871 protein-coding genes, 9 tRNA genes, 15 pseudogenes and 1 riboswitch are annotated in these 906697 nt (G+C 62.0%); of the genes and pseudogenes, 462 read left to right on the top strand and 433 right to left on the bottom strand.

Annotated elements, in window-relative coordinates:
• Positions 1-19: 19 nt before the first annotated feature.
• The 3 genes and pseudogenes from GLL_RS23740 to GLL_RS13215 all read right to left on the bottom strand — a co-directional run.
• A pseudogene (locus GLL_RS23740) lies at positions 20-202 on the bottom strand (IS982 family transposase); the annotation flags it as partial.
• Between the two features lie 93 nt (positions 203-295).
• Complete coding sequence (locus GLL_RS13220; RefSeq protein WP_164929048.1) at positions 296-1549, bottom strand: glycosyltransferase; 1254 nt, start codon at positions 1547-1549, stop codon at positions 296-298.
• Positions 1550-1581: 32 nt separating this feature from the next.
• Complete coding sequence (locus tag GLL_RS13215) at positions 1582-2085, bottom strand: TIGR02652 family protein (protein WP_011142553.1); 504 nt, start codon at positions 2083-2085, stop codon at positions 1582-1584.
• 116 nt (positions 2086-2201) lie between these two features.
• Between GLL_RS13215 and hisS the strand changes: the two genes are divergently transcribed.
• The 3 genes from hisS (at position 2202) to GLL_RS13200 (ending at position 4781) form a co-directional block, all read left to right on the top strand.
• The gene (gene hisS / locus GLL_RS13210; RefSeq protein WP_011142552.1) at positions 2202-3605 is read left to right on the top strand and encodes a histidine--tRNA ligase; all 1404 of its coding nucleotides are present in this window, start codon (positions 2202-2204) and stop codon (positions 3603-3605) included.
• A 64-nt stretch (positions 3606-3669) separates the two neighbouring features.
• Positions 3670-4557, top strand: a complete 888-nt coding sequence (trpC, locus tag GLL_RS13205) for an indole-3-glycerol phosphate synthase TrpC (RefSeq protein ID WP_011142551.1) — start codon at positions 3670-3672, stop codon at positions 4555-4557.
• Positions 4554-4781, top strand: a complete 228-nt coding sequence (locus GLL_RS13200) for a DUF5340 domain-containing protein (protein WP_011142550.1) — start codon at positions 4554-4556, stop codon at positions 4779-4781. Before trpC ends, GLL_RS13200 begins: the two co-directional genes overlap by 4 nt.
• Positions 4782-4784: 3 nt before the next feature.
• On the opposite strand, the gene GLL_RS13195 is transcribed toward GLL_RS13200, so the two are convergent.
• Together GLL_RS13195 and GLL_RS13190 are read right to left on the bottom strand one after the other, a co-directional pair.
• Positions 4785-5372, bottom strand: a complete 588-nt coding sequence (locus tag GLL_RS13195) for a hypothetical protein (protein ID WP_164929047.1) — start codon at positions 5370-5372, stop codon at positions 4785-4787.
• A gap of 44 nt (positions 5373-5416) precedes the next feature.
• Complete coding sequence (locus GLL_RS13190; protein WP_011142548.1) at positions 5417-5836, bottom strand: HEAT repeat domain-containing protein; 420 nt, start codon at positions 5834-5836, stop codon at positions 5417-5419.
• A 314-nt stretch (positions 5837-6150) separates the two neighbouring features.
• Here GLL_RS13190 and GLL_RS13185 point away from each other — a divergent pair, with 314 nt between their 5' ends.
• Positions 6151-6750: a fibrillin-like protein gene (locus GLL_RS13185; RefSeq protein WP_011142547.1), complete on the top strand. Its 600-nt coding sequence runs from the start codon at positions 6151-6153 to the stop codon at positions 6748-6750.
• Here the strand turns inward: GLL_RS13185 and GLL_RS13180 are convergent.
• On the bottom strand, positions 6747-7697 hold the full coding sequence (locus GLL_RS13180; RefSeq protein WP_011142546.1) for a LysR family transcriptional regulator: 951 nt from the start codon (positions 7695-7697) through the stop codon (positions 6747-6749). The genes GLL_RS13185 and GLL_RS13180 overlap by 4 nt on opposite strands.
• Before the next feature lie 133 nt (positions 7698-7830).
• Between GLL_RS13180 and GLL_RS13175 the strand changes: the two are divergent.
• Positions 7831-8565 (top strand): annotated as a pseudogene (locus GLL_RS13175) (SDR family oxidoreductase).
• A gap of 36 nt (positions 8566-8601) precedes the next feature.
• Positions 8602-9366, top strand: a complete 765-nt coding sequence (locus tag GLL_RS13170) for an enoyl-CoA hydratase/isomerase family protein (RefSeq protein ID WP_011142544.1) — start codon at positions 8602-8604, stop codon at positions 9364-9366.
• 439 nt (positions 9367-9805) lie between these two features.
• Here the strand turns inward: GLL_RS13170 and GLL_RS13165 are convergent, their stop codons facing one another.
• Complete coding sequence (locus tag GLL_RS13165) at positions 9806-11587, bottom strand: AIPR family protein (protein ID WP_164929046.1); 1782 nt, start codon at positions 11585-11587, stop codon at positions 9806-9808.
• A 105-nt stretch (positions 11588-11692) separates the two neighbouring features.
• On the bottom strand, positions 11693-12823 hold the full coding sequence (locus GLL_RS13160) for a S41 family peptidase (RefSeq protein WP_011142542.1): 1131 nt from the start codon (positions 12821-12823) through the stop codon (positions 11693-11695).
• 223 nt (positions 12824-13046) lie between these two features.
• Between GLL_RS13160 and cobJ the strand changes: the two genes are divergently transcribed.
• Positions 13047-14813 carry a precorrin-3B C(17)-methyltransferase gene (gene cobJ, locus GLL_RS13155; RefSeq protein WP_011142541.1) on the top strand — a complete coding sequence of 589 codons (1767 nt, stop codon included), beginning with the start codon at positions 13047-13049 and terminating at the stop codon, positions 14811-14813.
• Positions 14814-14917: 104 nt separating this feature from the next.
• Positions 14918-15340, top strand: a complete 423-nt coding sequence (locus GLL_RS13150) for a hypothetical protein (RefSeq protein ID WP_164929045.1) — start codon at positions 14918-14920, stop codon at positions 15338-15340.
• A gap of 51 nt (positions 15341-15391) precedes the next feature.
• Here GLL_RS13150 and GLL_RS13145 read toward each other — a convergent pair whose 3' ends face one another.
• Positions 15392-16558: a Coenzyme F420 hydrogenase/dehydrogenase, beta subunit C-terminal domain gene (locus GLL_RS13145; protein WP_011142538.1), complete on the bottom strand. Its 1167-nt coding sequence runs from the start codon at positions 16556-16558 to the stop codon at positions 15392-15394.
• 194 nt (positions 16559-16752) lie between these two features.
• Here GLL_RS13145 and mdh point away from each other — a divergent pair, with 194 nt between their 5' ends.
• Both mdh and GLL_RS13135 read left to right on the top strand, forming a co-directional pair.
• Positions 16753-17730 (top strand): malate dehydrogenase, encoded by a 978-nt coding sequence (gene mdh / locus GLL_RS13140; RefSeq protein WP_011142537.1) that lies wholly within the window; start codon positions 16753-16755, stop codon positions 17728-17730.
• A gap of 175 nt (positions 17731-17905) precedes the next feature.
• Positions 17906-18121 (top strand): DUF1816 domain-containing protein, encoded by a 216-nt coding sequence (locus tag GLL_RS13135; RefSeq protein ID WP_011142536.1) that lies wholly within the window; start codon positions 17906-17908, stop codon positions 18119-18121.
• Between the two features lie 3 nt (positions 18122-18124).
• Here the strand turns inward: GLL_RS13135 and GLL_RS13130 are convergent, their stop codons facing one another.
• Positions 18125-19300, bottom strand: a complete 1176-nt coding sequence (locus GLL_RS13130; protein ID WP_407919995.1) for a M20 family metallopeptidase — start codon at positions 19298-19300, stop codon at positions 18125-18127.
• 242 nt (positions 19301-19542) lie between these two features.
• Between GLL_RS13130 and GLL_RS13125 the strand changes: the two genes are divergently transcribed.
• The 5 genes from GLL_RS13125 (at position 19543) to GLL_RS13105 (ending at position 25183) form a co-directional block, all read left to right on the top strand.
• Positions 19543-20766, top strand: coding sequence for a lipid-A-disaccharide synthase-related protein (locus GLL_RS13125; RefSeq protein WP_011142534.1), 1224 nt, complete (start codon positions 19543-19545; stop codon positions 20764-20766).
• Positions 20759-22048 (top strand): MFS transporter, encoded by a 1290-nt coding sequence (locus tag GLL_RS13120; RefSeq protein WP_011142533.1) that lies wholly within the window; start codon positions 20759-20761, stop codon positions 22046-22048. Before GLL_RS13125 ends, GLL_RS13120 begins: the two co-directional genes overlap by 8 nt.
• Position 22049: 1 nt before the next feature.
• Positions 22050-22931 (top strand): hypothetical protein, encoded by an 882-nt coding sequence (locus tag GLL_RS13115; protein ID WP_011142532.1) that lies wholly within the window; start codon positions 22050-22052, stop codon positions 22929-22931.
• A 7-nt stretch (positions 22932-22938) separates the two neighbouring features.
• Entirely contained in the window at positions 22939-24435 is a 1497-nt protein-coding gene (locus GLL_RS13110; protein ID WP_011142531.1) for a complex I subunit 4 family protein, read from the top strand.
• A 187-nt stretch (positions 24436-24622) separates the two neighbouring features.
• Positions 24623-25183: a pentapeptide repeat-containing protein gene (locus tag GLL_RS13105; RefSeq protein WP_011142530.1), complete on the top strand. Its 561-nt coding sequence runs from the start codon at positions 24623-24625 to the stop codon at positions 25181-25183.
• 199 nt (positions 25184-25382) lie between these two features.
• On the opposite strand, the gene GLL_RS13100 is transcribed toward GLL_RS13105, so the two are convergent.
• The 3 genes from GLL_RS13100 to GLL_RS13090 form a co-directional block, all read right to left on the bottom strand.
• Positions 25383-25658: a type II toxin-antitoxin system ParD family antitoxin gene (locus GLL_RS13100; RefSeq protein ID WP_011142529.1), complete on the bottom strand. Its 276-nt coding sequence runs from the start codon at positions 25656-25658 to the stop codon at positions 25383-25385.
• A 212-nt stretch (positions 25659-25870) separates the two neighbouring features.
• A complete protein-coding gene (locus GLL_RS13095; protein WP_011142528.1) occupies positions 25871-26761 on the bottom strand; it encodes a class II fructose-bisphosphate aldolase in 891 nt (296 codons plus the stop codon).
• A 124-nt stretch (positions 26762-26885) separates the two neighbouring features.
• Positions 26886-27755, bottom strand: coding sequence for a pirin family protein (locus GLL_RS13090; RefSeq protein WP_011142527.1), 870 nt, complete (start codon positions 27753-27755; stop codon positions 26886-26888).
• Positions 27756-28114: 359 nt separating this feature from the next.
• Here GLL_RS13090 and GLL_RS13085 point away from each other — a divergent pair, with 359 nt between their 5' ends.
• From GLL_RS13085 to GLL_RS13070, 4 genes are all read left to right on the top strand, one after another.
• On the top strand, positions 28115-28450 hold the full coding sequence (locus GLL_RS13085; protein WP_197530001.1) for an ATP-dependent Clp protease adaptor ClpS: 336 nt from the start codon (positions 28115-28117) through the stop codon (positions 28448-28450).
• Between the two features lie 146 nt (positions 28451-28596).
• The gene (locus tag GLL_RS23480) at positions 28597-28968 is read left to right on the top strand and encodes an RNA recognition motif domain-containing protein (protein ID WP_011142525.1); all 372 of its coding nucleotides are present in this window, start codon (positions 28597-28599) and stop codon (positions 28966-28968) included.
• Positions 28969-29050: 82 nt separating this feature from the next.
• Positions 29051-29230 (top strand): 30S ribosomal protein S21, encoded by a 180-nt coding sequence (gene rpsU / locus GLL_RS13075; RefSeq protein ID WP_011142524.1) that lies wholly within the window; start codon positions 29051-29053, stop codon positions 29228-29230.
• 73 nt (positions 29231-29303) lie between these two features.
• Positions 29304-30590: an amidohydrolase family protein gene (locus GLL_RS13070; RefSeq protein WP_011142523.1), complete on the top strand. Its 1287-nt coding sequence runs from the start codon at positions 29304-29306 to the stop codon at positions 30588-30590.
• Positions 30591-30695: 105 nt separating this feature from the next.
• Here the strand turns inward: GLL_RS13070 and GLL_RS13065 are convergent, their stop codons facing one another.
• A complete protein-coding gene (locus GLL_RS13065) occupies positions 30696-31019 on the bottom strand; it encodes a hypothetical protein (RefSeq protein ID WP_164929043.1) in 324 nt (107 codons plus the stop codon).
• A gap of 178 nt (positions 31020-31197) precedes the next feature.
• A complete protein-coding gene (locus GLL_RS13060) occupies positions 31198-31794 on the bottom strand; it encodes an arsinothricin resistance N-acetyltransferase ArsN1 family B (RefSeq protein ID WP_164929042.1) in 597 nt (198 codons plus the stop codon).
• 114 nt (positions 31795-31908) lie between these two features.
• Between GLL_RS13060 and GLL_RS13055 the strand changes: the two genes are divergently transcribed.
• Positions 31909-33678 (top strand): proline--tRNA ligase, encoded by a 1770-nt coding sequence (locus GLL_RS13055; RefSeq protein WP_011142520.1) that lies wholly within the window; start codon positions 31909-31911, stop codon positions 33676-33678.
• A 31-nt stretch (positions 33679-33709) separates the two neighbouring features.
• Positions 33710-34018 (top strand): hypothetical protein, encoded by a 309-nt coding sequence (locus GLL_RS13050; protein ID WP_164929041.1) that lies wholly within the window; start codon positions 33710-33712, stop codon positions 34016-34018.
• Positions 34019-34027: 9 nt separating this feature from the next.
• Here GLL_RS13050 and GLL_RS13045 read toward each other — a convergent pair whose 3' ends face one another.
• Positions 34028-34273, bottom strand: coding sequence for a DUF7219 family protein (locus tag GLL_RS13045; protein WP_011142518.1), 246 nt, complete (start codon positions 34271-34273; stop codon positions 34028-34030).
• A 115-nt stretch (positions 34274-34388) separates the two neighbouring features.
• Here GLL_RS13045 and GLL_RS13040 point away from each other — a divergent pair, with 115 nt between their 5' ends.
• Positions 34389-34715 (top strand): hypothetical protein, encoded by a 327-nt coding sequence (locus GLL_RS13040; RefSeq protein WP_011142517.1) that lies wholly within the window; start codon positions 34389-34391, stop codon positions 34713-34715.
• Here the strand turns inward: GLL_RS13040 and GLL_RS13035 are convergent.
• Positions 34708-35220, bottom strand: coding sequence for a DUF2808 domain-containing protein (locus GLL_RS13035; protein WP_164929040.1), 513 nt, complete (start codon positions 35218-35220; stop codon positions 34708-34710). The two genes, GLL_RS13040 and GLL_RS13035, sit on opposite strands and share 8 nt — an antisense overlap.
• Before the next feature lie 39 nt (positions 35221-35259).
• Here GLL_RS13035 and GLL_RS13030 point away from each other — a divergent pair, with 39 nt between their 5' ends.
• The 3 genes from GLL_RS13030 to GLL_RS13020 all read left to right on the top strand — a co-directional run bounded on the left by GLL_RS13030 (position 35260) and on the right by GLL_RS13020 (position 37076).
• A complete protein-coding gene (locus tag GLL_RS13030; RefSeq protein ID WP_011142515.1) occupies positions 35260-36363 on the top strand; it encodes a beta-ketoacyl-[acyl-carrier-protein] synthase family protein in 1104 nt (367 codons plus the stop codon).
• 14 nt (positions 36364-36377) lie between these two features.
• Positions 36378-36451, top strand: a tRNA-Pro gene (locus GLL_RS13025).
• Between the two features lie 172 nt (positions 36452-36623).
• The gene (locus GLL_RS13020) at positions 36624-37076 is read left to right on the top strand and encodes a hypothetical protein (protein WP_164929039.1); all 453 of its coding nucleotides are present in this window, start codon (positions 36624-36626) and stop codon (positions 37074-37076) included.
• A gap of 10 nt (positions 37077-37086) precedes the next feature.
• On the opposite strand, the gene yidD (GLL_RS13015) is transcribed toward GLL_RS13020, so the two are convergent.
• The 3 genes from yidD (GLL_RS13015) to msrA (GLL_RS13005) form a co-directional block, all read right to left on the bottom strand.
• Entirely contained in the window at positions 37087-37380 is a 294-nt protein-coding gene (yidD, locus tag GLL_RS13015; RefSeq protein WP_011142513.1) for a membrane protein insertion efficiency factor YidD, read from the bottom strand.
• A gap of 79 nt (positions 37381-37459) precedes the next feature.
• Positions 37460-37657 (bottom strand): hypothetical protein, encoded by a 198-nt coding sequence (locus GLL_RS13010; RefSeq protein WP_164929038.1) that lies wholly within the window; start codon positions 37655-37657, stop codon positions 37460-37462.
• Positions 37658-37753: 96 nt separating this feature from the next.
• Positions 37754-38419 carry a peptide-methionine (S)-S-oxide reductase MsrA gene (gene msrA / locus GLL_RS13005; protein WP_011142511.1) on the bottom strand — a complete coding sequence of 222 codons (666 nt, stop codon included), beginning with the start codon at positions 38417-38419 and terminating at the stop codon, positions 37754-37756.
• A 140-nt stretch (positions 38420-38559) separates the two neighbouring features.
• On the opposite strand from msrA (GLL_RS13005), the gene GLL_RS13000 reads away from it, so the two are divergent.
• Positions 38560-39012 (top strand): RidA family protein, encoded by a 453-nt coding sequence (locus GLL_RS13000; RefSeq protein WP_164929037.1) that lies wholly within the window; start codon positions 38560-38562, stop codon positions 39010-39012.
• Here the strand turns inward: GLL_RS13000 and GLL_RS12995 are convergent.
• The 3 genes from GLL_RS12995 to aroB all read right to left on the bottom strand — a co-directional run bounded on the left by GLL_RS12995 (position 38949) and on the right by aroB (position 41511).
• Complete coding sequence (locus GLL_RS12995; protein ID WP_164929036.1) at positions 38949-39434, bottom strand: DUF29 domain-containing protein; 486 nt, start codon at positions 39432-39434, stop codon at positions 38949-38951. The genes GLL_RS13000 and GLL_RS12995 overlap by 64 nt on opposite strands.
• Before the next feature lie 69 nt (positions 39435-39503).
• Positions 39504-40238: a serine O-acetyltransferase gene (cysE, locus tag GLL_RS12990; protein ID WP_011142509.1), complete on the bottom strand. Its 735-nt coding sequence runs from the start codon at positions 40236-40238 to the stop codon at positions 39504-39506.
• 187 nt (positions 40239-40425) lie between these two features.
• Complete coding sequence (gene aroB / locus GLL_RS12985) at positions 40426-41511, bottom strand: 3-dehydroquinate synthase (RefSeq protein WP_011142508.1); 1086 nt, start codon at positions 41509-41511, stop codon at positions 40426-40428.
• Between the two features lie 254 nt (positions 41512-41765).
• Here aroB and GLL_RS12980 point away from each other — a divergent pair, with 254 nt between their 5' ends.
• Both GLL_RS12980 and GLL_RS12975 read left to right on the top strand, forming a co-directional pair.
• Positions 41766-42230: a DUF3574 domain-containing protein gene (locus GLL_RS12980; RefSeq protein WP_164929034.1), complete on the top strand. Its 465-nt coding sequence runs from the start codon at positions 41766-41768 to the stop codon at positions 42228-42230.
• 274 nt (positions 42231-42504) lie between these two features.
• Entirely contained in the window at positions 42505-43005 is a 501-nt protein-coding gene (locus GLL_RS12975) for a hypothetical protein (RefSeq protein WP_164929033.1), read from the top strand.
• Here the strand turns inward: GLL_RS12975 and GLL_RS12970 are convergent.
• A complete protein-coding gene (locus tag GLL_RS12970; protein ID WP_011142505.1) occupies positions 42993-44588 on the bottom strand; it encodes a metallophosphoesterase in 1596 nt (531 codons plus the stop codon). The genes GLL_RS12975 and GLL_RS12970 overlap by 13 nt on opposite strands.
• A gap of 209 nt (positions 44589-44797) precedes the next feature.
• Between GLL_RS12970 and GLL_RS12965 the strand changes: the two genes are divergently transcribed.
• Both GLL_RS12965 and GLL_RS12960 read left to right on the top strand, forming a co-directional pair.
• The gene (locus GLL_RS12965; RefSeq protein ID WP_164929032.1) at positions 44798-45367 is read left to right on the top strand and encodes a hypothetical protein; all 570 of its coding nucleotides are present in this window, start codon (positions 44798-44800) and stop codon (positions 45365-45367) included.
• A 288-nt stretch (positions 45368-45655) separates the two neighbouring features.
• On the top strand, positions 45656-46969 hold the full coding sequence (locus GLL_RS12960) for a DEAD/DEAH box helicase (protein WP_011142503.1): 1314 nt from the start codon (positions 45656-45658) through the stop codon (positions 46967-46969).
• Positions 46970-47157: 188 nt separating this feature from the next.
• On the opposite strand, the gene GLL_RS12955 is transcribed toward GLL_RS12960, so the two are convergent.
• Complete coding sequence (locus tag GLL_RS12955; protein WP_011142502.1) at positions 47158-47913, bottom strand: YebC/PmpR family DNA-binding transcriptional regulator; 756 nt, start codon at positions 47911-47913, stop codon at positions 47158-47160.
• A 382-nt stretch (positions 47914-48295) separates the two neighbouring features.
• Between GLL_RS12955 and gyrB the strand changes: the two genes are divergently transcribed.
• Positions 48296-50230: a DNA topoisomerase (ATP-hydrolyzing) subunit B gene (gene gyrB, locus GLL_RS12950; protein WP_011142501.1), complete on the top strand. Its 1935-nt coding sequence runs from the start codon at positions 48296-48298 to the stop codon at positions 50228-50230.
• A gap of 5 nt (positions 50231-50235) precedes the next feature.
• Positions 50236-50604, top strand: a complete 369-nt coding sequence (locus GLL_RS23275; protein ID WP_011142500.1) for a TetR/AcrR family transcriptional regulator — start codon at positions 50236-50238, stop codon at positions 50602-50604.
• A gap of 179 nt (positions 50605-50783) precedes the next feature.
• Here GLL_RS23275 and GLL_RS12940 read toward each other — a convergent pair whose 3' ends face one another.
• The 3 genes from GLL_RS12940 to GLL_RS12930 all read right to left on the bottom strand — a co-directional run bounded on the left by GLL_RS12940 (position 50784) and on the right by GLL_RS12930 (position 52367).
• Positions 50784-51068: a hypothetical protein gene (locus GLL_RS12940; RefSeq protein WP_164929031.1), complete on the bottom strand. Its 285-nt coding sequence runs from the start codon at positions 51066-51068 to the stop codon at positions 50784-50786.
• Positions 51069-51244: 176 nt separating this feature from the next.
• The gene (locus GLL_RS12935; protein ID WP_011142498.1) at positions 51245-51583 is read right to left on the bottom strand and encodes a hypothetical protein; all 339 of its coding nucleotides are present in this window, start codon (positions 51581-51583) and stop codon (positions 51245-51247) included.
• 181 nt (positions 51584-51764) lie between these two features.
• Positions 51765-52367 (bottom strand): cadmium resistance transporter, encoded by a 603-nt coding sequence (locus GLL_RS12930; RefSeq protein WP_011142497.1) that lies wholly within the window; start codon positions 52365-52367, stop codon positions 51765-51767.
• A 247-nt stretch (positions 52368-52614) separates the two neighbouring features.
• Here GLL_RS12930 and GLL_RS12925 point away from each other — a divergent pair, with 247 nt between their 5' ends.
• The 5 genes from GLL_RS12925 (at position 52615) to GLL_RS12905 (ending at position 57416) form a co-directional block, all read left to right on the top strand.
• Positions 52615-53583 (top strand): fatty acid desaturase family protein, encoded by a 969-nt coding sequence (locus tag GLL_RS12925; protein ID WP_164929030.1) that lies wholly within the window; start codon positions 52615-52617, stop codon positions 53581-53583.
• Complete coding sequence (locus tag GLL_RS12920) at positions 53580-54605, top strand: alpha/beta fold hydrolase (protein WP_011142495.1); 1026 nt, start codon at positions 53580-53582, stop codon at positions 54603-54605. The genes GLL_RS12925 and GLL_RS12920 overlap by 4 nt, the downstream gene beginning before the upstream one ends.
• An 8-nt stretch (positions 54606-54613) precedes the next feature.
• Positions 54614-55924 carry a type III glutamate--ammonia ligase gene (gene glnT, locus GLL_RS12915; protein WP_011142494.1) on the top strand — a complete coding sequence of 437 codons (1311 nt, stop codon included), beginning with the start codon at positions 54614-54616 and terminating at the stop codon, positions 55922-55924.
• Positions 55925-56043: 119 nt separating this feature from the next.
• The gene (locus GLL_RS12910; protein WP_011142493.1) at positions 56044-56712 is read left to right on the top strand and encodes an SOS response-associated peptidase; all 669 of its coding nucleotides are present in this window, start codon (positions 56044-56046) and stop codon (positions 56710-56712) included.
• A gap of 86 nt (positions 56713-56798) precedes the next feature.
• Positions 56799-57416, top strand: a complete 618-nt coding sequence (locus GLL_RS12905; RefSeq protein ID WP_164929029.1) for a DUF4142 domain-containing protein — start codon at positions 56799-56801, stop codon at positions 57414-57416.
• A gap of 241 nt (positions 57417-57657) precedes the next feature.
• Here the strand turns inward: GLL_RS12905 and GLL_RS12900 are convergent, their stop codons facing one another.
• The gene (locus GLL_RS12900) at positions 57658-58203 is read right to left on the bottom strand and encodes a MarR family winged helix-turn-helix transcriptional regulator (RefSeq protein WP_011142491.1); all 546 of its coding nucleotides are present in this window, start codon (positions 58201-58203) and stop codon (positions 57658-57660) included.
• A gap of 305 nt (positions 58204-58508) precedes the next feature.
• On the opposite strand from GLL_RS12900, the gene GLL_RS12895 reads away from it, so the two are divergent.
• Both GLL_RS12895 and GLL_RS12890 read left to right on the top strand, forming a co-directional pair.
• A complete protein-coding gene (locus GLL_RS12895) occupies positions 58509-59810 on the top strand; it encodes an efflux RND transporter periplasmic adaptor subunit (protein ID WP_011142490.1) in 1302 nt (433 codons plus the stop codon).
• Positions 59811-59838: 28 nt separating this feature from the next.
• Positions 59839-62958: an efflux RND transporter permease subunit gene (locus tag GLL_RS12890; RefSeq protein ID WP_011142489.1), complete on the top strand. Its 3120-nt coding sequence runs from the start codon at positions 59839-59841 to the stop codon at positions 62956-62958.
• A 50-nt stretch (positions 62959-63008) separates the two neighbouring features.
• Here GLL_RS12890 and GLL_RS12885 read toward each other — a convergent pair whose 3' ends face one another.
• Together GLL_RS12885 and GLL_RS12880 are read right to left on the bottom strand one after the other, a co-directional pair.
• Positions 63009-63836 (bottom strand): SirB1 family protein, encoded by an 828-nt coding sequence (locus GLL_RS12885; protein ID WP_011142488.1) that lies wholly within the window; start codon positions 63834-63836, stop codon positions 63009-63011.
• A gap of 41 nt (positions 63837-63877) precedes the next feature.
• On the bottom strand, positions 63878-64444 hold the full coding sequence (locus GLL_RS12880; RefSeq protein ID WP_164929028.1) for a hypothetical protein: 567 nt from the start codon (positions 64442-64444) through the stop codon (positions 63878-63880).
• Positions 64445-64458: 14 nt separating this feature from the next.
• On the opposite strand from GLL_RS12880, the gene GLL_RS12875 reads away from it, so the two are divergent.
• Positions 64459-65103 (top strand): DNA-3-methyladenine glycosylase, encoded by a 645-nt coding sequence (locus GLL_RS12875; RefSeq protein WP_011142486.1) that lies wholly within the window; start codon positions 64459-64461, stop codon positions 65101-65103.
• Here GLL_RS12875 and GLL_RS12870 read toward each other — a convergent pair.
• From GLL_RS12870 to GLL_RS12840, 7 genes are all read right to left on the bottom strand, one after another.
• Complete coding sequence (locus GLL_RS12870; RefSeq protein WP_164929027.1) at positions 65100-66047, bottom strand: DUF5996 family protein; 948 nt, start codon at positions 66045-66047, stop codon at positions 65100-65102. The two genes, GLL_RS12875 and GLL_RS12870, sit on opposite strands and share 4 nt — an antisense overlap.
• Before the next feature lie 176 nt (positions 66048-66223).
• Entirely contained in the window at positions 66224-66820 is a 597-nt protein-coding gene (locus tag GLL_RS12865) for a hypothetical protein (RefSeq protein ID WP_011142484.1), read from the bottom strand.
• Positions 66821-67117: 297 nt separating this feature from the next.
• Positions 67118-67294 (bottom strand): hypothetical protein, encoded by a 177-nt coding sequence (locus GLL_RS12860; RefSeq protein WP_164929026.1) that lies wholly within the window; start codon positions 67292-67294, stop codon positions 67118-67120.
• A gap of 139 nt (positions 67295-67433) precedes the next feature.
• Positions 67434-67901 (bottom strand): single-stranded DNA-binding protein, encoded by a 468-nt coding sequence (locus GLL_RS12855; RefSeq protein WP_011142483.1) that lies wholly within the window; start codon positions 67899-67901, stop codon positions 67434-67436.
• A gap of 15 nt (positions 67902-67916) precedes the next feature.
• Positions 67917-68273, bottom strand: a complete 357-nt coding sequence (locus tag GLL_RS12850; RefSeq protein ID WP_011142482.1) for a single-stranded DNA-binding protein — start codon at positions 68271-68273, stop codon at positions 67917-67919.
• A gap of 98 nt (positions 68274-68371) precedes the next feature.
• A complete protein-coding gene (locus GLL_RS12845; protein ID WP_011142481.1) occupies positions 68372-69328 on the bottom strand; it encodes a protochlorophyllide reductase in 957 nt (318 codons plus the stop codon).
• An 89-nt stretch (positions 69329-69417) separates the two neighbouring features.
• Complete coding sequence (locus GLL_RS12840) at positions 69418-69831, bottom strand: DUF2358 domain-containing protein (protein WP_164929025.1); 414 nt, start codon at positions 69829-69831, stop codon at positions 69418-69420.
• Positions 69832-70277: 446 nt separating this feature from the next.
• Between GLL_RS12840 and GLL_RS12835 the strand changes: the two genes are divergently transcribed.
• From GLL_RS12835 to GLL_RS12825, 3 genes are read left to right on the top strand one after another with little or no spacing between them, the layout of a single operon-like run.
• Positions 70278-71822, top strand: coding sequence for an FAD-dependent oxidoreductase (locus GLL_RS12835; protein ID WP_011142479.1), 1545 nt, complete (start codon positions 70278-70280; stop codon positions 71820-71822).
• Positions 71823-71875: 53 nt separating this feature from the next.
• Entirely contained in the window at positions 71876-74059 is a 2184-nt protein-coding gene (locus tag GLL_RS12830; protein ID WP_011142478.1) for an AAA family ATPase, read from the top strand.
• A complete protein-coding gene (locus GLL_RS12825; RefSeq protein ID WP_164929688.1) occupies positions 74049-74486 on the top strand; it encodes a T3SS (YopN, CesT) and YbjN peptide-binding chaperone 1 in 438 nt (145 codons plus the stop codon). Before GLL_RS12830 ends, GLL_RS12825 begins: the two co-directional genes overlap by 11 nt.
• A gap of 7 nt (positions 74487-74493) precedes the next feature.
• On the opposite strand, the gene lepB (GLL_RS12820) is transcribed toward GLL_RS12825, so the two are convergent.
• The gene (lepB, locus tag GLL_RS12820; protein WP_011142476.1) at positions 74494-75087 is read right to left on the bottom strand and encodes a signal peptidase I; all 594 of its coding nucleotides are present in this window, start codon (positions 75085-75087) and stop codon (positions 74494-74496) included.
• A 53-nt stretch (positions 75088-75140) separates the two neighbouring features.
• A complete protein-coding gene (locus tag GLL_RS12815; RefSeq protein WP_011142475.1) occupies positions 75141-76106 on the bottom strand; it encodes a YegS/Rv2252/BmrU family lipid kinase in 966 nt (321 codons plus the stop codon).
• A gap of 140 nt (positions 76107-76246) precedes the next feature.
• Here GLL_RS12815 and GLL_RS12810 point away from each other — a divergent pair, with 140 nt between their 5' ends.
• Positions 76247-77158 (top strand): nucleoside hydrolase, encoded by a 912-nt coding sequence (locus GLL_RS12810; protein ID WP_011142474.1) that lies wholly within the window; start codon positions 76247-76249, stop codon positions 77156-77158.
• Here the strand turns inward: GLL_RS12810 and GLL_RS12805 are convergent.
• Positions 77155-78189 carry a threonine aldolase family protein gene (locus tag GLL_RS12805; protein WP_011142473.1) on the bottom strand — a complete coding sequence of 345 codons (1035 nt, stop codon included), beginning with the start codon at positions 78187-78189 and terminating at the stop codon, positions 77155-77157. The two genes, GLL_RS12810 and GLL_RS12805, sit on opposite strands and share 4 nt — an antisense overlap.
• 198 nt (positions 78190-78387) lie before the next feature.
• On the opposite strand from GLL_RS12805, the gene GLL_RS12800 reads away from it, so the two are divergent.
• On the top strand, positions 78388-78648 hold the full coding sequence (locus GLL_RS12800; protein WP_011142472.1) for a DUF2973 domain-containing protein: 261 nt from the start codon (positions 78388-78390) through the stop codon (positions 78646-78648).
• Here the strand turns inward: GLL_RS12800 and GLL_RS12795 are convergent.
• On the bottom strand, positions 78645-79154 hold the full coding sequence (locus GLL_RS12795) for a dihydrofolate reductase (protein ID WP_011142471.1): 510 nt from the start codon (positions 79152-79154) through the stop codon (positions 78645-78647). The genes GLL_RS12800 and GLL_RS12795 overlap by 4 nt on opposite strands.
• Positions 79155-79367: 213 nt before the next feature.
• On the opposite strand from GLL_RS12795, the gene GLL_RS12790 reads away from it, so the two are divergent.
• The 3 genes from GLL_RS12790 to GLL_RS12780 all read left to right on the top strand — a co-directional run bounded on the left by GLL_RS12790 (position 79368) and on the right by GLL_RS12780 (position 83138).
• Positions 79368-80561: a pyridoxal phosphate-dependent aminotransferase gene (locus tag GLL_RS12790; RefSeq protein WP_164929023.1), complete on the top strand. Its 1194-nt coding sequence runs from the start codon at positions 79368-79370 to the stop codon at positions 80559-80561.
• A 9-nt stretch (positions 80562-80570) separates the two neighbouring features.
• Positions 80571-82382: a M14 family metallopeptidase gene (locus GLL_RS12785; protein WP_011142469.1), complete on the top strand. Its 1812-nt coding sequence runs from the start codon at positions 80571-80573 to the stop codon at positions 82380-82382.
• A gap of 66 nt (positions 82383-82448) precedes the next feature.
• Positions 82449-83138 (top strand): calcium-binding protein, encoded by a 690-nt coding sequence (locus GLL_RS12780; protein WP_011142468.1) that lies wholly within the window; start codon positions 82449-82451, stop codon positions 83136-83138.
• Between the two features lie 107 nt (positions 83139-83245).
• On the opposite strand, the gene GLL_RS12775 is transcribed toward GLL_RS12780, so the two are convergent.
• The 4 genes from GLL_RS12775 to GLL_RS12760 all read right to left on the bottom strand — a co-directional run bounded on the left by GLL_RS12775 (position 83246) and on the right by GLL_RS12760 (position 85767).
• Positions 83246-83407, bottom strand: a complete 162-nt coding sequence (locus GLL_RS12775) for a type II toxin-antitoxin system PemK/MazF family toxin (protein ID WP_231848453.1) — start codon at positions 83405-83407, stop codon at positions 83246-83248.
• Positions 83383-83895, bottom strand: coding sequence for a hypothetical protein (locus GLL_RS12770; RefSeq protein ID WP_011142466.1), 513 nt, complete (start codon positions 83893-83895; stop codon positions 83383-83385). The genes GLL_RS12775 and GLL_RS12770 overlap by 25 nt, the downstream gene beginning before the upstream one ends.
• Before the next feature lie 394 nt (positions 83896-84289).
• Entirely contained in the window at positions 84290-84856 is a 567-nt protein-coding gene (locus GLL_RS12765; protein ID WP_011142465.1) for a Uma2 family endonuclease, read from the bottom strand.
• Positions 84857-84912: 56 nt separating this feature from the next.
• Complete coding sequence (locus tag GLL_RS12760) at positions 84913-85767, bottom strand: WYL domain-containing protein (RefSeq protein ID WP_011142464.1); 855 nt, start codon at positions 85765-85767, stop codon at positions 84913-84915.
• Positions 85768-85831: 64 nt separating this feature from the next.
• On the opposite strand from GLL_RS12760, the pseudogene cas3 reads away from it, so the two are divergent.
• Positions 85832-86995, top strand: a pseudogene (cas3, locus tag GLL_RS23735) (type I-D CRISPR-associated helicase Cas3'); the annotation flags it as partial.
• A gap of 281 nt (positions 86996-87276) precedes the next feature.
• On the opposite strand, the gene GLL_RS23730 reads toward cas3, so the two are convergent.
• Positions 87277-88662, bottom strand: a complete 1386-nt coding sequence (locus tag GLL_RS23730) for a glycosyltransferase (RefSeq protein WP_011142462.1) — start codon at positions 88660-88662, stop codon at positions 87277-87279.
• 97 nt (positions 88663-88759) lie between these two features.
• A tRNA-Val gene (locus GLL_RS12745) sits at positions 88760-88832 on the bottom strand.
• Between the two features lie 279 nt (positions 88833-89111).
• On the opposite strand from GLL_RS12745, the gene GLL_RS12740 reads away from it, so the two are divergent.
• Entirely contained in the window at positions 89112-90161 is a 1050-nt protein-coding gene (locus GLL_RS12740) for a glycosyltransferase family 2 protein (protein WP_197529999.1), read from the top strand.
• A gap of 42 nt (positions 90162-90203) precedes the next feature.
• The gene (locus GLL_RS12735; protein ID WP_011142460.1) at positions 90204-91496 is read left to right on the top strand and encodes a colanic acid biosynthesis glycosyltransferase WcaL; all 1293 of its coding nucleotides are present in this window, start codon (positions 90204-90206) and stop codon (positions 91494-91496) included.
• Here the strand turns inward: GLL_RS12735 and GLL_RS12730 are convergent.
• From GLL_RS12730 to GLL_RS12720, 3 genes are all read right to left on the bottom strand, one after another.
• Entirely contained in the window at positions 91493-92041 is a 549-nt protein-coding gene (locus tag GLL_RS12730) for a hypothetical protein (protein WP_011142459.1), read from the bottom strand. The two genes, GLL_RS12735 and GLL_RS12730, sit on opposite strands and share 4 nt — an antisense overlap.
• Complete coding sequence (locus tag GLL_RS12725; RefSeq protein WP_011142458.1) at positions 92038-92655, bottom strand: ParA family protein; 618 nt, start codon at positions 92653-92655, stop codon at positions 92038-92040. The genes GLL_RS12730 and GLL_RS12725 overlap by 4 nt, the downstream gene beginning before the upstream one ends.
• A gap of 110 nt (positions 92656-92765) precedes the next feature.
• Positions 92766-92915 carry a hypothetical protein gene (locus tag GLL_RS12720; protein WP_164929021.1) on the bottom strand — a complete coding sequence of 50 codons (150 nt, stop codon included), beginning with the start codon at positions 92913-92915 and terminating at the stop codon, positions 92766-92768.
• Positions 92916-93071: 156 nt separating this feature from the next.
• On the opposite strand from GLL_RS12720, the gene GLL_RS12715 reads away from it, so the two are divergent.
• The 10 genes from GLL_RS12715 (at position 93072) to GLL_RS12670 (ending at position 104784) form a co-directional block, all read left to right on the top strand.
• On the top strand, positions 93072-93536 hold the full coding sequence (locus tag GLL_RS12715) for a methyltransferase family protein (RefSeq protein WP_011142456.1): 465 nt from the start codon (positions 93072-93074) through the stop codon (positions 93534-93536).
• A 59-nt stretch (positions 93537-93595) separates the two neighbouring features.
• Positions 93596-96190 (top strand): GH116 family glycosyl hydrolase, encoded by a 2595-nt coding sequence (locus GLL_RS12710; RefSeq protein ID WP_164929020.1) that lies wholly within the window; start codon positions 93596-93598, stop codon positions 96188-96190.
• Positions 96191-96266: 76 nt separating this feature from the next.
• On the top strand, positions 96267-97253 hold the full coding sequence (locus tag GLL_RS12705) for a hypothetical protein (protein ID WP_164929019.1): 987 nt from the start codon (positions 96267-96269) through the stop codon (positions 97251-97253).
• Positions 97254-97478: 225 nt separating this feature from the next.
• Positions 97479-99053, top strand: coding sequence for a hypothetical protein (locus GLL_RS12700; RefSeq protein WP_193345469.1), 1575 nt, complete (start codon positions 97479-97481; stop codon positions 99051-99053).
• Between the two features lie 207 nt (positions 99054-99260).
• The gene (locus GLL_RS12695) at positions 99261-100823 is read left to right on the top strand and encodes a hypothetical protein (protein ID WP_193345468.1); all 1563 of its coding nucleotides are present in this window, start codon (positions 99261-99263) and stop codon (positions 100821-100823) included.
• Between the two features lie 102 nt (positions 100824-100925).
• The gene (locus tag GLL_RS12690) at positions 100926-101207 is read left to right on the top strand and encodes a hypothetical protein (RefSeq protein ID WP_164929018.1); all 282 of its coding nucleotides are present in this window, start codon (positions 100926-100928) and stop codon (positions 101205-101207) included.
• Between the two features lie 79 nt (positions 101208-101286).
• Entirely contained in the window at positions 101287-102588 is a 1302-nt protein-coding gene (locus GLL_RS12685) for a TolC family protein (protein WP_011142450.1), read from the top strand.
• On the top strand, positions 102585-103820 hold the full coding sequence (locus GLL_RS12680; protein ID WP_164929017.1) for an efflux RND transporter periplasmic adaptor subunit: 1236 nt from the start codon (positions 102585-102587) through the stop codon (positions 103818-103820). The genes GLL_RS12685 and GLL_RS12680 overlap by 4 nt, the downstream gene beginning before the upstream one ends.
• An 18-nt stretch (positions 103821-103838) precedes the next feature.
• Complete coding sequence (locus GLL_RS12675) at positions 103839-103982, top strand: hypothetical protein (RefSeq protein WP_164929016.1); 144 nt, start codon at positions 103839-103841, stop codon at positions 103980-103982.
• A gap of 91 nt (positions 103983-104073) precedes the next feature.
• Complete coding sequence (locus GLL_RS12670) at positions 104074-104784, top strand: hypothetical protein (protein WP_164929015.1); 711 nt, start codon at positions 104074-104076, stop codon at positions 104782-104784.
• A gap of 15 nt (positions 104785-104799) precedes the next feature.
• Here the strand turns inward: GLL_RS12670 and mnmE are convergent, their stop codons facing one another.
• From mnmE to GLL_RS12635, 7 genes are all read right to left on the bottom strand, one after another.
• Positions 104800-106161, bottom strand: coding sequence for a tRNA uridine-5-carboxymethylaminomethyl(34) synthesis GTPase MnmE (mnmE, locus tag GLL_RS12665; protein WP_011142447.1), 1362 nt, complete (start codon positions 106159-106161; stop codon positions 104800-104802).
• A 26-nt stretch (positions 106162-106187) separates the two neighbouring features.
• The gene (locus tag GLL_RS12660) at positions 106188-107057 is read right to left on the bottom strand and encodes a tyrosine-type recombinase/integrase (RefSeq protein ID WP_011142446.1); all 870 of its coding nucleotides are present in this window, start codon (positions 107055-107057) and stop codon (positions 106188-106190) included.
• On the bottom strand, positions 107054-108022 hold the full coding sequence (locus GLL_RS12655; protein WP_164929014.1) for an NAD-dependent epimerase/dehydratase family protein: 969 nt from the start codon (positions 108020-108022) through the stop codon (positions 107054-107056). Before GLL_RS12655 ends, GLL_RS12660 begins: the two co-directional genes overlap by 4 nt.
• A 17-nt stretch (positions 108023-108039) precedes the next feature.
• Positions 108040-108318, bottom strand: coding sequence for a YciI family protein (locus tag GLL_RS12650; RefSeq protein WP_011142444.1), 279 nt, complete (start codon positions 108316-108318; stop codon positions 108040-108042).
• The gene (gene cbiB / locus GLL_RS12645) at positions 108311-109255 is read right to left on the bottom strand and encodes an adenosylcobinamide-phosphate synthase CbiB (RefSeq protein WP_011142443.1); all 945 of its coding nucleotides are present in this window, start codon (positions 109253-109255) and stop codon (positions 108311-108313) included. Before cbiB ends, GLL_RS12650 begins: the two co-directional genes overlap by 8 nt.
• A 117-nt stretch (positions 109256-109372) precedes the next feature.
• Positions 109373-110050 carry an alkaline phosphatase PhoX gene (locus tag GLL_RS12640; protein WP_231848224.1) on the bottom strand — a complete coding sequence of 226 codons (678 nt, stop codon included), beginning with the start codon at positions 110048-110050 and terminating at the stop codon, positions 109373-109375.
• A gap of 191 nt (positions 110051-110241) precedes the next feature.
• On the bottom strand, positions 110242-111549 hold the full coding sequence (locus tag GLL_RS12635; protein ID WP_011142441.1) for an alkaline phosphatase PhoX: 1308 nt from the start codon (positions 111547-111549) through the stop codon (positions 110242-110244).
• 220 nt (positions 111550-111769) lie between these two features.
• Between GLL_RS12635 and GLL_RS12630 the strand changes: the two genes are divergently transcribed.
• The 3 genes from GLL_RS12630 to GLL_RS12620 all read left to right on the top strand — a co-directional run bounded on the left by GLL_RS12630 (position 111770) and on the right by GLL_RS12620 (position 114112).
• Positions 111770-111841: transfer RNA gene (locus tag GLL_RS12630), tRNA-Thr, on the top strand.
• Between the two features lie 228 nt (positions 111842-112069).
• Entirely contained in the window at positions 112070-112327 is a 258-nt protein-coding gene (locus tag GLL_RS12625) for a PIN domain-containing protein (RefSeq protein WP_011142440.1), read from the top strand.
• Positions 112328-112516: 189 nt separating this feature from the next.
• Positions 112517-114112 (top strand): DUF6930 domain-containing protein, encoded by a 1596-nt coding sequence (locus GLL_RS12620; RefSeq protein ID WP_011142439.1) that lies wholly within the window; start codon positions 112517-112519, stop codon positions 114110-114112.
• 71 nt (positions 114113-114183) lie between these two features.
• On the opposite strand, the gene GLL_RS12615 is transcribed toward GLL_RS12620, so the two are convergent.
• From GLL_RS12615 to GLL_RS12605, 3 genes are all read right to left on the bottom strand, one after another.
• Entirely contained in the window at positions 114184-115287 is a 1104-nt protein-coding gene (locus GLL_RS12615; protein ID WP_011142438.1) for a PQQ-dependent sugar dehydrogenase, read from the bottom strand.
• Positions 115288-115320: 33 nt separating this feature from the next.
• Positions 115321-115803 carry a type II 3-dehydroquinate dehydratase gene (gene aroQ, locus GLL_RS12610; protein ID WP_011142437.1) on the bottom strand — a complete coding sequence of 161 codons (483 nt, stop codon included), beginning with the start codon at positions 115801-115803 and terminating at the stop codon, positions 115321-115323.
• A gap of 134 nt (positions 115804-115937) precedes the next feature.
• Positions 115938-117218, bottom strand: a complete 1281-nt coding sequence (locus GLL_RS12605) for a competence/damage-inducible protein A (RefSeq protein ID WP_011142436.1) — start codon at positions 117216-117218, stop codon at positions 115938-115940.
• Positions 117219-117305: 87 nt separating this feature from the next.
• Here GLL_RS12605 and GLL_RS12600 point away from each other — a divergent pair, with 87 nt between their 5' ends.
• Positions 117306-117713 carry a hypothetical protein gene (locus GLL_RS12600; RefSeq protein WP_164929013.1) on the top strand — a complete coding sequence of 136 codons (408 nt, stop codon included), beginning with the start codon at positions 117306-117308 and terminating at the stop codon, positions 117711-117713.
• A 111-nt stretch (positions 117714-117824) separates the two neighbouring features.
• Positions 117825-119276: an FG-GAP-like repeat-containing protein gene (locus GLL_RS12595; protein WP_164929012.1), complete on the top strand. Its 1452-nt coding sequence runs from the start codon at positions 117825-117827 to the stop codon at positions 119274-119276.
• A gap of 59 nt (positions 119277-119335) precedes the next feature.
• On the opposite strand, the gene GLL_RS12590 is transcribed toward GLL_RS12595, so the two are convergent.
• The 7 genes from GLL_RS12590 to GLL_RS12560 all read right to left on the bottom strand — a co-directional run bounded on the left by GLL_RS12590 (position 119336) and on the right by GLL_RS12560 (position 125448).
• A complete protein-coding gene (locus GLL_RS12590) occupies positions 119336-120814 on the bottom strand; it encodes a secretin N-terminal domain-containing protein (protein WP_164929011.1) in 1479 nt (492 codons plus the stop codon).
• Between the two features lie 509 nt (positions 120815-121323).
• The gene (gene pilO / locus GLL_RS12585; protein WP_011142431.1) at positions 121324-121983 is read right to left on the bottom strand and encodes a type 4a pilus biogenesis protein PilO; all 660 of its coding nucleotides are present in this window, start codon (positions 121981-121983) and stop codon (positions 121324-121326) included.
• Positions 121980-122672, bottom strand: a complete 693-nt coding sequence (locus tag GLL_RS12580; protein WP_011142430.1) for a PilN domain-containing protein — start codon at positions 122670-122672, stop codon at positions 121980-121982. The genes pilO and GLL_RS12580 overlap by 4 nt, the downstream gene beginning before the upstream one ends.
• Positions 122673-122716: 44 nt before the next feature.
• Positions 122717-123766, bottom strand: coding sequence for a type IV pilus biogenesis protein PilM (pilM, locus tag GLL_RS12575; RefSeq protein WP_164929010.1), 1050 nt, complete (start codon positions 123764-123766; stop codon positions 122717-122719).
• Positions 123767-123770: 4 nt separating this feature from the next.
• Positions 123771-124580, bottom strand: a complete 810-nt coding sequence (locus GLL_RS12570; RefSeq protein WP_011142428.1) for a prepilin peptidase — start codon at positions 124578-124580, stop codon at positions 123771-123773.
• 171 nt (positions 124581-124751) lie between these two features.
• Entirely contained in the window at positions 124752-125168 is a 417-nt protein-coding gene (locus GLL_RS12565; protein WP_011142427.1) for a type II toxin-antitoxin system VapC family toxin, read from the bottom strand.
• Positions 125169-125172: 4 nt separating this feature from the next.
• Positions 125173-125448, bottom strand: coding sequence for a hypothetical protein (locus tag GLL_RS12560; protein ID WP_011142426.1), 276 nt, complete (start codon positions 125446-125448; stop codon positions 125173-125175).
• Positions 125449-125634: 186 nt separating this feature from the next.
• On the opposite strand from GLL_RS12560, the gene GLL_RS12555 reads away from it, so the two are divergent.
• From GLL_RS12555 to GLL_RS12535, 5 genes are all read left to right on the top strand, one after another.
• Entirely contained in the window at positions 125635-125880 is a 246-nt protein-coding gene (locus GLL_RS12555; RefSeq protein ID WP_011142425.1) for a hypothetical protein, read from the top strand.
• Positions 125877-126293, top strand: a complete 417-nt coding sequence (locus GLL_RS12550; RefSeq protein WP_011142424.1) for a type II toxin-antitoxin system VapC family toxin — start codon at positions 125877-125879, stop codon at positions 126291-126293. The genes GLL_RS12555 and GLL_RS12550 overlap by 4 nt, the downstream gene beginning before the upstream one ends.
• Positions 126294-126705: 412 nt before the next feature.
• Positions 126706-127068: a PadR family transcriptional regulator gene (locus GLL_RS12545; protein WP_011142423.1), complete on the top strand. Its 363-nt coding sequence runs from the start codon at positions 126706-126708 to the stop codon at positions 127066-127068.
• A complete protein-coding gene (locus GLL_RS12540; RefSeq protein WP_011142422.1) occupies positions 127068-129719 on the top strand; it encodes an ABC transporter permease in 2652 nt (883 codons plus the stop codon). The genes GLL_RS12545 and GLL_RS12540 overlap by 1 nt, the downstream gene beginning before the upstream one ends.
• Positions 129720-129799: 80 nt before the next feature.
• The gene (locus tag GLL_RS12535; RefSeq protein ID WP_011142421.1) at positions 129800-130048 is read left to right on the top strand and encodes a hypothetical protein; all 249 of its coding nucleotides are present in this window, start codon (positions 129800-129802) and stop codon (positions 130046-130048) included.
• A gap of 65 nt (positions 130049-130113) precedes the next feature.
• Here GLL_RS12535 and GLL_RS12530 read toward each other — a convergent pair whose 3' ends face one another.
• Together GLL_RS12530 and GLL_RS12525 are read right to left on the bottom strand one after the other, a co-directional pair.
• Complete coding sequence (locus tag GLL_RS12530) at positions 130114-130479, bottom strand: type II toxin-antitoxin system PemK/MazF family toxin (RefSeq protein ID WP_011142420.1); 366 nt, start codon at positions 130477-130479, stop codon at positions 130114-130116.
• Positions 130476-130784, bottom strand: a complete 309-nt coding sequence (locus GLL_RS12525) for a hypothetical protein (RefSeq protein ID WP_164929009.1) — start codon at positions 130782-130784, stop codon at positions 130476-130478. Before GLL_RS12525 ends, GLL_RS12530 begins: the two co-directional genes overlap by 4 nt.
• Positions 130785-131075: 291 nt before the next feature.
• Here GLL_RS12525 and GLL_RS12520 point away from each other — a divergent pair, with 291 nt between their 5' ends.
• From GLL_RS12520 to GLL_RS12485, 8 genes are all read left to right on the top strand, one after another.
• Positions 131076-131975, top strand: a complete 900-nt coding sequence (locus tag GLL_RS12520; protein ID WP_011142419.1) for an S-methyl-5'-thioadenosine phosphorylase — start codon at positions 131076-131078, stop codon at positions 131973-131975.
• Positions 131976-132260: 285 nt separating this feature from the next.
• Complete coding sequence (locus tag GLL_RS12515) at positions 132261-132620, top strand: hypothetical protein (RefSeq protein ID WP_164929008.1); 360 nt, start codon at positions 132261-132263, stop codon at positions 132618-132620.
• Positions 132621-132756: 136 nt separating this feature from the next.
• Positions 132757-133149 carry a DUF2267 domain-containing protein gene (locus tag GLL_RS12510; RefSeq protein WP_164929007.1) on the top strand — a complete coding sequence of 131 codons (393 nt, stop codon included), beginning with the start codon at positions 132757-132759 and terminating at the stop codon, positions 133147-133149.
• The gene (locus tag GLL_RS12505; protein ID WP_011142416.1) at positions 133133-133894 is read left to right on the top strand and encodes a class I SAM-dependent methyltransferase; all 762 of its coding nucleotides are present in this window, start codon (positions 133133-133135) and stop codon (positions 133892-133894) included. The genes GLL_RS12510 and GLL_RS12505 overlap by 17 nt, the downstream gene beginning before the upstream one ends.
• Positions 133895-134009: 115 nt before the next feature.
• A complete protein-coding gene (locus GLL_RS12500) occupies positions 134010-135269 on the top strand; it encodes a glycosyltransferase (protein WP_164929006.1) in 1260 nt (419 codons plus the stop codon).
• Between the two features lie 58 nt (positions 135270-135327).
• A complete protein-coding gene (locus tag GLL_RS12495; protein ID WP_011142414.1) occupies positions 135328-136467 on the top strand; it encodes a choice-of-anchor tandem repeat GloVer-containing protein in 1140 nt (379 codons plus the stop codon).
• 69 nt (positions 136468-136536) lie between these two features.
• A complete protein-coding gene (locus GLL_RS12490; protein WP_011142413.1) occupies positions 136537-139701 on the top strand; it encodes a DEAD/DEAH box helicase in 3165 nt (1054 codons plus the stop codon).
• Positions 139702-139713: 12 nt separating this feature from the next.
• Positions 139714-140553, top strand: coding sequence for an SWIM zinc finger family protein (locus GLL_RS12485; RefSeq protein WP_011142412.1), 840 nt, complete (start codon positions 139714-139716; stop codon positions 140551-140553).
• 85 nt (positions 140554-140638) lie between these two features.
• Here the strand turns inward: GLL_RS12485 and GLL_RS12480 are convergent, their stop codons facing one another.
• From GLL_RS12480 to GLL_RS12470, 3 genes are all read right to left on the bottom strand, one after another.
• A complete protein-coding gene (locus GLL_RS12480; protein ID WP_011142411.1) occupies positions 140639-141160 on the bottom strand; it encodes a GNAT family N-acetyltransferase in 522 nt (173 codons plus the stop codon).
• A 39-nt stretch (positions 141161-141199) separates the two neighbouring features.
• A complete protein-coding gene (locus tag GLL_RS12475; RefSeq protein WP_164929005.1) occupies positions 141200-142162 on the bottom strand; it encodes a hypothetical protein in 963 nt (320 codons plus the stop codon).
• A 266-nt stretch (positions 142163-142428) separates the two neighbouring features.
• A complete protein-coding gene (locus GLL_RS12470; protein WP_011142408.1) occupies positions 142429-142776 on the bottom strand; it encodes a hypothetical protein in 348 nt (115 codons plus the stop codon).
• Positions 142777-142873: 97 nt separating this feature from the next.
• Here GLL_RS12470 and GLL_RS12465 point away from each other — a divergent pair, with 97 nt between their 5' ends.
• The 3 genes from GLL_RS12465 to GLL_RS12455 all read left to right on the top strand — a co-directional run bounded on the left by GLL_RS12465 (position 142874) and on the right by GLL_RS12455 (position 145895).
• The gene (locus GLL_RS12465) at positions 142874-144460 is read left to right on the top strand and encodes a metallophosphoesterase family protein (RefSeq protein ID WP_164929004.1); all 1587 of its coding nucleotides are present in this window, start codon (positions 142874-142876) and stop codon (positions 144458-144460) included.
• A gap of 62 nt (positions 144461-144522) precedes the next feature.
• Positions 144523-145296 carry a type I methionyl aminopeptidase gene (gene map / locus GLL_RS12460; RefSeq protein ID WP_011142406.1) on the top strand — a complete coding sequence of 258 codons (774 nt, stop codon included), beginning with the start codon at positions 144523-144525 and terminating at the stop codon, positions 145294-145296.
• A 23-nt stretch (positions 145297-145319) separates the two neighbouring features.
• Positions 145320-145895 (top strand): Uma2 family endonuclease, encoded by a 576-nt coding sequence (locus GLL_RS12455; RefSeq protein ID WP_011142405.1) that lies wholly within the window; start codon positions 145320-145322, stop codon positions 145893-145895.
• Here GLL_RS12455 and pcp read toward each other — a convergent pair.
• The 5 genes from pcp to GLL_RS12430 all read right to left on the bottom strand — a co-directional run bounded on the left by pcp (position 145875) and on the right by GLL_RS12430 (position 149328).
• Positions 145875-146492 carry a pyroglutamyl-peptidase I gene (gene pcp, locus GLL_RS12450; protein WP_011142404.1) on the bottom strand — a complete coding sequence of 206 codons (618 nt, stop codon included), beginning with the start codon at positions 146490-146492 and terminating at the stop codon, positions 145875-145877. The genes GLL_RS12455 and pcp overlap by 21 nt on opposite strands.
• Before the next feature lie 3 nt (positions 146493-146495).
• Positions 146496-147185, bottom strand: coding sequence for a uracil-DNA glycosylase (locus GLL_RS12445; protein ID WP_011142403.1), 690 nt, complete (start codon positions 147183-147185; stop codon positions 146496-146498).
• A gap of 32 nt (positions 147186-147217) precedes the next feature.
• Positions 147218-147652: an ATP-binding protein gene (locus tag GLL_RS12440; protein ID WP_011142402.1), complete on the bottom strand. Its 435-nt coding sequence runs from the start codon at positions 147650-147652 to the stop codon at positions 147218-147220.
• Positions 147653-147717: 65 nt separating this feature from the next.
• Positions 147718-149160 (bottom strand): DNA repair protein RadA, encoded by a 1443-nt coding sequence (radA, locus tag GLL_RS12435; RefSeq protein WP_011142401.1) that lies wholly within the window; start codon positions 149158-149160, stop codon positions 147718-147720.
• Positions 149161-149178: 18 nt separating this feature from the next.
• Positions 149179-149328 (bottom strand): hypothetical protein, encoded by a 150-nt coding sequence (locus GLL_RS12430; RefSeq protein ID WP_164929003.1) that lies wholly within the window; start codon positions 149326-149328, stop codon positions 149179-149181.
• Positions 149329-149427: 99 nt separating this feature from the next.
• Here GLL_RS12430 and recF point away from each other — a divergent pair, with 99 nt between their 5' ends.
• Positions 149428-150555 carry a DNA replication/repair protein RecF gene (gene recF / locus GLL_RS12425; protein ID WP_011142400.1) on the top strand — a complete coding sequence of 376 codons (1128 nt, stop codon included), beginning with the start codon at positions 149428-149430 and terminating at the stop codon, positions 150553-150555.
• A 10-nt stretch (positions 150556-150565) separates the two neighbouring features.
• Here the strand turns inward: recF and GLL_RS12420 are convergent, their stop codons facing one another.
• Genes GLL_RS12420 through GLL_RS12410 form a run of 3 tightly spaced genes read right to left on the bottom strand, consistent with a single transcriptional unit; the run spans position 150566 to position 152353 of the window.
• Entirely contained in the window at positions 150566-151336 is a 771-nt protein-coding gene (locus GLL_RS12420) for an energy transducer TonB (RefSeq protein WP_011142399.1), read from the bottom strand.
• Entirely contained in the window at positions 151299-151721 is a 423-nt protein-coding gene (locus tag GLL_RS12415; RefSeq protein WP_011142398.1) for an ExbD/TolR family protein, read from the bottom strand. Before GLL_RS12415 ends, GLL_RS12420 begins: the two co-directional genes overlap by 38 nt.
• Entirely contained in the window at positions 151718-152353 is a 636-nt protein-coding gene (locus tag GLL_RS12410) for a MotA/TolQ/ExbB proton channel family protein (protein ID WP_011141387.1), read from the bottom strand. The genes GLL_RS12415 and GLL_RS12410 overlap by 4 nt, the downstream gene beginning before the upstream one ends.
• A 230-nt stretch (positions 152354-152583) precedes the next feature.
• Between GLL_RS12410 and psaM the strand changes: the two genes are divergently transcribed.
• Together psaM and GLL_RS12400 are read left to right on the top strand one after the other, a co-directional pair.
• Positions 152584-152688, top strand: coding sequence for a photosystem I reaction center subunit XII (psaM, locus tag GLL_RS12405; RefSeq protein WP_011142397.1), 105 nt, complete (start codon positions 152584-152586; stop codon positions 152686-152688).
• A 10-nt stretch (positions 152689-152698) separates the two neighbouring features.
• A complete protein-coding gene (locus GLL_RS12400) occupies positions 152699-153049 on the top strand; it encodes a hypothetical protein (protein WP_011142396.1) in 351 nt (116 codons plus the stop codon).
• Here GLL_RS12400 and GLL_RS12395 read toward each other — a convergent pair.
• The 6 genes from GLL_RS12395 to GLL_RS12370 form a co-directional block, all read right to left on the bottom strand.
• Positions 153046-154071: a M48 family metallopeptidase gene (locus tag GLL_RS12395; protein ID WP_011142395.1), complete on the bottom strand. Its 1026-nt coding sequence runs from the start codon at positions 154069-154071 to the stop codon at positions 153046-153048. The genes GLL_RS12400 and GLL_RS12395 overlap by 4 nt on opposite strands.
• Before the next feature lie 25 nt (positions 154072-154096).
• Positions 154097-155449, bottom strand: a complete 1353-nt coding sequence (murF, locus tag GLL_RS12390; protein WP_011142394.1) for a UDP-N-acetylmuramoyl-tripeptide--D-alanyl-D-alanine ligase — start codon at positions 155447-155449, stop codon at positions 154097-154099.
• A gap of 6 nt (positions 155450-155455) precedes the next feature.
• Entirely contained in the window at positions 155456-156142 is a 687-nt protein-coding gene (locus tag GLL_RS12385) for a J domain-containing protein (RefSeq protein ID WP_011142393.1), read from the bottom strand.
• Positions 156143-156210: 68 nt separating this feature from the next.
• Complete coding sequence (locus tag GLL_RS12380) at positions 156211-156543, bottom strand: DUF5615 family PIN-like protein (RefSeq protein WP_011142392.1); 333 nt, start codon at positions 156541-156543, stop codon at positions 156211-156213.
• A complete protein-coding gene (locus GLL_RS12375; protein WP_011142391.1) occupies positions 156527-156763 on the bottom strand; it encodes a DUF433 domain-containing protein in 237 nt (78 codons plus the stop codon). The genes GLL_RS12380 and GLL_RS12375 overlap by 17 nt, the downstream gene beginning before the upstream one ends.
• A 46-nt stretch (positions 156764-156809) precedes the next feature.
• Positions 156810-159191: a UvrD-helicase domain-containing protein gene (locus tag GLL_RS12370; RefSeq protein WP_011142390.1), complete on the bottom strand. Its 2382-nt coding sequence runs from the start codon at positions 159189-159191 to the stop codon at positions 156810-156812.
• Between the two features lie 116 nt (positions 159192-159307).
• Here GLL_RS12370 and GLL_RS12365 point away from each other — a divergent pair, with 116 nt between their 5' ends.
• Positions 159308-159583 (top strand): PII-interacting protein PipX family protein, encoded by a 276-nt coding sequence (locus GLL_RS12365; protein ID WP_164929001.1) that lies wholly within the window; start codon positions 159308-159310, stop codon positions 159581-159583.
• 9 nt (positions 159584-159592) lie between these two features.
• On the opposite strand, the gene GLL_RS12360 is transcribed toward GLL_RS12365, so the two are convergent.
• The 8 genes from GLL_RS12360 to GLL_RS12325 form a co-directional block, all read right to left on the bottom strand.
• Positions 159593-160582, bottom strand: coding sequence for a BPSS1187 family protein (locus GLL_RS12360; RefSeq protein ID WP_011142388.1), 990 nt, complete (start codon positions 160580-160582; stop codon positions 159593-159595).
• Between the two features lie 182 nt (positions 160583-160764).
• On the bottom strand, positions 160765-161988 hold the full coding sequence (locus tag GLL_RS12355) for a saccharopine dehydrogenase family protein (protein WP_011142387.1): 1224 nt from the start codon (positions 161986-161988) through the stop codon (positions 160765-160767).
• 81 nt (positions 161989-162069) lie between these two features.
• On the bottom strand, positions 162070-163248 hold the full coding sequence (locus tag GLL_RS12350; RefSeq protein WP_011142386.1) for an ATP phosphoribosyltransferase regulatory subunit: 1179 nt from the start codon (positions 163246-163248) through the stop codon (positions 162070-162072).
• 24 nt (positions 163249-163272) lie between these two features.
• A complete protein-coding gene (locus tag GLL_RS12345; RefSeq protein ID WP_164929000.1) occupies positions 163273-165561 on the bottom strand; it encodes a tetratricopeptide repeat protein in 2289 nt (762 codons plus the stop codon).
• Between the two features lie 127 nt (positions 165562-165688).
• Positions 165689-167938, bottom strand: coding sequence for a cation:proton antiporter (locus GLL_RS12340; RefSeq protein WP_011142384.1), 2250 nt, complete (start codon positions 167936-167938; stop codon positions 165689-165691).
• Between the two features lie 120 nt (positions 167939-168058).
• Positions 168059-169120, bottom strand: a complete 1062-nt coding sequence (locus GLL_RS12335) for a serine hydrolase (protein ID WP_164928998.1) — start codon at positions 169118-169120, stop codon at positions 168059-168061.
• A 95-nt stretch (positions 169121-169215) separates the two neighbouring features.
• Positions 169216-170298, bottom strand: a complete 1083-nt coding sequence (locus GLL_RS12330) for a SpoIID/LytB domain-containing protein (RefSeq protein WP_164928997.1) — start codon at positions 170296-170298, stop codon at positions 169216-169218.
• Between the two features lie 157 nt (positions 170299-170455).
• Positions 170456-170971 (bottom strand): GNAT family N-acetyltransferase, encoded by a 516-nt coding sequence (locus GLL_RS12325; protein WP_011142381.1) that lies wholly within the window; start codon positions 170969-170971, stop codon positions 170456-170458.
• Between the two features lie 45 nt (positions 170972-171016).
• Between GLL_RS12325 and GLL_RS12320 the strand changes: the two genes are divergently transcribed.
• Positions 171017-172207, top strand: a complete 1191-nt coding sequence (locus tag GLL_RS12320) for a class I SAM-dependent methyltransferase (RefSeq protein ID WP_011142380.1) — start codon at positions 171017-171019, stop codon at positions 172205-172207.
• 60 nt (positions 172208-172267) lie between these two features.
• Positions 172268-173452: an NAD(P)H-quinone oxidoreductase subunit H gene (locus GLL_RS12315; protein WP_011142379.1), complete on the top strand. Its 1185-nt coding sequence runs from the start codon at positions 172268-172270 to the stop codon at positions 173450-173452.
• A gap of 142 nt (positions 173453-173594) precedes the next feature.
• On the opposite strand, the gene GLL_RS12310 is transcribed toward GLL_RS12315, so the two are convergent.
• From GLL_RS12310 to nuoB, 4 genes are all read right to left on the bottom strand, one after another.
• The gene (locus GLL_RS12310; RefSeq protein ID WP_011142378.1) at positions 173595-174044 is read right to left on the bottom strand and encodes a type II toxin-antitoxin system VapC family toxin; all 450 of its coding nucleotides are present in this window, start codon (positions 174042-174044) and stop codon (positions 173595-173597) included.
• Between the two features lie 2 nt (positions 174045-174046).
• Complete coding sequence (locus GLL_RS12305; protein ID WP_197529995.1) at positions 174047-174340, bottom strand: type II toxin-antitoxin system Phd/YefM family antitoxin; 294 nt, start codon at positions 174338-174340, stop codon at positions 174047-174049.
• A 342-nt stretch (positions 174341-174682) separates the two neighbouring features.
• The gene (locus GLL_RS12300) at positions 174683-175222 is read right to left on the bottom strand and encodes an NAD(P)H-quinone oxidoreductase subunit J (protein WP_011142376.1); all 540 of its coding nucleotides are present in this window, start codon (positions 175220-175222) and stop codon (positions 174683-174685) included.
• Positions 175194-175943: an NADH-quinone oxidoreductase subunit NuoB gene (gene nuoB / locus GLL_RS12295; RefSeq protein ID WP_011142375.1), complete on the bottom strand. Its 750-nt coding sequence runs from the start codon at positions 175941-175943 to the stop codon at positions 175194-175196. The genes GLL_RS12300 and nuoB overlap by 29 nt, the downstream gene beginning before the upstream one ends.
• 147 nt (positions 175944-176090) lie before the next feature.
• Here nuoB and gltX point away from each other — a divergent pair, with 147 nt between their 5' ends.
• The gene (gene gltX, locus GLL_RS12290; protein WP_011142374.1) at positions 176091-177683 is read left to right on the top strand and encodes a glutamate--tRNA ligase; all 1593 of its coding nucleotides are present in this window, start codon (positions 176091-176093) and stop codon (positions 177681-177683) included.
• A gap of 21 nt (positions 177684-177704) precedes the next feature.
• Here gltX and GLL_RS12285 read toward each other — a convergent pair whose 3' ends face one another.
• The 3 genes from GLL_RS12285 to GLL_RS12275 all read right to left on the bottom strand — a co-directional run bounded on the left by GLL_RS12285 (position 177705) and on the right by GLL_RS12275 (position 179586).
• Entirely contained in the window at positions 177705-178460 is a 756-nt protein-coding gene (locus GLL_RS12285) for a M15 family metallopeptidase (protein WP_011142373.1), read from the bottom strand.
• Positions 178461-178665: 205 nt separating this feature from the next.
• Positions 178666-179145 carry a thioredoxin-dependent thiol peroxidase gene (bcp, locus tag GLL_RS12280; RefSeq protein WP_011142372.1) on the bottom strand — a complete coding sequence of 160 codons (480 nt, stop codon included), beginning with the start codon at positions 179143-179145 and terminating at the stop codon, positions 178666-178668.
• Positions 179146-179148: 3 nt separating this feature from the next.
• Positions 179149-179586, bottom strand: a complete 438-nt coding sequence (locus tag GLL_RS12275) for a peroxiredoxin (protein ID WP_011142371.1) — start codon at positions 179584-179586, stop codon at positions 179149-179151.
• A gap of 216 nt (positions 179587-179802) precedes the next feature.
• Between GLL_RS12275 and GLL_RS12270 the strand changes: the two genes are divergently transcribed.
• Both GLL_RS12270 and GLL_RS12265 read left to right on the top strand, forming a co-directional pair.
• Entirely contained in the window at positions 179803-180633 is an 831-nt protein-coding gene (locus tag GLL_RS12270) for a hypothetical protein (protein WP_164928996.1), read from the top strand.
• Entirely contained in the window at positions 180627-180971 is a 345-nt protein-coding gene (locus tag GLL_RS12265; RefSeq protein ID WP_011142369.1) for a hypothetical protein, read from the top strand. The genes GLL_RS12270 and GLL_RS12265 overlap by 7 nt, the downstream gene beginning before the upstream one ends.
• Here the strand turns inward: GLL_RS12265 and GLL_RS12260 are convergent.
• On the bottom strand, positions 180968-182149 hold the full coding sequence (locus tag GLL_RS12260) for an NAD(P)H-quinone oxidoreductase subunit H (protein ID WP_011142368.1): 1182 nt from the start codon (positions 182147-182149) through the stop codon (positions 180968-180970). The two genes, GLL_RS12265 and GLL_RS12260, sit on opposite strands and share 4 nt — an antisense overlap.
• 51 nt (positions 182150-182200) lie before the next feature.
• Positions 182201-182506: a DUF3155 domain-containing protein gene (locus GLL_RS12255; RefSeq protein WP_231848222.1), complete on the bottom strand. Its 306-nt coding sequence runs from the start codon at positions 182504-182506 to the stop codon at positions 182201-182203.
• Between the two features lie 199 nt (positions 182507-182705).
• Between GLL_RS12255 and bchL the strand changes: the two genes are divergently transcribed.
• Both bchL and GLL_RS12245 read left to right on the top strand, forming a co-directional pair.
• Positions 182706-183533: a ferredoxin:protochlorophyllide reductase (ATP-dependent) iron-sulfur ATP-binding protein gene (gene bchL, locus GLL_RS12250; protein ID WP_011142366.1), complete on the top strand. Its 828-nt coding sequence runs from the start codon at positions 182706-182708 to the stop codon at positions 183531-183533.
• Positions 183534-183554: 21 nt separating this feature from the next.
• Complete coding sequence (locus GLL_RS12245; RefSeq protein ID WP_011142365.1) at positions 183555-184964, top strand: ferredoxin:protochlorophyllide reductase (ATP-dependent) subunit N; 1410 nt, start codon at positions 183555-183557, stop codon at positions 184962-184964.
• A 54-nt stretch (positions 184965-185018) separates the two neighbouring features.
• Here the strand turns inward: GLL_RS12245 and GLL_RS12240 are convergent, their stop codons facing one another.
• On the bottom strand, positions 185019-185561 hold the full coding sequence (locus tag GLL_RS12240) for a carboxymuconolactone decarboxylase family protein (protein ID WP_011142364.1): 543 nt from the start codon (positions 185559-185561) through the stop codon (positions 185019-185021).
• Between the two features lie 115 nt (positions 185562-185676).
• Between GLL_RS12240 and GLL_RS12235 the strand changes: the two genes are divergently transcribed.
• Entirely contained in the window at positions 185677-186468 is a 792-nt protein-coding gene (locus tag GLL_RS12235) for a TatD family hydrolase (protein ID WP_011142363.1), read from the top strand.
• On the opposite strand, the gene GLL_RS12230 is transcribed toward GLL_RS12235, so the two are convergent.
• Complete coding sequence (locus tag GLL_RS12230) at positions 186465-186845, bottom strand: hypothetical protein (protein WP_011142362.1); 381 nt, start codon at positions 186843-186845, stop codon at positions 186465-186467. The genes GLL_RS12235 and GLL_RS12230 overlap by 4 nt on opposite strands.
• 11 nt (positions 186846-186856) lie before the next feature.
• Positions 186857-187153 carry a DUF2470 domain-containing protein gene (locus GLL_RS12225; RefSeq protein ID WP_164928995.1) on the bottom strand — a complete coding sequence of 99 codons (297 nt, stop codon included), beginning with the start codon at positions 187151-187153 and terminating at the stop codon, positions 186857-186859.
• A gap of 118 nt (positions 187154-187271) precedes the next feature.
• On the opposite strand from GLL_RS12225, the gene GLL_RS12220 reads away from it, so the two are divergent.
• A complete protein-coding gene (locus GLL_RS12220) occupies positions 187272-187709 on the top strand; it encodes a DUF2780 domain-containing protein (RefSeq protein ID WP_011142360.1) in 438 nt (145 codons plus the stop codon).
• 133 nt (positions 187710-187842) lie between these two features.
• Here GLL_RS12220 and GLL_RS12215 read toward each other — a convergent pair whose 3' ends face one another.
• A complete protein-coding gene (locus GLL_RS12215) occupies positions 187843-188451 on the bottom strand; it encodes a CAP domain-containing protein (protein WP_011142359.1) in 609 nt (202 codons plus the stop codon).
• An 83-nt stretch (positions 188452-188534) separates the two neighbouring features.
• Here GLL_RS12215 and GLL_RS12210 point away from each other — a divergent pair, with 83 nt between their 5' ends.
• Complete coding sequence (locus GLL_RS12210; RefSeq protein WP_011142358.1) at positions 188535-189722, top strand: threonine synthase; 1188 nt, start codon at positions 188535-188537, stop codon at positions 189720-189722.
• Between the two features lie 346 nt (positions 189723-190068).
• Here GLL_RS12210 and GLL_RS23725 read toward each other — a convergent pair whose 3' ends face one another.
• Positions 190069-190236: an Ada metal-binding domain-containing protein gene (locus GLL_RS23725; protein WP_197529994.1), complete on the bottom strand. Its 168-nt coding sequence runs from the start codon at positions 190234-190236 to the stop codon at positions 190069-190071.
• Positions 190237-190343: 107 nt separating this feature from the next.
• On the opposite strand from GLL_RS23725, the gene GLL_RS12200 reads away from it, so the two are divergent.
• Both GLL_RS12200 and GLL_RS12195 read left to right on the top strand, forming a co-directional pair.
• Positions 190344-192017 (top strand): tetratricopeptide repeat protein, encoded by a 1674-nt coding sequence (locus tag GLL_RS12200; protein ID WP_011142357.1) that lies wholly within the window; start codon positions 190344-190346, stop codon positions 192015-192017.
• Between the two features lie 42 nt (positions 192018-192059).
• Positions 192060-192344 carry a CopG family ribbon-helix-helix protein gene (locus GLL_RS12195; protein ID WP_164928994.1) on the top strand — a complete coding sequence of 95 codons (285 nt, stop codon included), beginning with the start codon at positions 192060-192062 and terminating at the stop codon, positions 192342-192344.
• 252 nt (positions 192345-192596) lie between these two features.
• Here the strand turns inward: GLL_RS12195 and GLL_RS12190 are convergent, their stop codons facing one another.
• Together GLL_RS12190 and GLL_RS12185 are read right to left on the bottom strand one after the other, a co-directional pair.
• On the bottom strand, positions 192597-194126 hold the full coding sequence (locus tag GLL_RS12190) for a gamma-glutamyltransferase family protein (protein WP_011142355.1): 1530 nt from the start codon (positions 194124-194126) through the stop codon (positions 192597-192599).
• A 33-nt stretch (positions 194127-194159) separates the two neighbouring features.
• The gene (locus GLL_RS12185) at positions 194160-195530 is read right to left on the bottom strand and encodes an L-serine ammonia-lyase (protein WP_011142354.1); all 1371 of its coding nucleotides are present in this window, start codon (positions 195528-195530) and stop codon (positions 194160-194162) included.
• 209 nt (positions 195531-195739) lie between these two features.
• Between GLL_RS12185 and GLL_RS12180 the strand changes: the two genes are divergently transcribed.
• Together GLL_RS12180 and GLL_RS12175 are read left to right on the top strand one after the other, a co-directional pair.
• Positions 195740-196075 (top strand): hypothetical protein, encoded by a 336-nt coding sequence (locus tag GLL_RS12180; RefSeq protein ID WP_011142353.1) that lies wholly within the window; start codon positions 195740-195742, stop codon positions 196073-196075.
• Positions 196076-196183: 108 nt separating this feature from the next.
• Entirely contained in the window at positions 196184-196651 is a 468-nt protein-coding gene (locus tag GLL_RS12175; RefSeq protein ID WP_164928993.1) for a hypothetical protein, read from the top strand.
• Between the two features lie 19 nt (positions 196652-196670).
• On the opposite strand, the gene GLL_RS12170 is transcribed toward GLL_RS12175, so the two are convergent.
• Genes GLL_RS12170 through GLL_RS12165 form a run of 3 tightly spaced genes read right to left on the bottom strand, consistent with a single transcriptional unit; the run spans position 196671 to position 198824 of the window.
• Complete coding sequence (locus GLL_RS12170) at positions 196671-197519, bottom strand: SDR family NAD(P)-dependent oxidoreductase (protein ID WP_011142351.1); 849 nt, start codon at positions 197517-197519, stop codon at positions 196671-196673.
• 33 nt (positions 197520-197552) lie between these two features.
• A complete protein-coding gene (locus tag GLL_RS22850) occupies positions 197553-197711 on the bottom strand; it encodes a hypothetical protein (protein ID WP_011142350.1) in 159 nt (52 codons plus the stop codon).
• A gap of 9 nt (positions 197712-197720) precedes the next feature.
• The gene (locus GLL_RS12165; RefSeq protein ID WP_011142349.1) at positions 197721-198824 is read right to left on the bottom strand and encodes a branched-chain amino acid ABC transporter substrate-binding protein; all 1104 of its coding nucleotides are present in this window, start codon (positions 198822-198824) and stop codon (positions 197721-197723) included.
• A 148-nt stretch (positions 198825-198972) separates the two neighbouring features.
• On the opposite strand from GLL_RS12165, the gene GLL_RS12160 reads away from it, so the two are divergent.
• From GLL_RS12160 to alaS, 5 genes are all read left to right on the top strand, one after another.
• A complete protein-coding gene (locus GLL_RS12160) occupies positions 198973-200127 on the top strand; it encodes a glycosyltransferase family 4 protein (RefSeq protein ID WP_011142348.1) in 1155 nt (384 codons plus the stop codon).
• An 86-nt stretch (positions 200128-200213) separates the two neighbouring features.
• The gene (locus tag GLL_RS12155; protein ID WP_011142347.1) at positions 200214-200690 is read left to right on the top strand and encodes a GNAT family N-acetyltransferase; all 477 of its coding nucleotides are present in this window, start codon (positions 200214-200216) and stop codon (positions 200688-200690) included.
• A 46-nt stretch (positions 200691-200736) separates the two neighbouring features.
• Positions 200737-202107, top strand: a complete 1371-nt coding sequence (locus GLL_RS12150; protein WP_011142346.1) for an amino acid permease — start codon at positions 200737-200739, stop codon at positions 202105-202107.
• 128 nt (positions 202108-202235) lie between these two features.
• Complete coding sequence (locus GLL_RS12145) at positions 202236-203585, top strand: alanine--tRNA ligase-related protein (protein WP_011142345.1); 1350 nt, start codon at positions 202236-202238, stop codon at positions 203583-203585.
• 84 nt (positions 203586-203669) lie between these two features.
• Positions 203670-206285: an alanine--tRNA ligase gene (gene alaS / locus GLL_RS12140; RefSeq protein WP_011142344.1), complete on the top strand. Its 2616-nt coding sequence runs from the start codon at positions 203670-203672 to the stop codon at positions 206283-206285.
• Here alaS and GLL_RS12135 read toward each other — a convergent pair.
• Entirely contained in the window at positions 206282-206848 is a 567-nt protein-coding gene (locus GLL_RS12135; protein ID WP_011142343.1) for a Uma2 family endonuclease, read from the bottom strand. The two genes, alaS and GLL_RS12135, sit on opposite strands and share 4 nt — an antisense overlap.
• 121 nt (positions 206849-206969) lie before the next feature.
• Between GLL_RS12135 and GLL_RS12130 the strand changes: the two genes are divergently transcribed.
• Positions 206970-207857, top strand: coding sequence for a heme-dependent oxidative N-demethylase family protein (locus tag GLL_RS12130; RefSeq protein ID WP_011142342.1), 888 nt, complete (start codon positions 206970-206972; stop codon positions 207855-207857).
• A 75-nt stretch (positions 207858-207932) separates the two neighbouring features.
• Here the strand turns inward: GLL_RS12130 and GLL_RS12125 are convergent, their stop codons facing one another.
• The 3 genes from GLL_RS12125 to GLL_RS12115 form a co-directional block, all read right to left on the bottom strand.
• Positions 207933-208598, bottom strand: coding sequence for an HAD family hydrolase (locus tag GLL_RS12125; RefSeq protein WP_011142341.1), 666 nt, complete (start codon positions 208596-208598; stop codon positions 207933-207935).
• A gap of 93 nt (positions 208599-208691) precedes the next feature.
• Positions 208692-209420 (bottom strand): Uma2 family endonuclease, encoded by a 729-nt coding sequence (locus tag GLL_RS12120; RefSeq protein ID WP_011142340.1) that lies wholly within the window; start codon positions 209418-209420, stop codon positions 208692-208694.
• A gap of 24 nt (positions 209421-209444) precedes the next feature.
• On the bottom strand, positions 209445-210113 hold the full coding sequence (locus GLL_RS12115) for a mechanosensitive ion channel family protein (protein WP_011142339.1): 669 nt from the start codon (positions 210111-210113) through the stop codon (positions 209445-209447).
• 59 nt (positions 210114-210172) lie between these two features.
• Here GLL_RS12115 and gatB point away from each other — a divergent pair, with 59 nt between their 5' ends.
• The 6 genes from gatB to psbV2 all read left to right on the top strand — a co-directional run bounded on the left by gatB (position 210173) and on the right by psbV2 (position 214470).
• Entirely contained in the window at positions 210173-211837 is a 1665-nt protein-coding gene (gene gatB, locus GLL_RS12110) for an Asp-tRNA(Asn)/Glu-tRNA(Gln) amidotransferase subunit GatB (protein ID WP_011142338.1), read from the top strand.
• Between the two features lie 19 nt (positions 211838-211856).
• On the top strand, positions 211857-212246 hold the full coding sequence (petE, locus tag GLL_RS12105) for a plastocyanin (RefSeq protein WP_011142337.1): 390 nt from the start codon (positions 211857-211859) through the stop codon (positions 212244-212246).
• A gap of 108 nt (positions 212247-212354) precedes the next feature.
• Positions 212355-213062 (top strand): UMP kinase, encoded by a 708-nt coding sequence (gene pyrH / locus GLL_RS12100; RefSeq protein WP_011142336.1) that lies wholly within the window; start codon positions 212355-212357, stop codon positions 213060-213062.
• A gap of 101 nt (positions 213063-213163) precedes the next feature.
• Positions 213164-213364: a hypothetical protein gene (locus tag GLL_RS12095; RefSeq protein WP_011142335.1), complete on the top strand. Its 201-nt coding sequence runs from the start codon at positions 213164-213166 to the stop codon at positions 213362-213364.
• Between the two features lie 20 nt (positions 213365-213384).
• On the top strand, positions 213385-213885 hold the full coding sequence (locus tag GLL_RS12090) for a cytochrome c-550 2 (RefSeq protein ID WP_011142334.1): 501 nt from the start codon (positions 213385-213387) through the stop codon (positions 213883-213885).
• Positions 213886-213918: 33 nt separating this feature from the next.
• Complete coding sequence (psbV2, locus tag GLL_RS12085; RefSeq protein WP_011142333.1) at positions 213919-214470, top strand: photosystem II cytochrome PsbV2; 552 nt, start codon at positions 213919-213921, stop codon at positions 214468-214470.
• 4 nt (positions 214471-214474) lie between these two features.
• On the opposite strand, the gene GLL_RS12080 is transcribed toward psbV2, so the two are convergent.
• Positions 214475-215290: an LmeA family phospholipid-binding protein gene (locus tag GLL_RS12080; RefSeq protein ID WP_011142332.1), complete on the bottom strand. Its 816-nt coding sequence runs from the start codon at positions 215288-215290 to the stop codon at positions 214475-214477.
• Between the two features lie 87 nt (positions 215291-215377).
• On the opposite strand from GLL_RS12080, the gene GLL_RS12075 reads away from it, so the two are divergent.
• Complete coding sequence (locus tag GLL_RS12075) at positions 215378-216244, top strand: alpha/beta fold hydrolase (protein ID WP_011142331.1); 867 nt, start codon at positions 215378-215380, stop codon at positions 216242-216244.
• Between the two features lie 36 nt (positions 216245-216280).
• On the opposite strand, the gene GLL_RS12070 is transcribed toward GLL_RS12075, so the two are convergent.
• From GLL_RS12070 to GLL_RS12060, 3 genes are all read right to left on the bottom strand, one after another.
• A complete protein-coding gene (locus tag GLL_RS12070; RefSeq protein WP_011142330.1) occupies positions 216281-217057 on the bottom strand; it encodes an MBL fold metallo-hydrolase in 777 nt (258 codons plus the stop codon).
• Between the two features lie 50 nt (positions 217058-217107).
• Positions 217108-217422, bottom strand: a complete 315-nt coding sequence (locus tag GLL_RS12065) for an FUN14 domain-containing protein (RefSeq protein ID WP_011142329.1) — start codon at positions 217420-217422, stop codon at positions 217108-217110.
• 14 nt (positions 217423-217436) lie between these two features.
• Positions 217437-217508 (bottom strand) — tRNA-Ile (locus tag GLL_RS12060).
• Between the two features lie 90 nt (positions 217509-217598).
• Between GLL_RS12060 and GLL_RS12055 the strand changes: the two genes are divergently transcribed.
• A complete protein-coding gene (locus tag GLL_RS12055) occupies positions 217599-217880 on the top strand; it encodes a DUF6679 family protein (protein WP_011142328.1) in 282 nt (93 codons plus the stop codon).
• On the opposite strand, the gene GLL_RS12050 is transcribed toward GLL_RS12055, so the two are convergent.
• Positions 217877-218239 (bottom strand): hypothetical protein, encoded by a 363-nt coding sequence (locus tag GLL_RS12050; RefSeq protein WP_011142327.1) that lies wholly within the window; start codon positions 218237-218239, stop codon positions 217877-217879. The two genes, GLL_RS12055 and GLL_RS12050, sit on opposite strands and share 4 nt — an antisense overlap.
• Positions 218240-218339: 100 nt before the next feature.
• Between GLL_RS12050 and GLL_RS12045 the strand changes: the two genes are divergently transcribed.
• Together GLL_RS12045 and GLL_RS12040 are read left to right on the top strand one after the other, a co-directional pair.
• The gene (locus tag GLL_RS12045; protein ID WP_164928992.1) at positions 218340-219065 is read left to right on the top strand and encodes a M23 family metallopeptidase; all 726 of its coding nucleotides are present in this window, start codon (positions 218340-218342) and stop codon (positions 219063-219065) included.
• Between the two features lie 51 nt (positions 219066-219116).
• Positions 219117-220868 carry an ABC transporter ATP-binding protein gene (locus GLL_RS12040; protein WP_011142325.1) on the top strand — a complete coding sequence of 584 codons (1752 nt, stop codon included), beginning with the start codon at positions 219117-219119 and terminating at the stop codon, positions 220866-220868.
• 82 nt (positions 220869-220950) lie between these two features.
• On the opposite strand, the gene GLL_RS12035 is transcribed toward GLL_RS12040, so the two are convergent.
• Positions 220951-221133: a hypothetical protein gene (locus tag GLL_RS12035; protein ID WP_164928991.1), complete on the bottom strand. Its 183-nt coding sequence runs from the start codon at positions 221131-221133 to the stop codon at positions 220951-220953.
• 115 nt (positions 221134-221248) lie between these two features.
• Here GLL_RS12035 and GLL_RS12030 point away from each other — a divergent pair.
• Positions 221249-221320: transfer RNA gene (locus tag GLL_RS12030), tRNA-Lys, on the top strand.
• A 107-nt stretch (positions 221321-221427) separates the two neighbouring features.
• Here the strand turns inward: GLL_RS12030 and GLL_RS12025 are convergent.
• A complete protein-coding gene (locus GLL_RS12025; protein ID WP_197529992.1) occupies positions 221428-221691 on the bottom strand; it encodes a hypothetical protein in 264 nt (87 codons plus the stop codon).
• 265 nt (positions 221692-221956) lie between these two features.
• Between GLL_RS12025 and GLL_RS12020 the strand changes: the two genes are divergently transcribed.
• Positions 221957-222262 carry an RNA recognition motif domain-containing protein gene (locus GLL_RS12020; RefSeq protein WP_011142322.1) on the top strand — a complete coding sequence of 102 codons (306 nt, stop codon included), beginning with the start codon at positions 221957-221959 and terminating at the stop codon, positions 222260-222262.
• Between the two features lie 149 nt (positions 222263-222411).
• Positions 222412-223566, top strand: a complete 1155-nt coding sequence (locus tag GLL_RS12015) for a DEAD/DEAH box helicase (RefSeq protein ID WP_011142321.1) — start codon at positions 222412-222414, stop codon at positions 223564-223566.
• 193 nt (positions 223567-223759) lie between these two features.
• On the opposite strand, the gene psbC is transcribed toward GLL_RS12015, so the two are convergent.
• The 4 genes from psbC to thyX form a co-directional block, all read right to left on the bottom strand.
• Positions 223760-225184 carry a photosystem II reaction center protein CP43 gene (psbC, locus tag GLL_RS12010; protein WP_011142320.1) on the bottom strand — a complete coding sequence of 475 codons (1425 nt, stop codon included), beginning with the start codon at positions 225182-225184 and terminating at the stop codon, positions 223760-223762.
• Positions 225168-226229 carry a photosystem II D2 protein (photosystem q(a) protein) gene (gene psbD, locus GLL_RS12005; protein WP_011142319.1) on the bottom strand — a complete coding sequence of 354 codons (1062 nt, stop codon included), beginning with the start codon at positions 226227-226229 and terminating at the stop codon, positions 225168-225170. The genes psbC and psbD overlap by 17 nt, the downstream gene beginning before the upstream one ends.
• A gap of 131 nt (positions 226230-226360) precedes the next feature.
• Positions 226361-227443: a photosystem II q(b) protein gene (gene psbA / locus GLL_RS12000; protein ID WP_011140781.1), complete on the bottom strand. Its 1083-nt coding sequence runs from the start codon at positions 227441-227443 to the stop codon at positions 226361-226363.
• A gap of 223 nt (positions 227444-227666) precedes the next feature.
• Positions 227667-228440, bottom strand: coding sequence for an FAD-dependent thymidylate synthase (thyX, locus tag GLL_RS11995; protein WP_011142318.1), 774 nt, complete (start codon positions 228438-228440; stop codon positions 227667-227669).
• Between the two features lie 131 nt (positions 228441-228571).
• Between thyX and GLL_RS11990 the strand changes: the two genes are divergently transcribed.
• Entirely contained in the window at positions 228572-229729 is a 1158-nt protein-coding gene (locus GLL_RS11990) for a pyridoxal-phosphate-dependent aminotransferase family protein (protein WP_011142317.1), read from the top strand.
• Between the two features lie 128 nt (positions 229730-229857).
• Positions 229858-230475: a protease pro-enzyme activation domain-containing protein gene (locus GLL_RS11985; RefSeq protein WP_164928989.1), complete on the top strand. Its 618-nt coding sequence runs from the start codon at positions 229858-229860 to the stop codon at positions 230473-230475.
• Between the two features lie 7 nt (positions 230476-230482).
• Here GLL_RS11985 and GLL_RS11980 read toward each other — a convergent pair whose 3' ends face one another.
• From GLL_RS11980 to murC, 3 genes are read right to left on the bottom strand one after another with little or no spacing between them, the layout of a single operon-like run.
• Positions 230483-231085, bottom strand: a complete 603-nt coding sequence (locus GLL_RS11980; RefSeq protein WP_164928988.1) for a GvpL/GvpF family gas vesicle protein — start codon at positions 231083-231085, stop codon at positions 230483-230485.
• Between the two features lie 38 nt (positions 231086-231123).
• Positions 231124-232017, bottom strand: a complete 894-nt coding sequence (gene murB, locus GLL_RS11975; protein WP_011142314.1) for a UDP-N-acetylmuramate dehydrogenase — start codon at positions 232015-232017, stop codon at positions 231124-231126.
• On the bottom strand, positions 232014-233396 hold the full coding sequence (murC, locus tag GLL_RS11970; RefSeq protein WP_011142313.1) for a UDP-N-acetylmuramate--L-alanine ligase: 1383 nt from the start codon (positions 233394-233396) through the stop codon (positions 232014-232016). The genes murB and murC overlap by 4 nt, the downstream gene beginning before the upstream one ends.
• A gap of 263 nt (positions 233397-233659) precedes the next feature.
• Between murC and GLL_RS11965 the strand changes: the two genes are divergently transcribed.
• Positions 233660-234568 carry a ribokinase gene (locus tag GLL_RS11965; RefSeq protein WP_011142312.1) on the top strand — a complete coding sequence of 303 codons (909 nt, stop codon included), beginning with the start codon at positions 233660-233662 and terminating at the stop codon, positions 234566-234568.
• A 15-nt stretch (positions 234569-234583) separates the two neighbouring features.
• On the opposite strand, the gene GLL_RS11960 is transcribed toward GLL_RS11965, so the two are convergent.
• From GLL_RS11960 to GLL_RS11940, 5 genes are all read right to left on the bottom strand, one after another.
• A complete protein-coding gene (locus GLL_RS11960; protein WP_011142311.1) occupies positions 234584-236197 on the bottom strand; it encodes a B12-binding domain-containing radical SAM protein in 1614 nt (537 codons plus the stop codon).
• 73 nt (positions 236198-236270) lie between these two features.
• Positions 236271-237494: a phosphoglycerate kinase gene (locus tag GLL_RS11955; RefSeq protein ID WP_011142310.1), complete on the bottom strand. Its 1224-nt coding sequence runs from the start codon at positions 237492-237494 to the stop codon at positions 236271-236273.
• Positions 237495-237565: 71 nt separating this feature from the next.
• Positions 237566-238420 (bottom strand): hypothetical protein, encoded by an 855-nt coding sequence (locus GLL_RS11950; RefSeq protein ID WP_164928986.1) that lies wholly within the window; start codon positions 238418-238420, stop codon positions 237566-237568.
• Between the two features lie 378 nt (positions 238421-238798).
• A complete protein-coding gene (acpP, locus tag GLL_RS11945) occupies positions 238799-239038 on the bottom strand; it encodes an acyl carrier protein (RefSeq protein WP_407919988.1) in 240 nt (79 codons plus the stop codon).
• Between the two features lie 108 nt (positions 239039-239146).
• Positions 239147-239779, bottom strand: a complete 633-nt coding sequence (locus GLL_RS11940; protein WP_011142307.1) for a TIGR04282 family arsenosugar biosynthesis glycosyltransferase — start codon at positions 239777-239779, stop codon at positions 239147-239149.
• Between the two features lie 50 nt (positions 239780-239829).
• Between GLL_RS11940 and GLL_RS11935 the strand changes: the two genes are divergently transcribed.
• The 5 genes from GLL_RS11935 (at position 239830) to GLL_RS11915 (ending at position 244990) form a co-directional block, all read left to right on the top strand.
• The gene (locus GLL_RS11935) at positions 239830-241188 is read left to right on the top strand and encodes a DUF3084 domain-containing protein (protein WP_011142306.1); all 1359 of its coding nucleotides are present in this window, start codon (positions 239830-239832) and stop codon (positions 241186-241188) included.
• A 3-nt stretch (positions 241189-241191) separates the two neighbouring features.
• Entirely contained in the window at positions 241192-241602 is a 411-nt protein-coding gene (locus GLL_RS11930) for a resolvase (protein ID WP_011142305.1), read from the top strand.
• Positions 241603-241655: 53 nt separating this feature from the next.
• The gene (locus tag GLL_RS11925; protein WP_011142304.1) at positions 241656-242579 is read left to right on the top strand and encodes a ferritin-like domain-containing protein; all 924 of its coding nucleotides are present in this window, start codon (positions 241656-241658) and stop codon (positions 242577-242579) included.
• A gap of 93 nt (positions 242580-242672) precedes the next feature.
• Positions 242673-243185 (top strand): DUF937 domain-containing protein, encoded by a 513-nt coding sequence (locus GLL_RS11920; RefSeq protein ID WP_011142303.1) that lies wholly within the window; start codon positions 242673-242675, stop codon positions 243183-243185.
• 1418 nt (positions 243186-244603) lie between these two features.
• Entirely contained in the window at positions 244604-244990 is a 387-nt protein-coding gene (locus GLL_RS11915; protein WP_011142301.1) for a helix-turn-helix domain-containing protein, read from the top strand.
• A 109-nt stretch (positions 244991-245099) separates the two neighbouring features.
• Here GLL_RS11915 and GLL_RS11910 read toward each other — a convergent pair whose 3' ends face one another.
• On the bottom strand, positions 245100-246029 hold the full coding sequence (locus GLL_RS11910; protein WP_164928984.1) for a WG repeat-containing protein: 930 nt from the start codon (positions 246027-246029) through the stop codon (positions 245100-245102).
• A gap of 484 nt (positions 246030-246513) precedes the next feature.
• Positions 246514-248271 (bottom strand): FG-GAP repeat domain-containing protein, encoded by a 1758-nt coding sequence (locus tag GLL_RS11905; RefSeq protein WP_011142299.1) that lies wholly within the window; start codon positions 248269-248271, stop codon positions 246514-246516.
• Positions 248272-249388: 1117 nt separating this feature from the next.
• On the opposite strand from GLL_RS11905, the gene GLL_RS11900 reads away from it, so the two are divergent.
• From GLL_RS11900 to GLL_RS11890, 3 genes are read left to right on the top strand one after another with little or no spacing between them, the layout of a single operon-like run.
• Positions 249389-249658: a DUF6364 family protein gene (locus GLL_RS11900; RefSeq protein WP_011142298.1), complete on the top strand. Its 270-nt coding sequence runs from the start codon at positions 249389-249391 to the stop codon at positions 249656-249658.
• The gene (locus GLL_RS11895) at positions 249658-250071 is read left to right on the top strand and encodes a PIN domain-containing protein (RefSeq protein ID WP_011142297.1); all 414 of its coding nucleotides are present in this window, start codon (positions 249658-249660) and stop codon (positions 250069-250071) included. The genes GLL_RS11900 and GLL_RS11895 overlap by 1 nt, the downstream gene beginning before the upstream one ends.
• Positions 250072-250124: 53 nt before the next feature.
• Complete coding sequence (locus GLL_RS11890) at positions 250125-250547, top strand: nuclease A inhibitor family protein (RefSeq protein ID WP_011142296.1); 423 nt, start codon at positions 250125-250127, stop codon at positions 250545-250547.
• An 81-nt stretch (positions 250548-250628) separates the two neighbouring features.
• Here GLL_RS11890 and GLL_RS11885 read toward each other — a convergent pair whose 3' ends face one another.
• From GLL_RS11885 to GLL_RS11875, 3 genes are all read right to left on the bottom strand, one after another.
• A complete protein-coding gene (locus tag GLL_RS11885; RefSeq protein ID WP_164928983.1) occupies positions 250629-251630 on the bottom strand; it encodes a DNA/RNA non-specific endonuclease in 1002 nt (333 codons plus the stop codon).
• A 111-nt stretch (positions 251631-251741) separates the two neighbouring features.
• The gene (tkt, locus tag GLL_RS11880) at positions 251742-253754 is read right to left on the bottom strand and encodes a transketolase (RefSeq protein ID WP_011142294.1); all 2013 of its coding nucleotides are present in this window, start codon (positions 253752-253754) and stop codon (positions 251742-251744) included.
• Positions 253755-253789: 35 nt separating this feature from the next.
• Positions 253790-254785: a phosphoribulokinase gene (locus GLL_RS11875; RefSeq protein WP_011142293.1), complete on the bottom strand. Its 996-nt coding sequence runs from the start codon at positions 254783-254785 to the stop codon at positions 253790-253792.
• Between the two features lie 372 nt (positions 254786-255157).
• On the opposite strand from GLL_RS11875, the gene GLL_RS11870 reads away from it, so the two are divergent.
• From GLL_RS11870 to GLL_RS11840, 7 genes are all read left to right on the top strand, one after another.
• Entirely contained in the window at positions 255158-256048 is an 891-nt protein-coding gene (locus GLL_RS11870; RefSeq protein WP_011142292.1) for a ferredoxin--NADP(+) reductase, read from the top strand.
• Between the two features lies 1 nt (position 256049).
• Positions 256050-257168 (top strand): carboxylate-amine ligase, encoded by a 1119-nt coding sequence (locus GLL_RS11865; protein WP_011142291.1) that lies wholly within the window; start codon positions 256050-256052, stop codon positions 257166-257168.
• A 52-nt stretch (positions 257169-257220) separates the two neighbouring features.
• The gene (locus GLL_RS11860; protein WP_011142290.1) at positions 257221-257544 is read left to right on the top strand and encodes a nucleotidyltransferase domain-containing protein; all 324 of its coding nucleotides are present in this window, start codon (positions 257221-257223) and stop codon (positions 257542-257544) included.
• On the top strand, positions 257537-257977 hold the full coding sequence (locus GLL_RS11855) for a HEPN domain-containing protein (RefSeq protein WP_011142289.1): 441 nt from the start codon (positions 257537-257539) through the stop codon (positions 257975-257977). Before GLL_RS11860 ends, GLL_RS11855 begins: the two co-directional genes overlap by 8 nt.
• A gap of 330 nt (positions 257978-258307) precedes the next feature.
• Positions 258308-259372 (top strand): DUF2490 domain-containing protein, encoded by a 1065-nt coding sequence (locus GLL_RS11850; RefSeq protein WP_164928982.1) that lies wholly within the window; start codon positions 258308-258310, stop codon positions 259370-259372.
• A 91-nt stretch (positions 259373-259463) separates the two neighbouring features.
• A complete protein-coding gene (locus tag GLL_RS11845; RefSeq protein ID WP_011142287.1) occupies positions 259464-261080 on the top strand; it encodes a 2-isopropylmalate synthase in 1617 nt (538 codons plus the stop codon).
• Positions 261080-261643, top strand: coding sequence for a dioxygenase (locus GLL_RS11840; RefSeq protein ID WP_011142286.1), 564 nt, complete (start codon positions 261080-261082; stop codon positions 261641-261643). The genes GLL_RS11845 and GLL_RS11840 overlap by 1 nt, the downstream gene beginning before the upstream one ends.
• Before the next feature lie 30 nt (positions 261644-261673).
• Here GLL_RS11840 and GLL_RS11835 read toward each other — a convergent pair whose 3' ends face one another.
• Together GLL_RS11835 and GLL_RS11830 are read right to left on the bottom strand one after the other, a co-directional pair.
• A complete protein-coding gene (locus GLL_RS11835; RefSeq protein ID WP_011142285.1) occupies positions 261674-262033 on the bottom strand; it encodes a type II toxin-antitoxin system PemK/MazF family toxin in 360 nt (119 codons plus the stop codon).
• Complete coding sequence (locus GLL_RS11830; protein ID WP_011142284.1) at positions 262020-262253, bottom strand: type II toxin-antitoxin system MazE family antitoxin; 234 nt, start codon at positions 262251-262253, stop codon at positions 262020-262022. The genes GLL_RS11835 and GLL_RS11830 overlap by 14 nt, the downstream gene beginning before the upstream one ends.
• Positions 262254-262441: 188 nt before the next feature.
• On the opposite strand from GLL_RS11830, the gene GLL_RS11825 reads away from it, so the two are divergent.
• Entirely contained in the window at positions 262442-262732 is a 291-nt protein-coding gene (locus GLL_RS11825) for a hypothetical protein (protein ID WP_011142283.1), read from the top strand.
• A gap of 492 nt (positions 262733-263224) precedes the next feature.
• Here GLL_RS11825 and GLL_RS11820 read toward each other — a convergent pair whose 3' ends face one another.
• Entirely contained in the window at positions 263225-263386 is a 162-nt protein-coding gene (locus tag GLL_RS11820; RefSeq protein WP_011142282.1) for a hypothetical protein, read from the bottom strand.
• A gap of 349 nt (positions 263387-263735) precedes the next feature.
• Between GLL_RS11820 and GLL_RS11815 the strand changes: the two genes are divergently transcribed.
• On the top strand, positions 263736-265469 hold the full coding sequence (locus tag GLL_RS11815) for an SWIM zinc finger family protein (protein ID WP_164928981.1): 1734 nt from the start codon (positions 263736-263738) through the stop codon (positions 265467-265469).
• A 69-nt stretch (positions 265470-265538) separates the two neighbouring features.
• On the opposite strand, the gene rpoB is transcribed toward GLL_RS11815, so the two are convergent.
• The gene (gene rpoB, locus GLL_RS11810; RefSeq protein ID WP_164928980.1) at positions 265539-268835 is read right to left on the bottom strand and encodes a DNA-directed RNA polymerase subunit beta; all 3297 of its coding nucleotides are present in this window, start codon (positions 268833-268835) and stop codon (positions 265539-265541) included.
• 194 nt (positions 268836-269029) lie between these two features.
• On the opposite strand from rpoB, the gene GLL_RS11805 reads away from it, so the two are divergent.
• Positions 269030-270085, top strand: coding sequence for a hemerythrin domain-containing protein (locus tag GLL_RS11805; RefSeq protein WP_011142279.1), 1056 nt, complete (start codon positions 269030-269032; stop codon positions 270083-270085).
• Between the two features lie 48 nt (positions 270086-270133).
• Here GLL_RS11805 and hslO read toward each other — a convergent pair whose 3' ends face one another.
• The 9 genes from hslO to GLL_RS11760 all read right to left on the bottom strand — a co-directional run bounded on the left by hslO (position 270134) and on the right by GLL_RS11760 (position 276586).
• Complete coding sequence (hslO, locus tag GLL_RS11800) at positions 270134-271054, bottom strand: Hsp33 family molecular chaperone HslO (RefSeq protein ID WP_011142278.1); 921 nt, start codon at positions 271052-271054, stop codon at positions 270134-270136.
• 53 nt (positions 271055-271107) lie between these two features.
• Positions 271108-271869, bottom strand: a complete 762-nt coding sequence (locus tag GLL_RS11795; protein ID WP_011142277.1) for an ABC transporter ATP-binding protein — start codon at positions 271867-271869, stop codon at positions 271108-271110.
• A gap of 129 nt (positions 271870-271998) precedes the next feature.
• Entirely contained in the window at positions 271999-272874 is an 876-nt protein-coding gene (locus GLL_RS11790) for an NmrA/HSCARG family protein (protein WP_011142276.1), read from the bottom strand.
• A gap of 131 nt (positions 272875-273005) precedes the next feature.
• A complete protein-coding gene (locus GLL_RS11785) occupies positions 273006-273215 on the bottom strand; it encodes a BBE domain-containing protein (RefSeq protein WP_164928979.1) in 210 nt (69 codons plus the stop codon).
• Positions 273216-273530: 315 nt separating this feature from the next.
• Positions 273531-274025, bottom strand: coding sequence for a plastocyanin (gene petE, locus GLL_RS11780; RefSeq protein ID WP_011142273.1), 495 nt, complete (start codon positions 274023-274025; stop codon positions 273531-273533).
• A 92-nt stretch (positions 274026-274117) separates the two neighbouring features.
• Positions 274118-275266: a glutamate--cysteine ligase gene (gene gshA / locus GLL_RS11775; protein ID WP_011142272.1), complete on the bottom strand. Its 1149-nt coding sequence runs from the start codon at positions 275264-275266 to the stop codon at positions 274118-274120.
• A 21-nt stretch (positions 275267-275287) separates the two neighbouring features.
• Complete coding sequence (locus GLL_RS11770) at positions 275288-275992, bottom strand: response regulator transcription factor (RefSeq protein ID WP_011142271.1); 705 nt, start codon at positions 275990-275992, stop codon at positions 275288-275290.
• A complete protein-coding gene (locus GLL_RS11765; RefSeq protein WP_011142270.1) occupies positions 275964-276188 on the bottom strand; it encodes a histidine kinase dimerization/phospho-acceptor domain-containing protein in 225 nt (74 codons plus the stop codon). Before GLL_RS11765 ends, GLL_RS11770 begins: the two co-directional genes overlap by 29 nt.
• Positions 276170-276586 carry a response regulator gene (locus GLL_RS11760; RefSeq protein WP_011142269.1) on the bottom strand — a complete coding sequence of 139 codons (417 nt, stop codon included), beginning with the start codon at positions 276584-276586 and terminating at the stop codon, positions 276170-276172. The genes GLL_RS11765 and GLL_RS11760 overlap by 19 nt, the downstream gene beginning before the upstream one ends.
• Before the next feature lie 130 nt (positions 276587-276716).
• Between GLL_RS11760 and hrcA the strand changes: the two genes are divergently transcribed.
• From hrcA to GLL_RS11745, 3 genes are all read left to right on the top strand, one after another.
• Positions 276717-277799 carry a heat-inducible transcriptional repressor HrcA gene (hrcA, locus tag GLL_RS11755; protein WP_011142268.1) on the top strand — a complete coding sequence of 361 codons (1083 nt, stop codon included), beginning with the start codon at positions 276717-276719 and terminating at the stop codon, positions 277797-277799.
• A gap of 93 nt (positions 277800-277892) precedes the next feature.
• A complete protein-coding gene (locus GLL_RS11750) occupies positions 277893-278117 on the top strand; it encodes a hypothetical protein (protein WP_164928978.1) in 225 nt (74 codons plus the stop codon).
• Between the two features lie 17 nt (positions 278118-278134).
• The gene (locus GLL_RS11745) at positions 278135-278791 is read left to right on the top strand and encodes a hypothetical protein (RefSeq protein WP_011142266.1); all 657 of its coding nucleotides are present in this window, start codon (positions 278135-278137) and stop codon (positions 278789-278791) included.
• Between the two features lie 13 nt (positions 278792-278804).
• Here the strand turns inward: GLL_RS11745 and GLL_RS11740 are convergent, their stop codons facing one another.
• From GLL_RS11740 to GLL_RS11725, 4 genes are all read right to left on the bottom strand, one after another.
• Entirely contained in the window at positions 278805-279503 is a 699-nt protein-coding gene (locus GLL_RS11740; protein ID WP_164928977.1) for an SDH family Clp fold serine proteinase, read from the bottom strand.
• 70 nt (positions 279504-279573) lie between these two features.
• Positions 279574-279867 carry a hypothetical protein gene (locus GLL_RS11735; RefSeq protein ID WP_164928976.1) on the bottom strand — a complete coding sequence of 98 codons (294 nt, stop codon included), beginning with the start codon at positions 279865-279867 and terminating at the stop codon, positions 279574-279576.
• A 40-nt stretch (positions 279868-279907) separates the two neighbouring features.
• Entirely contained in the window at positions 279908-280732 is an 825-nt protein-coding gene (locus tag GLL_RS11730; RefSeq protein ID WP_011142264.1) for an SWIM zinc finger family protein, read from the bottom strand.
• A complete protein-coding gene (locus GLL_RS11725; RefSeq protein WP_011142263.1) occupies positions 280729-283755 on the bottom strand; it encodes a DEAD/DEAH box helicase in 3027 nt (1008 codons plus the stop codon). The genes GLL_RS11730 and GLL_RS11725 overlap by 4 nt, the downstream gene beginning before the upstream one ends.
• Before the next feature lie 71 nt (positions 283756-283826).
• Between GLL_RS11725 and GLL_RS11720 the strand changes: the two genes are divergently transcribed.
• The 4 genes from GLL_RS11720 to GLL_RS11705 all read left to right on the top strand — a co-directional run bounded on the left by GLL_RS11720 (position 283827) and on the right by GLL_RS11705 (position 288886).
• On the top strand, positions 283827-284204 hold the full coding sequence (locus GLL_RS11720) for a sulfite exporter TauE/SafE family protein (RefSeq protein ID WP_197529991.1): 378 nt from the start codon (positions 283827-283829) through the stop codon (positions 284202-284204).
• Positions 284205-284601: 397 nt separating this feature from the next.
• Positions 284602-286419, top strand: a complete 1818-nt coding sequence (locus GLL_RS11715) for an ABC transporter ATP-binding protein (protein ID WP_164928975.1) — start codon at positions 284602-284604, stop codon at positions 286417-286419.
• Between the two features lie 89 nt (positions 286420-286508).
• Entirely contained in the window at positions 286509-287252 is a 744-nt protein-coding gene (locus GLL_RS11710; RefSeq protein ID WP_011142260.1) for a general stress protein, read from the top strand.
• A gap of 224 nt (positions 287253-287476) precedes the next feature.
• Positions 287477-288886 (top strand): peptide MFS transporter, encoded by a 1410-nt coding sequence (locus GLL_RS11705; protein WP_011142259.1) that lies wholly within the window; start codon positions 287477-287479, stop codon positions 288884-288886.
• A gap of 10 nt (positions 288887-288896) precedes the next feature.
• Here GLL_RS11705 and GLL_RS11700 read toward each other — a convergent pair whose 3' ends face one another.
• The gene (locus GLL_RS11700; RefSeq protein WP_011142258.1) at positions 288897-290762 is read right to left on the bottom strand and encodes a PQQ-dependent sugar dehydrogenase; all 1866 of its coding nucleotides are present in this window, start codon (positions 290760-290762) and stop codon (positions 288897-288899) included.
• 186 nt (positions 290763-290948) lie between these two features.
• On the opposite strand from GLL_RS11700, the gene GLL_RS11695 reads away from it, so the two are divergent.
• Both GLL_RS11695 and GLL_RS11690 read left to right on the top strand, forming a co-directional pair.
• A complete protein-coding gene (locus GLL_RS11695; protein WP_011142257.1) occupies positions 290949-291962 on the top strand; it encodes a zinc-binding alcohol dehydrogenase family protein in 1014 nt (337 codons plus the stop codon).
• A gap of 268 nt (positions 291963-292230) precedes the next feature.
• Positions 292231-292803: a hypothetical protein gene (locus GLL_RS11690; protein ID WP_011142256.1), complete on the top strand. Its 573-nt coding sequence runs from the start codon at positions 292231-292233 to the stop codon at positions 292801-292803.
• A 199-nt stretch (positions 292804-293002) separates the two neighbouring features.
• On the opposite strand, the gene GLL_RS11685 is transcribed toward GLL_RS11690, so the two are convergent.
• From GLL_RS11685 to GLL_RS11675, 3 genes are all read right to left on the bottom strand, one after another.
• Complete coding sequence (locus tag GLL_RS11685; RefSeq protein WP_011142255.1) at positions 293003-294214, bottom strand: sensor histidine kinase; 1212 nt, start codon at positions 294212-294214, stop codon at positions 293003-293005.
• Positions 294215-294386: 172 nt separating this feature from the next.
• Positions 294387-294770: a response regulator gene (locus tag GLL_RS11680; RefSeq protein WP_164928974.1), complete on the bottom strand. Its 384-nt coding sequence runs from the start codon at positions 294768-294770 to the stop codon at positions 294387-294389.
• 158 nt (positions 294771-294928) lie between these two features.
• Positions 294929-296488 carry an AbgT family transporter gene (locus GLL_RS11675; RefSeq protein ID WP_011142253.1) on the bottom strand — a complete coding sequence of 520 codons (1560 nt, stop codon included), beginning with the start codon at positions 296486-296488 and terminating at the stop codon, positions 294929-294931.
• A 148-nt stretch (positions 296489-296636) separates the two neighbouring features.
• On the opposite strand from GLL_RS11675, the gene GLL_RS23475 reads away from it, so the two are divergent.
• The 4 genes from GLL_RS23475 (at position 296637) to GLL_RS11655 (ending at position 300704) form a co-directional block, all read left to right on the top strand.
• Entirely contained in the window at positions 296637-297179 is a 543-nt protein-coding gene (locus GLL_RS23475) for a type IV pilin protein (RefSeq protein ID WP_011142252.1), read from the top strand.
• Between the two features lie 8 nt (positions 297180-297187).
• A complete protein-coding gene (locus GLL_RS11665; protein ID WP_011142251.1) occupies positions 297188-297958 on the top strand; it encodes a hypothetical protein in 771 nt (256 codons plus the stop codon).
• Between the two features lie 244 nt (positions 297959-298202).
• On the top strand, positions 298203-299414 hold the full coding sequence (locus GLL_RS11660) for a hypothetical protein (RefSeq protein ID WP_164928973.1): 1212 nt from the start codon (positions 298203-298205) through the stop codon (positions 299412-299414).
• A gap of 111 nt (positions 299415-299525) precedes the next feature.
• Positions 299526-300704 carry a 1-deoxy-D-xylulose-5-phosphate reductoisomerase gene (locus tag GLL_RS11655; RefSeq protein ID WP_011142249.1) on the top strand — a complete coding sequence of 393 codons (1179 nt, stop codon included), beginning with the start codon at positions 299526-299528 and terminating at the stop codon, positions 300702-300704.
• On the opposite strand, the gene GLL_RS11650 is transcribed toward GLL_RS11655, so the two are convergent.
• Positions 300701-300910, bottom strand: a complete 210-nt coding sequence (locus GLL_RS11650; RefSeq protein WP_164928972.1) for a hypothetical protein — start codon at positions 300908-300910, stop codon at positions 300701-300703. The two genes, GLL_RS11655 and GLL_RS11650, sit on opposite strands and share 4 nt — an antisense overlap.
• A 336-nt stretch (positions 300911-301246) precedes the next feature.
• Positions 301247-301657: a hypothetical protein gene (locus tag GLL_RS11645; protein ID WP_164928971.1), complete on the bottom strand. Its 411-nt coding sequence runs from the start codon at positions 301655-301657 to the stop codon at positions 301247-301249.
• A 158-nt stretch (positions 301658-301815) separates the two neighbouring features.
• Here GLL_RS11645 and GLL_RS23470 point away from each other — a divergent pair, with 158 nt between their 5' ends.
• On the top strand, positions 301816-301941 hold the full coding sequence (locus GLL_RS23470; protein WP_269446151.1) for a hypothetical protein: 126 nt from the start codon (positions 301816-301818) through the stop codon (positions 301939-301941).
• A 76-nt stretch (positions 301942-302017) separates the two neighbouring features.
• Positions 302018-303652 (top strand): IS1634 family transposase, encoded by a 1635-nt coding sequence (locus tag GLL_RS11640; protein WP_011142246.1) that lies wholly within the window; start codon positions 302018-302020, stop codon positions 303650-303652.
• Positions 303653-303883: 231 nt separating this feature from the next.
• Here GLL_RS11640 and GLL_RS11635 read toward each other — a convergent pair whose 3' ends face one another.
• Genes GLL_RS11635 through GLL_RS11610 form a run of 6 tightly spaced genes read right to left on the bottom strand, consistent with a single transcriptional unit; the run spans position 303884 to position 313392 of the window.
• Positions 303884-304621 carry an ATP-binding cassette domain-containing protein gene (locus GLL_RS11635; protein ID WP_011142245.1) on the bottom strand — a complete coding sequence of 246 codons (738 nt, stop codon included), beginning with the start codon at positions 304619-304621 and terminating at the stop codon, positions 303884-303886.
• Positions 304618-305976: a CRTAC1 family protein gene (locus GLL_RS11630; RefSeq protein ID WP_164929676.1), complete on the bottom strand. Its 1359-nt coding sequence runs from the start codon at positions 305974-305976 to the stop codon at positions 304618-304620. The genes GLL_RS11635 and GLL_RS11630 overlap by 4 nt, the downstream gene beginning before the upstream one ends.
• 3 nt (positions 305977-305979) lie before the next feature.
• The gene (locus GLL_RS11625; protein WP_011142243.1) at positions 305980-306477 is read right to left on the bottom strand and encodes a DUF427 domain-containing protein; all 498 of its coding nucleotides are present in this window, start codon (positions 306475-306477) and stop codon (positions 305980-305982) included.
• 56 nt (positions 306478-306533) lie between these two features.
• Complete coding sequence (locus tag GLL_RS11620; protein ID WP_011142242.1) at positions 306534-307847, bottom strand: radical SAM/SPASM domain-containing protein; 1314 nt, start codon at positions 307845-307847, stop codon at positions 306534-306536.
• A gap of 47 nt (positions 307848-307894) precedes the next feature.
• Positions 307895-308230, bottom strand: a complete 336-nt coding sequence (locus GLL_RS11615) for a hypothetical protein (protein WP_164928970.1) — start codon at positions 308228-308230, stop codon at positions 307895-307897.
• Positions 308227-313392 carry an eIF2A-related protein gene (locus tag GLL_RS11610; protein ID WP_011142241.1) on the bottom strand — a complete coding sequence of 1722 codons (5166 nt, stop codon included), beginning with the start codon at positions 313390-313392 and terminating at the stop codon, positions 308227-308229. Before GLL_RS11610 ends, GLL_RS11615 begins: the two co-directional genes overlap by 4 nt.
• 345 nt (positions 313393-313737) lie before the next feature.
• Here GLL_RS11610 and GLL_RS11605 point away from each other — a divergent pair, with 345 nt between their 5' ends.
• Together GLL_RS11605 and GLL_RS11600 are read left to right on the top strand one after the other, a co-directional pair.
• Positions 313738-314376, top strand: coding sequence for a hypothetical protein (locus GLL_RS11605; RefSeq protein WP_011142240.1), 639 nt, complete (start codon positions 313738-313740; stop codon positions 314374-314376).
• Between the two features lie 178 nt (positions 314377-314554).
• Entirely contained in the window at positions 314555-315175 is a 621-nt protein-coding gene (locus GLL_RS11600; protein WP_011142239.1) for a hypothetical protein, read from the top strand.
• 23 nt (positions 315176-315198) lie between these two features.
• On the opposite strand, the gene GLL_RS11595 is transcribed toward GLL_RS11600, so the two are convergent.
• The gene (locus GLL_RS11595) at positions 315199-315948 is read right to left on the bottom strand and encodes an alpha/beta fold hydrolase (protein ID WP_011142238.1); all 750 of its coding nucleotides are present in this window, start codon (positions 315946-315948) and stop codon (positions 315199-315201) included.
• On the bottom strand, positions 315942-316685 hold the full coding sequence (locus GLL_RS11590; RefSeq protein ID WP_011142237.1) for a lysophospholipid acyltransferase family protein: 744 nt from the start codon (positions 316683-316685) through the stop codon (positions 315942-315944). Before GLL_RS11590 ends, GLL_RS11595 begins: the two co-directional genes overlap by 7 nt.
• Positions 316686-316821: 136 nt before the next feature.
• On the opposite strand from GLL_RS11590, the gene psb35 reads away from it, so the two are divergent.
• Both psb35 and clpS read left to right on the top strand, forming a co-directional pair.
• A complete protein-coding gene (psb35, locus tag GLL_RS11585) occupies positions 316822-317001 on the top strand; it encodes a photosystem II assembly protein Psb35 (protein ID WP_164928969.1) in 180 nt (59 codons plus the stop codon).
• Positions 317002-317035: 34 nt separating this feature from the next.
• Positions 317036-317323 (top strand): ATP-dependent Clp protease adapter ClpS, encoded by a 288-nt coding sequence (gene clpS / locus GLL_RS11580; protein WP_011142235.1) that lies wholly within the window; start codon positions 317036-317038, stop codon positions 317321-317323.
• Here the strand turns inward: clpS and GLL_RS11575 are convergent.
• From GLL_RS11575 to GLL_RS11540, 8 genes are all read right to left on the bottom strand, one after another.
• Positions 317320-318846, bottom strand: coding sequence for an NAD(P)H-hydrate dehydratase (locus GLL_RS11575; protein WP_011142234.1), 1527 nt, complete (start codon positions 318844-318846; stop codon positions 317320-317322). The genes clpS and GLL_RS11575 overlap by 4 nt on opposite strands.
• A gap of 13 nt (positions 318847-318859) precedes the next feature.
• Positions 318860-319303 (bottom strand): photosystem I reaction center subunit XI, encoded by a 444-nt coding sequence (locus GLL_RS11570; RefSeq protein ID WP_011142233.1) that lies wholly within the window; start codon positions 319301-319303, stop codon positions 318860-318862.
• A 72-nt stretch (positions 319304-319375) separates the two neighbouring features.
• Positions 319376-320326: a TIGR01212 family radical SAM protein gene (locus tag GLL_RS11565; protein ID WP_164928968.1), complete on the bottom strand. Its 951-nt coding sequence runs from the start codon at positions 320324-320326 to the stop codon at positions 319376-319378.
• Positions 320327-320561: 235 nt separating this feature from the next.
• Positions 320562-321209 (bottom strand): HEAT repeat domain-containing protein, encoded by a 648-nt coding sequence (locus GLL_RS11560; protein ID WP_011142231.1) that lies wholly within the window; start codon positions 321207-321209, stop codon positions 320562-320564.
• Between the two features lie 68 nt (positions 321210-321277).
• Positions 321278-321769 carry a YceD family protein gene (locus GLL_RS11555; protein WP_011142230.1) on the bottom strand — a complete coding sequence of 164 codons (492 nt, stop codon included), beginning with the start codon at positions 321767-321769 and terminating at the stop codon, positions 321278-321280.
• Positions 321753-322274, bottom strand: a complete 522-nt coding sequence (locus tag GLL_RS11550; protein ID WP_011142229.1) for a protein jag — start codon at positions 322272-322274, stop codon at positions 321753-321755. Before GLL_RS11550 ends, GLL_RS11555 begins: the two co-directional genes overlap by 17 nt.
• Positions 322271-323380 (bottom strand): membrane protein insertase YidC, encoded by a 1110-nt coding sequence (gene yidC, locus GLL_RS11545; protein WP_011142228.1) that lies wholly within the window; start codon positions 323378-323380, stop codon positions 322271-322273. The genes GLL_RS11550 and yidC overlap by 4 nt, the downstream gene beginning before the upstream one ends.
• An 85-nt stretch (positions 323381-323465) precedes the next feature.
• Complete coding sequence (locus GLL_RS11540; protein ID WP_164928967.1) at positions 323466-324044, bottom strand: GNAT family N-acetyltransferase; 579 nt, start codon at positions 324042-324044, stop codon at positions 323466-323468.
• A 284-nt stretch (positions 324045-324328) separates the two neighbouring features.
• Between GLL_RS11540 and GLL_RS11535 the strand changes: the two genes are divergently transcribed.
• Together GLL_RS11535 and def (GLL_RS11530) are read left to right on the top strand one after the other, a co-directional pair.
• Positions 324329-325360: a rod shape-determining protein gene (locus GLL_RS11535; RefSeq protein WP_011142226.1), complete on the top strand. Its 1032-nt coding sequence runs from the start codon at positions 324329-324331 to the stop codon at positions 325358-325360.
• Positions 325361-325430: 70 nt separating this feature from the next.
• Positions 325431-325994 (top strand): peptide deformylase, encoded by a 564-nt coding sequence (gene def / locus GLL_RS11530; RefSeq protein ID WP_011142225.1) that lies wholly within the window; start codon positions 325431-325433, stop codon positions 325992-325994.
• Between the two features lie 78 nt (positions 325995-326072).
• Here the strand turns inward: def (GLL_RS11530) and GLL_RS11525 are convergent, their stop codons facing one another.
• A complete protein-coding gene (locus tag GLL_RS11525; protein ID WP_164928966.1) occupies positions 326073-326288 on the bottom strand; it encodes a hypothetical protein in 216 nt (71 codons plus the stop codon).
• 518 nt (positions 326289-326806) lie between these two features.
• Here GLL_RS11525 and GLL_RS11520 point away from each other — a divergent pair.
• From GLL_RS11520 to GLL_RS23465, 9 genes are all read left to right on the top strand, one after another.
• On the top strand, positions 326807-329770 hold the full coding sequence (locus GLL_RS11520) for a CHAT domain-containing tetratricopeptide repeat protein (RefSeq protein ID WP_164928965.1): 2964 nt from the start codon (positions 326807-326809) through the stop codon (positions 329768-329770).
• A gap of 98 nt (positions 329771-329868) precedes the next feature.
• The gene (locus tag GLL_RS11515) at positions 329869-331725 is read left to right on the top strand and encodes an RNA polymerase sigma factor (RefSeq protein ID WP_164928964.1); all 1857 of its coding nucleotides are present in this window, start codon (positions 329869-329871) and stop codon (positions 331723-331725) included.
• A 764-nt stretch (positions 331726-332489) separates the two neighbouring features.
• Positions 332490-332678 (top strand): hypothetical protein, encoded by a 189-nt coding sequence (locus GLL_RS11510; protein ID WP_011142221.1) that lies wholly within the window; start codon positions 332490-332492, stop codon positions 332676-332678.
• A gap of 1190 nt (positions 332679-333868) precedes the next feature.
• Positions 333869-335281, top strand: coding sequence for an aspartate aminotransferase family protein (locus tag GLL_RS11505; RefSeq protein WP_164929674.1), 1413 nt, complete (start codon positions 333869-333871; stop codon positions 335279-335281).
• On the top strand, positions 335214-336803 hold the full coding sequence (locus GLL_RS11500) for a pyridoxal phosphate-dependent decarboxylase family protein (protein WP_164928963.1): 1590 nt from the start codon (positions 335214-335216) through the stop codon (positions 336801-336803). Before GLL_RS11505 ends, GLL_RS11500 begins: the two co-directional genes overlap by 68 nt.
• A 90-nt stretch (positions 336804-336893) precedes the next feature.
• The gene (locus tag GLL_RS11495; RefSeq protein WP_011142218.1) at positions 336894-337784 is read left to right on the top strand and encodes a hypothetical protein; all 891 of its coding nucleotides are present in this window, start codon (positions 336894-336896) and stop codon (positions 337782-337784) included.
• 189 nt (positions 337785-337973) lie between these two features.
• Positions 337974-338339 (top strand): iron-containing alcohol dehydrogenase, encoded by a 366-nt coding sequence (locus GLL_RS11490; RefSeq protein ID WP_011142217.1) that lies wholly within the window; start codon positions 337974-337976, stop codon positions 338337-338339.
• A gap of 186 nt (positions 338340-338525) precedes the next feature.
• Positions 338526-339674, top strand: a complete 1149-nt coding sequence (locus GLL_RS11485) for a histidine decarboxylase (RefSeq protein ID WP_011142216.1) — start codon at positions 338526-338528, stop codon at positions 339672-339674.
• Between the two features lie 147 nt (positions 339675-339821).
• A complete protein-coding gene (locus GLL_RS23465) occupies positions 339822-339950 on the top strand; it encodes a hypothetical protein (RefSeq protein ID WP_269446149.1) in 129 nt (42 codons plus the stop codon).
• A gap of 8 nt (positions 339951-339958) precedes the next feature.
• On the opposite strand, the gene GLL_RS11480 is transcribed toward GLL_RS23465, so the two are convergent.
• Together GLL_RS11480 and iscX are read right to left on the bottom strand one after the other, a co-directional pair.
• Entirely contained in the window at positions 339959-340528 is a 570-nt protein-coding gene (locus GLL_RS11480; protein WP_011142214.1) for a GNAT family N-acetyltransferase, read from the bottom strand.
• Positions 340506-340712 carry a Fe-S cluster assembly protein IscX gene (iscX, locus tag GLL_RS11475; protein WP_011142213.1) on the bottom strand — a complete coding sequence of 69 codons (207 nt, stop codon included), beginning with the start codon at positions 340710-340712 and terminating at the stop codon, positions 340506-340508. Before iscX ends, GLL_RS11480 begins: the two co-directional genes overlap by 23 nt.
• Positions 340713-340849: 137 nt before the next feature.
• Between iscX and glmS the strand changes: the two genes are divergently transcribed.
• A complete protein-coding gene (gene glmS / locus GLL_RS11470) occupies positions 340850-342679 on the top strand; it encodes a glutamine--fructose-6-phosphate transaminase (isomerizing) (RefSeq protein ID WP_011142212.1) in 1830 nt (609 codons plus the stop codon).
• A gap of 158 nt (positions 342680-342837) precedes the next feature.
• Here glmS and GLL_RS11465 read toward each other — a convergent pair whose 3' ends face one another.
• The 3 genes from GLL_RS11465 to GLL_RS11455 all read right to left on the bottom strand — a co-directional run bounded on the left by GLL_RS11465 (position 342838) and on the right by GLL_RS11455 (position 347261).
• Complete coding sequence (locus GLL_RS11465; protein WP_164928962.1) at positions 342838-343314, bottom strand: hypothetical protein; 477 nt, start codon at positions 343312-343314, stop codon at positions 342838-342840.
• A 14-nt stretch (positions 343315-343328) separates the two neighbouring features.
• Positions 343329-345530 carry a hypothetical protein gene (locus tag GLL_RS11460; RefSeq protein ID WP_011142210.1) on the bottom strand — a complete coding sequence of 734 codons (2202 nt, stop codon included), beginning with the start codon at positions 345528-345530 and terminating at the stop codon, positions 343329-343331.
• 321 nt (positions 345531-345851) lie between these two features.
• Positions 345852-347261 carry an ATP-binding protein gene (locus GLL_RS11455; RefSeq protein ID WP_164928961.1) on the bottom strand — a complete coding sequence of 470 codons (1410 nt, stop codon included), beginning with the start codon at positions 347259-347261 and terminating at the stop codon, positions 345852-345854.
• A 674-nt stretch (positions 347262-347935) separates the two neighbouring features.
• On the opposite strand from GLL_RS11455, the gene crcB reads away from it, so the two are divergent.
• The 40 genes from crcB to GLL_RS11245 all read left to right on the top strand — a co-directional run bounded on the left by crcB (position 347936) and on the right by GLL_RS11245 (position 391398).
• Complete coding sequence (gene crcB / locus GLL_RS11445) at positions 347936-348313, top strand: fluoride efflux transporter CrcB (RefSeq protein ID WP_011142208.1); 378 nt, start codon at positions 347936-347938, stop codon at positions 348311-348313.
• 1028 nt (positions 348314-349341) lie between these two features.
• Entirely contained in the window at positions 349342-350016 is a 675-nt protein-coding gene (locus tag GLL_RS11440) for a response regulator (protein WP_011142207.1), read from the top strand.
• Positions 350017-350652: 636 nt separating this feature from the next.
• Positions 350653-350985, top strand: coding sequence for a hypothetical protein (locus tag GLL_RS11435; RefSeq protein ID WP_197529989.1), 333 nt, complete (start codon positions 350653-350655; stop codon positions 350983-350985).
• A 58-nt stretch (positions 350986-351043) separates the two neighbouring features.
• Positions 351044-351817: a glucose-1-phosphate cytidylyltransferase gene (gene rfbF / locus GLL_RS11430; protein ID WP_011142205.1), complete on the top strand. Its 774-nt coding sequence runs from the start codon at positions 351044-351046 to the stop codon at positions 351815-351817.
• A gap of 1 nt (position 351818) precedes the next feature.
• Positions 351819-353039 carry an L-2-hydroxyglutarate oxidase gene (gene lhgO / locus GLL_RS11425; RefSeq protein WP_011142204.1) on the top strand — a complete coding sequence of 407 codons (1221 nt, stop codon included), beginning with the start codon at positions 351819-351821 and terminating at the stop codon, positions 353037-353039.
• Between the two features lie 14 nt (positions 353040-353053).
• Positions 353054-354142 carry an NAD-dependent epimerase/dehydratase family protein gene (locus tag GLL_RS11420; RefSeq protein ID WP_011142203.1) on the top strand — a complete coding sequence of 363 codons (1089 nt, stop codon included), beginning with the start codon at positions 353054-353056 and terminating at the stop codon, positions 354140-354142.
• A 7-nt stretch (positions 354143-354149) separates the two neighbouring features.
• Positions 354150-354698: a dTDP-4-dehydrorhamnose 3,5-epimerase gene (gene rfbC, locus GLL_RS11415; protein ID WP_011142202.1), complete on the top strand. Its 549-nt coding sequence runs from the start codon at positions 354150-354152 to the stop codon at positions 354696-354698.
• A 2-nt stretch (positions 354699-354700) separates the two neighbouring features.
• Positions 354701-356014 carry an NAD(P)H-dependent oxidoreductase gene (locus tag GLL_RS11410; RefSeq protein ID WP_011142201.1) on the top strand — a complete coding sequence of 438 codons (1314 nt, stop codon included), beginning with the start codon at positions 354701-354703 and terminating at the stop codon, positions 356012-356014.
• A gap of 60 nt (positions 356015-356074) precedes the next feature.
• On the top strand, positions 356075-357382 hold the full coding sequence (locus GLL_RS11405; RefSeq protein WP_011142200.1) for an NAD(P)H-dependent oxidoreductase: 1308 nt from the start codon (positions 356075-356077) through the stop codon (positions 357380-357382).
• 99 nt (positions 357383-357481) lie between these two features.
• On the top strand, positions 357482-359581 hold the full coding sequence (locus GLL_RS11400; protein ID WP_011142199.1) for a GumC family protein: 2100 nt from the start codon (positions 357482-357484) through the stop codon (positions 359579-359581).
• Positions 359582-359592: 11 nt separating this feature from the next.
• Positions 359593-360669: a polysaccharide biosynthesis/export family protein gene (locus GLL_RS11395; RefSeq protein WP_164928960.1), complete on the top strand. Its 1077-nt coding sequence runs from the start codon at positions 359593-359595 to the stop codon at positions 360667-360669.
• A gap of 89 nt (positions 360670-360758) precedes the next feature.
• On the top strand, positions 360759-361730 hold the full coding sequence (locus tag GLL_RS11390) for a nucleotidyltransferase family protein (RefSeq protein ID WP_011142197.1): 972 nt from the start codon (positions 360759-360761) through the stop codon (positions 361728-361730).
• Between the two features lie 9 nt (positions 361731-361739).
• Positions 361740-363182 carry an O-antigen ligase family protein gene (locus tag GLL_RS11385; protein ID WP_011142196.1) on the top strand — a complete coding sequence of 481 codons (1443 nt, stop codon included), beginning with the start codon at positions 361740-361742 and terminating at the stop codon, positions 363180-363182.
• The gene (locus tag GLL_RS11380; protein ID WP_011142195.1) at positions 363145-363990 is read left to right on the top strand and encodes a glycosyltransferase family 2 protein; all 846 of its coding nucleotides are present in this window, start codon (positions 363145-363147) and stop codon (positions 363988-363990) included. Before GLL_RS11385 ends, GLL_RS11380 begins: the two co-directional genes overlap by 38 nt.
• A 27-nt stretch (positions 363991-364017) precedes the next feature.
• Positions 364018-365115: a glycosyltransferase gene (locus GLL_RS11375; protein WP_231848220.1), complete on the top strand. Its 1098-nt coding sequence runs from the start codon at positions 364018-364020 to the stop codon at positions 365113-365115.
• A gap of 29 nt (positions 365116-365144) precedes the next feature.
• On the top strand, positions 365145-366965 hold the full coding sequence (locus GLL_RS11370) for an ABC transporter ATP-binding protein (RefSeq protein WP_164928959.1): 1821 nt from the start codon (positions 365145-365147) through the stop codon (positions 366963-366965).
• Between the two features lie 19 nt (positions 366966-366984).
• The gene (locus GLL_RS11365) at positions 366985-368199 is read left to right on the top strand and encodes a glycosyltransferase family 4 protein (RefSeq protein WP_011142192.1); all 1215 of its coding nucleotides are present in this window, start codon (positions 366985-366987) and stop codon (positions 368197-368199) included.
• Positions 368200-368221: 22 nt separating this feature from the next.
• Positions 368222-369406 carry a glycosyltransferase family 4 protein gene (locus GLL_RS11360; RefSeq protein WP_011142191.1) on the top strand — a complete coding sequence of 395 codons (1185 nt, stop codon included), beginning with the start codon at positions 368222-368224 and terminating at the stop codon, positions 369404-369406.
• A 59-nt stretch (positions 369407-369465) separates the two neighbouring features.
• Entirely contained in the window at positions 369466-370416 is a 951-nt protein-coding gene (locus GLL_RS11355) for a sulfotransferase domain-containing protein (protein WP_011142190.1), read from the top strand.
• A 145-nt stretch (positions 370417-370561) separates the two neighbouring features.
• Positions 370562-371500, top strand: coding sequence for a glycosyltransferase family 2 protein (locus GLL_RS11350; RefSeq protein WP_011142189.1), 939 nt, complete (start codon positions 370562-370564; stop codon positions 371498-371500).
• A 38-nt stretch (positions 371501-371538) separates the two neighbouring features.
• Entirely contained in the window at positions 371539-372993 is a 1455-nt protein-coding gene (locus GLL_RS11345) for a hypothetical protein (RefSeq protein ID WP_011142188.1), read from the top strand.
• 26 nt (positions 372994-373019) lie between these two features.
• Complete coding sequence (locus GLL_RS11340) at positions 373020-373862, top strand: glycosyltransferase family 2 protein (protein ID WP_164928958.1); 843 nt, start codon at positions 373020-373022, stop codon at positions 373860-373862.
• A 9-nt stretch (positions 373863-373871) separates the two neighbouring features.
• The gene (locus GLL_RS11335) at positions 373872-374810 is read left to right on the top strand and encodes a glycosyltransferase (protein WP_011142186.1); all 939 of its coding nucleotides are present in this window, start codon (positions 373872-373874) and stop codon (positions 374808-374810) included.
• A gap of 39 nt (positions 374811-374849) precedes the next feature.
• Positions 374850-375503, top strand: a complete 654-nt coding sequence (locus GLL_RS11330; protein ID WP_011142185.1) for a sugar transferase — start codon at positions 374850-374852, stop codon at positions 375501-375503.
• 111 nt (positions 375504-375614) lie between these two features.
• Complete coding sequence (locus GLL_RS11325; protein ID WP_011142184.1) at positions 375615-376124, top strand: helix-turn-helix domain-containing protein; 510 nt, start codon at positions 375615-375617, stop codon at positions 376122-376124.
• A gap of 28 nt (positions 376125-376152) precedes the next feature.
• On the top strand, positions 376153-377262 hold the full coding sequence (locus GLL_RS11320) for an acyltransferase family protein (protein ID WP_011142183.1): 1110 nt from the start codon (positions 376153-376155) through the stop codon (positions 377260-377262).
• 251 nt (positions 377263-377513) lie between these two features.
• Complete coding sequence (locus GLL_RS11315) at positions 377514-378329, top strand: glucose-1-phosphate cytidylyltransferase (protein WP_011142182.1); 816 nt, start codon at positions 377514-377516, stop codon at positions 378327-378329.
• A gap of 3 nt (positions 378330-378332) precedes the next feature.
• The gene (locus tag GLL_RS11310) at positions 378333-378980 is read left to right on the top strand and encodes a PIG-L deacetylase family protein (protein ID WP_011142181.1); all 648 of its coding nucleotides are present in this window, start codon (positions 378333-378335) and stop codon (positions 378978-378980) included.
• 16 nt (positions 378981-378996) lie between these two features.
• Positions 378997-379398, top strand: coding sequence for an acyltransferase (locus tag GLL_RS11305; RefSeq protein ID WP_011142180.1), 402 nt, complete (start codon positions 378997-378999; stop codon positions 379396-379398).
• 50 nt (positions 379399-379448) lie between these two features.
• Positions 379449-381917 (top strand): acyltransferase family protein, encoded by a 2469-nt coding sequence (locus GLL_RS11300; RefSeq protein WP_164928957.1) that lies wholly within the window; start codon positions 379449-379451, stop codon positions 381915-381917.
• Between the two features lie 44 nt (positions 381918-381961).
• Positions 381962-382375, top strand: coding sequence for a PAS domain-containing protein (locus tag GLL_RS11295; RefSeq protein ID WP_164928956.1), 414 nt, complete (start codon positions 381962-381964; stop codon positions 382373-382375).
• A 66-nt stretch (positions 382376-382441) separates the two neighbouring features.
• Positions 382442-383830, top strand: coding sequence for a UDP-glucose dehydrogenase family protein (locus tag GLL_RS11290; protein WP_011142177.1), 1389 nt, complete (start codon positions 382442-382444; stop codon positions 383828-383830).
• 19 nt (positions 383831-383849) lie between these two features.
• On the top strand, positions 383850-384809 hold the full coding sequence (locus tag GLL_RS11285) for a UDP-glucuronic acid decarboxylase family protein (RefSeq protein ID WP_011142176.1): 960 nt from the start codon (positions 383850-383852) through the stop codon (positions 384807-384809).
• Positions 384810-384928: 119 nt separating this feature from the next.
• The gene (locus tag GLL_RS23460) at positions 384929-386170 is read left to right on the top strand and encodes a GAF domain-containing protein (protein WP_011142175.1); all 1242 of its coding nucleotides are present in this window, start codon (positions 384929-384931) and stop codon (positions 386168-386170) included.
• A 144-nt stretch (positions 386171-386314) separates the two neighbouring features.
• A complete protein-coding gene (locus GLL_RS11270) occupies positions 386315-386773 on the top strand; it encodes a double zinc ribbon domain-containing protein (protein WP_011142174.1) in 459 nt (152 codons plus the stop codon).
• Positions 386774-386827: 54 nt separating this feature from the next.
• The gene (locus GLL_RS11265) at positions 386828-389035 is read left to right on the top strand and encodes a molybdopterin-dependent oxidoreductase (RefSeq protein WP_011142173.1); all 2208 of its coding nucleotides are present in this window, start codon (positions 386828-386830) and stop codon (positions 389033-389035) included.
• Positions 389036-389082: 47 nt separating this feature from the next.
• Positions 389083-389529, top strand: a complete 447-nt coding sequence (locus tag GLL_RS11260) for an NfeD family protein (RefSeq protein WP_011142172.1) — start codon at positions 389083-389085, stop codon at positions 389527-389529.
• 16 nt (positions 389530-389545) lie between these two features.
• Positions 389546-390502, top strand: a complete 957-nt coding sequence (locus tag GLL_RS11255; RefSeq protein WP_011142171.1) for an SPFH domain-containing protein — start codon at positions 389546-389548, stop codon at positions 390500-390502.
• An 8-nt stretch (positions 390503-390510) separates the two neighbouring features.
• Entirely contained in the window at positions 390511-391026 is a 516-nt protein-coding gene (locus GLL_RS23455) for a gamma carbonic anhydrase family protein (protein WP_011142170.1), read from the top strand.
• Between the two features lie 93 nt (positions 391027-391119).
• Entirely contained in the window at positions 391120-391398 is a 279-nt protein-coding gene (locus GLL_RS11245; protein ID WP_011142169.1) for a hypothetical protein, read from the top strand.
• Positions 391399-391469: 71 nt separating this feature from the next.
• On the opposite strand, the gene GLL_RS11240 is transcribed toward GLL_RS11245, so the two are convergent.
• Positions 391470-393719 (bottom strand): galactose oxidase-like domain-containing protein, encoded by a 2250-nt coding sequence (locus tag GLL_RS11240; protein ID WP_011142168.1) that lies wholly within the window; start codon positions 393717-393719, stop codon positions 391470-391472.
• Positions 393720-393762: 43 nt separating this feature from the next.
• Positions 393763-394338, bottom strand: coding sequence for a superoxide dismutase family protein (locus GLL_RS11235; protein ID WP_011142167.1), 576 nt, complete (start codon positions 394336-394338; stop codon positions 393763-393765).
• Between the two features lie 317 nt (positions 394339-394655).
• On the opposite strand from GLL_RS11235, the gene GLL_RS11230 reads away from it, so the two are divergent.
• Positions 394656-395354 (top strand): hypothetical protein, encoded by a 699-nt coding sequence (locus GLL_RS11230; protein ID WP_011142166.1) that lies wholly within the window; start codon positions 394656-394658, stop codon positions 395352-395354.
• On the opposite strand, the gene GLL_RS11225 is transcribed toward GLL_RS11230, so the two are convergent.
• The 4 genes from GLL_RS11225 to GLL_RS11210 are packed head-to-tail and all read right to left on the bottom strand — an operon-like array spanning position 395351 to position 399163.
• The gene (locus GLL_RS11225) at positions 395351-396235 is read right to left on the bottom strand and encodes an ABC transporter permease (protein WP_011142165.1); all 885 of its coding nucleotides are present in this window, start codon (positions 396233-396235) and stop codon (positions 395351-395353) included. The genes GLL_RS11230 and GLL_RS11225 overlap by 4 nt on opposite strands.
• Before the next feature lie 36 nt (positions 396236-396271).
• Entirely contained in the window at positions 396272-397279 is a 1008-nt protein-coding gene (locus GLL_RS11220) for an ABC transporter ATP-binding protein (RefSeq protein WP_011142164.1), read from the bottom strand.
• A 19-nt stretch (positions 397280-397298) separates the two neighbouring features.
• Complete coding sequence (locus GLL_RS11215) at positions 397299-398216, bottom strand: heme o synthase (RefSeq protein WP_011142163.1); 918 nt, start codon at positions 398214-398216, stop codon at positions 397299-397301.
• A gap of 11 nt (positions 398217-398227) precedes the next feature.
• A complete protein-coding gene (locus GLL_RS11210; protein ID WP_011142162.1) occupies positions 398228-399163 on the bottom strand; it encodes a COX15/CtaA family protein in 936 nt (311 codons plus the stop codon).
• Between the two features lie 461 nt (positions 399164-399624).
• On the opposite strand from GLL_RS11210, the gene coxB reads away from it, so the two are divergent.
• The 5 genes from coxB (at position 399625) to GLL_RS11185 (ending at position 403622) form a co-directional block, all read left to right on the top strand.
• On the top strand, positions 399625-400491 hold the full coding sequence (gene coxB / locus GLL_RS11205) for a cytochrome c oxidase subunit II (protein WP_164928955.1): 867 nt from the start codon (positions 399625-399627) through the stop codon (positions 400489-400491).
• A 3-nt stretch (positions 400492-400494) separates the two neighbouring features.
• Complete coding sequence (gene ctaD / locus GLL_RS11200; protein ID WP_011142160.1) at positions 400495-402177, top strand: cytochrome c oxidase subunit I; 1683 nt, start codon at positions 400495-400497, stop codon at positions 402175-402177.
• A gap of 17 nt (positions 402178-402194) precedes the next feature.
• Positions 402195-402821: a cytochrome c oxidase subunit 3 gene (locus GLL_RS11195; RefSeq protein ID WP_011142159.1), complete on the top strand. Its 627-nt coding sequence runs from the start codon at positions 402195-402197 to the stop codon at positions 402819-402821.
• A gap of 124 nt (positions 402822-402945) precedes the next feature.
• Positions 402946-403272 (top strand): DUF433 domain-containing protein, encoded by a 327-nt coding sequence (locus GLL_RS11190; RefSeq protein ID WP_011142158.1) that lies wholly within the window; start codon positions 402946-402948, stop codon positions 403270-403272.
• Between the two features lie 2 nt (positions 403273-403274).
• On the top strand, positions 403275-403622 hold the full coding sequence (locus tag GLL_RS11185) for a DUF5615 family PIN-like protein (RefSeq protein WP_011142157.1): 348 nt from the start codon (positions 403275-403277) through the stop codon (positions 403620-403622).
• A 65-nt stretch (positions 403623-403687) separates the two neighbouring features.
• On the opposite strand, the gene GLL_RS11180 is transcribed toward GLL_RS11185, so the two are convergent.
• From GLL_RS11180 to GLL_RS11160, 5 genes are all read right to left on the bottom strand, one after another.
• Positions 403688-404755 (bottom strand): RuBisCO accumulation factor 1, encoded by a 1068-nt coding sequence (locus GLL_RS11180; protein ID WP_011142156.1) that lies wholly within the window; start codon positions 404753-404755, stop codon positions 403688-403690.
• A gap of 81 nt (positions 404756-404836) precedes the next feature.
• Entirely contained in the window at positions 404837-405157 is a 321-nt protein-coding gene (locus GLL_RS11175; RefSeq protein ID WP_011142155.1) for a ribulose bisphosphate carboxylase small subunit, read from the bottom strand.
• A gap of 22 nt (positions 405158-405179) precedes the next feature.
• Complete coding sequence (rcbX, locus tag GLL_RS11170; protein ID WP_011142154.1) at positions 405180-405557, bottom strand: RuBisCO chaperone RbcX; 378 nt, start codon at positions 405555-405557, stop codon at positions 405180-405182.
• Between the two features lie 29 nt (positions 405558-405586).
• A complete protein-coding gene (locus GLL_RS11165) occupies positions 405587-407011 on the bottom strand; it encodes a form I ribulose bisphosphate carboxylase large subunit (RefSeq protein WP_011142153.1) in 1425 nt (474 codons plus the stop codon).
• Between the two features lie 387 nt (positions 407012-407398).
• Positions 407399-408037 (bottom strand): peroxiredoxin, encoded by a 639-nt coding sequence (locus GLL_RS11160; RefSeq protein WP_011142152.1) that lies wholly within the window; start codon positions 408035-408037, stop codon positions 407399-407401.
• A 111-nt stretch (positions 408038-408148) separates the two neighbouring features.
• Here GLL_RS11160 and GLL_RS11155 point away from each other — a divergent pair, with 111 nt between their 5' ends.
• A complete protein-coding gene (locus GLL_RS11155) occupies positions 408149-408889 on the top strand; it encodes an SDR family NAD(P)-dependent oxidoreductase (protein ID WP_011142151.1) in 741 nt (246 codons plus the stop codon).
• A gap of 6 nt (positions 408890-408895) precedes the next feature.
• Here GLL_RS11155 and GLL_RS11150 read toward each other — a convergent pair whose 3' ends face one another.
• Complete coding sequence (locus GLL_RS11150; protein ID WP_164928954.1) at positions 408896-409777, bottom strand: polyphosphate kinase 2 family protein; 882 nt, start codon at positions 409775-409777, stop codon at positions 408896-408898.
• A 65-nt stretch (positions 409778-409842) separates the two neighbouring features.
• On the opposite strand from GLL_RS11150, the gene GLL_RS11145 reads away from it, so the two are divergent.
• Positions 409843-410769, top strand: a complete 927-nt coding sequence (locus GLL_RS11145) for a TIGR02587 family membrane protein (RefSeq protein WP_011142149.1) — start codon at positions 409843-409845, stop codon at positions 410767-410769.
• Complete coding sequence (locus tag GLL_RS11140; protein WP_011142148.1) at positions 410766-411152, top strand: TIGR02588 family protein; 387 nt, start codon at positions 410766-410768, stop codon at positions 411150-411152. Before GLL_RS11145 ends, GLL_RS11140 begins: the two co-directional genes overlap by 4 nt.
• Before the next feature lie 57 nt (positions 411153-411209).
• Here the strand turns inward: GLL_RS11140 and GLL_RS11135 are convergent, their stop codons facing one another.
• Positions 411210-411713 carry a fasciclin domain-containing protein gene (locus GLL_RS11135; RefSeq protein WP_011142147.1) on the bottom strand — a complete coding sequence of 168 codons (504 nt, stop codon included), beginning with the start codon at positions 411711-411713 and terminating at the stop codon, positions 411210-411212.
• Between the two features lie 161 nt (positions 411714-411874).
• Here GLL_RS11135 and GLL_RS11130 point away from each other — a divergent pair, with 161 nt between their 5' ends.
• A complete protein-coding gene (locus tag GLL_RS11130; RefSeq protein WP_011142146.1) occupies positions 411875-413263 on the top strand; it encodes a malic enzyme-like NAD(P)-binding protein in 1389 nt (462 codons plus the stop codon).
• Between the two features lie 62 nt (positions 413264-413325).
• The gene (locus tag GLL_RS11125) at positions 413326-414024 is read left to right on the top strand and encodes a hypothetical protein (protein WP_011142145.1); all 699 of its coding nucleotides are present in this window, start codon (positions 413326-413328) and stop codon (positions 414022-414024) included.
• On the opposite strand, the gene GLL_RS11120 is transcribed toward GLL_RS11125, so the two are convergent.
• The gene (locus GLL_RS11120; RefSeq protein ID WP_164928953.1) at positions 414025-414576 is read right to left on the bottom strand and encodes a hypothetical protein; all 552 of its coding nucleotides are present in this window, start codon (positions 414574-414576) and stop codon (positions 414025-414027) included.
• Between the two features lie 187 nt (positions 414577-414763).
• Between GLL_RS11120 and GLL_RS11115 the strand changes: the two genes are divergently transcribed.
• The 4 genes from GLL_RS11115 (at position 414764) to GLL_RS11100 (ending at position 419403) form a co-directional block, all read left to right on the top strand.
• On the top strand, positions 414764-416083 hold the full coding sequence (locus GLL_RS11115; protein ID WP_407919994.1) for an esterase-like activity of phytase family protein: 1320 nt from the start codon (positions 414764-414766) through the stop codon (positions 416081-416083).
• Between the two features lie 63 nt (positions 416084-416146).
• Positions 416147-417034: an ACP S-malonyltransferase gene (fabD, locus tag GLL_RS11110; RefSeq protein ID WP_011142142.1), complete on the top strand. Its 888-nt coding sequence runs from the start codon at positions 416147-416149 to the stop codon at positions 417032-417034.
• Positions 417035-417064: 30 nt separating this feature from the next.
• Positions 417065-419017: a thioredoxin domain-containing protein gene (locus GLL_RS11105; protein ID WP_011142141.1), complete on the top strand. Its 1953-nt coding sequence runs from the start codon at positions 417065-417067 to the stop codon at positions 419015-419017.
• An 8-nt stretch (positions 419018-419025) separates the two neighbouring features.
• Positions 419026-419403: a VOC family protein gene (locus GLL_RS11100; RefSeq protein WP_011142140.1), complete on the top strand. Its 378-nt coding sequence runs from the start codon at positions 419026-419028 to the stop codon at positions 419401-419403.
• A gap of 29 nt (positions 419404-419432) precedes the next feature.
• On the opposite strand, the gene GLL_RS11095 is transcribed toward GLL_RS11100, so the two are convergent.
• The 5 genes from GLL_RS11095 to GLL_RS11075 form a co-directional block, all read right to left on the bottom strand.
• Positions 419433-420308, bottom strand: coding sequence for an Rpn family recombination-promoting nuclease/putative transposase (locus tag GLL_RS11095; protein ID WP_011142139.1), 876 nt, complete (start codon positions 420306-420308; stop codon positions 419433-419435).
• A gap of 59 nt (positions 420309-420367) precedes the next feature.
• Positions 420368-421960, bottom strand: a complete 1593-nt coding sequence (locus tag GLL_RS11090) for a peptide ABC transporter substrate-binding protein (RefSeq protein ID WP_011142138.1) — start codon at positions 421958-421960, stop codon at positions 420368-420370.
• A 19-nt stretch (positions 421961-421979) separates the two neighbouring features.
• Positions 421980-422720, bottom strand: a complete 741-nt coding sequence (locus GLL_RS11085; RefSeq protein ID WP_011142137.1) for an RNA methyltransferase — start codon at positions 422718-422720, stop codon at positions 421980-421982.
• 49 nt (positions 422721-422769) lie between these two features.
• Complete coding sequence (gene serA / locus GLL_RS11080) at positions 422770-424350, bottom strand: phosphoglycerate dehydrogenase (RefSeq protein WP_011142136.1); 1581 nt, start codon at positions 424348-424350, stop codon at positions 422770-422772.
• 167 nt (positions 424351-424517) lie between these two features.
• On the bottom strand, positions 424518-424913 hold the full coding sequence (locus GLL_RS11075) for a cupin domain-containing protein (protein ID WP_164928951.1): 396 nt from the start codon (positions 424911-424913) through the stop codon (positions 424518-424520).
• A 95-nt stretch (positions 424914-425008) separates the two neighbouring features.
• Between GLL_RS11075 and thiO the strand changes: the two genes are divergently transcribed.
• Positions 425009-426046 (top strand): glycine oxidase ThiO, encoded by a 1038-nt coding sequence (thiO, locus tag GLL_RS11070; protein ID WP_164928950.1) that lies wholly within the window; start codon positions 425009-425011, stop codon positions 426044-426046.
• Here thiO and prmA read toward each other — a convergent pair.
• On the bottom strand, positions 426012-426896 hold the full coding sequence (gene prmA, locus GLL_RS11065) for a 50S ribosomal protein L11 methyltransferase (RefSeq protein ID WP_164928949.1): 885 nt from the start codon (positions 426894-426896) through the stop codon (positions 426012-426014). The genes thiO and prmA overlap by 35 nt on opposite strands.
• 177 nt (positions 426897-427073) lie before the next feature.
• Here prmA and GLL_RS11060 point away from each other — a divergent pair, with 177 nt between their 5' ends.
• On the top strand, positions 427074-427631 hold the full coding sequence (locus tag GLL_RS11060) for a DUF1997 domain-containing protein (RefSeq protein WP_164928948.1): 558 nt from the start codon (positions 427074-427076) through the stop codon (positions 427629-427631).
• Here GLL_RS11060 and coaE read toward each other — a convergent pair.
• Positions 427616-428233, bottom strand: a complete 618-nt coding sequence (coaE, locus tag GLL_RS11055) for a dephospho-CoA kinase (protein ID WP_011142131.1) — start codon at positions 428231-428233, stop codon at positions 427616-427618. The two genes, GLL_RS11060 and coaE, sit on opposite strands and share 16 nt — an antisense overlap.
• 41 nt (positions 428234-428274) lie before the next feature.
• On the opposite strand from coaE, the gene GLL_RS11050 reads away from it, so the two are divergent.
• Together GLL_RS11050 and GLL_RS11045 are read left to right on the top strand one after the other, a co-directional pair.
• Positions 428275-429786 (top strand): phytoene desaturase family protein, encoded by a 1512-nt coding sequence (locus GLL_RS11050; RefSeq protein WP_011142130.1) that lies wholly within the window; start codon positions 428275-428277, stop codon positions 429784-429786.
• A 78-nt stretch (positions 429787-429864) separates the two neighbouring features.
• Positions 429865-430146, top strand: coding sequence for a DUF1778 domain-containing protein (locus GLL_RS11045; RefSeq protein ID WP_164928947.1), 282 nt, complete (start codon positions 429865-429867; stop codon positions 430144-430146).
• 117 nt (positions 430147-430263) lie between these two features.
• On the opposite strand, the gene GLL_RS11040 is transcribed toward GLL_RS11045, so the two are convergent.
• The gene (locus GLL_RS11040; RefSeq protein ID WP_011142128.1) at positions 430264-430818 is read right to left on the bottom strand and encodes a transposase; all 555 of its coding nucleotides are present in this window, start codon (positions 430816-430818) and stop codon (positions 430264-430266) included.
• A 49-nt stretch (positions 430819-430867) separates the two neighbouring features.
• Positions 430868-431440, bottom strand: coding sequence for a transposase (locus GLL_RS11035; protein WP_011142127.1), 573 nt, complete (start codon positions 431438-431440; stop codon positions 430868-430870).
• A gap of 85 nt (positions 431441-431525) precedes the next feature.
• On the opposite strand from GLL_RS11035, the pseudogene GLL_RS11030 reads away from it, so the two are divergent.
• The 5 genes and pseudogenes from GLL_RS11030 to GLL_RS11010 form a co-directional block, all read left to right on the top strand.
• Positions 431526-431747, top strand: a pseudogene (locus GLL_RS11030) (integrase core domain-containing protein); the annotation flags it as partial.
• Positions 431748-431787: 40 nt separating this feature from the next.
• Positions 431788-431952 (top strand): annotated as a pseudogene (locus tag GLL_RS11025) (transposase); the annotation flags it as partial.
• 104 nt (positions 431953-432056) lie between these two features.
• Positions 432057-432851 carry a serine/threonine protein kinase gene (locus GLL_RS11020; protein ID WP_164928944.1) on the top strand — a complete coding sequence of 265 codons (795 nt, stop codon included), beginning with the start codon at positions 432057-432059 and terminating at the stop codon, positions 432849-432851.
• Between the two features lie 65 nt (positions 432852-432916).
• Positions 432917-433972 (top strand): IS4-like element ISGvi3 family transposase, encoded by a 1056-nt coding sequence (locus tag GLL_RS11015; protein WP_011140874.1) that lies wholly within the window; start codon positions 432917-432919, stop codon positions 433970-433972.
• A gap of 18 nt (positions 433973-433990) precedes the next feature.
• Positions 433991-434251 carry a hypothetical protein gene (locus tag GLL_RS11010; RefSeq protein WP_011142123.1) on the top strand — a complete coding sequence of 87 codons (261 nt, stop codon included), beginning with the start codon at positions 433991-433993 and terminating at the stop codon, positions 434249-434251.
• Positions 434252-434384: 133 nt separating this feature from the next.
• Here the strand turns inward: GLL_RS11010 and GLL_RS11005 are convergent, their stop codons facing one another.
• Positions 434385-434690 carry a DUF2288 domain-containing protein gene (locus tag GLL_RS11005; RefSeq protein WP_164928943.1) on the bottom strand — a complete coding sequence of 102 codons (306 nt, stop codon included), beginning with the start codon at positions 434688-434690 and terminating at the stop codon, positions 434385-434387.
• Between the two features lie 104 nt (positions 434691-434794).
• Between GLL_RS11005 and GLL_RS11000 the strand changes: the two genes are divergently transcribed.
• From GLL_RS11000 to eno, 3 genes are all read left to right on the top strand, one after another.
• The gene (locus tag GLL_RS11000) at positions 434795-436432 is read left to right on the top strand and encodes a polysaccharide deacetylase family protein (RefSeq protein ID WP_164928942.1); all 1638 of its coding nucleotides are present in this window, start codon (positions 434795-434797) and stop codon (positions 436430-436432) included.
• A gap of 160 nt (positions 436433-436592) precedes the next feature.
• On the top strand, positions 436593-437597 hold the full coding sequence (locus GLL_RS10995) for a phosphoribulokinase (protein ID WP_164928941.1): 1005 nt from the start codon (positions 436593-436595) through the stop codon (positions 437595-437597).
• 36 nt (positions 437598-437633) lie between these two features.
• The gene (gene eno, locus GLL_RS10990; protein ID WP_011142119.1) at positions 437634-438911 is read left to right on the top strand and encodes a phosphopyruvate hydratase; all 1278 of its coding nucleotides are present in this window, start codon (positions 437634-437636) and stop codon (positions 438909-438911) included.
• Positions 438912-439125: 214 nt separating this feature from the next.
• Here eno and GLL_RS10985 read toward each other — a convergent pair whose 3' ends face one another.
• From GLL_RS10985 to GLL_RS23240, 3 genes are all read right to left on the bottom strand, one after another.
• Positions 439126-439869 carry a pentapeptide repeat-containing protein gene (locus tag GLL_RS10985; protein WP_231848440.1) on the bottom strand — a complete coding sequence of 248 codons (744 nt, stop codon included), beginning with the start codon at positions 439867-439869 and terminating at the stop codon, positions 439126-439128.
• Between the two features lie 111 nt (positions 439870-439980).
• On the bottom strand, positions 439981-440961 hold the full coding sequence (locus GLL_RS23245) for a hypothetical protein (protein ID WP_231848439.1): 981 nt from the start codon (positions 440959-440961) through the stop codon (positions 439981-439983).
• Positions 440962-440970: 9 nt separating this feature from the next.
• The gene (locus GLL_RS23240) at positions 440971-441702 is read right to left on the bottom strand and encodes a hypothetical protein (RefSeq protein WP_011142116.1); all 732 of its coding nucleotides are present in this window, start codon (positions 441700-441702) and stop codon (positions 440971-440973) included.
• Between the two features lie 231 nt (positions 441703-441933).
• On the opposite strand from GLL_RS23240, the gene GLL_RS23235 reads away from it, so the two are divergent.
• Positions 441934-442143 (top strand): hypothetical protein, encoded by a 210-nt coding sequence (locus tag GLL_RS23235; protein WP_164928940.1) that lies wholly within the window; start codon positions 441934-441936, stop codon positions 442141-442143.
• 129 nt (positions 442144-442272) lie between these two features.
• Here the strand turns inward: GLL_RS23235 and GLL_RS23720 are convergent.
• From GLL_RS23720 to GLL_RS10960, 3 genes and pseudogenes are all read right to left on the bottom strand, one after another.
• A pseudogene (locus GLL_RS23720) lies at positions 442273-442401 on the bottom strand (2Fe-2S iron-sulfur cluster-binding protein); the annotation flags it as partial.
• 42 nt (positions 442402-442443) lie between these two features.
• A pseudogene (locus tag GLL_RS23715) lies at positions 442444-442536 on the bottom strand (selenium-binding protein SBP56-related protein); the annotation flags it as partial.
• A gap of 120 nt (positions 442537-442656) precedes the next feature.
• Complete coding sequence (locus GLL_RS10960; protein ID WP_011142114.1) at positions 442657-444714, bottom strand: TonB-dependent receptor plug domain-containing protein; 2058 nt, start codon at positions 444712-444714, stop codon at positions 442657-442659.
• 131 nt (positions 444715-444845) lie between these two features.
• Between GLL_RS10960 and GLL_RS10955 the strand changes: the two genes are divergently transcribed.
• Both GLL_RS10955 and GLL_RS10950 read left to right on the top strand, forming a co-directional pair.
• Positions 444846-445478 (top strand): HD domain-containing protein, encoded by a 633-nt coding sequence (locus GLL_RS10955; RefSeq protein ID WP_011142113.1) that lies wholly within the window; start codon positions 444846-444848, stop codon positions 445476-445478.
• A 16-nt stretch (positions 445479-445494) separates the two neighbouring features.
• Positions 445495-445567, top strand: a tRNA-Glu gene (locus GLL_RS10950).
• A 139-nt stretch (positions 445568-445706) separates the two neighbouring features.
• On the opposite strand, the gene purF is transcribed toward GLL_RS10950, so the two are convergent.
• The 8 genes from purF to GLL_RS10910 form a co-directional block, all read right to left on the bottom strand.
• Positions 445707-447143, bottom strand: a complete 1437-nt coding sequence (gene purF / locus GLL_RS10945; RefSeq protein WP_011142112.1) for an amidophosphoribosyltransferase — start codon at positions 447141-447143, stop codon at positions 445707-445709.
• On the bottom strand, positions 447140-449464 hold the full coding sequence (purL, locus tag GLL_RS10940) for a phosphoribosylformylglycinamidine synthase subunit PurL (RefSeq protein ID WP_011142111.1): 2325 nt from the start codon (positions 449462-449464) through the stop codon (positions 447140-447142). The genes purF and purL overlap by 4 nt, the downstream gene beginning before the upstream one ends.
• 50 nt (positions 449465-449514) lie before the next feature.
• On the bottom strand, positions 449515-450360 hold the full coding sequence (locus tag GLL_RS10935) for a vitamin K epoxide reductase family protein (RefSeq protein WP_164928939.1): 846 nt from the start codon (positions 450358-450360) through the stop codon (positions 449515-449517).
• A gap of 426 nt (positions 450361-450786) precedes the next feature.
• Positions 450787-451122, bottom strand: coding sequence for a cupin domain-containing protein (locus tag GLL_RS10930; protein ID WP_011142109.1), 336 nt, complete (start codon positions 451120-451122; stop codon positions 450787-450789).
• A gap of 124 nt (positions 451123-451246) precedes the next feature.
• Complete coding sequence (locus tag GLL_RS10925; RefSeq protein ID WP_011142108.1) at positions 451247-451429, bottom strand: hypothetical protein; 183 nt, start codon at positions 451427-451429, stop codon at positions 451247-451249.
• Positions 451430-451504: 75 nt separating this feature from the next.
• On the bottom strand, positions 451505-453709 hold the full coding sequence (locus tag GLL_RS10920; RefSeq protein WP_164928938.1) for an AAA family ATPase: 2205 nt from the start codon (positions 453707-453709) through the stop codon (positions 451505-451507).
• 2 nt (positions 453710-453711) lie between these two features.
• Complete coding sequence (locus GLL_RS10915; RefSeq protein WP_011142106.1) at positions 453712-454293, bottom strand: thioredoxin family protein; 582 nt, start codon at positions 454291-454293, stop codon at positions 453712-453714.
• Positions 454294-454348: 55 nt separating this feature from the next.
• Positions 454349-455389 (bottom strand): S1C family serine protease, encoded by a 1041-nt coding sequence (locus GLL_RS10910; protein WP_164928937.1) that lies wholly within the window; start codon positions 455387-455389, stop codon positions 454349-454351.
• Between the two features lie 300 nt (positions 455390-455689).
• Between GLL_RS10910 and GLL_RS10905 the strand changes: the two genes are divergently transcribed.
• Both GLL_RS10905 and GLL_RS10900 read left to right on the top strand, forming a co-directional pair.
• On the top strand, positions 455690-455938 hold the full coding sequence (locus tag GLL_RS10905) for a hypothetical protein (RefSeq protein WP_011142104.1): 249 nt from the start codon (positions 455690-455692) through the stop codon (positions 455936-455938).
• Between the two features lie 248 nt (positions 455939-456186).
• On the top strand, positions 456187-456537 hold the full coding sequence (locus tag GLL_RS10900) for a HesB/IscA family protein (RefSeq protein WP_011142103.1): 351 nt from the start codon (positions 456187-456189) through the stop codon (positions 456535-456537).
• Here GLL_RS10900 and GLL_RS10895 read toward each other — a convergent pair.
• Positions 456531-456800: a TIGR02450 family Trp-rich protein gene (locus GLL_RS10895; protein ID WP_011142102.1), complete on the bottom strand. Its 270-nt coding sequence runs from the start codon at positions 456798-456800 to the stop codon at positions 456531-456533. The two genes, GLL_RS10900 and GLL_RS10895, sit on opposite strands and share 7 nt — an antisense overlap.
• A 125-nt stretch (positions 456801-456925) precedes the next feature.
• Between GLL_RS10895 and GLL_RS10890 the strand changes: the two genes are divergently transcribed.
• Positions 456926-458011 carry a serine/threonine protein kinase gene (locus GLL_RS10890; protein ID WP_011142101.1) on the top strand — a complete coding sequence of 362 codons (1086 nt, stop codon included), beginning with the start codon at positions 456926-456928 and terminating at the stop codon, positions 458009-458011.
• A 3-nt stretch (positions 458012-458014) separates the two neighbouring features.
• On the opposite strand, the gene GLL_RS10885 is transcribed toward GLL_RS10890, so the two are convergent.
• A complete protein-coding gene (locus tag GLL_RS10885; protein ID WP_164928936.1) occupies positions 458015-458344 on the bottom strand; it encodes a hypothetical protein in 330 nt (109 codons plus the stop codon).
• Positions 458345-458421: 77 nt separating this feature from the next.
• Between GLL_RS10885 and GLL_RS10880 the strand changes: the two genes are divergently transcribed.
• From GLL_RS10880 to GLL_RS10860, 5 genes are all read left to right on the top strand, one after another.
• On the top strand, positions 458422-458721 hold the full coding sequence (locus GLL_RS10880; protein WP_011142099.1) for a hypothetical protein: 300 nt from the start codon (positions 458422-458424) through the stop codon (positions 458719-458721).
• Positions 458718-459677 (top strand): 7,8-didemethyl-8-hydroxy-5-deazariboflavin synthase subunit CofG, encoded by a 960-nt coding sequence (cofG, locus tag GLL_RS10875; RefSeq protein ID WP_011142098.1) that lies wholly within the window; start codon positions 458718-458720, stop codon positions 459675-459677. The genes GLL_RS10880 and cofG overlap by 4 nt, the downstream gene beginning before the upstream one ends.
• 68 nt (positions 459678-459745) lie before the next feature.
• Positions 459746-461128: a phytase gene (locus tag GLL_RS10870; RefSeq protein ID WP_164928935.1), complete on the top strand. Its 1383-nt coding sequence runs from the start codon at positions 459746-459748 to the stop codon at positions 461126-461128.
• A 48-nt stretch (positions 461129-461176) separates the two neighbouring features.
• Complete coding sequence (locus tag GLL_RS10865) at positions 461177-463177, top strand: hydantoinase/oxoprolinase family protein (protein WP_197530170.1); 2001 nt, start codon at positions 461177-461179, stop codon at positions 463175-463177.
• On the top strand, positions 463155-464357 hold the full coding sequence (locus tag GLL_RS10860; RefSeq protein ID WP_011142095.1) for a S1C family serine protease: 1203 nt from the start codon (positions 463155-463157) through the stop codon (positions 464355-464357). Before GLL_RS10865 ends, GLL_RS10860 begins: the two co-directional genes overlap by 23 nt.
• Before the next feature lie 51 nt (positions 464358-464408).
• On the opposite strand, the gene GLL_RS10855 is transcribed toward GLL_RS10860, so the two are convergent.
• Positions 464409-464482: transfer RNA gene (locus GLL_RS10855), tRNA-Asp, on the bottom strand.
• 292 nt (positions 464483-464774) lie between these two features.
• Between GLL_RS10855 and GLL_RS10850 the strand changes: the two genes are divergently transcribed.
• From GLL_RS10850 to GLL_RS23550, 6 genes are all read left to right on the top strand, one after another.
• Complete coding sequence (locus GLL_RS10850) at positions 464775-465083, top strand: carbon dioxide-concentrating mechanism protein CcmK (RefSeq protein ID WP_011142094.1); 309 nt, start codon at positions 464775-464777, stop codon at positions 465081-465083.
• Positions 465084-465120: 37 nt separating this feature from the next.
• Positions 465121-465462 (top strand): carbon dioxide-concentrating mechanism protein CcmK, encoded by a 342-nt coding sequence (locus tag GLL_RS10845; protein WP_011142093.1) that lies wholly within the window; start codon positions 465121-465123, stop codon positions 465460-465462.
• Positions 465462-465764 carry a EutN/CcmL family microcompartment protein gene (locus tag GLL_RS10840; RefSeq protein WP_011142092.1) on the top strand — a complete coding sequence of 101 codons (303 nt, stop codon included), beginning with the start codon at positions 465462-465464 and terminating at the stop codon, positions 465762-465764. The genes GLL_RS10845 and GLL_RS10840 overlap by 1 nt, the downstream gene beginning before the upstream one ends.
• Positions 465765-465794: 30 nt before the next feature.
• On the top strand, positions 465795-467801 hold the full coding sequence (locus tag GLL_RS10835) for a ribulose bisphosphate carboxylase small subunit (RefSeq protein WP_011142091.1): 2007 nt from the start codon (positions 465795-465797) through the stop codon (positions 467799-467801).
• 4 nt (positions 467802-467805) lie between these two features.
• Positions 467806-468411 (top strand): carbon dioxide concentrating mechanism protein, encoded by a 606-nt coding sequence (locus GLL_RS10830; RefSeq protein WP_011142090.1) that lies wholly within the window; start codon positions 467806-467808, stop codon positions 468409-468411.
• Positions 468412-468486: 75 nt separating this feature from the next.
• Positions 468487-469224, top strand: coding sequence for a carbon dioxide-concentrating mechanism protein (locus tag GLL_RS23550; protein ID WP_011142089.1), 738 nt, complete (start codon positions 468487-468489; stop codon positions 469222-469224).
• Here GLL_RS23550 and GLL_RS10820 read toward each other — a convergent pair.
• The 6 genes from GLL_RS10820 to GLL_RS10795 all read right to left on the bottom strand — a co-directional run bounded on the left by GLL_RS10820 (position 469221) and on the right by GLL_RS10795 (position 476111).
• Entirely contained in the window at positions 469221-470030 is an 810-nt protein-coding gene (locus GLL_RS10820) for a nitrate ABC transporter ATP-binding protein (protein WP_011142088.1), read from the bottom strand. The genes GLL_RS23550 and GLL_RS10820 overlap by 4 nt on opposite strands.
• Before the next feature lie 24 nt (positions 470031-470054).
• Positions 470055-472055, bottom strand: coding sequence for a nitrate ABC transporter ATP-binding protein (locus GLL_RS10815; protein ID WP_011142087.1), 2001 nt, complete (start codon positions 472053-472055; stop codon positions 470055-470057).
• A 19-nt stretch (positions 472056-472074) separates the two neighbouring features.
• The gene (locus GLL_RS10810; protein ID WP_011142086.1) at positions 472075-472779 is read right to left on the bottom strand and encodes a carbonic anhydrase; all 705 of its coding nucleotides are present in this window, start codon (positions 472777-472779) and stop codon (positions 472075-472077) included.
• A gap of 72 nt (positions 472780-472851) precedes the next feature.
• The gene (gene ntrB, locus GLL_RS10805) at positions 472852-473688 is read right to left on the bottom strand and encodes a nitrate ABC transporter permease (RefSeq protein ID WP_011142085.1); all 837 of its coding nucleotides are present in this window, start codon (positions 473686-473688) and stop codon (positions 472852-472854) included.
• 40 nt (positions 473689-473728) lie between these two features.
• Positions 473729-475075, bottom strand: coding sequence for a CmpA/NrtA family ABC transporter substrate-binding protein (locus GLL_RS10800; protein WP_011142084.1), 1347 nt, complete (start codon positions 475073-475075; stop codon positions 473729-473731).
• Between the two features lie 169 nt (positions 475076-475244).
• Complete coding sequence (locus GLL_RS10795) at positions 475245-476111, bottom strand: DUF6671 family protein (protein WP_011142083.1); 867 nt, start codon at positions 476109-476111, stop codon at positions 475245-475247.
• 153 nt (positions 476112-476264) lie between these two features.
• On the opposite strand from GLL_RS10795, the gene GLL_RS10790 reads away from it, so the two are divergent.
• From GLL_RS10790 to GLL_RS10775, 4 genes are all read left to right on the top strand, one after another.
• Positions 476265-476483 carry a hypothetical protein gene (locus tag GLL_RS10790; protein ID WP_011142082.1) on the top strand — a complete coding sequence of 73 codons (219 nt, stop codon included), beginning with the start codon at positions 476265-476267 and terminating at the stop codon, positions 476481-476483.
• Between the two features lie 284 nt (positions 476484-476767).
• Positions 476768-478624: an NAD(P)H-quinone oxidoreductase subunit F gene (locus GLL_RS10785; protein ID WP_011142081.1), complete on the top strand. Its 1857-nt coding sequence runs from the start codon at positions 476768-476770 to the stop codon at positions 478622-478624.
• A 15-nt stretch (positions 478625-478639) separates the two neighbouring features.
• Positions 478640-480172 carry an NADH-quinone oxidoreductase subunit M gene (locus GLL_RS10780; protein ID WP_011142080.1) on the top strand — a complete coding sequence of 511 codons (1533 nt, stop codon included), beginning with the start codon at positions 478640-478642 and terminating at the stop codon, positions 480170-480172.
• 18 nt (positions 480173-480190) lie between these two features.
• Positions 480191-481312: a CO2 hydration protein gene (locus tag GLL_RS10775; RefSeq protein ID WP_164929667.1), complete on the top strand. Its 1122-nt coding sequence runs from the start codon at positions 480191-480193 to the stop codon at positions 481310-481312.
• On the opposite strand, the pseudogene GLL_RS23710 reads toward GLL_RS10775, so the two are convergent.
• Positions 481305-481529, bottom strand: a pseudogene (locus GLL_RS23710) (DUF5615 family PIN-like protein); the annotation flags it as partial. The gene GLL_RS10775 and the pseudogene GLL_RS23710 sit on opposite strands and share 8 nt — an antisense overlap.
• 217 nt (positions 481530-481746) lie before the next feature.
• Entirely contained in the window at positions 481747-482217 is a 471-nt protein-coding gene (locus GLL_RS10770; RefSeq protein WP_011142078.1) for a hypothetical protein, read from the bottom strand.
• Between the two features lie 214 nt (positions 482218-482431).
• Here GLL_RS10770 and rlmN point away from each other — a divergent pair, with 214 nt between their 5' ends.
• The gene (rlmN, locus tag GLL_RS10765) at positions 482432-483478 is read left to right on the top strand and encodes a 23S rRNA (adenine(2503)-C(2))-methyltransferase RlmN (RefSeq protein WP_011142077.1); all 1047 of its coding nucleotides are present in this window, start codon (positions 482432-482434) and stop codon (positions 483476-483478) included.
• Between the two features lie 18 nt (positions 483479-483496).
• On the opposite strand, the gene GLL_RS10760 is transcribed toward rlmN, so the two are convergent.
• From GLL_RS10760 to GLL_RS10720, 9 genes are all read right to left on the bottom strand, one after another.
• Positions 483497-484960 (bottom strand): SBBP repeat-containing protein, encoded by a 1464-nt coding sequence (locus tag GLL_RS10760; RefSeq protein ID WP_164928934.1) that lies wholly within the window; start codon positions 484958-484960, stop codon positions 483497-483499.
• A gap of 176 nt (positions 484961-485136) precedes the next feature.
• A complete protein-coding gene (locus tag GLL_RS10755) occupies positions 485137-485391 on the bottom strand; it encodes a type II toxin-antitoxin system RelE/ParE family toxin (RefSeq protein WP_231848451.1) in 255 nt (84 codons plus the stop codon).
• Between the two features lie 32 nt (positions 485392-485423).
• The gene (locus tag GLL_RS10750) at positions 485424-485666 is read right to left on the bottom strand and encodes a CopG family ribbon-helix-helix protein (RefSeq protein ID WP_164928932.1); all 243 of its coding nucleotides are present in this window, start codon (positions 485664-485666) and stop codon (positions 485424-485426) included.
• A gap of 84 nt (positions 485667-485750) precedes the next feature.
• Positions 485751-486488: a DUF2490 domain-containing protein gene (locus GLL_RS10745; RefSeq protein WP_164928931.1), complete on the bottom strand. Its 738-nt coding sequence runs from the start codon at positions 486486-486488 to the stop codon at positions 485751-485753.
• Positions 486488-487357, bottom strand: coding sequence for a sulfate ABC transporter permease subunit CysW (gene cysW / locus GLL_RS10740; RefSeq protein WP_011142072.1), 870 nt, complete (start codon positions 487355-487357; stop codon positions 486488-486490). Before cysW ends, GLL_RS10745 begins: the two co-directional genes overlap by 1 nt.
• A gap of 18 nt (positions 487358-487375) precedes the next feature.
• The gene (gene cysT, locus GLL_RS10735; protein WP_164928930.1) at positions 487376-488212 is read right to left on the bottom strand and encodes a sulfate ABC transporter permease subunit CysT; all 837 of its coding nucleotides are present in this window, start codon (positions 488210-488212) and stop codon (positions 487376-487378) included.
• Positions 488213-488254: 42 nt separating this feature from the next.
• Positions 488255-489304, bottom strand: coding sequence for a sulfate ABC transporter substrate-binding protein (locus tag GLL_RS10730; RefSeq protein WP_164928929.1), 1050 nt, complete (start codon positions 489302-489304; stop codon positions 488255-488257).
• Between the two features lie 32 nt (positions 489305-489336).
• Positions 489337-490371, bottom strand: a complete 1035-nt coding sequence (locus GLL_RS10725) for a sulfate/molybdate ABC transporter ATP-binding protein (protein WP_011142069.1) — start codon at positions 490369-490371, stop codon at positions 489337-489339.
• 316 nt (positions 490372-490687) lie between these two features.
• Positions 490688-490864: a DUF3285 domain-containing protein gene (locus tag GLL_RS10720; protein ID WP_164928928.1), complete on the bottom strand. Its 177-nt coding sequence runs from the start codon at positions 490862-490864 to the stop codon at positions 490688-490690.
• Between the two features lie 75 nt (positions 490865-490939).
• Between GLL_RS10720 and GLL_RS10715 the strand changes: the two genes are divergently transcribed.
• The 3 genes and pseudogenes from GLL_RS10715 (at position 490940) to GLL_RS23700 (ending at position 493402) form a co-directional block, all read left to right on the top strand.
• Positions 490940-492394, top strand: coding sequence for a circularly permuted type 2 ATP-grasp protein (locus tag GLL_RS10715; protein WP_011142067.1), 1455 nt, complete (start codon positions 490940-490942; stop codon positions 492392-492394).
• A 15-nt stretch (positions 492395-492409) separates the two neighbouring features.
• Positions 492410-492803: pseudogene (locus GLL_RS23705) on the top strand (Clp protease N-terminal domain-containing protein); the annotation flags it as partial.
• On the top strand, positions 492788-493402 hold the full coding sequence (locus tag GLL_RS23700) for a Uma2 family endonuclease (RefSeq protein WP_407919993.1): 615 nt from the start codon (positions 492788-492790) through the stop codon (positions 493400-493402). The pseudogene GLL_RS23705 and the gene GLL_RS23700, both read left to right, overlap by 16 nt.
• Positions 493403-493804: 402 nt before the next feature.
• Here GLL_RS23700 and GLL_RS10705 read toward each other — a convergent pair whose 3' ends face one another.
• Together GLL_RS10705 and GLL_RS10700 are read right to left on the bottom strand one after the other, a co-directional pair.
• A complete protein-coding gene (locus GLL_RS10705; RefSeq protein WP_331429350.1) occupies positions 493805-494659 on the bottom strand; it encodes an ankyrin repeat domain-containing protein in 855 nt (284 codons plus the stop codon).
• 184 nt (positions 494660-494843) lie between these two features.
• On the bottom strand, positions 494844-495383 hold the full coding sequence (locus GLL_RS10700) for an ankyrin repeat domain-containing protein (protein WP_011142064.1): 540 nt from the start codon (positions 495381-495383) through the stop codon (positions 494844-494846).
• Positions 495384-495741: 358 nt separating this feature from the next.
• Here GLL_RS10700 and GLL_RS10695 point away from each other — a divergent pair, with 358 nt between their 5' ends.
• On the top strand, positions 495742-495981 hold the full coding sequence (locus tag GLL_RS10695; RefSeq protein ID WP_164928926.1) for a hypothetical protein: 240 nt from the start codon (positions 495742-495744) through the stop codon (positions 495979-495981).
• Positions 495982-496088: 107 nt separating this feature from the next.
• Here GLL_RS10695 and GLL_RS10690 read toward each other — a convergent pair whose 3' ends face one another.
• Complete coding sequence (locus GLL_RS10690; protein WP_011142062.1) at positions 496089-498548, bottom strand: ATP-dependent Clp protease ATP-binding subunit; 2460 nt, start codon at positions 498546-498548, stop codon at positions 496089-496091.
• Positions 498549-498829: 281 nt separating this feature from the next.
• Positions 498830-499342, bottom strand: a complete 513-nt coding sequence (gene rimI, locus GLL_RS10685; protein WP_011142061.1) for a ribosomal protein S18-alanine N-acetyltransferase — start codon at positions 499340-499342, stop codon at positions 498830-498832.
• Positions 499343-499469: 127 nt separating this feature from the next.
• On the opposite strand from rimI, the gene thrC reads away from it, so the two are divergent.
• Positions 499470-500759, top strand: a complete 1290-nt coding sequence (gene thrC, locus GLL_RS10680; RefSeq protein ID WP_011142060.1) for a threonine synthase — start codon at positions 499470-499472, stop codon at positions 500757-500759.
• Between the two features lie 15 nt (positions 500760-500774).
• Positions 500775-501050: a MoaD/ThiS family protein gene (locus tag GLL_RS10675; protein ID WP_011142059.1), complete on the top strand. Its 276-nt coding sequence runs from the start codon at positions 500775-500777 to the stop codon at positions 501048-501050.
• 82 nt (positions 501051-501132) lie between these two features.
• On the opposite strand, the gene GLL_RS10670 is transcribed toward GLL_RS10675, so the two are convergent.
• From GLL_RS10670 to GLL_RS10660, 3 genes are all read right to left on the bottom strand, one after another.
• The gene (locus GLL_RS10670; RefSeq protein ID WP_011142058.1) at positions 501133-501507 is read right to left on the bottom strand and encodes a nuclear transport factor 2 family protein; all 375 of its coding nucleotides are present in this window, start codon (positions 501505-501507) and stop codon (positions 501133-501135) included.
• Positions 501508-501585: 78 nt separating this feature from the next.
• Complete coding sequence (locus GLL_RS10665; RefSeq protein WP_011142057.1) at positions 501586-503634, bottom strand: ATP-binding protein; 2049 nt, start codon at positions 503632-503634, stop codon at positions 501586-501588.
• Between the two features lie 52 nt (positions 503635-503686).
• Complete coding sequence (locus tag GLL_RS10660) at positions 503687-504586, bottom strand: tryptophan 2,3-dioxygenase family protein (RefSeq protein ID WP_011142056.1); 900 nt, start codon at positions 504584-504586, stop codon at positions 503687-503689.
• 147 nt (positions 504587-504733) lie between these two features.
• Between GLL_RS10660 and GLL_RS10655 the strand changes: the two genes are divergently transcribed.
• Together GLL_RS10655 and GLL_RS10650 are read left to right on the top strand one after the other, a co-directional pair.
• Entirely contained in the window at positions 504734-506386 is a 1653-nt protein-coding gene (locus GLL_RS10655) for an alpha-keto acid decarboxylase family protein (protein WP_011142055.1), read from the top strand.
• Between the two features lie 157 nt (positions 506387-506543).
• A complete protein-coding gene (locus tag GLL_RS10650) occupies positions 506544-506735 on the top strand; it encodes a chlorophyll a/b-binding protein (protein ID WP_011142054.1) in 192 nt (63 codons plus the stop codon).
• A gap of 134 nt (positions 506736-506869) precedes the next feature.
• Here the strand turns inward: GLL_RS10650 and GLL_RS10645 are convergent, their stop codons facing one another.
• From GLL_RS10645 to GLL_RS10625, 5 genes are all read right to left on the bottom strand, one after another.
• Positions 506870-507637 carry a class I SAM-dependent methyltransferase gene (locus tag GLL_RS10645; RefSeq protein WP_011142053.1) on the bottom strand — a complete coding sequence of 256 codons (768 nt, stop codon included), beginning with the start codon at positions 507635-507637 and terminating at the stop codon, positions 506870-506872.
• Position 507638: 1 nt separating this feature from the next.
• Positions 507639-508958: an ABC transporter ATP-binding protein gene (locus GLL_RS10640; protein WP_011142052.1), complete on the bottom strand. Its 1320-nt coding sequence runs from the start codon at positions 508956-508958 to the stop codon at positions 507639-507641.
• Positions 508946-509635 (bottom strand): energy-coupling factor transporter transmembrane component T family protein, encoded by a 690-nt coding sequence (locus tag GLL_RS10635; protein ID WP_011142051.1) that lies wholly within the window; start codon positions 509633-509635, stop codon positions 508946-508948. Before GLL_RS10635 ends, GLL_RS10640 begins: the two co-directional genes overlap by 13 nt.
• Positions 509622-510197, bottom strand: coding sequence for a hypothetical protein (locus GLL_RS10630; RefSeq protein WP_164928925.1), 576 nt, complete (start codon positions 510195-510197; stop codon positions 509622-509624). Before GLL_RS10630 ends, GLL_RS10635 begins: the two co-directional genes overlap by 14 nt.
• 89 nt (positions 510198-510286) lie before the next feature.
• Positions 510287-512413, bottom strand: a complete 2127-nt coding sequence (locus tag GLL_RS10625; protein WP_011142049.1) for a TonB-dependent receptor plug domain-containing protein — start codon at positions 512411-512413, stop codon at positions 510287-510289.
• Positions 512414-512662: 249 nt separating this feature from the next.
• On the opposite strand from GLL_RS10625, the gene gyrA reads away from it, so the two are divergent.
• Positions 512663-515140, top strand: a complete 2478-nt coding sequence (gene gyrA / locus GLL_RS10620) for a DNA gyrase subunit A (protein ID WP_011142048.1) — start codon at positions 512663-512665, stop codon at positions 515138-515140.
• A 15-nt stretch (positions 515141-515155) separates the two neighbouring features.
• On the opposite strand, the gene GLL_RS10615 is transcribed toward gyrA, so the two are convergent.
• Positions 515156-516100 (bottom strand): NAD-dependent epimerase/dehydratase family protein, encoded by a 945-nt coding sequence (locus GLL_RS10615; protein WP_011142047.1) that lies wholly within the window; start codon positions 516098-516100, stop codon positions 515156-515158.
• Positions 516101-516246: 146 nt separating this feature from the next.
• Between GLL_RS10615 and GLL_RS10610 the strand changes: the two genes are divergently transcribed.
• The 3 genes from GLL_RS10610 to GLL_RS10600 are packed head-to-tail and all read left to right on the top strand — an operon-like array spanning position 516247 to position 518089.
• Positions 516247-517056: a PHP domain-containing protein gene (locus tag GLL_RS10610; protein ID WP_011142046.1), complete on the top strand. Its 810-nt coding sequence runs from the start codon at positions 516247-516249 to the stop codon at positions 517054-517056.
• Between the two features lie 2 nt (positions 517057-517058).
• A complete protein-coding gene (gene larE / locus GLL_RS10605; RefSeq protein ID WP_011142045.1) occupies positions 517059-517895 on the top strand; it encodes an ATP-dependent sacrificial sulfur transferase LarE in 837 nt (278 codons plus the stop codon).
• Complete coding sequence (locus GLL_RS10600; RefSeq protein WP_011142044.1) at positions 517892-518089, top strand: DUF6737 family protein; 198 nt, start codon at positions 517892-517894, stop codon at positions 518087-518089. Before larE ends, GLL_RS10600 begins: the two co-directional genes overlap by 4 nt.
• Positions 518090-518105: 16 nt before the next feature.
• On the opposite strand, the gene GLL_RS10595 is transcribed toward GLL_RS10600, so the two are convergent.
• From GLL_RS10595 to GLL_RS10580, 4 genes are all read right to left on the bottom strand, one after another.
• A complete protein-coding gene (locus GLL_RS10595) occupies positions 518106-518588 on the bottom strand; it encodes an adenosine-specific kinase (protein WP_011142043.1) in 483 nt (160 codons plus the stop codon).
• Positions 518589-518614: 26 nt separating this feature from the next.
• Entirely contained in the window at positions 518615-518953 is a 339-nt protein-coding gene (locus GLL_RS10590) for a DUF3007 family protein (protein WP_164928923.1), read from the bottom strand.
• Between the two features lie 210 nt (positions 518954-519163).
• On the bottom strand, positions 519164-519949 hold the full coding sequence (locus GLL_RS10585; protein WP_011142041.1) for an HAD family hydrolase: 786 nt from the start codon (positions 519947-519949) through the stop codon (positions 519164-519166).
• Positions 519950-519989: 40 nt separating this feature from the next.
• Positions 519990-520814 carry a class I SAM-dependent methyltransferase gene (locus GLL_RS10580; protein WP_011142040.1) on the bottom strand — a complete coding sequence of 275 codons (825 nt, stop codon included), beginning with the start codon at positions 520812-520814 and terminating at the stop codon, positions 519990-519992.
• A gap of 69 nt (positions 520815-520883) precedes the next feature.
• On the opposite strand from GLL_RS10580, the gene GLL_RS10575 reads away from it, so the two are divergent.
• The gene (locus tag GLL_RS10575; RefSeq protein WP_011142039.1) at positions 520884-521819 is read left to right on the top strand and encodes a DUF4351 domain-containing protein; all 936 of its coding nucleotides are present in this window, start codon (positions 520884-520886) and stop codon (positions 521817-521819) included.
• Here GLL_RS10575 and GLL_RS10570 read toward each other — a convergent pair.
• Genes GLL_RS10570 through GLL_RS10550 form a run of 5 tightly spaced genes read right to left on the bottom strand, consistent with a single transcriptional unit; the run spans position 521816 to position 527152 of the window.
• Positions 521816-523432: a type IV secretory system conjugative DNA transfer family protein gene (locus tag GLL_RS10570; RefSeq protein WP_011142038.1), complete on the bottom strand. Its 1617-nt coding sequence runs from the start codon at positions 523430-523432 to the stop codon at positions 521816-521818. The two genes, GLL_RS10575 and GLL_RS10570, sit on opposite strands and share 4 nt — an antisense overlap.
• Before the next feature lie 3 nt (positions 523433-523435).
• Positions 523436-524554 carry a hypothetical protein gene (locus tag GLL_RS10565; protein WP_011142037.1) on the bottom strand — a complete coding sequence of 373 codons (1119 nt, stop codon included), beginning with the start codon at positions 524552-524554 and terminating at the stop codon, positions 523436-523438.
• A gap of 5 nt (positions 524555-524559) precedes the next feature.
• The gene (locus GLL_RS10560) at positions 524560-525033 is read right to left on the bottom strand and encodes a hypothetical protein (RefSeq protein ID WP_164928922.1); all 474 of its coding nucleotides are present in this window, start codon (positions 525031-525033) and stop codon (positions 524560-524562) included.
• Entirely contained in the window at positions 525030-526394 is a 1365-nt protein-coding gene (locus tag GLL_RS10555; RefSeq protein WP_011142035.1) for a TrbI/VirB10 family protein, read from the bottom strand. Before GLL_RS10555 ends, GLL_RS10560 begins: the two co-directional genes overlap by 4 nt.
• Entirely contained in the window at positions 526391-527152 is a 762-nt protein-coding gene (locus GLL_RS10550; protein WP_164928921.1) for a hypothetical protein, read from the bottom strand. Before GLL_RS10550 ends, GLL_RS10555 begins: the two co-directional genes overlap by 4 nt.
• Before the next feature lie 159 nt (positions 527153-527311).
• On the opposite strand from GLL_RS10550, the gene GLL_RS10545 reads away from it, so the two are divergent.
• Positions 527312-527383: transfer RNA gene (locus GLL_RS10545), tRNA-Asn, on the top strand.
• A gap of 67 nt (positions 527384-527450) precedes the next feature.
• On the opposite strand, the gene GLL_RS10540 is transcribed toward GLL_RS10545, so the two are convergent.
• On the bottom strand, positions 527451-527615 hold the full coding sequence (locus GLL_RS10540; RefSeq protein WP_164928920.1) for a hypothetical protein: 165 nt from the start codon (positions 527613-527615) through the stop codon (positions 527451-527453).
• Positions 527616-527747: 132 nt separating this feature from the next.
• On the opposite strand from GLL_RS10540, the gene GLL_RS10535 reads away from it, so the two are divergent.
• Positions 527748-528011: a metal-sensitive transcriptional regulator gene (locus tag GLL_RS10535; RefSeq protein WP_164928919.1), complete on the top strand. Its 264-nt coding sequence runs from the start codon at positions 527748-527750 to the stop codon at positions 528009-528011.
• A 95-nt stretch (positions 528012-528106) separates the two neighbouring features.
• Positions 528107-529207: a phosphate ABC transporter substrate-binding protein PstS gene (gene pstS, locus GLL_RS10530; protein WP_164928918.1), complete on the top strand. Its 1101-nt coding sequence runs from the start codon at positions 528107-528109 to the stop codon at positions 529205-529207.
• Here the strand turns inward: pstS and GLL_RS10525 are convergent.
• The 7 genes from GLL_RS10525 to GLL_RS10495 all read right to left on the bottom strand — a co-directional run bounded on the left by GLL_RS10525 (position 529204) and on the right by GLL_RS10495 (position 537868).
• Entirely contained in the window at positions 529204-530100 is an 897-nt protein-coding gene (locus GLL_RS10525; protein ID WP_011142031.1) for a hypothetical protein, read from the bottom strand. The two genes, pstS and GLL_RS10525, sit on opposite strands and share 4 nt — an antisense overlap.
• Positions 530101-530144: 44 nt before the next feature.
• Positions 530145-530525, bottom strand: a complete 381-nt coding sequence (locus GLL_RS10520; RefSeq protein ID WP_011142030.1) for a hypothetical protein — start codon at positions 530523-530525, stop codon at positions 530145-530147.
• Positions 530526-530545: 20 nt separating this feature from the next.
• Positions 530546-533692: an efflux RND transporter permease subunit gene (locus tag GLL_RS10515; RefSeq protein ID WP_011142029.1), complete on the bottom strand. Its 3147-nt coding sequence runs from the start codon at positions 533690-533692 to the stop codon at positions 530546-530548.
• Between the two features lie 12 nt (positions 533693-533704).
• On the bottom strand, positions 533705-535165 hold the full coding sequence (locus GLL_RS10510; protein ID WP_011142028.1) for an efflux RND transporter periplasmic adaptor subunit: 1461 nt from the start codon (positions 535163-535165) through the stop codon (positions 533705-533707).
• A gap of 9 nt (positions 535166-535174) precedes the next feature.
• On the bottom strand, positions 535175-536443 hold the full coding sequence (locus GLL_RS10505) for a TolC family protein (RefSeq protein ID WP_164928917.1): 1269 nt from the start codon (positions 536441-536443) through the stop codon (positions 535175-535177).
• A gap of 70 nt (positions 536444-536513) precedes the next feature.
• The gene (locus GLL_RS10500) at positions 536514-537449 is read right to left on the bottom strand and encodes a M56 family metallopeptidase (protein WP_011142026.1); all 936 of its coding nucleotides are present in this window, start codon (positions 537447-537449) and stop codon (positions 536514-536516) included.
• 5 nt (positions 537450-537454) lie between these two features.
• Complete coding sequence (locus tag GLL_RS10495) at positions 537455-537868, bottom strand: BlaI/MecI/CopY family transcriptional regulator (protein WP_011142025.1); 414 nt, start codon at positions 537866-537868, stop codon at positions 537455-537457.
• Between the two features lie 297 nt (positions 537869-538165).
• Here GLL_RS10495 and GLL_RS10490 point away from each other — a divergent pair, with 297 nt between their 5' ends.
• From GLL_RS10490 to GLL_RS10480, 3 genes are read left to right on the top strand one after another with little or no spacing between them, the layout of a single operon-like run.
• A complete protein-coding gene (locus GLL_RS10490; protein ID WP_011142024.1) occupies positions 538166-538408 on the top strand; it encodes a DUF433 domain-containing protein in 243 nt (80 codons plus the stop codon).
• A 55-nt stretch (positions 538409-538463) separates the two neighbouring features.
• Entirely contained in the window at positions 538464-538694 is a 231-nt protein-coding gene (locus GLL_RS10485; RefSeq protein WP_011142023.1) for a type II toxin-antitoxin system Phd/YefM family antitoxin, read from the top strand.
• Entirely contained in the window at positions 538691-539077 is a 387-nt protein-coding gene (locus tag GLL_RS10480; protein ID WP_011142022.1) for a type II toxin-antitoxin system VapC family toxin, read from the top strand. The genes GLL_RS10485 and GLL_RS10480 overlap by 4 nt, the downstream gene beginning before the upstream one ends.
• Positions 539078-539208: 131 nt before the next feature.
• On the opposite strand, the gene lepB (GLL_RS10475) is transcribed toward GLL_RS10480, so the two are convergent.
• From lepB (GLL_RS10475) to GLL_RS10465, 3 genes are read right to left on the bottom strand one after another with little or no spacing between them, the layout of a single operon-like run.
• Positions 539209-539784: a signal peptidase I gene (lepB, locus tag GLL_RS10475; protein ID WP_011142021.1), complete on the bottom strand. Its 576-nt coding sequence runs from the start codon at positions 539782-539784 to the stop codon at positions 539209-539211.
• A gap of 28 nt (positions 539785-539812) precedes the next feature.
• Complete coding sequence (gene ccsB / locus GLL_RS10470; RefSeq protein WP_011142020.1) at positions 539813-540829, bottom strand: c-type cytochrome biogenesis protein CcsB; 1017 nt, start codon at positions 540827-540829, stop codon at positions 539813-539815.
• A gap of 7 nt (positions 540830-540836) precedes the next feature.
• On the bottom strand, positions 540837-542210 hold the full coding sequence (locus tag GLL_RS10465; RefSeq protein ID WP_231848436.1) for a cytochrome c biogenesis protein: 1374 nt from the start codon (positions 542208-542210) through the stop codon (positions 540837-540839).
• Positions 542211-542334: 124 nt separating this feature from the next.
• Here GLL_RS10465 and GLL_RS10460 point away from each other — a divergent pair, with 124 nt between their 5' ends.
• The 3 genes from GLL_RS10460 to GLL_RS10450 are packed head-to-tail and all read left to right on the top strand — an operon-like array spanning position 542335 to position 543960.
• Positions 542335-542970, top strand: coding sequence for a DUF2301 domain-containing membrane protein (locus GLL_RS10460; protein ID WP_011142018.1), 636 nt, complete (start codon positions 542335-542337; stop codon positions 542968-542970).
• Positions 542963-543301 carry a hypothetical protein gene (locus GLL_RS10455; protein ID WP_011142017.1) on the top strand — a complete coding sequence of 113 codons (339 nt, stop codon included), beginning with the start codon at positions 542963-542965 and terminating at the stop codon, positions 543299-543301. The genes GLL_RS10460 and GLL_RS10455 overlap by 8 nt, the downstream gene beginning before the upstream one ends.
• 38 nt (positions 543302-543339) lie before the next feature.
• On the top strand, positions 543340-543960 hold the full coding sequence (locus GLL_RS10450; protein ID WP_011142016.1) for a DNA-3-methyladenine glycosylase family protein: 621 nt from the start codon (positions 543340-543342) through the stop codon (positions 543958-543960).
• Between the two features lie 385 nt (positions 543961-544345).
• Here the strand turns inward: GLL_RS10450 and GLL_RS10445 are convergent, their stop codons facing one another.
• The 4 genes from GLL_RS10445 to GLL_RS10430 are packed head-to-tail and all read right to left on the bottom strand — an operon-like array spanning position 544346 to position 549747.
• Complete coding sequence (locus tag GLL_RS10445) at positions 544346-545467, bottom strand: ABC transporter permease (RefSeq protein WP_011142015.1); 1122 nt, start codon at positions 545465-545467, stop codon at positions 544346-544348.
• Between the two features lie 4 nt (positions 545468-545471).
• Positions 545472-546572, bottom strand: a complete 1101-nt coding sequence (locus GLL_RS10440; protein WP_011142014.1) for an ABC transporter permease — start codon at positions 546570-546572, stop codon at positions 545472-545474.
• Positions 546569-548482 (bottom strand): ATP-binding cassette domain-containing protein, encoded by a 1914-nt coding sequence (locus tag GLL_RS10435; RefSeq protein WP_011142013.1) that lies wholly within the window; start codon positions 548480-548482, stop codon positions 546569-546571. The genes GLL_RS10440 and GLL_RS10435 overlap by 4 nt, the downstream gene beginning before the upstream one ends.
• Positions 548479-549747: an HlyD family secretion protein gene (locus GLL_RS10430; RefSeq protein ID WP_164928915.1), complete on the bottom strand. Its 1269-nt coding sequence runs from the start codon at positions 549745-549747 to the stop codon at positions 548479-548481. Before GLL_RS10430 ends, GLL_RS10435 begins: the two co-directional genes overlap by 4 nt.
• Before the next feature lie 134 nt (positions 549748-549881).
• Between GLL_RS10430 and GLL_RS10425 the strand changes: the two genes are divergently transcribed.
• The gene (locus GLL_RS10425; protein WP_011142011.1) at positions 549882-551174 is read left to right on the top strand and encodes a TetR/AcrR family transcriptional regulator; all 1293 of its coding nucleotides are present in this window, start codon (positions 549882-549884) and stop codon (positions 551172-551174) included.
• A gap of 42 nt (positions 551175-551216) precedes the next feature.
• Positions 551217-552566: an acetyl-CoA carboxylase biotin carboxylase subunit gene (accC, locus tag GLL_RS10420; protein WP_011142010.1), complete on the top strand. Its 1350-nt coding sequence runs from the start codon at positions 551217-551219 to the stop codon at positions 552564-552566.
• On the opposite strand, the gene lpxD (GLL_RS10415) is transcribed toward accC, so the two are convergent.
• Positions 552567-553688, bottom strand: coding sequence for a UDP-3-O-(3-hydroxymyristoyl)glucosamine N-acyltransferase (gene lpxD / locus GLL_RS10415; protein WP_011142009.1), 1122 nt, complete (start codon positions 553686-553688; stop codon positions 552567-552569).
• A 386-nt stretch (positions 553689-554074) separates the two neighbouring features.
• The gene (locus tag GLL_RS10410; protein ID WP_011142008.1) at positions 554075-554368 is read right to left on the bottom strand and encodes a YggT family protein; all 294 of its coding nucleotides are present in this window, start codon (positions 554366-554368) and stop codon (positions 554075-554077) included.
• Positions 554369-554441: 73 nt separating this feature from the next.
• Here GLL_RS10410 and GLL_RS10405 point away from each other — a divergent pair, with 73 nt between their 5' ends.
• Positions 554442-555446: an alpha/beta hydrolase gene (locus GLL_RS10405; RefSeq protein ID WP_197530167.1), complete on the top strand. Its 1005-nt coding sequence runs from the start codon at positions 554442-554444 to the stop codon at positions 555444-555446.
• A gap of 222 nt (positions 555447-555668) precedes the next feature.
• On the opposite strand, the pseudogene GLL_RS10400 reads toward GLL_RS10405, so the two are convergent.
• A pseudogene (locus GLL_RS10400) lies at positions 555669-556666 on the bottom strand (IS30 family transposase); the annotation flags it as partial.
• 162 nt (positions 556667-556828) lie between these two features.
• On the opposite strand from GLL_RS10400, the gene GLL_RS10395 reads away from it, so the two are divergent.
• From GLL_RS10395 to GLL_RS10365, 8 genes and pseudogenes are all read left to right on the top strand, one after another.
• The gene (locus tag GLL_RS10395; RefSeq protein WP_164928913.1) at positions 556829-558310 is read left to right on the top strand and encodes a phenylacetate--CoA ligase family protein; all 1482 of its coding nucleotides are present in this window, start codon (positions 556829-556831) and stop codon (positions 558308-558310) included.
• Positions 558310-558687: an ISAs1 family transposase gene (locus tag GLL_RS23695; RefSeq protein ID WP_011142004.1), complete on the top strand. Its 378-nt coding sequence runs from the start codon at positions 558310-558312 to the stop codon at positions 558685-558687. Before GLL_RS10395 ends, GLL_RS23695 begins: the two co-directional genes overlap by 1 nt.
• Before the next feature lie 50 nt (positions 558688-558737).
• Positions 558738-559610 (top strand): glucose 1-dehydrogenase, encoded by an 873-nt coding sequence (locus GLL_RS10385; protein ID WP_011142003.1) that lies wholly within the window; start codon positions 558738-558740, stop codon positions 559608-559610.
• A 46-nt stretch (positions 559611-559656) separates the two neighbouring features.
• A pseudogene (locus tag GLL_RS23690) lies at positions 559657-560142 on the top strand (gluconate 2-dehydrogenase subunit 3 family protein); the annotation flags it as partial.
• A 114-nt stretch (positions 560143-560256) separates the two neighbouring features.
• The gene (locus tag GLL_RS10380; RefSeq protein ID WP_011142002.1) at positions 560257-561864 is read left to right on the top strand and encodes a GMC family oxidoreductase; all 1608 of its coding nucleotides are present in this window, start codon (positions 560257-560259) and stop codon (positions 561862-561864) included.
• Positions 561865-563202 carry a family 1 glycosylhydrolase gene (locus GLL_RS10375; RefSeq protein ID WP_011142001.1) on the top strand — a complete coding sequence of 446 codons (1338 nt, stop codon included), beginning with the start codon at positions 561865-561867 and terminating at the stop codon, positions 563200-563202.
• Between the two features lie 25 nt (positions 563203-563227).
• A complete protein-coding gene (locus GLL_RS10370) occupies positions 563228-563989 on the top strand; it encodes an alpha/beta fold hydrolase (RefSeq protein WP_164928911.1) in 762 nt (253 codons plus the stop codon).
• A 226-nt stretch (positions 563990-564215) separates the two neighbouring features.
• Complete coding sequence (locus GLL_RS10365) at positions 564216-565250, top strand: hypothetical protein (protein ID WP_011141999.1); 1035 nt, start codon at positions 564216-564218, stop codon at positions 565248-565250.
• A 14-nt stretch (positions 565251-565264) separates the two neighbouring features.
• Here GLL_RS10365 and GLL_RS10360 read toward each other — a convergent pair whose 3' ends face one another.
• Positions 565265-565954, bottom strand: coding sequence for an ABC transporter ATP-binding protein (locus GLL_RS10360; RefSeq protein WP_011141998.1), 690 nt, complete (start codon positions 565952-565954; stop codon positions 565265-565267).
• Between the two features lie 155 nt (positions 565955-566109).
• Here GLL_RS10360 and GLL_RS10355 point away from each other — a divergent pair, with 155 nt between their 5' ends.
• Positions 566110-567579 carry a pyruvate kinase gene (locus GLL_RS10355; protein ID WP_164928910.1) on the top strand — a complete coding sequence of 490 codons (1470 nt, stop codon included), beginning with the start codon at positions 566110-566112 and terminating at the stop codon, positions 567577-567579.
• Positions 567580-567640: 61 nt separating this feature from the next.
• Positions 567641-568090, top strand: a complete 450-nt coding sequence (locus GLL_RS10350; RefSeq protein ID WP_011141996.1) for a DUF29 domain-containing protein — start codon at positions 567641-567643, stop codon at positions 568088-568090.
• A gap of 41 nt (positions 568091-568131) precedes the next feature.
• Here GLL_RS10350 and GLL_RS22965 read toward each other — a convergent pair whose 3' ends face one another.
• Both GLL_RS22965 and GLL_RS22960 read right to left on the bottom strand, forming a co-directional pair.
• Positions 568132-568617, bottom strand: a complete 486-nt coding sequence (locus tag GLL_RS22965) for an HAD-IC family P-type ATPase (protein WP_197530166.1) — start codon at positions 568615-568617, stop codon at positions 568132-568134.
• On the bottom strand, positions 568601-568876 hold the full coding sequence (locus GLL_RS22960; protein WP_197530165.1) for a hypothetical protein: 276 nt from the start codon (positions 568874-568876) through the stop codon (positions 568601-568603). Before GLL_RS22960 ends, GLL_RS22965 begins: the two co-directional genes overlap by 17 nt.
• Positions 568877-568879: 3 nt before the next feature.
• Between GLL_RS22960 and GLL_RS23685 the strand changes: the two are divergent.
• Positions 568880-569287 (top strand): annotated as a pseudogene (locus GLL_RS23685) (cobaltochelatase subunit CobN); the annotation flags it as partial.
• A gap of 72 nt (positions 569288-569359) precedes the next feature.
• On the opposite strand, the gene GLL_RS23680 reads toward GLL_RS23685, so the two are convergent.
• From GLL_RS23680 to minC, 6 genes are all read right to left on the bottom strand, one after another.
• On the bottom strand, positions 569360-569734 hold the full coding sequence (locus tag GLL_RS23680; RefSeq protein ID WP_164928909.1) for a type II toxin-antitoxin system PemK/MazF family toxin: 375 nt from the start codon (positions 569732-569734) through the stop codon (positions 569360-569362).
• On the bottom strand, positions 569734-570708 hold the full coding sequence (locus GLL_RS10330) for a hypothetical protein (protein ID WP_164928908.1): 975 nt from the start codon (positions 570706-570708) through the stop codon (positions 569734-569736). The genes GLL_RS23680 and GLL_RS10330 overlap by 1 nt, the downstream gene beginning before the upstream one ends.
• Before the next feature lie 328 nt (positions 570709-571036).
• Entirely contained in the window at positions 571037-571276 is a 240-nt protein-coding gene (locus tag GLL_RS10325) for a hypothetical protein (RefSeq protein WP_011141993.1), read from the bottom strand.
• A gap of 122 nt (positions 571277-571398) precedes the next feature.
• Positions 571399-571674 (bottom strand): cell division topological specificity factor MinE, encoded by a 276-nt coding sequence (gene minE / locus GLL_RS10320; protein WP_011141992.1) that lies wholly within the window; start codon positions 571672-571674, stop codon positions 571399-571401.
• Between the two features lie 10 nt (positions 571675-571684).
• Complete coding sequence (gene minD, locus GLL_RS10315) at positions 571685-572491, bottom strand: septum site-determining protein MinD (RefSeq protein ID WP_011141991.1); 807 nt, start codon at positions 572489-572491, stop codon at positions 571685-571687.
• A 2-nt stretch (positions 572492-572493) separates the two neighbouring features.
• Positions 572494-573330, bottom strand: a complete 837-nt coding sequence (gene minC, locus GLL_RS10310) for a septum site-determining protein MinC (RefSeq protein ID WP_011141990.1) — start codon at positions 573328-573330, stop codon at positions 572494-572496.
• On the opposite strand from minC, the gene rsmA reads away from it, so the two are divergent.
• The 3 genes from rsmA to GLL_RS10295 all read left to right on the top strand — a co-directional run bounded on the left by rsmA (position 573323) and on the right by GLL_RS10295 (position 575955).
• Positions 573323-574141 (top strand): 16S rRNA (adenine(1518)-N(6)/adenine(1519)-N(6))-dimethyltransferase RsmA, encoded by an 819-nt coding sequence (gene rsmA, locus GLL_RS10305; protein WP_011141989.1) that lies wholly within the window; start codon positions 573323-573325, stop codon positions 574139-574141. The genes minC and rsmA overlap by 8 nt on opposite strands.
• Positions 574142-574213: 72 nt before the next feature.
• Complete coding sequence (locus tag GLL_RS10300; protein ID WP_164928907.1) at positions 574214-574642, top strand: hypothetical protein; 429 nt, start codon at positions 574214-574216, stop codon at positions 574640-574642.
• A gap of 311 nt (positions 574643-574953) precedes the next feature.
• Positions 574954-575955 carry a hypothetical protein gene (locus GLL_RS10295; protein ID WP_011141987.1) on the top strand — a complete coding sequence of 334 codons (1002 nt, stop codon included), beginning with the start codon at positions 574954-574956 and terminating at the stop codon, positions 575953-575955.
• A gap of 46 nt (positions 575956-576001) precedes the next feature.
• Here the strand turns inward: GLL_RS10295 and GLL_RS10290 are convergent, their stop codons facing one another.
• From GLL_RS10290 to GLL_RS10280, 3 genes are read right to left on the bottom strand one after another with little or no spacing between them, the layout of a single operon-like run.
• The gene (locus GLL_RS10290) at positions 576002-578422 is read right to left on the bottom strand and encodes a penicillin acylase family protein (RefSeq protein WP_011141986.1); all 2421 of its coding nucleotides are present in this window, start codon (positions 578420-578422) and stop codon (positions 576002-576004) included.
• A 42-nt stretch (positions 578423-578464) separates the two neighbouring features.
• Positions 578465-578956: a pentapeptide repeat-containing protein gene (locus GLL_RS10285; protein ID WP_011141985.1), complete on the bottom strand. Its 492-nt coding sequence runs from the start codon at positions 578954-578956 to the stop codon at positions 578465-578467.
• Positions 578957-578985: 29 nt separating this feature from the next.
• A complete protein-coding gene (locus GLL_RS10280; RefSeq protein WP_011141984.1) occupies positions 578986-579909 on the bottom strand; it encodes a DMT family transporter in 924 nt (307 codons plus the stop codon).
• 406 nt (positions 579910-580315) lie between these two features.
• On the opposite strand from GLL_RS10280, the gene ppsA reads away from it, so the two are divergent.
• The 3 genes from ppsA (at position 580316) to GLL_RS10265 (ending at position 583668) form a co-directional block, all read left to right on the top strand.
• Positions 580316-582757: a phosphoenolpyruvate synthase gene (gene ppsA / locus GLL_RS10275; protein WP_011141983.1), complete on the top strand. Its 2442-nt coding sequence runs from the start codon at positions 580316-580318 to the stop codon at positions 582755-582757.
• Between the two features lie 73 nt (positions 582758-582830).
• Entirely contained in the window at positions 582831-583355 is a 525-nt protein-coding gene (locus GLL_RS10270) for a universal stress protein (RefSeq protein ID WP_164928905.1), read from the top strand.
• Positions 583356-583425: 70 nt separating this feature from the next.
• Positions 583426-583668 (top strand): hypothetical protein, encoded by a 243-nt coding sequence (locus tag GLL_RS10265; RefSeq protein ID WP_164928904.1) that lies wholly within the window; start codon positions 583426-583428, stop codon positions 583666-583668.
• Between the two features lie 5 nt (positions 583669-583673).
• Here the strand turns inward: GLL_RS10265 and GLL_RS10260 are convergent, their stop codons facing one another.
• Both GLL_RS10260 and GLL_RS10255 read right to left on the bottom strand, forming a co-directional pair.
• A complete protein-coding gene (locus GLL_RS10260; RefSeq protein WP_164928903.1) occupies positions 583674-584075 on the bottom strand; it encodes a hypothetical protein in 402 nt (133 codons plus the stop codon).
• A gap of 29 nt (positions 584076-584104) precedes the next feature.
• Complete coding sequence (locus GLL_RS10255; protein ID WP_164928902.1) at positions 584105-584731, bottom strand: superoxide dismutase family protein; 627 nt, start codon at positions 584729-584731, stop codon at positions 584105-584107.
• Positions 584732-585007: 276 nt separating this feature from the next.
• Between GLL_RS10255 and GLL_RS10250 the strand changes: the two genes are divergently transcribed.
• The 5 genes from GLL_RS10250 (at position 585008) to GLL_RS10230 (ending at position 591135) form a co-directional block, all read left to right on the top strand.
• A complete protein-coding gene (locus GLL_RS10250) occupies positions 585008-585352 on the top strand; it encodes a c-type cytochrome (RefSeq protein WP_011141978.1) in 345 nt (114 codons plus the stop codon).
• A 204-nt stretch (positions 585353-585556) separates the two neighbouring features.
• Positions 585557-586405: a DJ-1/PfpI family protein gene (locus GLL_RS10245; protein WP_011141977.1), complete on the top strand. Its 849-nt coding sequence runs from the start codon at positions 585557-585559 to the stop codon at positions 586403-586405.
• Positions 586406-586429: 24 nt separating this feature from the next.
• Complete coding sequence (locus tag GLL_RS10240; protein WP_011141976.1) at positions 586430-588589, top strand: TonB-dependent siderophore receptor; 2160 nt, start codon at positions 586430-586432, stop codon at positions 588587-588589.
• Between the two features lie 104 nt (positions 588590-588693).
• Complete coding sequence (locus tag GLL_RS10235) at positions 588694-590292, top strand: hypothetical protein (RefSeq protein WP_011141975.1); 1599 nt, start codon at positions 588694-588696, stop codon at positions 590290-590292.
• 18 nt (positions 590293-590310) lie between these two features.
• Entirely contained in the window at positions 590311-591135 is an 825-nt protein-coding gene (locus GLL_RS10230; protein WP_011141974.1) for a pentapeptide repeat-containing protein, read from the top strand.
• A gap of 20 nt (positions 591136-591155) precedes the next feature.
• On the opposite strand, the gene GLL_RS10225 is transcribed toward GLL_RS10230, so the two are convergent.
• The 3 genes from GLL_RS10225 to GLL_RS10215 are packed head-to-tail and all read right to left on the bottom strand — an operon-like array spanning position 591156 to position 594700.
• Entirely contained in the window at positions 591156-591737 is a 582-nt protein-coding gene (locus GLL_RS10225) for a hypothetical protein (RefSeq protein WP_011141973.1), read from the bottom strand.
• On the bottom strand, positions 591734-592639 hold the full coding sequence (locus tag GLL_RS10220) for a (2Fe-2S) ferredoxin domain-containing protein (protein ID WP_011141972.1): 906 nt from the start codon (positions 592637-592639) through the stop codon (positions 591734-591736). Before GLL_RS10220 ends, GLL_RS10225 begins: the two co-directional genes overlap by 4 nt.
• A gap of 9 nt (positions 592640-592648) precedes the next feature.
• Positions 592649-594700, bottom strand: coding sequence for a TonB-dependent receptor (locus tag GLL_RS10215; protein ID WP_164928901.1), 2052 nt, complete (start codon positions 594698-594700; stop codon positions 592649-592651).
• Between the two features lie 35 nt (positions 594701-594735).
• Positions 594736-594878, bottom strand: a riboswitch (cobalamin riboswitch).
• 447 nt (positions 594879-595325) lie between these two features.
• Between GLL_RS10215 and GLL_RS10210 the strand changes: the two genes are divergently transcribed.
• Both GLL_RS10210 and GLL_RS10205 read left to right on the top strand, forming a co-directional pair.
• A complete protein-coding gene (locus tag GLL_RS10210) occupies positions 595326-595835 on the top strand; it encodes a GNAT family N-acetyltransferase (RefSeq protein ID WP_011141970.1) in 510 nt (169 codons plus the stop codon).
• A 263-nt stretch (positions 595836-596098) separates the two neighbouring features.
• A complete protein-coding gene (locus GLL_RS10205; RefSeq protein WP_011141969.1) occupies positions 596099-596599 on the top strand; it encodes a GNAT family N-acetyltransferase in 501 nt (166 codons plus the stop codon).
• 60 nt (positions 596600-596659) lie between these two features.
• Here the strand turns inward: GLL_RS10205 and GLL_RS10200 are convergent, their stop codons facing one another.
• A complete protein-coding gene (locus tag GLL_RS10200) occupies positions 596660-597895 on the bottom strand; it encodes a serpin family protein (protein WP_011141968.1) in 1236 nt (411 codons plus the stop codon).
• Between the two features lie 64 nt (positions 597896-597959).
• On the bottom strand, positions 597960-598367 hold the full coding sequence (locus tag GLL_RS10195) for a hypothetical protein (protein ID WP_011141967.1): 408 nt from the start codon (positions 598365-598367) through the stop codon (positions 597960-597962).
• Positions 598368-598599: 232 nt separating this feature from the next.
• Between GLL_RS10195 and GLL_RS10190 the strand changes: the two genes are divergently transcribed.
• The 3 genes from GLL_RS10190 to GLL_RS10180 all read left to right on the top strand — a co-directional run bounded on the left by GLL_RS10190 (position 598600) and on the right by GLL_RS10180 (position 601190).
• Positions 598600-600015, top strand: coding sequence for a hypothetical protein (locus GLL_RS10190; RefSeq protein ID WP_164928900.1), 1416 nt, complete (start codon positions 598600-598602; stop codon positions 600013-600015).
• A gap of 196 nt (positions 600016-600211) precedes the next feature.
• Positions 600212-600496 (top strand): DUF427 domain-containing protein, encoded by a 285-nt coding sequence (locus GLL_RS10185; protein ID WP_011141965.1) that lies wholly within the window; start codon positions 600212-600214, stop codon positions 600494-600496.
• 4 nt (positions 600497-600500) lie between these two features.
• Positions 600501-601190: a hypothetical protein gene (locus tag GLL_RS10180; protein ID WP_011141964.1), complete on the top strand. Its 690-nt coding sequence runs from the start codon at positions 600501-600503 to the stop codon at positions 601188-601190.
• On the opposite strand, the gene GLL_RS10175 is transcribed toward GLL_RS10180, so the two are convergent.
• Both GLL_RS10175 and GLL_RS10170 read right to left on the bottom strand, forming a co-directional pair.
• Positions 601173-604766, bottom strand: coding sequence for an NB-ARC domain-containing protein (locus GLL_RS10175; RefSeq protein WP_011141963.1), 3594 nt, complete (start codon positions 604764-604766; stop codon positions 601173-601175). The two genes, GLL_RS10180 and GLL_RS10175, sit on opposite strands and share 18 nt — an antisense overlap.
• 129 nt (positions 604767-604895) lie before the next feature.
• Positions 604896-605198, bottom strand: a complete 303-nt coding sequence (locus tag GLL_RS10170) for a hypothetical protein (protein WP_164928899.1) — start codon at positions 605196-605198, stop codon at positions 604896-604898.
• 259 nt (positions 605199-605457) lie between these two features.
• On the opposite strand from GLL_RS10170, the gene GLL_RS10165 reads away from it, so the two are divergent.
• From GLL_RS10165 to GLL_RS10010, 32 genes are all read left to right on the top strand, one after another.
• Positions 605458-606969: an NAD(P)-binding domain-containing protein gene (locus tag GLL_RS10165; RefSeq protein ID WP_164928898.1), complete on the top strand. Its 1512-nt coding sequence runs from the start codon at positions 605458-605460 to the stop codon at positions 606967-606969.
• A complete protein-coding gene (locus tag GLL_RS10160) occupies positions 606966-609323 on the top strand; it encodes a purple acid phosphatase family protein (protein ID WP_011141961.1) in 2358 nt (785 codons plus the stop codon). The genes GLL_RS10165 and GLL_RS10160 overlap by 4 nt, the downstream gene beginning before the upstream one ends.
• 33 nt (positions 609324-609356) lie before the next feature.
• The gene (locus GLL_RS10155) at positions 609357-611963 is read left to right on the top strand and encodes a TonB-dependent receptor plug domain-containing protein (RefSeq protein WP_011141960.1); all 2607 of its coding nucleotides are present in this window, start codon (positions 609357-609359) and stop codon (positions 611961-611963) included.
• 44 nt (positions 611964-612007) lie between these two features.
• Positions 612008-612460, top strand: a complete 453-nt coding sequence (locus tag GLL_RS10150; RefSeq protein ID WP_011141959.1) for an acyl-CoA thioesterase — start codon at positions 612008-612010, stop codon at positions 612458-612460.
• A 190-nt stretch (positions 612461-612650) separates the two neighbouring features.
• Positions 612651-613058 carry a hypothetical protein gene (locus GLL_RS10145; RefSeq protein WP_011141958.1) on the top strand — a complete coding sequence of 136 codons (408 nt, stop codon included), beginning with the start codon at positions 612651-612653 and terminating at the stop codon, positions 613056-613058.
• A gap of 12 nt (positions 613059-613070) precedes the next feature.
• Positions 613071-613238, top strand: a complete 168-nt coding sequence (locus tag GLL_RS10140; protein WP_164928897.1) for a hypothetical protein — start codon at positions 613071-613073, stop codon at positions 613236-613238.
• Positions 613239-613269: 31 nt separating this feature from the next.
• The gene (locus GLL_RS10135) at positions 613270-617160 is read left to right on the top strand and encodes a type I polyketide synthase (protein ID WP_011141957.1); all 3891 of its coding nucleotides are present in this window, start codon (positions 613270-613272) and stop codon (positions 617158-617160) included.
• A 44-nt stretch (positions 617161-617204) separates the two neighbouring features.
• Positions 617205-619655, top strand: coding sequence for an SDR family NAD(P)-dependent oxidoreductase (locus tag GLL_RS10130; protein WP_011141956.1), 2451 nt, complete (start codon positions 617205-617207; stop codon positions 619653-619655).
• Positions 619643-623926: a type I polyketide synthase gene (locus tag GLL_RS10125; protein WP_011141955.1), complete on the top strand. Its 4284-nt coding sequence runs from the start codon at positions 619643-619645 to the stop codon at positions 623924-623926. The genes GLL_RS10130 and GLL_RS10125 overlap by 13 nt, the downstream gene beginning before the upstream one ends.
• Positions 623926-625569: a PfaD family polyunsaturated fatty acid/polyketide biosynthesis protein gene (locus tag GLL_RS10120; RefSeq protein WP_011141954.1), complete on the top strand. Its 1644-nt coding sequence runs from the start codon at positions 623926-623928 to the stop codon at positions 625567-625569. Before GLL_RS10125 ends, GLL_RS10120 begins: the two co-directional genes overlap by 1 nt.
• A gap of 36 nt (positions 625570-625605) precedes the next feature.
• Positions 625606-625917 carry an acyl carrier protein gene (locus tag GLL_RS10115; RefSeq protein ID WP_011141953.1) on the top strand — a complete coding sequence of 104 codons (312 nt, stop codon included), beginning with the start codon at positions 625606-625608 and terminating at the stop codon, positions 625915-625917.
• A gap of 3 nt (positions 625918-625920) precedes the next feature.
• Positions 625921-632070: a type I polyketide synthase gene (locus GLL_RS10110; RefSeq protein WP_011141952.1), complete on the top strand. Its 6150-nt coding sequence runs from the start codon at positions 625921-625923 to the stop codon at positions 632068-632070.
• A 42-nt stretch (positions 632071-632112) separates the two neighbouring features.
• Positions 632113-633867 (top strand): fatty acyl-AMP ligase, encoded by a 1755-nt coding sequence (locus tag GLL_RS10105; protein WP_011141951.1) that lies wholly within the window; start codon positions 632113-632115, stop codon positions 633865-633867.
• A gap of 41 nt (positions 633868-633908) precedes the next feature.
• Positions 633909-635387, top strand: a complete 1479-nt coding sequence (locus GLL_RS10100; protein ID WP_011141950.1) for an FAD-dependent oxidoreductase — start codon at positions 633909-633911, stop codon at positions 635385-635387.
• The gene (locus GLL_RS10095; protein ID WP_011141949.1) at positions 635374-636141 is read left to right on the top strand and encodes a 4'-phosphopantetheinyl transferase family protein; all 768 of its coding nucleotides are present in this window, start codon (positions 635374-635376) and stop codon (positions 636139-636141) included. Before GLL_RS10100 ends, GLL_RS10095 begins: the two co-directional genes overlap by 14 nt.
• Complete coding sequence (locus GLL_RS10090; protein ID WP_011141948.1) at positions 636138-637736, top strand: long-chain-fatty-acid--CoA ligase; 1599 nt, start codon at positions 636138-636140, stop codon at positions 637734-637736. Before GLL_RS10095 ends, GLL_RS10090 begins: the two co-directional genes overlap by 4 nt.
• Complete coding sequence (locus GLL_RS10085) at positions 637724-638734, top strand: zinc-dependent alcohol dehydrogenase family protein (RefSeq protein WP_011141947.1); 1011 nt, start codon at positions 637724-637726, stop codon at positions 638732-638734. The genes GLL_RS10090 and GLL_RS10085 overlap by 13 nt, the downstream gene beginning before the upstream one ends.
• A gap of 29 nt (positions 638735-638763) precedes the next feature.
• Positions 638764-640527: a fatty acyl-AMP ligase gene (locus tag GLL_RS10080; protein ID WP_164928895.1), complete on the top strand. Its 1764-nt coding sequence runs from the start codon at positions 638764-638766 to the stop codon at positions 640525-640527.
• A gap of 22 nt (positions 640528-640549) precedes the next feature.
• On the top strand, positions 640550-641548 hold the full coding sequence (locus tag GLL_RS10075) for an acyl-CoA desaturase (protein ID WP_011141945.1): 999 nt from the start codon (positions 640550-640552) through the stop codon (positions 641546-641548).
• Positions 641549-641552: 4 nt separating this feature from the next.
• Positions 641553-642506 (top strand): acyl-CoA desaturase, encoded by a 954-nt coding sequence (locus tag GLL_RS10070; protein WP_011141944.1) that lies wholly within the window; start codon positions 641553-641555, stop codon positions 642504-642506.
• Between the two features lie 33 nt (positions 642507-642539).
• Positions 642540-642827, top strand: a complete 288-nt coding sequence (locus GLL_RS10065; protein WP_011141943.1) for an acyl carrier protein — start codon at positions 642540-642542, stop codon at positions 642825-642827.
• Positions 642827-644686: a type I polyketide synthase gene (locus tag GLL_RS10060; protein WP_011141942.1), complete on the top strand. Its 1860-nt coding sequence runs from the start codon at positions 642827-642829 to the stop codon at positions 644684-644686. The genes GLL_RS10065 and GLL_RS10060 overlap by 1 nt, the downstream gene beginning before the upstream one ends.
• A gap of 4 nt (positions 644687-644690) precedes the next feature.
• Positions 644691-644966, top strand: a complete 276-nt coding sequence (locus tag GLL_RS10055; RefSeq protein ID WP_011141941.1) for an acyl carrier protein — start codon at positions 644691-644693, stop codon at positions 644964-644966.
• 49 nt (positions 644967-645015) lie between these two features.
• Positions 645016-646287 carry a cytochrome P450 gene (locus GLL_RS10050; RefSeq protein WP_011141940.1) on the top strand — a complete coding sequence of 424 codons (1272 nt, stop codon included), beginning with the start codon at positions 645016-645018 and terminating at the stop codon, positions 646285-646287.
• A gap of 20 nt (positions 646288-646307) precedes the next feature.
• On the top strand, positions 646308-649178 hold the full coding sequence (locus GLL_RS10045) for a beta-ketoacyl synthase N-terminal-like domain-containing protein (protein ID WP_164928894.1): 2871 nt from the start codon (positions 646308-646310) through the stop codon (positions 649176-649178).
• A gap of 2 nt (positions 649179-649180) precedes the next feature.
• Positions 649181-650173, top strand: a complete 993-nt coding sequence (locus GLL_RS10040; RefSeq protein ID WP_011141938.1) for an acyl-CoA desaturase — start codon at positions 649181-649183, stop codon at positions 650171-650173.
• The gene (locus tag GLL_RS10035; protein WP_011141937.1) at positions 650170-652179 is read left to right on the top strand and encodes a class I SAM-dependent methyltransferase; all 2010 of its coding nucleotides are present in this window, start codon (positions 650170-650172) and stop codon (positions 652177-652179) included. Before GLL_RS10040 ends, GLL_RS10035 begins: the two co-directional genes overlap by 4 nt.
• 38 nt (positions 652180-652217) lie before the next feature.
• Complete coding sequence (locus tag GLL_RS10030; protein ID WP_011141936.1) at positions 652218-653177, top strand: acyl-CoA desaturase; 960 nt, start codon at positions 652218-652220, stop codon at positions 653175-653177.
• A 38-nt stretch (positions 653178-653215) separates the two neighbouring features.
• Positions 653216-653500, top strand: a complete 285-nt coding sequence (locus GLL_RS10025) for an acyl carrier protein (protein ID WP_011141935.1) — start codon at positions 653216-653218, stop codon at positions 653498-653500.
• Positions 653497-654387 carry an SAM-dependent methyltransferase gene (locus tag GLL_RS10020; protein WP_011141934.1) on the top strand — a complete coding sequence of 297 codons (891 nt, stop codon included), beginning with the start codon at positions 653497-653499 and terminating at the stop codon, positions 654385-654387. Before GLL_RS10025 ends, GLL_RS10020 begins: the two co-directional genes overlap by 4 nt.
• Positions 654384-655610, top strand: coding sequence for a cytochrome P450 (locus GLL_RS10015; protein ID WP_011141933.1), 1227 nt, complete (start codon positions 654384-654386; stop codon positions 655608-655610). The genes GLL_RS10020 and GLL_RS10015 overlap by 4 nt, the downstream gene beginning before the upstream one ends.
• Entirely contained in the window at positions 655607-656395 is a 789-nt protein-coding gene (locus tag GLL_RS10010; RefSeq protein ID WP_011141932.1) for a thioesterase II family protein, read from the top strand. Before GLL_RS10015 ends, GLL_RS10010 begins: the two co-directional genes overlap by 4 nt.
• 54 nt (positions 656396-656449) lie before the next feature.
• On the opposite strand, the gene GLL_RS10005 is transcribed toward GLL_RS10010, so the two are convergent.
• Together GLL_RS10005 and GLL_RS10000 are read right to left on the bottom strand one after the other, a co-directional pair.
• Positions 656450-657271 (bottom strand): pentapeptide repeat-containing protein, encoded by an 822-nt coding sequence (locus GLL_RS10005; RefSeq protein ID WP_011141931.1) that lies wholly within the window; start codon positions 657269-657271, stop codon positions 656450-656452.
• A gap of 18 nt (positions 657272-657289) precedes the next feature.
• Positions 657290-658879, bottom strand: coding sequence for a hypothetical protein (locus GLL_RS10000; protein WP_011141930.1), 1590 nt, complete (start codon positions 658877-658879; stop codon positions 657290-657292).
• A 103-nt stretch (positions 658880-658982) separates the two neighbouring features.
• Between GLL_RS10000 and GLL_RS09995 the strand changes: the two genes are divergently transcribed.
• Positions 658983-660644, top strand: a complete 1662-nt coding sequence (locus GLL_RS09995) for a hypothetical protein (RefSeq protein ID WP_011141929.1) — start codon at positions 658983-658985, stop codon at positions 660642-660644.
• Between the two features lie 42 nt (positions 660645-660686).
• Here the strand turns inward: GLL_RS09995 and GLL_RS09990 are convergent, their stop codons facing one another.
• On the bottom strand, positions 660687-661172 hold the full coding sequence (locus tag GLL_RS09990; protein WP_011141928.1) for a phycobilisome core component: 486 nt from the start codon (positions 661170-661172) through the stop codon (positions 660687-660689).
• Between the two features lie 45 nt (positions 661173-661217).
• Positions 661218-661718 (bottom strand): DUF192 domain-containing protein, encoded by a 501-nt coding sequence (locus GLL_RS09985; protein WP_164928893.1) that lies wholly within the window; start codon positions 661716-661718, stop codon positions 661218-661220.
• Positions 661719-661835: 117 nt separating this feature from the next.
• Between GLL_RS09985 and aspS the strand changes: the two genes are divergently transcribed.
• Positions 661836-663623 carry an aspartate--tRNA ligase gene (aspS, locus tag GLL_RS09980; RefSeq protein ID WP_011141926.1) on the top strand — a complete coding sequence of 596 codons (1788 nt, stop codon included), beginning with the start codon at positions 661836-661838 and terminating at the stop codon, positions 663621-663623.
• 9 nt (positions 663624-663632) lie between these two features.
• Here the strand turns inward: aspS and GLL_RS09975 are convergent, their stop codons facing one another.
• The 4 genes from GLL_RS09975 to GLL_RS09960 form a co-directional block, all read right to left on the bottom strand.
• Positions 663633-664223, bottom strand: coding sequence for a hypothetical protein (locus tag GLL_RS09975; RefSeq protein WP_197530161.1), 591 nt, complete (start codon positions 664221-664223; stop codon positions 663633-663635).
• 17 nt (positions 664224-664240) lie between these two features.
• Positions 664241-665386, bottom strand: a complete 1146-nt coding sequence (locus GLL_RS09970; protein ID WP_011141925.1) for an AAA family ATPase — start codon at positions 665384-665386, stop codon at positions 664241-664243.
• A gap of 181 nt (positions 665387-665567) precedes the next feature.
• The gene (mgtE, locus tag GLL_RS09965; protein WP_011141924.1) at positions 665568-666920 is read right to left on the bottom strand and encodes a magnesium transporter; all 1353 of its coding nucleotides are present in this window, start codon (positions 666918-666920) and stop codon (positions 665568-665570) included.
• A gap of 245 nt (positions 666921-667165) precedes the next feature.
• Complete coding sequence (locus tag GLL_RS09960; RefSeq protein ID WP_011141923.1) at positions 667166-668113, bottom strand: aldo/keto reductase; 948 nt, start codon at positions 668111-668113, stop codon at positions 667166-667168.
• Between the two features lie 123 nt (positions 668114-668236).
• On the opposite strand from GLL_RS09960, the gene GLL_RS09955 reads away from it, so the two are divergent.
• From GLL_RS09955 to GLL_RS09940, 4 genes are all read left to right on the top strand, one after another.
• Positions 668237-668839 (top strand): M15 family metallopeptidase, encoded by a 603-nt coding sequence (locus tag GLL_RS09955; protein ID WP_197530159.1) that lies wholly within the window; start codon positions 668237-668239, stop codon positions 668837-668839.
• Between the two features lie 88 nt (positions 668840-668927).
• Positions 668928-670892 carry an FAD-dependent oxidoreductase gene (locus tag GLL_RS09950; RefSeq protein WP_011141921.1) on the top strand — a complete coding sequence of 655 codons (1965 nt, stop codon included), beginning with the start codon at positions 668928-668930 and terminating at the stop codon, positions 670890-670892.
• Positions 670877-671917 carry an aromatic ring-hydroxylating oxygenase subunit alpha gene (locus tag GLL_RS09945; RefSeq protein ID WP_011141920.1) on the top strand — a complete coding sequence of 347 codons (1041 nt, stop codon included), beginning with the start codon at positions 670877-670879 and terminating at the stop codon, positions 671915-671917. The genes GLL_RS09950 and GLL_RS09945 overlap by 16 nt, the downstream gene beginning before the upstream one ends.
• A 51-nt stretch (positions 671918-671968) precedes the next feature.
• On the top strand, positions 671969-672751 hold the full coding sequence (locus GLL_RS09940; RefSeq protein ID WP_011141919.1) for an SAM hydrolase/SAM-dependent halogenase family protein: 783 nt from the start codon (positions 671969-671971) through the stop codon (positions 672749-672751).
• Here the strand turns inward: GLL_RS09940 and GLL_RS09935 are convergent.
• Positions 672748-673191, bottom strand: a complete 444-nt coding sequence (locus GLL_RS09935) for an Rrf2 family transcriptional regulator (RefSeq protein ID WP_164929656.1) — start codon at positions 673189-673191, stop codon at positions 672748-672750. The two genes, GLL_RS09940 and GLL_RS09935, sit on opposite strands and share 4 nt — an antisense overlap.
• A gap of 96 nt (positions 673192-673287) precedes the next feature.
• On the opposite strand from GLL_RS09935, the gene petB reads away from it, so the two are divergent.
• The 3 genes from petB to ftsH all read left to right on the top strand — a co-directional run bounded on the left by petB (position 673288) and on the right by ftsH (position 676478).
• Positions 673288-673935, top strand: a complete 648-nt coding sequence (petB, locus tag GLL_RS09930) for a cytochrome b6 (RefSeq protein WP_011141917.1) — start codon at positions 673288-673290, stop codon at positions 673933-673935.
• A 38-nt stretch (positions 673936-673973) separates the two neighbouring features.
• Positions 673974-674453: a cytochrome b6-f complex subunit IV gene (gene petD / locus GLL_RS09925; protein ID WP_011141916.1), complete on the top strand. Its 480-nt coding sequence runs from the start codon at positions 673974-673976 to the stop codon at positions 674451-674453.
• A 189-nt stretch (positions 674454-674642) separates the two neighbouring features.
• The gene (gene ftsH, locus GLL_RS09920; RefSeq protein WP_011141915.1) at positions 674643-676478 is read left to right on the top strand and encodes an ATP-dependent zinc metalloprotease FtsH; all 1836 of its coding nucleotides are present in this window, start codon (positions 674643-674645) and stop codon (positions 676476-676478) included.
• A gap of 60 nt (positions 676479-676538) precedes the next feature.
• Here the strand turns inward: ftsH and purC are convergent, their stop codons facing one another.
• The 3 genes from purC to sipA all read right to left on the bottom strand — a co-directional run bounded on the left by purC (position 676539) and on the right by sipA (position 681022).
• A complete protein-coding gene (gene purC, locus GLL_RS09915; RefSeq protein WP_011141914.1) occupies positions 676539-677282 on the bottom strand; it encodes a phosphoribosylaminoimidazolesuccinocarboxamide synthase in 744 nt (247 codons plus the stop codon).
• Between the two features lie 28 nt (positions 677283-677310).
• Positions 677311-680700: a patatin-like protein gene (locus GLL_RS09910; RefSeq protein ID WP_164928891.1), complete on the bottom strand. Its 3390-nt coding sequence runs from the start codon at positions 680698-680700 to the stop codon at positions 677311-677313.
• A gap of 106 nt (positions 680701-680806) precedes the next feature.
• Entirely contained in the window at positions 680807-681022 is a 216-nt protein-coding gene (gene sipA / locus GLL_RS09905; protein WP_197530158.1) for a regulatory protein SipA, read from the bottom strand.
• A 137-nt stretch (positions 681023-681159) separates the two neighbouring features.
• Here sipA and yidD (GLL_RS09900) point away from each other — a divergent pair, with 137 nt between their 5' ends.
• From yidD (GLL_RS09900) to GLL_RS09885, 4 genes are read left to right on the top strand one after another with little or no spacing between them, the layout of a single operon-like run.
• Positions 681160-681396, top strand: coding sequence for a membrane protein insertion efficiency factor YidD (yidD, locus tag GLL_RS09900; RefSeq protein ID WP_011141911.1), 237 nt, complete (start codon positions 681160-681162; stop codon positions 681394-681396).
• Between the two features lie 47 nt (positions 681397-681443).
• Complete coding sequence (tatC, locus tag GLL_RS09895) at positions 681444-682229, top strand: twin-arginine translocase subunit TatC (RefSeq protein WP_011141910.1); 786 nt, start codon at positions 681444-681446, stop codon at positions 682227-682229.
• Positions 682230-682242: 13 nt separating this feature from the next.
• Entirely contained in the window at positions 682243-682509 is a 267-nt protein-coding gene (locus GLL_RS09890) for a ribbon-helix-helix domain-containing protein (RefSeq protein ID WP_011141909.1), read from the top strand.
• Positions 682506-682808 (top strand): type II toxin-antitoxin system RelE/ParE family toxin, encoded by a 303-nt coding sequence (locus GLL_RS09885; protein ID WP_011141908.1) that lies wholly within the window; start codon positions 682506-682508, stop codon positions 682806-682808. Before GLL_RS09890 ends, GLL_RS09885 begins: the two co-directional genes overlap by 4 nt.
• Positions 682809-682856: 48 nt before the next feature.
• Here the strand turns inward: GLL_RS09885 and GLL_RS09880 are convergent, their stop codons facing one another.
• Together GLL_RS09880 and GLL_RS09875 are read right to left on the bottom strand one after the other, a co-directional pair.
• A complete protein-coding gene (locus tag GLL_RS09880) occupies positions 682857-684986 on the bottom strand; it encodes a TonB-dependent siderophore receptor (protein ID WP_231848432.1) in 2130 nt (709 codons plus the stop codon).
• A gap of 302 nt (positions 684987-685288) precedes the next feature.
• The gene (locus GLL_RS09875; RefSeq protein WP_164928890.1) at positions 685289-685540 is read right to left on the bottom strand and encodes a hypothetical protein; all 252 of its coding nucleotides are present in this window, start codon (positions 685538-685540) and stop codon (positions 685289-685291) included.
• Positions 685541-685694: 154 nt separating this feature from the next.
• Here GLL_RS09875 and GLL_RS09870 point away from each other — a divergent pair, with 154 nt between their 5' ends.
• Positions 685695-686432, top strand: coding sequence for a Uma2 family endonuclease (locus GLL_RS09870; RefSeq protein ID WP_011141905.1), 738 nt, complete (start codon positions 685695-685697; stop codon positions 686430-686432).
• A gap of 11 nt (positions 686433-686443) precedes the next feature.
• On the opposite strand, the gene GLL_RS09865 is transcribed toward GLL_RS09870, so the two are convergent.
• The gene (locus tag GLL_RS09865) at positions 686444-686782 is read right to left on the bottom strand and encodes a c-type cytochrome (protein WP_011141904.1); all 339 of its coding nucleotides are present in this window, start codon (positions 686780-686782) and stop codon (positions 686444-686446) included.
• An 88-nt stretch (positions 686783-686870) separates the two neighbouring features.
• Here GLL_RS09865 and GLL_RS09860 point away from each other — a divergent pair, with 88 nt between their 5' ends.
• Positions 686871-687707: an SMP-30/gluconolactonase/LRE family protein gene (locus GLL_RS09860; RefSeq protein ID WP_011141903.1), complete on the top strand. Its 837-nt coding sequence runs from the start codon at positions 686871-686873 to the stop codon at positions 687705-687707.
• A gap of 4 nt (positions 687708-687711) precedes the next feature.
• Here GLL_RS09860 and GLL_RS09855 read toward each other — a convergent pair whose 3' ends face one another.
• The 4 genes from GLL_RS09855 to GLL_RS09840 form a co-directional block, all read right to left on the bottom strand.
• Positions 687712-690399 carry an HlyD family secretion protein gene (locus GLL_RS09855; protein ID WP_164928889.1) on the bottom strand — a complete coding sequence of 896 codons (2688 nt, stop codon included), beginning with the start codon at positions 690397-690399 and terminating at the stop codon, positions 687712-687714.
• Positions 690400-690460: 61 nt separating this feature from the next.
• Positions 690461-691288 carry a sulfatase-like hydrolase/transferase gene (locus tag GLL_RS09850; protein WP_164928888.1) on the bottom strand — a complete coding sequence of 276 codons (828 nt, stop codon included), beginning with the start codon at positions 691286-691288 and terminating at the stop codon, positions 690461-690463.
• 46 nt (positions 691289-691334) lie between these two features.
• Positions 691335-692315, bottom strand: coding sequence for a tetratricopeptide repeat protein (locus GLL_RS09845; RefSeq protein ID WP_011141900.1), 981 nt, complete (start codon positions 692313-692315; stop codon positions 691335-691337).
• 125 nt (positions 692316-692440) lie between these two features.
• Entirely contained in the window at positions 692441-693346 is a 906-nt protein-coding gene (locus GLL_RS09840; protein ID WP_011141899.1) for a sulfotransferase family protein, read from the bottom strand.
• An 89-nt stretch (positions 693347-693435) separates the two neighbouring features.
• Here GLL_RS09840 and GLL_RS09835 point away from each other — a divergent pair, with 89 nt between their 5' ends.
• From GLL_RS09835 to GLL_RS09805, 7 genes are all read left to right on the top strand, one after another.
• Complete coding sequence (locus GLL_RS09835; protein ID WP_011141898.1) at positions 693436-693807, top strand: hypothetical protein; 372 nt, start codon at positions 693436-693438, stop codon at positions 693805-693807.
• 62 nt (positions 693808-693869) lie between these two features.
• Entirely contained in the window at positions 693870-694808 is a 939-nt protein-coding gene (locus GLL_RS09830) for a sulfotransferase family protein (protein ID WP_164928887.1), read from the top strand.
• Positions 694809-694847: 39 nt separating this feature from the next.
• Entirely contained in the window at positions 694848-696170 is a 1323-nt protein-coding gene (locus tag GLL_RS09825; protein ID WP_011141896.1) for a hypothetical protein, read from the top strand.
• A 44-nt stretch (positions 696171-696214) separates the two neighbouring features.
• Positions 696215-697105, top strand: coding sequence for a TauD/TfdA family dioxygenase (locus GLL_RS09820; RefSeq protein ID WP_011141895.1), 891 nt, complete (start codon positions 696215-696217; stop codon positions 697103-697105).
• 67 nt (positions 697106-697172) lie between these two features.
• The gene (locus GLL_RS09815; RefSeq protein ID WP_011141894.1) at positions 697173-697748 is read left to right on the top strand and encodes a Uma2 family endonuclease; all 576 of its coding nucleotides are present in this window, start codon (positions 697173-697175) and stop codon (positions 697746-697748) included.
• A 70-nt stretch (positions 697749-697818) separates the two neighbouring features.
• On the top strand, positions 697819-698271 hold the full coding sequence (locus GLL_RS09810) for a DUF4385 domain-containing protein (RefSeq protein ID WP_011141893.1): 453 nt from the start codon (positions 697819-697821) through the stop codon (positions 698269-698271).
• Positions 698272-698339: 68 nt separating this feature from the next.
• Positions 698340-699383, top strand: coding sequence for an aldo/keto reductase (locus GLL_RS09805; RefSeq protein ID WP_011141892.1), 1044 nt, complete (start codon positions 698340-698342; stop codon positions 699381-699383).
• A gap of 12 nt (positions 699384-699395) precedes the next feature.
• Here GLL_RS09805 and GLL_RS09800 read toward each other — a convergent pair whose 3' ends face one another.
• A complete protein-coding gene (locus GLL_RS09800; protein ID WP_011141891.1) occupies positions 699396-699725 on the bottom strand; it encodes a hypothetical protein in 330 nt (109 codons plus the stop codon).
• A 217-nt stretch (positions 699726-699942) separates the two neighbouring features.
• Between GLL_RS09800 and GLL_RS09795 the strand changes: the two genes are divergently transcribed.
• The 4 genes from GLL_RS09795 (at position 699943) to GLL_RS09780 (ending at position 707056) form a co-directional block, all read left to right on the top strand.
• Positions 699943-700635, top strand: a complete 693-nt coding sequence (locus GLL_RS09795; RefSeq protein ID WP_011141890.1) for a glutathione S-transferase family protein — start codon at positions 699943-699945, stop codon at positions 700633-700635.
• Between the two features lie 236 nt (positions 700636-700871).
• Complete coding sequence (locus GLL_RS09790) at positions 700872-702599, top strand: hypothetical protein (RefSeq protein ID WP_011141889.1); 1728 nt, start codon at positions 700872-700874, stop codon at positions 702597-702599.
• A 347-nt stretch (positions 702600-702946) separates the two neighbouring features.
• Positions 702947-703936, top strand: coding sequence for an SGNH/GDSL hydrolase family protein (locus GLL_RS09785; protein WP_164928886.1), 990 nt, complete (start codon positions 702947-702949; stop codon positions 703934-703936).
• 180 nt (positions 703937-704116) lie between these two features.
• Entirely contained in the window at positions 704117-707056 is a 2940-nt protein-coding gene (locus tag GLL_RS09780; RefSeq protein ID WP_164928885.1) for a CHAT domain-containing tetratricopeptide repeat protein, read from the top strand.
• Positions 707057-707399: 343 nt separating this feature from the next.
• On the opposite strand, the gene GLL_RS09775 is transcribed toward GLL_RS09780, so the two are convergent.
• Positions 707400-707954 (bottom strand): hypothetical protein, encoded by a 555-nt coding sequence (locus tag GLL_RS09775; RefSeq protein WP_011141886.1) that lies wholly within the window; start codon positions 707952-707954, stop codon positions 707400-707402.
• A 507-nt stretch (positions 707955-708461) separates the two neighbouring features.
• Here GLL_RS09775 and GLL_RS09770 point away from each other — a divergent pair.
• The 4 genes from GLL_RS09770 to folD all read left to right on the top strand — a co-directional run bounded on the left by GLL_RS09770 (position 708462) and on the right by folD (position 711210).
• On the top strand, positions 708462-709565 hold the full coding sequence (locus tag GLL_RS09770) for a glycosyltransferase family 4 protein (RefSeq protein WP_197530157.1): 1104 nt from the start codon (positions 708462-708464) through the stop codon (positions 709563-709565).
• 30 nt (positions 709566-709595) lie between these two features.
• Complete coding sequence (locus GLL_RS09765) at positions 709596-709928, top strand: hypothetical protein (protein ID WP_164928884.1); 333 nt, start codon at positions 709596-709598, stop codon at positions 709926-709928.
• Positions 709928-710236, top strand: coding sequence for a hypothetical protein (locus GLL_RS09760; protein ID WP_011141883.1), 309 nt, complete (start codon positions 709928-709930; stop codon positions 710234-710236). The genes GLL_RS09765 and GLL_RS09760 overlap by 1 nt, the downstream gene beginning before the upstream one ends.
• A 101-nt stretch (positions 710237-710337) precedes the next feature.
• Positions 710338-711210 (top strand): bifunctional methylenetetrahydrofolate dehydrogenase/methenyltetrahydrofolate cyclohydrolase FolD, encoded by an 873-nt coding sequence (folD, locus tag GLL_RS09755; protein WP_011141882.1) that lies wholly within the window; start codon positions 710338-710340, stop codon positions 711208-711210.
• Positions 711211-711485: 275 nt separating this feature from the next.
• On the opposite strand, the gene GLL_RS09750 is transcribed toward folD, so the two are convergent.
• Positions 711486-712079 (bottom strand): Uma2 family endonuclease, encoded by a 594-nt coding sequence (locus GLL_RS09750; RefSeq protein ID WP_164928883.1) that lies wholly within the window; start codon positions 712077-712079, stop codon positions 711486-711488.
• A 98-nt stretch (positions 712080-712177) separates the two neighbouring features.
• On the opposite strand from GLL_RS09750, the gene GLL_RS09745 reads away from it, so the two are divergent.
• The gene (locus tag GLL_RS09745) at positions 712178-714430 is read left to right on the top strand and encodes an FdhF/YdeP family oxidoreductase (RefSeq protein ID WP_011141880.1); all 2253 of its coding nucleotides are present in this window, start codon (positions 712178-712180) and stop codon (positions 714428-714430) included.
• Between the two features lie 78 nt (positions 714431-714508).
• Complete coding sequence (locus GLL_RS09740; RefSeq protein ID WP_011141879.1) at positions 714509-715300, top strand: SAM hydrolase/SAM-dependent halogenase family protein; 792 nt, start codon at positions 714509-714511, stop codon at positions 715298-715300.
• A 9-nt stretch (positions 715301-715309) separates the two neighbouring features.
• Here GLL_RS09740 and GLL_RS09735 read toward each other — a convergent pair whose 3' ends face one another.
• From GLL_RS09735 to GLL_RS09715, 5 genes are all read right to left on the bottom strand, one after another.
• The gene (locus GLL_RS09735; protein WP_011141878.1) at positions 715310-716365 is read right to left on the bottom strand and encodes an AI-2E family transporter; all 1056 of its coding nucleotides are present in this window, start codon (positions 716363-716365) and stop codon (positions 715310-715312) included.
• A gap of 39 nt (positions 716366-716404) precedes the next feature.
• Positions 716405-718558, bottom strand: a complete 2154-nt coding sequence (locus GLL_RS09730; protein ID WP_164928882.1) for a ComEC/Rec2 family competence protein — start codon at positions 718556-718558, stop codon at positions 716405-716407.
• A 159-nt stretch (positions 718559-718717) separates the two neighbouring features.
• Positions 718718-719032 (bottom strand): hypothetical protein, encoded by a 315-nt coding sequence (locus tag GLL_RS09725; RefSeq protein WP_011141876.1) that lies wholly within the window; start codon positions 719030-719032, stop codon positions 718718-718720.
• 113 nt (positions 719033-719145) lie between these two features.
• Complete coding sequence (locus GLL_RS09720; RefSeq protein ID WP_011141875.1) at positions 719146-719550, bottom strand: hypothetical protein; 405 nt, start codon at positions 719548-719550, stop codon at positions 719146-719148.
• Complete coding sequence (locus tag GLL_RS09715; protein ID WP_011141874.1) at positions 719547-719861, bottom strand: DUF2499 domain-containing protein; 315 nt, start codon at positions 719859-719861, stop codon at positions 719547-719549. The genes GLL_RS09720 and GLL_RS09715 overlap by 4 nt, the downstream gene beginning before the upstream one ends.
• A 103-nt stretch (positions 719862-719964) precedes the next feature.
• Between GLL_RS09715 and GLL_RS09710 the strand changes: the two genes are divergently transcribed.
• The gene (locus tag GLL_RS09710; RefSeq protein WP_011141873.1) at positions 719965-720624 is read left to right on the top strand and encodes a 2,3-bisphosphoglycerate-dependent phosphoglycerate mutase; all 660 of its coding nucleotides are present in this window, start codon (positions 719965-719967) and stop codon (positions 720622-720624) included.
• Here the strand turns inward: GLL_RS09710 and GLL_RS09705 are convergent.
• Complete coding sequence (locus GLL_RS09705; RefSeq protein ID WP_011141872.1) at positions 720621-720731, bottom strand: photosystem II reaction center X protein; 111 nt, start codon at positions 720729-720731, stop codon at positions 720621-720623. The two genes, GLL_RS09710 and GLL_RS09705, sit on opposite strands and share 4 nt — an antisense overlap.
• Before the next feature lie 120 nt (positions 720732-720851).
• Between GLL_RS09705 and GLL_RS09700 the strand changes: the two genes are divergently transcribed.
• The gene (locus tag GLL_RS09700; RefSeq protein ID WP_164928881.1) at positions 720852-721247 is read left to right on the top strand and encodes a hypothetical protein; all 396 of its coding nucleotides are present in this window, start codon (positions 720852-720854) and stop codon (positions 721245-721247) included.
• Positions 721248-721295: 48 nt separating this feature from the next.
• A complete protein-coding gene (locus GLL_RS09695) occupies positions 721296-721505 on the top strand; it encodes a hypothetical protein (RefSeq protein WP_011141870.1) in 210 nt (69 codons plus the stop codon).
• On the opposite strand, the gene GLL_RS09690 is transcribed toward GLL_RS09695, so the two are convergent.
• Positions 721502-722404, bottom strand: a complete 903-nt coding sequence (locus GLL_RS09690; protein WP_164928880.1) for a phosphodiesterase — start codon at positions 722402-722404, stop codon at positions 721502-721504. The genes GLL_RS09695 and GLL_RS09690 overlap by 4 nt on opposite strands.
• 213 nt (positions 722405-722617) lie before the next feature.
• Here GLL_RS09690 and GLL_RS09685 point away from each other — a divergent pair, with 213 nt between their 5' ends.
• Together GLL_RS09685 and GLL_RS09680 are read left to right on the top strand one after the other, a co-directional pair.
• On the top strand, positions 722618-723202 hold the full coding sequence (locus GLL_RS09685) for a cytochrome b N-terminal domain-containing protein (RefSeq protein ID WP_164928879.1): 585 nt from the start codon (positions 722618-722620) through the stop codon (positions 723200-723202).
• Positions 723168-723575 (top strand): cytochrome b6-f complex subunit 4, encoded by a 408-nt coding sequence (locus GLL_RS09680; RefSeq protein WP_011141867.1) that lies wholly within the window; start codon positions 723168-723170, stop codon positions 723573-723575. Before GLL_RS09685 ends, GLL_RS09680 begins: the two co-directional genes overlap by 35 nt.
• Before the next feature lie 4 nt (positions 723576-723579).
• Here the strand turns inward: GLL_RS09680 and lpxB are convergent, their stop codons facing one another.
• From lpxB to GLL_RS09650, 6 genes are read right to left on the bottom strand one after another with little or no spacing between them, the layout of a single operon-like run.
• The gene (lpxB, locus tag GLL_RS09675) at positions 723580-724743 is read right to left on the bottom strand and encodes a lipid-A-disaccharide synthase (protein WP_011141866.1); all 1164 of its coding nucleotides are present in this window, start codon (positions 724741-724743) and stop codon (positions 723580-723582) included.
• Positions 724744-724747: 4 nt separating this feature from the next.
• Positions 724748-725605 (bottom strand): acyl-ACP--UDP-N-acetylglucosamine O-acyltransferase, encoded by an 858-nt coding sequence (gene lpxA, locus GLL_RS09670; protein ID WP_011141865.1) that lies wholly within the window; start codon positions 725603-725605, stop codon positions 724748-724750.
• Between the two features lie 40 nt (positions 725606-725645).
• Positions 725646-726074 (bottom strand): 3-hydroxyacyl-ACP dehydratase FabZ, encoded by a 429-nt coding sequence (fabZ, locus tag GLL_RS09665; protein WP_011141864.1) that lies wholly within the window; start codon positions 726072-726074, stop codon positions 725646-725648.
• The gene (lpxC, locus tag GLL_RS09660; RefSeq protein WP_011141863.1) at positions 726071-726931 is read right to left on the bottom strand and encodes a UDP-3-O-acyl-N-acetylglucosamine deacetylase; all 861 of its coding nucleotides are present in this window, start codon (positions 726929-726931) and stop codon (positions 726071-726073) included. Before lpxC ends, fabZ begins: the two co-directional genes overlap by 4 nt.
• Positions 726932-726934: 3 nt before the next feature.
• Positions 726935-727984: a UDP-3-O-(3-hydroxymyristoyl)glucosamine N-acyltransferase gene (gene lpxD, locus GLL_RS09655; RefSeq protein WP_011141862.1), complete on the bottom strand. Its 1050-nt coding sequence runs from the start codon at positions 727982-727984 to the stop codon at positions 726935-726937.
• Positions 727985-729958: a BamA/TamA family outer membrane protein gene (locus GLL_RS09650; protein ID WP_011141861.1), complete on the bottom strand. Its 1974-nt coding sequence runs from the start codon at positions 729956-729958 to the stop codon at positions 727985-727987.
• A gap of 219 nt (positions 729959-730177) precedes the next feature.
• Between GLL_RS09650 and GLL_RS09645 the strand changes: the two genes are divergently transcribed.
• Complete coding sequence (locus tag GLL_RS09645; RefSeq protein ID WP_011141860.1) at positions 730178-730660, top strand: bifunctional nuclease family protein; 483 nt, start codon at positions 730178-730180, stop codon at positions 730658-730660.
• A 10-nt stretch (positions 730661-730670) separates the two neighbouring features.
• Here GLL_RS09645 and GLL_RS09640 read toward each other — a convergent pair whose 3' ends face one another.
• From GLL_RS09640 to GLL_RS09615, 6 genes are read right to left on the bottom strand one after another with little or no spacing between them, the layout of a single operon-like run.
• A complete protein-coding gene (locus GLL_RS09640) occupies positions 730671-731780 on the bottom strand; it encodes a DegT/DnrJ/EryC1/StrS family aminotransferase (protein ID WP_164928877.1) in 1110 nt (369 codons plus the stop codon).
• Entirely contained in the window at positions 731777-732808 is a 1032-nt protein-coding gene (locus GLL_RS09635; RefSeq protein ID WP_011141858.1) for a Gfo/Idh/MocA family protein, read from the bottom strand. The genes GLL_RS09640 and GLL_RS09635 overlap by 4 nt, the downstream gene beginning before the upstream one ends.
• Before the next feature lie 54 nt (positions 732809-732862).
• Positions 732863-733783 carry a hypothetical protein gene (locus GLL_RS09630; protein WP_011141857.1) on the bottom strand — a complete coding sequence of 307 codons (921 nt, stop codon included), beginning with the start codon at positions 733781-733783 and terminating at the stop codon, positions 732863-732865.
• A gap of 8 nt (positions 733784-733791) precedes the next feature.
• Positions 733792-734268, bottom strand: a complete 477-nt coding sequence (scpB, locus tag GLL_RS09625) for an SMC-Scp complex subunit ScpB (RefSeq protein WP_011141856.1) — start codon at positions 734266-734268, stop codon at positions 733792-733794.
• The gene (locus tag GLL_RS09620) at positions 734219-734944 is read right to left on the bottom strand and encodes a segregation/condensation protein A (RefSeq protein WP_011141855.1); all 726 of its coding nucleotides are present in this window, start codon (positions 734942-734944) and stop codon (positions 734219-734221) included. The genes scpB and GLL_RS09620 overlap by 50 nt, the downstream gene beginning before the upstream one ends.
• A gap of 59 nt (positions 734945-735003) precedes the next feature.
• Positions 735004-735201 carry a hypothetical protein gene (locus GLL_RS09615; RefSeq protein WP_011141854.1) on the bottom strand — a complete coding sequence of 66 codons (198 nt, stop codon included), beginning with the start codon at positions 735199-735201 and terminating at the stop codon, positions 735004-735006.
• A 144-nt stretch (positions 735202-735345) separates the two neighbouring features.
• On the opposite strand from GLL_RS09615, the gene uvrB reads away from it, so the two are divergent.
• The 4 genes and pseudogenes from uvrB (at position 735346) to GLL_RS09595 (ending at position 743019) form a co-directional block, all read left to right on the top strand.
• Complete coding sequence (gene uvrB / locus GLL_RS09610) at positions 735346-737388, top strand: excinuclease ABC subunit UvrB (RefSeq protein WP_011141853.1); 2043 nt, start codon at positions 735346-735348, stop codon at positions 737386-737388.
• Between the two features lie 302 nt (positions 737389-737690).
• On the top strand, positions 737691-741416 hold the full coding sequence (locus GLL_RS09605) for a chemotaxis protein CheB (protein WP_011141852.1): 3726 nt from the start codon (positions 737691-737693) through the stop codon (positions 741414-741416).
• Between the two features lie 35 nt (positions 741417-741451).
• A pseudogene (locus GLL_RS09600) lies at positions 741452-741655 on the top strand (IS1 family transposase); the annotation flags it as partial.
• A gap of 458 nt (positions 741656-742113) precedes the next feature.
• The gene (locus tag GLL_RS09595) at positions 742114-743019 is read left to right on the top strand and encodes an alpha/beta hydrolase family esterase (RefSeq protein WP_011141849.1); all 906 of its coding nucleotides are present in this window, start codon (positions 742114-742116) and stop codon (positions 743017-743019) included.
• Positions 743020-743145: 126 nt separating this feature from the next.
• Here the strand turns inward: GLL_RS09595 and GLL_RS09590 are convergent, their stop codons facing one another.
• The 3 genes from GLL_RS09590 to GLL_RS09580 form a co-directional block, all read right to left on the bottom strand.
• Positions 743146-743445 carry a hypothetical protein gene (locus tag GLL_RS09590; RefSeq protein ID WP_011141848.1) on the bottom strand — a complete coding sequence of 100 codons (300 nt, stop codon included), beginning with the start codon at positions 743443-743445 and terminating at the stop codon, positions 743146-743148.
• A gap of 239 nt (positions 743446-743684) precedes the next feature.
• Positions 743685-744491 carry a CPBP family intramembrane glutamic endopeptidase gene (locus GLL_RS09585; RefSeq protein WP_164928875.1) on the bottom strand — a complete coding sequence of 269 codons (807 nt, stop codon included), beginning with the start codon at positions 744489-744491 and terminating at the stop codon, positions 743685-743687.
• 9 nt (positions 744492-744500) lie between these two features.
• Complete coding sequence (locus GLL_RS09580; RefSeq protein ID WP_011141846.1) at positions 744501-746183, bottom strand: NADPH-dependent assimilatory sulfite reductase hemoprotein subunit; 1683 nt, start codon at positions 746181-746183, stop codon at positions 744501-744503.
• Positions 746184-746339: 156 nt separating this feature from the next.
• Here GLL_RS09580 and GLL_RS09575 point away from each other — a divergent pair, with 156 nt between their 5' ends.
• The 6 genes from GLL_RS09575 (at position 746340) to GLL_RS09550 (ending at position 752231) form a co-directional block, all read left to right on the top strand.
• Entirely contained in the window at positions 746340-747245 is a 906-nt protein-coding gene (locus GLL_RS09575) for a S1C family serine protease (protein ID WP_164928874.1), read from the top strand.
• A gap of 21 nt (positions 747246-747266) precedes the next feature.
• Entirely contained in the window at positions 747267-748529 is a 1263-nt protein-coding gene (locus GLL_RS09570) for a serpin family protein (protein ID WP_164928873.1), read from the top strand.
• A 73-nt stretch (positions 748530-748602) separates the two neighbouring features.
• On the top strand, positions 748603-749397 hold the full coding sequence (locus GLL_RS09565) for a prohibitin family protein (RefSeq protein ID WP_164928872.1): 795 nt from the start codon (positions 748603-748605) through the stop codon (positions 749395-749397).
• Between the two features lie 30 nt (positions 749398-749427).
• Positions 749428-750384 carry a prohibitin family protein gene (locus tag GLL_RS09560; RefSeq protein ID WP_164928871.1) on the top strand — a complete coding sequence of 319 codons (957 nt, stop codon included), beginning with the start codon at positions 749428-749430 and terminating at the stop codon, positions 750382-750384.
• A 43-nt stretch (positions 750385-750427) separates the two neighbouring features.
• On the top strand, positions 750428-751534 hold the full coding sequence (locus tag GLL_RS09555) for an AAA family ATPase (RefSeq protein ID WP_011141841.1): 1107 nt from the start codon (positions 750428-750430) through the stop codon (positions 751532-751534).
• A gap of 4 nt (positions 751535-751538) precedes the next feature.
• Positions 751539-752231, top strand: coding sequence for a DUF4276 family protein (locus GLL_RS09550; RefSeq protein WP_011141840.1), 693 nt, complete (start codon positions 751539-751541; stop codon positions 752229-752231).
• Between the two features lie 177 nt (positions 752232-752408).
• On the opposite strand, the gene GLL_RS09545 is transcribed toward GLL_RS09550, so the two are convergent.
• Both GLL_RS09545 and GLL_RS09540 read right to left on the bottom strand, forming a co-directional pair.
• Positions 752409-753473 carry a TIGR03032 family protein gene (locus tag GLL_RS09545; RefSeq protein WP_011141839.1) on the bottom strand — a complete coding sequence of 355 codons (1065 nt, stop codon included), beginning with the start codon at positions 753471-753473 and terminating at the stop codon, positions 752409-752411.
• A 125-nt stretch (positions 753474-753598) separates the two neighbouring features.
• Positions 753599-755320: an integrin alpha gene (locus GLL_RS09540; protein ID WP_164928870.1), complete on the bottom strand. Its 1722-nt coding sequence runs from the start codon at positions 755318-755320 to the stop codon at positions 753599-753601.
• Positions 755321-755614: 294 nt separating this feature from the next.
• On the opposite strand from GLL_RS09540, the gene GLL_RS09535 reads away from it, so the two are divergent.
• Positions 755615-755785: a hypothetical protein gene (locus GLL_RS09535; RefSeq protein ID WP_164928869.1), complete on the top strand. Its 171-nt coding sequence runs from the start codon at positions 755615-755617 to the stop codon at positions 755783-755785.
• A 214-nt stretch (positions 755786-755999) separates the two neighbouring features.
• Here GLL_RS09535 and GLL_RS23675 read toward each other — a convergent pair.
• The 4 genes and pseudogenes from GLL_RS23675 to GLL_RS23435 form a co-directional block, all read right to left on the bottom strand.
• Positions 756000-756161, bottom strand: a pseudogene (locus GLL_RS23675) (transposase); the annotation flags it as partial.
• 124 nt (positions 756162-756285) lie between these two features.
• The gene (locus tag GLL_RS23440; RefSeq protein ID WP_164928867.1) at positions 756286-756777 is read right to left on the bottom strand and encodes a transposase; all 492 of its coding nucleotides are present in this window, start codon (positions 756775-756777) and stop codon (positions 756286-756288) included.
• Positions 756719-757180: a transposase family protein gene (locus GLL_RS09520; protein WP_011141835.1), complete on the bottom strand. Its 462-nt coding sequence runs from the start codon at positions 757178-757180 to the stop codon at positions 756719-756721. Before GLL_RS09520 ends, GLL_RS23440 begins: the two co-directional genes overlap by 59 nt.
• 323 nt (positions 757181-757503) lie before the next feature.
• A complete protein-coding gene (locus tag GLL_RS23435; RefSeq protein ID WP_269446176.1) occupies positions 757504-757638 on the bottom strand; it encodes a hypothetical protein in 135 nt (44 codons plus the stop codon).
• A gap of 64 nt (positions 757639-757702) precedes the next feature.
• On the opposite strand from GLL_RS23435, the gene secA reads away from it, so the two are divergent.
• Positions 757703-760561: a preprotein translocase subunit SecA gene (secA, locus tag GLL_RS09515; RefSeq protein WP_011141834.1), complete on the top strand. Its 2859-nt coding sequence runs from the start codon at positions 757703-757705 to the stop codon at positions 760559-760561.
• A gap of 3 nt (positions 760562-760564) precedes the next feature.
• Here secA and GLL_RS09510 read toward each other — a convergent pair whose 3' ends face one another.
• From GLL_RS09510 to fmt, 5 genes are all read right to left on the bottom strand, one after another.
• Complete coding sequence (locus GLL_RS09510) at positions 760565-760843, bottom strand: hypothetical protein (RefSeq protein WP_011141833.1); 279 nt, start codon at positions 760841-760843, stop codon at positions 760565-760567.
• 79 nt (positions 760844-760922) lie between these two features.
• Entirely contained in the window at positions 760923-761195 is a 273-nt protein-coding gene (locus GLL_RS09505) for a hypothetical protein (RefSeq protein ID WP_011141832.1), read from the bottom strand.
• 157 nt (positions 761196-761352) lie between these two features.
• Positions 761353-762651, bottom strand: a complete 1299-nt coding sequence (locus GLL_RS09500; RefSeq protein ID WP_011141831.1) for a hemolysin family protein — start codon at positions 762649-762651, stop codon at positions 761353-761355.
• Positions 762652-762720: 69 nt separating this feature from the next.
• Positions 762721-763584 (bottom strand): universal stress protein, encoded by an 864-nt coding sequence (locus GLL_RS09495; RefSeq protein ID WP_197530154.1) that lies wholly within the window; start codon positions 763582-763584, stop codon positions 762721-762723.
• Between the two features lie 111 nt (positions 763585-763695).
• Positions 763696-764628, bottom strand: coding sequence for a methionyl-tRNA formyltransferase (gene fmt / locus GLL_RS09490; RefSeq protein ID WP_011141829.1), 933 nt, complete (start codon positions 764626-764628; stop codon positions 763696-763698).
• Between the two features lie 171 nt (positions 764629-764799).
• On the opposite strand from fmt, the gene rpsB reads away from it, so the two are divergent.
• A complete protein-coding gene (rpsB, locus tag GLL_RS09485) occupies positions 764800-765624 on the top strand; it encodes a 30S ribosomal protein S2 (RefSeq protein WP_011141828.1) in 825 nt (274 codons plus the stop codon).
• Between the two features lie 17 nt (positions 765625-765641).
• Positions 765642-766301 (top strand): translation elongation factor Ts, encoded by a 660-nt coding sequence (gene tsf, locus GLL_RS09480; protein ID WP_011141827.1) that lies wholly within the window; start codon positions 765642-765644, stop codon positions 766299-766301.
• Positions 766302-766348: 47 nt separating this feature from the next.
• On the opposite strand, the gene GLL_RS09475 is transcribed toward tsf, so the two are convergent.
• Both GLL_RS09475 and GLL_RS09470 read right to left on the bottom strand, forming a co-directional pair.
• Positions 766349-767032 (bottom strand): OmpA family protein, encoded by a 684-nt coding sequence (locus tag GLL_RS09475; protein WP_011141826.1) that lies wholly within the window; start codon positions 767030-767032, stop codon positions 766349-766351.
• Between the two features lie 2 nt (positions 767033-767034).
• Positions 767035-768930 (bottom strand): hypothetical protein, encoded by a 1896-nt coding sequence (locus tag GLL_RS09470; RefSeq protein WP_164928866.1) that lies wholly within the window; start codon positions 768928-768930, stop codon positions 767035-767037.
• A 176-nt stretch (positions 768931-769106) separates the two neighbouring features.
• Between GLL_RS09470 and GLL_RS09465 the strand changes: the two genes are divergently transcribed.
• From GLL_RS09465 to GLL_RS09455, 3 genes are all read left to right on the top strand, one after another.
• Complete coding sequence (locus GLL_RS09465) at positions 769107-770117, top strand: GlxA family transcriptional regulator (protein ID WP_011141824.1); 1011 nt, start codon at positions 769107-769109, stop codon at positions 770115-770117.
• 292 nt (positions 770118-770409) lie between these two features.
• Entirely contained in the window at positions 770410-770685 is a 276-nt protein-coding gene (locus GLL_RS09460) for a CopG family ribbon-helix-helix protein (protein WP_011141823.1), read from the top strand.
• Complete coding sequence (locus GLL_RS09455; protein WP_011141822.1) at positions 770676-770951, top strand: type II toxin-antitoxin system RelE/ParE family toxin; 276 nt, start codon at positions 770676-770678, stop codon at positions 770949-770951. Before GLL_RS09460 ends, GLL_RS09455 begins: the two co-directional genes overlap by 10 nt.
• A gap of 406 nt (positions 770952-771357) precedes the next feature.
• Here GLL_RS09455 and GLL_RS09450 read toward each other — a convergent pair whose 3' ends face one another.
• Complete coding sequence (locus GLL_RS09450; protein WP_011141821.1) at positions 771358-772056, bottom strand: pirin family protein; 699 nt, start codon at positions 772054-772056, stop codon at positions 771358-771360.
• A gap of 81 nt (positions 772057-772137) precedes the next feature.
• Entirely contained in the window at positions 772138-772605 is a 468-nt protein-coding gene (locus tag GLL_RS09445; protein ID WP_011141820.1) for a MarR family winged helix-turn-helix transcriptional regulator, read from the bottom strand.
• Between the two features lie 123 nt (positions 772606-772728).
• On the opposite strand from GLL_RS09445, the gene nth reads away from it, so the two are divergent.
• Positions 772729-773391, top strand: a complete 663-nt coding sequence (gene nth / locus GLL_RS09440) for an endonuclease III domain-containing protein (protein WP_011141819.1) — start codon at positions 772729-772731, stop codon at positions 773389-773391.
• A gap of 91 nt (positions 773392-773482) precedes the next feature.
• On the opposite strand, the gene GLL_RS09435 is transcribed toward nth, so the two are convergent.
• Entirely contained in the window at positions 773483-773914 is a 432-nt protein-coding gene (locus tag GLL_RS09435) for a hypothetical protein (RefSeq protein ID WP_011141818.1), read from the bottom strand.
• A gap of 329 nt (positions 773915-774243) precedes the next feature.
• Here GLL_RS09435 and msrA (GLL_RS09430) point away from each other — a divergent pair, with 329 nt between their 5' ends.
• The gene (gene msrA / locus GLL_RS09430; RefSeq protein WP_164928865.1) at positions 774244-774930 is read left to right on the top strand and encodes a peptide-methionine (S)-S-oxide reductase MsrA; all 687 of its coding nucleotides are present in this window, start codon (positions 774244-774246) and stop codon (positions 774928-774930) included.
• 10 nt (positions 774931-774940) lie between these two features.
• On the opposite strand, the gene GLL_RS09425 is transcribed toward msrA (GLL_RS09430), so the two are convergent.
• Together GLL_RS09425 and GLL_RS09420 are read right to left on the bottom strand one after the other, a co-directional pair.
• Positions 774941-775501, bottom strand: a complete 561-nt coding sequence (locus tag GLL_RS09425; RefSeq protein WP_011141816.1) for a sugar O-acetyltransferase — start codon at positions 775499-775501, stop codon at positions 774941-774943.
• A gap of 24 nt (positions 775502-775525) precedes the next feature.
• Complete coding sequence (locus tag GLL_RS09420; protein ID WP_011141815.1) at positions 775526-776359, bottom strand: hypothetical protein; 834 nt, start codon at positions 776357-776359, stop codon at positions 775526-775528.
• A gap of 332 nt (positions 776360-776691) precedes the next feature.
• Here GLL_RS09420 and GLL_RS09415 point away from each other — a divergent pair, with 332 nt between their 5' ends.
• A complete protein-coding gene (locus GLL_RS09415) occupies positions 776692-777945 on the top strand; it encodes a GAF domain-containing sensor histidine kinase (RefSeq protein WP_164928864.1) in 1254 nt (417 codons plus the stop codon).
• Between the two features lie 35 nt (positions 777946-777980).
• On the opposite strand, the gene GLL_RS09410 is transcribed toward GLL_RS09415, so the two are convergent.
• On the bottom strand, positions 777981-778766 hold the full coding sequence (locus GLL_RS09410; protein ID WP_011141813.1) for an energy transducer TonB: 786 nt from the start codon (positions 778764-778766) through the stop codon (positions 777981-777983).
• A gap of 207 nt (positions 778767-778973) precedes the next feature.
• Entirely contained in the window at positions 778974-780818 is a 1845-nt protein-coding gene (htpG, locus tag GLL_RS09405; RefSeq protein ID WP_011141812.1) for a molecular chaperone HtpG, read from the bottom strand.
• 549 nt (positions 780819-781367) lie between these two features.
• Here htpG and GLL_RS09400 point away from each other — a divergent pair.
• Both GLL_RS09400 and GLL_RS09395 read left to right on the top strand, forming a co-directional pair.
• Positions 781368-781946, top strand: a complete 579-nt coding sequence (locus GLL_RS09400) for a hypothetical protein (protein WP_164928863.1) — start codon at positions 781368-781370, stop codon at positions 781944-781946.
• Between the two features lie 217 nt (positions 781947-782163).
• Entirely contained in the window at positions 782164-783339 is a 1176-nt protein-coding gene (locus GLL_RS09395) for a DUF3667 domain-containing protein (protein WP_164928862.1), read from the top strand.
• Positions 783340-783344: 5 nt separating this feature from the next.
• On the opposite strand, the gene rppA is transcribed toward GLL_RS09395, so the two are convergent.
• Genes rppA through chlG form a run of 3 tightly spaced genes read right to left on the bottom strand, consistent with a single transcriptional unit; the run spans position 783345 to position 785818 of the window.
• On the bottom strand, positions 783345-784016 hold the full coding sequence (gene rppA, locus GLL_RS09390) for a two-component system response regulator RppA (protein ID WP_011141809.1): 672 nt from the start codon (positions 784014-784016) through the stop codon (positions 783345-783347).
• Positions 784016-784783: an MlaE family lipid ABC transporter permease subunit gene (locus GLL_RS09385; protein WP_011141808.1), complete on the bottom strand. Its 768-nt coding sequence runs from the start codon at positions 784781-784783 to the stop codon at positions 784016-784018. Before GLL_RS09385 ends, rppA begins: the two co-directional genes overlap by 1 nt.
• Positions 784784-784786: 3 nt before the next feature.
• Positions 784787-785818 carry a chlorophyll synthase ChlG gene (chlG, locus tag GLL_RS09380; RefSeq protein ID WP_011141807.1) on the bottom strand — a complete coding sequence of 344 codons (1032 nt, stop codon included), beginning with the start codon at positions 785816-785818 and terminating at the stop codon, positions 784787-784789.
• A gap of 89 nt (positions 785819-785907) precedes the next feature.
• Here chlG and GLL_RS09375 point away from each other — a divergent pair, with 89 nt between their 5' ends.
• Genes GLL_RS09375 through GLL_RS09355 form a run of 5 tightly spaced genes read left to right on the top strand, consistent with a single transcriptional unit; the run spans position 785908 to position 790834 of the window.
• On the top strand, positions 785908-787275 hold the full coding sequence (locus GLL_RS09375; RefSeq protein WP_164928861.1) for a hypothetical protein: 1368 nt from the start codon (positions 785908-785910) through the stop codon (positions 787273-787275).
• Entirely contained in the window at positions 787272-788096 is an 825-nt protein-coding gene (locus GLL_RS09370; RefSeq protein ID WP_011141805.1) for a thiazole synthase, read from the top strand. Before GLL_RS09375 ends, GLL_RS09370 begins: the two co-directional genes overlap by 4 nt.
• A gap of 35 nt (positions 788097-788131) precedes the next feature.
• Positions 788132-789679: a bifunctional pantoate--beta-alanine ligase/(d)CMP kinase gene (locus tag GLL_RS09365; protein WP_011141804.1), complete on the top strand. Its 1548-nt coding sequence runs from the start codon at positions 788132-788134 to the stop codon at positions 789677-789679.
• A 47-nt stretch (positions 789680-789726) separates the two neighbouring features.
• On the top strand, positions 789727-790365 hold the full coding sequence (locus tag GLL_RS09360) for a M15 family metallopeptidase (protein ID WP_011141803.1): 639 nt from the start codon (positions 789727-789729) through the stop codon (positions 790363-790365).
• A gap of 55 nt (positions 790366-790420) precedes the next feature.
• Positions 790421-790834 (top strand): hypothetical protein, encoded by a 414-nt coding sequence (locus GLL_RS09355; protein ID WP_164928860.1) that lies wholly within the window; start codon positions 790421-790423, stop codon positions 790832-790834.
• 94 nt (positions 790835-790928) lie between these two features.
• Here GLL_RS09355 and GLL_RS09350 read toward each other — a convergent pair whose 3' ends face one another.
• The 5 genes and pseudogenes from GLL_RS09350 to GLL_RS09330 form a co-directional block, all read right to left on the bottom strand.
• Complete coding sequence (locus tag GLL_RS09350) at positions 790929-792461, bottom strand: MBL fold metallo-hydrolase (RefSeq protein ID WP_164928859.1); 1533 nt, start codon at positions 792459-792461, stop codon at positions 790929-790931.
• Between the two features lie 147 nt (positions 792462-792608).
• Positions 792609-793643: a glycoside hydrolase family 10 protein gene (locus GLL_RS09345; RefSeq protein WP_011141800.1), complete on the bottom strand. Its 1035-nt coding sequence runs from the start codon at positions 793641-793643 to the stop codon at positions 792609-792611.
• Between the two features lie 2 nt (positions 793644-793645).
• Positions 793646-794206 (bottom strand): GNAT family N-acetyltransferase, encoded by a 561-nt coding sequence (locus tag GLL_RS09340; RefSeq protein ID WP_011141799.1) that lies wholly within the window; start codon positions 794204-794206, stop codon positions 793646-793648.
• A 74-nt stretch (positions 794207-794280) separates the two neighbouring features.
• Entirely contained in the window at positions 794281-794649 is a 369-nt protein-coding gene (locus tag GLL_RS09335) for a hypothetical protein (RefSeq protein ID WP_011141798.1), read from the bottom strand.
• 108 nt (positions 794650-794757) lie between these two features.
• A pseudogene (locus GLL_RS09330) lies at positions 794758-794988 on the bottom strand (response regulator transcription factor); the annotation flags it as partial.
• 763 nt (positions 794989-795751) lie between these two features.
• Here GLL_RS09330 and GLL_RS09325 point away from each other — a divergent pair.
• From GLL_RS09325 to GLL_RS09290, 8 genes are read left to right on the top strand one after another with little or no spacing between them, the layout of a single operon-like run.
• The gene (locus GLL_RS09325) at positions 795752-797128 is read left to right on the top strand and encodes a UDP-glucose dehydrogenase family protein (RefSeq protein ID WP_011141796.1); all 1377 of its coding nucleotides are present in this window, start codon (positions 795752-795754) and stop codon (positions 797126-797128) included.
• A 47-nt stretch (positions 797129-797175) separates the two neighbouring features.
• Positions 797176-798147, top strand: coding sequence for a polysaccharide biosynthesis/export family protein (locus GLL_RS09320; RefSeq protein WP_011141795.1), 972 nt, complete (start codon positions 797176-797178; stop codon positions 798145-798147).
• Between the two features lie 30 nt (positions 798148-798177).
• On the top strand, positions 798178-800208 hold the full coding sequence (locus tag GLL_RS09315) for a GumC family protein (RefSeq protein ID WP_011141794.1): 2031 nt from the start codon (positions 798178-798180) through the stop codon (positions 800206-800208).
• Positions 800209-800219: 11 nt separating this feature from the next.
• Positions 800220-801560: an O-antigen ligase family protein gene (locus GLL_RS09310; RefSeq protein WP_011141793.1), complete on the top strand. Its 1341-nt coding sequence runs from the start codon at positions 800220-800222 to the stop codon at positions 801558-801560.
• Positions 801557-802636 (top strand): glycosyltransferase family 2 protein, encoded by a 1080-nt coding sequence (locus tag GLL_RS09305; RefSeq protein WP_011141792.1) that lies wholly within the window; start codon positions 801557-801559, stop codon positions 802634-802636. Before GLL_RS09310 ends, GLL_RS09305 begins: the two co-directional genes overlap by 4 nt.
• A 40-nt stretch (positions 802637-802676) precedes the next feature.
• Positions 802677-804170, top strand: a complete 1494-nt coding sequence (locus GLL_RS09300; protein WP_164928858.1) for an oligosaccharide flippase family protein — start codon at positions 802677-802679, stop codon at positions 804168-804170.
• Between the two features lie 2 nt (positions 804171-804172).
• The gene (locus GLL_RS09295) at positions 804173-804832 is read left to right on the top strand and encodes a sugar transferase (protein WP_011141790.1); all 660 of its coding nucleotides are present in this window, start codon (positions 804173-804175) and stop codon (positions 804830-804832) included.
• Positions 804833-804875: 43 nt separating this feature from the next.
• On the top strand, positions 804876-806063 hold the full coding sequence (locus tag GLL_RS09290) for a glycosyltransferase family 4 protein (protein WP_011141789.1): 1188 nt from the start codon (positions 804876-804878) through the stop codon (positions 806061-806063).
• Between the two features lie 5 nt (positions 806064-806068).
• Here GLL_RS09290 and GLL_RS09285 read toward each other — a convergent pair whose 3' ends face one another.
• Entirely contained in the window at positions 806069-807721 is a 1653-nt protein-coding gene (locus GLL_RS09285) for an IPT/TIG domain-containing protein (protein ID WP_011141788.1), read from the bottom strand.
• A 454-nt stretch (positions 807722-808175) separates the two neighbouring features.
• Here GLL_RS09285 and GLL_RS09280 point away from each other — a divergent pair, with 454 nt between their 5' ends.
• The 11 genes from GLL_RS09280 to GLL_RS09230 all read left to right on the top strand — a co-directional run bounded on the left by GLL_RS09280 (position 808176) and on the right by GLL_RS09230 (position 821032).
• Positions 808176-809033 (top strand): hypothetical protein, encoded by an 858-nt coding sequence (locus GLL_RS09280; protein WP_231848431.1) that lies wholly within the window; start codon positions 808176-808178, stop codon positions 809031-809033.
• 69 nt (positions 809034-809102) lie between these two features.
• The gene (locus GLL_RS09275) at positions 809103-811040 is read left to right on the top strand and encodes a hypothetical protein (RefSeq protein WP_011141786.1); all 1938 of its coding nucleotides are present in this window, start codon (positions 809103-809105) and stop codon (positions 811038-811040) included.
• Between the two features lie 15 nt (positions 811041-811055).
• Positions 811056-812267 (top strand): glycosyltransferase family 4 protein, encoded by a 1212-nt coding sequence (locus GLL_RS09270; RefSeq protein WP_164928857.1) that lies wholly within the window; start codon positions 811056-811058, stop codon positions 812265-812267.
• A gap of 56 nt (positions 812268-812323) precedes the next feature.
• Positions 812324-813484, top strand: a complete 1161-nt coding sequence (locus GLL_RS09265) for a DUF1972 domain-containing protein (protein ID WP_011141784.1) — start codon at positions 812324-812326, stop codon at positions 813482-813484.
• 63 nt (positions 813485-813547) lie between these two features.
• Complete coding sequence (locus tag GLL_RS09260) at positions 813548-814063, top strand: serine O-acetyltransferase (protein ID WP_011141783.1); 516 nt, start codon at positions 813548-813550, stop codon at positions 814061-814063.
• A complete protein-coding gene (locus GLL_RS09255; protein WP_164928856.1) occupies positions 814060-815562 on the top strand; it encodes a hypothetical protein in 1503 nt (500 codons plus the stop codon). The genes GLL_RS09260 and GLL_RS09255 overlap by 4 nt, the downstream gene beginning before the upstream one ends.
• Positions 815563-815612: 50 nt before the next feature.
• Positions 815613-816488 (top strand): glucose-1-phosphate thymidylyltransferase RfbA, encoded by an 876-nt coding sequence (gene rfbA / locus GLL_RS09250; RefSeq protein ID WP_011141781.1) that lies wholly within the window; start codon positions 815613-815615, stop codon positions 816486-816488.
• A gap of 46 nt (positions 816489-816534) precedes the next feature.
• Positions 816535-817518, top strand: coding sequence for a sugar phosphate nucleotidyltransferase (locus tag GLL_RS09245; protein ID WP_011141780.1), 984 nt, complete (start codon positions 816535-816537; stop codon positions 817516-817518).
• Positions 817519-817539: 21 nt separating this feature from the next.
• A complete protein-coding gene (locus GLL_RS09240; protein WP_011141779.1) occupies positions 817540-819006 on the top strand; it encodes a lipopolysaccharide biosynthesis protein in 1467 nt (488 codons plus the stop codon).
• A 38-nt stretch (positions 819007-819044) separates the two neighbouring features.
• The gene (locus GLL_RS09235; protein WP_231848430.1) at positions 819045-819881 is read left to right on the top strand and encodes an FAD-binding protein; all 837 of its coding nucleotides are present in this window, start codon (positions 819045-819047) and stop codon (positions 819879-819881) included.
• A gap of 80 nt (positions 819882-819961) precedes the next feature.
• Positions 819962-821032, top strand: a complete 1071-nt coding sequence (locus GLL_RS09230; RefSeq protein ID WP_011141777.1) for a polysaccharide pyruvyl transferase family protein — start codon at positions 819962-819964, stop codon at positions 821030-821032.
• A 324-nt stretch (positions 821033-821356) separates the two neighbouring features.
• On the opposite strand, the gene GLL_RS09225 is transcribed toward GLL_RS09230, so the two are convergent.
• On the bottom strand, positions 821357-822754 hold the full coding sequence (locus GLL_RS09225; RefSeq protein ID WP_164928855.1) for an IPT/TIG domain-containing protein: 1398 nt from the start codon (positions 822752-822754) through the stop codon (positions 821357-821359).
• 343 nt (positions 822755-823097) lie between these two features.
• Between GLL_RS09225 and GLL_RS09220 the strand changes: the two genes are divergently transcribed.
• A complete protein-coding gene (locus tag GLL_RS09220; protein WP_164929646.1) occupies positions 823098-823514 on the top strand; it encodes an alpha/beta hydrolase family protein in 417 nt (138 codons plus the stop codon).
• Here the strand turns inward: GLL_RS09220 and GLL_RS09215 are convergent.
• Together GLL_RS09215 and GLL_RS09210 are read right to left on the bottom strand one after the other, a co-directional pair.
• Positions 823508-825247, bottom strand: a complete 1740-nt coding sequence (locus GLL_RS09215) for a diflavin flavoprotein (RefSeq protein WP_011141774.1) — start codon at positions 825245-825247, stop codon at positions 823508-823510. The genes GLL_RS09220 and GLL_RS09215 overlap by 7 nt on opposite strands.
• A 63-nt stretch (positions 825248-825310) precedes the next feature.
• Positions 825311-827065, bottom strand: coding sequence for a diflavin flavoprotein (locus GLL_RS09210; protein WP_011141773.1), 1755 nt, complete (start codon positions 827063-827065; stop codon positions 825311-825313).
• 179 nt (positions 827066-827244) lie between these two features.
• On the opposite strand from GLL_RS09210, the gene GLL_RS09205 reads away from it, so the two are divergent.
• Entirely contained in the window at positions 827245-829050 is a 1806-nt protein-coding gene (locus tag GLL_RS09205) for an aspartate kinase (RefSeq protein ID WP_011141772.1), read from the top strand.
• A gap of 85 nt (positions 829051-829135) precedes the next feature.
• Here the strand turns inward: GLL_RS09205 and GLL_RS09200 are convergent, their stop codons facing one another.
• The 5 genes from GLL_RS09200 to GLL_RS09180 all read right to left on the bottom strand — a co-directional run bounded on the left by GLL_RS09200 (position 829136) and on the right by GLL_RS09180 (position 833711).
• Positions 829136-829405 (bottom strand): hypothetical protein, encoded by a 270-nt coding sequence (locus GLL_RS09200; RefSeq protein ID WP_164928854.1) that lies wholly within the window; start codon positions 829403-829405, stop codon positions 829136-829138.
• 3 nt (positions 829406-829408) lie between these two features.
• The gene (locus tag GLL_RS09195; RefSeq protein WP_011141771.1) at positions 829409-830590 is read right to left on the bottom strand and encodes a hypothetical protein; all 1182 of its coding nucleotides are present in this window, start codon (positions 830588-830590) and stop codon (positions 829409-829411) included.
• 144 nt (positions 830591-830734) lie between these two features.
• On the bottom strand, positions 830735-832207 hold the full coding sequence (locus tag GLL_RS09190; protein ID WP_011141770.1) for a cobyric acid synthase: 1473 nt from the start codon (positions 832205-832207) through the stop codon (positions 830735-830737).
• 92 nt (positions 832208-832299) lie between these two features.
• Complete coding sequence (locus tag GLL_RS09185) at positions 832300-832686, bottom strand: type II toxin-antitoxin system VapC family toxin (protein WP_011141769.1); 387 nt, start codon at positions 832684-832686, stop codon at positions 832300-832302.
• Positions 832683-833711, bottom strand: a complete 1029-nt coding sequence (locus tag GLL_RS09180; protein WP_164928853.1) for a hypothetical protein — start codon at positions 833709-833711, stop codon at positions 832683-832685. Before GLL_RS09180 ends, GLL_RS09185 begins: the two co-directional genes overlap by 4 nt.
• A 117-nt stretch (positions 833712-833828) precedes the next feature.
• On the opposite strand from GLL_RS09180, the gene GLL_RS09175 reads away from it, so the two are divergent.
• Together GLL_RS09175 and carB are read left to right on the top strand one after the other, a co-directional pair.
• Positions 833829-834134, top strand: coding sequence for a hypothetical protein (locus tag GLL_RS09175; protein WP_164928852.1), 306 nt, complete (start codon positions 833829-833831; stop codon positions 834132-834134).
• Positions 834135-834163: 29 nt separating this feature from the next.
• Complete coding sequence (carB, locus tag GLL_RS09170) at positions 834164-837415, top strand: carbamoyl-phosphate synthase large subunit (RefSeq protein WP_011141767.1); 3252 nt, start codon at positions 834164-834166, stop codon at positions 837413-837415.
• On the opposite strand, the gene GLL_RS09165 is transcribed toward carB, so the two are convergent.
• Together GLL_RS09165 and GLL_RS09160 are read right to left on the bottom strand one after the other, a co-directional pair.
• Positions 837385-838494, bottom strand: coding sequence for a response regulator (locus tag GLL_RS09165; RefSeq protein WP_011141766.1), 1110 nt, complete (start codon positions 838492-838494; stop codon positions 837385-837387). The genes carB and GLL_RS09165 overlap by 31 nt on opposite strands.
• Before the next feature lie 16 nt (positions 838495-838510).
• On the bottom strand, positions 838511-840394 hold the full coding sequence (locus GLL_RS09160; protein ID WP_164928851.1) for a PAS domain-containing protein: 1884 nt from the start codon (positions 840392-840394) through the stop codon (positions 838511-838513).
• Positions 840395-841513: 1119 nt separating this feature from the next.
• Here GLL_RS09160 and GLL_RS09155 point away from each other — a divergent pair.
• Positions 841514-842323, top strand: coding sequence for a DUF4394 domain-containing protein (locus GLL_RS09155; protein ID WP_164928850.1), 810 nt, complete (start codon positions 841514-841516; stop codon positions 842321-842323).
• A 95-nt stretch (positions 842324-842418) separates the two neighbouring features.
• On the opposite strand, the gene GLL_RS09150 is transcribed toward GLL_RS09155, so the two are convergent.
• The 3 genes from GLL_RS09150 to GLL_RS09140 form a co-directional block, all read right to left on the bottom strand.
• Entirely contained in the window at positions 842419-843141 is a 723-nt protein-coding gene (locus tag GLL_RS09150) for an anti-sigma factor (protein ID WP_011141763.1), read from the bottom strand.
• Between the two features lie 9 nt (positions 843142-843150).
• Positions 843151-843744 (bottom strand): sigma-70 family RNA polymerase sigma factor, encoded by a 594-nt coding sequence (locus GLL_RS09145; RefSeq protein ID WP_011141762.1) that lies wholly within the window; start codon positions 843742-843744, stop codon positions 843151-843153.
• Between the two features lie 97 nt (positions 843745-843841).
• Positions 843842-844531 carry a DUF4394 domain-containing protein gene (locus GLL_RS09140; RefSeq protein ID WP_164928849.1) on the bottom strand — a complete coding sequence of 230 codons (690 nt, stop codon included), beginning with the start codon at positions 844529-844531 and terminating at the stop codon, positions 843842-843844.
• A gap of 200 nt (positions 844532-844731) precedes the next feature.
• Between GLL_RS09140 and GLL_RS09135 the strand changes: the two genes are divergently transcribed.
• Complete coding sequence (locus GLL_RS09135) at positions 844732-845280, top strand: nucleoside deaminase (RefSeq protein WP_011141760.1); 549 nt, start codon at positions 844732-844734, stop codon at positions 845278-845280.
• Between the two features lie 94 nt (positions 845281-845374).
• Entirely contained in the window at positions 845375-846457 is a 1083-nt protein-coding gene (dprA, locus tag GLL_RS09130) for a DNA-processing protein DprA (protein WP_011141759.1), read from the top strand.
• Here the strand turns inward: dprA and GLL_RS09125 are convergent.
• Complete coding sequence (locus GLL_RS09125; protein ID WP_164928847.1) at positions 846439-847284, bottom strand: DUF4198 domain-containing protein; 846 nt, start codon at positions 847282-847284, stop codon at positions 846439-846441. The two genes, dprA and GLL_RS09125, sit on opposite strands and share 19 nt — an antisense overlap.
• Before the next feature lie 159 nt (positions 847285-847443).
• On the opposite strand from GLL_RS09125, the gene GLL_RS09120 reads away from it, so the two are divergent.
• The gene (locus tag GLL_RS09120; RefSeq protein ID WP_011141757.1) at positions 847444-848757 is read left to right on the top strand and encodes a cation:proton antiporter; all 1314 of its coding nucleotides are present in this window, start codon (positions 847444-847446) and stop codon (positions 848755-848757) included.
• Positions 848758-848795: 38 nt separating this feature from the next.
• On the opposite strand, the gene GLL_RS09115 is transcribed toward GLL_RS09120, so the two are convergent.
• Together GLL_RS09115 and GLL_RS09110 are read right to left on the bottom strand one after the other, a co-directional pair.
• Positions 848796-850874 (bottom strand): TIGR00300 family protein, encoded by a 2079-nt coding sequence (locus GLL_RS09115; protein ID WP_011141756.1) that lies wholly within the window; start codon positions 850872-850874, stop codon positions 848796-848798.
• A gap of 63 nt (positions 850875-850937) precedes the next feature.
• The gene (locus tag GLL_RS09110; RefSeq protein WP_164928846.1) at positions 850938-851759 is read right to left on the bottom strand and encodes an alpha/beta hydrolase; all 822 of its coding nucleotides are present in this window, start codon (positions 851757-851759) and stop codon (positions 850938-850940) included.
• 102 nt (positions 851760-851861) lie between these two features.
• On the opposite strand from GLL_RS09110, the gene infC reads away from it, so the two are divergent.
• A complete protein-coding gene (infC, locus tag GLL_RS09105) occupies positions 851862-852461 on the top strand; it encodes a translation initiation factor IF-3 (protein ID WP_011141754.1) in 600 nt (199 codons plus the stop codon).
• Here infC and prmC read toward each other — a convergent pair.
• From prmC to GLL_RS09090, 3 genes are all read right to left on the bottom strand, one after another.
• Positions 852433-853293, bottom strand: coding sequence for a peptide chain release factor N(5)-glutamine methyltransferase (gene prmC, locus GLL_RS09100; protein ID WP_011141753.1), 861 nt, complete (start codon positions 853291-853293; stop codon positions 852433-852435). The two genes, infC and prmC, sit on opposite strands and share 29 nt — an antisense overlap.
• A gap of 10 nt (positions 853294-853303) precedes the next feature.
• Entirely contained in the window at positions 853304-854122 is an 819-nt protein-coding gene (locus GLL_RS09095) for a Tic22 family protein (RefSeq protein WP_011141752.1), read from the bottom strand.
• A gap of 95 nt (positions 854123-854217) precedes the next feature.
• Complete coding sequence (locus tag GLL_RS09090; protein WP_164928845.1) at positions 854218-854973, bottom strand: Tic22 family protein; 756 nt, start codon at positions 854971-854973, stop codon at positions 854218-854220.
• Between the two features lie 63 nt (positions 854974-855036).
• Here GLL_RS09090 and sixA point away from each other — a divergent pair, with 63 nt between their 5' ends.
• From sixA to GLL_RS09075, 3 genes are all read left to right on the top strand, one after another.
• Entirely contained in the window at positions 855037-855513 is a 477-nt protein-coding gene (gene sixA / locus GLL_RS09085; protein ID WP_011141750.1) for a phosphohistidine phosphatase SixA, read from the top strand.
• Positions 855483-856976, top strand: coding sequence for a glycerol kinase GlpK (glpK, locus tag GLL_RS09080; protein ID WP_011141749.1), 1494 nt, complete (start codon positions 855483-855485; stop codon positions 856974-856976). The genes sixA and glpK overlap by 31 nt, the downstream gene beginning before the upstream one ends.
• A gap of 120 nt (positions 856977-857096) precedes the next feature.
• Positions 857097-857837 carry an LmeA family phospholipid-binding protein gene (locus tag GLL_RS09075; RefSeq protein ID WP_011141748.1) on the top strand — a complete coding sequence of 247 codons (741 nt, stop codon included), beginning with the start codon at positions 857097-857099 and terminating at the stop codon, positions 857835-857837.
• A 106-nt stretch (positions 857838-857943) separates the two neighbouring features.
• Here the strand turns inward: GLL_RS09075 and GLL_RS09070 are convergent, their stop codons facing one another.
• The 5 genes from GLL_RS09070 to GLL_RS09050 form a co-directional block, all read right to left on the bottom strand.
• The gene (locus tag GLL_RS09070; RefSeq protein ID WP_011141747.1) at positions 857944-859416 is read right to left on the bottom strand and encodes a cryptochrome/photolyase family protein; all 1473 of its coding nucleotides are present in this window, start codon (positions 859414-859416) and stop codon (positions 857944-857946) included.
• Positions 859417-859422: 6 nt separating this feature from the next.
• The gene (gene hpnH, locus GLL_RS09065) at positions 859423-860442 is read right to left on the bottom strand and encodes an adenosyl-hopene transferase HpnH (protein ID WP_011141746.1); all 1020 of its coding nucleotides are present in this window, start codon (positions 860440-860442) and stop codon (positions 859423-859425) included.
• On the bottom strand, positions 860432-861445 hold the full coding sequence (gene hpnA / locus GLL_RS09060) for a hopanoid-associated sugar epimerase (protein ID WP_011141745.1): 1014 nt from the start codon (positions 861443-861445) through the stop codon (positions 860432-860434). The genes hpnH and hpnA overlap by 11 nt, the downstream gene beginning before the upstream one ends.
• Positions 861442-863979, bottom strand: coding sequence for an efflux RND transporter permease subunit (locus GLL_RS09055; protein WP_164929643.1), 2538 nt, complete (start codon positions 863977-863979; stop codon positions 861442-861444). Before GLL_RS09055 ends, hpnA begins: the two co-directional genes overlap by 4 nt.
• 165 nt (positions 863980-864144) lie before the next feature.
• Positions 864145-864215, bottom strand: a tRNA-Gly gene (locus tag GLL_RS09050).
• 257 nt (positions 864216-864472) lie between these two features.
• On the opposite strand from GLL_RS09050, the gene GLL_RS09045 reads away from it, so the two are divergent.
• Together GLL_RS09045 and GLL_RS09040 are read left to right on the top strand one after the other, a co-directional pair.
• Complete coding sequence (locus GLL_RS09045; RefSeq protein ID WP_164928844.1) at positions 864473-864631, top strand: hypothetical protein; 159 nt, start codon at positions 864473-864475, stop codon at positions 864629-864631.
• The gene (locus tag GLL_RS09040; RefSeq protein ID WP_164928843.1) at positions 864631-864792 is read left to right on the top strand and encodes a hypothetical protein; all 162 of its coding nucleotides are present in this window, start codon (positions 864631-864633) and stop codon (positions 864790-864792) included. Before GLL_RS09045 ends, GLL_RS09040 begins: the two co-directional genes overlap by 1 nt.
• Positions 864793-865065: 273 nt before the next feature.
• Here GLL_RS09040 and GLL_RS09035 read toward each other — a convergent pair whose 3' ends face one another.
• Together GLL_RS09035 and GLL_RS09030 are read right to left on the bottom strand one after the other, a co-directional pair.
• Positions 865066-865875: a RecB family exonuclease gene (locus GLL_RS09035; protein WP_011141743.1), complete on the bottom strand. Its 810-nt coding sequence runs from the start codon at positions 865873-865875 to the stop codon at positions 865066-865068.
• Positions 865872-866825, bottom strand: a complete 954-nt coding sequence (locus GLL_RS09030) for a phytoene synthase (RefSeq protein ID WP_011141742.1) — start codon at positions 866823-866825, stop codon at positions 865872-865874. The genes GLL_RS09035 and GLL_RS09030 overlap by 4 nt, the downstream gene beginning before the upstream one ends.
• 374 nt (positions 866826-867199) lie before the next feature.
• Here GLL_RS09030 and GLL_RS22845 point away from each other — a divergent pair, with 374 nt between their 5' ends.
• Positions 867200-867373: a hypothetical protein gene (locus GLL_RS22845; RefSeq protein WP_011141741.1), complete on the top strand. Its 174-nt coding sequence runs from the start codon at positions 867200-867202 to the stop codon at positions 867371-867373.
• Positions 867374-867432: 59 nt separating this feature from the next.
• On the top strand, positions 867433-868041 hold the full coding sequence (locus GLL_RS09025; protein ID WP_011141740.1) for a DUF2854 domain-containing protein: 609 nt from the start codon (positions 867433-867435) through the stop codon (positions 868039-868041).
• Positions 868042-868044: 3 nt separating this feature from the next.
• Here the strand turns inward: GLL_RS09025 and aroF are convergent, their stop codons facing one another.
• Positions 868045-869109, bottom strand: coding sequence for a 3-deoxy-7-phosphoheptulonate synthase (gene aroF / locus GLL_RS09020; protein ID WP_011141739.1), 1065 nt, complete (start codon positions 869107-869109; stop codon positions 868045-868047).
• On the bottom strand, positions 869106-869528 hold the full coding sequence (locus GLL_RS09015; RefSeq protein WP_011141738.1) for a PAM68 family protein: 423 nt from the start codon (positions 869526-869528) through the stop codon (positions 869106-869108). Before GLL_RS09015 ends, aroF begins: the two co-directional genes overlap by 4 nt.
• A gap of 143 nt (positions 869529-869671) precedes the next feature.
• On the opposite strand from GLL_RS09015, the gene GLL_RS09010 reads away from it, so the two are divergent.
• Genes GLL_RS09010 through GLL_RS09000 form a run of 3 tightly spaced genes read left to right on the top strand, consistent with a single transcriptional unit; the run spans position 869672 to position 871175 of the window.
• Positions 869672-870316 (top strand): sigma-70 family RNA polymerase sigma factor, encoded by a 645-nt coding sequence (locus GLL_RS09010; protein WP_011141737.1) that lies wholly within the window; start codon positions 869672-869674, stop codon positions 870314-870316.
• A 23-nt stretch (positions 870317-870339) separates the two neighbouring features.
• On the top strand, positions 870340-870813 hold the full coding sequence (locus tag GLL_RS22895; protein ID WP_011141736.1) for an anti-sigma factor family protein: 474 nt from the start codon (positions 870340-870342) through the stop codon (positions 870811-870813).
• The gene (locus tag GLL_RS09000) at positions 870813-871175 is read left to right on the top strand and encodes a hypothetical protein (protein WP_011141735.1); all 363 of its coding nucleotides are present in this window, start codon (positions 870813-870815) and stop codon (positions 871173-871175) included. The genes GLL_RS22895 and GLL_RS09000 overlap by 1 nt, the downstream gene beginning before the upstream one ends.
• Before the next feature lies 1 nt (position 871176).
• Here GLL_RS09000 and GLL_RS08995 read toward each other — a convergent pair whose 3' ends face one another.
• Together GLL_RS08995 and GLL_RS08990 are read right to left on the bottom strand one after the other, a co-directional pair.
• Positions 871177-871656 (bottom strand): GNAT family N-acetyltransferase, encoded by a 480-nt coding sequence (locus GLL_RS08995; RefSeq protein ID WP_164928842.1) that lies wholly within the window; start codon positions 871654-871656, stop codon positions 871177-871179.
• Between the two features lie 164 nt (positions 871657-871820).
• A complete protein-coding gene (locus tag GLL_RS08990) occupies positions 871821-871997 on the bottom strand; it encodes a hypothetical protein (RefSeq protein WP_164928841.1) in 177 nt (58 codons plus the stop codon).
• 55 nt (positions 871998-872052) lie between these two features.
• Between GLL_RS08990 and GLL_RS08985 the strand changes: the two genes are divergently transcribed.
• The 5 genes from GLL_RS08985 (at position 872053) to GLL_RS08965 (ending at position 875858) form a co-directional block, all read left to right on the top strand.
• Positions 872053-872250 carry a hypothetical protein gene (locus tag GLL_RS08985; protein ID WP_164928840.1) on the top strand — a complete coding sequence of 66 codons (198 nt, stop codon included), beginning with the start codon at positions 872053-872055 and terminating at the stop codon, positions 872248-872250.
• A gap of 5 nt (positions 872251-872255) precedes the next feature.
• Positions 872256-872873, top strand: a complete 618-nt coding sequence (locus GLL_RS08980) for a hypothetical protein (RefSeq protein WP_011141733.1) — start codon at positions 872256-872258, stop codon at positions 872871-872873.
• A complete protein-coding gene (sfsA, locus tag GLL_RS08975) occupies positions 872870-873580 on the top strand; it encodes a DNA/RNA nuclease SfsA (protein ID WP_011141732.1) in 711 nt (236 codons plus the stop codon). The genes GLL_RS08980 and sfsA overlap by 4 nt, the downstream gene beginning before the upstream one ends.
• A gap of 67 nt (positions 873581-873647) precedes the next feature.
• Positions 873648-875159, top strand: a complete 1512-nt coding sequence (locus GLL_RS08970; protein WP_011141731.1) for a carboxypeptidase-like regulatory domain-containing protein — start codon at positions 873648-873650, stop codon at positions 875157-875159.
• A 192-nt stretch (positions 875160-875351) separates the two neighbouring features.
• Positions 875352-875858 carry a hypothetical protein gene (locus tag GLL_RS08965; RefSeq protein WP_164928839.1) on the top strand — a complete coding sequence of 169 codons (507 nt, stop codon included), beginning with the start codon at positions 875352-875354 and terminating at the stop codon, positions 875856-875858.
• Positions 875859-875862: 4 nt separating this feature from the next.
• On the opposite strand, the gene lnt is transcribed toward GLL_RS08965, so the two are convergent.
• The 3 genes from lnt to def (GLL_RS08950) all read right to left on the bottom strand — a co-directional run bounded on the left by lnt (position 875863) and on the right by def (GLL_RS08950) (position 879361).
• On the bottom strand, positions 875863-877428 hold the full coding sequence (gene lnt, locus GLL_RS08960) for an apolipoprotein N-acyltransferase (protein ID WP_011141729.1): 1566 nt from the start codon (positions 877426-877428) through the stop codon (positions 875863-875865).
• On the bottom strand, positions 877425-878405 hold the full coding sequence (locus tag GLL_RS08955; RefSeq protein WP_011141728.1) for an ABC transporter permease: 981 nt from the start codon (positions 878403-878405) through the stop codon (positions 877425-877427). Before GLL_RS08955 ends, lnt begins: the two co-directional genes overlap by 4 nt.
• A 404-nt stretch (positions 878406-878809) precedes the next feature.
• The gene (gene def, locus GLL_RS08950; RefSeq protein WP_197530150.1) at positions 878810-879361 is read right to left on the bottom strand and encodes a peptide deformylase; all 552 of its coding nucleotides are present in this window, start codon (positions 879359-879361) and stop codon (positions 878810-878812) included.
• 210 nt (positions 879362-879571) lie between these two features.
• Between def (GLL_RS08950) and crtW the strand changes: the two genes are divergently transcribed.
• Complete coding sequence (gene crtW, locus GLL_RS08945) at positions 879572-880345, top strand: beta-carotene ketolase CrtW (RefSeq protein ID WP_011141726.1); 774 nt, start codon at positions 879572-879574, stop codon at positions 880343-880345.
• Positions 880346-880438: 93 nt separating this feature from the next.
• On the opposite strand, the gene GLL_RS08940 is transcribed toward crtW, so the two are convergent.
• A protein-coding gene (locus GLL_RS08940; RefSeq protein WP_197530148.1) for an IS630 family transposase occupies positions 880439-881316 on the bottom strand; the annotation gives its coding sequence in 2 pieces (ribosomal slippage) (positions 880439-880984 and positions 880987-881316; 876 coding nt in all).
• 160 nt (positions 881317-881476) lie between these two features.
• Here GLL_RS08940 and GLL_RS08935 point away from each other — a divergent pair.
• Positions 881477-881833 (top strand): PadR family transcriptional regulator, encoded by a 357-nt coding sequence (locus GLL_RS08935; RefSeq protein WP_164928838.1) that lies wholly within the window; start codon positions 881477-881479, stop codon positions 881831-881833.
• An 81-nt stretch (positions 881834-881914) separates the two neighbouring features.
• Here the strand turns inward: GLL_RS08935 and GLL_RS08930 are convergent, their stop codons facing one another.
• The 8 genes from GLL_RS08930 to trpE all read right to left on the bottom strand — a co-directional run bounded on the left by GLL_RS08930 (position 881915) and on the right by trpE (position 887871).
• Complete coding sequence (locus GLL_RS08930; protein ID WP_011141723.1) at positions 881915-882103, bottom strand: hypothetical protein; 189 nt, start codon at positions 882101-882103, stop codon at positions 881915-881917.
• 112 nt (positions 882104-882215) lie between these two features.
• The gene (locus tag GLL_RS08925; protein ID WP_011141722.1) at positions 882216-882809 is read right to left on the bottom strand and encodes a PIN domain-containing protein; all 594 of its coding nucleotides are present in this window, start codon (positions 882807-882809) and stop codon (positions 882216-882218) included.
• The gene (locus GLL_RS08920; RefSeq protein WP_197530147.1) at positions 882806-883366 is read right to left on the bottom strand and encodes an excisionase family DNA-binding protein; all 561 of its coding nucleotides are present in this window, start codon (positions 883364-883366) and stop codon (positions 882806-882808) included. The genes GLL_RS08925 and GLL_RS08920 overlap by 4 nt, the downstream gene beginning before the upstream one ends.
• Positions 883366-884457: a saccharopine dehydrogenase family protein gene (locus GLL_RS08915; RefSeq protein ID WP_011141720.1), complete on the bottom strand. Its 1092-nt coding sequence runs from the start codon at positions 884455-884457 to the stop codon at positions 883366-883368. Before GLL_RS08915 ends, GLL_RS08920 begins: the two co-directional genes overlap by 1 nt.
• Before the next feature lie 95 nt (positions 884458-884552).
• A complete protein-coding gene (locus GLL_RS08910; RefSeq protein ID WP_164928837.1) occupies positions 884553-884891 on the bottom strand; it encodes a hypothetical protein in 339 nt (112 codons plus the stop codon).
• A gap of 159 nt (positions 884892-885050) precedes the next feature.
• Positions 885051-885779: a cytochrome c biogenesis protein CcdA gene (locus GLL_RS08905; protein WP_011141718.1), complete on the bottom strand. Its 729-nt coding sequence runs from the start codon at positions 885777-885779 to the stop codon at positions 885051-885053.
• A 19-nt stretch (positions 885780-885798) separates the two neighbouring features.
• The gene (locus GLL_RS08900; RefSeq protein ID WP_011141717.1) at positions 885799-886338 is read right to left on the bottom strand and encodes a thioredoxin family protein; all 540 of its coding nucleotides are present in this window, start codon (positions 886336-886338) and stop codon (positions 885799-885801) included.
• 6 nt (positions 886339-886344) lie between these two features.
• Positions 886345-887871: an anthranilate synthase component I gene (trpE, locus tag GLL_RS08895; RefSeq protein ID WP_011141716.1), complete on the bottom strand. Its 1527-nt coding sequence runs from the start codon at positions 887869-887871 to the stop codon at positions 886345-886347.
• A gap of 56 nt (positions 887872-887927) precedes the next feature.
• Between trpE and GLL_RS08890 the strand changes: the two genes are divergently transcribed.
• Positions 887928-888197 carry a YciI family protein gene (locus tag GLL_RS08890; RefSeq protein WP_011141715.1) on the top strand — a complete coding sequence of 90 codons (270 nt, stop codon included), beginning with the start codon at positions 887928-887930 and terminating at the stop codon, positions 888195-888197.
• 124 nt (positions 888198-888321) lie between these two features.
• On the opposite strand, the gene GLL_RS08885 is transcribed toward GLL_RS08890, so the two are convergent.
• The 3 genes from GLL_RS08885 to GLL_RS08875 all read right to left on the bottom strand — a co-directional run bounded on the left by GLL_RS08885 (position 888322) and on the right by GLL_RS08875 (position 891868).
• Positions 888322-888954, bottom strand: coding sequence for a hypothetical protein (locus GLL_RS08885; RefSeq protein ID WP_011141714.1), 633 nt, complete (start codon positions 888952-888954; stop codon positions 888322-888324).
• A 233-nt stretch (positions 888955-889187) separates the two neighbouring features.
• Complete coding sequence (bchI, locus tag GLL_RS08880; protein ID WP_407919992.1) at positions 889188-890291, bottom strand: magnesium chelatase ATPase subunit I; 1104 nt, start codon at positions 890289-890291, stop codon at positions 889188-889190.
• Positions 890292-890326: 35 nt separating this feature from the next.
• Positions 890327-891868: a site-2 protease family protein gene (locus tag GLL_RS08875; RefSeq protein ID WP_011141712.1), complete on the bottom strand. Its 1542-nt coding sequence runs from the start codon at positions 891866-891868 to the stop codon at positions 890327-890329.
• Positions 891869-891982: 114 nt separating this feature from the next.
• Here GLL_RS08875 and GLL_RS08870 point away from each other — a divergent pair, with 114 nt between their 5' ends.
• Positions 891983-893119 carry a geranylgeranyl reductase family protein gene (locus tag GLL_RS08870; RefSeq protein WP_164929640.1) on the top strand — a complete coding sequence of 379 codons (1137 nt, stop codon included), beginning with the start codon at positions 891983-891985 and terminating at the stop codon, positions 893117-893119.
• An 88-nt stretch (positions 893120-893207) separates the two neighbouring features.
• On the opposite strand, the gene GLL_RS08865 is transcribed toward GLL_RS08870, so the two are convergent.
• From GLL_RS08865 to GLL_RS08855, 3 genes are all read right to left on the bottom strand, one after another.
• Entirely contained in the window at positions 893208-893549 is a 342-nt protein-coding gene (locus tag GLL_RS08865) for a hypothetical protein (protein WP_011141710.1), read from the bottom strand.
• A gap of 75 nt (positions 893550-893624) precedes the next feature.
• A complete protein-coding gene (locus GLL_RS08860) occupies positions 893625-894572 on the bottom strand; it encodes a hypothetical protein (protein WP_011141709.1) in 948 nt (315 codons plus the stop codon).
• Between the two features lie 218 nt (positions 894573-894790).
• Entirely contained in the window at positions 894791-895114 is a 324-nt protein-coding gene (locus GLL_RS08855) for a hypothetical protein (protein ID WP_164928836.1), read from the bottom strand.
• On the opposite strand from GLL_RS08855, the gene GLL_RS08850 reads away from it, so the two are divergent.
• Both GLL_RS08850 and GLL_RS08845 read left to right on the top strand, forming a co-directional pair.
• On the top strand, positions 895113-895370 hold the full coding sequence (locus tag GLL_RS08850) for an AbrB/MazE/SpoVT family DNA-binding domain-containing protein (protein WP_011141708.1): 258 nt from the start codon (positions 895113-895115) through the stop codon (positions 895368-895370). The two genes, GLL_RS08855 and GLL_RS08850, sit on opposite strands and share 2 nt — an antisense overlap.
• Complete coding sequence (locus GLL_RS08845) at positions 895367-895804, top strand: type II toxin-antitoxin system VapC family toxin (RefSeq protein ID WP_011141707.1); 438 nt, start codon at positions 895367-895369, stop codon at positions 895802-895804. Before GLL_RS08850 ends, GLL_RS08845 begins: the two co-directional genes overlap by 4 nt.
• Positions 895805-895816: 12 nt before the next feature.
• On the opposite strand, the gene GLL_RS08840 is transcribed toward GLL_RS08845, so the two are convergent.
• The 3 genes from GLL_RS08840 to GLL_RS08830 form a co-directional block, all read right to left on the bottom strand.
• Positions 895817-896413 (bottom strand): YceI family protein, encoded by a 597-nt coding sequence (locus GLL_RS08840; RefSeq protein ID WP_164928835.1) that lies wholly within the window; start codon positions 896411-896413, stop codon positions 895817-895819.
• Between the two features lie 138 nt (positions 896414-896551).
• The gene (gene psbA, locus GLL_RS08835; protein ID WP_011141705.1) at positions 896552-897634 is read right to left on the bottom strand and encodes a photosystem II q(b) protein; all 1083 of its coding nucleotides are present in this window, start codon (positions 897632-897634) and stop codon (positions 896552-896554) included.
• Between the two features lie 428 nt (positions 897635-898062).
• On the bottom strand, positions 898063-898842 hold the full coding sequence (locus GLL_RS08830; RefSeq protein WP_164928834.1) for a hypothetical protein: 780 nt from the start codon (positions 898840-898842) through the stop codon (positions 898063-898065).
• 302 nt (positions 898843-899144) lie between these two features.
• Between GLL_RS08830 and GLL_RS08825 the strand changes: the two genes are divergently transcribed.
• The 3 genes from GLL_RS08825 (at position 899145) to GLL_RS08815 (ending at position 903413) form a co-directional block, all read left to right on the top strand.
• Positions 899145-900164 (top strand): hypothetical protein, encoded by a 1020-nt coding sequence (locus GLL_RS08825; protein WP_164928833.1) that lies wholly within the window; start codon positions 899145-899147, stop codon positions 900162-900164.
• Between the two features lie 103 nt (positions 900165-900267).
• On the top strand, positions 900268-902460 hold the full coding sequence (locus GLL_RS08820; RefSeq protein ID WP_011141702.1) for a S9 family peptidase: 2193 nt from the start codon (positions 900268-900270) through the stop codon (positions 902458-902460).
• A 248-nt stretch (positions 902461-902708) separates the two neighbouring features.
• Positions 902709-903413, top strand: coding sequence for a glutathione S-transferase N-terminal domain-containing protein (locus GLL_RS08815; protein WP_011141701.1), 705 nt, complete (start codon positions 902709-902711; stop codon positions 903411-903413).
• On the opposite strand, the gene GLL_RS08810 is transcribed toward GLL_RS08815, so the two are convergent.
• Positions 903414-903944 carry a Uma2 family endonuclease gene (locus tag GLL_RS08810; protein ID WP_164928832.1) on the bottom strand — a complete coding sequence of 177 codons (531 nt, stop codon included), beginning with the start codon at positions 903942-903944 and terminating at the stop codon, positions 903414-903416.
• 240 nt (positions 903945-904184) lie between these two features.
• Here GLL_RS08810 and GLL_RS08805 point away from each other — a divergent pair, with 240 nt between their 5' ends.
• Positions 904185-905231 (top strand): glutathione S-transferase family protein, encoded by a 1047-nt coding sequence (locus GLL_RS08805; RefSeq protein ID WP_011141699.1) that lies wholly within the window; start codon positions 904185-904187, stop codon positions 905229-905231.
• 97 nt (positions 905232-905328) lie between these two features.
• On the opposite strand, the gene GLL_RS08800 is transcribed toward GLL_RS08805, so the two are convergent.
• On the bottom strand, positions 905329-906033 hold the full coding sequence (locus GLL_RS08800; protein WP_011141698.1) for a protein-L-isoaspartate(D-aspartate) O-methyltransferase: 705 nt from the start codon (positions 906031-906033) through the stop codon (positions 905329-905331).
• A gap of 100 nt (positions 906034-906133) precedes the next feature.
• Positions 906134-906433, bottom strand: a complete 300-nt coding sequence (locus GLL_RS08795) for a potassium channel family protein (RefSeq protein WP_164928831.1) — start codon at positions 906431-906433, stop codon at positions 906134-906136.
• Between the last annotated feature and the right edge of the window lie 264 nt (positions 906434-906697).

The following is a 906697-nucleotide window of genomic DNA, read 5'->3' as shown; positions in this document are numbered from 1 at the left end:
AATAATTGACAGATCCCGCCTTGAAGTGGCGGTAAGCGGATTGGTGAAAGGCAATCAGAATCGTCAAGATTTCGCTGAGGCAGAGTCGGCGTGGCCGTCGCCTGTGTCGCAGGCCATCGTCGAGCAATTGTTGCTGCCAGAGCGGCTCGAAGCGTTGGCAGAAGTCATCGACATGGCAAAAGAGCGCTTCTAGACTGGGCATAGCGAGCGGTCCGTGGCTTGTGATGTGGTAATCCCAGCCTAGGCGGACCGTATTTCCTTATCCCGAACTGACGTCTAAGGGTAATTTCAAGTTCTACGGCTTGAAGTCGGCCGTCCCGTATTCGCCCTGGTGGGCGGTCTTGACCCAGACGAGTTTTTTGGGTTCAAGCGCCGTGCGGGCCAGTTTCACCAGGATGACTGGAAACCAGTGCAGAAAGTAGATCGTGCCCGCCAGCGTTTCGAGCATTGCTCTGCCCACTTGCACTCCCCGCTCGCGCTGGCCGAAGTAAAATCCGCAGACAGTAAACACAGTCGCCACCAGAACCAAGGGTGTGAGCAGCGGCGCAGCGCCGCGCTGGAACGCAAAAAGCAGATCAAGTACTGCCGCCACCGGCATCAGGTACTGGATCGTGCAAAAGATCAATTGGTCGACGGTTTTGGTCGTGCCCATGGCCCCCCCGAACAGCCGCGGGGCATAGTCGAGGTAGCGCTGGAAGCCGCCTTCGGCCCAGCGGGATCGCTGCCGCCAGAGCGCCGACCAGGTGGTCACGCCTTCCTCATCGACGCACGGGTCGCTTGCAAAGGCGATCTGCCAGCCGCCCAGATGCAGCCGCAAGGTGAGATCGAGATCGTCGGTGACGGTCGCTTCGTTCCAGCCGCCTACCGCTTCCAGGGCGGCGGCGCGGACAAGCTGGCCGTTGCCGCGCAATTCGGCGGTGCCGCCGATGGCGGCGCGCTGCTGCTGGTAAAAGGCATCGAGCAGCATCTCCGCCGACTGGCCGCGGGTCCAGAAGTTAAAATCGGCATTGTGGACGCGCTTGCGCACCTGCAAGGCCCCGACGCTTGAAACGGCGAACAGCGGCACCGTGCGGCTCAAAAAATCCGGCTCGACCCGGGCGTCGGCGTCGAAGACCACCAGAATGTCGCCGGTGGCGCGCTCGCGCAACTCGTTGAGCACCGCGGATTTGCCGGGTCGGCTGCGCTCGGGGATGCGCCGCACCAGATGCAGCGCCTGCCAGCCCCGGCCCGCTTCAAGGAGGCGCTGGTAAGTGCGGTCGGTGCTGCCGTCATCGGCAATCCAGACTTCAAAGTCGGGATAGTCGAGCCTGCGCAGCATGGCTACCAGTTGGGCGGCGACCGCCTGCTCGTTTTTGGCCGCCACCAGCACCGAGACCCGCGGCCGGTAGGCAGGATCGCTCTTGGGCCGTGGGCTGAGGGCAAAGAGCACCCGCACAGCGTACAGACCCGTCAGTCCTGCTGCAAGCCACACTACCGACGCCCCGGTGGGGATCAGGTGCAAAGCGAGTACAAAAAGTACCAGCGCAGACCAGACCAGCGCGGTTTGCACCTGCCGTGTGCGGGGATTCTCCGGCACGGCTCTCAATCGAATAGACGAAAGTACGGGTATTTGAGGGGCGGACCCGGCTCTTTGACCAGTTCGAAATTGATCACCGACCAGCGGCCGTCTTGGTCCGCAGCACCGCTGAATTCGACCGGCAGGCCGTAGAGGCGGTGGCGGGCGTCCTCGCTGCGGCCGAAGGTGGTGCGCTCCAGAAACGTGCTGATCAGCTCGCGGTAGCGCTCGGCCACCACCACCCGCGTGGCCCGATAGCCCTGGGTGTGTAGACGATCGAGTTCTTCGTGAATTTCGAAGCGGATGCCGTCGGGGTGGGTGTGCTGGCGGTACCAATTGTCTTCCCACAGGCGCCAGCGCCGCCCGGACTGCAGATGCACCAGCGTCTCGGTCTCGGGGTCGGCCTCAAAAGCTCCGTGGCGCTGGCACAGATAGGTGTCCGTCAGCGTCAGCGCCGCGACCCACTGCCTGCAATGGGGACAGCGGATCTCAGGGCCAAAGATGGGGTTGTAATTGACTGGCTGATACATCGCCGTTCCCCGGATTTGACCTTTATTATATCTGCCCTGCCCCGGGCCGGATTCTAAAACTGGCGCCGCCGCCGGGCGGGCTACTATGCTGGTTCAGGCGGTTTGGGATTTTGGCGATGGGCGAACTGGGGACGATGGGCGGCACGCGCGATTTCTTGCCCGACGAGATGATCCGCCGTGAATATGTCATCGATACTCTCAAAACCATCTTTCGCAAGTACGGCTTCGAACCGCTGGAGACGCCCGCGATCGAGCGCTGGGAGACCCTGGCGGGCAAGTACGGCGAGGAGGGCGAAAAGCTCATCTACCACGTGGTGAGCAGCGGTTCGCTGGGTACCCTTAAGGCCGGCGAGCGCACCGAACACGCCCTGCGCTATGACTTGACGGTGCCGCTCGCGCGGGTGGTGGGCATGTACGGCGACCAGATGGTGGCCGACCCGGCCGATCCCAAAAAGCAAACCCGCCGCCTGCCCCGTCCCTTCAAGCGCTATCAAATCCAGCCGGTCTGGCGCGGGGATCGCCCCGGCGAGGGCCGCTATCGGGAGTTTCACCAGTGCGACGCCGACGTGGTCGGATCGACCAGCCCGCTGGTGGAGACGGAGCTGATTGCTCTGACGGTCGAAGCGTTCAAGGCCCTGGGCTTTGCCGATTTCACCGTCAAGATCAACCACCGCCAACTGCTGAAGGGGCTCATCGAGCAAGCTGGGATCGCACCGACTAAAGAAGCGACGGTGCTCACCTCTATCGACAAGCTCGACAAACTGCCGCCGGAGAAAGTGCGCCTCGAACTGGCCGGCAAGGGCCTGAATGCCGACCAGCTCGACGCCCTCTTCCAGGTCATTGCCCTGGAAGGTACCTCTGAGCAAGTGCTGGAGGGCGCCCGTTCGCTGCTGGCTGGTTCCGAAGCCGCCCAGCGGGGGATCGGCGAACTGACAAAGCTGCTGCATTATCTGGAGGCGCTCGGGGTGGATAGTGCCTACTACCGCATCGACCTTGCCCTGGCGCGCGGTCTTGATTACTACACCGGCACCATCTTCGAGACGGTGAGCGCCGCGAAGGTGGGTTCGGTCGGGGCGGGAGGCCGCTACGACCGGCTCATCTACGATCTGTCCGGCGGCAAGGCGGATCTGCCTGCCTGCGGTACCTCCTTCGGGCTCGACCGCATCCTGGCGGCTATGGACCAGCTCGGACTTTTTGCCAGCCTCCGCCGCGCCGGCGAGGTGCTGGTGCTGCACTTTGGCGATCCGGGCGTCTCGCAGGTGTGCTTCGAACTGGTGCGGGGACTGCGCGAGGCGGGGGTGCGCGCCGAATTGGGCTACCACGAGGAGCCTTTCACCCCAAACGGCATGCGCCAGCAGCTGGGCTACGCCAACGAAAAAGGCTTCGCCTACGCGGTGATCGTCGGTCCCGACGAGATGGCCCAGGGCCAGGCCGCCCTTCGGGATTTGACCACCCGCCGCCAGGAGAAAATTCCGCTTGCGACGGCAGGACAGCTGATCGCCGGGCGTCTGCGCTCCTGAGTGGTCGCCTGTACGCTGGTGCGCGGTGGTGTCAGAATATGTGGGCACCTCCATGTGTCGCACTGTGAAGATTCGTCGCCGTCCCGAACAGCCGCCGGTCGCCGTGGGTCCGCTGCAGTTTCAGCTGCAGGGTGCCGATGTCGAACCGGGCAACATCCTCGAAAAAATTGTCTGGGCCAAAGAGCAGGAACTGGACCGCTGGCGAGAGCGCTTGCCCCTTGCCAAGCTGCGGGCCCGCACCGCAAGCGCCCCGGAGGTGCGCAATTTTTTGGGTGCGCTGCGCCGATCTCCCCATCCGGTCGCCGTGATCGCCGAGGTCAAAAAAGCCTCCCCGAGCCGTGGAGTGCTCAGAAGCGATTTTGATCCGGTGGCCCTTGCCCAGGCTTACACCCGCGGCGGTGCGGACGCCATCTCCGTGCTCACCGACGAAGCCTTTTTTCAAGGCAGTTTCACCAACCTCAGCCGTATCCGTGAGCAGGTGCCGCTGCCTTTGCTGTGCAAAGAATTTATCCTCGGCCCTTACCAGATTTATCTGGCCCGCGCCCACGGGGCCGACGCCGTATTGCTGATCGCCGCCATTTTGAGCGATACCGACCTGGCCTACTTGATGCGGGTGGCCGACCAGCTGGGGATGGCAGCCCTGGTCGAAGTGCACGATCTCGAAGAACTCGACCGCGTTCTGGCTCTGGAAGGAGTGGCGCTGGTGGGCATCAACAACCGCAACCTGCTCGACTTCGAAGTGCACCTGGAGACTACCGAAACGCTTCTGACCGAGCGGGGCGAACGGCTCGCCGAGTGGGGCATCACCGTGGTGAGCGAATCGGGCATTTACCAGGGTGCGGATCTGGCGCGCGTGCGCAAGGCGGGGGCGCGCGCGGTGCTGGTCGGTGAATCTCTATTGCGCGAAGCGGACCCGGCCCAGGCCGTCGGTCGGCTGGTGGAGGGCGTATGATGCAGATTCCTGTACCCGCCCATATCCACTACGAGACCCTCCTGCGCGTCCTGGAGCGACAGACCGCCGCCGCAGTGATCCAGGTCGATCACGCCAGTCTGGAGGAATTGCAGGAACTGATGCGCACCCTGCGCAAGGCGCTCTCTCAGCAAAAGCATCTGGAGGAGCGCTGGGAGCGGCAAGGTCTCCATCTCGATCCGCGCTGGTCCTACGAACAGCCCTGAGCGCTACGGTCCGAGCACCAGCGACTGAAAAGGCAATGACGTACGACCGGTAAGATCTGTGAACACCGTTGGAATGCGGCCCAAAATGGCTTCGACCACCTGCTGGGTAGCGTCCTCAGGAAGCATCTGGTAGCGCAGCTGCAGCCGCTCGTCCGGAAACCAGGCGCGGCTCAGGCGTTGCAGATCCTTGAGCGTCAGCCCCCCTTCGCCGAAGTTGGGAAACAGTTGCAGACCGCTCAGCCGACCCCGCTCGAAAAAGGCGCGCACAAAGGTGCCCTGGGCGGCGACGGCAGGTCCGCCGGGCAGATGGAGCGCTTCCCCACCCGGCAGGTACAACATCGCCATCGCCGCCTTGCGCTGGAGGCGGGCGCTTTGCTCGAGGGCCGACCAGCCATGAACGCGGGTGTAGGCGGCAAAATCGGCCTCGCGCATCCCCAGGTACAACCGATCGGCTTCCAGGGCCGGGCGGGCGGGCGTCTGGGGCAAAATTTCCTGGGGAAGCCGACCGTTTTTAATGGGCAGACCCAGCGCGGGCAATGCAGCCAGCCATAGCAGGAAGCACCCCCCGCCGAACAGCCGCCCGGCTTTCAATGGCTCTCTCCACACTCCACCGGCTGCACGAACACCATCGGCACCTAGCGGACAGGGGCCCCGAGGCGCTCCAGGGTCGATTCGCACTCGGCGCGCACCATGGTGTCTTCGTCGCGGCCGGCGGCGATTTCGAGCGCTTTGACGGACTTGCGGTTGGCCAGTTCACCCAAAGCAAAGGCGCAGGACTGGCGGACCTCGGCGGATGAATCTTTGCCGAAGCCGAAGGCGTTGCCCTTGAGCATCTGCTCAAGACGCCCCACCGCGGCCTGGGACTTGAGCTTGGCCAGTGCCATCACCGTGGTTGCCCGGGAATGCTCGTCGCCGTTGCTGAGGGCGGACAGTAGGGCTTGTTCGGCCTGCGGACCCCCGACGTCGACCAGTTCGAGAGCGGCGCGGACCTGACCGACGCGGCCACTGTTGGCCAGTAGCGAAGCCAGGGCTTCAATCCGTTTTACGTCTGCCATGTCATCATTCCTCCTGTGGCTACCAAACAGTAACGGTTGGCGTTGCTTGATTTCAATCTAGATCCAATCGTGACCCCTCAAGATATCTCTATGAGTAAGTGCTTTCATCAAAGTTCAACAAACTTTGGAAAACGGCCGCCGGTGCCCCATATTGGTAAAGTTCTCGAAATAAAGAGGCGGGGATCGCTGGCATTGGCCCATTTTTTGAAACAATATTTAATCGATTTCACGAAAAAGCTTATTTGTTTGGCACAAGCCACCGCCCGCCGGGGGGATGGTAGGGTAAGGAGCGGCACCGGTGGAGGGCCGAACCTGTGGAACATGCACCAAGCAAGCAGCCGTCCGGCAGCGACGCGCTCAAAGCGACATTGCTCAGGCAGGTCGTCAGGCCGCAACCGAGCCTGCTCGATCTGCAGCCGTTGATCGCCGGATTGCAGCAAAGCTGGCAGCCGCCCTCCACGGGCGAAGCTTTGGCCGTCATTCTCGACGGCCTCTGGCAGCTGCGCTACACCACCGCCAATGCCCTTTCCAGGCTCGGTCTGGACGATCTGCCGGGGGTGGAGCGCCGCCGCACCTATCAGTTTGTCGATGCTGCCAATAGCCGCCTGTTCAACCTGGCGGAGGTGGAACTGGCCGGGGGGCTCGCGCGGGGCACGATCCTGGTGCGTGCCGCTTTGCGCCTGGGCGAAGTGCCCCGGGTGCACGTGCATTTCGAGCGCTCTGCACTGATCTGGGGCGGCATCGACGAATTTGGCACCGCCGAGGGGGCTATCCGGCGCCTGGATGCGGGTGAAGGTGTGGGGGTGCGCTTCGATGTTCGCAGCGAAGGAAGCGTCGATACGCTCTACATCGACACCGACTTGCGCATCGCCCTCGGCAATCGCGGCACGATTTTTATTCTGACCCGCCCCTAGCCCACCAGCTCTCTTACAAAAGCCGGCGATTTTTCCGGCCACGGCCCCTGGCTGCAGACCCAGGGATCGCCTCTAAAAGCAGCCGCCAGAAAATCGACGAAACAGCGGACCCGGGCCGGTTGGTAGCGGTCTTTGAGATAGACCGCGTGGATGGGCAGCGGCGGCGGTTGAAAATCGTGCAACACGACCTGGAGTACCCCCCGGTCCAGATCCTCCCCAAACAGCCAGACAGGCGAAACGGCGACACCGAGACCCGCCAGCACCGCCTCGCGGATCGCTGCGGAATTGTTGCATTGAAAATTGCCGCGCACTTTCACCTGCACCGGTCCGCTCTGGCTCTCAAATGACCAGGTGTTGCCCGTCGCCAGGTGTGTGTAAACCAGGCAGTTGTGCCGGGTCAGATCCTCGAGGGTGCGAGGTTCCCCGGCCCCGGCAAAATAGGCCGCCGATCCGACGGTGACCCGGCGCGTCGTGCCGATGCGGTGGGCCACCAGGGAGCTGTCTTCGAGTAGCCCAATGCGGATGGCCAACTCCGCCCCTGCTTCGATCAAATCGACGAACCCGTCGGTCATCGTCAGATCCAGTTCAATATCTGGGTAGCGATCGAGAAACTCTTTCACCCTGGGCACGATCCGGTATTGGCCAAAAGCGACCGGGCAACTCACCCGCAGGCGCCCGAACGGTCGCTCGGCGCTGCGGACGCTCGCTTCCGCTTCCTCGATAGCCTCCAGCACCCGTCTGCACTGGCGGTAGTAGCGCTCACCCTCCTCGGTGGGGCCGAGCCTGCGGGTCGAGCGCACCAATAGCCGCGCACCCAGGTGCTCCTCCAATGCCGCGATTTGCTTGCTGACGGTCGGCTGGGTGGTAGCCATTTCCCGCGCCACCGCCGAGAAGCTGCCGGTCTCGACGGCGCGGACGAAACTGCGCATGCAGGCGATGCGATCCATGACCTGAATTCATACTTACTTGGAATATATGTTATGGCTTTTTTCCATCTTCTCAAAGCTATATGAATGAATTTAGAGTTTTGTCAGGCGAGGATTTTGCTTCCAAACCCCAGACTCCGACGGACAGCCAGACATGAATGCCAATTCCAGATCACGGACGGTTTTAGTGAGCGGTGCGACCAGGGGCATCGGTCTGGCCATCGCCGAGCGGCTGACCTGAGCCGGGCATCGGGTCGTCGGTCTGGCTAGAAACGCACCTCCAGACGGTTTTCCGGGAATATTCTTCCCGGCCGATCTAGCAAATCGCGAAGCGACCAAGGCTGTGCTGCAGGAAGTGACCGGCCGGTTCGTCCTCGACGGTGTTGTGAACAACGCCGGTTTGGTTCAGCTGCGGGCGCTGGGAGATATCGATCCGGGCGAAATGCTCGAAGTTCTCGATTTCAACTTGCTCCCGGCGGTGCAGATGACCCAGGCGGCATTGCCTGCGATGCGCGCCGCCGGTTGGGGGCGGATTGTCAACATCGCGAGCCTGGTCGCCCTCGGCTGGACCGAGCGCACCGGCTATGCCGCCGCCAAGGCGGGCCTGATCGCCATGACCCGCACCTGGGCGCTTGAACTGGCGAAGACGGGCATCACCGTCAACGCCGTCGCCCCCGGCCCCACCGAGACGGAGCTGTTTCGCAAGAACCATCCGCCTGGGAGCGCCTCGGAGGCGCGCTTGCTCGCGCAAGTTCCTGTAGGCCGCTTCGGCCACCCGTCGGAGATCGCCGCGGCGGTCGCCTTTTTGCTCAGCGAGGACGCCGCTTTTATCACCGGCCAGACGCTCTTTGTCGACGGCGGCGCGAGCGTTGGCCGCGCCCTGATGTAAATCGTTTCCACCGCACCCATTCAGGAGGATCGGACCATGGCTACTGTGCAACCGGAATACTTCAGCAAATACGAAAACTTAATCTTCACCCGCGACGAACAGGGCATCCTCACCGTCAGGATGCACACTCAGGGCGGGCCATTGGTCTTCACCGGCAAGACCCACCGCGAGTTTGTCGATGCTTTTTACGATATCAGCCGCGACCGCGACAACCGGGTGGTGATCCTGACGGGCACCGGCAACGCCTGGATGGACCAGATCGACTTTGCCAGCCTCGGAGATGTCACCAACCCGCGCGAGTGGGACAAGACTTACTGGGAGGGCAAAAAAGTCCTGCAGAACCTGCTCGACATCGAGGTGCCGGTGATCACCGCCGTCAACGGCCCGGCTTTGCTGCACACCGAATACATTCTGACCAGCGACATCGTGCTTGCCGCCCAGAGCGCCGTCTTCCAGGACATGCCCCACCTCAACGCCGGGATCGTGCCGGGCGACGGCGTACATGTACTGTGGCCGCTGGTGCTCGGCCCTTCGCGGGGGCGCTACTTCCTGCTCACCCAGCAAAAACTCACCGCCCAGGAGGCTTTAGACCTAGGGGTGGTCAACGAAATGCTGCCAGACGAAAAGCTGATGGAGCGCGCCCAACAGTTGGCCGAGCAACTGGCCCACCAGCCCACCCTGACGCTGCGCTACACCCGCGTCGCCCTCACCCAACGCCTCAAGCGTCTGGTGAGCGAGGGACTCGGCTACGGCCTTGTCCTGGAGGGAATCACCGCCACCGACCTGCGCAACGCCTCGTAAAGTTGTCGCGAAGAGATTCCTGGTTTCTCTTCAAGTATGAACTGCACGGCACGTGCATCAGCATCAAACCGTTCCACCTATTCCATTACATCGACGAACAAGCGTTTGGGTTTAATAATCGCAAGGGGATGAATGACGAAGATCGCTTTAGTGAAGTGGAGGGACAGATTGGGGGCAAGTACATCGAAAACAACAAACCTCTCGGCAAGCCCCAACTTCTTCCCTCTACGCTATGACGACTAAGACGGTTCGGCAGAGCCGGAGAAAACGGCGGAAGAAGTAGGCGGCTTTCGCTTCGGCCAGTGCATACGCAGTTATGTTCGGCTTGCTTCTGTTGTTCTTAGACACACTGCTGAATCTTTGAATGCGGCACAGATAACAATTGGTCCATTAAGTTCGCAAACGCTTCCTGTCCAGTGGAGTGCTCGTTCGCAATTTCTCACTGTCCCCCAGACCTTACCACTTTGTTTGCATCCGTACAGCGCTCGACAACCTTTCGAGTGAACGGCTCAGTTCTGATGTTGTCCCGATGAAAGTTGTCGGCCGCAACTTCATCAATAATCGCGGCGGCTCGTGTCATCAATTCATCTGCCTTTACACCGTCCCAAAGAATCTCCATGATTGGATTGCAGTATCTCTCCATCTCTCGTGAGTTCCATTGAGGCAATGGATCAGAGTTGACAAGCATCCTTGCTGCGAGCAGGATATGGAAACGGGCCGGCTTGTACTTTGGCTCTAAGCGCCGGTTCCGAAACACATACTCCAGCTTGTAGAGGCACAGGGCGGCCGTATAATACGGTTCCATCTTATGCCCCTTCACGAAGATGTCCTTGCTAACCTTGCTCGATATTGCACCGTAGTTTCGCGTCGTTCTGTGCGGCTCGCCAAGAAACATTGCAGCGACCGCTTTTACGAGATTGGAAGGGACAACAATGCGCGTCTTCTCTATGCTAAGCCGATCATACTGCCGAGATCGACGCTCGTAGTAAAGTTTGTGCGAATCAGGGAACGACTGAAAGTACAACTCTAGTTCTTTCGGGAACTCCTGCAGAGCAAAAAACTGCTCCTCCTTGACCTCGGTCTGCCGATTCGTTGCCCGTATGATTGCGTTTGTAATGCCTTCGTCTTGTGTACCGATCAACCGAACGGGAACCATCACGCGGTCATTAAGTTTGTCCCGGTTGTTGAATAGAACATGGCTAGTCTGGCATCCGTTAACGATCTGGTAATCCTCTATGTAGAACTTGTTCCCTGTTGGCTGAACTTTGTTCGCGATGATCGTGACCCCATTATTCATCAGGACGAAGCGGTCGCTCGCTTCAGATTCAAGGGTCGCCTTGATTTCGGAATTGACCTGGTTATAATCCTGCCAGTCCCTTACGTTGTCGTAGAACAGGCCACCTATGATTTCTCCATTGTCATCCTGAAGAAGCTTGATGAATTCAGAGACCGGCAAGAAGCCAAGGTATGCCTCACTAACTCCTGGCACCTCTGGAACTACGGTACGATTCGTGAACAAGAATTCCCTAGAGACTGCGTTCTTGGTCTGCCGGTAAAGTCTTTGGAGTTCCTCTGCGTCTACTGGAACAAACTCTACCTTGCTAAAGAGTCCTGTTCCCTTTAGGTCGCTGACAACTGCAGATCGGCGTGCTTCCAAGACGGTATCGCCAACCCACTTTCCGGTGGTAACATAATTAAGCCAACAGGCTGGATTGCTTCGGTTGAACTTGCTGCTACGCTTGTATATAGCTGTCATGATTTCGGCAGAGGCTGAGATACGCTCACTTCGAATCATACTGTGGCCTGACTCCTTAAAGAAGTCAATTACCCCAAAGCCGAAAGTTCCAATTTTTGCAGCTTCAAAGCTTGCGCTTCGCTCTGCCTGAACAAAGACAAACAATACATCTAGATTGCCCGCTTTTTCTGCCAGTTGCTCAAAGCTCTCCACATCGGTAATCAGAGAGCCGTTCACGATAATTGCGATGCCGTCGATCCCCGTGTCTCCACCAGCACCCATAACTAGGTCCTCAGTGTCAAAAGTTTCGCTGTGATGGCGCTTGACAGTAACGTAGGAAGCGAAGTGCTCAAAGCGCTTTTCCTCTGGCAAAAGCGTAATTCCGTGCACAGCAGAAAACTCGTTTAGCAACGATTCAGAAATTCTGTCCATGATGGTACGACCCCCAATAATATAAAGTTGCGCCACCGCGACCTCGGGAATCACTGAGAACCCCTTTCTTATGATGACACCCCTCATTCACTGAATCAAATATACTATTGCCCTCTATTGAGACAAGAGCCATACCTCCTGGCTATGCGAATTGGAGTTTTAGCCTGCATCTATGCGGGCTGAGTGCTGCATTCTACCGCTTGGCACCGAAGCGAGCTTCTTCTTGAGTTCGTCGAGTTCTACTTGGGCAGCGGCGATTGATTTGCGCAGATCGTCGCTGGCAAATTCGTCGCTGCTGCGGGCGAGCACTTTCTCCATCGCGGCGATGTGGGCGGTCTTGAGGGCCAGTTCGGCCGGGACGGCGATGTCCGGAGCCACCCCGGTGCCTTCCCAGTTGGTGCCGGTGATCGGGTTCACCGAACGGGCGTAGGGGATGAAGACGCCAAAGTGTTCGTCCAAACGCTCCAAGCTGCCCGGGTGGGCGCCCCCGGCGGTGGTCTCGCCAACAATGGTGACCCGGCCCAGGGCTTTGAGGTTGTAGGCAAATTCTTCGGCGGCCGAGAAGGTCTTGCGGCTGGTAAGCAGATACACCTCCTTGTCTAAAAAGCGTGGTGAGGGCAGATCCGCGCTCGTCCAGGTCTCGCTTTTGCTGTCGTTGGGGCGCGCGTAGATCGTGTTGAGGTGAACAGGTTTGCCCTCGAGCAAGTAGGAGCTCAGCAGCGCCACCATCCGGGGACTGCCGCCGCCGTTGGCGCGCAGATCGATAATGAGCGCGTCGGTGTAGGCCACAAAGCGCATCGCCGCCGCTGCCGTCTCAGCCGCCTGAGCCGGGGTGACAAAGCCGTGCAGTTCGAGATAGCCGATGTTGCCCGCCAGGCGCTCGACTTTTTGAAAGCCATGGTTGCGCCAACTGTTGAACCGCTCGGCCTGCGCCGGCTGTTGCAAAGTCGAGAGGGGTTTGTGACTGTAGACGACCCGCAGGTGCCGATCGCGGCTGAGTTGCTGCAGATTGTCGGTGAGCACCGCCGCCAGAATGCGGGCACTTGCAATGTTTTCGTACTCTTGCTTGTGCACACGCCGCCGGATATCGGCCACCAGCCGCGTTGCCACCTCCGGAAAAACGTAGCCGCGCTCCAGCGCAGCCAGCATTTTCTCAATCACCGTTGCGCGGGTCGTCCCATCAATGGCCAGGTCCGGCTGATCGCGAGCAATCGGCGGGTAGGCCGTCACAGGCCGAACAGCACCAAGGGCAAGTACAAGCGCAAACAAAGCAGCAACAAACTTTTGCATGGCGAATTTCCTTGGCTAATCGATCGCACGGCTTCGCCGATCAGTCGCCTCGGCGAGCCTTACCACCCGTGGAAATCCAGAACGCAGCAACAAGACAGGCATTTCGCTGATATTAATTTATTAGTAGACGCAATGCCCGTCAAGCCCCGAGACAGGCAGCCTGGCCGAAAGGTGCCCCGCAGCGGCTGCGTGCTAGAATGCACCGCCGAGAAACAAGGCGCCTGTGACTCAGCCCAAACCTGTGTATCTGATTGCTCCCACGACGGCGGGGCGGAAACTGGCCCAGGCCCTGCAGGCGCTGTTGCCCGAAGCAATGCTCTGGAAGCGACCGCTCGGCGAACTGGAAAGCGCCTGGCGCGAGGCGGGGCAACTGGTCTTTGTGCTGGCGGTCGGGGCAGTGGTGCGGCTGATTGCGCCCCTGCTCGCCGACAAGCGCACCGATCCGGGCGTGGTGGTTATTGACGAGGCGGGACGCTTTGCTGTGAGCGTGAGCGCGGGCCACATCGGGGGCGCGGACGCCCTGGCCGAGCGAATCGCCGCACTGCTGAGCGCCACGGCCGTGCTCACCGGCGCCGGCGGCCGCCACGGCCTGCCGCCGGTCGACTTGTTGGGCAAAGCTTATGGCTGGCAAGCCGGGGAAGCTTCCGACTGGAACCGCGTAGCGGCCCTGGTGGCAGCGGGGGAGCCGGTGCAGGTGGTGCAGGAGTGCGGCCTCGACCTCTGGCGCGCCGCCCTGCCCGAGAGCCACCCGTTTGTGGATACCGCGGCGGCGGCAGGCAGGCTGTGGATCAGCCACCGGCTGCCAACCGCCGGCACCCTGCCCACGGTGTGCTGGCATCCGCGGGTGATCTGGCTGGGGGTCGGCTGCGAGCGGGGGATCGCCGCCGACTTTCTCGAGCAATCGATCCGGCAGGCGCTGGCCGGGGCGGGGCTGGCCTTCGAGGCGGTGGCGGGGATTGCCAGTCTGGATATCAAAGCCGACGAAGCGGGACTGCTGGCGGTGGCCGAGCGCCACGGCTGGCCCGTGCGCTTTTTCGACGCCGCCACGCTGGCCCGCTGCCCGGTACCCAACCCTTCGCAGGCCGTGGCGGACTGTGTGGGGACTCCCTCGGTGGCCGAGGCTGCGGCCCTGTTGGCGGGCGAGGCTTTGCAACTGGCGGCCCCCAAGCGCGTATTTAAGGCGGCCGGAGCGGGCGCCTGCACGGTAGCCGCCGCCGTTGCCATTCAGGAATTCAACCCGGCGCCGGGCAGACTGCTGCTGATTGGCAGCGGCCCAGGAGCGCTCGATCAGATTACTCCCGCTGCCCGCGCCGCCCTGGGAGCGGCCCAGGTGGTGATTGGCTATCAACTCTATATCGATCTGATTCGGCCGCTGCTTGCACCCACCCAGATCGTCGAGACCAGCCCAATTACCCAGGAGGTGGCGCGCGCCGAGCGGGCTATCGCCCTGGCGAGGCGAGGTCTGGCGGTGGCGGTCATCTCCAGCGGCGATGCGGGTATCTACGGCATGGCCGGGCTGGTGTTTGAGCGGCTGGCCCGGGGCGGTTGGAACGGCCAAGCTCCCGCCGTGGATGTCCTGCCCGGAATTACCGCCCTGCAAGCCGCCGCCGCCCGCGTCGGCGCCCCGCTGATGCACGACTTTTGCGCCATCAGCCTCTCGGACTTGCTCACGCCCTGGCAGACGATCTGCACCCGGCTTGAAGCCGCCGCCCGGGCCGATTTTGTCGTCGCCCTCTACAACCCCCGCTCCGCTTCGCGCACCCAACAAATTGCCCAGGCGCGCGAAATCCTGCTCGCCCACCGCGATCCGGCTACCCCCGTCGCTCTGGTGCGCTGCGCCTACCGCCCCGACGAGCAGGTCAGCCTGCACACCCTGGCTGATCTCCCTTTGGAATCCGTCGACATGCTTACCACGGTCCTCATCGGCAACCGCGCCACCTTCCGCCGGGGCGACCGGCTGATCACCCCCCGGGGCTACCCGCACCCCTAGCGGCGCTCCCCGCCGCTCAGTAGACGAGAATTGCTATTGCTTTTGTTTATCGTGCAGAACATGATAAAAATTGCACAAACTCGGACAAAGGAAAAATCCCCTTCATGAGTGCACAAGGAGCCGACAATTTCGATGCCCGTCTCGACCGCCTGACCTGCCTGGCCGAAGCAAACGTGCAAGCGCTGACCGAATTGCATACCCTCGCCGCAGTCCACTTCCGCTCGCTCGATGCCCTGTGCGGTCAGATTGCCGATACCAACCGCAGTGTGCAGACTCTCTCGGAGATGATCGCCACCCAGTCGCGTGACTTGCAGGCGATCGCCTGCAATGTCGAGAATCTGGTGGATTCCTACATCCAGCAGGCCCTCTCGCTCCAGTCCGGAGTCGAGCGGCGCACCGAGACGCTGCACGCGGTCACCGCCCGCCGCCACGACGCACTGCACGGCGAGATTCGCGCCATCCGCGAGGATACCCGCCAGCTGCAAAGCGAAAACCAGCAGATTCTTCAGCTTCTGCAAAAGCAGTGATTGAGATTCCCTCCGCCCGATTACACTGCGATTGCGGCGCCGTCCTAAAGCTCACTTGAGCCTGTACTGATCAAGAATCGCCTGGACGTGGCGGGGGATCAGTTTTTTGAGCTTGTCCGGGCGGTGCGTCTTCAGGTAGTACCAGTTGCGCGTCTGCTTGTTTTCGACGGCGAGGCGGGCAAATTCGAGGCCGCGCGGCCCGAAGTGCTCGACTTGCCAGGTGAATAGCTGCGCCAGCAAACTCGGCAGCGTGATGGCCGGTTTGCCCAGGTAGCGCAGAATCTGTTTCATCGCCTCGCTGCGGTTGCCGCGGTCGGTGAACCGACCCATTTCGAGGTCGTCTCGCAGCAGGTTGAAAAGCGCTTCTCCCTGCTCATTACGCACAAGAAACCACTGCCAGCCGATATCGGCGGCCATATACCCGACGCTCAAATCCGCAAGGCCATTGGTCTGATCGAAACAGGACAGGCACGCCTGGGGAAAACAACCCCGAAGCTTGTCCATGGGCATCTCGAAGTAGCTCACCTTCTCGATCGCACCGTTCTCGTGCCAGAACCAGATGCGAAAATCGGCCATAAATTCGAGCTTTTTGACCGTACGCGGCGAGCGGCTGGTGGTTTTAATCAGGCGCTGCCAGTTGGCGAAGGTCATGTTGTCGGTGCACACCAGACCGACGACATAAAGCTTTTCGAGGCCCAGTTGTGCTTCGATGGCCCGCAAAGCACTCACCTGGCAACCGACGCCGACCACCGCCAGCCGACGGATACCCTGTCTTTTGACCTCAGGCACCAGATCCAGAATCGGAGCTAGATCCCAGCGCGAGCCGCCGGTGTGCGCCAGTTCCGCCGCGTGGCGCACCAATACCGGCGTGCCGGTGTTGTCGGGGTTGCGGCGGGTGGTGAGTACCGCCTCGACTTTGCCGCTATCCAGCAACCGCTCCAGGAGGGTGCTCACGGCACCACCGGTCTGGCTATCGGGGCGGGGCGTGCTTAATCGGGCAGCGTGCATCGAGCGGAACACCCCAAAGTACAGCTCGTCGCCCGACAACCGGCGGCTACGGCCGTGCAACTGCACTTCGCGCTCACTCACCCGATCGTCCTCGAATGGGCAGATTTCCTCGACGTGCGCTTCGAACTGGGCATGAAAGCACAGACCACAATTGCTGCAGGTGCGGTTCTGCAGCAGCGGGTAGGCAGGACCAATCGGCGCTTGAGTCATTGCTAAACAGCCCCCGGGGCGGTGGATTCAAAAAATCGGTAGCTTACATGGTAGGCCGTGTCGGCGGCACGGGCCAGAGGGAGGGTGTCCGGCGTGGTGTAGATCTACCCCGGGTGCATCGGCAGTTCGGCAGCAGCGCCGACCCGGGCAAGTGTGCCGGCAAAGGAGTAAAATAGGCTCCAGGAGGGGATTCTATGGCCGCTCGTTCCTGCCGGGAAAGCAAAGTGTCGATCCTGGGTGCGGGCAATGTCGGAAGCGCCCTTGCCCAAAGGCTCATCCAGGGCAACGTTGCCGATGTAGTGTTGCTTGATATCGTCGAAGGCCGTCCCCAGGGGATCACCCTCGACCTGCTTGAAGCCTGCGGCGTCGAGGGACACACTTGTCGGATCACCGGCACCAACGACTACGCCCAGACCGCCGGGTCGGATGTGCTGGTGGTGGCGGCCGGATTTGCCCGCCAGCCCGGCATGAGCCGCGACGACCTGCTGCTGACCAACACCCGCATCGTTTTTGAGGTGACGCAAAAGGCGGTTGCCCACTCCCCGGAGGCAACCGTGGTGGTGGTTACCAATCCCCTCGACGCGATGAGCCATGTCGCCTGGCGGGCGAGTGGTCTTGTCCCTGAACGGGTAATGGGCATGGCGGGGGTGCTCGATGCCGCCCGCTTCGAAACATTTATTGCCTGGGAACTGGGATTTTCGGTGCGCGATATCCGGGCGATGGTGTTGGGCGGACATGGAGATCTGATGGTGCCGCTGCCTCGTTACACCACCATCTCGGGCGTTCCTCTGACACAACTGTTGAGTTCCGCCCGGATCGACGCACTGATCGAGCGCACCCGCACCGGCGGAGCTGAGATTGTTCATCTGCTCAAGCGCGGCGGCGCTTACTATGCCCCGGCCGCCGCCGCCGCCCGGATGATCGAGACTTTGTTGGGCGACGAACGGCGTCTGCTGCCGGTCGCCGCCTACCTGAGCGGCGAGTACGGTTTGAGGAACATCCACATGGGTGTGCCGGTCATCCTCAGCCGCCACGGTGTCGAGCGGGTGGTCGAACTGACTCTGGAGACGGAGGAAAAAGCTGCACTGTACCGCTCCGCCCATACGATCCGCGCCAGCCTCGATCAGATTGCTCACCTGATGCCTGCAAACCAGCCGCCATCGGCGGTGTAAGATCGGCTGGCGCGGGTGTCAAAATGCGGAGTTTTTTTTATTTCCAATTCGCCAGTACAGGAGTAACATTTTTGGATACAAGGCTCCTCAAGAATGAAAAAGTCTAGCTGAAGTCCCCCCGTACAAGCATTTGTTTCTCAATCTCAAAACCACCACGAATTTCCTGGAGAGCAGGATGCAACGTTCTCATTTCACCGAAAACACTATGGCCTGGTGGCTGGAGATAGCCACCGACGAACCTTATCTATATCTGTTCGGCCCTTTCGAATCGCCCGAGGAGGCAGAAGCGGCCGTCCCCCGGCACCGGGCGGACCTGATCTCCGAAGGCTGGCAGGTGCTCTCGGCCACGGTCAGCTCCAAGGGACCGTCCGGCGCCTTTCTGGTCGCTTGAAAATTAGAGCCTCCAGTAGCTGACGGCGGCGGCAGCCAGAGTCATCACCCCCGGGGCGATGGCACCGTCGCCGCCGTCGAAGCTTGGGTGGTGCAGCGGGTAACTGGTCGGCCCGCCCACGCCGAGCCGGAACATCGTACCCGGCACCTGTTCGCAGAACACGGCGAAGTCCTCCGCCCCCATCGAGGGCTCCGGCAGCGCCTGGAGGTACTGCGCCCCGAGCAGCGTCCGCACGCAATCTTCCACCAGATGGGTCAGGTGGGGATCGTTGATCACCGAGGGTGTGCCGTTGCCGTAGTGCAGCCGGTAGTCGGCGCCGAAGGCGGCACAGGTCTGGGCGACAATTTGCTCGATCCAGGTGGGAAGGGCCGTGCGCGTCTGGGGATCGAGCGAGCGCACCGTGCCTTTGAGCACGACGTGGTCGCAGATAATGTTGGGGGCGCGTCCACCCTGCATCTGGCCGATCGAGAGCACCACCGGCCTGAGGGGATTGTGCATGCGGCTGATCCCCTGCTGCAGGGCGGTGACCACGTTGGCGGCGACCCAGATGGCGTCGACCGCCTCGTGGGGACGTGCCCCGTGGCCGGAACGACCGAACACTTCGATCACAAGCGAATCGGCGGCGGCGGTGAATACCCCCGGCCGCACGCCGATCACCCCGACCGGCAAGCTCGGAAAACAGTGCAACGCAAACAGCGCCGAGACCCGCGGATCTTCGAGCGCCCCGTCGTCGACCATCCAGCGCGCCCCCTGGGCTGTCTCCTCGGCCGGTTGAAACAAAAACTTGACCCGGCCCGGCAGCGACTCGCGCAGTGACGCAAGCACCATGGCCGTTCCCAGGCCGATCGCCGTGTGCAAGTCGTGACCGCAGGCGTGCATGACGCCGCGCACCTGCGAGCGATAGGGCAGTTCCGTCTGCTCGGCAATCGGCAACCCGTCCATGTCGGCGCGCACCCCGACGGTGCGTTCGTCGCGGCCGTTGCCGGTCAGCAAACCGACCACCCCGGTGCGTCCGACGCCGCTTTTTACTTCCAGACCCAGTTCGGCCAGCAACTCCGCCACGCAGTCGGCGGTGCGGTATTCCTCACCGCTCAATTCAGGGTGGGCATGGAGGTGCTGACGAAGGGCCACCAGTCTGGGCAGCACCCGGTGGGTCTCGGCGCTGATCGCCTGAAGCAGAGCCGGGCGGGCGGCAGAAAATTCGTTGGAGGGCGACAGGTACATACTCTGAATCACTGCCATCCTGGGGTGCGGCCTAGACCGCAGCACTCGGCGACTTTGATTAAACTTAACACTGTTCGGCGCTTTTCTTCGCACCGGGGCGGGCTGGTATAATCCTTTCAACTGTTTTCCTGGTGAGCTGCAAGGCGGTGAACGGCTCCCGAAGGTAGACGGGTTCCAGGTACACCGCAGGCGGGTTGATGCATAGGATTCTTTTTATCTCCGACGGCCATGGTGAAGATTGGGTCGCGGCGCAGATAGCTTCTCACCTGACCCGCTTGTCCGCCCAGCGCGATTTGGGAGCGCTCGAGCTAAGAGCGCTGCCGATGGTGGGCGACGGCCACAGCTACGAGCGCATCGGCGTGCCGCTCGCCCTTACCACCCGGGTGTTGCCCTCGGGAGGCTTCACCTTTAAGACGATGCGCGGGCTGTGGCTCGATTTGCGCTCGGGCCTGGCCGGTTACGGCGCTCACCTGGTGCGCTCGGTGCGCGGTCTGGCCGATTGGGCGGACTTGGTGGTCGCGGTGGGCGACATCCTGCCGCTCTCGCTCGCCTGGTTAACGGGCAAGCCCTATATTTTCGTGGGCTGCACCAAATCCGACTACTACACCGAAGGCGCCTACAGCTGCTATTTCCCCTGGGAGCGGGCGCTGTTGCATCCGCCGCGCTGCCTGCACGCTTTCACCCGCGACCGGATCACCTGCCGCAATCTGCGGCTGCACCGGGTACCGGCCAGCTACTGGGGCAACCCGATGATGGACGGGTTGGAGTGGAACGAGACCCACCAGCCGCCGCGGCCGGAGGGCACTTTTATCGGCCTGCTGCCGGGTTCGCGGCCGGGAGAGGCCCAGCGCAATTTGCTCGATATGTTGCGCTGCCTGGAGGCCGTTCGCCACCGCCTCGGGGAACCGGTGCACTTCGAGGCGGCGATCTCAGCGGGGTTGGGCCTGGAGAGCTTCCGCCGTCAGGCCGCTCCTTTGGGCTGGCAGGAGTACGGCGAGGGCCGCTTCGAGCGCAACGCCACTGCGGTGGTGCTGCGCACGGACAACTTCAGCGCGGTGCTGCACCGGGCCCATTTGCTCATCGCCATGGCCGGCACCGCCACCGAGCAGGCGGTGGGCCTGGGTAAACCGGTGATCACGCTGCCGGGGCGCGGTCCGCAGTTCACCCGCCGCTTCGCCTATCTACAGAGGCAGCTGCTCGGCGATTCGGTGCGCATCGTCGATGTCGCCCCCGCCCGTCGGCCCGAGGCGGTCGCCAGCACCGCCGCCGATTTGATCAAAGATCGCGAGCGGCTCGGGCAATTTGCGTGCAACGGCCGCGAGCGCATGGGCGGTGCCGGGGCCGCCAGCCAGATCGCCGAATTTACCCTTGACCAGTTACCCCGGCGGGTCCGCGGCGGTACTCCCCAGTCGCGTGGCTGAAGCCCCTGCCCTCGAAGGCGGCACGGGTTTGGCCGCTCTGTGGCGATTTTTCCGCCAGCCGGAAATCTGGCGGCTGTGCCTCGGACGTTGGACCTCCGACTGGGGCGACGCGGTGCACATCCTGGCGTTTAACTGGCTGTTGGTGCAGCAGACCGGCTCGGCGGCGGCGGTGGGATTGTGCCAGGCCCTCTGGATTGCAGGCCAACTGACTTTCTCCTGGCCGGGGGGATGGCTTGTCGACCGGCTGGGTCCGCGCGCGCTGCTGCTTACGAGCTACGGCCTGCACGGCGCCCTCATCGCCGCCTTCGCCGCCTTCGCCTTTTGGGGGCGGACCAACCTCTGGCTGTTGGGAGGGATTTCGATCGTGCTCGGGGTACTCGGCGCCCCGACCGATCCGGCCCACCGTTCCCTCACCAAGCAGATAGCCCCTGAAAACGCCGATCTAGTTCGCCTCAACGGGCTCCTATCTAGCGGCGGGGCTGCCGCCCAGTGTCTGGGACCGCTGTTGGCCGGCTGGATGCTGATGGTGGTGCCGGGCGCCTGGGCCTTCGCCCTCAACGCTTTGAGCTTCGTCGCCGCCGCGGTGGCCCTGGCGGGTATCCGGCCAAAAGCGCCGCGCGCCGCGGCGGCCCCGCCCCTCCCAGCCGCCGCCGGTCGCGCTCCGCTGCTTGCCGTCCTGCGGCCCCTGCTAGGCCCGCTCATCGCCGCCAGCGGCTTTATCTTCGGCCCGGCGGCTCTGCTGGTGGTCTTTTTGCCCTACTACGTCCAGCAAGTCCAGCACTGGCCCATCTCGGCTCTTGGCACGCTGGAGGCGGCCCGCTGGCTGGGATTGGGTGTCGGTACCGTCCTCGGCTCGCTGCTGCTTGGGCGTCTGGTCGTCCGATTGTCCCTGGCCCTGGCCGTGGCCCTGGCCTCGCTGCTTGTGCCCCTGGCGGGTTTTGCCCTCAGCGCCTCCGCAGGCTGGATGGTTCAGGCGGGCTGGCTTGCCGCCTTGGGCACCGCGGCCGGGGTGGCCTACGTCCTGCTCAATCAGCTGTTCTTGCAGGAGGTGCGCGCCGAATGGATGGGTCGGGTCAACGGCGGGCTGGCGGTCTACGTCGGCCTGGGCCTACTCGTCTTTGGGGCGTTGTGGTGGCTGACTATCGAACGGATTGGCTATCCTGTGGCCCTGCAGGGGGCCATCGCGCTTTTTGCCGCCTGCTTGATCCCCTCCGCCCTGGCGGCTTTGCGCCCCCGTTTGATGAAGTATTTCTCACTAGACAACCGTTCGCAGGAGCCATAGGATGAAGAAGTGTAAAGAATTGGTTTGGGATAAGCACTTGTCGGCACGTCGATTCAGGTTATTGGCGCTGTTGGTGGCTTGCGGAGCGCTTTTCGCCCCTGGTGTCCAGGCGGCCGACGAGGTGATTACCGAGCGGGTGCGGGCAATTGCGGCTCAAATGGATGCGTCGGCCTCCCAGGAAAACCTGGATAGCCTGTTTGCAAACTACGCCACGAGTTTCAAATCTAGTGACGGCCTCGGCTACGAAACGACCCGCCAGGCGGTTTCAGCGCTTTGGGAGAAACTTGCCAAGCCGACCTATCAGACGAATGTCACCGCGGTCGTTCCTGAGAAAAACCGTTACCGGGTGAATGCGACGACGCGCCTGCAGGCGGATTACAAGACCGAACTGGGCGAACCGGCCCGCCTTGAATCCACCGTCGAGACGGTCAGCCGCTACGAAGATCAAAAAACTGGCCTCAAGCTGGTCTCCCAAGAAATTGCTGCCGAGCGCACCACTTTGAGCATTGGCGGCAAGCCTCCCCAGGTGAGTCTCAACCTGCCCTCGACGGTGCGGGTGGGCAAGAACTTCAAAGTTGAAGCCGTGCTCGCGACACCCCTGCAGGAGGCGCCCGCTCTGGGGGGGATTCGTCTGACGCCCATTACAACCAAGACGGCTACCGCTCTCGAAGCGCCCGCCCTTGAACCGCTGCGCACCGGCGGTTTGTTCAAGACCGGTCAGGCGCCTTCGCGCCCGGAAGATCAGGCGGTCACCCTCGCCTTTGTCCGCGAGGGAGGGCTGGTGCTGGTCAACCAGAGGCTCAAAGTGACCGAGACAGAGCCGCCAAAGCCGGAGATCCAGCCCCCGGCCCCCGCCCCCAAACTTTCACCGAAAACGGAGTAAGCCCGCGATGAGTGTGCCCTGGCTCAGTCTGATCCTCTTCTTTCCCACCCTGGGGGCTTTGGGTCTGGCCCTGCTCCCGGGCGAGGTGAGCTACCGCTTCGCCCGCGTCTGGGCACTGACGGTGGCCGGACTGACCTTTTTGCTGAGCGGTCTGGTGGCCTACAACTTCGACTACACCAGCACCAAGCCCCAATTTGCCGAGACCATCAACTGGTTGCCGCAGTTGGGGATTAGCTACAACATCGCGGTGGACGGCCTCAGCCTGCCGCTGGTGCTGCTGACGGGTCTATTGGTGGTGCTGTCGATCCTGACCAGTTGGGAGCTCAACAAGCGCGCCCGCCTCTACTATGTCCTGATTTTGCTGCTGAGCACCGGTGTGCTGGGAGCCTTTATGGCCCGAGACACCATCTTGTTCTTCCTGGCCTACGAGATGGAACTCATCCCGCTGTACTTTCTCATCAGCATCTGGGGCGGCAAGCGGCGCGAGTACGCGGGCACCAAGTTCCTGCTCTACACGTTTTTGTCGGGCGTGGCGCTATTGGTCGCTTTCTTGAGCACTTACTTCTTCTCCGGGGTCAACAGCTTCAGTATCGACGTGCTGGCCAACCCCGCCACGCCCTATCCGCTCGCCTTCCAGTTCATCACCCTGGGGCTCATCACCTTAGGTTTCGCCATCAAGATGCCCCTGGTGCCCTTGCACACCTGGCTTCCTGACGCCCACGTCGAGGCGCCCACGGCGGTCTCGGTGCTGCTGGCGGGGGTCTTGCTCAAGCTCGGCACCTACGGCATCGTCCGCTTCGGCCTCGGGATCTTCCCGGAGGCGGCCGTCCAGTTCGCCTGGCTCCTCTCGGTGCTCGCCGCCATCAACGTCGTCTATGCTTCGCTCGCGGCGATGGCTCAGACCGATATCAAAAAGATGATCGCCTACAGTTCGATCGCCCACATGGGCTATGTGGTGCTGGGCATCGCCTCGCTCAACGAAACCGGCCTGGGCGGTGCAATGTTCCAGATGATTAGCCACGGCATCATCTCGGGACTGTTGTTCATGTTGGTGGGTCTGATCTACGAAAAATCCGGCACCCGCGAACTGCCCAAGCTTGGGGGGCTGTTTGCCACCATGCCGGTAGTGGGTGCCTTCTTCGTAGGGGCGGCGATGGCGAATGCGGGACTACCCGGCATGAGCGGCTTCGTGGCCGAATTTATGGTCTTCTGCGGCGGCATCGAGCGCTACCCGGTGGCGACGGTGCTCTGCATCTTCGGCATCGTGCTCACCGCCATCTACATGCTCGCGATGCTGGCGCGTGCCTTCTTCGGCAAGCTACCCGCCAATCTGGAGACCATGCCCCGCGTCAAAGCCTGGGAGCTGATCCCGGCCACGGTGCTTCTGGTCATCTGCGTCGGTCTGGGGCTGTTCCCGACCCTCGCCACAGGCATCTTCGAGCCGAACGTGGCCCAACTGGTGCAGCAACTTGATGCCAAGACCGTTGCTCAGATACCGCGCTAAATCGTTGAGATAGACGCACCGCATCCAGGCAAAAGCAACTACCTGGATGCTTTGGTTTCCTTGAGGCCAATCTTTCGGAAATAGCCAATAAGCCTGAGGAATACAAAAACCTTAAGTGGATGCATAACCATGACTGGCATAGGCATATAATAATGTGACGATTTCAACAATCCTCGCCAGGGCAACCATGAGATTCTCGCTTATCGTATCTGCATGTGTGGTCAGTCTCAGCGTTCTGTCTGCGCCAGTTGTTGCTGAGCAAAGTGTGACCGAGTCTTTGCGCAAACTAAAGTCGACAGGTAATTGTATGAATTGCAATCTGAGGGGAGCAAATCTCTCTCGGATGGTACTCATCGAGAAAGACTTAAGCGGTGCTGACCTAACGGGCGCAAATCTAGAACTTGCTACTTTGATTGGTACAAAATTCAGAGGCACCATATTGAATCAAGCCCGACTGCAAAGTGCAAATTTAACTAAAGCCGATTTTAGCAAAGCGAGCATGCAAAGTGCAGATTTTAAGCATGCTAATTTAGCTAGCGCAACACTCAGTCAAGTGGACGCCCAGGGGGCAGATTTTAATAATTCGAAGGTCAAAGGAGCGGATTTTACCTGCGCGAATCTTAGCGGAGCAATTTTGTACAGCCAGGACTTCCGTCAAGCCAATTTCATGAATGCAGATGTGACCGGAGCTACGGGAGCATTACTTTCCGAGGTGCCTGGGAGTCCACAAGTTTGTCCTCGACCTTGATCGTAGATTCAACTTCAGAGGCGGAATTTATTAAATCGGTGCGCAACCTTCCCATATTTGGCTGCTTGGGCAGGGTATCAATTATTGGGTCGGTTGTGTCGATAAAAGCATCCGCACGAGCTTCACTGTCATCGGCGATATGATCCTAGATTTCAGCAAGATCAGTGATGACGCGAGGGCGTTTAATGATGACCGGTATTCACGCCTCAGAGCTGGCGGCGGTGCGCCCGGCTCTGCGCTTACGGCCTTCTTGCTTGATTTCTTCAGCGTTCCACAAGGTTGGCGGGCCACTTTGAAGACCATCGCGAATGTCCTGCCATAGTTGCTCGAGCTTGACGGCGCGCAGGCGGTCCTGTTCATCCATCAGGCGCAACGCCTCGCGGACAACCTCGCTGGCTGATGTGTAAAGGCCAGACGCGACTTTCTGCCTAATCATTTCCTCAAGTTGAGGGGTTAGATTGACGTTCATCGTCATGACAACCTCTATTTCTGTCGTGGCTAGACTCTGAACATAACATCACTGTCAGAGGTTGGCAGAAATTGCCAATGAGTTGACGTCTAATGTTGAGCTGCCGTCATTTCTTTAGCGCGCGGAGTCGCTACGTAAGCATCGTATCCTATCTCCCGTGACCCGCAGACCGTCGCGGCTGCAGTGGACTGCATGTGATGTAAAGGACACAAGGAGCCTTAAAACTCGCGCATCAGCGAAGCTGTGTAGGGCGATTGGTGCAGATGCGCTTTGCCGACCGAACCGAACAGCTCCAGCATGTGGCGCACCACCGACTGCATCGCGGCGATGCCGCCTTCCATCAAATCCAACAGATCGATGGCGGGTTCGCGGGTGAAGCTCTCTTTGAGATTGCGCAGGTACGCTCCGCGCACCTCGGTGTTGACGTTGAACTTGCACACCCCCAGCCGGATCGATTCGCCGATCAGTTCGGCGGGCAGTCCGGAGGTGCCGTGCAGCACCAGCGGAATTTCGATCAGTTCCCGGATTCTGGCGAGGCGGTCGAAGTCGAGTTTGGGTTCTCCCCGGTACTTGCCGTGGACGTTGCCGATCGTGACTGCCAAGGCGTCGACCTCGGTCGCTTCGACGAACTCGCGCGCCTGCAGCGGGTCGGTCATCTTCGCTTCTAGTTCCGAGACGCTCAGACCGTCCTCACTGCCGCTGATGCGGCCAATCTCCGCCTCCACCGCCGCTCCGAAGCTGTGGGCCAACCGGGTCATCTGGCGGGTAAATTCGAGATTTTGCTGATAGGGAAGATGGGAACCGTCGGCCATCACCGAGGGCAGACGCACCTCCAGGGCGTAGCGAATGTCCTGGGCGGAGGAGCTGTGATCCAGGTGAACGGCGATGGGCACCGTCGATTCCCGGGCCGCCTCCAGGCAGAGAGCAACCAGGGGCGGACCGCCGAAGCGCAGCGCGCTCGGGTGCAACTGGAGCATGGCGGGGCTCGCAGTTTCCTCGGCCGCCCGGACTACCGCCAAGACCCCTTCGAGGTTGTAGATGTTAAATGCACCGATGGCGTAGGCACTTCGGCGCGCCGTGCGCAATAGCTCAATCGTTGAACTGAGCATATCTGTGAATCCCGCAGCTCCATTGCAGGCGCCAGTCTACCACTCGTATCCACGTTCCAGTGCGGTACGCATCGGCCGGTGCCGGAGTTGCTGCACTCCGGCACCGGCTGACACCGAGCAAGCATCAGAACTTGCCTGTGTGATAATCCTGAACAGCCTCCCAGATTTCAAGCTGGGTGTTCATCACAAATGGACCGTAGCGCACCACGGGTTCGTCCAGGGGCCGCGCCGCCACGAGCAAGAGCCGCGCAGGCGTCTCGCCGGTCACCAGCGTCACCGAATCGCCATCGCCCAGCACCGCAAGCTGCCGCTCGCCGCGCGGCTCGCCGGGAGCTTCCGCCGCCGCCCCAATCTCCGCCTGGCCTTCAAAAATATAGACAAAGGCCGTGTGTCCGACAGGTACCGGCTGCACAAAGCGGCTATGGGGCGGTAAGGCGATATCCAGATACAGCGGGTCGGTGGCGATGCCGCGCACCGGACCTTCGACCGCCCCCACCCGGCCTGCGATCACCCGGATGTGTTCACCATTCGGCCCAGTGATCTGGGGGATCGCCTCGGGGGCAAATTCCTGGTAGCGCGGTGGGACCATCTTGTCTTTGGCAGGCAGGTTGAGCCACAGCTGAAAGCCCCGGATGCGGCCGTCCTGCTGCTCGAGCATCTCGGAGTGGACAATGCCCCGTCCGGCGGTCATCCACTGCACCCCCCCGGCTTCAAGGACGCCCTGGTGGCCTTTGTTGTCGGCGTGGCGCACCCGCCCGGCAAGCAGATAGGTCACCGTCTCAAAGCCGCGGTGCGGATGATCCGGAAAGCCCGGCAACGACTCGGTCGCCTCCTCAGAACGAAATTCGTCCAGGAGCAAGAAGGGATCGAGTTCGCGCAGCGACGAATCGCCGATGGTGCGGTAAAGATTCACATCGTCGCCGTCGCTGGTCGGGCGGGCGGTAAGCACCCAGCTGACCGTGCGCGGACGGCCGACAGTTGCGGTGGTTTGCATAGAAGCCCCTCCTACAATGGCTTTCAATCGATGTCCCGGCTGGAACCAACGCACACGGCCCAAGGGCAATAGCTTGAGTTCCAATAATTTAATGTTAAAGCATAAACCAGGTGCTGTCCAGCGCCGAGGCGCCGAGCCCTGGAACGGTCCAATGGGCACCGAACGGGCAAAAGGCTCAAGACCGGCAGCATCGCGTTGCGTCTGTCCACGTGACGGGCCTTGCGGCATCTGGATACCTTGCCGTGGCATCCTATCCAGCCTCCCGGCAACCCGGCGATGTGCAAAAACGCCTTCGGTGGGGGGCCATAGTCGTGAGCTTTGGATACACTGGCACTCAGGACGATTACCCGCACGCATCCATGGAGCGCATGGTTCTCGCACCCGCTGCCGTCTCGGCACCGCCTTTGCCCACCAAGACGCCCCTCGACCCGGTCAAGACACCGGAGAAGACGCCCCTGCGCTGGCGCGACTGGGTGGTGCGGCTGTTCAATGACCCGGTCAACAAGTTCGAACACGTCGTCGAAAGCCTTTGCAAGCATGTGCCGGGCATGTCGCAGGATATGGCCTGGTCGGTTGCCTGGCAGGCCCACCGCGAAGGGGTGGCCGCCACCTACCAGGGGCCGCGCGAAGTGGCCGAACTGGTCTGCGAAAAACTGGTCCGCGATGGACTCATTTCCGACTGCTGCGAAAGCTGACGGATCACAGCGCCACTATTCAATTGTTAAGTCGGCAAAGAAAGGTTTCCGACCCTGGCCTACACCGGCTACAGTGGGGAAGTTCGACCGTCGATCAGGGTGCATCGTTCTCCTTGGCGATTGGTAAATTTTCCAGGAGACATGCAATGACAGTTTTTGTGGGCAACCTGCCCTTCTCGGTCACTGAGCAGGATATCACCGAGGCATTTAGCGAATACGGCACCGTCAAGTCGGTGAAGATTCCTACCGACCGTGAGACTGGTAGACCCCGCGGCTTCGCCTTCGTCGAAATGGCCGACGAAGAAGAAGCGAAAGTGATCGAATCGCTCGACGGCGCCACCTGGGACAACCGTCAAATCCGCGTCAACAAGGCCGAACCTCGCCCCGAGCGCAGTGGCGGCGGCGGCGGCGGTGGCGGCTATCGTGGCGGCGGTGCCGGCGGTGGCGGTGGCGGTGGCGGTGGCGGCTATCGTGGCGGCGGTGCCGGCGGTGGCGGCGGTCAGCGGCCTCGCTATTGATTACTGGTTCGCCGGGTTCATCGGCTGCGCTGCACCCGGCCCGCTCGCCGGGTTCATCCATTACGTGGGAGAGAGTATTGCGATGGCGCAAGTGAGAGTCGGCCAGGATGAGAGTATCGAATCGGCCCTGCGGCGCTTCAAGCGGACCGTGGCCAAAGCCGGCATTCTGGCCGAAGCAAAGCGTCATCGGCATTTCGAGACGCCCATCGAGAAACGGCGGCGCAAGGCGATTGCCAGAAGGCGCCGCTACCCCCGCCGGTAACGAGCTGCGGCCCACCCTGGCCCAGTGGCGCACCGAGAGGGTATAACGCTCGGTCAGTGGAGCGAGCTTGCCAATGCTGGATCTGATCATTCGCGGGGGCAATCTGCCGGACGGGAGCGGCCCGGTGGATATCGCCGTTGCGGATGGTCGGATTGCGGCGATTGCCCCTCGCCTCGAAGCGGAGGCCCGCGAGCAGATTGACGCCCATGGGCGATTGGTGAGCCCACCCTTCATCGACAGCCACTTTCACATCGATTCGACGCTTACCTTCGGTCGACCACGGGTCAACGCAAGCGGCACGCTGCTGGAAGGGATCGCATTGTGGGGCGAGTTGCGCCCGCAGCTAACCTTCGAAGAAATCAAAGGGAGGGCCCTCGGGTTCTGCCGGTGGGCCATCGCCCGCGGCAACCTGGCCGTCCGCAGCCACGTCGATGTGTGCGATCCGACTCTCACGGCGGTGCAGGCGCTGCTCGAGGTGCGCGCCCAGATCAAGCCCTACTTGGATCTGCAACTGGTCGCCTTTCCCCAGCAGGGCTACTTGCGCTACCGCGAAGCGCCCGGACTGCTCGAACGCGCCCTGGATCTGGGGGTGGAGGTGGTCGGGGGCATTCCCCACTTCGAGCGCACCGCCGCCGAGGGTGCGCTCTCGGTGCGCAAGCTGTGCGAACTGGCCGCCGAGCGCGGATTGCCCGTCGATATGCACTGCGACGAGAGCGACGATCCCCACTCGCGTTTTGTCGAAAACCTCGCCTGCGAAACGGAGCGGCTGGGGCTGCAGGGTAGGGTGACAGGTTCGCACCTCACCTCTCTCCACTCGATGGACAATTACTACGCCGGCAAGCTCATCGACCTGATGGCCGAGGCGCGCTTGAACGTGGTGGCTAATCCGCTCATCAACATCACCCTGCAGGGTCGTCACGACACCTACCCGAAGCGGCGGGGCCTGACCCGCATCCGCGAGCAGATGGCAGCGGGGCTCACCGTCGCCCTGGGCCACGACTGCGTGCTGGATCCGTGGTATCCGCTGGGTAGCCACGACATGCTCGAAGTGGTTCACATGGCGGTGCACGTCGCCCAGATGACCGGTACTGCCCAGATGCACGCCCTTTTTGACGCCGTCACCGTGGGCGCCGCCCGGGTGCTGGAACTGGCGGACTACGGCCTTGTCCCCGGTTGCCATGCCGATATGGTCATCCTGCAGGCGCGCGATCCGATCGAAGCGATCCGCCTCAGGCCGGCGCGGCTATGGGTGATCCGCCGCGGCCGGGTGATCGCCCGTACCGAACCTGTCCTCCCGCAGACAGCGCTCGATGGCTTGTGGCAACCCGTCGATTTTGGGCTTCCCGAAGCGTCCGCTTAAAAGCAATGGCGTGACCAAACACGATCCCAACCGGGCCTTCCCAAAGCACAACGGGTGCCGGAGATCACTCTTCGGCACCCGTTGCAACGATTGCCTTCCAAGGCTCTACAGCGAGCCACCCGCCTGGGTCAGCAGTTTCGACAGTTGCTGCAGCTTGGTCGCCACTTCGCCGCCGGCGTCGGCGGCCACCTCGCCGGTGTCCTCGCCCAGATCGGTAAGGACAGCCTTGAGCGACTCACCCGTGACATCGCCACTGGTCAGGGCCGCTTTCAGTTGCCCCAGATCCTCGGCTAGATCGGTTCCCTGCAATTGCTGCTGCCAGGTATCGATGACGACGACGGCCTGTTCCGGAGGAATGGCCGTTAAGCCCTGCTGGAGGGCGGCGATGGTTTTGTCCAGGTTTTCGGCAATTTGCGTTGAATCGGCCACGGTTGACTCCTTTACAGTTGGATAACGTTTGCTGAGACAGGTCGCGTGGAACACAAAAATCTCGGCTGCTCCGCGCCCTGCACAGTCTTTCAAAGCTACGTGCGCCCGTCCTCACTCCTTGGACAGAGTGGCCGGTTCCACCCTCCCTTTTTTTGAATGGAGGCTTTGAGAAATTAATTTATATTTTTAATATGGCGATGCCCGACCGCACGGCCGCATCCCAACTGTCGTTCCGTGCCGAATGCGCGAACGGGATAGGCGAGGGCGGATCGCACAGCGGTGCTTGCAGGGGCAACTGCCACCAACCGACGTCGTGCCAGGCGCCCAGTTTGTGGCCCACCGCGCGGTAGGTGCCCACCGCCTCGAACCCCATCGCCTCGTGCAGACCGACGCTGGCGGCGTTAGGCAGAGTGATCCCCGCGAAAACGTTGAAGAACCCCTGCAATCTCAACAGGGCAAACAAAGAAGTATAAAGTCCCCGAGCCATCCCCCGCCGACTGTGGTGCGGGTCGATATAGACCGAGCAATCGACCGACCAGCCGTAGGCGGCGCGGGCACGGTGTTCGCTTGCATAGGCATACCCGAGCACCCGGTTTGCGCTCGCACACACCAGCCACGGGTAGCGCTCGATAGTGCTCCCGATGCGCCGCTGCATCTCAGCCGCCGACGGCGGCTGCACCTCAAAGGTGACGGGGCTGCCACTCACAAATGGAGTGTATATGTCCAGAACCGCCTGCGCGTCGGTTCCGTCAGCCAGCCGGATAGTGGTCTTCATCGAGCGATTGCAGTGCTCAGCACAACCAAACCTCCTCCACATGTAACATCAGCCTACAATGTATTACAGATGGACCCCATCCTAAGATAGAAAAACTGATTGACCGAGCCCGCCATGACCCGCCTCAGTTCGAGCTTCTTTTTCACCCTGCGCGAGGCGCCCGCCGAAGCCGTCGCCGTCAGCCACAAGTTGTTGTTGCGCGCGGGGTTCATCCGGCCCTTGGCGGGTACGGCGGGCCTGTACGCTTACGGGCCGCTCATGCAGCGCGTGCTCCAAAAAGTCGGCCGCATCGTGCGCGAGGAGATGGATGCCACGGGTGCCCAGGAGGCGCTGTTCTGTCAGTTGCAGCCTGCAGAAATCTGGAAGGAATCCGGGCGCTGGACCGTCTATACCCAGGACGGCACGATGTTTACCCTCAAGGACGGCCAGGGCGAGCAGGCCCGCGAGTATGGCCTCGGTCCCACCCACGAAGAAGCTGTCTGCGACTTTGTGCGTGCGAGCCTCAATTCTTATAAGCAGCTGCCCTTTCACCTCTATCAGGTGCAGACGAAGTTTCGCAACGAGAAGCGGCCCCGCTTCGGGTTGATGCGCGGGCGCGAATTTATCATGAAGGACGGTTACTCCTTCCATGCCACGCCCGAGAGCCTCGATGAAACCTACCGGGCGATGTACCGCGCCTATACGAATATGTTTCGCCGCTGCGGGCTCGATTTTCGGGCAGTGGAAGCCGACTCCGGGGCCATCGGCGGTTCCGGGTCGCACGAATTTATGGCGCTGTGCGACATCGGCGAGGATACGATCCTCTACTGCGACGCGGCGGGCTACGCGGCCAACGTCGAGAAGGCCGTCTCCCTGGTGAGCGACCCAGAAGCGATCGGCCCCGGCAGCTACGCCGTCAAATCCACCCCCGGCATCCGCACCGTCGAGCAGCAGGCGGCGATGCTCGGGGTGCCGATAAGCCGGATCGTCAAAAATATCGTCTACGTCGCCCTCTACGCCGAGGCCGATCCCCGTCCGGTGCTCGTCTCGATCCGCGGCGACCGGCACATCAACGAGACCAAGCTCAAAAACCGCCTCGACTGCCTGGACGTGCGCCTTGCCGACGAAGCGGAACTGGCCGCCTGGGTAGAGGTAAAACCGGGATTTGTCGGCCCCGACGCGCCGATTGCCGGGGTGATTCGCCTGGCCGACCGCTCGGTGGACGGGCTGACCGATTTTTCCACCGGCTGCAACCAGGACGACGTGCAGTGCGTCTGGGCCAACTGGGGCGAGAACGGATTGGTGCTACCCGAGGTGGCGGACCTCGACACTGCCCAGGCGGGGGACCACTGCCACCTGGCACCGGAGGCGACCCTGCAGAGTGCCCGGGGCGTCGAGTTGGGCCATATTTTTAAGCTCGGCACCAAGTACTCGCGGCCGATGCAGGTACTCTTCGCCGACGAGGCGGGCGAACTGCAGCCGGCTCTGATGGGTTGCTACGGGGTCGGGGTCTCGCGGCTGCCCGCGGCGGTGGTCGAGCAGTCCCACGACAACGACGGGATCCTCTGGCCCATCGCCATCGCTCCCTACCAGGTCGTGCTGGTGCCGGCAAACGTCGCTGTCGAAGCGCAGCGCCAGGCCGCCGAGGAACTCTATCGGTCCCTCACCGCGGCGGGGATCGACACGTTGCTCGACGACCGGCCGGAGCGGGCCGGCGTCAAATTCAAAGACGCCGATCTCATCGGTATTCCCCTCCGGGTCACCCTCGGCCGCGACCTCGAAGCCGGTCTGGTAGAAATCAAAGTGCGCGGCGGCGGCGCGGCGGAAAAAGTGCCCTTAGCCGAAGCGCTTGCCCAGATCAAGGGGCTTATCGAGCGGTTGAACTCGGCCCAGCACTCGCGCTAGCGTAAACGAGCCACCCGTCTGGAGCGCTGTGATGCTGGTACCTTCGTATTTTTTGATCCTGGGAGGGTTTCTCGCCGTGCTCACGGCAGGAGCAGCCCTGCAGGAGATGATCAAACAGGCCTGGCTGAGGGAGGAAAAGCTGAACTTTCCGGACTTGCTGGTGCCCTATCTGGCGATGTGCGCCGGGTTCATCGCCATGATGGCAAGCGGCCTGCAGATATTCGGCATCCCGGCTGCCGGTGCCTATGGCTTTACAATTCCATTTATTTTGGCTCTGGCCGGCTTTGTCTGGTGGCGGCTGACGGTGGAAATTAGCGGCGGGGGCGGCAGTTCCTGGTAGTTGCCTTCTTCACTCTTCCGACGGTAGGGGCGGGTTGTCGAGCAGACTTTCTTTGGAAGACTTGAGCTTTTTCCAGAGGGAGCGAATTTCGTCGTAGGCTTCGTCGGCGCTGATTTTGCCGCCGGTTTCGAGAGCACAGATAAGCGAGACGCGGTTGGCGAACTCCTGCAAATTGGAGTTGAAGATGATGTTCCCCAGGGTCGCTTCACCCCGAAAAGACGCATGGGGGTCCAAGAACTCATCTTTGCTGGGCATGGGTTGCTTCCAGAGTGCTCCTCTAGAATATCCCCCACGCTCCGCAGCGAAACATCCGCTTCAGCTTGGGGGAGGGAAGCTAAGATGAGAGCGGTGCAAACGACTTTATACTCTCGTGTATACCTACTTTAAGTGCGGCGATCTCAAATTTCGCACTCTCGAAGAAGCGCTTGCTTACTCGGTAGCCACCGGCGAAGACATCCAGGAGCTGACCTCCAAGGGCGACCCGTTTATCGAGCGCCCGCCCCGGTCGAGCCGCCCGGTCTCCTGGATGCTGAGCGACACCTGGAACGCGCCTTCGGGATACCTGTCCACCCCCCAGGACAAACTGCGGGTGGTTGAGTTCGACCGCAACAATATTGGCAAAACCAAACTTCGACCCCAGCGCCCGCCCCGCCACCCACCCAGCGAAGGCAACAGTTCGCCGCCGCCGCCTAATTGAACGAGATAAACCAGCTGCCGGCGAAGCGGTAAAGAGGGTTGGGCTCGGTGCCCAAGTAGCGCGCCAGGATCTTGTAGGTGCCGCCCGCGCGGGGATTGGTAAAGTTCTGCATTCGGATGCGCAGGGGTGTTTCTGCAGGGATGGGCTGCTTGAGGATGATCGTCATCACCCGCGCCTGGCTGTCGAGCTGGTCCTGCTCGATTTTTTCGACCTCGAAGGCCTGTTTGGTGAGGTCGTTGAGCACCTGGATATTGTTCAGATCGAAGCTGTTGTCGTAGGGGTGGGGATAGGTCAACTGCAACTCGGCAATCGCCACGTTCTGGGGCCTGAACATCAGGTCCAGCATATTGAAGCGCACCTTCGAGCGGTTGTTGATCATCGAGTAGCTGAGGTTGTAATTGGCGTCGCGCTCGCCGCCGAACAGCACGAAACCGCCCTGGGCCAGAACCGGCGTCGCCTGGCATGCCAGGATAAGAGCAAACAAAGACCACCACTTGCTTTGCATCGATCCGTCCACTCCGAACGTTTATTGACGTATTCTGGCATGCTTGCTCTGGAACGTTCCGTGGTGATCACCGGTCTGGGGATCGTTTCTTGTCTGGGAGGCGAGGCGCGCACCACCTGGAAGCGACTGCTGGCGGGCGAGCGCGGCTATGAACCTGGCGAGCCGGTTGGCCGTGCCGGGACTGTGCAGGCCGAGACGGGTCGGGTTGTGGCCTTGGTACAGCAGGCTGCCCGCGAAGCACTCGCCGATGCGGGCAGCCGTGAGGCGTTCGATTTTGGGGTCGCCATCGGCTCCAGTCGTGGACTGCAGGCAGATTGGGAAAACGGTCGCACCGGCCCCTTGATTGGCCTCGACGCCCCGGCGCACGCCGTGGCGGCCCTGGCAGGTACGCAAGGCCCCCTCGCGGCGCTCTCATGCGCCTGCGCCTCGGGGGCCTGGGCGATCGGCACAGGCTACCGCTGGATCCGTTGGGGCCTGTGCGATCGGGTGCTCGTGGGCGCCGCCGACGCCGCCATCACCCCGCTCAACCTAGCGGGTTTTCGTCGGGCCGGTGCTCTGGCCCGCGACGCCTGTCTGCCCTTCGACCGGTGTCATAGCGGCTTTGTGCTCGCCGAGGGAGCGTCGGTACTCGTACTCGAAGCTGAAGAAGTCGCCCACGGACGGCCCTACACCCGCATCCGGGGTTTTTCCGCCACCTGCGACGCCTTTCACCCCACCGCCCCGCACCCCGAGGGCGAAGGGCTCGCGCGCGCCGTCGAGCGCTGCAGAAAGCAAGCTCCGGGGCTGAGCGTGGGGGCTGTCCACGCCCACGGCACCGGCACGGCGGCGGGCGACCCTGTCGAAGCCGCCGTGATCGCCCGGCTCTACGCCCCTGGTACACCGGTCATCGCCTGCAAGGGGAGTCTCGGCCACAGCCTGGGAGCAAGCAGCGCCATGGAGGCGGCCCTCGCCTGCCTGGCATTGCAAACTGGGCAGTTGCCCCCGATCGCCGGGCTCACCGACCCGCTCGCCCCGCTGGCCTTTGTACGCGAAGCCTTCCGGACCTCCGTGACCACCCTCATGCTCCACAGCCTCGGCTTCGGCGGCCAGAACACGGCACTTCTGCTGGAAGCTTGCCCTTCACCACGCCGCACGTTAGGCTAGGAAAGCGAAAAGCCCGGGACGTAGCGCAGCTTGGTAGCGCACTACTTTGGGGTAGTAGGGGTCGTGGGTTCAAATCCCGCCGTCCCGATATTTTAAAACCCGCATCAACAGCGGGTTTTTCTGTGTATTTCCTCGACAGCAGCCTGCACCGAGAGCGAATCACGATTTGTGATGGTTGTGCAGAGCTAAAAATGTTGCCGTTTGGACCGAGCTAAAGCATTCTGATAGTGAACAATGCGGGTACCCCAGGAGCGGTGCCGATGGGTCGAGAGTCGCTCGAAGAATGGCAAAGGCGCAATATCCGGGCGTGGTGCGAGGAGCACGGCTGGAATGGATTGCACCGCGAGGGCGGAGTGTGGGTGGCCTGTCCACCGCAAGAGGACACATCGGTTCCGGTACCCATCGCCGCCTACCAAGCCCGGGTCGCCGTCAACCGCGAACGGCTCGGACGCATCCTGTGGTTGGCAATTGCGATGGTGCGCCTGGCGATCCTGTCGGTCGTACTCGCCCAATTTGCTTACCTGGCCGGGGTGTGCTGGATCTACACCCACACTTCCCAAACGGTGTTTTTGAGCGAGTGGTCTATCTTTCGCTGGACGAGCTATACGCCCTCGACCTTTCCAATGCTGCTGCTGATGGTGCCGCTGTTCGCTTCGATCGCCATCTTGCTCGGAGAGCGGCTCTGGGTGTGGACCGGGCGGATGACCGCCTGAACCCTTCGCCTCAGATGGGAAAACAGCAAGGGATGACGATACATCGGACGTTGCCCCGGCGGTTGCGTTCTCGCAACACCGCACTCGCCCTGGAGCAGTCGCCAAACTGCGCCGCAGCGCTCTGCACAGCCGCGAGCAGATTTTGGTCGGTAAAGGCGCGCCGGATGCGCCCAGAACACGATTCGCCGTACAAAAGCCGGTGGGGGCAGGCAAAGCCTTTGTGCGCGGACAGTCTTTGGCGATAAACATCGATCAGGCCGATGGCCAACCGGCGGGCAGAAACGTCCACAGCTGTGCTGATCATCTTTTGTCTCCCTGGGATTGCGGGTCAATCTTCGTGCACCCGACCGTCTGCGTGGACGCCTCCCCAGACAGAGAACGGGCTACCGGCCGGGCAAACGCACGGCGTATTCCAGTAAACAGGCCGCCCCGAAGCCCCGGCTGTCGGGGGCGCAGAGGTCGTTGCGCAACTTGGCGAAGCGGGAGGCTTCGGAGGCGGTCCGGCAGAGATAGGCCATGCTCACCACATTGGAGCGTTCTTTGTAGATATCGTTGCCGTAATAGGCATAGGGACTGAACATGCCGACCTCCGGTGCACGCAAGCGAAAACCAAAAGCAATCCCCACCCCGCGGGCAGGATGGGGATCATCAGTCTAACTGGGAGCTTTAGCGTTTGCCTACGGGGCGGTGGGCCGGGATTCGAGCGCACCCACCGGGCAGGCGACCCCGGTGCCGCCCAGGCCGCAGTAGCCGCCGGGGTTCTTGGAGAGGTATTGCTGGTGGTAATCCTCGGCGTAATAGAACTCCGGCGCGTCGAGGACCTCGGTGGTGATCCGGCCCAGGCCCGCGGCGGTGAGGCGCTGTTGATAGGCTGCGCGGGACGCTTCGGCGATTTGCTTTTGCTCGGGGGTAGAGCAGTAGATTCCGGAGCGGTACTGGGTACCCGCGTCGTTGCCCTGGCGCATGCCCTGGGTCGGGTCGTGGTTCTCCCAAAAGATTTGCAGCAGACGCTCGTAGGAAATCACCCTGGGATCGAAGACGACCAGGACAACTTCGTTGTGGCCGGTCATGCCGCTGCAGACTTCCCGATAGGTCGGGTTGGGGGTCAACCCGGCGGCGTAACCGACCGCCGTCGTGTAGACGCCTTCGGCTTGCCAGAACACGCGTTCGGCTCCCCAGAAGCAGCCCATGCCGAACATGGCCTGTTCTGTTCCCTGGGGGAAGGGCGGCTGGAGGGGACGGCCGTTGACGTGGTGAGGAACGCTCACCGGCATCCTCTGCGCGCGTCCGGGCAGAGCCTGCGCCGTCGTCGGCATCTGGACTTGTTTATTGAATAACCCCATGATGGAAACTCTCCGCAGCCCGGTCGTGGGCTAATGTTTATTGCTGTTCTTTTACAATTTTAGCGCCTGGCCTGGGTGTCTCCTTGGCCAGGCGGTGCGGCCGTGCTGGTGGTTAAAGTTCTGAAGGAGGGTACCGGCTCATGCAACGCGAAAATCTGGCGTCGGGCTCACCCTGGGAACCGATCGTCGGCTACTCGCGGACCGTGCGCGTCGGGCGGCAGGTGTGGGTCTCGGGGACCACGGCCACCGACGCCGTAGGCCGGGTGGTCGGGGAAGGCGACGCCTATGCCCAGACCCTCCAGGTACTCAAGAATATCGAGCTGGCCCTGCTGCGCGCCGGAAGCAGCCTCACCGACATCGTGCGCACCCGCATCTACGTGACGGACATTGAGCAGTGGGAGGCGGTCGGCCGCGCCCACGGCGAAGTGTTTGGCCAGATCCGGCCTGCTTCCACGATGGTTGAAATTCGCCGCCTCATCGACCCGGTGATGATCGTCGAAATCGAAGCGGACGCCTGGATCGGCGAAGATCAGGACGGATCGGACTGCGTCCCGGGGAAAAACCCAGGATCAAGCGCTTCTTCGAGGGAGTAGGGACATTCCACGGGAAAATGGCCGTAGGGCAAGTCCGTCTGCTGAACAGCCAATCGCAGACCCGCTTGCCGGCCTTCTTGAAACGCCTCGACAAGATGCGCCTTCAAACTCGGTTGGGCAGCCAGCCGCCGCGATATCTGTCTTCGTTGCTCATCGATGGTCGCCTGCCAGGAGTTGCTGCGCCGCCCGCTCTGGAACTGCCATTTGAGAAGATGCCCAACCAGGATGGCCAACCGGCTTTCCAGTTCTCGCCGCTCCGCCCGCCCCAACGACTCGATCTCCTCAGCCAGGTTTTCAATATCCAACCGCTCCCACTGGCGCGCTCTGATCGCAGCAGCCTGCTGGGCGGTCCAGGCATGAAAATCGGCCTCATACAAGCTTTTCGGTCGCTCGGGTCTATCGCTGCCAATCTTCGCCCGCACCGTATTGCCTCGCCGTGGACTGGTTGCCACCAGCCTAACCGCATCAGTCTGAACGGTACGACCCGGTGGCTAGATCCCCGGGCCGTGCAAAAAGTCTTCGAGCAAGCGCGCCTCGATGGCGCAACTCGGAGCTGCCGGTTTCCCGGTTTTGTCGGTGCGCAACTGTTGCACTTCGCTTTCGAGTTCGTCGATGCGGCGGACCAGCGAGCGGATCACATCGGCGAGTGGGTCGGGCACCTGGCCGTGGGCGAGCGGATCGATGCGCTCGCCGTCCTGATAGACCACCCGGCCGGGTACACCCACCACCGTGCAGTCGCTGGGCACCGTGCGCAGTACCACCGACCCGGCCCCGATGCGGGTGTTGTTGCCGATTTCGATATTTCCCAAAACTTTTGCCCCGGCGCCGACCACGACGTTGTCGCCTAGGGTGGGGTGGCGCTTGCCCTTTTGTTTGCCGGTGCCGCCGATGGTGACGCCCTGGTAGATCAGCGCGTCGCGGCCGATGATGGCGGTTTCACCAATCACCACGCCCATGCCGTGGTCGATGAAGATGCCCGCGCCGATGGTGGCCCCCGGATGAATCTCGACGCCGGTCAGCCAGCGGGCGATGTGCGATAAAAAGCGCGCCGGCCAGAACCAGCGGCGGGCGTACAGAAGATGGGCGAAGCGGTGGACGGCGACGGCGTGCAGACCCGGATAACAAGTCAGCACTTCAAACCACGAACGCGCGGCCGGGTCTTTCTCGAAGGCGGCCTGGAAGTCTTCCCGGATGGTAGCGACGACGCTTGCCAGGGTTTTGTACACAGTCGTGTAAAAGTAACGGCGCCCAGTGCTACACCATCTTAACAGCCCGATAGACGATGTTTTTCGCGCCCTCCCCGAGCGGCAATCCGCCGCAGGCGCCCTGGTGTCGGCCATATTGAGCCGTGGCCCGGCCAATGCCATTGTCCGGGCCAATGCATTTTGGGCCGGTAGGGGTGCCGCTGCACCCTCAACCGCGCAGGGTGTCGAGCACCCTGCGCAGCACCTCTGTGGGCACCTCGACCCCGGTGTGGACGCGACCGATCGCTTCCGGCAACACGAAGCGCACCTTGCCCGCCTCGACTTTTTTGTCCGATTGCATGCGCAACAGCAGCGCCTCGCTGGCGATGTCGCTCTTCCAGCGCACCGGCAGGCGGGCTTTGATAATCAACGCCTCCTGGCGGCGAAGCTCCTCGGGGCTCCAGAGATCGAGCGCCACTGCCACCCGGCCCGCCGCCGCCATACCGAGGGCGACCCCTTCGCCGTGCAGATAGCGGCGGTAACCGGTGGCACTTTCGAGGGCGTGGCCGACGGTGTGGCCGTAGTTGAGGATGGCGCGCAGACCGCCTTCGCGCTCGTCGCGCACGACCACCTCGGCTTTGGCCTGGCAGGAGCGCACCAGCAGCGTGGTGAGGGTGCGCGCGTCCGGGCGTTGCAGGCTGGGCAATTGCTCCAGCCGCTTAAATAAGTCCCCGTCCCAGATCACCCCGTATTTGATCACCTCGGCCATGGCGGCGCGCGTCTCGCGCGGCGGCAGTGTCCCCAGCACCTGCGGGTCGATGAGCACCAGGCAGGGCTGGTGGAAGGTGCCGATCAAGTTCTTGCCCAGGGGGTGGTTCACCCCCGTCTTGCCGCCGATGGCAGCGTCCACCATCGCCAGCAACGTCGTCGGCACCTGGGCCACCCGGATGCCCCGCAGCCAGGTGCTGGCCGCGAAGCCCGCCATGTCGCCCACCACCCCGCCGCCCAAAGCGACGATGAGCGACGAGCGCTCCAGGCGGTGTTCGAGGGCTGCTTGATAAATGCGCTCCACCGAGCGCAGGTGCTTGTGGCGCTCGCCTGCCGGGACGGTGACGCTTGCCGTCTCGAAGCCAGCGGCGTTCAAGGAGCGTACCACCCGGGCGCCGTAATGGCGCAAAACCACGGGATTGCTCACCACCAGCGCCCGGTTCACTTTGCCCAGTTCGGCCAGGTACTCGCCGAGGCGCTCAAGACCGCCCTCGTCGATGCAGATGTCGTAACTGTCCATGGGCAGGGCAACAGGGATGCGGATCATACGGGCGGCCTGTTCAGCGGCGCGGGCGAATCGGGAGCCACTCGAGTGTAGCGCCGGGCGGGGTTCCGTCAATGTTCCAGCCTAGTTGCGCTAGGTACCGAAGCCACCAAAATCGGCGGATAGTTTACAGAAACCGCCGCGATCCGTTGAACGGTGTGTGGAGTAATTACTGTAGCTATTTCGCGGCGAACGGTAGGGCTTGCTGAGCCCCATCTTTACCCGCAATGGCGAAAGTTATCAACAGGAGCATATTCATGAAATGCAACGTGCGCTTAATCGCGGCGAGCATCACTCTGGCTGCCGGGCTGCTTTTGCACAGCGTATCGACACCCCAGGCATCCGCTCAACAGAATGAAGCCTCCAGCGCATCCGGTTTTTGTCAGGAACAACTCGGTGGCGAATTGTTTTTCAGAACTGAACTATTTTTTGGTTTGTCCAAATCAGACGGTTCACAGGTGAGTGAGGCGGAGTTTCAAGGCTTTGTCGACACCGTGGTGACGCCCCTGTTCCCCGATGGACTGACTTTGCTCACAGGCCAAGGGCAATTCAAAGATTCCACTGGAACCATCATCGAAGAAGGATCGAAGCTGTTGATCCTGCTTTATCCCTTCAGCCGCGAAAGCAGTGCAAAGGTCAATCAGGTCCGGGAAGCCTACAAAGACTCCTTCCAGCAACAATCCGTACTGCGCACGGACGAGCAATCCTGCCTGTCGTTTTGATCGCGGCGGTTCCGCGCTGAGGACGGCGGCTGCATCCGGCAGCTGCTGTCCGACAAAGAAGGCTCCCAGATGGTGCGCACCGTTTTGAATGCCCGGCGCTATCGCATTACAGCCGCGGAGGTGTTTCTCGGGCAATTGTGCCAAGAGCAAGTTTGAACCCACCGGCCCAAAGCGGATCGATTGCATTGAAAAATTTGTCGGCATTGATGCACATATCCCCTCGCGCTTTGCCGTAGTCTGTTCTGGCAGGACAGAACGTCGTCGCAACCGAACCATGAGTTACTGGAAAAAGATTGTATCTGCGTCTTTTGTTTGGCTGTTCCTGGCCTTACCCGGCCTGGCCGCGGTACCGACGCTGACCCGGCAGGCCAGGGACAATCTGGTCGAGACCGAGCGCTTTCTGGTGGTCAGGACCGTCAAAGAGATCCCCGAGGCGGTCCAGGTTCAGATGGCCAATCTGTTGCGCCAGGCAAGTCTGCAACTGGCCAATCCGGGACAGAAATTGCAAAAGGCGGACGATGACGACCCCATGGTGCCCCAGCGCCGTCTGATCTTTGCCGGGATCTCGCCGGATTACTGCGTCGTGGTCTACGAGCGCTACGCCTACGGTGTCAAGGGAACGGTGAACAATATCCTGGTCTACTCCCTTGCAGCAAACGTAGCCAGGCTCGTGGGCGGAGGGCTCACCCGCAGCAATGTTGACGATCTGGCCCAGCTGAAAACGGCGCTCAAAAAGGGCGAGATCCGCCCTCTAGCCAGGGGCTATCTGCCCTGAACACTGCGGTCCCCGGCCCGGCCGAGGTCGAACGGTGCGAGCTTGTCGCTCATCCAGCGGCCCAGGTATTGCTCGGCGATAAAGGGCCGCACGACCAGGCGGGGCGGGGTGCCCCCTTCGACATCGACGCGCAAAAACGAGTAGGGACGGCGCTTGTGGCCGCCCACTCCGTCGCGGCCGACAAAAAGCTGCGAGCGGGCCACTTCGCGGCTCTGGTCTCCAAATTCCTCGGTGAGCACCGGGCCTTCCGGGCGCTGGCGGCGCAGGCTGAAGCCGCTGCCGCCGCAGATCACAATGTCGAGGTGGGCATCGGCGTGGCCGGTGTCCGCCGTGCGCAGGTGCTCCAGGCAGTGGGCGTGGCCGGTGAAGATGGCATCGACCAGGGGGCGCCCCTTCGCACGCTCCCCCACCTGCCGGTGCACCGCGTCGAGCACCCGGCGCAGGCGGCGGCGCACGGCGAGGGTCTGGGCCTGCTGCCACTTGGTGGCCTCGGTGACGTAGGGCGGGTGGTGCATATAGATCACCCGGCCGCGCACCGACGGATCGTTCCAGGAGGCCGCCAGCCGCTCGGTGAGCCATTCGAGCTGCTCAAAATCGGTGACCGTACTCGGGTCGCAGTGCAGTTGCTTGTCGAGGTCCATCTTCATCTCTTCGAGCTGCTCGATTTTGGTGCGCAACTCCTCGAGCTGCTCGGAAGCCTCCTCCTCGTCGGGCTCCAGGTTGTCGGACATCTCGAGCATCTGCTGCTTCTGGATTTCGAGTTCGGCGCGCTGGTGCTCGAGATCCCGGCGGGAAGCCTCGCCTTCGTCACTCGAAGCGAGCGGCGTGGGCGCGTTGAAGGTGTTGGAGTCGAGGGCGAAAAAGTCGATGCCCCCCGCCCGAAAGGTGTAGTAGCGGTTGGGCAGCCGCGTGAAGGCCCCCGGCCGGTAGCGCAGGCAGCGCCCGGTAGCGGTGCGGGCGGTGTAGTGGCGGTCGAGGTGGCGCCCCAATTCGGCGTCGCTCTCGAAGGCTTTGAGGTAATCGAGAAACGCCTTGGCGTAAACTTTGCCCTGGTCGGAGCCGCGCCAGCCCACATCCAGGTCGAGTTTGAAGCCGAGCAGTTGGCGCAGCGGCAGCATCGTCTGGGCTACCAGGCCGTAGAAAAAGGGCAGATCGTAATAGTCGTGGTTGCCGGGGATGGGCAAAAAGGGCTGGTTGAAGACCATCCGGTCGTAAGCAATCTGCTCGGGCCGCTCGCCCCCCACCAGAAATTCGCGGTAGGGCTGGATGAAATTTTTGGGGTAGTACTCGTCGGAGCCCACCAGGTACATCACATCGCCCGTGTGCAGGACAAAGCGGCAGTCCTCGCGCTGGGTGAGCATCTGCTCGGCGATCTGGCGCTGGGGGTTGTGGCCGCGGTGCGGGCCGGAACCGCTGTCGCCCACCACCAGAAACGAGAATTCCGGTTCCTCCGGCTGCCCATCGTCGAGCACCAGGGCGGTCTGGTCGATCCCGCGCCCGCGAATCGGCGCCCCTTGCCACTGCACCCGCTTTTTCATCCGGGCGATCTTATCGGCGATCGGTGGGTCGATGACAAAATCCACGCCTGCCCCCTCGCGTCTACTTCACTATTCGGCCACTATCTTCAAGCCAAGCATGCCGCTTGCCACCGGCGCTCTACCCGCCGGGTGAGGTCGCAGGCCCCCCAATCAGTATGACGAAATTTTGCGCTCTTTCATCCCCCCACCCGGCACAGCGCCGATAGCAGGCAGGGATGGGGCCGGTATCCTGGAAAGAAAGTTTACAGAGCGCCATGTCCGCAAGCACCCAGCCGTCCACCTTTCCAGTCGAGGCCACTTTTCGCATCTCGCCCCTCATCCGCTATACCCTGTTCGGGCTGCTGGTGAGCCTGGTGCTGCCGCTGCCCTTTTTGCAGGTGAGGCTGGGATCGCCTGTGCCGCTCTGGGTGACCTTGGCCGGGATCGCCGCCGGGTGCGTGGCCCTGGCTGCCGCCCTTTCTCAGCGCGTCCTCACCGACGGGTATGGCGTAGCGGTGCGCTACGCCCGCTGGGTACCGGGTTTTGTCGGCCGCTCCTGGCGGATGGCCTGGGAGGAAGTGCGCGAAATCCGCTCCGCGCCCACCAGCCAGGGCGGCCGGGTCCACTATCTGGTCAATGGGCGCGGGGATCGCTACTTGCTGCCGATGCGCATCGCCGGATTCGCCCGTTTTTTGCGCATCCTCGAAGCGCGCACCGGCCTGGATACCAGCCGCGTCAAACCCCTCGCCCAACCGTGGATGTACCTGGCGCTGCTGGTGTGCGTGGTGCTGATGTTCGGTGCAGACCTGTTCATCCTCGCGGCGGCTTTCGCGGGTAGTCATTGAGCGGGGATGGTTGTGACTGCAGAAGCAAATGAATCCGGCGCTAACTCGGGAGTTGCCGTTCCGCCTGGACTCAGATTTGACGTTCCCCCTCCGTATTAACTAACATGAAGCAGAGAAGCGGGTCGAATCCCCGGACGAGCGCTCGAACGCTCTGAAGCTTTTGAACTTCTGCCGGTCGCAAGACCGCTGGGCCTCACGCTCGCCCACCGGTCACAGGCCCGGGCGGCAGAAAAAGTTTCCGGCCATGGATTTGCAGGTCTTCTCCTTGTCACCTACCAGGAGATCTCCATGGCCACTGCATTTTCGGCACTCGGGCTCAGCGAGTCCGTGGTGAAGGCGCTCGACGAACTCGGTTTCGAGCAGCCGACTCCGATTCAACTGAAGAGCATCCCCTTTTTGCTGGACGGCCGCGACCTGCTCGCCCAGGCCCAGACCGGCACCGGCAAGACGGCGGCTTTCGGCCTGCCGCTGGTCGACCGTTCAGACCCGCAGGACGCCCGGGTGCAGGCGTTGGTGCTTGCCCCCACGCGCGAACTGGCCGTGCAGGTGTGTGAGGCCATTCATACCTACAGCAAGCATTCGGGCGTGCGGGTGCTGCCCATCTACGGCGGCCAGCCCATCGATCGCCAGATGCGTCGTCTGCGCGCCGGTGCACAGATCGTGGTGGGCACCCCCGGGCGGGTGCTCGATCTGATGCGGCGCGGCAGTCTCGATCTGAGCGCATTGCGCACGCTGGTGCTCGACGAAGCCGACCAGATGCTGGATATGGGCTTTATCGAGGAAGTCCAGACCATTCTTGATGCGGCTCCCCCAGAGCGGCAACTGGTCTTCTTCTCAGCCACACTGCCTGCGAGTATCCGCAAACTTGCCGCCCGCCACCTGCGCACGCCGATGACGCTCACCATGCCCGCCGAGGAGCGCGACACCCCGGCCATCGCCCAGCGGGTCTACTTCGTCAACTTCAAAAACCGCGCCCAGGCTCTAACCCGCGTGCTCGCGGCCGAAGATCCGGCCTCGGCCTTGATTTTTACCCGCACCAAACAGGCGGCGGACGAACTGGCCGAACAACTGCAGGACGACGGTCACCGCGCCGAGGCCCTGCACGGGGATCTCAATCAGAGTGCGCGCGAGGCGGTGCTGGGGCGCTTTCGCCGCCAGCAGCTCAACGTGGTGGTGGCGACCGACGTTGCCGCCCGCGGCCTCGATATCGCCGATCTCAGCCACGTCATCAACTACGACATGCCCCAGGACGGCGAATCGTACATCCACCGCATCGGCCGCACCGGCCGGGCGGGGCGCACCGGGGTGGCGATCAGCTTCGCTCTGCCCACCGACCGCTATCGGTTGCGGCTGATTGAACGGGCGACCGGCTCGACGCTCGTTCCAGCCAAGATTCCCTCAGCGGGAGAAATCCAGGTGCGGCGCACCGAACGCCTCGTCGAGCAGTTGCGCAGGCAGTTGCAGGCGGACGAGAGTGATCCGAGCCTCGTACTTTACCGCGAGGTCGTGGGACAGTTGCGCGAGGAATTCGACTTGGGCGATATTGCCGCCACGTTCCTCAAGCTCGCTCAGCAGCGGCCCGGCAGTACCGGGAGCGGCTGAGGCGCAGTCTGCTTGTAAACCCTGGCCCCGGCGGCGGTTCGGCGTGCCGGGGTGATTGTCGGCTGGTGCGCGTTTGGGCAATCGGATAGATTGTTCCGTAGCCGCTTGGGGCCGCCCGATGCTTCCACCACTCATTCAACCTTGCCCCGGTTGCCGGGGTAAACGGACCGACCCGCCCAGCGGCCCCATCAGGCGTAGATTGACTCCAGCACCGCGTCTTCGACCAGATGATTGGCGCTCACTCGCTGCACGTCGTCCAGGCTTTCGAGCTTCTCAAGCAGGGTGAGCACCTGGCGGGCCACGTCCGGATCGGCGAGCTCGATGTTGTTGTCGGGTACCCAACGCACCTCGGCCGCAGCCAGCCGAAAGCCGGCCCCCTTGAGGGCGTCGGTGAGCGCTTCGAGATCCGCAGCTTCGCAGGTGACCTCTACCCCCTGGCCCTGCGGATCAATTTCGTAGCCCAGGGCGCCGCCGTCGAGGGCCGCCTCGATGAGTTCCTCCTCGCGCACCGGCCCTTCGAGGACCGCCACGCCCCGCTGCTGAAACATCCAACCCACGCAGCCGGTTTCGCCGAGATTGCCGCCGTTGCGGCTGAAGACCGCCCGCAGATCCGCCACTGTCCGGTTGCGGTTGTCGGTCTGCGCTTCGATCAAAATCGCCACCCCCGCCGGGCCGTAGCCCTCGTAGCGGATCTCTTCGAAGTTGTCGCCCTCGATGGCGCCACTGCCTTTGTCGATGGCCCGCTGGATGTTCTCCCCCGGCAAACTCGCCGCCTTGGCCTGCTCGATGGCCAGGCGCAACCGAAAATTTCCCGCCGGGTCGGGGCCGCCCAGGCGCGTGGCGACGATGATTTCGCGGGAGAGGCGGGCGAACATCGCCCCTTTGGCCACGTCGTTTTTGGCTTTCTGGCGCTTGATCTGCGCCCACTTGCTATGCCCTGCCATGATCTGCGCCGCTTGCTGATTCTGGTCGAATCTATCACAGCAAAATCGCCGCCCCAGCCGGAAGCGCATTGCGTCCCCCGACAGCAATCCCTAAGAAAACCATGGCACCCCGCACGCTTCCCCAAGCAAGCTGTCCGACAGGTCCGTCCCGGCGATTTGCGCCGGCGGACCGAGGGCGGTTTTGCGTGGACAGGGGTCCATTTTATAAGTGATCCCAACTGCTCTGCAAATGCGGCTTCAGAAAGGACCAGAAGCCGCTGCAAGCGCTTTGTGCTACACTTGATGCGTGATCTGACCTCGCCCCGTTTTGACGCGCCTTTGGGCATAGCGGCACTAACGACCGTGGGCGATACGCTAGCTGGCGCGAAGGAGCGCACGACGAATGACCGAAACCTATGGAGCGGAGCAGATTCAGGTTCTCGAAGGCCTGGAGCATGTCCGCAAGCGCCCGGGCATGTACATCGGCTCCACGGGACCGCGCGGTCTGCATCACCTAGTTTACGAAATCGTCGATAACTCCGTCGACGAGGCTCTTGCCGGTCACTGCAAGCACATCGCCATCAGCCTGGGCGCCGACGGCTCCGCCACGATCACCGACGACGGGCGCGGCATACCGACCGACACCCACCCGCGCACGGGCAAATCCACCATTGAGACGGTACTTACGGTGCTCGGTGCCGGCGGCAAGTTCGGCGGCGGCGGCTACAAAGTCTCGGGTGGTCTGCACGGCGTCGGCGCGGCGGTGGTCAATGCCCTGTCGACCATCCTCACCGCGACGATCTGGCGCGAGGGCAAGCAGTACATTCAACGCTTCCATCGCGGCATTCCCGAGGGCGGTCTTGCGGTGAGTTCCGACTCCCAGAAGCGTCGCGGCACGATGATTTCGTTCTTGCCCGATCCCGAAATTTTTACCACCGGCGTCGATTTTGATTTCGACACGCTCTTGAGTCGCTTTCGCGAACTGGCCTTTTTGAACGCGGGGGTCGAATTTCGCTTCAGCGATTTGCGCGGTGAGACCGAGCGCACCGAAAGCTATATCTACGAAGGCGGCATCCGCGAGTACGTCAAGTACATGACCCGCGAGAAGGCTGCTTTGCACCCCGATATCATCTTTATCAACCAGGAGCGCGACGGGGTAAGCGTCGAGTGCGCCCTACAGTGGAGCACCGACGTCTATAACGACAACGTGCTGGGTTTTGCCAACAACATCCGCACCATCGACGGCGGCACCCACCTCGAAGGTCTTAAAGCCGTCCTCACCCGCACCTTCAACAGCTTCGCCCGCAAGGCCAACAAGCTCAAAGACGGTGACAAGAACCTCACCGGCGAGCACGTGCGGGAGGGGCTGACCGCCGTGTTGAGCGTCAAAGTCCCCAACCCCGAATTTGAAGGCCAGACCAAGACCAAACTCGGCAACCCCGAGGTGCGCGGCATCGTCGACGGCGTGATTTCCGAGAAACTCACCGAATACCTCGAATTTCACCCGGATGTGGTGGCTTCCATCCTCGAAAAGGCTCTGCAGTCGATGCAGGCCGAGGAAGCGGCCCGCAAAGCGCGCGACCTGGTCCGCCGCAAATCGGCCCTCGAATCGTCCACCCTCCCCGGCAAACTCGCCGACTGCCAGAGCCGCGACCCCGCAGAATCGGAAGTCTTTCTAGTAGAAGGAGATTCGGCGGGCGGGAGCGCCAAGCAAGGGCGGGATCGGCGATTCCAGGCGATTTTGCCGCTGCGGGGCAAAATCCTCAATATCGAAAGAGCCGACGACCGAAAGATTTACGGCAACAACGAGATCCAGGCGATGATCACCGGTCTCGGCCTCGGCCTCAAAACCGAAGAATTCGATGTCGGTCGGCTCAGATACCATCGCATCATTATCATGACCGACGCAGACGTCGACGGCGCCCACATCCGCACGTTGCTGCTCACGTTCTTCTACCGCTACAAACGCGACTTGGTCGAGCAGGGCTACATTTACATCGCCCAGCCGCCGTTGTACAAAATTTCGATCGGCGGTGGCCGCAATATCGACGTGCGCTACTGCTACTCCGAACAGGAAAAAGAGGCGATCCTTCGCGGTCTGCGCGAGAACCAAAAGTATGAGCTCCAGCGCTTTAAGGGTCTAGGCGAGATGCAGGCGGATCAGCTCTGGGAGACGACGATGAACCCCGAGACGCGCACCCTCAGGCAAGTGACCATCGAGGACGCCGCCGAGGCCGACCGCGTCTTCAACATCCTGATGGGCGACCGCGTCGAACCCAGACGCGAATTTATCGAGACCTACGGTCCACGGCTGCAGATGGCCGACCTGGACATTTAGGTTCGGTGTCAAGTGGATCAGACCCCGCCGGCCAGGTGCGCCGCACCCCGAAACAGGAGCGCGGTCGACAGCGCGTCGAGCGGATTTTGCCGGCCGCCACCGAGGTGTTCGCCGAGGTGGGCTACGAGGCGGCCACCACCCACGGCATCGCGGAGCGCGCCGAGACCGCCGTCGGTTCGCTCTACCAGTTTTTCCCCGACAAGCGGGCTCTCTTTAAGGCCCTGGAACAGCGACACATCGAGCGGGTACACATCGCTTGGGCACGGTTGGGCGCCCTGCCCCTCGAGGAGTTGGGTTTCGAGGGGTTCATGCAACGGTTGCTGTGCAAGGACTGCTCCCGGCAGTTCTTGCTCCCGGTGGGGCAGAGCGCGTAGAAACCCGGGGCGGCAGCGATGTAGCGGGTGGTGGACTCGGACGTCGGCGGACTGGCAATGCGGCACCGCCGGTTGTATCCGAAAGACACGATATCTTGTCCCATAGGGATTTGAGGCCATGCCGACCCGGCTCGTTGCGCCAGAGCGCGGGCCATTGGGGTGCACCGGTCGGCCGGCGCCTATTGAAGCCGGTCCAACCCGGTGCCGTTGTAGTCGATCGCGACATTGGCGCTCTCCTTCAACACCGTGTTTAAAAATTGGCCGACCTCCGCTGGCGAGCAGAGATGGCGAACGCTCCCGGAGTCGGACTGGGGGCGGGTCTGCTCGATGGCAATGCAGGTGAGCCCTCCCCGGTCTCGATGGAGCAAGAAGCACCTGTCACCTGCCTTGATGTGCACCTCCGTTCTGCAGGCGCAGTCTTCGAGCATCTCGTTGAGGGCGTCGACGATCGTTTGCCTATTCATCCGATTTTCTCCAGGGCGGCCCTGCGGGGCAGGCCGACGAATTAAGGGGACCGTGCATCGCGAGAGGCGGAGGTACGCCGCCACCGCCGGGTGCGGCCCGGCAAACCTCGTGGTGCTCGACCGCTTGCGGTCGTTTCTGCCCGGTGATGCGGCCGAGCGCTGTGTTGCGCCGCGCATCACCGGCAGCCGGGCGGCCGCGGATTCGCCGGTTCCTGCGGCGAGGCGGGCGTGCCGACCGCCACAAAGAAGTGCCTGCCTTCTGGGGCGATCGCAAAGCGCCGGGAGATGTTCATCGTCACGTTGACCCCGAACCGGGAGTCCACACTTTGCCCACGACCCGGATCTTTTTTAGAGATGTTCGGCAGCACCTCCATGGTGCCGCAGAGCGAGACCATGGAGCCCACTTTGCGCAGGTGGGTTCCCCCGTTCTGGCGTAACAAGCTCGGCCCGAAGCGGCCGATTGCCCACCGCCAGACCGGCGAAGCGTGCTCCGCCCCGTAGTCCTGCAGTGGCACCAGTGCACAAGATCGTGCCCTGCCCTTGGGCCACCATGGCGGGTAGCACCTCCCGCACGGCCAGGAACGCCCCCCCAGGGTTAGAAGAAAGCCGCCGGTGTATGTATCAAAAATGGCTGCAACAATCTATCTCTCTGGATATTTGCTCCGAGTGCACCGATTGTGGAAAATTTCGTGGATTTTAAGTCAGAGTGTCGGTGGGCGAATTTAGCAGGATATAGATGCCGATACCCATCAACAAAAAAGGCAGAACATAGCGGGAAAAAGCAGTGAAGATCGGCCGCAAAAAATCGATCGCCACCAGGCGTATTGCCAATCCACCCTCTGCTGCGGCCACAGCGAGTACAGCCAGAATCACGATCCAGTCCAGTTCGGGTTTGGTGTCCGCCAAAAAGGCGGTGAGGACGGCGAGGGTGTCGCCGCTGTTGGCCAGCATCACCAGTCCGACAGCCGGCCATTTTGCCCGGCCATCCGGCACCGGAGCCGCCCCGTCGTCAACGGCCGGTTTGCGAAAAATCTGCGTGAACTGGTAGATCCCCAATCCCAAAGGAACCATTCCCAGCCAACCGAGGTAGTTGGCAACAGCCAGTTCCGAAACCAGGGACAAACCCTTGGCGGCAATCAGCACACCCGCGACCGCCGCCAGATACCCGGCCAGCACCTGGGCCCGGGAGCAGCCCGGCTGCCCGAAAAAGCCAATCAGCAACAAAAAATTGTCGGTGCTGGTGGACGCGAAAGCGGTGCCCGCCAGGGCAATGGTAAGCAGAACTTCCTGCTGCGGCAAGTTGAACCTCCCGTGGCTTTTGCCGGGGACAAGTTATACGGTTGCATCTCGGCGACTCGCCCAGTGTACCGTCCCGACGACACCACCTGGCAACCGCCGCCGACGGCGGCAGCACGAACGACCAAGCTGTTGCACTGCTGACGGCAAGACCGTAGTCCCGGCTACAAAACTGCGCGAATCGTAATCGTATACCAGTACGAAGGATAATAAGGCTGTGTGGATCTCGGTAGTGGGTCCTCGGTGTGCGATGTCAAACGGTGACGGTTTCATAAGAAGAACGGCGGGGGAGCCGGAACTGGCGGCCCGGACCGCTTCCGGCGGCTTCAGGCCCGATCGGCTTCTGTTGGCCCAGGATCTGGGCGCCCTCAGCGTGCGCCGCGACAGCAAGGGCTGGGTGCAACTGTTCGGGCATCTGGCGGTGCTCGGTGCGAGCGGCTCGCTCTGGGCGAGCCAGATCGGCAACTGGCCTGTGGCTGTACCAGCGCTGGTGGTGTATGGGTTCGGCCTCGCTTCGATGTTCGCGCCGCTGCACGAGTGCGTTCACCGCACGGCCTTTGCGAGCAACCGCACCAACGATGCCGTTGCCTGGTTCGCCGGATTGCTGTCTTTTTACAACAGCACCTTCTACCGTCGCTACCACAAGTGGCACCACCGCTATACCCAGATTCCCGGCAAAGATCCCGAACTGGACGATCCGAAGCCCAGCAACCTGGGTGGATACCTGGTCGAAATTAGCGGCCTGAGTTGGTGGATGGGCAAATTGCGCGGGCACTTTCGGGTGGCGGCGGGCCGCCTGGACGGTTGCCCGTTTATTCCCGAGGATGCCCGCACCGGGGTGATCCGCTCGGTGCGGCTGCAACTGCTCGTTTATGCCGGGGCGATTGCGCTTTCGCTCGCAGCGGGTCAGCCCTGGTTTTGGCTCTACTGGCTTTTGCCCCTCGCGGTCGGTCAGCCGATTTTGCGGGCGATCCTGCTGGCGGAGCACACCGGCTGCAGCAGCGACGACAACCCGCTCACCAACACCCGCACCACGATCACCATCTGGCCGGTGCGTTTTTTGATGTGGAACATGCCCTTCCACACCGAGCACCACCTGCACGCCTCGATCCCATTCCACGCCCTGCCCGTTGCCCACCAAAAGCTGCGCCCCCACTTCGCCCACCTCGCGGCAGGCTATGTCAAAGTCAACCGCGACATCGTCGCCAGGCTCGGATGACCCGCTCTGCCGAAGCTTTTGCCCTCGAAAACTTTGCCCTGCAGTGCGGAACGGTCCTCACCCGCGCCCAACTGGTCTACCAGACCCACGGCGAACTGGCGCGCGGGCGCGACAACGCCGTTCTCTACCCCACCTCCTACGGCGCGCGGCACGCCGACATCGACTGGCTCATCCACCCCGACCGCATCCTCGACCCGCGGCGCTACTTCGTGATCGTGGTCAATATGTTCGGCAACGGGCTATCCACATCGCCCAGCAACTGCGAGAAATGCGCCCTTGCCGAACAACGATTCTGGTTTACCCATTTCGACAATGTCCGCGCCCAAGAGCGACTATTGATCGAGGTTTTTGGTATCGAGCGGCTGGCGATGGTCTACGGCTGGTCGATGGGCGCCCAGCAGGCCTACCACTGGGGAGCACTCTACCCTGAGCGCGTCGAGCGGATTGCCGCCTTGTGCGGCACGGCGCGCACCACCGATCACAACCGGGTGTTTCTAGAGAGTTTGCGCGCGGCGCTCACTGCCGATCCGGCCTGGACGGGAAGCGGATTCGACGGCATACCCGAGCGCGGCTACCGCGCCTTTGCCCGCATCTACGCCAGTTGGGCGGCCTCCCAGGCGTTCTATCGCGAAGGACTTTACTACAAACTTGGCTACGACTCGCTCGAAGACTATTTGCAGCGTGGCTGGGAAGCAAACTACCGCAAGCGCAACCCGCACGACTTGATAGCGATGATCGACACCTGGCTGCGCTGCGATGTGGGCGATAACCCAATTTACCGGGGCGACTACTGCGGGGCACTTGCCGCGATCCGGGCGCGCACGCTCGTGATGCCCGGTGCCACGGACCTGTACTTCACGCCCGAAGATTGTGCGGTGGAGGCGGCACGCATCCCCGACGCCGAGTACCGGCCCATCCCCTCGATCTGGGGCCACCGCGCCGGCAATCCCTATCAAAATCCCGAAGACGCCGCCTTTATCCGTGCCGCCGTTCGGGAACTGCTCGATCGACCTGCGCTGTGAGGGCCGCCATGACTGTTCCACTTTCAGAGCTTGCCCGCGAAAAGGGCATCCGGTACTTTTTGATCTCTTTTACCGACTTGTTCGGCACCCAGCGGGCCAAACTGGTGCCGACCCAGGCCATCGACGCGATAGCCGCCAGTGGTGCGGGGTTCGCGGGCTTCGCCGCCTGGATGGACATGAGCCCCGCCGACCCGGACATGTTCGCCCATCCCGATGCAGGCTCTGTGTTCCAACTGCCCTGGCAGCCGGAGGTGGCCTGGATGCCGGCGGACCTGTTCACCCCCGAAGGCACGGCGATCGCCCAGACTCCGAGGCTGGTGCTCAAGCGGGTGCTGAAACTGGCCCTGGAGCTAGGTTATCGCGTCCGTACGGGTGTCGAGTGCGAGTATTTTCTGCTGGCGGCGGACGAGGTGCAGATTGCCGACTCCCGTGATTTTCAGAGCAAACCCTGCTACGACCAGCAGGCGCTGATGCGCCGCTACGCGGTGATCTCGGAGATTTGCGACGCCATGAACGCCCTTGGGTGGGGTGCCTATCAGAACGACCACGAGGATGCCAACGGCCAGTTCGAGATGAACTGGACCTACGCCGACGCGCTGGTGACCGCCGATCGCCACGCCTTTTTCAAGTACATGGTGAAAACCGTTGCCGAGAAGCACAGCCTGCGGGCTACTTTTATGCCCAAACCGTTTATGCACCTCACCGGCAACGGCTGCCACACCCACCTCTCGGTCTGGGACAGCGAGGGCAAGGTCAACCGCTTCGACGATCCCCGGGGAGAACTGGGCCTCTCGCCGCTCGCCTATCACTTTATCGGCGGTGTGCAGCATTCGGCGGAGGCGCTGTGCGCCTTTGCCAATCCGACCGTCAATTCCTACAAACGCATCAACGCTCCCATTACCGCCTCCGGCGCCACCTGGTCGCCCAACACCATCAGCTACAGCGGCAACAACCGCACCCACGCCATCCGCATCCCCGAACCGGGCCGCTTCGAGTTGCGCCTGGCCGACGGAGCGGCCAACCCCTACTTGCTGCCCGCCGCCCTCACCGCCGTGGGCCTCGACGGCATCGCCCACCAGCGCGATGCCGGCCCGCGCCGTGACAACAACAGCTACACCAACCCTCTGCCCCCGGAGAGCGCCAAACCCCTGCCGGCCAACCTGCTCGACGCCCTGCGCGCCCTGGAGAGCGACACCGTTTTGTCCGAAGCGATGGGTGCGGATTTTGTCGCGTCTTACTTGAAGCTCAAACACCGCGAATGGCAGGATTACTGCGCCCGTGTCACTCCTTGGGAACTGGAACATACCCTCGATTGCTAGCGCAAATGCCAGGATGCTGCCCCGAACCGGCGAGATTGGCCCCCCACAGTCCGGCCTCAAAAAAGTTGCGCGCTCCGCCGGCGGGTGACACCAACAACCGGCCGGGCGAAAATAGATAGATGTGTGGAAGATTTACCCTCGCCGCTTCGCCCGAGGCAGTGGCCGCGGTCTTTGAACTGCCGGAGGCGCCCCCACTGACGCCCCGCTACAACATCGCTCCCAGCCAGCCGGTCTGTGCAGTGCGTGCTGGAGAAGCCACCCGTCGCGAGGCGGTTTTCCTGCGCTGGGGACTGATTCCCTCCTGGTCAAAAGATCCAGCCATCGGCAACCGGCTTATCAACGCCCGCGCCGAGACCCTGGCTGAAAAGCCTTCGTTTCGCGCCGCCTTCAAAGCCCGCCGGTGCCTGGTGGTGGCCGACGGGTTTTACGAGTGGCAGCGCCAGGACGGCAAAAAGCAACCGTTCTACCTGCGCCTGCGGGATGCCCGCCCTTTTGCCTTCGCCGGTCTATGGGAGCGGTGGGAGCCGGGCGAAGGCCCAACCGTCGAGACCTGCACGATTATCACCACCGCAGCCAACGCTGTGCTGGCGCCTATTCACGAGCGCATGCCGGTGATTCTGGCACCGGACGATTACGAGCGCTGGCTCGATCCCAGCCTGCACCAGGCGGATGCGCTGCTGTCGCTGCTGCGGCCTTACCCGCCCGAGGCCATGCACTCCCACCCGGTTGATATCCGGGTGGGTAACCCTGCCTATGACGATCCCCGCTGCGTCGAGCCTGTGGACTGAAGGCCAGTTTCCATCTCCAGGTGGAAGACAAATCCATCCGATTGGGGCGAGGATCGAATATCTGCTTCTTCGATTTGGGAGGTTCCATGGGCAAACGCAGACTGGCTTTTGTGTGTGCCTTGGCGCTGTCGTGTGGGCCTCTTCCCGCTTTCGCCCAGGAGTTGCCGCCCTTGCAGGCGGAGTCGCAATCCCCGATGCCGCAGGTACAAACGCCCCCCGCCGAAGATGTCGATGCCGGGCTGTTGCGCCTGACGGCCGAGTACGGCATCCGGCAGATCGCCCTGGCCCAACTGGCTATGCAGACGAGCACCAATCCGCGCGTAGTCGAGTACGCCCGCCAGGTGATTTTATTTCATACCGGCATCAACGGCAGCCTCTCAGAACTTGCCTCCCAGAAGGGCGTCACTTTGCCCCAGTCCCCAAACACGATCGCCAGCGAGGCGCGCACCAGTCTGCTCGAATTGAACGGTCGCCTCTCGGCACTCAATGGCACGCGCTTCGATGAAGCCTACCTCGATGCGATAGGGGGCGATCACCGTGCCTTTGTCGAGGCGTGTGAACGCCTCGGCGCGGCAGGAAATGATTTTAAGATCAAAGCCTTCACCACCAGCAACAAAATCAAAGTCCAGACGCAGATTGCCCAGGCTTCGGCCCTCGCCCGCACTGCAGTGCCAACCGCCGCCAAGCCCGCTCCTCGCAAGTAAGCGCAGCCCTGCGGTGCTTCGGGCGGCTAGACTGCGAATGCACAGGGTTCACTTCTGCCCAGTGGGTATCGATGGTTGAGAGGGCTCGCCGCTACGCCGTCCTGGGCACTCTGCGCATTGTCCGCTAGTCCGGGGCGCAAATGCCCCGCGTCGAAGCGCTCTACCGGCAATTGCAGTTCGTCGATGCGCGCATCCGCGCAGTCGGCAAGGTTGCCACCCGGGCCTGAGGGCGCTCGGACCGCTATTGCGCCACTACCCCAGGATCGCAGCCGTCCGGCTCACTTACAGCCGCATCTCCGAGCACGCGGCGCAATTTGCCCAGGCTATCGAGCAGTTGCTCCTTCTCAGAAGCCCCGAGCACCGCCATCAATTCGGTCAAATACTGCAGCAAACCAGGCTTAAAACGCGCGTGCAGTTCGTGGGCCTTGGGGGTAAGCCGCACACGCTTGATGCGTCGGTCGGTCGGATCATTCTCGCGCACCACTAGACCGTCGCGCTCCAGTCGGTCGACCATGCCGGTCATATTGGCTTTGGTCACCGCCAGACATTCGCCAATCTCTGAAAGCGGCATGCCGTCGCGGCCATGTTCGTAGTAATGACTCAGGATCCTCAGCACCCCCACCTGCGGCCCGGTCAGGTCGTAGCGGCTCAGATAATCGGTGATCTCTTTGTCGAGCAATGAACCGACCCGCAGCAAATTGAGCACCAGCACAAGCGGCTGGGGATGGGAGCGCTCAAAATCGTTGAGAATGCGGGCAGGCAACTGCCGGGTTTCGGCCAGTGTCATTGGTTTTTGGTTTGTACAGTTAACATATTAACAATGTACCTCGAAGCTGTGAGATTGTCCCCCACCGTTGTGAGAATTTGTAAATCGCTGTGGGCTTTTACTTGAAATCGTTGCCTGAAGACCATTTGGGTCTCGTCTTAGTTATAGTGCTCTCGGTGCATTTTCCGGTAGAGACCGAGGTCGACAAGCCCTCACCGACATTTTAATAAACACGTTGACTATTAAGATGTAGACAGCGTAGGATCAGTGTGGTCCCCAGGCCGATGGTCGCCGGAGCCAACTTTTAGAACGAGAGCAGCACTCGCATGAGTAATTCAGAGCATTCGCCCAGAGAAAATCAAGGCATTCGGGCGACCCCATCCACGGTGGCCGACCCCGAGCACGTCCCGCCCGTGGCGCCCAAAAAGCCCGCCAACTCCCGCAGCCAGTGGCTCGGCCTGGCGCTGGGTCTTGCGGTCATCGGAGGCGGCGCCTGGATATTGCACGCCCGCTCCGCCTCCGAGGCCAAGACCGAGGCTCCCGCCGCCCAGGCGGCCAAACCCCAGCCGGTGGTGACGGTGACCACCGCCACGGCGGCCTACGCGCCGATGGCGCGCAACCTCGAAGTGACCGGCTCGATTTCCGCCTGGGATCCGCTCGCCATCGGGGCGGAGGCGAGCGGCCTGCGTATCGACCAGGTGCTGGTCGAAGAGGGCGACCGCGTCCGGCGCGGCCAGACGCTGGTGGTGCTCAACGACGACATCCTCCGCGCTCAGCTCTCGCAAGCCGAGGCGCGCCTGGCGAGCGCCCGGGTAACGGTTTCCCAGCGCCGTGCGGCCCTCGCCAAGGCCCAGGCGACTGCCAACGAGGCGCGCGCCAACCTCCAGCGCTACCAGAGCCTGGGCAAGCAGGGTGCGATTTCTTCCCAGGAGGTGCTCGCCCGCGAGACCCTTGGCCAGGGTGCTCAGGCCGACCTCGATCAAGCCCAGCTGGCCATCACCTCCGCCGAGGCGAGCGCCCAAGAAAACCAGGCCCAGATTGCCCAGCTGCGCGCCCAACTGGCCCAGACGCGCATCCTGGCTCCGGACGACGGCCTGGTGGCCAAGCGCGACGCCCGTCTGGGTGAGATTGTCTCCTCCGGTAAGGTGCTTTTCACCCTCGTGCGCGACAACCGTCTGGAGCTGCGCGCCCAGGTACCTGAGATGGATTTGCCCAAAGTCACCGCCGGGCAGAGTGTGCTGGTCACCTCCGACGCCGACCGGCAGATCGTCGTCACCGGCAGGGTGCGCCAGATCACCCCCCAAATCGATGAGCGCACCCGTCTGGGTGTCGTGCGCATCGACGTACCCTCGGTGAGCGGCCTGCGCCCCGGCATGTTCGTGCGCGGCCAGGTGCGCCTGGGGTCGCAAAAGGCGCTTTTGGTGCCTGCCCAGGCGGTCCTCAGCGGCGAAGACAGCTCCCAGGTCTTCGTGCTGGTGGGCGAGCAGGCCCGTACCCGCACGGTCAGCGCCGGAGCGCGCAATGGCGACAGCGTCGAAATCAAAAGCGGTCTGAAGCCCGGCGAACGGGTGATCGTCGCCGGGGCCGGCTACCTCAAAGACGGCGATTACGTCCGCCTGCCCAAGTAGAGCCATACACCCGTAGGGAATTTGTCGGATGAACTGGAACATTTCTGCCTGGTCGATCCGCAACCCGGTGCCGACCATCGTGCTCTTTCTCGTGCTCACCGTGGCCGGGATCGTCTCGTTTTTCTCGCTGGGCATCGACGAGAACCCGAATATCGACGTGCCGGTGGTGGCGGTGACCGTCACCCAGACCGGGGCGGCGCCGCAGGAACTGGAGACCCAGGTCACCCGCAAAGTCGAAGATTCGGTGGCGGGGGTGGGCAACGTCGAGCACATCATCTCGACGGTCAACGACGGGGTCTCCAACACGACCATCCGCTTTGTGCTGGGCACCAACACCGACCGGGCGGTCAACGACGTGCGCGACGCGGTCACCAAGATTCGCCAGCAACTGCCCCAGGGGATCAACGAGCCCATCATCCAGCGCATCGATTTTTCGGGCGGGCCGTTTATCTCCTATACGATTTCCGCCGACAAGCGCTCGGCGGTCGAATTGAGCTGGCTGGTCGACAACGACATCGCCCGCTCGCTGCTTTCGGTACCGGGCGTCTCCCAGGTGCAGCGCTCAGGCGGCGTGGACCGCGAAATCCGCATCAACCTCGACCCCAACCGCCTGCAGGCGCTGGGGGTGACCGCCGATCAGGTCAATGCCCAGATTCGTTCGCTCAACATCGATCTTCCGGGCGGCCGGGGCGAAGTCGGCCCCTCCGAGCAGGCCATCCGCACCCTCGGCAGTGCCCCCACCATCGAGCGTCTGCGCTCCACGCAAATTGCGCTCCCGAACGGTACCCTCGCCCGCCTCGACACGATCGGCACCGTCACCGACGGCCCGGCTGAGCAACGGCAGCTGGCCTTCTTAAACGGCAAACCGGCGGTCTCCTTCTCGGTGATCCGCTCCACCGGCAGCAACCTGGTGGATGTCGAAAAAGGGGTCGAAAAGAAAGTCGAGGAGTTGCGCAAGTCCATGCCGGGTGACATCCGCATTCAGATGATCCGCACCACCGCCGATTTTGTCCACATGTCCTACGACGCATCGATCGAAGCGCTGCTGTTGGGGGCGGGCCTCGCGGTGGTGGTCATCTGGTTTTTCCTGCGCGACTGGCGCTCGACTTTTATCGCGGGCCTCGCCATGCCGCTGTCGGCCATCCCGACTTTTGCGGTGATGAAAGTGGCGGGCTTCACGCTCAACAACATGTCGCTGTTGGCGTTGGCGCTGGTGGTGGGCATTCTCGTCGATGACGCCATCGTCGAAATCGAAAACATCGTCCGCCACATCGGCATGGGCAAGCGTCCCTTCCAGGCGGCCCTCGATGCGGCGGACGAAATCGGCCTGGCGGTGGTGGCCACCACGATGACGATCGTGGTCGTCTTTGTGCCGGTGGCCTTCATGGGCGGCATTCCGGGGCAGTTCTTCCGCCAGTTCGGCTGGACGGTGGCGGCGGCGGTGCTCTTCTCGCTGGTGGTGGCGCGCATGGCCACCCCGCTGATGGCCGCCTACTTGATGAAACCATTGCCCCACGCCGAAGAAAAAGGCCGGCTGGTGCGCACCTACGACCGGGTATTGGGCTGGGCGCTCGCCCACCGGGTCTGGACGCTGGTGTTCGCCGTCGCCTTTTTTGCCGGCAGCGTCGCCCTGATTCCGCTTTTGCCCACCTCGCTCATCGGAGCGGTCGATCGGGGGGAGACGGTGCTGAGTGTCGATTTGCCGCCGGGCTCTTCTTTGCAGGACACCCGCCGCAAGGTCGACCAGATTACCCGGATTGTCCAGGCCCGCCCCGAAGTTACCAAGATCTTTGCCTCGGTGGGCACCCCCAGCACCCAGGGCAGCTACAGCGCCGGGGAAGTCAACAAAGCGAGCCTTTACATCGTGCTCAAGCCGCGCGAGGAGCGTTCGATCAGCCAGGAACAATTCGAAGCGCAGATTCGTGAACCGCTCAAGCAGGTGGCCGGGGTGCGCATCACCACCGCCGGTACCGGTGTCAGCGGCGGCAAACCGATGCAGATTGTGCTCACCGGCGACGACCCGGTGACCCTCAACCGGGCCGCCGACGCCCTCACCAACCAGATGCGCTCCCAGCCGGGCCTCATCGACGTCACTTCCAGTGCGGCCCTCCTGAGGCCCGAGATCCTGGTGCGGCCCGATTTTGCCCGCGCCGCCGATCAAGGCGTCTCGGTGCAGTCGATCGCCCGCACGGCCCTGATCGCCACCCTGGGCGACATCGACGCCAATCTGGCCAAGTTCAACCTCTCCGACCGTCAGATCAATATTCGCGTCCAGCTCGATCCGGCTTTTCGCGCCGATCTGGCTACGGTCGAGAACCTGCGGGTGGTGGGCAACAACGGCCTGGTGCCCCTCAAGTCGGTGGCGGATATCTCCGTGGGTAGCGGGGCTGCGCAAATCGACCGCTACGACCGCGCCCGCAAAGTCTCGATCGAGGCGAATCTTGCCCCCGGTACCGAACTGGGGACGGCGCTGAGGACCGTGCGCAAGCTGTCCGCCTTCATGAACTTGCCCGCAGGGGTCAAAGAGCAGCCGGCCGGCGACTCCGAGATCCAGCGCGATGTGTTTAGCGGCTTTATGTACGCGATTGCCGCCGCCGTGCTGCTCATTTACGCGGTGCTGGTGCTGCTATTTGGCGGTTTCCTCCAGCCGCTGACGATCATGATGTCGCTGCCTCTGTCGCTGGGTGGAGCGTTTATCGGGCTGTTGTTCTTCGGCAAGTCCCTGGGGCTCTACGCGCTGATCGGCATCATCATGCTGATGGGTCTGGTCACCAAGAATGCCATCTTGCTGGTCGAATACTGCCTGATGGCTATGAAGGAGGGCCGCCCCCGCTTGGAGGCGCTGATGAGCGCCGGTGAAGCGCGCATGCGGCCCATCTTGATGACCACGATCGCCATGATCGCGGGCATGATGCCCATCGCCCTGGGCATCGGCGCGGGCTCGGAGGTGCGCTCCCCCATGGCCGTGGCCGTGGTCGGAGGTCTGATCACCTCGACCCTGCTCACGCTGGTGATCATCCCGGTGGTCTTCACCTACGTCGATGACCTGCAGAACTGGCTTTTGGGCAATTTCCGCCGCGCACCGCGCGAGCTTTCGGAAGCCTACCGCACCCCCACCGTGCCGGTGCCCTCCCAGCAGCAGGAATAACCTTTCACCAGGATCGAACCTGCCCGGCGCCGCCAAAGCGCCGGGCATTTTTATCGGTCCTGCTTTTGAAGTTCGTCGAGCAACTGCCGGATGCGGGCGGAATCCTCGGCTCCAGGAGCGCTCCTCAGGTAATTTTCGAGATCCGCACGCGCCGCGGTGGGGTGTCCCAGCCGGTAGTGCAGAATCCCCCGGTCCCGCCACTCGGCGGGCGTGTTTGGGAAGATCACCAGAAGCCGCTCGACGGTGCCAAGGGCCGACTGCCAGTCGGAGCGCACCCAGTAGGCAAATTTGAGGTTCGTGAGCATCCGCGCTAGAAAACGCCGGGCGCCCACCGCCTCGAAAAAAGCCGGATGCAACTCCAGGCGTCGGCCGTAAATACGTTCCAGGCGTTCCCCGCAGTCCTCGCGAAAGAGAATTTCACCCCGATGAAAGGCATCGATGTGGATCTCCATATCGGAGCGGTCGGGACGGATCAAAAAGTGTCCCGGCATACTCACCCCCACCATCGGAAAGTCCACCCGCCGGGCAATCTCTAGATACACCAGCGCCAGGGTAATCGGAATCCCCGTGCGGCGGTCGATCACCTCGTTGAGAAAGCTGTTGCGCGGATCGTAGTACTCTTCTTCGTTGCCCCGAAAGCCCAGATCGTCGTAGAGATAGCGGTTGATGCCCTGCAGCATGCGCAGCGGATAGCGCTCGCCCTCGATGCGCTCGCGCACCTCCTCAGCCATCGTATCGAGGGCGTTGAGGTACTCCTCGACATCGAGTCCGGGATAGGCTTCCAGGGCAATATAGAGCGCTGCTTCCGCCAGGTCTATTTGCACCTCGGGCTGCTGCAGCACCCGGATAAAACGTTGTCGCGCCGACGATTGCTCCATGGCCTCAGCGTGACACGCGCCCCGACTTTGGTCAAAAAGACTTACGCGTCGAAGGGAAGTTCCTCAAGGCCGGCGATGGCGATGGCCAGCGCTTCGAGTTCGTGTTCGTCGGGCGCATCCCGGGCACTGCTGTCCAGGACGCTCGCCAGTTGAGCCAGGCTCGCGCGCACCCGGTCGGCTACCGGGCTGTTGCGCGGCAGACGCTCTGCGGAACTGCGCGCCTCGGCCACCAGCGGTACCAGTTGGTTGACCAGTTCTTCAAGACGCGCCCAGCGCAGGGCCGCCTCCTGCACCCGGCCGCTCTGGAAGCGAATGAGATCTTCTTGTTTTTGGAGGCGCTCTTCGAGGGCCGCCAGGGTGCCGCGGTGCGAACTGTCGAGATCTTCGGCCACCACTTCGAGGGCCGGCACCCGCCGCGAACGGGTCAGGTAGGGCAGCGCCTGTTGCAGCATCGAGGCGGTGATCCCGCCGCCTCTGTGGCACTGGTTGAGCCGCGCTGCGATCACCGCCCAGCTCAAGTGGTCGTTCTGGTACCACTTGACGATCAGGTCGTTGTTTTTGCGGATAAATTGCTGGAGTTGCCTGTCTTGGCTGGGCGAGGGTATCATGGCGGCCCTTTCGCATGCGAGTACATCACCCTTACCACGAAATACCTGTGGAAACACTGAATGTAGATTTTTTTAATCTTTCGCCTTTATCGGTAGCGCGTCGGTTGATCGGGTGCGCGGTAGTGCGCGTCCTGGCAGGCGAGCGCCTGAGCGGCCGGATTGTCGAGACTGAAGCCTACGGCGGCCTGCGCGATCCTTCCTGCTATGTCGTGCGGCGCGACGAGCGCATCTGGTCTTTGCTGTCGGGACCGCCCGGAGTCCTCTATTTGCACCGCGCCTATCGGCATTGGCTATTAAACATCACCTGCGACGCGGTAGGCGAACCGGCCTGCGTGCTTATCCGCGCCCTGGAGCCCACCGGCGGCGAGGAGCGCATGCGGCAGCTGCGCCGGGGCGCGCGGGATCTGACCAACGGTCCGGCCCGCCTGGTGGAGGCTCTGGCCATCGATTCCGCCTGGGAGGCGAGCGCCCTGCCGCGAGCGGAATTCTGGCTGGAGGCGGGCGAGCCGGTGCCCGAGGAGCAGGTGCTCAACACGGTGCGCATTGGTCTGACCCGCGGCAAGGACTTGCCCTGGCGCTTCGCTGTGCGGGATAGCCCCTGGGTGTCCCGGTCGGTGGAAGCGGTACTCTCTGAAGCATCGCTCTCTGCCGGTCTCTAGCGTGTTGATTGCGCCACCGGTAAGCGCTCCAGTTCGCGGCGATCCCACTGGGCCAGATCGGCGGCAGCCTCGTAGGTGCTCTGCAAGAAAGCAAGAAGCGTCCCTTCCGGGTCGTCCGCCTGGCGCACCGCTTCGTAGGGCAGGAGAAATTCGCCCATCTGGGCGCTGTAAAAGGCGGCTTCCGGTTGCACCGAATACTGCTCGAACCCGTCCGGCTTTGGGTAGGCGTAGGCATAAAACACCGCCTCCACCGAGGCGTTGCCGGGCCAGAAGCCACAGCTGCTCACTTCGTGCGAATAGGCCTCCCGGGTGACCCAATCGGCCATGTTCGGCACCCCGCCCGGGTGCTGGGGGGCACGGCGTCCGGAGAAACGGGTTACCGCCAGATCGAAGCTGCCCCAAAAAAAATGCACAGGGCTGGACTTGCCGATAAATCGCGAGCGAAAAGCGTTCATGACCCGATCGGCCTGCACCAGAATGCGCCAGAAGCGCTGGACGGACTGCGGATCGTAGGCCGCGTGCTTGCGATCCGCCTCGAAGGGAATCGGTTCGGCCACCTCCTGGGGCATCGTCCAGATGCGCACTTCGATACCCATGGCCTTGAGCGTCTCCAGCAACTCTGCATAAAAATCGGCCACGGAGCGGGGGGCAAGCGGGATCGTTCTGTGGATACCGTCGCTGGTGTCGATGCGCAGACGGTGATCGAGAAAGTCAAAAGCGATCTCAAAAGTGAACGTACCGTAAGGAATCGACGCGGTAGTCAACCCCCGTGGCGTGACGTACAGGGTGGATTGCCACCAGTGATTGAGCCGGGGCGAGAGCGCCAGACGGATCTTGCCCACGATCTGGGTCCAAAGATGCAGAGTTGCGTAAGTATCCTGCCACTGCGCAAAAGGCAAAGCCGGCCAGGCGTCGGTGGCGGTACTAGAAACGGGAACCGTCATCTTCTTCAAAGCCTCCGTTTGAAATGGACTCAAGAGCTGTCGCGCGCATCGCTTCCCCATTGTCCAGCTTCCGGAGGCAGCCTCCTGCTGAAAGTAGCGATGCAAGGTCGCAGCGGTGCTCAAAGGCAAAAAAGGCGCCGGAACGGACCTCCCGGCGCCACTCACCATCTGGATGGTTACTCGGGCACGGCGGTGCGCACGCGGGCAGTGCCGACGTTGAAGCCGCCCTGGAAGTCAGAGATCCCGAAGGCCCCGTTGAGAGCCTCGGCAGCATCGCCGGTCAAATTCACGCGGACATCTCTGAGGGTGACGATTTGCTCAGAGACGGCAGGTGCAGAGGTCAACCCAAGGTTAAACAGCCGCACCCGGCCGACCAGTTCGTCGTTGACAGTCACCAGCCCTGTCAACACCGGTTGGGTACCCAGCGTCGAGATCGAAAAGTCGCTGAGTTCGACCACTGTGCCACCGGCACTGAGCGACAGTCCGCCCCGGTGAATAATCTCGGCTTTGATCGTGCCGAGGTCAATGGCGCCGCCGATGACCGCAAACGACGCGACCCCCTGTTCACTAAGCGTCGCGTCGCGCAGGGTGCCCGCCTGTACACCCAGGCTGGTCAGGGCACCCAAAAAGTCGCTGCTCAACTGCACCGAGGTGGTGCCGCCAATCAGCGCCTCGGTCGGAGCGGCAAGGGCCGGGGTAGCCAGTCCCAATGCCGCCGCTACCGTCAGGGCTCCAGCCAAGTGCTGGATGCGTAAGCTCTGCAGAATTCGCATTTGTATCTCCTTATTTTGTCAGCAAGTAACGCTGCCTGACCTGACATCAGACGGGCCGAAACAGCACTGCACGCTTCCACAGCGTATTCTCGGGGTGTTAAGGAAAGAATATGAAACGAACATGAAATAATAATCATTAAACTGTAAAAGATTACGTATTTCTATTTGTGAGTGGCTGCCGTCGGCTGCTTTCGGGCGCTCGGCCAGGTGCAACAGGTTGCGGCGGCAGTGCCCGAATACAAGCCCCGGGAGCTTTTGCTCCCGGGGCTTATAGCAGTCGAAGTCGCTTGAAGAAGGTTAGCGGCCTGGCCGGACCACCACCTCGGGCAAGTCGTAGACCACTTCTTCGGCTGCTGCCACACCGGGCAGGGTCAGCAGCTTCACCTGACGGGCCACAAATAATCCAGTCATCAGCAAACCGCCGGTAATGAGCAGGTGCAAGAAAAACTCGATGCGGACGGGTTGTCTTTCCATAGGTCGGATTTCGCCTCGCGAACGTGAGATGACTCTATCAGATTTATGCGTAGCGACTCAAGTCTTTTGACAAGAAATGGAGCAAGTTATCGGGGGATAGAGCTTGCTCCGGCAGGTCGAAGGGCTGGGTTGGCAGGTTTTAGAAAGGGATGTCGTCGTCGGCGACGGCGGCGGCTACGGGGGGCCGAGCCGAAGGCGCAGGACGGCGGGCCGTCGGGGCGGCGGTTTTGCGTTCGGCGGCTGGGGGGTGCTGTTTGGTTGTTGCGGGCGGGACTGAGGCTGGAGCCGGAGTGGCTGGGGCAGCGGGAATGGCCACAGCGTGGACGCGCCGGGCGATCACCTCGACGTGGCGCTCCTTGGTGCCGTCCTCGCGGGCGCGCGATTCGCTGTGCAGGCGGCCCTCGACGATCACCGCGTCCCCCTGGTGGAAATTGGTGTGGAACTCCTCGGCGGCGGTGGCGAAGAGGACGACCCGGACGGTGTAGTCGGCTTCGTCGGCTTTGAGGGTCGTAAAACTCAGCACCACCGAGGCCTGGGCCAGGCCATCCTGGGTGTGGCGCAGTTGCGGGGCGGAGTGCAGCGTGCCCAGAAGCGCAATCGTATTCATAGGATGGCCTCGTGATTAGAAAGATTCAGGTTCGTCCGGACGAGCGGCGCGACCGAGCAGTTCGAGCTGGTCGACTTTGATCACGGGCCGCTCACGCGCTTGCTGGGTGGTGCGGTCACTCCAGCGGTTGAAGGCGAGGGCACCGCTGATACCGATGAGCGAACCCTTGCGCACGTACTCACTGGCAATCTCGGCGGTCTTGCCCCAGATTTCGAGATCGGACCAGTCGGGCTGGTCTTCTTGTTCGCCCTTGCGCCGGATGCGGTTGACCGCCAGGGTCACTGTGCAAAGCACGTTGCCGGACTCGAAATAGCGCACTTCGGGATCGCGGCCGGCCCGGCCGACAAGATGGACCTGATTGAGCAATGCCATGGGCGTGTCCCACCTGAATGGGACCATTGTACACAATATTTGGGTCGCTTGTCCATATGTGCGTTCGACGGATTTCGCCCCATTCCCAATCGATGAATTTAGGCAAGTCCGACCAGTCCGGCGCTTAGATCCCACAGGCGGCGGGCTTTGTCCTCGTCGCTCGCCTCAGTGGAGACGTCCTGGATAAAGGACTTGCCATCTTTTTTCTGGCGATTTCCCCAGCTCCAGTAGACTCCAGAGCGGCTGTAGGCGGGGTCATCTACCAGGGCGGCAACCCGGCCACCTGCCTCCGCTTCGGAGACGAACCCACCGGTGACGTATTTTTGAAACACCGGAAAGAGGATTTGAAACAAACGGGGCGATTCGCGAAACAGGCCGGAAGTCGCCACGCAGCCAGGGTAAAGGGCGCTGAAGGTGATTTTGTGGGAAGTGTGGAAGCGCCTGTGCAACTCGCGCATGGTGAGCAAGTTGCAGACTTTGCTGTCTTTGTAGGCTTTGACGGGGTTGTACGCCTTGCCGTCGATCATCGTGTGGGGGGCTTTGAAGCCTTGCTCCAGCCCGCGCAGATCCCCCAGGTCGGGTCTGGGGGGGATGCTGCCGCCCAGTTCCTTGGGGTTGTGGGTAACCGTTCCGAGGATGACCAGCCGCGGCTCGGCGGCGGGGGAATTTTGGAGATCTTCAAGCAACAGATTGCACAGCAAAAAATGGCCGAGGTGGTTGGTGCCGACGCTCAGCTCAAAGCCGTCGGCGGTGTAGCGCGGCTCGCGGGCGGTGGGCGTGTACACCGCCGCGTTGCACACCAGTGCGTCGAGGGGCTGTCCGAGCGCCCGAAAATCCTGGACGAACCGGCGCACACTCGCCAGCGAAGCAAGATCAAGATGCACAATCGTGTAGCTTTGCGGGCGCATTCCTAGGCTGGCGGCGGCGTTTTGGGCTTTGGCTTTATCTCGGCAGGCCATCACCACGTGCCAGCGCCCGCTTTGGGCGAGGGAATCGGCCGCGTGCAGGCCGACTCCTGAGGATGCGCCTGTGATGATTACCGTCTGTTCAGCCACGCTCTATCCTCCTTGTTCGATCGCGCCCCGGCGATGGGGCAGGCGGGGTGGGCCGGTCCTGGCGGCCAGTGAACCCCAACGTGCAGCATTCATTTTGAGGCCGAGGCCGGTGGTGTCAAGCGAGCGGCAAAGCCGAGGTGTTGCCAGGCCACATCGTTAGGCGAGCAGCGCCAGTGGTCTGTGTGTGCGGCGATCTGTCCTTGGGTGTCGAGATCCAGCTCGCTCCAGCCGTCGATGACGATGTGCGGCTTCCAGGGTAAAGGGGCCTGCCAGCTAAGGGTCCAGGTTGTGACGATCCGTGTTTGCTGGCGCTCGATGCTGTGCAGCTCCAGGCGGATTGGCTGGAACCAGCGGTGCATCCAGCCGATCATCCGGCGGTAGCGCTCGATGCCCCGGAAGCTGTTGAGCGGGTCTTTGAAGTAGACGTCATTTGCGTATATGGCGTAGGTCTGATCTTCGGGGAAGCGCTGGTAGTCCGCTTTGAGAATTTCTAGAATATCCATGGCCAGCCCCATCAAGTTTTGTGTCGATCCTATCGCCTGTGCCGCCGGTGCGGCATTGGGCCGGTTAACCAAAGACTTTGATGCAACGCTTTGTCAAATGACACCTGGCGGTTGGTTTGGCACGACGGTCTGTGGAGCGAGAGGCGGAACCCCCTTCGGGTTCCCCTCTCGCGCTCTCCAACCTCCCCGCGTCGAGGGGCTGCCAGCCCCCCGACACCCCCCGGACTTAGCGGCATGGTAGGCGGGAGACTTTGTGGATGGGATGGGTTTATTCCTATAGGGCCTGCACGACGCGTGTCGACTGCGGCAAAGGGGCTTGCTCGCCGTTGGGCTGCGGAGGTTTTCTGAGTGAAGCAGTTCAAAGGTCGCGCAAAACCTGATGGGCAGCGGGTTTTCCCTGGCACCTGATCTAGGATCAACACATCCACCTCGCCGGAGCGTCCGCGGTGCCCCTGAGCGAAGCGATTTTGACTATCCAGGACCGGGACAATCTGCAGCGCGCCGAGAGGTTGTGGCAGCAGCTGCGCAGCCCTGGCCCCCGGGCGGCTGAGGCGGTGGTTTTGCGCAGCACCGGGCGCCTCGGCGCTGTGGATTGGGATGTGATTGTCGCAGGAGGAACCCTCGGCATTATGCTCGCAGCGGCCTTGGCCCGGCGGGGCCTGCGGGTGGCGCTGATCGAACGTGGCGCGCTCGTCGGGCGCGCTCAAGAATGGAACGTCTCGCGGCCGGACCTGGATATCTTTGTCAAGCTGGGGCTGTTGAGTGCCGATGAACTGGAGAGCGCCATCGCCAGCCGCTCCGCCGGTGCCCGGGTCGCCATCGCGGGCGGCACGCCGGTGCCGGTGCAGGGGGTACTCGATGTCGGTGTCGATCCGGTGTACTTGCTTGCGGTGCTCAAGGAGCGCTTTTTGGTGGCGGGCGGTGCCCTTTTCGAGCACGCCCCCTTTGTGCGGGCAGCGGTCCACCCCGACGGCGTGGCTGTGGCGGCAGGGGAGAAGCGCCTTAGCGGCCGGTTGCTCATCGATGCGATGGGCCATTTTTCGCCCATTGTCCGCCAAGCCCGCGGTGCAGCCCGCCCAGACGGCGTCTGCCTGGTGGTGGGCAGTTGCGCCCAGGGCTTCACTGCAGACAACCAAACGGATCTGATCGCCTCGATCACGCCGGTGCTGAACCGCTGCCAGTACCTTTGGGAGGCGTTTCCGGCCCGCGACGGGCGCACCACTTACCTGTTTACCTATCTCGACGCCCACCCGGAGCGCTTGGGATTGGGCGAGTTGTTCGAGGAATATCTGCGCCTGTTGCCCGCCTACCAGGGCACGCCGCTCGACCGGCTGCGCTTTCGGCGGTTGTTGTTTGGGTTGTTCCCGTCCTACCGCCAGGCTCTCGATCTTACCGGGTGGGATCGGATCTTGGCAGTGGGCGACAGCGCCGGCAACCAGTCGCCACTGAGTTTCGGCGGCTTCGGGGCGATGCTCAGGCACCTCGGGCGGCTGGAGGCGGGCACAGCGGAGGCACTGGCCGCCGGCTGCCTGGGCGGGCGGGATCTGCAGCGGCTGCAGCCTTACCAGCCGAATCTGGCGGTGACCTGGCTGTTTCAAAAGGCGATGAGCGTTGGGGTCGAGCAAAACGTGAATCCCGATCGGATCAACCGGCTGCTTGCCACGGTCTTTGCCCAGATGGACGCGTTGGGCGATGGGGTGCTGCGGCCTTTTTTGCAGGATGTGGTGCGTCTCGACGCGCTCAGTGTCACCCTCGCGCGCGTCGCCCTTGTCGATCCGGGTCTGGTGCTTGCCCTGGTGGGCCACCTTGGGCCCGGGGCGCTGGTCGAATGGACGGGGCATTACCTGAACTTGGTGGGCTATACCGCGCTCGATCGCCTGGGTTCAATACTGCACGGCCCGCTCGAAAGCCTGCCGCCCCCGGCGCGCTACCGGGCCAACCGCCGGTTGGAAGCCTGGCGGTACGGTTCGGGCCACGACCTGATGGAGTAGAGCCGGACCCGGCGCGGTTGGGGTATCATGGGCCGCAGCTTCCCGAGGGACGCATGGCATCTGGCGAGGCTACCGGCGGCGGGCTGTTGCCTGGAGCCAAGCGGCTGGTAGAACTGGCTCAGCAAAAACAGCAGCTGAGCGGGCAGCCACATTTGCAGGGCGCGCACTGGTTGCTGGCGCTTCTCGAACGCCACGGAGCAATGGTCGAGACGATGGTGGGCGGCCTTGACGCGGCAAGCCTGGCCGGGCAGTGGCAGAGCCGGTTGGCGCCGGGCGCCGCAGAGACTCCCCTCGAATCCACCGAAGTACTTGAACTGGCCCGCGCCAACGCCGAAGCCCGCGGCCAAAACCGGATCTCCGAGCGGGACATGGCGGCGGTGATCCTGGCGCGCTGCGGCTACCGGCCTGCCGAAACAGACTTGTTGATTGCTATAGAGACGACGGCCGCCCCCCCCGGTTACCGGCCGCGCGCCCGCAAGCCCACTCCCATGCTCGAGCGCTTCGGCCGCGATCTGACCCGCGAAGCGCAGCAGGGACAGCTCAGTGCCTTTGTGGGCCGCGAAGAGGAGGTGCAACTGGTCATCGAGACGCTCTGCCGCCGCACCAAGCGCAACCCGCTGTTGGTCGGACCGGCGGGGGTCGGAAAGACAGCGATCGTCGAGGGGCTCGCCCAGCGGCTGGTGGCTTCCCAGGTGCCGGCGGTGCTGGCCGGTGCGCGGCTTTTTGCCGTGCAGCCTTCGACGCTGGTGGCCGGGACGAGCGTGGTCGGCGAACTGGAAAACCGCTTCAAGGCGCTGCTCAAAGAAGCGTCCCAGGATGGGGTGCTCTTATTTATCGACGAAGTGCACTCGGTCGTCGGGGCGGGGGGACGCGCCGGCACCGACGATGTGGCAAGCCTGCTCAAGCCCGCCCTCGCCCGGGGCGAGATCGCCTGCATCGCCGCCACCACCGACGACGAATTTCGCCGCTATATCGAACCGGACGCCGCCCTTGAGCGGCGCTTTCAGCCCATCCGCATCCAGGAATTGAACGCCGAGCAGACCCTCGCGGTGCTCAGGGCTCTAGCTCATGAACTGGGTCAATTGCGCGGCGTGCAGGTGGGGGAGGCGGCGCTAAGCTGGCTGGTGGATTTTGCCGCCCAGTTTCTGCCCAATCGCCGCTTTCCCGACAAGGCCATCGATTTGCTGGAGCAGTGCGTCGCCTTTGCCGTCGCCCGCGACAAGGGCGCGGTCGACCTTTCCGACGCCACGGCGGTGGCCCGGCGGATGGTGGGGATGCCCGTCGCTGTGGCCGAGAGGCTGACGGCCCTCAGGCGCGAGCTGCCGGGGCGTGTGGCGCTGGTGGAAGAAGATATTCAGGCGCTGGTGGGCCGCCTGAATGTGACTTTGCGCAGCCTCGATCTGCGGCCCGCCCGCCCCAACGCCGCACTGCTGTTGGTCGACCGGGCCGCCGCCCTGGGCGAAGCGCTCGGCGGCGCCCTGGCCGAGTTGCTCTTCGGCAGTGCCGAGCGGGTGATCGCCATCGACTTCGGCAGTTTCACCAGCCCCGCGGATCTCTCCATGCTGTTGGGGGCCCCGCCGGGCTACGTCGGGTATGCCGACACCCTGCCCATCCATCGCCTCGCCCAGATGCCCTGGTGCGTGCTGCGCTGCGACAACGTCCACGCCTGCCACCCCCAGATCCGCGAAGTGTTGGCCCAGGCGCTCGAATCCGGCTTTTTCACCGATGCCCACGGCAAGCGCGCCTACCTGAGCGACGCGGTCGTGCTGATCACCGCCGAAGTGGCGCTCGCCTCCCAACGCAGCCTCGGCTTCGCTGGGGAGCGGCCCGCCGCGGACTCGGAGTCGCCGGGGGTTATCCAATCCGCCAGTGCGGTGCTGGGGGCCGGTTTTGTCGGCCGCTGCGATCTGGTCTTCGCGGCGGCGGCCGGTGTCGATGCCGCCCAACAGCGCTGGCTGCGCGAACGGCTGCTTGCGGATCTTTCGGCGCGCTACCGTCGGCAGGGGCTCGAATTGCACTGGGACGATAGTCTGGTGCAGTGGCTGGCTGACCAACACACCTCCCGCAGCGGCCCGCGCGACTGGGAGCGGTTGGTCGATGAGCGCCTCAGCCCGGCCCTCATCGAATATCTGCCTCCCGGCGAGCAGGTGCGCTCGCTCGTTGTCCGCTTCGAGGCCGGCACCATCCGCACCAACGACTATCAACCCGAGGATCCACAGCGCCATGATGGAATTTGAAACCGAGCCCCAACGTCAGGTTTTCGACAAGATCCTGCCCTGGGTCTACGAAATATTCGGCGAAAAAGCCGTGAATGTCCACGAAGACAAGCCGCTCATCCGCATCTCCTTCGGCTCGGCTTTTGTCGTGGCGAACGTCTATCCGTGGCGCGAGGATGCGGTGATCAACGTCCGCTCCTACGTCGTCACCAACGTCGAGATGGGCGCCGAGCTGATGCGCTTTTTGTTGCGGGAGAACGACGACATGCGCTTCGGCGCCTTCGGCATCGACGAGGAGAACGACATCTTCTTCGAGTACGCCATTGTCGGCTCCACCTGCGACATGCCCGAACTGAAAGCGGCTGTGGGTGCGGTTGCTTTCAGCGCCGACGAGTACGACGATCAGATCGTGGCGCGCTGGGGCGGGGAGCGGGCGGTGGACCGCTAGCCCCAAATTACCCGAGCGGGCCGAGCCGGTCGAGGGGCCAGAAGCGGAAGATGGCCCGGCCGATCACGTTTTGGCGCGGCAGGAAGCCCCAGATGTGCGAGTCGAAGCTGTTGTTGCGGTTGTCGCCCATGACGAAAAACTGGTCGGCGGGCACCTTGACCGGGGGCATGACGTAGGCGGGCGGCTCGGCAATGTATTTTTCGTCGAGCGCTTTGCCGTTGATGAACACCTTGCCCGCTTTGACTTCCACCGTATCGCCCGGCAGCCCGATCACCCGCTTGATGAAGGGCTGGTCGTTGCTGTTGAAGTGGTTCTTGGGCGGGGTGAAAACGATGATCTGACCGCGCTCGGGGGTAGAGAAGTCGTAGGTGATCTTCTCGACCATCAGGCGATCGTTGATGAGCAGCGTCGGCTCCATCGAGCCCGAGGGGATATAAAACGCCTGGGCGGCAAAGGTCTGGATGGTGAAGGTCAACACCAGCGCCACAGCGATGGACTGAATATTCTCGCGCTGGCTTTTGAGAAAGGACCAGAGCTTATTTTCCTCGGGTTGGGGGTTGGGCGGTGAACTCATGAAGCAATGCCGGTAGGACGGTGACACCGATGATCATAGACCATCGGCGGCTCCTGCCCGGACTGCCCTGCCGCCGGACACTACTCTTTAAGCTCCACCTGCAGGCCCGGCAACCCTTCGAGCTTCTGCTCGGCGGGCTGCTCACCGTCCTGGGGCGTGTCGATCAGCACGTTCAGGGCACCGGCCAGGCACTCGATTTCCATGGGGGTTGTCCCCACCAGTTCGCCGTCGACCATCAGCTCCTGAGGGGGATCGGCGACGATGCGCACTTTGCGGGCGCGCAGGAAACCGACGTTCTCGCGCTGGGCAGGCTGATCGCGCAGGGCCGTCCACAGCAGGTGATAGCCGGTGGTTACCGCCTCGACCAGACCGCTTGCGGCGATGATCGTAATGTCCAGTTCCCCGTCTTCGGGCTGGACCGCCGCCGGTCCCTGGGCAAGCACGGAAGTGGGCGGCGCTAGGTTGGCCACGGTCACCGCCACCGCCTTGCAGGTGATCAGTTGCTCTTCGGTCTCGAGGGTGACGGTGAATTGTTCGAGATCTTGAAGCTGCTGCAACCCGGAAAGAATATAGGCCAGCACACCCAGGGCGTTTTTGCTCTCGCGGGAGGCAGAGCCGATGGTGCGCGCCCCGTAGCCGATTCCGGCATGCAGGATCATCGGCTGGCCGTTGCAGCGGGCGATGTCGATGCGGCGGGTGCGCTCCTGGAGGATCACCCGGCAGGCGGAGGGCAGGTCCTGGGGCAGCTGCAGAGCCAGGGCCACCGAGTTGGCCGTACCGCGCGGAATGATTCCAAGCGCCGCGGGGCTGCCTGCCACCGCCCCGGCCACCGCTGAGAGCGTCCCGTCTCCGCCCGAGGCAATCACGATCTCCGCTCCGCAGGCGAGCGCCTCGCGGGCAAGGGCGTCTGCTTCCTGCTCAGGACCGGTCAAAAGCACGTGTAGATCGTATTTTTCTTGAAGGGTCTGCTCGATGAGACTGAGATCGGTCTCACCGTTGCCACGCCCGGCAACCGGATTGAAAATTAGCCAGGCTCTTCTCTTCATGATTGATCCCGTAAACGGTTTACCGGTCTTGTTCACAAGCCTCCCTCCACAGCTGTCCATCTGCATCCGACCTTGGAGGGAATTCTGATCCCCGCCTCTGAAGCGGTAGGCTATGGAAGATTTGCCCCGGGAGCGGTGCTTTGCGAAAGCCGGTCATCCACGACCAAGACGGTCACGCCGACGATCTGGTCGCCACATTGCTGTTGGCGCTCTACCCGGCTGTGGATCTGAGGGCCGTCGTCGTCAACAGCGGAGACTGTATCCCCCAGGTTTCCGCCGCCGTTCTGGCGGCCCTGCTCGATCGCCTGGGAAAAGGCGCGGTGCCGGTGGCCTGGCAGCACCATGCCCTGCCCCATCCCTTTCCCACCGCCTGGCAGCGCGAGAGCCTCAACTATCTGCGGGCCTTTCCGGAAGCCGAACGGTACTACCCGGCCGCCGCCGGCACGCGGCTGCTCACCGAGACGATCCTGGCGGCGGGCGAACCGGTGACTTTGCTGGTCACCGGCCCCTGCACGAATCTGGCGGCGGCTCTGCGCGCCGCTCCCGAGATTGCCCGGCACCTGGAGCGGGTGGTGTTGATGGCCGGGGGCCTGGAGGCGGGCGGCAACGTCGCAGGCGAGCAAGACCATGACGGCAGCGCCGAGTGGAATCTTTACTGCGACCCTCCTGCCGCCGCCTACTGCCTGCAGGCCGGGCTCGCCCTGGACTTTGTCAGCCTCGATGTCACCAATTTTGTACCGATGACCGCCCGCTTCGTGGAGACACTGCGCTCGCGCGGCGGCGCCTGCCGCCTTGCCGCCGAACTGCTCGCAGGCGTCGAGCAGCAGAACTATTTTTTCTGGGACACCCTGGCCGCTCTGCTGACCTGCGAGCCCGACTTTTTGCCCCGCGGGCGCCGGACGCTCACCGTGCGCACCGACCCACCCGCCGCGGGACGGCTCGAAAAAACCGCCTCGGGTGTACCCGCGCGGGTCTTCGAGCCCGATGCCGACGTGGAAAGCCTGGGAGCGCGGGTGGAGGTGCGGGTGGCCGAAATTTTGAGCGCCCTCTAGCCGTAGAGCCGCTTGAAGACGGCGACGGTCCGCTCCACTCCCGCGTCATCGATATCAAGGTGGGTGACCAACCGCAGACGCCGGGGACCAAAGACACTCACCCGCACGCCGTGGGCGGTCAGATCCGCCGCCACCGCCGCCGCCGTGCAATCCGCGTGCACATCCACCATCACGATGTTGGTGTGCACAGCGTCGAGCTCGACATCGAAGGCGTTGAGATCTTTTAGGTGGACGGCCAACTGCCGTGCCCGGCGATGATCGTCCGCGAGGCGCTCGATGTGGTGATCGAGGGCGTACAGACCGGCAGCCGCCAGAAAACCCACCTGGCGCATGCCTCCGCCAAAGGCCTTACGCAGGCGTGTCGCCTGGGCGATGAAATCGGCTTTGCCGGCGAGCACCGAGCCCGCCGGACACCCGAGGCCCTTGGAAAGACAAAAGTAGACCGAATCAAAGGGTGCCGCCAGCGTCGCCGGACTGTGGGAACCGGCGACGCTGGCGTTCAATAGCCGGGCACCGTCGAGGTGCATGGGGATGCCCGCGGCGCCGGCGACGGCGGCGATTTGTTCGATGACGTCCTGGGGATAGACCGTGCCGCCGCCGCGGTTGTGGGTATTCTCGAGCAGAATCAAGCCCGTGGGCGGTTCGTGCAACTCGATGGGGCGGACGGCGGAGCGCACCTGCTGGGCACTCAGGACCCCGTGGCGGCCGTCGAGGGGATGGAGTTGCACGCCGCCCAGGTGGCTTGCCCCGGCCCGCTCGTAATTGAACACATGGCAGTCGCGATCACAGATGATTTCTTGGCCGGGGCGGGTATGGGTGGCGATGGCCACCTGGTTGCACATCGTGCCGCTCGGAAAAAATAGCCCCTTTTCTTTGCCGAGCAGGTGGGCGACACGCTCCTGGAGGCGGTTGACGGTCGGATCTTCGCCGTAGACATCGTCCCCGACTTCGGCTTCGAACATGGCGGCGCGCATCGCCCGGGTCGGTCGGGTCACCGTGTCGCTGCGCAGATCGACAACCGGGTCGGGCATACCTTGTACTCCTTGGTACTTATACATCCTAGCGACTCGGGACCTAAACCAGAAGAAAGATGCTGCCCCCTGGCAAAGGGGGCTAATATGGCAAGTAGGTTCCGTGGCGTGGGGATCAATACCTACCGATGCCCGATAGGGATTGGCAGGGGTTCTAGAGTCGAGAGAACCGTATAAACTTTCTGGCTGAGGCTACCGATGCTGCTCCACCTTCTGTACCTGTTGTGTTTTCTCCTCCTGGGCACCCTGGCGTTCTACACCATGGCGACGGGCTGGCGGCAGAAGCAGCAGGGCAGAGCCAACCGCATTCAGCCCCACCCTGAATTGCTTGACCGCAACGGCCGGGTGATCAAAGACTCGCTGCTGGTGGTGCGTGTCACCCCCCGCGACACCGACATCCGCAGCCGCCTCGAAGCTTTGTACAACCGTTCTCCCGACGACGAACGCCGCGACCGCTAGCCGCCTTCGACAAGCTGGGACCAATCGAAGCCCACAGAAGGACTGCGCAGTAGGCGCCAACGTTTAAAGGTTTGAAATTTTTCAATAATTTCCACTGCCCACCGGTTTCCCAAGTCCGGCAGGAAGACATCGCCCGTGTGCAAGCCGGGGATCAAACTCAGGTAAAGGGTATCTAGCTGGTCGGCGGTTTGGGCGTACACCGAAGCGCCGCCAATCACGAACAGGCGTTCGACAGGCAGAGCAAGCGCCTGATCCGGTGAGCAAATATAGCGGACCGTTGGAAAGGACGGTCCGCGTCTGGCCGTCAGCACATAATGTTCGCGCTCGGGCAAAGGTTTGCCTCGGCGGGCGAGGATGCTCTCGAAGGTTCGGCGGCCCATCAGCAAAGGTTGGCCCCAGGTCAGTGCTTTGAACGCACTAAGATCTTCCGGGCAGTGCCAGGGTAGACCATCGCCCCGTCCGATTAGGCGGCGACTGTCCATGGCTACGACGGCGATCAATTCCATGGGCAAGTTCAACACTGGTCCGATAGGCTTCCCCCTTGCCGCCCAATGCCGAATCTCCAGCGATAGAGCAGCGGGGTTGCAACAACGCCAAGCCGAAAGCGATGTATTTATTGTAGGCGGAAAGCATCGAGTCCCCTGGTAGTAGCGATCTCCACAATCGCCACAGTCTAAATCGTGTTAAGAAGGAGCATCGGTTTGTACAGGAGTGTCCCGGTGGAAATTTCGCGCCGCGCCGCGTTGCAGGGGTTGAGTTGGTGGGCTGGTGTAGCGGCGGTTGCCCCCCCGGCACTGTGGGCCGCCGAGGTGCGCCGGGTCTCCTCGGTGCAGGGCGTGGGCGTCCCGGCCGGCACGGTGCGCTTGCTCTACAACGAAAATCCCCTCGGGCCTTCGCCTCTGGCGCTCAAAGCGGCTTCAGAGGCGCTGGACGGCTGCAACCGCTACCCGATGGCGACGGTTTTCTCGCTGCTTGAGGGGATCTGCGCGCTCCACGGCCTGAGTCTTGCTTCGCCCGGCAGTGCCGCGGATCTCGGTGCGCTGTTTGAGGCTTTTGAAGCGAGTTCGGTATTGCTCGGGGCCGGTTCTTCGGAGATCCTGCAGGCGGTGGCCCTGGCCTGGGGCCTCGATGGGGGCGAATTTGTCGAAGCGTCCCCCGGTTACGGCGCGGTGGGCTCCGCCGCCCAGAGCATGTTGGGCGAGCGGGTCCGGCGGGTGGCTGTACCGCTCACGCCCGAGTACCGCCACGACGTGGAGGCGATGGCGGGAGCCGTGACCCCCAGGACCCGGGTGGTCGTCATCACCAACCCCAACAATCCCACCGGCACCGCCCTTACCCTGGCCGAGATCACCCGCCTGGCCGACCGCCTCGATCCAAAGACCCTGCTGGTGGTCGACGAAGCCTACATCGACTTTGCCGAGTCGCCCGGGGTGATGAGCGCCATGGGCCTTGCCGCGAGCCGGCCCAACGTGCTGGTCACCCGCACCTTCTCCAAAATCCACGGCCTGGCGGGGCTCAGGCTCGGTTACGCGGTCGCATCCCAACCGGTGCGCGAGCGGTTGCGCCCTTACCTGCTCAACATGCTGGGGGTGAACACCGCCGTTGTGGCCGCCGCCGCCGCTTCCCTCGCCGACGCCGACTACCTGATGCGCTCACGCCAGGTCGCTGTGGCCGCCCGTACCCAACTGCTGGCCAAACTGCCCGAATTCGGCCTGAAGCCCGTGCCCGGCGACGCGCCCTTTGTCTGGGCCAAAGTCCAAGGCGACTGCGGCCCGCTGGTTCAGAAACTGGCCCGCGCCGATGTACTGATTGCAGGCGGCCAGCGCTGGCAGCTACCCGGCTATGTGCGCATCTCCACGGGTCTACCGGCGGAGATGGACATGCTCTTTGCCACCCTCGGAGCGAAGGCGTAGCACCCATTAATGCATAGACAAGCGGTACTGTTCTGCGCGCTGGTCGGCGTGCATCTGTTGGGATCGATCCTACTGGAGCAAGCGATGGCGGCGGAGCCGGCGGGCGAATGGCAAACCCGGGCGGAGGCGACAAACTACCGCCGCACCAGCCGCTACGACGAAGATATTGCCTACGCCCAGCGCCTTGCGGCGGCTTCGCCGCTGGTGCAGTTGCAATTGTTGGGCAAAAGCCCCGAGGGCCGGGCTATCCCAGTGCTGGTGGTCTCCAAGGACAAAGCATTCACCCCCGAAGCGGCCCGGGCGACGGGCAAAGACATCGTGCTGGTCAACGCCGCCATCCACCCCGGCGAGATCCCGGGCAAGGACGCCGGTTTCGCTTTTGTGCGGGATCTGGTGATCTCAGGCAAACACGCGGCCCTGCTCGACGGGGCGATCTTAGTCTTTATTCCGGTCTTCGGCGTCGATGGCCACGAGCGCTTCGGCCCCTACACCCGGATCAACCAGAACGGTCCCGAGGAATCGGGCTGGCGCACCACCGCCCAGAACCTCAATCTCAACCGCGACTTTCTCAAAGCCGACACCCCTGAGATGCGCGTCTGGCTCAATGTCTTTGAGCGCTATCTGCCGGATCTGATTGTCGATACCCACGACACCGACGGCGCCGACTACCAGTACAACCTCACCTACGGCCTGGAGACGGGGGCGAGCCTGGATCCGGCGCTGGTGGCCTGGCAAAAAGTGGCCTTCGAAGGCGAAATCTTTCCGGCCGTGGCGGGGCGCGGTCATGTCGTCTCGCCCTACATCATCCTGCGCGACAGCAAAGATGTCTCCAAAGGCATTACCCAGGATCCTTCCGAGCCGCGCTTCTCCACCGGCTACGGCGCCCTCCAGAACCGCCCGACCCTGCTGGTGGAAACCCACATGCTCAAGGACTACAAAAGCCGGGTGACGGCCACCTACGACCTGCTGGTGGAGATTTTTGCCCACCTGAAGCGCTATCCGAGCGAGCTACGCACCCTGGTTGCCCGCGTCGACGAACAGACCGTCGCCCGCGGCCGGCGCTACGACCCGAATTTTCGCTACCCGCTGACCTTCAAGCTCAGCGAGCACAGCCGACCGTTTCAATTTCAAGGATTCGAAACGACCCTTGAACTGAGTGCTGTCTCCGGCAGTACCTGGTTGCGCTACGAGCCTACCAAACCGAAGACCTTCACCATTCCCCTGTTTGACGAGGCGACGGTCGAAAAGGCCGTGGCACCGCCGCTTGCCTACGTGGTGCCAGTCTCGCTCACGGAGGTGATCGACAAGATCAAAGCCCATGGGCTGCGCCACCGGACCCTGGATGGCCCGAGTACCCTCACCGTCGAGACCTACGAATTTAGCGCTCCGGTCTGGGAAGCCGCGCCCTTCGAGGGCCGCATCCGGCTCAAAGATTTTAAGCTCACCCCCATCCGGCGCCAGATCACCTATCCGGCCGGATCGCTGGTTGTCCCCCTCGACCAGCGCGCCGCCAACGTCGCAATTCATTTACTCGAACCACAGGGTCCCGACTCGCTCTTGCAATGGGGTTTCCTCGACGCCATCTTCGAGCAAAAGGAGTACGCAGAAGCTTACGTGATGGAGAAGATGGCCCGCGAGATGCTCGCGCGCGACCCGAAGCTCAAAGCCGAGTTCGAGCGCAAGGTTTCGGAGGAATCGGCCTTCGCCGCAAGCCCCGAGGCGCGGCTCGAATTTTTCTATCGCCGTACCCCCTACTGGGACGATCGGTACAACATCTACCCAATCGGCCGGCTCACCGCGCCGGAGAATTTGCCGAAGTAGTCTGCAACGCTTGCCCTGGGTGGGTGTCTTCTTATACTGAGAGCGACTTGCAGCAGGAGCAGGGCAATGGTGACCCGCGAACGCGATCCGAAAACTGGCAAGGTGACCTTCAAAGGGACGCCGGGCAACGACAATATCCGGGTGAGCAACCGGCGCAACACTGCCGGTGAAGTGGACGGCCTTCTGGTGATCGTGCTCGATGCCCACGGCAAAGAGTGCGAGCGCTTCTCTTTGGACCGCGAAGAATTCAAAGACGGCCTGTGCATCCGCGGTGGAGCGGGCGACGACATTATTCAGGTGGACGAAGATGTCGAATTCGACCTCGAACTGTACGGCGAGGAGGGCAATGACCTGATTATCGGCGGCGCGGGCAACGACCTCATCGATGGCGGCCCCGGCAACGACCGGCTGTACGGCGGCGAAGGCAACGACACCATCCACGGCGGCGATGGGGATGATTTGATTGACGGCGGCCCCGGTGACGATAAACTTTACGGCGGCGCGGGCAACGACAAAATCCTGGGCGGCCCCGGCAACGATTTGTTGGATGGCGGTCCCGGCGACGACTGTTTGGTGGGTGGCCCGGGCGACGATATTTTGATTGGCGGGGAAGACAACGACCGGCTATTTGGCGGCGAAGGCATGGACCAGCTTATCGGTGGTACGGGCAAAGACATCGTCCATGCCGATCTGAGCGACCTGCCCGTGCAGCGCGGCAACGACGAACAGGACACGGTGCACATCGATCGCGGCTGAATGGTGCAGCGCACGCTGCGCTGAAATATTTTTTCGGAGGTACTTCGGGCAACAAGTAATCATTCGCACCGAATTTGAGAACAACCGCTAGGCAGAATCAGGAGTACTTAAATAGCAGCGGCGACGGCTGCTGCGATCTCCTCCATAGTTTTTGCAGGCAACTTTCCCAGCTTCTTGCGAAATCGCTCCAGGGCAAGTGATCGCACCTGGAGCGCATCGACGGCGGATTCGTTGTCGAGACCGTTCATTGCATCTGGTGTGAGCCGAATATGCCAGATGTTCTTTTCAAAGTGAGGTTTCCAGCTGGTGATGGGCGCGACCAGCTTGGTTGAAGGTCAACCAGCCACACCTCGCCCCGCCGTTGCCGCTCACCGGCCACACCATGACGGGTCACGGCCACCGCCGCGACTGCCCGCTCGGCAGGGGCGTAGGCCACAGCCGAAATGCCGTCGAAGCCCTCGCGGGTTTCGATGTCGAGCACATGCACAAAATGCTCCTCCAGCACGCCGACGACACTGGCGATCGGAGCCTGACCCAATTGCCATAGCTTGCGCAATTGCTCCGCCGCCTGTTCGGCTTGCTCGATAGAGTCAATGCTCCACTCCAGCACGGGCAATACCGGGTTGGCCGCAGGATGCAATAGGCGCTGCAGGCGGACCCGCTCCTCCAGATCCCGGCGGATCCGATTTTCGATGTGCTCTTGATCCCGTTTTGGCAGTCTGGAGGCTTTGCGGTAGGCGATGAATTTGACATCCACTTCCGGGTCGCTGAATAGGTATACGGCTTTGACCCCTGGGGCCTAGGCCAGTCAGTTCATGACCCGGAGCGAGGGCCGTGCGCGCCCCTGCTCGTACTTCGAAAGTGCTTGCTTGGTGACCACTCCCCCAACTCGGCAGCCAGGGCTTCCAAAGTTAACCCGCGAGCCAGACGCAACTGCTTGAGTCGCTGACTGTTCATAAGATGCTGTACTTGAATGTCGCTTTGGTTGACAACCAGATTAAGTTTTAACCTGTTTGTCAACCGAGGTGTGCATCGTTGAGAGGGCAACCGCCTCCAGAGCAGGTTTCAGGCGTCAGGGTGAAACCTGCCCTCTGGAGAGGGTTGGCGGTGGTTTGGCTGCGCGGCGGGCAACCCCAAACTGCTCTGGAAAGTCAAGTTACATAAAGCGAAAAACTAGGTAGAACCTCTTCCCCCGACAGCACCACAGGCATCGGCACGGCTGCGGCCCCTTGCCCCTGGCGGTAAATGTAGACCTTTCGATTCTGAGGATCGATGAGCCAGCCCAAGCGCAGCCCGCTGTCGAGATATTCCTGCATCTTTGCCTGGAGCGGTTCGAGTCTGTCTGTGCGTGAGCGTAGCTCGATGACGAAATCCGGACAGAGGGGTGGAAAGGCTTCCTGCTGCTCCGCTGTGAGGGTTTCCCAGCGCTCCAGCCGCACCCAGGCGGCGTCGGGGGAGCGATCTCCGCCGCCTGGAAGGCTGAAGATCGTCGAGGAGCTGAACACTTTTCCCAAACGGACCTCGCGATTCCAGAGGTTCAAGTCCGTGATCAGGTCCGCCTCGCGTCCGCCGCTCACACCACCGACGGGTGCCACGATGATCAACTCCCCGCTTGCCGACCGCTCCAACTGTACGTCGCGGTTGAGCCGGCACAACTGGTAAAACTGTTCACGTCCAAGCTGGATGACCGGGTCGAGGGTCAGGGTGACAGAAACCATAGGAAGCTTTGCGACAAGTAGCTTGATCCTAGCGGAAGCTCCCGATGTGCAGTGCGTCAGGACGTGAAGTAACGCCGACACATCTGCTGAAGTCGCTCCCAGGCACGTTTGCGTATACTCTCGGGGCTCACGATCAAGCACTCAGGACCGTAAGGGAAAACTTCGCGCAAAAACCAAAAACTCGAAATGACCCGGCGAACGACCCGCCGCACAGGCTGTCCTTCCAACCATTCACAGAGGGCATCTTCCGGGCGGGGAAGATAGGCGTGGGCCAGGCGATCGTATAGATGCATTTCTGCCTCGATGGTGTCCGGTCCCACGCGCCATCCTCCGGAAGCAGGCACTATCTCGACACCCTGCAACCGGTCCAGCCTGAGGCTCCAGTTGTGGGAAAGTTCCGGGATCTCCTCGTTGCCCTCACACTCTTCGCTCCAGATCTCCAGATACAGTCGCTTCTCCCGAAAGCGCACGCGGGCATAGCGGACTGTGAACTGCCAGGAACGTTCGGCGGCATCCTGATAGAGCAGTCGAAACGGCTGGGCTCGGCGGATGTGGTGGTCGATAATTGCGCGCCAGGATACTTGAGAACCGACAAAACGCGCTTCCAACTCGCTGCGCAAAGGCCCGCTCACTTCGCCCCGCTCCAGCAGCAAACGCCCCAGCACGCCGGCCGCATCGGACTCTCCGATATCCAGAAGCACGTTTGCAGCCTGCACCAGTGCCCGCACCCGCTCCTCCGGCCAATCCGCGTTGCGGGCGACGAGCAATCGGCGCTGGGCAATATCTTTGACCAGCTGGGTAATATTGGGTCGCTCCCCCCAGAGCGTCCCAAGTTCCAACGCCAAGGCTTCTAGTCGCGCTTTATCCGTCTCTCCCAACGAAAGCGTAATCGTCTGTTGCTTGCGGCTCATCGCGTCCTCTTATTCCAGAGAGTGTCCGTGTACTTTGGCTTGCAACGGCTGAATTTCCTGTGAGATGCTGAAAGTAATCCAGGAGTTTCCGTGCATGTCCGACACCCTTCTGTTAAAGCCCGTCTTCTCACGCCCCGCCACCACTTTACCCAAAGGGATACAGTTACCACCCGGCTGGCAACACCTGGCCTGGCATCAGGCACAGACCCTGCTCGCGTTGGACGATCCCGAAGTGGACATCATCGTGAACACGGCGATGACCGGCGACGGCAAGAGCCTGGCTGCCTACCTGGGCGTGCTGACGCGGAGGCTGGAGACGATCGGCCTGTATCCGACGAATGAACTTGCCCGGGACCAGGAAGGGCAGGTGCGCGGGTACATCCGGCAGTTTGCACCGAGCTGGGAACCGCGGCTGGTGCGGCTGAGCGGCCCGGAACTGGAGGTTTATGCCCGCGAGGCAGGTCTCAGAAAAGGAACGGTGTTGTCGGGCCTGGGTGCCCAGCGCGAAGTGCTGCTGACCAACCCGGATATTTTCCATTACCTGCACCGGGGCGCGTACATTACGCAGAAGGATAGCCCGGATAGGCTGTGGCAGCGCTTCGACAGCGACTTCGAGCTATTATTCCACGTCTTTGGGCCGCCCCAGGTGGCCGCCGTGCTCAACACACTGCTGCTGATGCGCTGCACGATGGGGCGCAAAAAGTTTATGTTCCTGTCGGCGACACCGGATCCGCAGTTGATTGAACGGTTGCGGCTGGCGGGGTTCAACGTTCGCGAGATCGATCCGAAGGCGGCCGATTGCTACCGTTCGCCCGAAGACGAGGCCGAGGCACAAGCGCTTGCAGCCCAGGGTTGGCGGCGGGTGAGCCGGGGGTTGGAACTGGAATTTATCCGTCTTGAGCCCTCGCCCCGCGCCTCGGAGGCGTGGCTGCGGGAGAATGCACCCCAGATCCTGGAGTACTTCCGGGTCCATTCCGGCAGCCGGGGGGCAATCATCCTCAACTCCATTGCCTCGGTAAAGCGACTGCTGCCCCATTTCCAAGCGGTCTTTGCGACGGCGGGACTCACTGTGCGCGAGAACACCGGCCTCACCGGAGCGACAGCGCGGCGTGCATCCTTGGAAGCCGATCTTGTGACGGGCACGAGCACAATCGATGTGGGCGTCGATTTCAAGATCAATTTCCTGATTTTTGAGTCGTCGGATGCGGGCAATTTTATCCAACGCCTTGGTCGCCTCGGTCGCCATGACGGTTACGAATCCCCCAGCGGCTTCGTTCCCTTTGATTACTTCAAGGCGATTGCTCTGGCCCCAAACTTTTTCGTCGAGCGTCTTTTCGATGGCCCGGAAGCATCTTTTGTCGCAGGCGGCACCTTCGACCGCTTCTTCTTAAACGAGCAGATTCACACCCACTACCGCCGGATCAACGAATTCAGCGGATACTACAAGCGCTGGGGGGCAATCCAGTCTTTAAAGATTGCCTACAAGCTTGGACACTCCACGGTGAAGGCTCAGTACGCCGAAGCGAAGGCAGCTTTCAGCGACGCATGCCGACAGGTATTCGATGTTGAGGTGTTGCCGCTGTTTGGGCGGGTGAAGGCTTGGGAGCGGGAGTGGCACGAACAGTCCGGCCAGAAGGGCAACCCAATCTTCGATGTGGCTACTTCCTTCCGGGGCTCCGGCGATCTCCCAGCTTCGGCGACGCCGTTCTCTTCGCGGATCTGCACCCCGAGGAGTGCAGCCCGCGCGCGCATCCTCTCGTCGGCCACAGTTTGGCGGATCGAGTCAGCAAGGCGCTCCTGCGTAAGGCGAGCCCGCGCAATCGGCGTCGGCCCCGCACCGAGCGCCGCCACCCGCGCGCCCCAAAAAGGCTGGTCCATGGTGAAAGGGACAACAAGGGCAGGGACCCCGGCTCGCAGCGCGGCGCCCGTCGTGCCCGCGCCGCCATGGTGCACCACGGCGGTGACTCGCGGGAAAAGCCAGTCGTTGGGCAGGGCGTCGGCGAAAAACACGTCGTCAGCACAGCCAAGGGAAGCCAGCCCACCCCACCCGCAGAGCAGCACCGCGCGCACACCCGCCTTGCGCACAGCACCGAGTACAAGCGCCGTCACCGCCGCGGGGTCGTCGTTCGCCATGCTGCCGAAGCCGATACTGACCACCGGACCGTCGCGGGTGAGGAAGACCTCAAGCGCAGGTGACGGCTTCCACGTCGGCGGTGCCGGAAGCACCCAGTACCCGGTGACGTGCCGAGGCCGGTCACTCTGTACGGGCACCTGCAGCACGTAGCGGCTAAAGCCGTACAGTACTGGATAATTGTTTGCCGCGAGCGGGCGCCCCGAAAGCCGCAACACCCTCTGCCTCGCCGAGGCCATTGCGGCTTGGAAGGGCATCCACAGCGCCATCTCCGACAGGTAATGGCTCAGATAGAGGCCGAAGCTTCCCAACCGCCGCGACACCCCCGGCAGCAAAATACCCGGGTAGGCGTCCGTTGGCGCGCCCACCGGCTGCAGATGCGCCTCGATAAACGGTCTGGCGAGCTTTTCGGCGACCGACAATCCGATTACCATGCCGCCCACGCCCCCGGTGAGCACATCGACATCTTTGCAAGCGGCCAGCGTCTCCCTTGTCCATATCTGGATATGCGCCGTCAGCTCGCGAGCCGCAAAGCGCATGCTGGCGATCGTTCCCCGCGCGGCTACGCCGGTCGCGCTCCGGAGCGCCGCTTCGGTGCTCCCCGACAGCGGTGCCAGGGGCAACCCCGCCTCGGCGAACATCGGCGCGAAGTCCGCAGGCGCCACCGCCCGCACCTCGTGGCCGGCCCGCTGCAGCCCCACCCCCAGTGCGACGTAGGGCTGGATACCACCGCGGGTGTCATTGCACAGGACAGCGATGCGCATGGGGTTGTCTCTTCCTGGAAAATCTCCTATCCCGCGATCTCAAGAGCGATCTCCGGTAGATCCGTTAGTGCTTCTTTAGACCGCAATTCAAAATGCATGGGCAATGAGGGACTCGAACCCCCGACAGCCTCGGTGTAAACGAGGTGCTCTACCAACTGAGCTAATTGCCCTACTTATCGATAGTATCATCGTTACCGAAACCCCTATGCAGTCCGCTGCCAGACGGTGACTCCCTGGAAACCAGCTGTAGTAATTTCCCCTAGGAGAATCTACACGGACTGGCAAACAAAAGAAGTAAGGCCTTATTCCTTTACCCTGTCCGGGATTGCAGCACATTTTGGATGGATGGAGGGATACAGTCTCTAAGGCCATACAGCGATTTCGTGGCAAAACTACAGTAGAATCGCGGCTATTCTCCGGCAAGGCCGAATGATAATCTTCTGACGACCATGGACGATAAAAAGTCCGTTTTCTGCAACGCATTGGTAGTTGAGGAAGTCAGAATGACTGAGTCATTGGTCACGATTGTGGTTGTACCCCGAGAGCGCTTCAGTGCCGCTCGCCAATCGCTCGACAGTATCTACGAGCACACAGAACAGCCCTTCGCCCTGGTGTATGTGGATGGCGGGTCGCCACCTGATGTCCGCCTATATCTTGAAGAGCAGGCAAAAAATAGATCCTTTGAACTCGTTCAATTCGAAGAATACCTGCCTCCCAATCGGGCAAGAAACGCTGGTCTTGCCCGGGTTCAAAGCAAGTATGTCGTCTTTATGGACAACGATGTCATCGTGGCGCCGGGTTGGCTGAACGCCCTGGTAGAGTGCGCCGAAAAAACCGGCGCAGCGGTGGTCAGTCCACTCACCTGCATTGGTCAACCTTTACACCGGATTATCCACTGTGCCGGCGGGGAAGCGCATATTGCCACGACCGGCAGCCAGGGTTCGGCTCAGCGCCGTGCCCACGAAAAAATCTATTTGGCCAACCGAACGGTCGACGAGGTGCGCTCTCGTCTTCGCCGCGAGCCGACCGAATTGGCCGAATTCCACTGCGTTCTGGTCCGCACCGACATCTTTGAGCGCATTGGCCAGCTGGACGAGGCCATGCTCAACACCAGGGAACATATCGATTTTTCGATGATGGTTTCTCAATCCGGTGGGACGGTCTACTTCGAACCCGACTCGGTGGTGACTTACCTGCCGGGTCCACCCCTGCAGTGGCAGGATATCCATTTCTACATGCTCCGCTGGAGTGACGCATGGGAATGGTCGAGCCTGCAGCACTTTCGTCAAAAATGGAACCTGACCGAGGACGAGTTCTTCAAAAATCGCTACAAGCGCCTGGGTTGGCGCAGACGCATGACGCTCATTCGGCCCTGGGCAAGAAAGTTTTCGCTGCTTGGCAAGCCATTTTCGATCGTGATCGAGCAGGTGTTACTGCGCCTCGACCGGCCTTTGAACTGGTGGCTGACCCGCCGGTATGCCGCACGTTCTCAAGGGTGAACAGAGCGACACGAATGTTTCCTCTTCGCGGGATAGATTGCTATGCGCATTGCCTTCTTAGTTAACGAGTTTCCATCCCTTTCGGAGACCTTTATCCTGAACCAGGTTTGCGGGCTTATCGATCTGGGACATTCGGTCGACATCTACGCCATGCGTCCGGGTCGCGCTGCCCTCAATCATCCGGACGTCCAGAAGTACCGGCTTCTCGAGCGCTGCCACTACGCCCTGCCCAAGAAGGGCCGTCTCCTGCGCGGGTTCCACGGCCTGGGCCTGTTGCTTGATGTCATCCGCGACAATCCGTCGCTGCTGCTGCGCTACTTGGGTGCGCTCCGACAATATGGGGCAGTGCCGCTGTTGAACTTGCTGAGTGTACTAAGAGGGCTTCGAGGCCAGGGACACTACGATATTATCCACGGACAGTTCGGACCGCTGGGCTTGCTGGGAGCTTCGCTGCGGCACATGCTGGCTCTGGACGCCAAGCTTGTGACTTCCTTTCGCGGGTACGACATCAGCATGTACCTACGCAAACACGGCAACGCCGTTTACCGATCGCTTTTTGACAATGGGGATCTATTTTTACCCAACTGCGAGTGCTTCAAAAAGCGACTGATCGAGCTTGGGTGCGACGAAAAAAAGATTCTCGTACACTCCTCAGGAATCGATTGTAATCGCTTTCGATTCGCTATGCGCACACTGCCATCGGACGGTTGCATTCGAATTGTCACTGTTGGTCGCTTGACGGATAAAAAAGGGCTCGAATATGCGATGAGTGCTGTTGCCAGGCTTGCGCAGAAACACGCCAATATTCGTTACGACATTGTCGGCGACGGGCCACTGCATTCACATTTGCAGCGGCTGATCGAGCAGCTGCAGGCCGGGGGGTACATTCGACTGCTGGGTGCTAAGAATCAGGCGGAGATTATCGAAATCCTCGATGGTGCTCAGCTTTTCATCTCCACGAGTGTGACCAGCAGGCAGGGAGACGAGGACGGACCTGCCAACACGCTCAAAGAAGCAATGGCGATGGGATTGCCTGTAGTAAGCACCTGGCATGGAGGGATTCCCGAACTGGTAGAAGATGGTGCCGCAGGCTTTCTGGTACCCGAGCGCGACGTCGAGGCGATCGTCGAAAAACTCGGCTACCTGGTGAGCAACCCGCAAATCTGGCCTGCGTTCGGCCGGGCCGGCCGGGAACGGGTGGAATCACAATACAATATTCATAAACTCAACGGCGAACTGGTCGCTGTCTACCAGCAACTGCTCCGAAGCGACAAATCGGTTCCTGCCGCCTTGCACCCCAGCCAAGGGGAACATCGCACGGCAATCGGCACTTAGAGCATCCAGTCGGGAATTTGCGCGTCCGTGGGTTCCGCAGTCGGGACAGATAATCTGGGACGGGAAGCTGGGATCGGTTTGGGAACAACCGGCCGGATAGCTGCTGTCGGCTTGGTCGGACTGGGTTCTTGCTTGAGGCTTTTGATCTCTTCGAGCAGGCGGCTGTTGGCCTGGGCCAGTTGGAGGGCCTCTTGCTGCACGGCGTCAAGTTTGGCCTGCAACTGGTGCAGGGAGTCGGCGGGGGTCTTGTGGGCTGCGGCAAGCTGCCGCTCCAGCTCCTCGATGCGCGCCCTGGCCTGGGCCGATGCTTGCTGGTAAGCGGCACTGGCCTGTTGCGCTTCGCTCAGCTGCACCTTAAGTTCGGCGATGGTCACCTCCAGATCGGCCTTGGTCGGGCTGCGGCGCGTGGTCCGCTGCGGCTCCTGCGCCTCGGTGGGAGTGGTCGCTTCCTCTGCTGCCGTCTGCTCGCAGAGGGGCTCATCGGCGTGGGTGTGATTTTTTTGCTGTTCGGTGCGCAGCAAATCTGAAAGGCGTTTTCTGGTCATCGTTTCTCCCAGTCACGGTGCAGTTCGTCGACGACCCGCCGGTAGTCGGCTTCGGCCTCGCGGGCGTTTTTGCCCCGCCAGCGGGTAATGGGTAACCCTTCGAGGGCGGCGCGCTCGTGGGCTTTGTAGGCGCGGATAAAGGTGTGAAAGGCAGGAATACCTACCTCCGTCAGGGTGTTCTGTGCTTCGAGAGCCTCCCCGACGCTGCGCGGATCGACGCGGGTGAGCAGCACCCGGTGGGCGACGCCGGTGGGCACCACCGCCCGGCGCACCGTCTCCACCAGCACCGCCAGATCCATCGGAGCAGGCGGGGTGGGCAACACCAGATAGTCGGCCACCGGCACCACCGCCGCCAGGGCCTCCGAAGCCAACGCCGGGGGGGTGTCCACCACGACCACGGCATAATCTTCCAGCGAGCGCAGGTTGCTCAACAGCTGCGGTGCGGTCTCCTGGGCCACATCGAAGCCGAGTCCTGCCGGGTTGCGCTCCACCCACCAGGAGGCGGATCCCTGGGGATCGGCGTCGACTAGCAGCACGCGCCTGTTTTCTGCCAGCGCCGCCGCCAGATTGACGGCCGTCGTCGTCTTGCCGACGCCGCCCTTGCCGTTGAGCACTACGAGTATCCTGGCCAGAGGTCGAAGCCACCGCGACTACGGACACTACTTTGACACATGCGGCAGGCTGCCAACCGAAACCCGTCAAAAAGCTTCGCTCCCACCTAATTTCAGGTGACGCAACGGACGCTGTGCCACAGTCCGTCTTCGTCCTTGCAGTAATAACAACCGTCCCACCAGGTGCAGGTGCACACATCGGTGGGCATCGACTCGTCCTGCTGCACCAGATCGAATACTTCGTCCTTGCGATTGGCCGCCATACCGGCAACACGATCCAGAATTTTCTGCAATTCTTTCGAAACCGGTGGAGTGGTGGCGAGTGTCATAGGATAGACCCCCAGTTATGGTTGCTATAATCCAAGGATTATGCGGCCGACCAGCGCCATAGCATTACCGCTGTCATAATTTTAAACATAATGTCGAACCATCAGCCGACCGCGGGTGTGCTTGCCCCGCCACCTTTAATTTTTGGGGCGGGTTTCGCCCTGGGGGTGCTGCTGCAGTGGCTGGTGCCGCTGGGTGTCGACATTGGGGCGGCACCCCCATTGGGGGGAGCGGGGGTGGGGCTGGGGGTGGGGCTTGCGTTGTGGAGTTTTCGGGAACTGGCCCGGCGCGACACGCCGGTCAGCCCCTACGAGGCAACCACCGGTCTGGTCGAGGAAGGACCCTACCGTTTCAGCCGCAATCCGATCTATCTCGCTCTGACGCTGGTGTACGCGGGTCTGGCGCTGTGGCTCGGTGCCCTCTGGCCGCTATTGGTACTGCCGGTGGCGCTGTGGATCATGGTCCGGGGCGTTATCGAGCGTGAGGAAATCTATCTGGAGCGCCGCTTCGGGGAGGCTTACCGCCGCTACAAAGCGCGGGTGCGCCGCTGGATTTAGTCGAGCTGTCCCTGGATTGGGTTACTCTCTTGAGAGAGAAAATCGGGTTGGTGTTGTCCATGGGTGCTTACTCCCGCCGAAATTTTTTGCGCTCCGCCTTGCTTGCCGCCTCGCTGCCCCTGGCCCTTCCCCGCTCCGGCCGCTCCGCTCCGGCCGGTACGACCGCCACCCTCGCCGCTTTGCGCGCCGAGGTGCCCAAAGCCGGCTGGACCTATCCCATCGGCCAGCCGATTGCGGATGCCTTCAAGGTGCGCTACCCGAGCAACATCGACGACGGCTACTGGCACGGCATGCCCCTGGGGGGGTTCGGTGCGGGCTGCATCGGCCGCTCGCACCGGGGGGACTTTACCCTCTGGCACCTCGATAGCGGCGATCACTACTTTCGCTCCCAGCCGGTCTGCCAGTTTGCCCTCTTTGAGCAGAGCGAAGGGGCCAAACCGCGCGCAAAGGTGCTTTGTACCGAAAAACCCGCAGACGGCAGCCTGGGCGCCTGGGACTGGACCTATCCCAAAGGGGCGGGCACCTACGCGGCCCTCTATCCGCGCTCGTGGTTCACCTACGAAGGCTTTTTCAACAGCCACGTGCAACTGAAGCAGTTCTCGCCCATCATCCCCAACAACTACAAGCAGACCAGTTACCCGGTGGCCGTCTTCGAGTGGACCGCCTTCAACCCGACCGACCAACCCGTCACGCTGAGCATTCTGGTCAGTTGGGAAAACATGGTGGGCTGGTTCACCAACCAATTCAAATCCAGAGCAGTCAAAGTGCGCGACGACGATACGCCCGTCTACGATTACGAACCGTACTGGGGCGAGAGCACCGGCAACTTTAATTCGGCGCGTGAGGAGAACGCCTACCGGGGACTGACGATGAGCCGCGCCTCGGGCTACACCGAACAGCAAAAGCCCGCCCCGGCCACCGCCGCCGTCAGCGAGCGTCCCTTCGTCACTGCCGAAGGGGACGGCCAGTTCGTGATCGCCACCACCCGCGAGCCGGACGTCGAAATCACTTACCACACCCGCTTCGATCCGACCGGCAACGGCCTGGAGGTCTGGCAGCCCTTCGCCACCACCGGCCGCCTCGGCGATCTGGTCTCGGTCCGGCCGGCGGCCAAGGGCGAGCGGATCGCGGCGGCGATGGCGGTGCGCTTGACCCTCAAGCCCGGCGAGCTCAGGGTGGTGCCGATGGCCCTCGCCTGGGATTTGCCGATCATGGAATTCGCCCAGGGGGTGCGCCGCTACCGCTACTACACCAAGCACTTCGACAAGAGCGGCCGCAACGCCTGGAAGATCGCCACCGAGGCTCTGGATAATTACGCCGACTGGGACCGGCAGATCCAGGAGTGGCAAAACCCGGTCCTTGCCGATCCGAGCCTGCCGGACTGGTACAAGCAGGCGCTCTTTAACGAGCTGTACTATCTCACCAGCGGCGGCACCCTCTGGGAGAACGGCCCGGTTCCTGAAAAAATCACTTCCCTCGCCGATATCGCCAAAGCGCCCCCCGGCCAGGGCCGCTTCGCAGTCCTCGAATCGATCGACTACCGCTGGTACGACTCGCTCGATGTCAGGCTTTACGGGTCGTTTGCGCTGCTGATCAACTGGCCTGAAATCGACAAAGCGGTGCTCAGGTCCTACGCCGACGCCGTGCCCGACGAGGACGATTCGACGCGCATTATCGGCTACACCAAAACCGTCGCCAAGCGCAAATCCCGCGACGCGCTGCCCCACGACCTGGGGGCTCCCAACGAAGATCCGTGGATCAAGAACAACTACACCACCTACCAGGACTGCAACCTCTGGAAGGACCTGCCCTGCGACTTCGTGCTGCAGGTCTACCGCGACTACGTCGATACCGGCAAACGCGATCTGGGTTTTGTGCGCTACTGCTGGCCCGCGTCCAAGGCGGCCCTGGTGCGCCTCAAGACGACTTTTGACCAGGATGGGGACGGGTTTCCCGAAAACGGCGGCCCGCCGGACTGCACCTACGACGCCTGGCCCCTCAAGGGGATCAGCGCCTACTGCGGCGGGCTGTGGCTTGCCGCATTGCTTGCCGCCGTCGAGATGGGCAAGCTCGTGGGCGACGCGGCGGCGGTTCAGCAGTTCGGCGCCTGGTATGCCCAGGCCCAGCCTCTGTACGAAAAGACCCTCTGGAACGGCCGCTACTACCGCATCGACAGCCAGAGCAAAAATTCCGAAGCGATCATGGCCGATCAGTTGTGCGGCGAATATTATGCCCAGGTGTGCAATCTCGCGGACATCGTACCGGAGCCCCAGGCGCGCTCGGCGCTCGAAACGGTTTACCAAACCTGTTTTGTAAAATTTTATGGCGGGCGCTTCGGCTGCGCCAACGGCACCAACGCCGACGGATCTTTTATCGGCGACACCGAGCACCCCTCGGAAGTCTGGACCGGCATCAACTTTGGCCTCGCCGCCTTTATGATCCGCAACGGCATGCGGCGCGAAGGGATGGCCATCGCCGAGGCGGTTGTCGCCAATGTCTACGGGGGCGGGTTGCAGTTTCGCACCCCCGAAGCGCTCACCCCGGCGCGCACCTTTCGCGCCTGTATGTACCTGAGGCCGATGGCCATCTGGGCGATGCAACACAGCTTGAGCGCCCTCAAAAGCAGCAAATCCCCCACGGCGGGCAAGGTCTGACGCGCCGCGGGCGCAGTGCGCTAACCTGTGGCTAATGGCGCGCCGGGCACTTCCGCGCGGGGGAGTGGACAAGCCTGTGGTCAAAAAGCGAATCGACGAGCAGCTGTGGTTTCGAGCGGGCACCGGGCTGACGGCTACGGTGGGCCTGGGTCTATTGCTCAACTGGGCCGGGCCGTCGCTGGTCAAACTGCCGGTGGCGGGCCAGGTGTTTTTGCAACTGTGCCGGGTGGTCAATGCCACCTGCGAAGACACGGGCGGCGGTCTGCAGGCGAGTTCTCGGCCCGACCCAAAGCCGACGGATCGCCTGGGGGTTGTTCCGCCACCGCCGCCACCACCGCCCGAAGAGCACGAAGCGGATCTGGCCGCCCTGCAGTCCGACAGCCAGGGCAACAGCCTGGCGACGGCCATCGCCGTCGATAATCTTGACGGCAAACAGCCCCTCCGCGGCGAGACCAACCCCATCGATCGTCAGGATTTCTACCGCTTCACCCTGAACGGCCCCAGCACGGTGCAGGTGCTCGCGGACGGCACCGCCGCCGCCGCCGCCATCCTGGATGCGAGCGGCAAAGAGATCCTCACCGCCGAGCGCGGCCCCGCCGGTGTAGCCATCGACCGCAGTTTGAAGGCGGGCACCTACTATGCCTGGGTGCGCGGCAGCCGCAGGCGCGTGGGCACCTACAACCTGATGCTCACAGCAAGCGCGATCGATTCGCGGCCCGGCGACGATACGCTCAGCACCGCCACGCATGTCGGCATCTTGGGTGAGGCGCAAAACTTCAAAGACTGGGTGGGCAGCGCCGACGAAGAAGATTTTTTTCGCTTCGAACTGGCTTCCGAGAGCCGCCTCAACCTGATGCTCGAAGGACGGGTAGCCCACGCTTCGCTGCTCGACCGCAACGGCGAACGCCTGGAGCGCAGCGACCGCACCGATTTTGGCGACACCCTGGGCCGCACCCTCGAAGCTGGGGTTTACTATCTGCACATCGAGCGCGATTCCCGCAAGGAAGGCGCTTATACTCTCAACCTCTCTGCCTCCCTGGAGGAAGCGGATGCTGAAAGCTGACGCATCCGGATCAGCCGCTTTCGGCGAAGCTGCACAGGGAAATTGACTGGTGTTTTCGTCTCGGCCGATGCCGCCCTGATTTTGCTTAAGAAAGTAGCATTTCATACAGAGCAGTTGTTTTGCAGGCATTTGGGCAGCAAACATACTTTACTTTAAAAAATTCATGTGCCGAACAAACAGCGAATGCGGTATGCTTTCCCAAGCCAAAATTTAGCAGGAGCGGGTATGCAAAAAATACACGGACCGTTCAGGGCGGCGCTGGGCGTGGTGAGCTGTGCATTGGTACTGACGCTAGCCGCCGGCATGGCCCGTGCCCAAGGGGTAAGCGACGTGTCGACCGCCACGGTCGAACCTTTGGGTATGGTCGATGTGCGCTCCATTCCCGAACCCGAGGCGCGCGAAACGATCCGGATTATCCGCAGACCCCTTTCTAAACTTTCAGGCCAGAAACGTCCTGCCCCCCTCGCCACCGCCGACGTACCGTTTGCCGGCCAGGGCGAGGCGGCCGAGCCGATTTCTGAGGCGGCGGCCAATTTGCTGTTCAACTTCGAAGGCATCGAAGCGTCCAACCTCGAACCGCCCGATCCGCACATCGCAGTCGGCCCCAGCGAGGTATTGCTTGCCACCAACGCGGGCCTGCGGGTCTACAACAAAAGCGGCTCGCCCATCACCGGCCTGCTCAGCCCAAGTAGTTTCTTCGGGGTGCCGTCGCAATTTGAAATCCAGTCGGATCCGAAGGTGCTCTACGACGCTGCTTCGGGGCGGTTTTTCGCCGTCTGGATTGCCTTCGACCAGCAGGCCAACCTGGGCGCCTGGTTCGTGGCGGTCTCCACTTCTTCGAGCGCCTCGGGCACCTTCTTTCGCTACCAGATCAACGAAACGGGCAACCTGCCCGACTACCCGGGCCTGGGCATCTGCAGCGACAAACTGGTGATCACCGCCAACGACTTTCGACCGGCGGGCTTTGGAGGTTTCAGCTTCACCGGGGCGGTGGCCGTGGCGCTCAACAAGTCGCAACTGACCGCCGGAAGCAGCGTCTCGCTCAACCGCTTCGGCAATATCCAACTGAGCGGCGGCGCCGGTCAGGCCTTTACTATCCAGCCCGCCCAATCGCTGACCAGCACCAGCAGCTGCAATATGGTCAGCCTGCGCGGCACCAACGGCATCCAGCTCTACAAAATCAACGGCCTGCCCCCGAGCGCCACCCTCAGCACCTCCACCACCGTGCCGTCGCTGACCACGGCCGTCACTACCCCGGTGGATGCGACCCAACCCGGCACCACCCGCCGGGTCGATACCGGCGACACCCGCCTGCTCGATGCCACCTACCGGGGAGTCAACGGCGGCAGCATCTGGACTTCATCGAACACCGGCTGCCGCTTCTCGGGCAGTTCGACTACCTATACCTGCATCAACGTCGTCGAACTGTCGAACGTGGATGGGGGCTCCCCTTCGCGCCGCCAACAGATTGTCTTCGGCGCCTCGGGGCTCTACTACTACTTCCCGGCTCTGCGCACCGACAGCGCCAACAACATGACCGTCGTCTTTTCGCGCTCGGGCAGTTCCGAGTTTCCGGGCGTGCGCTACACCAGCCACCTCGATGCGGCCGCCCTCAACACCCTCGAATCGAGCGTCCCGCTCATCGGCGGCAGCGCCGCCTACACCGGCACCCGCTGGGGCGACTACTTCGGCGCCGCCCTTGATCCGACCGACAACCGCTCGATCTGGATTTACGGCGAATACAAGCGCACCGGCTCCAGCCTCTGGCACACCCGCGTCGGCCAGACCCAGGTTCCCTAGCCGACTGCACGTCACCCGAGGCGGAATTTCAGGGGTTGGCCGCGGGTGACCTGCAGCAATAATTATTCACAAAGGCTCCCCCAGGCTCGGAGCCTTTATTTGTGTGTCACAATCGGACCTGTTTAATCGCGGCAGGAGCATGCACCGTTACTTTGGGGATCGAGATACTGTATGCTCACCCACGTAAATTTCTGGTCAGGTGTGGGTATGCAAAAATACATGCGAAGGCGGGGGACATCGCTGACAGCAGCTGCCGCGGCAGCGGTCATAACGTTCACCGGCGCTTCGGCTGAGGCGCAGACCGCTACCGAGGGGACCACCGCCAGCGTCGAGCCCCTGGGTCTGGTGGATGTGCGCGATCTGCCGACGCCGCGGGAGCGCACCCAGGTGCGGGTGATCCGCAGGCCGCTTGCGCGTTTTCCTGAGCCCGCCGTCAAGCCTCTGGCTTCCAGCGACGCCGCCCTGGGTGCCGCCGATGCGGTCGAGCCGACAAGCGAAGCCGCCGCCAACTTGATCGAGAGCTTCGAGGGAATCTCCGCGTCGGGCATCGAACCGCCCGACCCCCATATCGCCGTGGGGCCGAGCGACGTGCTGCTTGCCACCAACGCGGCCTTGCGGGTCTACAGCAAAAGCGGCTCGCCCTTGAGCGGCCTCATCGACCCGAGCAGTTTCTTTCTAGTTCCACCGCAGTTCGAGATCCAGTCGGATCCGAAGGTGCTCTACGACGCCCGTTCGGGGCGGTTTTTCGCCGTCTGGATTGCCTTCGATCAGCAGGCGAACGTCGGAGCCTGGTTCGTGGCGGTCTCCACCTCCTCGAGCGCCAACGGCACCTACTTTGTCTACCAGGTCACCGAAAACGGCAATTTGCCCGATTACCCGGGCCTGGGCGTCTGCAACGACAAGCTGGTGATTACCGCCAACGACTTTCGCTTGCAGGGCGGGTTCACCTTTGTCTACAACGGCGCAGTCGCCGTTGCCCTCAATAAATCCCAACTCACCGCCGGGGCGACGACCTCCTTCAACCGCTTCGGCAACATTCAACTGAGCGGCGGCGCCGGTCAGGCCTTCACCATCCAGCCGGTGCATTCGCTCACCGGCACCAACACCTGCAACATGGTCAGCTTGCGGGGCAACAACGGCGTCCAGCTCTACAAAATCAACGGCCTGCCCCCGAGCGCCACTTTGACGACGGTGAGCACCGTTCCAGCTTTGCCCACGCCGGTTTCCACTCCGCCCGATGCTGTGCAGCAGGGCACTTCCATCCGCATCGACACCCTCGACACGCGGCTGCTCGATGCCACTTTGCGCGGGGTCAACGGCGGCAGTATCTGGACCGCCTCGACCACCGGCTGCCGCTTCTCGGGCAGTTCGACCACCTTCGCCTGCATCAACGTCGTCGAAATCGCCAACGTCAGCACCACGCCGACGTTGCGACAGCAGATCGTCTTCGGAGCGTCGGGTTCGTACTCCTACATTCCGGCGCTGCGCACCGACAGCAGCAACAATATGACCGTCGTCTTCGGCCGTTCGAGCAGTTCCGAGTTTCCGAGCGCGCGCTACACCAGCCGCCTCAACTCGGCACCCCTGGGGGTGCTTGAATCGAGCAAACTGCTCGTTTCAGGCAGCGCCCCCTACACCGGTACGCGCTGGGGCGACTACTTCGGCGCCGCCCTCGGTCCCGACAACCGCTCGATCTGGATCTACGGCGAGTACAAGCGCACCGGCTCCGGTTTCTGGCAGACCTTCGTCGGCCAGACCCAGGTTCCCTAGCCTGAGGAGCAACTGGGAATCGCCGCGGCGGATGAACGGCTGTTCGTCCGCCGCTTGTTTTTTTGCACGACAATGGGGATCGTCACCAGAAAGCAGCTATCTATGGGTCGAATCTCCTTTTCTGCGGCCGGTTGGACCGCCTTTGCCGCCCTCCTCGGCGTCCAACTGGCCGCCTGTGCCCAGACGCCAAAGCCGGGCGAGGCCGGCAGCGTCGCACCGGCCGGCACCGTCGATGTGCAACAGCTGCCCCCCCCCCAAAAGTCGGATGGCGTCAAAATCATCCACAAGCCGCTACCGCAGCCCGGCACCCCGAGCCAACCGCAAACGCCGCCCCCCGGTAGCGAAGACAAAGCGGCGGCCCCGGAGCCACCGCAAAAGCCATGAACAAAAGTGCTCAAATGTAAAGTCTTGTAAAACAAACAGGGCAACTGTACATTGATCAATAGACTTGCGCTCAATTGAAATGATCCAGAGTTTGGTTAGCCGCCGGTACCGCCGGTTGGGTGAAGTATTGATGGCCCTGTGCGTGGCAGGCGGTTATCTGTCGACGGCGGCGCTGGCCCAGGGGGTTCCCGAGCCGCCGGTGCTCTCCGGTCGCGCGACGCTCACCATCGAGGAGGCGGTGGACCGCGCCTCCAGCGTCTCGCCGGAGTTGCGCTCGTTTCGCTCGGGCGTCGACATTGCCCAGGGCGATGTGATCACTTCGCGTCTGCCCAGCCGCTTCAACCCGGGGGTGTCCCTGGAGGCCGGTCCGCGCCTCAACACCCTCGCCGATGCGTCTGCCTTGCAGTTTGGCGTCACCGTCGCCCAAGAACTCGACCGGCCCGAAAAGCGCGCTGCCCGCGAGCAGGTGGCGCTGCTGGGCTTTCAGGTGGAGCAGGCCCAGTTGCAGGCTGCCCGCCTGCGCCTCGAGCTGCGCGTTCGCACCTTCTATTCGCAATTTTGGCTCAGCGAGCAACTCCTCAAGCTCGCCGTCGAGCGCGAACAGTTGGCGACCCGCTCGCTCACCGCGCTGCAGGAGCGCTACAAAGTCGGCGATATCAGTTTGATCCCCGTCAATCTGGCCCAGGTGGAACTCTCCGTCTCACGCGCCCAACGCGAAAGGCAAGAAGGAGAAGCGGCGGCGAGCCGTGCCGCTTTGCTGGTCGCCGTCGGCGAGCCGCCCGAGCGTTCCGTACAGCCCCAGGCGGCGTTGCCCGCCGCTCCGCTCGAACTACCGGAACTGCCGCGCATTTTCCAGTTGGTCATCGAAGCCAACCCGGTGCTGCTGGCCTCCGAGACCGAGCGCCGCCGCAGCGAGGCGCAGGTGCAGCTTGCCCAGGCGGAGGCCCTGCCGAACCTCTCGCCGCTGGTGAGCTACCGTCGGGAAGGACCGGAGAATATCGTCGTGGCGGGCTTGAGCGTACCTATCAACCTGTTCAACCGCAACCAGGGCACTATTTTTAGCGCCGAGGCCCGTCGCACCCAAACGGCGGCGCTGCGCGAGCAGCGCGCTCTGGAGTTGCGCACCCAGGTCGAGGAGGCCTACGCCCGCTACAACGCCGCCCGCCGGGTGCTCCAGACCTACACAGGTGATACGATCGCGGCTATCGAGCGCAACCAGGGACTAGTCGAAGAAGGTTTTCGCGCCGGCAAGACGGGGGTGACCGAAGTGCTCCTTGCCCGCCGCGACGGCCTCAATGCCCGCTCGGCCTTCCTGCAGGCGCAAGCAGATCTGTACACCAGCTATGTCCAGCTGCAAAATGCTACCGGAGGACGTCTTTGAGAAGCTATCGGATTTTCCTTGCCGCCGCCCTGGCTGCGGTTGCGCTCACCGCCTGCGGTACAGCGGAGGCGGATAAGCAGACCAAGGAGGCTGCGGCCGCCGCCGATACCGCCCAGGCAGACAAGACGGCCCTCCAAAGCTCAGGCGAGCGAGCTATCGAGCTGTCGCCCGAGGCAGTGCGCAACCAGGCGATTCAGGTGGCCACCGTCAGCCGCAGGCGCGTCTCCGAGCGCAAGGTCTTTCCAGCCTCCGTCGAGGAGGCGGCTACCCGCTCCGGTACCGTCTCGATGCCGGTCGGTTCGCGCGTGCAGCAAATCAACGTCGACATCGGCGATTCGGTGCGCAAGGGACAGGTGCTCGCAGTGCTCACCAGCAGCGAACTGGGCGGTGCCAAGGCCGACTTGCTCTCGGCAAAAGCCAGTCTGCTCGCTTCCCAGGCGCGGCTGATCGCCGCCAAGCGCCAGAGTGACCGCGAGACCTACCTGGCCGGACGGGGCATCAGCTCCCAAAGGGAACAGCAGGAAGCCCAGGCCCAACTGGCGAGCGCCCAATCGGAGTTTGCGGGCGCCCAATCGGCAATCGAGGCCGCGAAGGCGCGGCTTCTCGCTTTTGGCCTCACCGAAGAAGAAATCAACCGCCTGCAGCGCGGCAACGACATCACCCCGCGCCTTTCGGCGAGAAGTTCGGTCAACGGCCAGGTTATCCTGCGCAAGGCCCGCGTCGGCCAGGTGGTCCAACCGGGCGAAGCGCTTTTTACCATCTCCGATCTTTCGGAAGTCTGGGTGGTGCTCAAGGTCTTCCAGTCGGAACTGGGCCGCCTGCACGTGGGCGACAGCGTCCGCTTCACCGTGCGCGGCCTCGGCAATACCGAGGTCCAGGGGCGGGTGGTGCGCATCGGCGAGGCGCTCGACCCCCAGACCCGCGCCGCCGATGTGCGCGTGGTCATCCCCAACCGCGATCGCAAGCTCAAGCCCGGTATGCTCGTGCAGGCCGAAGTCGACCTGGGCGGCTCCAGCCGCGAGGTACTGGCCGTCCCGGATAAGGCCCTCTACGACGTGGGCGGCAGGCAAGTGGTTTTCCTGCGCGAATCGACGACGCGCTTTATGCCCCGCGAGGTGCAGCTGGGCACGCGCGTCGGCGAATACGTCGAGGTGATCGGCGGCCTCAAGCCCGGCGATGCGGTCGTCGTCGAAGGCGGCTTCGTCCTCAAATCCGAAATGCTCAAATCCTGATTCGTGAGAAGGTCCATCATGAGCAAACCGGCCCACGAACACCAAAAACCGGCCAACTTCGGCGAAGCCGTGCGCCTGCACTTCGCCGAACTGCTCGGTTTCGTCCTGCTCATCGCCCTGGCGGCCTTTACTGTTCTCAACAAAATGTACTATCTGATTTGAGCTGGGTTCGCACCCGGTTGCGGCTACAATCGGGTGTCCTTCGGGCTTGGCCATGGGCATCACCGGTAGGGTTTTATCGCCACTTCAGCGAGTGGCAGCGCTGTTGCTGGCGCTCTGGTTGGGTTCGGCGCCGTCTGTTGCGGCAGGGGAACGCAGCGGGTTTCCGGTACAGGTGTACATCGAACCGCAGGCTCGCCACGCGGCCTTTGCCGATCATCCGGGCGAGGCGCTTTCTGAATCGACCCTGGCGACGCTGCGGCAGGGATTTCTTGACTGGGTGAGCGTGGTGCTTGCAGCCCCCAGCAAAGGTTCTGCCGAACAGGTCTTGGTGATTTTGCGCAAGCAGGTGGCAGAGTCGCAGGCCGGGTTGTTGCTGGGGGCGGGGCTGTTTACTTTTGTGAAAAACCGGGCGCAGGCGCAACTGGTGGTCGAGATCGTCCACCAACCGCCGCTTGCCGCCGCTGCGGGGCTGGTCGAGACGGTTATCGGCCGCTACCGTCGTTCCGGGCTTATCGAGCTGGTGCTCTTGCGCTCAGGTGCTCCGTCCGACCAATTCGCCCTGCGCACGGCCTTGATGCACGCCGTCGGCCACGCCCTCGGCTTCGCCCACAGCGACGCAGGCCAATGCAATCTCATGTCGAGCGAGCGGCACCTGTGCCACGTTCCTTTTCCGGCCGAATGCCGTGAGGAAGCCGTCGACACCCGCTGTGTGGCGGTTGCCGTGGCACCGTTGCGGGTGCTCGATCGGGCCGTGCGCACCGGCAGAACTGTTGCAGAATTTCCGGGTAGTTCAGAGCGTTGAGCGCCACTGGGGAATTTACTTGCCGATGCAGAATTTGCTGAAGATGCGCTCAAGCACCGCCTCGGTGACCGATTCGCCGGTCACTTCGCCGAGGGCATGGGCGGCGGCGCGCAGATCGATGGTCCAAAAGTCAATGGGCAGAGCCGCCTCCACGGTCTCCACCACCCGCACCAGGGCCACTTCGGCGCGCACGAGCGCTTCATACTGCCGCTCGTTGACGGCAAAATCGCCGTCGGCCACAGAAAATGCTTCTTGGCCCAAAGCAGCCAGGATCGCCCCTTCGAGCGCGTCGATCCCGTCGCCCACGGGAGCGGCGGTGGGCACTGTCGCCAGCACCCCCCGCGACGGGGTGTAGACCGGCGGACCCTCTAAATCCGATTTGTTGACGACGACGATCACCGGTCGCTCGCGCACCTGGGCAAAAATGTCGCTGTCGGCACAGGTCCATCCCTCGGTGCGATCGATGACCAGCAGCACCAGATCCGCCTCCCGGGCGGCGGCGTGGGAGCGCTCGATGCCGATGCGCTCGACGGTGTCGGTGGCCTCGCGGATACCGGCCGTATCGAGCACCTGCACCGGAATGCCCTGGACATTCAGCATCGATTCGACCACGTCGCGGGTGGTGCCGGGTAAATCGGTCACAATCGCCCGGTCGGTGCGGCTCCAGGCGTTGAGCAAGCTCGATTTGCCGACGTTGGGTCTCCCGACGATGGCGACTTTGAGGCCCGTGCGCAGCAGTTCGCCCCGGGTGCTGGTGGCCATCAGCCTCCGGGCATGTGCGAGGCTCTGGCCGATATTGGCGCGCACCGCCCCGGTATCGAGCGGCGGAAGGTCGTCTTCAAAATCCAGCCGAGCTTCCAGTTCAGCCAGCAAGTCAAGGCAACCGGATCGCAGTTGGCGCACTTCACCCGCCAGTTTGCCCGCCAGTCCCCCAACCGCGAGCCGGGCCGCCTCCGGCGAGCGGGCCGAGACCAGTTCCGCCACCGCCTCCGCTTCGGTAAGGTCGATGCGGCCGTTCAAAAAGGCCCGCAGGGTAAATTCGCCGGGCCGGGCCAGACGCGCTCCCAGTTCGACGCAGCGGCGCAAAATCTGCTGGATGACAGCGATCCCGCCGTGGCAGTGAAATTCAACCACATCCTCGCGGGTGAAGGAGCGCGGCGCTTGCATATATAGCACCAGGCACTCGTCGAGAATGCCGCCATCGGCGTCCAGAAAGTGGCCGTAGTGGATGCGGTGGCTCTCGAAAGCTTGTTTGCCGCGCAATCGAAAGACCCGTTTGGCGAGGGCGAGCGCCTCACTGCCCGACAAACGCACGATCCCGACGCTGCCTTGCTGGGGGACGATGGCGGTGGCGATGGCGCAGATGGTGTCGGACAAGGGTTTTGTGGGTCGTTGTGCTTCGATTATCCGGGATGGTTTGGCGTACTGTCGGCCCGCGGACGGCCGACTGCGTAATTGCGGGCGAGGCGGGTGTAGATTCCGGTGGTTGCAAGGCTCGCGTGGCCCAAAAGTTCGCGGACGGTAGCCAGATCCGCGCCGCCCTCAAGCAGATGCACAGCAAAACTGTGGCGCAGGGTGTCGGGGGTAACCGGCCAGTCGATCGCCGAGCGCGCCGCCGCCTCCCGCACGATCCGGTAGATGTGGAATCGGTTAAGGGGGCGATTCTGGCGACCCACGAACAACCAGCGCTCGGGCAGGACAGGTTCGCTCCCCAGATAAGCTTCGACAGCGGCCAGGGCTGGTTCTCCCACCGGTACCACCCGCGGCTGGGAAGCGGCCGGTTGGACGCTTAGATAAGCTTCGGCAAAAGCCACATCCCGCACCCGCAATTCGCACAGCTCCCCCGCTTTGAGCCCGGTGGCGTAGAGCAATTCGAGCACCGCCGATTCCAGTGGCGAAGCCGCGCTCTCGATGAGCTTTTCGGTTTGAGCGACGCTCAGGATGCGCGGCAGGCCGCGCTCGGCGGACGGCAGGGTGCGGGTGCAGGCGGGAGGCACGCCCCCTGCCCAGCCCTGCACCAGGGCGTGGCGATAAAAAGTGCGCAGGGCCGAAAGCTTGCGCGCCGCCGAGCGCGGAGTATGCGTTTTTTGCAGAATCTGGGCGAAGTGGTGGGTGCCTGTGGCTCCAAAGGTCTGCCAGTCGAGGTGCTCGCTCTCCACAAAGCGGGCGAACTCTTCGAGATCGCGCTGGTAGGCTTTGAGGGTGTTGCCCGCCAGGGAACGTGCGGCAATCAGATGATCGAGCCAGTGCTCGACAGCATCGCGCAGATTCATCCCGCCGGGTGCTCCTGGTACCAGCGGATGGTTTCGGCTATCGCCGGACGCAAAGGCCGCGATTGCCAGCCCAGTTCTTTTGCGGCCCTGGCTCCCGAGGCGGTCATGTCGCCCTGCAGATAATCGAGCACCTCGCGCGAGACGATCGAAGGCCGCCCACCCAGTTTGCCCAGCCACTCCGAGACCGCCGCCACCGGGTAGAGCAGCCAGGGCGGCAGTTCCAGGCTCGGGACCGGCGTGCCGCTCACCTCGGCCACCAGGCGGTACCACTCGCGAAAGCTCATCACCTCGCCCGCCAGGATATACGTCTCCCCGAGGGTGCCGTGTTGCTCGGCAAGCAACAGTCCTTCGACCACGTCGTCGACGTGGACGTAGCTGGAGCGCTGCTCGGCCCCCACCAGAGCCGGGATCTGGCCGGCCAGAAGTTGCCGGAGGCTGCCGCCGAAGGGACCGTCGCTGTCGGGGCCATAGACATAACCCGGCAGGGCAACCACCACCGGACAACCCCGAGAATATAACTCGACCGCCGCAGCGTGGGCCGCCACCTTGGTGCGGGTGTAATGGGTGACGGGTGCAGCGCTCACAGGCGAGCGTTCATCGACGACCCCTTGGGTCGGGTGGTATATACCCGTGGTGCTTGAATACACCACCCGCTCCATACCATGCTCCAGGGCGGATACCAGCACGTTGCGCGTGCCCCCGACGTTGATGCGCTCCATCTTCTCAGGGTCGTCGATGCCGAATTCAAACCAGGCCGCCAGGTGAAACACCCGTTGCACCCCGGTCATTGCCCTATCGACGGCGGCTTTGTCGGCAATATCGCCCTGCACAAACTTGGCACCCTGCCGGTCGAGTTCAGCGACGGGACGGCGGCCCAGGTAGATCACCCCGCGTCCTTCGCCCAGCAGGCGAAGCGCGAGCCGTTTGCCGATAAATCCCGAAGCACCGGTAATCAAGCTCCGCATGCAGCCACCATAACCGCTCAGGTGTCGGCGGTCACACAGCACCACTGGTGCAACTCGAATTCGACGCAGCCGTCGCGCACCAGCGGGTCGCCCGCCACGATTGCCCGGGCTTCCTCCAGCGAATCGGCCTCGAAGATCATCATGCCGCCGCCGCGCTCGGCCCAGTAGCCCGTCTCGACCCGCCGCCCTTCTGAGCGCAGGGCGCGCACGTATTCGATATGGGCGGACACAGAGCGGTCGAAAATTTCCTTGGGGACCACACCGCGCTCGATTTTGACAAACAACGCTCTACCCATGCGCTACCACCAACAACACCACGCTCACCCCGGCCCACACCGCCGCCGTTCGCCATAGCAGTCCGACGGAGCGCCGAATCGTCTGGGGGTCCAGGGGCAAGTGCGCATCGCCCAGGGTCGGTTTCTTCTTTATAATGCCCCGGTAACGGTTCAAGCCGCCCAGTTGTATATCCAGAGCACCCGCGTAGGCCGCGATGCTCACCCCCGAGTTGGGGCTCGGATCGCGGTGGGCGTCGCGGCGCACGATCGCGATGACCCGGCCGGGGCGGCCCGAGAGTATGGCGACCGTCAGGGCGGTGAGCCTCGCCGGCATCCAGTTGAGCCAGTCGTCGCTGCGCGCGGCGAACCAGCCGAAGTGGGTGTAGGGCTCATCGCGGTAACCGATCATCGAATCGAGGGTGCTCACCGCCTTGAAGGCTAGGGCCAGGGGCGCTCCGCCCAGGGCGGCGTAAAAAAGCGGAGCGGTCACCCCGTCCGTGGTATTCTCAGCCACCGTCTCCACCACCGCCCGGGCGATTTCGGCCTCGCCCAGATCCTCGGTATCGCGCCCTACGTAGCGCGACAAAACCCGTCGCGCCGTGGGCAGATCCCCGGCGGCAAGGGCGATTGCCACGGCTCCGGCCGCCTCCGCCAGACTGCGCGTGGCAAAGCACGCCGCCATCAGCACCACTTCGACCACCCCCCCCAACCAGGGCTGAATGTCTGCCGCCAGGACGATCAGCGCCCAGCCACCCGCCGCACTGCCCCCGGCGAGCCCCACCGTGAGCCCCACCCCCAGAAGGCGGCGACCGCCCGGGGATTGGATGCGAGACAGTCCCCAACGCTGGACCGAGGCAATCACCGCTCCCATCGCCTGCACCGGGTGGTAGAGGCGGGGCGGATCGCCCAGCAGCCCGTCGAGCAAAAAGGCGCAGCCAAAGACCAGGGCGGAGGGCATGGGCGGACTGTGTGAAAACAAACCCCGTCCAGTATGCCCGATGCGATGGCCGCACCCACTTTCCATCCGCCCCTAGCGCAACCAGGGACCCCAGATGGCGAAGGTCATCCCCGGGATCTAGATGTTGACGAAGAAGGTCTTGCCGTCCGGCGAAAAAGAAGCGCCCGTGAACTCAAAACCGTTGAGGGCATTGCGGGCGAAGGAGTAGAGCTTGCCTTCGGGGGTGATCCCCCGCACGAACTCGGTGCCTTCGCCATCCTCGCAGACGAACAGATCCCCAAAAGGAGCCAGCACGATGTTGTCCGGTCCATCGAGAAGCGCGTCGTCGTTCGGTTCGACAAACAGTTCGAGCGTGCCGCCTTCTGCGGCATTGCGCCCCGGCGTGTGGCGCCAGATCTGGCCCAACTCGGCGCTGCCGCCGTTGCTGGCGCTGAAGAACACCTCGCCTTTTGCAAAACAGGCCCCTTCGCCCCCGGCAAAGATCGCCGCCCCTTTGTCGAAGCCTTCGACGCGCACCGTGTCATCCACCGGGTCAAAATCTTCGATCGTCACCCAATCGACCGCCATGGGCGTATTGAGCGGAAAATCTTTGCCGGTATACGCCTTGGGCATCGAAGGGATGCGCAGGGCCTCAAGGGTACCCCCTGCGCGCAACCGTCCCGGCTGTTTGGGCACGAAGCGGTAAAACAAACCCGTGTCCATGTCCTCGGTCATGTAGACGATGCCGGTCTTGGGGTCCACCACCGCCGCCTCGTGGGTGAAGCGGCCCATCGCCTTGAGGGGCACCGGGTCCACCGGACCCTTGGCCACTTGAAAAAGCCATCGTCACAACCGCCTCGCGTGAGTAGCGTCAACACCGTAAAGAGGTTGTGTAAACCCAAGGCTATCGCGACATTAAGGCAAGATGATGAAGTCAGGGAACCCTCATCAAAAGCCGGCGGGGCAGTTTGCCCCACCGGCCAGGCGCATCGCTTTCCTAGAGGGTCTTAGCTGGACCAGGGTCCCCAGACGGCGAAGGTGATGCCGGGGGTCTGGATGTTGACGAAGAACGTCTTGCCATCGGGCGAGAAGCAGCCGCCGGCAAATTCGTTTTCGTTGAGCGCGTTGCGGGCGAACTGGTAGAGTTGGCCCTCGGGGTTGACTCCGACAACGTACTGGGTGGCGTCGCCGTCTTCCATCAAGAACAAATCACCGAAGGGGGTGACCACGATGTTGTCGGGGTTGTCGAGCACTTCGGGATCGTTGGGCTCCACGAACAGTTCGATCGTGCCGCCTTCGTCCGCCGACGCACCCGGCACGTAGCGCCAGACTTGACCCTCTTCAGAAGCACCGCCGTCGGTGCAGGTGAAGTAAAATTCACCGTTGCCGTACCAGATGCCTTCGCCGCGCGAGAACTGGGCGGCACCCTTGGCGAAGCCTTCGATGGCGACGGTGTCTTCGACCGGGTCGAAGTCCTCGATGGTCACCCAGTCGGCGGCCATCGGGGTGTTGAGCGGGAAACCGGACTTGGTGATCGCCTGGGGCATGCCGACGATGCGCAGAGCCTGCAGCACGCCGCCTTCGGTCAAACGGCCGGGACGGTTGGGCAGGAAGCGGTAGAACAGGCCTTCGCCGTTATCCTCGGTCTCGTAGACGATGCCGGTCTTCGGATCGACGGCGACCGCCTCGTGGTTGAAGCGGCCCATCGCCTTGAGGGGCACCGGGTTGACGGGGCCGCGGGCCAGAATCGGCACTTCGAAGTTATAGCCGTGGGGAACCCGGACGCTGGTGTCGTTGGCCGGGGTGGAGGTGTTTTCCTCGCAGCTGATCCACGAACCCCAGGGGGTGGGGCCGCCCGCGCAGTTGCGGTAGGTGCCTGCGAGCGAAACATAGTGCTTGAGCAGCTTACGCTCGGGACCGGGGCCGACCACCAGCGTGGTGGTACCGCCCTTGGAGAGCGAGTCGTAGAGCTTAGTGGCCGGGGCGATGGTCGCCGTGTCGGAGTCCGGGCTCAGTTCGTGGTTGCGAATCAGGATGATGGCACCGTTGGGGCCGGCGAAGGCGGCCATGCCGTCGTGGGCACCGGGCACCGGGGTGCCGTCGCTCATGGTTTCACCGGTCTTGGAAAAAGCGACATACTTAAATCCTCGGGGCAGATCCAGGATGCCGGCCGGGTCGGGAATCAGCGGACCGTAGCCGACGCCACGCACCGTCTGACCGGCGGCGGCACGGCTGTAAAGCGCTTGCAGTGGGGCGGCGGCGGCCAGACCCAGGATGCCCGTGCGCATCATAAATTGACGTCTCGAAAAAGCCATGGTGTAAATTACGCCTCGCATGGGTTGCGATAGCACGGTAAACCGCTTGCGTAAATTCCCGGATAATCCCCCGTTAAGGCCGCATTAATTACGAACGTTATTCCGTGTCATCGCTTAATATTCGGAGCGCTTGACAAATGGCAGGTGGTCCGCTCTCCCCCATCCCGGATCGAGGCGGTCATGGTCCGATAATGCGTGGGTGGGTTATGATCAGCGACGTGCCGATGTGGCGCAGTGGTAGCGCATTCGATTCGTAATCGAACGGTCGCGAGTTCGAATCTCGCCATCGGCTTGAGCGAAAATGTGGTGCTGGAGGAGATCCTGGCTGAGGCTCCAGAGGCACTCGATAACCCGCCGATGTGGTTGCACAAGCGTGCTGCCTATTCTGGATCTGAAATCCATGCCTCGAAATCCGCCAGATCCGCGGAAGCGATCGCCGTGTCGATCAACTGCTCCAGTTGCTCAGCATCGGTAATCAACTCTAGTTCCCGCCGCAGTTCCTCAGGAGTTCTACATCAACATGACCCGCAAAGTAGCCTATACCCTTGCACCACAGCCAGCGGCCAGAATCATTGCCGACTTGTCCAGTTGGCCTGTGCATCGTCCGGGAGTGGAGGATATTCTCTACGCTGTCGCTCTACAGGAACGCTTTGCGATTTCCTTCTGGGATGCCATGCTCTTTTCCAGTGCGCAGCAGTTGCAGTGTGAAGTTCTATGGTCTGAGGATCTCAACACAGGGCAACTTTATGGGCGGACCCGTGTGTACAATCCGTTTTGAACCGCATGCTCTCGGATGCGAACTTTGCCTACGAATCCTGTTTGTTTTCTCGTCGGCACAAAGTCTTATCGATGGATGGCGCGTCCCCTCAGGTTCCCATAGCCAGTGGGGGTTTATTCTGCGCTGGAATGCCCGAAGATAGTAGGGTGACCCCAAATCAAGCGCCCGGCTGCTTAAGCTTGTAACCGAATGAGTGTCCTGAATCCCTCAACCCTTCGCAGACTCCAGAAGCTGCCGCAAATCGCCACCGCCTGGGAAGGGGACCGGCGGGTGCTTGCTTCGGTCTCGATTGCCGAACTGGATCGGCCCCCGGAACTGATCGTCTGGGCCGACGCTTCCGAAGGAACGGTGCGGGCGACCGAACTGGTGAGCGCCGAAGCTGGCAGTGAAGCGCTCGTGCGCTGTTTGCTGCAGGCGATGGAGCAGCCCCATTCGCAGTTTCCCCCCGGGCGGCCCCAGAAGGTGGTGGTGCGCGACCGGCAGGCGCAATTATTCTTGCGCGGCGCACTGCAGGATCTCGAGATTGTCGTCGACTATGCGCCACAGCTGCCTTTGCTCGACGATGTCTACGAGAGCCTGCAAAAATATGTCACCGCCCGCCAACCGCAACTGCCCAACGGCTTCGAGCAGCCCCTGCAGCGCGCCGCCCGGGCTCTGTGGCAGGAAGCCCCGTGGGAATTGCTCGCCGATCACCAGATTTTGCGCGTCGAGCTCGAAGGCTGGGAGACCCCGGTGCTGCACGTATCGCTGCTGGGGCTGCTCGGTCAGGAGTACGGCGTGCTGATGTACCGATCGCTCGAATCGTTACGGCGCTTTCGCTCGCGCCTGGGCGGTCGGCTGAGCGCCCAGCAGCGGCAGGAGGCCTACCTGCAGCAGGATTGTTTGTTTATGACCTACGAGCAGGCGGCAGAAGCAGACGAGGAGGACGAACCGGTCGAATTGACGTCGCTGCCGTCGGCAGAAATTACTCCCAGCTTTGGACAACTGCACCCTCTGGAGGGAGCGCGCGCCTTTCTCGGCGAGGAGGAAGCCCAGACGGTATTGCTCACCCTCGAAGCGCTACAACGCTTCTTTCGGTTGCGCCGCCGCGATCTGGCCCGCCGCGATTTTCCGGCGCTGTCCGGCCGCTACCGCATCCCCATGGTGCAGGGGGGCGAGGTGACCGTCAAAGTCTCCACCCAGCCGCAGCTGGCGGAGGAACTCTACCAAATGGCGGGCTCCGCCGAGGTCGAGGAGGTCGAAGCCGATGGACCGGTCCTCAGCGACGACCTGCTGCCGGAGGGGGCTATCTACAGTCTGGGGATGCTGCCCTGGAAGGTGGTCGAGTTTCTGGTCAACGCCCCGGCCAATCCGCCTGCGGCCCGCCGTACCCGCGCCGACGGGCTGCCGACGATCCTGGTGCAGACCAGCCGTCCAAAGGCCCGCCTGCTCATCGAAGCGCTGCGCCGGGGAGGGGGGCCGACCGGCTTCGGGTTCAATCCGGGGATGGACCTGCTCACCCGCACCCGCTACGAACTGGCCGTGCTGCGCACCGGCGACGGGCAGCTGCACCTGTTTGGCGAATTCGAGCAGGACGATCCCCAGCACCTGCGCGCCCGCCGCCAGTGGAACGAGCGCTGCCGCAAAACCGGCGGACGCTGCGGCCTGGTGATCGCCCAGGGGGTGACCGGGGCCGCTCGGGGCAACCCGGATATGAAGGATTTGCTCGCCCTGTTCGAGGTGCAGACGCTCTCGCCCGACGAACTGGGCCTGGGTGTGCTCAACCTGATGCCCGACCTCGGCTAGGGCAGCGCCAACGGTTCCCGTATTGACGACAGTGATTTGACCAACCACGCTCGCCCCGAGCTCGGTTCGCCCTACTGCCCCGTATAGCGGATGCGGTAGATCACCCCTTCGCCGTCGTCGGTGACAAACAGACTGCCGTCCGGCCCGGCCAGCACATCGACGGGACGACCGGCCACCTCGCGATCGGGGCGCAGCCAGCCGGTGGCAAAATCGCTCAACCGGGTGACCTTGCCGTTCTCGATCTCGGCGCGCACCACTTTATAGCCGGTCGGGCGCGAGCGGTTCCAGCTGCCGTGGAAGGCCACGAACAAATCGCCCCGGTACTCGGGCGGAAACTGATTGCCGGTGTATTCACTAACCCCCAGAGGCGCCGAGTGGGCCTGAAACCCCCAGAGCGGCCGCTTCACTTGCTCACAGGAACCCAGTGCTGCATATTTGGGCTCGGGATCTTTGTACTTGCCCGCGTGGCAAAAGGGCCAGCCGGCGCTCATGCCGTCTTCGAGAATGTGCAGCTCGTCCGGCGGCGTGTCGTCCCCCAGCCAGTCGCGGCCGTTGCTGGTGGCCCACAGCCTGCCTGCCGAGTCGAAGCGCAAACCGACCGCGTTGCGCAGGCCGCTTGCGTAGATGCGACCGCCGGTGCCGTCGGCATTGAACTGCATGACCGTGGCGCGCCGCTTGTCGCGCTCGACACAGACGTTGCAGGTCGAACCGATCGATACGTACATTTTATCGTCCGGACCGAAGGCGACCGTGCGGGTAAAGTGGCCCCCGCCGGAAGGCAGGTTATTCACCACCACCTGCCGGTTGCGGCCTTCGAGCTGCCCGCTTTTGTAGGGGTAGCGGGCGACTTTACCGGTCTCACCGACGTAGAGATAGCCCCTGTAGAAAGCGAGGCCGTGGGGATCACTCAACTTGCCTGCGAAGGTCACTCGGCGGTCAGCTTTGCCGTTGCCGTCGCGATCGGGCAGCACACTCACGCGCCCCGCCCCGATCTCGGTGACAAACAAATCGCCGTTGGGAGCAAAGGCGACGGCGCGGGGCCTGTCCAGCCCCTGGGCAAAAATACCGATTGCAAATCCGGGCGGCAGGCCGATGCGATCGAGATTCGGCGCCGCCTGGGCTGGGTACCAGGGGAAAAAAACGAGCAACAGTGCCGCCAGTTTCGATGCGCGCATGGAGCGATTCGCCAAAAGGGTTGCCTTTCCAGTCTATCGACAGGGACCCTCGTCCTGCTCGGCCCGCCGACGCAGGAACAGAGCGATGGCCCGCAGGCCGAGCCGGTAGCTGTCGGCGCCGAAGCCACTGATTTGTCCCACCGCCACCGGGGCGATAAACGAATGGTGGCGAAAGCTCTCACGCCGATAGACATTGCTCATATGCACTTCGACCGTGGGTAGGCCGACGCCGGCGATCGCATCGCGCAGGGCGACGCTGGTGTGGGTCAACCCCCCCGGGTTGATCACCAGCCCGTCGCAGCGCCCGAAAGCGTCGTGGATGGCGTCGATGAGCACCCCTTCATGGTTGGACTGCAAACAAGACAACTCGACGTCCAGATCTTGAGCGTCGAGTTGTAGGGTGCGTTCGATATCGGCCAAGGTGACGGTCCCGTAGACATCGACCTCGCGCCTGCCCAGCAGGCTGAGGTTGGGGCCGTTCAGCAGCAAAACCCGCAAACTAGCGGCGATCGGCACGAACTCTGACGGGGACGCGCTGCAGTTGGGGAGCGCGTTGCGGCAGCCCTAACAGCTCCGCCAGACGCTCAAGCGCACGTTGAATCTTATCTGCAACACTATCCATGCCGTGATCTCTCAAGGTGAACGCTGCCTTATCGCTCTTTCATAATACCAAAGGCTTCCCAGTTGATGATCTCTCGGCGGAGGAGATCGAGGGCGCTCTGGGTACTCACCCGGCGTATCCAGTCGCGCCCGCGCTGCGCACCAAGGCGGATTTCGACCGCACGAGTCTCTCCCGGTCCGGCAAGGGCGATGTGCACCAACCCCACGGGTTTTTGGGCGGTCCCGCCCCCCGGACCGGACACACCGGTCAGCGCCAGTCCCCAGTCACTGGCAAGCCGATTGCGTACCCCCTCGGCCATAGCGCGGGCCACCGGCTCGCTCACCGCGCCGTGGTCGATCATCCGTTGCTCGTCGACACCGAGCAGCGACGTTTTGAGATCGTTTGCGTAGGCGACCACCGCTCCGCGCAAGTAGCGCGAGGCTCCCGGCAGGGCGGTGAGGGCTTCGGCCAGCATGCCGCCGGTGCACGATTCGGCCACCGCCAGGGTGGTGCCGGTGCGGACCAAAAGTGCTGCACTCGCCGAGGCAAGGGTGTCTTCGTCCGCCCCGTAGCAGTCAAGACCGGCGATGGTGCGCAGGCTCGCTTCGACCGGGGCGATGAGCGACTCGGCCGCTGCGATACCTGCGGCCCGGGCGGTGATGCGCAGTTTCACCTCGCCATTGCCCGCGTAGGGGGCAACGGTGGGGTTGACGCCCCGGAGAAATTCTTCCACCTTCTCAGCGAGGGTGGACTCCGAAACACCCCAATGGCGTAGCGTGCGGCTGTGGAAGATTTCCTGGCCCCCACCGCGCAAGCGCAAAAACGGTACGGCCGTCTCGGCCCACATGGCACGCATTTCGGCGGGCACCCCCGGAAAAGTGAGAATCGCCACTCCGGCCTTCGGTTCCCAGACGATCCCGGGGGCTGTGCCCATCGGGTTGGGCAGGATCTGGGCGCCTTCGGGCAGATCCGCCTGTTTGGCGTTGGTGGGGCTCATCGGCCGGTTGCGTTCGCGAAAGCGCTCCTCGATGAGGGCCAGCAGCGCCGGGTGACGCACCAGGGGCACCTCGAAGTGCTCCGCCAGCGTCTGGTGGGTGAGATCGTCGTCGGTCGGCCCGAGGCCGCCGGTGGTGAGGATAATCCCGGCGCGCTCGATGGCAATGTCGAGGGCGAGGCGGATGCGCCCGGGGTTGTCGCCCACCACGGTCTGAAAGTGATGGGGGATGCCCAGTTTGGCCAGCTCGACCGCCAGAAACTGGGCGTTGGTGTTGACGATCTGGCCAAGGAGCAGTTCGGTGCCGATACAGAGAATCTCTGCGCTGGGGGCCATTGGGGGCGGTCCATTAGAATGGGGGCACCGGGGGGAAAACCAAAACTCTAGAATTTGTTCCAGACCGCGATGCGCACGCTTTGTTGTTTGTTATCGATTGTACTGGCGCTAGCGGCAGGCTCGGCCGCCGCCGCCCCCGTACTCACCGCCGAGCCGCCCCTCAACCGCACCCTGCGCAACCCGATCGAACTGAAGATCGTCCTGTCGCTGATCGAGGGCGAGGCGAAGGTGCTCGACTGGCGCAAACCGAAGGTGCTGATCGACGGCACCGATGTCTCCGCCAAGGCCCAGGCGCTCCTGGAAGGAGCGGCGGCGGTGCCTTTCCAGGGCGATCAGTTTGTCTTCATGGACCAGAAACTCGAGGAAGAGCGGGCCGAATTTCGTCTGTACGGCTTCAATGCGCCTCTGGGTCCGCATCAGGTACTGGTGGAGGTGCCGCGCAAGGACGGCGGCCCGCCTTTGCGCTACCAGGGGCAGTATCTGATCGTCCCCTGAGCCTTGTAGCGGTTTTCGGTTGCCCAGAAAACCTCAGGCTGGCTTGAAACACTTGGTTGCAGGTCAGCGACAGGGTACTGTTGGCACACTCTGATTGTGCGGGACGTGACTATGGCGAATACTTTTGATGCGTCAGCCATTTTGCGGCTCGCCCCTGGGCCGGGCTGGGGCTGGATCTTGGGCCTGGGTCTGGCGGGAACGGTAGCCCTGTGGGCGGTCCCTGCCCGGGCGCAAGTCGATTTTGCGCCTCCCGCCACCTTTGCCGCCGGGGCCGGTCCCTACGCTGCAGCGCTGGGTGATCTAGACGACGACGGCGACCTGGACATCGTCACGGCCAACTCCGACTCCGACAATGTCACGGTACTTTTGGGCGACGGCCGCGGCAGTTTCGCCGCAGTCGGCACCTTTGCTGTGGGGGGGAGCGAGCCTGAGTCTGTGGCCCTGGGGGACATCGATGGGGACGGCGACCTGGACATTGTCACGGCCGACAGCGACTTCAATGCCGCTGGACTTTCGGTATTGGCAAATCAGGGCAACGGCAGTTTTGCCGCCCCCAATCGCCTGCTGGTGGCAGGGTTTCCCGATTTTGTCACCCTGGGAGACATGGACAACGACACAGATACGGATATCCTGGCGCTTGCTTCGAACAGCGGTGATCTCACGGTGCTGTTCAACAACGGCAGCGGCGGTTTCGCCATGTCCGCCACCTATTCTGTGGGCGAGTTGCCCCAATCGGCCGCGTTGAGCGATATCGACGCAGATGGCGACCTCGATATTGCCGTTGTCGACTCCCGCTCCGACCAAGTGTCGGTGCTGTTGAACGACGGCCGGGGTGGTTTTGCCCCGGCCGGCAACTTCGCCGTGGACGGCCCAACGTCCCTGGCTCTGGGGGATGTGGACGGCGACGGCGACCTCGACATCGTGACCGCCAACTACTTTTCCGACACGGGCGGAGGGGTGGCGGTGCTCCTGGGCGACGGGCGGGGCAATTTCGGCCCCCGCCGTGACTTCTTGGCAACTGGCGCGAGTTTTGCCGGTTTGACAGATCTCGACAGCGACGGCGACCTGGACATTGTCTCAAACAATGCTGGGGACAACCAGGCATTGGTACTGCTGGGTAACGGCCGCGGCAATTTCACGGTTGCCACTCCCTTTGCCACCGGTGGGGTCGGTCCTTTTGGAGTGGCGCTGGGAGATATCGATGCCGACGGCAACCCGGACATCGTCGCTGCCAACGTGGGATCCGACAACGTGGCGGTTCTATTGAATACGTTCGAGCTGGGTGCCACTCCGACCATCACGGCGTTGAACCTCCCTTTTGGACGGCCGGGCATTGGAGTTTTCATCCACGGTACCGGATTTACGGGAATCAGCTCGGTGACTTTTGAGAAGTTGGGGCCAGGGCGAGTACCTGCCCAGTTTACAGTGGTCTCATCCACGGAGATTAACGCCGTAGTACCGGTGGGCACAGCCTCAGGGCGCATTGTCATCACGACGGCGAGCGGCAAAATCGCCATCAGTCCGCAACGCTTCACCGCCATCAGGCCCCCGTTCGGGAAGTAGGGCAAAGCCGGCATTTCCATTGATGAACCACGGGTTTGTCGGCCTGTGTCCCCACCCAGTTATCGCAGGGGAGCCGCCTCATGGACCGATTCTTTCAAGATGTGGGGAGTCACCATCAGCGCCACTTCGCGCCGCTCGTGTTGGTTGCTTTGGAAGCGAAACAAAGCACCCAGCACCGGCAAGTCTCCCAGCAGCGGCATTTTCTGGACCAGTTGGCGGTCGATTTCGCGGATGACGCCGCCGATCACGAAGGTTTCGCCGTCGCGCAGCCGCAGCCGCTGGATATCCAGGTTGCGGCGGGTGAGCAGGGTGACCAGATTCCCCGCCGCGTCGCGCTGGATGTCGTTGATGGAACTGACCTGCGGCTTGAGGGAGACATCGACAAAGCCGTTGTCGTCGACTTGATAGACGGCGATCTCCAGGCTGACGCCGACTTTGTCGACTTTGATGGTGGTGGTGCTCTGACCGGTTTCCCGGTCGGTGGTAATCGTTGCCCCCACGACCACGTCATCGGTAATTTCGACGCGGGCGGCGGTGGGCTTCGAAAAACCGGCCCCGGAGGCGACGAGCAATTGGGGAGAAGCGAGCACCCGGGCGGACCCTTCCTGGATGGCCGTGTCGAGGCGCAGGGCCATCGCCGAGGCGAGGGCGCCCAGGGTGTTGAAGATGAGCGTGTTACCCGGCCCACCGCCGGTGAGGCCCACCGCCGCCGGGTACGAAGCGCCCAGATCGGCAGCACCCCCCACCGTGCCCAGCTGGAAGTTACCTGCCGAGCCACCGAGGCGAAAACCCAGATCGCTGACGTTGTTGAGATTGACATCGACGAGTTTGACGTCGATCATCACCTGGCGCTGGCGCACGTCGAGTTGGGCGAGTTGCACCTGGGCAATCTGCAGGGCGCGGGGGCTGCCGACGGCCACCAGCGAATTGGTACGCGCATCGACGGTGACAAACAGCTCACCGCGCAACGGACCGCTGGTAGCAGCAGGATCGGGGTTGGTGGTCGCTGCACCCGGTTGGGTACTGCCGAGGTTGGTTGAACCCACCTGGGCGCCCAGCCCGCGCAGTACCCCGGCTGCCTGCTGCACATCGGCCTGGTTGAGGCGAAAGGTGCGCATGCGGGTCTGGGGGAGGTTGTGGGCCATCTCGCCGCCCACCAGGATGGTGTTGCCGGTGCGGCGGGCTTTGAGGTTGTGCAGGTGCAGCACCAAGTTGAACGTATCGTCGAGGGTCTCGCCGCGCACATCCATCGAGACGCGCTGAGCGCTGACCCCCTCGCCAAAGAGCACGTTGCACCCGGCCCGGCGGGCCAAAATCTGCAGCACCTCTCTGACCGGTGCGTCCTTGAGCGCCAGGGTGACCCGTTCGCCGCTCCCCAGTTCCACCGGCCGGCCCAGGGGGATTTCCTCCCCGGCAATATCACCCGCAGGCGGGGCGACCGCCCGGGTGCGCAGGCGGGGTAACGGTTCTTCGGCCGCCGCCGCCCCAACCCCCAGAAGCAGCGCCAGGCCCACACACCAAGACTTCGAGCCATTCATCACGGTCGGGCCTCCAGGGTGCGCACCATCCGCCTGCTTCCCTGCCGGAAGCTCACCTGACCCGTCTGCGCCGAAACATTCTGTACTACGGCCGTCCCGACCCTATCGCCAGGGCGGACGATCGCGTGTTGCTCCCCGCGCTCGACGATCGCGAAGGTATGTGTGGGTGTGGAAATGATCCCCAGTACCTTGGGCGCCACAACCCGGGGCGTCGGTGTTGGTTTCAAGGTGGGAGCGGGTGTTGCCTGTGGGAGCGAAAGGATCAGTGCCGCTGTGGGCGGCCGGAAGGGATCGGCTCTACCTGCGGCGGCGAGTGCCCTTTGCTGGGTGGCGGGTAAGGAAACCAACGGAATGAGTGCACTTTTGCTTCGCTGGGGTATCGACCGGGCAGGTTCGGCTGTGCAAAAGGCCAACAGGGCAAGTGCGCACCACAGGCCAGCTGTCCCGAGGTGGCGGACGGCAACGGGCCAAAGGCAAGATTCGATTGTCATGGCGTCAACCGTGGGTGATTAATTCGCGGTTTTCGAGCCCGGGCCTTTATCGTCCTCGGTAGTCGAGGGCGGGCCGCTGCCCAGCACGTAGGCCGTCAGGTCGAACTCGGCGGCCAGGCGCTGGCTCGGGGGGGTGCCCGGGGGGGCGTTTTTGATCTCAAGCGGCTGCAGCGAAACGTTCTCGATGCGCACCAGCGCGTCGAGGCGCTCGAAGTTGCGCATCAGGGCGAGCACCTCGGCGAAGGTGGCGTTGAGGCTGATTTTGGCGGTATTGGCCTGGATGTTGATCGAGTCGGCCACCTCCGGCAGGGCCTTGGTTTGACTGGGAGTGAACTGGCGCAATTCGCCGTTGCTGGCTTTGACCAGGCGGGCGGTGTCCACCAGGAGGGTGGGCAGCTTCTCCGCCGGGGGAATCAGCGAAGCGACAGAAGCAAGCAGCTTGGCGGAGCGCTCGCGCTCGGCGGTAAGCGTGGGCAGCTGGGCGAGCAGCGACTGCTTGGAGGCAATTTCGGCGTTGCGCTGGGCGATCTGCCCGTCGAGGTCCGCAAGCCGGTTGTACTGGGGGAGGGTAATCTGCAGAGCGATAAGCAGTACCACCAGTAGGCCGCCCAGGCCCACCAACAGGGCGATGCCCTGGCGATTCAGTTCGATACCCAAAAAGCGGTTGGTGGTAGTCATCGCACCAGTTGCTCCCGTTGCACGCGGCGCAGTTTTTCAAGCAGTCCGACGGCGCCGGTTTTTTCGAGGGCTGTGACCAGCTCGCGCAATTTGCGCTCGGTGAGCCTGGCTTCAATTTTGTAGGCGACGGTCGCCGGTGTGCCGTCCTTGCCTTCTTCTTTGACCGCATCGACCACGATCGCATCGGCTACAAAGGGCGAGTCGCGCAGCGTCAATTGCAGGGCGGCCACATCTTCGAAGCGCAGGGCAAAACCTTCGAGGGTGACGATGTCGCCTTCTTTGGTGGTGGCGGAACTCAGGACATTCAACCAGACGCCCTCGGGGACGCGGCGGCGCAGATCTTCCATCACCGCCGACCAGGGCCGCGAAAGATCGAAGAGGTTGACCACCGCCTCAACGCGCTTGCGTTCATTGTCGATATCGGTGCGCAGTTGGCGCACATCGTTTAGTTGCCGGTCGAGCAGAGCGGCTCGGCCCGCCAGTTCATTCAGTTCGGTTTCTTTGGTGCTCACCTGGGAGTTGAAGTAGAGCGTGAGTCCGGCCATCACGGCAAGGGCGGCAATCGGCACAGCCGCACCGACCAGCAGCGGATCCGGCCCACCGGCCGCCCCGACAGCAGGAGGCGTGTAGCCGTCGCTGCCGGCTGCGACCGTGCGGTCTTTAAGAAAGTTGATTTCGGGGGTGAACATGCAATGTGTCCTTGCTGATGGGCTGGGGGGCGAGAAAAAGAGGGTTACAAGATCCGCAGGGCCAGACCGAGGGCGACGCCGAAACCTGAGCGCAGTCCCGGCGGTACGCTTATTTCGGGCAGGCCGAGGGCTGTGACCGGGTCGACCCGGGAGACGGGCAGAGCCAGCCGTTGCCTGAGAAACTCGTCAATCTGCCGGACGTTGGCGCCGTTGCCCGCAAGCAGCACCTGCGCCACCGGCGGCACCGGCGCGGTAGTGCCCGAAGCCTGGTAAAAATCGAGCGAGCGCTGGATCTCATCGGCAAGATCGCCCAGCACCCGCGACAGATTCGCAGCTTTAAAAGAAGGCAAGTCGAGGGTGCTCTCCAGCGCCTCGCGAAATTCGCGGGTGCCGAGGCTCACCGTGCGCGAGAATTGTGGCACTCCCTCCAGCAAAATCGAAATCTCGGTGTCGTCGGCAGAAAGCAGCACCAGGGCCACCGCCGCCCCGGGAGGAACCTGGGCGAGCGGCTCGCGCAAAGCCCGCACCAGCGCAAAGCTCGCGATATCAACCACTCTGGCGGTGAGGCCCGCCCGCCGGAGCGCTTCGAGGTAGGAGTTGACGACGCTCAACTGGGCGGCCACCAGGAGCACCTCCTGGCGCTTGACCCCGTCCGGATCGACCGCCGCTGCGAGCGGCTGAAAATCGACAAAAGCGTCGTTGCGCGAAAACGGCAGGTACAGTTCGGCCTCCTGATTGAGAACCACCTCGCGCAACTCGTCGGCCTGCAGGTCGGCGGGCAGACGAATCAAGCGGATCACCGCCTCGCGGCCCGGGATCGCCGTGGCCACCGGTCCCGGTTTGAGCCGGTGATCGGCGATCAAATCGCGCAGCACTTCGGCCACCGCTTCGGGCTCTTCGACGCGGCCTCCCGCCACGGCCCCCGCGGGGGTGGGGGCGGTGACCAGGTGCTTGAGGCCCAGACCCTTACCCCGCTTCTCCAGTTGGGCGATCGTGATTTGCTCGGGGGCGATTTCGACACCCATGCCGCTTTTGAGGCCCAACAAGGCGGCCAGTGCGCTCGTTACGTTCGTCACCTGTACATCGAGGGTCATCGGATTAAAACAGCGTCATGTAACTCGTTATCCAGCTTTCCCCAAACAATAGCCCGCCCAGCGCACCGAGGGCCAGAAACGGGCCAAAGGGCAGCGGCTCTTCGCGCTTGAGCCGTCCGGCGGCGATGCCCGCCAGACCGAAAACCGCTCCTAGACCAAAGCCAAAAGCGAGCGAAACCAGAAGCAACTTCCACCCCAGCCAGACGCCGATGAGCCCCGCCAGGGTCGCATCGCCGCCCCCCATCGCCTCTTTGCCCATCGCCTTCTCGCCGACGTAGCTAATCACATCGAATAGCCCGATACCTACCAGCAGTCCGTACAGCGCGTCCACCAGACCGGGCGGGCCGCTCGCCCAGGCGCCGCTTGCCCAGACTGGAAAAAACGTACGGAACACCAACCCCCCGACGATCCCGGCGGCGGTCAGTTCCCCCGGCAGTTCGAGCGTGTCGAGATCGATCAGGCTCAGCGCCAACAGCACCGCCACAAAAAATCCCCAGCAGGCCACCTCCACCAGGCTTGTGGAGGTAAAGGCCGCCTGAAAATGCCAGGCGAGCACACCGGATAACCCCGCCGTCCCCAGTTCCACCAGCGCATAGCGCACCGGAATTGCCATCCGGCAGTGACGACATTTACCCCCCAACCACAACCAACCCAGTACCGGTACGTTCTCCAGCGGCCCGAGCGGGGTCAGGCAGCCGGGGCAGCGCGAAGGTGGCCACCACAGCGAAATGCCCTGGGGCAAACGGTGGGCGACGACGTTGATGCAACTGCCCACCGCCGCCCCGACGATTGCCCAAAACCCGATGGCGAACACCCGGGGCCTCCTGCCGTCTGAACGGTTCTAGCCTAACGTCCAACCTCCCTGAACTGGCTGCACAAAACCCGGGCACGACGCAATCAGCCGCCAGACACCCGCAAATCAATCCGCTCGCTCAGGTCCAGTATTCGGAGAACTCCCCAAATTACTGGAGCATCTTTCTCCCCTCTACACACGATCCCTTTTCAAGAAAACTTCGTCCAAGTGATCGAAATCGCTGTCAGTGGTCAGGAGCCTGGCACCGGTCACGGCCGCAGCTGCCGCGATCCACGCGTCGTTCTTGCCCATGCGCCGACCTCTACTGAGGCTCCAAGAGTCGATAGCGGCGTACGCGTCAATTAACCTGGGATAATCCAGCGGTACTTGCACCAAGCGTATCAGCAAGTCATTCAACCTGCTCAGCATGACCGGTCCCCAGTTCCACTGGAGGGCGAGCGATAGGAGTTCGCCTGCGGTGACTATACAAATCTGCGGGATGATTTGTGTAGAGAGCAGACCATATTTTGCTTCAACGGCTCGCCCCCTTGGAGACTTGCGAACATAGTGTACCAGGACGTTCGTATCCAGTAGGTACAGTTCTGCCATTCGACTACGACAGTTCTGCCAACGCCCGCTCTACCTGCTCGTCGGTTTCTTCCCCCGGCCAGTGACCGTAAACGTGCTCCATAGCTGTGGTCCCCGGCTCCGGCGCAAGGGCGGGTTTGAGCGTGGCAATTGCCCTGGCCCGGGCTGCCTCCAGTTCCGTGGGGGTGCGCCTGGCGAACGACTCGACGAGAAGCGACAGGGCGTCGACGGGTCCGTCGTTTGGCTGCGGTGCCCCGGAGCCCCGGTCCTGCTGCACAAAATCGATCGGTTTTTCGAACATGCCTGCCTCCTGCCCCTTGGGCCTGGGCTACCCTTCCAGTCTACCTCGCCCGATCCAAAGCCCATCTCAGCGCTGGCAGGGAGGTTCCGTTGCAACGAAGAATGTAGAAGACGGAGCCCGACAAAGCGATACCCTAATAGGAAGACGGCAGGCTGACTGCACACCGAATTCAAGGCGCCCGGCAACATGAACAAAATTGTGACAGTGCTCTTCGACGGGCAGGTTTTTCGCCCGGAAGTTCCCCTTGATCTTGAACCCAACCGGCGCTACAGCATCACCATTGAGCCTGCGCCCGCCCCCAATTCCGCTACAGATGCCTGGGGTTTACTTGCGGATCTGACAGGAACGGTAGAGGCGCCGCCCGATTGGTCTTCCGAACACGACCACTATCTGTGCGGCACACCCAAACGCCAATACGATTCGCAGTCGTGAACACCAAACGACTGCTGCTGGACACGGTCTTCATTCAGGCGCTGCTCAACCGGCGTGACCAGTACCACTTTCAATCTCGTGCCGCTTTTCCCATGGTTCGTGAGGCTCTGGAGGTATGGGTGACACAAGCCGTCCTGACGGAAGTGGGCAATGCTTTGAGCGGGATTGACCGTTCAGCGGCGGTGCAATTTATCGAGCAGTGCTACCAGACAGTCAATGTGCGGGTGGTCAGCGTCGACCGGGCTCTGCTGATGCGCGCCTTGCGATTGTATGGCAGCCGCCAGGACAAAACCTGGGGACTGACCGACTGCATTTCGTTTGCCGTTATGCAGGAGCAAGGTTTGCTCGAAGCCCTAACGGCCGATGAGCATTTCGTTCAAGCCGGGTACCGTGCTTTGTTGCTGAACCCATAATTTTTGAGTTTGCGGCCTCCTTTTTGGCTTTGCCCGACAGTCTGTGGAAGCGAGAGGTGGAACCCCCTTCGGGTTCCCCTCTCGCGCTCTCCCCCTCCCCGCGTCGGGGGCGTGCCACCCCCCGACACCCCCCGGACCAGGGATGGGTGAGGCGGGAAACTTGGTCGGTGTGGGCCTGGCGCAGGTTGGGCAGGCACGCATTGCGTGGCGACTGCGCCGAGATGGGCTCAAATGGGACAGGCCTCTGCTGGCAGCTCTGGAGCCGGCCATTCCATGGCTGTCTATGCGGATTCAACATCACTTGACTACCCAGCCCCCGGACGGCTGTAGATAAAAATTTACGATTTTTTAAGTCATAATTTGATACGTCAGATTATGATGCAGTTGAAATGGATACTTTCCAGGGCGTGCTATGTCGGAACCGATGCCGGACCCCCAGTCTTTTTTGCCCCTGAGCCCGGCGATGCTGCACATTTTGCTGTCTTTGGGCGACGGCGATCGCCACGGCTACGGGATCATGCGCGCCGTCCAGGAGCACACCCAGGGTAGGGTGCGTTTGGGGGCAGGGGCGCTCTACGACTCGATCAAACGCCTGCTGGCCCAGGGGCTCATCGTCGAGTGCGCCGGAGCGGACGCATCAGCGGGCGGCGACGAGCGGCGGCGCTACTACCGGCTCACTCGCCTGGGCCGCCAGGTGGTGGGGGTGGAGGTGGAACGTCTGGCCCAACTGGTGGAGATCGCCCGCAACAAAAACCTGTTTCCGGAGGGCACCTGATGGACAGCAAACAGACGCCGTCGCTGGCACAGCGGGTGTACGGCCGCCTGCTGGGGATCTTGCCGGCAGAATTTCGACGGGAGTACGGTGCTGAGATGCTCCTGGTGTTTTGCGAAAGCTACGGCGAGGAGCAACAGCAAAGGAACACCCTGCGGCTGGCGTTTTTCTGGTGGGAGGCGTTGGCCGATGTGTTGGCGACGGCCTGCAAGCAGCACCTCGATGCGCTCGGGCAGGATCTGCGCTACGCAGCGCGGATGCTAGCTAAAAGTCCGCTATTTACCGTCGTTGCGGTGCTCACCCTCGGCCTGGGAATCGGGGCGACGACGGCGATGTTCAGCTTTGTGAACGCCGTGCTGCTCAAGCCGCTGCCCTACCCGAATGCCGAGCAATTGGTGACCCTCTGGGAAAGCAACGGCAGCAACGAGCGCGAGGCTGTATCCTTTCCCAACTTCAACGACTGGCGCGAACAGAGCCGCGTTTTTTCCGGATTGGCCGCCTACGACTATTTCAACTTCGATGCCAAAGGCCGGGAGGGCACTATCGACGTGCGCGGGCTGGTGGTCTCGGCCAATATCTTTGCGGTGCTTGGGGTCGAACCCGCTCAGGGTCGCGCTTTTGTACCGGCTGAGGACGGACCAGGCCACCGGGTGTTGGTGATTAGCCACCGTTTCTGGCAGCGCCATTTTGGCGGGCAGCCGGGTGTCGTCGGCAAAGCCCTAAATATTGGCAACCAGGATTGGACGGTGATTGGCATCATGCCTGCCGGTTTTCCCTTTCCGGACCGGGGCATCGATGTGTGGGCACCCATCGTCACGGCCGTGGGCGGGATAGACGAGTTGCGCCCGTGGCTCGAAAGGCGCGGGGCACGCTCCTGGTACACCGTGGCGCGGCTCAAACCCGGTATCAGCCAGCAGGAAGCTCAAGCCCAGATGACCGTTGTCGCCGACCGCCTTGCAGGGCAGTACCCCGAGACGAACGCGGGCTGGAGTGTCCAGACTGCCTCGCTTTACGATCAGAAGGTCGGCGGTGTTCGCCCGAGCCTGTTGGCTCTATTTGGAATGATGGTCTTGGTGCTGCTCATCGCCTGCGCCAACGTGGCCAATTTACAACTGGCCCGCACAGCTTCCCGACAGAAGGAAATGGTAATCCGCGCGGCGCTCGGGGCCACGCGCGGACGGATCATTCGGCAATTGCTCACCGAGAACGTGCTGCTTGCCCTGCTGGGCGGCGCCCTGGGGGTAGGTCTCGCCCTGTGGGGTGTGAGGCAATTGTTGGATCTGGTCTGGTGGGCGCGCTTTCCCCGCTTCGATGAGGTGAGCGTCGATGGAACCGTGCTCGGTTTTGCCCTGGCCGTCGCCACGATAAGCGGGGTGCTTTTCGGGTTGGCCCCGGCCCGGCAGGCTCTCAAGTTTGATCTCACAGAAGCGCTCAAAGAGGGCGGTCGGGGTACGACGGACGGAAGACGCGCCAACCGATTCCGCGGCGGCCTGGTCGTGGCCGAGGTGGCCCTGTCGATGGTGCTGCTGGTCTCGGCGGGGCTGATGGCCCAGAGCTTCCTGCGTCTCCAGGCAACCCAGCCGGGCTTCGATTCTCGCAATGTCCTCATCACCTACTTGGGACTTGAGGAGTCGAAATATCCGAACGCCAGAGGGAGAATCGCTTACTTTGATCGGGCACTGGACAGTCTTCGGCTCCTGCCGGGGGTCAAAGTCGTAGCCGCGGTGCGCAATGTACCCCTCGACGGCCCCCGAAGCAACGCGGTGCCTTTTGCGATCGAAGGCCGCCCCCAGCCGCCCGGACAAGCTCCCTTCGCCCGTACCAACCTGATCACCCCCGATTATTTCAAGGCGATGGCCATACCGCTCCAGCGGGGTCGCCTGTTTACGCGACAGGACAATCTGGACGCTCCCAGGGTGGCGATCATCAACCGGAGCATGGCGCTGCAGCTTTTTCCGAACGCCGATCCTCTCGGCAAGCGCATTCGACTGACAGCGCGCTCCGGAGCCAGCCGGTGGGCGCAGATTGTCGGCGTCGTGGGCGATGTGAAACAATCCAGCCTGGAAAGTGAAGCCGGGTTCCAAATTTATGTCCCCTATGCCCAGGACGGAGCGGGCTACATGGCTTTGATCTTGCGCACGGCCGGCGAGCCGGCACAGCTGAGCAATTCCGTTCGTGCCGCTCTCAAAGCCATCGATCGCGATCAGGCGGTTGCTAATTTCACTACCCACGAACAAATCGTTGCCGATTCGATCGTCCAGCCCCGCTTGCGGGCGCTGCTGGTGGGAATTTTTGCAGCGGTCGCCCTGCTGCTTGTGGCGATCGGCCTTTATGGGGTGATTGCCTATTCTGTCGGTCAGCGCAGCCACGAAATCGGCGTGCGCCTTGCCCTTGGAGCACTTCCCGGCGATATCGTGCGCATGGTCGTGGGTCAGGGAATGGCTCTGGCGCTAGTCGGCATTGCCCTTGGCCTGGCAGCAAGCCTGGCTGTTGCCCGGCTGCTCACCGGCTTACTCTTTGGAGTCAGCGCCGCAGATCCGGCGACCTACGTTGCCTTGAGCGTGCTCCTGTGCGGCGTCGCTCTGGTGGCTTGCTATGTTCCGGCCCGCAAAGCCGCAAAAGTCGATCCGGCAGTGGCGATGCGGTACGAGTAGAACAACGGAGCCTGCTGAAAAGATACCCTTATAGGAAAGAGGCAGGCTATCGGCACACCAAATTCAAGGAGCCTGGTTACATGAGCGAAGAACGCCTGAAGCCGCTGGAGACTGGCCTTGAACGGTTGAGTGGTATCACCGAGCGCTTCATAGACGTGAGCACGCAGCGCTTCGAGCGGTACGACCAGATATTGCAGCGGCTCGCCGATACCACCACGAACGTTGGCCAAGCGGTCGAGGAATTGCGAGCGGCCAATCGCCGTCAGGAAGCCATCAACGATTATCTCGTCCGCCGCGACCAGGAGCGGGGTAACGGCAATCGGAATTGAAGGTGCCTCACCTCAGGTGGATTCTCAAATATTGTCCGAGTTATATCCGTCTGTGATCAGCCGACTCAACCGCTCAACAGCCGCTTTAGACCCGAGCGGAGCGCTTTGTATTGCCTCGGAGTGAGCGTTCCCAGGTAGCGCACCACGCGCGAGCGATCCAGCGCCCGGATCTGTTCGAGCAGGGCAACCGACTCCTGCGGAAGCAATCCCTCTCCGGCTTTGAGCCTTGGGTAGAGCGCCGGTGAGGCTTCAACCCAGCTTTGGGATCGATAACTGGTAAGTGGGATCACCACCGTGATCGCGAAACGCGGCTTACCAAGCGCCTCGGGGTTGCCTACGACGACAGCGGGACGGAGCCCCTCTTGCTCATGCCCCTGCGGATCTTGCTCAGGGAAACGGGCGATCACGATGTCACCGACGGCCAGCGTCATGGGCGTCCCTCGACCTGCCCCTTGACCACCGCTGAACCCAGGCTTAAAGGATCGACACCACCCCAGTCGTAGGGCTCGTACCGGCCAAGACCGGCAAGATCCGACTCCAACCAGGCCCGATCTTCATCGCTCGAGGGCTGCCGCGGCGCGAGGGCTCCACCCGGACGTGCAGGAGGTGCGGGAACCACCAACAACTCGCCCCTGGCTATTTTCGCCATCAGGCCGCCTATCCAGGGTTCGCCGCCGTGCACACAGCCGTACTGAGCGGCAAGGAACTCCAGGGCACTCCTGGTCTGAGGCGCCATGCGGATGGCGACGGTGGGATGGTTCAAGCGTGGCCGACCCTTACCGCTGTTACGGAGATTATCCAGATTTGGACGTGGATTGGCCATTGGGTTGTCCACACAAGTTTGCTGACATCAAAAGCTTAGCATTTAGACAAAGTTGTTTCACCAAATGCATTAATCATTAATAATGATCGTCGCATGCCGGTTGGAGCCTGCTTCCAGGCAAGCCCCTGCCCGCTTGCCCAGAATTGGATGCACTGCGCAAGAACCGAGACCGGTAGACTAAGAGCGCAGTGCATCCGCCACACCATGAGCTATCCCCAGGCCCGCATCGGGGTGATCGGCGGCAGCGGTCTCTACCAGATGGCCGACCTTGCCGACACCGTCGAAGTGCAGTTCAACACCCCCTTTGGTCCACCCTCCGACGCCCTGGTCATCGGCACCCTCGCAGGCGAACGCGTCGCCTTTCTGCCCCGCCACGGCCGCGGCCACCGGCTTTTGCCGGCCGAGTTGCCCTTTCAGGCGAACATCTACGCGATGAAGATGCTGGGGGTGGAATATCTCCTCTCCGCCTCAGCGGTAGGTTCGCTGCGCGAGGAGTACCGGCCGCGCGACATCGTCTTTCCGGATCAGTTTTTTGACCGCACCAAGGACCGGCCCTCGACTTTTTTTGGTGGCGGCCTGGTGGCCCACATCGGCTTCGACCAGCCCATCTGCACGGAACTTGCCCACCTGGCGGCCGAGGCGGCGCGCGGCGTCGAGTTGATTGGCGAGACGCGCATCCACACCGGCGGCACCTACGTGTGCATGGAAGGACCGGCCTTCTCGACTTTGGCTGAATCGCGGCTCTACCGCAGCTGGGGCATGGACATCATCGGCATGACTAATCTGCAAGAGGCGAAACTCGCCCGCGAAGCGGAAATTTGCTACGCGACGATGGCGCTGGTCACCGACTACGACTGCTGGCACCCCGACCACGGCGCGGTGACGGTGGAGCTGATTATCGACAACCTCCACAAGAACGCCGAGAATGCCCAGCGCATCGTGCGCGCTGTGGTGGAACGCCTGCACGCAGCAGCTCCGCCCTGCGCCAGCCACTCCGCCCTCAAGTACGCCCTGCTCACCCAACCCGAGGACGTACCGCAAGCCACCAAGCAAAAGCTGGCTGCGATCCTGGCCAAATACCCCGCCTACCGGCCCGAGGTTTAGGAGCGAACCATGCCGCTGCACCCGCGGCTGTCGCTGCCTTTGTTCTGCCACGCAGCGGTTAACCGTTGAACACAGTTGCCGATAATTTATTTACATTTATTGCAGCACTCTGCTTTTTTTGCCGCCGCCTTGCTATCCTTTCCGGAGGGCACCAGCGAGCAAACTGTCTGAATGGCGAGTTTCGGTTTTGTGCAGCGGATTATGGCAAAAAAACTGGCCGATCCCGCCCGAAAAAGTTAAAATTGATACATAAAGACTCAAGTGAAATTAGGGGTTCTGCATCAAATGCACATCCAATCCTCTGTGCTTGTACCGCTCGGTTTCGGCAAGTACGTCCGCTCCGACCAGGTGACAGCGATCATCCCGATCGAGCAAGATCGCGGTCCGGGCCGCCGCACGTTCGTGGGCGTTCAGGGTCAGGCCGATCCGATCGTCGCTTCGCGCGCCGAAGACTCGATTGTCCGCGACCTAGTGCAAGAACCGCGTGAGGTCATCCAGTCGCGGCAGCAGCAGCAGATCCTGCGCGATTTACTGCTGGATCTGGCCAATGTCAACCCGACCGTCCGCCGGATCAGTCGCGACGAGGGCAGCCTCGACCTCGATCGGCTGGAGCGTCGCATCCGCGAAGTGCTCGAAGACGACTGATCGCTTTGCCCCGGCTGGACCATTCCAGTCGGGGCGTCCTATATCCGCCGAGATTACGCCGATGGGCGGACGGTTGATGGAGCAAGCGGAGTTAGCCTCTGCATACGAGCAGTTCTTCGCAAAGGAATGTTTAGCCATGGACCACGACCAGTTTGTCAAAAAAGTGCGCGTCGAGGCCGGTCTCGATTCGCAAGTGCAAGCGCTGAGTGCGATTCAGGCTGTGCTTGAGATCCTGCGCGAGCACATGGCCGGGCGCGAGCCTCACCATCTGGCCGCCCAACTGCCCCAGGGCATCGCCGCATTTCTCAGCCCCCTCGAAAATGCCGACGCCCGCGGCGAACGTTTTGCCCTTGACGAATTTTACGAGCGCATCGCCCAAAAAGCGGGGATTGACGTCGCCGAGGCCGAGCGGCGCGCCCGGGCGGTCGTCGAGGTGCTCACCGAAGCGGTGAGTGAGGGCGAGATGCGCGATGTGCGCGGCCACTTTCCAAAAGAGTACCAGCAGCTGTTCGGTGTCTCTGTGCCCTAGTCATGCGACCGTCCTTGAGGAGGCACAGCCCCACCGGGTCACGCTCGCATCGGCGCGGCCGGAGCTTAAACTGGACGACTATAGCGACGAAGGCTCCCTTGCGATGGCTGTGGCCACCGGCTTTGCCGATCTGGACGATTACTACGCAGGCCCTCTGGGCAGACGTTATCTGCGGCGGGTCTGGGAGGCGGTGGAGCCGTTGCTCAGGCCGCTGGGTGGGGTTGAAGCGCTCGATGTCGGCTGCGGGGCCGGCCATTACAGCGAATTGCTGGCCAGAGCCGGGGCGCGCGTGACCGGCATCGACCCGGACGCGGATCTGGTGGAACTGGCCCGGCGGCGGGTGCCTGGGGGCGAATTTCAGATCGCTGGGGTGAACGCATTGCCTTTTGCGGACGGTCGCTTCGAACGGCTGCTGTGTGCCAACGTGCTCGAATTCGTGCGCGATCAAGGCGGGGCGATGCGCGAGATGCGCCGGGTGTGCCGCGGGGAGGCGGTGGTGTGCGTGCTCAACCGGGGCAGCCTCTGGGGGGTGCAGCAGCAGTTGTTTGGGCCGTTCACTTCCCACCCGTACTACCAGGGGCGCTTCTTCACGCCGGAGCGGCTGGAGCAGGCAGCAAAACTGGGGGGTTGGCGGCTCGTCTCGCTGCAGGAGGCCGTCCGTTTTCCGCCCCTACCGGTCGAGCCGCTGTTGGGTTGGCTGGACGGCTGGGGGCCGGGTGCTTGCTGGATTGCCCGGCTGCGATAAGGGGTCTCTCCCCACCGGGTAGGACCGGTGAGCAAGATAGCGAATCGAAGAACCTATGCGCCCCAATAGTCTTTATAATTGGCAAATCTCGGGCCACAATAATGGGGATTGGGGGATGCAGCGCATTGTGATGTTGACGCTGGGCAGCCGGGGGGATGTGCAGCCTCTGGTGGCCCTGGGCAGAGGATTGCAGGCATCCGGATACCGAGTCCGAATCGCCACCCACGAGAATTTTCGTGGGTTTGTCGGCGGTTGGGATCTGGAGTTCGCGCCGCTTGCGGGCGACTCGCAGAAACTTCTCGAAGACCCGCAGGTGCAGCGCATCTTCGAGTTGGGCCAGGGCTGGAAGTGGTTGCTGGAAGGCGCCCGCTGGCTGGCAAGCCAACACGAGCGGCTGGTGGCCGATTGCCGGGCCGCTTGCCGGGATGCCGATGCGGTGATCTATACGCCCGTCACCTACCCGGTCTGGCACTGTGCCCAGGCGAACAGGATACCCGCCTTCGCGGTGTGTTATTGGCCGACAACACCGACACGGGCCTTTGCCTATCCGATGTTCGGGGTCGCGAGCCTTGGCGGGTGGCTCAACCTCGGAAGCTACCGGCTTTTTGAACAACTGGTCTGGCATCCGCTGCGCGCCAGGACCAACCAACTGCGCCAGGAATTGGGGCTACGGACGCTGCCTGCGTGGGGGCCATACCGGCTCCCTGAGTATCGGGCGATGCCCTGGCTGTATCCCTTCAGCGGTGCGCTCGCCCCGGCGGCTTCCGACTGGCCTGCCAACCAGCACGTTACCGGCTACTGGTTTCTGGACGCCCCGCGGGACTGGCTGCCGCCTACGGATTTGGAGGCGTTTATGCAGGCGGGACCGCCGCCGGTGGCGGTGGGTTTCGGTTCGATGGTGCCCAGGGCCTCGACTGCCTTGACCCAAAAAGTTCTGGAGGCCATTCGGCTATCCGGGCAGCGGGCGGTGCTGCTGCGCGGGTGGGGTGGTCTGCAGAGCGGCCGGATGCCTGATGGATGTTTTCAAATCGACGCAGTTCCCCACGACTGGTTGTTCCCTCGGGTCAGCGGTGTGGTCACCCATGGCGGCGCCGGGACGGTGGCGGCGGCGCTGCGGGCGGGGGTGCCGGCCCTAGCTGTACCCTTGCTTGGCGATCAATTTTTCTGGGGCCGGCGGCTGGCCGAATTGGGGGCCGGTCCCCGTCCGCTGCCGCTCAAAGATCTGCAGGCGACCCCTCTGGCGGTTGCCCTCAAAGCGCTGGCAGGCGATAGCAGCATGCGGCGACGGGCCGCCGAATTGGGCGGCGCCATCCGCGCCGAGGACGGTGTGGCCCGTGCCGTCGAACTTGTTGTAAACTACCTGCGCCGGTTCTAAGCCACGGTAGAAGCATGTTCAAGCAACTGGTGCAACAGATGTTGCGGGGTACGGCAGGGTGAAATCCGCGGCGATTGCCCTGCAGATTTTCGGGCCGGCGGGGGTGGCTGTCTGGTTGTTCTGGTCGGGTGGGTACACTCCGGCCGCTGCCCAGAGGTTGACCACTCTGCACGCCTTTGGCCAAAGGGACGGAGCGGTTCCGGGCGGCAAACTCGTGCGCTCCTCAGACGGCATACTCCACGGGACTGCTTACCGCGGCGGTCTCCACGAGCGGGGAACACTCTACAAGCTCGATACCAGGAATCGATTTTCGGTTCTGCATGCCTTCGGCGCTGACAGGGACGCGCCGTCCAACCCCGTCGGCCTGGTGCCCGACAGCGTCGGCAATCTTTACGGCAGTACCTACTACGGCGGTCCTTCCGATGCCGGGGCGGTCTTCAAATTCTCAGCAGGCGGCGTTTTGTCGATCCTGCACACCTTTGGCGGCGCGGGGGGCATCTATCCCGGAGCAGGCGTGGTCCTCGACGGCAAAGGCACCCTTTTTGGCGTCGCCTCCTACGAAGGCAGCAGCGGCCACGGTACGCTCTTCAAAATCGAGAAGGGCGTGTTCCAGGCCCTACACAACTTCACCGGCAAAGGCGGCGCCATACCCCAGGGCAATCTGGCAGCCGCCCCCGACGGTACCCTCTACGGCACCACCTCCGGCGGCGGCACCGGCGCCGGAACGATTTTTCGGTGGAACCCCAGCGGCCGGTTCGAGACACTGCACACTTTTAATGTCCAAGACGGTTCCGGCCCGATTGCCGGGTTGAGTTTGGATAGTCGGGGAAACCTCTACGGCACCACCAGTTTCGGGGGCCGGTTCGGCCTGGGGACTGTGTTCAAGCTGAGCCCCGCAGGGCGTCTAACGACCCTACATGCTTTTCGGGGTTCCGACGGCCGGGAGCCTTCTGCCGGAGTGACGCGCGCTCCCGACGGCACCCTTTACGGGACTACCGCCGCCGGAGGCGCCCACAGTCAGGGGACGATCTATCGGATTGCTGCGAATGGTTCGTTTCGGGTTCTCCACGCTTTTGACGGCAAAGACGGCGCCAGACCCCGCGCAGATCTGTTGCTGGTCGCTCCTGGTACGCTCTATGGCACGACATCGAGCGGGGCAGACTCCGGCAACGGCACTGTGTTTCGGCTCAAGCTGTAGCCGTCGGCAGAAGCGACATTCTTCTCGCACTACACTAGAAGCTATGCGTACAGCGCTTCGTTGCTGCCTATGCACATCCTCCACGGTACCTGGATTCCTGATCAAAGCGATTGCTACGTCGCGCCGGGCGCGTTCTATCTGTGGGTTGAAACACCGCCACACAAAAGCCGCACGGCCGATGCCGCGAACGTCCATCCTGCTCACCTGAAAAAACAGGCACTCCAACAATTTTTGATCAACACCCTGGGTATCGCCCCCAATCCTCAAAGCGGGATCGTTGCCTGCTATTTTTTGTTGCCTACTGCCGACGATCGTCCCCTACCTTCGCTGGAATCGGCGCGCCATCAGCAAATCGAACTACCCGAGTCGTCCGCTTTGCAGTACTGGCAGGTCGATTGTTTGCGTCTGCCGCTGGTGCCGCAGGCGGTGGGCAGCCCCGGCCTGATTCGTCTGCTGCACGACCTGCACTTTCAGCTGCAGGAGCAACGGAGCGAAGTGCAGTTCGGGAGTGACCTGCTTTTCTGGCACCATTTCTGCCAGTTTCTCAAAGTGCAGATCTTCAAGGACCGTTACATCCCGGCTTTGCGGTACCGGGAGCTGCCCCGGGGGCGCGGCAAATCCAAAACAGCCCCCGATGAGCTCTACCCGGGCTGGGAGCTGGTTTGCGAGCACTACGCAGCGGCAGTGGCGCAGTATGCCGAGGGCATGCCCACTGTCTGTGCGAGCGGTCGTGCGGATCGGCCCCAAGTCGCCGCCTGCTTTGCCAAACAGGACCTGCTGCACCACTTTGGCGAAAACCTCCTCCATGCCGCCGTGGGTGCGATCCCGGTGACCGCCGCTTTGGGCCAACAAATCCACAACTCGCTGGTACAGAGCTGTCTCACACCCCGCATCCAGCCCTGGTCCGCAGCTGTGCCCGGCGCCCTCGAAGACTACCGGCACTGGCGGCGTTGGCGCGAACGCCTGAGCGCAGCGCGCGTCGCCGCACCGTTTGTGCTCTGTTTGCAGCTGCTTGAACCTGAGGAGGCGGACGAGGACGGGGACGAGGCGGTGCTGTGGCAGCTGCGCTTCGCGGTGGCCTCCCGCAGCGATCCTTCCTGGCGGTTGTCGCTGTTGGAGTACTGGCAGGCCAAGGCTGAGGAGCGCGAGTCCTGGCGCAACCACCTGGGCGAGGCGTTCGAGCGTCATCTGCTGGCCGCCCTGGGCTACGCGGCGCGCATCTACCCCGCTTTGTGGGAGGGCCTGCACACCTCCCATCCGGTCGGGCTGGATCTGGAGGTGGAAGAAGCCTTCGCGTTTTTGCAGGATGCCGCCTGGGTGCTGGAGGAGGCGGGTTTTCGGGTGCTGGTACCCGCCTGGTGGACCCCCGAGGGCCGCCGGCGCGCCCAGGTGCGTTTGCGGGCACGCGCCGGCCGGAGCGCCACCGGTCCCGATGGCGCGGGCCGGGGCCATTTCAGCCTGGCGGCGCTGGTCGAATACAGCTACGCCCTCGCTATCGGCGCACAAGAAGTCACCGAATCGGAGTGGCAGGCTTTGGTGGCGCTCAAGACGCCGCTGGTGCGCTTTCGCGGTCAATGGTTGGTGCTGGAGGCCGAGCGGATGGAAAAGCTGCTCACCTTCTGGCGGGAGCACCGCCAGGAACGACCGGCGATGCCCCTGCTGGAGTGGTTGAAGCTCACCGCCTCCCAGCCGGATCTGGACATCGAGTGCGACGCGCCGTTGCAGACGCTGCTCACCCGGCTGCACGACCCCAGCCGGCTGGTGCCCCTGGGCGATCCGCCCGGGCTTTTGGGGACGTTGCGGCCCTACCAGCGGCGGGGGGTCTCCTGGCTGAGCTATCTAGAGCAGGTGGGGCTGAACGGTTGTCTGGCCGACGACATGGGGCTGGGCAAAAGTTTGCAGGTGATCGCCCGGCTGCTCTACGAGCGCGAGGAACAGGCCGGGGAGGGGCCGACCCTGATCGTGGCGCCGACGTCGGTCATCGGCAACTGGCGCAAGGAAATCGAGAAATTTGCTCCAGGTCTGCGCGTCTGGATGCACTACGGCACCGGCCGCCACCAGCAGGCGGATTCTCTGTGCCAGGTGTGTCTGGAGCACGACGTGGTGCTCACTTCCTATACGCTGGCGCGCAAGGACGAAAAATTGCTGGCGGCGGTACCCTGGCGGCGGCTGGTCATCGACGAAGCCCAGAACATCAAAAATCCCAAAGCCGCCCAGACGCGCGCCCTGTTGAAGATCCCGGCCGCCTGCCGGCTGGCGCTCACCGGCACGCCTGTAGAGAACCGCCTGCTCGATCTGTGGTCGATCTTTCATTTTCTCAATCCCGGCTACCTGGGCAGCGAAGCCCAGTTTCGCAAGCGCTTCGAGCTTCCCATCCACAAAGAGGACGACCGCAGCCGTACGGCGGTGCTCAAGCGCCTGGTGGAGCCGTTGATTTTGCGGCGGGTCAAGACCGATCCGGCCATCATCCAGGATCTGCCTGATAAAGTCGAGCAGAAGCTATTTTGTCAGCTCACCCGCGAGCAGGCGTCTTTGTACGCGGCGGTCCTTAAAGAGGTCGAAGCCCAGATCGAGCAGGTCGAAGGCATCGCCCGCAAGGGTCTTATCCTCGCCACGCTCACCCGGCTCAAACAAATCTGCAACCACCCGATGCAGTTTCTGCAGGACGGCAGCGCCTTCAGCCCCGAGCGCTCCCACAAACTCTGCCGCCTCGATGAGATGGCCGAGGAGGTGCTCGCCGAGGGCGAGAGCCTGCTGGTCTTCACCCAATTTCACGAAATCGGGGCGGCGCTGGAGCGGCATTTCCGGCAGGTGCGCCGCTGGGGCACTTACTACATCCACGGCGGCGTCAGCCGCGAGAAGCGCGAAAAGCTGATCGCCGACTTTCAAGATCCCGACAGCGAGCCGGCGGTCTTTATTCTTTCACTGAAGGCGGGCGGGGTCGGTATCACCCTCACCCGCGCCAACCATGTCTTCCACTTCGACCGCTGGTGGAACCCGGCGGTCGAAGACCAGGCCACCGACCGGGCCTTCCGCATCGGCCAGACCAAAAACGTCTTCGTCCACAAGTTCGTCGCCCTCGGCACCCTGGAGGAGCGCATCGACCGGATGCTCGAAGAGAAAAAACGCCTCGCTTCCGCCATCGTCGGCAGCGACGAGGGATGGCTCACCGAACTGGACAACGAACGGTTCAAGGCGCTGATTGCGCTCGGCGAGAGCGCGCTGATCGAATAGGAGGCACTGACGATGAGCCCACGGCACAGCCGGACCTGGTGGGGCGAGCGCTTTATCGGCGCGCTGCAATCTTTTTGCGATCCGGCCCGCCTCGCCCGGGGCCGCTCCTACGCGGGCCCTGAGCGCATCTTGCGCTACACTTTCGACCCTGCGGGCGTGCGGGCGACCGTGCGCGGCAACGTCAACCCGTACTTCGGCGTCCACAAAGAACCCCGCTACGAGACGACCATCGCCCTGCGCACGATCTCCGAGCGCGATTGGGCGCAAATTCTGCCGTGTTTGGCGGCGCGGGCCAGCTGTGTAATCCGCCTGCTGATGAGCGAAATGCCCGACGACATCGAGGAGGCCTTCGAAGAGGCCGACCGGCAGTTGCTGCCCTACAGCCCCCAGGACTTTCTGACCCGTTGTTCCTGCCCGGACTGGTCCAACCCCTGCAAACACGTAGCCGGGCTTTGTTTCCGGCTGGCAGCCGACCTGGACGCCAATCCGCTCCTTCTTTTTGAGCTGCGGGGGCTTAGTTGCGAAGCCCTGCGCGCCCAGCTGGCGCAATTTCCCCTGGGCCGGGCCCTCTCAGCGCAACTGGCCGAACCGGAGCCTCCCCTGGAGCCGGACCCTTCCTATTTCACCCAACCCCAGTCCGTCGCCGCGCCGGATGCCGTTTCCCCTGAAAACTTCTGGCAGGGCAGCAAGCATCTGCCGCCGCTTGCAGTACCCGAGCCCATCGCTGTACCCGGCATCTTGATCAAGACCCAGGGAGACTATCTCCCCTTCTGGCACCGGGACAATTCCTTCATCGAGGTGATGGAGCAGATCTACGAGCGGGTGCGGACCAAAAACCGGAATATCCTGTAGCGCAAATGCGCACCCTCCCATTCGCTTGCGCCATGAACAACTGCAGACGCTCGTCGAGCAACAAACATGGACTAGCGGACCCTTGTCAAACTTGACGATCGTAGTACATCAGGAGGGCACATCCGTCGGGCGTGTCGATCTCCCGGACCGCCCGAAAGCCGGCTTTTTCGTAGCACCGAATGGCCCGGCGGTTCTGTGGGGAGGGGTCGGTCTGGATGCGCGTGACGCCCGGATCCGCCAGAAGCTCAGACACGAAGGCCAGGACCATGGCGGTACCGAGTCCCCGGCCAAGCTGGTCGGCAGGGGCGAGGAACTGGTCGATGCCGCGTACACCTGCGTCGTGCTCCTCCAGCCACCACCCCTCCCCATGACATGCCACTGGTGTGTACGATTGGATAAAGCCGATGGGCATACCCGCCTGAAGGGCGATGTAAGCGCGATGCGGCCCCGTCCCGTCAAGGAGCGGCCCATACTCTTCCTCGACTTCGGCACCGGAGGGCGGCGGTCCCCACCACTGGGCTACATGCGGACGGGCCAGCCACTCGTGAAGCAAGACCAGGTCAGCCAGTGCGAGCGGACGGAAGGTCATCGAAATTAAGCCCGACATTCGTGCCTGAAGTGAGTACAATTTTTTAGACCCGTTTGCTCAAAACTGCGCGGCGCAGCGGAAGGTATCCAGATCCGTCGCATCGACGGCCAGGTCGAGGAGTTGCTCAAGGCGCTGGGACTCTGAGATCCCCTGTAATTGCTGGGCAAGCTCCTCAGAAACTGGACCGAACTTGCGCGCCAGCACCCGCAGCAAGTCGGCACGCCTGGTCTCCAGTTGGGCAAGCGTGCCCGCTTCTTGGCGCACCGCCTGGACGCGCTGCTCCACCTGCTCCTGGACGCGCTGCTCCACCTGCTCCTGGACGCGCTGCTGCACCTGCTCCTGGAGGAGTTGCTGGAAGAAAGGGGTCTCGGTGAGAATATTTTGCATGTTGCGCCTACTCACAAATTCCGTCAGCAGTCTTGGGTTGGCACGCAGGGCCGCCAAAAGCAAGGTGACGCTCAACAGTCCCGTGCGCTCCTGGCTCGATTGTACCTGCGCCTCAATCGCATCGGCGGTCTGCTCCAACAGTTGAGCAACCGGTCCCTCCATCAGTGGCACCAGAGGCAGCAACCCAACCCACCCACCATCCACAATCGGCCTGGGGTCCACTTCCCATAGGCGCACCAGCCGATAGTCCACCCGCACCTGCCCCTCGATAAAGGCGGCCGGTACGCGCCGAGCCGCCTCACTGTCCTTGAGCAAAATCAGCACTTGAACGGGCAGTTGGCCGTAGCGTCCGCGCACAGCCAGAGCGTAGGAAGCCATGCGAAAGGGCATCTGGGCCAGCAGGTCTTCTTCATAAATGCGGTTTTGGAACTCTGCATGCAGCAGGCGTTCTTGCGCATCGTCGCGGTAGCGCACCAGAAAGTCGGCCCGTCGCTGTTGGGCGACGATGACCGAATCGAGTTGCTGCAGCCAGGTCACTTCGCCGCCTATCAACCAACTGAGAAAGTTCCGGCTGTAGAAGCCGGCCAGTCCCTGCAGGCTGGTATCCAAGGGTCGGCGTGGTTGGCTGGCCATGGCACACTCGCTCAATCCAGCAGATTGTGTCACATCCATCCGCAGCATGGAGTGGTCAAACGGCGAAGCACATTTCGAGTCGGTCTACAAAGTGAAGTCTGGTGCCAAGGGATGGAGCGATGTCGCCAATTGGTGGAAAAGCTGATGAGCTTGCGGCGCAGATGGCTGAAGCAATATCGTCAGGGTCAACGGGCTCTGATGCTTTTGCAGCTTACTTCCTGAGCGCTCTGTCACCCCGTCAACTATACTCCTAACGATTGATAAGCTTAGCAGTAACGCGGCTCTCCCAGAATCTGGGTTCTCCAGTGGTCCAAGTATTCTGAAAGCAGCAATTCAGGAAGCTTTTCAACTGTCCGGTCGCCCTCACGATATTGCCAAACTTTTTGGACGCCGACGCTTATCCTCAGGTTGCCAATTGGCTCTTCAGAGCCCACAGGTATGCGCTCGATATCGTAATAAAAATTGTGCTGATCGCAGGCTTCGAGCAGAGCAACAATCAGGGCTCCTTCACCTGTAGGATGCCAACGGGCGCAGTGCATAATCTCAAATCCGTCACTGGATAAACGGCAACGCTCAGGTTCCAATCTTGACCAGATGCGCAGCAATTCCTCCATGACCTAATTGTAAATTGCGACGGGACACCTGACCACTCGGCTCACTCCCAGCAGGATTAAGGGCTATGATATGCCCCGGCCTCTACCGAGTGCTGTCATGCCCCTGCTGAGCGATCCGTTGTTGCTGTGGCCCACGGCCGATTCGGTGCGCGTCGTCTGGTTCACCGAGGGCCGGGGCGAGCACCACCATGTATGCGCAGGCGACAACCTCGAACGGCAGATCCCGGCGCAAAGCCGCCGCCTGGACCACCTGGGCGAAGATGCCCGCTCTCACGTCGGGGAGCAACACGGCCAGGGGGAACTCTATAAACACATCCATCGGCGCGACATCCACCGTCACGAAGCGATCGTGGATGCCCTGGTTCCCGGCGAACGGGTGCCCTACCAGGTGGTAAGCGATGTGGACGGACAGCAGGCAAGCAGCGAGATTTACACGCTGGCTGCGGCTCCCACCCCGGGCACGCCTTTAAACATCTTGCTCACCTCGGATCACCAGATCCTGCCGATGGTGGCGGCCAATCTCGAAAAAGTCGCCCAGACGGTGGGCCGCGTCGATGCGGTGTTTTTTGCCGGGGATCTGGTAAACGTGCCCGATCGGGCAAGCGAGTGGTTCGACGACAACCGGGGAAACGCTTTTTTTGCCTGCCTGCAGGGCCGCGCCCACTACCCGCTCGGAGGACGCCTCTGGCGGGGTGGAGAAATCCTGCAGTACGCGCCGATTTTTCCATGTATCGGCAACCACGAGGTGATGGGGATCGCCACCGGTCCAGACGCGCTCAATCTATCGTTTGCCCGGCCGCGCCAGGCGGCGCGCGATCTGGGTTTTGCCCAGGACCAGCTCGAAGCCGAATCGTTCAATACCTGGAGCTACGAAGCGATCTTTGGCGTTCCTCCTTACTACGCGGTGAGCTTCGGCGACGTGCGGCTAGTGTCTTTGTACGCGACGCGCATCTGGCGCTCACCCGAACCGGGTACGCGGGGCAAATACGGTGAGCATCCCGAAGATCTGGCCGACCCAAAGCGGTGGGGCTATGGCGAATTAATTTTCGAGCCCATCTGCGCAGGCAGCGCCCAGTACGCCTGGTTGGAGCGCGAACTCGCTTCTTCTGCGTTTCGCACCGCCCGCTTTCGGGTCGTCATGCTCCATCACCCGGTGCACGGTCTTGGCGGAAATATCGTCCCCCCTTACACCGACCCGCATCCCCACATCGAGCGCGACGCAACTGGCCAGGTGACGGCTGTGGGCTACAGCTATCCGAAAGCTGAAGATGTCCTTATCCGCGACCTCCAGCCGCTGCTGGAAGCCTCTGGCGTGCAACTGGTGCTCTTCGGCCACTGCCATCTGTGGAACCGCTTCACCAGTGGCGCCACCCACTATCTGGAAACCTCCAACGTCGGCAATACCTTTGGCGCCTACCCGCCCGGCCGTCCGCGCAGCCCATTGCCCGCCGGGGACGATTACCAGCCTACCGGCGACCCGAACGGCCTGGAGCCCGTGATCCCCAACCTGGCACCCCTCATCGACCCCGACGGCAAGCCGCAGGCTTATCTGGCCAGCAACGAGATCACCGCCTTCAGCATCCTCGAGACCGCCACCGGTACGGTGACCAGTTACCGCTTCGACACCCGCGAACCGGACAGTCCCGTCATCGCCTTCGACGCATTTGGCCTCGCGGCGCTTTGAGAGCGCCGGGCGTCTGCCAGAATTGATCTAGCTGTCCTCACTGCCGGAGTTGCGAAGCGCCTATGGAACTGAAGATCCCCAAGCCCGTCGAGATCAAATCGGCCAAGGAGTTGGAGAAGATGCGCACCGCCGGCAGGTTGGCCGCCCAGTTGCTTCAGTACATCGAACCCTTCGTGCAGCCCGGAATCAGTACGCAGGAACTCGACGATCTTTGCGCCGAGTGGACCAAGGCCCGCGGCGCGGTGAGCGCCCCTCTGGGCTACCACGGCTATCCGAAGCACACCTGCACCAGCATCAACCAGGTCGTCTGCCACGGCATCCCCAACAAAAAGCAGCTGCTCAAAGAGGGCGACATCATCAACATCGACGTCACCCCCATCCTGGATGGCTGGTACGGCGACTCCAGCAAGACTTTCTGCGTGGGCAACGTCAGCGCCGAGGCGCAGCGGCTGGTCGACGTCACCTACGAGTGCCTGATGGTGGGGATCGCCGAGGTCAAACCGAACGCCCGCGTGGGCGACATCGGCGCGGCCATCCAGGCCCACGCCGAAGCGGCGGGTTTCAGCGTCGTGCGCGATTTTGTCGGCCACGGCATCGGCCGGACCTTTCACACCGAACCGTGGGTGCCCCACTTCGGCGTGCGCGGCAAAGGAACGCGCCTGCGGCCCGGTATGGTCTTTACGATCGAACCGATGATTAACGCCGGGAGCTGGGAGGCGGTGGTACTGCCCGACAAATGGACAGCGGTCACCAAGGACGGCTCGCTGAGCGCCCAGTTCGAGCACACCGTCGCTGTCACCGAGGACGGCGTCGAAATTCTGACGCTTTTACATTGAGCGACACTCACTGCCATCAAGCCATGGTTCTCTCTTTGCATTTGAAACCCGTACTCATGCTCGACGATGACCAATTTTTTGAGCTGTGCGGGATCAATCGGGACTTGCGTCTGGAGCGAACCGCCCAAGGAGAATTGATAATCATGGCTCCTGCTGGAGGTGACAGCGGTCGCCGGTGCGCCAACTTTCTCATCGAGCTTGGCTTCTGGCATCGCCGAAACAACCTCGGAATCGTTTTTGACTCCTCCACTGGGTTCAAGCTGCCCAACGGAGCTGACCGCTCTCCCGATGCCGCCTGGGTAAAACTGGAGCGTTGGCAAGCCCTGAGCGAATCGCAGCGGCGCAAATTTCCGCCTCTGGCTCCCGATTTTGTTACCGAAATCCGTTTCCCCAGCGACGCTCTCAAAACGCTCCAGACCAAGATGCAGGAGTACGTCGATTGCGGTGTGCAATTGGGATTTTTGATCGACCCTGAAACCCAACGGGTCGAAATTTATCGGCCGGGCCGGGATGCAGAAGTACTCCAGTCTCCGCAGGTGCTCGACGGCGAAGACGTCCTGCCGGGGGCACGCCTGAATCTACAGGACGTTCTGTTCTGATCTGAGCACTTCCAGGACCATTTCGATACCGCGCAGGGTGGTCGCCAGTTCCATGCTCGCTTTGCCGGGATAGCGAACGGCCTGCTCCGGCAGATAGGGAATGTGGATGAACCCGGCGCGCACGGGGGTGGCTTGCCCGAGATGGTGCATCAGGCCGTAGAACGTGTGGTTGCAGACAAACCCCCCGGCCGTGCGCGAAATTTCCGCCGGGATGCCCGCCGCCAGTAGCTTTGCCACGATCGCCCGCACCGGCAATGTCGCGAAGTAAGCTGCCGGAGCGCCGGGCTCGACGGGAATCTCGACCGGCTGCTGACCCTTGTTGTCGGGGATGCGTGCCTCATCGAGGTTGAGGGCGACCCGCTCGATCGAGATGGCCGCGCGTCCCCCGGCTTCGCCGAGACAAACCACCGCCTGCGGGCGGTGGCGCTCAAGGGCCGTGCGCAGACAGGCAATCGAGGCGCCGAAAACGGTCGGCAACCGCTCCGCCGCCACGGTGCAACCGGAAATTCGCCGCTCCGCCAGTCGGCTTGCCACTTCCCAGGAGGGATTGACAAGCTCCCCCGCGAAAGGCTCGAAGCCGGTCAGCAGAACCCGCATGGGCTACCGGGGCACCACAAGTTCGTCGTACTTGGCGCGCACCTGCTGGATATCCTGCCAGGCGAGCCACTTGGGGCTGCCCGCGTCGCGGCTCGGGTTGCGCAGCAAAAAGGCCGGGTGAAAAAACGGCATCACCCACCGCCCCTGCCACTGCAACCATTGGCCCCGCAACTTGGTAATGCCGCGCTTGTCGCCGGTCAACCCTTCGACGGCGGTTCCCCCCGCGAGCAGCAAGATTTTTGGATCTATCATGCGGATCTGCTCGTTCAGGTAGCCCAGGCAGGCTTTCATCTCCTCGGGGGCGGGCTTGCGGTTGCCCGGCGGCCGGCATTTGACGATGTTGGCGACGTAGACGTCCTTTTCGGTGTCGAACTGCACCGCCTCCAGGATTTTATCGAGCAGTTGCCCGGCTTTGCCCACAAAGGGAATGCCGGTCAGATCTTCGTTTTCTCCCGGTCCTTCGCCAATCACCATCAACAACGCCTGGGGGTTGCCGCGGCCCACCACCGCGTGGGTGCGGGTCTTGCCCAGTTCACAGCGAAAACAGGCGTTGCAATGGGTGCGAATTTGCTCGAAATCGCTGTAGGTGCCCGGCACGATCGTAACGCCGGCATCGTTGGGGATGCGGTCGAACTGCACCTGGGGCGGTGCCGCCTCGGATAAATTAAAAAGGCTGACCTGCTCTTCGGCCATGGAAGCGACAATTTGCGTCAGCCCAGTTTAACTCAGACAAGCCGGGGGCGAGCCTCGCGGCGGATGTACTTGCACAGGCGCAACTGGTTACCGGGGGGCACCCACTGCACCTCATCGAAGATCTGGCGCAGGATAAACAGCCCCCGACCGCACTCCCACTCGACGCAGGGTGCCGCCTCGGGGCACGGGCCGTTCGGGTCGAAACCGGCTCCTTGATCGATGATGGTCCAGAGGTACTGACTGGGACCGACCGTGAACTGCACCGTGACCTGTTTGTGGGGGTCCAGGCAATTGCCGTGGCACGCGGCGTTGACCAGGGCTTCTTGCAGACCCAGCCGCACATCGGAGCGCCACAAGGGCGAAACTTCGGCCAGCAGCAGATCAAGAATCGGTCGCAAGTAAAGGGTCGAAGCGAAAGTGACGGTACGCTGCTCTTGTTTGTAGGGCTGGAGAGCAATAGCGATCACAGGGGGCCTGCCTTCTTTTACCCGCGTCTATCCCCATTTTAACGGAGTCAAAGCCGGGATAAAACTTAAGATTTCCGAAATTCGCTCTCCGGGCGGAGCGCATCTGTTTCTTCAGCAGGATGACGCACTGGTGGGGCGGGATTTTGCGGCCCACCGAGGGCAGCTACCAGCGCCTCGACCACCCGCGATACCGGTACAATCTCCATGCCGGGGGCAGCGATTGCCGAACCGCGGGGCACGATCGCCCGACGGTAGCCGAGTTTGAAGGCTTCTTTGAGGCGCAGTTCCAGTTGGGAGACGGGGCGCACCTGACCCCCCAGGCCAACCTCGCCCAACAGCACCGTGTGCGGATCGACGATGCGATCGCGAAAACTGGCGGCCACCGCAACGGCCACCCCCAGATCGGCGGCGGGTTCGGAGACGTCGAGCCCCCCCACCGAGGCGACGTAGGCATCGAGTTTGGAGAGGGGAATGCCGACGCGCTTTTCGAGTACCGCCAGGATCTGCAGGAAGCGGTTGTACTCGATGCCGGTGGCGGTGCGGCGCGGCGAGCCGTAGCTGGTGGGGCTCACCAGGGCCTGCAGTTCGACCACCAGGGGCCGGGTGCCCTCGCAGGCGACGATCGTGGCGGTGCCGGGGGCAGGTTCGTCGCGGCTGGTCAAAAACAATTCCGACGGATTTTCGACCTCCGCCAGACCCCGCTCGCCCATCTCGAAGACGCCGATTTCGTGGGTGGCCCCGAAGCGGTTTTTGACCGAGCGCAGCAAACGGTGGCTCTGAAAGCGGTCGCCTTCAAAGTAGAGCACCGTATCGACCAGGTGTTCGAGCACCTTGGGTCCGGCGAGGGATCCTTCTTTGGTGACGTGTCCGACGATAAACAGCGTGATGCGCGTGCGCTTGGCCAAACGCATCAGCGAGGCGGTGCACTCGCGCACCTGGGAGACCGAACCGGCGGCGGCGGTGAGCGCCCCCAGATAGACAGCCTGGATCGAATCGACGACGGCAATACCGGGCTTGAGGCTCTCCAGTTCGCTCAGCACCGCCTCAAGCTCGGTCTCCGCCAGCAAAAAGAGCCCCGGCGCCGCCACCCCCAGCCGTTCGGCGCGCAATTTCACCTGCTGGGCCGATTCCTCGGCGGCGACGTAGAGCACCGTTTGTGCTTGCGAAAGCCGGCAGGCGGTCTGCAGCAGCAGCGTCGATTTGCCGATCCCCGGATCGCCGCCGATGAGCACCAGCGAGCCCGGCACCACACCGCCGCCGAGTACCCGATCCAGTTCGCCGAACCCCGAAGGGACGCGACTGTGCTGACTCTGGTCGATGGCGTCGAGGGCGACGGCGGCGCGCGGCCGGGGCGCGGCCGGGGTGGGGGAGCGGTGAGCGGCCGGGGTCGGGGAGACGGTCTCCTCGACAAAGCTGTTCCAGGCGTCGCAGCCGGGACAGCGCCCCAGCCAGCGGACGTTTTCGTAGCCGCACTCGGTGCAGGTGAACTGACTGCGCGTCTTGGCCATGGTGGTGAACGGGTGTCCTTATATATTATCGCCCGTCGCGGAGGTCCAGTCCTTGATCCCGGTCTCGCTCATTCTCCGCTTTGGGGGAGCGTTCGCCACCCCACCGGCGGCGTAGCCTCCCAGACCGTCGGCTAACCACCACTCGCGGGTATCGGGCTTGTTTGTCATGGGGTGCGTCGTACTCCCGGATCAAGACGGCGCAAAACTTCCGGCGGGCAAACCGGTGCGCTTTAGACGATGCTATAGAGAAGAGCCGCTACGACAATTGTGTTCCTAAGATCCGTTCAGTTGCACGATTTTCGCAACTACGCCGAAGCCGACCTCGAACTGACCAGCCCCAAGACGATCCTGGTGGGCGACAACGCCCAGGGCAAATCCAACCTGCTGGAGGCGGTGCAGTTGTTGGCCACGGGGCGCTCGACCCGGGCTCTGCGCGACCGGGAACTGATCGCCCGGGGCAAAGAGCAGGCGCGGGTGGCAGCAACGGTCGAGCGGCTCGGAGATACGGTCGAGTTGGAGATGATCCTGCGGGCGGGCAAACGGCGCACTGTGCGTGTGGGGGGCGAGACGCGCCGCACCCAGGTGGAGGCGCTGGGGTATTTGCACTGTGTCTCTTTTTCGAGTCTCGATCTCGATCTGGTGCGCGGAGCGCCCGAGACGCGCCGCGACTGGCTCGACGGCATCTTGCTGCAACTGGAGCCGGTCTACACCAATGTGCTTGCCCAGTTCGTGCAGGCGCTCCACCAGCGCAACGCCCTGCTGCGCAGTACAGAGCTGTCCCCGGACGCCCTCGCCGAACAGTTGCCCTGCTGGGACGATTTGCTGGTGCGCGCCGCTACACCCGTGATGCGCCGCCGTCACCGCCTCATCGAACGGCTCGCCCCCCTTGCCCGGCGCTGGCACGGCTCGATTAGCGGCGGACGCGAGACGTTTGCGGTGCGCTACCAGCCGCAAATCAGCTTCGAGCAAGAGGATGCCCAGAGTGTCCAGCAGGCATTGCAGGAGTTGCTCAAAGAAAAACGCACCCTCGAAGGGCGCCGCGGCACCAGCCTGGTGGGACCGCACCGCGACGAAGTGGATCTCAGTATCGATGAAATCCCGGCCCGCCAGTTCGGTTCCCAGGGGCAACAGCGTACCCTGGTGCTCGCCCTCAAGCTGGCGGAACTGGAGTTGCTTGAGCAGGTGACCGGCGAGGTGCCTTTGCTGTTGCTCGACGATGTCCTTGCTGAACTGGATCTGCACCGTCAGGACCAGCTGCTGGGAGCTATCCAGGAGCGGGTGCAGACGATTGTGACCACCACCCATCTGAGTTTGTTTGATAGTCAGTGGCTACAGTCGGCGACGGTGCTCACGATCGAAAAGGGGAGGATTGGCTCCCCCCCTGCACCCGCTTGAAGGGGGAGAGCTACTGCAGGGAGAAGGTGACCGGGATGCGCACCCACGCCCCCACCGACTCCTCCCCCCGCCGCGCCGGCTCGAACTTCGTGTTGCGCACCGCCGCCAGCGCCGCATTGTCCAACTCGCTGTGCCCGGAAGATTTGGCCACCTGCACCTCGCCCACCGAACCGTCCGCGTTGATGTAAGCCTTGACGATCACCCGACCTTCCCAGTTGTTCTGCTGGGCGATTTCCGGGTACTCCGGCTGCACCGCCCCCTTCGGACGGGCGTTCACCAACGGCGGCGGCGGCGGTGGGGGCGGCGGCGGCGTCTCCACCACGTCCGTCCCGCCGCTGCCGCCATCGACACCCAGAGGCGCAATGCTGCCAAAATCGTCGCCCTTTTCGGTGCCGTAGCCGGTGCCGCGCGAACCGGCCAGTTGGTTTTCGCTGACTGTGCCCGCATCGGCGCTCACCGCCTTGGAAGAGAGGATCGTCCGCGAGGCTTTGGCCTTTTGGGGGGCGCTCTTTTTGGGAACGGGCTTTCTGGAGAAGCTCTTCGGTTCGGGCGGTTTCGGTTTGGGCGGTTCGACTTTTGGTTTGGGAGGCGGCAGTTTGGGAGCCGTCTCGACCATGACCATTTTTTGGGCCTTGGGGATTTCGGGAGGCTTCGGTTCGGGCAGTTTGAGGGCGAACAGTCCGGCGTGGAGGAGGGCGGAGCCTACCACGCAGGCGAGGATGAGTTTGAGGCCACCGTCGTCGTCACTCGGTGTCCGTTGCCATAGCGATCCGGGTTGCATTGACCTTCCTGAGTTCATCGAGTACGAATACAACGTACTGGTACTCCGCCTCCTTGCTGCCGGCCACTACCACCATCCGGTTGGGGTCTTTGTCAAGTTCAGCCTTGACCGTCGGGCCGACCTTCGCTAGCTCGATGGGCTCCTTATCCAGGAGGTATTTGCCCTTGTCGGTGATGGTGAGCGTCAGCTGCTGGCTGAGCACCTGCTGCTGGTCGGACGGAGCCACCTTGGGCAGATCCAGCGGCAGCCCCTGCTGGGTGGTCAGAAAGATCGACGCCAGCACAAAAAACGTCAAAATCGAAAACAGCACGTCGATGAGCGGTACGACGTTAATCTCGCCTGCCGACCCGCCCTCTTCGTCGCTGTCGCTGAGCTTGACCGTCATCGCTTCACTCCCTCGGTCTCCGCCATCCGCCAGCGCAACTCCAGCTGCGTCCCCGCCGTCTCCATCAGCACAATCTGACGGCGGGCCAACGCCCGAAACAAACTCGCAAATATCAGCGTAAACAGCGCCACCATCATCCCCGTCGCCGTCGCAATCAGCGCCTCGGAAATGCCACCCGCCACTTCCAGACCCTTGCTGGAGGCCTCCGTACCCAACCCCAGCGACGCAAAGGAATTGATCAGACCCAGCACCGTTCCCAACAGACCCAACAACGGCGACAAGGTCACGATCGTGTCCAGTACCGACACGAAGCGCTTCAGCTTCGGGATCTCGGTTTTGGCCGCCCCTTCGATCGCCAGGCGGAAGGCCGTCTCGTCGTCGGTGCGCACCGAGAGCGCCGAACCGAAGATCCGACCCAGCGGAATGTCCGCATTTTCGTTAATCAGCCGCCTGAGCTGGTCGGGCTGGTAGCGCTCGGTGGCGAAGGCCTGTTCGACGAAAGCCTTCTGGCGCGGCAGCAGGCGGACGTAGTAGATGATGCGCTCGATGATGATGGCCAGGGCGATGATCGAGCACAGCAGCATCGGCCACATGACGATGCCGCCCCGCACAAACCAGTCTATTACTGCCATGGTTCCTCCCGATGACGATGGCTAATGGGCTCCAGTTTGTCTTGTAGCGCAATTTGTGCGCCGAGGAAGCTCCCCATAAACATTCACTGCGCAACGGCTGACTATTTACTGTAACGAAATCGAAGCCGGGTTGTGAGAGAATCACAAATTGTTCCGGTCGGACCGCCACAGGCAGCACTGCAATGGGATGATTCGCTATAATAAGTCAAAAATTTTCAAAGGAGTTTCCCTTGGCCGCCACCGTCGTCTCCGGAGCCCAGGTCGCTATCGCTTTCGTCGTCGCCTTAATCGCGGGCATCGCCGCTTTGCTTCTATCGACCGCCCTCGGCAAGTAATCACACCACCATGACCCGAACCGCCACCTATCCCGGCCGCACGCGCCGCGGCGCCACGGCTTCTTTGCTGTGGGGGCCCGCCCTGGGATGTGCCCTCGTCGTCGCTCTGTGTGTGGCTGCCGGCCTGCACCTGTGGCATCTTTGGCGGTTCCAGAGCGGGCAGTACGCCCATCTGAGCGCTCTGGAAGCCGCCCTCGTCAATGCCCAGACCCAAAAGCAGCAGCAGCAGGAAGAACTGGTGCGCCGCTTCGATCCGCAGCAACTGCAGCCGCTGTTGCGGGAGCGCTACGGCTGGGTGGACCCGCGCGATCTCATTGTCAAGCTCAAAGCCCCGGCCACAGCCCCGGCGCCCAGGCTCTAGCGCTGCGCCTCGCGCGCCCCGCCCGCCGTGGTGCGCTGCAGCTCGCGCAGCCAATCGGTGATCTGACGCGACAACTGCTGCACCCCCAACCCCGTCTCGCCGATCAGGTGGCGGAATTGGGCTGCGTAGAAATCGACGGCCCGCTCGAATTCGGCGGTCGGGGGCGGCTCCTGGCCGCGGCGCACATAATTGCCGCCGATGATCCGGTCGAATTCACCCGATTGGATCCAGCGGGTCAACTCGGAGACGCGGCGCACGGCGTAGGGGTGGGTGGTGCCCAGTTCGCCAAAAAAGCGCAATCCCCGATCGACGTAGTCGTCCCAGGTCTCGTACTGGCTCGCCTGCTGGATAAAAGCATCGACGTTGAGCCCCTCGACGTTGCCGCCCGCGAGCTTCATCAAGGTGCGGCAGTGAATGCGCGGGTCGCGCACCACCAGCGCGGCAGCCCGGTCGCAGCTCAATTCCGAAGCGCGCGACCACTCCTGCAACACCAGGATGATCGCTTGAATGGGCAGATTACCCAGGGGTGGTAAGGGCAGGGTACTGAGGCTGACGTTGAGCAGCAGAGCGAGCACCGTGCGGTAGAGGACGTGCTCCGAGAGAATATGCCCCACCTCGTGGGCAAGCACCGACTTCAGTTCGTCCTCTTCGAGGATCGAAGCGAGGCCCGAGTTGAGGATGATGATTGGCCGGTCGGCCCCGAAGGCCATGGCGTTGACCTGGGGCGTCTGCAATAGATACAGCTCGTAGACCGAGGGCATATCGAGCGTGTCGAGGCAGGAGAGGTACGCTTGATGGATTTTCGGCAGCTGGTTCGGCCCCAACCGGATGCCGTTACCCAGCAACTGCTGCTTGAAGGAGCGCTCCAGGCCGAATTCGAAGAGCTTCTTGATGAGCACGTCGATAAACGGGATTTGCTTGAGGGCGGCGGTGGCGGCGCGGTCGGCCGGGTGCTCGTAGGCTTTGGGGCTGATGCCGGTCAGCCGGTAGGGCGTAGGCGCAGTGCTGCTGCTGGTGGTCATACGGAATGATCGAAATCGATTGGCTCTATTGTGCACGCTCAGACGGCGTACCTGCCCGGAACAAATCCTGAAACTCCGCCAGCACCCGCTCCAGACCCACCGCCCGCGAAGCCTTAAATAAAAGGCGATCCCCCGGTCGCACCCGATCTGCCAGATATGCGGCCACCGCCCGGTGGTCGGCAAGCTGTACCGCCGGAAGATCTCCGGCTCCTGCAAGCAACGCTTCGGTGTCCTCGCCCGCCTCCAGAACCACCACTTCGTCGAGGGCCAGACGGCGGCAGTGCTCGCCCAGGACGCGATGCAGCTCCCGGCTGAATTCGCCCAATTCACGCATCTGTCCTAGAACCGCGATCCGGCGGCCGGGCAGGCCGGCAAGCCATGCAAGGGCGGCGCGGGCCGATTCGGGGGCGCTGTTGTAGGTTTCGTCAATCAGTTGCACGTCGCCTTCAAGGGCGATCACCCGGCTGCGGCCGGTGGGTAACTGAAGATCTTTGAGGCGCTCGCGCACCTGGAGCAACTCCAACCCGAGGTGGCGGGCGACCGCCAGGGCGGCCAGGAAGTTGAGGTGGTTATGGCGGCCCGGCAGGGGTGGAATAAAGGCGATCCCATCGACGTGCAGGTGCACGCCGTCGAAGCTGCCCATAACATCCCCGGCATCAAGACCATAGGTGAGCACCGGCCCCGCCCAGTGGCGGCGGGCGGTGGAAAGCAGCCGCTCGTCTTCGCCGTTGAGAACGGCGATCCCTGAGCACGGCAGCTCGGCGAGCAGTTCGCACTTGGCGTCGGCGATAGCGGCGTGGGAGCCAAGCCGTCCGATATGGGCGCTGCCGACGTTGGTAATCACCCCGACATTCGGGGCGGCACAGCGGGCGAGGCGAGCAATCTCCCCCGGGCCGCGCATGCCCATCTCGACCACGCAGTAGCGGTGGGCACCGGTGAGTTGGAGCAGCAACTTTGGCACGCCCACGTCGTTGTTTTCGTTGCCGGGCGGGGCGAGGACCGGTCCGGCGGTGGCGAGCACGGCGCGAATCAGTTCGCGGGTGGTGGTTTTGCCGGCCGAACCGGTGACGGCCACCACCGGCAGCGTGCAGCGATCCCGCCACCAGCGCGCCAGCGTCTGATAAGCCTCCAGGGTGTCGGCCACCCGCAGATGAGGCACCGCCACCGGCCGCTCGGCAATCACCAGGGCCGCCCCCCCGGCCACCGCCTGCCGCGCGTAGTCGTGGCCGTCGAAGCGTTCGCCCCGAAGCGCCACGAACAGCGCTCCCGGCGCGAGGGCGCGTGTGTCGGTCCCGACGCCCCGCACCGACATCGGAAGCGTTCCTTCCGCCTCGGCGCCCAGGAGGGTTTGCAGTGTCTGTGTGTCGATTTCAAACATAGGGCACTATCCCATCTGCAGCAGGCGCTCAGCCGCTTCGGTCGCCTGGCGGCGCAGGTCGGTGACGATCCCCACCAGTTCCTGGCCGACGTGTAGATGCTGGTAGTCGTAATTGAGCGTGAAGTAGCGCAATTCGTCGAGGGCATCACCCAGCTGGTTGAGGCTGTGGTAGAGCAGTTCGGCCACCAGCGCCGCTCCCGCCGGGTTGGGCCGCGAAGCAAACAGCGCCTTCGCCTGCTGATAAATGACCTGCGAGCGCTCCAGATAAGCCACAAATTCGGCGATCAGTTCGTCGTCGTAGGGGTCGTAGGCAAGCTCATCGAGCTGCCGCCGGAAAGGGCGGATCACCCGGTAAATGGCGGCGTTGACCGGCCGGTAGATGTCTCTCAGCCAGCGCTGGCGCTCGCTATCCTCGCTGGCGCCCCGCCCGAAGGGGGCGCGCGGGACCGTCTGGGTGGCAACCCGGCTGGGGCGCTCATCGCCATGGGCCAATAGCCGATCGTAGGACTGGCGCCGCTGCGGCTCGCTCAAGACCTCGTAAGCTTCGTTAAGTATCACCATCCGCTGGTGACCGGCGAGGGCACCGGTGTCGGGATGGTGCTGCTTGGCCAGCCGCCGGTAAGCCGCACGAATCTCCTCCGTCGTCGCCGACGGCTCGATGCCAAGAGTCTGATAGTGGGTCGGTGTGCTCACTTCACCAGTTTAGGGCCGCCTGCGCACGGGATCATCGCCTCTATCGGGCGTTTTGGACAACTATTCGGCTACGAGAGGACGAGAAGCGCCGTGCATGGGTCTGTGTCCAGCGCATGGATGTCCTGCTCGTAGAGCATGAGCAGTTGAACAAGTTGCTGCCGAGTGCAATTGCCGACGCACAGCCAAACGATTTTGGGTGGATGTCCGTAGAGCAAGCTACGCTGCTGAAAATCGGAGTCCTTCGAGACGATAGTGAAGCCGTTGACGCGGGCATACTCCCAAACATCCTCGTCGGTAAGTCCAAGTAGCCCACACTCGCGGACATGCACGCTGTCCGGAAAAAGCGCCGCTAGCAGGCGGGGTAGCTTGGGCGAGAGGTTTTCATCAAAGAGCAGCTTCATACGGAACGACGTTCATACGGCGGTCACGGTCTGCGGCAAAGGCAAAGCACGCTTGAATGTCGTCGGCGGTGAGGTCAGGAAAATCCTCCAGCACCTCGGGAATGGTCATTCCGCCCCCAAGATAATCGAATACATCGGTCACGGTGATGCGGGTGCCGCGGATGCAGGGCTTTCCGCTGCGGATGCGCGGGTCAATGGTGATGTGTTCGCGGTAATTCATGGCGAGAGCATGGGTTGTTGGGCTTTTCGATTCTAAAGAGCAGGTGTCACTCAGCCAGCTTGCGCAGAGGCGCCAGGCGCGGGTCGATCACTTTTTTGCCCTGGCCGGGGAAGCTGATGGCCAGGTACTGCTTCTCGCCCACACCCAGGACGTGGGTAATCTGCCCGAGACCGAACTGGTCGTGCTCGACCCGGTCGCCCACCGCCCAGTTCTGGGCGGGGCTTTTGCGCCGCGCGGGCGGGGCGAGCGGCGGGACGGCGGCCGGGCGGGCGGCAATCCGCTCGGCCCGGTCGCGCCTCCGGTCGGCAAGACCCTTGCGCACGCGGGTACCGGCCAGTTTCTCGGCGGGCAGTTCCTTGAGAAACTGCGACGGGATGGCGGGCTGGCGGTCGCCGTAGAGGCGGCGGGCCTGGGCATAGCTCAAGAACAGACGCTCCTTGGCGCGGGTGATCCCCACGTAGCACAATCGGCGCTCCTCCTCGATGGCGGCGCTGTCACCGTCTTGAATCGCCCGAAAGTGCGGAAAAAGGCCGTCTTCGAGGCCGCCCAAAAACACCACCGGAAACTCCAGACCCTTGGCGGCGTGCAGCGTCATCAGCGAGATGCGCTCGGCCCCCGCTTCGAGATTGTCCAGATCCGACGCGAGCGAGACATTGGCCAAAAAGGCTTCGAGCGTCGCGTTTTCGGGATCTTCGCTTTCTTCTTCGAAGCGCTGGACCACCGAGCGCAACTCCAGGACGTTTTCGAGGCGCCCCTCGGCTTCCTCGGTGCCTTCTTCCTGAAGCATCTGCACGTAGCCCGACTCTTTGAGAACCGTATCGAGCAGTTCCGAGACGCGCACCCGGGCGGCCAGCTCCTGCAGGCGCTCGACAAAGCGCACGAACTGGAGAATTGGTCCGCTGGTGCGCCCGGCCAAATTTTTAATACTCGTCTCGTCGGTGAGCAGTTGCCATAGCGAAGTCTGGAGCATCCCGGCCCCGGCTTCGAGCTTATCCAGTGTCGTTTTGCCGATGCCGCGGCGCGGCGCGGACATCGAGCGCTTGAGGGCGACCGAGTCGGCGGGATTGTGGATCGCCTTGAGGTAACTCAGAACGTCCTTGATCTCACGGCGGTCGTAGAAGCGCAAGCCGCCCACCACCGTGTAGGGCACCCCCCAGCGCGAAAGCGCCTGCTCGATGGGCTGCGACTGGGCGTTGACGCGGTAGAGTACCGCAAAGTCGTTCCAGGGACGAGTGTCGGCGTCTTTGAGTTTGCGCAGTTGCCCGACAATGTACTCAGCTTCGGCCACCTCGTCCTCCGCCTCGTGCAGCGACACGGGCAAGCCCGCCGGACGGGTGGCCCTCAGCACCTTGTCGATGCGCTCGATGTTGTTGGCGATCAGTTCGTTGGCGACATCGAGAATCGTGGCCGAGGAGCGGTAGTTCTCTTCGAGCTTGATGAGCGTCTCGGTCTCGTCGTCGGCTAGGCCGTCGCCAAAATCGGACTGAAAATCCATCAGGATGCGAAAATCCGCCTGGCGAAAGCTGTAGATGGCCTGGTCCGCGTCGCCCACCACAAAGACCGACCGGTCGCGCCAGTCCCACTCGCTTTTGGGTTGGTTGTTGGTGGCGAGTAGGCGAATCAGGTCGTACTGGGTGCGGTTGGTGTCCTGGTACTCGTCGACCAGGATGTGACGGAAGCGGCGGTGCCAGTAATCGAGCACGTCGGGGCGCCGGCGCAACAACTGCACCGGCACCCAGATCAGATCGTCGAAATCGAGGGCGTTGTTGCGCGCCAGCTGGTCCTGGTAGCGCTCGTAGACCTGGGCGATCGTGCGGGCGCGCAGCGAACCGCCTTCTGAGTGCTGGTATTCTTCCGGCGAAAGGCCCTGGTTTTTGGCGCCGCTGATGGCGAAGCGCACCGAGCGGGGCACGTAGCGGCGGTCGTCCAGGTTGAGCTGCTTGGTGACGATGTCTTTGATCTGATCCTGCACGTCCGATTCGTCGAAGATCGTGAAGTTGCGCTGCCAGGTGCGCCCGCGTTGGTCGGTGTACTTGTCGATGTCGTAGCGCAGCATACGGGCGCACAGGGCATGAAAAGTCCCCACCCACAAAGGCTGAATCAATTCCCGGCGCACCCGGCCTGCGATGGCGCGCCGCTCGGGGTCGGGCAGGGCGGCAAACGCCTCACCGCCGCGGCTTCTGGCGGTGCGCTCGCAAAAGAGTTGCAAGATGCGCTCCTTCATCTCGCCCGCTGCTTTGTTGGTGAAGGTGACCGCCAGGATGTGCTCGGGGTCCACCTGGTAAGTCTCGATGAGATGGGCGATGCGATAGGTCAGTACCCGCGTCTTGCCGCTACCCGCACCCGCCACCACCAACAGCGGACCGTTGAAGCGCTCCACCGCTTTTTGCTGCGAAGGATTGAGCAAAGCATCCATACCGAGGACCATCGGGCCGCCTCTTGTGTCGTTTCTTTTCTGCACTATCCTACTCGCTGCCGGTGGTGGAGCCGATGACAAAGCCCAAAGGATGCAGTAGTGTCTTATACATCACAACCTGGAATGTCATGAACGAGCAGTACCTGCAACATCCGCATTTCGGGTTGATGTTCCTGGTATGCAGTCTGGGACCGAAGAAGGGTCTATTTGCAACCCTTTACGCCCAGCGGATGTTGTTTGTCGTCACCGAGACCGAAGCAGAGACGATGCAGTTCGAGTCGCTCAGCCGACTGCAGGCTCGACAGTTGATCGACGATCGGATGCGGGCCTGTCGGCGCGGCACCCTCGAACTTGATCACCAGACCCTTGACCGCATGAAAGCCTTCTATCAGCACGCGCTTTGATCTGACGAATTAGCCCGCCGGTTGATAACAGGCCCAGTGCCGCTCGGCAGCGTACTGGGGATCTTTGACGGTCGCCCCGTGGGAACTACCCATGGGTTTGTTTGTAAGGGTGAGGTAGCCGTTGTCGGAGGCGGTTGTTCCTGCAGAAGCCGAAAGGCCAAGGGTTGCAAAGTTGGTCAGAATTTTAGGAGCCTGAGTGTCGATCTGGTGCACGACGGCGCGCATCGCCGAAACGGGTGTGACAAAGGGTGTGGTGATCCAGGAGGCGGAGGCGTACCCATCGCCGTCGATCACCGCGTCTACGATCGACGAGAGATAGCAGACATTCGCCACCCCAAACGCCTGGGCCAATAGACCCACGTGACCGCCTCCCTGGCTGTGGCCGCCCAGAAGCAATTTCGACCAGTCGATGGTCTCCCCACCGATGGCTTCCGGCAGGCGCACCTCCGGAGGCAGGTTGACCTTGAGGTAGGCCACCAGGCGTTCGAGCCGGTTGATTAGCGAATTGGGATAATCCACTGCCACCACCGGCGAGACCGCCTCGCCGTAAACCACCTCGCGGCGGGCCGGGCCGTAGCAGTCGGGATCTTCGCCGCACAGGCTGCCGATGCTCGTCGAATTGGCGTAGGCCAGCTGGAGGACCAGCAAACCTGCCGAGGCGCCTTCATCGAGGATATTGGCGATCATGTATTTGCCGCTGATGGGGTTGTAGGGGCGGCTGTTGCTTGCCAACAGGAAAACCAGCACGCCTTTGAGGTCTTCGAGCTTTGCCGGGAAGGCCACCGCGTGGTAGCCGTAGCCGGTCTGGCCGCTCACCCGATCGGCAATGGCCGGGTCGGTAGCCGAGGGGGCGATTGCACAAGCCAGATTACCGCTTGCAAAGATCTTGCTCGCCTGGGTGCCCGTCGGGCAGACCGCCGGGTCTGCCGAAGCCGCTACAGTCGAACTGAGCAGACCGGCCAGCAGGCAGGCGGCCAATGGAAACCATCTGGAGATCATAAGTAAGCTCCCGGATAATCCGACAGCAGCCCTGCAATCCGCAGTATAAGCGGGCAGGGCCGTGGGGACAGTCTATCCACCACCCGCCAATCGGGATAGACGTCGAATTACCGAATTGTTGGGGTTCTTATCCTGCCCATGCCGTAGGAATACCGCAGGCACCCCCCAAAATGGATGGCCCCCTAAACGACACCAACCTTCAGGGTCATCCCTGCGCTGCGCAGCCGTTCTGCCAGCACTTCTCCAAGCCCGGTTGCAGGTGTCAGGACACCGCCTCGCTGTTGTCCACCCGGCAACTCATCGGTGTTCAAGACCAAGCTCAGAGCCGACTCGCACAGGAATTTGACCGTGGCGCGGTTGCCTGGATCTCCCTGGTCACAGATCAGTCCCTTCACCCGGCGCCCGTCCTCAGCGACTCCCAAAAGTTCACAGCGGAACCAACCCTCGTTCATCGTCTGCTCGGAGGGACCACTGCCGGGCTCGGGAAGCAGCGATTGCAGTAACGGCCGCAGCGGGGCTTGTTGCATAATTCCTGCAAACAAGGCCGTGCCGACGGTGACAACCGTGGCCTGTAGCCACGCCAGCGGTGGATCGAACTTGAGATATTCCTGGTAGACGAATTGCGGACCGTAAGGCTCTTGCCACTGGTCATAGAGGGCACGGCTGCGGCGCACGACGCGGGTGTTCACCAGGCCCATGAAGAACGGTCCAACCCAGGTATCCACACCGGCATCGTACTCGGGGGCCTCCGGGTCCCGATTGCGCTCCAATTCCGTGCTGGAATGTTCACCCGGCGGATCCAGCAGAAAGAGATCGCTCACCCGGGCCGCCCGCCCGGAATCGTACAAATTCAGTCCAGAAGCGAGGGTGCCGCCGTTCAAGCCGCCGTACATCTGAAAATAGGCCTTCACCGCCCGGCAGGACACTCCCCATTCTCGTTGCAGGTGCCGAACCATCAGGTAACTGCCCAGATCCGACGGCACTGAATCGAACCCGCAGCAAGGAATGATCCGAGTTCCCTCCGATGCGGCCCGCTCGTGATAGCGGTCGATAAGATCTCTCACCCAGGGGGTTTCGCCGGTGATATCGACATAATGCGTTCGCAACCGGACGCAAGCATCGACGATGGCGTCTCCGTAGAGGGCAAAAGGCCCTGCTGTGTTTAAAATGACGCGGGTCTGGGCTGCGACGGCATCGAGGGCAGGCTGGTCGGTGCTGTCAGCAATCAGGACATCCACATTGGTGCCAAGCTGAGCCTTGAGCGATTCGAGTTTTTGTCGATTCCGGCCCGCGATTGCCCAATGGACCGCACCGGGGCGAGTGTGTCGAGTAAAGTACTGTGCTGTCTGTTGGCCGACGAAGCCGGTAGCTCCGTAAAGTACGACATCATAGCGACGGTCAGTCATGGTACTTATTTTCCTGCATCACCAAAAGCGCGTTAGACCGATTGTCGGTTCGTATTTTTTCAGTTTTGTGGGTGGCAGGTATCACTGTATGACCGCAAGGTCGCAATCGGTGGTACTACCGTCGGGGTGAACCCAGCGCACGACGGCCGCACCCAGAGCCCGACCGTGGGCAATTGCCTCCTCACCGGTGCGGCCCAACAGTTCAATCTCCACCCGCTCGCCGGGAGCGCAGCGCAGCTTATCCGCCTCAGCCAGGGCCGCCTCCCAGGCGTCCGGCCCGTCGGGCACCACCAAAAAGCCACCCCCCACCGTGCGGCCGGGCAGTTTGCCGGTGGGCAAGAGTACCTGCTGGAGCGCTTCGAGGTTCAGGGCAAAGCCCGCCCCCGGCGCCGGTTTGCCGTAGGAACCCAGCAGATGGTCATAGCGGCCCCCACGGCCGATCAGACGCCCCCCGGCGCTCACCTCGAAGATGAGGCCCGTGTAGTAATCGAACGCTTCGACCAGGCTCAAATCGAGCACCACCGGCACCGAGCGGCCCCTCAGCCAGCCGGTGAGCGTCTCCAGTTCGGCGAGTTCCGCGCGCTGGGCGTCGCTCATCGGCAGCGAGGACGCCTTGCTGAGCACCATTTCCGGTTCGCCGCGCAGGTCAAACAACAACAACAACTGGGATCTGACCGCCTCGTCGATGCCCGCTTCAGCAAGAATCGCCACGCGGTCGAGTTCGGCCATCGCCCGGCGCAGCCGGTGGCGGGCGGGTTCTGCCACCTGGGCAAGCCACGAACGGGTAAACGCGACCGCGCCCAAAATCAGCGTCCAATCTGGCGGAGCCAGTTCGGCCAGGCACTCGGCGAGTACAAGCAGCACCTCGGCGTCGGCGAGCACCCCGCCCGCGCCGATCAGTTCCACCCCGGCCTGGTAAAATTCCTGCGGCTGCGTGGTGCTGCGAAAGACGTTCATCTGATACGAGAGCCGCACCGGCAAGGGCGCATCGGCAAGGCGCGTGGCCACCGCCCGCGCCAGCGACGGCGTCGGGTCGGGTCTGAGGCCCAGCGACACCCCCTCGGCGTCGCGCAGCTGCAAGATCGCCTGCAGGTCGACCGAACCGCTCGCCTGCAGCGTCTCCATCCGTTCGAGGGTCGGAGTGATGATGCGCTGGTAGCCCCAGCGGGTGAACACCCGCTGCAGGCGCTGTTCGATCCAGAGCTTTTGCGAGACGTCGAGGGGCAGCAAGTCGCGCACCCCGGTCGGCGGTTGGTACATGGGAGAACCGAGTTGTGTCCTTTCCTACTGTACGGCTGGGGTGGGGGAGATTAGCCTGCCGGAAAGCGCCTTTGCTTTGATGAGCAGCTTGTCGGATTGGTCGGCCCCTTCGAGCACTTTGAGGGTGTACTGAATTTCTTTGAGGGCTGTGGAGCGATCCCCTTCGGCCAGGGCAATCTCCGCCAGTTCGTAGTGCGCCTCCGGCAAAGCGGGGATCACCTGTAAAGCCTTCGCAAGGGAAGCCTTCGCATTCGCCGGATCGCCCAGCAGCCGGTAACAGCGGCCGATGTCGGCATGACTCTCCGCATCCGTTGGATTTCTCTTCAGATGCCGCTGATAGAACTGCAGAGCCTGCTTGTAGTCCTTGCGCAATTCGGCGACCCCCCCGCGGCGGCGCTCCAGCTCGATAGCATCGATCAGCTGGTCCAGGCTGTAGCGGTGCAGCGTGGCTTCAATCTGGGGAATGAGCGGCTCGGCTCGCGCGGCATCTTCAAGGGCCAAGTAAACCCTCAGGTAGCCCATTTGGACAAACGTCGCCAGCAGCGGGCTGGACCCCACCTGAGCCTGCATTCGCTTCAAGGCGGCAAAGGCCATATCTTGCTGCCCGACCAGCACGTAACTATCGAGGATGAATGCCTGGTTGAGAAGGGAGTTGATGAGACCGTTGTTGGTCGTTAGGAATTGGGGGATCAGTGGAACAACCTTTTGCCACTGGTGGCGCAGGCTGTAATGTGTGAGCAAATTTGCGTAGGCATTCTCTTTCTGGTCGGAGGTCCGACTGTTGGCCAGGGCAAGGCGATTGAATTCAAGCGCTCCGGCAAATTCGCCTGTACTGCTTGCCAGCGATGCCAACCCGAGCTGAGCCCCGGTATTGTTGTCGTCGAGGGCCAGGGATTGCTGGTACAAGGAGCGAGCCTGCTCGAATTGCCCCTGCAACCGATAGGTATCCGCCATGTTTTCGTAGGCTGTAGACCTTCGTTCTTCGCGGTTGCCGAACTGCTCAAAAAGGCGTAGAGCTTCTGCATAGCGTCCGTTTTGCCGTTCCAGCAAACCCATTTGCAGCAAGTGGCCGGATGTCTCGGGATCAAGCTCAAGAATCCGTTGGAACGTGGCAATGGCCCGGTCCTGCTGTGCAGTGTTCATGTAATGCACAGCGAGGCGGCGGTGCGCCTGGAGATCGTCCGGATAGAGAGCGACCCACTTCTCGATAGCCTGCAGCGCTTCCTCCGGCTGTCCCTTTAACCAGATCCAGGTCCGCAGAAAAAACTGGTACCGCTCGATCAGCTTGAAAGCGTACTGTTGTCCTTTTTCATAGTGACGTTCGGCCTGATCGATCTTGGCGGCCAGCAAGGAGCTTTCAATCTGCTCCAGATAGGCGGTGGCGAAGCTCGGGTCCGCCGCAGTCGCCTGATCGAACTGCTGCAACGCTGCCGGGTAGTTTCCGTCAAAATCGGCAAAGTTACGGGCCAGGGTGAAGTGTTCCAGAGCGGTAAGCGAACGGGTGAGCACTTCGGCCACCGGAAAATCAGCGATCGAATCGATGTGCTGGGCGGGTACATCGAGGTCTCGCTTGAGTTGCACCGACATGTCGTCGACTAGCTCAAACAGGTTCGTTCCCTGGTAAGTGCGGCGGGCCAAGCGTTTGACCCGTTCGGTCTCGTAAAGATCGACACGAACGGAAAACCGATCCCCGGTTTTGGTCACGGTGCCGGTGACGATGTAATCGAGTCTTTGATACTTAGCGATCTGGCGCTCCAGCCCCAGGGCCAGCACATCGCGATAGGAAAACCCTGCCCGCCGGATCCGGTCGACCAGGTTGTAGCTGTCCTGCAAGCCCAGATAAAGATCCTGGGAAAGGTCCGTGGCGAGGACAATCGGAATGCCCTGTTGCAGCCAATCAAGTTTCGGGTCGCCGCTGGTGTTCTCGAAGAAAAATAGCGCCAGGCGCTTGCGAAAGGCGCTTTTGGGCACCTGCCGCTCGACGGTGCGCCCGGAGCTGTCTTGAAGGGTGACCGTCTGGTTGATGCTGCCCAGTTCCTGACCTTGGAAATTCAACCACAGCACCGCCCCTGCCACCGCCAGGTTGACCGGAACGCCGATTTTTTCAACCCAGGTCCAGTGGGGTTCATCGCCCCCGCGAAAGTAAGCGACAGTCAGCACGCTCGGGGTGAGCAGGACCACCAGATAGAAAAAAAAGTCGGTGAGGGCGGGTGCCAGGGCGTAGCGTTCGCTCAGCCAGTCGACAAATTGCAGGACACCCCAGCAGAGCGTCACATAGGCCACCGCCACCTGGGGTACCTTGCGCGAAAGCAAAGAGCCAAGCAACCCGGAAGGTCGCCCCGCGGACGCTCTGAACAGTGTCGGTATTCTCGCCATCAAACCGGTGCAACCTTTGCTTGCGCTGCCCCAAGCTTAGGGGATTGCGCAAGAATGCAAAAGTTCAGCTGGAACTGACCACCGCCACCGGGCAACTGGCCTGGCGCAAGAGGGTATCGACGCGGTGGCCGAAGAAGACCCGCCCCGAGATCGGCCGGATGTTGCTGCCCAGGATGATCAGATCCACCCCTTCGTCGCGGGCAAAGTTCAGGATCTCTTTTTCGGGGCTATTGCCGGTGAGCACCGCTGTATTCACCTGGGCACCGAGGCCGCGGCCGATGTCGGCCTGCTGATCGACGATTTGCTGGGCGATGTCGAGGGCGATGCTCATGTTGTCCTGATCGACATAAAAATCGTCGAACTGCGGCAGGTTGACCACGTGTACTAGTGTGACGAGCGCTTGGGTCTGGGCGGCGATGGTGCTTGCCACCTCGACCGCGTGTTTGCTGTACTCGGTGCCGATCGTGGGCACCAGGATGTGGCGGATCTCCTGCAGGGCAATGGTGCAGTGCTCCCCTTCCGGCCGCGGCAGGTGGGATTTGACCACCATCGTCGCGCAGGGGGCTTCCTGCACCACCCGGTCCACGATCGAATTGAAGAGCGTGCCGTCGGCGAAGCGTTGCTCGGTGGCCCCCATCACCAGCAGGTTGTAGCCTTTAGCCGCCTCGCGCAGGATCACCTCGGCCGGGTCGCGGCCCGATTCGACCCGCGTCTGTAGCGCCTTGGGCAGGCTCATCTCGTCGGCCACCGCAGCAAAGGCGGTCTCGGCACTCGATTCCAGGGCGGCGACGGCGGCGCGGCTTTTGCCCCCCCCGGGCCGATCCCCGCACTCGGCAAAAAGGGCGGTCACTTCGAGCTCATTCTGCTGGGCCATGTGGCTGACCAGTTGGGCCGCAAGCTGCACATTGGCACCGCCGCGGGTGGGTAGGAGCACCCGACGGATGCTTTTGACGAAACTGCGGCTCGCCATGTCTTCCATTTGCAGACGGCGGGCTTCCTCGTCGCCAATCTTGACCTTCGAGAGCGTCCAACGCAGCAGGGGCGGTGCCATCAGCGAGGTGACGATGGCGACCATGACGATGATCGAATACATCTGCTGGTTGAGAACACCCAGCGACAGACCGATGGTGGCGACGATGATCTCCATTGCCCCCCGGGCATTCATGCCGGAACCGAGGGCCAGCCCCTCCCAGTGACCGAGCCCGCCCACACGCGCGCCAATGTAGACGCCCACGAACTTGCCGAAGCAGGCAATAAACAGCACCAGCGCCCCAATCAGCAACGTCTGTGGTTCGAGAAGCTGAAGCAGGTTTACTTTCAAACCAGCGACCGCGAAGAAGATGGGTGCGAGAAAAGCGGCGGTGAACACTTCGAGGGTGTGTCCGGCCTCACGGCTGAAACGCGGCGCCTGACCCACCAGGATGCCGGTGACAAAGGCGCCGAGGGCCGCTTCGATGCCCAGCTGGTGGGTGAGGGCCGCCGCCGCTAGGGCAACGACCAGCACGATCGTGAGCTGAGCAGGTACTCCGCCAATCCAGTCGTCCACCAGCCGCAACAGCTGGGCCACCAGGGTACGGCCGATCGTAAAGGCGACGCCCAGGAAGATCACCGCCCCCCCGATCGAACTCAAGGCGGCGGTGAGGTCGAGCTTGCCGCTGCTGGCCAGACCCGCCACCACGGAGAGCAAAATCCAGCCGATCGTATCGTCGGTCATGCCCGCTGCGAGGGTCACCTGGCCGATGTCGCGGCGGATGAGCTTGAGATCCATCAGCACCTTGGCGATCACCGGAATGGCCGAGATGCTCATCGCCGTGGCGATAAACAGGCTGAAGACGAACCGCTCGGAGGGCTCCGCCAGAAAATTGTCAGGCAGCAGCATGCCGAGGCCGAAGCCGGTGGCAAAAGGGACAACGATTCCCCCCAGTGAGATGAGTAGCGCCGTCTTGCCTTTGCTGACAATCAAGTTGAGATCGGTCTCAAGCCCCGTGGCAATCAACAAAAACAGCACCCCCAGCCAGGAGACCACCGAGATCAGATCCGACTGGATCTGACTTTTGGGAAAGATTTCCGACTGGAGCGCCGGCAGCAGGAACCCAAAGACCGACGGTCCGAGCACCACCCCCGCGAGCAATTCGCCCACCACCGGCGGCAAATCGATGCGGCGCATCAGTTCACCGAGACCCCGGGCCGCAAACAGCAGCAAGGACAGTTGCAACAGCAGCAGCAGCACTTCGTGGTGGCCCAGGGGTTTGATCGGCCCGCTCTGGGCGGTCGCAGCAGCAAAATATAAAAATGAATGCAATGCGGCTTCCACGGTATCGGCCTCCCGGTGTCGCAAACGGTGATCCCCGCGATCCCAGCAAGGCCGGGGGTAGGGATTCTCGCACATATTAACAGTGGCTTTCCGCTTCGCGGTTCTACGTCAGGACAGATCTCACGTTCTGTCCGACACCGCCTGGGCAGGCGGTGCCAGAAACACGTAGTAGAACTTCTGCGAGAGTTTGGCGATGAGCTGGTTGGCGCGCCGGTCGTTGTGGGGGCGCTCCACCAAGGCCACCGCCACGTAGCGCCGCCCGTCGGGCATGGTGACCACGGCGGCGTCACCGACCATCTTGCCGATGTCGCCGGTCTTGTGCAGGATCTTGGCCCCCGGCCCGAGACCCACCGGCAGCAGAGACCCGGTGCGGGTGCGGCCCATCAGTTCGTAGCCCTTGGCGCGCATCTGGGTCGTGACCAACCGGCCCCGCTCCAGCTCGGTGAGCAATAGCGCCATGTCCGCCGGACTGGTGGTGTTGGTGCCTTCGAGATCCGGCAGCGGCGCGTTGATGCGGGTGGTGCGCAGGCCCCAGCGGCCGAACTGCGCGTTGAGGTAGTCGGCCCCGCCCACCAGGTCGATGATCATGTTGGTGGCGGTGTTGTCGCTGCGCACGATCATCAATCGGGCGACGTTGTACGCGCTCATACGCTTGCCGTTGGGCATGTACTGCATCCAGCCGGAGCCGCCGCCTTTGTGTTCTTGGCGCAGGATGAGCGTATCGTCGAGCTTGAGCCGACCGCTATCGACCTGGCGCAAAAATTCGACCAGTACCGGCACTTTGATCACGCTCGCGGCGCTGAAACTTTCGCCGTCCGCCATCGCCACGTAGCGACCGCTAGCGGGTTCCACAAACATAAACCCCGAGCGCAACCGGGGTTGATCGGTGAGCTTGAGCATCGCCGATTCGAGGCTTGCGATGCGTTCGCGCTTGTCCAGTTCGGGCAAAGGCAGCAGGTCGGGGGTGACGATCGCCTCGGGGAGCACCTGCTCGTCGAGCGGCGCACTCGGAGCGAAGGTCAAAAAACTGGGGCGCAGCCCCGGAAAGGCCACCACTGCCGCGGTCCCCGCCAGTCCCGCCAGAACGGCGAATAGCGCGATGCGACGCCCCCAGCGCTCGGCCGGTGTCATCCGGCGCCGGCGCCGGGGGCGGGAATGATCCTCGGTGACAATGTCCTGCAAGGTGGCGTCTCGGCGAAAGCTAAAAATCAATGTAAAGGATGCGGGCGAAATTTTCCCATCCCATTGCCGAATGATTCCCGAGGACCGGGTACGCCCTAGAAGATTTGCTTCTGCAGGGTGACGCCCTGGTAGTAGTGCTTGAGGATGCGGGAGCAATTCCAACCCAAAGTCGCGAGGGCGCGCGCCCCCCACTGGCTCATGCCGAGGCCGTGGCCGAAGCCGCGTCCGTCGAAGGTGAGGGCGGTCACCGGTCCATTGCCCGCCCCGCCTACGGGGGTGATCTCGAAGAAGTTGCTGCGCAGGCCGAGTTTGAGGCGCACATCGGTGCCTTTGAGCAGTTGGCTGCCTTTGCTGCCCACGAACTGCAGCGCGAGAATCCGGCCGCTGGTGCTGCGCTCGAGCACTTTGACATCGAGCAGTTCACCCACCGCCTCGAGGCCAAAGGTTTTGCGCAGGTTGACAGCCGGGATCACCTGCTGCCACTTCCAGTAGGGGGCGGCCTGATCAAAATCTTCGACCGTGCGCAGGTAGGGCTTGTCCTCTTCGCCGTAGACTTTGATGTCTTCAGTGCGGCCACCGGAGTGGCTGTGGTACATGGCGTTGATCAAATTGCCCTGGAAGGTGATCACCTGTCCGGCGGTAGCCTCCACCGCCCGGCGCACCGATTCGGTCTCGTACTGCGCCCCGCGGTAGACCTGCCACTGCACCGTATCGCCGATGTCGTGGGTTTGGTTCTGGCGGCGGCCCCAGTGAAAAAGGGCGTAGGTGCGCGCGGCGATTGCCTGGGCCTTGAGGGCCTCCTCCGGCCAGCTGGCCACCATCTCTGCACCGACGACGCCGTAAAGATAAGCTTCGAGGTCCACCAGGTTAATGGCGGTGAGCCGACCCCCCGAAGCAAACGCCTCGGCGGCGCCGCGAAACCAGCGGTCGCCGACGAAGACCAGCCCCTCGGGCCTGCTCGGCACCACACGGATGCGACCCACGCGCACATTGAGCGCCTGCACCTGACTGCCTGCCGCGGCCATGGTCAAAGGCTGCATCGCCGGGAGCGTTCCAAGGGTCTGGCCGCGCTCGTCGACCAGCCGCGCTTCCACCGAACTGCCGACGGTGATGGCGCTGACTTCTTCTTCGACCGCCACGCGTAGATCGATGGCCCGGGCCGGGGTAGACAGCAGCATACCCAAGGCTGCCGCCGTTAGCAGCTTCCTGAACACAGCTCCATTCACTCCTACGGTTTTCCTCAAATATTTACCACGAAATGGGCAGCTTTCAGCATCGAAAGCTACCTCCAGGAGCAGGTGAAATAAATCGGTAATTTCTCTTAGGTAAGCGCAATCACAGAGTATCCGTGCAGTCTGCAGCCGTTGGCGGGCGATATTCCTGCTCCAGAATGGACATCACAATCAGCGAATCGTACCGCTCACCGATTCTGGCGCTCTCGCGCATTATTCCTTCCGCCACAAAACCTTCCGACCTGTAGAGGTGCCTGGCGGCGGTATTGAAATCTTTGACCTCCAGCCACAACCGATGGGAGCCCACCCGATCGAAGGCGAAGCGCTTGACCTGTTGCACCGCCCGCCGACCGAAGCCTTCGCCTTTGCGGGCAACGACGATGCGCTTCAAACACAAACTGTCATCTGAATTGCGCAGGCCGTGCAAGATCACATAGCCCACCGCTTCGCCCTCCGACTCGATCACCAGGTGCGCCCAGTCCGGATCAAGCAGGCGGGCGCGGTGTTCGTCTACCGACCATTGACGGATGTAGGGCCGGTTGTTGGGGCTTTGCTCCTGTGCTAGGACAAAATCGAGGTCGGCTTCGGCCGTAGGGCGGAGGGATACGGTTTTCTCCATCGTCTGCGGTTCGGCGAGGGTCCGCAGTTCATTGTAGAAGCAGCCATGGAAACACCACCAGTAGACGATTCCAATCCCGCCCTGCGCACACTCATCGCGCAGCGGGTCGCAGCGAGCCCGGGCGGGCGGCTGAATTTTGCCCAGTTCATGGACCTGGCGCTCTACCATCCCGAACTCGGCTACTACGCCACGCACCCGGGGCGCATCGGCGGGTGGGGCGATTACATCACGGCTGCGCACCTGGGAAGCGACTTCGGCGAACTGTTGGCCGTTCAGGCCGCCCAGCTGTGGCGGCATCTGGGAAAACCCGAGGGTTTCGACTTCGTGGAGATGGGAGCGGGACAGGGGCTGTTTGCCGCCGATTTTTTGCGCCATGCCCACGCAAACCTGCCGGATTTTGCCGCTGCCCTCGACTACCGGATTGTCGAGCGCTCTGCAGCACAGCTCGCCGAGCAGCGCCGGGTGCTTGCCGGTCTGCCGGTGCGTTGGTGCGATTTGGAGCAAATTGCCCCCGACTCGGTGGCAGGCTGTTTTTTTGCCAACGAGCTGGTGGACGCGCTGCCGGTGCACCAGTTCGTCGTCCACCGGGGGGAGTTGCTCGAGATTTATGTCGCCCTTGAAGGGGAGCGCGATTTTGTCGAGGTGGCGGCAGCCCCTTCCACCCCCCGCCTCGCAGCCTTTCTCGATCGCTGCGGCATAGCGACAGCGCCACTGGGCGAGGGTTACCGCAGCGAGGTGAATCTGGCGGCCCTCGACTGGCTCGAGGCGGTGGCCCGGCGGCTGGCGCGCGGCTATGTGCTCACCGTCGATTACGGCTACACCGCCCGCCAGTACTACGCTCCCCAGCACCGCAGCGGCACGCTCGCCTGCTACCACCGCCACCGGGTCCACGACAATCCGTACCTGCACATCGGCAACCAGGACATCACCGCCCACGTCAACTTCACCGCCCTCCAAACCCACGGTGCCGCCTATGCTCTTCGGAGCCTGGGTTTTACCCGCCAGAGCTTCTTTTTGCTCGCTCTGGGTCTCGGGGAGCGGCTCGCGGCCTTGGGTGCCCCCGGGGCCATCGAGAACAACGCCCAACTCAACGCAGCGCTGCGGCGACGGGAGGCGCTGCGCACCCTGGTCGATCCCGGCAGCATGGGCGATTTCGGCGTGCTGATCCAGGGCAAAAACACCGATCCGGACCTGCCGCTCGCGGGTCTTTCGCTACCCGCTCAAACTCTGTCTTAGGGTGCATTCCACGGCCTGGGCAATACGACTAGTCTTGTGTGTACTTCGAGACCCCGCCCGATGGTCACCATCGAAACCCGCGCCGACCAGATGGTCCTCAATCTAGGACCGCACCACCCTTCCACCCATGGCGTACTGCGGCTCATCGTCACCCTCGACGGCGAGAACGTCGTTGATTGCCGGCCGGTGTTGGGTTACTTGCACCGCGGCATGGAGAAAATCGGCGAGAACCGCACGATTATCCAGTATTTGCCCTACTGTTCGCGCTGGGATTACGCGGCGGCGATGATGAACGAAGCGCCCGTGGTCAACGCTCCGGAGGCGATGGCCGGGGTAAAGGTGCCGCGCCGGGCGAGTTATATCCGCGTGATCATGCTCGAACTGTCGCGCATCGCCAATCACCTGCTGTGGGTGGGGCCGTTCTTGCTCGACATGGGAGCGCAGTCGCCGTTTTTCTATATCCTGCGCGAACGCGAATTGATTCTCGACCTGTTCGAGGCGGCCACCGGGCTGCGCATGGTGGGCAACAATTATTTTCGCGTCGGCGGGGTAACGGTGGATTTGCCCTACGGCTGGGTCGACAAGGCCCATGACCTTTGCGACGTGATACCGGGAAAGATCGACGAGTACGAACGGCTGATCACCAACAACCCGATCTTCCGCCGCCGCATCGAAAACTTAGGCTATATCAGCCGCGAGGATGCAATCAACTGGGGGCTATCCGGGCCGATGCTGCGCGCCTCGGGCGTCAAGTGGGATCTTAGAAAAGTCGATCACTACGAAATCTACGACGAACTGGACTGGGATATCGCCTGGGACACCGGCGGCGACTGTCTGGCGCGCTACATCGTGCGCATCAAAGAGATGCGCGAGTCGGTCAAAATTATTCGTCAGGCCCTCGATCAGTTGCCCGGCGGTCCATACGAGCAACTGGAGGCACGCCGTCTTGCCGAGGGGCCGAAGTCGGAGTGGAACAGTTTCGACTACCAGTTCATCGGTAAAAAGTCTTCGCCGACCTTCAAAATTCCTACGGGCGAATATTACGCCCGCTCGGAAGAAGCGAAGGGTGAATTGGGCATCTACGTCGTCGGCCGCGACGACACGACGCCCTGGCGCTGGAAGATCCGCACGCCGGATTTTGCCAACCTGGCTATCTTGCCGATGATTTTGCAGGGCACGAAGGTCGCAGATTTGGTCGTGGTTCTCGGTTCAATCGACATCATCATGGGCTCGGTCGACCGCTGAACCGGACAAGAGGTATCGGGTGGATGCAGGGGTGCGCTTCGTCGCACCCCTTTTTTTTGAGACTCACATCGCCGCAAAATCCGGTCGAACGAGGAGTAGCCGTGACCAGGGGATAAGCCGAAGCAACCCCCTTTCGATACCGCTATATCTCCGTTGGCGGGTGAAGGGTGTAGCCGTCCCACGGGTTTACGACCGACACCCCGGCGGCATTAAAATCCTGGATATTGCGAGTGACGATCGCAGCCCGGTGAACAACGGCTGTAGCGGCAATGAGCGAATCAAACAACGGCAAGGTTCTGCCCACAGCTTCAAGGGCCGCACTCAGCTCAGCCCAGCAATGCGCGACATCTGTATCCACAGGCCAGATCCGATCGGCGTAGGTCACCAGTAGTTGCCCGTGCAACCAGGCTTTGAGCGTTTCTTTGCGCTTCGAAGCGGGCATGCGTTCGATACCCCTGCCCAGCTCCCCGACAGTCAAAGCACTGAGGTAGCACGCCTCGGGATCAAGCGGCTCCATAAACGCAAGCACCCTGGCTTCTGGAGCCGGTCTGATCAATTCTGAGACCACACACGTGTCCAACAGATAAGCCATCGCTATTGAAAATCGAGCGCAACCGGCCAACGCTCGTCTACTTCAGTACGCCTGAGGTCGATTTGCGCTCCTACCAGCGGCGAAGAGCGCAAAAAATCGACGAGCGATTGGCGCGGCACGGTCAGTTTACGGTACTGAGCCACCGACAGGATTACTGCCACAGGCTCGCCATGGCGAGTGACAATCTGTGGCCCTACAGTTACGGCCAAGTCCACAACCTTTGAAAATTGGTTTTTTGCTTCTTGCAGCTGCCAGGTGCTCTGCACAGCTTGAACCGGTGTCTCTTGCGAATCCACGGGCGCCACCCTCTTCTGTCCAGTCTGTCCAGATTAGCTTGCTTGTCGGGCTGAGAGGGTACCGAAGCCGGGAAAGACCGCCATCAATCGGGTAGATGCAAGGGTGCGCTTCGTCGCACCCCTTTTTTTGGGCGGGGTCGCCCCTCGTGGCAAGATCTGTTTACCTTGGCTTGGCCCGATAGTTTGTGGGCGAGAGGCGGCACCCCCCAACACCCCCCAGACTGAGAGGCAAGGTTGGCGGGAAACTGGGTGGGTAGGCTTGGCTGATATTTCCTATGCGTGCACGCTTTGCGTGGCGACTGCGCCTCGGTGTCTTTTGCTGACCGCTGGATCAAGTTTGCCCTAAAATGCGTCCTGAACCTCGTAAAATCCCGGCGTCACATAATCTTTGCGCAATGGCCAGCCCACCATATCTTCCATGTTCAGGATGCGGATGAGGTTGGGGTGGCCTTCGTAGACGATGCCGTACATGTCGTAGGTCTCGCGCTCCTGCCAGTCCGCCGCCTTCCAGATCCAGTAGACCGAGGACACGCGCGGGTCAGCACGGTCGAGAAAGACCTTGAGGCGCACCTCCGGCGGTTTGTCAGCGTCGTCGTAGCAGTGGGTAAGGCCATAGACGCTCACCAGCCGCTCGCCCGGCCCCTCGTCGTAGCCGCACATCAGCCTGAGATAGTTGTAGCCCTGATCGTGCAGGGCTTTGCCGACCATGGGCAGGTGCTCGGGTTCGACGCCCACCAGTTCGACCCCGTCCAGGGCAAAGCCCAAAAATGCGTGGGGCAAGTCGTGCTCGGCGAGCCAGCGGGAGGTCGGCCCCGGCTCGATCGGGGTAATCTCGGTGCCGGTTTGCGCCCCCTCAGGCGCGGGCGTCTCGGTGTTCTCCATCGCGGATCTGCTCCTCCAGTTGGGGCGTGCGCTGCAAGTCCAGGGGAATGCCCATCTCGATGGCGGCGGCCAGGGCGGGCGGGGCGGCCTGGCGGCTTTCCAGGCGAATGTACTCACTGGTGAGCGGGTCGGCCACGGCCTTCATCCGGTGCGCGGCGGTGTAGTAGCGGTGGGTCTGGGCAATTGTGTCGTAGCGCTCGCGAAAATCCTCGGTGGCCATCTTCTTGCGCAATTTGATGATCGCATCGAAGATCGCCTCGGGCCTGGGCGGGCAACCCGGAATGTACACGTCCACCGGTATGAGCTTATCGACGCCGCGCACGGTGGTGGGCGAGTCGGTGGAGAACATGCCGCCGGTGATCGTGCACGCGCCCATGGCGATCACGTACTTGGGCTCGGGCATCTGCTGGTAGAGCGTCACCAGGGCCGGGGCAAATTTCATCGTGATCGTGCCTGCGGTGATGATCAGGTCCGCCTGGCGCGGTGAGGCGCGGGGCACCAGCCCGAAGCGGTCGAAGTCGAAGCGCGAGCCGATCAGTCCGGCAAATTCGATAAAGCAGCAGGCCGTGCCGTACATCAGAGGCCAGACGCTCGAAAGCCGCGCCCAGTTGTACAGATCGTTGAGCGTCGTGAGCACCACGTTGTTGCTCAGTTCGCTGGTTACTTCCGGGCGTTCGGGCGGAAAGAACATCCGGTCGGTCTGCGGTCGGTCGTTGAACATGGGGTCCCCCGGGCGGACGATGGCCTGAGCTTAGTCTAAGAACCGCCCCCTCCAGTATCCTCCCGCTTTCGGCAGAGGTGCCTACCCGCTCCCCGGGCCCCACCGCCCGGGTATAAAATGTGACAGCGCGCAACATTCGAGGGGCCGATGAATTTTGAGCAGTACGAGTCCGCCTACCCGCCCCGGGCTTTACCCCCGGGCGCGTGGGTGACCCGCATCGGGCCGAGCCCGACGGGCAAGGCCCACATCGGCACGGCCCTGCAGGCGGTGATCAACCGGTCCCTGGCCGACGGCAGCGGCGGCGCCTTTTTGCTGCGCATCGAGGACACCGACCGCGAGCGCTTCGTCGAAGGCGCCATCGAAGATCTGCTCGCGGCCCTCGACTGGTTGGGGATCCGGCCGGACGAAAGCGTCGCCCATGGCGGGGCCTACGGCCCCTATGTCCAGAGCGAGCGGCTGCCCATCTACCAGGCGGCCGCCCGGCAACTGGTGGAAGTGGGGCACGCCTACTATTGTTTTTGCACGCCGGAGCGGCTCGAATCGGTGCGCATGGCCCAGCAGGCGGCGGGCAAACCGACCATGTACGATCGCCACTGCCGCAATCTGGGTCGCGAGGAAGTCGAGAAGCGGCTCGCGACCGGTGAAAAAGCGGTCGTGCGCCTGAAGGTGCCCGACGGCACCGAGATCGCCTTCGACGATCTGGCGCGCGGCCGGATCGCCTTCGAGTCCCAGACGATCGACGACAGCGTGCTGCTCAAGTCCGACGGCTTTCCCACCTACCACCTGGCGGTGGTGGTGGACGATCACCTGATGCGGGTGAATCAGATTATCCGTGGCGAGGAGTGGATTCCTTCGACCCCCAAGCACGTGCTTTTGTACCAGTACTTTGGCTGGCCGATGCCGCGCATCGCCCACACGCCCATCCTGCGCGACATGAGCCGCCGCAAACTCTCCAAGCGCAGCGGCGACACGTCGATCACCGGCTATCGGGTGCAGGGGTACTTGCCCGAGGGGCTGCGCAACTTTCTCACGCGGATCATCTGGCCCCACCCGGAGGGCAAGGACGTCTACGACCACGAAGAATTCGTGCGGTTATTCAAGGCGGAAGATCTGCCCAACACCGGTCCCATCGTCGATCCACAGCTGCTCGATTTCATCAACGGCCAGTATCTGCGCCGACTTTCGTCTGCAGAACTTTACACCGCGACGGTGGAATATCTGAAATTCTTGCTGGGCTTGCATCAGGACATCATCTTCGAGACTTACCACCCTTCTGCTCCCATCAAACAGACCCTGACGCGCGCCGAACTGGGATCGTTCTATTCGGCGTTCACGGCCAACCCGACTTACACCGAGCGGGTACTGACATTGGAGCCGGAGCGCTACAAGCGCCTGAGCGACATTGTCGTCAGTACCGGCTTTTTCTTCCCAGCGTTGTTTACCCCGGCGGACCCGAAACTCCTCGCCAAACCCCTGGGAAGCCCCGAGAAGGCAGGAGCATTGCTGGGTGAATACCTGAGACTCTACCGGCCGGACGCCGCGCAGGCCGAGTGGGAGCAGAGCGTGCGCGAACTGGCCCACGAAGCCGGGGTCAAAGACGGCAAGCTCTTCATGACCCTCCGCGTCGCCGTCACCGGCCGCGAGCAGACACCGCCCCTGTTCGAGGTGCTCACGATCCTGGGAGGAGACGAGGTGCAGCGCCGCCTAGAACTGGCTGCTGCGATGCCGGTGTCTCTGTAGACAGTGCCGGTGTTTGTTTCGCTAACGGCCCTTGCCCAGATAAAACGTCTCGATGCTGCGCTTGTCGCCCACGTAGCGCCAGTGCCAGGGCTCGTAGCTCACCCGTTGGGGATTGTCCTTGGGAAAGGACATCTCGAAGCCGAACTTGCGGGCGTTGGCGGTGAGCCAGCGAAAGGCGACGGTCTGCTCGAAGCGCGGCCTGAGATTCGCCCCTGGCACGGTACCGTCGCCAAAGTCGATGGCGTAGCCGGTGTGGTGCTCGGAGTAGCCGGGCGGAGCGTTGATGAGCGTGGCGGTGCTGGTGGTGCCGGCTTTGCCCAACTGGCGCGCGTAAACTTCTTGCTGGTAGCGCTCGGAGCGGAATCCCGAGAGCGTCACCAAAATCACCCCCTCCGCGCGGGCCGCCTGCACCAGCTGTCGGTAACTCTCCACCGCCCCCTTGTGCAACAAGATGGGCCGGTCGGTGTCCCGCCAGAAGTCAATCTGCACCAGATCGCCCCTGAAAGCTTCTTTGTAGCGGTAGTGGCCAAGCAGCGTGCCCGCAGGCGCGCTCGCCGACTTTGCACCACTCGCAGGGGCACTCGCCTGGGCCGCCTTGGGCGACTCTTCCCCGGGCTTGGGCAATAACAAAAATAACCCCAGACCCACGGCAACCACCATACCGGCCACCGCGGCGAGCACCGGAGGCTTGGGAAGCGGGCGCTTCGTCGTCGGGACAGGTATCGGCGCCGTCGCAGCGGCGCGCTGGATTACCGGGATGTCGTCGAAATCAGTCATCGGATAGCGGGTGTCGCGTTTCCCAGAACAGCCCGGAGAAAAATTTCAAAATCGGCTGCCATTTTTCGTAAGACCATAACCTATTCCTTCCCCGCCAGTCAACAATTCGGCCACGGGAAATGTATCAGCCAGGAGAATCGTGGCGGCCGACAAAAAACCTCCCGCAGCTGAAGTGCCGGGGAGGTTGGGACGGCAAAAGCCCTTCTCAGGCTTCAAAAGCAATCCCCAGATCCCGCAGGATCTGATCGGCATGCTCCTCGGGTTTGACCTTCCTGTAAATGTGAGCGATGCGGCCCGCTTCGTCGATGACGACGGTGTGGCGCAAGATGCCGATCGAGGTGCGGCCCATGAACTTCTTTTCGCCCCACGCGCCGTAGGCCTGGGCGATGGCGCCCTCGGTGTCGGCCAACAGTGCAAAGGGCAGGGCGAACTTTTCGGTGAACTTCTGGTGGGAGCGCACGCCGTCGGTGCTCACCCCCACCACAGTCACTCCCGCCGCCTGCAACCGGGCGTAACGGTCGCGCAGAGCGCAGGCCTCCTTGGTGCAGCCGGGGGTGTTGTCGCGCGGATAGAAGTAGAGCACCACTTTTTTCCCGCGTAGATCGGCGAGGGACAGCCGCTCGCCGCTGGTCTGCTCCGCAGCAAACTCCGGCGCCGGATCGCCCACGTTGAGCGGTTCGCTCATCGCCTAGACACCGACGGCGGCGAGCACATCGCTCGCGTGGGAAGCGGAGTTGACGGAGGTGAAGACTTGAGCGATCTTGCCCGCTTCGTCGATGACGTAGGTGATGCGCTTGGCGTAGTTGCCGGCGTCGGCGTCGTAGGCTTTGGCAAGTGTACCGTCGGTGTCGGCCAGAAGCGGAAAGGGCAGTGCGTACTTGCTGGTGAAAGCCTGGTGGGACGCCTCGTCGTCCATGCTCACACCGTAGACGCCGAGACCCTGGGCTTGATAAGTCGACCAGTTGTCGCGGAAGGAGCAGGCTTCCTTGGTGCAGCCGGGGGTGTCGTCTTTGGGGTAAAAGTAGAGGACAAACTTCTTGCCGGCCAGACTGGCGAGCGACACGGTGTTGCCGTGGGTGTCCTTGGCGGTGAAGTCGGGGGCTTTGTCTCCGACGTTGAGGGCCATGGGCGTCTTCTCCCGAATAAACAGCAATAGAGTGGGTTGCGTCACTTGAAAACCCACCCCATGATACCGCCAGGCACAGGTGCGCTAGTCTGGTAGTCCGCAGGGGTCCGCCGGCACATGCCCATCTGGATGTCGCTCAAAAGTCAGCACTATTCCTGGAATTTCCCAGCCATCGCACTGCCTTCATTTCCTCCAGCAAGAGCATGGAGACAGCTTTTGGCGCTGTGCAGCCTGTTGCTGGTCACCTGTTCGGCTCCCGGCTACGTCGATACGGTCCTGTTTCTGGTCACCCAGGACCGCGAGCACGGCGGGGTGACCATCGAGCCGGTGGTCAAAATCGAGAAGGGCCATTTCTACGAGCCGACCGGCGACACGAAATTCATGGAGCGCCATACAGCGGAGCGGGTGCTGCCCCTTTACCGCCAGGGACAGCTGGTGGGCAGGGTGCAGGCCACCGGGGCGGCCGAATACAGCTGCTACCCGGCCCAGTACAGCGCCCGGCTGCAGTTGAGCGTCCCGGCGGGCCCAGAAACCTTCAGCGCCCAGGGGCTCACCTACTGGCTTGCGAGCACGGCGCTCCTCCTCGATTCGCCCCAACCGGCGGCGGCACTCACCGCTCAGGAGCGCGCCCTCCTCGAGCGGACGGCCCGCGAACGGCTCGGCCAGTTGGGCCTGACCCCGTCCTATCTGCAAGCCGCCCAGTTGACCGACGCCGCCCGGATCAGCGTGGCGGGCAAACCGGCCCTGGTGGGCACCGTGAGCGCCCTGGCCGATTCGGTGGGGCGGGCGGGGGCGACGGCCTTTGTGCTGCTCGAATCCGTCGACGAAGGCTGGCAGGTGGTCTACGCCGAGCAAAAGCGCTTTTCTGACATCTACGGCCAGGACTTTATCGGCCAGGTGTTCCGCGATACTATCGATCTCGACCGCGACGGCACCCCGGAGTTGATTGTCGAGCAGACAGCAAACGAAGTCTACCGCTATCAGATCCTCAAGCGCCGGGAGGGAACCTGGGAAGTCATCTATACCGGCGGGGGCGGCGGATGCTGAACCGGGCGCTCTACCTGGGCGGGGTGGCCCTCGCCTGCGCGCTTCTGGGTTGGCGGCTGTGGCGGCAGAGCACGCCCGGCATCGACTGGCCGACCCTCGCCTGGTACAGCTTTTACCGGCAGGATTCGGGCGGTGTGGTCGTGGGCGGCTTGCTGCTGCTCGCTCTTTGCTGGCTGAGCGGCCGGATTTTGCGCCAGGCCGCCGAGATGGGCTGGTTCGCCCCGGAGGAAACCGTGCTGCTGGACCGGCCCTTGCAGTTCTGGTACGGCCTGTCGATCGGGATGATGGCGATCTTCGCCGCCACGAGCGTCCTGTACTGGTTACAGCCGGGGCGCTAGCGGTCGACCTCGCCCATGATGATGTCCACCGACCCGAGAATCGCCATCAAGTCGGCAAGCTTCGTCCCCTGCACCAGCTTGGGCAGGACCGCCAGGTTGATAAACCCGGGCGGCCGAATCTTCCAGCGCCACGGGAAGGTACTGTCGTCGCCGATCAGATACACCCCCAGCTCGCCCTTGGGCGCTTCGACGCGCACGTAGTGCTCGCCCCTGGGCATCTTAAAAGTCGGAGAGGACTTCTTGCCGATGAACTGGTAGTCGAAGCCATTCCATTCGGACTTGGGGCCGCCGGACAGCCGCTGGGCCTCCAGATTCTCGTAGGGGCCGCCGGGCAGTTGATCGAGGGCCTGGCGAATCATTTTGACCGATTCGCGCATTTCCTGGATGCGCACGACGTAGCGCGCCAGGGTGTCGCCGCCGGTGTCCCAGGCGACATTCCAGTCCAGTTCGTCGTAAATTTCGTAGTGATCAACCTTGCGCAGATCCCAGTTGACCCCCGAGGCGCGCAGCATCGGCCCGGAAAGCCCCCAGTTGATCGCATCCTCGCGGCCGATGTAGCCGAGGCCTTCGACGCGGCCTCGGAAGATCGGGTTGTTGGTGATTAGCCGTTCGTACTCGTCGATTTTGGGCGGCAGGTAATTGCAGAAGTCTCTTGCCTTGTCTACCCAGCCGTAGGGCAAGTCCACCGCCACCCCGCCGACGCGAAAGTAATTGTGCATCATCCGCATGCCGGTGGCCGCCTCAAAGAGGTCGTAGATCATCTCCCGCTCGCGGAAGATATAAAAAAACGGCGAGGTGGCGCCGATGTCGGCCATAAACGGTCCGAGCCACAACAGATGGCTGGCAATCCGCGACAGTTCGAGCATGATCACACGGATGTACCGCGCCCGGCGCGGTACCTGTACCCCGGCCAACTGCTCCGGCGCGTTGACGGTGATCGCCTCGGTGAACATCGTCGCCAGGTAATCCCAGCGCGTCACGTAGGGCAGGTACTGGATAATTGTGCGGCTCTCGGCAATCTTCTCCATCGAGCGGTGCAGATAGCCGAGCACCGGCACGCAATCGACCACATTCTCGCCGTCAAGGGTGACAATCAGGCGCAGCACACCGTGCATCGAGGGGTGGTGCGGCCCGAGATTGATGACCATGCGCTCCGCGCGGGTCTCAAGCATCGACATGGCAATGTCTCTTTACGGGTGGGGCTCTACTTCAAGCATAGCCTCGGTTGGTCAGCCGACTTTTTGCTCGCCCACATTGGCCTGCTGGTGCACGATCGCCACCAGCGACGGAAATAGAAAATAGTGCTCCTCGGCGTAGCGCGCCCCAAATAGTCCCCGCGTCGACCAGAAAAAGCGCTCGGCCGCCTGCTGGTTGCGCTGCACCGCGATCACCGCCGGCGGCACGATGTTGTTTTCTTGAACGAATCGGCGGGCGGCGGTGACCGGCTTGTCCTCAGAGCAGCAAATGCGAAACTGGGGAATCTGTTTGAGCAGCTGGCGACCGCGCCGGTCTGCCGGGATGGCGCTTCTGGACACGACCAGAACCTCCTCACGAGTACGAGCGGTTAAAACTTCACGGATTGTAACAGACTGTCCCGACATGTCAATCCGGGCATCCCCCGCTCTTCATATAACGTTGCAATGAGCCGCATTTTCTTGGGCATTTGCGGTTGTAGTGTAGAGTGAAACCCAGCAACGGCCTAGATCTCCGTTGTTTGCGCAAAGGAGTATCGTCGTGAAGCTAGCAGTCTACGGCAAGGGTGGCATCGGAAAATCGACGACCAGCTGCAACATTTCGGTGGCTTTGGCCAAGCGTGGCCGTCGGGTATTGCAAATCGGTTGCGATCCCAAGCACGACAGCACGTTTACCCTGACTGGGTTTCTCATCCCGACAATCATCGACACGCTCGAAGAGAAAGATTATCACTACGAAGATGTCTACGCCGAAGATGTGATCTACGAAGGTTACGGCGGCGTGCACTGCGTGGAGGCGGGCGGTCCGCCGGCGGGGGCCGGCTGCGGCGGCTACGTGGTGGGCGAGACGATGAAGCTGCTTAAAGAGTTGCGCGCCTTCGAAGATCACGACGTGATTCTGTTCGATGTCCTGGGCGATGTCGTCTGCGGCGGATTCGCCGCCCCGCTCAATTACGCCGATTACTGCGTGATTATTACCGACAACGGATTTGACGCTCTATTTGCCGCCAACCGCATCGCCGCATCGTGCCGCGAGAAGGCCCGCACCCACCCGCTGAAACTGGCGGGTCTGGTGGGCAACCGCACCAATAAACGCGACCTCATCGACAAGTACGTCGAGGCGGTGCCGATGCCAGTACTCGAAATTTTGCCCCTCATCGAAGACATTCGCGTTTCGCGCGTCAAGGGCAAGACGATCTTCGAGATGGCCGAGACCGACCCTTCCCTCGAACCGGTCTGCCAGTACTACCTCAACATCGCCGATCACCTTCTTGCTTGCCCCGAAGGCGTGGTGCCCCAAGAATGTCCCGACCGCGCACTCTTTGAGCTGTTGTCCGACTTCTACAGCCGCACTCCCGTTCCCGCTTAATTTTCAGGAGCACCGCACACAATGGTTTCGCAGCCGACAACAAGCAGTGGGCCGCAATTTGAATGCGAGACGGGTAATTACCATACTTTCTGCCCGATCTCCTGCGTCGCCTGGCTCTACCAGAAGATCGAAGACAGTTTCTTTTTGGTCATCGGCACCAAGACCTGCGGATATTTTCTGCAGAACGCCATGGGTGTGATGATCTTCGCCGAGCCGCGCTATGCGATGGCCGAGCTTGAAGAAGGCGACGTCAACGCCAAGCTCAACGCCTACGACGAGTTGCAGCGGCTGTGTCTGCAGGTCAAAAAGGACCGTAACCCCTCGGTGATCGTCTGGATCGGCACCTGCACCACCGAAATCATCAAGATGGACCTCGAAGGGATCGCCCCCAAGCTTGAAGACGAAATCGGCATCCCGATCGTGGTGGCGCGGGCCAACGGCCTCGACTATGCCTTTACCCAGGGCGAGGACACGGTGTTGGCCGCTATGGCTTCCCGCTGCCCGGCCCCGCAGGAAGTGCGATCCGAAGAAGAAAAAAAGGAACGCACCGGCGGCTTGCGCACGCTGTTTAGCCACGGCAAAAAAGACGAGAAAAAAGCCGGTCCCGCTCCTTCGGAGTACGTCGATCACCAGCCTCTGGTGCTGTTCGGCTCGCTCACCGACCCGGTGGTCAACCAACTGACACTGGAACTGAAAAAACAGGGCATCCGCGTTTCCGGCTGGCTGCCGGCGCCGCGCTACACGGAGCTGCCCATCGTCGAGCAGGGGGTGACCTATGTAGCCGGGGTCAACCCGTTTTTGAGCCGCACCGCCTCGGCCCTGCAGCGCCGGATGCGCTGCAATTTGATCACCACGCCTTTTCCGATCGGCCCCGACGGCACCCGCGGCTGGATCGAGGCCATCTGCCAGGCTCTGGGTGTCATCCCCAAAGGCCTCGATGAACGCGAGCAGCAGATCTGGGATGCGCTGCGCGACGACGTCGAATTTCTCAAGGGCCGCTCGGTCTTCTTCATGGGCGACAACCTGCTCGAAGTTTCGATGGCGCGCTTTTTGATCCGCTGCGGCATGATCGTCCACGAGGTGGGTATCCCCTACATGGACAAGCGCTACCAGCAGGCCGAACTCGAGTTGCTCGACCGCACCTGCCGCGAACTGGGCCACCCGCCGGTGCGCATCGTCGAAAAACCCGACAACTACAACCAGATCCAGCGTATCTACGCGTGCAAACCCGATCTGGTGATCACCGGCATGGCCCACGCCAACCCGCTGGAGGCCCGCGGCATCACCACCAAGTGGTCGGTCGAGTTTACCTTTGCGATGATCCACGGCTTCACCAACGCCCACGACATGCTGAAGATGGTGCGCAAGCCCCTCGATCGCAACAACGCCCTCAAGTCGCTGGGGTGGGAGAAGCTGATCCAGGAGGTTTGACATCCTCCCCACGGATAAATCCGGAGGCTTTACGCCGTTCGGTAAGGTCGCGCTCTACTCTTTGAACACGTCGTCGAGGGGAATTTCGAGGGCGTCAATAAATTTCGTCCAGAAGTTGAGGGTGCTGATCACTGCGGTTAATTCGACGATGTCCCCTTCGCCGTAGTGGGCTTTGAGCCGCTCGAACAGGCCCTCGGTGACCATCGTGGACGGCACGGTGATCCGCTCGGCGTATTCGAGGGCGACTTTTTCGGCTTCTGAGTACAGATCGCTGGTGGCGGAGCGGGGGAGGGCGCGGATTTTTTCCTCGACGGTGCCCTGTTTGTGGAGCATATAGGTGTGCATCGGCACGCAGTAGTCGCGGCAGCTGTTGATCTGGGCGACGCGCAGGCTGATCAGTTCTTTGAGTTCGTCGGAAATCGTGTCGCTGTGGGTGTGGATCGCTCCATACAGATTCATCACCGCCCGCATCACCTGGGGCCGGTGGGCGAGCACCTTGAGCGGGTTCAGTTCAGTTCCGTATTGCTTTTTGAGTGCGTCGTAGACGGTTTTCAGTTGCTTGTCGGCGCTTTCCGGCTCGATGGGTGGAATCCGCATGGCTAAATGTACTTCCAGAACAAAAAGCTTCCTCATCGTACCGCGCCCCCGGCGCTCCGGTCGCGGCGGGGTGGGCGGCGAAGCTAGGATTGTAAAGAACGGTCAAGGGCAAACCATGGCGACGCTGAGCGGTCTAGTCGACACCCACGTCCACATCAACTACGAAAATTTTGCCGCCGACCTGGACGCGGTCGCCCACAACTGGCGCGCGGCGGGGGTGGTGCAACTGGTGCACGCCTGCGTCAAGCCGGAGGATTTCCCGGGCATGCAGGCGCTGGCCGACCGCTACCCGGAGGTGTTTTTGGCGGTGGGGCTCCACCCGCTCGATGTCGAGCGGCGCTGGGACGCAGCTCTCGCCGGTCGCATCCGCGACTACGCCCGTTCGGATAAGCGGGTGGTGGCCATCGGCGAGACCGGCCTCGATTTTTTTAAAGCCGACAATCCTGCGGAGCAGGAGCGGGCCTTTCGCGACCAGATCGCCCTCGCCCAGGAACTGGACCTGCCGGTAATCATCCACTGTCGCGACGCGGCACCTGCCACCCGGCGCATTCTCGAAGAGATGGGGCCGATGCGGGGAGTGATGCACTGCTGGGGCGGCACGCCCGAGGAGACCCGCTGGTTTGTCGAACTGGGCATGTTTGTCAGTTTCAGCGGCATCGTCACTTTCAAAAACGCCATCCTGCTGCAGCAGTCGGTGGGGGTGGTGCCCGACGAGCTATTGCTTGTGGAGACCGATTGTCCCTTCCTGGCGCCGGTCCCCAAGCGCGGCAAGCGCAACGAGCCCGCCTACGTCGCCCACGTCGCCGAGAAAGTGGCCGAGTTGCGCAGTAAAACTCCAGAAGCGGTTGCCCAGTTGACCGCCGCCAACGCCCGGCGTCTATTTCGCCTGCCGACTCCCGCGGCTTAATCGGCGGGAGGACGGTCGCTTTCGGCCTGCCGCTTGAGCCGTTCGAGTTCGTCGTCGATCTCTTCAAATTCGGCGTCGGTGACGCCGTCGTCTTTTTGGACCTGCCGCTTGAGGGCCGCCAGTTCGTCGTCAATTTCCAGTTCGGCGAAGCGCTCCTCGGTGAGCAATTCGTCGCGCTGCTTCCAGAGGGCGCGCGCCCGCTCGGTCAGTTCGGCAATGCGCTGCTCGGCCTGGCTTGACATGTCCGGGCGATTTTGCTTCTTGGCCAGCTCCACGTAACCCTGCCACTTTTGCATTTCCTTGGACAGCTCGGTGAGCTGCTGTTTGATGCGGATGGCGAGGGCGCGGCGCGCGACTTGTTCTTCGCTGAGGGCCATGGCGCAATACCTCAGGAGGGTTGCCCGGAAAGTCGGGCGCGGGCCGTTTTGACCATGCCAATCAGCGTCTGATGCGCGTCCTCAGCGTCTTTGAGGGGCCGCTCGAAGGTGACGCGAACCGGTACCTGGGCGTCTTTGTCGCTGACCAGCAAATTCATGCCCTGCGCGTCGATCGACAGCATCCGGGCGGCTTCGCAGTCGCCTGCACCACCGAAGGCGCGGGCGTAGAGGGCGATGGCGTCGCCGTGATCTTCGTTCATGTGTCGGCAGATCCGCTCGCTGATTTGGGCGCTGAAAGCATCGGACATGGCGGTTTCCATCGAGGCGTTTTTATCGTAGCGCCTCGGTGGAGCGGCAGTTTGCCCGCAAGCAGAGGAACGGGCGGACATGTTGATATGATCTCGGCATTCACTTTCCAGGTGCTCTATGGTATCCAGCGCAACCGCTTCCCCGGCCGAGCAGATCGTGGTCCAGATCGCCGCCCGCCTCGGCATCCCCCAATCGGTGGCCGTCTCCGCCGCCGGGGTGGCTTTTCAGTTTCTCAGCCGGCAACTGGAAGCGGGCACCTTCGACACGTTGATGGAGCGCTTTCCGGCGGCCCGCGGCTGGATCGAGCAGGCCCTTGTCACCGAAAAGCAAAAAGAAGAATCGTCCTTTTTGGGCGGCATGGTGGGCAAAGTGGCCGGGGCCGTGGGCGGCCTGGGCGGAGTCGGGGCCGCCGCGCAACTATTCGCCCGCCTCGGCCAGGTGGGGGTGCCCGCCGACAAGCTCGACAATTTTGTCCCCACCTTCAGCAACGTACTGCAGGAAAACCTACCCGCGGATCTCTTCCAGGTGATCAAAGGCAAACTACCCGGCATTTGAAGCGGCGGTGCTTCCCTTCAGCGCCCCCGGCCAGCCCACCGGCCCCCGGCGCAATACCTATTGCGCCTTCATCCAGTGCATCGCAATGGGCGACGAGCACTTCGGCGGGATCTTTCATGGTTGACTCCAGCGACTAGCGTCTTAGCGAGACCTGGGTGAGAAATACTTGCGTGTAGTATATTTTGTTGCCCTTTTTCCAGGCACCTATCCCGGTCTCCATGTACACCGGCCGCAGGATGTTCTCGCGGTGGCCGGGGCTTTTCATCCAGCCTTGTACCGCGATTTCGACCGGTCGCTTCGAGCCGCTGACGTAGGCCAGGTTCTCGCCCACCACCAGATAAAAGATTCCTGCCGAGCGCACCCGGTCGGCGACGCTGTCGCCTTTGGGGCCGGTATGGCTGAAAAAGTTCTGCTCGGCCATCAATCGGCTGTAGTTACGGGCCACTCGGGCGAGCTTGGCGTTGGGCTTGAGGGGTGCGAGGTCGTTGCGCTCGCGGATCGCGTTGATGTCGCGCACGATGCGCTCCTCCATCTGGCCCAGGGCGTCCGTCTGGGGCTTCTCAGTCCCCGGGGCGGGCGGTTGGGAGGGCGCTGCCGCCCGCTCTACAAAGGCTTTTGCCTCGGTGGTCAGATCCCCGACGGTCTGGCAGCCGGCCAGAGCGAGGAACGAACCGAAAGCAGCGACCAACCACACGAAGACGTTGCGGCCAAACAGATGCACGGAAGTACCTTTCTCGCCCACGAATACTGGAACGAAAGTTGTCTATGTTTCCCATGCTATGAAATGAATACCTGTTTTGGCTTCTGTCCTCTGAAATAGTCGCGATGTTTGCTTTTATCAGCCATTTGATTTGCCCGCGCTGCGACAGCCGCTTTGATCCGCGCAAAGTCCACAACCTTTGCACTGCCTGCGCTTCGCCTTTGTTGGTCGAGTACGACCTCGAACAGGTCCGTGCCTCGGTGGATAAAGAGACGCTCGCCCGCCGCGGCGAGTCGATGTGGCGCTACCGGGAACTGCTGCCCGTGATGGACCCGGCCCATATCGTGAGCTTCGGCGAAGGGTTCACACCACTGCTACCCATCGACGCGCTCACCCGAACCTGGGGATTGGAGACAGTCTGGATCAAAGACGACGGGCTCAATCCTACCGGCTCCTTCAAGGCGCGGGGTGCCTCCTGCGGCATCTCGAAGGCTAAAGAACTCGGTATCCGGGAGGTGGCCCTGCCCACGGCGGGCAACGCGGGCGGTGCCTGGGCCTGCTACGGGGCCGCCGCCGGTTTGCGCGTGCACGTGGCGATGCCCAGGGACGCCCCGGCCGTCAACCAGCTCGAATGCCGTCTGTACGGCGCGGATCTGACATTAGTGGACGGGTTGATTTCGGACGCGGGAAAATTGATTGCCCAGGGGGTGCGCGAGCATGGCTGGTTCGACGTCTCGACGCTCAAGGAGCCTTACCGCATCGAGGGCAAGAAGACCCTGGGTCTTGAACTTGCCGAGCAGATGAACTGGCAGTTGCCCGATGCCATCCTCTACCCGGCCGGGGGCGGCGTCGGAATCATCGGCATCTGGCGGGGCTTGCAGCAATTGAAAGCGATGGGCTGGGTGACGGGAAGTCTGCCCCGGCTCATTGTCGTGCAGGCAGAAGGCTGCGCTCCGCTGGTCAAGGCGTTCGAGGAGGGCCGCACCGAGTCCGAATTCTGGCCGGATGCCCGGACTTTTGCCTCCGGACTGCGCGTACCTAAGGCCCTGGGCGATTTTCTGGTGCTGCAGGCGGTGCGCGAGACCGGCGGCACCGCCATCGCCGTCAGCGACGAGCAGTGCGGCGAGATGATGAAACTTTTGGCCGGTCGCACCGGGATATTTGCAGCACCGGAAGGAGCCGCCACCCTGGCTGCCGCCAAAATCCTGCGCGAGCGCGGCGATCTGGCTTCCCGCGATCGGGTGGTGCTCATCAACACCGGCTCCGCTCTCAAGTACCCGGAGGCAATGAGCGAGGCACTGGCGATGCGGTAGCCGGCTACCCTTTACACTTCCAGTTCTTCCAGCACCAGAGGGAAATTGCTCATCAACACCGGCTCCGCCCTCAAGTACCCGGAGGTGATGACCAAGGCACTGGAAGCACCTTCAGCGAACAACGCTCCGATTCGCCTTTGGCCGTGACAGTACTTTGTGACACCTCACTGCTGATTGCCGCCGTCGTTCAGTCTGAGAACTTTCATCAACGCAGTCGGCTCTGGCTGCGAGAGATTGAAGCCGGTTTACACAATGGATTTGTTTGTACCCACATATTGGCCGAAAGGACTCAAACCAACCGACGCGGCCAGCGTCTCCAGTGGCTGGACAGTCTCGGAAGCCTTGATCAGCCGGCAGGCCCTGGCCACTGCGTCCGCGTTTTTCTGGCGAAGCGACGCTGGTCGGGACAGCAGCGTTTGCAGGGTCTGAACCCGGCCTGCTCCGCCGCCTCGCATCGATCGAAAAAGCGGACATTTTTACAGGTGGGCCGACAGTAGACGCCTGTGGAGTCCACCGAATAAACAAACTTCCCTTCAAATTTGGGCCTGTCTTTCCCTGCAAGCCTGTACCGGCAAATGTATCCGGAAGGATAATGTGTACTGACATACCCGAAGCACCGCGATGGACCTCTCGAAACTGCCAAAAGCCGCTTTTGTAGCCCTCGTCGTTGCCTTCGCCGTGGCTCCGGCCCTTGTGCCCGCACCGGAGGCGACTATGGCAAGCCAACCGGTGCTCGCCCACCTGCCGGTCTCCACCCGCAAGCCGGAAGCTCAGCAGGCTTTTGATCGGGGAATGACGCTGATTTATGCCTTCGCGCACCAGGAGGCCGAAAAATCCTTCAAGCAGGCCGCCCGACTCGATCCCCAACTGGCGATGGCCCACTGGGGAGTTTCTTTGGCCAACAGCAGCTATATCAACAGACCGCCGACAGCCGAGCAGGAAAAGGCTGCCTACCGAGCCATCCGCAAAGCCCAGACCCTCGCCGGGTACGCCTCCGAAAAAGAGCAAGCCTACATCGCCGCTCTCGCTCGCCGCCACTCCGCTGGAGCCAACCCCGATTACGACCGGTTGGCTGTCGACTATAGCCAGGCGATGGCCGGGTTATCCCGGCGCTACCCCGAGGATCTGGACGCGGCGGTACTCTATGCCGAGAGTCTGATGGTTCTCAGACCGTGGCAGTACTGGCGAAAAGACGGCACTCCCGCCCCCGACACGGAGAAGCTCGTCGCCGTACTCGAAGCGGTGCTTGCGCGCGAGCCGGAGCATCTGGGAGCCAACCACCACTACATCCACGCCGTCGAAGCCTCGAAGACGCCCGGACGCGCCCTGCCCAGCGCCGAGCGGCTCGCCCGCCTGCCGATGGATTCCGCCGCCGATCACCTGGTCCACATGCCCGCCCACACCTACCTGCGCGTCGGCGATTACGAACGGGCAGACACGAGCAACGTCCATTCCATCGACCACGCCCTCACCGCCCACAAACTGCAAGATCCGAAGTACAACAAAGACGCCGCCTGCTCCCACTGCCTGGAATTTTTGATCTACTCCTACGGAATGCAGGGCCGTCTTGCCGACGCCAGAGCCGCCGCCGTCAAACAATCGAAACTGTACGGCGAGGATGCCTGGGCGAGCCTGCCGGTGCTGGTCCGCTTCGGGCGGTGGGACGAGCTGTTGGTGTTGCCTCCGCCCAAAGTCTCTGAATCGGGCAAAGACCGCTGGTGGTACTACGCAAGCGGTCTGCGCCACTACGGCCGGGGCCTTGCCCAGGTCGCCAAAGGCCAATTGCCCCAGGCCGAGGCGGAACTGAAAGCCATCGCCCTTGACAGCAGCCGCTCCTACAAAGAACCCGCCCCGCCTACCGATCCAAACCGGCTGCGGGTAGCCACCAGCACCGGCGATGCTTTTCGGTCTTCCTACGCGAAGTCCTTGCGCCTTGCCCAGGAGATCCTGCGCGCCCGCATCGCCGCCGCCCGTGGCAATCAGCCTGCCGCACTTTTCTATTGGGAGCGAGCCGTGGCGCTTCAGGACAGTCTCGATTATTCGGAGCCGCCCTTCTGGTACTACCCGGTGCGCGAATCTTTGGGGGGCGCGTTGCTGTCGAGCGGTGCATATGCCGGAGCCGAAGCTGTCTTTCGCACGGATCTGGCAGAGAATGCCCGCAACCCGCGCTCGCTGTTTGGCCTGGCTGAAAGCCTCGATGCCCAGGGCAAATCCGGCGAAGCGGAAGCGGTTCGGCGGGAATTTGAGACCGCGTGGCAAAAGGCCGATATTTCCCTGCTGGCAAAAGATCTTTGAGCAGCTGGTCAAATTCCGGGCGTGCTAGCTTATGGAAAGCTTATGGAAGCTGCAATGGGCAAATCAAAGGTCACTGTCTCCATCCGGATGACCGGGGAGCAACGCGCCGCTCTCGATGAGATTGCCGCTCGTTACGACAAGGACCGCAGCGCTCTGGTGGGTGAAGCCATCGATAATTATATAGCTGAGCAGCGTTACTACCTTAAACAGATAGACGCAGCCCTTGTCTCCGCTGCGAAAGGCGAGTTTGTTCCAGAAGAGCAGATGAAAAACTTTTGGGAAAGCTGGCACGGCGAGGCAGCTGAGCGCGAGCAATTTGCGAAGTAACTTTGACACCTGGCAATTGGCTTTGCACTCGATTCTGTGGAGCGAGAGGTGGAACCCCCTTCGGGTTCCCCTCTCGCGCTCTCCCCCTCCCCGCGTCGGTGGGGTGCCACCCCCCGACACCCCCCGGACTTATCGGCACGGTTAGGAACGAAACTTGGCGGGTGGGAAGGGCTTATTTTTCTAGGGCCTGCACGACGCGTGTCGACTGCGGCGAAGGGGATGGCTCGTTGTTTTTATGCTGAAACCTGTCACCTAACTAAACCTCGCCGCACCGTTGCGCCTGCCGTCGCCGCTGCCGGTCAGGTTTCCGAGCGCGTCGCAGGCGACGGCGTGGACGCCGCCGAAAAAAAAGTTTTGCTCGCGCCAGCGGATCACCGCGTCGTGGAGGCTGTGGGTCGGGGCAAGCAGACCCGGCTCCAGGTGCAGAACGTGGTTCTCCCAATGTAGGCGGGGGCTTGCAACGGCCTCCGAAAGGGGCATCTGAAAGTCCACCAGGTTTGAAATCACCTGCAACAGCGCGGTACGGATGCGCTTGGAGCCACCGGAACCGAGTACCACCCAGGGCCTCCCGTCTTCGAGCACCAGCGAGGGCGCCATCATCGAGGCGATGCGGCGGTTTTCGGCCCAACTCTCGAAGCCCTCCGGGTGCAGGTCGTCCTCGCCCAGCATGTTGTTCACCATGATGCCGGTGCCGGGAATGACGTAGGCGGAACCCTCGCCGTTGGTGGAAGTGACGCTCGCGGCGTTGCCCTCCTCGTCCAGGACGCTCAGGTGGGTGGTGCTGCCCCAGGGCTTGGTGAGGCGACGGACGTAGCGCGCCAGTGTGCCAGCGGATAGAAGAGCTTCGCTGCCGGAGGCAAAGTCGTGGCGGCGTGCCTCGTCGGTCAGACGCATCACATTTGCAAGCAGGCCGAGGTGCTCGGGTGAGGCGTAGGACTGCCGGATGCAATCCGCCTGTTCGAGTAGCCGCAGCGCAAAGGCGATGAGGGTGCCCCCGGCGCTCGGTTCGGGGTTGGTGAGCACCCGGTAGCCCCGGTAGCCGCAACCCAGGGGTACCCGCTCGATGACCCGGTATTCGCGCAGATCTCGGGCGGTGAGGTGGCCGCCCAACCGCTCCGAGTCGGCCACCAGACGCCGGGCGATTTCGCCCTCGTAGAACACTGCCGGCCCTTCCGCCACCAGCCATTCGAGGGTGTCGGCGAATTCGGGCATCGACAGGCGCTCCCCCGGTGCGAGCAGGCGGCCCACCGGGGCAAAAATTTGTCGTGCCTCAGGCGTGGCCAGCAAAATCGGCTCCAGCACCGACTGGCAAAAGCTCTGAAAATCGCTGACCAGCAGGCCGTTCTTGGCCAGGGCGACGGCGGGGGCGGCGACAACCGCCATCGGCAAGCGGCCGAGGCGGCGGTGGACGTGGAACAGGCCCGCTACGTTGCCGGGGACGGCCATCGAACCCGGGCCGATGTGAAATTCCTGCGCCGCGTCGCCAAAATTGACCGAGACCGGATAGAAGTTCACCTCGCGGGCCGCCCGGCGGCGCAAAGGCGTCTGGGAGAAAAAATCAAACAGAATGTCCTCGCCGGTGGCCGTGTGGGCCAGCAGGAAGCCGCTGCCCCCGGCGGAGGTGAGCGTCGCCTCGGCTACAAACGACGCCAACATTCCCGCCACCGCCGCATCGAAGGCGTTGCCGCCCAGGCGCAAAATTTTGACTCCGGCCGCCGCCGTCTCGGCGTGTCCGGCGGCGATCACTCCGCAGGTCGTGCTCAGCGTCGTCCTGGTCCCCAAACGTGGGCGCAGTATAGCAGAGGACGCTTCGTTTCAGCACTCGGTACTGCTGAGGGCAAGGCCCGCCTCGGAGGTTTCTTTGTACTTTCTGGACATGTCGAGGCCGGTGGCGCGCATCACCCGGATGACATTGTCCAGGGAAATTTTTTGCTTGCTGGAGCTTCCCGCCGAGGCGAGCAAATAGGCGTTGTAGGCCTTGACCGCTCCCATGGCGTTGCGCTCGATGCAGGGAATCTGCACGTAGCCGCCGATCGGATCGCAGGTCATGCCCAGGTGGTGCTCGATGGCAATCTCAGCGGCGGCCTCCACCACTTCGATCGGGTGGCCGGCGCAGTGGGCGAGCATCGCCGCCCCCATCGCCGCGGCGGTGCCCACTTCCCCCATGCAGCCCATCTCCGCCCCCGAGATGCTGGCGTTGTGCTTGACCAGAAATCCGACGGCGGCGGCGGCAAGCAGGCCCGAGCGCAGCTTCTGCTTGTCGTAGCGGTAGTGCTTCTTGAGTAGATAACTGACACCGGGAATCACCCCCGAAGCGCCCGAGGTGGGGGCGGTGACCACGATGCGGCCGGCGGCGTTTTCTTCGGAAGCCGCCAGACTGTAGGCGTTGAGAAAGACCAGAAAGCTATCCGGGTTGCCCCGCAGGGCGCGGGCGGTGCGGTGGAGGCCGGGGGCCTTGCGCTCCAACCGGATGGTGCCGGGCAGGATGCCTTCGCTTTTGAGGCCCCGGCGCACCGCCCGGTGCATAAAGTCGAAAATATCGTCGATGCGCCGATAAATCTGCTTGCGGCCCTGGCCAGTGATCACCATCTCGTTGGCCAGGATCACTTCGTCGAGCCCCAGGCTGTGGGTGGTCATCTGCGCTTTGAGTTCCTTCATCGTTCCATAGCCGTAGGGCGGCTCGACAGGGGGGCCGGCCTGCGCATCTTCGCCCTTGCGCTGGATGAAACCACCGCCTATCGAGTAATATTCTTGCTCGAAAAGTACTGAATCATCGCCCATCAGCCGCAGAATCATCGTGTTGCTGAAGGGAAAGTCCTGCTGGCCTTTGACAAAGTGAATATTGGCGGCACTTATCGGGATGCGGCGATCATGGATAGCGACAAAGTAGTGTTCATTGTCGTCACTGAGCAGGGCTGAAAAAGCAACCGGATCGCACCCCTCGGGTGTCCAGCCCAACAGCCCCGCAATCACCGCCCGGTCGGTACCGTGGCCTTTGCCGGTGGCACTGAGAGAGCCGAATAAAAACGCTTCGACCGCCGAAGCCGCGAGCACCTGAGTGTCGTCCAGGGCGTTGATGCGAATCAAAAAATCGAAAGCCGCCTTCATCGGCCCGATCGTGTGGGAACTCGAAGGCCCCGGACCGACTTTGAACAGCTCGAAAATCGAAGTGGTGATTGCACCCATGCCCAGGCTCTCGAACGACTTACCGACCAAGCGCCCCCTCGCTGCGGCGCGCCCCTGGTTCAATTATCGGCCACGGCCGGGCCGTCCCCCGCGGTTGTCACAGAGGTTCATCGGCCGCCACGGCGGTATTTTCTCCGGATTAAGGTAGAAGCCGGCGGTGCGAAGATGGCCTTAATCTGGTTGCCGAACGTCCTTCGAGGAAGCCCGGCATGTTCAAAATCATCGTCTCCCCGCTCATCGACGAACAGATCAAAGTGCAAGCGCTCGCGTCGGTCACCAGAAACAGCCTGGGCACGATCGGCACCATCAGTTGGGGTGAGGAGCCCACCGCCGTGGTGTTCGAAAACATCGCCACTTTAGAAGCGACGGATTTGCACCGGCTGGTGGAATCGGCCTCGCGGGTCGTGCTCGACGAGCCGGGCCTGATTCAGATCTATATGGAATTGTCCCCCGGTTATGTGCCCCAACTGGAGTCGGAGCACCTGAATATTCTTTTCAAACTGCCCGATTCGCTGGAGGCGTTGCTCAACCGTCTGGGCGGATAGGACGGCTGGAGAAAACGGGCGTCCCGCCCGGCCGGCCCGGGGGCGGAGGACGGCGCGCGTCCGGCCGTGCAAAAATGGCCGAACATCAAGCCGAGGGAGCAAAAAGCCATGCAAGCCAACGATCGAAGCCCCGGGGAGATCGCCGTTCTGTTTCGCCACCAGGACACTGCTGAGCAGGCGGTGCTCGATCTGCGCGCGGCCGGGTTCGCCCCTAGGATTTACGCCTTGCCGGGGGTGGAAGATCTGCCCTGGGTCGATTCGGACCTCATCGTCGGCGAGCCCGGCGCCCTCGAAGGATTGGCCCCCCGCCTTTTGGAGGCAGGTTTGTCCGAGCAGCGGGTTCGATATTTTACCGACGGCGTGCGCGACAACAAAATTCTGATCGTGGTCGCGGCGGGAGAGCGATCCGAGGCGGTGTTCGCGATTTTGAAGCCGCGCGGCGGCGATTACGGTTCTGGGGGTCCGGAGGGCTCGAACGATCCGCAGGCCGGCTCGGCCTTCTCCTTCGAAGACGGGGCCGATTCGTCCGACCCCGAAATGCGCGCAAGCGGCATCTGGAGCCGGGGTTCGCACTGAGAGGGCGCTGCAAACCGGATCATCGCCGCGGGGGCTGGGGGTGTGCCCCTGGCGGCAGGCGAAAGGGGGGAGGTTGGCTGCCGTCGATGTCGCACAAGCCGTACTCGCGCGCCAATTCGCCCACCACCAGCACCCGGCCGCTGCGCTCCAGGATGTGCGGGTCGGCCGCGAGGGCCGCTACCGCCCGGCCGATGTACTCGGTCGATTCGCCCGGCTCGCCCACCTGCGGATCCGGGTGCATCAGCACCAGTTCGGTGCGCATGAACCCCGGCGAGAGGGCAACCGCGGCGATGCCGTGGGGGCGCAACTGGCAGGCCAGACCGAAGGCCAGGCGGTTGATGCTCGCCTTGGCCAGGTCGTAGTACAGATTGCCGATGAAGCGGCCTTCGTCATAAAAAGTTGTACAAACGATGAGTCCGCAGCCCGCCTTCAGCATCACAGGCACCGCAAAGCGGCTGGCGGCCAGATGGGCGCGTACCCCGGCGGTGAACATGCAATCCCAGTTGGTCAGGGGTTCTTCCCAAAAAGGCACCTCGGCGAAAGACCCCTCGTTGCCGCCCCAGGCGTTGTTGACTAGCAGATCCAGGCGGCCCTGCTCGTGGGCTACCCGCTCGAAAAGAGCGGCACTCTGGATGTCATCGGTGTGATCGCAGCGCACGGCGATACCCCGGCCACCCCGCGCCGTGACCCCTTCTGCCGTATCCTCGATCGTGCCGGGGGCGCCGATGAAGGGGAGCGATCCGCCGCGCACCGTGCGGCCGGTGACGTAGACCGTCGCCCCCGTATCGCCCAAAGCCAGGGCAATTCCGCGGCCTGCTCCCCGGCTTGCCCCCGTCACCACCGCCACCCTTCCCGATAAAAGCCCCATGGCAAGTCCCTGTGCAAACGCTACGTTTCCAGGCTAAGGGGTCGAAGGTCTGCTGCGGGCGGGCGGTGTCTCTTCGGTAGGTGCCGGTTCGAAATCGCGAAGGTCTAATAACTGCACCAGCACGAGATAACCGATACCCAGGGCCAGAGCCAGAGCACCGGTGACGATGGCGACGAGTTTGGGGCGGTCCATAAAAAAAGACTACGCCCTGTACGGCACGAACTCGCCGTCTTTGATCACGAAGATGTCGAAGGGGGCCTTGTCGCGGTCGCCCTTGGCGTCGAAGGTGATAGAACCGGCCAGACCCGCGAAATTTTTGAGCTTGCGCACCTCTGCAGCTACCGCCTCCCGGGTCAACTCGGGGGCACTTTCCATGGCGGCGATCAAGATGCGCGCCGCGTCGTAGGCGTAGGGTGAAAAGGGACCGGGCTCTTCGTTGTTGTACTTGTCCATGTAGGCGTCCACGAAGGCGGCGTTGTTGACCAGGGCCGGACCGCTGATGTAGATGTCGCCCGCGTTCTTCCCGACGATGTCGATGAAGCTCTGCTCTTTGGTGCCGTCGCCGCTGATAAAGCGCGACTTGATACCCAGCTCACGCGCCTGGCTCACCACCAGACCCGCCTCGACGAACACCCCGCCGTAGAAGATCGTGTCGGGGTCGATGCCCTTGATGCGGGTGAGCACCGCCCGAAAATCGCGGTCCCCCTGGGTGATCCCTTCGAAGAAGGTCACCTCCGCCCCGCCTGTTTCGACCGTCTCGCGGAAAAACGAAGCGAGTCCCTGGCCGTAGGGGGTCTTGTCGTGCAGGATGGCGACGCGCTGGGCCTGAAGGGAGCGAAGCGCAAAATCGCCGTCGACCGCCCCCTGCTGATCGTCGCGGCCGACGATGCGGTAGACGTTCTTGAGGCCGTTTTCGGTGAGGGCGGGATTGGTGCTGCCGGGGGTGATCATCACCAGGTTGCCCTGGTTGTAGATCGACGAGGCCGGAATCGAACAGCCGGAGTTGAAGTGGCCGACCACTCCCATCACCCCTTCGGTCGAAGCGAGCTTGCGCGCCACGCTGGTGGCGTCCAGGGGTTTGGCCTGATCGTCGCCGGTGACCACTTCGATCTGCTTGCCCTTGACGCCCCCTTTGACGTTGACCTGTTCGACCGCCAGTTCGACCGCCTTGAGGATGTATTCTCCCTGGACCGTCTGGGGACCCGAGAGCGGACCCGCAACGCCTATATACACTTTGTCTGAGCTGCCGCAGGCTCCCAATAGGGTGAGCAGCGCCGCTCCAGCGGCAAATTCTCTTCTTTTCATGGTTTCAAAGACTGGTAGGGGCAGGTTTCGGCACCATACTACAGCGCTCGGACAAAAGTTGAACGAATTCGGCCAACTCCCTGCTTCCCAGGGTGCCCGCCGGACGCAACAGGCGATAAACTCAAGTGGCTGCGTCTTGTGCGGGTGGATGCCCTTCCTTATAGCTCTGGTGGCGGTGGCGTGCGGATGGTTGGGGGCAACGCCCGCAGCGTGGGGTGCCGGGGCGGTCCAACCGGGCATCTCGGGCGACCTGCTCAGCTGTGCCATTGCCTTCGTGGTGGCCACCGTTGCGGTGCTGGCCATCACCCCGCTGGTGCGCACGGTGGGCCTGCGCCAGGGTTGGGGCGTCGATCGGCCCGACGAGCGCAAGGTGCACACCCGCGAGATGGTGCGCCTCGGAGGCGTCTCGATCTTTCTGGGGATTACTTTTGCCCTGTTGCTGGTCTGGGGTCTGGGCAGTTTCGGCTTCCTGCCGCCCCAAAAAGAATACGAAATCTGGGGCGTCACGATTGGAGCAGTCCTGTTCTTCTTTCTGGGGCTTTCCGACGACTTTCGCAGCCAACCCGCCTGGCTGCGGTTGCTGGTGCAGGTGGGCATCGCCACCGGAGCGTGGAGCGTCGGCGTCGATGTGGACGTCCTGTCGCTGCCGGGGGTGGGCGTCGTCAAGCTCGTCTGGTGGTTGAGCCTGCCCATCACGATCCTCTGGTTGGTGGGGGTGGTCAACGCCATCAACTTTATCGACGGCCTTGATGGTCTCGCAGCCGGGGTCTGCGGCATCGCCGCGGTGGTCACCTTCAGCGTCACGGTCTTCACCGGCCAGTGGCAGGCGGCCCTAATTTCGGCGGCGGTAGCCGGGGGAGCCCTGGGCTTTTTGCGCTACAACTTCAACCCGGCCCAGATTTTCATGGGGGATGGGGGTGCCTATTTTCTGGGCTTCCTGCTGGGGGGCCTCTCGGTGATCGGCGTGGTCAAGTCGGTGACGACGGTGGCGCTTTTTATTCCGTTTTGCATCCTGGCGGTGCCCATCTTCGACACCGCCTCGGTGATCCTCCAGCGCCTGCGCACGGGCGATTCGCCCTTCAAACCCGACAAGCGCCACCTGCACCACCGATTGCTCAAAGCGGGTCTGTCGCATCGCTCGGTGGTCATAGTCATCTACGCGCTCACCTTGTGGGCGGGCAGCATCGCCCTGGCCATCTCCGGCATGCCCGCCGGGGGGACCTACACGGTGCTCGCCACCTTGCTGCTGGCCTATACCGGCTGGGAAGCCTGGCGGCGCTCCCAGGCAAGCCGTTCCTCCTGATGGGCGCGCTCCGAAACAAACGGCAAAATCGTGGGACTATGGCTTTAATGGAATAGCTGTCTCCTCCTCCACCCGCGCGTTACTCGATGAGCTTCTGGAAGCGCCTGTTCACCGGTTCCGACTCCGCCAGCGGCGGGGAGGTCCACAGCAATGTATTCTTCTCGACAGACCGCGACATCGACCTCTACGCCCTCGAAGAGCTGTGCGACGCGGTCGGCTGGTCGCGTCGCCCCCTGCGCAAGGTCAAAAAGGCGATCGACCACAGTTTTTGCGTCATCTCGATGTACGAGCAGCGCGGAGACTTCAAGCAACTGGTAGGTTTCGCCCGCGCCACCTCCGACCACGCCTTCAACGCCACCATTTGGGATGTCGTGGTTCACCCGGAATTTCAAGGCAAGGGCCTCGGCCGGGCGATGATGGACCGGATCGTCGCCGAGTTGCGCGCCGCCGACATCAGCAACATCACCCTGTTTGCCGACCCGCACGTGGTCGATTTCTACCGCCGACTCGGATTTATTCCCGACCCCGAGGGCATCAAGGGCATGTTCTGGTATCCGGATTAGACCTGCGCTATCCGCTATACTGAGCACAATTTTTTGGGAACAGTCCATGGCTTCGACGTCCGGGGGCGTTCTGCGCCGTTCGTTGGGATTGATAGACGGCGCGGCGCTCATCGTCGGCATCACGATTGGCTCCGGCATCTTCGCAAGCCCCGGCCGGGTGGTCGAGCAGGTGGGCTCGGTGGGGATGGCGCTGGCCGTCTGGGTGGTGGGGGGCCTGCTGTCGTTGGCGGGGGCACTGTGCTACGCCGAACTGGGGGCGGCCTTGCCGGTGGCCGGGGGCGAGTACGCCTACTTGAGCCGCACCCTCGGCCGGCCTTTGGGCTTCATGTTCACCTGGACCCAGTTTTTTGTGATGAAGACCGGCTCCCAGGCGATTATCAGCATCGTCTTTGCAAGCTACCTGGGCAGCGTCCTCTTCGGCCTCGACCCGCGCGGGGCGGGCGTGGACGGCGACTGGCGCATCAAGGCGATCGCCGTCGCCACGATCTTGCTGCTCACGGCCGTCAACTGTCTGGGGGTGCGCCAGGGAGCGGTGGTGCAGGTGGTCTTCACGGCACTGAAATTGCTGGCCCTGGCCGGGATCATCGCCATGGGCTTTGCCGCCTTCTTCCAGGGCGGCTCCAGCCACTTTGTCGACCCGTTTGCCGGGTCGATCGCCGCGCCGAGCGCCTTTGGCCTCGCGATGATCACCTGCCTGTGGGCCTACGACGGCTGGAACAACCTCAACTATGTGAGCGAAGAACTGCGCGAGCCCGAGCGCAACCTGCCCCGGGCGATCGTCTTCGGCACCCTGGGGGTGATGGCGGTCTACGTGCTTGCTAACGTCGCCTACCTCTCGGCGCTCACCCCCGCCCAGATGGCGGGCTCCCGGGCCGTCGCCACCAACCTGGCGGTGCAGGTGATTGGGCCGATTGGCGGCGTCCTGGTGCCCATCGCCGTGGCAATTTCGACCTTTGGCAGCACCAACGGTTCGCTGATCACCGGGGCGCGCGTCTTTTACGCGGCGGCCCGCGACGGCCAGTTTCCGCGCTTTTTTGGCTACGTGAGCCCCCGGGCGGTGCCCGCCGCGGCGCTGGTGGCCCAGGGGGCGTGGGCGTCGATGCTGGTTTTGCCCGGCGACTTCGGCACCCTGGTCGATTACTTCGGCTTTGCCGCCTGGCTGTTCTACGCCCTTGCCGTCGTCGGATTGATGATCCTGCGCGCCCAGGCGCCGGATCTGCCCCGTCCCTATAAAGTCCGGCCCTACCCGCTGGTGCCTCTGGTGTTTCTCGCCGCCTCGGGTTTTCTCATCGTCAATTCGCTGCTGACCACTCCCCAATCCTGGTTCGCCCTCGGCTTCATGGGTCTGGGTCTGGGGGTGTACTTTCTGTTCTTCCGCGTCCCCAGGGTGGCGGTACCAACCACTTCGCAACCATAATTCGCGCAGTCATGAACTGACAGTGCCGCGAGTGTGGGCGCCGCCGAGGGGTGCGGGGCCGCCTGCTGCCCTTAATACCCGGCGCGCTTGTCCCTTAGAAAAAGGGCAGTCGCTTTCGGCATCACCAGATGGAAGAATCGCGCGCCCAGGGACAGCCGGAAGCGGCGGCCACAGCCGACCGCAACGGCGAAGCAAAGACGGTTTTTGTCGGGCACCGCACCCTTGCCGTTCCCGCGCAGGTGCTAGGCATCCTGGCGGGCGGCAAACCTTGCGCCGAGGCGGTAGCCGGGGCCGAGGTGGTGGTGGTGCTCAGCCACAGTCCCTTTTTGGCCGAAGGCAGCGGCCAGGCCTGCGACCAGGGGGTGCTCGCGGCCGAAAATCTGGTCGTGGCCGTCGAGGCGGTGCGCAGACAGGGTGCCGTCTACCTGCACAAAGGCAAAGTGCAGCGCGGCGAACTGAAAGTCGGCGAGACCGTCCAGGCACAGGTGAACGCCATTCGCCGCCGGCTGGTGCAGACGCACCACAGCGCCGTCCACCTGCTGCATGCCGCCCTGCGCAGGGTGCTGGGAGCCGAAATCGAGCAGCGCGGAGCGCTTGCAGCCTCTGACCGTTTGCGCTTCGAGTTTGCGGCCCCCCAGTCCCTGGGCGGGCAGGAGGTGGCCCGCGTCGAGCAGGTGGTCAATCTCTGGGTGCTGGAAGGCCACCCTCTGGGGGTGGAGACGATGCCCGCCGAAAAAGCCCGGCAAATCGGGGCCTTGCCCTTTCCGGGAGAGCGCTACGGCGAGCAGGTGCGTGTTATCGGCACCCCGGAGATCGGTTTCGAACTGTGTGGCGGCACCCACGTCTCCAACACCATCGAAATTGGACCGTTCAAGATCGTCGGCCACAGCGAGCCGGAGGCGGGTGTACGGCGCCTCGAGGCGGTGGCGGGGCTGGCCTTGCTCGATTACCTGCGTGCCCACGAGCAGGTCACCCGGATATTGGGCGAACAATTCAAAGCCCCCCTCGCCCAGTTGCCCGAGCGGCTTGGGGCCGTACTGACCCAGGCGCAGTGGGCGATCTCCCAGGTCGAGGACCTCAAAGTCGCCCTGGCGCTTGCCCGCTGCGAAGCCTGCCTGGGCGAAGTCGAGCAGTACGGCCAGTACCGGGTGCTGGTGGCCGATCTGGGCGACACCGAACCCGCAGCACTGGCGGCGGCGGCCGAAGGGACGCTGAGCAAGCTGGGCGAAGGAACGGTGGTGCTGGGATCTTCTCCTGGGGCGGACGCGGTGGCATTCACCGTGGCATTTAGCCCAAAGGCGGTGGGCCTCGGTCTCAATGCCGGCCAGTTTGCCGCCGCCCTCGCCCAACTGACCGGTGGCGGCGACACACAGGGTAACGCCCAAATCGCCCAGGCCGCAGGGCGGCAGCCCACCAGACTCAAAGCGGCGCTGGATCTGGCCTTTGCGAAGCTCTACGACACCTTCAACGACACGTAGGGGCGGGAAAATCTCGCTTCACCACCGCTTCCGAGGCATTGATGTTTTTTTAGAATGGGAAGGTAGCTTGCCAGTGCCTCCGTCATGCCGACCGTCCTGAATGGAAATGCGATCCGCGAGAAGTTCCTGCAGTTTTTTGAGAGCAAGCAGCATCGGCGTCTGCCGAGCGCCTCGCTGGTGCCGGACGACCCGACGGTGCTCTTGACGATCGCGGGCATGCTGCCGTTTAAGCCGGTGTTCATGGGCAAGCGCGAGCGGCCCGCCCCGCGGGTCACCACCTCCCAAAAGTGCGTGCGCACCAACGACATCGAGAACGTCGGCCGCACCGCCCGCCATCACACCTTCTTCGAGATGCTGGGCAACTTTTCGTTCGGCGACTACTTCAAGCGCGAGGCGATCGGCTGGGCGTGGGAACTGGTCACCGGCGTGTTCGAGTTGCCGCCCGAAAGACTCTGGGTGAGCGTGTACGAGGAGGACGAGGAAGCCTTGGTTCTGTGGCAGGAGGTGGCCGGTCTGCCGCCCGTGCGCGTGCGCAAGATGGGCGCCGATTCCAATTTTTGGGAATCCGGCCCCACCGGACCCTGCGGGCCGTGCTCAGAAATCTACTACGACTTTCACCCCGAGCGGGGCGAAGGGGACATCGATCTCGACGACGACAGCCGCTTTCTGGAGATCTACAATCTGGTGTTCATGCAGCTCAACCGCGACAGCGAGGGCACCTTCAGCGAACTGCCGCGCAAGAACATCGACACCGGCCTGGGCCTGGAGCGCATGGCCCAGGTGCTCCAGGGGGTCCCCAACAACTACGAGACCGACCTGGTCTTCCCGATTATCCGCAAAGCCGAAGTACTGAGTGGTCGCGATTACTTCAAGGCGGACGACCAGCAAAAAACATCATTTAAAATCATCGGCGACCACACCCGCGCGGTGGTGCATCTGGTGGCCGACGGGGTACTGCCGGGCAACCTCGGGCGCGGCTATATCCTCCGTCGGCTCATTCGCCGGATGGTTCGCCATGGGCGGATGCTGGGCATTGCAGGCAGCTTCCTGCCCCAGATGGCGACGGTGGCCGTCGAGTTGATGGGCGGGGCCTACCCGAACCTGCTTGAAAGCCGCGAATTGATCCTGACTCGGCTTGCCACCGAAGAAAGCCAGTTCCTGCAGACTTTGGAAACCGGTGAGCGGTTGCTCGATGAGATCCTGGGCCGCAGCGAAAAGCGGATTTCGGGAGTTGACGCATTCATGCTCTACGACACCTACGGCTTTCCGCTGGAATTGACGATGGAGGTGGCGGCCGAGCGCGGCCTCGAAGTGGACGTGGCGGCTTACGAAGAAGCCATGGAAAAGCAGCGCGAGCGGGCGCGCCGGGCGGCCAAAACGGTCGACCTCACCCAGGGAGCGAGCCTTGCCGACCTTGAGCGCACCGATTTTTTGGGCTACCGCAACGTCGCTTCAAAAGCGATGGTCAAGCTGGTGCTCTTCGAGGGTGAACCCATCGAACGGGCGAGTGCGGGGGCAAGTGTGCAGCTGGTGCTCGATCAGACGCCTTTCTACCCGGAAGGGGGCGGCCAGATCGGCGATCGGGGTTATTTGAGCGGTCCGGACCTGCTGGTGCGCATCGAAGATGTCCAGAAGCGCGACACGGTGATCTTGCACACCGGCCGCATCGAGCGCGGGACCGTTGCCACCGGTGACTCTGTACAGGCGCAGATCGATCTGGCCGACCGCCGCCGTTCCCAGGCCCACCACACCGCCACCCACCTGCTGCAGGCGGCCCTCAAAAAAGTGTTGGGCGAAAGCGTCCAGCAGCAAGGTTCGCTGGTGGCTTTCGATCGGCTGCGCTTTGATTTCTCCTGGCCCAAGGCGCTCAGTCAGGCTGAAATTCAGCAGGTCGAAGATCTGGTCAACACCTGGATCGCCGAGGCCCATACGCTCTCGCAGGAAGTGATGCCCATCGATCAGGCCAAAGCGCGCGGGGCACTCGCCTTTTTCGGCGAGAAGTACGGCTCCGAGGTGCGGGTGATCGACGTGCCGGGGGTGAGCATCGAACTGTGCGGCGGCACCCACGTGCGCAACACCGCCGAGATTGGCTTGTTCAAGATGGTTTCGGAGACGGGTATCGCCTCCGGGGTGCGCCGCATCGAAGCGGTGGCGGGACCGGCGGTGCTCGAATATCTGCGCCTGCGCGATACGGTCACCCGCCAACTCGCCGATGAATTCAAAGTCCAGGTCGAGCAAATCCCGCAGCGGGTGGCAGCCCTGACAAGCGACCTCAAGCAGGCGCAAAAGCAAATCGATTCGCTGAAAGCGGCCCTCGCCACCGCCCGCGCCGAGGCGCTTCTAGGCCAAGCGGAGACCACCGGCGGCTTCCGGGTGCTGGTGGCCGATTTGGGCGACACCGAACCGGAGGCGCTCAAATCGGCGGCCGAGCACTTGCTCGCCAAACTGGGCGAGGGGGGTGCCGTCGTGTTGGGTTCCGCCCCGGCGGCCGACAAAGTCTCGCTGGTGGCGGCCTTCGGCAAAGGCGCGGTTGCCAAAGGGCTCAACGCCGGCAAGTTCGTGGGCGAGGTGGCCAAAATCACCGGCGGCGGCGGCGGCGGGCGGCCCAATCTTGCCCAGGCGGGCGGCAAGCAGCCCGAGAAGCTCAAAAATGCCCTCAGCGAGGCGTCTTCGAAGCTTTCCGGCGCGCTCGGCGCTTAGGCAAAAATTCCGGCCACCGGATAGGCAAACCCAGGCAGCAGCGGACTGGTGAGCGTATCCCCCGCAAGCAATGTCGCGGCCAGCGCCAGGGAAGCTTGTTCCCGGCGGTACACTTCGACTTGCTGTGCTCGCCAATCGACCAGCCAGTACTCCCGCACCCCGCGCGCCGAGTAGAGCCTCAGCTTCAGATCGCGGTCACGCCGTTCGTTGTCGGCGCCCGGCGAGAGCACTTCGACTACCAGTTCCGGCGCGGCGGTGAGATGCCCGGCAGCGTCGAGGATGACCTCAAGACGTCCACGGCTCACCCAAACCACATCGGGGATCACATTGTCCGATTCGCCAAAGAGCACACCAGGGGCGATACTCGCCTCTCCCAGTTCCGTCGCCGTAGACCAGGCATCGAGCGCAGCACAAAGCCGGACACAAGCTTTCTGGTGTCCCCAGTGCGGTGCTCTGCTCACAAGCAACTCCCCTGCGACAATCTCGTAGCGGCTGCCGTCGTCCGGCAGCAAATCCAGATCCGCCGCGGTCCAGCGCATGGTGTCGGTTGTCCGTTGGGCCATTGAAAAAATCGCCTTTTGCCGACACCCGCATTGTAGAGCGCCGGATGGCAAGCGCCGCAAAGACGCAGCAGCACCCGCCGCGATACCCTGATGTCATCGACGCGGCACTTCGGTTTTCACGGTGCAAGAGTCTCCCCTGTACTTTCCCTATGCCGATGGGCAGTGGCGGCTGCACATCGGCCTGGCGCCACTGGAGCCCAGCCGGTGGATCGAAATCGACGAGCGCTTCGAAGAGTATTTGACTCTCAAGTGTCGATTGCTCACCGAGCGGCGCGGCGAGGTGTTGGTAGCGATGCCCGGAAGCGAAACCGAGCAGCAAGAAGTCCTGGAACTGTTGCTTGATCATCTGCCGGAGTACTTTCCAGAGCATTACCGCCTCAAAGACAGTCGGCTCGAAAACCGGATGAGCGGCGAAATCTGGAATCCGGCGGACCATGGCTTTGCGCCGCTGGAGCTGGCGGCGCGGCTGGTGCAGGAAGATCTCTGTCTGATGCGGCCTACGCAGGAAGGCTATATCCTCTCGGCCGCCTGCGTCTGTTTTCCTTCGCGCTGGCTATTGACTGAAAAAGTGGGCCTGCTCCTCACCGGCATTCACGCGCCCGTACCGGGCTACGCTGAGCAGTTGGCCGGGCCGGTGGACCGTTTCTTCGAGCGCCTGCGGGTCGAAACTCCGATGTGGCGCATCAACTGGACCATCGTCGATTCGCCGGAACTGTTTTTGTTGCCCGGCGGCGCGAAGCGTGATTCGCAAATAACCGCCCAAGATGCCGCCGAACGACTCTGGATCCGCATCGAGCGCCAGACGCTGCGGCGGCTTGCCGAGAGCCGGACGGTGCTGTTTACTATCCGCACGTACGTCCACCCTCTGCACGTTCTAGAGCAGCAGCCTGCGATGGCCCGCGCCCTCGCCACAGCCGTCCGGCAGATTCCCGAACCCATGCAGTTGTACAAGAGTCTCCTGCCGGTGCGCGAAGCCTTACTGGGCTATCTGGATCGACTCGCAAGATGAGATATCGGAGCTTGCACCTTCCAGGAGCCATACGCACTTCCTCCTCTGACCCGGCGCAGATGGCCTAACTATTTCTCAGCACTCAAGCGATCCGGCGCTGCGCAGCAACACCCAGAGCCGTGGGTCGTCGAAGTCGGGGATCACGAGCTTGGCCCCCAGTTCGAGCAGATTTTCCGGTGGGTGGGTGGTGGCGATGCCGACGGTGGGAATGCCCGCCCCCACCGCCGATCGCACCCCCGAAGGTGAATCCTCGAAGGCGAGCGACCGCGAAGCGCTCACCCCCAGCCGTTCGAGAGCCACCCGGTAAGGTAGCGGGTCGGGTTTGCCCGCGGCCACCTCCTCCCCCAAAACCATCGTCGCAAATGCCTTCTCCAATTTCAGCGCCCCCAGCATGAAGCGGGCGTTCTCGCTGGGGGCGTTGCTCACCAGGGCGTACTTGAGCCCTCGACCGTTCGCCCAGTTGAGCACGTCGAGCGCCCCGGCCAGCGGTGCAAGCCCGGTTGCCAGCTCCCGAAACCGGCCTTCCTTGCGCTCGATGAACTGGTTACTTTCTTCAGGAGAAAGTGCCGGCAGCAGCTCTTTGACAATATCCGGGTTGAGCCGGCCGCTGATGCGCGTGCGGTAAAAAGTCCGGTCGATGGCAAGGCCAAGTTCGTCCAACAATTCCTGCCAGGCTTGAAAGTGCAGGGGATCGGTGTCGGCCAGGGTTCCGTCAAGATCAAAAAACAGTGCTGCGAGCATCGCTATCCCTTGGTGTTGCTCCCTATTGGTAGCAACGACCGGAGTTTACGCGCTGTGCGGCGCGTCACACGCAGGGCGTCTCGGTCGTTGTCCTTAGTCGAGCGGCGCTCCTGAGTCCCTCTGCTGCCGGAACCAGATCCGTGCAGCGGCAACAGCAGCGCTCATGCCTTCCGATTGGCCAAGCTCGATAAAGTTTGTCAGTTGAAGGACCGATATGCGCTCAAAGACAAGGCTGGTTTGGGACTCCGCATAGAAATCTTGCCGCAAGTGATAGATGCTTAACGCATCTCCGTCGTATATCCACAGCTCGGGTATTCCAAGCGCCGCGCAAATAGGAAATTTTCCCTTTGACGAGTTAGTGATATCGACTTCAACCATCAAGTCAGGCGGTGGATCCACCGACAAGTCAATTATTTCCTTGCCTCGAACAGCCCGTTCATTTTGGATATAAAAACAACTGTCAGGCTCAATGCCGCTCGCGACCAGTTCACTCTCCCAAAGAGTTGAACCGAGACTTTCTACTGCGACATTAAGTTCCTCGCAAAAGGCGACAATAAACCTTTCCAATAACCGATTAGCCCATTCATGCTTCTTCGATGGGCTCATGAGGATAAGGGTTCCCTGATGGTAAGCTAAGCGCACAGAGCGCCCCTCGGGCAATGCTTTGAGGATGGCCTGGAAAGCTTGCCAGGTGACATTGGGCAGAACGATGTTTTGATCTCGTTCCGCCGTTGAAGCATTCCCAGTTGCATCTGCAGTTTTTGTCACTGACTTTTTCCCAACTGGCTGTCTTCTATAGGCTTTCGAGTTGGCCGTCTTCATTCAAAGATACACCGGGAGCTGCATCTAAGGCTCGCGCGGCTTGCGTATCTGGTCGATGATTTCGCGTGCCGCCTCGCGGCCTCCCAAGCCGAAGGCGATGCCGCCGCTGATCGTCACCAGACCGACAATGCCGCCTATTAGAATGTAAATCACTACCCGCGAGATGCCCAGCTCCGCAAGCGCCGCCAACAGCGCCAGACCGTAGATCAAAGCCTGGACGGCGGAGCCGACGTAGGCGTAGCCCGCGGGCAGGCTTGCCACAATGATCCGGCGCAGCAGCGAACCGAGCACGACCGCCAGCAGCACGATGGCGAGAGCCGAGAGAATCTGGGGTACGTAGGTGAACAAACCCGTCACGAACTGCTCGACCTGAGGCAGGTTGGCCGCGTCGGCCGCGAGCAGTACCGAGGTGACAAACAAAAACCAGTAGGTCACCTGGCCGCTCAGGCGCGGCGCGTCGATGCGCAGCGTCGTGTTCTCGAATAGCTGCAGATTGAAATTCTCCCCGAGCAGTTTTTGAAAATTGACCCGCTGCAAAATGCCGCTGACCACCCGGCTTGCCACCCCGGCAATCAGCCAACCCACCAAAAAAATCAGCAGGGCGCCGACGAGGTTGGGCAAGTAGAGAAACAGCAGATCGAGGATGCTCTGCTGAAATCGGGTGAGGACCAGTTGCCAGCTGCCGTTCTCCATGCTTCCCTTGTACCCTCTATGCCAAAATTGAGAACGACGAACGGTTGAATGCAAGCTTTATGACCAGCACGGCCCCACCCAAAGTCCAGTACGAAGCGGTGATCGGCCTGGAGGTGCATGTACAGCTCTCCACCGAGACGAAGCTATTCTGCCGGTGTTCGACCCGCTTCGGCAACACCCCCAACACGAACATCTGCCCGATCTGCACCGGCCAGCCGGGCACCCTGCCGGTGCTCAACCAGCAGGCCCTCGACTACGCGGTGCTGACTGCCAGTGCCCTCAACTGCCAGATCCATCCCCAGGGGCTGAGCAAGTTCGACCGCAAGCAGTACTTCTATCCGGACCTGCCCAAAAATTACCAGATCTCGCAGTACGACCTGCCCCTGGCGGAGCGCGGCTGGCTTGAAATCGAGGTGGAGGGCGAACCGGCCAAACGCATCGGCATCACCCGGCTGCACATGGAGGAGGACGCGGGCAAGCTCGTGCACGCCGGGGCAGATCGCCTCTCGGGTTCGACCCATTCGCTGGTCGACTTTAACCGCGCCGGGGTGGCGTTGTGCGAGATCGTCTCGGAGCCGGACATCCGCACAGCCGCCGAGGCTGCCGCCTACGCCGGGGAGTTGCGCCGCATCGTGCGTTATCTCGGGGTGTGCGACGGCAACATGCAGGAGGGCTCGCTGCGCTTCGATCTGAACATTTCGGTGCGGCCCGCAGGCGAGGGCAAATTCGGCACCAAAGTCGAAATCAAAAACCTCAACAGCTTCAACTCGCTGCAGCGGGCGGTGGAGTACGAATTTGCCCGCCAGGTCGATTGCCTCCTCTCAGGCGAGCGCATCGTGCAGGAGACCCGGCTGTGGGACGAAGCCACCCAGCGCACCATCTCGATGCGCTCCAAAGAAGAAGCGAACGACTACCGCTACTTCCCGGAACCGGATCTCGTGCCGATTGCACTAAATGGCACTCAGATCGACGCTTACCGGCAGCGGCTTGGCGAACTTCCCGCACAAAAACGCCATCGCTACCGCGAGACGCTCGGATTGTCGTCCTACGACGCGGGCGTGCTGACCGACGAGCGCGAGGTGGCCGAATATTTCGAGCAAGTAGTGGCCCTGGGGATACCTGCCAAGCAGGCGGCCAACTTCGTCAGCGGGGCGGTGGCCGCCCACCTCAACGAGACGCGCCGGTCGATTTCGCAGATCAAGGTCACTCCCGAGGTTTCGGCCGAATTGCTTGCGCTCATCAACCAGGGTATTATTAGCAACCGGATAGCTAACGAGCTTCTACCCGACCTGTTCGAGAAAGGGGGCTCCCCACGCGCCCTCGTCGAAGAGCGCGGTCTGACACAAATCAGTGACAGGGGGCAGCTTGAACAGATCGTGGATGAGGTGCTGGCTGGAGAATCCGATTCGGTGGCTGCCTACCGGGGTGGACGCACCAAATTACTCGGATTCTTCGTCGGCAAGGTGATGAAGAAGACGGCCGGCCGCGCCGACCCGCAGGTGGTCAACGATCTATTGCAAAGCAAGCTTGCCGAGCAACCGACTGCACCGCCCCCGGAGCCGGAGTCTGCCGCCGAGACCCCCGAGGCGCCCCCCGCTGTCGAGGATGCCCCACCCGAGGCACCCACCGAAGCGATCACCGCCGAGGCCGGGTCGGCAGAAGCCATCACCGCCGCTTCCGAAGAGCCGGACACGCCCGTTAGTCACCAAGACGCCCACGCATAATGCATGGAGAACCTCCGAAATGATCTCATGGTCTAAATTTGCAGCTTGCTCGCTGGCTGCCCTGGTGGCGGTCTGCGCCACTGGCCTGGCTGCCGGTGCCAAAGAAATCGAAGTCAAGATGGGTGCCGACACCGGCCGGCTTGTCTACGTCCCTGCCAAGATCGACGCGGCACCCGGCGATACGATCAAATGGACGATGAACAAGGCCGGCCCCCATAATGCCGTCTTCGATGCCGCCAAGTCGGCCGACCCGGCCGGGGCGAAGGCGATGAGCCAGAGCAAGCTGCTCAACAAACCCAAAGATTCCTACATTTCGACCATTCCGGCCAACGCCAAGAAGGGAGACTACGCCTTCTACTGCACCCCCCACAAGAGCACCGGCATGGTCGGCACGCTGACTATCAAATAAGTGTCCGCATAGCGGTCTTTATTTCACCCACCGGCCTGCGGGCCGGTTTTTTGATCGAGGGTGTTATTCTTTGACAGGACAATCCTCTCTAGCCAGCGCCAAATCGCCATGAAGTATCGCCGCGTCCTTTTGAAGCTGAGCGGGGAAGCCCTGATGGGCGACCGCGAATTCGGGATCGACCCGGAGGTAGTCAAGTCGCTTGCCGGTGAGATCGCCCGGGTGGTGGAAGCGGGTACCGAACTGGCGGTGGTGGTGGGCGGCGGCAATATCTTCCGCGGCGTCAAGGCGAGCTCCTCGGGAATGGACCGGGCGACGGCCGACTACGTCGGGATGCTCGCCACGGTGATGAACGCCCTGACGCTGCAGGATGCCCTCGAACAGCAGTTCCAGGTCCAGACGCGGTTACTCTCGGCCATCGAGATGAAGGAGGTGGCCGAGCCGTTTATCCGCCGCCGGGCGATGCGCCACCTCGAAAAAGGACGGGTGGTCATCTTCGGGGCCGGTTCGGGCAATCCATTTTTTACCACCGACACCACCGCCGCCCTGCGCGCCGCCGAAATCGACGCTCAGGTAATCTTTAAAGCGACCCGCGTCGACGGCATCTACGACAGCGATCCGAAGTTCAACCCCCAGGCGGTGCGCTTCGAGAAAATTACCTTCCACGAAGTGCTGGTCCAAAATCTGCGGGTGATGGACTCGACCGCCATCGCCCTGTGCCGCGAAAACAACATCCCGATCCTGGTTTTCAATGTCTTCGAAAAAAACAGCATCTACCGGGCGGTGCAGGGCGAGGCGGTGGGCACTTACGTCTGTTAAATCCCGTCTGACGGCCGGTGCAGGCGGGCCTTGCCGAAATCTATGCGCAACGGACCGAATGATGCACAATGGGGTGGGATCACGCCTGTCAGGGAAGTGCCATGGGATTTGCAGACGTTTCGATCGCTGCATTGGCCGAGGACTACGGTCTGAATATCGCCCAGGTCTTCACTATTTGCCGGCGGTTTGATATTCCTTTTCAGGATGAGCACAGCCAACTCGCCCTCGAGGACGCCAAGCGTATCATCCTGGAGGTGCGCAACCACCCCCGTGTCGAGCTGATCGAGGAACCCCGCAGTTGAAGAGGAGAACTAAGCATTCTATGTTTAGCAGGCAGTTCGGACGGCTAGCGACCCTAGCCCTTGCCCTGGCCGTGGCCGGTTGTGCCGGCGGCGAGCAGAGCACCACCGCTGAAGCACCCAGCGAGCCCGCCCCGGTCGCCAAACCGGACGTGGTCTCCGCCGCCACCGGTGAGCTTTCAAACTTCAGCACCGCCGATCTCAAACAGGCGAAAAAGCTGTTCCAGGCCGAGTGCGGGCGCTGCCACGTCGGCGGCCAGACCTACGGCACCTACAACAGCACCGACGTCAGCCTGTCCTACGACGCGCTGACCAATGCCACCCCGCCGCGCAACACCGTCGCCGGCCTGGTCGATTACATGAAAAAGCCGACGAGCTACGACGGCCGGACCGACCTGCTAAAGACGGGCGAGCACGCCTCCTTCACGGGTCTGGGCGACGAAAAGCTGCGGCTGATTGCCGGGCACATTATCAAAGAAGCGACCTCCAACCCCAACTGGGGCCAGGGCAAGGACACCCGCTAGCTCGGGCACTCTATAGATACAGGGGGAATCTTTATGACGTTCGGGCATTGTCGGCGTGCCTCGACTTTGCGCAGCGCCTTTGTATTGGGCCTGTGCGGCCTGCTGCTTGCGGGTTGTAGCGGTGCAGACGACGACAGGGACGCCGCCGCACTCAAAGACAAGTACGTCACCGTCAACCTGGGGGTGCGTGGACCGGTGGACCTGCCGGCCGACGGGGTGGGCAATTTGCAGACTTTCAGCCCCCAGCAGATCTACGCCGGCAAGAAACTGTTCGAATCGAACTGCCAGAACTGCCACGTGGGGGGCACCACCACGCCCAACCCCAAAGTCTCGTTGGCGCTTGCCAAGCTGCAGGGAGCCACCCCCCCACGGGACAACATTCAGTCTCTGGTGCAGTACATGCGCCTGCCGATGAGCTACGACGGCAGCGAGGAGACTTTCAACTGCCGCAAGAGCGACTGGATCGAAGACGACGAAGCTCAGAATCTGGCCGCGTTTATTCTGCGCGCCTCCCAGAAGGCCAGGGGTTGGGGAACCGCGCGTCTGGAAGCCAACCAGGATTCGATGACGACGGCACCGCCGTAACGCCTCAGCGTACCTGCGGGCGTCGGTCCGCAGCGCCCGCCACCGGCGGGGCGGCCTCGATGCGGTAGGAACCTTCCAGCACGAGCATGCCGGGGGTCAGGGACACCCGCCGCACTTCCACTTCCGGCCCAAGCAAGATGGGCAGATTGACGAGCGCTTCGAGAGGAGCGCTCTGACCGTTCTCGGAGACGATGCGGGGCTCCACAAGCCGCAGTTCGCGCGGGGAGGCAACCGCCACGCCGCTGGCTAAGCGCAACGCAGCCGGTTCGCCGTTTTCGAGGCGCACCACGGCCTGGACTTCCAGGCGGTCGGCCAATAGCCGCACGCGCGGGTTGCGGATCTCGAGCGGAATCTGCGTCGTGCCGTCACCGCCGAATTGTGCAGGCAGCGTAATTTTGAGATCGCGCACCTGGTCTTGAAAGGCCCGGGAAGCCAGGTAGGTATTGATGTCCTGCTCGGAGAGGCGCAAGGCCAGATCGGCAAGGACGGACTTTTCGAGGCGCAACCCGCCGCCTGCCAGACTGCCGCGAGTATCCAGGCGAATGTCGGAGCCGCGCATCGCGAGCGAGCGGGCGGGAATTCCCTCGTAGACAATGTTGCGGCCAGAAATTTCGATACTCTGGATGCGCCCGCCCGCCACTTCGCTATCCGGTCCGCTCACCGCAACGCGCAGGTCGTCTACCTGCTGGACCTGGGTGCGGATCCACGCCTCCAGCAACGGGCCGAGCAGGTTGCTGAGCATCTGGGATTGAACGGGCAGACCAAACACGCTCGCAAGCATCACGAAGGTTGTTGCCCACAGTACGGCACGCCGGCTCATGCAGCAAGTCCTCTCGCACAACGATTCCACGATGGCATAGGCAAACTGCCGTTTCCTCTGTCCGGCGGTCCGCTAAAATGTTAAGTAATGGCAACATCTTTGGCGAGCACCAGTAAAAGATGGACCTGGCGCGGCTGGCAGGTTCACTACGTCGAAGCCGGCACCGACCGACCCGGAGTGCCTCTGCTGTTGGTGCATGGCTTCGGAGCCTCCACCGACCACTGGCGCAAGAACATCGGGCCGCTCAGTGAGCACCATCCGGTCTGGGCTGTCGATCTATTGGGGTTTGGCCGCACCCAAAAGCCCAACATCGCCTACAGCGGCGAGTTGTGGCGCGATCAACTGCGCGATTTTACAAGCGAGATTATCGGCCGGCCGCCGGTGGTGGCGGGCAATTCCCTGGGCGGCTACGCGGCCCTGGTGCTGGCCGCGGACCACCCGGAATGGGTAAAGGGCCTGGTGCTCATCAATGGTGCGGGGCCGTTTTCGGGAGCCCCCCAGCCGAATGCGTTTCAGAAATTGACCGGCGAGGTGGCCAAGGGCTTTTTCTCCCAGAGTTGGGCAAGCTGGCTGCTGTTTCAGTATTTTCGCCAACCCTCGAACATCCGGCGAGTGCTGGGCCAGGTCTACCACGACCAGGGTGCGGTGACAGACGAGCTGGTCGCCGACATTTATCGCCCTTCGTGCGATCCGGGGGCGGCGGTAGTGTTTGCCTCGGTCTTCCAGACTCCCCAGGGCCGCTACGTCGACGAATTGCTGGGAAGCCTCCGGCGACCGCTGTTGTTGCTGTGGGGCGAGAGCGATCCCTGGATGAACGTCGATCGGGCAAAGCGCTTTCTCGAGGCGTACCCGAGCGGTCAATTGCAGTTGATTCCAGCGGGCCATTGCCCCCACGACGAGCGGCCCGAACTGGTCAACGCTTACTTGAGCGAGTGGGCCGAGCAAATTTCCTAGCCCCGAATGGCCCTGGGTGGTTGAAGGCGTTTTCACTCAGCGCCTGGAAAATACCAGTTCGAGAGTCTCCCCGGGAGCCGGGTGCAAAAACCGGCTGGCAAGGCCGCTTGCGGTAAGTTTGTCCGTAAACTCTTCGACGCTGCCGGTGGGTTTGAACAACTGACCGGCGATCCCACCTGTGTGCACTTCTCCCAGGGTCGTGGGCACAATCGTGTCGGGTTTGACAGTTCTGGCCATCGCCAGGGCACTTTCCGGCCCCATCACCACTTCTCCGAGCAATGGCAGCTGCAATCCCACCACCGGCATCATCAGCACATCGACACTGCCCAGACCTACCACCCGCCGCTGAATCTCGGGCGTACTCCGATGCGGCTCGTAGTAGAGCGTCTCGCCGGTGCCCTCGTCGCGAAGCAAATAACCGTTTTCTTGCTCGAACTGGACCTCGGCTCCGGGCACGGCCGTAACGCGCAGGTTCCCAAGACGGAACTGCTCAAAATTTGTGAGCGCCTGCACGCTGGAAAATTGGAGTTCGCGCAGTACCCGGGCGGCAGCCGGGGAAGCCACCGCCGGGAGCGCCCGCGACAGGCGTTCGAGGGTCGGGCGGTGGCAGTGGTCGGGCTGGGCCTGGGAGATCAACAACAAATCGACGGGCGGCAGCGTCTCGGGGGTAAAGGCGGGGGGAGTGACGTGGCTTAGCTCAATCAACCAACCGGCGCCGAATACGAGCGGATCGACCAGCCAGGGATCGATCAAGATAACCTGTCCCGCCATCTCGACAATCCAGGAATTCAGATCGATGCGCGTGAGCTTCATCCGCCGTTACCCAAGTCGATTCACTCAATTGTACTTTTGCCGCACCGCCTTCAGCGCAGCCGCAGGCTGAGCAGCACACCGGCCGCAAAGCCCGCGCCGGTCACACTCAAATTGTCAAACAGGCCGGAGGCCCATTGCTGCCACTGGCGGGCCACCCACTGCAGCTGAGCGTCGAAGGCCCGCCAGTCTACACTGGCCATACCCCACTGGGTGAGTGCGTACACGAACACCAGCCCGAGACCGACAAAAAAAAGCGCCACCAACGCCAGTTTGCGTATTGCATAACCGATTGCGATGCCACTCAGGGCTCCGGCTCCGAGCTGAATAGACCACGAGGCCCAGTCTTGGCTGTTCAGTTGTTCCATGGGAGGAGTCGATCTCGGCGGTACTGGATTCGAACCAGTATGTCACGAATTATGAGTTCGCCGCTTTACCAATCAGCCAACCGCCGCCGTTTTGATTACCCAGTATACTGGGACAAGGCCGGGCGTTGCCCTACGTCTGTTTTCTCGCCAGAGCCACAGGCTTGATTCACTAACAAATGCTTCACCGCAAGCTGTACCAGATCTGCCAGGACAAACTCGATGTGTGCCTCTTTTTGCGCGACCAGGGACGCTGGCTGGAGCAGGTACGCATCCTTGACATCGAAGGCGACGTGGTGACCGTGCGCTACACCACCGACGATGAAGACGAAATTGCCTCCTGGGAAGAAATCATTCGCATCGACAATATCGGCTCGGTGACGCGCAAGCTGTCGACTCTCTCCAAGCGCCACGACAGTGCGATGCTTATTGCCGAAGACTGCCCCGAGTCGGAACGCTAGTCCGTTTCGGCTTGCCTGGCATGTGCCCGGATGGCTGAGCGCAGTCGGGCCATCTCGGCGTGCAATGCCGGTAGGTCTACATCGTCAAGGCTCACGCAGCGGACAATGGCGGTTTCGCTCGGCCCAGGCAACGGTCGGCCTTCGACGTAGGCGCGTGCTTCGGCGAGGGTCCGTTCACCTTTGCGCATCAGAGCCGCTGCCAGTTGCTCAGGTCTATCCAGTTCGCGCTGCAGCAGATAGACTTGCTCGCCCAATTGTCCCGGCCGATCGAGAGCTTCCGCAAGCCGTGCCGCCGCCCCCAAACCGGCCAGCAATGCCCTGCCGATCAGTTCCCCCAAATCAAAATCCGTTGCGCGCATGCCGGACCCAGTCGTACACCCACCAGGCTATCAGCCCGGTTGGCATCGGTGGGCCTTTGCGATAAACTCTTGCTCATTCGCCCCGTTGGAAAGATATTGCATGCCTCCACGGCTCTCTAGTGCCCTGTTGTGCGCAGTCCTGATCGCTGCTCTGGGCATTCCCTGGGCGGTGTCGGCTTCTCAAGAAGCGATGGGCAGTGCTGTCAGCCTGATTGACCCGGCAAGCCCTCAAGTACTTCCGGAGGCGATCCCTATCCCTGCTGCGCCGCTACGCCTGAAGATCAGCCGTCCCAGCCCGCGCCGTCTGCCCAAACCACCGCGCGTGGGAGCCCGCCCCGCCCAGGCCGCTGTGCCCCTGGCAGTTGCCGCTCCGCTGCTCGACTCGCTGGTGCCGGTAGAGGTGCCGGAAGCTACTACCGAAGCTCTGGTCTCACCTTTATCCGTGGCGGCGCCTGTGATTGCTCCATTCGGTGAGCGCATCCACCTGCTGACCGGGGCGGTCACCTTTCACCGCGGTATCGACCTGGCTGCGGCCCAGGGAACGCCTGTGGCGGCGGCGGCGGCCGGATTGGTGCTGGCGGCCGGTGCGACGGGTCCGCTAGGAAACGCCGTGGTGCTGGGCCACAGCGAGGGAGGGCGAAGCCGCTACGGGCATTTGCAGGAGGTTTTGGTCCGGCCGGGCGAATGGGTGCAAAAAGGAGCCCCGATCGGCCGGGTCGGCAGCAGCGGCCTGGCCACGGCTCCTTACCTGCATTTTGAGTACTGGCGCAAGTCGGCCACAGCGACCTGGCAGGCCATCGATCCGGCAACCCTCCTTTCGCTGTAGCCTGACGGCGCCGCAATCGTGTCACAATTTGAAATAGTGACTGAACGCGAGATGGCCTGGTTACCAGAAAACTATCGCCGCCTGATACCCTATGTTGCGCCGCACCGGCGCGTGATTTTCGCGGCGCTGGCCTCGATGATCGGGTTTGTTTCGACGATGCCGCTGTTGGCCTACATGGTTGGGCGGCTGACCAAATTTTTGGGTGAGGGCAATCTCTCGGCGATTACGGAGCTTGCCTGGATCACCTTTGGGGTGTTCGTGGTGCGCGGTATTTTTCAGTACGGCCAGGACACTCTGATGGCCAAAGCCGCTCTGCAGGCGATCACCGACTTGCGCGCGCGCGTCTACGCCCACTTGCAGTCGCTGGATCTGGCGAGTTTTGCTTCCCAGCGCACGGGGGATTTGACCGTGCGTTTGACCAGCGACATCGACAAACTTGGCGAAATTTTGCGGCGCTTCTTTAACCAGTTCATCCCCTGTGTGCTCACGATTATCGCGGTGGTGAGCTATCTCATCTACCTCAACTGGCAGTTGACCCTGGTGACGCTGGTGGTCTCCCCGCTCATCGGCTGGCTTTTCGGGTGGTTCGGCAACAAGCTGGCTGATTTGTCGCGCACCAGCCAGGAGCAGATCGCCGATTTGTCCTCGCGACTTTATGAAATTTTCAGTGCCATCCGCATCATCCGGGCTTTTGCCGCCGAAGATTACGAGCAGCGCCGTTTTGGCGAATTGTCCGATGAAAACCGGCTGGCGCGCTTTCGCACCGAACAGATCAAAGCCATCCAGTATCCGGTCATCGGTTTGATGCAGGCTCTGGGGGTGCTGTTGGTTTTCTGGGTAGGCGCCTGGCAGATTAGCGCCGGCAACCTGCCGGCTTTCGAATTTGCCTCTTTTGCCACCGGCATCGGCCTACTCCTTGATCCGGTGCGGATGATCACCGAGAACCTTAACGAGTTACGCCAGGCCGGTGCTTCTGCTGACCGGGTCTTCGAATTATTTGATTTGAAGCCGACCGTGTTGCAGGCGCCGGATGCCGTTCCCCTCAGTCCGGTCAAAGGACGCATCGAGTTTAGCAATATCGATTTTTCCTACGCCGACGATCGCCCGGTGCTCAACAATGTCAACTTGCGTGTCGAGCCGGGAGAGGTGGTTGCCCTAGTCGGTCCTTCCGGGTCCGGCAAGTCTTCGCTGGTGAATCTGCTGCCCCGCTTCTACGACCCACAGCAGGGCACCGTGCGCATCGATGGAACGGACGTGCGCGCGGTGACCTTCAAGAGCCTGCGCCGTCAGATCGGTATTGTGCCTCAAGAAACGCTGTTGTTCTCCGGCACCATCGCCCAGAACATTGCCTACGGCTGCGACGAGGCCGACATCAAGGGCATGCTGGACAGAATTGTCCGGGCGGCCAAGATTGCCAACGCCCACGAGTTTATTCAGGACTTGCCCGGGGGCTACGACGCGAAGGTGAGCGAGGGGGGACGGGGTTTATCCGGCGGTCAGCGCCAGCGCATCGCTATCGCCCGCGCCGTGCTGTTGGATCCGAAGATTTTGATCCTCGATGAAGCAACCAGCGCCCTTGACAACGAATCGGAGGCGCTGGTGCAAGAAGCGCTCAACCGTCTAATGCAAGATCGCACCGTGATCATCGTCGCCCATCGCCTGTCCACCATCCGCGACGCCGATCGCATCCTGGTGCTTGAGCGCGGCCGGATTATCGAGGCTGGGAATCATCTCAGCCTGATCGACAGCGGCGGCGTTTACGCGGCGCTCTACAACCGCCAGTTCGAACGCGCCTCGGTTTGAGCCCCGATGCAAAACCCGCCCAGGTACACCTGGGCGGGTCTGCAGGACCTTTCGGTTGTCATGCAGGTCCTCTTGCCGACGATCAGGGCTTGAGGGCGCGGTTGAAGTTTCTGCGAAACTGCGAAGAGGTCAACAGCAGCACCGGCCACATGGCGGCCAGCGTCCACACTTGATCTTCGGAGTAAAAGCGGCGTGCTCCCCGCGAGAACATCCAGGCGCCGGTGATATAGACCGCCAGGGCAAGAAAGAGAATCAGTCCGAACACGGTGCACCCTCGAACCACATCTATTGCCAGGATAGCCCACCGGGCTTTAGGGCCGTCAGTGGGGCTGCTGACAGAGCAGCCGTCCTGTTATATTGAGAAAGCTTGTGGCTGCTGTGGGTCGGTAGCTCAGCGGTAGAGCATCCGGCTTTTAACCGGTGTTGCGTGGGTTCGATCCCCACCCGACCCATTTTTCCCACCCATTGTTTTGCAAGTTTACGAGCTATCGTGGCTGGCGGAATAGGCGTTCATGTACTCCTGCGCCAACAGTTGTGTGCTAGACCGCTGCGCCCATTTTCAAGTGCTGCGCAATTTGCCAAGTCGCGCGATCCCTCGCTGCAGGCTGACCGGGTGAGCGACGACCCAAAGATTGAGACTGAGACATATCCCAGCCAGGATAAGCAGGATGTAGGTCGGGGCCATAACGACCCCCAGCACAAACCAGCTCAATACGTGCAGGACCATTGCCAGGACACACAGGACGCTCAGGACCGCTGCCCGCCGCACCCGCTCGGTCGGATACCGCAGTACGGCGAGACCAAGGGTAAAGGCGGTGCTCACCAGGTTCGCCGGGATCAATAAGGCACAAAGCGCGACGCAGTGAGCAGTCGAAAGAGCACAAAGAGAGGGAATGTCGGGCATCCGGCACCACCACGGTTCGATGGCCAGATCATGGCCTATTCCCGGCAAATGTGCCAGACAACGGGCCACTGCTATGCAGCCGACAGTTCACCCAGCTTCCCTGTGCTAGGGTGGAGCAGCCTAGCCAGCGGTAAAGTCACTTTCATGTTCTTTGCGGTTGGTCAGTTTTTTCCGGAGACATACTGTGACGATATTTGTTGGTAATCTGCCCTTTTCTGCCACCGAGCAGGAAATCGCCGAGGCTTTCGCTGAGTACGGTGAAGTGAAGTCGGTCAAGATCCCGACCGACCGTGAGAGCGGCCGTCCGCGCGGATTTGCTTTCGTCGACATGGACGAAGCGGCCGAGGCCAAGGCCATCGAAGAACTGGACGGAGCGACCTGGAATAACCGCGAGCTGCGCGTCAACAAAGCAGAACCCCGCCCCGACCGCGGCGGCGGTGGTGGTGGAAACCGTGGCGGCGGCGGCGGCGGCCGGGATCGCCGCTACTAAAACCCGTGCGAATCGGCGGCCGGTGCAGGACTGTTGCACCGGCCGCCTTGCACCGTTTGCTTGAATTTGCGCCTAGTGGGCGGTTGCCGGAACGTCTTGCGGCCTTCTGTCGTGCCAGGCACTCCCATCACCCACTGAGGCAATCACCTATGACTTTTGCTGATCTCCAATTGCACCCGGACCTGGTGCGCGCTGTTGAGCAATTGGGTTTTACCCAGCCCACGCCCATCCAGACTCTGGCCATACCACCGGCACTGGCGGGCCGCGATGTGCTCGCCTGCGCAATGACCGGCAGCGGCAAAACAGCCGCTTTTTTATTGCCGATTTTGCAGCAGCTCATTGCCCAGCCCCGCAGTACCACCCGGGCGCTGGTGCTGACACCGACGCGCGAACTGGCCGGCCAGATCGAGATGCACCTCGGCCAGCTTGCTCGCTACAGCGCCCTGCGCGGCGCCTCGATTATCGGCGGTGTGTCCCCTGAGCCCCAGGCGCGTGCTTTTCACAAGGGCGTCGAGGTGCTGATCGGCACACCGGGCCGTCTGCTCGACCACTTCGATCAGCCCTATGCCCGGCTTGCGAACCTGGAGATCCTGGTGCTCGATGAGGCCGACCGGATGCTGGAGATGGGTTTCTTGCCCGACATCCGCCGCATCCTCAGACACACGGGCCACCGTCGCCAGACGCTCTTTTTCTCTGCCACCATGCCGGGACCGATCGCCAAGCTCGCCACCGAAATTCTGCGCAACCCCGTTACCCTCAACCAGGAGCGCAAGGCCGCCCCGGCAGTCGGTATCACCCACAGCGTCTATCCGGTGGCCCAGAATCTTAAATCGAAGTTTTTGCTGGAATTGCTGGAGCGCGAAGGGATGCGCCAGGTGATCGTGTTTACGCGCACCAAGCATCGCGCCAACCGCCTGTCTGAGTATCTCAGCAAAGCCAGAATCAGCTGCGAGCGCATCCACGGCAACCGCTCCCAGGGGCAGCGTACCGAGGCTCTGGCGGGCTTCAAAAGCGGCAAGTACCGGGTGCTGGTGGCCACAGACATCGCCTCGCGCGGTATCGACATCGAGGCACTCGGACATGTCGTCAACTTCGATGTCCCCCAGGCCGCTGAGGATTACATCCACCGCGTCGGCCGCACGGCGAGAGCCGAGCGCACCGGCGACGCCTTCACCTTCGTCTCCCCCGAAGAAGAAGACCAATTGCGGGCGATCGAGCGCGCCATTGGCAAGCGCCTGCCGCGCCTGACCCTATTAAACTTCGACTATGCCGTTGCACCCCAGGGATCCAGACTTTCCGGCTGATAGGGCTCGTTCAATAGACTTCTTGCGCGAATGCCAAGATAAACAGCTCAAACCATTGGAAACTCGTTCCGCAATTCGGTTCATGCTAGAGGTCTAATAAAGGCCGCACCAGTGTGGATCATTTCATCAGTAGAACAGAACAAAAAGCCCCCGCCGAAGCAGGGGCTTTCTTCGAGGCTTGAAGCAACCTAAGTTAGGCTCCTTCGGTGCCGCGGACGATGCCCTTCTCGAAGCCGGCGTTGGCGGCCCGGGCGCGACCGGCGTGCCACAGGTGACCAATCAGCAGGAAGAAGCCCAGGATGAAGTGGCTTCCCGACAGCCAGATGCGGGGCGAGGTGTAGTTGATCGTATTGATCTCAGTCGCCACACCACCCACCGAGTTGAGCGAGCCGATGGCCGCGTGGGTCATGTACTCGGCGGCGCGACGGATCTGCCAGGGCTGGATCTCGGTCATGATCTTCTCGACCGAGTAGCCGGTGGTGCCGCCTACGGGATAGACCAGCTTGTTGTTCTGGATCTCAACACCTTCCTTGAGCATCTCGTCAAGGGGGGTCTTGATCGACCAGAAGCGCATGGTTTCACCGCCGTAAATCACCTGGCCCGAGGGCGAACGCATCAGGTACTTGCCAAGGCCGGTCGGACCCTGGGCCGCACCGATGTCGGTGCCGAGCTTGATGTCGCGCGCCATGAACACGAAGTTCTGGGCGTGGCTGGCCTCCATTTCGGTAGGACCGTAGAACTCGGAGGGATAGGCGGTGTTGTTGAACCAAACGTAGGCACTGGCGATGAAGCCCATCAGCGACAGGGCACCGAGCGAGTAGGACAGGTACGCTTCGCCCGACCAGATGAACGAGCGCTGCGCCCAGCCGAACGGCTTGGTGACGATATGCCAGATGCCGCCCGCGATGCAGACAGCACCGATCCAGATGTGGCCGCCGATGATGTCCTCAAGGTTATCCACCGAGATGATCCAGCCGTCGCCGCCGAAGGGGCTCTTCAGGACGTAGCCGAAGATGACCGTCGGGTCGAGGGTCGGATTGGTGACGGTGCGCACCTGGCCGGCCCACTGGTTGTTGTTGTCGAAGAACCAGGGGTCGTAGATGCCGCCAAACCAGCAGGCCTTGGCCACCAGCAGGAAGCAACCGATCCCAAGCAGGATCAGGTGGATGCCCAGGATGGTGGTCATCTTGTTCTTGTCTTTCCAGTCGTAGCCGAAGAAGCCCGACAGGATGTCCGGCCCCCAGATCGAGTGGTAGATGCCGCCGAAACCGAGCACCGCCGAAGAAATCAGGTGGAGCACACCAACGACGAAGTAGGGCCAGGTGTCTACCACCTGGAAGCCGTTCGCGCCGGTGCCGAGGCCCCAACCCAGGGTGGCAAGGTGCGGCAGGAGAATCAGGCCCTGCTCGTACATCGGCTTGGCCGTCTCAAAGTGGGCCAGTTCGAACAGGGTCATAGCACCCGTCCAGAACACGATCAAGCCTGCATGGGCGACGTGCGCTCCGAGGAGCTTACCGGACAGGTTGATGAGCCGGGCATTGCCCGCCCACCAGGCGTAGTCTTCTTGTCTGACGCGAATATTTTGCGCGTCAAACGACTGATCAAAGCGCGTTTCCACGGGGCAGCACCTCTTCAGGGAACTTGAGCGTCTCGTCGTAGTTCTGGTCGTAGGGACCCATCCAGGCGCGGATACCTTCGTTGATCAGAATGTTCGCGGTGTAGAGAGTCTCAAACTCAGGATCCTGCGCAGCGCGGATTTCCTGGGAAACGAACTCGTAAGCCCGCAGGTTCAGGGCCACACCGATAATGCCGATGGAAGCCATCCACAGACCGGTGACGGGCACGAACAGCATGAAGAAGTGCAGCCAGCGCTTGTTGGAGAAGGCGATACCGAAGATCTGGCTCCAGAAGCGGTTTGCCAGGATCATCGAGTAGGTCTCTTCTTCTTGGGCGGGGTCGAAGGCCTTGAAGGTGTTGGGCGCTTCGCCGTCTTCAAACAGGGTGTTCTCGACCGTGGCGCCGTGGATGGCGCACAGCAGGGCACCACCGAGCACACCCGCCACACCCATCATGTGGAAGGGGTTCAGCGTCCAGTTGTGGAAGCCCTGGAAGAACAGCAAGAAGCGGAAGATGCCGTTGACGCCGTAGCTGGGGCCGAAGAACCAGGAGTGCTGGCCCAGCGGGTACATCAAGAAGACCGAAACGAACACGGCGATCGGAGCCGAGAAGGCGATCGCGTTGTAAGGACGGATGCCGATCAGGCGAGCAATTTCGAACTGGCGGAGCATGAAGCCCATCAACGCCAGAGCGCCGTGAAAGGAGATAAACGCCCAAAGCCCGCCAATCTGGCACCAGCGGGTAAAGTCACCCTGGGCTTCAGGACCCCACAGCAGAAGCAGCGAGTGACCCATCGCGTCGGCAGGCGAGCTGACGGCGACGGTCAGGAAGTTGCCACCTTCAAGGTAGGAGCTGGCGAGCCCATGGGTAAACCAGGAGGTGACGAAGGTCGTGCCGGTCAGCCAGGCACCCACGGCGAGGTAAGCAGTGGGGAAGAACAGCAGGCCGGACCAACCGATGAAAACGAAGCGGTCCTTCTTGAGCCAGTCGTCAAGGGCGTCGAACCACCCTTGGCTCTGCTCACTTCTTCCTACAGCGATGGTCATTGCTCAAGTCTCCGTTTAAGGATCGTTTTATGTCGGTCTTGCCAATTCTGGCTACCGGTCTATCTGAGGAGGAGGAGAAGGGAGCTATGCCCCCTTCTCCAGAAAGTTTAAACCAGTGGACAGTGAGGCGATTAGCCGTTGAGGTCGGCGTTGCCCACCGCCACCGGAGCCGACTCCGTTCCAGCCAAATCCAAGGGGAAGTTGTGAGCATTGCGCTCGTGCATCACTTCCATTCCCAAATTCGCTCGGTTGACGATGTCCGCCCACGTGTATATCGCACGACCCTGAGAATCCACGATGCTGCTGTTGAAGTTGAAGCCGTTCAGGTTGAACGCCATCACACTGATGCCCAGCGCCGTGAACCAAATCCCAATCACCGGCCACGCTGCCAAGAAAAAGTGCAAACTGCGGCTGTTGTTGAAGCTGGCGTACTGGAAAATCAAACGGCCAAAGTAACCATGCGCCGCAATGATGTTGTACGTCTCCTCTTCCTGGCCAAACTTGTATCCGTAGTTCTGGGACTCTTCCATCGACGTCTCACGAATCAATGAAGAAGTCACCAGCGAACCGTGCATCGCACTGAACAGCGAACCGCCGAACACACCCGCCACCCCCAGCATGTGGAAGGGATGGTTCAGAATGTTGTGCTCCGCCTGAAAAACAAACATGAAGTTGAACGTGCCCGAAATACCCAACGGCATACCGTCACTGAAGCTGCCCTGGCCAATCGGGTAAATCAAGAAGACCGCCGCCGCCGCCGCCACAGGAGCACTGTAGGCGATGCAGATCCACGGACGCAGGCCCAAACGGTAGCTGAGCTCCCACTCGCGGCCCAGGTAGCAAAACACCCCAATGAGAAAATGGAAGACCACCAGCTGGTAGGGGCCGCCGTTGTAGAGCCACTCGTCCATCGAAGCCGCTTCCCAAATTGGGTAGAAGTGCAGGCCGATGGCGTTGGAAGACGGGATCACCGCCCCGGTGATGATGTTGTTGCCGTACAGCAGCGAACCGGAAATCGGCTCGCGGATGCCGTCCATGTCCACCGGCGGGGCGGCGACAAAAGCGACGACGAAGCAAATCGTCGCAGAAAGCAGGGTGGGGATCATCAGGACGCCGAACCAACCAACGTAGAAGCGGTTGTTGGTGGAGGTCACCCAATCGGCGAAGCGGTCCCACAGCCCTTGTGAAGAACGACGTTCAAGAGTTGCAGTCATCTCTCTCCTCAGAGCGAAGATTACGCTTCCATGTAACCAGCTACTTTACGAATTATCAAGGGGATCACATATTTCTCTAAGAGAAAGGCGGCAATCTCCTCGCAAATGGCCACTATAGACCGAATCCAATGGGTTCTTGAAACCCTAAAAGCCTCCTCCAGCCCGGGAAAGCGGCTTCGGGAGAATTGTTGCAGAATTTTAAGCAACTCTCAGCCTTTTGCCCTCACATCGCCGCACCCCGGCTATTGCGCCAGGTGTCATGCACCCAGGGAAGCTTTTCGGCGAATATACGCTCCATGGCCTGGGCGTAAACCCGGATTTCGTACTGGGCATCGGGTTCGGTGCGCTTGGCCAGGTAGTGCATCAGCGCATGGGCGTTCATCTTGACGTAGGCGGTGTGGTAGAGTGCCCAACCCGGCAGGGCGAGACGCGCCATTTCTTTGGCCACTCCTTTGGCAAGCATCTTCTTATATAAGGAAAAGCCTGCCTCGTAGTGCGCTCTCAATTCTTCGAGCAATGCCCGCTCTTCGTCACTGCTCAAAAAGTCCACCAGCACCGAGCCTTGCTTGTTGACCTTGTCCTGGGCGCGCAGTTTCTCGGGCAGATAGAACTCGTTCTCAGGGTAAGGGGTATACCGTCCCGACTGAAAATTCATTTCTTGGATGCGATGTCGGACGTGCTGCCACCACATCACCACCGGTGCTTTGACGATGAATTTGAATTCGACCATCTCCAGCGGACTGGTATGGCCGTGGCGCAGGAGAAACTCGATAAGCTTGCGGTCGGCATCGGTTCCCTTGGTAACCGTACCGTAGGAGACCCGGGCGGCGGCCACGATGGCGATGTCCCCGGCAGTGGCGCCTTCGACGACCTGGCCGAAGGGGTAGTCGGAGGGCATGTAATCCACCAGCTGGATAAAGCCCTGGTCGAGGACGCGGATGACGCCCGGATCTTTGCCGGCGATGTCTTTGAGCTTGAGCGTGTGGGCGTTGGTCATGGCGGCCGGATCTCTACATCCTGGATAGTCTACCTCCTCCGCTTGCCACCAAGCCGGGTGTGATAAGAATGTATTCCTGGCTACGGGACAGTTGCTAAAATGCCAGGGTTCAAAGCAGAGGCGCTTCCGTCATGGACGACAAGTTGTTTTTGATGATTCCCGGTCCGACGCCGATGCCGGAGCGGGCGCTCTTGGCCATGGCCAAAGCTCCCATCGGTCACCGCAGCGGCGAATTTGCCAAGATCATGGCGGAGGTGTCCGAGAACCTCAAGTGGCTGCACCAGACGGCTTCTGAGGTGCTGATGCTCTCTTCGAGCGGCACGGGGGCTCTCGAAGCGGCGATCATCAATGCCTGCTCCCCCGGCGATCGGGTGCTGGTCGGTGCCAACGGCAAATTCGGCGAGCGCTGGGTGGAAGTAGCCCAGGCCTTCGGCCTCGATGTCGAGGTTATCTTCGCTCCTTACGGACAACCCCTCTCTACGGACGCCTTCAAAGCCGCCCTCGAAGCGGACACCGACAAGACCATCAAAGCGGTGGTCGTCACCCACAGCGAGAGTTCGACAGGGGTGATCAACGACTTGGAGACGATCGTGGGTTACATCCGCGCCCACGGCGAGGCGCTGTCGATCGTCGATGCGGTGACCAGCCTCGGGGCGACGAGCGTGCCGGTGGACGCCTGGGGGCTCGATTTTGTCGGCTCCGGCTCGCAAAAAGCTTATATGATCCCGCCGGGACTCGGGTTTTTGGCGGTAAGCGAGCGGGGTTGGGCCGCCTGCGAGCGCTCGACGATGCCGCGCTACTACTTCGACCTGCGCAAGTACCGCAAGGCCCTCAAGAAAAACAACACTCCCTTCACCACGCCGGTCAATCTCGTCTTTGCCCTGCAGACGACGCTGCAGATGCTGAGAGCCGAGGGGCTCGACGCGCTGTTTGCCCGCCACGCCCGCCTGCGCGACGCCACCCGCGCCGCTTTACGCGCTCTGGGGCTGGCGCTGTTCAATCCGGACGACCACTCCGCAAGCCCGGCGATTACCGCCGTCGTGCCGCCGGAGGGTATTGCCTGCGACAAGTTGCGCGCCACGCTCAAGAAGCACTACGACATCGTGATCGCGGGCGGCCAGGGGGAGATGGAAGGGCAGATCGTGCGCATCGGCCATCTAGGCTTCGTGGGTGAGCGCGACGTGCTTACGGCCATCGCTGCCCTCGAAGGCGCCCTGCGCACCCTGGGCTACGACGGCTTCACCCCGGGAAGCGGCGTGGCGGCGGCAAGCGCGGTGCTTTTCGGCTAAACGCCTCTAGTGGTCAATGACCACGGATGTCCGGTTTAATTTGTGCGTACACTAAAAGTGCCCAGGCAGGCTAATACGGGGAACTGCCGGTAATGCGCAAATTGAATTGGTTCAGAATGTCTTTGTCGGTGCCACTCCTTGCAGCGCTTTTTGCCGACACGGTGCCGCTTCAGGCTGCTTCACAACCGGAAACCAAGCAGTTTTCAATCAACCTGTCCGGTGTGGGTCGAACAGTCTATCCAGGTAGCGTCGAGCAACCGGTACCCGCCACGGCCCGGGCCGCCAAGCCGGACGATCCGGTGCAGTCGTTTTATGTCCGCCTCAAGGAACCCACCGAGGCCAACTACAAGCTCGTCGGCGACTGGTTTACCGCTCAGGGGCTTAAGGTGCGCCGTCTGGGCAAGACTCTGCCGCTGTCGGTGAGTGGCACCGTTGCCCGGGTGAGCAGAGCACTGCGGGTCGAAATTGCCGAGACCTTCAGCGCCGGTAAGCTGGTGCGCTGGGCGCGTACTGCTGCGAGTTTACCAGGTGATATTGCCCGTTACGTGGAGGCCATCTGGGGGTTGCAGCCTGTTTCTAAGACCGCGGGCGAGTGCCAGGCCGGTTCCTCATTCAGCCTCGGGCCAAACAATTTTGCCAAATGCTCACCGCCTGCTCCTGAACAACCGCCCTTCAACCGCGCTCTTCCCTGCAGGCCCGGCCCGTTTATGGACTGTGCACCGAGCACCCCCGCCGGACAGCCCTGAAGCAACGTCAAGCGAAATGATAGGGCGGCAGTGGGCCGAGGATGTCGAGTTGCCAGCAACGGTACTCGCTTTGCCAGTCGTGGACCTGCTGGCGCAGCGAACTCTCTTCGCAGACCGGGATGAGCAGGTGAACCCGCTCGACGCCGCGTTGGGGGGAGCCGTCCACGATGCGGCTGTAGCGCTCTTTGAGTTGTCCCTGCAGCCTTGCGAGTTCGAGATCCGTTTGCTCGAAGTCGTCCTCGTGGCTGTGCAAAAGTTGCGGGGCAAGTTTGAGGGTGTATTCGCCCATGCCGGTGAGGTTGCGGATGCGCTCGCGGTAGCGCTCGCCGTGGCGCCCCAGGTGATGGGACAGTCCATCGAGGGAGACGAAGACCGTGCCGAATTGCAGCGGCAATACCGGTTGTTGGCGAAACAGGTCGCAGATCACCCGGTCGTGGAGCAAAGCCGCCTGCAACACCTGCTCGTCGTCGTTCTGGATGATCCGCCAGGGCAGCGTGTAATCGACCGCCGCCGCAAGCGACCCGACTTCGATAAATTCGATCGGAACACCGCGCCAGCCAATGGGCGGGCAGATGGGCAGCGGCAGTTCCAAAAATGCAAATGCGTACAACGCCAGGGACAACGCCACGCTTAGATGCTAGCTCGAAATCAGCCCGCCCAGTTCAAACCACGCCCCAAAAATCGCACCTCCGGCTTGAGCGCAATGCCCCAGTCCGCAACGACCCGGTCGCGCATGCGGGTCATCAGGGTGAGGATGTCGCGGGCAGTGGCGCCGCCGCGGTTGAGGATGAAGTTGGCGTGCTGCTCGGCCACCTGGGCCGCCCCGACGCTCTGGCCCTTGAGCCCGGAGCGGTCGAGCATCCAGCCGGCTTTTTTCTCGCCGCCGGGGTTGCGAAAGACGCTGCCGCAGTTGGGAAAGCCCGAGGGCTGGGTGCGGTGGCGAAAGGTATTAAATTCGTCGATGTGCTCGATAAGGCGGGCCGGTTGGTGGCCGGGAGCAAGCCGCAGCCGGGCGCTGAGCACCACCCAATCGCGCTGCTGCAATAGCGACGAGCGATAGGTAAGCCCGAGTTCCCCCGCCGCCACCCGCCGCCGCTCGCCGGTCTCGGTGAGCACTTCGACACTTTCGAGGGTGTCGGAAAATTGGGCGCCGTGGGCTCCGGCGTTCATCACCACGGCCCCCCCGATGCTGCCGGGCACCCCCACCGCCCACTCCAGCCCCGCCCAGCCGCGGCGGGCCGTCTGAAAGGCCAGAGCAGCGATCGACTCGCCGGCTTTGACTTCGATGAGCCCCTCTTCGAGGATCTGGGTACCCCGCCAGCTGCGCAGGTGGACGACCAATCCACCGATGCCCACGTCACTAATCAGCAAATTGGTCCCCGCCCCAATCACCGTGACCGGCAACTCGGAGCGGCGTGCCCAACCGAGGGCTTCGTCGAGCACCTCGGCTTTGGTCGGCTGCAGATACCACTCGGCCGGGCCGCCCACCTGGTACGCGGTGAGCAGCGCCAGTGAGACCCCCGGCTGCAGCTGATCTTTCATAGGGCAAGTGCCGGCGGTTCCGCCCGCTGCAACAGTTCGGGAATGATCCGGTTGAGGTTGCCCGCCCCCAAAAATAGCGCCAGATCCCCGGGGCGCAGATGGGCCTCCAGGTGGCGCTTGAGACTGTCGCTGGTCGCCTCGAAGTGCACGTCCGGGTGGTGAGCGGCAATCCTGCGGGCCACCAATTCGCCGCTCACACCGAGGGTGTTTGCCTCCCCGGCGGCATAAATCTCGGTGACCACCACCGCGTCGGCATCGCCGAAGGCCGTACCGAATTCGTCGAGCAACAGCTGCGAGCGGCTGTAGCGGTGGGGCTGAAAGACCGCCACCACCCGGCGGCCCTGCAGGCGGGCGGCGGCCAGGGTGGCACGCACTTCGCTCGGATGGTGGGCGTAATCGTCTACGAAGACAATGTCGTCGCGCTCGCCGATCCGCTCAAAGCGGCGGTGGGCACCGCGAAATTCGCGCAGCCCGGCGGCAATCTGCTCGAAGCTGAGGCCCAGATAGCGGCCCACCGCCACCGCCGCCAGGGCGTTGGCCAGATTGTGGCGGCCCAACAATTTGAGGCTCAATTCTCCCAATACCTCGCCGCGCTCAAGGACGCGGGCGGTGGTGCCCTGGGCGGTGAAACTCACCCGGTCGGCGGTGTAGTCGGCCTGCGGGTGACCATCCAGGCTGTAGCTCACAGTCAACGGCATCCGGTCGCGCACCGCCTGGCAGTCGAGGCAGCCTACGACCACCCGCGCCTGATTGGCATACTGCTGAAAAGCTTCGACGATCTGTTCGAGGTTGGCGTAATGGTCGAGGTGGTCGCCCTCGATGTTGGTGACCACGGCCACCTCCGGCGAAAAGAGCACCAGCGACCCATCCGATTCGTCCACCTCCGCCACCAGGTGCGGGCCGGATCCCAAACGGGCGTTGCCACCCAGTTCGTCCACTTCGCCTCCCACCACCACCGTCGGGTCCAAGCCGCAGTGGTAAAGCATCACCGCGATCAAGCTGCTGGTGGTGGTCTTGCCGTGGGTACCCGACACGCCGATCATCCGGTAGCCTTCCGCCAGTTGGGCGAGCACCTGGGCGCGGTGGCGGACGGCGACGCCTCCCCTGCGCGCCGCCAACAGTTCCGGGTTGTCGGGTTGGATGGCGCTCGAATAGACCAGCCGCGTCACTCCCTGCAGATTTTCGGCGCGGTGGCCGTAGAACACCGAGATGCCCGAGGCTTCCAGGCGCTGGGTCTGCAGGTTGGGCTTGAGATCCGAACCGCTGACGCGCTTTCCTTGCGAACGCAATACCAGAGCCAGGCCGGACATGCCGATGCCACCGATACCGACAAAATGAGAAACCTCACCCGTTACCAGCGGGTCCAGCGACATATTCACTCCTGTTTCACACCGGTTGTTGTAGACAGAAACATCACGACCCGCGAGATCATGACGGCCATAATCTACCATGTCAAGCCCTGGGGATTAAGTTTTTTTCCCCAAGACTTGCGGGATCGCCATTCACAATCCAGGTGCGCTGCTTTTCGCTGGTGCTTTGTTCTCTGTGCTCTTCAATCTACCGAAAAGGCAGCGGCCCTCCGCGTCCGTCCTATCCGGACGCGGAGGGCTATAAATGACAGGCATTCGCTTATGAGGAAAGCATGGGCAGCGCGAAGGTGGTCGTAGCCGGCAGCATCAACATGGACATCGTCGTGCGCGCCGCGCGTCATCCACAGCCGGGCGAAACGCTCCTGGGCCAATCGGTGCAGTTTTTCGCGGGCGGCAAAGGCGCCAATCAGGCAATCGCGGCCTACCGTCTGGGGACGCCGGTCATATTGATCGCCCGGGTGGGAGACGACGGTTTCGGTGGAAGTCTGCGCGCCTTCGTAAGCCAGGAAGGCCTGGATACGCAACGGGTACTGGCGACGGCAGGAGCGAGCGGCACGGCGCTCATCACCGTAGCCGATAGCGGTGAGAACACAATCGTCGTCGTTCCCGGCGCCAACGACGCGCTGAGCCCGGTGGATGTCGAAGTGGATATCGAGCCGGGCGATGTGCTGGTGAGCCAGTGCGAGATCCCCGCCCAGACGATCGAACATTTTTTTGTCCGGGGAAAACGGCTGGGGGCGCGCACGCTTCTCAACGCCGCCCCTGCCCGGCCTTTAGCCCCGACCCTGGCGGCGGCGGCGGATGTTCTGGTTGTCAACGAGAGTGAACTGGCCATCCTCACTGGTGCGGCTGTCGATGCCGAGGATGCCGGGACGGTGATCGCCGCCGCCCGTTCGTTGCAACCTGCAATCGAAAATGTCGTGGTCACCCTCGGCGGGCGGGGAGCGGTGGCCTGCCTCGGGCCGGTGAGCGAGACGGTACCGGGGCGGCGGGTGGAAGTCGTGGTCGATACCACCGGGGCGGGGGACGGCTTCGTGGGTGCGTTGGCGGCCCGGCTGGCCGCCGGTGAGCCTTTTGCACAGGCACTCGTCTTCGCCAACGCCGCCGCTTCGATCTGCGTGGAGCGGCCCGGGGCCGCCGCCTCGATGCCGACCATGGCCGAGGTGCTGGCGGTGTTGTAGCAGGGGTCAGGACGCTCAGTGGCTTGCGGTGCGGACTTTCTGCGAATAGAACGACGCCGATTCTTTGCCGACGGCGCACTGTTGGGCAAAAGAAATCAGGTGGTGACCCACCAGGCCGACGTGGATCAGCTCCTCGATGCGGCCGGAGCGCAGGGCAGGGACCGCCATCTTCCAGAACGTCTCGCGGTAATCGCTCAGCACACCGACTTTGATGAGCAGGTTGGCCAGGATCGTCAGTCCCTTCTGGATATTCGCCCAACTGGTGCGCTCGGGGCTGTTGGGCACAGCGATGCGGTTGGGGTAGGTGTGCTCGCAGTTGTACGCGAATCGCTCGTAGAGAAATTCGGGGCTGTAGGCGGCGGTGATGCAGCGGCGCCACATCTCGACCACTTGATCGTGGGGGAGCAAAAATTCGACGTTCGACTCGCGGCCCTCGACCTCGCTCACCAGGCGGCCTTCTTGCTGGAGCCGATCCCACAGCGGTGTGCGCGGCAGGGCGTGCAGCAGATTGATCGTGAGCATCGGCAGCTGCGAGAGGCGGATAAATTCGAGGATGCGCTCGCCAGTCTCGGGGGTGTCGGTGTCAAGACCGATGATGATCCCCGAGACGACCTCCATGCCGTAGCTGTTCAGGGTGCCGATGGCCTCCAGGATCGGCATGCTCAGGTTGTGGGTTTTGGAGATCGATTTGAGCGCGTCGGGTTCGGGGGTCTCGATGCCGCAGAAGACCGTGCAGAAGTATGCCTCGCGCATCATCTCCAGAATCTTGGGGCTTTGGGCGATGTTGAGGGTCGCTTCGCAGGCGAACTGGACTGGATAGCCGTTGCGCTTTTGCCAGTCGATGAGGTGCGGCAGCAGGTCGGCAACCGCGCGGCGGTTGCCGATAAAGTTGTCGTCTACGAAGTAGACCGCCCCCGGGTTGCCCGAGCGCAGCATCGCGTCGAGTTCGGCCGTCACCTGCTCAGGGGTCTTCAGGCGGGGATTGCGGCCGTACAGGGCCGGGATGTCGCAAAATTCGCAGGCGTAGGGGCAGCCGCTCGAAAACTGGACGCTGCCCAAAAAGTAGTTACCCAGGTTGATTTTGTCGTAGGCGGGAATCGGAAAGCGGTCCAAGGGCAGGCGCTCGGCCGTCTCGAAGCGCATCTGACTTGCCGGCCGTTCGGTGTGCATGTCGATGTACTCGATCATCCGGTCGGTGGCGTCGCCCAGTTCGCCGATGTGAATCAAGTCGAAATCCGGGTAGTACTCCGGGCAGCCGGAGACCGAGGGGCCGCCCAGGGCGGTGATCTTGCCCCAGCGGTGCGCCAGTTCGTTGATCTTGCGGATCTGCGGACGCTGGATGTGCATGCCGCTGACGATCACCGCGTCCGCCCAACGGTAGTCCTCCGAGCGGGCCGGGCGCATATTCTCGTCGATAAAGCGCACCTCCCACTGGGCGGGCAGGTAGGCCGCCACCACCAGAATCCCCTGCGGAGGCATGAAGGCGCGCACCGACCCCATCAGCGGATAGGCGTGCTCGAAGGTTCCAAAAGAAGGACTGTAGGCCGGGAAGACACAGAGGATCCGCCGGGTGTGGCGCGGGCGATAGCGCGTGCGGCGATCGGCCTGGGCGGCGGCAGATGGGCTCACAGGGGCCTCCTTGGTTGCAAAAAGCTATTCGGTGTCAGGATATCCCCTGACACCGGACATCTGGCAAGCCCCCTCAGGCTTCGTCGAGGGCCGCTACCCCGGGCAGGGTCTTGCCTTCGAGAAATTCGAGCGAGGCACCGCCACCGGTGCTCACGTGGCTGAGCTTGTCGACCACACCGGCTTTCTCGGCCGCCGAGGCGCTGTCGCCGCCGCCCACGATCGAGAGGTTGTCGCTCTCAGCCAGGGCATGGGCCACCGCGAAGGTGCCTTTGCTGAATCCCGGCAGTTCGAAGACGCCCATCGGACCGTTCCAGATCACCGTGCCCGATTTTTGGACTTCGGCCACGTAGAGTTCCTCGGTCTTGGGACCGATGTCCAGGGCCATCTGGCCCTCCGGGATGTTGGCATCGGGGGTGACCGGCGGGTCGGCAAGGTCACCAAACTTATCGTTGGTGCGGTGGTCGACCGGCAGCAAGAAGGTGACGCCCCGTTCCTTCGCCTCGGCAAGCAGGTCGAGGGCCAGCTGGAGCAAATCGACGGTCGTGCCGTCCTTTTTGGTGGTGCTCGTCTCGCAGCGGGAAGCTCCCACATCCACGCCTTGGGCTTTGAGGAACGTGTAGGCCATCGCCCCGCCGATCAAGATCGAATCGACCTTGGTGAGCATGTTCTGGATAAGCTGAATCTTGTCGCTCACTTTGGCGCCGCCCATGATGGCAAGCACCGGCCGTTCCGGGCTTTCGAGGGCTTTGCCCAGGTATTCGAGTTCTTTTTGCAAAAGCAGCCCCGCCACCGCCGGGCGCAAGTAGCGCGCCACGCCTTCGGTGGAGGCGTGGGCGCGGTGGGCGGTGCCGAAGGCGTCGTTGACATAAAGTTCGGCGAGGCCCGCGAGCTTCTGGGCAAATTCGGGGTTGTTTTTTTCTTCTTCCGGGTAGAAGCGCACGTTCTCCAACAGCAGCACATCGCCGTCTTCGAGCTTCTTGACCGCTTCTTCGACTTCCGGGCCAATCACGTCGTCGGCTTTGTAGACCGTCTGGCCGAGCAGTTCGCCCAGGCGCTTGGCCACCGGCGTGAGGCGCAACTGATCGTCAAAACCCTTGGGACGCCCCAGGTGGCTCACCAGGATTACCCGCGCCCCCCCACCGGTCAACATTCCAATGGTGGGCAACGCAGCGCGAATGCGCGTATCGTCTGTGATCTGGCCGCTCTCGTCGAGGGGAACATTAAAATCAACCCGCACCAGAGCCCGCTTACCCTTGAGGTCCGCCGCCCCCAGGGCCTCAACCGTTTTCTTCGCCACCGTCCGTTCTCCCAACGTCCTTCGCGATTATTTTCCGGTACAGCCCGCCCCGGAGTCAAAGACGGCGCGAATCAGTTTTGGCCGCCGGGCCAGTCGAGGGTGGCAAAACCGGCAAAGATCCAGTCGCCCACTGGGGTCTGGGGACTCTGTTGAAACAGCAGCGGCCGATAGGCAAAGGCGACAAGGTGGGATGTACGGCATTCTTCACCCTCAAGCCGGTGGCGCAGCGTATCGTCGAGGGGATGGCAACCCTGCCGATCCTGAATGAACGCACACCGATCGAGCACCGGTGCCATCCGGCCACGGGCGAGGGCCAGCACCTGGCTGCCCCGGCGGCGAAAACAGGTCAAAAACGGCCCGCTCACCGGCGCCCCGATAGGTTGATATTGCTGAAGCCAGGCATCGACCGGCAGCCCACTGCGGCGGGCTGCCGCCGCAAAAGCAAGCGCAATGGCGTCGGGGCGGGCGTCGGGGTAGCACAGTGCGCCGATGCGCAGCGTGCAACAGAGCGGATCGACCTCGAACGGATGCGGTGTGGCGTGGCGGCTGGGCATCGGGCGGGAGCGGCTGAGGTCCACGCACGTGTCGCCACCGCAAATCTGCCGGATGACCGGTGCGGCCTCCGCGACTATGACCAACCGGCCGCTCGCAGTGCCAGGCACGCCGGCGGGCGCCTCGAAGCGCCAGGGCCGACCGATCGCCCGACCGATCGCCTCCACCAGGCTCTCGGTGTTCCAGCAGCGCGGGTCGTAGCGCAGCAGGAGGCTGCCGCTGGCGATAGACGCGCAGATAGCGTGCAAGCCGGGCAACTCGCCCAAGCGCGACTCAAGCCGCGTGTCCCAGGCGGGGTCGGCTTCGAGTCCTCGAATTGCAAGATGCAACCGGCCCGGTGTGCGCTGAGCAACGGGCTGAATGGCGATGGACATATTCATAGGTAAGTGCGACACGCCGAAAGGTGCAAAGCCGATGCAAACAGCAGCGTCATTCAAGTATCGATGCGGGGATCGCTCTATCGGCAAGGATTAGAGATTTTTTTAATGATTGCTTGCCGAAGGTGAATTCGGTTTTTCTTAACGATTGTTTGCTCTCCCCAATATCGTGCAATTTGTGACGGAAACAAGAGAAACCCCTCGATGGGACGAAAGACAGGTCAAAAATCCGGGGGTCGAAAGCAACCCCAGAGGCTGCTCAGCTAAAACCCTTGTCCGCCCAAACCGGTGGACGAGGGTTTAACCAGAATGTCCAGGGCTGGAGGCAGAGACCCGAATCGGCGGACGGTGGCGGCCTGCCGCCATAGAGACGCTTTAAACTTCGCTGCCGCGCTTGAGCACATATGTGACGGCGTCGCCGACGGTGGTGATCTTTTCGGCGTCTTCGTCCGGGATTTCGGTTTCAAACTCCTGTTCAAGTGCCATGACCAGTTCCACCTGGTCGAGGGAATCGGCACCGAGGTCGTTGGCAAAGCTCGATTCGGAAGTCACCTCCGACTCCTCGACGGACAGTTGCTCCACGACGATCTTCTTGACGCGTTGATAAACTTCCACTTCGTTCATTCCTGCCTCTAAAGTGCATATTGTTCGGCCCGGCTGTGCCTGACCCAATCGCTGATAGTACACTGCTTTGGCCTTGACGTGCTACTGCTTCGGCTCGTCTTACCGGGCCAGTTCCGCCTCGATGGCGGCGAGGGTCCGGCGCGAGTGGGCAGGCAGCTTGGCGCGCACCGCCTGCACATCGGCCCAGGTGTCGATGTCGCTATCTTCGCCAAGTAACTCCATCGCCAGATCCAGATTCCGGCCGCGCCCAAGGGTGGCTGCGAGCAACCGATCGGTGCCCATGGGCATAGCTGTAAACAAATCCACCGGCCGGGCGAGGGCGATCAGGTAATAACCGCCGTCGGTACAGGGTCCAATGACCACCGGCACCTGCTCCAGACGTTCGGCAGCGACACGGTAAATCTCACTATCAAGGTGGGGGCTGTCGCTGCCGATGCCCACCGCCGGGGTGCCCACCGCCTCGAAGGCATGGAGCAGGCGCTCACCCAGATCCGCCCCCTGTTGCTCCAACAGTTCAAAATCCCCACCCCAGGGTGCGAACCAGTCTGGATCGCCCGCGTAGGCGATCACCCGCCGCCACTGGGTAAGGCGGGCAGCTTCGCCCAGGATATCGCTCAAAAACGCAGCGTAGAGCCGACAGGCTTGCTCAGGAGTCAAAGGCGGACATAGACGAGTTTTGACCCGCCCTGGAACTGGGGTTTTAGCAAAGACGATCAAGGCAGGATGCTTCACAAAGGCTCTGCTAGAATTGCCGTACTTTCCGTTCGACCGCTGCGGGATCGATGGTAGCTGGTTTTTTGCTCATTCTGGCCGTGCTGATTCTTGGAGGCGGGATTGCCACCGTCGGCGACCGCATCGGCTCGATGGTGGGCAAAAAACGGTTGAGTCTATTCAAGCTGCGGCCCCGGGACACCGCCACGCTGGTGACCGTCTTTACCGGGGTGATGATCGCCGGGGTTTCACTGGCACTGGTGCTGCTGGTCTCCGACCGGGTGCAGTTCGCGCTCTTTAACTACGACCAGGTGCAGTCGCGCCTGCGCGATGCGACCCGCCAACAGGCAGCGGCCGAAAAAGAACTGTTGGCCGTCCAAAGTCAGCGCACCGAAGAGCGCCGTGCCCTCCAATCGGCCCTTGCCGAGCGCCGTCAGGCGGAGACGAACTTGCAGAGCATCAACCGGCAACTGACCGAGGCGCGCTCCCAGCAAGAACAAAGCGAACGCAAGCTTGCTCAGAACCAGAAGTTGCTTGCCACCCTCGAGACCCAAAAAGCCGCCGTCCAAAAAAATGCTCAGGTGCTGCGACAGGCGGTGCAGACGCTCAATGGCGAGCAAAGGCGGCTGGCTACTTCTTTGCAGCGCAGCCGCAAAGACCTGGTCCAGTTGGCGCGCCAGAAAAAGAAACTGGAGCGGGAGAACGAGACGCTTTTTTATATCGCCGCCGAACTGGCCAAAAAAGTGGCGGCCTCCCAGGCGACGACCAATCGCCTGCGCAGCCGCACCGAACTGATTTTCGAAGCCGAAGAGGCGGTCGCCAAGGCGAAGGTACCGGGCGGGCGGGGTATGGCTGAGACCCAGCGCATCTTCGACGAATTTCTCAGCGAAGTCCAGAAGCAAGCCCTCAAAGCCGGCGCCCAGCCGGAACCGGAGGCGGGCTGCAAAAGTGCGGTGTGCATGAGCGCCGAAGAGGCCCGCCGCATCCTGCAGCAACTCGCCGCCCCCGGCGATCACGCCCTGCAGCTGATTTCGATTGACAACTCTCTCAAAGGCGAGCCGGTCTGGGTCTTCGGACAGGTCCGCCCCAACCAGCTGTTGTTCGAGGAAGGACGGGTGATCGCCGCCCGCCAGATCGATCGTAATGTTCTGAACGACGAAGAAAAACTGCGCGTAACGCTGGTGGATCTCTTCAACGAGGCGAACCGCCAGGCCCGCGACGCCGGTATCCTCACCAGCGGTCGCGACGCCAAGGTGGGCGAATTTTTGTACAGAGACCTGGAGCGGATGATCGAAGAGCTGCGCTCGCAACCCGGCAACGGCGCCGTCACCCTCCAGGCCGTCTCCAAGCAGGATGTCTACACCCTTGGTCCCCTCAGCCTCAAACTCGTAGCGATGCAAAACGGCCGTATTCTCAGCAAGGCCGGGTAAGCGATGATCCTGGGTATCGATCCCGGTCGCTCCAAGTGCGGTCTGGCGCTGGTGGGCCTCGACCGCAAGCTCTACTTTCGCTCGGTCGTAGCGAGCGACCAGCTGCTCAAGCAGGTGGAGCGGTTGCTGGAGGACTTTCCGGTGGCCGCCCTGGTCATCGGTGATCAGACGACATCCGAGTACTGGCAGGCCCAACTGCGCGCCGCCTTTCCCGAGGTGCGCCTGGTGGCGGTACCCGAGCGCCGCTCCAGCGAGCAGGCCCGCGCCCGCTACTGGCAGTTCAACCCGCCCCGGGGGCTCAACCGTCTGTTGCCCCAAGATTTTCGGGTGCCCCCGGAAGCCTACGACGACGTGGTGGCCCTCATTTTGGTGGAGCGCTACCTGGTGGGGCTGATCGACGCCGACCGGCGCTAATCAATCCCCGAAAGTCTAGTTAAAATTGATGAAGTCGTGACGAGCCACTCAAGATGACTGTTACATACCCGCGGAAGTTCCGTGACCAGTTCGGAGCCCGCGAAATTCTCGCCATTGTCGTCCGGGACCGCGAAATTCAAAACATTACGCTCAACCGCTACCGCTACTCCGAGCAGCGCGCCTGCAAGGATCTCACCGAGGTGATCGAGCGCCTCGACGGTCAGCAGCGTGAACTCATCCGCGACCTCTCGCGCCATATCCACGACGAAGCCCGCCACGCCAACTGGCTGACCGAGCTGCTCTACGATCTGGGGGCAGAACTCAACGTGCCGCCGGGGCTTTCGTATATCGACGAATTCGAGCGCCTTGTCCACGACACCGGCGGCAAGCCCGGCAAAGAGATCGACCTCGATTTTTATCTCATCGAGAGCCTCGCTGCCATCAACGTCACCGAGAAGCGCGGCTGCCTGTATTTTTCCGCCCACATCCACGCGCTCAAGAACGCGCCCCAGACGCCTGAGAACCTCCAGATCCGCGCGTGCATCGAGCGAATTTTGCCGGAGGAGGCGGGGCATGTGCGCTGGGGCAACCGCTGGCTCGCCCAGATGGCCCGCACCTCGCCCCAGAACGCCGAGCGGGTCGAAGCGGCCAAGCGCCGCTACACGACCATCGAGCAGGCAGCCTTCGAGACGAGCATGGATATCACCCTTGGAGCCGAGTTGCGCCGTGCCCAGTGGCTGCTTGAGATCTCCGAGACGCTGCCGGTATGGGAGCGGCCGGGCTACCTGATGGAGCACCTGCCGCGCATTTTGCCCGAGACCCAGATGCACCGGCTGAGCCTCGTTCAGATCGCCTTCCAGCGCGATCCGGTGCAGTTCATGCAGCAGTTTTTGCCTGCATTTCTGGGCCTGGGCCGCGCCGCCAAGGCGGACGCGCCCGAGGCGCCCGAGTCGTCCTACGTACGTAAGACGGCCTGAATGGTGCCCTGAACTTGCCAACATACCCGGGTGGCTTGTCCCGCCCGGGAACAAGGCGTAGGATCCAGGCGTTCCTCCCGCGTCGAGGCTTCTATGGGACTGTTCGATCAAATCCTTGCCGCCATCGCCAACCCCGAGCAGCAAGCGAGCCAGGGTCAGGTGGCCTCGGTTCTGGGCACTCTTCAACAGCAGGGGCAGGCCCACGGCGCCGACACTCAGGCGATGACCCAGTTGTTCTCGGTGGTGGGGCAACAGGTGCGCGGCGCCCTCCAGCAACAGCGCGCCGGCGCCGGGCCGCAGCAGGCCGAGGCCACCGTGCAGCAGTACAGCGGCACCGAAGCGAATCCGCAGGCCGTCCAGGCGCTCTTTGGAGCGCGGCAACCGCAGGTGGTCCAGGACACCGCCAACCGCACCGGCATCGACGCTTCCACCATCCAGGCGCTCTTGCCCGTCGTCATACCTTTGATCTTGCAGCTGTTGCAGGGCGGCACCAACAGTCGTAATCCCCAGCAGGGCAATCCCCTGCTGGGTACGTTCTTGGACACCGACAACGACGGCGACGTGGATCTAGGCGACATGGTGCGCGTGGCAGGCCGATTTCTCTAGGTTTCCCGACCCTCGAAGCGACCGAAACTGCCTGGCTGCAACCCCACGCCAGAACGACCTGGCGGGTTGGGCGTCGGCCATCGCCAGCACCTGGTCGATGCGTCGCAACGCGTGGCGGAAGGCGACCAGATTGCGCAAACAGCGCTCGTCGAGGCGCGCGGCCACCTCTGGCCAGCGGTCGAGCACGGCCTGCAGCGCCTCGGGCACTCGCGCCCGGCCGGGGGTGACGATTGTTTCGGGTGGTTGTGGTTGCTCTGCCGAGCCGCCGTCTGTGTGAGAGACATTCCCCCCTCCGAAAGCTTTTCGGTTTCACGGCCGAGTGACGGAGGGCAAGGGCCGGAGCAAAGCGGAGGACGAAGCGCACCCTTGCCTGTAGGAGTGGCCGTGGTATCGTCTGCGGCTTGGGGGGGGAATGCTCTGGGCTCAGCCAAGCCTTTGGAACGTTGAATTTGTTGATCAGAGTCTTCTAGATAATTGGGTGTCAAATTGAGACGGCTCTTGAGTGCACTCGGCTCAAGTGCAGCGCGGCTGTGACGATAGGCGATCGACTGCCCCAGCCATTGGCGGTAGCGCAGCCAAAACGGGCTCGTGGGGTTCGCCGCCCATCTCGGTGTATCCAGCGCCAGCACCCGATCGATCAGTGCCGCGTCCAGGTAGACCCGGTTGGGGCCGTGCGCCTGGCGAACCGACACCAGCAGCCCGGCAAATTCGATCTCAGGCCACAACCGAAACACCGTCGAGCGGTCGCACCCTGCGTAGCCGGCGATCGTCTCGGCACTCGCCCAGCAGTAGCCCGCCCGATCCACCAGGCCGATCACCGCTTCGACGATGCGGCCGATTGTGTGCGCCCGGCTGCGGCTAATTCGCTCGTGCACCAGACCGATCCATCGGTGGGTGGCGGCCAACTCCTCCACCAACGCGCGGGTCTGGTTCCTCGTCTGCTCGCGGGCCTGGCCTATCCAGCCTCGGGACTGGCGATTTGAGTAATCTTCTGAACTTTCAAGCCTATTTGAAGTCGCGTACACTATGGGTGGGCTCCAAGCGGCGGTCTCACTTGAAAGCTTCGAGATTAGAGAGGGTCGTATCTCTCGAAATCTCCCGCCAGGGCAAAGCCCTGGCTTGGCTTATCAATTGCGAATAGTTTACGGGATCTCCCCCGACGCTGTATATGGTGTCGGGCGTGTTGGGTGACTTCGAATTTCAGCTTTTGCAGAGTGTCGCCAAGGTTCGCCACGGTTGGCGAGGGCTGTCGTGGTATATTCTCGCCAAGGTTCGCCACGGCTGGCGAACCTTGGCGAGGAAGGACAGTGAACAAAGAACAAGCGGCGGCTTTTCTCGGTGTGAGCCTGCGCACCTTGGAGCGCTACACGCAGTAGGGTAAGCTCGGCGTCACCTACGAACGCGGGTCAGCGGGCCAGATGGCCACCTACGATCCTAAAGAACTGGCCGGGTTTCGCTCCACTTTAGGCACTTCTCTCACCAAGTCGGCTACCGTCTCTCCGACAGCCGCTCCGACAGGCTCCGACACAGCATTAGCGCCACTGGCGAGCCCTGGCGAAGCACTCGTCGGCTTGGTGGGGCTTCTCGATCAATTGGGGTACCGGCGCAAGACGGAGCGTCCGGCCGCCGCTCTCGGGGAGAAAATTTTGCTCACTCTCGGCGAGGCCCAGGCGCTCACTGGCCTAAGCCGTGATCAGCTCAAGCGGGCTATCGCCGCCGGGGAGCTGCGTGCGGGGAAAATCGGCCGCGCCTGGCGGGTGCGCCGCTCGGACCTGGCCGACTACATTGCCAAGTTGCCCCTATAATTACCTAAATTTCCTGAAAGCTCTCAAAGAGGAAGTCCCCGACACCAAACAGCCGGGGGTTATTCTTTTGATCCAGTAAGCACTTCTATAACCAAACCCGCATCCTCATTCATACAAATGACTTCCACACATAAATTCCGCGTTTATCAATGTAGCCTTCTGAGTTGCCGACATCTACAAGAGCTAAACCATGTGAGAAGCAGCTAGCATGATCAAACTTCGGATCAATAACTGTCTCTCCCATTTTATTAATATAGCCCCATTTTCTATTAGTTACTTGTACAGCTGCTAGTCCTTCACAAAAGGGATATGCAGACTCAAAAATCGGTTCAATAACCACATCCCCATGTATAGAGGCATATCCCCATCTATTGCGAACGCTTATAGTTGCTAAGCCCTCAGATGAATTTCTAGAGCAAACAGCTTTTATGTCATCAACTCTTGAGCCAGTCCTATCAATGTAAATAACTTCGTCTCTGTAAGAAACTCTTGCCAAACTTTGACGAAAACCCTCCAAAACCTTGTCAAAGCTTGGCTTTATCACTAGCTGGCCACTAAAATCGATGAAGCCCCATCTACCTCCAGGCCACCCACCTATATGAACAGCTGCTAAATTCTCGGAAAATGGGTCTCCATAATCATACTGAGGTTGGATCACTTCTTCTACCAATTTATTAATGTAGCCATACTTTTCTTCAGATGTGCCAATAAGCACCAACCCTTGAGAGAACGCCCTTCCAACTTCTATGTATTCTGAGGGGAGACTATAAACATTACCAACTAGATCAACGAAGCCCCAACAGTCTTCAAGCCTTACACGTGCAACTTGCTCGAAAAACGGTTCTGCTCCATTAAACTGGGGAAGATAAAGATAGCGTCCAGACTCATCAATAAAACCCCATCCTTCATCGGTGAGCACTCCGGCAATGCCTTCAGAAAAGTTTTGAGCTTCATTAAATTTTAATTCAATCGTTATTTTACCAATGTTGTTGATAAAGCCCCAAACACCTTCTCGCTGCACTGGAAACAAGTTATTCAAACTCGAAGCCTCATCATTAATGGGAAGCAGCAGAGGAAAGCTGTGTTTCCGCGTGATTTGAAAACACAGTTAAATCAATATCTCACCTAGATACTATTGTAGATTTTACTAAGTAGCCGAAGCTGAATAAACATAAGGTGCTGCGGCTGAGTCTCAGGCTAAAGCTTTTTAGCATCCTCCACAACCTGACGTTTAATTAGCTCCGCCTACTTAGCCCTGATCTGTCACATAGGGATTTTTCAACGAAAGCACGGCCTTTCAGCTCACGAAGATTCAACGTTTCGCCCGTGTTTGACAGATCAGGGTTAGATAGTACGATTCCGTCAACTGCGACCATTCAGAACCCACTCATAGCAATACGACTGTAGGCTTGTACATCTACTTCGGAAAGCAAATAATGCTTTCCCACTTTTCATCAATATAACATGTTGATACATTGCTAGCTGTAGGATGCAGTTAGCCACTGTCCTATGGATAAGTAGAATTACAGAGGTATATCGCTGGACTGACCCCATTGCTTGGAGTAGAACGCCCCATCCGAACTAAAGTAGATATACCAATAACCGTTTGAAGGTCGCCACACAGCTCTATCGGCCCTACCGTCACCGTCGTAATCTCTAGGCACAAGTATATCTCCCGATATTCCGTTTGCTCCTAAATCAACACTATCACCTGTAGAACTGTACTTTGCATACCAGCGTCCATTTGAAGGGCGCCATACTGCTCTATCGGTCTTGCCATCGCCATCATAATCGGCAGGAACTGGTTTATCGCCAGCAATACCGTATTTTACAACAGTTGCCTGTTGACCCGTAGAACTTTGTTTGATATACCATTCTTGAGATGAAGTTCTGTAAACTGCTCTGTCAGTTTTTGCGTCTCCATCATAGTTGCCAGGTACAGCTACATCGTAGTATGGACTCCCAGGCACTCCATAAACCCCCAAATCGGTACTGACCCCTGATGAGCTGTACTTAACGTACCAGTGTCCGTCTGACGATCGCCAAGTTGCCAGATCTGCTTTTCGATCTCCATCAAAATCATCAGGCACAAGCCAATCATAATAGGGGGCTGTAGGGATTCCGTAGACTCCCAAATCCTTGCTGGCTTTTGTCGAGCTATATTTCACATACCAATGCTGGTTTGAGGGTCGCCAAACTGCCAGATCTGGTATCCCATCGCCATCAAAATCCCTTGGATACGGCATGTCTCCGGACACACCATATACTGTCGAACTTTGATCACCGTACAACGAGTCGGCAAAATACCAATTGCCACTACGATATGTTGCAAGCTCTGCAGTATTGGTGCCCGTAAAATAACGAGTAAAGTTGACAAAGTTTTCATAAGACGTTTTCACCACGCGGAAAAGTCCACTTGCTGAAAGACCCGTTGTAGTTATAAAAATTGAGCCAGCAGGAAGTACATTAGGGTTAAGGAGAACTGCTTTACCTAATAACATGTCACTTACTCCAGGCGTTCCACCTGGATTAGTACAAGCTTTAGTTTGAAGCATTAGGGTTTTGTTGGTTGTAGCTGTGTTCACCAAAGATGAACCTATTGCGATACCTCCAGGAGTGTAAAACACCATTGCCGGGCGAATAATATTCGTGCTTGTTGCTGCTTTGCCAGCTTCTGATACCAGCAGCGCTCCTAAAAAATTGGAAACTTGTTTTGGAGACGACCCAGAACTTTCCGTAATCGTGGAGCCTTCTTTAATCGCTTTCGCATCACCAAAGTAGCTTTCCACATATGATTTTGGAGGATTAGGAGGAATCGTATAAGTTATCGATTGCAGTACATCAGGCACTGATCCAGCACCTGACGAAGTAAAGACTTTTTTCTTGTTTTCAACTGCATTAATGCTTTTTACAGCCATGTTTTGAAATATAATTCCTAGTGCTTGGGTCACTTGACCGCTGGACATAGTGTCAGTGAGAAGTCCTAGATCACGAGCCCTCTGCTCAATTTCTGTTTTTGTTAATGTTAGCCCGCTTGGGCAATTTATATCGGGCACGGTATCAAGTTCCATTGCATCAGTAACAAAACTATTGTTATCTTCTGTATCATTGCCCTTCTCTAACGAAGAGGGAGGATTGCCTAATTTAATTATGCTACCCATCGGAAATTGATAAACTTCTTGATTCTCATTTCCTAATAATGGCTCACCCATGCAGGGCGTTGATATCACTATTGAAGTCGCAAAAAAGATCAAAAAAGATGTGCGTTCAATGTTTTTCATGACAACTCACGACTCCTTATTTCAATGATTTCCAACTTAGTGACAAACTCTGTTGAAACAACTGAGCGATTTTACTCACGGATGATGGCTAAAGAAGTTCCACTTCTTCTTTAGGCATAGCAATTCTTATCACACATTAAGTACATATTGAAGTAATTCAAGATACAAAAACGTGAAGAACTGCAAAGCATTTTTCCCGAAGGTTCTATTTGCGGAAATGATCTGAGAATCCCGCATGGGGGGTATTGCTTTTGGGCCGTCCACGTATCCGCGATTCGCACTGCACCGCCCGTCGCGCCGCGGGAGCCGACGCTGGCTGATTCTCAATCCCCGTGCCGACGGTACTCCGCCAGCAGCCGAGAGAGGTGATGAGACTCCGCCAAGGCCGCAGGCGTTGGCTAGGGCCGCATCGATGCCCTCCGGGTACAGCTCGGGCGGTTTCTGGGAATAAGACGGCCGTTCAGCGTTCCATGCCCCGGTCCCGCTCGTTTTTCCTTTGACGCTCGGCTACCTGCTTTCCCACTTCTGAAGGGTTGTCCCGAAGCGATCCACGTCCTCCTCGCTCAGCTCGAAAGTCTGCACCCGCCCCTGCTCGACTTGGCAGATCACTCCATGCCCGTCCTTGGCCGTCACCGTGTAGTCATCTTGGCGAACAGTGCGCCCAGATCGATGATGCTGAGCTGTCCTCGCCGGGTGAAGGCGGGGGTGCTCCTGCAGGCGGGAGTAGCGACCGGGCACGGGCCTCCAGCCGCACACGCCAACTCGGCGGCAGGTAGGCGGTGACCCGCAGCAGCTGCGCGAACGGGTTGCTCCTCGGCGGCTCTCTGCGGGGGCCACTTTCGGGCTCGCCGAGGGCCTGCGGCGGTCCGGTGGTGATCGCCGGCGGCGCGCTGCTCTCGCTCAATGGCCTGGGTGTCCGGCTCTGGGGAGCTTCGGCGTGCCGCTGCTCGCGCCCGAGACGATCGGCCTGCGCCCGGGCGTCTATGTGCCCCTGCTGGTGTCGGTTGGTTGCAGGTTGCGCTTGAGGGTCATCGTCACCCAAGCTGCACGGCCTGCTGCCCAAGGAAACAGGCTTGCCGTATCATAGAAATAAATTCGTACGGCGTTGAACACAGCCATGGAACGCAAGCTCACTGTACGGGTCGATGAAAAGCTGATTCAGCAAGCCAAGGCATGGGCAAGCAAAGAAAATGTCTCCTTGAGCCAGGCGATCAGCCAGTTTTTTGCTGCCGTCACAGCGCGCGACAAACTGACTATGGGGCTAAGCCCCTGGATGGAAACCTTCCAGCAAATGGTCAAGCCCCCGCTGGGCAAAGATGTGGTCAGCTGGACGGACGCAGAGGTTGAGGAGAACTACCGTACCTACCTCGAAGAAAAGTATCGCTGATGGCCGTTGTAGTTCTGTATGACACCAATGTCCTTCTGGATATCGTGTTGGTGCGTCAGCCCTACTATCGCGATTCGCTGCTCGCCGTGGACGCTGCCAGTAGCGAGCGTATTTCAGGCTATATTGCCGGACATGCACCGACTACTTTGTTCTACGTGCTCAAAAAGCAAGTAGGAGCGCCTCAAGCCCGGCGGTCTATCGCCCATCTCCTGGCCCACCTGACGGTGGCGGCCGTTGATGACGCCGGTATCCGGGGTGCACTCGTTTCCCCTTTTGAGGACTTCAAAGATGCAGTAACAGCGATGGCGGCCGTGGGGGTCAATGCCCAATTCGTTTGCACCCGCGACTTAAAAGATTATGCAGCCAGTCCTGTGCGGGCGATTCTCCCGGCGGTATTGCTTGCGAGTGTTTAAATCTTCGTTGTTGGAAGACTTCGGTATCCTGGCATCAGCACCAACTTGAACCCATGGAACCAGACTTTTCCCAGCCCACCTTCCCGCCGCAGGGTGCCGCCGCCGAGTTGGAGCGCGCCGCCCACGGATTACTGTTTCCAAGCGAGACCGATGCGCCCTTCGAAGCGTTCGAGTGGCCCGTCTTCGAGTTGAACCCAGAGCAATTGCTGGAAAACACGGGTCACCCTCCGGATATGGCCGTCAGCGCACTGGATCTCGATGCGTTCTTTGCACCAGCTTGCCGCGAGGCGGACTGGCAGGAGCCTCGGCAGCGGGCCACCGCCCAACGGTTCCAGGCACTGCTTGGCACCCTCAAAAACGCTTTGGACGAGATCAAAGTCTATCGGGTGGGCGGTGTCGAAGCTGATGTTTACATCGTCGGCCTCAACCAGGAGGGCACCCTGAGCGGCCTCAAAACCCGGATCGTCGAAACTTAGAGCAGGTGCCGGGTGTCAGGGTGAAAACGATTGATCGCAAGGGTTTCCCGCTCGCCTGGCGTTGCCTGTGCAACTGAAAACTTACCGATTGTCCAAGCGGCTTTCGAGTAACGCCTGGATGTTCTTTGGCACGCCCGAGAGTAGGTTGTAGCCGGTGGCCGCTTCGATGCGGTCGACATTCACCCGAAATTCGCGCCAGCCCACTTCTTTGATCCCGGAGGTGTTGGGCATGTCCACGGCGATCACCCGCGTGCGTCCGGTCACACTTGCGAGGCTTGTCACCGGCGCATCGAGCACGACGATCACCTTCCAGTGGCGCGCGGGAACAGATATTTTGCCCCCGCCGATTTTCCCAAGTTCCCCGCTACCCCCGGCCACGATGTAAAGTTCCTTCCCCGCCGCGACCAGTTCGCGGCAGTAGCTTTCGAGTTTTTCCCAGGGGCCGCGGTTGAGATCCGGGGCCTGAGGAGTCATATTGGTCATCAAAAAAGTCGCCGAGTTGTCCGCCGCAGTTACCGTGCGGTCCGCCGAGGGCACCAGGTGGCCCCGGTCGTAGCCGCTGCCAGTGTAGTCGGCGGGATTTACCCGGTAAAAACTTACCGGCAGGCTCTCATCCGGGCGAAAGTCGTTCTGGCGATCGGTCCTTCCCAGCCAGGAGCGGTTGAGTTGCCAGCTGGCCCAGTTGGGAATCCCTTTGGCCGCGTTGTACGAAAGCGCGTACTGCGGCTTGAGAAGCAGATAGTTACTGACACTGCCGGGGGTGGCTGTCGCCCGGCTCGGGTTGCCTAACAGCAGCTGCTCTGCAGCGGTGCCAGCCTTGTCTGCAGGGGGAAGGGCGGCGATGTTGTCCCGGTTTTTGGGCTTGCCCTTGCCCACGTAGACATCGAATTTGTCCTCGCAGGCGTAGCCATTGCCGTCGTTGTCGAGGTAAGTGGCACCGCCGCGGTAGGCGTCGATCACCTGCTGGGGCAAAGTAAAGTCGGCGCAGCGGAAGCGCTGCTTCTTAGCCGGGGCGCACGAACCGACGGAGACGGTCAGTAGAACAATGCCCAGCAGAACGGTACGGGGGGGAGCTTTGCTCATCGGCACAATCGCTATTGAGAGTCGATTGTGCCACGGGCGCATCCAACAGGCTGCAAAAACAAACCGGGGGAGTGGCCTGCACTCCCCCGGTCGATCGGCAGTACTCGTCGACTAGCGGCCCAGCACCTTCAGGGCATGGGCGACGACATTGTCGATCGTAAATCCGTACTCGGGCATGACCGCTTTGATCGGAGCCGAAGCGCCGTAGCGATCGACGCCAATCACCGCCCCTTCGAGGCCGACGTACTTGTGCCAGCCCAGGCTGGTGCCCGCTTCCACCGCCAGGCGCTTGACGCCGGGGGTGAGGACGCTGTCTTTATACTCCTGGGGCTGGGCTTCGAACAGTTCCCAGCTCGGGAAGGAGACGACGCGGGCAGCGATGCCCTGCTCGGCCAGTTGCTTTTGGGCTTCGACCACCAGTTGCACCTCGGAGCCGGTGCCAATCAGGATGATTTCGGGATTGTCGGCTTCCACCAGCGTGTAGGCGCCCTTTGCCACCGCCTCGACCGTAGAGCCGGGCTGGATGGGCAGATTCTGGCGGGTGAGGATGAGGGCGACCGGGTCGCGATTGCTCTCGATGGCCACCTTCCAGGCACCGACCGTCTCGACGGCGTCGCCGGGGCGGATGACCGTGAGCTGCGGTGTGGCGCGCAGGGTGAGAATCTGCTCGACCGGCTGGTGCGTGGGACCGTCTTCACCGAGGCCGATTGAATCGTGGGTGAACACGTAGACCACCGGCGAGTGCGAAAGCGCCGCAACGCGCACAGCCCCCTTCATGTAGTCCATGAAGATGAGAAAGGTGCCGCCGTAAACTTTGAGTCCGCCGTGCATGGCCATGCCGTTCATGACCGCCCCCATGCCGTGCTCGCGCACGCCGAAGTGGAAGTTGCGGCCCTCGGGAGTCGCTTTTTGAAAGTCTACGAAGGCTTTGACGTAGGTGTTGTTGGAGGGCGCCAGGTCCGCCGAGCCGCCAATCAGGCCAGGGAGGGCGGCAGTGACGGCATTGAGCACTTTGCCTGAGGCGGCGCGGGTGGCAAGCGGCTTGTCGGCGGGGCTGAAGCTGGGCAGGGACGACTCCCAGCCTTCCGGCAGACGGCCTTCGATGAGCGATTCGAGTTCAGCGGCCAGTTCTGGAAATTCGGCTTTGTAGGCGGCAAAGCGGGCATTCCAGTCCGCTTCGGCTTCTTTGCCCGCCTCAACGGCTTTGCGAAACTGGGCGAGGGTCTCCTCGGGAATATAAAACTCGGGCTCCAGGGGCCACTTGAGGTTTTCTTTGGTCGCTTTGACTTCGTCCCCACCCAGGGGCGAGCCGTGCACGTCGTGGCTGTTGGCTTTGTTGGGTGAACCGTAACCGATGATCGTGCGCACGGCGATGATCGAAGGCTTGTCGGTGACGGCGCGGGCGTTGTGGATGGCCTGCTCGATGGCGGCGATATCATTGCCGTCGGCCACCGCCTGGGTGTGCCAGCCGTAGGCGTCGAAGCGCTGCATGCGGTCTTCGGTAAAGGACAACTCGGTCTCGCCGTCGATCGAGATGTGGTTGTCGTCGTAGAGATAGATGACCTTGCCCAGACCCAGGTGGCCCCCGAGCGAAGCGGCCTCGGAAGCTACCCCTTCCATCAGGTCGCCGTCGGAGACGATGGCGTAGGTGGTATGGTCGATAATCTCGTGGCCGGGACGGTTGTAACGGGCCGCGAGGTGCGCTTCGGCGACAGCGATACCGATGCCGTTGCCGAGGCCCTGACCGAGGGGGCCGGTGGTCACCTCCACCCCCGGGGTCATGAAGTTCTCCGGGTGGCCTGGGGTTCTCGAGTGCAGCTGGCGAAATTGCTTGAGATCATCTATGGCCAGGTCGTAACCGGTCAGGTGCAGCAGGGCGTAGAGCAGCATCGAACCGTGACCCGCCGAAAGGATGAACCGATCGCGGTCGAACCACTTCGGGTTGGTGGGATTGTGCTTGAGGAACTTCGTCCAGATCACGTAGGCCATCGGGGCGGCCCCCATCGGCAGGCCGGGGTGACCGGAGTTGGCCTTCTGGACAGCATCAACGGCCAAAAAACGGATGGTATTGACGCTCAACTCGTCCAACTGGGCGGCGGTCTTGTCAAGCAAAGTGCCAGTCATGGATACTTCCTGTCGCGAAAGGTGGGCGCGGCGCGCTACTTGGCCTTGGAAGCCGTCAGCAATTGGGCGGTAAGCGCTTCGTAGATGGCGCGGAACTTGAGGCTCATGAGCACCTGGAAAAAGCCGGTGCCGTCGCGGGAGCCGGGGTAATCGGTGTGCTTGAGGATGAGCGAGGCGAGTTCGCCGTAGCGCGTCTCGCTGGTGTTGCGCAGCTTCTCCTCCAGTTCGGGAGAATCCTCCGGAGCAAACTCGCCGTCGATCGACAGGTAGGACGCCGGGCGGCCGAAGTAATCCTGGGTGCCGTAGCAGAAGGTCAGCTCTTCATCCGAGTTGGGAAAATTGGGCTTCCAGCACACATCGGAAATGGCCCGGTCGAACAGGTAGGGCGCGTCGTAGTTGGGGATGCCGTCCACCTGCACCATGCAGGCTTTGACGCGCTTGATACCGCCTGCTTTTTCAGGAAGCTCACTGGGCAGAATCTGCAGCACCACATCGGCGTACTGCTTCTGCGGGTCGATGTAGGCCGAAAAGTCCGGGCGGCGCGATTCGATCTGCTTGAGGACATCTTCGTAGGTGTGGCCGCGCTCGGCCATGTCGCGCTGGATCTTCCACTGAATCTTGATCGGATCGGATAGGTCGAAGTAGATCTTGAAGTCAAATAGGTTGCGCACGCGCGCGTCGTAAAAAGGATGCAGCCCTTCGAGAATGACGATCGGAGTGGGCTCGATCAGCTCGGGCGGGTCGATTTTGCCCGTCTCGTGGTTGTAGATGGGCTTCATGATCGACTGGCCGACCTTGAGGGCGGTCGCCTGCTCGGCCATTAGATCAAAATTGTTGGCGCGCGGGTCGAGGGCGGTAATACCCGTTTCTTTGCGCTGCTTGCGGTCGAGCGAGTGGTAGTCATCGAGGCAGATGACCGTGACAAGCTCCTTGCTGAACAGATCTTTAAGCCGCCTGAGGAATGTCGACTTGCCGCAACCCGAATCCCCACCGACACCGATCAGGACCACTCGGTCCAACGTACTGACCATCGCGTTCTCCTTGGACTGGCTTCCCTGACTGGACCACCCGCCACTCGCCCACCAAGCTCAAATGCCCACGGGGCAAGCAAAAAATGCCCCCCAATGGTAACAGAGCACCGGTACCGGGGCAACAAGGCTCCAGCCCGAGTGTGGCGATGGTTACTTTCTTTGCTATCTATAGTAAGGTAAAAATACCTATCGGTAAATCTAAACATCGCGTATTAATTCTTGAAATTTTGTCCTCCCCGTGTCCCGCTCCCCACGGATGCGCTTGCCGGATCCGATGCAATGTGCCGAGCTTTGCCGGTGAGGTTTTACACTGGGCATAATCTGTCGATCGTTACCCGCTGCTGTTTCGCCGTCTTCAGGAGATAGCCGATCATGGCCCACGCCGCCACACGTACCTTCGAGGTCCCCGTCAACATTTACCGCCCGGCCAGTCCGTTCCGGGGCAAGGCGCTTCAAAACATTAACCTGACACCCGACGACCCGGACAACGATGTGCGCCACGTTGTCCTCGACTTGAGCGGGGGCGATCTGCGCTACTTCGAAGGCCAGAGCATCGGCATCGTTCCCCCGGGCACCGACGCCCAGGGCAAGCCCCACAAGTTGCGGCTCTACTCGATCGCCTCCAGCCGCATCGGCGACAACAAAGACGGCAAGACCGTTTCGCTGTGCGTCAAGCGCGTCGTCTACAAGCACCCCGAGACCGGTGAAATTGTGCGCGGCGTCGCGTCGAACTTTATTTGCGATCTGGCTCCCGGCGACGATGTGTCGATCACCGGCCCCACCGGTAAGACCTTTTTGCTGCCCGAAGATCCGAGCACCAATCTGGTTTTGATCGCCACCGGCACCGGCATTGCGCCCTTCCGGGCCTTCCTGCGCCGCATCTACGACGAAATGGACACTCCCTGGCAGGGCAAGGTGTGGTTGTTCTTCGGGATGCAAAATTCCAACAGCTACCTTTACCAGGATGAACTGGCCGGTTACACCGCCAAGGGCGACTTCGAGATCGTCGAAGCGATCAGCCGCGAGCAAAAGAACGCCCAGGGCGGTCGCATGTACGTCCAGCACCGCATCGCCGAGCACGCTGCGGCGCTGTGGGAACTGATTTCAGGCGGCAACACCTACACGTACATCTGCGGCCTCAAGGGCATGGAAGACGGCATCGACGACGCATTTACCGCCGCCGCCGCCGCCAAGGACACCGTCTGGAAAGATTACCGCTACAATCTCAAGCAATCCGGTTTTTGGCACGTCGAAACCTACTAATGTGACCATTCCTTTCCAGTCCTCCACCGCTCCGACCCTTGGGGTCGAGATGGAACTACAAATCATCGACCCCGCGACGGGCAACCTCACCCCGCGCGGGCCGGAGCTGGTCACTTTTTGCGAGGAACACCCGGAGGTCGGACTGGTCGTCAAGCCTGAACTGGTGCAGGCCACCATCGAGATCAACACGGGCATTTGCAAAGATGTCGCCCAGGTCGAGCGGGATCTGACCACGCAGCTTACGCTGCTGCGCTCTGTCTGCCGCGAGCGCGGCGTGAGCTTTCTCTCGGCCGGCACCCACCCCTTTGCCCGCTGGCGCGAGCGGCGCTACACCCAGACCCCCCGCTACCGCGCCTTGGTCGACAAACACGTCTGGACGGCCCGGCGGATGCAGATTTACGGCCTGCACGTCCATGTCGGCATGCCCGACGGCGACACGGCCATCCAGGTGATCAACCAGATCACCCAGTACGCACCGATGCTGTTGGCGCTCTCGGCCAATTCGCCCTTCTGGGAGGGTGACGACACGGGCCTGGATAGCTGCCGCACCAAAGTTTTCGAGAATCTCTCCTCCGCCGGTCTGCCGTTTCGCTTCGAGAACTGGGAAGGCTACGAAAATCTGATCAACGTGCTGCTGGAGACCGGTTCGATCGGCAGCCAGCGCGAAATCTGGTGGGATATCCGGCCCCACTCCGACTTCGGCACCATCGAGGTGCGCATCTGCGACGCCACCCGCACCCTGGCCGAGGTGCTCGCCCTCACCGCCCTGGTGCAGTGCCTGGCGGTGTATTTCCGGCGACTCTACGAGAACGGCGAGGAGATCCGCCTGCTGCACCCCGGCATCATCCGCGAGAACAAGTGGCGCGCCTGCCGTTGGGGCCTGGAGGGCGAACTGATCGACCCCCTCACCCTCAAAGGTGTTCCCACCCGCAAACTGATTGAGCAGACCGTGGGCGAGATGCAGTCTCTGGCGGCAGAGTTGGGCTGCAGCGCCTATCTGGCGGCAATTCCCGCCATACTCGCATCCGGCAACGGTGCCACGCGCCAGCGGCGCATCTACTCCCAGTCCCGCTCGCTGGTGGCGGTGGTCGCCGACCTCGAAGCGGGCCTTGCCACCTAGGTATACTTGGTGAGCGACCGCAGCTCCTGGGCACAATTGGGAGGGTGTGAGGATGGTGCCATCTCCTTCGGCAGAAACGCTCACCCTTATCGTGCAAAGATTGGTCGATGCTCTCCATCCCGAACAAATCATTCTGTTTGGATCCCGTGCCTGGGGTACGCCCCGTCAGGACAGCGACTTTGATTTGTTCTTGATTATGCCCGGCGAGACAAAAATCACCCTGGATTTGCAGGCTGAGGCGTACGCAGCATTGTTTGATTTAGGTATATCTAAAGATATCGTTCTTTCTAATCGCGCTCACGTTGAAAAAACAGCGCATATTCGAGGTTCTCTAACTTACCGGGTATTGTACCAAGGAAAAATCATCTATGGATGAACAAACCCTTCGGTTCGTTCAATCCTGGGTGTATAAAGCGAGTGAAGATCTTGATGCTGCTGAAGTACTCTCACAATGCAGTCCTCCGCTGTTAAGTAGTGCTACGTACCATTGCCAGCAGTGTGCGGAGAAAATAATGAAAGCGTTGTTGGCAGTTCACGGCCAAGCCTTGCGTACGCATGACCTAACGGCCCTGGTTGTTGAACTGTCTACCTACGAACCTCAAATATTAACTCTGCGCGAAGAAGCGATTAGACTCAGTCCTTTTGCAACACGTTTCCGGTATCCCGATGACCTCTCTTTCGACGCACTGCAACCGGAATTGGAAATTTTTGAGCGGGCAATGAATGACGCGAGAACTATCTACAGACTCGTACTAAATCTGCTGCCCTCTGCAGTGACAGCCAACTTCATCAACAGTAATGAGCTATAAACTGCTCGCCGGTGGCGGTGAGCGCTGCTCTCGAAGCCGGTCTGGCCACCCAAAAACTAGCGCAATACAAGTCGCGCAAAATAAATTCATAGATCAAAGTCTATTATTTTTGAAATAATCATTGACTTGTTTCCGGTTGCTTGTAACGGTAAGTTAAATGCAAGCACAGACAAGCTGGAAAAGCGCTTTGTTTTTCCGGTGCGCGCGGCAGGTGAGTTTACCTGTAAGCGTGGAGTCTCAGGACTGTTTGGCTTTGTCGCATGTCGAAGATTGCGCAGCAAATTTTTGCTGACGCACCGAATCACATCGTCCGAATCTGGGAGGTATTTTATGCATTGCGCCACCACAGGCCGCAGACCCGTCTATTTTCGAGCACTACTCGCCGCTTCGGCAGTGGCGGCAAGCCTTCTGGCACCTGTGGCCGCACGGGCGCAGGCGGGGCCACCGGGGGCGGTCGAGCAGTTTCAACTCTGGACCCAGGTGGCGGTGGCCAAGTCCTTTGCGCCGGGCATCAAGGGGATTATGGAGATCTGGCCGCGCTTTCGCTCCCGCCCGACCTTTGCCCTGGATCGGATTTTTTTGCGCCCGTGGGTCGCTTTTCGGGTCGATGAGAGCAACAGTGTCTGGCTGGGGGCGGCGGCGATTTTGAATTACCCGGCCGGCCGCAGCGAGCAGACCGAGACCCGGTTTTTGCAGCAGCACGTGGGGGCTTATCCGGCGGGAGACTGGACGATTTCGACCCGCCTGCGCGTCGAGGAGCGCATTTTGCCCAACGCCCCAAGTTTGTCGGTGCGCTTGCGGGCGCGCGCCGGCATCGAAGTTCCCCTCGACCCGGACAAGATTTGGTCGTTTATTCTCAACGACGAGATTTTCTTCAACCTCAATGACGCCGGGGTCAACAACCTCAGAGGCGGGCTCAGCGAAAACCGCGCCATCGCAGGATTCAAGACCAAGGTGGCGCCGGGGGTAGGTATCGAGTTCGGCTACCAGCACAATTGGGTTAACCGCGATACGACCTTCGACGATGTCAAACACTGTCTGCTGTTCAACATCGGCTTCGACATCGACGAGATGGCGGCGGCACCCAGGCAGGCCGAGGCGACAGACGACAAGAAAGTCGGTGCCGAAGCGCAGCCCGAGGTGGTCGTAGCCCAGAAGCTCCCCGAGCTCCCTGAGCCGACCGTGGACATTTTTGCCTCCGAGCCCCAGGAGCCGACGGTCGCGCAACTGGCCGCCGAACCCCAGAGCCAGACCCGGCTTTCAGCCCAGATTGCCGCCGCCCAACCGGCCCAGAGGGCTACCCAGGCGGATTCCCCGCAAAAGCAAGAGAAGCCGTTCAAGCCGCTGGCGATGGATTTTCTCGATGGCGATGCGGCGGAGTCCTATGACCCCTAAATCGTAGGCACTTCCGGACCGGTTCTGCCTCTCGGATGCATCGGCAAGCAAGATAGAATGGCTGACGTTTCGCCTGAGAGGCTACAACGCAATGTTTCAGGACCGCTTGATTATCTTCGACACCACCCTTAGAGACGGCGAGCAGTCGCCGGGGGCCACGCTCAACGCCGACGAAAAGGTGGAGATTGCCCGGCAGCTTGCCCGACTCGGTGTCGATGTGATCGAGGCCGGTTTTGCCTACGCCAGCCCCGGGGATTTTGAGGCGGTCGAGCGGGTGGCCCGCACGGTGGGTACCGAGGACGGGCCGGTAATCTGCAGTCTGGCGCGGGCCATCCGCTCAGACATTCAAGCGGCGGCCGAGGCGATCCGCCCCGCCGCCCGCGGTCGTATCCACACGTTCATCTCGACTTCGGACATTCACCTGGAGCACCAGTTGCGCAAAAGCCGCGCCGAGGTGCTCGCCATCGCCGCCGAGATGGTGGCCTTTGCCAAGGGTTTCGTGGACGATGTCGAATTTTCACCGATGGACGCCGGCCGCTCCGCCCCGGAGTATCTCTACCGGGTGCTCGAAGCGGCAATCGCAGCCGGGGCGACGACCGTCAACATCCCCGACACGGTGGGCTATCTGACGCCCGCAGAATTCGGCGGCCTCATCCGCGGGATCACCCAGAACGTGCGGGGCATCGAGCGGGCGGTGATTTCGGTGCACTGCCACAACGACCTGGGTCTGGCGGTGGCCAATTCCCTCGCGGCCATCGAGAACGGTGCCCGTCAGATCGAGTGCACGGTGAACGGGATCGGCGAGCGGGCGGGCAACTGTTCTCTCGAAGAAATCGTCATGGCCCTGCACGTGCGCCGCCAGTTCTTCAACCCGATCTTCGGCCGTCCGGCCGATTCGACCGTACCCTTGAGTACCATCGACACCCGCCAGATCTACAAAAGTTCGCGGCTGGTCTCCCACCTGACCGGCATGCTCGTCCAGCCCAACAAGGCGATCGTCGGGGCGAACGCCTTTGCCCACGAGTCGGGCATCCATCAGGACGGCGTGCTCAAAAACCGGCTCACCTACGAGATCATGGACGCCGAGACAGTCGGGGTCAACGAAAACCGCATCGTCCTGGGCAAGCACTCGGGCCGCAACGCCTTTCGCACCCGATTGGTCGAGTTGGGCTACGAACTGGGCGACGCCGATCTCAACCGTGCCTTCTTGCGCTTTAAAGAACTGGCGGACAAGAAAAAGACCGTGAGCGACTGGGACATCGAGGCCGTCATCTCCGATGAAATTCGCCTCATCCCCGAAGCCTACCGCCTGGAGCAGGTGCAGGTGAGCTGCGGTGAGCCGGGACTGCCCACCGCCACCGTCCGCCTCACCGGCCCCGACGGCGTCGAGCGCGTCGATGCGGCCGTGGGCACCGGCCCGGTGGACGCGGTCTACAAGGCGATCAACCGCCTTATCGAACTACCCAACGAACTGATCGAATTTTCGGTGCAGTCGGTGACGGCGGGCATCGATGCGATGGGCGAAGTGACCATCCGCGTGCGCCAGGACGGACGCACCTTCAGCGGCCACGCGGCCAACACCGATATCATCGTCGCCTCCGCCCGCGCCTACCTCAACGCCCTCAACAAGCTCCACTTCGCTCTGGCCCACCCCACCCACTCCGGCGGCGCCCTCGCCCACCCCGACGCCGCCGCCCAGAAACTCTGATGGTCGCCCTCTCCCGCCGCCACTTTGTCAGCTCAAGCCTCGCGGGGGCGGCGGCACTGTGGCTGCCTGCCGGTGCGCGGGCCGCCGCCTGCCCGCGCACCGAGAGCCTGACTGCCGGGCCGTTCTACCGGCGGGGTGCCCCGGACAGCACGGATCTGAGGCTCTCGGGGGTGGCAGGACGCGAGTTGGTGCTCGATTTAACGGTGCGCGGCCAGGACTGCAAACCCGTCTTTCCGGTCCTTATCGATCTGTGGCACGCCGACCCGCGGGGCAACTACGACCTTGAAGGTTTTCGCTTTCGCACCCGCCATGCCTCCGACCGACCAGGCGTCAGGCTTGTCACCTTTGTACCCGGCCGCTACCCGGGCCGTACGCCCCACCTGCACCTCACCGTGAGCGCCCCCGGCCACCGGCCGCTCACCACCCAGCTGTACTTCCCCGGCGCAGCGCTCAACGAGCGAGACTTTCTATTTCGCCCGTCTTTGCTTTTGAACCTCGCTTCCGATATTCAAAGCGCAGGGCCGCTATCCGGCAGTTACACTTTCTACCTGCAACCTGCCTGAGCGCTCAAGCCTTTTGGTATCGGACAAGCACTACGGCTCAAACCCCAATACCAGGTCCAGGGCCGAGCGGACGGCAGGCCAGTACTGCGCCTCCAGCACCCCGATCCGTTCGAGGACACGGCTGTGATCGATACTGCGGATCTGCCCCACATCAATAAAGCGATCTTGGTCCAGGCCATTCTGCGCCGACGCCTGCACGTTGACCACGTAGGGGGCTTTTCTGGAGCCCGGCCGAAAGGGCATCACAACCGTCAACAGCCCATACTGATTCATCACGTCGTCCTGCACGATAAGCCAAGATCGGGTCTTCTGAATTTCGGCTCCAAGGGTCGGATCGAGCCGCATCCAGCGGATTTCGCCGCGCCGGTAAGTCAGTTTATCGTTCGGCACCGATGCTGTCTCCTGCGACGCCGTCCCAGGCGGCAAGCTCCGCAAGATACTCCGGATCTTCGGCATCGTGCTTGAGCGAGGCGATCAATTCCGCTCGCCGCTGCGCGCTGCGCTGCCGATGCAACAGGGCGTTGAGGTAATCGCTGCGGTTGCCCCCGGCCTGGGCGTCCAAAAAGGCCAACGCTTCCTCATCCAGAGTGACGGCTATCTTGCGTTTCACGGGCGTGAGTGACCTTAGAGCGCATTTATCATACCAGTTTATCCTACTTGCATTGTCTCCGGCCTGGCCGCCCGCAATGTAAAGTTTTTCTCACATAACCCTCACGTTCGGCTCACGGTCCTTTGGGACTCTGAAGATATGAGCTTGAAGCGCTCAATTACCAACTTTCAGCCCCGGAGGAACCCGTCATGATCACCCGTTTCGCCCCCATGCTCGCCGCTTTCGCCCTGGTTGCCCTGAGCGTTCCGGCCATCGCCGCGGACAAAGACGCCCAAAAATCCGAGTCGCCCCGTCAGGAAGTCCAGGCCGACAAGCAGGCCGCCTCGGGCAGCATCGTCTTCGGTGACGAGAAAAAGTGCGTCGATAACCCGCGCTTCAACCCGGACAACGACGAGAACGGCCCGCGCGCCTCGGAGTCCTGGAGCGATTCGACCCCCTACGTCGGCACTGCGACCGCCGGTCTGGTGGCCTGCCGCTAGTGGCCCGGTTCAGACCAGTTTCCTGCCACCTAAAGGTGACGCCCGCCCGCCTTGGGCGGGCTGTTTTTTGGCATCGCAAGCCCGCGCGCCGCCGTTTTGGGAACGGGAATGGATACTCGGCCAATACAAGGAAAAAACTCCCAAAGCTCCCTAAACCGTTCAATACCTGTTGCAATCCTTCCTGTGCCACAATTTGTAGAGTTTTTACTGTTCTTGAATTGCCTTCTTCGAGCCTGTCTCCGTCAATCAGTAGAACCGAAGTGCCGTATTCTCCTCTTTGCAGCCCTCGCTCGCGGCGCTGGAGCGCTTGGTGCACCATTTTAAGGGGGTCGCCCCCACAAAGATTGTGTACATCAAGGTGAAGGTACCTGTCAGCCTCGTCGCACAACTCCTGCAACCACCGACAGAAGGCCTGTTCCCCATCCCCCTCAACAGCAAAGAAGAGACGCTTGCGAACACGTCTGAATTGCCGTTCACCTCTGGGCATTTGCATCAGCCAATCCGCGGTATGGCGCTCAGCACACCGCCCAGGTATTTGCGGGCAAGGCTGGGCTCCCGACGCAACCCCTGAATGTGCTGGGCACCAAAGATCTGCGTTCCACCTTCACGGTCTTTTTCTGTAAAGTAGATCTCTTCTTTTTCCAGAAAGTCCATCAGTCCGGCATTGTGTGCTGTGAGAAATAGTTGAGCTCCGTGAGGATTGCGCCCGGGGTCATGGAACTAGCGAAATACCTCCGGTATTAGCAAAGGATGGAGGTCTGCATCCAGCTCGTCGATGATTGCGATGTTTCCCCGATCGAGGGCGTACTTGATGCTCAGTTTGCGTCTTTTTTGTTGAAACATGAGTTTAGCATTGCATAATCTGCTTCTTGGTTGCCATTGCAGGTAGCAAAACCAAGACTTGGATCGCAACGAACCTGAAAACCTCGCGACTGGGTCGCCGCACGGGGTTGCGGACCAAACGCTCAGAGGGGAATCTAGAGGTACCGTCGGGGTGAGGGCGATGGAGCAGGAACTGGGCAACTTGCTGAACGAGGAACTGTTGTCGGAGATAGCCGGTAGCCGTACCTTTGCGCGCGGTCGGGAGTATTGCCGCTCCGGCCGCGTGCATTCGCTCATCGAGCGCGAGGGGAGACTCCGTGCCGTCGTCGAGGGCGCGCAGCTCTATCAGGTGCAGCTGTGGGCAGAGGATGGCGAATTGGCTTATGCCTGCGATTGTCCGGTCGGCAGCGACGGGATCTTCTGCAAACACTGCGTGGCGGTGGCCCTGGCCTGGCTCGACGATCCCGAAGCGGTCGAGGAGCAAACCGCGCAGCACCGGACGGCCGAGTCGAAGCTGCGCACCTACCTGGAGGGTCTCGACCGCACAGAACTGGTGCGGCTTCTGCTGGAGCAGGCCGCCCAAGATGTCGACTTCGGCGAGCGATTGCAGTTGAAAGCGGCGGCCACCGCTGAGCGAGTGGATGTGGCGACATTCCGGCAGAGTTTACAGCGGGCACTCGCGACGGACGGCTACGTCGAATACGGCGAAGCCAGGGGGTACGCCCAGCGGATCGATATGGTCCTCGATTCGATCGCCCAATTGCTCGATGCCGGTCAGGCCGAAGCGGTAATCGACCTGGCCGAAGAAGCGCTTGAGCGGTTGGAGGAGGTGCTCTCCCACGGCGTCGACGATTCTGAAGGTCATGTGGGCGGTATACTCATGCGCGCCCAGGAGTTGCACCATCAAGCCTGTCACCTGGCCAGGCCCGATCCCGAGGAACTGGCCCGCTACTTGTTCGATTGGGAGATGCGCGCCGAGTTCGACACGTTCTTCGACGCGATGGACAGCTACGCCGAAGTGCTGGGCGAAGCCGGTACCGCCCTCTACCGGCGCCTGGCCGAGGCTGAATGGCAGCGGCTGCCGGCTTTGAAACCCGGGGATCAGCGCAGCTTTGAGGGAAATCGTTATCGTCTGACCCGGATCATGGAGCGCCTGACGGAGCAATTGGGCGACATCGACGCCCTGATTGCCGTCAAGAGCCGGGATCTGTCCTCGGCCTATGCTTTTTTGCAAATTGCCGAACTGTGCCGCACGGCCGGTCGGGATAACGAGGCGCTCGAGTGGGCAGAACGGGGCTGGCAGGCTTTTAACGAGCGCCCCGACGGTCGGCTGCGCGATTTTCTGGTCGACGAATACCAGCGGCGCGACCGCTTCGACGCAGCGTTAAACCTGGTGTGGACCGAATTTAACGAATCTCCCTACATGACCACCTTTGCCAAACTCAGGAAGTTTACCGAGGGATACGGCCTGTGGCCTCAGTACCGCGAGAGTGCCCTCGCCCACATCCGTGCGCTGATTGGGAAAAAGCAGGATTATTCTAGCGGCCGGTACGGCGCGCACCTGACCGACGGCTCACTGCTGGTCGAATTTTTCTTGAGCGAAGGTGATGTCGATCAAGCCCTACGCGAGGCTAAAGCCCTCGGCTGCGATCAAAGACTGTGGCTAAGACTGGCCGAAGCGCTGGAACTGGAGCACCCTGAAGAAGCGTTGCCCATCTACCGGCGTCCGGTAGATGCACTCATCGAGCAGACGAACAACGACGCTTACGCCCAGGCGGTGCGGCTGTTGGTGAAGGTGCACCTGCTGATGGACCGGCTCGGCCGACACGAACAGTTCGAGGATTGGCTTGCACACCTGCGCAAAACCTACAAAGCCAAGCGCAACTTCATCAAGCTGGTGAACACCAGTTTCTGACTGCATCATAAAAACAACCCCGCCCTGGAAGCCAGAACGGGGTTGGATTGAGACTGCGGATTTACCGGGTTAATCCTCGGAGAACTCCATCTCGCGGGGGCCGCCGATGTTTTCGTAGGTGGGCCGGTTCGGGGTGCGCCGTCCGCCGACGTCGGCCATCAAGTCGACTTCGACGTCGCGCGAAGAGCCGTCGTGCTGCGTCTCGATCTTGTGGACCGACACGTCGAGGCCAAGGGACTGCAGTTCGCGCACGAGCACCTTGAAGGACTCGGGAATGCCCGGGCGCGGGATCGCCTTGCCCTTGACGATGGCGTTGAGCGCCTCGTTGCGGCCGGTCATATCGTCGGACTTGACCGTGAGCAACTCCTGCAAGGTGTAGGCGGCGCCGAAGGCCTCGAGCGCCCACACCTCCATTTCGCCGAAGCGCTGGCCGCCCTGCTGGGCCTTGCCGCCCAGGGGCTGCTGGGTGACCAGGGAGTAGGGGCCGGTGGAGCGGGCGTGGATCTTGTCGTCCACCAGGTGCACCAGCTTCATCATGTAGATCTGACCCACGGTCACCGGCCGATCGAACGCCTCGCCCGTGCGTCCGTCGTAGACCTGAATTTTGCCGATGTGCTTGCCGGTGTCGGAGTAGACCCACGGATCCCCCGTCACCTCGCGCGCCTCCATCAGCTTCTCGTGGACCAGGTAGCGCGACGCTTCTTTGATGTACATCTCATCAAAGGGAGTGACCTTGAAGCGCACGTTGAGACAGGCACCGGCCCAACCGAGCAGCGTCTCGAAGACCTGGCCGACGTTCATGCGCGAAGGGACGCCCAGCGGATTGAGGACAATGTCGACCGGGCGGCCGTCGGGCAAGTAGGGCATGTCCTCCTTGGGCAGAATTTTGGAGATGATGCCCTTGTTGCCGTGGCGGCCGGCCACCTTGTCGCCCACCTGCACCTTGCGCTTTTGGGCCAGGTACACGCGCACGACCATATTCGCCCCCGGCGGCAACTCGTCGCCCTGCTCGCGGGTGAAGACGCGCACGTCCACGACCCGGCCTTTTTCGCCGTTGGGCACCCGCAGCGAGTTGTCGCGCACGTCGCGCGCCTTCTCGCCGAAGATGGCCCGCAGCAGCTTCTCTTCAGGCGGCTGGTCCGATTCGCCCTTGGGGGTGACTTTGCCCACCAGGATGTCGCCCGCTTCCATCCAGGCGCCGATGCGCACGATGCCGCGCTCATCCAGGTTGCGCAGCGAGTCTTCGCCGACGTTCGGAATTTCGCGGGTGATCTCCTCGGGACCGAGTTTGGTCTGGCGCGCTTCGATTTCGAATTTTTCGACGTGGATCGAGGTGAACACGTCGTCGTAGACGAGCCGTTCGGAGATGAGGATGGCGTCCTCGTAGTTGTACCCTTCCCAGGGCATGAAGGCCACCAGGATATTTTGACCGAGGGCCAGTTCACCCCCCTCGGTGGCCGAACCGTCCGCCAGGATCTGGCCGTTGCGCACCTGGTCGCCGACGTTGACGATTGGGCGCTGGCTGAGGCAGGTGTCCTGGTTGGAGCGCTGGTACTTTTGCAGCGGGTAGGCAAATTCCTGGCCGTTCTCGCCGCGCACCCGGATCTGCTCGCCCGAGACGTAGGTGATCGCCCCGTCGATGTCGGAGACAATCACCATGCCCGAGTCGCGGGCCGCCTGCCCTTCGAGGCCCGTGCCCACCAGGGGCCGTTCGGGGCGCAACAGCGGCACCGCCTGGCGCTGCATGTTGGCGCCCATCAGCGCCCGGTTGGCGTCGTCGTGCTCAAGAAACGGAATCAGCGAAGTGGCCACCGAGACGATCTGAATGGGCGAGACGGCCACGTAGTCGACCTCGGCCGGGGAGGCGAGGCCGAACTCCTGGCGATAGCGGATGGTGACCGGGTTGGCAAGGATGTTGCCCCCCTCATCGACGGCCACGTCCCCCGCCGCCACCCGAAATTCGTCCTCCTCATCGGCGGTGAGGTATTTGATTTCGCCGCTGAGCCGACCGTCTTTGACCACCTTGTAGGGCGTCTCGATGAAGCCGTAGGAGTTGACCCGGGCGTGGGTGGCAAGCGAACCGATCAGTCCCGCGTTGGGGCCTTCGGGCGTCTCGATCGGGCAGATACGGCCGTAGTGCGACGGGTGGATGTCGCGCACCGCGAAACCGGCCCGCTCGCGCGTCAGACCGCCGGGACCGAGGGCCGAAAGACGGCGCTTGTGGGTCAGCTCGGCGAGCGGATTGGTCTGGTCCATAAACTGCGAGAGCTGCGAGGAGCCGAAGAACTCCTTGATGGCGGCCACCAGCGGTTTGGGGTTGACCAGCGAGGCCGGGGTGAGCGTCTCGGCTTCGCTGACGGTCATCCGCTCGCGGATGATGCGCTCCAGGCGATTGAGGCCGACGCGCACCTGGTTTTGCAACAGCTCGCCCACCGAGCGCACCCGGCGGTTGCCGAGGTGGTCGATGTCGTCGGGGGAGCCGATGTCGAATTCGAGGTTGATCAGGTAGTCGATCGAGGCGAGGATATCCTGGGGAGTGAGGATGCGGGTCGTCTCGGGGACGCTCAGCCGCAGCTTTTTGTTGAGCTTGTAGCGGCCCACCCGGCCCAGGTCGTAGCGCTTGGGATCAAAGAAGCGGGTCTCCAGAAGCTGCTGGCCGCCGGAGACGGTCGGAGGCTCGCCGGGACGCAGCTTGCGGTAGAGTTCGAGCAACGCTTCTTCTTCGGAGTAGTTGCCTTCTTTTTCAATCGTTTTCTGGAAGTACTCCGGATGGCGAAAAGCGTCCAGAATTTCGTTGTCCGAAAGGCCCAGGGCCTTGAGCAGCACCACCGCCGAGAGTTTGCGGGTCTTGTCGATGCGCACCCACACCAAGTCGTTGGCGTCGGTCTCGAATTTCAGCCAGGCGCCGCGGTTGGGGATGAGCGAAGCGTTGAAGGTCTTACGGCCGTTGGTGTCGAGTTCTTGCTTGTAGTAGACCCCGGGAGAACGGACGATCTGGTTGACGATCACCCGCTCGGCACCATTGATGATAAATGTGCCCCGGTCAGTCATCAAAGGCAACTCGCCGATAAAGACCTGCTGCTCTTTGATTTCACCGGTCTCTTTGTTGACGAGGCGGGTGGAGACGTACATCTGGACCGAATAGGTCGAGTCGCGCCGCTTTGCCTCTTCGACGGAGTACTTGGGTTCTTTGAGTTTGTAGTCCTGCAGAAAATGCAACTCCATCTTGCCGGTGTAGTCGGTGATGGGTGAAAAACTCAACAACTCCTCGATCAGACCCTCTTCGAGGAACCAGCGAAAGCTCTCCCGCTGGATCTCGACAAGGTCGGGCAGCAAATAATTGGGCGTGGTCAAAGCGTTGCTCATGCGTACCTCAGGCAGGGCGTCAGCATAGCGAAAGTCGGGCACAGGACAGCAGGGACGCCAAAGGCGCCCGACAGGTTTTCCATCATACTTCAGACGGAGTACGAACCGCCAGCATTTCGTCCTCGCGGCACTCCCGGGTCCGCGGCCGAGCGGCGACGATCGTTCCGTATAGGACGAGACGAGAGGACACCCGCATGGTACCTATCATTGCCGATGACAAACGCCTGGCGATTGCCGTCAAACTGGCCGACATCAAGGCCCTTCAGGAGTTGCTGATCACCATCGAGCAGCGCCTGGTCACCCTGTCCGACGACCCGGACATCCGCAAGCGGCTGGGGGACATGCTCGCAGACGATCAGAAAAATCTCACCATCATCGAGAACACGATCATCCAGTACGGCGTCAAGGGCGAACCGCGCGACACCGTCGTCGAGATGACCGACAAGCTGAACGACCTGATGCAAAGCAGCAAGCTGAGCCTCTACGACAAGTTCAGCCAACTCGAACTGCTCAAGCACCAGGCGGCGATGGCCGGCATCCTGGTCCACAAGGCGGCCCAGCTGGTCGGTGCCGACATCGATGCGGCCATCGCCCCGCTCAATACGGTCAACTTCGAGAACCGCGCCCACCAAGAGCAGCTCAAGGGCATCCTGGAGGTGCTCGGCACGCGCGAGCTGACCGGCAAAGAGGCCGACCAGGGTCTGTGGGCACGGGTGCAAGATTCGCTGGCGGCCCTTTCCGGCGTCTTCGGCTCGGTCATCTCCCACGGCGAGGGCGGTGCGGACATGAAAGTGACCGACATCGTGCGCATGGACCACCAGAAGGTCAATATGCTGTTCGGCCAGATCCAGGGCACGAACGACCCGGCCAAGAAGTTGGAATTTTTTAACCAGCTCTACGGCGATCTAAGCGCCCACGCCGAGGCCGAAGACCAGACCTGGTACGCCGACCTCAAGCGCTTCGACGACAGCATCGAGAAAGCCGAGTTCGCCTACAAAGATCAAGACGAACTGGTGGCCCTTCTCGAACAAGTTAAAACCAGCGGCATCGATTCTGCCGAATTTGACTCGCGCCTGGCCCAGTTGCAGCAGAAGGTGACCAGCCACGTCAACTACGAGGAGGCCGAGCTTTTTGCCAAGCTGCGCCAGCACTTCAGCGATGAGCAGCTGCGCGAGATGGGCAAACAGTTCCAGATGGCCAAAAGCCGTTACCAGGACATCCGGCAGCAGCAGATGACCGGCCGTTCGTAAAACGTTCGAAACATTGAACGATAGGGGAGGCAGACGGCCTCCCCTTTTTTATTCTTGCGAACTGACCTCGCGCTCGGAGCGCAGTTGCTCGACCAGGGTCTCAAGCTCGCTCGCTTTGACCTGGTAGACCTGGTTGCAGAAGTGGCAGGTGGCCTCAGCCCCGCCGTCTTTTTCGATCATATCGAGCAGTTCGGCTTCGCCCATCATTTTGAGTGCCCCCAGGACCCGCTGCGGCGAGCAGTGACAGTGGAAGCGCACCAACTGCACCTCCGGAAAAATTTCGAGGCCCATATCCCCCAGCAGTTCCTCGAGAATCTGGGGGATGCGCTTGCCCGAGCGCACCAGGGGCGTAAAACCTTCTACACTCGCCAGTCGCCTCTCAAGCGTAGCGGCCAGTTCCTCGTCCTCCTGGCCATCGGCACTGGGCATCACCTGCAACAGCAGCCCGCCGGCCGCATCCACCCCGTCGGCGCCCACGAACACCCCGAGCATCAGGGCCGAGGCCACCTGCTCGGAGGTGACCAGGTAATGGGTGACATCGTCGCCGATTTCGCCGCTCACCAGTTCGGTCGTGCCCGAAAACGGGTAGCCATAGCCCAGATCTTTGACCACATAGAGAAAACCGTTCGCTCCCACCGCCCGGCCGACGTCGAGCTTGCCCTTGGGGGAAGGGGGCAGTTCCACCTGGGGGTTTTTGACGTAGCCGCGCACGGTGCCGTCGGCCCCCGCGTCCACCAGAATGCCGCCCAAGGGTCCATCTCCCTGGAGGCGCAGGTTCACCCGCGCCTCGGTCTGCTTGAAGTTGGAGGCAATCAGCAAACCGGCCGCCATCGTCCGCCCCAAAGCCGCCGTCGCCACATACGAGAGCTTGTGCCGGCCGCGCGCTTCCTCCGTCAGGCGCGTCGAGAGCACGCCCACGGCCCGGATCCTGCCCTGTGCCGCCGTCGCCCGTACCAGTTGATCCGCCATGAAAATCCTTTACGGAAATTTACACACTTTCTCTATTGTGCCCTGCCGGGGCATTAAACTGCGCCGCCCAGGTAGGCGGCGATCACCTGAGGATTGGAGCGCACCTGGGCGGGCTTGCCGTCGGCAATTTTCTGGCCGAAGTTCATAACGACAATGCGGTCGGACAGGCTCATCACCAGGTTCATATCGTGTTCGATGAGCACGACTGTGACGCCACGGCTCTGGATTTTGCGGATAAGACCCACCAGCGCGGCGGTCTCCTGGGGATTCATACCGGCGGCGGGTTCGTCCAGCAGCACCATTTGCGGATCGGTGGCGAGGGCGCGGGCCACCTCCAATCGGCGCTGATCGCCGTAGGGCAGGCGATCGGCGCTCTGGGAGGCGCGGGCGGTAAGACCCACGAAGGCAAGTTCTGCGTGGGCGCGCTCGGCAATTTGCCGCTCTTCTTCGATCCCGGCTTTGCCAGGGAGGAGGGCGGACCAGAAGCCGCCGCGGGTGCGGCTGTGGCGGCCAATCATCACGTTTTCGAGCGCCGTCATGCTGCCAAAAAGGCGGATGTTTTGAAATGTGCGCGCCAGACCGACCTCGGCAATCTGGTGGGGCTTGAGACCGGTGAGCGGCCTGCCCGCGAGGCTTGCATTTCCCTCGCTCGCCTGGTGAATGCCCGTGAGCATGTTGAAGAGTGTCGTCTTGCCCGCGCCGTTCGGTCCGATCACACTCAAAATTTCGGCAGGCTCGACACTGAAAGAGACGTTGTTGACGGCCACCAAACCGCCGAAGCGCTTGGTGAGGTTCTCGACGACAAGCAGAGGCATGGAGCGGGTGTCAGGTGTCAGAGCGTACTGGCACCCGACACCTTATCACCCTTGGGGTATGGCCGGGGTACGATACCGTTGGCGAAATATTTTGAAACAGTGAACTGCCCCAAGTAGAACATGGCAGGATTAATCGGACGCGCTTTCGGTGGGTTTTGCCCAATCGTGGTCGCGCAAATAGGCTTCCAAGTCGGTCGGCTCCGGAAAATCGCGTTTCAACTTCACCAAATCCGCTCCGTAGCCGACCTCCTCAAACCAGCGATACATCGTGGTCATTTCCTCACCGGCTTGCTGTTCGAACGCTTCAAAAGGAATTTGTTGGTAGGCGACGTTTTCTCCCAAAACGCGGCTGAACGCGGCAGCGACTTCCGTCATCGTCAGATCCACGCTTGCGACTTCCTCCTCGCGATTCAAGAAATCTGCGGGTCGCTCGAAAACCTCGGCGACCATTTCTCCGTAATCGTCTTCAGAAAGTTGCTGCAATTTCCGCTCGGGGCTGAGCGGCTGGGAGAGCGTTCCGGTTTCAATCATCGGGCGCATGGAGCTGTAATTGTACATGAAGAAAACCGGACGCAAAATCGTGTACGGCAAACCGCTGGCTCGGAGGTATCCTTCGACTTGAAACTTGCTGTCGAAATGCGGAATGCCGGTTTTGCGTTCTGCGCTGCCCACCGAGCTGTAGAGGAAATGCTGGGTGCCCACCGCTTTCGCCGCGTCTACGAGAGCCTTGCCCTGGCGGATTTCGACGTCCAACCCGTCGTCGAAGCTTTGAACTGAAAAAACACCGAAGACGCCTTGCAGAGCGCGCTCAAGTGAAGCGCGCTCGTCGAGATCTCCTTCGATGAGTTCTGCGCCCGCTTGTTTGAGTGCCTGGGCGGCGGGCTTGTTTTCGTCGCGCACCAGAGCGCGAACCATAAATTTGCGTTGCAAAAGATGACGGGACACCGCGCCGCCCTGGTGACCGGTTGCGCCGGTAACGAGAATAGTTTGATTCGACTTTTCCACTGATGTCTCCTTTGTAAACTGGTTAGCCAACCAAGGTTGCGAGTTTGCATGACGGTCGTGAAGCAGGTGATGTGCGCTCACGGCGACTCTCTGCTGTCGTTTTACCAAAAATCTCAGCCTTAACCGTCGCACTAAGGTTCGATGTTGAGGTTGAGGTGAAACGCATTGGCCGGGTCGAACCGGCCTTTGATCTCTCGTAACCGCCCGTGTTTCGCGTCGCCAAAAGCCCGCGTTACCCGCTGCTGCTCATCGCCGCGCAGGAAGTTGTAGTAAGCCTCGCCGGTGTAGGTGTCCCCGAATGACGCGAAGGCTTGCTGCGTCGCTTTTGTGATCTGCGCCATGGGCGCTTTGATGGCCGGTGTCACAAGATGCAGTAGATACGGCGCCGCCGAGGGTTGGAACGCGCCCCGCTCGGCGGCGCCATGGACGAGTGCTCCATCAAGCTGTTGAACTTCGATTTTTGTATCGCGCAGAGGCCTGAACGTAGCTTTGTCAGCAGTTCAATCAAAGTTTGCTTCTCGACATCGCTCAGATTCTCCATCCAGGCTTTGATCCAGACAAAATACGAAGGCATCACTTCGCGCCTCAGTTCTTGTCCTCTGAACCGGACAGCCAAAGTTCACATGCCTGCGGCACTCCTGAAGATTGGTGGGCTCCTACTGCTGGACGGTTAGGACCCCGACCATACCCGCCGACTTGTGGGGCGTGCAGTTGAAGGCGTAGTCGCCGGGTTTGGCGTTTGCCGGTACGGTCACTTCGAGTTTGTCGCCGGGCTTGTTGAGCAGCTTGGTGAGCGCCATCGCCTTGGCGGCAGCCGGGTCGGGGACGTTTGCGTCAAAAACGGCGTTGTGGGGACCGGCTTTGTTCATCAGCCAGACAATTTTGTCGCCGGGCTTGACGGTGAGCTTTGCCGGCACGAAGACCAGTTGGCCCGTATCTGAACCCATCTTGACGACAAGACCCTCGCCGGGGGCAGGGACGGCGGGCTCAGCAGGCGCCGAGGCGGTGGGTTCTGCCGGAGCGGTGGCACTGGGCTCGGTGGGAGCGGGGGTGGTTTCGGTGGTCGTGGTCGTGGTGGTCGTCTCACCACCGCCACAGGCGCTCAACAATACCACCAGAGCAATCGCGAAGGATACGGGGGCTTTTTTCACGGAAGTTTCCTTTGCACTAACCTTGAATTCCAATCTAACCAACCCGTCGCCCGGACTCGCTCTGTCCCCCGATAGGCAGGAGAGCGCGGCATCTAACAAGGCAAAGGAGCACCGACGCAAAGCCGCGCGCGCAATTCGGCTTCCTCGGCTTCGAGTCTGCGGGCGGCCTGCTGCAAAATCGTCCGTATCGAGACCCCGGAGCGGTAGGCGGCCAGCCAGCGGTCCGCCTCGTTGCCGTAGGCAAGCACCGATTCGACCGCCGGCAAATAGCGCTCGAAGCCGCGCTCGGCAGCCACCGGTGCCGCCTGCACCAGCCAGCGCTCGGTCCACTCGCGCACGCTCGACTCGCGGCCGGTCTGCCAATCGATCAGGCGCGCATCGAGGCCGTCGGCCGCCGCCGCCCGCTCGTTGCGATCGGTCATCTCGACCAGTTCTGTGGGGGTAAACGCACCGGCGAGCGGGTCGGGGATTTCGCCTGCAAGCAGCGCCAACAGCCGCGTCTCCACCAGGGCCGTGATCCCCAACAGCACCGGCGGCGAGGCGATCAGATCGGCGATGCGCAGCTCGGTGCGGTTGATGCGGTAGGGCCGGTCCGCACCGTTGGGGCGCACCGAACTCCACAGATGCCGGACGTTGAACATCGTCCCCAACTGCAGTTGCTCCTCCACCCAGTCGATGTAATGGGCGTGGCTCAAAAACAGCGGCACCTGCTCGGGGGTGCGCGGAAAGCGCAGCCAGCGCGTCGAGTGCGCCCCGCTCGCTTCTTCATTAAAAAAGGGCGAAGAAGCGCTCAAGGCCAGCACCACCGGCGCTTCGAGGCGCAGGAGCCGGCAAGCTTTGATGATGTCCTCGGCCTCGGCGATGCCGAAATTGATGTGGATGCTCGAAGTGACCACCCGGGTGCCGTGCTGCTCTTCGATGCGGGTGTGGTAGGGATTGTCGGGGTCGGAACGCAAGAAGCGGGCCGTGTCGTGCTTCAGGGCCAGGGCGCTGCCCGGGATAAGCGTGTAGTCCCCCAGCGTCTTGAGATAGCGCCGCAGCTGGCAGCGCGGGTGCACCAGCGCACAGAGCAGGTCGTCGTAGCCGGTGAGCGGTTCGGTGGCGTACTCGACATTGCGCCGGTCGGGTTCGAGCATGAACCCGGGCAGGTCCCGCACGATGCGGTGCGACAAACCGACAACATCCCCGGCAGCGGTACCGGTATACATCTCGACTTCAAAGCCTTTGGTCAGTAGGGCCATGCTGCGCCTTTTGATTCCCTGTCAAGATTTTAGGGGTGAGCGCGCCTGGGAACCAGGCTCCTCAAGGAGGAACATATAACCGATGCCGCGCACGGTCTGCAAAAAGCGCGGGTGGCGCGGGTCCGATTCGACTTTTTTGCGCAACGTGAGGACGTGGGTATCGACGGTGCGGGGGTTGTCCACCTGCTCGGGCCAGGCGAGTTTGAGCAGTTCCTCGCGGGTGAAGGGCACCCCCGGGCTTTTGGCCACCACGTAGAGCAGGCTGAATTCCTGCGGGGTCAGATCGATGAGGTGGCCGTCGAGCAGCACCCGGCGCTGCACCGGGTCGATGGTCAGCGGCCCGAACTGCATCGAGCGCTGCCTGAGCCGTCGGGCCAGGGCCTCGATGCGCGCTCGAAATTCTTGCATGCCGAAGGGTTTAGCCAGGTAGTCATCCGCCCCTGCCCTGAGGCCCACGACCTTCTCGCCTTCGGTGCCCCGGCAGGACAAAATCAGAATGTACGATTCGACCTGCTGGCGCAGCCAGCGGCAAAAGTCGATGCCGTCGCCGTCGGGCAACTGCAAATCGAGCACCACCAGATCCGGCCGGTGACCGCTCAGCCAGTCGCGTCCGTCCTTGAGGGTGCCCACGGCGTGGGGCCGATAGCCGTCCTGCTCCAGTTGCCAGTTAAGCAGCGCGCGCAGCTGGTGGTTGTCTTCAACGATGAGAATTTGATACGGCTTCACCGAGGATCTCCTCTAAGCGCTGCTGCAGCAGGATGGCCTGACCTTCGATCGCCTCCAGCAACTCCTGGCGCAGGCCGCTGTCCATCTGTGTCTCTGTGCGCAGTACCTCGGCGTACAGACGAATCGCCGTCAGCGGCTCACCGATGTCGTGGCGCAAATCCCGCAACGGGACGGGTTTTATCGCGTCTTCGGGCATGTTAGGTAGCTCTCTAGATCTCGGTGAAAGGTTCTCACGTCGATCGGTTTGCTCATATAGCCGTCGAAGCCCGCCGCGAGCACCCGCTCGCGATCCCCCACCAGGGCGTGGGCCGTCAAGGCCACCACCGGCACGCCGACCCCCTGTTCGCGCAGACGGGGCAACACCGACCAGCCGTCCAAAAGCGGCAAAGACAAATCCATCAAAATCAAGTCCGGCTCGCCCGCGAGGGCGGCAATCAGGCCACCGGGACCGTCCTCGGCCTCCAGCACCTGGTGACCCGCGAGGTGCAGCACGCGGCGCAGCAGATTGCGGCTAATCGGTACATCCTCAATGACCAGAACTTTCGCCATACCGTGGGGATTGCCCAGACACAGGCTCGATTTCAAGGGTATCATGGGACACGCCCGTCGGCGCGGCCAGGTTGGCAAGATGTATCACAGTGCGGGCGGGCCCGGCCCGGCGACCCCGGGCCGTGTCCCCGTTAGAATGCTGGTGTTGATCCCAGAAGCGAGATAGGCAGTCGTCGTGAGCAGTTTTTCGTTCGAATCCTCCGCAAGATTGCCCTTGAACCCGCGCTTCAAGCAGATTTTGCACGCGACGGTCAAAAGCTACATCGATACCGCCGAGCCGGTCGGCTCGAAGATGCTCACCCAGCAATACAACTTCGGCCTCAGCTCGGCCACGATCCGCAACGCCATGGCGGTGCTCGAGAGCTGGGGATTGTTGTTCCAGCCCCACACCAGCGCCGGTCGCATCCCGTCGGATTCGGGCTACCGGGTCTACGTCGATGAGTTGATTTCGCCGCCGACCGAACTCATCCAGCAGATGCGCGCCGCCCTCGCTGAGAACCTGGGGGAGCGACAGGACTTAGAAAGCCTTCTGCAGGGGGCGACCCGGCTTCTAGCCACCCTGAGCGGCTGTGTAGCGCTGATCACCGCCCCCCAGAGCGTCTTTGTGAGTGTCCGTCATCTGCAGATCGTGCACATCGGCGAGGGGCGGGCGCTGGTGATCGTGGTCACCGACGCGCTGCAGACGCGCTCGTTTTTGCTCGATCTGCCCCAGCCGGAGATGGCCGAGCAACTCGAGACGCTCAACAACTTCCTGAACCTCCAGCTCCAGAATCGGCGGCTGGACGATCTCAATGCGGCGGCCGTGGAGGCGATGGGCGGCGAGTTTCACTGGTACACCGACTTTTTGCGCGGCCTGATTGCGCTGTTGCAGCGGGTTCTGCAGCCGCCCACGGGCCAGCTTTACGTGAGCGGCGTGGGTGAAATCCTCAAGCAGCCCGAATTTGCCGAACCCGAGCGCATCCAGGCCATCGTGCAGCTGCTCGAAGTCGAGCGCGAACGGCTCGGGCCGCTCATCTCCCCGACCCAGCGCCACAGCCGGCAGATCGTCGTGCGCATCGGCGCTGAAAACCCGCTGGGGCCGATGCAGTTCTGCTCGCTGGTCAGCAGCACCTATTACCTCAACGAGGTGCCGGTGGGTTCGGTGGGCGTTCTCGGCCCCACCCGGCTACCCTACGACCGGGCCATCGCTTCGGTACAGGCCGCAAGCGACCACCTCTGCCAGGTGATGCAGGCCGAGGACGAACCGCACCGCTGGTAGGTTGGTTTTCTCGACGCCCTGACTTGCTAGCATGGAGAAAAAGTTGGCAAAACGTTTTGCCTGGATCTTTTGTGGTCGATGGAGGACAGTTCTGTGCATACTACTGAGCAGCTCAAGAAGGGAACAGTCTACCGGGTGCTTCCTGACGGCCATGGCTTCGTACAGGATGTGGCCTCGAAGTATCAGTACGTTTTTTCGGTAACCGCCCTGCAAAACTATCGGGGCGAAAGTGTGGGCGAGCTGGCGCTGCGCAAAGGGACCGAGGTCCATTTCAGGGCTGTCGGAGACAGGGTGGCATACCTCGAACTGGTCCACTAAGCCCCACATCCCTTTCCATGCCGCCCCAACTGTTTCTTGATCCCCGCGACAGAACCACTGCGGGCGTTTATCACTTCGGGGGGCCAATTCCTCTGCGCGTACGAAGATTCGGTCTTTACGCCAACATAGGCAATTGGCTGCCTGGCGATCTGGTACTGGTCAGCCCCTTGCAGCCGGACTTCACCCAGAGTTTGATTATTGCTGGCCATACCGACGGAGGTTACCAGCAGAAGGACGCCCGGTGGCACCACGCCGCCATCTACGTCGGCGACGGCGACATCTGCGAGGCCATGCCGGTCGGTGTACGCCACACCAGCATGGATATCTACATAGACGGTCGTCACTTCATCCGTGTGCGTAGGGATCTAGATCTCGAGATGGACCAACGCTGGAGAATCGCCCTGCGCGCTCTGACAAAACTCAAAACGCCCTACTCCATCGCTTCAATATTTGATTTGTTCTGGCTCTCGCGGGTAGGCTTCAACAGCGTCTCGAACGCGGTAAGGCCAAAAAGGGGCGCATATATCTGTTCGCAATTGTACGCCGACGCCTATAGCCCGATTACCGGCAAAGTGCTGCAGAACCCACGCTCGGGCGAGATTACCCCCGCTTTCTTAAGCAGCACCGATCAGCTTCAGGATGTACCAGTGCATTGGCTGCAACTGGAAGCTTGAGCGCTTTCGCCCCTCAGCCTTCCCCCCCCGACCGGGAGGGAACGGGTTTGGCCAAACTGATGCGTGCCCCTTCAAAAATCTTCGAGTAGCCCAGCTGTCTGCAGTCGTAATCGTACATGCAGAAGAGAAACCAAAATTTTTGCCAGAGCCTGTCCTGGGGGCCGAGGTAGTTGATATTCAAGCCCAGTTCCTCCGCCTCCACCGCGTTGATCACTGCCCCATGGGACAGATAGCTCTGCGCTGAGGAAAGTTGCACAACCACTTCATCGATCTTGTCTGGAGTTTGGTCATGCAGCATGCCCGTTTCAAGCACAAATTTGGCCATTTTGCGCATCCGCAAAATGGCGCTTTGGGCAATTTGCTGAACCTGGTGGGGCGCTTCGGGATCGTTTGCGATGAATTCGGCAGGCACACCGCCGAATTGAGGATCGATGGGACCGAGTTCCGAATTCACCCCCATGACGATTTGCGTTGCAGACAGTGCCACGACGGTACCGGCGCTCTTAGCCATGCCAGGGATCACCACCCTGTACCCTCCCGGCAGGCGCAGCTTGAGGACGCTGATGATCTGTTCGCACGCGTCGACGACACCCCCGGGGGTGTGGATGAGCAGATCGACATTGTCGGCGGTGCAGTCCCCCAGAACTTCGGATAAATCATAAGCATCCGGATCCGAGATCATCGCCGGGGTGCTGAGGTTGGTGAAATACACCACAAGCTCCCGGCCGGTTTCCAGTTGGATATCTCGGATCAAAAGCTGCCGCAGGTAGCGGTCTTTTTCTTTAACCCAGTACTTTGGCGACTGTAGAGGCAGCTCGGTCGTCCGCAGAAAGGTGCCGCCGCTGGTACTCGGTGACGACGTTGTACTCGGTGGGTCGGGTGCTTGGCTCATCGGGGAACAAGTACTTGCTGTCGAGATTCTCACAGTCGCCCACCGCAACGGGCGGCAGCTTGCCTCGCTCGCGCAGGTGCTGAAGCACCACGTCGTGTTCTGAAACCGGCTGTCCGGCGGAAAAATGGCCCTTTTGAAGTGAAGACATCGGATTTTTGGCAATCATCAGCTTCAAAGCACTCATATCACATCCTCGACTTTTGTGCACGGTTGCGTCGCCGCGGCTACTCCGTCCCGAGCGCCGCAGTGATCGCCCAGTTGCGCACCTGGGCGTAAGTGCCTTTGAAGTAGTTGACCACCGGTTCCGCCCCTTCGATGGGCGGCGGCCCCAGCACGTCGAGTACCGTCTCCTGCGACGGCGGCGGCAAAATTGCCACCAGCGACGGGTCGAGATCGCCTGCCAGTTGCCAGAAACCCTGGGCTTTAAGGGGCGGCACGGGCGGGGCAGCCGATTCGGTTTCGGCGGGTTCGCTCTGTAAAGGGGCACCGCTGCCGCGCAGTTCGCGCAGGCGCTGCAGGATCTGGGTGCGGCTGCGTCCGCGCAGGGCAAACAGCACGAACGGGTCTTGATCGAAGCGCTCGCCCATCAGGTAGTATACGGCGGCAATGTGCTTGCAGGGATTGGCCGAGTCGGGGCAGGAACACTGGCTGTGGATGTCCCATTTGTTAAACGGAAACAAACTCAGCCCGCTTGCAATAAAGGCCTCTTCGATATTCTGGGGCATCTCGCCCGCCAGCAATTTGGCGGCAAAGATGGCGCGGCCCGCGAGTGTTTCGATCACTTCTTCCCACTGCTCGTCGCTGAAGCGGTCGAGAAACAGCGTCACGTCGTAGGGGACGGGGGCGGTGCCCTGGACTTTGGCTTTGACCTTGGAGCCTTGAAATTCCATGGCGAGCACATTGCCGCCGCGGGCGTAATTGCGGCCCCGCGCGAGCCGCTGCGTCCAGCCGAATGATTCGAGTACGTCGATCCACCGCTGCGCCCACCATTGGCTCGCGAACACCTTCGGTGCCGCCTCCTGAGAAGCTTTGGCCGGATCGCTGTTCACGCGGTGTCCTCCGTGTCGATAATCTCCGAGCGATCGAGTACCAACAGTTGCCGCAGTTGATCGGTATTTAGATCCGACAGCCAGTTCTCACCGGCGCTCACCACCTGCTCAGCCAGGGCCTTTTTGCTTTCGATCAGGGCGTTGATGCGCTCTTCGAGCGTGCCGGTGCACACGTACTTGTAGACTTGTACGTTCTTGGTTTGGCCGATGCGGAAGACGCGGTCGGTGGCCTGATTCTCGACCGCCGGGTTCCACCAGCGGTCGAAGTGGAAGACGTGGTTGGCGCGGGTGAGGTTGAGGCCGACACCCCCTGCCTTCAGCGAAAGAATAAAAATCCGCGGCCCCTGCGGATCGCTCTGGAAGCGCTCGATCATCGCCTCGCGCTGGTTTTTGCTGGTGCCGCCGTAGAGGAAAAACACTTCTGAACCCAACTGGCGGCTCAGGTGCGCCTGCAGCAGGTGGCCCCACTCGGCGAACTGGGTAAAAATCAGCGCCCGCTCCTCGTCGGCGAGCACTTCTTCGAGCATCTCGCCCAGGCGGCTGAGTTTGCCCGAGCGGTTGGCGAGCGGTCCGTCGTCACCCAGGTAGTGGCTCGGGTGGTTGCAGATCTGCTTGAGTTTGACCAAGGTGGCCAGCACCGTCCCGCGCCGCTGGATGCCGGTGCTCTGCTCGATCTTGGCGAGCGATTCGTTCACCACCCGCTCGTAGAGGGCCGCCTGCTCGGGTGTGAGCGGACAGAAGACATTCGTCTCCTGCTTCTCGGGCAGATCTTGAATAATCTGCGGGTCGGATTTGAGCCGCCGCAGGATAAACGGCTGCACCAGAGCTTTGAGGGCGTTCGCCGAGGAGCGATCCCCGTACTTTTCGATCGGAACTGCGAAGCGGCGCTGAAAGAAGTTGCGCGCCCCCAGATAGCCGGGATTGAGAAAATCGAGGATCGACCACAGTTCCGCGAGGCGATTCTCGACCGGTGTGCCGGTGAGGGCGATGCGAAAGCGCGCTGTCAGTTCCCGAATCGACTGGGTCTGCTTGGCGTCGGGGTTTTTGATGTTCTGGGCTTCGTCGAGCACCAGGCCCAACCATTCGACGCGCTTGAGATCTTTGCTGTCGCGCTGTACCAGGGCGTAGCTGCTGACGATGATTTGCTTTTTCTGGGCCGTCTCGACAAAATTGCGCCCCTTCGGCCGCCGCGCCCCATGATGGACATGTACAGATAAACTAGGAGAAAATTTCTTTATTTCTCTTTCCCAGTTTCCCATCACTGAAGTCGGACAAATTAACAATATAGGGCCGTCCAGCTCATTTTTGGATTTGAGAAAAAGAAGAAATGCTATCAACTCTACGGTCTTCCCGAGTCCCATGTCGTCGGCTAGGCAAGCACCCAGGCCCCACTTCTGCAAAAAGGCGAGCCAGCCGACGCCAATTTTTTGATAGGGCCGCAGGGTGCCCTTGAACCCCGGCGGTTCGTCGATGGGGGTGAGTTTGCGCTGATCGGTGAGGGTCTCCAGCAGTTGCTGAATGGGGCCGGAGCTGTCGAAGTTGACGATGGGGAGACCGTCGATTTTGGGGGTGTCGCCGAAGTTGAGGCGCAGCACATCCTCCAACGAGAGTCCGACCTGATCTTTGCGCGACTGCAAAAAGCTGTGGGCGGCGCGCACGTCCTGGGGGCGCAATTCGACCCAGTTGTCGTTGACTTTGACCAGGGGTTCAGAACTAGCGGCGAGGCGGTCGAACTCGGCGCGGCTCAGGGTCTTGCCCGCGAGCGACAGCTCCCATTTAAAAGCGAGCAAGCTCTGCATGCCGAGGCCCGAACCGTTGCGCCCCGGCGCGTTCGCTTCGAGTTTGAGGCCCAGGCGGTTGCGCAGGCTGCCCGCGTCCGCGAGGCTCTCGGGCAACAACACCCCGAAGCCGCTGTCGCGCAACCGCCAGGTGGCGGCTTTGAGAAACTGAAACGCCTCGACGGTGCTCATGGTGCAGCAGGTGGGCTGGGGGACGAGCAATCCCCGCTCGACGGGCACAAAGATACGCGAGGCGAGGCCCAAGCCCGCGAGAAACACCTCCTGCAGCTCACCCGCGCTGCTCCAGACTTGCTGGGCAGCCATCAGCGAATCGGGATCGTCGCCTGTTTGCAATAGAAAGTGCAGCTTCCACTCGCCCTGGCTCTCCTCGGGCGGCTGCAGACGGAAGCAGGTGCGCGAGCGAACCTGATAGCTCAGGGGGGCGCGCCAGGTGGCCAGGGCTTCCGCCAGAGCCGGCGTCTCCGGGTCCGGAGATTTGAGCTGGGGCTGGGCATGGGCCAGGGCCAGAAGCCAGGGGCGCACCGCTCCGGCAGGCAGCGTGCGCGGATCGGGAGGCTCGCAAGCGAGCAGCGTGCGCACCCGCGCGTCGAGCATGGCGCTCAGGAAACTCTTGAGAATCTGGTGCGGAGATAGTTCGGGGGTAGCGGCGCGGCAGGCGCCCGGCAAACGGGCGGCAAATTCTTTGAGGCGGGCTTGATCGACGGCGCTGTCGAGCAGGGGCACCCAGCGGGCTGTGGGGATTTCCTGGCCGTCGCCGCTCTCCAGGTCGGGCAGGTACTTGGCGCGCACCAGCAAGTCAAGCACCCAGCGGGCGCACTGCGACCAGAAGCGCAGGTCGTCGCCAATCGATGCGTCCCCGCCGCCCAGGGGTACCCCGAGCAACAGTTCAAAAGCCTGGTGACCGTCGAGCCAGAAACCTTCCACCAGCCACGGTTCCAACTCCAAAAGCTTGCCCTCGGGAGCAATGCTTGCGGAGTAGACCACGTTTTCGACCGTGGCGGGCAACTGGAGTGCAAGCGTCTCGGGTACCAGCAAGCTGAGCGGTATCTGGGGAAACTGGGCAGCCAGGCGGGGGGACAACTCGGCCGGTTGCTGGACATAGGGATGCGGAGCGGGTGCTTCGGAGCGCTTGCGCCGCTTTGCGACCTGCCTCCAGGTTTCTCCCCAAAGGAAAAGCCCGGCCCGGGGGGGTTGGTGAACCCAGATACCGTGCAAGATAGCCATGCTGACATTTTATGCTTCGCTGACTGGCTGCTGGGTGAAATAATTGGGCATGGCACTTCTGGGGGTGGCGCTTGGGTAGTTTGGGCACGGTGCAGATCGCCTCGCTGCTGAGCCTGGGGCTGGTGGCCGGGGTGCTGGCCGGTATGTTCGGCATCGGCGGCGGGGCGATCATGGTGCCGGCGATGATGTTTTTGATCGGCTTCAGCACCAAGCTGGCCACCGGCACTTCGCTTGCGGCGCTGCTGCTGCCTTTTGGGTTGTTTGGCGTGCTTGAGTACTACAAAAACGGCCAGGTGAACATCCCGGCGGCGCTGTTATTGGTGGCGGGGCTGTTCGTCGGTTCGTATTTTGGCGCCAAATTGACTTTGGGTTTGCCGGATATCGTCGTCAAGCGCGCCTTCGGGGTGTTCTTGATCGTGATCGCCCTGCGCTATCTGACGACCGAATAAATTCAGTTCAACTTACCGGCAGCCGGGCCAAATTCGTTGGGATCCGCCTCGTAACCCGGGGCAAAAACTTGGATGCCCGCTTCCTGGCAGCAGTCGCGGATGTTTTCGTGCAGTTGGGAGTACGAGGATCTCGACGGTCACCTTCGCATTCGATTGGGCAAGGGCAACTCCATCGATGTAGACGTTCAGTTTCAGGGGAAGACGGTATTGATTCTATGGCGTGACGATCAAACTTTGACTGCAGCCTGGGGATCGCTCACGGATCGTCACCCGGTCGCTGCCGTCCCGACCGTAGACTTCCGGCCGATACAGCTGCGCGTGGGACTCGGGCAATGTGGCCGAGGACGAGCCACCCGGACAAATGGGCGGCTGCCGAAGGGGTGGACAGGTGGCGACAATGGAGATCTCATCCACCCGGTTCGGTTTATCGATGTTCGTCCGCCTGCGCCGCGTTCTGGAACTGGTCTGGCAGAGCGGCCCGCTCGCCTGCGTCGGTCTACTCCTGCTCACGCTGGTAGGCGGAGTGTTACCTGCCGTGCAACTCTACGTCGGCAAGCTGATCATCGACACGGTGGTGGCCGCCTCCGCGCGGCCGGACGGTGAAATCTTCACCAGCCGGGCGCTCGGATTGGTGGGTCTGGAACTGGGGCTGCTGGTGCTCTCCGCCGCCGTTCAGACGGCCGGATCGATCCTCCAGGAGGTCTTCGGCGAAAAACTGACCTTCCAGATCAACGAGCGGATCTTGCACAAGGCAGACGCGCTCGAACTGGCCTACTTCGAGGATTCGAAGTTCTACGACGCGCTGCAGCGCGCCCAGCGCGAGGCGGGCTACCGGCCCCTGGGTCTGCTGATTCAGAGCCTGTCGATTACCCAGAGCGTCGTCTCGATGGGGGCGCTGGTGGTCCTGCTCGCCCGCCTGGGAGCGTTCGTGCTGCCGGTGTTGGTGCTCGCCTCGGTGCCGCTGCTGGTCACGACGGTGCGCTTCGTGCGCATGGGTTACCTGCTTGTGCGGGCGCGCACCCCGGAGGCCCGCCAGATGAGCTATATCAAGACGCTGATGGGCACCGACCAGGCCGCCAAGGAAATCAAACTGTTCAACCTGGGGCCGTACTTTATCGAAAGTTTTCGCAACCTGTTTACAAAGGTGCACCGCGAGACGGTCGATCTGGCCCTGCGCAAAGGGGCGGCGCGGGTAGGAAGCAGCGTCTTCAACGCCGTCTGCTACGCGGGACTTTACGGATACTTGATCTGGATGGCGCTTCGGCGGCTTCTGACCATCGGCGATCTGACCCTTTATGCCGGGGCGGTGCTGCAGCTCAACAACCAGTTGCAGTCGCTCAGCGAGAGCGGGGCGCGCGTTTATCAAAATGCGCTGTTTATCGACGATTTGTTCAGGTTTCTGGATCTCGAGCCCCGCAGGGCCGTGGCCGCCGCACCTCGGCCGGTACCCGAGCGCATCGAGCAGGGCATCCGCTTCGAAAATGTCTCTTTTCGCTACCCGGGTTCCGAGCGCGAGGTGCTGAGCGGTGTGAGCTTCGAAATCCGGCCCGGCGAGACGGTGGCGCTGGTGGGCGAAAACGGCTCCGGCAAGACGACGCTGGTCAAGTTGCTCACCCGCCTGTACGAACCGACCGGCGGACGCATCCTCCTCGAAGGCCGGGATCTGGCCGAGTACGAACCCGAGCAGCTGCGCAAACTGGTGGGGGTGGTCTTTCAAGACTTTGTGCGCTTTCATGCCACCGCCCGCGACAACATCGGCTACGGCCGGGTGGACGCCCTCACGGATTTCGAGCGCATCGAAGCGGCGGCGGGGCGGGGCGGGGCGGACGCGCTCATCACCGGCCTCGCGCGCGGCTACGACACGATGCTCGGCAAATGGTTCCGCGAAGGCCAGGAGCTCTCCGGCGGCCAGTGGCAAAAAATCGCCCTCGCCCGGGCCTACATGCGCGACGCGCCGGTGCTGGTGCTCGACGAGCCCACCGCCGCCCTCGACGCGCGCGCCGAGCACGAAGTGTTCAGCAAATTCCGGGAGCTGCGCCAGGGGAAAATGGCCCTTTTGATCTCGCACCGCTTCTCGACGGTGCTGACCGCCGACCGCATCGTCGTGCTGGAGGGGGGCCGGGTCGGCGAGCAGGGAACCCACCGCGAACTTGCCGCCCGCAACGGGCGCTATGCCGAGCTGTTCACCCTTCAGGCAGAGGGCTACCGAGAATGAGAAGCGGATTTTCCTGTCGCAGGGAGGAGGCGCAGACGGGCGATACTTTTTAGATTGCAGATGATCCCAATCGAGACAGGCATAAGAACATGGCTGACACACATATCCGTCGCGCTGTAGGGACTTTCTCCAATCGTGCCCAGGCCGAGCAAGCCCTCTATCGGCTGCGCGATGCCGGTTTTGACATGGACGACGTCTCCGTGATCAGCAAGCACGAAGAAAGTGGCGATATTGCCGGTGCCGAGGTTAAAGACGAAGTCGGCAACCGTGCCGGCGAAGGGGCGGCCACCGGGGCGACCACCGGGGCGGCCGTGGGCGGGCTGACCGGCTTGCTGGTCGGTATCGGCGCGCTGGCCATCCCGGGCATCGGCCCGGTGATCACCGCAGGTGCCCTGGGCACCGCTCTCGCCACCACCCTGGCGGGCGGCGCCATCGGTGCGGCGGCGGGCGGCCTGGTGGGTGCCCTCGTCGGTCTCGGCATTCCCAAGGAGCGCGCCGAAGTGTATAACGCGGCGGTGACCCGCGGCGACTACTTGGTGGTAATCGACGGCCCCGCCGAAGAGATCAACGAAGCCGAGCGCATCCTCAACGGCCAGGGCATCCGCGACTACGGCGTCTACGACGCTCCGGCCGGCAGCTACGACGAAGCGCGCTACCGCAACCGTCCCACCCTCAGCGAGCGCGCCGGCAACCTGGGCACCCGCGTGCAGGGTTCGGCCCAGGAGACCCTGGGTCGCGTCACCAACGACCCGACCAATGTGATCGAGGGTGATGCCAAGCAGCGCCAGGCCGACATCAACGACCGCTCGGCCGATCTGCGCGACCGCAAGTAACAAAACCGTGAAGCGTCGAGCAATTGCTCGACGCGTCTAGAAAGACTGGCCGGGGGCGCAAGCTCCCGGCTTTTGCCATGGCGGGCGAAGAATTGTGCATTGGCGCACCTACTCAGTTGAAAGCGATTGCGAGTATGGTAGGAAATTGAAAAATCGCTGGCCCCCCACAGCAATGCGGCGGGCGCCCCCGGCCCACTTCTTGCCGCTTTCAATCCGGTTAACCCATGAGCAATTTCCAAGCCGAAATCCCCCTCACCGCCGGTCCGGCCTCTTCAAGGACGTTTTTCGGCCATCCGGTCGGTTTATATGTGCTGTTTTTCACCGAGATGTGGGAGCGCTTCTCGTACTACGGGATGCGCGCCCTGCTGGTGCTGTACATGATCAACTATCTCGAGAAGCCGGGGGTCGCAGCCGGTGTGCTGGGCTACGGCGCGGTGCGCGGTGCGCTGGAGGGGGTATTCGGGCCGCTCGCCGCCCAGGCGTTCGCCTCGCAAATTTACGGCATCTACACGGCGCTGGTGTACCTGACGCCCCTGTTGGGCGGCTACCTGGCCGATCAGGTCTGGGGACAGCGCCGCACGGTGGTGATTGGCGGCGTGCTGATGGCGATGGGCCACTTTTTGATGGCCTTCGAGAGTTTGTTCTTCCCGGCCCTGGGGCTGATCATCCTCGGTAACGGCGCTTTTAAGCCGAATATTTCCACCCAGGTGGGCGGGCTGTACCCGCCGGGTGACCCGCGCCGCGACCAGGCCTTCAGCATTTTTTACGTCGGCATTAACCTGGGGGCGTTCGCAGCGCCGCTGGTGTGCGGCACCCTGGGCGAGACGGTGGGTTGGCACTACGGATTTAGCGCCGCAGGCGTCGGCATGGTGATTGGACTGATGGTTTACCTGTTCGGTCAGCGCTATCTGGCGCCGGACCAGCTCGCCCAGACCCGCGCCAACCACACCGAGAAAATCCCCCTCGATTCCACCGAACGCAGCGGCATCCTGGCGCTGGTAGCCCTGTGCGTCATCAACGTCTTCTGGTGGGCGGCCTACGAGCAAAGCGGCAACACGATCGCCTTTTGGGCGGACAAATTTACCAACCGCGAGCTGTTCGGCAACGGTTGGGTGTTTCCGGCCACCTGGGTGCAGTCCATCAACCCGTTTTTGATCTTCACCCTGACCCCGGTGATCGTCGGCCTGTGGGCCTGGCAGGCCGGCCGCGGCAAAGAACTTTCGACCATCGCCAAGATGGTCTTCAGCTGCATGCTCCTCGGGCTGGCCTTTCTGGTGATGGTGGGCGGGGCGCGCGAGTACGCCCAGACCGGCACGACCAGCATCTGGTGGCTGCTTGCTTTTTTTACGCTGCTGACGGTGTCGGAGTTGTACCTTTCGCCCATCGGTCTGTCGCTGGTGACCAAGGTCGCCCCGGCGCGGATGGTCTCGCTGCTGATGGGCATGTGGTTTTTGGCGATTTTCGCGGGCAACTACCTGGGCGGCTTTCTGGGGACTTACATCGAGCGCATACCCAAGGAGACGTTCTTCCTGGGTATGGCCTGTATGTGCTTTGCCGCGGGCGGGGCGATGTGGCTGCTGAGCGGCCCGGTCAAAAAGGCCGTGGGCGCTTCGATTGCCCAGAAAAAAGCCTGACGGCAGACATTCAGCGCGGGCCGCGCACCTGCCAGCGGGCGTCGGCGACGAGCGGCAGGGATTGGCGGGAGAGAAACACTGTTCCGTTCATCAGCCAGACGGCATTCTCGCCGGTGGCGATGTTGCGCCAGACCAGGTCGGGGGCGGCGTCGTTGTTGTAATCGCCTACCCCGCCTATTTCCCAGCGGGTATCCCCGACGCTCGGTAGGGAAAGCGATTTGGCAAAAGTGGTGCCGTTCATGAGCCAGACGGTATTGGCGCCGGTGGCCCGGTTGCGCCAGACGATGTCCAGTTTGCCGCCGCCGTCGAAGTGGCCGGTCCCCACCACCTGCCAGTCGGGACCGGCCACCGCCGGCAGCGCGACCGCACCGGTGTAGACTGTGCCGTTCATCGTCCAGACACTGTTGGCCCCGCTGAGTGCATTGCGCCAGAGAATATCACTCTTGCCGTCGCCACTAAAATCGCCGCTGCCGACGATGCTCCAGTTCCTGTCGCCCATCGGCGGCAGGGAAACACTTCCTGCAAACACCGTGCCGTTCATCCGCCAGAGGGTATTGGCGCCGGTCGCGCTGTTGCGCCAAAGTATATCGGTCTTGCCGTCGCCGTCAAAATCGCCCGTGCCCCCGATCTGCCAGTTGGGATCAGCCACCGCCGGCAGATAGGCGACGCCGGTCTGGGTGGTGCCGCTCATCAGCCAGAGAAGATTGGCCCCCGTCTCAGGTAACCGCCAGAGAATTTCAGAGGTGCGATCAGCGTTGAAATCGCCCCGGATGGGCAGCGCGCCGATTTTGTACACCTCGCCGCTATTGATCGACAGCCAGTACAACTGCCCGTCGGGGCCGACTTTGAGATCGACCACGCCGTCTAGCCCCCCGGCGAACTCGCGCACCTGGGTGTAGTCGGCGGGTAGCAAACGGCGGAGGAAGCCCTGGATGTAATCGGCAAAAAAGTAGTTGCCGGTGTAGGCCCCCGGAAACTGGGTGGCCTGATAGAATGCCCCGCCGGCGATCGAGGCGCTGCTGCCGCGTGGGTAGCTGTAGACGGGATCGATAAAATCGGGATCATCCGCGTTCCCTTCCACTGCGGGCCAGCCGTAATTGCCGCCTTTGGCCGCACGGTTGACTTCCTCCCAGGCGTTTGAACCGACGTCGTTGATGAAGATGGTGCCCGTGCCCGGCTGGACAGCGAAGGTAAACGGGTTGCGCAGCCCCAGAGCCCAGATTTCACCGCGTGCCCCACTGGTGCCCACGAAGGGGTTGTCCGGCGGGACGATGTTCGGGTAAGCGCCCGGATCGACGCGCAGCAGTTTGCCCGAGAGGTTCGAGAGCGATTGGGAGTTGCTGGAACTGGCCCCGCCGTCGCCCACGCCCGCGTACAGTTTGCCGTCGGTCCCGAAGTGGATGGCCCCGCCGTTGTGGTTGCCGGCGTCGGAGGCGATGTTGTCAAGGATGACCAGTTCGCTGCCCGGCTCGGCCACGTTCGGATTGGCAACGCTGGCGGTGAATCGGCTGATCCGGTTTTTGATCGGCTCCGCCGCGCGGGTGTAGTAGACGTAAAGGTACCGGTTGGAGGCAAAGGCGGGATCGAAGGCAATCCCCAACAGTCCCCGCTCGCTCTCAGTGGCAGCGTCCACGGTTAAAAATGGCTCCTGCAGCAGGCTGCCGTTCGCCGCCACCCGTAGGGCACCCCCTTTTTCACAGACGAACAGCCGGCCGTCGGGGGCAAATTCCATCGCTGTTGGGCCGTCAAGACCGCTGCTTACCAGGCTTTGCTGAAAACCGGCCGGGATCTGGGCAAGGGCGGGCGAACCGCCGAGCAGTATCAGAGCACAGGCACTGCCAAGCTGAATCGACGCTATGCGGTGGTTGATGTCCATGGTTGTTGCTGTTGCCGGTGGGAGGGAAATCCGGGGCTTGCCACTACGGTGCAGAACGCGGCGGGCTTTTCCATCAGCCTTCAGATTGAGCGTGGAGCCGTTGGCTTCGAATTATCGATCATCTGTAGTGCGATCGGTGCTTCCGTCAAAATCGATCAGTGACCACAATTTTTTGAGGAGTTGTTTATGAAAGCCGTGGGCTACAGACAGCCGCTGCCGGTGGACGACCCGAACGCGCTGCTCGATGTCGATTTGCCGGAACCGGCAGTGGCCGGGCGCGATCTGCTCGTCGAGGTCAAGGCTATCTCCGTCAATCCGGTGGATACGAAGGTGCGCCGCGGCACCGCGCCGCCGGAGGGCCAGATCAAGGTGCTCGGTTGGGATGCGAGCGGCGTCGTGCGCGCGGTGGGGCCCGAGGTGAGTTTGTTTCGACCGGGCGATGCGGTATGGTATGCGGGCTCGATCGTCCGCCCCGGCACCAACAGCGAACTGCACACCGTCGATGAGCGCATCGTGGGCCGCAAGCCTGCGAGCCTCGATTTTGCCCGGGCCGCCGCTTTGCCGCTCACGACGATCACCGCCTGGGAGTTGCTGTTCGATCGCCTGCAAGTGGCCCGGGACAGGACCGGGCGGGGCGAGACGCTGCTCATTGTCGGGGCTGCCGGGGGGGTAGGTTCGATCCTCACCCAACTGGCGCGGCAGTTGACCGGGATCACGGTGATCGGCACCGCCTCGCGGCCCGAAACCCGAAAGTGGGTCCAGGATCTGGGTGCCCACCACGTCATCGACCACTCCAGACCCCTGGTTGAACAACTGCAGCGCCTCGGCATCCCGCAAGTGTCCTATGTGGCGAGCCTGACGCAGACCGACACGCACTACGCCCAGCTGGTCGAAGCGCTCGCGCCCCAGGGCAGGCTCGCTCTTATCGACGATCCCGGGCCGCTCGATGTGACGCTGCTCAAGCGCAAGAGCCTGTCGCTGCACTGGGAATTGATGTTCACCCGCTCACTTTTCACGACCGCCGACCTCATCGAACAGCACCGTCTGTTGGACGAGGTGGCCCAAATGGTGGAGGCCGGGGTGATCCAGACCACCGTGGGCGAGCATTTCGGACGGATTTGCGCTGAAAACCTGCGCAAGGCCCATGCCCTGATCGAGAGCGGTCAGGCCAAAGGCAAGATCGTTTTGGAAGGATTTTGAGCGACGGCGCGGGGCTCACGCTCCAAACTTTGGGCCGATGGACGGAGCGCATTGGGTAACATAAACTACCGAAGTTACCCATAGGGTTTTGGCCCCCGGTGACGGCGAGTCGGATTTGCCCGGCCTGTCCCGCTGGGCTTTCAGTCCGCTCGAAGCGGCACCGGAAGGCATTCCAGTCACCAGACCATCGCAAAGCGAGTGTTTTTGCCGATTCGGCAGGAGCACTCTGTTCCGTTCGCACAACTTTTTCTAAAAGGAGCACGCATTCATGCATTACCCACAAAAGCGGGCGATCGGCCTTGCCCTCGCGGCTTTGACCGTTGCCAATCTCGCGGCCATCGCCCCGGCCCGCGCCGAGGAGACGACCTGCACCGGCTCCCTCGGCGCCACCACCGTGGACAACCTCCGGGTACCCCAGGGCGCCACCTGCACCCTCAACGGCACCCGCGTCGAGGGGACCATCTACGTCGAAGCGAACGCCACGCTCAAAGCGAGCAAGGTGCAGGTCAAGGGCAACGTCCAGGCTGAAAACGCCGCCCGGGTCAACGTCCTACCGCGCTCCACCGTCGGCGGCAGCATCCAGATCGTCCAGGGCGGTGCGGCCCGGATCGACAGCGTCCAGATTGCAGGGGATCTGTTGTTCGACAGCAACTCCAAAAGTCTGATCGCCTACAAAAACACCATCGGGGGAAATCTCCAGGCTTTCCAGAACAACGGCGGCCTCACGATTACCGCCAACAACATCGACGGAAACCTGCAGTGCAAAGAGAACAACCCTGCCCCGGTCGGCGGGGAGAATGTCGTCCAGGGCAACAAAGAAGACCAGTGCGCCCAGTTGTAGGGTCTGCCCTTTCAACCTCAGTTGAGCAGAGCCAGTAAAACCGGAGGCGATGCGGCGGCCAGGCGTTTCGCTTGACCATTGGCGAAGCCGTCGCTTTTGCCGACCGGCGCAAGGATATCCGCTCACTTCATGCTCTGAAGTGAGTGGGTTTTCCTGCGCCGGACAGTTCGGCTGGCTGCTGCAGCTCAGCTACCTATGCTCAAATCGGTGTGTTCTGGGCTGTGAGAGATTGGACTTGCACAGGGAAGGTCACAGTGAATGTCGAGCCGACACCGGGTTCAGAGACCAGCGCGATTTTGCCCTGCAGCAGGTTCACCAGTTGGGAGACGATCGCAAGCCCGAGCCCGGTGCCTTCGGTCCGGCTGCGCTCGTTGCAGCTGAAACGCGAGTAGGGCTCGAAGATGTGGGGTTGATCTTCGGGGGCGATGCCCAGACCAGTGTCGCTCACGGCGACCGACCAGTGTCTGTCGTCCACAGCCTTGCACTCCACCCGTACAGAACCGCTCGGGGTGTAGCGCACGGCATTGCTGAGCAGGTTGGTGAGGATTTGTTGCAGGCGCATGCTGTCGCTCGCTACGGTCTGGGGGGCCAACCCGCAATCGAGCGAAACTTCCAAACCCTGCGCTGCGGCCAGCGGCCGGATCGTCTCGACCACTTCTTCGACTGTCGGGCGCAGCGCGACCGCCTCCAGGTGCAACCGGGTCTGCCCGGCCTCCGAGCGCGAAAACTCCAGCGCATCGTTGATCAGGTGCAGCAGCCGGGTGCCGTTGCGCACCACCCGCTCGATGTGTTCGAAGTCGGGCAGGGTGTCCCCGATGTCCGTGCGGGTACGGCCGGTGCGCAAAAAGAGATTTGCATAGCCGATGATCGAATTGAGGGGAGTCTTCAACTCGTGGGCCAGCACCGAGAGATTGTCCTGGTGGGCGCGCACCAACCGGCCAAGTTCTTGATTGGTGAGCAACAACTGGCTTTGCAGTTGCGCCAGTTCGCGCAGGCGCTCATCCACGTAGCTTTGGAAGCAAGAAGCGATCGCCTCGTCCACCACCTCGTTGATCAGATGGACGGCCCGCACCACCCCGGTTATTGAACCGCGCGTCATTTCCCCATCCAGGACCGTGAAGATCACCCGGCGCAGCAACCGATACTCCTGGGCAATTTCAGCGGGGTTGAAACCCTGGCTGGCCCGCAGGGAACCGTGCACCAGGCTTTTGCTCACCAGCAGTCCGGTGTCGCTCTTCTCCGTCTGGGAAAGGACGGTGACCATTGCCCTGAGCACATCGGGCAAACTGTTGCGCACGGCGGAGTAGGGCAGTCCGTCGTCGCTGCTGATCCGGCGGTCGGAGCGGACGGCCGCGATCCACTGCTCGATGATCGCATCGCTCCGGTCTGCAAGTAGTTTGCTGAAGTCCATGGCTGGCGAGTCAATAGTGGAGTGGAAGGAACCGGTTCCGACGAATCACTTCCGCCCCCAGCACCTTCCAAGCACCCGTGAATGCTCACGATTGTAGAGGACCAACGGCCTTTGCATCCGCAAGTCCTGCGGATAATCGCAGCGGTTCGGCAACGGTGCCGCCCCCAGTCGCCTACGAAGGCCGGCCGGCGGCGTGCAGCAACTCGCGCACCGCCGCCGTCAGTTCATCGAGGGCCACGGGTTTGTGCAGGAGCCGGTCCGGCCTGGGCGAGTACGACTCCAACGGCGAGCGGTCGGCGGTCAGCATCATCACCGGGAAGTGCGGCAATTCAGGGTCCGAGCGCAACCGGGCCAGCACCTGCCTTCCGTCGAGGTCCGGCATCATCACATCGAGCACCAGCAGCTGCGGGGCCTGCCGGTGCACCAATTCCAGGCACTCCCGGCCGCCGCCCGCAGCCACCACTTCCAGACCCTCCATCTCCAGGGCCAGCATCAGGAACATCACGTTGTCGGGCTGATCGTCGACGACGAGAACCCGGGGATTGCGGCAACTCATGGGGCACAAAACAGTATATGTGGACACGGTAACTGGACAGGGGGTGCCCTCCGCGTCGGCTTTGCGAAGGAGATTCGGGGTGAACATGGCCGATTGCGTTGCAAAAGTCAAGCGTGCTTGGTTAGAAGAAGTGACGGGCGAACCGGATGCAATAGGCCTCATCGGGGAACGTACAGTAGCGGTGCCCCCGGTCCGAGGGGCAGGTTGAACAGGTACCAGAGCACGAACAATCCCGACCAGCCGAGGCCAAAGGCGATCGAGTACGGAAGCATCGCGGCAAGCAGCGATCCTAGGCGCAGATCGGGTTCGTACTTGCGCGCGAAGACGACGATGAGCGGGAAATAGGGCAGTAGCGGGGCAATCACATTGGTAAACGAATCGGCCACCCGGTAGGCCGCCTGGGTGAGTTCGGGGCTGTAGCCCAGACCCATCAGCATCGGCACGAAGATCGGGGCCATCACCGCCCACTTCGCAGAAGCCGAGGCGATGAACAGGTCCAACAGGGCGGCAAACAGAATAAACAGCAGCAGCAGCGCAATGCCGGTCAGACCGATGCCTTTGAGAAAATTCGCCCCGGCGATGGCGACCATAATCCCCAGATTCGACCAGTTGAAATAGGCGATAAATTGGGCGGCGGCGAAGGCGAGCACGATGTAGGCACCCATCGTCGCCATCGTCTCGGCCATCATCGCAGCCACCGCCCGATCGTCGCGGATGCTGCCGGTGAGTGCGCCGTAGATAAGACCCGGCACCAAAAAAGCAATCGCAATAATCGGAATGAGCGACTGAAATAGGGGCTTCAGATCGCCGTTTTCGCCGTTGAGCAGCCCTCCTGGCGCCAGTCCCTGCCAGGCGAACACCGCCAGGATCACAACGAAACTCACCAGGGCAATCCAGGCGGCCCGGCGCTCGCGGGCGCTCAGATCCGCGCTCGGTGGGTCGGGAAAGCCGGTCGGGCGTTGCCACACCCCCAGGCGCGGCTCGACGATCCGCTCGGTGACAAACCAGCCCAGGCCGGTGAGCAAAAAGACCGAGGCGGCCATGAAGTAGTAGTTGGCCGTCGGCGCCACCTGGTAGGCCGGATCAAACAGCTGGGCCGCCGACTGGGTGAATCCGGCGAGTAGCGGATCGAGCGAGGTGATGAGCAAATTGGCCGAGAAGCCGCCGGAGACCCCGGCGAAGGCGGCACAGAGCCCCGCGAGCGGGTGGCGGCCAAGCCCGAGGTACAGCACCGCCCCCAGGGGAATGAGCACCACGAACCCGGCGTCCGCCGCGACCGAGGCGTTCACCCCGGTGAAAACCAGCGTCGGGGTCACCAAGGCGCGCGGGACCGCCGTCACCGACAGGGTGAGCAGTGCGGCGATCAGGCCGCTGCGCTCGGCCACGCCGATGCCCAGCAGCACCACCAGCACGATCCCCAACGGCGGGAAGCCGGTGAAATTTGCAATCGCCTCGGTGAGCATCCGGCGGATGCCCTCGGGGGTGAGCAGGTTGAACGCTTCGATGGTTTTGCCGCTCACCGGATGGACGACGCTCCAGCCGCTCTGGACCGCCAGCCAACTGAGCACCGGCATGGCAAGGGCAAATAGCGCAAACAGTGTCAGCGGGTCGGGCAGGCGGTTGCCTACCGCTTCGACGCGGTTTAGCACCCGGCCTACCCAGCCCGGTGGGGGCGGTAATTCGACAAGGGGCGGCTCGGCGGAAGGATCGCGGGTCATCGGCGCGACGGGATGATTTTTACAAAGTGTAGAGCATTAAAATTTGTAGGCGCGCAGACCCAAAGACAGTTGGCGGGTGCGCTTTGGCAGGCGTTAGAAATACGTTGCTGCGGGGCACCCTGAACTTGTCGCAACCGGAGTACTTTCCATGGCATCCCAGCGCGCCCCCCGGGGCTTTACCCTGATTGAACTGTTGGTGGTCGTGATCATCGTCGGCATCCTCGCCGCCGTCGCCCTGCCCAACTTTCTGGGCCAGACCGGCAAAGCGAAGACCACCGAGGCGACCGCCGCCATCGACGCGGGCAAAACCGCCCAGGAAGCTTATCTCAACGAAACAGGCGCCTACTACACCGCCGGCACGATGGGTGCCGGTGGTGTACCCGCCGCCAACGCCGATACCCTGGGGGGCACCCTTGTCCAGACGGGGGTCGACCTGAACGAACTGCAGGCTGCGATCCAAGTGGGCCACGACGCCACCCGTTTTGTGAGCGCCGCCCCCGCCGACGGCACCAAGTGGGCCATCGCCCACCAGGCGGGCGGCCAGACGGCGGTAGCCAACAGCAACACCGACTTTGCCATCAACGTCGACGGCGGAGCGGCCACCGCCGCCGGCACCCAGGTGCGCGGGCTGGCGGCTTCCTATCTCAAGTCCGCCGCCAAGATCGTCATCGACGCCAACCCGACCCGCTAAGCCGGGCCATGGCGAACACGCTTCGCGCCTTAGGCGCCGGCGCGGTTTGCTGCGCGCTCATGCTCGCTTTGCAGGCGAACAGGCTCGCGGCAAACCGTGCCGTTCCCCAGGCGTTTCGGACGGACCATCCACCGCTGCCGGTGTCCTCGGTGCCGGCTCTCGGTCACCGCAATCTCGCCGCCGATTGGCTGTGGCTGCGCTTCGTGCAGTACCTGGGCGACCACCGGATGCGCCAACGTCTGGGCTACACCGATAGCTACACTTTTATCGATGCCATCAACCGCCTGAATCCCCACTTTGAGCCCGCCTATCTGCTCGCCAATCTATCGGTGGCCTACGGCATGGGCAGGCCCGACTTGGCGGAGCGGCTTCTGGCCCGGGGCCTGCGCCACAACCCCGACAGCATTGCCCTTTGGCAGTTTCGTGGCTTTGTTCACTTTCTTTACTCCGGTAATCATCCCCTTGCCGTCAACTGCTTGCGCCGCGCGGCGGGGCTGGCCGCCGTCCGCTTCGGTGCAGCCGGACAGATCCTCGCCAACCAATGGTGGGTACTGTCGAAGCACCTCGAATCGGCACCGGCCGTCAACTGGACCCGACGAACTATTTGGCAGGAAATCTACGCCAATGCCGGTGACGGACCCACCCGCCGAGCGGCTCTCGCCCAGTTGCGCACGCTCGGTGTTGTGCCGGCCAAGGACGGTCGGCTGCGGGTGCAATATTCCCTCTATCCACCCACCGGTTACCTCAAATCCCTGGCAAACGGCCCACCGGCTCCGTAACTCACTATTCGATTGCGTGTGGATGCAAGTGGATTTCCCATTTTTATAGGATACACTTGCACCATCCTTGCGCCCTCGATGGAAGTTTGGCCTTCACGGCGGGTATCGCTCATTCAATGTAAAGCGTTGTATATTTCTGTGAATTCCTAGGGGAAAAGGCTGTTTCTGATCGCAAGTGTCGGCAATTTACAGCCGGTCGCGATTGCAAGCCACCATCCGCACGCAAAGGAGCGCGCGAGCCGCTATGCTCACCTTTGGCCAACTCGTCTACACCAGTGTCGCCGGACAGGGCTTTCAGTTGTTCGCCAGCGCCGGGGTGCCGCCGGAGGTGCGCAGGGTGTTTTTGGAGCAGGTGGTCGAGCGCCACTGGAATCCCTATGAACTGCCCCAGCAGGGTTATCGCTCGGTCTACCTGCACCAGGCCGGCTCCGGTCACCAGCTGTTCGGGTGGCTGTACGACGACGGCGGCGATGAATTTGGCCGTGGCCATGTACCGTATTTTCTGTGCTACTACCTCGAAGACACCCTCGACGCGACGAAGCTGGAGAACGTCTTCACCTGTCTGCAGCGGGGTCCGGCAGCGATCGACGATCGCCGCTGCTTGCCTGAGCGCATCGAAGCTGTGCCCGCACCAGACCTGTGGAGCTACCGGCCCGAGCGTCCCGGGGTGATGATTCCGGCGCAGGCGCGCACCGCCGGTCACCGGCTGCTGGAGGAGGGCCATCTGGTCCACCTGTACATCCCCGCGCCGCCGGAGGCCCTGGTACCGGCGCCTTCCTTGCAACCCGAGGCCGCCTCGCCTGCGCCGGCCGGGCGACGTCGGTTGACCTTGCCCCGTCTCGGGCTGGCGGTGGGGGTCGTGGGCCTGCTGGGGCTGGGGGGTGCCGGAGCGGCGCGCTACTGGCAGGACCGGCCGACCGAGCCGCAGGCCAGGAGCGCTGGCGCACTACCCGAACGGCTGGCTCGGGTGAACACGCCGCCCGCCTTGCCGCCGATACCGGCCGACCCCCCCGCCCAAAAGCGCGAGCTTGTGCGCCCCATCCCACCGCCTCGGGGGCCAAAGTCCCGCCCCGCACGCCCTGAAAAAACGGACGCGACCCGCAGCGAGGCTGCCGCCAGACCCGCCCGGTCCGCCCGCCCCTCCCCGGTGCTGCGCAAACGCAACACCGGCTCCGGCCGTAGGGTTGCAGCCTCCCCGGTCCGGGCGCGCAAAAAAGTGGTCCTCAAGTCGGAGCCCTCCCCGGTCACCAACACCCGACGGGATGCACCGCGCACCACCAACCGCACACGGCGCAGCGCCTACCTGGCCCGCGACGAAGCGCGGGCGGTGCGCCGGACAGAGTTGGAGTACGGACCTTCCCAGGCACTCGAGATTTATCTGGCCCGGGAGCGCGCCCAGGCCGCCGCCGATGCCGAGCGGATGTACGGCCTGTGGCGCAAAAATCGCAAGCGCTGATACAGTTTCGGGTTTCATGTGTCCGGTGTCCGTAAGTGCACCCCGATACCCATCCGCTTGCCAGTCATCCGCGCGCACGGGACAATACCGGTTAGTTGCTGGTAAATCTTTGTGAAGCATATCGCTCTGCTCGGCTCCACCGGCTCGATCGGCACCCAGACCCTCGATATTGTCGCCGAGTACCCGGAGCGCTTTGCTGTGACCGGCATGACCGCCCACAGCAATATGGAACTGTTGGCCGAGCAGATCCGCCGCTTCCGGCCCCAGGTGGTGGCGGTGGGCAGCGAGGCGAGGCGTGCGGCTCTGGCGGCCTTGCTGGCGGGTTTTGACGGCATGCCCGAAATGTTTGTCGGCGAAAAAGGCTGCTGCACGGTCGCTTCCCAGGCTCCCGCCGAAGTGGTGGTCACCGGCATCGTCGGTTGCGCCGGGCTGATGCCCACCCTGGCGGCCGTCGATGCGGGCCGGGATCTGGCCCTCGCCAACAAAGAGACGCTGGTGGCGGGTGGACCGGTGGTGATGCCGCGCATCCGCGCGCGGGGGGTGAAGCTGCTGCCGGTCGATTCGGAGCACTCGGCCATCTTCCAGTGTCTGCAGGGGGTGCCCGAGGGCGCTCTCAAGCGCATCTTGCTCACCGCCTCGGGCGGGGCCTTTCGCGACTGGCCGGTGGAGAAGCTGGCCGAGGCGACCACGGCGGACGCCCTCAAGCACCCCAATTGGGTGATGGGAGCCAAGATCACCGTCGATTCGGCCACCTTGATGAACAAGGGCCTGGAGGTGATCGAGGCGCACTGGCTCTTCGGGCTGGACTACGACCGGATCGAGATCGTCATCCACCCCCAGAGCATCGTGCACTCGCTCGTCGAACTGGCCGACACTTCGGTCGTCGCCCAACTCGGCTGGCCCGATATGCGCCTGCCGATCTTGTATGCCCTCAGTTGGCCCGAGCGCCTCGCCACCCCCTGGAAGCCTCTGGATCTCGCCCGGGTGGGCACCCTCACCTTCAAAGAGCCCGACCACGAGCGCTACCCCAATATGCGGCTGGCCTACCAGGCCGGGCGGGCCGGCGGCACCTACCCGACGGTGCTCAACGCCGCCAACGAAGAGGCCGTCGCCCAGTTTCTCCAAGAAAAAGTCCGCTTTCTGGAGATGTCGCGCCTGCTCGAAGCCACCCTCGAAGCCCACAAAAGCGCCGGCGAACCCGATCTCGACGATGTGTGCGGAGCCGATCGCTGGGCGCGCGAGCACGTGCGCTGGCTGGTGGAGCGCTCGCCGGCGCGGGTACTGATTTAAAGCTTGCCGATTTCCCGCCGGGAGACCACGACGGTGTGCTCCCAGCCGTCTACCTGAACGGTGATGCCGCCGAAGGCGCCGAAGCCGACGACAGTCGCGGTCTTGCCCACCAGGGCGCGGCCGAAACCGCGCGCCGGGCGGCCCGGGGGAGTTGGATTGGGGTCGATGCAGCGAACGCGGTCGCCGATGGCCAGTTGCATCTTCATGCAGTTCAACCTGGTGTCAGACAGTGTGAAACATATCCTAACGGCAGTTCGCCGCTGTGAGCCCAGGCTCTTTGCGCCGATTTTAGCTTTGTCCGCCGCATTTCCCCATCGCCGCAGGCTCGCGATCCCATAAAACATCCGCTCAGCTGCCGAACCTCGTCACGGTGAGAGTTCGGTGCCTTGGTTCGGCCGATTGTGCCTTGGCTTACGAGTCGAGTTAAGACTGCCGCAAACGCTGACCCCCGAGGCACACTGCGCTCCGTCGCCGAAGGCCGCGCGCCCGCGCAAGCCAGCCCTTGCACGGGCGCGCGTTGTCGAGAAATCAACTAAGAATTCTTAGTTGATTTCTCCGCTAAACGGATCGTCGGTGTCGAATTGCTCTTCTTCTGGATAGGGATCAAAGGGCTCCGTTTCCTCGCTGTCCGGCGGCACGTCCCCGGAAGGTTGCGGCTCAAGTTCCTCGGGAATTGCGGCCATCCAGAGGTCAGTGTCCGCAGACGAACTCCCCCTGTACGATTCTTCCGGAAGAATTTCCATCTGGTTGGGATGCGGTTCGGCATCGGGGTCGGGCTGCTCGTAAGTCTCTTCGGGAAGCGGCATCTCGATTCCCTCTGAAGGGGGCTCCCCTCGCTGCTCGTCGATGGACTGCTGGTATATGTCTTCGTAGCCGGGTGGGATGACTCCTGCGCCCTGGGCCATAAACTCGCCCATGGCACCGGTAAAGAGATCGTTGGTTTCTTCTGGCATCGTTGGCCTCCAGTTTGGATGGCTTGGTACTGGGCTGCCTAGGGAAAATATTGCCACTTCACAGTGCAAGTAAGTATAATTAGCGAACCTGCGTCGATGCAGAAACAGGAACTGCTGTCGGGCAAGGAACTGGTGACGACCCTGCAAAAGGGGGGAACGTGCTCTACATGCGCCACCCGCAGACCGACCCGAACCAGGCCGACACCGACACGGCCAATCTGGCCAACATCAAGGCGCAACGCCAGCTGACCCCTGAAGGTCAGGCACAGGCAAATACAAGCTGATTGCCCGCGTCCCGACTCCGGCCAGTTGGACCCGGGATTCCGCAGGTAGGTCGAGCGTCTGAAGTATTTTGGTTGGATGAGCCAGCCGCCTCCTGAAATTCAGGTCCAGAATCTCGACCACCTCGGCATCGTCGCCGGCATTATCGACGCTTTTGGCCTAGTCGAGGAGGTCGACCAACTTCTGAGCATTCACCCCCAAGAGATTGTCACCTGTGGCCAGGTGCTTAAGGGCCTTATCCTCAATGGCCTCGGCTTCGTCTCCGCACCGCTGTACCTGTTCGAGCAGTTCTTTGTTGGCAAAGCCACCGAGCACCTGATTGGTCCAGGCGTGCTGCCCGAGCACTTTAATGATGACCGGCTCGGCCGGGTACTCGACAAACTCTACGAGCAGGGCACCACCAAAGTCTTCGTACATCTGGCCCTCAAGGCTGCCAGGCATTTCGGCGTTCGGACCGGCAGTGTGCACCTAGACTCGACATCGTTCCATGTTGACGGCGAGTACACTCCAAAAGGACGGGTGGCCCCCCAAGCAGAAGACGAACCGCAGCCGATTGTCATCACCCACGGCTACAGCCGGGATCATCGCCCCGACCTCAAGCAATTCTTGTTGTCGATGATCACCAGTGGCGATGGCGATGTGCCGCTGTATCTGCGGGTGGGTAATGGCAACGCAGCGGACAAGGCCATCTTTGCCCAGATAATTCAGGATTTTCGGGCACAGTGGGACGTGGATGCCCTGTTTGTCGTGGACTCAGACCTTTACAGTGCTCAGAACTTGAGTGCGGTGCAAGCCATGCACTGGCTGAGCCGGGTACCCTCAACCCTCGCCGAAGTGAAACACCTGCTGGCCGCACTGAGCGATGAGCAGTTCGCGCCTGCCCAACCAGGCTACCGAGTCACCGAGGTAGGTAGCACTTACGCCGATATCCAACAGCGCTGGGTCGTGGTGGCAAGCGACGAGCGGCGCAAAAGCGACCTCGCGGCCCTGGACAAGAAACTCAATGAGTTGGAGGGCAAACTGGGCAAGGAACTGACGACGCTGTGCAAGACGGCCTTTGCCTGTGAAGCGGATGCACTGGAAGCGGCGGAGCGGTTCGCGGCCGGGTTGAAGTTCCATCTGCTCGGGGCAGTACGGGCCGTCGAGCAAGCCCGGCATGACAAAGCCGGGCGACCGGCGCGGGGCAGCAAACCCGAGAAGACGGGCGTGTGGCTGCTCTCGGCACAACTGGTGCGCAATCCGACGGCTATCGAACTGGAGCAGCACAGCGCAGGCAAGTTGGTGCTGGCGACGAATGTGTTAGACGAGCAGCAGCTTTCTACGGCTCAGGTGCTCTCGCAGTACAAAGCCCAGCAGTCAGTGGAGCGAGGCTTCCGCTTTCTCAAAGACCCACTGTTTTTCACCAGTAGTGTGTTTCTCAAGTCGCCCGAACGGGTAGAGGCGGTGGCGATGGTGATGGGGCTATGCCTGCTGGTTTACAGTCTGGGACAGCGGCAGTTGCGTTTAGCGCTCTCAGCAGCACAGCTGACGGTCAAAAGTCAGACCAAAAAGCCCACCGCGACGCCGACACTGCGGTGGATCTTTCAGGTTTTTCAGGCGGTGCATCTACTGGAAGTGGCAGGGGTGAAGCAGGTGTCGAACCTCAACGCGGAGCGTCGGCGCATCGTGGAGTGTCTGGGTCCGACCTGTGGGCAGTACTACTTGATGGGCTGAGGGAGAAGCGCATGAACCTCACTGCGAAGCGAGGGACAATTATCAAAAATGGAGAGAAAAGCTGTCCAGTGCGCTTGCCGCAGAGTGGTTTGATAGGCGCACATGAGTGGACAGTGCAGGGCGAATAGAGTTGGAGACTGGACCAGGAGCGGAAATTTCAAAAGTCACATCCGAACCTGCGGAATCAGGGTTGGACAGAGTGGGCAAGTCAGTACGTAGGCAAATAACCGCCTACAGCGAAGGCAAAGGTGAGCGCTGGGCGCGGATGAAGTCGCCCACGTAGGCTTCGGCCGGCTCATCGAGCAGCGCCTGCAAACTGCCCCGCTGGACAATCCGGCCGTCGCGCATCAACGCGATGCGGCCCGCGAGGTAGGCCGCCTCACCCATGTCGTGGGTGACCAGAATCACGGTTTTGCCGAGCCCGGCGAAGATCGCTTTGAGTTGGGTCTGCAGTTCGCTGCGGGTAATCGGGTCGAGAGCGCCCAGGGGTTCATCGAGCAGCACGATGGGCGGGTCGTTCATCAGGGCGCGCATCAACCCGACGCGCTGGCGCTGGCCGCCGGAAAGTTGGCGCGGGAAGCGTGCGAGTGCCGTAGCCGGAATCTGCACCAGTTCGCCCAACTCGGTCACCCGCCGGTCGATGGCCACAGGGGATTGTTTGAGATAGCGCGCAAGCAGCGTCACATTGTCGCGGGCGCTCAGGTGCGGAAACAGTCCCCCGTCCTGGATGACGTAGCCCAGATTTTGGCGCAACCTTTCGCTGTTCTGGGCGGTGAGGGTCTCGCCCGCCAGGCTCACGGTGCCGCTGTCGGGAATCACCAACCCGGCGACGACGCGCAGCAGCGTCGATTTGCCGCAGCCGCTCGGACCGATCAGGGCGGTGGTGCTGCCGGCTTCGCACGCGATGCTGGTCGGGTCGAGGGCCACCGTCTGGCCGTAGCGCTTGGAGACGGCCTGAACGTCGATCATGTCGGGTAGGCCACGCGCAGCACCTGGCCCGGTTCGGGATGGGCGACGGCGGCGGTGGTGCCGTCGGGCCAGCACACCTCGACCCCCTCGACACGGCCGACAGCTCCCAGGCCGAAATGGGCGACGGGTTCCATCTGGCAGAGATAGCCGCTGCCGCCGTCGATGAGGCGGCGTTGGCGGCGGCCTGCGGCTTCAAGCGTCACCACCGCCCCCCGGGCCGGGGCACCCTGGCGGGTGAGCGGCAGTACCCTGAGCCAGAAGTTGGCATTGGCCGGGCTTTTGTATAGCGTCAGCGGTTGGGCGTCCGATTCGCCGTGGCTCACCAGCAGTTCTAAAGAACCGTCGCCGTCGAAGTCGGCCACCGCCGCGCCGGTGCCCAGTCCCAGCGGTTCTGCCGCTGCTGCCGGGTCGAGGGGGATCCACTGTCCCTCGCGCCGGCCGAAGAGGCGATTTTCCTGGCCGATGTTGTTGAAGAAAATTTCTTCGTACCCGTCGTTGTCAAAATCCGCCGCGATCACCGTGCGCACCAGCGATGGGCAGATCATCGCCTTGGAAGTGACGTCGCGGTACGGCGCGTTCGCTTCGCGCACCATCATCCGGTGGGGGCCGTCCCAGTTGCCCCAGATCAGTCCGAAGTGCGCCCCCGCATCGAAGACGGCCACGCCGCGGCCGTTCTCGCGCGGGTCGGCCACTCCCCAGGCGTCCGCAGCTTCCGCGAACCGTCCACCGCCGATGTGGCGAAACAAAAAGTTCGCTCCCCGCTCGTTAGCCGCAAAGATGTCCGGTCCCTCGCCCACCAGCGGCCCGGCGACGAGCCCCCGGCCGCCGGTAACGAGGGCCACTCCCGCTTCCCCGGCCACATCGACCAGCCGACCCTCCTTATCCAGTTCGTACAGCCGCATCGGGCCGCCGTAGTTGGCCACCAAAAAGCCGTAGCCGCCGTCGCCCTTGCGGTCGAGGGCGGCTACCGAGCGACCCGCCGTCAAATTGAGCGCCTCCGCGTTCGCCGCTTCGCCGAATAGATCCCGCCACGCACCGTGGTTGCAGGCGAACAGCCGGTCGCCAAAGCGCTTGCGGCCGGCAAAGGTATCGGTATTGAGCACATAGATTTCTTCGCGCCCGTCCCCGTCGATGTCCCCCGCCGCCACGCCGATGGCCTGCCGCTCCGGGTCGGCCAGTACCGCGTCCGCGACATCGACCAGATGGGAGCCGTCCCACTTGAGCACCCGGTTGGCCGAGCCGAAACCGGCCACAAACGCTTCAAAAGCCCCGTCGCCGTTCACGTCGCACACCGCCACCCCGTAATGGAGCCGGGCGGGATTGTCCGCGATCCGGTCGCTGTGATCGATAAACATCACCTACCAGCCCCAGGTGCCGGCGCCGCCCTTAAAGGGACCGACGATGTCGCTGGTGATCCAGCCGCCGTAGAAGCCGCCCGGCTGGGGTGTCACCTTCTGGTCGCCCACGTAGCACTCGTCCATGCGGTTGGCATAGAACGCCAGATAGCCCTTCATGGGCATAAATTCGGGCGTCGGATTCTCGTAGCCCCAGGCCGCATCCTCGGCAGTTTTGAAGCCCGCCTTGACCGTCCAGTAGGTGGCCACCCCTTTAAATTCGCAAAATGACGAGCGGGGAGTGCGGATGAGAAATTCCATGCGGACATCTTCGGGAGGCAGGTAGTAGACCGGCGGATGGCTGGTCTCCAGCACCCGGTAGCCATGGGTGGTATCGGCGATCGTCTCGCCACAAAGGATGGCACGCAACCGCTTGGCGACGGGCTCCAGCCGGGGCGGCCGGGGATAGTCCCAGACAGACTCCTGGCCTTGTTTCGGTTCAACGCGCTGCGGATACACCATTATTTGCCGCCCCACGAGACATGGTTGCATCGTAACGTGAGAAGCCAGCATTATTCTCAGCCGGACGCCGCTTTTTGCTCCTGCGCTTCGATGTAAGCCAGGATCCGCTCGCGGTGATTGTACCGGAAAGTGTCACAGCGGTTATCATAATGACTGGGGTTCATTGCATAATGTGCGCACCCTCCCATACAGACAGGCAGTGCAAAACAACTTCTACATTCGGCGTCGGTAAAGGGATTGTACTTCAGCCATTTTTGCAGCCTGGTGTTGCAATTGTTGTAATCACTAATGTGCCCAATAACTTCCAGGGGATTTCCAACTGAATCCCAACACTTGTAAAGTTCGCCTTTGCTGCCGAGAACTATCTCGTTTGTGCGAACTGCTGTGCAGGGTGTACCAACGGATTTAGGCAACCAGGATTCTGCGAATTTGTAACGTCTGGCGGTGTCCATAAATGCTGACTCAATCTGCGCAAATTCCTGATTGGTCAAACAACAGGAGTGATACGCGGCAGAAGGGGTAGGAATACCATCATCAATGGAAACGAGTCGGCCCAAGTAAACCATGAGCTTGCCGCTTAATCCGTTGGCTTCCAAAATCTTGAGCAGGTCTTCAGCACGAGCAAAGTTGTGGCGGTCAATGTTCACACGAATACTGATTTTCAAATACTCAACTGCATGCCGCAGGTTCTCAATGATCCGATCAAACGTACCGCTACCACTACCACTCGCAAGCGGGCGCATACGATTGTGAATTTCAGGGGGGCCGTCTAACCCCACCTGTGCTCGATAAACATTTCGTTCTCTCAACTGCAAGCAGGTCTTTTCATCCAGTAAATAACCATTGGTAATTAGGGTAGCACTATAGTCAACATTGGCGGATTCACAGCGATGTATAAACTGATCAGACAACGCGAGCAGGGCATTTTTCCCAAGCAAAGGCTCACCGCCGAACCAAGTGACGCTAAAGCTATTAAGAGTCGGAAGCTTTTCATCAAGTAATTGCAAAAAGGCGATCTGAGTTTCCTTGGTTAAAATGGAAGGAGACTTGGCTTCGTAGCAGTAAGGACAGTCGAAATTGCACCCAAGGCTGGTGACTATTGTTGCAGCATAGTGGCGAGGATTTTGCTGGCTCGACTGATACCGCTTCTGCAGGAGAGCGTATTCTTCTTCGCCATCTGCAACTAACATTCGATAGACGACAAGCTTCAAAAGAAGCTCGGGAGAAATTTGAGCCTCGATCCCATTACAATATTGGTCAAGCGCCTCGCTATCTTTGTGGCTAATTTGAAGAAGTTTTCCACTAAAAGTGTTGAATATATAGTGCTTATCTCCGCGACGGATAGAAACATTGAATGGAGAAGGCTGCATCGCTGGTTAGCTTCCTTGGGAGCCAGAAAATTAGTAACCAATCAAGTCTACTGAGAATTGTCTTTGGCAGTGCAGCGATCTATTTCTGATCCATTTTTTGCGCGGCATGCAGGAGGTTGTTGATCCTGATGCTTAGGTCTGCATTCTGGTTCGCGCGCCTTCGTACTACAATCTGTTTCAACTGCATCTTTCGCTCTGCAATTGAGCACAGGTGCCAGGTCAAAAATTGTGTAAGTGTCCATATCTTCCTGTCGAAGAAGGACTGCAATCTTTTCAAGTTTTTCTTCGACATTCTTGTCGTAGGCATCTGCATCACCAACCGCTCGCGTAAGCGTCTCGATTTCATTTACTCGTCGTCTTAGTTCCGCTTCGCGCTCTTTCATGATTCTGCGCTGCTCCTAAAGGTTGTGCTTGCAAAACGTGGGTTGCTTTGCGCTGCCTGCTTTGCAACAGAGTCTTTGCACAGTCGTTCGTCGCCTTTGGCAGCAATTCGCTGGCTGTGAAGATAGTTGGTCAACCATTCACAGCCTCTTTCAATTAATATATCGGGTCGGCTTTCCCAGTTTGAAAAAGTTATAATCTGACCTTTTTCATCGGAGGCATAAATAATTTTGCTGTTGCTGCTAAACAGTACGCTGTTCACAGCTTCCGCTCTGCTTTTGAGAATACGGAAAAGTGTACCGTTTGGCTTCCAAAGCTTGATATCATTGCCAGCGGCCGTAGCGATCAACGCTCCATCTGGTGAATACGCAATACTGCGTATCTCAGTTTCGTGGGCTACAGTTTGCCAAAGCAATCTTCCATCTTTGTGCCACAACTTGAAATGGCCATCAACGCTACCGACAGCAATTATTCTACCATCCGGGCTTATACTTAAACTTCTAAGGCTATTGCCGCGATCTTCGATCGTTCTTTTTTTGGAACCATCAATGTTCCAAAGAATAAGTTTTCCGTCTGCTCCCCCAGAAATTATTTCTTGCCCGCTGGCAGTGAAAAACACTCTATTGACTTCACTAGAATGACCTTTTAGAACTCGAAGCTTTGTACCGTCAGCTTTCCACACAATAATATTTTTATCAGCTCCAGCTGAGACTAGATATTGACCATTAGGGCTAATGGCGACACTAAATACAGGTCTAGAATGCTCTCGCAGTGTCTGAATCAACTCTCCGCTTGTGTGCCAAAGCTTGATAGTTTTATCCCAGCCTGCCGAGGCAATCATTTTCTTGTCTGGGCTGATGCTAATATCGTGGACTGTACGGATATGCCCTCGGAGTGTGGAAATCTGTCTTCCATTATTTCCCCATATTTTGATAGTTCCATCACTCCCTCCTGCAATGAGAAACTGCTCTTGGGGGCCAAGCGCAATACTTCTGACTGGGTTCTCAAATGCCTGAAATGATGTATTAAAATTGGACAGTTTCCATATTCTCAAATTCGAGTCATCACCGCCTGTCACTAGGGTTCTGTCGCTGCGACCAAAGCTTAGACTGTTCACGGAGGCACTATGGCCCCTCAAGGTTCTTATCAGTGTCCCATCTACATGCCACAGCATGATAGTTCGATCGCTACTTCCAGTGGCAAAGGTTTGTCCGTCTTGACTAAACACCACATCATACACGCCATCGGTATGTCCTCTGACTGTGCGAATTAAAACTCCATTTAGTTGCCAGAGTTTTACTGTTTTATCCACACTAGCAGTCGCAATCATTTGACTGTTGGGACTGAATGTTACGCTTTCTATCTGCTCAGTGTGACCCTTGAGGGTTTTAGAGAGTATTCCGTCATCACGCCATACTTTGACGGTTTTATCTGCCGATGCCGAGGCAATCCATTTGCCATCGGGGCTGAATGCTACATCAATAACTTTGTCATTGTGACCAGTTAATGTTTTGATAAGTTTTCCATTAATTCGCCAGACTTTGATTGTGCCATCGTAGCTTGAAGTAACAATTTTCTGTCCGTCGGGGCTAAAGGATAAACCGGTGATTCTCTGAACATGTGCTGGAATAAACCTCAACCACTTCCCTTCTGCAAGCCAAAGGTTTAAACCTCCATTCAGGTTGCCTGTTGCGATAAGCCTTCCGTCTGGACTGTAGCTAACAGCCCTCACATCGCTGGTATCTGTGAATAGCGTTTTGAAGCTAGTACCATTGCTATTCCAAATTTTAACGGTCTTGTCAGCACTTGCCGATGCGATTGCTTTGCCATCCGGGCTATGGGCAATACTACTGATCCAACTTTTGTGGCCTACCAGTCGATTGAATTCAGAGATATTTCCCAAAATTCCTTGCAGCGTGCTTTCTGTCTGAACTCTGAGTTCCTCATTGGCTCCGATGGTTTTTTGAAGTAGTTTTTCAGCTTTGATGCTTGCGATCAAAGATTCGAGTTCACGGTGAGAGGCCAGATAACCCTCTGCGGAAGCATTGAGAGCTGCAATTTCACTTAGCTGTGATTTCTGCGTTTGCCAGTACGCTAGGGCTGCAAAACTTGAAGCAGTGATCCCAAGCACGACCATTACCAGCGCGACCATTTGAGCCCGACGCAGTTGGTTTTTCTCCTGCTGTTTCTGTTTGTGCTTCTCCTCGAGGCAAGCTTCTATAAAAGCCTGAACTTCGTGCGACAACTCGTCGCTGTGATGGGTGTAGATTTCTTCGGCCTCCGCGAGGCGCACACCGCGCAGCAAAAAGTCCGGCTGTTGGTCCCTTTGCTTCCACAGGGCCGCAGCCTGCTCAATCTGCCGCTGAAGCCTGAGGCGCGCCCGGTTTTCTTCGAGCCACCAACGCAGTGTCGACCAGTAGCGGATGAGTACTTCGTGGGCCACCTCCACCGTCACCTGCTGCTTGAACGCGTCGAGCGGCTCGGGTTCGGCGGCCGGAGCGCTTCCGCGGCTGCGCCCGGCGGGGGTGCTCTCGCTGAGACCCACCACCACCAGCTTTGCTGCCGTGAGAGCCTGCAGTGTCTGGGAGACCAGTTGTTCGGGGTATCTGGCCACGACCAGCTCGGAGCGGAGAATTCGCCTGCGGGTATCCTCGGTACCTTCTCCCAGTTGGGTGAGCGACAGGAAAATCCAACGCGCGCAAGCCTGGCCCTCGGGCCCGAGCGCGCCGTAGATCGCCTGGGCTTTGGTCTCCAGGGCGCCTTTGAGGCCACCGATTTCCTGCTGGTAAGCGCTAAGGGTGAGCTGACTGTTCTGGCGCTTTTCCCAGAGTTGCTCCAGGACAAATTCCAACAGCGGCAACTCGCCTGGCGACTGGTTGAGTTCTTGCAGTAGGACCTCGACCAGTTCCGGTTCGACTCCAAGGCCAACTTTGTGGGCGGGCTTGACGATGAGGCTGCGGTACTCTTCTTCGCTAAGACAGGGGGGCACCAGCGCGCTCGCCGCCTGGACCAGCGGAGCGAGGGCGGCTACCTCCAGGCACGGGGCGATAAAATCCGCCCGCACGGTGATCACCAGCTTGAAGCGGTCGGCGGCACAGGCAAGTGCCCCCAGCAGCACATCCAGAAATATCTGGCGGTCTGTAGCCGATGCGAGGGTAAAAAGTTCTTCGAACTGATCGACCACCAGCACCACCATCGGCTCCGGCCGGGTGCGCAGCCACTGCACCAGCCCGTCCGCTCCCAGGTGCAGCAAGCCTTCGATCTGCTGCTGCCGCCTGTGCCGCTCGTGCTGGTCGGTGGCGTCCGCCAGGCGCCAACTGAGCGCTTCGAGAGGATGGGCGCCGGGGCGGAAGCCCTGGACCCACCAGCTCTGGGAGCCGGGTAACTGCCTGCCCAGGCGCAGTTGAGCGACCAGCCCGGCATGGACGACCGAGGACTTGCCCGAGCCGCTCGCTCCGACCACGGCCAGAAACGATTCGCCCGCCAGATGCTGCAGCAATTCCTGGGTAAGCGTCTCGCGGCCGTAGAAGTACGGGGCGTCCTCCTCGCCGAAGGCGCGCAAGCCCATGTAGGGGCACACCCCCAGGTCCATGGGAACGCCCTCGCCGGAAGCAGCCAGGTTCGTGGGCAATACTTCGATCACCCCGGGCGGCCCGGACAGCTCCACAAACAAGCCTGTCCCGGTGCCCGCGACCGCCTGCTGTAGTTGGGAGGCCCACTTGGCCGCCGATAGACCGCCCTGGGGCTCGCTCGCCTCCAACGCGTCCAAAAGTGCTCGGCTAAACGCCTCCGGATCGGCAGCCGCCCCGGCGATCAGGCACTGGGTGCGCTGGGGGGCGACGCGCAGCACTTCTACCCATTGTTCGAGAATCTCGATGCTGCCCGGACAGTCGAGCACCACCAGCTGCTGCCCGCCGCCCTGACCGTGCATCTGCCGGCGAAGCCACAGCAAACTCACGCGCACCCCATCGCCCAGCACCAGCCAGCTTTCGCCCTCGGCACTAGTCTCCAGCCGCCCGCGCAAATAAATCAGCAGCGTCTCGGCGCTGGAGGCAAAAGTCGGCAAAGTCGAGTTCAGGCGAAGACCCGAGCGGAGCATCTCGCGCACCTGAGCCGGATCGGCCCCGCTGCGGCGGTTCCAGTACTTCACCTCGAAGCCGCCCTGCTGACTAAGTAACTTGCTGAGGGCGAGGGGTGTTTCTTCCTCTCCCGCAAGTCCGTTGATGACCAGAGCCCGCCGCAGGTGGAGCGGCTGCGGATCGGTGGGCCGCACGCCCAAAATCAGCTCCCCTACCCCTTCGACAATGCGCTTGGGTACCTGCAGGGCGTACTCCGGGTGCAACTCGCCGCCGCGGCGCAGCTTCTGCAGATTTTCGAGGCGCGACTGCTGGTTGATGTTGTCGATGTAGCGCAGCGTCTGGTGGTAGACGTAGCGGTACAGCCCGTCCATCTCAATGAGGCCGCGGGCGTTGGCCGCCTCGCCGCGCAGGCCACGGATCAAAAAGTAAGTGAACACCCCATGGCCCAGGCCTGGAAATTCCCACGACTGCTGGGATTGCTCACAGGCTAGCAGCGCGTAGAAGCCGCGGCTTTGGGCGGCACGCTCGCGCAGCAACTCCTCCATACCCAAGATTGTCCCGGCAGGCAGAGCCTCGGCGGTCTGCTCCCGGTTGCGCAAACTCAGCCCGCCGCTGTGGCAGGCGTCGAGCCAGACCAGCTGCTGGGCGGCCCGGCAGCGCCCCAGACTTTCGAGCAACCGCCGCATCGTCAGTCCGCTGCCGCAGAGATCCGCCAGGCGGGTGTCCGCCAGGCAGAGCACCGCCTGCCTGCTTGCAGCGTCGATGGCACCGTGGCCGCAGAAATAGAACAGCACCGTGTCCTGGGGGCCGGCCTCGGCGATGAGCCGCTCCAGGCTCGCGTCGACCGCCTTGCGCGTCGGCAGGTCGGTTGCATAGTCGTGGTGCCACAACAGCTGCTTGTTCGGAAAAGTGCGGGTCGCTTCGAGCAGCGCTTCGCCGATACCCTGGCAGTCGGGGGCGCAAAAGCGCAACGGCGGCAAAGCCCGGTCCTGGTACTGATTGACTCCGACCAGCAATAGCCAGAGCTTGCCCTCGCCGGTGGTGAGGGCGCGGATGGTGCGGCTAACCCGGATTCCCTGCGGCATAAGCAAAAGCGATCTTCATAAACCCTTAGCAAGGTGCGAACTTGTTTATGCAATCGAGCCGCCCTTGACCTTGGCGATGGATAAACAATACCACCGCAACCGGCAAGCGAAGACAAAAGAAAAGACTATGCTGGACCGAGCAATCGCGTGCCCTTTTTTGTCGGCCAGTATCCATCTAGCACTCGATCGCATCACGCGCCTCCCTGTCCTGCGGGAGGATCTGTCCCCAGACAGGCAGGTTGGGCACCAGCTATGGGCAAACCTCCTTCTTGAGGAGGAGTGTATTCATTTTGTCAGAATTGGATCATGGTAGGAACGTAGTTTCCATCTTCACTGGAGATCCTTATGAAGACGCACATCGCCGGACTGCTTGCTCTGGGGCTTTTGCTGTCGGCTGCGCCCGGCATGGCCCAGACGACCACCCCCTACGGCGGTAGCAGTTCGACCACCCCCAGCAACCCGCGCTCTAACCCGACCACCGACGAGAGCGGCCCGCGCAGCACCGAGCCGCGCACCGACGCCACCCCGAGCGCCGGGACCCCCGCGGCCGAGCGCCCCGGCAGTTCGATGGACCCGATGACCCGTCCCGGTAGCTCGATGGACAGCAAAAATAAGATGCAGCCCACGACCCCGAGCAGCGGCAACCCGCGTTCCAACCCGATGAACGACAAGAGCGGTCCGACCAGTGAGCCGCGCACCGACGCCACCCCGAGCGCCGGGACCCCCGCGGCTGAGCGCCCGAACACTTCGATGGACCCGATGAAGCCCGACACCTCCACGAAAAAGTCGAACAAGACTTCTTCCGGCATGGGCAAAAGCTCCGATCGCGTCGATGTCACGCGTACCACCGACCTGCCCGAGAGCCAGAGTCGGTCCAATGACGCCGTCATCGCCGATCCGCCCTCCGGTGTGAGCAACACCGACCCGAACTTGCAGCCCAAGAGCACCACCCGCCCAGCGGGCGAACCTAAACCCAAGCCGTAGCGATTGACACGAGCGGCTTGATAGGGGCATCCCGTCCGGGGTGCCCCTTTTGCATACCCGAGGGGATCCCGTCCGTACGGGGGGCACGGCTTTAGAAGCGTGTAGTATTCTGGCAACACAGGCGCAAAAGCCCGAGTCACTCTCACCTCTCCACTGATTTACCGCCGGGGATCTCGCAATGAACCATCTGCCAGCCGTCTTCAAACCGTTTTTGGTCCTGGGTCTTGCTTTGACCCTTACTCCGCTCGCCGGGCATTGGCTGGCGACCCAGACGCCGTGCCAGGCGACCCGCGCCGTGGCCAAAGCCGTCTCCACCGAATTGCGCGAGACCTTTAACCCGGGCAAGCTGGTGCGCTGGGGCCAAAGCGCCCTGGCCCTACCCGCCCGGGTGGGGGATTTGTTCAGACCCGAGGAGCCGACGGTGGATGCCGAAGCGCTCGGGGCTTTCAACATGCGCCTCTCCTGGCAGATCCGCCGCTACCACGACCTGTACTTTGACCGGGTGAGCGCCGGGGAGTACACCGTGGTCGCCTACGAGATCGGCGCCGATGGCCACGTCTACAACGCCCGCGTCGTACCTGAGTACACTTCGGTGCCCCTCGATACCGCCCAACTGGCCGTCGAGACGGTGCGCAACCTCGACAACCGCCTGCCGTCACTGCCGGCCGACGTGCGCTCGGTGTCGGTGATGGAGCTTTTCTGGCACGGTGGCCGCCTCGACAGCGAGGGCTCGATGGTCGATTACCTGAGCACGCTGCCCGACGGTCGCCTCATCCAGCCGCGCACAGGTTCGTTTTAAGCACCTACATAAAAGACCTGACCCTACGGGTGCGCCTCGCGGCCGTAGGGTTCTTGCACGAAGCCATACTTGAGTAAGTAAGCGCCCAGATCCAGTTCTTCTTCGATCAGCGCGGCGTGACCGCTGTAGGGCAAGATTTCGACGCGCGCATCGGGCAGTCGCTCGGCCAGCCACTGCACTTCCTGTACCGAGGGCAGCAACCGGTCCATCCGTCCCCCCAACAGCAGCGTCGGCATCGAAAGCCGGTGCAGTTGTCCGTCGCAGTCGCATCGCTGCATCAGTTCGAGGCGGTGGAGAATCGTGTCGCGCGAGACCAGGCGCACCGTGGCCAGCAGCGTGCGGCGGTCCTCCGGGGTAAGGCGGTTGGTGGCGCTCAAAAACGGCAGAAACACCACAGCGGCGACCTGCAGCGACACCGCCGGCAGCAGGGCCAGCCAGCGCGCGCCCTGGTTCAGCCAGATCTGCCGCCGCCAGGAGGTGGCCGGGTTGACCAGCACCAGCCGATCGAAAGCCTCCGGCCGCTCGATGGCTGCGATCATCGCCAGGCACCCGCCGAAGGATTCGCCGCACAAAATGATTCGGCGGCCGGGGTGAGCGGCAATCAGCTCGTCTACCCGGGCAATCAGGTCGGGCCACTCGCCGCGGTCGTCCACCGGAATCGACAGGGCAGTGACGTCGCAGTAGGCAGCGAGCTTGAACTCCTGCTGAAAAAAGAGCTTGCCCGTGCCGTCGAGGCCCGGCAAATAGACCAGCAAAGGCCGCTCGCTCAGCATGGGTGGCGACCTCCAGGGAGGGTCAACTCGCGCGCGGCATTTTCCAGCTCGGCCGCCAGGGCGGCGGTGACGACAGCCGCCTCCCCGCCGCGGTAGCGGGCAACCTCCTCCGGGCGGATCCGGCGCGGCGCCCCGACGCGCAATTCGACCTGTTCGTAGAGCACGTAGGGATGCCAGCCCGCCTTCTGGAACATCGGTTCGCTGCCGTCGAAGAGGCTCAGAAGCCGCAGGGGTACCAGAGGACCGCTCGCTTCGCGCTTGGAGACGATGGCCACCGGCACAATCGGCAGATGCTCGATGCCGCTGCGCAAAGCCAGATGGGCAAAACCCCGCCTGAAGGTCGCCACCTGGCCCGGCCGACTGTGGGCGGCAATCAGCTGCGCCCCCTCCGGGAAGATGGCCACGTGGGTACCGCTCAGCAAATAGCGGCTCGCCTGGCGAAACAGCGTCGACCAGCCCTGCCCCGCCGGACCGAGGTGAAAACCGCCCAACTGGCGGACCAGTTCGTTGACTACCGGTACCTGGCCCAGGTAGTGGTGACAGACCAGGCGCACGGGTGAGCCCATCGAGCGCACCAACAGCGGCGCGTCCAAGAAACTGCGGTGGCTGCTGACCACCAGCAGGCAGCCTTCGCCCGCAGGCAAGGGCCGCTCGCAGCGCACGCGCAGTTGGGTGCCGAAGGCTTCGAGCATCCACTGGGCCAGATCGACAGGGGACAGGGTGGGCAGTGCGAGCATGTCTAAACACCGGATCTGCGGACGTTCGTTCATCCTAGTCAACCGCCGCAAAAGGCGGTTAGATGCCGTAGATGGAGATCTATTCTTCATATCTATTCTAAAATTGACACCAACGGTGGTTTTACCGGGAGGGATCATGGTCATTTTTTGGGCTTTGCTGGCCGTCGGCTTTGTGGCGTGCGTGACCATCGGTTCGGTTGCCTGGTACAGCTCGAAGCGCCCGGCAGGTTGGGAAGGCAGCGAGCCCCCCGGTTGGGTGAACAAGATCACCCCCAAGAACCTGCGCGACAGCGGCGACGGCGACGGCAACGGCTAGCTTGAGACGACCGACGTTGAGCGAGCGAAGAGCGATGTCGAGCGCCACTGTCACTCCGACCAAGCCGGAAACCAGCGTCAAGGCCCTCAAGCCCTGGAAGGTCATCGTCCTCAACGACGACTTCAATACTTTCCAGCACGTGGCCAACTGCCTGGTCAAGTACATCCCCCACATGCACCCCGATCGCGCCTGGAAGCTGACCCAACAGGTGCACAGCGAAGGGCGGGCGATTGTCTGGGTTGGCCCGCTCGAACAGGCGGAGCTTTACCACGAGCAACTGTCGCGCGAGGGACTGACGATGGCCCCCTTAGAGCAGGCTTAAGGGCCGTCCGCCGCCAGAAACGGCAGCAATCCCAACGCGAGGGTCTCCGCATCGACGCCCAGGACGGTGTGTCGGGCGGCAAGCCACTCTCCCGCCGCCGCGTGCCACCAGACGGCGCCGAGCACGGCGGGTTCTGGATTCTCGCACTGGGCGAGCAGGGCACCGAGAAGCCCGGCGAGCACATCGCCCGAACCGCCGCGGGCGAGGGCGGGGGAGCCGCCGGGATTGACCCACACCTGGCCGCTTGGGGAAGCGACCACCGTGCGCGCCCCCTTGAGCACGATCCAGGCGTGGGAGCGAAGGGCGGCGGTGCGGGCGGCTCCCTGGCGATCGGCAAGGGCAATGTCCGGAAAAAGCCGCTTGAATTCCCCCGGGTGCGGGGTGAGTACTGTCGGGGCCGCGCGCTGCGCAAGCACCTCCAGTTGACCTGCAATCAAATTGAGACCGTCGGCGTCGAGCACCAGGGCGCCCGCTGCTTCGCGCGCCAGGCGAAGCACCAGGGCCTGCTCGGCTTTGCCCAATCCCGGGCCGCAGACCACCGCATCGAACTTTTCGAGGTCTACCCCCGGCAAATCGGCGAGGGCGCCGTTTTCGGCTTGCGGGCAGGGATGAACAATCGCCTCCGGCAGCCGCGCCGCCACCCGGTCCGCCAGTGATTCGGGCAGGGCCAGATAGAGCATGCCGGGACCGCCCGAGCGGGCCCCCAGCGCCACCAGCGTTGCAGCGCCCCCGTACTGGCGCGATCCCGCCACCGCGAGCAGCGTGCCGACGCTGTACTTGTGGGCTGTGGCCGGGCGCGCCAACGGCAGCCCGGCGCGGGCCGCATCGGGCAACAGCAGCCGGGCCGAGCGGTGATCCTCCCCCAGAACCGAGCGCACCTGCGCTTCGCTAAATCCGATCTCGAGGCGCACAGGCACCCCGAGCCAATCGAGCGCCGCATCCTGCCACAGCCCCCGCTTCCACAGACCCAGGCAGTAGGTGCGCGCCGCCCGCACCGCGAGGCCGCCCAGAGCCTCACCGGTCTCGCTCGAAAGCCCCGAGGGCAGATCGACGGCGGCCACCGGCACCCCCGAGGCATTCACCTGCGCCATCAGCCCGGCGTAGGGTTCGGCGACGGGCCGCTCCAGACCAAAGCCGAACAGGCCGTCGACCCACAAATCCACCCCCGGCTCCTCAGGGACTGCACCGGTGTGCACCCTGCCCCCCAGCGACTGAAAGTAATCAAGGTGCGCCCGGGCGAGGGGTTTGATGGGCGGTCTCGGGCAAAAGACCTGCACCGATCGCCCGACCAGCCACAGTTCGCGCGCCACCACCAGGGCGTCGCCGCCGTTGTGGCCGGGACCCACGAGCACCCCCACCCGCGGATAACCCCCGGCCGGATAGTCGGCGGCAATCGCTGCCGCCAGCCGCAGGCCCGCTTTTTCCATCAAAGCTTCGACGGGCATCCCCGCGGCAAACAGCGCCGCTTCGAGCTGCTGCACCTGGGCGGCACCGACGAGAGTGCAGGCGCAAAGCCCGCTCACAACCCGCTCCCGGTTAGGGGATGCGGGCGATGGCTGAGACCAGCGGGAAAAACTGCAAAATCGCAAAGGCGAAGATGGCCCCCCCGACACCGCCCACCAGAAAACCGCCGGCAAGCCGGCTCCAGCCCTTGCGGTCGAATTCGGTCGGCACGTCTTCGACCAGCGAGGCGTAACCCGAAAGCCCAATGGTCGAGATGAGCAGCAGGCCGATGGTCGAGACCAGCCCGGCCACCAGACCCAGTTCGGTGTTGCGTAGAGGACCGAGCAGCGCGAAAGGACCGATGAGCCAGTAACCGTGGGCCATGCCAATTTCCAACCCGCGGGTAAACTCGTCCATCCCCACCCGGTTGATGGGCAGATTGTCGATGAACCAGCGGATCGCCGTGGAATTGTTCACCGGGGTAAGCAGCGTCCCCTCCTGCGGATCCGGTGTGTAGACATAGCGTGCCAGGGTCATAGCTTCGGTTCCTTGAGCGTCCCGATGATCCTACGCCTTTGGCCGGGGCTGGCCGCATGGGCGCAATACTCCTTAATAAGTGTCAGGTGTCAGAGAGCGCACCCCGGAACCTTGCCGGGTGCCCCGCCTGCGCATCTCCTGCTGAATGGCGCCCAGCACGGCGAGTTTGTGGCGCGACCATTCCGGGGCGATGAGCAGGTGCGGCAGGGCGTCGCCCGTGAGGCGATGGATTTTGATCTGCCAGGGCAGGCGCTCCAGCGAGTCGCACACCCACTGCACATATTCGGTCCGGCTCATCAGCGGGATCTCGCCGCGCAGGTACTGCCCTGCCATGACCGAGCCTTTGACGATGTGCAGCGAGTGGATCTTGACGCCTTCGACTCCGAGGGAAGCGAGCAAATCCACCGACTGGAGCATCATTGCCGGGGTGTCGCCGGGCAGGCCATGGATCAGGTGGGCGCAGACTTCGATGCCCCGCCCCCGGGTGCGCCGCACCGCATCGACGAATTCGGCGACGGTGTGGGCGCGGTTGATGCGTGCCAGGGTCTGGTCGTGGGCGCTTTGCAGGCCGTACTCGACCCAGAGGTATTTGCGGGAGGCCATTTCGGCCAGCAACTCGAGCACCGGCTCCCCCACGCAGTCGGGGCGGGTGCCGATGGCGATGCCTATGCAGTCGGGGTGCTCCATACCGGCCCGGTAGACCTCGCGCAGCCGGTCTACCGGCGCATGGGTGTTGGTGAACGCCTGGTAGTAGGCGATGAATTTGCGGGCCTTCTCGCCGAACTTGCGCTGCCAGCCTGCCATGCCGAGGCGCAACTGCTCATCTAGAGGAGTGGCGGGAGGGCTCACCTGGGCTGAGGAACCGGAGGCGTCGCAGAAGGTGCAGCCCCCGCGCGCCCGGGTGCCGTCGCGGTTGGGACAGTCAAAACCGGCATCGAGGGTGACTTTGAAGATTTTTTCGCCAAAGCGCTCCTGCAGATGGCGACTGAACAGGTTGTAGGGCAGCAGATCGACACTGGCCATCGCGCGCACCGGCAACGGACAACCAACCATCGTGGCACGCCCGGCCCGGCGATACCGGGGACGGCAACCGCCCATCAAGAAAAAAACTCCCCTGGGGGGAGTGTCAGAGTATAAGGAGAACCAGTACAAATGCTTACGCATTGTGACAGATACTAATGTTTCGCAGAATACCATTTGCCCGCGCTCGGGGATGATTTAAGGAAAGCTTCCAGATCGGATTTTGGACAAGTCCAGGCTATTGCGCAAGCTGTTCGAGGGCGGAACGGGCCGTGGAACTGACTGCATCGTTGGGATCAGCGGCGAGAGTTTGCAATGCAGAGCACGCTTCTTCGCCGCCCAGTTCGCCGAGAGCCTGGGCGATGCGAAAGCGCAGCTGCCAGTCTTCGTCGGCGATGTAGGCCACCAATTCGCCCACCGCCCGCCGGTCGCCCAACTGTCCGAGGGCTCCGGCAGCGACGGTGCGGATGAGCGGGTCGCCCTTGAGGGCCGTCACCAGCAGGTCCACCGCCCGCCGGTCGCCCAGTTCGCCGAGGGCGGCCAGGATGCTGAATCTGACCAGCCACTCGTTGTCCTGGGCAAAGGCGGCGGCCAAATCTTCGTAGGCTTCCTGGGCGTGCAAATCGCCCAGGGCGGCGGCGGCGGCGGCGCGCACGTCAAATTCCGGGTCCGAGGTGAGCAAGGTTCGCAGCAAGCCCAGGACAGAGCGGTCCTCTTTTTGGCCCAGCAGGCTCACAGCGGCGTAGCGCACGCGGGCATTGTCGTCCTGGGCCGCTTTGACCAACAGCGCCACCGAGTGCTCAGCGGGTATGTCCCGCAGCGCACCCACCGCGCTGAGGCGATCGCCCAGGTTCGGGCTTGCCAGTTTCTCTTCTGGAGTTTCCATGCGTTGTGATCCCCACCGGCGCCATTTTTCTGGAATCCACCTTACCAGAAGAGCGGGGGGGAGGCGGATCAGCCCAACTCTTCGCGCAGACGGGCAAGAGCAGCCCAGCGCCGGTCGAGGCTTTGCTCCTCGGGTTGGGCGGTCTTGACCCCCTGGCACTGCTCGGAGCACAGGTTGCGCACGGGCAACTCCAGGCACAGATGCTGGTAGATGAGATCGACCGGGTCGAGCCGACCGTCGCGCGGCAGTAGCTCGTCGAGGTGGGCGGGGGGCACCTCCAGTTCGAGGGGCACCTCCACAGACGCGTCCTCCAGCCAGATCACCTCTTCGAAGTCGGTCACGAGGCGATGGTTAAAATGCTGCAGGCAGCGGTCGCAGGCGAGGGTGACGATCGTCTGGGCGCGGCCGGTGACTTCCAGAAAATCGCCGTGGTGGACGACGGCCAGTTCGCCCTGCACGGGCGTGAGGCTCGGCAGAGCCGCGATCGGCTCGTCGATGACGATGGTCAGATTGCGCGTCGGGCTCGCTGCGAGGGCGCGCAGTTCAATCGAGCGCAGCATCTGGGCTCTCCTCGGCGGCGTCCGCGGTGCGCGGGCGCACCACCAGGCGGCGTTCGGGTTCTTTGCCGCGGCTAAACGTGGATAGATCCGGCTCGTCCTGCAAAAGCATGTGGATCTGGCGGCGCTCGGCGGCACTCAGCGCTCCGAAGACGAACTCCTCACCGCTGGAGCGCACCTGGGCGGCAGCGTCCCGGGCCATCTCGGCCAATTGCTGCTGCCGCTTGAGGCGATGGCCGGCCAGTTCGACGGTATAGGGCTGGTTGCTGTCGGTCTGCAGATGCATCGTCGTGTTGAGTAAAAACTGCAGCGCATCGAGCACTTCGCCTTCGCGGTTGAGCAGCAGTTCTTTTTGGGCGGGACTGAGCGCTTCTTCGGGAATCTCCAGCCAGCGCTGGCCGTCGGGGTCGTCCGGGGCTTCGGCCACCTGGACGCCGTCGGGAAATCCCATCAGCTGCAGCGCAGACTGCAGCCAGGTGCGGGCGTCGTCGGTCTGGGTGTCTATCATGCTTTTTTCTTGTTGCGGCGCTGCTTGTTCTCGAAGGGCAGGGGCTTGTCGGTCTCCTCTTTGCGCTTGGCCTGATCGAGAATGCGCTGGATGTTCTCCGGCAGCGGCTCGCGGTAGAGCAAATAGGTCTGAACGATCTGAAAGAGGTTCGACAGCAAAATGTACAATAGCACGCCGGCGGGCAGGGGGAAGAACACGAACATGCCTGAGAAGATAAACGGCGTGATTTTGTTGATTTGCTTCTGCTGTTCGGTCATGCTCGGGTTGTGTTTGGCTGTCATATTTTGGGAAAAATAGAGCGAGACGCCAAACAGGACGATCATCAGCAGGCTGTCCCAGTAGATGCCGTCTTTGCCCGAGATACCCGAGCGGCCCAGTTTCTCGACGAACAAGAAGCCTTTTTCAGCGGCGATGCCCGGTACGACGACGTGCACGTTCACATCGCCGGGGGCGAGCGCTTCGAGGGTGCCGTTCGCCAGAAATTTGCCCTTCTCGGCGCCGCCGACGATCTCAAAGCGGGGCGACAGGGCGGTGAAAGGTTGGCCGTTGACCTGATCGACTTTAAACTGCACCGCCTTGCCGACCGGCACCCGCGCGAAGTTGGGGCTGAAGGTGATCTTCTGCCGCTCCTGCATGCCGTCGGTGAGGTAGATCGTGTATTCCCAGGACTTGCCCTCGGTCTCGACGCGGGTCAGCTCGCTGGTGGGCTTCACCTGGACCGTGGCCATGTGCACGGTGTCGGCAAAGGGCGATCCGCGCAAGGTGGCAAACAGCGCAAACAAAATCGGCATCTGCACCACCAGCGGCAGACAGCCCGCCAGCGGGTTGCCGTACTCTTTGTAGAGGCCGGCCATCTCCTGCTGCATGCGCTCAGGCTCGTTTTTGTATTTTTCTTGAATCTCTTTGGTGCGCCGCTGCATCTCCGGTTGCACCACCTGCATCTTGCGCATGCTGCGGATCGAGCCGGCCGTCAGCGGCCACAACAGCCCCTTGACGATCAGCGTCAGCAGCACGATACCCACGCCGTAGTTGGGGACAATCCGGTACAGAAAGTCCAGGATAGGCAGCATGACGCTGTTTGTGAGAAAACCGACTCCGAAATCCATTCCGGCTCCCAAGATTGGTGAAGCAGTGTTGCGACACTCCTTCAATTCTACTGTCCTCCCTGCGCCGGTTGACAAAGAGGGAGGCTTACAGCTGAGGATCAGCCGGTGCGGGGTTGGTGAGAGAAGTGAGAATGTGGTCGCGCCACTGGCCGTCGATAAACAGATAATTGCGGGCGTAGCCTTCCACCACAAAACCGAGGCGCCGCAGCAACCGGCCGCTGCGCACGTTGGTGGGCAGGTAGTTGGCCATGATCCGGTGCAGTCCGAGGGTGCCGAAGACGTAGGCGATGGCCTCGGCAAGTCCCTCGCTCATCAATCCTCGGCCCACAGCCTGCTTGTCGAGGCTGTAACCCAGATAGCAAGCCTGGAAGGCCTTTCTGACAATCTGGGAAAAATTGCAAAAACCGACCAGCGGTTCGTCCGGGGCGGCGCGAGCGAGCAACACGAGGCGCAACTGGGTGCCGGCCAGATAGTTTGCTTGTTCGTCTGCGAGTTTTGTGCGCCAGTGCTCCTCGGTGTAGAACTGCGGGGGATAGGGTGGATCCCAGGTAGCAAGATGCTCCCTATTGTGCCGATAGAAGGCGGCGAATCGGGGTGCAAAATCTGGGCCCGGCACCGACAGCAACAAACGCGGTGTCTCCAGTACACAAGCAAGGGGATCCATAGCGACGCGACTCGCAAGCACTTTGCTCGATACTCTATCCGCCTACGCAAGCACCCCCCAAACGGTCCGGCGGCGCGGCCGATGGCGGGTGAATTCTCCCCCAAAGCTGGGATAGCAATGTGCCGTTTAATCTGCATGTTCGCTGGCACATCGCTCGCCGGCGGGCCGCTGAGAAGACAGCACAAGATTTGCGACGAAAGGGCTCTATGGCAGCCGTCCGAGCGCATAGAATAAGCCCGTACCTCACCTCGGATCGTTGCGCGTGCGAGGGGGCAGACAGGGTTATGTTTAGACTCTTTAACCGTTCGGCCTGTGAAATTGGGATCGATCTCGGTTCGGCAAACACGCTCATCTACCGCAACGGTCAGGGAATTGTGCTTGCGGAGCCTTCGGTAGTCGCCCTCGAATGCCGGGGAGACCGGCTCATCGCCGCAGGCGAGGAGGCATCGCAACTGATTGGTCGCTCTCCGACCAACATGGTGCTCTCGCGGCCTCTGCGCGAGGGGGTGATCGCCGATTTTGAATCGGCGGCGGTGATGCTCAAGCACTTTGTACGCAAGGCAATGGGCACCTCCTCCTCGGTGTCGCGCATGGTGGTGGGCATTCCCAGCGGGGTGACCGAGGTCGAGCGGCGGGCGGTAATCGAAACGGCCACCCACGCCGGGGCGCGGTCGGTGCACCTCATCGACGAGCCGCTCGCTGCCGCCATCGGCGCCGGGCTGCCGGTCACCGCCCCGGTAGGCGGGATGATCGTCGATATCGGCGGCGGTACCACCGAGGTGGCGGTTCTGTGCCACCAGGGCTGCGTCGCCTCCCAGTCGGTGCGGGTGGCGGGCGATGCGATGAACGAGTGCATCACCCAGTACCTGCGCAAGCATTACGACCTGATCGTCGGCGAGCACACCGCCGAACAGCTCAAAATCGATCTCGGATCCGCCGCCGGGTCCGGCGGAGATCGCAGTATCGAGGTGTGTGGCCAGGATCTGCTCAGCAGCCTGCCGCGCATCCATGTCGTGCACGAGAGCGAGGTGCGCGAGTGTATCCGCGAACCGATCCGCACGATTGTCGATGCGGTGCGGCGCACCCTCGAACTCACCCCGCCCCAACTGGTGGCCGATATCTACCGGCGCGGCATTGTGCTGTGCGGGGGCGGAGCGCTGCTGCGCGGCCTCGACGAACTGCTCGCCGCCGAGACGGGCATCTGCGTGCACATCGCCGAATCGCCCCTGGCCTGCGTCGCCCTCGGCACCGGCCAGGTGCTGGAAAATCCCCAGAAGTGGAGCCGGGTACTGAGCGCTCAGGCACTGGCGGTCTGAAGGCCGATCCCAGCCGCCGTCGGGAGATCAAGGGTGCCATAATGGACCTATCGAGCTTTTCGGCGTATCTATGGCGAACCAACTGCAGGTGCCCAAGCAAAAGCTGGCCAAGCCGCCCCTGGCGATTCACACCCTCGGGGACCGGGTCTTGCGCCAGGGCAGCAAACAAATCTCGGGCATCAACGACGAAGTGCGCAAGCTCGCCCAGCAGATGCTCCAGACGATGTACAGCGCCGACGGTATCGGCCTTGCCGCCCCCCAGGTAGGCGTCAACAAGCGGATGATCGTCGTCGACATCGACCCGGAGAACGCCGCCCGGCCGCCGCTGGTGCTCATCAACCCGCTGATCAAGCAATTCAGCAGCGATCTGGCCGTCGATCAAGAAGGCTGCCTGAGCGTGCCCAGCATTTACGCCGATGTGCGCCGTCCCGAGCGCGTCGTGGCTACCTACCGCGACTTGAACGGTCGGCCGGTCACCCTCGAAGCGACCGGCCTGCTCGCCCGCTGCATCCAGCATGAGATCGATCACCTTGATGGTGTGCTGTTCGTCGATCGCGTCGAGAACCAGATTGCCCTCGCTCCCCAACTGGTCGAAAAAGGATTTGCCGTCCGGGACGTACAGGTGCGCGCCTGAGCAAATTTGGGCCATTGCAGATATAAAAAACCAGGCTTCGAGCCTGGTTTTTTATGGGATGGGATATGGGCTGAGGTGCTACTGCAACTCGGCGGTCTCTGTCCACAGCCAGCAGCCCAGGACCGAGGTGCACGCCAGGAGCACCAGCGGCAGGATGCCGGTGGCAAAGACAGGCATCTGGCCGGTGGTCGCCGCGTGCACCATCGTGGCGCAGGCGATAAGGGGAACGGCGGTGCCCACGGCAGCACCGAGAATTTGAAGGGCGTGGAGGCGGTTGAGGCGTTGGCTGGTCACGGGCGTACTCCGGTCGTCTGGATTGCTGGGGGATTGTGCTCCTATTGTTCTTTTGAAACGGGGGGTACCACAGGGTTGTCCCCGGTACAGGCGGGTGCGCTTGGGCGCACAGGGTAGAGCCCACCTGCGCACCCGATAGCCCCCTGCGCTTGGGCGCACCCGCCTGTGCGCCCCTGGGCAATCGGCTGTACGGCAAAGGCGCTCGCAAGCCCCGGTAGCGTTGCCTACGATGAACACAGTTTTGTGATGGTAGCTGGCGGACCGGGGCAACCCGGTCCTTTTTTTGTCGATACCCCAGCTGCACTCTCGGAAGAGCAGTAATACTTATTTTGCGCGGAACTCATCTGAAGTTGCGTGTTTTCATCGATACCGTGATTTTCGGTGGCGACAGATTACGCTGTATTTCCCCGGTGATAACGGCAACACTTGCATAGACGGGGGACTGGGATGCCATGATGAGACCGCACATTGTTTGCGAAATAGAGCTACACTTGTCCAATTTGTTTGCCTGTCGGTGGGTGCATGTCTTCAATCTGGCGTTGGCGCTGGGATTGTGCCTATCTACTGCCTGGCCCCTGATCGCTCCCGCGTCCGCGGCGGCACCGATAGCCGGAGATCTGGCGGAGGCCGAGCGGTTGCACCAACGGAGCTTGCAGTTGTGGCAGCAGGGAGACTACGCGCAAGCGCTTGAACCGGCTGAGCAGGCCATGGCGGTTCGCGAGCGCCTGCTGGGACCGGAAAATCCCGATGTGGCCGCGAGCCTCAACCACCTCGGAAACCTGCTTGCGGATCGGGGGGATTACGGGCGATCGGAGCTTCTGTATGAGCGGGCCCTGGCCATTCGCCAAAAAGTCTTCGGCTCGAAGCACCCCAGTGTGGCCGCAAGCCTCAACAACCTGGCTGCCTTGCAGGCAAAGCAGGGCCGCTACCGGGAGGCAGAGCCGCTGTACGAGCGGGCCCTGGCCATCCGCGAACAGGTCTTCGGTCCTGAGCACCCCGAGGTGGCAAAAACCCTCATCAACCTGGCTGCCCTCTTTAGAAAGCAGGGCCGCTACCGGGAGGCGGAGCCGCTGTACGAGAGGATCCTGGCCATTCACCAAAAAGTCCTCGGTCCTGAGCACCCCGAGGTGGCCAAAACCCTCAACAACCTGGCTTTACTGTACGTCGATCAGGGCCGCTACCGGGAGGCGGAGCCGCTGTACGAGCGGGCCCTGGCCATTCACCAAAAAGTCCTCGGTCCTGATCACCCCCAGGTGGCCAAAACCCTCAACAACCTGGCTATTTTGCAGACAAAGCAGGGCCGCTACCGGGAGGCGGAGCCGCTGTACGAGAGGGCCCTGGCCATTCACCAAAAAGTCCTCGGTCCTGATCACCCTGATGTGGCAGTGAAGCTCAACAACCTGGCTTTTCTGTACGTCGATCAGGGCCGCTACCGGGAGGCGGAGCCGCTGTACGAGCGGGCCCTGGCCATTCACCAAAAAGTCCTCGGTCCTGATCACCCCCAGGTGGCAGCGAACCTCAACAACCTGGCTTTACTGCACGTCGCTCAGGGCAAATATCTGGAGGCGGAACCGCTTCTCAAGCACGCTCTGGTCATCCACCACAAAACCCTCGGTCCGGAGCACCCCGATGAGGCTCAAGTGCTCCACAGTTTGGCTGTGCTGTACACCAGCTTGGGCCGCTACCGGGAGGCGGAGCCGCTGCTTGAGCAAGCCCTTGCAATCCACCAAAAGGCTTTCAGGCTGCAGCACCCCATAATCGTCAGTATTCTCCAGACATTCGCCAGCCTGCGGCTGAAGCAAGCGCGGCCAGCGGAGGCCCTTGGTCTGCTGCAGGAGCGCCTGGACGTTCAGGAGCGCCTACTGGGTCTCAACCTGGCCGTAGGCGACGAGGCGCGCAAGCGCGATTACTTAGACACCCTTGTCGAAGGCGTTGACTTGAGTGTCTCAGCCCACCTGCGCTACGCTCCCACAGAGCCTGCAGCCGCCCGGCTGGCCCTGGGAGCCGTGCTGCAGAGGAAGAGCCGTGTGCTCGACGAGTTGACCGGCGGTCTGGCTCAGCTGCGCGCTCGGCTCGCTCCCGGGCAGCAGGGCCTGCTCGACCAGCTTGCCCAAACTCGCTCCACACTGGCTACCCTTGTCTTCCGCGGGCTGCAGCAGGACACACCGGAACAGTACAAGGCGCGACTGGACGCCTTGGAGCGGCAAACTCGGCAGCTGGAGACCGACCTGGCCGCCAGTGGCGCCGAGTTGGGCACTCTGTCCCGGCCGGTTACCGTCGATGCGGTGCAGCAGCAGTTGCACGCCGGCACCGTGTTGGTCGAACTGGTGCGCTACCGGCCCCTCAATCCCGCAGCCACCCGCAAAGCCGACCGGTTTGCCCCCGAGCACTACGCCGCCTTCCTGCTATCCTCCGACGGCCCGGTCTGGGCCGTCGAACTGGCGGAAGCCGCTGTGATCGACCGGATGGTGCTGGATTTGCGTGCTCTGCTGGCCAACGCAGATACCCCCGTCGTCGCCGTGCGTGCCCTGGCGCGCCAACTGGACAGCTTGCTGATGCAGCCGCTGCGCGCCCGGCTGGGGGATGTGCACACCCTGTGGATTGCCCCCGACGCCCAGCTGAACTTGCTGCCGTTCGGTGCGCTGGTGGATGAGCAAGGCCGCTACCTGCTGGAGCGTTTTGAATTGGTTTACTTGAGTTCCGGCCGCGATCTGATCCGGCTTTCCGACCTACCGGTCCCGCCGCGTCAGGGACCGCTGCTCGTTGCCGCCCCCGACTTTGACAACGCCGGGCCCCCGGCTGTGAACGCCGCCCACCGTTCTGCCCCCAGCCTCCGCTCGGCAGACCTGGCCGAGTTGCGTGTGGAAGGGCTGCCGGGTAGTGCAAAAGAAGCCGCTGCCCTACTGGCGCTGTTGCCCGGCGCCCGCTCGCTCACCGGTGCTGCGGCTACCGAGAACGCCCTCAAGGAGGCCCACGGTCCGCTGCTGCTGCATGTGGCCACCCACGGCTTTTTTCTCGAACCCATCAGTAGGGTGGGCGAGAACCCGTTATTGCGCTCGGGGCTGGCCCTGGCCGGGTTCAACAAACGCGCCAGCGGCGGCGAAGACGGGGTGCTCACGGCGCTGGAGGCGATGGGCCTCGACTTGGAGGGCACCGAACTGGTAGTGCTGTCCGCCTGCGACACGGGGCTGGGAGAGGTGGCCGGCGGCGAGGGGATCTACGGTCTGAGGCGCGCACTGTCCATCGCCGGGGCCAGAAGCCAAATGTTCAGTCTGTGGCAAGTCGGCGACACGGCCACCGCGCAACTGATGGTCGCGTATTACCGGCAGCTATTGGCGGGCTGGGGCCGCAGCGAAGCGCTGCGGCGGGTGCAGTTGGATCTGTTGCAAGGGGGCGAACGTGCCCATCCCTACTGGTGGGCGGCGTTTGTCGCGACCGGCGACCGGCGGCCTCTTGCACTGAACGGAGACTACCCCCGTTAAATCTTTGGATGGGCACCGGCTGGCGCCCTAAAAATGCTGGCGCTTTGGGATATGTTCCCTATGAACCGATAGCTGCCATAGAAATTACGGGTTTTGCAATGCCGAACGAAAGTCCCGCTGCGTCCCCGGTGGCGCGGTTGCGCTGGCGGTCCAGAGCGGAGGTGTTGGAAGAACTGACGCTGCAGCTGCAGCCGGTATTGCAGCAATGGCACCAGCTACGCCGCGACATGCTGCTCGATGAGCAGCAGCGGGCCGAGCAGCTGCACCAACTGGAGCGGCAGATGCGCCAGGCAGGTCTCCCCCGTTTCCACCGGCTGCTGCGCGAAGTCTGCCGCGCTTACTGCAGTGGTCGCCGGACCCAGGGTGCCGAGCCCGGTTTCGAGGCAGAAGTCTTCGCAGAAGAAGTGTTGCTGCTGGTGCACGAGCGCCTGCCCCAATTCGATCCGCGCCTGGCGAGCTTTTCCACCTGGTTGGCCAAGCACGTGTTCCTGAAGATTTACCGGGATCTGCAGCGCAGTTACAACCCCACCTGGGCACAATCCAGGCCGAGCACTGCGATGGGGCTGCGGCAGCACCGGCAGGCTTTTGCGATCGCCCGCGCCCAATCGCTCGACGCTCCGGCCCGAGCAGGAGCCGACAACGACGACCCATTTACTCTGCAGGAGATATTGAGTTCGGTGGACAACGCCGCAGAAAAAGCACTGTTGGAGGAGTACTGTCGGGAGCGCTTCCTGCAGGCGGTGCTCGGGTTGAGCGAGGCGGACCAGCTGCTGCTGGAGCGCGTCCATCTGCGGGGGGAAGCCAAACAGGATGTAGCCCGCTCCCTGGGACGCACGCCGGGGCGCATTTCCCAGAAGCTCGGTGAGATTTATCGGCGGTTGGCCGGGGTGTTGGGGGCTCAGTTTCTCGAGGAGTGCGACGGCACCGGCTTTTGTGCCGCTTTGCACGAACGGGTTGCCGACAGGCCCAAAGCCGGCTGCGAGGCGCAGCTGGAGCGGCTGTCCCAGAATGTGCCCCGGCTGCTCTCCAGCAGCGGGTGGACAGGGGCAAGCGCGGGACCGCCGGTGGAACCGGACGCCGAAGAGGAACGATTGTGGACCCATCTAATGGCACTGCCGTCCCCTCCCCCGCCGTTGTCGCTGATGCTGATGCTGTCCACGGCGGCGGTGGCGGTGGCGGCGATGGTCACCCTGGCAATTGTGCGGCCGCCAGGAGCACCAGTACCGCCACCCTCCAAACTACTGGTCGCCCGGCCGCCCGAACGTTCGTCCGCTTCCCATCGGTCTCCCGGGTCGACTCCAGCTTCCGGCGTGCCGCAGCCGACAGTTAGAACAGTCGAGGCACCGTCGCGCAAAGCGGCTGGTCCCGCTCGGCCGTCGCGCGGCTTGGGTGGGACCGACCGGCCACAGAAAGCTCCGCCCGTATCTCAGCCAGCTTCGACGCCTGCACTGCCGCAAACGGTGCCCGTCCCCACCCCGACCCCTAACATACTGGCCGGCAAGCCGCCCGCCGACACCGGCATTCCCGCCGGTTCGGCAGGAGCCGCCCATCCGCAAACGCTGCCTGCCCCGCAAGAACAGATCCTCCGAAGCAGCCGCAGCGGTGCAGCAGCCGTTGTGGCTGCCTACGGCCGCGACCTCTGTCAGGCTTTGCAGGTGGCCGGCCACTGGCCGCCCGGCGCTGCGCAGCCGGCGGTGCTGGAAATTACGCTTATTGCCGGAGTGAAGGGCACGCGCTTGGTGCAACCTCCTCGCACGGTTGTCTCGGGTGGTCCGGCACTCGACGGTGCCTTGCTCGCGGCGCTCACGGCACTGGAGGGCGTGGGGTGGCCCGCCTGGCCGGGGGCGAGCGAGCGGCAGTTGCGCATTTTGGTGATTTACGACAGCGACAGGGGGCAGTTGAGTTGCCAGGCCGAAGCTGTCCCACGAGACGATGGGCGGTTCGGCAGCAAATGACGAACCCGCCGACTAAAGTGCCGTTCCTTTCCAGGTAAGTTCAAGAACAGACGGCCCGAGCATTGCCCGCAGCGGCGGCAATTGGACATGAATTCCGGAACGATACATGCAAAAACTAATCCATGCAAAAACTAATCATGGTTAGGCTGCACTGTCGGCAGCTGATTTTGCATTGCTTGGAGTGGCCATCCAGGATGCATGTGAGGTTGCTGTATGCTTGCGAGCAAAAAACACTATCAGTTGCGAGTCAGCGAAAGGCAAAGCTATTAAACGCTGCGAGGTCATATTGTAGAGGAGACTTCCAGACAGAAACATGATAGGGATTCGTCTGGCACTTGCGCACAGCAAAATTGACCGGCTGGGGTGTAGTGTATTCGAGCGCAAGCTGTTCAAAGATTGCGCCAATGCTTTCAAGAGTTATTGCCTTACGCCTGCGTTTGTGATTGGTGCAGGATGACCACAGCTTTTAAATCCATACATCGTGTAAAACATCCAGAATTGTTAGTTGACTTATTGATGGAAAATCCGTAAGCTAAATTTATCTCCTCCTTGAAACAGGCAACGCGAAATCTTTTGATTTTTGCATACGATAAAAACGGTTTCAGCCGCAAACAAATGAGCTATGACTTGGTTGTCGAGTGCGGTCGAATCTGTCTTTAGTTCTGGCGATGTACTGAGAAATTCTTCTATGGTTCAACTTTTCAGGATAAGAGCGCTGTGTTTCCCTCTGTGTTTCCGGTGCGTTACTCTTCCGTTGGAATCGCATGATGGCTGCATTTTTATTGGTGCTCGTCGAGTCCGGCGACGATGGCTGCGCGCTGATTTTATGTACCCCGCGGCCCGGCAAAGACCCCGTCGAACTGCGGCTGGGCGCTTTGTTGCCGATGGCCTTCCGCCGCAAGCACTTGCTAAAAGGCTTCGTTCTCCAGCGGCACGGCGAAGACGGCCATTGAAGCCCTTATACCAGGACTCTTGGTCCGCTGTTGTCAATTCTTTGGTATCTGATTATCAACCATACTAGGCAACAGCGCCAATGCACTTTTGCAAGACATATAGATTCTGTCATTTTGCAAAAGAATTCATGGATTGAGTGAACTGAGTCACCTCATATTTAAAGTGTTTCTTAATACATATAACTTGATTTTTTCGTGATAAAGTTTGAGAGTCATGATGCAGGAATGGGAAGGTGATTAGTTAGGTAAAGAGCACAAGCTCGATTGCTGCAAGGCTTCGACCTTGCGCGTGTGTGTGTTGGGTAATGTACGAGGCTAGCTGGATCCTCAATTTCAAAAAATGCCTGGCTTTGTCAAGTCTTTCTATGCACGCTCAGCTTAAGAGTGGCTGCATGGAACGCTGTTTATTCTACGAGGAAATTGTGGCGTCAACCGCATGCGTTGTTGAATTCGACAGTATCCTGGCTCACTAGTCAATCAGTCAATCAACAGATTCTGGTAGGGCTAGCATTGCTGGTATATGGATGTAGTCCTCGCCAGCAGGTTTATGATTTTTCGGTGGTTTTAGTGTTGTAATGGGCAGAGTTGTGTACCCAATAGCAACATGTCTGTTGCGGGTTTAGCTGACGTTCAACACGTTTGAATGAAACGAGTCAAACTGTACAGCAAGCAAGCTAGTTATTAGGCGGTAAGAAATGGCGACCATGAAGGCAGTTTTTTGCCACGATACAACCGAACTCTCTCGCGAGAGGCAGCAGATTGTCCAGGAGATTGTCGAAACCATACAGCAGGTAAACGAACAGTACTGTCTTGGTATCGAGGTGCTGGCTGTCGAGCGCAGCGTCGGGGCACCCGACGGCGGACAAGCCGGAGTGAAGCGCGGTTTTGCGACGCTACAGACCCACCGGCTGTCGCTTCTGGAGCAGGCGGATTTACTGGTAGTCGTCTGGACCGGTCCGGCCACAGTCCCGGTCTACGAGGTCGCCTTCAACAGCCAGATGGGTAAGCAGGCGCCGGTTTTCTTTGCCGTTTGGGAGCAAACCCCGCTGGATACCATGCTCCTGAACAGTCCAGGTGGCCCGGTTTCGGCCCACTGCCTCTTCGGCCAGCCCGTAGACATCGCCCAGACCTTCCGCGCGTTTGTTGAAGACGTGCGCAGAGCCGCAGGCGATCGGCCGGTGGCCGGGCCAATGCGCGAGCTTTTGCAAGGTCCTGGAGTCGAAAACCCACCAGCGTCATCAGGTCCTTACTTACAGCGGCAGGCCCAGCGCGAATCCAACGCCCGCAGTTATCCCCGACGTATCCCATTCGCTTTCAAGAAGGCCGAGGGGGTCTACCTGACAAGTGTCGAGGGCAAGCAATACATCGACTGCCTGGCCGGAGCCGGGGCGCTTCCGTTAGGACACAACCACCCGGTTGCTATTCAAGCCATCCAAACCGTGATCCGGGGTAAGTTCCCCCTGCTCACGCTCGACTTGCCCACTCCCCTCAAAGACCGATTCGTCGATGAACTCTTCGCCTGCCTGCCTGCCGAGTTTGCTCGCAACGCCCGGATCCAGTTTTGTAGCCCCGCCGGCACCGATGCCGTCGAGGCTGCCCTGAAGCTTGTGAAAACGGCCACTGCACGACGCGGCATCCTCTCGTTCCAGGGGGCCTACCACGGCATGTCCCACGGCTCGCTCAGCCTGACGGGCAACCTGGCAGCCAAGGTCGTGCCGAACCTGATGCCTGAGGTGCAGTTCCTACCCTATCCCTACGAGTTGCGCTGTCCCTTCGGCCTGGGCGGTGAAGTCGGCTACCGCACGGGCCTGCACTACATCGAGAACTTGCTCAAAGACCCCGAGGGCGGCGTCCCTTCCCCGGCAGGGATCATCCTGGAGGTGGTGCAGGGCGAAGGGGGGGTGATTCCTGCCCCGGACGAGTGGCTGCGAGGGTTGCGCCGGATCACCCAGGAGCAGCAAATCCCCTTGATCGTAGACGAGATCCAGACGGGCTTTGGCCGGACGGGTAAACTCTTTGCCTTCGAGCACAGCGGCATTGTTCCAGATGTGCTCCTGCTCTCGAAGGCGATCGGTGGTGGTCTACCCCTGGCGGTAGTGGTCTACCGCGAATCCCTCGACCGCTGGCAACCTGGAGCCCACGCGGGCACGTTCCGGGGGAACCAGTTGGCTATGGCGACGGGCCTTGCTACCCTGCGTCACATTCTGGAGCACCGACTGTGGGAGCATGCCCAGGTGATGGGCGAGCGACTCCTCACCCACCTGCACCAGATCCGCAGCAGTTGGATTGGCGAAGTGCGGGGGCGGGGGCTGATGCTTGGGGTCGAAATCGTCGACCCAACGGGTGAGCCCGACTACCGGGGCATTGCCCCCCATGCAGGAGCGATGGCGCGAAGGATCCAGGCCGAGTGCCTGGAGCGCGGAGTCATCGTCGAAGTGGGCGGGCGCGACGGCAGCGTCGTGCGCTTCCTGCCGCCGCTCATCGTCACCGACAGCCAGATAGACACAATAGCCGAGGTATTCCACGATGCAGTCCATGCAGCCACCCGAATTACAAGCACCGCTCCAGACTCAAGAATCGCGCTGCCCACAGCCGCCCTTTGAGCATCTGTTTCTATCTGGGGCTGAGGCGGGCACTGCTGCCTACCGGCAGGCAGTCTCGACTGCCACCGATATCCTCGTGCGCTTCGCTCTCCAGCCGCAGCCGTACCGGGGGGCTAGCCCTCAGGAACTGGCAGCAGTTCTGGCAGGCGACCCCTGTCCGGAAGCGGGCCTGCCGACTCGCGAAGTCCTCGAACGGGTCGAGGAACTGGTCGTACAGCACTCGGTCAAGGTGACCCATCCTGACTGCATCGCCCACCTGCACTGTCCGCCGTTGATCCCGGCCCTCGCAGCGGAGATGGTGGTGAGCGCTACCAATCAGTCCCTCGACTCCTGGGACCAGAGCCCGGCAGCGACGATCGTCGAGCAGCAAATCGTACAGTGGCTCTGCCGGTTGTACTTCGCCCAGGCGGGCGACGGTACCTTCACGAGTGGAGGTACTCAGTCCAACTTCATGGGCCTGCTCCTGGCCAGGGACCACTATGCACTCACACACCTGGACTGGAACTGCGAGGAACGGGGCCTGCCGCCGGGGGCGGAGCGTCTGCGCATTCTCTGTTCGCAGGCGGCCCACTTCACCGTGCAGAAGTCCGCAGGACTTTTGGGCCTGGGCCGCGCCTCCGTCGTCCCTGTCGGGCCGGACTCGGACTACCGCCTCCGCGGCGTTGCCGTCGAGCGGGCCATTGCCGACTTGCGGCGCGACGGGCTCTCGCCCATCGCCCTGGTAGCTACCGCTGGGACCACCGACCTCGGCAGCATCGACGCCATGGCAGAACTGGCGATAGTCGCCCGTACCCACGGCCTCTGGCTGCATGCCGACGCCGCGGTCGGCGGGGCACTCGCCTTGAGCGAGCACCACCGCGGTCTCCTCGCGGGTATCGAGGCTGCCGACTCCATCACCGTGGACTTCCATAAACTGTTCTACCAGCCCATCAGTTGTGGGGCATTTCTAGTTCGCAACCGGCGGGCTTTCGAGGTTCTAAGGCTCCACGCCGACTGCCTCAACCCCGAAGGCACCGAGGAAGCGGGCATCCCTGACCTTGTCATCAAGTCTGTCCTGACCACCCGCCGCTTCGACGCTCTCAAACTCTACATCTGCCTCCAGGCGCTTGGTCGGCGCGAGTTCGCCCGCCTTGTCGAGTCGACGATGGAACTGGCCCGGGCGACTGCAACCATCATCGAGCACGACCCGGAACTGGAACTGGCCTGCTACCCGGCTATCAATGCCGTGGTCTTCCGCTACGCTCCAGAGGGGCTATCTGCCTTTGAACTCGATTCGATCAATAAAACCGTCCAGGCGACCCTGCTGCGAAGGGGAAGGGCCGTCGTTGCCCGGACCCGGCTCAAAGACCGGGTCCAGCTGAAGTTCACCTTGCTCAACCCCCTGACCACGGTCGACCATATCCGCGGTCTGCTTCAGGAAATCAAGGCCATCGGCAGGGCAGAGGCTGCCCGGGGCGTAGCAGCGGACCCGGCGAGCACTGTATCTTGTCTAGCGCCAAATAGCCCAATGCTGAATCTCTAATTTCAGAGAGTACCTGGCCTTCAGGTCTTTCTATGCATGTTCAGCTAAAGATTGACCGCCTGAGTTGGATGTTGTTTATACAAGGAAATCATGACGTCAACCACATGCGTTGTTGAATTCGACAGTATCCTGGCTCACTGCTTCCAGGAGATTGAATTTGCCCGGAAGCAGATGAAAAATGTTGCATTCTCTGCGGCCCAGGAACCGAGTAAATTTTACGAATTTATGGTTCGGCTGGCACACTTTAACGATTTGGAAGGGTCGCTAATTGCTCAATTAGCTGCAGCAATTGGACTTTCTAAGCACCTGTTTCGGCAGTCCGGTGTGATACCCGATGTGGCCGATCGTTCTATGGAGGTTGCATCGGGCGTATTCGCAGCGGCAATAGATGAACACAAAGATGCCCGGTACAAAGTTTCGCGCCGTTCGCTTGCCTTGCTTTTGGTGGAACGGATAGCGGAGTTTGGTGAGGTCGAGTTGACGCACCGTCTTGCTGTAGCAAATTCGAGCTTTACTTGGTTCAATGACTTGACCGATGAACTAAGCGAGGCTTACCGTGGGAAAATCAATGATCTGCTTAGCTTGGTGCGAGCTTGGGGATGTCATTTAGCGGGCGAGATTGTCGGAGACCAAGAATTTCAGGAACTGGACAAACTTGTTCGCATTGACGATATGCCGCAAGGACTCTACCAGTACCTTGAACAGTATCCCGTTCTTCCTGAAAAATACGGTCTTTTGGCAGGCACCAGAAGAAGCTTTAATGCCTGGCAGTGGGTTTTGGTTCATTCTGAATGTGAGAAAGCTCGCCTGGAACAATTTCACGCCGATCAGGCCATGCAATCTTTAAATCGTATGCTTGAGTACAACTTAGAGTATTCAGAGCGAGCGATTATCGATGCTGCGGTTCAGGGATTCAGGAACTACTGTGTGATCCGTAGACGGTTTGTTGCAAAGATCGCAGTTGGCTTAGACGCCGCTTGACGCGCCTGCACTTTTGACATTAATCGCTGACTTTATAAGCGAAAGTGCGGCAGCGACTTGGTAACGTCTTGTGGGATACGACCGGCTGCTTCAGTTCGCATTCCTGCCTTTTGACATGGACTCACATCGAACCCTATTACGTTGCCTTGTGGGTAGCATCGCCCGACCTAGCTTACCTAGAGTATTTCGATGCGTAACTTCAGCTTCCGAAACCCGGTGAAGATCCTATTTGGAAGGGGGCAGATCGCCGAGATCGCCCATGAGATTCCACCGGACGCTAAGGTTTTGATGACCTACGGTGGGGGCAGCATCAAGACCAACGGTGTGTACGATCAGGTGAAGGCTGCTCTCGCCAGGCATCGGGTAGTTGAGTTCGGCGGCATTAAGCCCAATCCCCACTACGAAACTTTAATGCACGCCGTTCAAGTCGCGAAGGAGGAGCGCATCGATTTCTTGCTCGCGGTGGGCGGCGGCTCAGTGCTGGACGGTACCAAGTTCATCGGAATCAAGCACGTCGTCCGCAACGTATTGTCAGTTAGGAAACCAAGCTTGTAAAGCAACCGATACACACAATCGTTCCCCTGCTGCGAAGGACTTCTTCATCGGATTGCGATCCATCTTCGGTGGGCGGTTGTTCTATTCTGCCGAATGGCATTCTCGGCGATTCGCAGGAATTCCCGTTGCTCCTGCGCGCGAAGGCGGGAGACATCAGAGATTTCACTTCATCACGGAGGATAAGCTATGAGTACGGCCGGTATTCGCGCGAGTGTTGCAGATGAATTAGTGACCTACGGTCTTTCCCTGGATATCCACAAGCGCAACCACCTCGGGTACCCTTTCTGTCTGAAGTACGACCATGCCGAACAGCTAGCCGAGACAATCCAGGACCAGCGCTACACCCTCATCAACATCGGTGATCCATTCAGTTCGCCCATATACCAGATCAGCAGCCTTGAGTACGAGCGGCAGGTGCTGGGCTTCTTTGCCGAACTCTTCGGGCTCGACCGGCAGCCGCGGCCCTGGTGGGGATACATTGGCAGTTGTGGGACCGAGGGCAACCTATACGGACTGCTGCTGGGCCGCCTCGCCCAGCCCGAAGGGATCTTATACTTCTCCGAGGCCGCCCACTACTCGGTCGGAAAAGCTGCCCGCATGTTCCGCATGCCCTACCGCAAGGTCCGTTCCCAGGCAAGCGGCGAAATGGACTATGCTCACCTGGCCGAGATCGTCGAGTCGGGGCAGCCCGTCATCATCAACTTGACCCTGGGGACGACGTTTACCGGTGCGGTGGACGAGATTGGCCGCACTGTTGAGGCCCTGACTGGTAGGGGCATTGGCCTCGATCAGGTTTATATCCATGTCGACGCTGCCCTCGGCGGGATGATCGCCTGCTACATCAGGCCCGAACTGATTAGTTTCGACTGGCCGATCGGTTCGCTCGCCATCTCCGGGCACAAGTTTATCGGCTGTCCTCACCCCTGCGGTGTGGTGCTCACCTACAAAGAGACGGCCGACCGGTTCAGCTCTGAGATCAGCGCCGAGGTTGAATACATCGGCTCGACGGATCTGACGATCATGGGCTCCCGAAATGGCCATACGCCTCTGTACCTGTGGGCAGAAATCCAGCGCCGAAAAAGCACCTTCCACCTTGAAGCTGAAGCGATAGTCGATAAGGCTCGGTTCCTGCACCAGAAGCTAAGTGACCAAGGGCTCCCGGCGCTGCTCAATCCTCTTTCGAGCACGGTCGTTTTCCCGCGTCCCCCGCAGCCGGTCATCGCGAAATATCAACTTGCCGTCCAGGTGGACCAGGCTCACGCGGTGATCATGCAACAGCACAGCTACGAGCTTCTAGAAGAGTTCGCCGGGGTGCTGGGCACTTGCCTAGGTTGACTCGCCGCAGGCAAGGGAGCCGAGGTTCGCTCAGGCGTCTTTCTCGTACCATCCGGCAACCCGCTCGTAGGTGTGGGCAACCTAGAAGAGCCCGCTCTCTTTTACTCTGATAGGCGGGCTGGTAGATCCGCCGCCGCCGCTTGCTTGATGGCCGGTGGACTGTTCGGCAGCTTCGGGGCGGTGCGGCTGGCCGACTGGTTCGATCCGCTGCCCCTGCGGCGGCTCATCGTCAGGTTGGGTGCCGTTTTGAGCGTCTGGTTCGTCCTGCGCCCGTGAGGCCCCACTCAAGGCCCGAGGCGTTTTTCGAGCAGCAGCTTGCGCGGGCCGAAAAATGGCCATTCCTGCTCGCTGCGCTCCAGCCGATAACCTAGCGAACGGTAAAGTCGCAAAGCGCCCTGGTTATGCTCCATGACGTGCAAATTGACCGTGGCCTGGTTCCAGCGGCGCACCAGATGTTCGACTTCGACCAGCAGGCCGCGGGCAACGCCGCGGCGGCGAAAAGCGGGGCTCACCGCCAGATTGGAGACGTAGGCGAGACGGTCACGCACCCCGAAGCTGGGTATCCACCACGGTTGGGGCAGGCCACGCATGGCCACCTCGACTGTACCCACCGGGTGTTCGTTCACCATGGCCACCAGGCAGCTGTAAAAGGCGGGCGGCGTACGCAGGCGATTGGCCAGTTCTCCCTTGAGGCTCGCCTGGATCCAGGGCTGCAAAAAGCCCACCGGCCCCTCTACCGGATGGAAGCACTCGGCCAGGATGGCCGCCACCCGCCCGGCATCCTCGGCACCGGCCGCCCGGACGGTCAATGGTACCCCGCTCGCCTGCTCGCTACTGATCTCGAAACTCTTCATACCAGGCCATCTGGATTGCTTCGAGTATGCCTTCGTTCGATTGTTTTGGGTCGTCGCTAAAATCCGCGAGTTCGGTGACCCAGCGGTGCAGGTCGGTAAAGCGCACCGCGAGCGGGTCGACCTTGGGATGGGCCGCCAGAAGAGCGAGGGCAATCTCTTCGCTGTCTTGCCAGGTGAGCTTCATGGGCGCGCGGTAGCCACTTCTAGTCATTCTACGCCCAGGTTAAACCCATGGCCCGGTGCCGAAATTCAGAGGAAAAACTGGTAGCTTGCCCGGGGCGTTAACTTAGAATCGATCCGAATCTTCCGGGGGTGGAGTGTATGTGCGGAATCGTGGGCTACATCGGCGGACGGACGGCTTTGCCTTTTCTGGTCGATGGTTTGAAACGGCTTGAGTACCGCGGCTACGACTCGGCGGGAATCGCCACGGTCGGCGAGTCGGGCCTGGAGTTGGTGCGCGCCAAGGGCAAACTGCACAATCTCGAAGAAAAACTCAACGGTGTAGCGCAGTCCACCGGCACCGTCGGCATCGGCCACACCCGCTGGGCCACCCACGGCAAGCCCGAGGAGCACAACGCCCACCCCCACACCGACGCGAGCGGCCGACTGGCAGTCATCCAGAACGGCATCATCGAGAACTACGCCGAACTGCGCCTTGGGCTCAAGGAGCGCGGCTGTCTATTTAAGTCCGAGACCGACACCGAGGTGATCCCGCACCTGATTGCCTGCCGCCTGGCCGGGCACAGCCTTTTGGAGGCGGTGCTCGCGGCGGTGGTCGAATTGAAGGGCGCTTTTGCAATCGCCGTGGTGAGCGCCGATTTTCCGGACGAACTGATCGTCGTCCGCCAGCAGGCGCCTCTGGTGATTGGTTTTGGCGAGGGGGAGAACTATTTCGCCAGCGACGTTCCGGCGATTGTCTCCCACACCACCCGCGTGCTTACCCTCCAAGACGGCGAATGTGCCCGCCTCACCCGCGACGAGGTCCAGATCCACGACTTTTCGGGAGCGCGGCTACGCCGCACCCCGCGCTCGCTCAACTGGAACCCGAGCCTGGTTGAAAAGCGCGGCTTTCGCCACTTCATGCTCAAAGAAATTCACGAGCAACCCGGCGTCATCCGCGACACGCTCGAAGACCGCATCGGTGACGCGACCGGTCCCATCCGCCTGGGCCTGTCGAGCGACCTGTTTGCCGACCTGGAGCGCATCTATATCATCGCCTGCGGCACCAGCTGGCACGCTTCGCTGGTGGGCAAATATCTTATCGAAGAACTGGCGGGCATTCCGACCGAGGTCAACTACGCCTCGGAGTTTCGCTACTGCCCGCCGCCTTTGAACGCTCGCACCCTGGTCATCGGTGTGAGCCAATCGGGCGAGACGGGGGACACCAACGCGGCCTTGACGGCGGCGAAGGCCAGGGGTGTGCGCCTTCTGGGCATCACCAACCGCCCCGAGAGTTCTTTGGGCGCGCTGGTGGGCGAACTCATCGACACCCGCGCCGGTATGGAAATCGGCGTAGCCGCCACTAAGACCTTTACGGCTCAACTGGTCGCTTTCTATTTGCTGGCCCTGCATCTGGCCCACCTGCGGGGCACCCAGTCAGGCGAGCGCATCCGGGAGATCCTCGTCGGCCTACAGCAGTTGCCGGCCCAGATCGAGGGGATTCTCGACACCCAGGAGCGCTATATCACCGAGCTTGCCCGCGAATTCGACGCGACCCGCGACTTTATCTTCATCGGCCGTGGCCTCAATTACCCCATCGCTCTCGAAGGCGCCCTCAAGCTCAAAGAAATCTCCTACATCCACGCCGAAGGCTATCCGGCGGGCGAAATGAAGCACGGCCCGATTGCGCTGCTCGACAGCGAAGTGCCGGTGGTGGCCATCGCGGTGCCGGGCAAAGTCTACGAGAAGACCCTCTCCAACGCCCAGGAAGCCAAAGCCCGCGACGCGCGGCTGATTGGCGTGGCCCCCCTCGACGAACCGGCCGCCGTCGAGACGTTCGATCAGATCTTGCCGGTGCCGGTGGTCGATGAGATTCTTTCGCCGATATTGACGGTCGTGCCTTTGCAATTGCTTGCCTACCACATCGCCGCCCGCCGCGGTCTCGACGTGGACCAGCCGAGAAATTTGGCCAAATCGGTCACAGTGGAATAGGGGCAAAATTTTGCCGACACCCTGCTTGTAGGGGGATAAACCGGTCAATGCCCTCCAGCACCACTTGCGGTCGGACAGACTGGGCAGGTACTGGGTGTACGTCATTCCCCCAGTCTGGAATCCGATTTGCAAACAGCTAGAAATGAGCGGTCCTGTGCTCAGTTGGCCCGCTTTTCCCTGATTTCGCGACGAATCCCAGCATCTCGGGCAAGTACTTGGGGATCATAGTTAACCGCTTTGCGGGGGAGCTTTCCGAGGGCATTGAGTTGGTTGTAGGCATCGAGGATACCGGCTACACCGCCTCTGGTCTTGAGGCCAGCCTCTTTACCCAGAAGCTCGATCTCGGTCGTGCGCAGGGGCTGCGCTGCGTCTTCGATCTGTACCGGCTCGAGGATGCCTGCTGCTCCCCGTTCTTCGGCAAGCGCCCGAGCGGCAAGCAACCGCAACTCGCCAAAGATAAAGGGTCTGGCGATGACGCAGGCCGAGTGGCGAGTGAGCAAGGCTTCGAGGTGAGGAAGGAGCCGAACGTCGGCGGTGGGCCGCTCGATCAGCACGGTGAGCGCCGTTGCTGCCCTGTTGTCGTCGCTGCTCTGCAAAGCCTGAATAAGGCTGTTCAGGTCGTTGTCTGCCAGCATAAGAGGTCTCCTGTTCACGAATTGCCCTTAAGTTGCGGCGGTAGATCCTTGAGCGGTGCCTTCTTTATGAACTTGACAAGATCTTCGAGGGTGAAGTTCTCAGGGAAGACGTCGTTGGCAGCATCCGCACCGTGCCACAGCCAATCTCGAGTCTTTTCATCCAGTTGGATCGGCTCGGAGCCCCGCTCCGCAAATTCATCGAAGTTTAGATGCTCTTTGAGGGGTTTGCCGTCCACCTGCATGTAACTACGTCCTTCGGCCCTGGTAGGGTCGACGGCAGCAATCACTTCCGGAGGTAAATCGAGTTCTCCTCCCGTCACTCTGCGTATTTGCTCGGTCAGGAAACTGTACTCCTTGTTAAGGGCTGTGCTGTGGGCGGTCTCGTAGAGTTTGTCAAAATTATCTCGCCACTCTAAAGCTTCCTCACCGGCTGGTATATCCTTGCCCATGAAGTCAAAGTCCTTTTCCTTGGACAAGCTCTTCAATTCTTCAATTTCTGTAGCTTCGTGCACTAGATATCGCAGATCATCCATAGTTCCTTGGTCGGACGATAGGCGTTTCCAGGCTGTGTAATTGTCGGCCGCAAAGTATATTCCAGCGCTATCGAAGTTATAGGCTTTGACTTCCTCGATGAGCTGTGGAGGAATGCTCAGCCCGTAGTTTTGCACACTTTGGCTCACGCCTGCCACATCGGTGTTATCCAGCAGCAACGCCTGTCTCCTGTTTTCGACTTCGGTGGCAAGGTCGATGGCCTGCAGTTCCTCCTTGGCCTTAGGTACCAGTTTTTCCAAGGCTTCTGTACGCTTCTCATGGATGTTCGACCACAGAGCACCATCCTTCTGGGCATCCTCACCCCGCAGCTGAAGCTCGTAATCTTTAAGCCCGGGAGCGATTTTCTCTCTGATGAGAAGTTCATTCCAGTTGTGTTCTTCTTTGAAATTCTCCGCACGGCCTCCACTGACCTGGGCTAACTCGTTCTGGAGGAATCCTTCGCCCCCATCAGGACCTCCCGGCCGCTCACCGCCAGGTCCTTTGCCCCCAGAGCCTCCGCCGCCTGCTGAAGCACGAGCGGCGTCCTCGGCGGCCTCGCCGGAAGCGGCTGTAGGCGCGCTCCCGGCACTACCCGCCCCTTCGGCGGCTTTGGATGCCTGCGCCGCCTCCGCAGTTGCCGCCGTCTTTCTCCCTGCTACCGTTCTGGCGGCCTTCGCCGCGTCCTCGACGGCTTCGACCGCTTTGGCCGCCCGGGCAGCCGCCTCCGCTCCCTCGGTGGCAAGCGCCGCACCTCTGGCCGCTTGCGCTCCCTCGGTGGCTATCCCGGCCACCCGGCCCGCGCCCGCAACACCTTCCGCCGCGGCCCCGCCCCCGGCACCCAAGACGATGCCACCGATATCGAAGAGTGCCCGACCAGCAGCTTCGGCATACTTGCCTTCCTCTATCGCCTCGCTGTAGGGCTCCACGATATGGCCTGCAACGTCGCCCCAGAAAGCCAAATCGTCACTTGCCGACTCCAACGGATTGAGCACATCCTCGGCCGCTTCCTCCAGCGACTGGGTGCCCGCCGCCACGTCGTACAACTCGTGCATGGCCTTGAGAGGGTTGACCGGCATACCGGGAACATGTTCGGCCATCGTCAGCAGGCCGGCGGCGGTGTCCAGGGGGTGGGAAATCATCTCGATCATCCCTTCGACCGTGGCGCCCGCGCCCTTGAGGACACCCCCTTGAAACTCGGCCTGCACTTCCACGATCCCCGCCACCGCGTCCATCGCCTGTTCCAGTACGGGAACGCCGTCGACAAGGTCCGTCGAAAATTGGGCCAGATCCGATAGACCTTCCACGGTCTGATCGATCGCGCGCTCCCATCCGGCGTCGTTTGTCTGCCCTGCAGGGTCGTAAACGCCCGGGTCGGTGGGATCCTCCGACAGGGCGAACCCCTCGGGTTCGACACAAGTCCGGAAGGACCCGTCCGCCCGGTCGTCGGTAGGCGGCTCGTGAGGTAGCCAGGTGCCGCCGCCCAGGAACTCCCCTTCCGGGAGCCACGGCACCTCCGTCCCGGTGCCGTCCTCGCCCCAATCGCCCGGCGGCAGGCCCCCCCAGTCCGGGTACGGGTCGAGCCCCTCACCCTGCCCAGCCCCGGCAAGTGCCCAGGGCAATTCGTTGCAGGTGCCTTCTTCTTCATCGCTGTCGTCAAAAGCCGAAAATCCCTGTTCTTCTTCCATGGTTGATACTCACTCAAACTCAATACGCCGCGGAGGGTCGCGCGGGTGCACAAGGCGCGAATACATTCCGAAACACTCGATCAAAAACGCATCAACTAAATGCCTGCACGAATCTGAGGGCTAGAACCCTGGATGCGACCAATTCGAACAGCAAAGTTCCATACAAGTAAAAGACGAAGCGGTCAAACAAGCCTCTGGCGACCGGGCTTTCATTTCGCACCTCGCCTCCGGAGCTGCCTATCTACATGGATGCTCGTTGCGCAACAGACACACAGCCGCCAAAAGTAGCTTCTCCAGTCGCCGAGATAGATAGCCTGCCCATCATCCACCATTGTGATTGAGTGCGAGCGGCAACCGGATGGTGAACACAGTCCGGCCCGGTTGCGATTCGAGGGCGATCGTGCCCTGGTGGCGATTTTCGATAATGCGCCGGGCGACATCGAGTCCCAGACCTGAGCCCTTACCTACGGGCTTGGTGGTATAGAAAGGTTCGAAAATCCGCGACTGGATATCCGCAGGAATGCCCGGTCCGTTGTCGGCGATTTGAACGTACAGATGCTCGCCTTTGCAGCCGGTGGTCAGCTCGATGATCCCCCGGTCTTCCAGCGCGTCTAAGGCATTGTCGATTAGGTTGGTCCAGACTTGATTGAGTTCGCTGCCGTAGGCGAGGATTTGGGACAAATTGTGGTGGTAATACCGCCGTACTTCTACGCCCGAATTGATCCGAAAGGACAGCAGCCGCAGGGTATCTTCGAGGCCCTCGTGGATGTCCACCATCTGCTGCGCGCCGCGATCCACGTGCGAATACGATTTCATCGACTGGACCAGATCGAAGATGCGCCGCGAGCCGCGCAGACCGCTCTGGATCATCTCCATGACGTCAAATGAAAGAGCCAGCCAGCGAATGCCCATGTCCCTGAGTTCGCCGGGATGATCCCGCCAGGGTTCGATCAGCACAGCAAGCGTCTCGGGTGTCACCCGACCCAACGCCAGCGGCCCGGCCACCTTCCAGGCGTCTTCGACCCCATAGTCCTCCAGCCAGGCGAGCAGTTGTTCTTCGAGATCGTCCCGCACCGATGCGTCCTCGGTGGGATGGGCGATGGCTTCGTAGCCCACGTCGCGCACCTGCAGCCACTGCTCGGAGTGCTTGGGATCAGGGTTGCTCTGGCCATAAATCAGGTTCATCCGCTGCAACTCGACGATGGCCGGGGCGACGTTGTTGAGTACGCGCACCAGGGCTGCCGCCGGATTGTTCAGTTCGTGGGCCAGACCCGCCGACAGCGTGCCCAAAGCCGCCATCTTCTCGCGGGTGCGCACGAAAGATTCCAACCCGCGCAGGCGGTGGTGCACCTCCCGGAAGATCAACCGCTCGACATCGCGGCAGGTGTGAATGAGTTCTAAAAAGTCACTGGCGGGCAGTTCGTAGACGCGGCAGTCGGTGAGCGCCCGGACGCTCACCAGCATCGGCTCGTCGGTCAGCACCGGCACCTCCCCCACGAAGCCCGGCGCCTCGTGCCGGCCGATGGGCATCTCCACACCGTCGCTCTGGCGCCAGATGCCCAGCTTGCCCTCAGCCAGGATGAAAAATCCCCGCGGCGGATCGCCCTCTTTGACAAGCGTTTCACCGGCGCACAGCACTACGGGCCGGACACGCCCACACACCCACTCCAGCCGGGAAGGCGGCAGTTTCGCAAAGACCTCCAGGCGCAGCAACTCGTCGACGCGGAGCATGGCGGCGAAGCTCCCCACGGGCAAACCGACTCATAGAGTATAGCCGGGACCGAGAGGGCGGCCCCCGGTTCTGCGCCGGCAGCGTAGCGGCCGGATCGGCGCAAAAACGTTTCGCAGCAGACGCATCGTTGTTCGAGTTGTTAGAATATGGGGAGTCCCGCAAAGACTTAAAAGCTGCCGTTGGTTTGTCTTTCCCCAACGTACGTGAAAAGGGAGACTAGGGTGCGTGATCGGCTGTTCTGGACAGGGGTTCGATTCCCCTCATCTCCACCAACTCGGGGATGTACTGGCTTCGACAGGGCAATTAGAGCGTAACTGAAGCCTGCTCGGTTAGAGCAAAAAACCAAGTGCTACTAACAACGTAGTTCCCTTCGCTCGCGCCCGCGCTACTGTCGCGGCCTGAGTAAGGCGGGGTTGGTAGATAACCTTGTAAACCAAAACTACCCAAAAGGCCCCTTCGGGGGCCTTTTTGCTGCGCAATAACCGGTTGGCGGACCGCAGCATCAAAACTGCGGACGGGTCGGGCGCTCCAACAGACCGGATTGACGGCTCTCGGTTTCGCCTTCTACCCTGAAAGCAGGCGGTGAGGCCCGCCTTTGCGCCCCGATCCGGGTGCAAGAACCGCCCCCCGGCCAACGGTCTCTAAGGCACGTTCGACGCGTAGGAGGCATCCGGTGGTGCGGGAGTCGGTGTTGGTGATGGTTGGTGGAGCGCTCGGCAGTCTGGCCCGCTACTGGGTCGGTCTTGGGATATCACAGTGGGCCGGTGCGCCGCCCTTCCTGTTCGGGACGCTGCTGGTCAATCTGGTCGGCTCGTTTATGCTCGGTGGATTGTTTGCGTGGAGCGTTGCGCTGCGCATCGACCCGGCATTGCTGCTGTTGGCAGGCACCGGTTTTTGCGGCGGTTTTACTACCTTCAGTGCTTTGAGCATTGAGTGCCTGGTGCTGTTGCAAAAAGGCGATTATCCGACGGCGATGGGTTACTTGCTGGGTAGTCTCCTGGGCGGGCTGGCGGCAGGTTGGGCCGGTTACCTGGCCGCCAAAGCGCTTTAAATGCTGAAAGTCTTGCTGTAAGCAGATTGCAGCCATAGGTGCATTCTGAACACCGCCGGGCGGCGGCGGCTATTGTCAGCCCGGGCTGACAATTTTGACCCCGATGGAACGTATCTGGTCCATATCTGTGTCTGGATGACCGTCGCCGCGCCGCCGCCGATTTGCTCCCCATAGCGCTGATGAGCAAGACCATCCCATCAACCGGCCCAATCCACCGAGGGTTTGTTCGCAGCCTGGCATCAGCTTTGCAGGCCAGCTTGTGAAATCCGGGGCGATCACCCTATAGGGTGAATTCCCCGGTTTGCTTCTGAAAACTGCATAATGCAGTTGAACCGTGTCTATAATCCACAGAGTGTTCATCGACGGGCTGCCGACAGACCAGCATGTACAGCTTCCTATTCAGGAGACCTTACCAAATGCTGGAAAAAAGGATCCGGAGTCTGGTAGATTACACAGAACACAGCCTACCGGCCCAAATTCCCTCTTTTTGGGGAACCACAGTGGATGGGACCGGTAATGCTCCTGAGGTAAATGGCACATAGAGGCGTAGTGAAATGCCGAATTACGTATTTCCACGGATACGTTTTCTTGGATAAAATCGGTTTTACACTAATAGGAATCTCACGAATAGAGTGACAAACTAGCACTTGACTCCTGCTGATGACTTGGCTCCGTCCAGACCTATCCCCCCCCGGAGGTTCATATGCAAAAGCGCACGTACGCAGGAAAGCACTGCTTTCCTTGCCAGAGGCTTGGCCTTGACCAAAAGCCTTCAGAAGCCCCGTTCACACCCTCGGATGCTGCTACATGCCGCTCCGCCTCGCATCGCTATTTTTCAGCCATATCGGGCGTGCTTGAACCCGTTCAACGGTTACGTCCATTCTCTTTACCCACTTCCATTGGCACAGATTCTTTGTCAGGAAGGGGCTGTTCTAGCACAAGACTTACAGTTTTTCTGCTGTAAGCACTTCTGGTTGCTTTTCTGACAGTCCCATTTCCCTTCCAGTAAGAAAAAGGCAAGGTGTACAGTGTCTAATGTTGATTCCAGTTCAACCCGAATCTTGATCGTCGACGACCACGCCGTGGTGCGTAGGGGGTTTTGCAGCATGCTGCGCTCTGCGGGCAACCTGTTTGCGGTTGAGGAAGCCTGCGAAGGCCAGCTCGCCGTACAGATGTTTCGGCAGTCGAAGCCGGATCTTGTGTTGCTCGATGCCGCCATGCCCGAACTTGACGGCATCGAGGTCACCCGCCTCATGCACAATATCGAACCGGCGGCAAAAATCTTGATTGTCACCGAAATGGAAGAGGACTTTCTGCAGGCTTTCCGTGTCGGTGCGAGCGGCTGCATCCTCAAGAATGTCGAAAGCCATGAACTGCTCAATGCCGTAGGATTGGTGCTTTCCGGCTATCTGGTCTTCGGCCGGGCGATTACCAAGCTCATTGTCGAGAATTATCACCTGGCGGAAGAAGCCGGCAAGTACAGCAAGCTGGCTATTCACCTGACCGAGAGAGAACGCGAGATTTTAAGTTTGATCTCGCAGGAGTTTACCAATATCGAGATCGCCGAACGGCTGTTTATCAGTCCCCGCACGGTCGATTCCCACCGCGCCCGGCTGATGCAGAAGCTCGGCACCCGCAACACCGCCGGGCTGGTGCGCATTGCCATGGAGTACGGATTGCTCTACGAGTCAAAAGTGGGCTGAAAGCGCACCCACAGCCCGTGGGCCAACTCCACCCACTTTGAGAACCGATGGGCCTGCACCAGCAGGCCCTTTTTTGGGGCGACGGGCAACAGCATTATTTTTGGTAGCATACGCGACGGTTTGTGCGGGTGCCGGTCCGCACCTGAAAAGTCGCGCCCTGGGCTTCATGTGCTGTTTACTACATTCGAAGCTCCGCAGGATGTTGAAAGTAGTTAAAGCTTAAAATTGTGACGAACAATACTTCTCAGTACTGTTGTTAACTCAAGCCGGTGTTTTTACTTAGCTATGGTTATTTTCTGCGAGTTTCGGTCGGCTTTTGATCAAGGATCTGCGCTTGGGAACGGCCCTGATCATGCGCTGATTTGGGGCTTTTCACCAATTGTCCTCACGTTATTGGCGATGTCATACTTGGCTCGCTAAATCAAATAGACATCAACATATTGCTTCGATGGCTGCCTGCCATGGGCAGCGTCGAGAAACGGAACCTCGGGCGGGCTTGACGGTTCAGCAATCTCAGCCTCCCCGAACGCAACCTCTTCCCAGACGGAGGCCGAAGTGAGCAAAAGGTGTGAGCGCAATCGAAATCGGACCCGCCCGGGTGGGCGGCGCATCGCCTGTCCGATACATGGGTGCTATTTGAGCAGCTGCAGCCGCAAGTATTCGATCTTTACCGAGAGCCTGCAGCAGTTGCGCGAGCGCGGCGTCAGCAAGCGCAAGGCCCAGTTTTCGCTGATGGTGTCCAAGGCGGTGCCTTTGCAGCACGAATGGCTGGAGGCTTTTTGGTGCCGCGACTGCGACGAACAGACCTGGTATCACGTGCGCAAAGCGGACGACAGTTATTTGCTGCAGACGGTGACCGCCGCCCACTGGCGGCAGGCCACCGGGGTGGCTCCGCCGCCCGGATACAACCCCTCCGTCAGCGAATTCAGCCAGAGAGAAGCGCACTTGAGTGTCCAGCGGATCCACTAAATCGGCCCCGGCCATTGTTGCAAGCGTTCGTTCAGCGATACCACCGAGCGAGGAATCTATGAAAGCAGTGTTGCTGGCGGGCGGGCTAGGCACCCGCCTGAGCGAAGAGACCCAGATCAAGCCCAAGCCCATGGTCGAGGTCGGCAACCGGCCCATGCTCTGGCACATCATGAAAATCTATTCGGCCCACGGCATCAACGATTTCATCATCTGCTGCGGCTACCGCGGGCACGTCATCAAAGAGTATTTCGCCAACTATTTTTTGTACGAATCGGATGTCACCTTCGACATTCGCTATAACCACATGGAAGTGCACTGCCGCAACGCCGAGCCCTGGCGCGTCACCCTCGTCGACACCGGCGAGCATTCAATGACCGGCGGCCGGTTGCGCCGCGTGCGCGAGCACATCGGCAGTCAAACTTTTTGCTTTACCTACGGCGACGGCGTCGCCAACGTCGATATCGGCGCGGTGCTCGCCCTGCACAAAGCGAGCGGCACCCTGGCCACGATGACGGTCACCCGGCCTCCGGGCCGCTTCGGGGCGGTCCGCCTGCCGCAGGATCAGACCCTGGTCTCCAGTTTCCAGGAGAAACCCGACGGCGACGGCGCCTATATCAACGGCGGCTATTTTGTGCTGGAGCCGGAGGTCATCGACTATATTGCAGACGACACGACCGTCTGGGAGCAGGAGCCGCTCGCCAAACTGGCGCACCTGGGGCAACTTTCGGCTTACCGTCACGACGGCTTCTGGCAACCGATGGACACCCTGCGCGACAAGCGGTTGCTCGAAGATCTGTGGAATTCCGGCAAAGCGCCGTGGAAGGTGTGGTGAGATGAGCGCATTCGATTTTGCCATTGTCGGCGGCGGCATCGTCGGGCTCTCGGTGGGCATGGCCCTCACCGAGCGCTACCCCGGCGCCCGCCTGCTGGTGCTCGAAAAAGAATCGTCCTGGGCCGGCCACCAGACCGGCCACAACAGCGGCGTCATCCATTCGGGAGTCTACTACAAACCCGGCAGCCTCAAAGCCCGCTTCGCCACCGCCGGCCGCCGCGCGGTGGTCGAGTTTTGCCAGAAGCACGGCATCGAGTACGACATCTGCGGCAAGGTGATTGTCGCTACCGAATCGCGGGAACTCCCGCAGCTGGAGAACTTGCTGGCGCGCGGCCTGGCCAACGGTATTCCCGTCGAGCGCATCGGTGCTGAGCAGCTGCGCGCGATCGAGCCGCACGTGCGGGGGCTTGCCGCCATCCGCGTGCCGACCGCGGGCATCGTCAATTATGCCCAGGTGGCCGCCGCCTACGCGCGCATCGTCGCTGAGCGCGGCGGCGAGGTGCGGCTGGGCACGCGCGTGGTGAATTTGGCCGCCGCCGCCGACGGCATCACCCTGGAGACCGACCGGGGCAGCTTCTTTACCCGCTACTTCATCAACTGCGCGGGGCTTTTTTGCGATCGGGTAGCCGAGTTGTGCGGCCTGGCGACCGAGGCGAAGATTGTGCCCTTTCGCGGCGAGTACTACGAACTGGTTCCCGAGAAGCGCCACCTGTGCAGGCACCTGATCTACCCGGTGCCCAACCCGGACTTTCCGTTTCTGGGGGTGCACTTCACGCGCATGATCGACGGCACCGTCCACGCGGGCCCCAATGCGGTGCTGGCGCTGGCGCGGGAGGGCTACTCCTGGGGTGAGATAAACCTGGGCGACACCGCCGAGGTCTTGGCCTACGGCGGTTTCTGGAAACTTGCCGCCCGCCACGCGGGCGAAGGATTCAAAGAAATCGTCCGCTCGCTTTCGAAAGCCGCCTTCGTGCGCTCCTTGCAACAGCTCATCCCGGAGGTGCAGCCCGAGGATGTCGTGCCGGCGGGCAGCGGCGTCAGAGCCCAGGCGCTCACCCGCCAAGGCAAGCTGGTGGACGACTTTTTGTTCGCCACGGGCAACCACTCTCTGCACGTACTCAACGCGCCCTCCCCGGCGGCCACCGCCTCGATTCCGATCGGCAAAGCCGTGGTCGAGCGCATTCCCGGGTCGGTGACCAGCCGGCTGACCCTGACACGATAGGAACCCACCTACCCATGAAAATTCTTGCAACCGGTACCGAAGGGTACATCGGCACCCTGCTCGGCGGCGTGCTGCTCGAGCGCGGGCACGAGGTCACAGGTCTCGACACCGGCTTTCACAAAGTCGGCTGGCTCTACAACGGCGTGCGCCAGGCACCGCTGCACCTGCGCCAAGACATCCGCCACATCACTGAAGAAGATTTGCGCGGCTACGACGCCATCGTCCACCTGGCGGAACTCTCCAACGACCCGGTCGGCCAGCTCAACCCGACGATTACCTACGACATCAACCACATCGGCACGATCGAACTGGCCAAAAAGGCCAAGCGCGCCGGGGTGAGCCGCTTCGTCTACATGTCCAGCTGCAGCGTCTACGGCGCGGGCGGCGAGAAGTTCAGCACCGAAGAGTCGGAAGTCAACCCGCTGACTGCCTACGCGCGCTGCAAAATCTTTGTGGAGCGCGATTTGGCCCCGATGGCGGACGAGAATTTCTCCCCGACGTTTTTGCGCAACGCGACCGCCTACGGTCCTTCACCGCGTATGCGCTTCGACCTGGTGGTCAACTCGCTGGCCGGTTTTGCCTGGACCGCCAAGGAGATCCGCATGGAGAGCGACGGCACCCCCTGGCGGCCGTTTGTGCACGTGCTCGATATGTGCCAGGCGATTTACTGTGCGCTCGAAGCACCGCGCCAGATGGTGCACAACGAAATTTTCAACGTCGGGGACAACGCCGAGAACTACCAGGTCAAGGACATCGCGCGGATCATCGCCGAGACTTTCCCGGGGTGCAAGCTGAGTTTGGGTTCCAACCCGACGGACAGGCGCGATTACAAAGTTTGCTTCGACAAGATCAACACCCAACTGCCCGGCTTCCAGTGCCGCCGCAATGTGGCCCTGGGTGCGCGGCAATTACTAGAAATCTTCTCGAAGATCCACATGGACACGGAGCTGTTCGAATTTCGCGGCCACACGCGCCTCAAGCAGATCCAGCACCTGCTGGAGACCGGCCAGATTGACAACGAGCTTTTTTGGTCCGAGTACGTCAGCACCGAGCAGGACAAAAGCGTACTCGTTCAGCAGCCCGTCTTGACCGCAGCGGAGTAACCCATCGATGCAATTTATCAACACCAAACTCGCCGGGGCCTGGATCATCGAACTGGAGCGGCGCGAGGACGAGCGGGGCTTTTTCGCCCGCACCTTCTGCGCGCGCGAGTTCGAAGCGCAAGGCCTCGCGGGCACCTTCGCCCAGAGCAATCTGTCGTACAACCATCGGGCAGGCACCCTGCGCGGCCTGCACTACCAGGTGGCCCCCGCCCTCGAGACCAAGCTTGTCCGCTGCACCCGCGGCGCCATTTACGACGTGATTGTCGACCTGCGGCCCGGCTCGCGGACTTACCTGCAGCACATCGGCGTCGAACTGAGCGAAGACAACCGCTGGGCGCTGTACGTACCGGGCCTGTTCGCCCACGGCTATCAAGCACTCACCGACGGCGCCGAGGTGCTCTATCAGGTGGGCGAATTTTATACTCCGGGTTACGAACGGGGATTGCGCTACGACGACCCGGCCCTGGCCATCGATTGGCCGCTGCCGGTCAGTGTTCTGTCCACCAAAGACAACGGCTGGCCCTTGCTTGCCCCCGCTATGCAGGAGCAGCACTAGTCATGATTCTTATCGACAAAGCTCTACAGTTGCGCGCCGAGCGCCGCCAGCCCGTGCGCGTCGCCATGGTCGGCGCCGGGTTTATGGGGCTGGGCATCGCCCAACAGATCGTCCAATTTGTCCCGGGTATGGAACTGGTGGCCATCGCCGGCCGCCGCCTCGAAAGTGCGGTGCACGTGTACCGGCAAGCCGGCCTTGAGGAGGTGGTGCCGGTCGAGACAGCCGCCCAACTCGAACGCGCGATCGCCGAGGGCCGGCCTGCCGTCACCGAGGACGCCTGCCTGCTGTGCGAAGCGGACAACGTCGACGCCATCCTCGAAGTCACCGGCTCCGTCGAATACGCCGCGCAGGTGGCGCTCGCCGCCTTCACCCACGGCAAACACGTCGTCTTGATGAACGCCGAACTCGACGGCACCCTCGGGCCGATCCTCAAGCGCTACGCCGATCGGGCGGGCGTCGTCTATACCGCCTGCGATGGCGATCAGCCCGGCGTCCAGATGAATCTGTGGCGCTTCGTGCGCTCGATGGGCCTGACTCCCCTCGTCTGCGGCAACGTCAAAGGCCTGCACGACCCCTACCGCAACCCCACCACCCAGGAGGCCTTCGCCCGCCGCTGGGGACAAAAACCGCACATGGTCACCAGCTTTGCCGACGGCACCAAGATCTCCTTCGAGCAGGCCATCGTCGCCAACGCCACCGGCATGGGCGTAGCCCAGCGGGGCATGCTCGGCTACGAGCACCGGGGCCATGTCGACGAGCTGACCCGGGTTTACGATATTGCCCAGCTCAAAGCCTGGGGAGGGATCGTCGATTACGTAGTCGGCGCTTCCCCCGGCCCGGGGGTGTTCGTGCTGGCCGGCTGCGACGACCCGACCCAGCGCCACTACCTTAACCTGTACAAACTGGGCGAGGGGCCGCTGTACAGCTTCTATACGCCCTATCACCTGTGCCACTTCGAGGTGCCCTTCTCGGTGGCGCGGGCGGTGCTGTTCGCGGACGCCGTGCTTGCCCCCCTCGGCGCCCCGGTGGTGGAGGTAGTGGCGACGGCCAAGCGCCCCCTCGAGGCCGGGGAAACCCTGGATGGCATCGGTCACTACCTGAGTTACGGCCAGTGCGAGAACGCCGAAGCGGCGGCGGCCGGGCGGCTGCTGCCGATGGGGCTGGCCGAAGGTTGCCGCCTGCGGCGCGACATCGCCCAAGACCAGGTACTGTGCTACGACGATGTCGTATTGCCGCCAGGGCGGCTTTGCGACCGGCTGCGGGCGGAGCAGGACGCCTGCTTCCAGCGGTCGGCCGTGCCCCTGACCGCCTGCTAGCCCGGCCCAAGCCCGCCGCCTTTTCATCTACCCTTCCCCCGAGAACTCCTAGGAGATGCCATGATTATTATCGATTCGATGCTTGAACGGCGCCAAGCGGAAGGCAAGCCTATCCGCGTCGGCATGGTCGGTGCCGGTTTTGCCGGCCGCGGTCTGGCGATGCAGATTGTCACGTCGATGGCCGGCATGAAACTGGTGGCCATCGCCAACCGCACCCTCGACGGGGCCAAACGCGCCTACCGCGAGGCGGGAGTGGAGCAGGTGCGCACCGTCGAGACCACCGGCCAGTTGGAGACGGCCGTCGCCGAGGGGCACTACACCGTCACCGACGACCCGTTCTTGCTGTGCGATGCGGGCAACATCGACGCCATCGTCGAAATTACCGGCGAGGTCGAATTTGGCGCCCGGGTGATCTTGAGGGCGATCGAGCACGGCAAGCACGTCATTTTGATGAACGCCGAACTGGATGCAACCCTCGGGCCGGTGCTCAAAGCCTACGCCGACCGGGCGGGGGTGGTGTTCACCAACGCCGACGGCGACCAGCCGGGGGTGATCATGAATCTGTTTCGCTACGTGCGGACCCTGGGCTTCAAGCCCTTGCTGTGCGGCAACATCAAGAGCCTGCTCGACTGTCGGCGCACTCCCGAGACCCAAAAAGCCTGGGCTGAGGCCAACTTCCAGCGCACGAAAATGGTCACCTCCTTTGCCGACGGGACCAAGATCGCCATGGAGATGTGCACGGTGGCCAACGCCACCGGCTTCGGCGTCGGCAAGCGTGGCATGTACGCACCCACCGCCGGCCACGTCGATGAAGCTCCCGGTCTGTTTGACCTTGATGAGCTGATGCGCGGCGGTCTGGTGGACTACCTCCTGGGTGCCCAACCGAGTTTTGGGGTGTTCGTGCTCGGTTACAGCGAGAACCCGCTCAAGCAGCGCTATATGCGCTTCTATAAGATGGGCGACGGGCCGGTCTATACGTTCTACACACCCTTTCACCTGAGCCCGCTGGAGGCGCCTTTGACGGTGGCGCGGGCGGTGCTGCTGGGCGACGCGGCTGTCGTCCCCATCGGCGAACCGGTCTGCGAAGTGATCGCCCAGGCGAAACGGCCGCTGGGAGCCGGGGAGATCCTGGACGGCATCGGCGGTTTCACCTGCTACGGCATGCTCGAGAATGCCCGGACGGCCCGCGCCGAGAACCTGCTGCCCATGGGTCTCACCGACGGCTGCCGGCTGTTGCGCGACATCGCCATCGACCAGCCCATCACCTTTGCGGACGTGGAGTTGCCCGTGGGCCGCTTGAGCGACCGGCTCCACCGTGAGCAAAACATCGCCCTTGCCGCCCGGCGCATTTTGCAGCCTGCCGAGTAGCTTTCCGAGTATCGGGTGCCATGCCCCGGCACCCACAGCCTCTCAGGGGAGTTGTTACCGGTCGTTTTCCACTAGTCGTCATTTATTTTCGTAATCACCATGACCACACTCTCATCGATCCTGGCGGCCTTTCAGCGCCACTGGCTCTGGGCTGCGCTTGCTTTCTGCGCGGTATTGGGCTCGGCGATGGCGGTCGGCTTTGTCACCACGCCCATCTATAAGTCCCAGATGCGGTTTATTTTCCTCGACAATGCTCCGCGCATGCAGATGCTCGAAGGCTTCGCCGAGGGCACTCCCTTTACCCGCACCAGCGATCCGCTCGAGAACAAGATGGAGTTGGTCAAGACCCATGCCATCTTGAACACGGCGATCGACAAGTACAAGCTTCGCAACCCGGTGAACGGCGAAGCGTTCACCCCCGAGGAGTTGCGCTCGGGGCTCGCCATCGAAAGCGTCCTGGGTACCGACATGGTGGACATGGCCTTCACCAACACCGATCCCCAGATTGCCCGCAGCGTCGTCACGGCCCTGGCCCAGACGCTCATCGACGACACGATCGCAAGCAACCGCGCCCGGGCCACGACGCTGCGCGAATTTATCGAGAAGAAACTGCCTGGGGTCGAGCGCAGGCTCAAAGACAGCGAGCGGCGCCGCCAGCAGTACCAGAAGCGGTCGGGATCGGTGGAAGTCACCGTCGAGGCGCAGGCGGCCGTGCGCGAACTGGGGGAACTGGAGGCCACAGGCCGCCGCCTGCAGGCGACCAATGGCTCCTTAAATTCGCAAATCGCCCAACTGCGGCGCCAACTGGGGGGCAAGTCCACCCAGCAGGCGGTGACCGATGTGGCGGTGAGCGCCGATCCGGACCTGCAGGCCAACCGGCGCGCCCTGGCGGACCTCGACGCCGAGATTGCCCGCCAGAGTGCCCAACTGGGCGAGCGCCACCCCCAGATGATCAACCTGCGCGAGCAGCAAAGAGAACTCAACCGGCTTATCGCCCGCCGGGTCAAAGCCCTGGGAGGCAGCCGCACCGGTGCGGTCGATCCGGTTTCGCAAAATATCACCGGCCAAATGTCCGACCTCGAAGCGCGCCTGAGCGGCGGCCGCCAGGAACTGGCAAGTGTCGAAGCTTCGATTAACCGCTACCGGGGCCGCCTGGCGACCCTGCCGGAGCGGCAGGTGACCCTGGCCCAGCTCGACCGCCAGGTGCAACTTGACGGTGCCGCCTACAATCTGCTTGCCAGCCGCCTGGAGGAAGCCAAGATTGCCGAGGCTCAAACCTTTGCCAATGTGCGGGTGGTCGATCCGGCGAGCGAACCGGAAAAACCGGTCTGGCCCAACTTCCCGCTGTTGGCGGTGGCAGGCACCGTGCTGGGTCTTGGGGCCGCTTCCGGGATCGTCGCTTTGCTGGAAGCAGGCCGCAAGAGCATCAACTCCCAGCAGATGCAAGATCTGCTGCAGGTGCCGGTGCTCGCCTCGCTGCCGCTGCTGGAATCTTCTTCGGAGCGGCTCATCCACGCCTGGAACCGCGAGAGCTACCGGATGCTGTGCATGAACTTGCGCTTTCTGGTGCCCGGTGCCCCCGGCAAGGCGGCGGTGATCGTGGTGAGTTCGGCCGTGGCCAACGAGGGCAAGTCCACCGTCGCCACCAACCTCGCCCGGGCGATGGCCCGGGCCGGCCGGCGCACCCTCGTCGTCGACGCCGATCTGGTGCGCCCGAGCCTCAGTGAGACCTTCGGCCTGGAGGGCCGGGGGGGCCTGGCGGAATGGCTGTTCCACCGCCCCAGCGCGGGCAGCGTCGGCAACTACGTGCAGCAGACGGCGGTGAGCAACCTCGATGTGCTCGGGGCAGGCAGCCTGCAGTTGCCCGACTCCGGCAGCCTGCTCGACGAGGAGGCGGTCGACGCGCTCATCGGTGCGCTTGAACCCCATTACGAGCAGATCATCATCGACACGCCGCCCATGGCGGGTTACGCCCACGGCCACAGCCTCGCGGCCCGCTCCGAAGGGGTGCTGTTGGTCCTCAGGCCCGGCCACGCGGACATCGAGCACCTCAAGCACCTCAAACAGACCCTCGACCGCAACCGCATCCCGCTGCTCGGCACCGTCTTCAACGGCGTCGACGCCGCCGAGGACATGACGGCGAGCTACTACTACGACCGCACCAGCAAGCCCAGAAAACAGCTGCTTCTTCCCGAATGAGCGAGCGTGCCATGAATAGAACCTTTTGGTTGTCCTTAAGCCTCGCCTGCACCGCCGCTGTGGGGGCGGGCCTACCCGCCCCGGCCCAGCAGGCGGCGGCCCCGGTGGCGAGCTTCGACGCGTCGGTGACCAACCAGGGTTACCGCCTGCGCTCCGGCGATCAGATCCGCATCGATGTGCTGGGCTTCGTGGACCTTTCGCGCGAGCAGACGATTTTGCCCGACGGCACGATCAACATCATGTACGTGGGCGCGGTGCGCGCCGCCGGGCGCACCCCGGAGGACTTATCTGAGCACCTGCGCAGCCAGTTCACCGGCATCCTCAAAAAACCGGTGATTGCCGTGTCGGTGATGGAGACGCGGCCCCTGCAGGTCAACGTCGTGGGTGAGGTGATGCGCCCCGGCCCGCAGGTATTCTTGCCCCAGACCGGCGCTATGGCGACGGGCGGTACCCAGGGCGGCCTCACCCGGCGGGTCGGGGTCGAGCGCATCTCCAACGCCATCGCCCTGGCCGGTGGGGTCACCCACCGCGCCGACGTGCGACAAGTCACCCTGATTCGCCAGCTGCCGGACGGCGATCAAAAAGAGACCGTCAACCTCTGGGAGGCGCTGCAGACCGGCGATTTCCGGCGCGATCTGACCCTCACCGACGGCGACACCATCCAGGTGCCCACCCTGCCTGCGGACGACAAAATTACCGAGGACATGGCCCAGCAGGTGGCCACCTCCTCGCTCGCCCCCCGGACGATCAGCGTGCAGGTGGCAGGCGAGGTGAAGCGGCCCGGCTCGGTAGATATCGACCCGCGCTCGGGCCTGCTCAACGCCATCTCCGCAGCGGGCGGCGCCACCACCGAAGCCAACCTTGAGGACATCTCGGTAGCCCGCATGCTCCCCAACGGCCGCATCGAGCGCGTCGCCCTCAACCTCAACAAAGTCTCCGACGGCAGCCAAAAAGTCCAGGTGCGCAACGGCGATGTCGTCTTCGTCGGCCGCGGCGGCAGCTTTACCGCCGCCGATCAGTCCCGCGCGTTTTTGGGACCGCTGGGCGACATACTGCGCATCTTCACCTTCCCGTTCCGCTTTTTCTAGAGGCCGCGCTGTTCCTGCCGGGCTGCAGCACCTGCGCGGCCCGGCTTTGTTCCCAGCCCAACGGTTCTTCATAGAGGTGTGCAAATTATATGAAAGCCTTCATCCTGGCGGCGGGCAAGGGAACCCGCCTGCGTCCGCTCACCAACCTGGTGCCCAAACCCCTGGTCCCTGTACTGAATCGGCCGGTGATGGGTCGCATGCTCGATCTGTGCCGCGAGCACGGTTTTTGTGAAGCGATGGCCAACTTGCACTATCAGGGCGAAAAGATCGAGCGGGCCTTTGGCAGTGGCTACGAGTACGGCGTCGATCTCGCTTACTCCCACGAGACGCAGCTGTTGGGCACCGCGGGCGGGGTGCGCCGCCAGGCGGCTTACCTGCAGGGCGGCACCTTCGTGGTCACCTCGGCGGACGTGGTGACCGATCTCGATTTTTCCGAACTGTTGGCTTTTCACCGCACCCGGGGGGCGCTGGCCACCATCGCCACCACCGTCGTGAGCGACCCGTCGCGCTTTGGGGTGCTGGTGTGCGACCCGGACGGGCGCGTGCGCTCCTTTCAAGAAAAACCCGCCCCCGGCACCGCGCGCTCGAATCTGGTCAACATGGGCATCTACATGCTCGAACCGGAAATTTTTGACTTCATTCCCGCCGCAGAAGAATTCGACTTCGGCTCGCAACTGTTTCCGATGCTGGTGGCTAAAGGGGCGCCCATCTACGCGCTGGAGACCAAAGCCTACTGGTCGGACATCGGCACCCTCAGCCAGTACCTGCACACCCACTGGGATCTGTTGAGCCAACCGGGGCTGCAGTCGCGCATCGGCCGCCACACGGTCATCGAGCCGGGGGCGCGCATCTCGCCCACTGCCCTGGTGGGGGATCACTGCTACATCCACTCCACCGCCATCATCGAGGGCAACTCCTGCATCGGCGACGGCACCATCCTCAATCACGGCGCCCGGGTGCTCGACTCGGTGGTCTGGTCGGCGGCAGCCTTTCGCCTGAGCGTCGCCGATACGGTCGTGCGCTCGGTGCGCGCCGACGATTGCTGCATCGCCATTAGTTAGGAATATCCCATGCAAGGAGCCCTGCTCAACCGCTCGGGCGGCTGGATCGCCCTGGTGGCCTTTATCGCCGGGTGCGCTCTGGTCGGGGCCGCCCTGGTCAAATCGCCCCTGCTGGTGGGGGCCGCCGCCGTGGTCGCCGTGGGCGTGATCTGCCTCATCCTCAAATTCGAGGTGACGGTGATTATCCTGCTGGTGCTGCGCTCGAGCCTCGACCCATTCAGCAGCTTCGGGCTGACCGGGGCGCTGGCGCTACTGATCGACGCGGTGACGGTGATTTATCTGATCACCCGCCTGCTTGCGCGCAAACCGATCCAGGGCGACTGGCTGTGGGGGGTGTTGGCGCTGTTTATCGCCTTGATGGGCTTTTGGCCCCTCGCCATGGCCCAGGGTTGGCTCGGCCACCGCGCCGACGCGGCGATGCTGGGTTACCCGACGTTGGGCGAGGACAGTCTGCGCGAGTGGATCCGCATCCTCTCCTATGCGATGATCTACGGCCTGGCGATGCAGCTCAAAGGCCGCATCACCCCCGAGCGGCTACTGAGCCTGATCATGCTCTCCCTCGTCGTGCCGCTCACAGTCGCCTTTTTACAGATGTTCGCCAACGGCGCCTTGCCGCCGCTGATGCAGACGCGCATGGAGGGCCGCGTCTTCGGCACCGTCAGCCACCCCGACACCTTCGTGCTCTATTTGCTTTTGATGATGGGGCTCTCGTGGTGGCGCTTCAAGCTCACCGGCCACTGGCGCTGGCTGGTGCTGATGGCGGTGCTGGTCATCCCTTACACGGGTACCAAGACCCTCGGGGGCCTGGGCATGGCGGCGGTCTTTCTGGCGGTGCTGCTGCTGCCGCGCCTGAATGCCAAGACGATCATCGGCGGAGCGGTCGCCGTGGCGCTGGTCTTGGGAACGTTTACGGCTTCCCCGGCGGGGCAGGAGCGCCTCGAATCGCTGCGCCAAACACCGATATTCAACGGCCAGTTCGATGTCAACAGCGCCGTGCATCTGGCGAGCGTCCAGAACAACTCGTTTGTCTGGCGTCTGGCGCAGTGGACCTATCTGCTCCATGCCTGGGAGCGCGCCCCTCTGCTGGGCCACGGCCTGAACACCTCGACTGCGCTCTCGCCGTTTCACAACGGCGCCCACAACGACTACGTGCGCGCCCTGGCCGAGACGGGCGCCGTCGGGCTGGTGCTCTACCTGGGGTTGTGGGCGGCGGTGCTGACGCGGCTGGTTGGGTTATGGCGGGCTTCGCCGCGCAATTCTTGCGCCCGGGAGCTTCGCCTGGTGCTCATCGCCGTCTGCGCGGCGCTGCTGTTTGGCAGCCTCACCAACCACTTGTGGGAAACGACGACCTTTTATTTCTACTGGTGGACGGCCGTGGCGGTCGCCGGCTGGACTTTTTCGGAGAAAACCCGACATGACCCGCATCCACGCCCTCTGTCTGGCGCGCAATGAAGGCGATGTGATCGCCCAGACCCTGCTCCACGCGAGCCGCTTCTGTCACCGCATCTACGTGTGGGATAACGGCAGCGAAGACGACACCTGGGAGCAGGTAAAACGCGTCGAATCGGCGGTGATCGTTCCCTACCGGCGCGAGGGTTCGCCCTTTCACTTCGGGCTGCGCGCCCAGATGTTCGCCGACATCCGGCCCACCTGTCAGCCGGGCGATTGGATCTTCGTCCTCGATGCCGACGAGTTTCTGGCCGAAAGTCCCAGGCGGGCAATCGCCGCCGCCGAGCGCGAGGGCGCCCGCCAGATCAACACCCTGCAGTACAACTTCATCTTCACCGACACCGATCTGGCCCTCTGGAAAGCGGGCGACGACTCGCGCGGACTGCCCGTCCAGCAGCGCCGCCGCTACTACCGCTTCTCCAATATCGAGCAGCGCCTGTTTCGCGTCGACGACGCCCTCGTCTGGCCGACCGGCGTCGATGCCGCACGGCCGCGCGGCTATGCGATGCCGCCCAAACTCAAAAAATGCTCGCGCCGGCTCGCCAACTGCCACTACCAGTACCGCGATCCCGAACAGATGCAGCTGCGGCTTGCCACCCGCCTGGCGGCGCGCGCCGCCAACCGCCACAACTTCCAGCACTACCGCAACATCGACGAAAACTTTGACTGGATGCGCTTTGTCGAACCGAGCGCGGACTGCCACTACTACCGGGGCGACGGGCGCTTCAAGATTACCCTCGCCGAGCGCGCCAGGCTCTTTCGGCGCTATTTTGGCCACCACACCTTCTTCCGCTTCGACTTTCTGGCCTAACCTATGAAAAATGTCGGCATCTGTCGTATGGTCTTCCCGTGCGTCTCGGAGACTTTTATCGTCGAGCAGGCGAGCCATCTGCGGCGCTACCACCCCACCTTCGTGGTCGCCAGGCTGCTCCGGGAGGTGCCCTTCGACAACGTCAAACTGACGGCGGCAAGCCTATGGGGATGGCAGGAGCGGCTTTTTTGGCTGACGCGCCAGGCGGGGGGGCGCGCGCGCCACGAGGCCCTCAGGCGCCTGCCGCTGCTGCACGCCCACTTCGGGCGCGACGGGGTCTACGCCCTGGCCCTCGCCGAGGCGATCGACATCCCGCTGGTGGTCACCTACCACGGCTTCGACGCCACCGCTTCGCCTCTGGCGCTGTGGTGCTCGCGCGGGCTGATGAATTACCAGTTTTTGCTGCACGAGGCGGCCCTGCAGCGCCGAGCCGCCGCGATCATTGCCGTCTCCGACTTCATTCGCGAGCGGTTGCTCGCCAAAGGCTGCCCGCCCGAGAAGATCATCCGCCACTACATCGGCATCGACACCGCCAAGTTCACCCCCGCCGAACGACCGGCCGATGAGCGCTATATTCTCTGCGTCGGCCGCCACGCCAAGCGCAAAGGGATCGATGTGCTCATCGAGGCGTTCGCCCGCATTGCCGCGCGCCATCCGGAGGTGGCGCTGGTGCAGATCGGCGCTGGGGCGCTCACCGGCGAATTGCAGGCGCTTGCCCGGCGGCTGGGGGTGGCCGGTCGGGTGCGCTTTTTGGGAGCCCAGCCCCACGCCCGGGTGATCGAATGGATGCGCGGGGCGGAAATCTTTTCGCTGCCCAGCCGCACCTCCCGAAGCGGCGACAGCGAAGCGCTGGGCATCGTCTTCAACGAAGCCTCCGCCTGCGCGGTGCCGGTGGTCTCCACCCGCCACGGCGGCATCCCGGAGGCGATCCTGGATGGTGAGACGGGCCTGCTCGCCCCGGAAGGAGATGCCGTCGCCCTGGCAGAAAAGCTGGATATTTTGCTCGCGGACCGCGGCCTCGGCCGACGTCTGGGCCTGCGGGGGCGGGAGTTCGTGTGCGAACAGTTCGACATCGACACCCAGACCGCCAAGCTTGAAGCTGTCTACGACCGGTTTGCCGCCTGAAAGGCCTATTGTTTCGCTACAGGAATGTGATGGTGAAGTTCCTGCCCAAGTTGAACCTGCGCCGCTTCGAGACGCCGCGGCTGTTGTTTCGGGGAGTCGATCGCCGGCCTCTGTACCTGGGCATCGGCTCGATGTTCCTCTCTTCGCTGTTTGACGGGTTGACCATTGCGCTGTTGATCCCGTTTTTGAAGCTGGTGCTGGGGGAGATCGACACCTTCACCCTGCCGGATCTTGGTTGGACGGCATCTTTGAACCAGTGGCTGCAGGCGCAGGGCAAAGACACGACCGTCGGCCTGTGCACCATCGTCCTGGTATGTTCGCTGTGCCTGAAGGCTTACTTTTTCTTCACCGCCAAGGAGCAAACCACCGGCTACGAAGAGGCGGCTACCCACGCGCTGCGCAGGCGGCTGTTCACCAACTACCTCTACGCGCCGACCCGCTTTTACGACACGACCAAACTCGGCACCATCACCAACAATTTGCAAATGGAGGTGGTCTATGTCGGCAACACGCTGGGCTACGCCTCGGTGTGCATGATCAGCGTCCTGACGCTGCTGGCCTATATCGCCACGCTGCTGGTCGTCTCCTGGAAGCTGACGCTGGTGATTGTAGTGTTGATCTCAGTCATTGCTTACGCGATGTCTTTGTACCTGCGCTCGCTGCGCAAGTACGGCGATCGGGTCATCGAACTCGGGCGCGTGCTGAGTGTGCGCATTCTCGAAACCCTCTCGGGTATCCGCGTCGTCAAGGCCTTCGGCACCGAAAAATTCGAACAGGAGCGCTTCTCGGCATTTTCCAACGAGTACCGCACCGCCCGTATGGAGCTGCGGGCCAAGCAGCACGTCGTCGAACCGCTGACAGAACTGGCCACCCTCGGTAGCGGCATGCTCATCCTGGCGGGTGCCTACGTGTTTCTCATCCAGCAGGGCTTGCTCAATACGGCCGAATTGATGCTCTTTATGCTGGTGCTCATCCGCAGCGTGCCGGTCACCCGGCGCATCAACAACGCCCGCGGCTATATCCTGGAGAACCTTTCAGCCTTTGCCAAAGTGGCCGAGGGGCTGAGGCTCGCCGAGCAGTTCCCGCCGGCCACGGGCCACCTGCCCTTCGAGGGGCTGGCGCGGGCGATCCGTTTTCGCCAGGTGGGCTTCTCCTACAACGGCCGCTCCGAGGTCTTGCGCGACTTCGACCTGGAAGTGCCCCAGGGGCAGACCGTGGCGCTGGTGGGTTCTTCGGGGGCGGGCAAATCCACCGTCGCGTCCCTGCTGCCGCGCTTTTACGAGGTGACCAGCGGATCGATCGAAATCGACGGGCTCGACATCCGCGAACTCGACCCCATCTCGCTTAGGCACCATATCGGCATTGTCAGCCAGGACACTTACATATTCAATGCGACCGTCTTCGAGAACATCGCCTACGGTCTGCCCGAAGCGACGCCGGAGCAAGTGCGCGAAGCGGCGCTGTTGGCCAACGCCCACGAATTTATTCAGCACCTGCCCGAGGGTTACCAGACTTTCGTGGGGGATCGGGGCGTGCAGTTGTCCGGCGGCCAGCGCCAGCGCCTGTCGATCGCCCGCACGCTGCTTCGAAATCCGGAAATCTTGATTCTCGACGAGGCGACCTCGGCTCTCGACTCGCAGTCGGAGGCGCTTGTGCAGGAAGCCATCGAGCGGCTGCGCTTCAATCGCACGGTGATCGTCATTGCCCACCGCCTCTCGACGGTCCGCAACGCCGACAAAATCGTCGTCATGGAAAAAGGCCGCATCGTCGAGGCGGGCGAGCACGCCCAATTGCTTGCCCAGCGGGGGGCCTACTGGTCCTTTCACAATCTGCAGACTGTCGCACGATAAACCGCACTGGAACACCAAGATGAGACGACCGATCTGGACCATTTTTTATCAGTTCGACCCGTGGGGTACCAGTATCGGCGGTATCCAGACCGCCATCCGCGCCTGCATCCGCTACGCCCCCGAGGTATTTGATCTGAGGCTGGTGGGTACCGCCGGCGATGATCGCCATCCAGTCGGTCAGTGGCGCGACGGCGAACTCGACGGGCGCCAGTTGCGGTTTTTGCCGCTGTTTGTGAGCGGCGACGACAACGTGCGCCGCAAGATCCCGACGACGCTTACCTACACCGCCGCCCTGCTGGGTAAGCGCATCGAAGGCGACTTTCTGCACTTTCATCGCCTGGAGCCGGCCCTGGCGGCCCGGGGCTGGAGCGGCGAGAAGACCTATTTTGTCCACAACGACGTGCGCGCCCAGATGCTCACCAGCGAGCGCAAGGACGCCTTACTGTGGCAGCGCTTCCCGAGCGGCTACTTCGCCCTCGAACGGCAGATCCTGGGGGATTTCGATCAGATCCTCTCGTGCAACAGCGAGTCGACGACGTTCTACCGCGAGCGCTACCCGCGGCTGGCCGGGCGCATCCACACCTTCCGCTATATGCTCGACACTTCGCTGTACCACCCGCCGACTCCCGGGGAGGAGCTGGCCCAAAGGCGGGCTCTGGCCGCCCAGATGGGCCTGGAGCCGGAGACGCGCTTTTTACTGTTCGCGGGCCGCCTGCACGCCCAAAAAGATCCGCTGCTGCTGCTGCGGGCGGTGCAGGAACTGGACGAACCCGGGGTGCACCTACTGATGGCGGGGGCGGGGGAGTTGGAAACGGAGATCCGCCGCACCGTCGGCGCATTGGGATTGGCAGACCGGGTGAGCTTGCTCGGGCCGGTGCCCCGCGAGCGCATGGCGGTTCTGCACCGCGCGAGCACGCTTGTGGTGCTCTCGAGTGTCTACGAGGGCCTGCCCCTGGTCGTGCTGGAGGCGCTTTCCTCCGGCAAGCCCGTGGTCAGCACCGCCAGCGGCGACACCCCCCGGATTCTCGTCTCCGGCAGCGGCCTGATTAGCCGGGAGCGGACCCCCACGGCCCTTGCCGACGCCCTGCGCACCGTGCTGCACCATCCGAGCGCCTTCCCGGCCGAGCGCTGTCTGGAGGCGGCCCGACCCTACCAGGCGCGCACCGTCGTCGGTGAACTGGCAAACGAAATGCTCGCCCGCTTTCAAACGCGCCGCACCGTCGGCGCCGCCTAATCCCCTCACCTCTTCTCCTCCCATGAAAATCGCCGTCATCGGTTCGAAGGGCCTGCCCGCCGCCCAAGGCGGTATCGAGCGCCACTGCGAAGAAATTTACGCGCGGCTGGTGCGGCTCGGCCACGCGGTGGATATCTACGCCCGTTCCACCTACACCCGCCCGGCCGCCGCCGGCCACTACGAGTGCCAGGGGGTGCGGGTGTTTCCTCTACCCGGGGTGCCCGTCAAGGGGTTCGACGCCCTGTGGACCTCGGCGTTGGGAACGCTCTGGGCCTGTCTGCGCCGCTACGACATCGTCCACTTCCATGCCGTCGGCCCGGCCCTATTTAGTGCTCTGCCCCGTTTGCTCTCACCGGCGCGGGTGGTGGTCACCTGCCACGGCCTCGACTGGCAGCGCTCCAAGTGGAGCCGCGCGGCCAGCGCTTTGTTGCACCAGGGGGAGCGCAACGGCGTGCACTTTGCCCACGAGCTGATTGTCGTCTCCCAGGAACTGCAGTCGTACTTTGCCGCCACCTACGGCCGCACACCGGTGTACATCCCCAACGCCGCCGCCAGCATCTGCGAGTCCGACCCGGATTTTCCGTTTGTCGCTTCGCTGGGCCTGTGCCCGGGGCGCTACTTGCTGTTCGTGGGGCGGCTGGTGCCCGAGAAGCGGCCCGACCTGCTCATCGAAGCGTTCAAAGCGCTCAAGCCGGAGGGATGGCAGCTGGTGATCGTGGGCGGCAGCAGCGACACCGGCGCCTACGCCGCCGAATTGGCCCGCCTGGGCGAGGGCGGGGGGGTGCATTTTTGCGGCCAGTTGGGGGGGGCGAATCTGGCGGAGATGATCCGCGGGGCGGGGCTTTTTGTGCTGCCTTCGGATCTGGAGGGGCTGCCGCTGGTGATGCTCGAGGCGATGCAGGAGTGCGTGCCCGTCGTCGCCAGCGACCTGCCGGTCCACCAACAGCTCACCTACGGCGGCCGGGGCCTGCTCTTTGCGGCCGGGGACGCCGAAGCCTGCCGCAACAGCCTGCAGTGGGCCATCGAGCACCCCCAGCAACTGGCGGCCATGGCCCGCAGCGCCCGGCGCTACGTGCGCATCCACCACGATTGGGATCGCATCGCCGAGCAGACGCTGCAGGTTTACCGGACGCTGCTGGAGCGCACCCGGCCGGATCCGCTCCAACTGTCGGTCCAGACCGACTCGCCGTCCGCTCTGAACAAATAGTCCACCGTTGCTCTGTTCTTATTCCTTCTGTTCTTATTCCTTCAGGCTGGTGTATTCCTATGGCTCAGACTCGTAGTTACCCCGTGCGCACCGAGGCCGGTGTGCTTCCGAATCTGGTGATTGCCGGTGTGATGAAAGCCGGAACCACTTCGCTGCACACCTACATGGCCCAGCACCCGGAGGTGTGCGCCTCGAGCAAAAAGGAGACCTGCTACTTTCTGCCGCTGCGCTACGACAAACCGATTGCACCCATCGAGCAGTACCACTTCAACTTCAAGCACTACAGCGGCGAGCGCTACGCGATGGAGGCGACCCCCGGCTACTTCGACGGCGGGCGCAAGGTGGCCCAGGCCATCCGGAGCACCCTGGGACCTACCCGGGTAATGATCGTCTTGCGCGAGCCGGTGGAGCGGCTGTTTTCGTTTTATCACTTCGAGAAGGCGATGTTCTTTCTCGACAGCGAGATCGATTTTGATCGCTATATCGAACTGTGCGTGGCGATGCCCGAGGAGCAAGTCCGCATCCAGACCAACCACAAGTTCTGGGGGGTGCGCGGCGGCTTCTACACCGACTATCTGGAGGAGTGGTACGACGTGTTCGGCGACGATTTGCGGGTCTATTTTTTTGACGAACTCAAGCGCGAACCTCTGGCTTTGTTGAACAAAATTTATACCTGGCTGGGCATCGAACCGTTCATCCCTCCAGCACTCACCGTCGAGAATAAAACCGTCAACTATAAAAATGCCTTTCTGCATAAAGCGGCACTCCAGTGGAACCGCAAGTTCGAGCGTTTTTTGCGCTCCTATCCTTTTCTCAAAGACGCGCTGCGTCGGGTGTACTTCCACTTCAACGGCCAACCCTTTGAAGAGCGTATGTCGCAGAAGGCCCGTACCTGCCTGCAGGCGATTTATGCTCCCTACAATCAGCGGTTGGCAGCTCTGTTGCATCGCCGCAGCTACACCAACTTGCCCGATTGGCTTGCCCCCGCCGCCACATCCTCCCAGCGGTGACGAAGCCCTGGGAGAGTTTACTGCAGTTTCTTCGGGTGCAACCCGGCGCCGGGGCGCCGGGTCTCAGGTTTTCAGCCTGTACACCCCAATGCCCATCGATGCCCACGGTCCCTTCCACCCCTTGATTCCCCCCTGGAGACACTCCATGGACCAGCACCACCCGCCCCGCGTCACGATCGGCATCCCGGTATACAACGGCGCCGATTATCTCGAACAGGCCCTCGAATCGGTGATCCACCAGACTTTTACAGACCTCGATATCCTCATCTTCGACAACGGTTCTACCGATCGGACGCCGGCGATCTGCCACGCCTACGCCAAGCACGACCGGCGCATCCGCCTCTACCGCAGCGACAAAAACCTCGGGGCGGCCTACAGCCAGAGCGAGGTGGTTCGCCTCAGCAACAGCGAATACTTCAAATGGGCGCACCACGACGATGTCTGTGCTCCTGCCCTCATCGAGCGCTGCGTGGAGGTGCTCGACCGCGAACCGGGCGTGGTCGTCTGCTACGCGAGCACCTGCTTCATCGACGCCCAGGGCCACCCGATCAAAGACGATCGGGTGCACTTCGACTGCCACTCACAGCACTCCCACACCCGTTTCCGGCATGTGTTGCACTGTTTCTACCGGCAATCGGCCTTCAGCAACCCGCTCTTTGGGCTGATGCGCACAGCAGCCCTCAAGCAGACCCGGCTGATTGCCAGCTATCCGTCTTCCGACCGGGTGATGCTTGCCGAACTAGCTCTGTACGGCGAGTATTACGAGTTGCCCGAGCGGCTGTTTTTCCGCCGGGATCATCCCCAGCGCTCTGTGCTCGCCCACCGCACCATCCGCGAGGTGGACAAGTGGTTCAATCCGAATCAGAAAGACCGCATCCTCCCGGTGAACTGGGTGTGGCTCGGGGAGTACCTCAAATCGGTGCACCGCGCCCGCATGAACGCCTTCGAACGGCTGGCCTGCTACATGCATATGTGCGAGTGGAGCCTCTGGAACGGTAAGGGGCTGGTGCGGGATTTGCTCACCCAGGTGCCGCAGGCCGCCTTGAAAAAAGTCGCAGGGCTCACCGGCTCGCTGTTCGGCTGATACCCATTAAAAACCCTCACGCACAAGGAGCTCACGCCATGCGCAAAGCACTGGCTGGGGCGGTGATCGCGGCGGCGAGCCTCATCGCCGCCGGGGCCTACGCCCAAAAACTAATCGTTCCCGTCCCGCCCAAAGCACCTGAAGCTCCCGGCAACACCCTGCTGCAGGCTTTAGGGCCGCCGCCGGCCCCCGTCGTCACCCTGGGGCCGGCGCCGGAGAAGCCCGGTTTTTCAACCGAACTGAGCACTTACCCGATCCAGCCCACCTCCCGCACCCGGTCAGCGCAGGAGATCTTCGAGCGCACCAAACCCGATTTTCCCCTCGACCCCGAAATTGCCGCCGCCCGGCTGAAAATTACCCAGTTTTACAAAGACAACGGCTTCGATATCAGCCTCACCAGCCAGGAGACGATCCCGCTGTTGCCCCAAAGCTGGAGCAAGCGCACCCCCGAGCCGCTCGCGGGGGACTACCGCATGCCCTACTCGGTGGATAGCCCCTTCTACCAGCGCATCCCCAAAAACTGGCCGAAGCTGGAATTTCCTGTCAAAGACTACTTCCAAACCAGCCACATCTCGACGCTGGGGCCTGTAGGCGACGGGTCCTTCGGCTACGGCATCGGCCTGGTGATTGGCCGCGCCGGCGATCCGGTGCGCCAGATCGAGCGGCGCGCCAAGATGCCCAAGCCAAAGATGAACCTTGAAAAAAACCGGCCCAACGGTCGGCTTTTGGGCCTCGAATGTCCGGTGCTCCACCGCGACAGACGCTGGAACACCACTACGCGCATCCCGGATGCTGAGAATTTTCGCCTGGTCGGCAACAACGTCGCAGGCGTAGCGGCCTATGGAGTGCCGCGCAACGCCGCTGATCGCGTCGTCATCTGGATCGACGATGCCACCAAACAAGCGACCTACACCTGGCACGCCTACGAACAGTGCGACGATCCGACCCTGGGCACCCGACTGGGCAACTGGACAGGCGATTACATCGTCACCGAACAGCTGTCGGGCCTGGGCGACCGCGGCGGCGTCAATGCCGCCAATATGGCGGATCTGCCCAAGCTCATCCGTCCAGGAGAGTTGACCAACCCCAACGAACCGATCCGCCACGTCGTCGGGGGGCCGTCGCGCGCCAGCGGCCGCAAGTTGTGGAAGGCCGCCATCTACCCGGGCCGCAACTGGGATCACACCATCGACGGGTTCAACGGCGGCTTGATCCCCTACGGCATGCTGCTGCAGCTCGATCCGAGCCTCGATTTACAGAAGATGTACCGCGAGAAGAAACTGTCGCTGCCGGCGTTCCGGTTGCTGGAGGCGATGCAGAACTACGGCTGGATGTGCGACGACTCGGGCCGGCGCGACATGGACTTTAAAGGCCAGCTCAGCAACCGGGAACTGGAGCCCTACGGCGGTCGCTACGGGGTCTCCGAAGAAGTGATCAATGTGGTCAAAGACGCCAAATTGTACATCGTTGCACCGCTGGTCAAGCGCGGTTAAGTGTGTTGTCTCGCGAGGTTCTAGCTGTGAAATCTGCTACTGATGCGGTGGTCACCGTGCTGCTGTTTGCGCGCGACCGTCCGCACTTTCTGCCCCATACCCTGCGCTCGGTCGCCCTCCAGACGGAGCGGCGCTGGCGGCTGGTGCTCTCGGACAACTCCAGCGATCCGGCCTGCGCCCGGGCCAACGCCGAGATGACCCGCCAATTTGCCGCAGCCCACCCGCACCACGAGGTGGCCTACGTCCGCCGCAGCGGCAAGCTGACGGTCATGGGGCACTTTCAGGCGGCACTGCAGGAGGTGGAGACACCCTTCGTCGCCGTCCACAACGACGACGACATCTGGATGCCCCACCACCTGGAGCAGGCGCTCGCCTGGCTCGAAGGCGGCGAGGATCGCGGCATGACCGCGAGCGATGCGGTGATCATCGACGTCGACGGTCACGAAAAAGGCCAATTTCTCAATTGGGTGCTTGCGCCCCGCGAGGACGCCTGGTGGCAATGGATCGCCATCTGGCTTTCCACTTACCCTTCCCACTACGGCAACTGGCCCGGCTTTGTGCTGCGCACGCCGCTCATCCGGCAATTGCCCCATATCGACAACAAACTCACCGATGCGGCGGCGATCATCTGGTGCGCTCTGCAGGGCTACCGCATCAAAGGCTTTGATGTCCCTTCTTATTACTACCGGATCCACAACCTGTCGGTTACCAAGACCGGTACGCATCTGCTCATCGAAAAGCACCGGCTGATCCTCTGGCTGGCCAAGCACCACTTTTTGCGGCTAACCCGTCTGTACGGTCCTTTTCCACTGCTGACCCTCAAGGCCGCCCTCGCCCTGCGGCTCAAATACAAGCGCGCCCTCGCCTGAGGTAAAGCGATGCCCAAAGTCTCTGTGATTATTCCGGCATTTAACGCCCTGCGCTATCTGCCCCAGACCGTGGCTAGTGCCCTGGCCCAGTCGTTCGGCGATTTTGAGGTGCTCATCGTCGACGATGAGAGCACCGATGGGACCGCCGACTGGGTGCGCACGATCGCCGATCGGCGCGTGCGTCTGCTCGAACAAAAAAACCAGGGCGCGGCGGCGGCCCGCAACGCGGCCATCCGTGAGGCCCGGGGCGAATACATCGCCTTTTTGGACGCGGACGATCTGTGGGAACCCACCAAACTGGAGCGCCAGGTCGCCTGCCTGGACGCCCGTCCGGAGGTGGGACTGGTCTACACCTGGGTGCAGGTGATCGATCAAGATGGCGAGCCCACCGGCAGCCTCTACCGCCCCGGCGACGAGGGAATGGTCTGGCCGCAGTTGGTGCGGGCCAACAACATCTACCCCAGCGCAGCCATGGTGCGGCGCCAGTGCTTCGAGCGCGTCGGGCTTTTTGATCTCGAATTGCGCTTTGCCGAGGACTGGGAGATGTGGCTGCGCCTCGCAGGCGATTATGCCTTTGCGGTATTGCGCGAGCCGTTGATGCGCTACCGGCGCCATCCCCAGTGCAAATCCAAAAAAAGTTCCGAAGCCGGCCTGCTCAGGGTGATGGACAAAGCCTTCGAGCGCGGACCTGAGCATCTGCGGCATCTGAAGGCGGAGTGTTATGGACGCATTTACCTGTATCTAGGCTGGAAAGCCCTGGAGCGCGGCGAGAGCGTCGAGGCCTGGAACTGGCGCAGCCGCGCGGTAGCCCACTGCCCGCGGCTATGGCGATGCTCCCCGAGCCTACGGCTCACCGCCGCCATCGCCATGCACCAATATTTGTCCGCCGATACCTACCGCGAAGTCGCCACCTTCGCCCGAAAACTGCGTTCCATTCTTTCTCCTTGACGGCCCTGCAAGCTCAAAGTTTTGCACACAGGAATCACCATGATTGCCATTCAACGAGCGAATCGGCGTCGCCCGCCTGTACAGTTTCTGGCCAAACGGGTGCTCGATTACGGCGCAGCCGGGCTGGGGGTGCTGTTGCTGGCGCCTTTGCTGCTGCTGACTGCCCTGGCGATCCTCCTCGACTCGCCCGGTCCGGTCTTCTTTCGCCAGGAGCGCAAGGGTCTGGGTGGCCGCACCTTCCGGGTTTGGAAATTTCGGACCATGGCGGTCGATGCCGAAGCGCGCCTCAAAGACCTCGAAGCACTCAACGAGTCCGAAGGGGGCGTGCTGTTCAAACTCAAGTGCGATCCGCGCGTGACGCGCACCGGCCGCCTCTTGCGCTCCACCAGCCTCGATGAGTTGCCGCAACTGTTCAATGTGCTGCAGGGACACATGAGCCTGGTCGGTCCCCGGCCGCTGCAACTGCGCGACTGCGAGCGGGCGCTCGAATACGACCGCGAAGCCTTCGAGCGGCGTCTGGGCGTCCTGCCGGGGATCACCGGCCCCTGGCAGGTTTCCGGGCGCAGTGCCTTGAGCTTCGAGCAGATGTTGAAGCTCGACTGCGAGTATGTCGAGCACTGGACTTTTGCCCTTGACCTGTCGATCTTGCTGCGCACGCTGCTGGTGGTCCTCAGGCGCAGCGGCGCTTACTAAAAATCCTTTCCCGACAACACCGGTGCGCCCACCTTCGCGCGTCCTTGCTCCTGCATGGGTCCATGTTTTTTATCTGTCACTGACTGAATACTGGCGTTCTGAAAGGCCGATATGCCACGCGCGAACCGCATCGAAATCCAAGAGAGCGCCGAGGAGCTGAGAGCTTTACTGCGCCAGCGCGCCTCCAGCGAAGTCAAAGAACGCATTCAGGTGTTGTACCTCTACAAGACCGGGATCGTCACGACCGAGCAGGGGCTCGCGGCGGTGGTGGGCCGCAGCACCTCGACGGTCTTTCGCTGGTTGCAGATCTACCGCAGCGACGGGATCGCGGGCCTCACCCGCACCCAAAGAAGCAGCGGCAGACCCGCCGACATCCAGGGGGAAGTGCTCGAAAAGCTCAAAGAGCGGCTCAAGCAGCCGGATGCCTTCAAAAGTTATAAGCAAATCCAGGAGTGGCTTGCCAGTGAGTGCGGCATCGATGTCTCCTACAAAGTGGTTTACGACACGGTACGCTACCGCCTCAAAGTCACCCTCAAATCGACGCGCTCGCGGTCTTTGACCCTCAGTGCTTCTCAGTTTCGCTTGACTGCCCAGCGCCGCTTCAGCCACCGGCCGCTTTGATTTTTACACCTTCTATCTACAACCGACGATGCAGCTGCAATCTCCTGCTCTCTCCCCACCTGTCAACCGGCAGGACAAACTTATCCTCGTCCAGGTGTTGCGGGGGGTTGCCTCCCTGGCGGTGCTGGGCTACCACGTCGATCGGATGTTCTTCGAGCGGCTGGGGCAGCGCTTTTTGGGTGGGGCGTTTGCCTGCGGTTGGGCGGGGGTGGATCTCTTTTTTGTCCTGAGCGGCTTCATCCTGGCCTATCTGTATCTTGTCAAACCGGACGCCGGCCCCGGGGCCTTTTTGCTGCGGCGGTTCGTGCGCATCTATCCCATCTACTGGGTGGTAATGGGTGCGGTACTGGTCTTTTTCTCGCTGTCGCCGGGCCAGGGGGCCGGCCGGCTCAGCTGGGAAGTGATCACAGCCTCGGTGCTGCTGCTGCCCCAACCGGAACCGGTGCTCACCGGCAGTTGGACCCTCAGCTATGAGGTCGGCTTCTACTTGCTGTTTGCCCTGGTGATCTGGTGCAAACCGCCCGTGGCGTTGCCGCTCATTGCCGCAGCCTGGCTCGCTTCCAAAGGCGCCGCCTACGTGAGTGCTCCGGTAACCCCGACGGGAACGGATCTGATTGAACTGGTCTTCGGCGATTTGCGGCTGGAGTTTTGCTTCGGATGCGTTGTCGCCTATGGGCTGGTCCGTTACCGCGAGCGGGCGATCGCCGCGGGCGGTGCCGTCCTGGTCCTGGGATTGGGGCTTCTGGCTATTCCGGTGCTCTTGTCGGTGCTGGGCGGCGGTATGACCGGGGGCGAGCCGGCCGCCTGGGCCTGGCAGCAGGTGAAGTTTGTCCGGGTCTTCGGATTCGGGCTGCCCGCCGCCTTTGTGCTCTTCGGCGCCGCTGCCATCGATCTCAAAGGCAACGTCAGGGTGCCTTTTCTCTGGAAATACTTCGGAGATGCTTCCTATTCGATCTATCTGGTGCATGCCCCGGTCATCTCCGCCCTCACCCGCCTCCTCGTCAAACTGGGCTTCGGCGCTTCTTGGACGATGCTCCCGGTCGGTGCGCTCGGCCTCGGCCTCGGGTGCGCCTGCTACAGCTATATCGAGCGACCCTTGCTCGAATCTTGCCGTAAACGCCTCCTGGACCGCCATTGACGGACAACCCGTCCATGGCCTCGGCCCTACGATGCATTTCGATTGTTGTGCCTGTCGGCAACCGCCCATCCGCGGCGCGGACTCATCCGGCTGCCGGTGCCGATGCCGCTCGTGGGCGTGTGATTTTCGGCCCCTACTCGCTCTGGCCTTGGAGCCCACCTTCGTCTCAGTGCAGCTAACGGGCACCCTTGCCCCCGGTCCTCCTCAACCTTCTCCTCGACTACCATCCCCCTTTCTGGAGTCCATCCACCATGAAAGTTGTACTGTTTTGCGGCGGTCTGGGCACGCGCATCCGCGACTACTCAGAAAGCATCCCCAAACCCCTGGTGACCATCGGCTACCGGCCGATCCTCTGGCATGTCATGAAGTACTACGCCCACTACGGCCACCGCGACTTCATCCTCTGCCTGGGCTACAAAGCCGACGCCATCAAAAACTACTTTCTCAACTACGACGAATGTCTTTCCAACGACTTCACCCTCTCGGAGGGCGGGCGCAAGCTGCAACTTTCCAACAGCGACATCCACGACTGGAACATCACCTTCGTCGATACCGGCTTCAATGCCAACATCGGCCAGCGCCTGATGGCCATCGAACCCTACCTGGAGGGGGACAAGTACTTCCTGGCCAACTACAGCGACGGCCTCACCAACCTGCATCTGCCCGACTTGATCGCTTTTTCTCAGCGCCAGGAGCGCATCGCCACGTTCTTGAGCGTCAAACCGAGCCAGAGTTTTCACCTGGTCGCCATGGACGAACAGGGACTGGTGCGCGATATCTGCGACACCCGCCGCTCGGATGTCTGGATTAACGGCGGCTACTTCGTCTTCAAGCGCCAGATTTTTGATTACATGCGCTACGGGGAGGAATTGGTCTGCGAACCGTTCCGCCGTCTCATCGCCGCGCAGGAATTGCTCACCTACCCCTACCAGGGCTTCTGGGCCTGCATGGACACCTTCAAAGAAAAGCAGCAGCTCGACGAACTGTACGCCCGCCAGGAAGCGCCCTGGGAGGTCTGGCGCCAGGGGCGGGTGCTGCCGCTGATGCCCCAGGTTGCGGTGGGTTAAGCGATGCTCCACCTGGTTTGCCACCCTGGGGGCCGTCCGCTGCGGCGCGTGCTCTGCCTGGGAGCGCACGCCGACGACATCGAAATCGGCTGCGGTGCGACGCTGTTGCACCTGGCGCGCGTGTACCCGCAGACCCGCTTTTACTGGGCGGTGTTTACGGCCCGGGGCGAGCGCGCCGCAGAAGCGTCCGCCAGCGCCAAGGCCTTTGTGGGCGATGCGCTGGAGGCGACGGCGCTGTGGGATTTTCAAGACGGCTTTTTGCCCTACGCCGGGGCGGAGGTCAAAGCCTGCTTCGAGCAGATCAAGCGCGCCTTTGTTCCGGATCTGGTCTTCACCCACTACCGCGAGGACCGGCACCAGGACCACCGCCTGGTGTCGGACCTCACCTGGAATACCTTTCGCGATCAACTGGTGCTCGAGTACGAAATTCCCAAATTCGACGGCGATCTCGGGCGGCCGAACGGCTATGTCGCCTGCGACGAAGCCCTCCTGGAGCGCAAGATCCGGCTATTGACAGCGGCGTTTGCGAGCCAGGCGGGCAAGGGCTGGTTCAGCGAGGAGACCTTTCGGGCCCTGGCGCGCCTGCGGGGCATCGAAGCGAACGCCCGCTACGCCGAGGCCTTTTACTGCCGCAAGTTGGCTTTGTTTTAAAGGAGCAGATCACGCCATGGAAGAACTGCAGATCGACTTCGGGGGCGAAGAGAATGTCCCCGGCCACCCGGAAATCGGCCCCGGTACGCTGATCGACGCGACTGCGCGCCTGTCGCCCCAGAGCTATATCGGCAGCAACTGCCGCATCGGACCGGGGGTGGTGCTCGAAGGCTATGTGCTGGTCGCCAACGACTGCACGATCGCTGCCGACGCCTACCTGCGCGACACGGTGCTGTCGGGCGCGGTGCGCGTGGGCATCCAGGCGAGCCTCACCGGCTGCTACGTGGCGGCCGGGGCCACCATCGGCCGCGGTGCGCAGCTGAGCAACAGCCTCGTGCGCCGCAGCAGTGTCGTCATTCCGCCGGGTGCGGCGGTGGCGGGGGTTACCCCGCTCCTTCCCAAACCCGAAATTCGATGACCAGCAACATCCTACCGGATGCGATCACCCCACGGGAGCCCCGAGGCGACATGACGACCGAGCCCAAGCCGGACAAGCCCTCCCTCAGACTGCACTACCTGGACGGTCTGCGCGGGTTGACGGCACTGTATATTCTCTTTTTTCACCTCTGGTGCGACCTGAGCTTCAAGCCGCAGCTGCGTCTGGCGGGCGAGCCGATGCCGACCTGGTTGCAGGCGGCCACGGCCTGGGCCGGCTACGGCCTCTTCAGCGTCGGCATCTTTATGGTGCTGTCGGGGTACTGCCTGATGCTGCCGGTGGTGCGCTCCGACGGCCGGTTGCGCGGCGGGGTGACAGGCTACCTCAAGCGGCGCGCCTGGCGCATCCTGCCTCCGTACTTTGCCGCTTTGGGGCTGTCGCTGCTGGTGATCGCTCTGGTGGGCGCCGGGAGCGGCCAAAGCCTCGGGTATATGTGGGACAAGGCGATGAACGGTTTCACCTGGGAGGGTGTGCTGGCCCATCTGCTGCTAGTCCACAACTGGAGCGAAGCCCAAGCCAGTACAATCAGCGCTCCGCTGTGGAGCGTCGCCACCGAGTGGCAAATCTATTTTTTGTTCCCGGCTTTGCTGCTGCCGCTGTGGCGGCGGATAGGGATCGCGGCGGCGGTGGCGGTGGGCTTTGGGGTCGGCCTCGCTCCGGTGGTGCTGTTTGACGGGTGGCTCGCCTGGGCCGCCCCCTGGTACGTGGGCTTTTTTGCCCTCGGCATGGCGGCGGCGGTGTGGGAATTTGCTCCCGGACGAGGCCTGGTGAAACTGACCACCTCCCAGCTCAAGCTGACCAGCGGTTCGCTGTGGTTGCTGATCGTGCTCGCGGCGACGGCCCGCTCCTTTGGGCTGCTGGCGGTGCCCCAGCCGGTGTTCCACCTGCTGATCGCCCTGGCCACCCCCTGCCTGCTGATGTACTGCACGCGGCTGAGTCTCGAAGGGCGGGGGGGTACCTCGGTGGTAATGCGCTTGCTCGAATCGCCGCCGGTGCTGGCGTTGGGCGCTTTTTCCTACAGTCTCTATCTGGTGCATGCCCCTTTGCAGGGGGTGAGCTGGCTGCTGGTGGATAAGCTGCCTGTGACTGCCGATGTACAACTATTGCTGTTTGCGCCGCTGACCGTGGTGTTGTCTTTGCTGTGCGCCCGGGGATTTTACCTGTGGGCGGAACGGCCGTTTGTGCAGATGCAGTCGTCGACCAAGGTGAAGCGGATGGATCAACACTCAGATGTGCCCTTTCAAACCCGTGTCCAAGAAGTCGCCGCCGGTGCGGCTGTCGGTTGGATTCCGGCCGTCGCCTTCGGCGCGCAGGTGCGCCGGGCGGTCTACCGGAAGTTATTGGCAAGAGTCGGCGACGGCACTGCGATCAGCACCAGCGTCGAGTTTTTGAACGCGCGCCGCATCGAACTGGGGAAACGGGTGCGCATCGACAGCAACGTCCGCCTCGATGCGCGCGGGCACAACAACCGCATTGTGATTGCCGACGAGGCCACCCTCGCTTCTGGAGTCGTCCTCCAGACGCTGCAGGGAGGCAGCATCGAAGTGGGGGAGCAGGCGTACATCGGCCCTTACAGTTGTCTGAGCGGTCCGGGCACGCTCAGCATCGGCCGAGACTGCCTGATCGCCGCCCACGCCGAAATCTGCGGCGCTCCCCGCCTGGAGGCCGACCCGGCGCAACCCGGCACCACGGCGCCGGGGATCGTCATCGAGGACGACTGCTGGATCGGTCACGACGTCACTATCGTCGCCGGGGTCAGGATCGGCCGCGGCAGTATCGTCGGCGCGGGCGCGGTGGTTACCGGTGACATCCCTGCCTACGCCATCGCGGCCGGGGCACCGGCGCGGGTGCTGGGCAGCTACCGGACCGACACTCCCGAGGTGGCCGTTCAGGTGGCCGGCTCTTCGGGCGCGTCACCCTGGCGGCGCATCGAGGCAGAACTCGACCGGACCTTGATCTTGCTGGAGAGCCTGGACCGAGACTTTGGCTCTCTGCTGATACCGGTGGTGCGCGTGAAGTTGCTGCACAACGCGCTGAAATTTATCCACCGCGCCCTCGGGGTGGAGACCGTCACCGTGTTGCTTGCCGCCGCCGAAAAAAATGCGCTGCAGGTCCACGCCAGCGTCGGTCTGGAGCAGGAAGTGGCGGAGGGAATCTGTATTCGCAACGGACGGGGCATCGCCGGCCGGATCGCCGCGAGCCGCCAGCCGCTTGTCGTCGACGATCTTTCCAGGATGGAAATCGAAAGCCCGATCTTGCGCGATCGAGGTCTGCAGCATCTGGCCGGTGTGCCGCTGCTGAGCGACGGCCGTGTGATCGGCGTTTTTCATATCGGTTCGATTGCTCGTCGCTTCGACATGCACGACTGCAGGCAAATGGTGACCATCAGCAGACGACTGGCCCGATTGGTCGAAAGCAGCGTGCCTTTGACCGTCGATTTGGCCGTGCCGCGTCCGCGGACCCAATCTCCGGCCTTCCGGTGCCCGGCGTTGCAAAGCTGACGCCGGGCGCTCAAATCCACCTTTGCCTGTTGGGGTACAGACCCATGGACGATTGGCACGCGCGCTTTTTGCTCGAGTGCATTCCGCAGATGGCCTGGAGCGCGACACCGGACGGCCGCTTGGAGTGCGCCAACCAGCTGTGTCTGGAGTACACCGGCCTTGCCCTGGAGCAGATCTGCGGGTGGGGCTGGCGCTCGGTGGTACACCCGGAGGATTGGCTGCGCTGCACCGTGCCCTGGTGCGAGGCACTGCGCACCGGGCAGGCTTACGAGCTTGAGTACCGCCTAAGGCGTCGTAGGGATGGTGCCTTCCTCTGGCACCTGGCCCGGGGCAGACCGGTTCACGACGGCGACGTCCAGGTGATCCGCTGGTTCGGCACCTGCACCGATATCCACCGCTACAAAATGGCCGAGCAACGATGGCTCGACCTGCACAGCGGCGGATTTTCCAACAACTGACGCCCCGTTTGTCAGGCGATCGGTTTGTATAGCTTTTTTGACTACTCAACCCAGCAAGGAGCATCCATGAAAGTAGGGGTTATCGGCACCGGTTACGTCGGCCTGGTCACGGGCGCCTGCCTGTCTACCATCGGCCACACCGTCGTCTGCATGGACAACAACACCGCCAAAGTCGAAGGCTTGCGCCAGGGCGTCATGCCGATTTACGAACCCGGACTCGACGAGTTGGTCGCTGCGGCCGTCGCCGCCGGGCGGCTGCAGTTCACCACCGGCATGGCCGAGACCGTTCAAGACAGTGACGTCGTCTTCATCACCGTGGGCACCCCCTCCCGGGCGGACGGCTCGCCGGACCTCTCTGCCGTGCGCGCCGTGGCCCGCTCCATCGGCTCCCACCTGGACGGCCGCTTCCGGGTGATTGTGAACAAATCGACCGTGCCGGTCGGTTCGGGCAACTGGGTGCGCATGCTGGTCGAAGACGGGGCGAACCTCGTTGCCGCCACCGCCAGAAGCGGCCAGCACGCGGGCAACGGTCTGGCGGTGCTCGCCCCCGCCGCCCCGCCGAACTTCAGTGTGGCGAGCAACCCGGAATTTTTGCGCGAAGGCAGCGCGGTCTGGGACACCTTCAATCCTGATCGCATCGTCATCGGGGCGGAGGACGCCCGCGCCGTCGAAGTGATGCGCCGACTGTACGCCCACTGGGTGAGTCCCGCCGACACCGATACCCAGGCGGTGCCGATGGTGGTGACGGACTTGGCCTCCGCCGAGATGATCAAGTACGCCGCCAACGCCTTTCTGGCCACCAAAATCAGCTTCATCAACGAAATCGCCAACATCTGCGAGCGGGTGGGGGCGGATGTCACCCGCATCGCCGAGGCGATCGGACTCGACAAGCGCATCGGCCGCTCGTTTCTGAACGCCGGGGCGGGCTGGGGCGGTTCGTGCTTTCCAAAAGACGTCTCGGCCTTGGTCTCGACGGCGGCTGAGTATGGCTACAACTGCGAGTTGCTGAAGGCGACCTTGTCGGTCAACGAGCACCAGCGCCAACTGGTGATCGAGAAATTGCAGCGGGAGCTGCGCATTCTCAAGGGTCGGACGGTGGCGCTGTGGGGATTGGCCTTCAAACCGCACACCGACGACATCCGTTGCGCGCCGGCGTTGGCGGTGGCGGAGCATCTGCTCAATCTCGGTTGCCGGGTGGTGGCCCACGACCCGGTGGTGACGGCGGCCCAGGTGCAAGGTCAACTGCCGGACTTGCAAGTGGCGGGTAGTGCTCTGGAGGCTGTCCAGGGGGCCGATGCGCTGTTGGTGATGACCGAGTGGCCCGAGTACGGTGGGATCGACCCGCAGACGGTGGCGGCGGTACTGCGCCAACCGATTGTCATCGACGCGCGCAACTGCCTGGACACCCAGGCGGTGCAGGGTGCCGGGCTGCGCTACGTCGGTGTCGGCCGCTAACAACTGAGGAGAACAACCCATGCGCATACTGGTTACCGGCGGAGCGGGCTTCATCGGCTCGCACCTGTGTGAACGACTGGTTGGCGAAGGACACGAAGTCCTCTGCCTGGACAATTTCTACACCGGCTCGCGGCTCAACATCGCCCCCTTACTCACCCACCCGCGTTTTGAGCTGATTCGCCACGACGTCATCGAGCCGATTCTGCTCGAGGTCGAACGCATCTACCACCTGGCTTGCCCCGCCTCCCCGGTGCACTACCAGGCCAACCCGATCAAAACGATCAAGACCGGCGTGCTGGGCACCCTCAACATGCTGGGTCTGGCCAAGCGGGTCAGAGCGCGCCTGTTGCTCGCTTCGACTTCGGAAGTTTACGGCGACCCGCTGGTGCACCCGCAGCACGAAGAGTACTGGGGACATGTCAACCCGATTGGCGTGCGCAGCTGCTACGACGAATCGAAGCGCCTCGCCGAGACCTTGACGATGGACTACCACCGCCAGAACGGAGTCGATACGCGGATTATCCGGATTTTTAACACCTACGGTCCGCGCATGAGCGAGCACGACGGGCGGGTGGTCAGCAACCTCATTGTCCAGGCACTGCAGGGAGAAGCACTGAGCGTTTACGGCAACGGTGAGCAGACGCGCAGCTTCTGCTATGTGTCGGACCTGGTGGAGGGGATGGTCGGGCTCATGGAAAGCGACTATACCCACCCGGTGAATCTTGGCAATCCGGGGGAGTATACGATCAATGAGCTGGCAGACTTGGTGCGGAAGCTGATCAATCCGGGCTTGCCTATCGTGTACCGGCCCCTACCGTCCGATGATCCGCGCCAGCGCCGACCGGACATCTCCCTGGCACGACGTTTGCTGGGATGGCAGCCCCAGGTTGAACTGCGCGAAGGGCTCTTGCTGACGGCGGAGGACTTTGCCAAACGGCTGGGTAGAGGAGTGCGCCCGAGCTTGATTGCAGTGCCCTGAGGCCCGGACCTCGAGGGAAGCACTGCGGGGCGACCAATGGGACCGGTCCGGGCTGGCGCCCTTCATCCGCTCAGAAAGACCGCGTCCTGACCCCTACCCACAGCAAGCGGAGAGTCGGAATGAGTGAGACGAATACATTCACGTTGCTGAAGTTGGCGCGCTGGCGCGAGGCGGCCCTCAAAGACGCCTTGGGCTGGCTGCCCAGGCTTCTGATGGGACCTGCCCTGCGCCGGACGCTCTACCGACAGCTGTTTCGGAAGATGGGAGACGGTGTATTTATTGACACCGATGTCGAAATTCTCAATGCCGCCGCGATCGAAATCGGTGACAAAGTCTGTGTACGCGCCGGAGTAAGACTCGATGCCCGCAACCCCGGCAACCGCCTGGTGCTCAAAAGCAAAGCTTTTCTAGAGCGCGGGGTGATGATCATGGCGATGCGACAGACCACTATCGAGGTAGGCGAAGGGACCTTGGTGGGTCCCTACTCTGTATTGGCCGGCCCCGGGCATCTTACGATCGGCAACAACTGCTTGATCGCTGCCCATGCCGGGATTTTTGCCAACAACCACCGCTTTGCGGATCCGGAGTTGACGATTCGCGAACAGGGTGTCAGCCGAGAGGGAATCGTCATCGAGGACGACTGCTGGCTCGGCCACGCCGTGAGCGTGCTCGACGGCGTCACCATCGGCCGGGGCAGCGTGATCGGTGCCGGAGCCGTCGTGACCCAGGACATTCCGCCCTACTCGGTGGCCGTTGGCGTACCGGCTCGGGTGATCCGGAGGCGCGACGGCCTTTCGGTGACCCCTCAGAGTCGATTGGTGGAACAGGGAATGCCCGATACGCTCAAACAGGCGTTGAGGCGGGCCGAGCAGGCTCTTGAACACCTTCAGAAGTTGCGGCATGAAGTCAGTGCTGTGCTGTTGCAGGTGGTCTTTGCCGAGTTGCTGCACAGGCTGTTTGAGGAAATCCGCACTGCTCTGGATGTGGACACGGTCACCCTGCTGCTGCCTAGATCGAGCAGCCGGGATCTCTTTGTGTACAACACCATCGGTCTTGAAGAAGAAATCGAGCAACAGGTGCGCATTCCCCTTGGACAGGGAGTGGCCGGGCAGATTGCCGCAGACATCCAACCGCTCATCGTTGAGAACCTGGCCCAGGTGGAGGTGGCCAGCCCCGTTTTGCGCAATAGAGGCGTTCAGTCCCTGCTTGGGGTTCCGCTGCATCTGGAGAAGCAGATGGTGGGTGTTTTTCATGTGGGCAGTTTTCAGCGGCGGCACTTCACAGGCGAAGACACCTGCACGGTCGAGTCGGTCGCCGAGCGGATCGGTCCACTGATCCGCATTGCGCAGTACTCTTCTTAGGAGTACTGTAGCCAAGCCGTACCGACTTTGTCGCCCAAGGCCGCCAGAAACCCTAATCGTAGACAGCGGATACGGGTTGGCTAAATTTAAGGACTCGTCAATCTGAGCTTTGTTTTGGTTGTTCTATATCCATCTCTACAGCCCGTGCAAACCCCTGCTTTCGAGGCCTGGCCGCAGATCGGCGAAAGCCTGGCCCATTACGTCCGCCGTCGCCGCGAGACCCTCTGCCTCAGCCAGCGCGAACTGGCCCTCAAGGCGGCAATTCATCCCCAGAGCGTCGGCAAGATCGAGCGCGGCCAGACCACCCGCCTCAATTTGCGCACCAAGAAGACCCTGGCGCTGGCGCTGGAAATTCCCGCCGAACACCTCGAAGCGGCGGAGCGCGGCCGACCGCTCCCGGCGGGCGGCATTGTGCAGTTTTGTCCGCAGTGTTGGGAACCGGGCAGCGAGGCCGACGTGCTCTGGCTCGATCCGCGGGCGCACTACTGTTATATGTGCGGCACGCCCCTGTGCGACCGCTGCCCCAACTGTCAGGAGAGCGTGGCGTCCTTGAAGTTCCGATTCTGTCCCTACTGCGGCACCGGCTACAAAGCGCCGGTCTAAACAGCGCCTCGCCGCGAAGTGGTGTAAGGTTGATGGAGTTTTTTTGACTCCTATATGCGCAGACGTGACATTCTTCGGCTCGCGGGTCTCGGATTGGGGGCCGCCGGGGGAGCGGGAGTTCCCGCCCTGGCCCAGAACCCGGCGAAGGTTGGCGCGCGCGCGGCGGCCGGACGGTTGCTCGTTCCCCAGTACCGGGCGGCGGGGGCGGCAAGCTTTTCTGCGATCACCTGGAACAAAGCCTGGGCCACGGTCGCCGAGCGCCTGCTCGAGGTGCGCGCCTCGAGCTGGTCGGAGGCGAACCGGCGCGCCGAGCGGCTGGGTGTCTACTGCGGCACGGGGCTGACCAACGAAGAGGCTTATGCCTGGGCCAAACTGGCCCGGTTGAGCGGAGCGCGCCTGGAGCGCAGCGGCGAGGGAGCGAGCCTGGCCCTTGCCCGCGCCCTGGAGGCCACCTTCGGCGTGCCCGCCGCCCCCAACCACTGGCTGGAACTGAGCAAAAGTCAGGCAATCTTGGTGGTTGGCCGGGCGGGCGGTGCGGGACATCCCGCCTTTGCAGCGGCGCAGGCGGCGGCGCAGGCGGGTGTGCCGGTCTGGAGTCTGGGGGAGGGCCAGGACGCCTCTATCGGCAACGCCCTGGCGGTTGCTCCCCGCGGCGAGGTGGCGGTCCTGGGCGGGCTGATCCGGTTTATCGTCGAGAACAAGCGCGCCGATGCCGCCTTTCTCGATGTCCACACCAACGCCGCTTTTCGTCTGCTGCCGGAATTTGGCTTCCAAAACGGCGTTTTCTCGGGCTTCGACCCGAAGACGCGCCGCTACGACCCCGAATCCTGGGGCTACGAATTTCTCGAGAACGGCCGGCCCGCCCGTTCTGAACAGATTGCCGAGGAAGGCACCGTCTACGCGCAGATAGCCCGGTTCTTTGCGCCCTACACCCTGGAGCGGGCGGCCCGCACGGCAGGGGTAGGCGAAGCAGCACTGGGGCGCTTTTATCGCGAATTCACCGCTCCCGAGCGCCGGTCGGCGGCGATCGTCTGTGCTATTGACGCCGCGGCTGAGCCGGCGGCGATCGAGCAGCGGGTGCGCCTGGCGGCGATCGCCAGTTTGCTGCTCGGGCAGGTGGGCCGACCCGGAGGCGGTATCGTCGTGGCTTCCCCAGGTTTCAACCCCCAGGGCACTGCCGATGTCGGGGCCACCGGCGCCATGCTGCCGGGGTACGCCGGGGCGCCGCCTTTGGCGGGAGAAGATTTTATCGGCTGGGTACAGCGCCACGGGGTGCGCAACCAGCGCCGGTTGGTGGCCATGCTGCGCAGCTGGTACGACACGGCGGCCCCCGATTTTGGCTTTGCGGCCCTGCCGTGCTCCCGTCCCGGCGAGCCGACTCTGCGCGGCGGCAACCTGGAGATGTTGGTGTGCGTGGGTGCCGACCCGTTAGCGGAGGGCAACTGGCCCCTCGAAAAACTCAAAACCCTGGTGGTGCTCGACCACGCCGGTACCAACCGCACCGCCCGCTTCTGGCAGGGACGGGGCGCGGCGCGCACCGAGGTGCTGTTTTTGCCCCTGGCCCACCCCGACGAGCGGGAGGGCACCACCACCGATTCCGGCCGCCGCATCGTGCTGCTTTCACCCGCCTCTGGACCCAGAGGCCAGAGTCAGACGGGCCTGACGACGGCGGCAAGCCTGTGGGAGCAAATCGGCTTCAAACTGGCTTCGCGCACCCAGCCGCGCGAGGAGTCCCTGCGCGAGGCGCGCTGGTGGCGCGAGACGACCCCGGCGGCAGTCTGGGCCGAGATGGTCGGTGCCGATTTGGGCAATCCGGCCGAGGTTGACGGGGCCGCCAATCCGCGCGAATTGCGCTGCGGGGTGGCCATCTACGCCGGGGCGAGCGGCGAAAAGCTCGCCGGGCGGCGGGAGCGCGGCGAAGACGGCTCCGGACTCGGGCTTTATCCGGCCTACGGCTATCCGTGGCCCGGCGATGTGCGCGTGATCGCCAATCGTGCCAGCGCCGATCTGCAGGGCAACCCCCGCCTCGCGCCGCCCTTTATGCGCTGGGACGGCAAAGCCTGGAGCGGACCGGATACCCCCGATATCGCCAACCCGGCCAACCCCGACGACCCGGCCGCCACGCGCTCGTTTCGGGGAACCCCCGAGGGGGTGGCCCGGCTGTTTGCCGCCTACTACGCCGCCGGGCTCAACCTCGATACCGGCATCGCCTTTTTGCCCGCGGCCCTGCCCGCGGGCGGCCCCCTGCCCTTTGCTAAATAATCCCAACGCCCGCCCAGGTTCTGGGCGCTCTGCGCTAGCTTGGGAGCATGAGCGCCGTGTCGACTTTCTGGCTGGTTCTGGGCATTGCGCTGTGGGTGCTCGAATTTTTTACCCCTGCCCTGGTGGCGGGTTCGCTCGGCACGGCCGCCCTGCTGATGCTGCTGGTGGGACCGTCGATTCCCAGCCTGTTTTTGCAGCTGTTTGTCTTTGCCCTTATCGCTTCGGGGTTGATTCTGCTCACGCGGCGGCTCGTCCCCAAGGCGAGCACCGATCTCGAAAGGCCCGACTACAGCGCCCAGGCGACGATCACCCGGGCCATCGAGCCTGGGGGCATGGGCCGCGTCGCCTTCGAGGGGACTACCTGGAACGCCCGTTGCGACACCAGCGACAGGCCGCTTCCGGCCGGGACAAAGGTAATGGTGCTGGGAAGGCAGGGCAATGTGCTCGACGTGATGCCCCTCGGGGCGCTCAAGGAAGCCCCGCCGGGGCCTTGAAGAAGGAGAGACTGCGGTGGAAATTTTTCTGTTTGCAATCGGGTTTATCCTCCTGGCCACGATCGTGGCCGGGGTCAAAATCATCAACCAGGGCGACGAAGCGCTCGTCGAACGCTTGGGCCGCTTTCACGCCAGACTCACCCCGGGCCTGCACATCATCATTCCCTATATCGACCGGCTCGCCTTCAAAGAAACCATCCGCGAGCAGGTGCTCGACATCCAGCCCCAGACGGCCATCACCCGCGACAACGTCTCCCTCGACGCCGACGCGGTCATCTACTGGCGGATCGTCGATGTGCGCAAGGCTTACTACTCGGTGGCCAATATCCGTCAGGCGATGAGCAATCTGGTGCTCACCGCCCTGCGCTCCGAGATCGGCAAACTCGAACTCGACGAGACGTTCGCTTCGCGCGCCGAAATTAACCAGGCCCTGCTCGATCAGCTCGACACCGCCACCGATCCCTGGGGGATCAAAGTCACCCGCGTCGAGGTGCGCAACATTGCCCCGTCGCGCACGGTGCTCGATTCGATGGAGCAGCAGATGGCGGCTGAACGCCGCAAGCGCGCGGTGATCCTCAACTCCGAGGGCGAGCGCCAGTCGGCCATCAACAGCGCCCAGGGCGAAGCCTCGGCGCGCATCGCCCGGGCTGAGGCCGAACGCCAGGAGCAGATCCTCCAGGCCCAGGGCACCGCCGAGGCGCTGCGCACCCTGGCTGAGACCCTGAGCGATCCCAAAGCCCGCGAGGCGCTGCAGTTTTATCTGGCCCGCAACTACCTCGACGTCGCCAACGCCGTCGGTGCCTCCCCGAGCAGCAAGGTGCTCTTCATGGACCCGGCCTCGATCCCGGCTGCGCTTGGCGCTCTACTGTCGCTTGCCGACAAGAGCGACGAGGGCGATGGGCAAAAAACCAACGGCGCCCCGGCCATCCTGCCGCCGCTGCATTTGCGCGAACGACCCAAGGTCGAAGGCTAGGTGCTCCTGTGGACCTCGAAGGCATCGACATCGTCCTAGGCAGACCGGATCTGAGCCTCGCCGCCTTCGTGGCCCCGGACGCGGTGGTGGTGGGCCGGGTGGTGGTGGCCCGGGGGGTGAGCCTCTGGTACGGTGCGGTCCTGCGCGGCGATGTCGAGCGCATCGAGATTGGCGAGGACACCAACATCCAGGATGGTGCCGTCCTGCACGGCGATCCCGGCCGCCCGGTGATCGTCGGTGCGCGCGTGACCATCGGCCACCGGGCGGTCATCCACGCCGCCGTCGTCGAGGACGAGTGCCTGATTGGCATCGGCGCGGTGGTGCTCGACGGCGTGACCGTGGGCACCCAGTCGATCGTGGCGGCGGGGGCAGTGGTCACCCGGACGGTGCCGCCGGGATTGCTCGTGGCAGGAGTGCCCGCCCGCGTCGTGCGCACCCTGGAGGAAGCCGAAAAAGCCGAACGCCGAGAACACGCCCTCAATTACCGCGCGCTCGCGGAGCACTACAGAAACCACCATACATAATTGTTCACATCTAAGTAGAAGCCGCCGCGTTCCGACACACGTCGTTAGAATGGAGGGAGCGAAAGCTCGCATTCGTGAGTAGGGACGCATTCGATGTTGATATTGAATAAAGCTTCCGTCGATCTCTGCCCAATCCGCCGCTCTCGGCGCTCGGGGATCGAAGTCGGGTTAAAGTTTGGGGATCACCTGTTTTACCCCTGTAGCAATTTTGCGGCGACCGAGATGCGCGAGGCGATCGCGTTCTATCGCAGCTGCCCGGGTTCGTCGCTGATTGTCTCGGACGAAGACGGTTTTCAGGTCTGGTGCAACCTGCCGAACTTAGAAACCGTCGATGCCGTCGGCGAAAAAGAGTTGAGCACAGTCGCCGCCTGATTTGCCCACAACCAACTCGCGTGACCGCCCGGGCTGAAAGTTTCAGCCCGGGCGGTTCGGCGTCGGTGGGGTTAGTTGGCGACGGTGAAAGTCGCGCTGGTTGTCTGGATCGTGCCGCTGCTGAGCGTCACCGAAGCGGTGATGGTGTGGGAGCCGTTGCTGACCGTTTTGGTGTCGAAGGGTCTGGCCGCGGTCGTGGTCCCGCCTTTGAAGTCAAAGGGAGCGACGGTTTCCACCTGGGTCGGCGTGCCGCTGCCGGACGGGTTGTCCAGGAAGAAGCGCACCTGGGTGACGCCGCTTTCGGGGGTGAGAAATACGTAGAGGTTGCCGCTGACGGTCTTGCCCTGCAGGGGGGTCGGGCCGCTGCGGCCGGGCGAAGTACTCGACTGCAGGCTGAAGGTGCTCGGGGGCGGTCCGCTGTTGGCGACGGTGAAGGTGGAGCTGACGGTTTGCGTTCCGCCGGCAGAGAGACTGATCGAAGCGGTTATCGTGTGCTGTCCGTCGCTGATCGTCTTGGTGTCGAAGGGGTTGGCCTGGGTCGCACTGCCGCCTTTGAAGTCGTAGGGGGCGGTATTTTCCACCTGGGTCGGCGTGCCGCTGCCGGACGGGTTGTCCAGGAAGAAGCGCACCTGGGTGACGCCGCTTTCGGGGGTGAGAAATACGTAGAGGTTGCCGCTGACGGTCTTGCCCTGCAGGGGGGTCGGGCCGCTGCGGCCGGGCGAAGTACTCGACTGCAGGCTGAAGGTGGTAGGGGAAGTAGAAGGCTTCAGCTGCACCCAAGCTGCCACCGAGGGCACTTTGTCGTTGTCAGTGATAAAAAGCATGTACCAGCCGGGCGGTGCCAGGTTCGGTTCACTCGGAATCGTCGCCGTCAGGCCGCCGCTGGTATTGAGGGTAAACGGCACATCCACCAGCCTTTGGTCCATGTCAAAAGCGTGGGTAGGCGTTCCCGGGCGAATGAGGCTGATCCACCGGATGTCGGTTGCCTGCGGCGTCTTGATCTCCACGGCGTTGCCGTAGTTCCACGACTGCGCAACGCTCTCGATCACCGGCCGCGGCCCGCGAAACAGATAGGGAGGACTGAAGACCTCCAGGCGCAACTCCTCCACCTCCCGTTCGGGATTCGAACCGGCGGTGATCACCCTGCCGTCCGGCAACAGCAGCGCGATGGAGTGGTACAGGCGGGCAACGGTGGCGGTAGCCGCCACTTTCCAGGTATTGGCGACCGGGTCGTAAATTTCTGCCTGCAAGGCCGCTTTGGCGGCATCTTCATCGGCGCCGCTCCCACCGCAGACCAGCACTGTCCGGTCCGGCAGCAGCACGGCACTATGGTGCAGGCGGGCGAAGTTGAGCGAGGCGACTTTCGTATAAACCGGGCTGCTCACGGCCAAATTCACGATGTTGACGTCGCGGGTGGCCGAACCTGTCCCGGTGGCCGGGCCACCGCCGATGAGCAGGACTTTTTGATCTTGGGCGGGGGGCAGCAGAACACTGGCCGCCTGGCTGCGCAGGGTCGTACTGGTGAGGCCGCCGACGGTCGTGGTGGCGTTGGTCGTCATGTTCCACAGCGTCGGGGGCAGGGTGTTCTGGTTTGCGACGTAACTGCCGTAGTAGCCGCCCGCATAGAAAATTCTGCCGTCGCGCAACAAGTACAGATGGGCATACAGCGGCCAGGTCTTGGCGGTTTTGGCCAGGGAGGACCAATTGCCCGTAGCGGTTGAGAAAATTTCCGGAACCAGGGTGTATTTGCCGCCGCCGTCGAAACCCGACACGGCCAAAACCCGTCCGTCGCCGAGGGTCGTGTAGGTCGGGTACCAGCGGCCGATCGCCATCGAATTGACCTTGGTCCATTTTTGGGTCTGCGGATCAAAAGTAATCGCCTCGTTGATGCCGTAGAACGGGTCGTATTGCTTGGTGCCTCCCCCAAACAGGATGCGGCCGTCGGCGAGGGCCGCGTGGGCACAGCAGAACAGGTCGATTTGCTTGCCCTGGCTGTTGAGCAGGTCCGCCGGGAACACGGGATTACCGTCCGGGGCATTGATATCTAGAACGACGCTGCCGTGTTCAAACGGGATATTCGTTTCGTCGTTGCTCGAACCGGCGACGAACAAAACCTTGCCCGTGCGTAGCAGAGCAGCGTGGACCGCCAAAATTTGAGAATCGAACGGCAGGACTTGCCAGAGTCCCTGGGTGTCTTCTTGGGCAAAGGTGGCGCGTTGGCGGTCGGCGACAAAGTACAGGGCACTGCCGACCCCTGTAAATACGGCCAGTTTCAACAACTGACGGCGGCGTAGCAGGCGCGTCGCTTTAAACTTCGGCATGGGGGTACCTCACAAAAAGAAAGGGCAAACAGGAAGGTGGGGTTCAATCGGAAACGGGTGTTCTGGTGACCGCTCCGCAGGCGATGATCTGTCTGGAGTGCGCTGCATGGATGACCAGTGCAGAACCTCCGGGTCTGAGCAAAGAATGCAACTTGTGGGCCCGCAGGGTCACGTCCGTATTCAGGGCGTTCAACTCGCCGGTACCGGCCGCTCCAACTATCAGAGCAGGCAGCAAACCGGCGGGAGGAACGGGTTGGCCGTCCGGACGGGTTTTGTGTCCAAGGGAGTGGGTGTCAAATACACCCCGCGAAGACCTGAAATCCGGTGCAACGCATTTTCCCTTCGAGTGAAAGTGAATCGGGTATTTGCCGGGCAGCAAGCCCTGCACTTGGACCGATACCCGCACCCCATCGCTCAGCTGGGTCAATGACGCATTGCCTACAGGGAGGCCATCAGCATTTTTTAGCTCGATTTTGGCCTGTAGCCACCGATCGGCGTCGATAGCCGGAACGGCCATCAAAAGCAAGCAAAGTAATCCGAAAATCCCGGCAAAGACGGCAAAACCTTGCCATCGTGTCCCGGGCCTGTCGACGAGCGCGTTGTGAACCATTTTTTGCATACGTAAACCCCGAAAGCAAACGGCTTACCCCGGCAATGTCGTTTACCGTATTTAGTGAACTGAACTTATGAAAGAAAAATGAACTGGTTGCTCGCTGCCCATGGATTTGGAGCAGGTTTGCATCGGAACCTGGATGCGACAAGCGCCTCCCTAATATAGGGGAGACCTACAGTAAATTATGCAATGCAAGGCTCCGTTGTGTCCGCGCATTGCCCCGTCGGCAACAACACTTATAGCGGTAGCCAGACTGATTGGGACACAGCCTCAATAGGAGGTGGCCGTGGCAGATTGGGCTTTCTAAGGCCAGAGTCACTACAATGATCGCTCAGGCCCGCCCCACCGGCGGTACAACCGTTCCGGGAGAGCAACCATTGGAAACCGTCGCTACCGCCGAAGCATTCGCGAGCGTCGCCGCGGTGGAAGAGCAGTTCCGCCTACGCAGAAACGTTGTCGCCGACTTCTTCCCGGAATGGACCCGTTCGCTGCCGGAACTGACCGACGGCGAACGGCGGACCCTCGACAGCCTCAAAGAAACCTACCTCTACCAGTCCGATGGTTATATGCTGACCGAAAGTACGGTCAATTTGCTGTTAATTTCTCCGCTGTTGCAGTTGGCCGGATTTTTCTATCCACCCTTTAAGCTTCGTTCGGAGCTGACGGTGGCAATCACCGTCGAGGAGGAGCAGCGGATTTATCGCGGACGCATCGATACACTCGTGATCCGCAATCGTTTCTGGCTGTTGCTAGTCGAATCCAAGCAAACGCGCTTCAACTTTCAAGCAGCCGTTCCCCAGGCACTTGCCTATATGATGGGTGCCCCCGAATCACAGCGGGCGGTATACGGACTGGTCACCAATGGCGACGGTTTTCGATTTCTAAAACTGGTTAGAACTCCTGAGTCACAGTACAACCTTTCTGAAGATTTTTCGCTGTTTTCCTATGGGCGCAACGAGCTGTACGACGTGCTGCGCATCCTCAAGCGCATCGGCGGTCTAATCGGCGACGACAGGGTTTAACCGAGTTTCCGCTTGAGCATGCCGCCCACCAGCGCGATGGCAACCACATCGAAGACCAACAGCACCAGCACGCAGCCCGTCAGGCTCAGCGAACCCCAGGGGGCCAGCAAAACCGGATCGGCCAACGACCAGTTGCTGTGCAAAAACAGATGCCGGATGGGTTCGATGGCGTAGGTGAGCGGGTTGGCGCTTGCCACTAACTGCAGCCATAGGGGCATGAAGGACATCGGTGCCAGGGCGGTGCTGGCGAAGATCATCGGCAGGTTGATGACGAAGATGGCCGCCAGCATCTCGATGTGGCCGGGCAGCACGAAAGCCAGCCCCAGGCTCAATGCAGCGATGCCGAAGACCAACAGCGTTACGACCAGGGCGACGATGAGCGCCCCTTCGAGGCCGCCTGCGAACTGGGCACCCATCAGAAAGCTCACCGCGCCGATGGCCGCCGCCTGTACCAGCGTCGTGCTCACGATAAACAGCGCCGAAGCGAAGATGATCGAGGTGCGCGAGACCAGGGGGGCGACCAGCAGGCGGTTGAGAAAGCCGAATTCGCGGTCGAATATTAAGGGCACCCCGGCGTTGAGGGCGCCGCCAAAGGCGGCAAAGACGATGATCCCCGCCGCCAGAAACTGGATGTAGCCTCCCTCGATGCCGAAGGTGCCCCGGGGGGCCTGGGCAAACAGGGCACTGAACAGCATCAGCCACAGAAGCGACTGGATGATGCTGCCCACAAAAGCCGAGGGTCGCCGCCCCAACTGGATAAACAGCCGCCGCGCCAGGGCCATTGTCTCCTGGCGAAACTGGGCGAAAGAACCCGTCCTGGCGCGCTGCGGTTGACGCAGCGGGAGCGAAGCGGAATTATCCGGAATGAACGAATTACCCATAGAAGCGACCGTCGAAAAGAGCCGTCAAGGGGACTCTCACTTGCGTTTTTTCTTGCCGGGGCTGCCGGCAGCCAGGTCGGCGTCCTGGAGCGTTTGGCCGGTGGCGGCGAGGAAAACGTCGTCGAGGCTCGGACGCGCGAGGGCAACCCCGAAGAGCGGCAACCCCGAGCGGGTGAGTTCCTCGCGCAGGGTGGGCACCGTCGAGAGCGGATCGGCGGCGGCCACCACCAGGTAGAGGGCGTTGCCCTGGGCCTCGTTAATGATAACTTCCTTTACAAACGGGAGCGCACCCAGGAGCGCCGCCGCCTCGCGAGCCTCCGCAGCCGGAGAAAATTCGCGGATGCGCAGGGTGACCCGCTCGCCTCCCACCCGCTGCTTCAGTTCCTCGGGGGTACCCTCGGCGATGAGCCGGCCGCGATCGATGATCGCCACACGGGCCGCGAGCATGTCGATCTCTTCGAGGTAATGGCTGATGAGCAGGACCGTCACCCCCCGGCGGCGCAACTCGCGCAGGAAATTCCAGACCGCAAGGCGGCTCTGGATGTCGAGTCCCACGGTGGGCTCGTCGAGGACGAGCACTTTCGGGTTGTGCAGCAACCCGGCGGCCAAGTCCAGCCGCTTCATCAAACCGCCGGAGTAAGTCTTGATCCGCTCGTCGGCCCGCTCGCTCAGATCCAACAGTTCGAGCATTTGAGCAATCTGCTCACGGGCCGCCGCCGGGCTTAGATGATAAAGATCGGCCTGCAGTTGCAACAACTCACGGCCGGTGAGGATCTTGTCGAGGGCGATTTCCTGGGCGACATAGCCCAACAGTTGGCGCACAGCGCGTGGATCGTCCGCCACCGAAATCCCCGCCACCTCAAGCCGACCCCGATCGGGGCGCTCCAGGGTACACAGGCAGCGCAGCGTCGTGGTCTTGCCCGCGCCGTTCGGACCCAACAGGCCGTAGATCTGACCGGGAGCCACCGTCAGCGACAAACCGTCCACGGCCTTGGTGGAGCCGTAGGACTTGTGCAAATCTTCGATTCCGATTGCCGCTTCCACCGTGAGTCTCCGGACCCTCTCAGGCAAACAGGAAGATGCTGTCGATACCCATCGCCACAAAGAGCAACATCAGATAAAAAATCGAGCGCTTAAACAGGGAACGAGATTCCTTGCGGTCGTTGGGAGCTTTCAAAAGCCTGAAGGCCCCCTCGATCAGCCAGAGGCCCAAAGCACCGGCCGCAAGCAGGTATATCCAGCCCATTGTACCCAGCGGGTAGAGTACGAGCGTGACCGGTACCAGGACCAGGGTGTAAATAAAGATCTGCCGCGCGGTCGCCTCGTCCCCCGCCACCACCGGCAGCATCGGCACGCCCGCCTTGCGGTAGTCCTCGCGGATCATCATGGCGAGGGCCCAGAAGTGGGGCGGCGTCCACATAAAGATAATGCCAAACAGCACCCAGGCCGACCAACCAAGGTCGCCGGTGACCGCAGCCCAGCCCACCAGCGGCGGAATGGCCCCCGCCGCGCCGCCGATGACGATGTTCTGGGTGGTGGTGCGCTTCAGCCACAGAGTATAGATAACTACGTAGAAGCCGATGCCCGAGATGGCCAGCAAGGCGGCGAACAGGTTGGCAAAGGCTGCCAGCACGGCGAAGGAGGCCACCCCCAGGGCTGTAGCAAAGAGGGCCGCCTGCCACGGCAGGATGCGCCCGGCCGGGATGGCCCGGCGGCGGGTGCGCTCCATGAGCAGGTCGATGTCGCGGTCGATCAGACAGTTGAAGGCGTTGGCGGAACTCGCGGCCAGGGTACCCCCCAGCAGGGTGACCAGAAGCAACAGCGGCTCGACGTGGCCTTTGCCTGCGATCCACATCGCACCGGCGGTCGTGATAAGCAGCAGCACCTGGATGCGCGGCTTGGTGAGCTGGTAGTAGTCGTTGAGGGCGGCACTCAGGCGCGGTACGCTGCGCTCGGCGCGGGAAAGAAGCGTTTCTTGCACGGGGTGTTGTCCTATGGGTGCAGGCGGTCGATAAAGCGGTGGGGCGCGGCCAGGGCGAGCGCAGCGAGGACGACCAGGCTGCCGAATAGAGCGGCGCCGACCGCCAAATGCGCCACCGTGAGGGCCGGTACGCTCAATTGCAACAGGAAAGTGCCGACTCCCAGGCCAATCTGAAGGGCGAGCAGGCCCAAAAGCACCAGGGCCATCGGCTTGAGAGGCTTCCAGCTGAACCAGGCGGCCACCAGGGTGGCGACGGTGGCCGGCAGCACCCCCCAGAGGTGATTGTTCATGACCTCGCACAGCGCGGAACCCGCCAGGCACTGGTGGAATGCCCACTGCGAGGCGACCAGCCCTCCGAGAATGATCTGGCCGTAGCAGACCAGGGCGGCGGCGGCGGCGATCCAGCCCAGGGCGGCCGGCGGTCGGGCGAAGACCCGGTTCGGGGTCAGTAGGGCCGTGCCTGCCAGCAGCACGCCGAAGTAGAGCATCGCCGTGCCCAGATGGGCAGTCACGATATCAAAGCGCAGGTACTCGGTGACCGTGAACGCCCCGAGCGCTCCTTGCACCAGCACCAACACCAGGGCGGCGGTGGCCAGACCCGGCAGCCAGCCGGGCAGTACCCGGCGGCGCCGCCAGGTGAGGACGCACAGCACCACGGTCAGCAGCCCCACCGCCTGGGCCACCTGGCGGTGGAACCACTCCAGAAAAATAAATGGGTCCAGATGGGGCAGTACCTCGCCGTAGCACAGCGGCCAGTCCGGGCACGACAATCCTGCCCCCATCACCCGGGTGAGGCTACCCACGGCCATCAGGCCAAACGTCAGGCCAATCAGGGTGTACAGAAGCCGCTGTACCCAGACTCGGGTGCGGGTGAGCTGGGTTTGGGGAGCGGAATCTTGGATCACCATCCGCTGCGGCAGCGAAAGCTTGAATCGAAATTGAGCCATTTAATCGCGAAGCCCCTGCTTGTCGAACGCAGTGGATGCGTCTATCTCAACTTCCACAGTAATCAGCTGCCCCGGCCCGGCGCAGGAGCTTTAGCCATTTTTTTAGAATCTTTTTTGCGAAGCGTTCTCCTATTGCAAGCCCGGCACGAGAAAGGTCCTGCGCGTTTGTTGAAATATGTAAAGTTTTTCTGAGCGAATGCTCCATCTCTGCGGCCGCCGGCACAGGGCAGTCAGGAGTCGGGGAGTTGCCGGGTGCGGGGGATCGCAGTCTCGCCTCGCTTTGCAGAAGTTGAACGACATCGTGAAGAAAAGCCAAAAGGCCTTCGATTCCCAGAAGGTGGCAGATAGCCTTGTGATGGCGCAGTCGAAGGTACTGCCGATGTTTAAGGGATGATGCGACTGTGAGAATTCCAAGAATCACCCCCAATACAAGCCTTCTTGTTGTCAGCACTGTACTGATTGTGATTGCGAGCGTCTGGGCGGGGCAGACGGTGGGCTGGCTGATGCCGGTGGAAGCTTCTAAAGAAGCCGGGCAAATCGATGGTCTTTTCCGCTTTATGCTGATTATCGCCACCGGAATCTTTCTGGGCGTCCAGGGTGTGCTGCTGTACTCGGCCTTCGTCTTCAAGCGGGCCAAAGACGACATGGGCGACGGTCCCAATATGCACGGCAACCTGCGCCTGGAGATCCTCTGGACGGCGATTCCGACGGCGCTGGTGCTGTATCTGTCGATCTACAGCTTCGAGGTCTTTCAGCTGATGGGTGCCAGTTCGCCGATGGGCGGCGGCGCCCACCACGAAGACTCGGGGCTGCCGATTCGCTTTCAGGCGACCAACCCGGACCCGGCCGCCCCGCCGCCGCTGATCATCGCTGTTGAGGCGGTGCAGTATGCCTGGATCTTTAGCTACCCCGGCAGCGAGACACAAGTCTCCGAGTTGCACTTGCCCATCGGCCGGCCGGTCCGGATGGACATGAAGTCCAACGACGTCATTCACGCCTTCTGGGTCCCCGAATTTCGCCTCAAGCAGGATGTGATTCCCGGACGCACGACCCAGGTGAGCTTCACCCCGACCAAAGCCGGTAAGTACCAGCTGCGCTGCGCGGAGTTGTGCGGCGCCTACCACGGCGGCATGGTCGTCGATGTGATTGTCGAAGACAAAAAGGACGTCGATGCGTGGCTCAAAAGCCAGGCGTCGCTGGGGACGAGCACCCGGGTGGCGCAACTGGCCGATCCGGCCGCCGCCTACGGGGCGACGAGCGGCACGACCGTGCTGCAATCCGAACAAACCCGCGCCCTCGTCGGGCACCTGCGCGCACAAGGACAGTAAGCAATGGTTGAAACCACCCAACAACGTGTCGAGCAACGGCAGCCGGAGCCTCTGGGCGATTGGCGCCGCTACTTCAGCTTCTGTGTCGATCACAAGGTGATCGGCATCCAGTATCTGGTGACGACCTTTTTCTTCTACCTGCTGGGCGGCGCCCTGGCGATGGTCATCCGCGCCGAGCTGATGACCCCTGGGGCCGAACTGGATCGTTCGCTTTACAACGGCGTGTTCACCATCCACGCGACGATCATGATCTTTCTTTGGATCATTCCGACCCTGGCGGGCTTCGGCAACTTCCTGGTGCCTTTGATGATTGGCGCCCGGGACATGGCCTTTCCGCGGCTCAACGCCCTCAGCTTCTGGATGATTCCGCCCGGGGGGCTGCTTTTGCTTTCGAGCTTTTTTGTGCAAAGCGGTGCAGCCGGTGCCGGTTGGACCTCCTATCCGCCCCTCAGCACCCAGCAGGTGCAGGTGGGCGACTTGCTGGTGACCAACTTCGGTCAGGTCATCTGGATTGCAAGCGTCGTCTTTTTGGGCACCTCCTCAATCCTGGCAGCCCTCAACTTCATCGTCACGATCGTGGCGATGCGCACCGAGGGGATGGAGCTGTTTCGGATGCCGCTGTTTTGCTGGGCGACGCTCACCGCCTCGTGCATCACGCTGCTGGGCACACCGGTCCTGGCCGGAGCGGTGATTTTGCTCGCCTTCGACCTGCTCCTTGGAACCGTCTTTTTCAACCCGACCGGCGGCGGCGACCCGGTGGTCTACCAGCACATGTTCTGGTTCTACTCCCACCCGGCGGTCTACATCATGGTCCTGCCGGCGATGGGAATCATCTCCGAGGTGCTGCCGGTCTTCTCGCGCAAACCGATCTTCGGCTACAAGGCGATCGCCATTTCGAGCATGGGCATCGCCGTGCTGGGCTTTCTGGTCTGGGCGCACCACATGTTCACCTCCGGCACCCCCGACTGGCTGCGCATGTTCTTCATGGTCACTTCGTTTTTGATCGCGGTACCCACCGGCATCAAGGTCTTCAGCTGGCTGGGCACGATCTGGGGCGGCAAGCTGGAACTGTCCTCGGCGATGCTCTTTGCCATGGGCTTCGTCTCGATGTTCGTCGTGGGCGGCCTGTCGGGCATCATGCTCGCCTCGGTGCCGGTGGATATCCACGTCCACGACACCTACTTCGTGGTCGCCCACCTGCACTACGTGCTCTTCGGCGGCAGCGTCTTCGCCATCTACGCGGGGCTTTACTACTGGTTTCCGAAGATGACCGGGCGGCTGCTCAACGAGACCTGGGGCAAGATCCACTTCGCCCTCACCTTCATCGGCTTCAACCTGTGCTTCTTGCCGATGCACCAGTTGGGACTGCAGGGAATGCCCCGGCGCGTCGCCGAGTACGCCGAGCAGTTCCAGAGCCTCAACGTGCTGGTGAGTATCGGCGGCTTCCTGCTGGGTATCTCGACGTTGCCCTTTTTGTTCAATGCCATCTACAGCTGGCTGTGGGGACCGAAGGCTCCGGCCAATCCCTGGCGGGCATTGACCCTGGAATGGACCACCGCCTCGCCGCCGCCGGTCGAGAACTTCGAGTACCTGCCGGTGGTCACCGCCGGCCCTTACGAGTACGGCACGGTCGGCTCCAGCCCCGAGGGCAACACCCCGACCGCCATCTCCCAACCCAAGTCCTGACACTCCGGATAGACACGATGCAATCACCGATCAGTTCCAACGACGCGGCGATGTCCCAGGCAATCGGCCATAGCGACGGCCACGGCCACGGCCACGGCGAGCACCCCGACCTGCGCATGCTCGGTTTCACCCTGTTTTTGATCTCGGAGGGGATGCTCTTCGTGGGTCTGTTCGTGGCCTACCTCACCTACCGGGCCGCCGCCCCGGCCTGGCCCCCGGCGGGCACCCCCGAATTGGAGAAGATTCTGCCTGCCATCTTCACAGTCATCCTGGTAGCCAGTTCTGGGGTGATCATGCTCGCCGAGCGCGCCCTCAAGCATGGCGACATGGGGCAGTTTCGGCTTTTCTGGCTGCTCACCACGGCGATGGGCACCGTCTTCGTGGCGGGCCAGGCCTACGAATGGATGCACCTCGAATTCGGCCTCAAAGACGGTCTGTTCGGCGGGACATTCTACGTGCTCACCGGCTTCCACGGCATGCACGTGATCATCGGTCTATTGTTGCAGGCGGTGGTCTTCTTCCGTTCGTTCAAGACCAACCACTACACGCCCGCCAGCCACTTCGGCGTCGGCGCCAGTTCGCTGTACTGGCACTTCGTGGATGTGGTCTGGATATTCTTGTTCGCGCTGCTGTACATCATTTAGGTGGCGTTTGTCGTCATTGCCGGGTCGGGCTATTAGCCCGACCCGGTTTTTCGTGCTGATGTGAGCCGATCGACCCAACGTTCGACTTTAATTGGAAGCAGTAAGTCGTGCGAAGGAGTGGTCTATGACCTCCGAGGAGATGGCTTATTTGCTCTCTGCCCTTACCCCGGCGCAGAAAGCCCAAGCCGTTCAAACGCTCACCCTCGGTTTGACAAGTACCGGTCTGGGTGTTGAGCAAACTCCCGAGGTGATGGGAGGAGACGCCTGTATTGGGCGCACACGTATCCCTGTGTGGCTGCTCGAGAGCTTTCGTCGTCAGGGGGTGAGCGACGCTGAGCTGCTCACGAATTACCCGTCCCTTACCGCGGCCGATCTTGTCAACGCCTGGGCCTATGCCGAGGCCTATCCCGATCAAATCGAGCGCGCCTTGCGCGAACACGAAGCTGCCTGAAGGTGGCTCGCTTCTTCACCGATGAACAATTTCCTTTTCAGGCGACATTCCATCTGCGCTCCCTCGGACACGACGTGCTCACAGTTCAAGAAGCAGGGATGGCCAATCAAAAGGTGCCAGATACGGAAGTGCTCGCCTTTGCGATTACAACCGGCCGAATCCTTTTGACCTTGAATCGTCGCGATTTTATCCAGCTGCACAGTCAACACCCGGATCATTCTGGAATGGTCGTGTGCACGGACGACAGAAACTGGGAAAATCTGGCCACTCGAATTGATGAAGCTGTTTCTGCTGTGGCTAATACCGAAGGGGTGTTGATCCGGGTCAATCGACCTGCACGAGAAAAATGAAATGCGTGTACCAGCGCCGCATGAGCAGATTGCCTGATATTTGAGCGAAGCCGCGGTTTTTTGTACTACTCGTCCAGCTGCCACGGATCTTTGGTAAATTCTTCATCCAGGATGCGCTTGGGTCTGAGCACGACGATCACTTGTCCGAACAGCGGCACCTCGGGGGCCTCGCCGAACCAGGCCAACCGTAACTGGCCCGGTTCGCCCGTCACCAAAAAGTAGCTGTCGTCGCGCCACGCGCGCGCTTCACGGTCGACCACCACCAGCACCGGCTCCGTGGTGTCGCCCCCGGGCAGTTGGTCGGTGGTGGTGGCGATCGCGATCGGTGCCTCGGCGCTGCGGATAATCTGATAGCCGGGCATAGCTACCCAGCCGCCTTCGCCCGTCACCGCGCGAAAGGGTCCAACCTCTTCAGGCCAGGGCAGGGCTTTGAAATCGGCTTCCCCCAGGGGCAACCCACTCGCCAGCGGCAAGATGCGCGGCATCTCCTCGCTGTTGTCGAGCCGGTAAAAGGGCAAACGGGGAGCAGGCGGAACTTTGGGAGCAGTAAAGTCGATCAGTAGTTTTTCGATTTGAACGCGGGCGGTTTCGCTGTGGGCGAAGGCAAGGCCCTTGGCGATCAGTTGCGTGCGCTCGCGCAGGTCGGTGGTCTGGCGGGCGAGTTGCCAGCAGCGGCAGGCCACCGCATCGCCGGGGTGGCGGGTAAACCCCTCGGGCAAGGGGCCGGTGTGGGCAAGGTCTTTGATCGCCTTGGCCACCTCCCGCGCTCCATCCGGGTCGAGCTTGCGCGCCAGGGCCAGTTCCGCCGCCGCCTGGCGCTCCTGGCGGCCCAGCACCCGCAACTCGTAAAGCACATTGCTGCCTTCGCGGCGAAAGTGGGAAAGCACTTCCTCGGGTGTCCCGACGCTCTGCAGGCCCGCCCAGACCTGGGCACCCACGACAAAGAGGTTCTGGCGGCTCGGCTCGAAGCCGGTGGCTTCGAAGATGCTTTGCGGATCTTGGTTGGCCGCGTGCAGTTGCTGGAGGATCTGCCCCCACTCCACCCAGTCGCCTTCCTTGCGCCGCAGTTGTTCAAGGGCTGCGGCAATGTCGATTGCGGTAGCGGTCGGTTCGGACTTGGAAAATTCACTCATTACCAATACACGGTAGCGGACAAAATAGCAGCCCGCCGCGACCGGTGTGGGTGGCGGCGGGCGCAGGCATCGGGCTCGGACCTAGGGCTTGTAGACGATGAAGCTCATCGTCTGGCACTGGCGGATATTGTCGAAGCCGATCACCCGGATAAAGCAGCCGGGGTAGGACGAGCGGCAGGCGTTCACTTCGCTGAGCACTTCCTGGGGAGAGCGTACCGAAAACAGCGGCAGTTTCCACATCGTCCAGTAGACCATCGTGGGCTCGCTGGTCTCGTTGAATTCGACGCAGGGGATATAGCCTTTGTCGAGCATGTACTGGATTTGCTTGGCTATCTCCGCGTCGGTGAGCGGCGGCAGATAGGACATCGTCTCGTAGAACTTCTTCTTGGGCAGCGTTTGCATGGGATGGGACTCCGTAAATGGGTCAATCGTTGGGTGTTTCCGCCTCGGATTCGGCGGGAGACTCCAGCTGCAAGGTGCGCTCGATGTACTGGCGGCGGTGATCCATGTTCGACTGCTGCACGCCGGTTCTGACCAGTTCGGGCAGAAAGTCGGCCACCTGCTCGGCGAGGTGCTCGCGCACGGTCATCACCCGCATGGCCAGAGCCGGATCGACAGCGACCAGTTCGCGCAGGTAGGCTTCGCCGTCCTGCAGCGTCTTGGCTGTGGAGAACTGGTTGAACCAGATGGCCCGCTGGGGGTCGGTCTCGCGCAACTGGTCGAGAACCACCCGGACGGCCTGGTAGGTGAGGTAGCTTACCAGCACTTTTGCCGTGGCCTTGGTGATCGCCTTGAGATCCATAGGACGCGTCCGGGTGTCGCAGGGGCGCCCTAGAGTTTGTCGACCGCCTCGTACTCGAACTTGATTTCCTTCCACAGCTCGCAGGCCGCCGCCAACTCGGGGCTCCAGCGCGCCGCTTCGCGGATGATGTCGCCCGCTTCGCGCATCAGGTCACGGCCTTCGTTGCGGGCCTTGACGCAGGCTTCGAGGGCGACGCGGTTGGCCGTGGCCCCCGGCGCGTTGCCCCAGGGGTGACCCAGGGTGCCGCCGCCGAACTGCAGCACGGCGTCGTCGCCGAAGATGTCGAGCAAGGCCGGCATGTGCCAGACGTGGATGCCGCCCGAGGCGACCGCCATCACCCCCGGCATCGAGGCCCAGTCCTGGGTGAAGTAGATGCCGCGCGAAAGATCGCGCTCGACGTGCTCCTCGCGCAGCAAATCGACAAAGCCCATCGTCGAGGCGCGCTCACCTTCGAGCTTGCCCACCACCGTGCCGGTGTGAATGTGGTCGCCGCCCGACAGGCGCAGGCACTTGGCGAGCACCCGGAAGTGGATGCCGTGGTTCTTCTGGCGGTCGATGACGGCGTGCATCGCCCGGTGGATGTGCAGCAGAATGCCGTTGCGGCGGCACCACTTGGCCAGGGTCGTGTTGGCGGTGAACCCCCCGGTCAGATAGTCGTGCATGATGATGGGCGTCTTGAGTTCCTTGGCGAACTCGGCGCGCTCCATCATCTCCTCACAGGTGCCGGCGGTGCAGTTGAGGTAGTGGCCCTTGATTTCACCGGTCTCCGCCTGGGACTTGACGATGGCGTCCTGCACGAACAAGAAGCGGTCGCGCCAGCGCATGAAGGGCTGCGAATTGATGTTTTCGTCGTCTTTGGTAAAGTCCAGACCGCCGCGCAGGCACTCGTAGACGGCGCGGCCGTAGTTCTTGGCAGAAAGGCCCAATTTGGGCTTGATCGTGCAGCCCAAGAGCGGACGGCCGTACTTGTTGATTTTGTCGCGCTCGACGACGATGCCGTGGGGCGGCCCCTGGTAAGTCTTCACCAGGGCGATGGGAAAGCGGATGTCCTCCAGGCGCAAAGCGCGCAGCGCCTTGAAGCCGAAGACGTTGCCCACCAGCGAGGTAAGCACGTTGGTGACCGAACCTTCTTCGAACAGGTCGAGCGGGTAGGCGATATAGCAGATCCACTGGTTATCTTCGCCCGGCACCGGCTCGATATCGTAGCAGCGGCCCTTGTAGCGGTCCAGTTCGGTGAGGCCGTCGGTCCAGACCGTCGTCCAGGTACCGGTGGAAGATTCGGCGGCCACGGCGGCGCCCGCTTCCTCGATCGGTACCCCCGGCTGCGGGGTGACGCGGAACGCCGCCAGGACATCGGTGTCCTTGGGCGTGTAGTCCGGGGTGTAGTAGGTCAGGCGATAGTCCTTGACCCCTGCTTGATAACCCGCTTTGGCTTGCGTCTTCGTATAGGACACGTGGACCTCCTGCAATGCAAAAGATGCGCAAAACCGCTGCAGATCCCGCGACCTGCATGAACTGCGCGTGAATGCCAGCTTTCAGTACTGGATGAACCCGGCGCGCGGACGGGACTTCTCTCGGGCGGTCTGTCGAACGATGCTCCAAACCGCCTTCAAGCGCCCAGTTGGTCCATGCTCCGCGCCGGTTGGCTATCCCTGTTGCCGACACCACAAAGCTTATCACCGTTTATTGGTAAGTGGATTCTATGATTTGTTATTCATTTGATTATCTTTTGTTATATTTTCCTTGCGTTTGGCGCTCTGATTACTCAGCCTCGTCGTTGCAATCTAAAACAATGGGGCAGACGGATGCCGTCTGCCCCATCGCCTGCAGGTCACGGGGGTCTACTTATTCGGCTGCGGGGTCATGCGCAGGTAGGGCTTGACGACGGTGTAGCCCTTGGGGAACTTCTCCTTGAGCACTGCTTCGTCTTTGAGCGACGGAACGATCACACAGTCCTCGCCGTCCTGCCAGTTGGCCGGGGTGGCCACCGAGTAGTTGTCGGTCAGTTGCAGCGAGTCGATCACCCGCAGCAGTTCGTCGAAGTTGCGGCCGGTGCTTGCCGGATAGGTGAGCGTCAGGCGCAGTTTCTGGTTGGGATCGATCACGAACACCGAGCGCACCGTCAGGGTGTCGTTGGCGCTGGGGTGGATCATGTCGTAGAGGTCGCTCACCTTGCGATCGGCGTCGGCGAGCACCGGAAAATTCAAGGCCGCCCCCTGGGTCTCCTCGATGTCCTGAGCCCAGCCTTTGTGGGAATCGACATCGTCGACGCTCAGGGCAATCACCTTGACGTTGCGTTTGGCGAATTCGGGCTTGAGCTTGGCTACCTCACCGAGTTCGGTGGTGCACACGGGCGTGAAATCTTTTGGATGAGAAAAAAGGACCACCCAACTGTCCCCTGCCCAATCGTAGAACTGGATCGGGCCTTCGGTGGACTCCTGGGTGAAGTCCGGTACCTTGTCACCTAATCGAAGGGCCATGTCTGCGCTTCCTCTTATGATGCATGCAATGACGGCCTACACTGTAGCATAAAACACCGGTACTCCCGGCGGGATACGACTATATCGCTGCACTATTTACAGGAGAGCGTCATGGGGGTCAAACGGGTGGCGGTGGTGACGGGGGCGTCGGCGGGCATCGGTGCAGCGACCGCCCGGGTGTTGGCGGGCGAGGGTTTTTCGGTCTACGGCGGTGCCCGGCGCGTCGAGCGGCTGGAAGCTTTGGCGCGGGAGGCGGGCTGTATTCCCCTGGCCCTCGATGTCACCGACCCGGCGAGTGTCGATGCCTTCGCCGCCCACCTGCCCGATCGGGTGCATGTGCTGGTCAACAACGCCGGGGGGGCGCTGGGGCTCGACCGCATCGTCGAGATGGACGAGCAGCGGTGGCTTGCGATGTACCAGACAAATGTGCTCGGGCTGGTGCGGGTGAGCAAAGCGCTTTTCGGCCGCCTTGAAGCCTCCGGTTCCGCCCATGTGGTCAATATCGGCAGCATCGCGGGCCTGGAAACTTACGTGGGAGGCGGCGGTTACACCGCCGTCAAGCACGCCGTGCGCGCCATCAACGACACGATGCGCCTGGAGTGGGTGGGTAAACCGATTCGGGTGAGCGAGATCGATCCGGGGCTGGTGGAGACCGAATTTAGCCTGGTGCGCTTCGCGGGGGACGCCGAGCGGGCCGGGGCGGTTTACGTCGGCATGCAGCCCTTGACGGCGGCGGATATCGCCGAGGCGGTGCGCTGGGTGGTGAGCCTGCCGCCCCACGTCAATATCGATCAGATCGTCATCAAACCGCTCGCCCAGGCGCGCGCCGCGCTCGTCCACCGGCAAAGCTGAAGCAGATCAGACCTCGTTTTCGAGCACTTCGCGCACTTTCGCCAGTTCGAGCTTGCGCGCTTCGCTCACACTCGGGTAGTGCAAATCCAGTTCGGCCAGCTTTGAATAGATGGTGCCCGCCACCGCCAGGCGCGTAAACCATTTGCGATCGGCCGGAATGATGTGCCAGGGCGCCCACTCGGTGCTGGTGTGGTTGAAGAGGTCTTCGTAGGCTTGCATGTAGTCGTCCCAGTACTTGCGCTCGTTGGCGTCGGCCAGGGAGAATTTCCAGTTTTTTTCGGGGCGGTCGATGCGCTCTAGAAAGCGTTTTTTCTGTTCGTCTTTGGAGACGTACAAGAAGAACTTCAGCACGACGATGCCGTTGTGGACCAGGTATTTCTCGAAGGTGTTGATCTCTTCGAAGCGGCGCTTCCAGATGCGCTTGTCCTTCATGGCGGCGGGCAACTGCTGGGCCTGCAACAGCTCGGGGTGGACCCGCACCACCAATGTCTCTTCGTAGTAGGAACGGTTAAATATGCCGATGCGCCCCCGCTCCGGCAGGGCCTTGAACGAGCGCCACAGATAGTCGTGATCCAGTTCCTCAGAGGAGGGCGCTTTGAAGCTGAACACCTGGCAGCCCTGGGGATTGAGACCGGACATGACGTGCTTGATGACGCCGTCTTTGCCGGCGGCGTCCATCGCCTGCAACACGATGAGCAGCGCGTAGGTGTTCTGGGCGTAGAGCATGTCCTGAAATTTGGCCAGCCGTTCGATGCCCTCGCGCAGTTGCTCCTGGGCGTCTTCTTTGGTCAGGTAGTCGGCGTGGTAGTCGGGGTCGTAATCTTTGGCGAGGGAAATCTTTTTGCCCGGGGGCACGATAAATGGGGCAACAAACGATTGCAGGCTCATGGGCGTGTCCTTTGAAGACAGGAATTGTATCAGGCCCATTGCTCGGGGTCTTTCTTCCGGCAGAGATGGGCGCGCTCGTTGTTCTCTACTTTAGAGGGGCGCTCCACGAGTTGACGGCAGTATTGGACAACCTTCAGGCGTGGAAACGGGAACTCGGCGACGTTATCCGTGGAACGTGCGGCGGTTTTTTGTTCGGCATCCCGCTGCTTTACACTATGGAAGTCTGGTGGATCGGCGCCTGGATCGGCCCGCCCCGTCTGTTGGTGGCCTTGGCGCTCACCTTTGTCGTGGTCTTCCTGCTCAATCGCACCGCCGGCTTTCGCTCCACCAGGGACGTGCGCGTCGAGGACGCCCTGCGCGACAGCATCGAAGCGATGGCCCTGGGAGCAATCTGCACCCTGCTGATGCTGGTGCTCCTGCGCGAGATCACCCCGCAGACGGCCCTGGGAGAAGCCCTGGGCAAAGTCGTCTTCGAGAGTGTCCCGTTTACGATTGGCATCGCACTGGCCAATTTGCTGCTGCGCACCGACAGCGACGAGAGTGCCAGTCAAGCTCCCAACCAGGATAATCAGTCCCCCGGTACCCAGGACGCCCTGAACGGCACCCTCACCGATCTCGGTTTTACGGCCATCGGCGCGGTGTTCATCGCCTTCAACATCGCCCCGACCGACGAGATCTCGATGCTGGCCGCCGCCACCTCGCCACCCTGGCTGTTGCTGATCGTCCTGGCTTCGCTTTTGATTTCCTATGGAATCGTCTTCGAGGCCGACTTTGCCGATCAAAAAAAGCGCGCCCGTCAGCAGGGTTTATTCCAGCAGCCCCTCAGCGAGACGGTATTTTCTTATCTGGTTTCGCTGGCGATCGCTGCTGCAATGTTGTGGTTCTTTGACCGACTGGTCTTCGACGACCCGTGGCAGGTGTGGCTGAGCCACACGCTGCTTCTGGGGCTACCCGCCACGATCGGCGGCGCCGCCGGAAGGCTGGTGGTGTGAATGCACCGAAGCGTACCCTGGCCGAGCAGGTCAGCTTCGGACTGTGCGTTGCCATCCTCGCCGGGCTGGTGGGATTGGTCATCTATGACTGGATTGCCTCGGACGGCAAAGCGGCGGTCCTCGTGGCGGCCCCCGCCGGGGCGGTGCGCTCCGCCGCCGGACAGTTTTACGTGCCCTTCGCAGTCGAAAATCAAGGCGGCCAGACGGCGGAAGCGGTGCGCGTAGAGGCCGAACTGCGCTCGGCGGAAGGCAGCCGTGAAGTTGCCGAGCAAGAAATCGACTTTTTGGCCGGCGGCGAAACAGAAACCGGCGTCTTCATCTTCGAGCGCGACCCCAGAGCGGGGCAACTTCGCCTGCGCGTCTCGGGCTACAAAGTGCCTTGATATCCGGCAAAAAGGGCGCGGTTGCCCGCGCCCCAGAGCGATTGAAAGTCCGGAAGCTTAGTTGCTGCCCTTCATGGCGCCGCCTTCCGGGGGCAGCAGCACCGAGTCGATGACGTGGATGACGCCGTTGTCGGCGGTGATGTCGGCCTTGGTCACATAGGCTTCGTTCACTTCGACTTTGCCGCCTTCGATTTGCACCTTCACCGGGGCGCCCTCGACGGTTTTCACCGAGCCGGGCTTGAGGGCGGAGGAGAGCACCTTGCCTGAGACGACGTGGTAGGTGAGGATCTTCGTCAGCTTGGCTTTGTCTTTAAGCAGGGCATCGAGCGTGCCGGGCGGCAGCTTCTTGAAGGCTTCGTCGGTGGGTGCGAAGACCGTGAAGGGACCTTTGGTCTTCAAGGTCTTGTCAAGACCGGTGGCCTGCAGGGCAGTCACCAACGTCTTAAAATCGCCGGCTTTGACAGCCGTGTCGACGATATCGCCGGCAAAGGCGGCGGGGGCGAAGGCGCCGAGCAGCACGGGCAGGCCCAGTGCGACACTGAGCAAGGATTTACGAAGCATTCGATACCTTTTTGGCAACGATACGTTAAATATTATGACGTGGATTAGATTTTTTGTTCCCAGCTCGGGGAGATCTTTCAATTGCTTGACGGCTATTGTCGGATGGAGCAGGGGTGGAATTCGGCACAGGCTATACTTGGACGTCTCGTTTTGCGCCGCCCATGACTCGGATCACGCCCAATTCCAGCTTCAGCCTGACCCTGCGCCTGCACCTGCCCAACCAGCCGGGGATGCTCGCCAAGGCAACCGCCGCCATCGGCGAGGCGGGCGGCAACATCGGCGACATCGAGCTGATTGAGCAGGAGCGCGCCTACACCGTGCGCGATCTCATCGTCGATGCCACCAGCGAGGAGCATGCCCACGCAATCGCCGAGCGGGTAAGCGCCATTCCCGAATTGAAGCTGCTGCAGGTGGACGACCGGACGTTTCAGATCCACCAGGGCGGCAAGATCCAGATCGTCAGCAAAATTCCGCTCAGGACGCGCTCGGATCTGGCGATGGCCTACACCCCCGGCGTCGGGCGCATTTGCATGGCGATTGCCCGCAATCCGGAGCGGGTCTATGAACTGACCATCAAGCGCAACACCGTGGCGGTCCTCACCGACGGCTCAGCGGTACTGGGGCTGGGCGACATCGGCCCGGCCGGGGCGTTGCCGGTCATGGAGGGCAAGGCGCTGTTGTTCAAAGAATTCGCCAATATCGACGCCTTTCCGGTCTGCCTGAGCACCCAGAATGTCGATGAGATTGTCGAGACCGCCGTGCGCATAAGCACTGTCTTCGGCGGCATCAACCTCGAAGACATCAGCGCCCCGCGCTGCTTCGAAGTCGAGCGCCTGCTGCAGGAGCGCCTCGACATTCCGGTCTTTCACGACGATCAGCACGGTACCGCCATCGTCGTGCTCGCCGCCCTCGAAAACGCCCTCAAGCTGGTGGACAAGTCCCTCGCATCGGTGCGGATCGTCATCAATGGGGCGGGGGCGGCGGGGATCGCCATTCACCAGTTGCTCACCGCCGCCGGGGCGCGGGCGATCGTGATGTGCGATTCCCACGGCATCGTGAGCGCCGGGCGCGCCGACTTGAACGCCGAGAAGCGTGCGGTCGCCGTCGAGCAGACCGGCGCCCTGGCCGATGCCATGGCGGGGGCGGATGTGTTTTTGGGGGTGAGCAAAGGGGGGGTGCTCAGCCGCGCGATGGTGCAGAGCATGGCGACCGACCCGGTGGTCTTCGCCATGGCCAACCCGGTGCCCGAAATCTTGCCTGAAGAAGCCGAAGGGGTGGTGGCGGTGATGGCCACCGGCCGCAGCGACTATCCCAACCAGATCAACAACGTGCTCGCTTTTCCGGGGATCTTCCGGGGTGCCCTCGACTGCCGCGCGCGCCGGGTGAATCTGGAGATGAAGATGGCCGCCGCGCGGGCGATCGCCGCCCTGGTGAGCCCCGACGAAATTGCGCCCGAATCGATTATCCCGAGCGTGTTCGACCGGCGCGTGGTTGTGGCGGTTTCGGCCGCCGTGCAGCAGGCTGCCCGCGCCACGGGCGTCGCCCGCTAAAGTCGCTTTGCAAGAGGACAAGTCCGGGCTAATCTTGTGCACGCATTGCCAGGAGAGCCCAGATGTTCAAAATCCTTCCCCCCGCCCTCGCTTGCGCAGCGATCCTGAGCTGCGCCATCGAGACCCGCACGGTGCTGGCCCAACCGACCGCCACCGAGGAGGCCGTCGCCACCAGAAACGGCCCCTTCAGCCAGATGTTCACGGTTGGCCCCGCCTACTTAGTCAAAGACAAGGACTTCAACCCGAGCCAGCCGAAACTGCGGTTTTCGAGCCTCTGGGTGGACATTCCCACCCAGAACGTCCTCGAAGTCGCCGTGCGCTACTGCGTCGAAGAGCGCGACATCGCCAACGAACAGGCGACCCTCACCGAGATGATCCTGCTCGACAACAACCAGCCGCTGGCGCGCATCACCCAGGTGTTAGCCGCCAAGCGCGCCCGCCAAGTGGAGGTGAGCCCGCCCAGGTACATTCCGCCTGCCGTCGTCGGTCCGGTGGGCTTTGGACCTTACGGCGGCTTCTGGGGAGGCTACATCGCCGATCCGGGCACGTACTTTCCGGAAGTCGACTGCAGCACCGGCAGCACCCGCTTCGATCTCACCCCGGTGAAAACGGCGATCGCCCAGCTGCCCAACCGCACACTGCAGGTGCAACTGCTCTACAACACCGGCAGCGTCCAGAACTGGCAGTTGGGCGGCAGCACGGTGCAGGCGCTCAAGCAACTGCCCGATCTTGCCAAGCTTGTGTCCGGTTCTGGCGGGTAATTATTTAGATGCCGGTTTATCCGCCGCCGGGCGCACATCGGCACTGCGGGAACTGACGCCCGCGGTGAGCATCAACTGTCCCCCCACCTGCCCGAGCACGTAAGTGTCGCGACCGTTGATGATCCAGCGTCGGCCATCTTTGAGTGTGGCACCAACGATCGTGTCGTTGCTGACGATGGCTGCCTGTCCGTTGTCGATGATGTCGATTTTTTGTTCTTTGTCGAGATACTCCGAACTCTGGAGGCGCTCGAACGATTCGAGCAGGCGGGCGCGGATCTGCTCTTTGCCTATCACCCGCGTCGTCTGGGAGTAGCCGATGCCTTCGAGGGTCGATTCGAGCGTGGCAAAGGGGGCGACGTATCTGAGCACTTCGTCGACATTTTTGGCTTGGCCCGCCGCCTCCACTGCCTGCAGCACCTTGCGCACCGCCTCCGGGGTGACGGCGGTGCCGCTCTGGAAGGGGTTGGGAATCTGGGCGGTGGCGGGTTCGAGCGCGAAGGCACCCACTGCCGCGACGGCAAGCAAGATCTTTACCAAATGTTTGCTGGGCATGGCAGGCTCCTCCTCACTGGGCAGGCCGCGAACGCTGGCGATTATACCCCCTGCGGCCCGAACGGCGATGGACGGCCGCCCGATAACCGGCCGATAACCCCGGCTTAACGGCACGATACCGGGGGCGTTGTACAGTGAGCGGCGTTTTGTTTGGGTGCAAAGTGCAATGAAAAATACAACGATCGGCATGCTCCTCGCGGTCTGCGTTGCAGGAGCGTCCGCTGGTGCCGCCGGAGCGACCGAACTGGTGGGCCGGGCGGTGCTGCCTGCCGAGACCTACGCCTTCGGTCCCACCTCCGGCCAGTTCACCACCGGCGGCAACGGCATCGTCGCCCCGTATCTGTTTCGCCAGCCCGTCCAGGGCGTTTCCTCGGTGATCGCAGGTCCCGTGCCGGGCACCTATCGGGTGCTCTCCGACAACGGCTTTGGCGCCAAGAGCAACTCCGCCGATTACCTGCTGCGCTCCTACGGTCTGCGGCCCGACTTCAAGACCGCCACAGGCGGCAGCGGCCGGGTTTTTCCGGTGGACCTGGCCACGGGCGCGCTGCTGCCGGCCTTTGACTTTCCCACCTGGCTGCAGCTTCAAGATCCGGCTTTGAAGGCGGGCTTCGCGATCGTGGCGGAGCAGGCCACTTACTATCCCACCAGCACCATCCCCGTCGATCCGGGTATCAAGAACAACCGGCTGTTGACCGGGGCGGATTTCGACCTTGAATCTTTCCGCAAAGTCCCAGACGGCACCTTCTGGGTGGGTGAGGAGTTCGGGCCGTTCTTACTGCACTTTTCGGCCACCGGCGAACTACTCGATGCGCCGGTAGCCCTTCCCAACTTCGGGGGCTTGGGCACCAATCCGCTGGTCCAATCGCCTGACAATCCGCTATTGAACGGGGCTACCCCCAACCTGGGCGGCTCGCGCGGCTTCGAGGGCCTCGCCCTCAACGCGAGCGGCGACAAGCTCTACGCGCTCCTCGAAGGCCCCCTGACCGATGACCCCGACCGCAACCGCCTCATCATCAACGAGTTCGACCTGGCCACCAAAACCTACACCGGCAAAATTTTCTTCTACCGCATGGAGAACACCACCGAGTCGGGCCAGGCGATCGGCGAATTGACCGCCATCAACGACAGCGAGTTTCTGGTGATCGAGCGCGACGGCAAGCAGGGAGACCCCAACAACCCCGCCTTTACCGACCCCGCCCAGTTCAAGCGCATCTACAAGATCAACCTCCGCAAACTCGACAGCCAGGGCTTCGTCGAGAAGGAAGTGGTGGTGGACCTGCTGAACATCCCCGATCCCAACAACGTCGGGGGCAACGGCACTACCAACGGCGCGTTCACCTTTCCGTTTGTGACCATCGAGAGCGTGCTGCCCATCGCCCCGCGCCTGCTGTTGGTGGCCAACGACAACAACTTCCCCGGCAGCGTCGGCCGCACGCCGGGGGTAGCCGATGACAACGAGTTCATCCTGGTGCGCCTCGACAAGGCGCTGCGCCTCACCGCGCGCTAGCGTTAGACGCGGGGATCGCAAACAGGTTAGGATGATCCCTTGTGAATAAAACGAGGGATTGTTATGGCGACAGCCTGGATCTTTCCAGGGCAAGGTTCGCAGGTCGTTGGGATGGCCGATGCGCTGAGCGGCCATCCCGACACGGCCGCACTGTTTGAGCGGGCATCTGGGATCTTGGGCTGGTCGGTGGCGGCGGTGTGCGCCGGGCCGCAAGAGCGCCTCGACCGTACCCTCTACACCCAGCCTGCTCTATTTACCGTCTGTGTGGCCCTCGCCCAGCGCGCGCGCAAGCAGGGCGAACTTGGCGAGCCGGCGCTGGTGGCCGGCCATTCGCTGGGCGAGTACGCGGCGTTGTGGGCGGCGGCGGTCTTCGATTTTGAGACGGGTCTGGAACTGGTGGCCGAGCGCGCCCGGCTGATGGACGCCCAGCAGGCCGGGGCGATGAGCGCCATCGTCGGCTTCGATCGCGACAAACTCGAAAAGCTGTGCGCCGAGCGGCCCGGGGTGGTGATCGCCAATGACAACAACCCGATGCAGGTGGTCATCTCCGGCGAGCCGGAGCGCGTGGCGGAGGTTTCCGCGGCCATCCGGGCCAAACGGGTGATTCCGCTTGCGGTAAGCGGCGCCTTTCATTCGCCTTTGATGGCTCCGGCCGCCGCCGAATTTGCCGCCGTGCTTGCCAGGGCCGAGTTGCATCCCGCGCACATCCCGGTGCTGTTCAACGCCGATCCGACCCGGCCAGTGGCCGATGTCGCCTCGATGCGCGAGCTGCTGCGCCGGCAGATCGATCATCCGGTGCGCTGGCGCGAGACGATCTTGCGCATGGCCGATTCGGGGATCACCGAGCTGGTGGAAATCGGCCCCGGTGCGGTGCTCACGGGCCTTGCCAAGCGGACGGTGCCCGCCCTGGCGTTGCGCAACATCGAGCCTGCCGCCGCTCTGGCGGTGTAGCTTGAAAGTGTCGGTTTTCTGGGGCGCTCGATGAGTACACCGGCCACACCCAACCGCCTGCTGCACGAAAAGTCGCTGTATCTGCGCAAGCACGCCTATAACCCGATCGACTGGCTGCCCTGGGGACCGGAAGCCCTGGCAAAAGCCGAGCACGAGGACAAGCCGCTATTTGTCTCGATCGGTTATTCGAGCTGCCACTGGTGCACGGTCATGGAGAACGAGGCGTTTTCCGACCCTGAGATCGCGGGATTCATGAATGCCCACTTCGTGGCCATCAAAGTCGACCGTGAGGAGCGGCCCGACATCGATGCGATCTATATGCAGGCGCTGCAGTTGATGAACCAGCAGGGGGGCTGGCCGCTCAATATTTTTCTCACCCCCGGCGATCTGGTGCCTTTTTATGGCGGCACCTACTTTCCGGTGCAGGATCGCTACGGCCGCCCCGGCTTCTTGCGGGTGCTCGAAGCCATCCACGACTACTACCGTGGCCAGCGCGAGCGGCTGGGCGATCACAAAGAGCGGATGCTGGGCGCCCTCGAAGCGGCCACCCGCCTACAACCGCTCTCGGAACTGCCGCCGGACCCGTTGCGGCGGGCCGTTCCTCCGCTTCGCGCCCTGCTTGCCCGCGATGGGATGGGTCCGAGCTTCCCGATGATCCCCCACGCCGGGTTTGCCCTGCGCATGGGTCGCTTTCTGGAGGTGGAACTGGCCCAGAGCGCCTGCGAGCGGGGCGAAGACCTGGCCACCGGCGGCATCTTCGATCATGTCGGAGGCGGCTTTCACCGTTACACCGTGGACGGCACCTGGACGGTACCTCACTTCGAGAAGATGCTCTACGACAACGGCCAGATTGTCGAATTTTTAAGCGATTTGTGGGCCTCGGGACTGCATATTCCAGCTTTTGAGCGGGCGGTCGAGTTTACCCATCGCTGGCTCCTGCGCGAGATGACCGACGGACGCGGTTACTTTTACGCTGCTCAGGATGCCGATTCTGAGGGCGAGGAAGGCAAATTCTACGTCTGGAGTGCTTCCGAGCTGCAGGAGATATTGAGTGGCGAGGAACTGGCCGCCCTGGAATCGGCCTTTTTTCTCTCTGCCGAGGGCAACTTCGAGGGCCGCACGACCGTACTGCAGCGCCGCAGCGGCGATGTGCTCGCACCGGTGGTCGAAACTGCCCTGACAAAGCTTTTCGGGGTGCGCAGCCGCCGAGTGCCCGCCGCCACCGATACCAAGCTCATCGTCTCCTGGAACGCGCTGATGATCGCGGGGCTCAACCGTGCCGCCGACGTCTTTGGGCGGCCGGAGTACCGCGAGACGGCCGTGGGCGCCGCGCGCTTCATCCTGGAGCACCAGCGCGCGCCGGGTGAATTTTATCGCCTCAACTATGACGGCGAACCGGCCATCCCGGCTCACGCTGAAGACTACGCCTGCTTTATCAAAGCCCTGATCGATCTGTACGTGAGCACGCAGCAGGGCGAATGGCTGGAGGCGGCCCGCGCCTTGCAGCAACAGATGGACGAGCGGCTCTGGGATCTGGAAATGGGCGGTTACTTCAGCGCTCCGTCCGGTCCTGATTTGCTCATCCGCGAAAAAGACTTTCAAGACAGCGCCACCCCGGCGGCCAACGGGCTCGCCGCCGCCAACCTGGTGCGACTGTTTTTGCTCACCGACGAACCTGCTTACCTGGAGGCGGCCGAGGCGCTGCTGCGGCAATTCGCCCGCATCCTGGCTGAAGTTCCCCGCGCCGGCCCGTCGCTGTTGGCAGGTTACGACTGGTACCGCAACCAGGTGCTGGTGCAGTCCGATCCGGAGCGCATCGCCGAGTTGCTGCGCGGCTACTGGCCGACGGCCGTCTTCAAGGCGGTCGATGTCAAGCCTGCTGTCGCACTGGTGTGCGAGGGGCTGCGCTGTCTAGAGCCCATTGAAAGCGAAGCGCAACTGGAGGCCCAACTGCGTACCAGCCTCGTGCGCGCAGAGAATTAGGAGTACCCATGTTCGATCACATCTCCGTCGGTATCCGGGATCTAGAGGTGAGCATTGCCTTTTACGATGCGGCACTGGCTTCTCTGGGCTGCCAGCGCGCTTTTCGCTTTCCCAAAGGAGCGGCTTACGGGCCGAGCGGACGCCCGGTTTTCTGGTTGCATTACCAACCCGAAGCGGCCGTCCAGGCTGTCCAGGGCAACCACCTGGCTTTCCAGGCCAACAGCCGCACCCACGTCGATGCCTTTTACCGGACCGCCCTGGCGGCCGGAGGCAAAGACGATGGCCCGCCGGGACCGCGCCCCCACTACCACCCCAACTACTACGCCGCCTTCGTTATCGATCCCGACGGCCACCGCCTTGAAGCGGTCTGCCACTCACCTGGCTAACTTTGGTCTGCCACTCACCTGGCTAACTTTTAGGAGCCGCTTTCCTCTAACCAGGCATTGAGTTGAGCGATATTCGCAAAATCCAGAGAAGCCTCGGCAAAAGTCTCCAGCTGCTGAATAGTCATTCGCCTTAATTTCTCCGAGATTTCTGGTTCCAGAGTGCCAAACTTCTTTGTCAGTATGCGTACAATCAGGGTCAGCTCACCTTCCTGCCGTCCTTCCTGCCGTCCTTCCTGCAGCCCCTTTTGCCTTGCCTCCTCAGCAACCTCTTGAAAGTAACGGGTTTTCTTTAACTCTTCCAGTCCAAACATGGCTTCGATTTCCTCCCGGCTATACGAAAGCTTGTAAACAATTACCGTTTCGATCAACCCCAAAAGCCGTATACCCTCCTGCTCGGCAACTGTTTGCTGCCGTGTCCTGCGCAGTAGCTGACGGGCACCCTCAATGAAATCGCCTTCATCTTTGATCGCTATCAATTCTACCAATCCCAATCTCAGGGAGCTTGCCTCCGTGACCCTCAAAGTATTTAAATATACTCGTTTAAAGCGCGGGCCATCCGCGAGATCCCGTAGACTCTCGGGTACGTCGACATCCTGTGACTGCTCTGGAAAGATTGCCACCGCCCGCCAATCGGCACAAAGATTTTGTTGACGCATATACAATAATAGCTCGATGAAAAGACGCCAGTAGATATCGCTGTCCTTCTGGAACTGGACTTCGACGAAATAAAACGGCTGGCCGGCCGCCGTCGGCACAAACACACCATCGATGCGCAGGGCCGTCTCCTTGACTTCTACAGACTGAAAGCTGTAGCAGCTCGACGGCGGCGGCTCAACGGCGATCAGTTCGAACAGGGTTTCTGGAAGGGCTTGAAATAGACGGAAAAAGAGATGATCCGTGCGCACGGTGTTCTCCGGCAGCCGGCTGCAAATCTCTCCAATCCTACAGGGTAGGCGCGATTGGCTTATGACCCTCGCCAGCGCCGGTCGACAGCCACATACTTGAGCGGGTGGAGATCCTGCAAGTTCGGTTCCCAGCCTACCAGCCAGGGCTTTTGCAGGTACTCCAGGCCCGTGTGAAACAGTGGAGCGATGGGAGCCTCGCTAAGCAATCGTGCCTCGGCCTGGGCCAGTAGCCGGTAGCGGCGAACCGGGTCGCCCTCGCGCCGTGCCCGGGCAAGCAGGAGTTGGTAGACCGGATCCAGCCAGTTGGGGTAGTTTTTGGGAGTTGGTCCGTCGTAGAGATCGAGAAACGTGGTCGGATCTAAGTAATCGCCACCCCAGCGCGACACTGCCACGTCGTAGTCGTGGCGACGGATGCGCGCCAGGAAAGTTTGCAGCTCCTCGGTACTGACCTCGGGAGCCACCCCCAAACGCCGCTTCCAGACGCTCTGCAGCACGGCTGCCACCGTCCGGTCGGGCTCGCGGTTGGCGCAGTGGATGGTGAAGCGCTCGGGCGGGTTGCTCTCACCTGCAGGGCGCAGCGCACCGGGGCCGCCGTAGCCGGGGATGCCCGGCGGCACGAAACTGCTCGCCGGTACGGCGTCGCCCTTGAGATAGCGCAGCGCCAGATCTTCGCGCTCGACGGCATTGCTTAAGGTGGCGCGCGCGCCCTGGCGGTCGAAAGGCAGCCGGCTGCAGTTGAAGCTCAAGTAATAGGTGATAAAGCGGCCGTCGGTGTGGTAGTCGCGGTACTGGCGCAGGGCGGGCAATAGCGGCCGGGGCAACACCCCCCCCACCGTCACGTCCAGTTCGCCCGCCTGGTAGAGATTAACGTTCTGGGAGCCGTCCACAACGGGCAAAAAGGACGCTTCCGCCAGACGCACCCGGGAGCGATCCCAGTAGGTTTCGGAGCGCACCACCCGAATTTCGTCGTAGGGGCGGTGGGCCGCCAGCACAAATGCGCCGTTGCTGATCATCTTGCCGGGTCTTGCCCAGCAATCACCGTGGCGGGCAATCGCCTGGGCTGGCACCGGGCGGTAGACAAAAAACGCCGACAGCAGCGGAAAAAACGCCGTCGGTCCTTCCATTTCGATGCGCAGGGTAAGCGGGTCCGGTGCGCTTACCCCGAGGGCGTCTGCAGGCAATTTCTCCTCGTTGATCGCCCGGGCGTTCTTGAGGTAGTAAAGCACGTTGGCGTAGGGGCAGCCGGTATTCGGATCGAGCGCCCGCCGCCAGCTGTAGACAAAATCCGCGGCCGTGCAGGGACTATCGTCGCTCCAGCGCGCCCCCGCCCGCAAATTAAAAATCCACACCCGGGCGTTGTCTTCGGAGTGCCAGCGCAGTGCCAGGGCCGGCAGGGGTCTGAGGGTGCGCGGATGGTACTCGGTGAGTCCTTCAAAAAGTGCCATGCACAAATTCAGTTCGCCCAGCGCCCCTTCGACTTTGTGCGGGTCGAGCGAGCGCGGTTCGGCGGCGTTGCCGATGCGCACCCGGTCGCGGGTGGGCGGTGTGGTTTTGCCGAAGTAGGAGGAGGGCGTCCGACTGCAGCCTGCCAACAGCGGAGCGAGCAGCAGGCCGGAGCGCAATAGGTCGCGGCGGTTCGAACGGATAAGCATCCGGACTATGGTACAGGTGTCAGGTGTCAGGTGTCAGGGGGAGTTGGCGAGCTGGGTTTTGGGTACTTGCCCAGTCGATCTGTCTGAGCACACCGCGCAGCAGGGCTACTTCCTGGGCAGTGAGGCCCGCCCGGTTAAATAGGCGGCGAAACTTTTCGAGTTTGCGCTCCGCCGTGTGCTCCTGCAGATAGCCAATAGCCAGTAGCGTCCTTTCTAGATGGCCATAGAAGCCCTCCAGCACTTCCGCCTCAGGCATCGGCTCGTTCTGAAAGACGGGTGAGGGAGGCTTGCTATCTGTAAAAAGCGCGTAGGCGCAGATTCCCACAGCTTGCGCCAGATTGAGCGACGGGTAAGCTGCACCAGTGGGAATCTGCACGGTGCGCTGGCAGTGGGCCAGCTCTTCATTGCTGAGCCCGCGATCTTCGGGGCCAAACACGTAGGCTGCCGTTCCTTTGTCCGCCCGCAGCCAGCGCGCTCCTTCGGCGGGTAAAAGGGGCGGATCGCTGACCGTGCGGGTGCGGGCTGTGGTGCCGGCCACCCGAGTGCAATCTGCCAGGGCCTGCGAAAGGCTCGCTACGATCCGGGCTTGATCGAGCACATCCGCTGCGTGCACGGCCATGTGGCGCGCCTCCTCGTCCTTGGGCGAGCACTCGGGCGCCACCAGCCACAACTCGGACAGATCAAAATTTTTGATCACCCGGGCGATCGCCCCCAGGTTCCGTGCCCCCTGCGTTGCAACCAGGACGATGCGGACGTTCAAGTAGTCAGATCCTACGCTTGTCCGCGCATCCTACACCGAAAAGTGGTGTTCAAAGATTGACCGTATACGCCTTGCGGATACCGGGGACCGACTCAATCTCCCCTAACAACCCTTCCGGCAGCGGGTCGTCGAGGGAGACCATCATCACCGCGTCGCCGCGCACCAGTTTGCGACCCACCTGCATGCCGGCGATGTTGACGTTGTAGGAGCCCAGAAACGAACCCACCTTGCCGATGATCCCCGGCATGTCGCGGTGCAGGGTGATGAGCATGTAGCGGCTCGGGGCGACGCTGATCGGAAATTCGTCGATGTTGGTGATGCGCAGTTCGTCCTCAGCCAAAAGTGCGCCTGTGACGGAGCGCTCGCCCTCCGGGCCGCGCGCCTCCAGGCGGATCGAGCCCGCGTAATCGGCGAAGGCCGAATCGCGCGTCTCGGTCACCCGAATGCCCCGCTCCTTGGCCTCAAGCAGCGCGTTGACGAAGTTGACCCGCTCGCGCAGCGCCGGGGTGAGCAGGCCCTTGAGGGCGGCCACGACAATGGGCTGGGCGTCTTTAGCCGCGAGAATGCCCTGCAGGCGAATGTCAAGGGCATCCACTCGGCCGCCGGCCAGTTGGCCCACAAGGTTGCCCAGGGTGTCGGCCAGTTCCAGATAGGGCTTCAGTTCCTGCAGCACCTCGGCTCGCAGGCCTGGGATGTTGACCGCCGTGCGGGCGGGTAGACCCAGAAGCACATCGCGAATCTGCTCGGCCACATCAATGGCGACGTTGGTCTGGGCCTCTTCGGTCGAAGCACCCAGGTGGGGCGTGAGGATCACCTCGCGCCCGAGGGCGCACAGGGGCGATTCGCCGAGCGGTTCGTTCTCGAAGACATCGAGGGCGGCCCCGGCGATGCGGCCTTCCTTGAGGGCGACATAAAGCGCCTGCTCGTCGATGAGGCCGCCGCGGGCACAGTTGATGATCCGGGCCGTGGGCTTCATCGAGGCGAGGGTCTTCTCGTTGATGAGGTGGGTGGTCTCCGGCGTGCGCGGCACATGCAGCGTGATGTAGTCGGCCTCGTGAAACAGTTGTTCCAGATCGACCAGGCGTGCCCCCAGCTGCTGGGCGCGCTCGGCGGAAATATACGGGTCGAAGGCGACGATCTGCATGCCGAGTGCCCGCGCCACCCGCGTCACATGCGAGCCGATGCGGCCCAGGCCCACCACGCCGATCGTCTTTTTGTAGACTTCGACGCCGATAAATTGCGAGCGCTTCCACTGGCCGGCTTTTAGTGAGGCGTTCGCTTCGCCCACGTGGCGCGACAGGCTCATCATCAAGGCGATGGCGTGCTCGGCGGCGGCGATCGTGTTGCCCTCGGGGGAGTTGACCACGACGATCCCCTTGCGGGTGGCAGCCTGCAGATCGACATTGTCGACACCCACCCCGGCGCGGCCGATGATCCGCAGGCGCTGGGCCGCTTCGATCACCAGGGCGGTCACCTTGGTGCCCGAGCGGATCATCAAAGCGTCGTACTGGGGAATGGTCTCAAGCAACGTCGCCGGGCTGAGATCCGGCTCGTAAGTTACTTGAGCGACCTGGGTGAGAATTTCGATACCAGCCTGGTCGATCGCGTCACTGACAAGCACCTTGGGCATGGGATCTCCGTTGAAACTGAATTTGGCCCTCTGATTTTACACCCCCAATAAAGAGCCCCTGCTGCTGAATAGTAGCGGGGGCATGAGGACGCAGTTAGGAGGTATCTTGCCCAACACTGTAGGGCAAGCTCAGCCGCCGGTAGACTTCTTTAACAAGATTTTCGGGATCAAGAGCGCGGCTCGATACGCTTGTAGTCGTCCTCGAAGCGGATGATGTCGTCCTCGCCGAGGTACTGACCGTTTTGAACTTCGATAATCACCAGCGGGATGATGCCGGGGTTTTCGAGGCGGTGGGTGGCGCAGGGGGGCACGTAGGTCGACTGGTTGGCGTGGATGAGTTCGATGCGGTCGTTGCAGACGACGCGGGCGGTGCCGGAGACGACGACCCAGTGCTCGGAGCGGTGGTGGTGCATCTGCAGGCTCAGGCGGTGGCCGGGTTTGACCTCGATGCGCTTGACTTTGTAGCCGTTGCCTTCGCCCAGGACCGTGAACGAACCCCAGGGCCGGAGTACGGTGGAAGCGACGATATCGATGTCCGGACTCAGCATTTGCGAAGTTTCCATGGCGTTCCTCACCCTTTTGGACGCTCGGACGGTGACGCTGCACCTTTACCTGGAACAGAATAACAGGGTACTCCCCTGTGTTGTCAGGCTGTGGCATGAAAATCTGTATCCTGGGCGGCGGATTAATCGGCCTTGCGGTGGCGCTCGAACTGCGGCTTGCCGGGGTCGAAGTCGTCGTGCTCGACCGCGGCAGCGTGCCCGCGGGTTGGGCGGCGGCGGGGATGATCGCCCCAGCGGCCGAGGGATTGGCGGGCGGCCCACTCGCGGATCTGGCTTTTGCAAGCCGCGCGCTGTGGCCCGCCTGGGCGGTGCGCCTCGAAGAATTCAGCGGCCAGGGAATCGATTACACCCCCTGCGGCGCCCTGGTGCCCGCGGTCGGGGACGCCATTGCCCCAGCCGAAGGTCAGTGGTGGGACAGCGCCCGGATGGCGAGCGCAGTGCCGGGTCTTGCCCCCGAGATCGCGGGTGGGTGGTGGCTTGAAAAAGAAGCCTGCGTCGACAACCGCAAGGTGCTCACCGCCCTGCGCCTGGCCGTCGAGCGACTGGGAGCCGAAATTTGGGCGGGAGTGACGGTCACCGGACCCGCCGATCCGGGTCTTGCCGCCGTGGCCACCAGTGCCGGTCCGGTGGCGGCGGACGCCTTCGTGCTCGCCCAGGGGGCCTGGTCAGGGGCCTGGGGACTGCCCGTCCAGCCGCTCAAAGGCCAGATGCTCGCCCTCGAAAGCGAACCGGGTTGGCTGGGAGCGATCGTCTTTGGCGAGGACATTTATCTGGTGCCGCGCCGGGACGGCCGCATCGTCCTGGGCGCCACCCAGGAGACAATCGGTTTCACCCCGGGCAACACCGCCGGCGGGATGGCCAGTCTGCTTGCCGCTGCCCTCACCCTGGTGCCGGGGCTCGCTTCCCACTGCATCCTGGAGCAGTGGTGGGGCTTTCGCCCGGTTTCTCCTGACGCCGCGCCGCTCATAGGACCGGGTCCGTGGCCGAATCTGTACCTTGCGACCGGTCACCATCGCAACGGGGTTCTGCTCGCACCGGTCACCGCCCAGCTGGTGACCCGCGCGCTCACCGGCGACGAAGATCCTTTGCTCTCGGCCTTCAGCTACCGGCGCTTCGGGGGCGATCCGCGCTGAAGCGGCCCACCAGGCAGGCCCAGTCGCCTTCACTGAGGGTCTCGGAAAGTGCAAAACCTTGTCCGGCAAGGGCTTCGACCACGCGGGGAGCCTGGGTAAGCAGCAGGCCGCTGAAGATGCCCCAGCCGCCGGGGTGCACCAGCCGCCGAAATTCCGGGGCCAGATTGGCGATCACCTCGGCCAGGATGTTGCTCACCACCCCATCGAGCGGTCCGGACAACTGCTCGGTGCTGCCGCGCGCGACGGTGACCCGCTCCTCCAGCCCGCTGATTTCGAGATTCTTGCGGGTGGAGACGACGGCCAGATCGTCGGTGTCAACCGCCCAGCCTCGCCCGGCCCCCAACTTGAGGGCCGCCACCGTGAGCACTCCGGAGCCGCAGCCGACATCGGCAAAAGTGCCCAGATCCGGTACGGATTCGAGTGCCCGCAGGCACAGCCGGGTGGTGGCGTGCTCGCCGGTGCCGAAGGCCATGCCCGGATCGAGGGGGATCACCAGCCGGTCGCCGGGGGGATCCGGCAACCACACCGGCCAGATAACCAGGCGTTCGCCCACGAATATCGGCCGCCACTGCTCGCGCCAGGCCGCCTGCCAGTCGCGCCGCTCCACTGCGTACCAGCCAATTTCTGCCTTTTGGGTCAGCCGCTCTCGGATGTGTTCGCGCCAGCGCTCCATCACCCCCTCGGGCGTCTCGCCGCTCAGATACCCCCGCAGCACCAGCCGCCCTGCGAGAATTTGCCGCTCGACGTGGGGAAGCCCCAGTTCGCTCAGATACCAGTAGAGCGTCTCTTCGACCTCGCCGTCGGCCCCGTCCGCGGCCGTCTCCACCTGCACTTGCCATAGCTCGGCCACACCCTGCCTCCCGGCCACCGCCCACCACTGTAGCCCCGCTTGCAATGGCGTTATAGCAGGGTACACTTCACAAATAGCGCTCCGCCGCCCGGCCGTCGGGAGGCTCCTCTGTTAAGCATTTCAAAGTATGATTGAAAGTGATGACTGCATGGGCAACTTTTCACCGTGGAAACCGCGATGACCAGCCCGATCCAGGCTTCGGCCCAGGCTGCCCTCGACGTGTCGCTGCCGGCCGCACCCGCTGAAGTCCGCCGCTACGTGAGCGATCCGCAGCGGCTTTTGCGCAGCGGCTTTCCGCCGGAGCGCATCGAGCAACTTGGCCCCGATCGCTTCCGGCTGAAGGTGCGCCCACTGGTCTGGATGGGCCTTGCCATCGAACCGACTGCCGAGTTGCAAATCGGTGCCGACGATCAAGGGCGCGCCTGGGCGCAACTGATTGCCTACGAATTGAAGGGTCACCCCTGGCTGGTCAAGCACCTTAAAATCGACTTTCGCGCCCAGTTGCGCACCCTCGATGCGATGCAGGCGGGGCGCACCCCCATGCAAGGGTGGGCCGAGGCTTCCGCCTGCTTTCCGACGCCGCCCTTTCTGGCCTGGATGGCCGAACCGGTCTTGAGCGGGGCAGCGCGCACGATCCTCGAAAGTTTCCTGTGGATCTTGCGCGACCGGCTCAGCAGGTCCCTCGAAAGTGATTTTCGGCGCTGGCAGGCTGCGGCCGTTCAGATCGAAGCTTGATCGAGGGCGCGCTCCACCTGAATTTTCAGGTGGGCAAAGTCGCCGTCGTTGTCGAGTACGACGTCGGCATGCCGCACTTTTTCGGTAAGCGGCCACTGGCTTGCGATGCGCGCCGCAATCGCCTGGTCATCGAGCCCGTCGCGCTCCTTTAGCCGCGCGTGTTGCCGCTCAGGCTTGCAGCTCACCACCCAGATTTCGGTTACCAGGTCGGTCATGCCCGCTTCGAACAGCAGCGGGATCATCAAGCAGATGGTCCCGGGCTCGCGTTCGACGGCCGCCTGCATGGCCGCGCGCACGGACGGATGGATGCGGCTTTCCACCCAGCGGCGCTCCTGCGGGTCGGAGAAAATGATGCGCGCCAGGGCTGAGCGGTCGAGCGCTCCGGCGTTGGTGAGCATCGTACTACCGTAATGCTGAACGATCTCGGCCAGGGCGGCGCTGCCGGGTGCAACCGCTTCGCGCGCCAGAAGGTCGGCGTCGATGACCGGGATGCCCCACCCGGCGAGCAGGCGGCCCACTGTGCTCTTGCCCGTTGCGATCCCGCCTGTCAGGCCGATTACCCGTCTTGCCATCCAGCGCGCCCCCTGCGCCCGCCCTGCCATTGTGGCAGCCTCGAAGCGTCTGCTGCTGCGATGATTGAGGCATGTTCGACGCGATTGTTATCGGCAGCGGCATCGGCGGACTGTGCGCCGGGGCGCTTTTGGCCCGCCACGGCAGACGGGTGCTCGTCTTGGAAAGCCATACCATCCCCGGCGGGGCGGCCCACAGCTTCAGCCGCCAGGGTTTCCACTTCGATTCGGGGCCGTCGTTTCACTGCGGTCTTGCCGCTCCCGACAGCCTCAATCCTTTGCGGCTGATCCTGGAGGCGCTCGGAGAAACGATTCCGGCTATCCCCTACGATCCGTTTGCCGATTACCACTTTCCGGAGGGGCGCTTGGCCGTGCACGGCGAGGCCAAGCGCTACCGCGAGGCCATTGCCGCGATCACCCCCCGCGGCGAGCGCGAATTTGCGCGCTTCGAGGCGCGGCTTTTGCCGATGTACGAGGCGTTGCGCGAGATTCCGATTCTGGCGCTGCGCGCCGATCTGGGCTTGCTCCTCACCCTGCTTGGCCGCTACTTGGGTCAGACGCTCCGGTTGCTCACCCTGGTGGCCGACCTGCAAAGTTCCACCGGCCAGATTCTCGATCGCGACGTGCGCGACCCGTGGGTACGCCGCCTGATCGATCTTGAATGTTTCTTGCTCTCGGGGCTCACCGCCCACGGCACCGTCGCCCCGGAGTTCGCCTTTATGCTCGGGGAGCGCTCCCGCTCGGTGGTCGATTATCCGGTAGGCGGCGGCGGGGCGCTTGTGGAAGCGCTGGTGCGCGCACTTTGCCGCTGGGGAGGCCGGATTCGTCTGGGAACGCATGTCGAATCGATCCAAGTCGAGCGGGGTCGGGCAGTTGGGGTGCGGCTGGCGGGCGGCGAGGCGATCCCGGCTCCGGTGGTCATCTCCAACGCCACCCTCTGGGACACCTACACGAAGCTGCTCCCGGAGGGTTCTTTGAGCCCGTCGTTTTTAAGATCGGCTCTTGGCACCCCTGCCGTCGACAGCTTCATGCACCTGCACCTGGGCATCCGCGCCGAGGGTCTCGAAAACCTGAACGGCCACCACGTCGTCGTCCACCGCGAACCGCTCACTGCCCCCGGTCACACCTGCATGATCTCGATCCCGAGCGTCTGGGAGCCGGCCCTTGCCCCGCCGGGCCATCACGCCGTGCACGCCTACACGCTGGAGCCGTTCACCGGTTGGCGGCGCGACGAAACTTACCAGACGCGCAAGCGCGAGCGCGCCGGACCGCTCTGGTCGGCCCTGGAGCGAGTGATCCCCGATCTTCGGGAACGGGTCGTCCTGGAGCTGACCGGTTCGCCCCTCACCCACGCGCGCTACCTACGCCGCCACCGGGGCACCTACGGCCCGGCGGTGATGCCCGGAATCGGTTCTTTTCCCGCACCCGGCACACCGATCCTAGGGCTGTACCGGGTAGGGGACACGACAATCCCAGGTATCGGTGTGCCTGCTGTCGCCGCATCCGCCATTCTCTGTGTCAATACGTTGGTGCGCCCCGAGGAGAGCGAAGCCCTAATCGAGAAGAGCCTTCCCCTAAGCCGTTGAAGGTGATCGCGAACGAAGATTTTTGTCGTGACATCGTCCGGACGTTGCGCTATGCTCGACGTGAGTTGACGAATGGCTATGACTCCCGAACCGCAAACCAAAACTGAGCGCATTGATATTCGTACCACTCCCGCCGCTAAACGAGCCTTGCAGGAAACAGCGGCGATAGAACACAAAACAGTCAGCGGGTTCCTGCTCGATAGCGGGTTGAAGGCATCTGCACAGATCCTGGCCGACCGGTGGTTTTTTTTGCTCGACGATAAGCGGTGGGAGGTCTTTGTGGCAGCTTTCAACGCATCACCGAAAGAGCACCAACGCCTTCGACAGTTGCTGAGTCCACTGGGCGTTTTATTGAATTAGGACAGCGATCTGCACAATAAACTCACAATGCAAACTCGACCATTGAGAGCATTTGCCAATGTGTGATTTCTGAAATCGATCAGGTCCTGCTTTTTACTTGACGGGGTGACAGAGGGCTCAGGAAGTAAGCTGCAGAAGCATCAGAGCCCGTTGACCCTGACGATATTGTTTCAGCCATCTGCGCCGCAAGCTCATCAGCTTTTCCACCAATTGGCGACATCGCTCCATCCCTTGGGACCAGACTTCACTTTGTAGACCGACTCGAAATGTGCTTCGCCGTTTGACCACTCTACCTGGCTCCGCTACCCGTGACACGTACTTTTGCAATCCCTGACGCTTCAGTTGCTTGCCGTGCATCACAGACAAACTCATCGCCATCGCAAGCACCATCAGCATCCGCTTGAATCGCTTTGGCTGGACACGCAATTTCTCCAGATTGTACCCGCCACTTTTACAGTCGCGGAACATCTCCTCGATGCCCCAGCGGCAACGATACCAAGTGATGGCCTCTTGCGGTGTCGACAAATTAGTCAACAGCCACCAGGGCTCACAATAAGCCTCTTTTTTGCCTGGCTGGAATCCGAGTTTCCCGGCGATGTTTACAGGCCCAAACGGCTTGCGCTTGACCAGTTTTGCTCCTTTGAACCACAGAGACTGGCCGGGCTTCAGCACCAAGTCTGCTAAACATTGCCAGTCCGATGGTGCGGACGACTGCAACCATTCACTGCGCTTGAGACGCAGGCAGGCAGTAAGAGACTTTCTGGGATTGGAGCCAATTGGCAAAGCCCACCGAACCAAACTCACGGTCCCCCAAAACGATAATCTGCTTGTGGTGAAAGTATTTGAGGACAGGCAGCAGCACACTTCGGCGCTCTGGCAGGCTGGAATTACCTGCATGGTTCAACAGTCGCCAGAAGACAGGCAGAGCGCGGCGGTCCCAGACGAGGCTGACCATTAGCAGGTTGTACTTCCACCAGTTAGTGCGGTCGATAGCCAGGACCAGCCGCTGGGGTTGGACAGCAAAGTGTTCGATGATCTGAGCGAGCAAAGGCAACCAGAGATGCCACAAACAAAGCGATGGCAGCAGCAGGAAGCGTTGGACTGCCTTGCGCCTGCTATCGACCGTAATTGGTAGGGGCAAAGCGTTGGCAAGCCGTTCGAGGCAAAGGTTTTGTTGGGTCTGCAAGGTATGGAGGAGGATGTGCAAGAATACAGCTTTGTCCAGTCCAAGTTGTTGCTGAAGGAACTGCTGGTAGAATGGAGGCAACATTTGATTGATGGGGGGTTTGCCCACAGTGGCAAGCCCTTCTTTCTTAGGATAGAGGCATCGAAGCCATGCAGGGCAAGCTTTTCAAGCCCTCTGTTACCCCGTCAAGTCCTATGATAATGCGTTTGCGGAGTCATTCATGAAAACCCTGAAGTACGAAGAAGTGTTGTTGAATGAGTACGAAGATTACCGAGAAGCCCAAGAGAATATTGCCAGATTTATCGAGGAGGTTTATAATCGCAAGCGGTTGCACTCATCGATAGGTTATCTATCGCCGGTAGAATTTGAAGCCGAAATCAAGTGTGAGACAAGTCAAGCAAGCCATCCCACTTAAGCAAGTGAGAAAACTGTCTCAGACCTGGGGTGCACTCCATATCGAAGCGATCAATGACCAGCTGAAAAACATTTCGCAGATAGAGCACACCCGTCATCGCAGCGAAGTGAACTTTTTGGTGAACCTGGTGTGTGGGTTGATTGCCTACTGCCACAAACCGAAGAAGCCCTCGGTGGCGTCGGATGCCGACCAGCTCAATGCTTAACCCGAACTGACGTCCTTAGAGTACATTGTTTATATTGGTACCAAGTTTTTCGATCGATGGTAGTGGCACTGTCTAGAGAAGGGCTGATTCGGGGACGCTACCGGTTGGTTGAGCGGTTGGGTCACAACGTTCATCGCCAGACCTGGCTGGCCGGCGATGAACGCACCGCAGAGCAGGTGGTGCTCAAGGCCCTCGCCTTTGATAACGAAATGCAATGGCAGCAACTCAAGCTTGCTGAACGAGAGGCTGCCACGTTGCAATCACTTACCCACCCATGCATACCGCGTTTGGTGGAATCATTCTGGCTGGAACTGCCGGAGGGACATTATTTCTGTCTTGTACAAAGCTACATTCCCGGCCAATCTCTAGCCGCAATGCTTCGCGCCGGTCGGCGTTGGTCGCCGGGTGAAGTACTGAACATCGCGCGGCAGGTGCTGGAGATCCTGGACTACTTGCACTCTCAGTCACCCCCAGTGGTGCACCGAGATATCAAGCCCAGCAATATCATTTTGAGCGACGATGGAAGACTATTTCTTATCGATTTCGGTGCAGTCCAGGCCCAGTCGCTGCCCGACCAAACGGTGACAGTGGTGGGCACATTCGGTTACATGGCTCCAGAGCAATTTTACGGCAAGACAAGCCCCGCCTCAGATCTCTACAGTCTGGGAATGCTGCTGCTATGCATCCTGACAGGCACGGAGGCGACCGAAATTCCGCGTCGGGGGTTGCAAGTCGAGTTGCCGTCGACATCGTTGGTAGAGCAGCCAATGCGCGCCTGGTTTGCGTGCATGCTTGCACCGGAGCACCAGGATCGTTTCGACAGTGCCCGCGAGGCACTGGAAAGTTTAGGAAAAGCAGAAACAGCCAAAATGCCAGAAGTGTTGAATGTCAGGAATTGATCCTACAAAAACAGCTCGAAGTCGTGTAAACTTCGAGCTGTGTTCAATTTCATTATGTTGAGACAATGCTACTCGATTTTCCGCAACTTGTCAAAACCGCTCTGTCTTCCTTGCCCAATGATGATTTTCCTGTTCTCGATTCCAGGCTCTTTTTCAGTTGCTGGCTTGCCCTGGTGATGGACAAAAGTACCGTCAGCATGCGGGACCTCTTCAAACGCGTCAACCACACTGGCATCCCCGTCGATATCTCCACTTTTTCCAAAGCCTGCAAGTCCCGCTCTCTCCAAATCTTCGAGCAGTTGTATCAGGCCTTGCTGGTCCGGGTCAGGCGAGAACTGCCCGCTAAAAAACTACATCCTTGCCCAATTGACTCGACGGTAGTCGGCTTGACAAGCAAATTGCTATGGGCACAAGACTATCACCAGGTCAAACTGCTCACCTGCCTTGAACACGGCAGCGGCGCCACCGAGGGTAGCCTGATCAACTTTGGCTACGACCACGATTCCAACTTCGTAAATGATATGCTTGAAGCGATTCCTGAAAATGGCGTAGGTATATTCGACCGGGGCTTTGCAGGACTGGAATATCTAAAAAATGCCCAGGCATCAAGCAAATATTTTTTAATGCGCATCCCGAGCAATTACAAGCTCACCTTCGAGGGCAATGCTGGCCAGATGCGGGTGGGAACGGGCAAAGAGTCCGGGGTGTATCGGGTGGTCAACTTCTGCGATATCGAGAACCGGGCTGAGTATCGATTGGTCACCAATTTGCCTGCCGAAGGCGAATGGTTAGTCAGGGACGAGGAGGTGATGGAACTGTACCGTCAACGCTGGCAAATAGAGCTGTTATGGAAGTTTCTGAAAATGCATTTGAAGCTGAAGCGGCTGATGACAAAAAATGAGAATGGTATCCGGATGCAGCTCTACATCACCCTGATTGCCCACCTGTTGCTGGAACTGGTGAGCGTGCCGAAGATTTGGGGGAGCCAACGGTTGGATAAGTTGCGCTACTTGCAATGTTGTATGTGCCAAGAAATCAGTTATGTGCATTGGCTAGGAAAATTACTCGGTAGCCAGAGGCGTAGAGCGCGGCTGCCCAGAGCGTGTACATATGTCCATTGATTCAACATTTCTGCCAAAATGCCTCTCGACATTTCGTACAAAGATACACAAAGTTTGCAGACCCGTCGGCTGGAGGCCGGAAAGATAGCGTGGCAAGAAGACTATCTGCTCGCTGTTTTGCCCGTAGCTTTTTGTGTTTTTCTGCTGGTGATGTTTTTTCGCTTACCGGGTGTGCCTTCCCTGCTTACTTTTCTGGGACTCTTGTCGATTATTCTGGCTGCGGGCTTTCTCAGATCGATCAGTGCTCGGCTCGATCAGATGCCGGAACACAAACACTAATTTCTCCGACGAAATGGTGGAGTAAAGGGCAACGCCGACAGCACTATCGGAGATTAAGGCTCTTCAAGCGGCAGCAAGAATCGTGAGGTGGGCTTGTGCTGGACGGTGCGCCGGACACCGGGTCCGGAGGTGACTACAGAACAGCCGATTCCAGCCCGTGATCGTGCACCAGCACAAAAGGACGCACGATAAGCGCTTCGTAGCGGTGAGCAGTGCGGTTGCGCTCGTGGATCTCCGCTTCGGTGGGTTTGTAGAGCATCCCCCGCTCCAGCCACACCGTGAAACGGGCCGTGTCGTCCCCCACCAAGGCTTCGCCCACTTCTACCAGTTTCAACGCGCGCGAGACCATGATCACCCGCCCGTTGAGGGCGTGGATGGTCAGATCGGGCCATTGGGCTTCGTCTACCATCTGCTGCAACTGTTCGCGTAGCTCGCTCATCGCTCCCCCGTCGGCATGCTTTCCCATTTTGAAACGACTCTGGGCTTAAACGCGGCGGGCGGGGCTGTTATTGTTGAGAGTGGTTTTGGAGAGGGGATACCGCCTTGCAACGCGCCCAAGCCAAGTCTGCTCCCAGGCCCAATCAAAACCTCAGGCGTCTGCTGGCGATCGGGGCCGCCGTTGGAGTGACAGCCGGGATCGCCGCCGTCTTTTTCTTGCCCCGTTCCGCTCCCCCGCCCCAGACGAGCGTGGCCACGCCTTTGCCTCCTGCTGTGGGGGCTGCCGAGTTACCCAGCGCCCCGAGCGGACCGGAGGATATCGCCCGTTCCGCCCGCCTTGCCCGGGTGCCGGCCATCATGTACCACGACATCGTGCGGCGCAAAGACGTCTGGTTCGACACAACGGTAGAAGAGTTTCGAGCCCAACTCGAAGCCATCCGCGCGGCTGGGGCTACGCCCATCACTATTGACCAGTTCCACGAGCACCTCAAAAACGGTGCCCCCCTGCCGGTCAAACCGATCTTGCTCACCTTCGACGACGGCTATCTGGGCCATCTCGAAAACGCCTACCCGCTGCTCAAAGAATTCAACTACCCGGCGGTGTTCTTTGTGCACACCGCCTACGTCGGCGCGCTGACGGGCAAGCCCCACATGAACTGGGAGCAAATCAAACAAATCGATTCCGAAGGGCTCGTCTCGATCCAGTCGCACACGATCACCCATCCGGCGGATCTGCGTACCCTCGACGACGCGGCTCTGGAGCGCGAACTGGTCGAATCAAAGCGGATTCTCGAAGAGAAGCTCGGCCACCCTGTCCACTACCTCGCCTACCCGGTGGGCAACCAGGACGAGCGGGTGCGCCAGGGTGCCATCGATGCAGGCTACCGGCTTTCCTTCACAATGGATCTGGGCTACACGGGCCAATCCGGCAGCCTGCTCGCCTTGCAGCGGTTCATCGATTCGCGCCTGCCGCTGGCCTTGGCGGGGGTCGGGGCCGTGGCCGATACCCGCGTCAACATGGAAGCCCCGGTGACCCTTCACGAGCAGACCCACCGGCGGGTGCGGCTGGTGTGGCTTTCCGGGGGCAATTACACCACCCGCCACTCCGAGGGCAACCGCTACCCGGTGGGCGATTTTATCGAGCGCGAGCGGGCGGTGGGCGGCATCAACGGCGGCTTTTTTGCCTTCGCGGGCCTGCGGGCGACCAATTCCGACATGGTCGGGCCGTACCTGTCCCAGAACGAGGGGCGCTTTATGCCCGGTGCCCCCGAATTCGACAAGTCCCTGCGGGGCCGACCGGTGGTGCTGATCAGCGCGACGGGCCTGCGCTTCGTGCCCTACAGCCCCGAGACCTTTGACACCGAAGCGGAGGCGCGCGCCTACTTAAGCGACCTGTCCGACCTGTTTGTCGCGGGGGTCTGGCTGGTCAACAACGGACAGGCCCTCACCACCGAGCAAATCGAGCAATTCCGGCTTTCCAACCATTCCGAATTTCGCCGCCGCACATTCATGGGCATCGACAAGGCCGGTCTGCCGATGGTGGGTGCCACCCTCACCAACGTCAATGCCACCCAACTGGCCCGCGCCCTCGAAGAGGCGGGCCTGCGCGAGGCGGTGCTGCTCGACTCGGGCTTTTCGACGTCGCTGGTCCACCAGGGCAAGGTGCTGGTCACCGGCCACACCGCTCCCAGTATCCCCAGCCGGATCATTCCCCACGCCGTGCTCGTCCATCCCCCCCTTTAGAATGTTTATCGCGTTCGTTTATTGCCAAACACCCATTCGTCTTTGTGTGCTATTTATCTTGGGGGGAACCCACGGCGATCGGTGATTTTTTATCAACGCAATCGAAGCCAATCTGGACGCCGCCGGAATGGAAACCCTTACCGCAACAGAGACGCAGCCTATGACCAACTCTGTGCAATTTGTCTGCGCCACGGCGCGTCAACAACTCAAACAGTTGCGATCTCCGATTATTGTTGGTGTTGCAGGCGACAGCGGCAGCGGCAAAACCACCTACAGCAACGGCATTCGTCGCCTGCTGGGAAGCGATCTGGTTTCGACGCTCTGCACGGACGGCTACCACAAAGAGGACCGCGAACAGCGCCAGATCAGCGGCCGTCTGCCCCTGGACCCGGCGGCCAACCACCTGGACCGGTTGGCCGAGCACCTCAAAGCCCTCAAACAGGGAAAGGCCGTGCCCATCCCCGTCTATAACCACGGCTCGGGCAAGTTTGAGCAGCCCGAGAATTTTGTGCCGACGCCGATTGTCGTCGTGGAAGGCTTGCATACGCTGTACCCGGAATTGATCCCGTACCTCGATTTCAGCCTCTACGTCGATCCGGATCATCCCGTCAAGTGGCAGTGGAAATGGGAGCGCGACCTCAAGCGCCGCGGTCACAAAGCCGAACAGCTCGAGCAGGAGATGCTGCAGCGCGAAGCCGCCTTCAAGCGTTGGATCGATTTTCAAAAGATTGACGCCAACGTGGTGATCAAAATTTTTCATAGCCAACTGCAGTGCCTTGCCCCCCACCAGTTCACCGGCATCCTGCCCAACCCGTGCTACAAAGTGGAACTGATCCTGCAGCCGGCTCCTGTGCCGCTGCCGACGTTGCCCCTGCCATTTGATCTCGCGGCGATGCTCGCCGTCGACCAGCCCCCTTTTATGCTGGCGGCGGTCCCCTACCGCTACTGGGGGCGCTCGGCGATTGCCATTCACCTCGACGGTGTGCTGTCGCAAAAGACCATCGCCGGGCTCGAAGACTATATCGTTAACTACACAGGCATTCCCACGGATGAGGCCATTCCGGAGGAGCAGTACGAGCTGACATCGGCTACCCGCTTCGCCCAACTGTTGATTACCTGGCGCTTTTTGGAGCAAATCAACTATTTGCTTCAAAAAAACCGATAGTGCACTCTTAATCTTTTAAGACAAGGAGTTCTTGGCATGCTGATTACATCGATCGAAGCGCACGAAATTCTCGATTCACGGGGCAATCCGACCGTCGAAGCACAGGTGGCGCTTGAAAACGGGACGACCGGCTCGGCCATCGTTCCTTCGGGCGCCTCCACCGGCGAAAAAGAAGCGGTGGAGTTGCGCGACAGCGATCCGAAGCGCTACGGCGGCAAAGGGGTGCTGAGCGCCGTGGCCAACGTCAACGACTCGATCGCCCCCGAAATTATCGGCATGGAAGTCACCGACCAGCGCAGCATCGACCGCAAGATGATCGAAATCGACGGTACCGCCAACAAAGCCACCCTCGGCGCCAACGCGATCTTGGCGGTCTCGATGGCGGTGGCACGCACCGCCGCTCTCTCGCTGGGGCTGCCTCTCTATCGCTATTTGGGCGGTACGAACGCCTCGCTGTTGCCGGTACCCTGCATGAACGTGATCAACGGCGGCAAGCACGCCGACAACACCGTCGATTTTCAAGAATTTATGATCGCCCCGCACAACGCACCCAATTTTGCCGAGGCACTACGCATGGGAGCTGAGACTTTCCATGCCCTCAAATCGATCCTGCGCGGCAAAGGCTACAGCACGGGCGTGGGCGACGAAGGCGGCTTTGCCCCCGATCTCAAGTCCAACGAAGAGGCGGTCGAAGTGATTTTGCTTGCGATCGAAAAGGCCGGCTACCGGCCCGGCGAGGACATCTCGATCTGTCTTGACCCGGCCACCAGCGAGATGTGGAAGGACGGCAAGTACTTGTTCTTCAAGTCCGACCAGTCCACCAAGACCTCCGAGGAAATGGTCGATCTGTGGGCTTCCTGGGCAGGCCAGTATCCGATCGTTTCGCTCGAAGACGGCATGGGTGAGAACGATTGGGAAGGCTGGAAAATGCTCACCGACCGCATCGGTGCCACTGTCGAGCTGGTAGGAGACGACCTGTTTTGCACTAACGCTAAAATTCTTGCCGAAGGCATCGAAAAGGGTGTCGCCAATTCCATTTTGATCAAATTGAATCAGATCGGTTCGGTCAGCGAGACGCTCGACACCATCGAACTGGCCGTCAAGCACAACTACAAATGTTTTGTCTCCCATCGCTCCGGCGAGACCGAGGACACGACCATTGCGGATCTGACCGTGGCGACCGCCGCGGGCCAGATCAAGACCGGCTCCGGCTGCCGCAGTGAGCGGGTGGCCAAGTTCAACCAGTTACTGAGAATCGAGCGCCAGCTCGGCGAGGCGGCCCGCTTCGCGGGCAAGTCCGCCTTTGCGCGTTAGGCGATTTCCAGGTGTCTGTCGCATGCAGCCGCCCGTCTGCTCCGCCACCGCTTGCGCACTGCCGAAGTACCCCCAACGCGGCCCACCGGCCAAACCACCGACGGTCCCCCCGACAATCGTACCGACACCCAGAAGGAGCATGGTATCGAGAGTAACCCCGAGACCCCGCGTCTGTGCTGCCGCCCACCCGCCTGCAACCGTAAGCTTCCAGTGTTCAAGGGTGAATGCTTTCATCGGGCATCGTGGCCCCGGCCAGCAGAACTCCCTCCAAATGGGCTCCCTGCAAGTTCGCGCCACTCAAGTCCGCTTCGCGCAGGTCCGCCCCGCGCAAATCGGCACTAACCAGCAGAGCCTGTCGGAGGTTCGCCTTGTGCAGCTTGGCCTCGCGCAGGTCGGCCTCGCACAGGTTGGCATCAAACAGATCGCTCTCCCGGCAGTCGGCCCTGCGCAAATTGGCCCTGCGCAAATTGGCACTGACGAAGCTCGCTTCGCGCAGATCCGCTCCTTCTAGATTCGCTTCCTGCAGTTCTGCTTCGTCCAAACAAGTCTCTGTAAAATCGGCTCCCTGCAGTTCTGCTTCGTCCAAACAAGTCTCTGTAAAATCGGCTCCTGCCAGGTTAGCCCGCTGCAAATGGACCCCCGTCAGCCGGGTTCTGGAAAGATCCGCTCCGGGCAGTTGTCGGCCTTTGAGCGGCGGTAGGTTGACAAGTTCCCAAACGGTGCGCCATTTGATGTCCAACTGTGTCTTCTCGTCGATGAGCAGACCTTCCAGGTCGGTGTAGTCAAACGTCGCCCCGGTCAGGTTCGCCTTGCGCAGGTCCGCTCCTTTGATGAACGCGTCTATGAAGTGAGCCCCCGGCAAGTCCACTCCGCGCAAGTCCGCTTTTTCCAGATCGGCCCTGACAAAATTGCGCTCGCCCTGCGCATAACGCTCCAACAACTCTTGGGCGTTGTGCACTCTTGGTTTGTCCCGGGCAGCGTCATCTCTCTGGTGCTGCCAAGCTTGGTACAAGTCTCGAAAGATATCCCTGAAATAGTCGAGAAAAAACACGCCTTTACGCCTCCTTGACTAGGGTTCTGGACGTAGAGAGCCTGTAGCTTGCTCTGCTGCGCTCTGCCCCGCTGCTGCACCGCCGAGGTAGCCTAGGGCTCCACTGAGCAGACCCCCGACCGCACCGCCGACCATCGTACCGATACCCGGTAGGAACGTGGTACCGATTGTGGCACCCAGGCCGCCACCTGCCTGGGCTCCTGCCCACCCGCCTGCCCAGCCGCCACCGATGCGGGCCGCTTCGACGAAAGTATGGTCCCAGTCACCGCTTTGGAGACTGGTATGGAGCGCGCTGCCCATTGCCCAGGCATCAAGGGCGACACCACCTACCAGTGCCGCTCGGCCGAGCGGTTTCGCCTGCTCCAGAGTACGGCCGAGGGTTTCTGCGAAGGTTCCGGCTTTGATTTCTGTATGATTTTCAATGCCGAAAGCATCAAATGCTTTGTGGTGATTCCAGTGCCAGCCGACTGCGTACATTTGCTTTCCCATCACCGGGTCCATCGTGAATTTTCCGCTGGCCGCATCTTTGACCGGAAATGGTCCGTAGTCCAACCGCAAACCTTTCCAATCTTTGAACTTACCGGTCAGGGAATCGACTTGGTTGATATAAGCCTGACCGGTCGGCTTGGAAAAACCCGAAATGTCTCGAAATGACAAATTGAAATCGGTCAGCACCTTTTGAGAATTCGGCAGTTGCTTCCAAATCGGATAAGTCAACTCCTGCACTAAGCCCAGTCCAGATAGTCCTGCTTTGCCAATATCCGCGAGCCACTCGGTGTCCGACTGCGCCGGGCTCGGCAAGTCCTCAGTCTGTGCTCCATCAAAATCAACACTTAGTTGGGCCTGCAAAAATCGCGGACTCGCGCTGCCGTCACCGTCCTGGTCACTGTCACCGCTGCCCTCCGTCTGGCTGCTGTCGACCAGGACACACTCAGCGATCCACCAGTCCTCACCTGGACTCTCGGCCGCCTCGGTCGTGTCGGCGGCAACCAACTGCAACCACAGCGGCTACGGCGTTGAGCTGCCACTGTCGATTGCATCGTTTTCGAAACCTGCCTGCCTGCCGGATGTCTCGCCTTTGGGCAAGCTATCAAAAGCAGCAGCCTCTGCATTCTCGATGTCGCTCCCCTTGAAGCCGCTGGGCAATGGTTCCGCCTCGGCGTGCTCCCAAGGAACAATGGCTGTCTCCCAGTCGCTCACAGCCGCTGTGTCACTTTGGCCGAACGCTGCATCGCTGCCCTCGATGCTCCAGTAGCCGTCCTGCAGGTCGTTGGCTGAGCCAAGCTCGTCCGGCTCACCGCCGCACCCATCCTCCAAGCCATCTGCGTCGTGATCGCCGCTCAGGGTTTGTGCCCCTTCAGCACCGGTATCGGCAGCAGGATCCTCAAAAGTGGCCTCGGCCTCTTCCCAATGGACGGCGGCCTCGGGCTCATACCAGGCGTGGCCGTCCCACGGTTGCGGGGCGGTCATCTCACTGTAGGCTGTGTCATAGCCTGCCTGGCTTTCACTGTCTACCTCCAAGCTGTGGGTGCTCAAGCCGCCGGGATTTTCCCCGGCGGCGTTGCCAATGTCGGCACCGGTTACGAAAAGCTCGACATCGCCCGTGTCTGCATCGTCTATCGGGTAGGAGTTCTCGAAGCCTGCCGACTCTCCGGTGTTGGCGGCATACTGCTCATTTGCGTCCACGATAACCTCAGCGCAGGTTTGGCAGCGTGCAGACAAAATCAGAGTTGTCTGCATAATAATATATCTATTGGGCGACGTTGTTCAAGGTGTGCCAGACATCGCTGAGCAGATCGCATCCGGTTAAACCGTCCGGCTGGGCGAAGCTATCAAGTGTCCAATCGCATCCAACCAGATATGATTGGACACTTGCCCCAGGATCCGGACAACATCAATTTTTCTTGCCGGTGCGGTTTGGCTGCGAGCCTCCAGGGCGACAGTATAAACAGACACACTCGGAGGTTTGCCATGCCCACGGACGAAGAGAAGCGGGAAATTGTCACCGAAAAGCGCCACCAGCAAGAAAATCTTGAGCACAACATGCTTGTGCGCGCCGAGGAGGCCGAACCTGAGCCCATCACCGAGGAGGCGAGAGAGTTGCTCACCGAGCAGCGCCGCCACGAGGAGAACCTCCAGCACAACATGCTCCACCGCGCCGAGGAGCAGCTTAAATCGTAGGTCTCCAGGGATTGCGATAAAGCTCCCACTGGCTCTCCAGACCGACTTGCAGCCGGCAGTCCGAGCGGGGGTGGGCAACGCATAGCAGGACAAAGCCGGCGGCGAGCTGCTCCGGCTTGAGGCAACGGTGCGCGAGTGTTCTACCTTTCCTGCAATCAGTCGGGCTGCACAGGTGATGCAGGCTCTATAGCGGCAGCCGAAGGACAGCGCGATCTCGGCCGCCTCGGCGGCCGCCAGAATGGATTGCTCCGCGCGCACCGGTATGACCTGACCATCGCCACCCGGCAGGTCGACACCGCGCTAAATCCAGATGTCGGAGGTGCAGTCTCCGCCGGGGTAGCGCATTTCGTGGACGCGGGCCGGTCCCTCGGACTCCTTGCCAAAGTCGATGTAGTGGAACCATTGTCCGTCCAGCAGTAACTGACGACAGGGCGCGAAAGGAAGCCTGGCCGTGGGGATCAAAGCGAAATTACTGCAATCCTATCAGCAAACCGTATTTGCGGCATGGTCCGGCTAGAAACTCGTCTGCAACCCGATCCGGTAGAGCAGCCCGGGAGTGTAGGTGCGGTTGACCCGCTCGTAGGGGATGTCGAGCAGGTTCTCGACGTAGGCGGTAATCGCCAGGTTTGGGTTGATCGGGATGCGGGCTCTGAGATCGAGCGAGGCCCAGGGGGGCGAGAAATCGGTATTGGTGCTGTCGAAATTAAAAAATGCCCGGCGCGAGCCGCTGCCGTAGGTAACCTGCACATTGGCCTGCCAGCCGCTGTTGTCGTAGCCTACCCCGGCCTGCCCGACCGAGTAGGGTACAAAGCCCAATTGCAGTCCCGATTCCGGGCCGGTGAGAATGCGCGCGTCGGTGTAGGTGTAGTTGAGAAAACTCGACCACTGCGGTGCCATCTGCCAGCGCACCGCCGCCTCCAGGCCATTGGTGGCCACTACCCCGACGTTCTGCCACTGGCCGGTCACGACGGCAAGGCGATTATTCAGGCCGCTGCCGAAGTAGGTGAATTTGCCTTCGAGCGCGTCGCTGAAACGCACGTCGAGGCCGGCGGTGTAGGCCGAACCGGTCTCAGGCACCAATTGATCGTTGGGCAGCCAGCCGTGCACCGTATCGTAGACGTAGAGCTGATCGAGACCGGGGTTGCGCTGGGCGAGCACCCAGCTTGCGCGCAGGGCGACATCGGGGCTGAGCGCCCAGCGAAAGCCGGCGCTCGGGTTGGTGTAACTGTTGAAGCGGCTGTTGACGGTCTGGCGCACGCCCAGTTCCAGCACCGCCGAGGGGGCCACGCTCCAGCTTCCCACGGCAAACAGGGCGCCGTTGAAGACGGCCCGGTTCTCCACTTCATTGAAGGGCGCCCGATTGGGCAGCGTGCTGAGCGTGTCGCTATTGAGTTGGTTGCTGGTGGCATCGAGGCCGTAGCGCAACTGCAGATTGGGGGCGGTCTTCCAGTCGTGTTCGACGCGGGCGCTCAGCAAGTTGGTGTCGAGGGTGCCGGTGCGGTTGAAGCGCACGCCGGTGGGGCCGTAGGTGTTGAAGTAGTCCTGGTTGTAGCCGAGGTTGACCGTGAGCACCGAATCCTCGCCCGCCCCAAGCTGATGGCGCGATCCCAGGCCCAGGTTGAACCCGTCGTGGTCGAGGCGGTCGCACTGCAGCGCCAGGGTCGGACTGCAGCTGCCGGGAAAGCCAAAGTACAACAATCCGCGTCGCGAGAGGATCTTGGTGACATCGAGGCTGATGGCATTGCGCGGGTCGATGTCAAAGGTAAAGTTGCCCGAGTAGCTGTTGCGGTAGGTGTCGCCGTTGAAAAGCAACCCGTCCGCGCCGCGATTGATCGATGCTTCCGGCACGTAGTAGCGGTTGTCGGTCAAAAAACTCTGATAGCCCACCCGGTAGCTCAACTGCTCGGTGGACCCGGAGAAACTCGCCTGGTAGTTTGCCTGGGAGTAATTGCCCCACTCGGCCCCCGCTTTGAATTGGGGCGGGCCTTTGCCCTTTTTGGTGATCACGTTCACCACGCCGCCGAAGCCCTCGGTGCCGTAGAGTGTCGAACTGGCGCCGCTGGAAAGCTCTACTTTTTCGATCGATTCGACCGGCAGGGCGTTTAAGTCGGTGGCGCCGTGGTAGGTGCTGATGTTGGAGCCGTAGGGACGACCGTTGAGCAAAAACGTCGACTGGTTGATCGAAGATCCCCGGTAGTAGGTGCCGGTGTGAATATCCGCCGCCGGTCCCACGTCGTTGACGGCAAAGCCCGGCATGCCGCGCAACACATCTGCCAGGCTCTGGGAGCCCTGCTTTTCGATCTGGGCGGCGGGGACTGTGTAGACCGGCGCCACCGGCGGCAGCGGCTGCAAAGTCTCCACCTGGGGTGAAAGCACCGGTGGCACTTCTACCGGTGGGGAATCGGCTTGTCTGGGTGGCGCTTGGGCAAGGGCGGGAGCTACCAGGTCGCGGGCCGAGTACAAGGGGAAGTTCAGATCGGCGCGGGTGATCACTGTCTCCGCCAGGCAGGACACGGGCAGGCACAGCGCCAGGGTCCAGGCGAAGGCGCAATGGAGGGTGTGGGATCTCATCAAAAGGTTTGGCGATAACGCCTGCTCATGCTCCGGCAACGCGCGGGGGTCTGTCAAAAGACAGCCCGTCAGACTTACGCCCAAAGCAGCCGGGGTGATAGCCTGAATGCCAGGATCGCGCTCTACGTCCCATGTCTATCTACTCCGTCCGCTACAACGACGCCCTTATTCTTGCCGCTAGAGCCCACTGCGACCAACTGCGCAAGGGCACCGACATTCCCTACGTCATGCATCCTTTTCACGTCTCGCTGCTGCTCATCCGCTGCGGTTACAGCGAAGATGTGGCGATTGCCGCCCTGCTGCACGATGTGGTCGAAGACTGCAATGTCAGCCTGGAAGCGATCGAGACGGCCTTCGGCCTGCAAGTCGCCCGGTTGGTGGAGGCAGTCTCCGAGATCAAATTGCGCAATGGTGAGAAGATTGCCTGGGAAGAACGCAAGCGACTCGCCATCGGGCACCTGTGCACCGCCGGGCCAGAGGTGGCCGCCTTAAAAGCGGCCGACACCCTGCACAATATCCAATCGATGATCCACGAACTGCGCACCCATGGTCCCGGAGTTTGGGCTCACTTTGGGCGCGGTCCGCAACCGACTTTTCGGTACTACCGTGAGGTGCTCTCTGCCGTACGTCGCTGGCTGGACAGCGCCCATCCGCTTTTGGTCGAACTGGAGCAGGCCGTCCAAGCGGTCGAAAATCTCTCCCGTGACGGCGGTGAGGGATCCTTGTCCGTGAAGGTTGACGCTCTATCGGATCTGCCCCCATAATAAGAGACTGTGCCTCGCCCCCATCGTCTAGAGGCCCAGGACACCTCCCTTTCACGGAGGCGACACCGGTTCGAATCCGGTTGGGGGTACTATTGTTAATCCTGTTTGGACTGAATTTTCCGGTCGCGAATTTTGAGTTTTCCCGTGCCGAGCCTGGGTCTGGGCATCCGGGGTGAAACACCCGCTGCAGTAGCGGCATGTCGCTCAGCCGAGGCTCTGGAATCGGGATCAGCTGGCTGCGGTTTTTTCGAGCACCAGTTTGGTGCGGCGGATCGCATCAGGAATCGGAATCGGGTAATCGCCGGTGAAGCAGGCGGTGCAAAAGCCCTGGCCGTCGGTGCGGGTCGCCTTGAGCATCCCTTCGACACTCAAGTAGGCAAGGCTGTCCACCTCGATGTGCCGGGCAATTTCATCCACGCTCTTGGTGGCGGCAATCAACTGGTCCTGCGAGTCGGTGTCGATGCCGTAGAAACAGGGATGGGTGACCGGGGGCGAGGAGATACGCATGTGCACCTCGCGCGCACCGCTGTCGCGCAGGGCCTGGACAATCTTGCGGCTGGTGGTGCCGCGCACGATCGAATCGTCGACGATTACGATCCGCTTGCCTTCGATGACGTCGGGCAACGGATTGAGCTTCATCTTGATGCCCGCCTCGCGCATCGTCTGGGTGGGTTGGATGAACGTGCGGCCTACGTAGTGATTCTTGATGAGACCTTGCTGGAAGAGAATGCCGGAGGCGCGGGCGTAGCCGATGGCGGCGGGGGTACCCGAGTCGGGGACCGGGATGACGACGTCCGCCTCCACAGGGGCCTCCTGAGCGAGGATCTCGCCCAGGCGCTCGCGGTAGGTGTAGAGGCTCTCGGCGTTCACGCGCGAATCGGGGCGGGCAAAATAGATCATCTCAAAGATGCACATCCGCGGTTCGGGTTTCGCCCAGTGGTGGGACTCCAGGCCCGATTCGGTGATGAACACCAGTTCGCCGGGCTCGACGTCGCGCAGGTATTTCGCACCGATGATGCTGAGGGCGCAGGTCTCACTCGCGAGCACGTAGCGGCCCTTGAGGGTGCCGATGACCAGCGGACGCACGCCGTTGGCGTCGCGGGTGCCCATCAGCCCCGCCGGGGTGCCGATCACCAGGCTGAAGGCGCCGCGGCAGCGCTTGAGGGCGTGAACGGTCCCCTCGACCCAACCCTTGCCGTCGTCGACCGCCTCGCCGATGGCGTGGACAATCTCTTCGGAATCGGTGGTGGCCAGCAGGGTGTGCTCGCGGGCGAGCAACTCTTCGCGCAACTGGGCGGCGTTGACCAGGTTGCCGTTGTGGGCGAGGACGACCGGACCGAGGCGCGTGCGGGAGACGACCGGCTGGGCGTTTACCTTGCGGCTGGAGCCGGTGGTCGAGTAGCGGGTGTGGCCCACGGCCAATTGCCCCTGCAGCTCGTTTAGCAGTGCCTCGTCAAAGACCTGGGAGACCAGACCCATGTCCTTGTGCATCGTTAGACGGTCGCCGTCGAGCACAGCGATCCCCGCGGACTCCTGGCCGCGATGCTGGAGCGCGAACAGACCGAAGTAGGTCAATTTGGCGACGGCTTCGCCCGGCGCCAGGATGCCGAAGACCCCGCAAGCCTCCTCAGGCTTGTCGGGAGCAGAGGGTGCAGCGTAGGTCATCGTTGGGGTGCCTCGGTGACAGGTATGTGCTCCATCCGGCGGGGGATGGCTTGTTCGAAGGTGGTCTTGAGCCGCTCGCAGGAAGTGGAGATGCGGCAATCGCGATTTTCGACGCGCAGATCGAAACTTTGCGCGGCGACTGTGCCCAGGAGTTTCCAGCGCTCGGCTAGGGAGCATTCGAGCCAAAGTTCGCAGGCGACCTGATCACAAGGATCGATGGTGACAATGATGGCGGCAGCCATCTCCCCGAAGCACACCACATCGGCGCGCGGGTGATTCGCCCCCAGCACAGCGTCGAGCCCCAAGTTACCTGTGATGCAGCACTCGGCCAGAGCAACGGCAAGACCACCTTCGGCAACGTCGTGGGCCGATTTGAACAACCCCCGCTCGATACCCAGGCGGCAGACCGACTGCACCTGGATTTCAAGGGCCATGTCCAGAACCGGAGGCTCGCCCGCCGCCACGCCGTGCAGACAAGCCAGGTACTCGGATCCGCCCAGGGTCGGTTCGCCGCCCCCCAGCAGATACACCAGATCGCCGGGGGACTTGAAATTCTGGCTGCAGGTGCGGTGGATATCTTCCACCAGCCCGACCATACCGATCGTGGGAGTCGGGTAGATGGCTGTTGTCCTGCCGTCGCTCTGGGTCTCGTTGTAGAGCGAGACGTTGCCGCCGGTGACCGGGGTCATCAGTTCGAGGCAGGCGTCTGCAATCCCCCGGCAGGCCATCGCCAACTGCCAGTAGCCTTCGGGCTTTTCGGGGGAACCGAAATTGAGGTTGTCGGTGACCGCGAGCGGAGTGGCTCCCACGCAGCTCAAGTTGCGGGCCGCCTCGGCCACGGCGAGCATCGCCCCCCGGTACGGGTCGAGATAGACGTAGCGGCTGTTGCAATCAACTGTGGCGGCGATGCCCCGCTCGGTAAACGGCACCGCTTCGACTTCGCCGGGGCCAAAACTCTGCGGACGCACCCGAATGACAGCAGCGTCCGCCGCCCCCGGCACGATCACCGTGTTGTTCTGCACCTGGTGGTCGTACTGGCGGTAGACCCAACTTTTGGAACCAATCGTCGGACTGTCGAGCAGCGTAAGCAGCGCTTCGGCGTAGTCGGTGGGTTCAGCGAGCGAATGCCAGTCGAAGGCCCTGAGCTTGAGGATCGCAGCCGGGGGCTCGGGGAGCACTGCTCGGGGATAGACCGGGGCATCGTCGGTGAGGGCGCGGGCGGGGAGTTCCGCCACGACCTTGCCGCTGTGAAAAATGCGCACCAGGGGTTCACCGATCACCCGGCCTACTACCACCGCGTGCAATCCCCAGCGCTCAAACAGGGCAATCAGTTCGCCTTCGCGGCCCTTTTCGGCCACGAAGAGCATACGCTCCTGCGACTCAGAAAGCAGAAATTCGTAGGGCACCATGCCCGTCTCGCGCACGGGCACCAGGTCGAGGTCCATCTCGATACCGACCCCACCCTTGGCGGCCATCTCCGAAGACGAGCAGGTGAGCCCCGCCGCCCCCATGTCCTGGGCGGCGACCACCGCCCCGGTGCGAAAAGCTTCCAGACACGCCTCGATGAGCGATTTTTCGGTGAACGGGTCGCCCACCTGTACCGCAGGGCGGTCCTTTTGCGACGCGTCAGAAAGTTCCGCCGAGGCGAAGCTTGCCCCGCCCATGCCGTCGCGGCCGGTGGTGGAGCCGACATAGAGCACCGGGTTGCCGATGCCCGCCGCCCCGGAGCGGACGATCTCGGGCGTTTCGAGCACGCCGATGGCCATGGCGTTCACCAGCGGGTTGCCGGAATAGGTCGGATCGAAGTACACCTCGCCCCCGACCGTGGGCACCCCGACACAATTGCCGTAGTGACCGATGCCGTGGACGACGCCCCGAAAAAGCGCCCGGTTGCGGGCGTCTTCGAGCGGTCCGAAGCGCAGCGAATTGAGCGAAGCGATGGGCCGCGCTCCCATCGTAAAAATGTCGCGCAGAATGCCCCCGACGCCGGTGGCTGCCCCTTGAAACGGCTCCACCGCACTCGGGTGGTTGTGCGATTCAATTTTGAAAGCGACGCGCAGGCCGTCGCCGATATCGATCACCCCGGCGTTCTCGCCCGGTCCCACCAGCACCCGCGGGCCGGTGGTCGGAAATCCTTTAAGCAGCGGCCGGGAATTTTTATAGCAGCAGTGTTCAGACCACATCACGCTGAACATGCCCAACTCGTTGAGGTTGGGGTGGCGTCCGATCAGTTCGGTGATGCGCCGGTACTCCTGGGGGCTCAGGCGGTGGCGGGCCAGATCGGCGGGGCTAAACGGGGAGGACTCGGTCGGCGCGGTCATCTCGGCCAAGTATTCACCCGCCGATTATAACGTTTGCTCTCGCTCTCCCGTCAGGGCTTCTTGGTTTCACCCACCCCGCCGGCTGGACTAAAGCCCGACAAACGGGCCAGATCCTTGAGCGGATAGCCGCCCTCGTAGCGCTTGCCGCCGATTTCCCAGGTGGGATAGCCGTCGATCCCGGCCTCGGTGCAGACTTTGGCCGGGGGCGCACCCCGCCCGCCCGGCGAACATTCGATATAGGGCACAAAGCGCTCCGCCTCTTCGCCGAAGGCTTTTTTCTGATCCTGGCAGTGCGGGCACCAGGAAGCGCCGTAGAACTTGGCGCCGGTGGTGCGCAGATGCTTGGCGAGGGCCACCGAGTAATCGAGCGGGCCAGCGCTTACACTCTGGACGTTGTAAATGCCCCAGATGCCGGCCATACCCGCGAGCACCACACCCAGGCCCCCCAGGACCAGATTGTCGGGCTTCTCCCAACGGTGACCGACCAGCGTCAGCGCAAAGATGGCGGCGATCAAGGCGGCCGAGGCTATGCAGTACAAGCAAAAAGCCACGATCTCAAACATCAGCAGATAGATCAAATACGCACTAAAGGTGACCCCGACCAACGACAGGCCGAACAACGTTCCCCAGCGCCAGCGGTCGATCCCCGGCAGCAGCGCCACCAGCAACAGCGTCAGATACAGCCCCAGGCCCAACGCCGAAACGGGTATCCCGAAAAGTGAAGCGTAAGGGCTCTGCAGTACCAGATCGCACCCGGCACCCTCGGTGCAGAACGCCGCCTGGGAAGCAGACACCTTTGTCCAGGTGAGATAAGCAGTGAGCGCGCTGCCGCAGGCGGCCAGACCGGCGATGGCCCAGCGCGGCCAAACGGCCTCTTGCTGCGAAACGGTCTTCATGGGTGGCAGTGGGGATCTCGGCACTCTCGTTGTATCACATCGGCCGCCGTGCTCTAGAGGGGGCTCCGGCCTGGAAACTATTTTTAATTTAATTCATGTATCTAAAGATACACAACAAAACAAGAATCCGTAGCTTACGCTACAAGAGTGCGATAGGATGAATGAGAGCGCAAATTGTCCGACGAACAATTCAGATTTGGGAGGCGCATGATGATGGAAGGCACCGTTGATACGAAGACACGCAACCTGATGCTGCGTCTTCGCCACAACAAGCGGAATCGTGAGCAGAGTCTGCTTGAAAGGGGCGTCGAGCGCGTTGTGGGTCAGCGTTCTGAAGCGGTTCGCTAGCTTGGGTCACTTCTATAGCAAAGCGGGGTGCGGTCGGTTTGTCGAAGCGCACCCCGTTCGCTTTTGAAGATGTGAGCTTTAAAGAGCGACTCCAAAGGCCAGAAAAACCAGAGGGCGTGTGCCGGTGTTGCAGCAGCTTTGGGCTGTTCCCGCCGACACCAATACACAATCGCCCGCCGAAACCGTTAGGTACTGATCGCCCAGGCAAAATTCCCCCTGGCCTTCCAGGAAGTAAAACACTTCCTCCATCGAAGCGTGGCTGTGGGCGCGAAACGACTCGCCCGGTTCCATGCGCGCATGATTGAGCATTTTAAGGTTGGAGCGCGCATCGGCGTCTTTGACTAGCACACGCTTATTGAGCCGCGGGTCGTGGGTGACCGGCACCGGTGCAACCTGATCCAGGCTGATTTTCATCGCTGCGGGCCGTTGTTTATCGGTTTGTTACGCCGGTGTGCCACGGCGCGACGGTACAGGCGCAGCGCCCGCGCGCAAGCAGGCGGCGACACGTATCGGTAGTCTTTGCTACGGCACGAGCATTTCAGATGCCAGGTGGGCTGTCCAATTTCGGTGCGGACGGAAGATTGAAGACGCGCTCCAAACGGTCGACATTGCTGCGCAACAGGAATTCATCGCCTCTCATGAAGACGAAATCGCTCTGCGATTTGTCGGTGCTGTTGCCTTTGAAAGCGTGATCGTCGCTGCTCGGATTTGGGTGGCTCATTTTTTATGATCTCTTAACTTAGATTTAAGACAAGCACACCGAGCAGCCGAGTGCAAGGGCCTGTGCGTAATTCGCTCAGACTGGCCGCCCGACTGCATAAGCCACCGCACTGGACCAGGACACTACCCGGTCGAGTAACTGCCGCCTAAAGATTGCTTCGAGACTCTCTACTTCTGCGGGCGACAGCAGCCGAGCCAGCTGGGCAGCATAAGCGCCCCTCGGATGGGATCTGGCAAACCAGCGCGCCAATAGCGGCCCACTGACGCGCAGTTCACCCTCCACACTTTCACTGGTGATCTCACAGGCCAGGCCCGCCTGCTCGAAGACCGATTGCAGGTCGTCCGGTTCCCAGCCCAATTGCGGGTCGTCGCCAAAGGCAAGCTCCTCGGCTTCGACAACCCGCCGGTAGAGATCGGCCGCAAGCCAGGCGGGGTCGAGCAGTTGCCAGAGGCGACTTCCCCGGCTCGGCATGTTTTCGGCAATCACCAGCACGCCGCGCGGGGCCAGTAGATTTTGCAGCGCGGTAAGGACAGCAATTTTGTGGGGTGTGCCTTTGAGCAGGTTTCGTCCGACAATCCGCTCGAAGCGCAAACCAGGACTATGCTGCCCTACCGCTGCGGTCAGGTGTTCGAGAGCCGCCGTCAGAATCACCGGGCGGCGCAGAGGGCTCAAGGCCGCTGCCTGCTCGGCAAGGGCGTCGGCGTCGGCAGCGTTGGCCGCACGGGCGTAGACACCCCCTTCCGGGGTGCGGCGGATGGCTTCCCAGGTGAGCAGGCCGCTGCCTGCCGCCGCGTCGAGGATGACGTGGTGGCGCTCGGGGGCTGCCAGTTCAAAGATCCGATCGCGCAGGCGGGCGAGCTGTTCGCCCTGGCGGCCCATGGCCCGCGCCAGCCAGCGCTCGCTCGGCCCGTCGGCCGGACCGAAACTGAGCCGCTCGGGACTATCGGTTTCGACCAGGGCGGCCAGTTGCGCTTCACGTCTACGGGCGACGGCGGCCTGGATACCAGCCTCGTAACCCTGGTCGCCGGGCTGATAAAACAGTTGCCCCTGCAGGCTGGTGGGAAGATACTGCTGGGCAACCCAGTGGTCGCGGTAGGCGTGCGGGTAGAGGTAGCCCGCGCCGTGGCCGAAGCCCTCCTTGTCGCGGTTTGCGTCCTTGAGGGGGTTGGGAATATCCGAGGCCCGCTCGCCCTCGACCGCCGCCAGGGCGTCGAAGAAGGCCATGGCGCTGTTGGATTTGGGCGCAGTGGCCAGGTACAGCGTCGCCTGGGCCAGGTGATAGCGCCCCTCGGGCATCCCCACCCGGTCAAAAGCCTCGGCGCAGGCCACGACGACCGCCAACGCCTGCGGGTCGGCGAGGCCCACATCCTCGCTCGCCTGGATGAGCAGCCGCCGGAAGATAAAGCGCGGCTCTTCCCCCGCGTAGATCATCCGTGCCAGCCAGTACAAGGCGGCATCGGGGTCCGAGCCTCGGAGGCTTTTGATATAGGCGCTGATCGTATCGAAGTGGACGTCGCCCTCTTTGTCGTAGAGCACTGCCCGACGCTGGATCGATTCTTCCGCAACCGGGAGGGTGATGCGGATTGCACCGTCGCCATCTGCCGGAGTGGTCTCAACGGCCAGTTCCAGGGCGTTGAGCAGCGTGCGCGCGTCGCCCCCGGCCACATCCACCAGGTGCGCAAGCGCCTCGGGATCGAGCCGCACATTGCGCTTGCCGTAGCCGCGCTCGGTATCGGCGAGCGCCTGCAGGGCTACTGCCCGCAGATCCTCACTTTCCAGCAGCTTGAGCTGAAATAAACGTGAGCGGCTCACCAGGGCCTTGTTGACTTCAAAAAACGGGTTCTCGGTGGTGGCGCCCACCAGCACGATCGTGCCGTTTTCGATCCAGGGCAACAGCGCGTCCTGCTGGGACTTGTTGAAGCGGTGCACTTCGTCCACGAACAAGATGGTCCGCCGGCCAAACTGGCCGCGGCGGCTTTTGGCCTCGTCGATCGCCTCGCGGATATCTTTGACCCCGGCGAGCACGGCGTTGATGGCGATGAAGTGGGCGCGGGTCGTGCCCGCGATGATCCGTGCCAGCGTCGTTTTGCCGGTGCCCGGAGGGCCGTAGAAAATCAGCGAAGAGAGCTGATCGGCCTGGATCGCCCGCCTTAAGAGTCGGCCGGGGCCGACGATGTGGCCCTGGCCGACGAATTGATCGAGCGAACGCGGGCGCATCCGGTCGGCGAGCGGTGCCTCCGCCGCCTGCTGCTGCTCGCGGTGCCGCTCGAAGAGATCCACGTTTAGCCGTAGTAAGGAGGGGTATTTCCTTCCTTCCACTTGATGTTGCAGCCGATGCTGGGCTTTTGCTCGATGGCGGGCGCTTTGCCCCCGAGCACCGCGTCGATGGCGATGCGCAGATCTTTGCCCGTCACCGGCAGGTCGTTGCCGGGGCGGCTGTCGTCAAGTTGTCCGCGGTAGACCAGCCGCCGAGCGGCATCAAACAGGAAAAAATCGGGGGTGCAGGCCGCCTGGTAAGCTATGGCGGTCTGCTGGCTCTCGTCGTAGAGCACCGGGAAGGTGAAGCCCAGTTCGTCCACCATCTCCTTGAGGCTCTCGGGGGAGTCGACCGGGTACTTGACGGCGTCGTTGGCACTGATTGCCGCGATCGCCAGGCCCGAATCGGCGTAGTCCTTGCCCAGCCGGGCCAGCTCGCCCTGGATGTGCTTCACGAAGGGGCAGTGGCGACAGATGAACATCACCAGCAGCGCCGGTTGACCTGCGAAGCTTGCCAGCGTGAGCATCTGGCCGGTGCTCACATCCGGTAGAACAAAGGCCGGTGCCAGCGTATCAAGCTCCATCATCGTCGAAGCGGTACGGGCCATGGTGCGTCTCCAAATGCGTTCCTATGCCCTAGTTTAGAGCGCGGGAGCGAGCGACTTAGCGGCCGGACCGCTGTGGTGACTCCGCCGGGACAATCTCCAGGCTGAGCTTGTCGTTGCGCCGTAGGACGGTCAGCGACGAGCGCACCCCCACCTGCTTGTCACTCAAGGCGCGGTGCAGGGCGTCGATGTCGCTCACCGCCTGCCCGGCCAGTTCGACGATCACATCTCCTTCGCGCAAACCCGCCTGCGAAGCGGGGCTGTCGGCCTCGACAGAAACCACCAGCACCCCGGTTTCGGCCGCGAGATTGTGAAAGCGCATCACAAAGCGCGGCAGCGGCACCGTCTGCCCGCCCACACCGATAAAGCTACGGCGCACCCGGCCCCCATTGATGAGTTGGCCTGCGACAAATTTGGCGGTGTTGACGGCGATCGCAAAGCAAATGCCCTGTGCCGGCAGGATGACCGCCGAATTCACCCCGATCACCTCGCCGCGCGAGTTGACCAGCGGTCCGCCGGAGTTGCCCGGGTTGAGGGCGGCGTCGGTCTGGACAATGTTGTCGATGAGCCGCCCGGAGCCGGAGCGCAGCGAACGGCCAAGGGCGCTCACCACCCCGGCGGTCACCGTGTACTGAAAACCGTAGGGGCTGCCGATGGCGATGGCCAACTGGCCGACGCGCACTTTCTGGGAATCGCCCAATTTGACGGGGTAGAGGTTGGCCCCGTCGATGCGGATGACAGCGAGGTCACTGTCGGGGTCGTCGCCCACAGGGGTTGCCGCCATCCGCCGACCGTCCTGCAGCGTCACCCCTACTTCGCCGGCCCCATGAACGACGTGGCTGTTGGTGAGGATGTAGCCGTCGGGGGTAAACAAAAAACCCGAGCCGTTGCCCTGCGTCTGCTGGTTGCCCCGGCGTCCCCGTGTGCTTTTGTGCACGTCGATATTGACCACCGAGCGGCTCACAGTCTCGGCGGCGCGAGTCACCGCGTTCGAGTAAGCGTCCAGCAATTCCCCGTCTTCGGGAGAGCCAGCTTGTGACAAAGGCACCGATTCGCCTGCGAATGCACTGTCTGAGACCAGCCTAAGAATCCCTGCCATCCTACGCTCCCCTGCGACTGGATAGGAAAAGCCCAAGCTAGCACAAGCGCTTCGTCTGTCGAGTCGGCTGCACAAAGCATGTACTGGGCTATCATCCGGCGAAACGAATTTGTGCTCCCCACAACAAACTTGTTCAGCCCCTGGACAGACCGTCCTGTAAAGATATGTTGATAACTTGGCCACAGTGCGACTCGCTTGGCTTCAGCCGTGTGGCCACCAAAAGCAGTACGTGCCGGATCCAGGCAAGGCCTACCGAGCCTTTTAGAAAGGCTTGGCAGACTCTAGGCTAGAGCAATTTTCATGCAAAAAAACCAACAACTCGAATCGCTGGTATTTCTCAACAAGCTTCAAAAGGGCATCTGGATCCTAGGCATCGCGGCGTGGATATTCGGCCTGTGCGACAGGACCACCGCAGCTCTGGCGGATGGCTATCTGAACGCACTGGACATGGTCCTGCTGTTTACGGCTTCATTCTTTTTCGTTTGCTGGTTATTCTTGAAACCTGCGCGCGTAGTAGCCGATAAAAATACTTCCAAAAATCTGAACTAGTCCGCCGCAAACCCCCCAAACGGCAAACCGGGCCTCACGCCAGGGGGGTGCATGAAGCCCGGTTGCCGTCTTGTGCGGACGGGTGCTTGCCTGTTGGCTTGCTTCTTCATCGTCGCGGCAGGCCCGGGTCTGAACCACGGAGTTGAACCCATGTTTGGGTGCGCTTGGGCGCAGCCGCCGCTTCTGCAAAAGGCAGGTGCATCGGTGGGCTACAATGCGCGTAACAAAGCGATTGTGTGGTTCTGACCATGATCAACCTCACCGAAACCGCCCTCCAAGAAGTCAGGCGCCTGCAGAAAAAAAGCGGCAACGACCGGCAGTTCTTGCGTCTGGGGGTGGTCAACGCCGGCTGCTCCGGCATGTCCTATACGATGAAGTTCGACACCGAAAGCCGGGCGGACGACCACCTGTTTGATCAGGACGGCGTGCGTGTGGCCGTTGATGCCGCAAGCCTGCCCTATCTTGGGGAGCTCACCCTCGACTGGTCCGGCGATCTGATGGGGGGCGGCTTCCGCTTCCACAACCCCAGTGCCACCCACACCTGCGGCTGCGGTTCCTCCTTCTCGACCAATCCCGAGGCGGCTATCGCCGCTCACTGAATCTGCGCCTCTGCGTCGGGATCCGGAGCCATTTCGCCGAGGGCGGTCCAGCCGGGTTCCCACAGATCCCGGTTTTTGAGGGTCTTGGCGTTCACCCAAACATTGACCTCCACTGCACACACTGATTGCAGGCGGGCAAAGACCAGACCCTTGCGGTCCTCGCGGGCAAAAACCTGAAAGTGCCGCCATCCCATGATCTTGCCGGCGGAGGTCCACTTGGAGCCCACAAGGTGGGGATACTTGATTTTGCGCCGGCCTTTCATCGGGTACCTGCTGCGAACGATTCCGCCCGCCCGGTGTTGTGAAGAACACACGGTTGGTCGAACACTATGATTTCCTTGTAGCAGTTTTCGGCCAGACCCTAACCCTTCAACCGCAGGAGGCCGCCATGCCGTTCAGCGAAGGCGAGCTGGTTCGAGAGCGCTACCGGTTGTGTCGGCACCTCGGCGTCAACGGCGGTCGCGAGACCTGGCTGGCGGCGGACGGGCTGTGCGCCGAAGTGTCCGTCACCCTCAAGACGCTTTATTTCGGCCGCAGTGCCACCTGGCAGGATCACGAACGGCTGGAGCGCGAGGCGCGCACCCTCGCCTCGCTCGACTACCCCGGCATCCCCCGCCACCGGGATGCCTTCTGGGTGGAGCTGCCCGAAGGGCATTACTACTGCCTAGCTCAGGAGTACATCGCCGGGATCACCCTGGCCGAACGGGTCGGCTCGGGTGGGCGTCTGGGCGAAGCGGATATCGTCCGTCTGGCGGCGAACCTGCTGGAGACGCTTGCCTACTTGCACAGCCAGGCGCCCCCGGTGATTCACCGCGACATCAAGCCGAGCAATATCGTCTGCACCGCCGATGGCGGCTACGCGCTCATCGACTTCGGCTCGGTTCAGGCCCAGAGCAGTACGGCCACCCTGACGGTCGCCGGAACCTTCAGCTATATGCCACCCGAGCAATTTATCGGCCGCGCCGCACCGGGATCGGACCTTTACGCGCTGGGAGCGACACTGCTTTTTGCCCTCACCGGCACCGATCCGGCGGACTTTCCACGCCGGGGCTTGCATCTAATCTTCCAGAGCCGGGTGGGGGTGGGTCGGCCGCTGGTGCGCTGGTTGGAACGCCTGCTCGAACCGGCCCTTGAGGAGCGTCTGGGTAACGCCCGCGAGGCGCTCGAAACTCTTAAGCACCGAGAAGCCCTCTATGCTGCAAGCAGTTGCGGCCGGGCGCTGAGGCCGCTCGCGGCGGGCAACCCCTGGAAACCCTTTGCGCTGTTGGGGGGCAGTTTGTTGTTCGCTGTGGCCGTGCCGCTGGTGACGCTTTTTGGGGCCGGGGCGAGTTTGATCTTGTATCTCTACCTGAGACAGGTGCTCGACCCGTTTCCGACGCATGTTCACCTGCTCAACGCCCTGGCGATCGTCGCGGTGGGTTCACTGCTGTGCCTCTGGTGGGCCAAAAGCACCGCCGATGACGCCCAGCCTTGACCTTTAACATCCGCCCTCGGCCAGTACCACCACCCGCACCCGCTTTTCGTGGAGCAGTTCCTGCCAGGTAAAATCCAGTTCCGGCACGCGCACGGCGTACTGCTCGTCACCGTTGCGCCCATAGATGCGTGCCTGCTCGGGGTTGAGCAGAACAAAGCGGATCTCCCCGGCGCGCAGCCGGGCAAGAAATTCTGAATACGGAAGCGTCGGCCGCCAGTAAACCGGCAGACATCGCACCTCCCGCCAGACCGCCGGCAGAGGATTTTCGGAGGCGACCCAGGCGAAAAAGCCCACCGCGACCGCCGGCAACACCAGACGCACCAACCACAACATTTGTTTACAATTTATCACCCATGGGTGCTGGCGCTGGTCGAGAATACACTTGGACACCCAAGCCGGAGACCGATGCGATGCCCCTCGGCGATGCCCTCGAAGCCTATACCCGCAAACGTCCCGGCGAAGTGCTGCTGGTGCGGGTTCTCCTGGATGGTTCCTCTGAGGAGGTGCTGGTCTTTCGCGGCGCCTCCAGTTTTTTGACCCGGCCCACGCCCGCCGATCCTGGCCAGCCGGTGATCCCGGCGGGCGCCCAACTTTTGGGCGTCGAGCGCCAGCACGCTCCTTTCTCCCCCGTCAACCCCCAGGTGATTGCCACGGGGTTGCAGGGCGAAGCGCTGGCCACCTTGCTTGCCGAGGTGGGGATCGATCTATGAGGGAGCGCACGGTCACCTACAGCCCTGCTTTTACGCTGGTGCCCACCCGCGAGTGCTTCAACCGTTGCGGCTACTGCAATTTTCGGGCCGATCGCGGGGCTGCGTGGCTGCAGCCTGCCGAGGTGCGCGCGCTTCTGCTGCCGCTGGTGGGAAGCGGTGTGGTCGAAATTCTGGTCCTCTCGGGGGAGGTGCACCCCCACGATCCCCGTCGGGGCGAATGGTTTGCGATGATTGAGGACATCTGTGCAGTGGCCTTGGAGCTGGGATTTTTGCCCCACACCAACTGCGGCGTTCTGAGCTTCGAGGAGATGCGCGCGCTGCAGCAGCTGAACGTCTCGCTGGGTCTGATGCTCGAAATCGACAGCAACAGGCTGCTGGGAGGCGTCCACCGCCATGCCCCGAGCAAGATCCCGGCGCTGCGCACCGCGCAACTCGAATGGGCGGGTGCTTTGGGCATCCCCTTTACCACCGGTCTGCTGTTGGGAATCGGCGAGACACCCGCCGAGCGCGAGGATACGTTGCGGACCATCGCCCGGCTGCAGGATCGCCACGGACACATCCAGGAGGTCATCCTGCAGCCCCACAGCCCCGGCGGCTCCCAAAGCTGGGCTGGAGAACCGCTGGGCGACGCACAACTGCTCGGAGTGGTGCGGCTGGCCCGGCAGATTCTGCCTGCCGAGATTACGATTCAGATCCCGCCCAACCTGGTGGGTGACCCCGTGCCGCTGCTGGAGGCGGGGGCGCGGGATCTGGGGGGGATTGGTCCAGTGGACGTGGTCAATCCCGACTATGCCCACCCGGTTGTGGAGCGGCTCGGCGAACGACTCGCGGCGGCGGGCTGGCGGTTGGAGCCGCGGCTTCCGGTGTATCCCCATCTCGATAAACGGGTCGCCACCGCTTTGCAACCGCTGCTCGGCGAGCACCGCGCCCGGCTGTGTCAAGCGGCGGTGACTTGAAGGCGCTCCGTTAACCTGCACTTAGGGTGGGGACACTACGATCGCGCGGGTCCAACTCGTGGGTAAATATGGTGTCTGTAAAGCTTCGCATTGAGATCAAGTCTTTCGCCTGCTTTGCGTTGGCTGCCACCCTGGCGGTCACGGCGGTCCAGGCCCAGGCGACTGCTCCGGTGGCAACCGTCCGGCCGAAGCTGGAGACGCCGGCCCTTTTTGACGACGAAGCGGGTGGTGAAGCGGACGCCGACGATCCGTCCATCTGGCTGCACCCGGTCGCCCCGGCCAAAAGTGTCATGGTGGGCACCAAGAAAAATGCCGGACTGTCGGTCTACGACCTGGCGGGCCAAGAACTGCAGGCCGTCGCCGCCCCGCCGCCCCCTACCCCCGACGACGCCCCCGGCCGGTTCAACAACGTCGATGTGGTCTATGGCTTCACCCTGGGTGGACGCAGTGTCGATTTGGCCGTCACCACCGACCGCGGTCGCGACAAGCTGCGCATCTACACGATCGACCCGGCGAAGGCAGCCCAAAGCCAGGCCCCGCTGGTGGATGTCACCGACCCAGACGCGGGCTTTGTGTTTTCGGCCGATCAAGTACAAGTCAACGAGCAAACCACAGCTTATGGCCTCGCCCTTTACCGCAACCGCCACTCCGGCCGCACCTTCGCCTTTGTGAGCCAACGCTCGCGCACAGCCATCGCCAAGCTCGAACTGTTCGATATCGGTGGCGGACAGGTGGGCTACCGCAAAATTGCCGAGGTGGTTCTTCCTGAGAGTTTTACACTGCCCAACGGCACCAGCTGGACCCCCTGCAACGATCCTGGCGATCTGGCCCAGGTGGAGGGGATGGTGGTGGACCAGGAACTGGGCATTCTTTATGCGGGCCAGGAAGATGTGGGCATCTGGCGGATCTCGGCGGCCTTCGAAGCGGCAAGCCCGGTGCTGGTGGACAAAGTGCGCGAATTCGGCGTGCCCTATACCTACGATACCGAAGAAGAAGAGTGTGTCATCGACTACGCCGCCGATCCGGGTTATGGCGGCAAGCACCTGAGCGCGGATGTCGAAGGACTTACTATCTACTACACCGCTAGCAATCAGGGGTATTTGATTGCCTCCAGCCAGGGAGACAACACCTTCGCCGTCTACGACCGCCGGGATGTCAATCGCTTTATCGGCGGCTTCGAGATCGCAGACAACCGCCGCAAAGGTGTAGACGGTGTGCAGGAGTGCGACGGTGCAGCGGTGCTGAACGTGCCTTTGGGAGCGGCTTTTCCCTTGGGGTTGCTGGTCACCCAGGACGGAGGGAACACCCCCGAGGTGTCGGACAACGAAGGCGAAGCCCGCGACAACACCAACTTTAAGTACACCCCCTGGCAGTCGCTGGCTAAAGCATTCCCCAGCCCGCTTGCGATCGACACAACCAGCTGGAATCCGCGCACCGGCTACGGGCTCTAGCTCCCGCCCCATGCCAAGATGGCTCTCACAGCGTTGGGAGCGAGGGGCGTGGGACAGATTCGCCTAGGCGTGGATGTGGGAGGTACCTTCACCGACCTGGTGGCCGTGGTCGAAGGCACAGTGATCACCGCCAAAGTGCCCACCACGGCCGATCAGTCGGAGGGGGTGATCGAGGCGTTTGCGCGCACGGGGCTCGCAGGCGATGCAGTCGGCGTCTTTGCCCACGGGATGACCGTGGCCACCAATGCCCTGCTGGAAGGCAAAGGAGCTTCGACCGCTTTTGTCACCACCGAGGGCTTTCGGGATTTGCTGCGCATCGGCCGCCAGAACCGGCCCCACCTGTATGACCTGACCCAGCCCCGACCCCGGCCGCTGGTGGCGCGCGAGCACTGCTTTACTGTGCGTGAACGGATGGGACCTGCAGGGGTGGTGATCCCTCTTGAAAACCAGGAACTGGCGGTGTTGGTCACCAAACTGGAACCGCTGATCGCCGCCGGTGCGATCGAATCGGTGGCCGTCGGGTTTTTGTTCGCTTTTGGCCACTCCGAACACGAGCAGGCCGTGGCCCGCACTCTACAAAAGGCGTTTCCGCAAGTGCATCTGTCGCTCTCAAGCGAGGTGGCTCCTGAGTTTCGGGAGTACGAACGCTTCAGTACCACGGTTGTGGATGCCTACTTGAGCCCGAAGCTGCGCTACTATCTCGACCGACTGGTGCAGCGCTGCCGGGAGCGGCAACTGCCCGTGCCGCTCATCATGCAGTCGAGCGGCGGGGTAACCACCATCGAGCGGGCACGGGGGGCGGCGGCACTTTTGTCCGGTCCGGCGGGCGGCGTGCGCGGAGCGGCCTTCGTGGCGGCCCAATCGGGGTTCGCCGATGTGCTCACCTTCGACATGGGCGGCACCAGCACCGACGTGTCGCTCATCTTGCGGGGCCGGCCCCAGACCAGTGCCGAGGCGGTGGTGGTGGGGTACCCGGTACGACTGCCGCAGATCGACATCCACACCGTGAGCGCGGGGGGCGGCTCGGTGGCCTGGGCCGACGGCGGCGGCGCGCTGCGGGTCGGTCCCCATTCGGCCGGTTCCATCCCCGGTCCTGCGGCCTACGGCCGGGGAGGAACCGAACCCACCGTCACCGACGCCAATGTGTTTCTTGGCTATCTGGCGGACGGGGCGGTGTTGGGCGGAGCGCTCCAGATCGACAAATCCGCCGCTACCGCCGCCCTTGAGCGGCTTGCAGACAAACTCGGCCTGGGGGTCGAGCGCACGGCGGTCGGTATCCGGGCGGTGGCGAACGCCCACATGGTCGCGGCCTTGCGGGTAATGTCGGTGGAGCGGGGGATCGATCCGCGCGCCCTGGCGCTACTGGCTTTCGGGGGGGCCGGGCCGATGCACGGCTGCGACCTGGCCGCGCATCTGGGGATTTGGCGGGTGTTGGTGCCCGAGGCGGGAGGAGTGCTCTCCGCCCTGGGGCTTGCCGTCTCCCCATTGAGGCGAGATTTCTCCCGTGCCGTGCTGCGGCGGCTGTCGGATCTGGACGAACCGTGGCGAAGCGAATTCACTGCCCTGGCCGCTCAGGTGCCACCGGAGCTTGCCGAGCGTGCGTACTTTGCCGATGTGCACTACCGCGGCCAGTCGTTCGAACTCACGGTGCCGGTAGATCTAGAGCAAAATCTCGAAGCTGTCGCCGCCACCTTTCATGAAGCGCATGCCCGCCGATACGGCTGGTCGGATCCGGCCCAGGCGATTGAACTGGTACAGGCGCGGCTGGTGGCCACCGAGCCGGTGGCCTTGCCGGAGCTGTCGGCTGAGGCTGGCGATCAAGATGGGCCGCCGGCAGAGCGCCTTGCCTGGTTTGACGGGGACTTTCAACCGGTGCCCGTCTACGACCGCACCCGCCTGGGGCCGCTCAGCCGCCTTGAAGGCCCCGCCCTGATCGAGATGCCCGAGGCCACCGTTGTCGTTCCGCTGGGATGGCAGGGAGTCATCGATCAATGCGGTACGCTGATATTAGAATTCCAGACCGCCCGTGAAGACGTTCAAATCGGCTGAAGTGCTGATTATCGCCCTGCTGGCCGCTACCGGCGGCGCCGCCGGCAGCTATTTTGCGGTGAGCCGGGTGTCGGCCCCTGCCGCGCCCTCCACCCCAGCTGCCGCTCCCCGGCCTGCCAACGCCCCCGCCAACTCCGAGGCGCCGCTGCCGCCGCTGCCCACTTCCCTGGGCTCCGATGAACTCGACAACATCGCCGTCTACGAGCGGGTGAGCCCGGCGGTGGTCAACATCACCACCACCGTGCTGCGCTACGACTACTTCAGCCGCGCCGTGCCCGAGCAGGGCAGCGGCTCCGGGAGCATTCTCGATGCCCAGGGCCGCATCCTCACCAATTACCACGTGGTCCGCTCCCCCAAAAGCCGCCTGGAAGTCACCCTCGCCAACGGCAAGCGCTACCGGGCGCGCCTAGTGGGGGCCGACCCGAGCAACGACCTGGCGGTGATTCAGTTGGAAGATCCGCCCCCCAACCTCACCACCATCACCCTGGGCGAATCGAGCAACCTGCAGGTGGGGCGCAAGGTGCTGGCGATCGGCAATCCCTTCGGCCTGGAGCGCACCCTTACCACCGGTGTGATCAGCGCCCTTGAGCGCGATCTGGCTTCCGAACGGGCAGGCCGCACCCTCAGAAACCTCATCCAGACCGACGCCGCCATCAACCCGGGCAACTCCGGCGGGCCGTTGCTCGACAGCCAGGGTCGGTTGATCGGGGTGAATACTGCAATATTCAGCACCAGCGGTTCGAGTGCGGGTATCGGCTTTGCCGTCCCGGTCGACACCGTGCGTCAAGTGCTGCCTGAATTGATCTCGCGCGGCACCGTCCGGCGCGCCTCCCTCGGCGTGCAGGTGCTGCCCCTTTCGCCGATGGTGGTCGAAACGCTCAAATTGTCCGTCAAAGAAGGAGCGCTGGTGGCGGCGGTGGTTCCGGGAGGGGCTGCGGCCCGCGCCGGACTGCGCGCCGGTCGGCTCGAGACGATCGACGGCAACCTGCAACTGCCGGTGGGGGCCGATGTGATCGTGGCGATCGACAGAGTCGCCATCAAAGACGCCCAGGATCTGATCAACCAGATCCAGAAACACAAGCCGGGCGACAAGGTCACCCTCACGATCGTCCGCAACAACGCCGAAGTGCAGGTGCCCGTCACCCTGGGCGAACTGCGCGAGCAGCTCGAAGAACAATAAGATACCAAGTTTCAGCGGCCGTACCCTGACACCTGGACACCCTTAAATCAGCGACCCCGAACGGGCTCGAACCGTCAACCTCCGCCGTGACAGGGCGGCGCTCTAACCAATTGAGCTACGGGGCCTTACTGGCGCAAATACCATCTTTGCCTGAAGGCAGAGCCAGTGTCAACCTACCCCGCCTGCGATTTTCCAGGCGGGTAGGCTGCGACGGCACCGGCATCAATAGATAAGTAGAGTTGATATAAAATATATGAAACTATAATCGCGACTAATATTGCATTCGGGGAGGCGTGGTCTTATCCTATAAGCTAGGAATACCCAGGATTTTCGCCTACGAAAAGCGATGAGTATTCCCTCACAATTTTCGCCACAAACTGTTATGTTTGACTGCGCGAAATGCACGGGAGGTTGTTCATGCCTATTGCTGTTGGAATGATCGAAACCAAGGGCTTTCCGGCCATCGTCGAAGCGGCGGACGCGATGGTCAAGGCGGCCCGGGTCACCCTGGTCGGTTATGAAAAGATTGGCAGCGGCCGGGTCACGGTGATCGTGCGCGGCGATGTTTCCGAGGTCCAGGCTTCGGTTTCGGCGGGCGTCGAATCGGCCAAGCGGGTGAATGGCGGCGAGATACTTTCGACGCATATTATTGCTCGTCCCCACGAGAACCTCGAGTACGTGCTGCCGATTCGCTACACCGAAGCGGTCGAGCAGTTCCGAACTTGATGGGTTGCGTTTGTGTGTTTTTTAAGGAGGAATCTGAATGGCAGTTGCAGTTGGCATGATTGAAACCCTGGGTTTTCCGGCCGTGGTCGAGGCGGCGGATGCGATGGTCAAGGCGGCCCGGGTGACCCTGGTCGGTTATGAGAAGATCAGCAGCGGCCGGGTCACGGTGATCGTGCGCGGCGATGTTTCCGAGGTGCAAGCTTCGGTGGCGGCGGGGATCGAATCGATCAAGCGCGTCTACGGCGGTCAGTTGCTCTCGCACCACATCATCGCCCGTCCCCACGAGAACCTCGAGTACGTGCTGCCCATCCGCTACACCGAGGCGGTCGAGCAGTTCCGCGAGGGCGTCAACTCTATCCGTCCTTACGGCAGACCCTGATGCAGATTGGCAGAGTCCGCGGCACAGTGGTCAGCTCGCAAAAAGAGCCCAGCATGGTCGGGGTGAAATTTTTGCTGCTGCAGCTTATCGATGAGGCCGGCCAGCCGCTTCCCCAATACGAAGTGGCGGCCGACGGCGTCGGGGCCGGGCTCGACGAATGGGTACTGTTCAGCCGCGGCAGTGCGGCCAGGCAGGTGGCGGGCAGTGAAAAGCGTCCAGTCGACGCGGTGGTGATCGGCATCATCGACACGGTCAGCGTCGACAACCGCCCGCTCTACAGCAAAAAGGACCAGTACCGCTAGCAGGTTGAATGCGTTTGGAGGAATCGGTTGATGGTTGCACAAAGCCGCCTTGCGGCTCCCCCTACCCCGTGGTCGAGACGGTTGGCTGAAGCCGCAATCGATCCGTCCGCCTACGTACACAGTTTCTCGCAGATCATCGGCGATGTACGCATCGGCGCCAACGTGCTGGTCTCGCCGGGAACCTCGATCCGTGCCGACGAAGGTTCACCTTTTCACATTGGTGCCAACACCAACATCCAGGACGGCGTGGTCATGCACGGCCTGCAGGAAGGGCGGGTCAACGGCGACGACGGCCAATCCTACTCGGTGTGGGTCGGCTCCAACACCTCGATTACCCACATGGCCCTCATCCACGGGCCGTGCTACGTCGGCGACGATTGCTTCATCGGTTTTCGCTCGACGATCTTCAACGCCCGGGTGGGCAAAGGCTGCATCGTGATGATGCACGCGCTGGTGCAGGATGTGGAAATCCCGCCCGGCAAGTACGTGCCCTCCGGCGCGGTGATCACCTCCCAGCAGCAGGCCAACCGCCTGCCCGACGCCCAGGATATCGACATCCACTTTGCCAAGCACGTCATCGGCATCAACGATGCGTTGCGCCAGGGTTACCGCTGCGCCGCCGACATCGAGTGTATCGTGCCGATTCGCGACGAGAGCAGCCCGGCGGCGCCGGGCACCAACGGTAAACCCACACCCAAAACCCACGCTCAGGTAAGCAGTATGTTCATGACCAGTCAAACCCTCGACACGGTGCGCTCCCTGCTTGCCCAGGGCTGTCGCCTCGCGGTCGAATTCGCCGACGAGCGCCGCTTCCGGGCCAACTCGTGGGTGAGCGGTCCGGCGATCCAGGCGGCCCGCGAGCCGGAGGTGGTCAGTGCCCTGGAGAACGTGCTGCGCGAGCATGCGGGCGAATATGTCCGCATCATCGGCATTGATCCCAAAGCCAAGCGCCGCGTGGCCGAGACCGTCATCCAACGGCCCGACGGCAAACCGGTCGAGGCCAACAGCAGCAGCGGCAAGTTCGCTATGACCCCGGCCGCTCCCCCGGGCGGTTCCCACCGGCCCGGCAACGGCGGTCTGTTGAGTCCGGAGGCAGCCCAGCAAGTGCAATCGCTCCTTTCCCAGGGCTATCGCATCGGCACCGAACACGCCGATGAGCGGCGATTCCGGGCCAATTCCTGGCAGAATTGCGCGCCGATTGCCGCCACCCGCGAACCGGAAGTGCTCGCAGCCCTCGAAGGTTGTCTACAGGAGCACGCGGGCGAATACGTCCGCATCATCGGCATCGACCCGAAGGCCAAGCGCCGTGTGGCCGAGACGATTATTCAGCACCCCAACGGCAAGCAACCCAGTGGGGGAGCCGCCGCTCCAGCTCAGGGTTACAACACCGTCAGCCATCGGGCGAGCGGGGGCGGCATGCTCGATGCCGCCGTGCTCGATATGGTGCGTTCACTGCTCAGCCAGGGCCATCGCCTCGGCGTCGAATTTGCTGACGAGCGCCGCTTCCGGGCCAACTCGTGGGTGAGCGGTCCGGCGATCCAGGCGGCCCGCGAGCCGGAGGTGGTCAGTGCCCTGGAGAACGTGCTGCGCGAGCATGCGGGCGAATATGTCCGCATCATCGGCATTGATCCCAAAGCCAAGCGCCGCGTGGCCGAGACCGTCATCCAGCGGCCCAACGGTAGGCCCGTCTCGGGGGGGGCTGCTACTGCGAGCACACCGGCCGCGGGCGGCTACAGTCCCGCACCGGCACACGCACCCGGCCCGATGCGCAGCAGTTCGCTCAGCAGCGAGGTGCTCGATCAGTTGCGGCATCTGCTCGGTCAGGGCCATCGGATTGGGGTTGAATTTGCCGATGTCCGCCGCTTCAAGGCCAACTCGTGGGTGAGCGGCCCGGCAATCCAGGCGGCCCGCGAGCCGGAGGCGGCGGCGGCGCTGGAGACCGTGCTGCGCGAGCACGCCGGGGAGTACGTGCGGCTGATTGGCATCGACCCCAAGGCCAAGCGCCGCGTGGCTGAACTGATCATCCAGCGGCCCTGAACCGATGGCTTCTCTGCCACCGCCCTGGGACGCCAACGCCTACACAAGCGGCGATGTGACCATCCATCCCGGTGCTGCCGTCGCCTCCGGCGCTTTGCTGCGGGCCGACCCCGACAGCCGCATCGTGATCGGCTCAGGAGCGTGCATCGGCATGGGAGCCATCCTGCACGCCCACCAGGGCACCCTCGAAGTAGGCTCGGGGGCCAGCCTTGGCGCGGGGGTGCTGGTGGTGGGCAGAGGCAAAATCGGTGCTGACGCCTGCGTCGGCACCGCCACGACCCTGCTCAATCCCGACATCGCCCCCGGCCAGGTGGTGCCTCCCAATTCACTGGTCGGCCAGGCCGGCCGCTCCGCCGAGGCCTTCCCCACGGCGGCGGCACAACCCTACGTGGTTCCCGCCGCTCCGGCTCCACGCGATCCCAACCAGGCGCTTGCGGCCGGGTTTGACCCGCCGGTGCAGGCGGCCCTCCCCGAACCGCAGGGCGGCATCGTCCAGAACGGCCAGCCGCCGGTGGCGGGCAAGGCTTACCTGGAGCGGCTGCGCCTCAGCCTCTTTCCCCACAACGCCCCGCTGCAGAACCCCGATTCCGCGACCGGTGGAGGAGCGTAGGTTTGCCCATCCTTGGCCCTATGCACATCGTGCGAAACCGCCATTCCCTATCCGGGTGGGCAAAACGGAGGAGCTATGATTGAGAGGATTGCCACGCCTTTGCCAGGGCGTGAGTCAGGACTTCTAATGGAAAGCGCCCTCGGTCTGGTTTCGACCTCCAGTTATCCCGCGATCGTCGGGACCGCCGACGCGATGCTCAAGTCCGCCGGGGTAATGCTGATAGGCTACGAAAAAGTGGGCGGCGGGTACTGCACCGCTGTGGTGCGGGGCAAGACCTCCGATGTCCGCCTGGCCGTCGAGGCGGGGGTGCAGACGGCCAAGGAGTTCGGTCAACTGGTCTCTTCTTCGATCATCCCCCGGCCCCTCGCCAACCTGGAGGCGGTGCTGCCCATCAACAGCCGCATCCCCCGCTACGCCCGCAAGCAGGCTTTCAGCCATTTCAGCAACCAGGCGATTGGCTTGTTGGAGACCCGTGGATTTCCGGCGCTGGTGGGCGCGAGCAACACGATGCTGCGCGCCGCCGAGGTGCACCTTATCGGCTACGAAAAAATCGGCGCCGGGCTGTGCACGGTGATCATCCAGGGCCACGTTGCCGATGTAATCTACGCCATCGATGCCGGGATGAAAGAAGCCGAGCGCATCGGCGAACTGCACGCGGTCATGGTCATTCCCCGGCCCCTCGACGAACTGGAGCAATCGCTGCCCATCTCCCCGGCGTTGCTCGAAGTGCCCGAGCCCCTGCTTCTGCCGAGCCTGGTGCGCCAGGAAGTGGGCGAATTGTTGGAGCTGCCCGCCAAGACTCCCGAGCGTTAGTCGCTCTGGTGGGCGAAGCGGCGATAAAGAAAATCCAGGGCGTGGTTGCGCAGGTCGTAGTAGCGCGGGTCTTCCATGATGCGGGTGCGGTTGCGCGGCCGGGTAAAGGGAATCGTCAGTACCTCGCCGATATGGGCGGCCGGACCGTTGGTCATCATCACCAGCCGATCGGCCAGAAACAGTGCCTCGTCGATGTCGTGGGTGATCATCAGCACCGTGGCGCGGCTGGTGTTCCAGATTTGCAGCAGTTGCTCCTGGAGTTCTTCTTTAGTAATGGCGTCAAGAGCGCCGAAAGGTTCGTCCAGAATCAGTACTTCCGGTTGGATGGAAAGCGCCCGGGCAATGGCGACGCGCTGCTTCATGCCGCCGGACAGTTGGGCGGGCTTTTTCTCGGCCGCATCCGACAGGCCCACCCGGGCCAGGTTGGTCTGCACGATGGTCGTTTTTTCGCTTCTGGACTTGGTGGGCCAGACCGCGTCGACGGCCAGATAAATATTCTCGAAGGCCGTGAGCCACGGCAGCAGCGCGTAGCCCTGGAAGACCACCATCCGGTCGGGGCCGGGCCGGGCGATGGGCTCGGAGCGCAGGAGCACCTCGCCCGTGGTGGGGGTGGCAAAGCCCGCCACCATGTTGAGCAGGGTCGTCTTGCCGCAGCCGGAATGACCGATGATGCAGACGAATTCGCCCTGGCGCACGGCGAGATTGACGTCCTCCAGCACCGTGTAGGGGCCGTTCGGGGTCGGGAACGATTTGCTGACGTTGCGGATGGCCAGCAGCGGTTCGAGCGAGACGGAATTGGCGATCATAGCAGTGCTCGTAGGTAGAGTGCGTCAGCGGGCGGCGGCGAGGCTTGCGGGCAAGGGCACCTCGGCGATATAGACATCGCTTTTGATCTCAAGCGCCTTGAGGTAACCCAGCGGGTCGTCGGCGTCGAAGGGGGTGCCGTCGGCCAGACGGATGGGACCGCGCCGGTAATCGACTTCGAGCCCCAACTCGCGCGAAGCGGTGCTGAAAGCCTGCACCCGGCAGACCCGCTCGATCACCTCCACCCAGTTGCGCGGGAAGGGCACATCCCCCCAGCGAGCCATCTGGGTGAGGATCCACAGTTGCTCGGTGCGGCTGGGGCGGTTCACCCCGGCACCGGCAAACAGGTGGTGGGCGTACTGGAGGCGGTCCTTGCCGAGGGCACAGGTGTTCGGTTCGCCCTCGCCCAACTGGACGTAGGCGGGATCGGCCCCCAGGTACTCGTCGCGGCAAAGAAGGCCGCGGATCTCCTCGGCGTTCGCTTCCTCGGCGCAGTACAAGCAGGCTTGGATGAGCGCTTTGATGAGGGCCAGGTGGGTATTGGGGTAGGTCTGCGCCCAGTCCTCGCGCACCCCCAGCACCTTGCCCGGGTGACCGGGCCAGATCTCCAGATCCGTCGCGACCGTAAAGCCGATGCCCTCGGCGGCGGCCCGGATGTTCCAGGGTTCGCCGATGCAAAAGCCGTCGATGTTGCCGGCTTTGAGGTTGGCAATCATCTGGGCGGGCGGCAGCGTGGTCAGATCCACGTCCCGGTCCGGGTGGATGCCGCCTGCCGCAAGCCAGTGGCGCAACAGCAAGTTGTGCATCGAGGCCGGGTGGACCAGGCCGAAGGTGTGGCGGTCGCGGGCGGTGCGCTGCAAGTAGGCCTTTAAGTCCGCCTGGTTGAAGACACCCAGGTCAAGAAATTTTTTACCCAAGGTAACGGCGTTGCCGTTGCGCGAGAGGGTGAGGGCGGTCACCACCGGCAAAGGCTTGTCCTCGTGGCCCCCCAGAGTAAACCACAGGGGCATCCCGGCGGGCATCTGGGCCGCGTCGATATAGCCCCCGGCCACCCCGTCCACCACCGCCCGCCAGCTCGGCTCGCGCACCAGAGTCACTTCTTCCAGACCGTGACGGTTGAAAAATCCCTTTTCTTTGGCCACCACCAGCGGCGCGCAGGCGGTAAGAGGCAAATAGCCCACTTCAAGGTTGATCTTTTCGAGGCCGTGGCGGGCGATGGGATCCTTCTGGCGGGAGCGCAGCTGCTTGATGCGCTTTTGCTGGCCCAGAAAATAGAGCATCTCGCTGCGCAGGCTGTAGTAGTTCGGGTGGTTGACCACCTCCAGGCGTGTGCGCGGGCGTTCGAAGGGCACCTCCAGGATCTGGCCGATGCGCGACTGGGGGCCGTTGGTGAGCATGACGATGCGATCGGACAGCAGCAACGCCTCGTCCACATCGTGGGTGACCATCATGCAGGTGGCGCCGGTCTCCTCGCAGATGCGCATCAACTGCTCCTGGAGATTGCCGCGGGTGAGGGCGTCGAGGGCGCCGAACGGCTCATCAAGGAGCAACAACTCGGGGCGGATAGAAAGCGCCCGGGCGATGGCGACGCGCTGCTTCATGCCGCCGGACAGTTGAGCGGGCTTCTTCTCGGCGGCCGGGGTGAGGCCCACCATTTGGATGTGGGAGCGAACAATTTCCTCGCGCGCTTTTTTGGATTTGTCGGTGTAGACCTCGTCCACGGCCAGGGCGATGTTCTCGCGCACCGTGAGCCAGGGCAGCAGCGAGTAATTCTGGAAGACCACCATCCGGTCGGGGCCGGGGCCGAGCACCGGCCGGCCGGCGAGGGCCACGCGACCGGTGCTCGGGCGGTCGAGACCCGCGACGATGTTGAGCAAAGTCGACTTGCCGCAGCCGGAATGGCCGATGAGCGAGACGAATTCGCCCCTGCGCACGGTCAATTCCACACCTTTGAGGGCGATGTAGTTGCCGCCTCCCGGCAAAGCGAAGACTTTGTCGATCTGTTCGACTTCGAGAAAAACGGACATCGAAGCGTTCTCCACAAAATTAGTAAAAGCTCACAGCACCGGTATCGAGGTCGTAGCGGGCGCCCACGACCTTGACTTTGCTCTGCTCCACCAGCTTGCTGATGATGGGCGGGGCCGTTTTGATCTTGTCGACGGTGATGAGCACGTTGGCACGGATGGCGTTTTCCACCGGGTCGCCCGGCATGCCCTTGATGCTCGCCGCCGCCGGGCGGATGGCATCGACAAAATTGGCCAGGTGGCCCGGAAACTGGGTGCCCTCGGTCACCGCTTTGACCGCCGCCTGCACCGCACCACAGCGCTGATGGCCCATGACCACGACCAGGGGCGCTCCGAGGACGGAGGTGGCAAATTCGAGGCTGCCCAGCATCATCTCATCGAGGACGTTGCCTGCCACCCGGTTCATGAACAGGTCTCCCAGGCCCTGATCGAAGATAAGTTCAGCCGGTACGCGCGAATCGGCGCAGCTGACGAAGGCGGCGAAGGGACTTTGGCCTTTGGCCACTTCCGCCAGTCGGCTTTTGGTGCGGTCCGCTCCGGTGAGTTTGAACTGGATCCAGCGCTTGTTGCCTTCGACGAGCCGCTCGAGCGCCTGCTCGGCGGTGAGGTTGGTGGTGGCGCCCGCGCTCCTGGGTAAAGCACCGGTGATCAGCCCGGCCAACAACCCCGTACCGGCGGTTACAAACAGATCCCGGCGCGAGAAGAATCTAGGCTGTTGCTCGATCATAGGGTCCTCCTGCAGGTGTGAATCGAAATCAATCTCTGGATTGGACAGATTTTAGGTTTCAGGTGCCGGGTTTCAGCGCTCGGTGGGAGCAACGAGCTTGCCGATGAAGCCCACCAGCTTGTCGAGCAACAGGCCCACCAGCCCGACGTAGACCAGGGCGAGCACGATCTCGCTCACCTTGGCGCTGTTGTAGGCGTCCCAGATAAAAAAGCCGATGCCGACGCCGCCAATCAGCATCTCCGCCGCCACGATCGCCAGCCACGAGAGGCCGACGCCAATCTTGAGGCCGGTGAAGATATACGGCAGGGCCGCCGGCAGCAGCACCTTGAAGAAGTACTTCGGGCGCGACAGCTGCAGGACGCGGGCGACGTTGTTGTAGTCCTGGGGGATCTGCTGGACGCCTACCGCCGTGTTGATGATGATGGGCCAGATGGCGGTAATGAAAATCACAAAAATCGCCGCAGGTTCGGACTGCTGGATGGCCGCAAGTGAGATAGGCAGCCAGGCGAGGGGCGGAATGGTGCGCAGCACCTGGAAGAGCGGATCGAGGGCCGAGTAGATCAGCGCATTGGCACCGATCAAGATACCGACCACGATCCCGACTGCGGCGGCGAGGCTGAAGCCGAGGGCCACCCGCTGCAGGCTGGCTGCGATCTGCCAGAAGAGCCCCTGGTTGGTGCCGGAACCCCGGAAAAACGGATCCACGATCAGTCCCCAGGTCTCGGAGACCACCTTGGCAGGTCCCGGCAGCGTGGCGTCGGGACTCAAAGTCAACAGCTGCCACAGCAGCAGGAACACACCGATCGCCACCACCGGCGCTGCGAGTTTCTGCAGGCTCCCGGCATCGGGCAATGCGGCAAGCAGTTGTTGGACCGGCGATTGGCGGCGGCCTTCGAGGGTCGTCGTCATGTCGTCTCTCCTGGATGGCTATGGGTTGGCTGGGGTGCGCTCAAGCGAGCGCGACGCGCTTGATTTTGAGCGCTTTGAGATAGGCGGTGGTGTTGGCCGGGTCGAAGCGGGTCTTGTCGAAGAACACCTCCACACCCCGCGAGGCCACCTTCGGAACCTGCGCAGCGGCAATGCCCCCTTCTTTGGCGGCCTGCTGCCACAGATCGGCGCGGTTGACCGCCCCCACCACCGCCTTGACATCGGTAGCAGCCGGCAGCAAGTTCCAGCGGATATTCTCGGTCATAAACCAGAGATCGTGGCTCTTGTAGGGATAGGAGGCGTTTTCGCGCCAGAAGCGCATCACGTAGGGACTGTTGCTCACCACCGGACGGTTGTTGCCGTACTCGATGGAACCTTTGAGGCGGTTGTTGATGTTGGCCACCGGCACATTGGCGTACTCGCGCGAGGAGAGAATCGTGCACAACTCGTCGCGGTTGGTCATCACGTCGCACCACTGCTGGGCTTCCATAATCCCTTTGAGGATGGCGCGGGCGGCTTTGGGGTGCTTGTCGGCCCAGTCGGCGCGCATGGCGAGGGCTTTTTCGGGATGGTCCTTCCAGAGTTCTCCAGAAATCACCGCAGAATAGCCGATCTTTTCGCTGATCGCCCGCTCGTGCCAGGGGTCGCCCACGCAGAAACCCTCCAGATTGCCCACCTTCATGCTCGCCACCAGCTGCGGCCCCGGCACGTACAGGCAATCGATGTCGTTGTCCGGGTCGATACCGCCGGCAGCCAGCCAATAGCGCAGCATCAAATCGCTGGTGCCGCCTTTGAAGGTGCTGGCGAACTTGAGCTTTTTGCCCTCGGCTTTGGCCTTTTCAATCTTGGGCTTCATCACCGAGGCATCGAGGCGGACATTCTCGGCGTTGAACACCTTGGCCACGGTGATCCCCTGCCCGTCGACGTTCAGTTGCAACGGCACATATATGGGAATTTTTTTGTTGCCCTTGGTGTTCACCCCGAGGGCCATCAAAAAGGGCATCGGCCGCAGGACCATCGCCACATCGAGTCCGCCGCCCCTGGAACCGAGTTCAAGGTTATCGCGGGTCACCCCCCACGAAGGCTGCTTGATCAGTTCAACATCCTTGAGGCCGTGCTTCTCGAAGTACCCTTTGACCTTGGCGATGATGATGGGCGACGCGTCCGTCTGGCCTACGAAGCCGATCCGAACCGCCGTCACCTCAGGCGCGTCCGCCGCCCCCGCGTACCCGGGTACCAGCAATAAACCGGCCGAGGCGGCCCCGCTCACCTGCAAAAACTGGCGTCTGGTCGGTTTCCACCGTGCAGATTGCTCAAAGTCGGCGGCCTGGGCGCCGGCGCCCCTCTGGCCAAGTGGTTTACCTGCCATAGTGTGTCCTCTTCTTCAAATCGCTGCCGATACCAGTCGGGAGCCAGGTGCACCGCGACGCCAAAGCGAACCGCAGTGCATCGTTGACCTCCACGACCGCAATCGTAATCGAGACTATGCATAGAGAAAAGTCGATTTACATAATACAAATCATAGATATTAATCTATGCTAAGGGTTGCACAGCGGACACTGGGCCGGATCCGCCGCGAGCAGGCCGTCCGGCCTGGACACGACCTCTTGCCATATGCAGCGCGAGCAACCGTGGACTTCGGCGCGGGGCAAGTCGGTGGGCGTGCCGCACAGCGCGCAGGGCAAGCCGCGCCGAAGTGCGATCATGCCGTATCCCGGATGGCCGCAGCGGGGGCAAAATTGGTGGAGTTTTTCGACTAGATTGCGGGCGGCCTGGGCGATCACCCCCATGCGGGTCGGATTGTACAAAGCGCGCATGTCCGTCTCAAGGTGCACCCGCCCCGAGCGGGCCAGGGCAAAGGCGACCGCTTCCTTCAGCTGCTGCGGATCGACGACGCCTTTGAGAAGAGTGTCCTCGGGGAGGCCGGTACCCACGATCAGCCCGTGCTCGGGAAATCCAACCCGCTGCGCAAAAGCGAGGGCCTCCGGCAGACTGCGGACGGCACCGGCGGCAAAATTGGTCTGGGTCGAGAACGCTTCGCCCGCCACCTCCAGGTGGTGCTCGTCGTCGATGAGCACGACGATCTCGCGGTTGGCAGGCACAAAGGGCAGACCCGGATGGGGGCCGAAACTGCCTTCGCTTGCTATGCCCACCGCCAGTCCGGTGGCGGCCATGCCGGCACGGGCCTTGGCGCGGGCCGTCTGTAGCTGATCGCCGGGACGGGGCGCTTCGCGGGTAAACGTTCCGAAGCGGTCGCTATCGAAATCCGCCGGCGGGACAAGCACCTGCAACCCCAGGCCCGAGGCGAGCACCGGGGCAATCGCCGTCTCCTTGCGATGCATGGTGGCAAGCACCGCCGCGCGGCCGCCGAGCAGCGGATGGGAACTGGTGGTGTTTTGTTGCATCTTGCGACAGAAAGGCGAGTGGTTTCTTTAGAATTTGCAAACGAAGTTGTCGAATTTAGAAGAATACTAAGTGGCGGTGAAGAAGCCCAAAAAACCGGGCTGGGCAGACCCTGGGCCATGTTAGTGAAGTAGGACCGAAGCTGGAGCGGCCCGATGCAGACAGACCTGAAGTGCGCTATCCGCGAACGCGACGTCGAGCGGGCAACCGACATCCTCATGCAACTGCAGCAGCGCATGAGCGGCGAGCGGGTGGCCGATGTGTTGCTCTCGTGCATCGAACGGCTGGCCTGGCACGAAGGGGATGAGCCGGCGGCAAACTGGTTGCTGAAAAATTCCTCCTCTGCATTCAAACACCGTTTTCCGGGCGCGTAAATTTTTCTGACCGGCAGCGCAACACGACCGGAATTTTCTGTAATTGCAGGCATAATTATTAGTGCTTTGTCCGGGGTTCGCGCAACGGGATCCTGCCGTGCCATAGGTCTTCGCGCGCCGCTGGGGCGCGATGCTTCCGAATGTGACAAATCCGGTGACGAGATTAAAATTTTGATAAACCAAAGTATAATGCTTAAGAAATCGTAAAGTAGCTGGGTAGGCTTGTCTCTGTTCCACGGGTGCAGGACCGGTTTTTGCTCAGCGCCCCTGGAGAAGATCTGTCGATGACCGAATCGCTCCTTTTCACAAGCTGGTGGATACCCTTCTATGGGCTGATCGGCGCGGTGTTGACCCTGCCCTGGGCGACGGTCGGGGTGCGTAGCGGCGGACCGCGGCCGGCGGCTTACTTCAACATTTTGATGGCGGTGCTGGCCCTAGTGCATGGCCTGACGTTGCTGCCCGCCGTCTGGGGGCGACTGCCGCTGCAGCTGGAATACACCTGGCTTGAAACACAGGGAATGCGTCTGGCCCTCGAATTGGAGGTCTCGCCGGTCACGATTGGCGCGGTGGTGGTCATTACGTTTTTGAGTTTGTGCGCCCAGATCTATGCCCTGGGTTACATGGAAAAGGACTGGGCGCTGGCGCGCTTCTTCGCGCTGTTGGGCTTTTTTGAAGGAGCGATCTGCGGCCTGGCGATGAGCAACAACTTGCTGTTGAGCTACGCGCTGCTGGAGATGCTCACCCTTTCGACTTATCTGCTGGTGGGCTTCTGGTACGCCCAGCCGCTGGTGGTGACCGCGGCGCGCGACGCCTTCCTGACCAAGCGGGTGGGGGATCTGTTGCTGTTGATGGGGGTGGTGGTCCTGGCCAATCTCGCCCCCAGCCTCAATTTTCAAGACCTGGCGCTCTGGGCTGAGACGGCCGATTTGCCCCCCTTGAGCGCCACACTCCTGGGACTGGCCCTGATTGCCGGTCCAATCGGCAAGTGTGCCCAGATCCCGTTGCACTTCTGGCTCGACGAGGCGATGGAAGGACCCAACCCCGCCTCGATCATGCGCAACTCGCTGGTAGTGGCCTGTGGAGCCTACGTGCTCATCAAGATGCAGCCGGTTCTGGCGCTTTCGCCCTGGGTACTGGGAGCCTTGCTGGTGGTGGGCACAGTGACGGCGGTCGGCGCCTCCTGTGTAGCCCTGGCACAGATCGACATCAAGCGTGCTCTCTCCCATTCGACAAGTGCCTACCTGGGCTTGGTGTTTGTCGCCGTGGGCCTCGAGCAAAACGAAGTGGCGCTGCTGCTGCTGCTGACCCACGCCGTCGCCAAGGCGTTGCTGTTTATGAGTGTCGGGGCGGTGATCTTGATTACCAGCACCCAGGATGTCACCGAGATGGGCGGGTTGTGGTCGCGCCTGCCGGCCACTACCACCGCCTTTGTGGTCGGAGGGGCCGCTTCGGTGTCGCTGCTGCCTCTGGGCACTTTTTGGGCTTCGATCTACGCGAGCGAGCGGCTTTGGACCTGGGCTCCCTGGGCGGTCGGGGTGTTGCTGCTGGTCAACGGGCTCACCGCTCTCAATCTCACCCGCGTTTACTGCCGGGTCTTCCTGGGGCCTCGACAGGCCAAGACCCGGCGCGCTCCCGAAATCGCCTGGCCGATGTCGGTGCCGATGTTGTCGCTTTCGATCATCAACATCCTCTCGCCGGTGATTCTGCTCCAGTTGGGACTTTTGACTTCGGTGGAAGGACCGGTGCCCACCTGGGTGTTCGGCGGTTCGCTGATGGCTTCCAGCCTGGCGGGCTGCCTGGTGGGCTGGTGGATCACCCACGAAAAGCTCCCGACCGCCTGGGTGCATGCTTCCTTTATTCAGACCTGGCGGGTGGCCCACGATTTTCTGGCCTACGATCTTTATATCGAGCAGTTCTACCGCCGGACCATTGTCGTCTGGGTGGCCGGGGCTTCGAGTTTGATGTCCAAGTTCGATCGCCACCTGGTCGACGGCGTGGTCAACATGATCGGGGTGGCTACGATTGCCGGGGGCGAAGGACTCAAACGCAGTGCGCCGGGACAGGCCCAGGCCTATTTGCTCACGATCCTGCTCGGGGTGATCGTGGTGTGCGCTTATCAACTGACGACTTTGTTGCGCTAGGAGCGGGTGGCGGCGATGCTCAGTTTGCTGGTCTGGTTGCCTATCCTGGGAGCGGCGGTGGTCGGTTGCTGGCCCGCCGGCGTATCGGCTGTCTGGCCGCGCCGGATTGCTCTGTTGGTGGCGTCTTTAGGGTTGGTGCTCTCGGCGGTCCTTGCCTTCCAGTACAATCCGGCCGACGGCGGGCTGCAATTTCGCGAATTTGTCCCCTGGATGACCTCGCTGGGTCTGTCCTACGAACTGGGCATCGACGGGTTGTCGCTGCCGCTGTTGCTGCTGAATGCCTTTTTGGTCTGGATAGCGATCTTCAGCAGCGACGAGAACGTCCAGCGCCCGCGCCTCTACTATGCGCTTTTGCTGCTTTTGTGCGGCGGGGTGGTGGGGGCTTTCGCCACCCAGAACGCACTGTTGTTTTTCTTGTTCTACGAACTGGAACTGATTCCGCTCTATTTGCTGATAGCCATCTGGGGTGGACCCCGGCGCAACTACGCCGCCACCAAGTTTTTGCTCTATACCGCCATCTCGGGGATCATGGTTTTGGTGGCGTTCTTCGGCCTGGCGGGTCTGGCGGGCATCGCCAATTATTCCTACGAAGTGCTGGCTGCCCACAATCTGCCCCTGGCCACCCAGTTTCTGCTGTTGGGGGCGGTGCTCGTCGCTTTTGGCATCAAGATTCCGCTCGTGCCTTTTCACACCTGGCTGCCGGACGCCCACGTCGAGGCGAGCACCCCGGTGTCGCTGCTGCTGGCGGGGGTGCTCCTCAAGCTCGGAACCTACGGCTTGTTGCGTTTTGGCCTGGGCTTTTTCCCCGAGGCCTGGAGTGTCGCAGCGCCCTGGCTTGCCGGTTGGGCGGTGGTGAGCGTCCTTTACGGCTGTCTGACGGCCATCGCCCAGAAGGACATGAAGAAAATGGTGGCCTACAGTTCGATCGGGCACATGGGCTATATTCTGCTCGCCGCCGCCGCCGCAACGCCTTTGAGTTTGCTGGGGGCGGTCGCCCAGATGGTGAGCCACGGCCTCATCTCGGGGCTGTTGTTTTTGCTGGTGGGGGTGGTCTACAAAAAAACCGGCACCCGCGACATCGACGTGTTGTGCGGTCTGCTGGCCCCGGAGCGCGGATTGCCCTTTGTCGGCAGCCTGATGATCTTGGCCGTGATGGCCTCCGCGGGCATCCCGAGCATGGTGGGCTTCGTGGCCGAATTCATCATCTTCCGGGCGAGCTACGCGGTTTTCCCGGTGCAGACCTTGCTGTGCATCCTCGGGACCGGCCTCACGGCGGTCTACCTGCTGATCTTGATCAACCGCGCCTTTTTTGGCCGTCTGCCGGCCCAGTTTGCCAACCTGCCGCAGGTGCGCTGGTCGGAGCGACTGCCGGGTCTGGCCATCGCCCTGCTGGTCGTCTTTTTGGGCCTGCAACCGCAGTGGCTGGTCCGCTGGAGTGAAGCGACCACCGCCGCCCTCGTCGCCGAGCGGCCCGCCCTGGCGGACGCGCTGCCCGCTAAAGCCGAGCGCACCCACACCGTCGCGGTGCGCCGCGCCCCTACCCCCTAAGGAGAACCGTCCGTGGTGATGTACGACCAGAAAGGCTCTTCCCATCCCCTCGGCAAGGTGATCTTGCGGATGGAGGCGGGCGGGGCGCTCCTGCCCGACGGTTCCGACAACCTGATGGAGGTGGTCGGTGTCCTCAAAAGCTACGGCGTGGTGCTCGACGCCTACTGGCGCAACCTGCTCTACATCGCCGATCGCCAGTTTCTGGTCTTCTTTCCGTTTTTCAAGTATTTCAACGGCAAGGTGAGCCTGCCGAAGCTGCTCGATCACTGGGCCCACCAGCGAATTAATTACGAATTTTCTGAGTACTGCATGAAGGCGATGCTCTGGCACGGGGCCGCCAAACTCGACGCCTACCTGGACAGCCCCGCCTTTGCCGAGCGGGCCGAGCGGGCGATCCGCGCCAAGATCAAGTTCAACCCGGCCGCCGGGCTGTTGCACCGCATATTCCCGGATTTCCTGCCGGAGTGGGCGCGCCAGAGCTGTTACTACAGCGTGCTGGGGCAGTTCTGGCGGGTGATGAGCCCGATGTTTCTGATCCTTTCCGACCGCTACGACCGGGGTGAGATCCGCTCGATTCCCGACGTGGTGGCCCACATCAAAGACGGTCTGGTGGAGGCGGCGAATCTGCCCCTTACCTACGCGGTCGATATTCGCGGCGAGCACTACGAACTGATTCCGGCCGAGGCCGGACTGCACTTTTTGATGGACGCCGCGGTGCCCTACGTCGAAGCGGTTTTCTTCCGCTCGTTTCCGTTTATGGGCACGGTCTCCTACAACGCCCAGGCGGGCCAAATTTCCGAAAATCAGGCCGATTTCAACTACGGCGCGCTCTACGCCGATCCGCTTCCCATCGGCGGCTCGGGCATTCCGCCGACGCTGTTGATGCAGGACATGAAGCAGCACCTGCCCAAGTACCTGCGCGAGTATTACCTGGGCAGCCTGCGCGGCGAAGAAGACATGCGGGTGCAAATCTGCGTGAGCTTCCAAAAATCGATGTTCTGTGTCACCACCGCCGCCATGCTGGGTCTTGCCCCCTACCCAATCGATACCGACGGACCTGATCAGCAGCGGGCCAACCGCGCCTATCTTGAAAACTGGATGGACCGGCTAATGCATTCTCGGCTGCCGGCGTTCAACTGATTGGAAGTACACGCACTCTCGAACGACCCCTATCTACAACAACAAGGGCTCCTACCTCCAATTCAGTTTGAAACTGATGCAGAGCGCTGGCGACGACGTTTGCCATGGTGCCCGGTAGGGTGTCCTGTGAGCGTACTTGCATGGCGCTGGGGCCATCTGCGCGAGTAGCAGCCAACACTGCTCCAAAATCTAAATCGTGGGTGAAAACGAGGTACCCATTGGCCTTCGCCTACAACACCAAGGCGCGATCTTCTGCTTTTGGGTCACCGATGCAGGACCAGTGCACTGCATCGAAACCGCTTTGCTCTAGAAATGGAAAATATCTAGACTGACAATCGGCGGCGAAGGTCGACCGCTTCGCCCAGTCAGCCATGCATGGCCGCGTCTCGCGCTCGGCCAATTTTGCCAAGGACGCGAAGCTTTATGCAAGAGGTCTATTTTACAAGCGGAATGGTACCGGCTAGATCAAATCGATCGACGGCATCCAGTTTGTCTTCCAGCTGAAAATACCTGACGACGATGGGAGCAGGCAATACGGTCCGAAACTTCTGGACGTAGGTTTTTTTAAGCTTGAGCTCGTCTTCGCGGATTTGAAGAACCTCGTCGATAAGCTGTTGGGCTTTTGGTTCGCCGAGGGGTTTGTTCTCAAAGACCGTATCGAGAATCGGAATGAACCGGTCGTTGAGTTTGGTAACCTCTGCCTGGTATTCCCGGTAGAGGGGCCAGAAAACTTCGCCTTCTTTCTCGCGCAGATTCATCGCCCTGGCTACCACTTCCTGGCGATCGGTCCGCAGCAACGAACGGGTCAAAGCGAGATCCGCCTTCACCTGTGCCGCAGCAGAGCCGCACAGGGTAAAAGTCAATCCAAGGGCAACCGGTAGTGCCCCCCACTTCTGCATGTGCATGATGCGTCTCCAGTTTGTCTAAAGCAACCAATTGAGTAAACGGAATCACCGCGGCCGGAGAGCAGTTCACGATGGTCTCCCTCTGCTGTTTCACGGGCTGATTGTTCGCTTCATCTTCAAAACGCTTCAAAGGATACTACCTGCCGGGAGATGGCGCAATACGGGCGGGAGCTTCGCTTGCGCACTATGATCGAAGGAGTGTTTTTGATCGGTCATGACTACACCTTTGCTTGGCCAGAGCGCCGAGGAACTGCGCATCTGGGTTGAATCCCAGGGCCAGCCTGCCTACCGCGCCCAACAGTTGCACCGTTGGCTTTACCAGCGGGGGGTGCGCTCGCTGATGGAGATTACCGACTGGCCCAAGGCGTGGCGCGAACAGGTGCACTCGGTGCCGGTGGGCCGCTCGCAGGTCGTGCGCCAAAGCGCTGCCGCCGACGGCACGATCAAGTACCTGCTTGCGGGGGCCGACGGCGAAACCGTCGAGACCGTGGGTATTCCGGCCGCCGAGCGGCTGACGGTCTGCGTTTCGTCGCAGGTGGGTTGTCCCATGGCCTGCCGCTTCTGCGCCACCGGCCAATCCGGTTTTGCCCGCAACCTGGGTGTGCACGAGATCGTCGATCAGGTGCTCACGGTGCAGGAGGGTTTCGGCCGCCGGGTGAGCCACGTTGTCTTCATGGGCATGGGTGAGCCGCTGTTGAACCTGGGAGCGGTGGTGCAGGCCCTCCGGGTGCTCAATGGCGACATCGGCATCGGCCAGCGGCAGATCACCGTCTCGACGGTGGGAGTACCGGGCCAGATTCGGCGGCTTGGAACCTACAAGCTGCAGATCACCCTGGCGGTGAGCCTGCACGCCCCCAATCAGGATCTGCGTCTCAAACTCATCCCAACCGCCCAGCACTATCCGATCGAGGAGCTGCTCGAAGACTGCCGCGACTATGTCGAGACGACCAACCGCCGGGTGAGCTTCGAGTACACGCTACTAGCCGGTATCAACGACGAGCCGCACCACGCCCGCGAACTGGCGGCGATTTTGCGCGGCTTCCAATCCCACGTCAATTTGATTCCTTACAACCCGATCGAAGGGGTCGAGTACGAGCGGCCGGGCGAGGCACGGGTGCGCGCTTTTGAGCGCGAACTTGTCCGCCACAAGATTGCCGCGAGCGTGCGGCACACCCGCGGTCTAGAGGAAGCGGCGGCCTGCGGCCAACTCAGGCGGCGCAGCCTGAGCGGCGAGGCGCAATCGGCGAGCACTCGCGCCTGAATCACCCATTGATACTTTTTAGGGGGTGACGGTGAACTTGGTGGGGCTGGAGGTGCGGCCGTTAGGCACCAAGACGACGATCTTGCCGGTCTTGGAACCGGCGTTGACCGTGGCGACGATCTCGTTGTCGGAGACGATGGTGAACGGGGCTGGCGTCTGGTTGGCGAAATCGACGCGGGTGGCATTGGCAAAGCCGACGCCGGTGACGGTGACGGCGGTGCCTATCGCTCCGGAAGTCGGGGAGAAACCGGTGATGTTCGGTTTTGAGATGTCTATCTTGCTGACGAAGACGTCGGATTTGCCCTTGTTGGTCAGCTGCAGGGCGTTGGCGGTCGGAAAGTTGGTGGAGGCAGTGTTCCCTTCGACATAGGCATTGCCCGCCTCGTCCACCGCGATGCCAGTGTAATCATCATCGTCACTGCCTCCCAGGTAGGTGGAGTAGACCAGGGCATTGCCCGAGGCGTTCAACTTGCTGACGAAGACATCGTTGGTGCCCTTGATTGTGGGCTGCAGGGCGTTGGCAGCCGGAAAGTTGGTGGAATAAGTGTACCCGGTCACATAGGCGTTGCCTGCCCCATCCACCGCGATGCTAGTGCCAAAATCATAGTCATTGCCCCCTAGATAAGTGGAGTAGGCCAGCGTCGGGTCGATCACCAACGGCCGAGTGCGGTCGTAGCGGCCCAATTGGAAGCCCACCGTCTTGTCGTTCGACTGCACGTACTGCCCCGGCACCACTCGGCGTCCGGCGCCGAACCGCTGATAGACGACGGGCCTGGGCTGGCGCACCTCCCCCACTTGCGTCTTCACCACCAGGGCGCCGTCTTTGTCGATGAGTACCTTCTGCCCGCCGCCGAAACGCAAGCGGATCCGACCCGGATTTGCCCCCGGTGCCACCACGAAGTCATACTCCAGCCGGCCGTTGTCGCTGTGGTAGACCAGATCGATGCCGCGGTAGACCGCCTGCACCCGCACCCGGCCGTAGGTGCCAATGTTCGTGCGCCATTGCTTCGGGTTGTTGCCTTTGAGGTAATTGACCTTGCCGGGCAGCGGCGACAAACCCTCCATGAGCGCATCGCGATTGGCCCCCACCAGTTCCATGCGCACCACCGAAGCGGGTCCGGACGCCTCCAGCTGCGTCGGGCCGGATTGCGGGCGGGCGTCGAGTTTGGGCAGATTGCGCTTCGGCCTGCTGCCCGGGACGAAAACGGCCTCGGCGGGCATCAAGAAGACGCGGTGGCCACCGGCGCGCGCCAGGAACTTCACCCGCTCGTCGGTCTGGCCGACGTTGGGCTCGAAGCTGACAGGCAGTCGGCCGTAGTTCTGATTCGCCTGCAGTTCAAGGGTCGCTTGCAGGGGAGCTGGCGTTTTGGGCGGCGGGACGGCGGCAGGGGTGGGCGCAGCCCACAGCAATGGCGGGTTGGCGAAAACGAACACCAGCAAAGCCAACAACGCCGGAAGGGAGCGCCTCGATGGGCAAAGCATGGGAACCTGCAAAACGGTTGCCACCGTATGGTAAGCCCCGCAAGTGGACTGACCTGTTGGCTTCAATACACTTCACAACTGTTTGAAAGGCGACGTCGGACCGGCTTTTGCACACCGCAAGTACACGATTCGCCAATCGCCCGACCGAAGCGGGAGCCCCATCGGGTCTTGTCAGGTCAGTTCAAATCTTCGGGTTGCAGATCGTAGGGTGTACCCCCGCGGCGCACGCTCACGACGACCACCGCATCGGCCTCGACGCGGTACTCGACAATATAAGGCGTGCGCGGTACCACCAGTTCGCGGATGCCGGGCCTGCGGCCGGGGCGGCCGGAGTTTGGAAAATCGGCCAGCCGCAAAACGACACCCTCAACTCTGCGCAACATTTCGCCCCCCGTCCCGGAAGTCTGTGCCTGCGCTTTGTATTCCTGCAAGTCCGCCAGGGCTCGCAAGGTCCAGAGGATATTCAAGGCAGCGCGCGGATCTGGCGAAATAGTTCGTCAATTTGTGGCTGGGTAGCAAACTCGCCCCTTTCAGCCTGGGCAATGCCTTCGTCGAGGCGTTCCAGTTGGGCTTGTTGCTCGCGGATGTAGACGCGGATGGCTTCGTTGAGCACCCAGGAGCGGTCGCGCTCAAATAGCCGCGCCAGTTCGTCCACCGAGGCGAGCAATCCCGCCTCCACTCTGAAGGTCACCGATTCTTTGGCCATCGTCCCTGATTTACCGTGACGTGCTTTCATTGTAGGGCAACGCAAGTCAGGGCATGCACCGCAACGCCTGATGTCGCAGCGGATTTAGCGACCGTCGAAGTCGTAGGTGAAGTAGACCAGCAAATCGTGGTCGAACTGGTCGGCGCGGGGGGCGGGGCGGTTGTTGAAGTTGCCCTGGTAGCCTACTTCCAGACTCAACTGCGCATTGAGCTTGTGGATGATCGAGAAGATGGCCCGGTTTTGCTCGAAGCCTCCCACGGGGCCGTTGGTGGGCGTGTTGAGGTTGTAGAACAATTCGTCGCTGACATTGACCAGCCAGCGCTTCTCGGCGTCGAGCGGATGTTGCAGCTGCAGCCGGTAGCGGGCGCGCAGCGAGACGGCCGAAGCCCCTTCGATCCAGCGCTCCTCCAGCCGGATGCGCTGGCCGATGGTCAGATTGTCCACCCGGAAGGCGTAGATAAAATCCTGAAAAAGCCGCGTCTCGACGGTGATGTTGTTGCCCTGGGTGGGCCAGGTAAAAAAGTTCGCAAAGCCCAGGTTGACCGTGAATTTGTCGCTTACTGTCAGCCCGACGTAGGGACGGACGAGCAGTTGGCGCTGTTCGCGCGCACCGTTGCGCAGCCGGTTTTCGATCTCAAAACCCCAGCGGGTCGGACTGCCTTCGAAGCGACCCCTGAGGGTAAGCCGGGTCCAGAGTTGAAAGTCCTCGACCAAGTCGGCGGCGGACTGGGCGAGGACAGACGGGGTGTGGAGCAAGCCGAGCCCAAGTAGGGCGGCGAGCGTTACCAAAGCGGCCTTCAGCTGGGCAATGGACCCGGCCATCAACGCTCGGTTGGGTGGGCCGATTTCCACTCGACGAGGCTCTTGAGCACCAGGGTGACCAGCGCCAGCAGTGCCAGCAGCGAGGCGACCGCGAAGGCGCCCACGAAGTTGTACTCGTTGTAGAGGATCTCAACGTGCAGGGGCATCGTGTTGGTTTGTCCGCGGATGTGGCCCGAGACCACCGAGACGGCGCCGAATTCGCCCATCGCCCGGGCGTTGCAGAGGATCACCCCGTAAAGCAAAGCCCACTTGATATTGGGCAGGGTGACCCGCCAGAAGGCCTGCCAGCCGCTTGCACCGAGTACCAGGGCCGTCTCCTCCTGCTCTGTTCCCTGCTCCTGCATCAGCGGAATCAGTTCGCGGGCGATAAACGGAAAGGTGACGAACACGGTCGCCAGCACAATTCCCGGCACCGCGAAGATGATTTTGAAGTCGTTGGCCGAAAGCCAGGGGCCAAACCAGCCCTGCGCCCCGAACAGCAGCACGAAAATCAACCCCGAGACCACGGGCGATACCGAGAAGGGCAAATCCACCAACGTGGTCAAAAAGTTCTTGCCCTTGAAATCGAACTTGGCAATCGCCCAGGCGGCGGCGACACCGAAGACCAGGTTGACGGGCACGGCGATGGCGCTGACCAGGAGCGTCAGTTGAATGGCCGTCAGGGCGTCGGCGTCGGCGAAGGAAGCCAGATACAGTCCCCAACCTTTTTCGAGGGCCTGGGCAAAGACCGCCACCAGCGGTACCACCAGGAACAATCCGCAGAAGGCGAGCGCCACTGCAACCAGCACCCAGCGCAGCCAGGCAGGTTCGGTAGTGGCTCGCTCCCAGAATTCCCGCCTTTGCGGGCGTTTTTCGATGACAGCAACCATAGGATATCCTCCTGCGGGTTAGCGGGCGGCGAAGCGGCTGCTCCAGCGCTGGATCAAATTGATGGCAAAGAGCAGTACGAAGGCCGCCACCAGCATCACCACGGCGATGGCCGTGGCCCCAGCGTAGTCGTACTGTTCGAGCTTGGTGATGATGAGCAGCGAGGCGATTTCAGTCTTGCCGGGCATGTTGCCCGAGATGAAGACCACCGAACCGTACTCGCCCAGGGCGCGGGCAAAGGCCAGCGTAAAGCCCGTCAGCAGCGACGGCATCAGCGTGGGCAGGATGACGGTGAGAAACGTCTGCAGGCGGCTTGCCCCCAGGCAGGCAGCGGCTTCCTCGCTCTCAAGCTCCAGATCCTGCAGCACCGGTTGCACCGTGCGCACGACAAACGGAAACCCGATAAACGTCAGCGCAATAATGATGCCGATCGGGGTAAAGGCGACTTTGATCCCGAGCGGGTCGAGGTACTGCCCGATCCAGCCGTTCGGGGCGTAGAGGCTGGTCAGGGCGATACCGGCCACGGCGGTGGGCAGCGCAAAGGGCAGATCCACCAGCGCGTCGAGGATGCGCTTGCCCGGAAAGGTGTAGCGCACCAGCACCCAGGCCACCAACAGCCCGAAGACGGCGTTGATGAGGGCGGCCACCAGCGAAGCGCCGAAGGTGAGCTGGTAGGCGGCGACCACCCGTGGGTCGGTGACTGTCGTCCAGAACTGTGCCCAGCCCATCGTCGCCGATTTGAAAAACAGAGCCGACAAGGGAATCAAGACAATCATGCTGAGGTAGAAGACGGTGTACCCCAGACTGAGCCCGAAGCCGGGCAGGACGCTGTGCTTTTTGAATGCCAGTAGGGTCATGGTGCGTTTCCTTGCCACGAAGGCAGGCAGGGATGGGAGAACTTACTTGGGCTTGTAGATCTGATCGAAGATGCCGCCGTCGTCGAAGTGCTTTTTCTGGGTTTTCTCCCAGCCGCCGAATTCCTTGTCGATGGTGACCAGGTTGACCTTGCCGAAGGTCTTGGCGTACTTTTTGGCCGCGGCGGCCTCGCGGGGACGGTAATAGTGCTTGCCGGCCAGATCCTGGCCCATGGGACTGTAGAGATACTCCAGATAGGCTTTGGCGACTTCGGAGGTCTTGCGCTTGTCGGTGACTTTATCGACCCAGGTGACGGGCGGCTCGGCCAGGATGCTGAGCGAAGGGGTGACAATCTCGACTTTATCGGCACCCAGTTCGTTGACCGCCAGGTAGGCTTCGTTTTCCCAGGAGAGCAGCACATCGCCGATGCCGCGCTGCACGAAAGTCGTGGTCGAACCCCTGGCGCCCGAGTCGAGCACCGGCACGTTCTTGAACAGGCGGGCCACAAAATCGCGGGTCTTGGCCTCGTCGCCTTTGTTCTGCTTGGCGGCATAGGCCCAGGCGGCCAGGTAGTTCCAGCGCGCCCCGCCGGAGGTCTTGGGGTTGGGAGTGATCACGGCGATATCCGGCCGCACCAGGTCGTTCCAGTCGATGATCTTCTTGGGATTGCCCTTGCGCACCAAAAACACGATGGTCGAGGTGTAGGGGGTGCTGTTGTTGGGCAGGCGCTTTTGCCAGTCGTCGGGGATGAGCTGGGCTCTGTCCGCGAGGGCGTCAATATCGTAGGCGAGGGCGAGGGTGACCACATCCGCCTCCAGCCCGTCGATCACCGAGCGGGCCTGCTTGCCGGAGCCGCCGTGGGACTGCTTGACGGTGACGCTCTGGCCGGTCTTCTTCTTCCAGTAGGCCGCGAACACTTCGTTGAAATCTTTGTACAGCTCGCGGGTTGGGTCGTAGGACACATTGAGCAGGGCCACTTCCTTGGGAGTCTGAGCGGCGGCCGGAGACCCGACCAGCGCCGCCGCTGCAAACACAGGAACGACGAGGGAAACCAGGGCGCGCGAAAGCCAGGCCCGATTGAACACAAGGACCATCGAAAAAATCCTCAATATGAACGGGGGACGATCTAGGCGGCGGCTTCGGCCAGTTGTTTGTCGGCTGCGACCGCCGGGAAGATCTTCGGATTGCGCACCTGTACGTAGACGGGCTGGTCGGGACGCAACTGCAGGCGGTCCGCCTGCTCGCGGCTGAGCTGGACGATCAGCGGCTGGCCTGCCTCCAGCACCAATTCGGCCTGGACCTGCCAGCCGAGGTACATCAGCCGCTCGACGCGGGCAGCTAGGGCGGGTCCGCCCGCCTGGACGCTCAAGCTCAGATCGTGGGGGCGCACCAGCACCTCGCGGACCGCCTCGCTCAGTTGCGGGAACAGTTCCGGGCTGTTGGGCAAGGTATTGACCTGCCCCAAAAAGCTCATCACAAAAGCACTCTCCGGATGGTCGTAAATCTCGACCGGCGAACCCACCTGCTCGACACGGCCCTTGTTCATGACCACGATCGTGTCGGAGACTTCGAGCGCTTCTTCGGGGTCGTGGGTGACAAAGATGGTCGTGACGTGCACTTCGTCGTGCAGACGACGCAGCCAGGCTCTCAAGTCTTTGCGCACCCTGGCGTCGAGGGCACCGAAGGGCTCATCGAGGAGCAGCACCCGCGGTTCGACAGCCAGGGCGCGTGCGAGGGCCACCCGCTGGCGCTGGCCACCGGAGAGTTGGGCCGGGTAGCGACCGCCGTAGCCCGCCAGTTGCACCAATTCGAGCAGCTCTTCGACACGGGCTTTGATCTGGGCCTTGGGCGTCTTGCGCACCTCCAGGCCAAAGGCGATGTTCTGGGCGACGGTCAGGTGCTTGAAAAGCGCGTAGTGCTGAAAGACAAAACCGATATTGCGCTCCTGCAGCCGCTGGCGGGTGGCGTCCTGCCCCTCCAACCAGATTTGGCCGCTGTCGGGCAGTTCGAGCCCGGCGATCAGGCGCAGCAGCGTCGATTTGCCGCAGCCGGAAGGCCCCAAAAGAGCCACCAGGTTGCCGGGCTGGATCTCCAGGCGAATGTCGGCTACCGCCTGAAAATCACCGAAGTTCTTGGAAACATTATCGATAAGTATCGACACAGGTAGACTCCGATAGAACCAAGTAGGTGTTGCTGTGCAGGCTGAAAGGTGATCAAGGCCAAAAAGCTTGCGAAAAGAAGATGAGTACTTTTAAAACAGGCTGTGGTAATTGTTCGTATCATAGGGCATTTTTGTCGGATCAATAGATCTAACTTATCAAAATAATAGATAGATGATATGCGATCAAACAATTTTGTTTATGATACAGTTCAGCTTCGTCCTCTGCCCATTCGCTCAGGTGCTCCTGTGTCCACAGCTGCCCGATGTGGCGCATAGGGATGCCTTCACGATCACGTTTTGCCAATTGGGGGCGTTTTTAGCCCCGGAAGACAACGCTCAGCAGCACAAAAAAAGCGAGAACGGCCGCCAACGTGAGCGCGAAGTGCTTGAGTGAGGTGCCCCGCTTGCGCACCATATTGCGCATCGCCAATTTGACATAACTGGGGGCGGGTTCTTCGGGCTTCTGGACTTTGGGCTCGTTGGGGAGGGACATGGCTGGATACGTTTGCCCCACGGGGGCCGAAGGTTTTAAATAGATTCGCAAGCCTCACTCCATCCAAGGTAATCCATGCCCGAATCGGCAACCATGCTCCAGCAGTACGTCCCCGGGGACTTCTACGACGAGATGTTCAGCGAGCCGGGCGTGCCGCGCGAGCACTACAAAGTCGTAGCCGAATTTCTCGATCGCTTCGGGCCGGTGGAATTGGCCAACCGCGCCCGCCAGGCGCGCATCGCCTTTTTGACCCGCGGCATCACCTTTGCGGTCTACGGCTCCGATGAGGGTACCGAGAAAATCTTTCCTTTTGATCTGATTCCGCGCATCATTCCCCATACCGAATGGCAGGTTTTAGAAAGCGGCCTCAAGCAGCGGCTGTTGGCGCTGAATTTGTTTCTCAAAGACCTCTACAACGGCCAGAAAATTCTGCTGGATAAGGTCGTGCCCAGGCATTTGATTGAGAGCGCCAGCCAGTTTCGGCCCCAGTTTATGGGCATGAAGGTGCCCAAAGATGCCTACGTACAGATCTGCGGTACCGATCTGATTCGCGACCGAGGTGGCGAGTACCGGGTGCTTGAGGACAACCTGCGGGTGCCCTCGGGGGTTTCCTACGTGCTCGAAAACCGGCGGATCATGAAGCAGGTCTTCCCGCTCATCTTCGCCAACTACCCGGTGCGTCCGGTGCTCGATTATCCGTTGCGCCTGCTGCAAACGTTGCGGGGGGTCTCGCCGCGGCCGGACCCGACGGTGGTGGTGCTCACCCCGGGCGTCTACAACTCCGCCTACTTCGAGCACGCCTTTTTGGCCCTGCAGATGGGTGCTGAGTTGGTCGAAGGCCGCGACCTGGTAGTTGAAAACGACCGTGTCTTCGCCAAGACCGTGAACGGCTTGCAGCCGGTGGATGTGATCTACCGGCGCATCGACGACGATTATCTTGATCCGGAAGTCTTTCGCAAAGACTCGGTGCTCGGCGTGCCGGGCTTGATGCGCGCCTACCGCGCCGGCAACGTCGTGCTTGCCAATACGGTCGGTACCGGTGTCGCCGACGACAAGGTGATTTACAAGTACGTTCCTGAGATCATCCGCTATTACCTGGGCGAGGAGGCTATCCTCAAGAACGTCGATACTTACCTGGCCGAAGATGCTTCCGAGTGCAGCTACATCCTCGAGCACATGGAGGAGCTGGTGGTCAAGGAGGCCGACAACTCCGGCGGCTACGGCATGCTCATCGGCCCCAAGGCCACCCAAGCCGAGGTCGAAGAATTTCGCGGCCGGGTACGCGCCCACCCACGCAACTATCTGGCCCAACCGGTCGTCAATTTTTCCCGGCACCCTACTTACTCCGAAGACAACCACAACCTTTACGGCTGCCACATCGACCTGCGCCCCTATATCCTCAACAACGGCGAGGACATCTGGGTATTGCCCGGCGGCCTCACCCGCGTCGCCCTGCGCCCGGGCTCGCTGGTGGTCAATTCCAGCCAGGGTGGCGGCTCCAAAGACACCTGGGTACTGGGCAAATCCTGATTTGGGGGGACACCCATGTTCGAGCGGTTTACCGAGAAGTCGATCAAAGTGGTCATGCTGGCCCAGGAGGAAGCCCGTCGCCTGGGGCACAACTTTGTGGGCACCGAGCAAATCCTCTGCGCGCTTGTTGGCGAAGGCACCGGAAACGCCGCTCACGTGCTCAAGTCAGCGGGGGTCAGCTTGAAGCGTGCCCGCATCGAGGTCGAAAAGATCATTGGTCGCGGCAGTGGGTTTGTCGCTGTCGAGATTCCGTTTACCCCCCGGACCAAGCGGGTTCTGGAGCTATCGCTTCAAGAAGCGCGCTACCTGGGGCACAACCATATCGGTACGGAACACCTGCTCATCGGCTTGCTGCAAGAGGGAGAAGGAGTTGCTTCTCGCGTTCTTGAAAATATGGGCGTTAATCTTGCGCAGCTGCTGGAGCAAATCAGGAGCACTGCCCAGCAATCTCCGGAACCCCCATCAAGTTTGCCCCGTACACTTTCTTCGTCTGCGAGCCGGGTTCGCCCCCTCATTGAAGAGCTGAGTAACCCAATCTTTCGCTTTGTTGAACCGGTAGCGGCCATCGTCGCTGCCCGCTTCAGCGCCGCTCTCTACCGGTGGGTGGAACCGCGCCGACTGGGACATGTCCTTAACTCGCCCAGCCTGCGACTGGTGCTCAACGAGGACGATTACTTGACTTTGACTCCCAACGTCGCTTTTATTGGCCACGGTCAGCTTGATCAACACCCTTTTCAAGATGTCATCCCCGAGCTGGCAGCTGTGGTTCTCTGCGGCCCTGAGCCTTCCGCAAAGCAAACGCGACTGGAAATTTTGATGGAGTATGGGGTAAAGGTTGGCCTGTTGCTTGATCCCCAATTGCAGACGGTTTCTGTTTATTGCGGGGAGGACGATAGGCAAATTCTGCAAGGCCAGGACACGCTCAGATTACACGAACTTTTTCCCGGCTGGGAAGTACCGATCTCAGAATTCTGGCCTCCCCTGGCGGAAACCCAATCGGAATCGTGAAATCCAGAACTCGCCTGAGCGAATAAAAAAGTCTTGACCAAATGATGAACTGGAAATGTTGAGAGAGGTAGGAGTTTATAGCCTGAGATCTGGTGGTTGGTTTGGCACGACGATCTGTGGGTGCGAGAGGCGGAACCCCCTTCGGGTTCCCCTCTCGCGCTCTCCAACCTCCCCGCGTCGAGGGGCGTGCCACCCCCCCGACACCCCCCCCGGACTCGATGGCGAGGTGGGCGTGAGAGTCGGTGGGTGGGATGGGCTTACTCTTCCAGGGCCTGCACGACGCGTGTCGACTGCGGCGATGGGGCTGGCCGGTCGCTAGGCTGCGCATGGAATGGGGAGTAAAGCGGTCGAGGCAAAGGTCTAGGAAAACCTGACGGGCAGCGGTTTGGTCCTGACACCTGCTTACGGCAAAGCCGAACCTTCGCGCAGCATCTGCAGAATCTCCTCCGGCGCTTCGCCGCCCGCGTCGATGAGCATCTGCAAAATCGGCCCGCGAATGCGAAACAGGGACTTGGTTTGCAGGACCGCGGCGGGGTTCCCGCCGTGCTCCAGCAGCACACGCACCAATTCGACATGTCCGTAGAAGGCGGCGTGCTGGAGCGCACTGGTGGTCTCGCCACTGGCGCGTTTGTTGGGATCGGCTCCGTGCTCCAGAAGTAGCCGGACGATGGGTTCGCTGCCCAGATGGACTGCGAGCTTCAGAGGCAGGGCTCCGCGTTTATCCGCCGCGTTTGGATTGGCTCCCGCTTCAAGCAGCAGGCGCACAATCTCTTGCTGCCCACCGCGCACCGCCTCGACCAGAGGGACCGCCTCCGGCCGCACCAACGCTTTGAGCAAACCTGCCTGCCCTTCCGCAGATGCGCCATCCTCCAACTGCCGACGCACCGCATGGCTGTCGCCAATCCTGATCGCTTGCACTAGTGCGTTCGGACTGCGCAAATGTCGATCGGTTTCTGCGTTCGCTCCTTTGGCGAGCAAAAACTGTACCGCCTCCTGAAAATTCAGGTGGACTGCCATTGCAAGCGGTGTCGCCCCGGAATATTCGGAGGCCTGCGGGTCTGCTCCCGCTTCGAGCAACAGATGAACGATCTCTTTTTGCCGACAACGAATGGCTTCGATCAAAGGCAATGTCTGGGGTCGGGTGCCGAACAACGGGGCCACTGTAGGACCATTGGGTGACACCCCATCTGCGAGCAATCGCCGAATTTGCGCGATTTCAGCTCTCTGTATGGCGAGAATCAGTTTTTGATCAACCATCGGGTTTCTGTTCGTCGGGATGGATCTGATTCTTCCGGGATCATAGAGACCTCCTGAGGGGTGTCCCACGCTCGCACTTTCGGACAAGAGATTTGTCCTTTGTAGGGAAGCTTTTCATAGTTATTTAGGGCATCGACCTTGAAGACCGAACCCGGGGAGCGGGGAGTTCCTGGGGAGAGGCACCTTACGGAAGCGCCGACCCTTCTCGCAGCATGGCCAGAATTTCCGGCGGCACCTCCGCTCCTGCGTCGATGAGCAGTTGCAGCACCGGGCCGCGCAGGCGCGCAAGGACGGTCTTGTCCTGGGCGGTGACCGCCGCTGGAGCCGCCCCATGCTCCAGCAACAACCGCACCATCTGGAGATTGCCCTCGTAGGCGGCCTGCTGCAGCGCATTGGCAATCTCGTCGCCGCCGCGCTTCTCCGGATCGGCTCCGTGCACCAGCAGCAGCCGGACGATCTCCTCATCGCTCAGGTAGATCGCGACTTTGAGCGGCAACACCCCCTGGCGATCCGCCGCGTTCGGGTTGGCCCCCGCCTCCAACAGCAGCCGCACGATCGCTGCATTGCGGCTGCGGATCGCCTCGACCAACGGTAAGGTTCGGGGGCGCAGCCACAGCAGCAGCGGTTCCGGTTGGCCGTTGGCAGAGGCGCCCTGGGCGAGCAATTGCCGGATCTGTTCGCTGTCGGCCGTTCGGATGGCCTGAAGGAGTTGCTGATTATCCATTGCTGTTCATACACAGATGGCAAAGGTGATCGGCATCGACCTAGGGACGACCAACGGTCTGGTCGCCTGGATGGGCGGGCCGCAGCTCGTTCCGGATATAAGTGGGCGATGGATTGTTACCTTCCTGTGTCGGTTTTGTCGAGCAGGCCCGTCTACAGGAGCCGGGTTGAGGACAATCGAAAAGTATCAATCCTAACCGCTAAGTATTTGTGCTCAGCAGTCGGCGTAAGCATTTGTGCCTATGAAAATCGATGGTCAATTCCTTTGTGTAAACGTTGATGAATTTTTCGGCTTTTTTCGCGCCGCGCGGGTGAGCTGCCACTAACCTGTTGTTAACGGACTATAGCTCGAGGGTTTCATGCTCACACCTTTTTCCGATGGCGTTTATCAGGGGACTGCGGTACAAACGCCTGAGCATCCTGCCTGTGAACTTTTCCCAGCCTCTCGCCAGACGGGTCAACTCTTCGGCCTTGGTGTTGTGTTGGGAATTGCCAGTTTGTTTCTCGACGGCTTCGGTGCCGGTCCCTGGTCCTGGCCGTTGATGGCGATGGCCGGTCTGGTTTTGCTTTTTGCGGGGAGCCGCGTCGCCCGGTCCTAAGAATTCCTTTGAGCGAATCGCCCCCGGTCCGTTGGCTGGGGGTTTTTGCATGGAGCGATAAAATAAAGCCCCCGACCGATCGGTCGGGGGCTGTGGGGTAATGGGCCTTAACCTTCGGCGGTGGCCAAGGTGCGGTCCTTGACGATGAAGGTCGGCTTGCCGTCACTATCGACGTCGACCAAGACCGTGTCGCCCTCTTTAAGGCGGGCGGCCAGAATTTCTTCGGCCAGCTGGTCTTCGAGCATGCGCTGGATGGCGCGGCGCAGCGGCCGGGCGCCGTAGGTGGCGGAGTAGCCTTCTTCAATCAGCTTTCGGTTGAACGCGTCGGTAATCTCGATCTTCATGTTCTGCTCTTCGAGGCGGGCGAACACCTCGCGCAGCATGATCACGGCGATCTGCTTGACTTCCTCGCGCGTCAGCGGGTGGAAGACAATGATCTCGTCGAGGCGATTGAGGAACTCGGGGCGGAAGTACTGCTTGAGTTCTTCTTTGACCAGTTCGCTGATGCGGTTGTAGCGCTGCTCCTCTTCGGTGCCGGCGGTGTTGAAGCCGAGGCCGCCGCCGCCCTTTTCGATCACCTTGGAGCCGACGTTGCTGGTCATGATCATCAAGGTGTTCTTGAAGTCGACCGTGCGGCCCTTGGCATCGGTGAGGCGACCGTCCTCGAGGATCTGCAGCAGCACGTTGAACACGTCCGGGTGGGCCTTCTCGATTTCGTCGAAGAGGATCACCGTGTAGGGACGGCGGCGCACCGCCTCAGTGAGCTGACCGCCCTCGTTGTAGCCCACGTAGCCGGGGGGCGAACCGATGAGCTTGCTCACCGTGTGCCGCTCCATGTACTCGGACATGTCGAGGCGGATCATCGCATCCTCGGAGCCGAAGAAGTAGGTCGCCAGCGACTTGGCCAGTTCGGTCTTGCCGACGCCGGTGGGACCGCTGAAGATGAAGCTCGCGATCGGCCGCTTCGGATTTTTGAGGCCGACGCGCGCCCGGCGGATGGCCCGGGAGATGGCCTTGACTGCTTCTTCTTGACCGATGAGGCGCTGGTGGAGCACGTCTTCCATGTGCAGGAGCTTCTCGGTCTCAGACTCGGTGAGCTTGCTGACCGGCACCCCCGTCCAACTCGAGACGATGTAGGCGATATCCTCTTCGGTGACGTTGGGAGACTCTTCGTTGGCGGTCTCGGACTTGCGCGCCTGGGCAATCGAGCGAATCTGGGATTTGATTTCCATCTCGCGGTCGCGCAACTCGCCCGCCCGCTCGTAGTCCTGGCCGCGCACGGCGTCGTCCTTTTCTTTGAGAATCTGGCGCAGTTCTTTGTCGAGTTCCTTGGCCGCCGGGGGCAGTTGCGAGGAGAGCAACCGCACGCGCGAACCGGCCTCGTCGACCAGGTCGATGGCCTTGTCCGGCAAGTAGCGATCGGAGATGTAGCGATCGGAAAGCTGGGCGGCGGCGATGAGCGCCTCATCGGTGATCTTGAGCTTGTGGTGCTGCTCGTAGCGCTCGCGCAACCCGCGCAGGATCTCGATAGTCTCATCGACCGTCGGCTCACCCACCATCACCGGCTGGAAGCGGCGCTCGAGGGCGGCGTCGCGCTCGATGTGCTTGCGGTACTCATCGAGGGTGGTCGCCCCGATGCACTGCAGCTCGCCGCGCGCGAGGGCCGGCTTGAGGATGTTGGCGGCGTCGATGGCCCCCTCGGCAGCCCCGGCGCCGATGAGCGTGTGCACCTCGTCGATGACCAGCACGACGTTACCGGCGGCACGGATCTCGTCCATGATCTTTTTGAGCCGCTCTTCGAATTCACCGCGGTACTTGGTGCCCGCTACCAACAAGCCAATGTCGAGGGTGACGACGCGCTTGTCGGCCAGGATGTCGGGAATGTCGTTGTTGGAGATGCGCTGGGCGAGGCCCTCGGCAATCGCCGTCTTGCCCACGCCCGGTTCGCCGATGAGCACGGGGTTATTTTTGGTGCGGCGACCCAGGATCTGGATGACCCGTTCGATTTCTTTTTCGCGGCCCACCACTGGGTCGAGTTTGCCCTCGGCGGCCATCTGGGTGAGATTGGAGCCGAACTCGTCCAGGGTCGGGGTCTTGGTGCGGCCGGTGTTGCCCCCGGCGGAGACCTCGGCGGTCTCTCCCAGCATGCGGATGACCTGGGTGCGGACCTTGGACAGATCGACTCCCAGATTCTCGAGCACCCGGGCAGCGACGCCTTCTCCCTCGCGGATGAGGCCCAGCAGCAAATGCTCGGTGCCGATGTAGTTGTGGCCAAGTTGGCGTGCTTCTTCGAGCGACAGCTCCAGCACCCGCTTGGCCCGGGGCGTAAACGGAATTTCGACCGCCACAAACCCGGAGCCGCGGCCGATGATTTTTTCGACCTCGATGCGGGCGTCCTTCAGGTTGACTCCCATGGACTTGAGCACCTTGGCGGCGACGCCGGTGCCCTCACCGATGAGGCCGAGCAGGATTTGCTCGGTACCCACAAAGTTGTGTCCCAGGCGACGGGCTTCCTCCTGGGCCAACATGATCACTTTGATTGCTTTCTCGGTAAATCTTTCAAACATGGCTATGTCCCTTCACCTGCAGCGCCCTTTGAGGGTTACCTAATCCTAACACAGGCTGCAGCCGGGATCCGGGCATGAGCCGCTCCTGGCCGCGCTCTGAGGGTCTCGACAAAACTGCTCTACACCCGCTGAAAAGCCGCCCGCGAGGGCAGCCGAATGTATGTATCCAAATGGGATTTTAGTTGACCGGGTTCGGCCCATGCGCCCGCCTCCATCGTAACCAAGTTTGCTCCATTTCCAACGCATTTTTAACCTGGCCATTCGGGCAGGGCGGCGCTTCTTCAGGCAAAGGGCCAGGGAAGAGCGACTTGTCCCAGCAGGGTCGTGAAGTGGGGGGTGTCGATGCGCGGGGTCCACATCACCAAAGCGTCCTCCTCACCGTAATAGCGTTCGCGTCGCCCAAGCGTCTCGAAGCCAAAACGGCAATAAAGCGAGATCGCAGCAGCATTGGAGGCGCGCACCTCCAGGGTCATCCGCCGTGCCCCAACCTCCCGCGCCCAGCGCAACAACCCGTGCAGCAGGGCCGTCCCAACTCCGCGCCGTCGGCATTCGGGATGGACCACCAGCATCGCCAAGTGCGCCTCGTCGAGCACCAGTTGGAAGCCGGCGAAACCGAGCGCCTCACCCGAGTCGACGGCGCGCGCCAGACAATAGTGCCCCGCCTGCTGGGCCACATCCGAGCGCAGCATCCCTTCGCTCCAATAACCCGGCATCCCCAGGCTCAGCAGCGCGCCCATCTCGGCCATGGCGGCAGTGTCCGCCGCAACCACTTTCTCCAGTTGTCCCCATTCCATGGCTTTAGGGTAGGGCTTCGCCTGATTTGTCTCAAGAATAAATATACGAGTATTTTAGTCGGGTTTATTTTGGATTGCTTGACGGGGTGTGGTAGTATGCGCCCACGTTGCTCGATGTGAGACTGCCATGACCCAGACGCCCCTGCGCATCACCACCTTGAAGGGCTTGCGCTGCCGGGAATGCGGCGAACAGTACCCGGCCGAAGCCCGGCACGTCTGTGAATTTTGTTTCGGTCCGCTCGAAGCGCTCTACGACTATGAAGCCATCCGCGGGTGCACCAGCCGCAAGACCATCGAGGCGGGGCCGCGCTCGATCTGGCGCTACCGGCCGTTTTTGCCGGTGGTGGGTGAACGGGTGATCGACGTGGGAACGGGGCTCACGCCGCTGATTCGCTCCGAGCGCTTGGCAAGGCGCCTGGGTCTGGGGGCGCTTTACATCAAGAACGACGCGGTGAACGTGCCGAGTTTGAGCTTTAAAGACCGGGTGGTTTCGGTGGCGCTCACGCGGGCGCGCGAGCTGGGCTTTACGACCGTTTCGTGCGCTTCGACCGGCAACCTGGCCAACGCCACCGCGGCGATCGCCGCCCACGCGGGTCTCGAGTGCTATGTCTTCATCCCAGCGGATCTGGAGGCGGGCAAGGTGTTGGGCACGCTCATCTACGGGCCGCAGGTGATGGCGGTGGAGGGCAACTACGACCAGGTCAACCGCCTGTGCTCGGAGGTGGCGGACCGCCACGGCTGGGGGTTTGTGAACATCAATTTGCGCCCCTATTATTCAGAAGGCTCCAAGACCCTGGGTTTTGAGGTGGCCGAGCAGTTGGGCTGGCGCCTGCCCGATCACGTTGTGGCGCCGGTGGCCTCCGGATCGCTCTATACGAAAATCTACAAGGGTTTTCAGGAATTGATCAAAACCGGTCTGGTTGGGGAGCGGCCCGTGCGCATGAGCGGGGCGCAGGCGACGGGCTGCTCGCCGGTGGCCCAGGCGTTTAAGGCCGGACGCGACTTTATCGCTCCGGTCAAGCCCGCCACCATCGCCAAGTCGATCGCCATCGGCAACCCCGCCGACGGCGTTTATGCCCTGGATCTGGCCCGCCGCACCGGCGGACACATCGAAGACGTCACCGATGCCGAAATCATCGAGGGCATCAAGCTCCTGGCGCAGACCGAGGGCATTTTCACCGAGACCGCCGGGGGCACGACCGTGGCGGTGCTCAAGAAACTGGTCGAACAGGGCAAAATCGCCCCCGACGAGTTGACCGTGGTCTACATCACCGGCAACGGCCTCAAGACCCAAGAAGCAATTGCCCCCTACGCGGGCGAGACCCTGAAAATCGAGGCGAATCTGGCGAGCTTCGAGCGCGCCCTGGAGCGCGCCCGTACCCTCGACCGCCTCGACTGGCAACAGACCCTTGTTTAGGAGCCCGACTGACCCATGGCCGTGACCGTACTCATCCCCACGCCCCTGCGCAAACTCGCCAACGAACAGCCGACGGTCCATTGCAGTGGCAGCAACCTGGCCGAGGTGCTCGATTCGCTCGAAGCGCACTGTCCCGGCATCAAGGCCCGCCTGTGCGCCGAAAACGGCGACCTGCGCCGCTTCGTCAATTTCTACGTCAACAGCGAAGACATCCGCTTTTTGCAGGGCCGCGACACGCCCCTCAAAGACGGCGACGAAGTGAGCATCGTCCCGGCCATCGCCGGGGGGTAATCTTTTGCGCCTTGCCCGAGCCATCTGGCGCATCCCCGGCGTCGGGCGGATTTTTTCTGGGCGGCGTTCAGCTTGTATGGTCTTACTTCAAAGAGAAGGCCGCCGAGTCGTAGTAGGAACGGAAGCGGCGTACCCTGTCCCCTTCGATTTCGAGGATGCTCACGCCCCGGTAGCGAATCGGCTCGCCGCTGTGCAGTTTGCCCTCGGAGACCCATTCGAGCACCGCCGCGTTGTCTGCGGCGATGGCGCGCTCGAAGTGGGAGCGGATCTGGCCGAAAGCCCCCAGATAGTCGCTCCAGAATTGCCGGGCGCCCGCAAGACCCCGCAGGGGTTCGGTGAGCACCAGATTGCTCAGTTCGGCGTCTTCGGCAAATAGGTTGACCAGCGATTCGACGTCGCCGGATTGCTCGGTGTGCTGGAGCGTCTGCATGAAGCGCTCCACGGTGGGATTGGCCATGGTGATTGAAGTCGGACTGCAAGCCCATCGTGGCCAGGCGGGCGGCCCCGGGCATCCGCCCGCGGATAGGCTGAGCGGTTACCCCTGGCTCTCGGCCATGCGTTGCTTGAGGCGCTCAAGCTGGTCGCACCCGCCGCTGACCAGCAACTGATCGCCCTCGCGCAAGGGCGTGTCCGCGTCCGGAAAACCGATCAGCCGGCCTTCGCGGCGCAGGGCGTGCACCACCACCCCGTAGCGGCGGCGAAGGTCGGTCTCGGCCAGGGTGTGCCCGTCGAGCAGGCAGCCGGTCTCGACGGTGATCACCTGTAGACCCATTGCCTCCGGAGGCAGCGGGGCTTGCGTCGCGCTCGTGCGGGCGCCCCGGCCCAACAACAGCGGCAGGCGAACGGTAAATGTCGCCCCCTGGTCGCTTCCTGGGCTTTCGACCCCGACGGTGCCGCCGTGCAGCTCGACCAATTGGCGCACGATGGCCAGGCCGAGCCCGAGGCCGCCGTGGCTGCGGGTGGTGGTGCTGTTGGCCTGCCGGAAGCGCTCAAAGACGTGGGGCAGAAAATCGCCGGCGATGCCTACCCCCGAATCGCGAACGGTCAGTACCGCCTCCGCCCGCCCCCGCTCGAGCTGCACTTCGATGCTGCCGTTCTCGGGAGTAAATTTGATGGCGTTGGAAAGCAAATTCCAGACCACCTGCCGCAGACGGTTCGAATCGCCAAAAGGCAGGACCACGTTCGGATCGAGGCGGGCGCGCAGTTCGATATTTTTGCTCTGGGCGGCGAAGCGCACCGTGTCGAGGGCGTCCTCCACCACCGTGGCGAGGGCCACCGGCCGCACCTCCAGGCGCAGCTTGCCCGTGATGATGCGCGAGAGATCGAGCATGTCCTCGATGATTCGGCTTTGGGCGCGGGCGTTGCGCTCGATCGTTTCGAGCGCCCGCGCCGCGGATGCTTCGTCGAGCTGGCCTTTGCGCAACAGCTGCGTAAAACCGATGATCGGGTTGAGGGGGGTGCGCAGTTCGTGGCTGAGGGTGGCCAAAAACTCGTCCTTGATGCGGTTGGCTTCTTCGGCCTCCTGCCGGGCGCTCTCCGCCGCCGCCCGCGCCAGCTGCTCGCGGCGCGCCTGTTCTTGCACCTGGGCGGTGCGCTCCTCCACCAGCCGCTCCAGCTGCAGGGTGCGCCCCTGCAACAATTCCATTTTTTCGGCCTCCAGCTGGTGGACGCTGCGCTGGAGCGCTTCGATGACACCGAAAATTTCGAGCGGATCGAGCAGGCGCAACAGCCCGGTCTGGGTGACGATGCCCACCAGTTCGCCCCGCTCGCCGGTGACCACCAACCGGCGCACCCGGCGGCGCAGCATCTGCTGGTGGGCCACCAGCACCGACTCGAAAGGCTTGAGGGGAGACGCCACCGCGCTCATCACCGCCGCCGCCCGGGTCTGGGTGAGGTCGAACTGCAAATAGCGAAACTGAACGATGTCGCTCTCGGTGATCAATCCGACCGGGCGAACGTGTACTCCGTCGGTGTGCGGCTCGGCGATTACCACGCAGCTGACGCGGCGGCCGGCCATCAGCCGGGCCAGATTCACCAGCAAGCTGCCGGCGGGGGCGTGGACGACCGGAGTGGTCATCACCTCGGCCACCGAACGCAAGGTCAACAGGTGAATCGGCTGCAAGGTCCGCCGGATGCCGCCTGCGCTGAGTAGACCGGTCACCCGGCCGCCGTCGTCGAGCACCGGCAGGTGGCGCACGTTGTGCCTGCGCATCAGATCGAGGGCACCCAGGATATCCTGGCGACCATCCTGGACGAGGGTCACCACTCCCCCCAACATCACCTCCCCGGCGCGCACCGCCGCCAGATCTTTGCCCAGGGCCGTCAGGCGCACAATATCGCCCTCGGTGATGATCCCCACCAGATGTGCTCCTTCGGCCACCAGCACGCAATCGGGCTGCAATTCGCCCGATTGCCGCAGGGTGCGGTCCTTGCGCTCGGGCAGGGCGCAACGGTAGTCCGCCTGGCCGCCCATCCACTCGACGATGTCGCTCAGGACAGTATCGGGTGTGACCAGTTTGACCCTGGTCTCCATCGCTTGATCGAGCGAAGGCAACAAAGAGGACAGACGGTTTGGATGCTGCATGGACGTCTCTGCGGAATATTCCTCACGCCGACGGGCACACCGGCTCACCCAATTATCGCCCCGGGATTGAGCCGCCGCCAGGAACACCGGCCGATGCTCCCTCGTCTTCCGGGCCGAGTCCCGCGAACAGCGGCTCCACTTCGCGCTGGTACCTGGCCAGATAGGCTTGAAACGCCGTGCCGCCCGTCCCGGCGCTCGCCCCGACCATCGCGAGCTGGCGGACCGCCAGAGCCAGGTGGCCGCGGTGAAAGCGGGTCTGCTGCTGCTCGTAGCGGGCCAACAGGCGCAACAATGAAGCTGCGCCGGGGTGGGTAAAAAGCGCCGTCAGACTCGTCTGCACCTCCGTGCCCGGTGCCCGCTCCAGCAAGCGCCGGTAGTAATGCGCCAGGTTGTGCTCCTGATGTTCCGCCAGCCAGCCGGCTACCCGGGCGCCGTAGCGGCGATCGAACTCGGCTTCTGCCGGGTGCACCTCGCCCCGTGCGTCGCGGGTGCCCCCCCGCCAGTACGGGGCGGCCACGCCGCTCAAGATCTCCAGATGCCGAAACTGAAACGATTGAAAGCCGCTGGTGGGACCGATGGCGCTGCGAAATTCGCCAAAGGCGCGCATCGAGACGAGGATGGGCATCGTCACATTCACGACCTCGTAGAGCCGCACAACGCGCTCCAGAAAGTAGCACGCCTCGACGGTGTCGCCCACGGGACGCTCCTCGTCGGCATCGAGGGCGATGGCCAGGGCCGCCAGGGTGCGCTCCAGATCGCCAATCATCTGGTGAAAGGCCACCTCGCAGATCTGGTGCACGGCGATGAACAAGTCTTCGTCCTGCGAAGCGGTTATCGGTTGCTTGCACGCCAGGAGCGCTTCGAGGCGGTGGTAGTGCCAGTAGTGGTTGGCACTCACATCCAGGCTGCCGTCGCGCGGCGGCAGCGGCTCGGCCCGGTACGGTTCGGCCATGGCGCGGGGGTTCCTATCGAGGGGGCCACTTCCTTATCGCCAAAGTGGCCGGTGCCGTCAAGGCGGGCATTTTGCGATTTGTGTGGGTCAAAAGCCGCCCCTTCCCCCATTGGGCATCATGGAAATCGATGGGTCAGGGTTTGCACGATGGCTTCTTCTGTATTGACCGTGGGCGAGTACTTGATCGAACGGTTGTACTCCCACGGCGTGCACCATATCTTCGGCGTGCCCGGCGATTACGTCCTCGGTTTTTTCAAGCAACTGTGCGACAGCCCCATAAAAGTGATCAATACGTGTGACGAACAGGGGGCCGGGTTCGCCGCCGACGCCTACGCCCGCGTACGCGGACTCGGGGCCGTCTGCGTCACCTACTGCGTGGGCGGCCTCAAAGTTGCCAATACTACTGCCCAGGCCTACGCCGAAAAATCGCCGGTCGTGGTGATTAGCGGCGCGCCGGGCACCAACGAGCGCCACAAAAATCCGCTGTTGCACCACAAAGTGCGCGAGTTCGACACCCAACTCAAAGTGTTCGAGCAACTGACAGTCGCCGCGACGGTACTGGACGACCCGCAGACGGCCTTCTGTGAAATCGACCGGGTGTTCGAGGCGGCTTTGCGCTACCGCCGGCCGGTCTACATCGAATTGCCGCGCAACGTCGCCCGCGCCACCGGTTCCGCCTGTCACCTGCGCGAGTTGCCCCAGGAGACCAGCGACCCGGCCACGCTGGGCGAAGCCGTCAAAGAAGCCGTAGCCCGCATCAACGCGAGCCGCCAGCCGGTGATTCTGGCTGGAGAAGAACTGCACCGCTTCGCGTTGCAGCCCTTGCTCGCGCAGCTCATCGAGAAGACCAACATTCCGGTGGCTTCGACCATCCTGGGCAAATCGGTCTTCCCTGAGTCCCATCCGCGCTACCTGGGCGTCTACGAGGGAGCGATGGGCCGCGAGGACGTGCGCGACTACGTCGAAGCGAGCGACTGCCTGGTGTTGCTCGGAGCGCTGATGACCGATATGAACCTGGGCATCTACACCGCCAATCTCGACCCGCGCCGGTCCATTTACTGCGCCACCGAGAAGCTCACTATCGGCTACCACTCCTACGAGGACGTGCGGTTGCAGGACTTCGCAGCCGGTCTACTGGCAGGCGAGATCGAGCGGCGGGTGGACGGACCGACTCCCCATCCCCTGCCCCTCGCCCAGTTCCAGCCGGTCCAGGATAGACCGATGACCGTGCTGCGCCTTTTCCAGCAGCTCAACGCCTTTTTGGACGACGAAACGATCGTGGTGGCCGACCCCGGCGACGCCCTTTTTGCCGGGGCGGATCTGTTTATCCCGGGCAAGACGCGGTTTCTGGCTCCTGCCTACTACGCCTCCCTCGGCTTTGCCGTCCCCGCCGCCCTCGGCGCCCAGATGGCCGACGCGCGCCTCAGGCCCCTGGTGCTGGTGGGCGACGGCGCCTTTCAGATGAGCGGCCTGGAACTCTCGACCATTGCCCGCTTCGGCCTCGACCCGATTGTCGTGTTGCTCAACAACCGGGGCTACGGCACCGAGCGGCCGATGCAGGACGGTTCTTTCAACGACGTGCTCAACTGGAACTACAGCCGTCTGCCGGAGTTGCTGGGCACGGGCCGGGGCTTCGAAGTTTCGACAGAGGACCAACTTGCCGCCGCCCTGCACGAAGCGCGCCGCCACCGGGGCAGTTTCTCCTTGATCGATGTGCACCTCGAACCGGGAGATCTCTCGCCCGCCCTCCGGCGCATGACCGATTCGATGGGCCAGCGGGTGCGTCCGGCCGCCGTTTGATGGGGTTCCCCTCCAGCGATAGAGCATTTTGGCTGTACACGCCTCCTGGGTACCTCGCAAGACCGAGGAACAATTGTCCCTTGTGGCAGGTGGAGTCGGATCACGGTCGCGAATAGGATGAATTCAAGCAACACTGATGAACCCCAGGAGAATAGCCATGACCACGGGACCCCAGAATGATCTTGAGCGCACCGAAATCAACGGCCGCGACCGCAATGCCTTTCTTTTTGGTTTCACTCCCCAGGCGGAGATCTGGAACGGCCGTCTGGCGATGATTGGCTTTGTCGCTTATCTGCTTTGGGATTATGCAGGCTATAGCGTTCTGCGCCAAGTTCTCGGCATTATTTAATTTCAATCCGGCGCTGGTTTGTCAATTGCCTGCAACGATGACACCGGCATATCATGCTGGATGTAGTTAACTAAAAGTCTGTAGCGATAGCGAAACGCAAGGTCCGGTGCTTACCAGCACCGGGCTTTTTTACGTCAAGCGAATGCTTTGCAGATAAATAGACCGTTGTTGCCGGGGTTTCGCCAACCGAGGGGCCGACCAAGGATTTCGAGCGCCGTGCTTTCCACAGGCTCGAAGCCTGCTTGGGTAAAGACCCGCGCAGCGGCGGCGGCATCGGCAAAGCGACTACGAAACGGGCTGCGGGAAAGGCTTTTGCCCTGGTTGTCAAAATACCCGGCATCGAGCAAGTCGCACAGCAGAACGCCTTGCGCAACCAGGGAGCGATCTCGCCAGTTGTCGGCAAGCCGCCCAATGTCCTCCACGCTGAAGTAGGGCAGTACACCCTGCAGCGAGAGCAGGCAGGCCCGCTCGCCGCCGAGGGCATCTTCGAGGCGGTCAATTGAAAGATCAAACCCGTCGGCATGCCAGTTGTCAGGCTTACCCAGGCTTTCTACCCGCCGCCGCTTGCTTTGGGCCACCGCAGGCAGGTCCAGTTCCAGCACCGAGCAATCCGGGAAAGTGCGCGCCCAGCGCAGCCCCAGGGTAGAAAAACCACTGCCGATATCAACTACAAAACCGGTCGGTTTGCCCCGGAGGATATCGCACCCCAGCGCAAAGAACACTTCTTCGCGCACGGCGAACTGGTCCACCAGGGCCGTGGCTCCGAGGCGCAGTGTCCAGCCTGCCGCCAGGCGCGACCAACCCCGGGACAGCAAGACAGACTCGGGGGAGCGAAAGCGGCTGGCGGCGCGAGCTCCCGCCGTCAATTCCGCCAACAGCAGCGCGCGTCCGGGCTTTGCCATGCTAGAGCGCAACCACCCTCGCTCCCAGGCGGGAAGCCGCCTGGGGGTCGTGGCTGGTGAGAATCAGCGCTCCGCCCTTGCCGGTGAACGCTTCGAGTGCGTCCAGCATCAGCGAGAGCGAGCGCGGATCTTGGCCCACGGTGATCTCGTCGAGCAGACAGATGCGCGGCCTGCGGGCGAGCACCGCTGCGAGGGCCAACCGGCGCTTCTGGCCCTGGGAGAGCGATTGGGGGTGCTGCTCGCGCTGGGGGAGCAAATTGAGTTGTTCGAGTAGCTGCTCGGCAAATTCCGGCGCCACCCCCGGCTGGGCCACTTCGCCTGCGACGCTGTCGGCAAAGAGCTGGTGATTGGGGTTCTGGAGCACAAAGCCCAGGGTGCGGGCGCGCTCGGCAACATTCTGTTTGAGGGCATCTTTACCCAGGATCGCCAGCGACCCGCCGGTCGGGCGCAACAAACCGCACAACAGCTTGAGCAGCGTCGTCTTGCCGCAGCCGTTGTCGCCTTTGAGCAACACCGTCTCCCCGGCACGCACGGTCAGATCCGGCAAAGGCGGATAGCCTCCGTAGGCGAGGATCCGGCTTTCGAGCACCACCGGCCCGGCGGCGGGCCGGACGAGAACGGCGCTGGCGACAGCGCTTTGCGGCAGACCCGGGAGCAACGTTCCATCGGCGCAACAGTAGCTGCGGTGGGCGACGGCGGCCACCAAGTCGAGCCGGTGTTCGACCAGCAAAATCGCCTGGCCGGCACGAGCGCGCCGGACCAGCAACTCCAGCAGCAACTGCGCCCCGGCCCGGTCGAGGTAGGCAAACGGTTCGTCGAGCAACAGCACCGGCTGATCCATGGCAAGCACGCAGGCGAGCACCAGACGCTGTTTTTGACCGGCGGAGAGGCGGGCGATTGGCCAATCGCGCTGGCTTTGAAGGCCAAATTCGGCGAGCAACTCGCCCATTTGCTCTGCGATCCGCCCTGGGGGGACATTCAGATTCTCCAGGCCAAAGGCCACCTCCTCGCGCACCCGGTCGGTAAAGATCTGCACCTCGACGTTTTGCAGCACCGTGCCGATGTGGCGGGCGCGCTCGCGCACCGACAGCGGCAGCAGCGAGCGGCCGGCAAAGGCCACTTCCCCTTCGAGGCGACCGCCGGTATGGGCGGGGATCACCCCGGCGACGGCATTGATCAGGGTGCTTTTGCCGCTGCCGGTGGGACCGGCCACCAGCACGATCTCGCCGGGAGCGAGGGTGAGCTGCACGTTGTGCAAAATTTGCCGCTCCTGGCCGGGCGGGGCGAATCCCAGTCCCCGCACTTCAATCAGGCTGTCCATTCCAGTCCCCCCACCGCGATCAGCAACGCCGCGGCACCCAGGGCAAAGAGCGTATCCCCGGGGCGCCAGCGCAGCGGTTGGCTGGTGCTGCGCGGCGACTCCGGGTCGTAGCCGCGCGTCTCGAGGCCCACGGTCACATCGTCGGCATAGCTCACGATCCGAAAAATCAAGGGCGTGAACAGCCCCGAGAACCACAGCCCCGGCCGCCGGGCCAGATCGACGCCCCGCAGCAAATTCGCTTCGATAATGCGCTGCGCTTCCTGCTGGATGATCGGCAAGAAACGCCAGGTGAGCATCAGGCTCAGCACCAAAAAAGGCGGCAGCCGCACCGCCTGAAAGGCCCGCACCAGATCGCCGGGGGCGGTGGTGGCAGGCAGCAACAGCGCGGGCAGAATCAAGACCAGCAACCTGGCCGCTCCCAGCCCCGCGTAGCCCCAGTCGCCCGAAAGTGTGCCCGTAAGACCGGTGAAGATCAGCAAAAAGACGCCGACGCCGACGACGCTCTTTGTCTCCACCCGCACCGACACAAAAGTGAGCACCATCAGCACGCTCACCAACAACAGGTTGGCCCATACGCTTTTGAGCGCGAAGGCGCAGGCCGTCAGCGCAATGCTCAAAACGATCTTGAGCAGCGGGTTGACGGAGCCCAAAAACTGCGGCAGCTTAGCGAGCGACATCGAGCTTGCCCGCCCGCTGCAACTGAAAGACGATCTGCTCCCCCAGCCACCAACCGACCGCCCCGGCCAGGGCGCTCACCACAGCGGCGGGCACCAGCACCCAGGGCTGGGTGAGCCACTGGGCGGCCAGATCTCCCACCGGCGTGCCGCGCAGGAAGGTGACGCCGATGAACCAGCCGGTCAGGCAGGTGGCGGCAAAGAAGGCCATGTTGGCCAACAGGCGGGTGGTTCTGCCGGCAAAGCCGCCGCTCACCAGCCCCACCAGCTCGGCGGCGAGCAGGGCCGCCACCAGAAAAGCCGAGATCGTCCAGGAGATGATTCCCAAGATCAGCGCGAGCACCCCCGCCATCAGGGCGACGGCCCCCGAACGGCGCAACCGGGCCATCCCCAGGGTGAGAAAGATGGCGGCAAACGGCGCCCAGGCGATCGTGGTCGCCCCGGGTAGCGGAATAGCCGAAGCGAAAGGCTGGGTGACCTTGGCCGTTACGGCCAGACCCACGGTCATCAAGGCGGCGAAAACATAGTCTTTGAGTTGCCAGCGCTGTGCCATCGACTTTTCCATCGCGGTTCTCCTGACCCAATTCGAGAAAAAACGCATCCCAGGCAAGTCGGCTGGGCGGCTCAATCACCCTGAAGCCAGCATAACAGCGATCAAAACTCCGCCCTCACCGCCCCCAATAGCCTCGCCCCCGGCGCCACAAAGCCGCTGGTCGGATAGATGTACTGGGCGTTGGTGACGTTCTCGACGCTCACCGTCAGCTGCACATTGGGGACGAAGCGGTAACCGAAGCTCAGATCGAGCACACCCGCCGGGGGGGTGCCGGGGCCGACCACACCGTTGTTGCCGATCACCGAACCCTGGCCGCCGTAGATGCGCGACTGCAGCAGGGCGTTGAAGGTCTTGTCGTCGTAGACCAGGCGCAACAGGGCCGTGAGCGGAAAAACTTCCAGTTGCGACAGCGGCAGCCCGGAGCCGTCGCGGCCGTCGACGTAGGTGAGGTTGGCTTCAAAAAAAGCCTGGGGCGAAAAAAAGTAAGCGCTCGAAAATTCGAGCCCCTGCAGCTGGACATTTTTGTTGAGCACGGTTTGGGAAGGGGGCGGCGGTCCGAAGGGGGGCGCTCCAAAGGCAACGAGCGGCCCGAAGCCGAGAAAGTCGGTGACCTGGTTGTTGAAGTAAGTGATCCCGGCGCGAAACTCGGGACTCGTGTAGTTGATGCCGATGTCGAAGTTGTCGGCCCGCTCCGGCCGCAAGTTGGGATTTGCCTGGACGTTGCCGGCGCTCGGGGCGAAGAAGGTGCCCTCCGGGCTGCTGCCGAACAAAAACAGCAGGCTCGGGGGCCGGAAGCCCTGGGCAAAATTTGCCCGCAGGGCCAGTTCGGGGGTGATGGAGTAAATGGCCCCGGCGTTGAAGGTGACGCGGTTGGCGTTGTTGACCAGACCCGTGTTCGTGTTCTGGTCGTAGGTGTCGTAGCGTACCCCGCCCGCCACGGTGAAGCTCGGGGTAATGTCGTAGGAACCCTGCAGAAAGACGCCGTTGAAGCTGCGGGTGGCCAGCGGCGATTGCACCGAAGGCACAGCAAAGCGATCGATCGAGGTCGAAGCGTCCTGGCTGAAGTCGTAGCCGTAGGTGAGCACCGCCGAACCGAGGGCCGTGTTGGCCTGCGCGGAGAGGCCGTAGGTCTCGGTGAGGCTGTAGGTCGAACTGGGGGTGGTGAGGGTGATAAACGTCGGCGGCGCGGGCGGGAAGAATGCGGCCTGCCGGCTGGGCGTCCCGAACAGGCTGGACGTTCCGTTCCCCCCGACAGCAAATGGGCTGGCAAACACCGGGATTGTCACCGCCGTGGTGTTGTCGAATCGCCGCTCGTTTTTTTGGTAGTTGGCCCTGAGGGCAAAGCTCGTTCCTCCCGGCGCCCCGTCGTTGATGTAGGCGATCGAGTAGCGGTCGCGGTTGCGAAATTGGTTCTGGGCAAAGACAAAAGGCGGAGTCGGAAAACCGTTGAGATCGGCGTAACTCTGGCGGTAGCGGTCGAAGCGCAGCTCCAGGTGATTGGTCGCATCGAAGTCGATCCGGCCGCTCGCGTAGGCGTCGAAGGCGTCGTAGCCGGTGCCGTTGGTGGGAATGGGCCGCGAGAGGCCGTCTTTGGCGTCTCCCGCCGTGCGCAAAGACAACCCCGCCACTACGTTCGGCCCCTGAAATTCGACGTTGCCGCCGATTTCTGAGAAGTTGCCGCCGTAGAGATACGTGCGCACCTTGGGCGGCGTGTCGAAGCGCGGCAGCGTCGTGATGATGTTGATGACGCCCCCAAAGGCGTCCGCCCCGTAGATCGACGAGGCCGGGCCTTTGAGCACCTCCAGCCGCTCGACCCGGAATGGGTCCACAGAACCGAGATCCGGGCCGAATTCCAGATTCGGCAGCCGCTCACCGTCTACCAGCACCGCGATGCGCTCGCCGGTCAGGCCGCGGATATTCGCCGCCCCGCTCAGCAAGCCCAGGCGGTTGATGGTGATCCCCGGCAAGGTCTGCAGCGCATCGGCCACCGTGCGCAACAGCGGCTGCTCGCGATCGAGTTCGGAGCGGGTCTTGATCGACACCGTGGCCGGGGTCTTCGAGCGCGGCGTCGCCCGGCGGTTCGCGGTGACGGTCACCTCGTCGAGGTCCGATTCGGCCGCCTGGGTGGTGTCGGGCGCTCCGGGAAGGTCGGGGGTCTGCTGGGCATAGGCCGGCGCAACGAGAGCCGCACCCAGGATCAAAAGGACGGACAGGCAGGAGAATCGCATCGTTTGTTCACTCGCTCACCCTCCGATTGATGCCATACCGGAAGCGATTACCCAATCCGGGCAGGGGGGATAGGCAAACCGGAAAATCCCGCACCTGTGATACAAAGGCCTGTAACCGCCCGCCATTGGAAGAACTGCTCCCTGGGGGTGGCCACCGGGACAAGCGCTGTGTACAATCGTGCACAACTCGTCCCTTGTCGCGTCCGCCTATTTGTCCGGCCACCTTCTTACCCGAGTGCCGCCATCGCCATGCCCAGACAACTCGAACTGACCGGCCCCGAACCCAAAGCCCGGGTCGTGCCCACCGCCCTGCACTCGGAGATGCAGCGCTCGTATCTTGAGTACGCGATGAGCGTGATTGTCGGGCGGGCGCTGCCGGATGTGCGCGACGGCCTCAAACCGGTGCACCGGCGGATTCTCTTTGCGATGCACGAACTGGGACTGGCCCCCGACCGGCCTTTTCGCAAGTGCGCCCGCGTCGTGGGCGACGTGCTGGGCAAGTACCATCCCCACGGCGACACGGCGGTCTACGACGCCCTGGTGCGGCTGGTGCAAGATTTTTCTTCGCGCTACCCGCTGCTGTCGGGCCACGGCAACTTCGGCTCGATCGACAACGACCCGCCCGCGGCGATGCGCTACACCGAGTGCCGGCTGGCTGCGGTGGGGGTCGATGCGCTGCTGGCGGAGATCGACGATCAGACAGTCGAATTTACCGACAACTTCGACGGCTCCCAGCGCGAACCGGAAGTGCTGCCGGCGCGTTTGCCGGTGTTGCTGCTCAACGGCAGCGCCGGGATCGCCGTCGGCATGGCCACGAATATTCCGCCCCACAACCTGGGGGAGCTGGTGGATGGGCTGGTGGCCCTGATCGACAATCCCGAATTGGCCGACGAGCAGTTGCTGCGGATCATTCCCGGGCCGGACTTTCCGACCGGCGGCCAAATTATCGGCACCGAGGGCATCCGCGAGGCGTACCTCACTGGCCGCGGCTCGATCACCATGCGCGGGATCACCCACTGCGAGGAGGTGGGCAGCGGCCGACGGCGCAAACCGGCGATCATCGTCACCGCCCTGCCCTACCAGGTCAACAAAGCCGCCTGGATCGAAAAAGTGGCCGAGCTGGTCAACCTGGGCAAGGTCAACGGCATCAGCGACCTGCGCGACGAATCGAACCGCGAAGGGGTGCGCGTCGTGCTCGAAATGAAGCGCGAGGCGCGCCCCGAGGCGATTCTGGCGGGCCTCTACCGCCTCACGCCGCTGCAGGCCAACTTCGGGACGATCTTGCTGACGCTGGTGGGGGGCCAGCCCCGCCTGCTCAAGCTGCGCGAACTGCTCGAGCAGTTTCTCGAATTTCGGGTGGCTACCCTTACCCGCCGCATTCAGTACAACCTCCGGCGCGCGAGTGAGCGCGCCCACCAGCTCGAAGGACAACTTGTCGCCCTGGCCAATTTGCAGCCCATCGTCCAGATGCTGAGTGCGGCGCGCGACGCCGCCCAGGCCCGAGCCGAACTGGAGGCGAGCTACGGCCTGAGCGAACGGCAATCCGAAGAAATTTTGCAGATGCCCCTCAGGCGGCTCACCCAGCTCGACCGCGAGCGCCTTGCCTCCGAGCACCGCGAACTGCGCGAGAAGGTGATCGAGCTGCAGTCGCAGCTCGATAGCCGCCGCAAATTGCTCGGTCTGCTCAAGCGCGAACTGCGCGATCTCAAGAAAAAACACGCCGACCCCCGCCGCACCTGCATCGAGGCGCGCACCGCGCCGCTGCCGACCCTCGCCGAGATCACCAGCGACGACGAAGTTGTGGTGCAACTGACCCACCGCGGCTACGTGCGCCGGATCCCCGCCGCCGCCTTTGAGCGGCGCAGCCGCTCGCGCAGGGCCGTCTCGCGCACGGAGGACAACGACTTTGTCGTCGAGAGCTACCCGACGCGCACCCGCAACGAATTGCTGGTCATCACCCGCTCCGGACGCGCCTACTCGCTGAAAGTCAGCGAAATCCCCGAGACGGGACCCCGCAGCCGGGGTACGCCCCTGGTCACTTTGCTGTCGATCCAGGGGGAGCAGATAGCCGCCACCTTCGTGCGCGAAAATTATCCACCGGATTTGTTTTTGGTGCTGCTCACCCGCGAGGGCCGCATTAAGAAGCTGCTCTTGAGCGAGTGTGCCAACCTTACCGGTCGCGGCCTGATGATGCTCAAACTGAGCGAGGAGGACCAGCTCATCCAGGTGGGGCTTGCCACAGCCCACAGCCAGATCGTCGTGGGTACCAGCGCCGGGCGGCTGTTGCGCTTTGTGGCCGACGAGGCGCAGCTGCCGGCCATGGGCCGCTCCGCCCTCGGTTTGCAGGCCATCAAGCTGCGCCGCGGCGAGTCGCTCGCGGCCATGACCGTAGTGGGCAACGGCGAAGATCTGCTGATGGTAAGCCGCCTGGGCCTCGGCAAGCGCCTGAAGACAGGCGAGATACGCCTGCAGGAGCGCGCGGGCTTGGGTACACCCGTGGGTCTATTGCGCGAGCGCAACGGCGACAGTTTGCTGGCGGTGCTGGCGGTCGGAGCCGAAGGGGAGGTGGCTATGGCCACCGATCAAGAGCGCTTGGTGCAGGTCGATCTGGGCGAACTGGCGGCAACCGACCGCTCAAGCCCCGGCAAGCCCCTCGCAGTGCTCAATCCGGCTGAGCAGATCATCGCGGTCACCCGTCTGTCGGCGGAGCCGGAGGAAACGGATTGATCGGCTTCAGGTGGCCTATTCCGCCAAAATCCCCGCCAGGGTGTTGAAGGGCGTGCTCAGCCCGAAGGTGGCCGGATTGACCACCTGCTTGTAATTGAAGTGGCGCTGCTTGATGTAGTAATAATCCCAGGGGCTCATCTGGATATGGAAGACTTTGATAATCCACTCCATGATGCCCACCGTCATCTCGAAGCGCCCAAACACCCGCTTGTTGCCAAAAAACGCGCACAACTGTTCGAGGCATTCGTTGACGGTGATGGCCGGGTTGCCCAGTACCAGTTCGTTGCTCTCGGTGTCATGGGCAAGCAGGTGGTGGGTGACCAGGGCGACATCGTGGGCGTGGATGAAATGAAAACTCGCGTCGGTCTTGAAAAAACGGGCGACCCCCAGCCACGGAGCCACCTTAGGAATACCCGAGGAGACGTGGGAGACGGGTTTATCCTTGCCCGCCGCCATGATGAGCGTTGGAAATAGCGACACAATCCGGTCGTAGACGCCCAGTTCGGGCAGCCGCTCGTGGCAGAGGTATTTGGTGCGGATGTAGTCGGTGCCCTCGCGCTTGGCGAATTCGAGGGGCCGGTTGTCGTTGTCGAGAATGCTGCTGGTCGAAAAATAGAGCACCTTGCAGCAGCGCTCGTGGTTGACGGCGCCCAGCAGTTGGAGAGTCTGGACGAAGTTGACCGCGTAGGCGGCGTCGGCCCCGCCCCAGGAGGTGGCCATGTGGATCAGGTAATCGCTCTGCTCCAGGTAGGGCCGATAAAGGTCGAGGTCGGCAAGGGTGCCTGGGATAATCGTGACGTTCGGATGCGCGCGGACGCTGCTTTTGAGTTTGAGGGGCTCTCTGAGGAGCAGATAGGAATGGTATCGGTCATCCTCGATGAGGATATCGAGCAGGTACTGACCCACACATCCACTGGCACCAGTGACAAAGACATTCCTACGCCGCGTCCCGCCGCTCAAAACTGTGGACCTCCAGGGGAAAGTGGGATCAAGGTTCCAATTATAAAAGTTTTGCGGACAGATTTTACCACCGGCAAAGCGCGATTCGTCCTCGCCGGGTCGGCATCTGTTAGCTTGGAGGCGACACCTTGGCTGCCCCGAGCGCAATGATCGAACTGCACTGTCACACGACTTGTTCCGACGGCACCCTGACGCCGAGTGAACTGGTGGCCTCGGCGGCGGCGGCGGGGATCACAGCCCTGGCCATCACCGATCACGACACGCTCTCCGGCTGGCCCGAGGCGCACGAAGCCTGCCTCCGCCACGGCCTGGAGCTGATCCCCGGTCTCGAACTCAGCACGGTCCACAACAGCAGTTCGCTGCATATTTTGGGCTTTTACCCGGATCCGGTGCAGCTGGCCCCCTTTTTGGAGGAGCGCCACGCCGCCCGGGTGCGCCGGGCGGGGCGTATCGTCGGGCGGCTGGCCGAACTGGGCTATCCGATCGCGATGCCCTCGGTACCGACGCCGGGGCGCTTTCACATCGCAAGCGCCCTCAAGCAGGCGGGCTACGTGAACGACGAACAAGATGCCTTTCGGCGCTGGCTGGGGGAGGGCAAACCCGCCTACGTCCCCTACGAGCACCTGAGCGCCGAGGAAGGCATTCGCCGCCTGCGCGAGTGCGGCGCGGTGACGGTGTGGGCGCATCCGCTGTTGTTTCGGGGCGGCAGTGTCGAGGAGGTGCTGCCGGCGCTCGCGGCAAGCGGCCTGCAGGGCATCGAGGTCTACCACAGCGAGCACACCCCCCGCCAGAGCGCCCGCCTCGCCGAACTGGCCCGGCAGTGGGGTCTGGTGGTGACCGGCGGCAGCGATTTTCACGGCGACAACAAGTCCGGGGTCAGCCTCAACATGCTCCAATTGCCCTTGACCCTGCTGGATCCGATTAAACGCCTGGCCGGGGTGCCGGCGGCGGTATAGCCATGCTTCAGACCAAACACACCAAGCTCATCGACATTTTTGCTTCCCTTGATCGGGTGCTGGTCGCCTACTCGGGTGGGGTCGACAGCACCCTGGTGGCCAAGGTGGCTTTCGACGCGCTCGGAGATCGCGCCCTGGCGGTGACGGCCGCCTCGCCCTCGCTGATGGCCGAAGATCTCGAAGAGGCCGTCCGCCAGGCCGCCCAGATCGGCATCGCCCACGAGATCATCGAGACCACCGAACTGGACGATCCTAACTACACGAGCAATCCGGCCAACCGCTGCTACTTCTGCAAGAGCGAACTGCACGGCAGACTGGTGCCCCTGGCCACGGCCCGCGGCATCGAGGTGGTCGTCGACGGCGCCAACCTGGATGATCTGGGCGACTACCGCCCCGGCTTTCAGGCCGCGCGCGAAAAAGGAATCCGCTCGCCGCTCATCGAGGTGGGGCTGACCAAGCTGGAGGTGCGCGAGTTGAGCCGTGGGCTGGGGCTTTCCACCTGGGACAAACCGGCGATGCCCTGTCTGTCGTCGCGCTTCCCCTACGGAGAGGCCATCGACCGCGAAAAGCTGCTGCGCCTGGCCGCCGCCGAGCGCTTCATGCGTTCGCTGGGGGAGCGCCAGTTCCGGGTGCGCTCGGCCGGCGACACGGCGCGCATCGAGCTGGCTCCCGAGCGCATCAAAGAGTTCGTGCTGCGCGTCGATCTGGCCGAACTGGTCAAAGCCTTTCAATCGTTTGGCTACAGCCTGGTGACGTTGGACCTGGAGGGTTACCGCAGCGGCAAACTCAACGCCGCTTTGTCCCCTGAGCAGTTGCAGCGATTCACCCAAAAACCATGACCGGCGACGACAGCCCCTGGCGCTTTAAACCCTGGTGGTGCCAACCGTGGTCGATTGCCCTCACCGGCTGCAGTTGGATGGCACTGACGTATTGGGTACTCGGACTCTCGGTGTGGTGGGGGGTTGCCGTCGCCCCGGTAGTGGTCTGGATGGGTTATTTTCTTTTTCTCTGGCCACGGTTGATGCGTCGGTAAGTCGATTCCAGAAAGCTCAAAGTTTGTAACCCACCCGCCGCAAAAAAGCCTGGCGCTGCTGCACATCGGCCGGACTTTCTACACCCCGGGGCGCAAAACCATCTACCACCCCAAGGATGCCGTTGCCCTGTTCGGTAACAGCAACGATCACCTGGGTGGGGTTGGCCGTGGCGCAGTAGATCGTGCAGACTTCTGCACACTGCTTGATGGCGTTGAGAAAGTTGATCGGATAGGCCTCCTTCAGCAAGATGACAAAGCAATGACCGGCACCGAGGGCCTGGGCATTGGCCGTCGCAACTTCCTGCAGCGGCGCATCGTTGCCCGAGAGGCGAATCAAGCAAGGACCGGAAGCCTCGCAAAAGGCGATGCCGAATTTGACTTGCGCGGAGATCCCCACGAATATCTCGTGCAGATCCTCGACGGTTTTGATGAAATGGGCCTGGCCGAGGATCAAGTTACAGTCCTCGGGAATGACCATGGTGACCGCTTTAAATTCCATCGCTTTGCCGCTATTGCAGATCCGCTTCAACCGGCGGAAGTCAGGGCGGTGATTTGCCGCTTGAGTTCTTGAATTTGGGCCTCCAGGGCCTCCTCCTCCAACTTGAGTTGGGCAATTCTGGCCTCGTGCTCCTGAATGATGCGGTCTTCTTGTCGAAGGGCATCGTAGAGATTGCGGATGTCTTGATCGACCGTCGGATGGGTCGATTGCCCGAGTGGTTCGCGCTTACCCAGCGTATAGGTATAAACCCATCCGACCAAGGCCGCGCACACCACCCCGCTGGTCCAGAAGCCTGCGTTCAAAGCGGGCATTCCCAACGCCTGCAAAAAGTTGTAGGCCACAGGAGCAATCAATAATATGCCCAAGGGAACCCAAAAATGTGCAAACAAATGTTTGATTTTTTCGACCACGGGAGAACCCTCCTTATCGATGTCTGGGTTCAAAAAATGGCAGACACTCAAGAAAAATTTTGCGAACTTGTTCGCATAGGAACAGTGTAACCGACGCCAAAAAAAGTGATTCGATTGTTGCAAAACAAGGAGAATCGTTAAACGTGGGCAATGCGGTGGGGCTGCTTACTGGGGCCAGTTGCAAAAGTCGTCCGCAAATTGTTCGAGGTTGAGCAGACGGATGCGGCTATCTGCGCGCACCCGTTCCCGTTCGGTCGGGGTGTTGTAGCCCCAGTCGGCGAGGTACAGCTGCACACTAGCCAGTTCTGCCAGCCTGGCCACTTTCTCCAGCGTGGCAAGCCGGTCTTCGACAAACCAGATGCGCTCGTAGCCCGCTCCCAGCAGTTTGGCGAGCGTCTCGGTCTTGGGCTGCTGAGTGTCTTTTCCGAAGATCCGCTCGCCGGGCCAGTCTACCCCCGCCTGCTCCAACAGCAACAGCACGAAGCGGCTTTCTTTGGTGGTGATCATGAACACCGCCGGTTGCGGGTGCTCGCACAGGGCACGCAACCGTCCGGCCACACCGGGATAGAGTCGGTGCAACTGCAGCCAGCCTTCGAGATCCCGGGCTATCCACGCGTCGCGCGTCCGGTCTACCTCCCCGGCCAATTGTGGAGCACTGACACCGGATTGGGCCAATAGTTGCTGGGAGATGCCTCCCCAATCGGCAAGAATGGCCTCAGGTTCGACTCCTCCGACAATCGCGCTGACAAGTAATGGCATCTCCCAGCCGGTCTCGACCACAGGCCGCAGCCGGTAGAACAGCTCCGCGACAGCGGCGGGAGGAGCCAGGTTGTCCGGTGGTGTCCACAACCGGCGGTATACCTGCCAGGCGGTTTGAAAATATTCCAACAATCCGTCGCAGAGGACGCCGTCAAAATCGAGGGCAAGCAGGTCCGGTGCAGGGGTGGCCATAGCCTGTGGCGGTGTGTCGAGGCGTTGCCTCTGTACAGTATCACTGCGGTGATTGGGGCTTTGTTCCGCTCACGACGAACCCGGTAAACGCGCAGAAGAATTGCCCTTCCCGGTCGAGTTGCTCCAAACCGGCAAGCCACCCCTGCGCCTGCTGGAAGTCCAGCCGCCCGGCTTCCTGCACCCGCCGGGCGGTGGCGTAGAGGTCGAAGACTTTGTCCGCCAGTTTCAGTTCGCGGATCACCAGGGTTTCAGGGCTGATTTCAATATTGACCAGTCCGGCGGCGGTAAAATACGCCGGCAGGTAGCGTCCCACCCAGCCGCTGGTAAACCCGTCGCACCAGTAATTGAGCATCGTGCGGGTGAGGGCGCGATCGTCGGAGTTGACCACGAACGTCTCCCAGTCCGGCTCCATGGCCACCACGCGCCCGCCAGCAGCGACGACGCGGGCCATCTCAGCCACCGCACGCCTGGGCTCCCGGATGTGCTGGAGAGTGCGATCGACCCGCGCCGCCTGAAAGCTTTCGTCTGCAAACGGTAAGTTCTGGGCGTCGGCCAGAACGAATTGCACGGGCAGATTCAGCCCCGCCGCATGCTGGTTGGCCAGTGCGAGCATTTCCTGACTGCTGTCGAGGGCAACCACTCGGCCTGTTGCTCCCACCCGGTCTGCCAGGGCAATAGCATCCTCGCCCCCGCCGCAACCCACCTCCAGTACCCGATCGCCCTCGCCAAGCTGCAGCAAATCGAAAGTCTTATGCTTGTAGCGCTGAAAATATGGCAGTGACATCAATAGCTTGAGGCAATCGACAAATTTTTCTGGGTTGCCTGTCGAATCGACATTTGCAAAACCCTCCGCCAGGTAGCTCATCGTTCGATTTCGCGATGGTGGACATCAGCATACCGTTTGTCGGAACCGCAGGAGCCGTAGGATTGGACCATGACCGACCACGATCGACTGTTTAAAGAGTTGCTCAGCACTTTTTTTGTCGAGTTCATCGACCTGTTTTTCGCCGACGTCGGCAACTATCTCGAGCGGGGCTCTATTGTTTTTTTGGAGAAAGAGCTGTTTTCCGACATCACTGCAGGCGAACGTTACGAGGCGGATCTGGTGGTCAAAGCCCGCTTTCGTGACCACCAGTCTTTCTTCCTGGTGCACATCGAAAACCAGACGGAGGCCCAGTCAATTTTTAGCTACCGAATGTTCCGCTACTTTGCACGGCTGTACGAAAAGTATCAACTGCCAATCTATCCGATTGCCGTTTTTTCGTTTACCGAGCCGCTGCGGGCTGAACCCACTGCCCACCGGGTCGCGTTTCCAGATTTCACTGTGCTGGAGTTCCATTACCGGGTGGTGCAACTCAATAGGCTGGACTGGCGGGACTTTTTGCGCCAGCCCAATCCGGTAGCCAGCGCGCTGATGGCCCGGATGCGCATTGCTCCGGCAGATCGGCCTCGGGTGAAGCTCGAATGCTTGCGGCTTTTGGCTACCCTCCGGCTGGACCCGGCGCGAACGCAGTTGATTTCAGGTTTCGTGGATACCTATTTGAAGCTGACGGCCCAGGAGGAACGGTTGTTCGCGGCGGAACTTGCTACCATCGGGGCAAGCGAGCAGGAGGCGGTCGTGCAGATTGTCACCAGTTGGATGCAGCAGGGTCTTGAGCAGGGCAGGCAGGTGGGCAGGCAGGAGGGCAGACAGGAAGAAGCTCTGGCTATTGTCCTGCGTCAGCTGAGCCGCCGCCTGGGGACGTTGCCGGCCCAGAACGCCGAACGGGTGAGTGGCCTCTCCACGACTGCTCTCGAAGCCTTGAGCGAAGCGCTGCTGGATTTTGCATCCATTTCAGATTTGGACAGCTGGCTTGCAGGCCAGGACTAAAACAGCGGCACGGATCGTACTGTGGAGGCGTCAGCTGGGGCGAGGGGCAAAAATTGTTCCGCCGACGCCTGACGCTCTGCCAGGGACTGGGCACTGACGGGCGGCGAATTGGTGAGCAGTTCCGGCTGCTGAGTGGACCAGAGCTTTTCGGCCAGTTCGGCTATCGCCATTTCACCCGGATCAAGTCGGACGGCGAGGCGCATCGGCACCCCGGACTCTTTGCCGCTGCCGTACTCGGGGTTGAGTAAAATGCAGTGGCCCTGGCCGAGTTTGAGCAGGCCGCTCGCCTCCAGAAGCGGCCGAGTCTTCTCGCTTTCGGAGTGGGTGCGCGAGGGGCCGCCCTTGCCGGTGTTGCGGCTGATCGAGCGCTGGAGTATCGATTCCTGGCCCAGCATGTCGGAGATGTACTGGGCGGAATCTTTCTCGCCGGGATTGAACAAAAACTTGGTGGCGCAGGCGCCGAAGATCGCCTGGGCGGTTTCTTTGCCGTAGGTGCGCTCCAATTGGGCCAGGTTTTGCAGACCAAGCACGCTCACCAGCCCGTCCTCGCGGTTTTCGTTGAGCCAGTTGACAAGAGCCGGCAAAAACAAAGTCGGTAACTCGTCGAGGGCAAGCACGAGCGGTTCGGTGCGCCGCTCGTGGGTGTTGAACTGAATGAGCATGTGCAGCAGGGTAGCCACCAAAGGCAGCACCACGTCGCGGCGGGTGCGATCCACCCCCAGCACCAACAGCTTCTTGCCCGAGAGATCAAAGTCGATGGCGCTCGGCCCTGCGAAGCTGCGAGCCACCTGGGGCTTGAGAAAGCGTGTAAATAGAGCGCTTGCAGTAGCCACGATCGACGCAGCCGTTTTTTCGGAACTGGCCGCACTCAAGAACTGGCCGTAGGAGGCTTTGACCCAACTGGAAAGGTGCTCGGCTGTCTGCAGGCGCTGGGGCAACTGGTCGAGACTCAATAGCGATTGCACCATCAATAGATCCGGGTAGGGGCTCGCTTTGGCCGTGAGCAGCACCGCCTCGGCCAGCTGATCGCCCGCCGGACCAAAAAAAGCGTCCTCCCCCCCTTTTTGCTGTGCAAGCTTGAAGTTGCGGTTGAGTACCTCGGCCAGCTGGCGGGCCGTCTCGCTGTCCTCGGCGGAGACGAGAAGATCCAAAGGATTGAACACGGCGGATTGGGGCAATCCCGGGGCAAAGACCTGGACGGTGTAGCCCAGATGCCGGGCGTAGGCAAACAACCGCCGGGTCTGGGTGGGGTACTTAAAGTCGTACAGCACCAGCGGAAAGCCCTGGCGCAGTGCGGAGCGAATGAGCGGGTCGATGGCCGAGTAGGTTTTGCCCGAACCCGGTTGGCCCATCACCAGCACACCCCGTTCGGCATGCGGTACGGGGATCACTCGCTCGCCCCGCCCACCGGGGTTGATCTGCAGGGCGACTTTGTTCTTGGCCCGCTGCTCCTGCTGACGCCGGGCGGTGCGCCGGGCGTGTTCGCGCTCTTTGGCACCGGCCCAGCGGCCGGAGGCGGAGCGCGGCAGCGCCCCCCGGCGCGAACGGTTGACCCACAGAGCCGCCGCTCCCAATCCGGCAAGCAGGGCGTAATTTGTCCAGTCGTTTTCCATGCTCTAAGGTCCCACGAAGGTCAGCGCTTTTTCCTGGCTCGGAATCCAGGGGATGGGACCCAGAAAATACGGGGTACATCCAAAGTCAAACAAGGTCGTCTTGATGCAAACCCGCAGGTACAGGCCGAAGTCGGCTTTGCCGGCTTTTTCGTCGACACCGGTGAGCACGATTTTGCCCCAGCGGCCAAAGGGGTGGCGACCGGTGGGTTCTTTGCCGCCGTTGACCGCCGCGAGTACACCGTGGCCGCCGCGCACCTGCTGGGTGCTGCCCACCCACTGGCTGCCGCGCAACGGGTCGCCCAATTCGACGTGCAGGCAATCGCGCGGGCAGGGCACCGCAAAACCTTCGACATCGGAACCGGTGATCGTTCGGGTGCGGTTGTGCTCGATTTTGGAGAGGGGAACGTCCACCAGGCCGGCGATGCCGGTAAAGTTGCCCGTGAAGGACAGAAATTTCGAAAAGGGCACGTCGCTGAGCCCCGGAATGTCGCGAATGTACTGGCTTGCCCAGCCCGCGAGCTTGCCTATGGCCACCCGCTCGATGCCGGGCAGTCCCGAAAGCGCGTAGCCCGCCAGGTCCGTCGTGCCGAGGGGCAATCCGGCGAAACCCGGCACCTGGGCGATCAGCTCCCCCAGCCGCTCGTAGGGGATGGCGCCGTTGAAGTAGTAGTTGGCCAGATCCCGCAGGAGCGGCACCGACTCCGGCGGCAATTGTTCGTAGGCCAGGGCTTTGACAATCTCCCCCACGGTGTTGGCGGCGAGCATCTTGAGGCGGGCAAGAGTGAGCCTTTCGAGGCGCAAGCGCCCGGTCAAACCCCATTGGGCGATTTGCTCCAGTGAGAAGCGCTCCAGCCCGAAAGCCCCCGCCACATCCCCGAGCATCAGAACGGTGTCGGCCGCCGCCCCCACCTGCCACAACCGGCTTGGGTCGTAACCCAGGTGTTTTAGGACGGTCGGGTGGGTGATGGCAATCTCACCCGCCGCAGCCAGGGCCGGCAGCACCCTGAACGTGATTTGCTCGAAGTCGGGCATCGGCACGCCCGCCACCTGCCGTACCGGAATGGCGAGGGCGGGAGCGGACCCACTCAACAGTAGGGCGAGGGTCAGGGCAAGCGGGCGCATGGCGGTTACCTCAAGGGTGTGGGACCGGTCGAAGCGGGGGCCGGGGCTGCGGGTAGAACCTCCAGCCCGTGGTAGCGGACGTGCTCGGCGCGCGGCGGGGGGCGCTCCTGAAAGCGCACCACAAAGTGCAGCAGGCTCAACCGGCCCTGGGGATCGCCGGCGAGCACTTTGAGCGTCGTCCAGTTGCGGTTGCTCGGCACCACGGCGGGCAGATCGACCAGCCTCAGGCTCAAGATCCGGCCGCTGCGATCGGTGCGCGCCACCACCCGCGACGGGTCCTCCACCCACCAGTCGGCGATCGTTTCTCCTGTGGCCAGCAGGCTGACGTCGAAACCGACTCCCCTAAACAGGTCGATCACAAAGGCGGGTTTGCCTGCCCCGGTGGCCGTCGCCCGGTCGATGCGCGCCATCACCGAGGACGAAGCGGCAGGGACGCAGGCTATCCACAGGGCCAGCGGCAGCGCGAGCGCAATTCTCAAAGCGGCACCTCCCGGCCGAAGAGCAGTTCGACCGCCGTACCGCCGGGGATGAGCCACAGGTCCGGACGCTCGATCACCTGGCGGACCGCCTGCTGGTTGCGCTGGCGAATCAGCCTGCCCAGTTCGCCAAACAGGCCGCTGCCGAAGGCCGCCAGGGCATTGGCCTGCCCGTAATTTGCGCTGGTGGTAGCCCCGCCGAAGCCGCTCGCTTCGATGGTGCTGCTTGCGCGGTTGAGGATGGCAAGTCCCTCCTCGGCTCCCTTCAGTAGCGACTGACCAGTGTCAAGACCGCCGATTTCGCCTCCCTTGTCCTGACGAACCGCCACCAGGGGCAACCCGCCAACCGCCCGCACCGCGACCGATTGCAACGGGATCTCCCGGCGGTCGGCCCGCAACGCCACCGCTTCGAGGGTCACCAGCCCCCCCGGCGACACGCGCCGCAGGGCGGCAAGCACGCGCGTGCCAGCGGGAAGCAAGCTGTCGCCCTCCGGTCCTGCCAGCGGCTCGGTGAGCACCACCACGTGGCGATCGGCCTCAGAAGCGGCGGGACTGTGCTTTTGCTCCTGCTCCCAGAGGATGGGCCGTTCGAGCACCCCCGCCGCCAGGCTGGCGGCGGGGATCGCCGCCCCAGCCGGCAGGCGGTGGGTGGCAGAGAGGTGGTGGACGGGTGAGCCCTGGGCGGCGAGCGGCTCCAGACTCGGGTCGAGGCTGGTGGCGGCTGAGATCGCGGGGGCGGGCCGCGGGATGGCCGTCCGGCGCGCCACAGGAGGAAGCGCGACATCCGGGGCACTGGCCGTCGGGGGTGGAGTGCCGCCGCGGGCTCCTTCTTGTTCGCGGCTGGAACCCAAAAAGGCGAGCTGGGCCGGACCCGTGCCGGAGGCGGCGAGCGCTCCCAGGGCGGCAGGGGGCGGCAGCACCCGCACCCCGTTCGTATCCGGGCGCCAGGTGGCGGACTGGGCAAGGGCGGGGGGGCTCAGCAGACGCGCCGGGGGCAGCGACTTCGCCCCTCGCAGCTTCGTAGCGGGCGGTGGAGACGGCTTGTCTTTTTGCTGGGAGCGCAACTGTTCGAGCATCTGGCGCTGGTCGGCCAGGGCCACCTCCGCCTTCAACCGATCCACCTCGTCGGTGGGAGCCGGTTGGGTCGCCCGTGGCACAGCGGCGGCGGGTTTGGCCGCCGCCTCGGCCTTCGGACGAGGAGCGCTCGGGTAAAACAGCCCGTTGAGGGCAGCGCCGATGCCCAGGGCCGGCAGTAGCGTGAGCCCCCCCACGATGGCCACCTTGCGCCCCGGCGTCAGCCAGCGCAGCAGCCGTTCGCGGCGGTCGGGTTGTTGGTCGAATTGATCAAATTCCGGCTGGGTCATCGCGATTGCTCCTTGGAGATTTCTGGGGAGATTTCTGGGGAGATTTCTGGGGCGGCGAGTGATCGCAGGGAGACGATCTCAAGCCCGCTGCCGCGCACCCGCGCGACGGCTTTTTCTAGTGGCGTTTGGGGCAGCTCGCCCGGCACGACGGGTGGCTCCACCGCCCGCACGGTCACCTGTTTGTTGAAGGGAATCGGCACCCCCTCCGGCCGCTCCGGGCTGAAGACCACCTGCGAACCGACAACGCTGAGGGACCAGGTATGCTCCTGACCCGCCACCGGCTGCGGCCGGCCGATAAAGGTGGCGCTGAAGAGCACCTGGCCGCTCTTGCCGCTCAGGGTACGGGCGCTCAATTCAGCAAGCTGGCGCAGCAGTTCGGTGCGCAGATCCTCGCTCAGACAAAACCCCGCCTGAAAGACGCTGGTAGGCACCCACGCGCGATTACTCAGCACGATCCCCGGGTCTTCGCTGTCGGCCTGGCCCGGCCCGGCCGCCGGAATATAGCGCCGCCAGGTAAAGAGCATCCCCAACGCCTCAGCCACGAAGCGGCGGATCACCTCCGGCTCCCGCGCATAGTGCCCCGCCGCCCGCACCTGCACCGACTGCCCATCGCTGAGCTGCACCAGGCTCGGAGCGGGCCGATGGGCCAGAATCTGCAACTGCACCGTGTTCCAGAGCGTCAGGGCAAGCAAAATTGCTCCTGAAACCGCCGTCGCCAGCACAAACCCGCCAAATAGACTGCTGCTCGCTGCCTTCATTGCTGCACCGTCCTTAGACAGACAACAGCATAGGCAAGGCACACCGGCTATTCCCACAAATGGGATTGATGTGGGTGAACCCGTCTGGCGTCGGACGGTCCCAGGACTCCTCCGGCACTTGCCGCCGCTGCTGTGAACGGGTTACATTAAGAGACGCATTCCTCGGTAGCTCAGCGGTAGAGCGATCGACTGTTAATCGATTGGTCGCTGGTTCGAATCCAGCCCGGGGAGCTGAAGTTCAAGCACATCGAAAGTTGCAGGAGTGCCGTCGGACTTGGCTTCGCGTGCGGCTCTTGATTTATCCGCCGATGTGATCGCTCGCGTCTTCTCTATCGACTTGATCGAGCAGAAAATCTTCGAAATCCTCCGGCCTGACCTGCTTCTCGATGTACTTCAAGAGAATCTGCACCTGGATTTCGCTGGACCAGCCCTGCTCATCGGCAATTTTCTCGAAGCTTTTCATCTTTGCGCCTGCCCGCTTTGCCGACTTTATCATCGACGTGCGAGTTTGAGTCTGTCGAGAAAGAGAGGGCGACGTGGGCCTACCATTGGGGTGCCGCCGGGCTCCACATCCGGTCCATTGCGAGGATTGCTCATGCCGCACAAGTACACCCAGGACGTGTTGAAGCACCTGGCGAGCATCGAAGGGCGCGTCCGCGACGTTTACACCACGGTCGAGGCGGGCGGCGCTTGCCCGGATGTGCTCGTCCGCATGGTCTACCTCCGCTCGGCGGTCAACGCGGCGGCCCAACTGGTCCTCAAGGACCACACCGAACATTGCTTAGTCGAAGCGGCCGGCAGCGAGCGCTATGAAGCAGAACTGGAGAATTTTCTGGCCGCCGTCGATATGTTGCTGTGACCCGAAGCCCCCGGCCCGATATGGTAAGGCATTGCGCGATACACGTGCTTGAGCTCCCCTGCGCGTAGGATCCGAGATAATTTGTGGGTCAAACCATGGTCACAAGAGCAACTTTAATCCGGCGGATTTTTCCTGTTTTGGCCGCCATGCTGGGAGCAAACCTTTTGTTGTCCCAGTGCCAGTCTTCCCCACCGGAGGGTCCCAGTGCCACCGCCCCTAGCCCCGGCGGCGCACCGGCCGGTGCGGTGACCCTCTCCGGCGCCGGGGCCACCTTCCCGGCACCGCTCTATCAGCGGTGGTTCTACGATTATGGCCAGGCCAACCCGAACGTCAAAGTCAGCTACCAGGGCGTGGGCAGCGGCGCCGGCATCAAGCAGTTTCAAAGCAAAACCGTCGATTTTGCCGCGAGCGACGTGGCAATGAGCGACGAGGAGATTGCCGCGGTGCCGGCGGATCGAGGCGTGGTGCTATTGCCGATGACCGCCGGTAGCGTCGTGCTCATCTACAACGTACCGGGTGCGCCGGAGAATCTTAAACTCTCCCGCGCCGTCTACAGCGATATGTTCCTGGGCAAGATTAAAAACTGGAACGACCCGAAGATTGCCGCACTCAACCCGGGTGTCAAACTGCCGGATCTGGCCGCCACGGTGGTGCGCCGCGCCGACGGCAGCGGCACGACCGGCGTGTTCACTCGCCACCTGAGTGCCGTCAGCCCCGAGTGGAAAACGAAAGTCGGCGAAGGCATCGCCGTCAAATGGCCCACGGGTGTAGGCGGCAAGGGCAACGACGGTGTGACGGCTCAGGTCCAGCAGAACCCCGGCTCGATCGGCTACGTGGAATACGGCTACGCCACCAACAACAAGTTGCCCTACGCTTCGCTTGAAAACAAAGAGGGCAACTATGTCCTGCCGACGCTGGAAAATTCCGCCGCGGCCCTCGCCTCGGTAGAGTTGCCGCCCAACCTGCGCGCTTTTATCGCCGATCCGCCCGGTAAGGATTCGTATCCACTGGTCACTTACACCTGGATCCTCGCACCCAAGACAATGGACACCCCCGAAAAGGCGACGGCTTTGAAGGAAGTTCTCAAGTGGTGCCTCACCGAAGGGCAAAAGTCGAGCGAATCCCTCGGATACATTGAACTGCCCAAACCGGTTACCGAGCGCGTCCTGGCGGCTGTCGAGCAAATTGGCAGCTAAATTGCCACGACAAAGTCGAAGGTATGGACTTGGCCGTTGCGCTTAAATTCGCCCCAGAGCTTGTAAAGGCCGGGTTCAGGAAAGGTCGTGGCGAAACTGACCACGCCGGGAGCTGATTTGGGGGCGTTGTGACCGGCGTGAGCAGCCGCCATGGCGGCCTCCGACTGCTCTGCTGGCGCGGACTCCGGGTGGGCGTGCAGGTAGCTGGCGGCCTGCAAAGTTTTGGACTGCTTGAGGACGACCAGGTGGCCCATCGCCCCCAGATAGGGCTGCAAGTCTGCGGCCGGCTTGCCCTCGCTGTCTTTGAGGGCAAAGGCGACGGTCACCTCCCTTCCGGGGCGCACGGCTCCGGCATCCCACAACAGGGTGGCGGTGAGGTCTTCTTGGGTCTTAGTGAGGCTGGTGTCGGGCTTGAGGGTCGTTGTCGGGGGCGGGGTGGCTCCGCTCACGCGCAACTCTTGAGTCTGCACCTGCGGGGCGCCCCCCTTGGGCACAAAATCGGCAAAAAGCACATACTTGCCACCGCGCGGAAAATCAAGGGCGATCTCAAAGCGGCCGTTGCCAAGGTAAGTAGGGTGGGCGTGGTTGTAGTAGCCGAGGTCGCTATCTACGACGATGAGGTGCAGGAGTTTTTCGTGGACCGTGGCAAAGTCGCCGATAGGCTTGCCGTCGGCGTTGCGCACCTGCAGGGTGAAGGTTTTGGGTTGGCCGGCGCGCAGATTGACGGTGGGGGTGATGCCCAGTTGCGCAGCCGATTTCTGCGCGCGGTGGTGACCGCCGGAATGCATCGGGGTACCGGTTTTTTGAGGGCTGTGGGCTTCCTCGTGTGTCTGTGCGGGAGCGGCGAGGGCCAGTAACGTCGCGACAGAGCAGACAACAAACCATCGATGCATTGGTGTATCTCCGTGTCTTTACAGGGTGAACATAAACCAGCCAGTTAGAGCTTAAAGGAAAAACGCGAGTTGAGCTTTTTGCCGCCGACGGTGGCGAGGGCCACCACCCGGTACACCCCCTTGGCTGCGGCCGGCAGCACCGCCTCGTAGTGGCCCTCGCCGTACTTCATCGGCAGCGAAAGTTTCTGGCCGCCCGGGGCGCTGACTTGTAGTTGGACAGCGGCGTCGGATACCGTTTTGCTTTTGGGATCGTTGATGAACAGATCCAGGTGCGCGCCCCCCGATTCCGGCTCGACCACCAGTTCGAACTGGTAGCCCTGGATTTCGACCGCCTGGCCGCCGTGCCTCGGCGCACCAATGGCCGGGAGCGCGCCAGTCAGGATCGCCAGGAGGGCAAGGGCGCTCAGCATGCGTTTTGTGGACATGATTATCTCCTGAACAGGATTTACTGCCTGTCGGCAAGCACGCTCTGCAGGTCCATCGCCACTTTTTCCTGCTCGCTGATCACCGGGGCCGTCCGCTCGCCGAAGCGTTCGAACAAAGCCGGGATCACCACCAGCGTGAGCGCAGTGGAGGTGAAGAGTCCGCCAAAAACCACCACCGCCAACGGCTGGAGAATCTCCTTACCGGCGCCGGAACCCACCATCAAGGGCACCATGGCCAGGGCGGCGGTCAGGGCGGTCATCAGTACCGGCGAGAGTCGCTCGACCGATCCTTCTTCGATGGCCTCATCGAAACTTTCCCCGGCCGCCATCCGCTGCTGGTAGGTGGTGACCAGAATGATGCCGTTGCGGTTGGCGATGCCAAACAGGGTGATAAAGCCCACCAGCGATGCGACCGAGAGCACCCCGCCTCCGAACCAAACGGCCACGATGCCGCCGATAAAAGCTAAAGGCAAATTGGCCAGAATCAGCAGCGTCGAGCGCACCGAGCGCACCGCCAGGTACAACAGCACCGCCACCCCCAAAAGCGCCAACACCCCGAAGAGAATCAGTTCGCGGGTGGCGCGCTCCTGGGCTTCGAACTGGCCGCCGTAGTCGATGTAATAGCCGTCGGGCAAGGGCACCTGTTGGGAGATTTTTTCGCGCGCCTCGGCGATCAATGAGCCGATGTCGCGCCCGCCGGCGTTGGCGGCCACCACGATGCGGCGCGAAACATTCTGGCGGTTGATCGTGTTGGGGCCTTTGTCGAGCACGACCGCCGCTACCTGCGAGAGCGGAATTTTCTGGCCGGTGGGGGTGTCGACGAGCAAATCGGAGAGCGCCTCGGGCCGGTTGCGCGCCTCCGGGGCGAGCCAGATCACCAGGTTGAACAGCCGTTGGTCTTTGAGCACCTGAGAGACCGCCCGACCGTTGAAGGCCGTCTCCACCGCCTCGGCCAGATCCCCCACCGCCAGACCATAGCGGGCCGCCGCGTCGCGGTTGAAGCGCACCGTGTACTGGTTCACCGGCACCTGCGGCTCGATTTGCAGATCGACGGTGCCCGGGACGGTCTTCATCACCGCTTCGACCTCCCCGGCGAGGCGGCGCAATTGGGCGAGGTCGGGACCGAAGACTTTGATGGCGATAGCCGCCCGCGTCCCGGAGAGCACTTCATCGACGCGGTGGGAGATAAATCCGCCCACATTCACGGCCACACCGGGAAAACGGGCGAATTCGGCGCGGATCATCTCGAGCACCGCCTCGCGGTCCTGGGCACCGGCTGCCACCTGCACGTCCAGTTCGCCGAAATTCACCCCCCCCGCGTCATCGTCCCCCAGGGCGCGGCCGGCGCGAAACTGGGCCGTCTCGATCTCCGGGTGGCGCATCAGGGCTTTTTCGAGGGCGATCCCCAACTGCTGAGTAGAAGCAAGCGACGCACCCGGCAGCTGCGAGACGGCGATGATCAAGCTGCGCTCCTGAAATTCCGGCAAAAAGGTCCGCCCCAAAAACGGAATCAGCACGAGCGAGGCGGCAAAGGCCGCCGCCGAAGCGGCCAACACAGGAATCGGGCGGGCCAGGGCAAAGCGCAACACCGGCCGGTAGAGTTTTTTGAGTACCCGCACCGTGGTTGTCTCCTCCTCGGGCAGATCCCGGCCTGCCAGAAGCACATAGCAAAGCGCCGGGGTGAGGGTGAGCGCCACCGCGAGCGAAGCGGCGACAGCAAAGACATAGGCAAGCCCCAGCGGGGTGAAGATGCGGCCCTCGACGCCGCTCAGCGCAAAGATGGGAGCAATGACGACCCCCAAAATCAAGGTCGCGAAAACCACGGAGGTACGGATTTGCACCGAACCTGCGAAGACCACCTGCAAAGCCGGCGCCGGGTCGGGCCGCAGCCGGTTCTCGCGCAGTCGACGGTAAACGTTCTCCGCATCGATGATCGCATCGTCAATTACTTCACCCAGGGCAATCGCGAGCCCTCCGAGCGTCATCGTGTTGAGCCCGACGCCAAACCAGTTGAGCGCCAGCAACCCGAGCACCACCGAGAGCGGCAGGGCGGTGAGCGTGATGAGCATCGTGCGCCAGTTGCCCAAAAAGAGCACCAGAATCACCGCGACGATAATCGCCCCGTCCCTGAGCGCCTCGACGACGTTGCCCACGGACTTCTCGATAAAGTCCTCCTGCCGGAAGGTGACGGTCACCTTGACGTCCTTGGGCAAGGTCGAGACCAGGTCCGCCATCGCCGCTTCCACGCCGCGCGTCACGGTGGGGGTATCGGCAAACGGTTGGCGGGTGACCGTCACGATCACCGCCTCCCGGCCACCCAGCGAGCCGTCGCCGCGCTTGACCCCGGCGCCGGTCTGGATGCGTGCCACTTCCGACAGCCGCACGGGGATCCCCCCGCGCACCACCACCACCGACTTGCCCAATTCGGCCAGCGAAGTGATGCGACCAACGCCGCGGATCAGAAATTCTTCGTCCGGCGTCTGCAAGAAGCCCCCCGCCGCGTTGACGTTGGCCTTGGCCACCGCCTCGCTCACTTGATTTAACGTGACGCCGTACTGGCGCAGCTTCGCAGGCTCCACCAGCACCTGGTACTGCAATTCGCCGCCGCCGATGACCAGCACGCGGGTGACCCCCGGCACCGCCAGAAGCCGGTTGCGGATCTGCCAGTTGGCGGTGGTGGCCAGATCCAATAGCGAGGTGCGCTTCTGGACTTTTGCGTCGGGGTCGATGGTGAGGGCGTACTTGATCACATCGCCCACGGGCGAGCTGATGGGCGAGAGCAACGGCGGGCTCACCCCCTCGGGCAAACGGCCCGCCACCTGCGAGACGCGCTCGGTGACCAGTTGGCGGGCGCGAAAAACATCGGTGCCCCAGTCGAAGACGACCGTGATCACCGAGAGGCCCACGGCGGAGCTGGAGCGGATGTCGGTGAGCCCCGGCATGCCGCCCAGGGCACTCTCGAGGGGAATGGTGACCAGCGACTCGACTTCCTCCGGCGCCAGTCCCGACGCCTCGGTCTGGAGGACCACCTGGGGCGGAGCGAAGTTGGGAAAGACGTCGAGGGGCATGCGCACGACGACGGCGGTACCCACCACCAGCAGCAGCACCGAGGCGAGCACCACCAGCCAGCGCTGGACGATCGACCAGAAAATCAGTTGGTTGAGCATTCTGGGAGCCCCCTAGCGGCGCGGACGGGCGGCGGAGCGATGCGGCGGAGCCCCCTCCCCGGCGCCCAGGCCGACACCGGCGACGCGCCCCGCCGCAAAGCGCGCCCCGGCCCAAAAAGCGACACCGGCCAACCCGATAGCCCCAAAGGTGAGCGCCCACCAGGGCGTACCGCCCGGTGACGGACTCTCGGGCTTTGGCTTTTCCGATTCGATCTCGCCGGAGGCGCCGTCTTCAGCCGGGATGCCGCCCTTGAGCGCCTGGGCACGTAGCTGAAAAGCGCGGCGGCTCACGACCAGGTCGCCCGGATAGACACCGCTTTTGACTTCAATCAGTTCGCCGCTTAGCCGACCCAGATCCACCTCCACCGGCTCAAAGACGTCGGGACCGTTCTGGACATAGACGATCCGCGCCCCATCCGCCTCGACCACGGCGGAGCGGGGAATGACCGATACAGCAGCCGGGCGGTCGCTGGTCGTCACGCGCAGGGTGGCGAACATCTCGGGCTTGAGACGGCCGCCGGGGTTGGCGAGCACCGCCCGCACCGCAAGCGTGCGCGTCTCGGGATCGACGGCAGGATCGACACTGTCCACACGGCCTTTGAAGACCTGGCCCGGGTAGGCGGCCGTCACCACTTCCACCGGCCGGCCCACCCGCACCTGCGCCAGGTCTTGTTCGTAGATCTGCGCCGTCGCCCAGACTCCACCGGCGGTGTCCACCACCCGGTACAGGGGCGTCCCCGCTTCAACCGCCTCCCCGGCACTGACGCTCTGCTGCGCCACGAAGCCGCTCACCGCAGAAGCGACGGTGACGCGGCCGTCGCGGGCCGCCTGCACCCCGCGCTGTCCGAGTTGGGCGAGGCGGGCGTCCAGTTGCGCCCCGCTCAGCCTCAGACGCGCTCTGACTGCTTCGAGATCGGCTGCCGCCTGCTCGTACTCGGATTGGGCCACCTGAAAATCTTTGCGCGCCGAAATCTTCAGATCCACCAGTTCCTTTTCGCGCTCGAAGGTGCTCCTCGCCAGCCGCAGCCGGGCCTCGGCCTGCTTCGACTCGGCGCGGGCGGCGGCTTTTGCCTGCTCGCTCTGCACAGCGAGGGCGCGAATCTCGGAGCTGTCGAGCACCAGTAAGGTTTCACCCCGGCGCACCGCCTGCCCGCGCGAGGCGACCAGCCGCAAGACTCGACCGGCCACGGGAGCCAGGATCTCGGCACTGCGGCCAGGAATCGCCTCGATGCGGCCGTTCGCCTCGAAACCTGCGCGCAACACCTGCTCGCCCACAGCCGTGACGGCAAGCCCGAGCGCCTTTTGCACGTCGGGGGCTACCTTCACCTGCTCGCCTGCAACCGCCGCTGGCTTGTTTCCGGCAAATTCCTTATCGCCGTGGTTGCCATGGGCCAGGACCGGGGTGGCATAAAGCACTCCGGCTAGCAGAGCGGCCGACCCGACGATTCGTATACCGAACATGGCCTTGGACATGGTGCCTCGTCAGGTGGTGAGGGGAACACCGATCGCCTTTTCCAGATCGGCCAGGGCCGTCTGGTATTCGAGGATCGACTGGTAGTAGCGGTTGCGGGTCAGGTTGCCGGTGGTCTGGGCGCCGATGGCCACCGTCAGATCCGCCTTGCCCCGCTCGTAGGCCAGGCGGGCCGTCTGCTCGACGGTGCGGGCGGTGGGCAGCAGCCCCTGCTCGTAAATTTGCTGTTGCTCGCGGGCACTGAGCACCCGCACAAAAGCCGACTCGACTTCGGCTTTGATGCGCGCCACCAGCGCCTCGCGCTCGGTTTCGAGTTGCCTGGCGCTCGCCTCGGCCCGGGCGATCTGGCCCTGCTGGGCGTACCAGAGCGGAAAGTTCACGTTCACCGCCGCCGCCGCCCCCACCTGCAGCGTTTCGCCAAAGGAGAGCCGCGGCCCGGCACCGACGCGCAGATCCGGGGCGCGCTCAGCCTCGGCGAGCCGCCGCTCGGCTCCAGCCAAGGCCACCTGGCCTCCCAACACCTGCAAATCGGCGCGGCTGGCGAGGGCCAGGGCGATCAAACCGCGCAGTTTGTCTTCGCGCTCGCCCGAGGGCCGGTTGTCGGGGGGCAGCAGGCTGTCGTTTTCGACCCGCAGCGAAAACTGGGCCACCGTCGGCACTGTCACCGCCGCTCCGGGGTCACGGCCGATCAGCGTGTTGAGCTGGATACGGGCAGCGGCTTCGCGCGAACGGGCCAACTGCAGTTCGTTTTGCGCCAGGGCCAGTTCTTGCCGGGCGCGGATCAGATCCAGTTCAGGAATGTCCCCGAGGCGAAAGCGCTGGGCCGCCACCACCTGCAGTCGCTCCCCCGCCGCCGCTACTTCCTGCAGAGCCTCGGAACCGGCGCGCACCACCAACAATTCGGCGTAGGCTCTGCGCACCTGGGCGCGCAGTTCCCGCAGCGCCTCGGCGATCTGCACCCGGGTGATGGCCACCTGGCTGTCGGCTACCGCCAACCGGGCGTCGCGCTTGCCCCCGAGTTCAAATGTCTGTTCGATATAGGGCACGTTGCTGCGGTTTTCGGCCCCGGCACTCTCAAAAGTGGCCCCGATCGAAGGGTTGAGCACCGCCCCGGCCACCAGCACCTCCGCCTCGCTCACCGCCAGCCGCCGCCCGAGCGCCATCGCCTGCGGACTTTTGACCAGGGCCAGCTCAAAAGCCTGCTCCAGCTCCAAGACCTGGGCTGCCGCCGCCTTCGGCAGCAACAACGCCAACACCACACCCGCAACCCAGCGACGCACAAGCTTTCTCATTGCTGCGCAGAATCTAACACGATTTTGCATTAACTGCAAAAAGCCAGGATCGAGCGGCTCAGGGCAGCTGCAGCAGGTGGGGCAGATCGAAGACGAACCAGGTGAGGGCGAGCGGCCCGAGGGCGGTCATGGCCATCAGAGCCGTTTTTTCGCGCCACTGAACAGGGCTGGTGCGCTCGGGCCGGGACGAGTGCAGGCGCAGCAGGTTATCGACGCGCTCGGTAATCGAACCGGCTTCGAGCAGACCGGCCGCCGCGGTGAAGGCCGGGTGGTCCGGCACGCCCGCTTTGAGCAGGCCGCGGGCGAGGGCGATCGGTTTGCCGGTAACGGCGACCGCCAGTTCGTCCGCGGCCAGTTCGCGCTCGCGCAGCAGGGCGCGCACGGCCTGCCAGCTGGTGGGCAAAAAGGCGGTCGCCCCCATCAAGGCGGTGGCCACCAGGGCAATCAAGTTGTCCGAGCGGGCAATGTGGGCCAGTTCGTGGGCGAGTACCTGCTCGATTTCGACCGAATCGAGCCGCTCGACCAGCCAACTCGACACATAAATGCGCGGTCTGAGAACGCCGATGGTGAGGGCAAGCGGCGCATCGGCGGCGACCAGATGCACTTGCGGTACTCGCGCCAAGCCCATTTTCGCTGCGAGCGGCGCCAGGGCTTCGGTCAGTTCGCCCTGGGCAGGTTCGGCCCAGATGTGCAACTGCCGCTCCAGGCGGACCTGCTCCCAAAAAAATCCGGCCGCGAAGCCCATCGCCAGCAGGCCCATCGCTGCGAGCGACCACAACGGCAGGCACAACCAGCTGTCCAGGTCCACGGGCTGCAAGTCGGCGTGCAGATGCGCCAGGGCGAGGGCTGCCGCCGCCGCCGGAACCAGCAAGCTTGCGTACCTCAGCACCACCCGCGCTTCGGGACGGGTGCGGGCGAGCCTGCCGACGGCGAGCAAGGTCAGGCCGTAGATCACCACGGCCACCAGCACTGGAAATAGTTCCATGGCGATCATCAGCCTCAATCCTCCAGTTGCGCAATTTTCTCGACCAAGTGAGCCGCATCTTTGGAGCTTTCTTTGCGCACAAAGCTTGAAACCGCCGCCGGAAAATCCACCGCGAGCGATTCGAGCAACTGATCGACCGCCCGCTGGATAAACTGTTCGCGGCTGAGGGTAGGCAGGTACAGATAGGGCTTTGTGTTGCCGTTGATCACTTGCAGCAGCCCTTTTTGCACCAGTCGTCCCATCGTGCAGGCGACCGTCGAGTAGGCGAGGCTGACATTCGCAGGCAACCGCTCGTGCACCTGTTTGGCAAGCACCGGTCCACTTATTGCCCAGACTTGCTCCATGATCTCGGCTTCCTGCTCACCCAAGAGCTTCTTGAGGCCGGAGCGGTGGGCACGGACGATGCGGCTGGTTTCGGTGGGGTTCATGGATCCAGAATCAGTGTACGGGAGGTCGGTGTATTCCCGAGTGTGCCTTTATCCTTGCATAGCGTGCAAAGTGTTGCACCTGGCGGGGCGCAAAGTTGGTGCAGCCGGCTGTGACGTGCAATCGGGAAACTGAGCTGCCTAGAATGTGAGATACCGGCTTCTTGAGGATGATTGGTCTTCTCCCGAAAAAACTGGTTCAAGCATTCGGAGGAAGACCATCGAAGGCGAGTACGAGTGGTCCTTCATTGGTAAGCAATTGCGGCAAAAAGGGTTGAGTCCAATAACTCGGACAGGAGAATGTCTATGCACTGGCAAGAGCGCATTAGTGTCGATCCGAACATATGCCACGGTAAGGTGTGCATCAAGGGCACCCGGATTATGGTGTCGGTGATTCTCGACAATTTGGCAGCAGGGGAATCACACCAAGCCATTATGGATAGTTATCACATTGAGGAAGCGGATATTCAGGCGGCTCTGTTTTACGCAGCAGATCTGGCCCGCGATCGCATGGTCGCTCTCCCCATTGGGGCAGCCCAATAGGCCATCAAGTTGAGGAGAACGGATTAGTCCCAAAACTGAGAAAGGAGCATCACTCATGGTGACGATCACGATTCAAGAAGCGCAGGCAAACTTGCCGGACTTGCTCCACAATCTGAAACCGGGTGAAGAGTTGGTGATTACTGAGAACGAGCGTCCGCTAGCAAAGCTGGTCAGTCAAAAGCCTCCGCTAACCCAACGTCCGGGACCAGGGCTTTTGAAGGGAATGATCACCATCATGGCAGATGATGATGATCATTTGCAGGACTTTGCAGAGTACATGCCGTGAAGCACCTTCTTGATTCCCACACACTACTCTGGTACACGCTTGGTGAAGTACAACTCAGTAGCACGGCAAGCAGGTTGATACTCGATCTGGATAACGAGGCGTTCATCAGCCCGGCTTCATTTTGGGAAATTGCCATCAAAATCAGCATCAACAAGCTCACCCTACATCAGCCCTACAAGGATTTTATGGATGGGTGTCTGAATCAGTACGGTTTCACAATCCTTCCCATCACCCCGAGACACACTGGTGCCCTGACCACGATGCCGTTTCACCACAAAGACCCATTCGACCGGCTCCTGGTGGCTCAGGCATTGGTTGAAGATATTCCACTCGTGAGTGCCGATGTTGTCTTCGATCAGTATGGGATCAAACGTATTTGGTAGTGGGAATGACATGGCTGTTGTGACCAAATGCCGTTTCAGGGCACACCAAAACACAGGAAGAGCTGATCTCTGGAGAAGTTTTTCCGGACAAGACCACGATTTTGAGGGTACGCAGCTGCTCAACAACAGCTTCACTCGATTGCCCCGACCCGTTCGAGGGGCCAGAAGCGGAAGACGGCCCGGCCGATCACGTTCTGGCGCGGCAGGAAGCCCCACAGGTGCGAGTCGAAGCTGTTGTTGCGGTTGTCGCCCATCACAAAAAAATGACCCGCCGGTACTTTCTGGCGAGGCAGGATGTAGGCGGGGGGAGTGGCAATGTAGGGCTCGTTTAAAGTCCTGCCGTTGAGGAGGACTTTGCCGTTTTTGACTTCGATGGTGTCCCCCGGCAGGCCGATGACGCGCTTGATGAAGGCTTGGTCGATGTTGGTGCGCTTGGGCGGTGTGAAGACGATCACCTGGCCGCGCTCGGGCTGTTGAAATTCGTAGCTGAGCTTTTCGACGATGAGCCGGTCGTCGATGCGCAAGGTCGGCTCCATCGAACCGGAAGGGATATAGCGCGCCTCGGCGACGAACGAGCGAATAAATAGCGCCAGGAAGACAGCAAGCACGATGGTCTGGAGGTTTTCGCGCTGACTGGAGAACCAGCGCCAGAAACCGTGGGCAACGGATGGCCGGGATGGCTCGGTCGAATTTGGATGCTCCACCACGTCAGGCTCCCCGCACTCGTGACGCGCTTCAGTTTCCAGACAGCCAGCCGTAGCTGTGCAGGCCCTGGGCCAGGAAGTTGACCCCAAGATAAGTGATCCATACCGAAACGAAACCCACCGCCGCGAGCGTAGCCGGGCGACGGCCCTGCCAGCCCCGGGTGATGCGCGCGTGCAGGTAGGCCGCAAAGATGAACCAGGTAATCAGCGACCAGGTTTCCTTGGGATCCCAGCTCCAGTAGGAACCCCAGGCTTCGTTGGCCCAGACGGCCCCGGCGATGATGCCCACGGTGATCAGCGGAAAGCCCAGGCCGATCAGGCGGTAACTCAGATTGTCGAGGGTCTCGGCCAGATTCGAGCGGCGCAGGGCAGTACCGGCGGTGGCGGTGGCGGAAGTGAGAGTGACAGTGGTCTCACTTCCACCCACACCCAGGCTCGAAAGCATCGAACCCGCGGGCGGTGTGCTCTCGGAGTCGGTGTATTCGGCTTTCTGAAACCCGCCGGTGCCCACGGAGCTGCCCCGCAATTCGGGGTCTTTTTGCTTCCAGGTGACGATCAAAAAGGCAATGGACACCAGCGAACCGACCATCAGCGCGCCGTAGCTCAGGATCATCACGCTCACGTGCATCATCAGCCAGTTGGATTTGAGGGCGGGCACCAGCGGTCCGCCGGCCTTCATCGCGGGTGAGAGCGTCAATGAAGAAAACGCAACCATGCCGAGCGCCACCGGCAGGGTGAACACGCCCACCAGCCGCTGGCGGGCGAAGGCTTCGGCGGCGATGTGGACGGCGAGCACGCACCAGCACAAGAAAAACAGCGATTCGTAAAGGTTGCTCACCGGAAAGTGGTCCGTCTCGATCCAGCGGGCGGTGAGCAGGCCCGTGACGCTCAAAAGCGCCACCGCCGAGGCGCCGGTGCCCAGTTCGTGCAACAGCGGCACCCGGCGAAAGGCGGCGGCCAGCCAGTAGAGAGCGGTGGCCACCATCAAAGCGGCAAAGGCGGCGTTGTCGAGAAGCACCTGAATGGCGACGAGCTGGCTCGCGTTCATGGGACCGTTACTCCTGTGCGGCGGATAGGGCGTCGGAAGTGCGGGGACGGGGGGTCTGGACGGCGGCCACCATGCGGACCAGTTCACGCTCAAAACCGATCTGCGCCCGGTTGGTGCGCCCGGCGACGTGCAATTGGCCGTCGCGGTAGATGGCCCATACCTGGGAGTGGCTGAGATAGCTCATGGCCAACCCTACCATCAACAAAGCGAACCCGGCGTAGACCACCGGGATGCCGGGATCGGCCTTGATCTGGATGCCGGTCTGGCCCACCAGTTCTTCAATCACCAGCCGCTGGCCGAGTACGCTCACCGGTTTGCCGACCCGGGCGGGGGTGGCCGCCTCGCGGACGGTTTCACCGGTGCGCGGGTTGAAGGGCAACAGCATTAGGCTGCCCTGCAGACCGCGGGTGACCATCTGCAGAGCCACCCGGCCGTCTTTGTCGAAGGGGATTGCCTGACCCCAGGCTTCCTGGCCATTTGGGGCTTCGATAGGCTGCATCGGGATGGTGAGCACAGGGCTGTCGTTGAGGCGCAGCTTAAAAGCACCGACCGCCCAACTTGCCTGGTACATCGTCACCCCGTCGTAAATCAGCGGGTCGTTGACGGAGATGGTTTTGCGCTCCAGTTCCTTGCCTGCGGGGCTCACCACCGAGAGATCCGAGTGAAACTGGTCCACCGAGCCGTCCGGGCGGTAGTCGATCCAGAACTTGTTGACGCGCACTGTCCAGTCGGGCGGGCGCGCCAGCGACAGGCGCGACTGCTCGACTTGTTGGATGTCGAAACTGTCGCCCGCGAGGGTCATCCGCTGGGTCTGGTAACCGCCGAAGGCGCCGATCATCGCCCCCGCCATGATGAGCAGCAGGCTCACGTGCACGACGATAGGTCCCACCCGACCGATGGTGCCCTTGGTGGCGTAAATCAAGTCGTCGCGCTGATAGACCTTGTAGCGGCCGGCGCGTAGTTGCTCGGCCAGCGGCCCCGTGCCCCGGGCGGGAATGGCCGTGCGCAGGGCATATTTGCTGAGCTGGCGCGGTTCGGTATAAAACTTCCAGTTTTGCGCCGCCTTGAGCATCGGGATCTGGCGGCGGAAGGTACAGATAGTCAGGCTCGTGGCCAATAGCAGCAACAGGGCCACGAACCACCAGCTGCGGTAGACTTCGTCGAGCCCGAGACTGATGATAAAGCGCCAGGTGACAAACCCCCAGACCACCGCACCGGAGTCGGGATAGTTCTGTCGATAAAAATCGGTCGATTCGCCCTGGGGGATGACCGTGCCGGCGATGCTCGCGGCGGCGATGGCCAGAAAAAGCCCGATGGCCAGTTTCAACGAACCGAGCCAGGCGGCCACCTCATGCCGGATATCCCGCCAGAGGGATGTCATAGGGCGATGCTCCAGGGATCTCGAAACCCATTGTAATCCGTCGCTCCCCATGCCTCCCAGCCGGGGGATCAACGGGACAAACACTGCGCGGCGCTAAGATTGAGGTACGGCGAGGTTTCGACCCATGGCTCAACAGACTGCTTTGAACATTTACTCCGGCCGCTTCGGCACCTACGAAATCACCGAGGCCGACCGCCGGGGTGTGCTCATCTATCGTCTGGCCCTGCTGGCGGTGGCCGTCAGTTTCGCGGCGGGGGGCGCTGTGGCCCTCGCCGGCGGCTCGCCGTGGGTGGTGACGGTGCTGTTCGCCGTGTTTGCCGCCGCCCTCGGGGTGGCCCTCGCCACGATCCACATTTATATGCTCGCCCTGCACCGCGCACTGTGGCTGTTGTGGGCGGTGGGGGTGACGGCGAGTACCGTCCTCACCCTCAACACCGGAACCCCCCTGGCCCAAATCGCCTACAGCGAACCGGTAGGGCTCATCGCCACGGGCTTTGTCTTCGCGGCCCTCACCGGTGTGTGCGTCAAAGAATCGTTCTGCTTCGGTTGGTGGGAAACGGTGCTGGTGGTGCCCGCTCTGCCGCTGTTGCTGCTCGGGCATCTGGGCGGGATCCTCAGCCCGGCTGTGGAGACGGGCCTGTTCGGCGTCTGCGCCGCGTCGCTGTTGATCTTTGCGGTGCGCAAGTTCTCGGTGCCCGCCCCCGACGATATCGGCGACAAGTCCGTCCACGCCTACGTGCGGGGAGAAATCCATGGATGAAGTGCCCTGGTGGCTCGAAGAGTGGTGCAGGCAAAACGGCTACAGCGACCCGTGCTGGGTCGATGAACCGGATCAGATCCTCGGGGGGCGCTGGTGGGCTTTTCCGCCCCACGGCGTCATGCCGCTGCCCGTCGATCCGCTTGGGGTGGGCGAGGCGTTCCAGGCCTTCGACCGCGCCATGGACAGAGTCGAACTGGTCGTCGACGAGGCGCTGGTCCAGGTGGACACCCACGTGAGCCCCCTGGTGCATCGCTTCGAAGAAGCCTGCGAATCGGCCTTCAAAGCCTGGGGACTCGACCGGCTGTTCGAGGAAGAAGAACACAGGCGGTAACGGCGCCGTGGATGGACGCCTTGTGATACTCTGTCCACATGCAGACCAGCGACACTCTCCTCCTTGCTGAAGCCGTCGGTCACCTCAAGCGGTCGGACCCGATACTGGCCGCGATTATCGAGCGGGTGGGCGACTGCAGCTACCAAACTTCGGCGGCAGGCACTCACTTCGACGCGGTGGTGCGCGCCATCGTCTACCAGCAACTGTCCGGCAAAGCCGCCGCCACCATCCACAAACGCCTGTGCGACTTGTTCGACGGCCGGCCGCCCCTGCCCGCCGAATTGCTGGCGGTCGAAGCGGCGGCCCTGCGCGGCGTCGGCCTCTCGCGCCAGAAACTTAACTATCTAAAATCCCTGGCAGCCCAGGTGGAGTCGGGCGCTCTCGCCATCGAGACGCTCCACATCCTCGAAGACCAGGCGATCCTCGCCGAACTGATGCGCCTCAAAGGAATCGGCCGCTGGACCGCCCAGATGTTTTTGATGTTTCGCCTTGGAAGGCCCAACGTACTCCCCGAAGGCGACCTGGGCATCCAAAAAGCCATCCAGCTTGCCTACAGCCTGAAAGCGCTCCCTTCACCCAAACAGATGGCGGCCGTGTCCGAGCCGTGGCATCCCTACTGCACGATCGCCTGCTGGTACCTCTGGCGCAGTCTCGAATAGGTGCCAGGAAAAACCCGCTGCCCGTCAAGTTTGCAAAGCCTTAGTCGCTTCACTCCTCAACACATTTGCAGCCCAACGACAAGCCAACTTCTCCGCCGCAGTCGACACGCGTCGTGCAGGCCCTGGAAGAATAAACCCATCCCACCCGCCAATTCTCGTACTCAACCGTGCCGTGAAGTCCGGGGGGTGTCGGGGGGGTGGCACCCCCTCGACGCGGGGAGGCTGGAGAGCGCGAGAGGGGAACCCGAAGGGGGTTCCGCCTCTCGCTCCATAGACTCGCGTGCCCAGCCAGCACATTCACCCTGCTCCTCCGTGGCCGGTCGGCACGATAAGCCACGAAGAGTCGACCGACGCGACCTGTTGAATATGCCCGTCGGTATCGAACCTACTCCAGTTGTTTACGGAAGCGGTTGGCGCTGATTGCCAACAGCAAAAAGGCGGCGGCTCCCAGCACCAGCACGTTCGGCCAGAGCACCTCGAAGCCGACGCCCTTGAGGAGCATTCCCCGCACGATGGCGATGTAGTGGCGCAAAGGGTTGACCAGCGAGACGACCTGAAAAAATTCGGGCATCGTCTCGATGGGAGCGATGGCGCCCGACAGCTGGATCAGAGGCAAGTTGACGAAAAACGAGGTGAGCACCACCTGGGTCTGGGAGCGGGCGACGGTGGCGAGCATCATGCCGATGCCGACACCCACACAGATATAGAGGCTGGTGAAGACCATGAACAGCAAAAAGTTGCCGAGAAAGGGCACCCCAAAGACCAGGCGGGCGATCCCCAGAGCCAGCAGCGCCTCGCCCACCAGCAGCACAAAGAGCGGCGCCAGTTTGGCGAGCAGAATCTCCCAGGCAGCCGCAGGGGTCATGAGGAGCTGTTCGAGGGTGCCCACGTCCTTTTCGCGCACGACCGTGGCCGAGGAGACCAGCGAGGAAGTGAGGGTGAGCACCAGACCCAAGACCCCGGGCACAAAAAACCAGCTGCTGCGTAAGCCCGGGTTGTAGAGGATAGCCACCATCGGGTCGATCGCCGGAGGCACATTGCCGGACAGCGTGTAGCCGAACTGCCGGACGATCTGGCCTGCGTAGCCATTGGCGATACCGGCGGTGTTGGCGTCGACGCCATCGATCAGTAGCTGCACCTCGGGAGTCTGGCCCCGGGCCAGATCGCGCCGAAACTCCGGCGGAATGACCAGGGCGGCGGTGACCCGGCCGGTGCGCACCGCCTCGGCGACCGCCTGTGGGCTGCTGGGAGCTGCCGCTACATCGAAGATGCCGTTGTTGGCAAAGGCGGCCACCAGTTCGCGGCTGGTGGCGGTGCCCGCGTAGTCGGCGACGGCGAGCTTCAGGTGCTTGACGTCGGGGCTCAGGGCAAACCCGAAGATCATCAGCTGCACGGTGGGCGGAAAGAGCAGCAAAAAAAGCAGCTGCCGGTTTTTGAGAATCTGGGTAGTCTCTTTGCGCATCAATGCCCACAAACGGCTCTCAAGCAGGCTTTCGAGAAATTTCATAACCCTACCCCGGCAGTTGCATGCGTTTGAGGTTGCGGAAGCTCGCCATAAAAAACACCCCCCCCAGCACGGCGAGCAGCAGCGGTGCGGACCACACCCCCGGCCAACCGGTGCCCCGCACAAAGGCGTCGCGGGTAATCTCGATAAAGTAGCGGGCCGGAACGATGTTGGCCACCAGCGAGAGTGGAAAAGGAATGTTGCTGAGCGGGTAGATAAACCCCGAAAGCAACAGGGCGGTGAGAAAGCCGCTGGTGGCCACCGCCTGCACCGCCGCACTCTGGCTGGCGGTGCGCGTGCCGATAAAAAGCCCAAAAGAGACGCTCGCCGCGATCATCAGCACGGTGCCCACCACCAGAGGGGTCGGGTCACCCGCCAGGCGCAGGCCAAACAGCACCGCCCCGAGGGCAAACACCGCCACCGCCTGGGCGACCCCGACCAGAAAGTAGGCGAGCCCCTTGCCCAACAAAAATTCGGCCGCGCTCAGGCTGGAGGCGTACACCTGGATAATCGTGCCCTGTTCCTTTTCGCGCACCATGGCGATGGCCATCAACAGCGGCGGCCAGATGGCGAGCACCACCGCGAACACCCCCGGCACGATGTAGAGCGCCTCTTCGCGCCCCGGGTTGAACCACAGCCGCGAGCGCAGGGTAATTGCCGGGGCTGTGTCCGAGCGGGTGCCCAAATAAAAGTTGGTCACCGAGCGCACGCTGTTGCGGATGACCCGGGCGTTGTTGCCGTCGGTGCCGTCGATGAGCGCCTGGACGGGGGCAATCTTACCGGCGTCCAGGCGGCGGCTGAAATCCGGGGGGATAATCACGACCACCCTGGCCACCCCGGCATCGAGCAGCGCTTCGGGATTGCCCCGGCCGTCCCAGTCGACCGGCGCGAACTGATTGGTGGCATAGAAGCGCTCGACAAAGGCGCGGCTGGTGGGAGAGCGATCGAGATCCTGCACCGCCAGCGGAATGTTGTTGGCCTCCAGGCGGATGGCATAGCCAAATATCAACAATGTCGCCATCGGCAACAATACCGCGAGGGCGACGGTGAGCCGGTCGCGGCGAAACTGGGTGAGTTCTTTGGCGCACTGGGAGAGGATGCGTTTCATGGCGCCTCCCGGCGGGCGCGCTGGACCATCGCGATAAAGGCGTCCTCCAGCGAGTAGCCGATTTCCCGGGTGCGCCCCAGCGCCCGCAGCCGCTCCAGGGCGTCGCCGTCATCGAGCACCACGTGCAGCCGGTCGCCAAACAGCGCCACCCGCCAGGACTCCTCCGCAAACAGCGCGCGCAACTCGCGTACCGCCCGGGGCAGGTCGTCGCTCACCACTTCGTAGAGTTGTCCGGGCTGGCGGGCTTTGATCTCCCCCGGCGTCCCCTGGATCACCAGTTCCCCTGCCACCATGAAGCCTAGCCGGTGGCAGTGCTCGGCCTCCTCGAGATAGTGGGTGGTGACCAGCACCGCGGTGCCTGAGCGGGCGAACATCTCGATGAGGCGCCAGAACTGCCGCCGGGCGAGCGGGTCCACCCCCGAGGTCGGTTCGTCCAAAAACAGCACCTCCGGCTGGTGCATCACCGAGGCGCCGAAGGCGACCCGCTGCTTCCAGCCCCCCGGCAGCTGACCGGTGACCAGATTCTCCTGGCCCCTCAAGCCGCAAATGTCGATCACCCAGTCGATGCGCTCGCGACGCAAGCGGCGGGGCACGCCGTAGACGCCGCTGTAAAATTCGAGATTTTGCAGAATGCTCAAATCGTCGTAGAGCGTGAACTTCTGACTCATATAGCCCAGGCGGCTGCGCAACTCGTTGGAGCGCAGTCGGTCGCTCTCGCCTGCCAGGGTGACCGAGCCGGTGCTGGGGGGCAACAACCCGCACAGCATCTTGATGGTCGTCGTCTTGCCCGCGCCGTTGGCGCCCAACAGCCCATAAATCTGGCCGGGCCGCACTTCGAGGCTGACATCGTAGACTGCCCGAAATTGCCCGAAAGTCTTGCTCAGGTGGTCAGCACCGATGGCGACCGCCTCCGCCGCAACCGATCGGCTCAGCGGGTGGGGGAAATCCAGCAACGGCGGGTCTGAACCCCGTTGCCTAAGGCGCGTCACAAAGACGTTTTCGAGGGTCGGCTCGGCGCGGCTCACCGCCGGAGAGAGCCCCGAAAGTGCACCCGCCACCGCCCGCTCGCCCCGCTCGGGGTCCGCCACCAGCACATCGAGCCTGTCGCCAAAAGTCTGTACGTCCTCGACATCTTCGAGGGTCTGCAGCGCTTGCTCGGCGCGCTGCAGGTCGCCGGCGTGCACCTCCAGGCGGGAGAGTCCCAGCCCGGCGCGCAGGCGGGCGGGAGTATCGGGCGGCTCGAGTCGTCCCCCGTACATCAGGGCCACCCGGTGGCAGCGCTCGGCCTCATCAAGGTAAGGGGTAGCGACCACCACGGTTACCTGCTCTTCGGCGAGGGCGGCGAGCACGTCCCAAAATTCCCGACGCGAGACCGGGTCGACGCCGGTGGTGGGTTCATCGAGCAGCAAAATCTCCGGCTGGGGAATGAGAGCGGCGCACAGGGCCAGTTTCTGCTTCATCCCGCCGGACAGTTGCCCGGCAAGGCGGTCTGCGAAGCGATCGAGATCGACAAGCTTGAGATAGCGCGAGCGCCGCTCCTCGAAGAGCCCTTCGTCCACCTGCTTGAGCCCGGCGCTGTAGCGCAGGTTCTCATCGACGGATAGATCGAGATAGAGCGAAAATGGCTGGGTGATGTAGCCGATTTGCAACCGGGCGTCGCGCGGTGGCCGACCAAACACCGAAACGGTGCCGGCAGTGGGTTCCATCACCCCGGCCAGGATCTGAAAAGTCGTCGTCTTCCCGGCGCCGTCCGGCCCGATGAGGCCGAACACTTCGCCGCGGCGAACGGCAAAATCGATGCCGTCTACCGCTGCAAGCTGCTTGTAGCGCTTCACCAGACCCCGGACGACGATAGCGGGCGCGTCGGGAGCAGCCGGTTGCAACAGTTCGGCCGGTTGCAGCGAAGTCACGGCGTCTCCTCCGTCAAGATTTCGGCGTCGGCGGGCATGCCCGGCTTGGCATAGCCCGCCGGATCTTCAAGCAGCAGCTTCACCCCGAAAACCTGGCGGACCCGCTCGTCGCGAAAGTAGATGCTCTCCGGCGTAAAGGACGCCTGCGGATCGACGGCGGCCACCCGGGCCGCCAGGGGCCGCTCGGGAGCGGAATCAAGAAACACCCTCGCTTTTTGGCCGACGCGCACCCGGCCTAGCTGCCCTTCCGGGATGTAGCCCCTGAGGTACACCGTCCGAAAATCGAGCAGCGAGAGGACCGTCTTCCCGGCGGTGACCACCGCCCCCGGTTCGACGCTGCGGGCGGTGACCACCCCGTCGATGGGACTTGTGATATTGAGATAGGCAATCTGGGCCAGCAGCTCGCGGCGGGTGGCCTCGGCATTTTTGACATCTTCCTCGGTCGCGAGCAGTTGCGAGCGCGCCTGGGCCAGTTGGCGGCGCGCCACATCCAGTCCGGCCGTGCGCACCGCCGGGTTGAGGGCTGTGGTGCGCGTCTGGGTGAGGGTGCCTTCTGCTGCCGTCACCTGTTTGCGGGCGGCGTTCACGGCGGCCTTGCGGGCGGCGAGGGTGGCCTGGGCGGCGTCGAAGGTGGTTTGGGCCTGGTCGAACTGTTGGACGGACGTGGCACCCTCGCGCACCAGCTGCTCGAAGCGGTTGCGGTTGGCGACGGCAAGCTTGAGGTCCGCCTCGGCCTCGCTCACCTGCGCCTCGGCCTGGGCGAGTTGCGAGCGGGCGGCGGCCACCTGGGCGTCGGCCTGGGCGATGCGTCCCCGGGCGTCGCCGCGCGACTGGGTGAGTTCCAGCTGCGCCTGGGTCACCTGCGCCTCGAGCACGTCGATTTGCAGCCGGGCCTGGCGCTGCTGCTGGCGAGCGGCGGCGATGCGCGCCACCGCTCCCGCCAGTTGGGCCTGGATTTCGGCGTCGTCGAGCTGGACGATGAGCTGCCCCCGACGCACCGCGTCCCCTTCGCGCACCGTCACCCGGTCGACCCGACCGGCGGTCTTCGCGCCCACGTCGGTCTCGTAGCCTTCCAGCCGACCGCTCAGGGCGAGCCGGTCGACGGGCGGTCGCGACAGGGCAAACCACCAAAAAAAGACCCCGGCTCCCACCGCCAGGAGTCCCCCCAGCAAAAGCAGTACGCGCAGGTTCGGCCCTTTTTTTTGGGCCGTTGCGGCAGCACTGCCGTCTGGATCAAAAGCCGGTGTGGACGTCGTCTGCTGCATAAGTTCCCCCAGCGGCGAGAGCGGTACAATGGCCTTAACTACACGGTTTAGTAAAATCATAGGCCAGCTTTCCCGATGTGGATGCGCGCGGTGTGAAAATTTTTGTTGAATAAGCCTGTAGTAGGATCGAGCCCATGCCCCATCCAGAGCCTCTTGCCGCCGAACCGACCCGCGAGCGGGCGCTGCCTCCCCACGCCGGGCGGGGTCGGGCCAAGCGCGAGCAGATTTTGCGCGGGGCGCTCGCGGTCTTTGCCCGGCACGGGTTTGCCGGCGCCAGCATGGACCGGCTTGCCAGCGGTGCGCGCGTTTCCAAACCCACCCTCTACAGCCATTTCCAGAGCAAGGAAGGATTGTTCGTGGCGCTCTTTGAGTGGGCCTGTGCGGTCCATCTGCACTGGGAAGCGCCCGAGGCGGCCGTGGGCGCCGAGGGCGAGCTGCAGGAGCAGATGGAGCGGTGGCTGGCGATGGCGCTGACGCCCGAGGCGGTGTTTTTGCTGCAGACGGCCCTGAGTGAGTCGGCCCGGTTTCCGCAGTTGGGGGAGCTGTACGTGCGCACGGCCCTGGAGCCTCTCAAAAGCCGTTTGCTCCCCTGCCTGCAGACTGACCGCGATCCGGAGGCGGCAGCGACACTGCTCTGCTGTGCGCTGTTTGCCTTTGTCGGATTTAGCGAGATCCTGCGGGGACAGTGGGTGGCGCCGGTCCAGCGCGGCGAGTTTGTCGATGGGCTGGCAGATCTGGTCTCGGGCCGCGCCGGGGTCGGGGAGGCGGCGGGGATAGCAACCCTTCCGGTCGAGCCTGAGCCCGTTCCATCGGAGGACGCCGGGGCCGACGAGCGGCGCGAACAAACCTTGCGCGCGGCGATGGCGGTGTTTGTGGAGCACGGCTACACCGGGACGAGCATGGATATGGTCGCTGCCCACACGGGGCTGTCCAAGCCGACCCTTTACAGCCACTTTCAAGACAAAGAGGGGCTGTTCTCGGAACTGATTGCCCGGGTGACGATCCGCCGTTCGTTTTTGCTGCTGCAGCCGGGGCTGTTCGACGCGCCGACGGCGGTGGTGTTCGCCAGGCAGGCCGAGGCCCTCCTCGCCAAAATCGACGACCCGGAGTACCACGCGGTGGTGCGCCTGGTGCTCAGGGAGGCGGTGCGTTTTCCGGAACTGGGCAGACTGTACACGCGGACGGTCATGCAACCCGGCTTTCGCCTTTTGGGCACGTTCCTGCAGCACTGCCGCCCGCGGCGGTTGCCCCCGGCGACGCTGACGGTGCTCTACTGCACGCCGCTCATCGGGTTTGTGCTCCTGCACGCGCTGCTCGGGGGCAGCCGGTGGTTCCCCGTGGAGCGCGAGCGCTACAGTGCCTGCCTGGTGCGTCTTTTGACCGGGAGCGCCCCACAGGCCGAGCGCGAAGCGGGCGAAGGGGCGTGATAAGATGAGCGCCGGGATCGGTCTTTTATAGAAGCAACTATTGTGGTCTATTTTCGCAAGATTTTGATTGCCAACCGGGGCGAAGTGGCGCTGCGCATCCTGCGCACCTGCAGCGAACTCGGTATCGGCACCGTGGCGGTACACTCGACGGCCGACGCCCTCTCGCTGCACGTGCAACTGGCCGACCAGGCGGTGTGCATCGGCGAACCGATGGCCAGCAAGAGCTATTTGAGCATTCCGAATTTGATCTCGGCGGCCCTGACGCGCGACTGCGACGCCGTCCACCCGGGCTACGGTTTTTTGTCGGAAAACGAGCGCTTCGCTGAAATCTGCGCCGATCACGGCCTCACTTTTATTGGCCCTTCGCCCCGGGCGATGGTGCTGATGGGCGACAAATCCACCGCCCGCGACACGATGAAGGCGGCGGGGGTGCCCACCGTACCCGGCTCCGAGGGGCTCATCGACAGTGAACAAGAAGCCTACGAGGCGGCCAAAGCGATTGGCTACCCGGTGATGATCAAGGCGACGGCCGGGGGCGGCGGGCGCGGCATGCGCATTGCGGGCAACGAGCGCGACCTCATCAAAATGGTCCAGACCGCCCAGCGCGAGGCGGAGGCGGCCTTCGGCAACCGGGGGGTCTACATCGAGAAGTACCTCGAAGAACCCCGGCACATCGAATTTCAGATTCTCGCCGACCAGCACGGCAACGTCGTGCACCTGGGCGAGCGCGACTGCTCGATCCAAAGGCGCCACCAGAAATTGCTCGAAGAATCCCCCAGCCCCTTTCTCACCCCCGCGATGCGCGAGCGCATGGGGGAGGCGGCCCTACAGGCGGCGAGGTCGATCAACTACGTGGGGGCGGGCACCATCGAGTTTCTGGTCGACAAAAAGGGCGACTTTTACTTCATGGAGATGAACACCCGCATCCAGGTGGAGCACCCGGTCACCGAGATGCGCACGGGTATCGATCTGATCGCCGAGCAGATCCGGATCGCCGCCGGGGAGCCGTTGGGCTACACCCAGTCCGACATCCGCATGGAAGGCCACGCCATCGAGTGCCGGATCAACTGCGAGGATCCCAATAATGACTTTCGGCCCACCCCGGGCACGATCAGCGCCTATCTGGCGCCGGGTGGTCCGGGGGTGCGCATGGATTCTCACCTGTACCCGGGCTATAAGGTGCCGTCCCACTACGATTCGCTCTTGGGCAAGCTGATCGTCTGGGGCCGCAACCGCGACGAGGCCATCCGCCGCATGCGCCGGGCGCTCGCCGAGTGTGCGATCACCGGGGTACCGACCACCATTCCCTTTCACCTGCGGGTGCTCGACAACGCCTGGTTCCTGCGCGGCGACGTCTACACCAACTTTGTCCAGCGACGGATGAGCGAGTGATCAGCCCTGGGGGGCATCGCCGGTCGTCCCGTGGCATTCGAGGGCGACCTTCGGCGGCGCATCGGCCTGGCCGGATTTGCCGTTGGTCTTGAAGGGTTCTTCGAGCACGGCGATCCGCTTTTGCATCTGCTGGACCGACTTTTGCATGTGCGGCAATTGGCGAAACACGGCCGAAGCTTTAAGCCAGGTGTGACTGTCGCTGGCGGGGATGTTGCCGTAGAGCACCTGGTTCGCCTCCACCGATTTCCAGATGCAGGATTTGACCGTGGCGACCACGTTGTCCCCGATGTGCAGATGTCCGGCCACGCCCACCTGACCGGCCAGCATGACGTTGCGGCCCACCGTGCTGCTGCCCGCGAGCCCCACCTGGCCGCAAAGCAGCGTATTTTCGCCGACACTGGAGCCGTGGCCGATCATCACCAGGTTGTCGAGCTTGCTGCCGGATTTGATGCGCGTCTCGCCGATGGTGGCGCGGTCGACGGTCGTACAGGCGCCGATCTCGACGCGGTTTTCGAGCACGACGCTCCCCGACTGGACAATTTTGTACCAGGTGCCGTCGGCTTGTTTGGCATAACCGAATCCATCGGCACCGATCACAGCTCCATTTTGGACGATGCAGTCTTCACCAATCACGACGTGCTCGCGCACGACACAGTTGGAATGGATGGTGCTGTTGCGGCCGATGCGCACCCCCGGGTAGATGGTGCAGTTGGGGTAGACGGTGACACCGTCCGCCAGAACCACGCCCTCGCCGATGACGCTCGAAGCGCCGATGCGCACGTTGTGGCCGCAGACGGCCGTGGGGGCGACGACGGCCGTGGGGTGGACACCGTGGGGTGCCGGCGGGGGCGAATAAAATAATTCGATCGCGTGGGCAAAGGTGAGATAGGGATTGGCGTGCCGCAGCAAAGGCAGGGGCCATGCCGCAGAAGCCTCAAAATCGGCCGGGACGATCGCCGCCGACGCTTTGGTGTGGCGAAGCTTGGCTTTGTATTTTGGGTTGGAAAGAAAGGTCAAATGTCCCGCTTCTGCCTCTTCGATGCCCGCTATACCGACGATGTCGACTTGTCCATCCCCCTCAAGCGCACAGCCGAGCTTCGCTGAAATATCCGATAATTTCATAACACTTTCCATCTGTTGTTTAAGTACAAAGGCGCCGTTCGAGCGCTCGCGAAGACCAGCTGCGCTAGGACTATCGTTCGGCAAGGCCCGGAACCTGTCCGGGGCCTGCCCCACGAAACCGCCTGGGAAATTGTGGCGCGGCACTCCTCGGGGAGCTGCCAGAATATGGGATACAAAAATTTAATCGGCAAATCAAGTTTTCGACCCGGCCCCGGTGGGTCATGCGCAGAGCCCGCTTCAAGAATGATAACAAGATTAAAGCTTTGACGCCCTTATCGCCGCCGGACGGCGGTCGAAACCAGCCCGAATCCACGGAGAATCCGTGGGCGGTTGCGGCCTGGCAAAACCGGCCAAATCCATGCAACAGGCCGCACCTGCTTGGCGACTCAGGCCAGCCTTGTGAGCATTGTAACGATACCTTGCTGGCCGATCAGCAATTCCTGGGCGAGAGCGACGAGGGCAAGCCAGACAAACGGGGTCATATCCACCCCGCCGAAGGTGGGGATGACCTTACGCGTGGGGCGCAAAAACGGTTCGGTGGGCCAGGCGACAAAGTTGTAGGGCGGCCGGTTGAGGTCGAGCTGCGGAAACCAGGTGAGTACGATCCGAAACAAAAACAGCAAAATATAGAGGCTGAACAACAGCCTCAACGCATTCGCCACGATTTCCCAGGTGCCCACGCCAGTCTCCTCGCCGGTTCTGCCGTCTATTTTAGGCCGCAGGCTTGGCTGGATCCGGCTGCGAGGTGCCGCGATGACGATTGAAGCCGACTTTCTCAGGCGCATCCCCGCCGAAGCGCTGCGTACCGAGGAAGGCGTCGATATGCTCGACTTGCTGGACCTGGTGGGGATGTTGCCTTCGACGTTCTCGACGGGTTCGATGCGAGCTTCGACGCCTCGGGGGGCGGGGACTAAACCCTCCGCCCGTGCGTTGCGGCACCTCCCGACGCGGGACTATGCTGAGGCGGCGCCCGTTCCAACTCGGCCGCACCGAATGCATCCGATGCTGGAGAACAAGCCCTTTTTTCTCAAAGCTTCCGCCGAGCGCGTGTGCCTATTGCTGCACGGGCTGGGGGGTGGTCCTTACGAGATGCAGCCGCTGGCCGAATCGCTGTACGCACAGGGGCTTTCGGTGCTGGCGGTGGCCTATCCCGGCCACGACAAACCCGCCCGCCGCATGCCCGCCTCCACGTGGCCCGAGTGGTACGGCCACATCGAGGCCACCTACCGCAAACTCGCAGGGGCGTTTGCAAGCATCAGCGTCGTCGGCTTCTCCACCGGCTGCCCGCTTGCTTTGCACCTGGCGGCGCACTGGCCGGTGGCGAAACTGGTGCTGATCAGCCCCTTTGTCTCCGTACGCCACCGCTGGTTCTATCTGCTGCCGCCGGAGGCTTATCTGTACTCAGTAGGCCGGCTGTTGCCGCAGGTGCCGCGCCGACGTCTGCCGGTGCGCGACCGGGCGATGCGCGAGGCCGCCGAACAAGCCGCCTACTACCGCACCTTCAACCTCTGCGCCGTGCGCAGCGCCCTTGCCCTTGTCGGCACGGTCAAAGCGGAATTGTCCCTGGTGCGCTCTCCGTTACTTATCTTGCAGTCGCGCCGGGACAGCGTCGTGGCCCCCTCGGGGGCCGAGTATATCTACCGCCGGGTACGCTCTCGCGTCCGGCAATTGCACTGGTTTGACAAATCCGACCATATCCTGCCGCTCGATCTCGAACGCAAAGAGGTCTACGAACGGGTGGGCCGATTTTTGCTTTGACGGTTGTTCAAAGAGCGTCCCCCGGCATCGCTTCGTGGGATGGCTTTTCGTCATTTACCTACAGCTCGATTGCAGTTGCAGGGGTGGGGCACGTGTCGGAGCCGGGTGGGTCCACTTTTTGCGTCGGCACCATTCTGCCTAACGACTGATGATGGAGGACAAGTATTGTTGCAGAGTAGGACCCTCCTCGCCCCGGTTTTCCGATTTCAAGAGGCCCATGCAAGTTTGAAGTGCGACAGCACCTGACTGAGCTAAGAATACCTCCCGCGGTGTCCGATAACCAAGCACTTTTCGCGGGCGGTCATTGATCAAGTCCATTGCCCTTTGCACCTGCTCTGGTTTGACTGTCCAAAAATTTGTCGACTTGGGAAAAACTGGCGGAGCAATCCATTCGTATGCTCGTTCAATCCTCGCTCCCAACAATGGTACGGCTTCGCAAAATAACACTCGGCTTCCAGCGCGCCAGTGAGCTCTTGATGACGACTGAACTCCTTGCCATTATCAAACGTGATCGTCTTCACTTTCCCTGCCGCTTCGCTCTGCAGCAACCGGATGCTCAAAGCGGTGACCGGGCCTGCCTTTTTGTTTTTGAGTAGTCCGGTCACTAAAAACTTCGATGCTCTGTCCACGTAGGTGACCAATCCACCCTGATGATTGGCGCCAATCACGGTATCGCCCTCCCAGGGTCGTTGCCCCAACGACCCCCAGTGACCAATCACCTGTTTTTGCTCAGCTTCCCCAGGCCAAAACTCAATATCTACGAGCTTTGGAATCAATCCACGCTTGTCTTTCGCTCCACCACGACGGCGGCGCACTTTCCGACCTTGACGCAGATACTTGCGGCAAGCTCCTAACCCTTCGTAATCCGCATAAATCAGCTTATAAATTGTCTCATGACTGACAAAGACTTGACCTTCTGCTTCTAGGCGACCGGCAATTTGTTCCGGGCTATGAAACTGTTTTAAGGCCGACTTGATACAGGCCAATAGCTCGGAAGACACTTTGAGAAAAGGGGTTTTTGCCTCTTTTCTGCGCGTCGCACTCAGCCAGCCTTCTGCGGGTAGATAGTGCCCGTCGAGTTGGTTGCGCTGGCATTCCCGAGCAATCGTGCTGCAGTGGCGTCCAAGCAACCGGCCAATGGCTCTCAAAGATAAGCAATCTTGGTATCGCAGAATATAGATCCGATGACGCTCCGGTAGGGTAAGCTGGCTGTAGCTCATGGGGGTTCCTGTTTGTTGTGGTAAACGTCAGGATACCTCTATGAGTCCCTCAACGGAAGGCTCTCAAGCGTTGCACTTTATTTTTGAATTGGCGTATATGACAAAATCATTTACACAAAATTCTTGACAGATCCGACAGTACCCAAAATGAGGAGTGCAGGCATGCAAATAGGAAAGCACAACGGCATCAATACAGCTCTCGAAACGTTTCTTGCTACCCCTCTAGACGAATTGCTCGAAGATGGCAAAGCCACAGCTCCCCTTGCGCTTTTCCGCCAAGTTGTCACCACAGTTCCGGCATATAGGGCTTTCTTAAGGGATCACGGCATTGATCCTGAAAGCATCAAGAGTAAAGCAGACTTCCAGCGCCTTCCTCTGATTACCAAAAAGAACTACCTTAAGCTGCACTCCATGGATAGTTTGTGCAGAAATGGCGACTTAAATGGCTGCGATATGATCGCTGTCTCATCAGGCTCAACGGGTCAGCCTACCTTCTGGCCAAGAACGGTGGCCGATGAGTTTGCTGTAGCTGTTCGCTTCGAGCAGATTTTCCACGATACCTTTTACGCGGAGCAACGTCGAACCCTGGCAGTCGTTTGCTTCCCTATGGGCAATTGGGTGGGTGGCATGTATACAGCCTCCTGTTGTCGCTGGCTCGCCTGCAAAGGGTACAAGATCACTCTTGCTGCCCCAGGAAATCAACCAAGTGAGATCTTGCGGGTCGTGCGCGAACTCGGGCCCAACTTTGATCAAGTGGTGTTACTCGGCTATCCGCCTTTTTTGAAGGGAGTCATAGATCAAGGCATCGCTGAGGAAATTGATTGGTCTAGCTTGAATGTGAGGATGGTATTCGCCGGTGAAGTTTTCAGTGAGGAGTGGCGATCCCTGGTCGCTCATCGTATCAGTTCTACGGAGCCGAGCTTGGACTTTGCTTCGCTCTATGGCACCGCTGATGCAGGGGTTCTGGGCAATGAAACTCCCCTGAGCATCCGCATTCGGCAGTATTTGGCTAGACATCCCGATGCTGCTCGACAGCTGTTCGGTGAGTCGCGATTGCCCACCCTCGTTCAATACGATCCGAAGCATCGATACTTCGAAACTGAGGGAGGCACTTTAATTTTTAGTGCCGATGGCGGGGTCCCTCTAGTGCGCTATCACATTGCAGACAGTGGGGGGATCTTGGCCTACGAGGAGGTACTGCACTTTCTAGGTGGCTTCGGGTTTGATCCAAGAGTGGGTCTAGAAAGAGGGGTTCGTCCCTTACCATTCGTCTATGTATTTGGCAGAGCCGACTTCACAGTGTCATTCTATGGGGCGAATGTTTACCCAGAGAACGTATCTATCGGGCTAGAGCAACCAGGAATTGCAGAGTGGGTGAGCGGCAAGTTTGTCCTCCAAGTTCGAGAGGATGCAGATCGCAACCTGGAGTTACACGTGATGGTAGAAATGGCACCTGGGCAAGCAGCGGACGAGTCAAGGCGTGTTGCTGCAAGTGAATCGATCCGTGCTCAGCTGGTGCGGCTCAATAGCGAATTTGCCAACTACGTGCCTACCAAAGCACAACTGCCTCAGGTCGAACTGCGGCCATCGGGAGATCCTGAGTATTTCCCAGTTGGCATCAAGCACCGCTATACACGTCGCTGATGAAGGCGTTTCCTCCTTTATTTTCGGGAAATGGCCGAACTCGCTCTATTCGCCTGGAACGCTATCGAGAGTTGCGCGGGATTGTCACGGTAAAGACGCACTGGTACCTATCGAGCATCGAAGCGAGTGCGAGCGAATTAGGTCGTCGGATACGTGGGCATTGGGGAGTGGAGAATCAGGTCCATTATCCGAAAGACGTGACATTTGGCGAGGACCGTAGTCGGATCCGGACCTTACCGTTGGTGCAAGTGTGGAGTGTGGCGCGAAGCTTTGCATTGAATCTGTACCGTTCGCTGCTGATGGCGAACCGGGCTCAGGCGCAGAGGCGCTGTATGTTTGGCTTATCGACCCTCAAAATCCTCTTTAGAATGAAATAGCTCTGGCCCATAGCCCGGCCAGGCAGTCGCTTACCGTCACGGAGTTTGACATGGAGACTGAAGAATTTCGTCCGACAGCGGCCGAGATCCCGGGCCAACAGTTGCCCTACCCGGCAAGCCAGGAGGACATGACGCCCGCCCCCGACACGGACCTGGCAAACTACAAACCGGCGGGCAAGCTCGAAGGCAAAGCGGCGCTCGTCACCGGCGGCGATTCGGGTATCGGCCGCGCCGTCGCCCTGGCCTTTGCGATGGAGGGGGCGCACGTCGCCATCTTCTACAACGAGAACGACGACGACGCCAAGCTCACAGCCGGTCTGGTCGAAGCCCAGGGCCGGCAGTGCCTCCTCATCAAAGGCGACGTGCGCGACCCGCAGCAGTGCCGCAGCGCCATCGAACAAACAGTCGTCAAGCTGGGCGGCCTCAATATTCTGGTCAACAACGCCGCTTACCAGAAGGCCCAGGAAAACTTCGAAGACATCACAGAAGAACAGTTCCGCCGCACGCTTGAGACCAATATCTTCGGCTACTTCCACATGGCCCAGGCGGCCCTTCCCTATCTCAACGCCGAGGACGCGATCATCAACACCGGCAGCATCGTCGGCCTGGTCGGTAACGAAATCTTGATCGATTACTGCGCGAGCAAAGGGGCGATCCACGCCTTCACCAAGGCCCTCGCCCTCAACCTCGCCAAACGCAAAATCCGGGTGAACGCCGTCGCCCCCGGCCCGGTCTGGACTCCGAACATTCCGGCGACAATGCCCCCCGAGGAAGTGGACAACTTCGGCCACGAAGTGGCGATGGAGCGCCCCGGACAGCCGGAAGAACTGGCACCGGTCTATGTGTTCCTGGCTTCAAAAGACGCGAGCTTTGTCACCGGCAGCATCTTCGAAGTGACCGGCGGCAAGCTCTCCAGCGGGTGACGGGTGCGGCGAACCCGTCACCTGCCCACCCAAACGAGAGCCGTCGATGCAACCGGATTCCTATCCTCCCGAAAGTGTGCGCCGCCTGCTTGCCACGCCCCTGGTCACCGCCAAGACCAATGAAGTGTTGAAGCAAAGGCTGGACGCCCAGCCCCAGGTGCACCTGTTCGACGAGGCGACCCTTGCCACCCTGCGGGCGACCGCCGCCCGGTTTTTTCCCCAATTGCAACGGCGGCAAGACATTGACCCGGCGAAGGATCTCGAAGCGCGGCTCGCCCGCGGGACGGGGGACGGCTGGCGCTACGACGAGATGCCTCCGGACTTCGAGGCGCACCGGCTGGGGCTTGCCGGTCTCGATGAAAGTGCCCGGCTGCTGTTTGGGGCCGGGTTCAGCGCCCTCGACGGCGCCTCCCAAGACGCGGTGCTGAGTGCTGTGCAGGCCGCAAAAGCGCCCGGTACGGCCTGGGAAAAATTGCCTGCCCGGCGCTACTTTGAAGAGCTGCTCGCCGAACTGACCGAGTACTACTACAGCCATCCCGACGCCCAGTCGGAAATCGGCTACGCAGGAATGGCCGACGCGCGCGGGTGGCAGCGAATCGGCCTGGATGAGCGCGAAAGCTGGGAGCCCGCGCCCGGCTCCCCGCCGATGATTCCGACCCTGGCGGCCGAACCCCGAAAACCGGCGCGCCCCCCGCTCCCGGTCCGGCGCGAGAGCCGGGAGGAACCGGTCGACGCGGTGATCGTCGGCACCGGTGCCGGCGGAGCGCCGCTGCTTGCCCGACTCGCCCAGGCCGGCCTGAAAGTGGTCGCCCTCGAAGCGGGAAACCACTGGGATCCGGCTGCGGACTTTGCCACCGACGAGCGCGAGCAAAACAAGCTTTTTTGGTTCGACGAGCGGCTGAGCGCGGGCGCGGACCCGCTCGCCTTCGGGCGCAACAACTCGGGCATCGGCGTCGGCGGCTCGACCTTGCACTACACTGCCTACGTCCCGAGGCCGCAACCCGACGACTTTCGGCTTTATAGCGACTTCGGTGTCGGAGAGGACTGGCCCATCGGCTACGGGGATCTCGAACCGTATTTCGACGAACTGGAATGCTTCCTGGGCGTCTCCGGCCCGTCGCCCTACCCGTGGGGACCGGCGCGGACGCCCTACCCGCTCGCCCCAATGCCGCTCAACGCCGCCGCCCAACTGATGGCGCGCGGCTGTGCCGCCCTGGGCCTGCGCACCTCACCCGCCGCCAACGCCGTCCTTTCAGCCCCCTACTTCCAGTCCGGCGTGGGTTGGCGCAGCCCGTGCACCAACCGCGGCTTCTGCCAGGCGGGCTGCACGACGGGGGGCAAGGCGGGCATGGATGTGACGTTTATTCCCCTGGCCCTGGCCCACGGGGCCGAGGTGAGAAGCGGCGCTTTTGTGACCCGCATCGAGACCGACCGGGCGGGCCGGGTCACGGGCGTCGTCTACGTCCGGGAGGGCCGGGAGGAGCGCCAGCGCTGTCGGACCCTTTTTTTGGCGGCCGGGGCCATTGAGACACCGCGCCTGCTCTTGCTCAACGGGCTCGCCAACCAGAGCGGCGAGGTCGGCCGCAACTTTATGGCTCACCCCGGTCTGCAGCTTTGGGGCCAATTTTCGGAGGCGACCCGGCCCTTCAAGGGCGTCCCCGGCAGCCTGATTTCAGAAGACACCCACCGCCCGAAGGACGCCGACTTTGCGGGCGGCTACTTGTTGCAGAGCATCGGCGTCATGCCCGTCACCTACGCGACCCAGACGGCGCGCGGGGGTGGGCTCTGGGGTGAGAAGCTCCAGTCGCACATGCACGGCTACAACCACACCGCCGGCATCAACATCCTGGGCGAGTGCCTGCCCTACGCCCACAACTACCTCGAACTGTCGGACGAACCCGATCAGCGGGGTCTGCCCAAACCGCGTATCCACTTCAGCAACGGCAAGAACGAGCGGCGCCTGCGCGACCACGCCGAAGCGCTCATGCGCCGCATCTGGGAAGCGGCGGGGGCCCAGGCCGTCTGGACTTTCGAGCGCAACGCCCACACCATCGGCACCTGCCGGATGGGCGCCGACCCCAAGCGGGCCGTAGTCGATCCGGAGGGCCGCGCCTTCGACGTACCGAACCTCTACATCATCGACAATTCGGTGTTCCCGAGTGCGCTGAGCGTCAACCCGGCCCTCACGATCATGGCGCTCTCGCTGCGGACGGCCGATCGCTTTATCGAGCGCACCCAGCGCGGGGAGTATTAAGTGGCACAGAGTTTTCTCGACCTCATCCGGGCGCGCTACGGCGACGGCGACTATCCGGGGGATCAGTACGGTGGGGCGGACGGGGCGGACGGCCGCGGGCTACCGACCGATAGCCCCCGCAACTTCATGTTTGCGACCGGCATCGAGTGCTCCTATCCGACCATCGAACACGGGCGCGTGCGGCGCGACCTGCTTGCCGAGTGCGGCCACTACCGCCACTGGCAAAAGGACCTGCACCTGGTCAAAGAACTCGGGCTCAACGTCCTGCGCTACGGCCTGCCCTACCACCTCACCCACCTCGGACCGGGGCGCTACGACTGGAGCTTCCCAGACACGGTAATGCGCGAAATGCAGGCGCTAAAAATCACCCCGATTCTCGACTTGCTGCACTTCGGCGTACCCGACTGGCTCGGCAACTTTCAGAACCCCGAGCTGCCCGTGCACTTTGCCGACTACTGCGCCGCCGTCGCCGAGCGCTACCCATGGGTGCGCTACTACACCCCCGTCAACGAAATCTACGTCACCGCCCGCGTCAGCGCCCGGGACGGTGTCTGGAACGAACAGCTCAAAAGCGACCGGGGCTTTGTGACCGCCCTCAAGCACCTGGTGGCGGCGAGCATCCTCGGCACCCAGCGCATCGCCCAGCGGCGGCCCGACCTCATCGTCATCCAGAGCGAGAGCGCCGAATACACCCACGAGGCGCGCGCCGAACGCACGCCGGAAGTGACCGTCGCCAACAAGCTGCGCTTTTTGGCCCTCGACCTCCTCTACGCTCACCCGATGGAGTCGGACGTGTGCATGTACCTGGCGGACAACGGCCTCACCCGCGCCGAGTACGACTGGTTCATGGCCGGTGAACCCCCTGGCTACCAAGTGATGGGCAACGATTACTACGGACGCAACGAGCACATCTTGCTGCCGGACGGCGGCAGGTGCCAGGCCGAAGACGTGATGGGCTGGTACCAGATCACCCGGGAATATTACAACCGCTACCGCAAGCCGGTCATGCACACCGAGACCAACGTCTTCGACGCCGAGAAAGCGCCCTGCTGGCTCTGGAAGCAGTGGATGAATATCCTGCGCATGCGCCACGACGGCGTGCCGGTGCTCGGTTTCACCTGGTACAGTCTTACCGATCAGATCGATTGGGACATCGAGCTTGCCGAGCAGCGCGGCACCGTCAATCCCTGCGGCCTTTTTGATCTGGAGCGCCGCCCACGGCCGGTGGCGCTCGCTTACCGGCAATTGCTCGAAGAATTTGGCCAAATTACCGTCGTACCCCACGGCGAACTGTTCGAAGTGACCGGCCGCGCGGCCAGTCTGAAGGTGGAGGTGTAGGCGCTTGGCACCGGAGGACGCGGCGATGCTCAAGGTACTAGAGCGGGGCGCGGGCGAGCCGGCGCTGGTGTTTTTGCATTACTTCGGCGGGTCGTCGCAGACCTGGCTCGCCGTGATCGAGCGCCTCGCGGACGCCGCACGCTGCACCACGCCGGACTTGAGGGGGTTTGGAGCCTCGGAGGCGGCGGGCCAATACGCGATAAGCGATTACACAGACGACCTCGAAAGGCTGGTTGGGGCGCTCGCCCTTACCCGGTACATCCTGGTCGGCCACTCGATGGGCGGCAAGATTGCCCTCGCCTTTGCCGCAAGGCAACCGGCCGGACTGCAATCGCTCGTGCTGGTTGCCCCCTCGCCGCCCAGCCCCGAACCGATGCCCGAGGCGGAGCGCTCCCGAATGCTCGACACCCACGGCGAACGGGCCGCCGCCGAGGAGACCGCCCGCAAAATCACCGCCAGACCGCTCCCAGGTCCACAGTTCGAGCAAGTCGTCGCGGACAACCTGCGCACTTCGGAGGCGGCCTGGCGGGCCTGGCTGCAGCACGGCAGCCGCGAGGACTTCTCCGACTCGATGGACAAGATCGCCCTACCCGTCCTCGTGATTGTCGGCGAGGCCGACCCGGTCCTCTCGCCCCGCCTGCTCGAACAGCAAGTCGTAGGCCGCATCGCCGGGGCACGTCTGGTGACGGTGCCCGACGCCGGACACCTGCTGCCCCTCGAAGCCCCCGAGGCAACGGCGCGACACATCCGCTCGGAACTGCGCCGTAAAAATCCAAGCGCCACTTGAGCAGGTTTTGGGTAGAGAACCCGATCGGTTTGTCGGGCGCAGACACTAACCTGTACCAACAGGTGTGCAAGCATGGACGCACATACCACAAGCCAAAGATTTACCACAAAAAACAAAATTTTAAGATTTACTACTGGCGACTAGTCAGGGCATCTTGCTCGGGTAGGATACCTCTGTGGTGCAGCCGGGAAGGTCCTAGCTTCCGGATCTGCCAAAGGAGTTTGTCATGTCGAATACCGTTCTTCTGCTTCCGGTACGGCTGGGGGCTGCCCTGGCGATCGTTCTGTGCACCGCTGCACCTCAAGTCTTGGCGCAACCGACGCTGCGCGCCCAACCCCCGGTCATCACCGAAGGAACGGGCGAGTCCATCCGCAGTTTTCGCACCGGCGTGCAGAAAATCGCTGCCGGCACCCGCGGCGATCTGATCGTCACCTTCGTAGCCGGCGGGCCGATTTCAGCGCTCACCGTCGAGGAGGGTAAGGCTGTGCAAATTCCGGTCTCAGGTCGCATGGGCGATGTCAAGTTGCCGAGCGGCTCGATGTTGCTCGGTGCGCTCAACCGGCTTGATGAAAAGCTGGGGCAATTTGTCTTCGATACGCTCGTCATCGAAAACCGCGTCTACAAAGTGCAGGCGATGAGCGATCCGGTGCCCGGCAAACTGCGGGCAGATCCCTACAGCCTGCAGACGGTCCAGGACGGCAAGGATCTGACCAAATCTTATGTACGCGAACGGCGGGGGGTGACCCAGGGCCGGACCACCAGCAGCGTCGGCCGCGCCACCGGCAGTATGGTTGGCGCGATCGGCGGCACCTGGGGATCCTACCGCGCCGGTTCGGCGATCGGGGCGTTGGGGGGCCTGATCGGGGCGCTGCAGCAGCAGGGTGCGGTCAACCAATCGACCGGCGAGCAAGAAGAAATTCTCGAGCGCGACATCCCGAGCGTGCTGGTGGCCGATCTCTCGCCGCTACAGAGCCTGTCGGTCGAATTTATGGCCGAAGTGGACATGACCCAGCCGCAGACGGAACTCTCGCCCGCCCACCTGCCCGGCCAGGCGGTGGTGCCCAACGCCGCAAGCACCCCGGCGATGATCTATCCGGTGAGCCCCGTCGGTCCGGCACCGGTCTATCCACCGGGGTACGGCTACAACAGCCCGTACCCGTACCCGTACCCGCCGGCGGGGGTCCCCTACCCACCCGCCGGAGTGCCCTATCCGCCCGCCGGGGTTCCCTACATGCCGGTGCCGCCTCTTTATCCGCGCTAAAAGTGCGGACGCGCTCACGGTTGGCCGGTGAGCACCGCCGCGTCGTCGATGATCAATCCGTCCTGGACGCGGATCATCCGGTGGGTTTGCCGGGCGACCTCCGGTTCGTGGGTGACGATCACAATCGTGATCCCGCCGTCGTTGAGGGCGGTGAGCAGGGCCATCACCTCCTCGCTGGTGCGCGTGTCGAGGGCGCCGGTCGGTTCGTCCGCCAGCAGTAGGGCCGGTTCGTTGACCAGGGCGCGGGCGATGGCGACGCGCTGCTGCTGGCCGCCGGAGAGTTGGCTGGGTTTGTTCTGCAGGCGATCGGCCAGACCCACCTGCTCAAGGACCGCCTCGGCGCGCCCGCGGCGGTCCGCTTTGGTGTAACCCGCGTAGACCATGGGCAGCATCACGTTTTCGAGGGCGCTCAGGCGCGGCAGCAGGTTGAACTGCTGGAAGACAAAGCCGATGCGACGGTTGCGCACCTCGGCCAGTTCGTCGTCGTCGAGGTCGGTGACGTCCCGGCCTTCGAGCAGATAGCGTCCGCCGCTCGGGCGATCCAGACAACCGATGATGTTCATCAGGGTCGATTTGCCGGAGCCGGAGACCCCCATAATCGCGGTATATTCCCCGGCGGCAATCGCCAGCTCGATGCCCCGCAGCACCGGCACGACCACCTCACCCAGGGTGTAGTTCTTGACGATGTTTTCGAGTCGAATCACAGCGAGTTGCTTCCGTAAGTGCCTTCTGCTTGATTGGACGCCGCGCGCCCCCGGTGGGTTTCGGTCGTCTGTAACAGACTGCCATCGGATACAGGTGGTGGGCAACCCCTGCCGCTATCATGCAAAGTAGCGACCCGGCCATTCGGTTTAGAGCGATGTCCGCCGTTCAACCGCAGCTCGAAGCACTGATCGATCAGCTCGACACGATCCGCTCCCACGCAGAGAGCCTCAAGCAACAATTCGCTGAGCACCTTCAGCACGTTCATCCCAACTTTGCCGACAGTGCCCACAATCTCATCGACTACCTCGCCCTGCGCCAGTTCGACCTGCGCGAAATTCAGGAGCAGTTGAGTGGTCTGGGCCTCTCGTCGCTGGGCCGCACCGAGGCGCACACCATGGCAAGTTTGAACGCCGTGGTGCAGGTGCTTGAGCGACTCGCGGGCAGCGGCGGCGAGGTCGTTTCTTTTGCGGACGATTATGCCCGGGGCCGGGATCTGCTCACCGCCCACACCGAGGTGCTCCTGGGACCGAGGCCCGCGACGCGCGCCACCCGGATCATGGTCACCCTACCCAGCGAAGCCGAAGGCGATTACCGGCTGTTGTGCGCTCTCATCCGGGCCGGGATGAATTGTGCGCGCATCAACTGCGTCCACGACAGCGAGACGGTCTGGGAGCGCATGGTGGGCAACATCCGCCGCGCCGAGCGGGAGGTGGGGCGCGCCTGCCGGATCTTGATGGACCTGGGCGGACCGAAATTGCGCACCGGACCGCTTGCCGAACCGCTCACCCTCCGCAAAGGTGAGGGGCTCGTCCTCTGCCGCGACGCAGAAGAGGGCCGATCTGCCTGCGAAGATTCCCCGGCGCGCGTGGTGTGCGCGGTAAGCGGGATCTACGGCGGTGTGCAGGTGGGCGAGGCGGTGCTGTTCGACGACGGCAAAATCGAGAGCGTCGTGCGCGGGGTAGCGCAGGACGAAATCCAGCTGGAGATCACCCGGGCCGACGACAAAGGCAGTCGCCTGGCCGCCGACAAGGGGATCAATTTTCCCGAGAGCCGCCTGAAGCTTCGGGGGCTGAGCGAACAGGATCTGGAGCACCTCGATTTTGTCGCCCGCCGCGCCGACATCGTCGGAATGTCCTTCGCCAATGAACCCGAGGATGTCTTTGCGCTGCAGGCGGCCCTGGGCGAGCGGGGGGCAGGACATTTGGGCATTTTGCTCAAGATCGAAACGCGCCGGGGCTTCGAGCAGTTACCAAGGCTGATCCTGGCTGCCATGCGCTCCTATCCGGCCGGGGTGATGATTGCCCGCGGGGATCTGGCGGTCGAGTGCGGCTGGGAGCGCACCGCCGAGGTGCAGGAGGAAATCCTCTGGCTGTGTGAAGCGGGGCACATGCCGGTGGTCTGGGCCACCCAGGTGCTCGAAAAACTGGCCAAAAAGGGTTTGCCCTCGCGCGCCGAGATTACCGACGCGGCGATGAGCCAGCGCGCCGAGTGCGTCATGCTCAACAAAGGCCCCCACATCGTGGAAGCTGTGCACTCCCTCGCCGACATCCTCTGCCGCATGCAGGAGCACCAGCACAAAAAAACCGCCACCCTGCGCAGCTTAAAAGTTTCCAACCTTGTCTAGAGTGCATGTGCCAAACGCCGCTGCCAAGCATCGGTATATTTGAGGGAGCACTAAGCCCCGAATGCGCGTGTACCCGCTCTACGAAACGGATTTCTACGCCTGGACGCAGCAGCAAATCGGTCTGCTCAAGGAGTGCCGGTGGGAACAGCTGGATGTCGCCAATCTCATCGAGGAAATTGCATCCTTGGGCAGAAAAGAGCGGCAGGAGTTGCGAAACCGGCTGGGTGTTCTGCTCGGACATCTGCTCAAGTGGCAGTTCCAGCCCGAGGGCCGCAGCAACAGCCGGCTTGCCACCATCCGCGAGCAGCGCCGCGAGATTGGCGAACTGCTGCGCGACAATCCCAGCTTGCAGCCGTACCTTGGCGAAGCGTGGCTTACAGTCTACGAGGGCGGTCTGGATCTAGCGGTCCGAGAAACTAACTTTTCCTACGGGGCGTTTCCTACGGTTTGTCCTTTTACGCTGGAACAAAGCCTGAACCCGGATTTCCTGCCAGGCAAGGAAACAACCTGACACTTCACACGGCTAAAGCCTCGGGATTCTCGGTTTATGAATTAAAGTTTTGAGCCGCGCAGCGTCTGGGCGTTGATGGCGACAATCATCGTACTCAGTGACATCAGCACCGCCCCTACCCACACCGGCAGCACGAAGCCCACACCGGCCAGCACCCCGCCGGCGAGCGGCAGGGAGACGGCGTTGTATCCTACAGCCCAGATCAAGTTCTGGACCATTTTGCCGTAGCTCGCTTTGCTAAGGGCGACGATCCTGGCGATGTCGCGCGGGTCGTTGCGCACCAGCACGATCCCCGACGTGGCGCGCGCCACGTCGGTGCCCGCTCCGATGGCGATGCCCACGTCCACTTGGGCAATAGCCGGGGCGTCGTTGACTCCGTCGCCGACCATCGCCACTTTCGCGCCTTCTTGCTGGAGTTGCCGGACTTTCGCGGATTTGGCCTGCGGCAAAACCTGGGCGAGGTACATGTCGATTCCCAATTCCCCCGCCACCCAGCGGGTCACCGGGTTGCTATCGCCGGTGAGCATCACCACCCAGATGCCCTACTGCCGCATCACGTCGGCCAGGGCGAAAGGCGGCTTGGGCCCGGTCCTCTTCGACAAGATAGACGACGGTTTGGCCTTGCTCGCCCCACCGGTGCGCCAGCCGCGACCGCTCCTCCGGCACCTGCACCCGGCCGCTTTCCAACAGCCGCGGCCCACCCACCCTCAGCACTTTGCCGCCGATCTCGGCCTGTACCCCCTGGCCGGGGATGGCGCTAAATTCGGAGACGGCGGGAAGATTCAACCCGATATCCAGGAGTACTGCGCCAACACCGGCGCGCTCAAACTCGTCGCCGAGCGGGCCGAGGGCAAGGCGGTGGGGCCAGTTTTGTCGAGAGCCGCGCCCGTAACCCCGAGGCGATTGAACTGGAGAAGCTGTTGCGCTTGGAATACTGCAGCAAGTTGCTCAACCCGAAGTGGGCCGAGCAGATGGCGGCGGCGGGTTCCGGGGGAGCGGTCGAGATGTCCTAGCGCTTCACGGCCCTGATTCGGTTGGGGAGCGATCGCCGATTTTTGCGACGGCTGGATTTACGACCAGGCCGCCCAGACTTATGTTCTCGATGCAGCGATGGCCGAGCGGCTGCGCCGCGCCAACCCGGAAGCCTTTCGCAACGTCGTGGGCCGCCTGCTTGAAGCAAATGGCCATGGCTTCTGGTAAGCGGATGCTGAGACTGCAGCAGGAGTATTCCTTAGCTGAGGACGCAGTAGAAAAAGTGTAGTACTACGTCTAAGGGCAGAGCATTTGACATAATCCAGCCAAAATAGGCTCGTAATCTTCGAGTGTCAGCGAGCCAATGAAGCGAAGAAGGCGGAGCCTATCCACACTGCGAACTTGATCGATTAAAACGACTGATTCTCGCGGTAAGCCACCTGTACCGGCAGCAAGTTTTGGGTAGAGCCTTGGGCAAGCAGCAGCCCAATTTTGTTCTCGACTGGTAGTTAACGGAACAACTATCAACATTGAGAAACGGGGTTCACCCAGCTGAGATGGTATACCGACGATAATTGCCGGTCGCTCTTCTTCTTGCTCGCGCCCTCGTGGCATATGTTTGGGAAATTGCACCACTACGATGTCTCTTATGCGAAGGGGTCTCCTCCTCATTATTCTTCGACCACTGGCCCTAATTCAGGATCAAAATACACAGGTTTACCAATTGTTTTTGGGTCAGTCTCCCCCCAGTCATATGGATCGTCATCAGCTTCGATTCGCACATCTTGCCTGGTAACAATCACTTGCCTGGATTTGACAAACTCAAGTAATTCTGGTTCAGACATGCTCAACCTGGTCACGATGTGTTGAACGGGAAGTGCGTTCTGCTCAGCGGCTTGTGTAAGTTCTCGACCGCTTGGCGTAGATGGGGTGAGTTTGGCCGATTCGAATCCCATTCCCGACATACCAGTAAACTGCTGAATAAATTTGCTGACGATATTCGAGTTGCCTTTTTGCCGTACCTTGGGCTTGGTTAACTCAGGATCATCTTTTACCAGAGAACTGTAAACGACTAAACGACAATTTTTATCAGCTGTCTTGTTTAACCGAATTCTTATCTTTTGACCAAGAGAAAGAAAATTTTGCCCAATTCTGGCTTCAACAGTTCCATTTTTTATGTCTAGAACCGTCAGCTTGGCATCTAGAACCGAAAGAGACTCTAAAGATCTACTAACTAGAACATCAAAGTCTGCTTCTACTTCGATCTCGGCTCGAGGTTCTAATTGAGATTTCGAAAGTGATACACCCGTGTAAATCAGGAAAGCTTGGACACCGAAAAGTAAAACAACGAATAGATTCTGTATTGTATTAGATAAAAACCAAATGTATAGGGCTGTAGCTGCCAGCACCCCGTACGATGCTGCAAGAGCATAAGCCAAAATATCCCCAAAGGTGAGCGGTTGATGTTCTGTATATCTCTGCTTGACACTCAACACCCTAAACAGCTTGCTGTCAATTGGTTGAACTCGTCTCTTTTTTTGGTTGTTTATTAACGATGTAACGATGGAGGTTAGGCTAGTAATTACGGCAACTAAAACCGCAGAATTAATTACCTGCTGCCATAGGCTTTGAGCTTCGCTAGGCATTAAGTAAGCTCACAGAGAAGATGAGTACATCACAATTATACTAATCTGGGCTCTGAAAAGGGTATTGACAGCACTCGGCAGTTGAGCATCCAGAGAACAAGCAAGTTTCACAGCGACTTGTTGCACAACTAGGCCCTCAAACCTGCGCCCTCAGTCCCACCACAGCCGAGCGGTTGCACCGAGCCAACCCGGAGGGCTATCGCAGCATCGTTGGCTGTCGGCTCGAAGCGAACGGCCACGGCTTCTGGCAGGTGAATCCCAACAAGCGCGCCTGGCTGCAGGCGCAGTAGGCCTGGCGGAGGATGCCATCGGAAACGTTTAAACCAAACTACGCCTCGAAGATCGTGGGTGTCTTTATCCCACGAAAGCGCGCATCATATGGGCAGGAACGGTACAGTTTGTGCCACACAGAAAGATCGGCTTCGGCTGAGGGATCGCCGTAAGCGTTCTTGAACGCCGAAACTTTGATCGCTTGCGCAGCGGCCTGAAAGCGTTGAATCGGCAGGGCTTGAGAAATCAACATCCGAGTATCCATCGCAATAGTGAGGGAAAGATCGATCCTTTCCATTTCTGGTAGGAATTTGACGCGTCTGCGTACCTCTATGTTGCTGGATACTCAGGCCCCTTCATCCGTCCCCAGGCTGAGTCGAACTGAATCTTTCCGGGCCGGATGTTGCGTTTGTTTGCGCCCTAGATATGTTCAGGCCGGATGCGGCGGATCGGAACGTTTGCGATGATTGCCGTCGAACCGCGCTCCCGTTCGAGGGTGACGTCGAACTTTTCATTCTCGTCGATCTCGAAGTAGCGCACGATCACATCGAGAATTTCTTTGCGGATTTGCTCGATAGTCTGGGGGGCAATTTCAGTGCGATCCACCGCCAGGACCATCTTGAGGCGATCTTTGGCGACGGTGGCACTGCCGGTCTTGTTGCGGTTAAACAGGCGTTCGAGCAGATCGAAGACCATCGAAATCTCCTCAGCGTCCGGTAAATAGGGCGCGCAAGCGGGCGATAAAGCCGTTGCTTGCAGGCAGCTTGAATTCCATCAACGGCACATCCTCACCCTCGAGGCGGCGGGCGATGTTGATAAAGGCCTGGCCCGCGGGCGGCGGACTGGCGGACAGCACGATCGGTTCGCCGCGGTTGGTGGTCGTAATCACCTGCTCGTCCTCGGGGACGACTCCGAGCAACTTCACCGCCAGAATCTCCAGCACGTCGTCCACCGACATCAAGTCGTTGGTCTGGGCCAGTTGCGGGCGGTAACGGTTGATCACCAGCCGCGGTTCGCCCACCCCCGCCGCACCCAATAGCCCAATCACCCGGTCCGCGTCGCGCACCGCCGAGACCTCCGGTGTGGTCACCACGATCGCCGTGTGGGCGCCCGAGATCGCGTTGCGAAATCCCTGCTCGATGCCCGCCGGACAGTCGATGAGCACGTAGTTGAACATCTCGGCGAGGCGACCGGTGAGGTCCTGCATCTGCTCGGGGGTGACCGCCGACTTGTCGCGGCGCTGAACCGCCGGCAACAGGGCCAGCCCCGGCTGGCGCTTGTCGCGCACGAGGGCCTGCTCCAGACGGCACTCGCCTTCGAGAACTTCTAGAATAGTATAGACTACGCGATTTTCGAGACCCAGCAGCAGATCCAGATTGCGCAGCCCAAAGTCGGCGTCGATGAGCACCACGGACTTGCCGCGGGAGGCGAGGGCCATCCCGAGATTGGCCGAGGAGGTCGTCTTGCCGACGCCGCCCTTGCCCGAGGTAATGACGATTACTTTGCCGCTCATGTTTACCACCTCCGGGCAAACTCCGTTGTAATAGCGATATGAATGGTGTTGTCTTGAATGTAGGCCACCTCCGGCTGCGGGGCGGCGGGCGGTTCGTCGGAGGCGCGCGCCACGCGATCGGCGATGCGCAACTGGATGGGCCTGAGGCGCAAGGCAAAAATCAGCGCCCGCGTGTTGCCGTGGGCACCGGCGTGGGCGACGCCCCTGAGGGTGCCCCACACGAGAATGTCGCCGTCGGCGACGATCTCTGCACCCGGGTTGACATCGCCTACCACGATCACCGTGCCGGGATGCACCAGGCTCATCCCCGAGCGCAGGGTCGTCTGCAGGTAGAGCGGTTCGGCCAGCCCGCGCAGGGCCGGGGGTTTGTCGGGGTTCTCCTCCGGAGGAGCCTCCTGCTGCTCGACGGACAGCCCGGCCACCGCCGCCGCCACCGCCGTCTGGCGACGCACGGTGCGCACCCGCATCAGGTGCAGCTGTTGGGCTGTGAGCATTTCGGTGACGGCCTGCAGTTGCGGGCCGTCCAGCAGGCGTTCGCCGACTTCCAAAATCACCACCGCCCCTCCCTGCCAGAGGCGCTCCCCGGCGTTGAGCCGGTGCTGCAGTTGCAGCACCACTTCTTCCCAGGGCAAAGCGACCGGGATGAGCAGCCGTAACCCTTCGAGAGTCCCCTTGAAGGTAACCTGGGTGGGGAGGGAATTGGGCAGAGTCTGCATGGCCGGGCGGCTTCTGGCAAGGGCGCAAAGGTTGCAGATTAGTGTAGCACGGGATATTGCGCCTACCGGGCCGCAGCCTGTGCTTCGCGGCCATTCCGGATCGATTTGATTTGATATGTACACTCTCAAACGTTTTGGTCAGCACTGGCTCAACGACGGGGCGGTTCTCGATCGCATCGTGGCCGCCGCCGGACTCGCCTGTGGCGATCGGGTGCTGGAGATTGGTCCGGGTCTGGGCAGTCTCACCGCTCGGCTGTTGCGCCAGGTCCCGGTGGTGGCCGTCGAAATCGACCGGCGGGCGGTGGCCCAGTTGCAGCGGCAGTTTGGCGGTGATAAGCGCTTCGTGCTGGTGGAGGGAGACATCCTGCGAGAAGCGCTGCCCGAGCCCGCGAACGTCGTGGTGGCCAACATTCCCTACAACATCAGCGGCCCGATTCTGGCGAAGCTTACCGGCAGTCTGGCACAGCCCATTCGGCGCTTCCGCACCATCGTGTTGCTGGTACAAAAGGAACTGGGCCAACGCATCGCCGCCCCGCCCGGCAGCCGCACCTACGGCGCGCTCTCGGTGCGATTGCAGTACCTGGCCGAGTGCGAACTGCTCTTTGAAGTCCCGTCCCACTGCTTCACCCCACCGCCCAAGGTCGATTCGGCGGTGATTCGCCTCACGCCGCGCCCTTTTGCCCTGCAGGCCGACGATCCGGCCCATCTCGACGCGCTGGTCACCCGCGCCTTCGCCACCCGCCGCAAGATGCTCAAAAATTGTCTCAAAGGCTGGGTCGAAACGGAAAAGCTCCTCGCTGCTTTTGCCTCGCTAGATATCAGTCCGGATGCCCGCGCTGAGGATTTGAGCGTTGAGCGCTTCGTGCAGCTGAGCAACCGTTTGGCAGAGAGTGACTATCCGTCGGGTGCGGCGCGTGGCGACCGACGTGCATAACCATAGAGCACAAAACTATTCTCCTCTGTAACTGCAACGCTCACCGCATTCTTGGTTCTTGGAGAAACACCTATGCCCGAACCAACGGTAGAAGAAACGCGCCGAGCGCCCTCGGATTTGCAGCCCCGAGAAGACGGAATCGATTTGCAGCCAATCTTGGGACTCAATGCCCGCTTTGAATCATTTGTGCATCATTCGATCGTTGTCGCCATAGGTGTTTGGATCTTGGCGACGGTCATAGCTGTCGGATGGTACATCTATAACTATCCACAGTATTTCACGAGGGTCTATTTCAAGCATGCCGCTGCCACCATAGCCATTCCATTGGCCACCCTTTTGTCGGCGAGCCTGGTTGTTTTGTTCCGACATGTCGGAGGACCAATCGAGCTTGACGCCTTCGGCATCAAATTCAAGGGGGCTGCTGCACCGATTGTATTTTGGCTTCTCATATTTGCAGTCCATATTTTCGCGCTCACACAATGTTGGAATTTGCAAAATTAGCGGCGGTAGGTCAGCAAATCAACTGCGGCAAGCCGCAAACACACCTTCTATCGGCGCCCTGGAGCAACAATTTCATTCACAGCGCGGCCTGCTCTCTTTGCCTGTTTCGTTAGAAGGAAACCATCAATTTCTTTGAGGCAAAGTTCCATAGACTGTTTTTGGGTAGGTAGATTTGCAAAGGCTGCTAAAGAACTGGAAAAACAAGATTACTGCAGTCCAAAAGACTTGACAAAATGACCTAAACCCTGGCAATTAGGGCTTCCATTTTTGGAGTTTACTCGCGAATCATCAATCAATCAACCTGGAGAATAATGGAAATGAATGCGATCTTGGACATTGCGATTGGCTTGATTTTCGTCTACATCATCCTTAGCCTTCTCGCTTCACAGATTCAGGAACTGATAGCAGCGGCACTGCAGTGGAGGGCCAACCATTTGAAATACTATATTCAGGCTCTTCTGTCTGGAAAGTCTGGTGTCAAGCCTCAGGAGATTTCTGATGCGGAAGGCTTGGTCAAACAACTCTATGATAACCCGCTGATCAAGACTTTGAATTTTGAATCGCGGGGCTGGCCCGCTGAACTAGTGCGCAAATTTACCGGGAGTGGGCCTTCTTACATACAGGGAACAACTTTTGCCAGAGCTTTACTGGCTGAAATCCAGACGCTTGATCGAGCGGAGGATACAACTTTAGATCTGGAAAAATTCAAAAATGGACTCAAAAATTCTGTTCTCCCCAAGAATTTGAAAATAGTCATTGAGGAAATCGTCGCAAGGGCCGAGGAAGAGATTGACGACGCAAGTGTAAAACTGAAGAAAATAGAAGAAGGAGTGGAAGATTGGTTCAATCAGGCGATGGAACGCGTCAGCGGTGTCTACCGAAGGAATGCTAGAGGATTTGCCATTTTTCTGGGAGTACTTATAGCTATCCTGCTGAATGTGGACACCCTGTACATTGTCAAAGTTCTAAATGCCGATCAGGCCGTTCGCAGTGCGCTGGTTGCTTCCGCAGACGCTTTAAATACGCAGTGCCTTGAGGAAAACGAATCTGGAAAATTGGATTGCTTTAAGCAGACTGATGCGCAGTTTTTCGAGGCGGCAAGGATTTCTACGCTCATCGGGTGGTGCGATACCAGAAAAGAATGTAAATTTCCGAGTAAATTTGGAGAATGGCAAGGATATCCGGGATGGATTCTAACTGGCCTTGCCCTATCCATGGGAGCAAGTTTCTGGTTCGATCTGTTGGGCAAGGTTGTCAATGTTCGCAATGCGGGCCGAATACCCGATGAAAGCACTGATACCGAATCTAGATGAAGCGGCACGGTGGACGGGAGAGTGGGTGGGACGGCTTGGCCGAAGTTCAAGGCTCCAGCACCAGCACGGCGCGGGTCGCCGATTCGACCGCCTTCCGTTCATAGCGCATCGGCACATAGGCCAGCCGCCGCCAGCGCTCTAGATAGGCCGCGTAGTCGCCGCTCAAGAAGTGCCCCGACTGGCCGGTGGTGTGGATGAAGCGGGAAGCTTCAAGCGCACCAAAATCGACGATCTGCCGGTAGGAGACGCCGACGAACTGGTTGTACGGTTCTTTGCGGTTGACCGGAGCGACGTTGACCGTGAAGCTGTCGCCGTCGTTTCCGATGCTGCGACTAAACAGCGGCTTGAGCGTCTCGACTTTGTCGAAGGGTGCGTGGGCGAAGACGGCCCGGTGCACCCGATCCCACCGCCAGTCGGCCGGATTGTCGCTGCCCTGGCGACGGGCCATATCATCGAGACCCGCCGCCAGGGCGCGCTTTAAGATCTCCCGGCAATCTTCGGGCGGACGGGTGGCCGCATCGTCGCACCAACCGCCCTCCCCGGCCAGGGCGCCGGGAAGCACTTTGCCCAGCATGCCGCCCAGGCGCAGATACTTGCCGGCCAGATCCGCCCCCAATTCGTCGGCAAACAGCGCCTCGGGAATGCGCTGGTGCCAGGCCCAGAATACGGCGGCGGCGGCGCTGTCGCCGGTGAGTCTGCCGTCCCAACCGCGCAACAGGGCGATGGCCTGCCGCGAGCGCGCGTCGGAGCCCTCGACGCGCAACAGCAGCGGCAACAGCCTGCGCGCGTAAGTCGACTGCACATCCCCCTGCAGATCGGCCATGTCCCGGGCCGTCAGCTTGCGGGCTGCAGCCAACCGCTCGACGATGCGCTCGGCCCGGTAAGGAGGTGCCCAGTTGGTGCTGAGTACGTAGGGATAGCCGCCGGAGACCGCCCGGTTGTTGGCGGTGGCGACGAAACCCCGGGGCGGATTATAGGTGTGGGGCAAGGCGCCGAAGGGAATGTAGCCCCGCCAGGCATACCGGTCGTCCCCACCGGGGACCGGGGCGGTCCCGTCGCCGGAGGAGCGCACCGGCACCGCCCCGGCGGCGTAGTAGCCGATGTTGCCCGCTCTGTCGGCGTAGACGAAGTTCTGCATCGGGGCGTGAAAGTTGGCCAGGGCGCGGGTGAAATCTCGCCAGTCCGAGGCGGTGTTGACCCCCAGATAGGCTTCGATGGTGTGGTCCTCCGGGTCGAGGGCGGCCCAACGCAGGGCGAGCGGTTGCGCCGTCCCCTTGACGACATCGCTGATCAGCGGGCCGTGGCGGGTGATGCGCACCGCGATCGGCACGGCCGGCTTCCCTTTGACTTTGATCACTTCGCGGATTACCGTGAGCGGTCGCTGGCGACCATTGGCCCGGTAATGGCGCCCATCAGGGTCGAGTTGTTCGATAAACAGATCCTGGACGTCCGCTTCGAGGTTGGTCACCCCCCAGGCGATGCGGCCGTTGTGGCCGATCGGAAAGCCGGGCAAGCCCGGGAGGGTAGCGCCGATGGCATTGAAATTTCCCCCTTCGACGTGGGCCAGGTACCAGACCGAGGGGATCTGATGGCCCAGGTGCGGGTCGCTGGCAAGCATCGGTTTGCCGGAGGCGGTGCGGCTGCCTGCCACCACCCAGTTGTTGCTGCCGACCGCGAGCGATTCGCCGCCCAAAAGCGTGTGTATCTTCTCCGACAGCGCGAGCAAAGCCCCCGGGCGCAACGCCGCAGGAACGGGAGACGGGACCGCAGCGGCGGCATTTTGCCCTTTGCCGGGCAGAATGACGGGGCCGTCGGCGGTGTAGGCAGGCAGCAAACGGGCGGCCCGCTCGGGGCCGAGTCGGGCGGCAAGTTCGCTTCTTAAAATTTCATCGCTCCAGTTGCCCCCCAGATTGAGCGCCATGATCTTCGACCAGACCACGACATCCTCGGGCTTCCAGGGCTCCGGCTCGAAGCCCAACAGGGCAAATTCCACCGGCAACTGCCGGCCGCGGTGGGTGGCGATAAAGGCGTTGATCCCGGCGGTGTAGGCTTCGATGAGCCGGCGGGTGGCCGGTCGGGTGCGCTGCCAGGCACTCTTGGCCGCCCGGCCGGTTCCGACCGTGCGCAAAAACCGGTCGGTTTCAAGGGCCGCTTCCCCCAGCACCTCGGCGAGGCGGCCGTGGCCGATGCGGCGCTGGTATTCCATTTGCCAGAGCCGATCCTGGGCGTGGACGTAGCCCAGGCCAAACAGGGCGTCCGCTTCGCTGCGGGCGCGGATATGGGGCACGGCGTCGGTGTCGCGCCGGATCTCGACCGGGGCTTTGATCCCGGCCAGGCGCACGCGGCCCGCGGTCAGAGGCAGGCTGCCCGCCAGCCAATAGTAGACACCGGCTACCGCTGCGCCGGCCAATACCAGCAAGCCCAGCGAGGCTCTCAGCAAGATCTGGCGCCAGAGAACAGATTTCATCGGGACGGGCGGGAGCAGGCCACGATAAATTGTAGGGCCGCTTCAGCCAAAGTCCGAAAGGCCAAATAGACCGCCACGCGCCGTCAGATCCCGGCGCGCGGCTTCCCCCAGACCGAGCCCCGCCCCAAAGCGGCAGCCGCTCACCGTCGCCCCGGTCCAGACCGTTTCGGCGAGTGTGGCGCCGCGCAGGTCCGCGCCGCCCAAATTGGCGTCTTCCAGACGGGCGAAGAGCAAGTTCGCCCGCACCAGCCCACAGCCGCGCAGGTCCGCGCCGCTCAGATCGCCGCGGATCCAGTTGATCTCGGCCAAATCCAGCCCCGAAAGTTCCACTCCGCGCAGGTCCGGAAATTTTACCCGCTCAGGGTGGCGCAAAAATCGTGAGACACAGACGATATTTGCCTCGCTCGAACTCATCGGCACCAGAAAGCTTGAGTAGCGGTTCAGGCCCAATGCTTTAAGCACCCGGCGGCGTTCCTCAGGGGCCAGTTCGAGAAAGGCGGCGGCGCGCGCCGGGGCGCTCGGCAGGTGTTGCATAGCTCCAGCCTACCAGGGTGACCGGAGGCTCAGCGGTTGCGGGTAGAACCGAGGGCCATGGCGAGCGAGCCCGTCACCACCAGCACCGCCCCGAACACTCCGAAGCTCGTCAGTACGTCCGGCTTGATGAGCCCCGGCCACAGTTGGGCGAAGCCCCAATCGGCTGCCAGGGTGACCAGGGGGGTGAGCGCCAGGACCGCGCTCACCCGCGACGCTTCCCAGTGCTCGAGCGCCTCGGCAAACGCGCCGTAGGCCACCAGAGTATTGAGGGCACAAAATACCAGCGCGGCGGTGTGCAGGGTGTCCAGACCCAACAGGACAGCGGGCTCGGAAAAGGGTGTAAACAGCAGCGCGCAGCCGCCGTAGAGCATCAGCATGATCCCCGCCGAAGGCAGCACCCGCAACAGCTGCTTCTGGGCCAGGGCATAAATCGCCCAACTGCCGGCTCCCGCCAGGATAAAGGCGCTGCCCGTCAGGTAGGCACCCGGGCCGCTGAGCAACCCCTGCAACTGCTCGCGAAAAAAGAGCGCGAAGCCCGCCACCAGCACCCCCATACCTGTCCACTGCAACGGCGAGTAGCGCTCTTTGAAGATGACGAGCGCCCCCAGGCTCAACAGCACCGGGGCGAGCTGGATGAGCACCTGGGCATTGGCCGCGGTCGTCAGAGACAGCCCTTCAAGGTACAGCCAGTAGTTGCCCCCCAAAAATACGGCCGCCGCCGCCAGAAGCCCCCAACTGGCGGCGGTGAGCTTCCCCAAAGGCGGCAACCGGCGGCGCACGGCCAGAAACCCCAACAGCAATCCGCCCGCCGCCGTAAAGCGCGCCCAGGTAAGCGTGTACACATCGATCGCCTGCAGGGCGATACTCAAAGCAATCGGCAGTATCCCCCAGAGGAACATCGTAAGCAGGGCCAGGGCCAATCCCAACTGCCAGCGCCCGGTGCTGCGGTGCATAGACATCGAAGCGGCGTCCGCAAGACGGCCCTCCCAGTCTAGCCCCCGGCCGGCCGCCGCCCTTAGCCCATCTTCAAGCATTCTGCCAGTCCCACAAGGCGCAAATCCAGACTGCGCACCTGATCCCCGCGCCCGACGCTTAAAAATACTTTGATGTTCAGGCTGAACATTCGGACTATATTTGGAATAGGACGGGCTGACGTTATTCCTGTCTGCAGCCGGTTCGTTGTGGGAACGCTTAAAAATCGGTTTGGCTCCGATGGGTCTACTCCGAATCGGATAGAGGCTCTGCAAAATCTATCGTTGTTTCAGTTGTTTTTGCGACTGCAGTACAAAGATTTTGCTGTTCGATTCGGTGGTTCGGTGGAGTGGCCGTCGCGCCTTGGGTCAATTTGGGAGGATTTTCATGCTGCAGGTTGAGCGACACGATTCCCAGCGCCGGTTGCATCGCGATCGGGCTCTGGTGTTGCGCTTGGGTGAGGTGGGCCTTGCCGACATCGACAAAGTCGGGGGCAAGAACGCCTCTTTGGGTGAGCTGCTCCGCCAGTTGAGCGCCGAGGGCATTCGTGTGCCGGAAGGATTTGCCGTCACCGCCTTTGCCTATCGCGAATTTATTGCCCACAACGGCCTGGAAGCCAAGTTGCGCGCCCTGTTTGCGGGTCTGGACACGGAGGATATCGAACAGTTGCGCCGTGTGGGCGAGCAGGCGCGCGGGCTGGTGCTCGCCTCGTCTCTGCCGGAGCGTTTGCAGGAGCGCATCCGGGAAGGCTATGGCGAGCTGTGCGGGCGTTACGGGGCGGACACCGACGTGGCGGTGCGCTCCAGCGCCACCGCCGAGGATTTGCCCGAGGCGAGTTTTGCCGGTCAGCAGGAGACCTATCTGGGAGTGCAGGGCGAGGAGGCAGTACTCGAAGCCTGCAAGCGCTGTTACGCATCGCTGTTTACCGACCGGGCCATCTCCTACCGGCAGTTGATGGGATTCGATCACTTCGAAGTGGCCCTTTCGGTGTGCATCCAGAAGATGGTCCGATCGGACCTGGCGGGTGCCGGGGTGATGTTTTCAATTGACCCGGAGACGGGGTTTGCGAACGTTGTGCACATCGCCGCCGGTTGGGGCCTGGGCGAACTGGTGGTGCAGGGTGCTGTCAACCCGGATGAGTACGTCGTCTTCAAGCCGACGCTGGAGCGAGGATTTTTTCCCATCCTCGCCAAGCGCCCCGGCAGCAAGGAGCGCAAGCTCGTCTACAGCGAGACCGGTCCGATCACCGTCGAGACCTCCCCCGCCGAGCGGTCGGGTTTTGTGCTCGAAGAGGCCGAAATTCTCGAACTGGCCCGGTGGGCGGTGCTCATTGAGCGGCACTACAGCCGGGTGCGCGGGGTGAACACCCCGATGGATATCGAATGGGCCAAAGATGGCCGCACGGGGGAGCTGTTCATCGTGCAGGCCCGTCCCGAGACGGTGCAGTCGCACAAAAGCGCCCAGACCCTGGTGCACTGGCGCCTGAAGGGCAGTGCCCCGGTGCTCGCCACGGGCCGCGCGGTCGGGGAGGGCGTCGGCCAGGGCCGCGCCCGGGTGATCCGCGATCCGAGTCAGCTCGAAGCTTTCGAAAAAGGCGAAGTGCTGGTCACCGACCGCACCGACCCGGACTGGGAACCGATCATGAAAAAGGCGGGCGCCATCGTCACCAACCAGGGCGGACGCACCTGCCACGCCGCGATCATCGCCCGCGAACTGGGCATCCCGGCCATCGTCGGCACCGGGGAGGCCACCCGCCGCATCGAGACCGGCGACCCGGTCACCGTCGCCTGCTGCGAGGGCGAGGAGGGTCGGGTCTACGCCGGGGAAGTACCCTACGAGCGCACGGAGGTCGCCATCGACGCCCTGCCCCGGCCGCACACCCGGATACTGCTCAACGTCGGCAACCCGGCGGAAGCCTTTCGCCTCGCCGCCATTCCCAACGACGGCGTCGGTCTGGCACGGCTGGAATTTATCATCGCCAACCACATCCAGGTGCATCCGTTGGCGCTGTTGCACTTCGAGCAACTCCCCGAGGGCGACGAAAAAGCGCGCCTGAGCGCCCTCACCGAGGGCTATCCCGACCGGGCCGAGTACTTCGTCGAACACCTGGCGCGGGGGGTGGCGACCATCGCCGCCGCCTTTTATCCCCAGCCGGTGATCGTGCGTCTGTCGGATTTTAAGTCCAACGAGTACGCGAACTTGTTGGGCGGGCGGCACTTCGAGCCGCTCGAAGAAAACCCGATGCTGGGCTGGCGGGGCGCCTCGCGCTACTACGACGAGCGCTACCGCGCCGCCTTTGCCCTCGAATGCCGCGCCCTGAGATGGGTGCGCGACCAGATGGGGTTTACCAACGTCGTGGTGATGGTGCCTTTTTGCCGTACCCCCGAAGAAGGCCGCCGGGTGATTGCCGAGATGGCGAGCCACGGCCTGGTGCGCGGTGAAAACGGCCTGGAAGTCTACGTGATGTGCGAATTGCCGAGCAACGTCGTCCTTGCGGGCGAATTTGCCCAGGTCTTCGACGGATTTTCGATCGGCTCGAACGACCTCACGCAACTCACCCTTGGTCTCGACCGCGACTCGGCCGGGGTGGCGGGCCTGTTCGACGAGCGCCACCCGGCGGTCAGGAAGATGGTGGCGATGGCCATCGAGGGCGCCCATGCCGCCAGGCGCAAAATCGGCATCTGCGGCCAGGCTCCGAGCGACTACCCCGAATTTGCCCGTTTCTTAGTGGAACGGGGCATCGACTCGCTGAGCCTCAATCCCGACGCCGCCCTCAAGACGCGGCTTCTGGTGGCCCGTGTCGAGGAGGAACTCTCCCGGCCGTCCTGACCGGGTGCGCAACCGCGCTCCCGGGAGGATACTGGCGCCTGGAACCGCCCTTTGTCGTTACAGGATGGATCCTATGCAAAAAATCCTGGCTGCCTTCGATTCGAGCGAGACGGGTTTCGCCGTCTTTCGCGAGGCGCTCGATTTGGCCCGCGCCACCGGCGCCCGCCTCTTGCTGATGCACGTGCTCTCAAACGACGAAGAAGGCAGCCCCTCGCTGCCCATCACCTTCGCTTCCCAACTGTATCCGTCGCTGGACGATGAACCGCTCAAGCAGTATCTGGAGCACTGGAAAGCCTTCGAGCGGCGCGGTCTGGAGCTGCTCAACGAACGGCAGGTGCAGGCGGAAGCCCAGGGGGTGACCGTCGAAACCCACCAGGCCTCCGGCAATCCGGGCCGCAAGATCTGCGATCTCGCCCGCGCCCAGCAGGTGGATCTCATCGTCCTCGGCCGCCGGGGCCGCTCCACCCTCAGCGAAGTGCTGCTCGGTTCGGTCAGCCACTACGTACTCCACCACGCCCCCTGCTCGGTCTATGTCGTCCACCGCAAAGCCCGCGCCCGCGCCGCCGCCGCCGAAACGCTCCAGAACGCAACGAATTAACACGAATCGTTGCCCAGAGTAAAGTTTTGAATCGTTTTTATCCTGGAGTGTTTCAGTATGGTGTTTGACATTGCAAGTACGTAACCCGTCCGGACGGGTCATTGAGGTGGCCATGCCTTCCAGCCGTTCTCGCCGTCAGGGTCCCGGTCCCGGGGGGGGAGCTTTTTTCGATCTGGATAACCCGCTGCACCTGGTCAAGGTGCAGACCCTCTGTCCGCGCTGCGGCCAGACTTGCACCTGGTACCGGCTCGGCGACCGTCTCTGGGAGTTGTGCCCCGGCCACGGTTCGGCAAGAAGCCTGCGGGGTGCCTGAAGTTTTCAGGTGGCGCGCACTACCCATTTGAACTTGAAGGGCGCAAAGCGCCCGGATTCCTTCGGCTTGCCGGTGAGTACCAGCGTGTAGGGGCCTGCCTGGGGAAAAGTGACGTCGGCGAGCAGGCGGTCTTTGCTGCCCACCTCCCCCTCCACTCTGCCCTCGCGCAGCCTCGGGACGACGATCGCTTTGCCGACGGCGGCTTTGCCCTTGTAAATGCTCAAGCCGCACTCACACTCCGCAAGGCGCACCGGCTCGCCGCCGCGCTTGACCAGACCGAACCAGGCAATCGTCTCCACCCCGGCCTGGGGGCTGTCGTCGGGCTGGATGTGCATCAAGGCCCCCACCTGCTTGTTGGCCTTCAGTTCGTGGGTCTGCCCGGTTGCAGCCATTGCCAGGAGGAGCATCAGCGCTGGGATCCAGAGTCTATGTTTGTTCACGGGTTTACCTTGGCTTCGGGGGAGGAATTCGGCGCCTTCGAGATCACTCCGCAGGCGATGCGCTGATTGGGGTCGGCGACATCGTGAATCAGCAGCGCCGTTCCTTCGCTTTGCAACAAAAAGTTGCGGCCGGGGGTGAGGCGCACCTCGGCATTCAGAATTTCGGCTTTGCCGCTGCCGTCGCTGCCGACGACCAGATCCGGCAGATCCCCGGCCATCGCGGCGTGCATGGCTCCATGGTTATGGGGAATGCTCGACGCCATCGACCCGGCACTGTGAGCGTGATTCATACTCAATGCAGTGGCACCTTTCGCACCATGGCTGTGGGGCGTGCCGGAGGTCGGCGCCATCTTCGCATCGCCCAGGTGGGGACCGGCGGACTTGAAGGCGGGCGGTTCGCACTTGCCGACGGCGTGGATGTGCATGGCGTGCTTGCCCGGCTGTAGTCCCTGCACCTGGATATTGACCAGAACGCCTTCCGGTTGCTGGCGGAAGGTGGCTGTGCCCACCACCTGCCCATTGAGATCTTTGATTGCAGAGACAGCCGCCGGTTGCTCGCCGGCCAGGGCCGGTGCGGCCAGCAACCAGCCAACTGCTCCCAGGGCGAATAGATGCTTACTCATCGATGCTTCCTCGCTGCCATTGCAGCCTGACGACTCTAGGCTAAAGCCGGAGACTTTCGAGCGGCAAACGACCACCTGTCAAACTGCTCCCGCGGCCGGGCGCCAAATCCCTCGAAAACCTCAGACCTGTCCGCATTCTGGCCAGCACCTAATGCCGCCGGTCGCCATTGAACTGAAAGATTTAAGCTGAGGGGCGGGTTTGACACGATGTCTTTTGCACTCGCTTCACAACGGTCCTACGATAAAAATCGAAATCAGTCATTCCGCGAGCTGTACATGAAACAACTTGTCGGCGGTTTATTGTTGAGCGCTGTGGGTATTGTCTTTGCCGCATCATCGCTGCAAGCCGCAGCCGATCTCGCCCAGGGTGAGAAAGTGTTCAAAGCCAATTGCGCCATGTGCCATGCGGGGGGACGCAACACGGTCAACCCGGCTAAAACCTTGAAGATCGAAGATCTCAAGAAGTACAAGATGGACACGGCCGCTGCCATTTCGGCACAGCTTTACAACGGCAAGGGTGCAATGCCTGCGTTCGGAAAAAATGGAAAGTTAAAGCAGGATCAAATCGATAGTGTCACCGCCTACGTGCTCGATCAGGCGAACAAAGGCTGGAAAAAGTAGCAGCCGTTCGGGCGGTTTGCACGAAGCGATAGGTTCTCGACAGCAGGATTATGCGTGGACAATGGGTCGCCGGAAAGCCGATGTTGTGGTCGTCTTTTCTAAAGGCCCATTTTTTTGGCGACACTCCAGCAGTTTGACTGCCCGTCTTTTGACAGCCCTGCCCGCCATCCACGACAGTGGCTGCTGGCTTTCGCGGTACCAATCATGAGCCTACTGTCTGATCAGCCTCCAGCCCTGCCTGCGCGGGACCACCTGCTGACGCGTCGAGCCCTGCTCGGGGCGGTTGCCCTGAGCGCCCTTGGCACCACCGCGGGCGAGGCGGCGGCCCCCGCGATGCCCAATCCGGGCAAGCAGCCGACGCGGATTGCCATGCTCGTCTATCCGGGCTTCACGTTGCTCGACCTGGTCGGTCCCCATACGGTCTTCACCGGGATGATGCACACCGACATCCAGCTGGTCTGGAAGTCGAAGTCCCCCGTCGAGAGCGACACCGGCATCACGATCCAGTCGACCGCCACCTTCGATGAATGCCCGGACGACCTTGATATTCTCTTTGCCCCCGGTGGATCGCTGCCGACGGTGGAACTCATGGACGACGCGCACGTCACCGACTTTTTGGCGCGCAAGGGCGAACGCGCCCGCTGGGTGACCAGCGTGTGTACCGGATCGCTGTTGTTGGGGGCCGCCGGTTTGCTCAAGGGCTACCGGGCGACTTCCCACTGGGTGGTGCGCGATGTGCTTGCGGAAATGGGCGCGCGACCGGTGGAAGCGCGGGTGGTCGAAGACCGTAACCGGATCACCGCCGGTGGGGTCACGGCCGGCATCGATTTTGGCCTGCGCCTCGCTGCGAAGCTGCGCGGGGAAGAATACGCGAAGGCGCTCCAGTTAGCCTACGAGTACGACCCCGAACCGCCCTTTGCTGCCGGGTCACCGCGCAAAGCGGGCGAGCAGGTGACCCGATTCGTCCGCGACTTTTACGCCTCCTACACGACCCAGGCCAGAGCCGCCGCGCAGCGGGCGCAAATTCGCCTGGCCAGAGAAACGGTCAAATAGTTCCTTCGCAGAGAACGCCGCACGATGCAACCGAGATTGCTCACCGGAAGTCTGGCGCTGGCGCTGGCCGTCGCCATCCGACTCGATTGGCCCGCTTACCCTCAGCCCGCTGCCGAGCCGGGTGCAGCCCAACTCGGACCGGTGCTGAGACCCACCGCTCCGTCGGCCGACCCGACCGCGCCTACCGATCTTGAGCCGGTGTTTGTAACAGGCGAGCGCAGCTACCGGATCGAAGATGCCGGCACGGCCACCAAGCTCGATCTGCCCCTGCGGGACATTCCCCAGTCGATCCAGGTTATCCCCCGCCAGGTGATCGAAGATCGGCAGGTGCTGCGCATCAACGAACTGGCGGACAACGTCGCAGGTGTGCAGCAGTTCACCGGTTTTGGGGGCGTTTCGACGCCCAGCTTTCAAGTGCGGGGTTTCAACTTGTTCGGGGAGCACCTGCGCAACGGCTTTCGCGACTTTGGCCTGATTAGTCCACGGGAGATGGCGAATGTCGAGCGCGTCGAATTTCTCAAAGGACCGGCAGCGGTGCTCTACGGCTCTAGCGGCGGCTTCGGCGCCGGTACGGGTCTGATCAACGTCGTCACCAAAAAGCCCCTGGCCGCTGCGCGCACCGGGGCGGAACTGGTCTTCGGCAACTACAGCCTTTACCGGGGAACGCTTGATCTCGGCGGACCGCTCACGGCCAACGCTTCGCTGTCGTACCGCCTCAACGCCGCCTACGAGAACGACGCCGGGTTCAAAGATTTTGGCCAAAGCGAGAGCGTCTTTGTCGCCCCGGCGCTCGCCTGGAAGATTGACGAGCGCACGGATTTGAGCCTGGAATACGAGTACCAGCGCTTCAACAACCGATTCCAACAGGCTTTCCCGCTCGAAGTCGAGTTTTTGGATTTGCCCCCCAACCGATTTTTGGGCGAGCCCGCCTTTGATCAGGGCAAGACCGATTCCAACGCGCTCACCGCCGTGCTCGAACACCGCTTCGCCGAGGGGTGGAAGTTTCGGCAGGGCTTTAATATGACCCTGGTCAAATACGACAACCGCCAAACCTTTCCGTTTTTTCTGCTGCCGGATAGGCGCACGCTCCCCCGTCTACCGCTGCTGGATAACGAAGGAAACGAAAATTACTCCTTGCAAAACGAGATTTTTGGCAAGTTCTCCACCGGCTCGATCCAGCACAATGTGCTGTTCGGTGTCGAGTTGTCCCGCTACCGCTACCGCTCCGACGTGTTTGCCGCTCCGACGTTCGACGCCATCGACATCTACAACCCGGTCTACGGCGATTTGCCGACGGAATTTGTTCCGTTTTCCCTCTCCGAGACCGGCTCCGACAATATCGGCGTCTACTTGCAAGATTTTGTCGAGTTCACCCCAAATCTGAAGTTGCTCGCGGGCGTGCGCTACGACTATGTCGATTCGCTCATCCGTGACCGACTGAGCGGTTTGCTCGAAAATCAGCAATTTTTGAACAACCTCTCGCCGCGGGCCGGGCTCGTTTGGCAGCCAGGGGATACAACCTCGCTGTACTTCAGCTATTCAACCGCTTTTGTTCCGCAATTCAACACCCGTACTCGCGGGAACACCCAGTTGCAGCCCACCACCGGCCGCCAGTTCGAATTCGGCGTCAAGCAAGATCTCATTCCCGGCCAACTCTCGGCCAACCTGGCGTTCTTCGACATCACCCGCCAGAATGTGGTGCGCGCCGACCTGGAAAATCCCCTGTTCGGTGTGCAGACCGGTGAGCAAAAAAGCCGCGGTATCGAACTGGACATCACCGGTCGGATCTTGCCCGGCTGGAATGTGATTGCCACCTGCGCCCTGACCGACGCCTACGTCAGCCGCGACGATATCGTCCCGGTAGGCGACCGGCTATTCAACACGCCGGTCAACCGGGCGACATTGTGGACGACGTACTTCTTCGCGCGCGAATCGAGCCTGGCGGGTCTGGGTTTGGGTTTAGGGCTCTACTACGCCAGTGAAAAAGAAGCTTCTCTGCCCAATTCGTTTACCATCCCCGCCGTACTGAGGGCCGATGCAGCCATATACTATGCCTTCAGCAACTACCGGCTCGTGGTCAATTTCAAGAACCTCACCAGCGCCAGAGACTACACGACCGAAGGGCTCGGCCTTTACCCGAACCCGCCGCTGACGGTGCTGGGCACGCTATCGCTCCAGTTTTGAGGCACAAATACGGTGTGCAGCCCCAGCAACCCTCCAGCCCACGGGGGATTGCCACCCGGCAAAGCATTTGTTATTATGCCGACAATTCTTGCCTTGCCTGAACTGTGGACATCAATGCCAATGGACAGGATGATGCCAGCCTCGCAGAATCGGCAGGGTTTGAGAACTCCTATCCGCCAGAGGAACCAGGCACGGGCGATAGCGAGCTATTGGCAGCCGCTGCCGACCTCAGCGACACCCACGGGGAGGACAATTTTGGTGGCTTGAGCATCGACAGCCCGCAAGCAGACAACGCCGACCAAGCGAGCGACGGCACCGCCTTCGGCACAACGACCATCCCGCAGCGGTGGGACAGCCAGGGCTGGGATCACTCCGACCTCAGCGTCCATCCGGAACCACAACCTTATCCCTGGAGCGAGCCGCACCGGGCCGAGCCGGCTTTTGAGGACCCGGTGGCCGATGCTTTTGCCGAGGGAGCAACCTTTGCTGCCGACGATGACAACGCAGATTTCTGGGCGGAGGCGTCTTACGGCGGTGAGCCATTGACCCAGGAGACCACAGCGGTCTCAAGCGCCTGGGAAGCGAATGCTTTGTCGTGGGAGAACACCGGGGAGGGGACATCACCTCAAACCAGCATCGCTGGGGGTGAAGATCTGTTGGCTCTCGCTGCTTTCCCGGTTGGTGGGGTGTCGGAGACGCCACTGGGCTTCGACAACGATGAAAACGACAGTGACGACTCGGCTACCTGGGAAGCATTTTCAGAGTGGGCCGCCACCGACAAGACCGATATGGCCGGTCAGGACTTCTGGTCGGCCGACAGTGTCCCTATCGACGCGCAGGACGGTTTTGGCGATGAGAGTCCGCAGGTTTTGCAGGCCCAACTGAGTGTCGAGGTGGATTCCACCGATACCGGGGAGTTGGCGAGTACCGAAGAAGCGTCAGTCACGGAGTGGTTCGCTGACTTGGGCAAAGCGGGCTTATCCGGCCTGGGTTTGGTGCAGGAATTGACCTACCCGATTTGGAAGCAGTTTGAGGAGCCGCAGGGCAAACCCAAAAACTTCAACCTGTCGTTTCGGGACATATCCGGTTTTCCAGAACCGACCGGCCAGGCTTACATCAATCGGATAGATTCCTTGACCGGCAATCCGACCAAGTGGAAAGGTCTGCGGTTGGACTTTGGGCCATTTCCGGATCAGGACTCGGTCAGCGGAAGCATCAAACGAGACCCGCTCACCGGCGAGAAAATGTACAAAGTCGGCTGGCACTGGAATCAAGAAGGTTCTAAAAATGCTTTCGGTATCAAAAATCATGCAGAAATCAAAGCTGGGACCTTCGCAGAAACCCTCGGCCGCACCCTGGAGAAGGCGAAACCGCTCGGCCGAGCGGCACTGGTGGGTGGGGTGTTCCTCGATGCCTGGGCGATGGGCAGTGCAATCCACACCGGTCTGCACAGCGGCGAGTGGGACCCTGCCGTCGTCGAAGGAGCCCGCATAACAGGCGGGTGGGCAGGCGGCTGGGCCGCGGCGCAGGTAGGCGGCGGTCTGGGCGCCACCCTCGGCACCACGATGCTGCCCGGTGTAGGTACGATCGTCGGAGGAGCCTTGGGCGGTCTGGCAGGGGGAGCGGTGGGGTATTTGGGCGGTTCAGCACTGGGGCAGAGCGCAGCAGAACGAGCTACAGGCTCTCCACGGCCACAACCCTAGCCAAGGAGGCGTAGAGAGATGTTTATTGTCGACTATTTCAGGGACATCTTTCGGGACTTGTACCTGGCTTGGCAGCACGACCGAGACGCCGCCGCCCAGGACAAACAAACGGTGCACAACGCCCAGGAGTTGCTGGAGCGCTACGCCCGGGGCGAGCGCTATTTCGTTTTGGCCGATCTAGAAAAAGAAGACTTGCGCAACGTGGAGTTGCCGGGTGCTCATTTCATCCGTGCGTTCCTCAAAGGAGCGGACCTGCGCGGCGCGAACCTGATCGGGGCGACCTTCGACCACTACACCGATCTCGAAGGAATGCTCATCGACGAGAAGACGCAGCTGGACCCCAAATGGCGCACGGTTTGGGAGCTTGTCAACCTGCCGCCGGTCACAGGCCGGCAACTGCCGGGAGCAGATCTATCCAGCACCCAGCTGACGGGGGTCCATTTGCAGCGGGCCAACCTGGCGGGGACCGATCTTTCGGGGGCCTGTTTGGATGAAGCGAAATTGCAGGAAGCGAATCTGGAAGGAGCTATCCTGCGTGAGGCACGTTTTGTCAGTGCCAATTTGCGGGGAGTAAACCTCAGAGGAGCGGATTGCCAAGAGGCCAAACTATTTGACGCCAACCTGTGCGATACCGATTTGCGCGAAGCCAACCTCTCCAAGGCGAACTTGATCGAAGCTGTACTGGTCGGCGCCGATCTGCGCGGGGCGGACCTGCGCGGGGCGAACCTGGACAGTGCGAACTGCAAGGGTGCAAATCTGGAAGGGGCGAATCTGGAAGGGGCGAATCTGGCGCAGGTGTTGCTGGCAGGGGCCACGATGCCCGACGGGAGCATCCATCCTTGAACGCCCGGAACACCCGCAGGTCACGGTTGCCAAGAGTCGGGCGGCAGCACAGGCGGGCGACGGTTTTGGAATAGGGCGTGCAGCCCCAGCAAGCCTGCAGCCCACAGGGCATTGGTGAGGAAGATACCGCCGACGATGGCCGGGGTGAAGCTTTCCAGTCCGCCGAGTGCCAGGCTCGCAAGCAAGATCAGCCCTTCATAGATGCAGAAGCCCACCACCGTCACCCAGGCGGCGGTAGGCACCTCCAGCCGCTGCAACCCGCCGCGCCAGGAGACTGCCCGGGAAGCCACCAGCGTCACGGCGACGGCTCCCAAACCCAAAATGAAACCCCAGGCGAAGGACTGCGGGGTGCGCGGGTAGGCGTGCAGTGTGTAGCCCAGGAGTTGATTGGCCAGCCAGACCGCCCCAATCACCCGCAGCGCCACAGAGCGCGGCAGCGTCAGGCCGGCTGTGACGCCCAAGCCCACCAGCGGCACGGTGCAGGTATAGAAAAGGCTGCTGCCGCACCCGAGGCCCACCAGCAGCGTCGGCCACTGCCGGGAGAGCCTGGCGAGCGGAAAGTTTGCACTCGGCGCGGCCGGTTTCGGATGTGTGAGAGTCATAGCTGCTCCTTGGAATGGTGATCAACGTGTTGGACACAGGGATAGCGGTGCTCGGCGAGCGTTTGCCCCCGGCCGAGGTGTTCTTGGACGATGCGTCCGGCCACCGCCGGGGTGACGCGGGTGTACCAGGTGTCATCGCCGGAGTGGTAGACGACTGGACCGAGTTTGCACACCTGCAGGCAGGGCGCTTCGATCACCGCGACGGGCGATCCCGCCTCGGCCAGCGCCGCGCGCAGCGCCTCGGCCACCGGCTGCCAGCGGCGCGACGGGTTGCAGCGGCTGGAGGTGCACACCGCCAGATAGGGGCGCGTCAGGGGATTATCTTCAAACGGAATCGGACGGGTTCCAAGCACGTAGATGGCACGCAACTCGTCGTAGAGACCGAGTTTTTCGAAGCGGGCCTTACCCTCCGGCAGCAGGTCGTCGTCCTCACCCAGATAAGGATTGGGTAAAAAGATACTCATCAGTTTTTCGCCCCAGCCATTCCAGAACTGGATGCCCCAGCCTTTGGGTTCGCCCCCGGGATCGACAAAGCGGTAGAAGGCCGCCCGGCTCAGTTGCCGCCGCTCGCTCAACTCGGGTGGGGTCTTGCGCTCCGGGCCGCCGAGGCAGGGTGCCACGCACAGATGGATATGCCACGACTCACTGATGACGGTCAGGTAACCGTCGTAGAGTACGCACAACTTGGGAGATGCAGGCATTTCCAGCTCGAAGACGCCCCCTTCGACGACGTAGCCCAGTTGGACTTCCCGCCAGCGCTCCTGAAAGAGTGTGTACAGCAGCGGTCCGACCACATCGAGGCGGCTGTCGAAGTCTTCGTACTCGTGCGTCCAGCCGGAAGGCTGGCTTTCGTAGGTCGTGCGTCCCAGCGGTTGGACGCGGCGTTCAAATGCGGTGCTCATCGTCGCTCCTCAAATCGTCCAGCTCAAGCCGGTGCGAAAGTTGATCCCCACGCCCGGATAGCCCGGGTAGACCTGGTACTGCTGGTTGAATAGGTTGTTCACTTGGGCGTTAAAGTTCAAGTTGTCGGTGAGCGGCAAGCGCAGCTTCAAGTCGGTGGTCGTGTAACCGCCCAGGGCTTCGGTGTTGGCGTTGTCGGTGAAAAACCGGCCGACGCTGTGCACAAACAGACCCGCGAACCAGCCTCCTGTTGACTCGTAGGCGAGCGAGGCGTTGAAGCTGTCAGCCCCACGAAAGCTCAATTCCTTGCCCACGTAGGCCGGGTTGGCATCAGCGAGGATGCGCGGTTCGGTGCCTGTGAAATTGACTGAGAGGTACCACGAAGGCGCCAGTCGCACCTCGATGCTCGCCTCGATGCCGGTGCTGCGTACCAGGCCGAGGTTGGCGTAGGAACCCGAGGTGGGGCCTGTAAAAGTAAAGGCGATGGTATCTGCCACGGTGTTGGCGAAGTAGGTGAGGCGCACCAGGGCGGCCTCGCCGATTTTTTGATCGATGCCGATGTCGTAGCTGTCGCCCTGCTCGGGTCTGAGGTCCGGGTTGCCGTCGACGGTGAAAAAGCCCCGCAACTTGAAATAGAGATCCGACAGCAGCGGCGCGCGGAAGCTGCGGGCGTAATTGGCCCGCAATGCCATGTCCTCGCCCACCTGCCAGCGCACCCCGGCACTGGGAGAAGTGAACGAGCCTTTGGCCAGGCCGCTGATGTCCTGGCGCAGCCCGAGGTTGAGCTTGAGATCTTCGCCCAGGGCGATTTCGTCGCGCACGAAGAGCGCTCCCTGGCCCACCTGGCCGTCGTAGTTGATGTTGGTGGCAGCCAGCGGATAGAGGTACGTCGAGTTGAAGGCCGAGACGGTGCGGTAATCCAGACCGTAGGTGAGGTGGTGCTCGGGGCTCACCCGCCAGGTGTGCTGCACTTGCGCCCCCCAGGAGCGGCGGCGGATCTCGTCGCGCGAACCCTGGCTTAGCGGTGCGTCGTAGCGGTAGTTGAGAAAATCGGCAAAGAGTCTCGCGGTGAGCAGCGAATCTTCGCCCAGCCCGAGCTTGGCACGCAGACCCAGATCCGCAAGCCAGTTGTTGGTGAACTGGCGGGTGTCGGTGGTGAGGGTGTTGAACTGGCCGACACTGCCCGGTATCGGGATAGGCACCCCGCCCGGCACCCCCAGGTCTTTGTTTTGCGAAAGGACGCTTGCACTGAGTGCCGTCCGTTCGCTTAGATCCGCTTCCAGCCGGGCGCTGAAGTTGTTATAAGTAACGTCGGCGTTCTCGCGCGTCCCGGCATAACCCACCGAGGCGATCTCGAAGGGAAAGTTGTTGTTCGCCTGCAGGCGGTTGTAGTCGACGCGCCAACCGACCGCCCCGCTGCGACCGCTGGTCTGCAGGCTTTGCTCGTTGAGAGCGAAGCTGCCCGCAGAGGCTTTGAGGGTCGTGCTCGGCCGCTCGGATGGGGCGCGGCTGACGATGTTGATCACTCCTCCCACCGCGTCGGAGCCGTAGAGGGTCGAACCGCCGCCGGGCACCACCTCGACACGCTCCACCGTATCGGTGGTCAATTCCGACAGGTCGTAGCCGCCGAAGAAGCCCAGGTCGTTGAGCGGTCTGCCGTCGAGCAGCACGAGCACCTGGGAACTGTTGGAGCCGCGGATGAACTGGGAGCTGAGGGTTCCCAGTTGCGTGCCGGCGGTGCCGTCGCTAAGAATTCCGGGCAGGTAACGGAGCGCCTCCTGCACCGTGCGTGCCCCCTGCGCTTCGATCTGCCGGCGGGTGATCACGTAGGCGGGACGGCTCGCTTCTTTGAGCGTCCCTTCGCGGCGAAACGGGGCATAAAGCGGTTGGTTGAGCCGGGTATCGGCGAAGCCTTCGAGTGGCCTGGGCGCCCCCGGTACCTCCTGGGCCAACAGATCCTTTGCCCCCGGGGCGGCCTGGGGACGAAAATCCTGCACACGTTCCGCCCCGGCCGGCCATGTCAATAGCCAGACTGCCAGGGGCACCAAGACAATGCCACGCACAAAAATACTCCTTCCCCGTGCGACGCGGGTCGAGTGGAATGCGGCTTTTGTGGGACGGGCATTCTGACTGAGGCTTGCTCTCAAGCCATCACAGCTGCGGCACAGCGCCGGACTCGCACCGGACTTTCCCCTTTCAGCCCGGGCTGATCCCCCGGGCTCCCAAAGCCATTCGATTGTGCTGTAAGCATACACCAGGTCGCGACCCCGGCCGACAATCGACAATTGTACGTCTTATTGCGCTGTTGTTTAAGAATTCTTCCTCCGGGACAAAGGCTGGACGGCTGCAGCAAAGCTGCAAGCCGGAGATCGGGTGCAGGTGGCCGGCGGCAAGTGACGTCAAAGACGTCAACTCGTTCTATACGTCTTACGTGCCAGGGCCAGTTGGCCCGGAGCTGTTCTACCTTTCGCTCGGCTTCAAACCAAACGGCGAGATCGAGGATGGAGAGACAATCGTCGTGTATCCATTGCACGAGAATGAGCCCTAAATCCCCGCTCCAGCGGAGAGACAATGTTCTACGGCTTCGGTTGTAGGTTGTGAAAGTGTTTTGAAAAGCAATGGTTGAGTGTTCAGGATTACGTTATCTTGATTAGGAGCATCTTTGGTGTGTTGCCACAATCACTAATCATGGAAGTTCGAGCCGAAAAGCCAGAAGATGTAGAAGCTGTTCGCAGACTCAATGTTGCGGCATTTGGGCGAGAGAGTGAGGCAAACTTAGTCGATCAGTTGCGAGGCGTTGCGTCTACATTTTCCTTCGTTGCTGTTGAATCCGAGCAAATTGTTGGACACATTTTCTTTAGTCCAGTTGCGATCGCAGGAGAATGTGCTGCTAATTTACTTGTTCTTGGATTGGCGCCAGTGGCAGTGCTTCCTGACTATCAGCGAAAAGGAATCGGGTCATTGCTGATTCAGCATGGTTTAGCAGAGTGCGCTCGGTTCGGTTTCAAAGCTGTTGTTGTGCTGGGTTCTCCAGCATACTATCTGCGATTCGAGTTTACTCCAGCTAAGGAGAAGGGATTGGGGTGTGAGTACGCAGTGCCGGATGAGACATTTATGGTGTTGGAGTTGGAAAGTGGTGCATTGGAGGGCTGTGTTGGAATAATAAAGTATCATTCAGAGTTTAATGAACTTGCGTAGTGAGCGCCGTAGAACAATTCTGTTGGAGCGGAAAACAGAGACTCTGCGATTCGTTCAAAGGTTGTTCGTCGACGTTCAACAAACCCGTTGGGCTGATGCACATCTCGGTGGCAACGCTAGAGCAAAGCCATTTGTTGGGATCAAGGATTAAGTTGCTGTGAGGTCATCTGAAAGACGTTGCTTGAAGGGTGTTGGTGAAGCAATTATGATTAAAGTAAGGCTATCTGGAAAAAGGCCACTGAACAGTTAGTGAAGCTTACATAATGATATTTGAAACGCAGAGGTTGGTTTTGAAACCGATTTTGGAGAGTGAACTTAGCACACTCCATAGGATTTTCACTGATTCACATGTGAGGAGATATTTGTGTGACGAAGAAATCTTTTCTTTGCAACAGGTTGAGGAGATGCTCAAACAGAGTAAAAAGCACTTTGAAGAAGAAAGATTTGGCCTTTGGTTTATCAAGTTAAATAGTGAGAGTGAAGCCATTGGATTTATTGGTTTGTGGTATTTCTTTGACGAAGAACAGCCTCAATTAATCTATGCCCTGCTGCCTAAGGCGCTCAAAAAAGGCTACGCTACTGAAGCCGCAGCCAAAATCTTGGAATATTGTTTTGATGAACTTGGTTATGAGTATGTTGTAGCAAGCTGCGATCAGCGAAACCTTGGGTCGCAAAAAGTAGCGCAAAGACTCGGAATGAGGAAGATGGCAGAAAAAATTGTGCGTGGGAGTCCTATATTGTTCTTTAGAATTGAAAAGTCGTAAACGTGAGGTCAGGGCCAAAGCCTGAACGCTGATTTTTCAAGGCCAATGCAACTTATCGCATCAACCCATCGGGTCGGCAATTGCTCCTGCAAATAGCAGCGTTCCGGTGCGGTTGTCCTGGATGGCAAAGAAAAACGGGCGATCAACCACCATCCGAAAAGGTGGTGTGGCGACGGCGGAGGTGCGCGCCACGATCACGCCGGTGGCCGCCGCCGCCTCGGTGCCTTCCTCGTTAACATCGACGAAGGTCTTGTGGATCACCTCGGAAATCAAAGCCGGCTCGCGAACCATTCGCGTGAAGTCGGCCCGGCCGGTAAAAGCAATACCCATGCCCAGGGCGCTCAGAGTTTGTTTGAGTTGCGCTTCATAGCGCACCTGAAAGCGGGGCAGGACCAGTTCTCCGGGCCGACGGGCAAAGGTACGCGGACCCAGCCATTGCTGCCAGTTCTCGGCGGTCAATTGCCGGTAAAAAGCCGCCGGGTCCGCCTTGGGCAAAAAGACGTACATTCCCAGAAAATCGTCTTTGTAGGGCAGCCGCACCGCCTGGAATTCGTCGGTTTCGTAGTAATCGAAGCGGCCCTGCTTCGCCATCAGCGGATGGTTCTTCTGCCAGCCGCTCCCGAGCTTGAACGGTCGCTCGCGGGTGGCGGATTTTTCGAACGCCTCCTGCCAGTCCGCCTTGAAGTAGACCGCGTTCATCAGCACCACCAGCGCGTCGCGCAACGCTCCTGGAGAGACGATCTGATCGATTTTGTTCTCGGTTTTTTCGGCCACCCAGCGGTTGATGCGCTCGGCGGAGCGCGGCTCGGCAAAATTCAGTGCTTCCACCTGTGCCTGAAAGTACTGCTCGGCGGTACGGATAAAGGCCGGTTGCAGGGTAATGCCTTTTTGGGACCAAAGCGAGTTGGCGATCAGGACTCTGGAGGTTTTGGGCGTTTTTTGCAGGGCAGTGGCAAGGTCCGCCGAACCCTGGTTGATGGCGTCTTCGTCCAGTCCATCAAGGGCAAGGGTTTGCGCCATGGCGGTGCGGGTGGAGCCGCCTGCGCCGTTGTAGGCCATGGTGAGCGCCAGGGCGATGCTCAAGGGAGAAATCACGACGTTCTGGTCGGCGGCTTTGTTGTGCAGGGCCGCAAAAAGCTGCAAACCAAAACGGGTCTGCGCGTCGCTGAGCATCTTCACGGCCGACTTCTCCTGGGCACCGGCCCGCAGCACACCCGAACCGAATAGAGCCAAAGCCAATCCCCACCGCAGCAGGGTCGAGCGCCGGAAAGGCCGGCCTGGAGCATCGTTTTTCATTGAACCGAACAGGGGGAGAACTTATTCGACCCATTCAGTTTGACGATTGTTCCAGTTCCGGCCGCTAGTACAGCGCCTTGCAACTGCCCTGGGAGCGCAGTTTTTCGATAACCCGGGTGTAGGCGGCCCGGTCGGTGTAACCTTGCTCGACCTTGCCTGCGTCGTTGATGGTGAAGTAGGGCGTCGTGATCTTTTCGCAGTTTTTGGCCAGATCCAGGTCTACGAACACCGTCACTTCGTCGATACCCGCCGCCTTGCGCTCCTTGAGGGCGTATTGTTTGACTGCATCGACGATCTGCGCGTCGGTGGCCTTGGCGGGTACGCTCGCGTAGACCAGTTGCCGTGATTTGCTCGTGGTGCTCACACTGCGCGAGCGCAGCACGGTGATTGGCATCTCGGCGGCGAGGGCTAGCCCACTTGTTGCCAGCATCAATGCCGCCACCCCGAGCGCTTGTGTTCGATAAATGGACATCTGCTTCCTTTCAAACGGACCAAGGCAATTTTATCGCTGGAGTCAGCCTCTGCGTGAACTGGCACGATGCTTGCGGGCGGATGGCACGGATTAAAAATAAGCCTTCTAAATTGCAATAGTTTCTGCATATCTACAACTCTGATACCACGGAAACTCCAGTGTCCATGCATATTTTTCGTTGGACCAACATAAGTAACATCAAGGTTTTCTTTAAACACTGGAGATGAAAGTCATGTCTACTACATCGCATAAAGCTGCTTACCTTCAGCAAGTAATCAAAGTTCTGGGCTTCGCCTCACTTGCTCTTTCTTGCAAAGTTGTACAGCAGCCTGTATATGCTCAATCCCCTGACCCAAGGGTTCCTGAGTTTTGCAGTCAAGTAGGAACTGACAATAAGCTAAAAAATCAATGCGACGACTTACGTCGCAAAGAAATTGAATATCTATCTCAACAGTTTGACGCAGCAATTTCTGCACAGAACAAACCGATTCTCCCCACTTCTGGAAAGGATGTTAAAGCTCTTGAAGGCAAAACCGAGATAGAAGGGAATGCTGGACAAATCGAAGCGACTATCCTTGCCTACAGCTCGATGGAATTGATTGCCCAAGCTATCCGAAAACAAATAAAGGAACGAGCCAGCGACGTCAAGACCCTGATTATCGAAGACCCAGATGTAGTTAAATCACTCTCTAACTACGAATTGCTCAGGGAAATTGGTTCAAGTCTCATAGCTGCATACGCTAATATCTTCGACTCCCCACTTGTTCCAGATAAAATGATCGAGAAATCTTTTGATGAAATGGGCAAGGGATCTAAAAAGCGCTTATATAAGAAATCTTTTGAGGGAGGAGTTGATCTCGACTTACCACTCTCGATAGCAAGCTCGACCATTCGGGCAGTCGCTGATATTTTTTCATTATTTAAACAAGATATCACCATCAAGCCCACTAACATAAGCCTGGAGGACAATGCGCGGGAGGCTCTTATCTCGCAACTCGCTGCTGATTTTCAACAATGCAATGAAAGCAGATGTACTAACGTGTATCATCCTTCTTTGCTGCTGCTTGATCTTACACATTATCGCGAAGAATTTTCTGACAAAGAAAAAATGAGCAAGAATCATTTGGACAGAATATTGAGAGATTTCGTAATTCTACTTGCTTACAAGCAAATGGCTGACTCAAAGATAACCGAGTTAAAGGATAATTCGGATCTAGAAAGCAAACAGCTTGTCCGAAAACTAACGGATCTCGGCGCTTCAACCAATATTTTTCTGAGTGGCTTGGGTTCAACGGAATTCGCCATTTATTCCTTGGCTAAAGGAGCAAAAATCGAAGATCTTCTGAAAGATGAAGGCACTTACTTGCTTCGACTCAATGTAATTAACTCGGGCGGAAGTACGCAAGCAAAACAAAACTTATTCTTTACCAGCGATCCCGCATATAACGGTGGAGTGGCTGTAACTTATATGCTCTTTGCACGGGATGGTTCAATCCGTCTGAGTGACACGCTGTATAAAACAAGTGGTTATTTGCATGTAACCAGTGAAACAACCAATATCTATCGAGCTCGCAAATTCAATGCCGAAAGACCAATGCCGACCGCCGCACAAACTAAAGAAACGGAACCGGTCTCTCAAATTCCATAACAGGCGGCTCTAGGCATCTAAGCAGTAGATTGGTGTGAGCCTGCGGACAATTCAGTGGAGATGTGCTGACGAACGAGACGCAGTCGGACGGCACAATCGGGCTGGACGATTCCTCCAATTCCTGAGAGCTGGCTGCACGGGGCGGCCGGATCGATCTACCCTGGAGAGGAAGTCTCAGCTGCCGGAATCACCGATTATGCCCAAAGCAACCTGGAATGGGACCGTACTTGCCCAGAGCGACAAGTGCGAAGTGGTGGAAGGAAACTACTACTTCCCGCCCGATGCGATCCAAACAGAGTACTTCCAGCCTTCCAACACCCGCACCACCTGCCCCTGGAAAGGGGTAGCCAGTTACTACGACGTTGTCGTGGACAGCAAAGTGAACAAAGACGCCGCCTGGTACTACCCGACCCCCAAGGACGCCGCCAAGCATATCACCGGCTACATCGCCTTCTGGAAGGGCACCCGGGTCGAGGCTTAGCGCGATGGGCGATCGCACCGGTCTTCTGGCCGTCCTGGCACTCCTGGTAACTGTACTTGCGGGCCTCGGTCCCGCCCTCGGCCTCTCGCCGGCCATCGCCGCCTTTCTGGTGGCGGTGGGTCTGGGGTCGTTTTTCATCGACCAGTTCTTCTTGCAGGGAAGGCTGTCGGTATTGCTCGTCGGGCTGATTCAGGAGCGCCGACCCGGCTGGCGCGAGCGGGTGGCCCGCCACGAGGCCGGGCATTTACTGGTCGCCCACCGCCTGGGTCTTCCGGTGGAAGGGTACACCCTGGGTGCCTGGGAATCGTTTCGCCGGGGACAGGGCGGCGGGGGCGGTGTAATACTGGGTAGCCCCCCCGCCCGGCTCGGCATCGAGGGCATCGAATCTTACTGCGCCACCTGGCTGGCCGGGGCGCTTGCCGAGCGGATGTACTACAGCGAGGCGGTCGGGGCGGTGGAGGACCAGCAAAAAGTCGGCTTGCTGCTGGCTGCCGCCCAGCGCACGGGAGCCGTGGCCGCGCGCACGCTGCGCAACCGCGCCGAGCGCCGGGCAGCAGCGATTCTGGACGCGGAGCGCCAGACGCACAACGCTCTGGCCGAGCGCATGCTCACCGGCCAGAGCCTCGAACGATGCTTGCAGTTGCTGAATTCTACAAAAGATGCCGCATCCAGCGATTCAGCGGTCCAGGCCTGAAGGTGTCGCCGGAGCGGCAGCGTCCCGTTCCACCGCCCCCAAAGCTTTCAATGTCGCCAGTTGGGCTTCGCTCAACCCCGTGGCGCCGGTGATGTTCATCCCCGTATACGGTCCTTCGATGCGCATCGTTCCTAGATAGTTGCCCCCTTGTAAATCCCAAAGGGTGATCGTTTCGTCGGCACTGGAGCTCGCGAGGATGCGGCTGTCCGCTTCGATGGCGACGCACAGCACACCGCTGGCGTGGCGGTTCAGTACGTGGGTGCACTGCATCGAGGTGGTGTCCCACAACCGCACCGTCTTGTCGTCCCCGCCGCTGGCGAGCCGCTTGCCATCCGCGGCAAAGACTACCGACCAGACGCCACTGCCGTGCCCCGACAGGCTGTCCGCCAACCGGCCGGTCTGCACGTCCCAGAGCTTGACGGTACCGTCGTCACTGCCGCTGGCGAGGGTGTGGCCGTCCGGGTGAAAGGCGACCGAGCGCACCCAGCTGGTGTGCCCTTGCAATGTCCAGAGACACCGGCCGGTTTCGATATCCCACAGTCGGGCCGTTTTGTCCTGGCTGGCACTGGCGAGCACGCGGCCGTCCGGGTGGAAGGCGACCGAGCGCACCCAGCTGGTGTGTCCCTGCAGCATCCCCAGGCACTGGCCGGTCTCGACATTCCAGATCCTCAACGAGTGATCGACGCTGCTGCTGGCGAGCAGAGCGCCGTTTGGGCTGAAGGCCAGGGAATTGACCCAACCGGTGTGCCCGCGCAGAGTCTTCAAACAGCGGCCAGAATCCGGATCCCAGAGCTTGATGGTGCGATCCTGTCCGCTACTGGCCAGTAGCGTGCCGTCCGGGCTGAAGGCCACCGTCCTCACCCAACTGGTATGGGCCTGCAGTGAGCGCATCGGCTGCCTGGTGCTGAAGTCCCAGAGCCTGACCGAATGATCGATGCTGCCGCTTGCCAGGGTCTTGCCGTCGCCCCGGAAGGCCACCGACCAAATACCGCTGCCGTGTCCCTGGAGAACCCGCAAACAATGGCCCGAACTGATCTCCCAAATCCTGACCGAGTGATCCACACTGCCGCTGGTGAGCAACCGCCCATCCGGACTGAACACGACCGACGAGATCCAGTTGCTGTGCCCGTGCATGACCCGAAAACACAGGCCTGAATCCGCATCCCACAGCCGGACGGTTTGATCGTCGCTGCCGCTGGCGAGGGTGCGGCCGTCCGCGCTGAAATCGACCGAGCGTACCCAGCCGGTATGCCCCTGCAAACACTTGAGGAGGAGGCCCCTTTGGACATCCCATAGCCGCAAGGTCTGATCGTCGCTGCCGCTGATGAGGGTCTGTCCATCCGGGGCAAAGGCAATGGAGCGCACCCAGCCGGTGTGTCCCTGCATCGCCTGCAGCGGCTCCCCGGATTCAGGATGCCACAACTGAATTTTGCCGTCCTGGCTGCTGCTTGCCAGCCACTGACCGTTGGGGCTGAACCGCACCGCGTGGATCCAGCCGGAGTGCCCCCGCAACGTCAGCAGACACCGCCCCGAATCGACCTCCCACAACCTGACGGCGGCATCCTCGCTGCCGCTGGCCAGGATACCGCCTCCCGGATGGAAGGCGACCGAGCGCACCCATCCCTCGTGCCCCTGGAACACTTTGAGACACTGTCCGGTGCGATAATCCCACAACCGCACGGTCCGGTCGGCGCTGCCGCTGGCCAGGACGCGCCCGTCCGGGCTGAAGGCGATCGACCACACCCAACTGGTATGCCCCCGGCAGTAGGCCAGTTGCTGAGCGTCGGCAGCCTGCCAGAGCCTGATCGTGCCGTTGATCTCGCTGGTGGCCAGCAGTTGGCCGTCCGGACTGAAGGCTACCGACGAAACGGTGCTCAAGGCTTCGGTGAAGATGGATTGACTGAAATTCGTCTGTTGAAAGTTGGCATTGCACAGGCGGGCTCCGCGCAGGTCGGCCTGCCTGACCGTCAGCGTCGAAAAATCGTACCCGCCCAACTCGATCCCGCAGTGGCAGAGGATGTTGAGCAGATTGCCGACCGCATACCCCAACTGTTGCAGCTCCGAGCGCCGCAACTCCCCCAGCAGCCGATGCGTATAATGTTCTAAAGCCAGCCGGCTTCCGAATACCGCAAGCAACTGATCGACCAGGGGCTTGAGCAGAAAGCGGATTTGGGCGTCTTTGACATGTTCCGGGCTTTGCGCCTTCAAGATGGCGAATCTTCTAAACAGTACGCTCTTGCCATCTACCAGTTCTCGATAGATCGCTTCGAGGAGTTTGTCGGTTGTATACTCCAGAACAACCGGCAACAAAGTGAAGCGTGTCCCGCCGCATTCGATCAAAGAGCGGGCCCGCAAAGATTCCATAGCCTCCAGCAATCGAGAGCGCGACACAGGAAGCAGAACATCCTCCTGCAGCTGCGACAGCAGGACCGGTTCGCGATTGACGGCAAGCCAATAAAGACACTCGATTTCGATATCCGATAATCGGTGGTAATGCTGCTCAAGCAGATCGTAGATACCGCCGAACGCCACGGAGCCTTGCTGTAAAAAATTTGCCGCCTGGCCGTCGAACAACTCCCGAATGGTAGAGGCGACGATCTTGAGGGCAAGCGGATTGCCCGCGTAGCAGCGAATCAGTTCCTTCCAGTGCGGATCGCCTTCCGGTGCAGCTAGCCCCTTTTCCAACAAGATTTGTCTGCCTTCGTGATATCCCAACCCGCCGAGCCGATACAGCCGCACCGGCAGCCGCTTGCCTTCGACAAAATTCACCCCCTGGGGTTGCTCGCAGCTGGTGAGTACCAGGCAGCTGTTGTGGGCCGTGCTTCCGACCGCTCCAAAGAGAAATCCGTACTCCTCAAAACCCGGGCGGTAACGACCGGCGAGACTGCCGCTGCTCATGAACGTCTCGATGTTGTCAAGAACAACCAGACAGCGATGTTTGCGCAGATGCGCCAGCAGGCTGTACACCTGACCTTCGAAGGAAGCCGGTAACTCCAACTCCTGCGGATGGGAGAAAAAACGGACCAGATCCGCCAGCAGTTCCTTCGGAAGGGGACCATTGCGCACAGAACGCCAGAGCACATATTCAAATTCCAAATGGATCTGCTGGAGCAATTCGGCGCACAGACAGGTTTTGCCGATGCCCCCCATCCCCAGGACCGCCACCAACCGGCTGCGCTCCTGTACGATCCACTGCTTCAGCGTGGCTAGTTCCTGCTCACGCCCATAGAACTGCGCAAAATTGGGAGCCCCTTCCAATTCCATGTGCGGCTTTGCGTGCGGTTGGCGCCGCCGGCCGCGACCGATCTGCAGGCTGAGATAGTCTTCCTCGTTCAACTGCAGACCAAAGGTATGAAAACATTGCTCGAGCGTCTGCCGATCGACGCCCTCTTTGCGGCTCATCACCTTGGAGAGGGTGCGCGGCGCGAGCCCGGTGCGCTCGCTCATCGCATCGAGCGTGTAGCGGTTGCCGAAATTACCGCGAAATTCCAGCCGCCGCCGCGCTTCCTGCAGCCGGCTGTATCCCTGAGGCGTGAGGAGCACACCCCTTTGCCGTTTGCGTTTAGGGGTTTTCATGATCAACTCACCACTGTGCCGCCGTAGGAGGGCTCCAGTATCGCAACAGGGTACCCGGGATTCATGTTGTTTCGCATACACTCGCGCTCTAGACGCCCTGATGTTTGCGCAGGGCAAATTTCAGGACAGTTAAGTTGCTTGCTTAAGTTGCCGAAACGGGCCTATCTCTCCTAGCTTGTTGATCCGATGGGCCAATACACTTGGCGTGTCAAAGGTGATTGCCGCAGATCCCTGCAGATTTTCCTCGTCGCTTCTTGCAATGCGCACGCCCTTTGTGAGGAGTAGAAAATCTCTCTTCTTGAGGGACAATACCCTTCCGCGATCTGGAGTTTGGCTGCCGATGAACTGGTACGCAAGTGAAGCTGCACAGCTATAGGGTTGATTCATTCTTTTGGACTGACTTGTTGTGATTGCTGATTTGGCAATTCTCATCTGACTTCTATCCTCGATTGCTCTCCAGCTTGAAGAGCTCTCTATGCCTTGTTGGAGATGGGTAGCGAATCGATGGAGGTCGTGTCACCGGACTGGCTTTTCGCAAGAAACCGGGAGGGCTGCTTGGGCGCTGTGTCATCCCCGGCGACCCTGGACTTTGCGGGTGAAATGACGTCTTGGATGGCCGGTGGGTGGTTGTTTCGGTGTAGTCAAAGTTGTTATAGCCAGGAAAGCTGAATGCTTTCTGAGGAGAGAGCCCATGGCGATTGATACAGGTTCGATGTTGATATCTTCGGCTCCCAAGGTCGCGGTGAAGCGCTGCAAGGTCGCTGTCATCGGCGGTGGAATAAGTGGGATCGTGACGGCTAAGTGTCTGCGGGATGACGGCCATCAAGTGACGCTGTATGAGAGCACCGACCAAGTCGGCGGCATTTGGGTGTATCGCAAAACCAGCGGCGGCACTTTCGAATCGGTTCGCTTTCAAAATTCCAAATATCTCTCGGCTTTCTCGGATTATCCGATGCCTGAGCAGATGTCCGATTTCCCCCACCACACCGAGATTCTCGCGTACTTGAACAGCTATGTAGACCATTTTCGACTGCGCGAGTGTATACGCCTAAATTGCCAAGTCGAGAAGGTTTCGCGAAGCCGCGATCACTGGAAGGTGACGGTGAGTACGCCCGAGGGTGCGGCGAGCGAATCGTTCGACGCCCTCGCCATTTGCAGCGGTGTATTTCGGGAGCCGCGCTGGCCAAATATACCGGGTGAGGCAGATTTCAAAGGCACCCTTCTGCACGCGAAAGATTACAAAGAGCCGTCCATGTTCGCCAATAAGCGCGTCGTAGTGATGGGCAACGGTGCGAGCGGCGTCGACATTGCCGTGCGGGCCACGGACTTTGCCCAGAAGGTGATCTGGAGCTTTCGGCGCAACAGCTGGTTGGTCCCGCGCTATTTTGCCGGCCGCCCCCTCGACTGCAATCTCAGCCGTCTCTATGCGCTCATTCCGGCCGGTGTGCGCAAATCGTTGTACAGCCGCAAGTTCGCCCCGATTTGGGAGGCGCATCGGCAGTGCAACCTGGAGCCTGCGTTTGGCCTGTTTGCTTCGATTCCGAGTGCCAACGAGTTCGTCATCGACCTGGTCGCCAAAGGGGCGATCGAGACCAGGCCCACCATTGCCGGATTTAGCGGGCAGCGGGTGCTCTTTACCGACGGCAGCAGCACCGAGGCGGACATTGTGATCTATGCCACCGGCTACGGGGTCAGCTTCCCGTTTTTCGATGCGTCGGTGGTGCCGGTGCACAACGAAGGCACCGACCTCTACAAGCATGTCTTTCATCCGGATCTGCCCAATTGCGGTTTTATCGGGATCATCCGGGTGATCGGCGCGCTTTTGCCCTGCGCCGAGATGCAGGCGCGCTGGTTTTCGAAGGTGCTGAGCGAACAGGTGCACCTGCCCGACACCGAGTCGATGCGCGCTGAAATCCAGCGGATGCGCGCCCAACAACAAAAAGATTGGGTCGCAAGCGGTTATCGGTCCTTCCAGGTGCGGCAGGTGGAGTACACCGAGGAAATCGCCCGGCTCATCGACGCTGTCCCCAAAGTCTGGAGGCACTGGCAGATCGCCTGGCAGTTGCTTACCGGGCCGATGCTGCCCACGCACTACCGGTTGGATGGTCCCAATCCCTGGAAGGGGGCCGAGGAATGGATCCGGCAGGTGCCCGATCTGATCAAAATTCCCCGTAACGCTTCCGGGGTGGGAGTCGGGCGGTGAGAAGGCGCAACGTCCTGGGGTTGTCGCTGCTGCTGCTGGTGGGAGGAGCCGGTAAACTCGCCGCCGTCGGGGCGACCAAAATCGCGTACAAGCCCTACATTCAGCCGGGGGATGCCGGCGATTTTGGTACTGCAGACCAGATGGTGATCGCCTGGCAAACCGAGGCGAACGGACCGGATCTCTACACCGTGGATTTCGGTAAAACGCCGCGCTACGGCCGCCGCGTCATCGCCCGCGGCCGGATGGTAAACCACTATCTGTCGAGCGATCCGCATCTGCCGCAGCCGTCGACCGCCTCTGGAGCCAGGATGAACTACCACGCTCTGCTGGGCGGTCTGGAATACGAAACCCGCTACTTTTATTGTGTTCGAGGACCGGGGTTGCCGCTGGAAGGCTTTTGCGCCTCCTTTTACACGCGCAAGCGCTCCGGTGCGTTCTCGTTTCTGGTCGTCGGAGATCAAGGATTCTTCCACCCCAGCGAGACGCAAAAACCGTACTTGCACAAATATCAGGCCCGCATCGCCTACGCCATGTCCCGCCTGGAGGAGCTGAAGTTCCCGGGCACGCCGGCACTGCCCCGCCCGGATTTTATCCTCAACACCGGCGACAACGTCTATATTCGCGGCTCCGAGGGCAACTACCGCGATTACTGGATGCCTGTTTGGAATAGCGACGTGGCCGCCTGCGATCAAGGGGCACCGTTGGCGCGCAGTCTCCCCATCTACGTCGCAATCGGCAATCACGACATCGGCGGCGCCGGCGATATCGTCAACTTGCTGGCCGACGACGCACCTGTGAACCCTGCTCTGCCGGCCGTGGGCGAGCGCTTCAGCGGCGCCCTCGAAGGCGGCGACGCCCTGGCTTACTTCAACAACTATTACCTGCCGCTCAACGGTCCGCAGGGAGTTGACCCGCAGTACATCTTCGACGGCGATGCCTGTCGGGCGGAAGGGTTTACCTTTGCTTACCAGGGCAAAACCTATCGCTCGCCTGCTGCTATCGAGGCTTATCGCGCCAGCACCACGGTGCCGACCCTGAGCGGCCCCCGGCGCCAAATCGACCACATGAGCAACTTTTCGTTCGATTACGCGAACGCCCACTTCGTCTTTCTCGATGCTAATCCCCATCTGTTCGATGCCCGGGTCGGAGCGCGCAACGGCTCGGCCGACAAGTCCCCACCCTTTGGCTACTCCCCGTACCCATCGGTCTTGCTCGACTGGCTCATTGCCGATCTCGACCGCAGCGAGCAGTTGTGGAAGTTTGTGGTTTACCACCAGCCGGCCTTCTCAGCCACCGCCACCCGCGACTACCAGATGCGCGCCATCGCCAGGGTGCTCGAAGACCACGGCGCCAACCTGGTCTTCAACGGCCATGTGCACAACTACCAGCGCACCCATCCTCTGCGGGCGGGCCGACGGGTGGCGGAGGCACCCGACACCCGCGGCGAACCTGCCGTGGAGGTCGACACCGCCTTCGACGGCATCGGGCGGACCGTGCCGGACGGGCTCATCCACATCATCGAAGGCTCAGGAGGTTTCACCAACTCCGGCAAAGAGCTCGAAGATTCGGCCGTCGGCCGCCGCAGTGCCGAAGCGGGGGCGCTGCCCGGTGGTCCCGCCGGCTGGGTAGACACCCACCTCACCTGCGCCAAGATGGCGCCCTTCGTCGCCAACGCGGGCCGGGGTCCGAAGATCACGGCGCGCTTCAAAGCGCGGGTCTTTTCCTTCGGCAATGTGGTGGTCGATGGCGACCATCTGACGCTCTACCAGATTTCGGAGCCCCTTTCGGCCACCTGCTCGGCCAGCGCAGCGGACCCATTTCCCTACGGCAGCGATGCCGACGGCAAGGCGCTCGCCGATCCGCTCGCCGATCCGCTCCTCGACCCGGCTACCGGGGAACTGGTCACACCGGCCACCCTGGGCACCCCGGCGCTGCTCGACAAATTCACCGTCACCCGCCCGGATCTGACGGGCCGGCTGAGCGTGGAACTGCACGTCCCGACGGGGACGACCCGCTCCCAAACCTTGCCCTGCCGGGTGCGCCTCGTCAATCGCTCGCCCTACGCCCTCAACGGCACCCAGGTGGTCCTCGGGTTACCCACCGGCGTCACCTTCGCGGCCTACCGCGGCAAGGAGCGATGCACCCAGCACGAGCGCAGCGTCGTGGTCACCGTCGGGCGCCTGGAGAAAGGGGCCAAAAAGACCGTGACCATCGAATGCTTTGTAGCCCGGGAGGCTCCCCCGGACGTGTCTCAGGCGATCACCGCATCGGTTCGCACTTCGACCGCCTTGCCGGTGGTCGCCAAGCCGGTCACCCTCCAGGGGCAATCCGCCCGCAGAACGGCCGTGCGCTGAAGCAGCCAAGCTGTCCCCCAAGCAGAGGTAAGCATGATCCACTTCGAAGGCCAAAAACACCGCCGGCGCACCTGGTTGTTCGCTGTCGCCTCCGTCGGTCCTTGCCTGTGGGCGGCGCAAGTGCTCGCGATCCCCGTGGTGCCGATAGCCGCAGGGCAGACGGTCGCCGCTCCCGGCAGGGTCCAGCAGCTGCTTGGGCTCTGGAAAGGGAGCGCGTCGGATCTCACGGGCGACTCCCTGCCGTGGGATATAGCACCGCCTGCCCCGCAGACGCACCTGGGGCAGGCCCCTCCCCAGCCGTCGGCCGATACCCAGACAAGCCAGGCTCCGGCCACGGCAGCAGAAGATGCCTCCGGCGATATTCTCGATGAAGTCTCGGTGACCGCCACCCGCCGCCCGACCCGCGAGCGCGACACCACCGCCACCACCTACACCGTCACCAAAGAAGATTTTCGCCGTCTGGGGGCGCTCACCGTCACCGACGCGCTGGTGCAGGTGCCGGGTTTCCAGAGCCTCCCTGCCCTAGGCGGCGTGCGCAACTCCGGCAACAGCTACCTGCGCGGCTTCGACGACCAGCGCTTTCAACTGCTGCGCGACGGCATCTCGCTGCAGCGCTCGTCGAATAATCGCGTCGATATCTCGCGCATCAGCCTGGAGGACATCGAGCGCGTCGAGGTGGTCACCGGCGGGGCAACCCTGCGCTACGGCGCCGGTGCGGCGGGCGGCGTCATCAACTTGATCTCCGAGACGCCCAAGGGACCGCCCAAGTTGACGCTCAAGTACGAAGCGGGCTCCTACGGCTTCTCGCGCTACGTCGGCAAGTACGGCGGCGGCGACGACACTTTCTCCTACAACCTCGTCTACACGGGGCTGGTCGCCTTCAACAACTTTCCGTATTCGCTGACGATTCCCAATACGGCGCAGTTCTACGAGCGCGATGCGGTAGCCCCCAACGGCCAGAGTCTGTTCGGCTACCTCAAACCCGAACTGGGTCCGGCCGTCACCCTCTCGGGCATCAACGACACCGGCTACAACGCGAGCGATTCCTATTCGGGCAAACTGGTCTTTCGCCCCGACCCCGCCAACCGGCTCACCCTGCGCCTCAACCAGCAAAACAGTAAAAACGAAGCGTTCGGTCCGGGGCGCAGTGCCTTCGGTCTGTGCCGCGGCGGCACCTCCGTGCAGCCGAACGGCACCACCAGCGGCCGACGGTTTTTGCCCCTCGACGCCAACGGCAACGAACTGCCCTGCGATACCCAGGCCTTTATCTTCAACACGCCGACGGCGGCCTTCTCCGGTCGCTACAACTTCGACGCCAATGCCGCCGGCACCGTCGCCATCCCGACCGGTCAGTCCTACTTGATCGAGCCTTTGACCGGCACCACCAACTTCTTTCAGCGCTTTTTGCAGGCCCAGACCGAGGCGACGGTCTTCTGGGATTACGACATCACCCCGACCACCTCGCTCAACAGCTATCTCTCGCTGGTGCGGCTTTTGACCATCACCGAGCAGCCCTCGCCGTTTTTCTACGACACCAACGCCCGCGGCACCGGTACCCCCGGCGCGCTCACTGTGCCGCCCCCGGCACAGCCGTTCATCGACAACCAGCGCTACGAAGCCCAGATAGCCCTCAACAGCCAGATTTCCCCCGGCCAGAACCTCTCGTTCGGCATCAACTTTCTGGAGGACCGCAGCTACCAGCAGCAGCAGTCCAAAGGCGCCCAAACGTTCTTCGACCGCGCCATCTCCCGGCTTTCGCTGTTTCTCATCGACGACATCAGCTTCAGCAACGAGCTGAAGGCCAACCTCGGTCTGCGCCTCACCAACAGTTCCCAGTTCGGCAGCGTGCTGACCCCGGCGGCGGGGGTGCGCTACAGCCCCAACAATGTTCTGTCGCTGCGCGCCAATTATTCCTATATCTTCAACGCGCCGGCCTTGAGCAACCTGTTTGCCACCGGCTCGAACATCCTGGCCAATCCGGGCCTCAGACCGGAGTCGGGGGTGACCTACGATGTCGGTTTCGATCTGACTCCCGCCCGCAACCTGGGCTTGCGCTTCACCTACTTCAACAGCTATCTCGATGGCGCCATCGGCGGGGTGAGCCTGGCCAACCCTAACCCGGCCACGGCTGCGGCCATCCCATTGGTTCTGCAAGCCCAGAACCTCGACACGCGCCAGGCTTCCGGCATCGAGGCGGTGGCCGACTGGCGGCCGACCGAACAGTTGCGCCTGCAGGCGATCTGGACCAACAGCGATGTGCGCGCCGCCGGAAACGCGGACAATCCCAGCCAGTCGACCTATCCGTTTTATTACCAGTTTCAAGATCCGGGTATTCCCTTCAACAGCGTCCTGTTGAGTGCCTCCTATGTCCATCAGGGTTGGCTGGTGGCCCTGGTGGGCCGCTACGACGGCGGCAAACGACGGGCGACCACGGCAAGCGGTGTGGTGAGCCGCGGCTCGAACGAGTACGTGCCTGCCTGGGCGACCCTCGATCTCAACGTCGAAATTCCCCTGGTGCCGCTGTTTACCCTGACCGGCAGCGTCTTCAACCTCACCGACACCCAGTACGAGAGCTTGAGCGGCATCCCGGCGCCGGGGACGACCTTTCGGATCGGCGGGCGGCTCGAACTGGGCGGCTGACGCCCCATCCCGGAGTCCTTTGCCACCGTTCGAGGACCTCGATCATGAAGACTGTTACGCTGATCCTGCCGGTCTATACCTATCACATCGATTTCGTCGGCCATGTGAGCAATATCGTTTACATTCAGTGGATGGAAATCGGGCGCATGAAATTTATGGAGGAAATCGGTATGCCGGTACACAAACTCTCCGAACAGGGCATTGCACCGGTATTGATCGAGACGGAAATTTTCTACAAGCATTCTCTGAAGTTGGGCGATTGTGCCCACATGGAAATCTGGCTCGACGAACTCAAAAGCGTGTCCGTCAACGTAGCCTTTCGCATGTGTAACGGGGAAGGAACCCTGGTGGCGACCGCACATCAAAAAGGAGTTTTTGTCGATCTCCAGAAGATGCGGCCCCAACGCCTTCCGGCAGAAATGTTGGAACGCTTTGAGCCCTACTTGCAGGAAGCGGCACCATCGGAAACTCGCGTCGCAAGATCTAGATCAAAATAGAGTAATTGTTTTAATAAAGACAATCTTTCGCACTCGATAAGTGCTATTCTCAAGACAGCGATAGTTCCTTGATATTCCTGGTTTCAAGAGCCTTACTTGTGCCTTGCCAGGACCATCTATGCCCTTCCGTTAGTGCAGGCATAGCGGCGGATTCGCTCATTCTTTGACCATTTCTACAGCAGGTGTTCCTATGGCGCAAAAACGTAGCCGAGCACTCAATCGCGTCGAAATTTACTGCCCGACTTGTGGTGTGCGTCTTTGGCGCATGCCTGGCAAGAAACATTTTGTCTATTCGACGACGGTGGAGCAGGCGCGCGAGTTGCTGGGGCTGACCAAAAAAACCGCCACGCTGCTGCACGCCGCCACTACGACCCTGGTGGATCGGACCCGCTGGATTGAAGAGTTTTTTTGCCCGAACGACGGAGCAGCCTGGATTGCCTGTCACCGGGATAAAAGCGGCCAGGTGAGCGGCCAGGTGGCCACCGGCGAGCAGTGGCAGCAGACGACCGGAACGGTCGATCCGCGACGGCCGAATCCTTCGGTCGGTGAATTTACTTACCGCAACAGCCGGGGAATCAGATTGCGTACCCATGGATAGGGATCTTGCCCGATGAGCACGCCTGTTGACGACTACTACGAGCGGCTGATAAAGCTCGCAGTAGCCCTTGAGAATATTCGCATCGATATCGCCGTCAAACAGAGCCAAAACCAGGCGATTCAAAGCCCGTCCGTCCTGGATGCCGTCGTAGGCACCGGGGAAATTATCGAGTCGAAATAGATGGCTGTCCAATCAATCAGGAGCTGCCCGCATGGCTGAGGAGCAACGCACCGAATCGGAACAGCAACGGGATGCTTTACAAAGGGTTCCCGTTGCCGTTATTGGCATGGCTTCTATTTTTCCGAAGGCCGGAAATTTGCAGGAATATTGGGAGAATATCCTCAACAAAAGGGACTGTATCGACGAGGTGCCCTCGACGCGCTGGCGCGTCGAGGACTACTACGATCCGGACCCGTCCGCTGCCGACAAAACCTACTGCAAGCGCGGCGGTTTTATTCCGGATGTGCCGTTTGATCCCTTGGAATTCGGTTTGCCCCCAAGCATCCTGGAAGTTACCGATATCACCCAGCTGTTGGGTCTGGTCGTGGCGAAGGCGGCGCTGGCGGATGCCGGGTACGCCGGGGCGGCACAGGCGGTACGCGAGCGCACCGGGGTGATTCTGGGGGTAGTCGGCGGCACGATGCAACTGCTGGTGCCCCTCACCACCCGATTGCAAAGCCCCACCTGGCATCGGGTGCTCACCAGCAGCGGTCTGAGCGACGAGGAGGCGTGCGAGATCGAGCGGAAGTTGAAGCTGGCCTACGTCGGCTGGGAGGAAAATGCCTTTCCAGGTTGGCTCGGCAACGTCATCGCGGGCCGCATTGCCAACCGGCTCGATCTCGGGGGCGTCAATTGCGTGGTGGACGCCGCCTGCGCCAGTTCGCTCGGGGCGATGAAGATGGCCATCAGCGAACTGACGGAGTACCGCAGCGATCTGATGATCACCGGCGGCCTCGATCTGGACAACAGCATTTTCATGTTCATGAGCTTCAGCAAGACACCGGCCCTGTCGAAAACACAGACCATCCGGCCTTTTGGGGCCGGGGCCGACGGCACGCTGCTCGGCGAGGGTCTGGGCATGCTGGTGCTCAAGCGCCTAGAAGACGCCGAGCTGGATGGCGACCGCATCTACAGTGTGATCCGGGGGATCGGTGCTTCCAGCGACGGAAAACACAAGAGCATCTATGCCCCCAACTGGCAGGGCCAGGTCCAGGCGATGCGCAATGCCTACCGCGCCGCCGGGATAGCCCCGGCCGGCGTCGGCCTCGTCGAAGCCCACGGCACCGGAACGGCGGCCGGCGATCTCAGCGAGTTCACGGCCTTGCGCACGGTCTTTGGCGAGGGGCCGGCGGCCCGGCCGCGCATTGCCCTGGGCAGCGTCAAGTCCCAGATTGGTCACACCAAGGGAGCGGCCGGTGCCGCCGGGGTGATCAAGGCGGTGCTGGCTTTGCACCACAAGATTCTGCCGCCCACCCTCCATGTCGAGCGACCCAATCCCGAGCTGAATATTGAGGATTCTCCGTTCTATCTCAACACCGAAAGCCGTCCCTGGAGCCGAGGACAGCAGCCGCGGCGCGCGGGTGTGAGCGCCTTTGGTTTCGGCGGCACCAACTACCATCTGGTCCTGGAAGAATACGAAGCCGAACACCTGCGGCCCTACCAGTTGCACCGCACTGGCCGGGTGTTGCTCGCCTGCGCCGAGACGCCGACGCATTTGTTGGAACAGTGCCGTGCTTTGCTCGAAGAACTGGGCGGCCAGAGCGGCGAGCGGGTCTTTGCCCAGTGGATCGAAGCGACGGCCGCTCTGGTGATACCGGGCGACGCCGCCCGGCTCGGATTTGTGGCGGCAAGCCGCGAGGAAACCTGCGCGCTGCTCGCCCAGGCGATCGAGACGCTCGCAGGGGCGGACCCGGAAGATCCCTGGGAGCATCCGGCCGGTATCTATTACCGCCGCTGCGGCCTGGCAGCCGGCGCAAAGGTGGTGGCTCTGTTTCCCGGCCAGGGGGCGCAGTACCTCAATATGGGCAGAAGCCTCGCAAACAACTTTCCCCAGGTTCGGCAAATCTTTGCGGATTTCGACGGTCTATTTAGCCTGGAGGGCGCACGGACGCTCTCGCAGACGGTCTATCCGGAGCCGGGCTTCGGCGAAGAACACAGCGCCCTGCACTCGGCGGCGCTGCAGGCGACGGAGTACGCCCAGCCGGCCATCGGGGCGCTGAGTCTGTCGTTGTTCGCTCTGCTGCACGAGGCCGGTCTGCGGGTGGATTTTGCCGTGGGCCACAGCTTTGGCGAACTGTCGGCGCTCTGGGCGGCCGGGGTGCTGAACGCACCAGATTATCTGGCTCTGGTGAGGGCGCGCGGCCGGGCGATGACCCCGCCCATCGAGCCGCCCCACCAGGCCGGGGCAATGCTGGCGGTCAAACATCCCGCAGCGGTTCTCCAGTCCTGGCTTCCTCAGCTTGAGGGGGTGAGTGTCGCCAACTTCAATTCCCCCAACCAGCTGGTGCTCGCGGGCGGGCGGGCGGCTATCCTGGCAGCCCAGCAAACCCTGGAAGCCAGGCAGATCCGCACCGCGCTGCTCCCGGTGGAAGCCGCCTTTCACACCCCTGCGGTGGATTATGCGCTTGGGCCTTTCGCAGAGGCGATTGGCAGCGTTGAGCTGAAGCCGCCGACCGTCGCCGTCTACGCGAACGCCACGGCAGAGCCCTATCCCGACGACGCGGAGGGGATTGCCTCGTTGTTGCGGCAGCAGATCGTCAACCCGGTGCTTTTCGAACCATCGATCGAGCGCATCTACGCCGAGGGGGGTGCCTGCTTTGTCGAATTCGGACCGCGGGGTATTCTCACCGGCCTGGTCAAAGACATCCTCGGCCAACGCCCCCATGTCGCGGTGGCCCTCAACCCGAGCACTCGGGGCGACAGCGACCGCCAGTTGCGCACAGCGGCGGTCCAATTGCGCGTTGTCGGTCTCCCGCTCAAGGATCTCAGCGGCTACCAACGCCCTTACCCGGCGGCGGGAGACGGCAAGCGGGCTTTGACCATTGCGCTGAACGGTCGCGGCTACCTGAGCGAAAAGACCCGTGCCGCCTTCGAACAAGCCCTGCAGAGCAAACCGCCCACCCGGGCGGCACCGACCAACGCCAACCGCAATGGGCAACGCCCGGTCCATAGTCCGAACGGAGCGCCGCCGGCCCAGGTAGTGCAGGGCCCCGGCCGCACCAACGGCCATGCGGCTTTGCCGCCATCTGATGTTGTGCAATTTCACCCAAAGGTGCATTCGATGTCACAGCACCCCACTACCACCAGCGTCCACGCACGGTTTTTCGACAGCCTCGATCAGACCCTGTCGCAGCTGGGCAAGCAGCAGGGAGAAACCCTGCGCGTTCATCAGCAGTACCTCAATCACCAGGCGGAGTACACGATGGTCTCCTTGCAGCTGTTGCAGCAGCAGCACACCCTGTTCGGCGGCCGAAGCGGGATGGGACCGATGCTCGAAGAGGTGGCCGGGCCGCTGCTGAAGAGCCTGGAGCGCAGCCTGCTGCACCTGCACCAGCACGAAGAGGGTACCCTCCACCTGCACGAGCACTACCTCAAGCACCAGGTCGCCTACTCCCAGGCGTGTGTGCAGTTGCTGAAGCAGCAGTGGGCGCTGCTTGCGCCCCCACAGTCCGGCGAAGGGGTGCCCGCCGCGGCAGCCTTCTGGGCGCCGCCGGCCGTCGAACCCGCCGTTGTGCCCCAACCGGTGTTGACGCCCTCTGCGCCACCGCCGGAGCCCCCGGTCCAAACCTCCGCAAACGGTTCGTCGGTACGGGCGACCGTCCAGCAGGTGCTGTTGCAGGTCGTCAGCGAGAAGACCGGGTATCCGGCTGAGATGTTGACGATGGAGATGGAGATGGAAGCCGACCTGGGCATCGATTCGATCAAGCGCATCGAGATCCTCGCTGCGATGCAAGAAGCGTTAAGCCGGCTGCCGGAGGTGGAACCGGAGGATCTAGCCGAACTGCGGACCCTCGAGCAGATCGGGGCGCACTGGGTAGCGGTGGCGGAGGGAGCGGCCAAAAAAAAGTCCCCGGCCGTCCTGCCGACGAGGTTGGTGAGCTGAACTGGACCCCCGAGCGGCGCATCGCCGTTCTGGAGCGCTTGCCCATGGCCGACCGATTGGAGTACGCCTTGCCCGAAGATGCGACGTGCCTGCTGAGCGAAGACGGTTCGCAGCTGACGCCCCGGCTGGCTGCGGCCCTCAGCGCCCGCGGCTGGCGGGTGGTCGTGCTCGCCTGGGCGGAAGCGGCCGGACCGGCTTTGCCCGCCGGGATCGAGCGGGTGGTGGTGCCCGCCCCGGGCGATCGCGACATTCAAGCGGTCCTCGCAGCGATCCGCTCGCGCTGCGGCACGGTGCGCGCCTTTGTGCACCTGCACCCGCCGCTGCCGATTGTCGAGCGGAGTACCATCGCGTTTTTGCCGTCTGAGGCCGCTTTGATTGAGGGCGTTTTTTATCTGGCCAAACACCTGAAAAGCGCGCTGGAGGAAGCGGCCCGCAGCGCCCGCAGCTGTTTTGTGACGGTCGCGCGCCTGGACGGCCGGTTGGGCGTAGAGCACAGCCGTCCCTGCAGTGCCCTTGCCGGCGGTCTGTTCGGGTTGAGCAAAAGTCTGCACAAAGAATGGCCGAACGTTTACTGCCGGGCGGTGGATCTCTGCCCGGATTTGGCCGTGGACGCCGCTGTGGAATGTCTGCTGGCGGAGCTGGACGACCCGGACCGGCGGCTTGTAGAAGTGGGACAGACCGGCGAGCAGCGCACAACCCTCACTTGCGCGCCGGAGGAGGAGGGGGGCGAGCCGGCCGTCGCGCCGGTCGCCCCCCTCGGTTCGCACTCCGTCTTGCTGGTGAGCGGCGGTGCCAGGGGAATCACTGCCCAATGCGTGGTGCACCTGGCCAAGCTCTACCGCTGCCGGTTCGTGTTACTTGGGCGCTCGGCTATCGACGGACCCGAACCGCCGTGGGCAGCCGATGGCCACGGCGAACAGCAACTGCAGGAGCGGTTGGTGGCCCACCTCGCCGCGCGGGCAGACAAGCCCGAACCGCGCAAAATTCGCCGCGACCTCGACGCCTTGCTGGCGCGGCGCGAGGTGGTGGCCACCCTGGAGGCGGTTGAGCGGGCGGGTGGAAAGGCCTTCTACTACAGCGTCGATGTGAGCGATCCGCTCGCCCTCGAAGCGGTCATCCGCTCGGCCACCGCCCAGGCTGGGCCGATCACCGGCCTCATCCACGGGGCCGGGAACATCGCAGACAAGCGCATCGAGCACAAAACCGAGCAAGATTTTCGACGGGTTTACGGCGCCAAGGTGGCCGGTTTGGCGAACCTGCTGCGGTGGGTGCCGGCCGGGCAGCTCGAACAGCTCATCTTGTTTTCTTCGGTGGTCGGGTTTTTTGGCAACATTGGTCAAAGCGACTACGCCATCGCCAACGAAATCCTCAACAAAGTCGCCCACGCGGTGAAGTACCATCACCCCGATTGCCACGTGACGGCAATCGACTGGGGGGCCTGGGACGGGGGTATGGTCACCCCGGAACTGATCCGCGCCTACCGGCAGCAAAATTTGCCGCTGCCGCGCATTGCGATCGAGACCGGCGTCGGGTTGCTTGCCGGGCAACTTCTACCCAAACGCCGCGAGCAGGTGCAGGTGGTGATCGGTGAGCCGCTCGCCCCCGCCGCGCCGCAGGCACCGCTCTGCGAGCAACGCCACTGGCGGATTGCCCGCCGAATGAGCCTGGCCGGCAACCCGTTCGTCCGCGACCATAGAATCGGCGAGCACCCCGTGCTGCCCTCGATGTGCGCAGCGGGCTGGATGGTCGATGGGTGCGAGCAACTGTTCGCCGGCTACCGCTGCTTGCAATTGCAAGATTTTCGAGTGCTCAAGGGGATCGTCTTCGATGGCGGCGAACCGGAAACGCTGTATCTGGAGATCGCGGAGCCTGGCCAGAGGCAATCGGGCCGCATAGAACTCGACACGCTGATCTGGAGCCAGGCCGGGCCGGGACCGGCTCGCCGCCATTTCAGCGGCCGGGCGATCCTGCTTGCCGAGTTGCCCTCCTCTACCCAGTCGCACCGTTCGGACTGTGCCCGAGAAGGCTCCTTTGCCGTGGCGCCGCTGTACGAAGATGGGACGCTCTTTCACGGCCCGAGCTTCCGGGGGCTTGAAGCGGTTTTGAGCCTCGATGCCCGCCGGGTGGAGGTCCGCTGTCGGGTGTTGCCGCCGGACGCGGCTTGCCAGGGCCAATTTCCCGCCCGTGCGTTCAATCCCTATATTCTGGACCAGTTGCTGCAAGCGGCCCTCGTCTTCGTCCAGCACCACCACCGGCAGGGATGCTTGCCCGCTCGGGTGGAGTGCATCGAACAGTTTCGCAGCCCGGCTTTTGGCGAAGTGTTCACGATCGATTTCGAGTGCACCGCCCACTCCGAGGCGGGCGTCGTCGGCGAGGCGGCCGCCTACGACGCCGGCGGCCGCCTGTGCGTCCGGATGCAGGGAATGCACCTGACGATGGGTCCGCAACTGAAGTCCCTGTTTGCCCGATCCGGGAGGGCGCGATGGAAAGCATAGCCATCATCGGGATAGCCTGTCTGTTTCCCGGTGCAAACGATCCGGCCCAGTTCTGGCGGAATTTGCTCGATGGGCGGTGTGAGCCGGGCGACTGCGCTACCGGGTTGTCGGTCGATTTTGCTTTTGATCCGAGCGGTTACCGATTGGACCCCGCCTTTTTGGAGGGATTGGACCGGCTGTTTCAGTGGTCGCTGGCGGTGGCCAAAGGGGCTCTGGGCGACAGCGGCAACTTCAACGGCGAAGCGCTTCTCAAACGCTGCGGCGTGGTGCTCGGCCAATCCTGCCTGCCGACGCTGTGCTCGAGCGAACTGTTCGCTCCTCTGTACCGCGAGACCTCTGCGCTCCGGCTGGAGCAGGCGGATACAGCCTCGCTGCCGTCGATGGCCAACGCTTTGGTGGCAGGCTATCCGGCCGCGGTGATCTGCCGGGCGCTCGGGCTGGAAGGAGGGCACCTCACCGTCGATGCCGCCTCCGCCTCATCGGTGTACGCCGTCGAGCTCGCCTGCGAGCATCTGCGCGCCCGCAAAGCGGATTTGATGCTGGCCGGTGCCGTGCACGCCGCGCAGCCGCAGCTGGTCCGAGCCGCTTTTGCGGCGCTCAAGGCCCTGCCTGCCGACGGTGCCAGCCGACCGCTCGACCGCGCATCGCAGGGGTTGCGACCGGCGCAAGGGGCGGCAATGGTAGCCCTCAAGCGCTACAGTGATGCGCTGGCCGACGGGGATCGCATTTATGCCGTGGTGCGCGGTACGGGGCTCGCGAACGACGGCCAGGGCCGACACCTGTTCAATCCGAGTCCGCGCGGTCAGCTGCTCACTTTTGAGTGCGCCTACGAACAGGCGCAGGTGGATCCGCGCTCGATCGGCTACATCGAATGCCACGCCTCCGGAACGCCCCTGGGCGATCGGACCGAACTCGATTCGCTGGAGCGTTTTTTTGGGCGCTACCACAGCGCACCGCTCATCGGCACCGTCAAGTCCAACGTCGGTCATCTGTTACCGGCCGCCGGACTCGCCGGACTGCTCAAGACGGTTTTGAGCCTGCACGCGGGAGTGATCCCCCCGACTGTGGGAGTCAGCGATCCGCTGCGCTCTAAAGACGGTCTGTTCGGCGCCAGGGCGTTGGTGCGGACCACCGTTGCCCATCCCGGCCGTCTGGCCGCGCTCAACGCCTTTGGTTTCGGCGGCGCCAACGCCCACCTCATCCTGGAGCAGCCGGAAGGCCATCGTTGCGAGGCGGCCCTGGCACCCGGTGCCTCCCAGCCGGCTGAAAAGCTCGCGCTCGTCGGTATGGACGCCCACTTCGGGGGAGCGTGCGGTCTGGAAGCTTTTGGCCAGACCCTTTACGAGGGCGCTCAACACTGGGTACCTCTACCTGCTGAGCGCTGGCACAAGCTTGAATCTGAGCCCGGACTTCTGGGGCGGTACGGCTTTGAAGCTGACGCTTCGGCGCTCAGGGGAGCCTTTCTGGAGCGCTTCGAGGTCGATTTGTGGCATCTGCGCATCCCGCCGCACGAAGCAGACCGGCTCGATGCTCAGCAAATCCTGATGGTGCAGGTGGCTGAGCGGGCGCTCGCGCAGGCGGGGCTCGCCAGAGGCGGCAAGGTGGCGGTCATCGTCGTTGCCGGGGCCAATCTGTCCCAGGGCCACCAGTGGCTCAGTTCGGGGCGCTTGCACGAACAGACCCACCCCACCCGGGTCGAACCGGCGGCCGACCAACTGCAGCCGCACGGGGTGTTGGGGCTGATGGGCAACCTGGCCGCGAGCCGCATCGCCGCGCTGTGGGATTTTACCGGACCGGCTTTTGTGCTTCCGGCCCAGGGTGCCGCCGCCTCCTTCAGAGCCCTCGAACTCGCCCAGATGCTGATCGCTTCCGGGCAGGCGGAGGCGGCGCTCGTCGGAGCAGTCGATCTTGCAGGCGGGATCGAAAACGTCCTGGCCCGCCACCACTGCGAGCCCCTGAACCAGGGAGCTGCGACTTTTGGTTACGACCGCGATGCCGACGGTTGGATGGTAGGCGAAGGGGCCGCCGCAGTGGTGCTGATGCCGACTGCCGCAGCCCAGCTTCAAAAAAAGCCTATCTGGGCGCTCCTCGACGCCGTCGGCTTTGGCCAGACCAACGCCTCGCAACCAGCCGCCGCGGCGATCGAGCAGGCCGCCCGCTGCACCCTGGCTGCAGCGGGGATCGCTGCTGATGGCATCGGGTTTGTGGAGGTCGCAGGGGGCGGCAGTGCCACGCACGATCCGGCCGAAATCGCGGGGCTGCATGCGGTCTATCGCCGGGCAGAATCGGCGACGGTGGCCCTGGGCAGCGCCACCGCCAACATCGGCCACCCCCAGGCCGCCGCCGGCATGGCGAGCCTGGTGCGCACAGCCCTGTGCCTGCACGACCGCTATTTGCCTGCGATCCCCGGTTGGTCCGGACCGAAAGCGTCGCACTGCTGGCAGGAAAGCCCATTTTTTGTTCCGTCCAGAGCGCAGCCGTGGCTGTCGGCCGGCCAGGGGCGGATCGCGGCCATCAGCGCCCTCGACCACGACGGCGGCTACGCCCACGCCGTTCTCTCAGAAGCGCCCCGGCGCGTCGAGCCCCCCCAAGCAGCAGACCCGCCCTTTCGACCGCATCTGCTGGTGGTCGCCGCGGCCGACCGCGCCGATCTGCAGACGCAGCTGGAGCAACTGGAAGCCCGGCTCGCCGAAAATCAAGCCCTCGAAGTCCTGGTCCGGCGCTGCCACGCAGCCTGCCGCAGCCGCCCTGATCTGCCCTACGCTCTCGCTATCGTCGGCCACGACCGCGAGGAAGTGACAGGCCAGCTGCGCCGGGCCTACAAAGGCATCGCCGCGGCCTTTGAGCAGGGCAAGACCTGGAAGACCCCCGTGGGCAGCTATTTCACCGCCGAGCCGCTCGGGCGGCAAACCCGGGTCGCCTTCGTCTACCCCGGCGCGTTCAATACTTACCCCGGCCTCGGGCAGGATCTGCTGTACCGCTTTCCCCGCTGCCACCGGCGCCTCGATGAACTGACCGAAGATGCCGCTCTGTTGACGCGCGAAAAGCTCCTCTATCCAAGGAGCCTGAATACCCTGTCCGCCAGAGAGCGGATCGCCCACGAAGAACGCCTGCTGGCCGATCCAGTGGCGATGATCGACTCCGGGCTCGCTTTCGCAGCGCTGTACACCAGCATCTTGCAGCGCGAATTCGGAGTGCAACCCCAGGCAGCCTTCGGCTACAGCCTTGGGGAGACGAGCATGCTGAGCGCCCTCGGGGTCTGGGCGGGCTGCGACGCGCTGTGCAAGCCCCTGCGCACCTCGCCGTTGTTCACCCGCTGCCTGGCCGGGCCGAAGCTGGCGGCGCGCGAACACTGGGCCATCGCCCCCGAGCAAGCAGCCTCAGACTTGTGGAGCAACTTCGTGCTGCTCGCCCCGGCGGGGGCCGTCGAGCAAGCCCTGACGGAGCACGAGCGCGTCTACCTGACCCACATCAACACCCCCGGCGAGGTGGTGATCGCCGGGGATAGCGCCCAGTGCCAACGCCTGATCGAGCGCCTGGGCTGCGGTGCGGTGCGCGCGCCCTTCGACGGCGTGCTGCACTGCGAGGCGGTGCGCTCCCGCTCTGAGGAAATCGCGCGCTTGACCACCGTGGCGATCCAGGGGAAGCCGGACCTGGCGTTCTACTCGACGGCCGGGTACGCCCCGATCGATCTGGAGGCGCAGTCCATCGCCACGGCCCTGACGGCCAATCTGTGCCGGCGCGTCGATTTTCCGCGCCTGGTCGAACGGGTGTACGAGGATGGTCACCGGTGCTTTATCGAGGTCGGGCCGAGCGGCGGTTGTGCCCGCTGGATTGCCGCCATTCTCGGAGATCGCCCGCACCTCAGCCTCCAGATCGACCAGCGCGGCGTCAGCGAGCAGGTTTCGATTGTGCGCCTACTGGCAGCCCTGGTGAGTCATCGGGTGCCGGTGGATCTGACGACTTTGGAGCGGGGCGCTGCGGGCGGCGCCGCGGCCCAAACAACACTCTCCAGAACGATAGTCCTGGGTGGCGACCGACTTGAGCCGCCGCCGCCCGGCGCGACCGTTCAAGTGCCGCTCCCCCCGGCGACGGGGGGACCCCCCCTGGTGCAGACGGCTACAGCCAGCCGGGCGCACAGCAGTTTTCTCGAACAGCGGGCCGCGTCGCTCAGGCAATGGGGCGAAATTCTCCAGCTGCAGCTTGCCGCCGCTCAGCAGGTGCTCGACGCACCCGTCCAGGCCACGGAGCACTCGTCAGGGAGCCGATAATGCCGATCTCTACAACGGTTTGTGACACCGATGTGCGCCATGCAGGCAGCGCGCCGAAGACCGGGCAGGTCTGGAGCGGTCCTGCCGATGCGGTTGCCTTCGATGAACCCGGTATCCGCTCGATTTTGCGCGATAGCGACGTGCCCTGTTATGCCGTCCGCCAACAAGGCCGGATCGGTCTGGCAAGAGGCGGGTCGTGGCTGAGGGCCGCCGACGAAGCCGATCTGCCGGAGGTGCTGGCCTTTGTGCCGGCGATGTCTTTGCACTCCCTGGGCGATCCCGCTTTTCTGGCCGCCCATCGGGTCCGTTGTGCGTACATGACCGGGGCAATGGCCAACGCCATCGCCTCGGAGGAACTGGTGATCGCCGTGGGCCGGGCCGGTATGCTCGGCAGTTTCGGGGCGGCCGGTCTGGTGCCGGATCGGATCGCTGCGGCGATCGGACGCATTCAGGCGGCGCTGCCGGAGGGACCCTACGCCTTCAATTTGATCCACAGCCCCAGCGAACCGGCCCTGGAGGCGGGGGCGGTGCGGGTGTACCTCGAAGGTGGCGTGCGCACCGTCGAGGCGAGCGCCTACATCGATCTCACAGCCCAGATCGTTCACTACCGCGCGGCGGGGTTGGGGCTCGATCCGGCTGGGTGCATCACGATTGCCAACCGGGTGATTGCGAAGGTTTCCCGCCGGGAAGTGGCGGGCCGCTTTCTGCAGCCGGCACCTGAAGCTCTGCTGCGGCAACTGGTCGAGGCGGGTCGGATCTCGCCTTTGCAGGCGACCCTGGCGGGCAAAGTGCCGATGGCGGACGACATCACCGTCGAGGCGGATTCCGGCGGCCACACCGACAACCGTGCCCTGGTGTGCCTGCTGCCTTCGATCCTGGCGCAACGCGACGAGATCCAGGCACAACAGCGCTTTGCCCAGCCGACGCGCATCGGGGCAGCAGGCGGGATCGGCACGCCGCAGGCCGTTCTGGCGGCCTTCGTGATGGGGGCGGCGTACGTCGTGACCGGCTCGGTCAACCAGGCCTGCGTCGAGGCGGGTACCTCCGCCCACACCCGTGCCCTGCTGGCCAGGGCGGAGACGACCGATGTGACGATGGCCCCGGCGGCGGACATGTTCGAGGTGGGGGTCAGACTGCAGGTGCTCAAACGCGAAACCTTGTTTGCGATGCGCGCCCAGAAACTCTACGAGTTGTACAAGACCTACGGCGCTCTCGAAGAAATCCCGGCCGCCGAAATTCAAAAACTCGAATCCCAAATTTTCAAAAAAAGCCTCGAACAGATCTGGCAGGAAACCATTGCTTACTTCAGCCATCGCGATCCACAGCAAATCGAAAAAGCCGAGGGCAACCCCAGGCGCAAAATGGCCCTGATCTTTCGCTGGTATCTGGGTCTTTCTTCGCGCTGGTCTAACCTCGGCGAAAAGGGTCGGGAGATGGATTACCAGATCTGGTGCGGGCCAGCGATGGGTGCCTTTAACGATTGGGTCAAAGGCACCTACCTGGGCGTGCCTGAAAATCGCACAGTTGTCGATGTGGCTGGACAGTTGATGCTGGGAGCTGCTTTTTTGTACCGGGTGCAGCATTTAAGAAGCCAGGGTCTTCAACTGCCGCCCGCTTACTGCCGGTACTTTCCTACGCGTTAGAGAAAGCAAACTATCTATTTTCTTGAGGTAGACTGCATGAACGCTCCACCGTATTCATTGGCTGCAAAAGAGCTGGCAAACGCGGAAGCATTGCAGGAGTTAATTATCTCCTTGCTCGTCGAAAGTCTCGAAGAAGAGCAAATCGATCCTGAGGACATTGACCTTCGGCAACCGCTCGGCAGTTACGGTTTAAGTTCTGTGCAGGCTCTGGTGCTTCTGGGCAAATTGGAAAAGCAGGTAGGCTTTGCACTTTCGCCGACGGTGCTGTGGAATTATCCGACGATCCAAGCCCTGGCCGGATGGCTTGTGGAGGAGATCGAGGCGGCGGCTCACCGGCAGGAGATTTAGCCCGTGGAACCTATCGCAATCATCGGTATGGGTTGCCGTTTTCCGGGGGCGAGCGACCTGAAGGCTTACTGGCAATTGTTGTGCGACGGCGTCGATGCCATCGGTGAAGTTCCGGCGGAGCGGTGGGATGTGGATGCCTTCTACGACCCCCACAGGCGAACCCCCGGAACGATGAACACGCGCTGGGGAGGGTTTTTGGAGTCGGTCGATCGCTTCGACCACCAGTTTTTTGGGATCACCCCCCGCGAAGCGCGGCTGATGGATCCGCAGCAGCGGCTGTTGCTGGAGGTGGCCTGCGACGCCTTCGAGCAGGCGGGACTGCCGCTGGAGCGCCTCGCAGGCAGCCGGACGGGGGTGTTCGTGGGGATATGCACCCAGGACTATACGCGGGTCAACAGGCGATTTCCCGACCGGCTCGACGCCCTGGTCGGCACCGGCAACGCCTTCAGCATCGCCGCCAATCGCCTGTCCTATCTGCTGGATCTGCGCGGCCCGAGCCTGGCGGTCGACACGGCCTGCTCCTCTTCGCTGGTGGCTTTGCACCTGGCCTGCCGGAGTCTGGCCCATCGCGAATCGGATCTGGCCCTGGCCGGCGGCGTCAATCTGCTGCTCTCTCCGGACCTGACGATTATCTTTTCTGAGGCGCAGATGCTCTCGCCCGATGGGCGCTGCCGCACCTTCGACAGCCGTGCCAACGGGTACGTCCGCGGCGAAGGCTGCGGTGCGGTGATCTTGAAGCGCCTGGCGGACGCCGAGCGCGACGGGGACCGGGTGCTGGCGCTGGTGGCGGGCTGCGCCCTCAACCAGGACGGGCGCAGCAGCAGCCTGACGGCTCCGAACGGATTGGCGCAGCAGGCGGTCATCCGGGAGGCCCTCGCCGCCGCCGGAGTGCCACCGGAAGCGATCGGCTACGTCGAAGCCCACGGCACCGGTACCCCCCTGGGCGATCCGATCGAAGTGCTGGCCCTGGGCGCAGTGCTGGCCGGCCGGCGCTCCCCGGACAATCCCTGTCTGCTGGGCTCGGTCAAGACGAACATCGGCCACCTGGAGGCCGCCGCCGGGATCGCCGGGATCATCAAAGTGGCGCTGTCGCTGCAGCATCGGCAGATCCCGCCGAGTCTGCACTTCGAGCAGGCCAACCCGCACATCCCGTTTGAGCGGCTGCCGGTGCGGGTCCTGGATAGCCTCGTTCCCTGGCCGCAAGCGTCGCAACCGGCCCTTGCCGGGATCAGCTCCTTTGGCTTTGGCGGCACGAACGCCCATGTAATTCTGCAGGAGGCGCCCGCCCTGCCGGTGCCCGCCCCCGCCGTGCCGCAGGCCGACGCGTATCTGGTGCCTCTGTCGGCCCGCACAGCCCAAGCTTTGCAGGATCTGGCTTCGGCGTACCGCGCGTGGCTGCGCTCGGACCAGGCGCTTCCCGCCCTGGCGGATCTTGCCTATAGCGCCGGGCTGCGCCGCAACCACCACGGCGAGCGCCTCGCTGTGGTCGCCCACACCCTTGCCGAACTGGGCGAGCGTCTGGAGGATTTTGGCCGGGGCCAGCCGCACTGCGGCGTGGTGAGCGGCAGGCAACCGCGCAAACGCCGCCCGAGGATCGCTTTTGTGTTCTCGGGCCAGGGTCCGCAGTGGTGGGCGATGGGACGGGAATTGCTGGAGCAGGAGCCGCTGTTTAAAGCCGCCGTCGAGCGCTGTGACGCCGCTGTGCGCGAACAGGCGGGCTGGTCGCTATTGGAGGAACTGCGCGCACCGGAGGCCGATTCGCGCCTTTTGCAGACGGAGTTTGCCCAACCGGCTCTGTTTGCCCTGCAGGTGGGCCTGGCGGACCTGTGGCGCAGCTGGGGGGTCCCACCGGACGGTGTGGTCGGCCACAGCGTCGGGGAGGTGGCCGCGGCCCACATCGCCGGGGTGCTGACCCTCGAAGAGGCGGTGCGCATCGTTGTGCACAGGGCGCGGCTGATGGAGCAGGCGACCGGGCGGGGGCGGATGGTGGCGGTGGAGTTGCCCGCGGCCCAGGCGCAGCAACTGATCGAGAACTTTGGCGACCGGATCGCCGTTGCTGCCGTCAACAGTCCCACCTCGACGGTGCTGTCCGGCGAAAGTGCGGCCCTGGCGGCAGTGGTGGCGATTCTGGAGCGCCGCGACATCTATCACAAATATCTCCCGGTGGACTACGCCTTCCATTGCCCGCAGATGGAGCCGTTCGCGCGGGAACTGAGCGCTCTGTTGGCCGGTCTGTCCCCCCGCCCCGCTGCGGTGCCAATTTATTCGACGCTCACCGGCGAAAGTGCCGCAGGCGGGCAGTTCGAAGCGGTCTACTGGGGGCGCAATCTCCGGGAGCCTGTGCGCTTTGCCGAGGCGGTCGCAGCACTGATAGCCGATCGCTATACCGTCTTTTTGGAGTTGAGCCCCCATCCGGTGCTGGGCGGTGCGATCCGCCAATGCCTGGAGCAGGCGGATCAAGAAGGCGTCGTTCTGGCCTCGCTGCGCCGCAAGGAGCCGGAGCGTCCCGCGCTGCTGGCGGCCCTGGGCACGCTCTACACCCTCGACTTTGCGATCGCCTGGGAACGCCTTGCCCCGCAGGGGCGCTTTTGTGCCGATCTGCCCCTCTATCCCTGGCAGCGCGAGCGCCACTGGCTCGACGTCCCGCCTGCGAGCCGGGCCGATCTCGTCCTCGCCGCGGACGGGGCTCCCCAGGCGATGCTGGGCGGGCGCCTGCCCTCGCCCCTCAAGCAGGTCCAGTTTCAGGCGCGCGTCGGCGTCGCCCGTCAGCCCTTTCTCGACGATCACCGCCTGCACGGTGTCGTGGTCGTACCGGGAGCTTCGTACATCTCGATGGCGATCGCCGCCGCGGGCGCCGTCCTCGGCGAGGGTGCCTACACCCTGCAGGACGTGTTGATCCAGGAGGCCTTCACGCTGTTTGACGGCGAGGAGCGCCTCGTGCAGCTGATCTTCGAACCGGATGGAGCGGACCGGGCTACTTTTCAGGTGTGTTGCGGCAAGGAGCGCGCCGAAGCGGGCGAAGCCGACTGGAAAGTGCTCGCCACCGGTGAGCTTGTCCGCGCAACGGACACCCAGAAGCTGTACCGGCCCGATTTTGCCGCCCCCCTCAGCCCGGAATCGGTCGAAGCGTTCTACCGGCGCATCCGCGAAGCGGGGCTGGATCTCGGACCCAAGCTTCAAGGGGTCCGTCAGGTCGAGCGATGCGACGGAGAAGCCCTGGGGTACCTGCAACTGCCGGAGGGTCTGGAGGCAGAAGCCTCGCTCTACCAGATCCATCCGGTGATGCTCGATTCCTGTTTGCAGGTGCTGGCGGGCGCTTTGCCCACTGCGGGCGAGCAGGCGTTCCATGGCAACGACGTGCACATTCCGGTGCATTTCGAGCGGATCCGCTACCACGGCAGCCCGGCGCGCGGACAGCTGCGCAGCCACGTGCGGATGCGCCCGCGCGAGCAGCAGCAGACCGGCACGCTCACCGGGGACTATGTGCTCTACGACGCGCAGGGCCGGGTGGTGCTCGAAATTGACGGTCTGTTGATGAAGCGCGCTTCGCGCGAAGCGTTGCTCAACATCATGCAGTCGAACGACTGGTTCTACGAACTCGCCTGGCAACCGCTGCCTTTGCCTGCCCCCCAAATCGCAACCCGGCCGCCGGGCCGTTGGATCGTGCTGAGCGGCAACAGCGCTCTGGGAGCGGACCTGGCTACCCGGTTGGAGGCGCAGGGCCACAGCAGCGTCCGCGTGGTTGCCTCCGAGCAGTTCGCAATTCTGGAGCCCGCTCGGCACTACGCGCTCAATGGGCAAAAGCCGGAGGATTTTCGGCGGCTGATGCGGGAAATTGTGAGCACCAACGGCCTGCCGCTGCTGGGGGTTGTGCACCTGTGGAGCCTGGAGGAGGCGAGCGGACCAGCGCTCTGGGAAAGTGCGCTGCACCTGGTCCAGGCGCTGGTGCTCGCCGAAAGCCAGGCGCCGCTGTGGCTGGTCACCCGGGGAACCCAGGCGCTCGGACAACCCCTTGGCGAGCGCGCGGTGGAGCACAACGCCCTGTGGGGCCTGGGTCGGGTGATCGCCCTGGAACACCCGGAACTCTGGGGAGGGCTTGTGGATCTCGATGTCGAGCCCGGCCGCGACGAGGGCGCCCGGTTGCTTGCTCAACTGCAGGCGCCGGATGGCGAAGATCACGTGGCCTGGCGCGGGGAGGAACGGCTGGCGGCCCGCCTGGTGCAGACCCGCCAGGGCCGGACTGCCGCGGGCGCCCCCCCCGCTTGGGAGAGCGGCGGCTATCTGGTGACCGGCGGGCTGGGCAATCTCGGTCTGCAGGTGGCGCGGTGGATGGTCGAGCAGGGTGCCAGGCACCTGGCGCTGGTGGGCCGACGCGCCCCCTCGCCCGAGGCCGAAGCTGCTCTTGCCGGCCTCAGGAAGCTTGGAGCCCAGATCTGCGTTCTGCAGGCGGACATCTGCGACCCGCACCAGGCGCAGGCTGTCCTGGAGCATTTCGGCGATGCGCTGCCGCCGCTGCGCGGGATCGTGCACGCGGCGGGGGTGCTCGACGACGGCCTGCTGGTCCAGCAAAACCGCGAACGCTTTGCCGCCGTCCTCGCCCCGAAGGTGCAGGGAGCCTGGCATTTGCACACGCTCACCCGCCAGATCGATCTGGACTTTTTTGTGCTGTTCTCTTCGGTGGCCGGTTTGTTGGGCTCCCCGGGACAGGGCAATTACGCGGCGGCGAACGCCTGTCTGGACGCGCTGGCCCATCACCGCCGCGCCCTGGGCCTGCCCGCCCTCAGTATCAACTGGGGACCCTGGGCCGAAGGCGGCATGGCCGCCGCCCTTAGCCGCCGGTATCAGGAGCGGATCGCCGCCCAGGGGGTGAGCGCCATCCCGGTCCAGCGCGGCCTCAAGGCCCTCGAATGGATGCTCCGCCAGGCCGTTCCCGCCCAACTGGGCGTGCTGCCGGTGCAGTGGGCGAAGTTTGTCCAACCGTTCCTGCCGGGCCGCCTGCCGTCCTTGCTCAGGCAAATCGCCCGGGAGGTTCAACCCCGGCAGAGCGCGGCGGTTCCAGCTCCAAGCGGCGGCGCCGAACTGGCCCAACAGTTGCGCTCGCTCGGTTTTGAGCCCTGCTATGCCCTTTTGCTGACCCACCTGCGCGGCCAGTTGGCCCAGGTGCTGGGGCTCGCTCCCTCCCACAGTTTCGATCTGGAGCAACCGGTCAACGAACTGGGTCTCGATTCGTTGATGACCACCGAACTCAAGCGACGAATCGAAGGTGAGCTGGGGGTGAGTGTGCCGGTGGTGCTGCTGTTGCAAAATCCCAGCCTCTCCCAGCTCGCCTGGAAACTGGCGCAGCAGGTTGCCGCCGATGCGCCGGCAGGCTCAACCTCCGGAACCGCCGCCGGACGGGACAACCCCTGGCTGGTGCGCCCCCGACCGAATCCCGGCGCGCGGTTGCGCCTGTTCTGCTTCCACTATCTGGGCGGCGGCGCCTCGACTTTTCGGCAATGGCCGGAGGGTTTGCCTGCCGACGTCGAAGTCTGCGCCATTCAATTGCCGGGGCGCGAGGAGCGGCTCGAAGAGCCGCCCGTGGCGGATTTCTTCGCGCTGATTGCGACCCTGGCCGAGCAGATCGGCCCCGAGCTGGATCGGCCGTTTGCCTTCTACGGCCACAGCCTGGGGGCGCTGGTCTGCTTCGAACTGGCCCGGCGGCTGCGCCGCCAATCCGGCGCGCTGCCGGTTCATCTGTTTGCCGCCGCCTACTATGCGCCGCACCTGCGCACGCCGTCCCAGGGCACCGGGGTGTCCGGCTGGACGGACGCCAGGCTCCGCGAGGAGATCCCGCGCGTCATCAGCGCACCCCAGTCGCTGATGGACAATGCCGAATTCATGCAGGTTCTGCTGCCGCGGGTGCGGGCGGACGCCTGCCTCCTGAGCACCCACCTCTACACCGAGGAGCCGCCTCTCGATTGCCCGATCACCGCCTTTGGCGGCCTGCAGGACACCGTCGTCGACCGCGAGTCGCTGGCTGCCTGGTCCGCCCACACCAACGGCGCCTTCCAGCTGGAGATGTTTGCAGGCAACCACATCTTCCTCGAGAGCGCCCGCGAGGCGGTGCTCGGGGCGGTCGCGGCGGGTTTGCTCGCCGCCCCGAGCGCCCACTAGCGGCGACCCCCACCCAAAATGTCGTGATTTTAGAGCCAAACCATGGTCAACCTACTCGACAATCCGTCCATTGCCGCCCAACCGACGACGCTCGTCGAAATGCTGCAGCGCCGGGCAATCCAGCAGCCCGAAAGACTCGCCTTCACCTTCTTGGCCGACGGCGAGACGCAGGAGAGCAACCTCACCTACGGCGAACTCGATCGGCGCGCCCGGGCGATCGCAGCCCATCTGCAGACTTTTGCCGCCGCCGGTGAACGGGCGGTGCTGCTCTATCCGACAGGATTGGACTACGTGGCCGCCTTCTACGGTTGCCTGTACGCAGGCGTGATCGCCGCACCGGCCTACCCACCCGATCCGACGCAACTGGAGAAGAGCCTCGCGGGTCTGCACGGGGTGATCCGCGACGCCCAGGCGCGCTGGGTGCTCACCACCACCGGCGTGCACGCGCTCGTCCACTCCCAACTGGCCGGCGGCGAAGAGCGGCAGCCGCTGCAGTGGCTGTGCACCGACCCGTTGCCCGAGACACCGGCCGAATCGTGGCGCCCCCCGCAGGTAGAGAGTGCTTCCATCGCGCTGCTGCAGTACACCTCGGGTTCCACAGCCGCTCCGAAGGGCGTCATGCTCACCCACGCCAACGTCCTGCACAACCAGAAGCTGATCCAGAGCGCCTGCCACCACACGGAGCAATCCACCTGGGTGACCTGGCTGCCTTTGCACCACAACCTGGCTTTGATGTCCGCGGTGGTGCAACCGGTCTACGTCGGTTATCTGAGCGTGCTGATGCCACCGCCGGCTTTTTTGCAGCGGCCGTTGCGCTGGTTGAGGGCTATCTCGCGCTACCGGGGCCGGGGGGCGGCAGGCCCCAACTTCGGCTTCAACCTCTGCATCAAAGAAATTCCGCCCGAACAGCGCGGCGAACTGGACCTGAGCAGTTGGGAGGTGGCGATTATCGGCGGTGAACCCATCCAGTGCGACTTGCTCGAGCGCTTTAGCGCCGCCTTCGCCCCCTGCGGGTTTCGCCCCGAGACGTTCGTGCCCGGTTACGGCCTGGCGGAAAGCGTCCTGATGGTCTCCGTCGGCCGCAAGTCCGAACGCCCAAAAGTCAAAGCCCTCGACAAGGCCCACCTGGCGGCGGGCCGCGCCGTCGATGCCCCCCCCGGCCAGGCCGAGGCGATCAAAGTGGCCGGGTTCGAACTGTACGACCATGACCCGACCATCGCCGTCGTCCACCCCGAAACCCGGCGGCGCTGTCAGCCGGGCGAGATCGGCGAAATCTGGGTGGCCGGCGGCAGTGTCGCAAGCGGCTACTGGCAAAAACCGGACATCTCCCAGGCGACCTTCGCAGCCCGGATCGCCGATTGCGCGGAAGGCCCGTTTTTGCGCACGGGAGATCTGGGCTTTATCGCCGACGGCCACTTTTTTCTGACCGGGCGCTGCAAAGAGCTCATCATCATCAGCGGCCGCAACCACTACCCGCAGGACATCGAATTGACGGTGCAGACGAGCCATCCGGCCCTGCGGCCCAACTCCAGCGCCGCCTTTTCGATCCCATCGGACGGTGAAGAGCGGCTGGTGGTGGCCGCGGAACTGGCCGACGACGATCCGGTGCCCGTGCCGGCGGCAAAGTCGATCGTGAGCGCCGTCCAGCGGGCCGTCGCCGAGCAGCACGGTCTGCGGCCCACCGTGGTGCTGCTCAAACCCGGAACATTGCCCAAGACCGCCATCGGCAAAATCCAGCGCCTCGGGGCGCGGGCGCGCTACCTGGCCGGTACCCTCGAAGCCTGGAGCAGCCAATAGGACCGTTTTCGCGCCATTTCACCAACGCAGGAACCACTTTGATGTTTGACCTTACCACTGCCCCCCCCGGCCGTCGGCACGCCGTCGTCATCGGCGGCAGCATCGCCGGCCTGCTGGCCGCCCGGGTGCTCGCTCCCCACTTCGAGCGGGTGAGCATCCTCGAGCGCGATCGCCTCGCAGATCAGCCCGAATTTCGCAAAGGGGTACCCCAGGCTCGCCATTTTCACCTGTTGCTGGCCCGGGGGCTGATGATCCTGGAGCAATTGTTGCCGGGCATCGAAGCCGATTTGCAGGCGGGCGGCGCTGTGCCCCTCGAATGGGGTGCGGAGGCGCTCTGGTTTTTGCCGGCCGGCTGGGCTCCGCGCTACTACAGCGGTCTGCGCACCTACTCCTTGAGCCGGGATCTGCTGGAGTGGTGCGTGCGCAGGCGCGTCCGGAGCATCAAGAACATCGCTTTTCGGACCACAGCCGAAGTCATCGAACTGTTGAGCGATCCTGGCCGCAGCCGCATCAGCGGGGTGCGGGTCCGCTGCAGCCAGCGCGCCGAGAGCGCTCCCGGCGCGGTCGAATCGTTGAGCGCCGACCTGGTCGTCGATGCGAGCGGGCGGAACACCCGGATGCCGCAGTGGCTGGAAGCGCTGGGCTACGGCTCCCTCGAACAGACCAAAATCAACGCCTTCATGGGCTATGCCACCCGCTACTACGCCCGCCCCGAGAACTTCCACGGTCAGTGGAAATCCCTGAACGTCTTTCGCAAACCCCCCGCGATGTTGCGCGGGGGCGCGCTCTTTCCGCTCGAGGGCGATCGCTGGATCGTCACCCTGGGCGGTGGAGCCCGGGACTATCCACCCACCGATGAGGCCGGCTATCTGGAGTTCGCGCGCTCTTTGCGCAGCCCGCTACTGTACGAGACCATCCAGGGCGCCCGGCCCGTCTCGCCTATCTATGGCTTCCAGAATGCCGAGAACTGTCTGCGCCACTACGAACGGCTGCCGCGCTGGCCCGAACGGCTGGTGGTGCTCGGGGACGCCACCTGCGCCTTCAATCCGCTCTACGGCCAGGGGATCACCATGGCCGGGCGGGGGGCGCTGTTGCTGGAGCGCTGTTTGCAGGAGCAACCCGGCGCCGAGCTGACCGGTTTGGGGCAGCGCTTCCAGAAGAACCTCGCCGAACTGAACACCTATCCCTGGCTGATGGCCACGGGCGAGGACTTTCGTTATCCGGTCACCGAAGGGGGGCAGCGCTCGATGCGCACCCGATTCATGCACTGGTACATGGACCGCGTGCAGATGCTCGCTACCGAAAAGGCCAGTATGTTCACCACCTACATCGAGGTGGTCAACATGCTCAAACCGCCGGGGGTATTCTTCCAACCGGAGATCGCCGCCGGGGTGCTCGCCAAAGCTTTCCGCAGGCAGCCCGCCGACAGCCCGTCCCCACCGGGCGGTTTCTCCACCCCGATGCGCACCGGCGACCCTTCGGCGCTGGCTGGACCAGCCTCCCCCGATGGTCGCTATTGAAGCCCCGTGGCGGCCGACTGCCGCCCCGCCGGTGCTGACCCCGGCTGCGGTACACATCTGGCAGGCGGATCTCGATTGGCCCGCCGCTCCGCTGCCGGTGCTGGAGCGCACCCTGTGCCCGCAGGAACGGAGCCGGGCGGAACGCTTCTGCTTCGAGCAGCACCGCCGGCGCTTTATCGTCGGCCGCGCCACACTGCGGATGCTGCTGGGACTGTATCTGCAGAGCGAACCGGCTTGCGTGCCAATCAGCTACGGAGCGCACGGCAAACCGCTGCTGGCCGACGGGGCGCACCCCTTGCGCTTCAATTTGTCCCACAGCCAGGGAAAGGCCGTCTACGCCTTCAGCTGCGGGCGGGAGGTCGGCGTCGATCTCGAATGGGATCGACCGCTCGCCAATTTCGATCAGCTTGCGCGTGTCGCTTTCTCCGAGGACGAAAACCGGGTATTCAAAGCCCTCGCGCCCTACCAGCGCCGCGCCGCTTTTTTTCGTTGCTGGACGCGCAAAGAGGCCTACGCCAAAGCCAGGGGATATGGCTTCGCACTCGCTCCCGACCGCTACACAGTTTCGCTCGCACCGGACGCACCGGCAGCACTCCTGCAAAGTCGGGAGGAATCTGGAGAAGCCGGGCGCTGGGTGCTGTTGGACCTGTTGCCCTGGCCGGATTATCCGGCAGCTCTGGCTGTGGAAGGTTCGAGCGGGCAGGTGCACTGCTGGCACAGCCCGGAGCCGATTTCAAGGAGATCGCCGCGATGAATCTTGCCTACATCCTGGACGAGGGGCTCGAAAATACGCCCCGCAAAACCCTCTTCACCGGCGACGGCCGCTCCTATACCTACAACCAGGTGGTGCGCGCGAGCGAAAATTTGGCGACCGGCCTGCGGCGGCTCGGGTACGCCCCCGGTTGCCGGATCGCCGTGATGCTGCCGAATCTTCCCGAATACGGCCTGGCCATGTACGGCCTGTGGTGGTTGGGGGCGCAACCCGTACTGATCAATCCCCAGCTGACCCTGCGCGAGTTGCGGCATATCTTGCTCGATTCACAGGCCCAGGCGGTGATCACCACCGCCGATTTGCTGCCGACCCTGGCGCCGCTGCGCTGTCTGCCGCCGATGTTGACTTTTATCGTCGTGGGCGGCGAGGTCCCGGCCGGGGATCTGAGCTTTGCCGAGCTGACGGCGACTGCCGGGCGCAGCGGCATCCAGCGGATCCACCCGACGGATACCGCCGCACTGCTGTACACTTCCGGAACTACCGGTGAACCGAAAGCCGCCCTGCTCACCCACGGCAACTTCTGGGCCATCGCCCAGAGCAGCCGGATAGCCATCGAAGGCACGCCGAAGGACCACCTGCTGTGTGTCCTGCCGTTGTTCCATTCGTTCGGATGCATGGTGGCCCTGGTGCTCTTTGCGCTGATGGGAGCGTCGGTCACCTTCGAGCACCGGCTCACCCCCAAGCGTCTGATGGAGCACCTGCGCGATCCGCGCTTGAGCTTTTTGATCGCCGTGCCGAATCTGCTCTCGACGCTGCTGCGTTTTCCGGCGGACTTTCGGCTGACGGAGAACCTGCGGTGCGTCTGTTGCGGCGGCAGCGCCCTGCACCCCCAGGTGGAGGCGGACTTTCGCGCCCGCTTCGGGGACATCGTCCGCCAGGGCTACGGCCTCACCGAATGCGTCAGCAGCACCACCCTCAATCCCCTGCCCGGCCCGGTCCGGCCCGGCTCGATCGGCAAGCCCCTGCCGGGGGGACCGGAACTGGCTATCTGCGACCCGCAAACCGGTGCCTTGCTGGGCGAGCGCCAGGTGGGCGAGTTGTTGATCCGCGGCCCCCATGTCTTCAAGGGCTACCACAACCGGCCGGAGGCGAGCGCAGCGGTATTTCTGGACGGCTGGTTGCGCTCGGGGGATCTGGGCTATCGGGACGCGGATGGGTACTACTTTGTGGTCGACCGCATCAAAGATGTAATCATCGTCAGCGGCCAGAATGTCTATTCCCAGGAGGTCGAAAAAGTCCTGCTCAGCCACCGGGCGGTGCGCGAAGCCGCCGTCGTGGGCGACCCGGACCCCGACAAGGGCGAGGTTGTCCACGCCTACGTGAGCCTGCACGAAGGAGCGACGGTCGGGGAGGCCGAGCTTGTGCACTACGCCCGCTCGCAACTCGCCCCGATCAAAGTGCCGCGGCGGCTCACGGTGGTGGAGGCGCTGCCCAAATCGCCCACAGGCCGGATCCTCAAGCGCCGGTTGCGCCCGCAGGCCGCGGCCGCCGACCCCGAAGCGAGCGGCGTCGAGGTCGAGCACCATGCCAACGGCGGCGCGCCGGCGGCTGCAGGAGCCTTGCCATGCAAAAAGTAATCGTCGAAGCGTTTGGGGGGGTCGAGCGGCTGCACCTGGCCGCCTTGCCCGACCCCTGCCCGACCGGGCAGCAGGTGCTGGTGCGGCTGACCAGCATCGGCATGAACCACGCCGACTTGATGGCGCGCCGCGGCGAGTACCGGCTTTCTTCAGGAGAGCCGCCCTTCACCCCCGGCCTGGAAGGTGGCGGCTACATCGAGGCTGTCGGGCCCGCAGTGCACGACCGGCACGTCGGCCAACGGGTGCTGCTCAGCCTCGACGCGCCGGTCCACCCTGAGGGCCGGGTCGGAACCTACGGCACGCACTACTTGACGAGCGCCGCACAGACGGTGATTGCCCCCGACGCCCTGCCCGACCAGCTGCTGGGGGCGCTCTGGCTGGCGTACCTGACGGCCTGGAGTTGTCTTATCTGGCGCCAGGGCCTCAGAGCCGGTCAAGTGGTGCTGTTGCCCGCCGCGAGCAGCAGCGTCGCCATCGCCGCCGCCCAGATCGTCCGCCACCATGGCGGCGTGGCGATCGGCACCACGACCAGCGCCCTCAAGTGCGAAAAGCTGCAGGCGATGGGCGAATCCGCCTACGCCCAGATCGTGTGCACCGGCGAGCGCCAGTGGCGCAAGCAGGTCAAAAAGCTCACCGACAACCGCGGCGTCGATGTGGTCTTCGACCCCGTGGGGGCCGGGCCGTTGTTGCAATCGGCGATCCACCTGCTCGCGGAGGGCGGAACGATCTGGATCTACGGCCTGCTGGGCAAACCGGACGTGCTGGATGTCACACCGCTGATTCGCAAGCGCGCCGCCCTGCGCGGGTGGCTGCTCGACGAATTGAGCGCCCTGGGAAGCGAGCCGGTGCAAAGGGCCTACCAACACGTTCTCGATCGGTTTGCAGATGGTACCTACGCGCTGCCGATAGCGGGAATCTTCCCGCTGCGGGACGTCCGCGAAGCCCACGCGCGGATGGAGCGGGGCGCACACATCGGCAAGTTCATCCTGGTGCCCTGAAGATGACAAAAAGCTCAGGAAAACCACAGATGGCGACAGCAACCCGGACGGCCGACAACCTGGTCGAGGCCCTCAGGCGGTGGGCTTCCGTGCGCTCCGCCCGGAACGCTTACACCTGGGAAGGGGAGAGCGCCGGAGCTGTGCGACTGACGTTCTTTGAAATCGATCGCCTGGCCAGGGCGATCGCCGCCAGGCTGCAGCAGTCGAACTTGCGCGGACGACGGGCGGTGCTGCTCTATCCGCCGGGGCTGGAATTTGTGGCGGCCTTTATGGGGTGCCTGTACGCCGGTGTAACGGCAGTTCCGGCCCACTCCCCGCGGCCGCGCCGCCCGGCGCCGAAGCTCCAGGCCATCCTGGCGGACGCTGGGGTGACGGCGGTGCTGACGACCGCAGCTTCCCTGGCCCGCAGCGATCAGTGGACCACCCAGAATCCCCAACTGGCCGGGTTGCAATGGCTGGCCACCGACAACCTCGGCACCGATCTGGCCGACACCTGGCAGGAGTGCACTTTCTCCAAGGACAGCCTCGCGTTTTTGCAGTACACCTCCGGATCGACAGGCCATCCGAAGGGGGTAATGATCACCCACGGCAACTTGCTGCACAACCAGCGGATGGTCGAAGGCGCCTTCGGGCACAGCGACGAGACGATCTTCGCGGGCTGGCTGCCGCTCTTTCACGACATGGGACTAATCGGCAACGTGCTGCAGCCGCTCCACCTGGGTATCCCCTGTGTCTTGATGTCACCGGTGGATTTTGTGCAGAAGCCGCGCCGCTGGCTCGAAGCGATCACCCGCCACCGCGCCACCACCAGCGGCGGGCCGAACTTTGCCTACGACCTGTGCGTGCGCAAGGTGTCGGCTGAGCAGCGCGAGGGGCTCGATCTGAGCAGTTGGCGCGTGGCCTTCAACGGAGCGGAGCCGGTGCGCGCCCACACCCTCCAGGCGTTTGCTGCCGCCTTCGCCGGGTGTGGATTTCGGGCGAAGGCGTTCTATCCTTGCTACGGCCTGGCGGAGGCCACCCTGTTTGTGACAGGTGGTCTTTTTCAGACCCCCGCCGTCGTGCGCAGCGTCGCCGCCGCCGCCCTTGAGCAAGACAGGGTCGTGCCCGCCGCCGAGGACGATCCCGGCAGCCGCCTGCTGGTGGGTTGCGGACGACCCTGGTTGGGGCAGGAGGTGGTGATCGCCGATCCGACGAATTTGACGCTCTGCCCCCCCGCGCAGGTGGGTGAAATCTGGGTTGCAGGGCCGAGTGTCGCCCGGGGCTACTGGAACCGGCCCGCCGAAACCGCAGCGACTTTCGGCGCCCGTCTGGCCGGCACGGGTGCCGGGCCATTCCTGCGCACGGGCGATCTCGGGTTTATCGAGGGCGGGGAGTTGTTCGTCACCGGCCGCCTCAAGGACTTGATCATCATTCGGGGGGCGAACCATTACCCCCAGGACATCGAAGCATCGGTGGAAAATTGTCACCGGGCCTTGCGCCCGGGCTGTGGGGCGGCTTTTGCCGTCGAATTCGACGGCGAAGAACGGCTGGTGGTCGTCCAGGAACTCGAACGACAGCTTCCCCAAGCGCTGGATTTCGAAGAAGTGCTCAGCAGTATCCGCCAGGCGGTGGCGGCCCGCCACGGGCTGCACGTCGATACGGCCGCGCTGATCAAAACCGGCTCCATCCCCAAGACCTCCAGCGGCAAAATCCAGCGCCGCACCTGCCGTAGCCAGTTTCTCGACGGGACGCTGCCGGTGCTCTACGCCGGGGGCAGAAGCCCGATGCCGCCTGCGGGGCGCCCGAGTGTCTGAACATTTCACAGGAAGCCGAACGATGTCATCGCCCTTCGAGCGCGCCATGCAGAGCAATCCGCCTGCCAGTCCGCTCCCCTGGCAAAAGACGATCATCAAAAGCACCGCCGCCGTGCGCAACGCCCAGCGGATGCACGCGCTGGCCATTCTGTCGCTGCCTGCCGTCGCCACGGCGGCGGCGGCGGCAATCGCCCTGCGCTCGGGCCTTGGGCTCTTGGAATTGGGGCTGTTTTTGGGGATGTACACCCTGACGATGGTGGGGGGGATCACCGTCGGCTTCCACCGGCATTTCACCCACTGCGCCTTTCAGGCGCACCCTGTCATCCGCGTACTGCTCGCCGTCCTCGGTTCGATGGCCTGCGAAGGTCCGCTCATCTATTGGGTCAGCAACCACCGGCGGCACCACCAGTACAGCGATCGCCCGGGTGACGTGCACTCGCCCTACATCAGGGCGCAAACGCCGTTGGGCGGCCTGCGGGGATTCTGGCACGCCCACATCGGCTGGACGTTCGATCACGACCTGACCAACGCCACCATCTTCGCGCGCGATCTGATCCGCGATCCGCTCATCGCCCGCGTCAGCAGGCTCTACTACCTGTGGGCGGCCCTGGGGTTGCTCCTCCCGGCGCTGCTCGGAGCCTGGTGGACCCGGGATACAAACGGTGCGCTGCTTGGCTTGCTCTGGGGGGGTGGGGTGCGGTTGTTTTGTTCCTATCACTTCACCAACAGCATCAACTCGGTGACGCATCTGTTCGGCAGCCGGCCCTTCGAGACCGGCGAGCGCAGCACCAACAACCCCTGGTTGGCGCTGCCGACCGGCGGGGAGTCCTGGCACAACAACCACCACGCCTTTCCCAACTCGGCGGTATTCGGGCTCCAACCGTGGCAACCCGACCCCGGAGCCTGGCTGATTCGCTTGCTCGAAAAGCTGGGTCTCGCCCGAGAAGTCAAGGTGCCTTCCCAGGCGCTGATCGCCGCCAAGGCGGTGCGCCCACAGCCAACCCGTTCGCACGCAGGTTAACCCTATGGACGCAAAGCCGATCTTCTCGCAGGCGACGAGCAAAGGCCCGCGCAAGACCCTCGACAGTGCCCGCTTGAAAAACCACCAGCGGCTGCACGCCGTCGCGGTCAGTTCGCTGTCGCTGCTGGGCTGTCTGGCGGCCCTGGCGTTGGTTTGCCTGGGCCGACCGCCGGGCGCTGTAGAAGTCGGGCTTTTTCTGGGCGGGTTCCTCTGCACCGGCTTCGGGGTGAACATCGGTCTGCACCGGCACTTTACCCACCGCAGCTTCCAGGCCGTTACGCCTGTGCGGGTGGCGCTTGCGATCCTCGGTTCGATGGCGGCCCAGGGGCCTGTAATCTTCTGGGTGGCCCTGCACCGCTTGCACCACGAGTTCAGCGACCAACCGGGGGACATCCATTCCCCCCACTTTCACGGCGAGGGGTGGTGGGGAAGCGTGCGGGGGCTCTGGCACGCCCACGTCGGCTGGACGTTCGACCATGCCGTTCCAAACGCCGCCTACTATGCCGGTGACCTGCTGCGGGACAGAGCGATCGCGCCCATCAGCCGGACTTATTTTTTCTGGGTGTTTCTCGGCCTGCTGATTGCGGCGGTGTTGGGCGGTGTGCTCACCGGGACGTGGATGGGAGTGCTCACCGGCTTTTTGTGGGGTGGACCGGTGCGGATTTTCTGCTGGCACAACATGATCTGGTCGATCACCTCCTGCGCGCACTTTTTTGGTGAACGTCCTTTCGATGCCGATGACCGGAGCACCAACAATTTCTGGTTTGCCATCCCGACTCTGGGCGAGTCCTGGCACAACAACCACCACGCCTTTCCGAACGCAGCGATGGCGGGTCTGGAGTGGTGGCAGATCGATCCTTCCGGCTGGGTTATCCGTGCACTAGAAAAACTGGGCCTGGTCTGGGACGTGAAGATCCCCACCCAAGCGATGCGCCGGGCCAAGGCAAGAGCGATCTGACCTGTCGATACTGTTCTGAACGTAGGTACCTGCATGGAAACACAGCCTCTGTCGAATCCGGCCCGGAAGACGGCCGCTGTCCACCCGCACGAAGCGGAGATTCAGGAGTGGCTGATTGCCTATCTGGCACAGTTGCTCGACATCCGCCCGGACAAAGTCGATATCGCGATCCCCTTCGAGCGCTACGGACTGGATTCCTCCGCTTCGATCGGCATGACGGGCGATCTCGAAGCCTGGCTGGGCTGCGAACTTGATCCGGCCCTGCTGTACGACTACCAGACCATCGAGATCCTGGCCCGCCACCTGGCTGGCCGGGTTTGATGGACACCGGCACCCGGATGGGGGAGCCCATCGCCATCGTCGGGATGGGCTGCCGGTTTCCCGGCGGGGCTGAAAACCCCGAGCGCTTCTGGCAGCTGCTGCGCGACGGGGTCGACGCGATTCGCGATGTGCCCCCCGAACGCTGGAACCTGGCGGATCTGTACGATCCCGCTCCCGGGGCGCCGGGAAAGACCTGCACGCGCCGGGGCGGTTTTCTGGAGCAGGTGGACCGGTTCGACGCCGAATTTTTTGGCATCTCCCCACCCGAGGCGCAGCGGATGGACCCCCAGCAGCGGCTGGTCCTGGAGGTGGCCTGGGAAGCGCTTGAAGATGCCGCCATCGTGCCTGTGGCGCTCGCCGGCAGCCGGACGGGAGTGTTTATCGGCATCTGCCACAGCGACTACGACACGCTCGCCTTTCGCCAGTACTCGGGTATTCACATGCTGGACACCACCGGCACCTCCGACTGCATCGCCGCCAACCGCCTGTCCTACCTGCTGGACCTGCGCGGCCCGAGTCTGGCAATCGACACGGCCTGTTCCTCCTCGCTGGCGGCTTTGCACCTGGCCTGCCAGAGTCTGTGGTTGGCAGAGTCGACCCTGGCGCTGGCGGGCGGCGTGCACCTGAACCTGTCTCCGGAGCGCAGCATCGGCCTCAGTCAGGGGCGGATGCTGGCGACGGACGGCCGCTGCAAGACCTTCGACGCGCAGGCCGACGGCTACGTGCGCGGCGAGGGCTGCGGGGTGCTCGTTCTGAAGCGTCTGAGCGACGCGCTCGCCGATCGAGACCCGATCCGGGCGATTATCCGGGGGACCGCCGTCAACCACAACGGCCGCAGCAACGGCCTGACCGCCCCGAACACCGCCGCGCAGGAGGAAGTGATCCGCCGGGCTCTTGCCCAGGCAGGCGTACAACCGTCGCAGGTGAGCTATGTCGAGACCCACGCGACCGGCACCGCCCTGGGGGATCTTATCGAGTTCAAGGCCCTCAAGGCCGTACTGGGTCAGCGTCAGCAAGGCGATCCACGTTGCTTGCTGGGCTCGCTCAAGACGAACATCGGCCATCTCGAGGCCGCCGCCGGAATCGCCGGGCTCATCAAGGTCACCCTGGCCCTCCAACACCGACAGATTCCACCTTCTTTATCCCCCCAGCGGCTGCATCCTTACATTCGCCTCGACGGCACCCCCTTTGAAATTCCGACCCGGGGACAATCCTGGGAGCCTGGGGGCGAATTGCGCCTGGCCGGGGTGAGCGCCTTCGGCTTCGGCGGCACCAACGCCCACCTCCTCCTGCAAGAAGCCCCCCCCGAACCGCCTGCTCCCCCCAACCACCCGACTATCCCCCACCTGCTCACCCTCACCGCCCGCTCCGATGCCGCCCTGCGCCAACTGGCCGGGCGCTTCGCCAATCACCTGGACGCCGCCCACCCCGCCCACCTGCCGGATATTTGCTTTTCGGCCAACACCGGACGCACACTGTTCGCCTTTCGGCTGGCGCTCGTGGCGGAGCACCCCGCCGAGATGGCGGGCCTGCTGGCAGCTTTTGGCTGTGGCCAAAGACCGCCGGGAGTGCACTTTGGCCACAGCCCGCGGCGGCGGACGGCGGTGGTGGAGGTGGAGGAGGGTGCCTATCCGCGGCCGCAAAGCTCGTTGGCAGAGCGGCGGCGGATGCTGGAGGTGCTGGGTGGGTGGTTCGTAGAAGGCTCGGCGGCGGTGGAGTGGGGGCGGTTGGCGGGGGATGGGCGGATGCGGCGGGTGTCGCTGCCGACTTACCCCTTCGAGCGACAACGCTACTGGATGGAGTCGCCCCCCGCCGCGACGGCGGCAGTCAAAGCATCAGATCAGACGAAGGAGGTTTAAAGGCATGGAAGTGCAGCATCTTGACCGTATCCGGCCTTCCGGCGATTGCCCGACGGCGCCGCAAATCGAAGCCTGGTTGGCTGCCCGCCTGGCCCAGTTTCTGGGCATCGCGGCAGAACGCATCGATAGCACCGTTCCCTTTAGCGACTACGCCCTCGACTCCTCCGTGGCCGTCACCGTCACCACAGAGATGGGCAACTGGCTCGGGCGCGATCTTGAACCCACCCTCTTTTGGGAATTTATCAACATCGAATCGGTCGCCGAACACCTCGGCGCCTGATCAATGCTTGAAAAACCAGTTGCCCCGGCTCACCATCGAGGAGCAGACCATGGATTCTGTCGCCAATCTCAATCAGGATGCGTTCGGCAATACGCTGCCCCAAACAGAAGCACCCTTTAAATTCAATGTTTTCGATCCCGCTTTTCACGAAGATCCCTATCCGTTTTACGACCGTCTGCGCCGCGAGTCTCCCATCTATCGCAACTTTATGGGTGCCTGGGTATTTACCCGCTACAGCGATATCAAATCCATCCTGCGCGACCGGCGCTTTCGCGTCCTCGACAAGCCCGGCTGGATCAAAAACAAAAATCGCTATCTCACACCGGATCAGGGAAACTTCGATGCCCTGGTCCGCTCCAGCAGCAAGTTTTTCTTCTTCCTGGAACCTCCCGATCACGGCCGGTTGCGGGGACTGATCACCAAGGCTTTTAGCGCAAGTTTTGTCGATCGGCTGCGTCCGCACGTCGAGGCGACCCTGGCGGATTTGCTGGGTAAGGTGCGCGAGCAAGGTGCGATGGACATCATGGCCGACTTGGCCTGCCCGCTTCCGGCCATCGTCATTGCCCGGCTCATCGGAGTGCCGGCGGCGGATTATGCCCGGTTGGGGCACCTGTCGGACGAACTGGCGCGCATCTTCGACCCGGTGATTTCCCTGGAAGGCTATCTGCACTTAAATGCGGTGGTCGAGGAATTCGGCAGTTATTTTCTTGATCTTGTCGCCGAGCACAAGCGACAGCCGGGCACGGATCTCATCGACAGTTTGATCGCCGCCCAGGAGGAAGGCAACCGCCTCAGTGAGGAGGAAGTGGTCGCCGTCTGTATGCAGCTGTTTGCCGGGGGTGAAGAGACGACGGTCAATCTCATCGGCAACGGCATGCTCGCCCTGCTGACCCATCCGGAGCAACTGGAACTCCTGCGCAGTAAGCCGGAGATCATCGCCGGCGCGGTCGAGGAGTTGCTGCGCTACGACAGTTCGATTCAACTGGTCGCCCGGGCGGCAATCGAGGATATCGAGATAGAAGGTTGCACGATTGGCGCCGGTGAGCACGTACATCTGTACCTGGGGGCAGCCAACCGCGACCCGGCCCAGTTTTTCGATCCCCACAGCTTGGATCTCACCCGCGTCGACAACCGCCATCTCGCTTTCGGCGACGGCATTCACCATTGCTTCGGCGGTCCGCTGGCGCGTGTGGAAGGTCAGGTCGTCTTTCAAACCCTGGTGCAGCAATTCCCGAAGCTGCGCCTCGCGGAGAGTCGGCGGCCCGAGCGGCGCGAAGGGACGCTCTTGCGTGGGTTGAAGACGTTGCCTGTCACCTTTTGATGGCTGCGGGAGCAAACGGTATGGATAGAGAACCAATCGCCATCGTCGGGATGGGCTGCCGGTTTCCCGGCGGGGTCGACAGCCCCGGCCAATTCTGGCAGCTGCTGTGCGATGGGGCCGATGCAATTAGCGATCTGCCCCCCGCGCGCTGGAATCTGGCGGATCTTGACACACTGGAACCCGGGGCGTCTGAGATGAAGCACGCGCGCCGGGGCGGATTTCTGGAGCAGGTGGACCGGTTCGATGCCGAATTTTTTGGCATCTCCCCGCGGGAGGCCGTCACGATAGATCCGCAGCAGCGTCTGGTCCTGGAGGTGGCCTGGGAAGCGCTCGAAGATGCCTGCCAGATTCCGGGGCGGCTGGCAGGCACTCGCACCGGTGTCTTCGTGGGTCTGTCGAGTTTCGATTATTACGAACTGCTGATGGCGGATGGCCGCAACTTCGATGCCTACTTGGGCACCGGCAACACCAACTGTGTTGCGGCCAATCGCCTTTCCTATGTGCTCGATCTCAAAGGACCGAGTCTGGCGGTCGATGCCGCCTGCTCCTCCTCGCTGGTGGCGGTGCATCTGGCCTGCCAGAGCCTCTGGAACGGCGAGTCCGATCTGTGCGTAGCGGCCGGGGTGCACGTGATGTTGTCCCCCAGGATTACGATGAGCTTCATCAAGGCGGGAATGATGGCGGCGGACGGCCGCTGCAAAACCTTCGACGCCCGTGCGGACGGCTACGTCCGCAGCGAAGGGGCCGGCGCCCTTATCCTGAAGCCGCAATCTTCAGCCCTGGCCGACGGTAACCGGATCTATGCGGTGATTCGAGGGAGCGGGACGAATCATAACGGCCGCAGCAACGGCCTGACCGCTCCCAACCCCCGCGCCCAGGAAAGCCTGCTGCGGCAGGTCTGGCGGCAGGCGGACGTCCTGCCGGGCCAGGTCCAGTACGTCGAAGCCCACGGGACAGGCACCGCCCTCGGGGATGCGATGGAGAGCAAAGCCCTGGGAGCGGTTCTCTGCGAGGGCTATCCCAGCGGGCGCTCCTGCCTGGTCGGTTCAGTCAAGACGAACATCGGCCATCTCGAGGCCGCCGCCGGAATCGCCGGGATTATCAAAGTCGCCCTGGCCCTCCACCACCGGCGAATACCTCCCAATCTGCACTTTGAGCAACCGAATCCGCACATTCCTTTCGAACGCCTGCCCCTGCAGGTCGTGCGGGAGTTGACCCCCTGGGAGCCTGGGGGCGAATTGCGCCTGGCCGGGGTGAGCGCCTTCGGCTTCGGCGGCACCAACGCCCACCTCCTCCTGCAAGAAGCCCCCCCCGAACCGCCTGCTCCCCCCAACCACCCGACTATCCCCCACCTGCTCACCCTCACCGCCCGCTCCGATGCCGCCCTGCGCCAACTGGCCGGGCGCTTCGCCAATCACCTGGACGCCGCCCACCCCGCCCACCTGCCGGATATTTGCTTTTCGGCCAACACCGGACGCACACTGTTCGCCTTTCGGCTGGCGCTCGTGGCGGAGCACCCCGCCGAGATGGCGGGTCTGCTGGCAGCTTTTGGCTGTGGCCAAAGGCCGCCGGGAGTGCATTTCGGCCACAGCCCGCGGCGGCGGACGGCGGTGGTGGAGGTGGAGGAGGGTGCCTATCCGCGGCCGCAAAGCTCGTTGGTAGAGCGGCGGCGGATGCTGGAGGTGCTGGGTGGGTGGTTCGTAGAAGGCTCGGCGGCGGTGGAGTGGGGGCGGTTGGCGGGGGATGGGCGGATGCGGCGGGTGTCGCTGCCGACTTACCCCTTCGAGCGGCAGCGCTACTGGATGGCACCAGAGCAGCAGCCGTTACCGGTGCACCCCACTCCTGCAAAAGTCCCCCAGCCGCCTCATACCCCGCGCGACCGGTTGGCCGCCTACGTTCAGAAGCAGGTGATGGACGTACTGAAGCTGCACTCTGCACAAACCTTCGAGCCCGAACGCTCGTTGAGCGATCTGGGCCTCGACTCGCTGATGCTGGTGGAACTGCGCGACCACTTTACTCGCGATCTGCAGGTCACTTTGTCCCCTGCCCGCCTGCTGCGCAACCCGAGTATCGACGAACTGGTGGAGGAATTGTCGAAACATCTGCGCGAAAAGGCGCCTGCCGCGCAGCCGCAGACACTGCGCGATGCGCCTGTGCAGGAGAGAGCCTGGCTTGCGCACCGCCTGCACCGACCCAAGGCGCGGCTGCGGCTGTTTTGTTTTCATCACCTGGGGGGCGGCGCTTCTGTGTTCCGGCAGTGGGCCGATGCTCTGCCTGCCGACGTGGAAGTCTGCCCCGTGCAATTTCCCGGCCGGGAGGAGCGCATCGCCGAAATGCCGCTCACCAGCTTTTGCGCGGCGATTGAGCTGCTCGTTCAGGTGCTCGAACCTCATCTCGATAGGCCGTTTGCCCTGTACGGCCACAGCATGGGCTCGCTGGTAGGTTTCGAGCTTGCCCATCGGCTTGGGGAGCACCACGGTCTGCAGCCGGAACACCTGTTTGTGGGCGGTCTGTGGGCTCCTCACCTGCACGCGGCCAAAATGGCGCACCAACAAGCATCCCTCTCGACCTTGCTGGAAATCCCGGCGGCGCTGCGCACCGATGCTCAGTTCATGGCCCAGTTGTGGCCTGCTGTGGAAGCGGATAACCACCTATGCCGAAGCTACAGCTACCAGGAGCGCGCCCGTCTGCTGGGCTGTCCGCTCACGGTCTTTGGCGGTCTGCAGGACCGCGTGGCCGGCCGCGAGGAGTTGACGGCCTGGAACCGGCACACCAACGGCATCTTCAGGCTGCAGATGTTTCCTGGAAGACACCTGTTTCTCAACGACAGTCGGGACGCGCTGCTCAAAGTGCTCGCCCGCTCGCTGGCACCGGCCCGCTCAGTTTACTGAACATGCTGTATCTCTATCTCGGCTCGACGATGGAAACCGACCACTTTCCTGCGCCCTCGTCCAAATATCTGCCCGGCGGCAAAGTGCGGGTAACGACCGCCAACGCCCATCTGCAGGCCCGCTACCGGAGCGTGGGCCTGGTGACCCTTGGGATCCCCGCCCTGGGAACCCTGGCGGCCCTGGGCCTGCTGGCCTTCCAGCCGCTTCGGCTTCTGGATGTCGCATTGCTGCTGGGGATGTACGTCCTGACGGTGTTCGGCCTGGAAGTCGGCTATCATCGCCACTTCGCCCACGGCGCCTTCAAGGCGAGTCCACCGGTGCGGGTCACCCTGGCGGTTCTGGGTGGGATGGCCGCCTCCGGACCGCTCATCTACTGGGCTGCCACCCACCGCCTCCACCACCATTTCCCGGACGAGCCCGGCGATCCCCATTCGCCCTACCTCAAAGCCGACCGGCCGCTTGAGCGGCTGCCGGGCCTCTGGCACGCCCACACCGGCTGGATGCTCGACAGCGAAATTACCAACTGCGCACTTCTGGCCCGAGATCTGCTGCGCGATCTCAATGTCAGCCGCCTCAACCGCCGGTACTACCTCTGGGTGCTGCTCGGGCTGTTGCTCCCCGCCCTCGTGGGAGGACTGGCAAGCGCGACCTGGATGGGAGCCCTGCAGGGGCTGCTGTGGGGTGGGATGGTCCGCATCTTCCTGGTCCACCAGCTCTACATCGGCGCCCTCAACTCCGTCTGCCACCTGCTGGGTGATCGCCCTTTCGCCACCGGAGATTTGAGCACCAACAACGCCTGGCTCGCTCTTCCTACCCTGGGTGAGTCCTGGCACAACAACCACCACGCCTTTTGCAGCTCGGCTGTGACCGGTCTGGAGTGGTGGCAGATCGACCCGAGCGGCTGGTGCATTCGGCTGCTCGCTGCTGTCGGCCTGGTCTGGGAGGTAAAGATTCCGAACCAAGCAACGATCGCCGCCAGGAGGCAAGTCCGATGAATACCGCTGCGACGGCCCAGGCTTGCGCCTCGGCGCAGGCCATTCAATACCACTACGACCTGGGAAACGAATTTTACCGGCTGTGGCTCGACAGCAGCATGACCTATTCCTGCGGTCTTTGGGAAGCAGACGGCACGCTGGAGGAGGCCCAGGCCCGCAAGATCGACCATCACATCCGCGAAGCCCGGGCCGCGGGGGGCGGCCGGGTCCTGGACATCGGCTGCGGCTGGGGGGGAACACTGCGGTCGCTGGTCGGGGCGCACGGTGTCACCCGGGCCGTCGGACTCACCCTGAGCCAAACCCAGGCCACCTGGATCGCCGCTTTTGGCCATCCCCGCATCGAAGTCCGGCTCGAAAGCTGGCAGGACCATGCGCCGGCAGAACCTTACGACGCGATCATCTCCGTGGGCGCTTTCGAGCACTTCGCCAGACCGGAGCTCACCGGTGCGCAAAAAGTGCAAGTCTACCGCGAGTTTTTCGAACGTTGCCACGGTTGGCTGCCGCCCGGCGGGCGGCTTTCGCTGCAGACGATCGCCTACGGCAACGTCCCCAAGCAGCAGATGCATCCATTTTTCTCCAGCGAGATCTTCCCCGAATCGGACTTGCCGACCCTGACGGAGATCGCCCAAGCGAGCGCGCGCACGTTCGAAGTGATCGCTTTGCGCAACGACGCGGAGGATTACCGGCTCACCTGCCAAAGCTGGCTGACGCGCTTGAAATCGCACCGGGCGCAGGCCGTGGCCCTGGTCGGGGAGGCGGCGGTCAGCCGATACGAGAAGTATCTGGCGCTGTTTGTGCTCAGCTTTCGCACCAGGGCTATGCACCTGCTGCGCATCACCCTGCGCCGCAACGACCGGCTTTTTGACCAGCAAGGCGACCACCAGACGACGCACGGGCAGAGTTCAGATACCAGGGCAAGGTCGGCGGCCTCTCCCGGCATGAAGGGGGAAGGTTTCTACGACGCACACTCTGACTCTCAAAAGCTCGCTCTAGTCTCGGCGCAGGCGCTGATTGCCGGAGCGGTCCGCCGCATCCCGCCGCTTACGGACAGCCGACCGTTTACGATCGTCGATTACGGCTGCTCCGAAGGCCGGAACTCCCTGATGGCCGTCCAGTGGGCTCTCGATGCCCTTGCCGGCCAAGAAGATCTCCAACCGACCATTTGTGTTGTCCACAACGACCTGCCCACCAACAATTTCAACGGGTTGTTCCGCAACCTGGGCTCAACCGGGTGCTGCCTGGAGACGGCCAACGGGTGTCCAATCTATGTCTTCGCCGCCGGCCGTTCGTTCTACCGCCAGATCCTCCCCAGCGGCTCAGCCAGTTTCGGCCTCTCGTCGACCGCTTTGCACTGGTTAAGCCGTCCGCCTGTTGTGCACTTTCCGGAGCACACCTACTCCGGATGGGCCAGGGGGTCGGTGCGCGAAGCTTTCGCCGCACAATCCCGACAGGATCTGACCACTTTTTTGTCCTGCCGAGCTCAAGAAACCCGGCCCGGCGGACGGCTGGTGCTGTTGATGCTCGGGCGGGCGGATGCCGGTGAATTGGCAGGGATCGACGGCGAGAAAATCAGTGGGTTGATGACGACCGAACTGATGAACCAGGTGCTCATCGAAATGGTGGAAGACGGCACCCTCGATCGCCAGGAATACCACGACTTTTTCTATCCCACCTACTGCCCGTCTCTGGCGGAGGTGCTTGCCCCGCTCCAGGAACCCGGCTCGCCGTTGGTAGAGCAATTTACCGTCGAGCATGCCGAGGTGCAGGCTCTGCCCTGTCCTCTCTACACCCGCTACCGGCAGAGCGGCAATCTCCAGGAGTACGCGCAGGCGTACACGGCCTTCATCCGGGCATTCAGCGAACCGCTGTTTGCCCAAACCCTTTTTCGCGGCCGAGCGCGCTTGCTGGAGAATTACTACGCCGGAGTACACAGCCGCATCGCCCGCAGTCCGCAAGCGTTTGTCCACGAACAAGTGCAGTTGCAGCTTGTCCTGGCCAGAAATTGATCCGGCCCGTCTTCTTACCCATCAGGATATCCTCCACCATGTCAGAGCCTGCCGAGCAGCCCGAGTCCGTCAAGGGCTGGACCCGTTTGACCCGACGGCGAGACGTTCTTGACGATCCGTACATTCATCGCTATCAGAGGCGGCATTTCTTTTTCTTCGATATTCTGCCTGCGATCGGGACCGTGGCGGCGGTGGCACTGTCGTGGGTCTGGCCCCCCGGCCCCATCGAGGGGAGTTTGTTGCTGGGTCTGTGGCTGGTGACCGGCTTCGGCGTCACCGTCGGCTACCATCGTCTGTTTACCCACCGCTCCTTCAGCGCGGCCCCCTGGGTCCAGGCGCTGCTGGCCGTCTCCGGCTCGATGGCCGGCCAGGGCTCGGTCATCTCCTGGGTGGCGCTGCACCGGCGCCACCACGAATTGAGCGACCAGCCCGGCGATCCCCATTCGCCCAACCTGCACGGTCAAGATCCAGTCGGCCGCCTGCGCGGTCTGCTGCACGCCCATCTGCTGTGGATGCGGCAGCACGAGTATCCCAACGTCGTGTGCTATGCCTCAGATTTGTTGCGCGACCGGTCGTTGCTGCAGGTCAACGGTCTGTACCTCTGGTGGGTGCTGCTGGGCCTCGCTATCCCCGCGCTGGTGGGCTGGTGGCTCCACGGCCATGTTGCCGGGCTGCTGCTCGGATTTCTCTGGGGTGGGGCGGTGCGCATGTTTGTCCTGGGCAATATCATCTGGTCAATCAATTCTTTTTTGCACAGCTTCGGCCCCCGGCTTTTTGCGACGCGCGAGCACAGCCGCAACAGCGGCTGGTTGGCCCTGGCGAGCTTTGGCGAATCCTGGCACAACAACCACCACGCCTTTCCCACCTCCGCTTCCTTCGGCCTGGACTGGTACCGGCTCGATCCCGGCTACTGGCTCATCTGGCTTTTGGCGCGACTGGGGTTGGCCTGGGATGTGAAGGTGCCCTCCGAGGAGCAAATCCGGCTGAAGCGGGCTTGATCGACAGCTTGCAACGACTACAGACAAGGAGTTTTGCCATGACGGACATCCCCGTTTCTCAATCTGCCATCGCCGAGTGGATGAAAGCCTATATCGGCGATTTTCTGAATGTGGACGCCCAGCAAGTGGACGTTCAAACCGATTTTGAACGCTTCGGCCTCGATTCGGCCATCGTCGTTTCGCTAATTAGCGAACTGGAGGAATGGCTGGAGCTGGAGCTGTCGCCGGCGCTGCTGTTTGAGTATCCGACGATCGACTCTATGGCTGAACATCTTTACCACCAGAAACGGCAGGCAGCCTTGACCCAACCGGTGCAGCCGTGAGTGTGCTGCGCGGTCCAAACCGCGGCGGTTCACCTGAAGCCATTCGCCACCATTACGACCTGAGCAATGCCTTCTACAGCCTCTGGCTGGACGAATCGATGACCTACTCCTGCGCCCTGTGGGAAGCCGAAGCCCCCGAGGCGCCTTTGGCTGTTGCCCAACAGCGAAAGCTCGACTTCCACCTGCGCGCCGCCCGGGCGACGGGCGCCGCCCGGGCGCTCGATATCGGCTGCGGTTGGGGAGCGCTGCTCAGACGGATGAGGGAGGACTTTGGCGTCGCCCAGGCCGTCGGGTTGACGCTGAGCGAAGCGCAAGCCGAACATGTCCGCTCCCTGGGGCTCAGCGGCGTCGAGGTGCGTACCGAAAGCTGGACGGCGCATACCCCGGCTGCCACCTACGACGCCATCGTCTCGATCGGCGCTTTTGAGCATTTTGCCCAACCGGAGCAAGCGAGCGACCAGAAAATCGAGATCTACCGCGCTTTTTTCGAGCGCTGCTGCCGGTGGCTTGCCGGTTCGGGGCGATTGTCTTTGCAGACGATCGCCTACGGAACGCTGCGCCCGGAGGCGGCGAGCCGCTTTATTCAAACCGAAATCTTTCCCGATTCGGAATTGCCGCATCTGGGCGAAATCGTCGCCGCCTGCGAAGGTCTGTTTGAGATTGTCCTGTTGCGCAACGACCGGCTGGACTATGCCCGCACCTGCGAGGCGTGGCTTGCCCGCCTGCGTGCCCGGCGGGGCGAGGCCCTCACTCTGGTGGGAGAGGCGGCGGTCGAGCGCTACGAACGCTATTTAAAAATGTCGTCGGTCGGCTTTCGCATGGGCAAAATCGGCCTGTTGCGCCTGGTGCTCGAACCGATCCGTTCGCGCTGGCACCGTGCGTCATGAGTGCCCTGCCACCGCCCCGGTTCAATCCTTTCGATTCTGAGTTTCGCCAAGACCCCTACCGCGTCTACGCGCATCTGCGGGTGGCCGCTCCTATCCACCGCAGCCTGGGGATGTGGGTGCTGACGCGTTATGCCGATGTCCTGGCGGTGCTCAAAGATCCGCACTTCAGTTCCAGCCAGATTCCGCTGGCGGTCCGGCAGCGCAGCGAGAGACCAGACCAGGCCCAGAGTCATCCCCTGGCTCGGCTTGCCGCCAAATCGATCGTCTTTACCGACGAACCCGACCACACCCGCCTGCGCCATCTGGTCGTCAGGGCGATCAAGCGCCGAACGCCCGAGCAGGAGCAGGCCCATCTCACCCGCATCGCCTCCGCGCTGCTGGAGCGCGTCGGTCCCAAAGGCCGCATGGATGCGGTCGCCGATTACGCGGAGCGCTTGCCGCTGCAGTTTATGGCCGAGTCGATGGCGTTGCCGCCGGACAGCTGGCAGACCGTCCGCGACTGGACCCACCAGTTGCGCTATCTGCTGGAGCCGGGGCTGATGGGCAGGGGAGACTTTGAGCGGGTTCAGGCGGTGCTGGATGAGGTGATCGCTTTTTTTGAGGACATGCTGGCTGTGCGGCGTCAGCAGCCCGGCGACGATCTGATCAGCGCCCTGGATGCCGCTCACCGTGAAGCGCAGGCGGATCGGCTGAGCGACGAAGAAATCGTCTACTGCTGCATCATGATGTTCGTGGCAGGCCACGAAACCACCCGCAGTTTGATCGCAAGCGGCTTACTCGCCCTGCTGCAGCATCCCGAGCAACTGGCCTATCTACGAATGCACCCCGAGCGGATGGGTGCCGCCGTCACCGAAATGCTGCGCTACGAAAGCCCTCTGCAGCAGACCAAGCGCCGGGCGACCGCCGCTGTCGCCGTCGGCGGCCGGACCATTCAGCCGCAGGAGCAGGTTCTGTTGTGCCTGGGGGCGGCCAATCGCGATCCTGCCCGCTTCGAGCAACCGGACCGCTTCGATATCACCCGCACCGACAATGGACATCTTGCTTTCGGGCAAGGCATGCACCACTGTCTGGGTGCCGCTCTAGCTCAAATGGAAGCGCAGGTGGCTTTGCGCGTGTTGCTGGAGCGTTTTGCCAACCTGACGTTACAGGATACCCCCGAGTGGTTGGAGCACAGCTTCATCCTGCGGGGACTGAAGACACTTCCCGTGCAATGGGACCGATGAATTTACCGAACAATCATCTCGGCAGTGCACCGTATTTTGCGGCGGCGGAGTGGTTCCGCTGGTGTACACCCAACCCGGGCGCACGGCTGCGTTTATTCTGTTTTCCCCACGCGGGCTGCGGCGCGTCGGTCTACCGCGAATGGCGCACAGGGCTGCCGGAGGCGATCGAAGTGCGGCCCTGCCAGTTGCCCGGCCGCGAAAATCTGACCCGCTTGCCGATGCCTCTGCGCTTGCCCGAATTGATCGACGCATTGGTCTCAGTTCTTGTACCGCACCTTGATCGTCCTTTTGCCTTCTTTGGGCACAGCATGGGAGCCCTGGTCAGTTTCGAGCTGGCGCGGCAGTTGCGGCGGCAACATCTGCCGCTGCCGGTCTGTTTGCTGGTGGCCAGCCGCCGAGCGCCGCAGCTGACCTCCCCGATGCCCGCCAGCGATTTGCTGTCGGAGGAGGCACTACTTGCCTGGGTGCGCAAAGTCGGCGGTACCCCCGAAGCCCTGCTGGCCCACCCGAAGTGGCGGGAGCACTACCTGGGCATTTTGCGGGCCGATTTGCGATTGACTGAGCACTATCTCTACCGGCCGGAACCGCCGCTAGGTTGTCCGGTATTCGCCTACGGCGGAACGCACGACACGGTGGTCACCCACCCACAGCTTGCGGCCTGGCGCGAACAGACCGCAAGCGCCTTTACTCTGCAGATGCTCCCGGGGGGCCATATTTTTGACCCGCCCATGGTGCAGCAGCAGCTTGCCAGTATGGCCGACCGCCTCGGCTCTTTTTTGATCTGAAGTAACGTCAGCTCGGGTGCAACTGCTCCTGCTCAGCGCTTTGCAGCCGTAATTTTAAGGATGAATACTCCCGTCGGGCATCGTCGCCCTGCCCAGCAGCACTCCCTCCAGATTCGCCCCTTCCAGATTCGCCCCTTCTAGATTCGCTCCCTGGCAGTTCGCACTGTCGAGGTTCGCCCCGCGCAGGTCCGCCCCGCGCAAATCGGCACTGACCAGCACAGCTTCAATCAGGTTCGCCTTGGAGAGGTTGGCTTCGCGCAAATCGGTATCGCACAGGTTGGCATCAAACAGGTTGGCCTCTTGGCAATCCGCCCCCCTGAGGTTCACTCCCCGCAAATTGGTACTGACAAAACGTGCCTCGCATAGATTTGCCCCCTGCAGATTCGCTTCCTGCAGTTCTGCTTCGTCCAAGCAAGTCTCTGTAAGATCAGCCCCCGTCAGGTTGGCCCGTTGCAAATGCACCCCCGTCAGCCGGGTCCAGGAAAGATCCGCTCCCAGCAGTTGGCGACCGGTGACCGGCGGCAGGTTGACCAGTTCCCACACCGTCCGCCATTTGATGTCCACCTGCGTCGTATCGTCGATGAGTAGGCCCCTCAAACTCGTGAAAGTAAACGTCGCCCCGCTTAAGTTTGCCCCGCGCAGGTCCGCTCCTTTGAGGAACGCACGGATGAAATGAGCACCCGGCAACTCCACGTTGCGCAAGTCTTCTTTTTCTAGATCGGCCAAAATGAAATAGCGCTCACCCCGAGCGTAGCGCTCCAGCAACTCCTGGGCGTTGTGCACCGTTTGCTTGTCCTGGGCGGCGACGTCTCGGTCGTGCTGCCAAGCTTTATACAAGTCTCGAAAGATGTCCCTGAAATAGTCGACAATAAACATCCCTCTACGCCTCCTTGGCTAGGGTTGTGGCCGTGGAGAGCCTGTAGCTCGTTCTGCTGCGCTCTGCCCCAGTGCTGAACCGCCCAAATACCCCATCGCTCCCCCTGCCAGACCGCCCACCGCTCCCCCGACGATCGTACCGACACCGGGCAGTATAGTGGTGCCGAGGGTGGCACCGAGACCTCCCCCCACTTGTGCCGCCGCCCAGCCGCCTGCCCACCCGCCTGTTATGCGGGCTCCTTCGACGACGGCAGGGTCCCACTCACCGCTGTGCAAACCGGTGTGGATTGCACTGCCCATCGCCCAAGCATCGAGAAACACCCCACCCACCAGTGCCGCCCGGCCGAGCGGTTTCGCCTTCTCCAAAGTGCGACCGAGGATTTCCGGGAAGGTCCCAGTTTTGATTTCCGTATGATTTTCAATGCCGAAAGCTGTCCAAGCACCGCCCTGGTTCCAATGCCAGCCGACTTTGTACATTTTCTTTCCAGTCGCCGGGTCTATGTTATTTTGCCTGGTGATTGGATCTTTGGGCGGAAAGGGCCCAAAGTCCAACCGCAGACCTTTCCACTGGGTCGGATGGCCGGTCAAAGAATCTATCCGGTTGATGTAGACCTGGCCGGTCGGCTTCGGAAAACCGGAGATGTCCCGAAACGACAGGTTGAAGTTTTTGGGTTTGCCCTGCGGTTCCTCAAACTGCTTCCAAATCGGGTAGGTCAGCTCCTGCACCAAACCCAGGCCCGTCAGACCCGCTTTGCCCACATCAGTGAGCCACTCAGGGACTGACTCCGCTTCAGGGCCGGGCGACTCCTCGCCACCCACTCCTTCCACCTCGACCCTCAGTTGAGCCTGCAACACTCGCGCCTTCTCAAAACCACTGCCTTCCTGCACGTCGAGCGGTGCGCTGTCGGCTGCCCAATCTTCCTGACTTTCCCCATCGCTCTTCTCGGTGGCCGCCCACACGGACAACGCCTCCCAGTTCACCCAGTCGTCACTACCGGCGACAGTCTCGTTATCGTTGTCGATGCCTAAGGATGCCTCCGACACTTCGCTATCCGCGAAAGTGTCGCCAGTCGGCGCCTCTGCCTCTGCGGCGACGGCATCTTGAGAAGGATTTTGCGATGCCCCCTCCCAGGACACAGTGTTCGCTTCCCAGGTGCTTGCAACCACGGTGGCATTATCAGTGAAGGGCTCGCCGCCGTCCGCATTCGCCCAAAAATCGGCAATGTCATCGCCAGTCGCAAAGGCTGCTGCTCCCTCAGCCAAGGCATCGGCCGCCGGATCCGCAAAAGGTGGCTCAGCCTGGTGCGGCGCGCTCCACTGATCAGGGATGCTCTGGCAGTCATCCCAGCCCTGGCTGCTCCATGGCTGCGGATTGGGCATGGTGCCGAAAAAAGCAGCGGCGTCGCTGGCTTGGTCGGCGCTGTCCGCTTGGAGGCTATAAGCGCTCACGCCGCCAAAAGCATCCTCCCCCTGGGCGTCGCCGGGGCCGATAGCGGCTGCCAATAGCCCGGTATCGCCCGTGTCCGGTTCCTCTGGCGGATAGGAGTTCTCAAACCCTGCCGATTCTTCGAGGCTGGCATCATCCTGTCCATTGGTATGGATGTCCACAGTTCAAGCAAAGCAAGAATTGTCAGCATATTAACAGAAAATTTCTCAGTCGGCAATGCTGCTTAGGCTCGAAGTAACTGACGTTTATTCAAAGGAGTAAGACATGCACAACGCAAATGTCCAAGCGCGAACGCTGAAAAAGTGGTTCGCTCCCGCCTGCGCTGTAATGCTGGCAGCCGCCTGGCTAATCGCCAAACCCACCGAGGCGCAGACCGCATCCTCGGTGCTGGTGCGCGGCGGGCCGCTTCACGGCGCCAACGGCCTGACCTTCGACAGCAAAGACCAGTTGCACATTGCCAGCCTGCGCGGCCGGGAAGTCGTTCGGGCCGGCTCCCGCACCGGCGCCATCCTTGAGCGCTTCGGTCCGACCCAGGGGGTGGAAGGGCCGGACGACATCACCTTCGGCCCGGACGGCTCGCTGTACTGGACGTCGATTCTCACTGGCGAAGTCGGCCGCCTGGCACCCGACGGCACCAAGCGCACCGTGGCGGTGCTGCCCAGCGGCGTCAATCCCGTGACGTTCTCGCCGGACGGGCGGCTGTTTGTCGGTCTGTCCTTCTTTGGCGACGCCCTGTACGAACTGGATCCCGAAGGGATAAAATCCCCACGGCTAATTGCTTCGAATTTCGGCGGCCCCAACGCGTTTGACTTTGGACCGGACGGCTTTTTGTATAGCCCAATCATGTTCAAAGGCCAGGTGGCCCGTATCGATGTCGAGACGGGGGCGATCACCCCTGTGGCCGAGGGGTTCGGCTTTCCGGTGGCCGCCAAATTCGATTCAAAAGGGCGCCTGTTTGTCGTGGACCTGGCCACCGGCGAGATCGTCCGCGTCGCTCCCGGTAGCGCTCAGAAGCAAGTGATCGCTGTACTTCCCCCCGGTCTGGACAACCTGGCCTTCGACGCCCAGGATCGCCTGTTCGTCTCCAGTGCTGTGGACGGCTTCGTGGTCGAAATTCTCGCCGACGGCCGGGTTCGCCCGGTAATTGAGGGTGGCCTGATTGCTCCCGGTGGGGTAGCTGTGGTGCCGCGCGCCGACGGTGGCGAATCGGTGTTCGTGGCCGACTGGACCGCTTTGCGCGAATTTGGAAACGTGCAGGGCCGACAGTTGAGCGTGGAAAGATCGCTCATTGGGGTGTCAGCGCTCTCCTCGCCGTTTACCGTCGCTCCCGACGGCAACAATCTGCTGCTCTCCTCCTGGTTCGGCAACACGGTCCAAATCTGGGATCCGGCCGCCAGGGCGATTGTCGGAAGCTACAGCTTCGCTGCGCCCTTAAATGCGATTCGCTTTCAAGGCGATCTGATCGTGGCCGAACTGGGCAGCGGCACCGTGATCCGGGCCAAAGCCGCCGATCCGAACCAGCGGGAGACGCTGGCTGACAGTCTGGGCGAACCGGCGGGTCTGGCGGCAACCGCCGATGATCTCTGGGTGAGCGATCGCGCCTCGGGCAAGCTTTTGCAAGTGGTGGCGGATGGGCAGCTGTTGAACCCTCCGCTCACCGTCGCCAGTGGATTGGCGGCACCGGAGGGGCTGGCGGTGGAACCCGACGGTCAGTTGCTGGTCGTTGAAAGCGGGGCAGGCCGTCTGTCGCGGGTGCATCCCGAAACTGGAGAAGCGACGACCCTCATCAACAATCTGCCCATCGGCCTCGAAGGCATACCCGGCACTCCATCCACCTACGTCTTCAACGGTGTGGCCCTAGGTAAGCGCGGCACCGTCTACGTGACAGGCGACAAGACGAACGTGCTGTATCAGTTCCAAAGGTAATTTGCCGCCCACACCGCAGGCGGCGGTGAAACAGCCCTGAAGTTACTGCAGGCCCTTCGCCAGGTGGTCGAAGTACTTGCTCGCTTCGCCCGCCGCCTCCGGCCCGACTACCGAAGCCACCACCTCGCGCAGGGCGTTGATACCCTTGACGGTAGCGTCGATCGGCACGCCCAAAGAGGTGTAGGTCTCCTTGAGACCATTGAGAACGTACTCGTCGAGCAGGCTGGTGTCGCCGGCCACCATCGCAAAAGTCGCGTAGCGCAGGAAGTACTCCATGTCGCGGATGCAGGCGGCGAAGCGGCGGGCGTAGTACATGTTGCCGCCGGTGCGCGTCAGGCTGCTGTAGAGCAATGCCTTGGCGGTCGCTTCTTTGATGATCGATTGGGCGTTGGCGCTGATCGCCGCCGCCGAGCGCACCCGCAGTTCACCGGTCGCAAAGTAGGCTTTGAGCTGATCGACCGCGGCGTTATCGAAGTATTTGCCCTGGGAGTCGTACTTGGCGATGACCGTGCTGATGGCGTCTTTCATATGTCAGTGGTGCTGAACAGGTTCTCCTGCGCACGAGTGTAACCCCTATTGCGGATTCAAGAACGCGCCGGGACCGACAAATTCGATTTTCACCCGGTCGCCGGTCTTCAGTTGCAATCTGGAGGCCGTTCCGGCGTTGAATTCGAGCACCTGATCGACGTCGGTGCCGCTCTGCGGGCCGTAGGTCGGGCAGCGCTCCACCTTGCAGGGCGGCACGTCGGCGGCGATATAGACGATGGTGCCCCGGTAGGCAAAGACCATGTCGAGGGGAATCAACGTATTGCGCATCCAGAAGGCGGCCGGTCGGGGCGGCTCGAAGATAAAGAGCATTCCCCGATCGGCGGGCATCTGGGCGCGGAACATCAGGCCTATCGCCTGCTGCTGCACCGTGCGCGCCACCTCCAGTTTGAAGGTCTGCTTGCCGAAGGTGACCTGCGCTTCGACGGTTAGGCGTTGGGGTTGTCCCGCCTGCTGGGCCGGCGCGGGCATCGTCCACAGCGACAGGGCCAATCCCGCCCAAAGTGCGCGACGTTGTAGTGGCTTCATGAGGGTTATCGTAGCGTTTTCTGTCGAACGAACCGGCCGCTCCTGGGCAGCCGATGCCGAAGATAAAGGTTTGTGACTGCCCGGGTCTATCATGGAAAAACTGCACTCGCTTCTTCCATGCGTTCCGACTACTGCGGCACTTTGCGCTCCGAGCACATCGGCAAAACTGTCTCCCTCTACGGCTGGATCGACGGCTGGCGCGATCACGGCGGCGTCATTTTTCTCGACCTGCGCGATTACACAGGTATCGTTCAAATTGTCGCCGACCCGCAGCGCACCCCCGAGAGCTACCACCTCGCCAGTTCTCTGCGCAACGAGTACGTCGTGCGCGTCGAAGGCCGGGTGAGCGCCCGCCCCGAGCACTCCCTCAATCCGCGCCTTTCTACCGGCACAGTCGAAGTCTACGCCGATACCCTCGCAGTGCTCAACCGGGCCGAGACCCCGCCCTTTGCGATCTCCAAGGACGAGGAAGTCGACGAGAAATTGCGCCTCAAGTTTCGCTATCTCGATTTGCGCCGCGGGCGGATGCAAAAACTGTTGCGCCTGCGCCATCGGGTCATGCAGATTATGCGCCGCCACCTCGATGAGCGCGGGTTTACCGAGATCGAGACGCCTGTCCTGGTCAAATCCACCCCCGAAGGGGCGCGCGACTACCTGGTGCCCTCGCGGGTCAACCCCGGCGATTGGTTCGCCCTGCCGCAGTCGCCGCAGCTATTCAAGCAACTGTTGATGGTCGCGGGCTTCGACCGCTACTACCAGATCGCCCGCTGCTTCCGCGACGAAGATCTGCGCGCCGACCGCCAGCCGGAATTTACCCAGCTCGACATGGAAATGAGCTTCCTGTCGATGGAAGAAATCATCGCCCTCAACGAAGGGTTGGTGGCCGCCATTCTCCAGGAGACGATGGGTCTGGAGCTATCTTTGCCGCTGCCGCGCCTTACCTACGCCGAGGCGATGGTCCGCTACGGCTCCGACAAGCCCGACACCCGCTTCGGCCTCGAACTGGTCGAGGTCTCGGAGGTATTTCGCGAATCGAGTTTCCAGGTGCTCTCGGGGGCGGTGGCCGCCGGAGGCAAAGTCGTCTGTCTGCCGGTACCGGGGGCCGAGGGGATCACCAATACCCGCGTCAAACCGGGGGGGGATCTTTTCGAGTTCGTCACCCAGTTCGGGGCGCGGGGGCTGCTGTTTGCCCGCGTGCGCGAGGGCGGCCAGGTCGATACGATCGGGGCCTTCAGCAAGAGCCTCACCCCCGAAATCGCCGCGGGCATGATCGAGAAGACCGGCGCCCAACCGGGCCATCTGCTGCTGTTTGGAGCGGGCGATAGGACGGCGGTCCCGACCGTTCTCGATTACATGGGCCGCTTGCGCCTCAAGATGGGCGAAGAGTTGGGCCTCATCGACCCGAACCGTCACAACCTGCTCTGGGTGACCGACTTTCCGATGTTTGAATGGAACGCCGAGGAGAAGCGCCTCGAAGCGCTCCACCACCCTTTTACCGCGCCGCGGCCCGAGGACGAGCACGATCTTAAGACCGCCCGCGCCCTCGCCTACGACATCATCTGGAACGGCGTCGAGGTGGGCGGCGGCAGCCTGCGCATCTACCGGCGCGCTCTGCAGGAACGGGTCTTTGAAACCATTGGCCTGACCGAGGAGGAGGCGCGCGCCAAATTCGGCTTCCTGCTCGACGCTTTTGAGTACGGCACCCCGCCCCACGGCGGCATCGCCTACGGCTTCGACCGCTTCGTGATGCTCATTGCCGGCGAGCAATCGATCCGCGAGGTGATCGCCTTCCCGAAGACCCAGCGCGCCCAGGACCTGATGCTCGGCGCCCCGTCGGCCGTAGCTGAGCGCCAACTCAAGGAACTGAATGTGCGCTCCACCCTGCCGCCCAAAACCCAGGGCTAAAGCGCTTATTCAAGTCGAAGGCTGAAAGTTCACTAGTGCATTCTTCGCTCTCATCAGACTCGGGGAGTAGTTAACAGCATTAGTGAGCTTCCAGTGTTGACTTACAAACTCACTAAGGACAGCGTTATACCCTTTGCCAACCTTCGCAATACTACCTTTTGCAGGCACAAGATCTTCGCGCAAATTACGGCGATTACTTTTCTTAGCTAGGCTTACCAAAAACTCCTTGGGTTTGGGAATGCTATCTACCTCTTCTGGTATACTTTGTGCTAAGACTCCTAACCACTTTGCAAAGCTTTCGCGATCAGCTAAAATCCAGGCTTCAATTTCTTTTACAGCTATCCTAAATAGAAAGTTAGGATGTCTCTCAAATCTTTGCCAATTTCTCAATAAAGCTAAAGGGCACAGGTGAGCATCTAAATCTACAACAACAAGATAAGGAATCGCCTTTGCAGCATTATTAAATCCAATCAATCTTTGCTTTAAATAATCTGCACCTCTCAAGCCATAACACGTTGGAATAATAAACTCTCGACCTATTTGAGAAAGCAAAGAACGCAATACTGCTTCGCTCAACAGATCCTCGACTGCAATGTTCATGAGTATTTCGCTGGACATTAGAGAAATGTAAGCTGTTCAACACCTTGAGGCACAGTTCTGGGAAGCACCGCATCAGCAATTGTCAAGCCTTTGTCAAGCAACAACTCGACTTCTTTGATTGACGAAGCAACGCTAATAGTTGTGCCTTCGCTACTAGGCGATAAAATTAAAACTTCATCAGGACTAATTCCTTGATCAGAAAGGAGCTCGTAACTATGGGTACTGATTACCACCTGCCTCCTTTTTTGTCTTTGCAAGCGATACATAATACTTGGGAGCCTACTGACGATACCTGAATTCAAGGAGAGTTCAGGCTCTTCCAGTAAAAGCAGTGAATCAGTTTCAAGCAAAGCCCAAAACAACCCAATTAATCTTAAAGTTCCGTCAGAAAACTGGTCTTCTCTCTGTTTTCCAGCATTCGGGCGCCAATGTTCATAAACGGCTTCTAAATGTGGCACACCGAGTTCGTCTCTGACATCAGAAAGTTTTTTAAGCTGTGGAACGGCAAACTTTAAAGCTTCCTCAATTTTGAGTAAACGCGCCCTGCGAGTTTTTTCAGGGGTTTTTGCAACCCGCTCTAAGAAACTCCTCCCAAATGGATCTTCTGGAATTGCTGGCCCAGAAAAAGCCTCGGGATGACGAAGTAGCTGAGGAACAAGGTGTAAGTAAAGTACTGATTCAAAGAATTTTGCGATGTCTCTAAACGACAAATTTGCTACAATTTGCTCTAGATGTGTTTGGGTTAATCGAACATCATCATTTTTATCGAATTCGTCAGGCCTGTCCAGAATTAACTTGTCTTCTTTATACACTCTCTCATAGGCTAGCTTAGGTTGCCTGTTCCCACGAGTTTCTTGCTTAACGCCAATCTCATAGCGCCACAAAGCTGAGCGGTTCACAGATTCTGAAATATGAATTTCAATTTCGATGTTGGGTTCTCTGCGGGCAGATAAACAACGAATTTTCGATACGCCGCCTCTCGCAACAACTGCTTTTTGCAAGCCTCCGCCCGGTTTTGCGATATCACGCAAAAATCGAAACACATCTAAAAAATTTGATTTCCCCGAAGCATTTGGCCCGACAACGAAAACGCGGTCGGTCAGTTGTACATCTGCCGCTCGGAAATTCCTCCAGTTTTTTAGCACGATACGCGAGGCAAACATTTGCTGTTTCAAAAAAAGAAAAATTGTTCATCTGGGGAACAATGCTAGCACCCCCCAGACGGCAAAGACATCTCAAGCCGCCATAAATGCTTGTAGTTACGCCAAATGGGCTACATACTGGCAGGAGCATTCAAAAGCAGTGTTTGCTTTTGACTTGAGAAGTTCATCGGCATAGTAGATTTCAGCCTACCTTGAAGTAAACCAAAAACAGCGACGTTAGGCCCAGAAAGGTAAAAAAGCCGAAGGTGTCGAGCGTCGTGGTCAGCAAGGGCGGGCTCACCAGGGCCGGATCCTGCTTGAAGCGCTTGAGGATGATGGGCAAGAAGGTGCCGAGGCTGGCAGCCACCAGGACGTTCACCGCCATTACCATCGCCGCCACGATGCCCACCCACTGCTCCTCCGGCCGCGACCAGATGAGCGTGAGCAATCCCAATACCAATCCCAGAGCCGCAGCATTGACCAGTCCGGCGAGAATCTCCTTGCGGAGGATCTTGAAGACGTCGACCGGGTTGACCTCGCCGGTGGCCAGGCCGCGCACGGTCACCGAGATGGCCTGGTTGCCGACGTTGCCGCTGGTATTGGCGAGGATCGGCATGATGATGGCGAGCACCGGAATCAGGCTGATAGTGGACTGAAACGGAGCGATGGCGCTTGCCGCACCCATGTAGAGGGCGATGTTGCCGAGCAACCAGGGCAGGCGCTTTTTGACCGTCTCGATGGGAGAAGAAAGCGCTTCTTCGTCGCCGCCGATGATCCCGCTCAATTTCTGGATGTCCTCGGTGGCTTCCTCTTCGAGAATATCCACCACATCGTCCACCGTCACGATGCCGACTAAGCGCCCTTCGAGATCGACCACGGGCATGGCCAGCAGGTCGTAGCGCTTCATCAGGCGGGCAACTTCTTCTTGATCGGCGGTGGTCGGCACCGAGATGATCGTCTCGCGTGCAAGCGTGCGCACCGGCGTGTCCGGCTCGGCAAAGAGCAACTGCCGCAGCGAAACGACCCCCAGAAGCTGCCGCTCGGCGTCGGTGAGATAGGCGTAGTAGATCGTTTCTTTGTCCTGGTCCAGCTTGCGGATCTTTTGAATCGCCTGACTCACGGTCAGATCCTGCCGCAGCCGCACGTACTCGGTGGTCATCACCCGGCCGGCGGTGCCCTCGGGGTAACCCAGAATCAGGGCCGTCGCTTCGCGCTCGGAGGGGCTCAGTTGGGTGAGCAGGCGCTTGACCACGCGGGCGGGCAACTCATCAAACAATTCCGCCCGGTCGTCCGGGGACATCTGCTCGACAATTGCCTGCACCTCGCGGGCATGGAGGCTCTCGGTGAGCATCTCCTGCACTTCACTCGGTAAGTATTCGAATACTGACGCCGCCCGGCTTTTGGCCAGTAAGCGAAAAGCAATAGCTTGATCTTTGGGAGGCAGCGAAGCGATGTAATCGCCCGCGTCCGCCGGATTCATATTGTTCAGCTCAGTCTTCAGACTGGCCAGACCCTCGATTGCCAGCAGGGCCTCTCGCCGATCTTGCGTCAACATCGCAGGCCTCCTTCGCCCCCCATCGGAACGAAAGGAGACCCTTTCTTCCTAGAGGAGCAGTGTTATCGGAATGTCAGAGCTACTGCCCAAGGAAAAAACCCTAAATCGACAAGGATGACAGGCCGAAACGCCTTTTCAGGCGAGCGGTTGCAGCTCATGCAAAGGAGCGCCCCTGCACCACTGGATTGAGTATAACCAAACGGTGCACTGTGAGCAATCTATCTTCAGGAACGATTTGAGCTATCTCACGCAGCTCGCCAGGGGCGGCTTACCTCGCTGAGGCGTTCGACTTCCTCAGGAGCAAGGCTCCAACCGACGGCACCAAGATTTTGCTCCGCCTGGGCGGCGGTTTTGGCCCCCGGAATCGGTATGACACCTTCCTGGGCCACCAGCCAGTTGAGGGCGACCTGGGCCGGGGTGCGATCATGCTTTCGGCCCAGGTCGCGCAGCACCTCCAGCACCGGGGCGATGGCCGCAAGGCCGCTCGGGCTGTAGCGGTTGTCGAGGCGGCGGGCTCCCTCGGGCGGCGAGTCGGCGGTGTACTTGCCGGTGAGCAATCCCTGCGCCAGGGGGCTGTAGGCCAGGATCTTCACCCCGAGTCTGCGGGCGGTATCGAGCACGCCGTTGGTCTCGATTTCGCGCGTAAGGAGCGAATAGCGCACCTGGTTGACCGCCAGAGGTACCCCCTGGGCGGCGAGCCGTCCGTGGGCCTCCTCCATCTGGGAGGCACTGTAGTTGCTTACGCCCACCGCCGCGATCCGGCCGCGCTTTACCTCGCGGGCAAGAGCGCCCATGAGCGTGTCGGCTCCCATAAAGAAGTTAAAAGGCGAATGCACTTGATACAGTTCGACTTGCTCCCGCCCGAGCCGCGTCAGGCTCGCGCTGAGCGCCTCTTCGACCGCCTCGGCACCCCAGCGCCAGGGCAAGGGCAGATATTTGGTGGCAATCTGCACCGTCTGGCCGCTCTCGCGCTCGAAGCGTCCCAGCAGCGTCTCCGATTCCCCCAGGCCGTACAGTTCGGCGGTGTCAAAAAACGGTACACCCCCCGAGACCGCGGCTTCGAAGGCATTGCGCACTTCCGCCGGACCGTAGTCGCTGCCGTAGTTCCAAAAAAGCCGGTCTCCCCAGGCCCAGGTGCCGATTCCCATCTGGGGCACCTCTGGCCCCGAAGGTGTCAAGGCGACGGTCTGCATGCAATTACCCCCTGATAAAGTCCCCTTCTCGAGGATATTTCAGAGGGGGTGGCGGCGCCCGGATTCCTGGAAGCGAGAAGCGCTCGGTATGATGTCCCCAAGGTTGTGGAGCCGCGAATTTTAGTGCAATGGTTTTTTGTGCTGTTGGCTTTGGCCGTCGTCCTGGTTTCGAAGCCGGTCTCGGCCGAGGCGATGGTGGATTTGGGTGCCGTCGCTCCCGGAGTGCGCCGTGACATGCGCTACGCCACTGTGGACAATTTCCTCAAAAAGGCGGTCTACCCCGAGGCGCGCTGTCTGTTGCGCCCCCCGGTGGCCGAGCGTCTAGCCCGGGTGCAAAACCGGCTGGCCGCTGAGGGATTTGGTCTCAAAGTCTGGGACTGCTACCGGCCGCTTGCTGTGCAAAAGCAGATGTGGGCGCTGGTGCCCGACGAGCGCTACGTGGCCGACCCCGCCAAGGGCTCCCGCCACAACCGCGGCGCGGCGGTGGATTTGACGCTTGTCGACAGCCGGGGCAAGGAGCAGGAGATGCCCACGGCCTTCGACGACTTTTCTGCCGGAGCCGGCCGCGACGCCCAGGCCCAGTGGAGCGTAACAGCCAGACGCAACTATGCCGTTTTGCATAAGGCGATGATAGCGGAGGACTTTCTGCCGCTGCCCTCCGAGTGGTGGCACTACGACGCACCGGGATGGGAGCGGTACCCGGTGGTCGATCTCCCGCTGCGCTAGGTGGGCCATTGCTTAAATAATGTTGGATATTCCCCGATCCGAGCGCCCAGGTTGAGTATTTTCGGACCAAAGTTCTAAGCAGGTACGTGTGAGTGAGCAGGGTACTTATCCAGCTTCCCGTCGGTTCGTGCGCACCCTTTCACGGCGGCGGGTGCTGGGTCTATTAGCGCTGGCGGGGGCCGGGAGCGGTTTGTGGCACTGGCGCCACGCGAAAACCCAACCAACGATCTTTGAACAGGACACGCTGCAACTGCCCCGCCGCACAGAGCGCCCGCGCCGGGTGGTGGTCGTAGGGGCCGGGCTCGCGGGGCTCGCTTGCGCCTATGAGCTTTCGGCGCGGGGGTTCGCCGTCACCCTCATCGAGCGCGCCGAGCAGTTGGGGGGCAAGCTGGTGAGCTGGCCCATCGAGGTCCTGGGCGAGAAGTTCACCATGGAACACGGCTTCCACGGCTTCTTCCCGCAGTACTACAATCTCAACGGCCTGGTGGCGGAGTTGCAGCTGGCCCAGAATTTCGTGGATCTCAAGACCTACGCGGTGCTGTACCGCCACAAGTACGCCCCCGAGATCTTCAGGCCCAGCAGTGCGGCGTTTCCGTGGAATATCGTCGATCTGGCCGTCAGTTCCGCCAACCGGGGCGCCTGGGGTCTCAACCTGGCCAGTTTCGACCACTGGCGGGTCTTTCAGGCGATTACCAGCTTTCATACCCAGGTCACCCGCCGGCCGCTCGAGGAGCTTTCGGTGAGCGAGTGGGTAGCCAAGAACTTTCCGCAGGGTCTCTACGACCTGTACTTTCTGCCCTTTGCCAAATCCACCCTCAACGCTCCCGATCTGCTCAGCGTCGGGGAGATGCTCCAGTTTTTTCACTTTTATTTTTTCGGCAATCCTGAAGGTCTGGCCTTTCGGGGTACGCGCCAGGACATGGGCACCAGTCTTATCGACCCGATTGCCGCCGCCTTCGTGCACAACGGCGGCACCCTGATTACCGGCGCCCAGGTCGAGCGGGTGCGCTGGCAGAGCGGTCGGGTGGTTTCGATGACTTACCGGCAGGGTCAGGACAGCCTCGATGCTCCCCTCTGGGTCGATCGCGACCGCTCGCTCGCCGGTCCCGATCGCTATTACCGCCAGGGCGAACGGGTATTCGCCGTGCGCGGAGCCGCCCGGGAGGCCGTCGCGCTCAACTGCACCCACCAGGGCTGCACGGTGGACAGGCTCGCAGACGGCGGATTCCAGTGTCCCTGTCACGGGGCGACTTTCGACAGTGAAGGGCGGGTAGTGCAGGGTCCGGCCCGCGCCGATCTGCCCCGGGCGCGCATTGTCGAGCAGGAGGGCGAACGGTTGCGACTTGCAGGTAAAGATACCCCAACCCAAACAGGCGAACTGGAGGCCGACTACTTCGTGCTCGCCGCCGACGTGCCCGGCATGCGCCAACTGTTCGAGCGCTCCGAGGGCGAAGTGCACGAAGGCGTGCGCCGGCAAATCGCGGACCTGGCGATTGCCGATCCGTTCGCCGTGGCCCGCTTCTGGTTCGACCGCGATTTCGAGTGGAATTACAGCGACTTTGCTTCGCTGTCGGGTTACAGGCTCACCGACAGCATCACCCTCTACCACCACATTCAGGAGCAATATATCGATTGGGCGAAGCGCACCGGCGGCAGCGTCGTCGAACTGCACGCCTACTGCTACAAAGAAAAGGAATTTCCGACCCGCGAGGCGCTGCTGGCCACCTTCGAATCGGAGCTGTTCGAGATCGTGCCTGCGCTGCGCGAAGCCCAAGTGCTCCACCGCGAACTGCTCAATCAAAAAAACTTCTCCGGCTACCCGCCGGGCAGCTACGCCGGGCGGCCCGAGACGACGACGGCGGTGCCGAACCTGATATTCGCAGGCGACTGGGTGAAGATGCCCTTTCCCTGCGGCCTGATGGAACGGGCCGTCAGTTCCGGCTTTCTGGCCGCCAACGCCGTCTTGCAGCGCGAAGGACTCCAGCGCCGGGTTCTGCTTACCGTCAGCCCGGAGGGCGCCCTGCGGCCTTTCACCCAATGGTTAGAACCTTGATCGACATTCGTTCGCTCACCATCGACCCCAATTGCTGGTACGCCGTGGCCCAAAGCGCCGAACTGAAGACGGAGCCACGGTCTATCACCCTCTGGGGCGAAGCAATTGCCCTCTTTCGCGGCGCGGACGGGGTGGCCCACGCCGTGGAGGATCGCTGCCCCCATCGCCAGGTCAAGCTCAGCCACGGCCGCGTGGTGGAGGGGAGTCTGGAGTGCGCCTACCACGGCTGGCGCTTCGACGGCGACGGCCGCTGTACCCATGTGCCCTACCGCGAAGGATCCTTACCGGGTTGCCGGTTGCGCACCTACCCCGTGCGCGAGCACGACGGCTTTGTGTGGCTGTTCGCAGGCGACCCTGGGCGCGCCCACGCCGTGGAGCCCCTGCGCCTGCCGGAGTGGGACCACCTCAACTACATCGCTTCGGTCGCCCCCATAGCCTGTGCGGCCCACTACTCGTACCTCATCGAAAACTTGATGGACATGCACCATGGCCACCTGCACGAACGCTTCCAGGCCTGGGGGGCCGCCCACCTCGAGAAACTCGAAGAGCACCCAGGGCGCATCGATGCGCTCTACGAGGCCCAGAGCTATTACCGCATCGACCGGATCTGGTCGGTGGCGCAACTGTTCGTGCCCGCCCTGCGCCGGGCGCACCCCGAAGCGCTGGCGGTGAGCTATGTCTATCCCCACTGGCGCGCCCGGCTCGGGGAAGACTTTCGCCTTTACTGCCTGCTGTGCCCCGAAGGGGAGCGCTCCACCCGCGCCTATCTGGTGCACTTCACCTCACTCGAAGCGTTTCCGGATCTGCACAAACTGCCGGTGCCGTTTCGTCGCTTTGTCAAAGACCGCTGCTTCGGCTCGGCGCAGGGGATGCTCGCGGGCCTGATCCGCCAGGATGTCCAGATGATCGAAGAAGAGCAGCGCGCCTATGACCGCGACCCTCAAAGGCGCAACTGGGAAGTCAACCGGTCCATCGCGGCGGTGCAGCGGCTGTGGCGGCAACAGAAAAAAGCGGACGTTTCGTAAAGGTCGATTCTAAGCTGAGAATAGACAGTCATCCTGGAGAACGGACAGAAAATGCCAGTGATTACCCTCCTGAGCGACTACGGTTTGGAAAACAGCGCCGTGGGCACGATCAAGGGGATGCTTCTCAAGCTGTGCCCACCGGTCACGCTCATCGACCTCACCCATCAGATCCGGCCGCAGGATCTACTGTCTGGGCGTTTTGAGCTGATGACCGCCTATCGAAGCTTCCCCGAAAACACTGTACATTTGGCCATTGTCGATCCGGGTGCGGCGATGGGCCAGCGCGCCGTCGCCTTTCGCACCGCCGCGTACAGCTTCGTCGGTCCCGACAACGGCTTGTTTGACGGCGTGCTCGATATCGAACCGGCCCTTGAGGCGGTAGAACTGAGCCTGCCGACTTCCAGCAGCGGGCGACTCTTTCGCGGGCGCGATGTGTTCGCCCCGGCGGCGGCGGCCCTTGCCCTGGATAAAACTCTCTCGCACCTGGGCCGGGCGATCGATCCACAGTCCCTTGCGCGCTTCGAGGTCGACCTCGCCAACCGCCGCGCCGACAGCATCCACGGCCAGATCCAAAAAGTCGATCACTTCGGCAACTTGATCACCAACATCCCAGGCGAGTGGGTGGTGGAGCAGCCCTGGGAGATTCGCATCGGCGGCCACCGCTTCAATTTCTCAATCGACAGCTGCGAAATCGCCGCCGGCAAGCTCCAGGCGCAAATCGCGAGCCACGGCTTCGTGCAGCTGATGTTCGAAGGGGGCGATTGCGCCCGCCGTCTGGGGGTAGGGGTGGGCCAACTGGTGGTCATGCAGCCGCAGGTGCGTGCCCCCCGCTAGATCACAAATTCGCCCTCTTCGCTGAGGGCAGCCTGGCGGCTTCTGGCGTCGTGGTAAAGATCTTCGAGGGTGATCCGGTCGAGGGCCGCTTCCACCGAGCGGTGCACCCGGCTCCACAGCGCCATCGTCACCCAATCTTCCGCCTGGGTGCCGTCGCGCTCGATCCTGCCGAGCGGTGCCATCCCGTCGCCCACCGCCCGCAAAATCTCCCCAAGCGTAATCTGCGCCGGGAGCCGCGCCAGGACGTATCCTCCCTGCACCCCCCGCACCGAGCGCACGAAGCCGCTTTGTCTCAGAAGGATGAGAAGTTGCTCCAGAAAATGTTTAGAAATGTTCTGCCGACGGGCAATTTGGCGGATCGGCTGGGGGGGATCGTGGCGGTGAATGGTCAGATCCAGCATGGCTTTGACGCTGTAATGCCCACGGGTCGATAGTTTCAGCACTTGGTTAAGTATTGTAAATGGCGTCGGGTTGTCTTCTCAGACCGGTGTTACATTCATACGGAAAGCGCAATTTATTGCAAGGACTGCGGTCTTATGAGCAAGGTTTACGACTGGTTCCAGGAGCGCCTGGAGGTCCAGGCGCTCGCGGACGACATCACCAGCAAGTACGTTCCTCCCCACGTGAACATTTTCTATTGTCTGGGCGGGGTGACGCTGATTTGCTTTTTGGTCCAATTTGCCACCGGCTTTGCGATGACCTACTACTACAAGCCGACGGTCGCCGAAGCCTTCAGTTCGGTCAACTACATCATGGACGAGGTGAGCTTCGGCTGGCTTATCCGCTCGATCCACCGCTGGTCGGCCTCGATGATGGTGCTGGCGATGATCCTGCACACCTTTCGGGTCTATCTGACCGGCGGCTTCAAGCGTCCGCGCGAGTTGACCTGGGTCACCGGCGTGCTTTTGGCGTGCCTGACGGTCAGCTTCGGGGTGACCGGCTACTCGCTCCCCTGGGACCAAGTCGGCTACTGGGCGGTCAAGATCGTCACCCAGGTGCCCTCGGCCATCCCGGTGGTGGGCGACTTGATTGTCGAATTTCTGCGCGGCGGCGCCGGGGTTGGCCAGGAGACACTCACCCGTTTCTACAGCGCCCACACCTTTGTGCTACCCTGGCTGACAGTCGTTTTCATGCTGATGCACTTCTTGATGATCCGCAAGCAGGGCATCTCCGGTCCCCTGTAAGTGCGCCACCGTAGATTCTCGATTAAGGAGAGAAAGACATGCCGCTAAAGCGCCCCGAACTGGACGATCCGGAAATCCGTGAGCTTCTTGAGCAAGGCATGGGCCACAACACTTACGGTGAGCCCTTCTGGCCCAACGACATTCTGATTTTCGGCGTCGTTATCCTGGGAACCATCTTCGGCGTCATCGCCCTGGCCGTGCTCGACCCGGCCAAGATGGGCGAACCCGCCGACCCGTTCAACACGCCCCTGCACATCCTGCCGGAGTGGTACTTCTACCCGGTCTTCCAAATTTTGCGCGTCGTGCCCAACAAGTTGCTGGGCGTCGTGCTGATGGCGGCGATTCCGATCGGTCTGGCACTGGTGCCGTTCATCGAGAACGTCAACAAGTTCCAGAACCCTTTCCGTCGCCCGCTTGCCACCGCCGTCTTCTTGATCGGCACTGTGGTCACCATGTACCTGGGCATCGGTGCAATGATTCCCGACATTCCCAAGTCCCTGACCCTGGGCCTGTTCTAGATCACCAACCGACTTTCAAACGAGGGGCGCAGGAATTTCCTGCGCCCCTTTTGCGTGGTCCCAAAAGTGCGCCCCGGGCGCATCGGGGCCATAATGGAAGGAAAGCCGACTGTTGACGGACACCGTCCGCTCGCTTAGGTTAAAAGAAGTTAACAAACTTAACACTCGCGTCCGGGAGGAAGCCGTTCGGTGAATAAGAACTGGCGCAACGCAGGTTTGTACGTGCTGCTGGCGATTGTCGTGATTTCGCTGGCGAGCGCATTTTTCAGCGGTCAGCCCCAGGCCCAGCCGGAGCTGCGCTACAGCGAATTCATCCAGCAGGTCCAGCAGGGTCAGGTCAAGTCGGTGATCGTCAATCAAGAAGGCTCCAACGCCACGGTTACCCTCAAGGACGACTCCAAGGTGCGGGTGAATATTCCGCCCGGCGACCGGCAGCTCTACACGATTCTGGAGAAGAGCGGCGTCGAGGCGTCGGTGAACCAGCCCAGTAGCAACAACTTCTGGTTCTCCGCTCTCAGTTCCTTCTTCTTCCCGCTGCTGCTGTTGGGTGGGCTCTTCTTCCTGCTGCGTCGCGCCCAAGGCGGCCCCGGCAACCAGGCGATGAACTTCGGCAAATCCAAGGCCCGCGTGCAGATGGAGCCGCAGACCAAGACCACCTTTACCGACGTGGCGGGGGTCGAGGAGGCGAAGCTCGAACTGCAGGAAGTCGTCGATTTTCTGAAAAATTCCGAGCGCTTCACCGCGGTGGGCGCCAAGATCCCCAAGGGCGTGCTGCTCGTCGGCCCTCCGGGCACCGGCAAGACCTTGCTTGCCAAGGCCGTGGCCGGTGAGGCGGGTGTGCCCTTCTTTTCGATCTCGGGTTCGGAGTTCGTCGAGATGTTCGTGGGCGTGGGGGCTTCCCGCGTGCGCGACCTCTTTGAGCAGGCCAAGAAGAACGCCCCCTGCATCGTGTTCATCGACGAAATCGACGCGGTCGGCCGCCAGCGCGGTGCCGGCCTGGGCGGCGGCAACGACGAGCGCGAGCAGACCCTCAACCAGTTGCTCGTCGAGATGGACGGCTTCGAGGGCAACACCGGCGTGATCATCATCGCGGCCACCAACCGCCCCGATGTGCTGGACGCGGCCCTGCTGCGCCCGGGCCGCTTCGACCGGCAGGTGGTGGTCGATCGCCCCGACTTCAAGGGACGTCTGGAGATCCTCAAAGTCCACGCCCGCGGCAAGACCCTGGGCAAAGACATCGATCTTGAGAAAATTGCCCGCCGCACACCCGGTTTCACCGGCGCGGATCTGGCCAACTTGCTCAACGAAGCGGCGATCCTCGCCGCCCGCCGCAGCCTCACCGAGATCTCGATGGACGAGGTCAACGATGCGGTCGACCGCGTCCTGGCCGGTCCCGAGAAGAAAAACCGCCTGATGACCGAGAAGCGCAAGTGGCTGGTGGCTTACCACGAAGTCGGCCACGCCCTGGTGGGTGCTTTGTTGCCTGAGTACGACCCGGTCCAGAAGATCTCGATCATCCCGCGCGGTATGGCCGGTGGTCTCACCTGGTTTGTGCCCGACGAGGAGCGCGCCGATTCAGGCCTCTACAGCCGCGTCTACATGACCAACATGATGGCCGTCGCCCTGGGCGGCCGCATCGCCGAGGAGATTGTCTACGGCGAAGCCGAAGTGACCACCGGTGCCACCAACGACCTGCAGCAGGTGGCGCAGATTGCCCGCAACATGGTGACCCGCTACGGCATGAGCGAGAAGCTCGGCCCGGTGGCCCTCGGCCGCCAGGGCGGCAGCATGTTCCTGGGCCGCGACATCATGACCGAGCGCGACTTCTCCGAGCACACCGCCTCGGTGATCGACGAAGAGATCCGCGAACTCATCGAGAAAGCCTACGCGCTCTCCAAGAGCGTCCTGCTCAGCCACCGCAACTTGATGGACAGAGTCACCGAAGTGCTTGTCCAGAAAGAAACGGTCGATGCCGAAGAGCTGGAACAGCTCATCGAAACCTCGCTGAACAAGGCTGCCGCCTAGGTTCGCTCTTGCTCCTCTAAACAAAGCCCGCGGTTGTATCCCAGCCGCGGGCTTTGCGCTTTAGGGGCCGGCTTTGGCGATCACCCTGGCCAGGACTTCCTGATAAGCGCCCTCGACCTCGCCCATATCGAAGCGGAAGCGGTCTTTGTCGAGGATGCGGTCTTCCTCCAGGGTCCAAAGTCGGCAATTGTCCGGGCTCAATTCGTCTCCAAGTTGCAACTGCCCCGCCCCGTCGTAGCCGTACTCCAGTTTGAAGTCCACCAGTCGGATGCCGCACTCGCGGTAGAAAGCGCTCAAAATGGCGTTGACCTGCAAAGCCGAGCGGCGCAATTCGGCCAGTTGCAGCGCGTCGACGGTGGTGAGCACTTTGAGAATATGTTCGTCGTTGAGCAGCGGGTCGCCCAGGGCGTCGTTTTTGTAGTAAAACTCGACGATCGCTTCGCCCAGCACCGTGCCGCTCGCCAGTCCCGTGCGCTTGGCGAGACTGCCCGCCACGATATTGCGCACCACCACTTCGAGCGGGATCATCTTCAGACGGCGAAACAGCAACTGGTTGGCCGCCGGCTGGTCGATGTAGTGGGTGGGCACACCCGAGCGCTCCAACAGCAAGAACAATTTTGCTGAGACCGTGGCGTTGACGGCACCCTTGCCCGAGATCGTGCCGCGTTTTTGGGCGTTGAAGGCGGTGGCGTCGTCTTTGAAGACCGCGAGCACAATCGCCGGGTCGGGGGTGGGGTAGATGATTTTTGCCTTGCCTTCGTAGAGGATGTCTGCCACGGCCCACGCTCCAGGTTGCAAGATCACGTTAGCAGATGCCGGGCGCCGGGAGCTTTTAGCGTCCCTGGGCGGCGGAACGCACAGCCTGCAATTTCTGGTAGGGCACCTGCTTGTTGACAAAATGCCGAATCTTGACGGTCTTGTCTTCGACTGCGTAGACCGTGTACCACCGCCCGTCGATGAGCACCTCGTCGCCCGCTACGACCTTCTTTGGTGTGCCCACTGGCGCCGAATTGGGCGCACGGCGGGCCGGTAGCCGCCAGTATTCGCCCAATAACCAGTAGACCGCAAAAGCTCCCAGGGCACCCAGCAGCCCGATCGGATCGGACACTTGCATAGATGGGTGGAAGTAACGCAACAGCAAGCAGCACCCAACACCGAGCGGGATCGCGCGCATCAGCAGGCGCAGCAATGCCTGCCCCAGACCCGCTCCCCCCAGCACCGGCAACGCCAGAAGACGGGCCAGCAGGTGGCCCGCTTGGGTGGCGAGATCCGCTGTCCGGTACACCCAGCTGCGGCCCAGCCGGCTGTCGAGGGAATAGACCATGTCGCGGATCACCAGGGCGGCCCGGGAGGCAAGCGCGAACAACACCGGCCGGGGCACGTCGGTGCCCAATTCCTCCGCACCGACGCGGTACTCGGCTAAGAAAAATTGTTCGAGCTTGGCAAAAGAATCGTACTTTTGTAGGGACTGCTCGGCGAGGGCTGCCGCCGCCAGGGCGCTCACGGTGCGATCGAAGTAGCCGGTGGCGGGCTCAAAGGTCGGCGGCGTCTGTGGTCGGGTAGGCTTAAGCTTTTGGGCGTTCCAATCGAGTTGTTCGGCGATGGCGTCGTCGAGCACCCTGCGAAAATCGGTCCCCAAAATCTCGCGGTGACCCATCAAGACCAGCCGCTTTTGAAAGTCCTCTAGATCAAAATCCGCCAAACCGTTCTGGGACTCCGCCAGGGCTACGAGGCTATCTAGCAATTGCTTGCGCTCGGCCTCGGGCGATTGGGCAAAGGCGCCATCGACCAACTCCTGGGCCAGGTAGTGGCGCAGATCCCCCTTGTGGTGCTCGGGCGATGCGGCCCAACGCTGCAGACGCGGGTCTGTCTGTCGCTTGAGAAATTGGCGAAAGTGGCTCAGCGATTCGCGGGTCACGAGCGCCTGCACGATACGGTTCAGGCCGTCCAGCCGCCCCCAGAGAATATCGTTGGAGCGCCAGGAGCGCTTGAAGAAGCCACCGAAGGCGTACAGCGCGTCACCGGCAAGCTTGTCTTTCCAGTCGCGTCTTTCGCTGTAGCCCATCTTCGCGTCGTGGGGGCTGATGCGTACCAGTTCGATAGGCTCTTTTTCTTGAAAGTCGGCCAGGTATTCGTAGGGCAGCAGTTCCTCATCCAAGTGTCGGTACTCGTGAAATAGCTGCAGGTATCTGGGGCTTTCTTCAAGGCCGCTCAAGCCGATAAGCCGTGCACTTGCCACTTCGACAATGTGCAAAATGCTGTCTTTGAGATCTACCGGCCGCAGGTCGGCCCAATCGGGGTCGGGCACCTGCGAGAGTACCCCAAAGGCGAGGCCGAACGGATCGATCCCGTTACTTTTGGCCTTGAGGGCGTCGTAGATGCCCGCGAGGGTGCGTGGCGAGGGCCAGACGATCTGCTCATCGCCGCCATCGATATAGGCGCGTGCCGCCTCTGTCGCAGCGTCGATGAGCCGCTCGAAGTACCCCGCCGCCGGATCGGGCTGTGCACCCGGCTGGTTGAGGAAGAAGGCGCGGTGGACGGCGAGCAGGTACGCATAGAGCTGCAGGCGGACGCGCTCGCGCTCTTGGGAGATGGGCACATCCTGCTCGACGAGCTTGAGAAACTCTGAAGCTATTTCCGCGCGGCTCAAAGCAGCTATCAGTGACGCTTTGATAATTTCGAGCAGTTCGATCTGGCGACTCAGTATCTGGGCAAGACGGCCGAGGCGGTTGTAGTGGGCAGCAGGTAAATCTTCGCCTTGATCGAGATCCCAGCAGACGACTTGCAGGATGAACCGGTGTTTGCGCAGAGCGTATTCGACATCAAGGTCGCGCACCTGCACGCTTGCCAGGCGAAAGTGCTCCTCGCGTCGGGGCAAGGATTCGCGCTCGTCGATGAAACTGGTGAGCAAGTCGGCGGCTTTGTTGAGGGTCTGCTCCTGGGCCTTGGCCTGCCCGGCCGTTTTTTGTTCCTCCAACCTTAAAATCACCGGCAAAACCCGGTCGCGCAGTGTCACCAACCGGATGCGCCAGTACAGATAGTTGACTTGCCCGGTCGCGGGCGGCTGTCGGTAGGTTTCGGGCCGGGTCAGCTTTGCTTCGAGCAAATAGCGGTAGCGGCGGACTTTTTCGTTGTAGCGGTTGATGGCCTCCAGGTCCTCGCCGATGCTCTCGTAGGTGGGCATGCCGATCAGCGCATCGCCGATCACCCGCAGCAGGTTCGGCCGGGGCATGTTCTTGAAGTGATCCGTTTCGGTGAACAGATCCGGGCTGGGGTCGATGTAGAACATCTTGCGGCAGACTGGGCGGTAGGCGGTGCGGCTGTGGATCTGGCCCAGGGCGTGGGAAAAAGGCCGGTTATCGAGAACCCCACCGTCGACAAAGTGCAGCCGGTAGCACCGCTCGTTGTTGCCGTCGTCGGGGGGTACATCCGGCAGTTCGCGTTTATCGAGTTGCCCCCACTGCACCAGAAACCGGTCGACCGGATCGACGAGCGGTGCGAGCCTGCCGGTCGGATCGGCGGTGGGCAGTTTGACAGTCACCACCGGAAAAGCGACCGGAAAGCACGAGGTGATCCGGCAGAGTTTTGCCAGAGCCTGCAAGCGGTCGGGCTCGGCGGGATTGAACTCCTCGCGCCGTCCGCGGCGGTGCTTGAGCAGGAATACCGAGCGGTGGTTTTTGACTTCGATGCAGCTTCCCGTATTGTCGAGCGCCTGGGTCACCCGGCCCAAGAGGTCGGTGCCGGTAACGAACAAGTCGAGTTCCGCCGTCGCGGTGGGCCACTCATCGGTGCCGTTTGGGACAGGGCGCGGTCGGCCGGCGCTCTGGAGCGCCTCGAAGAGCTTTTCTTGGTAGTAACCCTCGCCGTTGAGCACCGATTCGACCCGGTCGCTGGCTCGCCGTACCTCGGCTTTGCGCAGCAACTTGTCGATGGCACCGTTCTCGCGCCACAGCCGGGCAAATCCCTCGAAGTCGACGACCCGCTGCTCGTCGCTGTTGGCCAGGGCATAACTGAGCAGAACGCCGTTGATTCCTCCGGCGGAGGTGCCCGAGACGACGTCGACCGCGATATCCGAGTCGCTCAGGGCCTTGATGAGTTTGTAGAGCCCCCGGCCGCGCACGGCCTTGTAGAACTCCTGGCACACCCCGTTCATGTAGATGGCCAGGGCGACACCACCGTAGACAACCAGACCCAACCGGAACTCGCGGCGAAAAGAAGGCATAGACGGTATCGAATGCATTCGGTGATGGATGGGGCGGTGGGGTAACGCCCCGGCTGCCTTTTTCTATACTCGGCGGCCGGAGAATATGCACTCCCAGGTACTACGCTCAGCCGACCGCTTCGAGATCGCCGCCGTCGATGAGAAAGGCGCCCTGCTTGAAGCGCACCGCCCAGTAGTTGCCGGGCCTGCGATCGAGAATGAGCCCTTCTTGGCCCACCTCCAAAAAGGCCGAGGAGCGCAGCATGGGCATGGCGTCTGCGGTTTTGACGTAGGGCGGCACCCGCACCAGACGCACTTTTTGCCCGACTTCCATTCCAGCCATGTCCCACCGCGTGCGATAACTGCCCCTAGTGTACCGCCGCCGGGAATATCGACCTTTCCCCAGGTTTTCCACAGGGCTGTGGAAAAAGTCGGAAAACTTTGGACTTGCTAGGCTGGATGGGTCCAGGAAGATTACCCATGGAGCTTGTCCGCAGGGCCGCCACCGGGGCCATCCGCTTCTACCAGCGGTTTGTTTCGCCCTTGACGCCGCCCACCTGCCGCTACGTGCCTACCTGCTCGGAGTACACCCGCCAGGCGATCGAGCGATTTGGGGTGGCGGCGGGAATCTGGCTGGGCACCAAACGGCTGTGCCGCTGCCATCCGCTGCATCCGGGCGGTTACGACCCCGTACCGGAGCGCCGGTCGGTCCGTTAGACGACAGACCCGGGCGCTAGAATTGAGAGCGAAGTGGCTCGACCGTTATGACCGCTACGCGCCCCGACTTCGAACAAGAAGACAATCCGCCCGAGACCGACGACGCCCTCGACTCCAAGGACGAATTTCCGGACGAGGTCGAGATGACCCTGGGGGAGCACCTCGAAGAGTTGCGCACCCGCCTCTTCTGGGCGCTTGGCACCTTTATCGCGGCCACTATCGGCTGTTTTATCTTCGTCAAACCGATCGTCGATCTGCTGCAGAAGCCGGCGGGCACGACGGTCAAATTCATCCAGACCATCCCAGGCGAATTTTTCTTTGTCTCGTTTAAAGTGGCGGCCTACAGCGGTCTGATGGTCGCGGCCCCGATGATTCTCTATCAAATTGTGCGCTTCGTGCTGCCGGGGCTCAGTCGCCGCGAGCGCAAACTCATCCTGCCCATCGTGGTCGGCTCCAGTGTGCTGTTCGTCGTGGGCGTCGTCTTTGCCTTTATGGTCCTGGCCCCGGCCGCCCTCAACTTTTTTGTGAGCTACGGCGACGGCGTCGTCGATCAGACCTGGACGATCGAGCGCTATTTCGACTTGATGTTCGTGATGCTGATCAGCACCGGCATCGTCTTTCAGGTACCGATCTTGCAGGTGCTGCTCGGGGTGACGGGGATCGTCTCCTCCGAGCGGATGTTCTCGGTCTGGCGCTATGTGAGCGTCTTCGCGGTGGTGCTGGGGGCCGTCGTCACCCCCTCGACCGATCCGCTCACCCAGACCTTTCTAGCCGGGGCGGTGACAATCCTCTATTTTGGCGGCGCGGGCGCGGTCAAACTGATTGGCAAGTAAACTGGGACGACCCATGGGCATTTCTCTCACTCCCGAACAGGAAGGCTTCGTTCTTAGCAAACTCCAGACCGGGCAGTACCGCTCCGCCGAAGAACTGCTGGAGGTAGCGTTGCAATTGCTCGAAGCGCACGATCGCGCCGAGGCCAAGTGGGTCGAGGACGTGCGGGAGAAAATCGACGCGGCCATTGCCGCCTCGGAGCACGCTCCACCTGTGGACGGCACAGATTATGTGGCCCGGACCCTCGAACGGCTCCGACAGGTGCGCCAAGAAAGGGAATGAGCCGTTATATCCTTAACGTTCTTGCTGCCCAGGATCTCGACGAAATTGCAGACCGATTTGTAGCGGCAAGCGTCGAGGCCGGTGAGCGTTTTTTCGAGGAGTTTGACAGAAAATGCCTTCAACTTGTCACCTTCCCGAACAGCGGCAGAAGTTACGGAACGCTTCGGACTGGTCTTCGAGGATTACCACTCGGAGAGTACATCATTTTCTATCGAGTCCTGGACGATGGTATCGAAATCCTGCGCGTTGTGAGTGGCCGCCGCGACCTGCCTACCCTCTTTGAAGAATCGGGGTCTTGAGACCATGGGTTGGCTTAGAAGTTGTCAAAGCTACACATAGCATGCAAATCAAAACTGATAGCTGAGCGTTCCCTGCACAGTGAATGGCGTCCCGACGTAGATGCGGGTGTCGCTTTGCACCCCTTCGAAGTAGCGCACGTTGAACAGATTCTTGAAGTTGACCGCCGCCCGCCAGCGCTCCCGCTCGTAGTAGACAGCCGCATCGGCCCGCGTGTAGCCGGGAATGGCGAAGGTGTTGTCCAGATCGCCGGCGCGCTCGCCCACATAAAACAGGCCCGCGCCGACGCCGAAGCCCGAGAGCGCCCCTTCGCGCAGGCGATAGGTGGTCCAGAGGCTGGCGGTGTGGAAGGGGGCGTTGGGCAGGCGGTTATTCACCGCGAAGGTGTTGTCGCGGGTAATGCGCGCATCGCTGTAGGCCCAGGAAGCAATGACATTCCAGCCCGTAAGAATTTCGCCTGCGATATCGAAATCGACGCCGCTACCGCTTTGCTGACCGACCTGGATCGAAAAGCGCGGATTGAAAGGATCCGCTGTCAGGACATTGTCCTTTTCGAGGCGATAGATAGACAACGTCGAGAACAAGCGTCCTTCGGCCAGTTCGGCTTTGACCCCGGCTTCGTAGAGCGTGCCGCGCTCCGGCAAAAAGGCCGTCCCGGACGGATTGAGACCGAACTGGGGCAAAAAAGAACGGTTGTAGGTGGCAAAAAGCGAAACCGGCGCGATCGGTTGCCAGACCAGGCCCACCCGGGGCGAAAACGCCTGGGCGCGGGCCAAGGAGTTGAAGCTGTCGTCGCGGTAGTCGTCCTGGTAGTCGAAGCTGTCGAAGCGCCCGCCCAGCAACAACTTGAGATTGTCGGAAAAAGCGATTTGATCCTGGATATAGGCGCCGAAGGTGTTGGCGGTCGTCAGGCCGTCGAAACCGGAATCGTCGATGCGGTTGGTGTAGTCGAAGCGATAGACGGGAGTGAAGATATCGATGACATTGCCGTCGTAAAAGCCATTGTTGTAGAAAAACCCGGTTTGTTTGATCCAATCGAAGCCGACCAGCAGCGTGTGCTTGATGGAGCCGGTGTCGAATTTCCAGATGAGGTCGTTCTGCCAGGTGTAAGTTTCGTAGTACTGACCTCCCTCGAACCCCCCGAGGGGCAGCGTCCGCCCATCCGCCTGCAGCGGCCCGCTCACCTCGGTGGAGCGGTAGTCCTCGCGGCTGGTGCTCAAGCGCACGAAGCTGCGCAGACGCACATTCTCGGCAAATGCGTGCTCCAGGGTCAGATAGCCGCGCTTTTCGTCGTACACCTGCCGGCGGGTCGGATCGCCCAGGTAACGGTTGACCGGCAGGCCGACATCGGCTCCATTCACAAACACCAGTCCCCGGTCGATCGGGTAGTTGTCGCTCAGGTATTCCCCTTCGAAGCGCAGGGTGGTCTGGGGACTGATTTTCCAGGTAAGCGCCGGTGCGACGAAGAAGCGGGCCTTCTGGACAAAATCGCGAAAGCTGTGGGTGTCCTCGTAGGCGATGTTGAGGCGGTAGGCGAGGCTCGCATCGCCGGTGAGCGGACCGCCCAGATCGAGGGTGGTGCGGTAGAAGTCGTAGCTGCCCGCGGTAAAGCGGATGGAAGCCGAGGGGGTCAAAAGGGGTGCTTTGGTAATCAAGTTAATCGTGCCGCCGGGATCGCCCTGGCCAAACAGCACCGAGGCCGGGCCTTTGAGCACCTCCAGGCGCTCCAGATTGGCAACCTCAGGCGAGGTGCGGGCGTTGAAAAAGCTGCCGCCGTTGCGCTCCAGAAAGCCGTTTTTGTAGAGGCTGGCGGTGAACCCGCGGGCGTTAAACTCGGGGGCGCGACCGCCGAAGGAACTGGCGAAGGTCACGCCGCTGACATTGCGCAGCGCTTCCTCGATGCGTACCGCTCCCTGATCGTCGATTATCTGCCGGGGGATCACCTGAATATTGGCGGGAATGTCCCGGATGGCGGTGTCCGTGCGCGTGCCCGAATCGGCGTTCCTGCGCAGGTAACCGCGGTTGCCCAGTACCGTCACCTCCTCAAGCTCATCCTCACTTTTGCCCCCAGGCGTTTGCGTCTGTGCCAGCAGCTGTTGGGCCTCGCCGACGGCCAGTAGGTCCAGACGGCGGACGGGCGAGATCTCTGGAGCAGCAAGCGCTCCCGGTATACCCCACACTTGCAATAGCGTGCTAAAAAAGCATGCACAGCCCAAAACCGGTGCGGCAACGCTTTGAGCCGCACGCAAAGCACTTCTCATCAAAATTCCCAACTAAGCAGATCCAGACGGAAAAGATTGGGGGCGAGAAGACCAGAAGTCTTCGCCCTGCCACAGATCACGTCTCAGCTGCAAGCCGTGCCAAGCCTACCGTTATTGAAATTGGATGTCAATAGCAGGGAGCCGCCAGGCTGCGAAAACCGCACCAACGACGTGCGGGCGACTGCGACCGGGGCGCTATTGCTTTGCAATAGCGGACACGATCACATCAAATCGATGCTCTGCGCCCACACCCAGCCGCCCATGGCGGTGGCGGCCGCCAACAGGACCATGGGCACCGCCCCTTCGGCAAAAAACGGCATCTCCCCCGTCGTCGCCACCCAGAAGAGCGTGAAGCAGGCCAGCAAGGGCACAGACATCCCCGCGGCGCATCCGACAATCTGCAAGTTATAGAGGCGCTCGCGGCGGGGACGGCTCTGACTGCGCTCGATCTGAACGGCGATTTGCTTAATCATGGGAGAAATCTTCCGGGCAAACCGGGATGGATGGAGTGTCATCGGCTACCAAAGTTAGTTTTTCAGCTGCCCGTAAAACGGCGATGAACCCTGGATGAAGCCTTTCTCATCTCGGGCCTAGAATAGGGGCAACCCGCACCCCGGAGCCTCTGTCATGCTGCAGCGGTATTATTCGTGGCAGTGCCTGCCCTCCTCCGCAGAACTGCTCGATTCCGACGAGACACCGGTGGACAACGAACTGCAAAATCTTGTCCCCAACCTGCTCGGCGCCATTCTGGCCATCCTCTGGGCGCAGCGGGAGGACTGGTTTTTTGGCGTCGACATGGGCGTCTACTACGACCCCGAAAAACCGGCCGTCGTCCCGGACGGCTTCTTGAGCCTGGGTGTCGAACGGTTCGTGGCCGAGAACGGTCGCCTCAGCTATGTGCTTTGGGAGGAGGACAATGTTCTGCCCATCCTCGCCCTGGAAGTGGTCTCGAAAACTTACCGGGGCGAGTACGGCAGCAAGATGAAGAACTACGCGCGGCTTGAAATCTTGTACTACGTCGTCTACAACCCCAGCCGTCCGAGCCGCAGGCGCAAGCACGACACGCTCGAAGTATACAAACTTGTCGATGGGGAATACGTGCGCCTCCCCGGTGAACCGGTGTGGCTGGCGGAAATCGGCCTGGGGATCGGCCGCTCGCCCGGGCGCTACTGCGGCTGGCAGCGCGAATGGTTGTACTGGTTCGACGCGACCGGAAACCGGCTCGCTGCCCCTGAAGAACAACTGGCACAGGTCGAAGTACAGGTCGCACAGGAGCGCTCGGCACGCCTGGAAGCCGAGCGACGGGCCGAGCGCCTCGCCGAATTGCTGCGCGAGCGCGGCATCGACCCGGAAGCGCTTCTCTGAGCGGATTTGCTTTATTTCTGCCAGTCTTTATCTGCCATCTCCAGCACGTAGGAAGCCACCTGCCGGATCTCCTCGGTGCTCAGTTCACCCCCAAAGGCAGGCATGGCGTTTTTGCCGCCGGTGACTTGCTGGATAATCGCCGCTGGCGAACCCATCCCGAAGTGAGCGAGCGCCTCCTTTTTGAGCGTCTTCTCCGGCTCCACGATATTGTTCCCCCCGGCGTGGCAAGCCGCACAGTTGGCTTTGAAGATCTTCTCTCCCGCCGCTAGATCCGGCTGTGCCTCGGCCAGGATCACCCCCGCTCCCAGCACCGAAATGCTCACTGCCCCCACTGTCCACACCCACCGCATCGCCCTGCTCCCTTGACGCGCGCCCTTTGCTCTGGTATCTCATATATTAAGATTTTTCACAATCTTTTCATTTTTCTTGAGGTGGCGTATGGCAGGTATCAGGTATGGAGTGGTGATCGCTGCGGCATTGGCCGCAGCAGTGACGGCCGAAACCGTCCCGGCGAGTACCGCCGTGGTGAGCAAGTGGGTGACGGGCCTTGACAAGCCCCAGGGCCTCGCGCTCGTCGGCAAAGACATCTGTGTGGTGGAGCAGGGGGCAGGCCGGGTGGTTTGCTACACCCCGGACGGCAAGAATCAGACGGTGGCGGCAAAGGACCTGCAGCGCCCGTCGTGGTCGGTCGAGATGGATGGGGTGCTCTACGTGGCCGAACGCAACGGCAACGGTCTCGCCCGCGTCCAGTCGGGGCAGGTGAGCCGCCTGGAAGGCAAGATCACCGACCCGCTGGGTGTGGTCAAAGATCCGGGCCGCAAAGGCTCGCTGCTGGTGGTCTCCCACCGCACGGGCGAGGTGAGCCGCTACGCGCCCGACGGCAAAGGCACCCTCAAGAAGGAAGAGCCGCCGGTGACGGTCAACCCGCGTGAAGCGACCTACGGCTGGCGCGATATTGCTGTTGCAGCCGACGGCACAACCTACGTCACCGACCAGGGCGACAAGGGCGTCTACCGCTGGGCACCGGGTGAGAAGCCGACGCTTTGGGCGAAGGGCTTCACCGACCCCAGCGGGCTGGCTATCTCTCCCGCCGGGGACATCTACGTCACCGACATCGGCAGCGGCCAGCTGGTGCGCCTGGACAAGCAGGGCAAACCGACCGTGGTGGCCGACAAGCTCGGCAAACCCCGCGAAGCCCTCTTTTTGGATGAACGGACGCTGCTGGTCAGCGACGAGGGCGAAGGCAACGTCTACCAGGTGAAGCTGGGCAGTTAGCCGACTACGGCAACCAGGACCACAGCTCGACGGTCACAAAGCGCACCAGCGGATGGCTGAAGGCCTGGAAGACCGGCTGGGTCTCGCCGGTGACCTTCGCGTAACCGGTCATGCCCGGCTTCATCTCGGCTTTGGCTTGCGGGAAGTCGACCACGACGTTCACGTAGCGCGTCGTGCTCTTGAGCAACTCGGTCGGGTCGGCGCCGTACTCGACGCTCTTGGTGACGTTCTGGGGGTCGTTCTTGTTGTAGGAGGTGGCCACCGGTTCGATCGAGGCCACCTTGCCTGCAAACGAACGGGTCGGGTAGGCCCATAGCTTCACTTCCACCTCGCCGCCGGGCTTGAAGCCGTCGCCCGCCTGGTACTCGGGCATCTGGATGGTGCCGGTGATGCGGCTGGCGTGCTGGGCCACTCCCAGCACATCGCCCACCTGCATGCGGCTACCGACCTTCCAGTCGAGGTTGGGGGTGATGATGTAGCCGTTAAAGGGCATCACCACCTTGGTGAAATTGAGCTGCTGGCGGTAGTAGGCGTACTGGTCCTGGACCCGCTTCAATTCGGCCCGCTCCTGCTCCACTTTGCTGCGGGCGGCGGAAATCTCCTGCGGGTGGGGACCGGCCATCACCAGGCGCAAATTCGACTGGGCCTGCTCCAGGCGCTGCCCGGCGCTTGCCAGGCTCTCCTGGGCGGTCTCGACGCCGATGCGCTCGGTCTCCGCTTCGCGCTTGGCGTTTTCGTAGACTTGATCGGAGACGACCCCTTCTTTGCTGAGTTTCAAGTTGCGCTCCGCTTCGCGGGCGCTGAAGTCGGCTTTGCTCTTGGCGGTCACCAGCTGGCTTTTGGCCACCGAGACTTCCTGGCGGGCGACACTCACCTGATCGCGCGCCACCTGCACCTCCTCGGGCCGGGGCATGCTCAGCAACTTGCGCAATTCTTCCTGCGCAGTGATCAAGGCCGCCTCTCTGGTGCGCACGTCCGAAAGGCCCGTGTTCACCTGATTCTGGGTGTCCACCGAGCGCAAGAGCGCGAGGGTGGTGCCGGCCTTGATCAGCTTTTGATCGCCGCCCTTGAAGTAGAGCTTGTCGAGCACACCTTCGACTTCGACGGCGATCGGCTGCTGGCGAGGAGGCAACAGCTGGATCGCCCCGCCGTAGTGGTAGGTATAGGGCAGCATTAAAATCACGACAAAAGCCGCCAGGACAAGCCAGGGCAGACCTTTGCGGAACACTTCCCAAAGATTGACGCCGCCGCCGAAGCGCGGCGGGGCCGATCCGGGTGCCTCCAGAATGCCGTCCGATGCCTGGGAGGCCAGTTGCAAATTCGCCTGCTCCCCTTCCGGCAGTTGCAGATGGTCCGGCTTGCCCGCCGGGGTGATCGCCGCCTGGTCAGAACCCAGGGGCGACGACGAAGAAGCTTTTTTAGAAGTCCGAGTTTTGTCGCGCACGAGTAACCACCAATGGATAGCGAATGGGAACGGCAGGCAAAACAATAGTATCCCCAGACCTTCGCCCAAAAGATCGGGGACCAGCTTTTGCAGCGCCTCGGCGCTGTGCAGAGTAATGTAGGCAAAAAACGCCAGCCAGACCACCTCGCCGACCAGCGCAAAAAAAGTCATCCGCAACCGGTCGCCCAGGGGAATGGTGTCCGGCAGCCACTGCAGACGCAACAGACGCTCGACAATCTGGCGGTTGCGCTTAAATAAACTCGGCGGCAGCCGGTAGTAGGCCACCACCACACCGTAGGCGTCGCTCGGCCAGAGCGGGTTGGAGTCGAGCACCGTATCCACGAAGGCCATATAACACAGCGACACGGCCCAGGCGCTCATGCTGTTGGTCGAACCGTGGTTGAGGTACCAGGTGAGGCCGCCCAACACAAACAACAGCAAGCGCACGAGGATCGGAGTCGCGAAGGTCCAGATCTGCTGCTCGCGAGTGAGTTGGCGGAACAGCGGCCCCTTGCCGACGGTGAAGCGCGGAAAAAAGCCGAAGAGCATCTGCAGACCGAACTGCTCGACCGCCACGCCGTAATGGGAGGCGACGACGGCCTGGGCGACTTTGCTGATGCTGTTGACCACCAGGATGTTGACCATGTGCTTGGTCAACCCGTCGATGGGCGAGTAGTACTCTGAAAAATCCTGAAAAAACAGGATCTGGTTGTTGAGGATCGTAATCAGCGTCAGCGGGACGGTCGGGATGAGCAGCAAAAACGCGAGCTTAAAGAGCAGGTGGAACGGTTCGAGCAGGCGGGCAAACAGCACGAACACCGGCGCCAGCTCGGGGTAGTACCACTTGTAGGGCATGTCGCTTTTGGGCTTTTTGCCCTGCCCCGGCTCCCCTGTATCTTCAAAGGCACCCCCCGCCGCGAAGGGCTGCGCCTCGGAGACAACGATCGTGGCTGTCGTCTGTCGGCGTTCGCTGTAGCGCTCGAGCAACCCGTATTCGCCAATTTGTCGACAAAAAGGCTCGAAGTCCTCTTCGCTCATCTTGAGGCCGAAGCGCGCCTCGAAGGCCTCGATAATCTGGCGCGGCGTCAGGGCGCCGTCCATCAGCTGACAGAGAAAAAACTCTTCCTCGCCAAACTCGAAGGTCTCCCCGCTCGCCGGGTCCTTGATGCGGTAGGACTTGACGCCCGCCTTGACGACCTCATCGATGACGAGATCCCTGCGAAAGCAAGTTTGAAGGGGCTGGTACATCGAGACCTCCAACTTCCTCGGCGGGGGGGTGCAAGCGCCCACCGACGGCGATTTCAAGGTGCTAGGCGGGGCGCAGACCTTCGAGGAAGGGGATCTCAAAGCACTTGGGGTGCATGATCGGGCCGTGGCCGAAATAACCGTCCTCACCGAACAACTCGCCATGATCGGCGGTGACGATGAAGTGGGTGTTGGGCGGGCACTTCTCGATCAGTTCCCCCAACAGGCCGTCGATGTACTCGACGCAACGGATCTGCTGCTTATGCAGCTGCTCCATCTCGTCTTTTTCGAAGAACTTGGCCTCTACCGGTCCCTCGCCCGCCTTGAGCGATTCGTCCATGTGCTTGAAGACGCCGTGCACCCCTGAGATGTGGGGCAAATCTTCGCCGGAGAGCATATAGGGGTAATGGGTCTCGCCGAGGTTAAAGAAGTAGAACCGCGGTTCGTCCTCTTCGAATTCGACTTCCGCCACCATTGACTTGAAGTCGTTGTGGTTGCCCATCAATTTGTAATCGTCAAAAAAGCGGTTCATGCCCGTCAACTGGTTGAGCACCGGCATCGAGACGCGGGCGATCGTCTCGTAGCCCAGATCCTGCAGCACCTTCGGCAGCGACAGGTGCGGCACGAAAGTCTTGAAGGACAGATCCGGCATATCGAGCCGGTCGATCCAGCGGGTAAATTCCTGCTTGTAGACTTCGGAGGCGAAGACCCCCCGCGGGCTGGTGTGGGGCACCATTCCCATGAGCATGGCGTAATGGGAGGGCGAGGTCCACGAGGCGTAGCTGTAGCGCGCCTCCCCTTTGCCGATTTTGTCCATGTTGGGCGTCGCCGCCGCTTCATAACTGTCAAAGCGGCAGCTGTCCATGATGATCTGCACGAGATGGTTGGGCATTCCTGCCTCCACGCAGCCAGTAGGGGGGTCTCGATGCGATGATGTTTTACTTGCGCGAGATCGACTCGGTGGCCGTCGCCCGGTAGGTGCTCGCCAGTTCCTGCCAGCTGGCCGAACCGGCTTCCACCAGACCGTCGAGGTCGACATCGTCGATTTCATCGTCGTCGGAGGCCATCAAGCTCGCGGCGCGGTATTCCTCCGCCGCTTCCTTGAGCAGACCCTGCTTGGTGTAGAGATCGCCGAAGAGCTTGTGCTTGCGCGCCTGCAGCTTGGGCGCCGAGGGCAGGGCGCGCAGGATGTCGCCCGCTTCCTCGGTGCGGTCGGTCTGGACGTACAGATCCGCAAGCGACAGCATGATCGTCGGGGCCGGTTTGTCGCCCCGCGCTTCGAGCACCCTCTGCAAAGCGGCCTCGGCGGAAGTGTAGTCTTTGTTCTGCAAGTAGAAGCTCGCCAGCGACATGTTGGCCATGCCGCTCTTGGGGTTGAGCTTGACGGCGGTCTCGAGGGTACTGACGGCGTCGCCCGGCTTGCCGAGCTTCTTGTAGGCGCGCGAGATCAAGATTCGGGCCATCTCCGCCTGCGGATCGAAGCGCAGCGCCTTGTTGAAGTACTGGATGGCCAGATCGTAGTGCTCCTGGCCGAGGGCCGACATGCCCAGGGTGATATAGGCCTTGGCCGATTTGGGATCGAGCTTGAGGGCACTCTCGAAGGCCACCGTCGCCTGCTTGTAGTCTTTTTTGCGCAGGTGGGCCATACCGATACCGAGGCAAGCCTGCGGCGAGAGCGGATCGACTCTGAGCGCTTTTTGAAAGGCGTCCAGGGCTTCGTCGAAGCGCTTGGTCTTCAGGTAAACGCTGCCCGTCAACATCAGGGCCTGCAGGGAGGAAGGTTCTTCTTCCAAAATGGCAGTGGCTTCCTCGAGGGCTTCGTCGTAACGCTTTTCTCGAAACAGAGTCCCGGCGAGCTTCAGACGGTCGCGCGAGTTCGCCTTTGTAACTTTTTTAAGCTTTGGAGTAAATCCTGCCATACCGTAAATTTACCGAAGCAACAACTTGAGCAGAAGACTATCAGCTTTCCATTGGGGTGTCAAATGCGATGGACGTACTGCCCCCAGCCATGCTTTCTTACAAGAATTGCCCGCCGCCGAACCGGTTAGTCGTAACCCATCTGACGCGCCAGTTCCTGAATTTCCGGATAAAAACCCTTTCCGTCCGCCCGCCAGGCGAGCGAGTCTTCCAGCGAGAAGTGCCCTTCGGGCTGTTCTGAAAAGTATGGATTGCGCAAAAAATGGGGGTCGTGTCCGAGGTGGGTGCTGTAGGGGCCGAACCCGGCGTAGGAGGAGTGCTCCGGGTGCAGCATCGCCTGGCCAATCTCCTCGCTCCAACTCAGTCCCAGCCCCCGGCACAGATCGCGCAGGGTGGAAGTGGGACGGCTTGCGACCGCCTCCCAGTGCACGGCCGTCTGCTGGGAGGCAGGGACATCTGTCAGAAAACGGCGGATGTTGTCGTTGAACGTAAACCAGGTGCGCTGGGCATCTAGGACCGGTTTTTTGGCGACAAATTCGAAGGCCCCGTCGTTGATGGCAAGCGCCCCCCCGGCGATCGCCATCACCGCCTCGCCCTGGGCGCGCGGATGGCGCAGCAGGTGCACAAAGTGAGCCTCCGGAAAAGCTTCGTAAAGTCTTGAGAGCCGCTCCGGTTCGGCGGCATAGACCGGGCTCGGATCGACCAGCCGCAAAGGCGCCACCCGCGCGCACAACTCCGCGAGCACCTCGGTGGTCTGGGCGTAGTAGCGGTTGGAGAGCCAGCGGCGGGCCATGGCGACGGCGTTGAGGGTCTGCTCGCCGCTGTAGAGCTGGGCGACGGCGCGCAATAGCCCGTGGATCTGAAACTGGCGCGGCCCCTGCAACAGCAGCACCAGTTCTTCGACGGTGCGGGCCATCAGCAAGTTGATCTCGGGCACCCCGTAAGCTTCCGGGTGCTGGCCGAGCATCGCCGAAAGGGGCGAACTGCCGCTGCAGGTGGCCGAGAGGATGACTATCGGTGGGGCGGTCGGCATGGTGCGCGCCTTGGGGTGGGTTCGCCTGCAAGCCTATACGGATCGAAGGCGCGGGTCTACAATAACGGCGAGTTTTGTGCAGGATTTTTATGTCGGCCGAACCCGAGATTTTGCCCAGCGACGCGCAGAAACGCCAGGCGGTCTTGCAAAAATTCCGCGACCGCCACGAGCAGAGCCTGCTCGAAGAATTGCCGCTGCCGGAGGCTCCTGCCCAGGCAATGCCCCAGCTGGAGGACGTCCAGCCGCAGGTGGTCTACAACGCCGTCCCGCTCGAATTTCTCAAGACCATCCAGGATTGGGTCAAAGCCCCGGAGGTGGCCGAGGACTGCTCTTCGCGCAGCGAGCTGGAGGAGTACAAGCGCCAACTGCAGCATCAGTACAAGACGCTGGTGGCGCTGGTGCAGATGACCGCCGACGAGCTGGGGCGGCTCGACCAACGCCTGGCCCGTTTGCCGAAGTGATACAATAGCCCCCACTTGATATTGTTCTGGCTATACCTGTGTCGCATCAGCCTCTGATTATATTGACACCTCCACGCTCGTTTTCGTCGGTCGTCTGCGCGCTCCTGGGCCGACACCCGGATCTGTACGGTTTTCCGGAGCTGAATTTATTCAAGACCGACACGATCGAAGAACTGAATTTTGCCCGCATCCAGCGGCGCTGGCCCACGGCCATGGACGGCCTCGCCCGCACCCTGGCCGAAATCCACGAAGGGACGCAAGACGAGCTGTCGGTGCACCGGGCGCGCGTCTGGATCAACGAACACATGCACCTGGGTTGCAAAGAAGTGTTCAACTATGTACTCGATTATGTAAATCCTAAGATCGGCGTAGACAAATCTCCGACCACGATCTTAAAAGTCGAGAACATGGAGCGGGCCTTCCACATGTTTCCGAAGGCCCGTTTTTTGCATCTGACCCGCCACCCGGTCACCTCCGCCAAGTCGATCGCCGAATTTCTCTCGGTGATCATCCAGACGCGCGAGCAGGTGGGGGCAATGCAGGCCAAGGTGGGCTGGAGCGTCGATCCGGCCTTTCTGTCGGACGAAGAGGAAGACCTCAAGGGCAATAAACCGGTGAAGGTGAGCCCGCTCAAGCTCTGGCTGAGCGCCCACACCAAGATTATGAACTTCATGGAGCGGCTGCCCTTGGGGCAGGGCATGCGCATCCGCGGCGAGGATCTGCTCTCGGATCTCGATATTTATTTGCCGCAGATCGCCGAGTGGCTGGGGGTGCGCACCGATCAAGAGGCGATCGACGAGATGAAATCGCCCGAAGAATCGCCCTACGCCCGCACCGGTCCCATCAATGCCCCCTTCGGCAACGATCCGAAGTTTTTGGCCAACCCAAAATTGCGCAGCAGCAAAGTGCCCATCCCGCCCCTCAAGGGCACCTTCGAGTGGGCCGTCGACACCGACACCGCCCGCGAGATCCAGGAGCTGGCCCAGCAGATGGGGTACTAAAAGCGCGAGCCGTTTGACAAAAAGTGAGGTTTCGCTCCCATGATCCACCCACTTGCCTCCCCCACCGCCGCGCCCGGCCAGATCGCCCCCGGCGCCCACTCCCTCGGCACCATCGCCCAACTGGACATCGACGATGTCGATCAAATCGTCGGTGCCCTGGCCTGGTACGGGGGGCAAATCTACTTTGCCGGCCTCTACATCGACCGCGACGTGCAGGATTTTCGGCGCATCGTCCGCTTCGACCCGCAGACCCGGGGTTGGCAGACGGTGCACACCTCCCTGGCCATCAACACCAAGCGGCGCAGCGGCCCGGGGAACATGCTCGATACGTTCTTCCCGGACAATCCGACCGAGGAGCAATCGAAGGACAAGCTTACCGACGCCCTGGGGGTGAACCTGGCGGGCGAGCAGGCCCTGGAGACGGGCCGCAATGTCTATTGCTGTCTATTTGAAGAGCGGGGTCGCTTGGTGGCGAGTCTCTCTTCGCCCCTGGGGGGCGAGGTGGCCATTAGCGAAGATGGCGGACCGTGGCGGACAACATTCGATCTTGTGCCTGCGAACGGCCACACCTTTCACCAGCCTGTCCCGTTTGGGGGCGGGGTGGTGGCCCTGGCCACCGGCCTCAGCCAGAATGCGCCGCCCCTACTGCGCGGTGAGGCTGTGGACTCGGCCCTCTGGGAGGAAGTGCCCGTACCGGGATTTAAGGAACAAGGCAACGAACTGGCCTGCCGCGCGGCAGTATTCGCGGATTCACTCTATATAGGAACGCGCAACCTGGAGCGCGGTTTTCAGTTGTGGCGGCTGGGGGCGCTCGCCGCTCAGCCCGGCGATTTCGAGCAGGTGATCGCCAGCGGCGCCTATCTATTTAGCGACAACCAGCAGGTGGCGGCGATGGCCCACTTCGGGGGCTGCCTTTACTTGGCAGGCGGCAAATCCCACCGCTCGCTGCGCGCCCACCAGGTCGCCAATGTCGAAATCTTCCGCGTCAATCCCGACGGCGGTTGGGATCTGATCGTGGGCAAGCCGCGCTTTTCGCCCTCGGGGCTGAAGGTGCCTTTCTCGGCGATGGGTCCGGGCTTCGACGACGGTACGGCCGTGCTGCAGTGCCTGGTGGCCCACGCGGGTTACCTGTGCGCGGGTTTCACCAGCCGGGGCGCCTTCAAGTTGTTCGTCACCCCGGACGGTGAGCAGTGGACGGAAAAACCCCTGGGGAATTTCGGGGGCGAGTTGGTGGCGGCCCTCTCGACCCCCGAGGGGTTGGTGCTCCTCTTCAACCCGCGAGCCCAGGGACAGCCCCCGGCCAAAAAAGGCGAGCCGCTGCCTTCGATTGCCCTCGAAGCCTGGCGCTTCCCCCTGGACTGAGCCGTTTTTTTGCCCTTGAACGACGTTTCTTGAGGAAATTCGCCATGCAAACCACCACGGAAAAATTCGGAACGACCTACGAAGCCGCCCCCGGCATCGGCCTGTTTGACCTGGACTTTGAATGGCTGATCGACGCCTTTCGCACCACCGGCTACGTCTATTTCAGCGGCTTCGGGGCCGACACCGAAACGTTTAAGCGCTTCAGCAAAGAGTTCTGCACCGAATTTCGCCCCTACGTGGGCGGCGCCTACAGCCGCGAGACGATCGGCGGCGACAAGACTTTGATGTCGGTGACCGGTCATAAATTGCGCTTCGCCGTCCCAATGCACGGCGAGATGTACTACTCCCTCTACCGACCCTCGGTGCTCTGGTTCTACTGTGCCGCCCCGGCCCTGAGCGGCGGTGAGACCACGGTCTCGGACGGCATCCGCTTCTGGAAGACCTTGAGTCCCACCACCCGCGAACTGTTCCGCACCCAGCGGCTCAAGTATATCCGCACCTACCCGGACGGCACCTGGCAGGGCATCTACCAGACCGACAGCCTTGAGGAGGTGACCGCGATCGCGGCCGCCAACCGCATGGCGGTCCACTTCGGCGAGAACCGCAGCGTCACCACCGAATTTCTTGCTTCGGCCTTTGTGGGCAGCCCCGACGGCCGGCATGAGGTTTTCATCAACAACATCCTGCCGGTGGTGGGCCAGGAGCGGGCCGGTTCGAGCGCGAGCCTGGTGCGCCTGGAGGACGGTTCTGCGATCCCCGAGGCGGTGATAAGCGAGTTGCAGGCGGTGGCAGAGCAGATCACTATCGCCCTGCCCTGGAAGAGCGGCGACATCGCCATGATCAACAACAGCCGCGCCATGCACGGGCGGCGGACTTTTGCCGACAATCAGCGCGACATCTACGTGCGCCTCGGCGACGCCGCTTTCCCGCTGTAGTTGTCCGATTTTCCGCAGGCGGGATCGGTGGTGCTAGGATCCCACCAGAGTCTGGGACAGAACCGCTGTGGCGCAATCACCGGTCGCCTTCGTCACGTTGGAAGCGTTCCTGCGCCTTCCGGAAACCAAACCCGCCTGCGAATATATCGACGGTCGGATTCTTCAAAAGCCGATGCCCCAGGGCAAACACAGCACACTGCAGGCCGAACTGGTGATTGCCGTCGACGCTGCGGCCAAACCCCGGCGAATTGCAAGGGCTTTTCCAGAACTACGTTGTACGTTTGACGGGCGTTCGGTGGTTCCGGATATCGCCGTGTTTGCCTGGGAACGCATTCCTATCGACGAACAAGCCGAGATCGCCAACGTTTTCGACCGCGCTCCCGATTGGACCATCGAAATGCTTTCTCCGGAGCAAAGTCAGACCCGGGTCACCGGCAACATCCTCCATTGCCTGGAGCACGGTTGTCGAATGGGTTGGCTTGTCGATCCCGCCGAGCGCTCCGTGCTGGTGTATCCGCCTGGACGTCAGCCGATGTTGCTGAACGTCCCAACTGCTCCGCTACCGGTGCCGGAGCCAATCTCCGATTTGCGCTTGAGCGTCGGCGAGGTATTCGGTTGGCTGAGCACTGTGCCCGGCGCCTAAATACTTCTTTGTACTGAGGTGGGCGTCAGCGACCAGACGCGAGCATCGAGAAACTGCGTTTGTACTGTCCGTGACGAAGTTCGACTACAACCTCGATTACGTGCACCTGGACCTGCGTGCCCATCCAGAACTCTACCGTGTGGGTGTGGGCGAGCAAGGGGTACTGCTCGTCGAGCCCTACAAAAGCGAACTGCTGCCTCACTGGCGCTTTCGCACGCCTGAGGTCGCACGCGCATCGGCGGACAAGCTTTTTGCGATGTTTCTTGATTACAAAGCCCAAAGCGACTTTGTCGGTATGGACATGGCACGCAAGTTTTTGCAGATGGGCTTCACCCGCGCCCGGCGTTACGCCAATCACAAAGGCGGACGCAAGTGGAACGAAGGGCGAACCGAGGTGTTACCGATGGTTCAAGACCCGCAAAAGGCCGAGGCGGCGGCTATTTTCTACCACATGTACCGCCAGGCCAAAGAAGATCCCGAGTACCTGCGCCTCAAGCACGAGCACCAGAGGCGCTACGGTTGACTAAGCGTGGTTCCACCGCGGGGAAGACGCTCGTTGGCGGTAATGGATGGCAAAGTGACTCCAACAGCATGGAAGTCACGCGGATGGCAGCAAAAGGGGAGCGCAGGCGATTTATCCAGCGTTTCGCGGCGGGGGCGGCGATGCTTGCGGCCGGTCAGGCGCTGACGGCACAGAGGGGGCAGGCCCAGGGGGCAATCCCGCGCCGTCCGTTCGGCAAGACGGGCGTGCAGGTGTCGATTATCGGATTGGGCGGCTACCACCTGGGTTCGGCCAAAAGCGATGCGGAAGCCGTCCGTATCGTCCATGCGGCGATGGATGCGGGGGTGAATTTCCTCGACAACGCCTGGGAGTATCGCGACGGCCTGAGCGAGGAGCGCATGGGCAAGGCGTTGCGCGGCGGGAGGCGGCAGCAGGCATTGTTGATGAGCAAAGTCTGCACCCACGGCAGGGACCGCAAAGTGGCCATGGGCCAGCTCGAAGAATCCCTCAAACGGCTGGGGACCGATTATCTCGATCTCTGGCAGGTCCACGAAGTGATCTACGACAACGACCCGGAGCTGCACTTTGCCCCGGGCGGTGTCATCGAAGCGCTGGAGCAGGCCAAAAAGGAAGGCAAAGTCCGCTACGTCGGCTTTACCGGTCACAAAGACCCGGCGATTCATCTGAAAATGCTCGACAAAGGTTATCCCTTCGACGCCTGCCAGTTGCCCCTCAACTGCTTCGATGCGAGCTTTCGCTCTTTCGAGCAGCAGGTGCTGCCGCGCCTGAATGCCCTGGGGATTGCCGCCATCGGCATGAAAAGTTTCGGCGGCAGCGGCGAAATGCTCAAAAAAGATCTGCTCTCCCCGGCGGACGCGCTGCGCTACGCGATGAGCCTGCCGATCGCCACCACCGTAAGCGGAATCGAATCGACGGCGATCTTGGAGCAAAATCTGCGGGTGGCCCGGGGCTTCGTCCCCTTCGACCAGAAGCAACTGGCGGCGATGCGCTCGCAGTACGCGACGCTCGCAGCCGACGGCCGCTTCGAGCTGTACAAGACTTCCAAAAAGTACGACGGCCCCCCCGGCCGCGAGCAGCACGGTTTCCCCGCGGACAAAGAACTGGCTTCTTGAGCGAACGGCACCTCACCCCGGTTGGCCGTTGCCACGCTCGCGGTCGCGACGCAAAATGTAGTCGTTGATGGCTTCTTGGCGGCGGTTGAACGCCCGCAACTCTTCGATGGCCTCTTGCTGGCGCAAGCCCATGGTGCGCAATTCTTCGACATTTTGGTCCAATCTGGCAGTAGTTGTGCGTAGCTCTGTGACAGCGTCGACCGCCACGTTGATGAACCGTTCGCCAACACCGACCAACCGATCGAGGTTCTGAGTGTTAGTCAGCGTGGCGGCCCGCAGTTCGGCTATCAACTCGCCATGCTGGTCAAGCCGCTGCTCAGCACGGTCCAGGCGCTCTTCCATCGAAAATGCTCCTATTCGTCTGCATACATGCTTCTCTATCTAACCGATTTGCCCAGCAGCATCCAGAATTTTTTCCTGTGCCGGACAAAAATTGGCTTCGGCCGGCTTTTGCGAATCTCGCAACTGTTTTGCGCTTGGCGGGTCTGCCCCAGCCCGACCTGCCGCCGTTACCACCCCGTCCTTGATACTACAATCGGGCTGGTCACTGGAAGACACCGTGCTCAAGCTCTACCACCTGCCCATCTCCTTCAACTCCCGCCGCGTCTGGATTGCTCTGTTGGAGAAGGGTCTGCCCTTCGAGTCGATCGCGCTGCAACTCGACGGCGACCAGTGGCGCGAAGACTTTCTCGCCCTGAACCCTTTTCATCACATTCCGGTGCTCGTCGATGGCGGATTGCGGGTACTCGAATCGCTCGCCATTCTCGACTACCTCGAAGCGAAGTACCCGATGCCTGCGCTATTGCCCGGGAAGCCCGAGGTGCTGGCCGCCGTGCGGATGGTCGAACTGGTGACGATCAACGAACTGGTGCCGCCTTTCGGGTTGCTCATCCGCCGCTCGATGGGGGCGGCGGTCGAAGCGGCAGCCGCTGAGCAGGCCAAAGGGCGAATCGCGACGGCGCTTGGCTTTTTTGAGCAACTGCTGGGGGAGCAAACTTACTTCGCAGGCGAGCAATTCACCCTGGCGGAAGTGGTGGCAGGCACAGTCGTGCCCCGGCTGCCGGGGGTGGGCGTCTTGCTCGACGATTACCCGCACCTGCAGCAATGGGGACGGCGGTTAAATCAGCGTTCCTCCTTTGCGCGGACCGAACCGAAAGCGCCGGATCTGGCGGCCTTTCGCGCCCGGATGACGGCCCTGAACACTCGGACGAACGCCCCGACAGATCCGCCCCGGGATGGCGCTACCCGGTAGATTTCCCTTAGAGCGGTTTGCAGTCGCACAAACTACAGCCAGTCGGCTGAAAACCGTACTGGCGGCGGGGTTTTCCCCCTGACACCTGGCACCTGCTTTAAGCTCGTCGCATCTTTGAAGAACTATTTTGGCCGGCGGCTAAAGCGGCGGGAAAACGGACCTATATAGATGTTAGTGTCCGCCGCGGCACGTTCTCGTCTCTGTTGCCGAATCGAGAATGGGAGGAAAATGCGCATATGAAAGTTTTCAACTTGGCCCACCCGGCCCAGCCGAGCATCGCCGACGCGCTGCACGAGCTGGCTGTGCGGTTACAGCCACTGGTATGGCAGTGGCACGTGATCCGTCGGGAAACGGCAATTACACCTGCGGAGCGCAACACAAAGCTCGCCAGGTTGGAGCGCGAGGCCAACCGCGCTGGTATGGTCGAGATGCACCGGTTGCTGCGTCACCTGTGCCGCCAGTACTGTAGTGCCCGCAACGCAGCCTGGGAGGGACGCTTCGATGTGCAGGTGTTCGAGGAGGAGGTGCTGTTGCTGTTGCACGAGCGCCTGCCACAATTCGAACCCCAGCGAGGCCGATTTTCGACATGGTTGAGCAATCACGTCCTGCAGGAGGTGTTCAGCAGTCTGCAGCGCCGGGTCAATCCCCGCTGGGGGCGGCCTGCGCCCGTCACGGAGCGGGGTCGTCAGCAGCGGCGGCGGGCGCTGCAACTCGCCCAAGCCACATCGGCACACGGGGCGGCGGGTTCTGGCGGCGACCCTCCCCCGGACTTGCTGGAGGGCATCCCCGACGCTAGAGCGGCTGTCGGGGACGCGCTGCTGGAGCAGCAGTGCCGCGAGCAGTTCCTGCGGGCGGTGGATGGGCTGAGCGCAGCGGATCGGTTGTTGCTGGAGCGCATCTTCCTGCGCGGTGAGGTCAAACAGGACGTCGCCCGCTCCATGGGCCGTTCCCCCGGGCGGATCTCCCAGAAACTGGGCGACATCAAGAAGCGCCTGGCCGAGCTGTTGGGGCCGGATTTTAACGACGAGTGCGGCGACACGCATTTTTGCCGCGGCGCCCAGTGCCGGAGAAGCCGGGAGGAGCCCGGGAGCGCGCCCTGTCCGCAGGGCGCCGGAGCGCCCGCAGCCTCGAACCAACGGACGGCCGAGGATATGGCGGAGGCGATCCCGGAATTGCTGCGCCGCAGCGGTTGGACCGCTACGGCAGAAACGCTTCGCCCGTGCAGCGATCCGGCCGAACAAGCCATCTGGGACCAGCTGATGGCGAGGCCCGTGCCGCCCCGGGAAAGAGGATGGTGGTATCTGGGAGCGGTGGCGGCCGGGATCAGCGTGGTTTTGTTCGCCGGTCTCGCCCGCATGGCCCAGACCCCTTCGCCGCCGACTCTGGCGGATGCACCGCCTCCACCCGAGCGGCCCGCGACCCAGCGCCCCCAGGCCGATCCGCCCCCAAAGGCCACGCCCCGTTCCCCCGCCGCCCCGGCGCCCCGGCAGACCCAGCAGACCCAGCAGACCCGAAAGCCGCAGGCCGCGGCCGAGCGACCGGTGGCCCGCCCCCGTCCTGAAAACAAACCGTCGGTCCCTCCTGCGGCCCGGCGCTTGCCCGCGCCGCTCATCGCCGCCGGCCCCGAAAAAGTGGTGGTGCGGGGCGACGCCGACAGCGCCCACCGGGACTACGCCGTTACACTCTGCAAGGCGCTGGGCGAATTGTCACCCCTGCCCGATACCGACGGACCCACGGTGCTTGAGGTGCCCTTGTCGGTGGCGGCGGGCCGGGTCCGTTTGACAGAAGCGCCAGAGGTACTAATCTCCAGCGGCGCCGAGCAGGATGCGGCACTGCTCGGGGCAGTAGAAGCACTGCAGAAGCGGGGGTTACCCGACTGGCCGGACGGCACAGAACGCACGGCGCGTTACTTGCTCACCTTCGATAGCAGTGAGGAGCAGCCGCTGAATTGTCGGCCGGACTGAAGCCAGTCTGGAGCAGGTGTCAGGTGTCAGGTGCCAGGGTTGAAACGCCTGTCAACTGGGATTTGGGCAATCTGCTGTTGTCTGGGCACCCGAAAAGCGCTCCAGAGCGTTATTTGGGTGCATAAAACCGTTGGCTGCTCAAAACCTGTATGGGCAACGGTTTTTTATCTGATACCTGACACCTGACACTTGCTCCAGAGCTAAAGTTCTCGCCAATTCGTCCCAGATAGAAAGTGAATATGCGTCGAGGGCGATGTGAACCGCATTGCCAGCAAAGCCGTGTGAGTACACCCCAACTCTCGCTTTGGTAAAGACGATCAATCAGCTCTACAATGGAGGAATTCGTAATGTTTGGTACCTTTCGATCTTTGAGTGCTTGCCTACTGCTCGCTGCAAGCGTAGCAGCCTATGTGACGGCGGCTCCGACGGCCGCTTATGCCCAAACCGTCGACACGACCACCAGTAACAATGCACTCTCCAATGGAACGAAAGTGGATCCGCTAGAAGTCGACGGTGTTTACGTGTTTGGCGACAGTCTGGTCGATACCGGAAACGTCTTCAACGCAAACGGCGGCGTGTTTCCCCCCAGCCCGCCTTACTTTTCGGGTCGTTTCTCCAACGGTCCGCTCTGGATCGAGAATGTCCTGGCCCCTTTGGGCATCAACCTGGTGCCCAGTACCACGGCGGGAGGGCAAAACTTTGCCTTTGGCGGTGCTCCCTCGGGCTTTTTCTTGGAGCAGCCCATTCCTCTTGGTGGCCCCCCCCCGGAGACACCGGGCCTGCTCTACCAGCTCGGTACCTTTACTCAGCCGGCGCCACAGGTCACACCCCAGACGCTCTACTTCATCTCCGCAGGCAGCAACGATCTTCTGAACGATTTTCTGGCCAATCGCGAACTGGACTATAACGTCCCGGTCCAGAACCTGACAACCGCGGTGGCAACGCTGTACGCCTATGGTGCGCGCAATATCGTCATCAGCAACATCCCGGATCTTAGCCGGGCTCCGCTCACGCAGGTCAACCCGGGCGAATTGCCTACGCTGAAGGATCAGGTGAAGCTTGCTAACAAGTACATCAAGATCGCCTTGCAGGAATTGAAACAGTCACGACCCGGTTTGAACACCATCCTCCTGGACTTCTACACCAGATTCAACAAGTTTCTCGACGCTCCCCAAGACTACGGCCTCACGAACACTATCTCGCCCTGTCTGACGGCCGTGGCGGTGTGTGCGAACCCCGATGAATACCTGTTCTGGGACGAAGTGCACCCGACGGCAGCCGTCGGGCAGGAGCTGGCGGAGTTTTTCACCGGTACGATCTTTACATCAAGCCCCTAGGCCAAGTGACGCAGGATCTCAGGGCCAGGCTTCAATGATTGCAGGCCGCCGCAACTACGGGTCTACAGGGGGAAAAACCAGTCGCAGCGCTCCCGTTTGTTGGGGCGGCCCAATGTCAGAATGCATATCTTCTGCAGGCAGGTCTACTATTACTGTGAAGGCCGTGGATCCTGGAGGGATATGCTCTTACCCGTCTCTCTGCGTTGTACCGCTCGACGGTGGGCCTGTGCCCTGTCCCTGGTGGCGAGCCTGGGTCTTGTGTGCCCCCGCTCCGCCTGGACGCAACCGGCAACGGCAGAAGCACCGGGCGGGGAGCTGGCAGAAGCCGCACGGCTGGACGAGCAGGGAGTCCAGCTGCGGGAAGCGGGCCGGTACAAAGAGGCCCAGCCGTTGGCCGAACAAGCCCTGGCCACGCGGGAAAAAGCCCTGGGGCCGGAGCACCCGGAGGTGGCGAAGAGCCTCAACAACCTGGCCCTCCTGTACACAGAGCGGGGCGAGTACGCTGAGGCCGAGCCGCTTTTCAGGCGCGCTTTGGCTATCCGGGAGAAAGCCTTCGGGCCGGAGCACCCGGAGATGGCGAAGAGCCTCAACAACTTGGCCCTCCTGTACTCCGAGCGGGGCGAGTACGCTGAGGCCGAGCCGCTTTTCAGGCGCGCTTTGGCTATCCGGGAGAAAGCCTTCGGGCCGGAGCACCCGGAGGTGGCGAAGAACCTCAACAACTTGGCCCTCCTGTACTCCGAGCGGGGCGAGTACGCCGAGGCCGAGCCGCTCCACAAGCGCGCCCTGGCCATTGAGGAAAAAGCTTTCGGACCGGAACACCAGAAAATGGCCGTGGGCCTCGGCAATCTGGCCCTCCTGTACTACCGCTGGGGCGAGTACGCCGAAGCCGAGCCGCTGTTCAAGCGCACGCTGGCCATTTTGGAGAAAGCTTTCGGACCGGAACACCCGAGGGTGGCCGTGAGCCTCAACAACCTGGCCAACCTGTATGACCGTCAAGGCGAGAACGCCGAGGCTGAGCGGCTCCACAAGCGCACGCTGGCCATCTGGGAGAAAGCTTTCGGACCGGAGCACCCGAGGGTGGCCGTGAGCCTCAGCAACCTGGCCCTCCTGCACCAGGAACGGGGTGAGTACACCGAGGCCGAGCCGCTGTTCAAGCGCGCCCTGGCAATCAAAGAGAAAACCCTCGGACTGGAGCACCCCGATACAGTCAACAGCTTCGTCTACCTGGCCAACCTGTACCGGGAACGGGGCGAGTACACCGAGGCCGAGCCGCTGTACAAGCGCGCCCTGGCCCTCTGGGAGAAAGCCTTCGGGACTCAGCACCCGAAGATGGCCACCGGCCTCTACAACTTGGCCCTCCTGCGCCTACGGCAAGACCGACCCGACGACGCCCGACAGGCCCTTCGACAGGCCCTCGACATCCAGGAGCACAACCTCGCCCTCAACCTCCCCGCCGCCGCCCAACAGCGCAACCACGCCTACCTCGCCTCCCTCAAGGACACCGCCGACCTCGCCCTCTGGCTCCACCTCCACCGCCTGCGCGACGACCCCGAGGCCGCCCGCCTCGCCTTTTCCACCGCCCTCGGCCGCAAAGGGCGGGTGCTGGAGGAGGCCACCCTTGCCCTCGCCCGCCTGCGCCGCCGCCTGCCTCCCGAGCGCCAACAGCCGCTGCAGCGGTTGGCCGCCGCCCGGACCCAACTGGCCACCCTCGTCCTTCAAAACTCCGTCACCTTGCCCCCCGAGCAATACCGGACCCGGGTGAGCGAACTGCGTACCCAGGTCCGCCAACTGGAGGACAACCTGGCCGACGCGGGTGCCGGTCTGCGCGCCCTCACCCGCCCGCTCACCCTGCAGGCGGTTCAGCAGGCCCTTCCCAAAGATGCTGCCCTCGTCGAGTTCGTGCTCTACCGCCCCTTCGAGCCGAAGGCGGCCGGCCCTGCCCAACGCTTCGGCCCGCCGCGCTACGCCGCCTACCTGCTGCCGGCGGTGGGTCCGCCCCGCGGCGTCGACCTGGGGGAAGCCAAACAGATAGACGCGCTCATCCGCTACTGGCGCTCCTGGTTGCTCGACCCCACTTCTCCCGGCACCGGCCGGGCTGACAAGCTCGCCCGCCAGCTCCACCAAAAACTCCTCGCTCCTCTGCAGGGCAACCCGGGAGTCAAGCACCTGTTCCTCGCCCCCGACGGCCAGCTCAACACTATGCCCTTCGCCGCCCTCGTCGCCCAGGACGGGCGCTCTTTGCTGCAGCGGTACGCCCTCACTTACCTCGTCTCCGGTCGCGAACTGCCCCGGCTTGAACAGGCTGCACCGGCTCCCCGGTCCGGTCCGCTGGTGCTGGGCGGGCCGGACTTCGCCCGCGCCGCTGCCGGCCCACCGCTTGCGTCCCGACCCGCCGCCGAGAGGCGTGCGACCGGGGAGAGCACCGGGGCGGCGGCGGCGCGCTGGGGAGAGAACCTGCGCTCCGCCGCCCTGACGGGCTTCACCGTCCGACCGCTGCCCGGGGCGGAGCGGGAAGCCAGGGCCGTCGCCCGGTTGCTGGGCATTCCCTCCACCCGACTGCTCACCGGGGCGCTGGCCACCGAGAACGCCCTCAAGGCCGCCCGTTCCCCCGCCCTGCTGCACCTGGCCACCCACGGCTTCTTCCTCCAGGAGCGGGACACCAGAGGTGAGGCGGAGGCGCAGGAGCCGCTCTTGCGCTCCGGGGTGGCCCTGGCCGGCTTCAACGCCCGCTCCTCCGGCTCCGAAGACGGCGTGCTCACTGCCCTCGAAGCCCAGGGGCTCGACCTGGAGGGCACCGAACTGGCGGTGCTGTCGGCCTGCGAGAGCGGGGTGGGACTGGTGCTGGGTGGCGAGGGGGTGCAGGGGCTGAGGCGGGCGCTGGCACTGGCCGGTACCAGGAGCCAGGTATTGACGCTGTGGCAGGTGGAAGACCGGACGACGGCGAAGCTGATGGAGCGGTTCTACCGGGGGTTGGTGGCGGGGCTGGGGCGCTCGGAGGCCCTCAGGCAGGCCCAACTGGCGGTGGCGGCTCAGCAGGGACGAGCCCACCCCTACTGGTGGGGTTCCTTCACAGCTTCGGGGGACTGGCGATCGGTGCGATTGTCTAAACTGGGAGGCTGAGAGGTCGGGACGGTGGCGGCGCGGGCGGCAACACTTGCAAGAAAGTGGCGAAGCCGCCGGTCCGCCATCGCCCTGGGCGGGTTGCGCACGGGTGATGAGCCGACGGCCAGGGATATCGATTACCCAGTGCTCGCCTACGCCAGCGGTCTGGATTTGACCACCGCGCCGGCATCGGCAAGAACCCGCACCGCACAAAAAGCTCATAAAACAGCAACGCAGTTTTGCAGGTGCCGCTGCCACCTTGCTCCCCGGGAGGGCACTGGAACTGACAAACCGAACAAAACCCAAAGTCTGCACGACTTTGGGCTGTTTCTCGGGCCTGCCCGGTGTCCAGGCCGCTGTCCTACTGGGGGCTGCAGCTGCCGAAGCCGAGCGCGATGGTCGCGAGGCTCGCTGTGCCGCCTGAACTCGACTTCGTGAGCAGGGCATCGATGAAGTACACATTTTGGGTGAAGTCGAGGGGAGCACCCAGAAAGAAGCATTCGGTCTGTGTCTGGTAGCTAGAGTTGGCCGGGAAGGCGTTGCTGTCGAAGTTGAACAGCGTGGTGGTGACCCCGGTCTCGTAGTTGTATGCCTTCAGCCTCAACTCCACCCGCGCATTGCTTCCGTTGTCGCGATACCGAGCGCGTAAATCAATCGGTGAAGTACTGGTCAAGTTGACGAGTTCGTCGAGCGCCACGATGTTGTAACGCAGGTTGAGGGTTGCAGGCACCGGTGCCGAACCGATGACTTCAACCCGGCCTTCGTTGGCGCTGATCAGCTGCAGATCTTCCTCGTCCACCACACCTGTGGAGGCCGCCGCCGTCCAGGGCGCTGCCTGGGCGATAGCGGTACCGAGGAGCAACATTGGCAGTGCCGCGGCGGCAGCCCAGAGCTTTGAAGAAGATACGGTCAACATGTCTGATTCCTACCTAAGTGAATGGGACGGGAAGGCACACCACTCTCGACAGAATGCTCCGCAAACTGTCTTCCGAGCAGGATTCAAAAGTTTTCGAACCCTGAAACCCCAAAAAGCGATTTCCAGGCCGGCCATTCCCGCTCAACTTCACCGAATGGCAGCGTTGCTGCACCCGGATTTCAGAGGGCATCTACAGGTACAGATGCCCAGAGTCGCGGGTCGAAGTGGGCGAGAAGTTTGGCTTTGAAGCTTGGGTGGTACTATCCTTCCACTGCTACTTAGGCCGGCGCTCCGCACTTTTTAGGGGCACTGGGCAGAAAAAAGTGGATCCCCCCTGGCCCCCCTTCCGCAGGCAAGCGATTCCTGCAGCAATAACCTCAAATTCAAAGCTTTTGGGGGGGATGGGGCCGGAATTTTGCCCGGGAGCTTTGGCGGTTTAAATTGCCGCCGCGGCGGGTGCCTGTGCCGCGGAACTACACTTTTTAAGGGTGCATTTGGAACTTGCCCTTGAAGCTGCGTCTGTTGTTCGTCTCTTCCGCCCTCGGGCCTCTGGGTACCGGCATGGCAGGGGGCGTCGAGTTCAATGTGCTCACCCTGGCGGCCGAACTGATCCGCCGCGGCCATCTGGTGCACATCGTCGCCCCCGAAGGCAGCCACACCGGCGCGGTACCTTTGGTAGCGGCCATCCCGGGATTACCGCCGGCCTCCGCCCAGCACACCGGCCGCGACAGCCCGGTGGTTTTGCCCCAGCCCTCGGCGCTCGCTAACCTGTTCGAAGCGGCCCGCGCCCGCCAGGACGACTACGACGTCATCTTCAACTGGTGCTACGACTGGCTGCCCCTGTACCTGACCCCGTTTTTCCGCACACCGCTCGCCCATATGATCACGATGGGCTCCTTGCTGGAGAGCATCGATCGGCAAATCGTCCGGGTGCTGGAGACCTTTCCGGGCACCGTGGCCGTCTACACCCGCTCCCAGGCCGAGACGTTCGCACCGATCGAAGGGCTCACCGTGCTGCCCTTCGGCCTGGATCCGGCCAGTTACGACTTTTGCCCGACGCCCGACGCCGAACCGTTTCTTGCCTGGGTGGGCCGCATCGCCCCCGAAAAAGGACTCGAAGACGCCCTGGCGGTGGCCGCCGCCTGCAATTTGCCTTTGCACCTGCTGGGGCGCATGCAGGATGCGGCCTACTTCGAGCGGGTGTGCGCCCTGCATCCCACCGCCCGCGTGCACTACGAAGGCTTCTTCCCCACCGACCAGATGCAGCACCGCCTCGGACCGGCCCTGGGAATGCTCTTTACCCCCAAGTGGACCGAAGCCTTCGGCAACGTCGCCATCGAGGCGATGGCCTGCGGCGTGCCGGTGGTGGCCTACGCCCGCGGCGGTCCAGCCGAAACGATCCAAGACGGCCTGACCGGATTTCTGGTCCCCCCCGACGATACTACCGCGATGATCCAGGCCGTGGGCCGCCTGGGGGAAATCGACCGGACCGCCTGCCGTGCCCACATCGAGACCCACTATTCCCTCGCCGCCCTGGGGGGTCGCTTCGAGGCGTGGTTCGCCGAATGCGCCCGCTCGCGCACTGGACGTTTGTCCTCGGGCACGCTATGATATGAACAAATGACCATAAACAAAGTGCCCATGAGCCTCTCCCGCAAGTTGTCCGGTCGCTCCCCCGTCCAGGTCCGCCGCGATCTGCGTCTTGAAGCGCAGGCGGCGCACGTCGCCTGCCGGCTGAAGCTTTCGCTGCTGCGCGCCGAGTATGCCCACCTGCCCGAGGAGCGCGGTTGGCCGCCGATTGCCGACTTGCCCGCCTCGGTGGCCCGCGGCTATGCCCTCGACAACGAGGTGGCCCAGTTGATGGCGCTGGTGGCCACCGACCGCACCCGCACCATCCGCGACGAACTGTGGCGCGCCCGCGCCGCCGAGCTTTACGCGCTGCCCGTCGCCGTCCGTCGCCGGACGACCGCCTAATGGTCTGCCAACCCCTGCCCCGGCCCGCGGCGGCTCTGCCCTTTGCCGAGAGCGAACCGGCCACCGCCGCGTTGAACACCGCCCTGCAGCTCACCTTCGTCTATCGGGGGCGCCGCGCCGAACTCGAAGATCTGGCCGCCGAGCTCCTCACCGAGTGCGCCCTGTCGGGCGTCGGTACCCCCCGAATCACTCTCCAATCGCTGGGTAGCCGCCGCCACAGCCTGCAGGTGCGCCTGGGCGAATCGGCCGAGGGCCGCCTCGAAAACCTGCTGGCCCTGGCTGCCCAGTTCGGCTGCCGGGTGCGCTGAGACTGCCGTGTGGGCCGACGCTTCCGGGTGATAGCATTGCCACACATTCGCAGTGGCACCCCGACGGCGATGTGAGTGCTACCCACAGGAGGAGTTTCCCCTTGTCCGCAGCCATTCTCGACGGCAAAGCCCTGGCCGCCCGCATTCAGGCCGAGCTGACTTGCGAGGTGCAGTCGCTGCAGGAGCGCTTCGGCCGCCCGCCCGGCCTCTCCGTGCTGTGGGTGGGAGACAACCCGGCCTCCGCCGCCTACGTCCGCAACAAAAACAAATCTGGTCAAGCGGTGGGGATCGATGTCGCCAAAAGTCAGCACCTCAAAGCGAGCCTCTCCGAGACGCAACTGTTGGCCCTCATCGATCGCCTCAACGCCGATGTGACCGTGGACGGCATCCTCGTCCAACTACCGTTGCCGGAGCACATCGACAGCGGTCGGGTACTGAACCGCATCGCCCCCGAAAAAGACGTCGACGGTCTGCACCCGGTCAATCTGGGGCGGCTGGTGCGCGGCGAGCCGGGCTTGCGCTCGTGCACCCCGGCCGGGGTGATGCGGATCCTCTCTGAGGCGGGGGTGCCCCTGGCGGGCAAGACAGCCGTCGTCATCGGCCGCAGCATCCTGGTGGGCAAACCCGTCGCCCTGATGCTGCTCGAAAAAGACGCGACCGTAATCACCACCCACTCGCGCACGGCGGATCTGGCCGCCATCACCCAGATGGCGGACGTGCTGGTGGTGGCGGCCGGGCGGCCGGAGCTGGTCACCGCCGCCATGGTCCGGCCCGGGGCGGTGGTAATCGATGTGGGCATCAACCGCGTCACCGACTACGAGGGCAACAGCCGCCTGGTGGGCGACGTCGATTTTGATTCTGTGCGCGACGTGGCGGCGGCGATCACCCCGGTGCCGCGGGGCGTCGGACCGATGACGGTGACGATGCTGTTGGCCAACACCGTCCAGAGCTACAAACAGCGGCTGATCGAATAAGGTCTCCAGACACTCTATTGGGCGCAGCGCCCACACAAAACTATGCCGCAGTCGACACGCGTCGTGCACGCACTGGAAGAATAAACCCATCCCACCCACCAATTCTCGTTCCCACCGTGCCGCTAAGTCCGGGGGGGTGTCGGGGGGGTGGCACGCCCCTCGACGCGGGGAGGAGGAGAGCGCGAGAGGGGAACCCGAAGGGGGTTCCACCTCTCGCCCCACAGACTGTCGTGCAAAATCAACCGTGGGGTTTGTCCAGACAACCGGCTCCCAGCTTACTTTCGCCTGGCCAGCAAGTCCGCGACGGAAATGCTCAGCGCGGGAAAGGCATCCGGCGACAGAAAATCGCTTTCACCCAGTACCACCGCATTGCAATAAAGCCCGTCCTGGGGATCACTGAAGCGATGCAAGCGGCGAGTTTCCACATCCACAACCCAGTACTCGCGAATGCCGGCGCGAGCGTAGGCGGCTCTTTTGATACCCAGGTCTTTGCCGAGACTCGAATCCGCTACTTCAATCACCAGCAAGACATCACTCGGACCGGGGTGACGGGTGGAATAGTAATCGCCCTCAGGATCCGGCGTCACCACGGTTACATCCGGCACCGGCTCACCGTATTCATCCAGAGCGATCGGCCGCTCGATACAGACAGTGCCATTCTCAGGAGCGATCAAGGCGAGCAGGCAGGCGAGTATGCGCGCGACGGTCGCGGCGTGCAGTGGACCTTGGGGAGGCATGCGAATGATCAGTCCGTCGATGAGTTCCACCCGTTCGTCCGGATGAAAGATGCCCGCTTTGCCCATGCGGTAGTACTCGTCCACCGTAAATGGACGCGGTTGGATACCTTGAGACGGCACGGTCGCAAACATAGACCGGCGTTGCCCGGAGCGGATTGGCCCCATCGTAGCACCAGCGTTTTTGTGCGCTCGGCTACCCTGGAAGCTGGAACTTATCGAGCCCGAGCGCCATGGCCAGAGTGTTGAAGCCTTACCCTGCTTCCGGGTCCGCCGTCTTCAAAATCAGCCGAGGAGGCGGGCTGCCGGTACTGCTCTACTGGGCAGAAAAAACCCTGGCCCACCGCACGCTGCTCTGGCAAAAACTCAACCACAAAAGCGCCTGCAAATCCTGCGCCTGGGGAACCGGCGGCCAGAAGGGCGGATTTTTCAACGAAAAGCGCGAACCCCTCCAACGCTGCGCCAAAAGCGTCGAATCGATCGCCGCCGATCTACAAGGACCGGTGGGTCGAGACTGCTTCGCCCGCATGGATCTTGCTCGCCTGCAGGAACTCTCATCGATGGAAGCCGACAAACTGGGTCGCTTGAGCCACCCGGTGATTCGGCGCGCGAACAGCAATTACTACGAACCAATCGGCTGGGAAGAGGTTTTCGCCATCGCCGCCCGGGCGTTTTCAGGCCCACCCGAGCGCGTCGCCTCCTACTCCTCGGGCCGCTCCTCCAACGAAGCGGCCTACATCCTCCAATTGATGTTGCGGGCTTACGGCTCCAACAATCTGGCGGACTGCTCGGATCTGTGCCATTCGCCCAGCACCGTCGGCCTCAAAGCAGTCTTCGGCTCCGGCACCTCGATGGTGAGCCTCGACGACCTGCGCCAGTCCGACTGTGTCGTGCTGCTGGGCTCCAACGCCCCCGCCAACCACCCGCGCCTGATGAACGAACTGATCCAGGTGCGCGAGCGCGGCGGCGCGGTGATCGTCGTCAACCCGGTACTCGAAGTCGGCCTTATCAACTTCGCCACCCCCGCCTCGCTCAAATCGCTGGCTTTCGGCTCCGAGATCGCTTCACTTTACCTGCAGCCCGACCCGGGAAGCGACGTCGCCCTTTTGATTGGTCTGGCCAAATCTCTCATAGAAAGCAACCGGCTTGAGCGCGCCTTTCTTGAAGCCCACACCGAGGACTGGCAGGCCGTAATCGCCCACATCCAGGCCACCCCCTGGGAGCGCATCGAGCACACCTGCGGCATCGAGCGCGCCGCCATCGAAGGCGCAGCGGCGGTGATCGGCCGCGCCGAGCGCACCGTCTTTGCCTGGGCGATGGGGATCACCCAGCACGCCAACGGCGTCGACAATGTCTACGCCATCGCCAACCTGGCTTTGCTCACCGGCAACGCCGGCAAACCGGGCGCAGGCACGATGCCCATCCGCGGCCACTCCAACGTGCAGGGCTTCGGCTCGATGGGGGTGAGCGCCCGGCCCAAAGAAGCGATCCAAAAAGCCCTCGAAACACTCCTGCGAAAACCCCTCAGCCGTGCCCCCGGCTACGACACCCGTGCCCTCATCCAGGCTGCCGAATCCGGCAAGATCGATGCGCTGTTGTGCCTGGGGGGCAACCTCTGGGGAGCCAATCCCGACCGCGCCCAGACTGCACACGCCCTCGGCCGCATCAAAACGATCATCTATCTATCCACCAAGCCCAACCCTGGCCACTTCCACGGCCTCGCCGCCAAAGACACCATCATCATCCCCGTCTTCACCCGCGATGAGAATCCCCACAAGACCACCACCGAGTCGGGCAACAACTTCGTGCGCCTCAACAGCGAAGGCCAAACCCATCTGCACGACGCCGACCTCATCTCGGAAGTCGAATTTCTGACGCGCCTTGCCCACCGGATGCACGGCGAGACACCGCTCGACTGGCGGCGGCTCACCGACACCGCCTACGTGCGCGGGCTCATCGCCCAAACGATCCCCGGCTACGAAAAAATCGGCGAGATCGACCGCACCGGCGAGGAATTTACGATAGCGGGCCGCATCTTCCACGAGCCCCGATTTGCAACGCCCACCGGCAAAGCGAAGATGTTCGTCACCCCCCTGCCGGTGCTCGATAAGCCCAGGGCCGAAGATTTTGGCGTCACAACCTCCAAACGCGCCATCGCCCTGGTGCTGGTCACAGTGCGCTCCTACTCCCAGCACAACACCGTCGTCTACAAAGCGGGCGACACCTACCGGGGGATGCCGCACCGCAACTGCATCCTGATGCACCCCGAGGACGCCGCCGCCGCCGGATTCGCCGAGCACGAGCGGGTAACGGTCACCGGCAAAGTCGGCCAAAAAGAGCAGGTCGAAATTATCTTCGGCGCCCCCAAGCGCGGCGCCGCCCTGATGTTCTATCCCGAAATCAACGACATCATCCGCCCCCCCGTGGACCTGCGCTGCGGCATCCCGGCATTCAAGCGCAACCCGGTGCTCATCCACGCCGATTGACCAAGGTGCGCATCGGAACAACGCCTTGAGACCCATATCCCCTACGATGGCCTTGCACTGACCGCAGGGGAACCGGCGATGCTCATCCACCTGATTGCCGACTACGGCAACGGCGATTCGGCTTTTTCAGAAGTGGCCCAACGCCTGATGCTCCACACCGGGGAAGCCCAGATCCTGCCGGTGTCGGTGCCGCCCTTCAGCACCCTGGCCACCGGATTCTGGGTGGCACAATTGGGGCTCAACCCATCCCCGCCGGACATGCTCATCTACCACAACTGCGCCCCCCGCAAAGACGACGTGCAACCGCGCGCCGACAACGAGGGTGAAGGCCTGGTCTACGCCTTACTTCCCGGAGGCATCCGCACCGTCGGGGTCAACGCCGGGTACACCCTCTCGTTTATCAAAGATAGTGCCCTGGCGCTCCACTGGGTGAACGTGGCGCGCGCCGGGTCGCAGTTTCGCTCGCGCGACATCTTTCCGGTAGCCGCCGCCAAGATCGCCGCCGGGGACGAGTCGCTGTTGGGCAACCCCCTGGAGCGCGATCGGCTGCCGGATCTGCCCGCCGATCGCATCGCCTGGGTAGACGGCTACGGCAACTTGAAGACGACCATCGCCCACAGCAGCCTGGCCCTCGAAGTCGGCACCAAACTGGTGCTGCGGGTGGGCGACGCAGTCAGCGACGCGGTCTACTCCGACGGCAGCTTTCGGGTGCCGGAGGGCACCCTCGCCTTTGCCCCCGGCAGCTCGGGCTGGAACGATCCCGACGGTACACCGATTCGCTGGATGGAGCTGTTTTTGCGCGGCGGCAGCGCCTGGCAGCGCTTCGGCAGGCCCAAGCTGGAGGAAAAAGTCACGATTTTGGCCCGCTGACGCTTCGATTCAGGTCTGCTTGGACTGGGCTTCTTCGACGTCGAGCAGACTAACCACCACCCCCGCCACCGGCACGGCCAGAAACACACCGATCAATCCACCGATGCGCGCCCCGACCAGCAGTGCAAAAAAGACGATCACCGGATTGAGATTGACCGTGCTCTGCATCACCCGGGGGGCGATGAAATTGTCCTGGACCTGCTGGAGCGCGATGCAGGCGGCGAACAATTTCAGCGTCGCGACCCAATCCCCCTGCACCAGCACCGTCAGGCAGACCAGGCCCACCCCCAACGTCGCCCCGATGCCGGGGATCAAATCGAACAGGGCGACGGTGATGGCCAGTACCAGGGCAAAGGGGATCTGCAGGAGCGTAAAGACCACAAAGCTTGCGGTCCCCAAAAACAATGCAATCAACAGTTGCCCCTGAAAAAAGCCGGCGAAATTGCTCTGCACCGACTGTGAGAAGCGCACCCGTTGAGCGGCGGGCAAAAATTTGATCAACAGCCCCCAGATCCGTCCCCCATCGGCGAGCATAAAAAAGGCGACCACGACGATGACGATAAACGTGACGTAGCTTCCCAGAAACGACGGCAACGAGCCGAGGATAAAGCCGATTGTGTTTCTGGCCAGCTCGGTGGCCTGTTGTTGCACCGGTTCAAGGTCGATCCGAATGCGGCGGGCCGTCAGAAATTCCTCCAACCGGGTCAGCGGGTCCGCCGAAGAGTTGAACGTGTTGACAATCGCGTTGGCCAGCTGCTGCACCTGGCCGACGATAGTCACCCCCAGACCGGCGACGACCACGACCATCAAAATCAGACTGAGCACGATCACCACCGCCAGGGAAGCGCCCCGACCGACAAAGCGCTCCAGATAGCGCGCCGGATAGTTGAGCAGCAGCGCCAGGACCGCCGCGAAGGTGAACGTCGTAATCACGTACTCGAAGTACGAAAACAACGTCAAAAGCGCCCAGCCGCAGGCAAAAAGCAACAAAAAGCGCACCAGGGCGTTGGTACTGATGCGGGTTAATAAAACGCCGCCGTTTGCATTCTCGGCCGGTTCTCCCATTGCAGCCTTTCTCCTGGTGGCGCCGGTTTTTCACACATGCTACCTGTTTGCACTGACCCGTGCGCCGCCGGGCCAGGCTTCCCAGATAAGCCCTCCGTGCCGCTCGGTGCTCCAGCGGGGCAATCGGGCGGGCGGGCGGCCCCGTTCGCGACCGCTGACGAGTACGCCCTGCAGGCGGTCGAGCCTCAGCAAAGCCTCCGGCAGCCGCCCGCCGCTCCACAGCCATTGCACCGGGCCGAGTGTACCGCGATGCTCCTGCAACAGCCAGCGCTGCTCAAGCAGGCTGGGCGATCCGGCCAACAGCAGCGTCGATCCGGCCGCTTCCAACAAAAGCGCCGGGGGCTCGCTCGCCAGCAGCCGCAGCTCGACCTCATCCTCCAGTTCGATGCGCTCACCGGCTAGAAGGGGGATGCGGCGGGTTGTACCCAGCCGCGCGAGGGTTTGCTGCCAATGGGCGGAGCGCGGCGGCGGCACGGCGTCGTAAAGTCTCTCAACTTCGGCCGCTTCAAGCAACTCCCGCAGCCCGCCGGTTTGCCAGGGGGCTTCGCCGGTGGCGACGACCGCATCGACGGCCAGACGGCCGCGCGCTTCGAGATACGGTACCAGCACCCCGACCACCGCCCCAACCGAGCCGCCGCCCAGCACCAGGGTGCGGCGCCGTGTCTCGATCACCAGCGCTTCGGAGCCGCCGCTCGCGAGCACCGCGAGGGTGACCGCGGGCCGGGGCAGCCAACCGGGAGCCACCAGCACCAGAGCGGCGGCGAGGGTGAGGGGCCGCCAGGGTAGGTGGGTGTGGGCCGCGACGAGCAGGGCGTAAAGGGCCACCGCCTGCACCGGCAGCAGCAGACCGGGCGTGGCGAGGCTGCCCGGCCAATCCGCCACCTGCCGCACCAGCGCGTCGAGCGCCGCCAGTAGCCAGCCCAAAGGAATGTCCAGCACCCCGGCGGCGTTCGGGTGGACCAGGGCGAGGGCGCTTGCCGCCATTCCACCCAGGGTGAGCACTTCGACAACCGGGGCGGCCAGCAGGTTGAGCGCCAGGGCGTAGGGGCTCCACTGGCCGAAAATCAACAGTTGCAGCGGCAGCGTCCAAAGGGTGGCGGCGAAGCCCACGGCGAGGGCGGCTGCGATCGTTCCCGGCAGGCCCTCCAAGCGGGCAGTCAGTCTCGGGACGCTCACCACCAGCCCGAGGGTGGCCAGAAAACTGAAGGCAAAGCCCAGATCCCAGATCATCAGCGGATCGGCGACGAGCAGGACAAAGGCGGCAGCCCAGAGGGCTCCGAGCGGCTCCGCCTTTTCGCCCAGGACGATGGCCAGCAGCGCCACCGCGCCCATGGCCGCCGCCCGCAATATCGACGGTCCGCCCCCGGCAAGGGCCACGAATCCCGCGAGCAAAATCCCTCCCACGGCCGCCTGCACCGGCGGCGGATAGCCGCGCAGCAAGACCAGAGCCGCCCCCAGCAAGATCGAGACCTGGGCGCCGGAAGCGGCGAGCAGATGGGCGAGGCCGACGGCGCGGTAGCGCTCCTCGACGGCTTTCGGCAAGGTCACCGCATCCGCCCCGACCACCAGAGCACCCAGCAACGCCCCCGCCTCTTCTCCCAAAAAGCGCTTGTGGGTTGCGGCGATGCGCTCCCTGGCCAGGGCGAGCCAGTCGGGAGCCGGGGCGCCCAGCACGGCGAGCGCCTCGGCCTTCAGCACGGCAAAGGCTCCCTGCCTGCTCAAGTACGCCCGCTCGTCGAAGCTGTTGGGGTTGGCAGGCACAGCCGGACGGCGCAAAGCGCCGCTGATGTGCACCCGATCGCCGGGGCGCACCGGCGGCCTTCCCGGGGCGCGCACCCAGATTTTGCCCGACTCGGGCAAATCCAGGGTGAGCAAAAAGCGCTGCCCGGCAGGCCCCAGACGCACAGAACCGCCGACTGTGCCGGTGAACACGACCGATGAACGTGGAGCATTCCAACTGACGTCGGTGGGCGCAGGCCGGGGGGTGCGCAGATGCAGGTAAGCTCCCGCGCCCACGGCAAAGACGAACGCCACCACCCAGAAACGCCAGGAAGGCAGTGAAAAGACCCGCAGCGAGGCGACCGTTCCCACCACGCCCACAATCCCGAGAGCCAACCAGCCCCAGGCCCACCCCGAGAGCAATAATCCGGCAAAGTATGCCCCACTCACCAAAAAATAGCCGTTGCGCTCCATCGGCTTCACCCCGACCCCGACCCGGCGATTGTGACCGGTTTGGGCGTGCGGAGCGAAATTTAAGGCCGGCAGTGTACCGGGATGTGCGGCAATGCGTCGGGCAATGACCGACAAGAAACCCCGGCTGGGGGGCCGGGGCGGTCTTGAAGATATTCGCGATCAAAAGTAGAAAATTTTGCGCTCGCGCTTGGGGGGCTTACTGCGCTCGTCAGGGCTGCGCCCGCCGCGCAGCGGGGATCCTGGCGCGCGCCCCGGCGGACCCGCTTCAAAACGCGGCCGGTTGTCGAAGCGGGGAGCGGCCCGCCCGGCGCTCCGCTCCCGGTCTTTGCCCCGGTCTTTGACCAAGAGGACGACTTCCGGTGCCGCCGCCGGTTGCAAGAAGGGAAACACCTCGGCGGAGTCGGGAGCCAGCCCGTGCGCGCTGCCCAGCGATGCCATCGCGACCAAACTTGCACTGTAGAGGAAGGTGTCCATCGGTCAAGCTCCAAACCAGTGGACGCTGAAGGTCCATTTCAAGGCTAGCGAACGCCCATCGGGGCCGCCAGCTTACCAAGCGCACCCGCCATTGCGCTTGAGCGCACAGCCGACTAAACGGTCCGGCGCGGGCGCGACAGGAAGATGAGAGCGGCAGCCAGTGCCAGTGCCGCCGCCGTGGAGGCGCTCAATAGCCGCGCGACCCCCACGGAACCGAGCGCTCCTACCCACAGGACACCGGCCAACGCCATCAACCAGAAGCTGCTGAGCAGGGCCGGAGCGGCGGGCATGGCCGGCGGCGGGGATCGGTCGTTGGTACCAACGGTGTCGTCCACCTCCAGACGGGACAAAAAATGCTCCCAGGCGCGGGCAAAACCCAGTCCGCCCGCGACGGCCACCGCAAGCAACACCCACCCCGGCATCCAGCGGGCGACGTATAAATTCGACAATCCAAAAACGCCGCAGGCAATCGACGTCGCCCCCAAAAGTGCGATGGCCAGTCCCCAAAAGATGGTCACGGTGCTTTTTGCGGCCCGCGGCGGGCGGAGCGGTAGATAAGATAGGCCGCAAACGCCAGTGTGGCGTTGCCCAAAAGGGTCATCGCCGCCTGCAGTTGGCCCAGATAGGCCAGCTCGGGCCGGTTGTCGAAGTAATGCCAGACCAGGACCGCCATCGCCCCCACCAGCGCCGGCAGCATCCCCCAGCACAGCGCCCGGAAGGACCGCTCGCCCGTGCGCTCGGCGTAGCGCCAGACGAGGGCGATGGCCAGCGTCCACTCGACGACGCTCGCGATATGAATGATCCAGGTCGGTAGAGAGAGCGCCTGCATGGGCTCAGGGTAACACCCGCAAAGCTGAATATTTTGGGTAGTTCTATCCGAATGCGTCCCGGCCCTGTTAGAACAACCTTGTTTGTTTTTGGCAGAGCACCACATGGCACTACTGGTCATGGTCCGCCACGGTCAATCGATCTGGAACCTCGAAAACCGCTTCACCGGCTGGACTGACGTTCCCCTGACCGAAAAAGGCCGCGCGGAAGCCCGCGCCTGCGGCGAGTTGATTTATTGCGTCCCCTTCGCCGTCGCCTTTACTTCCAAACTGACGCGCGCCCAAGACACCTTGCGCCTCATTCTCGAAGCCGCCGACCAACCGGACGTGCCGGTGATCGAGGATCAGGCCCTCAATGAGCGCCACTACGGCGAGCTGCAGGGGCTCAACAAAGCCGAAACTGCCGCGAAGTACGGTGAGGAAACGGTCCGGCAGTGGCGGCGCAGCCTGGAGGGGCGTCCCCCCGGCGGCGAGAGCCTCAAGGACACCGCCCTGCGATCATTGCGCTATTTCTACGAAAAAATTGTTCCCGAGTTGGAGGCGGGTAAGAACGTGCTCGTCAGTGCCCACGGCAACACGATCCGGGCCATTTTGATGGAACTCGATCACCTGAGCCCCGAGCAGGTCGAAAAGGTCGAAATCGAATACTGCGTGCCGGTCGCCTTCGAGCATCAGGCGGACGGCACCTTCTCGCAGGTGCTCATGCCCCGATGCGACATCATCCGGCCGCCGCAGCCGCCGGCCCGCAGCATCGCCCGGCTCTAGCGGATGCGGTCGATGCGGGAGATGGCGGTGAGGGCGGCGGCACCGAGGGCAACCACCACGCCCCCCCAGAAGATGCTCCACAAAAAGTTGCTCAGCGTCGCGGTCATGGACGGTTCTCCAAAGGGGACGTGTGCTTGACGAAGTCACAGTAGTGTAGATTGTACCTTTTTGTTGCCCGATGTGACGAAGCTGTTAAAAATAAGGTGGTGGCGCGGGCGGCGGTGGCGATGGGCATCAAAGAGCAGTTGATTCGGGCGGCGGAAGACGAATTGACCGAGTACAGCACCGATCTGCGCAAGATCGAGAAGCTGAGGCCGAAGGTGGCCTTTCGCCTCAGCACTGCCGAGCGGGAGCATCTGGCGGGCGAACTGCGCACCGAGCTGGATTCCGGCGCGCCTTTAGGACCGATCGTCGAGAAGCAGCGCCAGACGGTGGCGCTGCCTTTTTGGGGCCTGTGTGGCCTCGGCCTGCTGTTGGGCTTTTTGGGGGCGCTGTGGGGCTGGGGCGTCGCCATTGCCGGTTGCTGGGGGGCCTTTGTCATCCAGCGCTGGGGCTGGCAACTCCAGGCACGCCGCTTGCTTTTGGCCACGCTCGAAGACATCGAGCGGCGTGCCGCTAGGTAGGGCGGAGCGTACTATAATCCCCCTCGAACCTGAAGAGGAACCGCTCCCATGAAATCGACGCGCACCCTGTTTTTGCTGGTGCTTCTGGCGGCTTTGGGCCTGACGGCCTGCGCCAACCAGCCTTCGGTCGAAGAAGCCCAAAAACCCGGTCTCGGCAATACACCGGTCCCCTCGGGCAATGCCCCGGCCCCGAGCAACACCGAGGCTCCCGAAGGGGTGCCCACCTCGACGCCGGTAGAGGGCACCTCGACCCCTTAGGAGGCGGCGTTCAGGCGCCGGGCCAACCGGCGCTGGGCGAGCAAAGGCAATTGCAGACGGTAGCGCCCGCGCCGGTCGCGGCGGCTTCCGACGGTGAGCGGATACCACAGCGGGCGGCGCTTCGATTCGGGAACCACCGGGATCCAGTCGTAGCGCAACCGCGCGGAGCGGGCGGTCAATTCCAGTTGAAAGTGGCGAAAGGCGTTGGGGGGGCCGCCCAGGGACGGGGCGCTGAAGTAGGGCCGCTTGCGGTAGCTCCAGCGGCGCGGCACGTGCAGGTGGCCGCTCAGCACGGCAACCACGTTCGGCGAGGCGGCCATCAGTTCGGCGAACTGGCTGCCGTCGAGCGGGTTGAGGCGAAAATCGCGAAAGTAAGCCGGTGCCACCGGCGGGTGGTGCAGGGCGACGATCACCTGCTCGTCGCGGTGCACCAGAAGTTGCCAGCGCAGCCACTCCATCTGCTCGGCGGGCAGGCAGCCCTGGGCGTGGGGAAACGGCGCCGGGACCGTGTCGAGGACGATAAGCCGGTAGCCGGGCTTGACGGGCACGCTGTAGTACAGCTTTTCCGGCAGGGCGAGGCGTTCGGCGAAGGTCTGCTTGGTCAACCGTCCCGGCCAGGGTTTGCCCACCACGTCGTGATTGCCCACCACCACGTGATAAGGACACGGCAGAGCGCCCGCAATCGCCACGAACTGATCGAGGGCCGCCGCTTCGGCCTGATCGAACAGGTCGCCCGTAAAGACGACAAAATCGACGCCGCCCAGGGCACAGACTTTTTCGACCGCCAGTTGCAGCAGATGCTCGGGCCGCTCCGAAAGCCACCAGCCCGAACGGCCGGCATTCGGCCGCAGGTGGACGTCTGAGATCTGCACAAAGTTCAGCTGAGGCTCAAGCTTCACCGGGGGTTTCTCCATTGGGGGCTGCGGATAGGGCATGGGGAGCACCCCGCCCACTGAATCCAGCCCGCTTTTATCTTGGCAAACTTCCAGGCGACCCGACTCGGGCTTCAAAATGAACCTACCAGAAGCGAGAGCTCAAAAGCAATGAAATCTTTGGTTACATTGCGCATCCCTTCGTTACAATTGGGGGGTAGCGCGCTGCAGGATGGACCGATGGAGGTCACCAACCGCTCTGCCCAGGAGCGTTTCAAGCAATGGCTGCCCTATTTGTCTTCGGCGACGGTCACCTTTTTGGTCCTCGCGTTGCTCACGGGGGTCTTGCTTGGGGCCAACTTTGTGCCTTCGCTCGGGGCCTACGATTCGACCCGGCAGATTACTTACCAGACCAGCTTTGGTTGGGCGGTGCGCGGCTTGCACTGGTGGGCGAGTTCTTTGACGCTGGTGTGCAGTCTGGCGTTTACCGCTTTGGCCTACTGGTACGGTTATTTTCGCGGTCCGGCCAAATGGATGTGGTGGACGGGTCTGGTGATGGGCCTGATGCTGCTCGGCGCGAATGTGACCGGTTATTACTTGCCTTTGGATCAGAACGCTTACTGGCGCTTGATGATCGAGGCGAATCTGCTCGCCGATGTGCCGGTTCTGGGGGCGGCGGTCAAGTATTTTCTGCTCAACGGTTCGGGGGTGAGCGACGCGAGCATCGCCCGAATCCACTGGTTGCACAGCGTCGTGATGCCTTTGTTCACCGTACTGGCTTTGTTCTCCCATGTATACGCAGCAAGAAAAGCAAAACTCTTCTAAAACCTTGCCCGCCGTTGGTCGCTCGCTCGATACGCGGGTCTTCGATATTGCTTTGGTAGTCATTGCATCGATCGGGGTGGCGCTAGTACTCACGGTTCTCGAACCGCCGCGCCTCATCGAAGCCTACGACGTCTTCGCCACCCCCGAGGTGCTTCCCGAGTGGTACATGCTGCCCGCCTTTTTCATCATCAAGGCTCTGCCTGCCAAGATTCTGGGGCTTGCTGCGATGGCCGGGGTGGTGGCCGGGTTGTTCCTGCTGCCGTTGTTGCCCGATTTGGGCAAGCGTTTGCCGGGGGGCCGCTTTTTGGGCCGGGCGGCGTTTGTCGCTATTCACCTCGGAGTCGCCGTGCTGGGCTTTTTGACACTGGTTTAAGCGGTCAGGACAGACCGGTGCCGTTGAGCACCTTGAGGATAGCTTCCGCCCCTCTGGCGATGACGCCCGGTTCACCCAATTGGGCTTTGACCCGCGCGTACCCCTCACGCATGCGCTGGGCAGCTTTGGGGTCCTTGAGCAATTCCAAACTTGCGGCAGAGAGGGTCTCGACCGTAGCTTCGTCCTGCAAAAATTCGGGCACCACGGCACTCATCTCCACCAGGTTGACCGGGCACATGTAGGGAATCGTAAAGCCCATGATCTTTTTGGCGAACCAGTAGGTGCGCGGATCGACGCGGTAGGCCACCACCTGGGGCAAGTTCAACAGTGCTGCTTCCAAATTGATCGTGCCGGATTTGGTGAGCAACAAGTCGGCGGCGGCGAGCGCGTCGTAATTGCTGCCGGGGGGGATGAACTGCACGGCGATTCCCGCCGCTTTGGCGCCCCGTTCGATGGCCTCCTGGAAGGTCGGGGTGGAGACCGAAAGCCAGAAGCGTACCTCCGGCAACTGCCCGGCGATGGCGCGGGCCGTCTCGAACAAGAGCGGCATCAAATGGCGCAATTCCTGGGTGCGTGAGGCCGGAGTGAGTACTACCACCGGCGCCTCCGCTGGGGTGTCCATGCGCGCGCGAAATTCAGCACGACCCACGGTGGTGCGGACGATGTCGACCAGCGGATGGCCGATCCAGCGGACGTTGCCGCCGTGGCGGGTGTAGAAGCGGGCTTCCTCCGGAAAGATGGCGAGGATGAGGTCGGTAAAACCGACGATCTGGGCGGTGTCTCCCTTAAAAGTCCGCCAGACCCATTCCTGGGGGGCAATGTAGTAGATCACCGGGATACCAAGCTTCTGGGCCAGCTTGCCCACCCCGACGTTGGAGCCGATGTAGTCGATGAGCACCACCGCGTCGGGGCGAAAGCTGGTGAGCAGCTTTTTGAGGCGCGCCTGGATGCGCAGGGTCGGCAGGATATAAGGAATGGCCTCGACGACGCCGATCGAGGAGAGGGTGGTGGTGTCGCTCAGCATCGGGATGCCCAACTGCGCCATGCGCCGGCCGCCTAATGCCTGGATCTCCAGATCCGGACGGCGCTCGCGCAGCGCCTGGATAAGATAGCTGCCGTGCAGGTCGCCTGAGACCTCGCCGGTACTGACAAAAAGCCGGGCTGCCATCGATTTAGGCGTCGTCGCCGCCGGGGCGCTTGCGGGCGGCGGGGGTGGGACCGCGTCGCGCCGGGTCGCCCACCGACCGGCTCAAAAACGTGTGCAGGTGATCGATATAGGGATTGCCCGCCAGGGCCTGCAACTCGACCAGGGCTTTTTCGAGGGGCGTGGCGGAGCGGTAGAGCAACTTGTAGGCCTGGCGCAACAGCCGGTAGCTCTCGCGGTCGGCCCCGGCGGCGTCGGAGATGCCGGCGCGCTCGAGACCCACCCAGTTGAGGCCGCGGGTGCGGCCCGGGTGGCCCTCCACCAGCGTAAAAGGCGGCACGTCGCGGTCGACGCGGGCCATGCCGCCGATGTAGGCGAGCCTGCCGATGTGCACGAACTGGTGGACGCCCACCAGGCCGCCGATGCGCGCCTGCGACTCGATGTGCACATGCCCGGCGAGCATCACGGCGTTGGTGATCACGACATTGTCGCCGATGGCGCAGTTGTGGCCGACGTGCACGTAGGCCATCAACAGATTCTTGTCGCCCACGACGGTCTCGCTGCCCTTGTCGGTGCCGCGGTTGACGGTGACAAATTCGCGGATGTCGTTGTTGTCGCCGATGCGCACCCGCGAGGGTTCGTTGCGGTACTTGAGATCCTGGGGCGGGGTGCCGATGCTGGCGCCGTTATAGATGACGTTGTCGCAGCCAATCTCCGTCCAGCCGTCGATCACGGCGTGGGGACCGACCACCGTGCCCGCCCCGATGCGCACGTGCTCACCCACCACCGCAAACGGGCCGACCTGGACGCTCTCGTGCAGGACAGCCCGCGGGTGAATGACGGCCGAGGGGTGGATCAAAGGTGTCGTCAAGGCGGGTGGATTCATGACTTTTGACGATTGTGGCATGGGCGGGAGATGGCTGGACTCAATCTACCAGGGAAAACATAATCTCGGCTTCGGCTACCAGTTTGCCATCGACCTCCGAGCGGGTCTGCATGATCCCGAAGCGCTTCTGGCGGGTGCGCAGATCCTCAGCGGTGATGATCACCTGATCACCCGGCACCACCTGGCGGCGAAAGCGGGTCTTGTTGACCCCCACCAGCAGCGGGATCTTGCCCACCGCCTCGGGCAACTGCCCGCAGACGATGCCGCCCACCTGGGCCATCGCCTCGATGAGCAAGGCCCCCGGCATCAGCGGCCGGCCGGGGAAGTGCCCCTGGAAGAACGGCTCGTTGATGGTGACGTTTTTGATGCCGACCGCCCGCACCCCCGGCTCGAAGACGAGCACGCGGTCGACGAGTAAAAACGGGTAGCGGTGGGCGAGGATCTTCTGAATTTCGATGTTGTCGATCATTGGGACGGCTTTTGGGAGCATACGGATGGAACGGGAACCTTTTCGGCAAGGGCGCGGGCGAGCCTGCCGTGCAGGGCGTGGCCCGCTTTGTAGGCGACGATGTGCCCACTGAGGGCGACTCCTGCCAGACTCAAATCCCCCAACAGATCGAGCAGCTTGTGGCGGGCGGGCTCGTCGGGCCAGGTGGGCGGTGTGAGCCAGTCGTCGGCACCGGCCACCAGGGCGCAATCGAGGCTGCCTCCCTGAATCAGGCCACAGGCAAGCAGTTGTTCGACCTGGGACTGGAGGGTGAAGGTGCGCGCCGGAGCCACCTCGCGGGCAAAATTCTCAGGGGTCAGCTCCAGGCTGAACCAGTGCCGGCCGATCGGGTGGGGAAAGTCGATGCCGTAACTGACCTGCAAAGCCGGGGTGTCGGTGGGCATGGCGACTACGAAGGCGTCGCGCTCGTAGACGGCTACCGGCTCGGCAATCTGATAGAAGCGCCGGGGAGCGTTTTGCCGGACGGTTCCCGAGCGGACCACCGCCTCGACGTAGGGGCGGGCGGAGCCGTCGAGGATGGGCAGTTCGGGACCTTCCACCTCGATGCGGCAGTTGTCGATCCCCAGACCGTAGAGGGCCGCGAGCACGTGCTCGACGGTCTGGATCGCCGCGCCGTTCTCGCTGAGGGTGGTGCACAGGGGACTGGGACGAAAGCCGCGGGCCAGGGCCGGGATCGCCGGGGTGCCGGCAAGATCGGCGCGCACGAAGCACCGGCCGCTATCCGGAGGAGCCGGGCACAGCCGCACGGCGACGGACGCCCCCTTGTGCAACGAGATGCCCGAAAGCTGGACGGTGGCGGCTAGGGTCTGCTGCTGCACCGATCAGAGCCTCCCCAAAAGCTGCACTTCCAATTGCTCGATGCGCCGCTGCATCTGGCGCATCTGCTCGACGATCTGCGGCAGGCGCGAGCGGGCCGCCTGCTGCTTGAGTTCGAGCAGGTGATCTTGGGCCGGAAAACCGGAGACCTTGGAGTGATCGGGCAAATCTTTGGTCACCCCGGAACGGGCAAGCACCAAACAATCGGCGCCCACGGTAGTCTGGTTGGCCACCCCCGCCTGCCCAGCGATCACGGTGCGGTCGCCGACTTTGACCGAGCCTGCAAGACCAACCTGGGAGACGATCAGGCAGTGGCGGCCGATGCGGTCGTTGTGGCCGATGTGGACCAGATTATCGATCTTGGTGCCCGCCTGGATTTCGGTCTGGCCCATGGTGGCGCGGTCCACCGCGACGTTGGCGCCCACCTCGACGTCGTCGCCGATAACCACCGTGCCCACCTGCGGCACTTTGAGGTGCCTTTCGCCGGTCGGCACAAAGCCGTAGCCGTCGGAGCCGAGCACGCTGCCCGCGTGGATGACCACCCGGTCGCCCAGGCGGATGCCGTCCATGAGCACCACGTTCGGATAGATCAGACACTCGCTGCCCACCACCGCCTCCGCCCCGACGTACACCCCCGGAAACAGGTGCGTGTTGGCCCCGACCGCGGCGCGCGGACCGACGTAGACCAGGGCCGCCACCGAGGCACTCGGATGGACCACCGCACTCGGATGGACGACCGCACTCGGATGGATGCCCGCGGGCGGCATCGCAATCGGCTGCGGAAACATGTGGGCGAGCACCTGCGCCATGGCCAGGCGCGGGTTGGCCACCACGATCTGGGTGAGATGCTCGAAGGGCCAGCGCACCGGGGTGATCGCCACCCCGGCGCGGGTCGTCTCGATGAGCTTGCGCGCGTGCAGGTCGAGGGCAAAGGTCAGATCGCCCCCTTCGGCTTCCTCCGGAGGCCGGGCACCCACGACCAGCCGCCCGGGATCGCCCGACAGCTCGCCGCCGACCAGGTCGGTCAATTCAGCAGCGCTGAATTGGACTCCCATCTAAAACTTTTCTCCAAGGCCAAAGTGCACCTGGCTGGGTAGCCCGGCGGTGTTGGCGGCAAAGTCGATGCGCAGGGGACCGAGGGGCGACTGGACGCGCAGGCCGATGCCGAAGCCCAGGCCCGCACCGATTTTGCCGCGCACGATGGCCGGAGCCCCAAGTACGGCCGCCTGGGAACCGAGGGTGGTGCCGTAGTCGACAAAAAGCGCCGCCCCTACCGGATCGAAGACCGGGGCGCGAAACTCGACGGAGTTGATCATATAGCTGCGGCCGGTGCCGAGGTTGCCTTCAAAAAAGCCGCGCACCGAGTTGCCGCCGCCCAGGGTAAAGGCTTCGTAGGGCGGCAGGGCGCCGAAGACCGTACCCACGGAACTGTTGAAGGCGAGCACCTGCTTGCCCTGGCCCCAGGGGAGGATGTCCATCGGGATGAACTGGCTGTAGGAGACGGTCGGCCGCGTGAAAAAGACATCCCCCAACACTCCCACCGATTGGTCCAAAGAACCGCGCAACACCGAGCCGGAGCGCGGCGTGTTCGGGTTGTCGCGGGTGTCGCGCACCAGCGCCCCCTGCAAGAAAAAGAGCCGGTCGGTGTCGGTGCCGCTGATGGTAAGCGGGTTGCCGAGATTGTCGGTGGTATAGCGCCGCCCCAAAAAGTCGCGCAGCTGCACCGTCTCGAAACGTGCCCCCGCCGAGGCGCGCCATTCGTTGTTGAGCGGCCTGCCAAAGATGACACCCAGGCCGAGGCGATTTTCGCGGGGCGTCTCGACAAAGCCCGTGCGCGGGTTGAGCACGCCGACGCCGCCGCCGTTGAAGACGTAGCTGAAGGCTTGGCGATTGAAGATGTTGGTCGAAAGCGACGTGCGGTTGGGATCGCCCGCGATCCACGGGTCGGTAAAGCTCAAGTTGAACAGCAAAATCTGGCCGCCGCCCTGCACATCAAGGCCGATCTTCTGGTTGTTGCCGCCCAAGTTGCTCTCCTGCAGCGACAGGGTGCCAAAAAAGCCGTAGGCCGAGTTGACGCCCGCACCCGCGGCGATCGAGCCGGTGCTTTTCTCTTCGACTTTGATATTGACGACCACTTTTTGGGGATCTTGCCCCTGGCCCAAGTCGAGGCCCACATCCTTGAAAATGTTGAGCGCGTAGACCCGCTGCAAGTCGCGCTGGATGGCGTTGCGGTTGAATACTCCCCCCGGCTTGAGGGCGACTTCGCGGGTCACGATAAAGTCGCGCGTGCGGGTGTTGCCCTTGACGCGGATGTCCTCGATGATCCCCTCGGTGACGGTGAGCTTGACTTTGCCGTCGGGGGTCGATTGCACGTCGGCGACTTTGGCGAGCACATAGCCGCGCTCGGCGTACCACTCTTCGAGCGATTTGACGCCGCGCTGCAGTTCACCAAAGTTGAGCGTCTGGCCCACCTGGTTTTTGAACGTTTCTTGGACCACGGCCTCCGGCAGCAGGGTGCTCCCCTCGGTGCTCACCGCCTCCAGAGTCGGGTTGGGGGACACGTCGAAGGTGACGCGCACACCGAGCGGGGTGTCCTCCGGGGTGGCTTTGACGTCGGCGAAGTAGCCGGTGGCAAAGACGGCGTTGATGTCCTGCTGCAGTTGGGTGCGGGTGGTGGTCTGGCCGGGACGGGTGCGGATGGCGTTGTAGACGCGCCCTTCGAGGGTGTCGCCGAGCTTGCCCTTGCTCGCTACGACCCGGACTTCGGCTACGAGCACTTGCGGCTCGGCAGGGGCGGCCGGTTCGGTGGGAGCCTGCTGCGGTTCGGCAGGCGGCGTATCCGGGACGGCCGGGGTAGCGGCGGGCGGCGTCTCGGCCGGCTGTGCCGGACCGGCGGGAGGAGCCTCCGGGGCGGCAGCCGGCGGCGCCTGCTCCTGGGCTAGAAGCGCCGGGGTGAATCCCAACTGGGCGACAAGCAGCACCGAGGCAGCAGTCTGCCCGTAACCAGAACGTCCAAAAAGTGGGTGCATGAGCGCAAAGCCTGTAAATTGCGAAGTGGGCGGCTCGATCCGCGAAGACCGGTGGTCTCGGATGGGTCAATTTAGTTTACCGTGATTGCCGCCGCTTACCACACCCCTCCCTTTGCCAAACGCCCGAAAACCCCAGCTGAACCGGTTGTCAAAGGCAGTGGCAGATCGGGTAGGATCGGGCGCAAAATAGCATCAGTTCTCGAAACGCAAGGGGTGCCCATGGCGGTAGAGATGAAGGTTGCAGCAATTGCCCTGGACGCGGCGAGCCGTCTGCCGATTGTGATCCTGCGCGATCTGCACGACCGCCGTGCCCTTCCTATCTGGATCGGCAAGGCCGAAGCGAACGCCATCTTGCAGGCCCTCGAAGGACAGCGCCCCCCCCGCCCGATGACCCACGACCTGCTTGCCGATCTATGCAAGGAGTGGGATCTTCATGTCGAAAAAATCGTTATTCACTCTTTGCAAAACAACACTTTCTACGCGATTATTACGGTCCGCCGCGGCAAGCAGCGCAAAGAAATCGACTCGCGCCCAAGCGATGCAATTGCGCTGGCGTTGCGCACGATGACGCCCATCTGGGCGATGGAAGAAGTAATCGCCGAAGCGTCCATCCCGGTCGATCAAGAAGCCGACGAAGCCGAACGCGAAGCATTCCGGGATTTTTTGCAGACGCTCAATCCCAACGACTTCATCCGGGGCTGAATTTTTTGCTTCAGACCCAGGCCACCGGTGCCGCCGCGCGCATCGCCCGCGCCACCCCCTCGATTTGCGCGTCGCTCAACTCCGGAAACATTGGCAAAGAGAAGACTTCCGCCGCCGCCTGCTCCGCTGCGGGCAGATCCCCGGGTCGGTAGCCCAGGGCGGCATAAGCGTTTTGCAGATGCAGCGGTACCGGGTAGTAGATGCCCACCCCGACTTTTTGCTCGCCCAGGCCCGCCACGAAGCGCTCGCGGTGGACGGAGCGCACGGTGTACTGGTGGTAGGTGTGGGTCGAATAGGCGGCGCGGGCCGGGGTTGCAAGCGGCAGATCGGAGAATAGCGCGTTGTAGCGCTGGGCGATCTGGGCGCGGCGGCGGTTCCACCCTTCCAGATGCGGCAGTTTGATGCGCAGCACCGCCGCCTGCATTTCGTCGAGGCGCGAGCAGTAACCGACTTCGTCGTGGTAGTAGCGCCGGGTCTGGCCGTGCACCCGCAGCGCAGCGACGCGATCGCGCAGCCCTTCGTCGGAGGTGACCACCATGCCCCCATCGCCGAAGGCTCCCAGATTCTTGGTGGGATAAAAGCTCAGACAGCCCGCCACCCCCAGCGAACCGACCGGACGGTCTTTGTAAAGCGTGCCGATCGCCTGGGCGCTGTCTTCGATGACGTGCAGGCCCCGGCGACGGCCAATCTCCAGAATCGGGTCCATGTCGGCGGCCTGACCAAAAAGATGCACCGGCAAAATCGCCCGGGTGCGCCCGGTGATACGCGCTTCGATCTGGGCAGGGTCGATGTTGAAAGTCTCCGGGTCGATGTCGACGAAGACCGGCGTCGCCCCGCAGTAGGAGATCGCCTCGGCGGTGGCGATGAACGTAAAGGGCGAAGTGATCACCTCGTCCCCCGGCCCGATGTCCAGGGCCCTGAGTACCAGGTGCAGCGCGTCGGTGCCCGAGGCGACGCCGAGGCCGAAACTCGCCCCGCTCAAAGCCGCGATCTCCGCTTCGAGGGCGCGGCCATGGCGACCGAGGATAAAACTGCCGCCGGTGCAAATTTCGTGCAGGGTCTTTTCGATTTCAGGAAGCAGTCGGGCTGTCTGTAGCGACAGGTCGAGCATCGGTATCAAGCGAGGATCTCCGCCAAATCTGGGTCGGTACCATACCACATTTTGCCGTCGAGGGCCACCTGCTCGATCTGGGCCGCCAGGCGCAGGGCCTTGAGGGCCTGCTCGCCCCCCACCGAAGGCTGGTTGCCACCGCGCACACAGTGAATAAAGTGTTCGAGTTCGGCGCTTAATGGCTCGATATTGCTGGTCTGGACCTTCTCGATCAGGCCCGCCTGGCGGTAGAGCACCTGGCCGTACTCGGTGGTGTAGTCCGACTCGGGGGGGCGGTGGATGAGCACTTCGCCGCTCAAAAAATCGGCCTCCACCAGGCTGTTTTTGCAGTGGGCCGAGAGGGTGCGGATCTTGCGGTGGGTGACTTTGCTCGCGGTGAGGTTGGCGACGGTGCCGTTGGAGAAGACGACCGTGGCGGTCACGTAGTCGAGATAGCCCGAGTGGGTGGCGCGGTTGCCGGCGGCGGTCATCTTGGCCATCGGGTAGGGCACCAGTTCTAAAAGCAAGTCGATGTCGTGGATCATCAAGTCGAAGACCACCGAAACGTCGTTGGCCCGCGATGAATAGGGGCTCATGCGGTGGGCTTCGAAGGCGAGCAGTTCTTCTTGCTTGAGGACGTTGCGCAACTCGCGAAAGGCCGGGTTGAAGCGCTCGATGTGGCCCACTTGCAAAATGCGGCCGTTTTGGGCGGCGAGGTTGACCAGTTCTTCGGCCTCGGAGATGTGGGCGGCAATCGGCTTTTCGATCAAAATGTGCCGCCGCGATTTGAGACACTCCTGCCCGACGGTGTAGTGCAGGCGGGTGGGCACCGCGATGCAGACGGCCTCGACGTGCTCGATCAGTTCACGGTAGTCTTTAAAAAACTGCACCCGGTATTTACTGGCTACATCCAGGCCGCGCGCTTCGTCGACATCGGCAATGCCGACCAGGGTCACATCCTTGAGCAGACTCAGCACCCGGGTATGGTGCTGGCCCATGTTGCCCACGCCGATGACACCGACGCGGATGGGCACGGAGTCACCCGTATTTTGCAGCATGGATATTCCACTTAACAAAACATCAGGATTTTACCACCGAATCTTCTCCACCCATCAGGGCATCACCGGCAAATTGAAATCGCGCATTCCGGAGATGCGGTTTTCGTTGATCACGATCCGGTAGGGCGGCTCCCAGGGGCCGCGGCCGTGGATGCTCAGGCGGGCCGTCCCCTCCGGCGGGATGATCCCCTGCTCCAGGCTCAAATCGATGCGGGTGCGCCGGTCGCCGGCACCCGCGTCGTTGAGGCGGATGAGTCCCGGCAAGAAGATATAGCGCTGGTTGGAGTTGTTGTCCAGGTGAGCGGTAATCACAAATTCGTTGCCCTGCACCCGCACGGAGGAAGCGCTCAGGGTCACCCCGCCCCGGGTCTCACCGACATCGAGCTGAATGTCTTCAAAGAGGCTGGTGGGCGTCTGGCGCTTGCTGGGCAGGGGGCGCAGGCGCGGAGCGAAACTCGGGGGCAAGGTCGGCGGTGCCGAGGAGACGGCCGGGGCGGTACTGGCGGCTGGGGCGAGCGCCTGGCGCCACTGGCGGATCTGGGCCTGGGCCTGGGTGTGGACGGGGTTGCCGGGGGCGACGCGCTCAAGCACAGCGATCGACGCTTGCAATGCCCGTGGGGAGCCCGTCTGGGCCTGGGTGCGCGCCTGCTCGAGCAGTTGATCGCTCCAGCGGCGCAAGTCGGCCTGGGCGGCGGTGTGGGCGAACGAATCGGGGGGGATGCGGCCCGCCTGGTTGACGGCGGCGAGCAAATCGGCGCTCGTGCCGCCCGCCGCCACGGCGCGGGCCTGCTCCAACTGCATCTGCTGGGGCAACTGCCGCATCAATTTCTGGAGCGTCAGCACCTTGGCGGCCGTCGCTTGGGGCTCGGGGGCGGGCCGCCACTGAAAGACGACCAGCGCGCCCACCGCCAGCATCGCCAGCAGGGCGGCGACCGTAAAGAGCAGCAAGTTTGTCCGCAAACCGGCCAGATCCATAGCACTCCCTACCTCACCAGATCCCGCACATCTTCGATGGCAAAGTACTGAAAGAACTTCTCGGTGACGCGCAGCTTGTAGGAGCGCCCCTCGGCGCAGCGGGAGACGAAGCCCTTGCCGACCAGGTCGCGCACCTGATCGTAGGCCCCCGAACCGCGCAACTCCACCAATTCGCTCTGGGGGAGGGGACCTTTGAGGGCGATGAGCGCCAGGGTGCGCTGGGCGCCCACCCCCAGGTCGGCGGGCACCAGCCGCTGGATGAGATCTTGCAGGGGCGGTCTCAGTTGCAGGGCGTAGCCTGTGGCGGTGTCGGCAATCTCCAGGGCGCTGTCGCGGCCGGCATAATCCTCGAGCAGCTCAAGCAACGCCTCGCGGCAATCGTCCCGATCGCACTCCGCGTAGCGGCTGAGCTGTTCAAGGTTCAGCGGACGCGCTTTAAGGTAGAGCACCGCCTCCAGGCGGGTCTTGAGATTCGTCGACGGCATAGATCTCGATGTCTCTGTAAAATTCGGCTTGGGCGAGCACCACCCGGTCGCGGTGCGCCAGAAACAGCAAACCCAGAAACGCTCCCACGCGATCCCGGTAGTGTTCTAACAATTTTTCGAAGGCGGTGACGCCTTTGGTGGTGAGCACCGCCCACAATCCGGTCACGATCGCTTCGAGGTTCTCCTGGTGGGCCAGATGCTCGACTTGCTCCATGGTGCGCACCATCGGACCTTTGAGGGGTGGGCGGCGCTCGGCGGTGCGCTTTTGGGCCTGGTGGCCCTCCATTTGCTCGACTTCGCGCAGATGGGCAATCAGATCATTGAGGGTCAGGGGCCGATCGACCATCGCAGGCACCGCCGGACGGCGGCGGATCAGGCGCTCGAGGGCCACCGCCGGTCCGTTGGGGCCCAGTGGGTGCGACAGCGCCTCTTCTTCATCCTCCGGCACGTCGAGCGGATCGGGCGATTGCATCGATCCTTCGAGGATCTCCGCCTTCATGTGCACCAGCACCGAAGCATAAAAAAGCGCCTGGCCCGAGCGGGGCAGGTCCGAAACGTCGAGGCTGCCGAGCGATTGCAAGAAGCGATCGGTCAACTGCACCACGTCGATATCCCACGGATCGATTTCACCCCGCCGGGCCAGGTCTATCAATATACCGATCGCGTCTTTGGGCATACGGAGTGCCAGGGCCGATTGCCATCAAGAATAGCACCCGCAAAACCCCGTGCCGATCTCTAGAGTTCGCGCTCAGAAAATTGGATGACGTCCATCTTCGAAAACTGCCAGCTTCCCGAGGGCGAATCGACTGGAAATCCATTCGCGCGCAGTACGGCGAAATATAAAGGATTGCTGTCGTCCGCTTCGACGGTGAAGCCTTTGGTTTTTAACTTGCGCACCGCCTGCTGGAAGAGGCGGTCCAACACATTGCTCATACCGGCCCAGGCGCCCGTCGGGTAGATTCAGCACCCAAAACGGTAACACGAAGCGGGGGCGATGGAAACGGCCGCCGCCGATCCGGACGGCCGGGGGCGGCAGAGGCTACAATAGGAAACAGGTTGTGAACTTTTGGACACGCAATGACCGACGACCGCTTCGTAGTCTCGGCCCCATACCGGCCGACCGGGGACCAGCCCCGGGCGATTGCCCAGCTCAGTGCCGGAGCGCTGGGCGGTGTCACTTTTCAGACGTTGTTGGGGGCGACTGGCACCGGCAAGACCTTCACGATCGCCAATGTGATCGAAAAGGTCGGTAAACCGACCCTGGTCCTGGCCCACAACAAGACCCTCGCCGCCCAGCTTTGCAACGAATTGCGCGAATTTTTTCCCGACAATGCTGTCGAATACTTTGTTTCTTATTACGACTACTACCAGCCCGAAGCGTACATCCCCCAGACCGACACCTATATCGAAAAATCGGCGAGCATCAACGACGAAATCGACATGCTGCGCCATTCGGCCACCCGCTCGCTCTTCGAGCGGCGCGACGTGATTGTGGTGGCCTCCGTCAGCTGCATTTACGGCCTGGGTATGCCCGAGGAGTACCTGCGCGCCGCCATTCCCCTCAAAGTCGGATCGAACATTGATCAGCGCGAGTTGCTGCGCCAGTTGGTCACGGTACAGTACGAGCGCAACGACATCGATCTGGGCCGCGGCCGCTTCAGAGTGCGCGGCGATGTGGTCGAGATCGGTCCCGCCTACGAGGATCGGATCATCCGGGTCGAATTTTTTGGCGACGAAGTCGAGGCGGTGCGCTGGCTCGACCCGGTCACAGGCGAGGTGGTCCGCTCGGTCAACAGCCTCAACATCTACCCGGCCAAGCACTTTGTGACACCTGAGGAGCAGCTGGAGCAGGCCTGCATCGCCATCGAACAGGAACTGGAGGCGCGCGTGGCCGAACTGGAGGGCGAAAACAAGCTGCTGGAGGCCCAGCGCATCAAGCAGCGCACCCGCTACGACCTGGAGATGCTGCGCGAGGTGGGTTACTGCAACGGCGTCGAAAATTATTCGCGCCACCTCGCCGCCCGCCGGCCGGGTGAAGCGCCCTCTTGCCTCATCGATTATTTTCCGCAGGACTGGCTGTTGGTGGTCGACGAATCCCACGTCACCATCCCCCAGATCCGCGGCATGTACAACGGCGACGCCCAGCGCAAAAAAGTGCTCATCGATCACGGTTTCAGGCTCCCTTCGGCCGCCGACAACCGCCCGCTCAAAGCGCCCGAATTCTGGGATAAAGTCCGCCAGGCCATCTTCGTCTCGGCCACCCCGGGCGATTGGGAAGTCGAACTCTCGGGCGGCGGTCGCGACCCCGAGACCGGCCGCATGGCAGGGGAGCACGTCGCCGAGCAGATTATCCGGCCCACCGGCGTGCTCGACCCCGAGGTCTTTGTGCGGCCGGTGGCAGGTCAGGTGGACGACTTGCTCCACGAAATTCACGATCGGGTCGCCCGCCGCGAGCGGGTATTGGTCACCACCCTCACCAAGCGCATGGCCGAGGATCTCACCGAGTACTTCCAAGAGCGGGGGGTTAAAGTGCGCTATTTGCACTCAGAAATTCAGGCCATCGAGCGCATCGAGATTTTGCAGGCTCTGCGCCAGGGCGATTTTGACGTGCTCATCGGCGTCAACTTACTTAGAGAAGGGCTCGATTTGCCCGAAGTGTCGCTGGTGGCGATTCTGGACGCTGATAAAGAAGGGTTCCTGCGCGCCGAGCGCTCGCTGATTCAGACGATTGGCCGGGCGGCGCGCCATGTGCGCGGACAGGTGATCATGTACGCCGACCGCCTCACCGCCTCGATGGACAAAGCGATCAGCGAGACCGAGCGGCGCCGCCAGATCCAGAGGGCCTACAACGCAGCGCACGGCCTCACCCCCCAACCCATCGTCAAGCGCCTGGATGCCAACAGCATCCTCGACTATCTGGCAGTTTCCCGCCGCCTCAACCAGCAGGAACTCGAAGCTGCCGCCGCCGCCCCGGCGGAAGTGGCCCTGGCCGATATTCCCGAACTGGTGTCGCAGCTGGAGATCCAGATGCGCGATGCGGCCAAGAAGCTGGAGTTCGAGAAAGCCGCCGAGTACCGCGATAAAATCCATAAGCTGCGCGAGCGGCTTTTGGGCAAGTAACGAGGCCATCAATTTTCGGGGGGTACTTGCTGCATCTGTGTTGCTGAGCGCTTTCCAGCCCGTGCCGGGTCGGTAGCGTTCCCTCGCGGGCGCGCTTCCCCATGACTTCTATGCCTTAAGACAGAGAATAGCTGGGAAGCGGTGCTTACGCACCGCTTCCCAGCTATTTTAGATACAAGTCTTTGTTCGTATTGACTCGTGCTGAATGTCGTGTTGTGTGTCAATCCGGAGTTACCGCTGAACTTTCCCGCAGGAAGGGAAAGCACTTCGGCCGAAGCAGCGAGCGAGGCGGGAAGCTTGCAATGGCGATAGATTCCGGGGGGGGAGCCGATTCATTCTCTTTGTCGTTAGGTTCTTTTGCGATAGTTGCCGTCGGGGCCTCGGCAGGGGGGCTCGAAGCTTTCACACAGTTTTTGGGTGCCTTGCCAACCGATACCGGCATGGCGTTCGTGTTGATCCAGCACCTCAAAGCCGACCAGCCGAGCTTGCTGGTTGAGATCCTGGATAAAACAACCGGCATGGACGTTGTCCAGGTGCACAACGGCACGGTCGTGGAGCCAAACCATGTCTACGTGATCCCGCCCGACCGGCAGATGGCGATTACCAGCGGCGTGCTCACCCTCTCGCAGCGCCGCAAGACCGACGGGCAGTTTATGCCCATCGACTCCTTTTTTCATTCGCTGGCTGCAGACTGGGGCAACCGGGCGATCGGTGTGGTGCTTTCGGGAGCGGACGGCGACGGTGCGCAAGGGCTCAAGGCGATCAAGGCGGCGGGCGGCCTCGCTTTCGCCCAGGACGAGCAATCGGCCCGGTTTCCGAGCATGCCCCACAATGCCGCGGCAACAGGGCTGCTGGATTTTGTCCTGCCGCCCCGGGAGATCGCGGTGCGGTTGGCCGCGGTCGGCCGTCATCCCTACATCGCCCCCCCGGCCGCCACCGCCCCGCCCACCCCGCCCGGCGCCGAGGAGGCCAGGAGTGCCGCCATCGCGCTGCTGCGCGCCGCCACCGGGGTGGACTTCGGCCAGTACAAGCGCCCGACCTTTGAGCGGCGCTTGCAAAGGCGCATGGCGCTGCACCAGATCGAAAGCCCGCAGGAATTCGTTCGCCACCTTCAAGACCACCCGGAGGAAGTCCAGGCCCTGTACCGTGACGTGCTCATCAGCGTCACGGGCTTTTTTCGCGACCCCGAAGCTTTCGAGGCGGTGAAAAACACTGTCCTGTCCGCCATTACCCAGCAGCGGGCCGAGGGCCTGCCCATCCGCGTCTGGGTGCCGGGGTGCGCCACGGGCGAGGAGGTCTACTCCCTTGCCATTGGCGTGCTGGAGTTCCTGGAGGAGCACCCCTCCCCAACCCCCGTCCAGTTTTTCGGCACTGACATCAGCGAGGAGGCAATCGCCCTTGCCCGCACTGGTCTCTACCACGCCTCCCAAATCGAGGGCCTCTCCCCCGAGCGGCTGCGACGGTTCTTTAGCCAGGGCGAGGGCGGCCACCGGGTCTGCAAGCGGGTGCGCGAACTGTGCGTCTTTGCTCGCCACGACCTGCTCGCGGATCCGCCCTTTTCCCAGATGGATCTGGTCAGTTGCCGCAACGTGTTGATTTACTTCTCGCTGCCTGCCCAGAAGCGGGTGCTCACTACCTTTCACTACAGCCTCAAGCCGGACGGCTTTTTGCTGTTGGGCACCTCCGAGAGCCCGGGGGGGGCGTCCGAGCTGTTCAACCGGGTCGATTCGAAAAACAAACTGTTCTCCCGAAAGGCGGTGCCCGCCCGGCTGCTCCTGGAGTACGCCGCCGGGCCCGTTGCGGCGGACCCGCTCAACCCCAAACAGCCCGCCGCGGGCGGGGCGGGGAACGCTCCCGATCTGCAAAAAGAGGCCGACCGGCTCGTTCTGGACCGGTACGCCCCGGTCGGCGTGGTCGTGGGCGCCGACGCGGAGGTACTGCACTTTCGGGGCCAGACCGGTCCCTATCTCCAGCCGTCCCCTGGCCGTGCCAGCCTCAACCTGCTCAAGATGGTGCACCCCGGCTTGCGTTCACAGCTGCGCTCGGCGCTGCAGCTGGCCGCCAAGCAGTCGCTTGCCCAGTGCCAGCAAGATATCCGGCTCTACGACGGCGATCGGGAGCGGCGGGTGCGCATCGACGTCGCCCCCTTCAGATCCGCCTCCGGGCAGACCCACTTTCTGGTGTTGTTTGCCGACACCCCGATGGTCGAGGTGAGCGCGCCGCTTCCCGGACCCCGTTCCGCCGCGGCCGACAGGCAAAGCGCCCAACAGCAAAGACTCCTGGAATTGCAGCAGGAGTTGACGGCCAAGGAGGAATACCTGCGCACGGCGATTGAGGAGTCCGAAGCCGTCAACCAGAACCTCCGGGTCGCCAACGAAGAGATCCTCTCAAGTAACGAAGAGTTGCAGAGCACCAACGAAGAACTGCAGACCGCCAAAGAAGAGATCCAGTCCACCAACGAAGAACTCCACACGATCAACGACGAACTGCAGCGGCGCAACCGGGAACTGGACCGGCTCGGCAACGACCTGCAGAACCTGCTTGCGAGCACCCGGCTTCCGATCGTCATGCTCGACAGCGAGCTGCGGATTCGGCGCTTTACGCCCCAGGCGGGCGAACTGCTCCATTTTGTCTCCGCCGACGTCGGCCGGCCCGTGCGCGACATCAACCACCGGTTGAGCGTCCCCGACCTGCCCGAGCGCGTCCTGGAGGTGATCGCCAGCCGGCGCATCCACATCCAGGAGGTGCAGGACCGGGGCGGCCACTGGCACGAACTGTGCATCCGCCCCTACCACACCCTGGATGGCGCGACCGAGGGCGCGGTGCTGGTGCTGGTGGACATCGACCAGAGCAAGCGCGCCGTCGAGGAGGTCAAAGCCGCCCGCGACTACGCAGAAGCGATCGTCGAGACCGTGGGCGAACCGCTCATCGTGCTCGACGCAGAACTGAGCGCGGTGACGGCGAACCGGGCGTTTTACGAGCTTTTCGAGACCCATCCCGACCAGATCGAGGGCCGCTCACTGTTCGAGGTAAGCGGCGGGCAGTGGAACCTCCCCCAGTTGCGGGAGGCGCTCGAAGGGGTGCTCCAGGGCGACGGCCGGGTGCAGGATTTTGAGGTGGACCGCGACTTCGAGCGGCTGGGGCGCAAGATCCTGCTGCTCAACGCCCGCCACATGCCGTTCTACGCCGGTGGCCCGCGCCAGATCTTGCTTTCGGTTTCGGATGTCACGGCCCGGAGACTACTGGAAGGGGAACGCTCCGAATTGCTCGCCCAGAGCGAGGCGGCAAGGCGGGACGCCGAGGCGGCCAACCGCTCGAAGGACGAATTTCTGGCCACCCTCAGCCACGAGTTGCGCACCCCCCTCAACCCGATCATCGGCTTCTCGCAACTGCTGCGGCGCGGCAAGTGCGACCCGGCCCAGACGGCCCAGGCCCTGGAGGTGATCGAGCGCTGCGGCAAGCTGCAGGCGCAACTGATCGACGACATGCTCGATATCTCGCGGATCATCTCGGGCAAACTACACGTCGTGATGCGCCGAATCGATCTGGTGCCGGTGGTCGGTGCCGCCGTCGAAGCGGTCGATGCGATCGGCCGGGCCAAATCGATCCGCATCGAGACGGTGTGCGCCCCGGCCCCGCCGGTGATGGCCGATTCCACCCGGATGCAGCAGGTGGTGTGGAACCTGCTCACCAACGCCGTCAAATTCACCCCCGAAGGCGGGCGGGTGGGGGTGCGGCTGGAGGGTACCGCCGCGGGCGTGCGCCTGACGGTGTCCGACACGGGTATGGGCATCGCGCCGGAGTTCTTACCGAAAATGTTCGATCGCTTCGCCCAGGGAGACGGCTCCCGCACCCGCACCCAGGGCGGACTGGGATTGGGCCTGTATCTGGTGCGCAGCCTGATCGAACTGCACGGCGGCACCGTCGACGCCCACAGCGCGGGAGAAGGCCGGGGCAGTGTCTTCACCGTCGCATTGCCCGCCGCTCCGCCGCAGCCTGAACACCCGGATCGGAACCTCGGGTCTTGATTCAAGGGTAGTCATGCATAGTAATGTTAAAAAATTATGGCCAGGTGTTGGCCAGCAAACGGCATCGAGCTGCAGGTAAAGCAACGGGCACGACCAGCTGTATTGAGCGATTCAACAACACGGTGCGTCAGCGGGTTGGGCGATTAGTGCGAAAGGCCCTCTCATTTTCAAAATGCTTGAGCAATCACAACGCCGGGGCGCGTAAATTACGGTATTGCGGAAATACACCTGCTGGGTAGATTTCGCAATTTTTTCGACCGGATCGCCCCTGCGCCCCCGTCCGAAACGGCACAGTCTTCTTCGGGTGGGCGGACGGCCAAGATTCTCTTCAGATATAGATCTTATCAATAGCGGCCAGCCCTGAAAACGCCGATTTTTCGGCGGGGCAGACGGTCACTTCACCAATATGGTGGAAGAGTGGCCCGACGATCGGGCGCTATGCTGCACCCGCATCCCTCCACCGGCCGACCGGCTACCCAGGGTTCGCACCGATTTCCGCTGCGCTTTGGCGAGTCGGCCCGCCCACCTTATACCCATCAAGGATTTATCGAGGCGTTCCGGCTTTGTGGGGACGCGTGGATTTTTTTGGGCAGGCGGCGGTGATCTTTGCCCCCGTCGGCCTAATTTGTGGTGCACCCGGCCTCCGCCCCGGAGCGCCAATTTCGCTTAACCGCATTACTACACTGAGGATCTAGCCATGGGAACGGTTCGAGAATTTTTGCGGCGCACGGGTTTGCGATGGTCACTGGTGTGCGTGCTTTTCTGGATGGCACTTTGCGCACCGGCGTTCAGCCAGACCGGCGATGTGACTTTAAAACAACTGGACTACAACGGAACCGAACGCAGTTATTACGAGCACGTTCCATCCTCCTACAGCAGTGCTTCCAGCAGCGTTCCGCTGGTCATCTTCCTGCACGGTTCGGTCAACGGCCGCACCGCCACGGTGGAAGGGGCCGCCAAACTCGCCGGCTGGACCACCCGTTCCGACGAAAAAGGCTTCATCGCCGTTTATCCGGTCGGGGGCATCGTCGTCGCCAACGGCACCAGTTCCCCCGGCTACAAATGGAACACCTACGTGTTCAACGGTGAGTCCCCGGACGACGTCGGCTATCTGCTCGCGCTGATTAATCAACTCAAAAGCACCTACCGCATCGACCCCAACCGGATCTATATGACTGGGCATTCCAGTGGCGGGGCGATGGTCAACACCTTCATCGGCAACGGTCACGCTTCGCTGATCGCCGCCTCAGCCCCGGTCTCCGGCCCCTGGATCACCACCTTTCGCAAGTCCGAATCGTTGATGGAGCCCGGTGGGCCGATTCCAGTCTGGATCTGGCGCGGCGAAGAAGAAGACCAGATTACCGGCACGATCCCACGGGACGTCCAGGACGAGGACCAGAAGCAATTTTGGATCCAGTACAACCAGACCGACCAATCCCAGAGGACGGTCAGCGGCTCGTACGTCACCGATGTATTCACCGGCGGCAATGCAGAGGTGCGCTTTACGGAGGTCACCGGAGCGGGCCACCTCAACGACGACGATTACAGCAGCGAGATCTGGGACGAATTTTTTAGCCGCCTGACGCTCAGCGATCGCAACTGAATCAAGCTCAAAATCGCATTCGTAAACGGCCTCTCCGTGCGAGAGCCAGGCGTCGGTCAGCGACGAGTGACGCCTGGCTCTCGCACGCTTACGACGATGCAAACAAAGCCGATGCGGACCCCTTACTCATGGCTGGTGCTCGAGCCATTCGCGCAGCAACTGTGCCACCAATTCGGAATACTCAAGATCCGCTTTGATGAGCGCGATTTTGACTTGCTGGTGCAGCTGAGCCGGAATGTAGGCGGAGGCAAGTACGTAGGTGGGGTCTGAACGCTTGCCCTGCGGTCGGCCCCGTTTGCGTGCTGTACCCCGCGGCGGCGTCTCGGGCGGCTCCACCGGGTCTAAAGGCCCAAGACCGCCGGGAGCGGAGGGCGGCTTGTCTTCGTCGCGTGCATGGTTTTCAGATTCGTATGGATTAGCTGACACATCTTGAAACCTGGTATGTCGGTGCGGACAAGGCGGCCTGCAATCGCGATTTTCGCTCGCTGGCTCGCACCAAAAAATCCCCCGTGCAGGGTGTTGCAATGCAGCAGGAACACAAAATCAACGGAAGGGGCTCGCCGCCGCGTCGAAAACCAAGGCCAATTATCCGGTAAACTACTCGGCTTGTCGTACTTGGTTGCTCCTGATAGTTGCACAACCACCACGAAAATGCAAGTTTACGCTCAGCCGGGCGGCGGCCCCAAACCCCACAGTACCAGAGCGGTAGCACCCAGAAAAGCGAGACCCATCGCTCCTGCCAGGGGTTTGCCTCCGAAGCCGGTCACCCAGGTGGCGGTTTTGCCGGTGGGCACCGCCAGGGTATGGGTATCGATGAGGGTGATTCCCCAGACCCAGCCGGCGTGCAGACCCCAGGCCAGATGGATGCTGCCGCCGCTGAGCAGCCGGGCGAGCACCAACACCAGGCCCATGGCAAACAGGCCGGGCAGTTCTCGCGCCCCCCCCTGCCAGTCGTCGAGCTGCCAAATGAGGTGCAAGGCAGCAAAGATGAGGCTGCTTACCACCGCCGCCCAGCCCGGGCCATAGGGCAGAAGTGTTTCGTAGACGAAGCCCCGAAAAAGCACCTCCTCCACCGCGCCCACAAACAAGCCGACCGCAAGCGGTGCGAAGAGCGCCCCGCTGCTGAGGCGGACGGGTTGCAGGCGCAGCCATCCTGCCCGCATCTCGACAGCGAAAAGGATCGCGAGGCCAAGGGCTCCCAGACCGAGGCCGGCCGCCAATTGCCCCCAACCTGCCAAGCCGCCCCGCAGGCCCCAGCGCCCGAAGGGCACCCCAAGCCAGGCGCTCGTCGCCCAGAGCACCAGGGCAATGACCAGGTACAGGCTCAAGATGAGCTGGAGTTTGCCCGAGAAGACCAGGGGCCGCCCCGGTCGCCAGCCGATGCGCAGCAGCTGTGGGATCGCCACCGGCAGCCACAGCAAAATGCAGCCGAGGGCAAACAGAGCAAGCACCAGGGGCGGCGTCAAAGCCAAAGCGCCGACCTAGAGATGCGCTTCGAGGTCCGCCCGGCCCTTGCGCAGGCAAAAATCGCCGAAGCTTTCCCCCGGGGCGCGCTCGCGCTTGAAGTAGCTGAACAGCGGCCCGAGCACCGCCAGGATATCCTCGCGCTTGACCCGCTCGCGGAAGACCCAGTTGAGCCGCGTCGAGGCGAGGTTGCCCCCCAGGTAGAGGTTATAGGCACCGGGGGCGCTGCCCACGAAACCAATTTCGCCCATGTAGGGGCGGGCGCAACCGTTCGGGCAGCCGGTCATGCGAATCGAAATCTGCTCCTGCGCGAGGTCCAGCTCGGTGAGTTTCGCCTCGAGCTCGGCGATGATCCCGGGCAGGGCGCGCTCCGACTCGGTGAGGGCCAGACCGCAGGTGGGCCAGGCGGGACAGGCCATCGCGTAGCGCTCGGCGTTGGAGACGGCCTGAACCGGCCGCACCCCGGCGCTTTGCAAAATCGCGTCGATGGGTGCACGTACCTCCGGGGCGACATCCACCAGCAGCGCATTCTGGGTCGGGGTCAAGATCAAATCCACCTCAAAGCGCTCGACGATCTCGCGCAGGGCCGATTTGAGGCGAAAGGCTCCCTCGTCTTTGATGCGGCCATTCTCGATCCAGATCCCCAGGCAGTAGCGGCCGTCCCCCTGGGGCTGCCAGCCCAAATAATCGTGAAAGACCCACGGCGCCACGGTCCGCCACGGTTGCAGGGGTTTGCCCAGGTAAGTTTCCACCTGGGCGCGGAACCAGCCCAGGCCGCGGTCGTGGATGAGATATTTCAGCCGGGCGTGGCGACGGTTGTAGCGGTCGCCGTGGTCGCGCTGCACCAGCACCACCGCTTTGACCGCCTCCAGCATGTCCTCGGAGGAAACAAAACCCAGGTGGTCCGCCTGGCGCGGAAAGGTCTCGGGTTTAGCGTGGGTCATGCCGAGGCCGCCCCCGACGGTGAGGTTGTAGCCCAACAAGCGCTCGCCGTCCTCGAACACCGGGATCACCCCCAGATCCTGGGTGTAGATGTCCACGGAGTTGTCGCCTTCGACGGCGACGGCAATTTTGAACTTGCGCGGCAGGTAAGTCTCGCCGTAAATCGGCTCGACCTCGGGCTCTCCCGAATAGACCAGCGCTTCGTCCTGCCACACCTCAAAGTAGGCGCCCGTGTGCGGGGTGAGCATATCGGCGATCGCCGCCGCCGCCTCGCGCGCCACGGCGTAGGGGCGGGCGGTGAAGGGCGCCGGGGGGGCCATGACGTTGCGGTTGATGTCGCCGCAGGCTCCCAGGGTCGAACCGAGTTGGGTGCTAATCGTGGCAATCGCCTCGCGCAGGTTGTGTTTGCGGATGCCGTGCAACTGCAGGCCCTGGCGGGTGGTCACCCGCAGGGTGCCGCTGCCGAGGGCGTCGGCCAACCGGTCCATCGCCAGGTAAAAGGCTGCCGGGGCGTAGCCGCCCGGATTTTTGGTGCGTACCATGAACGCGTAATCGGGCTCCAGGCCCGCGTCCTTGCGCGCCTTGCGCTCGTCGCGGTCGTCCTGCTGGTAGATGCCGTGGAATTTGAGCAGCTGCACCGACTCCTCGGCAAAGTGCGTCGTCTCGGGCTGCTGCAACTCTTCGCGCAGCCGGCCGCGCAGATTGTGGCTGTTCTCTTTGATTTGCTCGACTTTCGAGCGCCGCATCGTATCGGTCATCGCCTTGCCCGGTATCTCTATCGAGATTTAGCAATTATTCGAGCGTTTGTCATGTGAAGCTGCTCACACCCCATGCAAAAACAGGATAAGCCTTGGGCGGAACGTTGTGGCGTTTCCGGCGTCTTTATCTGGTATCTCACCCCTGCGACAACCACGATGAAGATCCAGTCTGCCCTTGCCGCCTTGGCTGTAGCCGCGCTCCCGTTGAATTTTCCTGCTGCCCTCCTCGCCTTCGACCCGGAGGAGACGACGACCATCGACGTCTACGACCGGACGAGTCGGGCCGTGGTCAGTATCCGCACTTCCGGCGGCATCGGCGCCGGGGCGATTATCGACCCGCGCGGGGTGGTGATTACCAACAACCACGTGGTGCGCGGCAGCACCCGGGTGCAGGTGCAGACCGCCGACGGGCGGGTGTATCCGGGGGCGGTGCGCGCCCTCGACCGGCGCAACGACCTGGCGATTGTCGACATCCGTCCGGAGCGGCCTTTGCCGAGCATCGATCTGGCGCGCTCCTCGGCCAGGGTCGGCCAGCGCGTCTACGCCATCGGCAACCCCTTCGGCCTCGATCGCACTTTGACGGTGGGCATTTTGAGCCGCATCGCCCCCAACGGCGACCTGCAGACCGACGCCGCCCTCAACCCGGGCAACTCCGGGGGGCCGTTGCTCAATTCCGACGGCGAAATCATCGGCATCAACAAAGCGATTTTAAGCCGCACCGGCGGCAACGTCGGCATTGGTTTCGCCACCCCCACCGGTGCGGTGCGCTCGTTGGTGGCAGCCAGTCCAAACCCGGACAGCGGTCGGGTGGCCGTCCGGCCGGGGCCGCAGCGCGGCCTGGGCGTGGTGCTCGACGCCCGCTCTTTGACGGTGCTCGAGGTCCAGCCGGGTTCCGCCGCCGAGCGCGCCGGGCTGCTTCCGGGAGATCAACTGCTCGGGGTGGGCGATGCCGGCCTCGAAAACTCTGCCCAACTGCAGCAGATTCTGCAGCGCAATCCGGGCACACTGGTACTGACCGTTGTCCGCGACCGTCAGGTCGGCAGGATCCGGGTCGAGTTGTAGTGCCGTGGTCTGTCGAACGCGATGCAGAAAGTCTGGTGGCTGGCGGTGGCGCTGGTCTGCTTGGGGGGTTCGGTAAGGGCCGCCGCGGCGCCCATCGGGGCCGCACCGGTGGCCGATCGGGTGGAGGTGCCGACATTCATCCAGATGCGCGAGGCGAATTGGCGCTTCGGCTTTAAATTGCTCAGTCTGATCAACGAAGCGCCCCTGCGGGCGAATCGGGAGCGCTCCCCGCTCGCGGTCGAACGCAACGTACTCCTTTCACCCCTGGGGTTGGGGATCACCCTGGGCCGGCTGCTGCCCAGTTTGTCCGAGACCGCGCAGCGGGCGGTGGCCAGTTCCCTCGAATGGCCCAACGACGGGTTGATCGAGCCGCAGTCGGCGACGGCGCTACTGGCCGCCCAGTTGACGGGGGCCGATCCCCAGGTGCAGCCGGTGCACGCCGGATTGTACTGGGTGGAGCCGGGCACGCCCGTGAAGCTGGGACGGGATCTCAGCGGCAACCGGGTGCTGGAGAGCGCTTTTCAAGACGGAGCGGCTCCCCCCGAAATCAACCGCTGGATCGCCGCCGCCACCGGCGGCCAGATTGGCGAAGCGCTCATCCCCGGCCCCCGCCGGCCTGGCCCGCTGGTGGTGGTCGATGCGACCGTCTTCGAAGGGATCTGGAGTCGGGCTTTTAACCCCCAGAGCAGTCTCCAGGCTCCTTTCACCCTCCTGGACGGCAAGCAGACAACTGTCTGGCAGATGAGCCGGACGGGCAGTTTTCGCTACTACGAGACTCCTGGTTTTCAGGCGGTCCAGTTGCCCTTCGGCGGCGACGGCGAGTGGAGCATGGCGGTGTTTGTGCCCGCGGCCGGGGTGCCTTTGCGGTCGTTTGTGCGCAACTTGAGCGACGAGAAATGGCGTCTGTGGTTCGAGCAATTTCGGATGCGCGACGGGAGCGTGACCCTTCCTCGCCTGCGCCTGCGCTACGGCCAGGATTTGCGCCGGGCGCTTCGAGCCCTCGGGATGCGGTCCGCCTTTACCCGCTCGGAGGGCGAGGAGAGCCTCGGTGAAGCGGGGTTGCTCATCGACGCGGTCGATCACCAGACCGCTTTTACGGTCTCTGAAACGGGGCTCACCCGCCCGAGCGCCGCCACGGGCGGCGAGCGGTTCGCGCTGCCCCTGCGTCCGGGCGAGACACCTTTTACCTTCAGCGCCGATCGGCCGTTTATGTTCGCCGTGGTCAACACTTACTCCGGCTTCGTGGCGATGCTGGGCACCGTCATCGATCCGACCCAGCCCTGAGCAAAGAATTGCTTAATTGTGGCTAGGCTCGGGACGCCTCCCCTGCACAATGGAATAAACGCGACAGGTGCCTATGTCCGCTGAACGGCAAGCCTGGCTCTCCTGGGCACCCCAACTGGTAGGGGTGCTGATTTTGGGGTTTTTGCTGATCAGTCTCAATCCGGTGCGCTTCGTGGGCAACGGCGAAAACCTGGTGGTCTTCTCCTGGTTCGGCGGCATCCAGAAGGAGCCCTTGCAACCGGGCGGCCATTTGATCTTGCCGGTGGTGAGCGAGACGATTCCCTTTGACGTCAAGACGCAGGCGCTCACCTGGAAGGACGGCGGCGACAGTTACGGGCCGCGCATCGTCGCTCTGACCCGCGACGGCCAGGAAATCGGTGCGGAGGTGACGATGCAGTTCGTGGTGGCCGATCCGCCCAAGGTCTACGAGACCCTGGGGACCGAATATATCGATCGCATCGCCCCGATTGTCCGCTCGGTGATCTCTTCGCAGACCAGCGGCTTCTCGGCGCAGGATCTTTATTCCACCAAGCGGCCGGTCCTGCAGGCGCAGATCCGCGAGCGGGTGGCGGGGGATCTGAGCCAGTACGGCATCAACGTGCTCGATCTGTTGCTGCGCGATGTCAATTTCAGCAAAGATTTCGTCGCCGCCATCGAAGCGAAGACCATCTCCGAAAATCAACTGGCCCGCAAGGCCTACGAAATCGACCAGGCCACCCAGGACGCCAAGACGCTGATTTCCGAAGCCCAGGCGGAGGCGGGCCGCCTCGGTGCCAAGGCCGACGCCCTTACCAAAAATCCCGAGTACCTGCGGGTGGTGCAGTCGGGGGTATTGGGCGAGACCCTCGACACGCTGATCAACCGCTAGGGCGCTTATTTTTCGTAGCAGGTGTTCGATGTGACCACGGTAGAAGACAAGCAACTTCCCCTTCGCCTGCTCGCGGGCGGCCTACTCGTGGCGGGTATCGTTGCCGTATTTTTGTTGTTGTTTCATCCGTTTTTGTACGTCACCGAACCGGGTAACGCGACGGTGATGTTCAACACGTTTACCGGCATCGAGAAGGGCCGTATCGAGCGGCCGGGGGCGACTTTCGTGGTGCCTGGGGTCGACGGTCCGATTACCTACAACGTCCGCACGCGGGTCTTCCAGTTCACCAACAGCACCCCGGTCCCTAACCAGGCAGGCAACGCCATCACCATCAACACCGCCGACGGCCAGGCCTTTTCAACCGACGTCTTCGTCGCCCTGCGCCCCAACCAGGCGGTCCTCGACCAGTTGCACGCGAATGTCGGCACCCGCTATATGGAAAATATCGTCGTGCCGACGGTGCGCTCGAAAGTGCGCGACGTGGCGGCCAACTACACCTCCGGCGATTTTTACAACAAAGCCCGTCGCGCCGAGATGGAGCAGAAGATGACCGCCCTGATCGGCCGGGACATGCCCCAGGGCGTGCTGGAGGGCAAGAAAGTATCACTGTTGTTTATCGAAGATGTCTACCTGGGCACCGCCGAATTTCCAGAGGCCCTCAAAGCGTCGCTTGAGCAAAAACAGGTGGCGTCGATCACTGCCCAAACCGCGGCGGTCAAAGCCCAGATTCAGCAAAAAGAGACCACCCGCAAGCTGATCCTGGCGGACGCCAACCGCAAGGCGATCGAACTGCAGGGCCAGGCGGCGGCCAGAAATGCCAAACTGGCGGATTTGCTCTTTTACGAAAAGCTCAAGGAGCGCATCGACGCCGCCCGCGAAAAAGGCGCCGATATCCCGGTAAAAGTGATCCGCGTCGAGGGGGCCGAAAAGTCAACGGTGTTCTTGAATATCGATCCCCAACGCGCCGCGGCAACTTCCGCTCCGTAAGTTCTGCATTGTTGAAGATAGTTGCAAATGTAAGGGTTATCCAATGGTTGAACTTGAAACTATTACTGTTAAAGGCTTCAAGAGTATTGCTTCTATCGAGCAATTAAAGCTAAAGCCGATCAACGTGATTATCGGCCCGAACGGTTCAGGAAAGTCCAACTTTATTGATGTTTTCACCTTCCTGCATGCGCTCAGAGAAGGGCGTCTTCAAGATTATGTGATTAAGGCTGGCGGGGCTGAGAAAATCCTTCATTACGGTTCTAAAGTGACGGATAAAATTCAAATTGACATTTCCTTTCGGGGCGGTCGGAATCGGTATGAGATTGAACTCCAGCCGACGGTTGCTGATGAGCTGATTGTACAATCTGAGTTTATTTATTCTTCGGATAAATCGGCCTCTGACTCCAAAACCATAAGATCGCTCCTGCCATTTGGGAGAGAGGCCGCAATAAGCGACCCAAAGACTCAAGAAATTGTCACCTATGTTCGCACGAGGCTTGATAGTTGGAGGCTCTATCATTTTCATGATACCGGCTTGACTTCACCCATGAAAAAGACAGCTGATATCAACGATAATCGCTACTTGCGGCCCGATGGTTCAAATCTCGCTGCCTATCTCTACTACTTACGTGAAAAACACGAAACCTCCTACAGCCTTATCCTTCGCACTGTTAAGCTCGTTGCTCCATTTTTCGATGACTTCATACTCGAACCATTAAAATTGAATGATAAAAAGATCCAACTGCAATGGTTGCATAAAGGCTCCGACGCTTACTTTGATGCTGCATCCCTGTCAGACGGTACGCTGCGATTCATTGCACTGGCCACACTTTTCTTGCAGCCTGCAGTCTCTCGCCCTTCGGTCATTTTGGTAGACGAACCTGAACTTGGCCTACATCCCTATGCAATCAATCTTCTTGCATCAATTGTCAAGAAAGCGGCTGTTGAAACGCAAGTTATTCTTTCAACCCAATCGTCTCTTCTTCTAGATCAATTTGAAGCGGAAGACGTACTGGTTGCTGAGCGCGTTGATGGCAGCACACAATTTTCTAGATTGGAGCCGGAAAAACTTGCAGCCATGCTGCAGGACTATAGTCTTGGCCAGCTTTGGGAGAAGAATGAATTTGGTGGACGTCCTAGGAGAGAATGACCGGATGTCCAGACTACTGGTACATGTTGAAGGACAAACGGAGGAAACCTTTGTCAATGAAATACTCGGTCCACATCTTCTCAGTCATGGCTATACCAGTATCAGCGCTCGCCTATTAGGTAATTCTCGTAACCGCCTTCGCCGCGGCGGCATTCGTGCTTGGCAGGCAGTTCGCAAAGATATAATCAATCATCTTCAAGGAGATCCCAATTGTTTGTCAACGACGATGGTTGATTACTACGCACTCCCGCGCACCGGAAATAATGCGTGGCCAGGCTGTGATCAAGCTGCTTTGCTGCCGTTTCCTGAGAACGCAAAGAAAGTTGAATCAGCAATGACTGTCGATGTTTGTAATCAGCTTGGAGATCATTTTGACCCAAAGCGCTTCATACCATACATAATGATGCATGAGTTTGAAGCATTGCTGTTCAGTGACTGCGAGAAGTTTGCACGAGGAATTGAACGTCCCGATTTAGTTCAAAACCTGCAGGAAATTCGCCTGCAGTTTGCTACTCCAGAGGAAATCAATGATTCTCCGCAGACGGCGCCATCACAACGTCTGAAAACACTGATGCCTGGCTACAGCAAGATTCTATTCGGAAAATTAGCCATCTTGGAAATTGGTCTCGATGCCATCCGTGAAGAGTGCCCGCATTTTAAACAATGGCTGGGGCAACTGGAAACTTGCTTGAGATAGACAATCACCTCGATTGCTGATACTGTATTGTCCGCTTGTAAGCACTACGGTTAACATGGGCATGCGTGCCTCCATGTAGTTACAGGAGTTGACACATTCTGAGGAAACAGACCGTTCCAAGCGCTGCCGAGGCCGCTGGGGGCGTTTACCTTATGCAACTCGTCATTGGTGTGGCCCTCACAGCGATTGCGGCTCACCCACCGACAGCAACCGCCGGATCTCATCGCTGACAAAACCGATCGCCATCGGCCGACGCACTCCCGGAAGGACTGCCACATCGTACAACTCTTCGATCATCTCCCCCTCGATGCGCAGCCAGTGCACCGTGTCCCCGCGCCTGAGGTCGATGACCACCAGCCCGCAGCGCGCCCCCACCCCTTCTTTGTTCAAACGCTCCTGCAACTGCAGTCCCGAAAACGCCCGGTCCCGCCGCGGCTTCGAGAGCCCCGCCACCGCGAAATCGCCCCAGAAGGCCAATCCCCGCAGGTACCCCGGACAAAACGCCACCGCCACGAACTTGCCTGCTTTGGTGTCCACATAGCCGAATTCGCCGCTGCCCGAGTTGTGCAACCAGAGCCTTCCCCGGTACCACCGCGGCGAGTGGGGCATCGACAGGCCCGCCACCACCACTTCGCCGCTTGCCACCTCCACTGCGCAACCGCCCGTCCTGCGGTGTTCGCGCCAGCCGTCGCCCACGTCCGTGCGCGAGACCGCCGTCACCCAGCCCGGCTTGCCGTCGTCGCGCATCGCGAGGCCATTGAGGTGGCAGCGGTCCTCGGCGGCCAGGCGGCTGATGAAAGGCGGTTGCCAGAGGGGGGCGAAGCTGTGGGTGGGGCTGACGGTGGCCAGGCAGGAGAAGAGCGTGTTGACGAAGACCGGGCGGCTTGTGGCGTCGACGGCCAGGTCGTGGGCGTCGATGTCGCCTGTGACCCAGCCGACGCGCGGCACGAAGCAGCGGTCGTAGCCCTGGTGGGTCTCGCCCTGCTCCAGGACGTTCTCGAAGCGCCAGATCTGGTAGAGGGTGCCGAGACAGAGGCTTTGGGCGTCGGTCCACAGCCCGAGGCAGCGGTTGAGGGTGCGCTCGAACAGCGACAGTCGGCCGTCGGGCTGGAGACCGATGAGGAAGAGCTTGCCGGCCTGGTAGGTGGTGAAGGCGAGGGCGAGTTGTTGTTCGGCGAGCCAGTTGGGGAACTGGCGGGAGGGGGCGAATTCCAGGCGGGCAGGGGTATCGGGCTGGGTCATGCGGTCCTGATGGCACCGGGAGGGTAGGCGGGGTACCGATGGCAGGATGGTACCGGCCGGGACCGCCCGTCAAGGGTGAAGCTGGGTGGGGAGCGCAGGCGGCGTTGCCCCCCGATCAACCGCAGCTAAGGGGTGTGCCCGGCAGCTTCCAGGTCCGCCAGTTCCACCGGTTGGCCGTTGCGCTTGCCGAACACCACGTAGCTGCGACCGGCATAAGACAGACCGTCCGGGTCGGCACGGGAAGCTCCGACGATGACATCGTCTAGTCCGTCGCCGTCGACGTCCCCCGCCCCGCTGACAGAATAGCCGGAGGAATCGTAGTCATTGCTGCCGTTGATGGCAAAGCCGTCCCGGCCGGTGCCGCTTTCGATTGCCGCCAACTCGACCGGTTGGCCGTTGCGCTTGCCGAACACCACGTAGCCGCGACCGGCATAAGACAGACCGTCCGGGTCGGAAAAAGGAGCCCCGATGATGACATCATCGAGTCCGTCGCCGTCGACGTCCCCCGCTCCGCTGACAGAACGGCCGGAGGAATCGTAGTCATTGCTGCCGTTGATGGCAAAGCCGTCCCGGCCGGTGCCGCTTTCGATTGCCGCCAACTCGACCGGTTGGCCGTTGCGCTTGCCGAACACCACGTAGCCGCGACCGGCATTGTACCGACCGTCCGGGTCGGAAAAAGGAGCCCCGATGATGACATCATCGAGTCCGTCGCCGTTGACGTCCCCCGCTCCGCTGACAGAAAAGCCGGAGAAATCGTAGTCATTCCTGCCGTTGATGGCAAAGCCGTCCCGACTGGTGCCGCTTTCGATTGCCGTCAACTCGACCGGTCGGTTGTCGTGCTTGCCGAACACCACGTAGCTGCGACCGATATTAGAAGACGGTCCGTCCGTGTTGGCACCAGTAGCCCCGACGATGACATCGTCTAGTCCGTCGCCGTTGACGTCCCCCGCCCCGCTGACAGAAAAGCCGGAGCGATCGGTCTCATTGGCGCCGTTGATCACGAAGCCGTGGCGGCCGGTGCCGCTTTCGATGTCTGCCAACTCGACCGGTTGGCCGTTGCGCTTGCCGAACACCACGTAGCTGCGACCAGCAGTAGATCGTCCGTCCGGGTCGGCACCGGAAGCCCCGACGATAAGGTCGTCCAGTCCGTCGCCGTTGACGTCCCCCGCCCCGCTGACAGAAAAGCCGGAGTCATCGAAGACATTGTTGCCGTTGATGGCAAAGCCGTCCCGGCCGGTGCCGCTTTCGATTACCACCAACTCGACCGGTCGGTTGTCGCGCTTGCCGAACACCACGTAGCTGCGACCGATATTAGAAGACAGACCGTCCGTGTTGGCACCAGTAGCCCCGACGATAAGGTCGTCCAGTCCGTCGCCGTTGACGTCCCCCGCCCCGCTGACAGAAAAGCCGGAGCGATCGTACTCGTTGCTGCCGTTGATGGCAAAGCCCGTCCGGCTCGTGCCGCTTTCTATTACCGCCAGTTCGACCGGCTGTCCGTTGCGCTTGCCGAACACCACGTAGCTGCGACCGGCATAAGACAGACCGTCCGTGTTGGCACCAGTAGCCCCGACAATAAGGTCGTCCAGTCCGTCGCCGTTGACGTCCCCCGCCCCGCTGACAGAAAAGCCGGAGTGATCGAAGACATTGCTGCCGTTGAGGACAAAACCCAGGCTCCCGCCCACCCGGGTCTCCACGGCCCCCGGCGGCACCTGCGCCCCCACCGGTGATAGGGCAACTGCCCACCACCACACCCCCAACGACGCGCTCAACCACCCTTGCCAACGGCGCGGCGCACGCGGGCGGGCCGTTCGACCGCCGACCAAGAACGACAGAATCGTTGTTTTCATACTCGTCCTCTCGCTTTCGTTGGAAAGGGACCGCCTCACAGTAGCGGACGCAGGAGGAAAACGCTGTGCCGAACCCGACATTGTCCAGGGCGTGCGGGTTGTCCACCCGAATTCAGCATTCAAGCAGCACCTGACATAGAACAGGGTATCGATACCGCTGCCTACCGGCACGGCGAAGCCGACACATTTCCCCTCCCCCAGTCAAATACTCCCACCAATCGGCAGGCGGTATAGCGGGAGTGGTTTACTCGGCGACTTCCAGTTCGAAGCTTGGAGAGTGAAGGGGCGCCCCCAGTGGCCGTCTTCGTGCTGCTCCGCAAGGCGAAAACCCGCCCGGTCGTAGGGCTGCCGGGCTGCTGCGAGACCCGCGAAGGCCCAAAGGTGCACCCGGCGGTGGCCGCTCGCCCGGCAATACTCGAGGGCAGCGCCCATGGACATCTGCCGGTGGTCGAGCGGGTTGCGTAGGTACCAGCGCACGCACAGCACGATTCAGATCCGCCTGAAAATGTCGCCACTTGATATAGAGAAAGGCGACCAGAAGGTGTGCGCTTCAGCATGTCCGGTCTTTGCAACGGAGCCCCCTCCAGGGCTCAACTGCCGAGCAGGACAAGGCCGAGGGCACTGCCTGCGCTACGCAATTCCTGATCAAGCGTGGCCAACGGCACAGGCTCTCCTGAGTTTAAGGTGAGGCGCAACCTTTCTTGGCAAAGCAAGCGAGCAACCGTAATCGCAGATTCCTGAAATTCGTGAAGCCGTAGCCCTGACGCTTAATTAGCTTAATACGGTTGTTGATCCCCTCCATCACTCCGCTACTTGAACGGCTTAAGAAGTAGTTGCATATCCTCTCGAAGTGCTCCGTTATTGTTTGCACTACCCGCCCATATACCTTCCAAACTTTTAACCCAAACTTTTAACAGCCACACTTCCAATCGCTGCTGACCTTCCTCCAGCGTCCGGCTTGTCTCTTAAATCGAACGGAACTCTTCTTTGTATGCATAGGCTTTGCGCAGCCGCCGGCTGCTCTTCAGGCGTGTTTCTAACTCCTCCTGCTCTTCGATACTTAAATCCACCCCGTTTTTGAGTAGGCAGGCTTGCTCTTTGCACTTTCTAAAGCCGCACTGTTTAGCAATCTTCTTCACCGCCTCGACCACCATCCGCGTCCCATGGAAACGGTCGTAGACGATCACGGCTTTGGGAAATACTTGCTGCACCACTTTTGTGAAGCCGCCCCACATATCAATGCTGACCTCCCTCACTGCTTGACGAACCTTAAAAGGCTGCTGTGACAAGCTTTCAATAATTCCTTTTTGTTTATGACTGTCCACAACTTCCAGCAGTTCTCCAGTCTCGATGTCGCTGACTACCGTCTTGAAATCATGGCCACGACGCATACTAAACTCATCGATGCTGATGCGCTTTACTTCGCCCCAGTCTTTTTTTTGACTCGACTGCCACATGCTCAAATATTCCCCGCACTGCCTCCGGGCTGATTCCTTCTTCGCGGGCAATTTGTTCGAGGCTGGAGTGCTGAACACGCTCGTAAACATCTTCTTCAAAACGGCGGGTGTGTCGCCGACGCCAATCCAGAAACTCGAGTTTCTCGGTACAGTAGCGTTGACAAGCTTTGCAATAGAACTGCCGCCGAGGAATCCTTAGAAACACAGGCTTCTTGCGCATCATCAAATCTCTGACTTGTAATGGACGTGCCTGATGCTGAATATCAGTGAGTTGTCCGCAGCCCGGGCAGAGAATTTCTTGGGCTAGAGGTTGCAAGTAGAAGAAAATGCCCAGTTCATTAATTGACTGTCGCTCGACATAAACGTTGGGCAGATCGAGTAACTGAGTCAGTTCAATGCTCATAGGACAAATGTGCGCTGCTATACAGCTTACACCATCGACTCAGGAGAGCCACCTGTTTCTTTAACGGCCTCGTCAAAGAGCAGCTTGGCGGCAGCCATAGCTAGAGCAGTGGAGGGTTCCATCAGTCTCCTCATAAGTATGTAGAATCGCCCTCATCTTACATTCCTATGGACGGAGTTATGCATTTTGTGACGGCTTGCCACATGTATCGCAAAGGGTAATATTCGTCCCTTGACAGTCGTAGCAAATCCACGGCGCAGCCCCCACTGTGGCGGCTCTCCTGAATGTTCCAACCACCGGCAGCCTGTCGCGGCTGCCGGAGTTCAACTGCGGTAAGGTCTGGAGACACTCTTGTAACGACTCGCTTTGCGCACCGCCGCCGGGTCAGTCTGGTTCGGGTGCCTGAAGGTTTTTGCTGCGGGATCGAGCAGAGCCTGCTTGGCCACTTTAGGCGTCATCGTCACCCAGGGTGGGCGGTGGCATTGGGGTAAGATCGGTGGTATCCGGAATCTGGTAGACAGTATGGCTTGGTGGAACAAACTCTTCGGCGATCCGCAGGAGCGCAAGGTCAAAAAGTATCAGCCGAGGGTGGCCGAAATGAATGCCCTCGAAGCCGAGGTTGCCGCCTTGAGCGACGACCAACTGCGCGCCAAGACCGCCGTGTTTCAAAAACGCGTTGCCGACCAGCTTCAGGGTGTGGACCTCGACGCGCTTGAGATCCGCGAGCGGCGGCGCCGGATCGACGTGGCCCTCGACGGGGTGATCAGCGAAGCGTTCGCCGTCGTGCGCGAGGCGGCCAAACGGGTCATCGGTCTGCGCCATTACGACGTGCAGCTGATCGGCGGCCTGGTGCTCCACGAAGGTCAGATTGCCGAAATGAAGACCGGCGAAGGCAAGACGCTGGTGGCCACCCTGCCCGCCTACCTCAACGCGCTCACCGGCCGGGGTGTCCATATCGTCACGGTCAACGACTACCTCGCCCGCCGCGACTCGGAGTGGATGGGGCAGGTGCACCGCTTCTTGGGGCTCAGCGTCGGGCTCATCCAGCAAAGTATGACCCCGAGCGAACGCGCCCAAAACTACGCCGCCGACATCACCTACGGCACCAACTCCGAACTGGGCTTCGACTACCTGCGCGACAACATGGCCACCAACGCCGGCGAGTTGGTGCAGCGTTCCTTTAACTACTGCATCATCGACGAAGTCGATTCGATCCTCGTCGATGAGGCGCGCACGCCGCTGATCATCTCGGGGATGGTGGCCAAGCCCGCCGAGAAGTATATGCGTGCCAACGAAGTGGCAACGGCTCTGGAGCGCAACACCCACTACGAAGTGGACGAGAAGCAACGCAACGTTACCCTCACCGACGAGGGGTTCATCGCCGCCGAGCAGATGCTGAGCACCGAAGATCTGTTCAGCCCCCGCGATCCGTGGGCGCACTTTGTCTTCAATGCCGTGAAGGCCAAGGAACTCTTTAACAAGGACGTGCAGTACATCGTCCGCAACGACGAAGTGGTGATCGTCGACGAATTTACCGGCCGCGTCATGCCGGGCAGGCGCTGGTCGGAGGGGCTCCACCAGGCGGTGGAGGCCAAAGAAATGGTGACCATCCAGAACGAGACCCAGACAATGGCCTCGATCACCTATCAGAATTTTTTCTTGCTCTACCCAAAGCTTGCGGGCATGACCGGCACCGCCCTCACCGAAGAGGCCGAGTTCGGCAAGATCTACAGCCTCGAAGTCACGGCCATCCCCACCAACCGCAAAGTTGTCCGCACGGATATGTCCGATCAAGTCTACAAGACCGAAAACGGCAAGTGGCAGTCGGTGGCTGCTGAGATTGCCGAGATGAACAAGAACGGGCGCCCGGTACTGGTGGGCACCACCTCGGTCGAAAAATCCGAAGTGCTCTCGGCCCTGCTCAAAGAAAAGGGTATCGCCCACAACCTGCTCAACGCCAAGCCCGAGAACGTCGAGCGCGAATCGGAAATCGTCGCCCAGGCCGGACGCAAAGGCGGGGTGACAATCGCCACCAATATGGCCGGTCGCGGTACCGACATTTTGCTTGGGGGCAATCCCGAATACATGGCGCGCCTCAAGCTCAAGGAGGTGCTCTTTCCGGCTCTTGTGATCGACGATGAGGATGCCTTCTCGCCGATGATGCGTTTGCTGAACAACGGCAACAGCCGCGGCACCGGTTTTGCGGCGACGAGCAAGAAAAAAGCTCTGCCGAAGGCGGAGATCTTTCCTTGCGAGTTGAGCGAGTCTACCAAACAACAACTCAAAGCGGCCGTCGATTATGCCGTCGCGATGCTGGGGGCCGATTCGCAACCGGCTTTGCAGGTGGAAGAATTGATCGCTGTCGCCTCGGAGAAAGGCCCCACCGACGACCCGGTCATTCAGCACCTGCGCGAGATCTACCGCGCCATCTACAAGGAATATCAGGTCGTCACCGACCGCGAGCACGACGAAGTCGTCAAACTGGGCGGCCTGCACGTGATCGGCACCGAGCGCCACGAAGCGCGGCGGGTGGATAACCAGTTGCGCGGCCGTTCCGGCCGCCAGGGTGACCCCGGTTCGACGCGCTTTTTCCTCTCGCTGGGCGACAACCTCCTGCGCATCTTTGGCGGGGAGCGGGTGGCGGGTCTGATGGAAGCATTTAAAGTCGAAGAGGACATGCCCATCGAATCGGGCCTGCTCACCAAGAGCCTGGAGAACGCCCAGCGCAAGGTGGAAACGTTCTACTACGATCAGCGCAAGCAGGTCTTCGAGTACGACGAGGTCATGAACAACCAGCGCAAGGCGATCTACGCCGAGCGTCGCCGGGCGCTCGAAGGCCAGGACCTGAGCGCCGTCGTGCGCGAATACATCGATCAGACCGTCGATGAGATCGTCCGCGCCCACGTCAATGCCGAACGTCCCCCCGAAGAGTGGGAGCTGCCTGCTCTCATCCAGGACCTGCAGCAACTCATTCCGCTGCTCGAAAACCAGCTCGACGCGGTCAAGCTGGGTGAATTCTCGGCGGTCGAACTGGAGGAAGATCTCAAAAGCCAGGCCCTGCTCGCCTACGAGACACGTGAAGAATATATCAACGCCATCCAGCCCGATCTGATGCGCGAAGCCGAGCGCTACTTTATCCTCAACCAGATCGACACCCTCTGGCGCGAGCACCTGCAGCAGATGGACAGCCTGCGCGAGATGATTGGTCTCAGGGGCTACGGCCAGAAAGATCCGCTCATCGAGTACAAAAACGAGGGCTACGAGCTGTTTCTGCAGATGCTCGTCGAGGTGCGCCGCAACGTCGTCTTCGCGCTGTACCATTTCCAGCCCCAGTACAACCCGCCCATCGATCCGGACTACGTCGATAGCGAGTACGTCTAGGGGCTACTCCACCTCGAAGACCTCGACGGTGGCGATCGTGTTGATGTCTACTGAGCGGCGCTCCAGATCCGCCTCGTAGTGCAAAAACTCGGTGCCGTCGCGGGTCTCAAGGTCGATTGGCATCACAATAAAGTGCTCGTCGGAACCTTTGAGCACCATTTTGAGCTTGCGCTTGAGGGTAATGGCCGCTTCGAGCACATCGACTTCGCCGCAGCGGTCGAGTTCGCTGTAGACCGGTTCGGGCATACCTTCGATGCGATCGGCGTGCATTTCGTCGCTCATAGCTTATCCGTAGAATGCTTGTGGACGCTTCATTGTAAAAACCCCATCCTCCGGCTCCTTCCTCCTGAAGGTGCAAAATTCAGGACAGCGGAAAATCTTCATCGTCAAGAACGAAATACCCTTCCATCAATTGCACGACCTGCCCCGGTTCGAGCGATTCGAAAACCGACCCGGCCGTATACCCGGCCTTGCGGTACTGGGCCAGGGTTGCAAGCGGACCGGCGGCGGCGTCAAAGCTCAAGGTGCCAATCGCATCGCCGGGATTGTTGTAAAGTTCAGTGGCTTTCCAAAAAATTGCGGTCGTTTGCTCGCGGCCGATGATCTGTAAATCGTCCACGTCCAGTCTTTGCATCGGAATCGCGGGTGTCGTCGGGTCGGGCTCAGTTTAACAGAGCCGCATCCGCAATCAATGCCCTGCTGCGAGTCGGGAGCAGCAATCGGGTTGCCTCTCTCCGCGGCAGTTGGTGTACGGGTCTGGCGGCCGGTTCGGATGGCATCGATCGGGGCTTTTATGCTTCTTCTTGCTCGGGTTCCGGCAGGGCGCGCACGGTGATGCGCTGGCCGTCGGGCAATAATTCCAGTTCGAAGCGGTCGACTTCGACGCGCTCGCCCTCTTTGGGGGCGCGTTCCAACGCCGCCTCCATCAGACCGCGCAGGGTGAGGGCGCTGTCGCGCGGCAGTTCGAAGTCGAGGACATTGTTGACCGTGGCGATGCTCGTGCGCGCCAGAAAGATCCCCGAACCGTCCTCAAGTCGCTCGTACTCCGTTTCTTCCTCGGCGTCGTACTCGTCGCGGATTTCGCCCACGATTTCTTCGAGCAAATCTTCGAGGGTGACCACCCCCGCCGTGCCGCCGTACTCGTCCACCACCACCACCAGATGGGTGCGCTGCAACTGCATCTCCCGCAGCAGACCGCCTGCGAGCTTGCTGTCGGGTACGAACTGCACCGGTCGGGCGATTTCGCGCACGGCGAGGGTCGCCTCCTGCTGCGGGTTGAGGGCGAGCAAATCCTTGGCGTGCAAGATGCCGATGATCGTGTCGATGGTCTCGATATAGACCGGCAGACGGGTGTGACCCGACTGGGCGGCAATCGAACGCGCCTCCGGGATGCTGGCGTTTGCCGAAATGCTCACCAGTTGCACGCGCGGCACCATCAGCGTGCGCACCGGCCGGGTGTTGAGCGCCACCGCGCCGTAGATGATCCGCCGCTCCTGCTCGCCCACCGTCCCGGACTCCTCCGCCAGGTCGATGGTGCTTTTGATCTCAGCCAGGGTGATGCCCACCTCCGACGGCAACTTGTTCTGGCCGCTCAGGCGCACGATCAGATCCGTTACCCCGCTCAGCAAGCGCACCAGCGGCGAGCTGACCCGAGCCAACCAGTCGATCGGGTAGGCGACGGCGAGGGCCACCGCCTCCGCCGACCCCAAGGCGATGCGCTTGGGGACAAGCTCGCCCAAAATCAAGCTCAGCAGTGAAACCGCCGCCGTCACCACAAAAAACGCCAGCTGCTCGCCCCAGGGACCGACCCGTGGCACCAGCAGTGCGGCGAGGGGTGCAGACAGCTGCACCGCGGCGGTCGCGGAGGTGAAAAAACTCGCAAAAGTCACCCCGACCTGGATGGTGGCCAAAAAGCGGGTGCTGTCGTCGCTGAGCTTCTCGACCAGGCGGGCGCGGCGGTTGCCCGCGTCGATGAGCACCTGCAGCCGTGCCCGGTTGATCGACACCAGGGCGATCTCCGCCGCAGCAAAAAAGGCGTTGGCTGCAATGAGTAAAAAAACCAGGCCGAGCTGTACTGCCAGCGAGTCCATCAAAAGGCAACGAAGTGGGGCCTGTTCTGATCATAGGCGCTTAGCGCAGCGGTCGCGGAGCGGGTGAATTTACTCGGCGGTCTTTTGCAGCAGCACCGGGCAGTTCGCGTTGGTGCGCACGTAATCGGAGACCGAGTTGCCCAGCAGCCGGTCGAGGTCGGGCAGGTTCTTGGCGATGGTCGGACGGCGGTCCTGGCAGCCCAGCACCAGCAAGTCGGCGCCGTTTTCTTCGGCCAGACGGCAAATTTCGGCTCCGGGGCTGCCGACGCCGTAGATCGAACGGCAGGAGACCCCCTGCTGGCGGGCGACCCCGGCGGCGGTGGCCAGCAACAAACTTTCTTCTTCAGGTTGGACGAGCTTGCCCGTCTCGCGCGGATCGAGCGGCCGGGTGCGCACGCGGATGAGCAACAATTCGCCGCCATCCACCTGGCGCACCAGCTCGATGGCAGTCTGCAGGGCGTACTTGGAGGCCATCGTGTCGCTAATGGCTACAGCGACGCGGTTGATCCGGTTGGCGTAGTAGCCGTCGCGCAACAGCAGCATCGGACAGGAAGCCCGCTGGAAGACGTACTGGCTCACCGAGTTTTTGAGAATGGCCACCAGACTATTGAGACCGCGCGAACCCATCAACAGCAGCGAAGCGTCCACTTCCTCGGCCACCAGGCAGACCACGTCCTTCGGGTCGCCCGTGCGCAAGATCGTGCGCATTTCGTACTCGGAACCCAGGGCCAGCTCAGCCACCGCCTTCTCGAGCAACTGCCGACCCCGGGCCAGATCGTCGCCGTGCTTCTGGGCGGACGGGGTGTTCTTCGCCACGTGCAGTGCGGTGATCCGCGCCCCGCGGCTGCCGGGAAGCTCCAATAGCGCCTTGAGCATCTGCACCGGCGCCGGGGACTCTTCGATCGCAAGCAAGATGTTTTTTAGCAGCGGCATGGCGTGCTCTGGGATACACATTCAGCAGTGTAGCAGGCTTGTTTGCACGCGCCACCGGGCGCCAAAGACATGGCACCTTTTCTTGAGAATGCACCGACTCGGGGGATACCTCTAGAGGCCCAGGCTCTCCCCAGGCATCAGGCGGCAGCCGTTGGCGTAGTCCCAGGCCGGTTGCTCCTTGCCGCCGGCCGGCTGCACCCTGGTGAGTAAGAGTGCGCCATCGCCCGTCACGACCTCGAATCCCTTAGATTTGATGACATGAATGATTGCGGAAGGCTGAAATTGTTCTGAACCAGTGCTTGTCAATTCAGCGGCGAGCAGCCGCAGGCGGCTGCCGCGGTGGAATGTATGGGTGTAAGGATAGAACGCCCGGATCTGGTTGCGGATCTGGCGGGCGGACTGGCCCCAATCGACGAGGTACTGGCCTTTGTCGATGAGAGGAGCATAGGAACTCAGGCTGTCGTCCTGGGGTTCGGGGGTGATGCGGTCGAATTCGCGCAGCGTCTCCAGCAGCAGCCCGGCGCCGAGGTGGGCCAGTTGGGCGAGCAGTTGTTCGCCAGTGATGTCCTCGTCGATGGGTACGGCGATTTTTTTGAGCATCGGACCGGTGTCGAGGCCCGCCTCCATGAGCATGGTGGTGATGCCGGTCTCGGGTTCGCCGTGGTAGATGGCCCACTGCACGGGGGCGGCCCCCCGGTACTTGGGAAGCAGCGATCCGTGCACGTTGATGCAACCGCGCCCGGGCATATCGAGTACGCGCTGCGGCAGGATCTGGCCGTAGGCGGCCACCACAAAAAAGTCGGCCTGGAGCGCTTCGAGGTGGGCCAGGACCTCAAGGTCTTTGCGCAGACGGTCGGGTTGAAATACCGGGATGCCCCGGCTCTGGGCAATCGCTTTGACCGGCGGGGGGGTGAGCCTGTTGCCGCGGCCCTGGGGGCGGTCGGGTTGGCTGACGGCGGCGACCACCTCGATCTCGCGGGCGGCGAGGAGCGCTTCGAGAGTCGGAACGGCAAATTCGGCGGTGCCGAAGTAGACGACGCGCATAGAACGGCCCGGCAGCAACGCCTTCCAGTATCGCCCCGGCGGGAGCCGCCCTGGCGGGGCGCGGCGCTTATCCGATAGACTAGGTTGGCCAACTACACTGCACACCCTGAAATTCGGGTGCGCCTTCGGGCGTGTCTTCGGGGTGGAAGTTCAACCCGATTGGAGAACAATATGAGCGTTGTCTCGCTGCCGCAAATGCTGGAAGCCGGTGTCCATTTTGGACACCAAACCCGCCGCTGGAATCCCAAGATGCGGCGCTATATCTTCACCGACCGCAACGGCATTCACATCATCGATCTCACCCAGACCGCCCACCTGCTCGACGAGGCCTACAGCTATCTGCGCGAAGCTTCGGACCAGGGCAAGAAAATCCTCTTCGTGGGCACCAAGCGCCAGGCGGCTCCCGTCATCGCCCAGGAGGCCAAGCGCTGCGGTATGTTCTGGGTCAACCAGCGCTGGTTGGGCGGCATGCTCACCAACTGGGATACGATCCGCACCTCGGTCGACCAGCTCAAAGAACTCGAAACTATGGAGGCCAACGGCACCCTTGATCTGCTGCCCAAAAAAGAAGCGTCGGTGACGCGCAAGAAACTGGAGCGGCTCACCAAGTACCTGGGCGGCCTCAAAAATATGCGCCGCAAGCCTGATATTCTGCTGGTGGTCGATCAGCGCCGCGAGCAGAACGCCGTCATGGAAGCGCGCCGGCTCAACATCCCGATCGTCTCGCTTCTCGATACCAATTGCGACCCGGATCTGACCGACGTGGGCATCCCGGCCAACGACGACGCCATTCGTTCGATCCGGCTCATCGTGGGCAAGTTGGCGGATGCCATCTACGAAGGTCGCCACGGGCAGCTCGAAGATTTCTCCGAGGAGGAGCCGGTGCCGGCCGCCGCCCCTGTGGCGGCGGTGGCGGTGGCGGTGGCCGCTCCCGCCGAGGCGGAATCGGAAGATAAAGGCGAAGTGCTCTACTCGTTCGACGACGAAGAAGAATAACTGGCGAGGCAAACACCATGGCTGAAATCACATCCCAAATGGTCATGCAACTGCGCGAGAAGACCCAGGTCGGCGTACTAGACTGCAAAAAGGCGCTGGCTGAAGCCGAAGGCGATCTCGAAAAAGCGATCGAGCTGTTGCGCAAGAAGGGCATCATGAAGGCCGGCAAGGTCAAGGACAAAGTCGCCACCGAGGGACTGGTCGGTTCCTACATCCATACCGGCGGTCGTATCGGCGTGCTGGTGGAGGTCAACTGCCAGACCGACTTCGTCGCCAAGGGCGAGGAGTTCCAGCAGCTGGTGCGCGACATCGCCATGCAGATCGCGGCAAGCCCGAATGTCGAGTTCGTCTCGGTCGACGATGTCGATCAAGAAGTCAAAGACCGCGAACTGGCCATCGAGGTGCAGCGCGAAGACTTGCTCAGCAAGCCCGAAAAGATCCGCGCCCAGATTGCCCAGGGCCGGGTCGACAAGCTCTTCAAAGAGCGGGCGCTGTTGGAGCAGCCTTTTATCAAGGACCAGTCGATCAGCGTCGGCGAACTGATCACCCAGAAGATCGCCAAGATTGGCGAAAATATCAAGGTGCGCCGCTTCGCGCGCTTTGTACTGGGCGAGGGCCTCGAAAAAGAAGAGAAGAACTTCGCTGAGGAAGTGGCTGCCCAGACCGGCAGCGTCTGATCCGGCTTCAATTTTCAACAAGCCCGAGGCGAAAGCTGCGGGCTTTTTTATTGGCCCGGCTGATTTTTGATCAAGATTTCGACGCGGCGGTTTTTCTGGCGGCCTGCCGGGTCGTCGGAGCCGTCGGGTTTGGTGTTGGGGGCGACGGGCTTACCCTCGCCCAGGCCGCGGGCTGTGAGGCGACCCGTCGTGACGCTGAAATTGTTCGCCAGATAGGAGCGCACCGCTTCGGCCCGCCGCTCGGAGAGGCTCCGGTTGTAGCCGTCGGCGCCCTTGCTGTCGGTGTGGCCCGAGATCTCGATAGGGGCATTTTTGTAGAAATTGATCACCTGGGCCATCTTCTGGAGGGCTACCTGAGCGCTCGGGCGCAAATCGGCCTTGTCGAAATCAAAGAGAATATCCTCCGGCAGGGTGACCACGATTCCCGAGGCGGTGCGTTGGGCGTTGAAGTCGGAGAGGATCTGGTTGACCACCTGCGTTTCGGAGGCCGCGATCTGGGTGCTGCGGGTGGCGGAACCACCGGCACTGTCCGCGGCGGTCTCAGAGCCGGTGGGGGACATGAGGGCCACTTCGCTCGGGTCGAGGGCGACCAACGAACGACCGATGGGCTGGGTGGAGACGGCGGGCTCCCCTGAGCGCGAGGCGGTGGTTGGAGCGGGATTGTTGCCGCAAGCCACCAACAGCAGTACCAGGGCCGGGAGCGTTGCTCGAAGCACAAAGACAGTCCGCATGTTTATGACCCTCCCACGGGAATGCCCGAGATGATCATCTTGGGCCTGTCGGAGCGCTTCCAGTCGCTGCCTAGAACACTGTTGGTGGTGAGGGTGATGTTGCGCGCCCCCGGAGCGATGCGGCCGATGAAGACGAACTGGCCTTTGATCGTAGCGCCGGGGTTGACGGTCACTTTCGGATTGCTGGGGGGCGGGGCCGGGTTGTAGCGGTTGCCCAGATCGTCCTTCACCAGCATGTCGTCTCTGAAGTTGAGCTGAATCTGTTCGTTGTGGCCGTTGGTGACGGTCATCTCCAGGGCAATGTTGTCTTCGTTGTAAGTGACTTTGCTGAGACGCATCACCGAGCCGTTCGGGTGGTTGGTCTGTAAATTGACCTCGATCGTGTTGCCGCCGGCCGGAGGCTGGGGGGGTGTCGGCCCAGCGGGAGCGGCTGCCTGCGGCATGCTCTCGGCGGGAGTAGACGGTGCTGCAGCACTGTCGGGCCCCGGTACAGCGGACGCACCGGATTGCGCAGCGCCGGCCGCCAGCGGGGTGCTTGCCACGGCCTGCGACTGCCCTATGGAAATGCCTCCCACAATCATCTTGGGCTTGGTGGAGCGGCTCCAGTCGTCGCTGCCGTAGACGCTGTTGGTGGTGAGGGTAAGCCGGGAAGCGCCGGGGGCAACGCGCCCTAAGAAGGTGAAGCGGCCCTTGAGCGTCGCGCCTGGGGCGACGTTGAGCGCCTGGTTGTCGGGAGGCGGAGTAGGCAAGTAGGGGTTGCCCAGATCGTCGGTGAGCAGCATGTCCCCGGCCCCACTCAGTTGAATCGGTTCTTTCAGACCATTGGTCACCGCCATGTCGAGCACCACCGCGTCGGGAGCAAAGGTGACGCTGCTCACCCGCAGCACGGTGCCGTTTGGATGGTTGACCTGCAACGAGACCGGCTGGATTTCCGGCAGTTTCGGTGCGCTAAAGGCTACTGGGGCAGGTTTGCTCCCCTCGGCGGGGATAGCGACTTCGCTTGTCTGGGCCGGAGCGATGCCGGCTATCTGCAGCTTCGGATCGCGCGCTTCTTTCCAGTCGGGATTGCCGAAGCGTTCGTTGATGTGCAGCGTCAGCGGTCCCACGTCCTGGGGTACCCGGCCGGCAAAGTGCAGCACGCCCGCCAGCTTCTGCTTGCCTGAGACCAGAAGCTGGGGATTGCTCGCCGGGGGCACCAGATAGTAGCGGTTGGCGCGGCCGTCTTCGAGATAGGGTAAATCGCTGCGCCGGGACAGGGAGATCTCGCGATCGTTGCCGTTGATCGCCTCGAAAGCCACGCGCGTGTCGCGTTCGGTAAAGCGAACGCCTCCCAGCGCCAGGGTCAGGCCGTTGGCGTGGTGTGCGGAGAGTTCCAGGGGGCCTTCGCGGTTAATGGGGGTGGCAAAGTCGATGAGCGTGCCCTGCTTGCCGGGAAGACCCTGAACCATCAGCTGAGGCCGGTTGAAGCGGTTTCCGTACCTGGGGTTGAAGCGCACCGTCAAGTTGTTGCTATTGCGGCTCAGTGGTCCGGCAAAAGGAATTTTGAGCACGGCGGCGGTATGGGGCGGCACTTCCACGTCCTCTTTGGCTGCGAAGTACTGGCTGCCCGCCTCGTCCTGCAGCATCACCGGGTCGGTCGTTTCGGAGAGCTTGACAGGCTCGTTCCTGCCGTTGATCGCAAGCACGCCGAGGGTAACGAGATCGCCCTTGGCCTCGATCGATTGCACGTAAACGCTCGTCCCGTTCGGCTCGACCGCCAGCGGCTGCAACTCGGATCGCTCAGTGCCTCCACAGGCTGCAAGCAACGCCGCAAGCGACGCTGCAAACCCTACAAAGCTGTAGCGGCGAGCACCACACCTGCAGTACCCGCTCTCCCGTCGGTTCATTTCTTCTGCCATCGCCCTGTCCCTGCCTGTCGATGAAGGGTCGGCCACACTCAACTTAGGGATAGCATGCCATGGGTGACGGGCAGCTCATCGCAAATCGCGGGCTATTGATGTCTAGATATATCTGTGTATCGCTGCGTCGTTTCCACTTGACATCTTGATATTAGCCATAAAAGCATTTAGCGTAAATGACATATATCCCAGAATTTCCGCCACTTCCCCTTCACCAGGAACGATGTGTTCTCTTCGTAGCGTTTCCTGACATGAGTTTGCTTGACCTGACAGTAGCGCAAACGGTGTTCTGGGCGGCATCAAGATACATGGAACAACGTGGATTACCAGGATACAGTCGCCATACTATCAGTTTGAATGGCGGGCTGGTGCACAGTGCTGAAGGCGTGGCATTGGCAACGTTGGTACTGGTCGAGTTCGCAGACGTTGCGGTCGATACCGTCATTGTCCCCGGCTCCCCCGATATCGAGCAGGTATTGGACAACTCCATGCAACTGGTGGAATGGCTGCACCAGATATCCGGCAAAGCGCGCCGTATTGCATCCGTATGCAGCGGTGCCTTCCTGCTGGCGCAGGCAGGGCTACTCGACGGCAAGCGTGCCGCCACGCACTGGGCGATGTGCGATCTGCTGAAAAAACATTTTCCCTCGATTGAGATCGAACGCGATGCGATCTTTGTTCAGGAAGATTCGGTCTGGACCTCAGCCGGCGTCAGCGCCGGAATCGATCTCGCACTGGCCCTCGTAGAGGCCGACTGCGGACGTGACATCGCCATGAAGGTTGCACGGGAGCTGGTCGTCTTTTTGAAGCGGCCTGGCGGACAGTCCCAATTCAGCGAACTACTGCAATCGCAAGTACAGGGCAGCGCAGCCTTCGACGGCTTGCATCTCTGGCTCGCCGACCATATCGGCAACGAGAATTTAACGGTAGACCTTTTGGCCGAAAGAGTCGGTATGAGCCCGCGCAATTTCGCGCGCGTCTACAAACAAAGAACTGGCCGGACACCGGCAAAGGCAGTCGAAATTTTTCGGCTGGAAGCGGCGCGACGGTTGTTGGAGGATTCAGAGCGCAATGCCGATCAGATCGGCCGCCAGTGCGGCTTTGGCGACGAGGAGAGAATGCGGGTCACTTTTCAGCGCCATCTTGCAATATCGCCGACAGATTATCGCAGGCGATTCTCCAGGTGAAAACATGGTCGAAACGGATGTTCGATCTCAATGCCTTGGGACTCGAGGTTTGAGTAGCAGGCGAACAGAAAACCGGGTTAAGCAGTGGGTACCAGTTTGTCGTGAGAACTTTGCGACGACAAGTATTGATCTCGGCTGAAACCCAATGAAATCAAGGCTTGCCATGTTGCATATGACTGTTGCAAAATGCAGCCATGAAAATCGGGTATGCGCGGGTATCGTCAGAGCAAGAATATCTTGCATGTCATGCCCGTTTTGTGATAGTGATTAACAATGATTAGGAGTTAATCACATGACTACGCCAGAAACCCGCGTCATGACTGCACACGTTCCGATTCTTTTAGCCGATCAGGTCGATCTGCTCGCAGCACGTCTTGAGCGTTCGCGGGGCTGGATTGTAAAGCAAGCCCTGTCTGCGTTTGTTGAACAGGAAGAGCATCGCTACCGCCTGACCCTGGAAGGCTTAGCCGACGTTGATGCCGGGCGCACCATTGACCATATCACCGTTGAAGCATGGGCAGCCAGTCTTGATGGCGATATGCCTTTACCCCCGCCAGCATGCAGGTAACGTGGACAAGCAAGTCCCTTGAGGACTTGGCACGACTTCATGCCTTTCTGAGACCGGTTAATTCACAAGCCGCCGCCGCTGTGGTCAGAAACCTGACCGCAGGGGCCAAGCGGCTTGAACGATTTCCGCAACTCGGTACAGCTTTGCCGGAATTTGCCCCGCGTGATGTCCGACGACTGATCATTGTGGACTATGAAATGCGCTATGAGTTGAAGGACGATGCTGTATTTATCTTGCGTTTATGGCATGCCCGCGAAGATCGGTAATGGTTTCATGAGCCCATGAAAATCGGGTATGCGTGGGTATCTACGGACGACCTGAAACAGCGCGGGGTAAAGTTTCAATTCCTCATCGAGGCTATTGACACGACAACGCTGACCGGGCGGGCTATGTGGCAGACTCGGGGTTTGAGTCGCAGGCGAACAGAAAACCGGGTTAAGCAGTGGGTACCAGTTTGTCGTGAGAACTTTGCGACGACAAGTATTGATCTTAACCAGAATGAGAAATACTGGTGTGAGCACTGCTCTTGAACCTGCCCCTCACACTACCGGTTATTTTCTGTGAGCAGCATTTCTAAGAAATTCTCGTGGCAAGCCTTTCAGCCCTAACCCGGTTTACTGTTCCGTTGCTACGTGGACCCCGGAAGCGCTCTCCGGCAACCGGCCTTGTGGGTTACGCCAGATCGAACAGCAGAACTTCGGACGGTTCGACCCCTACCAGTTCGACAAGCGACTCGTCGGTTACCGCCGCGCCGTCGCCCGCTGTCAGGGTTTTGCCGTTCAGGGTGATTGCACCGCGTGCCACCTGCACCCAGGCCTGGCGGCCCGGGGCAAGGGTGTGCTCCGCCCGCTCACCCGCGCCCAACAAACCGGCATAGAGCACCATGTCCTGGTGGACTGCCAGCGCCCCTTCGCGGCCGTCGCCCGCCACCACCGGCACCAACCGGCCTTGCTTACTGGCCGCGTCGAAGTGGCTTTGCTCGTAGCCGGGGATCACTCCCCGCTCGGACGGCAGGATCCAGATCTGCAGAAAATGGACCGGCTCACCCTTGCTGTGGTTGAACTCGCTGTGGGCCACTCCGGTACCGGCACTCATGCGCTGCACGTCGCCGGGACGCATCACCGAGCCGTTGCCCAGGCTGTCTTTGTGCTCCAGGGCGCCTTCGAGCACGTAGGTGATAATCTCCATGTCGCGGTGGGAATGGGTGCCAAAGCCTTGTCCGGGGGCCACCCGGTCCTCGTTGATCACCCGCAGGGACCGAAAACCCATGTGCTGGGGGTCGTAGTAGTCGGCAAAAGAAAAAGTGTGGCGGCTGTCCAACCAGCCGTGCTCGGCACGGCCGCGCTTCTCGCTCGCTCGCAATGTGATCATGTCTGTCTCCCGGAATGCCGGCAAGGTTACCGGCTTCAATTCGTCCTAGTATAATAATACATCGAATACTTTAATATTAAACTACTTGTCTGCCGGTGTCCCCAGTTGAGCCGTGCCGAGTTTGCGGCACAGGGTGCCGAGGGTCTCTTGCTCGTCGGGGGTGAGGGCGTCCATCGCCGCGACCACCCCCTGGACGTGGGGCTTGAGCAGCCGCTCGACCAGTTCCCGCCCGGCCTCGGTGAGGTGCACCGTGATATAGCGGCGGTCGGTGACGGAGCGGACCCGTTCTACCAGTCCCCGCTTTTCAAGGTTGTCGATCACCAGGGTCATATTGCCGCCGCTTTTGAGCAATTTCCCCGCCAGAGCACTCTGACAGAGCGGCCCCAGGTGCAACAGCGCTTCGAGGACGCCAAACTGGCTGACGGTGAGGTTGGCACCGGCAAGATGCGCGTGGATGCGGCCACTCACCGCATCGCTGGCCCGCGTCAGTTTGATATAGGCGTCCAGTGCCCGGACCTCCGCCGGGGTGCCCCGATACTTCGTTCCCATGGTCTTTGTTGATCAAACTGTTTGATGTTAATGCATCTAGCCGCTGTTTCCCTTCCGTCGGCGGAGAGATAGGCACCGGCGGAGCGGACATTTAGTCTGGAGAGTACCGATGGCGAGAGGGCGATGGCAATCGAGACAATGGTGACTCCCGGGGGGGTGCGGGCGGTGATGGAGGGTCTGGCGGCCACCTACCGCGGCCGGGGCTCGGTGGAATTGGGCGAGCCTTACCGGGTGTTGGTCTCGACGGTGATTTCCCAGCGCACCCGCGAAGAGCAGACCACAGCGGTCTCGCAGCGCGTCTTCGCGCGCTATCCGGACATGGCTTCACTGGCTGCGGCCGATGAAAAAGAATTGCTCGTGCTGCTTGCCGGCAGCGAGTACCGGGAGGCCAAAGGGCCGCGCCTGATTGCCATGGCGACAATCCTGCTTGAAAAGTACGGCGGCCGGGTTCCTGACGATATCGACGCACTGCTTGCTCTACCGGGCATTGGTCGCAAGACGGCCAACTGTGTGCTCATCTATGCCTTCAACCGCGAGGCCATCTGCGTCGATACCCACATGCACAAAATCGCCAATCGACTGGGCTGGGTGACAACGAAGACCCCCGAGCAGACCGAAAAAGCGCTCGAAGTCGTGATGCCGCGCGATCTGTGGGCCGGGAGCAACCGACTGTTTTTGCAGCACGGCCGGGCAATCTGCCTGAGCGGCGCTCCGCCCCTGTGCAGCCGCTGCCCGGTTCGCCCCTGGTGCGCCTACGGCCAGGAGCCGACGGCCCGCAAACGCTGAAGCCGGCCGATGTCCGTAAGTCGCGGCGAAGACACCGGGCGGCTGCCAGGAGAACCCCGCAGCCGCCCGGTGCATCATCGCAGGTCGTAAGTTACTTTTTGGTGCCGGCCTTTTTGGTGCTGGTTTTGTCTTCTTCGTCGGCTTTGGCGTCGGCTTTCTTACCGCCATCGCGGTCGGATTTTCCGGCTTTGCCGCCGTCCTCGATGTCTTCCTTGGCCGCCTTGTCCATCAGTTGGCTGAGCTCTTCGAGCTTGTCGCCAAGGCCGGATTCAGCGCCCTTGGCCACCTTTTTGACGCCTTTACTCAGTTTGCCAAGGAGTTTGCCGACCGATTTGCCATCGACCTGTTCTTCCTTGAGCAAGCCTTCGAGCTTCTCCAGCTCTCCTGCAATCTCTTCAAACTCGGGACCGGCTTCAAGCAGATCCTTGCGCCAGGCCTCGATGTTGCGAACCGCCTTGCCCACGGCAAAAGTGGCGATGTTTTCGCGAAAAGCATTTAGCGTTGTGTCCAATTTATCCGACATTGAAAGTGCTCCTACGCAAGCGCGTTTGTGAAGGGTTCGAGCCCGCCTTTGGACGGATTTGCCGTCAAGGTCGGCGCAAGCTCCAAGGGCTGAAATTTAGGCCTTTGGAGTTCAAGCATCCATTGTTGCGAGCGGACGCTCATACCGAGTCGGCCCCCGGAAGGAGTTTTCCTCTGTCGCTGTAGGGAAATGCGCCGCCTGAAGGCACGCAAATCACCAGCCGGGTAGGCGCCGCGCAAAAAGGTGACAATCGTAGCGGGGCGATCCAATCTGATAGAGGGGCGGCTTCGTATCCCAGTCAGATGATTTTTAAAGGATTTTGCCACACCATGCCACTACGCCGTTTAGCCTTCGTCCGCTTCCTGGGCCGCGCTTTGCCGATTGTGGCATTGAGCGCCGGAACGCTCGCTTGCAGCGCTTCCTCCGCGACCACTCCCGATCCGGCCACGGATGCGGCCTTGACCAGTGCCGTCGGCCCCCAGACTGCGGTGTTTGCCGGGGGATGCTTTTGGGGGGTCGAGGCGGTCTTCGAGCACCTCAAAGGCGTCGAAGATGCGGTCTCCGGCTACGCCGGAGGTGACGCCTCCACCGCCAAATACGCAGCGGTGGGCTCCGGCCGGTCGGGCCACGCCGAAGCGGTGCGCATCACCTACGACCCGTCCAAAATCACCTACGGTCAATTGTTGAAGGTGTTCTTTCAGGTGGCCCACGACCCGACCCAGCTCAACCGACAGGGACCGGACCAGGGTACCCAGTACCGCTCGGCCATCTTTTTTACCGATGGCGAACAGCAGCGCATTGCTCAAACGTACATCGAACAGCTCGACAAAGCGCGCGTTTTCCCGCAACCGATTGTCACCCAACTGGCGCCCCTGCAGAAGTTCTATCTAGCCGAGCCCTATCACCAGGACTTCGTCAAGCTCAACCCTGCCCATCCCTACGTGGTCTTCCACGATCTGCCCAAGCTCGCCCAACTGCGCAAACAATTTTCCAATCTGTACCAAGACCAAAGCTGAAGCCCAGGGCTCAATCGAGATGGCGCAGCACCCGGCACGGATTGCCGGCGGCGATGACGTTGGCGGGGATACTTTTGACTACGACGCTGCCCGCGCCGATGGTGGTGTTCTGGCCGATCGTCACCCCCGGACAGACGATTGCCTTGCCCCCGAGCCAGACGTTGTCGCCAATGGTTACCGGGGCGGCCAATTCAAGGCCCGACCGGCGCAGGGCAGGCTCGGTGGGGTGCGTGGCGGTGTAGATATGCACCCCAGGAGCGCACAGCACATTGGTGCCGATAGTGACCGGGGCGCAGTCGAGGATAACGCAGCCGGTATTCAGGTAGAATCCTTCCCCGGCATAGATCTGACTGCCGTAGTCGCAGAAAAAGGGCGGCTCGATTTCCACCATCGTTCCGACGGCGCCCAACAGCTCGCGCAGCAATTGTTGCCGCCGCTCCCCTGGTCCGGGTTCGGTGGCGTTGTAGAGGGCGAGCAGTCCGCGCGCGCTCACCCGCAGGGCCACCAGTTCGGGATCGCTCGCACGATAGAGTTCACCGGCGAGCATCTTTTCTTTTTCGCTTCGCGCCATCGGCTCCCCAGTGTGCTGCTCGATTCATCTTGAAGCGGTAAAAGCCCGCAACCATCGGTAAGCCGCCGTTCCGACCACCGCCGCCCAAAAGGGGGTCAGTGCCGAGAGCCCCGCGGCTCCGCCCCAAAGGGCAGTTTCGATTCCAACCGACAGCGCCAAAGCCTGGGCAGCCTGGACCCGGATCGGCACGAGCGCTTCGCCGTCCTCGTCGCCGACGCTTACCAGCCGTCCCGACCCAATGCCCACCGGCAGAAACACCGCCGCCAGTCCGACCGCCAGTGCCCCGGCCGCGAAGGAGACCCCTGCGGCCGGGGCGGCTTCTCCCCAGGCCAGCACGACCAGCGTGAGCACAACACCCAGGCCCGCAAAGACAACCTGGGGCCGATTAGCCGGCGGCAACCGGCTGTCGAGCCAGAGCGCCACCGCCGTCAGTGCTGCGTAGGCCCAATTTCCCTGAAACGCCAGCCAGCCTCCCAAAGCCAACACCGCCAGCGAATCGCTCCATTTCACAGATAGCCCGGTGGTCCGGTTTACCACCCGCACCACCAGCATCAGCCAGAGCAATATCCCCAGATTTGGAAGCCCCCAGATGCCTGTGCCCACGATCGCAAGCCCCGCCGCCACAAATGCGGACAGATCCCTATCCGGATCTAACTCCCGGGCGATGGCCCAGGCCAAAAACACTGAAATCCCCGCAGTGAACCCCCAGAGCGCACTCTGCAACCACGGCGCGCCCAGGAACAACTGAATAACGCTTCCCCCCACTGCGGTGATGCCTGCGATCAAGGCGATGGTCCGGTTGGTCGGGTAGGAGGGGTCCACCGGGCGGCCAATGGCGGTGAGATCGCTGAGCTTCATGAAGAGACTCCCGGAGCAGGCATTGCCAACCTAGCCTGTCTTGCGTCCGGGTAGGCGCACAAAACAGGTGCCGACACTGCCGATAGGCTCCAGACGGCCATCTCTACTCCTTTGGGCACATCAAACCAACGCAGGAAGGATGGCAAAAAGTTCCCTGGTATTCTTGCGTTACGGGGTGACGAACACTCGTATCTGTCGCCCAATCGGGCACCGTTGGCGGTGGGAGGCACAACTGGACCGTGAATAGCCAAGATCAACAGCGCGAACCGCAAAACGGCCGTCAAATCCCCGCTAGTCGGGCAGAGGCAAGTTCCTGCCCAGGCGAGGGGGGGGTGGGTTTTCCCGCGAACGAGGACGAACGCCTGGCGGCTTTGCGGCGCTACAAGGTCCTCGATACTCCCCCCGAGCCCGGCTTTGAGCGGATAACGGCCCTCGCGGTTCGGCTTTTCGCGGTGCCAGTCTGTGTCATCTCGTTGGTGGACGAATGCCGTGTCTGGTTTAAGTCCAAGGTCGGCTGGAGCGGCGAACAAGTTCAGCGCGACGAGTCATTGTGCAGCTGGGCGATCTTGCAGAAAGAACTGATGGTGATCCACGACGCCCGGTTCGACGGGCGGTTGGCGTGCAACCCGTGGGTCCAGGCTGAACCCGGCATTCGCTTCTACGCGGGGGCACCACTGACCAGCCCGGACGGTTTCAACCTGGGTACCCTTTGTCTGATCGACACCCAACCGCACGCGACCTTCGACGAACCGCAGCGCCGGACACTCGCAGACCTGGCGGCCATTGTCGTCGACGAACTGGAATTGCGGCTGTCACTGGAGAGTGCCGAGCAGTCGCGATTGGCGGCCGAAGCCGCCAATCGCGCCAAGGACGAGTTTTTGGCCCTGCTCAGTCACGAGTTGCGCACACCGCTCAACCCGATCATCGGCTGGACCCAGATGCTCAAGCGCGGCTCGGTGGCCGCCGACAAGCAGGTGGAGGTGCTCGAGATCATCGAGCGCAACGCCAAGCTGCAAAACCAGCTCATCCAGGACCTGCTCGATGTCGCGCGCATCGAGCAGGGAAAGTTCAGCCACCGGCCCCAGCCGGTGATTCTGAGCGGGGTGGTGCAGGCGGCGGTGGAGGCGGTGCGCACCCTGGCCAAGGACGCCGGGGTGGCCTTGGAAGTCGAAGTGGCCGAGCGGTTGCCGGAGGTGATGGTCGATCCCACCCGCATGCAACAGGTGGTCTGGAACTTGCTTACCAATGCCATCAAGTTCACCCCGTCCGGCGGCTGGGTGCAGCTGCACTTGGTGGAGGCGGCCGACTGCCTGTGCCTGGTGGTATCTGACAGCGGGACAGGCATCTCGCCTGCGTTTATCCCGCATCTGTTCGAGCGCTTTCGCCAGGCGGGAGACGCGGGCACGCGCAGGCAAGGGGGCCTGGGATTGGGCCTGTTTATCGTGCGCTACATCGTCGAACTGCACGGCGGTCGGGTTTGGGCCAAGAGCGATGGGCAAGGCAAGGGGGCAGTTTTTACCGTCGAACTGCCCCTGTGCGAGTGCCGTGCGAATGCTTCCGACTCCGTCTTGGCGGCGGAACCCTGAAGGTGAGCACAGCGAGTCAGTAGCGTGAAACCCGCCTACTGCAACGAGAAAGTGATCGGTACCCGTACCCAGGCGGAGACCACTTCTTCGCCGCGGCGGGCAGGTTCGAAGGTAGTGCGTTTCACCGCTTCCATCGCCGCGTTGTCCAGTTCCACATGGCCAGAGGATTTGGCCACCTGCACCTCGGCTACCGTGCCGTCGGGATTGACAAAAGCTTTGACAATCACCCGCCCTTCCCAGTTGTTCTGCTGGGCAATTTCCGGATAGTCGGGCTGGACGTTGCCCTTCGGCCGGGCGTTGACCAGGGGCGGCGGCGGTGGGGGCGGCGGTGCTTCCACCGCCTCGGTACCGCCGGTGCCACCGTCCACACCCACCGGCGAAGTACTCCCGAAATCTTCGCCCTTTTCGGTACCGTAGCCGGTGCCGCGCGAACCGGACAGCATGTTTTCCGAAACGGTGGTCTCAGATTGAACCGGAGCTTTGCTGCTCAGGATCGGGCGCGAGGCTTTGGCTTTTTGCGGCGCGCTTCGCTTCGCCACCGACTTGGACTTGGGCTTCGTTTGTACCGGCTCGGGCGGCTTGGGCTTCGGCTTGGGGGGAGCGGGCTGCTTAATCTCGGGCGGCTTAGGAGGTGCGGTCTGCACCATCACCATCTTCTGCACGGGCGGCGGCTCGGGAGCTTTGGGCTCCGGCAGGTTCAAGAGCATCACTCCCCCGTGCAACACCGCCGATCCGATTACACTCAGCGCAATAATCCAGCCACTTGCAGTTCCCGAGGAAGTCGGTTCAAACGGCGTAAACGGTTCTGTATTGGAATCCATAGCAAATTCACTGCTAAACAGCCGGACTTTCCCGGAGCGAAGCCGGGTATACCCTATTCCACCAGACTGCTATGTAGAGCTTTTCTCAGATATCTACCCTTGGACAGATATCCTGCAAATTGACAGAAATTTGCTATAAATTTACTAGTTCATATTGGGGGGGCGGCCGGGAGCTGAGTACGGGCGTCCCGGCCGTGAGTCGGTGCCTTACTCCACCGCCCGGTTCGACAGGCGGGTCAGCACGTCGTTGGAGCGCTGGATGAACTGACCCATCGCCGCCGCATCGAAGCTCTTTTGTGACAGCAGCGCCAGATCGTAGACATGTTGGCAAACGAGCGTCACCAGCGCGTCGTCGCGGCCGGTATCCGCCAGCCGCTGGACGTTCTGGATGAGGGGATTGCTGGTGTTGAGCACCAGGGTATGGTCGTCCAAGAACTCCATCGGTTTTTGCTGCACCAGGGCGGTCATCTCCTTGATGCGCCGAAGCGACTCCGGGAGCAACAGCACCGCCGGGGTGGCCTCGCTTTTGAGCGCCTCGGCGCGCACTTTGAGCTTGGCCTGGCCGAGCTGCCGCTGAAATAATTCCACCAGTTGCTCACTGCGGGTCTTGTTGGTGGCCGGGTCCACCAGTTCGGCGGCTTTGTCTTTGCTCAGGACGTTTTCGTCCAGGTCGGAGTCGACCCGGGCGAAGCGCGCCTCGCTGTTGTGCCGCTCCAGGAACGAGACGAAGTGGGTGTCGATGTAGGCATCGAGCAACAGCACTTCGATATCCTGGCTTTTGAGCAGTTCGATGTAAGGCGCTTGGGCACCGGTGTCGCTGGCGTAGTAGACTTTGCCCCCGGTCTTTTCTTTGTTGTGCTCCAGGTAGTCTTTGAGGGTGGTGTAGCTCTCACCCAGGGCCACCGGGAAGATCAAGATGTCCTTGACCTGCTCATAAAATTTGTCGGAGTTCATCACGCCGTACTTGATGAACATGTTGATGTCTTTCCAGCACTGCACATAGCGCTCGTAGTCGTCGCGGTGCAGTTCCTTGAGGCGATCGCCGACTTTTTTGGTGATGTAATCGGCGATGCGGCGCACGGTGCGGTCGTTCTGCAAAAAGGAGCGCGAGACGTTGAGCGGAATGTCGGGGCTGTCGACCGCTCCTTGCAATGGTGTTAGAAACTGGGGAATAATTTCCTCGACGTTGTTGCTCACGAACACCTGATTGCAAAAAAGGCGAATCTGTCCCTTGGTCCAATCGATGTCGGAGCGTAGGCGCGGAAAATAGAGAATGCCCTGCAGGTTGAAGGGATAATCGGTATTGAGGTGGATCCAGAAGAGCGGCTCGTCATCCAGGGGATACAAGTAACTGTAGAATTCCTTGTAATCCTCGTCTTTGAGACTGCTCGGCGATTGGGTCCAAAGCGGCTTTTGGCGGTTGGCCGCCTCACCGTTGAATTTGATGGGTACCGGTAGAAAGTCGCAGTAGTTGCGGATAAGTTGCCGGACCTTGACCTCATCGAGAAACTCTTCGTTCTCGGTGTCGATCAAGAGCCGGACGGTCGTGCCCCGCTCGGTACGCCCGGAAGAGGTGAGTTCGAAGGCGGTAGTGCCGTCGCAACTCCACAGCACCGCCTCGGCGCCACTTTTATAGGAGAGCGTGTCGATCTCGACTTTGCCTGCCACCATGAACGCCGAGTAGAAGCCCAGGCCGAAGTGGCCGATGATCTGCTGCTTGACATCATCGCCCTGGTACTTTTGCAAGAATTCTTCGGCGCTCGAAAAAGCCACCTGGTTGATATACTTTTTGACTTCCTCGGCGGTCATGCCGATGCCGTTGTCGGTCACACTCAGCGTTTTAGCCTCTTTATCGAGGGTGACGTGGATCTCGAATTCCTCGCCGCTATTGTGAAATTCCCCGGAGTAGCCGAGCATCTTAAGCTTGCTGATCGCGTCGGCGGCGTTGGAGATAAGCTCGCGCAGAAAGATGTCTTTGTCGGAGTACAGCCAACGCTTGATGATCGGGAAGATGTTCTCGGTGTGGACGGTGATACTGCCTCTCTCTTGCATCGATGTAACCAGAACGCTCAGTTATCACAATAGCAAGACCGCTCCCACAGCTGTAACCGCTCCCCGCCTCGCTGGTGTGTGGGTTGTACCTTCGCGACAGCCTTCGGGCCTACCCCGGTTTCAGACGGCAAACGACAATCTGCACTCTACTCAAAATCAAACAGACAAATTGGAATAGTTGCCCTAAATTGCTGGACTTAGTATAGTATATCTTATTTGGAAGTTTTTTTACGAGCGCGCCACGACCATTTCTGGCCTATCAAATTCTACACCGTGAACTCTTGCAAAATTGCTGACCGGGGATCGCAAAAAGAAAATCACACCGCCCTACAACGGCTTAAGTCCGAGGAAGCTTGCGAGAGGGTGATCCCAGCTGCGCTGAGAGATTGCTGCGTCAGTCGTTGGTAAATTCCCCTCAGCAAAATCCCCGAGATTGTCGCCTAGGACACGATGACGAAGGAATGTTACAAGTCGTGGCGACATGCCTGGACGCCAGCTACAAATGTCTTGCAACCACCTCCCCGGGATCGCCGGGCAAGGAGATCATTGATGGATGAGAATATGAATACTGCGCCTCCGTCGACGGAGGCGCCGCTTGAAGTTGAGGAAAAACCGGTTGTTGCCGAGAGTGTCGAAGCCACTTCAGAAGATGAGCCCGTTGTCGAGCAAGTGCTCGATCAAGAAGCGACCGCCGAGGAGCCACATCTAGAGGAAACGACAGCAGCCGAGCCGGTGGAAGAGGAAACCATCGTTGCTGAAGAGCTTCTGGAGGAGCCGACTTTAGAGGCACCCACCGCTGTGGAGGAGACGGCCGTCGAAGAGGAGAGCATTTCCGAGCACGCCGCCCCTGAAGAAATGGTTGGGGAGCCTGCCGAGGCGGAAGTCACCGAAGAGGAGGCTGCCGTGGTTGAAGAGCCCGTTGCAGAGGATTCCGAGGTTGCCGCTGCAGAGGCAGTTTCTGAGACCCCGCTGGAAGAGACTACCGAAGAGGAAGCTATCGTCGAGCCGACTGAGGCCGCCGAGGATACTGCTGAAGAACACGTGCCCGGCGAGCAGGCAGTCGAGCAAACGGCCTCCGTCGTGGATGCCGATACCGACGAAACGCGCACGGAGCAGGCCACAGCGTAGCGAAGTCAGTTGAGAGTCGGGTACCGGGGGTGTCGATGCACCGAACAATATTTTGGATCCTTGTCTTTACTGCAACCCATGGTGATGTGCGCCAGATATTTCTCTGTTGAGCCGGTACCTCCATTCCTTGCCTTGCGATCGTGAATCCACGTCTGAAATGCTCCTTACCCGCCGCTCTGCCGGCGGGTTTTTTGCAACAAATCAGGGGAGCTTGCCCATGGAGGGTGAGCAGGTACAGTCCGAGGGGAAAGATTCGTTGCTAGCATATGCGGTGAACAGGATGTTCAGTTTTTTCAATCACCAGACGGTACGGACGATGGCCGAAGCCGATGCGAGAGTGCCCCAGCCGCTGCCTGTCGACTCTCCTGTACCAGCCAAACTCACGCGCGCCCAGAAGCGCGAACAGGTCCGCGCCGCCCGCCGCTCGCCCGTTTGCCTCAACTGCGGCGAACTGACCCCCGGCAACTACTGCATCAACTGCGGGCAACTTAACGAAACGTACCGGGTCTCGACCCGGAAGTTGGTCGCCGATTTCATCAACGACTATTTCACCGTCGATCTTAAATTTCCCAAAAGTGTTCTGCCGCTCTTGTTCAAACCCGGTTTTTTGACCAACGAATACATCGCAGGCCGTAGAGCACGCTACATCGCTCCCCTGCGCATGTATTTGTTTGTGAGCGTTCTTTATTTTGTGATTTTAGGGTTTTTCAGCAACACCCTTTTCGACAACTCAAATGATTTCACAGTGCAGACGGACGCAGGAGCCGACGCTCCTGCAAAGGTTCTGGATAATTCCAAAGCCACTCGGAAGATCGACAACGCGCTCAAACCGCCAAATCCAAAGCTTGATCCCCCCGGCGCCGATCAAAAAGGCGTCAGTGTTCGCATTGGCGACGACGGCAGCCTGCCGCTAGACATCAAGCCCGAGGATATCGAGGTTGATACTGGAAACCCGGACCTCGATCGCTTTCTTGACAGGCAAATTCGTGCCAAAGTCGACGACTACACAGCCCCGGGCGGACAGGAGCGTCTCATTCGCGACATTGAGGACAATTTGCCGATCGCAGTCTTCACCCTTCTGCCTGTGTTCGCTTTTCTGCTGAAGGTCTTCTACTGGCGCAGCGGGCGCTACTACGCCGAGCATCTAATCTTCTCGCTCCACTTCCATGCCTTTATTTTTCTGACGTTGGGCCTGGCCACGCTGGTGAACAGCAATCTGCTGTTACCCTGGACACCCGTTGTCCATCTTCTATATCTGTTCGTCGCGATGATGATGGTATACCAGCAGGGATGGCTGAAGACGTTGATTAAATATTCACTGCTCATAATCGGCTACAGTATCGCCATTATTTTTTCGATCGTGCTGGTGGCTTTGCTCACTTTTGTATTTTGATAGTCTTACGGCATCCCGAAGCGGTAACCCTGCCCGTAGACTGTGTGAATCAGGGCAGTGCCGGCGTCTTTGTCGATTTTGCGACGCAGCAGTTTAACCTGGGCTGCCACCACGTTGCTGTTCGGTTCGGCCCCCGAGTCCCAAACGTGCTCCAGGATCTGCTCATGGGTGAGCAACTGGCCGGGATGGCGCATGAAGTATTCGAGCAACTGATATTCTTTGGCCGACAGATCGATGGGACGACCGGCGCGGCGGACAAGCTTGTTGCTGACATCGAGCACCAGATCACCCAGACGCAACTCGTCGGACTGTCGCTCGGGAGGACGGCGCAACAAGGCCCGCACCCGGGCAAGCAACTCGCGCAGCTCGAAGGGTTTGACCAAATAATCGTCCGCGCCGGCCTCAAAACCGGCGAGTTTGCTGTCGATCGTGTCGCGGGCGGTGAGCATCAACACCGGTACCGAGCGCCCCCCGGCGCGCAGCCGGCGGCACAAATCCAGTCCCGAGTGACCAGGCAGCATCCAATCGAGGATGACCAAATCGAAGCTCTGGCTTGAAAGCAGATCCCAGGCGTGCTCCCCGTCGTAGCTTGTTTCGACCACGTGGCCTTCGCGTTTCAGCATCGCAGCCAGGGGATCGGCCAGTTCCGCTTCGTCCTCGACCAACAGCAGGTGCACTAGAACCCCCTTTGCAGGGCCTCGCCCGCTCCCCGAAACATCAAGGCCGAGAGGATGAAATTGACGATAAAAATCGTCAAAAGGGCCGTCACCACCGACTGGGTGGTGGAGTTGCCCACCCCCCGGGCGCCGCCGGTGGTGGTCAGTCCCCAATTGGTGCCGATGAGGGCGATGAGCACCCCGAAAATGCCCGCCTTGATCAGGCCGCTAATCATGTCCCAGCTCTCCAGCAAGTTGCGGGCCGAATCAAGGTAGAGCGTGGCCGAGATGCCGTAAAGCTGGGTAGTGATGAATAATCCGCCCGCCAATCCCGTGACGTCCGCCACGATGGTGAGTACCGGCAGCATCACCGCGCAGGCAATCACCCGTGGGGTGACCAAATAGTCGATCGGATCGGTGCGCAGCACCTCCAGCGCGTCGATTTGCTCGGTGACGCGCATCGTGCCTACCTCGGCCGCAAAAGCCGAACCCACCCGCCCGGCGATGATCACGGCGGTGAGCACCGGGGCCAGTTCGCGGGTGAGGGCGATGGCAAGCACACCGCCGATGGCGGAGGAAGCACCGAAAGAAATGAATTCACGCGCCACCTGGATCGTGAAGACCATGCCGATCGTGATGGCGGTGATCACGGCCACCAGTACCGATTCGGTGCCGACCACCGAGAGTTGATCGACCGTGTTGCGCCAGTGAATGCGCCCGCGCAGCAGATGAATGAGCACTTGACCCGCCAGCAATCCGGCCGAGATCAGCCTCTGGATCCATTCCATGGGCTAGAGGCTCCCCCAACCGAGCGCCAGACCCGTCACCAGCATCCCAAAGACCAGAAACGGTTGGGAACTCGCCTGATAGCGCACATCGTTGGCCACCGGGTCCGCCAGAAATCGCCGCTGAAAAACGATCTGCGGTACGATTAGCGCCGCCAGAACGGCCGCGTAGACCCAACTTTGCAGATAGAGCAAATAGCCCAGCACGCCGATTTGAAACACATCGATCATCAGCACGCAGATCCAGGCGGCCCGATCGACGCCGAAGATCACCGGCAGCGAGCGCAGGCCCAGTTTGCGGTCGCCCTCGATGCTCTTGAAGTCGTTGACGATGGCGATCCCGAGGCCGGAGAACGAATAGAAGAGTGTGAGCACGACGATCGTTGGACTGAGGGAGCCGAACAGGGCGTGGCCTGCGCACCAGGGCAGAGCGATGTAGCTCGCTCCCAGGGCGTAGTTGCCCAGCCAGCCGTTCTGCTTGAGCTTGAGAGGCGGTGCCGAGTAGATATAGGCCAGAAAAGCGCCGAAAAGCGTCAGCCCCGTGAGCACCCAAGGCGTGTGCCGCGCCCCGAACTCGGCCGCCGCCCACAGATCGAGACCCACCGCCAGGGCCAGCCCCAGTCCCAGCAGACCGAGAATCTGGGCCACCACCTGAGCGATCGCGATCGCTCCTGAGGGGATGGGCCGGTAGGGCTCGTTGATGGCATCGAGTTCGCGGTCGTAATAGTCGTTGAGCGTCTGGGTATAACCGGCCAAAAGCGGTCCGCTCAGCACCATGCAGGCGACGCCGGCCAGCACATAGGTACCGTTCCACTGGAAGTAACCCGCCCAATTGAACATACCTGCGGAGGCGGTGCCGCAGAGCACCCCCCACATCAACGGAATCCAGGTGACGGGCTTCATCAACTGCAACCGGATCTGCCACAGCGGGCGCTGCGCGTTGGTGTCCGCCCCCCGCATCCCCAACAGGCTGCGGGTCTTGCGCGTGTCCTTGGCCTGGGTGTTTTCCATGATCCCGATGCCTTCTGTCTGCTTCATCTTAAGGCAAGTGGCCTCCAGGCTCAGGTTTCGAGCTTGTCGCTATGATAGTGAGGTTGATCAGCAATCACCCCAGGCAAGTATCCGCCATGGCCCGAGCCAAACTGAGCGATCAAGAAAAGCAAGACATTGCGCGGCTTTACCGCGAAACCCACACCTCGACCACCCGGCTTGCCGAGCAATTTGGGGTCAGTGTAAGTACCATCAGCCGCCTGCTCAAAAGCGAGCTGAGCGAGCAGGAATATACGGGCTTAAGCGCCATGCGCCGCGCTGCCCGTGGCCCATCCGAAGCGAGCGCCCCTGCCGAGGTGGTGCAGGAGGAATTGCCCGCCGTGGCGCCGGTCGCCCTGCAGGAGGAACCGTCTGCGCTGCAACCCATCGTTGAGGGCGAACTGGCCGGCGAGGTGGATCTTGAAGCCCTCGCTCCGACGGTTCTTCCGGAGTCGCAGGAGCTGGAGCTCGCCTCTGAGTTGCCGCCCCAGGTCGGCGTCGAGCCCGAACCGACTGCTGCTTCCCAGGCCCCGGAAGCACCCGATCCAGCCTCCATTTTTGAGATTTCAGCCGAGACAGAACCTGTTCCAGCTTCTGAGACTTCTGAGGAGGTGGAACCGACGCCTGCTTTCGAAGCATCTGCTGCTGTGGAATCGGCTCCTGCCGCAGAGCCGCCCCGCCGCCGCCGCCGTAGAGCCGCTGCCGCAGAACCGGAGCCGGAGCCCGAGAGCCCCCCGATTGTAGCCCCGGCGCCAGAACCGCCGGTTGAGGTAGTCCTGCCTGCCATTGCGGAGTTTGAGCCCGTTGCCTCCGAGGCGCCGCCCGCCCCGGCCCGCCCGGAGGGCGAATCGGCGGACCCCCCCCCAGTGCGCAGCCGCATCCTCAAGCGCTCCGATCCAGCTCGGATGTCGACGGGTGAATCTTCTGAAGCTTCTGCCGCGGTACCGTCTCAGTTTGCCGAACTGGAGGCGGAATTTGCCCAGTCCGCGGGGCGCTTCGCGGGCGAAGAATTCGACGAAGAAGACGATTTTGACGAAGAAGAGGATGAAGACGGGTTGCCTTTGGAGCCGGAAACCCTCACTGCCGAATCGTCGCTGCCTATCGAGGTTTTGCCGTTTGCAGAAGCCGAATTTCCGCGCACCTGCTGGGTGGTGGTGGACCGCGCCTCTGAACTGATGACCCGGCCTTTGCGCGATTTCAACATTGGCACCATCCCCGACGGCGAGCGCGAGGAAATAACGCTTCCGATCTTTGAAAACCAGCGGGTGGCGCGGCGCTATTCGAGCCACTACCACCGCCCGCTGCGTCTGCCCGCGCACCTGATTCTCTCGACGCGCCTTTACTTGCTGCGCAAGGGGATCACCCGCCTGCTGGTCGGCAAGCAGGTCTACTCGTTGGTGCAGGGAGAAGAGGCGCCGGCAAACGGGGACGACCACTATCACCCCGACACGGAGGATCTGCTGTGATCCAGACCCAATCGCCGCCCGATGCGCTGCAGATTGCCAATCGCTCCTTCCGCTCGCGGCTGATGACCGGCACCGGCAAATATCGCTCCTTCGAGGTGATGCGCGCCGCCGTCGCCGCTTCTGGAAGCGAAATTGTCACCGTCGCTGTGCGGCGGGTGCAGGAGGGTGTGCCGGGCCACGGCGGCCTCGGCCAGGAACTCAATTGGCAAAAACTCTGGATGCTGCCCAACACCGCCGGGGCGAAGAGCGCCGAAGAAGCGGTGCGCTACGCCCACTTCGGCCGCGAGATGGCGAAGATCCTGGGCCAGGAGGACAACCACTGGGTGAAGCTCGAGGTGATCCCCGAGACCAAGTACCTGCTGCCCGACCCCCTCGGCACCTTGCAGGCGGCGGAGACGCTCATCAAACAGGGCTTCACGGTGCTGCCCTATATCAACGCCGATTTTCACCTGGCCCGGCGGCTCTGGGAGATGGGCTGCGCCACGGTGATGCCTTTGGGTTCTCCCATCGGCTCCGGCCAGGGCCTTCAAAACGCGGCGGCCATTGCGCTCATTATTGCCGAATCGCCGGTGCCGGTGGTGGTGGACGCGGGCATCCGCACACCTTCGGAGGCTTGCCGGGCGATGGAGATGGGAGCGGCGGCGCTGCTGATCAACACCGCCATCGCCCAGGCCGAAGAGCCCATCGCCATGGGCCGTGCGATGGGCCTGGCCACCGAGGCGGGCCGGCTTGCCCATCAGGCGGGGGCCATCCCGGTCAAAACCTACGCCAGCGCCAGTTCGCCGCTTACGGGACTGGTGGGGAGCGCTGTCGGCAGTTGAAGCCCACGGATGCCGTCGGGTCGGGGGGGAACGCTGTGAAAGTCGTCGAAACCGTGGCCAGGCTCGAAGCGTTCCGGCGGGCGCGCGCCCCGGTCGCCGGCGTGGAGATGGGGCTGGTGATGACGATGGGGGCGTTGCACGAAGGCCACCGCAGCTTGATCGCCCGCGCTCGCCGTGAGAACACTGTGCTGGTGGTCAGTATCTTTGTCAATCCCACCCAGTTCGGGTCGAGCGAAGACCTGAGCCGCTACCCGCGGCCCCTGGAAGCCGATCTTGAACTCTGCCGCCACGAAGGGGTGGATCTCGTCTTTGCGCCGCCGGAGTCCGAACTCTACCCGCTGGGTTCCGGCACCAAAGTAGTACCGGATCCGGCCCTCACCGAGGTGATGTGCGGACTCTCGCGCCCAGGCCACTTCAGCGGTGTGGCCACCGTCGTGGCCAAGGTGATGAACTTGGTGCAGCCGGTGCGCGCCTACTTCGGCCAGAAAGACGCCCAGCAGGTGGCGGTGATCAAGTCCGTCTGCTGCGATCTCAATATCGGCGGTCGCATCGTCGTCTGCCCGACCGTGCACGATCCGGATGGCCTTGCCCTGAGTTCCCGCAATGTCTATTTGAGTTCTGCGCAACGGAGCACCGCCCTCGCTTTGCCCCGCGCCCTCGACAAAGCGGCCCATCTGTGGGCAGGGGGCGAGCGGCAGGCGAGCGAACTGGAGCGCGCCGTCCGTTCGGTGCTCGCAAGCGAACCGGGCCTGGAGATCGAATACGTGGCGGCGGTGGATCCCGAGCGGCTCGCTCCCCGTCAGGACAACGCGGGACCGGTGCTGGTGGCGGCGGCGGTGCGGGTCGGATCCACGCGTCTGATCGACAACGTCGTGCTGGGTCAGCACCACGAGCGCCGGCCGATTATCGCCATCGACGGACCCGCCGGAGCGGGCAAATCGACGCTCGCCCGCCGCCTGGCCCAGCGGCTCGGGTTTCTCTATATCGACACGGGGGCGATGTACCGGGCGGTCACCTGGAGGGCCATGCAGGAGCGAATCGATCCCCTCGATGGGGAGCGGCTCAGCGCCCTGACCCGGGCGGTGCGCATCCGGCTTGCCCCCGGCTACCAGAGTGCCTTTCCCACCCGGGTGTGGGTGGATGGCGAAGAAGTGACCCGGGCGGTGCGCGATGAGGCGGTGTCGCTGCACGTGAGCGCCGTGTCTTCCCATCCGGGGGTGCGCAGCGAACTGGTTGCCCAGCAGCGCCGCATCGGCGAAGCGGGGGGGGTCATCCTTGACGGCCGCGACATCGGCACCCACGTCTTTTCCCGGGCGGAACTGAAAATTTATCTGACCGCCTCCGTCGAGGAGCGGGCGCTGCGCCGCGCGGACGACCTGAAGGCCAAAGGTTTGCCGGTACCCGATATCGAAGTGCTCAAAGAGCAGATCCGCAGCCGCGACAACCAGGATATGAGCCGCGCCTACGCCCCCTTGCGCAAGGCAGACGACGCCATCGAGGTCAACACCGACACCTTCACAGTCCAGGACACCCTCGACCGTTTGCTCGCCCTCTACCGCGACAAAGTGGGAGGCAGCGTCTGAATCGGGCGTACCGGCAAGTACCGATTGTCGAATCCGGCGAGCCGCTGGTGGAGTTGCCGCCCGCTCTGCTGCGCTTCGAGCCTCACCCCTACATCGCCCTCGGTGCTCCCTACGGCCGGATTTCGCCGTTTTGTCTGCGATCGGGTGTGGTCGAGCGTTTGCTGGAGGCGCAGCGCATTTTGCAGACAAACGATTCGGACCTGTGGTTGATCATCTTCGATGCCTACCGGCCCATCGCTGTGCAGCAGTTCATGGTCGATTGGACTTTCGCGGATCTGCTGTCCCATTTCGGATTGGACGCGCAAAGGCTGACTGCTCAACAGCGCTCGGAACTTGTCGAGCAAGTGCACCGCTTCTGGGCCGAACCGAGCCTCGATCCGGCCACTCCCCCGCCCCATAGCACCGGAGCTGCGGTGGATCTGACCCTGGCCGATACGTCTGGAAAACCCGTGGCCATGGGTGGAGAAATCGACGAGATTTCCGAGCGCTCTTCTCCTGACCACTACTTTGAAGACCCGACTGAGATCGGGCGGCGATTTCACTACTACCGCGCCAGACTGCGCACGGCCATGGAGGAAGCCGGTTTTCAGCAACATCCTGGGGAGTGGTGGCATTTTTCTTATGGCGATCAGCTCTGGGCTTTTTACCAGCAGCACCCGACAGCAATTTACGGGCAAGCACAGTAAAGATTCAGCAGTGATTGAATAGAGTATCGCCGTGCACTTCTAACCCGGGCAACCCATGAACACCAACGGCCAACCTCCCGATCGAATCGAGCGTGTCGAGCGTGTTCTGGAAGCTTTGGTCCAACAGTTCGGCAACCAGCTCGACCTCCTTGCCGAACTGCGCACCGGTCAAGTGGTGCTCAACCAGCAGCTTACCCAAACGCTGCAGCATTTGGCTGCTACCGGCTCGGTCGTTGAGCAGATGGCCAACATCCTCGGCCAAATCCTGCCGGTCATGCAAAACATGCAACAGCAGATGCTTACCCAACAGGACCAAATGCTCACCCAACAGGACCAGATGCTCACCCAGCAGGGTCAGATCTTCGCCCAGCAAGAACAACTGCAGCGCCATCAAGAACGTATTGAGGATCTCTACAGAGCCCAAGGGCATATTCTGCGCCGATTGTTCGGAGAGGAGCAGGGATCTTGATGGAGAGGCAGCGCGCAGGAATCGCAGGCTTTTCTAAGCCTGCGCTCCGACTGCCTGCAAGCTTATGCGCTCGATAACGCGCAAGGGGCGGCCTTCAACCGTCGTCACGCGCCTGGACAAGGGAAGCGCGCAGTTCCTGGGCGGTGATCGTCCGCCCATGCACACAGGCGATGCGCTCTGGGGTGATCCCCAACTGTGCCAGCCTCTGGGCAAGGCTGATGGTCGCCTCCTGGGCGGGGGGAACGGTGCCCCCCGCATTGACGTTGATGAGATCGGCCTGAAAGAGAATTTTTTCTTTGGGTAGCCAGGCTACGACCATCTCCTGGGCATGGGGGTTGGGACCGATGTCGTAGAATTCGACGATGCGCTTGCCGTCTCGGAATACCCGCTTTTTGCCTTCGATCGTTTCGAGTTTGAGCGGTTGGGGCTTCCTGGCAAACTCATCCGGTGCAATGGTGTAGCGGCCGGCCATCAGCTTTTCGATCGCCCCCCGGTTACCCGGAGTGGTGACGACCGTGGTGCCCTCGGCAATATAGGTCCGCACGCCCCCGGTATGATCGGCGTGGTGGTGGGTAAGCACCAGATATTGGATTGGTTTGCCCGGAACGGTCTTTTTGATCCGCTCGATGACCCTGCTGGTGTGGGCCGAGTAGGGCAGCGGCTCGGGGGCGTCCACCACCAGAACGTACTCCTCGAAAGCGACGAACAGGGTGTTGTAGTTGAGGGCCGCGTTTTCGAGAAGATACACGCCATCGCCCAGTTGGGTCAGCTTCTCACCGTCGGGGGTCGGGGCGGGGGCCTTATTGAAATTTGCCGGGATCGCCACCTGGGCGTCGCTCACCGCCTGGCCGAATTGCACCTGGGTGTACTCGGTCGTTTGAATCGGCTCGCCGGCGTTATAGAAGGAACGGCCGGTGGGCACTTTGACGCCTTCTACCTCCCGGTAGCCCGGATAGACGAATTCGGAGCGCGAGTCGCCCACCGCCGGGTCGGTATACAAAAAATCGCTCTTGGTGAGCAAACGGGTCTGAGCATCGAAGTAGAGGGCAAGCTGGCGGCCGTCGTCGCGGGCGTAGGTGATCACCTGCTGTTTTTTGCCCCCAAAGTCGTCTTCTCCGACCCAGCGCAAGGTATCGACGCGGTTACGGGCTTCCCGCAAAAGCAAATGGGGCAATTTGCGCACGATGGCGCGGTTGGCGGCAATTGACGGGTCGGCAATCGCCACCGCCGTTTTGGCCCGCATGTCCAGGTTGTAGCCATTCTGGCCGTCGATGATCGTCCGGTTCCAGACGACAATTCCGGGAAAAGCCGACTTTTGTTCATTGAACAATCGGCCGTCCTTGTAGTCGATAACGGTCACTTCCTCGTAGGCGGTTTTGCTGTAAGGGGGCTCAGGATTCGCGCTCTGGTAGGCGTTCAGGCTGTGGCCCACTTCCTTGAGGGTGATGCGGCGGCTCTTCTCCAGGACCTGCGGCCCGCCCAGCGCTTCGATCCCCGCATCGAGCACCGCCCTTGCCCGCCGCAAAGACTGCTCCGAAGCCGTCGAATTGACCTGCTGCGCCACCGCCGCCACCGCCGCGAGCGAGCCTGCCAGGCCCAAGCCGAACGCGACCCACCTTTTTCCCATAGCCGCCATCCTGTCGATACCCGATTACCAGAACAAGCCCACTGTAAGGTACGCCGCCGGGGCGTTCGTGCAGATTGTGCAAGCAAAGGTGCGTTCAAGCTTGCGGGACTGTCCGAAGAACTTGCAGATGCTTACGAATTCTCACATTCAGTCTCGAAAAGCCTTGACCATTCGCCCATCGTTCGCACACAATCCGTCGAAGTAAAAAAACACTTCCCCCCCCAATCCCCGCTCGCAATTGAGGGCAATGCGCCTGCGCACATCGTCGACGCCGATCTCGACACCGTTGGCCTTGAAGGCGATCCCCGGTGCGATCCGGCCCGTCGCCTCGGGTGGAAAATCCCGTTTGAACCTGTCGATCTCCCGCCGGTACTGGCCGAAGTTTTCGCGGTAGACCTGGGGATGGAGCAGGTCGAACCAACCCCGCCGCGCCCACTCGGCCACATCCTGCAGGTAGTGGTTCAAGCTGAAGGGGTAGACGCTCGGAGCCAGGGAAAGCAGCAATTCCGGCCGAACGGATTTGATCTGTGTGTATAGCCTTCCTAGAAATTCCGTGAGCCTGTCTGCCCGCCATTGCACCCAACCCGGCTCACTCGCCCACCCGGGAGGATCACTGCCGGTGGTCTCGCGAAACAGCTCGACAGTGCGCGGGTCGTAGCCCCCTTCAACCGGCAGGGCAGGCAGGCGGTCGTCCCCCTGGACTCCCACGATGTCGTAGTGCGTCGCCACCTCCAGCATCAGGCTGAGAACGAAATTCTGCACCTCGGGGTCGAGGGCGTTCATCCAGACCAGACCGTTTTTGACCAGCGGCGCTCCGCCGCTCACCCGGGCCGTCCACGCGGGCCGGGTGAGTAAAATATGGCCGCCGTCGGAGCGCGGCGAACTGGCAAAGCCGTACTCGAACCAGGGGATCACCATCCGGATTCCCGCCCGCCCCGCCGCTTCGATCACCTCCGCAAGCGGGTCGCGTTTTGCTTCGGCGTAGAGCGGATCGATCTCGATGCCGAAGAGTTCCAGCATGATCCGACTCGGGTAGAGGGTGAAACCTTTGTTCCAGACCACGGGGAAGACCGCGTTGAAGCCGGTTTGGGCAAGCAGGTCCATCGCCCGGACGATCGCTTCGCGCGAGTGCAGCACGCGGCTACCGACGTTTGTCAGCCAGACTCCCCGGAGACGCTCCATGCTCAAGGGCCAAACTCCCGGCGCAGCAGGGCGAAGATTAGCAGATCGTGGAAGCGGCCTTCTTGGAAATACTGTTCGCGCTGGCAGCCTTCGAGGCGAAAACCGAGCCGGGACAACAGCCGGCTCGAGGCGGCATTGGCGGCGCTGGTGTCGGCTTCGATGCGGTTGAGGGCCATCGATTCAAAACCGAACCGCAAGATTGCCTGCAGCGCCTCCGCCATGATCCCCTTCCCCCAGAATTCCCGCGCCAGATCGAAACCGATCGAAGCGCGGCGGTCCCCTGGGGACCAATAATTGAAACCGGCCATACCGATCACCCGTTCTTGCCCGACGAAAGTGATTCCCCAGCGCAGTTCACTGCCGGTGGCATAGCCGGCGGCGATGTCTTCGATCAAGCCGCGCGCTTGATCCAGGCCCGTGTACGCCCTGCCGATGTTGTAGCGGGTCGCCTCGTAATCGCTGCGGATGGCGAAGATCGCCTGCGCGTCCCTCGGCACCACCTCCCGCAGAAGCAACCGCTCGGTTTTGAGAACAGGAAAGGGACCAAAGTCAAAAGCTGGCATCGCCGGTTTCGGCAGAAGACTGCAACCGATTGTCCCACATTGCCCGATGCCGACACCGCCCCCCGCCGGAGGGCTTAACCCGCCGAGGTCTCGTCCCGCGGTTCTTCATCGACAGGTTCATTGAGGATCTCTTCATCGGCATTCGGCCCGCCGAAGCGCTCCAGCGGTGAATCGACTTCGTCGGGCTCCGCAGCGTTTTCGACCTCGGGGGCTAGATCGCTGGACTGGCCTTCGCCAAGATTGTCGGGTTGCTCGGCTTCACCGGCAACCACGCTCTGCACCAGTTTGCCCTGCTCGGTGAGACCCTCGTCCACCGCCAGGATACCGGCTTCCGGCGTGGGCTCGGCGGTTGCGGCAGGCGCCTCGGCCGGTTGGGCCAGTTCCTGGGCTTGTTCGTAGGCGGAGGTGAGGTCGACTTTGGTGGTGTCCTTCTGGCTTTCCATGGTGTGGCCCTACTCGATTGTCATGAACATCGCACAGCCGGTAGGGCGGACGCTTCCCTCGCAAGTCGGATGCGCAGGTCTGTACCTGTCCTTTGCAGCTGGGAACCTTCAAAGCCACTCGGCACAGGCGTTGGCCAGAATCGCCGCCTGGGTGCGGTCGCGCACCCCGAGCCGGCTGAGGATCTTGGTGATGTGGAACTTCACCGTTCCTTCTGAGATGTAGAGCGACCTGGCAATCTCGGCGTTGCTCGCTCCCCGGGCGATCAGTCCCGAGACCTGCCGCTCGCGGGGAGTCAGGGCCGTCAGGGCAGCGGGCGGCGGCTGGGATCGCACCGGGGGAGAAGCGGCCGTAACCCCAATGTCCTGCTGGAGAATAGCGCTATTCTCCGGTAGGAAAGCTACACAAGTCCGCGCGCTCTCGATTCATAAGTATAAATCCGGAGAAATCAGCGCCTGTCTACCGAACTCCCGGTCACTATTTAAACTACTTAATTTTGGTCGATTTACTGTATTTTATTTGGGTTTACCTCCGCCTGGGGCGAGGAGCACAGGCGGCTCCCGTGGCTGGCAAGTCTCGGCTATTGGGCTAAAGCGTTATCTGCTTCACGAAAATAGGCCGTTGTAGGTCAGTCCCGCTACAGTGTCGATGCTGTGGTTCATCGAACACAAAGCTTGCATTGCCCTGAAATCGGGCATTTCCAGCCATGGATGTCGCCAATATCGAAAATGGTGCTCCGTTACCAACAAAGCTACATTTGTCGATCGAGGTACGAGGCTTTTTTGTTTAAAAAGTAGTTTTCGATACCGAATGATACAGGCGCGGTCGACTATGTTGCGTTTGTTGAAATGTATTAAGACTCCACAACCTACCGACCTTGGCCGCCTACCGGCGGCTGCTTCGGGTCTGCTCGAGACGACACCTGTGAGTGCGCTTGAACGGTTCCCCAGAGATGGGGGTGATCTGTCTTTTGAGCAGTGGGGGGGGTGGAAGTAAAAGCGGTGAGGCTGTGCCTTGCCCCCGCCGGCAAAGACGTGGGGGGGGGGCTGACGAGCGCTCCCCGGGCGGGTCCGGACTTTGCTAAATCACACAGGAAGCAATCGCATGAGAGTCGGAGTCATCGGTACCGGGTATGTCGGTCTGGTCACGGGCGCCTGTCTGGCTGCAGTGGGCCATCGGGTGCGCTGCATGGACAACGATGCGCTCAAAATCGAGCGTCTACGCCGCGGGGTGATTCCGATCCACGAACCCGGTCTGGAGGATATCGTTCAGCGTACCAGCGCGAACGGATCGCTCGAATTTACGGCGGATCTGGCGGAGGTGGCGCGTGGCAGCGAAATCATCTTCATTACCGTCGGTACCCCATCGCGTGCGGACGGCTCGCCGGATCTGACGGCGGTGCGGGCGGTGGCCCGGGGTATCGGCAGCCACCTCGATGGGAGCTACCGAGTGATTGTGAACAAGTCGACCGTCCCGGTCGGGTCGGGCAACTGGGTGCGGATGCTCGTCGAAGAGGGAGCGCGGCAACTGGAAGGAGCGACGGTGGTCGGTGCGCCGGGAGTGAGTACTGCCCATCCGGTCGAGCCCGCCTTCGATGTGGTGAGCAACCCCGAATTTTTGCGCGAAGGGTCGGCGGTCTGGGACACCTTCAATCCCGACCGCATCGTGATCGGGGCAGAATGTGAGCAGGCCGTGGCTGTGATGCGCGAACTGTATGCCCACTGGATTGCGCCCGAACCGCTGGGTAGGGCCTTGCCGCTGGTGGTGACCGACCTCGCCTCCGCCGAGATGATCAAGTACGCCGCCAACGCCTTCCTGGCCACGAAGATTTCCTTTGTCAACGAAATGGCCAACATCTGTGAGCGCGTCGGCGCCGATGTACAGCAGGTGGCCGAGGCCATCGGCCTCGACAAGCGCATCGGTCGGGCGTTTTTGAACGCTGGGGCGGGCTGGGGCGGCTCGTGCTTTCCAAAAGATGTCTCAGCCCTGGTCAGTACCGGCCGGGAGTACGGCTACGAGTGCGCGCTGCTCAAAGCGACCCTCTCCGTCAATGAGGCGCAGAAGCAGAGCGTCGTCGAGAAGCTGCAGCGGGAATTGCGCATCCTCAAGGGGCGGACGGTGGCGATTTGGGGATTGGCCTTCAAACCCCACACCGATGACATTCGCTGCGCACCGGCGCTTGAGGTGGCCGAGCAGCTCGTCGCCCTGGGTTGCCGGGTGGTGGCGCACGATCCGGTCGTACCCAGCGAGCGGGCGCGCGAACAGCTGCCGGAAATGCAGGTGGCGGCCGACCCACTCGCGGCTGCAGCCCAGGCGGATGCCCTGGTGGTGATGACCGAATGGCCGCTCTACAGCGAGATTGATCTGAGTGTATTGCGCCGTCGCCTGCGCCAGCCCATTCTCATTGACGGGCGCAACTGTCTCGACGCCGCCGCCGCTCGGGCGGCGGGCTTGACCTATATCGGCGTCGGACGCCCCTGACTGAGGTCTCTAGGTCCGAATTGAGCAAGAGTTCAAAGGAGGAAGCCATGCAACGCGCTTGCCGGAACAAGCGTCGATTGGGTATCGGATGGCTCGCGCTCTGCGGCCTGGGATTTGCCGGACCACCGGCCGAAGCCACAACCTTGAGCACCTTTGACCGGGTCTCGGTGGCGGTGGCCAACGGCGAAGAATTCGGTTCGGCCAAAGACGGTACCGATCCCGGGTTTCTCATCGGTGCGGACGGCTCCATCCATGTGCCGCAACTGGGCCGCATACCGGCGGCAGGACGGGAGGAGATCGAACTGCAGGAGGAACTGACCGCTCGCCTGCGGAACTTCATCCGGGTGCCGGATGTGTCGGTGCGCGTAGTTTCGTTGAGCCCCGCCTCCGTCGAGGTCGCCGGTGCGGTCTACCGGCCTGGGCAACTGACGATCCGCTCCACCGCCGGGAGCGAACCGGGTGCGACCCGGACTGTCTACAACGCCATTAAGGAGGCGGGCGGGGTGCGACCCGACGCCGATGTGACCGCCATCGAACTGGAGCGCGCCGGCAAGCGCATCAAGCTGCCGCCGGGCCAGGACGCCCCGGTCATCGGCGGCGACCGCATCATCGTGGCAAGCCTTGGACCGAGACAGTCCGAGGCGAGCAACCTGCCCACCCAACTGGCTCCGGAGACCATTACCGTCTACGTTTCGGGCCAGGATTTGCCGGCGGGCTCGGCGGGACCAGTGAAGCTGCGGCCCGGCACCACCCTCGCTGGGGCGCTCACGGCCGCGGGCGGCTCGGGCGAATCGTTTTTGCGCTCGGGGCGCAAGGTGACGCTGATTCGCACCGATCCGGCCGGCGGTCAGCGTACCGCCAAGAGCTTTGAGATGGCCGAGGTGCTGGGCGGCAGCAGCGATCCGAAGTTGATGCAGGACGACTCGGTCGTGCTCGACGCCGGTTCGACGGCGAATACCAGCGGCGTCATGAGCCTGCTCTCGCCCTTGTTGATGCCTTTTGTGTGGTTGTTCCGCTAGTCGCCCACCGTACCTGAGGAAAACTTTGCCATGAGCAGTATCGTTGCAATCGGACGTCGGCACTGGCGGCCGTTGCTGGCCCTCAACACCGTATTGTTGGCCGCCACCGTCGGGATCGCCGTGTTTTATCCGCGCACCTGGACCGCCTCGGCTCAGCTCATCTTGCCCAACGCCAGCAGCAACCTCAGTGCGAATCTCGGACCCTTGGGCAACATCCAGCAGCAGGGGCTGCCGTTTTCCAACGAACTCAACCCCACCAGCATCCAGTCCAACATTCTATTGAGCAGCGATGTGCTGCGCCCGGTCTGGCAAAAAGACCCCGAGCGCACCGAGAAATTCACCCGCCTTGACACCTACGGCAAGTTGTTCAAAGGCAAACCTGGCGATCAATCGACCATCGTGCAGTTGGAGGCCAAAGGTTCGAGTCCCGAACTGGCCCAGCAGCGTGCCGAATGGGTGCTCCAGTCTTACCAGACGCGCCTCAACGCCCTGCGCCTCGACGATGCCCGGCGGCGCGACGAATTTAGCCGGGTGGAAACGGCTAAGGCCCAAAACAATCTACAAACCGCCCAGGTGGAGCTTTACGGCTACCAGCGGCGCACCGGGTTGGTCAACGCCGACGATCAGACCCGCGGGATCGTCGAGACCCTCAATTCCCTGCGCTCGACCCAGACGCTCACCCTCGCTCAGGCCGAAGCCGCCGCCCGGCGGGCGACGGCCCTCGAGCAGGCGGTCGGCATGGACCTGCGCCGCGCCACCGCCGCCCTCAATTTAGGGGAGGACAAAGGTCTTCAAGCCCTGCGCCAACGCCTTGCCGACATCGAATCGCAACTGGCCCAGGCGCGGGGACTCTACACCGGCAAGAACCTGCGCGTCAAATCGCTCGAGCTCCAGCGCGAGGAACTGTTGGGCAAAATCAAGCAGCAAGTCGGCAGCATCGTACCCGACGCGAGCAAAGTGAACGTTTCACTCGGGGGCAACAGCTACCGCGATTCGCGCATCGACCTGATATTGCAACTGGTGCAGTCGCAGGCCGAAAATGGCGCCCTCACCAACCAGGCGGCCCGCATCGGCGAAAAAGCCGCTTCCCTCGAAGAACGCCTGCGCACCCTCGCTCCCCAGCAAAGCCGGCTGAAGGAGTTGCAGCGGCGCTATGAGATTGCCGAGGGGATTTACCGGGGTCTGGTCGCTCAGGTGCAGCAGGCCAAAGTCAACGCCTTCGACGCCTATCCGAACGTACAGATTCTCGACGCGCCCTCGGTCGATTCCAAACCTTCTCCTTCGGGGCTGCTGGTCGCCGTCGGAGGGCTGGTGGCGATGCTTTCAGGCAGCATCGCCCTGGCGCTGTGGCTGGAGCGGCGCAACCCGATGCTCGGTGTGCGCGAACTGGACAGTACCGGTCTGCCGGTGCTGGGCCGCATCCCCAAACTCAAAGACGCCGCCCTCAGCGCCGCCGAAGCCGAGGAGTTTCGGCAGCTCGCCTCGGTGGTCAGCCTGTTGCCTTTGCCCGCGCGGCGGTTGATGATCACCAGCGCCAATACCGGCGAAGGCAAAACCACCGTCACCCTGGGGCTGGCAAAAGCTTTGCGCGAATTGGGTTTTCGGGTGCTGGTGGTCGACGCCGACTTTCGCCAGGCGGGCCTCGGCCGCAAGCTGCAGGTGGGACCGGGAAGCGAGCCGGTAGCCCTTGCCCCGTCGCTGAGCTTTCTGCCGGCCGGCCGCCCGGATGAGCGCACCAGCGTCGGAGAGTACATCGCCCGGGGCCATTTCAGCCGCTACCTGAGCGAATTGGAAAGTGCCGGGGGCTACGACTACGTCCTCATCGATACCGCCCCCGAGGATCTCGTGGCCGAAACGAAGCTCATCGCGGCGGCCATCGGCAACGTGCTGTTTGTGGTCCGTCCGGGAGTGAGCAATCGCGACGAGGTGAACGCCAGCCTCGCCGCCCTGCAGCGCTTTGGCAGCAGCGTTCACCTGGTCATCAACGGCGGCGAATCGGCCAAGGGGTCCTACCGGTACCGCTACGAGCGGCCGGCCCTCGCCTCGTCGTCCGAAAGTTAGGCGAACCAACCATGACAACCACGATTGCAGTACCCCCCAGTCTCCTGGGTCGAGTCCAGAGCGCCTGGGAGCAGCTGACCCATGCCGAGCGCATTGTCTTTGGGATTATTGTGTTGCTGCCGGTTTGGTGGGGAATAGGCTACGCGTACATTTTGCTGTTGCTGTTGCTGGGCATTGCCCTCAGCGATTGGTGGCGCTTCGGCCGGATACGCCTTGCTAAACCGCGGCTGGAGGCGGTACTCCTGCTGTGCTTCGGGGTCTACTGCTGGGTCAACATCAATCTCAATGCGCAGGCGATCACTGGACACACACTGCTTGGCCCGCTCGCCCACTGGCTGAGCGGCGGATTATTGCTTTGGTATATCCAGAGCAATCATATCCGGGTGCGGCTGCGGGTGGCGCTTTGGGCCGGCGCGGTGCTCATGGCTGAGATTTTGGCGCTCTGGTTTGTCGCTCAGATTGTAATGGGCGGCAATGTCCCGATTTTGCGTTCGTTGACTGGGTTGTTGCTGGGCAAGCAGGAGCAATACGCCGGGGGAATGGGAGATTCGAACTACCTGCGTCTTCTCGATTCGAGCGAAAGCTTCAACTTCTTCGGTGGGGCTCGTTACAGTTCGTTTTTTGCCCATCCCGAATTTGCCGGCCAGGCGATGGCGTTTGTGTGCTTGTTGTCATTGAGCGGCAGGGGCCTCTGGCCTTTCTTGCTCGGCGGAGCCGGGTTGCTGGCGTTGCTTTTGACCGGAACCCGCTCGGCCCTTTTGTGCTTGGCTATCGTGGCGGCCCTTCGGTTTGTGTTCAGCCTGGGCAAAAGCGGCGGAATCGCAGCTGTGCTGGCTCTGGCGGCGGCGGGCAGCTTCACGATCTTGAGCGTGCCGCCGGTAACCGAGGCGGTGCTGGGCAGTTATCAGGGGACGGTGCAATCGACGGACAACTTTCGCAAAGAATCGACCGACGCCCGCCGACTCATCTACGAAAGGACGTTCGAAAAAGTGGCCGAGGATCTGCCGCTGTTCGGTTTCGGGATGCCCGGCAAAACGGTGATCCCCGGTTATAAACCCGCCCAGATTGGCAGCCACAGCTTCATCCTCGGCTCGCTACTGTACTGCCAGGGCTTTGTGGGAACGGCACTGTTTGTGGCGTTCTGGTCAAGTTTGTGGCTACGGCTTTGGCAGGAGCGCGACGAGCGTCCCGACTGCGGGCTATGGACTTTGGTGCTCTGGACGATGATTTCGGCGGTCGTAGCCTTTGAGATTGTGCGCCTGTCGGTGGTGCTGTTGTGTGTCCTGCTTGTCGTTGACCAAAAGCCGTCCAAAACGGCAGTGTCCTCCAGAATGACGCGGAGCATGTCATGAATCAACTCGAAGCGAATAGCGGTGCTGCAAGCGGTCTCCAGCTGCCCCTGGTGAGCGTCGTGATGTGCAACTACAACTTTGGCCGCTTTATCGGCCAGGCCATCAAGAGCGTTCTCGGGCAGACCTACTCCAACTTTGAGCTGATCGTTGTGGACGACGCGTCCACCGACGGGTCCGCCGAGGTGATCCGCTCCTTTGGCGAGCGGGTCCAGGCGATTTTTCTTGAGCGCAACAGCGGCCAAGCCGAGGCCTACAATACGGCCCTGCGCCACAGCCGCGGAGAAATCGTTTGTCTGCTCGATTCGGACGACTATTACCATCCCCGCAAACTGGAGCGGGTGGTGCAGGCCTTCGCGGAGCACCCGGATTGGATGCAAATCTCCCACCCGTGGATCTCCGTCGATGCCGACAACGGCGTGATTGGCAAAGGCGTGCGCACTTTTGCTGCCGGAGATGTCCGCAAGATGCTCCTGAACTGGGGGCGCTACCCGTGCGCCATCACCTCGGGGCTTGCTTATCGCCGAGCAATGCTTGAGAAGATCACTCCCATTCCCAGTCGCGAGGTGATCGTTGCGGGCCGTCCTTACAACAACGGTTCCGATTGCTATCTGGTGGCGGTGGCGCCGTTCTATGGCCAGGTGGGTTGCATCGAGGAGCCGCTGATGTACTACCGCATCCACGGCAACAACCGGCGCAGCCGCAGCGGCAACTTTGCCTACGCGCTGATGTCCTACAAAACCGTAGCCGAATTCATCAACACGATGGCCGCAAAACACGGCTTTGCCGAGCGCTTCGACCTGGAGCGAGACGGCGACTATCAGGCGATGTTGGCTCTGCAAGATGGTGCAAAGCGCTACCCGGCCTGGAAGATGATCGCCCTCACTTTGCGCGAGGGCATCGCCTGCAGATCCCGGCCGCGGGATCTGCTCTGGCGGCTGCTGTACCGGACGATCTGCGTCGCGTCGCCCGAAGACGGCAAAACCGTACTGCGCATCGGCCTGCGAGGTTTTTTCCGCGCCAAGTTCACCTCCACCCCTTTCAGCGTTGGCGACACTCCCCCCTCCTCCCGTTCCTGAACCGTGATTGGGAGACAAGTGCATCACATTCGAGGTGATCGTGTCCCATCCCTTCCATCGGCTGCGCGCTTTCCTGCAGCGGCTGCCGTTGCGCGGACGTCTGGCCCAGGGCAGCGCTCTGCTCCTCGGCGCCTTTGTGCTGGTCAAAGCCTCCCAGTTCGTCATTCAGATTTTACTGTCGCGGTTGCTCTCGCCCAGCGACTTCGGACTGTGGGCGATGGTGCTGGTGCTTACCGGTCTGTCGCTTTTATTTCGCGACGGGACGATCGCCGCAGTGCTCGTCCAGCGTGGGCTCGACGACAAACGCATGGTCGATGCCGTCTACAGCCTGGGTGTCAACGTCTCCGTCGGGCTGTTCGTACTCCAGGTTCTGGCAAGCTATCCGCTGTCGCTGTTTTTTGGGGAGCCGATTTTGTGGCCGCTCACCGCTTTGCACGGGACGATCTTCTTGATCAATGCCGGCACCGGTGCCCACGATTCGGTGCTCCTCAGACAGATGCGCTTTCGCGAAATCGCTCTGTGCGACTGTGCTGCAGGAGGGGCACGCTTGGTCGGGGCAGTCGCGTGCGCCCTGGCTGGAGGGGGAGTCTGGGCCTTTGCAGCCGGTGAGATCGCCTATGCGGCCGCCGATGCTGTCGCCCGGCGACGCGCCAGCGGCTATCATTTTCGCTACTCGTTCTGGCCGGACCCCCAGGCTATCCAGGCGGTGCGCCGCTACATCGCCGATATGATGAGCATCAACCTGGCCGTGCAGACCAACACCAACGGCGACAACCTCGTCATCGGTAGGCTGCTGGGGGCCGAGCCTCTCGGTTTCTACAACGTGGCCTACCAGCTGGCGATGGTGCCGGTCTTCGCGTTGACCAAGGTCAACCGGGTGCACTTTACGGCCCTGTCGCATATGGATCGCGCCGAACAGCAATCCTATGTGGGCCGTGCTCTAGAGCAGTACGCCCTGCTGGGTGCACCGGTGTATGCGCTGAGTTTCGTGCTGGCCCCCTGGCTGGTCCCGTTTATCTACGGGCAGGAGTGGGCCGAGGCGGCGGTGCTCTTTCAGCTGGTCCTGATCTTTGCCTACGCCCGCGGCTTGATGTCCATCATCGGAACCGCCCTCAACGCCTTCGACAAGCCGGGCATCAACGCGCGGATCAACTGGGTTCTCGTCCCGCTCACGCTCCCTTCGTATGTCCTGGGTGCCTGGCTGGGGGGAGTCGTGGGCGTCGCCATCGCCGTCGCTCTGGTCATGGGCGCCGGAGCCACCGGCTGGTTCTGGGTGGCGGTCTGCCGCACCTCCGGCTGGAATCTCGGTGTGCCGGCAAAGCCGGTGCTGCTGCCTACCCTCGCGGCGGTCGGGGCGGCTGGTTGCGCCGCCTTGCTGGCGTTGCCGCCGGTAGCCGCGGCGGCGCTGGTGGTCGCTTTGTACATGCTGTTTGCTTCTTTGGCTATCGTCAGAATCTTCGGTTTGGAGGCGCAAAAACCGCCTTTCAAGCCGGATGAACTGGCAAAAATTGTATCTTCTACAACCAGAAAATAATAATGGACACTCTTACCCGGGACTCTCAATTGCGTACCTTGCCGGGCCAACTGGCCGGCAAACGCCTGCTCGATCTTTCCGGGGCTGTAGCAGGGCTGCTGCTGCTCTTTCCGGTATTTCTCCTCATCGCGGTGCTCATCAAACTCGACTCGCCAGGACCGGTTTTTTTCCGGCAGGTCCGTATGGGTCTGGGCGAGCGGCGCTTTCGCGTTTGGAAGTTCCGCACCATGACCGCCGATGCCGAGGTCAGGCTTGAGCGCCTCGAAGCGTTCAACGAATCGGAGGGCGGGGTGCTCTTCAAGATGAAAAACGACCCGCGCGTCACCCGCCTTGGCGGCTTTTTGCGCCGCACCAGCCTCGATGAGCTTCCCCAACTGATCAACGTGCTGACAGGCGAGATGAGCCTGGTCGGTCCGCGGCCGCTGCAGGAGCGCGATTGCCAAAAAGCCCGGACATTTGTGGAGCCCCGGCGACTGGCGCGTCGGCAGTCGGTGCTGCCCGGAATGAGTGGGCTGTGGCAGGTCCGGGGGCGCAGCGAATTGAACTTTGTGCAGATGTTGGAGCTGGATTTGCAGTACGTCGATCGCTGGTCGCTGGGTCTGGATCTGTGGATTTTGTGGAGGACGGCGCTGGTGGTCCTGGCGAAAAAGGGAGCCTATTGAATCCGGCGGTAGCATTTCACCATTTCGACATCAGGAGCAAATTGTGCTTTTTCATCAAGCGGCCACCGGCGCGCCGGTTTTGAGCCCTTATCGGGTGGTGCTCATCCATCCGAGCGCCGGCGTCAACCTCAGCGGCGGGGCCGAGGTCTTCAGCATCGAGATGGCCCGTCAGCTCAGCGAACACTTTGAAGTGGAATTGCTCAGCGGTGCGGACTGCGGTCCCTGGAGCATCCCGACCGGCGGCATACCGCGCACGCGGGCTCGGGAATTTTTTGAGCACCCGAAGCTGGCACCTCTGTGGAAACCGTTTATCGACGCCCCCGAGATCTGGTCGGAGCATCTGACCAATTTTCTGCCCTGCCTATGGCATCTGATCAAGCGGCCGGCGGACTTGATCTTTCCCAACAACGACATCGGCGGGTTGGCGGTCGCCTGCCTGGTGCGCGCCCTTACCGGTACGCCGGTGCTCTTTACCGAGCACTGCGGTCTGGTGGGGGGGGGGCGGCTGCTGGAGCGCAACCTGGGCTTCAGGCCCGATCATCTGGTGGCCCTTTCCGAGGAGATTGCCGAGCGGGTCCGTAGCCGCAGTCCCCAGCAGCCCGTGACCGTCATCCCCAACGGCGTCGATCTGGCCCGCTTCAGCCCGGAGGGCGAGCGCGCCGATCTGGGCCTCGAAGGTCCGGTGGTTCTGTGCGTAGCCTCGCTGTGGCAAGGAGGCCACAAACGGGTCCATCTCGCCATCGAGGCGGTCTCCCGGCTTGCGGGCGTCTCGCTGCTCATCTGCGGCGACGGCCGCGATCGTCCCTACTTTGCCGCTCTCGGCGAGCAGAAACTCGGTGCGGGGCGCTTTCGCATCGCGACGTTTCCCTATGCGCAGATGCCGGCTGTCTACCGCGCCTGCCGGGCGTTTACCCTCCCATCGATCGACGAACCCTGGGGGCTGTGCTATCTGGAGGCGATGGCTTCGGGCCTTGGGGTGGTGGCCACCGACGATGCTGTGCGACAGCTCATCGTAGGCGACGGGGGCCTGCTGTGCGATGTGACCGATGCCGATGCCTACGCCGCGGCGCTGCGGCAGGCGCTGGCGGACAACTGGCGGGAGCGGGCACAAAAAAGTGCGACGCGATTTGGCTGGGACCGGGTGGCCCTTGCCTACCGCAACGTGATGCTCGATTTGATCGCAAACAAAACGCTCCGCCTGCTTGGGCGGAGCGGCAGTCAAGGAGTTTGAAGGTGTTAGGGGAACGTAATGTCCTGCCATTCCCCGTTCGGGAAGTACCAGTTGGTGTTGCCCATGGCCCGGTTGTTGACCTGTTCGCCGTTCCAGGCGGCGGTCGAGTTCAACCACCAGTCCCCGCCCATCTGCAACAGCGCCGAACCAGAAATTTTCACCCGAGTCTTGACCCGGCAGCTGGTGACCGAAGCATCGGAGGGCCAGGAGGCGCGGGGTGTAGGCATGTACCAGTGGTAAAACAAATCCGGGTTCTCGGAAGGATAGACGATGGCCGAATTGTTGGTGGGGTTGTACGTCCAGGGCATCGGGGTGGATACGGGGGCGCCATCCCAGGTGTCGCGGGAGAAAAGCCCCCCGAACAGCGTACCCACGTCGTCCGCCAGTTTGGTATCGACCCCGTCGATGGTGCACCACAGTTGGGTGTAGGCCACCTCGACCGAACCGGTGCCCGATTTGGCCGTGTCGACGAGGGCCACCGCCCAGTAGGTCGCGGCGGTGAAGCCCGGCGGAGGAGTGGTGGGAGTGACCAGGCAGGCGATCGGAGTCGGGATGTCTTCGGGAACCCCGGCGTCTTGCACCCCAAAGTTGGAGGTGCTGTAAATGGTCCCGGCGAAGGTTTTGACGGAGATCGTCCCGGTGCGGGCCGGGCAGGGGACTTCAGCCTCCAACTTCTTGTCGGAGAGGATCCGGTAACTGGTTGGGGCGCCATCAAAGGAAACGCCGCTGATCCCGACCAGGTTGAGGCCGTTAATCGTGACAGTGGTCACAGGATAAGCCGAGCCGCTCATGGGAGAAAAGCTCGTGATCTTGGGCGGATCACTGGTGAAACTGCCCGCACTGCTGGCCGAACCGTTGTCCAGGGTGGTGACTGTAATCTTCCCGCTCACGTTGCCGGTTTTGGTGGTGGCCGTGATCTGGGTTTCAGAATCTACCGTGAAGGCAAGGTAGATGCTGCCGATTTGAACAGAGTTCACGTTGATAAAATTTGCACCCTTGATGACGACTTTAGTACCCGGTGGCCCGTTGGTCGGCGTGAAGCTATCCACTCTCGGTTGGAGTGTGGTCACTGTAAAAGTTCCGGAACTGCTGATCAGGGTGCCTCCATTGTTGATGATGATCTTGCCGGTGGAGGCACTGGTATTGGTCGTTGCTTGAATCTTTCCCGCAGATTCGCGCACGAAACTGACGTAGCCGTCTCCGAATTTAACAGAACTGACGCTATTGCTGAATCCGCTGCCGTTGATGGTCACCGAAGTTCCGACTGGACCGCTGGATGGCGAGAAACTGCTGATCACCTCAGGCACCGTAAATTGACTGGAGCTACTGGCGGAACCGACAGTTGTTTTGACTTGGATTTTACCAGTGGTTGCCCCCGATGGAACCGTCGCCTTCAGTTGGCTGGAAGACACCCAGATATAGGCTGCGTAGGCACCGTTGAAGTTGATATTTTCGAGACCGTCGAAGTTGCTGCCGTTGATGGTGACTTGAGTGCCAGGTCCGCCACTGGTCGGTGAGAAGCTGCTCACGGTCGGCGACGAGGCCGCCCAGGCAGAAGGCTGATCTATAACCAAACCCATGAAGTGCTCTGGCAACTGCACAGGATTTAATGCAAAAAGCGCTGAAAATCCACAAACAAACGCTAACTTGAGGCGCATAAATTCTCCGGAAATTCTGTTGATTCGACAAACTCTTGGCAAGAACGCGAACAGCTACAAAGCCTGAACACATTTACGCATAATCGATAAGCCTAAAACCGAATCTTAGGCTTTCAGTAGGAAGGGAAAGCAGAAAAGAAAATATTATTGTTTGTCTACATTGATCATGTCTTTATTAATCAATGTTCGACTGAATTAATCAATAAGTATTATTACAAAAATATTGACATTGTTCTTTAGAGAATCCGAGATAATGAGTTCTACCTCTCGGAAAATCTACCGTAGAATAAACGAAAGTGCGGAAAATTTCCCCCAAGCGGGGCAAAACGCAAGCAAATACAATTCAGTATCTTACCTGCGAGGGCAAATGCCCAGCATAACCTTCCACAATCTGTCGAGTCGAACAATGCACAAATTGCAAAAGTTGGCTAATTACTTACGCAATTATTTCCGCATGAGCTCTGAAATTCTTGTGTCCGCTTTCGATATCTACCGCCAGCCAATCAATACATTCACCCGCAAAGGTTACGAGGTTTTTCCTGCTTTTCTTGGCCGCCAAGACTGCAGCAAAATCATTGATTTTGCCAAAAAGTATATGAGTGGTGAAAGCTGCATTATCCCCGCCCAAAACTATCGAACTGACGATGAAGACGGGGGCAAGTGCTATGTCAATTATCGGTCTGAAATTCGAGACATTAATCTTGGTATTGTCCAGTTTATCAATGTTCAGAAGCTGGACCCGCGCTTTTCGCAGCTGTTAACCACAGTGCAGCGGATGCTCGAGGAGCGAACCGGCGACCGTCTGGTGGCGCAGAGTGCCGTCATTCAGCTGGATATGCCCGACAGTACCACCAAGAGGCGGTTACACACCGATGGCTTGACATTGCGCTACAAAGCATTTGTCTACCTGAATGACGTCGTTGGACTGGAGGATGGTCCTTACCATGTTATTCCTTGTTCCCATCGGCATGTCGTGCGCAAGTTGGTTAATTTGTTGTACGTGCGGTGGAAGACCTTGCGCTGGAGTCACGAAAAATACACTCGCTCCGACAAGTTTGGAGACATGGTTCTTTTTTATAGCGGGCAACGCAGCAAGCCGATACTTGGTCAAGCAGGCATGCTAACGTTATCAAATCAGTTGATTGCTCATCAGGGTGGCTACAATCAGAATCCGCGATGGGCGTTGATCCTGAATTTTATTCCCTACAAACATTGGGATGGTAAACCCTTTGATATGTGGCGAAGGGAAGTGGAAACCGAAGTTCGCAATCGGGGCCAAGTGCTGGATGAAGCGCAACTTCACATGTCCTAAATGGGTCGGTAACAGCTGTACCCAATGCAAGCTGAGCGTTAGAACTGTGGATGTTTTTCACGAGAAGGCATGAACATGAACGTTGGGAAAGTCTGGTTGGGACTGATGCATAGTCTCATTCCTGTAGCATGTGTGGGCTTTTTGTGGATGGGCTTTTTGCCCATTGCCCCGTCTCGCGCCCAGGCCACGGGCAAACTGCTGTTGAAGACACCGGAAGCCGATATCGTCAAGAATCGGGTTGTTTTCGGCACAACCCGTGGAAAAATACTGGCAGCAAAGTCAATCACGCTGACCAATTCCGGTTCTGGCCCACTGACGATTAATAGTCTGTTGCTCGGCAATTCGGAGGAAGCCGCAAACGCAGTAAGCGGGAGAACCGCCGATTATCAACGACCCGGAGACTTTCAGATTCTCAACACCCCGGCACTGCCGTTGACGCTTGCTCCCGGCGCTTCTTTGAATCTGTCCGTTCAGTTTGCTCCCCAGCGCGTCTCGAGTGTGGTCTCAGGCAGCCCTACCCACACCACCAACGGCGAAAACTATGCCACTTTGACCATCAACTCAGACGATCCGGCTTTGCCCAGTGCCAAGGTGCAGTTGGCCGGACTCAACGCCGCTGACTTTGAAGGTAATTTCGAACCTTCCATTGCCGAGATTGTCCGCACGTTTGGTTTCGGCACTGTCGTGGGTTCAGAGAGCCTCAATCCTAGCGGGGCTAAAAAATGGCTCGGCGAGGAGGTTTACTCTCCGTACTGGGTGCGCGCCGATGCGAGCAAACCTTTGTATGTGTGGCCACTGGGCAGATACGCCGGCCGCGGCACCGATGTGAGCGGATATACCAACTACTATGCCAAAGCAGGCACCAACGGCAACAACAGTCTCATCTACGCCTTCGTAGGCGGCACAGATGAGTACGGTGGCGAGAACCAGAAATTGTTGCCCAAAGTGACGCTCGACTTCGGTGTCACCAGCCTCACACCGACGACAGGCAATATCGCCGAGTATCCCAGTAGCGCTTTGACTCTCTATCACGGCGACACCTACACCGACGACAACCTGAATAAGCCCGACTTGTTGCACAACTGGCGGCTCTATCCTGCCCGCGACAGTCTCGGTCGACTGATTGTCAACAGTTGGTACGCCGTGGCTGATCCGGGCAATGTTCAGCCTGGGCCCAGCACTCCCAAGAATTTTGATTACAACGACGGGGTATTCTTGCTCACCAACGCACGGCCCGAAAACTCCGGTCTCGACCCGGCCGTCGTCGCCCCTGCTCCCGGCTCCACCAAGCTGGTGTTGTATTTTCGTTCCTCGGTCTCCAACAGCTTGGTGGATACCAATGGCCAGGGCCTCGGTTTTCTCAGTGCCCAGCGCAACAGCAGCGATACGTTCTCCTCAGTGGTCTCCTACGACCCCAGTCTGTTGCGGCTCGATTTCAACAACACCGGCACCCTCGTCTTCACCACCGCCAACTCCAGCCCCAGCCGCACCGACAACACCCTCATCAATGGGTTGCAATTGGCGTTTGACGGTCGCTCGATCCCCTTTACCGTCAGCGCCAAGATCCTCGGACCGCTCTCACAACTCAATACGCCGCCCTATCAGCAATCCGGCATTTTTCTCGGACCGGACCAGGATAACTTCATCAAAGTAGTGGCCCGGGCCACCGCCCCCGGCACCGTCGGCATCGAGTTCTACCAGGAGCGCCGGGCCGTTGGCACTTCGCTAAGCACAATCACCCTCACCGATCCCGCTTCGGTGCAGTCGCTGGAAGTGTTCTTGATAGCCGATCCGACAAACAGCACGGTCCGGGCGGCTTACAGAGCAATCTACCCGACCTTTGACACCGGTCAGGTGCTGCTGCCCGGCACCGTGACGCTGGCCGGGGCGGACAAAGGTCGCTACTTCGACCGCCGCAGCCGGTCCGGGATCATGGCCTACAGCAAAGACGCTCCCGCAGTGCAGATTGTCTACGACAATTTCCAGGTCAACCAGACCAATCCTTGATTCGAGGTGCCAGCCGTGCCGTCCACTGTGCTGAAGGTCTCGCAAAACTACTTTATCCGCGGCGGCTCCGATCGCTATTTCTTCTCGCTGGCCGCGTTGCTCGAGAAGAAGGGCCATTCGGTCATCCCCTTTGCCGCCAGTCAGCCCGAAAACCTCCCCACACCCTGGGCGCGCTACTTTCCGACGGCGGTTAATTTCAGTTCCCCTTCCCCGGCCGACCTCGTGCATTTCCTTTACTCTCGACCCGCTGCCCGGGCTCTCGCCCGCCTGCTTGCCGAACACCGCCCCCACATCGCCCATTTGCACATTTACTACGGACAACTCACCACCGCGATTTTGCCGATCCTGCGCCGCGCGGGCATCCCGGCGGTCCAGACGTTGCATGAGTACCGCCTGGCTTGCCCGGTCTCCACGCTCATCGACGCCCAAGGACAGCTTTGCCAGGCGTGCAGCGGCAAAGACTACTGGCGGGCGGTCGCCGGCCGCTGCAACCGCGGCTCGCTCGCCCGTTCGCTGCTCAGTGCCGCCGAGGCGTACTACGCCCGTCTGCTCGGCGGAGTTGTCGACCACATCGACCGCTTCATTACGGTCAGCCACTTCCAGCGCCGCAAACTCGCCGAACTCGGCGTGCCCGCCCAAAAAATGAGCACTGTGCACAACTTTGTCGATGTCTCGCAAATTGCCGTCAATCCAGTCCAGGGAGAGTATTTTCTCTACTTTGGTCGCGTGGAGCGGCTCAAGGGGATCTTCACACTCATCGAAGCGGCAGCCCCCCTGAAGGACACGCCACTTTTGATTGTCGGTGACGGGGAGGCGCGGGCGGAGGCGCAGGCACTGGTGGAGCGGCGTGGGCTTTCCCACATTCGGCTATTGGGACCCAAGCGCGGCGAGGAATTGCAACAGCTCATCGGAGGCAGCCGCGCCTGCATCCTGCCTTCGGAGTGGTACGAAAATTGTCCGATGTCGGTGCTGGAGGCCTATGCCTTTAGCAGGCCGGTGATCGGGGCGGACATCGGCGGCATCCCGGAGTTGGTAGACCCCGAAACCGATGGGTGGTTGTTTCCAGCAGGCGATGTCGAAGCCTTGCGCGACCGGTTGCTTACTGCCCTGCGCAACCGGGAGCAAACCCTGTCCATGGGCCTGGCCGGTCGCAAAAAGATCGAAAGGCTATTCAGCCAGGAGCGCCATTACGAGCAAATTCTCGACATCTACGCCAAGGTGCTTTAGCAGCCCGCCTTGAGCAAACCCATAACCGCTACTTGTATTCCTCACTGGAGATAACCATGCGCATTGCCTTTTGTGGGACGCGCGGGCTTCCCGCGAAGTACGGCGGCTTTGAGACTGCGGTACAGGAAATTACGGCCCGATTGACCGCCGGCGGGGTCGAGTGTGAAGTCTTTTGCCGGGCGCGCATGTATCCCCAGAAGCTCGAGCACTGCGAGGGGCGCCGATTAATTTACGTCGCGGGTGCCCGCAAAAAAAGCCTCGACACATTCATCTCCTCCATTCAGACCGGTTTGTTCTTGTTGGCCAACCGCGGCCGCTACGACTATGTCTTTTGGTTCAACAACGCCAACCTTCCGGGAATTTTGATCACCCTGCTGAGCGGCATTCCAATGAGCATCAACACCGACGGTCTCGAATGGCGGCGGCCCAAATGGTCGGCTCCGTTCAAGCTCTACTACTTTCTCGCTTCCGCCGTGATCGCGAGGTTATGCGACCTGATTTCTGACTCCAGAGAGCTGAATCTCTACTACAGAAGGCGCTTCGGGGCCACTTCGGTGTTCATTCCGTACGGTGTTCCCCGGCTGCCGGAGGTCTCCGCCTCCCGTACCGCCGAGATTCTCCGGCAATACGGCGTCGAGGCTGGAAAATTCTCTTTGCAGATCACCCGCATCGAGCCGGACAATCTGCCCGCCGAGGCGGCCGGTGCCTTTGTCGATTCCGGGCTCGCCGCCCAAGGTTACAAGCATCTGGTCGTCGGCTACGCCCACGACACGGCCTACGGCCTCGAACTCAAACGCCTGGCCTCCCAGGCAGGTGCGAGCGTGCAGGTGTGCAGCGCGGAGTACGACGCGCAGGTGTTGACGGTGCTGCGCCGCCACTGCGCGGTGTACATCCACGGCAATTCGGTGGGCGGCACCAACCCGGCCTTACTCGAAGCGATGCAGTCCTGCCCGCGGGTGCTCGCCATCGACACCCCCTTCAGCCGCGAAGCGCTCGGCGAGGACGGCGAATACTTCACCGTAACGAGGCTGGCTGCGGACTTGCGTCGAGCGGTGCAATCGCCGGATCGCACCCAGGCTTTGCGTCGGCGCATCGAACAGTTCTACGACTGGGATGCGGTGGCCGACGCCTACCGCGCTTTGGCGGCCCGCCGAGTGGGCGCAGTCCAACCGGTCTTTTCCGCCGAGGAGCGGGCCGGTGTCAAAACCCCTTCTTGAGCGCCGCGACGGCGTGGTTGCCATTTCCCGAGCGCTCGAATCGTTGAGCAGGAGACCCCGGCGATGTTTGAAAACTTGACAGAAGATATCAAAGTCTTTCGCCAACACCATGGCGGTTCATGGCTGAGTTTTTTGTACTACCCGATGTTCACGGCCGTGGTGCTTTACCGGTTCTCAAGCTGGTGCTACCGGCACCGCCTCAAGCCCGTCGCCTACCTGACGGTGCGTCTCAACGACTTTTTGCACGGCGTGTGGATCGGGCCGCGGGTGAAGATCGGGCCGGGCTTGTTTCTGGCGCACGCCCGCGGTCTGATAGTCAACCCGGACACCGTGATCGGCAGCCGCTGCGTGATTCTCCAGAATGTCACCCTCGGTGGACCGAATATCGTGGTCGGGGACGATGTGCTGCTCGGTGCCGGGGCCTTGATCATCTCCCGAGAGCACCGCGTCGGCGGTCTTGCCATCGGGGACAACGCCAAGATCGGTGCCGGGGCGGTGGTGCTCGAGGACGTGCCCGAAGGGGCTGTGATGGTAGGCAATCCGGCCAGGGACGTGAGCAAAAAGGAAGTCAATTGTTGAGGGAATCGGGTGTGCGGGTGCCCTCCCGCGCGGCGGCCGCGCTTGTGGCGCTCTGGTCGGTGCTGTATCCGGCGGCCGGGGCCGCCGCGGAGTTGTCCTCCCTGCAGGCCGTGGGCCGCCCGCGGGCGTTGGCGGCCGACTATTTCGGGTACAACGGCGCCAATTTGCTCTACCGCGTCGATTGGACGACACCTCAGTTTTTGCAGACGCTCGCTTTGCTGCGGCCCTCGACGCTGCGCTACCCGGCCGGGACGGAAGCCAACTACTGGGACTGGCGCAAAGGCTGGTTTGCCGCCGGCGCCGACCTGCCGCCGAGCTACCGCGGGATCCGGCCGAAAGTCGACACCAACCGCCTGGAAGATATCCGGCCGGCACTCAAAGCGGCAGGAGCCAAACCGCTGTTCGTGGTCAATATGCTCACCTCCACCCTCGAAGAGCAACTGGCGATGCTGCGCCGCGCCGAAGGACTGGGCATGCCGGTTACGCACGTGGAGCTGGGCAACGAGTACTACATCGGTCAGCGCGATCACAAAGCCGCCTTTCCCTCCGCCAGGGACTACGCCCTGGAAGCCAACCGCTGGAGTGCCGCCATCCACCGGGCCTTTCCCAAAGCAAAGGTGGCTGCGGTGGGCGCCTCCGTCGTTCCGGAACAAGCCTCCGACCCGCGCTGGACAGGGTGGAACCGCGAGTTGCTCCCGCGGTTGCGGAGCGCCGATGCGGTGACGATCCACCACTATTACAGCAGCGGAATCGGTGATACCCAGTTCAAGCCCTCGCGCGAGGCGTTGCCGGTGCGCTACTCTCCATCCGAGGTGGCCGTGGTGCTGGGAATGCCCTTTTTGGCCTGGTCGAAATTGCAACAAAACGGCTTGGCGCTGGTCGAACCCGACCGGGAAGTCTGGATCACCGAGTACAACCTCTTCGACCAGGGGCAGCCGCTCCCCGGCACCTGGATGCACGGCTTGGGTCTGGCCGCGGCGACCTTGTTGTTCACCGAGGATCCAAAAATCACCCTCATCCAGTGCCATGCCCTCATCGGCAACGCTCTGTTTGCGAGTGTCTTCAGCAGTGAGCGCGGTTTTCGGCTGGCAGGCTTTACCAGTCCCACCGAAGCGCCCGCGACGGTGCCTTTCGCCTTAAGCGCAAGCGGCCGGGCGCTGCAGCTGGTCGGAGATGCCCTGCGGGGAATGACCGATGTCCAAAGGTGGACTGCTCCAGGCTCACCCACCCTGCAGGGGCGTGGGGGATTCGCCTATTCGGCGGTGGCGGCGTGGAGTTTTGGCGACGGCCCCCGCCGGGAGGCTGTTTTGTTGAATCTTTCGGCGGGCGCACAGCCGCTGGCCCTGCCCGCCGCTTTGGCCAACGGCCGATTCGAGCAGCTTTCGGGTGCACCGCTGACCCTGGTGAGCGACAGCGCCTCGTTGAACCACAACCAGGGCCGCTTCGCGGGCAAGCTGGATCTGCCGCCTTACTCCATTACCCGTCTGTCGTTGCCGTGAGCTGCACCCGGCCAGGCCGGCACCACCCAACCACCGAGGAAACTACTGCGATGAAAGGGATCATATTGGCTGGGGGCAAGGGCACGCGGCTCTACCCCCTCACCCTGGGGGTCAGCAAACAACTGCTGCCCGTCTACGACAAACCGATGATCTACTACCCGCTGGCCACCCTGATGCTCGCCGGCATCCGCGAGGTGCTGCTCATCTCCACCCCCCGCGACCTGCCCGCCTACCAAGAACTGCTCGGCGACGGCTCGCGCTACGGCATCGAGATCCGCTACTGCGTCCAGCCGAGCCCCGACGGCCTCGCCCAGGCCTTCGTCCTCGGACGCGAGTTTTTGGAGGGCGGCCCGGCCTGTCTGATCTTGGGCGACAACATCTTCTATGGCTACGGCCTGGGCGAAATGCTTCAAAAAGCGGCCACCCGCACGTTCGGCTCGACGATCTTTGCCTACCGCGTCTCGGACCCAGAGCGCTACGGGGTGGTGGAGTACGACGAGCAAGGGCGGGTGCTGTCGATCGACGAGAAGCCCAAAGCGCCGAAGTCCAACTACGCGGTGGTCGGTCTGTATTTTTACGACGCACAGATAAGCGAGATCGCCGCGGGGGTGAAGCCCTCGGCGCGGGGGGAACTGGAGATCACCGACGTCAACAACGCCTACCTGGAGCGGGGGTTGTTGCGGGTGGAGCGTCTCGGTCGGGGGATGGCGTGGCTGGACACCGGCACGCACGAGTCGCTGTTGCAGGCGTCGAATTTTATCGAGACGATCGAGAAGCGGCAGGGTTTGAAGGTGGCGTGTCTGGAGGAGATCGCCTACCAGATGGGTCACATCGGTGTCGAGGCGGTGCTGGAGCAGGCGGGGCGGCTGGGCAAGACCGAGTACGGCCAGTACCTCAGAAACCTTGTCGAGAAGACAAACCGCTAGAACCCTCCCGCTTCGCAACACCCATTGACTTTACAGGAGCAAAGCGATGAAAGCATTTGTGCTTGCCGCCGGCAAAGGCACCCGCCTGCGCCCCTTCACCGACGCCCTCCCTAAACCCCTGATGCCCGTCATCAACAAACCGGTCATGGCCCACATCCTCGGGCTGTGCCGCAAGCACGGCTTCGACGAGATCGTCGCCAACCTCCACTACCGCGGTGAAAAAATCGTCGAGCGCTTCGCGGACGGACACGACCATGGTGTCTGCCTGCAGTACTCCTGGGAAGAACAGCTCCTCGGCACCGCCGGCGGCGTGCGCAGGCAGGCGGGCTTTTTGGCCGGCGGCCCCTTTTTGGTCATCTCTGGCGACGTGATGACCGACTTGGACCTGGGCGCCCTGGTGCGCTTCCACAAACAATCCGGCGCTGTCGCCACCATGGCGGTCAAAGAAGTCGGCGACCCGAGCCGTTTCGGCGTCGTGGTCGCGGACCCCGACGGCCGTGTGCGCAGCTTTCAGGAAAAACCGGCCAAAGGCACCGAGCGCTCGCGCCTGGCGAATACGGGCATCTACGTGTTGGAGCCGGAGGTGTTCGAGTACATCCCCGAGGCGGCCTTTTTCGATTTCGGCAACGACCTGTTTCCGCTGCTGGTCTGCAAGGGGGCTCCGGTCTATGCGATGGGCACGGGGGCGTACTGGTCGGATGTCGGGACGCTCTCGCAGTATCTGTACACGCACTGGGAGCTGTTGACCCATCCGGAGATCGCCCAGCGCATCGGCGAAGGGACGGTGGTGCAAGCCGGGGCGGTGGTCTCCGAACAGGCCCTGATAGGCTCCGGCTGCACGATCGAGAAGGGTGCGCGGGTGCTGGGGTATAGCTGCGTGAGCGACGGGTGCACGATCCGCGCGGACAGCGTGGTGGTGGACAGTGTGGTGTGGACGAGCGAGCGGTGGGGACACAAGCTCAAAGGCGACCTGGTGCGTTCGATCTGGGGCGACGGGATGCAGGTCTCACTCGGACTGCCCAATCTCTAAGTACACCCACCAGGCATATAGATGAACCTGCGTCACAAAGCAATCAAGGGGGTAGGCTGGTCTGCCGTTCAAAATTTCGGCAGCCAGTTCCTTTCCCTGCTGGTCTATCTGGTTCTGGCCAGAGTACTGGGGCCTGAGACTTTCGGGCTGGTGGCACTCGCCAGTGTCTTTGTGGCTTTTGTCCAGGTTTTCCAGGAGCAAGGGTTCACCGAAGCGATTATCCAGCGCCCTGGGCTCGACCGTTCCCATCTCGATACCGCCTTCTGGACGAACGCGGCCATCGGGCTGGTGCTGACGTTGCTCGGCGTCGCAGTCAGTGGACCGGTGGCAGCCCTTTTCGGTGAGCCGCGTCTTGGAGCGATCATTGCCTGGCTTGCCCCCAGTTTTCTCATCGGTTCGCTGAGCGCCGTTCAGCAGGCGGTCCTTACCCGCGAGTTCGCCTTTCGCGCCCTTGCCGCCCGCCAGCTTGTCGCCACCTTGGCGGGGGGGGCGGTGGGCCTGGCCATGGCCCTTGGCGGCTTTGGGGTGTGGAGCCTCGTCGGTCAGCAACTCGTTAATCAGGCGATTGGGCTGGCGATCCTCTGGTTTGCCAGCCCCTGGCGGCCGGGGTTGCAGATCAGCAAAGCGCACTTGCGCGAGCTGTTCGGCTTCGGGATCAACGTGACCGGTTTCAACCTGTCGAATTTTTTCAACCGCCGCGCCGTCGATTTTTTGATCGGTTACTTTCTCGGACCGGTCGCACTGGGTTACTACAGCATCGCCATGCGCATCCTGACGGTGATGACCATGCTGTTGACGACAACCACCACCCAGGTGGCGATGCCCACGTTCTCCCAACTGCAGCAGCAGCCGGAGCGCCTGCGTTCCGCCTTTTACACCGTTACGCAGTTCACCAGCCTGGTCTCCTTCCCGGCATTTCTGGGGGTAGCGGCCTTAGCGCCGGAACTGGTGGCAGTCGTCTTCGGCGGCCAATGGGAAGCAAGTGTGCCGGTGCTGCAGATCCTGGCACTGCTGGGCCTTCAGCAATCGGTCCTCTTTTTCAACTCGACGGTGCTCGTGGCGATGGGCAAGCCTGCCTGGCGTCTTGGGATCAATTTGCTCAACGCTGTCTGCGGTCTGGTCGCCTTCGCCTTCGCTGTTCATTGGGGGATTGTGGCGGTCGCCGCCGCCTACACACTGCGGGTCTACCTGCTCACGCCGGTGGCCGTCTGGGCGGTGGACCGCCTCATCCGCATTGAGCTTGACGTGTACTTGAGACAGTTCATTCCTCCCTTGATGAGCTCGTTGGCGATGGTATCGGCCATCTGGGTAACCCGGCAGTTGCTTGTCGAGCGGCTCGATCCCTTGTCGTTACTTGTACTCTCCATTGCCGTGGGCGCTGGTGTTTATCTGCTCGCGTTGCGCTGGGGCGCTCCTTCGCTCTTTGAGCGGGCGTTTGCCTACGCCCGCGAATTGTTGCCCAAAGCGGCGGGCAGCAAAGCGTCTTGATCGTATAGGTCGCGTTCTTGCTTCAGGGAGTAACTGTGGTGAGTATTGTTTCTGTCGAATCGAACCAACTTTCCACTTTTCGGACCACTCATCGATTTGAGTGTTACGGAGAATTCAAAAGCGCCGAGGAATTTATGGACTACTGCCGGTGGGCAGACCGGCACGGAGCGAAGGTCTATATCCTCGGAAACGGCTCCAATACTTTGTTCACTCGCTCGTCGGTGCGCTCGCTGGTGCTCAAGAATAGCTTGCCCAAAACCCTCGAACCGCTTCCCGACTACCGCCTGCGGGTATCTTCCACCGTGCAGATCAACGAAGTATTGAACTACTGCGGCCAAAATTCTTTTGACAGCTTTTACTATCTGGCTTCGGTTCCCGCTTCGATTGGCGGAGCGTTGGCAATGAACGCCGGTAGGGGCAAACTTCACAGCCGCACCATTTACGATTTTGTGGAAAGCGTGACGTTTCTTGAAAACGGCGAAGTCAAGACCCTCGCCAACGAGCAGATTACCAGAAGCTATCGCCAAACTGTCTTCACCGGCATGACCCGCAAATTGATCTTGAGCGCTGTGCTGCAATTCAGCCCGGCGGATTTTGCTTCCAACCCTCTGCAGGAACGTCGACAGTGGGCCAAAGAACACCAGGACAATACTCTGCCCAATTGCGGCACAGTCTTTAAATCGGCTTGTTATCCAATCATGGACAGACTGCGGGGATTGCGTATCGGTGAAGCCTGGTTTTCCAGCAAAACCAGCAACTGGATTTTAAACAAGTCGAAAAGCAGCACGCCGATAGTGACCTTGATTACGATAACCAAAATTTTGCACTTGATGGCACTGCAAAAGGTTGAATTAGAAGTGATCAGTGTGGACTAAGTTATCTCCTTTAAATTGACATGGTACTATCGGTTGGATAGCATAGCTTAAAGTCGGACACTAGCCAGGGAAGCTCGACAATGAAAGTAGGAATTCTCTCGTTTCATCACACTAGCAACTATGGGGCAACGCTTCAGAACTACGCGCTCTGGAAAACCATCGACAACCTGGGCTTCAAAGCCGAGGTCATCGACTACCAGCCTTTTGTTGCGATGAAAAACTATTATGTCAGAGAGCTTTTGCCCAGCCGACCCGTATTGAGCAATCTTGCCAAGATCCTCAAGATGAAGCAATTCAGAGAATCGCGCATCCAGCTCAGTGAAGGGGTCTACTTTTCATCGGAAGGCCTCAAGCGCTTCAAACGTTGCTACGACGCCGTTGTCGTCGGGAGTGACCAGGTCTGGTCCACGGACGGATGGCGCGGATACGATCCGTCATTTTTTCTGGATTTTATCGACGGAGAAACAACGCTTAAAATCAGCTATGCAGCCAGTGCAGGCCACACCGAGACCCTGGGTGCCCATCGCAGTAACGTTCAAAGCCTGGTGCGTCAATTCCAGGCCATTTCAGTCCGAGATGCAAACACAGCCCGCGTGATCAAAGAAGAGTGCGCCCTGGATTCGATCCAGGTACTTGACCCAACATTTTTGGTCGGTTATGGAGAGTTTTTGGGCAAAGCGCTTGCCATCGACAGCCCTTTTTTGCTGATTTATAAAATGGGTCCGATGAGTAGCTCAGAGGAGAGTTTTATTCTTCGACTGGCGGGTGAACGCAATTTAAAAATTGTCTCGGTAGGTTACCACCACAGAATTGCACAGTACAACCTGGCTGGTATTGGGCCTGAGGAGTGGGTACGGTACTATTCACAAGCGGCTTATGTTTTTACGGACTCTTACCACGGTTCGATATTCTCAATTATTTTCCACAAGCCCTTCAACGTGTTCGTCTGCAAAACAAAGGCCGCCAAAACTGGCGACTTACTGAACAAACTGGGCCTGATCGAGCGCATTTTTGACGGTGACAAGACAAATACCAGTAATATTGATTACGCGCCTGTACAGGAGCGCCTGACCAGGCGTGTTCAGGCATCAAGAGATTTCTTGATTCGAGCGCTGAGTTCGCGATTGGCTACTGCGAAAAGCTCGGGCTAAATCAGTTATTTCTCGGATGGCTTCTTGCGAAAATGGATTGCCCGAAGCGAGGAAGTTTTTCAGCAGGCGCGGGAGTTGTTCGCGTTCTTGAATGTCACTCCTGCAGAAGGTCAGACATCGCATATGCCCCCCACCAAGGGCCCGCGAGGAGCAGTTCCTTGGGCGTACTGGAGTGGGGAGCAATATGCCGATTTCGAGAGGTGGTGCGCGGCTGGAATGAGTCGGTGGTACCCAGGCTGGCAAGCGAGTCTAACAGGGTACAGAGGTAGCCGTGCTGAACCTAAATCACGGCTACCTCTGTAAAAATAACCTCTCAACTCAAGTTCAGGGCATCCGGATAACCTGCCAATCGGGCGATGCGAGATACCAGTTGGAATAACCCATCTCGCGGTTGTTCACCTGCGCGCCGTTCCAGGGGGCGTAGGCGTCCACCCACCAGTCGGCACCCAACTGCACCAGGGCCGGTCCACTGATTTTCATGCGGCCCTCGACGCGGCAGCTGCTGACGGTCTCGTCCGGCGACCAGGAAGCTCGGGGGGTGCTCATGTACCAGTGGAAGATTTTGTCGGGATGGTCGGAGATGGGCAGCACGACCGAGTCATTCTCGGCGTTGTAGGTGTAAGGCATCGGCTCGGTCTCGCGGATGCTGTACCAGCCGGAGCGCACATAGAGTTGGCCGTCGATCGAGCCCTGGTCGTCGGCGAGGAGCTTCTCGGTGCCGTTGATGGTGCACCAGAGCTTCATGTAGTCGATCTCGACGATGGCTTCACCAGTTTTGCTGGTATCGACGATCGCCTGTCCCCAATAGGTGATGGCCGTGAAACCGTCCGGGGGGGTGCGGGGGTCTTTGACGCAGGCGATGCGCTGGGGCACGTCACTCGGCACACCGGCGTCGGGCACGCTGAAGTCGGTGGTGCTTGAGATCACACCCGCGTAGGTGTTGATGGCGATTTTGCCGGTGCTCGCCGTGCAGGGGATTTTGGTCTTGACTTCCTTGTGGCTGGAGGATTGCCAGTTCTCGGCATAGCCTTTGCCGAAGCCGATGCTGGTGATATTGAGCAGGTTGATGCCCTTGATGGTGACGTCGGTGGCTGGATAGGCGGTGCCGTTGGTCGGGGTGAAGCTGGTGATGCTCGGCGGATCACTAGTAAAGCTTGCCGAACTGACGGCGGAGCCTCCGGTGGTGGTGACGGTTACCTTGCCGCTGACATTGCCTGTTTTGGTGGTGGTGGTGAGCTGCGTCTCCGAGTCGCGGACGAAATTCAAATAGATGCTGCCGATTTTGACGGACTGGACGTTGTTGAAGTAGGTGCCCTGGATGACCACCTTGGTGTCGGGCGGGCCGCTGATGGGCGAGAAACTGGAAATAGTCGGATTGTTGACTGTAACGGTGAAGGTGCTGGAGCTGGTGAGCAAGCCGTTGCTGGTCTGAATCGAAATTGGACCGGTTTTGGCATTGCTGTTAGTGGTGGCGGTCACCTGGGTGCTGGAGTTGCGGGTAAAGCCGACATTGCCCCCGCCCACCTTGACCGAACTGACGTTGCTGAAACCACTGCCGTTGATGACCACCGCTGTCCCAATCGGGCCACTGGTGGGCGAAAAACTGGTGATTGCGGATGTAGTTTGAGCCAGTGCCTCCTGACTCAGAAGCGGCAATGCAAAAGGCTGAACGGTCGCAAGCGCAACCGACAGGAACACAGCAGAACCTGATATGCGTGACATATAAATGCATACCTCAAGAGTGATGAATTGTGGATAGCTATACGAATCCGGATTGTGCCTGCCCGAGCGCGCTTCGGTCAGGCGCATGAGCCGAATCGATTTGCCTAATCTTCAAGAACGGTTAAGTGCCGAAAGTTGCTTCGGAAGGGGACTATTCGGTTTGTTTACAAAACCAGTACTGGATCGCCCGGGAGAGGGTGGCGTGGTTTTAGGAATGCAGGAAATCGGTTCCTCAATTCCATCTAGTACTCTTTAATATTAGTCATGGTACTACTAGCTGGCATGTCTAATAAGTAAGAGATAACTGAGAGCTCAAGGAAGAGATAACTGAAAACTCAATGTAATCCTGCGCCTCGGTTACAAAAGCCAGAACTACCGGGAGCTATTTTCTGCCTCTCACCACATCGGCAAGACCCCCGAGGAGGATGTGGCCGAGTACCGCCGCCGCCGCTCGCCGGTCTTCCACGCCGAGAAGCTCAAGACTCCGCTGATGGTCCACACGACCACCAACGACGAGGACGTCAACGTTATGCAGGTGGAGGCGCTCATCAAGGCCCTCAAGGCGGCGGGCAAACAGTTCGAGTACAAAATCTACCAGGATGCCCCCGGCGGCCACGCCTTCAACCGCCTCGACACGGCCCTGGCCAGAGAATCGCGCCAAGAAATTTACCGGTTTTTGGCCCGCTACTTGAGCCCGCCCAATCCTCCCGGTGCACCGCTGCCCCTCGGAGCGGCCTCCACATCCGCCCAGGGTCAGTAGTGCGTACCGGTCGAGCGAAAGTGCACGGCCGTCTTGCCGTTCGGGTTGAGCACATCTCCCCCCTCGGCCACGCAGTAGACCAGCCAGTGATCGCCGCAGTCCATGCGCCCCTCCACACGGCATTCGAGGTAGGCGAGCGCTTCTGAGAGGATGGGCGAGCCGTTGGCCGCCGCGCGCGTGGCAACCCCCGCAAAACGGTCCTGGCCAGGAGCGAAGGGTTTGAGAAAGTGCTTCATCAAAGGCAGGTGCTGCCCGTCTTCAAGGATATTGAGCACGAAGGCGTCACCCGGGTACAGCAGCGACTCGATGGCCCGCTCCTTGGCGACGGCCACGGTGAGCCCCGGCGGATTGAAGGTGGCCTGGGTGACCCAGGAGGCGAGCATCGCACTGCTGACCTCTTCACGCCGGGCCGTGACGACACACAGCGAACCGACGATGCGGCCCGCGGCTTGCTCGACGGGGGTGGAGGCGGCAGGAGCGCGACCCTGACGGGCTTTGCGCGTCTTCTTGAGCGTCTGGGCAAAATCGGTGCCCGCCTCCTCGCACTCCTGCAAGGTGCCGGCGTTGGGTTTGAACTTGACGCGAATAGTCTCGAAGCCGAAGGAATATCCAGCGTTGCGCAGTTTGCCCTCCAGCAGGTCGATCGCTTCGCCGCTCCAGCCGAAGGAGCCGAATACCCCGGTCAGTTGCGATTTGGGAGCGGTGGCAAGCACAATGCCCAGGGCCGTCTGGATCTGGGTGGGGGCGTGACCGCCCAGGGTGGGCGAGCCGATCACAAAGCCGTCGGCGCGCGAGACCACCTCGCGGATCTCCTCCGGGGTGGCGAATTCGCAGTTGATGGTCTCCACACCCACCCCGGCCTTGGTGATCCCGTGGGCAAGCGCCTGGGCGAGGGTGGCGGTGGAGCCGTAGGCCGAGGCGTAGAGCAAGGCGACGGTGAGCGTCTTTTCAATCTGAGCGCGGTTCCAGCGGCGGTAATGGGAGATAAGATCCAGCCCGCCCGAGCGCAACAGCGGTCCGTGCACCGGGGCAATCACCCGGGCGGGCCACTCGGCAAGCCGGTCGAGCACCGCTTCGACCTGGCGCGCCTGGCTTGCCATCAGACAATCATAAAAGTAACGGGCGTCCTCGCCCGTGGCGGTGCCGCTCTCGTCGAAGAGGGCATCGTCCGCGACGTGGGCGGCAAAAAATTTGTCGGTGTAAAGTGCCGAGTGCTTTTGATCAAAGAGGCACAGCCCGTCGGGCCAGCGCGGCGTCGGAGCGGGAATGCACTGCAGCCGCCGATCGCCGCCCAGTTCCAGGACTTCTTGGCCGCGGACGATCCGGATTTGCGTTTGCAGGTCGGCCGCTTCACCTTCAAGCAAAGGTCTAAGGGCGATGGCCCCGGGGTTGGAGCAGATTATCTCCAGGCGGGGAGCGCGCGCCAGCAGGGCAATCAGGGTTTTGGCGCGGTTGGGGTTGATGTGACCCAGCACTACCGCGTGGATCTGCTCCAGGGCAATGAGCCGCTCCAACTCCGCAAGAAACAGGGCAGTGAACGTTTCGCCCGGCGGGGAGAGCAGCACCGTTCGATCCGGCCCCTGAAACAGAAAGGCGTTGGAGGTGGTGCCCCGCTGCCGGGCGTACTCGACCTCGAATTTGAGCCGCACGAAGCTGCGGGAGCGCAGCGCCCAAGTATCGGGGGCCACCGCCACCGTCTGGATATCGCGCACAGGCGTTTGGGCAGGGGTCATGGCGCTTCTCCTCGTGGTGTCGCGTGTCGGTCAGGCTGTCCTGGCCTGACATTTGTCACCTGTTTAATAGTGGTTGCCGACTTTGCGGTGGTGGACGGCGGTCAGTCCTTCCAGGTTGGAGACGCGGCCATCCTCAACCACGCCGTAGACCAGCCAGTGATCGGAACACTCCATGCGGCTGGCGACCCGGCACTCCATATAGGCGAGGGCATCGGCCAGAATTGGCGTGCCGCCCGTGCCGGTGAGCGTTTCCACACCCACGAAGCGGTCCTCGCCGGGGGCAAAGCGCTTCAGAAAGTGGCGCATCAGCGGAGCGTACTTGCCTTCTTCGAGCACATTGAGGGCAAACAGGTCGCCCACCTGCATCAGCGCTTCGATGGCCCGGTCCTTGGCGACGGCGATCGTGACGCCCAGGGGGGCAAAGCTCGCCTGGTTGACCCAGGAGGCGAGCATGGCGCCTTTGAGTTCGCCTTTGGCGGCGGTGAGCACGTACAGCCCGCCCGACAGACGGCCCATCGCCTTGTCGAGCCCGACCGCGACCGCCTTCATCTGCTGGACGGTGCGGTCGCGGGTGAGCCATTGGGCCAGGTCGGTCCCGGACTCTTCGCAGAGCTTGTACAGCGCCGGGGTGGGTGTGCCGGTCGCCTCGGCCTCGGCCAGCGCCCCTTCGCGCCCGGGGATGCGAATGGGGGCAAAGGCCCGCACCAGGCCCAGATCGGCAAATCGGCTCGAAAGCGGAAAGGCGGGCTCGTCGAACCCACCGCAGGCTTCGTAGATGCCAAAAGCCTGCTTTTCTTTGACGTTGGCCAGAATCACGCCCAAAGCCGCCTGGGTCGCCTGGGCGGCCGGCCCCGCCGTGGGGGGGGTGCCAATCACCACCCCGGCGCTCTGGCGGACGATTTCCTGGATCTCGGCGAGGGGCGTGGCGCGCAGGTCCACCAGTTCGGTGGCGACGTGGGACTTGGTGATTCCCTGGGCAATCGCCTGGGATAGCCGGTCGCTGTAGCCGTAGTCCGAGACATAGAAGACTGCCACGCTGGTGGTCGCCTCGCTCTGCTCCTGGCTCCAGCGCCGGTACCGATCGACCAACTCGCCCAGGTGCAGCTTGAGCATCGGCCCGTGGCCGGTGGCAATGGCGGTGATCTCCCCCAGAGGCTCCATGCGCTTGAGGGCGGTGAGCACCGAGCGGGCGTTGGGAGCCATCAGGCACTCGTAATAAAAACGGTAATCGGGCTCGATGGCACTCAAGTCCTCATCGAACATCCGCTCGTTGCAGTAGTGCATCCCAAAAGCGTCGCAGGTGTAGAGCACCCCCGTGCCCCGGTCGAACGTGAACATCGTGTCGGGCCAGTGCAAGTTGGGGGCCGAGACAAATTCGAGCACATGCCCGCCTCCGAGATCGAGGGTGTCGCCGCTTTTGACCGCCCGCTGCGGAAAGCGGCGGTGCACCATGTTCGCCAGAAACTGCAGCGCCATGCGCGAAGCGACCACCGTCGCCTGGGGAGCGAGCGCCAGCACGTCCGCCACCAGACCGCTGTGGTCGGGTTCGGTGTGGCTGATCACCAGATAGTCGATCCGCTTGGGATCGATGTGGCCTTTGAGCAGATCTAAATAAAGGGAGCGGAACTTTTCGTGGCTGGTATCCACCAGGGCTACCTGCTCGCCCTCGATCAGGTACGAGTTGTAGGTCGTGCCGTTTTGCAGACCAAATTCGATGTCGAAGCGGTCGCGATCCCAGTCGAGGCAGCGCATCGCCACCGTCTCAGGTGCCACCGCTCCGGACTGGACCGTCAACCTTTTTTGGATCGTCTGCTGCATAGCCTGCGCGCCTCCCAAGCTCCGTCCGTGGTCATTTCTACTTATTCAGTGTAGAGCCGAATATTGATCGATTTTCGATCAACATACTGCCCACCTGCGGGGAGGGTCGGTGAATCCCTTGTGTCCTGGAGCAGCGTACCGGTAGACTCGTGGGGATCTGTCGGCAACCGAATTTTTCCGTGGGCCTCATCGTTCAGAAGTACGGCGGCACATCGGTGGGCAGCGCCGAACGGATGCGCTCGGTGGCCGAGCGCATCGCCCGCACCCACCGCCAGGGACACGATCTGGTCGTGGTCGTCTCGGCGATGGGCCACACCACCGACGCCCTGGTCAAAATGGCCTGCGAGATGCACGGCGAGCCGGACCCGCGCGAGATGGACATGCTGCTCACCACCGGCGAGCAGCAGAGCGTGGCGCTCTTGACCATGGCGCTGCACGCCTTGGGTTGCAAGGCGATTTCGCTGACCGGTGCCCAGGTGGGTGTCGTCACCGAACCCAACCACACCCGGGCACGCATCCGCAGGGTGCAGACAGGCCGCATCAACGAGCTTCTGGCTGCCGGGTACGTGCTGGTGGTGGCCGGCTTTCAGGGCATCTGCCACTCGCGCTTCTGGGAAATTACGACGCTGGGCCGGGGCGGGTCCGACACCAGCGCCGTGGCTCTCGCGGCCGTGCTCAAGGCCAACCGCTGCGAAATTTATACCGACGTGCCGGGGGTACTGACCACCGATCCGCGCCTGGTGGGCGATGCCGCCTTGCTCGAGGAAATCACCAGCGAGGAGATGCTGGAATTGGCGAGCCTGGGTGCCCAGGTGCTCCATCCGCGCGCCGTCGAGATTGCCCGCAACTACGCGGTGCCGTTGGTGGTGCGCTCCAGTTGGAGCGACGCCCCCGGTACGATTGTGCTCTCGCCCCGTCTGCCGGTGGACCGGGCCATCGACAATCTGGAGACCGAGCGGCCGGTAGACGCCGTCTACATCGACAACCATCAGGCAAAAATTGCGCTGTTGCGCGTTCCGGACCGTCCCGGTGTGGCGGCGGCCCTTTTTGGGCACCTGGCCAAGGCGGGGATCGATGTGGACCTGATTATCCAGTCCATCCACCACCCGAATGCTCCGGAACCCACCAACGACATTGCCTTTACGGTCCAGCGCTCGGATCTGGCCGCTGCGGTCGCCACGAGCGAAACGGCCGCCGCCGCGCTGGGCGGTTGCGCGGTGGTGGTGGACCCGGTGCCCACCAAAGTGAGCATCCGCGGCGCCGGGATCATCGGACGACCGGGTGTGGTCGCCCAGATGTTCAAAGCCCTAGCCGAGGCGCGGATCAATATCCAGATGATTTCGACTTCCGAAACCAGCCTCAGCTGCGTGATTGCAGGCGAGCAGGCCGAGAAGGCGGGCGAGGTGCTCTGTGGCCAGTTCGGCCTGCGCGCGCCGGTCTACGAGGAACCGCCGGTGGTGAGCGGCGCGCGGCCGGTCGCCCAGGCGGTGCGCGGCGTAGCCCTCGACACCAATCAAGCCCAGGTAGCGATTTTGCAGATACCCGACCGGCCCGGGGTGGCGGCGGAGATCTTTCAGTGTCTGGCCCAAGAAGGGATTGCCGTCGACATGATCGTCCAATCGCAGCGCGGGGCCGACACCAACGACATCGGCTTTACGGTCAGCCGCTCCGCCGTGCGCGCGGCCCAACGCGCCCTCGCTTCTTTGTGCATGGGCTTCGCAGGCTGTGGCGGGGTGGTCGTGCGCGAATCGGTGGCCAAACTCAGCCTGGTGGGAGCGGGCATCGTCGGCACCCCGGGGGTGGCCGCCCGCATGTTCGAGACGCTTGCGAGTCTCGGCACCAACATCGAGATGATCTCCACCTCGACTATCAAGGTGAGCTGCATCGTGGAGGCTGCTTGCTGCGAAGCGTCTCTCCAGGCGGTGCACCGGGCCTTCGGCCTGGGTAGCGGGGCGATGGTCGCGGTGGAAGGCCGCAGCAGCTAGAAAACCAAATGGGAATTCAACCCAGCCCACTTGGCAAACCGAACCGATCGGCAGATGGGGCTCCCAGACGTCGACGAGACGCTTGTTACCATCGTGTCGAAAATCGCCTGTACAGCGGCCAGAGAATAGCCAAAGCACAGACAAACAGCCCCACGGAGAACGCTGTCCCTCTCGGATTCAGCCAGCTGCTCCATCCTGCAGCCAGTAGTGCGACAAGCAAAGCAACAATGACAACCGATTTGTACCACTTGAGGCCTGCTTGAGCCCAGGCCAGCTGAGTCGCAACTGCGATCAGGGCTCCATTGATAATGGCCCAGCCAAAAAACTCCGGCTTTAATGCATCCAACGTTTGCATCGCCTATCGAGGGGGTTCTGGTCTAGTCCAGGGTGCTTGGGTTCCTTGTTCTTCACAATGTTTGTAGGCATCCTCAACCCATACTTTATCCTGGCTTGCCTGTTCACCAGCTATTGTACCGGCGAGCCCACCTATTGCACCCCCGACGAGTCCACCGATTCCAAAGCCTAAGGAACCCGCTGCAGAGCCTGCCGCTGCACCTGTCAGGCCGCTGCCGACAATGGTGCCCAGCATACCGCCTGCCCCTGGATAAGTTATCTGCTCCATCGACCTACGCTCCTCTTCTCTGCGTTTCTGCTGTGGTGTATCCGGATATTTTTGTTCCAATTCATGCAACAGCCTGCAGGTCTTATCGTCCGGATAGCCGTTTGGACCTGCAGGTAGTTTGCCTGCGATTACATTAAGTTCGTCAGCGTTCCAACTATCAGTTTGCCCATTCGAACTACCACCCAATTCATCCCACTTGGCAATAGCCATCACGCTGGAATCGTTCATAAAATCTGCATTGGCACCCTGTGGTAGCGAGAAGGCTATCGACGCTTGTTCGCCGCTGCTTACCAAAAGCGCGTGGATATCGTTTTCAACTTCAATTTGCGCGTCAACAACGAGTAGTTCGTCTGCAGCGAGTGGTAGATCTTGGTCAGTAGCTGCTTGTTCGAATTGAGGGATAGCTGAGTCGGTGACGGCGCTGGCCCCCGGTAGTAGTCTATAGCCATCGTCGTTCATCGCGCCGTAAGTATCTGCGCCTGGGTAGTTGCTGTTCGGACTATCCGCGTTGGTAGCGAACACCGTGCCGTTCGCATCGGAGAAGCTGTCGAAGTCAAAATCGAGACCACTCACTCCCTGGGCAATGCTGTCATAGACATCTGAATTGGTGTCAATGTCTTGTTCATTGTCGGACAGACTCGCTGATCCGCTTATCCATGCGTTCTCAAAGTTGCCGAAGTTGGTACTGCCAGTGCCACTGTCAAGACTACTGCCGTCCTCGCTCGCGTACAGATTTTGCACGCTGTAGTAGTCGCTGTCCTGATCCCACAACACATTCTGGTTGCCGTCGCTACCATAGCTGTACTCGCCGTTCTGGCTGAAAGCATTAACTTGTGCGCCTTCTTCACCCAATGTGCCGATGTAGGTGGCATCTCCACTGCCATCTGACTCGTTCTGAAGGAAATACTTTTCTTCCACGGTCTACCTGCAGAGAGTTGCTCCTCCAGAATTTATGCGAAGAATATATTTTTGTCAAAATATTCCTGAGAAGTTTTTCTCTTTTCTCGCTGCCCACAACAACAACAATATGCAAACAGAATAGATGGGAACATGAATCGCTTGTTACACCTGGGAGGCAAACCCGGCCAACTGGGCAAACCCATCGATCGGCAGATGGGGCTCCCAGGCGTCGGCGAGACGCTCGAACATCTCCTCGCGCTGTTCACGGTAATGGCCGCTTTGCACGGGGAGCTGTGGCAGGCCCCGGCGCTCCCGAAGCGCGTTGAGCCAGTGGCGACGCCAGGCGTGGTTGTCCAACAGGCCGTGCAAATAGGTACCCCAGACGCGGCGATTACTGCTGACCACGCCGAGATGGGGCTCGGCAAACAGCGCTTCGAGGGTGGGAGCAAAAGTCGTCTGCCCCTGATGAATTTCGTAACCGACGACAGGCTCCCCAGCCGGCAGGCGCGATTCGACCTGCACCTGACGGGTAATCTTGAGCGGCTCGAAAACGGTTGTAGCCTCGATGAGCCCAAGACCGGGATGGCGGCCGGGGTGCCCCTCAAATCCTTCAGGATCGTCGATGGTGCTTCCCAGTATCTGCAGACCACCACAGATTCCTAGGATCACCCCCCCGTAAGCCCGGATTTGTGCAGCCATGCCGCTCGCTTCGAGGGCAAGCAGGTCGGGGATGGTGGCTTTTGATCCTGGCAGGATAATTGCATCTGGATGACCAAGGTATCCGTCGGGGCTCACGTAGCGCACCCGGACGCTGGGTTCTGCTTCCAGGGCGTCGAAATCCGTGAAATTGGCGATGCGCGGCAGTCGGATCACGACGATCTCCAATTGCGCCTGTTTGCGCGCTCCGCGCCGATCGAATAAACCCATCGAATCTTCCTCGGGTAGGGCCATCTCCAGCCAGGGCAGCACACCCACCACCGGCACGCCGGTGTACTGGGCAAGCCAGTCGAGGCCCGGCTGCAACAGTGCAAGCGAACCGCGAAACTTGTTGATCACGATGCCTTTGATGAGGGCGCGCTCCTCGGGGGGCAGCACCTGCAAAGTACCTACGACGTGAGCGAGGGCGCCTCCCCGGTCGATGTCGGTCACCAGCAGTGTCGGCGCCCCCAGGTGCAAAGCGACGCGCATGTTGGTCAGATCCCGGTGGCGCAGGTTAACCTCCGCCGGACTGCCGGCTCCTTCGCAGATCACCAGTTCGTATTGCGACTGCAACTCAGCGAGTGCCTCCACCACCGCCTGCCAGCCGGGTTCAAAGTAGTCGCGGTAGTAATCGACGGCCCCGCACACCCCGGCGGGCTTGCCCTTCAAGATCACCTGGCTGGTCATATTGCCCTGGGGCTTGAGCAAAATCGGGTTCATCGCCACGCTGGGTTCCAGTCCGCAGGCCCAGGCCTGCACCGCCTGGGCGTGGCCGATTTCGTGGCCTTCGGCGGTGACATAGGCGTTGAGGGCCATATTCTGGCCTTTGAAGGGAGCGACTTTTACCCCGCGCCGGTGAAACAGGCGACCCAGCGCCGTCACCAGAAGTGACTTGCCCGCGTGAGAGGAAGTGCCGACGACCATCAAAGCAGCCACTGTGTTTGTCCTATGCGAGGTAGGTGTTGTGGGTCAAGATATTAATGGCTGCATGGAACGTTCAAGCAGTCTGACAGTGAGCCATTGATAAATTACCAAATGGTGGCGACATTGTACTGTTTAATTTGAGAGTCTGTGGTGAGCAAAATCAAATTTTCTACCTGGCTTTGTGCAATCAAGATTCTGTCGAAGGGATCTCGATGGTAGTCAGGCAAGTTATAGATTTGGAGTGCATGAGTCTTTTCGATAGGTAGACAAATAAATCCGTTTGAATACATATTATCCTGAATTACTTTCTCCGGTGAACCGATCAGTTCGAGTCTGCTCAAGCGCGCTTTGATAGATATTTCCCATATACTGGCTACGCTGAGATATGTCTCATTGCTTTCGTTCTCAATGATTGCTCTTGCGTTTGTGGAGAGGCGAATATCACCAGAGATGAACCAGAGAAATGCATGGGTATCTAGCAAATAACTCATTCAAAATGTTTCATAATGTCATTAGGCAAAGGTGCATCAAAATCAGGAGCAACCTTGATCAAGCCTTTTGCCGAGCCAAATGTACGTTTGAATTTTCCATTTTCTGGCTTCACTTTGTGCTCTGATTCTTCTTCTCTTATCTTTCTAATCTCTTTCAGTATCAACTCCCAAGACTTTCTATCGAAACTTCCTACGACATTGGATGGAGGATGAGTATCAGAACCTTCAGAGGATGGAAGAAAAGTCCCTGCCTCTACATCGGTCGAACGCGCTTCAGACTTCTCTAGCTGCTGTACAAATTTATTTACATTAATGCCATGAATCTCACTTAGATTTGCTTCGTCTTTTGACACTTGCTTATGACCTTGCGGTTCACGGTTCGCGTTTGTTGGTTTCAATGGAAAAATGCTCTCAATCTCGACCAAGTGAATCTGGGAAACAGAGTCACTATCCCGTTTGCGAATTCTAATCACCAGTTCTTGACCAACGGAAAGTAAACTGACCCTCATCGTTGCTCTTATCAGGCCAACTTCAGAGTCAAAGGTTTTTATGCTAGCGTCAATAGCTCTCAGAGCCGTTCGACAAGCGCTGAGTATGTCTTGCCATCGAGCTTCTATCTCTACTGTTGCTTTTGGCGAGAGCTGCCTCTCCAGCTTTTGAGTAGAGGGTATTAAGTAAATCGCAGCCGCGATCGTTGCAAGAAACAAGAATAAGTAGTTCAAGGCAAAACCCAAATCGTTGGCTAGTCGAGTTCGTGTTGTTTCAGATGCAAGTAGAATAACGAGGAAGGTTGGGAACACTGCAAAAAAACAAACGCAAGACCACCAAAATAGCTCACCTATGCGAGACAACTTGTTTATAGTTTTTTGCTCAATGCGCTTAATTTTAATTGGTAATCTTTCCTGAACCTGTTTGGAATTTATTGTTCGGTAGTTATATTCTGCAACTTTGAAAGCAGTCCAGGCAGTAATAATTCCTGCCAGCAAAGTCGCTACAGGGCCAGCTAGAGTTGTTAGAAAAGCCAAAACAGAATTAATAAGCGAATCTAGCATTGTGGGCTGACAGTCTTCCGCTGTGGACAGAAATAGTAATCAAAGTATAGTACGAGCCAGCCTGGTGACCGTAGGCTTGCAGTGAAGACCATGTCCGTGTTCCTCAGCGGTGACGTAGGCGTTGAGGGCCGTATTCTGGCCTTTGAAGGGAGCGGCTTTGACCCCGCGCCGGTGGAACAGGCGACCCAGGGCCGTGACCAGAAGCGACTTGCCCGCATCATCAAAGCAGCCGTGGTGTTCGTCCTATGCGAAGCGGGTGTTGCATTTGAAGGCGGTGATAAAGGCGATAAGGTGATTCGGCAGCTGTACTCCGGCGTTTCTTACCATCCTAGGTCCGGCCGGGAGCGCCGGATGTTCACCGGCCACCGTCGCTCTGTAGGTGAAGGACTAAGATAGGACTGTTTGCTTAGTTGCAGGTCGCCGCTGTGCCCCGCCGCACCGATATTCACAAGATTCTCTTAATTGGCGCCGGACCGATCGTCATCGGTCAGGCCTGCGAATTCGACTACTCCGGAACCCAGGCCTGCAAAGCGCTGCGCGAGGAAGGCTACGAGATTGTCCTGGTCAATTCCAACCCGGCGACGATCATGACCGATCCTGCCACGGCCGATCGCACCTATATCGAGCCGGTCACCGCCGAGTTCGTCGAGCGCATTATCGAACGCGAGCGGCCGGACGCCTTGCTTCCCACCATGGGAGGCCAGACGGCGCTCAACGTCACCGTCGAATTGGCCGAATCGGGGGTGCTCGATCGCTACGGCGTCGAACTGATCGGCGCAAAACTCCCCGCCATCAAAAAAGCCGAGGACCGCGAGCTATTTAAGCAGGCGATGGAGAAAATCGGCCTGGCCGTACCGCGCTCGGGTTTCGCCCACACTCTCGAAGAAGCGCGGGTAGTGGCCGAGGAGATTGGTTCCTTTCCGCTGATTTTGCGGCCGAGCTTTACGCTTGGGGGCACCGGCGGCGGCATCGCCTACAACCGCGAGGAGTTCGAGCGGATGATCCGCGTCGGCCTGGACGCTTCGCCCACCTCCCAGGTGCTGGTCGAAGAGTCGGCCCTCGGCTGGAAGGAGTATGAACTGGAGGTGATGCGCGATCTGGCCGACAACGTCGTGATCATCTGCTCGATCGAGAATTTTGATCCGATGGGAGTGCACACGGGCGATTCGATCACCGTCGCCCCGGCCCAGACTCTGACTGACAAAGAGTACCAGCGCCTGCGCGACGCCGCCATCAAAGTGATCCGTGAAATCGGCGTCGAAACGGGCGGCTCGAATATTCAGTTTGCCGTCCACCCGGAGAACGGCCGGGTGATCGTCATCGAGATGAACCCGCGCGTCTCGCGCTCGTCGGCCCTCGCCTCCAAGGCCACCGGCTTTCCGATCGCCAAGATTGCCGCGAAGCTCGCCGTGGGTTACACCCTCGATGAAATCACCAACGAAATCACCCAGAAGACCCCGGCAAGCTTCGAGCCTACGATTGACTACGTAGTCACCAAGATCCCGCGCTGGGCCTTCGAGAAATTTCCCGGCACCGAGCCGGTGCTCACCACCGCCATGCGCTCGGTGGGCGAGGTGATGGCGATCGGCCGCACCTTTTGCGAGTCGCTGCAAAAGGCGCTGCGCTCGCTGGAGATCAAGCGCTTTGGCTTCGGTGCCGACCGTTCTGAAGAGATCCCCGACGCCGAGACGCTCAAAAGTCAGTTGCGCACCGCCACCCCCGATCGCATCTTTCAGATCCGCCAGGCGCTGATGGCCGGTTTCAGCGTCGAGCAGGTTCACGAGCTGACCGCCATCGACCCCTGGTTTCTCGACAAGCTCGCGGAACTGGTCGCCTTCGAGCGTGCCTACCAAGGTCGCGACCTGGCTTCCCTCACCGCCGCCGAGTGGCTCGAAGCCAAGCAAAAAGGTTACAGCGACATGCAGCTGGCTTTTCTCACCGGCACCGACGAGCAGAGCGTGCGCTCCACCCGCCAGGAACTGGGCGTGACGCCGGTATTTAAAACGGTCGATACCTGTGCGGCCGAATTCGAGGCGTTCACGCCCTACCACTATTCGACCTACGCTTCTGAGTCCGAGATTGCTTCCGGTGAGAAGCCCAAGGCGATGATCCTGGGGGGCGGCCCCAACCGCATCGGCCAGGGCATCGAGTTCGACTACTGCTGCTGTCACGCCTGCTTTGCGCTTTCTGAAGACGGCTTTGAGACGATCATGGTCAACTCCAACCCCGAGACCGTCTCCACCGACTACGACACCAGCGACCGGCTCTACTTCGAACCGCTCACCCGCGAGGACGTGCTCAACATCGTCGAAGCAGAAAAGCCGGTGGGCGTCATCGTTCAGTTCGGCGGCCAGACGCCCCTCAACCTCGCCGTGCCCCTCGAAAAGGCGGGGGTACCCATCTGGGGCACCTCCCCGGACTCGATCGACATCGCCGAGGACCGCGAGCGCTTCGAGCAGTTATGCCAGCAACTCGGCATCCGACAACCCGCCAACGGCATGGCCCGCTCCACCGCCGATGCCGTCGCCGTGGCCGGCCGCATCGGCTACCCGGTGGTGGTGCGCCCGAGCTACGTGCTGGGGGGGCGGGCGATGGAAATCGTCTACACCGATGAAGGGTTGGGCCGCTACATGGCCCACGCCGTCCAGGTGGAGCCCGACCGACCGATTTTGATCGACAAATTTCTCGAAGATGCCGTCGAGGTCGATGTGGACGCTATTTGCGATCGGACCGGTCAGGTGGTGATAGGCGGGATCATGGAGCACATCGAGCAGGCGGGCATCCACTCCGGCGATTCAGCCTGCGTGCTGCCGACGCGCACTCTCGATGAAAGCGTGCTGGCCGTTATCCGCGACTGGACCGTCAAACTGGCCCGTGCCCTGAAGGTGGTGGGACTGATGAATATCCAGTACGCCGTCAAAGCCCACAGGGAGGGTGCCGAGGTTTATGTGTTGGAGGCCAACCCGCGCGCCTCGCGCACGGTACCCTTCGTGGCCAAGGCGACCGGGGTACCGCTTGCCAAGATTGCCGCCCGGGTGATGGCGGGGCGCACCCTGGAAGAATTGGGTTTCACCGAGGAAGTGATCCCCGGCCACATCGCCGTCAAAGAAGCGGTGTTGCCCTTTGAAAAATTCGCCGGCACCGACACGATCCTGGGACCGGAGATGCGTTCGACCGGCGAGGTGATGGGCATCGACACCGACTTCGGCCGCGCTTTCGCCAAAGCCCAGATCGGCGCCGGGCAGAAGCTGCCCACGGCCGGCACGTTGTTTGTCTCCGTCACCGACCGCGACAAGCACGCGGTCGTACCGATTGTCCAGCAGATGCTCGACCTGGGCTTTCGGGTGATCGCCACCGAGGGCACCCAGCGTTTTTTGCAGGAGCAGGGCCTCGCAGTCGAGAAAGTGCTCAAGATTCACGAGGGTCGCCCCCACATCGGCGACTTGCTCAAAAACCGCCGGATTCAGCTGGTCTTCAACACTCCCTCGGGCAGCGAAGCCCAGACCGATGCCCAGGTAATCCGCCGTACCGCCCTCGCCCAGAAGATCCCGGTCATCACCACCCTGGCTGCTGCCCGTGCCGTCACAGCGGCCATTGCCGCGCTGCAGAAGGGGCCGCTGGAGGTGAAATCTCTGCAGGAGTATCATCAGCCGTCTTTGACCGCAGGTAGCCGATAGCCTTCCTCGGAGGCGGTCTTCAGCAGGCGGTCTTTGAGGATCAGGTGATGCCTGGAATCGTGGGTGAGCCACCCCTGTTTCTCAAGACGGCCGAGAAGCACCGTCACCGTGGCCCGTTCCACACCGAGAACGGTGGCCAACTCCTCGTGGGTGAGCCGCACCTCCAGGCGCACTCCACCCGCCACCGGGCAACCAATCTCCACAGCCAACAGCAGCAACACTCCCCGCAGGCGGTCCCCGGCGTACCTCTGGCCGTAGATGGCAAGCAGTGCCTCGGTCTGGTGGATGCCCCGCTCAATCTGCGTCTGCAGCAGCCGACCGGTTGCGGTCGCAGGCGAGATTTCCTGCACACCGTGGCGCACCAGTTCGACCCGGGAGAGCGCTGTAGCCCGACAGGCCTCCAGAGAGGTCAGCGTCGGACCGAACAGCCGGTCGGGTCCGGCCAGACCGATGAGCACCTCTTCACCGCTCGGATGCAGTTTGCTCAGTTTGACCAAGCCCGAGTGCACCTGCCAGACTGCCCGGGCCTCCAGGGGGATCTCCTTACTGCGTTCGAAAGTTTGCCGGGGACGTCTCTCTGCCGGGCTTTGGGTGCCTTCCTCCGGGCCATCCAGGGTCGTCAGATCGCCGATCCTCTGGTGGTGCAACTGCCGGTAGTGCTGCAGTTCCGCCTGAATGGCCCCTTGTTGCTCCAGCTGCCTCTCGAGCTTCAGCCGCTGCATGGCCATGGTGATCACCGTGCGCAACTCGACTGCTTCGAAGGGTTTGACAATGAAGCCGAAGGGTTCGGTCGGCTGGGCGCGCCGCACCGTCTCTTCGTCTGCATAAGCAGTCAGGTAGATCACCGGCACGCCGAACTGGCGGCGGATACGCCCGGCCGCTTCCACCCCGTCCATCTCTCCTTGCAGACGGATATCCATCAGCACCAGATCGGGCTGGGCGCGCACGATTTTCTGGATGGCTTCCTCTGCAGAGCTGACGGAGGCCAGGACAGTGTGACCCATCGCCTCGAGAATTTTTTGTACATCCCGCGCGACAATGCGCTCGTCCTCCACCACCATGATGTTGAGCTTGCGCATAGCCGGTTGCCTCCTCCTAGCGATGAACCGGGAAAGTCACGCGCACCGAGGTACCCTGGGCACCCGAGAACACAACGCTTCCCCCAAGTTGTAGGGCCAAGTCGTTTACCAGTTGCAGCCCCAGCGATTCGAGCTTGGCCGGGTCAAAATCGGCAGGCAGCCCACTGCCGTTGTCCTCGACCAGCAAAGTGACCGTCTGCTCGCTCTGGCTGAGCCTGACGCCGATCCGGTTGCGCTTGTCCCGCGCAAAGGCGTGCTTGAGGCTGTTGGAGATCAGTTCGTTGACAATCAGGCCGCAAGGAATCGCCATCGCCAGGTCCAGACGTACACTGCATGCTTCCATCTTCAGTCGCACTTTTCCTGGTCGTGCTCTGTAGGAGCGGATCAGCTGGTGCCCGATGAGCCGGACGTACTCGCCAAAGTCGACGCTGGCCAGATCCCCCGACTGGTAGAGCAGTTCGTGAATGGAGGCCATCGACTGCACCCGCCTTCGGCAGGTCTGAAGCGCCTCGATGGAGGCTGCGTCAACGGTTTGATGGGCCTGCAGGCGCAGCAGGCTTGTGACAACCTGCAGATTGTTTTTGACCCGGTGGTGGATCTCCCGCAGCAGCACTTCTTTTTCTTGTAGCGAAGCGATGATTTGTCGCTCGAAGCGGCGGCGCTCGGTGATGTCGCGAAAGTAAATTCCCAGACCGTCGCTCGACGGGTAGGCGTGCACTTCGAACCAGAGGTTCGAGGGAACATCAAATTCCTCCAGGTGAACAGCCACCTGCTCGACCACCGCCCGGCGGCATTCCGTCTCAAAGCGAGTCCCCACCAACCCGGGCCATTCCTCCCAGACATTTTTGCCTATCAACGCTTGCTGGGTTTTGGCGCTGAATTTCGCTGCCAGCCGGTTGACATAGCTGACGCGCCACTCAGGATCGAGGGCGACGAATGCATCGGTGATGCTGTCGAGTGTATCGATGAGCTTTGCGCGCGCTGTCTCGGCCTGGCTGCGCGCCTGCTGCTCTGCCCGGTGGGCGCGCGCGTTGTCGACCGATATCGAGGCGCGGCGGGCCAGTTCTTCTGCTGTTTTGAGATCCCGGTCGCTGTAATGGCGCCCGGAAAGTGTGCGCCCCGAGGCGAGCACGAGCGTGCCGAGCGTCTGTCCGTGGGCAACGAGCGGCACGATGATGTAGGAGCAGGCGTCCAGCCGCTGCAGCATGTCGAGTTGCTGTTCGCTGACGCAGAAGCTTGCATAAAAGCTCTCGGGGATCACCTCTGCGAGGATCGGTTCACCGGTACGAAACACCCGGGGCGCACCGTAATCCGCGTCGCGGGAAAGCGGATAGAGATGCCTCAAATCGCGCAGCAGCTGCACCAACTCCGGGTCGGCAGCGGCAACGATCGGGTTGGTAAAGGCGATCTGCTCGTTTTCGACAATGTCGATCAAGCACCAGTCCGCCATGACCGTGACGACCAGTTGGGCGACATTCTGCAAAGTCGTGCGGTAATCGAGCGAAGCGGCGAACACCTCGCTCGCCTGCGCCAGCAGACCCAGCCACTGCTGGGTCTGCTTTTGCTCGGTGATGTCGCGAAAGAAGATGGCCAGCCCATCCGGCGAGGGGTAGGCGTGGATTTCCAGCCACAGCTGGAGCGGTTCGTAGAGAATCTCGAAGTGTGCCTCGCTCTGCTCATCGACGGCCCGGCGGTATTCCTGCTCCACCCGGCTACCCACCGACCAGGGCCACATCTGCCAGTGCGTCTTGCCGACAATTTGCTCGAGGGGCAGGTGGTTGAGGGCAGCAACGCGCTGGTTGGCATAAGTGATACGCCATTGGCGATCGAGGGCGACAAACGCATCGGTGGTGCTTTCCAGGAAAAATCGGATCTGCCGCTCGGCACTGTGCAGCTGCACCTCGCAATCGCAAGCGAGCCTTCGCAGCCGTCGTTTGTGCAGGTGCGTCCCTTTCACCCTCTCTATAAAGCGGCGCAAAGCTGCACCTCCCATGGGGGATCGCTCCCTGGCCGTGTTTTCGTCTTGCATCGTGGGATCCCGCAAAGTGTGCTTCGAGTGCCGGGGAAGATTTCAAGCAAGCAAATAGAGGGAAACCTTCGGCGATGCAAAAAGCAACGGCACAAGCAGCAAAATATTAGACCGCTTGCGCGAATGCCAAGATAAACAGCTCAAACCATCGGAAACTCGTTCCGCAATCCGGTTCATGCAAGAGATCTACTATAGACCCGCACCCGTAACCGCAGGTGTTTCTTGGCAACCTTCGCAAGGTGTCGCTCAGTCGACGAACCGGTCGCACATCTTCCGGATCTGCTGTCGCTGACGCACTCTTGCCGCCAAGTCCGCCACCAAAGCCGGCCGGCAGTCGTACACGCAACGAATGGCGCTCAAGTTGACCAATCGCTTCCAACCACGGGTTTTCACGGCCTACCTCCACTCCAGACTGGATAAAGCGGTTTCTTTCTGAAGCAACAAAGGGGATTGAGCCCCAACTGCAGGCAACGCCTCGAAGTCGGCGACGCTCCGGCCATATATGCCGCGCGGCGCTTTCGGGCTTGCTGGGCAGTGTCGAAGGGACTGAACCCATACGAGTAGGGATCGTCGGTTGTGATTTTTAACCACCCCACGCCCGCACCGCTCGATCGTCCGAAGTGGGCTTGCTGCTCCATTTTTGTCTCCTTGGAAAGGGGGTTTCCCGAGCTATATACAAGATACGTATTACAGAATTACTAAAGCCTGATGTCCAGCTGGTCGCCCAGTTAGGCTCCGTCGGGGTTGAGAAAAGCTAAAAAAATCCCGCGATCAGCATTCTAGATTGCGGTCAGCGAGGGGACGGTTTTCAAGAAACATCTTTGCGAAAATAAACATACTTCTTGGGTCTTCAGGCCCCAAGAGACCGGCTGGTCGTTGAAATAGATCGGTGGGCCTCAGACCTTCGTGGCAACTTTGACCCTCGGGCTCATCCACCCCGGCGTGGGCGGCGTATGTTTTCGCGTCGCCCAAATTTTGTGGAGGCTTTTCATGCGACCCAACAAGCTGATTGCTCTGGCCGGCGCCCTCGCCGTGGCCGCCTCGGCCCTGTTTGCCGGAGCAGTGGAGGCGTCGGAGTCCCCGCTCATCGGACTGACCGACGGCAACACCCTCGTACGGTTCAATTCCGCCCGCCCTGGCCAGACCCGGACTATCAAGATCCGCGACGTCAACGGCACCGTGATCGGCATCGACTTTCGTCCGGCCAACAAGCTGCTCTATGCCCTGACCGACACCAACTACCTCTACACAATCGACCCGGCCACCGGTGCCTCGACGTTCATCAGCGTGCTGCCCACCCCCTTCGGCGGCGGCAACAAGTCCGGATTCGACTTCAACCCGTCGGCGGACCGCCTGCGGCTGGTGGGCAAGCACACCAACGAGAACCTGCGCGTCAATGTCGACACCAACGAGGTTTTTCCTGATACAGATGTCGTCTACGACGCCAATGACGTCAACGCCGGCAAAGATCCCAACGTTTCCGGCTCCGGTTACATCAACAACGTGGCCGCCGCCCCCGCCACCCGCCTGTACGACATCGACATCGCCCTCGACGTGCTGGTCATTCAAGATCCGCCCAACGACGGCATCTTGAAGACGGTCGGCCCCCTGGGAGCCGATTTTGGCCCCACCGCCGGTTTTGACATCTTCATCGACGACAACGGCGTCAACAGCGCCTTCGCTATCTCTGGAGCCACCCTCTACGCGGTCGATCTGGTGACCGGCAAAGCCACCAACGTCGGCACCGTGGGCAACGGTTCGCTCAACTTCGTCGGCCTCGCCGCAGTCCCGGCGAAATAACTGCCACTAGACCGGCAAACTCCTGACCCCCCTTCCCCCCGATTGCCAAAAGCCCCCCGCCTGTGGGCGGGGGGCTTTTTACGGCGTTGCGCCGCTCAGCCGGTCACCAGCACCGACGGGCCGGTGGGTTGGGCCGGCAGGCTCGCGGGCTCCAAGGTGACGAGCAGTTGGGCGATCGGGCCGCTGTAGGCTTCGACTGGAATCGCAAACTGGGTGATCACCTTGCCCCCCGCCCCGGGGTTGAACTGCCCGCAGGGGACGGTTTTATTGCCCGTGATCGCCCAGAGGCGGTACACCTGCCCTGCGGGTGCGGTCGGCAGGTTGTTGATGGCGACGGCCGCCCGTTTGGTGTCGAGATCCATCGCGACGCTGCCGAAGGCGTTCGAGAGCGGTCCGGTCCCTATCAAAGAAAATTGCAACAGTAGATTGGGCTGCTGGAGCGCTTCGTTGGCCTCTTTGACCGCCTGCAGCTGCTGGCGCAGCCGGAAGCCGTCGATGCCGAAGACCGCCGCCACGCAGGCGGCTGCCACCGCCGCGATCCAGCCCGGTGAGATGCGCGGCCCGCCCGCGCGGCGCGGCGGCGCGGCGGCGGCATCGAGAATAGCGGTGCGCAGGTGCTTGGGAGGTGCACTCACCGTGGCATAGGGCAACAGCCCCAAAACCTTGCGCAACTGCTGCACCTCGCGCTTCAGGGCGAGGTCCTGCGCGAGCAGTTGCTCAAACTTTTCGGCTTCCTGGGGCGAGCGCCTGGAAAGTTCGCCCAGAACATATTCGATCATCAAATCTTCGCGGCTTTTAGGGCCCGGGGATCCGTACATAAGTCCACACTACCCGACATATTCCTGCAACGTTTCTTTGAGTTCCGACAGCCCCCTGCGCACCCAACTTTTGACCGTGCCGAGCGGTGTTCCCAACTTCTCGGCGATTTCTCTTTGACTCAACTCTTTAAAGTAGGACATCTCCAACACCCGGCGGTGGTTGGGAGAAAGTTTTTCGAGGGCGTCGCGCACCGCCTGCGAACATTCGTTGATCGAAGCGCTCTCCATCGGCGTCACCGGTGAGGTCTCGACTACCCTGCTCTGCCCCCAGCGTTGCATCAATTTTGCCGCCCGGCCTTTCGCGCGCAGCCTGTCGATAGCCCGCGAGCGGGTGAGGGTGATGAGATAGCTGCTCGGCGCCCCCCTGGTCGGATCGTAGGTACAGTTGCGAAATAGGGAAAGAAACACCTCCTGGGTCAGATCCTCCGCTTCCTGGGGATTGGTGAGAATAGCGAGCGCCAGCCCATGGACCAAACCGCCGAAGCGGTCGTAAAGAGTTCCCAGGGCGGCCAACTGACCGCCCTTGATCGAGCGGAACAACTCGACATCCCCGCCTGCGCGCAGATTTGCCGGCCGGCTGTCCGATGAGTCGGGAGGGTGCATGGGGTTTTACTGAAGGGCCCTGAACGGATGGGGTCGGTAAGCAGGGATGACTGCTTATTGAACACTACGTACCCTGGCGATGTTTGGATGCAGGCCCTCAAGGTCGGCCGTGCCCGGCCGCCAGACTAAAGACCGCCAATTTGCCGTCGCCGATAGTACCAACCTTGCGCGCCCGGCCGCTGGCCAGATCGACCGTGTAGAACACACTACCCGAGGTGGCAAACGCCCGGTCTTTGCCGTCGGGCCCGGTGAGAATGTCAAACCCGCTTGCCGGTCCAAAATCGACCCCCAACGGACCGATGGTCTTCAGCACGCCGTCGTTGGGAGGCTCTTGAAGGGTAAGCACATCAAGGCTGAAGTCGATATTCAACAGCTTCGTCGCCCCGGCTTTGGCCAGCGAGTTGGTGTAGGCCGAAGCACTCACTTGGGGAGTTTTCTTGGCGTTGCGGTCGCGGGAGTCGTAGGCCAGCTTGCCGTCCACCGCCGTTGCCCCCAGATCGACATTCACCCGCAAATCCTGGCCGTCGGCACCCACCAGCCGCAACCGGTCCGCCGACGGGTTGAAGTCGAATCCCGAGCGCACCCCACCGGTAAAGGGTACCGAGAGGGTACTCACCAAAGATGCCGAACCGCCCGCCGGGTCGATGGTATAGAGATTCTGGGCGTCGCTGAGGCCGTAGAGCTTGCCGTCGGCAGGACGGTAGTCGATCCCCACCAGGGTGCCGCTCACACCGTTCACTTTGAGGGTTGTCGCCGCGGCGGGCCGCCCGGCTTCAAAACGGACCAAAGTGTTGTTCCCGGCCAGCCCGATCAGCTCGACCGGTGCGGCTGTTGCCGCCGTCGCCAAAAAAAAAGGACACACAATCACTAACCAGAATTTTGGCATGGGTGCAACCTGCGAGGGATAGATCCAACCCTACCAGAGATAAAGCGTACTACATTCTTCCTTTGTGTGTAGGCGCATGCCGCACTTAAACAGTAGCGTGTATGGCAGAAAGCCTGAGGATCGCAGCAATGGGAATTGGCTTACCGACAGAATATGATATTGACTGTATAGACATGGTTATTGCTGAGGCAAACGCTGCCGTCGACGAAGGCAAGGCCGGGGTGGGGGCGATGCTCACCTGGCGCGGCAAGGTGCTTGCCCTCGAGCACAACCAGTATGCCGAGACCCACGACGTCACTGCCCATGGCGAGATGTCTATCCTGCGCGCGCAGGCCGAACGTCTCGATGGGATGAGCGATGAGGATAAAAAAGACCTCTGCATGTACGTCACCCTGGAACCCTGTCTGATGTGTCTGTCGGCGATGTCCCTGGTGGGCATCCCGAGGGTGGTCTACGCGGCGCTGTCCGAGGACGCGAACATCGAGCAGGCACTGCTGGAGGGGGCCACCGCCCGCAACGTCAACGACGCCCTGGTGCGCGGACCGCTTGAACTGGTGCCCGGGGTGCGCCGCGAGGAAGGCATCAAGCTCCTGGAGCGCATGGACATGCGCCGGGGCGATCCCGATTCCGGGGTTGGACACACCGATTGACCACGCACCTGTCCGGTGGGCGGCTGGCAGCGCCGAACCGTTGCCGGTAAGGGCGAGGCGGGGTGATGCTGCCATCGTCGGATGGAGTGGGGCATTGACAAGTGAGCGGGCTTATTGGGTCGCCTGGCGGCAATCGCCGGGGGTTGGTCCTCTGACAATCCGGCGGCTCAGGGAGCATTTCGGGTCGTTGCAGGCGGCCTGGGAAGCGGCAGAGACCGAGTTCTCGGCGGTCGAGGGCTGGAGCGCCCGCAAAGGGCTCGAAAGCCGTCGCTACCGCGAGCGCACCGATCCGGGGCTTTTGCTCGAAGCACTGGAGGACCGTTGGCCATCCTTCTGGACGCCGGCCGACGGGGATTATCCACCGCTGTTGCGCGAGATTCCCGACCCGCCCCCTTTGCTTTTTTACCGCGGGCCGCTGCGGCAACTGTCGCCCGCGGTCGCGGTGGTGGGAACCCGTCACCCAAGCGACTACGGCAGGCGCTGGGCCGCCCAAATCGCCGAAACCTTGGCTGCGGCAGGCTTTCTGGTGATTTCCGGTCTGGCTGCAGGCATCGACGGTATCGCCCACGAGGCCGCCCTTGGGGTCGGGAAGACCGCAGCGGTGCTCGCAACCAGCCTGACGCGCGTCTATCCGCCTGAGCACGCGGGTATGGCTGCCGAGATTGCCCATAGCGGTCTGTTGCTGAGCGAATATGCCCCTGAGGAAGAAACCCTCACCCACAACTTTCCCCGCCGCAACCGGATTGTCGTGGGCATGAGCCTCGCCACGATCGTCATCGAAGCGCCCGAGCGCTCCGGTGCGCTCATCTCGGCGTATCTGGCCTGCGATTACAACCGGGAATTGTTCGCTCTGCCCGGGGCCATCGATACGCCCCAGGCGCAAGGGTGCCTCAAGCTGATTTCCCAGGGGGCGCGGGTCATCCTTGGCCTCGAAGCGCTGCTTGCCGATCTGGGAGCCCAACTGGTGCGCGCCACGGTGCCTTCCGCGCTACCCCCGGTGCTCGACGGCGACGAGAAGCGCATCTGGGATCAGATCCAGGGCGACGGCTGCTCCTTCGACGAATTGGCTTTGGGGACGGGACTTACTACCGACCGGCTCGCAAGCGCCCTACTCACCCTCGAACTGCGGGGACTGCTCGTGCAGCAGGCCGGGTCGCGCTACGGCCGGGCACTTTGAGCCGGGGCGTCCGCCAGGGCAAAAGTCAGCGAACTCCAGAAGCTTTCCCAATCGACATTGCGGCAGTCCCGGGCGCAGGCGCGCATGTGCACCAGCCGCACGATCCAGGGGCCGGGGCGATCGAGCCGGAAGCCGGCGCGGCCCTCTTTGTCGGTGCGCGCCGAGAGGCGCACGAGTTTGCCGCTGGTGGTGTTGAGCGCATCGATCTGCCGGTTTGCAAGCGGTTTGCCCTCGAAGAGCACGCGCACCCCCAGGTTCTGGCCAGGCTGCAGGTTCACCGGGTTCTGCTCGGGGACGATCTCGATGGGCTTACCCAGGGTGCGCAGAGCAATTTCGTCGTTGCGGACATCCCCGGTCTGCACCAGCGCTTTGATGTTGCGAGAGTAGCGCTCGCGCCCCTGGGTCTGCAGCTTTTTGGTCTTTTTGCGCACCGCCAGGATATCGGTGAGCCCTTCGTGGCGCAGGTACTCGTTGAACTGTTTGGGTTCGAGATTGATGTTCTGGGCAGTGCGATCGAGGGCCAGCAGATGGGTGCCCGCCTCAGCAAAGGTCAACTCCGCCAGCGGCAGCTGCTGATCGGGTGTGGTAGCGCTCAACTCCCGTGCTTCAGTGGCGGAAATCAGCACAAAGCTGGGGGTGCGATCCTTCTGAAAGGGGCGCTCGTTTTCCGGCTTGAAGTCGTCGCCGTAATAAAGATGCACCTTGAGTGGCTCGCCCGCGACGGGCGTGAACTTCTCGGGCATCAACCAGTAGTCGTGGGCCGCGGCCGGCGGGGCGACGAGCGCAGCGGCGGTCAGGGTGAGAAGAAGGGTTCTGGTGTAGTTCAAAGCAGCTTTCTCGCGCGACGAGCCTTATTTTAAACTCCGCCTGCGAAGGCGGTGGACTATCCCAACAGGGAGATGTACTGCGCCATATTGTCTGCAAAGATGGGCGGGCCGGACTCCGACTGTCCAGGCGGTCGCCAGAAAACTTTCGTTGATTCAGTCATGACCTTTAACTTGTGGTTTGTGATCGTTGGGGCGCTATTTATCGTTATGGCGCTCTCCAACTCGATTCTGCGTCGTCTACCGCTCACCACTTCGTTGCTGTATCTTCTGGTGGGATTGGTGCTCGGCCCCGTCGGCCTGGGGCTCATACGGCTCGATGCCATTGAGCAAGCCGGGTTGCTCGAACGAATCACAGAGGTGGCAGTGATCATTTCGCTGTTTACCTCCGGGCTGAAGCTGCGCACACCGCTGTCGAAGAAACGCTGGCAACTGCCCGTGCGCCTCGCCTTCATCTCGATGACGGTCACTGTCGCCTTGATTGCTTGTGCAGGAGTGTTCTGGCTGGGATTGCCCCTGGGAGCGGCGATTTTGCTTGGGGGGGTGCTTGCCCCAACTGATCCGGTGCTTGCTTCCGACGTGCAACTAGAAGATCCGTTCGACAGCGATCGATTGCGCTTCAGCCTCACCGGCGAAGCGGGCCTCAATGACGGCACCGCCTTTCCGTTTGTGATGTTGGGGTTGGGACTGCTGGGCCTGCACGAGCTGGGTGAGGGAGGTTGGCGCTGGGTTGCGGTCGATGTCCTCTGGGCAACGGCTGCCGGGTTGGGTGTGGGATGGCTTTGCGGCCTGCTGGTGGGCAGACTGGTGCTCTATCTGCGCAGTCGCCGCGAGGAGGCCGTCCAACTCGACGATTTTCTGGCCCTGGGATTGATCGCCCTGTCGTACGGAGCGGCGCTGTTGGTAGCCGGCTATGGATTCCTTGCCGTCTTCGCCGCCGGATTGGCGTTGCGCAGCATTGAACTGCAAGCCGCCGGCGAAAAGCCCTCCGAGGACGTTCAGGCGATGGCCCGCCAGGGTGCTAAGGAGGAAGTACCCCCGGGCTCCGAGTCGGCGCCGCTGTTTATGGCCCAGGCGGTGCTCGAATTCAACGAACAACTCGAGCGCATCGGGGAGGTGGTGATCGTGGTGCTGGTGGGCGGATTGCTCGCTACTTTCTTGCCGCCGCCTGCCGCTTTGCTGTGGTTTGTGCCGCTGTTGTTTCTGGTGATCCGGCCGATCTCGGTGTGGATCGGACTGTTGGGCTCCAACACCTCCGGACTGCAGCGCCGGTTGATGGCCTGGTTCGGCATTCGCGGCATCGGCTCCATTTACTATTTGATGTTTGCGATTACCCACGGTCTACCCGGGGACATCGCCCGCACCCTAACGGCGATCACCCTTATGGTGGTGGCGATTTCGATCGTCGTGCACGGCATCTCAGTGACGCCGTTGATGAGTCTTTACGGCCGCCGCAGCGAGGGCAAGCCCGCATAATTCAAGACGTCTAACCCTTGTGCAGTCGAACTTGAGATTCAGTGATCCAGGTAATGCAACTGCCGCACAAGCAAGCTCAAGAACAGACCGACGTCGGTGACCACGCCCACCGATTCGACCGAACCGCGGTCGGCCAGCTTGGTGACCACTGCCGGGTTGATGTCCACGCACACCAGCTTCACCCCGGCGGGCGTCATGTTCCCGACACCGATCGAATGGAGCATCGAGGAGAGCATCAAGATCAGATCCGCCCCCTCGATCAGGCGAGCGTAGTCGGTTTGGGCTTGAATCAAGTCCATCTCGGTATCGGGCAACGGCCCGTCGTCGCGGATCGAACCCGCCAGCGAAAAGGGCACCCCGGCTTTTACACATTCGTAGAAGATGCCCGAGTGCAGCACCCCCTGCTCGACGGCGGCGGCGATGCTCCCGCAGCGGCGGATGAGGTTGATGGTCTTCAGATGGTGCCGATGGCCGCCCTGGATGACGACGCCCCGCTGCAAATCCACCCCCAGCGAGGTGCCGTGGAAAGCCTGCTCGATGTCGTGGACGGCGATGGCGTTGCCGCCCAACAGCGCCTGCACATAGCCTTCACGGATGAGGTTGGCCAGATGCGCACCGCCGCCGGTGTGGATGACGACGGGTCCGGCCACCACCACCGCCTTGCCGCCCTGGGTGCGCAGGCGGCGCAACTGCCAGGCCACCTGCTCGACCACCAGTTCGACGCGCCGCTCGCTGGAGACCCCCGAGGCCATGAACGAAAACTCTTCGCGCTCGCGGTCAGGAAGGGCCTTCTGGTGGCGGGTGCGGATCCCCTCGACACCGGTCACCACCCGCTCACCGGCTTTGATGTCCCGCAGCAGTGCGCAGCGGGCGGTTCCAGTCTCCGGCTCGACGACGATGGCGCCGTCCATGCGTTGGTGGGCCACCACCACCCAGCGTCCCCCCAGGCGCACTTCCGTCGGATAAATACTGGTGACAAAAAAGTCCTGCGGCGCCACACCGTCCTGCGTGGCCGCCTGCAGTTCGGCATCGCGAACGGCCTCCTCGGCGAGCACCGCACCGCGATCGATAAGTTGGGTCAGGACGCTTTCGAGGGTCTCGGCGGTGGGGGCAGTCACCTGCAATCGCGTATAGGAGGTGTCCTGGCGCCGCTGGCCGACTTTAAAGTCGAGGATCTGGAAGCTGGCGCCGCCTTTGAGAATGAGATCGATCACCTCGGTCATCAGGGCCGAATCGAGCAGGTGCCCCTGCATCTCGACGTTGCGGGTGGCGACCTGCACCTGGGGCATCTCGACAGTGCGCGGCTCTGTGAGGCGCAGCGTCAGACATTTGGCCGCTCCGCCCGCTTTGAGAAATTCGCTGAGGGGCGTCTCGCGCACCGCGAAGTTGCAACTGGCCAGCCGTGCCGCAAGCCCCGGCGTCACCTGGTTGACGATTACCGTGCGCTCGACATTGACGGCGTTACAGGCAAAGTTGACCGCGTCGACTTCGCCCACCACCAGCCGCTTGTCCGGGCTCACCCGCGATTCGATCAGGCGATTGGAGGTATCGTCGAAGGCGGGCGGGTAGTAGAGCAAATAGCCGTCCGACAGCGGACAAAAGCAGGTGTCAAGGTGGTAAAAGCGCTCGTCCACCAACCGCAGTGAGAGCACTTCGATGTCGAGGTACTTGGCCAGGTACGGGTGCGACTCCAGCGACGAGCGAAACCCGTAGCCCGCCCACAGCCAGCGGCCCTCTCGATCGAGCAGCGCGTCGCCCGCCCCTTCGAAGGCGATCTTGGTGGGCAGCTCGCAGACCACATAGCCCTGCGCCTCGAACCATTCGCGAAAGTGGGGCTCCTCCCCCTGGCGCTCCGGGTGGAAGAACCGGCTCAGCACGACATTCTTGTCGAGCACCAGCCCGGCGTTGGCGGTAAAGACCATGTCCGGCCAGCCGGGGGCAGGCTCGACCAGCTGCACATCGGCGAGCTCGTCCAGGATCTTGTGCAGTCCCTCCCACTGGCGGGCCGCCTCTTCGCGCGAGGAGCGGTGAACGTTGCCCTCCATCCAGGGGTTGATGATGTAGTCCACCTCGTAGTGGGTGGGCGAGCACATCAGATAGCGCAATCCGGAACGCATAGATCCTCATCGGGCCAGACCTCGCCTATTTTAAGCCAGAGGTGTACCCGCGCCCCGCCGATGTTACGGGAGGGCCGCAATCCAGTCCGCAATCGCCCGGACAGCTTGCGGATCCACCGGCAGATCCGCCGTCAAATTTTCGGTAGGAGATCGCCAGCCGTCGGCGCGCACCAGCCAGTGATCGAGTCCGCTCAGCAGCAAGCGCACCGCTCCATCCACCTGGCTGGCCAGCCGCGCCGACTCGGCGGGCGGGAAGACCCAATCGCGCTCCCCCTGCACCGCCAGCAACGGTACCCGAATCTGCATCCCGGCGGGCAAAAACGACTTGCGCCGGCCATACTCGGCCTGCACCCGCGCGAGCGCCTGCCATTGATCGGCAGGGGGAAGAGCGGCCATCGCTTTGGACGCCTCCGAGCGAAAGCCCATCAATTCGCTCACGGGGCTGATGGGCGGGGCGATAAGCACCACGCCCCGCAGTCGCTCCGGCCCCAGGCGGCTTGCCGCCACCGCCGCGAGCGTGCAGCCGATGGCGTGGCCCAGCAGCACGGGCCGCCCGCCCAACTCCGCAAAGCGACCGGCCGCAAGCTCGACGAGGGCCACAAAATCGTCGAGGGCCGCCTGCGGCCCGACAAATTCACCGCCGCTGCGCCCCACCCCGCGTCCCTCGCTGCGCAAAGAGGCGATCCGGCGCCCGGCAAGTCCCGCGGCGATCTGGGCGAGCGGAGCGAAGCCGACGTCGGTGTCGTTGCCGTCGCGATCGCCAAGGCCCGTCGCCGGTGCAAAGATCACCCCGGCCACCGGGGTGTCGGGGGCGACCAATTCGCCCCCCAGCACGGTGCCGTCCGCCAGGGCAATTTCGATTTCAAAGGCGTCAAAGGGTCTCAAGGCCTGGATTCCGTTGGTTTGAGCAACTTGACAGGGCAGGTTGGAAAACTTACCCTAATAGTATCAACACCCAAATTTCCAATCCAATTGCGGCCTGGGCAAATGCTCTGGCTTGCTTTGTTTTTTGGAAGATTTTCTCGCCTGGAGGCTCCTCAAAGATTGGTCATTAAGAAGCGCTCTGACCGGGGTCAAGCCAACCTCCCCATGATCAACGAGCGGATCCGCTTTCCGAAGATCCGCGCCATCGACGCCGATGGCACCCAGTTGGGGATCATGCACCCGCGCGATGCCCTGCGCATTGCCGAGGAACGCAATCTCGATCTGGTGGTAGTCAGCGAAGACGCCCAGCCGCCGGTCTGCCGGATCATGGATTATGGTAAATACAAATTCGAGCAAGAGAAACGGGCCAAAGAAGCGCGCAAGAAACAGCACACCGCCGACGTCAAAGAAGTCAAGATGCGCTATACGATTGGCGAGCACGATTACCAGGTGCGTCTGCGCGATACGATCCGCTTTCTCAAAGACGGCGACAAGGTCAAAGCGACCATCATGTTCCGGGGCCGCGAGATCCAGCATGCCAATCTGGCCAAAGATTTGCTCATGCAGCTTGCCGCCGACTCCGCCGAGATCGGCGAGGTGCAGCAGGAGCCCTCGGTGGAGGGGCGCAACATGATTATGATCCTCTCGCCCAAGCGTACGTAACCACGATGCGTTCGATCCCCGCCCAGTCGCGCACCGTGCGGATACAGCCGTAGCGACTGTCGCGGGCCAATAGTTGCACTACCGTCGGGCCCTGACCCGCCATCACTTCGAGAGCGAGGATGCCGCCCGGCCGCAGATGCCGGGCGGCATCGGCAATAATCTGCCGGACTGCATCAAGACCGTCTGAACCGCCGTCGAGAGCCGAGAGCGGTTCGTGCAGGCGCACCTCGGGCATCAGTGCGGCAATTTCAGCGCTCGGGATGTAGGGCGGGTTGCTCAACACGGCATCGAAGGGCTGCGTGGGCAAAGGTACAAACCAGTTGCCCCGCAGCAAATGCACCTGTTCAGAAAGCCCGTAGCGCTCGATATTGGCTCCTGCCACCACGAGAGCCGCCTCCGAAGCGTCCACCGCCCAGACGGTGGCTCCCGGTAGGGCGCGGGCCACGGCGACGGCGATTGCCCCGGAACCGGTGCCCAAATCCACCACCCGCGCCCCGGCGCAGGAGCGGCAAAAATCGACGGCAACATCCACCAGCGCCTCGCTCTCCGGTCGGGGAATGAGCACCGCAGGGTTCACCTGCAATTGCAGATCGCGCCAGTGGGCGGTGCCCAGCAGGTACTGCAGCGGCATCGCTTCTTCGATACGCCGACGCCAAAGGGCGGCGAGCTTTTCGCGGTGTGCTTCGAGTGCTTGTGGCCCGCCAAGGCGTACCCGCAGCCGGTCGAGACCTGTGACCGCTTCGATCAGGTAGTCGATTTCGGCCGCATCAATGTCGTGAACCCGGGCCTCGGCCAGGGCTTGCTCCCGCCAACCGTCGGCCGGCTGTCTCACCGCCGCAGCGCTACGGCTTCGGGGCGGAAGAAGCCGGGGTCACCGAAGCCGGGGCCGCACCCGGAGCGGCAGCCTTCTTCAGCGACTGCACGTACTCCACCGCCTTGAATGAAGGCACGAAGGTCAGCTTGTTGAATTCGGTGTCGTTCTTGCCTTCGAGCATGTTGCCCACCACCGCGTCGAGGGGAGCGACCTCGATATTCATCTGCTTGGCCAGTTCCGGCTTGGAGCGCTTGATCTGATCGACGTTGCGTTCGAGATCGTCTTTGTCGAAGAACAGCGGCACGTACTGCTTGTTGTCCTTTTCGAAGGTGACAAAACCTTTGGCCTTGGTCTTCTCGTCGGTACCCATGGCGTAGAAAACCGGGATGCCCGGGAAGTCCTTGGTCTTGGGGTCGACCTTCTTGGCCAGATCAAGGGCGGCGGTGACCGTCTTGGGGTCGGATTGGAATTGGAAATTGACTTTGTTCTCTTTTTTCTTCTGTTCTTCTTTGGCCGCCTTAAAGGCTTGCCCGAGGCTAATCACACCGATTTGCGATTCTTTGGCGGCTTTGTCGTTGCTCTTTTGGAGATTGCCGTAGGCCTCCTTGGCCGCGTTCTGGTCCAGGAACAGCCAGAGGATGGAGGTGTCCTTTTTTGTCTTGTCGTCTTTAACGGTGACGATGAGGGGGTTGCCCTTGGTATCGGCGATCAAGAAGACCGGGACGGAATCGAGCTTTTTGATCACCTCGTCCTCGGGGATCGCCCGGGCGGGCGTGCAGGTCATCAGCGAAGTCAGGAAGGCGGCGAAGCCCAACGCGGCGACTCTCTGCAGTGAACGTTGTTGCATGATGCTCCAGGGAATGTATAGGTTGTCTGAACGACGAGCCGACAGCAGCCCTTGTCATCCTAGTGCAAGACGGCAAAACCGGGAACGGGGTTCCTCTATTTGGGTTTGGCGTCCTTCTGGACGGTCTTGGCATAATCGAGGGCGTCTTTGGCCGGAACGAAAGTGATCTTCTGCGAGTCGTTGTCGTTTTTGCCGTTCAATATCGTGCCGACGATCGAATCGAGGGTGGTCGCTTCGACGGAGAGGTTCTTGGGCAGATCGGAGCGCACTTTACGCAGCTCAAGCAGGTTACGCTGCAGGTCCACCTCCGAGAAAAACATCGGCAGGTACTCCTGACCGTCGCGCTTGAGCGTCAGAATACCGTTGCCCGAGCCACCGGAAAGAAAGAACACCGGCACCCCTTGAAACATCTTGAAGTTGGGATCCTTTTTGCGGAAGAACTCGGTAGCATACTCGACGCTTTTGGGACTGCTCAGAAACTGAAAGCGCACCTTGGCGCTCTGTTTCTTTTGTTCGTCTTTGGCGACTTTGTAGGCCTGGCCGAGGCTGGTGATTGCTACCCGGTAGGTCTTGTTCTTGTCGGGGTTCTGGGTCTTTACCACCTGCATCGCCTGTTTGGCCAGGGCCGGGTCCAGGTAGAAGTTCAAGACCGCCGTGTTCTTGTCGTTTTTGGGAACCAGCAGCAGCGGGGTGTTCTTGGCGTCGGCGATGGTGAAGACCGGGACAAGGTTGAGCTTGGCGACAAGCTGATCTTCAGAAAGGGCAAAGGCGAAAGACGCCTGGAACAAAAAAACGAGGGCGGCGAGGGCCGAGGCGACCAACCGGAAAAGCATGGCTCCGGAAAAATTCATGGTGTAACCCAGTTGCACGGGGATATATTAGCTCATTGTGCCGGTACGACCGGAAGGGCTTCGATGGATCTTCTTATCCTGCGGCATGGCATCGCCGAGGAGCGTGGTACGCGCGACAACGACGACGAGCGGATGCTCACAGACGAGGGGCGCAAAAAAACGCGCCGCATCGCCCGGCGTCTGGCTGAACTGGACGTGAAACTGCAAATCGTGCTCACCAGCCCCCTCGTGCGCGCGCACCAGACGGCCGAGATTTTGATCGACGAAGGCGTCGCGCCGCGCCTGGAGCGCTTCGCTCCTCTGGCCCCAGGCGGCGCTCTGTCGGATCTGCGCGTCTGGCTGGAGGCCAATCCCGAGCTGCAGGCGGTGGGGCTGGTGGGTCATCAGCCCGATCTTGGATCGTGGGCGGAGACTTTGCTTTGGGGGAGCTTCCGGCAGGGGTTCGACATCAAAAAGGCGGGGGTGGTGCGCATCGACCTGCTCCATCCCCAGGACCAGGGGCGGTTGGTGTGGTTTTTGCCTCCGCGGGTGCTGCTGTGAGCGGGGCGATTCTGGCCCTCGATCTGGGGACGACGGGCATCCGGGCGCTGCTGTTCGACCCGTCCGGGGCGGTGGCGGCAGGAGCCTACCGGGAAGTGCCGCAGATCTACCCGCAGCCGGGCTGGGTCGAGCACGACCCGCAGACAATCTGGCAGCTTACCTGCGAAGTAGTGGCCGAGGTCCAGGCGCAAAGTGCAGCGCGCATCGCCGCGGTCGGCCTCACCAACCAGCGCGAGACGTGCCTGTTGTGGGACGCGGCCACCGGCACCCCCCACGGCAACGCGATCGTCTGGCAGGACCGCCGCACCGCCGCACTTTGCCAGAAATTGCGCGCCGAAGGCTGGGAAGCCCCTATCCGGCAGCGCACCGGTCTGGTGATCGACGCCTATTTTTCGGCCACCAAACTGGCCTGGTTGCTGGCCCACCGCCGGCCCTACTATCCCGGCCTCAAAGCGGGCACCATCGACAGCTGGATTATCTGGAAGCTCACCGGCGGGCGGGTGCACGCCACCGACACCAGTAACGCCTCGCGCACGATGCTGTTCAATTTGCACACCCGCGACTGGGATCCGGAGCTGTTGGAGCTTCTGGCCATCCCGGCGGAAATTTTGCCTGCGATCAAGCCTTCCCTCGGGGTACTCGCCGAGACCGACGTGCGGGTTTTGGGTTACAGTGCGCCGATCGCGGGCATTCTGGGCGATCAGCAGGCGGCTCTGTTTGCCCACGGCTGCGACCGGCCGGGCCTGGTCAAATGCACCTACGGCACGGGCTCTTTTCTGGTGGCCCACACGGGCGACCGCCCCATCCGCTCGCGCCACCAACTGTTGACTACCGTCGCCTGGAGCGACCGCACCTCCACCGGCTACGCGCTGGAGGGGGCGCTGTTTACGACCGGGGCGAGCGTGCAGTGGCTGCGCGACGGCCTCGGGATCATCGAGACTGCCGATGAGAGTGAGGCGCTTGCCGCGAGCGTCCCCGACAGCGGCGGAGTCTATTTTGTCCCCGCCCTGAGTGGTCTGGGGGCTCCCCACTGGGATATGGGGGCGCGGGGGTTGCTGATTGGCCTCACGCGCGGCAGCGGGCGGGGCCAGATAGCAAGGGCGGTGCTCGAAGCCATCGCCTTTCAGACTCGGGAGGTGACCGACGCCCTCGCCGCCGACATGGGCACGCCCCTCACCCGGCTCAAAGTGGACGGCGGTGCGGTGCGCAACAACTTGCTGATGCAGTTGCAGGCGGACGTGCTCGGGGTGCCGGTCGAACGGCCGCAGCTCATCGACACCACCGCCCAGGGCGCCGCCTTTGCCGCCGGCTTGGGGACCGGCTTCTGGGGCGACTACGCCGAATTGGTAGCTGCCCGTCCCATCGACCGCGTCTTCGAATCGGGCGAACGGCAACTTGTTCTGCAGGCGCACTACGCAGTCTGGCAGCGGGCGGTCGAGCGCTCGCGCGAGTGGGTGCGTTAGTAAGAAACCTTCCCCCGCAGGAGGGAGACGCCTGGCCACCTTTGTCTATCCTGGTGCTCTCTCCCGTCGCGCAGTGAGCACCTACAGTGGACCTCGAAACGATTACCGGAAGGCGACACCATGGCCGAGGACACGGCAGGACTTGGGGAACAGGCGCTCAATAAAGTGGCCGAGATTGGCCTGTCAAGCCAACTTCGCGAAGTGGAGAACATGGATGTCTCCATCAAGACCAACCCGCTCAAGCTGATCACCGGTGAGGTCGATTCGGTCACCGTCGAGGGCGAAGGGCTGGTGATGCAGAAGAACCTGCGCGTCGAGAAGATGGAGATCGAGGTGGGACGCATCTCGATCAACCCGCTGGCGGCGGCGATGGGCAAAATCGAACTGGAGCGCCCCACCGAGGCCACCTGCCGCGTGCTGCTCACCGAGGCGGATATCAACCGCTCCTTCAATTCCGAATACATCCTCGGCATGCTCAAGAATATGCAGGTGCAGGCGGACGGTCAGCAACTCACCGTCGACACCCGGCGCGTCGAGGTGAAACTACCCGGGGGCGAGCGCATCCGCATGCGGGCACTCATTCTCATTCACCAGACCCGCGAAGAGCGCGAAGTCACCTTCGATGCCCATATGGTGGGTGACAGGCAGTCCAACCGCATCCGTCTGGAGGATGTGCAGTACCCCGAAGGCGAAGCGCTCTCACCTCAACTCACTCAGGGTCTATTGCAAAAAGCCAACGACTTGGGGAACATCAGCAATTTTGAACTCGAAGGCATGTCCTTGAAGCTGCTCGAATTCGAGGTGCGCCCGGGGGCATTGCAAATTCTGGTCGAAATCTACGCCGAGCAATTTCCTTCCTAGAGCGGTTCGCAGCCCGACACTACATAGCCACGTTTTGAAACGTGCTCCCGGCAAGCGCTTTAGAAGATGAGGTGTGTAGCAAGCACCCGAAAACCGCTCTAAGCGCTCAGCCACCTTTGGCGTTCTGCTCGTAGGCCAGTCGCATCCGTTCAAGGTTGCAGGCCTTGGCCTGTTCGTGATCGACGATGGGATCCGGATAGTCGCGGCCCACGACGCAGCCCGCCTGCTTCTGGACCAACAGGGGCGCCCTCCAGGGTTCGTAGATAAATTCGGCGGGTACCCGGGCTAGCTTCGGCAGGTAGCGGCGGACGTAGCGGCCCTCGGGGTCGTACTTTTTGGCAAAGCTGATCGGGCTGTAGACCCGGTAGTAGGCGTTAAAAAAAGCGCTCGCTGAAAGCCACATCCAGTTACTCGCGTTGAGGCTCCAGTCTTGATCGAGCAGCAAGCGCTCGAAGACGGCCTGGCCTTTTTCCCAACTCACCCATAGATCCCCGCGCGTGAGAAAGCAGGCAACCGCGTGGCGGCTCAGGTGGTGCAGCCAGCCTTCGGTGCGCAGCTGGGTCATCGCGGCGTCGATCCACGGGAATCCCGTGCGCGCCTCGCTCCAGGCGGCCAGGTATTCGGGATTGTCGTCCCAGGGAATCTGGCGGCACACGGGGTTACCTTCGATGCGGTCGTAGTTCGGGGTCGCGTAGCCCACGGTGTAGAAAAATTCGCGCCAGAGGATCTGGCCAATGAGAGACATTGGCGGCTCGGTATGCTCGCCCACCTCCCGGTAGACTTTCTGGACCTCGGCATAAAATGTTCTGGCTGAGAGGCATCCGAATTTGAGATGCGCTCCCAGGGCGGTGGTAGAGGGCGGATCGAAAGCGGTGGGGTCGGTGTCGGGTTTGGCAAATCCGGCCGATCGCTGCCGGTCGGATAGGTAGACGTGCAGGCGCCGCAGCCCTTCTCCTTCACCTCCCGGTGGGATGATCCCCCTGGACGGGCACTCGGGATCAGGGTAGCCCAACTCCGCCAGGGTCGGGATGCCATAGTCCGCGTCCAATTCTCCTGGCGGCGGCAAGTGCGACGGAGAAGCCACGGGGGCGTCCGGTTCGCCCAATTTTGCCGCCAACCGCCCGAAGGCGCCGTAGGTGGTGGGAACTTTCCCACGGCCCAACTCGATAAGCTCATCGGGGTCGTAGAGGGTGTGGGCGGTGGGGGAAATTACCCGCACCCCGACGCGCTCGGCCATCGAGCGGATCGCTTCGTCGCGCCTGCGGGCGTAGGGCTCGGTGTCCCGCTCGAAGCAAAGTCTGCCGATTTGCCAACGTGAAAGTACGCGCTCAAGCACTTCCTGAGGTCTGCCCTGCAGAACAATCAGGCGCGAGCCAAGTCGGCGAAGGTTGCCGTCAATCTCCCCCAGACTTTCAAGCAAAAAGCGCATCCGGTTGACACCGACCCGCTCTGGGTTCACAAACCACGGATCGACAATAAACAGCGGGTAGAGCCGCGCAGCGTCCCGGGCTGCATCTAGTAATGCCGGATTGTCGTGTAGTCGCAAACCCTTGCGAAACCAGACCAGCGAGCGGATCATCGACCGTCAGCGGCCGGTGATGACGCTGGCAAGCACCCGCGGGATGTTGGCGATTTCCATCGCGTCGATGGCGGCAGTCTGCTCATAGCCGCAGTGGACCATGCAGTCGCGGCACTTGGGGTTGCCGCTGGCATGTCCGTAATCCTCCCAGCGGGTGTTGTCGAGCAGTTCCTGCCAGGTGGCGTAGTGACCTTCGTTGAGCAGATAGCAGGGTTTCTGCCAGCCCAGCACGCTGTAGCTGGGCATTCCCCAGGGGGTGCACTCGTAATCTTTGAGCCCTTCGAGAAAATCGAGAAACAGCGGATTGTGATTGAAGTTCCAGCGCGCCTCCCCCGAACGGTAGGGAGCAAGAATCTCGCGAAAAAGTGCTCGGGTCTGATCGCGCTGCAAAAAGTGCTCCTGATCGGGCGCCCACTCGTAGCTGTAGCCGGGCGAGACCATCATGCCGTCGATGTCGAGTCCGCCCAGAAAATCGAAAAATTCCCGCACCCGCTGCGGATCGGCGTTGTTGAAGATGGTCGTGTTGGTGGTCACCCGGAAGCCGCGCGCCTTTGCCGCTTTGATGGCCCGCATGGCGATATCGAAGACGCCCTCGCGGTCTACCGCCTGGTCGTGCTCCTCGCGCAAACCGTCGAGATGCACACTGAAGCTGAAATAATCGGAGGGTGTGAATTTGTCAAGATTTTTTTCGAGCAAGATGGCGTTGGTGCACAGATAGACGAACTTGCCGCGGTCGACCAGCCCCTCGACAATCTGGTCGATCTGCGGGTGCAGCAGCGGTTCGCCTCCCGGGATGGTGACGATCGGAGCGCCGCACTCCTCCACCGCCCGAGAGCACTCCTCAGGCGTCAGGTTGCGCCGCAAAATCTCGCCCGGGTGCTGAATCTTGCCGCAGCCTGGGCAAGCCAAATTGCAGCGAAACAGCGGCTCGAGCATCAACACCAGCGGGAAGCGCTCGCGGCCCGCGAGACGCTGGGAAATCAAATACTTTCCGACTTCGAACGCTTGTTTGAGACTAACCGCCATGCCGGAATCCCCCCCCGTTGCCGATGTATCCGTTCTTTCTAAACCAGTCTACGGCATCGACGAGCGCTTCCCGGACGGGGGTCTGGGGCAGCCCCAGTTCGCGCACGGCCTTCGAGGCGTCGTAGTACATCGGCTGGGCGGCCATGCGCACGCCGTCGATGGGCACGCTGGGGGGGCGGCCGAGCAAGGGCGAGAGCAGCTGCTCGTCGATCCAGGCCACTCCCAGGGGCAGCCAATCGGGAACAGCCATCTGTGGGGCTGGTATGCCGGTCACCTCCGCCAGCGTGTCGAGCAGCGCTTTGAAAGACAAATCTCGGTGTCCGAGGATGTAGCGCTCCCCTGAGCGGCCCCGCTCCAGGGCAGCCAGGTGCCCCTGGACCACGTCGCGCACGTGGACGAAGTTGAGGCCGGTCTCCAGATAAAAGGGCATCTGGCGGCGCAAGAAGCGCAACACGATGTCGCCGGTCGGCGTCGGTTTGCTGTCGAAGGGACCCACTGGCGCGGTCGGGTTGACGATCACCACATCCTGGCCGCGGGCAGCGGCCCGACGTGCTTCCTGCTCCGCCCAATATTTCGACTGTTTGTAGACGCCCACGAGTTTGTCCGGTGGGCTCTGGTGGTTTTCATCGGCGCGGGGGCTTTTGACGCCGATGGCCGCCACCGATGAGGTGTAGACCGTCCGCTCTACCCCTGCCTCGCGGGCTGCCGCGAGCACGTTGCGGGTTCCGAGCACGTTCGATTGCCAGAGCCGCTCGCGATCGGCCTGCAGCAAGCTGTAGTGGGCGGCGACGTGAAAGAGCGCCCGGCAGCCCGCCATCTGCCCAGCCAGAGCGCGACTGCCCAGATCTCCGGCTACCACTTCGGCACCGAGGGCCGCCAGATCTTGTGCCTTCGCAGGTTCACGCACCAGGGCGCGCACGCTGTAACCTTCGGTGAGCAGCAAGCGCACGAGGTTGGCTCCCACGAAGCCGGTGCCGCCCGTCACGAACACGCGCAGGGTCATAGGGTGTGTTTGGATTCTTTCAAGGGGGCGAACAGGCTATAGGCAACGGGGACCACGATAAGGCTGAGCAGCGTCGAGGTCAACAGCCCGCCGATGATGGCGATAGCCATCGGCGCGCGCAGTTCGGCCCCCGCCCCAAGCCCCAGGGCAATGGGCAGCATGCCGAGTATCGCCGCTGCCGTGGTCATCAAGATGGGCCTGAGGCGAATCGGTCCCGCCTTGAGAATCGCTTCGCGGGTCGCGAGTCCACCGGCGCGCAGTTGGTTGATGTAATCGACCAGGATAATCGCATTTTTATTGACCAGACCCAACAAAAAGATGATCCCGATCACCGAGATCATCCCGAAATCGCTGCGGGTGACAAATTGCGCGAGCATCGCTCCCACCACCGAAAGCGGCAGCGACAGCAGCACCACCAACGGGTCGGTCCAACTGCGAAATAGCCACAGCAGCACCCCCAGGATACAGACCACCGAGAGCACCAGCGTCGCCGCAAAGCCGCCAAAGACATTGGAGACATTTTCGGTATCGCCTCCAAAGCTGAGGCGCACCCCGGCGGGAAGCACCGTCTTTGCCGCCGCTTTGACGCGATCGGTCGCCTCGCCGATGGTCAGCCCGCGGCTGAGGTTGCTGCTCAGATACACCGCCCGCTCGCCATCCAGGTGCGAAATTTCGACGGTGAGCCCCTCGTACTGCCCCGCCCCACCGACGGCCAGATCCGCAAAGCCCGGCTGCTTGGCAAGCCGCTCTTTTAGCGCGGCGGCAGCACTCTGCAGTTGCTCTAGATCTTGACCCAAAAGGGCGACTTCCAGGGGTTTCTGGGCACCATTGTCCACAAAAGGAATATCTTCGACGCTCACATCCACGCCTTCAAGCGGCGGCAGACGGTCGCGCAGTTGGTCTTGCAGGTCAAAAGTTTTGAGGGTGCGCTCCTCGCGCAGCTTCACGTAGAGCAAACCCCTGTGGCTTGCCCCCCGCTCCCCGACCGTCGTAAAAATTGCCGCTACATCGGGGAACCCGCGCAGTATGTCTTCAAGTTGCTTGGCCACCGCCAGCGAGTCTTCAACCGGTGTACCGAGGGATGCTGCGAACTGGACATTGAATTCGCCACGGTCGAGGTGGGGAATAAAACCCTTGGGAATCAGTGGGATGAGTGCCAGCCCAGCCACGAAGCTTGCCAGGGCAAGAGCGATCACCGCGGGGCGATGTTCAAGCGCCCAGGTGAGAATGCGTCGGTAGCGGCACACCAATCCAGTCTGCCAGGAAGCCTCGATTTTGGCGGGCCGATGCGGGCGCGCCTTGAGCCAGCGCGAGGCGAGCAGCGGCGAGAGCGTGCGCGCCACCAACAGCGAGGTGATCACCGCCGCCGAAACGGTGATTCCGAAGGGACGAAAAAATTGGCCAAGTACGCCCCCCATCAGACCCACGGGCAAAAAGACCGCCACGATCGTCATGGTGGCCGCTGTCACCGTCAGGCCGATTTCGTCGGTGGCCAAGACCGCCGCCTGGTAAGGCGACTCCCCCTCATCGAGGTGCCGGGCAATATTCTCAACGTCGACAATGGCGTCATCGATGATGATTCCAATGACCAGCGCCAGTGCCAACAGCGTGATGGTCTCCAGGTTGAAACCCAAAAGCGCCATCACAATGAATGTACCCAGCAGCGAAATCGGAATGGCCAGGGCCGAGATGAGCGTAGCCCGCCAGCTGCCGAGAAACGGAAAGATTACCATCACCGAGAGGGCGACCGCCAGGGCCAGCGCTTCGACGGTGGCTTGGCTCGCTTCGCGGATGTAGTCGGCCTGGGTGGCGGCAAGGCGTAGCTCGATCCCCGTCAGTGCTTGGCGCAGGCGTTCTACCTCCTGGTCCACCGAGCGCACCACCTCCAGCGTGTTGGCCCGAGCGCGCTTGATCACCTGCACAGCCAGGGCGTCCTTGCCGCCAAAGCGAACGGCGGTGGGATTGTCCGCCAGGCCGCGCTCACCGAGAAGCGTGACCTTGAGCACCCCCGGTACCTTTTCGAGAGCCGGCACGATGCGGGCACGGGCGACCTTGGCCAGGGTGTCTAAATCGCTCGTGTCGCTTTGGATGGCGTAACTGGCTACCGCCGTCTCGTTGAGGTTGACGGGAGCGACTGTGACCGTGGCATCGGCGGGTAGAGCCGCCTGCGCAAGCGCCGTTTGCACCTCGCGCTTTGCCGCTTCCAGGTCGGTGCCTACCGCCAGGGCCAGACTGACCACCGACTGGCCCGGGTAACTTTGGGAGCGGACTTTGTCCACCCCCGCGAGATTTTTGAGCCGTTGTTCAAGCGGGCGGGTGAGATTCGCCTCGGTGTCCTCGGCGCTTAGTGAAGAATGGCTGCCGTTGACCACGAGCACCGGAAAGGTGATGTCCGGAAAAAGCGCGTATTTGAGCGATCCGAAGGCAAATATCCCAGCCACACTCAGGGCCACCCAAAAACCGAGGGTCAGCCAGGGGTATTTAAGAGCCAGGCGCGAGATATTCCAGCGTTCCCGAAGCGACTGTCCTGCCATTGAGCGGTGCTGCACGCAGGTACAACCGGACCCCGCGTCCTTTCGATCATCCTAGCCGGGGTTGCAGATCCCAGTCGCCGAAGACCCGCAGCTCAGAAAAGTCCGTCACCGCAACAAAATTGTTCAGGCTGAACCGTCTTGTGCAAAGGCGTCAATCGCTGTTTAAGCGGGTAGCGGGAATCGAACCCGCAACTAAAGCTTGGGAAGCTTTCGTTTTACCACTAAACTATACCCGCCCGAGGGCAGCCAACATCATAGCGCGCTCCGCGGTAGTTGGCGATCCGCCCGGGAGCGCGGTGGGGAGCGCTCCGCACAGCATCCGATTTCCTTGGGATCCGGGCGGGCATTCCTGCAGGTGCCCCATCTTCTGAAGGATTGTCCCGTTTGAGCTTTCTGGTATGATTCGTTTTGGACTGAGGCGCAAAGCGAAAAGCTGTTCTTCACATTGACAGCGTTTTGTTTTGCGGTTGGAAACTCTAAAGGTGAACATCCGATGAAGAAGTTCGCGATTGTTCTTGCACTGGGAGCGTTGCTGGTCGGTTGCTCCAGTCCGGAGACCGAGACTGAGACGAACACCACGACCACCACCGAGTCGACCCCGATGGGTGAGACTTCAACGACCACCACGACCACCACGGAGAGCAAACCGTAATGAAAAAGTACCTGATCGTGTTCGCTCTTGGAGCCTTGTTGGTCGGTTGCTCAAGCCCTGCCACCGAATCGGAAACGACCACCACAACCACCACCGAGTCGACAAGCGAACCCGGCGGAGCAATGAGCGCCCCGGCCGAAGGGATGAAGAGCACGCCCTAAATAGTCCACCGGCCTCGACGGGGGGCAGTTTCGGAAGCGCATTGCGAGCAACTGCAATCCACCCGAGCGAACCTGGACTGTGGACATTCTTCCAGCTTAGATGCCACCTGCAGCCCCCCACGACAATGCCAGAGAAAATCTCTAACGGTCCTTGTTTGTTGCTCCCCGCCGTCAAACTGCTATTGCCGCTACATAACGCGAACTGTCGATCAATCGAACTTATAGTACAGATAAATCCAATTGAATCGTCTTGAATCTGCCAGTCCGGTCATTTTAACTGGCCCGAAAAGCGCAGACCCGCCGGAACGTGCAGGCTGCGCATTGCTCTCCAGGAGCGGGCACAAAAGCTTCCTCGAGCGCAATGTCGTTTTCGACGGCCAGACGGGCGCGGGCGATCCGCTCTGCCACCGTCAACAACGCCTGCCACCAATCCTCCACTTCTTCGCGCGTGTAGGTAAGACCGATCACGGTACCGGTGGCCAGATAGCTGAAACTGACCCGGTAAGCCGAATAATCTGGCCAACGTTCCTCGGCCAGAATGCGGTAAATGGCCGCCTGGAAGTCCCGCTTTAGAGCCTCGACCCCATCGCCGGGTTTACCCGACTTGTGATCGACCACTTCGAGGGTACCTTCGGGGTCCACCCGTACCAGATCGGGTTTCCCGATCAACACTACACTGCCTATCGATGCGCTGCCCAGGGGTCGTGGTCTGGTGCGCAGCATCTTCTCGACGGCGAGTTGCTCGCCTGCTCCCCAGCCGTAGGGCGTTCCCACCCAGGCGTCGAGGCGCGCGCGGGCGGTCTGGAAGGCAGCCTCAGCCGTCTGACGGTCCGTATAGGCTCCCCAACTAAAAGTCCGCTCCAGTGAACTCACCGCGTCCTCGGGCCGGATCTGCTCCTGGCGGACAAGTTGCTCCAGCACCGTATGCACCGCCCGGCCCGTGTGCAGGTGGGCGGCGATTATCCGTCGATATCCGGGGACTTTGACGATCTTGTCAAGGGCGTAGGCGTAGGCACAGCGCACGTAGAGCTTGAGCGCCGTAGGACTGAGGCTCAGGGGCCTTGCCCTGGAAGCCCCCTTCATGTCTGGGCCTTTGCCCAGGCGACCGGCAGCAGCAGAAACTTCTCGGCGCGGGGCACATAGGCCCTTTGTAAAAAATTTTGATAGCCGTTGGAGCGCACCTTGGTCAGGATGCGCCGGTAGAGAATCAGCGAGGCCCACACCGGCCATCGGGCATCGGGGATCAAGTACGGGATGCCTTTTTCGGCTTCTAGATAAATTGCCTCGGCACGGGCAATTTCAAATTCCATCAACGCTGCCCAGCGCTCGTCGACCACATAAGCAAACAGGTCTTCCTCCGAATAGCCGAACTTGCGCAGATCCTCCAGCGGCAGATAGATTCGGCCGCGCCGGGCGTCCTCGCCGACATCGCGCAAAATGTTGGTCATCTGCTTGGCAACCCCGAGGGCGACAGCCCGCCTGCGTGCCTCCGGACAATCATCTACCAATCCCATGACCGCACAGGACATCAGCCCGACCGTGCCCGCCACCCGGTAGCAATAGGTATGCAGCTCCTCCCAGTTCTCGTAGCGAGCCTGGGTGAGGTCCATGCGCATGCCTTCGATCATGTCGAGGAAAGGTCGAATCTCTAGAGGAAAATTGCGCACCGCGTCTGCGAGAGCCAGATCATAAACGTCCTCGCCCCCACCGCCAAAAATTTTATCCAGACGCTCCTGCCAGCGGTCGAGCATCCGCGGGTCCGCCTTGAAGTCAAGGCTGTCCACCAACTCGTCGGTGCGGCGGCACCAGGCATAAATCGCCCAGATCGCCCGGCGCTTCTCCATGGGAAACAGCAGCGAGGCGAAGTAGAACGTTTTGGAGTACTCCGCCGTTAACTGGCGGCAGGCCTCGTAAGATTCCAGGGACTTGTCTCTAGCAAGCATGGACCGTGGCAGAGCGGTTGGCGAAAGATCCGGTGAGTGCACCAGCACATAGCTTACCGGAGAGGAGCACACCTTCCATACTGACCACATCGACTCGTTTGGTAAAACCGCCCTCTAGTGAGAAATCGGCAAACGGCTGCCCAGGAATACCTCCAGGTGCAAGCACGATAGATGTAAATCGACGGTCGGTCGGACCACCCGCACCACTGAATCCCGACAGACCCGCCCCCGCTATCCGCACTCGCATGGCAACCGGCCTTTTTCGTGCTTCGTCGATCCAGATTGTAGCGAAAAGTTAAGCCTCCTGCGCCGCCAAATATTCGCTCCTACCAAAATCTGTGTATTTTTCGGTGTCTTCTTGCCGCCAGGAAGCTAGTATTTAGAGAGACAGGATTCGGCTTGGGGGGAAGAAAGCAGGAGTTGCCGGGTCCTATTTTCTACTTTCCTACGTCCTATTTGAGTCTATGGAATCGGCTCATCCCTGGTTTATCCACAAGCTTCCCGACGGCAGTTGCGAGATCACCCAGCAGCAGTTGGAGACAGCCGAGAAAACCTGGGGTCCTTTTGAGGACCGTGGCGACGCGATTGCCCGTCGGGTCGGGCTGATCCGCAGCGGCCAGTGCAAGCCTCGCCAGTGAATCCCGGACCGCCGCGGCCGAATCTAGGGCATTCTGGATGAAGATGCATCCAGTTGCGCATGAGCCTTGCCAAAAAATCGCCCCTCTTAACGTTGCCGACCCTGCTCACCGGGCTCGGTCTGTTGTTGTTCGCTCTATTCGTGGTCGGCTACATTCTGCAGACCCAACCGGGGCTTGCGGATCTGGGGGCCAATTTGAGCTTTGTGGGCCTCAATTACTTTCTGTTTCCGCTGGTGGGGGGGATCACGCTGCGATTTTCGGAGGTCAAGCCCTCAGCGGTGTTGGCTGCACCGCCCGCCAACATCGATGCGGTGCGCGACGCGCAGGCCACCGAGATTCAAAAGCAGGTACTGTCGGATATCTCGAAGCGCAGCTACTTCAAGTCGCGCCACATGGCCGACGCCCTCAAGCGCATCGGACTTAGCCGCCGCGATGAAGAGTTGCCCGAGTTGCTGGGCTACCGCGAGGAGATTGTCGAAGGCCGCTACACCCTGGTGTTGCGCTTTGACTCGCTCAAAGTGGATCGCCAGCGTTGGGAGGACCGCCTGCCGAAGTTCAAAACTTTTTTCGGCAAGGGCGTCGATGCCCGTTTGAATTTTTTCCCCGAGGTTGCGGCAACCGAGGCAAACGAACTGCAAGTGGAATTGCACCTGATCAGTGCGGCGTAGCGCTCAAGGACGGGCTGCGGCCGGGGCGGCCGTTTGTAGCGGCCGCCCCACCGCGAGGGCGATCGGGGCTAGGTTCGCCATCGCAGCATCAAACTCGTCCGGCGTCAGGCATTGCGGACCGTCCGAAAGGGCGCGGGCCGGATCGGGGTGTACTTCGATCATCAAGCCGTCGGCGCCGATGGCGACCGCCGCCTTGCTGCACGATTCGACAAATTGCGATAGGCCAGTGCCGTGGCTCGGGTCGACAATCACCGGCAGGTGGGTAATGCTGCGCAGAACCGGCACAGCGGCCAGATCGAGGGTGTTGCGGGTGTACTGGCGGTCGAAAGTGCGTATACCCCGCTCGCAGAGAATCACATTCGGATTGCCCGCCGCCAAAATATACTCCGCCGCAAGCAGCCACTCGTCGATGGTGGCGGAGAAAGCCCGCTTCAGCAGCACCGGCTTGGGCTGCTGACCGACTTTTTTGAGCAGCGAATAATTCTGCATGTTGCGCGCGCCGACTTGCACAATATCGGCGACCTCGGCAATGGCTTCGAGATCACTGGTGTCCATCACCTCAGTGACGATAGCCAGGCCTGTCGCGGTACGGGCGGCAGCCAGCAGTTCGAGAGCCGATTCGCCGTGGCCTTGAAAGTCGTAGGGCGAGGTGCGCGGTTTGTAGGCACCGCCGCGCAGGATCCGGGCACCGGCCGCTTTGACCCGGTGGGCCGTCTCCAGGATCATCGCTTCGGATTCTACCGAGCATGGACCCGCCATACACACCAGAGGCCCTTCGCCCCCAATTTCGACCGTGCCGCCCGCCGTCGGGACACTCACCACAGTGCGCTCGGGATGAAATTCGCGCGAGGCGCGCTTGAAGCGCTTTTTGACCCGCAGAACCCGGTCGATGAAGGGGCTCAGTTCCTGCACGCGGTCGTCGCAGAGACTGCTGGTGTCACCAATCAGGCCGATTACCACGTTTTCACGCCCGACGATGGTCTGGGTTTCCAGATTCCAGCCGCGCAACTGGTCGACGAGGGCGTCCACCACGCCTTGGGGAGCACCCGGCTTGAGCACGACAATCAAGATTTTTTCTCCACTCGACGTTTCTCGCCTTCATTTTGCAGCGCCGCGAGCAGCCGCCCACCGTTTTCTTTGAATTCTTTGATGCCCAGCAGGCTGCCGGGTACCTGGGGATGCCACGAAGCCGAGAGGATGGCATAGGTGATCCCCAAGACACTGATGCCCAAAAACAACAAATTCACCAGCAGCACCACGGCGCTCGGAAGCGGATAGCCCGCGCGAATCAGGGTGGCGCCGATCAACTGCACACCCAGGGCCAGGGCAAAAGGCACCCCCGAAAACAAGACGATCCTCCCCAGGAAGCGACCGTTGATCTCTTTGGGGATAACCAGCTTGTTCTCGGCGGCAGGAGAGACTCCAGGAGCAGCCTCGGGGCTGCCGGAAAGGGCCGCTTCGCGCTTGGTGCGGCTTTTTTTGCCCATAGCGGTCGTTGATGCAACAACTCAATCTTACGCTCGGGCGCAAGGCGGCTTGCAAATCTTTTGCGGATAATCGAGGAACCCGGGTTGTAGAGGGCACGTCACTTCTGGCATTGTCCGCGAACTTCACCCGGCCTCCCGAATCGATGGAAAACAGTCTGCCTCTGCCCTGGCCCCTCGTCTCCGCCGCCAAGGAGCCCCTCTGCCTGCACAAAATGAGCAACCAGGAACTGGTGGTGCGCTGCCAGCAAGGGTTCAGCCCCGACCGGGCGGCCTTTGCCGAACTAATGCGCCGCCACCAAGCCCACATCGACCGATTGCTCTACCATCTGGCACCCGACTGGCAGGACCGCTCGGACCTTGCCCAGGAGGTCTGGATTCGTGTCTACCGCTATGTCAAGCGCCTCAAAGAACCCGAAAAGTTTCGCTCCTGGGCAGGTCGAATCGCCACCAACCTGTTCTACGACGAGTTGCGGCGGCGGCGGCGCGGCTGGCCGCCTCTATCGCTCGACGCACCCATCCAGACCAAGGACGGCGAACTGGACTGGGAGCTTGCCGCCCAGTCCCCCGGGCCGGATGAGAATCTGGTAACGTGTGAATTCTATGAGCACCTGCGGCGGGCAATAGCCGAGCTGCCGGAAGCTTTTCGGACCACCATCGTCCTTCGAGAAATCGAGGGGATGGCCTACGAAGAAATCGCCGAGACCCTGGGTATCTCCGTCGGCACCGTCAAGTCCCGCATCGCCCGGGCCCGGCGCCGTCTGCAGTCGCAACTGAACGCTTACCTGTAAGCTCCCCTGCCCCCTGTAATTCCATGGACCCGCATCGCTTCGAACAACTGAGCGCTTATCTGGACGGCGAACTGTCCACCGCCGAACAACAACAGGTCGAGCAGTGGCTCCAGGCGGATCCGGCGGCCCGCAAGCTCTACGAAGACCTGCTTAAACTGCAGCGCTCCAGCCGCGCATTGGGCGCTCCGGCTTTGCCGCCGCGGCTGTCCGATCGAGTGTTTGACCGTCTCGAGGCCCGGCGGCGGTGGCTGAGCGGCTCCCTTACCACCGCCGCCGCCCTGCTCTTCGCCGTGGTAGGGTACTGGTGGCAAAGTCCCGACCGCAAACCGATCCTCACCGCCGGCTCCGACCTTACCGGAGTTGAAGTCGCCCGCGAGCCCGCCCCACCACTGATGGAGATGGCGGCTCGCAGCTACCTGTTGGAGGATCGTGCCCCCGAGGATGCCTACGCCATTCTCCTCGAGCGCGAGGAGATCTCGCTGCCGAACGAGCGCTGATGAACTGGTTGTTACACTGCGCTGAGCGACGATTCGGGTGGGCGCTTGTCTACCTGGGCTGTCTGGTGTTGCTCTTGGGCCATGCCCTACCGGTGAGCGCCCAGAGCGCCTGCAACCGCAGCGAGTTCGATCAGAGTTTCAGCCGCCAGTTTCGGACCATCAACAATCACATCCGCACCAGGCAGGCGCAACTTGAGAAAATGATCGCCGATCCGAGCGCCTCCGAGGAGCAAATCAAGACGATGACCAGCGAGCTGATCAGCTGGAAAGCCAAGCGCGATCAAGTGGCCATCGAATATATTCTGCGGCAGCGGCGCGAGGAGTGCCTGTCACCCTCGTTTTCTACGATTCCGCATAAGTAACTCAAGGCGCACCCAATGTCGCAAGCGCCTCACCGGTCAGGCGGCACTGGCGCCAGTCGTCGAGGATCACAGCCCCCATCTGACGGTAGAAAGCGATGGCCGGGGCGTTCCAGTCGAGCACGCTCCACTCTACCCGGCCGCAACCCGCCGCTACCGCTTCGCGGGCAACATGGCGCAGCAGCTCCCGCCCGATACCCCGGTGGCGCAGCGGCGCACGCACATAGAGATCTTCGAGATAGATCCCGGGACGGGTGAGAAAAGTCGAGTAGTTGAAAAAATATAGTGCGAAACCGGCCGCCTCCGCTGCTACTTCAGCAATGGCCACTCGGGCGAAAGGGTGTTCGCCAAACAGATGGGCCGCCAGCTCCTCGGCACTGCCGGTCACGGCGTGGGACAGCTTTTCGTAGGCGGCCAGTTCACAGATGAGTCCAAAGACAAGCGCTACATCTGCCGGACAGGCCGCCCGCACGGTAACACCCAAAAGTACACTCCTCGAACGCCGAAAACTTTTAGAAAAACTGGATGTACAGCAACAGCCGCAGGCCACTCATTTGGACCCCCGGCTTCACGCCCTGTAGCTGCGGACTGGCCACCGGTACCGCGTGCAAATCTTCACCAGTCCTATGCCGACCCGGCAACATTCGCTCAATTGTTGCGAGCCGACTCCATTTCGCGCTGCAGATGCTGGCCGGTGGTCGGCAGCATTGCAGGCGGGTGCGCGGACGGACGGCTGGTGCACGTCAGTACGTAAGCCTGTACCTTTTCGATGTCGAGGCGCAATTCGAGCAGACGCTGATGGTACTTTTCTGTACTTTTAGTCATTGTCTGAAAACCTATGCTAGGAGGAGAGCCAGGCAAATACCCTGTTAACTTATTGATGAATGCCATTGAACATGATAGCCGGAAGGGCGTGACTGATTTGAGAAGACTTGCACCGGTCGGGGTACGCGTCACCACCCATAGCGGCCTGGCCGATCGCGAACAGTGGACTTGGGAGATTGTAGAGGCAAAGTTGTATCAGATTTTGTTCGTAGTGGTCAGTTTGTTGCCGGACAATCTGGCTGGTGGCGGATAGGGCCCATGGAAAATTTTGCCGCCGATCGCCGCATATTCGCCGATTTGCTCAGCTTCAAGCCCAATCGCCACACGTTGGGCGGGGCGAGCTATCTCATCGTTGCTACCCCCGACAACGGCCTGCGGGGCAACTGGCTGATCGATTGTCCCGCCTTTGTCGAAGAGAATTGCACCTTGATTGAAGGGGTTGGGGGAATCGGGGCGATTTTTCTGACCCACCGGGGGGCCATGGGCCAGGTGGAGGAGTTCTGCCGTCATTTTCGGGCGGCCGTGCGCATCCACGAACAGGAGGCTTATCTGGTCAAAGCCCGCGAGGTCGAAGTGCGCGCCTTTGACGGCGACTGCGAACTGGACGCGGGACTGTCGGCCCTTTGGACACCCGGTCACTCGCCGGGGTCCAGTTGCCTGCTTTGGCAGGCACACGGTGGAGTGCTCTTCAGCGGCCGGCATCTGCTGCCGACGAGCGACGGGGGGGCCATGCCCGTGCGGGTGGGCCGTACCTTTCATTGGCCACGGCAACTGGCGAGCGTCGAGCGGCTGGGTGCCTACTCCTACCGCCATATCTGTCCCGGGGCGGCCACGGGATTGTTGCGTTCCCGGCGCACCATCGTCGTCGAACCATGAGTGTGCTTTTTGAGTACCCGCCCCTGGTACGGGGGATCCTGCGCCGTCGCTACAAGCGATTTTTTGCCGAGGTTGAACTGGAGGACGGGCAACTGGTCACCGCCCACTGCCCGAACACCGGTCCGATGCGGGCCATCAGCACCCTCGGAAGTCCGGTATATCTGTCGCGCTCACCGGATCCGGCCCGCAAGCTCGCCTACACCTGGGAGATGATCGACCTAGACGGCACCTGGGTCGGGGTGAATACGGCCCTTCCCAACCGCATCGTCTACCGGGCTCTGGTGGAGCGGGTGATTGCCGAGGTGGGCACTTACCGGACCATTCGCCGCGAAGTGCCTTACGGTAGTGAAAACAGCCGCATCGATTTTTTGCTCACCGGCGAGGGGGAGCCGCTGTACCTGGAGGTCAAGAGCACTACCCTCAACCAGGGCACCCTCGCCCTGTTTCCGGATACGGTCACCACCCGCGGCCAGAAACACCTGCGCGAACTGATCCGCCTTTGTGAGCACGGCACGCGGGCAGCGATGCTGTACTTCATCAACCGCGGTGACTGCACGGCCTTCAGCCCGGGCGATTCCCTCGATCCGCTTTATGGACAACTGCTGCGTGCCGGTATCGAGCGCGGTCTGCTGGTCTTGCCCTGCCGCTTCGAGATCACCCCCCAATCGGTGCGCTACCTGGGTACGGCCTCGATTCTGCTTGCCTGAGGGAAGCCGGATAGCAGGGGGGTAAGTTACCATCGGTGCCAGTCTTTGCGATTCATCGGGGCTTTCTATGCGCCTTCTCCCTCAGTGGCTCTGGCTCGCGATGCTCACTGCCGCTCTTCCGGCCTGGGGCGCTCCCGAGGACCAGTCATCGGCCCCTTTCAAGCCCACCACTACCCCGGCCCGCCCGGCTCCCGCCGGAGCGATCCAGCTTCAGCCTCCCTTCAAGCCGATGCAGACGCCGTCGGTATCCCCGTCAAAGCCCGCCGCCACCCCGAGCCCACCCGTACCGACTGCGGCCAAATCCGGGACTCGCCAGACCCAACCCTTGCCCGGTCCGGCCAAACCCGGTCCCATCCAGGACCAACCGCTTGCCGCCCCGGCACTCGCCCTGCCGCAACCCGGCAAATCCCCCACCATCCCCACATTTTCCAGGCCGGCCTCCACAGCCAAGCCGGCTTTGGCTCCGGCTAAACCCGCCGCTACGACCCCACAATCGTCACCTGCCGGCATAGCGCCAGGAGCGGCTGCCAAGCCTTCCCCCGCAATGCTCAAAGCCGAACCGAAACCCGTCGCTGTCCCGGCGCCAAAAACTTTGATCCCGGCCAAACCGGCCGTGCAGAGCGCACCAAAACCTGATCCGGGGGCGCCCAACCCGACATTCGTGATCCCCCCCCGCGCTGCCGCCCCGGTACCCACCCAGGCCACGCTGCTCGGGCAAATCCGCAACGAGCAGGGTGACCCAATCGCCGAGGCGACGGTGAGCCTCGGTAAGCACTCCGCCCGCACCGACGCCAGCGGCAGCTATCTCATCGAAAAACTTACCCCCGGCCGCTGGGAGGTCAAGATTCAGCACCCGCTCTACACCGAGAAACAGACGCGCATCTGGCTGGTGGAGGGTCTCAAGACCACCCTCTCCCTTGCGCTGCCCCGCTCGGTCGCCAGGCAGGAACCCACCCGAGTGGGCCTGCTCGGGGTCGGCTCGCTGCCCGTCACCGATACGCTCGCTCAGCGGCTTGCCGAGGAGTTGGTGCGCACGGGTGCTTTTCCGAAGGTGGGGCCGCTCACGTTTCTCAAGCGCGACGAGGTGATGCCTATCGTGCGCAAGATCGACCGACCGCTCCACGAGATCCTCGATCGCGATCGGCCCGACACGGCCCTGGTCAAAGCATTTTTTGAGTACGCCGGGGTGACGGCCCTGGCCATCGCCCGCGTCGACATGCTGACGCGCAACGAAGGGAATGCCAGCCAGCTCAATTCCCGCAGCCAGATCGAGCTGTGGCAACTCAAGGACAATCGCGTTGAGATCCGTACCCTGGCTGAGGCCGGCCGCTCCGAGCGCCAGGACAGTGCCCTGTCGAAGGCGGAAGCCGACCAGCTCTATGCCGTCCAGATTACTCAGCAGGCGGACGAAGTCAAAAATCGCTGGGAGCGGGACAATCCTCTCGCCGCTTTTACCGCCGACATCCAGGCACCGAGCGCCGGTCAAAAAATCGATACCAAAGTCGAAATCTTGCCCAAAAATCAGTCTGCGCCTCCCTCCCAGCCGCCACCACCAGCTCAAGAGAAACCGAAAAATTAAACACCTGGCTTCGAAGTGCGCCCAAAATATTGGTGGGCTTGTCGTCTTGGCAACAGGTTCACAGGATAGGCTGTGCCAGTCTGGCGGAGGTTTAGTTGTTTCCTGTCGCCTTCACAACAGGCGCGGGTACACTCGCTGTGTCACGGTGACAAGTTGGCAGGCAAATTCGCGGATCAAGCCATTTCCTCCTCTGTGCGGGAGCGGGTTTTGCTCATCGGGCTGGTGGTCACCGGCCTGACGGTGCTGGCCGGTCTGCATCTGTGGCGGGTCCGCCAGGAAAATCACTGGGGGGCTGCCCAAGCGATGCTGGAGGAGGGCACCCACAAGTTGCAAACAGGTGACCTGCGAGGGGCGGAAGCCACTTTCACCCAGGCGCTCGCAGCAGACGCCGACAACGATTATCTCTATCTTCAGCGCGGTCTGGCGCGGCTATGGCTCTTCGAGTACGCCGCGGCCGTTGCAGACTTGAGCCGCTCCATTGCGTTGCAGCCGCGCCCAATTGCCTACCTGCGCCGCTGCGAAGCCCATCAGGCCGCTTCGCACTACCGGGCGGCGCTTAGCGATTGCAGCGAGGCGATCCGCCGAGATCCGGGCGACCCGGCCGCCTACCGTTTGCGCGCCGCCGTCCGGCGCGCCTTGGGTGACGCACCGGGAGCCCTGAGGGACGCACAACGCTCTACAGACCTCAGCAGAAAATAAGAGCCTAAAAATTCCGGCGCCCCCGGCGTCCGGCGGGGCTCCGTCCGGCAATCAGCCCCAAGAGCGCCAGCGCCGCACTGAGCGGCACGAACCAGTCGCCCCAGAGGGCATACAGCGTCATCCCTTCAAGAAGCCGGACCGGTTCGACAAAGGCCGCGTAGACGTTCCAGCCGGTGATCCGCGTGGTGCGGCCCAGCGGATCGACAACGGCACTGGTGCCGTTGTTGGAGGCGCGCACCAGATAGCGGCCGGTCTCCACCGCCCGCAGCGCATCGAGGGCGTGGTGCTGGGGGGCCATAGCCGGGCCGTACCAGGCGTCGTTGGTCGATTGAACCAGCAGGCGCGCCCCGGCGGCCACCTGGGCGCGAAAGCCGTCTGCAAAGGCCGAGTCGAAGCAGATTCCGGCGGCGACAAGGCCCACCGGTGTCTGCAGGCGCTGGCCCAGCGAGCCGGCAAACACTTCTTGTTGAACAGGGGAAAGTTTGCGCACCAGCGGCCCGATGAGCGCCTTGAGGGGGATTTGCTCTCCGAAGGGCACCAGGTGGATCTTGTTGAAGGTGCTTATGGTCCGCGCGTCGCCGTCAAGGGCGAACAGGGTGGTGGCCACCTGACCGTCGGTGCGGCGCTCGAAGGCGCTGAGCAACACCGGTACCCGGCGGGACTGAATCTCGGGGACCAGCGGTGCTGCCGGGTTCGTTGGGCGCGACCAGATAAATGGAAAGGCCGTCTCCGGGGTGAGCACCAGCTGCGCCCCGGCCGCCGCCAGTTCTTCGTAGCCGCGCACGTAGGTCTCGACGGTCTCGCGCCGGCCGTCGGGTGTCCACTTGCGCGCCTGGGCGATATTGCCCTGAATAACGCCCATACGCAACGGCTCACCTGCCGGCAGCGGTTGGGCGAGTTGCCACCATCCGTATAGGTACACCGAAGCCGCCAGGAGCGCTGCAAGGCCCGCGTAGCCCACACGGCGCGTGCTCCAGCTCTCGGCCACCAGCGCATTGACCGCGACGGCCAATCCCACCAGCAGCTGCGCGCCTCCCAGCGCGACCGTTTGCACCGCCCACAGGTCACCTGCCAGGCTCTGGGCAAGTGTCCCCCAGGGAAAGGCGGTCTCCCCCTGGCCCCAAAGCCAGTGCAGTCCCACCCAGAGACCTACGGCAAAGAGCACCCGCCGCAGGCCGCTCAGGCGGGTGCGGACCACCAGGCTCGCCCAGAGTCCGATCACCCAGGCTTGACTCGCGCTCACGAACAGCCACGCCCCCAGGGCGATCGCGAGGCTGGGCCACCACTCGATCCCCAGCCAGGTGAGCGGATGAAATCCCAGCAGCCAGCGCAGCAAGATGGCGTAGTAGACCATCCCCGCGAGGGTTCCAAGCCAGAAAGCGCGGGGGCGGTGCTCGGCGCGCAAGTAGACCAGCAACGGCACCAGGGCCACCCACACCAGCACCCCCCAGCCGGTGGGCGGAGCGGCAAGGCCCAGGGCTGTGCCCCCACCCACCGCCGCGAGCACTCCCGCGATGGAGCGCCGCCGTTGGGCTTGCTCCCGCCGCCTGCGCAGAGCGATCCCGCTCATCTTTGTCCCCGCCGTCCGGCGCTATCGACGAGCACAGCCGCCAGGATCACCACTCCCAGTACGATTTTTTGCAGGTACGGATCGACGCCCAGCAGATTGAGACCGTTGCCGAGGGTGCCGATAAACAGCGCCCCGAGCAGACTGCCGAGTACTCCTCCTCGGCCGCCGCTCAAACTGGTGCCCCCCACCACTACCGCTGCGATCACCTCCAATTCGTAGAGTTGGCCGCTATTGGGAATTCCGGCTCCGAGCCGGGCGGCGAGCATCCCGCCCGCGAGCCCCGCGAGCAAGCCGTTGATGAGATAGACCGCCACCAGCACCCCTTGCACCGGCACTCCCGCGAGCCAACTCGCCTCGGCGTTGCCGCCGATGGCGTAGATCTGGCGGCCGAAGACTGTGCGGGTGAGCAAAAAGTATCCTCCGGTCACCACTACCATCAAGACGAGCACTGGCAGCGGCAGTAAGCCGAGCTGTTTTTGGCCCCAGAAGGTGAAGTCGGGCGGCAAACCGCCGATCGACCGGCCGCCGGTGAGCAAAAAGGCGAGGCCGCGGGCAATGGTGAGCCCGGCCAGGGTGACCACAAACGGAGCCACCCGAAAGTACGCCACCAACAGACCGCTCAAAAGCCCGACCCCACCGCCTACCACGATGGCCACGGGCATGCCGAGCCCGCCCGCTTGGGCGACCATGGCCCCGCTCACCCCGGCAAGGGCCACCACCGATCCCACCGACAGATCGATGCCGCCCGTCAGGATCACCAGTGTCATTCCGACCGCCAGGATGCCGAAAATCGCCGTCTGCAGCGAGATGTTGATGAAGTTCTCGAGGGTAAAAAAGCCCGGGGCGATGGCGCTGAAGACGACGATCTCGATCAGTACGGCGATGGCCGGGCCGTAGGCAGTCTGGCGGGCGAGCCATTCACGCAACCAATCCGGTAGGGTGAGGAGTTTTGGGTTTTTTGACGTGCTCTCGCCCATGACTGTCGCTGGCTTCTCGACACAGTGTGCCAGAGAAATGCCGCTATTGCCGGAAGTTCCTACCGATGTCTGTGACCTGACACTTGCTGTTGGCTTGGCACGACAGTCTGTGGAGCGAGAGGTGGAACCCCCTTCGGGTTCCCCTCTCGCGCTCTCCCCCTCCCCGCGTCAGGGGCGTGCCACCCCCCGACACCCCCCGGACTTCAGGGCACGGTTGGGAACGAGAATTGGTGGGTTGGATAAGCTTATTCTTCCAGGGCCTGCACGACGCGTGTCGACTGCGGCGAAGGGGCTGGCTCGCCATTGGGCTACAGAAGTATCGGGAAGTGGGGCAACTCAGGCAAGGGTCAAATAAAAAACCCGATGGACAACGGTTTTTACCCTGACACCTGGCACCTGTCCAATCACCCTCCCCGCCAGAAGCGGTCGTAATTTTCGAGGGTGCTGAAAGTCTGAAGATCCATGCGATCCACGCACAGTAGGCCGTTGAGGTGATCGATTTCGTGCTGGAGGATGCGGGCGTACCAGCCGTGTGCCCGGATGACGACCGGGGCGGCCCGTTCGTCGAGTGCTTCGACCCGCACCACCCGCGCCCGGGCCACCAACCCCTGGTAACCGGGAATGCTCAAACAACCCTCGAAAAAAACGGCCGATTCTTCGCCTTCCACGCTCAGCACAGGGTTGATGAGCACATGAAAGGGCACCGGCTCGCGCTCCCGTTCGCGCCGCTCCGCACCGCTCAGCCGCTCGATGTACTCGGGGCGATCCTCGATGACCACCAGTTGCACCGAGACGCCCACTTGGGGGGCGGCGAGGCCTACCCCCGGCGCCTCGCGCATCCGCTCGGCCATCGCGGCGATCAGTTGCTGGATCGCTTCGCTTTGAATTTCATCGCTGTTCAAGGGCTTGGCCGTCAGGCGCAGCACCGGATCTCCGGTTTTGACGATTTCGTACACGCCCCCTCCGCTGGTGCCCGTGGATTCGCACTCTATTGTCACCGGATAGCGACTCTGACGATCCCCAATTCGGCAGGCGTTAGACCCTACTCCGGATAGACAGTCTTTTGGGTATGCACGCTTAAGATGCAAATAGAAATGATCGCTTTCGCCGCAGGCGACGCAGTCTGCAGGCTGGAGGCAAAGTTTTATTTCGGGTCTACAAGGTCTATGATGCGTGGCTCGGCAGTAAAGGAACGTACTTCGAAGCGGCTTGCCGAAGGGGTTATCACCCATAAGAACGATTCTTCCGGCCTCTGGTGGGCTCTGGTGATTATCGGCCTGTGGATCTTCAGTTTCGCCGCAGCGCTGCGCTTACCTATTGGCGAGTTATCGCTGCAGGCCGTCATCGGCGTGGTGATCCTCAGAACCTTTCTGCACACAGGTCTATTTATCACTGCCCACGACGCGATGCACCGAACCGTGTTTCCCGCCAATCACCGCATCAACGATTGGCTTGGTACCGCCGCCGTCGGTCTGTACGCCTTTATGCCCTATCGCGAACTACTGATTAAACATCAGTTGCACCACCGCTTTCCAGCCACCGGCAAAGACCCCGACTACCACGACGGCGAACATAGCGGCTTCTTTCAGTGGTACTTGAAATTCATGAAGGACTATATGGAGAGCCGGAACACCCCGTTTTTGATCGCGGGCATGGCCGTGGTGTTCGGGGTGTGCACTTGGCTGATGGGCGTTCCGCTCGTCAACCTGGCGCTGTTCTGGTTGTTGCCGCTGGTGCTCAGTTCCTTGCAATTGTTCTACTTCGGCACCTACTTGCCCCACCGACAACCCGACGGCGGCTACCGCAACCGTCACCGGGCCACCAGCAACCGTCTTTCGAGCTTCTGGTCATTTGTCAGCTGCTATCACTTCGGCTACCACTGGGAGCACCACGAATACCCGCTCGTTCCCTGGCATCGGCTGCCCGAGGCGCGCCGCTAGGGCATTTCGGAATTGCCTTTGCAAAATCCCAGGCCGGTTCTAGCCACACGCACCAGCAACCGAAATCCAAAGATATAGCTGTCGCCATTTAAGTTAGGACGCAGCCTGTTTGAGAACGGCATCCATCGCGTTGCGCAAATGCCCGCAATCACGTAACCGTTTGCGAATCCGACTTTTCAACCACGCCCAGCACTTCTCAATGCGGTTCAGGTCGGGGGAATACGGGGGTAAATAGAGTACGTGGGCACCGGCCGCTTCAATCAATGCGACAATCCGGCCACCATGATCAAACGTGGCGTTATCCAGAATCACCCACTCGCCAGGCTGCAACACAGGAATCAAGCAGCTCTCCAGCCAAATTTCAAACACGGTCCGATTGCAAGCCCCTTCGACAGTGAACGGGGCGATCAGCTGACCGGCTCGATAGCCCGCAATCATGTTGATGCGACCCTGACGACGACCTGCTTTCAGTCCGTAAAAGCGCTCCCCCGACGGCGACCAACCGTATCCGTAATCGTCGCGCTCGTCCATGCCGGACTGATCGACATACACCAGGTGCGCGGCTTTCGGGTCCGGCAGAAGCTCTAGGAATGCTGAGCGTTTCGCCTCATCGCGTTCGCGATACCCGTAGGTCTTTTTTTTCGGGTGATGCCAAGCTTGTGCAACGCCCGCGAAATCGTGCGGCTACTGATCTGTCCATCCCACAGTTGCGCCATCTCGGCCTGGGTTTTGTCGCCATGTGCTTCTACGAAGGCCCGAAACTTTTCCCAGTCGGTAATTTTCTGACCCTTATGGGATGCCGGTCTGGGCTTTGCCTGGACATCTCCGGTTTCTGCCTTGCGCTGAGACCACAAGTTGATGGTGTTGCGACTGATGTCGAACAGCTCGCTGGCTTCACTTTTCTTGAGACCGTTGAGTTCGATGGCTTGCAGGACTTTTTGGCGGAAGTCGTAACTGTAGGGTTTTGCCATGGCCGGTCGCCGAGAGACTACTGGTAGTTATAGCCTATGTCCTAATAAAGTTGGCGACAGCTATAGTACCCGCTTCAGAACTCTTGACATGTAGACAATAATCACTTACTGATATATCGGCTATAGATATATCAGTAAGTGATTATTGGAGAGGGTGAAGATGCCGGATGCCAACGCGGACCCCGTGTGTTTTATTCCGCTCACCCCGGCGGTGTTCCATATTCTTCTGGCCGTGGCTGAGTGCGACCGCCACGGCTATGGAGTGATGCGCGCTGTTGAGGAGTACTCCGGGGGGAAGCTGAAACTTGGGCCGGGTATCCTCTACGGCTCTCTCAAACAGCTTCTGGCTAGTGGATGGATTGAGGAAGTCGCCGGACCCGGTGGGGAACGGCGGCGTTACTACCGGTTGAGCGAGTTCGGCAAAAGGGTTGCCGCCGCCGAAGCGCAACGCCTGTCCAATCTGCTGATGGTTGCGCGGGCGAACCAGTTATTGCCGGGTGTGGAAGGTGCCCCGTGAAGGGCAGAAGGTTCACTGGGGCAGATCCCTGCCCTGATTGGGTTCTAGGATATGGAGCTCAGTTTTTTTAGGATCACTGACTTAGACGATATCCACCTTCCAACCGCACACCCGTTCGACCGCCTCGGTGCAACTGCCCGTGTATCCCTGGTTGGCAATAATTTTCTTCAAGCGTACCAGCCTCCCTTTCATGCTCATCGCCAGAGCCTGCAACCCCTCGTGGTCGGAACTGTTAAACACCTTGGGCACCAAGCCCAACACGTCGACCATTGGGTGTCTTTTGAGCCCTTTGACCTTTTTGTGAGCGTCGAAACCCGCTTCATAGCTCCTTTTTGAGCCGTTTTTACCAATTAGCTGTCGATTGTCCGGCGCGAGGACCGCTTTATGAATTCCGGTAGGCGACTGGATCGTAGGGCGGAACGGTCAACTGCAGCCCGTTGCCCACTTTTTTCGTAAATCCTGGGGCAGGAGCGCTCAACCGCGAGAGCATTTGCCCGATTGGTTTGCTACGGCACTTCGCCATGTCGTTCAGCACTTGAACCACAACCGCCTCGTCAAGGTCATAAAGTACTTTCAGATACTCGTCCGGGTGAGCAACGGTCACACCCCAGATTTCAACATCAGCGGGTTTGAAGTGGCGAACGTTCATGGTCAGAATCGTCTCTACCTGCCCGCGAATCGCGGCGGCGAGAATATGCCAATCCTTTGGGTCGTTCGTGCACATGGGGAGGTAGACCTGATAATCGGTGATCATCGCTTCGGGGAAGGCCTGCTTTGCTGCGTTGATGCGTGAAGTGATGGTGTCCTGCGGCCACTTCAAAACGTTGAGCATCGTCCGTTCCACTTCCTGCCAGATTTCGTCCGTCCATTTTGGCAAGAGCAACCGCGGTTCCTCAGACAGACGGAGGAATAGATCGGAGAGGGCAGACTCGGCGAGGATATTTGCATCGAGCACCACCGAGTAGTCCGCCCTCATTTCCTCCCCGGGTCGGGGCGTGTCAGATCGACGTATTGGGCGTCAAGGTCAGCTTCCACCAGCTCCTCCGTCATTTTGTCGAGCTTGGCCCGTCGTTCGCCGCTCCGGGCTTGGCGATAAGCGATAAGGTCCTTAAAGAGAACCCGGCGATGCGTACCGACGCGGTGGAACGGGAGTTTTCCATCTTCCAAGAGTCGAACGAAGAACTGCCGCGAAACGCCCATATAGTCCGCTGCCGCTTGGGTTGTGAACGCCTCGTCCTCGTGTATGAGAAACACGGCTTCCTTTCGTCGGACCGCCTGTAAAATCTCGATGAATAGGTCGTTCACCGGCTGCGGTAACTCGACGACATCGCCACCCTTACTCAAGAGCACGGGCAGGAAATCCGACTGCAACGCCTGCTGCAGCCGTTGCTTGTCCACTTCAGACAGCGCGGACGGATCGAAACGGGTTTCTGGTGTTGTGCTCATGCCTTCAGTTTGTTTGATAAACGCTATATCCGCAACTCGTCGCTCCCGACTCGCGCAAAACGATAGAGCGCCGAGCATCTCCGCCATCACTCGAACAATATCTGGATGCCTCGGCTGGCCATCGCTTTTTCAAACAACGGCGTAGGTAGCGCCTCGTCCACGGTCCACACGCCGGGCTTGTGCACTTCGCCGGTGAGCATCAATTCGGCAAGGCTGCCGGTACCGATGCCGCAGGCGGCGGTGGTGTTCTCGTGGGTGAGCAGGGCGGTACGTCTTGCGGATTGGCCGTCCTTGAGGCCCAAAACCTCTGCACGGATGCGCACGCCGATGCCGCTGAAGCTGTCGGTCACCGAGGTCATCTGGTGGCTGACCTGCGATAAAAATTCGATTGTCTCCGGATTGTGCATCAACTCGTCCGGGAACCAGTGGGCAGCCATCCAGGTGAGTTGATTGTAGAAGTCCGGGTCAACGCCGAACTTGGTCACCACCGTGTGTACCGGGAAGGTCTTGGTCAGTGTGTAACTCTCGGGCATATCGAACCAGTAGACCGAGCCCGGTCCCTGGGAAAATTGCACCGTTTGACGGCCGGTGTAGGGTTTAACCTCCTGCCATTCGCCGCCGATCCAGGCTTTGAAGGGCCGCTTGAGCCCCAGGAACGTCGTGCGCATCACCGTCACCCCGGCTCCGCCGGAACCCTGGACGACGTAACTCAGATGGATCGCTTCCGGCTTGTCGAGTTGCTCGGCCGCCTGCCGGACCATGCTGTTGGAGATCCCCGGAAAGATCCCCGAATTGACGATCGCCGTCACCCCTGCCGCTTCGGCCTGCTCTCGCAATGCCAAAGCAGCAATCGTGTAGTCGCGGTAGTCGCTGACGTCGAGATAATCGACCCGCCGCTCGATGCAGGTCTTGAGCACGGTCCCGTCGCGGTGGTGGAACGGCCCGGTGCAATGGATGACCAGATCGGTATCGGCGATGGCCGCCTCCAACCGGGACCGGTCAGCCAAGTCCAGTGCCATGAAACTCGCGCGCGGACCCAGTTGCTCTGCGAAGGCGGGGCCGGTCTTTTTGGTGCGGCCGGTGATTACCACCTGCATCGAGGTGTGGCTGACTAAATCTCTGGCGACACCGGCGCCGATGCGCCCCTGCCCGCCGAGAATCAAAACACGATTTTTCACAAGCGTTCAAACAATATTGGCTTCCGACTCTATTTGACCCATCATCGGTGCCGACCATCATCCATACAAAGACTGATCCCCGCGCTTCGATGGTTTCAAAATCCCACCGCCAGCCCCAGGTTGAAGGCGACGGCGGTGCCGCCGTCCGAGTAAGCGTCGAATCCGACCAGGAAGCTGCTGACCAGCACCAGATTGCTCTGTTCGATAAACCGGTCGAACCCGGTGCGGAGCACGAAGGCACTGCGGCTACCCAGGGGCGAGGCGTCGTCGCCTGCGGTGGCGATGCTTGCCCCCGCTCCGAGGCTGAGGACGTTGCGCTCAAAGGGCAGATCGAGGCTCAAGGTTGGCACGAAGGCCGCCTTGCGCCCAAAAAGAACATCGCCCCGCAGCGAAAGACGAACCGGCAGCGGCAAGGCGTAGCGACCCGTGATCATCCCACCCGTGCTCGACCCCTCCCCCGGCCCCGAGCCACTGGTCAATCCGGCACTCAACCCGCCACCGAGATACGCAGCCGTCTGTGCATGCGCAACCTGGGCAGACAGCAGTACCAACAGTAACTTTGCTCCGATCAGCGCAACTCTCACCGCGGTCCCTCAGCGATTCAGAATATTCAAAATCGCAAGCGTGCCGGTGAAGATGAGCAGGATGCCGCTTACCTGATTGATGAGACCTGACCAGCGGCGCAGCGAGAGCATCGCCTTGAGGGCGCCGGTAAAGGCTCCGGCCAGGATAAGCGGCGTGGCGTGGCCGATGGAGTAAGAAAACAGCAGCCCCGCCCCTACCCACGGATTGCCGGTGGTGGAGACCCAGGCTAGTAGTGCGATGAGCACCGGTGTCGAGCAGGGGGATGCCACCAGGCCGAAGGTGGCGCCGGTGGCCAGCGACTTGAGCGACTGGGGGGTGTCCTTGGCAAGGTCAAAGCCGCCCCACTGGGGCAGGCTCAGGGGAATGAGCCCAAGCAGGTTGAAACCCATTAAGATGGCCAAAGCGCCCATGGCGATGAACCAACCGGTCCCCACCTGGCCGTAGAGCATACCCGGTATCGTGGCCACCAGGCCGAGGCCGGTAATGGTGACGGCGAGACCCAGGGCGAACCACCCGGACTGCACGAGCGCTTCGAAGCGCGAGCGCGACTGGTAGCCGCCGATGTAGCCGATCGTGACCGGCAGCATCGAGAGGATGCAGGGGGTGAAACTGGTGGCGAGGCCAATCAGGTACAACAGCAAAAAACTGGTGGGCGAAATCTGGGTGAGCTGAGCCCTGGCCAGTTGCTCGGCCCCCTGCTCGATCTGATACAGCCACAGTTGCAACGCTTCGCTCACGGCTTGCTCGCTAGGAATCTTAAGAGTGATCGCGGGGCTGGTCGACTTTTTTGGGTGGCGTGAATTTTGAAGTCTGGCCGGCGGGGGCACCTGCCTTGGGAAGCGTTTCAGCCCCCGCCGCCAGGGCGGTTAAATTGTCTTCCAATATCTGCGAGGGCTGCAGACCGATGGCCGATCCTAGAGGACGGGCCGCCGCGTCCAAAAATGCGTAGTGGGGTATTCCAGACACCTTGTACTGCTGCAGTTCGGGCAGCCAGCGGGGATTATCGACGTTGAGCATCACAAAGTTGGCCTGCTCGCCGTAGCGCTCCTTGAGCCTGGCGACAGTCGGAGCCATCGTCTGGCAACTGGCGCACCAGTCGGCATAGAACTCGACCAGGGTCGGTTTGCCGTTGGCGAGGGCTTCGTCCAACGGCACCGCCTCGGCCGCCAACTGCTGCATCGTCGGGGCCTGGTTGCGGGCGGCAAAAAAGACGAGCACCGCGATCAGCACCGAGGCCAGCGCGACGATGCCGTTGCGCAGCCAGATGCCGGTTTTGTTCTCGGGGGCGCTTTCCATGGGTTGCTATTGCACTTGCCCTTCTACGTTAGCGGACGCGCCCCCGCTCCGGGCGAGGCGGGCGATCGTTTCGAGCATGCCGCGGGCTTTGTTGAGCGTTTCCTCGTACTCGGTCTCGGGTACCGAGTCGGCCACCAGCCCCGCCCCGGCCTGGATGTTGGCGAGCCCCCCGTGGACGACCAGCGTGCGGATGGTGATGGCGGTGTTGAGCTGGCCGTCGAAGCTGTAGTAGCCGTAGGCGCCCGCGTAGGGTCCGCGCCGAAACGGTTCCAGTGCGTGGATAATCTCCATCGCCCGGATTTTGGGGGCGCCACTCACCGTACCGGCCGGAAAAGTGGCCCTGAGCAGATCCCAGGCCCCTCGGCCGGAGGCTAGTTCGCCGGTGACGTTGGAGACGATGTGCATGACGTGGGAGTAGCGCTCGACGGTGAGCAGTTCGTCCACCCGCACGCTGCCCGGTTTGCACACCCGGCCCAGGTCGTTGCGGCCCAGATCCACGAGCATGACGTGCTCGGCCACCTCCTTGGGATCGGCGAGCAGATCTTTTTCGAGCCAGCGGTCCTCCGCTTCGCTCTGGCCGCGCCGCCGGGTGCCCGCGATCGGCCGGACGGTGGCGAGGGCTCCCCCGTCGCGCCGATCCAGACGCACCATCACCTCCGGGCTCGAACCGATCAGTTGAAAATCGCCGAACTGGTAGTAAGCCATGTAGGGCGAAGGGTTAATCGCCCTCAGCATCCGGTAGAGATCAAAGCTCTCGCCCGCAAAGGGCGTGCTGAAGCGCTGGGCGAGTACCACCTGAAAGATATCCCCAGCCCGGATATATTCGCGGGCGCGCTCGACGGCCCCACAGTACTGCTCGCGGCTGAAGGTACTTTGGGCTTGGACCCTGTGGGGCGTCCACTCCAGGCCCAGGGGCTCGGCCTTGGCGGCGGGCCGGGCCAATCGTTCCACCAGCGCGTCCACTTTTTGGCCGGCGAGCCGGTAGGCGCTCGCCGTGTCGCCCTCGCGCAGATCCGCGTAGGCGATCACCCAGATCTTGCGCTTGATTTGATCGAAGATGAGCAGCGAATCGACCTGCATCCAGAAGCCGTCGGGCAGGCCGTCGGGATCGCTATACACGGGCACCGTCGGTTCGATCCAGCGAATCAGTTCATAGCCCCAGTAACCAAAAAGCCCACCGATTCCCGGCGGCAACTCCGGCAGGTGCACCGGCTGGTAGGGTTCCAAACAGCGATCGAGCACCGCGAACGGGTCGCCCGTGTGGGTGAGCCGCCCACCGTCGCGAAACACCTGCTCGCACGTATCGCCCCGGGCGGCGAGGGTCCAGAGCGGCTCGCACCCCAGGAAGCTGTAGCGTCCCAGCCTCTCGCCCCCCTCGACCGATTCGAGCAAAAAACTTTCCCTCGCCCCGTCACAGACTCGATACCAGGCAGAGACCGGCGTTTCGAGATCCGCCAGAATCTCGCGGTACACAGGAATAAAATTGCCGTCTTTTGCCAGTGTCTCGAAGCGCTCAAAGTCCGGCGCAACCATCGCGACCCTCCAGTCTTCCCGCCATTATCGCCTCCCCCTTGTGGCACAATCGACCCATGCCAAAGTACGTTCTGACCGGCACCTACTGCCCGGATGTGCTCGAAAAGCGCGCCCCTTACCGCGAGGCGCACCTCAACCGCCTCGCCCAACTCAAAGCCGAGGGCAAAGTGATCACTATTGGCCCCACCCGCGACCTCACCCGCGTCTTCGGCATCTACGAGGCCGACACGGAAGCGGAGGCCCGCACCCTGGTCGAAGCGGATCCTTACTGGGAAAACCAGATCTGGACGGGTTACGAAATTCACGAGTGGATCCAGGCCTTCTGAGCATCCGCCGCGGCCTAGAAACTGCCAGACCACAGCAAGAAGCACCGAACTGGAACGGTCAACTAAAAAGTGCGCCCCGGCGGGAAATCCCGCCGGGGCGCGCAGTCTTGAAGCAGATGCGATTTTAGTAGCGCAGCGTCAGAGGGGCTTCGAGGCGCAGATCGACCGGGTCGTTGTCGCTGATGACCACGACCTGGGACGCACCGGCGTTGCCGATAGCAGTACCGGCGATGGCGCCGCCCAGAGCGCCCCAGCCCGCGCCGCCAAACAGCGAACCGACCAGGGCACCGCCTGCCGCACCAATACCGGCGTCGGCGGCGATGTTGCCGGCGGATGTCTGACGGGGATCTTTGATGTCCTTCAAGACGCGGGAACTGGCGCGCATCGTGTAGTAGCGGCCATTAATCGAAGCGGAGTCGGCAAAGAAGCGCAGGCCCCCTTTGACCGGCTTGAAGGTGCCGCGGATCTCGGTGCCCGCAGGCAAGGCGATGTTGCCGCCGGCGTCGTAGACGTCCTCGGCAATCACCATCGAAGTCAACTTGGCTGTGCCCGGATCCAAGTAGACGGTTCCCTGCTGGTCGGCGGGCGACACCGGCACGATCGTCCCAGGGGCAAGCCGGGTGACGCCGACATCGAACTGGCGGTTGCCCCCGCGATTGTATTCGTACTGCGAATACTGCTGTGCCTGCACGGGCAGGAAAGCACCGGCGGCACCCACCAGGCCCACAACCGCGAGGGATAACAGCGACCGTTTCATACTCTTCTTCCTCCCAGAAATGTGGAGTGGGAATGCTCACTTACCAGTCAGCCTAGCCCGGGACAAATATGGGGGTCTCCCCCGTACGGTTGAACTCGGCTGCCCTGTATGTCCCTATCCTAACGGAACGGCCACCCCCCCCGCAGGGCGAGCCTCGCAACAAAAGCTGCGTTCGATGTACTTGCCGTTGGAGGATTCACTACATCTAGTGTTGCGATTTGCCGCAAAACAATCTACTGGGCGGCGTTGGTCTCGGGGGGGGGCAAGTCGAAGATGCGTCGGAAGACTTTTTCGACTTTGTAGCCCGAGTCGATCGATTCGAGCGGATCTTTGCGCAACCGGTGGCGCAAGCACAGCACGATCACCCGCTGGATGTCCTCGACGGTGACCCGGCCGCGCCCTTCGAAGGCGGCCAGGGCCCGGGCGGCGCGGTCAGTGACGATGTCGCCGCGCAACCCGTCCACATCCAGTTCGGAGCAGACCTGCGCGATCTTCAGTTGCAAATCGTCGGAGACTTCGGTTTTTTTGAGCAACTGCTGGGCCTTGGCGATGCGCCGCGTCAGTTCCTGCTGCGCCTTGCGGTGAGCGGCAAGAAAGCGTTGGGGGTTGCCGTCAAATTCGCCACGTTGCTGGACAATCTGCACCCGCGATTTCGGATCTTTGACCGTGCGCACCTCGGCGTGCATGGCGAAGCGGTCGAGCAACTGGGGCCTGAGTTCGCCTTCTTCAGGGTTGCCCGAACCGACCAGCACGAAGCGGGCCGGGTGGCGCACCGAGATGCCCTCGCGCTCGACCGTGTTCCAGCCGGAAGCGGCCGAATCGAGCAGTACATCCACCAGGTGGTCGTCGAGCAGGTTGACCTCGTCGACGTAGAGAATGCCCCGGTTGGCACGGGCGAGCAGCCCCGGCTCGAAGGCTTTGACGCCCTCGGAGAGGGCTTTTTCGATGTCGATCGTGCCGCAGACGCGGTCTTCGGTGGCCCCGAGGGGCAGATCCACCATCTGCACCTGGCGGCGCTCGACGGGCAACGCTTCACCTGCCAGTTTGCGCCCGCGCACCTCGTCGCTCATCAGATCCTGGTTGTAGGGGTCGCTGTGGTAGGGATCTCCCGTTACTACTTCGATCTCCGGAAGCAGTTCGGCCAGGGCGCGCACGGTCGTCGATTTGCCGGTTCCCCGATCGCCCATGATCATTACCCCTCCGAGCTTGGGGTCGATGACGTTGAGGATGAGGGCCAGTTTCATCTCCTCCTGGCCGACGATGGCGGTAAAAGGAAAGACCGGCCGCCGGCCGCTCGTCTGGGAAACCACGGCAAAGTACCTTCGTTCGTATCCGATGCGTCAAGATTCTAACGTCTGGGCGGCAAAGGCCGTCAGCCCCCAAGCCCCAGGCGAAGAGCGATCTGCGGCGTGAGCGGCAGCAAGATGGCGGCCATCGCAAACAGGGCCAAAATAGCGAGCGCGTCGCGGCGGCTGTCGGTCTCGGTGATCTCGTTGAGGGTGGGCCGCTCCGGCGTGCGGGCAAACAACAGCACGATTACCGCCCAGTAGAGGTACCAGGGGACAAAGATGCCGATGATGCCCAGCAAAACCAGCGTGACGATGCCGGTGATGCGCGCCGTGCGCCGACCGTAGACCGCCTGGACGATTCGACCGCCGTCGAGTTGGCCTGCGGGAAGCAGACTGAGGGCGGTTATCTGCAACCCGAAGATACCCACGATCGACAAGGGATGCAAATTGACAAACTGGCTGTCGGTCACTGGACCCAGCAATAAGCGCACGAAGATCCCGACCAGCACGTTGAGGTCAGCCGGCCGAACCGTGAGCGGTCCCGCCTGATTTGCCACACCCGAAAGGGCCAATCCCACCAGCAAAAAGCCCAGCGACACCAGCCCGCCCACCGCCGGTCCGGCAAAGGCGATGTCAAAGAGGGCGCGGCGGCTCGGGGGGGGCGAATCGAGGCGCGTCAGCGAGCCGAAGGTGCCGGGGTAAATCGCGAAACCGGCGGGCGGCACCGGAATCGGCGTGAGCAGCGGCAGCAAGAACGCCGAACTGAGGCGCACGCCGTAGCGCTTCGCCTGCCAGCGGTGGGCGGCCTCGTGGGCAAACAGTGTGAACAGCACACCCACGGCGATGGGCAGAGCCGTAGACACGCCCTCGGGCGAGAAGGCGTTGACGCTGCTGGGGGTGACCAGTAGATAGACCGCCGCAAACGACAACACCATCAGGACGATGGAGATGGCGATTGGCAGCTTGCGTGCCTGGAAGGGGTCGCGGTCGCTGGGCAGCACCAGTACCGTCGGCTTACCCGATTCGTCGTTGAGCAAAAACAGCTGGTAGCGATCGGCAAACAGGGCCTGAAGCCTTTCGTTGAGGGCTTGAAAGACGATATCCGGGTCGCCGCGCAAATTGCCCCGGTAGAGCACTCCCTGGCGAAAAGGCAGCGTCTCGGTGGCAAAGAACGTGTCGATGCCGAACAAACTCTGCAGCTTCTGGCGGTCCTCCTCGGGGATGGCGAGCGCTTCCGCCTGCATTTCGGCAATCGGCGGGGGCATCGCCTCTCCATGACCGTCCCCGCCGGCTTCTCCCCTTTGCCGTCTGGCTTCCAGTTCCGCCCGGTAGCGCTCGCGCAGGCGCTTTTCCTGTTCGCCCGCCGCCTCGCGCAGCAGGCGCCCCAGCCAGATGTAGGCGCCGGTGGTGGCCAGTAGAATCACCAGCAATATCCCAAAGTTGATCTGAATGCCGAGCCAGAACAGACCAAAAAAGCCGACCCAGGGCAAAAAGAGCACCACGGCCTGCAGCCAGGCAAGGATGCCCACCCGCCCGGCTTTGCGCGCCTGCAAAAACCCCCAGCCCAGAAAACCGAGGCTGGATAGAACGAGCAAGGCAGGAATCAACAGCGACGAAGTAATCACTTCTCCATTGTGTCAACTGGTCGTAATAATCTGCCAAGATCTGGCCGAATCGCCGCAATCTTTGTGGCACGATAAGCTTCCGGAGGCTCGCAAGGCGGCAAAGCGATGGCGGAAATATTCGACTGCGCGGTGATTGGGGCGGGACCGGGGGGCGGAGCGGCAGCTTACCATCTGGCCCGGTGCGGCCACAGCGTGCTGGTGCTCGAAAAGCAATCTTTGCCGCGCTACAAGCCCTGCGGCGGCGGCGTCTCCCCGGCGGTGGCCGCCTGGTTCGACTTTGATTTTTCTCCCGCCATCTGCGCCTACGTCGACACCATCCGCTACACCTGGCAGATGGGTGAGCGGGTCGAGGCGCCTTTGGGCCTGCAGACACCCATCTGGATGGTCCGCCGCGACGTGTTCGACCATTTTTTGATCTCCCAGGCCGTGGCGCGCGGGGCCGAGTTGCACGCGCCCTGCCCGGTCGGTGCGATTACCCGCAGCGGGGATCGCTGGCGGCTCGACACCGATGCGGGACCGTTTTACAGCCGCTACCTCATCGGTGCAGACGGCGCCAAAGGTCCCACCGCCCGCTGGTTGGGCCTCGAAAAGCGGGCCGTGGCCATTGGCGGGGCGATCGAAGTCGAAATTTCCGCACCGGTACCGGAGCCGAACTTTGCCCACTTCGAATTCGGGATGGTCAAGGACGGCTATCTCTGGAACTTCCCCAAAAACGGCGCCCACTCGATCGGTATCGGCAGCTTCGGGCGGCGCAAAGTCGATCTCAAAACCCCTTTGGCCCAGTACGTCGCCCACTTTGGACTTTCGCTGGACGGAATCACCCTGCACGGCCACCCGCTCTTGCTCTGGAAAGGCCCGTCGTTGCTGCACACCGAGGGCGCGCTTCTGTGCGGCGAGGCGGCCGGGATCGTCGACCCGTTCACCGCCGAGGGGATCCGCCCTGCGCTGTACACCGGTGTGCAGGCCGCTCACGCTGTCGCCGAGGCTCTAGCAGGAGACACCCATGCGCTCGCCCGCTACAGCGAGCACATCAAAAGCGAGTGGGGAGAGGATTTGCGCTGGGCCGACCGCCTCGCCCAGGTGTTCTACGCTTTTCCGCGCATCGCCTACAAAGTCGGCGTTCACCGCCCCTCCGCCACCCGCACGATGGGCAGACTGCTTTCGGGCTCTCTGAGTTACCGAGAAGCTGCAGGGCGAGCGATACAACGGCTCGTTGGCTACAACCACGCGCAAAGTGGCGGCAGACAATAGAGGCTATTTCTCGCGGGCAGAGAGGACAATCGTTTGTTGCGTAGCGTATCGGAAAGGCTGCCGTACAAGATCTTTTCGTTTGAGCTCACTACACCGGCAGGGTGATAATTTTTGCCAGAATACCCAGTACACTTGCCAAAGCATTGAGAAGGTCAACAGTAGCATCCAGATCGTCGATTGCCTTATCGAGGTCGCGGATGCCGCTCTCAAAGTCATTTCTCAGCTTTTCCAACTCCCTTACGATGACCGAGGCAATATCTAATTCCACCGTTTCTACGTAAATGGAGTATTGGCTGCGAGCCTTCTTAAATCGATTTTTATCTGCTTCGCTGCCAAAGCGATCCAGAATTCCTTCTATGTACAACTGCGTTTCTCGTTGCTTGATCTGTTGATAAAAAACCAGGGCTCTTTGTACATTGAGAACTTGCATCTCATCGCCTCCATGATTTATGCTGATTTGTTTGCTGCGAGTGGACAATAACTTGGGTGGGCTCCAAAAACCGGCTTATGCATTTAGCCTTTGGGTGAGTTTGAGAAAAGCTTCAATGTCTGCCAGAAGTTCGGCAGCCCGAGCGGGAGTGAGGTCGTTTTGCAATAGAGCCTCGAAAGCTTCTAATAAGCTGCTGGCCGCTTTTTGAGCTTTATCCAACTCATCGATCCGAAACGTGATGAGTCGAATTTCCTTGCGTTTCTCCACCCAACCTTCTGATTTCTCTACGGGTTGTAAGGCAATGTAAGGAGTACGCAAGTACCTATCGCTTTTGATGCTTTGAACCTGCTTAAGATCTTCTGTGAGCTTAATCTCCAAAAATTTCAACAGCTCTTCTTGAATCTTCATTTCAGAGCGAATCGTTTTTTCTCGAGTTTCAAGTTCTGCGCGCAGCGCTCCCCTGATCTGTGCTTTGATGACGATTTCACCAACCTTGCCAAACACTTGGCCAGCAGTAGGTGGAGCCGTTCTAAAAAGAACGCCCAGGTTGGCAAGCTCAGTTCCGATCTTCGCTGCAGCTGCTTGCGCTTTTGCAGGAGCATCGGACGTGGCTAGTTCGTAGAGGGTATCGAAATAGCGTTTGAGCAGTGACGTGTGAGAGCGCATCCTGCGCAACAATACGAGCCAGCGCTCGTCCAGGTCGGTGATTCGGTCGTACCTCTTGGTATCTTCTTGGACGTCACTGTTGGTATCATTAGCCAACAATCTCTCTGAGCTTGCATCGAGCAGGATGGCACCCGTTGCTTCTAATAATTTGTCAAGGGCGGCAGCATAGGCTGTACCGGCTTGGGCGAACTGTTGATACTCGCTGATGGAAGCTCCGCAGCCAACCAGCAAAATTGCAGCTCCCCCAAACAGAATTTTTCTTCGATCAAACTTTAGGGGAAGTTCGAAGTATGAACTAGCATTTCGATTGCTCATACCCAGGTCCACCTGAGACAATGCGTCGGGGCCGTAATCCATGATTTTTCCTCGTAATTTGACTCTTGGTCACCGACACGACTTTCTCCCGCTGGTGAACACACCTGTCGAATGCGGAGACCCCTTGGATGGTGGATAAACCATTGCATCGCAACTTGGCATTTGCAAAGGAGCGTTCCGTAGATGCGTTGCAAGCCATGGAATCTGTACCTGCTACGTCTGGAGCTATCTAGTTGCCAAAGCCGAGGTTTATGCAGCATTTAGAGATGAAGCTTGGAGGTGTCGATGCTGGCAAAGACGACCAGCTCCTCTACCGATGCTTCAAATCGTTGCTCAAGTAGCTTGCCTCCACCCGGAAGACTAACGGACGGGTGAGGGTAGGGGTGTTTGCCCCCAACCGATGAAATGTTGCGGTTGGTATAGGCTACCTTGCCTCGCCGAGTTCTGAGCTTTTTGGTTGTGAGTTGCTCCAGTGCAGCCAGCGGTGAAGTCGTCTGTGCTACGCCCAAAGCTACAGCCCGAGTTGGCGCAATCACTGCAGCCAGGATCCAGTTTGCCAAATCTGAGCTAAAATTGCCAACCATGGACACCCTGACAATCGACAAGTTCGGGCGCATTCTCATTCCGAAGAAGGTCCGTGACCAGCTTGGGCTATCTGCCTCGGACAAACTCGACTTAGAAATTCGAGACGGAGTGATACTATTGGCTCCAATCCAACAAGAGCAGAAGGTTTACTACAAAGGGGGAGTACTCGTGGTGGACTCTGAGCCCATTGGAGACCTGAGGACCGTCATCCAGGAGCTGCGGGAGGAGCGCATTCGGAAATTGGGTGGTCGGTGAAGGTTCTATTTGACACATCGGTCCTGGTGCCTGCCATTGTGCACAGCCATGAGAATCACGAAATCTGCTGGTCATGGGTTGAGCGAGCGCGAAGCGGACAAGTTCAAGGATTGATGGCTGTGCGCACCCTTGCCGAAAGTTATGCTGTCCTGACTCGTCTGCCGCTCAGGCCTCGCATTCAACCACTTTTGGCCAAGCGCCTCATCTTGGAAGTATCAGAGTACGTGACTACCGTTCCCCTTACCGCGGGTGACTACCGTTCGGTGGTGGCTCTGATGGCGGAATTGGGCTTACCGGGCGGCGGAATCTACGACGCCTTGATTGCTCAAACAGCCCTACAGAGCCAGTCTGATGTACTGTTGACCCTGAACCCCAATGACTTTACCCGGCTGGGGGAACCAATAGCTTCCCTGGTTCAGGTACCCCGACTGTAGATAGGAAGCTTTCTACAACCCGGCATTGGTGCTGACCGGTCGTGCCACCGCCTGAAATTTCAGGCCGATGGCGTCATCGACGGTGACAAACAGCAGACTCGGCGGGGAGATGCCAAAGTCGGTCATCTTGGTCTGGCCCTTGCCGCTCACCTTCAGCTCGGTGCCGAGATACACGGCCTCGGCCTCGAAGACCACTGGGCGGGTGACTTCTTTGATGGTCAGATCGCCGTGGATCTTGCCGGTCTGCTTGAGGCCCCATTTCTTCCACTCGGCGACACTCGGGAAACCTTCGAGCTTGGTGACGACAAAAGTCGCCTTGGGATATTTCTCGGTCTGCAAAAACTCGCCCCGCATCCGGGCGTCGCGCGCACCGTTGCCCGAGTCGATGGCCGCAAGACCAATCTGGATCTCGCCTTTGACCAGTTCACCCGTCTGATCATCCAGGATGAGCGTGCCGCCGATGTCGGAGGTATTGCCCTCCCAACTGGCAAAGGCGTCGCGGTTGGTGTAAGTCGCTGTGCCCTGATCGAATTTGAGCGTCTTGGGTGCTGCCTGGGCAAGCGAAGCCAGACAAAAGCACAGGGAAGTCGACAGCAGTAGAGCCCGCATTGCATTTCTCCTATTTAATGAGCAATACGCCGGGCGCAAAGCAGGCGGATCGTTTCTGGTTGTCTCGCAAAGCGCTCCCGACTTGAGCGGCACCGACATTTGAGGATGCCGGTGCCGCTCAAGTTTAAGCGAGGAGGTTCAGCCGTCGCCCAGGGCTGCAGCGAAGGCCACTGGAGCAGACTCCGTCCCGGCCAGATCCAGGGGGAAGTTATGGGCGTTGCGCTCGTGCATCACTTCGATGCCCAGATTGGCGCGGTTGACGATGTCCGCCCAGGTGTAGATGGTCCGTCCCTGGTTGTCGGTAATTGAGGCGTTGAAGTTGAAGCCGTTGAGATTGAAACCCATGACGCAGATGCCCAGGGAAGTCAGCCAGATGCCAATCACCGGCCAGGCCGCCAGGAAAAAGTGCAGCGAGCGGCTGTTGGTGAAACTGGCGTACTGAAAAATCAAGCGGCCGAAGTAACCGTGGGCGGCGACGATGTTGTAGGTTTCTTCTTCCTGTCCGAACTTGTAGCCGTAGTTCTGGGACTCTTCGTAGGAAGTCGCTTTGATCAGCGATGAAGTCACCAGACTGCCGTGCATGGCGGCGAACAGGGAGCCGCCGAATACCCCGGCCACCCCGAACATGTGCAGCGGGTGATTGAGAATGTTGTGCTCGGCCTGGAAGATGAACATGAAATTGAACGTGCCGGAGATGCCCAAGGACATCCCGTCGCTAAACGATCCTTGGCCCATTGGGTAGATCAAGAACACGGCGGTGGCGGCGGCCACTGGGGCCGAGTAAGCGACACAGATCCAGGGGCGCAGTCCCAGCCGATAGGAAAATTCCCACTCCCGGCCCAGGTAGGCGAAAATGCCGATCAAAAAATGAAACACAACCAACTGGTAGGGGCCGCCGTTGTAGAGCCACTCGTCCATGCTGGCCGCTTCCCAGATGGGATAAAAATGCAGGCCGATGGCGTTGGAGGACGGGATCACCGCGCCGGTGATGATGTTGTTGCCGTACAGCAGCGAACCGGAAATCGGCTCGCGGATGCCGTCCATGTCGACGGGTGGGGCGGCGATAAAGGCGACGACGAAGCAGATCGTCGCAGAAAGCAACGTCGGGACCATGAGTACACCGAACCAGCCGATGTAAAAGCGGTTGTCGGTGGAGGTAATCCAGTTGGCGAACTGCTCCCAGGGATTGCCCAGGGAGCGGCGGCGCAATATGGTTGCCATTGTATCGAACCCTGTGAGAAAAGTGCTTTGCAGTGCTTTCTAAAGCTACATGGGTTCGCTCGGCGCGCATCTATCTTTTGGTAGATTGGAATGGGTGGATTCTGTCTTAAGCGGTTAGAAAATTGTCAAGTTAATGGCCTGGTACCTGGCGGTTGGTGTTGCACGCGAGTCTGTGGAGCGAGAGGCGGAACCCCCTTCGGGTTCCCCTCTCGCGCTCTCCAACCTCCCCGCCTCGCGGGGCTGCCGGCCCCCCGACACCCCCCGAACTTAGCGACACGGTTGGGAACGGGGCTTGGCAGGTTGGATGGGCTTACTCTTCCAGGGCCTGCACGACGCGTGTCGACTGCGGCGGAGGGGCCGGCTTGTCGCTAGGCCGAGAAAGATGGTCGGAAACCTGGTTAAGGAGCGATTTTATTCTGACGCCTACCCTAAGCAATCCCCAGAGTCTGACGCACCTGAAGGACCAACCGGTCGAACAGTTGCCTGAGTTGGCGGCTGCGTTTTTGGGTCACCGCACGGTAGAAGCCGCGCGCAAGCCAGTAGGCACCCAGGGCCGAGAGGGCCGTGGCGGCGAGGGCGATGGCCGCCGAGTGGGTCAGCAGCAAAGTGAGGGGAAAGATTAGAAAAATCGGTAGCGTCATCATTCCAGTGAGCAGGCCCACCGCCGCGTTGCCCAGTTGTTCCTCGACGCGCACGACGGTTGCCCCTCCCAGTGAGTAGACGCGCACGCCAATTTCGCGCATGCTCGCCTGGGACGAGCGCCAGGTGAGCGAACGGGTAATCGGGGACTGCTTGCCCGTCTGCAGCGAGACTCCCCCCCAGTTAAAGAGCCGCCACTCGAAGCGCCAGGGCCGGTCGATTGACCGTGGGCCTTCGAGGTGGCCGGGATCGGCGAAGGCGCTGCGGATTTCCTCAAGGAGCGGGTCGAAGTCGTCGCCCACCAGAATGCCTGCGATCGACTGCTCGAAGGCAAGGGCGGACGGCCCCCCGAGCGGCGAAGCGGGAGCGTCCCGCCCACCTCCGGCGGCCAGTTCTGAGGCGGCCTGGCGTACGAAACTCGGATCGATGCCCGCCTCGCGGGCGATCTGCTCGATCTCGCCCAGGCTGAGGTGGGAGTCGGACGAGCCGGACTGCTGCTGCAGTTGGACGGCGCGCTTGAGGATGGCCGCCAGTTGCTCTTCGTCGTAGTGTCTGCCAGAGTTGTCCACGGCCACGGGCCACCTGTCGGCTGCGCCAGGGCTCCCCCGCAGGAACCCCAGGGCTTTATCACTATTCTATTTTCCCGAGCGGCCCGACTAGGCGCCTTGGGAGGAAGCCGACGATTTGCCTCCTCGATCCCAAACAAAATGGGATCTTGGGCCCAATGGGGGGGTCACGGCTGCCAAAATTGAAATAAATAGATAGAATCTCCCCAGAATAGGTGAGACGGGCAGTGTTCCGAAACCCCTTGCTTGTAGCCCTGAACCTGCTGTGCTGCTGTACTGCGCCCCTGTCGGCGCAGGAGTTGTGGTTGAACCCGCTCACCGTGCAGCCGCTGTTTACCTGGCCGTCCCTGGCTACGCGCCCGGACACGCCCTTGGAGGCCTTCAAGCTCGGCGAGGTCGAGAGCCTGCGCGTCAGCGCCGTCGAAGGCACTTCCGTGCGCGGCCTGGCGGCCTTTGAGCTGGGTCTGAGCCGGACGGCCGTGGTGGATCGGGGCGACCCGCGGGGGCAGCTTGGGGCCGACCGTCCGGATCTCTCGGCGCTGTCGGGAGAAAACCGGTTTTACCTCGATCCGAACCTGCAGTGGCTGCTTGGTGCCCGCGAGTTCGGTGCGGCGGGGGGGCCGCCCACCCAGGGCGCCACCAACCGCCTGGAGTGGCAACCGCTCGACAATGTGCAGCTGAGCACCCAACTGGAGCGCCAGAGTGCCGATCCCTACTCGCGGCTGCGCTTCGCGACACGGCTGCAGTACATGACGCTGCTGGGCGCGCTCAGCTACGACTGGCAGAATCAAGCGGACGGCCCCAACTGGTACGACCGCTTTCGCTTTCAATCGGGCGAGTGGACCCTGGGGCCGCTCAGCTTCAGCCTGGATGGGCAGCTAGAACGCTTCGGCGTCACGCAGCAGGCCAACAGCGAGCGCGAGGCCCTCGCGGGCAACATCCGCATCCTGATTGGCGCCACCGAAATTCGGTTTCGCTACCAGACGGGGGGAGAGGATGCCACCACCGCCCGCCTGCTTTTTCCGCTGTTCGATCGCACCGCCCTCGACATGAGTTATGACGGTCGCCAACCGAGCAACGGCCTGTTCAACCAGCGCCTGGGCCTCGACGTCAAATTTCAGCCCGTCGCCGAACTGCAGTTGGCCACCGGCTTCGAGCTGCGCGAGGGAATGGCCTGGGACACCGGCCGCTACGGCGCGACCCACCAACGCCTGCACCTGGGGGTGCAATTGCCGCGCATCGAATTTCATTACTGGTACAACCTGCCTCTGGCCGGACAAACCGGCGGGGACACCTTTTCGATCAAAATCAACAGTGAACTTTGAGCGGCGATTTGCAGCGGGCGATGATTTTCGGTGCGGCCTGGAACCACGGGACAAATTTTACAGTCCGACTTCCTGATCCACACTCCACCGAAGGCGACTGCCCATGGGATTGAAATGTCTTTGCCGGCGTGCCGTCCTGGCTGCCGCCCTTTTTGTCTGCTGCGCCGGTTTTGCCGTTCCCTTGCCGGGGATTGCCGCCGAGTCCAAACGGCCGATCACCGAAAAAGATTTGCTCAAATTCAACTGGGTCGCCGACCCGCGCCTATCGCCCGACGGCGCGCGCGTCGTCTATGTGCGGGTGAGCGTCGACGAGAAAAAGGACACTTACACCACTTCCCTCTGGCAGGTTGCGACCGCCACCGGCGAGGCGCGCCCGCTCAGCACGGGTGCGCGCGACAGCAGCCCGCGCTGGTCGCCGGACGGCAAGACCCTCGCTTTTTTGCGCTCGGCGGAAAAAGACGGCAAATCCGAGCCGCCCCAGATTCATCTGTTGTCCCTGGACGGGGGCGAAGCGCGGGCTTTGACCGACCTGCCCAAGGGGGCCGGGGGGATCTCCTGGTCCCCGGACAGCCGACGCATCGCCTTTACTTCCTCCACCAAGAACGAAGACATTGCCGAGAAGCAGAAAAAAAACGAAGACGACAAGCCCAAAAAAAGCGATGTGCGCGTCATCAAGCGGGCCATCTACCGCTTCAACGGCGCCGGCTACCTGGAGGAGGACCGGCCCGGACATATCTGGATAGTCGACCTGCCCACCGACCCGGCGGCTCCGCCCCCGGCGGCAAAACAGATCACCAAAGGCGAATTCGAGGAAGATGCCCCTGCCTGGTCGCCGGACGGCACGCGGCTGTATTTCACCTCCGACCGGACGCGCGAAGCTTACTATGAGCCTGTAGACACCGATATTTACACTGTCTCCGCAGGTGGCGGGGAGATCAGCCGGGTTGTCAACATCGACGGACCGATCGGCACCTTCGCCCTGAGCCCCGACGGCCGACGGATCGCCTTTGTCGGGTTTGTCAATGCCAAACCCGAGTATTCCTACACCCAACCGGATCTGTTCGTGGCCGATCTCAGTCCGGGAGCGGCTCCCAAAAATTTGACGGCGGATTATGACTTCGACGCCGGGGACGGCATCGGGGGCGATCAGCGCGCCCCTCGGGCTGCTGCGGACTACCGGCCTGTCTGGAGCGGCGACGGCCGCTCGATTGTGATCGCGACCGCCGAGCGGGGCCGTGCCAACCTCAAGCGCTTCGACGCCGCGGACGGCCGCGCGAGTGACGTTACCACCGGCGATCACGAAATCGCCGAGTACACCGCCACCCCCGACGGCAGCCGCTTTGCCGGGGTAATCTCCCGGCCCACCGAAGTGGGGGACATCTATCTGCTCTCTTTGGGCGCATCGCCGCGACGGCTTACCCGTGGAAATGCCCCGCTGTTCGACACGCTCCAGACCAGCGCGCCGGAGGAGATTAACTATCCGAGCTTCGACGGCCAGACCATCCAGGGCTGGCTGTTCAAGCCGCCGGGATTCGAGGCGGGCAAAAAATATCCGCTCATCCTCAACATTCACGGCGGTCCCCACATCGCCTGGGGGTACACGTTCTTCCACGAAGTCCAGTGGATGGCCGCCAAGGGCTACGTGGTGCTCTACACCAACCCGCGCGGCTCCACCGGCTACGGCCAAAAGTTCGGCAACAGCATCCAGTTCAACTATCCCGGCGACGATGCCAAAGATCTGATGGCTGGGGTGGACTATCTGCTGGCGCGCGGCTATGTCGATGCGAACCGGTTGGGGGTGACCGGCGGCAGCGGCGGCGGGGTGCTCACCAACTGGCTGGTGGGACACACCGATCGCTTCAAAGCGGCGGTATCCCAGCGCTCGATCGCCGACTGGACGAGCTGGTGGTACACCGCCGACTTCACCCTCTTTACGCCGACCTGGTTTCGGGGAGCCCCCTGGCGGGAGGAGGCCGATTTCAAGGCCCGCTCGCCTATGACTTACGTCGAAAAGATCAAGACACCCCTGATGCTCATCGAAGGGGAGGCGGACCTGCGCACCCCGCCCGGGGCCGGCGGCGAACAACTGTTTCGGGCGCTCAAATACCTGAAGCGGCCGGTGGTGATGGTGCAATTTCCGGGCGAGAACCACGATCTGTCGCGCACGGGCAAGCCCTCGTACCGCATCGAGCGGCTGCAGCACATCGTGGGCTGGTTCGACAAATATTTGCAGGGTGTCCCCAAACCCGAGTACGACTTGCCTGCGGCCGGACCGGTGCGGCAGGAGGCCCCTTAGGACAGGTTTTAGTCAGCGCGCCTTGCCGCCTGGTACTCTCACTTCACCGGCGCCGGGGCCACTTCGTAAACATCTCGGTCCGCGCCGAGGCGACCAGGTAGAGCACCAGTCCAGCCATGCAGGCCAGGAACACCAGCCATTCGCGGTTCATCGGCCGCCCCTCACGATAAATTACCCTCCGCCCAAAAGGTCACCCAAGCCAAGGCTAGACTCGATTATGAGCAACGGACCGTTTCGGGGGCAAGCGCATGATCGACCTGTACTACTGGCCGACGCCCAACGGGCACAAGATCACCATTTTTCTGGAGGAAGCGGGCCTGGAGTACCGGATTGTGCCGGTGAATATCGGCACCGGGGACCAATTCAAGCCCGCATTTTTGCAGATTGCACCCAACAACCGCATGCCCGCCATCGTCGACAGCGCACCCGGCGAGGGCGGCGAAGCGGTTTCGGTGTTTGAGTCGGGGGCGATTTTGCTCTACCTGGCCGAGAAGACCGGCCAATTTTTGCCCGCCGACCTGCGCGGGCGCAAGACGGCCCTGGAGTGGCTGTTCTGGCAGATGGGCGGGCTCGGGCCAATGGCGGGGCAGAACCACCACTTCGGGGTCTACGCTCCTGAAAAGATTCCCTACGCCATCGAGCGCTACGTCAAAGAAACCAACCGCCTCTACGGCGTCCTCGACCGGCACCTTGCCGGGCGTGACTTTCTGGCGGGCGACTATTCGATTGCCGACATGGCCTGCTATCCCTGGATCGTGCCCTACGAGCGCCAGCAACAAAATCTCGAAGACTTTGCCGACCTCAAGCGCTGGTTCGCCCGCATTGGTGAGCGCCCCGCGGTGATGCGCGCCTACGAAAAGGGCAAAGCGCTTGCCACTCAACCCACCGTTACCGAGGAAAGCCGCAAAATCCTCTTCGGCCAGAGCGCAACCAGCGTCGCGCCACAAACTTGATTAGAGGGCAGCGAGCTGCATTTCCCAGCCGGGGAGCACCTCCGGCAGGCTCAGCACCTGGCCGAAGCCTAGGGTGATCACCTGGCCCTTGCGAAAAACGCTAATCGTGGCCCCCCAGTTCTCGACCAGCAGACCCACCTGGGCACCCCGCTCCAGCCAGCGCAGAATCTGCCTCTCGAGCAGTTCGCGTTGGCCGGGGGCGGTGGCGACCCGGACCACCAGATCCGGCACCCGCGCAAAGACGCGGTAGGGCCGGCTGCGCGGGCGCTCACGGGCAAAAAACGCCAGATCCGGCACCTGCAAATCGCTCGCGCCCAGTTTACGCAACGCCTCCGAACCGAGCACCAGCCCCAATCCCATGGGCTCGACCCAGTTGAGCAGCTTCTGCTGCAACCGGGAGATCACCTTGAGGGCTGCGCCCTGCGCGTCAGCCGCCTGTGGATCGGCTTGCTCGTCCAGTTCAGGATGCTCCTTGGAGCTGCCGTTCGGGAGGTCGTCTTCGTAATCCGCCGCCGTTGGGGAGGGAGTCATCGCCGCCGCCTTCGCTGTTTGCCGGGGGAAAAGCTGTACTTCATCATGACGACTTGCAGATCTGGATACATCTACCTCTAGACGGGAGTTGGCGACTTTATGCCGGCACGTTCTACCCGCCGCCGGACAGGCATGCTCCAGTTTTTGCAAGAGCATGCCTGTCCGGCGGCAGCCCCATGCTTTCCAACTGCCAACCGGTCCGCCGAATGGCTTAAATGGCATTAAGCGCTGGTTGCCCCTATGACCCGATCATCTGCAGCTGCAAAGCGCCCCTCCGGGGGACTGCCGCCCGGTCTGCTCATCCGCCTGGGCCGTTTAGTCTGGACGACGCTCTGGCGCGCGATGATGGCACGCCTCGCTCCCAGCGACCGGACAGGGGCATACGTGCGACCGGCCGGCCAGTTTCGCGGGGTCATCGGTGCGCACGGCCCCTACCCGCCGGAGGCGGGGCGCTACCGGCTCTACGTCGGCCTGGGCTGCCCCTGGGCGCACCGCACCCTGGTGGTGCGCGCCCTCAAAGGGCTGGAGGAAGCGATTGGCGTTTCGGTGGTCCAGCCGTCTCCAGAGGCGGGCGGCTGGGTGCTGGAGCGACCGGAGGAGGGCTGCCGTTCGCTCGCACAACTGTACGCCCTGGCCCGGCCGGGCTACACCGGCCGGGCGACGGTGCCGGTGCTTTGGGATACGCGCACCCGCGCAATCGTCAACAACGAAAGCGCCGAGATTATTGTCATACTCGACGGCGAATTCAATGAGTTTGCCCGCCGCCCGGATCTTGAGCTCTATCCGGCCGAACTGCGCGAAACTATCGACCGCTGGAACGAAAAGACCTATCACTCGGTCAACAACGGCGTCTACCGCTGCGGCTTCGCCCAGACCCAGGAAGCTTACGACCGGGCGATCGAGGAGTTGTTCACCGCCCTCGACACCCTCGACGCGGCCCTGGAGACCCGGCGCTATCTGTGCGGCGAACGGGTCACCCTGGCGGATGTGCGGTTGTTTACGACGCTGTTTCGCTTCGACATCGCCTACCATGGCCTGTTCAAGTGCAACCGCCGCCGCATCCGCGACTATCGCAACCTGGGGGCATACCTGAGAGATCTCTATCAGCTTGCGGGCGTGGCGGGCACCTGCGATGCCGAGAGCGTCAAGCGCGATTACTACGGCAATCTCTTTCCCCTCAACCCCGGCGGCATCGTCCCCGCCGGTCCCGACCCGGCGAACTTGAATGAACCCCATGGCCGCGAACGGCTCGGCGCTCTCGCGGGCGGACTTGACGAAATCGCGTGACAAACCGCCGCCCTGCCGGTTTTAGACTCCTGCCCCCCCGAGCAAATTCCGGGCTGCGACGAACACGGGCTTCCCCGCTGACGGCTCATCGGTGGGGTCAATGTTCCTGAGGCTTCTCCCGGGTCAGGGGCACAAAGCGCACCGGAAATGTTTTTTGCTCGACGATGCCGCCGGGCGTTCTGGTCAGTACCGTCATCCGCTGGTCTTCCGTCTGGGTGCCCACCGGAACGATCAGCCGGCCGTTCACCGCGAGCTGATCGATGAGCGGCTGCGGGATGCGCTCCGGGGCGGCGGTGACCACGATCGCATCGAACGGGGCGTGCTGCGGCCAGCCTTGATAACCGTCCCCGCTCCTCACGCGCACACTGCGGTAGCCCAGTTCCTCCAGGGTGCGCTCCGCCCGCTTGGCCAGTTCCGGTACAATCTCGACGGTGTAAACCTCTGCCCCCATTTCGGCCAGCACGGCAGCCTGGTAACCGGAGCCTGTGCCGATTTCGAGCACCTTCGCACCCGGTGTGATGCGGGCGGCCTCGCTCATGTAGGCGACAATAAACGGCTGGGAAATCGTCTGGCTATGCCCGATGGGCAGCGGCCGGTCCTCGTAGGCAAGCCGGGTATAGGGCGGCGGGACAAAGCGGTGGCGCGGCACCTTCGCCATCGCCGCGAGCACCGCCTGCGCCTCGACGCCGCGGGGCCGCAACTGTTCGTCGACCATCCGTTGTCTCTGGAACTGGCGGTGGTCGGCTTGTTGGGCCAGATGACCCACTGGGGGCTCAAGCGGTCCGAAGGGGGGAGCGAACACCCAACCTCCAAAAATATGTCTTGTACTGCTTCGATCAAGCGCGCGAAAACGTGACTGCGCATCTACCTTTTGTGGAGGGATCGAGCCCGGGCGTCGTCGATCAATTGCGGCTGCGGATGAAACCTTCCAGTTGGTTGTGCAGACTCAGCCGGGCCAGATGCTGCCAGGCGGCCGGGGCCAACTGGGCGATAAAAGCGAGACCCAAAAGAAAATTGCAAAACGCTTCGAGGCCCACCAGCAAACGCGCCCAGCCCGTGGGCACCTGATCGCCGTAGCCGATGCGGAAGAATGTGCCGGTGCTGAAGTAGAGCAAATCGAGAAAATGCCGCTCGCGCTCGCCCGCGCGGGTAAGCACCGCCACGCGCTCCAAAAATCGGCAGACATAAAGCCGTCTTTGCAAGAGGACACGCGGGCATTCTAGCCTTTTGGCGGGTGCAGGAGTTCTTGGGCAATGCGTAGGAATGATTTTGCATGCCGCCCCCACCGGGGTAGCCGTCGAGGGCATGGGTCACCAGGCTCGGTTCGCGTCCGACCTTGCCCACACCCACGGCGCGTCGGGCAGCAAGTTTTACGGACTGCGGCGGGGGCAAGCCCGGCGACGGCTATGCTCGCCAATCGCTCTAAATCCGAAACACTGATCATCGAATGCTGTCGGTCAGAAGAC

Origin of the sequence: Gloeobacter violaceus PCC 7421 (assembly GCF_000011385.1) — a bacterium.
Classification (GTDB): Bacteria; Cyanobacteriota; Cyanobacteriia; order Gloeobacterales; family Gloeobacteraceae; genus Gloeobacter; species Gloeobacter violaceus.
Note: the sequence above shows the minus strand (reverse complement) of the source record. Positions and strands in the feature narration are given on the sequence as shown.

Bases quoted from the DNA above. Each gene is read 5' to 3' on its own strand.
- GLL_RS08815 (WP_011141701.1), top strand. From the start codon at position 902,709: ATGATCGACCTGTACTACTGGCCGACGCCCAACGGGCACAAGATCACC.
- GLL_RS11900 (WP_011142298.1), top strand. From the start codon at position 249,389: ATGGAACGCAAGCTCACTGTACGGGTCGATGAAAAGCTGATTCAGCAA.
- GLL_RS12475 (WP_164929005.1), bottom strand. From the start codon at position 142,162: ATGGCCAGCCAACCACGCCGACCCTTGGATACCAGCCTGCAGGGACTG.
- GLL_RS12695 (WP_193345468.1), top strand. From the start codon at position 99,261: ATGCAAAAATACATGCGAAGGCGGGGGACATCGCTGACAGCAGCTGCC.
- GLL_RS11305 (WP_011142180.1), top strand. From the start codon at position 378,997: ATGGAAGAACTGCAGATCGACTTCGGGGGCGAAGAGAATGTCCCCGGC.
- GLL_RS11325 (WP_011142184.1), top strand. From the start codon at position 375,615: ATGCCACGCGCGAACCGCATCGAAATCCAAGAGAGCGCCGAGGAGCTG.
- GLL_RS11115 (WP_407919994.1), top strand. From the start codon at position 414,764: ATGCTCCTCGCGGTCTGCGTTGCAGGAGCGTCCGCTGGTGCCGCCGGA.
- map (WP_011142406.1), top strand. From the start codon at position 144,523: ATGGAACTGAAGATCCCCAAGCCCGTCGAGATCAAATCGGCCAAGGAG.
- GLL_RS11550 (WP_011142229.1), bottom strand. From the start codon at position 322,274: ATGATAGACACCCAGACCGACGACGCCCGCACCTGGCTGCAGTCTGCG.
- GLL_RS11155 (WP_011142151.1), top strand. From the start codon at position 408,149: ATGGGGGTCAAACGGGTGGCGGTGGTGACGGGGGCGTCGGCGGGCATC.
- GLL_RS10095 (WP_011141949.1), top strand. From the start codon at position 635,374: ATGGTCGCTATTGAAGCCCCGTGGCGGCCGACTGCCGCCCCGCCGGTG.
- GLL_RS09425 (WP_011141816.1), bottom strand. From the start codon at position 775,501: ATGGCGCGAAGCGAAAAAGAAAAGATGCTCGCCGGTGAACTCTATCGT.
- radA (WP_011142401.1), bottom strand. From the start codon at position 149,160: ATGGCCAAGACGCGCAGTCAGTTCACCTGCACCGAGTGCGGCTACGAA.
- GLL_RS10165 (WP_164928898.1), top strand. From the start codon at position 605,458: ATGGCGATTGATACAGGTTCGATGTTGATATCTTCGGCTCCCAAGGTC.
- hpnH (WP_011141746.1), bottom strand. From the start codon at position 860,442: ATGGCGGTTAGTCTCAAACAAGCGTTCGAAGTCGGAAAGTATTTGATT.
- GLL_RS09825 (WP_011141896.1), top strand. From the start codon at position 694,848: ATGATCCACCCACTTGCCTCCCCCACCGCCGCGCCCGGCCAGATCGCC.
- GLL_RS09605 (WP_011141852.1), top strand. From the start codon at position 737,691: ATGGCGATAGATTCCGGGGGGGGAGCCGATTCATTCTCTTTGTCGTTA.
- GLL_RS11630 (WP_164929676.1), bottom strand. From the start codon at position 305,976: ATGTTTATCGATCACAGCGACCGGATCGCGGACAATCCCGCCCGGCTC.
- GLL_RS11855 (WP_011142289.1), top strand. From the start codon at position 257,537: ATGGATGAACAAACCCTTCGGTTCGTTCAATCCTGGGTGTATAAAGCG.
- GLL_RS09175 (WP_164928852.1), top strand. From the start codon at position 833,829: ATGTCCGTGTTCCTCAGCGGTGACGTAGGCGTTGAGGGCCGTATTCTG.
- GLL_RS13070 (WP_011142523.1), top strand. From the start codon at position 29,304: ATGCTGGATCTGATCATTCGCGGGGGCAATCTGCCGGACGGGAGCGGC.
- GLL_RS12120 (WP_011142340.1), bottom strand. From the start codon at position 209,420: ATGAAGACGGCCAACTCGAAAGCCTATAGAAGACAGCCAGTTGGGAAA.
- GLL_RS09275 (WP_011141786.1), top strand. From the start codon at position 809,103: ATGAACATGAACGTTGGGAAAGTCTGGTTGGGACTGATGCATAGTCTC.
- GLL_RS09845 (WP_011141900.1), bottom strand. From the start codon at position 692,315: ATGGCAGGATTTACTCCAAAGCTTAAAAAAGTTACAAAGGCGAACTCG.
- GLL_RS12635 (WP_011142441.1), bottom strand. From the start codon at position 111,549: ATGGCTTTTTCGAGACGTCAATTTATGATGCGCACGGGCATCCTGGGT.
- GLL_RS09450 (WP_011141821.1), bottom strand. From the start codon at position 772,056: ATGATCACATTGCGAGCGAGCGAGAAGCGCGGCCGTGCCGAGCACGGC.
- GLL_RS09705 (WP_011141872.1), bottom strand. From the start codon at position 720,731: ATGACCGCGACGCTGAGCAACTTTTTGTGGAGCATCTTCTGGGGGGGC.
- GLL_RS10555 (WP_011142035.1), bottom strand. From the start codon at position 526,394: ATGACCCAGCCGGAATTTGATCAATTCGACCAACAACCCGACCGCCGC.
- scpB (WP_011141856.1), bottom strand. From the start codon at position 734,268: ATGCCGTCGACGAATCTCAAGACCCGCCTGGAGGCGGTGCTCTACCTT.
- ctaD (WP_011142160.1), top strand. From the start codon at position 400,495: ATGGTTGAAACCACCCAACAACGTGTCGAGCAACGGCAGCCGGAGCCT.
- rlmN (WP_011142077.1), top strand. From the start codon at position 482,432: ATGACTACACCTTTGCTTGGCCAGAGCGCCGAGGAACTGCGCATCTGG.
- GLL_RS13145 (WP_011142538.1), bottom strand. From the start codon at position 16,558: ATGACTCAAGCGCCGATTGGTCCTGCCTACCCGCTGCTGCAGAACCGC.
- GLL_RS12135 (WP_011142343.1), bottom strand. From the start codon at position 206,848: ATGGCCCAACGGACAACCGACACCATGCGCTGGACCGCGGCGGATCTG.
- GLL_RS10750 (WP_164928932.1), bottom strand. From the start codon at position 485,666: ATGGCCAAAGAATCGGTGACCTTCAGAGTGGAGGCGGGATTGCTCGCC.
- GLL_RS09975 (WP_197530161.1), bottom strand. From the start codon at position 664,223: ATGAACATTGCAGTCGAGGATCTGTTGAGCGAAGCAGTATTGCGTTCT.
- GLL_RS11235 (WP_011142167.1), bottom strand. From the start codon at position 394,338: ATGCAAAAAATGGTTCACAACGCGCTCGTCGACAGGCCCGGGACACGA.
- GLL_RS08850 (WP_011141708.1), top strand. From the start codon at position 895,113: ATGGACACCCTGACAATCGACAAGTTCGGGCGCATTCTCATTCCGAAG.
- GLL_RS11805 (WP_011142279.1), top strand. From the start codon at position 269,030: ATGGTACCTATCATTGCCGATGACAAACGCCTGGCGATTGCCGTCAAA.
- sixA (WP_011141750.1), top strand. From the start codon at position 855,037: ATGGATCTTCTTATCCTGCGGCATGGCATCGCCGAGGAGCGTGGTACG.
- GLL_RS10835 (WP_011142091.1), top strand. From the start codon at position 465,795: ATGGTTGCACAAAGCCGCCTTGCGGCTCCCCCTACCCCGTGGTCGAGA.
- thiO (WP_164928950.1), top strand. From the start codon at position 425,009: ATGAAAATCTGTATCCTGGGCGGCGGATTAATCGGCCTTGCGGTGGCG.
- rpoB (WP_164928980.1), bottom strand. From the start codon at position 268,835: ATGAGCAACGCTTTGACCACGCCCAATTATTTGCTGCCCGACCTTGTC.
- tatC (WP_011141910.1), top strand. From the start codon at position 681,444: ATGACCGCTACGCGCCCCGACTTCGAACAAGAAGACAATCCGCCCGAG.
- GLL_RS09070 (WP_011141747.1), bottom strand. From the start codon at position 859,416: ATGATCCGCTCGCTGGTCTGGTTTCGCAAGGGTTTGCGACTACACGAC.
- GLL_RS10870 (WP_164928935.1), top strand. From the start codon at position 459,746: ATGGTGTCTGTAAAGCTTCGCATTGAGATCAAGTCTTTCGCCTGCTTT.
- GLL_RS10365 (WP_011141999.1), top strand. From the start codon at position 564,216: ATGTCGAATACCGTTCTTCTGCTTCCGGTACGGCTGGGGGCTGCCCTG.
- GLL_RS09940 (WP_011141919.1), top strand. From the start codon at position 671,969: ATGCCAGTGATTACCCTCCTGAGCGACTACGGTTTGGAAAACAGCGCC.
- GLL_RS11690 (WP_011142256.1), top strand. From the start codon at position 292,231: ATGCATTACCCACAAAAGCGGGCGATCGGCCTTGCCCTCGCGGCTTTG.
- GLL_RS12375 (WP_011142391.1), bottom strand. From the start codon at position 156,763: ATGAATTACCGCGAACACATCACCATTGACCCGCGCATCCGCAGCGGA.
- GLL_RS12940 (WP_164929031.1), bottom strand. From the start codon at position 51,068: ATGAATAGGCAAACGATCGTCGACGCCCTCAACGAGATGCTCGAAGAC.
- cysW (WP_011142072.1), bottom strand. From the start codon at position 487,357: ATGGTTGCTGTCATCGAAAAACGCCCGCAAAGGCGGGAATTCTGGGAG.
- GLL_RS10690 (WP_011142062.1), bottom strand. From the start codon at position 498,548: ATGTTTGAAAGATTTACCGAGAAAGCAATCAAAGTGATCATGTTGGCC.
- GLL_RS10595 (WP_011142043.1), bottom strand. From the start codon at position 518,588: ATGGAATTTAAAGCGGTCACCATGGTCATTCCCGAGGACTGTAACTTG.
- psbA (WP_011140781.1), bottom strand. From the start codon at position 227,443: ATGACTGCAACTCTTGAACGTCGTTCTTCACAAGGGCTGTGGGACCGC.
- GLL_RS12470 (WP_011142408.1), bottom strand. From the start codon at position 142,776: ATGGAGGAATTGCTGCGCATCTGGTCAAGATTGGAACCTGAGCGTTGC.
- GLL_RS10240 (WP_011141976.1), top strand. From the start codon at position 586,430: ATGCAACCGAGATTGCTCACCGGAAGTCTGGCGCTGGCGCTGGCCGTC.
- GLL_RS12595 (WP_164929012.1), top strand. From the start codon at position 117,825: ATGGCGAATACTTTTGATGCGTCAGCCATTTTGCGGCTCGCCCCTGGG.
- GLL_RS09750 (WP_164928883.1), bottom strand. From the start codon at position 712,079: ATGTTTGCGACCGTGCCGTCTCAAGGTATCCAACCGCGTCCATTTACG.
- GLL_RS10425 (WP_011142011.1), top strand. From the start codon at position 549,882: ATGCCCCATCCAGAGCCTCTTGCCGCCGAACCGACCCGCGAGCGGGCG.
- GLL_RS09375 (WP_164928861.1), top strand. From the start codon at position 785,908: ATGGCCCGAGCCAAACTGAGCGATCAAGAAAAGCAAGACATTGCGCGG.
- GLL_RS12965 (WP_164929032.1), top strand. From the start codon at position 44,798: ATGTCCGCAAGCACCCAGCCGTCCACCTTTCCAGTCGAGGCCACTTTT.
- GLL_RS09805 (WP_011141892.1), top strand. From the start codon at position 698,340: ATGGAAGTCACGCGGATGGCAGCAAAAGGGGAGCGCAGGCGATTTATC.
- GLL_RS13160 (WP_011142542.1), bottom strand. From the start codon at position 12,823: ATGCAAAAGTTTGTTGCTGCTTTGTTTGCGCTTGTACTTGCCCTTGGT.
- GLL_RS13135 (WP_011142536.1), top strand. From the start codon at position 17,906: ATGCAACGTTCTCATTTCACCGAAAACACTATGGCCTGGTGGCTGGAG.
- GLL_RS12395 (WP_011142395.1), bottom strand. From the start codon at position 154,071: ATGACCACCAGCAGCAGCACTGCGCCTACGCCCTACCGGCTGACCGGC.
- GLL_RS09470 (WP_164928866.1), bottom strand. From the start codon at position 768,930: ATGGCAGAAGAAATGAACCGACGGGAGAGCGGGTACTGCAGGTGTGGT.
- GLL_RS10190 (WP_164928900.1), top strand. From the start codon at position 598,600: ATGTCTACTACATCGCATAAAGCTGCTTACCTTCAGCAAGTAATCAAA.
- GLL_RS10380 (WP_011142002.1), top strand. From the start codon at position 560,257: ATGATTCCGACCCTGGCGGCCGAACCCCGAAAACCGGCGCGCCCCCCG.
- GLL_RS10200 (WP_011141968.1), bottom strand. From the start codon at position 597,895: ATGAAAAACGATGCTCCAGGCCGGCCTTTCCGGCGCTCGACCCTGCTG.
- GLL_RS09970 (WP_011141925.1), bottom strand. From the start codon at position 665,386: ATGTTTGCCTCGCGTATCGTGCTAAAAAACTGGAGGAATTTCCGAGCG.
- GLL_RS23235 (WP_164928940.1), top strand. From the start codon at position 441,934: ATGCCCACGGACGAAGAGAAGCGGGAAATTGTCACCGAAAAGCGCCAC.
- GLL_RS11870 (WP_011142292.1), top strand. From the start codon at position 255,158: ATGGCCCACGCCGCCACACGTACCTTCGAGGTCCCCGTCAACATTTAC.
- GLL_RS09035 (WP_011141743.1), bottom strand. From the start codon at position 865,875: ATGAAGGGGGCTTCCAGGGCAAGGCCCCTGAGCCTCAGTCCTACGGCG.
- GLL_RS10395 (WP_164928913.1), top strand. From the start codon at position 556,829: ATGCAAATAGGAAAGCACAACGGCATCAATACAGCTCTCGAAACGTTT.
- GLL_RS12420 (WP_011142399.1), bottom strand. From the start codon at position 151,336: ATGCAACCCGGATCGCTATGGCAACGGACACCGAGTGACGACGACGGT.
- GLL_RS09055 (WP_164929643.1), bottom strand. From the start codon at position 863,979: ATGGCAGGACAGTCGCTTCGGGAACGCTGGAATATCTCGCGCCTGGCT.
- cbiB (WP_011142443.1), bottom strand. From the start codon at position 109,255: ATGCCCTCCGCCCTGGTCTTTGGCTGCGCCTTTTTGCTCGACGGGCTG.
- GLL_RS11380 (WP_011142195.1), top strand. From the start codon at position 363,145: ATGACCCGCATCCACGCCCTCTGTCTGGCGCGCAATGAAGGCGATGTG.
- GLL_RS13100 (WP_011142529.1), bottom strand. From the start codon at position 25,658: ATGACGATGAACGTCAATCTAACCCCTCAACTTGAGGAAATGATTAGG.
- GLL_RS10300 (WP_164928907.1), top strand. From the start codon at position 574,214: ATGCCCGAACCAACGGTAGAAGAAACGCGCCGAGCGCCCTCGGATTTG.
- GLL_RS12660 (WP_011142446.1), bottom strand. From the start codon at position 107,057: ATGAATCTGCGCGATGCTGTCGAGCACTGGCTCGATCATCTGATTGCC.
- GLL_RS12530 (WP_011142420.1), bottom strand. From the start codon at position 130,479: ATGACGCTGGCCGTCGGTGACATCGTGATCGCCCGTTTCCCTGAGCAA.
- GLL_RS11335 (WP_011142186.1), top strand. From the start codon at position 373,872: ATGCCCAAAGTCTCTGTGATTATTCCGGCATTTAACGCCCTGCGCTAT.
- bcp (WP_011142372.1), bottom strand. From the start codon at position 179,145: ATGAGCGAACCGCTCAACGTGGGCGATCCGGCGCCGGAGTTTGCTGCG.
- GLL_RS10430 (WP_164928915.1), bottom strand. From the start codon at position 549,747: ATGCAGCAGACGACGTCCACACCGGCTTTTGATCCAGACGGCAGTGCT.
- GLL_RS11360 (WP_011142191.1), top strand. From the start codon at position 368,222: ATGAAAATCGCCGTCATCGGTTCGAAGGGCCTGCCCGCCGCCCAAGGC.
- GLL_RS13170 (WP_011142544.1), top strand. From the start codon at position 8,602: ATGGCTACTGTGCAACCGGAATACTTCAGCAAATACGAAAACTTAATC.
- GLL_RS10830 (WP_011142090.1), top strand. From the start codon at position 467,806: ATGGCTTCTCTGCCACCGCCCTGGGACGCCAACGCCTACACAAGCGGC.
- GLL_RS09285 (WP_011141788.1), bottom strand. From the start codon at position 807,721: ATGCGCCTCAAGTTAGCGTTTGTTTGTGGATTTTCAGCGCTTTTTGCA.
- GLL_RS10670 (WP_011142058.1), bottom strand. From the start codon at position 501,507: ATGGCCAATCCCACCGTGGAGCGCTTCATGCAGACGCTCCAGCACACC.
- GLL_RS09260 (WP_011141783.1), top strand. From the start codon at position 813,548: ATGTTTGAAAACTTGACAGAAGATATCAAAGTCTTTCGCCAACACCAT.
- GLL_RS10895 (WP_011142102.1), bottom strand. From the start codon at position 456,800: ATGAAAGGCCGGCGCAAAATCAAGTATCCCCACCTTGTGGGCTCCAAG.
- GLL_RS12920 (WP_011142495.1), top strand. From the start codon at position 53,580: ATGACCCGCTCTGCCGAAGCTTTTGCCCTCGAAAACTTTGCCCTGCAG.
- GLL_RS12210 (WP_011142358.1), top strand. From the start codon at position 188,535: ATGTTTGCTTTTATCAGCCATTTGATTTGCCCGCGCTGCGACAGCCGC.
- GLL_RS13045 (WP_011142518.1), bottom strand. From the start codon at position 34,273: ATGCCCAGCAAAGATGAGTTCTTGGACCCCCATGCGTCTTTTCGGGGT.
- GLL_RS13180 (WP_011142546.1), bottom strand. From the start codon at position 7,697: ATGGATCGCATCGCCTGCATGCGCAGTTTCGTCCGCGCCGTCGAGACC.
- thrC (WP_011142060.1), top strand. From the start codon at position 499,470: ATGACCCAGACGCCCCTGCGCATCACCACCTTGAAGGGCTTGCGCTGC.
- msrA (WP_164928865.1), top strand. From the start codon at position 774,244: ATGCCACTACGCCGTTTAGCCTTCGTCCGCTTCCTGGGCCGCGCTTTG.
- coaE (WP_011142131.1), bottom strand. From the start codon at position 428,233: ATGGCAGGGCGGGCGCAGGGGGCGCGCTGGATGGCAAGACGGGTAATC.
- GLL_RS11615 (WP_164928970.1), bottom strand. From the start codon at position 308,230: ATGAAAGAGCGCGAAGCGGAACTAAGACGACGAGTAAATGAAATCGAG.
- GLL_RS12485 (WP_011142412.1), top strand. From the start codon at position 139,714: ATGAGCCCACGGCACAGCCGGACCTGGTGGGGCGAGCGCTTTATCGGC.
- GLL_RS12545 (WP_011142423.1), top strand. From the start codon at position 126,706: ATGTCGGAACCGATGCCGGACCCCCAGTCTTTTTTGCCCCTGAGCCCG.
- GLL_RS09245 (WP_011141780.1), top strand. From the start codon at position 816,535: ATGAAAGCATTTGTGCTTGCCGCCGGCAAAGGCACCCGCCTGCGCCCC.
- GLL_RS10930 (WP_011142109.1), bottom strand. From the start codon at position 451,122: ATGAAAATCAGCCTGGATCAGGTTGCACCGGTGCCGGTCACCCACGAC.
- GLL_RS13115 (WP_011142532.1), top strand. From the start codon at position 22,050: ATGAAGAAGTGTAAAGAATTGGTTTGGGATAAGCACTTGTCGGCACGT.
- GLL_RS10800 (WP_011142084.1), bottom strand. From the start codon at position 475,075: ATGGCAGGTAAACCACTTGGCCAGAGGGGCGCCGGCGCCCAGGCCGCC.
- GLL_RS12800 (WP_011142472.1), top strand. From the start codon at position 78,388: ATGCTGCTCCACCTTCTGTACCTGTTGTGTTTTCTCCTCCTGGGCACC.
- GLL_RS09355 (WP_164928860.1), top strand. From the start codon at position 790,421: ATGAACACCAACGGCCAACCTCCCGATCGAATCGAGCGTGTCGAGCGT.
- GLL_RS23550 (WP_011142089.1), top strand. From the start codon at position 468,487: ATGATTGAGAGGATTGCCACGCCTTTGCCAGGGCGTGAGTCAGGACTT.
- GLL_RS11345 (WP_011142188.1), top strand. From the start codon at position 371,539: ATGCGCAAAGCACTGGCTGGGGCGGTGATCGCGGCGGCGAGCCTCATC.
- GLL_RS08970 (WP_011141731.1), top strand. From the start codon at position 873,648: ATGCGCCTTCTCCCTCAGTGGCTCTGGCTCGCGATGCTCACTGCCGCT.
- GLL_RS09340 (WP_011141799.1), bottom strand. From the start codon at position 794,206: ATGCCAGCTTTTGACTTTGGTCCCTTTCCTGTTCTCAAAACCGAGCGG.
- GLL_RS11015 (WP_011140874.1), top strand. From the start codon at position 432,917: ATGCTACTCGATTTTCCGCAACTTGTCAAAACCGCTCTGTCTTCCTTG.
- GLL_RS10175 (WP_011141963.1), bottom strand. From the start codon at position 604,766: ATGAAAACCCCTAAACGCAAACGGCAAAGGGGTGTGCTCCTCACGCCT.
- GLL_RS10760 (WP_164928934.1), bottom strand. From the start codon at position 484,960: ATGCTTTGCCCATCGAGGCGCTCCCTTCCGGCGTTGTTGGCTTTGCTG.
- GLL_RS10325 (WP_011141993.1), bottom strand. From the start codon at position 571,276: ATGGAAAGGATCGATCTTTCCCTCACTATTGCGATGGATACTCGGATG.
- GLL_RS09730 (WP_164928882.1), bottom strand. From the start codon at position 718,558: ATGGAGCGCAACGGCTATTTTTTGGTGAGTGGGGCATACTTTGCCGGA.
- GLL_RS11005 (WP_164928943.1), bottom strand. From the start codon at position 434,690: ATGAGCGAGCTACGCGAACAGTTGCAGCAGATGGTAGACGAAGCCCAA.
- GLL_RS11240 (WP_011142168.1), bottom strand. From the start codon at position 393,719: ATGCCGAAGTTTAAAGCGACGCGCCTGCTACGCCGCCGTCAGTTGTTG.
- GLL_RS09210 (WP_011141773.1), bottom strand. From the start codon at position 827,065: ATGCAGCAGACGATCCAAAAAAGGTTGACGGTCCAGTCCGGAGCGGTG.
- GLL_RS11225 (WP_011142165.1), bottom strand. From the start codon at position 396,235: ATGGGTAATTCGTTCATTCCGGATAATTCCGCTTCGCTCCCGCTGCGT.
- GLL_RS09785 (WP_164928886.1), top strand. From the start codon at position 702,947: ATGTTTGGTACCTTTCGATCTTTGAGTGCTTGCCTACTGCTCGCTGCA.
- yidC (WP_011142228.1), bottom strand. From the start codon at position 323,380: ATGGATTTCGGAGTCGGTTTTCTCACAAACAGCGTCATGCTGCCTATC.
- GLL_RS22965 (WP_197530166.1), bottom strand. From the start codon at position 568,617: ATGCTCACCGGCGATAGCAACCCGGTGACCCGCTGGGTGGCGGGGGAA.
- GLL_RS09765 (WP_164928884.1), top strand. From the start codon at position 709,596: ATGAGCCTCTCCCGCAAGTTGTCCGGTCGCTCCCCCGTCCAGGTCCGC.
- GLL_RS08885 (WP_011141714.1), bottom strand. From the start codon at position 888,954: ATGAAACGGTCGCTGTTATCCCTCGCGGTTGTGGGCCTGGTGGGTGCC.
- GLL_RS12065 (WP_011142329.1), bottom strand. From the start codon at position 217,422: ATGGAACAACTGAACAGCCAAGACTGGGCCTCGTGGTCTATTCAGCTC.
- GLL_RS11330 (WP_011142185.1), top strand. From the start codon at position 374,850: ATGATTGCCATTCAACGAGCGAATCGGCGTCGCCCGCCTGTACAGTTT.
- GLL_RS08985 (WP_164928840.1), top strand. From the start codon at position 872,053: ATGAATGCCATTGAACATGATAGCCGGAAGGGCGTGACTGATTTGAGA.
- GLL_RS09960 (WP_011141923.1), bottom strand. From the start codon at position 668,113: ATGCAGACCGTCGCCTTGACACCTTCGGGGCCAGAGGTGCCCCAGATG.
- GLL_RS09760 (WP_011141883.1), top strand. From the start codon at position 709,928: ATGGTCTGCCAACCCCTGCCCCGGCCCGCGGCGGCTCTGCCCTTTGCC.
- GLL_RS09345 (WP_011141800.1), bottom strand. From the start codon at position 793,643: ATGGAGCGTCTCCGGGGAGTCTGGCTGACAAACGTCGGTAGCCGCGTG.
- GLL_RS09995 (WP_011141929.1), top strand. From the start codon at position 658,983: ATGCACAACGCAAATGTCCAAGCGCGAACGCTGAAAAAGTGGTTCGCT.
- GLL_RS10745 (WP_164928931.1), bottom strand. From the start codon at position 486,488: ATGGCCGGGTCCATTGCCCAGCTGAAGGCCGCTTTGGTAACGCTCGCC.
- GLL_RS10060 (WP_011141942.1), top strand. From the start codon at position 642,827: ATGGACACCGGCACCCGGATGGGGGAGCCCATCGCCATCGTCGGGATG.
- GLL_RS12675 (WP_164929016.1), top strand. From the start codon at position 103,839: ATGAGCAAACCGGCCCACGAACACCAAAAACCGGCCAACTTCGGCGAA.
- GLL_RS09090 (WP_164928845.1), bottom strand. From the start codon at position 854,973: ATGAATTTTTCCGGAGCCATGCTTTTCCGGTTGGTCGCCTCGGCCCTC.
- GLL_RS11455 (WP_164928961.1), bottom strand. From the start codon at position 347,261: ATGCTCCGCGTCGACGAGTTGCTGCGCCTGGAGGTCTTTGCGAAACTG.
- GLL_RS12560 (WP_011142426.1), bottom strand. From the start codon at position 125,448: ATGTTCGAAAAACCGATCGATTTTGTGCAGCAGGACCGGGGCTCCGGG.
- glmS (WP_011142212.1), top strand. From the start codon at position 340,850: ATGTGCGGAATCGTGGGCTACATCGGCGGACGGACGGCTTTGCCTTTT.
- GLL_RS09045 (WP_164928844.1), top strand. From the start codon at position 864,473: ATGAAGAAGTTCGCGATTGTTCTTGCACTGGGAGCGTTGCTGGTCGGT.
- GLL_RS10195 (WP_011141967.1), bottom strand. From the start codon at position 598,367: ATGTCCATTTATCGAACACAAGCGCTCGGGGTGGCGGCATTGATGCTG.
- GLL_RS12040 (WP_011142325.1), top strand. From the start codon at position 219,117: ATGGCCTGGTTACCAGAAAACTATCGCCGCCTGATACCCTATGTTGCG.
- GLL_RS10130 (WP_011141956.1), top strand. From the start codon at position 617,205: ATGGCCGACCGATTGGAGTACGCCTTGCCCGAAGATGCGACGTGCCTG.
- GLL_RS11535 (WP_011142226.1), top strand. From the start codon at position 324,329: ATGTTTAGACTCTTTAACCGTTCGGCCTGTGAAATTGGGATCGATCTC.
- clpS (WP_011142235.1), top strand. From the start codon at position 317,036: ATGTCGAGCGCCACTGTCACTCCGACCAAGCCGGAAACCAGCGTCAAG.
- GLL_RS11100 (WP_011142140.1), top strand. From the start codon at position 419,026: ATGTTCGATCACATCTCCGTCGGTATCCGGGATCTAGAGGTGAGCATT.
- GLL_RS10080 (WP_164928895.1), top strand. From the start codon at position 638,764: ATGGCGACAGCAACCCGGACGGCCGACAACCTGGTCGAGGCCCTCAGG.
- GLL_RS09420 (WP_011141815.1), bottom strand. From the start codon at position 776,359: ATGAAGCTCAGCGATCTCACCGCCATTGGCCGCCCGGTGGACCCCTCC.
- petB (WP_011141917.1), top strand. From the start codon at position 673,288: ATGAGCAAGGTTTACGACTGGTTCCAGGAGCGCCTGGAGGTCCAGGCG.
- GLL_RS09680 (WP_011141867.1), top strand. From the start codon at position 723,168: ATGTATACGCAGCAAGAAAAGCAAAACTCTTCTAAAACCTTGCCCGCC.
- GLL_RS13190 (WP_011142548.1), bottom strand. From the start codon at position 5,836: ATGGCAGACGTAAAACGGATTGAAGCCCTGGCTTCGCTACTGGCCAAC.
- minD (WP_011141991.1), bottom strand. From the start codon at position 572,491: ATGAGCGGCAAAGTAATCGTCATTACCTCGGGCAAGGGCGGCGTCGGC.
- GLL_RS10205 (WP_011141969.1), top strand. From the start codon at position 596,099: ATGATATTTGAAACGCAGAGGTTGGTTTTGAAACCGATTTTGGAGAGT.
- GLL_RS10550 (WP_164928921.1), bottom strand. From the start codon at position 527,152: ATGAAGGCAGCGAGCAGCAGTCTATTTGGCGGGTTTGTGCTGGCGACG.
- GLL_RS09495 (WP_197530154.1), bottom strand. From the start codon at position 763,584: ATGCCGCTGCTAAAAAACATCTTGCTTGCGATCGAAGAGTCCCCGGCG.
- GLL_RS08855 (WP_164928836.1), bottom strand. From the start codon at position 895,114: ATGGTTGGCAATTTTAGCTCAGATTTGGCAAACTGGATCCTGGCTGCA.
- GLL_RS12090 (WP_011142334.1), top strand. From the start codon at position 213,385: ATGTTTAGCAGGCAGTTCGGACGGCTAGCGACCCTAGCCCTTGCCCTG.
- rfbF (WP_011142205.1), top strand. From the start codon at position 351,044: ATGAAAGCAGTGTTGCTGGCGGGCGGGCTAGGCACCCGCCTGAGCGAA.
- GLL_RS10295 (WP_011141987.1), top strand. From the start codon at position 574,954: ATGGAAATGAATGCGATCTTGGACATTGCGATTGGCTTGATTTTCGTC.
- GLL_RS11180 (WP_011142156.1), bottom strand. From the start codon at position 404,755: ATGAGTGAATTTTCCAAGTCCGAACCGACCGCTACCGCAATCGACATT.
- GLL_RS11160 (WP_011142152.1), bottom strand. From the start codon at position 408,037: ATGGCCCTTCGATTAGGTGACAAGGTACCGGACTTCACCCAGGAGTCC.
- GLL_RS10490 (WP_011142024.1), top strand. From the start codon at position 538,166: ATGTCTATGCACTGGCAAGAGCGCATTAGTGTCGATCCGAACATATGC.
- GLL_RS10280 (WP_011141984.1), bottom strand. From the start codon at position 579,909: ATGCACCGCAGCACCGGGCGCTGGCAGTTGGGATTGGCCCTGGCCCTG.
- GLL_RS12260 (WP_011142368.1), bottom strand. From the start codon at position 182,149: ATGTCGATGCTTGAGACCCGCGCGGAGCGCATGGTCATCAATCTCGGG.
- GLL_RS12195 (WP_164928994.1), top strand. From the start codon at position 192,060: ATGGAAGCTGCAATGGGCAAATCAAAGGTCACTGTCTCCATCCGGATG.
- lhgO (WP_011142204.1), top strand. From the start codon at position 351,819: ATGAGCGCATTCGATTTTGCCATTGTCGGCGGCGGCATCGTCGGGCTC.
- GLL_RS12275 (WP_011142371.1), bottom strand. From the start codon at position 179,586: ATGGCCCTCAACGTCGGAGACAAAGCCCCCGACTTCACCGCCAAGGAC.
- GLL_RS11050 (WP_011142130.1), top strand. From the start codon at position 428,275: ATGTTCGACGCGATTGTTATCGGCAGCGGCATCGGCGGACTGTGCGCC.
- GLL_RS11600 (WP_011142239.1), top strand. From the start codon at position 314,555: ATGAACCATCTGCCAGCCGTCTTCAAACCGTTTTTGGTCCTGGGTCTT.
- GLL_RS09635 (WP_011141858.1), bottom strand. From the start codon at position 732,808: ATGCTGCAAAATACGGGTGACTCCGTGCCCATCCGCGTCGGTGTCATC.
- GLL_RS12905 (WP_164929029.1), top strand. From the start codon at position 56,799: ATGGGCAAACGCAGACTGGCTTTTGTGTGTGCCTTGGCGCTGTCGTGT.
- rpsB (WP_011141828.1), top strand. From the start codon at position 764,800: ATGAGCGTTGTCTCGCTGCCGCAAATGCTGGAAGCCGGTGTCCATTTT.
- GLL_RS12540 (WP_011142422.1), top strand. From the start codon at position 127,068: ATGGACAGCAAACAGACGCCGTCGCTGGCACAGCGGGTGTACGGCCGC.
- GLL_RS10460 (WP_011142018.1), top strand. From the start codon at position 542,335: ATGGCTCAACAGACTGCTTTGAACATTTACTCCGGCCGCTTCGGCACC.
- GLL_RS13050 (WP_164929041.1), top strand. From the start codon at position 33,710: ATGCTGGTACCTTCGTATTTTTTGATCCTGGGAGGGTTTCTCGCCGTG.
- GLL_RS11375 (WP_231848220.1), top strand. From the start codon at position 364,018: ATGGTCTTCCCGTGCGTCTCGGAGACTTTTATCGTCGAGCAGGCGAGC.
- GLL_RS10225 (WP_011141973.1), bottom strand. From the start codon at position 591,737: ATGACTCTCACACATCCGAAACCGGCCGCGCCGAGTGCAAACTTTCCG.
- GLL_RS10770 (WP_011142078.1), bottom strand. From the start codon at position 482,217: ATGCACATGCAGAAGTGGGGGGCACTACCGGTTGCCCTTGGATTGACT.
- GLL_RS11075 (WP_164928951.1), bottom strand. From the start codon at position 424,913: ATGGAAACTTCGCAAATGCTGAGTCCGGACATCGATATCGTCGCTTCC.
- GLL_RS12955 (WP_011142502.1), bottom strand. From the start codon at position 47,913: ATGGCAGGGCATAGCAAGTGGGCGCAGATCAAGCGCCAGAAAGCCAAA.
- GLL_RS23240 (WP_011142116.1), bottom strand. From the start codon at position 441,702: ATGCAGACAACTCTGATTTTGTCTGCACGCTGCCAAACCTGCGCTGAG.
- minE (WP_011141992.1), bottom strand. From the start codon at position 571,674: ATGGTCTTCGATCTGCTCGAACGCCTGTTTAACCGCAACAAGACCGGC.
- GLL_RS12095 (WP_011142335.1), top strand. From the start codon at position 213,164: ATGGGATTTGCAGACGTTTCGATCGCTGCATTGGCCGAGGACTACGGT.
- GLL_RS10785 (WP_011142081.1), top strand. From the start codon at position 476,768: ATGACCGAATCGCTCCTTTTCACAAGCTGGTGGATACCCTTCTATGGG.
- GLL_RS11610 (WP_011142241.1), bottom strand. From the start codon at position 313,392: ATGCCGCAGGGAATCCGGGTTAGCCGCACCATCCGCGCCCTCACCACC.
- GLL_RS11650 (WP_164928972.1), bottom strand. From the start codon at position 300,910: ATGAAGATGCAACTGGCCATCGGCGACCGCGTTCGCTGCATCGACCCC.
- GLL_RS11245 (WP_011142169.1), top strand. From the start codon at position 391,120: ATGTTGATATTGAATAAAGCTTCCGTCGATCTCTGCCCAATCCGCCGC.
- htpG (WP_011141812.1), bottom strand. From the start codon at position 780,818: ATGCAAGAGAGAGGCAGTATCACCGTCCACACCGAGAACATCTTCCCG.
- GLL_RS13095 (WP_011142528.1), bottom strand. From the start codon at position 26,761: ATGCTCAGTTCAACGATTGAGCTATTGCGCACGGCGCGCCGAAGTGCC.
- GLL_RS10025 (WP_011141935.1), top strand. From the start codon at position 653,216: ATGACGGACATCCCCGTTTCTCAATCTGCCATCGCCGAGTGGATGAAA.
- GLL_RS11700 (WP_011142258.1), bottom strand. From the start codon at position 290,762: ATGGACATCAACCACCGCATAGCGTCGATTCAGCTTGGCAGTGCCTGT.
- GLL_RS10885 (WP_164928936.1), bottom strand. From the start codon at position 458,344: ATGTTGTGGTTGGTGCGTCTGGTGTTGCCGGCGGTCGCGGTGGGCTTT.
- GLL_RS12165 (WP_011142349.1), bottom strand. From the start codon at position 198,824: ATGAAAAGAAGAGAATTTGCCGCTGGAGCGGCGCTGCTCACCCTATTG.
- GLL_RS12225 (WP_164928995.1), bottom strand. From the start codon at position 187,153: ATGTCCGATGCTTTCAGCGCCCAAATCAGCGAGCGGATCTGCCGACAC.
- GLL_RS10115 (WP_011141953.1), top strand. From the start codon at position 625,606: ATGAACGCTCCACCGTATTCATTGGCTGCAAAAGAGCTGGCAAACGCG.
- GLL_RS09885 (WP_011141908.1), top strand. From the start codon at position 682,506: ATGAGCCGTTATATCCTTAACGTTCTTGCTGCCCAGGATCTCGACGAA.
- GLL_RS23460 (WP_011142175.1), top strand. From the start codon at position 384,929: ATGAGTGAGACGAATACATTCACGTTGCTGAAGTTGGCGCGCTGGCGC.
- GLL_RS12050 (WP_011142327.1), bottom strand. From the start codon at position 218,239: ATGCGCGCAACGGATTTTGATTTGGGGGAACTGATCGGCAGGGCATTG.
- GLL_RS09615 (WP_011141854.1), bottom strand. From the start codon at position 735,201: ATGAGCAATGTGTTGGACCGCCTCTTCCAGCAGGCGGTGCGCAAGTTA.
- GLL_RS12735 (WP_011142460.1), top strand. From the start codon at position 90,204: ATGCGCATTGCCTTCTTAGTTAACGAGTTTCCATCCCTTTCGGAGACC.
- GLL_RS11570 (WP_011142233.1), bottom strand. From the start codon at position 319,303: ATGACCCTGGCACGCTATGTCTACACACCGGATCCGCAGGAGGGGACG.
- GLL_RS10820 (WP_011142088.1), bottom strand. From the start codon at position 470,030: ATGATCGCCAATTCCGTCTCGCTCGAACCGCTGCTGGCCATCCGCAAC.
- yidD (WP_011141911.1), top strand. From the start codon at position 681,160: ATGGAGCTTGTCCGCAGGGCCGCCACCGGGGCCATCCGCTTCTACCAG.
- GLL_RS11090 (WP_011142138.1), bottom strand. From the start codon at position 421,960: ATGCTTATCCGTTCGAACCGCCGCGACCTATTGCGCTCCGGCCTGCTG.
- GLL_RS11680 (WP_164928974.1), bottom strand. From the start codon at position 294,770: ATGAGTTGCCGCAATCCCCGGGTTCTCGTCGTCGACGATCAGCCCGAC.
- GLL_RS09855 (WP_164928889.1), bottom strand. From the start codon at position 690,399: ATGTACCAGCCCCTTCAAACTTGCTTTCGCAGGGATCTCGTCATCGAT.
- ppsA (WP_011141983.1), top strand. From the start codon at position 580,316: ATGCTGCAGGTTGAGCGACACGATTCCCAGCGCCGGTTGCATCGCGAT.
- GLL_RS09000 (WP_011141735.1), top strand. From the start codon at position 870,813: ATGAACTGGTTGTTACACTGCGCTGAGCGACGATTCGGGTGGGCGCTT.
- GLL_RS11145 (WP_011142149.1), top strand. From the start codon at position 409,843: ATGGGCGCGCTCGTTGTTCTCTACTTTAGAGGGGCGCTCCACGAGTTG.
- GLL_RS09595 (WP_011141849.1), top strand. From the start codon at position 742,114: ATGGGAACGGTTCGAGAATTTTTGCGGCGCACGGGTTTGCGATGGTCA.
- GLL_RS11460 (WP_011142210.1), bottom strand. From the start codon at position 345,530: ATGGAAGAAGAACAGGGATTTTCGGCTTTTGACGACAGCGATGAAGAA.
- GLL_RS13105 (WP_011142530.1), top strand. From the start codon at position 24,623: ATGAGATTCTCGCTTATCGTATCTGCATGTGTGGTCAGTCTCAGCGTT.
- GLL_RS12310 (WP_011142378.1), bottom strand. From the start codon at position 174,044: ATGGCTTATCTGTTGGACACGTGTGTGGTCTCAGAATTGATCAGACCG.
- hslO (WP_011142278.1), bottom strand. From the start codon at position 271,054: ATGGCGGATCAACTGGTACGGGCGACGGCGGCACAGGGCAGGATCCGG.
- GLL_RS11950 (WP_164928986.1), bottom strand. From the start codon at position 238,420: ATGTCCATCGCCATTCAGCCCGTTGCTCAGCGCACACCGGGCCGGTTG.
- GLL_RS12895 (WP_011142490.1), top strand. From the start codon at position 58,509: ATGAGTAATTCAGAGCATTCGCCCAGAGAAAATCAAGGCATTCGGGCG.
- GLL_RS10645 (WP_011142053.1), bottom strand. From the start codon at position 507,637: ATGGCAAAGCCCGGACGCGCGCTGCTGTTGGCGGAATTGACGGCGGGA.
- GLL_RS12980 (WP_164929034.1), top strand. From the start codon at position 41,766: ATGAAATGCAACGTGCGCTTAATCGCGGCGAGCATCACTCTGGCTGCC.
- GLL_RS08865 (WP_011141710.1), bottom strand. From the start codon at position 893,549: ATGCAAGTTCTCAATGTACAAAGAGCCCTGGTTTTTTATCAACAGATC.
- GLL_RS12590 (WP_164929011.1), bottom strand. From the start codon at position 120,814: ATGAATGGCTCGAAGTCTTGGTGTGTGGGCCTGGCGCTGCTTCTGGGG.
- infC (WP_011141754.1), top strand. From the start codon at position 851,862: ATGCTCTGGCTTGCTTTGTTTTTTGGAAGATTTTCTCGCCTGGAGGCT.
- GLL_RS10810 (WP_011142086.1), bottom strand. From the start codon at position 472,779: ATGATCGAGCAACAGCCTAGATTCTTCTCGCGCCGGGATCTGTTTGTA.
- GLL_RS12555 (WP_011142425.1), top strand. From the start codon at position 125,635: ATGAACAAAATTGTGACAGTGCTCTTCGACGGGCAGGTTTTTCGCCCG.
- GLL_RS08890 (WP_011141715.1), top strand. From the start codon at position 887,928: ATGCCAAAGTACGTTCTGACCGGCACCTACTGCCCGGATGTGCTCGAA.
- purF (WP_011142112.1), bottom strand. From the start codon at position 447,143: ATGACCTACGCTGCACCCTCTGCTCCCGACAAGCCTGAGGAGGCTTGC.
- GLL_RS09025 (WP_011141740.1), top strand. From the start codon at position 867,433: ATGAGCCTTGCCAAAAAATCGCCCCTCTTAACGTTGCCGACCCTGCTC.
- GLL_RS11820 (WP_011142282.1), bottom strand. From the start codon at position 263,386: ATGGACTTTCTGGAAAAAGAAGAGATCTACTTTACAGAAAAAGACCGT.
- GLL_RS11595 (WP_011142238.1), bottom strand. From the start codon at position 315,948: ATGCTGAGCGAGCGGCCTTTGCTGGTCTATTTGCCGGGCCTCGACGGC.
- GLL_RS11555 (WP_011142230.1), bottom strand. From the start codon at position 321,769: ATGCTGCGCTCGATTGAACTGCGCGCCCTCGCAGCGAGCCCGACGCGC.
- petD (WP_011141916.1), top strand. From the start codon at position 673,974: ATGCCGCTAAAGCGCCCCGAACTGGACGATCCGGAAATCCGTGAGCTT.
- GLL_RS12300 (WP_011142376.1), bottom strand. From the start codon at position 175,222: ATGGAGAACACCGAGACGCCCGCGCCTGAGGGGGCGCAAACCGGCACC.
- GLL_RS11320 (WP_011142183.1), top strand. From the start codon at position 376,153: ATGCAGCTGCAATCTCCTGCTCTCTCCCCACCTGTCAACCGGCAGGAC.
- GLL_RS10355 (WP_164928910.1), top strand. From the start codon at position 566,110: ATGTCCGCCGTTCAACCGCAGCTCGAAGCACTGATCGATCAGCTCGAC.
- GLL_RS23730 (WP_011142462.1), bottom strand. From the start codon at position 88,662: ATGCGCATCGCTGTCCTGTGCAATGACACCCGCGGTGGTATCCAGCCC.
- GLL_RS09155 (WP_164928850.1), top strand. From the start codon at position 841,514: ATGCGACCCAACAAGCTGATTGCTCTGGCCGGCGCCCTCGCCGTGGCC.
- GLL_RS12865 (WP_011142484.1), bottom strand. From the start codon at position 66,820: ATGCGAATTCTGCAGAGCTTACGCATCCAGCACTTGGCTGGAGCCCTG.
- GLL_RS11890 (WP_011142296.1), top strand. From the start codon at position 250,125: ATGGAACCAGACTTTTCCCAGCCCACCTTCCCGCCGCAGGGTGCCGCC.
- psbV2 (WP_011142333.1), top strand. From the start codon at position 213,919: ATGACGTTCGGGCATTGTCGGCGTGCCTCGACTTTGCGCAGCGCCTTT.
- GLL_RS11685 (WP_011142255.1), bottom strand. From the start codon at position 294,214: ATGGACTTCAGCAAACTACTTGCAGACCGGAGCGATGCGATCATCGAG.
- GLL_RS10570 (WP_011142038.1), bottom strand. From the start codon at position 523,432: ATGGAAAACGACTGGACAAATTACGCCCTGCTTGCCGGATTGGGAGCG.
- GLL_RS11150 (WP_164928954.1), bottom strand. From the start codon at position 409,777: ATGAGCCTGCAATCGTTTGTTGCCCCATTTATCGTGCCCCCGGGCAAA.
- GLL_RS11230 (WP_011142166.1), top strand. From the start codon at position 394,656: ATGATCGCTCAGGCCCGCCCCACCGGCGGTACAACCGTTCCGGGAGAG.
- GLL_RS12685 (WP_011142450.1), top strand. From the start codon at position 101,287: ATGATCCAGAGTTTGGTTAGCCGCCGGTACCGCCGGTTGGGTGAAGTA.
- cofG (WP_011142098.1), top strand. From the start codon at position 458,718: ATGAGGGAGCGCACGGTCACCTACAGCCCTGCTTTTACGCTGGTGCCC.
- GLL_RS12870 (WP_164929027.1), bottom strand. From the start codon at position 66,047: ATGACGGTTCCCGTTTCTAGTACCGCCACCGACGCCTGGCCGGCTTTG.
- GLL_RS23440 (WP_164928867.1), bottom strand. From the start codon at position 756,777: ATGTGGCAGTCGAGTCAAAAAAAAGACTGGGGCGAAGTAAAGCGCATC.
- GLL_RS11620 (WP_011142242.1), bottom strand. From the start codon at position 307,847: ATGCAGCCTTCTCCATTCAATGTTTCTATCCGTCGCGGAGATAAGCAC.
- GLL_RS09715 (WP_011141874.1), bottom strand. From the start codon at position 719,861: ATGCAGGCGCTCTCTCTACCGACCTGGATCATTCATATCGCGAGCGTC.
- GLL_RS22845 (WP_011141741.1), top strand. From the start codon at position 867,200: ATGGAATCGGCTCATCCCTGGTTTATCCACAAGCTTCCCGACGGCAGT.
- GLL_RS10105 (WP_011141951.1), top strand. From the start codon at position 632,113: ATGGTCAACCTACTCGACAATCCGTCCATTGCCGCCCAACCGACGACG.
- GLL_RS09010 (WP_011141737.1), top strand. From the start codon at position 869,672: ATGGAAAACAGTCTGCCTCTGCCCTGGCCCCTCGTCTCCGCCGCCAAG.
- GLL_RS10005 (WP_011141931.1), bottom strand. From the start codon at position 657,271: ATGTTTATTGTCGACTATTTCAGGGACATCTTTCGAGACTTGTATAAA.
- GLL_RS09990 (WP_011141928.1), bottom strand. From the start codon at position 661,172: ATGAAAGACGCCATCAGCACGGTCATCGCCAAGTACGACTCCCAGGGC.
- gatB (WP_011142338.1), top strand. From the start codon at position 210,173: ATGACCAGCACGGCCCCACCCAAAGTCCAGTACGAAGCGGTGATCGGC.
- GLL_RS11315 (WP_011142182.1), top strand. From the start codon at position 377,514: ATGAAAGTTGTACTGTTTTGCGGCGGTCTGGGCACGCGCATCCGCGAC.
- GLL_RS11675 (WP_011142253.1), bottom strand. From the start codon at position 296,488: ATGACCCGCGATCCTTCCGCCGAGCCGCCCCTTGTCGAATTACCGCCC.
- GLL_RS12910 (WP_011142493.1), top strand. From the start codon at position 56,044: ATGTGTGGAAGATTTACCCTCGCCGCTTCGCCCGAGGCAGTGGCCGCG.
- GLL_RS11765 (WP_011142270.1), bottom strand. From the start codon at position 276,188: ATGCCCGAAGACGCGATAAAACCCGTCCCGTTGCGGGATTTGCGCCAC.
- GLL_RS13215 (WP_011142553.1), bottom strand. From the start codon at position 2,085: ATGTATCAGCCAGTCAATTACAACCCCATCTTTGGCCCTGAGATCCGC.
- GLL_RS09280 (WP_231848431.1), top strand. From the start codon at position 808,176: ATGAGCTCTGAAATTCTTGTGTCCGCTTTCGATATCTACCGCCAGCCA.
- GLL_RS10270 (WP_164928905.1), top strand. From the start codon at position 582,831: ATGCAAAAAATCCTGGCTGCCTTCGATTCGAGCGAGACGGGTTTCGCC.
- GLL_RS09325 (WP_011141796.1), top strand. From the start codon at position 795,752: ATGAGAGTCGGAGTCATCGGTACCGGGTATGTCGGTCTGGTCACGGGC.
- GLL_RS11635 (WP_011142245.1), bottom strand. From the start codon at position 304,621: ATGATCGACGTTCAGGCCGTCTCCAAGCGCTACGGCCAGACGGTGGCC.
- GLL_RS09695 (WP_011141870.1), top strand. From the start codon at position 721,296: ATGAAATCGACGCGCACCCTGTTTTTGCTGGTGCTTCTGGCGGCTTTG.
- GLL_RS10465 (WP_231848436.1), bottom strand. From the start codon at position 542,210: ATGACATCCCTCTGGCGGGATATCCGGCATGAGGTGGCCGCCTGGCTC.
- GLL_RS11915 (WP_011142301.1), top strand. From the start codon at position 244,604: ATGGCCACCTACGATCCTAAAGAACTGGCCGGGTTTCGCTCCACTTTA.
- GLL_RS09320 (WP_011141795.1), top strand. From the start codon at position 797,176: ATGCAACGCGCTTGCCGGAACAAGCGTCGATTGGGTATCGGATGGCTC.
- GLL_RS11285 (WP_011142176.1), top strand. From the start codon at position 383,850: ATGCGCATACTGGTTACCGGCGGAGCGGGCTTCATCGGCTCGCACCTG.
- GLL_RS09865 (WP_011141904.1), bottom strand. From the start codon at position 686,782: ATGCGGTGGGTGTGGACAGTGGGGGCAGTGAGCATTTCGGTGCTGGGA.
- lnt (WP_011141729.1), bottom strand. From the start codon at position 877,428: ATGAGCGGGATCGCTCTGCGCAGGCGGCGGGAGCAAGCCCAACGGCGG.
- GLL_RS10655 (WP_011142055.1), top strand. From the start codon at position 504,734: ATGGCTTCTTCTGTATTGACCGTGGGCGAGTACTTGATCGAACGGTTG.
- GLL_RS12015 (WP_011142321.1), top strand. From the start codon at position 222,412: ATGACTTTTGCTGATCTCCAATTGCACCCGGACCTGGTGCGCGCTGTT.
- GLL_RS10850 (WP_011142094.1), top strand. From the start codon at position 464,775: ATGCCTATTGCTGTTGGAATGATCGAAACCAAGGGCTTTCCGGCCATC.
- GLL_RS10960 (WP_011142114.1), bottom strand. From the start codon at position 444,714: ATGAGATCCCACACCCTCCATTGCGCCTTCGCCTGGACCCTGGCGCTG.
- GLL_RS10440 (WP_011142014.1), bottom strand. From the start codon at position 546,572: ATGAAACGCATCCTCTCCCAGTGCGCCAAAGAACTCACCCAGTTTCGC.
- GLL_RS09040 (WP_164928843.1), top strand. From the start codon at position 864,631: ATGAAAAAGTACCTGATCGTGTTCGCTCTTGGAGCCTTGTTGGTCGGT.
- GLL_RS09570 (WP_164928873.1), top strand. From the start codon at position 747,267: ATGCAGAAAGTCTGGTGGCTGGCGGTGGCGCTGGTCTGCTTGGGGGGT.
- GLL_RS11135 (WP_011142147.1), bottom strand. From the start codon at position 411,713: ATGCTTCGTAAATCCTTGCTCAGTGTCGCACTGGGCCTGCCCGTGCTG.
- GLL_RS12580 (WP_011142430.1), bottom strand. From the start codon at position 122,672: ATGTTCACCCCCGAAATCAACTTTCTTAAAGACCGCACGGTCGCAGCC.
- GLL_RS08920 (WP_197530147.1), bottom strand. From the start codon at position 883,366: ATGGCGGAGATGCTCGGCGCTCTATCGTTTTGCGCGAGTCGGGAGCGA.
- GLL_RS13010 (WP_164929038.1), bottom strand. From the start codon at position 37,657: ATGTTCAGTCCCTATGCCTATTACGGCAACGATATCTACAAAGAACGC.
- tsf (WP_011141827.1), top strand. From the start codon at position 765,642: ATGGCTGAAATCACATCCCAAATGGTCATGCAACTGCGCGAGAAGACC.
- GLL_RS09435 (WP_011141818.1), bottom strand. From the start codon at position 773,914: ATGTCGGATAAATTGGACACAACGCTAAATGCTTTTCGCGAAAACATC.
- GLL_RS09520 (WP_011141835.1), bottom strand. From the start codon at position 757,180: ATGAGCATTGAACTGACTCAGTTACTCGATCTGCCCAACGTTTATGTC.
- GLL_RS12520 (WP_011142419.1), top strand. From the start codon at position 131,076: ATGAGCTATCCCCAGGCCCGCATCGGGGTGATCGGCGGCAGCGGTCTC.
- GLL_RS10015 (WP_011141933.1), top strand. From the start codon at position 654,384: ATGAGTGCCCTGCCACCGCCCCGGTTCAATCCTTTCGATTCTGAGTTT.
- GLL_RS11490 (WP_011142217.1), top strand. From the start codon at position 337,974: ATGCGTAACTTCAGCTTCCGAAACCCGGTGAAGATCCTATTTGGAAGG.
- GLL_RS12330 (WP_164928997.1), bottom strand. From the start codon at position 170,298: ATGCTGCTGTCTACCCCGGCCCGGGCCATCGATCTACGCGTGGCGGTC.
- GLL_RS12400 (WP_011142396.1), top strand. From the start codon at position 152,699: ATGACCCGAACCGCCACCTATCCCGGCCGCACGCGCCGCGGCGCCACG.
- GLL_RS10630 (WP_164928925.1), bottom strand. From the start codon at position 510,197: ATGGAAAAGTCGATGGCACAGCGCTGGCAACTCAAAGACTATGTTTTC.
- GLL_RS10575 (WP_011142039.1), top strand. From the start codon at position 520,884: ATGACCGACCACGATCGACTGTTTAAAGAGTTGCTCAGCACTTTTTTT.
- GLL_RS23700 (WP_407919993.1), top strand. From the start codon at position 492,788: ATGGGCGTTAATCTTGCGCAGCTGCTGGAGCAAATCAGGAGCACTGCC.
- nuoB (WP_011142375.1), bottom strand. From the start codon at position 175,943: ATGTTCAACGACCGACCGCAGACCGACCGGATGTTCTTTCCGCCCGAA.
- GLL_RS09385 (WP_011141808.1), bottom strand. From the start codon at position 784,783: ATGGAATGGATCCAGAGGCTGATCTCGGCCGGATTGCTGGCGGGTCAA.
- GLL_RS12975 (WP_164929033.1), top strand. From the start codon at position 42,505: ATGAGTTACTGGAAAAAGATTGTATCTGCGTCTTTTGTTTGGCTGTTC.
- GLL_RS12780 (WP_011142468.1), top strand. From the start codon at position 82,449: ATGGTGACCCGCGAACGCGATCCGAAAACTGGCAAGGTGACCTTCAAA.
- GLL_RS10455 (WP_011142017.1), top strand. From the start codon at position 542,963: ATGGATGAAGTGCCCTGGTGGCTCGAAGAGTGGTGCAGGCAAAACGGC.
- GLL_RS11400 (WP_011142199.1), top strand. From the start codon at position 357,482: ATGACCACACTCTCATCGATCCTGGCGGCCTTTCAGCGCCACTGGCTC.
- GLL_RS10450 (WP_011142016.1), top strand. From the start codon at position 543,340: ATGCAGACCAGCGACACTCTCCTCCTTGCTGAAGCCGTCGGTCACCTC.
- GLL_RS12500 (WP_164929006.1), top strand. From the start codon at position 134,010: ATGCAGCGCATTGTGATGTTGACGCTGGGCAGCCGGGGGGATGTGCAG.
- GLL_RS11725 (WP_011142263.1), bottom strand. From the start codon at position 283,755: ATGGCTATCTTGCACGGTATCTGGGTTCACCAACCCCCCCGGGCCGGG.
- GLL_RS12690 (WP_164929018.1), top strand. From the start codon at position 100,926: ATGGGTCGAATCTCCTTTTCTGCGGCCGGTTGGACCGCCTTTGCCGCC.
- GLL_RS12565 (WP_011142427.1), bottom strand. From the start codon at position 125,168: ATGGCAGAACTGTACCTACTGGATACGAACGTCCTGGTACACTATGTT.
- GLL_RS10485 (WP_011142023.1), top strand. From the start codon at position 538,464: ATGGTGACGATCACGATTCAAGAAGCGCAGGCAAACTTGCCGGACTTG.
- GLL_RS11825 (WP_011142283.1), top strand. From the start codon at position 262,442: ATGATCACCCGTTTCGCCCCCATGCTCGCCGCTTTCGCCCTGGTTGCC.
- GLL_RS10675 (WP_011142059.1), top strand. From the start codon at position 500,775: ATGGCCGTGACCGTACTCATCCCCACGCCCCTGCGCAAACTCGCCAAC.
- rimI (WP_011142061.1), bottom strand. From the start codon at position 499,342: ATGGAATGGGGACAACTGGAGAAAGTGGTTGCGGCGGACACTGCCGCC.
- iscX (WP_011142213.1), bottom strand. From the start codon at position 340,712: ATGAAGCTCACCTGGCAAGACAGCGAAGAGATTGCCCTCGCTCTTCTG.
- GLL_RS12885 (WP_011142488.1), bottom strand. From the start codon at position 63,836: ATGGAGCAATCGTCGGCGCGACAACGTTTTATCCGGGTGCTGCAGCAG.
- GLL_RS10035 (WP_011141937.1), top strand. From the start codon at position 650,170: ATGAATACCGCTGCGACGGCCCAGGCTTGCGCCTCGGCGCAGGCCATT.
- chlG (WP_011141807.1), bottom strand. From the start codon at position 785,818: ATGAAGCAGACAGAAGGCATCGGGATCATGGAAAACACCCAGGCCAAG.
- GLL_RS13200 (WP_011142550.1), top strand. From the start codon at position 4,554: ATGATGCAGATTCCTGTACCCGCCCATATCCACTACGAGACCCTCCTG.
- gltX (WP_011142374.1), top strand. From the start codon at position 176,091: ATGAATTTTGAGCAGTACGAGTCCGCCTACCCGCCCCGGGCTTTACCC.
- rsmA (WP_011141989.1), top strand. From the start codon at position 573,323: ATGTACACTCTCAAACGTTTTGGTCAGCACTGGCTCAACGACGGGGCG.
- GLL_RS12785 (WP_011142469.1), top strand. From the start codon at position 80,571: ATGCATAGACAAGCGGTACTGTTCTGCGCGCTGGTCGGCGTGCATCTG.
- GLL_RS10090 (WP_011141948.1), top strand. From the start codon at position 636,138: ATGAATCTTGCCTACATCCTGGACGAGGGGCTCGAAAATACGCCCCGC.
- fabZ (WP_011141864.1), bottom strand. From the start codon at position 726,074: ATGATCGACAACATCGAAATTCAGAAGATCCTCGCCCACCGCTACCCG.
- GLL_RS11990 (WP_011142317.1), top strand. From the start codon at position 228,572: ATGGACGACAAGTTGTTTTTGATGATTCCCGGTCCGACGCCGATGCCG.
- GLL_RS09475 (WP_011141826.1), bottom strand. From the start codon at position 767,032: ATGCGGACTGTCTTTGTGCTTCGAGCAACGCTCCCGGCCCTGGTACTG.
- GLL_RS11605 (WP_011142240.1), top strand. From the start codon at position 313,738: ATGAAGACGCACATCGCCGGACTGCTTGCTCTGGGGCTTTTGCTGTCG.
- GLL_RS10125 (WP_011141955.1), top strand. From the start codon at position 619,643: ATGGAAAGCATAGCCATCATCGGGATAGCCTGTCTGTTTCCCGGTGCA.
- GLL_RS11465 (WP_164928962.1), bottom strand. From the start codon at position 343,314: ATGCTGGCAGACAACGACCTGAACAGCCTTATTCAGGCTTTGCAGAGC.
- GLL_RS10900 (WP_011142103.1), top strand. From the start codon at position 456,187: ATGATCAACCTCACCGAAACCGCCCTCCAAGAAGTCAGGCGCCTGCAG.
- GLL_RS12200 (WP_011142357.1), top strand. From the start codon at position 190,344: ATGGACCTCTCGAAACTGCCAAAAGCCGCTTTTGTAGCCCTCGTCGTT.
- GLL_RS12415 (WP_011142398.1), bottom strand. From the start codon at position 151,721: ATGACGGTCAAGCTCAGCGACAGCGACGAAGAGGGCGGGTCGGCAGGC.
- GLL_RS11885 (WP_164928983.1), bottom strand. From the start codon at position 251,630: ATGAGCAAAGCTCCCCCCCGTACCGTTCTGCTGGGCATTGTTCTACTG.
- eno (WP_011142119.1), top strand. From the start codon at position 437,634: ATGCTGATTACATCGATCGAAGCGCACGAAATTCTCGATTCACGGGGC.
- GLL_RS11515 (WP_164928964.1), top strand. From the start codon at position 329,869: ATGCCGAACGAAAGTCCCGCTGCGTCCCCGGTGGCGCGGTTGCGCTGG.
- GLL_RS12320 (WP_011142380.1), top strand. From the start codon at position 171,017: ATGGAAACACCACCAGTAGACGATTCCAATCCCGCCCTGCGCACACTC.
- GLL_RS10100 (WP_011141950.1), top strand. From the start codon at position 633,909: ATGTTTGACCTTACCACTGCCCCCCCCGGCCGTCGGCACGCCGTCGTC.
- GLL_RS09200 (WP_164928854.1), bottom strand. From the start codon at position 829,405: ATGCAAACGTTGGATGCATTAAAGCCGGAGTTTTTTGGCTGGGCCATT.
- GLL_RS10845 (WP_011142093.1), top strand. From the start codon at position 465,121: ATGGCAGTTGCAGTTGGCATGATTGAAACCCTGGGTTTTCCGGCCGTG.
- GLL_RS12890 (WP_011142489.1), top strand. From the start codon at position 59,839: ATGAACTGGAACATTTCTGCCTGGTCGATCCGCAACCCGGTGCCGACC.
- sfsA (WP_011141732.1), top strand. From the start codon at position 872,870: ATGAGTGTGCTTTTTGAGTACCCGCCCCTGGTACGGGGGATCCTGCGC.
- GLL_RS12245 (WP_011142365.1), top strand. From the start codon at position 183,555: ATGGTTTCGCAGCCGACAACAAGCAGTGGGCCGCAATTTGAATGCGAG.
- GLL_RS09240 (WP_011141779.1), top strand. From the start codon at position 817,540: ATGAACCTGCGTCACAAAGCAATCAAGGGGGTAGGCTGGTCTGCCGTT.
- GLL_RS11735 (WP_164928976.1), bottom strand. From the start codon at position 279,867: ATGAGTGCTTTGAAGCTGATGATTGCCAAAAATCCGATGTCTTCACTT.
- GLL_RS11130 (WP_011142146.1), top strand. From the start codon at position 411,875: ATGACTCGGATCACGCCCAATTCCAGCTTCAGCCTGACCCTGCGCCTG.
- crtW (WP_011141726.1), top strand. From the start codon at position 879,572: ATGATGCGTGGCTCGGCAGTAAAGGAACGTACTTCGAAGCGGCTTGCC.
- GLL_RS09165 (WP_011141766.1), bottom strand. From the start codon at position 838,494: ATGCGCAAGCTCAACATCATGGTGGTGGAGGACGAGCGCATTGTCGCG.
- GLL_RS11845 (WP_011142287.1), top strand. From the start codon at position 259,464: ATGTTTCAGGACCGCTTGATTATCTTCGACACCACCCTTAGAGACGGC.
- lpxA (WP_011141865.1), bottom strand. From the start codon at position 725,605: ATGAATCCACCCGCCTTGACGACACCTTTGATCCACCCCTCGGCCGTC.
- GLL_RS11390 (WP_011142197.1), top strand. From the start codon at position 360,759: ATGAAAGCCTTCATCCTGGCGGCGGGCAAGGGAACCCGCCTGCGTCCG.
- GLL_RS12860 (WP_164929026.1), bottom strand. From the start codon at position 67,294: ATGGAAAGACAACCCGTCCGCATCGAGTTTTTCTTGCACCTGCTCATT.
- GLL_RS10245 (WP_011141977.1), top strand. From the start codon at position 585,557: ATGAGCCTACTGTCTGATCAGCCTCCAGCCCTGCCTGCGCGGGACCAC.
- GLL_RS11850 (WP_164928982.1), top strand. From the start codon at position 258,308: ATGCATTGCGCCACCACAGGCCGCAGACCCGTCTATTTTCGAGCACTA.
- GLL_RS12740 (WP_197529999.1), top strand. From the start codon at position 89,112: ATGGACGATAAAAAGTCCGTTTTCTGCAACGCATTGGTAGTTGAGGAA.
- GLL_RS12230 (WP_011142362.1), bottom strand. From the start codon at position 186,845: ATGGCCCTCAGCGAAGAACAAGTCGCGCGCCGCGCCCTCGCCATCCGC.
- GLL_RS22850 (WP_011142350.1), bottom strand. From the start codon at position 197,711: ATGGACCGCCCCAAACTCGTCGCCATCGTCACCGGTGCTCTGGCTCTG.
- GLL_RS09075 (WP_011141748.1), top strand. From the start codon at position 857,097: ATGGCCGAGGACACGGCAGGACTTGGGGAACAGGCGCTCAATAAAGTG.
- GLL_RS13125 (WP_011142534.1), top strand. From the start codon at position 19,543: ATGCATAGGATTCTTTTTATCTCCGACGGCCATGGTGAAGATTGGGTC.
- GLL_RS08900 (WP_011141717.1), bottom strand. From the start codon at position 886,338: ATGGAAAGCGCCCCCGAGAACAAAACCGGCATCTGGCTGCGCAACGGC.
- GLL_RS11640 (WP_011142246.1), top strand. From the start codon at position 302,018: ATGAGCCAGCCGCCTCCTGAAATTCAGGTCCAGAATCTCGACCACCTC.
- GLL_RS12360 (WP_011142388.1), bottom strand. From the start codon at position 160,582: ATGATCTCCAGATGGTTTCCATTGGCCGCCTGCCTGCTGGCCGGTCTG.
- GLL_RS11370 (WP_164928959.1), top strand. From the start codon at position 365,145: ATGGTGAAGTTCCTGCCCAAGTTGAACCTGCGCCGCTTCGAGACGCCG.
- GLL_RS11935 (WP_011142306.1), top strand. From the start codon at position 239,830: ATGGTAGCTGGTTTTTTGCTCATTCTGGCCGTGCTGATTCTTGGAGGC.
- GLL_RS10730 (WP_164928929.1), bottom strand. From the start codon at position 489,304: ATGGTCCTTGTGTTCAATCGGGCCTGGCTTTCGCGCGCCCTGGTTTCC.
- GLL_RS11565 (WP_164928968.1), bottom strand. From the start codon at position 320,326: ATGGCCAGTGTCGATCTGCTGCCCTACAACCTGTTCAGTCGCCATCTG.
- GLL_RS10350 (WP_011141996.1), top strand. From the start codon at position 567,641: ATGCGCGTGTACCCGCTCTACGAAACGGATTTCTACGCCTGGACGCAG.
- GLL_RS10230 (WP_011141974.1), top strand. From the start codon at position 590,311: ATGTTTATTGTCGACTATTTCAGGGACATCTTTCGGGACTTGTACCTG.
- GLL_RS10635 (WP_011142051.1), bottom strand. From the start codon at position 509,635: ATGTCGCTCGCTAAGCTGCCGCAGTTTTTGGGCTCCGTCAACCCGCTG.
- GLL_RS12875 (WP_011142486.1), top strand. From the start codon at position 64,459: ATGCGAGTACATCACCCTTACCACGAAATACCTGTGGAAACACTGAAT.
- GLL_RS09395 (WP_164928862.1), top strand. From the start codon at position 782,164: ATGGAGGGTGAGCAGGTACAGTCCGAGGGGAAAGATTCGTTGCTAGCA.
- GLL_RS12170 (WP_011142351.1), bottom strand. From the start codon at position 197,519: ATGGGGCTTTTATCGGGAAGGGTGGCGGTGGTGACGGGGGCAAGCCGG.
- GLL_RS10170 (WP_164928899.1), bottom strand. From the start codon at position 605,198: ATGAGAATTGCCAAATCAGCAATCACAACAAGTCAGTCCAAAAGAATG.
- GLL_RS11840 (WP_011142286.1), top strand. From the start codon at position 261,080: ATGGTCGCCCTCTCCCGCCGCCACTTTGTCAGCTCAAGCCTCGCGGGG.
- GLL_RS09225 (WP_164928855.1), bottom strand. From the start codon at position 822,754: ATGTCACGCATATCAGGTTCTGCTGTGTTCCTGTCGGTTGCGCTTGCG.
- GLL_RS09145 (WP_011141762.1), bottom strand. From the start codon at position 843,744: ATGCACCCTCCCGACTCATCGGACAGCCGGCCGGCAAATCTGCGCGCA.
- GLL_RS10665 (WP_011142057.1), bottom strand. From the start codon at position 503,634: ATGCAGCATCCAAACCGTCTGTCCTCTTTGTTGCCTTCGCTCGATCAA.
- GLL_RS09890 (WP_011141909.1), top strand. From the start codon at position 682,243: ATGGGCATTTCTCTCACTCCCGAACAGGAAGGCTTCGTTCTTAGCAAA.
- petE (WP_011142337.1), top strand. From the start codon at position 211,857: ATGATCTCATGGTCTAAATTTGCAGCTTGCTCGCTGGCTGCCCTGGTG.
- GLL_RS12125 (WP_011142341.1), bottom strand. From the start codon at position 208,598: ATGCTCGCAGCACTGTTTTTTGATCTTGACGGAACCCTGGCCGACACC.
- GLL_RS11355 (WP_011142190.1), top strand. From the start codon at position 369,466: ATGGCTCAGACTCGTAGTTACCCCGTGCGCACCGAGGCCGGTGTGCTT.
- GLL_RS12080 (WP_011142332.1), bottom strand. From the start codon at position 215,290: ATGAGCCGGCGTGCCGTACTGTGGGCAACAACCTTCGTGATGCTTGCG.
- GLL_RS12720 (WP_164929021.1), bottom strand. From the start codon at position 92,915: ATGGCGGCCAATCGCAAGGACGAAGTATTCGATCTGGTGCAGCAGGAC.
- GLL_RS10370 (WP_164928911.1), top strand. From the start codon at position 563,228: ATGCTCAAGGTACTAGAGCGGGGCGCGGGCGAGCCGGCGCTGGTGTTT.
- GLL_RS12830 (WP_011142478.1), top strand. From the start codon at position 71,876: ATGGCATCTGGCGAGGCTACCGGCGGCGGGCTGTTGCCTGGAGCCAAG.
- GLL_RS09820 (WP_011141895.1), top strand. From the start codon at position 696,215: ATGCAAACCACCACGGAAAAATTCGGAACGACCTACGAAGCCGCCCCC.
- GLL_RS10120 (WP_011141954.1), top strand. From the start codon at position 623,926: ATGCCGATCTCTACAACGGTTTGTGACACCGATGTGCGCCATGCAGGC.
- GLL_RS11645 (WP_164928971.1), bottom strand. From the start codon at position 301,657: ATGCCAGAAGAAACCAACGATCTCTTTACCGGTGCCATGGGCGAGTTT.
- GLL_RS12840 (WP_164929025.1), bottom strand. From the start codon at position 69,831: ATGGATATTCTAGAAATTCTCAAAGCGGACTACCAGCGCTTCCCCGAA.
- GLL_RS12925 (WP_164929030.1), top strand. From the start codon at position 52,615: ATGTCAAACGGTGACGGTTTCATAAGAAGAACGGCGGGGGAGCCGGAA.
- GLL_RS09460 (WP_011141823.1), top strand. From the start codon at position 770,410: ATGACTACGCCAGAAACCCGCGTCATGACTGCACACGTTCCGATTCTT.
- GLL_RS10260 (WP_164928903.1), bottom strand. From the start codon at position 584,075: ATGCTCCTCCTGGCAATGGCTGCAACCGGGCAGACCCACGAACTGAAG.
- GLL_RS10180 (WP_011141964.1), top strand. From the start codon at position 600,501: ATGGGCGATCGCACCGGTCTTCTGGCCGTCCTGGCACTCCTGGTAACT.
- GLL_RS12515 (WP_164929008.1), top strand. From the start codon at position 132,261: ATGCACATCCAATCCTCTGTGCTTGTACCGCTCGGTTTCGGCAAGTAC.
- pcp (WP_011142404.1), bottom strand. From the start codon at position 146,492: ATGCGGGTTCTGCTGACCGGCTTCGAGCCTTTCGCGGGGGAGCTTGTC.
- GLL_RS11385 (WP_011142196.1), top strand. From the start codon at position 361,740: ATGCAAGGAGCCCTGCTCAACCGCTCGGGCGGCTGGATCGCCCTGGTG.
- GLL_RS10220 (WP_011141972.1), bottom strand. From the start codon at position 592,639: ATGAGCACCGCATTTGAACGCCGCGTCCAACCGCTGGGACGCACGACC.
- GLL_RS10405 (WP_197530167.1), top strand. From the start codon at position 554,442: ATGACGATTGAAGCCGACTTTCTCAGGCGCATCCCCGCCGAAGCGCTG.
- GLL_RS13030 (WP_011142515.1), top strand. From the start codon at position 35,260: ATGCTTGCTCTGGAACGTTCCGTGGTGATCACCGGTCTGGGGATCGTT.
- GLL_RS12355 (WP_011142387.1), bottom strand. From the start codon at position 161,988: ATGACTGACCGTCGCTATGATGTCGTACTTTACGGAGCTACCGGCTTC.
- GLL_RS09790 (WP_011141889.1), top strand. From the start codon at position 700,872: ATGAAAGTTTTCAACTTGGCCCACCCGGCCCAGCCGAGCATCGCCGAC.
- GLL_RS10815 (WP_011142087.1), bottom strand. From the start codon at position 472,055: ATGTCCGTTTTTCTCGAAGTCGAACAGATCGACAAAGTCTTCGCTTTG.
- GLL_RS08910 (WP_164928837.1), bottom strand. From the start codon at position 884,891: ATGATCACGGGTCGCTACGCCTTGCCGCTGCCGGTTCGTCTTTCGCTG.
- GLL_RS10045 (WP_164928894.1), top strand. From the start codon at position 646,308: ATGGATAGAGAACCAATCGCCATCGTCGGGATGGGCTGCCGGTTTCCC.
- pstS (WP_164928918.1), top strand. From the start codon at position 528,107: ATGGTCACAAGAGCAACTTTAATCCGGCGGATTTTTCCTGTTTTGGCC.
- GLL_RS10385 (WP_011142003.1), top strand. From the start codon at position 558,738: ATGGAGACTGAAGAATTTCGTCCGACAGCGGCCGAGATCCCGGGCCAA.
- GLL_RS10085 (WP_011141947.1), top strand. From the start codon at position 637,724: ATGCAAAAAGTAATCGTCGAAGCGTTTGGGGGGGTCGAGCGGCTGCAC.
- GLL_RS12325 (WP_011142381.1), bottom strand. From the start codon at position 170,971: ATGGAGAAAACCGTATCCCTCCGCCCTACGGCCGAAGCCGACCTCGAT.
- GLL_RS11560 (WP_011142231.1), bottom strand. From the start codon at position 321,209: ATGGAAACTCCAGAAGAGAAACTGGCAAGCCCGAACCTGGGCGATCGC.
- GLL_RS13035 (WP_164929040.1), bottom strand. From the start codon at position 35,220: ATGCAAAGCAAGTGGTGGTCTTTGTTTGCTCTTATCCTGGCATGCCAG.
- GLL_RS11350 (WP_011142189.1), top strand. From the start codon at position 370,562: ATGGACCAGCACCACCCGCCCCGCGTCACGATCGGCATCCCGGTATAC.
- GLL_RS12185 (WP_011142354.1), bottom strand. From the start codon at position 195,530: ATGGGTGCAATCACCACTTCGATTTTCGAGCTGTTCAAAGTCGGTCCG.
- GLL_RS11795 (WP_011142277.1), bottom strand. From the start codon at position 271,869: ATGCCTCTGCTTGTCGTCGAGAACCTCACCAAGCGCTTCGGCGGTTTG.
- GLL_RS12145 (WP_011142345.1), top strand. From the start codon at position 202,236: ATGGAAGAATCGCGCGCCCAGGGACAGCCGGAAGCGGCGGCCACAGCC.
- GLL_RS09700 (WP_164928881.1), top strand. From the start codon at position 720,852: ATGGGCATCAAAGAGCAGTTGATTCGGGCGGCGGAAGACGAATTGACC.
- GLL_RS08860 (WP_011141709.1), bottom strand. From the start codon at position 894,572: ATGGATTACGGCCCCGACGCATTGTCTCAGGTGGACCTGGGTATGAGC.
- GLL_RS11045 (WP_164928947.1), top strand. From the start codon at position 429,865: ATGACTCCCGAACCGCAAACCAAAACTGAGCGCATTGATATTCGTACC.
- GLL_RS12365 (WP_164929001.1), top strand. From the start codon at position 159,308: ATGAACGAGCAGTACCTGCAACATCCGCATTTCGGGTTGATGTTCCTG.
- gyrB (WP_011142501.1), top strand. From the start codon at position 48,296: ATGACCGAAACCTATGGAGCGGAGCAGATTCAGGTTCTCGAAGGCCTG.
- GLL_RS12265 (WP_011142369.1), top strand. From the start codon at position 180,627: ATGCTGAACCGGGCGCTCTACCTGGGCGGGGTGGCCCTCGCCTGCGCG.
- GLL_RS12815 (WP_011142475.1), bottom strand. From the start codon at position 76,106: ATGAAGAGAAGAGCCTGGCTAATTTTCAATCCGGTTGCCGGGCGTGGC.
- GLL_RS09575 (WP_164928874.1), top strand. From the start codon at position 746,340: ATGAAGATCCAGTCTGCCCTTGCCGCCTTGGCTGTAGCCGCGCTCCCG.
- GLL_RS11195 (WP_011142159.1), top strand. From the start codon at position 402,195: ATGCAATCACCGATCAGTTCCAACGACGCGGCGATGTCCCAGGCAATC.
- GLL_RS09115 (WP_011141756.1), bottom strand. From the start codon at position 850,874: ATGCGTTCCGGATTGCGCTATCTGATGTGCTCGCCCACCCACTACGAG.
- GLL_RS12795 (WP_011142471.1), bottom strand. From the start codon at position 79,154: ATGGAATTGATCGCCGTCGTAGCCATGGACAGTCGCCGCCTAATCGGA.
- GLL_RS12220 (WP_011142360.1), top strand. From the start codon at position 187,272: ATGGTATCCAGCGCAACCGCTTCCCCGGCCGAGCAGATCGTGGTCCAG.
- GLL_RS10515 (WP_011142029.1), bottom strand. From the start codon at position 533,692: ATGCTCAACCAACTGATTTTCTGGTCGATCGTCCAGCGCTGGCTGGTG.
- GLL_RS12620 (WP_011142439.1), top strand. From the start codon at position 112,517: ATGAGTGTCCTGAATCCCTCAACCCTTCGCAGACTCCAGAAGCTGCCG.
- GLL_RS12655 (WP_164929014.1), bottom strand. From the start codon at position 108,022: ATGCGGAGCTTGATTACCGGTGCTTCGGGATTTATCGGCAAACGGCTC.
- fmt (WP_011141829.1), bottom strand. From the start codon at position 764,628: ATGCGCGTCGTCTACTTCGGCACCGCCGAATTTGCCGTTCCGACTCTC.
- GLL_RS12605 (WP_011142436.1), bottom strand. From the start codon at position 117,218: ATGGCCCCCAGCGCAGAGATTCTCTGTATCGGCACCGAACTGCTCCTT.
- GLL_RS09445 (WP_011141820.1), bottom strand. From the start codon at position 772,605: ATGGGAACGAAGTATCGGGGCACCCCGGCGGAGGTCCGGGCACTGGAC.
- GLL_RS11540 (WP_164928967.1), bottom strand. From the start codon at position 324,044: ATGGATCCCCTTGCTTGTGTACTGGAGACACCGCGTTTGTTGCTGTCG.
- GLL_RS10520 (WP_011142030.1), bottom strand. From the start codon at position 530,525: ATGTCCACAAAACGCATGCTGAGCGCCCTTGCCCTCCTGGCGATCCTG.
- GLL_RS12350 (WP_011142386.1), bottom strand. From the start codon at position 163,248: ATGTACCAACCGCCGACCGGGGTGCGCGACTTGCTGCCCCTCGACGTC.
- GLL_RS13020 (WP_164929039.1), top strand. From the start codon at position 36,624: ATGGGTCGAGAGTCGCTCGAAGAATGGCAAAGGCGCAATATCCGGGCG.
- GLL_RS10030 (WP_011141936.1), top strand. From the start codon at position 652,218: ATGTCAGAGCCTGCCGAGCAGCCCGAGTCCGTCAAGGGCTGGACCCGT.
- GLL_RS23480 (WP_011142525.1), top strand. From the start codon at position 28,597: ATGACAGTTTTTGTGGGCAACCTGCCCTTCTCGGTCACTGAGCAGGAT.
- GLL_RS12285 (WP_011142373.1), bottom strand. From the start codon at position 178,460: ATGACTGATTTCGACGACATCCCGGTAATCCAGCGCGCCGCTGCGACG.
- GLL_RS12445 (WP_011142403.1), bottom strand. From the start codon at position 147,185: ATGGCCGAAGAGCAGGTCAGCCTTTTTAATTTATCCGAGGCGGCACCG.
- GLL_RS12710 (WP_164929020.1), top strand. From the start codon at position 93,596: ATGGGTGCTTACTCCCGCCGAAATTTTTTGCGCTCCGCCTTGCTTGCC.
- GLL_RS12700 (WP_193345469.1), top strand. From the start codon at position 97,479: ATGCAAAAAATACACGGACCGTTCAGGGCGGCGCTGGGCGTGGTGAGC.
- GLL_RS09550 (WP_011141840.1), top strand. From the start codon at position 751,539: ATGTCCAGACTACTGGTACATGTTGAAGGACAAACGGAGGAAACCTTT.
- GLL_RS10185 (WP_011141965.1), top strand. From the start codon at position 600,212: ATGCCCAAAGCAACCTGGAATGGGACCGTACTTGCCCAGAGCGACAAG.
- GLL_RS08930 (WP_011141723.1), bottom strand. From the start codon at position 882,103: ATGGTCGACGTGTTGGGCTTGGTGCCCAAGGTGTTTAACAGTTCCGAC.
- GLL_RS12410 (WP_011141387.1), bottom strand. From the start codon at position 152,353: ATGGCAGTAATAGACTGGTTTGTGCGGGGCGGCATCGTCATGTGGCCG.
- ntrB (WP_011142085.1), bottom strand. From the start codon at position 473,688: ATGACGACGACCCTCGAAGGCCGCCGCCAATCGCCGGTCCAACAACTG.
- GLL_RS10510 (WP_011142028.1), bottom strand. From the start codon at position 535,165: ATGTCCAAGGCCATGTTCGGTATACGAATCGTCGGGTCGGCCGCTCTG.
- GLL_RS09555 (WP_011141841.1), top strand. From the start codon at position 750,428: ATGGTTGAACTTGAAACTATTACTGTTAAAGGCTTCAAGAGTATTGCT.
- GLL_RS12240 (WP_011142364.1), bottom strand. From the start codon at position 185,561: ATGCGGATTCCACCCATCGAGCCGGAAAGCGCCGACAAGCAACTGAAA.
- GLL_RS11875 (WP_011142293.1), bottom strand. From the start codon at position 254,785: ATGGTCAGTACGTTGGACCGAGTGGTCCTGATCGGTGTCGGTGGGGAT.
- GLL_RS12730 (WP_011142459.1), bottom strand. From the start codon at position 92,041: ATGACCAGAAAACGCCTTTCAGATTTGCTGCGCACCGAACAGCAAAAA.
- GLL_RS09265 (WP_011141784.1), top strand. From the start codon at position 812,324: ATGCGCATTGCCTTTTGTGGGACGCGCGGGCTTCCCGCGAAGTACGGC.
- GLL_RS12115 (WP_011142339.1), bottom strand. From the start codon at position 210,113: ATGGAGAACGGCAGCTGGCAACTGGTCCTCACCCGATTTCAGCAGAGC.
- GLL_RS10075 (WP_011141945.1), top strand. From the start codon at position 640,550: ATGTCATCGCCCTTCGAGCGCGCCATGCAGAGCAATCCGCCTGCCAGT.
- GLL_RS10145 (WP_011141958.1), top strand. From the start codon at position 612,651: ATGGCGCAAAAACGTAGCCGAGCACTCAATCGCGTCGAAATTTACTGC.
- gshA (WP_011142272.1), bottom strand. From the start codon at position 275,266: ATGGCCCTACTGACCAAAGGCTTTGAAGTCGAGATGTATACCGGTACC.
- GLL_RS12465 (WP_164929004.1), top strand. From the start codon at position 142,874: ATGCCCCTGCTGAGCGATCCGTTGTTGCTGTGGCCCACGGCCGATTCG.
- GLL_RS10330 (WP_164928908.1), bottom strand. From the start codon at position 570,708: ATGCCTAGCGAAGCTCAAAGCCTATGGCAGCAGGTAATTAATTCTGCG.
- GLL_RS10790 (WP_011142082.1), top strand. From the start codon at position 476,265: ATGCAGACAGACCTGAAGTGCGCTATCCGCGAACGCGACGTCGAGCGG.
- GLL_RS09465 (WP_011141824.1), top strand. From the start codon at position 769,107: ATGACATATATCCCAGAATTTCCGCCACTTCCCCTTCACCAGGAACGA.
- sipA (WP_197530158.1), bottom strand. From the start codon at position 681,022: ATGGCTGGAATGGAAGTCGGGCAAAAAGTGCGTCTGGTGCGGGTGCCG.
- GLL_RS10050 (WP_011141940.1), top strand. From the start codon at position 645,016: ATGGATTCTGTCGCCAATCTCAATCAGGATGCGTTCGGCAATACGCTG.
- GLL_RS09505 (WP_011141832.1), bottom strand. From the start codon at position 761,195: ATGCAAAGACTGGACGTGGACGATTTACAGATCATCGGCCGCGAGCAA.
- GLL_RS22895 (WP_011141736.1), top strand. From the start codon at position 870,340: ATGGACCCGCATCGCTTCGAACAACTGAGCGCTTATCTGGACGGCGAA.
- GLL_RS12175 (WP_164928993.1), top strand. From the start codon at position 196,184: ATGCAAGCCAACGATCGAAGCCCCGGGGAGATCGCCGTTCTGTTTCGC.
- GLL_RS10565 (WP_011142037.1), bottom strand. From the start codon at position 524,554: ATGCGCCCGCTTGCCCTGACCCTCGCCCTACTGTTGAGTGGGTCCGCT.
- GLL_RS13000 (WP_164929037.1), top strand. From the start codon at position 38,560: ATGCAACGCGAAAATCTGGCGTCGGGCTCACCCTGGGAACCGATCGTC.
- GLL_RS10910 (WP_164928937.1), bottom strand. From the start codon at position 455,389: ATGGCAGGGATTCTTAGGCTGGTCTCAGACAGTGCATTCGCAGGCGAA.
- GLL_RS12510 (WP_164929007.1), top strand. From the start codon at position 132,757: ATGGACCACGACCAGTTTGTCAAAAAAGTGCGCGTCGAGGCCGGTCTC.
- GLL_RS09985 (WP_164928893.1), bottom strand. From the start codon at position 661,718: ATGAAGCCACTACAACGTCGCGCACTTTGGGCGGGATTGGCCCTGTCG.
- GLL_RS10580 (WP_011142040.1), bottom strand. From the start codon at position 520,814: ATGAGCTACCTGGCGGAGGGTTTTGCAAATGTCGATTCGACAGGCAAC.
- GLL_RS10065 (WP_011141943.1), top strand. From the start codon at position 642,540: ATGGAAACACAGCCTCTGTCGAATCCGGCCCGGAAGACGGCCGCTGTC.
- GLL_RS11815 (WP_164928981.1), top strand. From the start codon at position 263,736: ATGGAGCAGGAACTGGGCAACTTGCTGAACGAGGAACTGTTGTCGGAG.
- GLL_RS08925 (WP_011141722.1), bottom strand. From the start codon at position 882,809: ATGAGGGCGGACTACTCGGTGGTGCTCGATGCAAATATCCTCGCCGAG.
- GLL_RS12045 (WP_164928992.1), top strand. From the start codon at position 218,340: ATGCCTCCACGGCTCTCTAGTGCCCTGTTGTGCGCAGTCCTGATCGCT.
- GLL_RS09780 (WP_164928885.1), top strand. From the start codon at position 704,117: ATGCTCTTACCCGTCTCTCTGCGTTGTACCGCTCGACGGTGGGCCTGT.
- GLL_RS10660 (WP_011142056.1), bottom strand. From the start codon at position 504,586: ATGGCCGAACCGTACCGGGCCGAGCCGCTGCCGCCGCGCGACGGCAGC.
- GLL_RS11295 (WP_164928956.1), top strand. From the start codon at position 381,962: ATGGACGATTGGCACGCGCGCTTTTTGCTCGAGTGCATTCCGCAGATG.
- GLL_RS11265 (WP_011142173.1), top strand. From the start codon at position 386,828: ATGCGCAGACGTGACATTCTTCGGCTCGCGGGTCTCGGATTGGGGGCC.
- GLL_RS23680 (WP_164928909.1), bottom strand. From the start codon at position 569,734: ATGAGGAGGAGACCCCTTCGCATAAGAGACATCGTAGTGGTGCAATTT.
- GLL_RS13055 (WP_011142520.1), top strand. From the start codon at position 31,909: ATGACCCGCCTCAGTTCGAGCTTCTTTTTCACCCTGCGCGAGGCGCCC.
- GLL_RS09725 (WP_011141876.1), bottom strand. From the start codon at position 719,032: ATGGACACCTTCCTCTACAGTGCAAGTTTGGTCGCGATGGCATCGCTG.
- msrA (WP_011142511.1), bottom strand. From the start codon at position 38,419: ATGGGGTTATTCAATAAACAAGTCCAGATGCCGACGACGGCGCAGGCT.
- GLL_RS08955 (WP_011141728.1), bottom strand. From the start codon at position 878,405: ATGGGCGAGAGCACGTCAAAAAACCCAAAACTCCTCACCCTACCGGAT.
- GLL_RS11190 (WP_011142158.1), top strand. From the start codon at position 402,946: ATGACCTCCGAGGAGATGGCTTATTTGCTCTCTGCCCTTACCCCGGCG.
- psb35 (WP_164928969.1), top strand. From the start codon at position 316,822: ATGGTCATTTTTTGGGCTTTGCTGGCCGTCGGCTTTGTGGCGTGCGTG.
- GLL_RS11105 (WP_011142141.1), top strand. From the start codon at position 417,065: ATGAGTACACCGGCCACACCCAACCGCCTGCTGCACGAAAAGTCGCTG.
- GLL_RS12535 (WP_011142421.1), top strand. From the start codon at position 129,800: ATGAGCGAAGAACGCCTGAAGCCGCTGGAGACTGGCCTTGAACGGTTG.
- GLL_RS09745 (WP_011141880.1), top strand. From the start codon at position 712,178: ATGGCCAGAGTGTTGAAGCCTTACCCTGCTTCCGGGTCCGCCGTCTTC.
- purL (WP_011142111.1), bottom strand. From the start codon at position 449,464: ATGACCGCGCCGACCGAGTCCTCCCCGTTTAGCCCCGCCGATCTGGCC.
- GLL_RS11760 (WP_011142269.1), bottom strand. From the start codon at position 276,586: ATGATACCCTTGAAATCGAGCCTGTGTCTGGGCAATCCCCACGGTATG.
- lpxB (WP_011141866.1), bottom strand. From the start codon at position 724,743: ATGGCAGCCCGGCTTTTTGTCAGTACCGGCGAGGTCTCAGGCGACCTG.
- GLL_RS09630 (WP_011141857.1), bottom strand. From the start codon at position 733,783: ATGGATCTGGCCGGTTTGCGGACAAACTTGCTGCTCTTTACGGTCGCC.
- larE (WP_011142045.1), top strand. From the start codon at position 517,059: ATGCTTCAGACCAAACACACCAAGCTCATCGACATTTTTGCTTCCCTT.
- GLL_RS12075 (WP_011142331.1), top strand. From the start codon at position 215,378: ATGGCAACATCTTTGGCGAGCACCAGTAAAAGATGGACCTGGCGCGGC.
- GLL_RS09350 (WP_164928859.1), bottom strand. From the start codon at position 792,461: ATGGGAAAAAGGTGGGTCGCGTTCGGCTTGGGCCTGGCAGGCTCGCTC.
- GLL_RS13110 (WP_011142531.1), top strand. From the start codon at position 22,939: ATGAGTGTGCCCTGGCTCAGTCTGATCCTCTTCTTTCCCACCCTGGGG.
- GLL_RS09735 (WP_011141878.1), bottom strand. From the start codon at position 716,365: ATGGGAGAACCGGCCGAGAATGCAAACGGCGGCGTTTTATTAACCCGC.
- GLL_RS12825 (WP_164929688.1), top strand. From the start codon at position 74,049: ATGGAATTTGAAACCGAGCCCCAACGTCAGGTTTTCGACAAGATCCTG.
- GLL_RS09400 (WP_164928863.1), top strand. From the start codon at position 781,368: ATGGATGAGAATATGAATACTGCGCCTCCGTCGACGGAGGCGCCGCTT.
- GLL_RS09945 (WP_011141920.1), top strand. From the start codon at position 670,877: ATGGTTAGAACCTTGATCGACATTCGTTCGCTCACCATCGACCCCAAT.
- GLL_RS11405 (WP_011142200.1), top strand. From the start codon at position 356,075: ATGATTATTATCGATTCGATGCTTGAACGGCGCCAAGCGGAAGGCAAG.
- pyrH (WP_011142336.1), top strand. From the start codon at position 212,355: ATGAAGTATCGCCGCGTCCTTTTGAAGCTGAGCGGGGAAGCCCTGATG.
- thyX (WP_011142318.1), bottom strand. From the start codon at position 228,440: ATGACCAACGCCCACACGCTCAAGCTCAAAGACATCGCCGGCAAAGAT.
- psbD (WP_011142319.1), bottom strand. From the start codon at position 226,229: ATGACCATCGCTGTAGGAAGAAGTGAGCAGAGCCAAGGGTGGTTCGAC.
- GLL_RS09230 (WP_011141777.1), top strand. From the start codon at position 819,962: ATGAAAGTAGGAATTCTCTCGTTTCATCACACTAGCAACTATGGGGCA.
- GLL_RS10500 (WP_011142026.1), bottom strand. From the start codon at position 537,449: ATGATCGCCATGGAACTATTTCCAGTGCTGGTGGCCGTGGTGATCTAC.
- tkt (WP_011142294.1), bottom strand. From the start codon at position 253,754: ATGACTGGCACTTTGCTTGACAAGACCGCCGCCCAGTTGGACGAGTTG.
- GLL_RS09455 (WP_011141822.1), top strand. From the start codon at position 770,676: ATGCAGGTAACGTGGACAAGCAAGTCCCTTGAGGACTTGGCACGACTT.
- GLL_RS12150 (WP_011142346.1), top strand. From the start codon at position 200,737: ATGGCTTCGACGTCCGGGGGCGTTCTGCGCCGTTCGTTGGGATTGATA.
- GLL_RS09030 (WP_011141742.1), bottom strand. From the start codon at position 866,825: ATGTGGTCAGTATGGAAGGTGTGCTCCTCTCCGGTAAGCTATGTGCTG.
- GLL_RS11365 (WP_011142192.1), top strand. From the start codon at position 366,985: ATGAGACGACCGATCTGGACCATTTTTTATCAGTTCGACCCGTGGGGT.
- GLL_RS10780 (WP_011142080.1), top strand. From the start codon at position 478,640: ATGCTCAGTTTGCTGGTCTGGTTGCCTATCCTGGGAGCGGCGGTGGTC.
- GLL_RS11420 (WP_011142203.1), top strand. From the start codon at position 353,054: ATGAAAATTCTTGCAACCGGTACCGAAGGGTACATCGGCACCCTGCTC.
- GLL_RS10700 (WP_011142064.1), bottom strand. From the start codon at position 495,383: ATGGATAATCAGCAACTCCTTCAGGCCATCCGAACGGCCGACAGCGAA.
- GLL_RS10070 (WP_011141944.1), top strand. From the start codon at position 641,553: ATGGACGCAAAGCCGATCTTCTCGCAGGCGACGAGCAAAGGCCCGCGC.
- murF (WP_011142394.1), bottom strand. From the start codon at position 155,449: ATGTTTGAAATCGACACACAGACACTGCAAACCCTCCTGGGCGCCGAG.
- GLL_RS09835 (WP_011141898.1), top strand. From the start codon at position 693,436: ATGTCGGCCGAACCCGAGATTTTGCCCAGCGACGCGCAGAAACGCCAG.
- GLL_RS09500 (WP_011141831.1), bottom strand. From the start codon at position 762,651: ATGGACTCGCTGGCAGTACAGCTCGGCCTGGTTTTTTTACTCATTGCA.
- GLL_RS13060 (WP_164929042.1), bottom strand. From the start codon at position 31,794: ATGAAGACCACTATCCGGCTGGCTGACGGAACCGACGCGCAGGCGGTT.
- GLL_RS12235 (WP_011142363.1), top strand. From the start codon at position 185,677: ATGGCGACGCTGAGCGGTCTAGTCGACACCCACGTCCACATCAACTAC.
- cysT (WP_164928930.1), bottom strand. From the start codon at position 488,212: ATGACCCTACTGGCATTCAAAAAGCACAGCGTCCTGCCCGGCTTCGGG.
- GLL_RS12525 (WP_164929009.1), bottom strand. From the start codon at position 130,784: ATGGCGCCTCAGACCAGGAGTGCCCTGGAGTTCCTTGCCGCTCAGTAC.
- GLL_RS11395 (WP_164928960.1), top strand. From the start codon at position 359,593: ATGAATAGAACCTTTTGGTTGTCCTTAAGCCTCGCCTGCACCGCCGCT.
- GLL_RS11895 (WP_011142297.1), top strand. From the start codon at position 249,658: ATGGCCGTTGTAGTTCTGTATGACACCAATGTCCTTCTGGATATCGTG.
- GLL_RS08810 (WP_164928832.1), bottom strand. From the start codon at position 903,944: ATGACTCCCTCCCCAACGGCGGCGGATTACGAAGACGACCTCCCGAAC.
- GLL_RS10010 (WP_011141932.1), top strand. From the start codon at position 655,607: ATGAATTTACCGAACAATCATCTCGGCAGTGCACCGTATTTTGCGGCG.
- GLL_RS11860 (WP_011142290.1), top strand. From the start codon at position 257,221: ATGGTGCCATCTCCTTCGGCAGAAACGCTCACCCTTATCGTGCAAAGA.
- GLL_RS12455 (WP_011142405.1), top strand. From the start codon at position 145,320: ATGGTTCTCTCTTTGCATTTGAAACCCGTACTCATGCTCGACGATGAC.
- GLL_RS12715 (WP_011142456.1), top strand. From the start codon at position 93,072: ATGTCGAACCATCAGCCGACCGCGGGTGTGCTTGCCCCGCCACCTTTA.
- GLL_RS10640 (WP_011142052.1), bottom strand. From the start codon at position 508,958: ATGGACAGCCTGATTGAAGTGCGGGGACTGGGATTCGCCCCGCCCGGC.
- GLL_RS09310 (WP_011141793.1), top strand. From the start codon at position 800,220: ATGACAACCACGATTGCAGTACCCCCCAGTCTCCTGGGTCGAGTCCAG.
- GLL_RS09740 (WP_011141879.1), top strand. From the start codon at position 714,509: ATGCTCATCCACCTGATTGCCGACTACGGCAACGGCGATTCGGCTTTT.
- GLL_RS10585 (WP_011142041.1), bottom strand. From the start codon at position 519,949: ATGGCCACCCCTGCACCGGACCTGCTTGCCCTCGATTTTGACGGCGTC.
- GLL_RS09335 (WP_011141798.1), bottom strand. From the start codon at position 794,649: ATGGAAAGCCAGAAGGACACCACCAAAGTCGACCTCACCTCCGCCTAC.
- GLL_RS10995 (WP_164928941.1), top strand. From the start codon at position 436,593: ATGACCAACTCTGTGCAATTTGTCTGCGCCACGGCGCGTCAACAACTC.
- GLL_RS10915 (WP_011142106.1), bottom strand. From the start codon at position 454,293: ATGGCCCGTACCGCTTCGACGATGATGGAGCTTGATACGCTGGCACCG.
- GLL_RS09620 (WP_011141855.1), bottom strand. From the start codon at position 734,944: ATGCCCAAAGACGCGATCGGTATATTGATAGACCTGGCCCGGCGGGGT.
- GLL_RS10285 (WP_011141985.1), bottom strand. From the start codon at position 578,956: ATGCAACACCTGCCGAGCGCCCCGGCGCGCGCCGCCGCCTTTCTCGAA.
- GLL_RS09295 (WP_011141790.1), top strand. From the start codon at position 804,173: ATGGACACTCTTACCCGGGACTCTCAATTGCGTACCTTGCCGGGCCAA.
- GLL_RS10140 (WP_164928897.1), top strand. From the start codon at position 613,071: ATGAGCACGCCTGTTGACGACTACTACGAGCGGCTGATAAAGCTCGCA.
- serA (WP_011142136.1), bottom strand. From the start codon at position 424,350: ATGCCCAAGGTGCTTGTCAGTGACGCGATCGACCAGGCTGGTATCGAA.
- GLL_RS11410 (WP_011142201.1), top strand. From the start codon at position 354,701: ATGATTCTTATCGACAAAGCTCTACAGTTGCGCGCCGAGCGCCGCCAG.
- psbA (WP_011141705.1), bottom strand. From the start codon at position 897,634: ATGGCAACCATATTGCGCCGCCGCTCCCTGGGCAATCCCTGGGAGCAG.
- GLL_RS12155 (WP_011142347.1), top strand. From the start codon at position 200,214: ATGAGCTTCTGGAAGCGCCTGTTCACCGGTTCCGACTCCGCCAGCGGC.
- GLL_RS09800 (WP_011141891.1), bottom strand. From the start codon at position 699,725: ATGGAAGAGCGCCTGGACCGTGCTGAGCAGCGGCTTGACCAGCATGGC.
- GLL_RS10150 (WP_011141959.1), top strand. From the start codon at position 612,008: ATGAAGACTGTTACGCTGATCCTGCCGGTCTATACCTATCACATCGAT.
- GLL_RS23695 (WP_011142004.1), top strand. From the start codon at position 558,310: ATGAAGGCGTTTCCTCCTTTATTTTCGGGAAATGGCCGAACTCGCTCT.
- GLL_RS11745 (WP_011142266.1), top strand. From the start codon at position 278,135: ATGCCGCCCCAACTGTTTCTTGATCCCCGCGACAGAACCACTGCGGGC.
- GLL_RS12855 (WP_011142483.1), bottom strand. From the start codon at position 67,901: ATGAATACGATTGCGCTTCTGGGCACGCTGCACTCCGCCCCGCAACTG.
- GLL_RS11705 (WP_011142259.1), top strand. From the start codon at position 287,477: ATGAGCAATTTCCAAGCCGAAATCCCCCTCACCGCCGGTCCGGCCTCT.
- GLL_RS11125 (WP_011142145.1), top strand. From the start codon at position 413,326: ATGTTCAAAATCCTTCCCCCCGCCCTCGCTTGCGCAGCGATCCTGAGC.
- secA (WP_011141834.1), top strand. From the start codon at position 757,703: ATGGCTTGGTGGAACAAACTCTTCGGCGATCCGCAGGAGCGCAAGGTC.
- GLL_RS09150 (WP_011141763.1), bottom strand. From the start codon at position 843,141: ATGTACGGATCCCCGGGCCCTAAAAGCCGCGAAGATTTGATGATCGAA.
- GLL_RS11510 (WP_011142221.1), top strand. From the start codon at position 332,490: ATGATGGCTGCATTTTTATTGGTGCTCGTCGAGTCCGGCGACGATGGC.
- GLL_RS13085 (WP_197530001.1), top strand. From the start codon at position 28,115: ATGGAGCGCATGGTTCTCGCACCCGCTGCCGTCTCGGCACCGCCTTTG.
- GLL_RS08820 (WP_011141702.1), top strand. From the start codon at position 900,268: ATGGGATTGAAATGTCTTTGCCGGCGTGCCGTCCTGGCTGCCGCCCTT.
- GLL_RS11905 (WP_011142299.1), bottom strand. From the start codon at position 248,271: ATGAAAAACATTGAACGCACATCTTTTTTGATCTTTTTTGCGACTTCA.
- GLL_RS10695 (WP_164928926.1), top strand. From the start codon at position 495,742: ATGCTCACACCTTTTTCCGATGGCGTTTATCAGGGGACTGCGGTACAA.
- GLL_RS12160 (WP_011142348.1), top strand. From the start codon at position 198,973: ATGCCCTTCCTTATAGCTCTGGTGGCGGTGGCGTGCGGATGGTTGGGG.
- GLL_RS11695 (WP_011142257.1), top strand. From the start codon at position 290,949: ATGAAAGCCGTGGGCTACAGACAGCCGCTGCCGGTGGACGACCCGAAC.
- GLL_RS11480 (WP_011142214.1), bottom strand. From the start codon at position 340,528: ATGAAGAGTTTCGAGATCAGTAGCGAGCAGGCGAGCGGGGTACCATTG.
- GLL_RS10600 (WP_011142044.1), top strand. From the start codon at position 517,892: ATGACCGGCGACGACAGCCCCTGGCGCTTTAAACCCTGGTGGTGCCAA.
- GLL_RS10905 (WP_011142104.1), top strand. From the start codon at position 455,690: ATGCAAAAAAACCAACAACTCGAATCGCTGGTATTTCTCAACAAGCTT.
- GLL_RS10535 (WP_164928919.1), top strand. From the start codon at position 527,748: ATGCCGCACAAGTACACCCAGGACGTGTTGAAGCACCTGGCGAGCATC.
- GLL_RS12180 (WP_011142353.1), top strand. From the start codon at position 195,740: ATGTTCAAAATCATCGTCTCCCCGCTCATCGACGAACAGATCAAAGTG.
- GLL_RS09645 (WP_011141860.1), top strand. From the start codon at position 730,178: ATGGCGGTAGAGATGAAGGTTGCAGCAATTGCCCTGGACGCGGCGAGC.
- GLL_RS11925 (WP_011142304.1), top strand. From the start codon at position 241,656: ATGACTGTTACATACCCGCGGAAGTTCCGTGACCAGTTCGGAGCCCGC.
- GLL_RS08980 (WP_011141733.1), top strand. From the start codon at position 872,256: ATGGAAAATTTTGCCGCCGATCGCCGCATATTCGCCGATTTGCTCAGC.
- GLL_RS10720 (WP_164928928.1), bottom strand. From the start codon at position 490,864: ATGTCCCTCCCCAACGAGCCCAAAGTCCAGAAGCCCGAAGAACCCGCC.
- alaS (WP_011142344.1), top strand. From the start codon at position 203,670: ATGCCGACCGTCCTGAATGGAAATGCGATCCGCGAGAAGTTCCTGCAG.
- GLL_RS09510 (WP_011141833.1), bottom strand. From the start codon at position 760,843: ATGAGCGACGAAATGCACGCCGATCGCATCGAAGGTATGCCCGAACCG.
- GLL_RS11665 (WP_011142251.1), top strand. From the start codon at position 297,188: ATGGCGAACACGCTTCGCGCCTTAGGCGCCGGCGCGGTTTGCTGCGCG.
- GLL_RS09710 (WP_011141873.1), top strand. From the start codon at position 719,965: ATGGCACTACTGGTCATGGTCCGCCACGGTCAATCGATCTGGAACCTC.
- GLL_RS10250 (WP_011141978.1), top strand. From the start codon at position 585,008: ATGAAACAACTTGTCGGCGGTTTATTGTTGAGCGCTGTGGGTATTGTC.
- trpE (WP_011141716.1), bottom strand. From the start codon at position 887,871: ATGGTTGCGCCGGACTTTGAGCGCTTCGAGACACTGGCAAAAGACGGC.
- GLL_RS09135 (WP_011141760.1), top strand. From the start codon at position 844,732: ATGGCAGAAAGCCTGAGGATCGCAGCAATGGGAATTGGCTTACCGACA.
- GLL_RS11785 (WP_164928979.1), bottom strand. From the start codon at position 273,215: ATGGCGCAGATCACAAAAGCGACGCAGCAAGCCTTCGCGTCATTCGGG.
- ccsB (WP_011142020.1), bottom strand. From the start codon at position 540,829: ATGAACGCGAGCCAGCTCGTCGCCATTCAGGTGCTTCTCGACAACGCC.
- GLL_RS10040 (WP_011141938.1), top strand. From the start codon at position 649,181: ATGCTGTATCTCTATCTCGGCTCGACGATGGAAACCGACCACTTTCCT.
- GLL_RS09840 (WP_011141899.1), bottom strand. From the start codon at position 693,346: ATGCCGACCGCCCCACCGATAGTCATCCTCTCGGCCACCTGCAGCGGC.
- GLL_RS09650 (WP_011141861.1), bottom strand. From the start codon at position 729,958: ATGCACCCACTTTTTGGACGTTCTGGTTACGGGCAGACTGCTGCCTCG.
- GLL_RS10935 (WP_164928939.1), bottom strand. From the start codon at position 450,360: ATGAAGACCGTTTCGCAGCAAGAGGCCGTTTGGCCGCGCTGGGCCATC.
- GLL_RS11120 (WP_164928953.1), bottom strand. From the start codon at position 414,576: ATGCCCAGCAAACATTTGGTAAAGATCTTGCTTGCCGTCGCGGCAGTG.
- GLL_RS09120 (WP_011141757.1), top strand. From the start codon at position 847,444: ATGACCTTTAACTTGTGGTTTGTGATCGTTGGGGCGCTATTTATCGTT.
- GLL_RS12315 (WP_011142379.1), top strand. From the start codon at position 172,268: ATGGTCACCATCGAAACCCGCGCCGACCAGATGGTCCTCAATCTAGGA.
- rfbC (WP_011142202.1), top strand. From the start codon at position 354,150: ATGCAATTTATCAACACCAAACTCGCCGGGGCCTGGATCATCGAACTG.
- GLL_RS11300 (WP_164928957.1), top strand. From the start codon at position 379,449: ATGACGACCGAGCCCAAGCCGGACAAGCCCTCCCTCAGACTGCACTAC.
- GLL_RS10255 (WP_164928902.1), bottom strand. From the start codon at position 584,731: ATGAGTAAGCATCTATTCGCCCTGGGAGCAGTTGGCTGGTTGCTGGCC.
- GLL_RS10155 (WP_011141960.1), top strand. From the start codon at position 609,357: ATGATCCACTTCGAAGGCCAAAAACACCGCCGGCGCACCTGGTTGTTC.
- gyrA (WP_011142048.1), top strand. From the start codon at position 512,663: ATGCCCAGACAACTCGAACTGACCGGCCCCGAACCCAAAGCCCGGGTC.
- GLL_RS09185 (WP_011141769.1), bottom strand. From the start codon at position 832,686: ATGAGTTATTTGCTAGATACCCATGCATTTCTCTGGTTCATCTCTGGT.
- GLL_RS08990 (WP_164928841.1), bottom strand. From the start codon at position 871,997: ATGACTAAAAGTACAGAAAAGTACCATCAGCGTCTGCTCGAATTGCGC.
- hpnA (WP_011141745.1), bottom strand. From the start codon at position 861,445: ATGACCCTGCGCGTGTTCGTGACGGGCGGCACCGGCTTCGTGGGAGCC.
- GLL_RS10715 (WP_011142067.1), top strand. From the start codon at position 490,940: ATGCCCGAATCGGCAACCATGCTCCAGCAGTACGTCCCCGGGGACTTC.
- nth (WP_011141819.1), top strand. From the start codon at position 772,729: ATGGCAATCGAGACAATGGTGACTCCCGGGGGGGTGCGGGCGGTGATG.
- GLL_RS10610 (WP_011142046.1), top strand. From the start codon at position 516,247: ATGATCGAACTGCACTGTCACACGACTTGTTCCGACGGCACCCTGACG.
- GLL_RS10290 (WP_011141986.1), bottom strand. From the start codon at position 578,422: ATGAAATCTGTTCTCTGGCGCCAGATCTTGCTGAGAGCCTCGCTGGGC.
- GLL_RS12070 (WP_011142330.1), bottom strand. From the start codon at position 217,057: ATGAAGCTCACGCGCATCGATCTGAATTCCTGGATTGTCGAGATGGCG.
- GLL_RS13150 (WP_164929045.1), top strand. From the start codon at position 14,918: ATGAGTGCACAAGGAGCCGACAATTTCGATGCCCGTCTCGACCGCCTG.
- GLL_RS23475 (WP_011142252.1), top strand. From the start codon at position 296,637: ATGGCATCCCAGCGCGCCCCCCGGGGCTTTACCCTGATTGAACTGTTG.
- GLL_RS08840 (WP_164928835.1), bottom strand. From the start codon at position 896,413: ATGCGGGCTCTACTGCTGTCGACTTCCCTGTGCTTTTGTCTGGCTTCG.
- lpxD (WP_011142009.1), bottom strand. From the start codon at position 553,688: ATGAAATTATCGGATATTTCAGCGAAGCTCGGCTGTGCGCTTGAGGGG.
- GLL_RS11660 (WP_164928973.1), top strand. From the start codon at position 298,203: ATGCTCACCTTTGGCCAACTCGTCTACACCAGTGTCGCCGGACAGGGC.
- GLL_RS11920 (WP_011142303.1), top strand. From the start codon at position 242,673: ATGGGACTGTTCGATCAAATCCTTGCCGCCATCGCCAACCCCGAGCAG.
- GLL_RS11710 (WP_011142260.1), top strand. From the start codon at position 286,509: ATGGCTGACACACATATCCGTCGCGCTGTAGGGACTTTCTCCAATCGT.
- GLL_RS12625 (WP_011142440.1), top strand. From the start codon at position 112,070: ATGACCCGCAAAGTAGCCTATACCCTTGCACCACAGCCAGCGGCCAGA.
- rfbA (WP_011141781.1), top strand. From the start codon at position 815,613: ATGAAAGGGATCATATTGGCTGGGGGCAAGGGCACGCGGCTCTACCCC.
- GLL_RS08935 (WP_164928838.1), top strand. From the start codon at position 881,477: ATGCCGGATGCCAACGCGGACCCCGTGTGTTTTATTCCGCTCACCCCG.
- def (WP_011142225.1), top strand. From the start codon at position 325,431: ATGGCGAACCAACTGCAGGTGCCCAAGCAAAAGCTGGCCAAGCCGCCC.
- GLL_RS11625 (WP_011142243.1), bottom strand. From the start codon at position 306,477: ATGGTGTATCCGCAGCGCGTTGAACCGAAACAAGGCCAGGAGTCTGTC.
- GLL_RS10210 (WP_011141970.1), top strand. From the start codon at position 595,326: ATGGAAGTTCGAGCCGAAAAGCCAGAAGATGTAGAAGCTGTTCGCAGA.
- GLL_RS23465 (WP_269446149.1), top strand. From the start codon at position 339,822: ATGGCCGGTGGACTGTTCGGCAGCTTCGGGGCGGTGCGGCTGGCCGAC.
- GLL_RS11590 (WP_011142237.1), bottom strand. From the start codon at position 316,685: ATGCTCGCACTGCCCACCCTGTCCCCTGTCGATCTGGCCCAGTGGATG.
- GLL_RS11310 (WP_011142181.1), top strand. From the start codon at position 378,333: ATGCTCCACCTGGTTTGCCACCCTGGGGGCCGTCCGCTGCGGCGCGTG.
- GLL_RS12615 (WP_011142438.1), bottom strand. From the start codon at position 115,287: ATGCGCGCATCGAAACTGGCGGCACTGTTGCTCGTTTTTTTCCCCTGG.
- GLL_RS09015 (WP_011141738.1), bottom strand. From the start codon at position 869,528: ATGGGCAAAAAAAGCCGCACCAAGCGCGAAGCGGCCCTTTCCGGCAGC.
- GLL_RS11715 (WP_164928975.1), top strand. From the start codon at position 284,602: ATGGAGATCTCATCCACCCGGTTCGGTTTATCGATGTTCGTCCGCCTG.
- GLL_RS11485 (WP_011142216.1), top strand. From the start codon at position 338,526: ATGAGTACGGCCGGTATTCGCGCGAGTGTTGCAGATGAATTAGTGACC.
- GLL_RS09580 (WP_011141846.1), bottom strand. From the start codon at position 746,183: ATGACCGATACGATGCGGCGCTCGAAAGTCGAGCAAATCAAAGAGAAC.
- GLL_RS09870 (WP_011141905.1), top strand. From the start codon at position 685,695: ATGCTGCAGCGGTATTATTCGTGGCAGTGCCTGCCCTCCTCCGCAGAA.
- GLL_RS12490 (WP_011142413.1), top strand. From the start codon at position 136,537: ATGCACATCCTCCACGGTACCTGGATTCCTGATCAAAGCGATTGCTAC.
- GLL_RS12760 (WP_011142464.1), bottom strand. From the start codon at position 85,767: ATGAGCCGCAAGCAACAGACGATTACGCTTTCGTTGGGAGAGACGGAT.
- GLL_RS10525 (WP_011142031.1), bottom strand. From the start codon at position 530,100: ATGCATCGATGGTTTGTTGTCTGCTCTGTCGCGACGTTACTGGCCCTC.
- GLL_RS09215 (WP_011141774.1), bottom strand. From the start codon at position 825,247: ATGACCCCTGCCCAAACGCCTGTGCGCGATATCCAGACGGTGGCGGTG.
- lpxD (WP_011141862.1), bottom strand. From the start codon at position 727,984: ATGGGAGTCCAATTCAGCGCTGCTGAATTGACCGACCTGGTCGGCGGC.
- GLL_RS12960 (WP_011142503.1), top strand. From the start codon at position 45,656: ATGGCCACTGCATTTTCGGCACTCGGGCTCAGCGAGTCCGTGGTGAAG.
- pilM (WP_164929010.1), bottom strand. From the start codon at position 123,766: ATGACCCTCGATGTACAGGTGACGAACGTAACGAGCGCACTGGCCGCC.
- GLL_RS11495 (WP_011142218.1), top strand. From the start codon at position 336,894: ATGACGTCAACCACATGCGTTGTTGAATTCGACAGTATCCTGGCTCAC.
- GLL_RS10840 (WP_011142092.1), top strand. From the start codon at position 465,462: ATGCAGATTGGCAGAGTCCGCGGCACAGTGGTCAGCTCGCAAAAAGAG.
- GLL_RS09775 (WP_011141886.1), bottom strand. From the start codon at position 707,954: ATGTTGACCGTATCTTCTTCAAAGCTCTGGGCTGCCGCCGCGGCACTG.
- GLL_RS09685 (WP_164928879.1), top strand. From the start codon at position 722,618: ATGGAGGTCACCAACCGCTCTGCCCAGGAGCGTTTCAAGCAATGGCTG.
- hisS (WP_011142552.1), top strand. From the start codon at position 2,202: ATGGGCGAACTGGGGACGATGGGCGGCACGCGCGATTTCTTGCCCGAC.
- GLL_RS12430 (WP_164929003.1), bottom strand. From the start codon at position 149,328: ATGACAAACAAGCCCGATACCCGCGAGTGGTGGTTAGCCGACGGTCTG.
- GLL_RS09545 (WP_011141839.1), bottom strand. From the start codon at position 753,473: ATGACCCAGCCCGATACCCCTGCCCGCCTGGAATTCGCCCCCTCCCGC.
- yidD (WP_011142513.1), bottom strand. From the start codon at position 37,380: ATGATCAGCACAGCTGTGGACGTTTCTGCCCGCCGGTTGGCCATCGGC.
- GLL_RS23435 (WP_269446176.1), bottom strand. From the start codon at position 757,638: ATGACGCCTAAAGTGGCCAAGCAGGCTCTGCTCGATCCCGCAGCAAAA.
- GLL_RS10775 (WP_164929667.1), top strand. From the start codon at position 480,191: ATGTACGACCAGAAAGGCTCTTCCCATCCCCTCGGCAAGGTGATCTTG.
- GLL_RS09095 (WP_011141752.1), bottom strand. From the start codon at position 854,122: ATGCAACAACGTTCACTGCAGAGAGTCGCCGCGTTGGGCTTCGCCGCC.
- GLL_RS13090 (WP_011142527.1), bottom strand. From the start codon at position 27,755: ATGCAAACCACCGCAACTGTCGGCCGTCCGCGCACGGTCAGCTGGGTG.
- GLL_RS10055 (WP_011141941.1), top strand. From the start codon at position 644,691: ATGGAAGTGCAGCATCTTGACCGTATCCGGCCTTCCGGCGATTGCCCG.
- GLL_RS12380 (WP_011142392.1), bottom strand. From the start codon at position 156,543: ATGAAGCTGCTCTTTGATGAAAACCTCTCGCCCAAGCTACCCCGCCTG.
- GLL_RS10495 (WP_011142025.1), bottom strand. From the start codon at position 537,868: ATGAACCCCACCGAAACCAGCCGCATCGTCCGTGCCCACCGCTCCGGC.
- GLL_RS09565 (WP_164928872.1), top strand. From the start codon at position 748,603: ATGTCCGCTGAACGGCAAGCCTGGCTCTCCTGGGCACCCCAACTGGTA.
- GLL_RS11500 (WP_164928963.1), top strand. From the start codon at position 335,214: ATGCAGCCACCCGAATTACAAGCACCGCTCCAGACTCAAGAATCGCGC.
- GLL_RS11505 (WP_164929674.1), top strand. From the start codon at position 333,869: ATGCGCGAGCTTTTGCAAGGTCCTGGAGTCGAAAACCCACCAGCGTCA.
- GLL_RS12805 (WP_011142473.1), bottom strand. From the start codon at position 78,189: ATGCCCGACCCGGTTGTCGATCTGCGCAGCGACACGGTGACCCGACCG.
- GLL_RS10705 (WP_331429350.1), bottom strand. From the start codon at position 494,659: ATGGTTGATCAAAAACTGATTCTCGCCATACAGAGAGCTGAAATCGCG.
- GLL_RS11260 (WP_011142172.1), top strand. From the start codon at position 389,083: ATGAGCGCCGTGTCGACTTTCTGGCTGGTTCTGGGCATTGCGCTGTGG.
- murB (WP_011142314.1), bottom strand. From the start codon at position 232,017: ATGAAAGATCAGCTGCAGCCGGGGGTCTCACTGGCGCTGCTCACCGCG.
- rcbX (WP_011142154.1), bottom strand. From the start codon at position 405,557: ATGGATCTCAAGGCGATCACCAAGGCCACGGCAAAAGTGCTGGTAAGC.
- rpsU (WP_011142524.1), top strand. From the start codon at position 29,051: ATGGCGCAAGTGAGAGTCGGCCAGGATGAGAGTATCGAATCGGCCCTG.
- GLL_RS09875 (WP_164928890.1), bottom strand. From the start codon at position 685,540: ATGATTAAGCAAATCGCCGTTCAGATCGAGCGCAGTCAGAGCCGTCCC.
- GLL_RS11175 (WP_011142155.1), bottom strand. From the start codon at position 405,157: ATGCAAACGCTGCCCAAGAAGAAGTTCTACGAGACGATGTCCTATCTG.
- GLL_RS10445 (WP_011142015.1), bottom strand. From the start codon at position 545,467: ATGAAATTTCTCGAAAGCCTGCTTGAGAGCCGTTTGTGGGCATTGATG.
- GLL_RS09305 (WP_011141792.1), top strand. From the start codon at position 801,557: ATGAATCAACTCGAAGCGAATAGCGGTGCTGCAAGCGGTCTCCAGCTG.
- fabD (WP_011142142.1), top strand. From the start codon at position 416,147: ATGGCGACAGCCTGGATCTTTCCAGGGCAAGGTTCGCAGGTCGTTGGG.
- GLL_RS09315 (WP_011141794.1), top strand. From the start codon at position 798,178: ATGAGCAGTATCGTTGCAATCGGACGTCGGCACTGGCGGCCGTTGCTG.
- GLL_RS12370 (WP_011142390.1), bottom strand. From the start codon at position 159,191: ATGGTCCTCGGTATGGATGCTTTGCTCAATCCTTCGCAGCAAAAAGCG.
- GLL_RS10650 (WP_011142054.1), top strand. From the start codon at position 506,544: ATGACCACGGGACCCCAGAATGATCTTGAGCGCACCGAAATCAACGGC.
- GLL_RS10625 (WP_011142049.1), bottom strand. From the start codon at position 512,413: ATGCGATTCTCCTGCCTGTCCGTCCTTTTGATCCTGGGTGCGGCTCTC.
- GLL_RS09910 (WP_164928891.1), bottom strand. From the start codon at position 680,700: ATGCCTTCTTTTCGCCGCGAGTTCCGGTTGGGTCTGGTTGTCTACGGT.
- GLL_RS11210 (WP_011142162.1), bottom strand. From the start codon at position 399,163: ATGGCTCAATTTCGATTCAAGCTTTCGCTGCCGCAGCGGATGGTGATC.
- GLL_RS11930 (WP_011142305.1), top strand. From the start codon at position 241,192: ATGATCCTGGGTATCGATCCCGGTCGCTCCAAGTGCGGTCTGGCGCTG.
- GLL_RS12650 (WP_011142444.1), bottom strand. From the start codon at position 108,318: ATGGGTAGAGCGTTGTTTGTCAAAATCGAGCGCGGTGTGGTCCCCAAG.
- GLL_RS12850 (WP_011142482.1), bottom strand. From the start codon at position 68,273: ATGGCATTGCTCAATCAGGTCCATCTTGTCGGCCGGGCCGGCCGCGAT.
- GLL_RS09540 (WP_164928870.1), bottom strand. From the start codon at position 755,320: ATGAAAACAACGATTCTGTCGTTCTTGGTCGGCGGTCGAACGGCCCGC.
- aspS (WP_011141926.1), top strand. From the start codon at position 661,836: ATGCGTTCCGACTACTGCGGCACTTTGCGCTCCGAGCACATCGGCAAA.
- glnT (WP_011142494.1), top strand. From the start codon at position 54,614: ATGACTGTTCCACTTTCAGAGCTTGCCCGCGAAAAGGGCATCCGGTAC.
- GLL_RS11060 (WP_164928948.1), top strand. From the start codon at position 427,074: ATGACCAGCCCGATCCAGGCTTCGGCCCAGGCTGCCCTCGACGTGTCG.
- GLL_RS12480 (WP_011142411.1), bottom strand. From the start codon at position 141,160: ATGTCGGGCTTAATTTCGATGACCTTCCGTCCGCTCGCACTGGCTGAC.
- mdh (WP_011142537.1), top strand. From the start codon at position 16,753: ATGGCCGCTCGTTCCTGCCGGGAAAGCAAAGTGTCGATCCTGGGTGCG.
- GLL_RS10135 (WP_011141957.1), top strand. From the start codon at position 613,270: ATGGCTGAGGAGCAACGCACCGAATCGGAACAGCAACGGGATGCTTTA.
- GLL_RS12765 (WP_011142465.1), bottom strand. From the start codon at position 84,856: ATGGTTTCTGTCACCCTGACCCTCGACCCGGTCATCCAGCTTGGACGT.
- pilO (WP_011142431.1), bottom strand. From the start codon at position 121,983: ATGACTACCACCAACCGCTTTTTGGGTATCGAACTGAATCGCCAGGGC.
- GLL_RS12900 (WP_011142491.1), bottom strand. From the start codon at position 58,203: ATGACACTGGCCGAAACCCGGCAGTTGCCTGCCCGCATTCTCAACGAT.
- GLL_RS10890 (WP_011142101.1), top strand. From the start codon at position 456,926: ATGCCGTTCAGCGAAGGCGAGCTGGTTCGAGAGCGCTACCGGTTGTGT.
- GLL_RS11965 (WP_011142312.1), top strand. From the start codon at position 233,660: ATGGGCAGCGCGAAGGTGGTCGTAGCCGGCAGCATCAACATGGACATC.
- GLL_RS09410 (WP_011141813.1), bottom strand. From the start codon at position 778,766: ATGGATTCCAATACAGAACCGTTTACGCCGTTTGAACCGACTTCCTCG.
- GLL_RS08805 (WP_011141699.1), top strand. From the start codon at position 904,185: ATGACCCGATCATCTGCAGCTGCAAAGCGCCCCTCCGGGGGACTGCCG.
- uvrB (WP_011141853.1), top strand. From the start codon at position 735,346: ATGACCGACGACCGCTTCGTAGTCTCGGCCCCATACCGGCCGACCGGG.
- GLL_RS10880 (WP_011142099.1), top strand. From the start codon at position 458,422: ATGCCCCTCGGCGATGCCCTCGAAGCCTATACCCGCAAACGTCCCGGC.
- GLL_RS10925 (WP_011142108.1), bottom strand. From the start codon at position 451,429: ATGAGCCACCCAAATCCGAGCAGCGACGATCACGCTTTCAAAGGCAAC.
- GLL_RS09850 (WP_164928888.1), bottom strand. From the start codon at position 691,288: ATGCCCAACCATCTCGTGCAGATCATCATGGACAGCTGCCGCTTTGAC.
- mgtE (WP_011141924.1), bottom strand. From the start codon at position 666,920: ATGTTGACGCAAGATCGGCGAGAGGCCCTGCTGGCAATCGAGGGTCTG.
- GLL_RS09860 (WP_011141903.1), top strand. From the start codon at position 686,871: ATGGCAGGTATCAGGTATGGAGTGGTGATCGCTGCGGCATTGGCCGCA.
- GLL_RS10540 (WP_164928920.1), bottom strand. From the start codon at position 527,615: ATGAAAAGCTTCGAGAAAATTGCCGATGAGCAGGGCTGGTCCAGCGAA.
- GLL_RS10955 (WP_011142113.1), top strand. From the start codon at position 444,846: ATGTCTATCTACTCCGTCCGCTACAACGACGCCCTTATTCTTGCCGCT.
- GLL_RS11290 (WP_011142177.1), top strand. From the start codon at position 382,442: ATGAAAGTAGGGGTTATCGGCACCGGTTACGTCGGCCTGGTCACGGGC.
- aroB (WP_011142508.1), bottom strand. From the start codon at position 41,511: ATGATCCGCATCCCTGTTGCCCTGCCCATGGACAGTTACGACATCTGC.
- GLL_RS10795 (WP_011142083.1), bottom strand. From the start codon at position 476,111: ATGCAACAAAACACCACCAGTTCCCATCCGCTGCTCGGCGGCCGCGCG.
- GLL_RS12880 (WP_164929028.1), bottom strand. From the start codon at position 64,444: ATGATACCCTCGCCCAGCCAAGACAGGCAACTCCAGCAATTTATCCGC.
- GLL_RS12055 (WP_011142328.1), top strand. From the start codon at position 217,599: ATGCTTCACCGCAAGCTGTACCAGATCTGCCAGGACAAACTCGATGTG.
- GLL_RS11010 (WP_011142123.1), top strand. From the start codon at position 433,991: ATGCCTCTCGACATTTCGTACAAAGATACACAAAGTTTGCAGACCCGT.